The 816,687-nt window shown below is 69.2% G+C and carries 667 protein-coding genes, 7 pseudogenes and 1 riboswitch; of the genes and pseudogenes, 324 read left to right on the plus strand and 350 right to left on the minus strand.

Features of this window, described 5'->3' with window-relative positions:
- Window positions 1–131 precede the first annotated feature (131 nt).
- The 3 genes from SYV04_RS12235 to SYV04_RS12245 form a co-directional block, all read right to left on the minus strand.
- The gene (locus SYV04_RS12235) at window positions 132–1,511 is read right to left on the minus strand and encodes a serine/threonine-protein kinase (RefSeq protein WP_321545898.1); all 1,380 of its coding nucleotides are present in this window, start codon (window positions 1,509–1,511) and stop codon (window positions 132–134) included.
- Between the two features lie 68 nt (window positions 1,512–1,579).
- Complete coding sequence (gene rcsF, locus SYV04_RS12240) at window positions 1,580–2,023, minus strand: Rcs stress response system protein RcsF (protein WP_321545899.1); 444 nt, start codon at window positions 2,021–2,023, stop codon at window positions 1,580–1,582.
- Window positions 2,024–2,048: 25 nt separating this feature from the next.
- Complete coding sequence (locus SYV04_RS12245; protein ID WP_321545900.1) at window positions 2,049–2,609, minus strand: GspE/PulE/PilB domain-containing protein; 561 nt, start codon at window positions 2,607–2,609, stop codon at window positions 2,049–2,051.
- Window positions 2,610–2,724: 115 nt separating this feature from the next.
- Here SYV04_RS12245 and SYV04_RS12250 point away from each other — a divergent pair, with 115 nt between their 5' ends.
- The 9 genes from SYV04_RS12250 (at window position 2,725) to SYV04_RS12290 (ending at window position 14,032) form a co-directional block, all read left to right on the plus strand.
- Window positions 2,725–4,518 (plus strand): tryptophan dimethylallyltransferase family protein, encoded by a 1,794-nt coding sequence (locus SYV04_RS12250; RefSeq protein ID WP_321545901.1) that lies wholly within the window; start codon window positions 2,725–2,727, stop codon window positions 4,516–4,518.
- Between the two features lie 26 nt (window positions 4,519–4,544).
- On the plus strand, window positions 4,545–4,937 hold the full coding sequence (locus SYV04_RS12255) for an NUDIX hydrolase (RefSeq protein ID WP_321545902.1): 393 nt from the start codon (window positions 4,545–4,547) through the stop codon (window positions 4,935–4,937).
- A gap of 26 nt (window positions 4,938–4,963) precedes the next feature.
- The gene (locus SYV04_RS12260; protein WP_321545903.1) at window positions 4,964–6,223 is read left to right on the plus strand and encodes a hypothetical protein; all 1,260 of its coding nucleotides are present in this window, start codon (window positions 4,964–4,966) and stop codon (window positions 6,221–6,223) included.
- A 170-nt stretch (window positions 6,224–6,393) separates the two neighbouring features.
- On the plus strand, window positions 6,394–8,733 hold the full coding sequence (locus tag SYV04_RS12265) for a type VI secretion system Vgr family protein (protein ID WP_321545904.1): 2,340 nt from the start codon (window positions 6,394–6,396) through the stop codon (window positions 8,731–8,733).
- Window positions 8,734–8,745: 12 nt separating this feature from the next.
- Window positions 8,746–9,264 (plus strand): hypothetical protein, encoded by a 519-nt coding sequence (locus tag SYV04_RS12270; RefSeq protein WP_321545905.1) that lies wholly within the window; start codon window positions 8,746–8,748, stop codon window positions 9,262–9,264.
- Window positions 9,261–11,897 (plus strand): DUF2169 domain-containing protein, encoded by a 2,637-nt coding sequence (locus SYV04_RS12275; RefSeq protein ID WP_321545906.1) that lies wholly within the window; start codon window positions 9,261–9,263, stop codon window positions 11,895–11,897. The genes SYV04_RS12270 and SYV04_RS12275 overlap by 4 nt, the downstream gene beginning before the upstream one ends.
- Window positions 11,894–12,943 carry a pentapeptide repeat-containing protein gene (locus SYV04_RS12280; RefSeq protein ID WP_321545907.1) on the plus strand — a complete coding sequence of 350 codons (1,050 nt, stop codon included), beginning with the start codon at window positions 11,894–11,896 and terminating at the stop codon, window positions 12,941–12,943. The genes SYV04_RS12275 and SYV04_RS12280 overlap by 4 nt, the downstream gene beginning before the upstream one ends.
- Before the next feature lie 29 nt (window positions 12,944–12,972).
- Entirely contained in the window at window positions 12,973–13,623 is a 651-nt protein-coding gene (locus SYV04_RS12285) for a DUF3540 domain-containing protein (protein WP_321545908.1), read from the plus strand.
- A 16-nt stretch (window positions 13,624–13,639) separates the two neighbouring features.
- Window positions 13,640–14,032, plus strand: coding sequence for a DUF4150 domain-containing protein (locus tag SYV04_RS12290; RefSeq protein WP_321545909.1), 393 nt, complete (start codon window positions 13,640–13,642; stop codon window positions 14,030–14,032).
- Window positions 14,033–14,038: 6 nt separating this feature from the next.
- On the opposite strand, the gene SYV04_RS12295 is transcribed toward SYV04_RS12290, so the two are convergent.
- Window positions 14,039–16,156 (minus strand): hybrid sensor histidine kinase/response regulator, encoded by a 2,118-nt coding sequence (locus SYV04_RS12295; protein WP_422723930.1) that lies wholly within the window; start codon window positions 16,154–16,156, stop codon window positions 14,039–14,041.
- Window positions 16,157–16,195: 39 nt separating this feature from the next.
- Here SYV04_RS12295 and SYV04_RS12300 point away from each other — a divergent pair, with 39 nt between their 5' ends.
- From SYV04_RS12300 to SYV04_RS12315, 4 genes are all read left to right on the plus strand, one after another.
- Window positions 16,196–16,975, plus strand: coding sequence for a DUF2270 domain-containing protein (locus SYV04_RS12300; protein WP_321545911.1), 780 nt, complete (start codon window positions 16,196–16,198; stop codon window positions 16,973–16,975).
- Window positions 16,976–17,065: 90 nt separating this feature from the next.
- Window positions 17,066–18,067, plus strand: a complete 1,002-nt coding sequence (locus SYV04_RS12305) for an isocitrate/isopropylmalate dehydrogenase family protein (protein ID WP_321545912.1) — start codon at window positions 17,066–17,068, stop codon at window positions 18,065–18,067.
- Window positions 18,068–18,076: 9 nt separating this feature from the next.
- Window positions 18,077–18,619, plus strand: coding sequence for a glutathione peroxidase (locus SYV04_RS12310; protein ID WP_321545913.1), 543 nt, complete (start codon window positions 18,077–18,079; stop codon window positions 18,617–18,619).
- Between the two features lie 55 nt (window positions 18,620–18,674).
- Window positions 18,675–19,241 carry a TlpA family protein disulfide reductase gene (locus SYV04_RS12315; RefSeq protein ID WP_321545914.1) on the plus strand — a complete coding sequence of 189 codons (567 nt, stop codon included), beginning with the start codon at window positions 18,675–18,677 and terminating at the stop codon, window positions 19,239–19,241.
- A 9-nt stretch (window positions 19,242–19,250) separates the two neighbouring features.
- On the opposite strand, the gene SYV04_RS12320 is transcribed toward SYV04_RS12315, so the two are convergent.
- Both SYV04_RS12320 and SYV04_RS12325 read right to left on the minus strand, forming a co-directional pair.
- Window positions 19,251–19,814, minus strand: coding sequence for an imm11 family protein (locus SYV04_RS12320; RefSeq protein ID WP_321545915.1), 564 nt, complete (start codon window positions 19,812–19,814; stop codon window positions 19,251–19,253).
- Window positions 19,815–19,823: 9 nt separating this feature from the next.
- Window positions 19,824–20,144 (minus strand): annotated as a pseudogene (locus SYV04_RS12325) (AHH domain-containing protein); the annotation flags it as partial.
- 787 nt (window positions 20,145–20,931) lie between these two features.
- Between SYV04_RS12325 and SYV04_RS12330 the strand changes: the two are divergent.
- Window positions 20,932–21,627 carry a glutamine amidotransferase-related protein gene (locus tag SYV04_RS12330; RefSeq protein WP_321545917.1) on the plus strand — a complete coding sequence of 232 codons (696 nt, stop codon included), beginning with the start codon at window positions 20,932–20,934 and terminating at the stop codon, window positions 21,625–21,627.
- Window positions 21,628–21,640: 13 nt separating this feature from the next.
- Complete coding sequence (locus tag SYV04_RS12335; protein WP_321545918.1) at window positions 21,641–22,651, plus strand: hypothetical protein; 1,011 nt, start codon at window positions 21,641–21,643, stop codon at window positions 22,649–22,651.
- 12 nt (window positions 22,652–22,663) lie between these two features.
- Here the strand turns inward: SYV04_RS12335 and SYV04_RS12340 are convergent, their stop codons facing one another.
- The gene (locus SYV04_RS12340) at window positions 22,664–25,810 is read right to left on the minus strand and encodes an ATP-binding protein (RefSeq protein WP_422723931.1); all 3,147 of its coding nucleotides are present in this window, start codon (window positions 25,808–25,810) and stop codon (window positions 22,664–22,666) included.
- Between the two features lie 315 nt (window positions 25,811–26,125).
- Between SYV04_RS12340 and SYV04_RS12345 the strand changes: the two genes are divergently transcribed.
- Together SYV04_RS12345 and SYV04_RS12350 are read left to right on the plus strand one after the other, a co-directional pair.
- On the plus strand, window positions 26,126–27,052 hold the full coding sequence (locus tag SYV04_RS12345) for a hypothetical protein (protein ID WP_321545920.1): 927 nt from the start codon (window positions 26,126–26,128) through the stop codon (window positions 27,050–27,052).
- Between the two features lie 67 nt (window positions 27,053–27,119).
- Window positions 27,120–27,944: a phytanoyl-CoA dioxygenase family protein gene (locus tag SYV04_RS12350; RefSeq protein ID WP_321545921.1), complete on the plus strand. Its 825-nt coding sequence runs from the start codon at window positions 27,120–27,122 to the stop codon at window positions 27,942–27,944.
- Between the two features lie 12 nt (window positions 27,945–27,956).
- Here the strand turns inward: SYV04_RS12350 and SYV04_RS12355 are convergent, their stop codons facing one another.
- The 3 genes from SYV04_RS12355 to SYV04_RS12365 all read right to left on the minus strand — a co-directional run bounded on the left by SYV04_RS12355 (window position 27,957) and on the right by SYV04_RS12365 (window position 32,373).
- Window positions 27,957–28,520 carry an imm11 family protein gene (locus SYV04_RS12355; protein ID WP_321545922.1) on the minus strand — a complete coding sequence of 188 codons (564 nt, stop codon included), beginning with the start codon at window positions 28,518–28,520 and terminating at the stop codon, window positions 27,957–27,959.
- A gap of 458 nt (window positions 28,521–28,978) precedes the next feature.
- A complete protein-coding gene (locus SYV04_RS12360) occupies window positions 28,979–30,472 on the minus strand; it encodes a serine/threonine protein kinase (protein ID WP_321545923.1) in 1,494 nt (497 codons plus the stop codon).
- Between the two features lie 386 nt (window positions 30,473–30,858).
- Entirely contained in the window at window positions 30,859–32,373 is a 1,515-nt protein-coding gene (locus SYV04_RS12365; protein ID WP_321545924.1) for a hypothetical protein, read from the minus strand.
- Between the two features lie 130 nt (window positions 32,374–32,503).
- Between SYV04_RS12365 and SYV04_RS12370 the strand changes: the two genes are divergently transcribed.
- Both SYV04_RS12370 and SYV04_RS12375 read left to right on the plus strand, forming a co-directional pair.
- The gene (locus SYV04_RS12370; RefSeq protein WP_321545925.1) at window positions 32,504–33,442 is read left to right on the plus strand and encodes a DMT family transporter; all 939 of its coding nucleotides are present in this window, start codon (window positions 32,504–32,506) and stop codon (window positions 33,440–33,442) included.
- Window positions 33,443–33,614: 172 nt separating this feature from the next.
- A complete protein-coding gene (locus tag SYV04_RS12375; RefSeq protein WP_321545926.1) occupies window positions 33,615–35,828 on the plus strand; it encodes a hybrid sensor histidine kinase/response regulator in 2,214 nt (737 codons plus the stop codon).
- A gap of 6 nt (window positions 35,829–35,834) precedes the next feature.
- Here SYV04_RS12375 and SYV04_RS12380 read toward each other — a convergent pair whose 3' ends face one another.
- The 6 genes from SYV04_RS12380 to hydA all read right to left on the minus strand — a co-directional run bounded on the left by SYV04_RS12380 (window position 35,835) and on the right by hydA (window position 43,524).
- Window positions 35,835–36,860: a methyltransferase gene (locus tag SYV04_RS12380; protein WP_321545927.1), complete on the minus strand. Its 1,026-nt coding sequence runs from the start codon at window positions 36,858–36,860 to the stop codon at window positions 35,835–35,837.
- 59 nt (window positions 36,861–36,919) lie between these two features.
- Window positions 36,920–38,389, minus strand: coding sequence for an NCS1 family nucleobase:cation symporter-1 (locus tag SYV04_RS12385; protein WP_321545928.1), 1,470 nt, complete (start codon window positions 38,387–38,389; stop codon window positions 36,920–36,922).
- Window positions 38,390–38,391: 2 nt separating this feature from the next.
- Window positions 38,392–39,777: an NAD-dependent dihydropyrimidine dehydrogenase subunit PreA gene (preA, locus tag SYV04_RS12390; RefSeq protein WP_321545929.1), complete on the minus strand. Its 1,386-nt coding sequence runs from the start codon at window positions 39,775–39,777 to the stop codon at window positions 38,392–38,394.
- 6 nt (window positions 39,778–39,783) lie between these two features.
- The gene (locus SYV04_RS12395; RefSeq protein ID WP_321545930.1) at window positions 39,784–41,121 is read right to left on the minus strand and encodes an FAD-dependent oxidoreductase; all 1,338 of its coding nucleotides are present in this window, start codon (window positions 41,119–41,121) and stop codon (window positions 39,784–39,786) included.
- An 81-nt stretch (window positions 41,122–41,202) separates the two neighbouring features.
- Window positions 41,203–42,078: a nitrilase-related carbon-nitrogen hydrolase gene (locus tag SYV04_RS12400; protein WP_321545931.1), complete on the minus strand. Its 876-nt coding sequence runs from the start codon at window positions 42,076–42,078 to the stop codon at window positions 41,203–41,205.
- 51 nt (window positions 42,079–42,129) lie between these two features.
- Window positions 42,130–43,524, minus strand: a complete 1,395-nt coding sequence (hydA, locus tag SYV04_RS12405) for a dihydropyrimidinase (RefSeq protein ID WP_321545932.1) — start codon at window positions 43,522–43,524, stop codon at window positions 42,130–42,132.
- Window positions 43,525–43,702: 178 nt separating this feature from the next.
- Between hydA and SYV04_RS12410 the strand changes: the two genes are divergently transcribed.
- The 4 genes from SYV04_RS12410 to SYV04_RS12425 all read left to right on the plus strand — a co-directional run bounded on the left by SYV04_RS12410 (window position 43,703) and on the right by SYV04_RS12425 (window position 47,283).
- Window positions 43,703–44,242, plus strand: coding sequence for a Wall-associated protein precursor (locus tag SYV04_RS12410; protein ID WP_321545933.1), 540 nt, complete (start codon window positions 43,703–43,705; stop codon window positions 44,240–44,242).
- Window positions 44,232–44,903 (plus strand): hypothetical protein, encoded by a 672-nt coding sequence (locus tag SYV04_RS12415; RefSeq protein ID WP_321545934.1) that lies wholly within the window; start codon window positions 44,232–44,234, stop codon window positions 44,901–44,903. The genes SYV04_RS12410 and SYV04_RS12415 overlap by 11 nt, the downstream gene beginning before the upstream one ends.
- 88 nt (window positions 44,904–44,991) lie before the next feature.
- Window positions 44,992–45,948 (plus strand): hypothetical protein, encoded by a 957-nt coding sequence (locus tag SYV04_RS12420; RefSeq protein WP_321545935.1) that lies wholly within the window; start codon window positions 44,992–44,994, stop codon window positions 45,946–45,948.
- Between the two features lie 123 nt (window positions 45,949–46,071).
- A complete protein-coding gene (locus SYV04_RS12425; RefSeq protein ID WP_321545936.1) occupies window positions 46,072–47,283 on the plus strand; it encodes a cytochrome P450 family protein in 1,212 nt (403 codons plus the stop codon).
- Between the two features lie 54 nt (window positions 47,284–47,337).
- Here SYV04_RS12425 and SYV04_RS12430 read toward each other — a convergent pair whose 3' ends face one another.
- Together SYV04_RS12430 and SYV04_RS12435 are read right to left on the minus strand one after the other, a co-directional pair.
- Window positions 47,338–47,622 (minus strand): hypothetical protein, encoded by a 285-nt coding sequence (locus SYV04_RS12430; RefSeq protein ID WP_321545937.1) that lies wholly within the window; start codon window positions 47,620–47,622, stop codon window positions 47,338–47,340.
- Between the two features lie 122 nt (window positions 47,623–47,744).
- Window positions 47,745–48,707, minus strand: coding sequence for a fatty acid desaturase family protein (locus SYV04_RS12435; RefSeq protein WP_321545938.1), 963 nt, complete (start codon window positions 48,705–48,707; stop codon window positions 47,745–47,747).
- Window positions 48,708–48,769: 62 nt separating this feature from the next.
- Between SYV04_RS12435 and SYV04_RS12440 the strand changes: the two genes are divergently transcribed.
- The 8 genes from SYV04_RS12440 to SYV04_RS12475 all read left to right on the plus strand — a co-directional run bounded on the left by SYV04_RS12440 (window position 48,770) and on the right by SYV04_RS12475 (window position 60,299).
- Entirely contained in the window at window positions 48,770–49,384 is a 615-nt protein-coding gene (locus tag SYV04_RS12440; protein ID WP_321545939.1) for a CDP-archaeol synthase, read from the plus strand.
- A complete protein-coding gene (locus SYV04_RS12445) occupies window positions 49,381–52,047 on the plus strand; it encodes a PEP/pyruvate-binding domain-containing protein (RefSeq protein WP_321545940.1) in 2,667 nt (888 codons plus the stop codon). Before SYV04_RS12440 ends, SYV04_RS12445 begins: the two co-directional genes overlap by 4 nt.
- Window positions 52,028–52,840: a hypothetical protein gene (locus SYV04_RS12450; protein WP_321545941.1), complete on the plus strand. Its 813-nt coding sequence runs from the start codon at window positions 52,028–52,030 to the stop codon at window positions 52,838–52,840. The genes SYV04_RS12445 and SYV04_RS12450 overlap by 20 nt, the downstream gene beginning before the upstream one ends.
- A complete protein-coding gene (locus SYV04_RS12455) occupies window positions 52,837–53,802 on the plus strand; it encodes a class I SAM-dependent methyltransferase (protein ID WP_321545942.1) in 966 nt (321 codons plus the stop codon). The genes SYV04_RS12450 and SYV04_RS12455 overlap by 4 nt, the downstream gene beginning before the upstream one ends.
- Before the next feature lie 7 nt (window positions 53,803–53,809).
- Window positions 53,810–54,577 carry a lysophospholipid acyltransferase family protein gene (locus SYV04_RS12460; protein ID WP_321545943.1) on the plus strand — a complete coding sequence of 256 codons (768 nt, stop codon included), beginning with the start codon at window positions 53,810–53,812 and terminating at the stop codon, window positions 54,575–54,577.
- Between the two features lie 10 nt (window positions 54,578–54,587).
- Window positions 54,588–59,015 (plus strand): thioester reductase domain-containing protein, encoded by a 4,428-nt coding sequence (locus tag SYV04_RS12465; protein ID WP_321545944.1) that lies wholly within the window; start codon window positions 54,588–54,590, stop codon window positions 59,013–59,015.
- A 189-nt stretch (window positions 59,016–59,204) separates the two neighbouring features.
- Window positions 59,205–60,032, plus strand: a complete 828-nt coding sequence (locus SYV04_RS12470; protein WP_321545945.1) for a mechanosensitive ion channel family protein — start codon at window positions 59,205–59,207, stop codon at window positions 60,030–60,032.
- Window positions 60,033–60,077: 45 nt separating this feature from the next.
- Complete coding sequence (locus tag SYV04_RS12475) at window positions 60,078–60,299, plus strand: hypothetical protein (protein ID WP_321545946.1); 222 nt, start codon at window positions 60,078–60,080, stop codon at window positions 60,297–60,299.
- 80 nt (window positions 60,300–60,379) lie between these two features.
- On the opposite strand, the gene SYV04_RS12480 is transcribed toward SYV04_RS12475, so the two are convergent.
- On the minus strand, window positions 60,380–62,608 hold the full coding sequence (locus SYV04_RS12480) for a M3 family metallopeptidase (RefSeq protein ID WP_321545947.1): 2,229 nt from the start codon (window positions 62,606–62,608) through the stop codon (window positions 60,380–60,382).
- Window positions 62,609–62,876: 268 nt separating this feature from the next.
- Here SYV04_RS12480 and SYV04_RS12485 point away from each other — a divergent pair, with 268 nt between their 5' ends.
- Window positions 62,877–63,500, plus strand: coding sequence for a YiaD family glycine zipper/OmpA-like lipoprotein (locus tag SYV04_RS12485; protein ID WP_321545948.1), 624 nt, complete (start codon window positions 62,877–62,879; stop codon window positions 63,498–63,500).
- Between the two features lie 27 nt (window positions 63,501–63,527).
- On the opposite strand, the gene SYV04_RS12490 is transcribed toward SYV04_RS12485, so the two are convergent.
- Entirely contained in the window at window positions 63,528–63,821 is a 294-nt protein-coding gene (locus tag SYV04_RS12490) for a hypothetical protein (protein WP_321545949.1), read from the minus strand.
- Between the two features lie 166 nt (window positions 63,822–63,987).
- Here SYV04_RS12490 and SYV04_RS12495 point away from each other — a divergent pair, with 166 nt between their 5' ends.
- Complete coding sequence (locus tag SYV04_RS12495) at window positions 63,988–64,899, plus strand: HPP family protein (protein WP_321545950.1); 912 nt, start codon at window positions 63,988–63,990, stop codon at window positions 64,897–64,899.
- On the opposite strand, the gene SYV04_RS12500 is transcribed toward SYV04_RS12495, so the two are convergent.
- The gene (locus tag SYV04_RS12500; RefSeq protein ID WP_321545951.1) at window positions 64,877–65,383 is read right to left on the minus strand and encodes a TetR/AcrR family transcriptional regulator; all 507 of its coding nucleotides are present in this window, start codon (window positions 65,381–65,383) and stop codon (window positions 64,877–64,879) included. The two genes, SYV04_RS12495 and SYV04_RS12500, sit on opposite strands and share 23 nt — an antisense overlap.
- Window positions 65,384–65,552: 169 nt before the next feature.
- On the opposite strand from SYV04_RS12500, the gene SYV04_RS12505 reads away from it, so the two are divergent.
- Complete coding sequence (locus SYV04_RS12505) at window positions 65,553–66,662, plus strand: MBL fold metallo-hydrolase (protein WP_321546546.1); 1,110 nt, start codon at window positions 65,553–65,555, stop codon at window positions 66,660–66,662.
- 13 nt (window positions 66,663–66,675) lie between these two features.
- Window positions 66,676–67,350, plus strand: coding sequence for an NAD-dependent epimerase/dehydratase family protein (locus SYV04_RS12510; RefSeq protein ID WP_321545952.1), 675 nt, complete (start codon window positions 66,676–66,678; stop codon window positions 67,348–67,350).
- 67 nt (window positions 67,351–67,417) lie between these two features.
- Here SYV04_RS12510 and SYV04_RS12515 read toward each other — a convergent pair whose 3' ends face one another.
- The 5 genes from SYV04_RS12515 to SYV04_RS12535 are packed head-to-tail and all read right to left on the minus strand — an operon-like array spanning window position 67,418 to window position 71,784.
- On the minus strand, window positions 67,418–68,389 hold the full coding sequence (locus tag SYV04_RS12515) for a PLP-dependent aminotransferase family protein (protein WP_321545953.1): 972 nt from the start codon (window positions 68,387–68,389) through the stop codon (window positions 67,418–67,420).
- Window positions 68,386–69,696 carry a radical SAM protein gene (locus SYV04_RS12520; protein WP_321545954.1) on the minus strand — a complete coding sequence of 437 codons (1,311 nt, stop codon included), beginning with the start codon at window positions 69,694–69,696 and terminating at the stop codon, window positions 68,386–68,388. Before SYV04_RS12520 ends, SYV04_RS12515 begins: the two co-directional genes overlap by 4 nt.
- A 56-nt stretch (window positions 69,697–69,752) precedes the next feature.
- Window positions 69,753–70,136 (minus strand): translation initiation factor, encoded by a 384-nt coding sequence (locus tag SYV04_RS12525; protein ID WP_321545955.1) that lies wholly within the window; start codon window positions 70,134–70,136, stop codon window positions 69,753–69,755.
- Entirely contained in the window at window positions 70,136–71,461 is a 1,326-nt protein-coding gene (locus SYV04_RS12530) for a vitamin K epoxide reductase/DsbA family protein (RefSeq protein WP_321545956.1), read from the minus strand. Before SYV04_RS12530 ends, SYV04_RS12525 begins: the two co-directional genes overlap by 1 nt.
- Entirely contained in the window at window positions 71,458–71,784 is a 327-nt protein-coding gene (locus SYV04_RS12535) for a cupin domain-containing protein (protein ID WP_321545957.1), read from the minus strand. The genes SYV04_RS12530 and SYV04_RS12535 overlap by 4 nt, the downstream gene beginning before the upstream one ends.
- A 38-nt stretch (window positions 71,785–71,822) precedes the next feature.
- Between SYV04_RS12535 and ygfZ the strand changes: the two genes are divergently transcribed.
- The gene (ygfZ, locus tag SYV04_RS12540) at window positions 71,823–72,887 is read left to right on the plus strand and encodes a CAF17-like 4Fe-4S cluster assembly/insertion protein YgfZ (protein ID WP_321545958.1); all 1,065 of its coding nucleotides are present in this window, start codon (window positions 71,823–71,825) and stop codon (window positions 72,885–72,887) included.
- Here the strand turns inward: ygfZ and SYV04_RS12545 are convergent.
- Window positions 72,873–74,090, minus strand: a complete 1,218-nt coding sequence (locus SYV04_RS12545; protein WP_321545959.1) for an amidohydrolase family protein — start codon at window positions 74,088–74,090, stop codon at window positions 72,873–72,875. The genes ygfZ and SYV04_RS12545 overlap by 15 nt on opposite strands.
- 229 nt (window positions 74,091–74,319) lie before the next feature.
- On the opposite strand from SYV04_RS12545, the gene SYV04_RS12550 reads away from it, so the two are divergent.
- The 10 genes from SYV04_RS12550 (at window position 74,320) to SYV04_RS12595 (ending at window position 83,274) form a co-directional block, all read left to right on the plus strand.
- A complete protein-coding gene (locus tag SYV04_RS12550) occupies window positions 74,320–75,261 on the plus strand; it encodes an alpha/beta hydrolase family protein (protein WP_321545960.1) in 942 nt (313 codons plus the stop codon).
- Window positions 75,258–76,445: a class I SAM-dependent methyltransferase gene (locus tag SYV04_RS12555; RefSeq protein ID WP_321545961.1), complete on the plus strand. Its 1,188-nt coding sequence runs from the start codon at window positions 75,258–75,260 to the stop codon at window positions 76,443–76,445. The genes SYV04_RS12550 and SYV04_RS12555 overlap by 4 nt, the downstream gene beginning before the upstream one ends.
- 21 nt (window positions 76,446–76,466) lie before the next feature.
- Complete coding sequence (locus SYV04_RS12560) at window positions 76,467–77,591, plus strand: fatty acid desaturase family protein (RefSeq protein WP_321545962.1); 1,125 nt, start codon at window positions 76,467–76,469, stop codon at window positions 77,589–77,591.
- Window positions 77,592–77,593: 2 nt separating this feature from the next.
- Window positions 77,594–78,553, plus strand: coding sequence for an alpha/beta hydrolase family protein (locus tag SYV04_RS12565; protein WP_321545963.1), 960 nt, complete (start codon window positions 77,594–77,596; stop codon window positions 78,551–78,553).
- Window positions 78,553–79,383: an alpha/beta fold hydrolase gene (locus tag SYV04_RS12570; protein WP_321545964.1), complete on the plus strand. Its 831-nt coding sequence runs from the start codon at window positions 78,553–78,555 to the stop codon at window positions 79,381–79,383. The genes SYV04_RS12565 and SYV04_RS12570 overlap by 1 nt, the downstream gene beginning before the upstream one ends.
- A gap of 91 nt (window positions 79,384–79,474) precedes the next feature.
- Entirely contained in the window at window positions 79,475–79,774 is a 300-nt protein-coding gene (locus SYV04_RS12575; protein WP_321545965.1) for a hypothetical protein, read from the plus strand.
- Window positions 79,771–80,745 carry a ferritin-like domain-containing protein gene (locus tag SYV04_RS12580; protein ID WP_321545966.1) on the plus strand — a complete coding sequence of 325 codons (975 nt, stop codon included), beginning with the start codon at window positions 79,771–79,773 and terminating at the stop codon, window positions 80,743–80,745. The genes SYV04_RS12575 and SYV04_RS12580 overlap by 4 nt, the downstream gene beginning before the upstream one ends.
- Entirely contained in the window at window positions 80,739–81,110 is a 372-nt protein-coding gene (locus tag SYV04_RS12585; protein WP_321545967.1) for a holo-ACP synthase, read from the plus strand. The genes SYV04_RS12580 and SYV04_RS12585 overlap by 7 nt, the downstream gene beginning before the upstream one ends.
- 26 nt (window positions 81,111–81,136) lie before the next feature.
- Complete coding sequence (locus SYV04_RS12590; protein ID WP_321545968.1) at window positions 81,137–81,559, plus strand: acyl-CoA thioesterase; 423 nt, start codon at window positions 81,137–81,139, stop codon at window positions 81,557–81,559.
- 8 nt (window positions 81,560–81,567) lie between these two features.
- Window positions 81,568–83,274 (plus strand): AMP-binding protein, encoded by a 1,707-nt coding sequence (locus SYV04_RS12595; RefSeq protein WP_321545969.1) that lies wholly within the window; start codon window positions 81,568–81,570, stop codon window positions 83,272–83,274.
- Here SYV04_RS12595 and hppD read toward each other — a convergent pair.
- The 3 genes from hppD to SYV04_RS12610 are packed head-to-tail and all read right to left on the minus strand — an operon-like array spanning window position 83,271 to window position 86,082.
- Window positions 83,271–84,431, minus strand: a complete 1,161-nt coding sequence (gene hppD, locus SYV04_RS12600) for a 4-hydroxyphenylpyruvate dioxygenase (RefSeq protein ID WP_321545970.1) — start codon at window positions 84,429–84,431, stop codon at window positions 83,271–83,273. The two genes, SYV04_RS12595 and hppD, sit on opposite strands and share 4 nt — an antisense overlap.
- Window positions 84,432–84,460: 29 nt before the next feature.
- Complete coding sequence (maiA, locus tag SYV04_RS12605; protein ID WP_321545971.1) at window positions 84,461–85,108, minus strand: maleylacetoacetate isomerase; 648 nt, start codon at window positions 85,106–85,108, stop codon at window positions 84,461–84,463.
- The gene (locus SYV04_RS12610; RefSeq protein ID WP_321545972.1) at window positions 85,105–86,082 is read right to left on the minus strand and encodes a fumarylacetoacetate hydrolase family protein; all 978 of its coding nucleotides are present in this window, start codon (window positions 86,080–86,082) and stop codon (window positions 85,105–85,107) included. The genes maiA and SYV04_RS12610 overlap by 4 nt, the downstream gene beginning before the upstream one ends.
- Window positions 86,083–86,411: 329 nt before the next feature.
- Here SYV04_RS12610 and SYV04_RS12615 point away from each other — a divergent pair, with 329 nt between their 5' ends.
- The gene (locus tag SYV04_RS12615; protein ID WP_321545973.1) at window positions 86,412–91,418 is read left to right on the plus strand and encodes an ATP-binding protein; all 5,007 of its coding nucleotides are present in this window, start codon (window positions 86,412–86,414) and stop codon (window positions 91,416–91,418) included.
- On the opposite strand, the gene SYV04_RS12620 is transcribed toward SYV04_RS12615, so the two are convergent.
- The 3 genes from SYV04_RS12620 to SYV04_RS12630 all read right to left on the minus strand — a co-directional run bounded on the left by SYV04_RS12620 (window position 91,390) and on the right by SYV04_RS12630 (window position 94,041).
- Complete coding sequence (locus SYV04_RS12620; protein WP_321545974.1) at window positions 91,390–92,232, minus strand: class I SAM-dependent methyltransferase; 843 nt, start codon at window positions 92,230–92,232, stop codon at window positions 91,390–91,392. The two genes, SYV04_RS12615 and SYV04_RS12620, sit on opposite strands and share 29 nt — an antisense overlap.
- A 309-nt stretch (window positions 92,233–92,541) precedes the next feature.
- On the minus strand, window positions 92,542–93,390 hold the full coding sequence (locus SYV04_RS12625; protein WP_321545975.1) for an alpha/beta fold hydrolase: 849 nt from the start codon (window positions 93,388–93,390) through the stop codon (window positions 92,542–92,544).
- Between the two features lie 150 nt (window positions 93,391–93,540).
- Window positions 93,541–94,041, minus strand: a complete 501-nt coding sequence (locus SYV04_RS12630) for a GspE/PulE/PilB domain-containing protein (RefSeq protein ID WP_321546547.1) — start codon at window positions 94,039–94,041, stop codon at window positions 93,541–93,543.
- A gap of 261 nt (window positions 94,042–94,302) precedes the next feature.
- Between SYV04_RS12630 and SYV04_RS12635 the strand changes: the two genes are divergently transcribed.
- Window positions 94,303–96,246: a S9 family peptidase gene (locus tag SYV04_RS12635; protein WP_321545976.1), complete on the plus strand. Its 1,944-nt coding sequence runs from the start codon at window positions 94,303–94,305 to the stop codon at window positions 96,244–96,246.
- A gap of 99 nt (window positions 96,247–96,345) precedes the next feature.
- Here the strand turns inward: SYV04_RS12635 and SYV04_RS12640 are convergent, their stop codons facing one another.
- Window positions 96,346–96,684, minus strand: coding sequence for a hypothetical protein (locus SYV04_RS12640; RefSeq protein ID WP_321545977.1), 339 nt, complete (start codon window positions 96,682–96,684; stop codon window positions 96,346–96,348).
- Between the two features lie 264 nt (window positions 96,685–96,948).
- Here SYV04_RS12640 and SYV04_RS12645 point away from each other — a divergent pair, with 264 nt between their 5' ends.
- Together SYV04_RS12645 and serA are read left to right on the plus strand one after the other, a co-directional pair.
- The gene (locus tag SYV04_RS12645; RefSeq protein ID WP_321545978.1) at window positions 96,949–97,326 is read left to right on the plus strand and encodes an STAS/SEC14 domain-containing protein; all 378 of its coding nucleotides are present in this window, start codon (window positions 96,949–96,951) and stop codon (window positions 97,324–97,326) included.
- Window positions 97,327–97,402: 76 nt separating this feature from the next.
- A complete protein-coding gene (gene serA, locus SYV04_RS12650) occupies window positions 97,403–98,653 on the plus strand; it encodes a phosphoglycerate dehydrogenase (protein ID WP_321545979.1) in 1,251 nt (416 codons plus the stop codon).
- 6 nt (window positions 98,654–98,659) lie between these two features.
- On the opposite strand, the gene SYV04_RS12655 is transcribed toward serA, so the two are convergent.
- From SYV04_RS12655 to SYV04_RS12665, 3 genes are all read right to left on the minus strand, one after another.
- Complete coding sequence (locus SYV04_RS12655) at window positions 98,660–100,063, minus strand: FAD-binding oxidoreductase (RefSeq protein ID WP_321545980.1); 1,404 nt, start codon at window positions 100,061–100,063, stop codon at window positions 98,660–98,662.
- A 58-nt stretch (window positions 100,064–100,121) separates the two neighbouring features.
- Window positions 100,122–101,540 carry a vWA domain-containing protein gene (locus SYV04_RS12660; protein ID WP_321545981.1) on the minus strand — a complete coding sequence of 473 codons (1,419 nt, stop codon included), beginning with the start codon at window positions 101,538–101,540 and terminating at the stop codon, window positions 100,122–100,124.
- A gap of 124 nt (window positions 101,541–101,664) precedes the next feature.
- The gene (locus SYV04_RS12665; RefSeq protein ID WP_321545982.1) at window positions 101,665–102,960 is read right to left on the minus strand and encodes an AAA family ATPase; all 1,296 of its coding nucleotides are present in this window, start codon (window positions 102,958–102,960) and stop codon (window positions 101,665–101,667) included.
- Between the two features lie 85 nt (window positions 102,961–103,045).
- On the opposite strand from SYV04_RS12665, the gene SYV04_RS12670 reads away from it, so the two are divergent.
- Window positions 103,046–103,822: a hypothetical protein gene (locus SYV04_RS12670; protein WP_321545983.1), complete on the plus strand. Its 777-nt coding sequence runs from the start codon at window positions 103,046–103,048 to the stop codon at window positions 103,820–103,822.
- A gap of 3 nt (window positions 103,823–103,825) precedes the next feature.
- Here SYV04_RS12670 and SYV04_RS12675 read toward each other — a convergent pair whose 3' ends face one another.
- From SYV04_RS12675 to SYV04_RS12730, 12 genes are read right to left on the minus strand one after another with little or no spacing between them, the layout of a single operon-like run.
- A complete protein-coding gene (locus tag SYV04_RS12675; RefSeq protein WP_321545984.1) occupies window positions 103,826–104,308 on the minus strand; it encodes a hypothetical protein in 483 nt (160 codons plus the stop codon).
- A gap of 18 nt (window positions 104,309–104,326) precedes the next feature.
- The gene (locus SYV04_RS12680) at window positions 104,327–105,379 is read right to left on the minus strand and encodes a COG1470 family protein (protein WP_321545985.1); all 1,053 of its coding nucleotides are present in this window, start codon (window positions 105,377–105,379) and stop codon (window positions 104,327–104,329) included.
- Complete coding sequence (locus SYV04_RS12685; RefSeq protein ID WP_321545986.1) at window positions 105,379–105,897, minus strand: phage tail protein; 519 nt, start codon at window positions 105,895–105,897, stop codon at window positions 105,379–105,381. Before SYV04_RS12685 ends, SYV04_RS12680 begins: the two co-directional genes overlap by 1 nt.
- On the minus strand, window positions 105,884–108,478 hold the full coding sequence (locus SYV04_RS12690; RefSeq protein WP_321545987.1) for a putative baseplate assembly protein: 2,595 nt from the start codon (window positions 108,476–108,478) through the stop codon (window positions 105,884–105,886). The genes SYV04_RS12685 and SYV04_RS12690 overlap by 14 nt, the downstream gene beginning before the upstream one ends.
- On the minus strand, window positions 108,475–108,906 hold the full coding sequence (locus tag SYV04_RS12695; RefSeq protein WP_321545988.1) for a GPW/gp25 family protein: 432 nt from the start codon (window positions 108,904–108,906) through the stop codon (window positions 108,475–108,477). The genes SYV04_RS12690 and SYV04_RS12695 overlap by 4 nt, the downstream gene beginning before the upstream one ends.
- Window positions 108,903–109,244: a hypothetical protein gene (locus tag SYV04_RS12700; protein WP_321545989.1), complete on the minus strand. Its 342-nt coding sequence runs from the start codon at window positions 109,242–109,244 to the stop codon at window positions 108,903–108,905. Before SYV04_RS12700 ends, SYV04_RS12695 begins: the two co-directional genes overlap by 4 nt.
- A 1-nt stretch (window position 109,245) precedes the next feature.
- Window positions 109,246–110,763, minus strand: a complete 1,518-nt coding sequence (locus tag SYV04_RS12705) for a phage baseplate assembly protein V (protein WP_321545990.1) — start codon at window positions 110,761–110,763, stop codon at window positions 109,246–109,248.
- Window positions 110,760–111,509: a CIS tube protein gene (locus SYV04_RS12710; RefSeq protein WP_321545991.1), complete on the minus strand. Its 750-nt coding sequence runs from the start codon at window positions 111,507–111,509 to the stop codon at window positions 110,760–110,762. Before SYV04_RS12710 ends, SYV04_RS12705 begins: the two co-directional genes overlap by 4 nt.
- Window positions 111,509–112,582 (minus strand): hypothetical protein, encoded by a 1,074-nt coding sequence (locus tag SYV04_RS12715; protein WP_321545992.1) that lies wholly within the window; start codon window positions 112,580–112,582, stop codon window positions 111,509–111,511. Before SYV04_RS12715 ends, SYV04_RS12710 begins: the two co-directional genes overlap by 1 nt.
- The gene (locus tag SYV04_RS12720) at window positions 112,575–113,063 is read right to left on the minus strand and encodes a phage tail protein (protein ID WP_321545993.1); all 489 of its coding nucleotides are present in this window, start codon (window positions 113,061–113,063) and stop codon (window positions 112,575–112,577) included. Before SYV04_RS12720 ends, SYV04_RS12715 begins: the two co-directional genes overlap by 8 nt.
- Window positions 113,056–114,264 (minus strand): phage tail sheath family protein, encoded by a 1,209-nt coding sequence (locus SYV04_RS12725; RefSeq protein ID WP_321545994.1) that lies wholly within the window; start codon window positions 114,262–114,264, stop codon window positions 113,056–113,058. Before SYV04_RS12725 ends, SYV04_RS12720 begins: the two co-directional genes overlap by 8 nt.
- 1 nt (window position 114,265) lies before the next feature.
- A complete protein-coding gene (locus tag SYV04_RS12730) occupies window positions 114,266–114,949 on the minus strand; it encodes a carboxypeptidase-like regulatory domain-containing protein (protein WP_321545995.1) in 684 nt (227 codons plus the stop codon).
- A 219-nt stretch (window positions 114,950–115,168) separates the two neighbouring features.
- On the opposite strand from SYV04_RS12730, the gene SYV04_RS12735 reads away from it, so the two are divergent.
- Together SYV04_RS12735 and SYV04_RS12740 are read left to right on the plus strand one after the other, a co-directional pair.
- Window positions 115,169–115,834 carry an autotransporter outer membrane beta-barrel domain-containing protein gene (locus SYV04_RS12735; RefSeq protein WP_321545996.1) on the plus strand — a complete coding sequence of 222 codons (666 nt, stop codon included), beginning with the start codon at window positions 115,169–115,171 and terminating at the stop codon, window positions 115,832–115,834.
- A 12-nt stretch (window positions 115,835–115,846) separates the two neighbouring features.
- Window positions 115,847–116,395, plus strand: a complete 549-nt coding sequence (locus SYV04_RS12740; RefSeq protein ID WP_321545997.1) for a hypothetical protein — start codon at window positions 115,847–115,849, stop codon at window positions 116,393–116,395.
- An 18-nt stretch (window positions 116,396–116,413) separates the two neighbouring features.
- Here SYV04_RS12740 and SYV04_RS12745 read toward each other — a convergent pair whose 3' ends face one another.
- Window positions 116,414–116,953 (minus strand): DUF892 family protein, encoded by a 540-nt coding sequence (locus SYV04_RS12745; protein WP_321545998.1) that lies wholly within the window; start codon window positions 116,951–116,953, stop codon window positions 116,414–116,416.
- Between the two features lie 192 nt (window positions 116,954–117,145).
- Between SYV04_RS12745 and SYV04_RS12750 the strand changes: the two genes are divergently transcribed.
- The gene (locus SYV04_RS12750) at window positions 117,146–117,664 is read left to right on the plus strand and encodes a CBS domain-containing protein (RefSeq protein ID WP_321545999.1); all 519 of its coding nucleotides are present in this window, start codon (window positions 117,146–117,148) and stop codon (window positions 117,662–117,664) included.
- Window positions 117,665–117,679: 15 nt separating this feature from the next.
- On the opposite strand, the gene SYV04_RS12755 is transcribed toward SYV04_RS12750, so the two are convergent.
- Window positions 117,680–118,216, minus strand: coding sequence for a hypothetical protein (locus SYV04_RS12755; protein ID WP_321546000.1), 537 nt, complete (start codon window positions 118,214–118,216; stop codon window positions 117,680–117,682).
- A 207-nt stretch (window positions 118,217–118,423) separates the two neighbouring features.
- On the opposite strand from SYV04_RS12755, the gene SYV04_RS12760 reads away from it, so the two are divergent.
- The 5 genes from SYV04_RS12760 to SYV04_RS12780 all read left to right on the plus strand — a co-directional run bounded on the left by SYV04_RS12760 (window position 118,424) and on the right by SYV04_RS12780 (window position 122,856).
- Window positions 118,424–119,053, plus strand: coding sequence for a TetR/AcrR family transcriptional regulator (locus tag SYV04_RS12760; protein ID WP_321546001.1), 630 nt, complete (start codon window positions 118,424–118,426; stop codon window positions 119,051–119,053).
- A gap of 9 nt (window positions 119,054–119,062) precedes the next feature.
- Complete coding sequence (locus SYV04_RS12765; RefSeq protein ID WP_321546002.1) at window positions 119,063–119,755, plus strand: lytic transglycosylase domain-containing protein; 693 nt, start codon at window positions 119,063–119,065, stop codon at window positions 119,753–119,755.
- Between the two features lie 137 nt (window positions 119,756–119,892).
- Window positions 119,893–121,584 carry a vWA domain-containing protein gene (locus tag SYV04_RS12770; RefSeq protein WP_321546003.1) on the plus strand — a complete coding sequence of 564 codons (1,692 nt, stop codon included), beginning with the start codon at window positions 119,893–119,895 and terminating at the stop codon, window positions 121,582–121,584.
- Between the two features lie 33 nt (window positions 121,585–121,617).
- Window positions 121,618–122,244, plus strand: a complete 627-nt coding sequence (locus tag SYV04_RS12775) for a hypothetical protein (protein WP_321546004.1) — start codon at window positions 121,618–121,620, stop codon at window positions 122,242–122,244.
- A gap of 15 nt (window positions 122,245–122,259) precedes the next feature.
- Window positions 122,260–122,856 carry a hypothetical protein gene (locus tag SYV04_RS12780; RefSeq protein ID WP_321546005.1) on the plus strand — a complete coding sequence of 199 codons (597 nt, stop codon included), beginning with the start codon at window positions 122,260–122,262 and terminating at the stop codon, window positions 122,854–122,856.
- On the opposite strand, the gene SYV04_RS12785 is transcribed toward SYV04_RS12780, so the two are convergent.
- Window positions 122,853–123,590, minus strand: a complete 738-nt coding sequence (locus SYV04_RS12785; RefSeq protein WP_321546006.1) for a glucosamine-6-phosphate deaminase — start codon at window positions 123,588–123,590, stop codon at window positions 122,853–122,855. The genes SYV04_RS12780 and SYV04_RS12785 overlap by 4 nt on opposite strands.
- A gap of 105 nt (window positions 123,591–123,695) precedes the next feature.
- On the opposite strand from SYV04_RS12785, the gene SYV04_RS12790 reads away from it, so the two are divergent.
- The 4 genes from SYV04_RS12790 (at window position 123,696) to xdhC (ending at window position 128,038) form a co-directional block, all read left to right on the plus strand.
- The gene (locus SYV04_RS12790; protein WP_321546007.1) at window positions 123,696–124,577 is read left to right on the plus strand and encodes a DMT family transporter; all 882 of its coding nucleotides are present in this window, start codon (window positions 123,696–123,698) and stop codon (window positions 124,575–124,577) included.
- A gap of 103 nt (window positions 124,578–124,680) precedes the next feature.
- Window positions 124,681–126,108 carry an amidase gene (locus tag SYV04_RS12795; RefSeq protein ID WP_321546008.1) on the plus strand — a complete coding sequence of 476 codons (1,428 nt, stop codon included), beginning with the start codon at window positions 124,681–124,683 and terminating at the stop codon, window positions 126,106–126,108.
- 94 nt (window positions 126,109–126,202) lie between these two features.
- Complete coding sequence (locus tag SYV04_RS12800) at window positions 126,203–127,240, plus strand: 6-phosphofructokinase (RefSeq protein ID WP_321546009.1); 1,038 nt, start codon at window positions 126,203–126,205, stop codon at window positions 127,238–127,240.
- Between the two features lie 27 nt (window positions 127,241–127,267).
- A complete protein-coding gene (gene xdhC / locus SYV04_RS12805) occupies window positions 127,268–128,038 on the plus strand; it encodes a xanthine dehydrogenase accessory protein XdhC (RefSeq protein ID WP_321546010.1) in 771 nt (256 codons plus the stop codon).
- A gap of 9 nt (window positions 128,039–128,047) precedes the next feature.
- Here the strand turns inward: xdhC and SYV04_RS12810 are convergent, their stop codons facing one another.
- Together SYV04_RS12810 and nrfH are read right to left on the minus strand one after the other, a co-directional pair.
- Window positions 128,048–129,472, minus strand: a complete 1,425-nt coding sequence (locus SYV04_RS12810; protein ID WP_321546548.1) for an ammonia-forming cytochrome c nitrite reductase subunit c552 — start codon at window positions 129,470–129,472, stop codon at window positions 128,048–128,050.
- Window positions 129,473–129,542: 70 nt separating this feature from the next.
- The gene (gene nrfH / locus SYV04_RS12815; RefSeq protein WP_422723932.1) at window positions 129,543–129,986 is read right to left on the minus strand and encodes a cytochrome c nitrite reductase small subunit; all 444 of its coding nucleotides are present in this window, start codon (window positions 129,984–129,986) and stop codon (window positions 129,543–129,545) included.
- Window positions 129,987–130,165: 179 nt separating this feature from the next.
- On the opposite strand from nrfH, the gene SYV04_RS12820 reads away from it, so the two are divergent.
- Together SYV04_RS12820 and SYV04_RS12825 are read left to right on the plus strand one after the other, a co-directional pair.
- A complete protein-coding gene (locus SYV04_RS12820) occupies window positions 130,166–131,158 on the plus strand; it encodes a sugar ABC transporter substrate-binding protein (protein ID WP_321546012.1) in 993 nt (330 codons plus the stop codon).
- Between the two features lie 8 nt (window positions 131,159–131,166).
- Window positions 131,167–133,866, plus strand: coding sequence for an ATP-binding protein (locus SYV04_RS12825; RefSeq protein WP_321546013.1), 2,700 nt, complete (start codon window positions 131,167–131,169; stop codon window positions 133,864–133,866).
- Window positions 133,867–133,913: 47 nt separating this feature from the next.
- Here the strand turns inward: SYV04_RS12825 and SYV04_RS12830 are convergent, their stop codons facing one another.
- Window positions 133,914–135,704, minus strand: coding sequence for a metallophosphoesterase (locus tag SYV04_RS12830; protein ID WP_321546014.1), 1,791 nt, complete (start codon window positions 135,702–135,704; stop codon window positions 133,914–133,916).
- A gap of 208 nt (window positions 135,705–135,912) precedes the next feature.
- Window positions 135,913–136,800, minus strand: a complete 888-nt coding sequence (locus tag SYV04_RS12835; RefSeq protein ID WP_321546015.1) for a zinc metalloprotease — start codon at window positions 136,798–136,800, stop codon at window positions 135,913–135,915.
- 127 nt (window positions 136,801–136,927) lie between these two features.
- Here SYV04_RS12835 and SYV04_RS12840 point away from each other — a divergent pair, with 127 nt between their 5' ends.
- The 7 genes from SYV04_RS12840 to SYV04_RS12870 all read left to right on the plus strand — a co-directional run bounded on the left by SYV04_RS12840 (window position 136,928) and on the right by SYV04_RS12870 (window position 152,183).
- Window positions 136,928–138,844, plus strand: a complete 1,917-nt coding sequence (locus tag SYV04_RS12840; RefSeq protein ID WP_321546016.1) for a ribonuclease R family protein — start codon at window positions 136,928–136,930, stop codon at window positions 138,842–138,844.
- A gap of 229 nt (window positions 138,845–139,073) precedes the next feature.
- Window positions 139,074–142,085: a serine/threonine-protein kinase gene (locus SYV04_RS12845; RefSeq protein WP_321546017.1), complete on the plus strand. Its 3,012-nt coding sequence runs from the start codon at window positions 139,074–139,076 to the stop codon at window positions 142,083–142,085.
- A 1-nt stretch (window position 142,086) separates the two neighbouring features.
- Complete coding sequence (locus SYV04_RS12850) at window positions 142,087–143,106, plus strand: hypothetical protein (RefSeq protein WP_321546018.1); 1,020 nt, start codon at window positions 142,087–142,089, stop codon at window positions 143,104–143,106.
- A gap of 9 nt (window positions 143,107–143,115) precedes the next feature.
- Entirely contained in the window at window positions 143,116–144,756 is a 1,641-nt protein-coding gene (locus SYV04_RS12855; protein WP_321546019.1) for a DUF4215 domain-containing protein, read from the plus strand.
- 178 nt (window positions 144,757–144,934) lie between these two features.
- On the plus strand, window positions 144,935–148,048 hold the full coding sequence (locus SYV04_RS12860) for an nSTAND1 domain-containing NTPase (RefSeq protein WP_321546020.1): 3,114 nt from the start codon (window positions 144,935–144,937) through the stop codon (window positions 148,046–148,048).
- 13 nt (window positions 148,049–148,061) lie between these two features.
- Window positions 148,062–149,072: a hypothetical protein gene (locus SYV04_RS12865; RefSeq protein WP_321546021.1), complete on the plus strand. Its 1,011-nt coding sequence runs from the start codon at window positions 148,062–148,064 to the stop codon at window positions 149,070–149,072.
- A 6-nt stretch (window positions 149,073–149,078) separates the two neighbouring features.
- A complete protein-coding gene (locus tag SYV04_RS12870; RefSeq protein WP_321546022.1) occupies window positions 149,079–152,183 on the plus strand; it encodes a DUF4215 domain-containing protein in 3,105 nt (1,034 codons plus the stop codon).
- A gap of 78 nt (window positions 152,184–152,261) precedes the next feature.
- Here the strand turns inward: SYV04_RS12870 and SYV04_RS12875 are convergent, their stop codons facing one another.
- From SYV04_RS12875 to SYV04_RS12900, 6 genes are all read right to left on the minus strand, one after another.
- Window positions 152,262–153,626 (minus strand): hypothetical protein, encoded by a 1,365-nt coding sequence (locus SYV04_RS12875; RefSeq protein WP_321546023.1) that lies wholly within the window; start codon window positions 153,624–153,626, stop codon window positions 152,262–152,264.
- Complete coding sequence (locus SYV04_RS12880; protein WP_321546024.1) at window positions 153,623–155,032, minus strand: DUF1501 domain-containing protein; 1,410 nt, start codon at window positions 155,030–155,032, stop codon at window positions 153,623–153,625. The genes SYV04_RS12875 and SYV04_RS12880 overlap by 4 nt, the downstream gene beginning before the upstream one ends.
- Window positions 155,033–155,051: 19 nt before the next feature.
- Window positions 155,052–156,851, minus strand: a complete 1,800-nt coding sequence (locus tag SYV04_RS12885) for a hypothetical protein (RefSeq protein ID WP_321546025.1) — start codon at window positions 156,849–156,851, stop codon at window positions 155,052–155,054.
- A gap of 30 nt (window positions 156,852–156,881) precedes the next feature.
- Window positions 156,882–157,919: a hypothetical protein gene (locus SYV04_RS12890; protein ID WP_321546026.1), complete on the minus strand. Its 1,038-nt coding sequence runs from the start codon at window positions 157,917–157,919 to the stop codon at window positions 156,882–156,884.
- Between the two features lie 206 nt (window positions 157,920–158,125).
- Window positions 158,126–158,920 (minus strand): hypothetical protein, encoded by a 795-nt coding sequence (locus SYV04_RS12895; protein WP_321546027.1) that lies wholly within the window; start codon window positions 158,918–158,920, stop codon window positions 158,126–158,128.
- Window positions 158,921–158,966: 46 nt separating this feature from the next.
- Window positions 158,967–159,530: a hypothetical protein gene (locus SYV04_RS12900; RefSeq protein WP_321546028.1), complete on the minus strand. Its 564-nt coding sequence runs from the start codon at window positions 159,528–159,530 to the stop codon at window positions 158,967–158,969.
- A gap of 146 nt (window positions 159,531–159,676) precedes the next feature.
- Here SYV04_RS12900 and SYV04_RS12905 point away from each other — a divergent pair, with 146 nt between their 5' ends.
- The 3 genes from SYV04_RS12905 to SYV04_RS12915 all read left to right on the plus strand — a co-directional run bounded on the left by SYV04_RS12905 (window position 159,677) and on the right by SYV04_RS12915 (window position 162,466).
- Window positions 159,677–160,612 carry a hypothetical protein gene (locus SYV04_RS12905; protein WP_321546029.1) on the plus strand — a complete coding sequence of 312 codons (936 nt, stop codon included), beginning with the start codon at window positions 159,677–159,679 and terminating at the stop codon, window positions 160,610–160,612.
- Between the two features lie 38 nt (window positions 160,613–160,650).
- Entirely contained in the window at window positions 160,651–161,796 is a 1,146-nt protein-coding gene (locus tag SYV04_RS12910; protein ID WP_321546030.1) for a Rossmann-fold NAD(P)-binding domain-containing protein, read from the plus strand.
- A 79-nt stretch (window positions 161,797–161,875) separates the two neighbouring features.
- The gene (locus SYV04_RS12915) at window positions 161,876–162,466 is read left to right on the plus strand and encodes a PEGA domain-containing protein (protein WP_321546031.1); all 591 of its coding nucleotides are present in this window, start codon (window positions 161,876–161,878) and stop codon (window positions 162,464–162,466) included.
- Window positions 162,467–162,484: 18 nt separating this feature from the next.
- Here SYV04_RS12915 and SYV04_RS12920 read toward each other — a convergent pair whose 3' ends face one another.
- The 4 genes from SYV04_RS12920 to SYV04_RS12935 form a co-directional block, all read right to left on the minus strand.
- Window positions 162,485–162,982, minus strand: a complete 498-nt coding sequence (locus SYV04_RS12920) for a hypothetical protein (RefSeq protein ID WP_321546032.1) — start codon at window positions 162,980–162,982, stop codon at window positions 162,485–162,487.
- Between the two features lie 63 nt (window positions 162,983–163,045).
- On the minus strand, window positions 163,046–164,392 hold the full coding sequence (locus SYV04_RS12925; protein ID WP_321546033.1) for a DsbA family protein: 1,347 nt from the start codon (window positions 164,390–164,392) through the stop codon (window positions 163,046–163,048).
- A gap of 174 nt (window positions 164,393–164,566) precedes the next feature.
- Window positions 164,567–165,634: an AbrB family transcriptional regulator gene (locus SYV04_RS12930; RefSeq protein WP_321546034.1), complete on the minus strand. Its 1,068-nt coding sequence runs from the start codon at window positions 165,632–165,634 to the stop codon at window positions 164,567–164,569.
- A 33-nt stretch (window positions 165,635–165,667) separates the two neighbouring features.
- The gene (locus tag SYV04_RS12935) at window positions 165,668–166,891 is read right to left on the minus strand and encodes a serine/threonine-protein kinase (RefSeq protein ID WP_321546035.1); all 1,224 of its coding nucleotides are present in this window, start codon (window positions 166,889–166,891) and stop codon (window positions 165,668–165,670) included.
- Window positions 166,892–167,030: 139 nt separating this feature from the next.
- On the opposite strand from SYV04_RS12935, the gene SYV04_RS12940 reads away from it, so the two are divergent.
- Window positions 167,031–168,470 (plus strand): BamA/TamA family outer membrane protein, encoded by a 1,440-nt coding sequence (locus tag SYV04_RS12940; RefSeq protein WP_321546036.1) that lies wholly within the window; start codon window positions 167,031–167,033, stop codon window positions 168,468–168,470.
- A gap of 269 nt (window positions 168,471–168,739) precedes the next feature.
- Window positions 168,740–169,918 carry a S8 family peptidase gene (locus SYV04_RS12945; protein WP_321546037.1) on the plus strand — a complete coding sequence of 393 codons (1,179 nt, stop codon included), beginning with the start codon at window positions 168,740–168,742 and terminating at the stop codon, window positions 169,916–169,918.
- 114 nt (window positions 169,919–170,032) lie between these two features.
- Here the strand turns inward: SYV04_RS12945 and SYV04_RS12950 are convergent, their stop codons facing one another.
- The 4 genes from SYV04_RS12950 to SYV04_RS12965 all read right to left on the minus strand — a co-directional run bounded on the left by SYV04_RS12950 (window position 170,033) and on the right by SYV04_RS12965 (window position 173,555).
- Window positions 170,033–170,842 carry a tetratricopeptide repeat protein gene (locus tag SYV04_RS12950; RefSeq protein WP_321546038.1) on the minus strand — a complete coding sequence of 270 codons (810 nt, stop codon included), beginning with the start codon at window positions 170,840–170,842 and terminating at the stop codon, window positions 170,033–170,035.
- A gap of 64 nt (window positions 170,843–170,906) precedes the next feature.
- Entirely contained in the window at window positions 170,907–171,500 is a 594-nt protein-coding gene (locus tag SYV04_RS12955) for a hypothetical protein (RefSeq protein WP_321546039.1), read from the minus strand.
- A 108-nt stretch (window positions 171,501–171,608) separates the two neighbouring features.
- On the minus strand, window positions 171,609–172,538 hold the full coding sequence (locus SYV04_RS12960; protein ID WP_321546040.1) for an SH3 domain-containing protein: 930 nt from the start codon (window positions 172,536–172,538) through the stop codon (window positions 171,609–171,611).
- Between the two features lie 54 nt (window positions 172,539–172,592).
- Window positions 172,593–173,555 (minus strand): hypothetical protein, encoded by a 963-nt coding sequence (locus tag SYV04_RS12965; protein WP_321546041.1) that lies wholly within the window; start codon window positions 173,553–173,555, stop codon window positions 172,593–172,595.
- A 91-nt stretch (window positions 173,556–173,646) separates the two neighbouring features.
- Here SYV04_RS12965 and SYV04_RS12970 point away from each other — a divergent pair, with 91 nt between their 5' ends.
- Window positions 173,647–174,480, plus strand: a complete 834-nt coding sequence (locus tag SYV04_RS12970) for an SIR2 family NAD-dependent protein deacylase (protein WP_321546042.1) — start codon at window positions 173,647–173,649, stop codon at window positions 174,478–174,480.
- 1 nt (window position 174,481) lies between these two features.
- Here SYV04_RS12970 and epsZ read toward each other — a convergent pair whose 3' ends face one another.
- A complete protein-coding gene (epsZ, locus tag SYV04_RS12975) occupies window positions 174,482–175,909 on the minus strand; it encodes an exopolysaccharide biosynthesis polyisoprenyl-phosphate hexose-1-phosphate transferase EpsZ (RefSeq protein ID WP_422723937.1) in 1,428 nt (475 codons plus the stop codon).
- Window positions 175,910–176,213: 304 nt separating this feature from the next.
- On the opposite strand from epsZ, the gene SYV04_RS12980 reads away from it, so the two are divergent.
- Window positions 176,214–177,413, plus strand: coding sequence for a hypothetical protein (locus SYV04_RS12980; protein WP_321546044.1), 1,200 nt, complete (start codon window positions 176,214–176,216; stop codon window positions 177,411–177,413).
- On the opposite strand, the gene SYV04_RS12985 is transcribed toward SYV04_RS12980, so the two are convergent.
- The gene (locus tag SYV04_RS12985; protein ID WP_321546045.1) at window positions 177,410–178,774 is read right to left on the minus strand and encodes a DUF8173 domain-containing protein; all 1,365 of its coding nucleotides are present in this window, start codon (window positions 178,772–178,774) and stop codon (window positions 177,410–177,412) included. The two genes, SYV04_RS12980 and SYV04_RS12985, sit on opposite strands and share 4 nt — an antisense overlap.
- Window positions 178,775–178,901: 127 nt before the next feature.
- Between SYV04_RS12985 and SYV04_RS12990 the strand changes: the two genes are divergently transcribed.
- Window positions 178,902–179,690, plus strand: coding sequence for a ceramidase (locus SYV04_RS12990; protein ID WP_321546046.1), 789 nt, complete (start codon window positions 178,902–178,904; stop codon window positions 179,688–179,690).
- A 7-nt stretch (window positions 179,691–179,697) separates the two neighbouring features.
- Here SYV04_RS12990 and SYV04_RS12995 read toward each other — a convergent pair whose 3' ends face one another.
- On the minus strand, window positions 179,698–180,261 hold the full coding sequence (locus tag SYV04_RS12995) for an imm11 family protein (RefSeq protein ID WP_321546047.1): 564 nt from the start codon (window positions 180,259–180,261) through the stop codon (window positions 179,698–179,700).
- Window positions 180,262–180,352: 91 nt separating this feature from the next.
- Here SYV04_RS12995 and SYV04_RS13000 point away from each other — a divergent pair, with 91 nt between their 5' ends.
- The 3 genes from SYV04_RS13000 to SYV04_RS13010 all read left to right on the plus strand — a co-directional run bounded on the left by SYV04_RS13000 (window position 180,353) and on the right by SYV04_RS13010 (window position 187,031).
- The gene (locus tag SYV04_RS13000; protein WP_321546048.1) at window positions 180,353–180,475 is read left to right on the plus strand and encodes an SRPBCC family protein; all 123 of its coding nucleotides are present in this window, start codon (window positions 180,353–180,355) and stop codon (window positions 180,473–180,475) included.
- A 133-nt stretch (window positions 180,476–180,608) separates the two neighbouring features.
- A complete protein-coding gene (locus SYV04_RS13005) occupies window positions 180,609–185,888 on the plus strand; it encodes a trifunctional serine/threonine-protein kinase/ATP-binding protein/sensor histidine kinase (protein ID WP_321546049.1) in 5,280 nt (1,759 codons plus the stop codon).
- 168 nt (window positions 185,889–186,056) lie between these two features.
- Window positions 186,057–187,031 (plus strand): terpene synthase family protein, encoded by a 975-nt coding sequence (locus SYV04_RS13010; protein WP_321546050.1) that lies wholly within the window; start codon window positions 186,057–186,059, stop codon window positions 187,029–187,031.
- On the opposite strand, the gene SYV04_RS13015 is transcribed toward SYV04_RS13010, so the two are convergent.
- Window positions 187,026–188,951, minus strand: a complete 1,926-nt coding sequence (locus tag SYV04_RS13015) for an ATP-binding protein (protein ID WP_321546051.1) — start codon at window positions 188,949–188,951, stop codon at window positions 187,026–187,028. The genes SYV04_RS13010 and SYV04_RS13015 overlap by 6 nt on opposite strands.
- Window positions 188,952–189,112: 161 nt before the next feature.
- On the opposite strand from SYV04_RS13015, the gene SYV04_RS13020 reads away from it, so the two are divergent.
- A complete protein-coding gene (locus tag SYV04_RS13020) occupies window positions 189,113–189,394 on the plus strand; it encodes a hypothetical protein (RefSeq protein WP_321546052.1) in 282 nt (93 codons plus the stop codon).
- 18 nt (window positions 189,395–189,412) lie between these two features.
- Here SYV04_RS13020 and SYV04_RS13025 read toward each other — a convergent pair whose 3' ends face one another.
- From SYV04_RS13025 to SYV04_RS13075, 12 genes and pseudogenes are all read right to left on the minus strand, one after another.
- Window positions 189,413–189,976 carry an imm11 family protein gene (locus tag SYV04_RS13025; protein ID WP_321546053.1) on the minus strand — a complete coding sequence of 188 codons (564 nt, stop codon included), beginning with the start codon at window positions 189,974–189,976 and terminating at the stop codon, window positions 189,413–189,415.
- A gap of 15 nt (window positions 189,977–189,991) precedes the next feature.
- Complete coding sequence (locus SYV04_RS13030; protein ID WP_479691439.1) at window positions 189,992–191,347, minus strand: AHH domain-containing protein; 1,356 nt, start codon at window positions 191,345–191,347, stop codon at window positions 189,992–189,994.
- Window positions 191,348–191,603: 256 nt separating this feature from the next.
- Window positions 191,604–192,980, minus strand: a complete 1,377-nt coding sequence (locus tag SYV04_RS13035) for a serine/threonine protein kinase (protein ID WP_321546055.1) — start codon at window positions 192,978–192,980, stop codon at window positions 191,604–191,606.
- A 113-nt stretch (window positions 192,981–193,093) separates the two neighbouring features.
- Window positions 193,094–193,444 carry a DUF2019 domain-containing protein gene (locus SYV04_RS13040; RefSeq protein WP_321546056.1) on the minus strand — a complete coding sequence of 117 codons (351 nt, stop codon included), beginning with the start codon at window positions 193,442–193,444 and terminating at the stop codon, window positions 193,094–193,096.
- Window positions 193,444–193,677 (minus strand): annotated as a pseudogene (locus SYV04_RS43885) (AHH domain-containing protein); the annotation flags it as partial. The gene SYV04_RS13040 and the pseudogene SYV04_RS43885, both read right to left, overlap by 1 nt.
- Entirely contained in the window at window positions 193,584–193,979 is a 396-nt protein-coding gene (locus SYV04_RS13045) for a hypothetical protein (protein ID WP_321546057.1), read from the minus strand. The pseudogene SYV04_RS43885 and the gene SYV04_RS13045, both read right to left, overlap by 94 nt.
- Window positions 193,980–194,050: 71 nt before the next feature.
- The gene (locus tag SYV04_RS13050) at window positions 194,051–195,841 is read right to left on the minus strand and encodes an ABC transporter substrate-binding protein (protein WP_321546058.1); all 1,791 of its coding nucleotides are present in this window, start codon (window positions 195,839–195,841) and stop codon (window positions 194,051–194,053) included.
- 1 nt (window position 195,842) lies between these two features.
- Window positions 195,843–196,127: a DUF2160 domain-containing protein gene (locus SYV04_RS13055; RefSeq protein ID WP_321546059.1), complete on the minus strand. Its 285-nt coding sequence runs from the start codon at window positions 196,125–196,127 to the stop codon at window positions 195,843–195,845.
- Between the two features lie 6 nt (window positions 196,128–196,133).
- Window positions 196,134–196,931: a carbohydrate ABC transporter permease gene (locus SYV04_RS13060; protein ID WP_321546060.1), complete on the minus strand. Its 798-nt coding sequence runs from the start codon at window positions 196,929–196,931 to the stop codon at window positions 196,134–196,136.
- Window positions 196,928–197,800, minus strand: coding sequence for a carbohydrate ABC transporter permease (locus SYV04_RS13065; RefSeq protein WP_321546061.1), 873 nt, complete (start codon window positions 197,798–197,800; stop codon window positions 196,928–196,930). The genes SYV04_RS13060 and SYV04_RS13065 overlap by 4 nt, the downstream gene beginning before the upstream one ends.
- A gap of 13 nt (window positions 197,801–197,813) precedes the next feature.
- Window positions 197,814–198,902 carry an ABC transporter ATP-binding protein gene (locus tag SYV04_RS13070; RefSeq protein WP_321546062.1) on the minus strand — a complete coding sequence of 363 codons (1,089 nt, stop codon included), beginning with the start codon at window positions 198,900–198,902 and terminating at the stop codon, window positions 197,814–197,816.
- Window positions 198,889–200,001 (minus strand): ABC transporter ATP-binding protein, encoded by a 1,113-nt coding sequence (locus tag SYV04_RS13075; protein ID WP_321546063.1) that lies wholly within the window; start codon window positions 199,999–200,001, stop codon window positions 198,889–198,891. The genes SYV04_RS13070 and SYV04_RS13075 overlap by 14 nt, the downstream gene beginning before the upstream one ends.
- 240 nt (window positions 200,002–200,241) lie before the next feature.
- On the opposite strand from SYV04_RS13075, the gene SYV04_RS13080 reads away from it, so the two are divergent.
- The 5 genes from SYV04_RS13080 to SYV04_RS13100 all read left to right on the plus strand — a co-directional run bounded on the left by SYV04_RS13080 (window position 200,242) and on the right by SYV04_RS13100 (window position 205,411).
- Complete coding sequence (locus SYV04_RS13080) at window positions 200,242–201,570, plus strand: AmpG family muropeptide MFS transporter (RefSeq protein WP_321546064.1); 1,329 nt, start codon at window positions 200,242–200,244, stop codon at window positions 201,568–201,570.
- A 43-nt stretch (window positions 201,571–201,613) separates the two neighbouring features.
- Window positions 201,614–202,507: an S-methyl-5'-thioadenosine phosphorylase gene (locus SYV04_RS13085; protein WP_321546065.1), complete on the plus strand. Its 894-nt coding sequence runs from the start codon at window positions 201,614–201,616 to the stop codon at window positions 202,505–202,507.
- Between the two features lie 66 nt (window positions 202,508–202,573).
- Complete coding sequence (locus SYV04_RS13090) at window positions 202,574–203,644, plus strand: 3-oxoacyl-ACP synthase III family protein (RefSeq protein ID WP_321546066.1); 1,071 nt, start codon at window positions 202,574–202,576, stop codon at window positions 203,642–203,644.
- 4 nt (window positions 203,645–203,648) lie between these two features.
- Window positions 203,649–204,764 (plus strand): S-methyl-5-thioribose-1-phosphate isomerase, encoded by a 1,116-nt coding sequence (gene mtnA, locus SYV04_RS13095; RefSeq protein ID WP_321546067.1) that lies wholly within the window; start codon window positions 203,649–203,651, stop codon window positions 204,762–204,764.
- Window positions 204,761–205,411 carry a class II aldolase/adducin family protein gene (locus SYV04_RS13100; RefSeq protein ID WP_321546068.1) on the plus strand — a complete coding sequence of 217 codons (651 nt, stop codon included), beginning with the start codon at window positions 204,761–204,763 and terminating at the stop codon, window positions 205,409–205,411. The genes mtnA and SYV04_RS13100 overlap by 4 nt, the downstream gene beginning before the upstream one ends.
- Window positions 205,412–205,420: 9 nt before the next feature.
- Here the strand turns inward: SYV04_RS13100 and SYV04_RS13105 are convergent, their stop codons facing one another.
- Both SYV04_RS13105 and SYV04_RS13110 read right to left on the minus strand, forming a co-directional pair.
- On the minus strand, window positions 205,421–206,383 hold the full coding sequence (locus tag SYV04_RS13105; RefSeq protein WP_321546069.1) for a cation diffusion facilitator family transporter: 963 nt from the start codon (window positions 206,381–206,383) through the stop codon (window positions 205,421–205,423).
- Window positions 206,380–207,120, minus strand: a complete 741-nt coding sequence (locus SYV04_RS13110; RefSeq protein WP_321546070.1) for a substrate-binding periplasmic protein — start codon at window positions 207,118–207,120, stop codon at window positions 206,380–206,382. Before SYV04_RS13110 ends, SYV04_RS13105 begins: the two co-directional genes overlap by 4 nt.
- 172 nt (window positions 207,121–207,292) lie before the next feature.
- Here SYV04_RS13110 and SYV04_RS13115 point away from each other — a divergent pair, with 172 nt between their 5' ends.
- Window positions 207,293–208,228, plus strand: a complete 936-nt coding sequence (locus SYV04_RS13115) for a LysR family transcriptional regulator (RefSeq protein WP_321546071.1) — start codon at window positions 207,293–207,295, stop codon at window positions 208,226–208,228.
- Between the two features lie 73 nt (window positions 208,229–208,301).
- Complete coding sequence (locus SYV04_RS13120) at window positions 208,302–209,930, plus strand: aromatic amino acid hydroxylase (RefSeq protein WP_321546072.1); 1,629 nt, start codon at window positions 208,302–208,304, stop codon at window positions 209,928–209,930.
- 10 nt (window positions 209,931–209,940) lie between these two features.
- Here SYV04_RS13120 and SYV04_RS13125 read toward each other — a convergent pair whose 3' ends face one another.
- The 3 genes from SYV04_RS13125 to SYV04_RS13135 form a co-directional block, all read right to left on the minus strand.
- On the minus strand, window positions 209,941–211,428 hold the full coding sequence (locus SYV04_RS13125) for a serine/threonine-protein kinase (RefSeq protein WP_321546073.1): 1,488 nt from the start codon (window positions 211,426–211,428) through the stop codon (window positions 209,941–209,943).
- A gap of 266 nt (window positions 211,429–211,694) precedes the next feature.
- On the minus strand, window positions 211,695–213,029 hold the full coding sequence (locus SYV04_RS13130; RefSeq protein WP_321546074.1) for an amidohydrolase: 1,335 nt from the start codon (window positions 213,027–213,029) through the stop codon (window positions 211,695–211,697).
- 105 nt (window positions 213,030–213,134) lie between these two features.
- On the minus strand, window positions 213,135–214,676 hold the full coding sequence (locus SYV04_RS13135; RefSeq protein ID WP_321546075.1) for a serine/threonine protein kinase: 1,542 nt from the start codon (window positions 214,674–214,676) through the stop codon (window positions 213,135–213,137).
- A 178-nt stretch (window positions 214,677–214,854) separates the two neighbouring features.
- On the opposite strand from SYV04_RS13135, the gene SYV04_RS13140 reads away from it, so the two are divergent.
- Window positions 214,855–215,208 carry an STAUR_1299 family protein gene (locus SYV04_RS13140; protein ID WP_321546076.1) on the plus strand — a complete coding sequence of 118 codons (354 nt, stop codon included), beginning with the start codon at window positions 214,855–214,857 and terminating at the stop codon, window positions 215,206–215,208.
- A gap of 8 nt (window positions 215,209–215,216) precedes the next feature.
- Window positions 215,217–216,710, plus strand: a complete 1,494-nt coding sequence (locus SYV04_RS13145) for a M20/M25/M40 family metallo-hydrolase (RefSeq protein WP_321546077.1) — start codon at window positions 215,217–215,219, stop codon at window positions 216,708–216,710.
- Window positions 216,711–216,716: 6 nt separating this feature from the next.
- Here SYV04_RS13145 and SYV04_RS13150 read toward each other — a convergent pair whose 3' ends face one another.
- The 4 genes from SYV04_RS13150 to SYV04_RS13165 form a co-directional block, all read right to left on the minus strand.
- Window positions 216,717–217,346, minus strand: a complete 630-nt coding sequence (locus SYV04_RS13150) for a hypothetical protein (RefSeq protein ID WP_321546078.1) — start codon at window positions 217,344–217,346, stop codon at window positions 216,717–216,719.
- A 63-nt stretch (window positions 217,347–217,409) separates the two neighbouring features.
- Window positions 217,410–218,576 (minus strand): iron-containing alcohol dehydrogenase, encoded by a 1,167-nt coding sequence (locus SYV04_RS13155; RefSeq protein ID WP_321546079.1) that lies wholly within the window; start codon window positions 218,574–218,576, stop codon window positions 217,410–217,412.
- 1 nt (window position 218,577) lies between these two features.
- A complete protein-coding gene (locus tag SYV04_RS13160; protein WP_321546080.1) occupies window positions 218,578–218,895 on the minus strand; it encodes an antibiotic biosynthesis monooxygenase in 318 nt (105 codons plus the stop codon).
- 47 nt (window positions 218,896–218,942) lie between these two features.
- Window positions 218,943–219,569: a hypothetical protein gene (locus tag SYV04_RS13165; protein ID WP_321546081.1), complete on the minus strand. Its 627-nt coding sequence runs from the start codon at window positions 219,567–219,569 to the stop codon at window positions 218,943–218,945.
- 77 nt (window positions 219,570–219,646) lie between these two features.
- On the opposite strand from SYV04_RS13165, the gene SYV04_RS13170 reads away from it, so the two are divergent.
- Complete coding sequence (locus tag SYV04_RS13170; RefSeq protein ID WP_321546082.1) at window positions 219,647–220,492, plus strand: DUF4846 domain-containing protein; 846 nt, start codon at window positions 219,647–219,649, stop codon at window positions 220,490–220,492.
- A gap of 102 nt (window positions 220,493–220,594) precedes the next feature.
- Window positions 220,595–222,664, plus strand: coding sequence for a M13 family metallopeptidase (locus tag SYV04_RS13175; RefSeq protein WP_321546083.1), 2,070 nt, complete (start codon window positions 220,595–220,597; stop codon window positions 222,662–222,664).
- 33 nt (window positions 222,665–222,697) lie between these two features.
- Here the strand turns inward: SYV04_RS13175 and SYV04_RS13180 are convergent, their stop codons facing one another.
- The 3 genes from SYV04_RS13180 to SYV04_RS13190 form a co-directional block, all read right to left on the minus strand.
- Window positions 222,698–224,527 (minus strand): ATP-binding protein, encoded by a 1,830-nt coding sequence (locus SYV04_RS13180; protein ID WP_321546084.1) that lies wholly within the window; start codon window positions 224,525–224,527, stop codon window positions 222,698–222,700.
- An 84-nt stretch (window positions 224,528–224,611) separates the two neighbouring features.
- Entirely contained in the window at window positions 224,612–225,394 is a 783-nt protein-coding gene (locus tag SYV04_RS13185; RefSeq protein WP_321546085.1) for a DUF4126 family protein, read from the minus strand.
- Complete coding sequence (locus tag SYV04_RS13190; protein WP_321546086.1) at window positions 225,391–226,101, minus strand: hypothetical protein; 711 nt, start codon at window positions 226,099–226,101, stop codon at window positions 225,391–225,393. Before SYV04_RS13190 ends, SYV04_RS13185 begins: the two co-directional genes overlap by 4 nt.
- 163 nt (window positions 226,102–226,264) lie before the next feature.
- Between SYV04_RS13190 and SYV04_RS13195 the strand changes: the two genes are divergently transcribed.
- Window positions 226,265–228,607: a carboxypeptidase regulatory-like domain-containing protein gene (locus tag SYV04_RS13195; protein ID WP_321546087.1), complete on the plus strand. Its 2,343-nt coding sequence runs from the start codon at window positions 226,265–226,267 to the stop codon at window positions 228,605–228,607.
- Between the two features lie 14 nt (window positions 228,608–228,621).
- Here SYV04_RS13195 and SYV04_RS13200 read toward each other — a convergent pair whose 3' ends face one another.
- Both SYV04_RS13200 and SYV04_RS13205 read right to left on the minus strand, forming a co-directional pair.
- Window positions 228,622–229,827, minus strand: a complete 1,206-nt coding sequence (locus SYV04_RS13200) for an endonuclease (protein WP_321546088.1) — start codon at window positions 229,825–229,827, stop codon at window positions 228,622–228,624.
- Window positions 229,828–229,829: 2 nt separating this feature from the next.
- Entirely contained in the window at window positions 229,830–230,171 is a 342-nt protein-coding gene (locus SYV04_RS13205; protein ID WP_321546089.1) for a hypothetical protein, read from the minus strand.
- A 157-nt stretch (window positions 230,172–230,328) separates the two neighbouring features.
- Here SYV04_RS13205 and SYV04_RS13210 point away from each other — a divergent pair, with 157 nt between their 5' ends.
- Window positions 230,329–230,829, plus strand: coding sequence for a carboxypeptidase-like regulatory domain-containing protein (locus SYV04_RS13210; protein WP_321546090.1), 501 nt, complete (start codon window positions 230,329–230,331; stop codon window positions 230,827–230,829).
- Here SYV04_RS13210 and SYV04_RS13215 read toward each other — a convergent pair.
- The 6 genes and pseudogenes from SYV04_RS13215 to SYV04_RS13240 form a co-directional block, all read right to left on the minus strand.
- The gene (locus SYV04_RS13215; protein WP_321546091.1) at window positions 230,811–231,191 is read right to left on the minus strand and encodes a hypothetical protein; all 381 of its coding nucleotides are present in this window, start codon (window positions 231,189–231,191) and stop codon (window positions 230,811–230,813) included. The two genes, SYV04_RS13210 and SYV04_RS13215, sit on opposite strands and share 19 nt — an antisense overlap.
- A gap of 98 nt (window positions 231,192–231,289) precedes the next feature.
- Window positions 231,290–232,405 carry a hypothetical protein gene (locus tag SYV04_RS13220; RefSeq protein WP_321546092.1) on the minus strand — a complete coding sequence of 372 codons (1,116 nt, stop codon included), beginning with the start codon at window positions 232,403–232,405 and terminating at the stop codon, window positions 231,290–231,292.
- Between the two features lie 179 nt (window positions 232,406–232,584).
- Window positions 232,585–233,298, minus strand: coding sequence for a SitI6 family double-CXXCG motif immunity protein (gene sitI6, locus SYV04_RS13225; RefSeq protein WP_479691441.1), 714 nt, complete (start codon window positions 233,296–233,298; stop codon window positions 232,585–232,587).
- A 24-nt stretch (window positions 233,299–233,322) separates the two neighbouring features.
- Window positions 233,323–233,968 (minus strand): annotated as a pseudogene (sitA6, locus tag SYV04_RS13230) (SitA6 family polymorphic toxin lipoprotein).
- Between the two features lie 510 nt (window positions 233,969–234,478).
- The gene (locus SYV04_RS13235; RefSeq protein WP_321546095.1) at window positions 234,479–234,970 is read right to left on the minus strand and encodes a hypothetical protein; all 492 of its coding nucleotides are present in this window, start codon (window positions 234,968–234,970) and stop codon (window positions 234,479–234,481) included.
- 72 nt (window positions 234,971–235,042) lie between these two features.
- The gene (locus SYV04_RS13240) at window positions 235,043–235,189 is read right to left on the minus strand and encodes a hypothetical protein (protein ID WP_321546096.1); all 147 of its coding nucleotides are present in this window, start codon (window positions 235,187–235,189) and stop codon (window positions 235,043–235,045) included.
- A 190-nt stretch (window positions 235,190–235,379) separates the two neighbouring features.
- On the opposite strand from SYV04_RS13240, the gene SYV04_RS13245 reads away from it, so the two are divergent.
- From SYV04_RS13245 to SYV04_RS13260, 4 genes are all read left to right on the plus strand, one after another.
- A complete protein-coding gene (locus SYV04_RS13245) occupies window positions 235,380–235,733 on the plus strand; it encodes a hypothetical protein (protein WP_321546097.1) in 354 nt (117 codons plus the stop codon).
- 591 nt (window positions 235,734–236,324) lie between these two features.
- Window positions 236,325–236,642 (plus strand): sigma factor, encoded by a 318-nt coding sequence (locus tag SYV04_RS13250; RefSeq protein WP_321546098.1) that lies wholly within the window; start codon window positions 236,325–236,327, stop codon window positions 236,640–236,642.
- A 46-nt stretch (window positions 236,643–236,688) separates the two neighbouring features.
- Complete coding sequence (locus tag SYV04_RS13255) at window positions 236,689–237,246, plus strand: dihydrofolate reductase family protein (RefSeq protein ID WP_321546099.1); 558 nt, start codon at window positions 236,689–236,691, stop codon at window positions 237,244–237,246.
- Between the two features lie 191 nt (window positions 237,247–237,437).
- Window positions 237,438–238,754 carry a hypothetical protein gene (locus SYV04_RS13260; protein WP_321546100.1) on the plus strand — a complete coding sequence of 439 codons (1,317 nt, stop codon included), beginning with the start codon at window positions 237,438–237,440 and terminating at the stop codon, window positions 238,752–238,754.
- Between the two features lie 15 nt (window positions 238,755–238,769).
- On the opposite strand, the gene SYV04_RS13265 is transcribed toward SYV04_RS13260, so the two are convergent.
- A complete protein-coding gene (locus SYV04_RS13265; RefSeq protein WP_321546101.1) occupies window positions 238,770–241,466 on the minus strand; it encodes a serine/threonine-protein kinase in 2,697 nt (898 codons plus the stop codon).
- Window positions 241,467–241,590: 124 nt separating this feature from the next.
- On the opposite strand from SYV04_RS13265, the gene SYV04_RS13270 reads away from it, so the two are divergent.
- From SYV04_RS13270 to SYV04_RS13310, 9 genes are all read left to right on the plus strand, one after another.
- The gene (locus tag SYV04_RS13270) at window positions 241,591–242,490 is read left to right on the plus strand and encodes a papain-like cysteine protease family protein (RefSeq protein WP_321546102.1); all 900 of its coding nucleotides are present in this window, start codon (window positions 241,591–241,593) and stop codon (window positions 242,488–242,490) included.
- A 30-nt stretch (window positions 242,491–242,520) separates the two neighbouring features.
- Window positions 242,521–243,891, plus strand: coding sequence for a sigma 54-dependent Fis family transcriptional regulator (locus tag SYV04_RS13275; RefSeq protein ID WP_321546103.1), 1,371 nt, complete (start codon window positions 242,521–242,523; stop codon window positions 243,889–243,891).
- 242 nt (window positions 243,892–244,133) lie between these two features.
- Window positions 244,134–245,639 (plus strand): amidohydrolase family protein, encoded by a 1,506-nt coding sequence (locus SYV04_RS13280; protein ID WP_321546104.1) that lies wholly within the window; start codon window positions 244,134–244,136, stop codon window positions 245,637–245,639.
- 224 nt (window positions 245,640–245,863) lie between these two features.
- The gene (locus SYV04_RS13285; protein WP_321546105.1) at window positions 245,864–246,388 is read left to right on the plus strand and encodes a DUF1993 domain-containing protein; all 525 of its coding nucleotides are present in this window, start codon (window positions 245,864–245,866) and stop codon (window positions 246,386–246,388) included.
- Between the two features lie 215 nt (window positions 246,389–246,603).
- The gene (locus SYV04_RS13290) at window positions 246,604–248,526 is read left to right on the plus strand and encodes an FG-GAP-like repeat-containing protein (RefSeq protein ID WP_321546549.1); all 1,923 of its coding nucleotides are present in this window, start codon (window positions 246,604–246,606) and stop codon (window positions 248,524–248,526) included.
- A 92-nt stretch (window positions 248,527–248,618) separates the two neighbouring features.
- Window positions 248,619–248,882 carry a YraN family protein gene (locus SYV04_RS43720; protein WP_422723933.1) on the plus strand — a complete coding sequence of 88 codons (264 nt, stop codon included), beginning with the start codon at window positions 248,619–248,621 and terminating at the stop codon, window positions 248,880–248,882.
- Between the two features lie 34 nt (window positions 248,883–248,916).
- Window positions 248,917–252,417, plus strand: coding sequence for a tetratricopeptide repeat protein (locus tag SYV04_RS13300; protein WP_321546106.1), 3,501 nt, complete (start codon window positions 248,917–248,919; stop codon window positions 252,415–252,417).
- Between the two features lie 281 nt (window positions 252,418–252,698).
- Window positions 252,699–252,995, plus strand: a complete 297-nt coding sequence (locus tag SYV04_RS13305; RefSeq protein ID WP_321546107.1) for a hypothetical protein — start codon at window positions 252,699–252,701, stop codon at window positions 252,993–252,995.
- An 81-nt stretch (window positions 252,996–253,076) separates the two neighbouring features.
- Window positions 253,077–253,448 carry a hypothetical protein gene (locus SYV04_RS13310; RefSeq protein WP_321546108.1) on the plus strand — a complete coding sequence of 124 codons (372 nt, stop codon included), beginning with the start codon at window positions 253,077–253,079 and terminating at the stop codon, window positions 253,446–253,448.
- A gap of 220 nt (window positions 253,449–253,668) precedes the next feature.
- On the opposite strand, the gene SYV04_RS13315 is transcribed toward SYV04_RS13310, so the two are convergent.
- Complete coding sequence (locus SYV04_RS13315) at window positions 253,669–254,553, minus strand: LysR family transcriptional regulator (protein WP_321546109.1); 885 nt, start codon at window positions 254,551–254,553, stop codon at window positions 253,669–253,671.
- A 113-nt stretch (window positions 254,554–254,666) separates the two neighbouring features.
- Here SYV04_RS13315 and SYV04_RS13320 point away from each other — a divergent pair, with 113 nt between their 5' ends.
- The 3 genes from SYV04_RS13320 (at window position 254,667) to SYV04_RS13330 (ending at window position 259,853) form a co-directional block, all read left to right on the plus strand.
- The gene (locus SYV04_RS13320) at window positions 254,667–255,107 is read left to right on the plus strand and encodes a nuclear transport factor 2 family protein (RefSeq protein ID WP_321546110.1); all 441 of its coding nucleotides are present in this window, start codon (window positions 254,667–254,669) and stop codon (window positions 255,105–255,107) included.
- A 184-nt stretch (window positions 255,108–255,291) separates the two neighbouring features.
- Window positions 255,292–255,954 (plus strand): glutathione S-transferase family protein, encoded by a 663-nt coding sequence (locus tag SYV04_RS13325; protein ID WP_321546111.1) that lies wholly within the window; start codon window positions 255,292–255,294, stop codon window positions 255,952–255,954.
- Window positions 255,955–256,049: 95 nt separating this feature from the next.
- Window positions 256,050–259,853 carry an RCC1 domain-containing protein gene (locus tag SYV04_RS13330; RefSeq protein ID WP_321546112.1) on the plus strand — a complete coding sequence of 1,268 codons (3,804 nt, stop codon included), beginning with the start codon at window positions 256,050–256,052 and terminating at the stop codon, window positions 259,851–259,853.
- A 25-nt stretch (window positions 259,854–259,878) separates the two neighbouring features.
- Here the strand turns inward: SYV04_RS13330 and SYV04_RS13335 are convergent, their stop codons facing one another.
- Window positions 259,879–260,538 carry a glutathione S-transferase family protein gene (locus SYV04_RS13335; RefSeq protein WP_321546113.1) on the minus strand — a complete coding sequence of 220 codons (660 nt, stop codon included), beginning with the start codon at window positions 260,536–260,538 and terminating at the stop codon, window positions 259,879–259,881.
- Window positions 260,539–260,737: 199 nt separating this feature from the next.
- Here SYV04_RS13335 and SYV04_RS13340 point away from each other — a divergent pair, with 199 nt between their 5' ends.
- On the plus strand, window positions 260,738–262,384 hold the full coding sequence (locus SYV04_RS13340; RefSeq protein WP_321546114.1) for a GMC oxidoreductase: 1,647 nt from the start codon (window positions 260,738–260,740) through the stop codon (window positions 262,382–262,384).
- 134 nt (window positions 262,385–262,518) lie between these two features.
- On the plus strand, window positions 262,519–263,052 hold the full coding sequence (locus SYV04_RS13345) for a hypothetical protein (protein WP_321546115.1): 534 nt from the start codon (window positions 262,519–262,521) through the stop codon (window positions 263,050–263,052).
- A 109-nt stretch (window positions 263,053–263,161) separates the two neighbouring features.
- On the opposite strand, the gene SYV04_RS13350 is transcribed toward SYV04_RS13345, so the two are convergent.
- Window positions 263,162–263,908: a DUF899 domain-containing protein gene (locus tag SYV04_RS13350; RefSeq protein WP_321546116.1), complete on the minus strand. Its 747-nt coding sequence runs from the start codon at window positions 263,906–263,908 to the stop codon at window positions 263,162–263,164.
- 48 nt (window positions 263,909–263,956) lie between these two features.
- Window positions 263,957–265,174, minus strand: a complete 1,218-nt coding sequence (locus SYV04_RS13355) for a helix-turn-helix domain-containing protein (protein ID WP_321546117.1) — start codon at window positions 265,172–265,174, stop codon at window positions 263,957–263,959.
- A gap of 278 nt (window positions 265,175–265,452) precedes the next feature.
- Between SYV04_RS13355 and SYV04_RS13360 the strand changes: the two genes are divergently transcribed.
- The 4 genes from SYV04_RS13360 to SYV04_RS13375 all read left to right on the plus strand — a co-directional run bounded on the left by SYV04_RS13360 (window position 265,453) and on the right by SYV04_RS13375 (window position 271,977).
- Window positions 265,453–266,091: an NHL repeat-containing protein gene (locus tag SYV04_RS13360; RefSeq protein WP_321546118.1), complete on the plus strand. Its 639-nt coding sequence runs from the start codon at window positions 265,453–265,455 to the stop codon at window positions 266,089–266,091.
- Window positions 266,092–266,196: 105 nt separating this feature from the next.
- Window positions 266,197–267,714, plus strand: coding sequence for a carotenoid oxygenase family protein (locus SYV04_RS13365; RefSeq protein ID WP_321546119.1), 1,518 nt, complete (start codon window positions 266,197–266,199; stop codon window positions 267,712–267,714).
- A gap of 150 nt (window positions 267,715–267,864) precedes the next feature.
- The gene (locus tag SYV04_RS13370; protein WP_321546120.1) at window positions 267,865–270,579 is read left to right on the plus strand and encodes a TonB-dependent receptor; all 2,715 of its coding nucleotides are present in this window, start codon (window positions 267,865–267,867) and stop codon (window positions 270,577–270,579) included.
- A gap of 39 nt (window positions 270,580–270,618) precedes the next feature.
- The gene (locus SYV04_RS13375) at window positions 270,619–271,977 is read left to right on the plus strand and encodes a hypothetical protein (protein ID WP_321546121.1); all 1,359 of its coding nucleotides are present in this window, start codon (window positions 270,619–270,621) and stop codon (window positions 271,975–271,977) included.
- 198 nt (window positions 271,978–272,175) lie between these two features.
- Here SYV04_RS13375 and SYV04_RS13380 read toward each other — a convergent pair whose 3' ends face one another.
- Complete coding sequence (locus SYV04_RS13380) at window positions 272,176–274,668, minus strand: hypothetical protein (protein ID WP_321546122.1); 2,493 nt, start codon at window positions 274,666–274,668, stop codon at window positions 272,176–272,178.
- Between the two features lie 146 nt (window positions 274,669–274,814).
- Between SYV04_RS13380 and SYV04_RS13385 the strand changes: the two genes are divergently transcribed.
- Window positions 274,815–276,095 (plus strand): S8 family peptidase, encoded by a 1,281-nt coding sequence (locus SYV04_RS13385; RefSeq protein ID WP_321546123.1) that lies wholly within the window; start codon window positions 274,815–274,817, stop codon window positions 276,093–276,095.
- 73 nt (window positions 276,096–276,168) lie between these two features.
- Here SYV04_RS13385 and ddpX read toward each other — a convergent pair whose 3' ends face one another.
- From ddpX to SYV04_RS13405, 4 genes are read right to left on the minus strand one after another with little or no spacing between them, the layout of a single operon-like run.
- Window positions 276,169–276,768: a D-alanyl-D-alanine dipeptidase gene (gene ddpX, locus SYV04_RS13390; protein WP_321546124.1), complete on the minus strand. Its 600-nt coding sequence runs from the start codon at window positions 276,766–276,768 to the stop codon at window positions 276,169–276,171.
- On the minus strand, window positions 276,768–277,460 hold the full coding sequence (gene queC / locus SYV04_RS13395) for a 7-cyano-7-deazaguanine synthase QueC (RefSeq protein WP_321546550.1): 693 nt from the start codon (window positions 277,458–277,460) through the stop codon (window positions 276,768–276,770). The genes ddpX and queC overlap by 1 nt, the downstream gene beginning before the upstream one ends.
- Window positions 277,457–278,062: a hypothetical protein gene (locus SYV04_RS13400; RefSeq protein WP_321546125.1), complete on the minus strand. Its 606-nt coding sequence runs from the start codon at window positions 278,060–278,062 to the stop codon at window positions 277,457–277,459. The genes queC and SYV04_RS13400 overlap by 4 nt, the downstream gene beginning before the upstream one ends.
- Window positions 278,063–278,074: 12 nt before the next feature.
- Window positions 278,075–287,608 carry a flagellar hook-length control protein FliK gene (locus SYV04_RS13405; protein ID WP_321546551.1) on the minus strand — a complete coding sequence of 3,178 codons (9,534 nt, stop codon included), beginning with the start codon at window positions 287,606–287,608 and terminating at the stop codon, window positions 278,075–278,077.
- 167 nt (window positions 287,609–287,775) lie between these two features.
- Here SYV04_RS13405 and SYV04_RS13410 point away from each other — a divergent pair, with 167 nt between their 5' ends.
- Window positions 287,776–290,397, plus strand: a complete 2,622-nt coding sequence (locus SYV04_RS13410) for a protein kinase domain-containing protein (RefSeq protein WP_321546126.1) — start codon at window positions 287,776–287,778, stop codon at window positions 290,395–290,397.
- 18 nt (window positions 290,398–290,415) lie between these two features.
- Here the strand turns inward: SYV04_RS13410 and SYV04_RS13415 are convergent, their stop codons facing one another.
- From SYV04_RS13415 to argC, 8 genes are all read right to left on the minus strand, one after another.
- Window positions 290,416–290,829 (minus strand): hypothetical protein, encoded by a 414-nt coding sequence (locus SYV04_RS13415; protein ID WP_321546127.1) that lies wholly within the window; start codon window positions 290,827–290,829, stop codon window positions 290,416–290,418.
- Window positions 290,830–290,899: 70 nt separating this feature from the next.
- A complete protein-coding gene (locus SYV04_RS13420; protein WP_321546128.1) occupies window positions 290,900–296,254 on the minus strand; it encodes a hypothetical protein in 5,355 nt (1,784 codons plus the stop codon).
- Window positions 296,255–296,469: 215 nt separating this feature from the next.
- On the minus strand, window positions 296,470–298,290 hold the full coding sequence (locus SYV04_RS13425; protein WP_321546129.1) for a hypothetical protein: 1,821 nt from the start codon (window positions 298,288–298,290) through the stop codon (window positions 296,470–296,472).
- A gap of 9 nt (window positions 298,291–298,299) precedes the next feature.
- Window positions 298,300–299,349: a PilW family protein gene (locus tag SYV04_RS13430; protein WP_321546130.1), complete on the minus strand. Its 1,050-nt coding sequence runs from the start codon at window positions 299,347–299,349 to the stop codon at window positions 298,300–298,302.
- Window positions 299,343–299,738, minus strand: coding sequence for a hypothetical protein (locus tag SYV04_RS13435; RefSeq protein WP_321546131.1), 396 nt, complete (start codon window positions 299,736–299,738; stop codon window positions 299,343–299,345). Before SYV04_RS13435 ends, SYV04_RS13430 begins: the two co-directional genes overlap by 7 nt.
- Window positions 299,735–300,241, minus strand: a complete 507-nt coding sequence (locus SYV04_RS13440; RefSeq protein ID WP_321546132.1) for a pilus assembly FimT family protein — start codon at window positions 300,239–300,241, stop codon at window positions 299,735–299,737. The genes SYV04_RS13435 and SYV04_RS13440 overlap by 4 nt, the downstream gene beginning before the upstream one ends.
- 56 nt (window positions 300,242–300,297) lie before the next feature.
- Window positions 300,298–301,146, minus strand: a complete 849-nt coding sequence (gene argB / locus SYV04_RS13445) for an acetylglutamate kinase (RefSeq protein WP_321546133.1) — start codon at window positions 301,144–301,146, stop codon at window positions 300,298–300,300.
- Entirely contained in the window at window positions 301,143–302,207 is a 1,065-nt protein-coding gene (gene argC, locus SYV04_RS13450; protein WP_321546134.1) for an N-acetyl-gamma-glutamyl-phosphate reductase, read from the minus strand. Before argC ends, argB begins: the two co-directional genes overlap by 4 nt.
- A gap of 135 nt (window positions 302,208–302,342) precedes the next feature.
- On the opposite strand from argC, the gene SYV04_RS13455 reads away from it, so the two are divergent.
- On the plus strand, window positions 302,343–302,849 hold the full coding sequence (locus tag SYV04_RS13455) for a GNAT family N-acetyltransferase (RefSeq protein WP_321546135.1): 507 nt from the start codon (window positions 302,343–302,345) through the stop codon (window positions 302,847–302,849).
- Between the two features lie 142 nt (window positions 302,850–302,991).
- Here the strand turns inward: SYV04_RS13455 and SYV04_RS13460 are convergent, their stop codons facing one another.
- Window positions 302,992–304,152, minus strand: coding sequence for a hypothetical protein (locus SYV04_RS13460; RefSeq protein WP_321546136.1), 1,161 nt, complete (start codon window positions 304,150–304,152; stop codon window positions 302,992–302,994).
- A 932-nt stretch (window positions 304,153–305,084) separates the two neighbouring features.
- Between SYV04_RS13460 and SYV04_RS13465 the strand changes: the two genes are divergently transcribed.
- The 4 genes from SYV04_RS13465 to SYV04_RS13480 all read left to right on the plus strand — a co-directional run bounded on the left by SYV04_RS13465 (window position 305,085) and on the right by SYV04_RS13480 (window position 308,205).
- Window positions 305,085–306,038, plus strand: a complete 954-nt coding sequence (locus SYV04_RS13465; protein ID WP_321546137.1) for a DUF2381 family protein — start codon at window positions 305,085–305,087, stop codon at window positions 306,036–306,038.
- A gap of 11 nt (window positions 306,039–306,049) precedes the next feature.
- The gene (locus tag SYV04_RS13470; RefSeq protein WP_321546138.1) at window positions 306,050–306,541 is read left to right on the plus strand and encodes a serine/threonine protein kinase; all 492 of its coding nucleotides are present in this window, start codon (window positions 306,050–306,052) and stop codon (window positions 306,539–306,541) included.
- Window positions 306,542–307,266: 725 nt separating this feature from the next.
- Window positions 307,267–307,470, plus strand: a complete 204-nt coding sequence (locus SYV04_RS13475) for a hypothetical protein (RefSeq protein ID WP_321546139.1) — start codon at window positions 307,267–307,269, stop codon at window positions 307,468–307,470.
- Window positions 307,471–307,530: 60 nt separating this feature from the next.
- Complete coding sequence (locus SYV04_RS13480) at window positions 307,531–308,205, plus strand: endonuclease III domain-containing protein (RefSeq protein ID WP_321546140.1); 675 nt, start codon at window positions 307,531–307,533, stop codon at window positions 308,203–308,205.
- 4 nt (window positions 308,206–308,209) lie between these two features.
- Here the strand turns inward: SYV04_RS13480 and SYV04_RS13485 are convergent, their stop codons facing one another.
- On the minus strand, window positions 308,210–309,493 hold the full coding sequence (locus tag SYV04_RS13485) for a phospholipase D-like domain-containing protein (protein ID WP_321546141.1): 1,284 nt from the start codon (window positions 309,491–309,493) through the stop codon (window positions 308,210–308,212).
- Between the two features lie 164 nt (window positions 309,494–309,657).
- Here SYV04_RS13485 and SYV04_RS13490 point away from each other — a divergent pair, with 164 nt between their 5' ends.
- Together SYV04_RS13490 and SYV04_RS13495 are read left to right on the plus strand one after the other, a co-directional pair.
- Complete coding sequence (locus SYV04_RS13490; RefSeq protein ID WP_321546142.1) at window positions 309,658–311,997, plus strand: acyl-CoA dehydrogenase family protein; 2,340 nt, start codon at window positions 309,658–309,660, stop codon at window positions 311,995–311,997.
- 64 nt (window positions 311,998–312,061) lie between these two features.
- The gene (locus SYV04_RS13495) at window positions 312,062–312,577 is read left to right on the plus strand and encodes an ester cyclase (protein WP_321546143.1); all 516 of its coding nucleotides are present in this window, start codon (window positions 312,062–312,064) and stop codon (window positions 312,575–312,577) included.
- Window positions 312,578–312,584: 7 nt separating this feature from the next.
- Here the strand turns inward: SYV04_RS13495 and SYV04_RS13500 are convergent, their stop codons facing one another.
- Window positions 312,585–313,205 carry a hypothetical protein gene (locus SYV04_RS13500; protein WP_321546144.1) on the minus strand — a complete coding sequence of 207 codons (621 nt, stop codon included), beginning with the start codon at window positions 313,203–313,205 and terminating at the stop codon, window positions 312,585–312,587.
- Between the two features lie 163 nt (window positions 313,206–313,368).
- Between SYV04_RS13500 and SYV04_RS13505 the strand changes: the two genes are divergently transcribed.
- Window positions 313,369–314,799 carry a M48 family metalloprotease gene (locus SYV04_RS13505; protein WP_321546145.1) on the plus strand — a complete coding sequence of 477 codons (1,431 nt, stop codon included), beginning with the start codon at window positions 313,369–313,371 and terminating at the stop codon, window positions 314,797–314,799.
- A gap of 118 nt (window positions 314,800–314,917) precedes the next feature.
- Here the strand turns inward: SYV04_RS13505 and SYV04_RS13510 are convergent, their stop codons facing one another.
- The 6 genes from SYV04_RS13510 to clpP form a co-directional block, all read right to left on the minus strand.
- Window positions 314,918–315,166, minus strand: a complete 249-nt coding sequence (locus SYV04_RS13510) for a hypothetical protein (RefSeq protein WP_321546146.1) — start codon at window positions 315,164–315,166, stop codon at window positions 314,918–314,920.
- A gap of 66 nt (window positions 315,167–315,232) precedes the next feature.
- Window positions 315,233–316,798: a reverse transcriptase family protein gene (locus tag SYV04_RS13515; RefSeq protein ID WP_321546147.1), complete on the minus strand. Its 1,566-nt coding sequence runs from the start codon at window positions 316,796–316,798 to the stop codon at window positions 315,233–315,235.
- Window positions 316,799–317,080: 282 nt separating this feature from the next.
- Entirely contained in the window at window positions 317,081–318,727 is a 1,647-nt protein-coding gene (locus tag SYV04_RS13520; protein ID WP_321546148.1) for an SWIM zinc finger family protein, read from the minus strand.
- Complete coding sequence (locus tag SYV04_RS13525; protein WP_321546149.1) at window positions 318,717–321,818, minus strand: WGR domain-containing protein; 3,102 nt, start codon at window positions 321,816–321,818, stop codon at window positions 318,717–318,719. Before SYV04_RS13525 ends, SYV04_RS13520 begins: the two co-directional genes overlap by 11 nt.
- 1 nt (window position 321,819) lies before the next feature.
- On the minus strand, window positions 321,820–323,244 hold the full coding sequence (locus SYV04_RS13530) for a WGR domain-containing protein (protein ID WP_321546150.1): 1,425 nt from the start codon (window positions 323,242–323,244) through the stop codon (window positions 321,820–321,822).
- A gap of 172 nt (window positions 323,245–323,416) precedes the next feature.
- Window positions 323,417–324,019 (minus strand): ATP-dependent Clp endopeptidase proteolytic subunit ClpP, encoded by a 603-nt coding sequence (gene clpP, locus SYV04_RS13535; RefSeq protein WP_321546151.1) that lies wholly within the window; start codon window positions 324,017–324,019, stop codon window positions 323,417–323,419.
- Window positions 324,020–324,115: 96 nt separating this feature from the next.
- Between clpP and SYV04_RS13540 the strand changes: the two genes are divergently transcribed.
- A complete protein-coding gene (locus tag SYV04_RS13540; protein WP_321546152.1) occupies window positions 324,116–324,802 on the plus strand; it encodes a phospholipase D-like domain-containing protein in 687 nt (228 codons plus the stop codon).
- A gap of 18 nt (window positions 324,803–324,820) precedes the next feature.
- On the opposite strand, the gene fumC is transcribed toward SYV04_RS13540, so the two are convergent.
- Complete coding sequence (fumC, locus tag SYV04_RS13545; protein ID WP_321546153.1) at window positions 324,821–326,218, minus strand: class II fumarate hydratase; 1,398 nt, start codon at window positions 326,216–326,218, stop codon at window positions 324,821–324,823.
- A gap of 105 nt (window positions 326,219–326,323) precedes the next feature.
- Between fumC and SYV04_RS13550 the strand changes: the two genes are divergently transcribed.
- From SYV04_RS13550 to SYV04_RS13560, 3 genes are all read left to right on the plus strand, one after another.
- Window positions 326,324–326,806: an MOSC domain-containing protein gene (locus SYV04_RS13550; RefSeq protein WP_321546154.1), complete on the plus strand. Its 483-nt coding sequence runs from the start codon at window positions 326,324–326,326 to the stop codon at window positions 326,804–326,806.
- 55 nt (window positions 326,807–326,861) lie between these two features.
- Window positions 326,862–327,392: a WbuC family cupin fold metalloprotein gene (locus SYV04_RS13555; protein WP_321546155.1), complete on the plus strand. Its 531-nt coding sequence runs from the start codon at window positions 326,862–326,864 to the stop codon at window positions 327,390–327,392.
- Window positions 327,393–327,535: 143 nt separating this feature from the next.
- Window positions 327,536–328,495, plus strand: coding sequence for an aldo/keto reductase (locus SYV04_RS13560; RefSeq protein ID WP_321546156.1), 960 nt, complete (start codon window positions 327,536–327,538; stop codon window positions 328,493–328,495).
- Between the two features lie 3 nt (window positions 328,496–328,498).
- Here the strand turns inward: SYV04_RS13560 and SYV04_RS13565 are convergent, their stop codons facing one another.
- The 3 genes from SYV04_RS13565 to SYV04_RS13575 all read right to left on the minus strand — a co-directional run bounded on the left by SYV04_RS13565 (window position 328,499) and on the right by SYV04_RS13575 (window position 330,537).
- Window positions 328,499–329,500, minus strand: a complete 1,002-nt coding sequence (locus tag SYV04_RS13565; protein WP_321546157.1) for a serine/threonine protein kinase — start codon at window positions 329,498–329,500, stop codon at window positions 328,499–328,501.
- Window positions 329,501–329,521: 21 nt separating this feature from the next.
- A complete protein-coding gene (locus tag SYV04_RS13570) occupies window positions 329,522–330,088 on the minus strand; it encodes a Uma2 family endonuclease (protein ID WP_321546158.1) in 567 nt (188 codons plus the stop codon).
- A gap of 83 nt (window positions 330,089–330,171) precedes the next feature.
- Window positions 330,172–330,537 carry a PspC domain-containing protein gene (locus tag SYV04_RS13575; RefSeq protein WP_321546159.1) on the minus strand — a complete coding sequence of 122 codons (366 nt, stop codon included), beginning with the start codon at window positions 330,535–330,537 and terminating at the stop codon, window positions 330,172–330,174.
- 259 nt (window positions 330,538–330,796) lie between these two features.
- Between SYV04_RS13575 and aceB the strand changes: the two genes are divergently transcribed.
- Window positions 330,797–332,422, plus strand: a complete 1,626-nt coding sequence (gene aceB, locus SYV04_RS13580) for a malate synthase A (protein ID WP_321546160.1) — start codon at window positions 330,797–330,799, stop codon at window positions 332,420–332,422.
- A 22-nt stretch (window positions 332,423–332,444) separates the two neighbouring features.
- Entirely contained in the window at window positions 332,445–333,731 is a 1,287-nt protein-coding gene (gene aceA / locus SYV04_RS13585) for an isocitrate lyase (RefSeq protein ID WP_321546161.1), read from the plus strand.
- Between the two features lie 88 nt (window positions 333,732–333,819).
- Here aceA and SYV04_RS13590 read toward each other — a convergent pair whose 3' ends face one another.
- From SYV04_RS13590 to SYV04_RS13600, 3 genes are all read right to left on the minus strand, one after another.
- On the minus strand, window positions 333,820–334,062 hold the full coding sequence (locus SYV04_RS13590) for a hypothetical protein (protein ID WP_321546162.1): 243 nt from the start codon (window positions 334,060–334,062) through the stop codon (window positions 333,820–333,822).
- A 112-nt stretch (window positions 334,063–334,174) separates the two neighbouring features.
- Window positions 334,175–334,519 (minus strand): hypothetical protein, encoded by a 345-nt coding sequence (locus tag SYV04_RS13595; RefSeq protein WP_321546163.1) that lies wholly within the window; start codon window positions 334,517–334,519, stop codon window positions 334,175–334,177.
- 15 nt (window positions 334,520–334,534) lie between these two features.
- Window positions 334,535–335,830: a TIGR04013 family B12-binding domain/radical SAM domain-containing protein gene (locus SYV04_RS13600; protein ID WP_321546164.1), complete on the minus strand. Its 1,296-nt coding sequence runs from the start codon at window positions 335,828–335,830 to the stop codon at window positions 334,535–334,537.
- A 153-nt stretch (window positions 335,831–335,983) separates the two neighbouring features.
- Between SYV04_RS13600 and SYV04_RS13605 the strand changes: the two genes are divergently transcribed.
- Window positions 335,984–336,424, plus strand: coding sequence for a hypothetical protein (locus SYV04_RS13605; protein WP_321546165.1), 441 nt, complete (start codon window positions 335,984–335,986; stop codon window positions 336,422–336,424).
- 38 nt (window positions 336,425–336,462) lie between these two features.
- On the opposite strand, the gene SYV04_RS13610 is transcribed toward SYV04_RS13605, so the two are convergent.
- Together SYV04_RS13610 and SYV04_RS13615 are read right to left on the minus strand one after the other, a co-directional pair.
- Complete coding sequence (locus tag SYV04_RS13610; RefSeq protein WP_321546166.1) at window positions 336,463–337,977, minus strand: pyridoxal-dependent decarboxylase; 1,515 nt, start codon at window positions 337,975–337,977, stop codon at window positions 336,463–336,465.
- A 69-nt stretch (window positions 337,978–338,046) separates the two neighbouring features.
- Window positions 338,047–339,033 carry a polysaccharide lyase family 20 protein gene (locus tag SYV04_RS13615; protein ID WP_321546167.1) on the minus strand — a complete coding sequence of 329 codons (987 nt, stop codon included), beginning with the start codon at window positions 339,031–339,033 and terminating at the stop codon, window positions 338,047–338,049.
- Window positions 339,034–339,344: 311 nt separating this feature from the next.
- Here SYV04_RS13615 and SYV04_RS13620 point away from each other — a divergent pair, with 311 nt between their 5' ends.
- Complete coding sequence (locus tag SYV04_RS13620; protein WP_321546168.1) at window positions 339,345–340,370, plus strand: arginine N-succinyltransferase; 1,026 nt, start codon at window positions 339,345–339,347, stop codon at window positions 340,368–340,370.
- Between the two features lie 9 nt (window positions 340,371–340,379).
- On the opposite strand, the gene SYV04_RS13625 is transcribed toward SYV04_RS13620, so the two are convergent.
- A complete protein-coding gene (locus SYV04_RS13625) occupies window positions 340,380–341,270 on the minus strand; it encodes a transglutaminase domain-containing protein (RefSeq protein ID WP_321546169.1) in 891 nt (296 codons plus the stop codon).
- A gap of 202 nt (window positions 341,271–341,472) precedes the next feature.
- Here SYV04_RS13625 and SYV04_RS13630 point away from each other — a divergent pair, with 202 nt between their 5' ends.
- On the plus strand, window positions 341,473–344,619 hold the full coding sequence (locus SYV04_RS13630) for an ABC transporter substrate-binding protein (protein ID WP_321546170.1): 3,147 nt from the start codon (window positions 341,473–341,475) through the stop codon (window positions 344,617–344,619).
- A 1-nt stretch (window position 344,620) separates the two neighbouring features.
- On the opposite strand, the gene SYV04_RS13635 is transcribed toward SYV04_RS13630, so the two are convergent.
- On the minus strand, window positions 344,621–346,762 hold the full coding sequence (locus tag SYV04_RS13635) for a hypothetical protein (RefSeq protein WP_321546171.1): 2,142 nt from the start codon (window positions 346,760–346,762) through the stop codon (window positions 344,621–344,623).
- 262 nt (window positions 346,763–347,024) lie between these two features.
- Between SYV04_RS13635 and SYV04_RS13640 the strand changes: the two genes are divergently transcribed.
- The 4 genes from SYV04_RS13640 to SYV04_RS13655 all read left to right on the plus strand — a co-directional run bounded on the left by SYV04_RS13640 (window position 347,025) and on the right by SYV04_RS13655 (window position 350,875).
- On the plus strand, window positions 347,025–347,696 hold the full coding sequence (locus tag SYV04_RS13640; RefSeq protein WP_321546172.1) for a hypothetical protein: 672 nt from the start codon (window positions 347,025–347,027) through the stop codon (window positions 347,694–347,696).
- Window positions 347,697–347,987: 291 nt separating this feature from the next.
- A complete protein-coding gene (locus SYV04_RS13645) occupies window positions 347,988–348,770 on the plus strand; it encodes a hypothetical protein (RefSeq protein WP_321546173.1) in 783 nt (260 codons plus the stop codon).
- Complete coding sequence (locus SYV04_RS13650) at window positions 348,767–349,693, plus strand: type VI immunity family protein (protein WP_321546174.1); 927 nt, start codon at window positions 348,767–348,769, stop codon at window positions 349,691–349,693. Before SYV04_RS13645 ends, SYV04_RS13650 begins: the two co-directional genes overlap by 4 nt.
- Before the next feature lie 99 nt (window positions 349,694–349,792).
- Entirely contained in the window at window positions 349,793–350,875 is a 1,083-nt protein-coding gene (locus SYV04_RS13655; RefSeq protein WP_321546175.1) for a phosphotransferase, read from the plus strand.
- A 69-nt stretch (window positions 350,876–350,944) separates the two neighbouring features.
- On the opposite strand, the gene SYV04_RS13660 is transcribed toward SYV04_RS13655, so the two are convergent.
- The gene (locus SYV04_RS13660) at window positions 350,945–351,559 is read right to left on the minus strand and encodes a DedA family protein (protein ID WP_321546176.1); all 615 of its coding nucleotides are present in this window, start codon (window positions 351,557–351,559) and stop codon (window positions 350,945–350,947) included.
- Between the two features lie 148 nt (window positions 351,560–351,707).
- Between SYV04_RS13660 and SYV04_RS13665 the strand changes: the two genes are divergently transcribed.
- Window positions 351,708–352,205 carry a styrene oxide isomerase gene (locus SYV04_RS13665; RefSeq protein WP_321546177.1) on the plus strand — a complete coding sequence of 166 codons (498 nt, stop codon included), beginning with the start codon at window positions 351,708–351,710 and terminating at the stop codon, window positions 352,203–352,205.
- 89 nt (window positions 352,206–352,294) lie between these two features.
- On the plus strand, window positions 352,295–356,827 hold the full coding sequence (locus SYV04_RS13670; protein WP_321546178.1) for a myxosortase-dependent M36 family metallopeptidase: 4,533 nt from the start codon (window positions 352,295–352,297) through the stop codon (window positions 356,825–356,827).
- 104 nt (window positions 356,828–356,931) lie between these two features.
- Here SYV04_RS13670 and rocD read toward each other — a convergent pair whose 3' ends face one another.
- Window positions 356,932–358,152 (minus strand): ornithine--oxo-acid transaminase, encoded by a 1,221-nt coding sequence (gene rocD / locus SYV04_RS13675; RefSeq protein WP_321546179.1) that lies wholly within the window; start codon window positions 358,150–358,152, stop codon window positions 356,932–356,934.
- Between the two features lie 621 nt (window positions 358,153–358,773).
- Between rocD and SYV04_RS43725 the strand changes: the two are divergent.
- Both SYV04_RS43725 and SYV04_RS13680 read left to right on the plus strand, forming a co-directional pair.
- Window positions 358,774–358,926: pseudogene (locus SYV04_RS43725) on the plus strand (hypothetical protein); the annotation flags it as partial.
- A gap of 746 nt (window positions 358,927–359,672) precedes the next feature.
- Entirely contained in the window at window positions 359,673–360,524 is an 852-nt protein-coding gene (locus SYV04_RS13680; protein WP_321546180.1) for a WD40 repeat domain-containing protein, read from the plus strand.
- 45 nt (window positions 360,525–360,569) lie between these two features.
- Here the strand turns inward: SYV04_RS13680 and sitI6 (SYV04_RS13685) are convergent, their stop codons facing one another.
- The 6 genes from sitI6 (SYV04_RS13685) to SYV04_RS13710 all read right to left on the minus strand — a co-directional run bounded on the left by sitI6 (SYV04_RS13685) (window position 360,570) and on the right by SYV04_RS13710 (window position 364,824).
- The gene (sitI6, locus tag SYV04_RS13685) at window positions 360,570–361,292 is read right to left on the minus strand and encodes a SitI6 family double-CXXCG motif immunity protein (RefSeq protein ID WP_321546181.1); all 723 of its coding nucleotides are present in this window, start codon (window positions 361,290–361,292) and stop codon (window positions 360,570–360,572) included.
- A gap of 32 nt (window positions 361,293–361,324) precedes the next feature.
- Window positions 361,325–362,047, minus strand: coding sequence for a SitA6 family polymorphic toxin lipoprotein (gene sitA6, locus SYV04_RS13690; protein WP_479691440.1), 723 nt, complete (start codon window positions 362,045–362,047; stop codon window positions 361,325–361,327).
- A gap of 172 nt (window positions 362,048–362,219) precedes the next feature.
- Window positions 362,220–363,284 (minus strand): radical SAM protein, encoded by a 1,065-nt coding sequence (locus SYV04_RS13695; protein ID WP_321546182.1) that lies wholly within the window; start codon window positions 363,282–363,284, stop codon window positions 362,220–362,222.
- Window positions 363,281–363,520 carry an anti-sigma factor family protein gene (locus SYV04_RS13700; protein ID WP_321546183.1) on the minus strand — a complete coding sequence of 80 codons (240 nt, stop codon included), beginning with the start codon at window positions 363,518–363,520 and terminating at the stop codon, window positions 363,281–363,283. The genes SYV04_RS13695 and SYV04_RS13700 overlap by 4 nt, the downstream gene beginning before the upstream one ends.
- Before the next feature lie 68 nt (window positions 363,521–363,588).
- Window positions 363,589–364,206, minus strand: coding sequence for an RNA polymerase sigma factor (locus SYV04_RS13705; RefSeq protein WP_321546184.1), 618 nt, complete (start codon window positions 364,204–364,206; stop codon window positions 363,589–363,591).
- Window positions 364,207–364,248: 42 nt separating this feature from the next.
- A complete protein-coding gene (locus tag SYV04_RS13710) occupies window positions 364,249–364,824 on the minus strand; it encodes a DNA-3-methyladenine glycosylase (protein WP_321546185.1) in 576 nt (191 codons plus the stop codon).
- A 135-nt stretch (window positions 364,825–364,959) separates the two neighbouring features.
- Here SYV04_RS13710 and SYV04_RS13715 point away from each other — a divergent pair, with 135 nt between their 5' ends.
- A complete protein-coding gene (locus SYV04_RS13715) occupies window positions 364,960–366,510 on the plus strand; it encodes a 4-alpha-glucanotransferase (RefSeq protein ID WP_321546186.1) in 1,551 nt (516 codons plus the stop codon).
- A 45-nt stretch (window positions 366,511–366,555) separates the two neighbouring features.
- On the opposite strand, the gene SYV04_RS13720 is transcribed toward SYV04_RS13715, so the two are convergent.
- Entirely contained in the window at window positions 366,556–366,852 is a 297-nt protein-coding gene (locus SYV04_RS13720) for a hypothetical protein (RefSeq protein ID WP_321546187.1), read from the minus strand.
- A 174-nt stretch (window positions 366,853–367,026) separates the two neighbouring features.
- On the opposite strand from SYV04_RS13720, the gene SYV04_RS13725 reads away from it, so the two are divergent.
- Window positions 367,027–369,108: a BamA/OMP85 family outer membrane protein gene (locus SYV04_RS13725; protein WP_321546188.1), complete on the plus strand. Its 2,082-nt coding sequence runs from the start codon at window positions 367,027–367,029 to the stop codon at window positions 369,106–369,108.
- Complete coding sequence (locus SYV04_RS13730) at window positions 369,105–373,826, plus strand: translocation/assembly module TamB domain-containing protein (protein WP_321546189.1); 4,722 nt, start codon at window positions 369,105–369,107, stop codon at window positions 373,824–373,826. Before SYV04_RS13725 ends, SYV04_RS13730 begins: the two co-directional genes overlap by 4 nt.
- A gap of 6 nt (window positions 373,827–373,832) precedes the next feature.
- Here SYV04_RS13730 and SYV04_RS13735 read toward each other — a convergent pair whose 3' ends face one another.
- Entirely contained in the window at window positions 373,833–374,873 is a 1,041-nt protein-coding gene (locus SYV04_RS13735; RefSeq protein ID WP_321546190.1) for a hypothetical protein, read from the minus strand.
- Window positions 374,874–375,125: 252 nt separating this feature from the next.
- Here SYV04_RS13735 and SYV04_RS13740 point away from each other — a divergent pair, with 252 nt between their 5' ends.
- The 5 genes and pseudogenes from SYV04_RS13740 to SYV04_RS13755 all read left to right on the plus strand — a co-directional run bounded on the left by SYV04_RS13740 (window position 375,126) and on the right by SYV04_RS13755 (window position 380,748).
- Window positions 375,126–375,836, plus strand: a complete 711-nt coding sequence (locus SYV04_RS13740; RefSeq protein ID WP_321546191.1) for an expansin EXLX1 family cellulose-binding protein — start codon at window positions 375,126–375,128, stop codon at window positions 375,834–375,836.
- A gap of 100 nt (window positions 375,837–375,936) precedes the next feature.
- Window positions 375,937–376,653 (plus strand): expansin EXLX1 family cellulose-binding protein, encoded by a 717-nt coding sequence (locus tag SYV04_RS13745; RefSeq protein WP_321546192.1) that lies wholly within the window; start codon window positions 375,937–375,939, stop codon window positions 376,651–376,653.
- 436 nt (window positions 376,654–377,089) lie between these two features.
- Window positions 377,090–377,485, plus strand: a pseudogene (locus SYV04_RS43730) (C39 family peptidase); the annotation flags it as partial.
- A 54-nt stretch (window positions 377,486–377,539) separates the two neighbouring features.
- A complete protein-coding gene (locus tag SYV04_RS43735) occupies window positions 377,540–378,499 on the plus strand; it encodes a peptidoglycan-binding protein (protein WP_422723938.1) in 960 nt (319 codons plus the stop codon).
- Window positions 378,500–378,660: 161 nt separating this feature from the next.
- Complete coding sequence (locus SYV04_RS13755) at window positions 378,661–380,748, plus strand: sensor histidine kinase (protein ID WP_321546194.1); 2,088 nt, start codon at window positions 378,661–378,663, stop codon at window positions 380,746–380,748.
- A gap of 22 nt (window positions 380,749–380,770) precedes the next feature.
- Here the strand turns inward: SYV04_RS13755 and SYV04_RS13760 are convergent, their stop codons facing one another.
- The 3 genes from SYV04_RS13760 to ku form a co-directional block, all read right to left on the minus strand.
- The gene (locus SYV04_RS13760) at window positions 380,771–381,547 is read right to left on the minus strand and encodes a hypothetical protein (RefSeq protein ID WP_321546195.1); all 777 of its coding nucleotides are present in this window, start codon (window positions 381,545–381,547) and stop codon (window positions 380,771–380,773) included.
- Window positions 381,548–381,588: 41 nt separating this feature from the next.
- Entirely contained in the window at window positions 381,589–384,360 is a 2,772-nt protein-coding gene (locus SYV04_RS13765; protein ID WP_321546196.1) for a VWA domain-containing protein, read from the minus strand.
- A gap of 110 nt (window positions 384,361–384,470) precedes the next feature.
- Window positions 384,471–385,379: a non-homologous end joining protein Ku gene (gene ku / locus SYV04_RS13770; RefSeq protein ID WP_321546197.1), complete on the minus strand. Its 909-nt coding sequence runs from the start codon at window positions 385,377–385,379 to the stop codon at window positions 384,471–384,473.
- Window positions 385,380–385,680: 301 nt separating this feature from the next.
- Here ku and SYV04_RS13775 point away from each other — a divergent pair, with 301 nt between their 5' ends.
- On the plus strand, window positions 385,681–386,490 hold the full coding sequence (locus tag SYV04_RS13775; protein ID WP_321546198.1) for a DUF4261 domain-containing protein: 810 nt from the start codon (window positions 385,681–385,683) through the stop codon (window positions 386,488–386,490).
- Between the two features lie 515 nt (window positions 386,491–387,005).
- On the opposite strand, the gene SYV04_RS13780 is transcribed toward SYV04_RS13775, so the two are convergent.
- On the minus strand, window positions 387,006–387,155 hold the full coding sequence (locus tag SYV04_RS13780; protein WP_321546199.1) for a hypothetical protein: 150 nt from the start codon (window positions 387,153–387,155) through the stop codon (window positions 387,006–387,008).
- Window positions 387,156–387,325: 170 nt separating this feature from the next.
- Between SYV04_RS13780 and SYV04_RS13785 the strand changes: the two genes are divergently transcribed.
- The gene (locus tag SYV04_RS13785; protein ID WP_321546200.1) at window positions 387,326–388,237 is read left to right on the plus strand and encodes a DUF3396 domain-containing protein; all 912 of its coding nucleotides are present in this window, start codon (window positions 387,326–387,328) and stop codon (window positions 388,235–388,237) included.
- Between the two features lie 18 nt (window positions 388,238–388,255).
- Here the strand turns inward: SYV04_RS13785 and SYV04_RS13790 are convergent, their stop codons facing one another.
- From SYV04_RS13790 to SYV04_RS13820, 7 genes are read right to left on the minus strand one after another with little or no spacing between them, the layout of a single operon-like run.
- Complete coding sequence (locus SYV04_RS13790) at window positions 388,256–389,977, minus strand: BatA domain-containing protein (RefSeq protein ID WP_321546201.1); 1,722 nt, start codon at window positions 389,975–389,977, stop codon at window positions 388,256–388,258.
- Window positions 389,974–390,834 (minus strand): DUF58 domain-containing protein, encoded by an 861-nt coding sequence (locus SYV04_RS13795; RefSeq protein WP_321546202.1) that lies wholly within the window; start codon window positions 390,832–390,834, stop codon window positions 389,974–389,976. The genes SYV04_RS13790 and SYV04_RS13795 overlap by 4 nt, the downstream gene beginning before the upstream one ends.
- The gene (locus SYV04_RS13800) at window positions 390,831–392,309 is read right to left on the minus strand and encodes an ABC transporter permease (protein WP_321546203.1); all 1,479 of its coding nucleotides are present in this window, start codon (window positions 392,307–392,309) and stop codon (window positions 390,831–390,833) included. The genes SYV04_RS13795 and SYV04_RS13800 overlap by 4 nt, the downstream gene beginning before the upstream one ends.
- Window positions 392,306–393,286, minus strand: a complete 981-nt coding sequence (locus tag SYV04_RS13805) for an ABC transporter ATP-binding protein (protein ID WP_321546204.1) — start codon at window positions 393,284–393,286, stop codon at window positions 392,306–392,308. The genes SYV04_RS13800 and SYV04_RS13805 overlap by 4 nt, the downstream gene beginning before the upstream one ends.
- A gap of 28 nt (window positions 393,287–393,314) precedes the next feature.
- A complete protein-coding gene (locus SYV04_RS13810) occupies window positions 393,315–395,192 on the minus strand; it encodes a hypothetical protein (protein ID WP_321546205.1) in 1,878 nt (625 codons plus the stop codon).
- On the minus strand, window positions 395,185–396,180 hold the full coding sequence (locus SYV04_RS13815; RefSeq protein WP_321546206.1) for an AAA family ATPase: 996 nt from the start codon (window positions 396,178–396,180) through the stop codon (window positions 395,185–395,187). Before SYV04_RS13815 ends, SYV04_RS13810 begins: the two co-directional genes overlap by 8 nt.
- Before the next feature lie 18 nt (window positions 396,181–396,198).
- On the minus strand, window positions 396,199–397,626 hold the full coding sequence (locus tag SYV04_RS13820; protein WP_321546207.1) for a hypothetical protein: 1,428 nt from the start codon (window positions 397,624–397,626) through the stop codon (window positions 396,199–396,201).
- Between the two features lie 121 nt (window positions 397,627–397,747).
- Between SYV04_RS13820 and SYV04_RS13825 the strand changes: the two genes are divergently transcribed.
- From SYV04_RS13825 to SYV04_RS13840, 4 genes are all read left to right on the plus strand, one after another.
- Window positions 397,748–398,530 (plus strand): class I SAM-dependent methyltransferase, encoded by a 783-nt coding sequence (locus tag SYV04_RS13825; protein ID WP_321546208.1) that lies wholly within the window; start codon window positions 397,748–397,750, stop codon window positions 398,528–398,530.
- A gap of 266 nt (window positions 398,531–398,796) precedes the next feature.
- A complete protein-coding gene (locus SYV04_RS13830) occupies window positions 398,797–399,501 on the plus strand; it encodes a MotA/TolQ/ExbB proton channel family protein (RefSeq protein ID WP_321546209.1) in 705 nt (234 codons plus the stop codon).
- Between the two features lie 3 nt (window positions 399,502–399,504).
- A complete protein-coding gene (locus SYV04_RS13835; protein WP_321546210.1) occupies window positions 399,505–399,948 on the plus strand; it encodes an ExbD/TolR family protein in 444 nt (147 codons plus the stop codon).
- An 18-nt stretch (window positions 399,949–399,966) separates the two neighbouring features.
- Window positions 399,967–400,764 carry an energy transducer TonB gene (locus tag SYV04_RS13840; RefSeq protein ID WP_321546211.1) on the plus strand — a complete coding sequence of 266 codons (798 nt, stop codon included), beginning with the start codon at window positions 399,967–399,969 and terminating at the stop codon, window positions 400,762–400,764.
- Here the strand turns inward: SYV04_RS13840 and SYV04_RS13845 are convergent.
- Window positions 400,761–401,300 (minus strand): MarR family winged helix-turn-helix transcriptional regulator, encoded by a 540-nt coding sequence (locus tag SYV04_RS13845; protein ID WP_321546212.1) that lies wholly within the window; start codon window positions 401,298–401,300, stop codon window positions 400,761–400,763. The two genes, SYV04_RS13840 and SYV04_RS13845, sit on opposite strands and share 4 nt — an antisense overlap.
- A 184-nt stretch (window positions 401,301–401,484) precedes the next feature.
- Between SYV04_RS13845 and SYV04_RS13850 the strand changes: the two genes are divergently transcribed.
- On the plus strand, window positions 401,485–402,906 hold the full coding sequence (locus SYV04_RS13850; protein ID WP_321546213.1) for a TolC family protein: 1,422 nt from the start codon (window positions 401,485–401,487) through the stop codon (window positions 402,904–402,906).
- Here the strand turns inward: SYV04_RS13850 and SYV04_RS13855 are convergent.
- Complete coding sequence (locus tag SYV04_RS13855) at window positions 402,888–403,934, minus strand: Rieske 2Fe-2S domain-containing protein (RefSeq protein WP_321546553.1); 1,047 nt, start codon at window positions 403,932–403,934, stop codon at window positions 402,888–402,890. The two genes, SYV04_RS13850 and SYV04_RS13855, sit on opposite strands and share 19 nt — an antisense overlap.
- A gap of 77 nt (window positions 403,935–404,011) precedes the next feature.
- Between SYV04_RS13855 and SYV04_RS13860 the strand changes: the two genes are divergently transcribed.
- On the plus strand, window positions 404,012–404,920 hold the full coding sequence (locus SYV04_RS13860) for a DUF547 domain-containing protein (RefSeq protein WP_321546214.1): 909 nt from the start codon (window positions 404,012–404,014) through the stop codon (window positions 404,918–404,920).
- 6 nt (window positions 404,921–404,926) lie between these two features.
- Here SYV04_RS13860 and SYV04_RS13865 read toward each other — a convergent pair whose 3' ends face one another.
- The 12 genes from SYV04_RS13865 to SYV04_RS13920 all read right to left on the minus strand — a co-directional run bounded on the left by SYV04_RS13865 (window position 404,927) and on the right by SYV04_RS13920 (window position 421,255).
- Window positions 404,927–407,731 carry a cation-translocating P-type ATPase gene (locus tag SYV04_RS13865; protein WP_321546215.1) on the minus strand — a complete coding sequence of 935 codons (2,805 nt, stop codon included), beginning with the start codon at window positions 407,729–407,731 and terminating at the stop codon, window positions 404,927–404,929.
- 73 nt (window positions 407,732–407,804) lie between these two features.
- On the minus strand, window positions 407,805–408,890 hold the full coding sequence (locus SYV04_RS13870; protein ID WP_321546216.1) for a Gfo/Idh/MocA family protein: 1,086 nt from the start codon (window positions 408,888–408,890) through the stop codon (window positions 407,805–407,807).
- Between the two features lie 42 nt (window positions 408,891–408,932).
- The gene (locus tag SYV04_RS13875) at window positions 408,933–410,162 is read right to left on the minus strand and encodes a sugar ABC transporter permease (RefSeq protein ID WP_321546217.1); all 1,230 of its coding nucleotides are present in this window, start codon (window positions 410,160–410,162) and stop codon (window positions 408,933–408,935) included.
- Window positions 410,159–410,947 carry an ATP-binding cassette domain-containing protein gene (locus tag SYV04_RS13880; RefSeq protein WP_321546218.1) on the minus strand — a complete coding sequence of 263 codons (789 nt, stop codon included), beginning with the start codon at window positions 410,945–410,947 and terminating at the stop codon, window positions 410,159–410,161. Before SYV04_RS13880 ends, SYV04_RS13875 begins: the two co-directional genes overlap by 4 nt.
- 14 nt (window positions 410,948–410,961) lie before the next feature.
- Window positions 410,962–412,044: an ABC transporter substrate-binding protein gene (locus SYV04_RS13885; protein WP_321546554.1), complete on the minus strand. Its 1,083-nt coding sequence runs from the start codon at window positions 412,042–412,044 to the stop codon at window positions 410,962–410,964.
- Between the two features lie 212 nt (window positions 412,045–412,256).
- Window positions 412,257–413,186: an ROK family protein gene (locus tag SYV04_RS13890; RefSeq protein WP_321546219.1), complete on the minus strand. Its 930-nt coding sequence runs from the start codon at window positions 413,184–413,186 to the stop codon at window positions 412,257–412,259.
- Window positions 413,187–413,235: 49 nt separating this feature from the next.
- Window positions 413,236–414,606, minus strand: coding sequence for a phosphomannomutase/phosphoglucomutase (locus SYV04_RS13895; protein WP_321546220.1), 1,371 nt, complete (start codon window positions 414,604–414,606; stop codon window positions 413,236–413,238).
- Between the two features lie 136 nt (window positions 414,607–414,742).
- Window positions 414,743–416,596: a CotH kinase family protein gene (locus tag SYV04_RS13900; protein ID WP_321546221.1), complete on the minus strand. Its 1,854-nt coding sequence runs from the start codon at window positions 416,594–416,596 to the stop codon at window positions 414,743–414,745.
- Between the two features lie 129 nt (window positions 416,597–416,725).
- Complete coding sequence (locus tag SYV04_RS13905) at window positions 416,726–418,462, minus strand: serine/threonine-protein kinase (protein WP_321546222.1); 1,737 nt, start codon at window positions 418,460–418,462, stop codon at window positions 416,726–416,728.
- Window positions 418,463–418,820: 358 nt separating this feature from the next.
- Window positions 418,821–419,495, minus strand: coding sequence for a hypothetical protein (locus SYV04_RS13910; protein ID WP_321546223.1), 675 nt, complete (start codon window positions 419,493–419,495; stop codon window positions 418,821–418,823).
- Window positions 419,482–420,120, minus strand: coding sequence for a recombination-associated protein RdgC (gene rdgC / locus SYV04_RS13915; RefSeq protein WP_321546224.1), 639 nt, complete (start codon window positions 420,118–420,120; stop codon window positions 419,482–419,484). Before rdgC ends, SYV04_RS13910 begins: the two co-directional genes overlap by 14 nt.
- A gap of 70 nt (window positions 420,121–420,190) precedes the next feature.
- Entirely contained in the window at window positions 420,191–421,255 is a 1,065-nt protein-coding gene (locus SYV04_RS13920; RefSeq protein WP_321546225.1) for a mannose-1-phosphate guanylyltransferase, read from the minus strand.
- A gap of 105 nt (window positions 421,256–421,360) precedes the next feature.
- Between SYV04_RS13920 and SYV04_RS13925 the strand changes: the two genes are divergently transcribed.
- From SYV04_RS13925 to SYV04_RS13940, 4 genes are all read left to right on the plus strand, one after another.
- Window positions 421,361–424,159: a GDSL-type esterase/lipase family protein gene (locus SYV04_RS13925; protein ID WP_321546226.1), complete on the plus strand. Its 2,799-nt coding sequence runs from the start codon at window positions 421,361–421,363 to the stop codon at window positions 424,157–424,159.
- 1 nt (window position 424,160) lies between these two features.
- Window positions 424,161–425,585, plus strand: a complete 1,425-nt coding sequence (locus tag SYV04_RS13930) for an MBOAT family O-acyltransferase (RefSeq protein ID WP_321546227.1) — start codon at window positions 424,161–424,163, stop codon at window positions 425,583–425,585.
- 54 nt (window positions 425,586–425,639) lie between these two features.
- Window positions 425,640–426,983, plus strand: coding sequence for a cytochrome P450 (locus SYV04_RS13935; protein ID WP_321546228.1), 1,344 nt, complete (start codon window positions 425,640–425,642; stop codon window positions 426,981–426,983).
- Between the two features lie 201 nt (window positions 426,984–427,184).
- Window positions 427,185–428,030: a hypothetical protein gene (locus SYV04_RS13940; RefSeq protein ID WP_321546229.1), complete on the plus strand. Its 846-nt coding sequence runs from the start codon at window positions 427,185–427,187 to the stop codon at window positions 428,028–428,030.
- Window positions 428,031–428,107: 77 nt separating this feature from the next.
- Here SYV04_RS13940 and SYV04_RS13945 read toward each other — a convergent pair whose 3' ends face one another.
- On the minus strand, window positions 428,108–428,659 hold the full coding sequence (locus SYV04_RS13945) for a DUF2087 domain-containing protein (RefSeq protein WP_321546230.1): 552 nt from the start codon (window positions 428,657–428,659) through the stop codon (window positions 428,108–428,110).
- Window positions 428,660–429,087: 428 nt separating this feature from the next.
- Here SYV04_RS13945 and SYV04_RS13950 point away from each other — a divergent pair, with 428 nt between their 5' ends.
- On the plus strand, window positions 429,088–429,960 hold the full coding sequence (locus SYV04_RS13950) for a hypothetical protein (RefSeq protein WP_321546231.1): 873 nt from the start codon (window positions 429,088–429,090) through the stop codon (window positions 429,958–429,960).
- A 45-nt stretch (window positions 429,961–430,005) separates the two neighbouring features.
- Here SYV04_RS13950 and SYV04_RS13955 read toward each other — a convergent pair whose 3' ends face one another.
- Together SYV04_RS13955 and SYV04_RS13960 are read right to left on the minus strand one after the other, a co-directional pair.
- Window positions 430,006–430,719, minus strand: coding sequence for a Yip1 family protein (locus SYV04_RS13955; RefSeq protein ID WP_321546232.1), 714 nt, complete (start codon window positions 430,717–430,719; stop codon window positions 430,006–430,008).
- Between the two features lie 99 nt (window positions 430,720–430,818).
- A complete protein-coding gene (locus tag SYV04_RS13960; RefSeq protein WP_321546233.1) occupies window positions 430,819–431,463 on the minus strand; it encodes a glutathione S-transferase family protein in 645 nt (214 codons plus the stop codon).
- A gap of 189 nt (window positions 431,464–431,652) precedes the next feature.
- Between SYV04_RS13960 and SYV04_RS13965 the strand changes: the two genes are divergently transcribed.
- From SYV04_RS13965 to SYV04_RS13975, 3 genes are read left to right on the plus strand one after another with little or no spacing between them, the layout of a single operon-like run.
- A complete protein-coding gene (locus SYV04_RS13965; protein WP_321546234.1) occupies window positions 431,653–432,852 on the plus strand; it encodes a hypothetical protein in 1,200 nt (399 codons plus the stop codon).
- Between the two features lie 44 nt (window positions 432,853–432,896).
- On the plus strand, window positions 432,897–433,706 hold the full coding sequence (locus SYV04_RS13970) for a formylglycine-generating enzyme family protein (RefSeq protein WP_321546235.1): 810 nt from the start codon (window positions 432,897–432,899) through the stop codon (window positions 433,704–433,706).
- Entirely contained in the window at window positions 433,703–434,107 is a 405-nt protein-coding gene (locus SYV04_RS13975) for a hypothetical protein (protein ID WP_321546236.1), read from the plus strand. The genes SYV04_RS13970 and SYV04_RS13975 overlap by 4 nt, the downstream gene beginning before the upstream one ends.
- 21 nt (window positions 434,108–434,128) lie before the next feature.
- Here the strand turns inward: SYV04_RS13975 and SYV04_RS13980 are convergent, their stop codons facing one another.
- The gene (locus tag SYV04_RS13980; RefSeq protein ID WP_321546237.1) at window positions 434,129–434,599 is read right to left on the minus strand and encodes a hypothetical protein; all 471 of its coding nucleotides are present in this window, start codon (window positions 434,597–434,599) and stop codon (window positions 434,129–434,131) included.
- Window positions 434,600–434,785: 186 nt separating this feature from the next.
- On the opposite strand from SYV04_RS13980, the gene SYV04_RS13985 reads away from it, so the two are divergent.
- Window positions 434,786–437,461, plus strand: a complete 2,676-nt coding sequence (locus SYV04_RS13985) for a serine/threonine-protein kinase (RefSeq protein ID WP_321546238.1) — start codon at window positions 434,786–434,788, stop codon at window positions 437,459–437,461.
- Here SYV04_RS13985 and SYV04_RS13990 read toward each other — a convergent pair.
- The gene (locus SYV04_RS13990; RefSeq protein WP_321546239.1) at window positions 437,458–438,510 is read right to left on the minus strand and encodes a TolB-like translocation protein; all 1,053 of its coding nucleotides are present in this window, start codon (window positions 438,508–438,510) and stop codon (window positions 437,458–437,460) included. The two genes, SYV04_RS13985 and SYV04_RS13990, sit on opposite strands and share 4 nt — an antisense overlap.
- Before the next feature lie 142 nt (window positions 438,511–438,652).
- On the opposite strand from SYV04_RS13990, the gene SYV04_RS13995 reads away from it, so the two are divergent.
- Complete coding sequence (locus tag SYV04_RS13995) at window positions 438,653–439,783, plus strand: dipeptidase (RefSeq protein ID WP_321546240.1); 1,131 nt, start codon at window positions 438,653–438,655, stop codon at window positions 439,781–439,783.
- A gap of 21 nt (window positions 439,784–439,804) precedes the next feature.
- On the opposite strand, the gene SYV04_RS14000 is transcribed toward SYV04_RS13995, so the two are convergent.
- Window positions 439,805–440,419 (minus strand): CoA pyrophosphatase, encoded by a 615-nt coding sequence (locus SYV04_RS14000; RefSeq protein ID WP_321546241.1) that lies wholly within the window; start codon window positions 440,417–440,419, stop codon window positions 439,805–439,807.
- A 1-nt stretch (window position 440,420) separates the two neighbouring features.
- Window positions 440,421–441,314 carry an undecaprenyl-diphosphate phosphatase gene (locus SYV04_RS14005; protein ID WP_321546242.1) on the minus strand — a complete coding sequence of 298 codons (894 nt, stop codon included), beginning with the start codon at window positions 441,312–441,314 and terminating at the stop codon, window positions 440,421–440,423.
- A 132-nt stretch (window positions 441,315–441,446) separates the two neighbouring features.
- Between SYV04_RS14005 and SYV04_RS14010 the strand changes: the two genes are divergently transcribed.
- On the plus strand, window positions 441,447–441,917 hold the full coding sequence (locus tag SYV04_RS14010; RefSeq protein ID WP_321546243.1) for a YchJ family protein: 471 nt from the start codon (window positions 441,447–441,449) through the stop codon (window positions 441,915–441,917).
- 183 nt (window positions 441,918–442,100) lie between these two features.
- Here SYV04_RS14010 and ahcY read toward each other — a convergent pair whose 3' ends face one another.
- Complete coding sequence (gene ahcY, locus SYV04_RS14015; protein WP_321546244.1) at window positions 442,101–443,405, minus strand: adenosylhomocysteinase; 1,305 nt, start codon at window positions 443,403–443,405, stop codon at window positions 442,101–442,103.
- Window positions 443,406–443,504: 99 nt separating this feature from the next.
- Window positions 443,505–444,686: a methionine adenosyltransferase gene (gene metK, locus SYV04_RS14020; protein WP_321546245.1), complete on the minus strand. Its 1,182-nt coding sequence runs from the start codon at window positions 444,684–444,686 to the stop codon at window positions 443,505–443,507.
- Between the two features lie 219 nt (window positions 444,687–444,905).
- Here metK and SYV04_RS14025 point away from each other — a divergent pair, with 219 nt between their 5' ends.
- From SYV04_RS14025 to SYV04_RS14035, 3 genes are all read left to right on the plus strand, one after another.
- Window positions 444,906–445,490: an ABC transporter substrate-binding protein gene (locus SYV04_RS14025; RefSeq protein WP_321546246.1), complete on the plus strand. Its 585-nt coding sequence runs from the start codon at window positions 444,906–444,908 to the stop codon at window positions 445,488–445,490.
- 96 nt (window positions 445,491–445,586) lie between these two features.
- The gene (locus SYV04_RS14030; protein WP_321546247.1) at window positions 445,587–447,761 is read left to right on the plus strand and encodes a site-specific recombinase; all 2,175 of its coding nucleotides are present in this window, start codon (window positions 445,587–445,589) and stop codon (window positions 447,759–447,761) included.
- 100 nt (window positions 447,762–447,861) lie between these two features.
- Window positions 447,862–450,468, plus strand: a complete 2,607-nt coding sequence (locus SYV04_RS14035) for an efflux RND transporter permease subunit (protein ID WP_321546248.1) — start codon at window positions 447,862–447,864, stop codon at window positions 450,466–450,468.
- Between the two features lie 130 nt (window positions 450,469–450,598).
- On the opposite strand, the pseudogene SYV04_RS14040 reads toward SYV04_RS14035, so the two are convergent.
- Together SYV04_RS14040 and SYV04_RS14045 are read right to left on the minus strand one after the other, a co-directional pair.
- Window positions 450,599–451,594: pseudogene (locus SYV04_RS14040) on the minus strand (serine/threonine protein kinase); the annotation flags it as partial.
- 168 nt (window positions 451,595–451,762) lie between these two features.
- The gene (locus SYV04_RS14045) at window positions 451,763–453,511 is read right to left on the minus strand and encodes a DUF885 domain-containing protein (protein WP_321546249.1); all 1,749 of its coding nucleotides are present in this window, start codon (window positions 453,509–453,511) and stop codon (window positions 451,763–451,765) included.
- 103 nt (window positions 453,512–453,614) lie between these two features.
- Here SYV04_RS14045 and SYV04_RS14050 point away from each other — a divergent pair, with 103 nt between their 5' ends.
- The 5 genes from SYV04_RS14050 (at window position 453,615) to SYV04_RS14070 (ending at window position 457,313) form a co-directional block, all read left to right on the plus strand.
- Entirely contained in the window at window positions 453,615–454,211 is a 597-nt protein-coding gene (locus tag SYV04_RS14050; RefSeq protein ID WP_321546250.1) for an MXAN_6521/LA_1396 family lipoprotein, read from the plus strand.
- Window positions 454,212–454,217: 6 nt separating this feature from the next.
- The gene (locus tag SYV04_RS14055; protein ID WP_321546251.1) at window positions 454,218–454,724 is read left to right on the plus strand and encodes an MgtC/SapB family protein; all 507 of its coding nucleotides are present in this window, start codon (window positions 454,218–454,220) and stop codon (window positions 454,722–454,724) included.
- Between the two features lie 167 nt (window positions 454,725–454,891).
- The gene (locus tag SYV04_RS14060; RefSeq protein ID WP_321546252.1) at window positions 454,892–455,743 is read left to right on the plus strand and encodes an MbnP family copper-binding protein; all 852 of its coding nucleotides are present in this window, start codon (window positions 454,892–454,894) and stop codon (window positions 455,741–455,743) included.
- Between the two features lie 2 nt (window positions 455,744–455,745).
- On the plus strand, window positions 455,746–456,876 hold the full coding sequence (locus SYV04_RS14065) for a methanobactin export MATE transporter MbnM (RefSeq protein WP_321546253.1): 1,131 nt from the start codon (window positions 455,746–455,748) through the stop codon (window positions 456,874–456,876).
- An 11-nt stretch (window positions 456,877–456,887) separates the two neighbouring features.
- A complete protein-coding gene (locus SYV04_RS14070; protein ID WP_321546254.1) occupies window positions 456,888–457,313 on the plus strand; it encodes a hypothetical protein in 426 nt (141 codons plus the stop codon).
- A 19-nt stretch (window positions 457,314–457,332) separates the two neighbouring features.
- On the opposite strand, the gene ptsP is transcribed toward SYV04_RS14070, so the two are convergent.
- The 12 genes from ptsP to SYV04_RS14130 all read right to left on the minus strand — a co-directional run bounded on the left by ptsP (window position 457,333) and on the right by SYV04_RS14130 (window position 469,073).
- Window positions 457,333–459,099: a phosphoenolpyruvate--protein phosphotransferase gene (gene ptsP, locus SYV04_RS14075; RefSeq protein ID WP_321546255.1), complete on the minus strand. Its 1,767-nt coding sequence runs from the start codon at window positions 459,097–459,099 to the stop codon at window positions 457,333–457,335.
- 25 nt (window positions 459,100–459,124) lie between these two features.
- Window positions 459,125–459,403: an HPr family phosphocarrier protein gene (locus tag SYV04_RS14080; protein WP_321546256.1), complete on the minus strand. Its 279-nt coding sequence runs from the start codon at window positions 459,401–459,403 to the stop codon at window positions 459,125–459,127.
- Between the two features lie 21 nt (window positions 459,404–459,424).
- Window positions 459,425–460,189 carry a PTS system mannose/fructose/sorbose family transporter subunit IID gene (locus SYV04_RS14085; RefSeq protein WP_321546257.1) on the minus strand — a complete coding sequence of 255 codons (765 nt, stop codon included), beginning with the start codon at window positions 460,187–460,189 and terminating at the stop codon, window positions 459,425–459,427.
- Window positions 460,186–460,902: a PTS sugar transporter subunit IIC gene (locus SYV04_RS14090; protein ID WP_321546258.1), complete on the minus strand. Its 717-nt coding sequence runs from the start codon at window positions 460,900–460,902 to the stop codon at window positions 460,186–460,188. The genes SYV04_RS14085 and SYV04_RS14090 overlap by 4 nt, the downstream gene beginning before the upstream one ends.
- A gap of 4 nt (window positions 460,903–460,906) precedes the next feature.
- The gene (locus SYV04_RS14095) at window positions 460,907–461,392 is read right to left on the minus strand and encodes a PTS sugar transporter subunit IIB (protein WP_321546259.1); all 486 of its coding nucleotides are present in this window, start codon (window positions 461,390–461,392) and stop codon (window positions 460,907–460,909) included.
- A 33-nt stretch (window positions 461,393–461,425) separates the two neighbouring features.
- Entirely contained in the window at window positions 461,426–461,848 is a 423-nt protein-coding gene (locus SYV04_RS14100) for a PTS sugar transporter subunit IIA (protein WP_321546260.1), read from the minus strand.
- Window positions 461,849–462,151: 303 nt separating this feature from the next.
- Window positions 462,152–463,072 carry a diacylglycerol kinase catalytic domain-containing protein gene (locus tag SYV04_RS14105; RefSeq protein ID WP_321546261.1) on the minus strand — a complete coding sequence of 307 codons (921 nt, stop codon included), beginning with the start codon at window positions 463,070–463,072 and terminating at the stop codon, window positions 462,152–462,154.
- Between the two features lie 7 nt (window positions 463,073–463,079).
- Window positions 463,080–464,075, minus strand: a complete 996-nt coding sequence (locus SYV04_RS14110) for an SPFH domain-containing protein (protein ID WP_321546262.1) — start codon at window positions 464,073–464,075, stop codon at window positions 463,080–463,082.
- 94 nt (window positions 464,076–464,169) lie between these two features.
- A complete protein-coding gene (locus SYV04_RS14115; RefSeq protein WP_321546263.1) occupies window positions 464,170–465,543 on the minus strand; it encodes an alpha/beta hydrolase in 1,374 nt (457 codons plus the stop codon).
- Window positions 465,544–465,732: 189 nt separating this feature from the next.
- A complete protein-coding gene (locus SYV04_RS14120; protein WP_321546264.1) occupies window positions 465,733–466,794 on the minus strand; it encodes a TPM domain-containing protein in 1,062 nt (353 codons plus the stop codon).
- A 26-nt stretch (window positions 466,795–466,820) separates the two neighbouring features.
- Window positions 466,821–467,372 (minus strand): hypothetical protein, encoded by a 552-nt coding sequence (locus tag SYV04_RS14125; RefSeq protein WP_321546265.1) that lies wholly within the window; start codon window positions 467,370–467,372, stop codon window positions 466,821–466,823.
- A 105-nt stretch (window positions 467,373–467,477) separates the two neighbouring features.
- Window positions 467,478–469,073, minus strand: a complete 1,596-nt coding sequence (locus SYV04_RS14130) for a methyl-accepting chemotaxis protein (RefSeq protein WP_321546266.1) — start codon at window positions 469,071–469,073, stop codon at window positions 467,478–467,480.
- Window positions 469,074–469,275: 202 nt separating this feature from the next.
- Here SYV04_RS14130 and SYV04_RS14135 point away from each other — a divergent pair, with 202 nt between their 5' ends.
- Together SYV04_RS14135 and SYV04_RS14140 are read left to right on the plus strand one after the other, a co-directional pair.
- Entirely contained in the window at window positions 469,276–469,926 is a 651-nt protein-coding gene (locus tag SYV04_RS14135; RefSeq protein ID WP_321546267.1) for a class I SAM-dependent methyltransferase, read from the plus strand.
- 174 nt (window positions 469,927–470,100) lie between these two features.
- Window positions 470,101–471,486, plus strand: a complete 1,386-nt coding sequence (locus SYV04_RS14140) for a serine/threonine protein kinase (RefSeq protein ID WP_321546268.1) — start codon at window positions 470,101–470,103, stop codon at window positions 471,484–471,486.
- Between the two features lie 30 nt (window positions 471,487–471,516).
- On the opposite strand, the gene rapZ is transcribed toward SYV04_RS14140, so the two are convergent.
- Window positions 471,517–472,380 (minus strand): RNase adapter RapZ, encoded by an 864-nt coding sequence (gene rapZ, locus SYV04_RS14145; RefSeq protein ID WP_321546269.1) that lies wholly within the window; start codon window positions 472,378–472,380, stop codon window positions 471,517–471,519.
- Window positions 472,377–473,351 (minus strand): HPr(Ser) kinase/phosphatase, encoded by a 975-nt coding sequence (gene hprK, locus SYV04_RS14150; protein ID WP_321546270.1) that lies wholly within the window; start codon window positions 473,349–473,351, stop codon window positions 472,377–472,379. Before hprK ends, rapZ begins: the two co-directional genes overlap by 4 nt.
- A gap of 48 nt (window positions 473,352–473,399) precedes the next feature.
- On the opposite strand from hprK, the gene SYV04_RS14155 reads away from it, so the two are divergent.
- Together SYV04_RS14155 and SYV04_RS14160 are read left to right on the plus strand one after the other, a co-directional pair.
- Window positions 473,400–474,869 carry a glycosyltransferase family protein gene (locus SYV04_RS14155; RefSeq protein ID WP_321546271.1) on the plus strand — a complete coding sequence of 490 codons (1,470 nt, stop codon included), beginning with the start codon at window positions 473,400–473,402 and terminating at the stop codon, window positions 474,867–474,869.
- A 60-nt stretch (window positions 474,870–474,929) separates the two neighbouring features.
- On the plus strand, window positions 474,930–475,274 hold the full coding sequence (locus SYV04_RS14160) for a histidine triad nucleotide-binding protein (RefSeq protein ID WP_321546272.1): 345 nt from the start codon (window positions 474,930–474,932) through the stop codon (window positions 475,272–475,274).
- Between the two features lie 10 nt (window positions 475,275–475,284).
- Here the strand turns inward: SYV04_RS14160 and SYV04_RS14165 are convergent, their stop codons facing one another.
- Together SYV04_RS14165 and SYV04_RS14170 are read right to left on the minus strand one after the other, a co-directional pair.
- Entirely contained in the window at window positions 475,285–476,145 is an 861-nt protein-coding gene (locus tag SYV04_RS14165) for a carboxypeptidase-like regulatory domain-containing protein (protein ID WP_321546273.1), read from the minus strand.
- A 193-nt stretch (window positions 476,146–476,338) separates the two neighbouring features.
- The gene (locus SYV04_RS14170; protein WP_321546274.1) at window positions 476,339–478,387 is read right to left on the minus strand and encodes a chloride channel protein; all 2,049 of its coding nucleotides are present in this window, start codon (window positions 478,385–478,387) and stop codon (window positions 476,339–476,341) included.
- Between the two features lie 178 nt (window positions 478,388–478,565).
- On the opposite strand from SYV04_RS14170, the gene SYV04_RS14175 reads away from it, so the two are divergent.
- Entirely contained in the window at window positions 478,566–478,997 is a 432-nt protein-coding gene (locus SYV04_RS14175; protein ID WP_321546275.1) for a hypothetical protein, read from the plus strand.
- On the opposite strand, the gene SYV04_RS14180 is transcribed toward SYV04_RS14175, so the two are convergent.
- The 4 genes from SYV04_RS14180 to SYV04_RS14195 all read right to left on the minus strand — a co-directional run bounded on the left by SYV04_RS14180 (window position 478,994) and on the right by SYV04_RS14195 (window position 486,948).
- Complete coding sequence (locus SYV04_RS14180; protein WP_321546276.1) at window positions 478,994–479,770, minus strand: ABC transporter ATP-binding protein; 777 nt, start codon at window positions 479,768–479,770, stop codon at window positions 478,994–478,996. The genes SYV04_RS14175 and SYV04_RS14180 overlap by 4 nt on opposite strands.
- A 4-nt stretch (window positions 479,771–479,774) precedes the next feature.
- Window positions 479,775–482,801 carry a serine/threonine protein kinase gene (locus SYV04_RS14185; RefSeq protein ID WP_321546277.1) on the minus strand — a complete coding sequence of 1,009 codons (3,027 nt, stop codon included), beginning with the start codon at window positions 482,799–482,801 and terminating at the stop codon, window positions 479,775–479,777.
- Window positions 482,802–482,898: 97 nt separating this feature from the next.
- Window positions 482,899–484,602 carry an FHA domain-containing protein gene (locus tag SYV04_RS14190; RefSeq protein WP_321546278.1) on the minus strand — a complete coding sequence of 568 codons (1,704 nt, stop codon included), beginning with the start codon at window positions 484,600–484,602 and terminating at the stop codon, window positions 482,899–482,901.
- Between the two features lie 108 nt (window positions 484,603–484,710).
- Window positions 484,711–486,948 carry an SIR2 family protein gene (locus SYV04_RS14195; protein WP_321546279.1) on the minus strand — a complete coding sequence of 746 codons (2,238 nt, stop codon included), beginning with the start codon at window positions 486,946–486,948 and terminating at the stop codon, window positions 484,711–484,713.
- 112 nt (window positions 486,949–487,060) lie between these two features.
- On the opposite strand from SYV04_RS14195, the gene SYV04_RS14200 reads away from it, so the two are divergent.
- Complete coding sequence (locus SYV04_RS14200) at window positions 487,061–488,680, plus strand: adenylate/guanylate cyclase domain-containing protein (RefSeq protein ID WP_321546280.1); 1,620 nt, start codon at window positions 487,061–487,063, stop codon at window positions 488,678–488,680.
- 9 nt (window positions 488,681–488,689) lie between these two features.
- Here the strand turns inward: SYV04_RS14200 and SYV04_RS14205 are convergent, their stop codons facing one another.
- From SYV04_RS14205 to SYV04_RS14230, 6 genes are all read right to left on the minus strand, one after another.
- Window positions 488,690–489,676 (minus strand): FecCD family ABC transporter permease, encoded by a 987-nt coding sequence (locus tag SYV04_RS14205; RefSeq protein ID WP_321546555.1) that lies wholly within the window; start codon window positions 489,674–489,676, stop codon window positions 488,690–488,692.
- Window positions 489,677–489,762: 86 nt separating this feature from the next.
- The gene (locus SYV04_RS14210; RefSeq protein ID WP_321546281.1) at window positions 489,763–490,626 is read right to left on the minus strand and encodes an ABC transporter substrate-binding protein; all 864 of its coding nucleotides are present in this window, start codon (window positions 490,624–490,626) and stop codon (window positions 489,763–489,765) included.
- Between the two features lie 9 nt (window positions 490,627–490,635).
- Window positions 490,636–492,249 (minus strand): MXAN_6577-like cysteine-rich protein, encoded by a 1,614-nt coding sequence (locus tag SYV04_RS14215; RefSeq protein ID WP_321546282.1) that lies wholly within the window; start codon window positions 492,247–492,249, stop codon window positions 490,636–490,638.
- Window positions 492,246–494,225, minus strand: a complete 1,980-nt coding sequence (locus SYV04_RS14220; RefSeq protein WP_321546283.1) for a TonB-dependent receptor plug domain-containing protein — start codon at window positions 494,223–494,225, stop codon at window positions 492,246–492,248. The genes SYV04_RS14215 and SYV04_RS14220 overlap by 4 nt, the downstream gene beginning before the upstream one ends.
- 55 nt (window positions 494,226–494,280) lie before the next feature.
- Window positions 494,281–494,519, minus strand: a riboswitch (cobalamin riboswitch).
- Window positions 494,518–495,054 carry an FHA domain-containing protein gene (locus SYV04_RS14225; protein ID WP_321546284.1) on the minus strand — a complete coding sequence of 179 codons (537 nt, stop codon included), beginning with the start codon at window positions 495,052–495,054 and terminating at the stop codon, window positions 494,518–494,520. (Overlaps the previous riboswitch by 2 nt.)
- Window positions 495,055–495,141: 87 nt before the next feature.
- Window positions 495,142–496,359 carry a dipeptidase gene (locus SYV04_RS14230; protein WP_321546285.1) on the minus strand — a complete coding sequence of 406 codons (1,218 nt, stop codon included), beginning with the start codon at window positions 496,357–496,359 and terminating at the stop codon, window positions 495,142–495,144.
- A 228-nt stretch (window positions 496,360–496,587) separates the two neighbouring features.
- Here SYV04_RS14230 and SYV04_RS14235 point away from each other — a divergent pair, with 228 nt between their 5' ends.
- The 6 genes from SYV04_RS14235 to SYV04_RS14260 all read left to right on the plus strand — a co-directional run bounded on the left by SYV04_RS14235 (window position 496,588) and on the right by SYV04_RS14260 (window position 503,624).
- Window positions 496,588–496,839 (plus strand): hypothetical protein, encoded by a 252-nt coding sequence (locus tag SYV04_RS14235; RefSeq protein WP_321546286.1) that lies wholly within the window; start codon window positions 496,588–496,590, stop codon window positions 496,837–496,839.
- The gene (locus SYV04_RS14240; RefSeq protein WP_321546287.1) at window positions 496,836–497,204 is read left to right on the plus strand and encodes a ComEA family DNA-binding protein; all 369 of its coding nucleotides are present in this window, start codon (window positions 496,836–496,838) and stop codon (window positions 497,202–497,204) included. The genes SYV04_RS14235 and SYV04_RS14240 overlap by 4 nt, the downstream gene beginning before the upstream one ends.
- Before the next feature lie 266 nt (window positions 497,205–497,470).
- Window positions 497,471–498,037: a MarR family winged helix-turn-helix transcriptional regulator gene (locus SYV04_RS14245; RefSeq protein WP_321546288.1), complete on the plus strand. Its 567-nt coding sequence runs from the start codon at window positions 497,471–497,473 to the stop codon at window positions 498,035–498,037.
- A 260-nt stretch (window positions 498,038–498,297) separates the two neighbouring features.
- Window positions 498,298–501,327 (plus strand): DUF4175 family protein, encoded by a 3,030-nt coding sequence (locus SYV04_RS14250; RefSeq protein WP_422723934.1) that lies wholly within the window; start codon window positions 498,298–498,300, stop codon window positions 501,325–501,327.
- A 26-nt stretch (window positions 501,328–501,353) separates the two neighbouring features.
- The gene (locus tag SYV04_RS14255; RefSeq protein WP_321546556.1) at window positions 501,354–503,078 is read left to right on the plus strand and encodes a peptidase MA family metallohydrolase; all 1,725 of its coding nucleotides are present in this window, start codon (window positions 501,354–501,356) and stop codon (window positions 503,076–503,078) included.
- A gap of 117 nt (window positions 503,079–503,195) precedes the next feature.
- Window positions 503,196–503,624, plus strand: a complete 429-nt coding sequence (locus SYV04_RS14260; protein WP_321546290.1) for a DUF1622 domain-containing protein — start codon at window positions 503,196–503,198, stop codon at window positions 503,622–503,624.
- On the opposite strand, the gene SYV04_RS14265 is transcribed toward SYV04_RS14260, so the two are convergent.
- Together SYV04_RS14265 and fliB are read right to left on the minus strand one after the other, a co-directional pair.
- A complete protein-coding gene (locus tag SYV04_RS14265) occupies window positions 503,625–503,891 on the minus strand; it encodes a hypothetical protein (RefSeq protein ID WP_321546291.1) in 267 nt (88 codons plus the stop codon).
- A 68-nt stretch (window positions 503,892–503,959) separates the two neighbouring features.
- Complete coding sequence (gene fliB / locus SYV04_RS14270; protein WP_321546292.1) at window positions 503,960–505,240, minus strand: flagellin lysine-N-methylase; 1,281 nt, start codon at window positions 505,238–505,240, stop codon at window positions 503,960–503,962.
- A gap of 206 nt (window positions 505,241–505,446) precedes the next feature.
- Between fliB and SYV04_RS14275 the strand changes: the two genes are divergently transcribed.
- Window positions 505,447–507,138, plus strand: a complete 1,692-nt coding sequence (locus SYV04_RS14275) for a glycoside hydrolase family 44 protein (RefSeq protein WP_321546293.1) — start codon at window positions 505,447–505,449, stop codon at window positions 507,136–507,138.
- Between the two features lie 54 nt (window positions 507,139–507,192).
- Here SYV04_RS14275 and pulA read toward each other — a convergent pair whose 3' ends face one another.
- Window positions 507,193–510,612 (minus strand): pullulanase-type alpha-1,6-glucosidase, encoded by a 3,420-nt coding sequence (gene pulA / locus SYV04_RS14280; RefSeq protein WP_321546294.1) that lies wholly within the window; start codon window positions 510,610–510,612, stop codon window positions 507,193–507,195.
- 236 nt (window positions 510,613–510,848) lie between these two features.
- On the opposite strand from pulA, the gene SYV04_RS14285 reads away from it, so the two are divergent.
- From SYV04_RS14285 to SYV04_RS14325, 9 genes are all read left to right on the plus strand, one after another.
- A complete protein-coding gene (locus tag SYV04_RS14285; RefSeq protein ID WP_321546295.1) occupies window positions 510,849–511,274 on the plus strand; it encodes a hypothetical protein in 426 nt (141 codons plus the stop codon).
- A gap of 174 nt (window positions 511,275–511,448) precedes the next feature.
- Entirely contained in the window at window positions 511,449–513,032 is a 1,584-nt protein-coding gene (locus SYV04_RS14290; protein ID WP_321546296.1) for an alpha-amylase family glycosyl hydrolase, read from the plus strand.
- A gap of 39 nt (window positions 513,033–513,071) precedes the next feature.
- Window positions 513,072–514,166, plus strand: a complete 1,095-nt coding sequence (locus SYV04_RS14295) for an ABC transporter ATP-binding protein (RefSeq protein WP_321546297.1) — start codon at window positions 513,072–513,074, stop codon at window positions 514,164–514,166.
- 17 nt (window positions 514,167–514,183) lie between these two features.
- Window positions 514,184–515,407, plus strand: a complete 1,224-nt coding sequence (locus tag SYV04_RS14300; protein WP_321546298.1) for an extracellular solute-binding protein — start codon at window positions 514,184–514,186, stop codon at window positions 515,405–515,407.
- A 92-nt stretch (window positions 515,408–515,499) separates the two neighbouring features.
- Entirely contained in the window at window positions 515,500–517,452 is a 1,953-nt protein-coding gene (locus SYV04_RS14305; RefSeq protein ID WP_321546299.1) for a carbohydrate ABC transporter permease, read from the plus strand.
- Window positions 517,452–518,330, plus strand: a complete 879-nt coding sequence (locus SYV04_RS14310; protein ID WP_321546300.1) for a sugar ABC transporter permease — start codon at window positions 517,452–517,454, stop codon at window positions 518,328–518,330. Before SYV04_RS14305 ends, SYV04_RS14310 begins: the two co-directional genes overlap by 1 nt.
- Window positions 518,331–518,359: 29 nt before the next feature.
- Window positions 518,360–519,172, plus strand: coding sequence for a glucodextranase DOMON-like domain-containing protein (locus SYV04_RS14315; protein ID WP_321546301.1), 813 nt, complete (start codon window positions 518,360–518,362; stop codon window positions 519,170–519,172).
- A gap of 92 nt (window positions 519,173–519,264) precedes the next feature.
- Window positions 519,265–521,457 carry a hypothetical protein gene (locus SYV04_RS14320; RefSeq protein ID WP_321546302.1) on the plus strand — a complete coding sequence of 731 codons (2,193 nt, stop codon included), beginning with the start codon at window positions 519,265–519,267 and terminating at the stop codon, window positions 521,455–521,457.
- Between the two features lie 83 nt (window positions 521,458–521,540).
- Window positions 521,541–522,515, plus strand: a complete 975-nt coding sequence (locus tag SYV04_RS14325; RefSeq protein ID WP_321546303.1) for a glucodextranase DOMON-like domain-containing protein — start codon at window positions 521,541–521,543, stop codon at window positions 522,513–522,515.
- A gap of 3 nt (window positions 522,516–522,518) precedes the next feature.
- Here the strand turns inward: SYV04_RS14325 and SYV04_RS14330 are convergent, their stop codons facing one another.
- A complete protein-coding gene (locus SYV04_RS14330; RefSeq protein WP_321546304.1) occupies window positions 522,519–524,222 on the minus strand; it encodes an alpha-amylase family glycosyl hydrolase in 1,704 nt (567 codons plus the stop codon).
- A gap of 50 nt (window positions 524,223–524,272) precedes the next feature.
- A complete protein-coding gene (locus SYV04_RS14335) occupies window positions 524,273–527,410 on the minus strand; it encodes a TIGR02266 family protein (RefSeq protein ID WP_422723935.1) in 3,138 nt (1,045 codons plus the stop codon).
- 218 nt (window positions 527,411–527,628) lie between these two features.
- Between SYV04_RS14335 and SYV04_RS14340 the strand changes: the two genes are divergently transcribed.
- Window positions 527,629–528,762 carry a hypothetical protein gene (locus SYV04_RS14340; RefSeq protein ID WP_321546306.1) on the plus strand — a complete coding sequence of 378 codons (1,134 nt, stop codon included), beginning with the start codon at window positions 527,629–527,631 and terminating at the stop codon, window positions 528,760–528,762.
- Between the two features lie 12 nt (window positions 528,763–528,774).
- On the opposite strand, the gene SYV04_RS14345 is transcribed toward SYV04_RS14340, so the two are convergent.
- The 4 genes from SYV04_RS14345 to SYV04_RS14360 form a co-directional block, all read right to left on the minus strand.
- Window positions 528,775–529,701 carry a DUF1684 domain-containing protein gene (locus tag SYV04_RS14345; protein ID WP_321546307.1) on the minus strand — a complete coding sequence of 309 codons (927 nt, stop codon included), beginning with the start codon at window positions 529,699–529,701 and terminating at the stop codon, window positions 528,775–528,777.
- Between the two features lie 68 nt (window positions 529,702–529,769).
- Window positions 529,770–530,678 (minus strand): trypsin-like serine protease, encoded by a 909-nt coding sequence (locus SYV04_RS14350; protein ID WP_321546308.1) that lies wholly within the window; start codon window positions 530,676–530,678, stop codon window positions 529,770–529,772.
- A 10-nt stretch (window positions 530,679–530,688) separates the two neighbouring features.
- Window positions 530,689–531,723: a trypsin-like serine protease gene (locus SYV04_RS14355; protein WP_321546309.1), complete on the minus strand. Its 1,035-nt coding sequence runs from the start codon at window positions 531,721–531,723 to the stop codon at window positions 530,689–530,691.
- Window positions 531,724–531,741: 18 nt separating this feature from the next.
- Window positions 531,742–532,506: a hypothetical protein gene (locus tag SYV04_RS14360; protein WP_321546310.1), complete on the minus strand. Its 765-nt coding sequence runs from the start codon at window positions 532,504–532,506 to the stop codon at window positions 531,742–531,744.
- A gap of 630 nt (window positions 532,507–533,136) precedes the next feature.
- Here SYV04_RS14360 and SYV04_RS14365 point away from each other — a divergent pair.
- The 5 genes from SYV04_RS14365 (at window position 533,137) to SYV04_RS14385 (ending at window position 540,668) form a co-directional block, all read left to right on the plus strand.
- Window positions 533,137–533,700, plus strand: a complete 564-nt coding sequence (locus tag SYV04_RS14365) for an imm11 family protein (RefSeq protein ID WP_321546311.1) — start codon at window positions 533,137–533,139, stop codon at window positions 533,698–533,700.
- 183 nt (window positions 533,701–533,883) lie between these two features.
- A complete protein-coding gene (locus SYV04_RS14370; protein WP_321546312.1) occupies window positions 533,884–534,915 on the plus strand; it encodes an AAA family ATPase in 1,032 nt (343 codons plus the stop codon).
- A 12-nt stretch (window positions 534,916–534,927) separates the two neighbouring features.
- A complete protein-coding gene (locus SYV04_RS14375; protein ID WP_321546313.1) occupies window positions 534,928–535,809 on the plus strand; it encodes a DUF58 domain-containing protein in 882 nt (293 codons plus the stop codon).
- Window positions 535,806–537,905 (plus strand): BatA domain-containing protein, encoded by a 2,100-nt coding sequence (locus tag SYV04_RS14380; protein WP_321546314.1) that lies wholly within the window; start codon window positions 535,806–535,808, stop codon window positions 537,903–537,905. The genes SYV04_RS14375 and SYV04_RS14380 overlap by 4 nt, the downstream gene beginning before the upstream one ends.
- Before the next feature lie 189 nt (window positions 537,906–538,094).
- Window positions 538,095–540,668, plus strand: a complete 2,574-nt coding sequence (locus SYV04_RS14385; protein ID WP_321546315.1) for an ATP-binding protein — start codon at window positions 538,095–538,097, stop codon at window positions 540,666–540,668.
- 19 nt (window positions 540,669–540,687) lie between these two features.
- Here the strand turns inward: SYV04_RS14385 and SYV04_RS14390 are convergent, their stop codons facing one another.
- Complete coding sequence (locus tag SYV04_RS14390) at window positions 540,688–542,217, minus strand: RIO1 family regulatory kinase/ATPase domain-containing protein (protein WP_321546316.1); 1,530 nt, start codon at window positions 542,215–542,217, stop codon at window positions 540,688–540,690.
- Between the two features lie 244 nt (window positions 542,218–542,461).
- Between SYV04_RS14390 and SYV04_RS14395 the strand changes: the two genes are divergently transcribed.
- Window positions 542,462–543,352, plus strand: coding sequence for a polysaccharide deacetylase family protein (locus SYV04_RS14395; RefSeq protein ID WP_321546317.1), 891 nt, complete (start codon window positions 542,462–542,464; stop codon window positions 543,350–543,352).
- A 14-nt stretch (window positions 543,353–543,366) separates the two neighbouring features.
- Here the strand turns inward: SYV04_RS14395 and SYV04_RS14400 are convergent, their stop codons facing one another.
- Window positions 543,367–546,768, minus strand: coding sequence for a serine/threonine-protein kinase (locus SYV04_RS14400; RefSeq protein WP_321546318.1), 3,402 nt, complete (start codon window positions 546,766–546,768; stop codon window positions 543,367–543,369).
- Window positions 546,769–546,798: 30 nt separating this feature from the next.
- Entirely contained in the window at window positions 546,799–547,857 is a 1,059-nt protein-coding gene (locus SYV04_RS14405) for a hypothetical protein (protein ID WP_321546319.1), read from the minus strand.
- Window positions 547,858–547,985: 128 nt separating this feature from the next.
- Between SYV04_RS14405 and SYV04_RS14410 the strand changes: the two genes are divergently transcribed.
- Window positions 547,986–548,279, plus strand: a complete 294-nt coding sequence (locus SYV04_RS14410) for a cyclic-phosphate processing receiver domain-containing protein (protein ID WP_321546320.1) — start codon at window positions 547,986–547,988, stop codon at window positions 548,277–548,279.
- 53 nt (window positions 548,280–548,332) lie between these two features.
- Here the strand turns inward: SYV04_RS14410 and SYV04_RS14415 are convergent, their stop codons facing one another.
- A complete protein-coding gene (locus SYV04_RS14415; protein WP_321546321.1) occupies window positions 548,333–549,064 on the minus strand; it encodes a tetratricopeptide repeat protein in 732 nt (243 codons plus the stop codon).
- Window positions 549,065–549,145: 81 nt separating this feature from the next.
- Here SYV04_RS14415 and SYV04_RS14420 point away from each other — a divergent pair, with 81 nt between their 5' ends.
- Window positions 549,146–550,459, plus strand: a complete 1,314-nt coding sequence (locus SYV04_RS14420) for a hypothetical protein (RefSeq protein WP_321546322.1) — start codon at window positions 549,146–549,148, stop codon at window positions 550,457–550,459.
- Between the two features lie 23 nt (window positions 550,460–550,482).
- On the opposite strand, the gene SYV04_RS14425 is transcribed toward SYV04_RS14420, so the two are convergent.
- Window positions 550,483–551,013 carry a GNAT family N-acetyltransferase gene (locus SYV04_RS14425; protein ID WP_321546323.1) on the minus strand — a complete coding sequence of 177 codons (531 nt, stop codon included), beginning with the start codon at window positions 551,011–551,013 and terminating at the stop codon, window positions 550,483–550,485.
- A 99-nt stretch (window positions 551,014–551,112) separates the two neighbouring features.
- On the opposite strand from SYV04_RS14425, the gene SYV04_RS14430 reads away from it, so the two are divergent.
- The 6 genes from SYV04_RS14430 to SYV04_RS14455 all read left to right on the plus strand — a co-directional run bounded on the left by SYV04_RS14430 (window position 551,113) and on the right by SYV04_RS14455 (window position 557,337).
- Window positions 551,113–552,636: a S8 family peptidase gene (locus SYV04_RS14430; RefSeq protein WP_321546324.1), complete on the plus strand. Its 1,524-nt coding sequence runs from the start codon at window positions 551,113–551,115 to the stop codon at window positions 552,634–552,636.
- Window positions 552,637–552,949: 313 nt separating this feature from the next.
- Window positions 552,950–553,681 (plus strand): DUF6310 domain-containing protein, encoded by a 732-nt coding sequence (locus SYV04_RS14435; protein ID WP_321546557.1) that lies wholly within the window; start codon window positions 552,950–552,952, stop codon window positions 553,679–553,681.
- Between the two features lie 426 nt (window positions 553,682–554,107).
- Window positions 554,108–555,463, plus strand: a complete 1,356-nt coding sequence (locus tag SYV04_RS14440; protein ID WP_321546325.1) for an AHH domain-containing protein — start codon at window positions 554,108–554,110, stop codon at window positions 555,461–555,463.
- Between the two features lie 18 nt (window positions 555,464–555,481).
- A complete protein-coding gene (locus tag SYV04_RS14445; protein ID WP_321546326.1) occupies window positions 555,482–556,045 on the plus strand; it encodes an imm11 family protein in 564 nt (187 codons plus the stop codon).
- A gap of 218 nt (window positions 556,046–556,263) precedes the next feature.
- The gene (locus tag SYV04_RS14450; protein WP_321546327.1) at window positions 556,264–556,467 is read left to right on the plus strand and encodes a DUF6310 domain-containing protein; all 204 of its coding nucleotides are present in this window, start codon (window positions 556,264–556,266) and stop codon (window positions 556,465–556,467) included.
- Between the two features lie 30 nt (window positions 556,468–556,497).
- The gene (locus SYV04_RS14455; RefSeq protein WP_321546328.1) at window positions 556,498–557,337 is read left to right on the plus strand and encodes a hypothetical protein; all 840 of its coding nucleotides are present in this window, start codon (window positions 556,498–556,500) and stop codon (window positions 557,335–557,337) included.
- Window positions 557,338–557,391: 54 nt separating this feature from the next.
- On the opposite strand, the gene SYV04_RS14460 is transcribed toward SYV04_RS14455, so the two are convergent.
- Window positions 557,392–558,699, minus strand: coding sequence for a hypothetical protein (locus tag SYV04_RS14460; RefSeq protein ID WP_321546329.1), 1,308 nt, complete (start codon window positions 558,697–558,699; stop codon window positions 557,392–557,394).
- A 327-nt stretch (window positions 558,700–559,026) separates the two neighbouring features.
- Here SYV04_RS14460 and SYV04_RS14465 point away from each other — a divergent pair, with 327 nt between their 5' ends.
- Complete coding sequence (locus SYV04_RS14465; RefSeq protein ID WP_321546558.1) at window positions 559,027–560,091, plus strand: ADYC domain-containing protein; 1,065 nt, start codon at window positions 559,027–559,029, stop codon at window positions 560,089–560,091.
- Between the two features lie 25 nt (window positions 560,092–560,116).
- On the opposite strand, the gene SYV04_RS14470 is transcribed toward SYV04_RS14465, so the two are convergent.
- Window positions 560,117–560,899 carry a sigma-70 family RNA polymerase sigma factor gene (locus SYV04_RS14470; RefSeq protein ID WP_321546330.1) on the minus strand — a complete coding sequence of 261 codons (783 nt, stop codon included), beginning with the start codon at window positions 560,897–560,899 and terminating at the stop codon, window positions 560,117–560,119.
- Window positions 560,900–561,148: 249 nt separating this feature from the next.
- On the opposite strand from SYV04_RS14470, the gene SYV04_RS14475 reads away from it, so the two are divergent.
- Window positions 561,149–565,117, plus strand: coding sequence for an nSTAND1 domain-containing NTPase (locus SYV04_RS14475; protein WP_321546331.1), 3,969 nt, complete (start codon window positions 561,149–561,151; stop codon window positions 565,115–565,117).
- 4 nt (window positions 565,118–565,121) lie between these two features.
- Here SYV04_RS14475 and SYV04_RS14480 read toward each other — a convergent pair whose 3' ends face one another.
- On the minus strand, window positions 565,122–567,029 hold the full coding sequence (locus SYV04_RS14480) for a beta-propeller domain-containing protein (RefSeq protein ID WP_321546332.1): 1,908 nt from the start codon (window positions 567,027–567,029) through the stop codon (window positions 565,122–565,124).
- 220 nt (window positions 567,030–567,249) lie between these two features.
- On the opposite strand from SYV04_RS14480, the gene nagZ reads away from it, so the two are divergent.
- Window positions 567,250–568,350, plus strand: coding sequence for a beta-N-acetylhexosaminidase (gene nagZ / locus SYV04_RS14485; protein ID WP_321546333.1), 1,101 nt, complete (start codon window positions 567,250–567,252; stop codon window positions 568,348–568,350).
- A gap of 13 nt (window positions 568,351–568,363) precedes the next feature.
- On the opposite strand, the gene SYV04_RS14490 is transcribed toward nagZ, so the two are convergent.
- From SYV04_RS14490 to SYV04_RS14505, 4 genes are all read right to left on the minus strand, one after another.
- Entirely contained in the window at window positions 568,364–568,828 is a 465-nt protein-coding gene (locus SYV04_RS14490; RefSeq protein WP_321546334.1) for a hypothetical protein, read from the minus strand.
- A 129-nt stretch (window positions 568,829–568,957) separates the two neighbouring features.
- Complete coding sequence (locus SYV04_RS14495; RefSeq protein WP_321546335.1) at window positions 568,958–570,346, minus strand: sensor histidine kinase; 1,389 nt, start codon at window positions 570,344–570,346, stop codon at window positions 568,958–568,960.
- Between the two features lie 162 nt (window positions 570,347–570,508).
- Entirely contained in the window at window positions 570,509–571,096 is a 588-nt protein-coding gene (bcp, locus tag SYV04_RS14500) for a thioredoxin-dependent thiol peroxidase (RefSeq protein ID WP_321546336.1), read from the minus strand.
- Window positions 571,097–571,175: 79 nt separating this feature from the next.
- A complete protein-coding gene (locus SYV04_RS14505; RefSeq protein ID WP_321546337.1) occupies window positions 571,176–571,670 on the minus strand; it encodes a hypothetical protein in 495 nt (164 codons plus the stop codon).
- Window positions 571,671–571,721: 51 nt separating this feature from the next.
- Between SYV04_RS14505 and SYV04_RS14510 the strand changes: the two genes are divergently transcribed.
- Both SYV04_RS14510 and SYV04_RS14515 read left to right on the plus strand, forming a co-directional pair.
- Window positions 571,722–572,363 carry a hypothetical protein gene (locus SYV04_RS14510; protein ID WP_321546338.1) on the plus strand — a complete coding sequence of 214 codons (642 nt, stop codon included), beginning with the start codon at window positions 571,722–571,724 and terminating at the stop codon, window positions 572,361–572,363.
- A gap of 10 nt (window positions 572,364–572,373) precedes the next feature.
- Entirely contained in the window at window positions 572,374–574,431 is a 2,058-nt protein-coding gene (locus SYV04_RS14515) for a spermidine synthase (RefSeq protein WP_321546339.1), read from the plus strand.
- Between the two features lie 13 nt (window positions 574,432–574,444).
- Here SYV04_RS14515 and SYV04_RS14520 read toward each other — a convergent pair whose 3' ends face one another.
- On the minus strand, window positions 574,445–574,918 hold the full coding sequence (locus SYV04_RS14520) for a hypothetical protein (protein WP_321546340.1): 474 nt from the start codon (window positions 574,916–574,918) through the stop codon (window positions 574,445–574,447).
- Between the two features lie 410 nt (window positions 574,919–575,328).
- Window positions 575,329–576,654, minus strand: a complete 1,326-nt coding sequence (locus SYV04_RS14525) for a response regulator (RefSeq protein ID WP_321546341.1) — start codon at window positions 576,652–576,654, stop codon at window positions 575,329–575,331.
- Between the two features lie 101 nt (window positions 576,655–576,755).
- Here SYV04_RS14525 and SYV04_RS14530 point away from each other — a divergent pair, with 101 nt between their 5' ends.
- The 9 genes from SYV04_RS14530 to SYV04_RS14570 all read left to right on the plus strand — a co-directional run bounded on the left by SYV04_RS14530 (window position 576,756) and on the right by SYV04_RS14570 (window position 588,403).
- Window positions 576,756–577,130 (plus strand): MXAN_6627.5 family MYXO-CTERM protein, encoded by a 375-nt coding sequence (locus tag SYV04_RS14530; protein ID WP_321546342.1) that lies wholly within the window; start codon window positions 576,756–576,758, stop codon window positions 577,128–577,130.
- Entirely contained in the window at window positions 577,127–578,167 is a 1,041-nt protein-coding gene (locus SYV04_RS14535) for a class I SAM-dependent methyltransferase (protein WP_321546343.1), read from the plus strand. The genes SYV04_RS14530 and SYV04_RS14535 overlap by 4 nt, the downstream gene beginning before the upstream one ends.
- A gap of 91 nt (window positions 578,168–578,258) precedes the next feature.
- Window positions 578,259–579,707 (plus strand): UbiA family prenyltransferase, encoded by a 1,449-nt coding sequence (locus SYV04_RS14540; protein WP_321546344.1) that lies wholly within the window; start codon window positions 578,259–578,261, stop codon window positions 579,705–579,707.
- A gap of 10 nt (window positions 579,708–579,717) precedes the next feature.
- The gene (locus tag SYV04_RS14545) at window positions 579,718–581,115 is read left to right on the plus strand and encodes an FAD-binding oxidoreductase (protein ID WP_321546345.1); all 1,398 of its coding nucleotides are present in this window, start codon (window positions 579,718–579,720) and stop codon (window positions 581,113–581,115) included.
- Window positions 581,112–581,849: an SDR family oxidoreductase gene (locus tag SYV04_RS14550; RefSeq protein ID WP_321546346.1), complete on the plus strand. Its 738-nt coding sequence runs from the start codon at window positions 581,112–581,114 to the stop codon at window positions 581,847–581,849. Before SYV04_RS14545 ends, SYV04_RS14550 begins: the two co-directional genes overlap by 4 nt.
- 245 nt (window positions 581,850–582,094) lie before the next feature.
- Complete coding sequence (locus SYV04_RS14555; protein WP_321546347.1) at window positions 582,095–582,676, plus strand: Uma2 family endonuclease; 582 nt, start codon at window positions 582,095–582,097, stop codon at window positions 582,674–582,676.
- A gap of 131 nt (window positions 582,677–582,807) precedes the next feature.
- Window positions 582,808–585,642 carry a polysaccharide deacetylase family protein gene (locus tag SYV04_RS14560; protein WP_321546348.1) on the plus strand — a complete coding sequence of 945 codons (2,835 nt, stop codon included), beginning with the start codon at window positions 582,808–582,810 and terminating at the stop codon, window positions 585,640–585,642.
- 118 nt (window positions 585,643–585,760) lie between these two features.
- Window positions 585,761–587,248, plus strand: a complete 1,488-nt coding sequence (locus SYV04_RS14565) for an ATPase domain-containing protein (RefSeq protein ID WP_321546349.1) — start codon at window positions 585,761–585,763, stop codon at window positions 587,246–587,248.
- A gap of 3 nt (window positions 587,249–587,251) precedes the next feature.
- The gene (locus SYV04_RS14570; protein ID WP_321546350.1) at window positions 587,252–588,403 is read left to right on the plus strand and encodes an ATP-binding protein; all 1,152 of its coding nucleotides are present in this window, start codon (window positions 587,252–587,254) and stop codon (window positions 588,401–588,403) included.
- An 8-nt stretch (window positions 588,404–588,411) separates the two neighbouring features.
- Here SYV04_RS14570 and SYV04_RS14575 read toward each other — a convergent pair whose 3' ends face one another.
- The 8 genes from SYV04_RS14575 to modA all read right to left on the minus strand — a co-directional run bounded on the left by SYV04_RS14575 (window position 588,412) and on the right by modA (window position 595,826).
- Window positions 588,412–589,506, minus strand: a complete 1,095-nt coding sequence (locus SYV04_RS14575) for an NAD(P)/FAD-dependent oxidoreductase (RefSeq protein WP_321546351.1) — start codon at window positions 589,504–589,506, stop codon at window positions 588,412–588,414.
- Window positions 589,503–591,260 (minus strand): fatty acyl-AMP ligase, encoded by a 1,758-nt coding sequence (locus SYV04_RS14580; protein ID WP_321546352.1) that lies wholly within the window; start codon window positions 591,258–591,260, stop codon window positions 589,503–589,505. The genes SYV04_RS14575 and SYV04_RS14580 overlap by 4 nt, the downstream gene beginning before the upstream one ends.
- On the minus strand, window positions 591,257–591,523 hold the full coding sequence (locus tag SYV04_RS14585) for an acyl carrier protein (protein WP_321546353.1): 267 nt from the start codon (window positions 591,521–591,523) through the stop codon (window positions 591,257–591,259). Before SYV04_RS14585 ends, SYV04_RS14580 begins: the two co-directional genes overlap by 4 nt.
- On the minus strand, window positions 591,516–592,091 hold the full coding sequence (locus SYV04_RS14590; protein ID WP_321546354.1) for an isoprenylcysteine carboxyl methyltransferase family protein: 576 nt from the start codon (window positions 592,089–592,091) through the stop codon (window positions 591,516–591,518). The genes SYV04_RS14585 and SYV04_RS14590 overlap by 8 nt, the downstream gene beginning before the upstream one ends.
- Window positions 592,085–593,164, minus strand: coding sequence for a type III polyketide synthase (locus tag SYV04_RS14595; RefSeq protein ID WP_321546355.1), 1,080 nt, complete (start codon window positions 593,162–593,164; stop codon window positions 592,085–592,087). The genes SYV04_RS14590 and SYV04_RS14595 overlap by 7 nt, the downstream gene beginning before the upstream one ends.
- A gap of 174 nt (window positions 593,165–593,338) precedes the next feature.
- On the minus strand, window positions 593,339–594,400 hold the full coding sequence (gene modC, locus SYV04_RS14600) for a molybdenum ABC transporter ATP-binding protein (protein ID WP_321546356.1): 1,062 nt from the start codon (window positions 594,398–594,400) through the stop codon (window positions 593,339–593,341).
- Window positions 594,397–595,071 (minus strand): molybdate ABC transporter permease subunit, encoded by a 675-nt coding sequence (gene modB / locus SYV04_RS14605; RefSeq protein WP_321546559.1) that lies wholly within the window; start codon window positions 595,069–595,071, stop codon window positions 594,397–594,399. The genes modC and modB overlap by 4 nt, the downstream gene beginning before the upstream one ends.
- Window positions 595,071–595,826: a molybdate ABC transporter substrate-binding protein gene (gene modA / locus SYV04_RS14610; protein WP_321546357.1), complete on the minus strand. Its 756-nt coding sequence runs from the start codon at window positions 595,824–595,826 to the stop codon at window positions 595,071–595,073. The genes modB and modA overlap by 1 nt, the downstream gene beginning before the upstream one ends.
- A 56-nt stretch (window positions 595,827–595,882) precedes the next feature.
- Between modA and SYV04_RS14615 the strand changes: the two genes are divergently transcribed.
- Window positions 595,883–596,386 (plus strand): MarR family winged helix-turn-helix transcriptional regulator, encoded by a 504-nt coding sequence (locus SYV04_RS14615; RefSeq protein ID WP_321546358.1) that lies wholly within the window; start codon window positions 595,883–595,885, stop codon window positions 596,384–596,386.
- Between the two features lie 96 nt (window positions 596,387–596,482).
- Window positions 596,483–597,904, plus strand: a complete 1,422-nt coding sequence (locus SYV04_RS14620) for a trypsin-like peptidase domain-containing protein (protein WP_321546359.1) — start codon at window positions 596,483–596,485, stop codon at window positions 597,902–597,904.
- Here SYV04_RS14620 and SYV04_RS14625 read toward each other — a convergent pair.
- The 5 genes from SYV04_RS14625 to SYV04_RS14645 all read right to left on the minus strand — a co-directional run bounded on the left by SYV04_RS14625 (window position 597,888) and on the right by SYV04_RS14645 (window position 601,762).
- Window positions 597,888–598,547: a YdcF family protein gene (locus tag SYV04_RS14625; RefSeq protein ID WP_321546360.1), complete on the minus strand. Its 660-nt coding sequence runs from the start codon at window positions 598,545–598,547 to the stop codon at window positions 597,888–597,890. The genes SYV04_RS14620 and SYV04_RS14625 overlap by 17 nt on opposite strands.
- 129 nt (window positions 598,548–598,676) lie before the next feature.
- A complete protein-coding gene (locus tag SYV04_RS14630) occupies window positions 598,677–599,405 on the minus strand; it encodes an endonuclease/exonuclease/phosphatase family protein (protein WP_321546361.1) in 729 nt (242 codons plus the stop codon).
- A 247-nt stretch (window positions 599,406–599,652) separates the two neighbouring features.
- Window positions 599,653–600,345 carry an MXAN_6652 family MXYO-CTERM-anchored protein gene (locus SYV04_RS14635; protein WP_321546362.1) on the minus strand — a complete coding sequence of 231 codons (693 nt, stop codon included), beginning with the start codon at window positions 600,343–600,345 and terminating at the stop codon, window positions 599,653–599,655.
- An 87-nt stretch (window positions 600,346–600,432) separates the two neighbouring features.
- Window positions 600,433–601,107: a TetR/AcrR family transcriptional regulator gene (locus tag SYV04_RS14640; RefSeq protein ID WP_321546363.1), complete on the minus strand. Its 675-nt coding sequence runs from the start codon at window positions 601,105–601,107 to the stop codon at window positions 600,433–600,435.
- The gene (locus SYV04_RS14645; protein ID WP_321546364.1) at window positions 601,082–601,762 is read right to left on the minus strand and encodes a DUF4336 domain-containing protein; all 681 of its coding nucleotides are present in this window, start codon (window positions 601,760–601,762) and stop codon (window positions 601,082–601,084) included. Before SYV04_RS14645 ends, SYV04_RS14640 begins: the two co-directional genes overlap by 26 nt.
- A gap of 268 nt (window positions 601,763–602,030) precedes the next feature.
- Here SYV04_RS14645 and SYV04_RS14650 point away from each other — a divergent pair, with 268 nt between their 5' ends.
- The 7 genes from SYV04_RS14650 to proS all read left to right on the plus strand — a co-directional run bounded on the left by SYV04_RS14650 (window position 602,031) and on the right by proS (window position 611,651).
- Complete coding sequence (locus tag SYV04_RS14650; protein WP_321546365.1) at window positions 602,031–602,825, plus strand: pilus assembly FimT family protein; 795 nt, start codon at window positions 602,031–602,033, stop codon at window positions 602,823–602,825.
- 11 nt (window positions 602,826–602,836) lie between these two features.
- A complete protein-coding gene (locus SYV04_RS14655; RefSeq protein WP_321546366.1) occupies window positions 602,837–603,397 on the plus strand; it encodes a prepilin-type N-terminal cleavage/methylation domain-containing protein in 561 nt (186 codons plus the stop codon).
- A 3-nt stretch (window positions 603,398–603,400) separates the two neighbouring features.
- On the plus strand, window positions 603,401–604,711 hold the full coding sequence (locus SYV04_RS14660; RefSeq protein ID WP_321546367.1) for a PilW family protein: 1,311 nt from the start codon (window positions 603,401–603,403) through the stop codon (window positions 604,709–604,711).
- A 7-nt stretch (window positions 604,712–604,718) separates the two neighbouring features.
- Window positions 604,719–605,195: a hypothetical protein gene (locus tag SYV04_RS14665; RefSeq protein WP_321546368.1), complete on the plus strand. Its 477-nt coding sequence runs from the start codon at window positions 604,719–604,721 to the stop codon at window positions 605,193–605,195.
- Between the two features lie 30 nt (window positions 605,196–605,225).
- A complete protein-coding gene (locus SYV04_RS14670; RefSeq protein ID WP_321546369.1) occupies window positions 605,226–609,635 on the plus strand; it encodes a pilus assembly protein in 4,410 nt (1,469 codons plus the stop codon).
- 14 nt (window positions 609,636–609,649) lie between these two features.
- The gene (locus SYV04_RS14675; RefSeq protein WP_321546370.1) at window positions 609,650–610,102 is read left to right on the plus strand and encodes a hypothetical protein; all 453 of its coding nucleotides are present in this window, start codon (window positions 609,650–609,652) and stop codon (window positions 610,100–610,102) included.
- A gap of 115 nt (window positions 610,103–610,217) precedes the next feature.
- Window positions 610,218–611,651: a proline--tRNA ligase gene (gene proS / locus SYV04_RS14680; RefSeq protein WP_321546371.1), complete on the plus strand. Its 1,434-nt coding sequence runs from the start codon at window positions 610,218–610,220 to the stop codon at window positions 611,649–611,651.
- On the opposite strand, the gene SYV04_RS14685 is transcribed toward proS, so the two are convergent.
- Both SYV04_RS14685 and SYV04_RS14690 read right to left on the minus strand, forming a co-directional pair.
- Window positions 611,645–612,829: an adenylate/guanylate cyclase domain-containing protein gene (locus SYV04_RS14685; RefSeq protein ID WP_321546372.1), complete on the minus strand. Its 1,185-nt coding sequence runs from the start codon at window positions 612,827–612,829 to the stop codon at window positions 611,645–611,647. The genes proS and SYV04_RS14685 overlap by 7 nt on opposite strands.
- A gap of 59 nt (window positions 612,830–612,888) precedes the next feature.
- Window positions 612,889–614,160, minus strand: a complete 1,272-nt coding sequence (locus SYV04_RS14690) for an adenylate/guanylate cyclase domain-containing protein (RefSeq protein WP_321546373.1) — start codon at window positions 614,158–614,160, stop codon at window positions 612,889–612,891.
- Between the two features lie 90 nt (window positions 614,161–614,250).
- Between SYV04_RS14690 and SYV04_RS14695 the strand changes: the two genes are divergently transcribed.
- Genes SYV04_RS14695 through SYV04_RS14705 form a run of 3 tightly spaced genes read left to right on the plus strand, consistent with a single transcriptional unit; the run spans window position 614,251 to window position 616,135 of the window.
- The gene (locus SYV04_RS14695; protein WP_321546374.1) at window positions 614,251–614,778 is read left to right on the plus strand and encodes a metal-dependent hydrolase; all 528 of its coding nucleotides are present in this window, start codon (window positions 614,251–614,253) and stop codon (window positions 614,776–614,778) included.
- Window positions 614,779–614,781: 3 nt separating this feature from the next.
- Entirely contained in the window at window positions 614,782–615,336 is a 555-nt protein-coding gene (gene thpR, locus SYV04_RS14700) for an RNA 2',3'-cyclic phosphodiesterase (protein WP_321546375.1), read from the plus strand.
- Window positions 615,337–615,373: 37 nt separating this feature from the next.
- A complete protein-coding gene (locus tag SYV04_RS14705; RefSeq protein ID WP_321546376.1) occupies window positions 615,374–616,135 on the plus strand; it encodes a nucleotidyltransferase domain-containing protein in 762 nt (253 codons plus the stop codon).
- 3 nt (window positions 616,136–616,138) lie between these two features.
- Here SYV04_RS14705 and SYV04_RS14710 read toward each other — a convergent pair whose 3' ends face one another.
- The 4 genes from SYV04_RS14710 to SYV04_RS14725 all read right to left on the minus strand — a co-directional run bounded on the left by SYV04_RS14710 (window position 616,139) and on the right by SYV04_RS14725 (window position 621,924).
- Complete coding sequence (locus SYV04_RS14710; protein ID WP_321546377.1) at window positions 616,139–616,918, minus strand: methyltransferase domain-containing protein; 780 nt, start codon at window positions 616,916–616,918, stop codon at window positions 616,139–616,141.
- Between the two features lie 33 nt (window positions 616,919–616,951).
- A complete protein-coding gene (locus tag SYV04_RS14715; RefSeq protein ID WP_321546378.1) occupies window positions 616,952–618,730 on the minus strand; it encodes a sialidase family protein in 1,779 nt (592 codons plus the stop codon).
- 155 nt (window positions 618,731–618,885) lie between these two features.
- On the minus strand, window positions 618,886–619,617 hold the full coding sequence (locus SYV04_RS14720; RefSeq protein ID WP_321546379.1) for a hypothetical protein: 732 nt from the start codon (window positions 619,615–619,617) through the stop codon (window positions 618,886–618,888).
- Between the two features lie 120 nt (window positions 619,618–619,737).
- Window positions 619,738–621,924: a hypothetical protein gene (locus SYV04_RS14725; protein WP_321546380.1), complete on the minus strand. Its 2,187-nt coding sequence runs from the start codon at window positions 621,922–621,924 to the stop codon at window positions 619,738–619,740.
- 131 nt (window positions 621,925–622,055) lie between these two features.
- Here SYV04_RS14725 and SYV04_RS14730 point away from each other — a divergent pair, with 131 nt between their 5' ends.
- Complete coding sequence (locus SYV04_RS14730; protein WP_321546381.1) at window positions 622,056–623,156, plus strand: hypothetical protein; 1,101 nt, start codon at window positions 622,056–622,058, stop codon at window positions 623,154–623,156.
- 7 nt (window positions 623,157–623,163) lie between these two features.
- Here the strand turns inward: SYV04_RS14730 and SYV04_RS14735 are convergent, their stop codons facing one another.
- The 7 genes from SYV04_RS14735 to SYV04_RS14765 form a co-directional block, all read right to left on the minus strand.
- Entirely contained in the window at window positions 623,164–623,916 is a 753-nt protein-coding gene (locus SYV04_RS14735) for an ABC transporter ATP-binding protein (RefSeq protein ID WP_422723936.1), read from the minus strand.
- Complete coding sequence (locus SYV04_RS14740) at window positions 623,913–624,785, minus strand: ABC transporter ATP-binding protein (RefSeq protein ID WP_321546382.1); 873 nt, start codon at window positions 624,783–624,785, stop codon at window positions 623,913–623,915. Before SYV04_RS14740 ends, SYV04_RS14735 begins: the two co-directional genes overlap by 4 nt.
- Window positions 624,782–625,840, minus strand: a complete 1,059-nt coding sequence (locus SYV04_RS14745) for a branched-chain amino acid ABC transporter permease (RefSeq protein ID WP_321546383.1) — start codon at window positions 625,838–625,840, stop codon at window positions 624,782–624,784. The genes SYV04_RS14740 and SYV04_RS14745 overlap by 4 nt, the downstream gene beginning before the upstream one ends.
- A 5-nt stretch (window positions 625,841–625,845) precedes the next feature.
- Complete coding sequence (locus SYV04_RS14750; RefSeq protein ID WP_321546384.1) at window positions 625,846–626,766, minus strand: branched-chain amino acid ABC transporter permease; 921 nt, start codon at window positions 626,764–626,766, stop codon at window positions 625,846–625,848.
- Window positions 626,766–627,983 carry an ABC transporter substrate-binding protein gene (locus SYV04_RS14755; RefSeq protein WP_321546385.1) on the minus strand — a complete coding sequence of 406 codons (1,218 nt, stop codon included), beginning with the start codon at window positions 627,981–627,983 and terminating at the stop codon, window positions 626,766–626,768. The genes SYV04_RS14750 and SYV04_RS14755 overlap by 1 nt, the downstream gene beginning before the upstream one ends.
- A gap of 105 nt (window positions 627,984–628,088) precedes the next feature.
- Window positions 628,089–628,781: a YsnF/AvaK domain-containing protein gene (locus SYV04_RS14760; RefSeq protein WP_321546386.1), complete on the minus strand. Its 693-nt coding sequence runs from the start codon at window positions 628,779–628,781 to the stop codon at window positions 628,089–628,091.
- An 11-nt stretch (window positions 628,782–628,792) separates the two neighbouring features.
- A complete protein-coding gene (locus tag SYV04_RS14765) occupies window positions 628,793–629,164 on the minus strand; it encodes a hypothetical protein (protein ID WP_321546387.1) in 372 nt (123 codons plus the stop codon).
- Window positions 629,165–629,409: 245 nt separating this feature from the next.
- Here SYV04_RS14765 and SYV04_RS14770 point away from each other — a divergent pair, with 245 nt between their 5' ends.
- Complete coding sequence (locus tag SYV04_RS14770) at window positions 629,410–630,138, plus strand: YsnF/AvaK domain-containing protein (protein ID WP_321546388.1); 729 nt, start codon at window positions 629,410–629,412, stop codon at window positions 630,136–630,138.
- A gap of 24 nt (window positions 630,139–630,162) precedes the next feature.
- Here SYV04_RS14770 and SYV04_RS14775 read toward each other — a convergent pair whose 3' ends face one another.
- Window positions 630,163–631,665 carry a serine/threonine-protein kinase gene (locus SYV04_RS14775; protein ID WP_321546561.1) on the minus strand — a complete coding sequence of 501 codons (1,503 nt, stop codon included), beginning with the start codon at window positions 631,663–631,665 and terminating at the stop codon, window positions 630,163–630,165.
- A gap of 217 nt (window positions 631,666–631,882) precedes the next feature.
- Here SYV04_RS14775 and SYV04_RS14780 point away from each other — a divergent pair, with 217 nt between their 5' ends.
- From SYV04_RS14780 to SYV04_RS14790, 3 genes are all read left to right on the plus strand, one after another.
- Entirely contained in the window at window positions 631,883–633,286 is a 1,404-nt protein-coding gene (locus SYV04_RS14780) for a cytochrome B6 (RefSeq protein ID WP_321546389.1), read from the plus strand.
- 147 nt (window positions 633,287–633,433) lie between these two features.
- Window positions 633,434–634,054 carry an MEDS domain-containing protein gene (locus tag SYV04_RS14785; RefSeq protein WP_321546390.1) on the plus strand — a complete coding sequence of 207 codons (621 nt, stop codon included), beginning with the start codon at window positions 633,434–633,436 and terminating at the stop codon, window positions 634,052–634,054.
- A 21-nt stretch (window positions 634,055–634,075) separates the two neighbouring features.
- Entirely contained in the window at window positions 634,076–636,715 is a 2,640-nt protein-coding gene (locus SYV04_RS14790; RefSeq protein ID WP_321546391.1) for a hybrid sensor histidine kinase/response regulator, read from the plus strand.
- Here SYV04_RS14790 and dnaK read toward each other — a convergent pair.
- From dnaK to SYV04_RS14805, 3 genes are all read right to left on the minus strand, one after another.
- Window positions 636,685–638,514: a molecular chaperone DnaK gene (dnaK, locus tag SYV04_RS14795; protein WP_321546392.1), complete on the minus strand. Its 1,830-nt coding sequence runs from the start codon at window positions 638,512–638,514 to the stop codon at window positions 636,685–636,687. The genes SYV04_RS14790 and dnaK overlap by 31 nt on opposite strands.
- 6 nt (window positions 638,515–638,520) lie before the next feature.
- Window positions 638,521–639,408: a nucleotide exchange factor GrpE gene (gene grpE, locus SYV04_RS14800; protein WP_321546393.1), complete on the minus strand. Its 888-nt coding sequence runs from the start codon at window positions 639,406–639,408 to the stop codon at window positions 638,521–638,523.
- Window positions 639,409–639,528: 120 nt separating this feature from the next.
- Window positions 639,529–639,996, minus strand: coding sequence for an ATPase (locus SYV04_RS14805; protein WP_321546394.1), 468 nt, complete (start codon window positions 639,994–639,996; stop codon window positions 639,529–639,531).
- Window positions 639,997–640,174: 178 nt separating this feature from the next.
- Between SYV04_RS14805 and SYV04_RS14810 the strand changes: the two genes are divergently transcribed.
- From SYV04_RS14810 to SYV04_RS14820, 3 genes are read left to right on the plus strand one after another with little or no spacing between them, the layout of a single operon-like run.
- Window positions 640,175–641,614, plus strand: a complete 1,440-nt coding sequence (locus SYV04_RS14810) for a putative Ig domain-containing protein (RefSeq protein WP_321546395.1) — start codon at window positions 640,175–640,177, stop codon at window positions 641,612–641,614.
- 37 nt (window positions 641,615–641,651) lie between these two features.
- A complete protein-coding gene (locus SYV04_RS14815) occupies window positions 641,652–642,857 on the plus strand; it encodes an O-antigen ligase family protein (RefSeq protein ID WP_321546396.1) in 1,206 nt (401 codons plus the stop codon).
- 28 nt (window positions 642,858–642,885) lie between these two features.
- Entirely contained in the window at window positions 642,886–643,911 is a 1,026-nt protein-coding gene (locus tag SYV04_RS14820; RefSeq protein ID WP_321546397.1) for a Gfo/Idh/MocA family protein, read from the plus strand.
- Here the strand turns inward: SYV04_RS14820 and larC are convergent.
- The 10 genes from larC to SYV04_RS14870 all read right to left on the minus strand — a co-directional run bounded on the left by larC (window position 643,865) and on the right by SYV04_RS14870 (window position 654,011).
- Window positions 643,865–645,031, minus strand: a complete 1,167-nt coding sequence (larC, locus tag SYV04_RS14825; protein WP_321546398.1) for a nickel pincer cofactor biosynthesis protein LarC — start codon at window positions 645,029–645,031, stop codon at window positions 643,865–643,867. The two genes, SYV04_RS14820 and larC, sit on opposite strands and share 47 nt — an antisense overlap.
- Before the next feature lie 3 nt (window positions 645,032–645,034).
- Window positions 645,035–645,787 (minus strand): nickel pincer cofactor biosynthesis protein LarB, encoded by a 753-nt coding sequence (gene larB / locus SYV04_RS14830; RefSeq protein WP_321546399.1) that lies wholly within the window; start codon window positions 645,785–645,787, stop codon window positions 645,035–645,037.
- An 80-nt stretch (window positions 645,788–645,867) separates the two neighbouring features.
- Entirely contained in the window at window positions 645,868–646,467 is a 600-nt protein-coding gene (locus tag SYV04_RS14835; RefSeq protein ID WP_321546400.1) for a chemotaxis protein CheC, read from the minus strand.
- Entirely contained in the window at window positions 646,464–648,593 is a 2,130-nt protein-coding gene (locus SYV04_RS14840) for a chemotaxis protein CheA (protein ID WP_321546401.1), read from the minus strand. The genes SYV04_RS14835 and SYV04_RS14840 overlap by 4 nt, the downstream gene beginning before the upstream one ends.
- 43 nt (window positions 648,594–648,636) lie before the next feature.
- Window positions 648,637–649,005, minus strand: coding sequence for a response regulator (locus tag SYV04_RS14845; protein WP_321546402.1), 369 nt, complete (start codon window positions 649,003–649,005; stop codon window positions 648,637–648,639).
- A gap of 72 nt (window positions 649,006–649,077) precedes the next feature.
- Window positions 649,078–649,503: a chemotaxis protein CheW gene (locus tag SYV04_RS14850; RefSeq protein WP_321546403.1), complete on the minus strand. Its 426-nt coding sequence runs from the start codon at window positions 649,501–649,503 to the stop codon at window positions 649,078–649,080.
- 9 nt (window positions 649,504–649,512) lie between these two features.
- Window positions 649,513–650,865, minus strand: a complete 1,353-nt coding sequence (locus SYV04_RS14855; protein ID WP_321546404.1) for a methyl-accepting chemotaxis protein — start codon at window positions 650,863–650,865, stop codon at window positions 649,513–649,515.
- Window positions 650,866–650,928: 63 nt separating this feature from the next.
- Entirely contained in the window at window positions 650,929–651,879 is a 951-nt protein-coding gene (gene thiL, locus SYV04_RS14860; RefSeq protein WP_321546405.1) for a thiamine-phosphate kinase, read from the minus strand.
- Window positions 651,880–651,900: 21 nt separating this feature from the next.
- Window positions 651,901–653,301: a sensor histidine kinase gene (locus tag SYV04_RS14865; protein WP_321546406.1), complete on the minus strand. Its 1,401-nt coding sequence runs from the start codon at window positions 653,299–653,301 to the stop codon at window positions 651,901–651,903.
- The gene (locus SYV04_RS14870; RefSeq protein WP_321546407.1) at window positions 653,298–654,011 is read right to left on the minus strand and encodes a GTP-binding protein; all 714 of its coding nucleotides are present in this window, start codon (window positions 654,009–654,011) and stop codon (window positions 653,298–653,300) included. The genes SYV04_RS14865 and SYV04_RS14870 overlap by 4 nt, the downstream gene beginning before the upstream one ends.
- Before the next feature lie 266 nt (window positions 654,012–654,277).
- Here SYV04_RS14870 and SYV04_RS14875 point away from each other — a divergent pair, with 266 nt between their 5' ends.
- From SYV04_RS14875 to SYV04_RS14945, 15 genes are all read left to right on the plus strand, one after another.
- Window positions 654,278–654,814 carry a GNAT family N-acetyltransferase gene (locus SYV04_RS14875; RefSeq protein WP_321546408.1) on the plus strand — a complete coding sequence of 179 codons (537 nt, stop codon included), beginning with the start codon at window positions 654,278–654,280 and terminating at the stop codon, window positions 654,812–654,814.
- Between the two features lie 91 nt (window positions 654,815–654,905).
- Window positions 654,906–655,823 carry a hypothetical protein gene (locus tag SYV04_RS14880; protein WP_321546409.1) on the plus strand — a complete coding sequence of 306 codons (918 nt, stop codon included), beginning with the start codon at window positions 654,906–654,908 and terminating at the stop codon, window positions 655,821–655,823.
- A 78-nt stretch (window positions 655,824–655,901) separates the two neighbouring features.
- Window positions 655,902–657,881 (plus strand): type IV pilus twitching motility protein PilT, encoded by a 1,980-nt coding sequence (locus tag SYV04_RS14885; protein WP_321546410.1) that lies wholly within the window; start codon window positions 655,902–655,904, stop codon window positions 657,879–657,881.
- 10 nt (window positions 657,882–657,891) lie between these two features.
- Window positions 657,892–658,983: a type IV pilus twitching motility protein PilT gene (locus SYV04_RS14890; protein ID WP_321546411.1), complete on the plus strand. Its 1,092-nt coding sequence runs from the start codon at window positions 657,892–657,894 to the stop codon at window positions 658,981–658,983.
- Between the two features lie 83 nt (window positions 658,984–659,066).
- On the plus strand, window positions 659,067–660,134 hold the full coding sequence (locus SYV04_RS14895; protein WP_321546412.1) for a YVTN family beta-propeller repeat protein: 1,068 nt from the start codon (window positions 659,067–659,069) through the stop codon (window positions 660,132–660,134).
- 123 nt (window positions 660,135–660,257) lie between these two features.
- Window positions 660,258–662,150 carry a methanol/ethanol family PQQ-dependent dehydrogenase gene (locus SYV04_RS14900; RefSeq protein WP_321546413.1) on the plus strand — a complete coding sequence of 631 codons (1,893 nt, stop codon included), beginning with the start codon at window positions 660,258–660,260 and terminating at the stop codon, window positions 662,148–662,150.
- A gap of 8 nt (window positions 662,151–662,158) precedes the next feature.
- Window positions 662,159–662,965, plus strand: coding sequence for a substrate-binding domain-containing protein (locus SYV04_RS14905; RefSeq protein ID WP_321546414.1), 807 nt, complete (start codon window positions 662,159–662,161; stop codon window positions 662,963–662,965).
- Between the two features lie 11 nt (window positions 662,966–662,976).
- Window positions 662,977–663,531, plus strand: coding sequence for a c-type cytochrome (locus tag SYV04_RS14910; RefSeq protein WP_321546415.1), 555 nt, complete (start codon window positions 662,977–662,979; stop codon window positions 663,529–663,531).
- Window positions 663,528–664,595 (plus strand): cytochrome c oxidase subunit II, encoded by a 1,068-nt coding sequence (gene coxB / locus SYV04_RS14915; protein ID WP_321546416.1) that lies wholly within the window; start codon window positions 663,528–663,530, stop codon window positions 664,593–664,595. The genes SYV04_RS14910 and coxB overlap by 4 nt, the downstream gene beginning before the upstream one ends.
- On the plus strand, window positions 664,592–666,538 hold the full coding sequence (gene ctaD / locus SYV04_RS14920) for a cytochrome c oxidase subunit I (RefSeq protein ID WP_321546417.1): 1,947 nt from the start codon (window positions 664,592–664,594) through the stop codon (window positions 666,536–666,538). Before coxB ends, ctaD begins: the two co-directional genes overlap by 4 nt.
- Window positions 666,535–667,146 (plus strand): cytochrome c oxidase subunit 3, encoded by a 612-nt coding sequence (locus SYV04_RS14925; protein ID WP_321546418.1) that lies wholly within the window; start codon window positions 666,535–666,537, stop codon window positions 667,144–667,146. Before ctaD ends, SYV04_RS14925 begins: the two co-directional genes overlap by 4 nt.
- A 26-nt stretch (window positions 667,147–667,172) precedes the next feature.
- On the plus strand, window positions 667,173–667,550 hold the full coding sequence (locus tag SYV04_RS14930; protein ID WP_321546419.1) for a hypothetical protein: 378 nt from the start codon (window positions 667,173–667,175) through the stop codon (window positions 667,548–667,550).
- Window positions 667,543–668,493: a cytochrome c oxidase assembly protein gene (locus SYV04_RS14935; RefSeq protein WP_321546420.1), complete on the plus strand. Its 951-nt coding sequence runs from the start codon at window positions 667,543–667,545 to the stop codon at window positions 668,491–668,493. The genes SYV04_RS14930 and SYV04_RS14935 overlap by 8 nt, the downstream gene beginning before the upstream one ends.
- Entirely contained in the window at window positions 668,490–668,855 is a 366-nt protein-coding gene (locus SYV04_RS14940) for a c-type cytochrome (RefSeq protein ID WP_321546421.1), read from the plus strand. Before SYV04_RS14935 ends, SYV04_RS14940 begins: the two co-directional genes overlap by 4 nt.
- A 205-nt stretch (window positions 668,856–669,060) precedes the next feature.
- On the plus strand, window positions 669,061–671,190 hold the full coding sequence (locus tag SYV04_RS14945) for a TonB-dependent receptor (protein ID WP_321546422.1): 2,130 nt from the start codon (window positions 669,061–669,063) through the stop codon (window positions 671,188–671,190).
- A 1-nt stretch (window position 671,191) separates the two neighbouring features.
- Here SYV04_RS14945 and SYV04_RS14950 read toward each other — a convergent pair whose 3' ends face one another.
- From SYV04_RS14950 to sppA, 4 genes are all read right to left on the minus strand, one after another.
- Complete coding sequence (locus tag SYV04_RS14950) at window positions 671,192–673,162, minus strand: DNA repair helicase YoaA (protein WP_321546423.1); 1,971 nt, start codon at window positions 673,160–673,162, stop codon at window positions 671,192–671,194.
- Between the two features lie 175 nt (window positions 673,163–673,337).
- Window positions 673,338–673,649, minus strand: a complete 312-nt coding sequence (locus tag SYV04_RS14955) for a type II toxin-antitoxin system RelE/ParE family toxin (RefSeq protein ID WP_321546424.1) — start codon at window positions 673,647–673,649, stop codon at window positions 673,338–673,340.
- Complete coding sequence (locus SYV04_RS14960) at window positions 673,646–673,936, minus strand: type II toxin-antitoxin system Phd/YefM family antitoxin (RefSeq protein ID WP_321546425.1); 291 nt, start codon at window positions 673,934–673,936, stop codon at window positions 673,646–673,648. The genes SYV04_RS14955 and SYV04_RS14960 overlap by 4 nt, the downstream gene beginning before the upstream one ends.
- 85 nt (window positions 673,937–674,021) lie before the next feature.
- On the minus strand, window positions 674,022–675,800 hold the full coding sequence (sppA, locus tag SYV04_RS14965; RefSeq protein WP_321546426.1) for a signal peptide peptidase SppA: 1,779 nt from the start codon (window positions 675,798–675,800) through the stop codon (window positions 674,022–674,024).
- 152 nt (window positions 675,801–675,952) lie between these two features.
- Between sppA and SYV04_RS14970 the strand changes: the two genes are divergently transcribed.
- Both SYV04_RS14970 and SYV04_RS14975 read left to right on the plus strand, forming a co-directional pair.
- A complete protein-coding gene (locus SYV04_RS14970; RefSeq protein ID WP_321546427.1) occupies window positions 675,953–676,522 on the plus strand; it encodes a hypothetical protein in 570 nt (189 codons plus the stop codon).
- A gap of 15 nt (window positions 676,523–676,537) precedes the next feature.
- Window positions 676,538–677,233, plus strand: a complete 696-nt coding sequence (locus SYV04_RS14975) for a hypothetical protein (protein WP_321546428.1) — start codon at window positions 676,538–676,540, stop codon at window positions 677,231–677,233.
- Here the strand turns inward: SYV04_RS14975 and SYV04_RS14980 are convergent.
- Entirely contained in the window at window positions 677,160–678,416 is a 1,257-nt protein-coding gene (locus tag SYV04_RS14980; protein WP_321546429.1) for a ComEC/Rec2 family competence protein, read from the minus strand. The genes SYV04_RS14975 and SYV04_RS14980 overlap by 74 nt on opposite strands.
- A gap of 60 nt (window positions 678,417–678,476) precedes the next feature.
- Window positions 678,477–679,388, minus strand: a complete 912-nt coding sequence (locus SYV04_RS14985; RefSeq protein WP_321546430.1) for a hypothetical protein — start codon at window positions 679,386–679,388, stop codon at window positions 678,477–678,479.
- 267 nt (window positions 679,389–679,655) lie between these two features.
- Here SYV04_RS14985 and SYV04_RS14990 point away from each other — a divergent pair, with 267 nt between their 5' ends.
- Complete coding sequence (locus tag SYV04_RS14990; protein WP_321546431.1) at window positions 679,656–680,192, plus strand: hypothetical protein; 537 nt, start codon at window positions 679,656–679,658, stop codon at window positions 680,190–680,192.
- Window positions 680,193–680,229: 37 nt separating this feature from the next.
- Window positions 680,230–680,583 carry a GFA family protein gene (locus tag SYV04_RS14995; RefSeq protein ID WP_321546432.1) on the plus strand — a complete coding sequence of 118 codons (354 nt, stop codon included), beginning with the start codon at window positions 680,230–680,232 and terminating at the stop codon, window positions 680,581–680,583.
- A gap of 19 nt (window positions 680,584–680,602) precedes the next feature.
- On the opposite strand, the gene SYV04_RS15000 is transcribed toward SYV04_RS14995, so the two are convergent.
- Window positions 680,603–681,016: an MAPEG family protein gene (locus tag SYV04_RS15000; protein WP_321546433.1), complete on the minus strand. Its 414-nt coding sequence runs from the start codon at window positions 681,014–681,016 to the stop codon at window positions 680,603–680,605.
- Between the two features lie 172 nt (window positions 681,017–681,188).
- Between SYV04_RS15000 and SYV04_RS15005 the strand changes: the two genes are divergently transcribed.
- Window positions 681,189–682,199 (plus strand): M23 family metallopeptidase, encoded by a 1,011-nt coding sequence (locus tag SYV04_RS15005; RefSeq protein WP_321546434.1) that lies wholly within the window; start codon window positions 681,189–681,191, stop codon window positions 682,197–682,199.
- Between the two features lies 1 nt (window position 682,200).
- Here SYV04_RS15005 and SYV04_RS15010 read toward each other — a convergent pair whose 3' ends face one another.
- From SYV04_RS15010 to SYV04_RS15020, 3 genes and pseudogenes are all read right to left on the minus strand, one after another.
- Window positions 682,201–682,764, minus strand: a complete 564-nt coding sequence (locus SYV04_RS15010) for an imm11 family protein (protein ID WP_321546435.1) — start codon at window positions 682,762–682,764, stop codon at window positions 682,201–682,203.
- Window positions 682,765–682,773: 9 nt separating this feature from the next.
- Window positions 682,774–683,028: pseudogene (locus tag SYV04_RS15015) on the minus strand (AHH domain-containing protein); the annotation flags it as partial.
- A 12-nt stretch (window positions 683,029–683,040) separates the two neighbouring features.
- On the minus strand, window positions 683,041–684,153 hold the full coding sequence (locus SYV04_RS15020; RefSeq protein WP_422723939.1) for a BMP family lipoprotein: 1,113 nt from the start codon (window positions 684,151–684,153) through the stop codon (window positions 683,041–683,043).
- A gap of 84 nt (window positions 684,154–684,237) precedes the next feature.
- On the opposite strand from SYV04_RS15020, the gene SYV04_RS15025 reads away from it, so the two are divergent.
- The 4 genes from SYV04_RS15025 to SYV04_RS15040 are packed head-to-tail and all read left to right on the plus strand — an operon-like array spanning window position 684,238 to window position 687,164.
- The gene (locus SYV04_RS15025; protein ID WP_321546437.1) at window positions 684,238–684,864 is read left to right on the plus strand and encodes a methylthioribulose 1-phosphate dehydratase; all 627 of its coding nucleotides are present in this window, start codon (window positions 684,238–684,240) and stop codon (window positions 684,862–684,864) included.
- Window positions 684,861–685,418 (plus strand): 1,2-dihydroxy-3-keto-5-methylthiopentene dioxygenase, encoded by a 558-nt coding sequence (locus SYV04_RS15030; protein WP_321546438.1) that lies wholly within the window; start codon window positions 684,861–684,863, stop codon window positions 685,416–685,418. The genes SYV04_RS15025 and SYV04_RS15030 overlap by 4 nt, the downstream gene beginning before the upstream one ends.
- The gene (mtnC, locus tag SYV04_RS15035) at window positions 685,415–686,098 is read left to right on the plus strand and encodes an acireductone synthase (protein ID WP_321546439.1); all 684 of its coding nucleotides are present in this window, start codon (window positions 685,415–685,417) and stop codon (window positions 686,096–686,098) included. The genes SYV04_RS15030 and mtnC overlap by 4 nt, the downstream gene beginning before the upstream one ends.
- Window positions 686,099–686,105: 7 nt before the next feature.
- Entirely contained in the window at window positions 686,106–687,164 is a 1,059-nt protein-coding gene (locus SYV04_RS15040; protein ID WP_321546440.1) for an isopenicillin N synthase family dioxygenase, read from the plus strand.
- A 4-nt stretch (window positions 687,165–687,168) separates the two neighbouring features.
- On the opposite strand, the gene SYV04_RS15045 is transcribed toward SYV04_RS15040, so the two are convergent.
- Genes SYV04_RS15045 through SYV04_RS15060 form a run of 4 tightly spaced genes read right to left on the minus strand, consistent with a single transcriptional unit; the run spans window position 687,169 to window position 690,786 of the window.
- Entirely contained in the window at window positions 687,169–687,726 is a 558-nt protein-coding gene (locus SYV04_RS15045) for a response regulator transcription factor (RefSeq protein ID WP_321546441.1), read from the minus strand.
- A 12-nt stretch (window positions 687,727–687,738) separates the two neighbouring features.
- Complete coding sequence (locus SYV04_RS15050; protein WP_321546442.1) at window positions 687,739–689,058, minus strand: ATP-binding protein; 1,320 nt, start codon at window positions 689,056–689,058, stop codon at window positions 687,739–687,741.
- Window position 689,059: 1 nt separating this feature from the next.
- Window positions 689,060–689,797, minus strand: a complete 738-nt coding sequence (locus tag SYV04_RS15055) for a hypothetical protein (RefSeq protein ID WP_321546443.1) — start codon at window positions 689,795–689,797, stop codon at window positions 689,060–689,062.
- Window positions 689,798–689,799: 2 nt separating this feature from the next.
- On the minus strand, window positions 689,800–690,786 hold the full coding sequence (locus tag SYV04_RS15060) for a site-2 protease family protein (protein WP_321546444.1): 987 nt from the start codon (window positions 690,784–690,786) through the stop codon (window positions 689,800–689,802).
- A 216-nt stretch (window positions 690,787–691,002) separates the two neighbouring features.
- Between SYV04_RS15060 and SYV04_RS15065 the strand changes: the two genes are divergently transcribed.
- The 6 genes from SYV04_RS15065 to SYV04_RS15090 all read left to right on the plus strand — a co-directional run bounded on the left by SYV04_RS15065 (window position 691,003) and on the right by SYV04_RS15090 (window position 700,238).
- On the plus strand, window positions 691,003–691,353 hold the full coding sequence (locus tag SYV04_RS15065; protein ID WP_321546445.1) for a hypothetical protein: 351 nt from the start codon (window positions 691,003–691,005) through the stop codon (window positions 691,351–691,353).
- 87 nt (window positions 691,354–691,440) lie between these two features.
- Window positions 691,441–692,226 (plus strand): hypothetical protein, encoded by a 786-nt coding sequence (locus tag SYV04_RS15070; protein WP_321546446.1) that lies wholly within the window; start codon window positions 691,441–691,443, stop codon window positions 692,224–692,226.
- Between the two features lie 64 nt (window positions 692,227–692,290).
- A complete protein-coding gene (locus SYV04_RS15075; protein ID WP_321546447.1) occupies window positions 692,291–693,007 on the plus strand; it encodes an HAD family hydrolase in 717 nt (238 codons plus the stop codon).
- 143 nt (window positions 693,008–693,150) lie between these two features.
- Entirely contained in the window at window positions 693,151–696,885 is a 3,735-nt protein-coding gene (locus SYV04_RS15080) for a chitobiase/beta-hexosaminidase C-terminal domain-containing protein (RefSeq protein ID WP_321546448.1), read from the plus strand.
- A 244-nt stretch (window positions 696,886–697,129) separates the two neighbouring features.
- The gene (locus tag SYV04_RS15085) at window positions 697,130–699,067 is read left to right on the plus strand and encodes a choice-of-anchor A family protein (RefSeq protein WP_321546449.1); all 1,938 of its coding nucleotides are present in this window, start codon (window positions 697,130–697,132) and stop codon (window positions 699,065–699,067) included.
- Between the two features lie 244 nt (window positions 699,068–699,311).
- Window positions 699,312–700,238, plus strand: a complete 927-nt coding sequence (locus SYV04_RS15090; RefSeq protein WP_422723940.1) for a lipid kinase — start codon at window positions 699,312–699,314, stop codon at window positions 700,236–700,238.
- A 15-nt stretch (window positions 700,239–700,253) separates the two neighbouring features.
- Here the strand turns inward: SYV04_RS15090 and hrcA are convergent, their stop codons facing one another.
- Window positions 700,254–701,291, minus strand: a complete 1,038-nt coding sequence (hrcA, locus tag SYV04_RS15095) for a heat-inducible transcriptional repressor HrcA (protein ID WP_321546451.1) — start codon at window positions 701,289–701,291, stop codon at window positions 700,254–700,256.
- A gap of 211 nt (window positions 701,292–701,502) precedes the next feature.
- Here hrcA and SYV04_RS15100 point away from each other — a divergent pair, with 211 nt between their 5' ends.
- Window positions 701,503–701,979, plus strand: coding sequence for an aromatic-ring-hydroxylating dioxygenase subunit beta (locus SYV04_RS15100; RefSeq protein ID WP_321546452.1), 477 nt, complete (start codon window positions 701,503–701,505; stop codon window positions 701,977–701,979).
- Window positions 701,980–702,083: 104 nt separating this feature from the next.
- Complete coding sequence (gene yedA / locus SYV04_RS15105) at window positions 702,084–703,058, plus strand: drug/metabolite exporter YedA (protein WP_321546453.1); 975 nt, start codon at window positions 702,084–702,086, stop codon at window positions 703,056–703,058.
- A gap of 6 nt (window positions 703,059–703,064) precedes the next feature.
- Here yedA and SYV04_RS15110 read toward each other — a convergent pair whose 3' ends face one another.
- The 6 genes from SYV04_RS15110 to SYV04_RS15135 form a co-directional block, all read right to left on the minus strand.
- Window positions 703,065–703,418 carry a response regulator gene (locus SYV04_RS15110; protein ID WP_321546454.1) on the minus strand — a complete coding sequence of 118 codons (354 nt, stop codon included), beginning with the start codon at window positions 703,416–703,418 and terminating at the stop codon, window positions 703,065–703,067.
- Window positions 703,419–703,493: 75 nt separating this feature from the next.
- Entirely contained in the window at window positions 703,494–704,267 is a 774-nt protein-coding gene (locus SYV04_RS15115; RefSeq protein ID WP_321546455.1) for a hypothetical protein, read from the minus strand.
- A 14-nt stretch (window positions 704,268–704,281) separates the two neighbouring features.
- On the minus strand, window positions 704,282–706,063 hold the full coding sequence (locus SYV04_RS15120) for a pre-toxin TG domain-containing protein (RefSeq protein WP_321546456.1): 1,782 nt from the start codon (window positions 706,061–706,063) through the stop codon (window positions 704,282–704,284).
- A gap of 91 nt (window positions 706,064–706,154) precedes the next feature.
- Complete coding sequence (locus SYV04_RS15125) at window positions 706,155–708,155, minus strand: hybrid sensor histidine kinase/response regulator (protein WP_321546457.1); 2,001 nt, start codon at window positions 708,153–708,155, stop codon at window positions 706,155–706,157.
- A 102-nt stretch (window positions 708,156–708,257) separates the two neighbouring features.
- A complete protein-coding gene (locus SYV04_RS15130) occupies window positions 708,258–715,547 on the minus strand; it encodes a HAMP domain-containing protein (protein ID WP_479691442.1) in 7,290 nt (2,429 codons plus the stop codon).
- A gap of 624 nt (window positions 715,548–716,171) precedes the next feature.
- A complete protein-coding gene (locus tag SYV04_RS15135) occupies window positions 716,172–717,053 on the minus strand; it encodes a hypothetical protein (protein ID WP_321546459.1) in 882 nt (293 codons plus the stop codon).
- A 108-nt stretch (window positions 717,054–717,161) separates the two neighbouring features.
- On the opposite strand from SYV04_RS15135, the gene SYV04_RS15140 reads away from it, so the two are divergent.
- Complete coding sequence (locus SYV04_RS15140) at window positions 717,162–717,572, plus strand: hypothetical protein (RefSeq protein ID WP_321546460.1); 411 nt, start codon at window positions 717,162–717,164, stop codon at window positions 717,570–717,572.
- Between the two features lie 9 nt (window positions 717,573–717,581).
- Here SYV04_RS15140 and SYV04_RS15145 read toward each other — a convergent pair whose 3' ends face one another.
- Complete coding sequence (locus SYV04_RS15145; RefSeq protein ID WP_321546461.1) at window positions 717,582–717,809, minus strand: hypothetical protein; 228 nt, start codon at window positions 717,807–717,809, stop codon at window positions 717,582–717,584.
- 150 nt (window positions 717,810–717,959) lie between these two features.
- Between SYV04_RS15145 and SYV04_RS15150 the strand changes: the two genes are divergently transcribed.
- Complete coding sequence (locus tag SYV04_RS15150) at window positions 717,960–719,327, plus strand: serine/threonine-protein kinase (RefSeq protein WP_321546462.1); 1,368 nt, start codon at window positions 717,960–717,962, stop codon at window positions 719,325–719,327.
- Window positions 719,328–719,418: 91 nt separating this feature from the next.
- Here the strand turns inward: SYV04_RS15150 and SYV04_RS15155 are convergent, their stop codons facing one another.
- Window positions 719,419–720,090, minus strand: a complete 672-nt coding sequence (locus SYV04_RS15155) for a hypothetical protein (RefSeq protein WP_321546463.1) — start codon at window positions 720,088–720,090, stop codon at window positions 719,419–719,421.
- A 353-nt stretch (window positions 720,091–720,443) separates the two neighbouring features.
- Here SYV04_RS15155 and SYV04_RS15160 point away from each other — a divergent pair, with 353 nt between their 5' ends.
- A complete protein-coding gene (locus tag SYV04_RS15160) occupies window positions 720,444–721,283 on the plus strand; it encodes an alpha/beta fold hydrolase (RefSeq protein WP_321546464.1) in 840 nt (279 codons plus the stop codon).
- Window positions 721,284–721,317: 34 nt separating this feature from the next.
- Here SYV04_RS15160 and SYV04_RS15165 read toward each other — a convergent pair whose 3' ends face one another.
- The 9 genes from SYV04_RS15165 to SYV04_RS15205 form a co-directional block, all read right to left on the minus strand.
- Window positions 721,318–721,785 carry a hypothetical protein gene (locus SYV04_RS15165; protein WP_321546465.1) on the minus strand — a complete coding sequence of 156 codons (468 nt, stop codon included), beginning with the start codon at window positions 721,783–721,785 and terminating at the stop codon, window positions 721,318–721,320.
- 195 nt (window positions 721,786–721,980) lie between these two features.
- On the minus strand, window positions 721,981–723,057 hold the full coding sequence (locus SYV04_RS15170) for a metallophosphoesterase (protein ID WP_321546466.1): 1,077 nt from the start codon (window positions 723,055–723,057) through the stop codon (window positions 721,981–721,983).
- 48 nt (window positions 723,058–723,105) lie between these two features.
- Entirely contained in the window at window positions 723,106–723,681 is a 576-nt protein-coding gene (locus SYV04_RS15175) for a type 1 glutamine amidotransferase domain-containing protein (RefSeq protein ID WP_321546467.1), read from the minus strand.
- A gap of 65 nt (window positions 723,682–723,746) precedes the next feature.
- The gene (locus SYV04_RS15180) at window positions 723,747–725,453 is read right to left on the minus strand and encodes a DUF255 domain-containing protein (RefSeq protein WP_321546468.1); all 1,707 of its coding nucleotides are present in this window, start codon (window positions 725,451–725,453) and stop codon (window positions 723,747–723,749) included.
- Entirely contained in the window at window positions 725,450–727,114 is a 1,665-nt protein-coding gene (locus SYV04_RS15185) for a sensor histidine kinase (protein WP_321546469.1), read from the minus strand. Before SYV04_RS15185 ends, SYV04_RS15180 begins: the two co-directional genes overlap by 4 nt.
- Before the next feature lie 237 nt (window positions 727,115–727,351).
- The gene (locus tag SYV04_RS15190; protein WP_321546470.1) at window positions 727,352–728,077 is read right to left on the minus strand and encodes a response regulator; all 726 of its coding nucleotides are present in this window, start codon (window positions 728,075–728,077) and stop codon (window positions 727,352–727,354) included.
- Between the two features lie 289 nt (window positions 728,078–728,366).
- Window positions 728,367–729,776 carry a sigma-54-dependent transcriptional regulator gene (locus SYV04_RS15195; RefSeq protein ID WP_321546471.1) on the minus strand — a complete coding sequence of 470 codons (1,410 nt, stop codon included), beginning with the start codon at window positions 729,774–729,776 and terminating at the stop codon, window positions 728,367–728,369.
- Between the two features lie 90 nt (window positions 729,777–729,866).
- Complete coding sequence (locus tag SYV04_RS15200; protein ID WP_321546472.1) at window positions 729,867–730,673, minus strand: response regulator; 807 nt, start codon at window positions 730,671–730,673, stop codon at window positions 729,867–729,869.
- A 204-nt stretch (window positions 730,674–730,877) separates the two neighbouring features.
- Window positions 730,878–734,054: an Ig-like domain-containing protein gene (locus tag SYV04_RS15205; RefSeq protein WP_321546473.1), complete on the minus strand. Its 3,177-nt coding sequence runs from the start codon at window positions 734,052–734,054 to the stop codon at window positions 730,878–730,880.
- A 207-nt stretch (window positions 734,055–734,261) separates the two neighbouring features.
- Between SYV04_RS15205 and SYV04_RS15210 the strand changes: the two genes are divergently transcribed.
- Genes SYV04_RS15210 through SYV04_RS15220 form a run of 3 tightly spaced genes read left to right on the plus strand, consistent with a single transcriptional unit; the run spans window position 734,262 to window position 737,605 of the window.
- A complete protein-coding gene (locus tag SYV04_RS15210) occupies window positions 734,262–735,839 on the plus strand; it encodes a cation:proton antiporter (protein WP_321546563.1) in 1,578 nt (525 codons plus the stop codon).
- Window positions 735,836–736,969, plus strand: a complete 1,134-nt coding sequence (locus tag SYV04_RS15215) for an NAD-binding protein (protein WP_321546474.1) — start codon at window positions 735,836–735,838, stop codon at window positions 736,967–736,969. Before SYV04_RS15210 ends, SYV04_RS15215 begins: the two co-directional genes overlap by 4 nt.
- Window positions 736,970–736,972: 3 nt before the next feature.
- Window positions 736,973–737,605 (plus strand): glutathione S-transferase family protein, encoded by a 633-nt coding sequence (locus SYV04_RS15220; RefSeq protein WP_321546475.1) that lies wholly within the window; start codon window positions 736,973–736,975, stop codon window positions 737,603–737,605.
- Here SYV04_RS15220 and SYV04_RS15225 read toward each other — a convergent pair.
- Window positions 737,565–738,005, minus strand: coding sequence for a PaaI family thioesterase (locus SYV04_RS15225; protein ID WP_321546476.1), 441 nt, complete (start codon window positions 738,003–738,005; stop codon window positions 737,565–737,567). The genes SYV04_RS15220 and SYV04_RS15225 overlap by 41 nt on opposite strands.
- Window positions 738,006–738,008: 3 nt before the next feature.
- The gene (locus tag SYV04_RS15230) at window positions 738,009–738,422 is read right to left on the minus strand and encodes a PaaI family thioesterase (RefSeq protein WP_321546477.1); all 414 of its coding nucleotides are present in this window, start codon (window positions 738,420–738,422) and stop codon (window positions 738,009–738,011) included.
- 68 nt (window positions 738,423–738,490) lie between these two features.
- Here SYV04_RS15230 and SYV04_RS15235 point away from each other — a divergent pair, with 68 nt between their 5' ends.
- Genes SYV04_RS15235 through SYV04_RS15245 form a run of 3 tightly spaced genes read left to right on the plus strand, consistent with a single transcriptional unit; the run spans window position 738,491 to window position 742,042 of the window.
- Window positions 738,491–739,477 carry a class I SAM-dependent methyltransferase gene (locus SYV04_RS15235; RefSeq protein ID WP_321546478.1) on the plus strand — a complete coding sequence of 329 codons (987 nt, stop codon included), beginning with the start codon at window positions 738,491–738,493 and terminating at the stop codon, window positions 739,475–739,477.
- A 15-nt stretch (window positions 739,478–739,492) separates the two neighbouring features.
- Window positions 739,493–741,022, plus strand: a complete 1,530-nt coding sequence (locus tag SYV04_RS15240) for a long-chain-fatty-acid--CoA ligase (protein ID WP_321546479.1) — start codon at window positions 739,493–739,495, stop codon at window positions 741,020–741,022.
- 45 nt (window positions 741,023–741,067) lie between these two features.
- On the plus strand, window positions 741,068–742,042 hold the full coding sequence (locus tag SYV04_RS15245) for an NAD(P)H-dependent flavin oxidoreductase (protein WP_321546480.1): 975 nt from the start codon (window positions 741,068–741,070) through the stop codon (window positions 742,040–742,042).
- Between the two features lies 1 nt (window position 742,043).
- Here SYV04_RS15245 and SYV04_RS15250 read toward each other — a convergent pair whose 3' ends face one another.
- Together SYV04_RS15250 and SYV04_RS15255 are read right to left on the minus strand one after the other, a co-directional pair.
- A complete protein-coding gene (locus SYV04_RS15250) occupies window positions 742,044–744,305 on the minus strand; it encodes an AMMECR1 domain-containing protein (protein ID WP_321546481.1) in 2,262 nt (753 codons plus the stop codon).
- Window positions 744,306–744,424: 119 nt separating this feature from the next.
- Complete coding sequence (locus SYV04_RS15255) at window positions 744,425–745,405, minus strand: Rpn family recombination-promoting nuclease/putative transposase (protein ID WP_321546482.1); 981 nt, start codon at window positions 745,403–745,405, stop codon at window positions 744,425–744,427.
- A 175-nt stretch (window positions 745,406–745,580) separates the two neighbouring features.
- Here SYV04_RS15255 and SYV04_RS15260 point away from each other — a divergent pair, with 175 nt between their 5' ends.
- On the plus strand, window positions 745,581–745,991 hold the full coding sequence (locus SYV04_RS15260) for a cupin domain-containing protein (RefSeq protein ID WP_321546483.1): 411 nt from the start codon (window positions 745,581–745,583) through the stop codon (window positions 745,989–745,991).
- A gap of 72 nt (window positions 745,992–746,063) precedes the next feature.
- Here the strand turns inward: SYV04_RS15260 and SYV04_RS15265 are convergent, their stop codons facing one another.
- The 5 genes from SYV04_RS15265 to SYV04_RS15285 form a co-directional block, all read right to left on the minus strand.
- A complete protein-coding gene (locus SYV04_RS15265; protein ID WP_321546484.1) occupies window positions 746,064–748,007 on the minus strand; it encodes a M56 family metallopeptidase in 1,944 nt (647 codons plus the stop codon).
- Window positions 748,008–748,011: 4 nt separating this feature from the next.
- On the minus strand, window positions 748,012–748,398 hold the full coding sequence (locus tag SYV04_RS15270) for a BlaI/MecI/CopY family transcriptional regulator (protein WP_321546485.1): 387 nt from the start codon (window positions 748,396–748,398) through the stop codon (window positions 748,012–748,014).
- Window positions 748,399–748,485: 87 nt separating this feature from the next.
- A complete protein-coding gene (locus tag SYV04_RS15275; RefSeq protein WP_321546486.1) occupies window positions 748,486–749,799 on the minus strand; it encodes a hypothetical protein in 1,314 nt (437 codons plus the stop codon).
- A gap of 106 nt (window positions 749,800–749,905) precedes the next feature.
- Window positions 749,906–751,492 (minus strand): phospholipase D-like domain-containing protein, encoded by a 1,587-nt coding sequence (locus SYV04_RS15280; protein ID WP_321546487.1) that lies wholly within the window; start codon window positions 751,490–751,492, stop codon window positions 749,906–749,908.
- Window positions 751,493–751,546: 54 nt separating this feature from the next.
- Window positions 751,547–751,777 carry a chaperonin gene (locus SYV04_RS15285; RefSeq protein WP_321546488.1) on the minus strand — a complete coding sequence of 77 codons (231 nt, stop codon included), beginning with the start codon at window positions 751,775–751,777 and terminating at the stop codon, window positions 751,547–751,549.
- A gap of 414 nt (window positions 751,778–752,191) precedes the next feature.
- Here SYV04_RS15285 and SYV04_RS15290 point away from each other — a divergent pair, with 414 nt between their 5' ends.
- Together SYV04_RS15290 and SYV04_RS15295 are read left to right on the plus strand one after the other, a co-directional pair.
- On the plus strand, window positions 752,192–752,725 hold the full coding sequence (locus SYV04_RS15290) for a hypothetical protein (RefSeq protein ID WP_321546489.1): 534 nt from the start codon (window positions 752,192–752,194) through the stop codon (window positions 752,723–752,725).
- Window positions 752,726–752,824: 99 nt separating this feature from the next.
- Complete coding sequence (locus SYV04_RS15295; RefSeq protein ID WP_321546490.1) at window positions 752,825–753,616, plus strand: hypothetical protein; 792 nt, start codon at window positions 752,825–752,827, stop codon at window positions 753,614–753,616.
- A 9-nt stretch (window positions 753,617–753,625) separates the two neighbouring features.
- Here the strand turns inward: SYV04_RS15295 and SYV04_RS15300 are convergent, their stop codons facing one another.
- The 10 genes from SYV04_RS15300 to SYV04_RS15345 form a co-directional block, all read right to left on the minus strand.
- The gene (locus SYV04_RS15300; RefSeq protein WP_321546564.1) at window positions 753,626–754,072 is read right to left on the minus strand and encodes a hypothetical protein; all 447 of its coding nucleotides are present in this window, start codon (window positions 754,070–754,072) and stop codon (window positions 753,626–753,628) included.
- 2 nt (window positions 754,073–754,074) lie between these two features.
- The gene (locus SYV04_RS15305) at window positions 754,075–754,707 is read right to left on the minus strand and encodes an anti-sigma factor family protein (RefSeq protein WP_321546491.1); all 633 of its coding nucleotides are present in this window, start codon (window positions 754,705–754,707) and stop codon (window positions 754,075–754,077) included.
- A 68-nt stretch (window positions 754,708–754,775) separates the two neighbouring features.
- Window positions 754,776–755,393: an RNA polymerase sigma factor gene (locus SYV04_RS15310; RefSeq protein ID WP_321546492.1), complete on the minus strand. Its 618-nt coding sequence runs from the start codon at window positions 755,391–755,393 to the stop codon at window positions 754,776–754,778.
- A gap of 52 nt (window positions 755,394–755,445) precedes the next feature.
- The gene (locus SYV04_RS15315) at window positions 755,446–757,026 is read right to left on the minus strand and encodes a hypothetical protein (RefSeq protein ID WP_321546493.1); all 1,581 of its coding nucleotides are present in this window, start codon (window positions 757,024–757,026) and stop codon (window positions 755,446–755,448) included.
- Between the two features lie 112 nt (window positions 757,027–757,138).
- Window positions 757,139–757,765 (minus strand): hypothetical protein, encoded by a 627-nt coding sequence (locus SYV04_RS15320; protein ID WP_321546494.1) that lies wholly within the window; start codon window positions 757,763–757,765, stop codon window positions 757,139–757,141.
- 7 nt (window positions 757,766–757,772) lie between these two features.
- The gene (gene hemF / locus SYV04_RS15325) at window positions 757,773–758,693 is read right to left on the minus strand and encodes an oxygen-dependent coproporphyrinogen oxidase (protein WP_321546495.1); all 921 of its coding nucleotides are present in this window, start codon (window positions 758,691–758,693) and stop codon (window positions 757,773–757,775) included.
- The gene (locus SYV04_RS15330) at window positions 758,690–759,442 is read right to left on the minus strand and encodes a hypothetical protein (RefSeq protein WP_321546496.1); all 753 of its coding nucleotides are present in this window, start codon (window positions 759,440–759,442) and stop codon (window positions 758,690–758,692) included. Before SYV04_RS15330 ends, hemF begins: the two co-directional genes overlap by 4 nt.
- Window positions 759,443–759,544: 102 nt before the next feature.
- Complete coding sequence (locus tag SYV04_RS15335; protein ID WP_321546497.1) at window positions 759,545–760,666, minus strand: pentapeptide repeat-containing protein; 1,122 nt, start codon at window positions 760,664–760,666, stop codon at window positions 759,545–759,547.
- Complete coding sequence (locus SYV04_RS15340) at window positions 760,663–761,205, minus strand: DUF2378 family protein (RefSeq protein WP_321546498.1); 543 nt, start codon at window positions 761,203–761,205, stop codon at window positions 760,663–760,665. The genes SYV04_RS15335 and SYV04_RS15340 overlap by 4 nt, the downstream gene beginning before the upstream one ends.
- Window positions 761,206–761,215: 10 nt before the next feature.
- Complete coding sequence (locus SYV04_RS15345; RefSeq protein ID WP_321546499.1) at window positions 761,216–761,503, minus strand: DUF3467 domain-containing protein; 288 nt, start codon at window positions 761,501–761,503, stop codon at window positions 761,216–761,218.
- Between the two features lie 72 nt (window positions 761,504–761,575).
- On the opposite strand from SYV04_RS15345, the gene SYV04_RS15350 reads away from it, so the two are divergent.
- The 4 genes from SYV04_RS15350 to SYV04_RS15365 are packed head-to-tail and all read left to right on the plus strand — an operon-like array spanning window position 761,576 to window position 766,851.
- Window positions 761,576–762,370, plus strand: a complete 795-nt coding sequence (locus tag SYV04_RS15350) for an alpha/beta hydrolase (RefSeq protein WP_321546500.1) — start codon at window positions 761,576–761,578, stop codon at window positions 762,368–762,370.
- Between the two features lie 60 nt (window positions 762,371–762,430).
- Window positions 762,431–763,135, plus strand: coding sequence for an ABC transporter ATP-binding protein (locus SYV04_RS15355; protein WP_321546501.1), 705 nt, complete (start codon window positions 762,431–762,433; stop codon window positions 763,133–763,135).
- Complete coding sequence (locus SYV04_RS15360) at window positions 763,132–765,669, plus strand: ABC transporter permease (protein ID WP_321546502.1); 2,538 nt, start codon at window positions 763,132–763,134, stop codon at window positions 765,667–765,669. The genes SYV04_RS15355 and SYV04_RS15360 overlap by 4 nt, the downstream gene beginning before the upstream one ends.
- Window positions 765,670–765,672: 3 nt before the next feature.
- Window positions 765,673–766,851 (plus strand): lipocalin-like domain-containing protein, encoded by a 1,179-nt coding sequence (locus SYV04_RS15365; RefSeq protein ID WP_321546503.1) that lies wholly within the window; start codon window positions 765,673–765,675, stop codon window positions 766,849–766,851.
- Between the two features lie 4 nt (window positions 766,852–766,855).
- Here SYV04_RS15365 and SYV04_RS15370 read toward each other — a convergent pair whose 3' ends face one another.
- A complete protein-coding gene (locus tag SYV04_RS15370) occupies window positions 766,856–767,206 on the minus strand; it encodes a hypothetical protein (protein WP_321546504.1) in 351 nt (116 codons plus the stop codon).
- Window positions 767,207–767,415: 209 nt separating this feature from the next.
- Between SYV04_RS15370 and SYV04_RS15375 the strand changes: the two genes are divergently transcribed.
- The gene (locus tag SYV04_RS15375) at window positions 767,416–767,643 is read left to right on the plus strand and encodes a hypothetical protein (protein ID WP_321546505.1); all 228 of its coding nucleotides are present in this window, start codon (window positions 767,416–767,418) and stop codon (window positions 767,641–767,643) included.
- A gap of 14 nt (window positions 767,644–767,657) precedes the next feature.
- Here SYV04_RS15375 and SYV04_RS15380 read toward each other — a convergent pair whose 3' ends face one another.
- Entirely contained in the window at window positions 767,658–768,188 is a 531-nt protein-coding gene (locus tag SYV04_RS15380) for an FHA domain-containing protein (protein ID WP_321546506.1), read from the minus strand.
- A gap of 92 nt (window positions 768,189–768,280) precedes the next feature.
- Here SYV04_RS15380 and glpK point away from each other — a divergent pair, with 92 nt between their 5' ends.
- The 9 genes from glpK (at window position 768,281) to SYV04_RS15425 (ending at window position 778,084) form a co-directional block, all read left to right on the plus strand.
- Window positions 768,281–769,765 carry a glycerol kinase GlpK gene (gene glpK / locus SYV04_RS15385; protein ID WP_321546507.1) on the plus strand — a complete coding sequence of 495 codons (1,485 nt, stop codon included), beginning with the start codon at window positions 768,281–768,283 and terminating at the stop codon, window positions 769,763–769,765.
- Window position 769,766: 1 nt separating this feature from the next.
- Entirely contained in the window at window positions 769,767–771,083 is a 1,317-nt protein-coding gene (locus SYV04_RS15390) for a hypothetical protein (protein WP_321546508.1), read from the plus strand.
- Between the two features lie 107 nt (window positions 771,084–771,190).
- Complete coding sequence (locus SYV04_RS15395; RefSeq protein WP_321546509.1) at window positions 771,191–772,516, plus strand: hypothetical protein; 1,326 nt, start codon at window positions 771,191–771,193, stop codon at window positions 772,514–772,516.
- A 15-nt stretch (window positions 772,517–772,531) separates the two neighbouring features.
- Window positions 772,532–773,842 (plus strand): hypothetical protein, encoded by a 1,311-nt coding sequence (locus tag SYV04_RS15400; protein ID WP_321546510.1) that lies wholly within the window; start codon window positions 772,532–772,534, stop codon window positions 773,840–773,842.
- A 55-nt stretch (window positions 773,843–773,897) separates the two neighbouring features.
- Window positions 773,898–774,206, plus strand: a complete 309-nt coding sequence (locus tag SYV04_RS15405; RefSeq protein ID WP_321546511.1) for a 4a-hydroxytetrahydrobiopterin dehydratase — start codon at window positions 773,898–773,900, stop codon at window positions 774,204–774,206.
- 24 nt (window positions 774,207–774,230) lie between these two features.
- Complete coding sequence (locus tag SYV04_RS15410; protein WP_321546512.1) at window positions 774,231–775,466, plus strand: hypothetical protein; 1,236 nt, start codon at window positions 774,231–774,233, stop codon at window positions 775,464–775,466.
- A gap of 7 nt (window positions 775,467–775,473) precedes the next feature.
- Window positions 775,474–776,346 (plus strand): DMT family transporter, encoded by an 873-nt coding sequence (locus SYV04_RS15415; protein ID WP_321546513.1) that lies wholly within the window; start codon window positions 775,474–775,476, stop codon window positions 776,344–776,346.
- Between the two features lie 194 nt (window positions 776,347–776,540).
- A complete protein-coding gene (locus tag SYV04_RS15420; protein ID WP_321546514.1) occupies window positions 776,541–777,176 on the plus strand; it encodes a hypothetical protein in 636 nt (211 codons plus the stop codon).
- 50 nt (window positions 777,177–777,226) lie between these two features.
- Window positions 777,227–778,084: a type VI immunity family protein gene (locus SYV04_RS15425; protein ID WP_321546515.1), complete on the plus strand. Its 858-nt coding sequence runs from the start codon at window positions 777,227–777,229 to the stop codon at window positions 778,082–778,084.
- 9 nt (window positions 778,085–778,093) lie between these two features.
- Here SYV04_RS15425 and dapE read toward each other — a convergent pair whose 3' ends face one another.
- On the minus strand, window positions 778,094–779,170 hold the full coding sequence (dapE, locus tag SYV04_RS15430; protein WP_321546516.1) for a succinyl-diaminopimelate desuccinylase: 1,077 nt from the start codon (window positions 779,168–779,170) through the stop codon (window positions 778,094–778,096).
- A 189-nt stretch (window positions 779,171–779,359) separates the two neighbouring features.
- Here dapE and SYV04_RS15435 point away from each other — a divergent pair, with 189 nt between their 5' ends.
- Entirely contained in the window at window positions 779,360–780,448 is a 1,089-nt protein-coding gene (locus tag SYV04_RS15435) for a cytochrome P450 (protein WP_321546517.1), read from the plus strand.
- Window positions 780,449–780,463: 15 nt separating this feature from the next.
- Here the strand turns inward: SYV04_RS15435 and SYV04_RS15440 are convergent, their stop codons facing one another.
- From SYV04_RS15440 to SYV04_RS15450, 3 genes are all read right to left on the minus strand, one after another.
- Window positions 780,464–782,221: an N-acyl-D-amino-acid deacylase family protein gene (locus tag SYV04_RS15440; protein WP_321546518.1), complete on the minus strand. Its 1,758-nt coding sequence runs from the start codon at window positions 782,219–782,221 to the stop codon at window positions 780,464–780,466.
- Window positions 782,202–783,077 carry a bile acid:sodium symporter family protein gene (locus tag SYV04_RS15445; protein ID WP_321546519.1) on the minus strand — a complete coding sequence of 292 codons (876 nt, stop codon included), beginning with the start codon at window positions 783,075–783,077 and terminating at the stop codon, window positions 782,202–782,204. The genes SYV04_RS15440 and SYV04_RS15445 overlap by 20 nt, the downstream gene beginning before the upstream one ends.
- 78 nt (window positions 783,078–783,155) lie before the next feature.
- Complete coding sequence (locus SYV04_RS15450) at window positions 783,156–784,019, minus strand: pirin family protein (RefSeq protein WP_321546520.1); 864 nt, start codon at window positions 784,017–784,019, stop codon at window positions 783,156–783,158.
- A 134-nt stretch (window positions 784,020–784,153) separates the two neighbouring features.
- On the opposite strand from SYV04_RS15450, the gene SYV04_RS15455 reads away from it, so the two are divergent.
- Window positions 784,154–785,479 carry an MFS transporter gene (locus tag SYV04_RS15455; RefSeq protein WP_321546521.1) on the plus strand — a complete coding sequence of 442 codons (1,326 nt, stop codon included), beginning with the start codon at window positions 784,154–784,156 and terminating at the stop codon, window positions 785,477–785,479.
- Between the two features lie 39 nt (window positions 785,480–785,518).
- Here SYV04_RS15455 and SYV04_RS15460 read toward each other — a convergent pair whose 3' ends face one another.
- Window positions 785,519–787,483: a sensor histidine kinase gene (locus tag SYV04_RS15460; RefSeq protein WP_321546522.1), complete on the minus strand. Its 1,965-nt coding sequence runs from the start codon at window positions 787,481–787,483 to the stop codon at window positions 785,519–785,521.
- A gap of 214 nt (window positions 787,484–787,697) precedes the next feature.
- Here SYV04_RS15460 and dusA point away from each other — a divergent pair, with 214 nt between their 5' ends.
- On the plus strand, window positions 787,698–788,696 hold the full coding sequence (dusA, locus tag SYV04_RS15465) for a tRNA dihydrouridine(20/20a) synthase DusA (protein ID WP_321546523.1): 999 nt from the start codon (window positions 787,698–787,700) through the stop codon (window positions 788,694–788,696).
- Here dusA and SYV04_RS15470 read toward each other — a convergent pair.
- The 3 genes from SYV04_RS15470 to SYV04_RS15480 form a co-directional block, all read right to left on the minus strand.
- On the minus strand, window positions 788,693–789,319 hold the full coding sequence (locus SYV04_RS15470) for a cupin domain-containing protein (RefSeq protein ID WP_321546524.1): 627 nt from the start codon (window positions 789,317–789,319) through the stop codon (window positions 788,693–788,695). The two genes, dusA and SYV04_RS15470, sit on opposite strands and share 4 nt — an antisense overlap.
- 65 nt (window positions 789,320–789,384) lie before the next feature.
- Window positions 789,385–790,209: a 2,3,4,5-tetrahydropyridine-2,6-dicarboxylate N-succinyltransferase gene (locus SYV04_RS15475; protein WP_321546525.1), complete on the minus strand. Its 825-nt coding sequence runs from the start codon at window positions 790,207–790,209 to the stop codon at window positions 789,385–789,387.
- Between the two features lie 52 nt (window positions 790,210–790,261).
- Window positions 790,262–790,576: a PRC-barrel domain containing protein gene (locus tag SYV04_RS15480; RefSeq protein WP_321546526.1), complete on the minus strand. Its 315-nt coding sequence runs from the start codon at window positions 790,574–790,576 to the stop codon at window positions 790,262–790,264.
- 218 nt (window positions 790,577–790,794) lie between these two features.
- On the opposite strand from SYV04_RS15480, the gene SYV04_RS15485 reads away from it, so the two are divergent.
- Both SYV04_RS15485 and SYV04_RS15490 read left to right on the plus strand, forming a co-directional pair.
- Window positions 790,795–793,185 carry a carbohydrate-binding domain-containing protein gene (locus SYV04_RS15485; RefSeq protein WP_321546527.1) on the plus strand — a complete coding sequence of 797 codons (2,391 nt, stop codon included), beginning with the start codon at window positions 790,795–790,797 and terminating at the stop codon, window positions 793,183–793,185.
- 22 nt (window positions 793,186–793,207) lie between these two features.
- Window positions 793,208–794,884 carry a DUF1501 domain-containing protein gene (locus SYV04_RS15490; RefSeq protein ID WP_321546528.1) on the plus strand — a complete coding sequence of 559 codons (1,677 nt, stop codon included), beginning with the start codon at window positions 793,208–793,210 and terminating at the stop codon, window positions 794,882–794,884.
- Window positions 794,885–794,893: 9 nt separating this feature from the next.
- On the opposite strand, the gene SYV04_RS15495 is transcribed toward SYV04_RS15490, so the two are convergent.
- Both SYV04_RS15495 and SYV04_RS15500 read right to left on the minus strand, forming a co-directional pair.
- On the minus strand, window positions 794,894–795,130 hold the full coding sequence (locus tag SYV04_RS15495) for a SelT/SelW/SelH family protein (RefSeq protein WP_321546529.1): 237 nt from the start codon (window positions 795,128–795,130) through the stop codon (window positions 794,894–794,896).
- A gap of 62 nt (window positions 795,131–795,192) precedes the next feature.
- On the minus strand, window positions 795,193–795,966 hold the full coding sequence (locus SYV04_RS15500; protein ID WP_321546530.1) for a hypothetical protein: 774 nt from the start codon (window positions 795,964–795,966) through the stop codon (window positions 795,193–795,195).
- A gap of 84 nt (window positions 795,967–796,050) precedes the next feature.
- Between SYV04_RS15500 and SYV04_RS15505 the strand changes: the two genes are divergently transcribed.
- The 4 genes from SYV04_RS15505 (at window position 796,051) to SYV04_RS15520 (ending at window position 800,203) form a co-directional block, all read left to right on the plus strand.
- Window positions 796,051–797,517 (plus strand): pyridoxal phosphate-dependent decarboxylase family protein, encoded by a 1,467-nt coding sequence (locus tag SYV04_RS15505; RefSeq protein ID WP_321546531.1) that lies wholly within the window; start codon window positions 796,051–796,053, stop codon window positions 797,515–797,517.
- Between the two features lie 14 nt (window positions 797,518–797,531).
- Window positions 797,532–798,251, plus strand: a complete 720-nt coding sequence (locus SYV04_RS15510) for a glycosyltransferase family 2 protein (RefSeq protein ID WP_321546565.1) — start codon at window positions 797,532–797,534, stop codon at window positions 798,249–798,251.
- 155 nt (window positions 798,252–798,406) lie between these two features.
- Window positions 798,407–799,009, plus strand: a complete 603-nt coding sequence (locus SYV04_RS15515) for a putative ABC transporter permease (RefSeq protein ID WP_321546532.1) — start codon at window positions 798,407–798,409, stop codon at window positions 799,007–799,009.
- 159 nt (window positions 799,010–799,168) lie between these two features.
- Entirely contained in the window at window positions 799,169–800,203 is a 1,035-nt protein-coding gene (locus SYV04_RS15520) for a rod shape-determining protein (RefSeq protein ID WP_321546533.1), read from the plus strand.
- On the opposite strand, the gene SYV04_RS15525 is transcribed toward SYV04_RS15520, so the two are convergent.
- The 4 genes from SYV04_RS15525 to SYV04_RS15540 all read right to left on the minus strand — a co-directional run bounded on the left by SYV04_RS15525 (window position 800,200) and on the right by SYV04_RS15540 (window position 805,724).
- Window positions 800,200–802,356: a tetratricopeptide repeat protein gene (locus SYV04_RS15525; RefSeq protein ID WP_321546534.1), complete on the minus strand. Its 2,157-nt coding sequence runs from the start codon at window positions 802,354–802,356 to the stop codon at window positions 800,200–800,202. The two genes, SYV04_RS15520 and SYV04_RS15525, sit on opposite strands and share 4 nt — an antisense overlap.
- Before the next feature lie 74 nt (window positions 802,357–802,430).
- On the minus strand, window positions 802,431–803,267 hold the full coding sequence (locus SYV04_RS15530) for a c-type cytochrome (protein ID WP_321546535.1): 837 nt from the start codon (window positions 803,265–803,267) through the stop codon (window positions 802,431–802,433).
- Between the two features lie 16 nt (window positions 803,268–803,283).
- The gene (locus SYV04_RS15535) at window positions 803,284–804,408 is read right to left on the minus strand and encodes a metallophosphoesterase family protein (protein ID WP_321546536.1); all 1,125 of its coding nucleotides are present in this window, start codon (window positions 804,406–804,408) and stop codon (window positions 803,284–803,286) included.
- 14 nt (window positions 804,409–804,422) lie between these two features.
- Window positions 804,423–805,724, minus strand: a complete 1,302-nt coding sequence (locus SYV04_RS15540; RefSeq protein WP_321546537.1) for a cytochrome-c peroxidase — start codon at window positions 805,722–805,724, stop codon at window positions 804,423–804,425.
- A gap of 157 nt (window positions 805,725–805,881) precedes the next feature.
- On the opposite strand from SYV04_RS15540, the gene SYV04_RS15545 reads away from it, so the two are divergent.
- Window positions 805,882–806,121 (plus strand): DUF2171 domain-containing protein, encoded by a 240-nt coding sequence (locus SYV04_RS15545; protein WP_321546538.1) that lies wholly within the window; start codon window positions 805,882–805,884, stop codon window positions 806,119–806,121.
- Here the strand turns inward: SYV04_RS15545 and SYV04_RS15550 are convergent.
- The 4 genes from SYV04_RS15550 to SYV04_RS15565 are packed head-to-tail and all read right to left on the minus strand — an operon-like array spanning window position 806,118 to window position 810,967.
- A complete protein-coding gene (locus SYV04_RS15550) occupies window positions 806,118–807,485 on the minus strand; it encodes a DUF2156 domain-containing protein (protein WP_321546539.1) in 1,368 nt (455 codons plus the stop codon). The two genes, SYV04_RS15545 and SYV04_RS15550, sit on opposite strands and share 4 nt — an antisense overlap.
- 10 nt (window positions 807,486–807,495) lie before the next feature.
- The gene (locus SYV04_RS15555) at window positions 807,496–809,382 is read right to left on the minus strand and encodes a chloride channel protein (protein ID WP_321546540.1); all 1,887 of its coding nucleotides are present in this window, start codon (window positions 809,380–809,382) and stop codon (window positions 807,496–807,498) included.
- Window positions 809,369–809,965: a MarR family winged helix-turn-helix transcriptional regulator gene (locus tag SYV04_RS15560; protein ID WP_321546541.1), complete on the minus strand. Its 597-nt coding sequence runs from the start codon at window positions 809,963–809,965 to the stop codon at window positions 809,369–809,371. The genes SYV04_RS15555 and SYV04_RS15560 overlap by 14 nt, the downstream gene beginning before the upstream one ends.
- A gap of 54 nt (window positions 809,966–810,019) precedes the next feature.
- Window positions 810,020–810,967, minus strand: coding sequence for a LysR family transcriptional regulator (locus SYV04_RS15565; protein ID WP_321546542.1), 948 nt, complete (start codon window positions 810,965–810,967; stop codon window positions 810,020–810,022).
- Between the two features lie 85 nt (window positions 810,968–811,052).
- Between SYV04_RS15565 and SYV04_RS15570 the strand changes: the two genes are divergently transcribed.
- The 4 genes from SYV04_RS15570 (at window position 811,053) to SYV04_RS43740 (ending at window position 816,446) form a co-directional block, all read left to right on the plus strand.
- A complete protein-coding gene (locus SYV04_RS15570) occupies window positions 811,053–811,943 on the plus strand; it encodes an NmrA family NAD(P)-binding protein (RefSeq protein ID WP_321546543.1) in 891 nt (296 codons plus the stop codon).
- Between the two features lie 62 nt (window positions 811,944–812,005).
- Window positions 812,006–812,788: a hypothetical protein gene (locus tag SYV04_RS15575; RefSeq protein ID WP_321546544.1), complete on the plus strand. Its 783-nt coding sequence runs from the start codon at window positions 812,006–812,008 to the stop codon at window positions 812,786–812,788.
- Window positions 812,789–812,890: 102 nt separating this feature from the next.
- Entirely contained in the window at window positions 812,891–815,449 is a 2,559-nt protein-coding gene (locus tag SYV04_RS15580; RefSeq protein ID WP_321546545.1) for a M1 family metallopeptidase, read from the plus strand.
- A 517-nt stretch (window positions 815,450–815,966) separates the two neighbouring features.
- Window positions 815,967–816,446: a DUF6968 family protein gene (locus tag SYV04_RS43740; protein WP_422723942.1), complete on the plus strand. Its 480-nt coding sequence runs from the start codon at window positions 815,967–815,969 to the stop codon at window positions 816,444–816,446.
- Window positions 816,447–816,687 lie beyond the last annotated feature (241 nt).

Raw genomic sequence — 816,687 nt, forward strand, 5'->3', positions numbered from 1 at the left:
ATGACCTGTCCCCAGCAGCCCCGGCTCTACAGCTCGGTGCATCCGGAACACCTCGCTCCTCCTCCACGGTTCGCTCTCTCCTCTACTCTGCATGGAGGCGACCGCTACCTACACCTTGAAAGGGGTGGGGCTTAGGGCTGCTCCGAGGCTGGCTGGCGTTGAGGGACGAGTACCGCGACGTAGCAGCGGTCTTGGTAGTCGAACATCCCCTGCCCGCAGGGCGGGCGCTCTCCCTCGATCGGCCCTGCCCAGCACCCATCGTTGAGGGTGACCAATCCGGGACCGCATGGCGGTCGACGCTGGCCAGGCAATGGCTTCTTCGGCATCGGCAGGCCGATGGCGTAAGTGGGTACTCCCGCATTCGGGAGTGCTGCCGTCGACGCATGGATTTCCTCCACCCCTGCGTCCGCGAGGCCTGTCATGCGCTCGTCAGACATGTCTGCCCTCGGCGGCGCTTCTTCCTCGGCACGCTCCCGCTTTCTCGGAGCGGTACCCAGCGTCCACACGGCGAGCGTCAGTGCGGCCCCGAGTGCGGAGCTGCCGACCCAGGCGAGCCAGGCAGGCAGCGCGTGTCGCGACCGTGGGCCGGGCCGAGCCGTCTTCTGGGTCTCCCTCATGCAGGGGCGTTCCATGAGACGTGCTGCCCCAGCGCTGGCGGCGGCTCTCTCCAGAGCCAGGGCCAGTTCGACCGCCGTGCCGCGCTTCCCGCTGTCCTCCGAGAGCATCTGGAGAATGAGCCGCTCAAGCTCCACAGTCACCGTGGCCACCTCTCCCGGTGGGAGAAAGCGCGGGGGCTCGGCCGAGGAGGTGTCCGGATCGGTGATGGGGCCCGGGTAGCGCCCCGTTACCAAGCGGTAGGCCATCACCCCCAGCGCGTACAGGTCATCGGCCGGCTGGGAAAGGTAGTGCGCCTCGGGAGTGCGGCGAAACTGGCGCCGAAAGCGAAGCAGTTCGGGACTGCGGTAGGCCTCGGTTCCCGGGGGAATCACGGTATCGGTGAGAGGGCGTGCCCCCACATGCCAGGCGGCGCCCAGGTCCACCAGCACGGCGGTGCCATCGGCCTGCACCAGCACGTTGTCGCCCTTGACGTCTCGATGCACGCCTTCGAGGCGGTGAAGCTCCGCCAGCGCGTGCGCCACATGGGCCAGGGCCCGTGCCGCCGAAGCGTTGGTGAAGCTTCGCACCTTCGGCACTGCGTATAGCGGCAGGCCCTCTACCCACTGCATGACGAGGTAGGGGTAGCTCTGCCCATCCGGCGAGAGCCACTCCCCCTTGTCCAACAGCCGGGGCAGGTGCGGCGAGCGAGCGGCGTCCAGCAGCTTCGCCTCCCGCTCGAAGCGCGCGTCCATCGGTTCGCGTGCAAGCTTCAGCGCAGCCACGGTGCATGGCTCAGCGGTGAGTTGTGCTTTGAAGACAACGCCAAAGCCCCCACGGCCGGCACGATCGATCAGCTTCCAGCGACCAAGCACTTCGCCGAGGTGAGGGGAGCGAGGGCCAGCGGGTATTGTCATGGAGGCGTCCAAGCAGGTGGGCTGCCCGGCACCCTACCTCGCATGAGGGTACACCCGCCACCTACTCGTTACGTCCCATCACGGGGTGCCGTAGATTCCTCTGTGGAGGAAGCTTCGGCGGGTGCGGGCTGGGTACCGGCCGTCTCGGGCTCCCAGCGGATCGCGTCCCCTCGGCACTCATACGAGGTCCAACACTCCATCCGCACGCCGCCCTCTCCACACGTGATCTGCGTCACGGCATCGGCATGGAGGGAGGCAGCCTCGCCCTTCAACATCTCTTGCAGCGCCGCGGGCGAGTAGTTGGTCCGGTACATCCCGCTGGTGCAGGTCGCCGCGGATACCTCTCCCAGGACGGTATACGGCCGGCCCTGCAGGTCCTTCGGCTCGACGATGGCCACGTTCGCCGCGCGCCTGCGCAGCTCCGGATCCCTCAGGGCCTTCGAGCCAGTGCAGCCCTGCCCCAACCCCGCAATCGCAACCACACAGAGCAGCTTCTGGACACCCACCTTCATTGTTCCTCCCGCCGGAAAATTGGCTTCAGTCTTCCTTCTTGTCGTGGGCTTCGCGCAACACCTTGCTCGCGCCAGGCTTCGGCGCTGGCTCCTCTGCCATCACCCCCAGTTCCAGCGTGCTGGGCTTGTACCGAGCGGCTACCTGGGTCAGCGCTTCCTCGATGTCCCGCCGCGAGGCTGCCCGCACTTCCACGTTGTAGCCAGTGAAGAACCGCACCTCGTTGATGGCATCGACATTGGCTGGGTCGCTCATGGCCACCACCAGGGTGGTGCCAACCCTGTCCAGCGCGATCAGGTGGTGCTTCTCCGCCAACTCCCATGGCACCAGCCGGGCGATGTCCCGGTCTGGGATGGGGAGGCCTCCCGGAGCGTCGCTCGGTGAGGTGACCCATCCCGGCACCGCGACGCAGTGGCCCTCTCGCGCGTGTCGGGCGGCGTCCAGCTTGCTCTCGCACAGGTACACGTGCTTCTGGCACGCGTCACACAAGCGCACCCCGGCCTCGGCGGTTTCCCTCAAGGCGTCCCACTGCTTCGGGCACTTGAACTGGAAGCGCACCTCGCAGTTCTGGATGGGCTTCTCGGCCATGTGTGGCTCCTGCGCTTGGAAGGCGCGCGGAGCTTCAACATAGCACCGCCCTACATACCCAACTCATCAGGCCTTACAGTGTCCACCCTCCGCATCGCTGCCCCCAGAGGACCGCATGAAGCACATTCACGGCTACATCGAGCGCTGGGAGCACCGACTCGCCCAGCACGAGTTCTTCACCCGGATGAACTTCGGCAACACGCTGGAGCAGGTGCTGTCGTTCACGCCCTACACCGCGTTCGTCATCCTGCTGTTCCAGGACATCATCCGGATCAACGTGCGGCTCACCCGAGATCCGTATCTGAAGAAGATCATCGGCCGGCATGCGAGCGAGGACACGGGGCACGATCTCTGGTTCCTGGATGACTTGAAGCTCATCTTCCCGGAGCGGCAGTGGGACATCGGCTGGCTGTTCTCCCGGGAGAACCGGCCGATGCGGGACGCGGCGCTCGCGCTGTGCTCGGAGATCTACCGCATCCAGGATGACCGACTGCGGCTGGTGTTCGTGGAGGCCCTGGAGGCCACCTCGCAGGTGTACTTCCCGATGATGGACCAGCACCTGAAGCAGTGTGGGCTCGGCCAGGGGCTCAAGTTCTTCGCCGGGCACCACATCTCCGTGGAGGAGAGTCACACCCTCTTCCAGCAGGAAGTGGAGCGGCAACTCAACGCCATCGAGGTGCCCGATGGGCTCCGCGAGGAAGCGCTGGGAATCGTGGACAGGGTGTTCGAGTCCTTCGTGCTGCTGGCGGATGGGCTGCAGGAGCACGCCGGTGCGGTCTCTCGGCGCCGGAACTGGATCCCTCGCTCCGAGGAGTTCGCTGGCAAGACGTTCAAGGAGCACGGCCTGACGCGGCTGGAGCCCCTGGCGCGTGCCTCGGGGCTGGAGCCCTCGGCGGCGCTGCGAGACTTTGGCAACCTGTTCGCCCCGTGGGGAGAGCGCCCCATGCGCAAGGTGCCGCTGTGGCCCTCGACACTGAGCGAGGAGCACTCGCCGCTCGAGTTCTCCTGGTCCTCGCACGGTGGACAGCCCGAGTTGCGCTTGCGTGTGGAAGCCCTGGGGGACAACCCGAGCCCCGCCACCAACTGGGCGGTGGCACAACAACTGAGCGGGCGCCTGAGCTTCGAGTACCAGCGCTCCCTGGAGCGGCTGCGGCGCATCGAGGAGCTCTTCGTGCCACGTGAGCCCGGGGCGACGTTCGCGATGGGCCATGCGATGACCCTGAGGCCAGGAGCCCCGCCCGAGCTCTGGGTGTTCCTGAATCCTCAGGCCCAGGGCGCCGAGCAGGCACCGGCGCGGGTGGAAGAGGCGCTCGGTCGTCTCGGGCTCGCGCGCTCCTGGCGCTCGTTGCGCGAGGCGATGCTGCGCCGACCGAAGGATCGGCTCCTCTCCCTGGCGCTGGAGCTCTCCGAGGGTCCCGAGGCGCGCGTCGAGTTGCATGCGGAACATCTCGACGCCACCGCCGAGGACGTGGAGCCGGTGCTGGCGCTCGGGCAGGGGTATGCCTCGGGAGAGGCGCGCAGGCTGTTCCAGATGCTGGCGGGAGAAGCGGGCCCCATCTCCCGGGGCGCCGTCCGCACCTCGGTGATGCTCTCCACGGGCAGCGAGCCCCGCGCCGTCGGCAGTACGCTCCAGTTCCCCGTGCATGCCTATGCGGACGACGACCGGGTGGCACGGGAGCGAATCGCGGAGCTGCTCGATGCGCGAGAGCGCCAGCACTACCGGGAGGTCCTCTCGGAGGTCGCCCGGCGGCCGCTGGAGGCGGGGGTGGGGTTGCAGTCCGCCGTGTTCGCTCAGTGGCAGGGCACCCCATGCCGCATGGGTGTGTACCTGACGTCCGAGGCGTATGCGATCAGGACGCCGCGCAATGCCCCGGGCCAGGCGCCGCTGTCGTATGGTCACGGCTCTTGAACCGCTCTCTGGGAGAGAGGCTGACGGTGATTGACAAGCTCGCATGGATACGGGTCGCCAACGGGCGAATCCTGGGCGCTCGCTCCAAGGGAAAGGACACCTATTACCTCCCGGGAGGAAAGCGTGAGCCCGGCGAGACGGATATCGAAGCGCTCTCCCGAGAGGTCGAGGAGGAGCTGTCCGTTCGGATCAAACCCGAGACCGCCTCGCTCTTTGGAACCTTCGAGGCCCAGGCCCATGGGAAACCCGAAGGTGTGCGGGTGCGGATGACTTGTTATCTCGCGGAGTTCGATGGAGAGCTGCGTCCCGCTTCCGAGATCGAGGAATTAGTCTGGCTGACGTATCAGGACCGGGAACGTGTCTCTCTCGTCAGTCAGATCATCTTCGACAAGCTCCATGAGATGAAGTGGCTCTCATAGACATACCTGCGGAGGTCTTTCAGCCAATGCGCTTCCTCACCCTAGCGGCCTTTCTCCTCGCCTGTGGCCCCTCCTCGGAGACGGACGAGGCGGCCCCCCTCGTGGAGTCCCAGCAAGCGCTCACCGAGGGAGCGCCGCTGACGACCCATGACGCCAGCTGCCTCAAGCTCCAGGACCAGAACACCTGGAGCACCTATCCCTCGTACATGACGCCCGTCGGCCCCGCCCTCGGCTTGAGCACCGTCCTCCAGGACCTCAACCGCGCCGGCCCCATGCTCACCGCCTCCACCCGCCCTCCCGCCGTGGGCTACAAGGGCGGCTTCCGCTGGAACGATGGCGACATGGCCACCACTGAGTGGATCCCTCAGGCCCTCACCGCGGGCACCTCTGGCTCCGCCAACGTCGCCATCGTCTCCTGGCACTACGCCCCCACCACCGCTCCCGAGAAGGGCGTGCGCATCTCCGTGGCCGACATCTCCGACATGGCCGCCAGCGCCGTCAGCTACCGCCACGTTCTCCTCGTTCGCCCCACCAGCTCCGGCAACTTCACCACCATCCCCGAGCACGGCGGCGGCCTCGCATGGTTCGGCAACTCCCTCTACATGGCCGACACCTCCGATGGCATGCGCGTGTTCGACCTCACGCAGATCCGCGAGGTCGACACCAGCACCACCTGCGAGACACAGATCGGCCACGTCGGCTCGGTGTGGTGCGCCTATGGCTACAAGTACGTCCTGCCTCAGGTAAGCGCCTACGTGGTGCCCTCCTCCATCACCAGCCCGTGCCGCCCCAAGTTCTCCTTCCTCGGCAAGGACACCCGCGGCTCCACCGACGTGGTGCTCTCCGGTGAGTACTGCAACAACACCGGCACCTCGTGCCCTTATGACGGCTCCACTCCTGGCCTCGGAGGGCGGCTCTATCGCTGGCCCATGGACTCCGCTACCTCCCGCCTCAAGACCGTGAGCGGGCTGGTCTCCCCAGAGCGGGCCTACGTCATGAACGAGCCCAACGTGCAGGGTGTGGCCCCCATCATGACCTCCACGGCGACCACCTCGTACTGGCTGAGCTCCACGCGTTATGGCGGCGCGCTCTTCAAGGTCTCCACCAGCGCCTCACGCACCGCTTACCTCTCCGGTAGCTCGCAGTGGGCTCGGATGCCCGAGGGCATGCACGCCACCGGCAGTGGCACCAACCTGTGGACCGTCACCGAGGGCGTCAGCGGCGTCACCTCTCCCTCTCTCGGAGGGCGCGTGGTCTTCTTCGCCGCCCAGGCCTCCCTGGACTGAGCCTCCGCTTCCCGCCCCCACGTGGGTAGACACGTGGGCGCGCATCGGCGGGTAAGTAGGCGTTGAGCGGCGAGCACTGGGAGAACTAGGGTCAGGGGCGTAACGGGCCTTCCCGGAACATCCAGTTTCCAGGAGCCGAGGCCCCATGACGTCCATGCGGGGGAGACGCGATGCCCGGAGCACTCGATCTCAACAGGTTTCCGACCCAGCCTCTCTTCACGATTTCGTGCGACGCGCTCCCCGCGGACACGCGGGTCCTGCGCCTGGGCGGCACGGAGGGCATCTCCCATCTCTACAGCTTCACCCTCCAGTTGCTCATGCACGAGGACGAGGGCCTGGTCTTCGAGATGGAGCAGGCCCTCAACGCCCCCGCCACCCTGACCATCCACGGCGGAGACGGGACGCCGCGCCGCACCCTTCATGGCGTGCTGGCCTCCATCGACTGGGTCCGCGAGACCGCCGACCACACCGTCTATGAAGTCGTGCTCGTACCCCGGCTGTGGAGGCTGGGGCTGAACCAGCACAGCAACGTCTACGTCCAGCAGGCCATCCCCACCATCATCACCAACCTGCTCGAGGACAACGGCTTCGTCGCGGAGGACTACGCGCTGCGGTTGAAGGAGCGCTACCCGAAGCTCGAGCACGTCTCCCAGTACCGGGAGAGCGACCTGGCCTTCATCCAGCGGCGGATGGAGCGCGAGGGCATCTACTTCTACTTCGAGCAGCTCGAGGACCGCGAGAAGCTCATCATCACCGACCACAAGAGCTACGCCGCGTCGAGCGGCTCGGTCCGGTACTTCCCCCAGGCGGGCCGCAACCTCACCGGTGTCGAGGCCTTCGCCACCTTCACCTCCCGGTGCCGCACGCGCCCGAAGGAGGTCCGGCTGCGCGAGTACGACTACCTGCGGCCCACCATGGACTTGAAGAAGAGCCACCCCGTGTCCCCGCACGGCGTCGGCGAGGTGGTCAGCCACGACGAGCACTACACCACCCCCGCGGACGGCAAGCGGCTGGCCCAGGCCCGCGCCGAGGAGCTCAAGGCCCGCGAGGCCATCTTCGAGGGCCGGGGCCGGGCCTTCGAGGCGCAGCCAGGCTACCTCTTCGAGGTCTGCGAGCATCCCCGCCCCTCCTTCAACGCCTCGTACCTCGCGGTCACCGTGGAGCATGAGGGCAGCCAGGGCATCGGCGACGTCGAGGAGCTGGACGACGAAGCGCCCACGCAGTTGAACCGGGACGCGGAGCCCACCTACTTCATGCGGGTGGAGGCCATTCCCAGCGGCGTCCAGTTCCGCCCCCCACAGCTGACTCCGGTCCCCCGCATCTTCGGGGTGGAGACTGGACGCGTGGACGGCGAGCAGGAGAGCCAGTACGCGCAGATCGACGAGCACGGCCGCTACAGGCTCCAGCTCCACTTCGACGAGAACGATCCGCGCAACGGCAAGGCCTCCACCTGGGTCCGCATGCTCCAGCCCCACGGTGGCAGCCGCGAGGGCTTCCACTTCCCGCTGCGCAAGGGCACCGAGGTGCTCCTGGTGTTCCTCGGGGGAGATCCGGATCGCCCCGTCATCGCCGGCGTCGTGCCCAACCCCCATACCCCCAGCCCCGTCACCCAGAACAACGCCACCTTCAACGTCCTGCTCACCGGCGGCGGCAACCGGATGGAGCTGGAGGACAAGGCCGACGTGCAGCACGTGCGGCTGTCCACGCCCACCCAGGACACCCTGCTCCACATGGGCGCCCCGGACGAGAGCAGCCACAACATCCATCTGCGCTCCAATGGCAGCGCGTTGATCGATCTGGGCGGTGACTACGACACCAAGGTGCAAGGAGCCAAGACCGAGTACGTCAAGAAGTCCGTCACCGAGACCTACGACAACCTCCTGGACACCAAGGTGAAGGAGGACCGCTTCCTCACGGTCAGTGGCAACGACGACACGAAGGTCACCAAGGAGCAGAAGCTCAAGGTCACCGGCAACCGCACCGTCACGGCCGAGTCGAACCAGACGCACACCGTCACCGGCAAGGACACGCACACCATCACCGGGCAGCAGAAGATCACCGCCAACGGCGGACAGAACATCACCGTGGGCTCCAGCGGTCGGACCGAGACCATCTCGGGCCCGCTCACCCAGACGACGGGCCCCCAGACGCTCACGGTGAACGGCGTGCTCACCCAGACCATCACCGGCGCGGCCACCATCACCAGCCCCGTGAGCTACAACATCGTCGCGCCCAACGTGAACCAGGTGGCTCCCGCCAAGAACTTCAAGTCAGCGCCCTGGAGTGGCGAGGCGATCGGCTTCAAGTTCTCCATCCTGGGCGCCAAGGCCGAAGTCGTCGCGGGCATGGCCGTGGCCGCCACGAACGTGAAGATGGACCTCACGTCCCTCAAGATGGACATCGCGACGATGAAGTATCAGAACAACCCGACGACCATCAAAACGTTCGGAGCCGCCATCCAGCAGGCCTACTGCAACCTGCACGTCGTCGGCTTGTTCGTCGTGGCGTAAGGGGAGAAACGGATGACGAACCAGGAGCCGGATGCCGCGGGCAAGGCCGTCGGGTACATTCTGGGCTTTCTGATCATCGGTGGCGCGATCGCGATGCTGATCGCGAGCTTCTACGTGTCCCCCGAGGCGCAGACAGACAGCGGTGGCTCGCTCCAGATGTTCCTTCGCTACTCTGGAGGGATCATCCTCGGATTGGGTGTCATGGGCCTGCCCATCGGGATCATTCTCCACCAGGAGAACCGGAAGAAGGCCGCCCGGCTCCGGGAGCTCAAGGCCTCGGCGGTTCCCGGGGTGCTGCGCATCGTCAGCTTCGAGCAGCTGTATGCCAACGAAGACTCCGTGGAGCTCTCGCTCGACGTCGAGATCACCGTGCCCTCACGCCAGCCCTACCGGATGGCGCTGAAGCAGTGGATCCCCACCGCCTACGTCGGCCGGCTTCGCCCGGACGAGCGGCTGCCCGTTCGGGTTCCCGCCTCCGAGCCTGGGACGCTGTTCATCGATTGGGGAGGAAAAGCGGAGCCCGGCGTATGAAGGTCATCAAACCGCAGAAGCTCGGGCTGCTGCCGCGCTCCTTCGAGTACGGGAAGGACACCTTCCTCGTGCTCACCATGGCCGCCTTCTTCCCGCTGGATCAGCCCGACGTGCTCCTGCCCGAAGTGGCCCTCTGGAAGTTCGCCGCCGAGGAGCTGGGTGGGCAGACGCCGCTGGACGAGGGCCTGCCCAAGCAGCGCGGCGAGGTGCTCGTCCACGCGCAGGCCTTTCCCCCGGGAGGCACCCCGCAGGTCGCCTGCCAGGTGCGGGTGCGCGTGGGCTCCATCGACAAGACGCTGCGCGTGGTGGGCAACCGTCACTGGGACCGGAGTGGAGTCCCCTCGCCTCCCGAGCCCTTCACCCAGATGCCGCTCACGTATGCCCAGGCTTTCGGCGGCCAGGGCTACGCGCCCAATCCCCTGGGCAAGGGCTTCGTCCAGGGGAAGCTCCCCCCCGGCGCGCTCCACCCCCTGCCCAATGTGGAGGCGCCCAACCAGCTCATCCGCTCGCCCAAGGACAAGCCCGCCCCCGCGGGTCTGCTGCCCTTGGACACGAGCTGGCCGCAGCGGGCCTCCAAGGCCGGCACGTATGACAGCCGCTGGTTGAAGACGCGCTTCCCCGGCTTCGCCGAGGACCTGGACGAGAGCTACTTCAACGCCGCTCCCGAGGACCAGTGGCTCTCCGGCTACTTCCAGGGTGGCGAGCGCTTCTTCCTCGAGCACCTCCACCCCTCCCAGCCCCGCATCGAGGGCACGCTGCCGCGGCTGACCGCCCGCGCCTTCGTCACCCTCAAGACGCCTCAGGGCGAGTCCCTGCAGGAGCTCTCCACCCGGCTGGACACCGTGTGGCTGTTTCCGCACGCCCAGCGCGGGGTGCTTCTCTTCCGCGCCCTCGCCAAGGTCGCCGAGGACGATGCCGCGGACGTGCTCCATTGCGTCACTGCCTTCGAGGCGCAAGGCGCTCCGCGTCCCGCCCAGCACTACAAGGACGTGCTCGCGCGGCGCCTGGACAAGAAGCAGGGGTATCTCTTCGCCTTGCAGGACTCCGAGCTGTTGCCCGAGCAGCCCGCCGGCGCTCCGGGCGACCTGGACACCGTGCCCCCGGAGTTCACCGTGGGAGGCCAGGTTCTGCGCGATGCCATGCGGCGCGGAGCCCAGCGCGAACGGGACCGCGCCCGGGAGACGGTTCGGGCCGCGGGTGTGGATCCGGACACCGTCCTGCCCGCCACCCTCCCGCCCGAGGAGCGGGCACCCACCCTGGAGGAGTTGCCCGCCGTCGTGGGCCAGATCGAAGCGCAGATCGAGGAGCAGAAGGCCTCGGCCGAGCGCCAGCGGGTGGAGGCCGAGCAACACGCACGCCGCATCTGCGCCGAGCATGGCATCCACTACGAGAAGGTCATGCAGGACGCGAAGGAGAAGGCGGGTGGGCCTCCCCGCTTCTCGGCTCGCGAGGAGTTCGCGAAGCTCCAACAGCTCGCGGCCGACGTTCGCGGCCAGGGGCAGCCCATGCCCGAGCTCGAGGCCATGCTCGCCGCCCCCGCGTTCCTCCAGCGGATGGAGCACGGTGAGGCCCAGCTTCGCGAGATCTATCAGCGCTTCGCGCACCACATGGATCCCGCGGCCGCGATGGACGCCCCGTCCTCCGCGCAGGTGCGCGCCCGCGTGGAGGCGTGCCACCGGGCCGGACAGCCGCTCGCACGGGAGGACCTCACGGGCGCGGACCTCTCGGGCATGGAGCTGCCTGGGGTGAACTTCCAGGGCGCGCTGATGGAGCGGGTGAACCTGAAGGGCGCCAACCTGAGCGGGGCGAACCTCGAGGGGGCCGTGCTCGCTCGCGCCGAGCTGTCCGGCGCCCGCCTGACCGGGGCGAACCTGAAGGGCGCCAACCTCGGGCGGGCCCAGCTCCTCGGCACGCGGTTCGACGGTGGCGCGGAGCTCTCGGGCGCCAACCTCTCCGAGGCCGACCTGAGCGGGGCGAAGTTGCGCGGAGCCAAGCTCACCGGCGCGGACCTGTCCGGCGCGCGGATGAAGGGGGCGGACTTCCGGGAGGTGTCGGCGGCCGGCATCACCTTCATGCGGACCGACCTCTCCCAGGCGGCGTTCACGGGCGCCCAGCTCGCCGGGTGCATCTTCCTGGAGTGTACCGTCACCGGCGCGGACTTCAGCGGCGCCACGCTCACCTCCGGGATGTTCCTGACGGCCAAGGGAGATGGGGCCAACTTCCGCCAGGCCAAGCTCGGCAACCTGCGCCTGGTGCAGGGCTGCTCGTTCGCGAAGTCGGACTTCCAGGAGGCCGAGCTCAGCGAGGCCAACCTGCGCGGCACCCGGCTGGAGGAGAGCAACTTCTCCGGCGCCACGCTGGACCGCGCGGACCTCAGCGAGTGCGAGCTGCGCGGGGCGCGCTTCTACCGCTCCGTCGCTCGGGAGAGCCGCTGGGTCCGCGCAAACCTTCAAGCGGCCCACTGCGTGTCCATCAACCTCATGAACGCCATCCTCCAGAAGGCGGACATCTCCCAGGCGGACTTCACGGGCGCCAACCTCTTCCGGGCGGACTTCGCCAAGGTGCGGGGCAAGGCCGCGAGCATGCGCCAGGCGCTCCTCACGGATGTGCGCATCACCCAGGAGCGGACATGACCCGGGACGAGCTCATCGAGCAGGTGCGCCACGGTGAGCCCATCACCGGCGTGGATCTGTCGGGGATGGACCTCTCGGGCGCCGACCTCTCCGGAGGCGTGTTCCAGGAAGTCCGCTTCGCCTCGGCGAAGTTCGCGGGCGCCGCGCTCCGGGAGGCCATCTTCGCCGGCTGCTCCTTCGAAGGCGCGGACCTGCGCAAGGCCGAGCTGCCGCGCGCCGTGCTGGACCACTCCTCGCTCGACCGCGCCACGCTCGAGGGCGCGGACCTGACGGGGGCGAAGTGGCACGCGTGCAGCGCCTCGGGAGTCACGCTGCGCCAGGCGCGGCTCGCCCTCGGGGTGTTCTCGGAGGTGAACCTGACGGGCGCCGATCTCTCCGGCACCCTGCTCGACCGCACCGCGTTCTTCCAGGGGAGCTGGGGCCAGGTGAACCTCTCCGGGGCCACGCTCAAGCAGACAGTGCTCAATGAGGCGGACCTGCGCACCGTGAACCTCACGGGCGCGAGCTTTGAGCTGGCCCTGCTGCTGCAGAGCAACCTCTCGGGGATGAACCTTCAGGGGATGCGCTTCACCCTCACCCAGTTCAATGGGGCCAACCTGTCCGGGTGCGACCTGCGCGACAGCGTGCTCGTACAGTGCGGCTTCAAGGACGCGGACCTCAGCGGCGCCAAGATGGAGAAGGCGAACGCCGCCAACGCGCTGTTCATCCAGGCGCGGGCCGCGGGGGCCAACTTCCGTCAGGCCAACCTCTTCCAGGCGCTGCTGCTGGACGCGGAGCTCGGCAAGGCCGACTTCAGCGGCGCCAATCTGCAACAGGCCCAGTTCGCCCGCGCCAAGTGCGCGGGGGCCCGCTTCATTGGCGCGGAGCTGACCTACACGGACTTCAGCCACGCGGACCTCTCCGCCGCGGACTTCACCCGGGCCACCCTCGAGCGCACCCAGTTCCATGGTGCCCTGGAGCGAGGGACCGTGGGGCGCTCCCCGGTGGGGGCGCTGGGCACCGACGAGAAGCGGGCCCAGGCGGAGAACTGGCGACCAACGCATTGAGCGCGCAACACCTGCACCAAGGAGGCTGTGTGGAGAAGCTGGCGGGAAGAATCGGGTCCACGGTGATTCAGCAGGATGTCGGCTCGGTGTTGTCCACCGAGGGCGCCTCGCTGAGCGTCGCCGTCGGCGGGACGCCCCACCCTGCGAAGCGCGCGCCGAGCTGCCTGCTCGCGCCCGAGCCGGGAGACCTCGTCCTCGTCACGTTCGTTCCGGGCCGGGGCTGCTACGTGCTCGCCGTGCTCGAGCGGGAAGAGGGCGCTCCGGGCCGGCTCGTCCATCAGGGCAACCTCGGGCTGCACCTCCCAGCCGGGCGCCTGACGGTGACGGCCTCCGAGGGAATGAGCGTCGTCTCCGGTCAGGACGTCTCCTGTGTCACGAGCTCTCTGCGGGCCCATGCCGTGGAGGCGAACCTCTCCATCGAGAAGGCCCACTTCCTCGGCACCTTCGCCAGCGTGCAGGTGGAGACGCTGAAGGTGATTGGCCGCTTCTTCGACTCGGTGCTGGAGCGCTTCTCGCAGCGCGTGCGGCGCTCGTACCGGCAGGTGGAGGAGGTGGACTCCGTGCGCGCCGAGCAGCTCGACTACATGGCTTCCAAGAACGTCAGCGTGCGCGGCCGCAACGCGCTCGTCACCGCCGAACAGCTCGTGAAGCTGGACGGCGATCAGGTCCACCTGGGCTGAGGCCCGAGGAGCTCGCATGTTCGCCAATACGCAGATGGGTGGAGTCGACATGGGCTTTCCGGACGTCTGCCTCACGCCGATGCCCGCGCCCACTCCCGTGCCCTACCCCAACATCGCCGCGGGTCCGATGGGCGTCCCCGCAGCCTACAAGGTCATGTTCCAGTGTACCCCCGCGCACAACCTGGGAACGGTGGTCCCCCTCACCAACGGGGACAACGCGGGTGTCGCGATGGGCATGGCCTCGGGCACCGTCATGGGGCCTTCCCGCCACCTGACGGGCGCCTTCAGCGTGCTCGTCGGGGGCATGCCCGCCACGCGCGTGGGCAGCGTCTCCCTCCAGAACTCCACCAACTGTCCGGGCGCGCGGCTGGTGCCCAGTCAGGTCAAGGTGTTGCTGCTCGCGCCCTGAAGCCCCTCAGTGGGGCGGCACGCTGGGCGCGGCCCGCTCCCCGCCCTCCGCCGTGGGCGCCTCGGACTGGGAGAGGAACTCGTCCAGCGCGCCCACGTCGATGGGCTTGCGGAACACCGCGTCCACCAGTGCCAGGTTGGCCCGGTTCTGTCCCCGCACGTCCATTCCGGTGACGATGGCCAGCAGCGCCTGCGGCGTGCGCTTTCGCAGCTCGCGCGCCAGCTCCCAGCCGGAGATCTCCGGCATCAGCGCGTCCAGCAGCGCCGCGTCGAAGCGCCGCTTCTCCCAGAGCTGCAGCGCCACCTCCGCGCTCGGGGCGACCTGCACCTCGTAGCCCTCGTCGCCCAGCACCTCCGCCATCATCCGCGCATTGTCCAGGTCGTCATCCACCACCAGCACGCGGCGCGTCTGCTGGAAGCGCCGTGGGCCCGTCACCGCCACCTGGGGCGCGTGCTCCTCGACTCCCGCCTCGCGCACCTGGGGCAGGCGCACCACGAAGGCCGCGCCCTTCCCGCTGTCCGCGTTCTCCACCGTCAGCTCGCCGCCCCAGCGCTGCACCTGCGCCTGCACCACCGCCAGTTGCAGCGCGTGCTGCGCCGCCCCCGCCTCCCGCTGCAGCGGGTCGAACAGCCGCGCCAGCTCCTCCACCGCGTACGGCGGTCCCTCATCTTGAATGCGCAGCTCCAGCCGGCCCTCGCCATCGGGACGCGTCGTCAGCGCCAGCCGTCCGCCCCGCTCCATCCGGTCCTTGGCCGCCAGCAGCAGGCTCACCACCAGCTCGCGCAAGAAGCCCGCGTCGGCTCGCACCGAGCCCGGATCGCCCAGGACCAGGTCCACCCCCAGCGGGTGCTCGCCCTGCTCCAGCTCGCCGCGCGCCAGCTCCAGCGCCTCGCGCACCGCCGTGTCCAGCGGCACGTCCGTGAGCACCTCCTCGGTGCGCTGAACGTTGAACTCCTGCAGCCGGCTCACCAGCTCGCCCACCTGGCCCACCGTCTTGTCCAGCGCGTCCAGGTGCTCGGGCTTGAACTCGCGCCTCAGCAGCGTGATTCGCAGGCGCAACACGTTGAGGAAGTTGTTGAGCGCGTGCGCCGCCCCGCTGGCCAACTGCCCCAGCGCCTGCGCCCGGGTGCGCTGCAAGAGCCGCCCCTGCAGCCGCCGCAGCTCGTCCTGCGCGCTCATCAGCTCCCGCGTCTTCGTGGCCGCCTCGGTCCGGTCCGTCATCGTCTGGATGACACCGGCCAGCTCGCCGCCCTCCTCCCAGATGGGCGTGGCGCTCATCTCCAGGCTCGCCTCGCCGCCGCCGGGGCGCTCCACCACCATCATCACCCCGCGCACCGGCCCGCGCTCCTTGAGCGCCCTCATGAAGGGCAGGTCCGTCACCCGAAAGGGCTCACCCGTGGCGTGGCGCGCGTTCACCTGCGCCAGCACCGGCGCCAGCGCGGTGGTGGCCCGCTCTCCCACCACCGAGCGCATGGGCACGCCCAACAGCCGGCTCACCGGCGGCGTGGCGAAGGATACCCGCCCATCCGCCTCGGCCAGGAGGATGCCCACGTCCATGTGGTGCAGCACCGACTCCATCACCGCTGCTTCGCGGAAGCGCACCTCCTCCGTCCTCAGCACCCGCGCGAAGGAGGCCTGCGCCGAGGCGTTCGCCTCTCCCACCAGCTCGTTGATGAGCTCGGCCACCCCCGGCTCCACCTCCTGGCCATGGCGCCGGGAGTAGACGCGCAGCAGCACCGCCTGGAGCGCCTTGAACTCGCGCGCCAGATCCTCCGACTCGAAGCGCTGGTCGTACCGGAACGCGCCGTGCGGGCGCACCACCTCGGGCCACAGCTGCACCACTTCGTCCGGCCGATCCTTGAGCAGCCGGGCCAGCTCCTCCAGCAGCCGCCTCAGGGGCGCGCGTAAATCGCGGCCCGGCAGGTCCAGCTCGTACAGCTCCTCCCGCAGGCGCTTGGCCCACAGGCGCGCGATGCGCTCGCGCTCCTCCTGTAGCAACTCGGACAGCGCGTCGATGGGTTCGATGGGCTCCACGTCAGGCCAGGAAGGTGGCCACGACCGGCCGCCTTGGCCAGTCCCGGCAAGCGAGCAGGCAGGCAGCCCTCCGGGACTGGCCGCATGCATCCGCCGCCCGCCGCCCCCACCATTGCGGGAGCCACCCGCATGCAAGCCAACGGACGGGACAAGAACGACCTGGAGACGCTGAGCCTCTCGGACTCGGCCATGGCACAGCTCTACCGAGGCGAGCTCAGCCGCTCGGACAAGTGGCGCACGCGCCTGGATACGACGACCAACTGGGCGCTCACCACCACCGCGGCCGTCATCTCCTTCGGCTTCGCCAACGCCAGCAGCCCCCATGTCACGTTCATCGTCGGCATCTGGATGGTCATCTCCTTCCTGCTCATCGAGGCGCGCCGCTACCGGTACTATGACTTGTGGAACCGCCGCGTCCGGCTGCTGGAGGACGGCTACTGGGCGCCCATGCTGCGCCACGAGCCCATCGACCCGGACGCCATCCGCGAGCTGGCCGTGGAGCTGTCGCGCCCGCAAATCCAGCTCTCGCTCTTCTCGGCCATCTCCACGCGGCTCAACCGCGCCTATGGGCCCATCCTCATCGTCCTGCTGCTGAGCTGGTTCGTGAAGGTGTACAGCCACCCGCAGCCGCCCGACAGCTTCGGCGAGTTCGTCGAGCGCGCCCACGTGGGCCCGGTCCCTGGCGGCTTCATCATGGTGGTCATCACCGTGGTGGCCCTGCTGGCCGCCTACCTCTTCATCTCCTCGTTCTTCGTGCGCGCGCCGCTGGGCGAGCTGCGCCCCCGGCCCCGCAGCCGCCGCGCCGTGCTGTGGGAGTCCTTCTACCGGCCCTATGTCTTCAGCCGGCCTCGCCGCCGCAGCCGCGCCAGGGCGCCTTCCCAGCCCCCTCCGTCCAGTCCGGCACACTGAGGTCGCGCCTTGTGGCACCCATCAGCCAGGCCGCAGGTGGGGGCTTTTCGGCCTTTCGAGCCCCGGGTTTTTGTGGCTTGAATCCCCTCCATGGCGAACCGCACTGTCACGATCATCAATGGCGATGGCATCGGCCCCGAAGTCATGGCGGCCACCGTTCGAGTCCTCGAGGCGCTCAAGCTGCCTCTGGAGTTCGAGTACAAGGACGCAGGCACCGAGGTGATTGCCAAGTACGGCACCAACCTGCCCCACGAGACGGTGGAGGCGGTGCTGCGCAGCGGCGTGGCCCTCAAGGGCCCCACCGGCACCGTGGTGGGCGGCGGCATGCCGTCGGCCAACGTGGGCCTGCGCAAGCGCTTGGACCTGTACTCCTCGCTGCGCCCCGTCAAGAGCGTGCCCAACGTGAAGACGCGCTACGAGGACGTGGACCTCATCGTCGTGCGCGAGAACACCGAGAGCCTCTACGCCGGCCTGGAGCACATCATCGTCCCGGGCGTCGTCGAGTCCCTGAAGATCATCACCGAGAAGGCCTCCACGCGCATCGCCCGCTTCGGCTTCGAGCACGCCAAGAAGCTGGGCCGCAAGAAGGTCACCGCCGTCCACAAGGCCAACATCATGAAGCTGTCGGATGGCCTCTTCCTGGACTGCTGCCGCAAGGTGGGCCGCGAGTACCCGGAGATCCAGTACGAGGAGTTCATCATCGACAACCTCTGCATGCAGCTGGTGAAGGACCCCACCCGCTTCGACGTGCTGGTGCTGGAGAACCTCTACGGCGACATCGTCAGTGACTTGTGCGCGGGCCTGGTGGGCGGCCTGGGCGTGGTGCCCGGGGCCAACATCGGCGAGCGCACCGCGGTGTTCGAGGCGGTCCACGGCACGGCGCCGGACATCGCCGGCAAGGGCATCGCCAACCCCACCGCGCTGATGATGTCCGCGGTGATGATGCTGGAGTGGCTGGACATGCGCGATGAGTCCAAGCGCATGGCGAACGCCATCCAGAAGGTCTACACCGAGGGCAAGGTGCGCACCGGCGACCTGGGCGGCGGCGCCACCACGCGCGACTTCACCGAAGCCATCATCGCCGCGCTGTAAGCTGCCCCCATGCGCACACTCATCGTCCTGTCCACCCTCGCGGCGGTCACCTTCGGGTCCGTCGCCTTCGCGGAGCCCGTCATGTCGTTCTTCGAGCTGAAGAGCACCCGCCTCAATGGCAAGGCGGAGGACCTCTCCTCGTACAAGGGGAAGGTGCTGCTGGTGGTGAACACCGCCTCGGAGTGCGGCTACACGCCGCAGTACGCGGGCCTGGAGAAGCTCCACCAGGAGTACAAGGACAAGGGCGTGGTGGTGCTGGGCTTCCCCTCGAATGACTTCGGCGGGCAGGAGCCGGGCACCTCCGAGCAGATCGCCAAGTTCTGCGAGCTGCGCTTCAAGACCACCTTCCCCATGTTCGAGAAGGTGAAGACGAAGGGCGAGGGGCAGTCGCCCGTATACGAGTTCCTGGCGCGCAAGCACGGGGCGCCCAAGTGGAACTTCCACAAATACGTGGTGGGCAAGGATGGCCAGGTGAAGGCCGCCTTCCCCAGCTCCGTGGAGCCCGAGAGCGCCGAGCTGAAGAAGGCGCTCGATGGCGCCCTGAAGGAGTAGCCCCGGGCGACAGGCCCTCGCAGAAAGCGGTAGGCTGCGGGGGCAAGGAGCCACGATGGAGCAGCAGGAGCCGAGGCGAGGCCTCAAGGGTGCATGGGCCGCGTACCACCACGCCCGCAAGCGGTGGTGGGTGCGCTGGGGCGTGGACCTGGCTCTGTTCGCCCTGCTCTTCATGGCGGTGATGGCGTGGCAGACGCGCCACCTGCCGGGCAGCGGAACGCCCGCGCCGGACTTCCAGCTGCGCAGCCTTTCGGGGGAGCAGGTGCGCCTGTCGGACCTGCGCGGCAAGCCCGTGCTGCTCGTCTTCTGGGCGCCCTGGTGCTCGGTGTGCAAGGCCGAGTCCTCGAACCTCGCGGCGCTGCGGCGCATGGTGGGCGATTGGGCACACGTGGTGACCGTGGCGGTGGCCTATGAGGACGAGGCGGATGTGCGGCGCTTCGTCCAGGACTGGGACGCGGACTACCCCGTGCTGCTGGGAGGGGACTCCGGGTTGACACGCTCCTTCCGCGTGGACCGTTTCCCAACGCTCTTCGTCCTCTCGCCCGAGGGCCGTATCGACCAGGCGACCATCGGCTACAGCCCCCGGCTCACGCTGCTGTGGCGGCTGTGGCGCGCCTCCTGAGCGCTCGCGCTACACTTCCTGGAACCGCGTCCCCGTGGTGCCCTGGCGCTCCAGCGCTTCCTTGAGGTCCTCCGAGACGATCAGGGCAACGTCCCAGCCTTCAGGGCGAAACACCTTGGCTGTTCCCACCCTCGCGGCATCGATGCGCAGATGATCGAGACCGAGGTATTGGCCGACCATTTCGGGCACGCCATGTTCAGGCGTCCATAGCCTGACCTTCGACGCCGCTTCATCGATGCAGCGAATCAGCCGGGTCGCGACGAGGAGCTGGTACTGGTCCGACTGCCCCTCGATGTCCACGGGGAGCAGCTGCACGTCATCCGGAGCCAGCTCCGCGAACAGGGTCGCGGCCCTGACATGGAGGATCGCGACGCCAAGCCCTGCCTCGGAGAAGTCCAGGGGGCGGCCTTCGACCTCGATGGGGACCTTCAAGCGACCCGTGATGCGGGAAGGCCTGCCGTTCGTGAACTGCCAGTCGTCCAGCTTGCGGCCATGGCTGTCGACAGGCGTGGCGAGGTGCCATCGGCCTGGAGCCTCGACGTCATCATGCAGTTCGAAGAAACGGCGCCGCATAGGGCCCCTCTATCGTGGATTGGCACGCGTCACGAGTCGGTTCAGCTCCGTCCCCGGCGTGGCGATCTGTTGGGCGAGGTCCTGGAGCGCCCCCGTCAACCTGACCCGGCACTCCGCGACACTCCGGCAGGTCTGCGTCGCCCTGCGAAGCGTCTGGTAGACGAGCCGATGGTACTCATAAGGGTGCGGCCCTTGGTGCCCTTCGAGAGGCAGCTTGTTCGCGGGGTCATTCAGCTTCATTCCCGCCTTGGCGAAGATCTCTCGGAACCTGGGCGACCATGGTCCCCCGCGCAGGATGGATTTGTCGTTGCAGATGGTCGCGAGGTGGAGATCGTCCACAGGGCCACTCTCAGCAGAGGTTGTTGAGCAGGGGCAGACAGGTAAGTGGGAAGCCTCATTGCTCAACCTGCAACCGCCTGTTGCAGCGCCCTCGGAGCTACCCCGCGTGTTCGGCTGTTCGGAAATGTCGGGACTTTTTACGCCCGAAACCCCCGACATTTCCGAACAGGATGACTGAAGGCCGGGCTACGTGGTGCGACCCTGAAGACATCGGTCTGCCCGGAGTAGGTCACACGCTGCACGTGGGGTGAGCGCCACTGCTGCCGCCATGAGCAGTGCCAGGACGTAGCGTCCCTTCAGATCGAGGTAGCGCCCGCCCACCAGTGCCCCTCTGAGCTGGAACATCCTCCAGACGGTCTCCCGAGGGGAGCCGCTGAGGCGTACTTCCATCGCCAGCATGCGAAGCGACCGCGCCAGCTCTTCCGGCGTCACTTCCACGGGCTGGAGCTCGGCAGCGCGGGGGAAGTGGTGAACTGTTTCGCCCTGCCCCCCGCTCACGCGGACCCTTCGTTGAGTGCTACCGCACCCCACCACCAACATCACCAGCAGAAGCGCACCTGTCCCACGCAGAGTCACGGGTCTCACCGCCTCGAAGGAGGAGCGCACAGACTAGGAAGGGGGCTGGGGGCGATGGGATGATTCGCCGAGTCGCACGCGCGCTTCTGACTCAACGGGTACACGAAGCGAGGGAGCGCACGGCCGCCAGCGGCTTGCCTCGTGCCAGAGAGAGTCGATCGTGCTTTCCTCCGGGGCCTTCGAGTCGTGGAGGTGATGGACGATGCGCGCAGTGGTCTTCGAGCATGATGAGGATGCGGGCGTGGGGCTACTCGGCCCGGTGCTTCAGCAGGCCGGATTCTCCCTGACCCGACGCTTCCGCTCCGTACGCCGCGAGGATGTGGACGCCGAGCTGGTGGTGGTGATGGGCGGCCACATGGGCGTCTATGAGGCGGACCAGCACCCCTTCCTCCATGAGGAGATCGCTCTGCTCTCCGAGCGGCTCGCCAACGAGCGGCCCTGCCTCGGCGTGTGTCTGGGCGCGCAGATGCTCGCCTCCGCCGCCGGCTCCGAGGTGTTCCTTGGCAAGAACGGGTTCGAAGTCGGCGCGCTCCCCGTGCGCTGGACGCAGGACGGGCTGAAGGACCCCGTCATCGCCGGCTCGCGCCCCCGCACCGTGGTGGCCCACTGGCACCAGGACACCTTCAAGGCCGTGCCCGGCGCCACGCTGCTGGCCTCCACGGACCGGTACTCGCAGCAGGCGTTCCGGCTCGGCAAGTCCTACGCCTTCCAGTTCCACCTGGAGCTGGGCGCCGAGGACCTGGACCGCTGGCTCACCCACTGGAGCGAGGAGCTCGCCCAGCGGGGCAAGGATGCGCAGGAGCTGCGCTCCCAGGTCCCCAAGCTCAAGGCCGCCCAGGACGAGAACACCGAGCTGCTGCACCGGCTGGCGAACCACTTCGCCAAGGCTGTTCGCTGAGAGGAGCCGGGCCGTGACGGCACGCAGGCTGGCAGTCCTGGGCGGAGGGCTCCTGCTGCTGACGGCGGCCACCCCTCCTCGCGTCGAGCTGTCTCGCACCGTGTGTACCCCGCGCGGCGCGTGCGTCACCCTGGCCGACAAGGAGCGTGATGGCGGCCTCCTCCGTCTGGAGGAGAAGCTGCCTCGCAAGGTGGCGCCTGGCACAGCCTTCGGCTTCTGGCTCACCTGGCCCCAGGACTCAGAGGACCGGCAGCGCGAACTCGGCTCCCGCTCGGAGGAGCTTCACCAGGTCACCCTCACCCCCGCTGGCCGCTTCGAGCTCTTCTCCCCTGCCGCCCTGCGCGTCCGGCGTGCTCCGAGTGAGTCCGCCGGTGTGCTCGTCCACGTCTCCTTCGATCCTCGGGAGAAGGCGCCCCTCGTGGCAGCGCTCCCTGAGGTGGTGGCGGCGGCACAGGCACGCGAGCTGCTCACCCCGGAGCAACAGCAGGCGCTCGCATCGCGACAGAAGGCCCTCGAAGAGCGGCTGCCCGCGCTGGTACGCGCGATGGATGCCTTTCGGGAGCGCCCCGCCGACATGAAGGCGCGCGAAGCCTTCCTCTCGACCCTGCTCTCCTTTCCCGGAGAGGAGCTGAACCCGACCTCCCCCTCGGTGGCACCCGAGCGGTTCCTCTCCGCCGCTCAGCGCACCGCGCTGCGCAAGGCAGGCTACGAAGTCCTGGGGCGGCAGGGGCTGGAGTACCCCGCGACTCCCGGCGTCGTGTACAGGCTGATGATCCAGGCCTCTTCGGTGGAACAGCTCGTGCGCGAGTGGAACGCGGGCCTGCGCGGCTCCGCCGCCAATATCGAGGACGTGCCTCGTCCCGCGTTGGAGTTCGAGCGCGCCCACCGCTACGACGATGTCAGCTTCACCCTCGAGGTGCGCGGCGACAGTGGCCGGACCCGGATGGATCAGGTGCTGGAACGACTGCTCCAGGTGCCTGGAGTGCGCCGGGCGCCAGGCCCACCGCTGCCGTCTCCTCGCTGAGTCTCTGCCCCCTCAGCCGCGGAGTTCGGGTCCCCGAGACAGCAGCCGCTCCAGGAAGCGCAGCGCCCCGCGCATATCCGAGGAGAACGCCTCCCCGGGCATGCCGTGGAACGTCTCCACGCAGCGCCGCGCCGCTTCCCGAGCATGCCGCGCATCCTCCCCTCCCTTCGAGGCCGCCTCGGCCAGGGCCAGGTCCGCCGCTGTCTTCAGCAGCGTGGTGAGCCCGCGCAGCACCGGGCACCTGCTCGTCTCGGGCGCCTCTTCCAGGGCCTCGAAGCTCGCGATGGCCGCGCTCGCATCTCCCAGCGTCGCATCCACCGCGGCCCTGTGCGCGGCGAAGCGCAGCGCGTGCCAGCGCGCCACGCCGTCCAGCACGGAGATCGCCTCGGCCAGCCAGTGCCTCGCCTCGGCCAGGTCTCCCAGGGCCAGCTCCGCGCGGCCCAGCTCGCCCATCGCCGTGCCCTCCAGCAGGCGCACGCCGAGCTGGCGCCCCATCCGCACCGCCGCCGTCAGGTGCTCGCGCGCCTCCGAGGCCTTGCCCTCCTCCAACAGCAGGCACCCCAGGTGCAGCCGCGCCAGCGTGTGCCCCGCGCGGTCTCCCACGCTGGCGGCGCGCGTCATCGCCTCCTCCACCAGCGCCTTGCCCTCGCGCAGGCGGCCCGTCTCTCCAATCGCCACGGCGCAGTGGGTGGTGAAGCCCACCTCGAGCGCCACATCGCCCACTGCCCGGAACAGCTCCCGCGCGGCGCGCAGGTGGGGAATCGCGGCGCCCGCGCCCTTGCGCGCCTGCTCCACGAGCCCCAGGTGGCCCACCGCGTACGCCTCCAGCCAGCGGTCGCCTCCCGAGGGCAAACCCTGCGCCTGCTGGACGAGCTCCCACGCTCCCGCCACATCGCCCTGCTGGCGGGCCACGATGGAGAGGTCCACCAGCACCCGCTTCTCCCCTGCCACCGCTCCCAGCCCATGCAGCGCGGCGCGGGCCTGCTCCAGGTCCTGGCGCGCCTCGTCCAGGTTGCCCGCCTCCAGGTGCGCCCGGCCCCGCACCGCCCAGGCCGAGGCCAGGCGCGAGGGCTCCAGCGCCACGGCACTCGCCAGCTCGAGCGCCTGGTCCAGCCGGGTGAGCAGCAGGCTCAAGGGTCCCCGGGCGACGATGTCCGGCTCCAGCGCCTCCAGCGCTTCCAGCGCCACGGCCACGGAGCGGGACGTGGCGGGCTTCACGGCGAGCGCGTGGTCACAGACGGCCAGCAGGTTCTCCCGCTCGCGCGCCAGTCGGCGATGCGCCTCGGTGACGCCCTCTCGCGGCGCACGCTCCCGCAGGCCCCGCGCGAGGGCCAGGTACCAGTCCGCGTGGCGAGCCACCAACTCCGCCGCGTTGCCCAGCTCCGGCAGCCTGTCGGCGGCGTACTGCCGCACGCTCTCGTACATCCCCAGCCGGCACTCCTCGGCCGGCCCGTCCGTCTCCTGCGTCCGCAGCAGCGACTTGCACCGCAGCGAGTAGATGACGTCCAGCACATCCAGCGGCCCGGGGGGCAATGCCACCACCGCCTCCGCCGCCTCCAGCGTGAAGCCACCCCGGAACACCGAGCACTGCGCCAGCGCGTCCCGCTCCGCCGGCTCGAGCAGGTTCCAGGACCAGTCAATAGCTCCCCGAAGCGTGGCCTGCCGCGCCGAGGCATCCCTGCGCCCGCTGCGCAGCAGCTCGAAGCGACGAGAGAGCCTGTCGCGCAGCTGCCCCACGCCCAGCACGCCCGTGCGCGCCGCGGCCAACTCGATCGCCAGGGCCACACCGTCCAGCTGGCGGACGATGTCCACCACACGCGGCGCCTCCTCCGCCGTCAGCTCGAAGCCCCCGCGCACCTCGCGCGTCCGCTCGACGAACAGGCGCACCGCCTCCGAGCGGGCGATCTCCTCCAGTCGCGTCTCCCCCGGCGCCGGCAGCGGCAGCGGCCCCAGCTCCAGCAGGCGCTCTCCGGGCAGGCACAGCTCCTGCCGGGAGGTGACGAGGAACCGGGCACGCGGGGCCAGCACCATCCACCGCTCCAGCAACTGTGCCCCGGGCCGCGTGGCCTGCTCCATGTTGTCGAGGATGATGAGCGCCTCGCCGCACTCGTTGAGCGCCAGGCCCAGCCGCTCCACCGGCTCGCTCACCTCTCCGTCTCGCGTCAGCGACACGCCCAGCGCCTGCGCCACCGCATGGCAGAGGGCGTCCTCCGTCGTCGCCTCCGCCAGCTCGCACAGCCACACCCCGCCCTCCCAGGCGCACGCCTCCAGTTCCAGCCCGCCCAGGTGGGTGGCCAGCCGCGTCTTGCCCATCCCCCCCGGCCCCAGCAGGGTGATGACGCGGGTGTCCTCGCGCAGCCAGCGCCGCAGCGTCTCCAGCTCCGTGGCCCGGCCGATCAGCTCATGCTGCGCAGCCGGCACGTTGCCCTGGCGCTCCCGGGGTGCCCGAGGCGCGCCGAAGCGGCGCTCGGACAGCGAGGAGGGCAGCACCTCTACCAGCGGGACGGCGCTCTCCAGGCCCCGGAGCCGAAAGGTGCCCAGCGGACGCACCGCGGGCCTGCCCAGCGCCTCGGCCTCGGGCGCCACCCGGGCCCACGCCGCGCCGCTCACCAGCACCTGCCCGCCGTGCCCCGCCCCCGCCACCCGCGAGGCCGCGTTCACCATGCGGCCGAAGTAGTCCGCCCGGCCCGTGCGCTCATCGATGCGGCACTCGGGCTCGCCCATATGCACGCCCATGCACACCCGCAGGCCCCGGTGCAGGAGTCCCAGCGGCCCCCACTCCTCCGCCGCCTCCGGCTGCGAGAGCAGGTCCTCGGGCCAGGGCGCCCGCAGCAGCGCCTCCTGCGCCTCCAGGCACCAGCGCACCGCCTCCACCGGAGAGGCGAAGGCGAGCATGAAGGCCCCGCCCTGCGTCTTCACCTCATAGCCCGTGCCGCGATCCAGCAGCGCGCGCAGGACCGCGTCGTGGACCTCCAGCGCGTCCCGCATGCTCTCGGGGCAGCGCTCCCACAGCCGGGTGGCGCCCTGCACATCCGTGAAGACCAGCGCCACCGTCCCTGTCGGAGGCATGGCACGGCCCTGGCGCCGTGGCGCGCCGCCGCTCGGCCCCCACGGGCCCGCCCTCGCGGCACACTCCTCTCCTGGGAAGACTTCACCCATCGCCCGCCCCCGTTTCTTCCGTGGCTGAGTGCAGAGGTAGTTCCTCGCCGGCTCAGGTGCATCTGGAGCCCCGCTCCTGAGTGATGGAACTGATCACACGCCACCACATGAGCGCATTTCACCCCCTGTATGCCTGGGGGGATCCACACTTGGATCATCCAGCAGTGGATGCCTGGAGCTTCCAGTGCTCAACACCGCGACGCGGGCTGTGTCCTCCAATTGGAAAACACACAGCCCTGTTGCCTCCCCAGGGGATTTCGCTTGCGTGTGCGGACCCCACACTTCCGCTCATTCACCTTGGAAGAGGTCACGCCTATGACATGCACCTGCCTGGCTCGTCTCCGTGCGTTGCTGCTCCTCTGGGGTGTAGCGCTCGCCACCAGCTGCGGTCCGGTGGGCGAACCCTCCGAGCCACGGCAGCACACGCGACAGGCCCAAGGGCTGGAGGGACTCAACGGACTGTCGGCCAATGGGCTCTCGGCCAACGGATTGTCAGCCAACGGGCTGTCGGCGAATGGGCTGTCCGCGAACGGACTGTCCACCTCGGAGTTCGCCAGCTGGTTCCAAGCGGACGAGGCGCTGGCGGACTCGGTGATGCGCTACGTGGTCCGCTGCGCGCTGGCTGAGGGAACGTCCCTCTCGTACACGGTGCCCGAGACGGGGGAGCGCTACACCTGGGAGGGCCTCCTGGGACTGGCACCGGGCTGGGCCAGCGGCACGCGCGCCAGCACGAGCGAGCAACAGGTGGTCTCCGCGTGTCTGGCGGCCCACGTCAACAAGTACGGGATGACGGTTCCCATCTCCGTGCTGGGACTGGGCGCCACGGGAGCGCCCGTGCCGTACACGAGCGCGGAGCTGCGCGCGTACTCACAGCGCGAGGCGTGCTTCTTCGGCAACCTCTTCACCTCCGAGGGCCTCTACCTCGGCAGCGACCGGGGGAAGCTCAACGCTCGAGAGAGCACCGCTCGCGCGTGCTCGCTCTCCTCCAACTCCGGCGGCGGGCACACCGACTGCCCGCCCCTGGTGCATGTCGGCAGTTGCGCGGCCTACTGCACCTTGGATGCCTCGAAGACGTATTACACCGCGTGTACCTACAACGGCGTCACCTACCGCCCCCTCACCACGCGGCTGCGCGAGGAGGATGTCTACCTGTGCGGTGATGGTGCGTGCCAGGTGTCCGAGAGCTGTGGCACCTCCAACCAGTACGACAACTGCGGACTGGACTGCGGCGCCTGTCCCTGAGGCCGGCCGCGCCTGGCTTCTCGCTCTGCTGGCTTCGGGGTACGGTCCCGCCGCGCTGGGGGCAGACATGAGCCGAGCCGATGATTTCGAGCGACAGGGGTTCCTCGTGCTGCCGGACTTCGTCCCGGCGGCCGCGTGCGATGCGCTGAAGGCCCGCGCCGAACAGCTGGTGGAGGGCTTCGAGCCGGAGACGGTCTCCATCTTCACCACCCACGAGCAGACGCGAACCTCGGACGCGTACTTCCTGTCCTCGGGGGATCAGATCCGGTTCTTCTTCGAGGAGAACGCCTTCGCACCGGACGGCTCTCTGCGACAGGCCAAGGCGCTGTCGATCAACAAGCTCGGCCATGCAATGCATGACCTGGACCCGGTCTTCGAGCGGTTCTCGCGCACGCCGGAGCTGGCCGCGCTGGCCACGGAGCTGGGGGTGCGAAAGCCCCTGCTGCTGCAGTCGATGTACATCTTCAAGCAGCCGCACATTGGCGGCGAGGTGAACAGCCACCAGGACTCGACGTTCCTCTACACGGAGCCGTACACGTGCCTGGGGTTCTGGTTCGCGCTGGAGGACGCCACGCTGGAGAACGGCTGCCTGTGGGCGCTGCCAGGAGGACACACGCTGGGGTTGAAGAAGCGCTTCGTGCGAGCGCCCGGAGGAGGTACGGCGTTCCAGGTGCTGGACTCCACGCCGGTGCCCGAGGAGGGCTTCGTGCCGCTGGAGGTGAAGAAGGGCACGCTGGTGGTGCTGCACGGGCTGCTGCCGCACAAGAGCGGAGCCAACACCTCGCCGAAGAGCCGCCACGCCTACTCGCTGCACCTCATCGATGGCACGGCCACCTACCCCGAGGACAACTGGCTGCAGCGCGCGCCGAGCATGCCGGCTCGGGGGTTCTAGCGCGCGGGTGCATTACACCTCCTCGAACCTAGCTCCCGTGGCGCCAATCTGTTCCATGGCAGCCTTGATTTCACCTGAGACAATCAAAGTGCCTGACCACCCCTCGGGACGAAGCACTTGGATGTTCCCTGTCTTCGACTTGTCGAGCCGCAAGCTTCGTACATCACGATACTGCCCTACCTTCTCCGGCTCACCGTCCTCAGGAGTCCACAGCAGGACCCTGGATGCTTTCTCGTCGATGCAGCGAATGAGGCGCGTGGCGACAAGGATCAGGTATTGATCCAGGTGGCCCTCGATATCGACGGGAATCAGCTGCACATCGTTCGGCGCCAACTCCAAGAATGCCGTGGCCACCTTGATATGAACCACTGGGATCTTGATTCCTGCCTCGGAGAAATCCAACGGCTTGCCCACATGCTCAATCGGAACTCTCAGGCGCCCCTTGATCAGTAGCGACTTCCCATCACTGAACTGCCAGTCGTCCACCTCGTAACCTTGGCCATCCGTCGGGGTGGCGAGGTGCCAACGGTGCGGAAAATAGACGTCATCGGACAGCGCGAAGAACCGCTGGGACATGGATCGGACACCTAGCGCGGACTGCCTTGGGTGACGAGCTGGTTGAGTTCCGTCCATCCAGTGGGAAGACACCTCCCTTTCGCATAGATGCTCCCAAGCGCCTTCACGAGGAGGTTCCTCTAACCCTTTTCAGCAAAGTTGCCGAAGGTGCTGAGCGATGGCCATCGTTTCCGTGGAGGCAGAGCGATCAGGGCTTGAGCGCCTGCCCAGGGCGGGGGCTGAGCAAACCTGTCAGACATCAGACAGGTTGGGCAGAAGCGCCGCCGGGGCGGCCCCTAATGCAAGACCCGGAGCCAACTTTCCACTGCGCAGCCTTCAGCACCTGGCGGAAGCGCCTGAGCGGCGATGCACACGAGAGGCGGCGGTCCTCTCTCGGGAACTGGGTCTTCACTCACTTACCTGAAGGGGATTAGAGAAGCCCTTTCGCTTGAACCACTGTCTTCTTCACTGTGAAGCGCTCACGGTGGGTGCGCCGTTGGCTGGCGCCGGGGAGGAAAGGAGGGCAGATAACAGTCCCCCTTCCAGTCGTATGCGTCCTCCCGGCACGGTGACTGGGCATCGCGCAGCGCGTACCAGCACCCGCCCCGGAGCTCCACCTCGCCATATTTGTTGCAAGGAGGCCTGCGCTGCCCCGGAAAGGGGTTCGCGGGCAGCGGCAGTCCCACCGCTGGCACCTTGGTGTCCGTGAGCATGGTGGCCAGCGCCGAGGCGGGAGTGACGCTGTCTCCCACCGCTACGCTGCCATCCTCTTGGGAACTCCTGTTCGAGGCGACAGGAGCCATGTCCTGCCCTCGGTGCAGCCACGCCACCGTGAGCCCCGCGAGCAGCAGTCCCAGGAGCGCCACCGCCAGTTCCGCTCCCCATGTCGGTGCCAGCAGCCGAGACCGCGCCTGCTCACGGTATGCCGCAGCCCGTCTCCGTGCCTCTGTCTCACGCAGCGCCAGGCCCTCCCTCGCGGCGACATCCTGCTCCACGACCCGCTGTACTCGCTCTGGAGAACGCCAACGAGGGTTAGGCTCGTTTCCCCAGCAGAACAATGGACGGTCCGCCTCGGGCCCCGCGCTACGCACGGCCTGCTCCAGTGCTTCGGCCGCCACCACGGCCCTGCCCCCAAACCGCTCCACTGGCGCCATGTCCAGCAGTCGCAGGATGAGGGTCTCCAACTCCGGGCTCACCCGAGGGTTGAGCGCTCTCGGTAGACGCGGCCCGGGCCCAGCCTCGCGCCACACTTCGGTGCCTTCCTCATCCGTGGGCGGATATTCGTCCGTCACCAGCCTCCACGCTGTCACGCCCAACGCGAACAGGTCATCACACGCGCTGGCGGGGTAGTGCGCCGTGGGGTGACGAAGAAACGCGTGGAGAAACGCCCGCGCCTCCGGGCTGCGATAGGCAGGAGTTCCCGGAGGCAACAACCGCCAGGTGAGCGTGGCCGCGCCCCGGTAATGCCCCGCCCCAAAGTCCGTGAGGAAGGCCCGATTATCGCCAGGCCGCACCAGCACGTTGCTCCCCTTCACGTCTCGATGCACTCCACCGGCTGCGTGCGTGGCCTCCAAGGCCCTCGCCACCTGTGCCAGCAGTTGCAGGACTTGTCGCGATGAGGGGCTTCGCCGCGAGGCCCACTCGTACAGCGGCTCGCCTTCCACCCACTCCATCACCAAATAGGGAAAAGCTCCCGAGGGATGCTCCCACACGCCCTGCGCATGCAGTTGGGGAACGTGGGCGCTGTGGATGTGCGAGAGCAGCCACGCCTCGCGCGCGAAGCGCTCATCCCCCGGGTGAATGGCCAGCTTGAGCGCGAACGGTCCGGAGACATCGTGACCTTCATGCTCCACGCGGTAGAGGGTGCCGTAGGCGCCCCGACCTCCCCAGCCCTCGATCCGCCATGGCCCCACCCGCATCCCTACCGGAAGGCTGAGCGGATCCACTTCCTGCAGGGGTCGCTTGGTTCCCACGGGCACTCTCCAGCCAGGGCGACGTGTGCCCCGATCCAGTCGCCGCCCTATCCTACCCCATGGGTCCTCAAAGCACCTGCCCTTCTCCAGCCGGTCGACTACTAACTGGTTAGTAGTCACGGCCCCCGTCCCGGCACTCAGACTACTAACTGGTTAGTAGTCACGACCCCTTTCATCCCTGTTTCGGGGGGTCGACTACTAACTGGTTAGTAGTCACGGCCATATTCCTGGCCCCAGGGACAGCCCCGAAGCCCTTCCGGAGTCGTCCCAGGCACAGGGGGCATCTACTCCCACCGGAATCCTTCACCGGTGGGGGACTCCCCATGAAAAGCGCGTTGCTCGAATTTATCGGGCCTTGCCGCCGCGCGTGCCCACGAAGCCAACGCTCAAGGTAGGCCGCCCATCCCGGCCATGCACGAGCGCTGCAAGGGAACCGACCAGAGCTGCCCAGCCAGCGTGTCGTCATAGGCACTGAAGAAGAGGCGGTTGCCCACGCGCAGGAAGGAGCGCGTGTACGAGCCCTCCCTGCCAGGCGCCACATCCTTCAGCCGGCGCGTCCCCCCCACCGTGCCATCCGTCACCCACGGCTCAATGCCGGCCGTCTCTGCCTCGAAGGCCGTGAAGAAGGCGAGCTGGTCACTCACGGCGTAGATGGGGGAGCCGTACTCGTCCGAGAGGCTCAAGGGCCGACGCAGCAGCCGCGTCCCCGCCCGCGTCCCATCCGTCACCCAGAGCTGGGTATCGCGAGGCGCCGGACCCGAAGTGCCGATAGCCATGGAGAAGAAGATCCTCCCGTCCGCCAGGGAGACCTCGTTCAGGCTGGGGAACGCATCGGGCTGATCCGCGAAGGGGTTGGGCAAGGTCACCACGTGCTCGCGCACACCGGAGCCGTCCGTGCGCAGCCGGTCGATGCGCATCCGCAGCGTCGCGGCGTCCGTGCTCGCCAGGTACAGGTGTGCCCCCAACGCGTGGAGGAGCCGAGGAAAGACGCTCGGCCCGAACGTGCGCAGGCGCAACGTTCCGCCCACCGTCCCATCCGTCTTCCACACCTCGGTCAGGCCTCCCTCGTCGAACAGGGTGAAGAAGCCCATCCCGCCCGTGGTGCGCACATCGAAGATGCCCACCTGTCCCGCATCGAGGCGCCGGACTCGCCCCGTGCCAGCCGCCGTGCCATCGGTCTTCCACAGCTCGGTGCCTCGCACTGCGCTCGAGACGAAGAAGAGCAGCGTGTCCCCCAGCCGGAGTTCCTGGAAGCTCACGCTGGTGTCCGGACCGAAATCCACCAGTCGCTGCGTGCCCGCGGTCGTGCCATTGGAGCGCCACAGCTCCACGCGCCCCGGTGGGCCGGGCAGCTCGCGGATGAAGACGAGCCTGGAGCCCAGACCCTCGAGGTGAGACAGGGACGAGCCCTCGGTCCCGGGCGTGAGGTCCGCCACCTGCGCTGTCCCACCGGAGGTGCCATCCGTCACCCACAGCTCGCTGCCGGTGGCCGCCTCGCTCGCCAGGAAGAAGAGCTTGTCTCCGGCGGGAGTCAGCCCTCTGAGCCGGTCAAAGCCAAATGAGGGCAGCGGAGGGAACGCCTTCACCTCGACGGTGCCCGCCTCCGTCCCATCGCTCCGCCACAGCGCCATGTGGCGATCCTCGAAGTTGATGGCGAAGGCGAGCTGGCCGCGAAACTCCACGAAGCTCTCGGGCTGCTCCGCGAACCGGGCGAAGAACATGCTCGGCGGCAGGATGACCTTGACGCGCCGAGCTTCCCCCACCCTCGGGGGACACACCTGGGCGGACAGCTCGCCTGCCTCGTCCACGAGCGCCTCCGGTGGAGGCGACTCCTCCAAGAAAGGCTCCCCACAGCCCGCCGCCAGCCAACACACCACCAGCCCTGCCCGCCACGCCCGCATGGCCTGCCTCCGCGAGAGACTGTGCGGAAGGGTTCGGCGCGCCGAGGGCCGTTTCCACTGTCTCGGGAGGCGGTGCGACTGCCCGTTACTGGAACGAAGCCACGCCCCGTGTGCTACTCCGCCCTCGTCCATGGCTTCCTCCCCGGCCCCTCGCCCCGCGGGCCCGCTGAAGATCGCGCTCGCCTACTGCACCTGCTTCATCCTCTGGGGCTCGACGTGGGCCGTGGTGAAGGTGGGCCTGGAGGACCTGCCCCCGCTGCGCTTCGTGGGGGTCCGGATGCTGGTGTCGGGGCTGGTGCTGCTGCCCTTTGCCCGCTCGCGCGGCGCCACGCTGGGTGTACGCACCACCTGGCAGCTCATGGGCGTGGGCTGCCTGCAGATCTCCATTCCCTTCGCGCTGCTGTTCATCAGCCAGCAATGGGTCGCCTCCAGCTGGTCCGCGCTGCTCTTCTCCACCTTCCCGGTGTGGCTGCTGCTGGTGGGGCGCGTGCTGCTGCCGGACCAGGGGCTGACGGGGCGCAAGCTGCTGGCGGCGGGGCTGGGGCTCGCGGGCGTGGTGGCGCTGCAGGGAGACCAGCTCGGAGCGCTGGAGACCTCCCGCCAGGCGCTGCTCGGAGGCCTGTTGATCCTCACGGCGGCGGTGCTCGTGGCGGTGGCCAACGTGCTGGTGAAGCGGCACATGACGCACGTACCGCCGCACGTGCTGGTCTTCGTGCAGACGCTGAGCAGCGCCGTGCCGCTGCTGGGGCTGTCCTTCCTCCTGGAGGCCCAGTCGCCCACGCACTGGACACTCCGCGCGGTGCTGGCCGTGGCCTACCTCGCCCTGGGGGGCACGGTGCTCACCTACCAGCTGCTGTACTGGCTGCTGCCGCGCATCTCCCTCTCGGCGCTGGGCGCCATGGCGCTGCTCGACACGCTGGTGGCGGTGGTGCTCGGCGTGGTGGTGCTGCGCGAGCCGCTCACCGCGTCCCTGCTGATAGGCGGCTCGCTCATCCTCTCCGGAGCAGCCCTGGCCAACCTCCTGCCGCCCGAAGCCGCCCCGGTGTCGGAGCCTCCAGCGCGAGGCTGAGCGTCACCAAGGGTGTGTACTGGCGAACACCCCACCGGCCCCACGCCGCCCGTGCGCGCGGGGGTCCACCTTGCGTCACTCCGAGGCGAGAAGCACGATGCGCCTCCGTCAGTCCTCCCCACGACCCGAGATGGGCTTCTTCGTTGTGCTCGCCACTCTCAAAGCGAGGCGCATGAGCGCTCGCCCCTTACGCTTCTACCTCACGCTGCTGGCGCTGGGGCTGCTGGTCCCGGTGCTCCTGTTCGCCGCGGGCATGGTCGGCCGCTTCGCCGAATCCCAGCGCGAGGTGCGCACGCGCGGCATGCAGGAGACCTCCCGCGCCCTGGCGCTGGCCATGGACCGGGAGCTGCGGCAGAGCATCCAGGCGCTGGAGGTGCTGGCCCACTCCGAGTCCCTGGCGGCCGGAGACCTGCAAGGCTTCTACGACACCTGCCAGGCCGTGCTCCACTCGCGCTCCCCATGGACGGCGATTGGCCTGGCGGATGTCTCGGGCCAAGCCTTGCTCTCCACCACCCACCCGCTGGGCACACCGCTGCCGGGGGTGGCGGATCGCGCCTACTTTCACGCGGTGGTGCAGACGGGGCAGCCGGCCGTCTCGGACTTCCTCGCCACGCGCGCGAAGGGGCAACAGACGGTGGTGGTGGCCGTGCCGGTCCAACGCGAAGGGCGACTGAGCGGCGTACTCGTGGCGGTGTATGACTTGAGCACCTTGGGTCAGCTCTGGTCCGAGCAGCGCCTGCCCGAGGGGTGGGTGGGCACCGTGGTGGACAACGAGGGCATCATCCTCTCGCGCAGCCGAGGCGCCTCCCAGTACGTCGGCGTGCGGGCGCGCCAGCAGTTCATCGACCACATCCGCTCCTCTCCCGAGGCGTTCTTCCCCTCGGTGACGGTGGATGGAATGGAGGTCTTCTCGGCCATCACCCGCTCCCAGATGGCGCCCTGGACGGTGGCACTGTCGGCGCCCCAGGCCGCCTTCTCCGCGCCGCTCAACCGCTCGTTGCTGGGAGTGCTCGCCATCGGGCTGGTGTGCTGCCTCATCGCCGTGGCGTGGGCCACCTGGGTGGCACGTCGCATCACCCACCCGCTGCGGGCCCTGGCGCGCGCGGCGGGAGACAGCGCGGCCACGCCGGCGGCCTTCACCCAGGTAGGCCCCACGGGCATCTCCGAGCTGGAGCGGCTGCGCGCGGCGCTGGAGCGCACCACCACGCAGGTGGCCGAACGGGAGGCGGCGCTGCGGGCGCAGATGGGCGCGGCGCAGTCGGCGCGCGCCGAGGCCGAGGCGGCCAACCGGGCCAAGGATCAATTCCTGGCCATGCTGGGCCACGAGCTGCGCAACCCCCTGGCCGCCATCACCAGCGGCGTCAAGCTCATCGCCATGGCGAAGGAGGAGCCGCGCCGCGAGCGCGCACGGGCGCTGGTGGAGCGACAGGCGCTGCACCTGGCCCGGCTGGTGGATGAGCTGCTGGACGTGGCGCGGGTGAACACGGGCCGCATCCAGTTGCAGAAGCGGAAGGTGGAGCTGGCCGAGAGCGTGCGGCGTGCCATCGCCACGCTCGAGGTGGCCGGGCGCACCCAAGGGCACCAGCTGGTGGTGGAGGTGGAGCCGCTCTGGCTGGAGGCGGACGAGAGCCGGCTGGAGCAGCTCATCACCAACCTGGTGACCAACGCGCTGAAGTACACGCCCGCGGGCGGCCGCATCACCGTCACCACGCGGGAGCACGGGAGACAGGCGGAGCTGAGGGTCTCGGATACGGGGGTGGGGCTGTCGGCCGAAGCGCTGCCGCGCGTGTTCGAGCTCTTCTTCCAGGCGGACCACACGCTGGACCGGGCGCAGGGCGGGCTGGGCATCGGGTTGACCCTGGTGCAGCGCCTGGTGGAGCTGCACGGAGGCACCATCCGGGCAGAGAGCGCGGGGCTGGGACACGGCTGCACCTTCACGGTGTGCCTGCCCCGGCTGGCGACGGAGGAGGTAGCGCGCCTGCCAGTGGCACCGGCGGCGCGGTCCCTGGGCCGGCGCGTGCTTGTGGTGGAGGACCACGAGGACACACGCGAGGCGGTGCGGGCGCTGCTGGAGGCGGAGGGGCACGTCGTCTTCGAGGCGGAGGACGGCACCTCGGGACTGGAGAAGGCGCGGCACCTGCGGCCGGACGCGATCCTGTTGGACATCGGGCTCCCGGGACAGGACGGCTACACTGTGGCGCGGGCGCTGCGTGCGACGCAGGAGGGACAGGGCGTGCTCCTGGTGGCGGTGACAGGCTATGGCCAGCCAGAGGACCGGCGCCAGGCGCTACAAGCGGGCTTCGACGAGCACCTGGTCAAGCCGGTGGATATCGGCCGACTGCGCGAGTTGCTCGCGCAGAAGGCGACGCGGCTTCAGGCCTCGTGAGCGGGCCTACCGGCGACGGGCCTCGATGAGGCTGATGCCCATCTGAGAGGGGGTGACTCGCTCCATCTCCCAGGAGGCACCGTCGAGCAGTGCCTTGAACTCCTGCGCGGTGCGCTCACGTCCATCCACGAGCACGAGCATGTTGAGGTCCATGAGCGCCGTGGGCGTGGGATTTCTGTCCCCCGGCATCACCATCTCCAGAAGGAACAGCTTGGCCCCCGACGGCGCGGCGCGGTGGAGCTGCTGGAGGATGCGCGTGGAGGAGGCATCGTCCCAGTCGTGGAGGATGTGCTTGAGCAGGTAGGCCTCGGCCGCGGGCACTCCGGGCTCGAAGAAGCTGCCGCCCACCAGCTCGACCCTGTCAGCGAGCCCTTCGGCCTGAAGGCGGGCGCGGGCGCCGTCGATGACATGGGGGAGGTCGAAGAGGATGCCTCGGACGGAGGGATTGGCGCGGAGCACCGAGGCGAGGAGCACGCCCTGGCTGCCGCCAATGTCGGCCACGCGGGCGTAGGACGAGAAGTCATGGAGACGCGGCAGCTCGGTGGCGACGAGACCGGAGAGGTCTCCCATGGCGCGGGCGAAGTGGGTGGCCTCCTCGGGGTGCTTGGCGAAGTGCTCCCAGATGTCGATGCCCAGCGCGGCGCGACTGGTGGAGTGGCCGGTGCGAGCCGCCTCGTGCAGGCGGCCCCAGGGCAGCCAGTGGGAGCGGTCGCACAGGGCGATGGACATGTCGCGCATGGACCCGGGGACGTTGGAACGGAGACACGCGCCCATGGGCGTGAGCGAGAACGTACGGGGAGCGGACTCCTCGAAGAGGCCAGCCGTCACACCGCCTCGTAGGAGGCGGTACAGGCCATCCGGGTTGGCGTCCAGCTCGCGAGCCAGCTCATCGCTCGCGCGAGCGCCGGCCGCGAGCTTGTCCGCCACGCCCAACCGGGCAACGGCGCCAATGACCTGAGAGACCCAGTAACCGGTGATGCGCTCAAAGAGCTGCTGCGAAGGAGGAGGAGTCTGGCCAGACGGGTTGTCCATGGTCCGGGGGTGTAACAAAGAGCCCCCGGGCTCGCATCACCGAGAAGAGGACTGACCCCTCAGCGCCCCGGCTCGAGCCGGGTCTCCGCCTTCGGCGGCGCGGAGATCACCGCGAAGACGTAGTGGAGCGCCCCGGACAACAGGAAGCCCACGAACCACGCGTAGGTGTAGAGCGTGCGCCAGAAGCTCGGCACCGCGTCCTTCAGCCCGGGAACCGCCTCGGCCAGGAAGCCGGGCACGTTCACCACCACGCCAATGGCCAGTGCCAGCATGGCCTTCCAGTTCACCCCGGCGCTGAACTCGTACTGCCCACCGCGCCGGTACAGGTCCTCCACCACCAGCGCGCGGCGGCGCACCAGGAAGTAGTCGGCCACCATGATGCCGCCAATCGGCCCCAAGAGCGCCGAGTAGCCGATGAGCCAGGTGAAGATGTAGCCCCCCGAGGACTCGATGAGCTTCCAGGGGAAGATAACCGCGCCCAGGACGGCGGTGATGATGCCGCCCATCTTGTAGGAGATCTTCCCAGGCGCCAGGTTGGAGAAGTCGTTCGCGGGAGACACGACGTTGGCGGCCAGGTTCGTGGACAGCGTGGCGATGGACAGCGAGAGCATCGCCAGCAGCGTCACCAACGCTCCGCCGACCTTGCCCATCAGCTTCACCGGATCCCAGATGATCTCCCCGAAGATGACCGGGGTAGCGGACGTCACCGCCACGCCGATGAACGCGAAGAGCACCATCGTCCCGGGCAGCCCCAGCGCCTGCCCCACCACTTGGTCTCTCTGGCTGCGCGCATAGCGGGTGAAGTCCGGGATGTTCAAGGACAGCGTGGCCCAGAAGCCCACCATGGCCGTGAGCCCGGGGATGAACACCCCCATGAAGGAGCCCATGTCGTTGAACTTCGAGGGCTGCGAGAGCATGGGCCCGAACCCATCCGCCTTGACGTAAGCCCAGATGAGCAGCACCAGGCCCACGACGATGAGGAACGGCGCGGAGTACAGCTCCAGGAACTTGATGGACTCGGTGCCCTTGATGATGAAGTAGAGCGTCACCGCCCAGAACACGGCGAACCCGATGAACTCACCGGGGTGGATGCCGATCGCCGCCTTCATCCCCTCGGAGCTCAAGGGCCCCTGCAGCCCGGGAGCAACCGCCAGCGCCAGCTGCCACAGCGCCTGCCCACCGAGCCACGTCTGGATACCGAACCAGCCGCACGCCACCAGGGCGCGCAGCAACGCGGGGACATTGGCCCCCATGACTCCGAACGAGGCCCGGGCGAACACCGGGAAGGGAATCCCATAGCGCGTGCCCGCGTGGGCGTTGAGCAGAATGGGACCCAGGACGATGACGTTGCCCAGGCCCACGCACAGCAGGGCCTGCCACCAGTTCATCCCCTGGTCGATGAGGCCGGAGGCCATCGTGTACGTGGGGATGCACACCGCCATGCCCACCCAGAGCGCGGCGAAGTGCTTCGTCGTCCAGGTGCGCGCCTCGGGAGGCGTCGCGGCCAGGTCCTCGTTCGTCAGCGACATGGCTAGCGAGCCTTCCGCGCGGCCAGGGTCGCGTCCAAGCCTCCGGGCACGAAGTCCGTGCCCTTGGCGACGCGGTCATTCCACGTCTCCGAGGGCTTGCCCGAGGGCAGCTCCACCATGCTGATGCAGTCGGGCACGGGGCACACCAGCTGGCAGAGGTTGCAGCCCACGCACTCGTCATTGTCCACGAAGGGCACGCGAGCCCCCGGAGTGCCGGCCTTGGCCGTCACCACGCGGTTGGGCAGCTCCTTGGGAATGTGCGTGTGGCCGGCGCGGCGAGACTCCTCCTCGGTGCGGCCGGGGATGTGGATGCACTGGTGCGAGCCATCCATGCAGGCCACGTAGCAGAGCTGGCAGCCGATGCACTTGTCCTCGTCGATCTTCGCCACCAGCTTGTAGGACAGGTCCAGCTCGCCCCACTCGCGGTAGGCGGGCACGGCGCGGCCGCGCAGCTCGCTGACGGACTTCATGCCCTTCTCGTCCAGGAAGTCCGAGAGGCCCTCCATCATGTCCTCGACGATGCGGTAGCCGTGGTGCATGACCGCGGTACACACCTGCACCGAGGTGGCGCCCAGGGCGATGAACTCCGCCGCGTCGCGCCAGTTGGAGATGCCGCCGATGCCGGAGATGGCCAGCTTGCGCACCTGCGGGTGGCGGGTGAGCTGCCCCATCAGGTGCAGGGCAATCGGCTTCACCGCCGGGCCGCAGTAGCCGCCGTTGGTGGAGGCGTTGCCCACCTGCGGCAGCGGCACCATGCGGTCCAGGTCCACGCCCATGATGGACTTGATGGTGTTGATGAGCGAGAGCGCCGGAACGCCCGCGCGCACCGCCGCCTCGCCCGGCTCGAGGATGTCACCCACGTTGGGGGTGAGCTTGACGATGACGGGGACGGTGGCGAACTCCACGGCCCAGCGGGCGATCTCCTCGAGCACCTTGGGCTCGGCGCCCACGGCGGAGCCCATGCCGCGCTCGCACATGCCATGGGGGCAGCCGAAGTTGAGCTCCAGCAGGTCCGCGCCGGTGTCCTCGGCCTTGCGGATGATCTCCCGCCACTCCTCCTTCGTCTCCACCATGAGCGAGGCGATGAGGGTGTGCTTGGGGTAGCGGCGCTTCACCTCGCGCATCTCGCGGAGGTTCACTTCCAGCGGCCGGTCGGTGATGAGCTCGATGTTGTTGAGCCCCATCAGCCGGGTGTTGCCGTAGTCGATGCCACCGAAGCGGCTCGTCACGTTGACGATGGGGTTGCCCAGCGTCTTCCACACCGCGCCGCCCCAACCGGCGTCGAAGGCGCGCATCACCTGATCGCCGGTGTTGGTGGGAGGCGCGGAGGCCAGCCAGAACGGGTTCGGGCTACGAACCCCACAGAAGTCGATCGACAAGTCAGCCATTGCGCTCTACTCCCCCACCAGGTGTCGCTGAATGTCGGCGACGGCGAGCTTCGCCTCCGCCACGGCGTTGACGACTTCCTTGCCACCGTTGACGCAGTCTCCGCCGCTCCAGACCTTCGGATGGCCCGTGCGGTGCGTGGCGGCCGCCACCTTCACCCGGCCGCGCGAGTCCAGCTCCACGCCCGGGAAGGCCTTGGCCACCTGGGTGGCGCGCTCCTGGCCAATGGCCATGACGACGAGCTCCGTGGGCACCAGCTCCTCGGTGCCGGGCACGGGCTTGCCCTCGCGGGTGGCCGCCAGCTTCACGGCGACGACCTTGCCGTCCTTGCGAACCACCTCCACCGGCTGCCGGCTCTCCACCAGCCGCACGCCGTCCAGCCGGGCGGCATCCAGCTCGTGGACGTAGCCGCCCATCTCCTTCTCGGAGCGGCGGTACACCATGGACACCTGCACGCCCAGCAGCGCCAGCTCGTGGGCGATGTCCAGGGCGGTGTTGCCGCCGCCGACGACGAGGGCGTGCTTCACGCCCTCCAGCTTGAAGCCGGGCTCCACCTTGAGGCGCTCGATGAGGTGGGTGGCGCCTTCCACGCCCGGCCCCTCCTCGCCCGGAACGCCCAGCCGCGAGTCCGCCCCGAGCCCCAGCCCGAGGAAGACGGCGTCATGGGTGGACAGCAGCTCCGAGGCCGCCAGCTGGCCCGGCGCGGTGGCGTGCTCCACTACCTCCACGCCGGTGCGCAGCTCGATGCGGCCGAGCGACAGCACCCACTCCAGCTCCTTGAGTGCCTGTGGGCCCTTGAGCTTGTAGGGAGCGATGCCCAGCGTGTTGAGCCCGCCGGGGATCTGCTTGCGCTCATAGATGATGCAGGTGTGCCCCTCGAGCGCGAGCAGGCCCGCCGCGGCGATGGAGGCGGGGCCCGAGCCCACCAGGGCCACGCGCTTGCCAGTGGGCGGGCGGGCCTGGAAGAGGTTGGGGCTCTTGGGGAGCGTGTTCTCCACGGCGTAGCGCTGGAGCCGACCGATGGCGATCGGCTCGCGGCCCCAGCCCGTGTAGACGCAGGAGCCGGCACACAGCACCTCGACGGGACACGCCTGGGCACAGCTCTGCCCGAGGATGTTCGCCGAGAGGATGGTGCGCGCGGCGCCCTTGACGTTGCCGGTGCCGATCTTCCGGATGAACTCGGGGATGTTGATGGCGGTGGGGCACGCCTTGATGCAGGGCGCATCCGCGCAGTACAGGCAGCGGTTGGACTCCGCCACGGCCTCCGCCAGGGTGAACAGGGGCTTCTTGTCCTCGAAACCCTCCTCCGCCCGGCCCGGAGGCAGCTCCCACCGCTTCTGCTCCATGACTCTCATTCCACTCCCATCACCGCGAGGTGCTCTCGCGGTCGCTGCGCTTGGTTGGTGTGTTGCCCCGCTGCGGTGGTGCTACGGCAGCTGCTTGACCATGTTGTCGTAGGTGTCCGGCCGGCGGTCGCGGAAGAACTGCCAGGTGCGGCGGACCTCCTCGATGAGGTCGAGGTTCATCTCGGCGGTGACGAGCTCGTCCTTGTCCTCGCTGCCCACGGCGAGCATGGTGCCGCGCGGATCACAGAAGTAGCTGGTGCCGTAGAACCTGCCGATGTTCCACGGAGCCTCGGTGCCCACGCGGTTGCTGGCAGCGATGAAGTAGCCGTTGGCCACCGCGTGCGCCGGCTGCTCCAGCTTCCACAGGTACTGGGACAGGCCCGCCACCGTGGCCGAGGGGTTGAAGACGATCTCCGCCCCATTCAGGCCCAAGAGGCGCGCCCCTTCCGGGAAGTGCCGGTCGTAGCAGATGTAGACGCCAATCTTGGCGTAGCGCGTCTGGAAGGTGGGGTAGCCGAGGTTGCCCGGCTTGAAGAAGTACTTCTCCCAGAAGCCGTTGGTCTGCGGGATGTGGTTCTTGCGGTACTTGCCCAGGTAGGTGCCGTCGGCGTCCACCACGGCGGCGGTGTTGTAGTAGACGCCCGCCATCTCGCGCTCGTAGATGGGGATGACCATCGCCATCTGGTACTTCTTGGCGTAGGCGGACAGGCGCTCCACGGTGGTGCTGCCGGGGATGGGCTCCGCGAGGTCACACCACTTCGAGTCCTGCGAGGGACAGAAGTAGGGCCCGTTGAAGACCTCCTGGAGACAGAGGATCTGCGTGCCGCGCTTGCCCGCTTCCTCGATGAAGGGCAGGTGCTTCTCGAACATCGCATCGCGGATCGTCTGCACGGAGGCCGACGGGTCGTTGATGGGGTTGGACATCTGGATGAGCCCGCCGATGACCTTACGTGCCATGAGAACCTCGGGGCGAAGCGATGGGGTGGAAGGGGTTGCCCGACTGGAGCTTCAGCGCAGCAGCGAGCCGCACAGGGCGCGCTTGATGAACTGGCCGCCACGCTCGGTCTTCAGCTCGTTCTTCTCGATGATGACGCGGCCGCGCGAGAGCACCGTCTCCGTGAAGCCCTGCACCTCGAAGCCCTCGTAGGCGCTGTAATCCACGCGCATGTGGTGCGTGTGGGGGTTGTTCACGCTGATGGTCTCCTTGCGGTTCGGATCGAAGATGACGATGTCCGCGTCGGAGCCCACGGCGATGGTTCCCTTCTTGGGGAAGAGGCCGAAGGCCTTGGCGGCGGCGGTGGAGGTGAGCTCCACGAAGCGGTTGAGGCTGATTCGCCCGGACACCACGCCGCCGTTGTAGACGAGGCTCATCCGGTTCTCGACGCCGGGGGCGCCGTTGGGAATCTTGGTGAAGGAGTCCTTGCCCATCTCCTTCTGGTCCTTGAAGCAGAAGGGGCAGTGGTCGGTGGCGATGGTCTCCAGGTCGCGGAACTTCAGGCCCTGCCACAGCTCGTCCTGGTTCCACTTCTCGCGCAGCGCGGGCGTCATCACCCACTTGGCGCCCTCGAAGCCCTCGCGCTCGTAGTAGCTCTGGTCGAGGAAGAGGTACTGGGGGCACGTCTCGGCGATGACGTCCACGCCGCGGGCGCGGCCCATCTTCACCTGCTCGAGCGCGTCGGAGCTGGAGAGGTGGACGATGTAGAGGGGAACCTTGGCCACCTCGGCGATGCTGATGGCGCGGTGGACACCCTCGGCCTCCATGCGGGTGGGGCGGGTGAGCGCGTGGTACTTGGGCGAGGTCTTCCCGTCCTTGACGGCGGCCTTGATGATCTCGTCGATGACGATGCCGTTCTCGGCATGCATGCAGATGCGGGTGCCGTTGTCTCCGGCCTGGCGGAAGGTCCGGTAGAGCGTGCCGTCGTCCACGTAGAGGACGCCGGGGTAGGCCATGAAGAGCTTGTAGGAGGTGACGCCCTCATCGGCCAGCTTGCGCATCTCCGGCAGCCGCTCGTCGGGCATGTCGGTGATGATCATATGGAAGGCGTAGTCGATGGTGGCCTTGCCGCTGGCCTTGTCGTGCCAGGCGTCGAGCCCCTTGAGGGTGGACTCGCCCTTGGACTGGATGGCGAAGTCGATGACGGTGGTGGTGCCACCGAAGGCGGCGGCCTTGGTGCCGCTGGCGAAGTCATCGGCGGAGGTGGTGCCGCCGAAGGGCATGTCGAAGTGGGTATGCGGGTCGATGCCGCCGGGGAGGACCAATCGGTCCTTGGCGTCGATGACCTTGTCGGCCTGGACCTTGAGGTCCTTGCCGATGAGGGTGACCTTCTCGCCCTCGATGAAGACATCCGCGACGTAGTCATCGACAGCAGTGACGATGCGACCGTTCTTGATGAGGATGCTCATGCTCACCCCTTATGGGCCAGAGCAGATTGAATACCCCGTCAGGAGATCGTGACGCAAACAACCTGTGAGGCTACGCCTGGTCGAAGAGCCTTGACGGAGGCCACCCCCCGCCTCGCTGCTCGCCGAGCCTCGGACGCATGGCCCACCGCGTCATGAGCGACGGCGTCACCGTGGTAGCGTGACGCGCGTGCTCTCACTGCTGTTGATGCTCTGGGTGACGCAGGTTCCCTGCGCGAGCAACGAACCCACGACGGTGTGCCACTGCAAGCAGGGCCAGCTCAGCGCCTGCGCGGCCGTGCGGGTGACCGACCCTCGGCTGGCGGATGAGCTGGAGAAGGCGGCCCTACTGGCGGTGAAGCTCGAACAGGCCCGCCGGCAGACCGCCAAAGACACCGAGTCCCAGGCTTCCTCCGATTCACCCGAGCCCCCGGACTGCGAGGGGCAGAACCACCATGTCATCTCCAAGCCCATCGCCAAGGCGCTGGAGAGACATGAAACCCTTCGCGGGGTGTATCGGCCGCGCGATCCCCGCTTCCAGACCCAGGCCGTGGATGAGGAAGCACACTGCGGCTACCAGGACTGGCACCGCAAGCTGGACGCGGAGGTCATTGCTTGGCTTGCACGTAACCGCAAGGCCACTCCGAAGGAGTTCGAGGCATACCTACGGGAGATCTACAACCGGCCGGAGATGCTCGCGAGGTTTCCCCGTGGCTTCTGACAGGCCGCTCACCCCACGCTTCTACCTGCTCGAGGGTGACATGTTCGGGCGGTTCGACACTCAGTTCGACACGGCCGACCCCGTCAACACAGGAGATGCCGCCCGTTGTCCACAGTGCGGCGACGTCATCGGCCTGAGGCCTTGGCTGCCTCCCTACCGGGGCACTCTGGAATTGTATGGCGAGGCCGCCGGTGACTTCGTGAAGTTCCCTGGCGACAACATGCTGCTCTCCGAGCGCATGGCCGAGACCTTCCGAACAGAAGGGCTGACAGGGCTCTTCGGCTTCCACCCTGTGGAGATGATCCGCGTGCGGAGGAAGCGCAAGAGTTCCAGAACCCTTGCCGCCCCCCCTTATGTGGTCGCCACCTTCGGCTTTGGCCGAGCTGCCGTGGACGAGGCGCACAGCCACATCCGACGCTCGGAGCCCATCACCTGCTCCGAGTGCCGCTGCACAGGGCTGGACGCCATCCATGGTTTCACCCTGGAGCCGGGCACCTGGCAGGGTGAGGACGTGTTCATGCCCCGTGGCCTCCCGGGGTGCATCGTCGTCTCCGAGCGCTTCACCGCGTTCGTCCAGCGGCATGGGCTGACGAACATGCAGCTCATCCCCACCGAGACCTATGTCTGGGACCCGCTGAGCCGGGGCCCGCCCGCTCCTTGACTCAAAAATCAACCGGCCACGCAACTTCTGCCCACCTTGTGGGATAATCCGTCATCGCAGTACCTTTCGGAACCCGCAGGAGACCTCCATGGCCCCCATTGATCGCAGCCGCAACCTGGTCAGCCAGGTGAGCCCCCAAGCGCGCCAGAGCGTCGAGAAGGCGTCTCTGAACCCGCTGGAGAAGGTGGTGGACCTGGCCAAGCAGGGGCTGGAGGACCTGCCCCGCTTCGTGAAGATGGGCGCGGACGTGTTCGAGTCATCGCACCTGCGCGAGCTGCAGCGGCTGTTCGGCAACGGCAGCGCCAAGCCGGACCGGATGCACGACGGGCAGCTGGTGGGCACGCAGGGGCAGACGTTCGCTCCCGGCACGCCGCTGGGCATGATTCCGGGCGTCACCCCGAAGAACAACCCGAACCCCTCGGAGACGATCCTCTACGTCAACGGCATCATGACGCCGCTGGAGGGCCAGCTCGGCGAGATGCAGTCCATCGCGGACACCTCGGGGGCGAAGGTCATCGGCATCCACAACTCCACGCAGGGGCTGGTGGCGGACCTGGCGCAGTGCGTGGGAGACAAGCTGGACAAGGGCAGCAACCCGGCGGTGGACACGCTGGCCGACACGCTCTACTCGGAGCTGAAGGCGGGGCGCTCGGTACACCTGATGGGCTACAGCCAGGGCGGGCTGATTACGGCGCGCGCGCTGGATGACGTGGCGAAGCGGCTGCGCATCGAGGACGGGCTGTCCCAGGCCCAGGTGGAGCAGACGATGAGCCGCCTGAAGGTGGAGACGTTCGGTGCGGCCTCCACGCACTACCCGGATGGGCCGCAGTACGTGCATTACATCAACAACGCCGACGCGGTGCCGACGCTCACGGGGCTGGGCGGCAGCGTGGACCCGCTGGCCTTCGCCAAGGACGCGGGCAAGGGCGCGGTGGTGCATCGCTTCACGGACGGCAATCTCAACCCGATCAGCAACCACATGCTGGACACGCTGTACATGCAGCACCGCGTGCCCTTCGAGCAGGCGCGCGAGAACCAGTTCTGATCGCTGGCGTTACCCAACTGAGGTTTCCAAGGGAACGGACACACCTGTCACCTCCTGTTGGTGGGAGGGCTCTGGCTATAGTGTGCCCGTTGCAGTGGGCGCTACCTCGTCCCGGAGGAAACCGTGAGCACGTCGGCCCCTCGCTTCGACCTGTGGTCGGAGGAGGCTCGAATCGATCCGCTGCCCATCCTCGCGCGGATGCGTCGAGAGGCGCCCGTCATCCGTCTGTTCAACCCGCACCAGGGCGCACCGGTGTGGTTCGTCACCCGGTACAAGGAAGCGGTGGAGTTCCTTCGCGACCCACGCTTCATCAAGGACAAGGACAAGCTCTCGGCGCAGACGCGGCGCCTGTACTTCCGCGTCAATGAGCTGAGTCACCTCGACCAGCACATGATCAACGCGGATCCGCCGGCGCACACCCGCCTGCGCTCGCTGGTGGCCAAGGCGTTCACGCCGCGCCGGGTGGATGACTTGCGTCCGCGCATCACCACCATCGTGAACCGACTGCTGGACGGCATGCAGGACAAGGGCAGCGTGGATCTGCTCGAGGCGTTCGCGATGCCCCTGCCGGTGACGGTGATCGCCGAGCTGCTGGGGATACCGAGCGAGGACCATGGCCGCTTTCGCGAGTGGGTGAACATCCTCTTCACCCCGCCGGTGGGCGGCGACTTCGAGCCGCTGCGGCGCATGGCGCGCGAGTTCCAGGGGTACCTGCAGGAGTTCCTGGCCCGGCGCCGGGCTCATCCTCGGGAGGACCTGACGAGCGCGCTGATCGCCGCCGAGGAGCAAGGCGACCAGCTCTCGGGAGCGGAGCTGATGAGCATGGTGTTCCTGCTGCTCATCGCGGGCTACGAGACGACGGCGCACCTGCTGGGCAATGGCGTCTGGGCGCTGCTGCGTCACCCGGAGCAGAAGGAGCTGCTGCGTACCAACCCGTGGCTCATCGACTCCGCGGTGGACGAGATGCTGCGCTACCGGGGCCCGGTGAAGAACACCACCACCCGCTTCCCGTTGCAGGAGACGGAGTTCGGCGGGCAGCTCATCCCGGCCCAGGAGATGGTGGTGGCCTCGCTGCTGTCAGCGGACAACGACGCCGAGCAGTTCCCGGAGCCGGAGCGGTTCGACATCACCCGCACACCCAACCGGCACATCGCCTTCGGGGCGGGCGTCCACTTCTGCCTGGGAGGACCGCTGGCGAAGGTGGAGGCGGTGCTCGCCATTCCCTTGCTGCTGGAGCGCCTGCCCCAGCTGCGCTTCGCGGTGGATCCGGCCACGCTGCGCTGGCGCACCGGCATCCTCCTCCACGGCCTGGAACAGCTCCCCGTGGCGTTCTGAGCGACGCGCGTTGCTTGGTGATATCAAAAACTCATCACGTCGAGCTTGTTGGGATCAGCCGCCACTCGAACCAGTTTGCGTCGCTGGGGCTTTGCTCTCTGTCGAGATGACGGACAGGGTCTCCTGAAGATTGGAGATCTTCTGATCCTTCTCGTTTGAATCGACCTTCAGCTGATCGACTTGCTGCTCCAGTTCTCTGTTCTTGGCCTCGAGTTCACTGATGCGCTGGTCGAACTTGTTGGCAAGCTCATCCGCCAGAGATGGGCGAGACGCAGCGCAGCCGAGGCTTCCGCAGAGTGCAAAAAGGCAAAAGGATCTCAACACGACGCAATGAGCCATACCCCCTCCAGGTAGGTTTGATTGAGACGTCGGCTTTCGTGGCTGCGCATACTGCGCCCTACGACACGCCCCCACCAATCGTCCCAGCGTCCTACGCTCGGTCGCCTGCCGAACAAGCAACCTTAGAGGTTCTCGCCGGTGTCGTGCCGGTTCTGGAACATGAAGCGCTCGGCGGGCATGCGCCGGGCACGGAGGGCCCAGTTCCACCACGGCATCTCATTCGCGGGTTGATAGGGAATGCGTCGCAAGAGGTACCCAGGCACCGCGGGGTACAGGTGGTGAAGCTCGTGCGCATCGAATTGGAGCAGCACGCCCACCGAGAACCACGAGGGGAATCGGAGTGAGCGGGTGAAGACGCCCTGCTCCGCCGCAGCGAAAGGCCGCACCTCTTCGCCTCCGCTGCGCTTCATCGGAATATGCGTGTGCTGGCTGAGCAGGATGACGTCCAGGAAAACGAGGCTCAGCAGCAACCCCAGCCCCAACAAGCGTAAGAGCTGCACGGGACCGAGCCAGGCCACCACGCCTCCATAGAGGAACACCAGCCCCGCCGCATCCAGCGCGAAAGCGAGCCGATGTCTGCGCTCGGGGAACATCCGCCACAGCCTGCGCATGTGCCAGAAGTTGCTCACCCGGTAGAGCACCGAGAACAGAGGGATCCACCAGCGCCAGCAGGTGTTGATGAGCGCTCTCTCCATGGGCGCTAGCGGTCTCGGAACGAGCCCAGCGGTGGTCGGATCCCTGTCCTGCCAACCCGTCCACTTGTGATGCTGACCATGCACGGCAGTCCACACCGTGAAAGGGATTGCACAGAACACGCTGGCCACTCGCCCCACCACGGCATGCAGGCGTCGCGTCTGGAAGAGCGTGCGGTGTCCCGCCTCGTGCAGCAGGACGAACCATTGAACCAGCGCCACGGACAGCAACACCTGCCCCACGAGCCACAAAGCCACTCCCGGCTGGGCTGAGAGCCAGAGCGCGAGCGCCGTCACCGCCGAGAAGCCCAGGACGATTCCAGCGCCGGCGGCATCACTCGGCCGCAGATGCATCACCTCGCGAGGACTCGGGGGACGGCATTCAACCTGCATGGGACTCCTCCGCGAATCGGATGCACGAACGCATCCGCGCAATTCCTTGCACGAGAGGGACCATGTCGTGGACCTGGACAGGCAGCGCGGACCCCAGCACGTTGGATCCGCTGCGCTGCGCGCTCTTCCTCATCTCCGCATTCATCCTCGCGGGCGCGGCACAGACGTGGTGGTTCAAGAGCCCGCGCTCCGCGCGGTTCGCGCTCCCACTGGATGGCGGGCGCACCTTGCGAGGCCGCCGCCTGCTCGGCGCGAACAAGACGTGGAAGGGCTTCGTGGTGATGGTGCCCGCGGCGATGGTGGCCTTCGCGCTGCTGGCAACCGCCGCTCGCGCGCTGCCGGGCCTGAGCGAGGGACTGTGGCCGCTGACGCCGCTCCAGTACGCCCTGCTCGGAGGGAGCGCGGCGCTGGGGTTCATGCTCGGTGAGCTGCCCAACTCCTTCATGAAGCGGCAGCTCGGTATCGCTCCGGGCTCGGCGCCGACGAGTCCCTGGGGACGGTGGCTCGGCTTCGCCGTCGATCGGCTCGATTCCATCGTGGGGATGCTCCTGGCCTTGAGCCTGCTGGTCCCCGTGAGTTGGCGGGTCTGGCTCTTCGTGCTGGCCGTGGGCCCCGCCATCCACTGGCTCTTCAACGTCGCGCTGTATGCCCTCGGGGTGAAAGCGAGGCCCGCGTGAGCGCGCTCTTTCGTCGCTTCGAGGAGGCCGAGCAGGTCGAGGAGGTGGGCGGCAAGGCTCACTCGCTCGGGAGGATGCAACGGCTCTCCATTCCGGTGCCCGAGGGCTTCATCGTCACCAACGCCGCCTTCCAGGGCTTCCTCTCCCAAGACGGGCTGGGCGAGTACATCCGTGGACTCCATGCAGGGCTGCGGCGCGAAGACCTGCCCGCCCTGGAGGCCGCCTCGCAGCGCATCCAGGAACTCGTCCTCACGGCCCCGCTCCCCGCATCCTTCCGGGAGCAGCTCGCGGCCTGGCGCTCACGCTGGCTGGAGGGCGAGGAGCTCATCGTCCGCAGCTCCGCCGTGGGCGAGGACTCGCAGGAGGCCTCCTTCGCGGGACAGCTCGACTCGCACCTGCACGTGCGCACCCCCGAAGAGCTGGAACGTGCGCTCGCCGCGTGCTGGGCCTCGTACTGGTCCCGACGCTCGCTCTCGTACCAGCTCTCGCGCGGAGTCCCCCTGCGGGGAATGGGCGTGGTGGTCCAGCGGCTCATCCCCTCGCGAGTCGCGGGGGTCCTCTTCACCCGAGGGCCCGCGGGGGCTCTCGGAGAAGAGATGCTCGCCGAGTACTGCTACGGCCAGGGCGAGGCGCTCGTCTCCGGTCGGCTCAACCCGGGCAGCTTCACCATCTCGCGCGGAGACTACCGCTGGCGCCTCCTCGCCACGCCGGAGCAGGAGGAAGACGGCGCGGCGGAACTGCTCGACACGGAGCGCGTGGCCCAGCTCGGCCGGCAGGGGCTGCTTCTGGAGGAGAAGTTCGGAGGCCCTCAGGACATCGAGTGGACGATCGACGGCGACGGGCACCTCTACTTCGTCCAGGCCCGGCCCATCACCGCGCCACTTGGGGAGAAGAAGCCACCTCCCTCCGAGGAGGCTCCGGGAGCGCTCTGGTCCAACGCGAACATCAGCGAGAACTTCCCAGGCCCGGTGACGCCGCTGCTCTACTCGGTGGCGGCCGAGGGCTACCGTTGCTACTTCCGCAACCTTGCCCGAGCGTTTGGACTCTCCTCACGGCGACTCGAGCGGATGGAGTCCCCGCTGCGCCACCTCATCGGAGCGCACGGCGCGCGGCTCTACTACAACCTGACGAACATCCACGCGGTCCTGCGGGCGGCGCCCTATGGCGAGCTGCTTGCCCGGTACTTCGACCAGTTCGTGGGCGCGCCAGCGGCTCCGGATGCACCCGCGGACAAGGCCCGTGAGTCTCAGCTCTCCCGCGCGCTGGAGCTGGGAGTCATCGTCTTCAAGACGGGCCGGCTCTACCTCTCGATGGAGCAGCGGCTCCAGGAGTTCGAGCGCACCGTGGACACGTTCTGTGCCCGGGCTCACCCGAAGCGGCTCGCCGACAAGCCGCTCTCCGAGCTGCGCGAGGACCTGCGGGGCTTCCTGGACATCCGCTTCAACCGCTGGACTCACGCCTCGCTGGCGGACGCTGCCGCGATGGTCTGCTACGGAGGGCTTCAGCAGTTCCTGCGCCACGAGTTCCCCGCTCCCGAGCAGGCCGCCCTGCACAACACCCTGCTCAAGGGCCTCTCGGACCTGGCGAGCAGCGCGCCCATTGACGCGCTGTGGGCCTTGTCGCGGCGGGTCCGCCAGAGCCCTGAGCTGCGCACGCTGTTCTCGACCTGCACGGGCAGCGAGCTGCTGCAACGGGTACGCGCGGGCGCCTTCCCGGAGTTCAACGCGGCGCTCGATGACTTCTTGGAGCGCTTCGGCTTCCGAGGCTCCGGCGAGCTGATGCTCACCCAGCCCAGCTTCCAGGAGGACCCGACTGGGCTGCTGGAGATCCTCAAGGGCTATGTGGGGCTCGAAGGGCCCTCCCCGGCCGAGCGCCTGAGCACCCAGACCGCGGAGCGCGAGGCCATCACCGCGCGGATCCGCCAAGAGCTGGGTCGGCGACGCTGGGGAGGCTTCGTCCCGTTCACCGACCGGGCTCGACTGTTCGAGCACCTCCTGCGCTGGACTCAGCAGGCGGTGGGCTTCCGTGAGCGCGCGCGGATGAAGCAGGCCCTGCTCTACACGCGGCTGCGCCGGATCGCCCTCGCCATCGGGGAGCGACTGGTGAAACAGGGACACCTGCGCGCGACGGACGACATCTTCTTCCTGACCTATCCGGAGATCGACGCGCTGCTGTCGGGAACGGCGATGTTCGCGGGAGGCACGGCGGCGCTGGTGGCGCTGCGGCGCGCACACCACGAGGAGCTCAGCCGGCTGAACCCGCCGGACACCTTCACCTTGCGGGAGGGCGAGGCACTCACGGAAGCCCTCAGCGATCCTTTCGAGGACGCCGCCCAAGACGGCGGGCCGCTCACGGGGACAGGCACCTGCGGGGGCACGGTCACCGCGCGTGGCACGGTGATGCGAGACCTCTCGGACTCCCACCTGCTCACCGCGGGCGACATCCTCGTCACGCGCCAGACGGACCCAGGGTGGGCCCCCGTGTTCTTCCTCATCAAGGGCCTGGTGATGGAGCGCGGCGGCATGCTGTCGCACGGCTCCATCCTCGCGCGGGAGTTCGGCCTGCCCTCCGTCGTGGGGGTGAAGGACGCCACGCAGCGCATCCGCCAGGGCCAGACGCTCTCGGTGGACGGAGACCTGGGCCATGTCCGCGCGCTCGACTGAGGCCCTCGCCTACCTGCGCGAGCGCTACCCGCTCTCGCGCTTCCTTCCGCTGGCCATGTTCCTGGCGACGGCGGGGCATGCGGGCTCCAGCACCTGGGAGCCGCCGGGACTGGCCCGGAGCGTGCTGCTCGCACTGGGGCTTGTGCTCCAGTTCCGGCTCTGGGATGACCTCGAGAGCCTTCCCGAGGATCGCCGCGAGCACCCTGACCGCGTCCTCTGTCAGGCCCGCTCGCGCACGCCGTTCCTGGCCCTGCTGGGCATCACCGTGGCGTTCAACACCGCGCTGCTCCTGGCCTCCATTCCCGCGCTCCTCGGATACGCGGCGCTGTGCGGGGCAGCACTCTGCTGGTACCGGTGGCTGGCGCCCCGCCTGCCACACGGAGCGCTCACGGCCCATGGCGTGCTCCTCAAGTACCCCGCGCTGGTAGCGATCCTCCACGCGGCCTCGGGAGAAGGAACGCTCCCCCCGCTGGTGCCGAGCCTTGTCTACCTCTGCTTCTGCGTCCACGAGCTGCTCCACGACCGCAGGCTCCTGAGCAGCCCTGGCATGCCGAGACTGCTGCGAGCCGAGATGCTCACCCTGTGGGCCGCATCGGTGGCGCTGTGCCTGAGTTCCCCTGCCCCCAGCGTGCTCTGGGGCGCTCAGCTCGCCCTGAGTCTCGGCGCGCCCGGGCTGCTCATGGCCCTCTACCAGCGAAGCCTCGGGCGGGAGGGCGTAGGCCCGCTCGCGGATGCCGTCTTCGCCCTCTCCTTCCTGCAGACCCTGAGCTTCACCCTGAGGAGCCGTCCATGACCGCCGCCGTCCGTCCCCTGGAGCCCCCCGCCCCTTCCCTCTTCGAGCCCGTCGCCTGTTACTGCTGTGGCAGCGAGTCCCGCACGGACTTCATCACCGCGCAGGACGACCTCACCGGCAAGCCCGGCACCTTCCGCTTCGTGCGCTGCGAGGCGTGCGGGTTGGTGTACCAACACCCGCGCATCGTCGTGGAGCGCATCTCCGACTACTACGACGACGAGTACATCGCCCACCGCAAGAAGACCGACTGGGGCGTGCTCACACCGCTGTACGAGCACGTCATGGGCAAGCACGACCGAGACAAGGACCGGATCGTCAGCCGCTACGTGAAGCTCGGCACGGGCAGCGAGGTGCTCGACGTGGGATGCGCGGTGGGCACCTTCCTCCAGCGGATGCGCCAGCGCCACGGCGCCCGCGTGTGCGGCGTGGACTTCAAGGATCTCCGAGGCCACCCCTCGCTGGAGGGCGTCGACTTCCGCCATGGCCTCTTCTACGAGCAGGACCTCCAGGACGAGCGCTTCGACCTCGTCACCATGTGGCACTTCCTGGAGCACGACTACGACCCACGGCGGACGCTGAACAAGGCGCGCTCCGTGCTGAAGAAGGAGGGGCGACTCGTTATCGAGGTGCCGCGCCTGGACAGCGTCACCTTCAAGCTCTACGGCGACCGCTGGCCCGGCCTGCAGGCGCCCCAGCACACCGCGCTCTACGACAAGCAGAGCCTGCTGCGGCTGGTGGAGGACACCGGCCTCAAGGTCCTCGATTACCTGCCCTACGGCGCCTTCCCCGCCTACTTCTACCTGTTCGCGGGCGCGGCCTTCCGACTCCTCCAGGGCAAGGGGCTCGACCTGTCCAAGGCGATCTACCCGTACTTCGCCGGGCAGCTCGCGCTCACCCCCGTGCTGCTGCTCGAGAAGCGGCTGAACCTGGCCATGCAGACGGTCATCTGCGAGAGGCGGTAAAGGCCCCATGTCTCGCTCGACCGGAGCCCGCACGGCCCTGAACATCGCCGTGTCCTCGGGGCTCGTTACCCTCACCGCGCTCGCCATGCTCGTGGCGCGAGCAGTCACCTTCGGCCGGGCGCGCCGCTTCTGCGCCGAGGTGCTCGGCGCGTGGATGTCCCGCGCCATCCTGCGGCAGTTCGGCGTGACGCTCGTCCTCCATGAGCACGGACCACGGACCACGGGCCCGTGTGTCTACACGTTCAACCACACCTCCACGCTGGACATGTTCATCCTGCTCGCGCTGCGCCTGCCGAGGACGCGCTACTTCATGAAGCGGCGCTCGTGGGTCTTCCCCTCGTTCGGCCTCGCCGCCTGGATGGTGGGGACGTTCTTCACCCCGCCCCAGCGCCTGCCCCGAGCGCGGGTGCGCTGCTTCCAGGCCGCCACCGCGAAGCTCCAGCGAACCGGGGACTCCGTGCTCCTCAGCCCCGAGGGCACTCGCGTCACCACGGGGAAGATCGGCCCCTTCAACAAGGGCACCTTCCACCTCGCGACCGAGATCCAGGCGCCCATCGTCCCGCTCTTCATCCAGATTCCCCCCGAGGGAAACCCCGGCAAGGGGCTGGCCGCGCACCCCTGCACCGTCCACGTCCACGTGCTGCCCCCGGTGCCCACCACGGGCTGGCGGCTCGAGGACCTGGAGCGGAACAAGGAGCACGTCCGCCAGCGCTACGTCGACTTCCTCGCTCACCTGAACGCCGAAGGCACGCCCTCCCTCCCCACCGCCGCCTGAGTCCACACCTATGACGCCTCCTCCTCGAACCCTGGGCGAGCTGCTGCGCCAGCGCGCCGAACGAACCCCCGACGCTCGGGCCTACACCTTCCTCGCGGATGGCGAGACGGAAACGGAGAGCCTCACGTACGCCGAGCTCGACCAACAGGCGAGCGCCATCGCGGCACGGATCCACGCGCTGGGAGGCGCGGGTGAACGCGCGCTGCTGCTCTACCCTCCGGGCCTGGACTTCATCGCCGCGTTCTTCGGGTGCCTCTACGCCGACACCGTGGCGGTGCCGGTGTTCCCTCCGGCCCCGAGCGGGGATGACCGCGGACTGGCCCGGCTGCGAGGCATTGCCCAGAACGCCCGGCTGCGCCTGCTACTCACCACGGAGGCCATCACGGAGATGGCGGAGGCGCTCCTGCCGGGCGCGCCCGAGCTGGCCCAGGTCCAGTGGCTCGCTACGGACGCGGTGGCGCGCGAGGAGGCCGGACGCCTCTCGCCCTCGGTGCGCGAGGGGCTCGCGTTCCTGCAGTACACCTCTGGCTCCACCTCCTCGCCCAAGGGCGTGCGGGTAAGCCACGCGAACCTGCTCCACAACCTGGAGTACGGCAACGCCATCGAACAGAACGACGCGAGCAGCGTGTCCGTCTCGTGGCTGCCGGTCTACCACGACATGGGGCTCATCGAAGGGACGCTGCTGCCGCTGTTCGGGGGCTATCCGGCCTACCTCATGCCGCCCGGAGCGTTCCTCCAGCGGCCCACGCGGTGGCTCGAGGCGCTCTCCCGCTACGGTGCCACCAACAGCGGCGGCCCCAACTTCGCCTACGAGCTCTGCCTGCGCAAAGTGTCTCCTGAGCAGCGCGAGCGCTTGGACCTGAGCCGCTGGCGCGTGGCGTACAACGGCGCGGAGCCCGTGCGCCGCGAGACACTGGAGCGCTTCGTCCAGACCTTCACACCCCAGGGGCTCCGGTGGAAGTCCATCCTGCCGGTGTACGGGCTGGCCGAGGCCACCCTGGTCGTCACCGGTTCTCGCCGGGGAACCACGCCCTCTTTCCGGGACGTCGACGCCGCCACGCTGCGAGCCGGAGAGGCGATCGAGCCGCTGACACCGGACACTCCCACCACCTCGCTCGTCGGCTGCGGAGAGTCGCGCCATGGCGTGGAGGTGTTGATCGTCGCTCCCCAGACGCGCACCCGCCGCGAGGAGCGGCAGGTCGGGGAGATCTGGATCGCGGGCCCCAGCGTCGCGGAAGGCTACTGGGACAACACCGAGGCCACCGCGCGGACCTTCGGGGCGCGGCTGGCGGACGGAGCGGGGCCGTACCTGCGCACCGGCGACCTGGGCTTCCTGCGGGAAGGCGAGCTGTTCGTGACCGGGCGCATCAAGGACGTGCTCATCCTCCGAGGGAAGAACCACTACCCGCAGGACCTGGAGCGCACCGTGGAGCAGGTCCATCCAGCGCTCCGGCCTGGATGCATCGCGGCGTTCTCGATCGAGCACGGCGGCGAGGAGCGCGCGGTGGTGCTGGCGGAGGTGGAACCACGAAAGCTCCTGGAGCCCGAGTCTCTCCCCTCTCTGCTGCGAGCCATCCGTACCGAGGTGGCGGCACGGCACGGCATCGCGCTGCACGCGGTGAGCCTCGTCCCACCGAAGACCCTGCCCAAGACGTCGAGCGGCAAGCTGCAACGCTTCGCCTGCCGGGAGGCGTTCCTGGAGGGCAGCATGAGCGAGCTGGCGCGGGACGTCACGGCCCAGCCCGCGCCGAGTCCCACGGTCGCGCCAGAAGCCGAGCCCGTCCTGGCCATGCTCCTGGAGTACGTCGCGCTCCAGATCGGAGTCCCTGCGGACTCCGTGGACCCTCAGCTCCCGCTCACCCGCTCCGGGCTCGACTCACTCGGCCTCATGGGGCTGCTCGAAGTCGTCTCCCGCGAGGCAGGAAGGGAACTCCGCCTCGAAGAGCTGCTCGAGCACCCTCACCTCGAGTCGCTCGCGAGGCTGGCGACCGGAGAGCGCTCCGAGGCACCCGCCGCCGACCGACTGGAAGTGATGCTCGCGGACGCGGTGCTCCCCCCGGAGATTGCTCCCGCCGACGCGGCGCCACCGCGCTCGGGCCCTCCCCGTGACGTGCTCCTCACCGGAGCAACAGGCTTTCTCGGGGCCCAGCTCCTCCGAGACCTGCTGGTGCGCACCTCCGCGCGGGTCCACTGCCTCGTCCGCGCCGCCGGTGGCCTGAGCAGCCGAGCAAGGCTCCGCGCCGCGCTCCAGGCCCGTGGCCTGTGGGAAGACAGCTTCGAGGCACGCCTGACCGTGGTGGAAGGAGACCTCGGGCTGCCGCTGCTGGGGCTGGACGAAGCGCTGTTCGACGCACTGGCGCGCTCGACGGACGCCGTCATCCACTCCGCCGCAGCGGTCAACTGGGTCTTCCCCTACTCCGCGCTCCGGGAGCAGAACGTGGTGGGCACGCGCACGCTGCTGGCGCTGGCTTCGCTCCACCGCCGGAAGCCGTTCCACTTCGTCTCCTCCCAGCTCGTCTGCCACTCCAGCCTGCGCGCCCCCCGGCAGGTCCTCGAGCTGGAAGACATGCTCCCCGAGCTGCCCGGCCTGCACCTGGGCTATGCCCAGACCAAGTGCGTCGCCGAGCACCTGGCCCGCGCCGCGGCCAACCGAGGGCTGCCGGTGCGCATCTACCGCCCTCCGTTCCTGTTCGGCAGCAGCGCCACGGGCCACTGCGCCACCGACGACTTCCTCGCCGCGCTCATCAAGGGGTGCGTGCAGATGGGCAGCGCGCCGGACATGGACTGGGAGCTCGACTGCTGCCCCGTCGACTTCGTGAGCCGAATGATTCTCGAGGTGGCCTCCCGCGAGCCGAGCGGCTTCGCGGTGCTGCACCCGGTGCCGCCACGGGCACGACACTGGCGCGAGTGCGTGCTGTGGATGAGCCTGCTGGGCTACCCGGTCCACCTCACCCCGTACGGCGAGTGGCTCCGACAGCTCCAGCGCGAGGCCGCCCACCCCGAGCATGCGCTCCATTACCTGCGCTCGTTCTTCCTGCGTCGCCGGAAGGAGGCCGGCGGCCTCACCCTCCCCGAGCTCTACGAGACGGGCCGGCGCAACCGCATCACCTCCCGGCTGACGCGCCAGGAGCTGGCCGGCTGGGACGTTCCCTGCCCGCCGCTGGACGCGCACCTGCTGGACCGGTACTTCGCCTCCTTTATAGAGCAGGGGCATCTGCCCGCCGTGCCGCGACACCGCCAGGGCGAGCGCCACGAGGCACGGACGCGAGTCGAGCCCGCGCTGCTCGAACGCGCGCTGCGACAGGTCTCCGCGAAGGCTCGCCTCCTTGAAGCGCACCGCATGGAGCGCCTCGGAGAGCACGGCATCACCACGGAGCTGACCGCCTGGAGGCACTCCCGGGGCCTGGGCCTCTTCCGCTACCAGCTCCAGCACGAGGCCGGCGTGCTACCGGTCGTGGTCAAGGTGAAGCCCTCGGACGAAGAGGTCCTCGACGTCGCCACCCGCGTGGCGCACCAATGTCATCCCCAGCTAGGCCAGGCGTTCGCGCGCTTCCCCCGACTGCTGGGCTTCACCGGCACCCACGTGCGAGAACTGGAGCTCTACGCGCAGAAGGACCCTCGCTTCACCCGCCACGCGCCCGCCTGCCTCGCGGCGCACCGGGACGACGAAGCACGCCGCTGGCTCCTGGTCCTCGAAGACCTCCAGCCGCTGGAGCTGCTGGACAGCGCCGACACCGAGGGCGCCTGGAGTCGCCCCCACCTCGAGGCAGCGGTGCGAGGCGCCGCGAGCCTCCACGCCATCGGCCTGGGCTCAAACGACTGGACCGGACTCACCCTGCCCCCACCCGTCACCACTGCGGACATGGTCAGCGCGGGGGAACTCTGGCGGGCCCTGGAGTCCCACAGCCGCGAGTGCTTCGCGCAGGCGGGCGGCGGCGAGCTGCCAGCGCTCCACCGCCAGCTCGTGGAAGAACTCGGCCGCTGGTGGGAGCCCCTGGAGCGCCTCCCCCGAACGCTCATCCACAACGACTTCAACCCGCGAAACCTCGCCCTGCGCCAGGACGCGGAGGGCCTTCGGCTCTGCGCCTACGACTGGGAGCTCGCCACGCTCGGCCTGCCCCAGCACGACCTCGCGGAGCTGCTCTGCTTCACCCTGACCGAGCGGACCTCCACGGACGAGGTAGAGCACTACCTGGAACTCCACCGCGCCACGCTGGAGCGAGAATCCGGGCGCCCGATGGACCCCGCGGCGTGGGAGCTTGGGTTCCGCGCCTCGCTCGGAGACCTCCTGGTGAACCGCCTGGCCGCCTACACGGTGGCCCACCGCTTCCGCCGGCAGCGCTTCCTGGAGCGGGTGCTGAAAACCTGGCGCCGGCTTCACGAATTGTTCCCCCTCGTCACGCTAGAGCAGCGGGCCCGCCGGGCCACCGGCTCCTGACACGACAGCCCCACCGCTGACGTGTCAGTCCGAGCCACTGACACGTCGAAGGAGCTCAAACCATGGGAACTCCAACTGCCTGGCCAGAGGGCCAGCAGCCTGGCCGCTCTGTTGCAATGCGCCAGAGAAAGGTAAAGGTCGCCCAGCCAACACTGCCTGGAGCCCTCCAGGAACAGGAGAGCAGTCCCCATGAACTTCGATGTCAACGCACTCACGACGGAACTCATCACCAAGGGCACGAGCATCGGCCTGAAGCTCCTGGGCGCCCTGGCGCTGTGGATCATCGGCGGCTGGGTGGCCGGCATGGCGGTGCGGCTGGTGCGCAAGGGCATGGACTCGCGCAAGCTGGATGCGACCATCGCGCGCTACGTGGAGAGCGCGCTGGGGGTGTTGTTGAAGGTCGTCCTGGTGGTGGCCATCCTTGGCTACTTCGGCCTGGAGACGACCTCGTTCGCGGCGGTGCTGGCGGCGGCGGGCATTGCCATCGGCACGGCGTGGTCCGGCATGCTGTCGCACTACGCGGCGGGCATCTTCATGGTGGTGCTGCGGCCCTTCAAGGTGGGTGACAGCGTCACCGCCGGAGGCGTCAGCGGGACGGTCGAGGAGATCGGCCTGTTCACCACGACCATCAACACGGGCGACAACGTGCGCACCTTCGTGGGCAACAACAAGATCTTCTCCGACACCATCCAGAACTTCTCGGCCAACCCGCACCGGCGCGTGCTGCTGGAGGCGCAGCTGGCCCATGGCGACGACCACCGCGCGGCCATCAAGACGCTGCAGGAGAAGCTGGCGCAGATCCCCAACGTGAAGCAGACGCCGGCGCCGGACGTCTTCATCCAGAACTTCACCCTGGCCGGCCCGGTGCTGGCGGTGCGCCCGTGCTGCCACAATGACCACTTCGGTCAGGTGTCCGCCGACACCAACCTGGCCATCCGCGAGTCGGGCTTCTCGGTGCCGGAGACGCACTCGCGCGTCATCTCCGCCGTGCCCGCGCCCGCCAGCCGGGCGGCCTGAGGCGCCATGGGCACCGGAGACGGGGGAGCGTAGTAGACTGGCGCCGTGAGCTCCCTCGTCATCCGAGTGATTTGTGGGCTGCTGTTCGCCGCGCTGGTGCTGGGCGTGGTGGCCCACCCGCCCTCCAACCTGACTCAGGGGCTGGGCATGCTGCTGCCCGGCGCCTTCCTGCTGAACTTCGCCCTGCGCGGCCCGCGCCGCTCGCTCCTGACCCGGAAGCGAGGCCCGGCCGCCCCCGCGGCGTCCACCGAGTCCCCTCGGCCCTGAAAAGGAAGGCCCCGGTTCCGGGCTCTCACGAGCGCCGGCCGGGGCCTGCCTGCTTCTCGCTGTGTGCTACGGCAGCGGGCCTACTTCGCCGCCTTCTTCGGCGAGGAGGCGCCCGGGACGGGGAAGCCGCGCTTGCGCATCAGCGCGTCGATGCCGGCGTCCTTGCCGCGGAAGGCGCGGTAGCCCTCGGCCGGGTCGATGGTGTTGCCCACTGAGAAGACGTTCTTGCGCAGCCGCTCGGCCACGGACTTGTCGTAGGGCCCCTTGCCCTGGGTGAAGGCCTCGTAGGCATCGGCGGTGAGGGTGTCGGACCAGAGGTAGCTGTAGTAGCCGGCCGAGTAGCCGTCGCCCGCGAAGATGTGGCCGAACTGCGGGGTGCGGTGGCGCATGACGATCTCCTCCGGCATGCCGAGCGCCTTGAGCGTGTCGCGCTCGAACGCATCCGGGTCGATCGTCTTCTCGCCGGCCAGGTGCAGCTTCATGTCGACGAGGGCGCTGGACAGGTACTCCACCGTGCCGAAGCCCTGGTTGAAGGTGGAGGCCTTCTCGATCTTCGCCACCAGCTCTGGCGGCACCGGCTTGCGCGTCTGGTAGTGCAGCGCGAAGCGGTTGAGCACCTCGGGCGTGGGCAGCCAGTGCTCCAGGAGCTGCGAGGGGAACTCCACGAAGTCACGCGCCACGGAGGTGCCGGACACGGTGGGGTACGTCACGTTGGAGGCCAGGCCGTGCAGCGCGTGGCCGAACTCGTGGAACAGCGTCTCGGCGTCCTCCCAGCTGATGAGGACCGGCTCACCGGGCTGGCCCTTCACGAAGTTGGAGTTGTTGGAGACGATGGTGGTGACTTCACCCTTGAAGCGCTCCTGGTTGCGGTAGGCGTTCATCCACGCGCCGGAGCGCTTGCCGGGCCGGGCGTACGGGTCGAAGTACCACAGGCCGATGTGGCGGCCGCTGGTCTTGTCCTTCACCTCCCAGATGCGCACATCGGGGTGGTAGACGGGCACGCCGGTGACGGGGCTGAAGGCGAAGTTGAACAGCTCGCCGGCCACCCAGAACATGCCCTCGCGCAGGTTCTCCAGCTCGAGGTACGGCTTCACCTCGTTCTGGTCCAGGTCGTACTTCGCCTTGCGGACCTTCTCGGCGTAGTAGCGGTAGTCCCAGGGGGCGATCTTGAACTTCCCGCCCTCCTTCTTGACGATCGCCTGCATGTCGGCGACTTCCTCGCGGACGCGGGCGACGGCGGGCGTCCACACCGCCTCCATGAGCTGCATGGCGCGCTCGGGCGTCTTGGCCATGGTGAGCTCGAGCCGCCAGTGCGCGTGCGTGGGGTAGCCCAGGAGCTTGGCGCGCTCGGCGCGCAGCAGGAGCACCTCGGTGATGATCTTGTTGTTGTCCTTCGCGTCGCCGTTGTCGCCACGGTTGACGTAGTTGCGCCACACCTTCTCGCGCAGGTCGCGGCGCGCGGAGTAGGTGAGGAACGGCTCCATGGAGGAGCGCGTGTTGGTGATGGCCCACTTGCCCTTCTGGCCCCGAGCCTCGGCGGCGGCGGCGGCACCGGCGCGCACGGAGTCGGGCAGGCCGGCCAGGTCCGCCTCGTTCTCGATGAGGACGACGTAGCCCTCCTCATCGGCGAGCACGTTCTGGCTGAAGTTGGTGTAGAGCGTGGCGAGGCGCTGGTTGATGTTGACCACGAGCTTCTTGGCGGCCGGGTCGAGCTTGGCGCCGGAGCGGACGAAGTCGGTGTAGCGCAGCCACGTCAGGCGCTGCTGCTCGGGGGAGAGCTTGGCCTTCTCGGGCGAGTTGTAGACGGCCTCGATGCGCTGGAAGAGCTTCTCGTTCTGGGTGATTTCATCCGAGAAGGCGGCGAGCTTGGGCGCCATCTCGCGCTCGATGCCCTGGAACTCGGGGGTGGCCATGGTCGAGGCCCAGACGCCGTAGCTGGTGCCCACGGCATCGAGGGTGCGCCCGGTGTCCTCCAGGGCGACGATGGTGTTCTCGAAGGTCGGCGCGGCCGGGTTGTTGGCGATCGCGGCGATCTCCTGGCGGGCCTTGTCCATGGCCGCCTCGAGGGCGGGCTTGAAGTGCTCGACCTTGACCTGATCGAACGCGGGCACGCCGCCGTAGGGGCCGACCCACTTGGCCAGCAGCGGGTTCTGCGGCTGGGCGGGCGCGGTCGGCGCCGCCTGGGCGGGCGCGGCCGCTTGAGCGGCCGAGGTTTCCTGATCAGTCACGCGGCCCTCCGGGGCGGTGGTCGCGCAGGCGGCGGAGACGAGAGCAGCCGCGCCAGCACTGGCGAAAAAGAGCTTACGCATCAACGGATTCCTCCAGACGGGAGTGTCATGGGTGGGGGTGCAGACTAGCGGGGCCGATTCGGAAGTCGACTCAGAACGGAACCGGGCGCCCCAACAGGGGAGCATGGGGGCTATTCCCTCGCTCGCTCCCCAAGCCCACGGACAGGCGACGGCGCACAGCGTCATCCGGCGCCCCGAGGGGCGAGCAAGGCGCCGAGCCTCCCCAAAGGCCCTGTGAATGCGCTCCCTTGAAGTCCCTTCCAAACGGGAGAGCACAAGGAGGCTTCACGTGAACGCATGGAAGACGGTGGGAGTGCTGGTGCCGGCGCTGATGCTGGGAGTGACGGGCTGCGCGACTCCGGGTAAGCGAACGGCGACGGGCGCGGCGGCGGGCGCCATCGTGGGCGGAGCGGCGGGAGCCATGGTGGGCGAGGACTTCGAGGGCGCGGCGGTGGGCGCGGGCGTGGGGGCGGTGGCGGGCGCGGCCGTGGGCAACTACCTCGACAAGCAGGCGCGCGAGCTGGAGCAGGTGGCGGACACCCGGAGGACGGACGAAGGGCTGCTGCTGAACCTGCGCAGCGAGCTGCTCTTCGAGACGGACAGCGCGGTGCTCACGGAGAGCGCCATCGCGCAGGTCTCTCGGATTGGAGACATCCTGGTGAAGTACCCGGAGGACCGGATCCGCATCGAGGGCCACACCGACAGCCGAGGCGAGGGGCCCTACAACGAGGCGCTGTCGATGCGCCGCGCCGAGGCGGTTCAGCGCGTGCTGATCTCCCGGGGCGTCCAGCCTCAGCAGATGATGGTGCTGGGCATGGGCGAGACGGAGCCGGTGGCGCCGAACGAGACGGTGGCGGGGCGCTCGGCCAACCGCCGCGTGGAGCTTCACATCGACGTGCCGCGGGCCTCGTAAGCCAGCCCGCGGCCCATCGCGCGAGGACTACGGGCAGACGCAGCGGCCGTTACAGTCGTAGTCGAGGTAGCAGGTGTTGCCACCACAGGCGGTGGAGCACGCCGACGCCGTGCTGTAGTACGTGCCCCAGTCGCAGGTCCACTTGCGCGCACAGATGGCCTGCGCGGAGACGTTCTCCTCGGAGCTGCTCTGCTGCGCCTGCTCGTCCACGAGGACGGTCTCGGACGCCGGGGCCTCCTCGGGCGCGTACGTGCCGCCGCACCCCGTGACAGCGAGGGTGAGGCCCGTGATGAAGGCAACCAGCAGAGAGGGGATTCGCATGGGGACAAGACTCCTGGGTATGGGGTTCAGCTCCAACGGCGCTCGCGCGCTATTCGCATTTTACCCAGAGTCATATTCCCTCCACAAGCAAACCCCGGGTTCACGCGGGCTGCCCCAGAGGGTGGCCCTATCGACAAGGTAGGGTCCCGCATGGTCTATCTATTGGGTGACCCGTAGCCAACACCCGGAGAAGCTCATCTCCGCCGCCGGCGGATTCGTCGGCATCCTCCTGGTCCTGCTCGTCAGCGCCTACTTCGTGGGCCCGACCTCCGCGAGCCTGGTCGTCGCCTCCATGGGAGCGTCGGCCGTGCTGCTGTTCGCCGCTCCGCATGGACCGCTCTCCCAGCCCTGGCCGGTCTTCGGAGGCCACCTGCTGTCCGCCGTCGCCGGCGTCACGTGCTGCCGGTTTATCTCCGACCCGCGCATCGCCGCGCCCGCGGCGGTCGGGCTGGCCATCGGGGTGATGTACTACGCCCGGTGCATCCACCCGCCCGGGGGAGCGACCGCGCTGACGGCGGTGCTCGGAGGGCCCGCGCTGCAGGAGCTGGGCTACCAGTACGTGTTCACGCCCGTGCTGCTCAACGCGGTGATCATCCTCGTGGTGGCGGTGGCGGTGAACGCCCCGTTCGCGTGGAGGCGCTACCCGGTCGCCTGGGCCCGGCGCGCTCCGCCGCCTCGCCCCGAAGCGCCGGCCATCTCCCAGGAGCACCTGACCTTCGCGCTGCGGCAGATGGGGCCATTGCTCGAAGTGACGGAGGAGGAACTGGCGGAGCTCTACGCCATGGCCCAGCACCACGCCGGGGGAACGCACTTGTCCCCGACGCAGATCCGGCTGGGTGGGTGCTACGCCAATGGCCGCGCGGATGCGCGGTGGGCCATCCGCCAGGTGGTGGACGAGCAGCCGGGAGCGACGCCGGAGCAGGACGTGGTGGAGTACCGGGTGGTGGCCGGGTACGAGGGACGTGGGAGCGGCAGGTGTACCCGTGCGGCCCTGGCGCTCTGGGCCCGGGAGGAAGTCCCTCCCCCGGTCGTGGCGGGTGCGGCCGAAGCCCGCGTCACGGCACGAAGCGCTCGATGAGGAGCTGAACGCGCCGGCGCAACACGCGCGTCGCCGGCACGTCGGACTGGAGCCCGTCGACGGCGAGCATGAAGAGCTCGGAGAGCTCCTTGGTCTCGAGGATCGCCTGGGTGTACTTGAGCCGGAGCCGCTCGTGCTTCGCCTCGACCTCCGGGAGCAGCCGCGCGCATGCCTCGTAGAACTCGCTCGCCATCGGCGCGCCTACCAGCTGGTCCCACGGCTCCAGGAGTAGCAGCTCGTACACCTGCATCAGCTTGTCCCGCTTGCCGCCGGGCGTGGCCAGCACCTGCTCGACCTTGGGATAGCGCCCCTCGAAGATGAACTCGAAGAGCGCGGAGAAGATGTCCTCCTTGTTCTTGAACTTCCGGTAGATGAGCGGTCGCGAGATGTTGGCCCGCTTGGCGATGTCGTCGAGCGAGGTCTTCGCGTAGCCAAACTGGAGGAAACAGTCTCGCGCGGCCTCGAGGATTGCCACCCGACGCATCGCATCGCGCTCTTCGCCCTTCGCATCCAACATGAGGACAAATTGACAAAAAATACCCAATTTGTCAATTTGTAACCCCGGCGAGGATGCGCCTGTCTGGAGAGCCCTGGTGAAGAGCAAGACGTTACGCAGCGGCATTGCCCGTGTGGCCCTGTGGGCCGGGGCGCTGATGGTCATCGCCGTGGTGGGGATTCTCGCCAGCGCGTGGCCGGCGATGGGAGGGAAGGCCGAAGGCGCGAGGCGCACGCGAATGGAGCGCTCTCCGCAGTGGAAGGAGGGACACTTCGAGAACCCGCAGCCGCTGGTGAACGACTTCTGGCGTTCCATCACGGGCATGTCCGACGCCAGCCCCTACGTGAGCCCGGTGGGGCAGCCGGTGCCCACGATGCCCGGAGGCCGCGAGCGGTTCGAGACGCCGCCCGCCACCGGCTTGCGTGTCACGTGGCTGGGGCACTCCTCGGTGTTGCTGGAGATCGACGGCCACCGAATCCTCACGGATCCGGTGTGGGGCGACCGCGCCTCGCCGCTGAGCTGGGTGGGCCCGAAGCGCTGGTATGCCCCGCCGATTCCCCTCGCGGAGCTGCCTGAAATCGATGCCGTCGCCATCTCCCACGACCACTACGACCACCTGGACTACCCGACCCTCAAGGCGATGAAGGACTGGAAGACCACCTTCATCGTGCCGCTCGGAGTCGGTGCCCATCTGGAGTCCTGGGGAATCCCCGAGGCGCGCATCGTCGAGCTCGACTGGTGGCAACAGACGAAAGTGGGGAGCATCGAGGTGACCTGCACACCCGCGCGCCACGCGTCGGGGCGGACGGGAATCGACAAGGACGCGACGCTGTGGGCGGGCTACGCGTTCGCGGGGCCCAAGCACCGCGTGTACTTCTCGGGCGATACGGGGCTGTTCCCGGCGATGAAGGACATTGGCGAGAAGCTGGGGCCCTTCGACGTGACGATGATTGAAGTGGGCCAGTACAACAGCGCATGGCCCGACTGGCACATCGGGCCCGAGCAGGCGGTACGGGCCCACGAGATGGTCCGAGGCCGCGTCCTGGTGCCGGTGCATTGGGGGCTGTTCACCCTCGCGGCACATGGCTGGACCGAGCCGATCGAGCGGGTGCTGGCGGCCGCCGGACAGTCGGGGCAGACGGCGATCGTGCCGAAGCCGGGCCAGAGCATCGAGCCGGGCGCACCGCCCGCGGCCGAGCGCTGGTGGCCGGACCTGGCCTGGAAGACCGGGGCGCAGGATCCCATCGTCTCCACCCAGGTGAATTGACGAGGCTCATGACATGAAGGTCATTCTCTTTGGCGCGACGGGCATGGTCGGACAGGGAGCCCTGCGCGAGTGCCTGCTGGATCCCGATGTGGAGCAGGTGCTCACGGTCGGGCGCAGCGCGACGGGGCAGCAGCACGCGAAGCTCCGCGAGCTGGTCCACAAGGACCTGTCGAACTTCTCCGGCGTGGAGGAGGCACTGACGGGCTACGACACATGCTTCTTCTGCCTGGGAGTCTCCTCGGCGGGCATGTCGGAGGAGGACTACCGGCGCGTGACGTACGGGATGGCGCTGGCGGCGGCGGAGACGCTGGTCCGGCTCAACCCGGGAATGACCTTCATCTTCATCTCGGGGATGGGCGCCGACAGCACCGGGCGCAGCCGCACCATGTGGGCGCGGGTGAAGGGCGAGACCGAGAACGCCCTGCTCCAGCTTCCCTTCAAGGCGGCGTACATGTTCCGCCCCGCGTACATCCAGCCGCTGCACGGAATCAACTCGCGGACGAAGCTGTACCGGGTCCTCTTCGTGGCGGCAGCGCCGCTCTACCCCGTCTGGAAGCGGCTCTTCCCGAAGCACGTGACGACCACCGAGCAGTTGGGACGCGCGATGCTCCAGGCCGCGAAGCAAGGAGCGCCCAAGCGCGTGCTCGAGAACGAGGACATCAACAAGCTCGTCGCCGCGCACGCCTGACCGGCGCTCTTTCCAAACCTGTCTGATGTCGGACAGGTTTGTCCAAAGCCCCTCCGGACCGAGCCCCTCACCCCAGCAGGCAGGTCACCGCGCTCCAGCGCGCCTCTGGAGGGCCGAACACCGAGCCGGGCACGGCCAGCCAGCCGCGCTCCAGGAGCGCCTCGAAGCTCAGCGGGGACGTGCTGAAGTACCCAGTCCTCGGAAGCTCGAATGGCGGCGAGCCGAGCGCCTCGCGCACCCTGCCCCACTGCTCATCGAAGCGGGCCTGGACGCGTGCGGGCAGCTCGCGGTGGTGCTCCAGGAGGAAGCAGGCCTGGCGCAAGGCGAGGGGATCGAGCGGTGGCACCTGCCCTCCTTCCAGGCCCCGCGCCACCGCGCCCGGAACGAGGGCGAAGCCCGCCAGGTCCGGCGTGAGGTGTCCCTTGGCCAGCGAATGCACCAGCAGCGCCTGCCCCGTCCGCAGCAGCTGCTCCGTCGCAGCGGTGAAGCGCGGCGCGAAGGTGTACACGGCATCGAGGACCAGCAGTCGCCGGGGGTCCGCGCCCAACCAGGCTTCCAGTGCCCGCGTCTCCGCCTCCGAGAGGACACGGCCCAGGGGCACGAGGGGCTCGGGCAGGAGCATGACTTCCGGCGCGGCGCCGGGAGCCTGCGCAGGCAGCATGGGGGCTGGGCACGTGGGGAACGGCTGCACGGGCAGCCCTGCCTCCGCCGCGAGCACGAGGTACACGGGATAGACGTCCGAAGGCGCATGCAGCACCCGCCCCTCTCGGGCGAAGTGCTGGACCAGCAGGCGCAGCAGGTCGCGCACCCCGCGCCCGAAGAGGACCTGGGCCTCGGTCCCAGTGGAGGGCAGGCCGAACGCCTCTCGCCACGCGCGCTCCAGCTCCCGCGCCTCGCGCACCGGCGGCGACTCGGGGAGCTTCGGCGCCAGGGCCGAGAGCGCCTTCGGGGGATTCATGCAGTCGAGCCGCACCAGCCGTGAGCCGCGCTCACTGGCCAGCAGCTCCTTGCAGAAGCGCTTGTAAGCCTCGAAGTTCATGCCAGCTCCAATCGGCTGTGACGGTCCTCGAGCGAGGCATAGCAGGCCCCATCGGCGAGCACGTTCCAGCTTCGCGCCAGCCCCTGGGTGCGCTCCCAGAAGAGGCTCGGCTCGGTATAGGTGGCCACGCGCATCCAGCGTCCGCCCACCTCGCCCTCGTACACCGGCGAGCCCCAGGGCAGCGCCGCCACGCGCGCCCAGCCCTGCGCCTCCAGCCAGTCAGTGGCCAGGGCAAGCGGCACCTGATGCTCCCGGCTCCAGCGGTTGGACGGCCGCGAGTGGTACACGGACTCCTCCGAGGTGGAGACGTAGAGCTCCTTCCACGTCACCTCCTCCACGCCCTGGGCGGCAGCCCACTCCAGGTAGGCCGAGAAGCTCTCCGCCGAGTCCAGCCCGCCCCGCTGGAGCACCGCGATGAGGCGAGGCTTCAGGACGCGGAAGCCGCCGGTGCGGAAGCTCTCCAGCACCCGCTCCGTCCCGGTGTCCAGCCGCATGAGGGCCGCGTTCCGCGCGGGCTCGGCATGGTGTCGGGACAGGGAGAGCACCGTCAGCCCGGCTTCCTCGAGTCGAGCCAGCGCGCTGCTCCGGGCCTCGCTCTCCAGCCGCGAGAGGAAGACACCATTGGAGATGAGCACCACCTTCCGGGGGAAACGCTCGGCGCAGGCGCGCACCAGCTCCACCAGACGCGGCAGGGGCAGCAGCCCGGGCTCGCCACCGCCGGTGATGACGGCGCGCTCGGCGCCCCGGGCGAGCGCCTGATCCAACAGGCCCTCCACCACCTCGGGGGAGAGCGCGGCCTGCGCCTGGTCCGCCGAGATGGAGGCCTCGGAGAAACAGAACGCGCAGTCCGCCTGGCACCCGCGAGCGATGGGCAGAAACGAGATGGAGCGCGGCTTGAGCCCCTCATAGGGCATCAGCGTGGGGTGGAGCACTCGGAGCGAGCGCGCCAGGGCCGCCTCCAGGTCCCACGCGGTGAGCGAACCATCCGCCTCGATGCCATGCACCGCGGTGAGCCGGATCTCCGGCCGGGGAACGAAGCGCCCCAACCCGGTGCGCTCATTGGGCATCAGCTCTTCGGTGGGAACCTGGGTCTCCAGCGCGATGAGCTGATCTCCCGGAAGTGCCAGCCGCTCCAGCAGCTTTCCGGCCTTGCGGACGCCGATGTCGAGTTCCTCCCGCCGAAGGAGGAAGAAGCGGTCCGGGAAGGTGCTCTCGGGGATGCGGGCCTTCGAGTAGCTCAGCGCGTACTTGTCGAAGGCGCGCGCCAGGTTGGACAGCACGGTGATGTGGAAAAGACTCTCCCCCATGGCACCAGCATGGCCCGCCTGTCCGGGCCCTGCCAACCACCTGGCGGGTACTGCCGTCAGCCCACGATGACCTTCCGGACGCCGCGTGCCTCCAGCAGCGCGGGCAGCCGGTCTCGGTGGTCACCCTGCAGCACCAGCGCGTCCTCTTCCACCACTCCGCCACAGCCCAGCGAGCCCTTGAGCGCCTTGAGCCACACCTCCCGCTCCGAGGGCTTGAGCTCCAGCTGCTCCACCACCGTCACTTCCTTGCCGCCCCGCCCCTTGCGCTCCATCCGCACCACCGCGCGCGCGGGCCCCTTGCGCTCCTCCACCTTCCGAGGAGCCGCCACGGGCGCGGGCGCCGAGGGCAGCTCCTCACGCTTGCCAGCCAGCGCCGCGAACGGGTTGTGGAAAGGGGCCGCGGGGGCGGCCTCCTCCGGCTTCTTGTCTTTCTTGCCCATCAGTGCGCGTGAGCCTGCACCGGGGGGGCGGGAGGCAGCACCTTGAAGGCGGGCGCGTTCGCGTCCCCGTCCACCATCGCCAGCACGTAGAGGAACGGGACGCTGGGAGGAACCTCGCGCCCGTTCACCACCACCAGCGGCGTGCCGTGGATGTCATGCTGCTGGGCGTAGGAGACATCCTCCTGGATACGCACCGCCGTGTCGGGGCTGTTCACGCAAGCCTCGAGCTGCGAGCGGTTCATCGAGCCCGAGGAGGCGATCTCCATCACCTTCTGCGCGTTCAGCCCGGCCTGGGCCTGGAACAGCTTCTCGCGCAGCTCCCAGAAGTCGGGGGCGTTCTCCAGGCAGATCTGCGCCTTGGCGGCGACGCACCGCGTGCCCGTGACGTCCGTGTGCTGCGGCGGGATGGAGGGGTTGCACGCCCCATCCAGCGGATACTGCCGGGCCTCCAGGGACAGCTTCCCCTCGGGCAGGCGCTTCTTCAGCGCGGCCACGGCCTCCACCAGCATCTTGCAGTGGGGGCACTTGCTGTCGGTCCACTCGACGACCTTCACCGGCGCCTCGGCCGAGCCAAAGCGGCGGCGCGCGGGGGCGCGGGCCGGCAGCGGCTGGTCGTGGCGGTACTGCGCCAGCGCGGAGGCGGCCATCTGCTGCTCGCGCGGATCCAACCCGCGCAGGTAGGCCTCCAGCGAGCCGGCATCGGCGGTGAGCTGCGGCAGCGCCTCCTCGGCGGGGGTGAGCTTCGGAGTCGCGCGCCCCGGCCCGAGCAGCGCCACGAAGCCGGCCACCGCGAAGCCCACGGTCCACTTCAGCGCGCGGCCCCACTCACCGGCCAGGGGCACCACCGGACCCGGCAGTCCACGCCAGGCCACCGCCGCGAAGGCCAGCACCAGCCCGTAGGTGCCCAGGCACGTGGGGCACAGGGCGCCGGTGGAAGCACTCACCGCGGCGAACACCACGGTGGACAGCACACCCGCGGCGGCCGTCAGCCGCAAGCCATTGGTGGCGGGCCGCACGGTGTGGCCCGAGCTGCGCCAGGCCAGGTACAGGCCCGCGAGCCCCGTGGCCACCAGGCCCCACAGCAGGCCCAGGCCCGCCACGGGGATGCCCAGCGTCTCATGCACGCGGCTGGCGAAGGAGGTGTTCCACACCGTCTCACAGTTGATCGTCTGGGAGACGCCACACACGGTGGTGCCGCCACCGCGCAGCGTGAGCAACTCACGCCACTGAAACAGGGCGAGCGCGCTCTCCGCGAGGCCCAGGACCAGCAATGCCACGGCTCCGCGGAAGGGAACGGGAGGGGGCGGGTTGGCCTTCTTGCTCATGCGTGCTCCGGAGGGGGGGTCATCAGGACGAGGAGCCGGGCGTTGTCCGGCCCCTCATTGGTCATACCGTGCTCCACGCCAGCGGGAGCAAAAACGGCGGCGCCGGGGCCGTGGGACTCCTCCTCGGCGCCAATGCGGAAGCGACAACGGCCCTCGAGGACGAGGTACACCTTGTCGGACAGGGTGTGCTTGTGCGGCTTCTGGGACTGGCCCGGAGCGACGCAGTACACGTCCAGGAAGAAGCGTCCCGACTGGAAGAGGTTGTGCTTCTGGAGCTTCTCGGCCGAGAAGCCTTGGAAGGCGGACAGGTGCTTCACATCCATCGTGGCATTCACTCCTGGGCGTCTATATAGCGACGGACATGGAACCGCTGTCGCTGCATTTTCTTCACGAGCAGGCAGGCGCCCACTTCTTGGAGGTGGGAGGCCGGGAAGTCGCGGCCGATTATGGAGACTCGGAGGCCGAGTATCGAGCGGCCCGTGCGTCCGTGGCCCTACATGACGCCTCCTACCGCGAGACGCTCCGGATAACGGGGGAGGACCGCTCCAGCTTCCTGCACGGCATGGTGACGCAGGAGGTGAAGGCGCTGCCCACCGGCGCGGCGGCCTACGCGGCGATGATTACCGCCAAGGGCGCCATGGTGGCCGACGCCCGAATCCTCAAGCGCGAGGCCGATCTGCTGCTGGACGTGGAGCCAGGCACTCTCGCCAAGGTGAAGGATTTCCTGGAGAAGTACCTGATTTCCGAAGACGCCGAGCTGCAGGACGTCACGGGCGAGTGGGCGCTGCTGCGCCTGCTCGGGCCCCGGACGGCCGAGGTGCTGGGCGCCGCGCTGGGCGCCGCCTTCGAGCCCCTGGCCGCCAACGCCTCCCGGGAGGCCACGCTGGCGGGCGCGGGGGTGCTGCTCGTGGGGCAGCCGGCGTTCGAGAAGCACGGGGTGGACGTGCTCGTCCCCCGGGGCGCGCTGGAGGCGGTGTGGAAGGCGCTCGTCCAGGCGGGTGGCGTACACGGGCTGAAACCGCTGGGCTTCGGGGCGCTGGAGCTGCTCCGGGTGGAGGCAGGGGTGCCGCGCTACGGGCAGGACATGGTGGACACCACCATCCCCCTGGAGGCGAACCTCACCCAGGCCATCTCGTACAACAAGGGCTGCTACATCGGGCAGGAAGTCATCGCCCGCGCCACCTTCCGCGGCCACATGAACCGCAAGCTGACCGGGCTGCTCCTGGGAGAGGTGAAGGCAGCGCCCGGCACCGAGCTGCGCAAGGGCGAGAAGAAGGTGGGCTGGCTCACCAGCGTGGTGCGCTCTCCCGCCACCGGGCAGCAGGTGGCGCTGGGCTACGTCCACCGGGACCACCTGGAGCCCGGCACCGAGCTGACGCTGGCGGAGGGCCCCACGGTGAAGGTGGCCGCCCTACCGTTCGCCTGAGCTGTCGCCCACGCCGTAGAAGCGGGCGCAGTTCTCCCAGAGGATCTTCCGCCGGGCGCTCTCCGGCAGGGGAATCTGCAGGAAGCGCTCGATGGCGCGCGGGTAGCGAGAGTCCGGGTGCGGCCAGTCGGTGGAGAAGACGATGTTGTCGGCGCTGCCCAGGTGCTCGACGACGTGGGTGACGAAGTCCTCGTCCGCCTCCACCGAGACGACGCACTGCCGCCGGAAGTAGTGACTCGGAGGCTCGGGAAGCTGCTTGTGGGAGACGCCGAGCTGGATCTCCCAGTGCTCGTCCATCCGGTGGAGCAGCCACGGCACCCAGCCGCAGTTGCCCTCGAAGAAGCCCACCTTGAGCGTGGGGTGCCGGGCGAGCACGCCGCCACCACAGAAGGCCATGGTCGCGTACATCATCTCCATGGAGTGGCAGGCCACATGGCGCAGGAAGATGTTGCTGCCGAACTGGCTGCCCGCCTGCGGCAGGTGTGAGCCCACGCCCTCATGGAACACCACGGGGACGCCCAGCTCGGTGCAGGCCTCCCAGAGCGGGTCATAAATGGGGTCGTACCACTGCCGACCGCACACGGGGTTCGGACGAAGGAAGAGGGCCCGGAAGCCAAGCTCCTTCACGGCCCGGTGGGCCTCGCGCACGGCGTCCTCCACGGAGAACGGGGACACCATCGCCGCACCGAGCAGCTTGCGGGGAGCGTGCTTCACATAATCATAGAGCCAGTTGTTGTAGGCGCGCGCCACGGCGGCGGCGAACCCCGGCTCCAGCTCATCCACCGCGAGCGCGAGCAGGCCCGAGGTGGGGAAGACAACCGTCATATCGACGCCCTCGGCCTCCATCGCCTCGAGCTGCGTCTGCGCGGACCAGCCCCGCCGGGAGAAGTCGGCGAAGCGGGACTGCTGAAAGGCCTCCAGCGCGCGGGCCTCGGGCCGCTGCTCGACAGCCTGGCGGACGGCCGCGCGGACCTGCGGCGAGGGGAGCACCGCGGGCAATCGGCGCCCATCCGGCCCCCGAGGATCGAACCAGGGCATGAGCCGCTGCTCGAGCTCCATGTAGACGAGCGCGTTGCGGAACGCGAACTCCGAGCTCCGGGGCGCCCTCGCCTGGTACCCCGGCTCGATGTAGCGCTCCCATAACTCGGGGGGTTCCACACAGTGCATGTCGCTGTCGAACACCGCGTAGCCTGCTCTGGCCATCTCTCACCGCCTCGTCATCGGGTGGACTGAGCAGACGGAGAGCTCGCGACTCCAAAGTGACGCGAGCGCTGCTTGCCCCTCGGAGAGCAGGCACGAGCCGATTCGAGCCATCACACCCGCGCCGAATTCCCTCAAGCCTCTCAAAAGGGCGGCGGCAGCAACGGCGTCACGCTCCCACCTTCAACACAGGGCCTCACGCCAGGGGCCCATTGCGCGAGGGCAGCGAGACATGAACATCCACATCGAGCAACTGACGATTCCCGCCACCGACGGCTACAAGCTGGCGGCGACGCTCTTCTCGCCGGAGGAAGAGACCACCGGCCCCGTGGTGCTCATCAACCCGGCCACGGGCGTCAAGCGGACCCTCTACGCGCAGTTCGCCCGGTTCCTCGCGGGACGGGGAATGTACGTCCTCACCTACGACTATCGCGGCATCGGCGGCTCGCGTCCCAAGCCCCTGCGCTCGCTGAAGTCGAACATGGAGGCGTGGGGCACCGGAGACCTGGCCGGCGCCGTGGACTGGCTGGTGGAGCGCTACCCACGCCGTCCGCTGCTCGCGGTGGGCCATAGCTCGGGCGGGCAGCTGCTCGGGCTGACGGACCGGGCCCAGTACGTCTCCGCCATGCTCGGGGTCGGCGCGCAGAGCGGCTACTGGCGCCACTGGAGCGGGCCCCGGCGCTACGCGCTCGCCTGCCTCTGGTACGCGGTGATGCCGGCGGCGTCGCGGCTCCTCGGCTACTTCCCCGCGAAGCGGCTCGGCCTGGGAGAGGACCTGCCCGGCGAGGTGGCACGGGAGTGGGCGCGCTGGTGCCGCAACCCGGCCTACATCTGCGACGAGCGCGGCGTGCCGCTGCGCCCACACTTCGAGGAGTTCTCCGGCCCGCTGCGGGCCTACAGCTTCTCCGACGACACCTTCGCGCCGCGAGCCGCCGTGGAGGCCCTGCTGGGCTTCTACCGCCGCGCGCGCAAGGAGCACCTCCACCTCCACCCAGCGGACCTGGAGGTGGACTCCATCGGCCACTTCAAGTGGCTGCGCGAGAGCTTCCGCGCCTCCCTCTGGGAGGACATGGCCTCGTGGCTGGAGCAGCAGGCACGCGCGGTCCGCCCGTCGGCCCCAGGCATGCGCCTGGGCGCCTCTCAACCCCCCACGCAACCCCCACCGCTCTCATGACCCTCGCCCGCGACACGTTCCTCCACATCCTCGATCGCCACATCTCCGACTCCTCCCTCCAGCTGCTCGTCAATGACAAGCCCCACACCCTGGGCGCTGGAGAGGGGCCCCCCGCGGTCACCCTGCGCATCCACCGAGACCGCTTCTTCAACCGCGTGCTGAGCCAGGGCAACCTGGGCATGGGCGAGGCGTACGTGGACGGAGACTTCTCCGTCGAGCAGGGGGAGCTCCACGAGTTCCTCACCCTGCTGCTGCGCAACCGCATCGATCAAAAGGTGCGGGGGGACCCGCGTACGGTGCTCCGGGTGCTGCGCGTGCAGCTGGGCAACATGCTCTCGGGTGCCCAGTGGCGCTACGTCCAGCACCACTACGACCTCGGGGACGAGCTCTTCGAGTCCTTCCTCGACGACACGATGACGTACTCGTGCGGCTACGCGCTCACGCCGGAGGACTCGCTGGAGGCGCTCCAGTACAACAAGCTGGACCGGCTCTGCCGCAAGCTGGAGCTGAAGCCCCAGGAGCACCTGCTGGACATCGGGTGCGGCTTTGGCGGCCTGCTCATCCACGCGGCGCGCCACTACGGCGTGACGGGCGTGGGCATCACCAACAGCCGGCGACACTGCGAGCGCGGCAACGAGAACATCGCCCGCGCGGGGCTCTCGGACCGCATCCGCATCGAGCTGAGGGACCACGCCTCCATCGACGGGCGCTTCGACAAGGTCGTCAGCGTGGGCATGCTGGAGCACCTGCCGCGCAAGGAGTACGGGCGCTACTTCTCCCGCATCGCCAAGGTGCTGGCGCCGCGAGGCATGGGGCTGGTGCATGCCATCGGCACCAGCGCTCCGTCGAACACGCATGACCCGTTCATCCAGCGCTACATCTTCCCCGGCTCGGGACAGGTGAAGCTCTCGGAGGTGGCCACCCACCTGGAGCGCCAGCGGCTGGCGATCCGGGACGTGGAGAACATCGTCCGCCACTACCACTACACGGCGAAGCACTGGCTCACGCGCTTCCAGCAGAACCAGCACCGCCTGGCCCCGGAGCGCTACGGCCCCGAGTTCCGCCGGCTCTGGGAGTACTACCTGCACTGCTGTGTCGCGGCGCCGCTGGCGTCGGACGGCACCGTCTACCAGGTGCTCTTCATGAAGGACTACGCGGCGCCGATGCCGCTCCACCGCGTCTGAGCCAGCCAAGGAGAAAACACCGTGCATCCCCTGTCCCTGTTGAACCAGGAGTTCATCGCTCGTGGCTGGAACCGCAAGCCCACGGGGCGACTGCTCGCCGAGCTCGCCCTCCACGTGACGCTCGCGCTGGGAGGCATCGCGCTCGTGGTGCTGGCCCGGAGCCCGTGGCTCGATGCCCTGGGCATCCTCGTGTCCACGATGGGCTCGCTGGGTGTCTCCACCAACACCCATACCTCCTCGCACTACTCCACCGCCACGCGGCGCTGGGTGAACCGGGCGCTCACCTACTTCGGCTATCCGCTCTTCCTGGGCATGTCGGCCACGTACTGGTGGCAGAAGCATGTGGCCGTCCACCACCCCACCCCGAATGTCATAGGGCTCGATGACGACGCGGACCTGCTGCCCACCTTCACGATCACCGAACGGGATGTGGCCGAGGCCCGAGGGCTGCGCCGCTGGTGGTTCGAGCACCAGTGGCTCGCCATCCCCTTCGCCATCGCCTTCAACGCGCTCAACGTCCAGCAGGCCGGGGTGCGCTACCTCGTCGGCTGCCTGCGGGACTCCTCGCGCCGCACGAAGGCGCACGTGCATGACGCGCTCGCGCTGCTGGGACACGTGGCGCTGTGGCTGGTGATTCCGGCGTTCTTCTTCGGGCCGCTGGCGGTGCTGGGGCTGTACGCGGTGCGCGTGGTGCTGCTGGGCTACGCCATCTTCATCGCCTTCGCCCCCGCCCACTTCCCCGCGGAGGCGGCCTTCGTGGACCGGGAGGGCAAGAGCCGAGCGGAGTACTTCCGGAAGGCGGACTACATCTTCCTGCAGACATCCACGACGCTGAACTTCCGCACGGGCTTCCTGGGCCGGCTCTTCTGCGCGGGGGTGGACTACCAGATCGAACACCACCTCTTCCCGGGCTACAGCCACGTGTACTACCCCCAGATGAGCCGCATCCTGCGGCGCTTCTGCGAGGAGCAGGGCTACCCGTACCGCACGCTGGGGTGGTGGGAGGCGGTCTGGAAGTCGCTGGTGGTCTTCCGCAAGCCCAAGCCCATCCTGCCCCGGCTCATGACGGTGCATGGGCCGGTGCCGGCCGCGGAGGCTCCGGAGTCCGTCGCCATCGTCGGGGACATGATCGAGCAGGTGGCCTGAGGATGATCCAGCGCCAGCACCACACCGTCGTCACCCGGGATGGCACCTCCCTGGCCGTGACCACCTGGCAGGAGGAAGGCAGGGCGCCGCGCGAAGTGGCGCTCCTGCTGTGCGCCATCGGAGCCCGGCAGGAGCGCTATGCCTCCTTCGCTGAAGGGCTGGCCCGGGACGGCTGGCGGGTGGTCACCTTCGACTACCGGGGCATCGGACGCTCGGCGCTCCCGGAAGAGGCCCGGCACACCGCCTCCATGCGCGCCTGGGGCGAGCAGGACCTGACGGCCGTCATCCAGTGGGTCTGCGAAGCGTTCGACCCCGAGCGACTCACGGCCGTGGCGCACAGCATCGGCGGGCAGCTCCTCCCGTTCGCCGACAACCACCAGCGGCTGGGCGCGGTGGTGCTCGTCGCGTCGCAGCGCGGCTGCTATCGGCACTGGCGCGGATGGAAGCGCTACGGGGTGCTGCTCTTCTTCCGGCTGTACATCCCGCTGTGCCTGAGGCTCTTCGGCCGTGTGCCCCTGTCCTTCGTGGGCCTGGACGACCTGGAACGTGGCATCGCCGAGGACTATGCGCGCTGGGGAATGGACGAGCGCTACCTGTGGCCCTCCGGCGAGTCGCGCTCGGCGCGCTTCTTCGCCTGCACCTTCCCGCTGCTCGCGCTCAGCTTCGAAGACGACACCTTCTATGCGCCGAGGCGGGCCGTCCAGGTGCTGCTGCACGACTTCTACACCTCTGCGCCAGCCCTCTGGTGCCATGTCGAGCACCACCGGCTGAAGCTGCGCGGGCTGGGGCACTCGGGCTTCTTCGATCCCCAGCGCTGTCCGGAGGGCTGGTGGGAAGAGGTCTCCACCTGGCTGCGCACCGCCACCGCGAACGCGCTCCAGTTGCCCCGGCGCGAGGCCGCGGGCGTGCCGGCCCTCACCTCGATCGCCGTACACGTGTCGCGGCCGGGAGCACCAGAGTGATGGAGCCATTCTTCATGGAGCTGCCTCGGGCGCGCGTCCGGGTGCAGGTGACTGGCGACGGTGCGAGGACGTTGGTCATCATCCCCGACCCGCCGAACCTCATCGAGCACCACCGCGAGGTCATCGAACAACTGGCGCGCGGCTTCCGTGTCATCTGCTTCGAGCTGCCGGGGTTCGGGCGCTCAGAGCTGCGCAACGGGGCGCGCTTCAGCCTGGAGCTCCAGGTGGAGATCATGACCGAGGTGCTGGAACGCCTGTCCGCGCGTCAGGTCGTCCTCGAGATGTCCTGCCTGGGAGCGCTGGCGGGGATGCGCCTCGCGCGCCTCCGTCCGGACCTCGTGGAGCGACTGGTGCTCGCCCAGGTGTCCACGCAGGAGCAGATGCGGACCTGGGCCCGAGGAACGGACATCTGCGGCCTCATCCACACGCCGCGCGTGGGACAGGCGCTCGTATCCCTCTGCCGGCGCTTCATCGCGCGCCACTGGTACACGGCGGCGCTTCCGGAGGGGACCGACGCGCGCACTCGTCAGCGCTACCTCCAACCCACGCTCCAGTCCCTTCGCGAGGGAGGCCCCTTCGAGCTCGCCTCGGCCTATCAAGCCCTGCGGCGCTCCGAAACGCTGGAGTACGGCGCCATCCAGCAGCCCACGCTGCTGCTGTGGGGCCGGGCGGACCGGACCCACGAGGACACCTCGCCTCGGGCCCTGCTCCACGCCCTGCCCCACGCGGAGCTGATGGAGTTCGAGGGCTGTGGCCACTTCCCCACCCTGGAAAAAGCAGGGGCGTACGTGGAGCGCCTGCGGACCTGGGCGGGAGGCTTGCCCGGCTGACTGCCCTCCCAGGAAGAGCCGGCGCACGGACCGCCGGGTGCTCACAAGAACCCTCACCGTCCTCCGTCCACACAACAACGGAGAGACATCCATGCTCAATGCCGAAGAGCTGAAGGCCTACATCCAGACGAAGTTCAGCGAGCACGCCTGCCTGAGCCCGAATGAGGTCTTCGGGGCGGACCTGACCCTGGCGGCGATCATCACCCGCTCGGAGCGGATGACCAACAGCGTCGACCTCATGGAGGCGTTCGCCCGGACCTCCAACGCCCTGCGCAAGGAGCACGGCATCCGAGTCCGCCTGCCCGCGCTCGCGCTCGACACGCCGATCTCCAAGGTCCTGGAAGCCTTCCTCCAGGAAGCGCAGCGGCAGCAGGAAGGGAGGGCCGCATGAGCTCGGTGCCCCAGAACGCCTCGGCGACCGTCCGGGACCTGCACGCAGCCCCCGCGCGCCAGAAGACGGCGGCGCCCCAGACGCGCAGGACGGAGATCGTCGCGGACCTGTACCAGGCCTTCAAGGAAGAGGGCCGCACGCTGGTGGACATCACGTGGGAGCAGCAGCGCCTGCACGAGTCCCGCCGCTGGAGCGTGGTGGAGCTGGTCGATGCGGTGACGCTGGAGAACGTGTCCGAGTCGGACCGGCTGGTGGTGTGGAACGCGGGACGCGCCGAGCTGACGACGAAGCCGGGAGCGGACCGGCTCGCGCGGCTGGCCGACACGGAGTGCCGCCGGTGGCAGGGGCGTGATGCCACGGTCGCATCCATCCTGCAGGCGTGCGGCACGTGGAGCCGCTACTGGAACGAGGAGGAGGCGCACCACGAGACCAGCTTCAACCAACTGGCAACAGTGCTGGGCATGGAGCCCATCACCGACCAGACCTTCATCGAGTTCCGGAAGATCTTCCCGGATGACGACATGCTGCGCACGCTGACGCTGCTGGCGTTCTCGGAGATCGTCGCCGCGGTCAACTACGCCCACTCGGCGCGGATGGTCCAGGAGCCAGGGCTCAAGGCGCTGCTCAAGCAGGTGGGCGCGGACGAGATCCAGCACATGACCTACTTCATCGCGTTCGCCAAGGGGCTGGTGGACAGCGGGCGGTACCCGGCCAAAGAAGCCTTCGCGGTGGCGCACCTCTTCCTGCGGGAGGGAGGCGAGGTCCAGGGCAGCAAGCGCGAACGCGTGGAGCAGCGCGAGACGCACGTGAACTGGTGGGATCATGTCGAGTACCGCGAGGGCATGAACGCCCCGGACGCGGTGGAGAAGAAGGAGACGCTGATCTTCCACGCGCTCAAGCGCATCACTGGCATCACCGTCTCCTCGGCCCAGGAGGCCGAAGACATGTGGCTGGAGTTGGTCGGGTGCTGATCGGACTCGGACATGACCTGCAGGCCCTCGAAGAGCTCCAGCCGCTGGAGGGCCTGTGGGAACCCGGGGCCTTCTTCACCGAGGCCGAGGCGGCCCGCTTCGAGTGGAGCCCCTCCCCGGTGGAGAGCCTGGCGGCGGGCTTCTCGAGCAAGGAGGCGCTGTTCAAGGCCCTGCCTCCCATCGAGGGCTGGTACTGGACCGATGCGGAGCTCCATCACGACGAGCGGCACGCGCCCCACTTTCGCTTCCATGGCGTGCTGCGCGAGTTCATGGAGCGCCAGGGCTGGTACGCGAAGCTCTCCATCTCCCACAGCGGGGGCTTCGTCTCGACCGTGGTCATCGTCTCGACCCTGAAGGGCCCCTGAACACTTCCCACCTGAGAGGACACACCGTGCGCTTCGAGGAATCCGCCGTCACGCTGCGCGTGCGGCCCAATGATCTGGACAGCCTGGGACATGTGAACAACGCGACCGCGCTCGAGTACCTGGAGGCGGGACGCTGGGCGTGGCTGGACCAGCATGCCCTGCGCCGCACGGCGCGCGTGCTTCCGGTCGTCGCCAAGATCGAGGTGAGCTACCGCAGGGAGATCCTCCCCCAAGAGGTGGTGGTCCACACGCGCGTCGAGTCGCCGCGAAGCGACGAGCTGGAGGAGGAGTCGGTGATCTACCGCGCCTCCTTCCGGCAGCAGATCCTGATCGACGGCAGCGCCCAGGTGGCGGTGGACGCGCTCGTGCAGGTGGCCTTCATCGACGTGGCGGAGCGCTCCCTGCGCTCGCTCCAGGACTTCCTGGCCTCGGCCCGGAACCGCCCGTGAGGCACGTGATGCTCGACCTCCTCCAGCGGCTCGAGAGCGCGGCTCCCGAGCGGGGCCTGTACCTGCATGAGGACTACCGCAGCGCGCCCACCTTCATCCCCTACACCGAGTTCCCCGCCCGAGTCGCGGCGTGCGCGGAGCACCTCCGGGCTCGAGGCGTGCAACGGGGGACGCGCGTCATCCTCCCCTTCGAGACCGATGAGCGGGTGCTCTTCTCCCTCTTCGGGCTGATGGAGGTGGGCGCCTTGCCCTTATCGGTGAAGCCCCACCTGCCGACCACGGGCCGGCAGGGCTACCGCGACTTCCTGGAGCGGATCTCCCAGCGCTATGGCGCCAGCCGCATCCTCGATGTCCCGAGCCTGAAGGGCTTGGAGCTTCCCTTGGAACGTGTCCCGCTGCCCCCGGCGGGAGCGCGGGTGGAAGGCGCTCGGCTGCGAACAGCCTCCGAGGATGAGCTGGCGTTCGTGCAGTTCTCCTCGGGTTCGACCTCGTTCCCCAAAGGCGTGCCCATCACCCAGCGAAACCTGGTCGCCAACCTGGGGATGATCGTCCACCACGACGGGATGACACCCGAGGACCGGGTGGCGAGCTGGCTGCCGCTCTTCCACGACATGGGACTGATCGGGCTGATGACGTGCTTCTACGCGGGCAGCGACGCCTACCTCACCCAACCCATGAGCTTCCTCATGGACCCGATGGGCTGGCTGGAGTCCCTGTCCGAGCGCCGCATCACCTCCTCGGTCATCCCCAACTTCGCGATCGACTACTCGCTGAAGACCCTGAACGAGCTGGAGCCGGAGGAACTGGCGCACCTGGACCTGTCAGCGCTGCGAACGGTGCATCTGGCCAGTGAGCCCATCAACATCCCGAACCTGAAGCGCTTCACGGAGCAGCTCGCGCCCCAGGGGCTGCGACGGAGCGCGTTCAAACCCTGCTACGGCATGGCCGAGGCAGTGCTGATGGTCACTTGCATGGGACGCGAGGAGGACTGGCGCGTCGTCACCGGCCCGAGCGGGCAGCCCGCCATCTCCGTGGGGCGGCCCCTGCGGGAGTTCGACGTGCGGCTGCGCGCCGAGAACGGTCGCCTGTGCGACGAGCGAGAGCTGGGAGAGATCGAGCTACGGGGCGGCAGCCTCGCACCCGAGTACTTCGAGGACGAGCGCCCGCTCCGTGGAGAAGAGGGCTTCTACGCCACGGGAGACCTGGGCTTCGTCCAGGACGGTGAGCTGTTCATCACCGGCCGCATCGGCGACCGCATCAAGATCAACGGGCAGAGCTACTTCTCCGCCGACTTCGAACAGGCCATCGAGCGGCTCCCCTTCATCCGCACCGGCAGGACGGCGGTGTTCCAGGACCAGGGGCGCGTGGTGGTGCTCGCCGAAGCCAGACACCCCGCGGTGCTGGCACGCAGAGCCCACAGCCAGCGGCAGGTGTGCGCCGCCATCCTGGAGGCGGTGGGAGTCACCGTGTCCCAGGAGGACGTGCTGTTCATTCGCTACGGCCAGCTCCCGAAGACGAGCAGCGGCAAGCTCCAGCGCCGGGCCATCGCCGAGGCCCACGCGCGGGGACACATCCGCCTCGCCACGCCGCTGGGCCTGCACGCGGACCTGCTGAAGCTCCGCGCGCGGCGCCTGGTCCACGGCTCCCTGCGAGTACTGTCCCAGGGACTCGGGCGAGGCCGTGAAGCGGCCCACGCCCGCCCAGCCCGAGGCTAGATGCGCCCTTCGGCCTTCTGCTGCCGCTCGATGCTCTCGAAGAGCGCGCGGAAGTTGCCGCCGCCGAAGCCCTGGTCACCCTTGCGCTGGATGATCTCGTAGAAGAACGGGCCCGCGTGCGGGTCCTTGTAGAGGCTGGCCGCGTCCTTCATGAAGATCTGCAAGAGGTAGGCGTGCTCCTTGTCGCCGTCGATGAGGATCTCCAGCTCGCGCAGTGCGTTGACGTCCTCGTCGATGCGCTTGATGCCCATGCGCTGGATGCGCTCGGGCAGCGCGTCGTAATAGGAGCCCGGCGTGGGCATGAACTGGATGCCCGAGCTCTCGCGCAGCGACTTCACCGAGCGGAGGATGTCCTGCACCGTGAGCGCCAGGTGCTGCACGCCGTCGCCCCGATGGTCCTCGTTGAAGAGGTTGATCTGCGAGGCCTTGAAGAAGGGCCGCAGCGGCTCGTTGTTGGCGAACTTCACCTTGCTGCCCGGATCCCACACCACCGTGGAGCGCAGGCCCGAGCCGTGGCCCATCTTCCGCTCGGCCACGTTGTCGGTGTGGAACTGGATGCCCCAGAACGTCTCGAAGCCCATCACGTGCTCCATCCACAGGAGCATGGGCTTCATCGTCTGGAAGTTGCAGGTGATGTGGTCGACGCGCCCGAAGCCATAGCGGTTGTTGCCGCCCTCGGGCGTGGCGTGCGCCTGGAAGCCCGGGAAGAGCGCCCGGTACCCATCGCGCTGGATGAAGCGGAAGGTGGTGTCACCGAACGGCGTGGTGATGGAGAACATCGCCAGCTTGCCACCGTTCTCGTCGGTGAAGCGCTGGATGTCGGTGATGAAGGTGGCGTCGCGCTTCTCCAGCAGCTTGAAGGCCTTCTCGACGTCCTCCACCTCGTAGTTGATGGTGCCCACCCCGTCCGGGTGCTTGCGCAGGTAGCGCCACGCGCGCCCGCCCTCGCCCACCGGCTGGCTCACCACCAGCACGACGTCGCCCGCCTGGAAGACGGCCGACTTCTGCTTGCCCGCCTTCTCCAGCTCCGGCGAGGACACGCCCAGCTCGGCGAAGTCCAGCCCCTTCACGTAGAAGTTCCGGCTGCGCTCCAGGTCATGCACGTACCAATGCACGCTCTCGATGGTCTTGATGCCCAGGGACTCCAACTTGGCCATGTGCGACTCCTTCTAAGGATGGGTAACCGTCAGGCCGGTACCGCGTCGGGCTGCCGGTCGGGGTGTGCCGCCTGGAAGGCGGGAAGCTGGCTGCACGCCGCTTCGATGCGCGTGAGCGTGGGAAAGGGCGTGAGGTCTACCGCGAATCGCCGGGCCGCGTAGAGCTGGGGAATCAGGCAGATGTCGGCAATCGACACCTGGTCCCCCAGGCAATAGGTGCCGGCTGTCTCCTTCACGGCACTCTCCAGCGCCGTGAGGCCCCGGGTGTTCCAGTGGGCCCCGAAGAGCTTGTCGTCCGCCTTCAGCTCGCCCTTCACGAACTGGAGCACGGAGAGGTTCTGCAGCGGCTGAATGCCCGAGTTCACCATCTCCGCCAGCATCCGGGCCCGGGCGCGCGGCAACGGCTCGGACGGCAGCAGAGGGGGCGTGCGATAGCGCTCCTCCAGGTACTCCATGATGGCCAGGGACTGGGAGAGCCGCCGCACCAGGCCTCCCTCCTCGAACTCGAGGGTGGGCACGGTGCGCATGGGGTTGAGGGCGCGGTAGGCCTCGGTGTTCTGCCGGCCTCCGTCCTGGACCAGGTGGACCGCCTCGTACGAGTAGGCCAGCCCCTTGAGGTTCAGGGCGATACGCACCCGCCACGAGCACGAGGAGCGCCAATAGCTGTAGAGCTTCATCGCTTCACCACCTTCTGGGAGATGCGGCCGAAGAGGTTGTGGCCCTGGGCATCCAGCATCTCGATTTCGATGGTGTCGCCCGGCTTCATGAAGGGCGTCTTCGGCTTGCCCTCCTCGATGGTCTCGATCATCCGCCGCTCGGCCAGGCAGGAGATGCCCCGGGCGCGGTCCGCGTTGGACACGGTGCCGCTGCCCAGGAGGGTGCCCGCCGTGTAGCTGCGCGTCTTGGTGATGTGCTGGATGAGGTCGTGGAAGGAGAAGTGCATCTCCGGGCCCGCGTCCGTGTCACCCACCAACTGGCCGTTGAGCGTGGAGCGCAGGCGCAGGTGCAGCCGGCCCTCCTTCCACGCCGGCCCCAGCTCGTCCGGGGTGAGCGCGAAGGGGCTGAAGGCGGTGGCCGGCTTGCTCTGGAAGAAGCCGAAGCCCTTGGCCAGCTCATCGGGGATGAGGTTTCGCAGGGACACGTCGTTGGCGAGCATCACCAGCCGGATGTGCCTGCCGGCCTCCGCGGCCTTCGTACCCTGGGGCGTGTCGCCGAGGATGACGCAGACCTCGCTCTCGAAGTCGAGGCCCCAGGCCTCATCGGCCAGGGGGATGTCCGCGGTGGGCGCCAGCAGGTCTCCCGAGCCGCCCTGGTACACGAGGGGGTCGGTCTTCAGCGTGGCCGGGGGCTCGGCGCCGCGCGCCTTGCGCACGAGGAGGACGTGGTTGATGTAGGCGCTGCCGTCGATCCACTCATAAGCGCGGGGCAGCGGAGCCATCAGCGCGTTGACGTCCAGCGGACGGTTCTGCACGGCACCCGCCTCGAGCTGCTCGGCCAGGGCGCGCAGCTGGGGCTCCTTGGTGGCCCAGTCATCCAGGGCGCCCTGGAGCGTGAGCGCCACGTGGGTGGCCAGCGCATACGCCGAGTTGTCCCGCTTGACGACGATGAGCCGTCCGTCTCGGGTCCCATCCTTGAGGGTGGCGAGCTTCAATCCCTGGCTCCCAGGCGGCCGAGGAAGGAACTGCCGGGCCACCTGGGCCGGGCTTTTCGGCTGTGGCCCCCAGGGTGTCAAGCAACAGCGGAAGCGCAAGCCTCGGACGCGCCGCGTCAATGACGTCTGGCTGTCTGCCCCCCAGGCAATCACCGCCAGTGTCCCCTGGAGGGGGGTGGATCCGTTCGGTCTTTGTTGATCCCCGAGTCAGCGGGCACGGGTCCTGGCTGCCTCCCCTTGGCACGGACCCATACGACACCAAGGTTGTCCCAGGGACGCACAGCCGACCGCATTGCCCTGGCGATGCGATGGGAGGGCGAGGGCAGCGAATGTCAGAGGGCTTTCCACAGGTTGGCGCCAGTCCCGGTGAACCGCTGCCCGGGCGGCGGCTGGGGAACCGCTTCGAGCTGCTTCAGCGCCTGAAGACGGGTCGAGGCATTTCGACCTGGCTGGGGAGCGACCTGCGGAGCGGGGGCCGGGTCGTCATCAAGGTCACCTCCACCACCGCCCTGGCCTCGGCGACGCGGCAACGGCTGGAGCACGAGGCGGCGGTGCTGGAAGAGCTGGACAGCAGCTTCGTGGTGCCCGTGCTGCACCTGGGCGTCTCCAACGAGCTGCTCTATCTGGTGACGCCCTACATCCCGGGCGAGTCGCTGCAGGAGCGGCTCACGCGCGGCAGCCTCACCCTGCCCGAGGTGCTCACGCTGGGCCAGTGCATGCTGGCGGCCCTGGCGGAGGCCCACCGACACGGCGTGCTGCACCGGGACGTGAAGCCCGCCAACATCATCATCGAGGGCCAGCCGCTGGAGCGCGCCACGCTGGTGGACTTCGGCCTGGCCCGCAGCGAGCGGCTGGACCCGTCGCTCCGGGACCTGCCCGTGGGCACCGCACGCTACCTCTCGCCCGAGCAGGCCGGGCTGCTCAACCGCCCGGTGGAGGCCACCTCGGACCTGTACTCGGCGGGCATCGTCCTCTTCGAGGCGCTCTCCGGCCGCCCCGCCTTCGATGGTGGCTCGGTGGGAGAGGTGCTGCGCCAGCACCTGGCCGCGCGCCCCAAGCTGCGCAGCGGCGGGGTGGAGGTGCCCCGCGCGTTGGAGGAGCTGGTAGGGCGGCTCTTGCAGACCGACCCGTCCGACCGCTACCAGTCCGCCGAGTCGGCGCTGGCGGACCTGCGCGCCCTGGACGAGGCGCTCTCGCACGGCGAGGCGGAGCCGGAACTCGTCACCGGCGCGCATGATCAGCGCCGCAGCCTCACCGAACCCTCCTTCGTGGGCCGCCACGAGGAGCTGGCGTTGCTGGAGCGCGAGCTGGAGCGCACCCGCTCCGAGCCGGGCCGGCTGGTGGTGGTGGAGGCCGAGTCCGGCGGAGGCAAGAGCCGGCTGATCGAGGAGTTCTCCGCGCGCGCCGTTCACCACCGGGCGTGGGTGCTCCAGGGGCAGGCGGTGGATCAGGCCGCGCTGCGCCCCTTCCAGCTCTTCACGGGCGTGGCGACCACCATCGCCGCGGCGGCGAAGGAGAAGCCCGCGCTGGCCGAGACGCTGCGCCAGCGACTGGTGGGCCAGGAAACGGCGCTGTGTACGGTGTTACCGCAGTTGGAGCCGATGCTGCGCCCCGCTCCGCAGCAGCACCTGGGCCCCGAGTCCTTCGGCGAGCACCGCGGCATCCGCGCCCTCACCTCGCTGCTGGGCGCGCTGGGCACGGAGGCCGAGCCGGCGGTGGTGCTGCTGGATGACTGCCAGTGGGCGGACGAGCTGACGCTGCGGGCGCTGGAGAGCTGGCAGCAGACCGCCGAGCAGAGCGCGGGCCACACCATGATCGTGGTGTCCTTCCGCAGCGAGGAGGTGGGCCCCGGACACATGCTGAGGCGGCTGAAGCCCAGCGCCCACCTGCGCCTGGCAACCTTCGGCGCCGCCGAGGTGGCCCGCATGGCCGAGTCCATGGCGGGCGCCCTGCCACACGAGGCCACGGAGCTGGTGGCGCGCCTGTCCGAGGGTAACCCCTTCATGGCCTCGGCGGTGCTTCACGGGCTGGTGGAGGATGGCGCCCTGGTGCCCAGCCCCGATGGCTGGCAGGTGGACGCGGCTGCCATGGCGCACGTGCGCTCCTCGCGCCAGGCGGCCTCGTTCCTGGTGCGTCGGCTCAAGCGGCTGCCGGCGGACTCGCTGCGGCTGCTCTCGGTGGGCGCGGTGCTGGGCAAGAGCTTCGGCCTGGAGCGCGTGGCCTCCCTGTCCGGCACTCCACGAGAGCGGGTGACCGTGGCCCTGGCCGAGCCTCGCCGTCGCCACATGCTGTGGGAGGACACGCCGGACCGCTACACCTTCGTCCACGACAAGCTGCGCGAGGCGCTGCTGGGGCTCCTGGGGCCCGAGGAGCTGAAGGAGCTGCACCGGCTGGCGGCGCGCGCCATTGCCTCCAGTGCTCAAGCGGACCCCTTCGAGCTGGCCTATCACTTCGACGCGGCGGGCGAGTACACCCAGGCCCTGCCCCACGCCCTGGTGGCGGCGGAGCGGGCACGGCAGCAGTTCGCCCTGGAGACGGCGGAGCTCAATTACCGCATCGCCGAGCGCGGCGCGGAGGGCGCGAACACGGACACCCGCTACCGCATCACCGCGGGGCTGGGCGATGTGTTGATGCTGCGTGGCCGGTACGAGGCGGCCCAGCAACAGCTCGAGCTGGCGCAGAGCCTGGCGAGCGATCGGGTGGAACAAGCACGCACCTGGGCCCGACTGGGAGAGCTGGCCTTCAAGCGCGGCCGTGGCGACGAGGGCAACGCGGCGCTGGAGCAGGGGCTGAGGCTGCTGGGGCGCTGGGTGCCCGGCAGCAACGCCCTGCGAGGGCTGGGCGCGGTGTGGGAAGTGGCCGTGCAAGCGGGCCACACGCTGCTGCCCAGGCTCTGGCTGGCGCGCCGCCCGCTGGACCACAGCGAGGAGGACCTGCTCGCCGTCCACCTCTACAGCCGCCTGGCCTACGCGTACTGGTACCACCGGGGGCGCATGGCGGTGCTCTGGGCGCACCTGCGCGAGCTGAACATCGCCGAGCGCTACCCGCCCACGCCGGAGCTGGCGCAGGCCTACTCCGAGCACTCGCCGGTGGCCACGGTGCTGCCCTGGTACGAGCGCGCCATCGACTACGTGTCCAAGTCCCTGGCCATGCGCCGGGAGATGGGCGACGTGTGGGGCCAGGGGCAGTCGCTGCACTTCTACGGGCTGGCCATGTACTGCACCGGCCGCTTCGAGGAGTGCATCGAGCGGATCCGCGAGGCCATCCGCCTGCTGGACCGGACCGGGGACCGGTGGGAGGTGAACAACGCCCACTTCCAGATGGCCATGGCGCTGTACCGGCTGGGCCGGCTGAAGGAGGCCCTGAGCTCCGCCCAGCAGTTGCACCGGGCGGCGCTGGCCATCGGAGACCGGTACGCGGTGCGGCTCGCCCTGGAGGTGTGGGGCAAGGCCTCCGGGGGCCGCATCTCCCGGAGCCTGCTGGAAGAGGAGTTGGGCAACCCCGGCGCCGATCCCCAGTCCCGCGCCGGCGTGCTCATGTCGGAGGCCATCCGCCAGCTCCACGAGGGAGACGTGGAAGGCGCGGTGACGACGCTGGAGCAGGCTGAGCGCATCGTCGAGGGCTCGCACCTGCGCTCCGAGTACGTGGCGCCCGTGCCCGCCTGGCTCACCACCATGCTGCGCCGGCGCCTGGAGGGCGTCTCCGCGTTCGCGCCGAAGCGGCGCGCGCAATTGCTGGAGGAGGCCGAGCGGGTGGCTCGCCGGGCGCACCACGTGGCGCGCACCTACCGCAACAACCTGCCCCACGCCCTGCGCGAGCGGGGCCTGCTGGCGGCCATGGCCGGCCACCCCCGCAAGGCCCGCCGGTGGCTGGAGCAGAGCCTGCGGCTGGCCGAGAAGCTGAAGATGCGCCACGAGCGCGCCCAGACGCTGCTAGCGCGCGGTCAGGTGGGCAAGGAGCACGGCTGGCCCGAGGCGGCCGAGGACCTGAGGACCGCCACCCGGGAGCTCCAGGAGATGGAGCAGGGACTGAGCGAGGAGTCCCACAACCCCGGCGCCACGCCCGAGCGGCCAGAGACGCTGTCCCTGGTGGACCGCTTCCCCCGGGTGCTGGAAGCGGGCAGGCGCATCGCCTCGGCGCTCACGCGCGAGGCGGTCTTCGAGGCGGTGCGCCAGTCCATGCTGGAGCTGCTGCGCGCCGAGCACTGCGCCGTGCTGGACCCGACCGACGTGCTGCCCGAGGACGTCCGGGCGGCCGAGGGCGTGAGCCGTACCGCCATCGCCCGCGCGATGGAGACGGGCCAGCCCGCCATCATGGGGCAGGGCATGCCCGGCGGGGTGAGCGAGAGCATGGAGATGATCGGCGTTCGCTCGCTGCTGTGCGCGCCGCTCCAGGTGCGCGGCAAGACGGTGGCGTGCGTGTGCGCCAGCCACCGTCAGGTGGGCGAGCTGTTCGGCGAGGACGAGGAGCGGCTCACCGGCTTCATCACCACGCTGGCCAGCGTGGCGCTGGAGAACGCGGAGGGCTTCGAGCGGATGACGGCCCTGTCCGAGGAGCGGGGCCGGCTCTACCTCGAGGAGCAGGAGGCGGTACGCCGCCGGGACGACTTCCTGTCCATCGCCGCGCATGAGCTGAAGACGCCGCTCACCTCGCTCCAGCTCCACCTCCAGGGCCTCATGTCGCAGATGCGGCAGGCGGCGGTGCGGCCGCCACCCGAGCGCGTGGCGGCCAAGCTGGACTCGGCCAACCTGCAGACGCAGCGGCTGGGCAGGCTCGTCAACGAGCTCCTGGACATCTCCCGGGTGGCGCAGGGCCAGCTCCTCGGCAAGCTCGAGGACGTGGACCTGGTGACCCTGGTGCGCGGCATCATCGAGCGCTCGCGCGAGGCACTGGCGCGGGCCGAGTGTCCCGTGGAGGTGCGCGCCAGCGGCAGCGTGGTGGGACACTGGGACGCCATGCGGCTGGAGCAGGTGGTGGGCAACCTCATCACCAACGCCATGAAGTACGGGGCAGGCAAGCCCATCGAGGTGACCATCGAGGGTGGGCCCACCGACGCCCGCATCCAGGTGCGCGACCATGGCATCGGCATCGCCCCGGAGGACACCGAGCGCATCTTCGAGCGCTTCGAGCGCGCGGTGTCCGTGCGCCACTACGGCGGCTTTGGCATCGGCCTGTGGCTGGTGCGAGAGATCGTCCAGGCGCTCGGGGGGACGGTGGAGGTGGAGAGCACCCCGGGCCAGGGCTCCACCTTCACCATCACCCTCCCCCTGCGCAGCCCGGAGCAGCCCGTGGCGGGAGACGCCTTGCTCAGCGCCGAGTCAGCTCCAGGTAGATGACGTTCTTCTCGGTGTCCCGGAACATGTTGGTGGAGGCGAGCTGGAGCGGGTCGATGTCCAGCGTGAGGGCCTGCATCTGGTCCTCGTCGCGGTAGATGAGCCACCAATCCATGAAGGCCTCGAGGTAGCCAGCCTCGGGGCAGGTGGCGAAGTTGGCCACCAGCAGGCGCCCGCCCGGGTTGAGCATGTTGAAGAGGATCTGCGTCAGCCGCCGGGCCGTGTTGTCCGACAAGTAGTCGTACAGGCCCGCGGAGTAGGCGAGATCCAGGTGGCCGAACAGGGCGCGGCCCGTGAGCAGGGCGCGCACCGAGCCGCAGACCGGACGGATGGCGTTCTCCGGGTGCTGACGCGACACCTCGGCCAGGCTCATCGGATCCTGGTCGAAAGCGATGAACTCGCCAATGTGGTGCTCCTTGACGGAGCGGGCCAGCTCGGACTCGCGCAGGTGCCCACAGGCGACGGAGAGGATCCGCGGCATGTGGACCTGGGAGGCGACCTTGTCGATCTCCTGGGCCAGCAGCACGCGCCGCTCTCGCACGCTGCGAGGACTCGGCTGCTGGTACATGAAGCGGTAGATATTCGTGCCCGGGTGGAGGTGCAGCTCCTCCTCGATGCGCTCCGCATACAGGTAGTCGATGAGCGCGGCGTCCCCCGCGTAGCCGCGCGGCCGTTCATAGCCATGGCGGGTGAAGGGACATTGGTGGAGCAGCTCGCGCAGCGGATGCACGCGAGCGACTTCCAGGCAGAAACGGCGCCACTCCTTCCGGTTCCACTGGTTGCGCATGTGGAAGAGGCCGTGATGCAACAAGAGCATCCCGGCTTGGACATCTCCTCCACTGGCAAGCTGTCGGTGAACTGCGTCGAGCCAAGCTGTCGCACGTCCAAGTCTGTCACTCAGACTTGCCCAATCAGAGACGGGTGCGACCAGCGCATTACGCCTGAGACCTCGAATGAACTCAGGCGTCTGAAGCAGATGAGGGAAGGGATCGTGCATCAACCCGCACAACTCAGAACCCCTATGTGTGCCATTCCTCGGAAGCAGGCTGGCGAGGCGTGCGCCTCCTGAGCAGCCAGCATCCTTGGCGACCGGCATTGCCCACCCGGGCAGGTGAGCAGCCGGCGACTAAAGCGGGAGGCTGGCCCAGCGCTCGAAGGGCGGGCGAGCAGGCGCGGCCAGCCCCTCCAGGAAGCGCTCGATGGAGCCATTCACCAGCTCGGGCTCCTCCAGGTTGGACATGTGGCCCACGTGCGGCAGCCGCACCAGCCTCGAGCCGTCGATGCGCGTGTGCAGCACCTCGGCCATCTCCGGCGTGGTGATGGCATCCTCTTCGCCCACGACGATGAGCGTGGGCGTGGTGATGCGCGACAGCTCTTCGGTGACGCCCCGCCGGGTGATGACGCCGTGCATGGCGCGCCACACGTCGCGCGGGTTGCTCACCAGCTGGCGCCGCAGCTCTTCGCGCTCGGCGGCCCGCGACGGATCATTGAGGAAGGTCTTCCCGAAATAGATCGCCATGAGGCGATCCACCACGGGGCGCAGACCCAACCAATGCGTCGTCGTTGACAGCAGCAGGTAGCGCGACAGGTTCCACAGCGACTCCGAGGCCGCCGAGGTGTCCAGCAGCACCAGCGAGCGCAGCAGCTCCGGGTGGCGCGCCGCCACACGCAGCCCCACGAAGCCGCCCTGGGACAGGCCCACGAAGTGGCAGGGCGCCAGCCCCAGGGCCTGGATGAGCGCCACGGCGTCTTCGTAGACGGTCCGTAGATCGATCACCTTCCCGGGTGGCGCCTGACTGCGACCCTGACCGCGATGGTCATAGGAGATACACCGGTAGCGGCCCTTCAGGGCCTCGACCTGGCGGGAATAGAGGTGCGAGTTCCAGAGCAACCCGTGGCTGAAAACGATCGGCTCGCCGGGCCCTCCGGTGTCCTCGTAATAGAGTTGCACGCCGCGAATGGACAGAAAGGGCATGGATGTCGAGGATAGGGAGTCAACCAGGAAGCGGAACCCCGGGAGCACATCCGAATGTTTCCCGGGGGGAAGCCTTCAAGCCCTCTCCCCCTCGATTGCCGTGCGGCAAGACGCTGGAGCAAGCAGCCGGGCCCCAGCGCACTCCGAACCCTAGCGGGTGACGTCCAGCCGGAAATCCTCTTCCGGCGGCAGCTCGATGGGCTCGATGTAGCGGCCGGCGATGACGCCGTGACGCCGCAAGGCCCGCTCGATGTCCTCGCGCAGCGCGAGCACGGGCACCACGTGGAAGCCGGTGGCGAAGCTCACCTCGTCGATGAAGGCGAGGTTCTCCGGCTGGTGCGTCGCGATGTAGAGCGAGCCGCGCGAGCCCCCGGGCTGATGACGCAGGGGCAGGAAGAAGAGGCGGCCCAGCACCTCGGAGGACACCGTCTGCACGATGGAGGCGGGCACCTTGTCGAGCTGCTCCGCGCGGATGAACGGCACGTTCAGGTGACCGGCCAGCAGGCGCAGGAACTTGTCCGGCGGAACCATCTTCAGATCCAGCACCGCCTCGCCAAACTTGTACTTCCAGCGGGCGTGGTGCCACAGCGCCGTCTGCACCTGCTCGGGCGTCAAAGCACCGTTGTGTACCAACCACTCCCCCAGCCGCATCCTGCTCACAACGCCACCCCCCTTGAGACCGCCAAGGAGCCAATGCGCATGGCATGCCATGGGAGACCCCAGGCAATTCACAGGGTTGCGACCTCTCTTTCTCAGGATGCGGAAGGATTTTCCGTGCGGACCCTCCAGGATTTACGGCCCGCCCGCGCAATGGCGCCTTTTTACGTTCGTACCTCCGCTCACGCTGCGCCACAGTGCGCACACTCGCGGGTCCTCTCGGGCCCGCTGCTTCAACGTCCCCAAGGAGGTTGCATGTCGTCGCTCGTCTCCCGAGTGGTCGCCGCCGTGGCGCTCTTGCCCGCGCTGGCCCTGGCCGCTCCTCCCGCCACGAAGCCGTCCACGCCGGCAAAGCCCACGGCGCGGCCCTCGAAGCAGTACACGATCGAGCAGTTCATGACGACCACCCTCTACCGGGGTGCCTCGTTCTCCCCGGACGAGAAGAAGCTGCTCTTCTCCTCGAACCAGAGCGGCATCTTCAACGCCTACAGCGTGGCGACGACGGGCGGCAAGCCCAAGGCCCTGACCCAGTCCAAGACGGAGAGCACCTTCTCCGTCGCCTACTTCCCCAAGGACGAGCGCATCCTCTACACCCGCGATCAGGGCGGCAACGAGAACAACCACCTCTACGTGCGCAGCCTGGACGGCAAGGAGAAGGACCTCACCCCGGGCGACAAGCTCAAGGCCCAGTTCGTCGGCTGGAAGTCGGATGACTTCTCCGCCTTCTACGTCACCACCAACGAGCGGGACGAGCGCTTCTTCGACCTCTACAAGTACGACGCCAAGACGTACGCGCGCACCCTGCTCTTCCAGAACCCCGGGGGCTACGAGTTCGCCGACATCTCCCGCGACGAGAAGTGGATCGCCCTCGACAAGCAGCGCACCACGGCCGACAGCGACATCTACCTCTATGACGTCGCCAAGAAGGAAACCCAGCACATCACCGCGCACAAGGGCGTGGCCACGTACACCGCCGCCTCGTTCGACCCGGCCTCCAGCGCCCTCTACTTCCTGACCAACGACGGCTCGGAGTTCACCCGCGTGGCGAGCTACACGCTGGCCGACGGCAAGGTCGCGGACGTGGAGAAGGCCGACTGGGACATCATGTACACGTACTTCTCCCAGAACGGCGCCTACCGCGTCACCGCCATCAACGAGGATGGCCGCACCACCATCCGGCTCCATGACGTGAAGGTGGGCAAGCAGGTGGCGCTGCCGCAGCTGCCCGCGGGCGACATCACCGCGGTGAACATTGCGCGCAGCGAGAAGCGGATGGCCTTCTACCACAACGGTGATCGCTCCCCGAACAACATCTACGTCTACGAGTTCGCCACCGGCAAGGCCACGCGGCTGACCAACGCCCTCAGCCCCGAGGTCGACGCGGAGGATCTCGTCGAGGCCCAGGTGGTGCGCTTCAAGTCCTTCGATGGGATGGAGATCCCCAACATCCTGTTCAAGCCGCACCAGGCCACGGCGGAGACCAAGGCGCCCGCCCTCGTCTGGGTGCATGGCGGCCCCGGTGGACAGACGCGCAAGGGCTACCACCCCTTCATCCAGTACCTGGCCAACCACGGCTACGTGGTGCTGGGCATCAACAACCGCGGCAGCTCCGGCTACGGGAAGACCTTCTTCACCGCCGACGACCAGAAGCACGGCAAGGAGCCGCTGCGCGACTGCATCGAGGCCAAGAAGTACCTCTCCAGCCTGCCCTACGTGGACGGCAGCCGCGTCGGCATCATCGGCGGCAGCTACGGCGGCTACATGACGCTGGCGGCGCTGGCCTTCCACCCGGACGAGTTCAACGTGGGCGTGGACATCTTCGGCGTGTCCAACTGGCTGCGCACCCTGGAGAACATCCCGCCCTACTGGGAGTCGTTCCGCGAGGCGCTCTACCAGGAGATCGGCGACCCGAAGACGCAGGAGAAGATGCTGCGGGAGACCTCTCCGCTGTTCCACGCCGACAAGATCAAGAAGCCGCTGCTTGTCATCCAGGGCGCCAACGACCCGCGCGTCATCAAGCCCGAGTCGGATGAGATCGTCCAGGCGGTGCAGAAGAACAAGGTGCCGGTGGAGTACGTGGTATTCCCCGACGAGGGCCACGGCTTCACCAAGAAGAAGAACGAGGCGGAGGCCTACGCCCGCACGCGCACCTTCCTGGACCAGTACCTGAAGAAGGCCGCCCCGGGCGCGACGAACTAACCGGGCGGAAACGAGAGCGGCGGAGCCGGACTCCCATTCGGAGCCAGCCCCGCCGCGCTCACTTCGAGGTGCGATGCTCGGACGGACCGAGCGTCGCTGTCAGGCCTTCAGCGGCTTCACGGCCGCCGGGCACTCCCAGTACGTGTACTCGCAGGCCTCCGTGCTCGACTCGCACGGCACCTTCACGAGGGTGACGAGCTCGCACGGGTGGCTGAGCTCTCCGGGCCCGGCGGGCACCAGGTCGGGAGGCGCCGCCACCCCGCCACTGTTACCCGCGGGAGCCGGGCTCACCCGCCCCGCCCCGCGCCCCTTGCGCGAGGCCCCGCGCGAGTCCTGACGGTTCTCCTGCGACGGCGGCCCCCACAGCGTGGACACCACCGGCAGCAGGCCCGGCGCGATGCCCAGCACCGCGCCCAGAACGTACAGCTTCGTTCGCATGAATCCCCCTTGCCGGTTGAGACCGCCTCAGCGCCCCTCTGGCGCTTCGGCTCCGGTCCAAGCGGCAAGGACGTAACTACCAGGGAGGTCTGACATCCCTGTCCGAGCTTCCAGGGCGTTTTCCCTCGGACACCCTCGTCCTTTCGTACCTTTCCCGAGCCCTGCCGACGCATTAGGGGAGTCGAACTCCGCGCCCACAGCGGGTTAGGATGATCAGCTACCCCTGCGCTTGTCAGCCGGTTGTGGTATGGGGACTTCGCATTCATGCCCTTCCAGATCATCGTTCATCAGCCAGAGCGCATCCTCGAGGTCATCTACCCGCCCCAGCCCACGACGGCGGACCTGGACGACTACCTGGCGCGCGTGCGGGAGATCATCGACGGGCTGGGCGGCGACTGGAGCGCGCTGGTGGACCAGTCGCAGCTCCGGGTGATGCCCTCGCAGTGGGTGGCGGCGATGGCGAAGCTCAACGCCTACGCGCAGCTCAAGGGGATGAAGCGCTCGGCGCGCATCGTCTCCACGGCGGCCTCGGGGCTGCAGGCGTGGCGGATGACGAAGCAGGCCATGCTCAACATCCCCGCGCGCACCTTCGAGTCACGCCCCGAGGCGCTGCACTGGCTGCAAAACCCCGACGAGGAATAAGGGCGGCTGTGCCCCGGGGGACCAAGCCCGCGAGCGGAGCTTGACACCGTGGGGGGCCGCGTTTACGCGAGGAGTCATGAGCACACCCCGGTTCCCCAACCCGTCGGCTCCCATCAGCAACAAGGTTCCCCTCCGCGTCCTCCTGCTGGAGAACATCCACAAGTCCGCCGAGGTGCTGCTCTCGGCCGAGGGCTTCCAGGTGGAGCGGGTGGCGGGCGCCCTCAAGCCCGAGGAGCTGGCCGAGCGGCTCAAGGGCGTACACCTGGTGGGCATCCGCAGCAAGACGACCGTGCCCGAGAGCGCGCTGGTCCACGCGGAGAACCTGCTGGCCATTGGCGCCTTCTGCATCGGCACCAACCAGATTGACCTGACGGCCACCAACATCCACGGCATCCCCGCCTTCAACGCGCCCTTCAGCAACACGCGCAGCGTGGCGGAGATGGTGCTGGCGGAGGTCGTCGTCCTCACCCGCCAGCTGTTCGACCGCAGCCGCGAGGTCCACCTGGGCCAGTGGCGCAAGGTGGCCACGGGCAGCCATGAGGTGCGCGGCAAGACGCTGGGCATCATCGGCTACGGGCACATCGGCTCGCAGCTGGGCGTGCTGGCCGAGGCGCTCGGCATGCGCGTCATCTATTACGACGTGATGACGAAGCTGCCGCTGGGCAACTCGCGCTCGGTGCCCACGCTGGGCGAGCTGTTGGCCGAGTCGGACTTCGTCACCCTGCACGTGCCGGCCACGGCGTCCACGAACATGATGATCGGCGCGGCGGAGCTGGCGCGGATGAAGAAGGGCGCCTGCCTCATCAACGCCAGCCGTGGCACGGTGGTGGACATCCCCGCGCTGGCCGAAGTGCTGCGCTCCAAGCACCTGGGCGGCGCCGCGGTGGACGTGTACCCGGAGGAGCCCGAGACCAACAGCGACGGCTTCATCACCCAGCTCCAGGGGCTGCCCAACGTGGTGCTCACCCCGCACATCGGCGGCTCCACCGAGGAGGCCCAGGAGTCCATCGGCCGCGAGGTGGCCACCTCGCTCATCAAGTTCGTGCGCGGGGGCGCCACCACGGGCGCGGTGAACTTCCCGCAGGTGGAGGTGCCGCTGATTCCGGGCACCCACCGCATCCTCAACGTCCACCGCAACATCCCGGGCGTGCTGCGCGACATCAACCGCATCGTCTCGGACCTGAACGCCAACATCCACGCCCAGGTGCTGAGCACCGACTCCAACATCGGCTACCTGGTCATGGACCTGGACCAGGACGTGTCCGCGCAGGTGTGTGACGCGATCGCCGGACTCAACACGGACATCAAGACGCGCATCGTCTCCTGAGCCCGCTCAGGGGTCGACGATCTTCCCCGGGTTGAGGATGTTGTTTGGATCCAGCGCGCGCTTGAGGGTGCGGAGCAGCTCGAGCTCCGCGGGCGTGCGCGTATAGGAGAGGTAGTCCTTCTTCAGCAGGCCGATGCCATGCTCGGCGGAGATGCTTCCGCCGTGCTTGCGCACCAGCGCGAAGATGTCGTGGTCGGCCTGCTTCGTGTGGGCGAGGAACTCGGCCTTCTCCACCGTGTCCGGCTTCATCACGTTGACGTGCAGGTTGCCGTCGCCGATGTGGCCGAAGAGGCAGATCTCCCACGTGGGGTAGCGCGCGCCGAAGAACTGATCCATCTCCCCGCAGAACGCCTCCAGCGCGGCGATGGGCAGGGAGATGTCGTTCTTGTGCGGCAGCCCCGTGGCCGAGAGGCTCTCGCTGATGCTCTCGCGCAGCGCCCACAGCTCCGTGGCCTGGGAGGCGCTCTGCGCCAGCGTGCCGTCCGTCACCAGCCCGCGCTCGAAGAGCGAGCCCAGCCATGCCTCCACCGCCGCCGGGTCCGTACCTTCGGCCTCCATCAGCACATAGCAGCCGCTGGGCGCCTCGAAGGGTGAGCGCAGCTTGCGGTGGCGCTGCACCCGCGCCAGGCACTTGTCCGTGAAGAACTCGTAGGCCGAGAGCAGCAACGGGGCATGGCGCGCCTCCCGGAACAGCCTCAGCACCGCCGCCACGTCCGGCACCGCGAAGAGGAACACCTCCTGCTTGCCGGGCAGCCGCGTCAGCTTCAGCGTGGCCTCGGTGATGATGCCCAGCGTGCCCTCGCTGCCGATGAAGAGCTGGCGCAGGTCCGCGCCCGTGTTGTTCTTCTCCAGCGCGCCGTTGAGCTCCAGCACCTGCCCCTGGGCCGTCACCACCTGGAGCCCCAGCACCCACTGCCGGGTGAGCCCGTAGCGGATGACCTTCACCCCGCCCGCGTTGGTGGCGATGTTGCCACCCACGTGGCTGGAGCCCTTGGAGGCGAAGTCCACCGGCCACGTCAGCCCATACTGGGCGCAGTGCTGGTGTACCGCCTCCGTCACCGCGCCCGCCTGCACGCGCACCGTGTTGCCGAGCACGTCCACCGGATCCATCCGGTTCATCCGCCGCAGGGAGAGCACCAGCTCGCCCCGCGCCGCCACCGCGCCCGCCGCCAGCCCCGTGCGCCCGCCCGAAGGCACCACCGCCACCCGGTGCGCGTGACAGAGGGCCAGCAACCGGGACACCTCCTCCGTGGTGCGCGGGAAGGCCACGGCGGTGGGTGCGGGGGCGTACACCCGCGTCCAGTCCCGCCCGTACTCCGCCAGCTCACTCGGCTCGCGGGTGAGGAAGTCGGTGGGGAAGCCCTCGGCGATGGCTCGGAGGAAGGCGTCGGGGAGCGTAACGGTGGACATGCTCCAGGCGTATTGCACGCGCCCCGCGCTGACAAGCCGTCTGGTGCCGTTTCTGGCTTCAGGGCACCATCAACTCGGCGAGCTTGTGCGCCAGCTCCGCCTCGGCGCGCAGCGGCGCGTCCTCCAGCGCGTCCGCCTCTCCCTGCAGCAGGGCCGCCGTCTGTTGCGCCGCCTGGCGAGCCTCGGCCTTCTCACCGGCTTCCCACTTCGCGCACGCCTTCCGGGCGCCGAGGATGAAGTTGGTCAGCGCCACCGTCTTGCGCACCGAGCGCTGCGAGTACCACGTGGACGTGGACGCCAGCGGCTCGCTGCCCTCGTAGCCTGCGGTGAGGGTGACGGCCGGCGGCGCCTCTCCCTCCACCGGCTGGAACGAGAAGAGGTTCGTCACCAGCGACTGGTTGGGCGGCACCTCCCCACTCCCCGTCAGGCGCGCGAGGATGGCGCCCCGGTTGCGCGAGAGGAACACCGTAGCCACCTCCAGCGCCGCCTCGCTCGCGCCCGGCACGACGCCCGGCAGGCCGTAGACCGCCTCCACCCGGAAGCCCTCGGCCGGCTTCAGCGCCATCCGCAAGTCGTACGCGATGGGCGTCACCAGGAAGTCGAAGTCCTCGTCGAACACCTTCCGCGTCCGCTCAGGCCCGCTCAGGTAGAAGTAGTTCGCCCCGCGCACGGCGGAGATCTCCGTCACCAGTTCCTGCCCGAACGCGATGTTCACCCCGAAGACCGTCATGTCTCGGCCCTCCTTGGAGTTGTCTCGCAGCAGCTCCAGGAACCCGCCCTGGCCCGTGGCCCCCACGTTGGGCAGCGCGTCCGTGAACAGGAACAGCCGCCGGGCCCGCGCCGGGTCCACCTCACGCGTGGCCAGTTGCTTGAAGCCGTCACGCAGGCCGCACTCGATGCAGGTGCTGCCGTCGGGTTCGATCTTGGCGATGGCGCTCAGCAGCGCCCCGCGATCGCGCACCGGCGTCTGCTTCACCAGCGTGTCCACGCTGTCATCGAAGATGACCAGCGAGAAGGTGTCGTTCTCGTCCAGCTTCTCCACCAGCTTGCGCGCCGCCTCCTTCACCGCCTCCATCGGCTCGCCCTTCATCGAGCCGGAGTGGTCGATGACCAGCGCCACATCCAGCGGCTTGCGGCGGAAGGTGGCCCCGTCCACGTTGGAGGAGAAGCCCACCTGCACGAAGACCTCCTGGCGCCCCGTGTCGATGGCCGGCGCGATGGCCGTGGCCGTGCGCAGGCACAGCACCTGGTCACACGCGGCCCCCTCCAGCGGCAGGTCGTGCTCCGCGAAGAGCCCCTCGGCGACGAAATCCGCCGGCGCGGGCACCGTTCCCTCGGCGATCTTCCGGCGCGCCAGCGCGATGTCCTGCGCACCACCGGGGGTTGCTCCCAGGTCGCCGGGCGCAGAGCTCACGGGGACACCACAGCCAGCCAGCGTGAGCGCCGCCAGCAGCGCCACGAGGAACCTTCGCGTCATTTCAGCCTCCGGGGATGAGGGGAATGTTCGCGCCAAAGCAAGGCCCATTCCAAGCCCAACCCCTTGAACTCACAGCGTTGCGAGGCGCAAATGTCCCACCACCCCTGACAGCTGTGTCATGCGCTCAGGAAGCGGGCCAGGAGTCGAAGAGTCGCTCGGTGGCATCCAGCTGGGACCAGTCCACCTTGCCGCTCATGGAGCCGGTGCCGTGGACACGGGTGATGTGGATCTCCTTCCACACCGGGACGCCCGACGCGCGGCGTGCCTCCCACGCGGACCAGTACACCCCATCCGTGGCCTTCACCGCCCGGGCGAGGCACGCGTCGAACTCGGTCCCGGGAAGCCAGCGCAGTTCCTCCAACACCCAGGACACATCGAGGTTCACCCCCGCGGGCGCAGCAGCACCCGTGATGGCCTGAAACGTCTGGGTGCCACTCCCGACCGGCAGGAAGGAGACCCCCTCGGGGCGGAGGACCGCCCAGCCCGTACGCACCCGATGGCCCGGTCCCTCCCAGAGCACGACCTCGAAGAGGCTCACGTTCGACAGGCGCTGGCCGCCGCGACTGGAGCCGAGGAAGGGCGGCTGGCGGTGCATCTCCACCAGCGCCGCGAGCTTGTGCAGGGGCTCCACGTACCGGACGTGTACCCGGCGGTCACCCTGGACGCGCACGCTCCGCATGAACCGCTCCACCTGGACACCACCAGCCTGGATGGAGCGGAGGGACACCGACACTGGCTCGCCCAGCACGGGCCTCCAGACGAGCCGCTCGCTGGTGAGCCAGAACTCCCCCGCCCGCAGCGCGTACGTCACCAGGAGGCAGACGAAGGTGACCACCGTGATGAGGGCGGGTGTCGTCCCGCCCCAGAGGGACGCGAAGTGGACGAGCGGCAGGAACACGGCGATCAGCGCCGCCACGGGCAGCGGGAAGTACTCGTTGCGCTTCATCTCCAGCAGCCGCGTCTCTCCCGGTCCGGGAGCGCTCACGCGAGGTTCCCGGAGGACCGCTTCCAGGCGGACCAGGTCCTCCTCCAGCGTGGGAGGCCCCGAGGGCAAGGCCAGCTCGCCCAGCCGCTTCTGGACGAGCGCCTCCAGGCGGGCGCGGCGGGCCCCCACGTCCCGCAGGGGCTCCAGCGCGGGCAGGGTCTCCGGCCAGCCGGCGAGTTCCGCGCGCCGCCGGGCCCGACTCAGAGCCTCCGCGAGCTCCGCCTCGTGCTGGAGCACTTCCTTGGAAAAGCCCCTCCACGCACGCAGGCGGCGCTTCCAGCCGGCGCCCTTCAGCCGCCGCTCCAACACCGCGTAGCGCTTCTGGGCCGCCTCGATGACCTCCAGTCGACCTTCGAGCGTCCGACGCACGTCCTCCAGGGTCAGCTCCCGTTCAGGAGACGACGAGGACACCGGGGCTCGTAGTCGCTCGGACATTCGCTGTGGGGATCTTATCGAGGAGCGGAGGCTGCCTCCCTATCTTGTAGAGCCGCGATGTCTGAGGTGTCCGCTGGGGGGCAGAATGGACAAGCTGCGCAAGCCGTTCTTCATCGCCTCGCTGGTGTGCCTGGCGCTCACCGTGCTCGTCGAGGTGGGTGCGCCGGTCCTGCTGCCCACTCAGGCACCGGACCGTCAGGCGCTAGAGGCTTCCATCCGCGAGGAGGGCGCGCAGGACGACGTCGACATCAACGAGGTCCTCGAGGTCCAGAAGGAGAACCCACCCACGCCGGGACTCAGCATCCCCTATCTGGCCCTGCTGGATGCGCTGCTGCTGCTCACCCTGTCGCTGATGGGCGCCAGCCTCCTCATCCCCGAGCGTGTCCATGGGCGTGTGCAGGGGCTGGTGACCCTCATCGGGTCCATCGTCGCGCTGCTGGCGGGCATCGCCATGCTGTTCGCCGCCTTCGGGCTGCTGATGCTGATGGTGTCCCTGTTCCTCTCGGTGCCCTTCGGCACCATCGCCTATCTGGCGGTGTGGGGCTTCTTCAACCGAGGGGGTGCCAGCGGCACGCTCGGCCTGCTCATGCTCCTCAAGGTCGTGGCCGCGGTGTGCCTGGTGCTCGCCCACCAGCGCTTCCTTCAGAACAAAGGACTGGTGCTGCTGGTGCTCACCTCGCTGCTGGCCAACGCCATCGTCAGCTTCCTGCATGGGCTGGTGCCCATCGTGCTGGTGAGCATCACCGACGCGCTGGGCGCCATCATCGTCGCCATCCTCGCGCTCATCTGGGCCGTGGTGCTGCTCATCGGCGCGCTCGTCTCCATCGTAAAGGTGCTTCGCCTCACGCGCGTGGCGGCGTGAGCCTCACTGGAGCTTGACCTGGCAGGGCGTGGAGCCGGCGCCTGGGCTGCGGCAGGTGACGACCAGCTCGGCGCCCTCCTTCATCACGTCCAGCTTCCGGGGCTCCGTCAGCCGGTCCACCGAGATGGGGAGCGCGGGCTTGCCCTTGGGCGTGAACTCCAGGGCCACCGCACCCGCGCCCACGAGGACCACTTCCAGCGTACGGGCCCGCGCGCCCCCTTCCGCGATGCTCACCCGACAGGCCCTGCCCTGCACCACGCTCAGCACGCCGTTGGCGAGGGGGCAGTCGGCCTGAAGTTCCTCCGCCTTCACCGCGCGCGGCGGGAAGAAGCGCTCGCGCAACTTCGCGCGCTCCTGCTTCGACATCGAGGAGCGACCTTGCTTGGAGTTGTCCGTCGCGCCCAGGCCCACGCCCAGCACGTACAGGGCGATGCAGGCGAAGACCGCCAGGATGAGCACCACCGTGAAGGGCTTGGGAGCGGCCATGGCGTACACTCGAGCGGGCTACTGCGTGATGGGACTCCGGATGCCCCGTCGCATGATCTCCTCGTTGACCCGGGGGAAGACCCGGATCGGCATACAGCGCCCGGACACGCAGAAGAGCCCGCCCGTACACGCGGGAACACAGGGCACCGGAGCCTGCTGGCACTTCCCGGCCGAGCAGAAGCCGGAGATGCACACCGAGTTGTTCGAGCACTCCTGCCCGTCGGGCAGCAGGCACACCTGGTTCGTGTGGCACTGCGAGGGCGGACGGCACTCGTTGTTGTTCTCGCACTTGCCGTCATCGCGCGTGCAGCGCTCGTCCTTGCAGTAGAGGCTGGTGCATTGCCCGTCCCCCGTGCAGGCCTCGCCCGGCGCCAGCAGGCACGTGCGCGTGTTCAGCAGGGGGATGCACTTCTGCCGCGCCGGGCAGGTGTCTCCCGGGCCGCAGTTGCGCCCCAGCTCCGCCTCCGCGCACCGGCCCTCTTTGCAGCGGGCCGAGAGGCACTGCCCGTTCTCCTTGCAGCCCTTGAAGCCATCCTCGCCCAGGCACACGCCGCCAGCCGCTCCCGAGCACGCCAGCCCCTTGCCACACTCCGTCCCCTCGCAGGGCTCGCCCAGGTCCGGCCCTCCCCTTCCCGCGAGGATGGCCGCCACGCCGCCACCAATGACGAGCACGCCCGCCGCCAGCGCGACGATCCACCATGGGAACGCCTTCTTCACCACGGGCGCCGCTTCCGGAACCACGAAGGCCACCGTGGGCCCGTCGGCGTACTGCTCGTCCGGGTTGGCCACGTTCGTCACCAGCACGTGGAAGGTGTAGCGGCCCGGCGGCGTGCCCGGAGGCACCTGCAACTTCACGATGTACTGCTGCGTCCCGTCCGGCGCGAGGTCACGCTCCGCCTCCCCGGCGATGGTCGCCCACTCGGGGCGCGCCTGCCCGGCCATCATCACCGTGGCCCGCGCACGCACCGGAGCGCGCAGCGCGTTGGACACCGTGAAGGCCAGCTCTCCCTGCCCCGAGGCACTCAGGTTCACCGACTCCGTTGCGGCCGTGATGTCGAAAGCGCGTGGCATCAGCTCGCTCCTGGCTGCGGGAGCTGCGTGAAGTGCAGCTCGTAGGTGACGTAGGCGGGCTTCTCCATCTCGATGATCCGCTCCAGCATGGGCCGGTGCGGCTCCAGCTCCGCCGGGGCTCGCACGCGGATGTGGAAGGGCCGGGGCAGACCGTCAGGGCCGAGCACCCGCTCCTCCAGCTCGAAGTCCCGGCGGCCCGTGGCGGTGGACAGGAACAGCAACAGCCCGCGCGCCGTGCCTCGCCAGCGCGACAGCTCCACCCCCGCGGCCACCAGCTCGCGCAGGCGCCCGAGCCCCGTCGTCACCGGTAGATCCAGGTCCACCCAGTGCGCCAAGAAGGGCACGAAGCGCTCCGGTGCCCGGCGGGGGTCGAAGAGCGCGTCCAGGTTCTCCAGCACCGCTTCCGAGGGCGCGTGGAGCGCCTCCATCACGGCCAGCATCGCCGCCAACGGGCCGCCTGGGCGAGCGGTCCGCTGGAAGACGCCCGGCAGCACCCGGAGGATTTCAGCGCTCTTCATCGTCCGTCACCACCTCCAGCTCGTGGGAGCCGGAGCACAGGAGCCAGGTGGGCGGCAGCGTCACCTTCTCGGTGAACTCGCGCGTGGAGACGGGCTCGTAGCGCTCGCTGCCCTGGGGCCGACGGAAGACGCCGCTCGGGCCTCCCGCCAGCAGCGGCGCGCCCTGTGGCAGAGCGGCCAGCGCGTACACGGGTTGGAAGAGGCGCTCGGCCTCGCGCAGGGGCAGGCCGCTGCCCACGTCCGGCCGCTGCCAGGTGGCGTTGGGGCGACTCGCGTCCTGCCACAACACCCCCACGCGGTGCGAGCCGGCGTAAACGGTGGCGCCGGAGAATGCGAGCGCCAGACAGCTTCCTCCGTCCCAGCCCTTGTCATAGGCGCGCCAGCCGTCCGGTGGATCCGCGCTCCCCAGGAGCTCTCGGCTCACGCAGCCCTTGCCCGGATCCGAGCCGCTCGCCGCCGCCAGCCCTGCCCAGAGGAAGGCGCGGGGCCCGTCGCGCTGCACCTCCAGCACGCGCACGTCCTGCCCGCGCAGCCCGATGTGCCGGAAGGTGCCGCTGCTGCCTCCGCCACTGGAGAGGAAGACTCCCGTCTGCCCCATCCCCGCCACCGCCACGCTCACCCCGCCGCGCACGTTCAGGGCGGTACACACGGCGAAGAAGCCCAGGTCCTGGTTGCTGGGGTCCACCAGCACCTGCAGCGGCGTGGCACCGGGCCGCATCGCCAGCTCGAAGAGGCCCACGCGCGTGGCGATGAGCAGCACTGGAATGCCCTCGCGCATCGTCCACGCGAGGTCCTCCACCGTGTCCACGGTGTGGGTGGACTTGTCCCACGTCTCCCCGCAGTCCCAGGAGACATGGACGCGTGAGCGTTGCTGCGTATCGCCTACCAGCCGCGCCGCCACTGCCACCAGCCCTGCGCGCGCCGGGTGCGCCTCCACCACCTCTACCTGCTCTCCGGGGAAGCGGCCCGCGGGCTCCCAGCCGTCTCCCGCGTTGACGGAGCGGAAGAGCGTCGTGTCTCCACCCGCATAGAAGGTGTCCGGCTGGAAGTTGTCCGCCGCCAGGGTGCGCACCTCGCGCGGCACCTCTTCCACGCGCAGCCGGACCCGGTCCACGTAGCTCACCCCCGGCTCGGACAGGAGGATGTCGTAGACGTGCGAAGCCCGGAGCGCATGGCCGAAGCGCCACCCTCCGGGCCGCAGCGGCGAGGGCAGCGGCGTGAGGGTGCGGTAGAGCCGCTCCAGGAGGCGCTCGCGCAGCGCCCCCGTGTCCTCCGCCCGGTGCGCCACCACGCGCGCCACCACGCTCATGACCTTGTTGCGCGCATACGTCACCCGGATCTCCGTGCCCAGGGGCTTGCGCTCCTCCAGCTCCCGCTGGATGCGCGCGCGCGCTTCCTCCGTCTCGTGCTCGCGCAGCCGCTCCACCGTCACGCCCTCGCCGTAGCGGCCCTGCACTTCCGGGGGCAGGTGCGGCACCAGCAGCACCTCCACCGTCCCCGCCGGGGCGTGTTCCCAGATCTGCGCCAGGGTGATGGCCTTGGCGCGCGCCACCGCTCCCGAGGCTCGCAGCGCCAGCAGCTCGAAGTCCTCCGCCGTAACGGCCCGCCGCAGCGAGTGCAGCTCCTGGGGTCCGCGCACCAGCGCGTTCTCCACCGTCTCCGCCGGGCGCCCGCCCACTGCGGGCCGGGGGTTGCTCACCTTCACGCCAGGGATGGGATCCTTGAGGACCTCCAGCGCGTTCGCCGCCACGTTTCCCGCCGCACCTCCGCCTCGGCGGTACCAGAGGCGGATGGCGCGCCCTGTGGCAGGAATGGCCGCCAGGGCTTTCGCCTCGCCCAGGGTGCCCTGCTCGGTGGACATCCGCGCCGAGGGCGCGAAGGTGATGGTGCCCGTCATCCGGTCCACCACGTAGGCGGGCTCGTTCGGAGGCAGGTAGGCGAAGTCCTCCACCTCGCGCCAGATGCGATAGGTGCGCCCCTCGTGCTTGCGCGCCGGGGCCCGGCCATCGAGCTCGGAGGGCTCTGCCTCCACGCCCACCACCAGGTCGAGCGAGTCGCCTGTGGGAGCAACGATGGGTGGCCGGCGCGCGCGCACCGAGAGACCCGGCTGGCCGGTGCCCTGGCCTACCAGCTCCGCGTCCACCTGCTCGCAGTGGTAGGCCAAGGCCTCCACCTCGCTCTGTCCCGGGAGGATGCGCGCCGCGTCCGCCGTGAGGAAGACCACCGGCTCGGCACCCGCGTCCGCGCGGGACAGGGTGACGCGCGTGCCCCGGGGAATGTCCACCGGGCGCTCGGCCGGACGGCTCACGCTGAAGATCAACGCCACGGAGGCGGCCGCTGGCGGCTGGAGGCGCACTCCCAGGAGCCGGAGGAACTCCACGTACGCCTTCTCCGGCAGCCGGTTGAGCCGGTAGAGCATCGTCTCCGTCAGGTGCGCGAAGGCCTCCAGCAGCACCATGCCCGGATCATGCGGGCTCAGATCGGTCCACTCCGGGCACGCCTGCACCAGGCGCGTGCGCGCCTCATCGACGAGCTGCTGGAAGGTCCGGTCATCCAGGTGTGGGGACGGGAGCGAGGTCATCCGGGGCCTCCCGTGAGCGTCAGCGCGTAGAGGAAGCGATCTCCCCGCCCCGTGGCGCGCACCCGGTACTCCAGGGTGACGTCCAGCCGGAACGCATCCTCGGGGTTCCGGCCGGCTTCGACCTGGAGCAGTTGGATTCGCGGCTCCCAGCGCTCCAGCGCGCGACGTACGTAATAGATGGCGAGCCCCGCGGTGGTTTCGTCGTTGGGAGAGAAGGTCAGCCGGTGCAGGTCGCAGCCGTACTCCGGACGCATCACCCGCTCGCCCGGCAGCGTGGTCAGCAGGAGCAGCACGGCCTGGCGGATGGCGGCGTGCTCCTCCACCATGTCGATGGCGCCCGTGGGTGCGAGGCGCAGGCCCGGATGCTCCTCGCCCATGTCGAGGTCCGGGTGCAGGAACCGCCAGGCACGATAGCGGGGCGCGCTCATCCCGCCTCCGTCACCAACGTCTGCCCGGGGGCGTTCACCTTGTACTCCACCACTCCGGGAGGCGTGCCGTCCGTCAGCCCGCTCAGCGTGTCCAGGCAGATGTGCCGCCCGTCGATGCGGACGAAGTCGGAGTAGCCCACCTTCACCGCCAGCGTGTTGGTACACGGCTTGATGGTGGGGCCGATGTTGGGGCACCCGGCGATGGGCCGGCCCTCGGGGTCGGCGCGCACCAGCACCGGCCGCCCTTCCACCGTGACCCAGGCCTGCGAGGCCACGAGTCCCACCTTCCCCAGCTCGTGGGCACACACCACCAGCGCGTCGACGGTCAGCAGGCGCATGTCACCCTCTCCGGAAGTCGATGGATTGCCCGCGAATGACGACTGGCTGTCCCGGCGCCTCGATGTCCAGAGGCGCCGTGGCGTGGAGGCGCACCTTGGAGGGCGTCAGCTCGAGGTAGCTGCCCGCCCCGTCCTCCACCCGGAGCGACTTGCCCGCATCGTCCAGCCGCAGCAGGTGTCCTCCCGGAGTCCGCGCCGTGTAGCGACGCACCGAGCCGCCCTCGACGCCCGTGTCCGAGGGAGCGCTCTCGCCGAAGAAGCCCCCCATCACCATGCCCCGCGCGGGGTCTCCGTCCGCCAGGACGAGCAGCACCTGATCGCCCACGTCCGGCAACATCACCAGCCCCTTGCCCGAGCCCGCCCCGAGGCAGAGCACCTGCATCCACTCCGTCTCCACGTCGTTGTAGGCCGGCAGCGTGGCGCGCACCCGGCCCAGTCCGTCCGGATCATCCACGCGGCTCACCACGCCCAGGGTCGCGGCCGAGGCACGCTCCCGGGCCCGGCGGGGAGGCGGGGCCGAGGACAGCTCCGAGACGAAGCCGCGCTGGGTGTCCAGCAAGTGGTTCACGGCGGTGAGCACGTAACGGCCGGAAATGGCGGGGGTGATGCCGCGAACCTCTACCCGCGTTCCCGGGCGCAGCCGCGCGTCACCCTCCGCCAGCGCCGTCAGCACCACCTCTCGGGCGCTGCGGTGGTCCAGCTCCGCCTGGGCGACGGCCTCGGCGTGGGCATCCGCCTCCGCCAGCTCGTTGACGAGGGCGCGCTCACCGGGGCTCCCCAAGAGCGAGGGAGGCGCTTCCACCTCCACCTTGCGGCCCTGCCGGGCGTGAGAGGCGCGGGCGGAGTGATGCCGCGCCCGGAGCGGATCCCACCCTCCCGCCGAGACCGAGCGACACGCGGGATCTCCGTTCACCTCCACGGTGGCTTCCTGGAGCGACTCGCCGAGCAGCAGCGGCAACGGCTCGCCCTCGCCCTCCAGGGTCACCAGCCTCAGCGCGCCGTCTCGGAGCACCAGGTACACGCCACAGCGGTCCGCCAGCTCCACCAGGAAGTCGAGGTCCGACTGCCCGTGCTGCACCAGGTGTCTCCAGAGCGGCCCAGGTGCCGAGGCCTCAACGGACAGCCCCAGGTCCGACACCACCTCCCGGGCCACATCCCGCAGCGTCACCTGCACGTGCGCCCGCACCGGCTGGCGCTTGCGCAGTCGGTGGAGCACGTCGTAGCCGCGCACGCGCACTGCGCGCGCGCCTCCAGCCATGTGGGCGTATTCCACCGCCGTCACCTCGCCGGAGAAGAGCGGCTCCGCCTGAGCCGTGGTGGAGACGCGCAACGCAGTTCCCGGCGCCACGCCCTGGGTGATGACACCACCGCGTGGATCCACGAAGGTCAGCTCGCACAGGGTGGGCAGGGAGAGCCGCTGCTGCACCCGCACGGCGCTCAGGTCCCGCAGCTCCGCGAGGGGCAGCGGCGCGCCGCCCAGCTCGATGGTCACCGCGGGCAGTCCCTGGACGCGGCTCATGAGCCCCTCCGGAGCGCGCTGGCCGAGGGCAGCCGGAGCACCGTTCCCGCGGGGACCTGCATCGGATCAGCGATGCCGTTGAGCGAGGCCACCAGCCGCCAGAGCGCCGGATCGCCGTAATACTGGTGGGCGAGCTCATCCAACCGCTGGCCCGCCACCGGCGGTTGCCCGGGTGAGCCGCCCGCCCCGAGCACCTCGTGGGCCTCGAAGGACTCGGGCGGCAGCCGCTCCGTCACCTGCTCGGCGGTGAGGCCCGCGGGCAGCGGAGGTGGCTTGGCCTCCGAGGAAGCCTCGTCCACTCGCAGGAGCCGCATGCGCAGCCAGGAGCGCCGCGGGGCTCCGGAGGTCGTGAAGTGCTCCAGCCGCTCCGCGATGGAGGCGACCACGCCCGGCTCATTGATCCGCTTGCCCCAGACCACGCGCACCCGGGGTGGCCGACCGAAGCCCCTCTCCTCCACGCTGTTCTCCGCGAGTCGCCACAGCGGCTGGGTGAGATCCCGCACATCCTCCGTCTGGATGGAGGAGCCCAGCAGCGACACATCGAAGAGCAACTCCAGCAGCAACTCCGTGCTGCCCCCGCCGGTGAAGAGGAGCGCGTCGTCCATGGGACCGCCCCCCGTCACGGCTCCGCCCAGGGAGCGACGGGGCCTCAAGCCCGCGGTGCGCCGTATCACCAGCGTCTCCGGATTGAGGAGCGCGCCGATGCGCTCTCCGCTCGGCTCGAGGAGGAAGGCCACGCGCTCCATCACTCGCCTCGCTGCTCACGATCGAGCCGGTCCAACCGCTCCCACTGCTGGAGCAGCGCCGCCGCATCCTCCGGATCCGGGGACGAAGGCTCGGGAAGTTCAGGCCAGTAACAGACAACCCACTCCTCGGAAGGCGGGCTGGACGCGCGGGGCGACGGCCCCGGAGCAGGCAGGGGTGGAGCCTTGGGCGCATCGCCTGGCGCTTCCGCGCGTGCCGGAGCCCTTGGCACCTGGAGGACTGTGTTCGGCCCCGTCGCGTGCTCTGCCCTACCGAGACTCCGCGCGGGTTCCGCGATGGGCATCGAGGTCAGGATGGGACCCAGCAGGGACACCGGGCCCAGCTCCTCCTCCCGTACAGGGGACTCGGAAGCAGTTTCCCGCGTCGCACGGGGCGCCAGCCCTGGCTCGGACCTCAGCCGATTGGGCGTCGGCATCGATGGAGGAGCGGAGACCTGAGTGGCGGCAGAGACAACGGGCGCTTCCGCCATCGAAGCCCTCGGCTGTGCCTCTCGGCGCTCGCGCCCGGAAGAAGGGCTCCGTGGCACGGACGGCGCCGAGGAAGCGACGCGGGGCGGCTCGATGCGAGCCTCCCGAGTGGGTGGCTGGGCCGCCACGCCAGGAGACTCCGGCGTGCGAGTTCGCGGCGTGGAGGTGGCCACGTTCCTGGGCGCGGAAGGAACCTGCTCCGCCGTACGCCGCGCCGGGGGAGGGAATTTGAAGACAGGCACCGCGGGCGGTGGGGACACAGGTTTCTCCACGGAAGACAGCAGGTGCGGCGCGCTCTGGCGGACCTGCTCGACCCATTCCGCGGGAGGACCGGCCCGCAGCGCCTGAACATCCCGCAGCCAGTGACTCGGAGGCCCGTGAGAGGGCCTGGGCTCGCGTGGCGCGGAAGGAGCCTCCGGCAACGCCTCCTCCGCGCGCGGAGCCTCCTCCTCTCGAGGAGACACCTCGGCCCGAGGCGTCTCGGGCTCGACGGGCTCCGAGAGCACCGCCTCCGCCCACGCCTTCATCCGCTTCGCCACGGCGCGGAGCAACGCGGCGCGCAACCCTTTCTCGAAGAGCTCAGCCACGGTTGAAGGACTCGAAGGTGATGACGAGGGACTCGATGGCCACCAGCTGCCCGAGCGCATCGAGGGGAGCGCCGTGCCATTCCGACGGCCAGGCCTCCAGCAGGTTCCAGCGCAGCACCTCCGTCACGCCGTCCATGGCGAGCATCAGCACCGACACGTTCTTGCGCTGCGGCTGCCCGCTGACCGAGGCCTGGAACCACGTCCACAGGTCCGACGAGCGGGTGAGCCCATAGCGCAGCGTCACCTCGCCCAACCGCAGCGGGCCCGCCAGCTTGCGCACCACCGTGCCGCCCCCTCCCTCTCGGTAGGGGATGACCTCCACCTTCGCGTGCAGCCCGTCGAACTGGGTGAAGTGCCCCTCGTTCACCCCGTCGATGAGCAGCTTGAAGTTGTAGGCGCGAAACGGATCCACCTGCGCGCCCGGCTGTGCGCCGGGATCCTGCTCGGGCGGTGGCGCCTCGGGTGCCTTGGCCTCAGCCATTCTTCACCTCCTCCACTTCCGCGCCCCCGGCGTGCTGGCCGATGCGGAAGATGATGAACTCGGCCGGCTTCACCGGTGCCAGGCCGATCAGCGTCACCACCTGCCCCGCGTCGATGATCTCCGGCGGGTTGGTCTGCTCGTCGCACTGCACGAAGAAGGCCTGCTCCGGGGTGCGGCCCAGCAGCGCCCCGTCGCGCCACAGCCGCAGCAGGAACGAGTACACGTCCCGGTGGATGTTGCCCCACAGCGTCGGCGCGTTCGGCTCGAACACCGTCCAGCCCGTGCCCAGGGCGATGGACTCCTCCACGAAGTTGAACAGGCGCCGCACGTTCACGTAGCGCCACTCGCTGTCGCCCCCCGCCACCGTGCGCGCGCCCCACACGCGGATGCCCCGGTTGGGGAAGTAGCGAATGCAGTTCACGCCGTTCGAGTTGAGCTCCGCCTGCTCATCCGGGGTGATGTGGCGCACCAGGTTGCCCGCGCCGAACACCACCTCGTTGGCCGGCGCCTTGTGGACCCCGCGCGTCACGTCCGTGCGCGCGTAGATGCCCGCCATGTGTCCGGAGGGCGGCGCGTTCACCCGCTCCCCCGTCATTGGATCCTCCACGGTGATCCACGGGAAGTAGAACGCTCCGAAGCCGTTGTCCGACATGCGCGGGCGCAGCCCCTTGGCGGGTCCCTCCGGCGCCGCGGCGGGAGGCTTCCCTGGCGACTCCAGCAACCCCACCCGCGTGAGCTGGGCGATGTCCTCCACGTCCTCGGGCGAATCCAGGATGGCGATGCGGTCCTTCATCTTCTCCGCGTGCGAGATCAGCGCATCGTGCGCTCCGGGATCGGAGAAGCCCGGGGCCGCCACCATGGCCACCTCGCTCACCTCCTCGAGCACCGCCAGCCCCTCGCGCCGGCGCGTGCCGCCGGTGATTCGCGGGCTGTCGCCGATGTTGATGACGAAGCAGCGCCGCCCACCGTTGAGGAAGAAGCCGTACACGGCGCGAGACAGGTCCGTGCCCGGCAGGTCCGGCCGCGTGAACTCCTTGAGGAACTGGGGCCAGCCGTTGATGGCCACCGCCTCGTGCAGGCGCGCGTCCGCCAGCGGCGCTCGGCCCACGAAGGCCGCCGTCGTCGTCCCCACTCCTTGGATGGAGCGTGACCCGGTGGAGACCTCCTCCACGTAGATACCGGGCGTCAGGTAGTTCGGCACGTCACCCCTCCTTCAGCGGCAGACGGATCACCAGCGGCTCTTGATTGGGAGTCAGCGCCTCGGCGCCCACGTGGAGCACCTCGCCCTTGGCCCGCACCTCCAGGCCCCCGAGGGACTCCACGGGCGGCACGAGCGGGAAGTGGAAGTAGCCCCGCGCGTCCGTGCGCGTGCCCAGCTTCAGCGACGGCAGCTCCACCAGCGCGCCCGGGATGGGCACGTCTCCAGGCCCCACCACGCGGCCTCGCAGCTCCTCGGGGCTGGCCGATCGGAGGACGAGCGGGAAGCGCACGCGCTGGACGTTCGGCTCGGCGCGCTCGCGGCGCACCGGCACGCGCACCCGGAAGGCGGGGCGCGGGGGCACACCCAGCGTGGCCCACAGCTCCAGCGGGACCGGCGAGAGCTCCACCTCGAAGTCAGCGATCTCCAGCGCCGAGAAGACGAGCTCACCCAGCAGGTGGTGGGCGCGCTCCGGCGTCTGCGCCCCCACGGTGATGAGGTAGCAGACGGAGAACTGCAGCGGCACGCGGCGCCCCGTGCGCGCGGGAGGCAAGGCGCCCAGCTCGAGCAGGTAGAGGCTCACGCCCTCCTCCAGGGAGCTTCGATCCGGAGTCGCGAGCGAGACGGGCATGTCTCCCACCACGCGCCCTACCCATGCCTTCAGGCGCTGGTCGACCTGGTCGATCATCCCCTCGCTCCCGGATCAGCGCGGTCCCCTGCTCCAATCCCCGCACAACGTGGCTGCCAAAGTTGCACTCGCGGACGCAGCCGGGAACCTGCGCTCCAGGGCAGGTTCGCGTCAGCGCTTCAACAAAAGGACTCGTGTCGTTTTTCGCGCCACACCGGCTTCTCTTTCCCTGAGCGTCCGCGAATGATGGACGCCTCCTTCTTCAGGATGACCCTCTCGATGATCAGACGTTTAGCCACCCCTCTGTCCCGCCATGGCACCGCGCTGGCCTGGATGCTGGTGCTGGGCTCGGGCGCGAAGTCCCTGGCACAGACCTCGGAGACCTCCACCTCGGACGGGGAGACGCCTCAGGTCGAGGCCACTCCGAGCGAGGCACCTTCCGGAGGCCTTCGACTCGGAGCGATGCTGGATGTGGGCGCGCCGGATGGCGTGGGCGTCTCCGCGGTGGTGCGTCCCATCGAGTGGCTGCGGCTCAACGCCGGGCTCACGACGAACACCCTGAGCGTCGGTGTGCGCGGAGGCATCAGCCTGGTGCCGCTGTCCACCTTCATCGCACCGTCGCTCAACGCGGACGTCGGCCATTACTTCGACGCCAACTACAACGAGCTCGTGGACAGGCTGGGCGGCATTCCCCTGCGGACCCAGGTGCCCATCGACGAGGTCGGCTTCAACTACGTGGGGGCCAGCGTGGGGCTGGAGATCGGCAAGCCGGAGCGCTTCTCCTTCTTCCTGCGCGCCGGCCTCACCCACGGCTCGCTGACCATCGATGACGCGGAGGCCCTGCTGCAGGACGTGACGGGAGATCCCGACCTCACCGCCAAGCCGCTGACCATCCGCTTCACCAGCCCGTCCATCAAGCTGGGCTTCCTCCTCTACTTCTTCTGAGCGAACCGCCCCATGCGATCTTCCTACCGCATCCTGCTCCTCACCCTGCCGCTGCTGACCGTCGGCTGCGGCGATCTGTTCTACGTCGAGGCGGAGACCGAAGAGCTCTGCAAGACGCAGCGCGATCTGTCCTTCCCGGCAGGCCTGCCCCTTCCTGGCAGCGTCCAGCAGACCTTCCTCTTTCCCGTCAGCGACATCACCGCCACCATCCCCGCTGGCGACACCGAGTCCGTGCTGCGCGTGCGGTCCTTCACGCTGAAGGCCACCAGCGGCAACCCGGAGCTGAGCGGCATCGAGAAGGCCAGCTTGACGCTGCGCCTGCAGAATCAGTCCCGGCCCACCACCCTGCTGGAGTACCGGCGCGCCGCGAACCAGCCCTCCACCCAGACGCTGTCGGCGACAGGCAACGGCACGTTGGATCTCCAGGAGCTGATCCGCGAGGAGGAGCTGGAGCTGACGATGGAGGCCAGCGGCGCCCTGCCCCCGCGCGCCTGGACGGCGGACCTGACGGTCTGCGCCGGCCTGCGGCTCAAGGCGGACTTCTTCGACATGATCTTCTGAAGTCCGCCGACCGCGAGCCTACGGCTCGGTGGGAAGCTGCAGGCGCCCACCGAGCACCTGGCTCTCCGCGTACCGCGACATCGTCTGGCGCAGGTACTCCAGGTGGTCCTCCTCCTCCGCCTGGCGCAGCGTGAAGCTGTCCAGCGCGTCGTCGTCGTCCGCCTCCTCCGCCAGCGCCGCCAGCAGGTCCCACCCCGCGTTGTCCACCAGCTCCGCCGCCATCAGCGCGTGGAACAGGTGCTGCAGCGCCACATCCTCCCGGAGGATGACCTGCTCGATGCCACGCGCCTCCTGCGCCACCAGCCGCGACATCTCCGACTCGCCGTTGGCGTCCCCGCCCAGCGCCTGGATCTGCTCCTCCAGCCACGCCTGGTGCTCGGCCTCCTCGTCCCGGTAGGCCTGCATGGTGTCCAACATCCCTCGGACCTGCGGGTCCTCCGAGGCCTCCATCTGCCGCAGGATGCGGTCGTAGAGCTTCACGCTGGTGCGCTCGAAGGTGAGCCGCTCATGGAGCAGATCCACCAGCTTCTCCGGGTTCTTCTCCGCCAGCTTCTTCATGACGGGCCTCCTGTGGGCTTCCACCAAGGCTATGCATTGGGAAGCGGGCCCACCCCGCTCGCCTGGTGGGCAGGCATGTGAGCGAGCCTTGAAGAATGCACCCTTTGCGCGTCCGCCCTGGCCCGCACAGCCGATGCGCGCCCGCGGGAGCGACTCCACCCTCTGCCTGCGACTGAACCCCGAGGAAGGTCCATGACCGACGCCATCGAGAAGTTCATGACCCGCTCCGTCCACACCATCGGGACGAAGAGCCCGCTCACCGAAGCCCACCGGATGATGAACGACCACGCCATCCGCCACCTCCCGGTGCTCGAGGGAGGACGCCTCGTGGGGATGCTGTCCCAGCGGGACCTGCACCTCATCGAGACGCTCAAGGACGTGGACCCCAAGGAGGTTCTCGTCGAGGAGGCCATGTCCCAGGACGCCTACACCGTCCTCCCAGAGGTGTCGCTGGAGGAGGTGGCACGGGAGATGGCGCTCCACAAGTACGGCTCGGCCGTCATCGCTCGCAGCAGGGAAGTCCTAGGCATCTTCACCACCACGGACGCGCTTCGGGCCCTGAGCACCGTGCTCTCCACGCCCAGGAAGGCGGTCGCTCGCAAGGTCTCGAAGCCCGCCGCCCGCGGGACCAAGACGAAGGCACCGACCCAGCGGACCGCCGCCAAGGCCCGGAAGGGCTCGGGACAGTCGGCTCGGCGCTCCCGACGCTGAAGCACGCGGGGAAGGTCAGGCCTGGGCGCTCGACGGCTCGTCCGGGTCGTGCGCGTACGCCTCGGCGGGCTCGGCGGGGGCGCTCGGCTGCACGCCCAGGTACTCCTTGCGCGTGCCCAGCACCAGGTCGAAGAACGGGTGTGTGACGCACCAGTTGGCGTTCTGATCACGCCCCATGTGGTGGTCGTAGTGCCAGGGCACGTGCTCCTTCGCCCAATGCGGGTCCAGGTGTGCTCGCCGGTGAACCTGGTAGTACCTCGCCGTGCAGTACCACACCGTCGCGGTGAAGAAGGGCGCCACCGGCAGCAGCGGCAGGTGCCCCACCACGATGGCCGCCAGACCCACCATCTCCTTGGTCTTCGGCGACCAGCTCCACCGCTCGTCGCTGTACTGGTCGTCCACCATCTCGTTGCGGCGCGACTTCTGGTGGTGCTCGTGCCAGTGGAAGCTCCAGAAGCTGTTCCGGTTCTTCCCCAGGCCGTGCAGCACGTACTTGTGCAGCAGCCACTCGCCGAAGTTGCTGTACAGCAGGCCCAGCGGAATGCCGATCATGCACTACCTCCCACAGCGGCGCGTCCAGCCCTCCATTCGCGGCCACCAAATAATGACTATGTGGTCACTTTTTTTGTGAATCGCAACCAAATGAGACCTCGGAGCAACCCACACCGTCCGTCTGCCTCCACCTCACCCGCGGGCTCGCCCCGGAGTCGGAGGCCCGGGCCCCAGGGTGGCCCCCGGGACACCAACCGCCGCGAGCGGATGAAGGCCCTGGGCGAGGCGGGTCTGCGCTTGTTCGTCACACGGGGCCTGGAGGGGGTCACCGTGGACGACATCACCCAGGCGGCCGGAGTGGCCAAGGGCACCTTCTATCGGTACTTCGAGGACCAGACGGCCTTGGTGGGCATGCTGCTGGAGCCGGTGCGCCGCGAGCTGCTCGACGGGCTGGAGGCGTGCGGCCGGGCCCTCTCTGGGGCGCGTGACGTGGAGACGATGTTCGAGGCGTACCGGGCGATGGCGGCCATCATCGCCAGCGCGCTGCTCCAGTACCCGGATGTGGTGCGGCTCTACCTGCAGGAGTGCCGGGGGCCCGCCGTGGGGGCGCGGGTGAAGGTGGTGGAGCTCGCCCGGCTCATCTCCCGTCACGCGGTGGACATTACGGAGAAGTCCCACACCCACGGGCTGCTGCGCCCCATCCGCCCGGCGGTGAGCGGGCTCGCGGTGGTGGGCGCGGTGGAGCGGCTGCTCCTGGCGGTGCTGAGCGAGGAGGACATCGGCAATCCGCTGGAGCTGCCCGACGCGCTCACCACGCTGGTGTTGGACGGACTGCGGCTGCCACTTGCCGAGTCGCCCGCGCGCCGGAAGATGGACGGCAAGCCGAACCGCCCTTAAAGGTAGGGTGTGCGCAAGCGGAGCCGGGGTGGGTGGCGATTGCCGGGGTGGGTGAGGCTGGGGCTGTGCGCCCTTACGCCGCTGGTGCTGCTCAACCTGGCCATCGCCTTCTTCGGTGGCACCCGGGTGTTCCCCCTCTCCTTCTCCTTCCTGGAGCAGAAGGTGGAGGCGCTCGGGGCGTATGCCCGTCACCGGCCGGCGTGCCTGCTGAGCGGACACGCGCCGCTCGAGCCCCTCATCGCCGAGGCCGAGCGCCGCCACCGCCTGCCTTCGGGCCTGCTCCAGGCGCTCGTGCAGGTGGAGTCCGAGACGCGGGTCCACCGCATCTCTCCCGCGGGGGCCATGGGGCCTGGCCAGCTCATGCCCGGCACCGCGCGGATGATGGGCGTGGAGGATCCCTTCGAGCCCCAGGCCGCCATCGACGGCAGCGCGCGCTACCTCGCCGCGCAGCTCGCGCGCTTCGATGACGTCCGCCTGGCGGTGGCCGCCTACAACGCGGGGCCGGGCGCGGTGAACGGCGCGGTGCCGCGCAACGGGGAGACGGAGTTCTACGTGGCCAAGGTGCTGAGCGCCTACGCGCGCCTGCGCCCTCCGCCCCCGAAGCCCGCGCCTTCACCTGCGGTGAGCCAGGCCTCGGCCTCGCGCGGGGGCCAGGGCTCACGCAGCGCGTCACGCCGCCCGGCGCCCACGACGTCGCGGTAGCTCCCCGGAGTTGAGGGGGTGCGACACGCGAGCATCCTCCTGTTGACCGACCTCGGGCGGATGACCGACGCGCATACCTCGCGAGTCGTGCGACACATGCTTGCGCTGACGCAGCCGCACGTCCCCCGAGGATTTCCATGAAGAAGAAAGCAGCCAAGAACTCATCGCTGTCCACAATCGCCACCGTCACCGTGTTGGTGGTGGTGGGCGTGGTGGCGATCATCACCCTGTTCGGTGACAACTTCCGCAAGCTCTTCGGCGCGAGCGCGTCCGCCCTCGCGGGAAATGACGAGGTGGCGTCGGCGCCCTCTCCCCAGCTCCTGCAGAAGAAGACGATGCGCAGCTTCGGGTCGAACGATGCGTACGAAGGGTCGCCGCCAGCCGCCGCCGCGCCCGCGCCTGCGCCTGCGCTCGCCGTTGCCCCCGCCGAGCCCGTCACCGCTGGCAACACCCACGTCGCCGAGCGCCCCAACCCCTTCACCCTCACCTCGGAGGACACCCTGTCCACCTTCGCGGTGGACGTGGACACCGCCTCCTATGCCCTCTTCCGCCGCAACGTGAACGAGGGCGCGCTGCCTCCCCGCGAGTCGGTGCGCGTGGAGGAGTGGGTGAACTACTTCAAGTACCGCCTGCCCACACCCGAGAAGGGGGACTTCCACGTGGACCTCGAGGGCGCGCCCTCCCCGTTCACCTCGGGCCGGCAGCTGATCAAGGTGGGCCTGCAGGGCCGCAAGATTGGCAAGAGCCAGCGCAAGCCCACGCACCTGGTCTTCCTGGCGGACACCAGCGGCTCCATGGGGCAGCCGGACAAGCTGCCGCTCGCCCAGCGCGCGATGAAGCTGATGGTGGACGGGCTGAACGAGCAGGACACGGTGGCGCTCGTCACCTACGCGGGCAGCGTGCGGGACGTGCTGCCGCCCACGCCGGCCTCCGAGCGGACCAAGCTCTTCGCGGCGATCGACGCGCTGACGTCGGGCGGCGGCACCGCCATGGGGGATGGCATGCAGATCGCCTACCAGCACGCGGCGAAGAACGCCGGGCCTGACAAGGTCGCGCGCGTGGTCGTCCTCACGGATGGCGACACCAACATCGGGCGCAACCAGAGCGCGGACGCCATCCTGGAGAGCGTGCGCGGCTACGTGCAGGAGGGCGTGACGCTGTCCACCATCGGCTTCGGCATGGGCAACTACCGCGATGACCTGATGGAGCGGCTGGCCAACAAGGGCAACGGCAACTGCTACTACATCGACAGCGAGAAGGAGGCCCGCCGCGTGTTCCAGGAGCAGCTCGCGGGCACGCTGGAGGTGATCGCCAAGGACGTGAAGGTGCAGGTGGAGTTCGACAAGGTGGCGGTGCGCGGCTACCGGCTGCTGGGGTACGAGAACCGGGCCATCGCGGACCAGGACTTCCGCAACGACAAGGTGGACGCGGGCGAGATTGGGGCCGGGCACTCGGTGACGGCGCTGTACGAGGTGGAGCTGACGGGCGAGGGCTCGAAGGTGGCCACGGTGCGCGTGCGAGCCAAGACGCCGAGCGGCAGCGAGGCGGCCGAGCAGAGCTTCGCGTTCCCGCGCGAGCAGCTGCACGGCAAGCTGGCGGATGCGTCGTCGGACATGCGCTTCGCCACGGCGGTGGCGGGCACGGCGGACATCCTCCGGGGCGCGCCGCAGGCCAGCGACTGGAGCCTCTCGGTCGCCGAGGAGCTGGCGCAGGGCGCCATCGACGGCATGGAGGACCGCGAGGAGTTCGTCTCGCTGCTGCGCCGCGTGCGTGAGGCGAAGCTGGAGAACGTCTCCTCGGGGCGGACGACGTACAACCGGGGGTACTGAGCCCCTCGGCTCCGCTGAGAGCGGGGGGCGCGCATGCGCGAGGCAAGCAGGCGGCTGTGCCAGGGACTGTTGTTGCTGGTCGTAGCCGCCGCTTGCAGCCATGACTCCAGCGGGCGCTGGGAAGACACGGGCGTGCGTACCAAGGGCGGAGACTCCGTCACGCTTCGCCTCCAGGTGCTGATCGCCAAGGGCCAGCTTCAGCAGGCCGAGGCCATGCTGGTCCAGGCGCTTTCCGCCGGGTTGCTCTCGCAAGAGACGGCAACACGGCTGCGCGAGCGAATCGCCGCTCAGAAGGAAGTGCAAGAGCAGGAGCCCAGCCGCCTCCCGCCTCCTATCTCCTCGGAGGAGCTGCAACCCTTACCGCAGCGACGCACCTGCTGGACGGAGTTGCCAGACCATCCGGTGTGCCAGCATCTCCCTGAGGAGTACACCTTCCACAGCGCCCGCCAAGCGCTGGAGGCGATGAAGCAGAAGCTGGCGCGGAAGGACCTCGTCCTGCACGCTCAGGAGCAGGCCGAGCGCGGCCCCTGCCCGGACATCGGCATACATTACAATGTCCGCATCCAGGGAAGGCGGGCTGGCTCCATCACCTGCTGTCCCTGTTGTGTGGAAGCCGAGAGTGGTCCCATCACTTGGACGAAGTGTCGGATCGTCTGGTAGTCCCGGACGCAGCGCATGACGGAGACCTCATCCAGGCAGGAAGAGCTGCGAGCCTTGAGGCTGGCGGCTGAGCAAGGGGATTGGAATGGCTGCCGCTCCGCCTCGGAAAGGCTCCTCTCCCGACTTCCTGTTGAGCTTGCGGTGCGGTTGACCCGCGATCATGTCATGCGCCGATTGCCCGTCTTCGAACGGCATCATCCCGGTGTGAGGTGGCCCCGCGAGTTCATCGAGTCCATGGATGACTCTGGCGCCTCTCCCAGCGAGCGCGAGTGGCCCGAGGCAGAAGATGACTTTTCCGGCCCAGGAGCCAACAGCTTCACTAGCGCTGTCGAAGCCCTCTGGAGGGCGGGACGGCTCATCGAGCACGTGCAACGCTGTGTGCCAGAGCTGGTGAACGCGCTGTCCGAATCCATCATGGCGGAGAAGGGCGAGTTCTGGGGCTCGCGAAATCCCCAGGCATGGGCACTCTGGTATCGGCTCACGGCCAGCGGCGACAACGATCCACGGATCGTCGACATCCAGCTTGCGATGAAGCGGGATCCCCAGGCTGCAGCGGTGCAGCGCGATTCCTGGCTCGAAGTCTCTGACTGGCTCGAAGCCGCTCTGCGCTAGCGGCGCCGCAGGCCGCTGGCGGCGGCCGGGTCCAACCAGAGATGCACATCCCGGTGGAGTTGCAGGAAGGACGCCGGACAGCGCGGGGTGACGGGGCCATGCACCATCGCCGTCACCGCCGCCGCCTTGCTCGCCCCGAACGCCAGCACGAGCACCTGCTTCGCATGGAGCAGGGCCGCCATCCCCAGCGTCAGCGCCGCCATCGGCACGCGTGAGGCCTCATCCCCGAACAGCGGCGCCAGGGCCTGCCGCGTCTCCCGCGACAACAACGCCCGGTGGCTCTTCGACACCAGCCCCTCGCCCGGCTCGTTGAAGGCGACATGGCCGTTCGGCCCGATGCCCAGCATCAACAGGTCCAGCCCTCCCGCCGCAGCGATCGCCGCGTCGTAGCGCACGCACTCCGCCTCCGCGTCCGGCGCGCTCCCATCCAGGAAGTGGATGCGCTCGGGCCCCAGGTTCACCTGCGCGAACAGGTGGCGCTCCATATAGGAGCGGAAGCTGCTCGGGTCCTCCGGCGGCAGCCCCAGGAACTCATCCAGGTTGAAGGTGGTGGTACGCGACAGGTCCAGCTCGCCGCGCGCACGCAGCACCACCAGCTCCCGGTACACATTGAGCGGAGAGCGTCCCGTGGGCAGTCCCAGCACCAGCTCGGGCCGGGCACGCACGGCAGCTGCGAGGTGGGCCGCACACGCGGCGGCGGCTTCCTGCTCGGAGGCAAAGACGCGGACGTTCACGGGATGCGCCGGGTTGGCCCCCGACCGGGGCCCGAGAGGGTTCGTCCTTGTTATTGCGAGAAGGTGCAGCCAGGGGAAGGACCCTTCCGGTATGGAAGCACCGCGATGCCCTTTACCCCTGGAGCGGTCCTCCTCACCCTCAGCGCCTCCCTCAGCTACGGCTCTTTTGACGCCGTGCGCAAGAAGCTGGCCAACACCCTGCAACCCCTGCCGCTCACCGCCCTCCTGGGGCTGGGCCAGGCCCTCTTCTTCGCCGTGTGGACGCTCTCCTCCGGGGCCACCCTCCCTCTGCCGGGCTACCTCCCCCAGGCGGCGGCCTCCATCACCTTCTCCCTGGTGGGCAACCTGCTCTTCATGCGCGCCCTCCAGGTGTCGCCCCTGAGCCTCACCATCCCCTTCCTCTCCTTCAGCCCCGTCTTCACCGCTCTCTTCTCCGGTGCCCTGCTCGGAGAGTTTCCCCGGTCCATCCAGGCCCTGGGCATCGCCTGGGTGGTGCTCGGCGCCTTCCTGCTCAACCTCGCCAAGGAGGACCTCGCCAGCCCCACGCACTTCCTGCGCGGCGTCACCCGGGAGCGCGGGTGCCTGCTGATGCTGGGCGCCGCCCTGGTCTGGGCGCTCGGCTCCATCTTCGACAAGCGCGCCCTCGTCTACGCCTCGGTCCCCCTGCACGCGCTCGTGCAGTCGCTGGGCATCGCCCTGGCCATCCTCTTCCTGCTGCTCCTGCGCCGGGATGTGGGCTCGCTGGGCAACGTGCGCCACTGCCGCGGCCTGTACGCCGTGGCCATCGTCGTCGCCTCGCTCGCCCAGGGACTCCAGCTCCTGGCCCTGCCGCTCGTCGTGGTGAGCCTCTACGAGGCCATCAAGCGCTGCATCGGCATGACCCTGGCCGTCATCAACGGCGCCCTGTTCTTCGGCGAGCCGGTCACCCCTCGCAAGCTCCTGTCCATCGCCCTGATGGGCACCGGAGTGGTGTTCATCCTCGCCTGAGCCAAGGGCCCGTCCGCGACGTAGGAGGGCTTCCGAACAGAACCAGACCCACCAGGACACGAGAGTCCCCGGAAGCGCGCTCCAAAGGAGTAGAGTGCCCTCCATGGACGCCTTCGCCTCCCTGGACGCCACTGCCCAGGCGGACCTGGTCCGCCGTAAGGAAGTCAAACCCCTGGAGCTCGTGGACGCGGCCATTGCCCGCATCGAGCGCCTCAACCCCCAGCTCAACGCCGTCATCACCCACTGGTTCGACGAGGCCCGCGAGCTGGCCCGAGGCCCCCTGCCCCAGGGCCCCTTCACCGGCGTGCCCTTCCTCATCAAGGACCTCATCTCCGCCTACGCGGGCAAGCGCCTGGCCTCGGGCTCGCGCTTCTTCGCCGACCTCGTGGTGCCCCACGACAGCGAGCTGACCCAGCGCTACAAGCGCGCCGGCCTCGTCATCCTCGGCAAGACGAACCTGCCCGAGTTCGGCATCCTCCCCACCACCGAGCCCCAGCTCTTCGGCCCCACGCGCAACCCGTGGAACCGTGAGCACACCACCGGCGGCTCCAGCGGCGGCGCCGCGGCGGCCGTGGCCAGCGGCATGGTGCCCTTCGCCCATGGCGGCGATGGCGGCGGCTCCATCCGCATCCCCGCCTCGTGCTGCGGCCTGTTCGGCTTCAAGCCCACCCGCGGCCGCATGCCCATGGGGCCGGACGTGGGCGACGTCATGCACGGCCTCGTCATCGAGCACGCCCTCACCCGCTCGGTGCGCGACAGCGCCGCCCTGCTGGATGCCACCGACGGCGCCGACGTGGGCGCTCCCTACGCGGCCCCGCACAAGGCCCGCCCCTGGGCCCAGGAGGCCGCCACCGCCCCAGGCAAGCTGCGCATCGCCTACACCACGCGCACCAACACCGGCACCCCCGTCCACCCCGAGTGCCTCCAGGCCATCGAGGACGCCGTGAAGCTCCTCACGGAGCTGGGCCACACCGTGGTGGACACCAGCCTCGAGGTCCCCGAGGAGGAGATGCTGGCGCAGACCTTCATGACCATCTGGTCCAGCGGCGCGGTGCTCGCCATCGACAAGATGGCGGCCCTCACCGGGCGCACCCCCACCCCGGAGCACTTCGAGCCGCTGACGTGGGCCCTCTACGAGATGGGCCGGGGCCACAACATCTCCACCTACCTGCTGGCCTATGACGCACTGCAACGTTACGCCCGCGCCTTCGCCTCCAAGTTCACCGACGTGGACGTCTGGCTGCTGCCCACGCTCGCCGAGCCGCCCGTGCCGCTGGGCACCTTCGACGCCCCGCCGGACGAGCCCATGATGCCCCTGTTCCGGGCCGCCGCCTTCACCCCCTTCACCCCGCTGGCCAACCTCACCGGTAACCCGGCCATGTCCGTGCCCTTCCATTGGACTCCCGAGGGCCTGCCGGTAGGAATCCAGTTCGTCGGCCGCTTCGGGGACGAGGCCACCCTCTTCCGGCTGGCTGCCCAGTTGGAGGCCGCTCGTCCCTGGGCCCAGCGCCGTCCGCCGCTTTTCGGATGAGTCTGAACTTCCTGACCGTTTCCTGGCGGTTGACCGGATCGCTCTTTTTTTCGCTGCTGACGAACTCCCTCGGTCGCTCTAGAAGACACCCTCTATGAAAGTCGCCGTTCTCACCGGCGGGGGCGATTGCCCCGGCCTCAATGCGGTCATCCGCGCCGTGGTTCGCCGTGCCAGTGAGCACGGCTTCGAGATGATGGGCCTGCGCGACGGCTGGAAGGGCCTCCTGGAGGACAACCACTTCCGCCTCACCCGGGAGACCACCTCCGGCATCCTCCACCGCGGTGGCACCATCCTGGGCACCTCGCGCGTCAACCCCTTCAAGGTCGAGGGCGGCCTGGAGAAGGTGAAGCGCTCGATGGAGCGCAACGGCATCCACGCCGTCATCGCCATCGGCGGCGAGGGCACCCTGTCGGCCGCCTCGCGCATGTCCCAGGAAGGGCTGCGCATCGTCGGCGTGCCGAAGACGATCGACAACGACCTGAACGCCACCGACTTCACCTTCGGCTTCGACACGGCCGTCACCATCGCCACCGACGCCATCGACCGGCTGCACTCCACCGCCGAGTCGCACAAGCGCGTCATCGTCTGCGAGGTGATGGGGCGGCACGTGGGGTGGATCGCCACCTACGCGGGCATCGCCGGTGGCGCGGACGTCATCCTCGTGCCGGAGATCCCCGCGGACCTGGGCAATGTGGCCGAGCACATCCAGCGCCGGCACGCCTCGGGGCGCTCCTTCTCCATCGTGGTGGTGGCCGAGGGAACGCGCGTGAAGGTGGCGCCGGACCAGAGCGAGCAGCTCATCACCTCGGGCGCGCTGGACGAGGCCGGCCGGCCCCGCCTGGGCGGCGTGGGCAGCATCGTGGCGCATGAGATCGAGCGGCGCACGGGCTTCGAGACGCGCGTGTCGGTGCTGGGCCACATCCAGCGCGGCGGCGTGCCCACGGCGCATGACCGGGTGCTGGCCACGCGCTACGGCATCCACGCGTGCGACATGGTGGCGCGCGGCGAGTTCGGGAAGATGGCGGCGCTGCGGGGCAACGACATCGTCAGCGTGGACCTGTCGCTGGCCACCAAGGAGCTCAAGCGCGTGCCCGAGGAGTTCTTCAAGATCGCCCAGGTGTTCTTCGGCTAGGCGGGCGCGCTAGGCTCGGCCTTCCGGATGGACCTCTACGCGGAGATCGCCGCCCTCGTCGCCGAGGGCAGGCCGTTCGTCCTCGCCACCGTCATCGAGAGCGCGGGCAGCACGCCGCAGAAGCCCGGCTCGAAGATGGTGGTGCTGGGGGACGGCTCCCTGCGCGGCACGGTGGGCGGCGGCGCCATCGAGCAGCAGATCATCGAGGCCGCGCTCGCGCTGCTGGGCGCGCCGGAGCAGACGCGCGTCATCGAGACGCACCTCACCCATGAGCTGGGCATGTGCTGTGGCGGGCGCATGAAGGTGTTCCTCGAGAAGCACGGAGCGCCCGCGCGGCTCACCGTGTTCGGCGCGGGGCACGTGGCCAAGGCGCTGGCCGCCCTGGCGCACCGCGTGGGCTTCCGCGTCACCGTGGTGGACGGGCGCGCCGAGTGGGCCACCGCCGAGCGCTTCCCGGGCTGCGAGGTGCTTCTGAAGGACCCGGCGGACCATGCCCGGGCGCTCGAAGGTACCGCGCAGGACTACTTCTGCGTCACCACGCACGACCACCCGCTGGACCAGGCCGTGGTGGAGGCGCTGCTGAACAAGCCCTCCGCGTACCTGGGGGTGATTGGCAGCCGGCGCAAGGCGGAGCGCTTCCGCATGCGGCTGAAGGCGGCCGGGGCGGAGGAGGCGGCGCTGGACCGCGTCCACTCGCCCATGGGACTGCCCATTGGCGCGCTCACGCCCGAGGAGATCGCCGTCTCCATCGTCGCGGAGCTCGTCCAGGTGCGCCGCAGCTCGATACCGCGCAGGTGAGCCGCCCGCTCAGGGGGCTTTGGGCTGCGCCGGGACGGGGTGCGCATCCCCCGCGCTCGGCGGCGACTGGCCGGGAATCCGCGGCTGGAACTTCGGATCCCTCAGGAGGATCTGCCCCTGGCGGGAGAGGTTCGCCGACTCGGCCAGGATTCGCGCGGCCTCCTGCGGCGCGTGGAAGCCCATCGAGTTCTCCGCCTCGATGAAGTCCAGCATGAACTGCGCCCGCCGCTGCAGCGCGTGGACCGGCGCCAGCTCCGCGTCCGTCCGGCCCGCCGTGCGCGCCGCCTTCACGTCGTCGATGAGGCCCACCAACGCGTCCATCGCCTGGTTGCGCAGGTTGAAGGTGCGCTCCTGGATCGTCTCCACCCGCGCGCGCAGCTCCTCCTCGGGGAAGTGGTGGCACGTCTGGCACGCCCGCTGGATGTTCAGCAGGGGGCTGCGCACGTGGTGGTCGCTGATCTTCTGCGCCCCCACCCGCTGGTACGGCATGTGGCAGTCGGCGCACGCCACGCCCGAGCGCGCGTGGATGCCCTGGTTCCACAGCTCGAACTCCGGGTGCTGCGCCTTGAGCACCGGCGCCCCCGTCTCCGCGTGCGTCCAGTCCTTGTGCCCGTTCTCCTCGTAGTAGGCCAGGATGTTCTCGATCTTCAGCCCCTTGTCCCACGGGTACGTCAGGCGCTTCTCCTTGCCCTGGAAGTAGTACTCGTCGTGGCACTGGCCGCACACGTAGCTGCGCATCTCCTGCCGCGTGGCCTGCGTGTTCACGTCGTAGTTCGCGACACCCTGCGCCTTCTTCAGCCGCGCCATGCCCTCCATGAACGCGGGCCGCGTCACCCGAAGCTGCAGCGTCTGCGAGTCGTGGCAGTCGATGCACGCCACCGGGTGCTCCACCCGCTTGCGCGCCTCGAAGTAGGGCATCGCGTTCACCTTCTCGAAGCCCTTGATGATGTCGCCCTCTCCCAGCTTCTTGTAGGTGGTGTACATCGACGCGTGGCAGTTGAGGCAGGTGCCCGGCTGCTGCGTCACCTGCTGGCGCTCGGTGAAGGTCTGGTCCGACAGCATGTGCGCGTGGCCACGCTCCTCCCGGAAGTCCTTCGAGAACGCGTAGCCGGCCCACATCGACTTCAGCCGGGGGTCCTCCTCCAGCCGGCTCTGCGCCGTCACCGAGCGCGGGTCCGCCTGCGTGGGCGTGCGCGGCACCGCCTCGCTGCCGCCGTAGCGCGTGCGCACCTGGTCCACCGTGCGCTTGTAGCCGTCGTACTGCAGCGGGAAGTTCTTGCCCCACACCTCCGGGTCCACGGTGTCGTCGGTCAACTCCACCACCCGGAAGAAGGGGTTACGCCCCTCCTGCTTGCGCTCGGAGATGTTGAGGGCCAGCGCCACCGCCGCCCCGGCGGCCAGCGCGGACACCACCCCCACGCCCACCAGCAGCATCAGCCGGCCACGGCGGGGAGCCTTCGAGTCGGAGGGAGATTCAGGGGACACAGTCGTTACCTCGGAGCGTTCATTCTTCGGGGTGACCCACCGAGCGGTGGCAGCGGATGCAGGACACGGAAGCATCGCCCGCGTGGGCGGAGACAGCGGCGGAGTCCGAGGCCTGCTCGACCCGGGGAGCCGGATCGATGGCCTGGACGATCTCCTGGTGGCAGTAGCGGCACTGGCCCTCCGTCACCGCACGGTTGCGGGGGGTGATGCGAATGGGCTCGGGGAAGTCGCCCGTGGTGAAGGCCACCGAGTGGTGCCACCCATTGAGCGCCTTGGTGGCGTACTTGTTCAGGAAGTCCTTGGGCGCATGGCAGTCGTTGCAGACCGCCACCGTGTGGTGGCTCGCCTTCTGCCAGCCCCCGTACTGCTCGTTCATGATGTGACAGTTGGCGCATGCCGCCGGGTCATCCGTCAGATAGGCGGCGCCCCGGGCATAGATGAAAGTGAAGCCCGCAATACCCACGGCAGTACCCAAAAGGGTACTGAGGACCAGGGTGGCGGCGACGCCTCGGGTGATGGCACGGGCCATAAGGTGGGTGGGTTGGCAGGTTGGCGATGCCCACCTGTCGCGTCAAGCCTCACGAGGGCTACACTCTCACGTCCCTGAAGCGCCTGTTCCCTCTCCGCGCGAAAGAGACACCCGTGCACTTCCTGCGACTCCTATGGGTGCTGGCCCTGCCCTTGAGCCTGATGGCGTGCAGTGACTCCCACAAACCCTCCGTTCAAGGTGTGGTTGCCCCCGTGGAGGCCCCCCGCGCCAAACCGGACGAGGCGCCCGCCGCCAAGCGGGTCGCACTGGTGATGAAGACCCTCACCAACCCCTTCTTCATCGAGATGGAGAAGGGAGCCCGGCGCGCGCAGAAGGCGCTGGGCATCGAGCTGCTCGTCAAGACGGCCTCCCAGGAGACCTCGATCGAGCAGCAGATCCAAATCGTCGAGGAGCTGGTCCGGATGAAGGTCGATGCCATCGTCATCTCCCCGGGTGACTCCTTGCGCCTGGTACCCGCGCTCAAGACCGCGCGCGAGGCGGGCATTTCCATCGTCAACATCGACAACCGGCTGGACCCCGAGGCCATGCGCAAGCAGGGGCTGGGCGAGGTCCCCTTCATCAGCGTGGACAACGAGAAGGCCGCGTACGAGTCGGCCCGCTTCGTCGCCCAGTCCGTCAAGAAGCCCGTCCAGGCCGCCATCCTCGAGGGCATCCGCAGCGCGGACAACGCCCGCCAGCGCAAGGCCGGGGCCGAGCGCGCCTTCGCGGAGAACCCCCTCATCCGCGTCGTCGCCTCGGAGACGGCGAACTGGAAGATCGACGAGGGCCATGACGTGACCCGCAAGCTCTTCGCCACCCACCCGGAGATCAGCCTGCTGTTCTGCGCCAACGACATGATGGCCCTGGGCGCCCTCAAGTACCTTCAGGAGTCGGGCCGCTCGGGGGTGAAGGTCGCCGCCTATGACGCCCTCGAGGAGGCCCAGGAGGCCGTCAAGGCGGGGAGGCTGGCGGCTACCGTCGATCAACAGGCCGCCGAACAGGGCTACCAGGGTGTCCTCGCCGCCATTCGCCTGCTCCAGGGAGAGGCCGTCCCCGGAGTCGTGCTCGTCGAGACGCGCCTCGTGACCGCCGACAGCCTGAAATAGGCCGCCCCGTGCCGATCCGCTCCTCCATCACCATCAAGCTGATCGGCTACCTGCTGGCCGTCAGCGTCGCGCCGCTGCTGGTCTTCGGCGTCGTCACCTATGACGTCGCGCGCGGCACCATCGTCAGCCTCGCCAGCGACTACAACGCGCGCCTGCTGGACAACCAACGCGACTACCTGCTGCTCCAGTCCGAGCAGGTGGCCAGCCTCGCCACCAACATCGCCGGCGTCGAGGACATCAGCACCGCGCTGGCCGCCGCGGAGGCCGGAGACAGCTACTCCGCCTTGGCCACCCAGGCCCGGGTGGGCTACATCCTGAGCGGCTACAGCAGCCTCAAGGGGCTGGTCTCCATCGACCTGTTCACGCCCCAAGGCCGCCACTTCCACGTCGGCGACACCCTGGACACCTCCGCCGTCCAGACCGAGCTGTGGGAGCGGCTCTACCGCGACACCCTCGCCTCCCCGCGGTCCATCGTCTGGCATGGCGTGGAGGACAACGTCAACGCCACCTCCGACCACCGCAAGGTGCTCGTCGCCACCCGGCTGCTCAGGCGTGTCGTGCCCGAACAGCCAGAGCCCGAGCCGGTGGGCATCGTCGTCATCAACTCCTCGACCGACTCGCTGCACGAGCACTTCCGACGCCTCGATGTGGGCGCTGACGGCTACCTCATGGTCACCGACAGCCAGGGGCGCCTGCTCTTCCATCCCGACAAGCAGCTCATCGGCCAGCCCCTGCTGCCCGAGTTCCGCGCGCTGCTGAGCGGGGAGAAGGGCACGGTGGCGCTGCAGCTCGGCGGAGAGGATGTCCTGCTCAACCACCTGCGCGTGGCCGAGATGAACTGGCACGTCATCAGCGTCCTGCCCCAGGCCAGCCTCACGGCCCCCATGTCCCGCATTGGCGGCACCGGCCTGGTCGTGCTGCTGGCCTGCTTCGTCGTCATCGGCCTGGTGGCCGTGCGCTACTCCCGGCGCGTGGTGGGGCCCATCCGCGCCATCTCCGAGGGCTTCCGCCACATCCAGCAGGACCGGCTCGAAGATGTCCACCCGCTGCCACCCTCCGCCAGCCAGGACGAGATCGGCAAGATGGTGGCCTGGTTCAACGCCTCCCTGGAGAACCTCAACGCCCGCAGGCGCTCGGAGGAGGAGCTGCGTCAGGCCAAGGAGTCCGCCGAGCAGGCCAACCGCTCCAAGAGCGAGTTCCTGGCCAACATGAGCCATGAGATTCGCACGCCGATGAACGCCATCCTCGGCATGACGCAGCTCGCGCTCGAGGCCGAGTCCCTGGCGCAACGGCGCGACTTCATCTTCAAGGCCAGCCGCTCGGCCCAGTCCCTGCTCGGCATCCTCAACGACATCCTCGACTTCTCGAAGATCGAAGCCGGCAGGCTCGAGCTCGAGCGCGTGCCGGTGTCGCTGGAGGAGCTCTTCTCGGAGCTCTCCGACACCTTCTCCAGCACCGCCCAGGACAAGGGGCTCGCGCTGCGCTTCGAGGGGGCACCCTGTCTGCCCACCGAACTCCGCGGCGATCCGCTGCGGCTGCGGCAGGTACTCCAGAACCTGATCGGCAATGCCCTCAAGTTCACCAGCGCGGGCGAAGTCGTGGTCCGCGTGGAGAAGCTGTCCGAGGAGGCCCACGGCGTGGGGTGCAGGTTCTCCGTGCGCGATACCGGCATTGGAATCACCGCGCAGCAGCTGCCCCGGCTCTTCCAGTCCTTCTTCCAGGCCGACAGCTCGGTGACGCGCAAGTACGGCGGCACCGGCCTGGGCCTCGCCATCAGCAAGCGCCTCGTCGAGCTGATGGGCGGACAGATTGGCGTCGACAGCGAGTACGGCCAGGGCAGCTGCTTCTGGTTCCAGCTACCGCTCGCCAAGGCCCTGCCCGGCGAGGAGCGGGCCGAGCCGAGGGTGCCTCCCGCGCACCTGCGGGGCGCTCGGCTCCTCCTGGTCGAGGACAACCGCCTGAACCAGGAGGTGGCGATCCACTTCCTGCGCAGGGCGGGGGTGGGCGTGGACGTGGCCACCCAGGGGGCCGAGGCCCTCGAGCGCCTGGCCCGAGGCGCGTACGACGCGGTCCTGATGGATTGCCACATGCCGCTCATGGACGGCTACGAGGCCACCCGGCGCATCCGCGCCATGCCCGGCCTCTCGGAGCTGCCCATCATCGCCATGACGGCCAATGCCCTGGAAGGCGATCGCGAGCGCAGCCTGGCGGCGGGCATGAACGACCACCTCAGCAAGCCCATCGACGCCCAGAAGCTCTACCAGACGCTGGGGCGGTGGCTCGCGCAGCGCTCCAGGCAGGAGGCCAGCCCCCGTGTCCCCTCCGACGTGGGCGACTCCCGCAAGCTGGAGCAGCCCGATCCCCGGCACGTGAACATGGAGGGCGCGCTCCTCAACCTGGATGGGGACGTCGGCCTGTATCGCAAGGTGGCGGAGCTGTTCCTCGGCGAGGCCCCGAACTACCTGGAGCAGCTCCGGGTCGCGAGCACCCGAGGGGACTCGGAAGCCGCCATCCGCGCCGTCCATAACTTGAAGAGCCTGGCCGCCAGCGTGGGCGCCCACTCGCTCCGGGACCACGCGCGAGCGCTGGAGTCCGCCGCGAAGGCAGCGGAGGCGCCCGGGCTCGTGGGCGTCTCTCCCGCCTTCGAGCAGGAGCTGGCGCGGGTGCTGGCGACGCTCCAGGGCTTCCTCGGCGCTCGCTCCGAGTAGCGGCCGCGGCACCTCCCCGGTGAGCCAGGGAGGCGCCGCGCGCCGGGTTACTGCTGGGACGGCTCGTCGTGGTCCGCCACGTCCTCCGCGCTGTCGGCGGGCGGCAGCTTCCGCTCGAAGCGCAGACCCGCGGGAGCGTGCGCCGGGTCATCCACCGGGCCCGGCGCCGTCTCCATCGACGCGGCCGACACCGGGTCCACCGCCGAGGCCGTCGGCAGCGTCTTGGTCAGCGTGAGGCTGTCCTTCACCACGCCGCTGGGATTGATGAACTTCGCGACCAGCGTGCCCCCGTTCACGTCCACGTCCAGGTAGCCCACGTCGGTGTTGTTGCGGTACGCCGTCCAGCTCGGCTGCGCGATGGGGAAGGTGCGCAGGGCCGCGCCGCCGCTGCCCACCACGATATAGGGAATGCCCTTCGTGCCCGAGGGCGCCACGGCATCCCCCTTCATCGCCTTGGAGCGCTCGTAGTTGTGGTCATGCCCCGTGAGCACCAGGTCCACGCCGTACTGCTCCAGGAGGGGGCCGAACTCGCGCCGCATCGTCAACTGCGAGCCGTGCGCGCCGCTGGACCAGGGCGGGTGATGGAAGAAGACCACCTTCCAGGGCCGGGTGGTGGCGGCCAGGTCCTGGGCCAGCCACGTCTTCTGCGGCGCCACCTTGCAGATGTCCAGCGTGCCCAGCACGGCGCAGGTGGAGTCCAGCGCCACGAAGTGGACCGGACCCCAGTCGAACGAATAGTAGCGCTCGGTCTTCGCCGGGTTGTTCGTCGGCAGGTAGAAGTTGTCCAGGTAGGGCTGACCGTAGCTCGTCACGTACTCGTGGTTGCCCAGGCTGGGGAAGATCGGCGTCTGGCGCAGCAGCGGCGCCATGGGGGTGAACATCCGGTCCTGGAACTCCTGCTCGGTTCCCGAGGAGTAGGCGTTGTCGCCCAACGCGAGCACGAAGTCCCCCGCCTTGCCCGGCTGCGAGAGCAGCTTCAGCACCTGCGCCTGCGTCGAGCCGCCCGTGCCGAAGTCTCCCATCGCCGTGAAGTGGACGTTCTTCGTGGTGGGGGCGCTCGCCGTGCGGAACTGCCGCACGCCCGTCACCGAGCCGCACGCCTCCACCACGTAGCTGTACGTCTGCCCCGGCAGCAGGTTGTCCAGCTTCACCGCGTGCCGCCAGCCCGCCGCCGTGGCCGTCGCCGTGCGGGACACGTCCGAGCCCGGCCCGAAGCGCACCAGGGGCGTACACGACACGCCGCTGCGGAACGCCACGATGGCGCTCGTGGTGCCCACGCTCTGCAGGTACGGCAGGCGCGGCAGCGCCGGCCCCGAGTCCGCCGGCGTCGGAACGCCGCACGCCCGCGCCTCGGTGATGGAGGCCCAGGTATTCACCGTGTTGCCGTTGACGGTGACTCGCACGTAGCGCGCCCGCCGCTCCGGGGTGAACGCGTACGTCTGCGCCTCCTTCGTCAGCGCGCTGTCACCCGCATACGCCTGGGTGAAGGTGGCGCCGTCCTCCGAGGTGGAGATGACGAAGTGGTTCTGGCGCGTGTTGCCCTCGTGCCACGCCACCGCCGCGCCCTTGAGCGTCTGCGCGGCGCCCAGGTCCATCTGGAGCCATGCACCCACGCCCGGACCGCTCCAGCGCGTCAACAGGTTGTCGTCCTGCGAATTGGCCGCCACGCTGCCGGCCCCATCGTCTCCGCTCGCGCGGGTCGTCGCCGTCGCCAACGGGGTGCAGCCGGTGACGGTGAGCGGCCCCGCGGCTTCCTGGATTTCCTCCTGGGGAGTGGGTTCGACGGGAGGCACCTCCGCGGAAGGCATCTCGCACGCCGAGGTGAGCAGCACTGCCATCAAGCCAGTCGCTATGAAGAAGGATTTGCGCATCGCGGCGCGGCAAACCTTGTTCGCGTTCCAACAATTTCCCCGGAGACCTGATGGCCCGTCCCTCTGCCAGGGCTGCACCCGAGTGGCCGAGCGGCGGACTGCCCGCAACGAGAGACGCCGAGGTGCTTGGAGCACCCCGGCGTCGGGACCTACGCGTGTGGACTTGGGGCGCGGCTTACTTGCCCGCGCGGTACGACGTCCACATGCCGTCCATGCGGGTGATCTGCCCCGCGCTGAACTGGTTCATGCAGCTGTCGTCGGTGTAGTCCATGAAGTTCTTGATGGGGTCCAGACCGGCAATGGTGGCGCAGGTGTCGCGGCCGGTGGGGCAACCGAAGGCCGCGGACTTCTCGGCCGGGGTGTCGCTCACGCCGTCGCCACCCGAGGCCTGCTTGGCGCAGCCGCCCTGGAACGTGTGGTACAGGCCCAGCCAGTGACCGACCTCGTGGGTGGCCGTGTCGCCCTCGTTGTACGGGACCGCGCTGCCGCCGGGCAGCGAGGTGTTGAGGATGACCACGCCGTCATCCTTCGGCCTGGAGGCGTAGCTGGAGGGGAAGGTCGCCCAGCCCAGCAGGCCGCCGCCCGGGCTGTTGAAGTACATGTTCAGGTCGTCCGCGGTGCCCTTGCGCAGCGCGGTCTTCATCGCCGTCTCGGCCGCGGTGCCCGGGCCCGCGGTGTACCAGCTGGAGTTGCTGGTGCGGTCCGTGGAGACCAGGCTGAACTTGAACGGCGTGCCCGCGTAGGCGTTGTTCAGCACGGTGATCTGGTTGGCGATCATCTGGTCGGAGATGGCGCCCGCCGTGCCGTTGGTAATCACATGCACGTAGACCGGAATGGTCACCGAGCCCACGCCCAGCGCCTGCGCGCTGCGAAGCTGGGACAGCGTCGCCTCGACCTCGGCCTGCTGCGCCTCGCTCAGATCCGCCGTCTGACAGCGTCCCCCGGCCTGAGCCTCCGGAGCGGGAGCCGGCTCGGCCTCCTTGCTCTCAGGGGCCGTACAGCCCACGAAGGCAAACAGCGCACCCGCCACCACACCGCTCTTCCAGTTGAAACGACGCGTCATTCCCGACTCCTAAGGAAACAGGGGGGGTCAAGGAATAATGGAAATGAGTAGGATAGGTCAACGCGCATTCTCATATATTTGGAATTTTCTACTCTCACAGTTATCTGGCTGGTAGGGTCTCGCGAGTATGTCTCAGCCCGCTTCCTCCCTAGGCGCTTCCTCCTCCCCACGTCCTGCGACCGGCCGGGTGGATGTCCATCCGCGAGGCTTCGGCTTTCTGGTGGTTCAGCCCCCGCCTTCCGGGGAAGTCCTGTCGGCCTTCATCCCTCCGCCGGAGCTGGCCTCGTTCCTGGCCGATGACGTGGTGACGGCCACGGTGAGCCAGGGCGCGGACGGCCGGTGGTCGGCCAGCGGGCTGTCGCTGCTCCAGCGCCCGCGCCAGGAGGTCTACGGCGAGGTGGTGCTGCGCAAGGGCGCCACCTACCTGCGCATCGACCGGGAGGTGGCCAGCTCTGACTGGCCGCTGGAGCCGGGCGGCGTGGAGGTGCAGCACGGGGACGCCGTGGTGGCGCGCGTGGCCGAGGGCAAGGTGGTGCTCACGCGCAAGCTGGAGCCCGGCGCGGACCGCTCCATCGAGCGCGTCATCGCCCGCCATGGCCTGCACCGGGACTTCCCCGCCGAGGTCCTCGAGGCGGCGCGCTCGGCGCGGGCCCTGCCCCATGAGACGGGCGCGCGGAGGGACTTGCGCGCGGTGCCCACCGTCACGGTGGATGCGCCCTCCACGCGTGACATCGACGACGCCATCTCCGTGCTGCCGGCGGGGGCGGACGGGGCGCTGCGCCTGCTGGTGTCCATCGCGGACGTGGCGCAGTTCGTCACCGAGGGCTCGGCGCTGGACGCGGCGGCGCGCGAGCGGGCCACCAGCGTGTACCTGGCGGGCCACGTGCTGCCCATGCTCCCCGAGGAGCTCTCCGCGCACTGGCTGAGCCTGGTGCCGAGCGAGGAGCGGCTGTGCCTCACGGTGGAGCTGCGCATCGACCCCGAGGGGCGCGTCACCGCGGCGGACGTGTACGAGAGCATCATCCGCTCCTGGGCGCGGCTGAACTATGACGAGGTGGCCGACTTCCTGGACAAGGGCATGGTGTCGGCGCCCATGGAGCCGGTGCGCGACGTCATGCCGTGGTTCCGCGCGGCCGCGGCGCGGCTGGAGGTGGCGCGGGCGGGGCGCGGCGGCATCGAGATGGCCCGCGAGGAAGCCCGCTTCACCTTCGACACCGAGACGGGCCAGGTGTCCGGCATCCAGAACGTGCGGCCCACCTCCGCGCACAAGATGATCGAGCGCTTCATGGTGGCCGCCAACGAGGCCATCGGAGAGTGGATGCTGGCCCGCGGCCTGCCGGGCCTGTTCCGCGTGCAGGACGAGCCGGATCCGCTGCGAGTAGCGGACCTGGCGGCGTTCGCGCACCACTCCGGCTTCGCGGCGGGCTTCGGCGGCCGGCTCACCCCGCTGGCGCTGGGGGCGTTCGATCGGCAGATCTCCGGATGTACCGCGGAGCCCGCCCTGCGCTCGGTGCTGCGGCGCTCGCTGGGCTCGGCGCGCTACACGGGGGTGCCTTCTGGACACTTCGGGTTGGCGGCGCGCTGGTACCTGCACTTCACCTCGCCCATCCGCCGGTACGCGGACCTGGTCGTACACCGCACGCTCAAGAAGTACCTGCGTGGCCACCGCGACTTCCTCAACCCCGACCCTGCCGTGGAGCAGCTCGCCACCCACATCAACACGCGCGCCCGCGCCGCCTCGCGCGCCGAGCAGGACCGCCACCGCGTGCTGGAGGCGCGGCTGATGGCCTCTCACGTGGGCAAGGTCTACGCCGCCCGCATCACCCGCGTGAAGCCCTTCGGCCTGCTGGTGCAGTTGGACGATTTGCTGGTCGAGGGCGTGGTGCCCACCGACTCGCTCAAGGGCGGCCCCTTCCAGCCCGACGCGCGAGAGACGTCCCTGGTGGGCCCCAAGCGCACCTTCACCATCGGCATGATGATCCAGCTGAAGGTGGTCTCCACCGACGAAGTGCTCGGCCGTATCGAGTTCTCAATCGTCGAGTAGGACCCTCGGGCGGGCCAACACAAGCCTGCCCTGGAGGATGAAGCCACTTCCGCCGCGTAACTTCGGACTTATCTAGGAATACTGCCTGTCCCCGAGTTCGCGGGGGACGCGGGTGGTTGGTGGCGAGCGTGGTGGGCTCGGAGAACCTCGGGGGGGTCCGAGGGGTCTCGACGCGCTCATCCAAGGACCCCGGTTCGTCCTCGCAGTCCAAGAAAACGAAACCGGAACCATGAACCAGAACGAAGCGGGTGCCGTGCTCCGGCCCCTCCCCGCCCCTGTGGCGGCAGGCGGAGCCTTGCGCCAGAACGAGGGCTCACGCCCGACCGCCAGCGGTACGCCTCCCCCCTTCTCCCCGCAGTCGACCTCGGTGTCCCGAGGCACCGCGGCCCCGCCCGCGCGTACCTCGGGCACGGGCAGGTCCTCCAGCTCCTCGCTGGGAGGAGGAAGTCTCGCGGAGTCCGCGCGAGTGCCCGCGCCCGGCACGCGCATCCACCAGTACGAGCTGATCCGCCAGTTGGGCAGCGGCGGCATGGGCACCGTGTTCCTGGCGCGCGACACGCGCCTGGGCCGCCGGGTGGCCATCAAGTTCCTGCACTCCACCAACCCGGAGGTGACTCAGCGCTTCCTGGTGGAGGCCCGCGCCACCGCGCGCTGCAGCCACGAGAACATCGTCATCATCTATGAGGTGGGCGAGTACGAGGGCAGCCCCTTCATGGTGCTCGAGTACCTGCAGGGCCAGCCGCTGAACAAGGCGGTGAGCGGCCAGCGCCTGCCGGCCACGCGCGCCGCGGAGCTGATGGTGCCGGTGGTGCGGGCCCTGGCCACCGCGCACGCGCACGGCATCGTCCACCGGGACCTCAAGCCCGAGAACATCCTCGTCACCGAGGCGGGCTCGCTCAAGGTGTTGGACTTTGGCATCGCCAAGGTGCTCCAGGCGCCCGAGCGCGCGGAGTCCACGAACGTGGTTCCCCTGCCCGCCCCCTCGGGTGCCGGCGCCCTGCCGGCCTCGGAGGGAGACGGGGAGACGCAGAGCCACCTCACGCGGGGTGGCGCCATCCTCGGCACGCTCTCGTACATGTCTCCGGAGCAGTGGCGTGGCAGCGAGGAGGTGGACTGCCGCACGGACATCTGGGCCGTGGGCATCATGCTGTTCCGGATGCTGGCGGGGAAACATCCGTTGGATCCGCTGCGCGGCCCGCAGCTGGCGGTGACCGCCTTCATGGATGAGCCCATGCCGCGCCTGCGCGACGTGGCGCCGGACGTGCCGCCCGCGCTGGCCGAGGTGGTGGACCGCTGCCTGCTCAAGCACAAGGCGCAGCGCTGGCCGGACGCGCTCGCGCTGTTGCGCGCGCTGGAGCCCTTCCTTCCCGGCCGCTACACCAGCGAGGTCCGCCTCGACGAGAGCCCCTACGCGGGCCTCTCCTCCTTCCAGGAGTCCGACGCCAACCGCTTCTTCGGCCGCTCGAAGGAGATCGCCGCCCTGGTGGGCCGGCTGAAGGACCGACCGCTGTTGGCGGTGGTGGGCCCCTCGGGCGCGGGCAAGTCCTCGTTCGTGCGCGCGGGCCTGGTGCCGGTGCTCAAGCGCTCCGGAGAGGCGTGGGAGGCGCATGTGGTGCGCCCGGGTCGCCAGCCGCTGGCGGCGCTGGCCCACCTGCTGACGCCCCTGGTGACTTCGTCCACCTCGCTGGCGGAGGACCTCAAGGAGCACAACCGGCTCATCGAGCGCATGCGGAAGGAGCCTGGCATCGTCGGCTCGGTGTTGCGCAGCCGCGCCCGCCGCGAGAAGCGCCGCATCCTGCTCTTCGTCGATCAGTTCGAGGAGCTCTACACCCAGGTGGCGGATGCCCAGGAGCGCCGGGCCTTCACCGCGTGCCTGTCGGGCATCGCCGATGACGCCACCTCGCCCATGCGCGTGGTGCTCTCCCTGCGCTCGGACTTCCTGGACCGGGTGCCCGAGGACGAGCGCTTCATGGCCGAGCTGAACCAGGGCCTGTTCTTCCTCACCACCCCGGGACGCGAGGGCCTGCGGGACGCGCTCGTGCAACCGGCGGAGAGGGCCGGCTACCGCTTCGAGTCACCGGAGCTGGTGGAGAGTATGCTCCAGCACCTCGCCGCGACGCAGGGGGCGCTGCCGCTGCTGCAATTCGCGGCCACCCAGCTCTGGGAGCAGCGAGACCCCACGCGCAAGCAGCTCACCCAGCGGAGCTACCTCGACATGGGCGGCATCGCAGGCGCGCTGGCCACGCACGCCGACAGCGTGCTCAACGGGCTGCCCTCCCAGGGGCAGCAGCTGGCGCGAACGGTGCTCCTGCGGCTGGTGACCCCGGAGCGGACGCGCGCCATCGTCTCCCTGGAGGAGCTGCGTGAGCTGTCCCGGGACAAGGGGGAGCTCCAGCAGGTGACGGACCAACTCGTCCAGGCGCGCCTGCTGGTGGTGCAGACCGGAGGCGGCGCCGTCGGGGGGACGGTGGAGCTCGTCCACGAGTCACTCATCAGCGGCTGGCCGACGCTGAAGCGCTGGCTGGACGAGGGCCAGGAGGACTCGGTCTTCCTGGAGCAACTGCGCACCGCCGCGCGCCAGTGGCAGAGCAACGACCAGGACTCAGACCTGCTGTGGCGCGGAGAGCTGGTGGAGGAGGCGCGCAGGTTCCAGCGCCGCTACGTAGGGGAACTTCCGAAGGCGCAGCAGGCGTTCCTGGAAGCCACCTTCGCCCAGGAGACCCAGGCCACGCGACGCAAGCGGGCGTTGGTGGTGGGCGCGATGGTGTTCCTGAGCCTGCTGTTGGCGGCCGCTGCGGTAGCGCTGGTGGTGCTCCAAAAAGCCACGAAGGAGGCGCGTGAAGCCGCGGAGGTGAAGGGCCGCGCCGAACAGGAAGCCCGGCAACATCTGGAGAAAGCCCAGGCCGAGAAGCGCGAGCGCCAGGAGGCGTATCGCAAGGTGGAGCAGACCAGCCAGGAGCTGGCCACCATCAACGCCAGGCTCCAGCGCATCAACGCCGATCTGGAGGAAGCCCTAGCGCAGGCCGAGCACGCGAAGCAGCGCGCCAAGGCCGCGCAGAAGCGAGCGAACAAGAACGCTCTCGCCGCCAAACGAAACGCTCTCGCCGCCAAGCGCGCGGAACAAGAAGCGCTTCGGGCCGCGAAGGAACTCCAGCTGGCGCGAGACAAGGACCAGAAGCGCATCGAAGAGCTGGAGAAGGAACTTGGCAGCATCATCCCGACGCTGTTCATGGGGCAATGACATGGAAAAGACCCGGACGGATGTCTTGCGTGTCCTTGTCCTCTTGATGGTGGCCTGGGTGGCGACCCCGGCTTTCTCTCAGCCGAGCACGGAGCTGGACGCTGGAAAGCAACCTCCATGGGCTCGCGATGTCCCGCGCGAGAGGCAGCTGCGCGCCGAGGCGCTGCTCCAGCAAGCCAATGCTCACTGGTTGGACTCCCGCTTCGTGGCGGCCGAGGCCAAGTACCGCGAAGCGCTGGGCCTCTGGGACCACCCCGTCACCCATTTCAACCTCTCGCAGATCCTCGCCACGCAGGGCCGGCACCTCGAGCTGCACAAGCACATCACCCAGGCCATGCGCTTCGGTGACGCCCCTCTTGGAAAAGAGAAGTTCAGTCGAGCCCAGTTCCTCAAGACGGTCGCCGAGCAGCAGTTGGGCCGCGTGGAGATCTCCTGCGACGTCTCCGACGCCTCGGTGTGGGTGGGAGAGAAGCGACTGCTCCAGTGTCCGGGCAAAGTCGAGGAGCTCATGCTCCCTGGTACCTACACCCTCAGCACGCGAAGGAAGGGCTACCCGGACAACGACAGGACACGCGCCCTGCTCGCCGGAAAGACGGTCTCCCTCCACATCACTCAGCTCTACGACGAGGAGGACTTCCACGTTCAACAAGGCCGGTGGCCCACCTGGAAGCCCTGGAGCGTCGTGGGCGCGGGCGTGCTCATGGCGGGAGGAGGTGGGCTGCTTCACCTTCAGGCGCGCAACAACTACCGGGCTTTCGACCAACGGGCCAGTCGATGTGGCCCGGAGGGATGTGACGCGGATCCCACGCTCGCCGGGAAGATCCGACGCGGCGACAACTTCCAGAAGCTCGCCATCGGCTCGTATGCCCTGGCCGGCGCCACCGCTGTCACCGGCGCGGTCCTCGTCCTCCTCAATCGGGAGAAGGCCGTCCTTCGCACTCCCGACGAACTCGATGGCGTGAACGTCTCGCTCACTGTCGGCAAGGCCGAGAGTGGCTTCCTGGCTACCTGGCGCTTCTGAGGTCCCCCCATGAACCATGAAACCGCGTGTGTGAAGCGGCACCCGTCCTCCCTGGTGCTGCTCCTGGTCGTGCTTGGCTCGTCGCTCCTGGCCTGCTTCGAGCCCAGTGGAGCTGTCTGCCCGCGCTCGGGCCGCATCTGCGCCGTGGCGTGCGCCGCCAACGGCGAGGTGTGCATCTCGGACTCGTGCGGAGACGGCGTCGTCCAGGCCGATAAAGGCGAGATCTGCGACGACGGCAACCTCGACTCCGACGACGCCTGTAGCAGTACCTGCAAGTCGGACGAGACCTGCGGCAACGGCGTCACGGACCGGTACAAGGGCGAGGCCTGCGATGACGGCAACCAGATCGACGGAGATGGGTGCAGCGCGGACTGCCGCTCCGGAGAGACCTGCGGCAACGGCTTCCTGGACTCGAGCGAGCAGTGTGACGACGGCAACACGAGCAGCGATGACGACTGCCTCAGCAACTGCTTGGTGGCTCTCTGCGGAGATGGTTTCGTCAACCTCAGGGGCTCGAGAAGAGAAGCGTGTGACTACGGTGACTCATCGACTGCTTGTAACCTCAATTGCACGCTCCCACGCTGCGGCGATGGCGTCGTGACCGCCAGCGCGGGCGAAGAATGTGACAACGGCACCCAGGAAAACTCCGCCACGTGCGACGTGGACTGCACCACTCCCTATTGTGGAGACGGGCGCATCAACCCCGCCCGTGGAGAGGATTGCGACGATGGCAATCCGAGCGACAGCGGCGCCTGCCTCAGCACCTGCAAGGTAGCGCGATGCGGAGATGGCTACGTCAACGCTGCATCCGAAGCCTGCGACGATGGAAATAACACCACGGAAACCCAGTGTCCTTACGGCGTTCAGTCCTGCAGCAATTTCTGCAACGCGGACTGCACGGCGCAACTGCCGCTCCGCGGGCCCTATTGCGGCGACAACAACCATGACCCTGGAGAGGCTTGCGACGATGGCAACAACGTCACCGAAAGACGGTGTCCTCCGGGTACCCTGGAGTGCCAACTCTGCAATGCAGACTGCTCGCAGCGCCTGAATCTCCAAGGCTCCGTCTGTGGCAATCGCATCGTGGAGGATGGAGAAGCTTGCGACGATGGCAACGCCGATTCTTGTGGTTCATGCAACGCGACTTGCACAGAAGCACGGAATCCGACCCACGCCCAGGGCCACATCCTCGCTATCGGCCCAGGCGGCCTGCATGATGGGGAAACCTTCTCCATCAGTGATGGGCTTCATCCGCCTGTTATTTTCGAGTTCGACAAAGACGGCAGCACATTTTCCGGGCATACGCCCGTAGACCTCTCTGGACTCGCGACCTACTTGGGCGTGGCGGATCGCATCATTGAAGCCATTGATACCCTCAATGGTTCACCCGATGATCCATCGGAAGAAGCCTCCCTCGCCATCTCCGCGGAGAGAGAGAGAAACAGCCCCAAGGTACTCCTTGAGCATCTCCACCCCGGTGGTTTCGGTAACCAACGCATCACGGAGTCCGTCGTGAACTCCATCTTCGACATCAAAGGGATGTCCGGGGGAATGCCGAACGACTGCCCGGAAAACATGGGGTGCAAGCAGGATGCGGACTGCGCGTTGGGGTTCGTGTGTGGCTCGAACTACCGGTGCAAGGACGACTGACCATCCACACTCCGAGGAGAGGGCCTGCCAGGTCGCTTGCTACCCAGGCTCTCTCCCTCTCCCTTCGGAATTTTAGCCGGGTCGTTCCCTTGCAGATCCAATGATGGCCGGGTGACACTTCCGCGCGCGTTACCGTGTATCGGTAAGCGACTGCCTCGGAAGGGATGTCACCGGAGCCATGAACAAGAGTCCAGCGGGCACCGAGAACGGCTTTCCTCAGCCTCCCACGGCGGGAAACCCCGGGCCCAACAATCTGGATGAGCGCACCCAGGCGGCGGACGTCGACGCCCTCTTCTCGCCCAACACCGCCAACCCTTCGCTGCGCTTCGACGCGGAGCACTCGCGCCCGCCCACCGGTGAGAACAGCCAGCACTCGGTGAGTCAGCACCCCTCCAGTCCGCCCTCGGGCAGTTCCTGGAGCCAGCACCCCTCGGGCAACTCCTGGAGCCAGCACCCCTCGGGCTCCACGAATCAGAATACGCAGAACGTCGCGCCCGGCACCCTGCCCGCCGTTGGCACCCGCATCCAGCACTACGAGCTCATCCGCCAGCTCGGCAGCGGCGGCATGGGCACCGTGTTCCTCGCCCGCGACACCCGGCTCGGCCGCCGCGTCGCCATCAAGTTCCTCCACTCCGACAACCCCGAGGTCACCAAGCGTTTCATCCTCGAGGCCCGCGCCACCGCGCGCTGCAGCCACGAGAACATCGTCATCATCTATGAGGTGGGCGAGCACAACGGCAGCCCCTTCATGGTGCTCGAGTACCTGCAGGGCCACCCCCTCAACAAGCTCATCTCCGGCCAGCGCGTGCCCGCCGCTCGCGCCGTGGAGATCATGGTCCCCGTGGTGCGCGCCCTCGCCACCGCGCACGAGCTGGGCATCGTCCACCGCGACCTCAAGCCCGACAACATCGTCGTCACCGACTCCGGCTCCATCAAGGTGCTCGACTTTGGCATCGCCAAGGTGCTCCAGGATCCCGAGCACCCGCCCGAGCAGGAGAGCGAGCTGTCCGCCAGCGCGCTCGCGGCCCAGGCATCGGCTGCCGGCGGCACCTCGGGCGAGGACCTGTCCAACCTCACCCGGCGCGGCGCCATCATGGGCACCATGCCGTACATGTCGCCCGAGCAATGGCGCGGCGGCAACAAGGTGGACCACCGCACCGACATCTGGGCCGTGGGCATCATGTTGTTCCGGATGATCACCGGGAAGCACCCGCTGGATCCGCTCCGCGGGCCGCAGCTCGTCGTCACCGCGCACCTCAACGAGCCCATGCCGCGCCTGCGCGACATGATGCCGGATGTACCCGCCGCGCTGGCCGACGTCGTCGATCGCTGCCTGCTCAAGCACAAGGATCAGCGCTGGCCGGACGCCGTCTCGCTGCTCAAGGCGCTGGAGCCCTTCCTCCCCGGCCGCTTCACCCGCGAGTTGCGCGTCGATGAGAGCCCCTATGCGGGCCTGTCCTCCTTCCAGGAGAACGACGCGGACCGCTTCTTCGGCCGCTCCAAGGAAATCGCCGCCCTGGTGCATCGCATCCAGAGCCAGCCGCTGGTGGCCGTGGTGGGCCCCTCCGGCGCCGGTAAGTCCTCGTTCGTTCGCGCCGGTCTGGTGCCGGTGCTCAAGCGCTCGGGCGTGGCCTGGGAGTCCATCGTCATCCGCCCCGGCCGCCACCCGCTGGCCGCCCTGGCCAGCATCGTCGGCCCCCTGGTGAACTCCTCGACGACCATCGAGCAGGACATCCAGGCCCAGCAGAAGCTCATCGACCGGCTCCACGCCGAGCCCGGCTACGTGGGCTCCGTTCTGCGCAGCCGCGCCCGCCGCGAGAAGCGCCGCATCCTGCTCTTCATCGACCAGTTCGAGGAGCTCTACACGCTGGTGCCCGACGCCAAGGAGCGCCGGGCCTTCACCGCGTGCCTGTCCGGCATCGCCGACGACGCCACCGCGCCCATGCGCGTGGTGCTCTCCATCCGCTCCGACTTCCTGGACCGAGTGCCCGAGGACGAGCGCTTCATGGCCGAGCTGAACTCGGGCCTGTTCTTCCTCAACACCCCGGGCCGCGAGGGCCTGCGAGACGCGCTCGTGCAGCCGGCGGAGATGGCCGGCTACCAGTTCGAGTCGCCCGCCATCGTGGACGACATGCTCCAGCACCTGGAGTCCACCCAGGGCGCGCTGCCGCTGCTCCAGTTCGCCGCCACCCAGCTCTGGGAGGGGCGCAACGCCACCCACAAGCTGCTCACCGTGGACCGCTACAACGCCATGGGCGGCATCGCCGGCGCCCTGGCCACCCACGCCGACAGCGTGCTCAACGAGCTGCCCTCCCAGGCGGGCCCCCTGGCGCGGCAGGTGCTCCTGCGGCTGGTGACGCCCGAGCGCACCCGCGCCATCGTCTCCATGGACGAGCTGCGTGAACTGACCAAGGACGGCAACGAGATCCAGCTGCTCATCGACTACCTCGTCCAGGCGCGCCTGTTGGTGGTGCAGACGGCGGGCGGCTCCACGGGCGCGCTCGTGGAGATCGTCCACGAGTCGCTCATCCACAGCTGGCCCACGCTGCGGCGCTGGCTGGACGAGGGCCAGGAGGACGCGGCCTTCATGGAGCAGCTGCGCAACGCCGCGCGCCAGTGGACCGCCAACGGCCAGGACAGCGATCTGCTCTGGCGGGGCGAGGTGGTGGAGGAGGCCCAGCGCTTCCAGCGCCGCTACCGAGGGGAGCTGCCCCAGCAGCAGCGCGCCTTCCTCGACGCCGTCTTCGCCCAGGCACAGAAGGCCACGCGCCGCAGGCGGGCGCTGCTCCTCGGCTCAACGGTGTTCCTGGTGGGCCTGGTGGCCGCCTCCGCCGTGGCGCTGGTGGTCATCCGCAACGCACAGCGCGAGGCCGAGCGCCAGGCGGTGGTGGCAAAGGTCTCCGCCAACCAGGCGCGCGGGGCCGAGGCCGTGGCGCGCAAGGCCGAGGCGCAGGCCAAGCAGCGTCTGGCCGAGGTGCAAGCCAAGGAGCTGGAGCGCCAGCGGGCCCAGCAGGAGGCCGAGACGGCCAACGCCCAGGTGGCCATCACCAACAGCGAGCTCCAGGGCAAGAACGAGGAGCTGATGCTGGCGCTGCGCCGCGCGAAGTTCGCCCAGTGGCGCGCCAAGAACGAGAAGAAGAACGCCGAGCAGAACGCGACGACCGCGCGCCAGGCCCAGCAGGACGCCATCCGCGCCGCGAAGCAGCTCCAGGACCTGCTCAGCCGCGAGCAGGAGCGCGTCCAGCGCCTGCAGTCGCAGCTGGGCAGCCCGATCATCGACGATTTGAAGTAGAGGGGACCCGAGGATGGTGAAGAGCAGGACCACGAGAGGCCTCTGGGCGGTGGCGCTGACGCTGGCGCTGTGGACCGCCCCCTCGGCCGCGCAGCAGGGCCCCGCGAGCGAGGAGCGCGCCTGGGCCAAGGGCGTTCCGCCCGAGTCACAGAAGCGCGCGCTGGAGCTGTTCCGGCAGGGCAACACCCTGCTCAAGGAGTCCGTCTTCGTGCGCGCCGTCGAGAAGTACCGCGAGGCGATCGCGCTGTGGGACCACCCCGCCATCCACTACAACCTCGCGCTGGCGCTCCTGAACCTGGACCAGCCCGTCGAGGTGCATGAGCACCTAGTGGCCTCCCTGCGCTACGGCGCCGCGCCCCTGGACTCCGAGAAGTTCGAGAACGCCAAGGCCTACAAGACGCTCATCGAGAAGCAGCTGTCCCGCGTGGACCTCAGCTGTGACACGCCCGGCGCCTCCGTCACCCTGGATGGACAGGTGCTCTTCGTCGGCCCCGGCCGCTACCAGGGCATGGTGCGCCCCGGTCAGCACACCCTGGTGGCCACCAAGGCGGGCTACGTGCCCACCGACATGAGCCGCACCCTGCTGCCCGGCGAGGCGGTGAAGCTCGAGCTGAAGGTGTACACCGCCGAGGAGCTCACCCGGTACCGCCGCCAGTGGTCCGCGTGGAAGCCCTGGGCGGTGCTCGGCGCCGGAGTGGCCCTGGCCGCGGGCGGCAGCGTGCTCCACATGCAGGCCCGCGACAGCTACCGCGAGTTCGACGTCGGCATCCTCAGCTGCGGCGGCTGCGTGCCCGAGCCGGCGCTCGCCGACAAGCGCTCCCGGGGTGACTCCCTGCAGAAGGTGGCCTTCGGCACCTACGCCGTGGGCGGTGCCGCGCTCGTCACCGGCGCGGTGCTCGTCTATGTCAACCGTGAGCAGTCCTACCGCATCACCCCCGGCGAGGCTTCGAAAGATCAGGAAGTGAGCGTCGCGCCCCTGCTCGGTAAGGGCGAGGGCGGCATGCTGGCGACCTTCCGCTTCTGAGGTGTTATGAGACGAGACACCCCCCGCTCCCACTTCCGCGGTCAGATTCCCCTGCTGGTGGTGGCGCTGCTGACCCTTCCGCTGCTCGCCTGCTTCGAGCCCGAGAGCGTCACCTGCCCCTCGGGGGTGGTGTGCCCTCCCGGGCAGTCCTGTGCCGCCAGCCAGTCGGTGTGCATCAAGGACGCCTGCGGCAACGGCCTCGTCGACAACGGCGAGGCATGTGACGACGGCAACCTGCAGGACCGCGACGGGTGTAGCGCCACCTGCGTCTCGAACGAGACGTGCGGCAACCGCGTGGTCGACACCACGCTCGGCGAGGTCTGCGACGACGGCAACACCAACGACGGCGACGGGTGCAGCTTCGACTGCCGCTCCACGGAGCTGTGCGGCAACAACATCATCGACCGCTCGGTGGGTGAGAAGTGTGACGACGGCAACCAGCGCTCCGGCGACGGGTGCAGCTCCGACTGCCAGTCGTCCGAGTTCTGCGGCAACCGCTACGTGGACACCGCCCGGGGTGAGAAGTGCGACGACGGCAACAACGACAGCGGCGATGGGTGCAGCGGTGACTGCCGCTCCGAGGAGGACTGCGGCAACCGCATCGTGGACACCGCCGCGGGCGAGAAGTGCGACGACGGCAACAACCTGAGCGGTGACGGGTGCGCCAGCGACTGCCTCTCGGACGAGTCGTGCGGCAACAACATCGTGGACACCGCCGCGGGCGAGCGGTGCGACGACGGCAACACGGCCGATGGCGACGGCTGCAGCTCCGACTGCCGCTCGGGCGAGGGCTGCGGCAACGGCCAGCGGGACCTCGAGGAGGAGTGCGACGACGGCAACACCAACAACGAGGACGACTGCCTGAACCTGTGCCTGTTCGCCCGGTGCGGTGACGGGGCCACGGACCGGCAGCCGCCGCGCGTCGAGGAGTGTGACACCGCGGGCGAGTCCGCCACCTGCAACGCCAACTGCACGCGGCGCCGCTGCGGCGATGGCGTCGTCAACAGCAGCGCTGGCGAGCAGTGCGACAACCTGGGAGGCGGCAGCACCGCGGACTGCGACGCGGACTGCACCATCGCCTTCTGCGGCGACGGCTTCACCAACGCCGCGCGCAACGAGCAGTGCGACACGCGGGGCAACTCGACCACCTGCGACTCCGACTGCACCCAGGCCCTGTGTGGCGACGGCTTCATCAACGCGGCGGCCAACGAGCAGTGCGACACCTCGGGCGAGTCGGTCTTCTGCGACTCCGACTGCACCCGCCCCAGCTGTGGTGACGGCGTGCAGAACCAGCAGGCGAACGAGCTGTGCGACGACGGCAACAGCAACAACAGCGACAACTGCCTCACCACCTGCCAGCCCAGCGCCTGCGGTGATGGCTTCATCGATGGGCAGGAGCCCGGCCTCGAGGCGTGCGATGACGGCAACACCGCCAGCGAGAGTGCCTGCCCCTACGGTACGCCCAACTGCTCCGCCTGCAACGCCACCTGCACCAGCTCGCTGACCCTCACCGGCGCCTACTGCGGCGACTCCGCCCAGAACGGCCCCGAGGCCTGCGACGACGGCAACACCGTCTCCGAGAACGCCTGCCCCTACGGCACGCGCAACTGCACGGGCTGCAACGCCTCCTGCACCGGCGTGCTGAACCTCACCGGCCCCTACTGCGGCGACAACCTCATGACGGACGCCGAGGCGTGCGACGACGGCAACACCACCACGGAGAACGCCTGCCCCTACGGCACGCCGAGCTGCGTGCGCTGCGATGCCACCTGCGGCGCCTCGCTGAACCTCACCGGCGCCTACTGCGGCGACTCGGCCCAGAACGGCCCCGAGGCCTGCGACGACGGCAACACCACCAATGAAACCTCGTGCCCCTACGGCACTCCCAACTGCTTCGGCTGCAACGCCACCTGCTCCGGCCTGTTGACCCTGGCCGGCCCCCACTGCGGTGACAACCTCATCACCAACGGCGAGGTGTGCGACGACGGCAACACGATCAGCGAGACCGCCTGCGCCTACGGCCTGCAGAGCTGCGTGCGCTGCAACGCCACCTGCACCGCCGAACTGCCCCTGACTGGCCCCTATTGCGGCGATGGCGCGCAGACGGACAGCGAGGCGTGTGACGACGGCAACACGGCCAATGAGACCTCGTGCGACTACGGCACGCCCAGCTGCACGGGCTGCAACGCCGCCTGCACCGCCGTGCTGCCCCTCACCGGCGCCTACTGCGGCGACAGCCTCGTCAGCAACGGCGAGGTCTGCGACGACGGCAACGCCATCACGGAGACCCAGTGCCCCTACGGCACGCCCAACTGCGTGCGCTGCAATGCCAACTGCAGCGTGCCCCTGCCCCTCTCCGGCCCCTTCTGCGGAGATGGCATCCCCAACGGCAGCGAGGTGTGTGACGACGGCAACACCGACGTCTGCGGCACCTGTACCTCCACGTGCTCGCGCATCCGGCTCGCGAAGGCCACCGGCAACATCACCTCCGTGGCGAAGTCGAGCCTCAGCGGCGAGACGTTCTCCCTCAGCGACGGCATCAACCCCACCGTCATCTTCGAGTTCGATGCCAACGGCTCGGTCTCCAACGGCCACGTCCGCGTCAACATCGCCCCCGTCAACACCGCCGCCGAGGTGGCGACGGTCATCGCCAGCGCCATCAACGGAGTGGGCACCAACCTGGAGCTCTCGGCTCAGTCCTCCGGCATCAACGTGACCCTCACGCATGACCGGTTCGGCTCGGTGGGCAACCAGCCCATCACCGAGACGGTCCGCGCCAGCGGCTTCGTGGTGACGGGAATGGCCAACGGCGGCGGCTTCGACTGCGGCGAGGGCATGGGCTGCACTCGCAACGAGGACTGCGACACCGAGTTCGTCTGTCGGCCGGACAAGACCTGCGGCCTCCCCCTGCCCCCGAGCGACGGCGGCGTGCCGGACCCGGACGGCGGCACCCCGGACGCTGGCGCTTCGGACGCGGGCACGGTGGACGCGGGCACCCCGGACGCGGGCTCGGAGGAGCCCGACGGTGGGACGACTCCGGAGGACGGAGGCACCTCCGACGGAGGCGAAACTTCGGAGGACGGGGGCGCCCTGAGGCGCTGGCGGAACTGAGCCCCGACCCGGGGCCCGTAGAGGTGGCGAGCCGCGGAGAGTGCCTCCGCGCTCAGCTCACCTCCCAGGCCCCGCGAACTACTCGACCTCGAGCGCGCCCGCGAGGATCCAGGTCTGGATGCTCTCGAGCTGGTCCGGCGGCAGCGTGCGGGTGCCGTCCAGCGGATCCACCGGCATGCGGCTGCCGACGATGCTGCCGTCGCCCGCGAGCTTGAGCCACAGGTAGCTCTGCTCCAGCCGACCCGGATCCACCAGCTTGAGGTTCGGGCTCTGCACCGAGGCGGCCCGCAAGCGCTGATAGGCATCCGAGGCGGTCAGGTCCAGGCCCATCTGCGCGTTGGAGCCACCGTGGCAGCCGCCACAGTTCGACTGGAGGATGGGCCACACGCGCTCACGCCACGTCACCCCCGCGCCCACCACGTTCAGCGCCTGCGGGTTGGCGGAGTACGAGCACCCCGCGTAGTCGATGGAGGACGAGAGGTTCCACTCGTTGGCGTTGGGGTCCAGGCCCTCGATGAAGCACATCAGCGCCAGCATGTCCGGCACCGACAGCGGCTGGTTGGCCAGCGGCATGCGCGAGCCTGGAATCCGCTCGCCCTGCATGTGCCCGCGCACGCGCGCCACCAGGTAGCTCTCCTCGGGCTTGCCCGGGTTGAGCAGCGGCGTGGACTTGCCCTCGCGCGCCCCGAAGGTGCCGTTGCGGTTCTGGTCTCCCTCGATGATGCCGATCGCCTGCAACGCCTCCACCGAGTCCCGCTGGTAGTCGCGCACCTCGCCGAACAGGTGCCGGCCGTCACCCAGCACCCACCAGCGCGTGTTGTAGTTGGCGACCGACAGCGTCTCCACGTTGTCCTGCGCGTTGATGAAGTTGCGCAGGAAGTTGGCCGTGCCCCAGTGCGCCCGGCCCTTGTCCAGCGGCACCGGGTCTCTCAGGTACAGGTGCAGGCCGGCGGCATCCGAGGGCGGCACCTCGTCGTCCTCGTATTCCACGTACGCGCCGAGGACGACCTCGTACCAGCCGATCTCTATCTCCCGAAAGGACTGCTCCTTGAGCTTGAAGCGATCCCCGAGCCGCTCGCACCGGTCATACACGGAGGCGTACGTGCCGGGCTGCAAGTTGCAGGGCGCGTTGATGGAGGCCGTGAAGGTGCCCGCGGTGTGCAGGTCCGGGTACTCCTTCTGGTTGTGGCACACGCCGTTGGTGGGGCCACAGGTGCGCAGCACCACCTTGCGCTGCAGGTCCAGGCCGGTGGGCAGGCGCGTCTGCGCCTCCAGCACCAGCGGGTCCGAGCCCGTGTACGGCGCCACCGTCGCCGGAGCGCCCGACGAGGGCCGCTGCGGCTCGAAGGGGATGGTGCCAGTCGTGCCCTCGTAGTCCTTCGAGGAGTCGCACCCCGACAGGAGCGCGACGGCGACCACAGAGGCGAGCGTAGAGCGCATCATGTGAAGATGTCCTGGATGGGGTTGTCGGCGGGGAAGACCGTGCTGTGGTCGGCGCCCAGCAGGTCCAGCATCGTCTTGAGCACCGAGCGGTAGGAGTACACCTGGCCCGTGCCCTTGAGGTCCGAGGAGCGCACCCCGCCCAGCATCTTGCCGCCCTTGCCCAGCGCGGAGATGACGCCGCCCATCATCGGCATGGACATCCACCGTGTGGCGAAGTCGCTGGAGTGGTCGCTGCCGTTGGCGGAGTTGAACCGGTTGCCGTTGCCAGTCCGGCCGAACTCGCTGCCCATCACCACCAGCGTCTTGTCCCAGTAGGAGCCGCCCTTGGGGTGCTGCATGCGCTTGAGCGCCGCGCGCAGGCCGCTCAGCAGGCGGTTGGCCTGGTCGATCTCCGCCGACAGGCCCTCCTCCTCGTTGGAGTGGAAGTCGTAGAAGCCCTGGTTGAGGAAGACGGCCGGGCAGCCGAAGTGGAACAGGCGCAGGGCGAGCGCGACGTTGCGGCCCACCCCGTCATCTCCAAACATGGACACCAGGTCCCGGTTGCTGATGCCGTCCGCCTCGTCGGGGGAGTTGGCGTTCACCCGAAGGAGGGGGTCACGGAAGATGCGGCCGTAGGCGCGCGTGGCCTCGCGCGTCTGCTGGTAGGCCTCCACGCTGTTGCGCAGCGCCGGGTGCAGCCGGTCTCGCAGGCGCATGTCCTGCTTGCCCGCGAGGGTGGTGGCCCACTCCGGCAGGTTCGAGTCCGGGTCGAAGCCGAACCGCTCGAAGCCGCCGCCGTCCAGCACCGGGGGCCGATAGCCCGCGTAGATGCCGGCGCCCAGCGTCATGCCCGCCTCGCCCAGACTGAAGGCCGGCAGCACCGTCCTGCCCTGGGCCGCCTCCTGCGCCACCTTCTCCCGCATGCCGTAGTTGAGGAAGGTCAGGAAGCTGGTGGTGCCACCCACGTAGCCGGTGAGGAAGCGCTCCAGCCCCGTGCCGTGGTTGCCGTCGGCGCGCGCGGAGAAGGGCTCGTGGTCCACGCACGGCAGCACGCAGATCTCATTGGTGAAGGCCGTCACCTTCTCCATGCCCAGGTCGACCCGGGCCGTGCCCTCCTCGCCCTCCAGCCAGCTGGCGCGCCCTATCAGCTCGCCCACGCCCCACTCCGTGCCCGGAGCGCGCTCGGACGAGCGGCCGAAGGGGTTGAACTCCTCGGCCACGTCCGCGTTGAAGGCGGTGGTGAAGCGGAAGCCGCCTCCCAGGCGGATGTAGATGAGGTGCTCCACACTGCCTCGCGGAGACGTCTGCGCGTAGGCGGTGCGCGGCAACCACAGGGTCGGGAAGCCCAGGGCGGCGGCACCCGCCCCCAGTCCCTTGAGCAACCCGCGGCGACCCAGCTTGTATGGCTTCTTCGTGTCGTCGGACATGGCCCGTGACTCCGTGGACTCAGTAGAAGAGACGCTCGGCGCCCGACAGCAGCGCGAAGCACAGGGGGCGGGCGAACTCCTCGGCGCCGCACCGGTCAACGGCGCACTTGGCGCCAGCTTCCCGCACGTCGGTCAGCTCCTCGCTCGTGGGCGAGCGTCCCAGCAGCACGCGGTACTGGTGCGAGCCGATCTGCGTGGCCAGCTCCGGCGTCAACACGCGGGCGGCCTCCACCCCCTCGGGCAACAACCGCTCGATGGGAGCGCCGTTGGCCTTCGGGTCCAGCGTGGGGTTGCAGAGGTCGCCCACGAAGGCCAGCTGCGTGCCGGTGGTGAGGATGCTCACCACGCGGAAGCGCCCACCCACGATGTTCTCCGGGCAGCCGCCCAGGGTGCGCGCCAGGTCCGCGTAGTCCTCTTCGATTTGCCCCTCGGCGTCGATCTTCCAGCGCGAGTTCTGCAGCACCCGGTAGGCCGCGACGCTGCCCGAGCGCAGCAGGTTCTCCGGCTGGCTGATGCGGTGGTCACACGTGGACATGGTGTAGCCGGTGTTGCGCATCATCGAGTCGATCCACACCTCGGCCTCCATCTGCTTCAGCGGCCCGTAGGCCCACCGGTACGAGGTGGTGGTGTTGCCCTCGGTGGACTGGAGGTAGGCGGCGGAGGTGAGCACCGCGTAATGCACGGAGCGGAGGTCGCCCTGGTGGTCCAGCAGCCAGCGCACCAGCTCGGCACGCACCTCGGGCACCTTCGCCGACAAGTCGTAGCCCAGGTACTGGTCCAGCACGTCATCCACCGCGCGCTCCCAGAAGGCCAGCTCGGTGGACAGCACGCGCCCCGGCGTCTGCATCAGCGCCCACTCGTCCGGCGTGAGCAGGCCGTTCCACAGTGTCAGCTCGTTGATCTGCCGGTCCATGACCGAGCGCAGGTCCGGGGTGAGCACCAGCTCGTTGTAGCCCCAGAGCACGCTGGTGCATTCGCCCTTCTTCACCTGATCCACCTCGCTGCCGTCCTCGGTGAGGCAGCGGAAGCGCACGTAGGCGTCCGGCATGCGCATGGCCATCTGCGGGTGGTCGTAGTAGCCCGAGTGCCACAGCCGGTAGAGCCGGGACATGTCCGCGCGCTCGTGCTCGAAGGGCGGCCGGCCCAGGAAGAGGCGGAAGAGCGCCTCCACCTTGTCGCCGGGGTCCGCGTGGCGGCGGGTGAGCACCGGGTGCGCGCTCACCACGGCGGCGAACTGGTCATACGGCACCTTGCCGCGGAAGAGCTTCTCCACCAGCAGGTCCATGTCGTAGATGGCCTGAATGTTCACCACTTCGTTGCTGTAGAGGTACTTGTCGGCGGCGCGGCGCTGGTTGACGAAGATGAAGTCGCTGCTGGCCATCAGCTGCTTCACCGTCTCGCCCCAGTTGCCCGTGCAGGTGGCCTCGGCCTCCTCGGCGGTGGGCACGCGCCCGGCCACATCCACGAAGAGCCGGCGGCAGGCCTCGGCGTGCTGAACGGGGCGGTGCGACAGGCCCACGCCCCACAGGCTGCGGCACAGGCCGCGGTTGACGGGGTTCCGCAGGTTGGCCGCGTCGCAGTACGCCACACAGGCCCCATCACAGTCCGGGGGCCGCGAGTCGTCGGGCGGCGGCACGTCGCGCGCCGCGGGCAGCGGGTCCTGGCCGCCGGCGAACTCGCCCGAGGTGATCGGCTCGCCATTGCCCACCATGCTGCCGGGGCCTACAGCCAGCTTCTCTGGGTTGAAGCCTGAGTCGCGCGTGCAGCCGACCAGCAACGCGACACAGGCGAGGAAGACCCGCGTGAGGGGACGGTTCATCCACGACTCCCGTGGTGAGGGGTGGTGCCCTTACAGGGCGAACTCAATACCGAGGGTGAGGCCCAGGCGCAGGCCAAAAGTGCTCCAGTCCTTGTTGAACTGGAGCCCATCGATTTCCTGGCTCGTGGAGAAGAGGAAGAGCTTCTCGAGCTGCGCGCCCAAGTCGGCGCGCAAGAGGATGCGCTCGCTCATCTGCCGACGCGCTCCCAGCGACAGCCCCAGCAGCCAGCCCACGCGCGGCACGTTCCACACGTCCACGCCCTGGTCCTGCAGCCGGTGGATCTCATCACTGAGCTGGCGGCCGGGGACGAGCAGCGACAGGCCACCGCGGATGCCGAACATGGCCTCCATCTTCTGCGCCACGGGCAGGCCGTATTCGCCGGAGATGAACGCCTGGTTGAGCAGGCCGAAGCCGAACGTCCGGTCTCCGCCCGCGCCGTAGTTGCCGAACAGGCGCACGCCGCCGCCGATGCGCGCGTTGTCGCTGGCGATGGGCGCCGGCACGCTGAGCGAGAGCGTGGCCGACAGGAAGCTGCCGCTGCTGTAGTCGAAAGACTCGTCCAGGCGCGAGGCGTTGATGGCCTGCTCGCCAGTCATCGTGGATCTCTCGGCGAAGAGGTCGAACCCCACGCCGATCCGCATCTTCGCCACCGAGGGCGGCGCGGAGGCAGGAGGCGTGGGCATGGGCCGATCAAGCGCGGAGGGCGCGGCGGAGGGACGCGCGGGAGCGGACTTCGCGGGGGCAGGGGCGGTCTTGCGCGCCAGCACGGTCGGCGCGGCGGCGGGCGGCTCGGCGGAGGCCTTCGCGGGCGAGACCGGCTCGTCAACGGCCTTCGCGGCGGGGGACGGCGTGGGCGCGGGCGGCTCGGCGGCGACCTTCTCGGGCGCGGAGGCCGACTCGGACGAAGCCTGCTCGGCAGCGGCCTTCTCAGCGGCGGCCTTCGCGGCAGCGGCCTTCGCGGCGGCGGCCTTCGAAGGAGCCTTCCGCGCGGGAGCCTTCCGCGCGGAGGCGGAACGGGCGGTGGCGGGGCGCGCGGAGGCAACACCCGCCGACAGCGCGAGCGTCACGAGAAGGAGCGCCTTCCAGGGAACACGAACAACGAGCAGAGAGCGCATGCGGGCACGCAGGAAGTGGGTTGGCCGACAGATGCTAGACCAGTTCTCCCACGGCCTGCTGCCTGCCTGCTCGCCTGTTCGCGGAGGGCATAAAACTTCCGCTGTGACGGAGCAACGCCCGGTGAAGAGGCCACTCCAACCAGGTGTGAAAGGTGGACTCAGGTGGGCGTGCGTTCGGGCTCAGCGAGCGCGGCCACGGGCTCGGCGGACTGGTCCACCGCTGCAAGCAGGGTGGCGAGCGGCACGGGGGGAATGTGGAGCAGCCGCGCCACGGCCCACGTGGACACCTCGCCGACATACCAAAAGGCCACGCCCGCCACCGCGACGGCGGGGAGCCAGTAGCGCACGCTGCCACCGAGGATGACGGCGGCGACGATGGCGATCGTCGCGGGGATGAGCACCGTCCACCGGAGGCGCCGGCTCTGCATGCCGCGGATGAAGGACAGGACCATGGAGCGCGAAGCGAGCGCGAGCTGCATGCGCATGGCGTCGTGCGGAGGAATGGTGGAGCTCCGCGCCTTGACGACGGCCTCCACGCGCTCGGCATGTCGACGCCACAGCCCCTCGGGCGAGGCCCCGGAGATCTCCATCACGTAGGCCGCCTCGGGGTGATGGAGACGCGCGCGCGCGAACAGGCGCGCCCGACCGCTGTAGGTGCTCGAGGTGTCGATGATGGTGCCGTCGTGGAGCAGCGTGCGCAGCTCGGCGCGAGGCCGCTTCTGCTGGTCGTGCTCCAGGGTGAGGAAGGCGCGGCTGTCGGGGCTGCGCCACACCTCGTGTACGTAGCCCGGAGCCGAGCCCATCCGGTAGAAGCCGACGGACCGGAACCCGAGCGCTTCGAAGGCCGGGGCGAGCTCGGGCACGGCGAGGGCTCGCCGTGCATCTTCCTCTCCGCTCACGTCCCGGACTTCGAAGATGTCGCGCAGGATCGCGACGTACGGCGAGTCATTCATGGCTCCATTTAAGGAGCAACGCCCCGCTGGAAGCGAGCCCCCTTGCCTAGAAGTATCCGCCGACCACGGTGCTGATGTGGAGCTGGGCCAGGGTGCCGTCACCCAGCTGCGTCACCAGCCCCGGGCCTCCGCCCACGAAGAAGTGCGGCGCCAGGTGGACGAGGAAGGGCGCGGAGAGCTCGATCTCCAGGTACGTCCGGTCGCCCGCCCCCGAGTGGGCCACGCCCAGCCCGAGCTTGGGCCACACGGACACCTTCTCGTTCAGCCAGATGTTGTAGCCACCGCGCACGCGCAGGCCGAGCGAGACGTCGTCGTCTCCATCGGTGATGGTGGTGGCCAGCAACACGGAGCCGCCCAGCGAGAGGTTCTCCTTGAGGAAGTAGTCCACGGAGGGCTTGAGGGAGATGGAGAACCCATCTCCCGGCCCCTCGACGCTGGTGTAGGCCATGGTGCCATAGAGGTCCGAGGTGATGGCGATCTGCCCCATGCCACCGAAATTGCCCGAGCCCTGAGTCCCGAGGGTGTCTGCCTCCTGAGCACGCGCCTCCAGCGAAAGCACGAGTCCCGCCCCGAGGGCCAGGGCCTGCCACTGCATCCGGTTCCACTTCATCACAGGCACTCCTTGATTGAGCATGTGTCCGGGCCAGGCCCCCGGATCGCGGGTGCGTTGTAGCCAAACTCCGCCTGAGTGCGAGCGATTTTCCACGTGGCCCCGGGGAACTGCCTCAAACGCAGCAGTGGCATAGACTCGCGTCCATGGAGCGACTGCCCTCCGCCAACTGCCCCCGCTGTGGCGCCCCGCGTACACCGACCCCCGAGTGTCCGCACTGTGGCGTCTACTACGCCAAGGCCGAGGCCCGCGTCGCGCAGCCAGCCCTGGCCCTGGCCCCGGAGGAGCCCCCTGCCCCCCTCGCTCCCGCGCCCGCCGAGCGCCTGACCTGGAACGAGGACGCGGAGGACGCGCGGCGAGAGCTGATGATTCGCGTGTTCGCCGTGCCCGCCGCGCTGCTGCTCACCTGGGCGCTCCACAACACCGGCATGGGCCACAGCCTGCTGCGGATCTTCCTCTCCATGTGGATCCACGAGTTGGGGCACGCCGTCACCGCGTGGCTCACCGGCTTCACCGCCTTCCCGGGCCCCTGGGCCACCTCCATCGCGGAGGTGCGCTCTCCCTCCTTCTCGGTGCTGCTGGCGCTGGGCTTTGGCGCCCTGGTGTACCGAGGCTGGAGAATCAACCACCGCCCCACCCTCATCGCGGGCATCGTGCTGCTGTGTCTGCAGGCCGTGGGCACCCTGTTCGTGCGCTCTGGCATGGCGCGCTCGTTCATCAGCTTCGGCGGGGACGGCGGCTGCCTCGTCCTGGGCACCCTGCTGATGACGACCCTCTACGCCGGCAAGAACAGCTCCCTGCACCGGGGGTGGACGCGCTGGGGCCTGCTCGTCATCGGCGCCGCTTCCTTCACCGACGCCTTCACGACGTGGAGGAACGCGCGCACCGACTATGGCTCCATCCCCTTCGGCCGCATCGAGGGCGTGGGCTTGAGTGACCCGACCAAGCTCGTCGACTGGTTCGGCTGGAGTGTGGACTCGATCATCTCCCGCTACGTGAACCTGGGGTGGGCCTGTCTCGCGGTGCTTGGAATGGTCTACGTGCTGGGCGTGTTGCGCGCCCGCGCGGCCCTCCGCGCATGAAACATGGGTCCAGGCGGACCCTTTCCCGTGAGTCCTCCATGTGTACTTCCCGCAGGCACTTCCTGCAGTACTCGCTGAGCGCGGCCTCTCTGTTGGCGCTGGGTCCCCAGGCCCTGGCGGGCCCCGCGAAGAACAAGAAGAAGATCCTCGTCCTCGGAGGCACCGGCTTCCTGGGCCCGGCCTTCGTCACCGCCGCGCAGGCCCGTGGGCACACGCTGACGCTCTTCAACCGCGGTAAGACGCGGCCCGACTGGTTCCCCGAGACGGAGAAGCTGCGCGGGGACCGGGACCCCAAGAAGGACGAGGGCCTCAAGGCCCTGGAGGGCCGCAAGTTCGACGCCGTGCTCGACACCTCGGGCTACTACCCGCGCATGGTGCAGGCCTCCGCGGAGCTGCTGGCACCCCACGTCCAGCAGTACATCTACATCTCCAGCATCTCCGCCTACGCCAGCGACCAGACGCCGCGTGAGGACGAGAGCGCTCCCACCGCGAAGCTGGCGGACCCCACGGTGGAGACGATGGGCACCAACTACGAGAACTTCGGCGGGCTGAAGCGGCTGTGCGAGGAGGCCGCGGAGAAGGCCCTGCCGGGCCGCGTCGCCAACATCCGCCCGGGCTACATCGTCGGCCCGCTGGATGGCTCGGACCGCTTCACCTACTGGCCAGTGCGCTTCGACAAGGGCGGGCAGATGCTCGCACCGGGCACTCCGGAGGACCCCATCCAGGTCATCGATGTGCGGGACCTGGCCGAGTGGCTGGTGAAGGTGGTGGAGGACAACACCACCGGCATCTTCAACGCCACGGGCCCGGAGAAGCCGTGGAACATGGGCGGGGTGCTGGCCACGTGCAAGAAGGTGACGGGCAAGGACACGAAGCTCACCTGGGTGCCCGCGGAATTCCTGGCGAAGCACGGGGAGAGCGGGGACGGGAGCATCCCCATCTGGATGCCGCCCACGGGCAAGACGGCGGGCGCGCACCTGCGCTCCAACGCCAAGGCGGTGAAGGCGGGGCTGAAGTTCCGCCCCACCTCCGTCACCGTGAAGGACACGCTCAAGTACTTCAAGGAGCTGCCCGAGGAGCGCCGCAACAAGCCGCGCGCCGGGCTCACGCCGGAGCGGGAGGCGGAGCTGCTGGCGCTCTGGGCGAAAGAGCAGCCCGAGGCGACGAAGAAGAAAGGTCCGTAAAGGGCACTATCGCGGATCCATCCAACCCTCCTCGGGGCAAGTCTCCACGGTGCTGAGCGGGACGGAGGAACGAGCGCAGATGCGTTACGGGCAGCTATGGGTTGCGCTGGTGGCGGTGCTGGGCGTCACGAACACGGGGTGCGGCATCATCGGCTGGGGCATCTCCGGCAAGTCCGAGCTGCAGAGCTACACCCTGTCCCGGACCCAGGAGGTGGAGGTGAGCTCCATCCCCATGGGAGCCACCATCTACGTGGATGGCGCGGAGGCGGGAGTGACGCCCAAGTCCATCCTCGCCCCGGTGACGCAGGTCCGTCACATTCGCCAGCAGAGCGTGGTACCCGGCCTCATCGGGCTGGGGCTGGACATCCTGGGCCTGGGGGCGGGCACCGCTGCCTGCCTCGAAGCAGACTCCTCCGGGTGCCTCGTGGCCAGCACCGGCATCGGCGTGGGAATCATCCTGGTGGGCACCTATCTGGTCTTCGGGCGCTCCACGAGCGAGGACACGCTGGACGTGATGCCCACGGTCATCGACATCACCTTGAACCACCCCGATTTCCAGGAGCAGACGCGCCGCATCCGCGTCCCGGATCTCACCGAGGTGGAGTTCAAGCTGAAGCCCGTGCCGACTCAGCAGCCCACCTCGCCCGACGCGCCGACCCTCGGTCCTTGAGCGCGGCCGCGGAGCGCCTCAGGCGCTGGAGGAGGCGCGCTTGCGCGCCGGGCGCGCCCGGGCCAGCGTCACCTCGGCGGAGGGAGCCTCCTCCGTGCGCACGGGCTGCGCCTCCACCACCACCGCGCCATCCGGCGTCACCGGCGGCCCCAGCGTCACCACCAGCAGCCGGTATGCCTCCTCCAACCGCCGGTACAACGCGGTGAAGGTCTGCTGCACCGTGCTGGGCATGTCCTCGGTGTAGGTGAAGTACCAGCGCATCTCGTCCAGACGCTCGTGGAAGGCATGCACCACCGCCTGCTCCCGCTCCGGCAGATGCACCAGGTCGTGGAACGTGGCGCTGTTGAAGCGCGTGGTGATGGTGCTGAGCATCGGCTCGCGGCTGCGCAGGCGCGAGAAGAGCGTGAACATCTCGTCCCGCCGCGCGGCCAGCCGCCGCATGATGAGCGCGGCGTCCAGGGCGATCAGGTTGCGCACACGCGCGGGCGTCTCATCCGGCTGCTTGCGACGAGCCATGCGCCCCTACCCTACTACGAAACCCGGGAGCCGATTGAACCGGCCCCCGGGCCTACCGCGCTGCTACGGCGTCGCCGCGGCCACGCCCGCGCGGCGCAGCTCCTCGTCGATCATCTTGCGGAACACCTCGATGGGCTTGGCGCCGGTGATCTTCCGGCCGTTCACGAAGAAGGTCGGCGTGCCCGCCGCGCCAATCTGCGTGCCCTGCGCGGAGTCCGCGGCGATCTGCGCCTCGAACTTGTTCGAGTCCATCGCCGCCTTGTACTTCGCCATGTCCAGGCCCAGCTCCTGCGCGTAGCGATCCAGCGAGGCGCGGTCCAGCGACATCTGGTTGGCGAAGAGCCGGTCATGGAACTCCCAGAACTTGCCCTGCTCGTGCGCCGCCAGCGAAGCGGCCGCCGCCGGGCGCGCGTTCTCGTGGTTGGCCAGCGGCTGGTGCTTGAAGGCCACGCGCAGCTTGCCCTTGTACTCGTCCTCGAGCTGGCGAACCGTGACGGCCGCGCGCGAGCAGAACGGGCACTGGAAGTCCGAGAAGGCCACCAGCGTCACCGGCGCGTCCGCCGCGCCCTTCACCGGCGCCGTGCCCAGATCCACCTTCACCGCCGGAGCCTCCGGAGGCGCCCGCGTCGTCGCACCCTGCGCGGTGATGGAGGCGTACAGCTCCGAGGGCTTCACGCCCTCCTTCACCAGGGCCTGCGCCTGCGCCAGCTCCGCGTCGATGACGGCCTTGAACACCTCGATGGGCTGCGCCCCCGAGAAGAAGCGGCCGTTGACGAAGAAGGACGGCGTGCCACCGGCGCTGAAACCCATCGCCATCGCCTGGTCGGCGTCCACCGCCTGCGCCAGCTTCGGGTTCTCCATCGACTTCTTGAAGCGCTTGAGGTCCAGGCCCACTTCCTTCGCGTACGTCTCCAGGCTGGCGTCATCCAGCGCCTTCTGATTGGCGAAGAGCTTGTCGTGGTACTCCCAGAACTTGCCCTGCTCGTGCGCCGCCATGGCCGCGATGGCCGCCGGCTTGGCGCGCGGGTGGAAGGGCAGCGGGTTGTGCTTGATGACCACGCGCAGCTTGTCGCCGTAGTCCTCCTCGAGCTGCTTCACCGTGGCGCTGGCCCGGGCGCAGAACGGGCACTGGAAGTCGGTGAACTCCACCATCGTCACCAGCGCGTCCGCCTTGCCCCGCGACGGCGAGTTGTCCACCGGCACCTTGAAGACCGTGGACGGGATGGTGATCTGCTGCTGCTGGGGCTGCGCCTGCTGCGCCGCGGGCGCGGCGGCGGGCGCGGGAGCAGCGGCGATCTGCGCGCTCGCGGCCTTGGCCGAGTCGGTCGGGGTCTTCGCGCCCCACACCGTGTATCCGACGAGCGCTCCCACCAGCAGGCCCAGTACGAGGCCCACGACACCTGTCTTCATCTCATTGACTCCGTTGCGAACGAACGATTGAAAAGCCCGGACGCGCTCATGTCGCGCGAGCCCGGCAACTCTACGCGAGAGTGACACGAAAGGCCCCGGGGTTTCAGGTTTCCCTGAAAGAGCTCCGAGCGAGGAAGCGAGCCCCTTCCAGGTGGGAGGCTCCCCTTCACCGGATCACCGCCGCCGAGCGAAGCGGCGCAAGAGGCCGGGGATGAGGAAGAGGATCAACAGCAGCCGGCCGATCTGCACGGAGAGCACGAGCGAGAGGCTGGCGTGCGTACCCAGGGCGATGGCGAGCACCGAGTCGGCCCCGCCGGGAGAGGTGGCGAAGTAGGTGGTGAGCAGGTCCACGCCGCCCACGGTGGCCCAGGCCCAGGCCAGCATCACGCACCCTCCCACCAGGGCCACGGCGGCCCCCACGGCGGCCAAGGCATGGCGGCGCAGCTCGCGCACCGCGGCCACGTCGAACTGGCTGCCCACCCGCACGCCCAGCCCCCACATGGCCAGCGGCAGCAGTCCCGGCGGCAACGCGCCCACCGGAATGTCCAGGGCGGTGAGCGGCACGCCGAGCAGCATCGGCCCCAGGAAGACGCCCGCGGGCAGCTTGAAGCGCAGCCCCAGCCACCCACCGACGACCACGACGAGAATCGTCACGCCCCAGGCCAGCAGCGGCGAAGGACTGCCCGGCAGCGCCGCCGCGGTGGCCACCTGCGTGTTGGGCACGTCTCCGGCCCACCGCCCCACCACGCCGGCGACGATGATGACGACGATCAGGCGCACGTACTGGAAGAGCGTCACCAGGCGGGAGTCGGCGCCCATCTCCTCGCTCAGGGCGATCATCGCCGGGGCGCCGCCGGGCATCAGCCCCAGCGTGGTGGTGCGGACCTCCAAGCCGCTCAGCCGGGAGAAGACGAGCGCCACGAGCTGGGCCACGACCACCACGCCCACCACGTTGATGAGCGCCACGCCCCAGTGCGCGGCGAGCGCGGACCAGGCCGAGGCCGGGAAGGCACTACAGAGGGCGGCGCCCAGCAGCGCCGAGGAGCCCAGCTGGAGCGACGCCGGCAGGGAGATGCGCGCCGAGAACCCGACGGTCCCCACGAGCGCCACCAGCATCCCCCCGAGCAGCGCCCCGGCTGGCAGGTGGAACACCTCCGCCAGGGCCGCCGCGAGCAGCGAGGCTCCGGTGACGGCCCACACGCGGGCGCGCGAGGGAGGCGCGGTGCCGGAGTCGGTGTCCATGAAGGCCCTTTTCCCTCCAGGGCGGGCGCGGCGCTACAGAAAGAGTTTCAGCACCAACTGAACCAGCACCCCGAGCAGCACCGCCAGCACCACCGCGCCAGCGAACATGACGGCCTTGGGGCGCTCGTCCGCCTGGCAGAGCGTCTCGTAGAGGCAGCGCTTGAGCAGGGTGCGCTTGCAGTGGACGCGGATGCGGCCGCTCATGGCGCGCTGGAGCTCCTCCACCATGGCATCCACCGAGGGGTAGCGCTGCGCCGGATCCTTGGACAGCCCCTGTTTGACGAACCAGATCAGCTCGGCGGGAGGGCGCGGCTGGTGCGGGTTGCGCTCGCTGGGGCCCTCCGTCTGAGGCGTGACCGTCTTCACGCCCTCGAGGATGTCCTCCACCGACTCGCGCCCCTCCAGGTAGTGCCGCAGGAAGAGCAGCTCGTGGAACAGCACGCAGAGGCTATAGATGTCGCTGCGCGCATCCAGCGCGTCGTGCTCCCCGCGCGCCTGCTCGGGAGACATATAGAGCGGAGTGCCCATCACGGCGCCCACCTGCGTGAGCATGGAGGCCGCCTCGCGCAGCCCCTGGGCCGCGGCGGAGACCGGAGCGCCGGGCTTCGCGGCTTCCGCCGTGCGGGCCTTGCGCGCCAGCCCCCAGTCCATCACCGTCACCTCGCCGAAGGGGCCCACCATGATGTTGGCGGGCTTGAGGTCGCGGTGGATGAAGCCCTTTCGGTGGGCGTAGGAGAGCGCGTGGAGCACCCCGAGGAAGAGCTGCACGCGAGCGGTGAAGGGGTAGCGCGTGTGCGCCTCGGGGTCTCCCGCCTTGAGCCGGGCGATGATCGACTCGAGCGTCTCGCCCTGCAGGTGCTTCATGACGAAGTAGTACCGGCCCCGCTCGTCGACGCCGACGTCATGCACCGGGACGATGTTCGGGTGGTCGAGCTGGCCGACGGTGCGGATCTCCTCCACGAAGCGCAGCACCCGGTCCAGGTCGGCGCCGTCCGTCAGGCGCTTGAGGGCCACGGTGCGCTCGATGTCGTGGTCCTGCAGCAGCATCACCTCGCCCATGCCGCCTTGCCCCAGCGGGCGCAGCTCCTCGAAGCGCTCGCGGTGCAGGGGGATGACGCTGGGCCGCTCACCGTTCCACTCCACCTTGGGCAGCACCGTGGTGCGGCGCGTGGAGGCGGGGACCGGGATGCTCTCGGCCCGAGGCGACTGCGCGGGGACCAGCGTTGGCTCAATGGTGAACTGGTTCAAGTCCGTCATGGCCGTGCTCCATAACAGGCACCGCGCGCTCCCGCACACTTACCCGCCAGGGGTGCGCCCGGCTGCTGGGAAGGTGCGCTATGACCCTTCCCACAACCCCGGGCCGGCGATGAGACGGAGTACAGCAGTGCGAGGAGCGATGAATCGACGATGGGTCGCCGGGTATCTGGCGTTGGCCGTGGGCCTGCATGCATCGGGAGCGGTGGCCCAGGAGTCGCCCCCTCCCGAATCCTCTCCCCCCGCCGAGGCCGCCCCTTCTGGCTTCCAGCCGGCGCCAACGCCCGAGCCGGAGCGGATGGTGGTGGGCGAAGTCGTGGTGCTGGGCGCGGAGAAGACGCGGCCCGAGACGGTGCAGGCCTACTCGCGGCTGGGCGCGGGTGACACCATCACCTCCGAGGAGCTCACCCGGGTGGAGCGGCGGCTGATCGCCACCGGCCTCTTCCAGGAGGCGAAGGCCCACACCAGCCCGCTGGGGGACGGCCGGGTGCAGGTGGTGCTCACCGTGCAGGACAAGGCCTCGTGGGTGGTGGCGCCCACCTTCTCCTTCTCGCGCGCGAACATCGGCGGCGGCTTGCTGTACGCGGAGAGCAACCTGTGGGGCCGCGGCAAGAAGTTCGCGGCCGCCGCCCAGGTGAGCACCGCCGAGAGCGGCCTCTTCGTGGGCTTCCTGGATCCGAACCTCTTCGGCTGGCCTCCGCTGCGCTTCAGCGCCGAGGGCCAGGTGCGCAGCGACCGGGTGGAGGAGTTCCAGCCGGGCCCCAGCCAGGAGGACCCCGAGGTGGCGCGCCGCACGCGGCTCAACTCCGCCTCCATCGCCGCGGAGCTGTCGGCGATGCTCTTCGAGCGGGTGCGCGTGGGGGCCAAGTACCGGCTGATGGCCATCGACGCCTACTCGCCCAGCGACGACATGCCGGTGACGGAGCCCGCCTTCGAGCCGGGCTCCATCCAGAAGGACGCCTCGCTGCGGCTGATGGTGGGCGTGGACACGCGACAGAACCTGCACGCGGTGATGGAGGGCCTGAACCTCGAGGGCTCGCTGGAGTGGTCCGACCCGGGCGTGTGGAGCGACTTCCGCTACAAGCGCTTCGGGCTGCTGTACCGGCACGGCCTGCGCTTCTTCGAGGAGCACAACCTCATCCTGCGCGCCGAGGCGGTGACGGGCACGGACCTGCCCTTCCACCAGGAGTTCGTGGCGGGAGGCAACTCGCTGCGCGGCTTCCTGTACCGGCAGTTCCGCGGCGACACGCGGCTGTCCCTCACCGCCGAGTACCACTTCCCCCTCTTCACCGTCCGCTCGCTCGCCTTCCGCGGGGTGGGCTTCTCGGACACGGGGATGCTCATGTGGCGTGAGCTCCCCGAGGACCGGCGGCTGCTGGACGTGAACGGGCGCGTGGTGCGCGGCTACCTGCCCGAGGCCAAGGGGGGACTGGACGGCGCCACCGTGGCCCAGGGCGTGGGCGTGGGCTTGCGCCTGTACCTGCGCAGCGTGGTGTTGCCGCTGGTCGGCGTGGACGTCGCCTATGGCGTCAACTCGGGCGAGTTCCGCTTCTATCTCGTGGCAGGCGTCACCCCGGGATGATGTAAATCCTCTTTACACAATCATCCCAAAGTGGAGCGCTCGTGTCTCAGTTTGCCTGCCGGAATCGAGACACCCAGGGGGTCTACACAACCCCCTGGATTCACTGGGAGTTCAATAAGTTTCATCCCAAACTTTAACGTGTTGTTCCAAGGGTTGGGGGGCTCCCATCAATGACAAAGAAAACAGCGAATCCCCCCTTGTCGGCAAAACATACTTCGCGTACGGTACCGCCCGCCTCACCCAATCCCCCGACGAGGAAGGAAGTCTCCGTGCGTTCTTCTATGCGTAACGTGCTGTTCCTTGGTTCCGTGCTGTCCCTGGCTGCTTGTGGCGAAGGTGCGAAGGACTCGGTGGTTCAGCCCGAGGAGATTGGCCAGACGGGCGCGCCCCTGAAGCAGGCCGACCCGAGCCTGCGCATCGAGGGCTCCTACATCATCAAGATGAAGGACGGCGTGCAGACGCGCGGCATCTCCGCGTTCGCGAACATCGCCAAGACGCACGAGTACTCCATCATCAACGGCTTCGCCGCCAAGCTGACGCCTGAGCAGCTCAAGGCCGTACGCGCGAACCCGAACGTGGAATATGTCGAGGAGGACGCGGCGGTGTACTCCACCGCGACCCAGTCGGGCGCCACCTGGGGCATCGACCGCATCGACCAGCGCGCTCGCCCGCTGAGCGGCACCTACACCTACACCTCCACCGGCTCGGGCGTGACGGTGTACGTCATCGACACGGGCATCCTCACCAGCCACAGCCAGTTCGGCGGTCGCGCCGCGGTGGCGTATGACGCGCTGGGCGGCAACGGCCAGGACTGCAACGGCCACGGCACGCACGTGGCGGGCACGGTGGGCGGCTCCACCTACGGCGTGGCCAAGGGCGTGGCCCTGCGCGCCGTGCGCGTGCTGGACTGCAACGGCTCGGGCTCCAACGCGGGCGTCATCGCCGGCATGGACTGGGTGCGCGTCAACCACGTGGCCAAGTCGGTGGCCAACATGAGCCTGGGCGGCGGCTACTCCGCCACGGTGAACACCGCGGCGACCAACCTGGTCAACTCGGGCGTGTTCCTCGCGGTGGCCGCGGGCAACAGCAACGCTGACGCCTGCAGCTTCTCGCCGGCCAGCGCCTCGGGCACCTGCACCGTCGGCGCCACCACCAACACCGACGCGCGCGCCACCTACTCCAACTACGGCGGCTGCGTGGACATCTACGGCCCGGGCTCCAGCATCACCTCGGCCTGGTACACCACCACCTCGGCCACCAACACCATCAGCGGCACCTCGATGGCTTCTCCGCACGTCGCGGGCGTGGGCGCTCTCTACAAGGCCACCTACGGCGACGCGGCCGCCTCCACCATCATCAGCTGGCTGAAGACCAACTCCACCGCGAACGTGGTGACGGGCAACCCCTCGGGCACGCCCAACCAGCTGCTCTACAAGGCCGCCCTGTAATCTCCGCGCGAGCGTGAGTTGAGTTCCCTCCGGGGGTCGTGGCTTCGAGCCGCGGCCCCCGGTCTCTTTTCAGGGGTCCGGGGCCGGTGAAGGCCCCGGACAACAGCACCCGCCTCAGGGAGGCAGGGTGAGGGTGAGCGCTTCCTTGGCCCCGTTCACCGTGCTCGGCAGCCACTGGGGGTCATCCACCAGCGACTGGAGCAGCACCCGGGCCTCGGCGTCCTTGCCGCGGCGGCGCATGAGGGTGGCCTTGTAGAGCATCAGCTCGCCTTTGCTCTCGATGTCCGGCTTGAGCGACAGCGCCTTCTCCAGGCGGCGCTCCTGCTCGTCGAGCCCCTCGCCGTAGGAGATGAGCTCGCGCCAGGCGGGGTAGAAGTTCGGCGCGGAGCGGGTCAGCGCCTCGAGCTTCTTGCGCATCTCCTCCGGGTCCGGGGAGCGCATGGCCTCGATGAACTTGAGGAACGTGCCCTTGGGTATCCGGCCCGACTTCTCACGGCGCAGGCACTCGATGACGCGCTTGGTGTCGGAGAAGCCCTGGGGGGCCAGCTTGTCCACCTGCTCGTAGATCTGGAGCGCCTTGGCGCTCTCCCCCATCAGCAGGTGGGTGAGGGCCGTGTCGTAGAGGGGCAGCGGCCATTCGGGGGCCAGCTCCCGCGCCTGCTGGAAGTGCTTGAGCGCCTCCTGGAAGTTGCCGGACTCGCCGCTCTGTCGCCCCTGGGCGTGGAGCTGCACCGCCTTGTCGAAGGCAGTGGGCTCCTTCGGGGGCGGCGGAGGCAGCGGCAAGGTCAGCTTGGAGGGAGCTGCCTCGGGCGAGGGCTGCGCGGGCGTGGGCGCGGGGGCGGCCACGGGCGGTGGGGGCTTGTCCTCGCGGGAACAGCCTCCAAGGAGGGTGGTGGCAAGGGAGAGAGCGAAGAAGCGACGCATGGTGAGGGCATCCTCTGTGCGCGCGTCATCTTAGTTGGCCCCGCTCGGTGAGCGCGAGAGGCTCTCAGACGCTGCTGACCACCCACCCGCAGCCGAGCACCACGGAGAGTGCGGAGGCCATCTTCGGAACGTACGTCCCGAAGGCCGCGGGCATCCGGCGCGCCCGGGAGAGAGCGGCGATGGCGGCGGTGAGCCCCGCCATGGCCAGGGTGCTGCCCACGGCGAAGCCTCCGAGGTAGAGGGCGCGGTAGGCGGCGGTTCCCGAGACGACAGCGGGGAGGAGCAGCAGCAGCGCCGCGGCGCCAGTGACGCCATGAACGAGGCCCACCGCGAGCACGCCGCGCACAGGCGCCGGGTGCTCCGGCTCGGCGAGCGCGCGCCGCCTCAAGCCCCATGCCCCCATCACCAGCAGCGCGAGCCCCGCCACGCGCTCGGCCCAGCGGTCCACGCCTTCCAGGTGGACGACGGAGAGCGCCAGCATGAGCACCGCGGCCGCGGCGAGGGTGCCGAGGCCATGCCCCAGGCCCCAGATCAGCCCCACGCGCCAAGCCCCTCGGCGGCGGCCCACCGAGAGCGGCGCGAGACTGAGCAGGTGATCCGGGCCGGAGAGCGCGTGCAACGCACCCGAGCCAATCGCGGTCAGAACGGCGAACCCCATGACCGAAGCCTCCTTCCAATAGGACAGCTGCAAGAATGGCTTCGGCCCTAGATAGGGGCCATGACATGTTTTAGATGACGGTGATAGCTCTGAGCTATCAGGCTGGAATCACAGCGCGTCCTGCTCGACCCAGCCCTCGTTGCCCTGGTCGTCGCGCACCTTCGCGTAGTTGTCCTTCTTCTCGAGCACCCGCAGGGCCGCGCCGGGCTTGAGGGACTGGGTCGTCACCTCGGAGGCAGGCACGGGCCCAGCGCTCGGGGCCGGGGCCGACTGCAGCGTCACCTCACGCCTGGTCTTGTTGTTGTAGAGCGAGTCCAAGCGCGCGCGGTCCGCCGCCTTCTCGCTCACCACGTTCTGGGAGAGCTGCTCGAAGGCCCTGCCCGCCTGCGCCACCCCACCCCGCTGGCCTGGTTGGCTGAAGAAGTGCCCCGTCACGTGGATGACGGCACCGTCCTGGTAGCGAAAGCGCACGCCCAGCACGCCCGTGCCGTAGCGCTTCTTCACCTCCTCGGACTCCATCAGCACCTCCACCTTGTGCGGATCCAGCACCTTGAAGAGATAACCGCCGCCGGCCAGCTGCCAGCGCTGCGAGGACTGATCTCCCAGGTGCTTGAGCAGCCCCCGCGCCTTCTCGTCGCCGCGAAGCTGCAGCGGGAAGTCCTGCTCCTGGGTGGTGGTGCCATTGAAGGCGATGGTGTTGGGGAAGGTGGGCTCCAGCAGCTCCTTCACCGTGTGGTCCGTGGTGTAGAGGAACCCGCCCGCCGCCACGAAGCGCCGCACCCGCTCGCGCGAGGCCTGGGACGTCTCTCCCCGGCAGTTCACCATCAGCACCTGGCGGCTGTGCAGCGGCAGCTCGGGCAGATCCCCGGGACTCACCACCACGTAGGACACGCCGGCCTTTCGGAGCACCTGGTCCATGTGGTCCGCCGAGCCCGAGACGACCACGACCGAGGCCTCACGCACCTGCTCGGGCGAAGGCCCGGCAAAGGCCGAGGTGGCCCCCAGCAACACGACGAGAGAGAGGAGGAAGGAGCGCATGGGGGCCTGGAACGCGCCGGGCCCCGAAAGGTTTTTCCCGGGATTTGACGGGGCTCAGCGCTTCTTCGGGCGCTTCCTGGCGTCGAGATCCAGGCCCTCAGCGGGGTGGCGCGCGTCCTCATAGCGGCTCAGCAGGCCCTGGATGCGCTTGCGCAGCGCGCCCTGGGTGCGGGGCAGCAGTTCCTCCAACGAGCCCTTCACCAGGTGCTCATTGCCGGAGAAGTACGAGGCGTCCTCGAAGAGATCCATCGCCGAGCCATCCCCGAGCTCCGCCAGGTGGTACGCGGCCAGCAGGCGCAGCAGGTACATGGGCTCAAGGCTGCGGGCGAAGGCGAGCAGGGCCTTGCGGTCCCCGGCCTTCTTGTAGGCCTCAAGCTTGCTGGACTCCCGCTGGTAGCCCTCTGGCTGGCTGGTGGAGACGTCGTTGTCCACGCGCGTAATGAAGGCGCGCAGGCCCTTGTTCTTCACGCCCTCGGGCCGCGCCTGGGCCACCAGGGGGACGAGCTTTTCCCATAGCGGCGGAGTAATCCTCGCCAGGTAGTAGAGCTCGTACTCCTCGCCGGGCTCCAGGCTCCGTGCCGCCTCCATGAGGAGGACCTCGGGTGGACGCTCGGCGCGCCGGGCCGCGGCCTCCAGCGAGGCGAGGACGACGCCCAGGCCACAGCCACGATCCTGGGGCAACACGTTCGTGCGGCCCCTGGTCTCCTCCCACTGGGCACAGCGGCGCCGGAGCTGCTTCCACCCCGCCAGGGTGTCCACCGAGGCCAGCGCCACGGCCGCCTCCCGCGCACGGGGGTGGTCCGTCGACTCGAGCGCGCCGAAGGCCTCGACATAGGCGGCGTCCACCCCCTTCGTCAGCCGGGCCGCCAGCGCGTCCGAGGCAGGAGTGCGCCTCTTCTCGAACTCGGAGGCATCCTCCTTCAGCTCGCCATGGAGCTGGCGCGGGGCGAGCGCCTCAGGGGAAGCGTCCGGGACGGCGGTGACGAGCAGCGCCAGGAGCGGGGCCAGGGTCGGCATGCCCCCATCTTACGCGGGAGGGCGCCCCCCCGCGGGAGGCGGCTCCAGTAAGCTCGCCCACGTCGCTTCACCGAGTAGTCAGGAGGTCAGTATGTCGCAGCAGGAACTCCGCCGCGCCGCCGAAGTGCTCCGCTCGGCCGAGGGGCTCCTCATCGGCGCCGGAGCAGGCATGGGCGTCGACTCCGGCCTGCCCGACTTTCGCGGCAACGAGGGCTTCTGGCGCGCCTACCCCGCCTACGCGAAGCTCGGCCTGGACTTCGCCTCCATGGCCAACCCCCTCTGGTTCAAGAAGGATCCCGAGTTCGCCTGGGGCTTCTACGGCCACCGCCTCGGGCTCTACCGCGCCACCCATCCCCACCCGGGCTTCGAGCTGCTGCGCACCTGGGGCGCACGCATGCCGCAAGGGGCCTTCGTCTTCACCTCCAACGTGGACGGCCAGTTCCAGAAGGTGGGCTTTCCCGACGAGCGCGTCGCCGAAGTGCATGGCTCCATCCACTTCGTGCAGTGCCTGGGCAACTGCCAGGAGCTCGCCCCCGCCACGCCCTACACGGTGGAGGTGGATCCGGAGACGTTCCGTGCTCGGCCGCCGCTGCCCTCCTGTCCGCGCTGCGGCGCGCTCGTGCGGCCCAACATCCTCATGTTCGGAGACGGAAGCTGGGACTCCTCGCGCACCGAGGCCCAGGAGCAGCGACTGGTGGAGTGGCTCGACACGGTGCCCAGCGGCAAGCTGGCCGTCGTGGAGTGCGGCGCGGGCACGGCCATCCCCTCGGTGCGGCGCTTCTGCGAGCGCGCCGCGCGTCTCAAGGGAGGCACGTTGATTCGCATCAACGTGCGCGAGCCCGAAGTGCCTTCGGGCGGCATCAGCCTTCCCCTGCGGGCCCTGGAGGCCCTGCGGGGGATCGACGAAGAGCTCGGACAGGCGTGAGCTAGCTGGCGCCGCGCCCCGTCACCACGACGGGCACCGTCTTGAGGATGAGGCTCAAGTCGGTCAGCAGGGTCCAGTTATCGATGTACTGCATGTCCAGGTACATCCACTCCTCGAAGGAGATCTGGTTGCGCCCAGACACCTGCCAGATGCAGGTGAGCCCCGGCCGCACCGACAGCCGGCGGCGCTGCCACGCCGCGTACTTCTCCACTTCCTTCGGCAGCGGCGGGCGCGGGCCCACCACGCTCATCTCACCGCGCAGCACGTTGAGCAGCTGCGGCAGCTCGTCGATGGAGTACTTGCGGATGAAGCGCCCGATAGGGGTGATTCGCGGGTCGTTCTTGATCTTGAAGACCGGGCCGGTCTGCTCGTTCATCGCCTCCAGCTTGGCCTTCAGCTCCTCGGCGTTGACCACCATGGAGCGGAACTTGAGCATGTTGAAGGTCTTGCCGTGCAGGCCCACCCGCTGCTGCTTGAAGAAGATGGGGCCGCGCGAGGTGGCCTTGATGATCAGCGCCACCGTCACCAGCAACGGCGAGAGCGCCAGCAGCGCGGCGGCCGAGGCGATGATGTCGAACAGGCGCTTGATGGCCATCTGATGCGGCGCCGGCGCGTGGGTGACGAAGTGCAGGTAGCCATCGGCCACCGCGTGGCTGTCCTCGGGGCGCGCCCGGTCCATGCGGAAGGGGTGCGCCGGCAGGGCGAACGGAATACCGAAGCGCTCGCACAGCTTGATGGCGCCCTGCATCTCCTGGCCGTGCTTCTGCACGTTGCCGGAGATGTAGACGATGTCCACGGGCACCTGGCAGAGCACCTCCTCCAGCCGCTCGACCTTGCCCAGCACCGGCCCCGGCACGGCCGACAGGGTCTGCTCGTTGGAGAAGGCCAGGTAGCCGGTGACACGGCGACGGCCCCGCGTCAGCAGATCCTCGCCGGTGAGCCGCCCCATGGCGCCCACGCCGAGGATGAGCGCCTCGTCCAACGGCTCCTCGCGCACCGCCAGCCGCCGGAACACCACCTGCCGCAGGCCCACCACGCTCAGCCACAGCAGCAGCGGGAAGAAGCTCAGCGCCACCACCGGCATGCCACCGGCGATCAGCAACCGCTCCAGGTAGAGCACGCCCGTAATCGACACCACCGTGATGGACACCAGCGCCAGATCATCCAGCGGCGCGCGGTCCGAGAAGCGCGGGTCATAGAGGCACAGCGCCGTGCCCACCAGCAGCCAGCCCAGGCCCGCCACGCCCAACAGCAGCCACAGGTCCAGGTTGCCCAGCTGGAGCGAGTGCCCCATCAGCAGCGTGGAGCCCACCAGCGAGGCCACCACCAACAGCAGATCCACCAGCAGGTTCAGCCGCGCCGCGAAGCCCGGCGCCAGCCGCCCGCGCACCGGCTTCGGCGAGGGAGCCGGCAGGGGCATTCCCTTCATCTCCGGGGAGGAGCCGGGCGCGCCGGAGGCCGCTCCCGTCGTGGGCTGGGTGTCTGCCTGTACGAGCTGAGGGGACTGCATGTCGACCTCCCGGTGCCGGGTGCTTGCCGCAGCCTACGGCCCCGATCTGATAGAGAGAGAGTGACACGGGAAAAAAGCAGTGTCACTGGCTCTCTCGGAGTCGGACTATACCGACATCCGTGTCTATTCCCACCGAATAGCCGGAATTTCGTGTTGTACTTACCTGTAGCAGCGGGTCGCTCATGACCTGATCAATGCCGATGGGCCCGGGGTTCCACGCGCGATGACGACCGCCCCGACGGATCCGGATCACCTGTCGCTGCGCGAGGCGATCCGCCAGGCGCTGGGGCAGGACACTCCCGATGAGGTGCTGGGAGGAGCGGTGGAGGCCCACACCGGGCGCGTGGCGTGGATCCAACAGCGGATCAGCGAGCCTCAGGGCCAGTACATGCCGGTGGACATCGACCTACATGTCGCTGGCGGCGGGCTCGCGCACACCTCGATGGCGGTGCCCACCTACAACCCCTACTTCGGCTGCAAGGTCGAGTTCGCGCGCTGGTGGGACGAGGCGCTGATCATCCTCTATAGCGAGAAGCACCTGACGCTCGTGGCGAGAATGGATCCGCCCTACGAGGCGCTGGAGTTGGTGCAGCTCCATTGGCCGTGGGCCGTGGTCGGCGACACTGTGTACTTCGTCTCGAGGCGCCCTGGACTGCTCGAAGGCAGGCTGCTGCCGTCCCTGGCGCCTGCCCTTCCGCTGCCGATGCCACGGGCCTCGAATCTCCGGGCACTCGAGCCGCGCGACTCTGGGATGCTGGCGCTCGTGGAGCATCCTCCCTACGTGCCCGCGGAGGACGCCGCCGCTTTTCGCGCCAGGGCCGAGGCCGCGCGCACCGCCGCACGCCTCCTCCCCTTGCCACCTCCCGAAGCCCGCGCGCTCGTACTGGAGGCCCCGGAGAACGCGTGGGCGCGGTTGGAGGCGCTGCTTGAACCGACAGTGCCTCCGCCGTTCGGCGTGGACATCCTGGTGGGCTCGCTCGCCTCCCACTTCTGGAGAGACCCGGCATCGCGCGGGAGGAGCTACAACGCCGTCGCCAAGCGGGTCTGGAACACCCCTGAGTATCTGGCGGTGTACTGGTACCTGTACCTGGTGGCGGAGCGCCGCGCGGAGGAGGCTCACGCGTGGCTGGGCTGGCTGGATCAACTCGCGGCGCCCGAGGACGGGGAGCAAGAACCCTGGTTGCGCGACCTGACGGGCGCCGAGCTCGTGGCGAGGACTGCGCTGGCCTACATACGACTTCGTGCGGCGACGCTCGCGGAGGCGTGCCGCACGGGGAAGCTACCCGAGGGAGAGTCCTGCTTCCTCTTCAACAGCCCTGATCGAATCGAGCCGTTCATGCGGGACACCCACTTCCCCCAGGGCTTCCGCGAGGCGCTGTGGCGCGTGGCCGCGCGGAAGCCGAAGTCCCTGTCCGAACGTTAGAGGGGCGCGGACGGGATGGGCTCGGGCATACCGCGGGGCCGGGTGTAACCGAACCGCGTGCGGATGACCGCGCCGAAGGCCACCAGGGTGGCCAGCCCCATCACCACCGCGCCCACCACGGGGATGGCGCCCACCGCCAGCAACACGAACAGGCCGAGCGCGAGCACCGCCGCCTGCGTCTTGCGCCCGCGCAAGACTGGCACCCTCAGGCCAATCTCACTGGCCAGCACCGCCAGCCCCAGCGCCGCAGCCACCGGCGCCACCAGCCAGAGCGCCACCACCACCGGGATGCCCACGACCGTGATGGCCAGCACCGCCGTGATGGGGATCATCGCCAGCAGCCCCAGCAGCCCCGTGAGCCCGCTCTTGACCGGCTGACGCTGGATCTCCGCCGCCAGCTCCTTCATGCGCGCGGGGAAGAAGAGCTGCCCCAGGAAGCCCAGCCCGAAGAGCGCGGCGAACTGCAGCAGGAAGGCCGGAATGCCGCCTCCGCTGGACCGCTCCGTGTGCTCCTCGACGGTGGCTGCATTCTGGAGCTCCTTCTTGAGGCCGTCCTTCACCTCGCTGGCCACCAGTACGCCGATGTTCGCTCCTCCGAAGGACTCGGTGCTCCCCTCCACCCAGGTGCCATCCTCGCGGATGACCATGCCCCCGATGGCCGAGACATCCCCCTGGATGGCTGCCCCCTCGTGGAGGATGACGTTGCCGCCAAAGGCGTGCGCATCGCCCTCCACCACGCCGTAGATGTCCAGGTTGCCGCCGAAGGCCACCGCGTCCTCCTCCACGTGGCCCTTCACCAGCAGGTTGCCGCCGAAGACGACCGCATTGTCCACGGACTCGCCCTGCTTCACCTCCAGCGACTGACCGCGCGCCACCGCGTCCCGGTCGCCCTTGGCGCGGCGCTTGTGCACCTCCTGACGGACGCGCTCTTGAATCTCCCGGGTGTCGAGCTCATCGGCGGAGATGGAGGGCGGGGGCGGGGGCAGCGGAGGAGGAGGCAGCGCCGCCAGCTTCTCGGCCGCCGCCAGGGGCCGCAGCGTGAAGATGGAGCCGTCCTGGTCCAGCCGCAGCGAGTAGGTACGGGCCAGCGTGCGCAGGGCCTGCTCGGCGGTGACGTCCTGCAAGTGGACCTCGACGGCGGTGTCCAGCTCGCCCGTGGCCACCACGTTGAGGCCCCCTTCCTCGGCGATGTGCTTGAGCGCGTCCCGGAGCGTGCCCCGGAAGCTCACGTCCAGGGGCTTCGCGGGCGTCGCGGCGGTCGCCGGGGCCTCGGCCGCGGGGGGGAGGGGCGTCTCCTGGGCGAGGGCGACGGGCGCGCCGAGCAGGAGGGAGGGCAGCAGGAGGCGAGAGGCGAGCTTCATGAGGGCACCCGGCAGAGCAGGAGGGTTCTTGCCCTCGTCTACGGGGCCGGTGTGCCGCGATTGCCTGCCTGGAGATTTTCGCTCCGTCCGACGCTGCTTGGACGCCCTCCTGCTAGGGTTTCCCGCCATGCCGGCACCCACCACGGGCTTCTGGGGTACCAACACCTCGACGGTGGACTGGTGCGAGACGAACTACGAGCACCTGTACTCCGTCGCCGAGCTGTTCAACTCGGTCTCCAGCCTGGCCATGGTGCTGGCGGGCATCCTCGGCATCGCGCTCCACCGGAAGGTGCTGGAGCGGCGGTTCATGCTCGCCTTCGCCCTGGTGTCGGTGGTCGGCCTGGGCAGCATCGCCTTCCACGCGACGCTCCTGTTCCAGATGCAGATGATGGACGAGCTGCCGATGCTCTACCTCGCCATCGTGATGGTCTACATCCTGGTGGAGAACCGCCCCGAGCGACGGTTCGGCCCCTGGTTCCCGCTGGCGCTGCTGGGCTACGCGGTGCTCTCCACCTACCTGTCGGCGTTCACTCGGGGGCGCCTCCAGTTCTTCCTGTTCCAGGCGAGCTTCGCGTCGCTAGAGCTCTTCGCCCTGGCGCGCGTCTACCTCATCCACCACCGCAGCCAGGACGTGAAGGGCCGGCGCATCTTCCAGGCCGGCATGGCCGCCTACGCGCTCGCCCTCGCGGTGTGGCTGAGCGACATCCACTTCTGTTCCACGCTCAACCAGACGCTCCCCTCGCTGGGCATTCCCAATCCGCAGCTCCACGCGTGGTGGCACGTGCTGGTGTCCTGTGGGTTCTACGCGCTGCTGATGGTCATCGCCCACGACCGGATGAAGACGTTGGGCCAGGCGCCCCAGCTGCACTTCGCCGCCCGGGTGCTCCCGTTCGTGCGGGGCACAACGCCTCGATAGGGCGCACCTACACACCCGTGAACTTCGGGCCCGCGGCGCCCATGCGTGTCAACGCGCTCTTGATGTCACCCGAGACGATGAGCGTGCCCTCCCACCCCCAAGGGCGAAACACCTTGGCGTCCCCCACTCTCTCCTGGTCGATGCGCATATCGCGTACGTCCCGGTACCGACCGACCTTCTCAGGCACTCCATCTTCATGCGTCCAGAGTCGAATTCTGGATGCCTTCTCATCAATGCATCGGACACAGCGTGTCGCCACGAGGATGAGGTACTGATCCGGCTGGCCCTCGATGTCCACTGGGATGAGCTGGACATCCTGGGGAGCCAGTTCCGTGAAGAGGGACGCCACCTTGACGTGAACAACTGGAATCTTCAGTCCCGCCTCAGCGAAGTCGAGAGGCCTGCCCGCGTGCTCGACGCGTATCTTCAAGCGCCCCTCGATCCGCAGCGCCCGCCCCTCGGTAAACTGCCAGTCGTCTACCTCGCGTCCCTGCCCATCCGTAGGAGTCGCAAGATGCCAGCGGCGTGGGACATAAACGTCGTCGTACAGCTTGAAGAAGTGCTGGGGCATAGGAGCCTCTACCGGGACTTGCTCCGGGTGACGAGTCGGTTCAGCTCGGTGCCGGGTTCCGTGATCTCCCTGGCGAGGTCATCGAGTTCACGTGTCAGCACCCTCCGAGTTCTTCACCTCCGAGGAGCGCGACGGAATGCTGAGCTCGGACATGGAGAAGGGCCTCGGCCAGAGTTACGTCGCGCTCGACCGACTGCTCGCCACGTTGGGCTGAGGAAGCGGAGCCCGCCCAGGGAGACGAACGCTTTCACTCCCGGAGTCTCCGCACCCGCTCTCCGGGCAACATCCCTTCCGCTTGGCAAGAAGATCCTTCGAGGCGCCGCGCGCCGATGCCATCCTGATGTTGAATGTTCAACATCTCCGGATACACGCTTCGCGGCGCCATCAAGTCGACCGGAACGAATCTGCTGTTCCACGCGGTGCGAGACGCGGATGGCCTGCCCCTCATCCTGAAGACACCCATCGCCGCCTCCCCGGGCCCTCGGGAGCGAGAGCGCTACCGCCGCGAGTTCGGCCTCCTGCAACGGCTCCGAGACGTGCGCGGTGTCACCCGCGTCCATGCGTGCGAGCAGATCCACGACCGACCGGTGCTCCTCCTGGAGGAGGTGGCCGGCGAGTCGCTGGCTGACCTCACCGGCAAGCCGTTCGAGGTGGTGCGCGCCCTCGAGCTGACCCTCTCCGTGGCCGCGACGCTCGCGGAGCTCCACCGCCGCGGCGTCATCCACAAGGACATCAAGCCCTCCAACATCATCGTCACGCCCGCCGGAGAGCCGCGCCTCATCGACTTCGGCAGCGCCAGCCTCCAGCTCGTCGAGCACGTGGACGCCACCCAGGCCTCCCTCATCGAAGGCACGCTGGCCTACATGTCTCCGGAGCAGACCGGGCGCATGAACCGCGCGGTGGACTACCGCACGGACCTGTACTCCCTGGGGATTACGCTCTACGAGCTGCTCACGGGCAGCCGCCCCTTCCACGGGCGCGACGCGCTCGAGTGGTTCCATGCCCACATGGCCCAGGCGCCGCAGCCCCCGCACGAGCGGGTGAGGGAGCTGCCGCCCGTCCTGTCCGCCATCGTGCTCAAGCTGATGGCCAAGGTGGCCGAGGAGCGCTACCAGAGCGCCGAGGGACTCCAGGCGGACCTCGAGCGCTGCCTGGAGGGCCTGAGCCGAGGGGTGCGCGAGGACTTCACCCCGGGCCTGCATGACGTGCCCTCGCGCTTCCAGCTCCCTCAGCGGCTCTATGGTCGCGACGCCCACGCCAAGGCTCTGCTCCAGGGCTTCGAGCGCGTCGCCCAGGGCAGCCGGCCCGAGCTCATCCTGGTGCGCGGCTACTCCGGCATCGGCAAGTCCGCGGTGGTTCACGAGCTGCACAAGCCCGTGGTGCGCCAGCGCGGCTTCTTCCTCCAGGGCAAGTTCGAACCGTTCCAGCAGGACATCCCCTACTCCACCCTGGCGCAGGCCATTCGCGGGCTGACGCAGCAGTTGCTCTCGGGCACCGACGAGGAGCTGGCGCGGTGGCGCGAGCACCTGCACGAGGCGTGGGAGGGCCAGGGCCAGGTCCTCGTGGACGTGGTGCCGCAGCTCGAGCTCATCGCCGGCAAGCAGCCGCCCGCTCCGGAGCTGTCGCCCGCCGAGGCCCAGCAGCGCTTCAACCGGACCTTCCGCAGGTTCCTGGGGGTGTTCGCCACCCCCGAGCACCCGCTGGTGGTGTTCCTGGATGATCTCCAGTGGGCGGACCTGGCCAGCCTCCAGCTCCTCCAGCACCTGCTCACCCACCCGGAGACACCGCCCGTCCTGCTGCTCGGGGCCTACCGCGACACCGAGGTGGGCCCCTCCCACCCGCTGGCGATGACCCTCGAGGAGCTGCACAAGGTCGGCGCCAGGCTGACGGACCTGCGGCTCGAGCCGCTGAGCCTGGGGGATGTCCGGCAGCTCGTCGCCGACACGCTCCCCGGCGCGGGCATGGAGGTCATCGAGCCGCTCTCCGTGCTGGCCCAGGAGAAGACCGGGGGCAACCCCTTCTTCCTGCTGCAGTTCCTGCTCACGCTCAACCAGGACGGCCTGCTGGTGCGCACCCCCGAGGGCAGGTGGCTCTGGGATGCCGAGGGCGTCCGAGCCAAGGGCTACTCCGACAACGTCGTGGACTTCATGGTGGGCAAGCTGCACCAGCTCCCCTCCCGGACGCAGCACCTGCTGCGGCTGGCGGCGTGCGTGGGCAACAGCTTCCCCCTGCGAATCCTCCACCTCATCTCCGACCTGGATGAGGCGCTCGAGGTGGAACATGGCCTCGAGTCCGCGCTCCAAGAGGGCCTGCTGGCGAGCTCGGGGCCGGAGCAGTACCGCTTCCTCCATGACCGCATCCAACAGGCGGCCTACGCCCTCCTTTCCCAGGAAGAGCACAAGGCCGTCCACCTGCGCATCGGCCGCTTGTTGCTACAGAGCCTGTCGCCCGAGGAGCTCCAGGAGCACCTCTTCGACGTGGTGAGCCAGCTCAACGCCGGGGCAGGGCTGCTCACCGAGCTCCCGGAGCTCCATCAGGCCGCGCGCCTCAACGCCGAGGCGGGAGCGCGGGCCCAGGCCTCGACCGCGTTCCGCTCCGCGTCAAACTACCTCGCCATGGCCTTCCAGCTCCTCCCCGGAGACCCCTGGGAGGCGGACCCCGCGCTGGCCTTCAAGGTCCGGCTGGAGCAGGCCCGCTGCGAGTTCATGAGCGGCAATGCCTCCGAGGCGCGCCGGTTGGTGGAGGAGCTCCGGCCCCGGCCGCGCACCCGGATGGAGACGGCGGCCCTGTACCGGCTGAAGAATGATCTCCTCATCGGCGCCGGAGAGATTCAAGCCGCGCTCGACAGCCTGCTGGAGGGCCTCGCGCTGATGGGCATGGCGATGCCACCGCACCCTTCGTGGGAAGAGGTGGCGGCGGCCAACGCGGAGGTGTGGTCGCTCCTGGGAGACCGTCCCATCGCGAGCCTCGTCGACCTGCCTCGAATGACGGACCCGGACATGGAGGCGGTGATGAGCATGCTGGCCGCCTTGTACGCGCCCGCGTTCTTGACGGACCTCAACCTGCTCATCCTCCACCTCTGCAAGCTGGTCTCCTTCAGCTTGCGCCATGGCAACACGGCCGCCTCCGTTCCCGGCTACTCCTCATACGGGCTGGTGCTGGGGCCTGCCTTCAAGCGCTACCGGGAGGGCCATGCCTTCGGCCAGCTCGCCCTGGCGCTCGTCGAACGTCCCGAGCTGGCCTCCCTGCGCGCGGTGGCGTTCTATGGGATGGAGACGATCAGCTATTGGACCCAGCCCCTCTCCGTCTCCCTGGAGCTCATCCGCAAGGCCTTCCATCACGCCATCCAGGCCAGTGACTTCCAGATCGCCGGCTACTGCTGCAACCACATCCTCACGGACCGCCTCGCCCTGGGGCACGAGCTGGAGGAGGTGTACCAGGAGTCCGTCGCACGCCTGGACTTCGCGCGCAAAGCCGGCTTCCTGGACGTGCGGGACATCGTCCACTTCACCCAGCGCCATGTGCAGCAGCTCCGGGGCTTCACCCCCTCGTTCCACTCCATGAGCGGTGAGGACTTCACCGAGGAGGACTTCGAGGCCACGCTGACCCCCGCGCGCATGGTCATCATGCGGTGCTGGTACTGGGTCATCAAGATGCAGTCGCGCTTCATGTGCGGCGCGTACGAGGAGGCGCGGGAGGCGGGAGAGAAGGCCGCCGCGCTGATCTGGTCCTCGATGGGCCATATCCAGCTCGTGGACTTCCACCTCTACCGCGCGCTCACCCTGGCGGCGTGCCTGCGTGAGCGCCCCTCCGTGGAACAGGGGCCTCACCTGGAGGCCATCCAACAGCACCAGCGACAGCTCGCGGAGTGGGCGAGCTACTGCCCGGAGAACTTCCGCGCGCCCGAGCGCATGGTGTTCGCGGAGCTGGCCCGCCTCTCGGGCCGCGAGGCCGAGGCGCTGCGTGCCTACGAAGAGGCGCTCCATGCGGCGCGGGAGCACGGCTTCATCCAGCACGCGGCCCTCGCGAGCGAGCTGGGCGCCCGCTTCTGGTTCGAGCGGAAGGTACACACCCTCGGAGACGCCTACGCGCGCAAGGCCCGGGAGGCCTACGTGCGCTGGGGAGCCTGGGGGAAGCTGCGGCACCTGGACGACCAGTGGCCGCACCTGGCCTCCACCGTGCCCGCCGAAGAGACCCTCACGGACACGGACTCCACGCAGATCGACGCGCTCACCGTGGTGAAGGCCCAGCAGGCCATCTCCGGGGAGATCGTCCTCGAGCGGCTGGCGGACACGCTGCTGAAGGTGGCCATCGAGAACGCGGGGGCCCAGCGCGGCGCCCTGCTGCTGCCGCACGGCGGCAAGCTCTCGGTGGTGGCGATGCAGGGGCTCGGGCCGGAGAGTTCCTCCAGTGGCTCGCGGGAGGAGAACCTGCCGTGGAACCTCATCACCTACGTGCGGCGCACGCGGGAGCACGTGCTCATCGGTGATGCCTCCCTGCCCCACCCGTTCTCCTCGGATGCGTGGCTGGCTCGCGGCGGAGCGCGCTCGGTGCTCTGCCTGCCGCTGCTGCGCCAGGAGGAGTTCCGTGGGGTGCTGTACCTGGAGAACAGCCTGGCCACCAACGCCTTCACGCGGGCGCGCAGCACCCTGCTCGGGCACCTGGCCTCGCAGGCGGCCATCTCCATCGAGAACGCGCGGCTGTATGCCGATGTGCAGCGCGCGGAGGGTGCCCTGCGCCGCGCCAATGACGAGCTGGAGAAGCGGGTGGAGGAGCGCACCCGGGAGCTCAAGCAGGCCCAGGCCCAGCTGGTGGACACCGCGCGCTCGGCGGGCATGGCCGAGGTGGCCGCCAACGTGCTCCACAACGTGGGTAACGTGCTGACCAGCGCCGTCATCAACGTCCAGACGCTGAGCCAGACGGTGGGTAGCTCTCGCGTGGGGCGGGTGAAGCAGGTCTCCTCGATGCTCGAGGCGAACCAGAACGCCCTGGCTGACTTCCTCACGCGAGATGGGCGAGGGGTCCGGCTGCCGCAGTATCTGGCGGGGCTCGCCGACGAGCTGCTGCGGGAGCATTCGACGCTGCAGGAGGGCCTGGAGGCGATGAGCAAACACATCGAGCACATCCGGGCGATCGTCCAGGTGCAGCAGAACTACGCCCGGAACACGCTCGTGACGGAGGAGTGCGAGCTGCTGCACCTCGTCGAGGACGCCTTGAGCATCCAGATGCCGGCGCTCAAGCGCCACGGCATCGACGTCATCCGGGGCATGTCCGCCAACGCCCGGCTCCGGGTGGACAAGCACAAGGTGCTGCAGATCCTGATCAACCTCCTGAGCAACGCCAAGAACGCGATGAACTCGCTGCCCAGCGGCGCGCGCACGCTGCACATCGAGGTCACCACGGAGGCCACCGTGGCGCGCGTGCAGGTGGTGGACAACGGCATGGGTATCGCACCGGAGCTGCACGAGCGGCTCTTCTCCCAGGGCTTCACCACGCGCGAAGGGGGACACGGCCTGGGCCTGCACTCCAGCGCACTGGCGGCGCGGATGCTGGGAGGGAGACTCACACTGGAGAGCGAAGGGCCGGGCAAGGGCGCCACGGCGACGCTGGAGCTGCCCCTGGCATAGCGTGCTTCGCGCGAGAACCCGCTCCTGCCCTCGGGCATCGGGGTGTGGCTGAAGGAGCAGAAAGTCGACATTTCCCGACCTGCCCAGCGCACGTGCTGCCTGTGACATGAACACGTTACAATGTCTCGTGGGCATCGAAACACGCCAGGCCCAGAGGCGGAGTTCACGTTGAGGACTACCCAGATACCTGAGCTCTATTGCCCGTTTCCCTCGTTGATCAGCCCGCACGTCGAAGCCGTCCAGCACCAGGTCAATCAATGGATGCAGGCTCGGCGCTACTTCCAGACCAAGGCCTCGTTCGAACGCTTCAACGCGGCCAAGTTCGCCTGGTTGACGGGGCGCGTTCATCCGGACGCCAGCTTCGAATCCATCCTCATCGTCGCCACCTACATGAGCTGGCTGTTCATGGTGGATGACCTCTATGACGAAGCCGCGCTCGGCCGAGACCCGGAGCGCCTGAAGGCCCAGCACCACGAGCTGATCGATCGCATGAAGCACCCGCGTCCCCTGCGCGGGGGAGAGAGCCCCGTAGTCGTAGGCCTGGCCGACATCTGGGAGCGGATGCTCCTGCGCGCCGCGCCCGGCTGGACCGAGCGCTTCATCCAGACCTTCGAGGGCTACGCCTACGCCTGCGTGTGGGAGGCGGAGAACCGCGTCAACAACCGGGTCCCCCCCCTGGCGGAGTACATGGAGTTCCGGCGCCACACGTCCGCGCTCTACGTCTTCTTCTCCCTCATCGAGTTCGTCGAACACATGACGCTGACCCCGGAGCTCATCCCCCACGTCCACGAGCTGGAGGTGCGCGCCGACGATGGCGTCTCCTGGGTCAACGACATGCTCTCGCTCGAGAAAGAAGCGCGGGCCGGAGACGTCCACAACCTCGTCATCGTCCTACAGCACGAGCGCGGGCTGAGCGTCCAGGAGGCCATGGACCAGGCCGCGCGCCTCTTCAACACCCGGATGCGGGAATACGTCGAGATCGAGCAGCGCATGCCCTCCTTCGGCGTCGAAACCGATGTGCTGCTCCAGCGCTACCTCAGGGGCCTGCGCTGCTGGGTCCGCGGCAACCTCGACTGGTCCTATGAGTCGGGGCGCTATGAGCGCGCGCTGTCCCCGCCCGCGTTGATCCGGGCCGCTTCATGACTCCATGGCCTGCACCGCGGCCTTCACCCCCACGGGGGGCAGCTCGAGGGTGAACGTGGCGCCCTGGCCCGGCCCCGGGCTGTGACAGGACAGACGCCCCCGCATCTCCAGCGCCGCCAGGGAGCTGGTGTGCAGGCCGAAGCCGTGGCCCTTCTTCTTGGTGGTGAAGCCCTGGGTGAACATGTGCTTCACGTTCTCCGGCGCGATGCCGATGCCGTTGTCCGCCACCTGCAACAGCAGGGCGTTCCCCTCGGGCGCGCGACGCACGCTGATGCGCAGGCTCTTGTCCTTGGCCTCGCTGGAGATCAACGCATCGCGCGCGTTGCTCAGCAGGTTGACGAGGATCTGCAGCAGCCGGTGCCTGTCGACCAGCAGGGGCGGGAGCGTGGCGTAGTCCCGCTCGATGCGGATGCCCAGGCGCTCGAAGGAGACGGCGTGCAAGCGCAGCGCCTCATCGATGAGCTGGGGCACCGACACCTCCTCCAAGGCCCCGGCGATGCGCGCGTGCTTCTGCTGCATGCTGACGATGGACTTGATGTGGTCCACGCTGTCGCTGAGCGACTTCATCTCCTTGAGCAGGACGTCGCGCTCGTGGTGGAGGTGCTCCGCCAGCGTCGAGATGTATTCGGGCAGCAGCTTTCCTTGAGGGTCCTGCGTGAGGAACGCGCTGAGGTCCGTGGAGCGCCCCCGGAGCATGGAGGAGATCTTCGCCAGGCCCGCGATACGGGACTGACGCAGCCGATCGATGACCAGGGTGGTGGAGACGTTGACCGAGTTGAGGGTGTTGCCCACGTTGTGGAGCACGCCCGTGGCGATCTCCGCCATGCCGGCCTGGCGGGAGACATCCACCAGGGTGCGGTACACCTCTCCCAGCCGCAGCTCGGCCTGCTTCCGGGCCGTGATGTTGCGCGCGAACACCGTCACGCCGGTGATACGGCCCTCCGTGCCCCGCACGGGGTTGACGCTGATGTCGAACGTCAGGCGGGCGCCGTCCAGTTCATACTCCTCCTCGTAGCGCTGGCGCTCCCCCGCGAGTGCCCGGGCCAGACGTGGCGTCCAGGTCTCGCGCAGCCCCGGCTCCGACTCGGGGAAGTAGGGCTGCCCCAACATGGGCAGCTGGCCATAGCGAACGAAGTACGCGTGCTTCGCCGCGGCGTTGGCGGTGATCAGCCCTCCCCGGGTATCCACCGCGAACACCAGGTCATCGGTGCTCTCGAAGACGCTGAGCAGCTGGCCTTCGCTGTCCCGCAGCTCCTTCATCGTCTGATCGAGCGTGCATTGGGCCTCGGTGAGCGCCGAGCTGTGCAACGAGCCCAGCCCCCAGGAGATCACGAAGGAGAAGGAGGCACAGACGTAGAGCGGCAACAGGAGCTCATCAGGCAGGGAGCGCGAGCCTGCGCCAAGCTGGGTGTAGTAGACGGGGAAGATCAGCGCCACGCAGGCCCAGGCCAGGGCGACGAAGAGCCCCCGGCGCGCGCCGAGCAGGTACACCGCCAGCGCGGGCTGCAGCATGAGCCCCGCATGGGTCCCGAAGTAGGGAGCGCTGTCCCTCAAGATGAAGAGGAGGGTCCCGCCGCCCACGATGGACGTCATGCACAGCACGATCGCGGGGAGCATGTGGGACTTGGCGCGCCGCAGCATCACCAGCGCGGACCCATAGCTCAGGAAGAGCGCTCCGACGACGAGGCGGAGCGTCAGGGAGGGGAACGCCACCACCCCCAACAGGGCAAGCAGGAGCAGCAGGCAGTTGCTGCCCGCCAGGACCTGGTAGCGCACCAGCTCCGAAGGCGAGCCCCGGCGCAGGTCCTCCGAGAGCAGCCCGTTCAGCCGCGCGAGGGCCCACGGGTGGAGTCTTCGGGAGGCGCCCCCTTGGGAGAGCACCGGAGCGGGGATGGTATTGTCGAAGGACGTACTTGCCATGATGAGCGGGCGATGATGGAGCCCCGAGCAGCCTACCCGAGGCGGATGACGGATCATCGGCTCAAGCGGATCCGAGAATCGGCCCGTGAACATCACACCCAATTCGCTCCAGCCGCGCCAGCACCTGGAGCGTAGCCTTACAGCCTGGCAAGGAGAGCACCATGAAGCGCACCTTCTCGACCCTAGCCGTTGCAGGACTCCTCGCCCTGGCCTCCACGGCCTGCGGCGTCGATGCGGATCCCGCGCTGGCCTGTACGGAGCTCTGTACCACCTCGGGATTCACGAGCGGGAACGCCGACGTCTACGAGCACGAAGTGAATTGTTTCTGTGATGGCGGCGATGCCTCCGCCCGGGTCTCGGCCGACGCATGTACGCAGACCTGCAGGGACATGGGCTGGAGCGAGGGTGAGGCCTTTGCCTCCAGCGCCTGCCAGTGCAGCTGAGGGGCCAGGCTCACGTAGCTAGACCTCCTCGAATCGCGTGCCGGTAGCGCCCATGCGCTCCAATGCGTCCTTGATCTCCCCGGAGACGACAAGGACGACCTCCCATCCCTCGGGACGAAATACCTTGGCGGTCCCCACCTTCGATTTGTCGATGCGCATGTCATCGACGGCCCAGTATTGGCCCACTTTCTCTGGAAGGCCGTCCTCGGGTCGCCAGAACTGCACCTTGGACGCTTTCTCGTCGATACAGCGAATGAGGCGCGTCGCCACGAGGACGAGGTACTGATCCGGTTTGCCCTCGATGTCCACGGGGATGAGCTGCACATCGCTGGGGGCCAGCTCCGACAGCACAGACGCTACCTTGACGTGGACAACGGGGATGCTCAATCCCGCCTCGGAGAAGTCCAGCGGACTGCCGGCGATCTCGATGGGGACTTTCAACCGCCCCTCCACATGCACGGGCGTTCCTCTCTTGAAGTCCCAATCATGCACCTCGCGGCCCTGAGCGTCGACGGGAGTATCCAGATGCCAGCGGTTGGGGACGTAGACGTCGTCAGCGAGCTTGAAGAAGCGCTGGGCCATGAGGAAGTTCTAGCGTCATTTCCCCAAGGTAACGAGTTGGTTCAGGTCTGTGCCGGGTGTGGCGATCTCCTCCGCCAGCCTGTCGAGCGCCCGCGTCAGCTTCGGTCCGCACTCCGCGATGCTGCGACAGTCTCCCAGCGCCCTCTGCAAGCGCTCGTAGACAAGCTCATGGTATCGCAGTGGGTGCGGCCCCTTGTGCCCCTGGATGGGCACGATGTTTTCACGGTCCTTCAGCCGCATTCCGGCCCTGGCGAAGAGCCGCTCGAACCTGGGTGTCCACGGTCCACCTCTCAAGGTGGACTTCTTGTTGGCGATGGTCCCGATGTGGTGATTCTCCGTGCCGTCGCCGCGCCCACCTCGCGCCGCCATCGCCACCGCTCCCGGTGGCAGCGCGACGAGAAAGCCTTCGCTCGTCACCGTCACGGACTCCACCGCGCCTACCTCCGACAACAGGAGGCCTTCGCGGCCCGCGGCCTGCATCGACACCTGCGCCGAACCCGGCAGGGTCCCCACCTGCTCGGCGAAGCCCTTCGTCGTGTGCGTCAGCAGCGCCATCGCCATCATGGCAAACGCTTGCGCCGCCTCACGCGAGAACACCTTGCCGAACCTCTCGCCCGCCTCGCGGATCTCCTCGAAGGTCGTGGCAACCTTCACCTCCTCCATCAACTGGAACCAACCCGTAATGAGGTTGTCGAGCGTCTTGGCACCCACCCAGAGAATGAGCCCCACGGTCGCCCATGCGGCGAGGAACTTCGTGACCGGCTCGGGCATCGCGAGCAGGACGAGCAGCGTCACGACAGTCGCCATCGCTGCCTGCATGACGGCTCGCATGCTCACCATCTCGCCCAGTGCCTTCTCGAACTCCTCCAGCACGGGACTCCTGCTCAGGGCCATGGCCAGCATGTAGCGGCCTTGCGGGTCCAGGTACTTCCCGCCAACGAGCGCGCCCCCCAGACAATCGCCCTCGAAGCCTTGGGCGCTCCGACACCAGCCCCTGTATTGGCTGACGAGTTGCTGCTCCGCCCTCGTCAACGCTCCTTCCAGGGGCGTGCCCGAATCCAGCGGAACGAGTTTTCGCTCTCGAAGCAGGTACAGGTAGTCGCCGTACAGCGCGTCGAGCTGAAACAGCTTCTCCACCGTCTCACGAGGGGAGCCACTCAGCCGCACCTCCCGCGCCAGTCGCCGAATGGCTTGGGTGATTTCCTCCGGCGTCACCTGCACCGGCTCCACCGTAGCGGTGCGGGGGATGTGGACGATGGTTTCCACCCCCGTCCCGGTCTCCACCCGGACACCTCGCGGAGTCACGCTGCACCCGACCAGAACAGCAAGGAGCAATGCCTCGGTCTTCCACAGAATCCGCCACGGCCTCATGGGTCACCCCTTCTTGTGGGCAGCCGCTCAGCCTAGAGGCCCGCCACATGCGAGAGGAGGATTTGCCGGGTGGTGCCTACCCCGGAGGCCCACGGCCTCTGATGGGGGCGGCCCCCGCCGACGCTGGCTCCCGATGTGTCTCGACGCTCGCGCCCAGAGGCCCCTGTGCTCACCACGAGGCAGTCCTGCGAGCGAGGTCATAACGTAACGAAGAGGACAACTTCCCGGCCGGGACATGAGCTCAGGGGCCACCGGCTTACGGCTTCACCGAGTTGGGCTGGCGCTCTGGCGGATAGCTCGCCAGGTAGCAAGCGCCCTTCCACTCATAGGAGTCGTCCCCACAGGGGGGCTTCATCTTTCCGAGAAGCACCCAGCACCCCCCGTGAATCTCCTCTTCGTACCGGGCCTTGCACGGCGCCCGGTGTTGGCCGGGAAATGGCCCTTTGGGCATCTCCAGCCCGATTCCCGGCCGCGCCAGTGCAGGCTTGGATGCCGGTACCTGCCCCAGTTCCTCTGCATCCCCGAGCCCCACGGCACCACCATCGTCCTCGCCACTTCGCACCGCTTCCTCTCGCCCTGGCTCTCTCTCGCCTACCCGGTTTGCCACCACCCACACCATGCCAAGCACCAGGGGAATTCCCATGGCGGCCGCCATTCTTCGGGAGTTCCTCCCGAACACGATGCGCAAGGCCACGGGCCACCGCCCAGGAGACGTGCGTGGGACGCGCGCAAGGATAGGTCGATCACAGCCTCGTCCCTCCTTCCTCGCTGCGTGCTCCAATGTCTCTGCGACCTCTCTGGCGCTTCCTCGAGCCATGGGCTCGACCGAGAGCAACTGGCGGATGAGCGCCGCCAGTTCCGGGCACACCGTCACCCTGTCCTGCGGCGGCACCCATCCCGAGTCATCTTCGCCTTCGCTTGCCTCACCTCCCACATGAGACGAGGGGTAGGTGCCGGTAACAAGGCGGTAGGCCATGACTCCCAGGGCGTACAGATCATCCGCCTGCCCAGCCTCGTAGGGAGCGCTGGAATGGGGACTCCATCGCCAGTAGAAGCGGTTGGCCTCCGGACTGCGGTATTCGGATGTCCCGGGTGGCAAGGCCTGCCACGTCAACGGGCGCGCTCCGCGAAATGTCCCCGCCCCGAAGTCGGTCAACACCGCGGTTGTGCCCTCCGCTTGCACCAGAACGTTGTCCCCCTTGATGTCACGGTGCAGGCCTCCCACCACGTGCGTGGCTTCCAGGGCGCGAGCCACCTGTGCCAGCACCTTCATCACTTCGCGAGAGGTGACAGGGCGCTGCGCTCCCCACTCGTACAGAGGCACGCCCTCCACCCATTCCATGACGAAGTAAGGAAAGAGCAGCTCGCTGGGGTGCTTCCACCAGCCCGCGTCCTGAACCCGCGGCACCCCCGAGTGGTGGATGCGCCCCAGGAGTTCCACCTCCCGCTCGAAGCGTGGATCTTGAGGATGGTTGGCCAGCTTCAGCGCGAAGGGACTGGGATCCTTGGGCTCATGCCTCTCGACGCGGTACACCGTGCCATAGGCCCCCTGGCCAATCCTCGCCACCACGCGCCACGGACCTACCCTGGTCCCGGGCGGCAGCACTGGAGGGCCGAACCCAGGCGCGCTCATGCGGCCACTGCCTCGGTTTCACGCATCTGGGGTATCCACGTCATCGAGGGAGGCTCCCATTCGCGCTGGGCGCTTTCGCCCGCGACCTGTGCCCGGTGTCTGCTCGACGATGCTTACTCTGGATCCAAGGCCCAGGTCCCCTCCTCCCAGCGCTTCAATGCCTGCTGCGCCCCGAAGGGGATCATCCCTTCTCCCTTGGCTGCCTCCTCCAAGACCGCCTTGGCCTCCGCCGTTCGATGGCGGAGCAGGTGCGCGGCGGCCATGACGCGCACATCCATACGTTGGTGCAGCAGCAGCACGGCCAAGGCATCACGCCCCGCATCACCCTGAGCCCGGAGCTTGTCGAATGCGGCTCCGTACTTCCTGGCGTGCTTGTTCCCGGTCTTGGCATCGCCTCGCCAGATGGCATCGGTCTGCGCGGCGACGTTCTCGGCGAACTGCTCGACAAGTTCCTCCAACCTCATCACCTGAGCCCCTGGCTGATGTTCTGGATCGCCAACAACCCGAAGTCGCGCGGGGCCTCATAGGACTGCTTACTGAGCCATTGCCGCACTGTCATCGGCGAGCCTGTAACGTCGCGACGGATGGACGAGTAGAACGCGCTCACGCGGGTACGCAGCGCTTTCTCGAGCGGGATGATGTTTGTGGTGTTGTGAAGTGCCTGGGGCCCGAACCGCTCCACGTTGCCCGGTGGCTCTCCGCTCCCAAGAGAAGCAGCCGCTGGCTTCGTCCCTCGTAGCGATACCAGCCGCTGCGGTCAGGAACTCCAGACCACTGGCGGGCAGCATCCAATGGCCGGGCCACGGGCCGTACCTCCCTTGCCTTTTCCGCCAGCGCCAGGATGAACTCGTCCTCGCCCAGTTCCACCGGATCGGCTTCATCCTGGATGGGGACATGGGTGAACAACTCACCCTGGCTCGTATCGAGCCGCACCTCACGCGTGGTGCTACAGGCGGAGAGCAGCGTCAGCAGCGCAGCTACGGCCAGACGAGATGCCATGAGACGCCCTCCGGCGAAGGTCGTCGGCAGAGGCGGCGGGACTCGAGCCCGCCGCCCCTGTGCGCCAGGTGCTACTTCACCCGGCCTTCCTTCCACGCCTGCAGCAGCTGCTCGTAGGGCACCGTCTCGCCCTTCGGCTTCTCGTTGGCCAGCTTCGGCTTCGGCGAGCCCTCCGCCTTCAGCCACTCCTGCGGATCCTTCTCCGGGTTGAGCTTCGGCGGGCAGTTCTTCATCCCCGCCCGCTCCAGACGCGCCAGCACGTCGTCCATCTCCTTGGCCAGCTTGTCCATCGCTCCCTGCGGCGTCTGCTCGCCCGTCACCGCCAGGCTCACGTTCTGCCACCAGAGCTGCGCCAGCTTCGGGTAGTCCGGCACGTTCGTTCCCGTCGGCGTCCACGCCACACGCGCAGGGCTCCGGTAGAACTCCACCAGGCCGCCCAGCTTGTCCGCCACCTTCGTCACGTGCTCACTGCGGATGTCCGAGTCACGGATCGGCGTCAGCCCCACCAGGAACTTCTTCATCGACGTCGTCTTCGCCACCGTGAACTGCGCGTACAGCCACGCCATCTTCCGGCGCTCCAGCGGCGTGCTCGTCAACATCGTCCACGAGCCCGTGTCCTGGTAGCCCAGCTTCATCCCCTCTTCCCAGTACGGACCATGCGGCGAGGGCGCCATGCGCCACTTCGGCGTCCCGTCCGCGTTCACCACCGCCAGCCCCGGCTTCGTCAGCGGCGCCACGAACGCCGTGTACCAGAAGATCTGCTGCGCCACGTTGCCCTGCCCAGGCACCGGTCCCGCCTCCGAGAACGTCATTCCCGAGGCCTCCGGCGGCGCGTACTTCTTCAGCCAGTCGATGTACTTCGTCAGCGCGTACACCGCCCCAGGCCCGTTCGTCTCTCCGCCGCGCGACACCGAGGCGCCCGCCGGGTTGCAGCCCTCCACCCGGATGCCCCACTCGTCCACCGGCTTGCCGTTCGGAATGCCCTTGTCGCCCACGCCCGCCATCGACAGCCACGCGTCCGTGAAGCGCCAGCCCAGCGACGGATCCTTCTTGCCGTAGTCCATGTGCCCGTACACGCGCACCCCGTCGATCTCCTTCACGTCGTTCGTGAAGAACTCGGCGATGTCCTCGTACGCGGACCAGTTCACCGGCACGCCCAGCTCGTAGCCGTACTTCTTCTTGAACTTCTCCTTCAGGTCCGGCCGGCTGAACCAGTCCTGCCGGAACCAGTACAGGTTGGCGAACTGCTGGGCCGGCAGCTGGTACATCTTCCCGTCCGGCCCCGTGACGAAGCTCTTGGCCATGAAGTCGTCCACGTCCAGCGTGGGCAGCGTCACGTCCTTGCCCTCGCCCGCCATGAAGTCCGACAGCGGCACCACGAAGCCGTAGCGCATGTGCGTGCCGATCAAGTCACTGTCGTTCACGTACATGTCATAGATGCTCTTGCCCGACTGCGTCTGCGTCTGCAGCTTCTCGATGACGTCGCCTTCCTGGATCAGGTCGTGCTTCACCTTGACGCCAGTGATTTCCTCGAAGGCCTTCGCCAGCGTCTTCGACTCGTAGACGTGCGTGTCGATGGTCTCCGAGACGACGTTGATCGTCTGCCCGCGATAAGGCTTCGCCGCATCACGGAACCACTTGAGCTCCGCCAGCTGCTGCTCCCGCGTCAGCGTGGAGGGCTGGAACTCCTGGTCCACCCACTTCTCGGCGGCCTTCTCCAGCGCCGTGGTGTCCTCCGGAGCGTCCGGCGCTTTCTGCGCGGACTCTTGCTGCTTGGGTGGCTCCTCCTTCGACTCCTTCTTACAGCCGCTGAAGGAGACAGCCACGGCTACGGCCAGGGCGCTTCTCAATACGTTCTTCACGTTACCCCCATCTTCCGATGACGAGCATGAACAACAACGACAGTCCCACGGCGACCCACTGGGTGGCCTCGGTCAGCCCCACCCACGCGAGGTTGATCCACGCGCTGCCCATCAGCCCGAGGAACAGCCGGTCCCCTCGGGTGGTGGGCATGGGCAAGAGCCCCTTTCGGAGCACCGACGGCGAGGCGAGGCCCCACACGGTATAGGCGGCGATCAGCGACGCGATGACGGCGAAGAACACGCCCGTCTCCACCGTCCACGCCATCCACTGGAGGTCCATTTCCATGACGGCCTAGACCCTCCCCAGGGCGAAGCCCTTGGCGATGTAGTTGCGCACGAAGTAGATGACCACCGCGCCCGGCACCAGCGTGAGCATGCCCGCCGCCGCCAGCACGCCCCAGTCCATGCCCGCCGCGCTCACCGTGCGCGTCATGGTGGCGGCGATCGGCTTGGTGTCCACCGAGGTGAGCGTGCGCGCCAGCAGCAGCTCCACCCACGAGAACATGAAGCAGAAGAACGCCGTCACCCCCACGCCCGAGCGCACCAGCGGCAGGAAGATGCGCAGGAAGAAGCGCGGGAAGCTGTAGCCGTCGATATAGGCGGTCTCGTCGATCTCCCGGGGCACGCCGGACATGAAGCCCTCGAGGATCCACACCGCCAGCGGCACGGTGAACAGCATGTGCGAGAGCGCCACCGCCCACGGCGTGTCGAACAGGCCGATGCTCGAGTAGAGCTGGAAGAAGGGCAGCAGGAACACCGCCGGCGGCGCCATGCGGTTGCTCAGGAGCCAGAAGAACAGGTGCGTGTCGCCCAGGAAGCGGTAGCGCGAGAAGGCATACGCGGCCGGCAGCGCCAGCACCACCGACAACACCGTGTTGATGGCCACGTAGGTGAGCGAGTTGATGTAGCCCTGGTTCCAGTCCGGATCCGTGAAGATGGTGATGTAGTTGTCCAGCGTGGGCGCGCGCGGGATGAGCGAGAAGGCGCCGAGGATCTCCTCGTTCGTCTTCAGCGACATGCCCAGCAGCCAGTAGATGGGCACCAGGCTCAGCAGCAGGTACAGCGGAGTAATGACGCGCGAGACTCTCATTGGGCCTCGCTCCGCCCCGCCTGCGTCATCGCGGTATAGAAGACGTAGCTGAACAGCAGCACCACCAGGAAGTAGATGAGCGAGAAGGCCGCCGCCGGCCCCAGATCGAACTGCCCCACCGCCAGCCGCGTGAGGTACTGGCTCAGGAACGTGGTGGAGTTGCCCGGCCCTCCGCCCGTGAGCACGAACGGCTCGGTGTAGATCATGAAGCTGTCCATGAAGCGCAGCAGCACCGCGATGGTCAGCACTCCGCGAAGCCTCGGCAGTTGGATATAGCGGAAGGTGGCCCACGCCGAGGCGCCGTCGATGCGCGCCGCCTGGTAGAAGGGCTCCGGAATCGCTCGCAGGCCCGAGTAGCACAAGAGCGCCACCAGCGGCGTCCAGTGCCACACGTCCATCGCCAGCACCGTGAGCCACGCGTCCAGCGCGTCCGCCGTGTAGTTGTAGCTCAGCCCCAGCCCGTTGATGGCCACGCCCAGCAGGCCAATGTCACCGCGGCCGAAGATCTGCCAGATGGTGCCCACCACGTTCCACGGAATGAGCAGCGGCAGCGCCAGCACCACAATCGCCACCGAGGCCGCCCTGCCCTTCATCGGCAGCGCCAGCGCCAGGCCGATGCCCAGCGGAATCTCGATGGCCAGCACCGCCAGTGAGAAGCCCAGCTGCCGCCGCAGCGCGCCGTGCAGCTCCGGATCTCTCAGCACCTTGCGGAACCACTCCGTGCCCACGAAGACATGCTGGTCCGGGCCCAGGATGTCCTGCACCGAGTAGTTCACCACCGTCATCAACGGAATCACCGCGCTGAAGGCCACCACCCCCAACACGGGCAGCACCAGGAGCCAGGCGCGGTTGTTCGTCGGCTTCTCCAAAGTCCTCTCCTCCTCAGGAGACCGCGCGGCCACCCGCGTACAACGTGGTCCACTTCGCCGGGAACTCCAGCCAGCAGCTCTCGCCGGCCGCGACGCGCTCCTCCTCCGGCAGCCGCACCTTCACCACCTGCGCTCCCAGCTTCGCCGTGGCGATGCGGTAGCGCCCCAGCTCCTCCACCTGTGTCACCTCCACGCGCACCGAGGCGGGCGTGCCTTCCCGTACCCGCCGCAGGAACTCCGGGCGGATGCCCAGCCGCAGCTCGCCTCCGTCCGCCTTCGCCTTCGCGCATACCTCCGGCGCCAGAGGAATGCGCTGCCCCTCCACCACCGCGCCGTCCGGCTCCACCGCGCACGGCAGCAGGTTCATGCCCGGGCTGCCGATGAAGTAGCCCACGAAGGTGTCCGCCGGGCGCTCGAACAGCTCTTGCGGCGTGCCCGCCTGCACCACCCGGCCCTGGTTCATCACCACCACCTGGTCGGCCAGCGTGAGCGCCTCCACCTGGTCGTGCGTCACGTACACCAGCGTCACCTTCAGGCTCTCGTGGACCTGCTTGAGCTTGCGGCGCAAGAGCCACTTCACGTGCGGATCAATCACCGTCAGCGGCTCGTCCAGGAGGATGGCCGCCACGTCCTTGCGCACCAGCCCTCGGCCCAGCGAAATGCGCTGCCGCATGTCCGCCGACAGCCCGCTGGCCCGCCGCCTCAGGTCCGGCGTGAGCTCCAGCAGCGCGGCCACCTCTTCCACCCGCGCCTGCGTCTCCGCCTTGCCCACCCCCCGGTTGTGCAGCGGGAAGGCGAGGTTCTCGGACACCGTCATCGTGTCGTAGATGACCGGGAACTGGAACACCTGGGCGATGTTGCGCGCCTGGGGCGGCGCCGCCGTCACATCCACCCCGTTGATGTGTACCTGCCCCCGCGTCGGCCGCAGCAGCCCGGAGATGATGTTGAGCAGCGTCGTCTTCCCGCAGCCCGACGGCCCCAGCAGCGCGTAGGCGCCGCCGTCCTGCCACACCAGCTCCAGCGGCCGCAGCGCCCAGTCCTTGTCGGACTCCGGCGCGGGGCCATAGGCGTGGGCCACGCCGCGCAGCTCAATGCGGGCCATGCGAGGCCTCCTGGGACGAGGCGGGAGCGGCGACCAGGCGCCCCTCCGGACCAAAGGCGAACACCCGTGACGGAGCGATGAACAGGTCCAGCTCCGTGCCATACGGGTGGCGGTGGATTCCCTCCACCTGCGCGGTGAGCGAGAGGCCCCCGTGCGTGGCGTGGATGAGCGTCTCCGAGCCGCTCACCTCCTCCACCTCCACGCGAGCGGGGATGCGCACGTCCGTGTCGGAGGCGGGCGAGAGCCGCACGTGGTGGGCGCGCAGCCCCAGGCGGTAGCGGCCTGGCGCCAGCGCCTTCAGGTGCCCGGCGAGCGGCAGGGCCACCGTGGGCGACAGCCGCGCCTCGGCGCCAGTCACCTCCACGTCCCACAGGCTCATCTGCGGATCGCTGAAGACCTGTCCCACCCGCTCAGTGGCGGGGGACTGATAGACGTCCAGCGTCGAGCCCACCTGCAACAGCCGCCCCTCGTGCAGCACCGCCGTGCGCCCGCCCAGCAGCAGCGCCTCGGAGGGCTCGGTGGTGGCGTAGACGATGACGGCGGGCCGGTCCTTGAAGATCTGCCGCATCTCCGTGCGCAGCTCCTCGCGCAGCTTGTAGTCCAGGTTGGCCAGCGGCTCGTCCAACAGCAGCAGCGAGGCGTCCTTCACCAGCGCCCGCGCCATCGCCGTTCGCTGCTGCTGCCCGCCGCTCAGCTCCGCCGGCAGCCGCTTCAGGAAGGGGTCCAACCGCAGCGCCGCGGCCGTGTCCCGCACGCGCCGGTCCAGCTCCGGAGCGCTCAGCTTGCCCGCCAGCCGCAGCGGCGAGGCGATGTTCTCGTAGACGGTGAGCGAGGGGTAGTTGACGAACTGCTGGTACACCATGGCGACGTTGCGCTGGCGCACGTCCCGGCGCGTCACGTCCTCCCCGTCGAAGCGGATGCTGCCCGAGGTGGGCCGGTCCAACCCCGCCATCAGCCGCAGCAGCGAGGTCTTCCCCGCCCGCGTGCGGCCCAGCAGAATGTTGAACGAGCCCGGCTCGAGCTTCAGATCGATGTCCGCGAGGTGCATCTCCCCGCCCACCACCCGTCCTACCTTGTCGAGCTCGATGCCTTGCTTCACCCCGCTCCCCTCGCTGCGCAACCCGCGCGGGCGGCGACTCTAGAGCAGCCCTGGGCCGTTTCCAGCTTTCATCAGGACGTCCCAGGTCACCCCGCGCCGCGGCATCCCGCCCCAGGGCCCCGCCTCCATCCGCTACCGGACGGGAGCCCCTCCCCAGGCCAGGCAAGCGAACAGTCGCCCCGAGGCATCAATCGTGCGTTGTAAATGGGAACGCGTAGAGTGAGCCCCTTGGCTCCGCCTATGTCCTCCCGCTCCCCGTCTCTCCTGTCCGTGCTGAGCAGTCCCCGTGTGTGGCTGATGCTGGCCCTGGGGTTCGCCTCCGGTCTGCCGCTGTACCTCACGGGCAGCACCCTGGCGGCGTGGATGACGAATGAAGGGGTGTCGCTGAAGACCATTGGCATCTTCGGCCTGGTGGGCACCCCCTACGTCTTCAAGTTCGCCTGGGCGCCGCTGATGGACCGCTACGTGCCGCCCTTCCTCGGCCGGCGGCGCGGCTGGCTCGTGGTGACGCAGGTGCTGCTGGCGCTGACGCTCGTCGCCATGGGCCAGGTCAACCCGCGCACCGACGCGCTGGCCATGGCCTGCCTGGCCGTGCTCGTGGCCTTCCTGTCCGCCAGCCAGGACATCGCCGCGGATGCCTACCGCACCGACCTGCTGTCCGAGGAGGAGCGCGCTTTCGGCGTCTCCGTCTTCACCCTGGGCTACCGCGTGGGCATGGTCATCGCCATGTCGGTGGCGCTCATCCTCTCGGACGTCATCGGCTGGAAGTACACCTACCCCGTCATGGGCCTGTTCCTGGCGGTGGGCGTGGTGGCCGCCGTCCTGGGGCCCGAGCCGACGGCGAGCCGCCCCCCGAGGACCCTGCCCGAAGCGGTGGTGAAGCCCTTCGTGGAGTACCTCAAGCGCGGCTGGCCCGCGGTGCTGGCCCTGGTCTTCATCGTCGCCTTCCGCGTGGGAGACGCGGTGGCCTTCCGGATGACGACTCCGTTCGTCCTCAAGCTGGGCTTCACCAACACGGAGCTGGGCCTCATCAGCAAGCTGCCCGGCATGCTGGGCTCCATCGGCGGCGCGCTGGTGGGCGGCCTGCTCATCACCAAGCTGGGCATGCGCCGGGGCCTGTTCCTCTTCGGCTCGGCCCAGGCCCTCACCAACCTGCTCTACGTGGCGCTGGCGGCGCGCGGCAAGGACCCCTTCTTCCTCGCCTTCACCGTGGGCGCCGACAACTTCTGCGGCGGCATGGGCAGCGCGGCCATCACCGTCTTCATCACCGCGCTGTGCAACAAGAACTTCTCCGCCACCCAGTACGCCCTGCTCTCCAGCCTGTCGGCGGTGCCCATGCAGCTCTTGGGCGCCTTCTCGGGCTACCTGGCCGAGGCGTTGGGCTGGAGCAGCTTCTACGTGGCCACCACCCTGGCGATGACGCCCGCGCTGGTGCTGCTCGCGCTCATGCCGCGCGACATGGGACAGCCTCCTCAGCCCCAGGCCGCCACGGAGCAGGCCACGCCGCCCACCGTGGCACCCGAAGCCGCGGCGGAGCTGGCCTCAGCCGCCAAGAAGGGCGCGGGCTGATTCACTGTTGCCTCCCCGAGGCGCGGCGGGAAGACTGCCCGCCATGACGACTCCTTCCCAGCCCGTCATCGGCATCCTCGGCGGCAGCGGCCTGTACCAAATCGACGGCCTGACGGACGTCTCCTGGCGCAAGGTCTCCTCCCCCTTCGGCGAGCCCTCGGATGAGCTGTGCTTCGGCACCCTCGAGGGCCAGCGCGTGGTGTTCCTGCCCCGCCACGGCCGAGGCCACCGCATCTCCCCCTCGGAGCTCAACTCCCGCGCCAACATCGACGCGCTCAAGCGCAGCGGCGTCACCGACATCCTCTCGCTGTCCGCCGTGGGCAGCCTGCGCGAGGACCTGCCCCCCGGCACCTTCGTCGTGGTGGACCAGTTCATCGACCGGACCTTCGCCCGGCAGAAGAGCTTCTTCGGCACCGGCTGCGTGGCCCACGTCTCCATGGCCCGCCCCGTCTGCACGCGCCTGGGCGACGCCGTCATGGCCGCGGCCGAGGGCACGGACATCCCCATCCACCGAGGTGGCACCTACCTGGTGATGGAGGGGCCTCAGTTCTCCACCCACGCGGAGAGTGAGTTGTACCGAAGCTGGAAGTGCGACGTCATTGGCATGACGAACATGCCCGAGGCCAAGCTCGCCCGAGAGGCGGAGATTTGTTACGCGACCGTGGCCATGGTCACCGACTTCGACTGCTGGCACCCGGGCCATGACGCCGTCACTGTGGAGCAGGTCATCTCCGTGCTCCTGGCCAACGCCGGCAAGGCGCGCGCCCTCGTCAAACGCGTGGTGCCGCTGCTGGCCAGACACCAGGGCCCTTGCACGCACGGCTGCCAGACGTGCCTGGACACGGCCCTCATCACCGCACCCGAGGCGAGGGACCCCGCCGTGCTCCAGCGCCTGGACGCGGTGGCCGGGCGCGTGATGCAGCGCGGCAAGAGCTGACGGGGCCAAAGGCTAACTTGCATCCCCTCGTGCGAGCCGCATAAAGCAACGGCTCTAGAGGAGATCATGACCCCTGCCTTCACCCGAGTTCTAGGAAGTGGCTTCGTCACCGGAGAGCACTGCATCAAGAACGATGCGCTCTCGAAGATCTGCGAGACGTCGGACGAGTGGATCCGTGAGCGCACCGGCATCGAGCAGCGCTACTTCGTGGAAGAGGGCACCACCACGAGCGACCTGGGCGTGCGCGCGGCGCGCAAGGCGCTCGAGGACGCGAAGGTGTCCGCCGACGAGATTGACTACATCGTCTTCGCGACGATGACCCCGGACTACTACTTCCCGGGCTGCGGCAGCCTGCTGCAGACCAAGCTGGGCATCGCCAACGTGCCGGCGCTCGACATCCGCCAGCAGTGCAGCGGGTTCATCTACGGCCTGCAGGTGTGCGACGCGCTGATTCGCGCGGGCATCTCCAAGCGTCTGCTGTTCGTGGGCGCGGAGATTCACAGCGGCTTCATGCCCTGGTCCAAGAAGGCCTTCGACTTGATTACCGGCAAGAGCCAGGAGGCCATCACCCCGGAGGAGCACGCGCGCAACACGCAGTTCCGTGACCGGACGTCCCTGTTCGGGGACGCGGGCGGCGCGCTGGTGCTGGGCCCCACCGACGACCCGGAGCGCGGCCTGCTGGGCTTCGTACTGCACTCGGATGGCAGCAAGGCCGAGAGCCTCTATGTGCCGGCGGCGGGCTTCGCCTATCGCCCGTACGTGAACCAGGGCCAGGTGGACGAGGCGCGCTACGTGCCGTCGATGGACGGGCGCACGGTGTTCAAGATGGCCGTGTCGAAGATGCCCGAGGCGGTCAACGAGGTGTGCCAGAAGGTCGGCGCCACCGTCGATGACATCCGCATGCTGATTGCCCACCAGGCCAACCTGCGCATCAACGAGGCGGTGCAGAAGTCGCTCAAGCTGCCGGACGAGCGCGTCTACAACAACATCCAGCGCTACGGGAACACCACCGCCGCCACCATCCCCATCGCCTATGACGAGTGCCGCAAGAGCGGCAAGGTGAAGGCGGGCGACCTGGTGTGCTTCGTGGGCCTGGGCGCCGGCTTCCACTGGGGCGCGGCGCTGATGCGCGAGTAACCCCATGAAGGTTCACGGCCAACCCACGCGCACCGTCTGGCTCGAAGCGGACGGAGCCACCGTCGGCATCATCGACCAGACGCGCCTGCCACACGCCTTCGCCACGCTGCGCCTGCGCACGCTGGAGGAGGTGGCCCACGCCATCCGCTCCATGCAGGTGCGGGGCGCGCCGCTCATTGGCGCCACCGCGGCGTATGGCGTGTGCCAGGCCCTGCGCGTGGAGGCCTCGGATGAGGCGCTGGCGCGGGCCTGCGCGGTGCTGCTGGCCACCCGCCCCACGGCCGTGAACCTGCGCTGGGCGCTGGAGGAGATGCGCCGCGCGCTCCAGCCCCTGCCCCCGGGCGAGCGCGTGGCCGCGGCGTACGCGCGCGCGGCGGCCCTGTGCGACGAGGACGTGGCGATCAACCGGGGCATCGGCACCCAGGGCCTGCGGCTGCTCGAGGCCGCCTGGGAGCGCAAGGGGCGCAAGGGCCGCGTCAACGTGCTCACCCACTGCAACGCCGGGTGGCTGGCCACCGTGGACTGGGGCACCGCGCTCGCGCCCGTGTACCTGGCCCACGAGGCGGGCCTGCCCGTCCACGTGTGGGTGGATGAGACGCGGCCGCGCAACCAGGGCGCCAGCCTCACCGCCTGGGAGTTGGGCCAGCACGGCGTGCCGCACACCGTCATCGCCGACAACGTGGGCGGCCACCTCATGCAGCACGGCGAGGTGGACCTGTGCATCGTCGGCACGGACCGCACCACGGCCAGGGGCGATGTGGCCAACAAGATTGGCACCTACCTCAAGGCGCTGGCGGCGAAGGACAATGGCGTGCCCTTCTACGTGGCGCTGCCCTCGCCCACCATCGACTGGACGCTGGAGGATGGCGTGCGCGACATCCCCATCGAGCAGCGCGACGGCACCGAGCTCACGGACATCTCCGGGCGGCTGCCCTCGGGCGAGGTGGTGACGGTGCGGGTGACACCGGAGGGCAGCCCAGTGGCCAACTACGGCTTCGACGTGACGCCGGCGCGGCTGGTGACGGCGCTCATCACCGAGCGCGGCGTGTGCCCGGCCTCCCCCGAGGGGTTGCTGTCGCTCTTCCCCGAGCGGCGGCCGGCGCGGAGCACGGGGACGTGAGCCCCCCGTCGGAGCTCGGGCTGCGCGAGGCGCTCATCGCCACCGGGCGGAAGATGAACAGCTCGGGGCTCAACCAGGGCACCTCCGGCAACCTCAGCCACCGCGTGGAGGGCGGCTTCCTCATCACCCCCACCGGCATGGACTACGACGCGCTGCGGCCCGAGGACCTCGTGCGCATGCGCTTCGACGGCGGCCACGAGGGGCCCCGGCTGCCCTCCTCCGAGTGGCGCTTCCACCGCGACATCCTCGCCTCGCGCCCCGAGGTGAATGCGGTGCTGCACGCCCATTCGATGTTCAGCACGACGCTGGCGTGCCTGCGCCGCCCCATCCCCCCCTTCCACTACATGGTGGCGAAGGCCGGGGGCTCCTCCATCCGCTGCGCGCCCTACGCCACCTTCGGCACCGAGGAGCTGTCGCGCCATGCGGTGGCCGCGCTGGAGGGGCGCAAGGCGTGCCTGCTCGCCAACCATGGCCTCATCACCGTGGGCGAGGACCTGTCCGGCGCCTTCAAGTTGGCGGTGGAGGTGGAGACCCTCGCCGCCATGTACCTGCGGGCGCTCCAGGTGGGCGAGCCCGTGCTGCTCGATGAAGCGGAGATGGCGGTGGTGCTGGAGAAGTTCCGCACCTACGGGCAGCAGCCGGAGTGAGCCACGGCCTCAGGCCGGGCGCGGCGGGGTGAACCGCTCCACGGGCACCAGCAGCACCTCGTGGAGGCGCCAGTCCAGCCGACGCAAGTCCTGCGCGGTGCGCGTGAGCCGCTTCACCAGGTCCGGCGTGTCCCGGCGAGGCACCAACTCCACGTCCGCGAAGAACAGGTGCCCGTCCTCACGCACCCGCACCCGCGCGCCCTCCACCCAATCCAGGGACTCGAGCGTCTGGCGGATGCGCTCCGGTAGCTCCACGTGGTGCTTGTAATCGAGCGTGCGGGGGGCTCGGTCCATCAAGTCCCCCAGCGCCGCGCACAGGTGTTTCTTGCCATCATGGGCGATGTCGATCGCGATGACACCCGCGGCCACCGCGTCCGCCCACCACCACCCCAGGCCAATGCCCACCACGCCCAGCAAGGCCGCCCCCGCCGTCATCCAATCGGCCTTGTTCATCACCGCCTCGGCGTACAGCACCTTGTCGTGCAGCTCATGGGCCACCGGCAGCTTCCAGCGGCCGAACAGCACCGTGGGCGTGCCCGACCACAGCAGCGCGAGCATCATCAGCCAGCCCAGCCACACCGAGTGCCCGAAGAGCTCCACCGAGCCGATGGTGGGGTGCTCGGCCTTCACCAGCTTCAGCGCCGAGTCGAAGAACAGGAAGGTGCCCAGCACCAGCAGCGCCACCGAGCCCACCAGGTACGCCACGGTGGTGGCGCGCAGGTAGCCATAGGGGTACTCGGGGTTGGGCCGCCGCTGACTCACGCGCGCCCCCACCAGGAAGGCGATGGCGGGAATGAGGCTGAGCAGATCCTCCATCCACGCCACCTTCATCGCCTGCGAGTTGCCCAGCGTGAAGTAGAGCAGGGTAATGGCGGAGGCATGGTGCGCCAGCGTCCACCACGTCAGCCGCTTGCCCCGGGCCAGCGCCCGCTTCTTCTCCGGCGGCAGGTCGAATGGCGCGGCGGTCCTCATCTCGTCGCCCCTTGCTTCGCGGCCTCCACGAGGCGGGCCCGCGCCTGGTCGCGGTGCTCATGGAGGAACAGGTCCACCTGTCGCAGCCACCCGTTCTCTCCGGGAGGAACCACCAGCAGCACCTCCTCCTTCTTCAATGTGGGCCCGGTGGGGGTGTAGCCCCAGGCCTCGAGCTGCCAGTCGAAGCCGGCACGCAGCCCGGGCGCCGAGGCCAGGGTGCTCGTCGGCTCGGGCACGGCGCCTTTCTCCTCGAGCAGCGCGATGGCGACGTGGCCCTTCTCCACCGCCACGCGCTGGCCCTTCAGCTCGCTCGGCGGCGTCTGCTCGGGAGGCGCTCCGACCCGGAGCTGGGAGCGCAGGTAGGGCTGGCTGAGCCCTCCTTTCGAGCCGTACGGGGTGTCGGCGGGGATGCCGCCAATGACGAGCTCCAGTTGCTGGTGCGCCAGGGCCTCCATCAGCCGGGGCTCGGCGCCCACGGTCCACTCCACCGTGGCTCCCAGCGTGCGGGCGAACTCCTGGACGAGCTCCACCTCCGGCCCCGTGGGGGTGCCCTCCTCCACGCGCGTGAAGGGCTCGCGCTCCACCACCCCCACGCGCATCATCCCGCCGCGCACCCGCTCCAACGTGCCCTCGGGGTCTCTCGGAAAGCCGCACCCGGCGGCTAGCACCAGCACCGCCAGCAGCAGGCCCACCGCTCGCGAGGGGGTATGATGCTTGCCTGCTCCCTCAGGGACCAAGAGTGGGGGCCGCTCCCCCTCTCCACTGCCCAGGCTCTTCAGGAAATGGCCCCGCACCTTGTGCTCACCTCCGGCGACTTCTCCTCACAAGTTCGTCATGGGGAGGCCGGGCGACCAGCGCGGCACTTGGAAAGTCCGCCTCCGCACAGCGGGTAGGGCAACATGGCGGTCCATGCCCCCTCGCAAGCTCCCGCGACACCTCGTCTGGCTGGAGGCCTTCGCCGCCGCCGTCGAAGCAGGCAGCCTGGAGGGGGCCGCCGTGTACCTGGGCGTAGCCCGCTCCGTGGTGAGCGAGCACCTGCGCGCCCTGGAGCAGTCCCTGGGTGAAGGCGAGCCGCTCCTGGAGCGTGGGCCGGGCCGAAGGCTCCACCTCACCCCGCGCGGACAGCGGCTCTACGAGGGCACGCAGACGCCGCTGCACCAGTTGGACCTCAAGCGCCTGAGGGACCTGGCGAGCACCGAGGCCAGCCTGCGGCTGGGGCTCAACCACACGCTCTCCATCATGCTGCTGGGGGACATCGCCCGGGACGCGGCCCAGGCCAACATCAAGCTGGAGGTCGGCTTCGGCGGGCCCTTCGAATTGGTGCGCGAGGTGCAGACGCGCCAGAGGGACCTGGTGGTGGGCTTCAGCCCGCTGCCGCCCCACCGGGACGTGGAGGCCGAGTCCCTGCAGGCCCTGCCCTTCGTGGTGCTGGCGGGCCCCGAGAGCACCCTGCGCTCGCGCGTCGGCGCCTCGCGGGCCCTGCACGTGAAGGACCTGGTTGAGCAACCCTTCGTGGACTGGCTCCGGAACGACCCCTACGGCGGCGCCAACACCGCGCGCTTCACGGCCCACCAGGTGCGGGTGCGCGAGGTGGCGCGCGTGGAGAGCTTCCTGCACCTGTTCGACTTGCTGCACGCCTTCCCCCAGGCATGCGCCATCACCCCTGACCTGCGGCCCCTGCGCCCCTTCCCTCCCGAGTTCCACGTCTGGCCCCTGCGCGAGGAGCAGCCCCAGTTCGTGGAGGTGGTGGCCCTCTGGCCCATGGGCGCGATGAGCACCGAGGCCCGCCTCGTGCTCCAGGGACTGCGTCGCCGCCTCGGGCAGAAACGTCGGAAATCCGAATAGAACTTCGAAATTTTACGGATTTCCGCCACAGCGCCCCGGCCTTACCTTGAAGGGCAGGAAAGAGGGTGCGCGAATGACTCCGACCGAGAGAACTCTTGCCCGGCTGCCTTCCCACCTGCGTCGCTACGTGGTGGGCCAGGAGTATGAGGCCTATACGCCGAGAGATCAGGCGGTGTGGCGCCACATCCTCCGTCGGCTGCGCGCGCACCTGTCGGACAAGGCGCACGCGGTGTACCTGGAGGGCCTCGAGGCGACGGGCATCGGCGTGGAGCGCCTGCCCAGCATGGATGAGATGAACGAGCGGCTGGCCAGGCTGGGCTGGGGCGCGGTGAGCGTGCGGGGCTTCATCCCCACGGCGGTGTTCACCGAGCTGCAGTCGCTGGGCGTGCTGGCGATCGCCGCGGACATCCGCACCCACGAGCACATCCAGTACACGCCGGCGCCGGACATCGTCCACGAGAGCGCGGGGCACGCGCCCATCATCGCCAACGCGCGTTATGCCGAGTTCCTCAAGCGCTGCGGGTTGGCGGCGTTCAAGGCGATTGCCTCGCTGGAGGACCAGGTCGTCTTCGAGGCGATCCGCAACCTGAGCGTGGTGAAGGAGGACCCCTCGGCCACGCCCGAAGAGGTGGAGCACGCGCAGGCGCGGCTGGATGCGGCGCAGAAGGGCTGCCGCTACGTGAGCGAGAGCACCCGGGCCTCGCGCCTGTACTGGTGGACGGCGGAGTACGGGATGGTGGGCAGCCTGGAGCAGCCGCGCCTGTACGGGGCGGGGCTGCTGTCGAGCATTGGCGAGGCGGAGCACTGCCTCACGCCGGCGGTGCAGAAGGTGCCGCTGACGGCGGACTGCGCGGACATCGGCTACGACATCACCCAGATGCAGCCGCAGCTCTTCGTGGCGCGCGACTTCGAGCACCTGTTCGAGGTGCTGGAGCAGTTCGAGGCGACGCTGGCGTGGAAGCGCGGCGGGGACTACGGCCTGCAGGAGGCGCAGCGGGCGCGCTCGGTGAACCACCTGGTGCTCTCGGACGGGCGCGAGGTGACGGGCCGGGTGGAGCGGCTGGAGCCGGGCGTGAGCGCCGTCGCCGAGGGCTTGAGCACGGCGCTGGTGCAGCTTGGAGGGCCGGTGATGCTCTCGCGCGGCGGCAAGGCCGTGGAGAAGCCGTGGACGGGCGTGGCGCTGGTGGCATTTGGCAAGGGCACGCTGCCGGAGCGCGGCGAGTTTGAGTTCGAGTTGGCGAGCGGCCTGCGCCTGAGCGGCTTCGCGGTGGGCGGCGGCGAGGTGCTCAACCTGCGCGGCACGCTGGGCGGACGGGAGCTGGATCTGCCCTCGGTGGCGCGGCTCTACCTGAGCGAGGGGCTGCCCTCGGTGGCGGGAGGCCCCGCGGACGCGGCGGCGTGGGACCGCTGGTTCGGAGAGCTCAACGCGTTCGCCGAGGGAGATGGCGAGGCGCGGGCGCGGGCGCGCAAGGCGGAGGCACTGCCTCCGGCGCTGGCGGCGCTCTACCGCGAGGTGCGCGCCATGCGCGAGTCGGGAGACATCCGGCCTGATCGGCTGGAGCAGATCGCCCAGGCCGCGGCCGGGTTCCCGGACGATTGGCTGCTGCGGGAAGAGGTGCGGGAGCTGCGCGAGGCCCCACAGACAGCACCGCTGCGCTCGGCCATGTCCGCGCACAAGTCCCGGACACACGCCTCGGCGTAACAATCAGCGCTCAAGGCGGGTGCGCCGTCGGCTGGCGCCGGGGAGGAGCGGAGGGCAGGTAACAGGCCCCCTTCCACTCGTACGCGTCCTCCCGGCAGGGCAACGTGGCATCGCGTAGCGCGTACCAGCACCCGCCCCGAAGCTCCACCTCGCCATTCTTGTTACACGGCGGCCGGCGCTGGCCGGGAAAGGGATTCGCGGGCAGCGGCAGCCCCACCGCTGGCACCTTCTCTTCGGTGAGCATGGTGGCAAGCATCGCGGCGGAAGGGGCGCTGTCACCTACCGCCACGCTGCCACCCTCGTGCGAATCCCTATCGGCATGCGCTAGTTCTTGCCCTCGGCGCAACCACGCCACGGCGAGCCCCGCGAGCAGCAATGCCAGGAGCGCCACAGCCAGTTCCGCTCCCCACATGGGGCCCAAGAACCGAGGCCGAACCTGCTCACGGGGGGCCGCTACCCGAGTTCGCGCCGTTGCCTCGCGCAGTGCCAGTACCTCCTTCGCGGCGACATCCTGATCCACGACCCGCCGCACTCGCTCCAGGGGGCGCCAGCGGGGATTCGACTCGTCCCCCCAGCAGAACAACGGACGGTCCCCCTCCGGCCCTGCGCTGCGCGCCGCCTGCTCCAGCGCTTCGGCCGCCACCCAAGCCTTACCCTCGAAACGCTCCACTGGCGCAATGTCCAGCAATCGCAGGATGAGCGCCTCCAGTTCCGGGCTCACCCGAGGGTTGAGTTCTCGCGGTAGACGCGGCCCACCTCTTTCCTCGCGCCACGCCTCGGTGCCTTCCTCATCCCTGGACGGATACTCGTCCGTCACCAACCGCCACGCCGTCACGCCCAACGCAAAGAGGTCATCACATGCGCTGGCCGGGTAGTGCGCCGTGGGGTGACGGAGGAATGCGCGGAGAAACGCCTGCGCCTCGGGACTTCGATAGGAAGGAGTTCCTGGAGGCAACAACCGCCAAGTGAGCGTGGCCGCGCCCCGGTAATGCCCCGCCCCGAAGTCCGTGAGGAAGGCCCGGCCATCTCCCGCTCGAACCAGGACGTTGGCCCCCTTCACGTCCCGATGCACACCACCGACTGCGTGCGTGGCCTCCAAAGCTCTCGCCACCTGCGCCAGCAGTCGCAATGCCTGCCGCGAGGAGGGGTTTCGCCGCGAGGCCCACTCGTACAACGGCTCGCCTTCCACCCACTCCATCACCAGGTAGGGAAAGGCTCCAGAGGGGTGCTCCCACACACCCTGGTCATGCAATCGAGGAACGTGAGAACTCGGGATGTGCGAGAGCAACCACGCCTCGCGCTCGAAGCGCTCATCTCGTGGGTGGATGGCCAGCTTGAGCGCGAACGGACCGGAGGTATCGGGGCCTTCACGCTCCACGCGGTAGAGGGTGCCGTAGGCGCCCCGGCCTCCCCAACCCGTCACTCGCCATGCTCCCACCTTCGTCCCCACCGGGAGGCTGAGAGGATCCACTTCCTGAAGGGATCGCTTCGTCCCCATGAGCATTCTCCAACTTGGGGTAGGCAACTCCGCCCAGTCGCCCTACCCTACCTCATGGGTTATCAAGCTGCTTCCTGCCTTCCAGCTGGCGGACTACTAACTGGTTAGTAGTCCCGGCCCCCGTCCTGGCACGCAGACTCCTAACTGGTTAGGAGTCACAGCTCGATTTAACTGCCCAATGCCCCCAAAGGCCCTGCTGGTTAGAGTTGGGCTGGCACTTTCTGCCTGGGCTGCACGATAACCTGTGAGCACGTGTCCGACACCGCTCACGGCTTGTAGGTCTGGATTCGCGAACCGGGCACGCGCTTGGCCAGGTGTTCCATGTGGGTGGCCACCTCGGTGAGCACGCGCGTCTTGTCGATCGTGAGCAGGCGTCGGTCTCGCATGACGACGCGCCCATCCACCATCACGGTCTGCACATCGCTGGCACGGGCGCTGTACACCAGCCCAGCCGCGAGGTTGTGCGGCGGCTGCCAATGCGCCCCGCTCGTGTCCACGAGGATGATGTCGGCCAGGTAGCCCGGAGCGAGCTTTCCGAGCCGGTCCCCCATCCCCAGCACCGCCGCGCTGCCCCGCGTGGCGATATCGAGCGCCTCTGAAATAGGCAGCACCTCGGGGTTGGACGCCTCGTGCTTCTGCATCATCGCCATGAGGCGCAGGCTCTCGAAGATATCGAGCGTGTTGTTGCTCACCGCTCCATCCGTCGCCAGCCCCACGGGAATCCCCGCCTTGCGCAGCGCCCGGATGGGCGTAATCCCCATGGCCAGCTTCAGGTACGTCTTGGGCGCGTGCGCGATGCCCACGTGGTCTCGGTAGCGCGACAGGCGCTCCGTGTCCTCGGGCAGCAGGCCACACCCGTGGGCGATGATGACCGGGACGCTGAGCACTCCCGTGTCATCCAGCACCTGGATGGGCGTCATCTCCCGCTTGTCCAGGCTCGCCTGCGTCTGCCCCATCTCCTCGGAGGCGTGGATGTGGATGCCCACCCCCAGCCGCTTCGCGTGCGCGACGGAGGCCCGCAGGAAGCCATCGTCACAGGTGTACGGCGCGTGCGGAGCCATGCAGGTGGTGATGCGGCCACCCGCCCCTCCCTTCCACCGCTCGGCGAAGGCGGCGGTCTCCTCGAGCGCGCCCAGTCCTCGGCTGCCGAACACGGCCCAGCCCAGGTGCGCCCGGGTGCCAGCCTCCTCCACGGCGCGGGCCACCCGGTCCATGAAGAAGTAGTGGTCGGCCACGGTGGTGACGCCACCTTCGATCATCTCGATGAGCCCCAGGAGCATTCCCCAGTAGACGAGCTCCTCGGTGAGGTTGCTCTCCAGCGGCCAGATGAACTCGTTGAACCAGCGCTCGATGGACACATCCTCGGCCAGCCCTCGGAAGAGCACCATGGGCACGTGGGAGTGCGTGTTGATCAGCCCCGGCATGGCGAGCATTCCATGGGCTTCAATGACGTCGAGCTCGGCCTCGGGAGGCTGGCCCGTGGGCCGTACCTCCGCGATGCGATTGCCACGAACGACGATGTCCTGGTTGCGCACGAGGGTGGGCACACCGCGCTCATCGGGGACGAGCGCGTGGCAGTTGCGAAGGAGGGTGTTCGTCATCGTGGGCTCGCGGTCGGCTGGCGGTAGAGCGCAGAGAGGAGCACGTCGCCCCCACCCTTGTACACGACGACACTGCCCCGTTTGCCGCCTGCCGAAACCTTCTGACTACGGCCGCTCCGAGGTGGGCGCGCGGGGGGGCTGATAGCTGGGCAGGTAGCAACTGCCCTTCCACTCGTAGCCCATGTCCCGGCACGGAGGCTTCACATCCGCCAGCCGAATCCAGCACCCGTCATTGATGGCGGCCTCCAGCGGAGGCCGGCAATGCGGCGCTCGCCGCTGGGCGCGGAACGGGGACTCGGGCATGGGCAAGCCGATGGGGTCTCCATGGGAGGGCTCCTTCAGCTCGGCCATGGTCGCGGCCGGCACGGTATCGGCCAGCCCCACCACACCTCCATCCCGCTCCCCCGCATCCGGCTCCTCCTGTGCCACCGGGTGCTGCTCCGCCTCGAGGCGACGCAGGCCCGAAGCGCACAGCTCTCCGGTGAGCAGCAACCCGAGCGCCGCGGCCAGGCCCGCGCCGAACCAGGGCCAGACGGGCTCACGCGCGGCGACTTGCTCGGTGGTCGCTCGGGCCCGCTCCGCCTCGCGCCGCTCGGCGCTCACGCGAGCCTCCGCCCCACCGCGCCCGGGCACACGTTTCGCTTTCGGCTCCCCCGGAGGAGGAAGCGGGGCCACCGCCTTCTCGGTGGGGGCCTTGGAGCGCCCCAGCGCCTCCAGGTCGAAGAGCGGCACATCCGCCTCGGGCCCCGCCTGGGCCGCCGTGAGCTCCAGCGCCTCGGCCAGCTCGCGCGCGGTGCCTCGGGCCTGGGGCCGTACCGAGAGCATGCGAAGGATGAGGGCCTCGAGCCGCGCCTCCACCCGCGGGTTGAGCGCGCGCGGTGACTGCGAGAGGCCCCCCTCCTGGTACCAGCAGCGACTGGCCCCCTCCTCGCCGGGGTCCGTGGGCGGTGGGTACCGGTCCGTCACCAGCCTCCAGGCGGTGACTCCCAGGGCGAACACGTCGTCCGCGGGCTGGACCGCGTAGTGGGCGTTGGGCAGCCGGAAGTAGCGCTGGGCGAACCGCCAGGCCTCGGGGCTGCGATAGGCGGGAGTGCCCGGGGGCAGCACCTCGTGGGTGAGCGTGGCCGAGCCCGCGCAGTGCCCCGCCCCGAAGTCCAGGAGGAAGGCCTGGTCATCCGCCCGCCGCACCAGCACGTTCTCGCCCTTCACGTCCCGGTGTACGCCGCCCACCGCGTGGGTCGCCTCCAGCGCCCGCGCCACCTGCGCCAGCAGCGCCAGGGCCTGCCGCGAGGAGGGGTTGCTCGCCACCGCCCACTCGTAGAGCGGAATCCCCTCTACCCACTCCATGACGAGGTAGGGGTAGGTGACGCCCGAGGGGTGGCGCCAGCGCCCATGGCCCAGCAGGCGCGGCACGTGGGGGTGGTGGATGCGGCCCAGCAGCTCCACCTCCCGCTCGAAGCGCGCGTCGTGCCAGTGAATGGCCAGCTTCAGGGCCGCGAGCCCCCCGGCTTCACCCTCGGCCTTCACGGCGCGGTACACGGTGCCGTAGGTGCCCCGGCCGCCCCACCCCTTCACCTGCCACGAGCCCACCCGCGTGCCGGGCGGCAGCGCGGTCGGGTTCAGCTCAGGTGGGGCGGAGCTCTCCATGAGGGCCCTACCCTACTCCATGGGTGAAGTGAGAAGCACCCCTCCCATTACGTCCACCCCGCGCCCACCGCCAGGACATGTCCAGGAACCCACCACTCCTTGCCCTGGCGGCTTGCCCCGCCCCTGGCGCGGGGCGAGGCTACGGGCCCTCTCGCCCCGTCCCCGCGAGGAGCGCCCCATGAGCGATACCGACACCTTCCTGCGCCTGGCCTTCGCCCAGTCCCCCGCCGCCGAGGCCAACGCCGCCATGGCGCGCATCCGCGAGGAGCAGGGGGATGCCAAGAGCTACGAGTTCGTGCTGCCCGACAAGGAGGTGCGCGCCTTCCTGCTGGAGCGCACGTTGCCCCGACTGGTGGACTACCTGGAGTCGGTGGGCGCCAGGCTGCCGGGCTGCGGCGGCGTGTTCCTCTCGGTGTTCGCCGGGGACACCCTGCACTTCCTCCACGCCCGGGACGCGGTGAGCCTGTTGTCCGAGTGGAGCGGCCTGTCCCTGGACGAGCTGAAGCGCCGCTACGGCCCCAACCGCACCTGAGAACCCCCATGCCTGTAGGAACCTCCCCCCTGCGCCTATCCTCCCTGCTCTGCATCGCGCTCCTGGCCGCTCCGGCCCTGGCTCAGTCCGAGGCCGCTGCCCCCACCGAGGCCTCCCGGCTGGTGGCCACCTTCCTTGGAGAGACACCCTTGCTGAGCGATCTCCAGTCGCTCACGGATGAGGTGGGCGGCAGGGCCACCGGCTCGCCCGCCAACCTGCGCTCGGTGGAGTGGGCGCTGGCGCGCCTGCGCGAGGCCGGGGTGGAGGCGCGCAAGGAGTCCTTCCAGATGCCCGCCCTGTGGCTGGAGCGCTCCGCCCGCGCCACGGTGCAGGGAGAGCGCGTCAGCTACACGCCCCGGGTGGCGGCCATGCCCTTCTCCACCGCCACACCGCGCGGAGGCAAGACGGCGCCACTGCTCGCCGTGGGCCGAGGCACGGAGAAGGACTTCCAGGCGCTCGGGGACAAGGCACGCGGCGCGTTCTTGCTCGTGGAGACCGAGGAATTGAAGGACGTGGACGGACTCTTCCGCGAGTACAGCGAGAGCGCCGCCATCGAGCAGCGCGCGTTCGCGGTTGGCGTGGCAGGGGTGGTCTACATGGGCTCGCGGCCCAACAACCTGCTCTACCGGCACAACGTCTCGGTGGGACCGCGCAACACCCGGCCCATGCTGGTCATGGAGCGCGATGGGGCGCTGCGGGCGGTGCGGTTGCTGCGCGTGGGCAAGGCGCTGAGCCTCACGGCCGAGCTCGACATCCAGTCCGGCCCCGCCTACGAGAGCCACAACGTCATCGGGGAGATTCGCGGCGCCACCAGGCCAGAGGAAGTCGTGGTGGTAGGCGCGCACCTGGACTCGTGGGACCTGGGCACGGGAGCGCTGGACAACGGCGCCAACGTGGTGCTGCTCATCGACGTGGCGCGGCAGATGCGGCGGTTGGGGCTCCAGCCGGCGCGCACGGTGCGCTTCGCCCTGTGGAACGGGGAGGAGCAGGGCATGCAGGGCTCGTGGGGCTACACGAAGCGGCACGAGGCGGCGCTGGAGCACCACGTCATGGCGACCTCGCTGGACATCGGCTGCGGGCGAATCACGGGCTTCTTCACCGGAGGCCGGCCCGAGCTGCCCGCGCTGGTGGACCGGGCGCTGGCGCCGGTGAAGGGGCTGGGACCCTTCACGCACGTGGACGCGCCCGTGGTGGGTACGGACAACTTCGACTTCATGATGCACGGAGTGCCCAACCTGATCGCCAACCAGGAGCCGGCGCTCTACGGCCCCAACTACCACGCGCGCTCGGACGAGCTGGACAAGTGCGACGCACAGCAGCTGCGGCTCAACGCCGCCATCGTCGCCGCGCTGGCGTATGGCTTTGCCCAGATGGAGCCGAAGCTGCCCCGCCAGTCGCGCGCCCAGGTGGAGGCGCTGATGCGCGCCACGGACCTGGCGCAGCAGATGAAGTCCTTCAACGTCTATGAGGACTGGGCCTCGGGCAAGCGCGGGAGGAAGTAGGGCGGGCTACTCGTCCTTCTTCCCGCCCCCGAAGAGCTTGGCCAGGAGCGCTCCCAGCACGGCGAGCGCTCCACCAATCTTGGCCAGGCCGCCTCCCGCCAACCGGGCCGCGTCATCCGCGATGCCCACGCCCGAGCCGACGCCGCGCACCACGTTGTCCGCGTACGCTCCGGCGTGTACGCCCCGGGCGGCATCATCCCCGAAGGAGCTCAGCGGGACGGCGTGCAGCGTGTCATCTCCCAGGGTCGCCGTGCTCCCCGCTCCCTGGAGCCCGCCCCCCATCGCTCCCGGCCTGGGGGCCGGGCCCCGAGGCGGCGCACTGGGGAGGAGCATCGCCTTCGCCGCGTCATCCTCCACGGGGGAGAGGGCCTCGAGGCCCTGCACCGACTCCTCCGCGACGCTGGTGGCTCCCGAAGCCGTCGGGTGGGGGGTACCACGAACCTGGGACGCGGGCCGCCGCTCCGCCTTCCTCGGGTCCAGGGCGTCCTCCGCGAGGTCCTGCGCGACGTCCACTCCGTCCTGGAGGCTCGGGCCGGAGTCCTCCTCTTCCTCGGCCGCCTGCTGGCCCATCGCCGGAGCGGCGAACAGGGTCACGGCGAGCAGTGCTCCGAAGCCACCACGCAATCCGAACTTCATTGCCCCCTCCTGGGCTCAGTCGTACCGCCAAAGCCGCCCCGCGCGCAAACCCGCGGGCAGTTCCTAGAGCGAGCGCAGGGCGATCTCCGTGAGTTCCTCGTCCGTGAGCACCAGGGGGTTGGCCTTCATGCTGCTGGCCACGCGCGCCTTCTCCACCAGCCGTGGCACCTCGGCCTCCGTCAGCCCATAGCGGCGCAAGCCGGGCACGCTCAGCGCCTGGCACAGCTCCTGGACCCAGGTGATGGCCTCCTCGGCCCGCGCCTCGGGCCGACCGGTGAGCAGCGCCGCCACCTCCTGGAAGCGCGGGAGCGCCGGGTGCGCGGCGGCACGGGCTTGGAGTGCGCGCAGGTTCACCTCCAGCGTGGCCGCCAGAAGCGCGGCACACACGGCACCATGAGGCGCTTGGAACATGCCGCCCACCGGCGCCGCGAAGCCATGCACCGCGCCCAGCCCGGAGTTGGCCAGGCACAGCCCGCCGAAGAGGCTGGCCAGCGCCAGGTCCTCCCGCGCGGGCGCATCGAACGTCTCCAGCACCGCCCGGCGCAGCGAGCGCGCCGAGCGGCGTATCCCCTCTCGGGCCAGCGAGTCGGTGAGCGGATTGGCCCGAGCGGACAGGAACGGCTCGATGAGCTGCGAGAGCGCGTCCAGTCCGCTGGAGGCAATCACCGGCCCGGGAGCGCCAGCGAGCAGGTCCGGATCCACCAGCGCCACGCGCGGCAGCATGAGCGGGCTGCGCAGGCTGGCCTTCACCTTCTCCTCGTTGGAGCCCAGCACCGCGTTGCGCGTCACCTCCGAGCCGGTGCCGGCCGTGGTGGGAATGGCCACCAGCGGCACCGAGGGGTGCGTGAGCGGGCGTCCCCGGCCAATCACCTCCAGGTAGTCGAGCGGGTCGCCTCCGTTGGCGGCCAGCGCGGCGATGGCCTTGCCCGTGTCGATGACGCTGCCGCCGCCCAGGGCCACCACGACATCACACCCCACGGCGATGGCGGTGGCGGTGCCCTCGCGCGCCACCTCCAGCGTGGGCTCGCCCTCCACGCGGAAGACGACGGTGGCCAGCCCGAGGCGATCCAGCATCTCGCGCAGCGGCTGCGCGCGTGCGGGACTCTTCCCGGTGACGATGAGCACCCGGCGGCCGCCCAGGGACCGCACCACCTCGGGCGCCTCGGCGAGGCGGCCGGCGCCGAAGAGGATACGGGTGGCGGTGGCGAACTCGAAGCCCAGCGCGCTCATGTCACCACCCCGCGTCTTCAGGAAAGGCGTTGACGTACTTCTTGCTCGTCCGGGGCTCGGCCATCATCGGCGCCACGGTGTCGCGCCACTTCAGGTAGTGGGCCGTCTCCTTGTGGGCGGCGGGGGCCTCGGGCGTGCGGTAGGCCTCGACGAGCACGAAGCGCGTCTTGTCCTCGGTGTCCTGGACGACGTCGAAGCGGGCGATGCCGGGCTCCTTCACGCTGGCGCGGGCGTTGGCCAGGGTGGCCTCGCGGAAGGCATCGACATGCTCCGGCTTGACGTGGACGTGGACGTGGACGACCAGCAGGCTGTTGGGCATGGGCGCAGGGTAGCGCGAGCCCTGGTCCCGGTGGGAGGGGCGGTGCTTCAGAAGCGTCCGCTGAGTCCGCCGAGGACTCCTCCCGAGGGGGTCATGCCCAGCACCGGCACCACCTGAATGCTTGAGCGGTCATGGAGGGTTTGCGGCAACGCGGGCTCGAAGGAGGCATGAGAGAACTCGAACCCGACGATGGCCCCAATCGCGGGTCCCGCCAGCGCGAGCAGCCACAGCGGCGTGGGCCCGTTGTCCGTGACCAGGAAGATGGCCCCCATCCCGGTCCCCACGGCACCCCCCAGAAAGGTGGGCAGCAGCCCGCCCTCGCCATTCAACACACTGCCGATGCCGTACACGGTGAGCGAGGACAGGCCCCACGCGCCCAGGAGCATCGGCACAACCATCGCGGGCTCATTGCAATCCCCCTCGAACGCGGCGCACTGGGAGAGCCCCAGTCCCACCAGTCCCCCTCCGAGGACTCCGCCCGCGCTCGCCACGCTGCCCAGCACCGTGCTCAGCAAGACGCGGGGAATCATGAGATCGGCCTTCTCCGGCCCGCTCACCTGCCGCCGGGGGATGATCTCTCCCCGAGGAGCAGGCGCCTGGGGCTGGGGCTCCAGCGGAGCGGTGACGAGCGGCGGAGGGGTCGGAGCGTCCGCCGGCTGGGCGTACCCCGCCATCGGAAGCCACACCAGGAGACACAGGACGAGGCATGCCCGAGAATGCATGTCCCCAGCATAGCCGCATCCCCTCCGCCATGACCTTGAGCTCTCTCGCCTTAGGCCTGCTCCTCCCCGCCCTCCTCGGCACGGCCCCTCATACGCCCACGCGCGAGGAGCTGACCCGCTACCCCTGGCTCTCCAAGAGCGCGCAGGTGCGGCCGCTGGAGACCACCTTCGCGCCTCCCGCCGGCTACACCCGGGTGAGCGTGGAAGAGGGCTCGTTCGGAGCCTGGCTGCGAACCCTGCCGCTGCGCCCCGAGGGCACCCCGGTGCGCGACTTCCGGGGCGGAGAAATCCTGGCCGAGGGCGACGCGCGGCTGGCGGCGGTGGCGGAGCTGGACGTGGGCAAGGCCAACCTCCAGCAGTGCGCCGACTCCATCATCCGCCTCCACGCCGAGTGGCGCTGGGTGCAGGGCCAGAAGGAGCGCATCGCCTACCGCTTCACCAGCGGACACCTGGCCTCCTGGCCTCAGTACGCAGCCGGAGACCGGGCGCGCATCTCCGGCTCCAAGGTGACGTGGGTGCGCAGCGCCGGAGCGGACAGCTCCCGCGCCTCGTTCCGAGGCTACCTGGACCTGGTCTTCACCTACGCGGGGACGCTGTCACTCCAGGTGGAGAAGAACCGGCCCGCGCGTGAGCAGCTCCGGCCCGGAGACTTCTTCGTGCTCGGGGGCAGCCCGGGACACGCCGTGCTCGTGCTGGACGTGGCGGTGAACGCGGAGGGCGAGCGGGTGGCGCTGCTGGGCCAGGGCTTCATCCCCGCCCAGGACTTCCACATCCTCTCGCCGGGGAAGGACGGGCCGTGGTTCTCACTGGAGGGCGAGGAGGTGGCCACCCCCTTCTGGAAGCCCTTCCCCTGGTCCTCATTGCGTCGACTCTGAGACGGAATATTCGGGGGAAATGGGTGTTCGGCCGCCCGCCCCGGTGGACGAGCGTCCTCCGGGTTGGGTAACACCGCCACCTTCTCTCTCCCCCGGAGATTCATGCGCTTCAAAACCTTTGCCCGCGTGTTCTGGGCCCCCGGCGCGCTCAGCGCCCTGCTGCTCACCAGCTGCGCCACCAGCTCCCAGTCCCAGGACTCGGGCACCCAGGCCGCGGCCAACAAGCTCGGCGTCGAGGTGAAGAATTTCGACACCAGCGTCCGGCCGCAGGATGACTTCTACAAGTATGTGAATGGCAACTGGGTGAAGACGACGCAGATGCCCTCTGACCGGGCGCGTTACGGCACCTTCATCGAGCTGGCGGACAAGAGCGAGGCGGCTCTCAAGCTCATCATCGAGGAGGCCGCGGCCGTCAAGGACCGCCAGAAGGGCTCGGACACCCAGAAGGTGGGCGACTTGTACGAGAGCTTCATGGACACCCAGCGAATCGAAACGCTGGGCGTGGAGCCGGTACGCCCCGAGTTGCAGCGCGTGGCGGCGCTGAAGAGCGCGGATGAGCTGCCCGAGCTGCTGGCGCACTTCTACCGCTCCGGCGTGCAGTCGCCGCTGATGGTGTTCGTGGGCCAGGACGCCAAGCAGTCCACGCGCTACATCGTCTACGCCAACCAGAGCGGGCTGGGCCTGCCGGACCGCGACTACTACTTCAAGCAGGAGCCGCGCTTCACCGAGGTGCGCGCCGCCTACCAGGCCTACGTGGAGAAGCTGCTCACGCTGGCCGGAGAGAAGGACGCGGCGGCGGCGGCCAAGGCCATCGTCGCGCTGGAGACGACGCTGGCCGAGAAGAGCTGGGACCGGGTGAAGAACCGCGACCGCGAGGCCACCTACAACCTGAAGACGGTGGACGAGCTGGAGCAGCTCACCCCGGGCTTCTCGTTCAAGCGCTACCTCAAGGCCGTGGGCGCCGAGGCCACTCCCGGCGTCATCGTCCGCCAGCCGGACTACTTCCAGGCGCTGGCGCAGGTGCTCAAGAGCACCCCGCTGCCGGTGCTCAAGCAGTACCTCACCTACAAGGTGCTCGACTCGTACGCGCCGCTGCTCAGCAAGGGCTTCGAGGAGGCGCACTTCGCCTTCCGCGGCCGCACCCTGCAGGGCCAGGAGGAGATTCGCCCGCGGTGGAAGCGCGCCGTGGCCACGGTGGAGGAGGGCCTGGGCGAGGTGGTGGGCAAGCTCTACGTGGAGCGCAACTTCAGCCCCGAGTCCAAGAAGCGCATGAAGGAGCTGGTGGACAACCTGCGCGTGGCCTTCAAGCAGGGAATCGATCAGCTCGAGTGGATGAGCCCCGCCACCAAGGCGCAGGCGCAGGACAAGCTCTCGAAGTTCAACGTGAAGATCGGCTACCCGGACAAGTGGCGTGACTACTCGAAGCTCGAGGTGGTCGCCGGCGACCTGGTGGGCAACGTCAAGCGGGCCACGGCGTTCGAGGTGCAGCACGACCTGGACAAGCTGGGCAAGCCCATCGACCGGACCGAGTGGGGCATGACGCCGCAGACGGTGAACGCCTACTACAGCTCGACGATGAACGAGATTGTCTTCCCGGCCGCCATCCTCCAGCCGCCGTTCTTCAACCCCGAGGCGGATGACGCGGTGAACTACGGCGCCATCGGCGGCGTGATTGGCCATGAGATCAGCCACGGCTTCGATGACCAGGGCAGCCGCTCGGATGGCGACGGCAACCTGCGCGACTGGTGGACGGCCGAGGACAAGAAGGCCTTCGAGCAGCGCACCGGCATGCTGGTGGAGCAGTACAACGGCTTCAAGCCCATCGACGCGATGACGGTGAACGGCAAGCTGACGCTGGGCGAGAACATCGGCGACCTGAGCGGGCTGACGGTGGCGTACAAGGCCTACCAGCTCTCGCTCGACGGCAAGCCGGCCCCGGTGATCGAGGGCTTCACCGGCGACCAGCGCTTCTTCTTCGGCTGGGGGCAGATCTGGCGCTCGCTGTTCCGCGACGACTACATGCGGCAGATGCTGCTGACGGACTCGCACTCGCCGGGCCCGTACCGCGTCAACGGCGTGGTGCGGAACATGCCCGAGTTCTACAAGGCCTTCGACGTGAAGCAGGGCGACCCCAGCTGGCTGCCGCCCGAGCAGCGCGTGAAGATCTGGTAGCACCCGCTCCAGGCGAAGGAGCGCGGGCGCCGCTCAGGCCCGCGCTCTCGGAGCCACCAGCGGAAACTCGATGGTGAAGGTGGCTCCCTGGTTCCTGCCAGCGCTCGTGCAGGACAGGGAGCCGTTGAGGTCCTGCGCGGTGAGCGCGCTCATGTGCAGGCCGAAGCCGTGCCCTCCCTTGCGGGTGGTGAAGCCCTGGGTGAAGAGGTGCGGCAGGTGCTCGGCGGGGATGCCCACGCCATTGTCGGCTACCGCGATGCGCAGCCGCTGCTCGGGGGTGAGCTCCACGCGGAGGGTGAGCTGCTTGGGCTCCCGGCCGCTCTCCACCAGCGCGTAGCGGGCGTTGCTCAAGAGGTTGAGGAGGATCTGCAGCAGCTTGTGGCGATCCACCAGCACCGTGGGCACCACGGCGTACTCCGTGCGCACCTGGATGCCCAGCCGCTCGAAGGACACGCCGTGCAGGCGCAGGGCATCGTCGATGAGCTGGGGCACCGGTACTTGCTCCAGCATCTGCGCCGAGCGCGCGTGCTGCTGCTGCATGTTCACCACGGCCCGGATGTGGTCCACGCGCTCGCGCAGCGCCTCGGTCTCCACCATGAGCGCCGCCTGATCCTGGAAGAGCTGCTCGTTGAGCGCCCGGAGGTAGGCGGGGAAGTGCTGGCCGCGCGGGTCGGTCGTGAGGAAGGTGGCCAGGTGCGAGGCGTTCTCGCGCAGCATCGCCGAGGCCCGCGCCAGGCCGGCCAGCCGCAGGTTGCGCACCCGCTCGGCCACCAGATCCACGGACACGTTCACGCTGTTGAGCGTGTTGCCCACGTTGTGGAGGATACCCGTGGCCACCTCCGCCTTGCCCGCCTGGCGCGAGGCGTCCATGAGGCTGCGGTGCATCTCCCCCAGCCGGAGCTCGGCCTCCTTGCGCTCGGTGATGTCGCGCCCGAAGAGGGTGACGCCCACGGGCCGCGCCCCCGCCCCGAGCACGGGGTTGAGGGAGATGTCCCAAATCTGCCTCCTGCCCTCCGCCGCGACGCTCACCTCGAAGCCCACCCGCTGTCCGCCCAGCGCCTGGGCCAGCTTCTGCCTGCCCACGTCGGAGGACTCGGGCAGGAGCAGCCGGAAGAGGGCCTCGCCCCGGACGGGCTCGGGGCCGGGAGGCTCGCGGAACAGCCTCCGCACCGCCTGGTTGGCGGTGAGGATGCGCCCCTGGGCGTCCAACGAGCACACCAGGTCATCCGTGTTCTCGATGAGGCTGATCAGCTTGCCCTCGCTCTCGCGCAGCGCCGCGTGGGCCTCCAGCCGCGCGGTGCTGTACAGCCAGCTCAGCACCCAGCCGCCCAGCAGGGAGATGACCGCGAAGAGGCTCAGCATCCGGTCATGGTCATTGTCGAAGAAGAGCGCGCCTCCCGTGCGCACCAGGGGATGGAGGACCAGCACGTTGAGCACCATCACCCCGGTGAAGAGCAGGCCCAGGCGGGTGCCGAGCAGGTAGACCACCAGCGCGGGGATCAACATGCTCGCCGCGCTGGCTGCCGCGGCGGCGGTGCCAATCAAGTGGGTGGAGAAGATCAGCCCCAGCGTGAGCGTCACGCACACCAAGAGGGCCGGGCGTCGCACCGGCGCTCCCCGCCGCACGAGGACCAGCGCGCCCAGGTAGCAGGCGGAGAAGAGCACTCCCGCGGCCCGGAAGAGGGTGCCATGGGTAGGCGCCTCCGGGCCGACCATGTTGGAGAAGGCCATCAGGAAGTTGAGGGCCGCGGCGCCCACCACCACGCGCAGGCGGCTGAGCTCCTCGGGCGGCAGCCGGCGCTGCTCCTCGGTGAGGAGCGCGTCCAGCCGCCGCAGCAGCCACGCCTTCAGGACTCCGCGCACGCGACCCACCCCCGGTGTGCCGTGGATCCTACGGTCAGAACCGGCACGCCCGTATCCCACCCCGCCCGCTCCCGGACGGGAGGCTCAGCCCACCTTGTGGGAGGAACTCTCGGACGAGCGCCCCAGCTTGCCCGCCGTGGCCACCACCGAGTCGAGCGCTCCCCGGACGGCGGCCCGCGCCTTGTCGCCCAGAGCCAGGTCGAGCTGCTTCACCACCGGTACGTCGTGCCGGCATTGGACGCAGCGCGAGGCCTCCACGCGGATGGGGGTGCCGCAGGCAGGACAGGGCCGGCGGAAGAGCTTCGCCTCCATGCGGTGCGCCATCACGGTGGCCACCACGCCCGCCACCGTCAGCACCACCACCACCCCGAGGGCCACCGCGGGCGCGAAGAAGACGGCCACGCACAGCCCCAGCGCGCCGCCCTCCTGCAGCCGGGTGAGCCAGCGCAGCGGGTGGAAGAGCTCGCTCTCCAGGCCGGAGAACTCCACGTGCATCCGCCGCCGCAGCGCCAGCGTGCCAATCGCCAGCCCCGCGCCGCCCGCGCCCACCGCCCACTCGGGGATGCCCTGCGTCGCCACGTTCATCGAGGCCATCACCGACAGCGCGCCGCCGCCCGCGCTCAGGCCGTACTGCGCCAGCCCGAGCAGCATGTGCATGTCCTCGTCCCGGTCGGTGATCATCTCGAAGACGAGCACCACCGCGAAGGCGGCCATGGCGCCCGGGTGCGCCATCCACCCCAGCGAGTCGGGCAGCGACACGTAGCCCTGGTGCGAGGCCAGGGCCACCGCCAGCAGGCTCAAGCCCGCCCGCGTGCCCGAGGCGCTGCTCAAGCCCATGGCCTGGGAGACCACCGTAAAGGGAATCACGGCTTCACCCCCGGCATCGCCCCGAGCACCCGGGACTCCAGCAGCCCGAGCTTGCTCAGGAGCCACAGCACCACCACCACCAGGAGCGCCACCGTCAGCGCCAGCACCAGCGCCCACGCCGCCAGCAGCGCCAGCTCCCAGAGCGCCACCGGCGCGCCCTGCCCCTCGCGGCGGATCTGCCAGGTGAGGTAGCGGCGCGTCATCAGTCCGGCTCCCGCCACCTCGAGCGCGCTCACGGCCGTCTTCACCAGCGCCCCGGCCCCGGGGATGAAGGTGAGCAACTCCAGGACGATGAAGGACAGGGCCAGGAAGCAGCCGGCCGCCAGCCGCAGCGTCCACCGCGTCACGATGCGCCGGCGCGGGGTGAGCAGCGACAGCCCGGGCTTCACGATGGTGAATCGGAGCCACACCAGCGCGCCGATGATGAGCAGCGAGTTGATCAGCGGAAACCAGCTCGCCACCATGGCGCCCACGGCCACGGCGGCCACCGCCAGCCACAGCCGCACCGCGGACTGCGCGCCGTGCAGCTCGTGCAGCACCGCCCGGTCCGTGGCGCTGGGCAGCGTCTCCTCGCCGCACCGGGGACAGGGGCGGCCACGCAGCGCGGTGCCTCCCGGGAGGCGCTCGGCACAGCGGCGGCACCTGCCGGACAGCAGCAGCGCCAGCTCATGCTCCTCGCTGGCCGCCAGGGTGGGCAGACTCGTCATCCGTGCTCTCGAAGTGGGAGATGCGCGCGCCCCGTTGCCAGTGTGCTCCCCGGGCGGCCCGTGAAGAATTACACGAACCCTGTCCCCGACGCATCTTCCCCCGGGCCTCCGCTGGGTTCCCGACGCGCGGAGGTAGACTCCGGGCCATGAGCGGAGGGACGCGATGAAACGGAGAGCGCTCGTCCTGGGGGCAGTCCTGGTGGCGCTGGCGGCAGGCCTCTGGTTCCTCCTGGGGGACAGCCCCGCGGCCGAGTCCTCCCAGAAGGAAAGCGCCACGTCGAACGCGGCGCCCTCCCCTCCCCGCGTCAAGCGCGGCCCTCCGCCGCGACGCGAAGAGCCCCCGCGGGCGCCCACACCCGAGCCCTCCGCCGAAGCGCTTCCCGCGGCTGCCCTCGAAGCGGAAGAGGAGCTGCTCGGCTACGTCGTCTCGAAGCGAACGGGAGAGCCCGTGGCGCTCGCGGAGGTCATCCTCACGCCTCTGGCCGAGCAGTCCGAGTCCGAGGAGCCGCTGGAAGTCCCCGAGGAGGAAAAGCTCTTCACCACGAGCAGCGAGACGGGCGAGTTCTTCTTCACGGGGCTGACGCCGGGCCGCTACCACATCGAGGTGCGCGCCTCGGGCTTCGTCACCAAGGTGCTGCCCTCGCTGCCGGTCCCCTTTGGCGGCCGTGTCACCCTGGATCTCGGGATGGGCGGCCACCTCGAGGGACAGGTGCTCGGCGTGGATGGGCAGCCCTCGGTCGGAGCGGAGGTCCTCGCGTTCTCCGGGAGGCAGGAAGCGCGGGCCCGCACGGACGCACAAGGCGGCTTCACCCTCGAGGTGCCCACGGGCACGTACGCCATCTCCGCGCACCAGGGCGCTCACGCGGGCGAGCTGGAGCGCGAGGTGACGGTCGCCGAGCAGCAACGTGTCCAGGGCCTGCGAATCTACCTGGGCGAGGGGGCGCGGGTCTCTGGCACGGTCCTGCATGAAGATGGCACGCCCCTCCTCGGTGCCCGGGTTCAGGCCCATTCTCGCCAGGCCCTCGCCACCAGCGGGGTGGCGGGAACGGACGAGCGCGGCGCGTTCTCCATCGCGCCCCTGGCCGCGAGCACCTATGACCTTCGGGTCCTCGTGCCCACGGGAGACAGGCTCGAGCACAAGGGCCTCTCCCTGTCCCCGGGCGAGCACGCCACGGTGACGTTCACCTACCAGCCCCGGGGCACCCTCACGGTCTGGGTGTCGGGCAAAAAGCGGGACGCGGCCGAGCCCTTGGTGAAGGTAAGTGCCCTGCCCGCCCCTGGGCGCCTCACCGGCGGCGACGTCCAGGGCGTCTGGCACCGCTGGGATGGCTGGAAATTCGAGGGGCTGCTGCCAGGCCGATACCGGGTGGAGGCGCGGCGCGCTCCGGACCAGCCCGCCGTCGAGCAGTCCGTGCACGTCTCGGAACGTCCCCAGAGGGTCCTCCTCTTGCTGCCCGCCGAAGAGGCCGAGGACGAACCTTCCACCTTCACGGTCGAAGGCCGGGTCGTGACGCGCTCGGGAGGCCTACCGGATGCGCCCGTGCGGGTGACGGTGCATAGGATTGTGGGCGTCGGCAGGTCGAGGGAGTTCGACGCGGACGAGCAAGGGCACTTCCGGATCGAGCTGCATCGCGGGCTGGTCCGTCCCTTGGTGCATGAGCTGACCACGAGGATGCCGCGAAGGCTCGGCTGCGAAACCAATGGAAAGCTCCGGATCACCACCGAGCAGAACCAGGAGGTGACGATCGTCCTGGAGACGAGAGCGCCTGAGCTGCGGCTCCAGGTGCAAGACGCCGAGGGGAGGCCCTTTCCGAACGCGCCCGTGATGGTGAACTTCGAGCACTCCCGTGTCGTCGGAGAGACGGATGCGCTGGGCCGCCTCGAAGTGTGCTTCCCCCCCACGACCCCCCCCCGCTTTCCCCTGATGATCCAGGCGCTGCACGCGCGGCTGGCGGCGGTGGTGGAGTACGCGAGAGGAGAATGGACTCCGGTCCGACTTCAGCCCTCGCTCACGGTGCGCGGACGGGTGGTCTCCGGGAGCGGAGCGCCCGTGCGTCGCTTTGGCGTGGCGTTCTTCTCGGAGGGACTGCCCAGGTCCGGGGTCGAGCAGGACTTCACGGGAGACCGCTTCGAGCTGCGCGAAGTGCCCTTGGGCCGGAGCAAGCTCCAGGTCGTGGATCAGGAGGGACGCGGGGCCACGGTGTCGCTGGACCTGCGACCGGGAGCGGACGTGAACCTGGAGATCCTCGTGAGCGCGGGCGTGCCGCTCGAGGGGCGGGTGGTGGATGCCACCACCCGGCAGCCCCTGGAGGAAGTGGCCGTGAGCCTCAGCGCCACCCACCACACCGTCACGCGGAAGGATGGGCGCTTCCGCTTCCGGAACGTTTTGCCGGGAGAGTACCTGCTCCAGCTCTCGCGAAGGGTTCGCGGGGGCGTGACGCACCCCGTGCAGCTGATGCCAGGCGAAGCCCTCGATTTGGGAGACCTTCCCTTCGCCGCGCAGTGAAGCGCCTCGCGGGATTAGAAGTCCTGGATGCGGTCCACCAGGTTCGAGTGCTCCACGAACTGGTTGACGTTGCCCTGGTAGGTGGCGATGCGCCGGGTGCGCTCCAGCTCCGCCGAGTCCACCTCGTCCAGCTTGTTCCACTCGCGCAGCACCGCCTCCTCCTCGGGAGCGATGCGCTTGTTGTACTCGGCCGAGAAGTAGAACAACGCGCGGGCCACGTTGCCCTTGTGCTCATCGGGCGGCTCGAACACCTTGCGCCCCTGCGCATCCAGGCCGAACTTGGCGCCGTTCTGGCTCCACTGCACCTTCTCCACCGTGCCGAACGGGAAGCTGCCGCGCGTGGAGTTGGCCTTCGAGTCCGTGGGGAACAGGTGGTGCAGGTCGCTCTTGGCGTCGCCCGTGGCGCCCTTGGACTGCGGCCACGTGTGCTCCACGTTCATGTCCGAGCTGTTGGGGATCTTGCCGCCGGCGATCTCCCGGCCCGTGTACACGTCCCGCACCTTGCCGTTCTTCACGTCCAGCTCGGAGAAGATGATCTTCCGCGCCTCGTTGTAGCTGACCACGTCCTTGCCCGTAGACGCCTTCTTGATGGCCGCCAGCAGCGCCGCGTCGCGCAGGCCCTGGAAGGGGTCATCCGTCGGCGGAGTGGGCGGCTCCTCGCCCGTGGTGCTCGTGCCGGTCAGCTCCAGGTCCCACGCCTTCAGCGTGCCCACGTCCTGGCCTGCCTTGTCGGCCACGGTGAGCTTCCAGTCGCCCTGGGAGGACTCACCCGCGAAGGCCGACAGGTCGAACTTCGCCTTGAGGTTGTCGGTCGAGCCGCCCGCCCGGTCATGCAGGGTGAGGCTCTTGCCGGAGGGGCTGGTGAGCGTCACCACCAGGTCGCCCTGGTAGGTGTGAGGGATGTCCACGGAGACCGAGCCGCCCTTGAGCTTCAGCGCCTCGTTCACCTTCAGGGAGGACTCCACCTGGCCGTTGTCGGCGATGGCGAGGTTCGGGGTGGCGCCGGCGCGAACCGTCTGCTCCGTCGCCCGGAAGGGAGCGGGGGCGAAGCTCGAACCCAGCCGCGTCAGCATCGCCGCGTCCATGCGGGGCAGCTCGCGCTGCGCACCCGAGCGCTCGGTGGCGCGAGGGGTGGCGGAAGCGGTGGAACGGGCGGCCTCCCCCGAGAAGCTGCTCGAGAGGGGGCGGGGCTGGGTTCGCTGGAGGCTGAGGGCGTTCACATTCAAGTTATCGGCGGAAAATACCTACAGTTGCTTTCATCCCCTGACTTTTCAGTCAACCCGTCCAACCCCTTGAAATTCCTAGAAGATGACGCCGACACCCGCGTGGGGCAGCCAGAGCCAGCGGCGAGCTGAGCCCCCTGTTCCCCCTTGGCCCCCGACAGCGCCAGCAGGTTGGCGCCCAGCTCCACGCGGGGCCCGAAGCCCCAGAGCATGCTCGTCTTCAGGCCGAAGGCGGGTGCCACCTCCTCGGAGGAGAAGGTGCCGCCGCCCACCCGCCCCACCCGGATCTTCTGGCAGGGAACCTCGCCCGGACTGCAGAGCGGATCCGAGTCGTCATCCACAAACCAGCAGCGCCAGCGCGAGCCAGCACCCTACCTTGGGAATCACGGCGCGAGCGTTCACCATGGGTGAAGAATTACACAAATTCCACCCCCGGCGCACCTCCCCGGGTCTCCCACGCGTGGGAGGTAGACTCCCCTCGGTGAGCGGAGGAACGCCATGAGTCGCAGAAGGCTCTTCACGGGCGTGGTTCTGGTGGCGCTGGCGGCAGGCCTCTGGTTCCTCCTGGGGGACAGCCCCGCGCCCGAGGCTTCCTCGCGGCGCAGCCCTCCAGCGAGCGCGACACCCGCTCCTCCCCGTCCCAAGCGACGCCCTCCGGAGCAACGCGAGGCCCCTCCGCCCGAGCTCCCCGCCGAGCCCGAGCCCGAGAGCGCACCAGAGGCGCGAGAGGAGCTGCTCGGCTACGTCGTCTCGAAGCGGACGGGAGAGCCCGTGACGCTCGCGGAGGTCATCCTGACGCCCCTGCCCGCGGCGTACGATCCCGACACCCCCCTGGAGGTCCCCGAGGAAGAGAAGCTCTTCACCACGAGCAGCGGCACGGGCGAGTTCTTCTTCACGGGGCTGGTGCCGGGCCGCTACCACATCGAGGTGCGCGCCTCGGGCTTCGTCACCAAGGTGCTGCCCTCGTTGCTTGAAGCGCCTTACTGGGCTGGAGGCTGATCGCTGGAGCCTCTGACAGTAGGCGGCTGGAGGATGTAGCTGTTCACGGTGGGCAGTTGGAAGGTGTAGCTGCTCAGCGGGGGCAGTTGGAGGAGGGAGTCACCCACGAGGGGCTGCTGAAGGGCATAGCTACCGATGAGCGGCTGCTCGAGGGCGTAGCTGCCCACCATGGGCTGTTCCAAGGCGTAGCTGCCCACCATGGGCTGCCGCAGGGCATAGCTACCGATGAGCGGCTGCTCGAGGGCATAGCTACCCACCATGGGCTGCTGGAGGCTGTTGTCGGCCGGTTGCTGTGCGCTCGCCGTATTGGCTGCTCCCCAAGTCAGCACGACGGCGGTCGCTGCCAGGATTTCCTTCCGCATGACCATCTCCTTCCCTTCTGAAGATGGGAGTGCGGAGCACCGGCAGCAACCGGATGGAAGCGGATGAGGCGCACCTCTGCAGCAGCCTGAGCCTCACGTCACAGATAGCCGTCGAGCCAGGTCAGCTGGGCATCGAGCGTCTCCGAAATCACTCGCGGTTGATCAGACGCGGAAGGCTCCGTGTAGGGGTTGCCGATCTCCTTGTGCTTCCAGCGCACCCAGCTCTGATTGTACCAGCCCCAGTTGAGGTCCGAGCCAGTCGAGGGCGGCGTGCCGGAGTACGCCGAGAAGGCTCGGATCCCTGTGAGCGGCGCCACCTCCTCGCCTCCGGCGATGTGGAAGATGTGGAGCCGCCCCTGGCGGGGGAACTGGGCTGACAGGTTCGTGGCCCAGCCGCCGTAGGCGGTACCCCACGGCCGAACCGGGTTGTTGATCTTGTCTCCGGAGGTGCCCAGCTCTCCCTGGCTGTACTTGCACACCCCATCCAACGAGGACACGTAGAGATCGATCCCATCGAGGCTCGGGTTGTTGCGCAGGGCCTGCGCCATGCGCATCACCAGGCAGCCTCCTCGCGAGCTGCCCGCCAGGTAGATGACGCGCGTCTCAGGCCGGACCTGGCTCTGGAGCCAATGGACGAAGCCATCGACGAGCTGCTGCTTCTTGCCGCTCTCGAAGAGGTGATCGAAGTTGTTGTCGTTCACCACCGCCATCCACGTGGTGGCCGGGGGCAGCCAGCCCAGTGCGCGCAACTTCATCGCCAGCGAGCGCCCATCGAGCGTGACGTTGGGGCAGGAGACGGTGCCGCAGGACGTATCCCAGTCGGAGGGCTGTCCTGTCAGCCCGCTGGTGTGGCCGCTGCTCGAGATCTTCTGTCCAGCCGACATGACCACCAGCGCGTTGCGAACAGCCGGGGCATCCACCTCGGCGATGCGGATGGGGTAGAGATCTCCGTCCGCTGCGCCCGCGGCCCTGAAGGCCTCGAGGCCCGGGGCCGCCTGATAGTTGCCGGAGGCGTCCTTGTAGACGACGCGCCGGGAGGTGACCGTCCGGGTGCTCCCGTTCGGATACGTGAGGGCGAAGGACTGCACGCCGCTGGGGTCGGTAGAGTTTTCCGGGAGCTCCGGCCCGCCACAGCCCAGCGCGATCCCCATGAGCAGGCTGAGCAGAGTGACTCGCGGGTGCGGCGTCATAGGAAAGTTCGTCCTGTCAGGCATGCAGTCCCTCCTTATGCCCATCCACCGGGCTTGTGGCGCTACCTCTTCACACTAACCCAGCGCGAGGTGGTGAGCGTGCCGCCGCCGTCACCTCTGACCCCTGGAAGCGGCGGCAATCCAACCCGCCGCCGTCGCATGGCGCGCCTCAGTCGCCTCGTCGCTTCGCGCGAGACCTCTACTCAGCGCAGCGGCAGCTCTTGGAAGAGGATTCCGTCCAGCCCGAGGCGCTGAACGGCTTCTTTGAAGCGCTCATTGCCAACCAAGACACTTTCGAAATCGGCCAAGCGAAAAACATCCATGTGTGTCGGCAGCGAGGCTGCATCGAGAAGGAGCTGCTCCGGGAGCTCGGATCCGTCACGCCCGCACCGAGAACAAGGCGCAAGAGGTTGGCGCAGGCATTGAGCGTGCAGCATGCCGTACGGCATGAGCTGAAGTTCCATCAACTCCGGCGGTCCATTCTTCTGCCGGAAACTCAGCTCGGGCTTACGCCCCGCCAATCCCCGAATGCCAGCCTGTTGCAGTGCCTCCATGGCCTCGCGTCGCACGAGCAGCGTCCAGGGATTCTGGAAGAAGAAAGAGCCGAAGCGCCCCCATGCCTTCCCGACCAGGGGACCGAATCGAGTTCCGGGAGGCAGAGGTGCTCCCTCGGGAGCCAGGGGGCGGATCAGCTCACGCAGCCGTTCGAACTCTTGAAGCGGTGCGGGCCTGGGCACCACGAACTCTGCCTGCTGGGGGTGTTGTGACAGGTCGACGCAGGGGTATGCCATCGCCGCGTTGGCCCATGTGGCTCCACAGCCGGGACACTTCACCCCAGGTAGGAACCACTTGGAGGCAGCACTGATCGCCCCCGTGTCGCCTGGCGCTCGGTTCTCACTCAGCTCGTAGAAGTGCATCCGATTTACGCTCATGCGACCTCATCAGTAGGGCCGCATCGAGGCTCCTGTCAGATCGTACTTCACGATCAACTTGATGGCGTGCTGCCAGACCTCCTCAGGTGTCGCTTTCAGGCGGGCCTTCGTGAAGTGACGCCACTCCTCATTCCACCGCCCTCCACGTTGGCCCCCGCTGTGGATCCGAACATGGACTCCGCGAGGAATCAGCAGCGTGTACTGGTGGATGTTGATGCCCTGCAGATGGAACCATGCGGCGAGGTCCGGGGCCTGCGGGAAGATGTGGTGCTTCACGAGACGGTCTCGCGAGAGCACGCGCTGGCTGGGTAGGGTAGGAGCGGGGTGGTTGTGCCAGCGGATGAGGAAGACAGGCTCGGCGCTTGGCCGCGGTAACCGTCCCCCTCTGCGCCACCCGCCAGGAGGCCTGAGTCCCGGCCAGTGAGCCAGCTCGATCTTGCCAGGGACAGTCTCCCCGGCCTCCATCAAGTCCCTGCAGCGGAAGAAGACGCAGGTGTCTTCAGGAACAGAACAGCTCGAGGGTGGTGTCGTCGTGGCAGCCTTCTTCCCAGGAGACTTCCGGGGGCTCCTCCTCGCGTAGCGAGACATGCGTGGAGGTGCAGGCCGCCAGGAGCACACCAACGAGGGCCAATGGGCGAGCGGGCCTTGTTCGCATGGTGGTGGAGTCTACTGGCTCCTAAGTGATGGTGAGCACCGTGCTACCCACTGCCCTACCGTCCCACCCTACACGTCCTGCCACATTGCAGAGGACCGCATCGGCACGGCGCTTCCAGAGCAGGCCTAATTAGAGGGTACAGGCCTGCACAAGCCGCCCTCCCATGAGGAGGCGGCAGGCGACAGGCCACTGCTGCTGCAGACTCAACACCACGAGTTCTGGGGTGGGCCCCGCGCCGGGCCAACCTCCCAGGCTGTGTAGGCAGTCTCAGCTGCTCCAGGATGGCACGCACCCCACCGGGAGCTGTCAGCTACGCCAGCACCCGGCGCCTGCCTCCACACCTTCCGCACCCGAACACATCTAGCGCGAAGCTCCTGCGCAGTAGCCCGGCCCAATCCAGCTGCGGCGTGCGCTCTTGGGTCGGCTCCTGCCTCGCCGCTGCCTCAGGCGGTTCACTTGCCTCTTCCGGCTTCGGCTCTGCACCCACTCAAGGGAACTGTCTCTTGGCGGTCATTCGGATTCGGACTCGGACTCCGCGCGCTTCTGATCGCGGCGCGCCGCCATCAATGCCTGCCGGATCGTCGCTGCATGCCCCAGTCGGCGGACCATGAGTCCGAGAAAGTACGCCGCAAGGACGTTGGTGACGCCGCGCACAAGCCCCATCTCGAGCGACAAGGCGTGGATGCGGTCAGGTATGGCAACCCGCGGCACGACAACGACACTGACCGCTAGGCCAAATGCGAACACGGCGCGCACGAGGTGGCGTAGGCCGGCAATGGCCGCCATCACCTGCTCGTGCTCGCTCGCGCGGAAGCGCTGAATAAGCGCGTCCTGAATCTGCTGTTGGAACCGTGACCGGCTGCGCCAGTATGAGAGCAAGCCGCTGGAGCTCCGCGCGAGAGCCTTCTGCAGAAGCGGGCTCACCAGATTGATGACGATGCCAACCGCGACCACGCCAACCCAGAAGCGCGCCGAAGTAAGGTCCTTGATGAACTCGTCCATGCCGCCCCTCCTCGTCCCGTTCCAAGGGGGGGGCACACTCCCATGCGGGGCTCGCTGCCGCTACACGATCCTTCACCCTTGCTGCGGCGGGGCCACAGGGAGCGCCTCCAGTCGCGCGCGCACTCGCTCCTGGCCGGGCGGCGCGAGGTAGTGCCCCTCGTAGGGGCTCCACGCCAACACTCGCGCGGCGAGCAACTGCTCGGCGCGCCATGAGGGCACGGGAACCGTCCTCGCTCGTCCACCCTTGGTGGTGTCCCGATTCCAACTCCGGGAGATCGTCACCACGGAGCGGGTAAAGTCGAAGTCGGCCCACTGGAGTGCCCGGCCTGGACGCTCAACGCCTTTCCCCACCGGGTGCGGTGGGTGTTGCGGTAAAGTCTCCCCAACATCCAGAGCCTACGAGGGGCCTGTGCCCAAGAAGTCTACGACGCCGCTGACGAAGGAGCAGTTGGACATCATCCTCGGTCACCTGAATCACGCCATGTTCTTCGCCCACGCGGCGGACAATTGCGGGGACGACTACGAGATACAGTTGACCGCCGACCCCGAAGAGAGCCTCCGGGCTCGGGCAGCGATTGCCCACGTTGGATACATCCTTATGCGCTGTGCCGAAGACCTGGGCGTCCCCGCGGCGCAACGGGATGCCTGCTCGAAAGAAGCTCTGGAACGCGCCAAGGCTCGGGCTCCGGCTCCGAAGCACCAGCGGACGACGACCCAGCCCGTCATCGACCCCGCGCTACTTGATCCCAAAGCCAAGGCGTAGGGCTTGCCGGGTACCTCCCTCTCGACCGTGCGCCCCTAAGCAGGTGCGGAGGAGGCGAGCGCGGGGATGGAGGCAGCGGCCAGAGCGGAGCGGATGAAGTAGGGGAGGCCACGAGTGGACTGGGCCGAGTTGCTCAGCAGGACGTTCGACTTCGACGTGTTCGCCTGCGTGAGGTGTAGAGGCAGGCTTAAGGGTGTTGGCGTACGTGAAGGGAGCACGAGGGGTGCGCGCGATTCTGAAGCACCTGGGCCTGCCCACGGCAGGTGCGAGGCTGGCCCCGGCGCGAGGGCCGCCCCAGAGCGCGGGGTGTTGAAGCTCAAGCCGCCACAGCCAGCCAAGAGAGCCAGGCCCCCGCCGCGCCCCGCCTGGGAAAGCGGCTGGGCTGGGCTGGCGTGTGTCTGCTGGAGATGAAAGGCTTCTGCGCCGGCCCGGCGTGCGGCTCATGGGCTCCCCGTCAGCCTCCCTCTCCTCCCGCTCTGCTCACGCCCGCTACGCCCATGAGGGCTCCTGTCCCTCCTATGCTCATCGACGCATGCGGAGCGGAGGAGATCCAGGAGGACCCTCCCCATCTCACGGCGCGACGCGAGCGTCGTGGCCGCGCTCTTCACGGACCCGCGAGGCTTCGTCGCGAAGGTCGCCGCGAGAGTCTTGAAGGGGAGCGCAGACCTCGAGGACGTGGTGCAAGACGTCTTCGTGGCGGTCGTCGCCTGTGCCGGGAAGCTGGACAGGATCGATGCGCTGGGGGCATGGCTCCACGCCGTCACCGTGAAACAAGCAAGGACCACGATCCGAAGGCGGCGGAGGCGGCGATCGATGGAAGCTGGGGACGAGCACCTGGAAGCCGCCTCCCGTACCCTGCGCCGGGCCGCCGAGCCGAAGTGCCAGCTTGCACGACAGGTCTACCGATAGTATGTCGCAACTGGTTGCGTTTTGCAATCACGACTGGAGGAATCCCATGGGTGTCTTGACCTTCGCGCTCAACGTGACCTTGGACGGGTGCTACGACCATCGGGAGGGGATCGCGGACGACGAGCTGCACGACCACTTCACGCAGCTCATGGACGCGGCCGGGGCGATGCTGTGGGGGCGCATTACCTACGAGATGATGGAGAGCTACTGGCCGGCGGTGGCGCGCGACGAGAAGGCCCCCCGAGCGATGCGGGAGTGGGCGCAGAAGCTGGATGCCAAGCCGAAGTATGTCGTCTCGGCCTCGCGACACGACTTTCCGTGGAACAACACCTTCCGCATCGCGGGGGATTTGCACGAGGCCGTGACGCAGCTCAAGGAGAAGACCCCGCGCGGCGTCCTCGTGGGCAGCCCCATGCTCGCGGCCGGGCTCGAGCGGCTGGGGCTCATCGATGAGTATCGCTTTGTCGTCCACCCGGTTCTCGCCGGCCATGGCCCGACCTTGTTTCAGGGCCTCGAGCGCTCGCGGCGCCTCGAGCTCCTCTCGACGAAGCGCTTCGCATCCGGCGCGATGGCGCTGCATCACCGCCGGGTCGACGCAAAGTAGCGCAGTACGTTCAGACCCACGGAACCCAACAGACGACCCCTGGTGATGACAGTCGTCATCCCTCTCACCGGCCTTCGATGACTCCTGTCACCACCCAGGGACAGGGTTCCGCTCGAAGCCGAGGTGGATAGAGGTTGGCCCAACGCTTGCTCAATGGCTCTGCATCCACTCGCAGCACTCAGGAGCCTTCCATGACCACGCTGACCTCTGTCCGTTTCTCCTCCGTCATCCCCCAGACCGGTCGTTCCTCCAGCAGCGGCGCATCCAGCGCCAACCCGAAGCCGGCGCCAGTGGCCCCCGGCTTCTCCGGCGAGTCCCGCTTCGAGGCCGCGCCCACCCGCAACGGTGCGACGGCCGCGCCCAGCAGCCCCGCGGAGAAGGGGGCGCTCCAGGAGATGGAGAAGCTGTTCAAGCCCGCGGCGAGCACGTTCAGGGACAATGGCTCGACGGTGACCACGGACGCCGCGGACGTGGAGTCCCCGAGCAACTCGAAGACCGGCGCGCGCGGATGGCAGGCCACCGAACAGCTCAAGGCCAACGAGAGGCTCGAGCAGCAGCGCCTGGCCAGCCTGTTCCCCCAGCAGAGGGCCCAGTACACGGCGGTGAAGGAGGCCACCCTCAACCGAGCCTCCAACCCCGTCGCGGCGCTGGCGCTCCAGAAGCTGCTCTTCGAGGGCAAGCTGGCCGGCGGCAAGGATCTGGCCGGCAAGGGCACCGTGCTCGACCACCTGGTCTCGGCCGCCTGGGGTGACACGCTCGATGGCCGCGTGGACAGGAACACCTTCGTCACGGATCTGGTCCAGGAGCTGGCGACGCCCAGCGCCATCAACCAGGGCTCGCGGGGCACCTGCGCCCCGACCGCGATGTCCATCAACCTGGCGCTGAACCACCCGGCCGAGTACGCCCGCATCATGAGAGACCTGGCCAGCCCCAGCGGCACGGTGACGCTGGCGGACGGCAAGACGACGCTCACGCGCGAGGCGGAGACGTCCTTCCTGCCGGACGGCTCCGGGCGCGCGCTCACCCAGCGGCTGATGGCCCCCGTCTTCATGGAGGCCTCGAACGGCGAGCGGGCCTACAACGACTGGAACGACAGTGGGGCAGGGGCGAGCGCCACGGGCCTGGATGCGCTCCACGACGCCGTCTACGGGCGGAACATGGCCCACAAGGAGCTCCACGGCAGCGAGGCTCGCGACGAGGCGATGAAGCAGATCGACAGCGAGCTGGCGAGCGGCCAGAACGTGTTGGCCGGCATCTGGTGGAATGCCGACGGCGGCCACGAGGTGCTCATCACCGGCACCGAGAAGCTCAACGGCCAGGACTACCTCAAGTTCATCAACCCCTGGGGCACCGAGGAGCGGATGCTTCGCTCCGTGTTCCACTCGCGGCTCATCGGCATCAACTATGATCCGGCGGAGGCCGCCAAGCCCGGCCCGGCCGCTCCGTTCTGGCCGGTCCCCGGCCCGTTCGTGACGCCTCGCCCGTGGAACAGGTCCATCGCGGCGTAGCTGTCTGCCCGGACATCAGGGGCGGCGGGAATGTCCGCCGCCGGGCTTCGCCTGGGCCTCCAGCCAGGCGAGGATCTCGGCGGCGCGCTGCTCCTTGCCCGCGCGGGTGAAGCGCTCCCGGGCCTTCTCCGCCTCGGCGCGCGCGGCCTCATGCTGCCCCTCCTCGGAGAGCGCCTTCGCCAGGGCGAACCCGGAGATGGCCAGCACGTCCGGCGGCATGGACTCAAAGGAGACCGCCTTGCGCAGTGGCGCGATGGCGTCGAGGGCCCGGCCCAGCCCCAGCAGCGCCTGCCCCACCCCGTCGTAGGTGTATTGCAGGTACGTGTCCTCGGGCTTCAGCACCCGAAGCTGTAGGGCCAGCGTCTCCTCATACACCCTGAGCGCCTCCGGGTAGCGCTCGAGGTCCAGCAGGCACTGGCCTACCTCGGCCATCGCGCCCGTCGTCTGCCGGTGGTCCGGCCCGAGCAGCGGCTTGCGGATGTCGACGACCGCTCGCGCGTGCTCCAGCGCGGCCGCGGGGTTGCCCTCCTCCCGCAGCACCCAGGCCAGCGCCTCGTGGCGCCGCGCGGTGTCTGGATGCAGCTTGCCCACCGCTGCCTGCGTCTGCTCCAGGGCCTGCCGCAGCAGCTCCACCGCCCGGGTGCGCTCGCCCATGCGCGCCAGCAAGCTGCCCAGCAGATAGGTGACGCGGGCCCGCTTCGGGTGCCCAGGCGGCAGCACCCTCTCCTGGAGGCGCTGCGCCTTCTCGAAGAGCGCCCGAGCCTCGGCAAAGCGCTTCTGAGACACGGCCATGTTGCCCCGATGCACCAGGAGGACTCCCTCCAGAAGCGGGTCCCCGCCAATGCGCTGCAGCGTGGCCTCCGCCAGTGAGGCCCAGCGCTCCGCCGCATCGAAGTGCTTCTGCTCGTCCTCGACGAAGAGCAGGCGGGTGGAGATGTCCACCTTCTGCCGATCTGCTCGCCCGGCCTCCGCCTCGTAGAGGGCTCTGGCGAGATCCCGAGACGCCTCGTCCAACTTCCCCAGGTGCTGGTTCAACCAGCCGCGGTGGGTGTGCAGTCCTGCCATCAAGGGCAGATAGCCCGAGCGCTCCACCGCCTCGCTCAGCGGGCCCACCTTCTGCTGCGCGACGGTGTAGCGGCCGGTGTCCACCAGCGCCTTCAGCTCCGCCACGCGGTCCTCCAGCGCCTGAATCTCCGAGCGCTTGCGCGGATCCGCCGGTAGCCGCTGCCGCTCGGTGAGCGACTCCAGCTCCGCGCACTCATGCAGCGCGGGCAGGGCGTGGGCCGCATCCAGCGCTCTCTCCACCAGCGGGCCGTCCGCCGTGTAGAGCTGATCCACCAGCGCGCGCATGTCCCGGCGTCGCCGCTCCAGGCACACCTCGCGCTGCGTGAGCAGCTCCTCCGTCTGCACCCCCCGCACCCGCGTGGCCTCGCAGGCCTCCGTGCGCTGCTGAGTCCACGCTTGCGCATAGCCGTCCAGCACCCCGAGAACGCCCGAGGCCATGTGCCCCGCGAAGGGCTTGCCAGTCCCCAGGAAGCTCGCCTCCACCTTCTGACGTGCCGCGGGGCTCCACACCTCCGTCATCAGCTCGCCAACGCCCGCGCACACCTGCGAGCGCTGGTACACCCTGCCACCCACCAGCGAGAGCCCCACCGCGCTCGCGGTCGCCACCGCCGCCCACCGCCTCCGCTGCGTCCTTCGCGTGTCCTGGGAGAGCGCCTCGAGCAATTCCTTCATCGAGGCGAAGCGCTCGTCAGGGTTCACCGACAGCCCGCGCATCACCGCCTGGCGGATCCACGCTGGCACCTTCGCATCGCGTGGGGGCTCGTGAATGACGGGGGCCCGTGGGGGCGTCTTGCGCGCCATGCCCTCCACCTTGGTCGGCTGGCTTCCTGCCCCAACGTCCCTCTCCGTGGACAGGACAGCGGCCCTCATGGAGGCAGGATCAAACGGGCGCTGGCCGTAGAGGCCCAGGTACAGCGAGACGCAGAAGCTGAACTGGTCCGAGCGCGCGTCCACGTCCTGGCCACGCACCTGCTCCGGGGACATGTAATGGGGGGTCCCCATCACCAGGCCCGTCTCGGTGAGGGTCACCTCCAACATCCGGTGCTCCGCATCCACGGGCCGTGGTTCCTCGGCGGTGGCTGGCTCGGGGTGGGGCATGCCCACCTGACGGGCCAGCCCGAAGTCCGTGACGTAGACTCGGCCGCCCTGGCTCACCAGCACGTTGCCCGGCTTGAAGTCGCGGTGCACCAGCCCCTTCTCGTGCGCGGCCTGCAGCCCCCGCCCGGCATCGATGAGGCGCTCCAGCACCTCGCGCCAGTGCCGCGGGGCGGCCTTCAGCCAATCGCTCAGCGTGCCCCCCTCGATGATCTCCATGGCCAGGAAGACCTGGGCGCCCCAGATGCCCACGTCAAAGATGGGGATGACGTTGGGGTGGGAGACTCGCGCCATGGCCTGGGCCTCGCGCAGCAGCCGCGCCCGGGCCTGCTCCGAGTCCGTCTGCTTGTCCGGCCGCAGCAGCTTGAGCGCCACCTTGCGGTCCAGGTCCGGATCGTACGCCGCGAACACGACCCCCATGCCCCCCTGCCCCAGCCGCTTGAGCAGCACGTAACGCCCCACCTGGGTGATGGGGGGAATGTCGCGCTCCTGGGTGTCGGATTCCGTGTGGAGCAGGGGCACGGTGTCCATGTCTCCTGGGGTGCGGGTCATGGCCCGATATTTGAACTCATCCCCCTCACGAAGGGCAGCCCGGGAGCGCTGGACACCGCTTCCCCTGCCATCTCGTCGTAAGCTGGATGCCCCCCCTGTGTCTCGAACCCGCTGGAGAACTCCCATGACCTTCGTGAACTCGTCGCGGAAGGCAGGCCCGGTGTCGAGCAGCTCCCCGGCACAGTCTCAGCAGACTTCGGCCCCGAAGCAGGAGGCCCAGCGCTCCTCCACCTCGCGGACACCCCCGTTCCAGCGGGACACGTTCGAGTCGAAGCAGGAGACGATCCTCTATCAAACCAAGTACATCACCCTCTCCAAGGTGGGCGAGTCCCCCAAGGTCCCGGACGGGACCCTGGACCTGAAGAACCGCGCGGGGCCCAAGCAGCTGGCCGAGGGTGGCTGGGAGCAAACCACTCCCCTCCTCAAGCAGGCCCAGGCTGACACCTGCGGCGCGGCGGTGGCGGCCATGCTCGGGGGCTCCAAGAACCACAAGAAGCTGCAGAGGCCCGAGCAGTACATGCTGCGCCTGGCCAACCGCACTTCGGACGGCAACCAGGGCACCACCCCCCAGGAGCTGGCCAAGATGCTGGCCTCCCAGGGTGTGGAGGTGACGGGGAGCACCCAGGGGTTCAATCCGGCGCTGGCCAGGTCCACCCTCCTGGAGAAGGGCGGCAAGGTGGTGGCCCTGGTGGACTCCAAGACGCTGGCCCCCAAGGGGAGCGAGGGCGTGAAGGGCGCGGCCCACTGGGTCGTCATCGACGGCATCGACCAGGATGGCAACTTCCTGGTGAAGGATCCGGCCTCCGGACAGAGCGAGTACCTGCCCCCGGGCCGGCTGGTGCAGGCCGCGAAGGCCTGCTGGGCCGAGCACGGCGGGGGCGGGATGATGACCCTGAAGAACTCCCCCCAGGCCTCTCAGGGCGCGCTGGAGCAGACCAATGCGCAGTACGCCGAGACGTTGGGGAAGAGCCCAGGTGGCGGCTCACCGGGGGAGGAGCGGGCCGGGCGGGAGGCTAACAACTAGGCCTGGAGCTGACGTGCTAAGGTCCGCCGCGTGTCCGAACAGGATGAAGAGGGCCAGTCCCCCCCGTCCGAGAACCCGACGGCGACAGCCACCCTGCAGCACCCGGCGAAGCGCGGTCCTGTCCGGCTGAAGCTGGTGGTGCTGTCGGGCCCCGAGGCTGGCAAGAGCTACCCGCTGGAGCCGGGGCAGTACCGGATCGGCAAGGATGCCTCCTGCGAGATTGTGCTCACGGAGAAGACCGTCTCCCGGCTGCACCTGGTCCTGGAAGTGCAAGAGGACCGCGTCATTGCCAGGGACCAGAGCTCGCGCAACGGCTCGTTCTTCGAAGGCCGGCGCTTCTCCGAGCTGGAGCTGGGGCCCGGTACCGTGGTGGTCGTGGGAGCCGTCTCCGTCAAGGTGGTGGCGCAGGACTCGCGCGAGCGTCCGCGCCTGCTCTCCTCGCGGGAGCGCTTTGGCGGGCTGGTAGGGCGCAGCCGGAAGATGCGCGAGGTTTTCACCCTGCTCGAGCGCCTGGCGCCGGGGACCTCGGATGTCCTCATCCAGGGCGAGACGGGGACAGGCAAGGAAGTGTGCGCCGAGGCCATTCATCAGGAGAGCTCGCGCCAGAAGGGCCCCTTGGTGGTGGTGGACATGGCGGGCATTGCCCCGTCGCTCATCGAGTCGGAGCTGTTCGGGCACGTGAAGGGAGCCTTCACGGGAGCCAACAGTGACCGGGCAGGAGCCTTCGAGCGGGCCCACGGAGGCACCGTCTTCATGGACGAGGTGGGCGAGCTGCCGCTGGACATCCAGCCGCGGTTGCTGAGGGTGTTGGAGCGCCGCCAGGTGAAGCGGGTGGGCGCCAATGATTACCGCACGGTGGACGTGCGGGTGGTGGCGGCGACGCACGTGGACCTGGAGGCGGCGGTGAAGGCGGGGAAGTTCCGCGCGGATCTGTTCCACCGGCTGGCGGTGCTGCGCGTCATGCTGCCGCCCCTGCGCGAGCGGCCCGAGGACATTCCGCTGCTGGTAGACACGGTATTGCAACGGATGGGCCGGCCGCCCAGCGCGCTGTCGGAGCAGACACGGGCGATGCTGAGCCAGTACCCGTGGCCGGGCAATGTGCGCGAGCTGCGCAACGTGGTGGACCAGGTGGTGAACCTGGGCGAGGAGGCGCTGCCCGAGATGGCGGAGGCGCCCAGCAAGCAGCGCCCGGCAGGGCCAGAGAGGGAACTGCCGTTCAAGGAGGCCAAGGAGCGGCTCATCGACGGCTTCGAGCGCGACTACCTCAAGGGTCTGCTGGAGCGCTGCGAGGGCAACCTGTCCCGGGCCGCGCGCGAGGCCGGCATCGATCGCGTGTACCTGCGCAAGCTGGCGCGAAAGCACGGGCTGGTGGACGACAGCCGGGGCGCTCAGGAGGACTGAGAACAGCAGTCATCACCTGATGACTCCCGTCATCAGGGCCCACTCTCCTCTCAAGTGCCTGGAACTCCTTGGGTTTCTGCCGTAGCAGGGTTCTCTGTGCCCGGCGAAGGGTGGGGCCGGAGTCCTCAGGCCCATGGAGCAACGGGTTCGATTGCCGCCGCTTCCAAGCAGCACCCAGCCCCGTGGCGCCACTCGGGTGCCACGGGTTGTTTTGCGCTTGATTAACCGGAGAGGGGTACGGCATGAGGGCCCAGATGTGGAACGGTAAATGGGTGACGAAGCTGGGGGCCTTCGCAAGCGCCTCAGTCCTCTTGTGCTCGCAGAGCGCGGTGGCGGAAGACCTGCTGCTCCAGAACGTCGCGATCGTCTCGCCAGAGCTGCGTGAGCCCGCGCGCAATCGCCACGTCCTCATTCGCGGCGAACGCATCGTCCAGATCAGTGCGAAGGCGCTCGCCGCGCCGAATGCAAAGCGTATCGACGCGCGCGGGCTCTATCTCACGCCCGGAGTGATGGACTCGCATGTGCATGTCAGTACGCCGCCGGGGCTGCCGCTGGGCGCCGATGATCCGACGCTGGTGGCGCTGAATGCAGCCTATGTACGCCAGCAGCCACGGAGCTATCTGTACTTCGGCGTGACGCAAGTGATCGATCTGGCCGGTGTCGCCGAAGGCGTTGCCGCGTTCGAAGCGCAGCCGCTGCGGCCAGACCTGTTCCGCTGCGGCGCCGCTGTCGTGCTCAACGGCTATCCGATGGCGTTGTTCGATACGAGCGTCCGCCTTCGGGTGTTTCCAGATTACGTGTTCGAGCCGGCGAATGCCGCGGCACACCCGCTGCCTGCAGGCGAGGACCCCGCGAAACACACGCCGGAGGCCGTCGTCGAGGCCATCGCCGCGAGGGGTGCGCGGTGCGTGAAGGTGTTTATCGAGGACGGCTTCGGCGAGCGCTCCGACTGGCCCCTGATGAGCACGGCGACGTTGAAGCGCGTGCAAGCTGCGGCGCGCAAGCACCACCTGCTGCTCGTCGCACACGCGAACGCCATCGACATGCAGCGCATGGCGGTCGCGCTACCCGTTGACGTGCTGGCGCATGGGCTGTGGAACTGGAACGAGTACCGCGCGAAGGAGGGCGTGCCCGAGGCCATCGCCCAGCACCTGCGCCTCATCCACACCCGCAAGATCGGGCTTCAGCCGACGCTGCGCGTCCTGCCCGGAATCGCCGATCTGTTCCGCGCCGACACGCTGCAAGACCCGGTGTACGCGAAGGTTGTCCCGCCCGCGCTCCTCGCCTGGTATGGGAGCGAGGCAGGTCAGTGGTTCAAGCGCGAGATGCAACGGGACTTCGGCGGCGCACCCGACGCGAAGATCGCGCAGGTGAACCTGAGCACGAATGATCAGAACATGCGCAGCGTGCGGTTCCTGAACAAGCTGGGCCATCCTCTGCTGCTCGGCAGCGATACGCCTTCCGCCCCGACGTATGGCAATCAGCCGGGGTATGACACCTATCGCGAGATGCGCTCGATGGCGCAGGCTGGCGTTCCTCTGCGAGCCATCCTGGAGGCCGCGACGCTCAACAATGCGCGCCAGTTCGGACTCGAGAAGGATTACGGAACCGTCGAAGCGGGAAAGATCGCGAACCTGCTGCTGCTGAAGACAAACCCGCTCGAAAGCGTGCAAGCGTGGGCCGATATCGAGCGGGTGATCCTCCATGGCCGGGTGATCGAGCGGGAAACGCTCGCCGCGGACCATTGAGGCGCATAGGACGAATAGGAGGCTGGTGTTGGACCCAGCGCTTCAGAGCCACTGAGCCGGCAAAGCGGATTTCGTGACGCCCGAACGGATGTTGGCTTTCAAGCGATTGCGGATATCCGGGCTAAGCCACGAACGGCTTCGAACGCCCGGTTCTTGCTGTCGTGGTCGTTCGGGCGCATGCTGACAAGGCGGAAACGCGAGCGCCAGAAAGCGAGGGAAAGCCGATGGCGACATCACTCTACGACCTCAGCGTGCCCACCTTCCTGCAGACCGTGAGGGCCGTCGCGGGCTTTCTCGACCGTGCGGCCAAGCACTGCGCTGAGACGGGTGTTGATCCCGACGACTTCGTGAACGCGCGCCTTTTCGACGACATGGCGCCCTTCCACTTTCAGATCGAAGCCACATGGCACCATTCCGTGTGGGGGGTGGAAGCCCTTAAGACCGGTGTGTTCGCCCCGCCGGCCTTGGTCGGACCGGTCCCTTTCGCCGACCTGCAGGCGATGATCGGCAAAGCGGAAGTGGCGCTGGAGGCGTTCACGCCCGACGAGGTCGACCCATGCGCGGGCAAGGACCTGGACCTTCAGATCGGGCCGCGGAGGCTCGCCTTCACGTCGGAGACGTTCATTCTCTCGTTCTCCCTGCCGAACTTCCATTTCCACGCCGTCACTGCCTACGACATCCTCCGCTCGCGCGGTGTACCGCTCGGCAAGCGTGATTACGAAGGCCGGCTGCGCACGAGATCAACCTAAGCCGGAAATTCGAAAGGCCAGTTCCCTTCCGCGCAACCCCATGGGAGGGCGGCCTGGGCAGTCGTGTCCCTCAAGGGGCTACGCGGCCTGTCCACCCGAAGCCCCCAGTGCTGGAAGCTCCGTTGCAAGCGCGCCTGCGCTGTGTGTACCGTTCAACAATGTCTCCTGCTCGCTCAGTTTCCCGCGTCCTCAGCTTGACCCTCGTCTTCGCCGCGATGCTCGGTTCCACCGGGTGCAACAGGGACCGCAGCCCGATCGATAACGAGAAAGCGGTCTGCGGCGACGGATCTACCGTTTCCCCGGAGTCTTGTGACGATAGGAACACGGCAAGCGGAGATGGCTGTTCGAGTGACTGCCTGATCGAGAGTGGCTGGAAGTGCTCTCAAGAGCCAAGCGTCTGCACGAACGTCGACGACTGTGCCGCCAATCCTTGCCTTAATGGCGGAACCTGTGCGGACGGCGTCAATGGCTACACCTGCCAATGTGCATCGGGTTATTCGGGAACGAATTGCGAATCCAACGTCGATGACTGCGCCGCCAATCCTTGTCTCAACGGCGGAACCTGCACGGATGGCATGAATAGCTACACTTGCCAATGCGCCCCAGGTTATTCAGGCGCTACCTGCGCAACAAACATCAACGAATGCCTGCCCGAGCCTTGCCTCAATGGCGGAACCTGCACGGACGACATCAATAGCTACACTTGCCAATGCGCCCCAGGTTATTCAGACGCTACCTGCGCAACAAACATCAACGAGTGCCTGCCCAACCCTTGCCTCAATGACGGAACCTGCACCGACGGGCTCAATAGCTACACTTGCCGATGCGCCCCCACCTTCGAAGGAAACAATTGTCAGAACTGCAGCGGGACGCTCGCAAACTGTAACGGACTTGTTGCCGACGGCTGCGAAGTAAACTTGCAGAGCAACAGCTCGCATTGCAATGCCTGCAACAACCCTTGTGACATGGGGCAGATCTGCTCGAATGGAGCTTGTCAGGCTCCGCCCTCAGGCCAAATGCCCGGAACGCCGATCAACTTTCCCGAACCGCATAATCCACTCGCTCCAGCAGTCGCGGACGTGAATGGCGACGGCAAGCTCGATATCTTGGTCGCCAATGCCGAATCCGGCTCGGCAACGGCCCCCTCCGGATCGCTCTCCGTGTTTTTTGGCAATGGCGACGCAACCGTCCAGTCCGAGCATTACTACACAGGCGCTCCGCTTTCGAGCAATGCCGTCGTGGCTGTCGATGTGGACAACGACGGGTGGCTCGATGCAGTCACGGTCGACGGCCAAACCAACCTGGCATCGACGAACGGGAGCATCAGCGTTTACCGCAATCTCGGCGCGAGTGCCCCTGGAAGGTTCGGGATGCTCACGAGCTTCACCACCGGCGCTCCGGGATCCATTCACCTTTGCGCGGGAGATTTCAACCGGGATGGGTCTGTCGACATCGCGACGACCAGCGTAGTGACAAACAACGTGAGCATCCTGTTGAATGACGGCGCGGGCAATTTCAGTGCGTCCTCGCCGCTCATTCCCATCGCAGCCACGGGCGGCGTGCAATCGAGCATCGCTTGCCGAGACTTGGATGGTGACAATGATGCCGATATCGTCGTGACGAGTCCCTCCTCGGCGCGTCTAAGCATCCTCATCAATCAAGGCAATGCTTCGTTCGCCCCCCCTGTGGCCTACACCAATAGCCAAAATGGCCAAACGGCTGGCATTGCATTTGGCGACGCTGACGGAGACGGGAAACTCGACATCTTTTCGAATGGTGCGGCTGGAGCGTACCTGTACGTCTTCAAAGGCGTTGGCAACGGGACCGTGGCATCCGGTGTGGGCTCGCCTACAGGAGCCTCGGCCGTCGCCAACTCCGCCTTGGGGATCGTCGCCAGTGACTTCAATGGCGATGGGAAATTCGATGCGTACATCCTGGTCACCACGACGACGGGTGGTGTTCGTCCCATGACGGGCAGCGGCACGGGAACGTTCACCGCCGGGACGCTCGTCACGACGGGAAGCTCACCGGGCCTCAACGCGATTGCCATTGCCGACTTGAATGTCGACGGATACGACGATCTCATCTTGACCAACAAGGGTTCCTCGACCCTGACCATCATCCCCAACGGCCTCTGACGCTCCCTTCCGACAAAATCTATACGGGAGAGCAGTGTCGGAGCCCGGTGCGAGGTGACCTCCCGCCAGCAAGGGCGAGGAGGAGGGCAGAGATGGGACGGGCGGGGGTGGACAGGCAGGGGTATGGCAACGAAGCGGAGACCGCGGCGGTCCGCTTCCTGGAGGCGCGGGGATACCGCATCCGGGCGCGCAACTTCCGGTGCCGCTATGGCGAGTTGGACTCTATCCCGCCTATGCGCCCGCAGGGCGGCCCATACCGCCCTTCCGAGCAAGTGAGCCATAAGGGGCTCCCCTTCCCGATCGCGAGATGGACTAGCGTGCCCCCTGCTCCAGGCACGCACAGGGCCTACTTGTAATCCCAGGCATGCCAGAGCGTCAGGGAGGCTGGAAGTGCATCTGTCGGATGCCAGAGGCAAGGTCGATTTCGGCATCATCACGATCCGTGAGGATGAGTTCGAAGCGGTGCTTGCCCGCCTCCCCCACCACGTTGGCCGTGTGAAGGGGCGGCGGCAGTACAACTTGCGGCGTGTACCGCTCCCCGGAGGGGACTCCTACCTGGTCGCGGTGCTGCGTTGCATCGAGCAGGGCACCGGTGAGGCCCAATCCGCAGCGCACGATCTCCTGGAAGACCTGGACCCTCCCTGGTTGTTCGTCGTCGGCATCGCGGGAGGTGTCCCCTCGGACGAGTTCAGCCTCGGCGACGTCATCGTCTCGAACCGGATCCATGACTTCAGCGTCGAGGCCGTGCTCCAGGACAGCAGCCTCGAATACGCTCTGGCTGGCGGTCCCATGGACAAGAACGCGGCCGCGCTCGCCGCGAACCTGCCCGCGCTCCGAGCGGAGCTTGGCGAGTGGAGTTCCGCCGAGTCGATCGCCGCTCCACGGCCGCTCATCCGCATCGAGGACTCCTCCCTCTACGGAGATGGGTCCTGGCAAACCAAGGTTCGTAAATCCCTTACGCGCCATGCGGGGCGAATGCAGCCGGTGGCCTTGTCTGGCGCGATCGCCTCCAGCGATCGCCTCATCAAGAACACGGACATCCTGGCAGTCTGGCTGAAGGTGGCGCGGCAGGTGCTCGCCATGGAGATGGAGTCGGCAGGGATCTATCGGGCCACGTACGGCCGGCCGATCTCCACCCTGTCCATCCGGGGAATCAGTGATGTGGTCGGCTTCAAGCGCGACCCGGAGTGGACGCGGTATGCCTGCCATACGGCCGCGGCGTTCATGCTCGCCCTCATGAACACCCGCCCCATCGAACCAGGGGCGCATTCCTCCTCCGGAGCGCAGGAGCGCAAGCTCCAGTCCTGGGTTGCCCAGTGGCCTCTGCCTCGCGTCGCGAACGTGGACCCCTACCACGTGCTGGGTGTCACCGAGTCCGAGCTCGCAAGGCGGTATGCCCGGCAGGCGGAACGGCCGCCCTACATCCTTCGCGACGTGGACTCGGAGCTCGACAAAGCCTTGACGATGAGTGACCTCGTCCTGCTCGTCGGCCACTCCAAGGCCGGCAAGTCACGCACCGCTTTCGAGGCCGCGCTTCGCCTCTACCCGCAACAGCCTCTGCTCCTACCGTCCGACGGGAAGGCGCTCGTGGAGCTCTTCCGCGCCGATGCACCTCTCCAGTGGAGCTCGGATCCCCTCATCGTCTGGCTCGATGACCTTCACCGGTTCCTCGGCCCGGAGGGCTTGAGCTTCTCGCTCCTGAACACACTGGCACAGCACAAGGGGCGGGTGAAGGTGCTCGCGACGTTGACCTCCAGACGATACGACGACTACATGAACTCGAGGGGGGACGTCGAGAAGGACATCCACCTCATCCTTCGCCGCTTCCGGCAGGTGCACCTCTCTTCAGAGCTGAACGAAGTAGAAACCCAGCGCGCCAAGGCGCTCTACCCCGAAGAACCCAAGGAGAAGCTGGCCGATGGGCTGGGCGAGCATTTCGTCGCCGCGGATGAGCTGCGCCTCAAGTACGACGCTGGCAAAGAGAGCTGCCCCCAGGGCTATGCGCTCGTGCGTGTGGCCATCGACTGGCGCCGAGCGGGGCTGCTCCGCCCCATCCCCGAGAGCGCGCTGCAGCGACTCGCCTCGTCGTACATCCGCTTCTTGAAGATCCCTCATGTCGACCTGACTCCAGAGGCCTACAAAGAGGGGCTGCAATGGGCGCGCAAGCCCATCGGCATCCATATCGCACTCCTCGCGGGAGCGGGACAAGAGGGCTCGGAGAAGAGCTTCGAGGCGTTCGACTACATCTCGGATCATGCGGATCGACTGGGGGTCGGCATTCCCGATGAGGCGTGGAAGGCCATCCTGCATTTTGCCTCGCCCTCCGAAGCACTCCTCCTCGCGCTCAGCGCCTACCACCGGAAGAACAAGCCCATCATGGAGCACGCGCTGGCCCAGGCCATCCAGTCCGGGGACCCTGATGCCAGGCCACGAGCCATCTACCTCCTAGGGGCGCTCTACCAAGAGGACGACAAGCTCGCCGAGGCGGAGCTTGCTTATCGACAGGTCCTGGACGCGGAGCAAACCGACGTGGCCTCATCAGCCATGATCGATCTGGGCCGCCTCCTCCAGAACAGGGGAGAGTTCGCGGAGGCCGAGCAGCTCTTCCAACATGCTTTCGAGCTTCACGACCCCGAGACCCACCTCAATGCCACGCTCGGCCTCGGCAAGCTCCTCATGGACAAGGGCGAATGGACCAAGGCCGAGGCGCTCTACCAGGGCCTGCTCGAGTCCGACGATGCGCGCGCAATCGCGCTGGGGACCGTCAACCTGGCCAAGCTCCACGAACTCCGAGACGAGCTGGACGCAGCCGAGGCGCTCTACCAGAAGGCCATCGAATCGAAGCAGCCTGAGGCAGCCGCTCTGGCCATGAACAATCTGGGTGGCCTCTGCCAGAACCGAGGCGAGTTCGGGAAGGCAGAGCAGCTCTTCCGGCAGGCCATGGGCTTCCAGGACTTGGAGGCAGCCGCCCTGGCCAAGGCCAACCTGGGCACCCTCTATTTCAATCGAGGCGACCTGGCCCAGGCGGAGCAGTTCTACCAGGACGCGATCGCGTCCAAGCACCCCTTCGCGGTTCTCCTCTCCACCAACAACCTGGGCTCCGTCCGCCTGAAGCAGGGCGCGTCAGCTGAGGCCAGGCGTTTGTATTTGCAAGCCTTGGACTCCCGGCATCCCGATGTCACCCCCATCGCCGCCTTCAACCTCGGCAGCCTTCACTTCGACAATGAAGAGTGGGCCGAAGCCTCGGAGCTGCTCCAGAGAGCCGTGGAGTCCAAGCACCCGGAGTTCTCTCACCGCCCTAAGTGGCTGTTGGGCAACCTCCTGGAGCGGCAGGGCGAGCACACCGAAGCGGAGCGCCTCTATCGAGAGGTGCTAGCCTCCCGCCAGGCGGATCTCATACCAGCCGCGGCGTTCTCGCTCGGCAGCTTGCTTCAGGATCTGGAAAGGCACTCCGAAGCCAGGCCGCTCTTCCAGCAGTCCATTGACTCCAAGCACCCTGACTTCGCGCTTCGTGCCACGCTGTTGCTTGGCATCACCGAGGCGCAGCAGGGCATGCTCTCGCAGGCCGAGTCGCTCTTTCGGAAGTTGCTCGACTCCCAGCACCCGACCCTCTCCCTCGCAGGCAGCGAGGTCCTCGGTGAAGTTCTCGAGAAGCGGGGTGACCTGATCGGAGCCGAGCATTACTATCGGGCCGCGACGGAATCCGAGGACGTCGTCGTCTCCAGCGCTGCGTGTCTCCACCTCGGCACGCTCCTGCTCCGGAAGGGTCAGCTGATCGAAGCCAGACGCTTCCTCCAGCGCGCTGTGGAGTCCAGCGACGAGGATGTTGTCGAGGAGGCTACCGCCTCGATGGCAGAACTCGTCAAGGCGGAAGCCGCGCCAGGCTCCTGATCAGGGGTGCCTCGCGGTGGCCTGCTCGCCCCAGGTCCTTGTCGGACTGGGCTCGCTCAATGCGAACGGCGGGCGCGGGAAGCGCTTCAGGAGTGAAGAAGTTTGTACTCCCCACATGGCCTTGGCGAAGCGATCTCACTCCTAGTGCGCCCGCCCTATCACTCCGGATAAAACACCTAAGCCTATAGACACGCCATCTTTGCAATTCACGAAGTATCTGCTAAAAATGCTTAAGCCGAGTGCATCGCCGGCGCCTGCCCCCTTCACAAGGAACTCACTCCGTGAACCTGAAGACCGTCATCGTCAGCCTGGCCTTTGGAGGCCTTCTCGCTGCTTGCGGTGGACCCATCGACGAGGTCGCGGACAACACCGCGGTCCCCATCAGCGACATCGGTGAGACAGAGCAGGGCATCTGTGAGGGCTGGGACAACGGGGCGCGCAACTGTACGTTCAAGTGCACCGCGAGCGACTACCGCCACTGGTATGGCTACAACGACGTGCCCTATGGCCAGTGCCACGATCGCGCCGTCCAGTACTGCGGTCGCGAGCCGTACAGCGTCTGCTGGAGCATCCCCTGAGCCGTCCCCTTCCCTTCCACTCTTGACGATCTGAAGCGTGCCGCACCGAGTGCGAGCACCTCTATCTAGGAAAGCTCTCTCATGAACCTGAAGTCCCTGATGATCGGTCTGATGTCTGGAGTTGCCCTCCTCGCCTGTGGTGGAACGCCCGAGGAGTTCGAGCAGCCAGCGGAGCAGGCCGCGGTCGCAGAGCCCTCGGCCGTGATGGTGGCTGTGGAGGCCGTGGGAAACCCGATGTCCGGCACTGGCGAGGACGGACGGCTCACCGCCATGTGGACCGCTAACTGCGCGGGCTGGGACAGCGGGGCACGCACGTGCTCCTGGAAGTGCCGAAGCAGCAGCGAGTGGCTCTGGGCCACCCAGTCCGTGGCTTACGGGCAATGCGGCGCGTACGCGGCGGACTTCTGCGGGAGCACGGCGTACAAGACCTGCTGGAGCTCGAACAAGCCGTAGACGGCTCACCGCTGCTACTGCTCCTCCGCCCCCTCGCAGCACGCGGCCAGGCTCAGGGGCCTCCCCTGAGTCGATTGGCCGGGCACGCCATGAGGCGCCCGCCGCTCGCGTTCGAGCGTTCCGGCGGCCAGGCCCGGGCGGAGTCGAGCCCATCGAGTTCCGCCTCCGGCCAAGAGGGCGCCACCCGCCTGCCGGCTCGGAGCTGTCCGCGTCAGGGGATTCACTTGACCGCCGTGAGCACATGCTCGATGAAGAGCACTGTCTTTCGCGGCAGCAGCCGGCCCGAGGGAGTGACGAGCCAGATCGGCGCTGGCTCGGTACTCCATTCGGGCAAAAGTCTCACCAAGCGTCCCTCACGCACCGCGTCCTCGCAGTAGCGGCCGGGGTAGACGATCGCCCCAGCACCGGCGAGCCCCAGCCTCAGCTGCATTCTGGACGTGCTCACGGTGAGCGTGCCCTCGAGCACGGCCTCCACGCGCCGCTGCCCGCTGTGAAGGCGGAGACGATCGAAGCGCGTACGCCCCTCGAGGATCACGAAGTTGTGGCTGGCCAGCTCTCCGGGCGTTCGCGGGGCGGGCCATCGCGCCAGGTACGAGGGGCTCGCGAAGATTCCAGACTCGAGGGTCATCAGACGGCGCGCCACCAGTGAGGAGTCGGGCAGCACGCCCGCGCGCAGCGCGAGATCGAAGCGCTCAGCGATGAGATCCACATAGCGCTGGCTCTCATCGAGCACGAGCTGGATCTCCGGGTAGCGTGCCGTGAAGCTCGCGATGGCGTCGACCAACACCAGATCGCCGAAGTCGGGAGGCATCGTCACGCGCAGCATTCCGCGGGGCTGGTCGTCAAGCCCGCTCGCGAACGCGAGCACATCGTCCACTTCGTCGGCCAGACGCAGGCACCGCTCGAGGAAGGCCTCGCCCGCTTGCGTGAGCACCAGCCGTCGAGTGGACTTGAGGAGCAGACGTGTCCCGAGGCGCTCTTCGAGCGATGCCATTCGCCGGCTCACGGTGGATTTGGGCAGCCTGAGCGCCTTTCCCGCGCGAGTGATGCTGCCCGCGCGCGCCACGGCCGCGAAGACCAGCATGTCATTGACTGGGTCGAACATGGCGGGCCGATTGTTCCATCCGTGGAACCGGGATTCCAACCCACGCCCCTCACCGGTCCACCCACAGGACATTAGGGTACGGAGGTAGGTGTTCACTGGAGAGGAGACCCCCAATGCATGCCAGCAATCTCAGCCGTCTGAAGAGGATTCTCGAAGAGGTCGACCGGACGTGGGAGATGAAGCCCCTGACCGACCAGTTCGCGAAGGAGGTCGTCCTGAGAGTGACGATCCCGGACGGAACTCCCCTCAGCGGCGAGTTTCGTGGCAAGGAGGCGGTGACCGGGTACTTCACCCAGATCCTGCCCGAGGTCGCCGTCTTCAAGCAGCAGGCGCCGGTGGAGTTCGTCCCCGACGGCGAGCGAGTCATTGTCCTGGGCGACGACGCATACACCCTGAAGAAGACTGGCGAGACGTTCCGCAGCCCCTACGCGATGGTCGTGGGCTTCGAAGAGGAGCAGATCAAGAGCATCCTGATCATCCAGGATCTCTCTGGCCTCGCGGCTGCCTACCGCTCACCGGCCGCTGGCCATTCGGCGGCCCCCTCAGCGGGCTAGAAGCCGGGGGACTCACCGGCCTCATCTTCCTTGCGGCTGGGCCCACGTGACGCGGCGACGCGCTGATTCCGCCTTGCCCATGAGCCACTGCAGTCCCGGAGGCGCATCACCGCCAGGCTCCATTGCGAGCGCGAAGGGGAGACCTTCCTCGACAGCGGGTGGGCACGGCATCGACAATGCTGGAATGCTCACGCTCTACGGCTTCGGCCGCGTCAACTCGAAGGTAGTGGGTCTCACGCGCGATCTCCGCGTCCTGTGGACGCTCGAGGAGCTGGGCGTGCCCTACCGGGTGCATGGCGTGGATCATCCCGCGGGGGAAACCCGGACCGAGGAGTACCGGCGGCTGAACCCCTTCGCTCAGGTGCCGGTGCTCGAGGACGACGGCTTCGTGCTCACCGAGACGGGCGCGATCCTGCTGTACCTGGCGGAGAAGACGGGCAGCTTGATGCCCGCGGATCTCCCGGGCCGCGCCCAGGTGATGCGCTGGTGCTTCGCCGCGCTCACCACCCTGGAGCCCCCGCTGTTCCAGATCGTGATGATCGATCTGCTCGGCGCCGCCGATCCCACCGGCGCGCAGCGGCGTCCCGAGCTGGTGAAGTGGGCCGAGCTCCATCTGACAGCGCTCGAGGACTGGCTTCGGGAGCGTCCGCATCTCACCGGCGAGGCGTTCACCGTGGCGGACATCCTGATGACCACGGTGCTGCGCGAGGTGCGCAACGCGGGCGTGCTCGACGGCTTTCCCCGGGTCTCCGCCTACCGCGAGCGCTGTGAGGCTCGGCCCGCCTGGCGGCGGACGCTGGAGGCCTATGAGCAGCGCCTCGGGGCCCCGGCGGGCAGCGCGCGCTAGCCGCGTCTGGTTTTCAGCTTGAATAAAAAATTGAATATTCGAGACTCCCGGGTCTTCACAGCAAAAACAGAAAAACTGTGAACTCAGGAGGCTGCATGAGCTGGAGAGGTTCGCCACGGGTCGCGGTACTCGGAGTCCTGCTGCTCGTCGCCTGTGGCCAGCCTCTGGAGGAAGCGGTGCCCCTGGGCACGCTCTCCTCGGAGCTGATGGCCTCGGCCAGCTATGACGCGACCTTGAAGGTGCCCCGGTGCGCCGGGCTCGCCTGGGGCTGCGACACGGGCACGCTGGTGAACGGCCGCGGCCCCCAGGGCCCCGAGCTCAATGCCCCCAATACGCTCGGTGGCACCTGCCTGGATGGCACGGGCGGCACCATCTACAAGGGCGAGGCACTGGAGCGGCTCAAGGTCTCCACCATCGACGGCGGCCTCCTGGCTGCTGGCAAGCAGGTGCTCATCGAGGCCACCGTCTGGGCCTTCGACAGCTACACCCCGGACAGGCTGGACCTCTACTACGCGGCGGACGCCAGCAGCCCCTCGTGGACCTTCATCACCACGCTGGCTCCGCCCGGCAAACATACGCAGACGCTGACGGCCACCTACACCCTGCCTTCGGGGGGAAGCTCCCAGGCCGTGCGCGGGGTGTTTCGCAATGGCGGCTCCGCCGTTCTCTGCGGCACGGGTACCTATAATGACCGGGACGACCTGGTCTTCGCGGTGGCGCCCCCGCTGCGGCAGCCCGCGCCCCGCGTCGCGGCGGGCGACACCCACACGCTGGCGATAGGCACCGATAACGCCGTCTACGCCTGGGGGGAGAACCAGGCCGGCCAGCTCGGCGATGGCTCCACGACGTCGCGGCTCGCGTCCGTGAAGGTGAAGGCCGTCTCCCACATCACCGCCCTGGCCGCGGGCGCCGAGCACTCCTTGGCGCTGAGCACGCACGGCACTGTCTGGGCCTGGGGCTCCAACGCCTCCGGACAGGTCGGCGATGGCTCCTACACCGACCGCGCCACGCCGGCCCAGGTTCCCGGCCTTCCCAGCAGCATCGCCCTGGCCGCGGGCGCCGAGCACTCCTTGGCGCTGAGCACCCACGGCACCGTCTGGGCCTGGGGCTCCAACACCTCCGGAGCGCTCGGCGACGGCACCTCCGGCAACACCCGGAGCACCCCGGCGCAGGTGCCTGGCCTCTCCAGCGTGATGGCCGTCGCCGCGGGCCGCTCCCACTCGCTGGCGCTGCGCAACGACGGCACCGTCTGGGCCTGGGGCTCCAACACCTTCGGTCAGCTCGGTGACGGCACCACCACCGACCGGCTCTCCCCGGTGCAGGTGCCTAGCCTCTCGGGCGTGGTGGCCATCGCCTCCGGCTTCAGCCACTCGCTGGCGCTGCGCCAAGACGGCACCGTGTGGACGTGGGGCCGCAACGACGACGGCCAGCTCGGCGATGGCACCACCACGCACCGCTCGACGCCGGCGCAGGTGCCCGGCCTCTCGGGCGTGGCGGTCGTGATGGCGGGCTCCAGCCACTCCCTGGCAACGCTGGGCGACGGCACCCTGCGGGCCTGGGGAAACAACTTCTTCGGACAGCTCGGGGATGGCACCTCCACCGGGCGGCTCACCCCCGCTCCCGTGCCGGGGTTGTCGGGCGTCAAGGCTGTCGCCTCGACGAGCAACCACACCGTGGCCCTGCTCGGGGATGGCTCCGCGTGGGCGTGGGGCGGGAACAGCGCGGGTCAGGTGGGCAATGAGACTCCCACCCCGAGCGTCTCCTCGCCGGTGAACGTGCCGTTCCAGCAACGCTTCACGGCCCACTCCATCGGCAGCTCCCACGTCTTGGCGTTGGACTCGAGGGGCTCGGTCTGGGCCTGGGGCACGAACAATTTCGGCCAGCTCGGGTTGGGCTCCGCCCTGGCACGACAGAGCTCGCCGGCCAGGCTCCCTGGCCTGACGGGAATGACGGCGGTGGCCGCGGGTGCGACCTCCTCGCTGGCGCTGCGCAACGACGGCACCGTCTGGGCCTGGGGGGGTAACAGCTATGGCCAGCTCGGCCAGGGGAATACTCTCCATCAGGCCACGCCGGTGCAGGTGCAGGGCCTCACGGGGGTGGTGGCCATCGCCGCCGGCTTCGCGCATTCGTTGGCGCTGCGTAACGATGGCACCCTCTGGGCCTGGGGCCGCAACCACTCCGGCCAGCTCGGTGACGGCACCACCACCACCCGGCTTCTCCCAACCCAGGTGCCGGGCCTCACGGACATGGTGGCCCTGGTCGCCGGTGACAATGTCTCCCTGGGGGTGCGCACCGGGGGCACCGTCTGGGCCTGGGGCGATAACTACAATGGCCGGCTCGGCGATGGCACCACCTCCACCCGCCTGTCGCCGGTGCAGGTGCCCGGCCTCACAGGGGTGACGGCCCTGGCCACTGGCAGCTCCCACACCCTGGCGCTGCGCAACGATGGCACGGTCTGGGGCTGGGGCGCCGATTCCAATGGCCAGCTGGGCACGGGCAGCACCGCCACCCAGCGGCTGGCCCCCGTGCAGTCGAGCATCACGGGCGTGGTCTCCCTCAGCGCCAGCGACAGCCACTCCTTGGCGGTGCGCAACAACGGCACCGTCTGGCAATGGGGCGGCAACACCTTTGGTTACTCCGGCACCCTCACCATCACCTCCTATCGCTACACCCCCGAGCAGGTGCAGGGCCTGACGGGCGCGACGGCCGTCGACGTGGGCTCCTCCACCGGCATGGTCCTCGACTCCATCGGCAGACTCTGGGCCTGGGGCTACAACGTTTATGGCCACTTCGGCGATGGCTCGGACTTGCGGCTCGTGCCGGTGCAGGTGCCGAGCCTGAGCGGTGTGCAGTCCCTCGCCACGGGCGCGGATCACTCGATGGCGCTGCGCAACGACGGCACTGTCTGGACCTGGGGCAGGAACACCTACGGCCAGCTCGGCGACGGGACCGTCACCTTGCGTGACGTGCCCTTGCAGGTGCCGGGCCTGACGGGCGTGACGGCGGTGGGAGCCGGCCAATGGCACTCGGTGGCGCTGCGCAATGACGGCACCGTCTGGACCTGGGGTTACAACGGCAAGCGCAACCTGGGAGATGGGACGACCACGAACCGGAGGAGCCCGGTGCAGGTGCTGGGTCTCACGGGGGTGACGGCCCTGGTCACCGGCGGCCACCACGTCCTGGCCCTGCGCAACGACGGCACCGTCTGGGCCTGGGGTGATAACTCCTATGGCCAGTTGGGGGATGGGACGAACTCTCAGCGGGCCACCCCGGTGCAGGTGCTGGGCCTGACGGGTGTCGTCTCCCTGGCCGCGAGCGCGTCTCACAGCCTGGCCATGCGCTCCGACGGCACGGTCTGGGGCTGGGGCGACAACTTCTACGGCCAGCTCGGCAACAGCACCACCACCGTCTCCTTTACGCCCGTGCAGATCTCGGGCCTCACGGGTGTGACGCAGCTCTCCGCCGGCTCGTCCCACAGCATGGCCGTGCTCGCCGACGGCACCGTCCGGGCCTGGGGCTACAACCTCGACGGCCGGCTCGGCGATGGCTCCCTCGTCAACCGCACCACCCCGGTGGGGGTGTCTGGCCTCAGCGGCACCGTCACCCTCTCCATGGGCTCCAATCACATCCTCACCGTGCAGAGCGACGGCACCGCCCGGAGCTGGGGCTACAACGAATACGGCCAGCTCGGGAATGGAACGACTTCGCCCGCAATCAATGCCAGCCCTGCTCCAGTCCAGGGCCTGAGCAATGTGCAGGCCGTCAGCGGCGGCAGCGGGTACTCGCTGGCGCTGCGCACGGACGGCACCGTCTGGGCCTGGGGCTACGACGAATACGACGAGCTCGGAGATGGGCTGTCCGCCTGGCGCCCCACCCCAGGCCTCGTCCCCGTCCCCTGAGGGAAGGTGCTTGCGGAGCGGGGCTTCAATCCCGGTCCGGCGCCCCAAGGGGGAAGAGCGGCCGGAACGGTCGCGCTTCCTCCACGGCCCGGGCAAAGGACGGTCGGGTCAGCAACCGCGCGCGGTAGGCACGCAGCACGGGAAACGACTCGGAGATCCGGTGCGTCCAGTCCGCGTAGAACAGCGAGGGCGCGGCCGCGCAGTCCGCCAGGGTGAAGTCCGCCCCGGCGGCCCAGGTCCTGCCGCCAAGCTTCCCTTCGAGCCACGCGTAGGCGCGTTCCAGCTTTTGCACAGCAAGCGCCAGTCCTTCCTGGCGCTTCACCGGGTCTCCTGTCAGCGCACCGTCTACCGCGTGCTGCGCCGCGTTCATGACGTGCAGGTCGAAGAAGCGGTCGAGGAAGCGCACCTCCAGCGCGGCCATCGGATCCGCGGGCAACAGGCGCACCGGCCCGGGATGCACGAGCTGCAGGTACTCGATGATGATGCTGGTCTCGGCGATGTCGCGCTCGCCGTCCAGGAGCAGCGGGAACTTGCGCAACGGCCAGCGCCGCAGCCACTCCGCCGAGTGCTGCGGCGTATCCGGCCCGATGCAGCGGAACTCGAAGGGCGTGCCATTCTCATACAGCGCGATGAGCACTTTCTGCGTGTACGAGGAGAAGGGATGACCGTAGACCGCGAGTGACATCGGGAGACCTCCTGATGCAAACCGCTTGCAGTTTGCAATCGGTTGCTTACCCCTACCGCTTGCATATTGCAAGCACTCAACGCCCCTCCTGATTCCCCATCATGTGAGAAAGACACACTGAATCACCGCGAGCGATCCACGCTCATACACGGGGCGCAAAAAGGATGACCGCGCTGTTGCGGCTTTCCAAGGGTGCGCCATGAATCTCTCGCGACGCGGTCTGCTCAAGCTCGGAGCCCTGGGAGCCATCACGGGCGTTGGCTCCACCCTCCTCGGGGCTAGCGCGGCCCAGGCCGCCGAGGCCGTGCCGCCCGTGAACTCGCTCAACGAGCTCCTGTACCGCCTCGCCGTGCCGGAGATCTTCCGGGCGCTGCCCACCGCGCCCGAGCACTCCCAAGCCCTGGTGATTGGCACGGGCTTCGGCGCCTCCGTGGCGGCGCTGCGGCTCGGGCAGGCGGGCGTGCAGGTCACCATGCTCGAGCGTGGGTCACGCTGGCCGCGAGACCTCTGGCGACAGCTCTTCTCCTCCGACTCGCTGATCGACGGCCGAGCCGTGTGGTTCAGAACGAGCTTCCCGGGCTTCGATGGCATCACCCGGCCCACCGACTCCTTCGGCGGAGTGCTCGACGTCACGGACTATGAGCACATCCAAGTCTGGCGCGGGGCCGCCGTCGGCGGTGGCTCGGTCGTCTTCACCGGGGCCATGGTGCAGCCCGAGAAGCGCTTCTTCGACCACGTCTTCCAGGGCGTCGTGAGCTACGAGGAGATGGACCAGCGCTACTACCCGCTGGCCCGCCAGATGCTCGCGGTCTCCCCCATGCCGCCGGATGTGTACCAGAGCGCGCCCTTCGGGCACTCCCGAGTCTGGGATACCCACGCCACCCAGGCCGGCTACACCCCGCAGCGCATCGACTCCATCTTTCGCTGGGACATCGTGCGGCGCGAGCTGACGGGCACCGCTCGCCCCTCCGCCATCATCGGAGAGAGCACCTTCGGCAACGCGAACGGTGCCAAGTACGATCTCGGGCAGAACTACCTCGCCCAGGCCGAGGCCACGGGCAAGGTGAGCATCCACCCCGGCCACCAGGTGATGGCCATCGGGCGCGAGGCGAACGGCCGCTACTGGGTACAGGTCAACGTCGTCGCTCCGAACGGCACCGTGCTCCGCCAGCGCACCCTGACGGCGGACCGGCTGTTCCTGGGCGCCGGCTCCATCGGCACCAGCGAGCTGCTCGTCGCCGCCCGAGACACCGGCACCCTGCCCTCCCTCAACGAGAGCATCGGCACCGGCTGGGGCACGAACGGAGACGCGGCGGTCGCGCGCACGTTCTCGGGCCTCGAGGGCTTCAACCAGGGCGCGCCGTGCGCCTCGCGCATCCTCGACGAGCGCGGGATGCCCGTGACGCTGGAGAACTGGTACGTCCCCAACCTGCCGGCCAACCCGGGCTTGATTGGCTCGCTCGGGATGGCCCTGGACTCCCAGCGCGCGAGCTTTCGCTATGACCGCCTCCGCAAGAAGGTGGTGCTCGACTGGCCCAGCCATGGCAATGACGCCGTCGTGGCCGCGCTGCGCGCCGTCAACACCCGCATCGCCGAAGCCAGCGGCACGCAGGGGGGCGTCCCCGTCCTGGCCCCCGACGTCAACGCCACCTTCACGGCCCACCCGCTCGGCGGCGCGGTGCTCGGGAGCGCGACCGACGCCTATGGCCGCGTACGGGGGTACGACTCCCTCTATGTCGTTGACGGAGCGGCGATTCCCGGCAGCACGGGGACGGTCAATCCCTCACTGACCATCACCGCGCTGGCGGAGCGGTCCATCGCCGAGATCCTCCGCGCGGGGGGGTAGCCGCGAAGCGGCGCCCCCGGCTCGATCGCGTCAATTCAACAAAGCGCCTATTGGCGTGGGCCGGAAGGCTTCTTAAAGAGGCAATGCCGCCGTCGAGTTCACCCGTAGTCCTCACCTCAGGAAAGGGCTGTCATATGTTTGGCTTGCTTCCTCCCATCGGCTTGGAAATTCCTTGCAGTGCTTACGGAGTCAATATTCCTCTCAAAGTCAACGTCCTCGGAATCATCACGTTGGACTTCAAGGGAGGAATCAAGGAGCGGGTAGAGGCGAACATTTCGGGCGGGCTCGGAGGCATCAAGCTGAAGGTGATTGGCTTCGAGATGTCGGCCGACAGCCCCGTGCTTGGCAAGGTCACCATCAGCCAGGCCGATGTCGACACGACGCCGCTCAGCCTGCTCGAACTCATCAGCAATCTGCCGCCGACCTTCCGGCATACGCGATTCCTGGATTTCACGATGACGATCGAGAGGCCGCCGGGCGGTGGTCCCCCCCTGGTGTTGGCGAACACCAAGACAGCCAGGGTGCTCAACGACAAGCTCACGGTGTATCCGCCGCAGGGCGCCGTCTACCAGCTCCAGGAGCCTGTCGATCTCGCGCCGGTCGGTGCGCCCAACCAGGTCGTCGCCCAGCTGCTCCAGTACCCCACCACCTGGTCGCACAACCCGTAACGGGGTAGCGGAGCCCTCCGCCCCAGACGCGGCCCTCTGCCTGGCAAGGGCAGAGGGTCGCACGGACGGACATCATGGGCGCTCGCGATTCGAGGGGATGCCTGGGCAGTCAGGCCCCCTCGTACTTGTCGTGATGGCGCACCCACGCCATCCCGTACGGCAGCTCCTGCTCGTTGCGGCCCACCGGCGTGAGATCGAGGTAGTTGTAGGTGTTGATCAGCAGGTCGAGGCCGCGTCCGTACGTCGAGTACGTGTGGAAGACGTCATTGCCCTCGCGGAGGAACACACTGAGGCCCGGTGCCTCCGACATCGAGAAGGACTTCTTCTCGTAGTTGTACTCGGCGCTCTGTGTCGCCAGCTCCTCGGGACGAAACGACACGTTGTAGTCGTAGTTGAAGTCAGTGCCCGACGAGGAGAGCCAGCGGAACTTCCAGCCCATGCGCTGCTTGAACGGCTCGATCTTCGCGAGCGGCGCACGTGAGATGACGGCGAAGGCCGTGTCGCGCGCCGCGAGGTGAACGATGGATGCCTCGAAGTTGTCGGCGACAAGGGAGCAACTCTTGCACCCCTCGTTCCAGCTCGGATCGAACATGAAGTGGTAGATGATGAGCTGGCGCTTGCCGTCGAAGAGGTCCGTGAGGGTGCGCTGGCCGCTCGGCCCCTCGAAGACGTAGCGCTTGTCCACCTTCACCATCGGAAGCGCGCGGCGCGCCGCGCTCAGCGCATCACGTTCATGCGTGAAAGCCTTCTCCCTGGCAAGCAGGGCCCTGCGGGCTTGCACCCACTCCTCGCGAGTGACCTCGCTCCTTCGCGTCGCCTCCCGCAACTCACCCGTCATCGTGCTCGCCAGGGTCATCGTGTCTCTCCTTGCTCTCGAGCGGCGCTCTTGCCGCCAAGGAGAGATCTACGTCCTGGGAACGAGCCCGAGGAGTAACATCCGTGACGCGATGGGGGTGCCGGGCCGCAGATAGCGGACGTCCCGCCCCTTTCCCGTCCGGATCGCTCCTCCGTTCGCCACCAGGGTGCCGAGCACCCGCTGCGCCGTGCGCTTCGAGATGCCGGCATGCTCCGCCAGACCTTGCGCCGACCACGACGCGCCATCGCCGAGCAGGAGCGCGATACGTGAGACCTCGTCATCCGAAGCAGGCAGGAGAACGACCACCTCACGCTGGGAAGAGAGCAGGTATCCGTCGGACGTGGCGACGGGCTCCGCGGCGAGCCCGTCCATGGCCTTGCGGAGCCGGCCAATCTCGACGCGCAGCCTCGAGCGGTGCGAAGCGTTGACTCGACGCACGTCGAAGGCGCGCGCCGCGAGTTCGTCTCGAGGCACGGAGTCCGGCCAGGCGCGGCCAAGGACGAGGAGCAACGCGAACAACACGGGCCTCCTCGCGAGCGGAATCGTGACGCGACCTCCCATGACGAGGCGCCGACACGCATCGACCAGGAGGAGTTCACCGCGAGAGACGTCCTCGATCGCGAAGAGGTCCGCCTCGCGCGGTACGCCTCCGCGCAGCAACCGGGCGATGGGGTGTGAGAGTTCATTCTCGAGCGTGACGAGCGCCCGCGAGAGCAAGTGATTCGGTGCTCCCTCGAGGGCACGACGCGCACGCAGGAGCGCATCGCGTGCATCCGTCGTCGCGATGGCACGGAGGCAGATCTCCGCCTGGGCGAGCAATGCGACCGCGAGAAGGTCCGGTGCGAGCTCCGCTGCCATGACCTCCTCGACCACACGCCGGGCCTCGCCGAGGCGACCGAGCAGCACCTCGGCGCGAGCCAGGACGAGGCGCTGCATCGCCGCATTGCGCTCGTCCCCCAAGCGGGCGAGCTCGTCCGCGGACTCCCTCGCCGCTCGCGCGGCGGGCGCGGGCTCCCCCGTGCTCAGGGAGATCTCGACCAGCGCGGCTCGCGCACGGGCACGCGTCAGCGGCTCGTCCGCGAGCGAGCTGGCTCGCTCCAGGCAGGCTCTCGCCAGCTCGAGATCGCCGATCTGAGCATAGGCAATGCCTCTCAACGTGAGCCCGAGCGCGCTCTCGATTCGACCGACCAGTCCGAGCGCCCTCAGGGGCTCGCCGCTGGCAAGCGCGCTTCCCGCTTCATGGAGGAGTGTGGGAATGGACGGCACGCGCCGAGGATCGCTTGGAGGGTGTGCCTTGTCACCCAGGCAAGCCGCCGTCGCGGACCTGCGCGTCACGAATGTTACTCCCGGGGCTTGTGGCTCACGCCTAGGTTTTCCAGGTCCCAGCCCAGGAGATGCCATGTGCCCCGCCTGTTTGACTTCCCTTGCGCTCACCGCCGCCGCGACCACGGGAGCAGGAGCCGCCGTCACGGCCTTCGTGATACGCGTGCGGCGGTCGTTGACCCAGGAGCCCCGAACCGAGCCCCCTGCACGAGAGCCTCGCCATGAGCACGTTGAAACGAACCGCTGAGATCGCCCGCGAGTACCGCCCCCTCGATGACGCGCGCATCCATGGCGTCACCTTCGACGGGAAGCTCGTGTGGTTCGCGCGCGACAACGAGCTCATCGCCTTCGAGCCGGAGACCGAGACCGTCGTTCGCCGGATTCCGGTTCCGGCAGCGAATGCCGGTACCGCGTTCGATGGCGAGTACCTCTATCAGCTCGCCCAAGGTGAGATCCTCGTCATTCGGCCGGCCGATGGGCGCATCGTCCGAACGCTCCCCTCGCCGGGAAAGGGCAAGGACAGTGGGATGGCGTGGGCGGATGGTCATCTCTGGATCGGGCAGTACAACGACTCGAAGATCCACAAGGTGGACGCGAAGACCGGCGCGGTCGTGAAGACGCTCACGTCGGATCGCTTCGTCACCGGAGTGTCCTGCGTCGAAGGTGCGCTGTGGCATGGCGCGAGCGGGGATGGAAAGCCGTGCGAACTCCGGCGCCTGGCACCCGATGGCACGGTAGAGGAGTCACTGACCGTTCCCGTGGAGTCGATCGCAGGGGTCGAAGGGACAGGGGACGGTGGCTTCTGGTGTGCGGGGGAGAAGGGCAGGCTTCGGCTCGTCCGTCGCAAAAGCGGCCCTTGACGCCCTCTGCATCGCCGCTTCGCTCTCGCCATCGCGTAGCGGATTGAGGCAGCCTGCACCCGCCGTGTACGCTCGCGACCGTCGTGCATCCGGAGAGCATCCACCATGAAGGTTTCCATCGTCCGCCGCTACGAGTCGAAACTCGGTGATTCGGACTTCCATCCGTATCGCACCGGCGCATGGACGCCGAACACGGTGGAGCTCGATGCCACCGACCTCGAGGTGCTCGAGGGAGAGATCCCTCGCGATCTGGCAGGTGTCTATCTCCGCAACACGGAGAATCCCCTCTTCGAGGCCATCACCGGTCGCTATCACCCGTTCGACGGAGACGGGATGGTGCATGCGATCCGCTTCCGGGATGGCGGCGCGGAATACCGCAATCGCTTCGTGAAGACCGCGGGGCTCCAGGCCGAGCTGGAAGCTGGCGGCGCCCTCTGGGCGGGGATTCTGGAGTCACCCGATGCCTCGCAGCGCGAGGGCTGGGGCGCCCGGACGCGGATGAAGGACGCCTCGTCCACGGACATCCTCGTCCACCGGGGCGAAGCGCTCACCACGTTCTACCAGTGCGGGGATGCGTACCGACTCGATCCGTACACCCTGGAGACGCGCGGCACGGTGCGCTGGAGCGAGCAGGTGGAAGGGAAACCGGGCGTGCGCGGGGTGTTCCCGAAGGGCGCGACCGTGTCGGCGCACCCGAAGGTGGACGAGCGAACGGGCGAGCTGCTGTTCTTCAACTACTCGAAGGAAGAGCCGTTCCTGCACTTCGGAGTGGTCGACGCGCAGGGGAAGCTCGCCCGCTACCTGCCGGTGGCGCTGCCGGGCCCGCGCCTTCCGCACGACATGGCGTTCACGGAGCACTACGCCATCCTCAACGACTTCCCCATGATGTGGGACCCGGCGCGGCTGGAGAAGAACCAGCACCGCCCGGTGTACCGCCCGGAGCTCGGTTCGCGCTTTGGAATCGTGCGGCGCGATGGCACCGGCCCGGTGCGCTGGTTCGAGGCCTCGCCCACGTACGTGTTGCACTTCTCCAACGCGTACGAGGAAGGCGACGAGATCATCCTCGAGGGGTTCCACCAGGGAGCGCCGATTCCGAAGCGGCTCGAGGGCGAGACGGCCATCGATGCGTTCCGTAAGAGCCTGGACATGCGCGAGCTGCAGACGCGCCTGCACCGCTGGCGGTTCAACCTGGTCACGGGCCAGACGCACGAAGCGTTCCTCGATGACGAGGTGTCCGAGTTCCCGACCATCGACAACCGCGTGGGCGGAAGGAAGCACCGCAAGGTGGTCGCCATGACGGGCGAGCCGGGACACTTCCTCTTCAACGGCATGGTGGCGTACGACCTGGAGCGCGGGACGAAGCAGTCGTACCGCTTCCCGGAAGGCGTCTTCGCCAGCGAGTCACCGATCGCGCCGCGAACGGGTACACGCGACGAGGCCGACGGCTACGTGGTGACCTTCGTGAGCGACCTGCGCAACGACAGCAGCGAGTGCCAGCTCTTTGAGGCGAGCGACATCGCTCGCGGCCCCATCGCGCGCATCCGGCTGCCGCACCGGATCTCCAGCGGCACACACGCCACCTGGGTGTCCGAAGCGGACCTCGCGAAGCACGGCGCGCGGTAGCCACGCCGCGTCACGTCGGAATGTTGCATGTTGGTGACGTACGTCGCGTGCTCTTTGCAAAACCGACCCTGAAGTGTGACAGCGGGCCGCTCGCTGGAGCGGCACATTGCGCCCGTTTTCGCATTCCCCTTCCTGGGGCTTCGAGGGCCGATGCTTCGCTTCACGTTCGTATGCATGTGGGTCGCGTTCACCAGTGCCGCTTTCGCGCAGGGCGGCACGGGCATCCGCGGCAAGGTGACCGACGCCAAGACCGGTGAGCCGCTCATGGTGGTTCCCGTCACCGTCATCCTCGGCGCCGACGCCTTCGTGGAGACGAACCTCGAGGGCCAGTACGAGCTCGCCCTGCCTCCTGGCACGTACGACGTGCGCTACTGGGCCGATCAGTACGAAGGCGTGGACGCCAAGGCCGTGAAGGTGGCGGACGGCTTCGTGACGTTGGACATCGCGCTCAAGCCGGTGGAGGGCTCCTTCACCGAGGAAGTCGTCGTCATCGGCACGGTGGACTCCAAGAGCGAGAGCGGCCTGCTGCTGAAGCGCAAGCTCGCCAACACCGTGCAGGACTCCATTGGCAGCGAGCAGATCTCCCGCTCGCCGGACTCGAACGCGGGTGACGCCGTCAAGCGCGTGGCCTCCGCCACCGTGGTGGGCCGCAACGTCTACCTGCGCGGCCTGGGTGGCCGCTACGCCGCCACCACCGTCAACGGCGTCGCCCTGCCCAGCACGGACCCCGACGGGCACCAGGCGCCGTTGGACCTCTTCCCCAATGCGCTCCTGTCCACGCTCACCGTGCAGAAGACCTTCTCGGCCGAGATGAATGGTGCCTTCGCGGGCGGCGTGCTCGGCATCGAGACCAACTCCTACCCCGCCACGTTCCAGGCGCAGGTGAAGCTGTCGCTCGGCGCCAACACCCAGTCCACCTTCCGCTCGCGCCGGACGTACGAGGGCGGCAGCCAGGACTTCCTGGGCGTGGATGACGGCACGCGCCAGCTCCCGGACAGCATCCCCGAGGACCGACCGCTCACCACGCGTGACCCGCAGGCGGAGCAGGTCAGCGAGAGCTTCTCCAACGTCTGGACCAGCCGCACCTCCCAGGGCCTGCCCAATGGCAGCCTGAACGTCTCCGTGGGTGACACCCACCAGTGGGACGGAGGCCAGGCGTTCGGCTACCTCGCCAGCGTGACGTTCTCTCGGAGCGACGCGGCCACCAACGCCGACGTGCAGACCTTCCGCATCGATGACCAGGACCTGATGCCCAAGGACCTCTACAGCTCCGAGTTCGGCGCCACGCACACGAACTGGGGCGCGCTGCTCAACGCCGGCTACCAGCTGGACCCGCTCAACGACGTGAGCCTGCTGGCGCTGGTGAGCCGCTCGACGGAGGACTCGGCCCAGCTGCTCCAGGGCTTCTCGGACACGGACGACGCCAACTTCGACGCCACGCGCCTGAAGTTCGCTCAGCGCTTCCTGAGCTTCAACCAGCTCCGGGGCACGCACCGCTTCGGCGCGGACAACGCCTTCGCGCTGCGCTGGCAGGGCAACGTGTCGGTGACGCAGGCCGAGGAGCCGGACACGCGCGACATGCTGTACTTGGAGGACAACGGCGTGCGGCGCTTCCGCCAGGCCGCCAACAGCGGCGAGCGCTTCTTCTCCACCCTGAGCGACACGAGCGGCGGCGGCAGCCTCTCGCTGCGCTTCCCGCTGGGCCGTGTGGAGATGAACGTGGGGGCCTCGGCGCAGCTGTCCCGTCGCCACTTCGACGCGCGCCGCTTCGCCTTCCTCTTCGTCGGCGAGGACCCGGCCCTGCTGGGCCTGTCGGCCGAGGAGATGCTCTCCGAGGAGAACATCGGCCCTTCCTTCCTCGCCGAGGAGCGCACCTTCCTCACGGACCGCTACGAAGGCACCCAGTCGCTCTACGCCGGCTTCCTCAGCGCGGAGCTGCCGCTGGCCGAGCGGCTGCGCGCCATCGCCGGCGCGCGCCTGGAGGTGTTCTCCCAGCGGCTCGAGTCGGGCAGCCCCTTCGCTCAGGGCCAGGCGCCCGCCTCCACGGACCGCGCCACCCTCAACCCCATGCCCTCGCTGAACCTGGTCTACGGCGTGACGGAGAAGGCGAACCTGCGCGCGGGCTACAGCTTCACCGTGGCGCGGCCCCAGTTCCGTGAGATTGCCCCCTTCCTCTATTACGACGCTATCCGACGCCGCAGCGTGAGCGGCAACCCCGACCTGGTCTCCTCCCGCATCCACAACGCGGACCTGCGCTGGGAGTGGTTCCCCACCGAGAGCGAGGTCTTCTCCATGGGCGGCTTCTTCAAGCGCTTCATCGAGCCCATCGAGCAGGTGGTGGTCAGCTCCATCCAGGGAGACGTGGGCTACCGCAACGCGGAGGCGGCCACGGCGCTGGGCCTTGAGCTGGAAGGTCGGGTGTCCCTGGGCCGGGTGAGCGAGGTGCTCGCCCCGCTGCGCCTCGGGGCCAACCTGAGCCTCATCCACTCGCGAGTGAACCTGGGCAGTAGCCAGCAGATCAGCACCAGCGAGAGTCGGCCGCTGCAGGGCCAGTCCCCGTACGTGGCCAACGTGAACCTGGGCTACCTGCGCGAGAGCTCTGGCACCGAGGTGACGGTGCTCTACAACGTGTTCGGCCGGCGCATCTCCGAGGTGGGCTTCAACCGGCTGCCGGACACCTACGAGCAGTCGTTCCACCGCGTGGACGTGACGCTCAGCCAGCGGCTGTCCGAGCAGCTGCGGCTGAAGCTGACGGGGACGAACCTGCTGAACCAGTCCTCGGTCTTCCAGCAGCTTGGCACCGATGTGTTCCGCTACCGGCCCGGCCTCACGGCGACGGCACAGGTGGAGTGGAGCCCGCTGTAACCCCCTACCCCCGCATTACCCTTCGAGATGGAGCAAACCATGAAATCCGTTCGGACGTGGGCCTGCGTGTACGGCCTCGCGATGCTGGCCGCCTGCGGTGACGACGAGACTCAGACTCCCGACCCCTCGGCCCAGGGCGACACGTGTGAGGCGGGCCAGGAGACCTGCGAAGTCACGCAGAACATCACCTCCGACACCACCTGGACCAAGGACCACACCTACGTCCTCAAGGCGAACGTGTTCGTGAAGAACGCGACGCTGAAGATCGAGCCGGGCACCGTCATCAAGGGCGGCTTCAACACCTCGCTGGCCATCACCAGCACGGCCAAGCTCGACGCGCAGGGCACGGCCACCGCGCCCATCGTCTTCACCAGCATGGTGGACGTCGGCTCGCGCCAGGCGGGCAACTGGGGAGGACTCGTCCTGCTGGGCAAGGCGCCCCTGAACGTGCAGGGCGGCGTGGACAACATCGAGGGATATCCCGAGAGCGCCGACACCCAGTACGGCGGCAGCGACGCGGCGCACAACTGCGGTACCCTCAAGTACGCCCGCATCGAGTTCGCGGGTTATCGCCTGGGTGGTAACAACGAGCTCAACGGGCTGACGCTCGGTGGCTGCGGCACGGCGACCACCGTCGACTACGTGCAGGTCCACCGCGGCCTGGATGACGGCGTGGAGATGTTCGGCGGCACCGCCAACCTCAAGCACATCGTCGTCTCCCTGGCGGATGACGACGGCCTGGATTGGGATCAGGGCTGGACGGGCAAGGGCCAGTTCATCGTCGTGCAGCAGAACCGCGTGGTGGGCAACCACGGCATCGAGGCGGACAACAGCTCCTCCTCGCCCAACGCCACGCCGCGCTCCAACCCCACGCTGTGGAACGTGACGCTGATCGGCTCGAACCGCGACAAGGGCTCGGCGGCACAGACCCAGGGGGGCGCCATTCTCCGCGTGGGCACCGCCGGCAGCCTCAACAACGCCATCGTTGCCTACTTCAACGACTTCGCCATCGACATCGCCGGCCCGGACTCCATCCGCGAGGCCACCGAGGATCGGCTGACGGTGAAGAACACCACCTTCTGGTCCACGAAGCTCACGTATGACGCCACCAGCTTCGCGGTGAAGTCGAGCAGTGACGGCAGCGACTTCAACGAGTGGTCGAAGCTGGGCACCCAGGCCGAGCCCACCAACACCGTAGTGGACCCCAAGCTGAGCAAGGCGCTCTACACGGCGCCCTCGACGGCCACGCCCAACCCCGTTCCGGACTTCAAGCCGGAGACGGCGCTCGCGGGCGGCACTCCGCCGGCCGACGGCTTCTTCGACGCCAGCGCCACCTTCCGCGGCGCGGTGGGCGATACGGACTGGCTCGCGGGCTGGACGGCCTTCCCGGAGCTCTGAGGTCCACGGGCTATACCTCCTCATGGGCTGAGCGACCCATGAGGGGGGCCACCTGAGGAGGTATACCGGCTGGAGCAGGGGCGCTGGTCCTGTCTCGACACCTATGAGGGAGATACTCGGGTGCGTGCCGAGCCCTTCGAGACGCTCGAGCTGAGGCTGAGCCTCCTCTGGGAGCGCTGAGCTTCGCGGGGATGGGGCTCACTGCCAGGGAGCCGATACCAGCTGTCCGAAGCGCACGCCCAGATCCAGGCGCTGCGTCATCGCCTGCCCCCAGGCAGTGGCCTCGACGGTCCAGTCGGAGACCTCGAGCCCCGCGGCGGCCAAGACGAACACCGCGTTGGAGCCGCTCATGGCCTTGATCAGCCGCACATAGTCAGGCAGCGTGGGCAGGTGCCCTTCGGGGAAGAGCACCTCGCTGTCGATGGGCTTCTCTTCGATACGCGGGTGAAGGGACTGAAGCAGCACCCTTGCCTGCTCTATCTCCTTGGCATGGTCAGCGAGGTAGGCCGCCATCGCCGCGCGCTGGGCCTCTTCCGCCGTGCGTGGGGCCTCTTCCTCCTGGCGCTGGAGCTTCTCCTGCTGTCGCTCCAGGTCGCGGCGGCGGGACGCCTCCACCTTGCGCTGCATCTCTTGTTGCCACTGACTGTCCTCATCCTCGCGCAGCACATCCAGGCGCTCGCGCATCAGGCGCACCTCGGTGTGCAGTTCCTCCAGGAAGTCCCGCTGGGGGGCGCGCCCGCCGTGCTCGGGGGGCGTACTCCGGACGCGCTGCTCGAAACCCGGGAACCACTCCAGGAACCGTTCCACCTCTGGCTTGAGCACGTCATGGCCCGCCCGGAACGCATTGGCCAGCGCCGCCGCCGCGTAGAACACCGCCAGCGAGGCGGTTCGAGGCCGCGTGGGCACCGTGTCCTGACCCGCGGCCAGTACGCACCCCACGCGCCGGGGCAGTTCCTCCACGGGCGCATCTTCCATCAGCGCGTTCGCCTGCCAGGCGAAGCCCTCTGGATCGATCGCCCACCACGCCTGGAAGCGCTCCACGGCGTCCTCGGGCGCCGCGAGCTGCCGCTCCCACAACAGCTGCCTCCAGGGCGCGAAGACGGTGAGCAGGTCCGCCCGCTCGCCAGGGTGCTCCTGGAAGCGTTGCCACACCCAGTCCACGAGGACCTCGCGTCCCGACAGTGCGCTCCACTCGCGCACGGCCTGTCCCAGCGGCGCCAGCAGCAGCTCCCTCCCGGGCCCTTCCCACACCGCCCTCATCACCCGCGCTGCCTGCGCCAGCGGCTCCTGCCAATCCTGGAGGCGTGAGGTGAGGACCATCACCTCGCGCAGCAGTGGCGGGCCACTCTCCTCCTCGCGGGCCCACCGGTTCAGCAGGGGCTCCTGCCCCACCCGCACGAGCGCGAGGAAGCGGGAGAAGTACGCGTCTCCCAGGCTCCGAGCGCGCACGTCCGCGGGCTCTCGCTTGAGCGCCTCGGCCGTGGCGTCCACGAAGGCCTGCGCGGCCCCAAGCTCCAGCGGCGGCTGCGCGGCCCAATGCAGGAAGCGCAGCGCCACCTCTCCCGGCAACCGCCCTAGCACCGAGCGCGCCCAGGACTTCCAGCGAGACTGTTCCTCGGACGGCCACAGCACGAAGGGTTGCTGCTCGGCGAGCCGCTGCATCACCTCCGCGAGCGGCTCGGGCTCCCGCTCGGAGACTGCGAGCAGCACCTCCAGCGCGCCGGGAGGAGGAGGCCAGGGCAGCCGGTCCACCACGTCCCGGGCGAAGGCCGCTCCCCCCTGTCGCGCCAGTTGCTCGAAGACCCGCGGAGAGCCCAGCGAGGTCAGCTCCCGGCGAGCCTCGGAGGCCCGCCCCGCGTCCGTCGAGTCGAGCGCCGCCGCGAGCCCTGCCTCGTCCTTGAGGCACAGGGCACACTCGAAGCGCACATCCTCATCCGGGTGAGCGAGGCCCGCGCGAAGGTTGAAGAGCACGTCCACCTCGAGCGCCTTGCCCGGAGAGGCGCGCACCCAGGCGACAGCGGCGCGAGGTGCCAGCTCCGAGGAGGCCAGGGCCTTGCGCGCCAGCTCCCGCACGCGCTGCCACCCCTCCGCCCGCAGCCTCGCCCAGCGGTAGACCCTCCAGCGCGTCAGGGCGAGCGCCGCCTCGATGCCGAGCCTCCCGTCCTCCTCCAGACAGCCGCGCACGGCGGCCAGGGCGTTCGGGGAGAACGCTCCCTGGTGTACCAGCGCGAGCGCGGCCAGCCGCTGCACCTCCCACGAGGCCCCCTTGGTGAACAGCGCCTCCAGCGTCTCGGGGCGCTCCGGCGGGCCCACCTGCCGCAGGAGGAACTCGGGGTCCGTCGGCAGCAGTGCGGCCAACGCGTCCTCCGTCTCCTCGACGAAGCCGCGCTGCAGCAGCTCGGCCTCGCAGCGGCGCACGTCCTCCACGAGCCCTTGGGCCAGCGCCCACTGCGCGGCGTACTGCCGCTCCAGCATCTCCACGCGCACCGGGTCGAGCACGGCCACCCGCTCCGCCAGCGAGAAGCGATCCACGCCTCCCGCGAGCATTCCCCGCGCCGCGCCATAGCGCTCCAGGGGTACCGCGCCGCAGCCACAGTGGGGACACATGCCCGGCGGCGGCTTGAAGCGAGTACAGCCCGGGCAGCGGACCTCGGCGCCTCGGCGAGCCCCGTTCTCGGTCAGGGAGGACATGCCCTCCTCTTATCCCATCGCGCTTTCCAGCCCTCTTTGCGTTCACTGGTGAACGTCTCACCGTCGGATCGCCCTGCAGGTCAGCGAGGAGTTGTCAGGGGCGTCTCTAGACTGAAAACCGGAATTCCCACAAACCGAGGCGACCGATGCGTCTTTCCCTGCCGTCGAAGCTGGCGCTGTGCGGCCTGAGCGTGTCCTTGCTGGTGGCGTGCAAGACGGACCCAACGAATCCCACTCCCGGAGATCCGAATACGCCGTGTCGCACCGCCGCGGAGCTCACCGCGGCGCAGGCCTCGCAGGAGAAGTTCGTCACGGTGGAGCGGCCGATTCCGGGCGAGTTCGTGGTGGTCCTGAAGGAGCCGCAGCGGGGCATCGCGCCGGTGGAAGCGGCTCAGGTGGCGCGCAGCCTCTCGGCGAAGTACGGCGGCAGCGTCATCACCACGTATGAGCACGCCCTGCGCGGCTTCGCGGGGGCGATGAGCGAGGAGCAGGCGCGCGCCCTGTCCAATGATCCGGAGGTGGCGTACGTCCAGCAGAACCAGGTGGTGGTGGCCTTCGACAACCAGGCCAACGCACCGTGGGGCCTGGATCGCGTGGACCAGCGCGACCTGCCGCTGAGCAAGTCGTACAGCTACGGCGGGCAGGGCCGGGGCGTGAACGCGTACATCATCGACACGGGCATCCGCACCTCGCACAGCGACTTCGGCGGGCGGGCGGAGGTCGGCTACGACGCGATCAACGACGGCAAGAAGGGCATCGACTGCAACGGCCACGGCACGCACGTGGCGGCCACGGTGGGTGGCAGCACCTACGGCGTGGCCAAGAGCGCGAAGCTGTACGCGGTGCGCGTGCTGAGCTGCAGCGGCTCGGGCTCGACGGCGGGCGTGATTGCCGGTGTGGACTGGGTGACCAACAACCACGTCAAGCCGGCGGTGGCCAACATGAGCCTGGGTGGCGGCGCGGACCGGGCGATGGACGACGCGGTCCGCCGGTCGGTGGCGGCGGGCGTCACCTATGTGCTGGCGGCGGGTAACGACAACAAGGATGCATGCACCACGTCTCCGGCGCGCACGCCCGAGGCCATCACGGTGGGCGCCACCACGGACACGGACGCACGTGCTTCGTTCTCCAACTTCGGCTCGTGCGTGGACATCTTCGCGCCCGGCCATCAGATCACCGCGGCCTGGTACACGAGCGACACGGACACGAAGACGATCAGCGGCACGTCGATGGCCGCGCCGCACACTGCGGGCGTGGCGGCGCTCTACCTGGAGCGCAACCCCAACGCATCGCCGAATGACGTGGTGAAGGCGCTGGCGGACAACGCCACGCCGGGCAAGGTGGGCACGCCGGGTTCGTGCTCGCCGAACAAGCTGGCCTTCACGGGCTTCATCGCGGGCGCGGTGCCCACCTCCAGCGCTCAGTAAGCCAAGGCTTCCGCCCCATGGCGGATTGGGCCCCAGGTTCTCTCGAGCCTGGGGCCTTTTTCATGACTGGGAGCTACTTCTGCGGGGTGAAGGGCACGTCCAGCACGGGCATCTTCTTGGCGCCCGGCAGATCGTAGTGCCACCACTCCATCTTGTTGCGCTTGAAGCCCGCGCCCTCCATCGCCTTGAGGAGCACCTCCCGGTGCTTGCGCGAGGCCTCCGTGCCGCCCTTGTAGCTGTGGTGCGCCGAGGGCGTGAAGTCGTCGAACTTCGTCGGCATCTCCACCTCCGTGCCGTCCAGCGCCACCAGCGTCAGGTCCACCGCCGCGCCCCGGTTGTGGTTCGAGCCGAACTTCGGATCCGCCACGTACCCCGGCTCCGGCATGATCTTCCACATCTCGTACTGCACCGCCCTTGGCCGGTAGCAGTCGTACACCTTCACCCGGTAGCCCTGCGGCCGCAGCACGTCCGCCGCCTTCTTCAGCCGCGCCGCCGCGTCCTTGAGCAGCATGCAGCGCGCGTCCTCCGGGTACACCCGACGCTTCAGGAAGTTGTCGTCCGTCGCGTAGCGCATGTCCACCACGAGGTCCGGAATCACCTCCGTGGCATCCACCACCGGCGACTCTCCCGCCGTCAGCCACATCGCCAGTGCCAGTTTCGCCGCAGGCAGCATCACTGTCCCTCCGTGTACCGCGTCGGATCCGCCACTCCCGCCTCCTGAAAGCCCTTCTTGCGCAGCACGCAGCTGTCACAGCGACCACACGCCCGGCCCTCCGCATCCGGGTCGTAGCAGGAGTGCGTCATTCCGTAGTCCACGCCCAGCCGCGTGCCCTCGCGGATGATGTCCGCCTTCGTCATCCCCGACAGCGGCGCGTGGATCTTGAAGCGCGCGCCCTCCACTCCCGCCTTCGTCGCCAGGTTCGCCAGCGACTCGAACGCGCGGATGAACTCGGGCCGGCAGTCGGGATAGCCGCTGTAGTCCACCGCGTTCACGCCGATGTAGAGGTCCTGCGCCCCCACCACCTCCGCCAATCCGAGCGCCAGCGACAGGAACAGCGTGTTGCGCGCCGGCACGTACGTCACGGGAATCCCGTGCGACATCTCCGTCTCCGGCCGGTCCTTCGGCACCGGGATGTCCGCCGTCAGCGCCGAGCCGCCGATGTTCCGCAGATCGATCGACACCACGCGGAAGTCCTTCACCCCCATCGCCTCCGACACCTTGCGCGCCCGCTCCAATTCCACGACGTGGCGCTGGCCGTAGGACACCGCCAGGCACACCGGCTCGAAGCCCGCAGCCTTCGCCATGGCCAGGCAGGTGGTGGAGTCCAGCCCACCGGAGATCAACACCACGGCCTTCTTCATCAGTTCACCCGCGTCCCTTCCACCGTGTACACCGCCCGGCACCGCTGCGTACACGTACACGAGCCCGTGCCCGGGATGTATTCGTCCGTCAGCGTGCCGCACGCGCGCTGCACGTCATAGCCGTTGGGCGTGGGCCCTGGTGGCGTCCCTCCGTCCCCCGGCACGCCCCCGTCCACCAGCCCCGTGCAGCGGCGGCCGATCAGCGTGTCCTGGCTGTCGCTCAAGAGGATGACGTCCAGCGTCTCCTCCACCGCCGTGCCCGTGCAGTTGGCGCCACAGCTGGCCAGTTGCACCGTCGCACGGTGGAAGGACGTCACGCGCTGCCCCTCGTATCCCGCGTCTCGCGGGAAGTCCTGCACGATGAAGTAGCCCGAGCCCGCGTCGCCGTCGCGGGAGAAGGTCCCATCGAAGCCGAAGGTGCCTCCGTCCCCGAGCACCGCGAAGTCCGGGCTCCGCAAGTCGCACGTGGTGCGCTGGCGGTCCACCGTGGCGGAGAACCGGAACGTCCCGAGGACCTGGTCCCCGGGGTACACCGGATCCTTGAGACAGGAGACTCCCACCACGAAGGCGGGAATCGCGAGCAGAGCGAGGCGTCGGAGCATCATGAGGCGCGGAGCCTACACGAGCTCGAGCGCCGCGAGGGCCACCGCGCGGAAGACAGGGCTGGCGACCAGCACCGCCCCCTCGTCCACGTCGCTCGGGTCTCCACCCCGCATGTCCGGATCCAAGCGGGCCAGTACCCGCCCCGCGGCCAGAGAGGCCGGGTATGCACGGAAGGCCGCCACCGCCGCCTCCTCCAGCCCCGGCACCGGACCCGGCCGCGAGAGCGCCACGCCCTCCGCGCCCAGGCTCAGTGCCAGCGCGCAGAGGTAGCCGAGCTCCACCGGGCCGAAGCACGTCAGCGCTCCGGCGCCCACCACCAGCTCGTCCGGGCGGGTGAGGTAGGCCTCCACACCGCCCACCGGATCCATCAGCACACGCACCTGGCCCGCGCCCAGCCCTTCCAACGTGGGACGGAGCGCGGAGTGCAGCCGGGGCAGGCTCTCGGCCGTCACCACCAGCGCTCCCGGGGGCGTGGGGTGAGCGAAGGGGCTCGGCGTCGGCAGCGGAAGCGCCTGTGCGGCGGGCGCGGCCAGCTCGCTGGAGGACAACGCCGCGGCGATGCCATCCACGCGGTTGGCGGCGTCGGTCCGGCCGAGCAACCGCAGCGCCTCGGCATAGAGCGTCCAGCCATCCACGTCGACCCACTTCTTGCCGAGCAGCGTGGGCCAGAGGCGCGAGGCCAGCTTCGCTCCCTCGGGCGAGGGCGAGAGCCGCTCGGCCACCAGCCGCGTGGCCTCTGCCGAGAGGGCCTCGCGCGTCAGGAGGCGCTCGGCCAGCTTCGCCGCGAAGGGGATGAGCTGCGCGTCCAGGTAGCCGCGCAGGATGCTCTCCAGCGCATCAGGCTCCTCTGTCAGCCGCTCGCGCAGCTGCAGCGCCTCACCCGTGAGGCCGCGCGTATCCGCGAGCCTCGCGCGCCGCGCCAGCCGCTCCGGCGTCTCGGGCAGCGCCGCGAGCTGGGCCGCCGCGTCTCCCAGCCGGTCGAGCTTCTCGTAGGCATCCGCCAGCGGCTCCCTGTAGGGCTCCAGCGCCTCGGCGCCCGCCAGCGCCTCCAGACGCTCCGCCATGGCGGCGAAGGCCTCGCTGTCCTCCGCCTGGCCGTACAGCGCCAGCAGCTGCTTCACCGCGGGCAGGCACGTGGCCTCCTCCGCCAGCGCGTGCTCGAAGGACTCCCGCGCCCGTGCCCGCTGGGAGAGCGCGAGCAGCAGCTCGCCGCGCTCCAGGCGCAGGGCCACGCGCGCGCCCGTGTCCTCCTCGCCCTCGATGAGCTGGGCCAGGGTGTGCTCGGCGTCCTCGGAACGGCCCTCGGCGCGCTCCAGCTCCAGGCGCTCGCGCAGGAAGGCGGCGCGTCGCTCCGGCCAGCCCTCCGCCACCACGCCGAGCGCGGCGATGCGCTCCGCCGGGGACAGCGCCCGGACATGAACCAGCAGCGCCTCGGAGAGCTCCGACGGCATGCGCCCAAGCTCCGGCAGCAGGCGGTGGAGCCGCTCCGAGAAGTCCGGCGCGGAGGCCAGCGCCTCCAGCGCACGCAGGCGCAGCTCCACGTGTCCCGAGGCCGTGTCGAGCACCTCGCCCCGCAGCGCCACGGCCAGCGCCGCGTCCCGCGCGGCGCTCAGCTCCGCCAGCCGCAGCAGCCCCCGCGCGTCCTTCTCCTCGCGCAGGCCCTCCGCCAGCCGGCTCACGTGCGCGGACTCCACCCCCGGCATCGCCGCGAGGGCCCAGAGCGCCTCGCGCACGCGCTCCGCGTCCCCCGCCTTCTCCGCCAGGGAGAGCGCCTCGTCCGCCCTGCCCTCCGCCATCGCGGGCCCGAAGCCCACGTCCCGGGCCCGTGCCACGGCCCCTAGCTTCAGGAAGCGCTCGGCCAGCTCGGAGGGCTTCAGTGCCTCGGGCGTCTCGGCCGCGATGCGCTCCACGACTTCCAGCGCCTCGGCCTTCTCCTCGGCCTGCTCCCAGAGGTCCGCGGCCTCCAGCAGCAGCGCGGGCTTCTCTCCGGCCGTCGCCGAGCGCACCGCCTGCAGCAGCGCCTTCGCCGCGCGCGGCGCGTCCTCCGACGCCTGGTACAGCCGCGCCATCAGCCGCAGCGTGGGTACCTCGGGCGCCACGGCAGTTGCGGCCTTCGCCGCCTTCAGCGCCTCGGGGATGCGGTCCGCGGACTCGAAGTCCCTCGCGGCGGCGACGAGCAGCTCCGCCTTCGCGGCGCCCTCGGTCAGCTCCGCGCGCGCCGCCCGCACCTCGGCGCGGCGAGAGGGCTCCTCCTCCAGCAGTGGCTCCAGCGCCTCCAGCGCCTCTGCGTAGCCCGCGCCTTGCGCCCCGCGCGCCACCACCAGCTCCAGCACCTCGCGGGCCCTCGCCTCCTGCTCCGAGGCCCGGGCCAGCGTGGCGATCTCCAGCCGCAGCACGGACGCCTCGTCCGCGTCCGCCGTCCGGTCCACCAGCCGCTGCAGCGCCTCCAGCAACGACTCGACCTCTCCTCGCTGGCGCAGCCCCTCCACGAGCGAGCGCAGCGCCGCCTCGTGCGCGGGGTCGGCCTCCGCGGCCCGCTGCCGCAGCACCCAGGCCTGCTTGGGGTCGGTCAGCTCCTCCTCGGCCAAGGCCGCGGCGGCCAGCAGCAGGTCGGCCGCGCGAGTTCCTCCGGCCGCGGTGGCGCCCGCCTCATACACCTCCATCAGCTCGGCGTGGCGGCTCAGGCCCCGCAGGCCTTCGACCGCCCGGTCGATGATCGAGCCGTCCGCGGGGCGCAGCCGCGTCAACGGCAGCAACGCTTCGATGGCCTCCTTCGGATCGTCGAAGAGGTCCGCGGCGCGGCGGTAGAGCACCTCCGCCGTCGCCCCATCCGCCTTGCGGGCGAGCTGGAGCGAAGCGCGGTAGAGCCCCGGCGTATTGCCCGTGCGCGCGTACGCCTCCGTGAGCAGCGACAGCGCCTCCTGGCCGCGCTCGCCATCGGGCTCCAACTGGACGACGGCCTCGAAGGCATCCGCCGCGTCCCGGTACGCGCCCGCCGCGAGCGAGGCGTGCCCCAGCCGCAGCCAGGTGCGCACCCGGACGGGGACGGGCAGCTTCTCGCCCACCGCTACCAGGCGCCGGTCATACGGCTGCGCGGCGAGCGGACCTCCGCCCTCGGCGGCCAGCTCCGCGCGCGCGGCGAGCGCCTCCACGTCATCCCCCGCCTGGGCGAGGTACACATCGAAGGCCTCGGCGGCCAGCAGCGACTCGCCCGCCTCCAGGAGCAGCTCGGCGCGCTCGCGCAGCAGGGGCAGCGCCTCCGGAGCCGGCACGGCCTCGGCCCGCTGCGAGAGCAGGTCCGCCAGCCGGCGCACGTCTCCCGCCAGCCGCTCGCGCAGCAGCCCGAAGGCCTCGGCGTTGGACGGGTCTCTCTCGAAGGCCTGGTCCTCGCACAGCAGCGCGCGCTCGGTGGCGCCCGCCTCCCGGAACGCCCGGGCCGCGACGAGGTAGCTCTCGGCGGCCTCGCGCGAGGACTGGCGCTGGGCCCGGCGCAGCATCAGCGTCGCGAGGGACGGGTGGTCGCCCGTCTCGGTGAGGAAATCACGGTGGCGCGTGAAGACGGCCTCGCGGAACGGATCGGCCTCCAGGAGGAGGGAGTCGAACTCCGCCGCATCCTCCGCGCGCCCCACCTCGTGGAGCAGGTCCGCCGCCTGAGCGGTGAGTTCCAGGTCATCCGGAGCAGCGGCGCGTGCGGCGAGCAGCGCGGCGGCGGCGGCGTCCGGACGTCCGGCCCGGTCCTGGTAGAGCGCGGCCGCGCGGCGCAACAGCAGCGCCCGGCGCTCGGTGTCCGTCTCCTCCGCGGCGCAGTCCTCGTACCAGGCGGCCAGCTCCGCCACCCGGCCTTCCCGCTCCAGCAGCTCGGCGAGCAGCGTCTCCGCCTCGGCCAGGGAGCGGTCTCGGCGCAGCGCGTCCCGGAGGAAGGTCTCCGCCTTGCCCGAGTCCGTCAGCACGCCCAGGTACAGCCGCGCCAGCCGCAGCAGCACGGCGCCCTGCTCCTTGGCCCCGGCATGCAGCGGCAGCGTGCGCTCCAGCCAGCGCGCCTGCGCGGCCGAATCGTCCCGACGCGTGGCGAGCGCCTCGCCCATCTGCGCCGTCTCGAGGTCCGCGGACAGCCGGAACGAGCGCTCCAGGGACTCCTCGGCCGCGGGCAGGTCCAGCTTCACGTCCCGCAGCAGCTCGGCGCGGCGGCGCTCGTGGGCGGCGGCGGCGGCGGGCTTGCCCTGGGACTCCAGGAGCTTTCGCAGCGCGGCGAGCGCCTCCAGGGCCTCGTCCATCCGGCCCGTGTCCTCGGCCAGCCGGGCCTCTTCATTATATGCGGCGAAGGCCGCGTCCGAGTCGCCCCGCTGAAGGCCGAGGGTGGCCACCCGGCGCAGCTCCACGAGCAGCTCCTGGGTGCGGCCCTGCTCCCGGTAGAGCGCGGCGAGCGACTGGCGCAGCGGCAGCGGCTCGGCGGCCATCTCCGCCGCGCGAGCGAGCAGAGCGGCAGCCACGTCCACATCCGCCAGTGAGGCGCGCGCCCGCTCCGAGAGCGCCACCAGGCGACGGGAGGTCTCCTCCGAGGGGGGCAGGGACTTCGCGTGCGTGACGAGCACCTCGAAGGCGGCGCGAGGCTCGTCCTTCTCCAGTAGCGCGGCGAGGCGCTGGACGGCCACCTCGTTGCGCGGGCGCTCCGTCGTCAGCCGGCGCCAGGCGGCCACCGCGCGCGGGCGGTCTCCGGCCTTCTCGGCCAGCTCTCCCAGGCGCAGCAGCGTGGCCTCGGCGCGCTCGGGCTCCTGGGCGAAGTCGACTGCCGAGGCGAGCGACTCCTGGAGGGGCAGCGCCTCCTTCACATCGCCGTGCAGGGCGAGCAGCTCGGCGAGGACCTCCAGGTCCTTGCCCCGCGCGGGCACGAGGGCATGGGCGCGGCGGACCAGCCGCAGCGCGCGCTCCGGGTCGGCGGCGGCGCGGGCGTGAGCGGCGCCCTCTCGCAAGAAGGCAGCGGCCTCAGTGGGCTCGGCGCGGTCGGCGGCGGACTCGAGGAGCTCGGCGGCCTCCAGCGGCTCGCCCTTGTCCACCACGAGCGAGACGAGGCGACGGCGCACCGCCAGGTCCTCGGGGGCGAGGCGCAAGGCTTCCCGCAGCGCGGCCTCGGCGGGCTCGGGCTCTTCGAGGCGATCGAGGTAGAGGCTCGCGAGCTCCGCGTACAGCGCGGCGGCGGCGGTGGGCGGAGCGTGGGGGGCCTCGGAGGCGAGGAGCGCGGCCAGACCCGCCCAGTCCTCCAGCTCCCGGAGCACGCGCTGAAGCGCGACGGTGGCACCGGGGTGCCGGGGTGAGAGCGTGAGCGCCGCATCCAGGCTGCGCGCGGCCTCCTCGCGCTGGTTGCGCTGCTCCAGCAGAGCGGCCCGGGCCAGCAGTGCCTCCACGCGGCGGGGCACGGGCCCCTGGCGTGAAGCCTCCGCGAGCGCCTCGGCCTCGGCCTCCGGCTGCCCATCCCTGCGGGCGAGCGTGGCCAGGGCGAAGAAGGCCTCGCAGCGCTCGACGGCGGGCAATTCCAGCGCGACGGCGGCCCGCAGCGCCTCACGCGCCGAGCCCCGGTCATCCTTCTCCACCAGGGAGGTGGCGAGCACCAGCAGGCGCTCCCGGGCGCGCGCGCCCAGGCTGGCGTCAGCGGCGACGGCGCGACGCCACGCGGACAGTTCGGCCGCCTCATCCCCTGCCTCGCGGGCCAGCTCGGCCAGGGCGAGCAGCAGCGGCGCGGGCCGGCGCGAGAGCCGAGCCGCCTCGGAGTAGTCATCCCGGGCGGCATCGGAGCGACCCGCGGCGCGGTGGAGCGTGGCGCGGCGGGCGAGCAGCTCGGCGCGGGACTCACCCTCGGCGGCGGAGATCTGCGTGCCCAGCAGCGTCAGGCGCTCGGATTCCTGCTCCGGAGTGCCCGTGCCGGGCGGAGGCAACAGCTCCAGCAGGGACTGCGCGGCCCACAGGTCGCGAGGCTCCTCGGCGAGCAGGGCCCTCAGGGCCGTGGCGGCCTCCGTGGGACGGCCCAGCGTCAGGGCCAGCTCCGCCAGCTCGCGCCGGGCGTTGCGCTGGGCCTCGCCGGAGAGGCGCGGCCACAGCTCGGTCAGCAGATCCGCCAGGGCCTCGCGCGCGCCGGCCTTGCGGTGCAGCGCGGCCAGCTCGAGCTGGGTATCGAGGTCCGACGGAGCCAGGGCGCTGTACTGCGCCAACAGGCGGCGGGCGGCGTCCGTGCGTCCCGCGCGCACCGCGGCGGTGGCGGCCTTGCGCGTGAGCGAGAGCCGCTCCTCCTCGCGCGGGGCGTCCGCGTCGGTGGGAGGCAGGGCCAGCACCGCCTCGAGGTCCTCCAAGGCGCCGCGCGGGTCGGTGGGCAGACGCAGCTCACCCCGGCGCATGCGGGCCGGAGCGAAGGTGGCGTCACGCTCCAGGGCCTCGGCGAGGTAGGTCTCCTCGCGGCTGGTACCCGCGGCCAGGAGCGAGGCGCGGTAGAGCAACCGGGAGCCCACCCGCACATCGGAGACGAGGAGGGCCTTGCGCGCGTACAGCTTGGCGGCCTCCAGCTTCTCGCCACGCTCCAGCTCCAGCTCGGCGAGCGTGTCCAGCACCTCGCCGGCCATGGGGCCTTGAGGGTCCGCCTCGAGCGCGGAGGACAGGCGCGCCAGGGCAACGGGCTTCTCGCCGCGCTCCAGGAGCAACCGGGCGCTCTTGAGGAAGAGGGGCGAGGCCTCTCCGGGGCGGTCGGCGGCGAGGAGCGCCTGGGCGCGGGTGCCCCAGAGTTCGGCCAGCTCCCTGCCCTCGCCCAGCTCGGTGTAGAGGGCCTCCAGCCGGGCGGCGAGCGCGTCATCCAGGCGGCGCAGCGGGAAGGCCTGCGCGTAGGCGGCGACAGCACCCTCGCGGTCTCCCAACAGCTCGCACGCTCGGCCCAGGCGGGCGCGGATGTCGGCCAGCCGCTCGGGCGCGGCGGTGCGCGGCAGCGAGGACAGCAGCGTCTCCAGCGCGCGCCGGGCATGCTCCGGCCGCTCGCAGCGCAGCGAGAGGTCCGCCAGGTCCAGCAGCACGGCGGGGTCCGGCGCCAGACGCGCGGCCTTCTCCATGGCCACCAGCGCCTCGCCGATGCGACCCAGCCGCGCCTCCAGCACTCCGGCCAGCTCGCGCAGCGCTGCGGAGGCCAGTCGCTTGTCGCCCTGCGCCTCGGCCACGCGCGCGCGGTCCTCCAGCGCGGCGGCGAGCCCCGCCATGTCCGAGCGCTTGCGCTGAAGGGCGCACAGCTCGCCCAGCGCCGGCAAGTCATCCGGCTCGGCCTTGAGCACCTCCTGCAGCGCGTGGACGGCCAGGTCGAGGTCGAAGGTCAAGTCCCGCGCGGCCACGGCGAGGCGGCGGTACTTCTGGGCGCGCTCCCGAGGCTCGGGCGTCAGGCGCGCGAGCGCCGAGAGGCAACGGGTGAGCTGGCCTCCATCGCGGCGCGCCTCGGCCAGGGCGAGCATGGCCTCCAGCGCCGCCTTGTTGTCGGGGTCCGCCTCCAGCGCGGAGGTGAGGAGCCGCTCGGCCTTCTCCGGCAACTGGAGCCGTCCCCGGTACAGCTCTCCGGCCTCGGCCCAGAGCGCGGCGCGCTTGCCGGGCTCCTCGTACACGGCGGCGGCCTTCTCCAGCGCGTCGGCCAGTTCCTGCGCGCGGCCGGTGCCCCGGAAGTACGGAATCAGCTCCTCCAGGGCCACCACATCGCGCGAGTCGAGCGCGAGCGCGGCCTCCAGGTGCTCGCGGGCCCGCGCGGGATCTCCCAGCTTCGTGCGCGACAGCCGGGCCATGGCGTGGTGGCTGGCGTGCGCGGCCTTGCGCACCCCTTCCGAGCGCGGCGCGGGGCCCGCCAGCTCCAGGGCCTGCTGGTAGCCGGCGAGTGCCTCCTGCACCTTGCCGAGGCGCTCGGCCACGCGCGCGGTACAGAAGAGGGGCTCGGCGTCCCCGGGCAGCAGCGTCACCGCCTCGCGGTAACGCAGGAGCGCATTGTCCGGCTGCTGGAGGCCCTCTTCCCACACATGGCCGGCGAGCAGGTTGGCCTGCCCCACCCGGTCCAGTTCGTGCCGGGCCAGGGCCACCTCGCGCAGGCGGTCCAGCGCCTTGAGGGCGCGCAGGTGCTCACCGCCACGGAAACACAGCTCGCCCAGCAGCAGCAGCGCGTCCGGTTGATCCGGCGCCAGCCGCAGCGCGGCCTCGCAGTGCAGCCGGGCACCGGCGATGTCGTCCTCGGTCTGGGCGCACAGCCGCGCGAGGTGAACGTGGGCGTCGGCGGCCTCGGCCGGATCCCTCGCCAGCGCGGCCAGACGGCGGTAGGCGCGCACGGCGCCAGCGCGGTCCTTGGCCTGGTCCGAGGCGCGGGCCAGGGCCTTGAGCGAAGGCAGGTGGTCCGGCTTGAGGCCCAGCAGCTCGTGGAGCGCCTTCACCGCCACCTGGGGCGCGGTGTCGCGCGAGCAGCGCGCGGCGGCCTCGGCGGCGTAGAAGGCGGCGGCATCCTCGGAGGTGCGGCGCGACAGGGCGCTCAGGGCCAGGTAGCGCTCCGCGGCCCGGGCACCCTCGCCCCGGCGCTCGCGCACCACGGCCTCGCCCCAGAGGGCGGCGGGGCTCTTCTCGCGGCGGCGCAGCAGCGTGGCCGCCACATCCAGCGCCATGTCATGCGCCTGCGGGTCCGCCACGAGCAGGGACAGCAGCCTCTCGGCGGCGAAGGGGTGCGCGTCCTGCGCATCTCCGGACTGGAGGTAGGCCTCGCGCGCGTCGGCGAGCCGGCCCTGGGCGATCAGCGCCTCGGCCTCGGCGAAGGCGCGCGCCCCCTCGAGCGTCATCAACAGCTCGTCATCCGGCGCGGCCGGAGGAGGCAGCCCCCCGGCGGCGAAGCGCAGGCGCAGCCCCTTGCTGGACACCTCGGCGGCGGCCAGGCGCGCCTGGTCCAGCTCCGGCATCTTGAAGCCCCGCGTCACCGCCGCCAGCCGGCACAGCTCCGGCAGCACGCGCGAGGTGAAGCCCGTGGCGCCCTGCGTCTCCACCTCGGGCAGCAGCGCCAGCGCCTCCACCGCGGAGGCGAGGATTCCCGGCACCTGCACCGAGGGCGTGGGAGAGAAGCCATAGAGCCGCACGTCGTAGACGTAGAGGGCCAGCTTCTCGCCGTCCCCATCGAAGGCGACCTTGAAGGTGACGGGGGTGCGCTCCGGCCCCTGCAGCCGGGCCTGGCCTTCCAGGTAGCCCGGGCGGAAGTGCAGCTTCAGCTCCTCCAGGCCCGAGAGCCGCCCGGCCAGCTCCGCCACCTTGCGGGCCACCAGGTCCGCGTCGACGGTGAGTTCCAGGAAGCCGAACAGCAGCTTCTTGCGCTGGTAGCGCGAGGCGCCCGCGCTCACGTTGAAGGGGAAGGTGACGTCCGGAATCTGCAGCGCGAAGTCGGCGATGCTCAGCCCAGGCGCGAGCGGCAGCGGCGGAAACCCCACGAAGGCGCGGCGGTCCAGCAGCCGGAGCTCGGGGGAAGCGGCGCGCGCGTCAGGCGCGGACTTGGGGGAGTCACTTTCGGTGGCCATCGAGGAGGGGGCAGAGGGTATCACGGGGGCTAAGTCCTCGAAATTTTTACCGTTCCCCCGCCAGGAGGGCTTGCGGCAAGGCGGCCGCCCTCACCGGGAGTCGCACCCGCGCGCCCCCTGGAGATGGACCATGCGCGGCGCGGCATTCTCGGCCAAGATGGCCGGCGGTGCTGGCCCCCGACTCGCTCGTCCTCGAAGGCCGTTTTCGGGTCATCCGCCCGCTGGGTTCCGGCGGCATGGGCGAGGTGTACCTGGGTGAGCAGGTATCCCTGGGTCGCAAGGTGGCGATCAAGGTGCTGCACCACGATCTGCACATGCAGGCGGGCATGGTGGAGCGCTTCAAGCGCGAAGCACGCCTGCTCTCGGCGGTGGAGCACCCGGCGGTGGTGCGCATCATCGACTTCGGAGAGTCCGGGGACGCGGCGTGCCTGGTGATGGAGCTGGTGGAAGGGGTGAGCCTCCACGAGGCCCTGCAGACGGGCCCCCTGGCGCCCGCGCGAGCGCTCACGGTGCTGCACCAGCTGGCCGAGGGCCTGGCGGCCATCCACGACCAGGGCATCATCCACCGCGACATCAAACCGGAGAACGTCTTCCTCACGCGCGGCCCGCGAGGCGAGCAGGCGCGGCTGTTGGACTTCGGCATCGCGCGGCTGGTGGAGCCGGACGCCGACAGCGCGGTGAGCCAGGTGGGCGTGGTGCTGGGGACGCCCGAGTACCTGTCGCCCGAGCAGGCCGTGGGCGCGCGGGTGGATGTGCGCAGTGACCTCTACTGTCTGGGGGTGCTGGCCTACCGCATCCTCTCGGGGCGGCTGCCCTTCGATGGGCCCACCGCGCGCCAGTTCATCGCCCAGCACGCCAACGCCGCGCCCCTGCCGCTGGATCGCGCCGCGCCCACGCTGGCCACCCAGCCCACCCTGGTGGCGCTGGTGATGCGGCTCTTGGAGAAGGAGCCCGCCAACCGGTTCCAGACCGCGCATGCACTGGCGGAGGCGCTGACCGCCGTGGCCGCGATGCCGCTGCCGGCCCACACCGCGCCACCCGGAGTGCTGGTGCCCGCCACCACCCCTCCTCTCTCCAGCGGCACGGCGGCCTTCGGCGCGGCGGCGGCGCCCGCCCTGAGCCCGGAGCCCATCTCCCACCGCACTGCCGCCTTCGGCGCGGCACCGCCCGTCCCTTCCGGGGAGAGCGGCGGCCCCGAGCCTCGCGGCGCCACGCAGGTGCTGCCCCCCACGAGCAGTGGCACGGCCGCCTTCGGTGTGGCACCTCCTCCCGGCGCTTCGATTCCGCCGCCCACAGGCAGCGGCACGGCCGCCTTCGGTGTGGCGCATCCTCCCGGCGCCTCGATTCCGCCGCCCACGGGCAGTGGCACGGCGGTCTTTGGCGCCGCCGCGCCTCCGGCCCGCTCGGGGTTGACGGGCCTCTTCGGAAGCTCCTCGGTGGGGGTCGCGGGCAGCGGCGCGCTCGCGGGCAAGCCGCAGAACCTCACGCTGATGCTCACCAGCATCCAGGGCTTCGCCGAGCTCACCAGCCGGCAGACGCGGGAGGAGCACCTGCGGATGCTGGAGACCTACGAGCAGCTCCTGCTGCCACTGGTGCGTGAGTACTCGGGCAAGCTCGTGCAGCAGCGCGGGGACTCGCTGCTCGCGGTCTTCGAGTCGCCCACGGGCGCGGTGCTCTGCGGCATGGGGATGCAGGACCGGCTGTGGCGCCACAACCAGGCCCTGCCGCCCGAAGCCCAGCTCCACGTGCGCACCTGCCTCCACGCGGGCGAGGTGCTGCTGGCGCGCGACTCGGTGCTCGGCGAGCCGATGGAGGTGGTGAAGGCCACGGAGCAGGTGGCGCTGGCGGGGGAAGTCACCTTCACGGAGTCGGTGAACCTGGCGCGCAACCGCGCCGAGGTGGTGGCCGAGCCGTGCGGCACCATTCCCCTGCCCGGCCGAGGCGATCCGCTCCAGCTCTACCGCAGCAAGCGCGCCGCCGAGGGGCCTCCCTTCGGGGGCCGGGACATGGGGAGCGCGCCCACGGAGAAGCGCCCCGTGGTTGCCTGGAAGCCCTCGCTGGGGGAGCTGAGCCAGAAGCTCTCGGGGCTCTCCCGTGGCCCACGCGGCCGGGTGGGAGCAGCCCTCGCCGGCGGCCTGCTGCTCCTGGGCGGCGGAGCGCTCTGGCTCTGGAGCCAGAAGCCGGAGGTGCAGGCGCGGCGCCTGGTGAACGCGGACAAGCCAGCGGAGGCCCTCAAGCGCCTCGAGGCGATACCGGCGGAGGAGCGCAAGGCCCCAGCCCTGCGACAGGTGCGCGCCCTGGCGCTGCACGCGCTGAAGCGGCACGACGAGGAGTACGAAGCGCTGCTAGCGCTGGACGCGGAGGCGCGCAAGGACGTGGAGGCGCGAGTGCTGGACGGGCTCGCGGAGGACTTCGGCGAGAGCGAGGGGAGCAAGGGGCTGCGCAAGCTGCTGGGCGCCCTCCCGAAGGAGCAGCTGCACGCGCACTTCGAGGAGCTGGCGGAGGGTGGCTACTCGCCCAAGCAGTGGGGCGCGCTGCGCTACCTGGAGGCGGCCCAGGACACGCAGGGGCTGGACCTGGTGGAGCTCTACACGACGGCGCTGGCGTCCGAGGACTGCGGCGTGCGCGCCAAGGCAGCGAGGAGACTCGGAGCGCTGGGAGGCACGGGGGCGGTGTCCGCGCTCCAGAAGCTGGCCGAGCAGCCCCGGGACAAGCAGCCGCTCGGCACGAAGAACTGCGGTCAGGACGAGGCGGAAGCGGCGCTCAACGCGCTGAAGAAGTCGAACTGAGCGCCCTCCGCCGGTGCCTCAGTCATCGCGCTTCGCGTGGCCCTTCTTCTTGCCACGGCCGTGGCCGCGACCGTCATCATCATCATCGTCCCAGTCGTCGTGGTGGTCGTTGCGGCCCTTCACCTTCTCGTTCACCTTGAGCAGCTCGCGCGAGTACGCGTGGTAGTCGAGGTGGACATGGCCTCGGGCACCCGAGGCGAAGGCGGCGAACTTCACCTTCCACACGTCATTGCCCGTGCGGTGGGCATCCTTGAGTTCGCACTGGTAGCCGCGAGACCGGCAGTGGTTGAAGCCGAGGTTCACCGCCTCGTCGTAGCTCATCGCCACGGGGCGGGAAGGCGGAGGCGGAGGCGCCGGACGGCGGGGCGGGCGGGAATGGACCACGCAACCCTGAGCGAGCAGCAACACACCGAGGAGCATGAGGATTCGCATGCCCCCTCCTTACGGCGAAGGGGGCGGAGTCTTCAAACCCACACCACTCCCAGCGAACCCCACCTGCGCCTCAGCCCTCCCACGTGGACAGCATCGAGCGCACCCGCGTGTACCTGGCGAGCAGCTTCTCGCGGTGGGCGCTGAGCAGCACCATGAAGCCGACCACGAGCAGCCCCAGCAGCGACAGGAAGGCGGCGCCCACGCGGTGGTCGCGCATGCCGAAGCGCACCAGGTTTGCGACGATGCACGTCACCAGGAACGCGGTGCCCAGGTACACATAGGAGCGGATGCGCAGCGCGATGCCCGCCATCACTCCCAGCAAACACACGAGCACGCAGAGCAGCATTCCCCCAGCGTCGCTGAACATGAGGGGCTTCCACGCTCCGGCGACGTAGATGACGGTCACCGCGCAGGCGCGCATCCACGCCACGGTGTCCGGGGCCAGCGAGTCGCGGAAGATGCGCAGCAGCACCAACAGGGAGAGGCCCGCGGGGATGACGTAGTACTGCGGCTCACCGGCGCCGATGCCCGCCCAGAGGACGAGCAGGGCCGCGTTGAAGGCCACGACAGAGGCCACGGACGCCAGCCCCCGGCGCGAGGGATGCGTGGCGAGCGCGGCGAAGTGGGCGGCGTGGCCGGCGAGCAGCGCAGCGGCGTAGGCGGGCTGGTCCCACGGCGCGGTCAGCAAACCGGCCAGGGGGAAGAGGAAGGCGCCCAACAGCGCGGGCCGGCGGAAGGCGGGCAGCCCCGAGCTCTCGCGCTGCACGAAGACGTAGAGGCCGGAGAAGAACGCGCCGCCTCCGAGCGCCACGAGGCTGTCCGTGACGCTCAGGCCCTCGACGCCCATGCCGAGCAGCCGCGCGCCGAGGTAGCCCAGCGCGACGGCCACCTGGGCGTAGTACACGGAGAGCGCGTCCTGCCGAGTCACCGCGCGGCGGACCAGCGCCACCACCAGCACCCCGAGGCCCACCACCGCGACGAGCGCCTCTCGCAGGGCGCCTCGGGAGCCATCCACCACCAGGACTCCCAGGAACACCTCGAGCAGCGCGACCGTCGCGAGGAAGTGCCCCACGCCCCGGCGCACCTTCTCTCCGGCGAAGGAGAGCGCCACGGTGGCGAGCAGCGCGGTGGCGGCGCCCAGGTGCGGGACGATGAACTCCTTGCCACGACCGGACGAGAACGTCGCGCCGAGGAACATCACCAGAACATGCACGGAGACGAGCGTGGCGAGCCAACCCACCACCTCGCGCGAGCGCCGCCGATACACCACGGCCCACGCGGCCCCCGTGGCCAGCGCGAAGCTCAGCGGCGCGCTCACGTGCCGCACGCTCTGCAGGCCCGCGAGGGCCAGGAGCGAGAGCATCCACCCACCGTGGTGCAGCGCCCGGCCCACGCTGAACTCCCGAGCATCCAGCACGGTGCCCACCAGGCAGAGCGCGAGCCCCGTCCCTCCGACGACGACGGGGAGCCACACGGGCGACACCGTGGCCACGAGCACCCCACCCAGCAGCGCGGTGGCGACATAGGCCATCCACTCCTCGCGGCTCACCATGAGCACGAGCGCGGCCAGTCCCGCGGGCACCGCCACCACCAGCGGCAGCACGCCGGGGCCTCGATCGAACAGGAAGTACGCCAGCAGGCCTCCGAGGGTGAGCACCCCCGCGCCCCAGAAGGGCTCGCTCCAGGTGTCCTCCAGGCTCGGGAGCACCTTGGCCGCCGCGGACGAGAGGGCGCGCTGCACGCGGCCGGACTGGCACACGGCGGACAGGAGCGCGGCGGCGAGCGCCACTCCGGCGAAGGCCAGCGCTGCCAAAGGCCGTGCCTCCATGAAGGAGTACAGCTCCGTCTCCCCGAGCGACACGAGCGCCAGCACCAGCACAGAGGCGGTGAGCAGCCAGCGCAAGGAGAGGAGGAACGCGGCCACGAACAGCACCCCGGCCATCCCGGCGAGCGCTCCCGGAGTCGGAGCCCCGATCACGGACACACCGGTGAGCGCCAGCGCGCCCAGGGTGGCCAGGGGACGCAGCCCGCTGTCCGGAGCGCAGCGGAAGAAGGCCGCCAGCCCCGAGGGGCGGTGGTACTCGAGCACGCCCAGCGCCAGCAGCACGCCCGCCGCCACAGGCCGGGCCTCGGGGATGAAGGCGAGCAGCAGCGTGGCGAGCCCCACGCGCACCGAGGGGCGCCGGCCCGGCATGAGCGCCAACGACATTATAAGGAGGAGCCGCGAGGCAATCCCAGCCTCCACCGCCAGCATGCCCAGGCCCACCAGCAGGAGCGTGCCCTGCATCCACTCGGAGAGCCGCTGTGCCAGCTTCGCCTCCGCCGCCGGGCCGAGCAGCAGCGAGCGCGCGGCGGGCAGGTGCTCCACGGCGCGAACCACCAGGAGCGCCAGCAGCGGCAGGGCCGGCGCGAAGACCGGAACGGCCCCGCCGAGGAGCATGGTCCCTGCTGTGAACAGCGTGCCGAGCGCCGCGAAGACCGGCTTGCGGCTGGCCCGCATCCACAGCAGCGGCAGGACCACGGTCCCCGCGAGCAGCAGATCCACGGGTGCATGCTCCCAGGTCAGCAGGGCCACCGCGAGCACGCCCACCGAGGAGAGGATGGCCGCGAGGGCGAAGCGCCCGCCCCCGGCCAGCACGGCCGCCACCGCGCGCCGCTCCTCCAGGAGGGCCAGGACGCTCAGGAAGGCCGCCAGCCCCAGCAGGGCCACCGGCGACGGCCCCAAGCCCACGGTGGCATAGCCCGCGGCGACGAGGACACTGAGGGACGGAGGCACCGCCCGGGCGGTGAGCAGCGCGGCGAGGGCCGCACAGAGCAACAGCCCCATGTGCGGCTCACGGGAGTCCACCGCCAGCGCCGGAGCGAGCGCGAGGAGCAGGGCCACGAAGCCCGCGGTGAGCGTGCTCGGGCCACGCCCCCAGCGCACGGTGGCGAGCGAAGCCCCCAGGGACCACAGGAGGATGAGGCCCATGGACAGCCCAGGCGTCATCCAGGACCACGGGACGAAGACTCCCGGCCAGGAAGGCAGCAGGGCCAGACCCGCGATGACCACCGCGAACGGCCGCATCGCCGGGAAAGAGCGCGATGCGATGGCCACCGCCGCCGCCGAGGCGAGGAGGATGACGCCCAGCGCGGGCGTCTGGACTCCCCAGGCGACGACCAAGGCGGCGAAGGCATAGAGGGTGCCGGGCACGCCCAGCAGCCGCAGCCTTCCGCCTCGTTCGCCCAGGAGCGCCAGGCCCACCGCCACGGCGGCCATCGCGGGAGACACGCCCTCCCACGCCCCACGGGAGAGCGGCGCGAAGCCCGCCGCCAGCTTGGGCACGGCGGCGGCGAGGACGAACGCGGCCAGCGCGATGAGCCACGGGTCCGCCAGGGCCCAGGTGGCCAGGAGCGCGGCGGCGCCCACGAGGCCGATGCCCACCGCCGACGTCACGCTGGTGCCCGCGGTAAGGCCGAAGAGAAAGCCCACCAGCGCCAGCACGCCCACGGCGCTACTGAAGAGCAGACGCGTGCGGCGGGAGCACACGCTGGCCAACCCCGCGAACACCAGCGCCGGCAAGCCGCACACCACGGAGGCCACCGCCGGGCCGAAGAGGCCATGCGCGGCGAAGGGCACCACCAGCATCACGAGGGCGCCCGTGCAGGCCAGGTAGAAGCGCTCGAACCACAGGCCACAGAAGACGCACACCACCGACAGCGCCAGCGCGCTCCAGAGGGCGGGGCGCAAGTCGGGGCCCGCGAGAGACACAAGGACGAACAGGCCGCTGGCAGCCGCCGTGGAGCGCAGCAGCACCTCCGCGATGCGCGCCTCGCGCCCATCCCCCCCACGCTCCGCGCGCGCCATCCACCGAGCGGCCAGCACCACGCCAGCGAGGACGAAGGGAAGCGCGGTCAGCGCGCCGAACTGGAACGGCAGCTTCTCCGAGGGCGGATAGCCCAGCCGCGCCTTGAGCAGCGCGATGAGGGTGGTGATGAAACCAGGGATGAGCTGCCCGCTGGAGGCATAAGCGAGGTACGCCCCGAAGTACGTGGGATAGAGCCAGCTCAGCCTCGCGAGCGAGCCCTTCGACAACCGGTACACCGTCCAGGTGAAGACGGCCGAGGTGAAACAGAAGGCGGGAGGCGCCCCGGTGCCCGCGAGGACGATGCAGCCCACCTGCAGCGCGGCCACGGCGATGGAGAGCGAGTCAGCGGCCTTCTCCTCCGGGAGCTCGCGGAAGGCCAGGCACGTGGCGAGGAGGAAGGCGAGGAACGGAGCGTACGTGCCGGCGGACGGAGGAGTCCCGGCCGCAACCAGCGCCAGGTGCAGCCGGATGGCGAACAGGGCCAGCAGATAGAGCGGCGCCACCAGCGCGAAGGCGAGCGCGGCACCTTGCCGGGGCTCGGCGGTGGTCCGGCGAGAGAGGACGAAGAAGAGTGCGCAGGGCAGCGCGTTGAGCCACAGCGCGGGGGCTCCCAGTCTCGCGGCGAGCGGCGCCAGCCCCATCATGACCGTGGTCACGACGATGCTGGCCTGGATGAGGGGCCGGGAGGGCGCATCGAGCGCCTCCGCGGGCCGGCGCACCATCACGGCGGCAAGCGCGGACCACCCGAGCAGCAACGGAACGAGCAGTGCGGGGTGGACGCCATCGAGCCCCAGCGCCTCTCCCAGGGGGAGCATGCCTCCCATGGGCCCCAGGGCGAGGCCCGCGAGCGGCGCCACCGCCGAACCGATGAGGCCCAGGATGCGACCCGCGCTCTGCAGGGCCTGCCGCCGCGCCAGGAACGCTCCCCAGGCGGAGAAACCGACCGAGTAGAAGGCCGTCATCCCGAAGACGACGAGCGAGCGCGAGAGCGAGGTCATCCCCGACCAGCTCTCGAAGACGAAGTAGAGGGTGCCCGCGAGGATGAGGAAGGCGCCGACGAACCAGCCGATGCTCTCGTAGAGGAAGGGCCGCCAGATGCGGTCCCAGGTCGAGGTCTCCTCGACGATGCGAGCCGTGAGGCTTCGCGGAGCCGGCGCATCGAAGATCGGCTCGGTGGTGACCGGAGGCAGCAGCTCCTCGACCTTCGGCAGAGGCTCCGGTTCCGGGGTGCGCGCCTCCTCCTCCACTGGAGCCGTGAAGAAGGCCTGCGCGGCCCCCACGGACGGCGCCTCCACGGGCGCGGGCTGCACGGGAGCAGGCTCTTCCACGGCGGCCTGCACAGCCACCTCGTCCACGGTCGGCACGGGCGCCGCCGGCTCCACTGCGGGAGCCACCTGCGGCGCGGAGCCATCCGCCAGCACGGAGAGCAGCACCCGCACCTGTCGCTCGTAGCGCGCGGTGAGGTAGCGCATCGTCCGAGGCGAAACCTCGAGGTCATCCCACCGCTTCATCTCCTCGAGGATGAAGTGGATATGTGCCAGCTCCGCCTCCACGGCTTCGCGAGGGCGCGGCGCCATGGCGGTTCCACAGAGGCTGCAATAGCGGCCGCCGAGGCGCTCTTGCTGACATTGAGGGCAATACATGACCCGATCCCCCTAACAACAGCTGTGCCACCCAGGATGCCCAGAAATCCCGGGCACTTGGAATCACCCCCCACCCCGGGAGCTGACACCGCCACGACGCGGTGCGCAGCGACCGTGTGCATCCGCATGCACAACCGAAGGGTCTCTCCTCAGTGCGTGGACTCGGAGAAGAGCCGCACGCGCGCGGGCGGCCCCAGAGGCACCGGCGGAATCCGAGGCACGGACACCGTCGCGGAGCCATACATCCGCACCGCGTCGCCGCTCACCAGCGAGGAGCACCGCGATGCGTTCTCCGCCACGAGCTGCGCCTCCACGAGCGAATTGCCGACCATCTCCACCTGCTCATGCGCCATCACCGCCGCGCTGAAGCCACAGGTGTGGATCCGTGAGTTGCTCCCGCGCAGGACCAGGTCTCTCCCCGCCAGGAGCACGAAGCCCTTGGGGCTCACCGGGCGGAAGGAGAGCGCCTCGGCCTCATGGACGATGTTGCCGGTCGCGATGAGGCTCACGCCATACGATGCATCCGCGAGCAGCTCCGCGCAGACCGGCGTCTCGAAGTTCCTGAAGCGGACGTTGCCCTCCACGAACCAGACGCCCCGAGGCATCCGCGCGCGCTGCGGAGCAGCGGGGTTCGCCATGAAGTCGAAGGTGACGTCGCGCATGTCCCGGCGTCCAAAGCCCGACTGTCCCGGGTAGATGCCGGTGTCCCCCACATCGCAGCCCAGCGGTCCGGAGCTCACACTCGGGACGCCGTCCGCACGCCAGATCCGCGGAGAGCCGGCCAGGGTGATGGAGGGCACGGAGGCGCGCAGCCCGGGGTCTCCATCCGACACGTGGATATCCAGGGCCTGGCGCGTGGCATCGAGCAGAGCCCAGCACGTGGCGCAGTCCTGGGGACCGCAAATGCGGGGGCCGGCGCGCGGAAAAGGACAGGCGCTGTAGTTCCACGCATACAGCCGAGCCTGCGCGGGGGCCGCCGTCTCATCCAGCCGCAGGTAGTAGAAGGGCGTGCAGTCCGTGCCCACGCACCCGAGCGGCGCGAGGGTGACGTCCCACGGAGACACCCGTGGCGGGGCCTCCACGGTGACGTTGGCGGCACACTCGCCTCCCGCTCCGCCCAGGGAGGCCGAGCACTGACTGCCCGCGCTCTGCCCCACGCAGGTGTTACCCAGGCCGCAGGAGTTCCAAGGCGCGCCCGAGGAGCACCCCGCGCCACACAGGCACCCGCCTTCGATGGAGCCCGTGGCCACCACGTCCCCGAAGGGGCCACACACGTGAGCGCCGCCCTGCATGAGCACGGTGCCGCCAGCGATGAGGCCCGCCGAGTCCCCCGGCCCCACGAGCACCCGCAGCGTGTGGCGCGCGGCGTTGCCCTCCAGGCTCGTGCCGGGATGGACGCCAATCACGGTGACCCACACCAGCCCGTCGCGATCCCGCACGGGGTTGGCCCGCGCCACCCCCGGAAGCGCTCCCTCCAGACAGTTGCCCACGCGGTTGTTCCCCGAGGCGGCCCAGAGCACCGGGTCGTCCTGCGCATCATCATCGTTGTCGTCGATGCGCACGAAGTACGCTCCCTCCGCGCCGTTGTCGGCGGGTACGCGAAGGAACACCTTGCCGCTGGAGGCGGCGACGACGGGCTCGCCATCGGTGAAGGCGGGCAGGAAGTCATCCGAGGTCCCGCCCCCGAGGGCCGGCAGGTAGGCGCAGTCCGTATCCAGATTGGGGTCCAGCGCCCGGTCGAGGTCCACCTCGCGCTCCAGCAACGCCCCGAGGTACGCGCGCGTGCGCTCCAGGCCGGCCTCGGCGAGCACCCGCGCCTGGGCATCGCTGCGCTCGAAGGTGGCGGTGACGTCCTCATCGCCCGCGCGCTGGTGCGCCACCGCCACCAGCAGCACCAGGATCGCGAGCAGCAACATCACCGCGAGCAGGATGTAGCCACGAGCCGGGCGCGAGGAGGAGGAGGGCAACACGTCGGGTTCCTAGTGCCTCAACGTGAAGGCGGAGAAGGTGTCGTAGGTGACGGGCTCGCCCGAAGCAGGCGCCATCAACCGAAGCGCCACCTCCACGCGCCGCACGCGCCGCAGGTCCATGGGCGCCAGGGGCAGCGCCTTGAACTCGACGCCCTGCGCATCGAAGTACCGGAAGACGAGCCCACCGGGGGCCGCGGTGCGTAGCAGAGGCTCCCAGGGTGTCCCCTCCTCCTTCGCGCGACACGGCCGCGACAGCCCGCTCAGGGTGGCCTGGACGCCGACCCGCTCCCAGCACTGCTTGCGCTCCACGGCGCCTCCCTCGAGCCGATAGAACACCCGGTCCAGCGAGGCCACCCAACCCCGGTTGGGCACCTCGAAGAAGTCCCGGGGAATCGGCTCGTCGAACACCAGGGCCAGGCGACCAATCGCGTTGCCGAACACGCTCGAGGACACCTGCCGCTCGACCCAGCGCCCTGCTCCGTCCACGAGCACCAGCCATTCACCGGCCTGGTACTTGTTGAGCCCCCAGGGACAGGTGGGCGAGGAGTGGGGAAAGTCACGGCAGTCCTGGCCCGGCCCGGCGAACAGCAGCGAGGCCTCGTCGGTGCGGCACGCCTTGGCCCCGGAGCCATCCACGTCACAGCTCCCGTTCAGCTCGTTGAGCAGCGCCACGCCCCGGTCGGGCAGCGGCGGGAAGGCCTGGTTGGCGGCGAAGGCGGACACGCCGTTGAGGTTCGAGTCTGGCCGGGGCAGGTCCGAGACGAACACCAGGGCCGTCTCATCCGCGAGGATCAGCGGACCGGGATACAGCTCGCCCAGTCCCTCCCGCCGGGCGCGCGTGGGCCGCCCCAGGCCCGCCTGCCGCAGCTCCCGGCCGAGTTGGCCCAACAGCAGGCTGGCGTCCTGCTTGAGCCGGCCCAGCTGTGCCTCCCGCTGGTCCATGCGCGAGCGGTGCAGCAGATAGCCCATCATGGCCGTGAGGATGATGAGGCCCACCCCGCTGGCGACGAGCACCTCGATGAGCGTGAAGCCCCGCCGCGCTCGGGTGCGCGCTACCATCGCAGCGTCTCCCGCACCACCGTGCGCCCATCCGGAGCCGTGATGGTGACGGTGGCGCGCAGGTAGCTGAACGAAGTGAGTGCCCCCCGGACGTTGCCATCCTCCACGTGTACGGGCGCGAGGGTCCACACCCAGTCCGAGTGGCCTGGGACCGAGCCACTGGAGGGCGCCGTCCACACCGGAGAGTTCAGCGGCTGGGAGCGCAGATACTCGAGCCGCTCGGTGGCGGCGCGCTCCATCTCCAGCGCCTCGATGCCGCGGTAGAGCCTGCGTCGGGAGGCCACCTCTCCGGAGGCAATCGCGGCCAGGGTCAACGAGAGCAGCACGCCGCCCGCGAGCGCCTCCATGAGCAGATGTCCCCTGCCCTGCCTCGCGCGCCGGAGGCTCACGGACAATCCCCCTCGATGCCCTCGAGCGTACACACGGGCCCCAGCGGCGCGACCACCACCGCGCGCGGTCCCTCCTCGGGCCCCACGAGGAAGCGCCAGGCGGCATTGTTCCAGGTGCGTCCGGTGGGGCGGAACACGAGCGAGCCCAGGGACTCCTGGCGCACCGTCATGCGCTCGGGCAGGCGTACGCGCTCCACCTCCACGAGGGCGATCGGATCCACCCGGGACTCACAGTCAGCGTCCCTGCGGCGGCTCACCCGCAGCGTGTCGCCCGGAGCGCCCGAAGCCACGGGGACACCGTCCGAGAGCACCTCGACATGGTGGCACCGGCCGGTCTCGAGGGCGCGCTGGCGGGCGCGCACCAGGAGCTGCGCGGCGGAGTCGGTGGCGAGCCGCAGCCGGAAGCGGGCATGCACCGGCTGCAACCCGACGGCGGTCATCGCGCTCATCATCATGAGCAGCGCCACCGTGACCATCAGCTCCATGAGGGTGTAGCCGCGCATCCCGCCCGTAGCAGACCATGAACCGGGCGGGAGGGCACGTCTCCCTCGGCCTGCCCCTACCCGCGCAGGAACGCGGTGCCGAAGCTCCCGGCCCGCTCCGCCTCGCCTAGCAGCGCATTCGACGGCGAGATGCCGACGATGTGGATGGCCTCGATGCCCTCCTCGAGCATGGCGAGGCTCTCCTCCACCTTGGGAATCATGCCGCCCTGAATCACCCCGGAGGCGATCTTCGCCTTGGCCTCGGCGGGAGTCAGGGTGGGCAGGCGGGTGGACGGATCCTCCTTGTTGGCGAGCACGCCGGGCACGTTGGACACGAGGAACAGCTTGGCGGCCTTGAGCTTGGCGGCCACGCGCGTGGCCACGGTGTCGGCGTTGATGTTGAAGACGCCGCCCTGCGCGTCGCCCGAGAGCGAGCCGAGCACGGGGACGATGCCCGCGTCGGACAGCTTCTCGAACAGGCCGACGTTCACATCCGTGACGTCGCCCACCAGCCCCAGATCGATGGGGTCGGGCCCGGCGCCGGTAATCACCTTGGCGGGCCGCTTGCGCGCGTCGATGAGGCCCGCGGAGACGCCAGTGGTACACAGCGCGGGCACACCGGCGATGCGGAACGCGGCGGCAATGTCCACGGACACCTGGCCCGCGAGCGTCATCTTCATCACCTCGAGCGTGGCCTCATCGGTGACGCGGCGGCCACCCACCATGCGCGGGGTGAGACCGAGCTTCTGCGTCAGCTCGGTGGCCTGGGGCCCACCGCCATGAAGGACCGCCACGCGGACCCCGGCATCCAGGAAGGCGCGCACGGCGGCGCCGACACTGGCGGCCAGCTTCGGCTTGTCGGCGGCCAGCTCGCCGCCAATCTTCACGACGAACCAGCGACCCTTGAACGCGCCGAGCCCGCTCACGGCCACAGCCCCGGCTCGGCCAGCGTGGTGCGCTCGTCGAAGCCCATCATCACGTTGAAGCTCTGGATGGCCTGGCCAGCGCCGCCCTTGACCAGGTTGTCCAACGAGGAGAAGCACACCACGCGGCGGGTGTCCCCGGTGACGGGGCCGAGCGTGAAGCCAACCTCCACGTAGTTGCTGCCCGCCACGCCAACCACCTCGGGCTGGCGCCCACCGCTGATGATGCGGATGAAGGGCTCCTTGCCGTAGGTCTCCTTCCACAGCGCGTCGAGCTGCTCCTGGGTGGTGGAGGCGGGCACGTTCGCGAACGAGGTGGAGAAGATGCCGCGGGGCAGCGGCGCGGAGACGGGGACGAACTCCAGCGAGAGGTCCTGCGAGCCGCCGGCCAGACGCAGCGTCTGGAGGATCTCCGGGATGTGCTGGTGCTCCAGGGGCTTGTAGGTGCGCAGGTTGCTGGCGCGCAGCGGGTGGTGGGTGGTGATTTGCGGGTTGGCGCCGCTGCCCGAGGAGCCGGTGGCCGCCACGGTGTGAACGGGGCCGCGCAGCAGTCCGCCCTTGGCCAGGGGCATGAGGCCCAGGGCGATGGTGGTGGCGAAGCAGCCGGGGCTGGCGATGTAGCGCGCGTTGCGGATGGCCTCGCGGTTCAGCTCGGGCATTCCGTAGACGAAGGTGCCGTCGGTGAGGTGCTGGGGCGCGGGGTGGGCGACGCCGTAGTACTTGTTGTAGGCGGCCGGGTCGCGCAGGCGGAAGTCGCCGGACAGGTCGACGATGCGCACGCCCGAGGAGAGGATCTCCAGCACCACCTGGGCGGTGGTCTTGTGGGGCATGGCCAGGAAGACGACGTCGGCGCCCTTGACGGCCTCGGCGGGAGCCACCTGCTGGAAGGTGAGGTCAGAGAGGCCGGCGAGGTTGAGGTGGACCTCGCCCACCTTCTTGCCGATGTTGTCCACGGCCGTGGTGCGAACGACCTCCACGTGGGGATGGAAGAGGAGCCGGCGGAGGATCTCCGCGCCGCCGTAGCCCGTTCCACCGATGAGGACTGCCTTGACCTTGTTGGCCATGTACCAGGACTCCTGAGAGGTTCGAGGGGTGTATAGGGGCTCGCCGGGCGCGAATCCACCGCTCCGGACGCTGGCTGCTGATTACTCGAAACGTGGCACTGGCGAAGCAGCAGCGGCTGTGGAACGGTTCAGCGCATGAGCACTGAGTGGATTCTGCGTCCCATCGAGTCGAAGGATGACGCGGCGGTGGCCTCGGTCATCCGCACGGTGATGCCGGAGTTCGGAGCCAGCGGGCCGGGCTTCGCCATCCACGATCCCGAAGTGGATCGGATGAGCACGGCATACGCGAAGCCCGGTCACGCCTACTTCGTGCTGGAGCACGAGGGCCGGGTGGTGGGCGGAGGCGGCATCGCCCAGCTTGCGGGAGGCGAGCCCGGCGTGTGCGAGCTTCAGAAGATGTACTTCCTGAAGGAAGCGCGCGGGCAGGGCCAGGGTGAGCGGCTGCTGAAGCACTGCCTGAGCTTCGCGAAACAGGCCGGCTACCAGCTCTGCTACCTGGAGACGCTGACGGGGATGGAGCAGGCGCAGAAGCTGTACCAGCGGCTGGGCTTCGAGCGGATTCCGAAGGCGATGGGGAGCACGGGGCACTTCGGCTGCAACCGCTTCTACACGCTGGATTTGAGCAAGGCCCCGCTCCCTTGAGAGGGCTAGCGTGCTCCAGAGCGGATTCCCCAGAGGGCTAAGCAAGAGCGAGCGGCTACATGATGGAGCGCTCGCCTATCAAGCGATTAATCACAGGATGAAGCCGGCAGAACGCCTGCCTGCCCGCTCTATCTCAAGACCATCAAGGGGGCGCAGGTGCCGCGACAGCAGGAGGCGGGCCACTTACCGGAACAAATGTCACCGTGGCGCTTTGTAGCGAATCCTGAGTTGTCAACTCGATTGCCGCATAAGGCCTGCCCGCAGACATGATGTTATCAAGCGACGCCGTGCCGACGAGATCATGCTCGGAGAGATCTTTATCCGAGACCTTGAGTTGAAGCGCGCTCTGCTCAGTAAGTGTAACTACCTTCTCGCTTGGGCATTGACCCTCAAACACATCTTTGCGAAGACATGTGTCCACTTGTGCGCCGTCGATCAAAACAGCAATAAGCGGGTCTGGCCTGCCATTCATTGCGTCCCAAGAATTGCCATTCGCTTTTGTCTCGGCAACCTTGAAACTCACATTCGCAAGCCTATACCTACCAGGAATGAAACCGCTGCGCTGCCAGGACAGCTTTGGACTGAAGAGTTCCTTCATGACCTTGTACTCGACGAAGATGGGGGCAGGAGTATCAGCCACGCGGAATTCGTCGTTGAACTTGGCAGGATCGAGCGCGACCGGAATGTGCCCTTTATTTTTTGCCTCTAATCCCACAAGGTGAACGTATTTCTTGAGGCTGTATCTCTTGACCGTAGCCTCGATGTCCGCACCTGCGGTGGTCAATTCGGTGGCTGCCTCTGCTGTAAAGGTGGAGAGGTCTCCTTCAATAACGACGTTGAGTGCCCAACCATAGAAGATTTTTTGTGCCACGAGAGGCACAGCTTCGAGTGGCTTTGTCGGTTCCAGAGTAGCGACTTCTTTGAGTTGGTATACTCTCAAGACCATGTATCGCTTTTCCTGTGAGAACCCTACGTTCATAGAGGAGGTCAAGAAGCGTGCATGTGCCTTTAACTTGAACTCGTTATCAAGCTGCTCAAACTGTGCAAAATATTGATTCTCGGGAACCTTCTTGTGCTTCGACGCAAATGCACGATGGCGGTTGCCAGCAGCATCGAACTCTGACAGTTGCTCATCGAACCCCATGCCCAAGAGGTCGGTTGTAGTACCCACCGGAGCAGCAAGCACGAAGGTCTGTCCTGGCGCAATCTTCTCGAAGTCAGGCTTCTCGTCTGTTGCGCGCGCGGCAAGTGGCATCGAAATACATGCCAAGAAACACCAGAGGAGCCGAAGCAAACTTTTCATGTATCTTTCCTTAAAACGTAAAATCAACTGCCGCTGCATCATTGCCGGTAGGCGTTTGTGCTTATAGCACTTCAGTGCGACTTGATCCAAAGTCGGCGGCGGCTCAAGTAGCCGAGCCTGTAGCGGGTGGCACCGCCGTTTGGGAGTGCCGTCGTTTGATGGCAAGCCTCTGTGGACAAGCCGCAACAGCCGGTGCCCAGCCTTGAGGCAGCACCCCGCGCAGACCTGGAATTCATGGGCGCCAAAGAGCGTGCAACCGTTGGTATACCGCCTACGTCACGTGTCCATAACGGACCCTCAAATGGTGTTGAGCCGAAGCGACCAGCCGCAGCATGCAGCGCTCGCCTAGCCTCTGGAGTAGCGCTCATCCTGCTTCCCCGACTTATTGCGGGCACCGCGTGAACAAGGACCTTCGAAGCTTCGTCCGCCGGACCGGCTCGTTGCCCCACTGTTCGGAAATGTCGGGGGTTTGGGGCGCGAAAAGTCCCGACATTTCCGAACAGTTACGCACTCGGGCGGCCCGACGGGCGCTGCCGTAGGCTGCTGAAGATGAGGAGACGGCAACTACACGCCTCGCACCTGCCGGCACATGACTCGATTCCCCTGCAAACGGCCCAGCGCAGGCTCCTGGGCCAGGACGCCTGCCTTCCTACTCCGACTCAACACCCTCACGTCAGTCCATGACGCCCCGATCTTGAAGGAGTTACCGTCAATCGGCCGCGTGCATTGGGCCAGCGAGTGGCTCATGTATTCAGGCTTTTCCTGTACGAAGCCGTTCCTTCGCAAAGTCGCCCAAGGGTGATGGTGGGTAATGCTCAGCAAGTTGTTTGCCAGCCTCGAAGGTGGACCTTCGTGGAGCTACCCGTGCCTATCCGGACAGGCATCCTCCAGGTTGGATGCATGGGGCCCAATTTGGTAGGTTGCCCCTCGCTATGCGGAACTTCCCTCTCTCCTGGTCTATCCTGTCTGTCGTTCTCGTGTCATCGATGGCCGTAGCCAGGGGCCCCTATGACAAGGTCGTTATCAGAACCGAGAAGATCTCGGACCACCCCGCCACCCCTACAAGCAGCGTCTACGTGTCCGGGCAAGTAGCGACCGTTCTCCGCTTCGAGAAGGACGTCGATCCGGCGAAGACGAAGCTGCTGGGGTGGGAGGGACGGTTTGAGCCGCTACTCGTGGGAAGCAAGAAGGTGGTTATCGAGCCGCTGCGTGATCTCAATCACGATGAAGCGGTGCCTCTGCTCGTCACACTCGTAGACGGGACCGAGATCCCATTCATCGTGAAGCCACCGTTCACCAAGGAGGACGGGGGTTGGGAAGGGTGGACCGACCATCAGGTCAACGTGTTCAAGGATCCCGACAGCTACAACGCGGTCCTCTCTTCCCTCTACGACTCCCTGAAAAAGGAGCGAGCGCTCAGCGAGGAGATCCAGCGGTTCAAGAAAGAAGAGAACTCCGTCGATCACGCACTCGCCACGCTGCTTGCCAGTGGCGAGGCGCAGAAGACTCCATTTGTCCGCAAGAAGGTTTTCCGTCCGAAGAACGAGGACATGGACATGGTCGTCGAACTGTTCTCCGGACCCGGCAAAGCGGCAGCGGTAGTCACCCTGAGGAACACCTACTACGGCGATTCTGGCGAGCCCTGGAAATTCGATGGTGCCTACCTGACCCGCGACTTCACGAGCTTCACGGCTCGCCCCTTCGCGCTTCGCTTGGAGCGCTCCACCATCGCGCCCGGCCAGTCAGGGAAGATCGCGGTCGTCGTGGACAAGAGCGCCTTCCGGACGAAGGACGGAGAACTTGTTGATCTCGCCCTACAGATCTTCCGTGGGGATGGTCTCCTCCAGGTAGCCGTAGCCCTGGAACACACGCTCGTTGATCAGTAGAAGTGCCGCTCATGTCCACCACCAAAGCCCTCTTGCTTGGTTCTATCGTCCTACTCGCTGTGTCCTCTGGCTGCACCACAACCGGCGGAATGTCGCTGCGCCCGGATGGCACTCCTGGTCCGCAAGAATGCCCCGAGGAAGCAAAGAAGACGATGCGAATCCTAAGGTTGCACGTTGGGGATAGCGCATTGGTAGATCTTGATGCGAACCAGATCGGGAGTCGGCGCGTCACCCTCTACGACGGACCGATCGAGAGCATCATGCAGGAAGGCTTCGGCACGCTTGAGGGGGCGACACGCTTGTACGGGCAGGTCTGGACGAGCGGGCCGCAGGTCGTCATCCGGTATTACGAAGCCCATCCTCCGGACGGCGACAAGATCCCTCTCTGCGCGGTGGCCCGGCTTGGCGATGACCAGATGCGGAAGTTGCCCGAGTCAAAGCCCGGGATGGCCATCCTTGATGGCTCCGTCGCGGCAGCCTTCATCGTTGATGCTTTCCGGTGAGCCATATTTTAGAGAACTCCTAACAAAAGTAAGGACTAGAGCCCTCTCCCAGCGAGGAAGGCCCCTTCGGAAGGGACTTTAGGTAGGGGCTCTTACTATTCTGGCGATGAGTCACAATCAGGAGGAGAACACGCGCGGAATCGTTGGTGGGCTTGTGACGGCAGGTCTACTGTTAGCAGGGTGTGGCGGCACCACGGCTATCGACGAGCCAGGAAACTTCCCCACGCGGGAGGATGAACTGCCATCGTGCAAGGCTCTCCCTGCGGACCAGGTTGGGTTTGCGTGGGCACTACATGCCTCCACGCCTGCTCATACCCTGATTCAAGCACCTGCGGTTCTGGCGAGGAGTGCTGCCTCTGGTACACATCAAGCCGGATGGAACCGCTGTTCCTCCGTACTGCGGCTACTGCGCCTAAGAAATAGAGCCACCCCTGCGTCCATGTCCAGCCCGCGTCCCACGTGCGTCGCCGGTGGTGGTGCAGTGGGCGCTCGGTCGGCTAACTTGCTGCTGTGTATCGGGACCTGTAGTTAGAGCGAATCAAATATTCCAGGAATTCCGATTTTAATTTCCATCCAAAACCTCGGAATCACTGGAGATATCAATTCGATGGCCCAAGGAGATGGCGAAGGTGAGGGGCTCTCCCCTCTCCTGCTGACCAGGCGGCCCAACTTTCCCCCTCCCTCCGGGACACCTCATCCCCATCTTGAGAAGGAGGAGGTGTCACATGGCACAGCAGCAGGATCAGGATCGCGAGAAGGTGCCCCAGAAGGTGGACTCGGATAACGCGTCGGGCCAGGGGCGCGAGCGCCGGGACGACACGGATGTGTACCCGCAGAAGCGGGGCTCCGGAGACTTCGGGACGCACGGCGGCCCCAACAAGTACGAGAAGAAGCTCGACGCGCCTTCTCGGATACCCGAGGACGAGTAGCGCTCCGTCCTACTTTCCAGGTTGCCTGGGTTCCATCCTACCCCATAGGATGGGTCGCGAATGGAACCCGCCACCAAGCAGCCCTTCGACATCGACGAGGTGCTGAAGCGCGTCCGGAAGTCCGTCCAGGGCTTCGCGGACGCGGCGATGTTCGCGCTAGCGGCTCAGGGGCACGACACGCTGTTCGAGCAGCTCGTGGCGTGCATCCTGTCCATCCGGACGCTGGACGAGGTGAGCCTGCCCACCTCGCTCGCGCTCCTGAAGCGCGCCCGCACCCCGGAGGCGATGAGCCGACTCACCCCCGAGGAGATCGACGTCCTCATCCACCCGGTGACGTTCCACGAGCCGAAGGCGAAGCAGATCCACGCCATCGCCGTGCGCACGGTGAAGGAGTTCCACGGCCAGCTCCCGTGCGACGCCCAGGTGCTCCAGTCCTTCAAGGGCGTGGGCCCCAAGTGTGCTCACCTGGCGCTCGGAATCGCCTGCGGCCATGAGGCCATCAGCGTGGACATCCACGTCCACCGGGTGACGAACCGCTGGGGCTACGTGCGGACACGCACCCCGGAGCAGACGCTGGAGGCACTGGAAGCATGCCTCCCCCGCCCCTACTGGGTGGAGCTCAACCGGCTGCTGGTCCCGTTCGGCAAGCACGTCTGCACGGGCACGCGCCCCAAGTGCGGCACCTGTCCCGTGCTGTCCATGTGCCGCCAGGTCGGCGTCCAGAGTCCGCGCTGACGTCCTACCGGTCCTGGCCCACGAGCTGCGTCATCCGCCGGGCCAGTCGCCGCCAGGGGTTGGTCACTCCTCCCGCATCCAGGGTGATCTCCCGCGAGTACCGCAGATCCTTCTCCCAACCCTGCTCCAGCTTGCGGGCGAAGGCCTCGTCCGCCACCACCATCGAGCCCTCGGCCAGCTTGTTGAGCGACAGCGCGTCCAGGTTGGTGGAGCCCACCACGCTCAGCCAGTCATCCACGAGCATCGTCTTCGCGTGCATCATCGACGCCTGGTACTCCCAGATGCGCACGCCCGCCTTCAGCAACTCCTGGTAGGTGGCCCGCTGCGAGGCGCGGATGATGGGCACGTCATGCACCGGGCCCGGCCCCAGCACCCGCACGTCCACGCCCTCGTGGGCCTTGTGGACGAGCTGCTCGAGCACCGCGTTGTTCGGCGTGAAGTACGCGTTGGCGATCCACAGGCGCTTGCGCGCGGCGGCGATGACCAGGCGCACCATCCGCTCGGCATCCGTCATCCCCAGCTTGCCATTGCTCGCCACGAAGCCCGCGCGCACCGGCCCGCGCTGAAGCGGCTCGGGCAGATCCTCCGGGTGCAGCAGGCTGCCCCCCGCCTCCTGCCACGTGCGAGAGAACTCGAGCTGCATCCGGCACACCGCCGGGCCCTCCACGCGGATATGCGTGTCTCGCCACTCCTCGGGCTGCAGGCCATCCCCGTCCCACACCTTCCAGATGCCGAAGCCCCCCGTGTAGCCAATCTTCCCGTCGACGATGACGAGCTTCTGGTGGGTGCGCCCCAGGATCCGCCCCAGCACCTTGCCCGCCAGCGGCCGGTAGTAATGCACCTCCACCCCGCACTCGGTGAGCCGGCGCTCCACCTTCTGGTCGAAGTCCTTGTCGCCGCGGACTTCCTCGCTGCCCACGGGGTCCACCACCACGCGGCAGCGCACCCCCGCGCTCACCCGCTCCCGCAGCGCCTCCACGAGCCGGTCGGACACCGGGCTCGGGCGCCAGATGTAGACCAGGACATGCACGCTCTCCTTCGCCTGGCGGATGTCCTCCAGCATCCGGTCGAACACCGCGCGGTTCTCCAGCAACTCCACCTGGTGCCCCTCCTCCAGGCACACGCCGGTGGACTGGAACAGCACGAAGGAGAACCCATCTGGCCCGGGCGGCAGGTGGAACGGGCCCTTCATCTCGTGGCGCCGCCCCTCCGTCTCATCCCACCCGTGGGCGCCCGGCTGCGGCACCACGTCGTCCAGCACATCTTCCCCCGCCGCCTCTGCGTCCATCGCCCCTCCGGCCATCCGTCCCGCCAAGCTAGGGACGCGGCGCGCCCAGGCCAGTCTGGGCAAAGCTCCCACCTGTCTTTCCGACAACGGTGCAACCCGGCATTGCCCCGAGCGGAGCGTCGTGGCGAACTGTGCCTGTCCGCCTGCCCTCCGGAGAGCCACTCATGTCCATCAATGACGCGCAGGACCCTTCCGCCCAGGAGTTGCTGTCCCTGCCGCGCCTGGCACCGCTCGTGCCCATGCTCTACGTGGCGTGGACGGACGGCGAGCTGACCCCGGAGGAGCTCCGCGCCCTGGGCGCCGCCGCCCGCGCCCAGCCGTGGTTGGACCTGCGCTCCAGCGCGGTGCTCGCACAGTGGTTGGATCCACTCTCCCCGCCCACGCCCCGCGCCCTGGCCCAGGTGCGCGAGCACATCCGCCGCACCGCCGAGCGCCTGAGCACCAGCAACCAGCAGAGCCTCGCGGAGCTGGGCGCGCAGCTGGCCGAGCTGCTCGGAGGCAAGGACGCCCTGCCCGCGCCGATGCAGGAGCTGGCGCGCACCCTGGCCCCGATGGAGACGGCCCTGGGCCTGTCTGGCGTCGAGGCCGTGCGCTCCCTGCTGCCCGCCTCCGGCCACCGCCGGGAGGCGCCCGTGTCCCAGGCCTCCTTCCACGTGGACGCGCTGCGCACCGTGCTGGAGCGCACCTACACCGCCGAGCGCGCCCAGGTGCGCCAGTGGCTCCGCGAGCCCGCGTTCCGCCACGCGGACGAGCGCGACACGGCGGCGTACCGGGCGCGGGTGTTCTCCTGGCTGGAGCAGCTCTCCGAGCGCGGGCTGGGGAAGCTGGCCTACCCGGATGACCTGACGAAGGTGGACCTGGGCGCCTTCATCGCCGCCTTCGAGACGCTGGCCTACTTCGACCTGAGCCTCGTGGTGAAGGTGGGAGTGAACTTCGGGCTGTTCGGCGGCAGCATCTACTTCCTGGGCACGGAGCGGCACCACCGCGAGGTGCTGCCGAAGGTGGCCTCGCTGGAGCTGCCGGGTTGCTTCGCCATGAGCGAGCTGGGCCACGGCTCCAACGTGCGGGACGTGGAGACGGTGGCCCGCTACGACGCGGGGACGGGCGAGTTCGTGGTGCATACGCCCTCGGAGACGGCGCGCAAGGAGTGGATCGGCAACGCGGCCCAGCACGCGCGGATGGCCACGGTGTTCGCACAGCTCGAGGTGAACGGCGAGCGCCATGGTGTCCACGCGCTGCTCGTGCCGCTGCGAGACGAGAAGGGGCGCCTGCTGCCGGGCGTGCGGGTAGAGGACTGCGGGCTGAAGATGGGGCTCAACGGCGTGGACAACGGGCGGCTGTGGTTCGACCAGGTGCGCGTACCTCGCGAGAACCTGCTGGACCGCTTCGCGCAGGTGAGCGCGGAGGGCGAGTACACCAGCACCATCACCAGCGCCTCCAAGCGCTTCTTCACCATGCTGGGCACGCTGGTGGCGGGCCGGGTGAGCGTGGCGTGCGGAGGGCTGAGCGCGACCAAGAGCGGCCTGGCCATCGCCATCGCCTACGGAGACCAGCGCCGGCAGTTCGGCCCGGCCGGAGCCGACGAGGTGCGGCTGCTGGACTACCAGACGCACCAACTGAAGCTGCTGCGCCCGCTGGCGACCACCTACGCCTTGGACTTCGCGCTGAAGTACCTGGTGAAGCGCTACGTGGGGCGCACGGAAGCAGACGCGATGGAGGTGGAGGCGCTGGCCGCGGGCCTCAAGGCGTACGCCACGTGGCAGACCACGCGGACGCTGCAGGTGGCGCGCGAGGCGTGCGGCGGCCAGGGGTATCTGGTGGCCAACCGACTGCCCTCGCTGAAGGCGGACACGGATGTATTCACCACCTTCGAGGGCGACAACACGGTGCTGATGCAGCTGGTGGCCAAGAGCCTGCTCACCGGCTATCGGCAGCAGTTCGCGGACGACCGCGTCTTCACGGTCATGCGGTTCATCGTGGAGCGGGCCTCGGGCGCGCTGTCGGACCGCAACCCGTTCCAGGTGCGGCGCACGGGCAGCGAGCACCTGCGGGATGGGGACTTCCAGCTGCGAGCGCTGCGCTTCCGGGAGGCGGACCTGCTGGCCTCAGCGGCGCGGCGGCTGCGCAAGCGCCTGGGCACGGGCATGGACTCGTTCCAGGCGTTCAACCAGGTGCAGGACCACCTGCTGACGCTGGCGCACGCGCACGTGCAGCGCGTGGTGCTGGAGCAGTTCCTGGCGGGCGTGGAGCAGGTGGAGGACCCGGCGGTGAAGGCGGTGCTGGGGCGGCTGTGTGACTTGTACGGCCTGGGCTGCCTGATGGACGCCAGCGGCTGGTTCCTGGAGAACGAGCACATCGAGAGCGGCAAGGCCAAGGCCATCCGCAAGGAGGTGTCGCGGCTGTGTACGGAGGTGCGGCCGGACGCGGTGGCGCTGATTCAGGCCTTCGGGATTCCGGACGCGTGCCTGGATGCGCCCATTGGCCTGGGGCACCTGTCGCCGTGAGGTGGACAGTGGCGCGAGGACGCGGCTGACGCGGGCGGGGGCCGGTAGCACACTGCCGGCTCCTATGAATCGACTCCCGCTGTTGCTGACGCTCGCGCTGCTGACCGGCTGTGCCACCACTTCGGGGGCTCGGAACCTCACCGCTGAAGAGGAGAACAAGCGGCTGGCCCGGGCCTTCATCGAGGAGATCTACAACCAGCGCCAGCTCGACCGCATCCCCGTGTACGTGGCGCCGGACTTCGTGGACCTGTCCCAGAACGCCTCACCGGAGGACCGTGGGCCGGACTCCGTGCGCAAGCAGGTGGAGCAGAGCATTCAGGCGATTCCGGACCTGCGGTTCGACATCCAGCACCTGATCTCGGAGGGAGACCTGGTCCTCATCCACTGGAAGGCGACGGGAACGGACGCGAAGGCGGTGGACGAGGCGGGGCAGCCCCGACCGCTGACGCTCCACGGACACTCGCTCTTCCGGATGCGCGCGGGGCAGCTCCTCGAGTCCTGGGACATCACCGACCAGCTCGGCATGCTGCTCCAGCGGGGCTACAAGCTGCTCCCCCCGCCGGCCGTCTCCGCCCCTTGAGCCTTGGCTACTGCACGCTGGAGGGCGCGCGGAACACCTCTCCGTCGAGCCCCTCCAGCACGAGACTGGCGTTGTTGGAGGGCGACACCCGCAGCGTGGCTCGGGGCTGACCCAGGCGGTCCACGAGCAACAACCCCGGCGAGCCATGCTCGTCCGCGCCGAGGATGGCGCGCGGCCGGCCGTCCCCATCCGCCAGCTCCAGCCGGGACGAGCCATCGGGGAACATGCCCACGGCGAAGAACTCCGTGCCGCCGTTCTTCGCGAACGCCAGGCGCGGCGCCTCATCCGAGTACACGGTGAGCTCGGCCAAGGTGTTGCCCTCGGCGGTCGAGAAGCGCAGCTTGGGCGAGCCATCCTTCGACACGCCCAGCAGGGCCCGGGGGTTGCCCGCGGCATCGTTGAGCACCAGCCCCGAGTAGCCCTCCCGCTCGGCGGAGAGCGTGGCGCGCGGACGCCCCTGGGCATCCGCCAGCGTGAGCCGGGACACCACCAGTTCCTCCTTGTCCCCGCCCTGAACGAGCGCGGCGCTCACTGCCACGGCCGCCAGCACCAGCGCGCCGACGGCCACGCCCTGCATGCGCCGGTAGCCACGCTCCAGACGCTCCAGCCGCGAGTCGAGGTTCTCCATGTGCGACGGCCTCCCGAACGAGCCCACTGAGGCAGACCCGGACGGGGAGAAGCTAACGAACCTCCGGGCACAATGCGCGCCCCTCTGTCCGCCAGTGACGCGAAGCGCACCCGGAGAGTGGCTCCCCGAGGGGAGGCGCCCTATCGGGAGGCCTGGAGGTGTCATGCCCCGAAGTCTTCTGCTCCTGCCCCTGCTCCTCGTGCTCGCCGCGTGCGCGCGCAACCCCGTCACCGGCAAGCGCCAGTTCTCGCTGGTCTCCCAGGGGGACGAGATCGCCATCGGCCAGCAAGCGGCCAAGGATGTGCAGCAGTCCATCGGCCTCGTCGCCAATCCGCAGCTCCAGCAGTACGTCTCCACCATCGGCCTGTCCATGGCGCGCCAGTCGGAGCGACCGGACCTGCCGTGGAGCTTCCAGGTGGTGGATGACCCGGCGGTGAACGCCTTCGCACTGCCGGGCGGCCCCGTCTTCGTCACGCGGGGGTTGATGGCGCACCTCAACTCGGAGGCGGAGCTGGCGGCGGTCATCGGCCACGAGATCGGCCACATCACCGCCAAGCACTCGGTGAGTCAGATCTCCAAGGCGCAGCTGGCGCAGTTGGGGCTGGGCGTGGGCGCCATCCTCGAGCCAGACCTGGCGAAGTACGGCCAGCTCGCCTCGGCGGGGCTGCAGCTCCTCTTCCTCAAATACGGGCGCGACGCCGAGAACCAGTCGGACGAGCTGGGCTTCCGCTACATGGTGGCTCAGGGCTACGACCCGCGCGAGATGCAGGACGTCTTCGTCACCCTGGGCAAGGTGGGCGAGGCGAGCGGCGCCGGCCGGCTGCCCACGTGGCTCGCCACGCACCCCAACCCCGAGGACCGGCTGGAGAAGACGCAAGAGCGTCTCGCCCGGCTCGGTACGCTCCCGGAAGGCAGGAAGGTGGTCCAAGCCGAGTACCTGCGGATGCTCCAGGGCCTGGCGTACGGAGAGAACCCCCGGCAGGGCTTCTTCCGGGGCAACCTCTTCCTCCACCCGGAGCTGCGCTTCCAGTTCGAGTTCCCCCAGGGCTGGCAGACCGCGAACCAGACGCAGGCGGTGCTCGGGGCCAGTCCCCAGCAGGATGCCCTGGTGGGGCTGGGCACGGTGGGAGGCCTCTCACCGGAGCAGGCCCTGCAACAGTTCTTCTCGCAGCCGGGCATCGCCCCGCTCGTGGTGCCGGCGACGGGGCTTCCCCCGGCCACGAGCTACTTCGAGGCCCAGACGGAGCAGGGCGTCATCCGCGGCCTGACGACCTTCCTCTCCTGGCGAGGAGGGACGCTGCAGCTCGTCGGCTACACGGTGGCGGCCCAGCTCCCTCAATATGACTCCGCCTTCCGAGCCACCTTCGCCAGCTTCCGGGAACTGACCGACCCGGCGGCGCTGGCGGCGCAGCCCGCGCGCATCGAGCTGGTGACGCTGGACCAGGCGATGACGCTGGAGCAGTTCCAGGCCCGCTCCCCATCCACCGTCTCACTGGCGGAGCTGGCCCTCATCAACGGCGTGCAACCGGGAGAGACGCTCGCGGCCGGAAGGCTGGTGAAGCGTGTGACGGGGGGCGTGTCCCCCAGCCCCTGACATTCTGTGCGAGGCTGTCGGGCACAACCCTTCCCGGTGGTGCCCCCATGCGCCTGCTGCCCCGCTGCCCAGGGACGGCGGGGGCAAGCCCGCGGGAGACGCCTGCGCCAAGCCGTAGTCAGCGCCGGTCCCGCTGGAGATCCGAGAGGATCTTCTTCAGGTACCAGGTCTCCTCCTGGCCGGGGAACCGCTCCTTGAGCGCCATCACGTGCCGCGCGAGCGACTCCTCGGCCTGGACTCGGGGCAGGGGCGTGTTTCGGAACCAGGCGCGCCGCAGCCGCTGGGCCTCACTGCCTCGGAGCACCAGCCCCACGACGACCGCGAACCCGACCAACCCCAGGATGATGAGCGCCGTACTGCCGTCCACACAACCTCCCCACGAAGGATCCGCAGGAGTCTACTCAGCCCGGTGACACGCGGCGGGCTTCCTCGCTCAGTACAGCTTCCACCACTTCTTCTTCGGGGGATCCTCGGGCTTCGGAGGCTCCTCCGTGGGAGCCGGACCGCTGGCAGCCGGAGGGGCAACGGGAGCGGCGACGGTTCCAGGCTTCGGAGCCGCCGCGCCCGGCTTGCGCCAAGGCAGCTCCACCGGCTTGCGCCCATGCTTCCGCTCCAGCGCCCGGGCCTTCTCCTGGAACACCTTGCCCTTGGCCGGGTCCACCATGGCCACGTAGTGGGCGAAGCCCACCGCGGACGCAATCACGTCCGTTGAGCCATTCCACTGCTTGCCCTCGGGCCCGCTCTTCTCGAGCTGGTGCAGCAGGGCCCGGAAGCGCCGCAGCGTCTCGCGGTCCACGCCGGGCTTGTCGTTGACGACGACGCCCGTCACCTCCTGCTGCCCGCCCCGCCGCAGCACCCGCGTCTTGTCCGGGTGCGGAGCGAAGTCCTCCTTGCGGATGACGAAGCGCGCCAGCCGCAACATCTTCCCCACGTCCCCACCGCCCGAGCGGGGCGCGGAGAACGTCAGGTCATCCGCGTAGCGCGTATACGTGAAGCCCAGCTTGCGCGCCGCGCCCTGCAGCCGTCGGTCGAGCCTGAGGCACAACAGGTTCGTCAGCGCCGGAGAGGTGGGAGCGCCCTGCGGCAGCCGCCGCCCGCCCTGCGCCACGAAGTAGCGCTGTCCGTCCAGCTCCACCTCCTCCACGTCCGGCTCGGTACACAGCAGCGCCAGCGCCGTGGCCGTCGCCTCGCTGTAGCCCAGCTTCACGAAGAAGCCCTTCACCCGGGGGTAGCGCACCGTGGGGAAGAAGTCCTTCAGGTCCAGGTTCACCACCACGGATGCGCCCACGTGCGGCCGCGCGTTGCTGACGATGGAGCGCCCCGGACGAAACCCGTGCGCCGCCTCGTGCATGGGCAGCTTCTCCAGCACGTTCTCCAGCACCCAGTGCTGCGCCGCCTTCAGCCGGGGCCGGGGCGCGGAGATGAGCCGCAGGCCGCCCGTCTTCTTCGGCAGCGCGAAGCGCACGTAGTTCGTCCGCGTGGCCACCTGACGCGCGTAGCACAGCCCTCGCAGCTGCCCCACCGTGAGCCCCAGCGCCTGCGCCAGCGCCTCCGGCGTCTCCAGCTTCGGCAGCCCCTGGCGCTCCAGCTTCGTCGCGTCCGGGGTGCGCTGGCTCAGGCCTCCCGACACCCCGCGCCCGAGGAAGAGGATCTCCTTGGCCTTGCGCGCCTTCCACGCCTCGGCCCGCGCCACCCGCTCGCGCTCGCGCCGCTCCTTCGTCTCCTTCTGCTTGCGCTTGCTCTCGGCCAGCCGCTTCTTGCGCAGCTCCTTCTTCAGCCGCTCCAGGTTGCCCAGCCGGCTCGCCTCGCCCGTGAGCGCGCGAATCTGCCGCTCGAGCTCCGCCTTGCGGTGGACCTCGTCCCGAGGGTCTCCAGGCGCGCCGCTGCGCGCGGGCCAGAAGCCCAGCCGCACCATCTCCTCGAGGATGACCTCATCCTTCGAGCTGTGCTGGATGCGCTCGTACAGCTCCTGCCGATTCCGAGGGGGTTGTTGGGCCATTTCGCTCTCATGAAGAGAGAGGAGGGTCCGTCCACGCGGCGGTCCGAGAGCACCTTCGTACTGCTCTCAGGACTGGCTCGTCTCGACTCAAGCCGTACGCCCTACCCCGGGGCCTATGGATTCACGGAATCCAAACCGCCATAGCCCTGGGGTAGGGATGTACGGCACAGTCAAGAGCGGGCCAGTGAATCATCACAAGCCATCAGGCAAGGACGGCGAAACGCCGCCCGGGTTGCAAGGTACCTGCCCTCTGACCGCCGCGTGCGCGAACCCTCCCTCCCTTCATGTCCGATACGACTTCGAGTGCTGGAGCCGCAGCGCGAGCAGGTGCTCGCATGGCCCCTTGAACAACTTGTTCTGCTGGAAGAAGTTGCAGGTGCACTCGCCGAAAACCATACGCTGGTCCGCGTCGAGTCGCAAAGACGGCCGTAGCACCTTGCTCCCCTCTTTCACCGAGCCCGAGAGCTCCAGGGAGCCATCCACATTCGAGGGCCGAGCCTGCACCGTCACCGCCCGCTCCGTCAGGAAGCGCGAGGCCTTCTCCTCACGCTCGTTGGAGAAGCGCAGCTTCTCCATGGGCAGGGGCTCGCGGCTCAGCTCGCGCGCCCGGTACACGTTCTTGTTCAGGTCCCAGATGGCGCGGCCCGCCTGCGTGTAAGCGCCCAGCGCGCCCAGCACCGTGGCCCGGTCGAGCCCCAGCCGCGCCGCCAGCGCCTCCGGCGTCTCGCGCCAGTTCTCCTTGAGCGCATCGAAGACACGGCGGCGGGTGAACTCGTCCACCTCCGTGCGCGGCGCCATCAGGTCGAAGTTGCCCGAGGTGGACCAGTCATTGGCCGTCCACCCCGACAGCCCCAGGGTGAAGGACAGGTCTCCGAGGTCCGCCACATAGAAGGAGGGCATGCCGCTGCCCAGCAGGTGAACGGTGAAGCTGCGCGCCACGGGCAGGAGCCGCTCCAGGATGAGGAGCCGCCGCCGGCCCCACACGCGGATGTCGTGCGTGCCCTCGCCCTGGAAGATGGAGCGGGGGCACGTCACCTCCAGGTTCCACGGCTCGAACACCACCTTCACCGGCTGCCCCGGCGTGAGCCGGTAGCGCATGGAGCGAGGCCCCTGCTTCTCCTTCCGCCGCTTGAGGACGAAGAGGAAGTTATGCACGTCCATGGGGTGCAACACCACGCGCGTGGCCTGCAGGCTCATGGCCGAGTTCACCTGCAGGAACCCGCGCACCCACGAGTCCGGCAGGTCGATCTTCACTTCCTTGTAGGCCTCGTCCACGCCCGTCTGCGTGGTGAAGCCCGTGGGGTCCACCTCGAAGCGCGTCGTCTTGTACGAGCGAATCTTCTGGAACTCGTCGTACAGCACCGAGGAGTAGTCCACGTTGGTGGTGCCGCAGGAGAACTCGCCGATGTTCTGGAAGACCTCGTAGCTGGCGCCCAGCCGGCCGTAGCTGGACTCGTCCTGGCTGAAGCACTCGAAGAAGGCCTCGTCCGGGTGGACGGTGACGACGGGGTCGAACACGAACCAGAAGTCGCGGTTCTTCTCGTAGAGGTAGTTGAAGTAGCGCTGGCGCGCCTGCATGAAGGGGCGCATGCGCGAGACGCTCTGCCGCTCCAGCTCCGCCAGCTCCTCGCGCAGGGATTTGATCTGACGGACGACGCCCTGGCGCTGGGCCATGATGGTGTCCAGGTCCGCCTCTTCCTGCTTGGCGGCCCAGGCCTTGTAGGCCGTCTTGTCCTTGGGCTTGAAGCGCAGGTCCGACACCACCACGCTGTGCAGCGCGGAGATGGCCTCGCGGAAGGCCACGTTCTGCCGCAGCTCGCCGGAGAAGAACGTGGGCGGACGCTTGGTGTCCGGAGAGAAGGACAGCTCGGTGCGGTCGCCCCGGTTCTCGACGGAAGAGCTACCCCGGTAGGCGTACTCAAACTCCACGGCGGACCTCCACCGGCTTGACGCGCACGGGAAGCGGAATGGCGGGCTGTGCCTTGCCGATGGCGAGCATGGCCTCCAGCGCCGCGGCGCGGTTCTCTATAGCAATCGTCGCTGACAAGCGGTGCAGCACATCCATGGCGTGACGGCCCGCCACCTCGTTGCGCAGGCCCTCGCGCCGCAGGAACTCCAGCACGCGGCCGCGCGCGGCGCGCCCCTTGTTCACCTGGCTGAGCACGCGGACGAAGTACGGCACCAGCTTCTCCACCAGGGGCATGTTGCCGGTGGCGAAGCGCTCCAGGTAGTGCGTGGCGAAGAGCTGCACCGGCGGCGCGGGGTGCTCGGACAGGCGCAAGAGCAGCTCCGGTCCGTCCGCCTCGCGGAAGGAGCGCGCCAGCAGCTCCCGCCCGAACGTCTGCACGTCCGGACGCACGCTGTCCGCCACGGAGACAAGCACCTCCAGGGTGTAGTCCTCGGGAGCGAAGCGCTCGCGGAAGTAGCGGAAGGCGAAGGCCCGCGCATCCTCCCAGCGCGTGTCCAGCAGCCGCACCGCCGTGGCCAGGTCCGCGCGTACCTGGGGCACATGTGCCTCCAGCCAGCGCCAGGTCCACTCGCGCACGCGCAGCACGTCATGGCCCGCCAGCTTCACCGCGCGCGCGACATCGACGGTCAGCTCGTTGGCACGGCGCTCGAGCAGCTCCGCGCCCAGCCCCTGCGCCGCGGAGTCCTCCGACTCCAAGAGCCGCCACACCGTCTCGACGGACACGGCCCGGAACGCGGCGGACAGCTCGCCGCCGAGGAGCGCCGCCACATGCTCCGGCACGCCCTCGGGCAGCCGCCGACGCAGCAGCGCCGCCACGAGGGTCTCCACCACCCGCGCGCCCGCATCCACATCCAAGGCCACCAGCCGCGAGAGCAAGGACCGGATGCCTTGGCGCACATCCGGATGGGGACTGGAGGCCAGCCGCCCGAGCACCGCCTCGTTCGCGCGGAAAGCGTCGTCCGGCATCTTCCCCAGCAGGCGCAGGCCGAGGGTGCGCAGCGAGGCGCTCCCGGACTGGAGCAACTGGTTGAGCACCTCGGGAGGCACCGGCTCGGCGCGCAGGTCGCGCCGCAAGAGCAGCTCGCCGCCCAGCTCCTGAATCTCGACGAGCGGGTGGGCCAGCAGCTCGAGGATGATCTCAGCGCCCGGCGGCCGGGCCAGGGGGCCAAGCGCGGCGAGCACCATCTGCTTCACATCCGCGGCCAGTGGGCCATCGTTCGGGCCCAGCTTGCGCGCCGCCTGGAGCAGGTGGCGGATGAACGCCTCCGCCACGGCGTCCGAGAGGACCGAGCCGCGCAGCAGGCTGGCCACGTACTGGCGTGTCTCCGTCTGGGGCGAGATGGCCAGCGCGGCGAGGAAGGACAGGTCCTTCAGCAGCACGTCCCGCAGCGCGTCCAGCCACCGGAAGGCCTGGCGGCGAGCCGGCTCGTACGAAGAACCGGCGGCGGCGAGCACCAGCGCCCGGGGCTCTCCCCGCGCGTTCACCCGCGCCACGGCCAGCTCCAGGCCGAGCTGCGCGGTGGGCGCGTAGGGGCGCTCCAGCATCATCACCACCGCGTCCGTGTCGAGCTGAGCGAGGAAGTCCCGCTGGTCGCGCAGCGCGCGCGCGGCGAAGGCATGCACGGGCGCGCAGCGGCTCTCATCCACCAGGTGCATGAGCCCCTGCGGCGTGCGGTCCCACAGCGTGGGGAAGCTCTCCTCGCGCCCCAGCGCGCCCGCCTCCGGGCGCCTCGTGTAGAACTCGAGCCGCTGGTCCACGGCCACGTAGCGCCCGCCTGGCTCCATGCGGTGCAGCACGTGGTTGAAGGCCCAGTAGGGGTGGAAGGCATCCCAGTGCAGCTCATAGCGACCGCGACCGATACCTCGGGTCGTGGTGCGCGGCGCCACCGCGTCCGCGTCGGTGAAGGGCAGCAGCACGCCCACCGCCATCCGCACGTAGTCCGGGTCCTCGAGCTCGCCCAGCCGCCGCAGCGTGCGCCACGCGCGGCGCCGCAGGAAGATCCGCGTGGCCCGGGTGTAGCCATCGCGGGGGCTGCGGCTGGTGGAGCGCTCCTTCTCGTACCGCCAGGCGATGAGGCCGAACACCTCGCCATCGCGGCGGTACTCGGCCATCTTGAAGACGTAGCGCAGCGCCTTCACCGCACCGCGCTGGAGAGGAGCTGTCCGCAGCACGCGCAGCAGCGAGGGCCGCACTGCCTCCGAGTCCACCAGGTACACCAGCTCCAGCACCGCGTACGCGTCCTTGCCGCCCGAGGCCAGGTGCGCATCCAGCGCCTTGCCAAAGGCCTCCGCGTTGCCAGCCAGCGCCGCGTCCCGGAGCGCCGGAGGCAACTTGCCCATCAAGTCCTGGCGGAACTCGCGGCGGGTGGACTCGTCGGAGAGCTGAAGCAAGGCCTCGGTGGCCATGCGCCGCACCATGTCCGGCGTGCCCGGGTCACCATAGAGCCGCCCAAGCGCGGTCACGGAAGCGTGCGAGCCCAGGCGCCCGAGCGCCGCGGCGACGCAGTAGGCACGAAGCGGCGTGGCCCGCTCCAGCATGGGCAGGAGGATGGGTTCCGCGGCGCGCAGGCGCAGCTCCCCCACGCGCCAGATGACGCGCTCCAGGGGCCGAGGTTGAGCCCTGACCTCGGAACTGCGGAACCAGCGGCGGGTGCTGACCTCCTGCGTGAGCTGCTGGAGCAGGATGCGCTCGCGGGCGGAGGCCCCAGGAGGCGCGGACGGTGCCACCGGGGCCGCGGGCGGAGCCGCCGTCGCCGTCGGTCCGGGCACCGGAGCCCGAGGTGGCGCGGGAGGCAGCCCCGTGGAGGGGTGCCCGGCGCGCACGTAGCCGGTCTCCAGCTTGGACTCGACGAGCTTGTCGAAGGCCCGGCGCGCCTCCGCCATGGACACGGGCGCGGGCGTCTTGGTGCCATCCTTGAGGGCGGTGCCACGCCGGCCGTAGCGGAAGTTGACGACGTACTGGCCCGCCCCCACCTCGAGCAGGTCCACCTCATACACCTTGTCGCTCTTCCCCTCCTGGAAGAGGAGGGTGACCTGTTCGAGGAGCTTCACGTCAGTTCACCAGCTTCTTGATGTCGCCGTAGGCCCGGTAGAAGCCGCCACGCGCGGACTCGCGCACGCCCTCGACCACGTAGCGGGCGCCAGCCTCGCGGATGTCCTTGGGGAACTGCACGTGCCAGTCCTTCTTGTAGCCCTGGGACACCACGCGTACGCGCACGTGGCCGCCGTCCTCGTAGCACTCGACCACCACGCCCGAGCCCGCGCTGCGCGTGGTCTCCACGGTGCCCACCTGCGCGGCCGCCATCGGCTTGGGCGCCTTGACGGTGACCGTCTTCGGCACGGTGCCCTTCTGCGCGGCCTGGATGGCGGCCTCGCTCGCGTCGATGCAGGCCAGCGAGCCGTCGGTGGTGACGATGTAGAGCCGGTCCTTGAAGAACTGCATCGAGAACGCAGAGCCGCAGCCGGTGGACAGCTTCCACAGCCGCTCGCCCTTGTCGTTGAAGCAGTACACGCTGGACATGTTGTCGCCAGCGAAGACGTACTTGCCGTCCTCCACCGCGGCGCAGGAGAACGCCGCCGCGTCGCACTTCATCACCGGGCCCTCGCCGCCCTTCTTGGTGAAGCGGTGGACGTAGCCGGTGTTGGTGCAGGCGTAGACGCTGGACTCCTCCTGCCAGCCGAACATCACGTGGCCCTTGGTGGGCTTGGACCAGATCTCCCGGCCGTCCTCCCAGTCGTACATGGTCACGCCCTTGGCGTGGCCGTGGTACATGCCCACCTCGTCACAGCGCACCATCCACGCGTGGGTGCCCTGGCTCTGGCGCGTCCACTGCGACTCGTCCTCGTGGTTGATGGCGGTGAGCTTGCCGTTGGCGTCGGAGACGCCGAGCACGGCGTCCTTGATGTCCAGCCAGAAGATGTCCACGTCCTCGGCGATCTCGTACGCCTTGCGCGGCACCTTGCCACCCAGGTCATACACGTTGCCGTCGTCGCACCCGGCGTAGAGCCAGCGATCATCGGCGACGATGCACTTGACGCCCTCGGGCAGGCGGAACTGGTTGAGCACCTTGCCGTCATGGCTGAGCGAGTAGATGTGGCCGCTCTCGTTGCCAACCCAGCAGCGCGCATCATCCACGAAGACGCCGAAGGTGCGGTCGCCCGTGTTGAACTTCCAGAGGATGGGGGCCTGGGTGGCGGAGGAGGTGCCGCTGGTGATTTCGCGGCGGGTGACGGAGCGCTTCTTGCGCATGCCCATGACGGCGGGCGCGTAGCCCTTCTTCGTCTTCTCGGCGATCTTCTTCTGGGCCTCGGCGAGGGCCTTGTCGGCGCTGGGGAAGTCGGTGACCTTGAGCTGGCCTCCGTCCCCGATGCGGCCGTAGCGGATGGAGAGCTTCTTTCCCTCCACCTTCACTTCGTAGAACTTGTGCGAGCTACCGCCGTCTTCCGAAAGCTCCAGGTACGTCAACTGATCGGCCATTCCCGTGGTCCCCTCGAGGCGAACGACACGGAGCGTAGCCTTTTGAACTGACAGTCCGGAAGGCCCAACCTGTGGTGGCAGGTCGAGCCCGGCGCTACAGCCCTGATGGGTGGCCCCCCCAGCTCCAACCTGGGGGATTGCCCGCGCGCTCCCTGGGGAGCACGCAGCCCGCTCAGGTCTTGTTGGACACGGGCACGCCCTGCTTCACCACCACCTCGTCGATGATGCCGTACTGGCGCGCGTCATCGGCGCTCATGAAGTAGTCGCGCTCGGTGTCCTTCTCGATGCGCTCGATGTTGTGGCCCGTGTGCTTCACGATGAGACCGTTGATGTAGGCACGCAGGCGGAGGATCTCCTTCGCCTGGATGTCGATGTCCGTCGCCTGGCCCTGCGCGCCGCCCAGCGGCTGGTGAATCATGATGCGCGCGTTGGGCAGCGCGTAGCGCTTGCCCTTGGTCCCCGCCAGCAGGAGCAACGCGCCCATGGAGGCCGCCTGGCCCACGCAGATGGTGGAGACCGGGCACTTGACGTACTGCATCGTGTCATAGATGCCCAGGCCCGCCGTCACCGAGCCGCCCGGCGAGTTGATGTAGATGTTGATGCCCTTGTCCGGGTCCTCCGACTCCAGAAACAGCATCTGGGCGATGATGACGTTGGCCACATCGTCATTGATGGGCGTGCCCAGCATGATGATCCGGTCCTTCAGCAGCCGGCTGTAGAGGTCGTACGCCCGCTCGCCGCGGTGCGTGGTCTCGATGACGAAGGGGATGTTCATGGCACACCTACCCTAATCGTCCCTCGGCCCGCATGCTCGCCCGTTCTTCTCGGACCGTGTGGTGCGTTACGATTCGCTCCCTTCCGCCCAGGCGCCATGGATCCCTCCGAGATTGACTCCATCCTCACCGCCACCCTGGCGGACAAGCAGCTCACCCGCTCGGAGAAGCGTGCCCTCCAGGCCGTGCTCGATGACAGGCGGGCAAGCGAGGCCGTGCTCGCCCTCTTCCGCTCGCGGGCCTTTGCCCTCGCTCGAGAGTCGGTGGTGGACCCGCGCGCCCGGCAGGTCATCTCCTGGCTGGAGGAGACCGTCCAGGCGCTCCTGCCCACCCGGCGTGTCCCCGACAGCGCCCGCACGGAGGCCCACTTCTCCCCCGGGGAGGGCCCCCTGCGCGCCATCGTCAAGCTCATCGAGGAGGCGCGCGGCTCCATCGATGTATGTGTCTTCACGGTGACGGATGACCGCCTCACCCGGGCGCTGATGGACGCGCACCGGCGCGGCGTCCGGGTACGGGTGCTGAGCGACGACGAGAAGTCGCTGGATGCGGGCTCCGACATGTGGCGCCTGCGCGACGGGGGCATCCCCGTCCGCCTGGACCGGGCCGAGGCCCACATGCACCACAAGTTCGCCGTCTTCGACCGGCTGCGCCTGCTCACGGGCAGCTACAACTGGACCCGCTCGGCCGCGGACGTGAACCACGAGAACGTGCTCGTCTCGGATGATCCACGCCTCGTGCAGCCCTTCTGCCGGGCCTTCGACGACCTCTGGACCGCCCTCGAATAGGCTCCCGCGTCCCGCGGCCTACAGGTTGCCGATCATCTTCTCCGGGCGCACCCACTGGTCGAACTGCTCGGCGGTCAGCAGCCCCAGTTCCACCGCCACCTCCTTGAGCGTCTTGCCCTCCTTGTGGGCCTTCTTGGCGATCTTCGCCGCGTTGTCGTAGCCGATGTGCGGGTTGAGCGCCGTCACTAGCATCAGCGAGCGCTCCAGGTTCTCCTTCAGCCGCTCCCGGTTCGGCTCGATGCCCACCGCGCAATTCACCCGGAAGCTCCGCATCCCATCCGCCAGCAGCCGGCAGCTCTGCAGGAAGTTGTGGATGATGAGCGGCTTGAAGACGTTCAGCTCGAAGTTGCCCGAGGCCCCGCCCAGGCTGATGGCCACGTCATTGCCCATCACCTGAGCGCACAGCATCGTCAGCGCCTCGGACTGCGTGGGGTTCACCTTGCCCGGCATGATGGAGCTGCCCGGCTCGTTCTCAGGAATGAGGAGTTCCCCAATCCCCGAGCGCGGCCCGGACGCCAGCCACCGCACGTCATTGGCGATCTTGAACAGCACCGCCGCCAGTCCCTTCAGCGCCCCATGCGCCTGCACCAGCGCATCATTGGCCGCCAGCGCCTCGAACTTGTTGGGCGCTGTGACGAACGGGTGCCCCGTCAACCGGGCGATCTCCTTGGCCACTCGCTCGGAGTAACCCTTGGGCGCGTTCAGGCCGGTGCCCACCGCCGTGCCGCCCAGCGCCAGCTCGTACAGGTGCGGCAGCGTGCGCTCCAGATGCCCTCGCGCGTGGTCCAGCTGCGCCACGTAGCCACTGAACTCCTGCCCCAGCGTCAGCGGGGTGGCGTCCTGCAGGTGCGTGCGGCCGATCTTCACGATGTCCTTGAAGGCCTCGGACTTCTTCGCCAGCACGTCCCGCAGCTCCTTCAGCTCGGGCAGCACGTGGCGGACCACCGCCTCCACCGCCGCCACGCTCATCGCCGTGGGGAACACGTCGTTGGAGCTCTGGCCCTTGTTCACATCGTCGTTGGGGTGGACCTTGCGGCTCTCGCCGCGCTCGCCGCCCAGCAGCTCCGAGGCGCGGTTGGCCAGCACCTCGTTGCAGTTCATGTTCGTCTGCGTGCCGCTGCCCGTCTGCCACACCAGCAACGGGAACTCCTCGTCGTGCTGGCCCGCGAGCACCTCGTCCGCCGCCTTGGCGATGGCCTCGCCCTTCTCCTTGGGCAGCGAGCCATTCTCGACGTTCACCAGGGCGGCCGCCTTCTTCACCTGCACCAGGGCGTGGATGAGCGCCAGCGGCATGCGCTCGCTGGAGATGGCGAAGTTCTGGCGGCTGCGCTGCGTCTGCGCGCCCCAGAGGTGGTCTGCGGGTACCTCGATGGGACCGAAGGTGTCCTTCTCGATGCGAACGTTCTTAGTGCTCACGAAAGTGTCTCCTCGGGCTGCATTCCCACGGCCCCTCGCCCGTAGCACGAAAGCCCGGGCTGTCACGCCCATGCGTGGGGCCTGTCCGTGGGTTAGCGTCCAGCCGTGAACCCTGCCACCGGAACCATCCGCGCCCTCCTGCTTGCCCAGGCACGGGGCACGCCCATGCGCCGCGTCCCCGAGGCCCTCGCCGTCGAGCAGCGCGGCTTCGAGGGGGACCGGCACTTCCAACGTGCGCTCGGCCACAAGCGCCAGCTCCTGCTGCTGGACGAGTCCTCCCGCGAGGCGCTCCAGGTCGAGGTGGGCGCCCTCAAGGAGAACATCCTGATCGCCGGCCTGCCCCTGGACACGTTGCCTCCGGGCCAGCGTCTGGCGCTGGGGGACACGGTCCTGGTGGAGCTCACCGAGCCGTGCGTGCCCTGCTGGAAGCTGGATGCGCTGCGCCCGGGGCTCTTGAAGGAGAGCTGGGGCCGGCGTGGGCAGCTCGCGCGCGTGCTGCGCGGTGGCACCGTGCGCGAGGGCGACACCGTTCGCCTGCTCGACATCAACCCCGATGCGCCTCGTGTCATCCGCCCGAAGCTCCCGTGAGTCCGGCTCGCGTGAGGGTAGCGGCAGCGGCGCTCCTATGCTCCGCTCCCGCGCCATGAGCTCCTCCTTCCCTCGCGCCCTCGCCGCTCCGGCGGGCGATCTCGTGGTCCTCTCGCGCGAACTCGTCGCGAGCGTCACCCAGGCCTCCCGCGAGAGCCCGCGCCGTCGCGTCATCCAGCCCTTCCACAAGAGCGACGCCGACCCGCTGCACCGGATGCTCAACATCATCCAGCCCGACAGCTACGTGCGGCCCCACCGGCACCTGGATCCCCCCAAGGCCGAGGCCTGGGTGCTCCTCCAGGGCAAGCTCGCCTTCTTCACCTTCGAGGAGGATGGCCGCGTGCGCGACTGCCTCGAGCTGGAGGCCGGCGGAGAACACTTCGGCGTGGACCTGGCCCCGGGCATCTTCCACAGCCTCGTGGCGCTCACCCCGGACACGGTCATCTTCGAGGTGAAGACCGGGCCGTACGCGCCCGCCAATGACAAGACCTTCGCGCCCTGGGCTCCCGAGGAGGGCAGCCCCGAAGCCACCCATTACATGGCCCGGCTGCGCGAGGACTACCAGCGGCGCTACCTCCGCCCCTAACTGCTCCTGCGACGCTTCCCCATGCTCGCGGAGGTAGGCAACGTGGCGGCCTTCATGGCTTCAGATTACGCAAGCCCGATCACCGCGACCGCCGTCAACATCACGTGCGGCGCGGTCGTCGGCTGAACCCCGAGGAACACACGATGCAGAAGCGGCAGCTCGGCAAGTCCGACCTTCACATCACCCCCATCGGCTTCGGCGCCTGGGCCATCGGTGGCTCGGGCTGGGCTTACGCCTGGGGACACCAGGATGACCAGCAGTCCATCCACTCCATCCACCGCGCCCTGGACCTGGGCATCAACTGGATCGACACCGCCGCCGTGTACGGGCTCGGCCACTCGGAGGAGGTCGTCGCCTCCGCCCTGCAGGGCCGCTCGAACCGCCCCTACCTCTTCACCAAGTGCAGCCTCGTCTGGGACGCCAAGGGCCAAGTCCACAACGAGCTGAGTCCGGACTCCATCCGCCGGGAGTGCGAGGCCAGCCTGCGCCGCCTCAAGGTGGACGCCATCGACCTCTATCAAGTCCACTGGCCGCTCGCGGAAGACTCGCTCGAGGGCATCGAGGCAGGCTGGACGGCCATGGCTGAGCTGCAGCGCCAGGGCAAGGTGCGCTGGATCGGCGTCTCCAACTTCAACTCGAAGCAGATGGCGCTCGCCCAGCGCATCGCGCCCATCACCTCGCTGCAGCCGCCCTACTCGCTCATCCACCGCGACATCGAGGCGGACATCCTCCCGTTCTGCGAGCGCAACAACATCGGCGTCATCGGCTACTCGCCCATGGCCTCCGGCCTGCTGACGGGCTCCATGACCCGTGAGCGCGTGGCGGCCTTCCCCCAGGATGACTGGCGGCGCCGCAGCTCGGACTTCCAGGAGCCGAACCTGTCGCGCCACCTGGCGCTGGTGGACCGGTTGCGAGAGATCGGCGCGCGGCACGGGCGCTCCCCCGCCGAGGTCGCCATCGCGTGGACGCTGCGGCTGCCCGCCGTCACCGCCGCCATCGTGGGCGCCCGCAGCGCCGAACAGGTGCAGGGCTTCATCGGCGCCATGGACTTCCGGCTCTCGCCCACCGAGCAGAAAGAGATCGAGGACTTCCTGCGCCAGTAGCGGCTACCCGCGAGCGTCGCCCTTCAGCGGCGGGAGGTTCGCGACCTCCTGCCGCCACCGTGCCTCGCGCTTCACCTCCTCCGCGAAATGCGCCTGCAGGTACTGCCGCAGCGACTCCCGGCCGAAGCCCACAGGGTCGAGGGCCAGGAAGCGCTGCAGGTCCTCACCGAACTCGCCGGCGGTGCGATAACGCGCGGACACATCTCGCGCGAGCGCCTTGAGGACGATCTGATCGAGCATGGAGGGGATGCGCGGGTCGTGTGTGGACGGAGGCAGCGCCTGCGCGTCGCATATCTGGCGCAGGGTGTCCACCTCGTGAGCGCCCACGAAGGGCCGGCGGCCCGTGAGCAGCTCGTAGAGGCACACGCCCACGGTGAACACGTCGGCGCGCCCGTCCACTGGCTCACCGCGAATCTGCTCCGGGCTCAGATAGCCGAGCTTTCCCTTGATGATGCCGGGCTGCGTCTGCGTCCGCCGGCCGGCCGCCTTCGCGATGCCGAAGTCGATGACCTTGACCTCTCCCTCGTAGGAGACCAGGACGTCCTGGAGGGAGAGCCCCCGGTGGACGATGTGCAGCTCCCGTCCGTTCCGGTCCCTCTTGCGGTGGGCATACTCCAGCCCCTCGCACAGCATGGCGATGCAGTAGCAGGCCAGCGGCAACGGCACGGGCCGCCCCTCTCGCTGGCACTGCTCGAGGAGGTCCCCCAAGGACTTGCCGGGGATGTACTCCAACGAGAGGAAATGGACGCCGTCGTGCTCCCCCACCTCGTAGGTCTGCACGATGTTCGGGTGGATCAGCTGGAAGCCGATCTTCGCCTCATCGACGAACATCGCGATGAACTCCTCGGCGTCCGCTAGCGCCGGCAGGATTCGCTTGAGGGCCACGAGGCGCTCGAGCCCACCGCCGCCGAACATCTTCGCGCGCCACACCTCGGCCATCCCCCCTTCGGCGAGGCGGTCGAGCAGCAGGTAGTTGCCGAACGCAACGGACTGGAGCGGGCTCATCCCCCCAGTGTACCGCGCCGCTCACCGCTTCCAGAGCGAGCCCAGCTCCAGCTTGAGCGTCTGGAAGGGCTCGGCGCGCACCTTGGCCGCGTCCTCGTGGACCGCCAGCAGCGACCAGCACGCATCCTCGAAGCGGTAGACCTCCAGGGTGCGCGTGTCCGGGTTCACCAGCCACACGTGCTCCACCTGCTCGCGCGCGTAGGTCAGCATCTTGCTGCCCCGATCGAGCGCCTCCGTCTCGTCGGAGAGCACCTCGCACACCCAGTCCGGTGGCAGCGTCATCACCGTCACATCCGGCAGCTCCGGCAACCGCTCCCGCCGCCAGCCGGCGATGTCCGGGACGAGCATCTCCCCGCCCAGGTGCAGCTCCGGCGCGAAGAGCAGCACCCACCCCCCCGGCCCTCCCTTGCCGCTCATGAAGGGCCCGCCCAGCGTGCTCAGCAGGGCCGTGGCCGCCAGCGTCTGCACCGTGCCCGGCCGAGAGCTGGTCACCAGCTCGCCCCCAAGCATCTCCCCCACCAGGTTGGACGGCAGAGCCCCCAGGTCGGTGTACGTCAGGTCAGGGTTCGGCGGCGGGCGCGAGCGCATGCCCACAGCATGCACCCTACCCCTGACGTCTTCAAGAGGGTCTCCTACCCATCAGGGCAGGAGCCCCCTTCCCGCGGCTCCGCTCAGACCCGGCGCTCGACCCGCGGCTCCTCCGAGTTGCTGTCCGTCACCCGCGTCACCCAGTCCACCACCCGCTGCACTGGCGCCTTGCCCATCGCCGACGGAGGCGTGAAGGCCCACAGCAGCAGGTACACCATCAACGCCGTGCCGCCCGTCACCGCCAGGGCGATCACGAACGCCACGCGCAGCAGCGCCGCGTCCACGCCGAACTGCCGCCCGAGCGCCAGGCACACGCCCAGGAGTGCGCGCCCCTCACCGCCCCGGTGCATCGGCCCCGAGCCCGGCTGCCAGGCCTTGCAGTGCGGGCACTTCGTCGCCTCGTCCCGGAGATCCATCGCGCACGCCACACAACGCCTCGGGGTGTCCATGAGTTCTCGTCCTTTCGTACGCCCCCCTTGGATTCGAAGGGCCTCATTCCTACCTACGCGGCCTGTGCCTCCCCATTGCGCGGGGCCTGCCCGCCGGCGCTGCCTGGGCGTCAGGGCATTTACAAATTTATAGATTTTCTTGTTCACAACTACACAAGCAGGCAAGCTTCTCTTTCACAGGTGCTTCCTTTTCCCTTCTGGCAGACCCATTTTCTGAAGCGCTCGATGCTTTTACAACGCGCCACGTCAAGGAGTTCTCATGCGTGAACCCGTGTCCTCCCCGATGCCGCCCACCTTCGGACCCGGCGTGTCGCTTCGGGGTGCCTGGAACCCGGACTACGCGCGGGTGCTCACCCCCGAGGCCGTCGAGTTCGTCGCCAAGCTGGTGCGGACGTTCGATGGAAGACGCGAGGCGCTGCTGACTCGCCGCCAGGAGCGTCAGGCCGCCTTCCTACGGGGCGAGCGGCCTCAGTTCCTGCCCGAGACGAAGTCCGTGCGGGAGGGCGACTGGAAGGTAGCGCCGCTGCCCCAGGACCTGCTCGACCGGCGCGTGGAAATTACCGGCCCGGTGGACCGGAAGATGATCATCAACGCCCTCAACTCGGGCGCCAACGTCTTCATGGCGGACTTCGAGGACGCCAACAGCCCCACCTGGGACAACGTGGTGCGCGGGCAGCTCAACCTGATGGACGCGGTGCGCCGCACCATCGACTTCACCGCCGAGAACGGCAAGCACTACGAGCTGCACGAGAAGCCCGCCGTGCTCTTCGTTCGCCCGCGCGGCTGGCACCTGCCCGAGCGCCACCTGGAGGTGGATGGCAAGCCCGTCTCCGGCTCGCTCTTCGACTTCGGCCTGTTCTTCTTCCACAACGTGAAGGCGCAGCTCGAGCGCGGCACCGGGCCCTACTTCTACCTGCCCAAGATGGAGAGCCACCTGGAGGCCCGGCTGTGGAACGACGTGTTCCACCTGGCTCAGAGCGAGCTGGGCATCCCTCGGGGCACCATCAAGGCCACCGTGCTCATCGAGACGCTGCCCGCGGCGTTCGAGATGCACGAGATCCTCTACGAGCTGCGCGAGCACTCGGCGGGGCTCAACTGCGGCCGCTGGGACTACATCTTCAGCTTCATCAAGAAGCTCCAGAACGACCCCGCCTTCCTGCTGCCCGACCGCGGGCAGGTGACCATGGACAAGGCGTTCCTGGATGCCTACTCGCGGCTGCTCATCCAGACGTGCCACCGCCGGGGCGTCCACGCCATGGGCGGCATGGCCGCTTTCATCCCCATCAAGGGCGATGAGGACGCCAACGAGGCCGTCATGGCCAAGGTGCGCGCCGACAAGCTGCGCGAGGTGAAGAACGGCCATGACGGCACCTGGGTGGCCCACCCGGGCCTGGTGCCTCTGGCGCGCGAGGTGTTCGACTCGCACATGAAGGGCGCCCACCAACTCGACAACCTGCGCGAGGACGTGCAGGTGGGCCCCGCGGAGCTGCTCAAGGTGCCCCGCGGTACCCGCACCGAGGAAGGCCTGCGCCACAACATCAAGGTCGGCGTGCAGTACATGGCCGCCTGGCTGGACGGCCTGGGCTGTGTGCCCCTCTACAACCTCATGGAGGACGCGGCCACCGCGGAGATTTCCCGCGCCCAGGTGTGGCAGTGGATCCACCACGGCGCCACGCTGGAGGACGGCCGGCATGTGACGCGGGAGCTGTTCCGCCAGGTGTTCTCCGAGGAGCTGGGCCACCTGCGCCAGGAGGGCGCGCCCGAGCGCTACGGGGCGAAGTCCTTCACGCAGGCCAGCGAGCTCTTCGAGCGGCTGTCCACCGCGCCCACCTTCGAGGACTTCCTCACCCTTCCTGCCTACGAAGCATTGAACCCGCAGTTCTGAAAACCGCGAGAGGAGCTTTCGCATGTACGACGCCACCACCACCACTCCCGACTCTTCCCCTCACTCGAAGCTCCACGCTCAGCGTTTCGAGGGGATCGTCCGCAACTACACCCAGAAGGACGTGGAGAAGCTGCGCGGCTCCATCCGCATCAGCTACACGCTGGCGGAGATGGGCGCGAAGCGCCTGTGGGAGCTGCTGCACACCGAGAGCTTCGTCAACGCCCTGGGTGCGCTGACGGGCAACCAGGCCGTGCAGATGGTGCGCGCGGGCCTCAAGGCCATCTATCTGTCCGGCTGGCAGGTAGCGGCCGACGCCAACAGCGCCGGGCAGATGTATCCGGACCAGAGCCTCTACCCGGTGGACAGCGTGCCCACCGTGGTCCGCCGCATCAACTCGGCCCTGCGGCGCGCCGATCAGATCGACCATGCCGAGGGTCGCGATGACCGCTACTGGTTCGCACCCATCCTCGCCGACGCCGAGGCGGGCTTTGGCGGCCCGCTCAACGCCTTCGAGCTGATGAAGTCGATGATCGAGGCAGGCGCCGCGGGCGTGCATTTCGAGGATCAGCTCGCCAGCGAGAAGAAGTGCGGCCACATGGGCGGCAAGGTGTTGGTGCCCACCAACCAGTTCATCCGCACGCTGACGGCAGCACGACTGGCGGCCGATGTCATGGGCGTGCCGACCATTCTCGTGGCCCGCACGGACGCTGACAGCGCCAAGCTGCTGATGAGCGACGCGGACGAGTACGACCAGGCCTTCATCGACAAGAAGGCGGGGCGCAGCGCCGAGGGCTTCTTCCGCCTCAAGGGCGGCCTGGAGTGCGCCATCGCGCGCGGCCTGGCGTACGCGCCCTACGCGGACATGGTGTGGTGCGAGACGAGCACTCCGGACCTGAAGCAGGCGAAGCAGTTCGCCGAGGGCATCCACGCGAAGTTCCCGGGCAAGCTGCTGGCGTACAACTGCTCGCCGTCCTTCAACTGGAAGAAGCACCTGGATGACGCGACCATCGCCAAGTTCCAGCGGGAGCTGGGCGCCATGGGCTACAAGTTCCAGTTCGTCACCCTGGCGGGTTTCCACGCGCTCAACCACGCCATGTACGACCTGGCCCGGCAGTACAAGGACGGCGGCATGGCGGCGTACTCGGCGCTGCAGCAGCGTGAGTTCGCCTCGGAGAAGGACGGCTACACCGCCACGCGCCACCAGCGCGAGGTGGGCACCGGCTACTTCGACCAGGTGGCCGAGGTCATCTCCGGCGGCTGCTCCAGCACGCTGGCCCTGAACGAGTCCACCGAGGCGCACCAGTTCTAGCGTTCCGCCACTACCGAGGCCGCGTGTCCCTGGGCTGTTGCTCCCAGGGCCCGCTGCCTCTGTGTTTCTTCGGTCCGAGCGGAGCGCCTCAGCGCTTCTTCTTGTCGCTCTTCTCGTTGTAGGCGTCGCGCTGGCCGCGCTGCACGTCTCCCGCGCCGTTGTAGGGCACTCCCACCTCCGAGCGCTGCCCGCCGTTCTGATCGGAGAGGTCGGTCAGCGCTTCCCTGCCGCCGTCCCCTGGCAGCCGCTCCCCTTCCTCCTCCGGATCCTCCTGCTTCGCCGGATCCAGGGGCATGCCCACGCTGCGCTCCTTCCACTCCTTCGGGTCCATGGCTTCGCTCCTCTCGAGGTGTCTGCCCCTCAAGGTGCGGATGGGCCGGCCACGAGCAGCACGCGCCCGGATGCCTGCATGCCCTGGGCTCGTGGAGACGAGCGATGGGCCTTCAGTTCAGCAACGGCGGCTTCGACCTCGACGGGGGTGGACGGGCCTGCATCAGCTCCAGCCCCTGCCGCGTCAGCAGGAAGCGCACCACGCCCGAGCCTCGCTCCGTGTCGATCTCCGCCTCGAACGCCGGGCCGGAGATGCCGCCCAGGGCCACGTCTTTGCGGAGGTTGTGGACCCTACCGCTGAGGAGGTCTCCCGCTACCTGCCCCGACGAGTCGCCCCGCTGGTACAGCTCATACGCCGTCTGGTGCAGCGTCATCGCCAGCGAGGGCGTGAGCGGCTGCGTGCTGAACAGGACCGAGATGAGGGTCCAATAAGGGGGAGACTCGTCGTCGTCAGCCATCGCCCCACATCCTAATCAAGCACGGCCCCGCGCGCGTGGCTCTCTGCGTTGGACGATCTGCTCGGCCAGCGCCTCCTGCTGCTTCCAGTGCCCGTACAAGCGCCCCTGGGAGGCCAGTCGCTCCAGCCGGCGCTGCGTCTCCTCGTCCACCCGCCCCGCCGGTGCGTCCCGGTACGGTGTGCCCGGCAGTGGCATGAAGGTGTGCCCGTGGACTCGCGCTCCCAGATCCGAGAGTTGCTCCATCAACCGGAGCGTCGCGTCGATGTCCTGGGCCTCTTCTCCCGGCAGCCCGAGGATGAAGTCCACGTTGGGCAGGAAGCCCGCCTCCGTCGCCACTCGCACTGCCCGCACCACCGACTCCGTGTCGTGCCCCCGGTGGCTGCTCTTCAGAATGCGCTCGGAGCCCGACTGCCCGCCGATGATGAGGTTGTCGTTGGCCACGTACCGCTTGAGCACCGCCAGCGCCTCCGGCGTCACGTGCTCCGGCCGCACCTCCGAGGGGAAGGTGCCGAAGAAGATCCGCCCCTCGGGCGCCATCGCCTCCTTCAGCGCCGCCAGCAGCTCCTCCACGGCCGCCAGGTTCACCGCCTCGTCCACCGAGCCGTACGACAGCGAGGTGGGCGAGATGAAGCGCACGTCCCGCCGGCCCGAGCGCCGCAGCACCCGTGCCCACTCTGCCACGTTGCGCACGCTGCGGTGCCGGAACCGCGCCTTGCTCACGAAGGGCGTCTGGCAGAACCGGCACGCGTAGATGCATCCTCGAGTGATTTCGATGGCCCCGAACTTCCCCTGCCCCGCCGCGAACGGAGGGAAGGCGTCCAGGTCCACCACCCCCTCGCCCCGCCCGTTGTGTACCACCCGCCCCGCCTCCAACCGCGCCATCCCTCGCGTCCCCTTCGGATCCTCGCCACGCTGCAGCCGGCCCAGCAGCTCGCGCAGCAGATGCTCGCCTTCCCCCACCGCCACCAGGTCGAAGCCCGCCCGCAGCGTCTGCTCCGTCTCCGCCGTGGCGTGTACCCCTCCGGCGATGCAGAGAACCCGCCGGCCCTCCAGCCGCTCGCGCACCCACGTCAGCTCCTCGGCCGCCGCACCAAAGCTCGCCGAGTAGAAGGACCACGCCGCCACCACCGTGTCCCCCGCGTCCGCGCACTGCCGCACCGTGGCCAGCAGCGACTCGCGATCCCGAGGGAAGTGAAGCGACACGCCCGAGAGCGTCGCGTCCGACTCGATGGCGCCCGCCAGGACCGTGAAGGCGTACTTGCCCGGGTACTGGTAGCTCAGGACGAGCGAGACCTTCCCGTTGGAGCTCATGGATGCGCGATCATGCCACATGTGGCAGGACTCCTACCAAACCCCTGGAATCACAAGAGAAAAGAGGGTGAGCAACTTCCGCCCCTCCTGGCCGATAATGGGATCAGGAATCCGATCCCTGATCCGGGCCGGACCCATCTCTTTGGAGGAGCCATGAACATCAACAGCCTGGGCGGCCCGCGGATGACGCCCCTGACTTCCGTGGACAGCGCGTCCTCGACCGCTCGCACCAGCTTCGGCTCGCTCCTGCAGCAGGGCGGCGCCGCCAAGGCCGGTGGCGCCAACCCGCTCTCCGGCGGGAACATCGTCTCCGCGGCCATCGCCATCAACTCGGGCGGCGCTCCGAGCGCGGGTGTCGGCGCTCCCTATGCCCAGGCGACGCCCAACGCCCCCGCCCAAGGGACGACGCCCCCGTCTCCGACGACCCCGTCGACGGACTCCAACGCCGCCCAGCTCCAGGCCCAGGCCAAGTCCCAGGCCCAGACGGAGCAGATGATGGTGATGAAGAAGCTCGCGATCATGTCGATCGCCTCCTTCGCGGGCAGCACCTTCTCCCTGGGCAACAGCCGCATCCAGCTCGAGGCCGCGGACTGACCGTACCTCGGTAGTCCCGTGGAGGCGCTCGCGGCTCGTCACGTTTCGGCGAGCCGCTGGAGCGCCTCCCAGCATGCGCGTACGTGCCGCTCCTCCGTGCTCGGGGCGCCGATGGCCATGCGCAGCACGTACCTCGCGCTTGCTCCGCCCACCCCTGGCAACACCGTGTGCGTGAGGAACGCGCTCCCGCTGGCGTTCAGCCGCTCCAACAGCGCGCGGTTGCGTGCGTCCGTCTCCGAGGGCGCCTCTCCCGGGCGCGGCGCGAGGCGGAAGCACACCAGGCTCAGCGCGCGCGGCGCCGCCAGCTCGAAGCGCGTGTCCTGGCGCACCCAGTCCTCGAACAGCCCCGCAAGCCGCACGTGCTCACGGATGTAGGCCCGCAGGCCCTTCGCACCGTAGTGGCGAAGGACGAACCACAACTTCAGCGCGCGGAAGCGGCGGCCGAGCGGCACCTGCCAGTCCCGGTAGTCGATGACGGCGCCGCTGGCACTGGCGGCGTTGCGCAGGTACTCGGGCGTCACGCTCAGCGCGTCGAGCAGCGCGCTCCGGTCCCGCGTGTAGAAGGCGTTGCAGTCGAAGTTGGTGAGCAGCCACTTGTGCGGGTTGAAGGCGAACGAGTCCACCGCCTCGAGCCCCGTGGCTGGCTCCCGGTACTCCGGGCAGAGCAGCGCCGCGCCGGCCCACGCCGCGTCCACGTGGAGCCAGCCGCCCGCGGCGGACACGCCCGTGTCCCCCATCGCCCGAGACACCGGCCCCAGCGGGTCGAACGCTCCCGAGGAGGTGGTCCCGAGCGAGGCGCAAACGAAGAAGGGCTGCCGTCCCGCGGCCAGGTCCTCGCCAAGGGCGCGCTGGAGCGCCTCCGGGTTCATCGCGTAGGAAGCATCCGTCTCCACCATGCGCACGTGCAGGGTGTCGCTCGCATCGCGCGCCACGCCGCACAGCATGGCGGCCTTGAGCACCGAGGAGTGTGCCTGGGTGGAGGCGTACGCCACGAGGGGCGCATCTCCAGGCCGCTGGCGCCGCACCCGGGCGCGGGCCGCCACCATCGCCACCAGCGTGGCCTCGCTCGCCGTGCCCTGGATGACGCCGCCCCCCGTGCCCGAGGTAGAGCGGAAGGCCTGCGGCAGCGCCATCAGCTCCGCCAGCCAGTCCAGCACCCGCGTCTCCAGCTCGGTGGCGGCGGGGCTCGTGGACCAGAGCATCCCCTGCACGCCCAGCCCCGCGGACAGCAGCTCTCCGAGCACCGCCGGGCCCGAGGCGTTGGCGGGGAAGTACGCGAAGAACGAAGGCGACTGCCAGTGGGTGATGCCCGGCAGCACCACGGCATCCAGGTCCCGGAAGACGGCGTCCCAGCCCTCGCCGCCACCCAGTCCCTCCTCGGGAGCGTGCAGCGGCAGCTTCGCGGCCACCTCGCCCGGCGCCACCTGCGAGCGCACGGGGAAGGACTCCAGCCGCGCCCAGTAGTTGGCGATCCAGTCCACCATCTGGTGGCCCAACCGCCGGAACTCCTCGGCATTCAGGTGGGGCACCGCCTCGTCGCGCTCGTCACTCATGGCAGGGTGGCGAACCCTAGTGACGCACCCCGGGTGTGTCGAGGCCCCGCGAGGCCCTCGCCCGTGGGCTCACCGCCGATAGCGGGCGCGCAGGGCTCCCAGCAACCCCAGCAGCGCCAACGCCGCGAGCGGGCTGCCCGCGGCGGAGCAGCCGATGCCCGTGTTGGTGCCCGACTCGATGATCTCCGGGACTCCGCCGGGCGGGGACTCTCCCGTTTCCGGAGTGCCACCGGGCGTCGTCTCGCCTCCGGACGTGGGCGCCTCCGGCGCGGGCGTGCTCGGGTCTGGCTCGGCGGGCGGCAGGCCCGCATCGGGCGTGCCCGCGTCCGGCGGCGGCGTGCCCGCGTCCGGCGGGGCCGGAGGCAGCACATCCGCCAGCTGCGTCCCCTTGATGAAGGCGTCATGGTAGACGACGCCCACCGGGACGATGGTGTCCTTGCGGTACAGCCCCAGCTTCAAATAGTTCTTCGTCCCCGCGTACATCGTCGCCAGGTTCGTCCGGGGCACCACCTTCTCTCGGTTGTGCCACAGCTCGATGAAGCCCGTGTTCGCGTCGGCCGACCACTTCACGTGGAAGATGAACTCGTGCCACACCCCGCGCGTCAGCGGCGCGGTCCACGGGGTGACGCTGCTGGTGAGCGTCAGCCGCATCTCCTCCCCGTAGACGTGGAACTCCACCGGCGGCGAGCCGCAGCACCCGTCGTGGTGCCACTGGGTGAAGACCTGCCAGGCGCGCTCGCTGGGGTAGTCCGGCGCGAACATCACCTTCCAGCGGTAGTAGTACTCCGTGCCCGCGGTCTCGTTGCTCAAGTGGAACAGCTCGTTGCGGTTGCCGCTGGAGTCGATGGGGTCATCGCCCTGCACCACCGTGGCCTTCAGCGCGTAGCGGCCCTCCGCCACCGGGCTCGTCACCACCTGCAGCCGGTCCGCGCTCACCATCTGCACCCCCGAGTACTGCGACCGGTTGCCCGTCTCGAAGTCCCCCCTCCACACCACACCCGCCAAGGCCGGCCCGGACACCGCCAACGTCACAAGCCATACGGAGAGGAATCTCAAGGATGCGTCCTCGTGAAGGTTGGTTGACCAACGAACACGGCACCCTAGCCAAAAAACATGTTTCATTCCTGCCCCCCTTTCTTCCCGCTCCCTCGTCGCTAGAGCGAGCAGGCAGGCAGGGGCATGGCCTGTTCGAGACATGTTTCACCGCGAGACATGTCTCACGCCGCCCACCGGCCGTAGGAGGGAGCCCCGCGATTGACGCACGGCGTCACCCCGGCCGGGAACACAAGGGGCTGCTTGTGAGCACGCGTGGTGTATGGTCCCCACCCCTTCGCGGCGCCCTCTGACGGGGCGTCCCGGGTACCTCCATGCTTGTCCTGCGTGACGTCCAGAAGAGCGATCTGGCCGGCCTCAAGCGGCTGGCCGCCGTGCTCAATACGGTGAATCTCCCCAACAACGAGGAGACGCTCTCATCGATGATCGACAAGTCGATCCGGAGCTTCGCCGGCAAGGTGAAGAACCCCATGGAGCGCGAGTACCTCTTCGTGCTCGAGGATGCGCGCAACCAGCACCTCATCGGCACCTCGATGATCATCGCGCAGCACGGCACCTACGAGGCGCCGCACATCTATTACGAGGTGAGCGAGCGCGAGCACTACTCGGCCTCCATCGACCGGCACTTCCGGCACAAGGTGCTCTCCATCGCCTACCACTACGAGGGCCCGACGGAGATCGGCGGCCTCGTGGTGGACCCGCCCTACCGCGCCACCCCGGACAAGCCCGGCAAGCAGCTGTCCTTCGTGCGCTTCCTCTTCATCGCCATGCACCGGCGCCTGTTCCGCCCTCGGGTGCTGGCCGAGCTGCTGCCGCCGCTCCTTCCGGACGGGCGCAGCCTGCTGTGGGAGGCCTGCGGCAGGAAGTTCACCGGCCTGTCCTACCAGGAGGCTGACCGCCTCAGCCGGCAGAACAAGGAGTTCATCAAGGAGCTGTTCCCCGCCTCGGACATCTACGCCTCGCTGTTCCCGACGCGGGTGCAGAAGGTGCTGGGCGAAGTGGGCCCGCAGACGCGCGGCGTGCAGCGCATGCTGGAGCGCATCGGCTTCCGGTACGTGGAGCGCATCGACCCGTTCGACGGTGGGCCGCACTTCGAGGCCAACGTGACGGACATCACCCTGGTGCGCCGCTACCGCACGGCGAAGCTGGCCTCGGAGGACTTCGAGCAGGAGGGGGACGACATGCTCGTCGCCTTCGAGCGGGACTCGGGCCGCAACCGCTTCCGCGCGGTGCGCGCGCAGGTGCGCATGGACGACCAGACGGTGTACCTGCCCTCTCGCGCCAAGGAAGTGCTCGACGCGCCCGTCGGCGCACGGCTGTCCCTCATCCCCTTCGAGTAGGGGCCCGCTTCAGGGGCGCCGCACCACACGGTGGCTGCCGCGCAGCAACTCCAGCCAGCGCTCACCCGCCTCGCGCCCGGAGTCCTTCGCGTCCACCAGCGCCAGCGGCAGGTGCGTCTGGGGCAGCACCGCGTCCAGCGAGGTGGGGTCCAGCTCCAGCGTCCCGCCGCCCGCGAGCGCCACCCGCACCCAGGCGTGCGGCCGCGCCGGTCCTCCGTCCACCACCAGCAGCCCGTGGACCAGCGCCACCTTCTGGCCCAGTCCCTCCGCCTCCGCGGCGAAGCGCAGCGCGTGAGCCAGGCACCCGCCCGCCTCTCCCTCGCCTCCCTCGCGCCAGTCCGCCTCGCCCGGCCCCTTCTCCGGAAAGGCCGCGTGGACACGCTCGGCCAGGGCTCTCGCCGCGCCCTTCTCCCACTCCGTCATTCCCGGCAGCCGCGCCGGCACCGGCCACGGCGGCTCGAAGCGCAACGCCCCGCGCGGCCCCTCCACCGGCACGCCCTCGGCGAAGAGGTCGGGAGGAGGCCGCAGCCGCTCGCCGGGCGCCGCCACGGTGAAGCGGGAGGCGCCCACCTCCAGCGCCTGAAGCCGCCCCGCCCCGTCGTACCGGGCCCGGAAGGGCGCCCCCAGCATCGTCCCCTCCACCTCCCGCCCCTGAATGGAGGTGACACAGTGCGGCCCCTCGCGCCCGGTCAGCTCCTCGCGCCCCGTCACACAGCCGTTGCGCGCGGGGGCCTGCCACACCCACAGCGCCTGCGGCAGACTCTGGGAGCCCTCCACGTGGCCCTGGGAATCCAACGCCAACGCCACCTCCCGTGTCCGGGCCCCCACGTGCCCCTCGCGCCGGTGCAGGTGCAGCGAGTGGTAGGTGAAGCGGCCAGGCGTCCGCTTCAACGTCACCATCCCCACCGGCACGCCCCGCCAGCTGAAAACGTAACGTGCTGAGTCCTCCTGCCCCTGGGGCCGGGGGGACCCTCCCCCTGAAAAGGGGCTCGACGTACCAGGTAGGAGCAGCACCCCCGCGGCCACCCAGGCGCGCCAGGGGCTGGAGCGTGCAAGGATTTTAGGAACGGCGGGGTAAGGCGGGTTAGCTTCGCGGCTGCTCATGGGAGCCAAACGGTACCTCTTCGGGTTCGGTCTCGTCGGGGGACTCACCACGGCGCTGGTCCTCGGCGGGCTGCAAAGCCTGCTCACGGGAGAGTCACGCACGCTGAGCGAGTGGCTCGCGCTGCTGCTCGGCACACCCCTGCTGTACCTGCTGGGCGGCTGGCTGTCGTGGTTCCGCTGGGCGGGACAGCGCGGCCGCGCGCGCCGTCGCGTCCTCACCCAGCTGGCCGAGGGAGACCTGGCCATCACCTCGCAGCTGCACTTCGAGGGCAAGGAGGACGTGCGCCGCCTCATCGCCTCGCTGCGCCGCGCCATCTCCCAGGTGCAGCGGGTGACGGTGAACATGCACCGCACCAGCACCTCCGTCTCCGAGCAGGCGCGGGTGTTGATGGAGGCCGCGCGCCGGCAGGGCACGGCGGTGGACCGCTCGCTGGACTCGGTGTCCAGCATGGGCGCGAGCCTCCACAGCGCCGGCCAGCGCGTGCTGCAGATGGAGAACTTCGCCCAGGAGACGACCAGCTCCCTGCTGGAGATGACCGAGCGGTTGCAGCAGGTGGGCCACGCCCTGTCCATCCTGGATGAGTTCTCGCACCACACCAGCGAGCTGGTGCAGGCCATGAGCGAGCGGCTCAGCAACATCGCCTCCGCGGGAGACGAGCTGGCGCGCTTCGCCAACGAGACCGAGAGCTTCGTGTCCATGGTGGGCACCGGCATCGACGCCGTGCGCCGCCGCGCCAGTGAGACCAACCAGCTCGCCCTGGCGGTGACGGCCACCGCCCAGCGCGGCGAGGAGCTGGTCAACGACAGCGTCAAGGGCATGTACCGCGTCGAGGAGACGGTGCGGAAGGCCGCGGAAATCGTCGACTCGCTGGGCGTGCGCTCCATGGAGATCGGCCGCATCGTCGACGTCATCCAGGAGATCGCCGACCAGACGAACCTGCTGGCGCTCAATGCCGCCATCATCGCCGCGCAGGCGGGCGAGCACGGACGGCCCTTCGGCGTGGTCGCCAACGAGATTCGCGGGCTGGCCGAGCGCACCGCGCGCTCCACCCGGGAAATCTCTTCCATGGTGACGGGCGTGCGCGAGGCGGTGAGCACCGCGGTGCTGCTGGTGAAGGAGGGCCGCGCGCAGGCCACCGCGGGCGTGCAGCGCGGGGACCGGGCGGCCGGAGCGCTGGTGGAGATTCGCAGCATCACCCAGCGCACCTTCGCCGCCGTGGAGTCCACCGTGGAGGAGACCAAGCGCCTGGAGTCGCAGGGCTCCACCGTGGTGGAGGCCAGCAAGCGGGTGGCGAGCCAGGTGGACGAGGTGACGCGGGCGGCCATCGAGCAGTCCGGGCACGCGCGCGAGCTGGTGCGGCAGACCCGGGAGATGGCGCGACTGGCCCGGGACGCCTCGGACAAAGTGGATGGACAGGCGCGCATCGGCCGCAACCTGTCCGAGGCGGTGATGCGGCTGGCGTCAGCCATCGAGGAGATCCGCAACGCGCACGCGGTGCTCACCACGGGCGAAGAGGCCATCCGCGTGGAGGTGTCCCGGGTGCGCGAGGACGCGCGCCGCGTCATCCGCAGCGGCGATGAGCTGAGCCGCACCGTGGATCAGCTCGGCAACGAGGCGGTGACCCTGGAGGCGGAGGTGTTCCGCTTCCGCCTGCCCCGCCCGCGCCCGGGCGGGAGGCTGCGCGTGGGCATCCACCAGTCCTCCTCGCTGCGCACGCGGCAGAACCTGGATCCGATCTTCAGCGTGGAGAACCAGCTGGCGGAGCTGTGCGCGTGCGTCTTCTCCGGGCTGCTGCGGCTGGAGGATGGCGTCCTGGTGCCGGACCTGGCCAACCAGTGGGAGGCCGACCCCACGGCGCGCATCTTCCGCTTCCACCTGCGCCGGGGCGTCACCTTCCATGATGGCATGGCGCTGACGGCCTATGACGTGAAGCGCCACTTCGAGCGGCTGCTCGACCCGGCGGTGCGCTCGCCGGACCGCACCCTGCTGGAGGACATCGAAGGGGCGCAGGAGTACACCGCCGGCACCAGCCGCGAGGTGAGCGGCATCCACGCGTTGGATGACATGACGCTGGAGATTCGCCTGCGCGAGCCCAAGGCGTTCTTCCTCCACCTGCTGGCGCTGACGCCCACGGCAATCGCTCGGGTGGACATGAACGGGCGCATGCTCGGCACCGGGCCCTACCGCCTGATGAGCTTCGAGCAGGACCGCATCGTCATGGAGCGCAACCCCACCTACTTCCGCTCCGGGCAGCCGCTGCTGGACCGGCTCGAGTTCAAGCTGGAGGAGTCCCGGCAGGATGCGCTCGCCCGGCTCAAGTCCGGCCAGGTGGATGTCGTCTCCTTCCTCTATGCCCAGCAGGCACAGATGCCCGGCATGGAGGACTTCCAGGTCATCGCCAGCGCCACGCCCTCCACGGCCTTCATCGGGTTGAACCTGCGCGAGTCGCTCTATGACGACGTGCGGGTGCGGCAGGCCATCCGCGCGGGGTTGGACATCCCCGCCCTGGTGGAGCAGTTCCACCCAGGGGCCCGCCCGGCGCGCACGCTCACGCCGCCGGAGCTGCTCCAGGAGAGCGAGCCGGGCGTGGTGCCAGGGCCGGATCTCGTTCGGGCCGAGCAGTTGCTGCGCGACGCGGGCGTGCGCACGGTGCCGCTGACGCTCTATTACCCCGCCGGCCAGGACACGAGCACCGAGGACCAGGTGCTCTTCCGCCGCCTCATCGACGCGGGGCTCCTGGAGCTGCGGTACATGGAGCTGCCTCAGCAGGAGTACGCCTCGCGGCTTCGCGAGGGTCGCATCCCCGCCTTCCGGAACCTCTGGATCGCCGACTACCCGGACCCGGACAACTTCCTCTACTTCCTGCTCCACTCGAGCGCGCAGACCATCTACCCGCTCGGCTACCAGAACGCGGAGCTGGACAAGATCACCGCCGAGGCGCGCGTCTCCATTGATCCGGAGCTGCGCCAGCAGCTCTACCGGCGCGCCGAGAAGATCTTCGAGCAGGACTGCCCGCTCATTCCCCTGTACCACGACCGCATCTACGCCGTGGCGAGCCCCATGGTGCAGGGCCTGCGGCTGCACATGACGCCGCCGCAGGTGCGCTACGAGGATCTGTGGGTGGACTCGGACGCGGCGCTCTGACTCAGGGCCTCGCGCGGCGGGTGCCCTGGACTCCGTGGCGCTGGGGCCAGCCGTGCTGCTCGGCCAGACCGTTGGGGCCCAGGTCGAACGCCTCCAGCTTCCAGACGCCGTCGCGCTCGAGCACGACGTAGAGGTTGCGCCCGACGTGTACCGCACCGGCGATGCGTGGCGTGCCCGGCAGCGGGCAGACGAGCTGCCCCTGGGCGGAGAGGAACTGGATGGAGGCCAGCGGTCCGCCGCCGTCCAGGGCTGTGCTCGTGAGTGCGCCCACCGCGCCTCCGCTCACCAGCGAGGCTTCGTGAAGGATGCTCGGCTCATCCAATGGGAGCACGGGTGCTTCCCAGGCTGTCTCGCCGGTGCGCGCGTTCAGGGCCCGGAGTACCAGCCGCTCCTGCTCTGGAGCGCAGGAGCCGGGGCCCGCATCCGGGCATGTGCGCGCGAAGGCGTAGCCCACGTCTCCCAACAGCAGTGCCGGCTCGTCCAGGGGCATGAGGGGTTGCGTGCCTCCGTCCCAGGAGACGTGGGCCAGGTTGCCTCCGTCCGTGCTGGCGAAGCGTCTCGTCCCAGCGAAGAGCCGCCCTCCCGCCACCGCCAGGGACGCGCCTCCGTCCCGGTCCGTGTCCAGCAGCGGCACGGTGACGAAGCCGGTGCCCGCGTCCTCGGGCTGCGGCTCGGCGCGTGAGAGCTGACCTCCGCCCTGCGCGCACAAGAGCACCAGTCCCTGCTCGTCGAGCGCCACGCGGCTGTCTCCTGCTCCGAAGCCTTCCACGGTGCCGGAGCGACGGACGCCTCCGTCCGTGCCGAAGACCACCAGCGTCGCGAGTGCCTCGGAGGCACCTGCATCCACGCCTCCGTCGAGCTCCCTTCCGGCGTCCTCGGGGGCTTGCCACGCGATGAGCGACACCACCTCTCCCTCGGCGGTCACCGCTACGCGCCCCACGCCCGTCGAGGGCTCTCCTTGCACATCGGGCGGCCGTTGCTCCCGAAGCGAGGCCTGCCACAGGCGCTCGCCCGGAATGGCGCGTCCATACCCCTCCAGGCTCTCGGGCTCGTGCAGGAGCACGCCGGCGTCCGACACGGCCAACAGCGTGCGTACTCCACCATCCGTATATGGCGCCTCGAAGCGAAGCAGGCCGTTCTCCGTGAAGGAGACGAGACGGCAGCCTGCGTCGTCCGCGCAGACAGAGGTGAAGAGCGCACCTCCATAGGAGAGCAATACCGGCCCTCCCGTCTCCGCCACGGGCACTCCGCCGAGCCCTTGGGAGAAGCTGGGCACGAGGTCTCCCGCATCCGGACGCTGGCACTCGCCGCTCTGGCAGCGGCCTTCTCCCTGGCAGGGCGTGGCGGGCGAGCACACGAAACCATCCGGCGTGGGCACGGTGCGGCAGGTGCCGGAGAAGCACACGCTGGCCGTCCGGCAGTCGACCGGGCCGCAGATGCTGTAGTCGGCGGCGTCCGCCTCGCCGCAGCCGCGCTCGCGCTGGCACACGCCCACGCGGCAGGGGTTCGCGGGCTGGGGACACGCCACGGGCTCCGTCACACAGCCCTCGGTGGCAGAGCAGGAGTCCACCGTACACGGGTCATCGTCGTCACACAGGCGCGGCTCGCCCACGCACACGCCCGCCTGGCACCGGCCTCGCTCCTGGCAGAGGCTGGAGGGAACGCATGTCGTTCCGTCGGGCAGCGGCGACTCCACACACACGCCCGGCTCCAGCTCGAAGCGGGACTGGACACACTGCGCCGTCGGCACGCACGCCAGGGGGCGCACGCCCAGGCCCTTGAGCGCCACGGACTCGGCACGGCTTCCCGCGGTGAGCTCCAGCGTGCCTTCCGCCGGCCCGTTGCCCGCGGTGAACACCACTTCCAACGTCGCGGTGCCACCGCCCGGCACCGACACCGTGCCCTGAGTGACGGAGAAGGGTGCGCTGGCGCTCGCCGTCACCGTCACCCCCGCGCGCCCCGTGCCCAGCAGTGTCACCGTGCGGCGGGACTGGGTGCCCTCCAGCACGCGGCCGAAGTCCACCTGCGTGTCTTGGGGCCGGAAGTCACCACGCGCGCCTCCGACGCCTGGCTCGTCACACCGGCAGGCACCAGCAAGCACGAGCGCCACGAGGAACAGGAGCCAGGGCCGAGTGCGGAGCATGGGGCGGACTTAACCAGCTTCGCGCCAAGGCCTGAAGAGGCAGTGCAATCCTCCGTTCGGACGAGACGCTTTCGGCTGCTTCCATTCAACTGGAAGTGGCGCCCGCCCAGTCCCCGCGCGTGGACGGTGCGTCTCGTTTCTGGACTCTCCTCGCACGCGAAGGGGCTGAAACTCCTCGATCCTACCGTTGGCCTCACTCCTGCTTTAGCGCTCGCGGGGGGGCGCACTCCCGCGGCCCCCTATCATTAGAGGAGTGACAACGATGGACACAAATACCCCGAACGATACGCGTCTCAACCTCACGCTCCCGCAGGTCGAGGAGCGCATCACCACACTCGTGCGGCAGGGCAACCTCGACACGCACGAGATCGGCCGGCTCTACAACTACGTGGTGGAGAACAAGCTGGCGAAGAAGCCCCAGTACAAGAATGCCCAGGACTTCTTCAAGAAGCGCATCAAGGGGCTCAGCCAGTCCGCCCTGAGCATGTACGGCACCGTGGCGCGCCAGTTCAACGCCGAGCACTGCGGGCAATACGGCATGAACAACCTGTATGTCCTGCTCACCTACGAGAAGCTCTCGGGCACCAAGGTGGATGTGAAGGACCCGGGCCCCACGCCTATCACGGTGCCGCAGGAGGAGGGCGCACCGGTGCAGAAGCCCTTCGCCGAATGCACCGTGGAGGAACTGAAGCTGGCGGTGCAGTACAAGCGCTCGCCGCCCGCTCCGGGTATCCCCACCACGGACATGGTGCGCCTCCAGCGCTACCATGACACCCTGGCACGCTTCTTCCCCGAGAACGCCCTGGTGCGGCTCAACGCCCGACTCCACCGCGACCAGATCCTCCTCAGCGTGAAGGACGTACCGGAGGCGGAGCTGGAGCAGCTCGCGGAGGCCATCCTGGAGTGCCTCAACCCCGCCCGTGAGGCGGCGTAGGACTACGTGCTGAGAGGGGGGCCAGGACGCGGACGGAATGGCCCCCCTCCTCCCTTTCGGCGAAGTCCTGATAGAGAAGCGTGTGACTCTCACGTCCCACGCCATGCGCTCCCAGAGACGACCGCAGACCCGACCAGAGCAGCTTGTTCATCCGGTGATGGCAGCCCCACTGACGCCCCAAGCCTCTGAGTCAAAGCCCGTCACGCTTAGTTAAGGAGCACGCCGTTAAATGGGTCTTCGGAAATGATTGAACATGCCCATGCTCGAAGCGTTCTCTGGAGCTTCGCATGCTTGAGCCTCGCCAGTGCCGTGCTCGCGGCTTGCGCCAGCAACCCCAGGCCATCCACCCGTGGTGACTTGCGCCTCGACACGGAGACCGTTGGCCGCATCCGCCATGCCGCCACCACAGGTGAAGCAACGAGCAGTCTTGTCCCCGCCGCCACCCGGGTCGTGGCCTCCAGTCTCGCCGAGTTCGTCCCTGCCCTGCTGGTCCTCCTCGAGAGCGACAACGCGGTGAATGACTTCGAGGAGCGCCTCTGGGAGTGTGCCCGGCAGGCTGAGCGCCAGGTCAACTCGTCTTTCTTCGGTAACCGCGCCCCCACTCGCGCCGAGTGCGGCGAGGAGGTGGTGGTGGACGGCTGCGCCGAGCCCATCACCCGCGCCATGCTCTTGGGCCAGCAGAAACATGCCCGCGCCCTCCAGTGCGCTCGCGAGGTCCTCGAGCAACTCTGGCCCGCGCCGTTCAGCCTCGAGCAGCGCTACCGCTACTACCCTCATGCCAACTTCCTGGAGACCGTCAGTCGCGCCGAGGAGGAGCGCCTCATTGCCCTGGGCTGTACCCGCGAACTCTGGCGCACCATCAAGCCCGACATCGTCCTTCATGCCGATAAAAACCTGCGGCGTGCCGTGCTCATCCTGGACTTCAAGTTTCCCTGTCCCGACACCAACGAACCACGGTGGAAGGAGTATGGAGACAACAGCGCCTATACCGGTTCCAGCCAGGGCAAGGTCTACAAGGACGCATTGGGAGGAGAGCCTTTGCTCATCTCACCCCGTGGGGGGATAGCTCGATGAGCGAGCGCTTTCCCGTCTTCCGCTTGATGAGCAAGGGCGACAGGATGGTCGCCCGTGACGGACTCGTCCTCTGCTTCTTCATGCGCCGCCCGCATGGAGAGATCGCCCCCGCTCTGTGGCGGGCCTTACAGACCTACCGTCGTGCCATCCTCCCGCAGTCGCTCAACTGGTATGGGGCGGAAGATGGAGACACCCTCCCGCTCGATGACAAGGGCTGGGAGCACATCCGCTGGAAACTCCTCGAGCGACCCTGGGGGGATGCCTGGAACGTCGACCTGGAGGAGGACTGTAGCGAAATAGGCGGCTACCACTTCGAGTACCGGGGCTGGAGACTCGATGCCCCGAGCTTCGAACGCGACGAGGACTCTAGCTGTGGGGTGAGCTTCACCTTTCCCACCGAGTACCTCCTGGGGCACGGTCCCGCCCACCTGCGCACCGTGGCCCTGGAGCTGGCTCACGAGCTGCCCTTCAGCTTCGGCTACGCCAGTCTGGCCGTTATCTCCCCACACGGGATGTGGTACGCGGCCCGCCACGAGCTGATCGGCCTGCTCAATCGCTACATGGGCTTGGACTTCTATCACTTGGATTCCACTTGCTCGGTCATTGGCACCCGCGCCAGAGGCGCCTACTGGCTCACCTTCCTGGGTCAACCCCTGCTCAGTCAGCTCGGTGGCATCGAGGCGCTGCGACACAAGCTCCCCTTCCAGGACATCACCTTCCACCCGCTGGAAGGTGAGCGCCTGCTGCTCACCCTCGGGCAGTGGCCCGATGCCATCGACATCCAGAGCTCGCGGAAACTCGATGTGGCGCACTACCGGGCCCTGGCTCACCTGCTGGAGCCCCTCCTCTACGAGGAGCGCTCTGGCTGGGTTTCCCTCGACAAGGACAACATGCGCCGCTGGCTCCGCCGCCTCTGTCAGTGAGCGGGGCCGCTCTACCGGAGCCGTCCGCTGAACCCAAGCTGGCGGGTGTGCCGCCTCACAAGGTAGGGTGCCTCATTGCTTACCTGGTTGGAGGCCTCCATGACGACATCCGCCGGCCCTCGGTACGCTCCCGTTGATGAAGTCGTCGGCCGCTGGCGCCTGCTCGAGCGCGCCGGCGGTGGCACCTTCGGGACGGTCTTCCGCGCGCAGCTCACCTCCGAGCCAGGCACCGTGGCCGCAGTGAAGATTGCCCGCCACCCTGGCGATCCACGCTTCGAGCGGGAGGCGAAGTTGCTGGATGAGGCCCGCTCGCCGCACCTCCCCAGACTCTTGGACAAGGGGGAGTGGACCTCTCCTGCTGGGCAGCGCTACCCCTACCTCGTCATGCAGTGGGTGGAGGGCCTGTCGCTGTACGCCTGGCGGAACGCGCGAGGCCTCACGCAGGCCTCCGCGGCTCAGGTCTTGTGCCATGTGGCGCGGGCGCTTGCCGATACCTCCTCCGCTGAGCCTCCGCGCTTGCTTCCCCCGGGAGCGTTGGTCACGGTGGCGCCGGAGCTGGAGCGGCTCATCCTCCCGCTCCTCTCCAAGAACAGCCAGGAGCGAGGCAGCGCGGCGGAGCTGGCCCAGGCACTGGAGCAAGCAGCGGCCAGCGCTGGGCATGCGCCCATCGCGGCAAGCCCTTCTGTGATGGAGACCCAGAAGACGGCCCGCCCTGGTCCTCGACCACGCCTCACGGTGCCCTCGTGGCTGACGTGGGCTGGCAGCTCAGCGCTCGGTGCCTGTGTAGTAATTGCCGTCTGGACCGGAGTCCACGGGCCGAAAGCGCCAGAGGCCACGCACCCGTCTGTGCGGGCTGAAGAAGAGAAGCCGGAGGCGAGCGTTTCGGACGAGCGTAGGACGAGCCTGGCGGATGCCGGAGTCGAGGAAGCCCTCGCCGCTGTGCATGAGCTGCCCAGCGCGCGGTTCGGAACACCGCACTTCGGACGGGAGATGCCTCGGGAGCCCTTCAAGGGACAGCGAAAGCCGCCCTGTGGGCGCTTGGAAGTAGCGATCAATGGGGCGTGCTGGGTCGAAGTGGGAAGGCAGAAGCCACCTTGTGGCAACGACGGGTTCGACTGGAACGGGCTCTGCTACATTCCCAGCTTCAATAGTCCGCGCCAGCCCACCTCCGGGGAACCCTGACTTCCCATTGCTTTTCCAGCAGGTGAAGAGCGCGAAGACGCCGCGGCAGTACTACGGACCCGGCGGCACTCAGTCCGTCGCGGTGCGCCGCCGCGCCAGCGTGCGAATCACCACCGCCAACACCCCGATGAGGACCAGCCCCACCACGGCCTGCTGGTACCGGGCCATCATCGACTCCAGCTGCTCGAGGTTCCCACCCACAGCCGCGCCGATGGACAGCACCAGCCCGCTGTGCGCCAGGCACGACACCGTGCCCAGCAGCAGCGCGTTGCGGCGGGGAACATGCGCGGCGCCCGCGGCGATGAAGATGACGCCGCGAATGCCGGGCAGGAACCGGTTGACCAGCAACAGCCACGGCCCGCTGCGGCGCATCCGCGCCTGCACCACCTCCAGCTTCGCGTGGGTGATGCCGAGCACCTTCGCCTTCGGGTTGGCCTCGAACTTCCGCGCCAGCCACCGGCCGAACCCGTAGTTGATGGCCGCGCCCGCCACGCTGCCCACCGTCACCACCAGCAGGATGAGCGGCCAGGGCTGATCCCCCCGCACCGCGTACACCCCGCCCAGCAGGGTGATGGTGTCTCCCGGGAAGGGCGGCACCACGTACTCCAGCATCGCCGCCACCCCGAGGACCAGCAGCCCCGCCATCCCCAGCGCCATGATGAAGTTGTCGATGGACTCCACCATCCGCGCTTCCTCCTCCGCTTCACGCCCGTGGCCCTCCTTTATAAGCACCGGAGGCCCTGCGCACCGTTCCCAGGTGGGACAGCCAGGCTGGCCGGGCAACCCGGTTCGGCTCCTGAACGGGAACGCCGTAAGATGGTGGACACCCGCCATGACTCCCGCCCCCCACCTCGCCCCACCTCCCAGCCCCGAAGCCCCCTCCGCGCCGACACTGGCGGCCGCCTCGGCCCCCCTTCCCGCCGCCCGCCTGATGGCACACGCGGCCGCCTGGCTCATGCTCATCGGCCTGCTCACCGGTGGCTATGTCTCCTCGGCCATGACGGGCAAGGTGCCAGCCGATCCCCACATGGCTCTGGCCGCGCACCTCAACGCGCTGATGGGCACCTTCTTCCTGCTGGGCGTGGCGTGGACGCTGCCCATGCTGCGCTACGGCCCCGTGGGCCAGCGGCGCCTGGCCTGGGCCGTCATCCTCGCCAACTTCGCCAACTGGGGCGTCACCTGTGTAAAGGCGTGGCTGCGCGTCTCGGGCGTGGACCTCATCGGCCAGCCAGCCAATGACGCCATCTTCATCACCCTCACCGCCACCGTGGTGCTGCCCTCGCTCGCCGCCGCGGGAGCGTGGGTATACGGCTTCCGTCGCGCGGGCTGAGTCCCCTGGTCGGCGACAAGCCCTCCGTCAGGCCCCCGAGGTGACCCCCAGCGGGGCCTGCGCATAGAATCTCTGTTCATCTTCCTACAATGGAGTTTTCCCAGGTGACGCACCGCACGGTTGCGCTGGTTGGTCTCGCCTTGGCAACGATGGCAGCTCCTGCCTTCGCCGCCCGGCAATTGCCCACGGTGGATGCCTTCACGAGCACCCCGCTTCCCCTCCAAGCCTCGAGCATGCCGGAGCGTGCCAAGGGCCTCCACGTCGTCTCCGAGGAGCCACGGCTCGGAGTCCCCACCTTCGCCTGGGGCGTGAGCCCTCCGGTACACGGGCCCCAGCTGCGGCGTCCCGTGACGCCCGAGGAGGCCGCGCGCGCGTACCTCAACACGCACGTGGGGCTCTACCGGCTCTCGCGCACCGACGCCGCGCACATCCCCGTGCGGGGCGTACACCGCATGCGCGAGGGCGCCAGCATCGTCTCCTTCGCCCAGGAGGTGGAGGGCATCGAGGTGTTCCGCCAGTCCCTCAAGGTGCTGCTGGACTCGGACAACCAGCTCGTCGCCATGTCCGGGTACTTGAGCCCCGCAGCCTCCGCGCCGCGCCGCGCGGGCACCCTGCGCTTCACGCTCACCCCGCCCGAGGCCATTGCCCTGGCCTGGAGCGACCTGCACGGCGAGGCGCTCCCCGCCTCGAGCCTGCGGCTCACCGGGCGCGCCAACGGCCCCTACAGCCACTACGCGCTCAGCCCGGGCCCGCGACAGGTGGTGTTCGCCTCGCCCGCGCGCGTGCGGCAGACCTTCTTCCCCCTGCCCGGCGCGCTGGTGCCCGCGTACTACGTGGAGCTCGACACCACGCCCGTCACCGAGACGGACGGAGACCACTACGCCTACGTCATCTCCGCCGAGGACGGCCGGCTGCTGTACCGCCATGACCTGACGGCGCACCAGAGCTTCACCTACCGGGTGTGGGCCGACGCGCAGAGCCCGCACGTTCCCTATGACGGGCCCCAGGGCACCGAGCCCACGCCGCACCCCACGGGCTTTCCGGACAACTACCAGGCGCCCTTCGTCTCCCCCAACCTCATCACCCTGCAGAACGTGCCCTACAGCCGAAATGATCCGTGGCTGCCCGCCGGCGCCACGCAGACGACGGGCAACAACGTGGAGGCCTATACCGACTACGCCACCCCCAATGGCTTCAGCGCGGGCGACATCCGCGCCAGCGTCAGCGCGCCGAACACCTTCGGCCACGCCTACGACGTGACCCAGTCGCCGACGCTCTCAGACGCGCAGCAGATGAGCTCGGTGACGCAGCTCTTCTTCGTGACCAACTTCCTGCACGACTGGTACTACGACTTCGGCTTCGACGAGGCCTCGGGCAACAGCCAGATGGACAACTTCGGGCGCGGCGGGCTCGGCGGAGACAGCCTGCTCACCGAGGCGCAGGACTTCTCGGGGCGCAACAACGCGAACATGTCCACCCCGGCCGACGGCGGCCGGCCCCGAATGCAGATGTTCATGTATGACACGCGCGGGCTGCGCGTCATCGACATCCCCGAGGGCCACCCCTCCGTGGGTCGCTGGACGACCGGCACCGCTGCCTTCGGGCCCACGCAGTTCAGCGTCACCGCCGCCGTCGTCGTCGCTCAGGATGGGGTCGCCGGCCCTAGCAGCGGCACCGTGGCGGATGCCTGCGAGCCGCTCACCAACGGCGCCGAAGTGCTCGACAAGCTCGTCCTGGTGGACCGCGCCGGCTGTGCCTTCACCCTCAAGGCCGCCAACGTCCAGGCCGCTGGAGCCGCCGGTGTCATCATCGCCAACTCGGCGACGAACGGGGCCTCGTTCCACCTCGCGGGCCGCGCCTCGGACATCACCATCCCCGTCCTCTCGGTGGGCACCTCGCTGGGCAACGCGCTGCGGAGCCAGCCTCCCGCGAGCGTGACCGTCATCCGCGAGGCCGCAGACCGCGATGGCGCGCTGGACAACACCATCGTCGCCCATGAGTGGACGCACTACATGAGCAACCGCCTCATCGGTAACGCCAACGGCCTGACCAACAACCAGGGCCGCAGCATGGGCGAGGGCTGGAGCGACTTCGCGGGCCTGCTGATGCTGGTGCGCGAAGGGGACAACACGCGGCCGTGGAACGTCGACTTCGGCGGTGTCTATGCCCGCGCCGCGTACGCCAGCAGCGGCGGAACCAACCAGGGCTACTACTGGGGCAACCGGCGCTACCCGTACACCACCGACATGACGAAGAACCCGATGACCCTCCGCTACATGGAGCTGGGCGTGCCGCTGCCCGCGGACATCCCGGTTTCGTTCGGCGCGGATGGCGCGAGCAACGCGGAGGTCCACGCCTCGGGTGAGCTGTGGGCGGTGATGCTGTGGGAGTGCTACGCCTCCCTGCTGCGCGACACCCCGCGCTACACCTTCGCCCAGGCCCAGGCCCAGATGAAGGAGTACCTCGTCAGCTCGCTCAAGCTCACCCCCAACGCTCCCACCTTCCTCGAGGCGCGCGACGCGCTGCTGGCCGCCGCCTATGCCAATGATCCGGCCGACTACGTCCTCTTCGCCCGAGCCTTCGCCAAGCGCGGCGCTGGGCCACGGGCCGTGGCGCCCCACCGCGACTCCACCGACCACGTCGGCGTGGTGGAGAGCTTCCAGGTTGGCAAGGACGTGACCCTGGCCAGCGTGGAGCTGCTCGAACAGTCGGGCTCGACGGCGTCCTGCGACGATGACGGGGTGCTCGACACGGGCGAGACGGCGCGCGTGCGGGTGACGCTGCGCAACAGTGGCATCGGCGCCCTGAGCCGCACGAGCATGACGCTCTCCAGCAACGACCCGGACGTGTCCTTCCCCTCGGGAGCCACGGTGGCCCTCCCGGCCTCGGAGCCGCTCCAGCTCGTCAGCGTGGAGCTGCCGGTGAAGCTGTCGGGCGCCGCCACCCAGCGCAACATCTCCCTCACCGTCGCCTACCGGGACGAGGAGCAGGTGGTGCCCGGCGACCAGACGCACACGGTGGTGGTGCGGGTGAACACGGATGAAATCCCGGCTTCGAGCACCCTCGAGACGGTGGAGGCCGCTGGCCACCCGTGGCTCCTGGTGGGTTCGACGGCCCCGGGCATCCTGCCCTGGAAGCGCCAGGCCAACGCGGACAACACGGGCTGGTTCTTCTACGGCCCCGACAATGGTCGCGCCGCGGAGATCCTCCTCGTCTCCCCGCCGCTGCAGGTGGCGAGCACGGGAGACTTCCGCTTCACCTTCCAGCACCGCTACGACTTCGAGCTGGGCGACGATGGCGTCTACTACGACGGCGGCGTCATCGAGCTGAGCGAGGACAACGGGTCGACCTGGGTGGAGCTCAACGGCGCCGTGCGCCCCTCCTACAACGCGCTGATCTCGACAGGAGGCAACAACCCCATCGAGGGCAAGCAGGCGTACGGAGGCCAGAGCGCGGGTTATCCCGCCTTCAGCTCGGCTTCGGTCGAGCTCGGCACGCTCTACGCGGGCAAGACGGTGCTCATCCGCTTCCGCATCGGCACGGACCTCGGCGTCGGCGCGCCGGGGTGGGAGGTGGATGACCTCCAGTTCGAGGGCATCGTGAACACGCCGTTCGCCACCGTGCTTGCCCACCGCGGCCAGTGCATCAACCGGGTGCCGGTGGTGAGCGCGGGTGCGGACCAGACGATCAACGAGCGCCGCCGGGTGACGCTCTCCGGCAGTGCGACGGACCCCGAGGGGGCCCCGTTGACCTACGTGTGGACCCAAACGGTGGGCCCGGCGGTGACGCTCAGCGGCGCGAGCGAGGCGAGCTCCACCTTCCGCGCGCCGGAGGTGACGGAGGACACGGACCTGCGCTTCGAGCTGCGGGCCAGTGATGGGGTGAACACGAGCCCTCCCGCACAGGTCACCGTGAGGGTGCGGAACATCTCCAACGGCAACCGGCCTCCCTCTGCCCAGGCGCAGGGGCCGGACGCGGTGGACGAGGGCGCGAGTGTCACGCTCACCGGCGGAGGCACGGATCCGGATGAGGACGTCGCGCTCGTCTACGCGTGGACCCAGGTGAGCGGCCCGACCGTCACCCTGAGCGATGCGGCTTCGTCGCAGGTGAGCTTCACCGCGCCTCAGGTGCCCGAGAACAAGGAGCTGCGCTTCCAGCTCGTCGTCAGCGATGGAGAGCTGAGCAGCGAGCCGGTGGTGGTGACGGTGCAGGTCCGGGATGTGTTCGACGCGAAGCCGGTGGCACGCGCGGGCGAGGACCAGAGCGTCAAGGAGGGCAACGTGGTGACCCTGAGCGACGCGGGCTCCACGGACCCGGAGGGCACCCCGCTCACCTACGCGTGGACCCAGGTGGAGGGCCCCACCGTGACGCTCACCGCGCAAGGCGCGCGCGCCACGTTCACCGCTCCTGGAGTGGACGCGGACACGGTGCTCACCTTCCAGCTGCGCGTCACGGACACCCATGGCGAGAGCAGCGAGGACACGGTCTCCGTGAACGTGGCGAACGTGCCGGAGCCCGACTCGGGCTGTGGCTGCGGCGCGGGCCAGGATGGCTCGGTGCCCGCCACGCTGGTCATGCTGCTCGCGGCGGTGGCCTTCGCCACGCGGCGTCGGCGCGCGTAGTCACGAAGGCGGCGCTCTAGCGCCGAGCGGTGGAGACCGGGTGGCAGACGCTGCCCGGTCTCTCCTGCTGGCCCCCTGCGGCAGCCGGGGATGAAGCGGGGCCGCTACAGCGCTTCCAGGACCTTCTTGACGCGTTCGAAGGCCCAGTCCAGCTCGGCCTGGGTGACGACGAGCGGCGGCGTGAGACGGATGACGGAGTCATGCGTCTCTTTGCAGAGGATTCCTTCCGCCATCAGCGCCTCGCAGGCGGGCCGTGCGGAGATGTCCAGCGCCACGCCCACCATCAGCCCCCGGCCGCGCACCTCCACGATGTGGCGGTTCTTCAGCGTCTTCAGCGCGGCCAGGAACGTCTGCCCCAACGCCGCGGAGCGCTCCACCAGGCGCTCGTCGCGCAGCACGTCCAGGGCGGTGCGCGCCACGGCGCAGGCCAGCGGATTGCCTCCGTAGGTGCTGCCATGCTCACCGGGATGGAGCACGCCCATGACCTCGTCGTCCGCCATGACGGCGGACACAGGATAGAAGCCGCCCGACAGCGCCTTGCCCACCACGATGACGTCCGGCCGCACGTTCTCGTGCTGGAAGGCGAACATCTTCCCGGTGCGCCCCAGGCCCGTCTGGATTTCATCCACCATGAACAGCACCCGGTGCTGCCGGCAGAGCTCGGCCACCTGCGTCAGGTAGCCGTCCCGCGGAATCAGCACACCGGCCTCCGCCTGAATGGGCTCCATCAGGATGGCGCAGGTGTTGGGGGTGATGGCGCGCCGCACCGCCTCCACGTCGTCGTAGGGCACCACGACGAAGCCGGGGGTGAAGGGGCCGAAGCCGTGCCGGTAGCGCGGCTCGGTGGAGAAGCTGATGAGGCTGATGGTGCGCCCGTGGAAGTTGTTCGCGAAGACGATGATCTCCGCCCGGTCCTCGGGGATTCCCTTGACGGTGTGGCCCCACTTGCGCGCCAGCTTGATGGCCGTCTCGCACGCCTCCGCGCCCGAGTTCATCGGCAGCGAGCGACTCAGGCCGGACAGCTCTCGCAGCGCCTTGTAGAGGTGGGGAAGCTGGTCGTTGCGAAAAGCCCGTGACGTCAGCGTCACCTTCGAGGCCTGCTCGCGCAGCGTCTCCAGGATGCGCGGGTGGCAGTGGCCCTGATTCACCGCGGAGTACGCGCTCAGGCAGTCGAGGTACTTGCGGCCTTCCACGTCATGGACCCAGCAGCCCTCTGCCCGTTCGATGACGATGTCCAGCGGATGGTAGTTGCGCGCTCCGTACCGTTCTTCCAGGTCGATGTAATCGCGTGTGGAGAGGGGGGGCGTGGCGTTCTCGGAATTCATCGAGATTCCTCGGGGTGGGGGAAGCTTCAGGAGCTAGCACCTAGCAGAACATCAGCGGGGCGACGCGTGCATTCGATGATGTGCGTCGGCGTGACTACAAGTCGATCCGCTAGCGACGCGCTACAATGGCCGCTGGATGCTCGGAACAAACCCTCATGGGGCGCATCGAATCCTCCGCGTGGCGCTCACGAGCCTGGCCTGTACCCTCGTGGTCCTGTGGCTCTCCAGTTACAAATCCTCCAGCTGGCTGGGCGTCGTCCTGGCGCGAACCGAACGACAAACGCTCGTCCACCACACGTATCTGCGCTTGTGGTGGCCAGGGGATGGCTCGATCCGGGTCGGCGGAGGTGCCATCCGCAGTGTGCTATCCAGCACCCCGGCGAAGCCCTTCGTCCTGGAAGCGAAGTTCTTCAGGTCCCGCAAGTTCCACATGCGCCAGCCGCCCTCTCTCTGGAACCGTCTCGGCTTCTGGTGGGTGACCACGCCTCTGTACGATGACGAGCTCAGCAACGACTGGACCTTCTGGGCTGGGATTCCCAGTTGGATCCCTCCGTTGCTGACGGGCACGGTGGCCGCTGTCCTCATCCGGAGAGCCCGCGGCTCTGCACGTAGAGTGGCGGAATGAACTCCCTGGGGCTCGTCCTCACGCTGCTGGCTGCTGCTCCGCTGCCTCCCACCCGGTGGCTCGCGCCGCTCCCGGCTCACAACTCGTCCATCCTGGCAGTCGCCGTGGCGGCGGATGGGCGGTGGGTCTCCACGGAGGGACGGTGGATCCGCGTCTGGGACAAAAGCGCCACCACGCCCTCGGTATCGATCGACGCCAGTCCGCAATATGTCCGCCGGCTCTGTATCTCTCCCGACGGCAAGCGCCTGGTGGCGATGGGCGAGCGCTTGGACCTGGCCCTCTACTCCCTGCTCGAAGGCGAGAAGAAGGGGGAGTATCGAACGGAGGCGGGGAGCGGCGGCTGGTCGTCCTCGCTCGACTGTCAGCGCGCGGCCTTCATCGCCCAGGGCCGCGTCCAGCTGCTGGAGCTCGGCAAGCTGCCCCTGCCCGCGGTGCGCTTCCTCACTCCAGAGCCTGGAAAGGACCCGGGCGCGGCAGTCTCCAACCTGGCCATCTCCGACTCGGGAACCCGGCTCGCCGTGCGCTCCCGCAACGGCCGTCTGGCGCTGTATGACTGGGCAAGCGCCACGTTGCTGGAGGAACTGGAGCCCGCCTCGACGGTCGTTCCAGAAGCTCCCGCCCAGTTCTTCTTCACCCGCGAGGACTCGGTGGCGGGCTACTACGCTCAGCGCCAGGTGGGGCAGTCGTGGAAGCGCGGGGCGCCCTCGCAATGGACGAAAGTGTCCTTCAAGCCCGAGCATTTCCATGGCGTGGCGCGTGGCTGCTCCAGGAGCGGGAGGAGCGACGACCGGGCATCGTTCGAATCCTGGAGGTCTGGGATTGGAGGACCGGCAAACAGGTTTCCTCCGTCGAGCTGGAGCTCCATCGCGGGGCCCTGCGCGCCGGAGTCACCTTCATGCCCGACGCTCGGACCTTCTACTGGATGGGCCGGGAGTGGGTGTTGGAGGCAGGCCAGCCACGGGAGATGGGCAACCCGGGCGAGGGCGGAGTGGCGGCATCCGCGGATGGCAAGGTGCGTGCGTTTGCCTTCTGTGAGTCCCTCGAGATCCGCGATGAGAAGGGACAGGTGCGGCACCACCTCGAGCTGGAGCCCACGGTGTATCCGGCGACCGAAGACTCGCGCGGTGCCCTCAGGCCCGCTGCTCAGTGCTCGGTGGCGCTCTCCCCGGATGGCACCTTCATGGTGAGCTGGGGATCCAGCGACGTGAGGCTGTGGAACCCGCGTGGCTTGAAGTTGATCCGCCAGATTCGCGACTACACCCAGGGTGTGGAGCTCTCCGCGGACGGACACTCGCTGGTGACCTGGGACGAGCAGAACCTGCGGCTGTGGGACCCGCGCACCGGAAAGCTGCTGCGCACGCTGCGCAAACACGTGACTGAGGTCCCCGTGCTCTGGACGGAGGCGAATGCCGCCTGGCTCGTCCCCATGGGGAGAGATGCGAGCCCGCAGCAGAGGTCGCTCCGCCGGCTCGATCTGAAGAGTGGCAAGGCAACCCCGCTGCCCGAGCTGTCCTTCTTCACGCGGGAAGCCCGGCAGACCCTGGACCGTTCGCGTGTCATGCTCGTGTCCTCTTCGGGAGCGTCCGAGCTGCGAGACGCGAAGAGCGGCAAGGTGCTCCTGGCTTTGGAGGATCTCCAATGCGTCGCCGGCCCGTCGGACCTCTCCCCGAAGGGAGACGCGTTCGCGCTGGCCTGCGAGAAAGGCGGCCTCGCGGTGTGGGAGCTGCCTCCTGGCAGCGGTCCCTGAGCGTCGCATCGAGACGCCCGTCCCCGGCCTACCCATTCCAGCGGGCTATCGAGCCTCGACCTCGCGGAAGAGCACTCCGTCCAGTTCCAGGCGCTTCACTGCCTCCACCATGCGCTCGGTGGCGAAGATGAGCGTGGGGAAGTCGGTAAGTCGGAACACGTCCAGATATGCTGGAAGCGAAGCAGCGTCCAGCCAGTAGGGGCGCGGCAGCTTGAGTTCCTGGTACCCACACGTGGAGCAGGGCGGTTTGAGATCTGGTGGCAGACAGTCGGGGTGCAATCGACCGTGCGCCACCAACTGCAACTCCAGCAACTCGGGCGGGCTCTTCGCACGAAAGCGCACCTGAAGCGGACAGCCCTCCAGGCCGCGCAGTCCAGCTCTCTTAAGCTGCTCCAAGGCCGCGCGCCGCGCGAAGATCGACCAAGAGTTCTGCATGAAGAGCTGGCCAAACGAGCCTGCCCCTGTCCCAGAGAGCGGTCCGAACCGGGTCCCTGGCTCCAATCTGGCGCCTGCGGGCGCCAAGGGTCTGACCCGCTCGCGCAGCCGTTCGAACTCCTCGAAGGACACTGGCCAGGAGTCGGACAGCCCCTTGAGTTCCCCTGCCGAGAGCCCTGACAGATCCACGCATGGGTATTGGAACCCAGTCCAGCCTCCGGCCGCGCCACAGGCCCGGCACTCCACGCCTGGCAGTCCCCACGGATGTGCGGCGTGGGTGAGGTCTCCCGTATAGCGGGGTGCTTTGTCCTCTACGAGTTCGTGGAACCGCATGTGCATCTGCCTTGCACTGAGAAGGCCGGGAGTCAGTTCGAGTGGAACTGGGGACCGATGGGGAGCACTCGATGATTGTACGGCAGGATGGGTCCAGCCAGCTTGTAGCGGATGGCCAGCTTGAACGCATGACGAAGGAAGGCTTCGGGGTCTCGGAGATTGGGGTTCTCACGCCGGAACTCCCTCCAAGCCGTGTTCCACAGACCACCGCGACCCGTTCCGCTGTGGAGTTGGCGGTGGATGGGTTCCGGAATGAGGAGGGCATACTGGTGGATGTCGATGCGTGCCTGTCTGAACCACTCCCTGAACTCTGGTGCTTGGGGAAACAGGTGGTGCTTGACCAGCTTGCCCTCGTCGCGAGGGAAGGCTGGCAGGGCGCCGTGGCGATAGTGGAAGTGGAACGTCGTTCGTGGCCGAGCCCCCGCTCTCAGTCCCAGGTGCCTCCAGTTCCGGGATGGACCATGGGTTGGAAGACGGTAGGAACCTCGTGCCAGTTCAGCACCGTGAGCGAGGGAAGCTCGCGCCGAAGCTTCCAGATCCACGTCCTCGCAAGCGAAGACGCCGCACTCCCCCTGCTCGCCGTCGCATGCGAGCACGATGCAGGAGTCAGTACCTGAGGACTCGCAGACGCTGGCATCGTCCTGCTCTGTGCTCACCCAAGCTCGCTGGGTTGGGGACGAAGTGCTACACGCCGACAGCAGCAGCGCAACCAGGGACACCCATCGGAGGAGAGTAGTCCAGCCGGACGTTGTCATCGTGGGCTGCTTTATACATCCTGGATGATCTGAACAGTCCCTCATCCTCCCATCGTCTCTGACGACCTTGGCCCAAGCCACCCCAGCGCAAGTAAGAACTTAAGGCGAGCACACCTTCGGAATCATGGGTAGCTCCGGGCGCCACCATGTGGCTCCAATAGAGGACCAGGGTCTACTCCGCGCGCGGCGCCGGCGGCGCGAGCACCGTGCCGCCGTACTGGCTCGCCTCCAGCGTGCCACACGCCGCGCCGATGTCCTTGCCGCCCGAGTAACGCCGCGCGATCGGCGACTTCAGCACCTGCAGGTGGTCCCGGAACGCCTTCAGCTCCTCGGCCGTCGGCGGCTGGTACTTCCCCGTGGGGTCCGTCACGTCGATCAGATCCACCTTGATGGGAATCCCCTCGAACGTGTCCTTCAGCGCCAGCGCGTCCTCGAGCCCCAGGTTGAACCCCGAAATGGCCACGTAGGCGATCATCGCCCGCTCGTTGCGCACCTGGGTGTACTCGCGAATCGCCTCCACCAGCTCCGGCAGCGGGTGCCCCTTCTCAATTGGCAGCACCTTCAACCGCTTCTCCGGAATCGCGCTCGTCACCGAGAACGCCAGCCGGTACGGGTGCCCCTCCTGCGTGTAGCGCCGGATCTGCGGCACCATCCCCGCCGTGGAGAACGTGATGGACGTGCCCGAAATCGCCAGGCCCGCCGGGTGCGAGAGCACCTGCGCCGCGCGGATCGTCTCCGCGTAGTTCAGCAGCGGCTCCCCCATCCCCATGAACACCACCCCGCGCACCGGTCGGTCCGCCTCCTCCCGCACCTGGAGCACCTGGTCGAGGATCTCCCACATCTTCAGGTTGCGCTGGAACCCCAGCTTGCCCGTCATGCAGAAGTCGCACGCCAGCGCGCAGCCCACCTGGCTCGACACGCAGACGATGTACTTGTCGTCGAAGATGGGGATGCGCACCGCCTCCACCCGCCCTCCCAGGGGCGAGGCGAAGAGGTACTTCACGAAGCCATCGTCCGCCCGCCGCCGCTCCACCACCTCCAGCCGCGGCAGCTCCGCGTGGGCGCGCAGGTACTCGGCCACCCGCTTCGGCACCTGCGGGGCCTGACACACCTGCTCCACCGTCTGGGCGCCATGCGCGAACACCGCGGCGAACACCTTGCGCACCGCCGTCGGCGTGGGCGAAAGCGGCGCGAGCACTTGCTCCAACTCCAGGAGCGACAATTGTTTCAGGTTCACGATGCGGACTTGATCTTCGACCGGAGGAACTCGGTCAGCTTCTCGGCCACTTCCTTCGGCATGGCCTGGGCCAGCGCCCGCTTGCACACCCCTGGGGTCGCCTTGTACGTGCGCAGGAAGTCCACGCACGGGGCACACCCTCGCAGGTGCTCTCGTAGGTGCTGCGCATCCTCCGGCGACATCTCGCCGTCGAGGTAGTCCATCAGGAGGTTAATGGAGTCTTTGCAGTTATACATCCGAACCTCGACCGCGGCCTGCCTCGAAACCGTATTCGTTCAGGAGATGCACGGGGCGCTGAAGGGTTTCACGCCCCATGGCTGTCCTGATTGTAGAACTGATCGATGGCCTCTCGAAGCGCAAGCCGCGCCCGGTGCAGGCGGCTCTTGATCGCGGGCACCGAGTCCCCCGTCAGCTCGGCGATCTGTTCGTAACTGAGGCCCTCGACGTCTTTCAAGAGAAACACCTCCCGGTACCCCTCGGGCAGCCGGTCCGTGGCCTGCTGGATCGCCTGCCCCAGCTCCGCGTCCAGGGCCTTCTCCTCGGCGTCCCGGCTCCAGTCCTGCTGGGGGTACTCGGCCAGGCTCCCTCGCTCGGTGAACTCCGGGCCCTTGAGCTCTTCCTCGGCCGCCTGCACCACCCGCCGGTGCCGCAACCGCATGAGGGCGTGGTTCGCCGCGATGCGGTGGACCCACGAGCTGAAGGCCGCATCCCCCCGGAAGTCCTTGAGGTGCTGGTAGGCCGACAGGAAGGTGTCCTGGGTAATCTCCGCCGCGTCCGCCTCCGAGCGCGTCATCCGCAGCGCCAGGCCGAACACCTTGTCCCGGTGGGTGTCCACCAGCTCCTCGAACGCGCCCATGTCTCCAGACTGCGCGCGGGAGAGCAGCTGCCGGTCTTCTTGCTGGGGTACGACCTCATTGGACATTGGTTTGCAACCTTCCAGCCATGGCGACGGGCGTCAAGGCCGTCAACGCGTCTTCCGGGCGGGGGCCCGGCTCACATGGCGACTATCTTTCACCCAGAATCGAAAGGGCTCGGCCGCCCACGCCCCGGCGTAGTCCACGCCAATGCGCGGCCCCCGGGCCACCCGCCCCTCCTCCACCGGCTGGCCCGCCGTGAGGTACAGCGCGGAGGACTGAAGTTCCAAGCGGTTATGCGCCAGGGTAATGCCAAAGGCGCTGCACAGGCGGCCAGGCCCATCCGTGCGGCGCTCGGGGGGGAGCCCCTCCACGGGCTCCACGGCGCGCACCAGCACCGCCGCGCCCACTCCGGGCGCCTCCGTCACCACGTTGAAGCAGTGGTGCATTCCATAGATGAGGTAGACGTAGGCGCGCCCCGCCGGCCCGAACATCACCTCGGTGCGCGGGGTGCGCCCCTTGGCGGCATGACACGCCAGGTCGTGCTCCCCAATATAGGCCTCGGTCTCGACAATCCGGCCCACGCGGCGCGCCCCCCCCTCCTCCTCCAGGATGAGGTGGGTACCGAGCAGCTCGCGGGCAACGGTCAGCGTGGGGCGGGCGAAAAAGGATTCGGGTAGGCGCACGGAAAGGGGGTGGGGAAAATTGTCCCCGGGTACAACGGACGACCCCCTCTCCTCCTTCCCCATGCAGGCAAGCATCCAGCCGAAGGGGCTCTCACAACAGTTCACACCGACGACGGGCTGGGGCAGATTGCGCGCATGCTCCCTACCGGCCGCCTCTCCGGCCTTCTTCTGCCTGTCTTCTCCCTCCGCTCGCGCACCGACTTCGGCATTGGCAACTTCGGTGCCATGGAAGGCCTCTTCCGTTGGATGAACGAGGCCCGCCAGAAGATCCTCATGGTGCTGCCGCTGCTGCCCACCGCGCCGGGGGACTCCAGCCCCTACGCCACGCGCTCGGCGTTCGGCCTCAACCCGCTCTTCATCGACCTGCACCAGGTGCCGGAGTTCCAGGCCACCGGCGGCGAGGCGGCGCTGTCGGAGGAGCACAAGCGCCAGCTGGCCGAGGCGCGCGCGGCCCACCGGGTCCGCTATGACCTGGTGTTCCCGCTCAAGGACGCCGCGTTCGCCCGGGCCTTCGCGCACTTCGAGCAGAAGGAGTGGGCGGCCCGCACGCCGCGCGCCCGCGAGTTCCAGGCGTGGCGAGAGGCGCAGGGCGAGTGGCTGGAGAGCTACGCCCTGTTCACCGCCATCTCCGAGGACCAGCAGCGCCGCGCGTGGTGGGAGTGGCCCGAGCCGCTGCGCACCCGCCAGCCCGACGCCCTGCGCGCCGAGGGCACCCGGATGGAGAGCCGCGTGCGCTACCACGCGTGGCTACAGTGGCTGGCCGAGCAGCAGTGGAACCGCGTGCGCGAGCAGGCCAAGGCGCGCGGCATCCTCCTGTGCGGCGACGAGCCCTTCATCATCGGCCAGGACAGCGCGGACACCTGGGCGCACCCGGACATCCTCCGCAGGGATGCGCGCCTGGGCGTGCCGCCGGATGACTTCTCCGCCACCGGCCAGGACTGGGGCCTGCCCTACTTCGACTTCGCGGCGATGGAGAAGGAGGACTACCGCTGGCTCAAGGCGCGCGCGGTCAAGGCGGCCAGCTACTACGACTTGCGCCGGGTGGACCACGCGGTGGGTTACTTCCGCCAGTGGATCCGCGACGAGAAGACGCCCACCGGGCGCTTCATCCCTCCGGACGAGGAGAGCCACAAGCGCCTGGGCGAGCGGCACTTCCGCCTGCTCTCGGAGAACGCGGGCATCATCGCCGAGGACCTGGGCGTCATTCCTCCGTTCGTGCGCAAGATTCTGGCGGACCTGGGACTGCCCGGCTACCGGGTGATGCGCTGGGAGCGCGACGACGCCACCTACCGCAACCCGCACCAGTACCCGGCCGTGTCGCTGGCCACCACGGGCACCCACGACACCGAGCCGATGGCCGACTGGTGGGAGGCCGCGCGCGATGACGAGCGGGCCGCCGTGGCGCGCGCCTGGCCGGAGTTCCAGGGCATCAGCGCCACCAAGGAGTTCACCCCCGAGGTACACCGGGTGATGCTGGCCGCCGCGCTCAACTCCAACAGCAACCTGTGCGTGCTGCCGTGGCAGGACATCCTCGGCACGCGCGAGCGCATCAACCTGCCGGGCACCATGAGCGACAGCAACTGGGCCTACCGGATTACCCAGGACGTGGAGCGCCTGCTGGAGGATGAGCAGTCGCGCGGCGCGGCCGAGCGCCTGGCGTGGCTCACCGCCTCCGCCCGCCGCTGAAGTCCTCCGCTTCGCGGGGCCCGGGTCGGGGCCCCGCCAGGGCGCTCAGTCGTCGTTCTTGACGCAGCGGACCTGAACGGGCAGCCCATCGAAGAGGACGCAGCGCCGGTTGGGCTCCAGGCAGTCCACCCGGGCGCAAATGTCGGTGGTGAGACACAGCGGGGGCGAGCGCCCGTAGTCGAAGAGCATCTCCCCGCAGAACTCGAGCTCGTCGGCGCACAGCAGGGCCGGACACTCGACGACGTCGTCCAGGTTGCGGCCTTCCTTGAGCTTCATCGCCTCGGCGTCGCTCGGCCCGCAGGAGAGCACCGCCGCCAGGGCCGCGCCGAGCAGCCCCCTCATTGGCCATGTCATATGTCCCACTCTGGCCCAGCCGGAGCCCTCTTGCACGCTTGATGGCATGGAGTGTCCGGGATCCGCCCTTCCGCCCCTCTAGGGCTGAAAACGCGACAGCGGCACGCGGCTTGCGCGTCGGAAACGGGTCAACCGACGGGCGAATGGATATGAACACGTCCCGTGGACGTGGCTCTCTTCCGACACCGGCTCCTGCCCCCCCTGTTCCTGCTGGCCCTGGCCTGCGCCTGCGCCACCGCCAAGCCCCGACCCGATGCGCAAGAGGTCGATGACCTATCGATAAAAGGCACCGACAAGGTCGACGACGGGGACATCAAGGCGAAGATCCTCACCACCGAGACGCCCTGGTGGGAGCCGCTCTGGCCCTTCGACAACGGGCCCTCCTATTACGACCCCAACGCGTGGCAGGCGGACCTGCGGCGCATCGAGCGCTACTACCAGTCGCAGGGCTACTACCAGGCCCAGGTCGTCTCGAATGAGGTGAAGCCCTCGGGCAAGGACCAGGTGGCGCTGGAGGCCACGGTGACCGAGGGCGCGCCCACGACCATCGGGGCCGTCAAGGTGTCCGGCATGGAGGCGCTGCCACAGGACCACCAGCGGCGCGCGCAGGCGGACCTGCCGCTCAAGGAGAAGGCCGTCTTCCGCGAGGAGGACTGGGTGGGCGTCAAGGAGCTCATCCAGGGGCGGCTGCGCGAGCTGGGCTACGCGGAGGCCGAGGTGGGTGGCGAGGTCCAGGTGGACGTGGGTACCCACACCGCCACGGTGGACCTGCAAGTCAAGCCGGGCCCGCGCTACAAGTTCGGCAACGTCTTCGTCGCCACCGACCCCGACCCGAAGGTGGCGCCCCGGCGCATCATCGAGCAGGCCCAGGGCGCGGTGCGCAAGGGCGACTGGTTCAGCGAGTCGGCGCTGGCCGAGGCCCAGGCGCGCGTGTTCGGCATGGGCGTGTTCGGCGCGGTGAAGGTCAACCGCGGCGCGCCCGACCCGGAGGCCGTCACGGTGCCGGTGGTGGTGGACGTGCGCGAGGCGCCGCTGCGCTCGGTCCGACTGGGCGGCGGCTTCGGCGTGGACATCACCCGCCAGGAAGGCCGCGTGCTGGCGGAGTGGACCAACCGCAACATCTTCGGCGGGCTGCGGCGGCTCACGGTGCGCGGGCGCGTTGGCTACGCCTTCCTGCCCTCCATCTATTCGACCGTCTCCGGGGACGAGAACGCCAAGAGCGGCGTGGTCTTCGACGCCACCACCGAGTTCGAGCAGCCGCGCTTCCTCTTCCGGGACGTGCGCCTGCAGGCCTCGGTGTCCGGCGAGAAGGGCCTGGAGCAGGCCTACTCCTTCGTCGGCGGGCGGACGCGCACCGGCCTCATCTGGCAGCCGCACCCGGACCTGTCCGTCTTCCCCTCCTACAACCTGGAGGTCTACTTCCTGTCGGGCAAGGTCGGCACGGATGCGATCATCCCTCCGATTACCCTCGGCTGCCGCGAGCGAGACCTGGACGACTGCACCATCGCGCTGAGCTACCTGGAGACCACGGTGGCGTGGGACCGGCGGGATGACAGCAGCGAGCCTCGCAACGGCTACTACGCCTCGCTCTCGCTGCAGGGCGGTGGCGGGCCGCTGTTTGGCGACTTCAACTACGTGCGCGTGCTGCCGGACCTGCGCTACTACCACTCCTTCGGGCTCGCGCAGCGGCTGACGCTGGCGGGCAAGGTGCGCCTGGGGACCCTGATCCCGTTCTCCCGGGGCGAGGAGGAGGCGACGAGCTCCATCGTCACCCGCTTCTTCTCCGGCGGCGGCAACTCCATGCGCGGCTTCAACAGCCGGCGCCTGTCGCCGCAGGTGGCCGTGGATCCATCGGACCCCACCGCCGGCACCGTGCCGGTGGGCGGCAACAGCCTCGTGGAGACTTCACTGGAGGTGCGCTACCGGCTGACCGAGAGTCTGGTGGTCGCCAGCTTCTGGGACACCGGGTACGTGGGCCAGGAGTCACTGAAGCCCGGCTTCGCGGCACGCAACGAGCTCTACCACGCGGTGGGGCTGGGCTTGCGCTACCTGACCGTGGTGGGCCCCCTGCGAGTGGACATCGCCCGACGGTTGAACATCGGCCCCCCCTTGTTCGTGGACAGCCCCGGATACACCTATCCTTCCTCCGGGAGCTGTTTCGGCCTGGGGGGCAAGAAGACGACCTATGCCGGGGCCCCTGAAGGGCTCTGCACCTTCCAACTGTCGATTGGAGAAGCGTTTTGACGGAAGCCACCCCCAAGAAGAGCCACGCGCCCTGGAGACGTTGGGTGCGGCGCATCGTCTGGGGCGTGCTCGGCCTGGTGGCACTGGTGGTGCTGCTGGTGGGCGGGGCGCTCTTCTTCCTGACGACTCCCTCGGGCGAGCTCTGGCTGCGCGACAAGGTGGTGCCCATCGCCAACGAGCAGATCTCCGGCAAGCTGGAGGTGGGCTCGTTGGACCTGAGCCTCTCGGGGCTCACCGTAAGGGACTTGAAGCTCTACACGCCCGAGGGCGAGCTGGTGGCGGAGGTGGCCCTGGTGGACGCCCGCCTGTTGCTGGCGCCCCTGGCGCTCCAGCACGTGGAGCTGACGTCCGCCCGCATCGAGCGCCCGCGCCTCTACCTCGTGCAGGATGAGCGCGGCCTCAACCTGTCCCGAGCGATAGAGCCTCGCACGCCCAAGCCCGAGGAGCCGGACCAGGGCCGGGGCTCGCTGCGCCTCACCCTGAGGGACTTCCGCCTGGAGGATGGCTACGTCGACTTCGAGGCGGACGCCCCGGAGGGCACCCGCCAGGTGCGGCTGGAGGACCTCGACGCCAACGGCTCGGCCAGCTATGGGGCGGCGAAGCGCTCCTTCAACGCGCGGCTGGAGGCCACCGGCGGCCTGTCGCGCCCCGTCACCGGCCCCGTGAAGGTGTCCCTGCAAGGCCAGGGCGAGGAGGAGAACCTCTCCTCGGACGTGAACCTCACCGTGGCCGGGCTCGAGGTGGCGGTCCGCGGCGGCATGCGCGGAATGAATGAGGCGTGGATGGAGCTCAAGCGTCTGTCCCTCGCGCCGGACACGGCGCGTGCCTTCTTGCCGAGCTACCCGCTGCTGGTACCCGTCTCCCTGGAGGGCAACGCCCAGAAGCAGGGCGACGTGGCCCGCGCCAGCCTGGACGCGCGGGCCGGCAAGGCCACGTTGGACCTCGACGGCTCCTTCAACATCGCCACGCTGCGCAGCGATGGCCTCACCCTGCAGGCGCGCGACATCGACCTGGCGGAGCTGGTGGAGAACGGGCCGACCACCTCCATCGTCGCCAGCCTCACCGCGCGCGGCGGCGGCACCAGCCTGGAGACGCTCGATGGCGACGTGGAGCTCAACATCTCCCCGTCCAAGTTCAAGCAACAGCCCCTGGGACCGGTGGAGCTGCGCGCCAGCGCCAAGGACGGCAACTACCTGCTCTCCCGCCTGCGGGTGCTGGTGCCGGGCGCCTCGCTGGACGCGAGCGGCCAGGGCTCCGTCGATAAGATTCAGGTGAAGGGCAGCCTGAGCGCCTCCAACCTGGCCGTGCTGGCGCAGACGGTGGGCAAGCTGGGCCCGGGCCCGGCGCTGCCGATGACGGGCGCCGGAGCGCTGGACTTCCAGGTCGAGGGGCCGCTGCGCGCCCCGGGCGTGGAGCTGTCGGGCACCTTCGCCTCGCTGGGCTACGCGGACACGCAGATCCAGAACCTCAACCTGAAGGCCGCGCTGCCGGACGTCACCCGACCGCTCACGGTGGATGCCTCGCTGGTGGTGGGCGAGCTGCGCACCGGTGGGCGTACCCTGCAGAACGTCTCGGCCGTCATCGCCACCAAGGAGCGGGCGTTGCAGGCCATCGTGCGCACGGCGGGCGACATCCCGCTGAGCCTCGATGTGGCTGGCACCGTGGACGAAGACCAGCAAGGCCTCGCGCTGAAGGCGCTGACGCTGGCCTACCCGGAGGCCACCTGGACACTCCAGGGCCCCACCCACGTGGGCTTTGGCGGTGGGCACATTCAGGTGAAGCCCGCCCTGCGGCTCGCCTCCGACGCGCAGAGCCTGGCCGTCACGCTGGACATGGAGGGCGAGCGCGTGGACGGGCTCGTGGACGTGGGGGCGCTGGATCTCACGCGGCTGCCCAAGTCCGTCGTGCCCGAGACGCTCAAGCTGGGCGGCGTGCTCTCGGCCCGGGTGAGCGCGCGTGGGCGCCTGCCGCGTCCGGACGCCGAGCTCTCCGTCACCCTCGTGGATGGCCGCTTCCAGGAGTACTCGGACATCGACGTGAGCCTCAAGGGCACCTACGTGAAGGACCGCGCCACTGGCACGCTCTCGGCGGAGGTGCCCGCCGCGCGCGTCACCGCGGACTTCGACGTGCCGGTGCAGGGCGTGCTGCGCCGCCGCCGCGACGAGCTGAACCTCAAGGTAAACCTGGCCCGCCTCAACATCGAGGAGGTGCGCAAGCTGCTGAACCGCCCCGAGCCCGTCACCGGCGAGCTCACCGGCACGCTGGTGGTGACCGGCCCCGCGCGCGAGCCGAAGCTGAGCTTCACGCTGAGCGGCGAGGGGCTGCACTACGACGACAAGGCCTCCGGGGTGACGCTGCCCCCGCTCGCCTTCAAGCTGAACGCTGCCTCCGACGAGACGGACGGCACGCTGGACGCGCGCCTGGAGGTGCAGGGGCTCGGCCCCCAGACGTACGTGGCCTTGCAGACGCCCTTCACCATGGGCCAGCTCCTGGAGAAGCCTCCCACCGCCGACGAGGTGATGCGCGCGCGGGTACAACTGGAGGCGCGCGCGAACGAGCTGCCCCTGACCCTGCTCGCGGGCATGGGCGGCGTCCAGAAGCCCGGTGGCACCGTGTCGCTGGCGGTGGATATGGCCGGCACTGCGCTCGTCCCCCAAGGCAAGCTGGAGGTGCTGGCCAAAGGGGCCACCGTCAACGGGCTGCCGCCCCAGGATGGCACCCTCACCGTGACGGCTGGGGCCGCGGACATCCGCATGGCCCTGTCGGTGCTCCAGCGCAAGGGCGAGGGCACCACGCCGCTGGCGGAGCTGAGCGCCACCCTCGGCGCGCCCCTGGGCGCCCTTCAGGATCCGGACGTCATCGGCTGGGTGCCCTTCGATTTGAAGGGCCGCCTCCACCCCACACCGCTCATCGAGCTGCCCGGCCTGGCCACCGCGGATCCCGCGCTGCGCGAGCGCGGCCTGCAGGGCGTCATCTCCCTGGAGTTCACCGCGCGCGGCACACCCGCCGCGCCGCAGGTGGACCTCACCGCCGGCCTGCAGAAGCTCGGCGTGGGGACGCTCGCGCTCGGCCAGGCGCGCATCCACTACGGCTACTCGGACGCGCGCTCCCAGTTGGACGCGCTCGTCACCGCGCCCGCCGGAGGCACCCTGCTCTTGAAGGCCGGCATCCCGTTGGACTTGTCCCTGCCCGCCGTGCAGCAAGGGCTGGAGGTGAACCGGGTGCCGCTGGACGTGACGCTGGTGGCCCGGCAGTTCGACATGGGCTTCCTGTCCGGGGCGCACGAGATGGTGCGCAGCCTGGGCGGCGTGCTCGAGGCGGACGCGCACGTGGCGGGCTCCGTGGGCGCGCCCACCCTGCAGGGCAAGGTGAACTGGAACAACGGCCTGATCGGGCTGATGGGCTTCGGCGAGTACCGGGACATCCGCGTCAACCTCGCGGTGACCCAGGAGCGCATCCAGCTCCAGGAGCTGTTCGCGCGCGCCGGCTCCGGTGAGGTGCGCATGAAGGCCGATGCGAAGCTGTCGGGCGGCCGCGCCTATGAGCTCACCGGCGATGCCCAGCTCAAGGACTTCCCCATCATCTCGGAGGATCAGCTCGTCGCCATCACCTCGCTGAACGCGACGATGGAAGGCACCCTGTCCAACGAGCTGGTGAACATCCGCAACCTCAACATCCCCGAGGCCCACATCACGCTGCCCGAGGTGGCGCGCAAGGACCTGCAGCCGCTGCAGCGGCCCGGCGACATCGTCCTGGTGCGCAACGGCGTGCCCGTGGAGAAGCGCCGCCGCAAGAAGGCCGAGCCCGCCAAGAACGCTCCGGCCCTGGGCACCGGCGGCAAGGACTCTCCCGCGGGAGACGCCTCGGCGCAGCTCCCCACCACGGACCCGACGAAGGGCGGCACGGGAACGGGAGGCGCCGGCGCCACGGCCCCGGTCGAGGACGCGGTCGACACGGAGGAGGAAGAGGAGGAGGTGCTGCGCACGTACCGGCTGCTGGTGAACGCCCCGCGCAACATCTGGGTCAAGGGCTCGGACGTGAACATCGAGCTGGGCCTGTCGCCGGGCTTCGAGGTCTCCTACACCGACGAGCCCTTCCTGTCGGGCGAGGTCATCGTCCAGCGCGGCCGGGTGTCGGCGCTGGGCCGGCGCTTCGACGTGCAGAAGGACAGCAAGGTGACGTTCACGGGGCCGCCGCTGGCGCCCTACCTGAACATCACCGCCGAGCACCAGAACGAGCGTGAGAACGTCACGGTGTTCGTCCACATCCGCGGCCAGGGCAAGGACTTCACCATCGAGCCCACGAGCGAGCCGCCCATGTCGGAGACGGAGATCTACACGCTGCTGGCCACGGGGCGCAGCACACTGGAGCGCAACTCGGGCGCCTCCATGACGGCGGGCGCGCAGGCGGCCTCGGTGGTGGGCTCGCTGGTGGCCTCGCAGGCCAAGAAGGCCATCGCCGCCGAGCTGCCCCTGGACGTGTTCTCCATCGAGGCGGGAGAGGGCGGGCTGGCCGGCACGAAGCTCGAGGTCGGCACGTACCTCACGGACAAAATCTACGTGGGTTACACCGGCCGGGTGGGCGTCACCGCCCAGGACCGCGAGAACGCCAACGCGGTCCGCTTCGAATACCAGTTCAGCCCGCAGTGGAGCTTGGAGGCCAACTACGGAGACGCGCGCTCCGGAGGCCTGGACCTCATCTGGAGCAAGGAGTACTGAGCCGGCTCACAGCGCGTAGATCTGATAGCAGGCGCCCACCGGGCCGCTGCCCGTGGAGCCCGCGTTGGGGGCCGACTGCCACAGGCCCTCGGCGCCGCACTGGTGCCAGAGCCCATCACCGCTGGACTGCACGCAGGTGCGCGTGGCCACCGAGCGGCCCAGCGTGGCCGAGGGGCAGTACGGGTACGAGGCGGTGCAGTTGGTCGGCTTGGTGGTGGAGCCGTCGGTGAAGACGCCCGCCAGGCACTGGCGCCACAGCGCATCCGAAGAGCTCTGCACGCAGGTGTACTCGGCGACGTCCGCGTCCACCGTGCCCGTGTAGCAGGTGGCCGTGCCGGTGCCCCACGCGTACTCGGTCTTGAAGCGGTTGAACACCGAGGCCACCAGCGACGAGCCGCCCACCGTCGTCTTGCCGCACTGGATGGCGTAAGCGCCGACCCACGGGGTGTACGTGTAGAGCGCGGCGGTGGCCTTGTTCACCGGCTTCACCGTGCACGGATCCGACGTCTGCTTGCTCAGCCCCACCTTCCAGCCGGACACGGTGGTGCGGCCCGCGTCCAGGTCCGTGAAGTAGCCTTTGATCTTCTTGGCCGAGCACTCGATCTGGTTGCCGAAACCCGCGTAGCTCACGTCACAGCCGGAGGTGTCGGGGCAGCCACAGCCCGTCGCCTTGGCCAGGTTGTTGGAGGTGCCGCTGGTGATGAGGCTCGACTCCGTCTGGATGCGCGCCAGCATGTAGAGCGGGCTGATGCCGTACGCCTTGGAGCGCTCGACGATGAGCGCCGAGGCCTTCTTGTTCCACGCCGGGTCGGTATAGCCCGCCAGATAGCTGCCCTTCTGCTGAAGGAACTGCTGCACCTGGGTGGTGGTGATCCACTGACCGCCCCGGATGTCCGCGTCCTCGAGCAGCCGGTGCATGTCGTACTTGGTCGTGGCCTCCATGAGCAGTTCGCCCGTGAGTTCGTCCACCACGGGCTCGTTCTCGGTGGGACCGCAGGCCACGGCCAGCAGGGCGGGCAACAGCAGCAAACCAACGCGCGTCTTCATTGAGACCTCTCGGCGAGGGGGGGCGCGCGTCTTACCGGGCTTCATCCTCGTTTTCCAAGAAATCCTTATTTGTCCAGATTCAGTGGATTGTTTTCTCAACAGTGAAGTGCGGCGCGAGCGGAGCATTGCGGCGCGAGCGGACCCGGCCGGCACGACAGCAAGCAGCCTTGGCGCGAAGACTCCTGTGGAGGCCTCGGCCCTCGGTACGATTCGGTCCCCCAGCGCGAGCATGGCTGGTGAAGGAGCCCTCACATGCGAACTGCCCCCCTCTTCTTCCGCCCCCTCACCGCGGCCTGTCTGCTGGGCCTGGCGGCCTGTTCCTCCTCGCCCTCCTCGGAGGAGGCGGCCGAGGAGATCCGCTCCCTGGGTGAGTTCCAGTCAGGCATCGCCACCTATTACGACGCGACGGGCGCGGGGCACTGTGGCTTCGACAAGAGCCCCAATGACATGAACGTGGCGGCGATGAATGCGCCGCAGTTCGCGGGCACCGCGGTGTGCGGCGCGTGCGCGGAGGTGAAGGGTCCCCAGGGCACGGTGGTGGTGCGCATCGTCGACAGCTGCCCCGAGTGCAACGCGGGCCACCTGGACCTGAGCCGGCAGGCCTTCGAGAAGATCTCCCCGCTGGTGGCGGGCCGGGTGACCACCACCTGGCGCCTGGTCACCTGCCCCGTGGAGGGCCCGGTGCGCTACCGCATCAAGGAGGGCAGCTCGCAGTGGTGGACGTCCATCCAGGTGCGCAACCACCGGCTGCCCGTGGCGAAGTTCGAGTGGCAGAAGGACGGCAACTGGGTGGACGTGCGACGCGACCCGGACTCGAACTACTTCACCGAGGCCTCGGGCATGGGCACCGGACCGGTGAAGGTGCGCATCACCTCCACCGAGGGGCAGACGCTCGAGGACACCCTTCCCCGCATCGAGGCCGAGAAAACATTCGAGGGCACTGCACAGTTCTCGCCGCGCTAGAGAGCCCTTTCCCTGGCGAACAAATGCGCGGGGGGCCTCGCCCTCGCGCATGGGGAGGAACCGCTATGATCAGACACACCCCCTCAGCAGGAGCCACTCCATGCGCGCCGAGAACGTTCCCTCCTTCCACGTACTCCTGTCGGTCGGCCTGTTGGGACTGACCGCCTGCTCGGATTCGCGCCCGGTGGATCCCACAACAGGCCAGCCCGTCGAACCCATCACGGAGATGCAGGACGGCGTGGCGATCCTCTTCTCCACGGACGGTACGGGTAACTGCAACTTCGAGCCGACCCCCAACAGCCTGATCGTCGCGGCGCTCAACACCAACACGTACAACCAGGCCGCGCAGTGCGGAGCGTGCGCGGAGGTGGAGGGCCCTCAAGGAGAATCGGTGGTCGTGCGCGTCATCGACGTGTGCCCGAGCTGCACCGAGAACCAGCTGGCCCTGAGCTCGCAGGCCCTCGGAGCCATCGCCCCGCCGGAGAGCCTCCAGACGACGATGCGCTGGCGCTACGTCACCTGCGGGGTGGAGGGCCCGGTGCGCTACCGCTTCAAGGAGGAGAGCGGCCCGTACTGGACCGCCGTCCAAGTACGCAACCACCGGCTGCCCATCTCGAAGTTCGAGTGGCAGAAGGACGGCGCGTGGGTCGAAGTCAAACGCGAGTCCTACAACTACTTCGTCGAGACCTCGGGCATGGGCGCCGGGCCGGTGAAGGTGCGGATCACCGCCAATGACGGCCAGCTGCTCGAGGACACCCTGCCCTCCATCGCTGGGGGCCTGGTGGTCGACGGTGCTGCACAATTCAAGGTAGACTGAAATCTCCCGATCTTTTTGATCGAAATGTTGCTGGGGCGGCGCAACTTGATTCTCGAATCGGCCGAGAAAAGGGGCACGTCACTCTCAACCGGAGAGAAATCCCGTGTCCACCACCACTGTCCGCCCCGGCGACAAGACCTACCAGGTTCGTCGCGGAGATACCCTCAGCGAGATCGCTGAGCGCTACAAGACCACGTCGGCCAAGCTCGCCAAGGCCAACAACCTCAGCAACCCCAACCACATCCTCGCCGGGCAGAAGCTGATCGTCCCCGCCAAGGCGAACGCCTCGGACGGCTTCGAGCGTCCGACGGCGAAGCCGGCCACCAAGCCGGCCGCCAAGCCGAGCACGGCGGCCAGCGGCACGGCGAACCGCGCCGTGAGCTCGGTGAAGGATGACGACGGCCGGCGCTTCAGCACCTCGCGCGACGGCACGCCCATGTACCGCCAGGGCGACTCGCAGTGGGGCGGCCGGCGCCTGGGCACCAGCTCGAGCCTGGCCGCGGCCGGCTGCGCGATGACGGCCACTGCCATGGCCATCAGCAAGATCTCCGGCAAGGTGATCAACCCCGGCGAGCTGGACGCGTTCCTGGACAAGAACCGGGGCTACTCGGGCAACGCGCTCATCTGGGGCAAGGCCGCGCAGATGGCGGGCATGGGCGCCACCAAGGCGGCCTGGAACTTCAACACCATCAACAAGCAGCTGGATGTGGGCCGCCCGGTGGTCATCGGCGTGAACCACAAGCCCGGCAGCAACGGCGGCGCCAACGGCACCGACCACTGGATCACCCTGACCGGCCGCGGCCGCGAGGGCGGCAAGAACGTCTACTACGCCAATGATCCGGCCACCGGGAAGCAGATCACCCTGCGTCAGCAGGGCAGCCAGCTGCTGGGCGGCAAGTACAACACCACGGGCGAGCTGGTGACGTTCTCGGGCGGCCGGGCCAAGCCGGGCACGGGCGGCGCGGCGCCGAGCAAGCCCGCCACGCCGAGCAAGCCCGCGCCGAAGCCGGCCACCTCGCTCAAGGGCATGACGCTGCCCGCGGGGGACCTGGAGCGCGGCAAGTCGGGCGCGGCGGTGAAGCAGCTTCAGAGCGCGCTGGTGAAGCTGGGCCACATGACGGCGGCGGAGATGCGCACCGGGCCGGGCGTGTTCGGCCCGCGCACGGAGGACGCGCTCAAGGAGTTCCAGAAGAAGCACGGCGTGCCGTCCACGGGCTACTACGGTCCGCTGACGCGCGCGGCGATGAAGAAGATGGGCGCCAAGGTGGGCGGCACCGCTCCCACGGCGCCGACGAACCCGACGACGCCGGGCTCGACCAAGGGCGGGGTGACGCTGAGCCAGCTCAAGTCGATCATGCCGCACCTGTCGGACGCTCGGGCTCGGCAGACGCTGCCGCACCTGAACAAGGCGATGGCGGAGGCGAAGATCAACACGCCCAAGCGCCAGGCGGCCTTCATCGCGCAGCTGGCGCACGAGAGCGGCGAGTTCCGCTACTTCGAGGAGCTGGCCTCGGGCCGCGCCTACGAGGGCCGTCGGGACCTGGGCAACATCCACCCGGGTGACGGCGTGCGCTACAAGGGCCGCGGGCCCATCCAGCTGACCGGCCGCTCCAACTACCGGGCCGCGGGCCGCGCGCTGGGCATCGACCTGGAGGGCAACCCCAAGCGCGCCGCGGACGTGGACGTGGGCTTCCGCACGGCGGCGTGGTTCTGGAACAGCCGCAACCTCAACAGCTACGCGGACGCGGGCAACTTCCGCGAAGTCACGCGCCGCATCAACGGCGGCTACAACGGCCTGGCCAGCCGGCAGGCGTACTACAGCCGCGCGCTGAACGTGCTGACCTGATCCACACCGTCGGCCATCACGCACGGGGCCTGGGGAGCACTCCAGGCCCCGTCGTCGTTGCGGGCTCTTGGCGAGCAGGCGGGCAGGCCCCTGTCCCTCCCGGGAGTCTGAGGGCCCGGCGGTATTCCCGGGCAGGACATAGCCTTCCCGCTGGGGGAAGGATGGATCAGTCCGTAACAGCCAGTGGCGGCATGGCCACGCTGTGGCACACCACGTGGCTTCGCGCGCTCGTGCTGGGGATGGCGTTCTTCGCGCTGGGGCGGCTGGCGGGGCAATTCTCCTTCTCGCCGCACTCGGGCTCCGTGCTGTGGCTTCCGGGCGGGCTCTCGCTGGCCTTCCTCCTGCGCTCCCCCACGCGGAGCTGGCCCGCCCTGCTCCTCGCCGTCTTCCTGGCCGAGTTCAGCTCGGCGCTCGTGCATGGCCTCGGGGTCCCGCTCTGGGTGGCGGCCTGCTGGGGGGTGGGCAACTGCCTGCGCACCCTGCTGGGCGCCTGGCTGATGCGGCGCTTCGTGGGCACCTCCATCCAGCTCACCCGCCGCTGGGAGATCGCCGGGTTGATCCTCTTCGGGGGCCTGATCAGCCCGCTGCCGAGCGCCACCCTGGGCACCCTCACGGGAATGCTGTGGTCTGGCGCGCCGGCCCTGTCCGCCACCGAATGGGTGAGCTGGTGGCTGAGCGACGCGCTGGGGACGGTGCTGGTCGCGCCCCTCCTGCTGACGTGGAGTCCGGGGCTGTTGCGCCCGAAGCGGGCGCACAACCTGCTGGAGCTGGGCGCGCTCCTGGTGCTGACGGCGCTCGTCACCACGTTCCTCTTTGACTGTCACGAGCCCCAGGGACTGCGCGCCTCCCTGCCCTATGCCAGCTTCCCTTTCATCCTCTGGGCGGCGCTTCGGCTGGGCCCGCTGGGGGCGGCGAGCACCTCGGCGATGCTGGCAACGGTCGCGATCTGGCACACCCGCGCTGGGAAGGGTCCTTTCGGAGCCCTGGCTGTCGCGCCCTATGAGCAGGTCCTCACCGTGCAGCTCTTCCTGGCGATCCTCAGCCTCTCCGCGCTCACCCTGGCGGCGGTGTCCTGCGAGCGCAAGCGCTCGGAGTCCCTTCAACACCTGCTGGCGGAAGCCGGCACGGTGCTCGCGGCCTCCCTGGACATCCGGGTGACGTTTCCACGCGTGGCGCGCCTCCTCGTCCCCAGGGCATTCCATGGCTGCGCGCTGTGGCTGGTCGCGCAGAACGGGCTGCTGGAGCGGGTGGCACAGGCAGGGTGGACACCCGAGCGCGAGGCCCGCCTGCGAGGGCGCCTGCCGCCGCTGCCTTCCCGCTCGCTGCGCTGGTGTACCCCGGAGGGAACGGTCGTGCTGGCCCCGCTCCGGCTCCAAGGCGCCGTGCAAGGTGCGCTCGTGCTCATGAACGATGAGCGGGTCTGGGGGCCGGGCACCGATGAGGTCTCGCTGGTCGAGGACCTGGCCCACCGATGCACCATGGCCCTGGAGAACGCGCGCCTCTTCACGGAGGTCCAGCAAGCCGTCGAGGCGCGCAACGAGTTCATCGCCGTCGCCGCGCACGAGCTGCGCACGCCGCTGACCGCGCTCACGCTGCGCATGCGGAGCTTGGAGACGCTGCTCCAGCGAGAGCGGGCCTCCGAGGTGGCGAAGGAGAAGGTGCGGACGACCTCCCAGCAGCTCGCGCGGATGAGTCAGCTCATCGAGCGCCTGCTGGACGTGGGGCGCATCACCACGGGCCGCTGGGAGCTGCACCGCGAGCCGGTGGACGTGTCGGAGCTGGTGGAGCTGGTGGTGGAGTCCTTCCATGAGGAGGCCGCACGGCGCGGCAGCTCGCTGCGGGTGGAGGCCGAGACGGGGCTTACCGCGTGGTGGGACCGAGGACGCATCGAGCAGGCGCTCACCAACCTGCTGGCCAACGCGCTCAAGTTCGGCGCCGGGCACCCCATCGATGTCCAGCTCACCCACGGAGAGGATTGGGTGAGGATCACCGTGCAGGACCACGGCATCGGCATCGCCCCCGAGGCGCTGGAGCGCATCTTCGAGCGCTTCGAGCGCGCCGTGTCCTCACGCGAGTATGGCGGGCTGGGCCTGGGCCTGTTCCTCGCCCGGCAGATCGCCGAGTCCCACGGCGGGGAGATTCACGTGCAGAGCCAGCCGGGAGAGGGGGCGGCCTTCATCCTGGAGCTGCCCTTGGGACCGCGCCCTGCTCGGAGGGAGGAGGAGCCGCGCCCCGCGCATCAGGCTTGAGGGCATCGCCGGCTCGTCTGGCTCACCCGCCGCCGCGATTGCCCCGGGGACCGTCTCCCCCACCTCGCCCACCCTGCCCACCCTGCCCCCGCTCCTCGCGCCGCAGCTCCTGGTACTTCGCCCGCTGCTCCTCGCTGAGGATCTGCTGCATCTCCTTGTCCGTCTCGGAGCGCAGCGTGCGCAGCGCGCGGCGGACGTCCTGCGGTGACTTGCTGCCGGCCTCCACTTCCTGGAGCAGGGCCTGGCGCTGGGCGTCCTCGCCTTGCATCCGGCGCATGAGCTCCTGCTCCTGGTTGTAGTTCAGCCCCGCCTCGGAGACGAATTGGCGCAGGCGCTCCGAGCGGTTCGTCAGCGCCTGAGCCTGCGCCTGGACCCACTGCTGTTGCCGCTCCTCGCGCTGCGCGGTCCGCATCTCGTCCTGGACCGAGCGCACCATCTCCTTGAGGTACTCGCGACCGCCTTGGGAGTTGAGCGCCTCGCCAGCGATCATTCCTCGCACCTCCGTCCGGAGCTGCTCCACCTCGTGGGCCAGCTCCGCCGAGGGCATGGCGGCCACCACCGCGCCCCCATCGGTAACCATCGGCCTGCGCTCCAGCGCCATCACCCGGCTGGACAGGTGGACCGCCGTGTCCTCGAGGGACTTCAGCCGCCGTTCGAGGGCTTGCAGTTGCTGCGGAGAAGCCGAGGGAGGCGCCTCGACCACGGGAGCGGGGGCCTCCACCTCGCGGGAGTTCGTCAGGGCTACTCCCAGTGCCATCACCGCTACACCCAGAGAAGCGAATCCAAGGAGTCGGTTCATGATGTCCCTCTGGACGGAAGAGGGGGCCAGCCTATTCCATCTCAGCGTCCCAGGCGCTTACGAGAGCGGGCGCGGGCGGCTTCCAGGGCCGAATCCACCCCTCCCGAGGGCTTTTCCGACGGGGGCTTCTCGCCTGCCTCCGGCTCGGACTGCGCGACTGAGGACTGCCGAGGCGCTTCCTGGCGCGAGGCCGGAGCGCTCGCCACGCCCTGGGTCGCCACTCCCGCCAGGGCAGGAACCTCCGCCGGGCGAACCGCCTTCGCCGCGGCGGGCTTGCGCAGCTGAGGCCGGGAGAAGAAGCGCCGCACCACCACCTCCGCCAGCAGCACCAGCACCGCGAAGCCCACCAGCCATGGCGCGAGCGCCACGCGGCCCTCGGACACAGGGGCCTCCGCGAACAGGCCCGTCATGGACAGCCGCTCCACCCCGCCGCCCACCTGGGCCACCGCGTGCAGCAGCTCCATCCCTTCCTTGGGACTGCCCGGCTCGAACTCGGGCGCGTAGGGCAGCGCCACCGGCGGCGCGCGCAGCGCCCGGGTGCCCAGCTTCACCACCGGGTGCCAGGTGCCGCGCCCGGGAAGCGTGTACTCGGCCGCGAGCCGGTCCTCGTCCTCCCAGCGCATGGGTACCTCTACCGGCGTGGAGCTGCCGTCTCCGGGCAGCACCACCAGCGTGGGCAGCGCCGTGGGCATCGGCTCGCCGGGCGCCAGGTCCAGCGTCACGCGCATCAGGTTGCCCCGCCGCTCCGCTCGCGCCACCGCCTCGCCCTTCTCGCCTCCGCCTCCCATCGACCAGCGCACCATGCTCTCCAGCGCCCCTCGCAGACCGCTCCAGTCGCGCAGCTCGCCGGAGAACTTCCCATCCACCTCCGCCATGAAGGCCACCGAGCGCCCCGCTCCGCGTGGCCACAGCGCCAGCAGCGGCGCGTTGTTCTCGTCCAGGGTGCGCAGCGCCACGCTCGAGCGCGGCTTGATGTACGTGAGGTTGTAGCCGCCCACCTGCGGCAGCCCCTGCGTCGGCAGCTTGCCGAGCAGCGGCAGGTCCGGCGCCGCCTCCACCGAGGTGGGCACGTCCACGAAGGCCGCGCGCGCCACCGTGATGGTCTCCTGGCTGAAGATGCGCGGCAGGCTCATCGCGTCCTGCGCGAAGTAGATGCGCCCTCCACCCAGCGAGGCCACCTCCTGCAGCAGCTTGGCGTCCACGTCCTTCGGAGTGCCAAGGCCGATGACCGACACCGTCACGTTCTCGCCGCGCAGCGCGGAGATGGTCGCCTTGTAGTCGTCCGGCTCCTCGGAGTCCGCCGCGTCCGAGAAGAGCAGCACGTGCCGCGTGGCCTTGTCGCTCTGGAGGATCTGCTTCTTGCCCGTGCGCAGCGCCTCGCCCACGTAGATGCCGCCGCCGCCGCTGAAGCCTCGCGCCACCTTGTCCAGCGGGAGCCCGTCGCTCACCGCGCTCATGGGGAAGATTTCATGCGTCTCGGTGTCCACCATGTGGACGGCGGCCTCGTCCCTGTCATTGAGGAGCGTGAGCGCGCCCACCACGCCCTCGGCGGCCACCTCCATCTTCGTGCGCCCGTCGGGCACGGTCATGCCCATGGAGCAGCTGCAGTCCATCAGCACGCTGATGGCCACCGCGGTGCGGCGCTGCTCCTCGCGCAGCTCCAGCGACACGGGCAGCACGGGCTCCAGCGCCGAGCGCCGGAAGCCTCCCTGGCCGAAGCTGTCCTGGCCGCCCGTCATCACCAGCCCGCCGCCGGCCTGCTCCACGTACGCGGCCAGCGCGTTCAGTCCGGGCTCACCGAGGGCGTTGGCATCCACGTTCTCCAGCACCACGGCGCCCACGCCATCCAGCGTGTCGAGCGAGACGGGGAAGGGCTCGCGCACCTCCAGCCGCAGCCCTGCTGCCTCCAGCGACTGAGCGAGCGTGCCTCTCGGCTGGCGGGTGAGGAGCAACACCCGAGGTGGCCCCTCCACGCGCAGCACCGCGTGGCCCTCGTCGTTCTCCACCACGCCATCGCCGGGCGCCTCCACCACGAGTCGGTAGCTGGCGAGGCCTTCTTTCTCCACCAGGTCGCGGAAGGGCAGCACGTTGGGGCCCGGGCGGAACTCGAAGGGACCCTTGAGCAGCACCTGGCCATTGCGCTCCAGGCGCACGGTGCCGGCGACGGCGCCCGAGGCCACCACCACGGCGGAGAACTGGAAGGGCTCGCGCGCCGCGACCGCCGAGGGCACGTCCAGGGAGACGACGGCCAGGTCCAGCGGCACCTCCGCGCGGGCCACCTGCCGGAAGTCCACGGCGATGCCTCGGGCCGCCAGCCGCCGCGCCGCGCCGCGGGCATCCGCGCCGGTGGAGCGTCCGTCCGCCACCACGAGCACCCGGCCGGTGCGCTCCGGAGGAATGAGGGCGCCGGCCGCGTCCAGCGCCGAGGAGAGCTCCGAGGCGTCCGGGTCCACGGGCCGTGAGAAGCCGCCGAAGGTGCCGGCGGCGCTCAGCGGCTGCTCCACCCGCGCCTCCCGCCCGAAGGAGATGACGCCCAGCCGGTCGCCGGGCCGCCGCTGCGCCTCGAGCAGCTTCACCAGCTCCAGGGCCACGCGGTCCGCGTCCAGGGGCATGGAGCGCGAGCGGTCCACCACCACCACCACGTCACTGCCGGCATGGCGCAGCAGCAGTTCGGGCCCGGCGAGTGCGCCCACGGCGAGCACGAGCAGCACCCACCGCAGGGGCATGGGCGGACCGGGCCGCGCCCCGCGCTTCCAGAGGAAGAGCCCGAGGGGAATGAGCAGTACGAGCGCCTGCGGTAGGGAGAAGCTCATGAAGTCGAGGGGGAGGATGGCTGAAGGCTCCAGGCCAGGGCCTCCCCGTTCGACTCCACTCTACTACGGCTCCCGGAGGCGCGTCCGGGGCTGCAGGAAGCCGCCAGCGCTCAGGACTTCTTCCGGGTCTTGCGCTTGGCCGTGCGGGCCGCCACCGGCGTGCGGACCCGGCGAGAGCCCGTGGCGCGGTGGGCCGTGCGGTGGGCTCCCCCTCGGCTCGGTGCCTCCTCGTCCCGATCCTTCTTGGCGGCCGCGAGGCTCCGCTTCAGGGCATCCATCAGGTTCTCGGGAGCGCTGTACTCCGGGGGGGCCGTGGGCGAGGGACGGATCTCCATGCCTCCGGCCTTCTGGCGCAGCACCTCCTCGAGCTGCTCCCGGTAGACGTCCCGGTACTTGTCGGGATCGAAGGGGGCACTGAGCGAGTCGATCAGCTGCTCCGCCGTGGCCAGCTCGCGCGCGTTCACCCGGGGCATGTGGGAGGGCATCCCGTCGATCTGCTCCAGGGGAATCACCTCGTCCACGCTGTGCAGGGTGGAGAGCAGGAGCCCTGAGTCGTTGGGCCGCACGGCGCACGCGTGCTGCCGGGTGCGCAGCACCACGCGCCCCACGCCTACCCGGCCCGAGGTGGCCAGCGCCTCGCTGAGCAGCGCGTACGCGCGCGCCGCGTTCGTCTCCGGCACCAGGTGGTAGTGCGCGTTGAAGTAGAGCGGGTGGATGTCGTCGGTGGGCACGAAGTCCTCGACATCGATGGCGTAGGTGCCCTTGGGGGCCAGCGCCTTGATCTCCTCGGGCGTGATGGTCACGTAGGTGCCCTTGCTGATCTCGTAGCCCTTGATGATCTCCTCGTAGGGGATCTCCACGCCCTCCGCCTCGCAGAAGCGCTTCTCTCGGACGCGCGACTTGTCCTTGGCGTGGAGCAGATGGAAGCGCACGTCCCTCTCGGAGACCGCGCGGTACATCCGCACCGGAACGTTCACCAGGCCAAAGTTGACCGAGCCCTTCCACATGGGGCGGGCCATGGGCTACCTCCTCTTGAGAACCTAGAATCGCGCCGGAGGCCGAAAAATCGGCTCCGGATGCGTTGGACCGATGCCAGAAAGCTCGATCCGGTCCGCCGCCGCGGCAAACCTCGCCAGCGCCCCGCCGATCGGCAGGCAGACGACTCTGATCGGCGGATCACACTCCCCTCGGAGCCAAGCGGCGGGCTGAAGCTTCCCCGCCCGCCCTCTCTGCTCCATCAGGTGTGATAGGGAGAACCCCTGGGGTATGGCCATGGGTCTCCTTGAGCGTCTCTTCGGAAGGCGGAAGGCAGGAGCTGACTTGGGGGAGGAGCGGGACTCTCCCCTGAGCCTGCAGCTGCTGTTTCCCGGCAAGGTGCGGCTGAACATCAACACGCTCACGAGCGCGCTCGTGGGCTTCCATCCTTCGCTGGCGGGGGTCGAGTTCAGGCTGGAGGCGCGTGCCAGCGAGGTGATGGACGCCGAGGTCAGCACGGCGCGATGGAGCCGGCACACTGTCCAGGGCGTCGTCTTCAACCGGCCCATGCCGGCCGCCATCGTCGAGAGCTGCGTGGCGCCCGCGCACTACGGCGCGCCGCTGAAGGCACAAGCCCGAGCGCACCAATCCCATGCCCTGCTCTTCTACAAGGGCGAGGAGAAGGACCCGCTGGAGCAGTACGTGGCGCTCGGGTTGGTGGCGGTGGCGCTGGCGACCGAGGGCGCGCTGGTGGTGCTGAACGAGAGCGCGCACACCTCATTCCCTGCTCAGCCGCTGGTGCCAGGGCCCGGGGAGGATGTGCTCGAGTTGCTGCGGACGATGCCCCTGACGGCGCTCTACGTGGGCTTCGTGAAGCTGGAGGTGGAAGGCGTCGGCGGGGTGTGGATGCGGACCTATGGCGCCTCGCGCATGGGACTGCCGGATCTGGCGTGGCACGCGCGCAGCCATGAGGAGGCACGCGAGGCGTTCGAGCTGTTCTCCGGTCTGCTGGAATACCTGCGCTCCACGGGGGCCCGGTTCATGGACGGGCATACGGCGGAGTGGGAAGGGCGGCAGGTGCGGATACGCAAGCCGGGCTCGGAAGAGACGTTCCTCGATGCCTCGGGCGAGCTGTTCGTGCTGGAGCCGAGGTAGCTGGAGCGCACGCCATGGGACGACTTCTCCTCGTACTCAGCGTCGGTGTCTTGCTGGTTGCCTGTGGCTCCGCTGGCCACCGCCCACCTCGCACCTATGAGCAGGCCGTTGATTCCGCCTCCAGCACTTGTGGTCGGAATCCGGCGCTGTGCAAGCCGCAGATTGGAGAGCAGCTCTCTGTCGTTCCCGCACCTCGGCCTCCTCTTTCGGGGGCACCGCGCGCAGCCGTCGAGGTCGCAGCAGCAATACGGGTCGTCCAAGTGGCCCTTGATGCCTCGCTCGGGGAACGCCTCCGGAAGGCCCTGTCCGAATGTGCCGACGAGGCTCGCTCCACGGTCATGCTCAAACACTTCGGGGATAGAGGCCCCACCCGAGAGGAGTGCAACGAGGTGTTGCAAGTCGATGGGAATGGGGAGCCCTTCACCCGTGCCATGCAGTTGGGCCTCGAGCAGCATCAGTTCGCGCTTCGCTGTGCTGAGCGGCGGCTCCAGGAACTGAAGCCTGGAGGGTTCTCTCTATCGCCGCGCTATCGCATCGACCCATCCACAGGTCGCGCGCAGCACCTTCCCCGAGAGCAGGTGGAAGCGCTGCTGCGGCAGGGCAAGGGCGTCGAGTTGCGAGGCACTCTTGAGCCTGACGTCGTCATCCACGCGGGCCAGCCTCATCAGGTCCAGGCTGTTTACGATTTCAAGTTTCCTTGTCTGAATGGTGGGGCCCCCCCCTGGCGCAAGTATCCGGAAGGGCACCCCCATCATCCACGCAGCCAGGGCGACCTGTATCGCGATGCCCTGGGAGTAACCCCCAGACGAATCGTTCCCCATCGAGGATCCCTACGATGAGCAAGTACTACCCACGAATCCGCATCCAGGGAGAATTCGACCACCTGATGGCCCGCGAAGGGCTGAGCTTCACCTTCTATATGCGCCGCGCGCACATGAAAGTTGCCCCTGCGGTCCTTCAGTCCTTGGAGACCTACCTGCGTGCCATTGGACCAGAAGCCCTCGGCTGGTACACCGATGATGCGGGTGAGTACTGGGAATTGGATGCTGCGGCATGGGAGCGTACTCGGCGCAAGGTTCGAGAGGCCCGCTCCCCCCTCATCTTCCTTTACGATTCCACGCTTCCTGAACGCCGCTATCGCTTCGAGTATCACGGCAAGGATCTGAACGATTTCTCTCGCCTCGACACGCAGGACGCCACATGCGCGGTGAGCTTCTGGCTGCCTACTGAGTTTCTGGAGGACCAGGGCCCGGGCCGTGTCCGTGAGTTGGCGCTGGAGTTGGCTGCGCCTCTTCCCTTCTGCTCGGGCTATGGCGGCCTGTCCTTCAACGGCGAACTCGACGTGCTGGGCGTCGATGAAGAGGTCACCCCGTATTGCTTGCGGTACCCCGGGATTGATGTGGATGACGTCCATCATTACTCGTGGAAGCTGGGTACCCGCCTCCGCGCACCTCATTGGCTTACGTTCCTGGGACAGCCCGTCCTGGGTGAGTTAGGGGGCGCTGCCGCTCTCCGCTCCCGCCTGCATTCCCCGGACACCACCGTGCTGGATCTGGAAGGTGACAGGGCCCTCGTCACCCTGGGGAAGTGGCCCGAGGCAGGGGATCTCGAATCTGGCGATAACCTCCCCGCCTACCGCGAACTGGCGCGCGTGCTGGAACCCTGGCTCTTCGATGAGCCACGAAGTTGTCTGCTCACCTGCACCCCGGAGGAAACCCGCCGCTGGGTGCGGCGGTTCCTCGATTGAACCAAGCGCTGTAAACGCCTACTTCCGCCGCGTCACGTAGAAGTCCGTCAGCAGCGCTCCGAGCAGCACCAGCAGTGGCCAGCGAGCCCGGCCCGGTGAGCCTCCCGCGCTCTCCGCATCCGTCTCCTCCGCATCCGCCTTGCGCTCGCCGCTGCCTCGCCCGCGCAGGTCCGACTCGCGCGCGTCCAGCGCCAGCACCTCCGTCACATCCACTGGCTCACCGTCCCGCTCCAGCGTGTAGCGGCCCGGCACCAACGGCGCCGGCAGGGTGAGTGCTCCCGCTCCGAACACCGGCTTCTCTCCCAGCGGGCCCACCAGTGTGTAGCGCGCCCCCGGCTCCGTCACCACCGGCAGTGGCTCGCCCAACGTGAGCTGCCGCCGGGCAAAGCCCTCCTTCGCGCGCCGTGCCTCGCGCAGCACGTTGCCCAGGAGCACCGGCCACGCTGGCGTCCGCTGGAGGTTGGAGCGAGACAGCTCCAGGTTGAGGTGTACACGCCCCTCCTCCTCGGACAACAGCACCGTGTCTCCCGCCGTGATGAGCGCACGTCCCGGCGGGTTGTCTCCCGCCGTCCACCGCACTCCGCCCAGCTGCACGTCGTCCAGCAGCGGGTGGCCCTTCTCCGAGAAGAACGGGCCCAGGAACGTCCGCAGCTTGCCGCCCGCTCCCACCGTCACCCACGCATCCGTTCCCTTCGGACCGATGAGCAGCGTGCCCTCTCCCGCCGCCGTCTCCACATCCTGCGCCACCGCCAGGAAGCGCTCCATCGCCTGACGGGCCTGGGCATCCAATCCCTCCGCCAATGCCACCCGCACCGGGCGCACCGCCGAAGGCACCAGCCGCGCCTGCCCATCCTCCGGCAGCGCGTCCGGTGGCAACAGCACCTCCACGTCTCCCGCGTTCTCGAAGGTGAGGCGCACCGTCGCCGCTCCCTCCGCGGGCAGTTTCACCACCTCGCGCTGCTCCGTGCCCTCCTTGGCTCCCGGGCCCGGCTCCGCGCGCAGCCGCACCTCCACCGTCTCCGGCCCGCCCAGGCGTGCCACCCGCAGTGTCACCGTGGCCTTCTGGCCCTCATCCCGCCGCTGCGCCGACACCAGCGCCACGTTGTCCCGGGGAGCCCCCAGCGCCGTCCACTCCACCGCCGGCGGCACCACCTGCCCCTCCGCGGGCATCGCGTCCGTGAGGAAGTGTACCCGCCGTCCCGGCCCCGCCAGCTCCTGCGCCCACAACAGCGTGGCCGTCGCGTCGTGGTCCGCGCCCAGCGCCTGGAAGGACTCCAGCGCCGCCAGCGCTCGCGAGGGCTCCGCCTCCGGCCCCGCCAGCGCTCGCGGCGTGGGCCCACTGGCCAGCACCGTCACCCGCGTGGCGCGCTCCTCCTCCACCCGCCGGGCCGCCTCGCGCCGCACGCGCTCCAGCACCGTCACCCCGTCCGGCCCTCGCGCCGAGAGCGAGAGGCTTCCGTCCACCACCAACACCACGTGCCGCGCCCGCGTGTCCTCGCTCAAGCGCACGTCCGCCAGGAAGAGCGCCGCCGCGATGACCGCCAGCGCCTCCAGCAGCAGCGAGGCCTCCCGGGTGAAGCGCTCGAAGCGCGGGCCCGCCTCCGCGCGCGGGCGCGGCGTGCGCCACAGGAAGAGCGCGCTCACGGTGACGGGCTTCTGCCGCCGCCGCAGGAAGTACGCCGCCACCAGTGGCGCCAGCGCGCCCAGCGCCAGCAACCCCCATGGGAAGCCGAAGCTCACGCGCCGCCTCCCGCGAGGAACAGCGGCCTCAGCGGACCTCTCACCAGCGCCCGCAGCGACTCCGCCGCCGGCAGCGTCATCAACGTGGCCCGCGCCCGCACCGCCGCCGTCCGCAGCGCGCGCTGGTGCTCGGCGAAGCGGCGCGCGTAGGCGGCCAGCACGTCCTCGGTGAGCAGCTCCTCCAGCGCCGCGCCGCTCTCCGCGTCCACCAGCCGCGCCCCCTCGCCACCCGAGGGCTCCAGGTCCTCCGCGTCCAGCACCTGCGCCAGGAAGAGCGCCGAGGCCCCACGCGACAGCCGCGCCACCAACCCCGCCAGGTCCGCCTCGAAGAGGAAGTCGCTCACCACCACCCGCAGGCCACACGGGCGCAGCGGCGGCATCCGTCCCAGCGCCGCGGCCAGGTCATCCCTCGCGTCGAAGGCGGACGCCCGCAGGGCCGAGCGGCACACCGCCCCCTGGGCCCGCTCCGGACGCGCGCCCGAGGTGAGCAGCGTGGGCGTCAGCCCCTGCAGCGCGCCCACCTCCACGGCCAGCAGCGCCACCTCCCGGGCCCGCGCCTCCTTCGTCGGGCTGAGCGCCACCGAGCGCGAGGCGTCCACCAGCACCTCCACGCGCGGGGACACCTCGTCCTGCCGCACCCGGAGGATCATCTCGCCCGTGCGCGCCACCGCGTTCCAGTCCACCTGCCGCAGGTCATCGCCCGGCTGGTAGGTGCGGAAGTCGTGCAGCTCCAGCGAGGCACCCGCGGAGCTGGCGCGCACCTCGCCCACCCGCCCCCGGTGAGGCACGCGCGGCAGCGCCAGGGTGAGCCCCGGCGCCAACCTCGCCACCTCGCTCTCGTCCGCCCCGGCACTCACGAGGCGTGGATCCTCCGCTCGCGTTCCACGAGAGCCCGGTCCGCCGCGAAGGCGGACAGCCCCGCCACCACGCAGATGAAGAGGAGCATCTCCACGTTCATCTTCGGCCGGCCCGCGCTGTATTCGTACGAGCCGAAGTTGACCAGGCCCACGATGGGGTTGAGCAGGTTGATGATCGGATCATCCACCGACACGTCCGCCAGCAGGGCCACCAACGGAAACACCACGCTGGTCAGGCCCGCCAGCGAGATGAAGAGGATGCGCACCGCCACCGGAGAGGACAGCCGGTCCGACTTCGGCATCTTCGCCACCAGCAGCGCCACCGAGAAGAAGAGGACGGGGTAGGCCGCCGCGGCGACGGTGGCGAAGAGCATCGACTGCCAGGTGTCCCGCGTATCCGAGGAGCTCAGGTGCAGCGCGGTGCAGAAGAGCGCCCAGCCCATGAACAGCAGCACCACGAGCCGGAAGCCGCGCACCGCCCCGGGCCGCAGCAGGCTCCATGGGCGCGTGCTCACCCGGAGCGCGCGGGCCTGCCCGTCCACATCGGAGATGAGAAACAGGCCCACCAGCGTCAGGTGCAGGCTGCCGACCACCCCCGACACGGCGGCCACGGTCCGCTCCTGCCCCTGCGCCCACCAGATGATCGTCACCCCCACCGCGCTGAGCAGCATCTGCAGGGCGAGCGCGCGCCGGGGCCCTCGCGAGTAGTCCTCCGTAATGAGTGAGAGCCGCGCCGCCGCCGTCTCGAAGAGCAGCCACCCGTAGCCGAGCATCAGCCACAGCGCCACGCTGATGACGTAGGGGAAGTCATTGTCGCGCATCAGCCGCGAGCCGCCATCGCTGATGGCGAAGGCCCCGACCAGCCCCTGCACCACGCCTCCCGCCAGCAAGCCCAGCACCACGAAGTGGACGAAGGCGCGCCCCAGCCGCCCGTCGGCCAGCGTCGCCGCGCACACCCCCAGCACCGTGAGGAACACCAGCCACGCGGCCCCCAGCGCCAGCACCACGAGGATGGTCGGCAGGTCGATGCCGTTGAGGTAGTAGCTGAACAGCAGGAAGGGCCCCACCGCCGAGGCGTACAGCACCGCCTGCGCCAGGAAGGACGTCACCTTGCCGCGAAGGATGCGCCGGGGCCCCAGCCCCGTGAGCGCCAGCAGCACCCACGTCTCGTCCTCGCGCTCGCGCGCCAGCGAGCGGTAGGCGCTGTAGGGGATGACGAAGAAATGCACCAGCCCCAGGCACACGAAGTAGGTGAAGAAGTACGTCTGCCCCCGAGGCTGGTAGCCGCCGTCCCGCACGTCCGCGTACGCCATCAGCGACAGCAGCAGGCACGCGAGCAGCATCAGCCCGAAGCACACCCAGAAGACGCGGGTGCGCAGTCCCTGGCGGATCTCCTTCACCACCAGCGGGTTGATGCGGTCTCCCAGCCGCTCGCCCAGCGGAGCCCGCGCCGCCGCCTCCACGCTCGCGCTCACGCCACCCTCCCCTTCGTCACGGTCATGAAGGCATCCTCGAGGTTCAGCTCGCGGTGGCTGAAGGCGCACACCGGCAGGCCCGCCCCCACCAGCGCCGCCAGCAGCCGCGCCGCCGCCTCATCCACCTGCACCCGCGTGGAGCCCGGCTCCAATTCCAGCCGCACCCGCACCAGCCCCGGCTCGCGCGTCACCTGCGCCACCCGAGGCTGCTCCAGCAGCAGCCGCTCGGCGCGCTCGTACACCGTCTCTCCTTCCGCCCCCGGCGCCAGGCGGATGGTCAGCTCCGCCGCCTCGCCCGCATGGCTCTGCGCCAGCAGGTCCGCCACCTTGCCCGTGGCCAGCAGCCGCCCTTGCTCGATGATGGCGCACGTGTCGCAGATCTCCGCCAGCTCCGTGAGGATGTGGCTGGAGATGAGGACCGCCTTGCCCTGGTCGGCCAGCGCCCGCAGCAGCTCTCGCAGCTCGATGCGGGCGCGCGGGTCCAGGCCATCGGCCGGCTCGTCGAGGATGAGCAGCTTGGGGTCATGCAGCAGCGTGCGCCCCAACGCCACGCGCTGCTTCATGCCCTTGGACAGCGCGCTGGTGAGCTTGTCCTTCAGCGGCACCAGCCCCGTGAACTCCATGACGGAGGCCACGCGCCTGGTGCGCTCGGCGCCCTTGAGCCCATAGGCCCGGGCGAAGAAGTCGAGGAACTCCCAGACGGTGATGTCGTCATAGGTGCCGTACCGGTCCGGCATGTAGCCGATGAGCGGCCGGGCCAGGTCCGGCGAGTCCACCAGCGACTTGCCGTCCAGCAGCACCTCGCCCGCCGTGGGTGTGTCCAGCGTGGCGATGATGCGCATGGTGGTGCTCTTGCCCGCGCCGTTGGGCCCGATGAAGCCCAGGATGGTGCCCGCCGCCAGCTCGAAGGACACGTCATCCACCGCGCGCAGCGCGCCGTAGTCGCGCCGCAGCCCCTTCACCTGAAGCAGGCTCATCCCCGCACCTCTCCGCGTCTCGGCCCGTTCATGGTCCGTCCACCTGCCCTCGCACGAAGTGGACGCCCTCGTGCATCTCCACCGGCAGCGAGGCCAGCGGCGCGAAGCCTCGGCCGCCCAGCCGGACCACGAAGCTCTGGTCGGGCAGCGCTCGGGTGAAGTCCTCCAGCTCCTGGGTCCGGCGCTTCATGCCGACGGGCGGGGCCACATGTTTATCGATGGGCTCTTCCACGGCCTCCCGGAGCACCTCGGTGACCAGCGTCTCGGCCCCATCGGCCAGCTCACGCAGGAGATAGCGCTTGCCCGCCACCTGGATGGCGCCCGACTCGATGGGCGCGCCGAGCGCGTTCTGCACCCGTACCCCGGCCCCCTCGCGGCGCACCACCAGGCGCGCCCGCGTCGGCACCACCGCCAGCTCTCCCCACTCCGTATAGGTGCGGGAGGGCAAGAAGCCGTCCGCCACCATGCCGCCCCCCGCCCAGTCCACCTCCACCGTCCACTCGTCCACGTCTCCCGGCGCCAGCAGCACGCCCATGGAGGGCATCTGCACCTTCTCCGAGGCGAGGTTCGCGTAGTAGCCCGCCACGGCGGAGGTGATGGCCCGGTCCCTCGGCCGATCCAGGAAGGTGTAGCTGTAGCGCGAGGAGTGGGTGACGAAGCCGTCCCCCAGCAGCGAGTCACCGATGATGAGCAGGCAGGTGACGATCGCCACCGCGGGCACGCCGATCAGCATGGCCGCGGGCCCCTTGCGCCGCGCGAGGATCAACCCTCCGGGCCCCACCACCAGCGAGAACAGGAAGATGAGCACCAGGAAGCGCCCCACCGGAGCCAGGGCGTTGGGGAGCAGCGGCGACTCGCCACCGCGCAGGGCGGCGCGGCTCGTCTCCCAGCGCGGCGCCGGCCCCACCGCGTGCAGCGGCGGCGCCGACTCAGCGCTCACCGCGGACAGCGCCAGGGCACAGTTCGCCGGCCCGTCCTGGCACAGGTACACCCCGCCGAAGCCGTACGCGTTCCACTCCTTGGAGGCGGGGCGCTCGGGGAGCATCGGCAGGCGCTGCCCCACGTCGCGCGGAGGCTTGGCCAGGAGGAGCGCTCCGCCCAACGCGGCGTAGTTCTCCAGCACGGCCCAGACATCCGCCGGAACCGAGGTCGCCTCCTCCGTCACCATCACCACGTCGTAGCCCACGTAGGCGGCCAGCTCGCGCGGCGCATCCTGCGCGGAGAGGAAGCGGGTGTTCACCTGCGGAGGGCTGTTGTCGTCGGAGCGGCCCATGCCGGTGCTCGCCTCGAACGCCTTGGAGGCGCCCAGCACCAGCGTGGAGGTGGCGCTGGGGTCATCCAAGTACACGCCCGCGGTGCGCGTGCGCAGGTTGGGGCCTTCCACCGAGAAGGTGCCGGACTGCACGGCGGCGGGGACGAGCAGGTGCGTGGTGAGCCGCTGGCGAGGTGCCAGCTCCAGCGCGCGCCGGGTGGTGGGAGAACCCGAGCCATAGCCTCGGAAGGAGAGCTGCACCGGGCGTGGCACGTTGTCGCTGTTCTGCAGCACCACCTCGACGGGCGTGTAGCCGCGCTCGGCGCGCAGGGTGCCGGCGCGGACCGACACGCGCAGCCCATCCGCGTCATCGAGGTTCTCCAGATTGCCGGTCGAGTCGGCATAGCCCGAGGGCCGCGGCTCCTCCTCTTCGGGCACCTCTGCCACCGGTGCCTCGACGGCGGTCGCCTCCGTCTCCACGAGCTCCTCGGTGCCCGCATCCGGCACCTCCTCGAGCAGCAGCTCCTCGGTCAGCTCCTCCTGGGGCGACGCGGGCGCGGGAGCAGGAGGGGCAGGAGGGCTCTGGGCCAAACCCGCGCTGGAGACGAGCAGCGCGAGCAGCAACCCCCAGGCACCACTAAAGCCTCTACGCACGAGGCACCTCGGGCACTGCCTGCAACAGGGCGCCGATGACATCGGAGGACGTCACCTTCTCCAGCGAGGCCTCGTAGGCGAGCACGAGCCGGTGGTTGAGCACGGCCGGCGCCGAGGCGATGACTTCATCGAAGCCCACGTTGGGCTTGCCCCGCAGCAGCGCCAGCGCCCGGCCCGCGGCGGCCAGGCCCAGCGCGGCGCGCGGCGAGGCCCCATAGCGGACGAAGCGGCGCACGGTGTCCGGGGCGTGGGGCTGGCGGGGGTCGGTGGATTCCACGAGCCGGCCGATGAAGTCGGCCACGGGCACGGGCAGGTGTACCCGGTCCACGGCGGAGAACAGGCGCGCCAGCTTGTCGGCGTCCAGCACCGCAGGCAGCACCGGAGGCGTGCCGCGCACGCGCGTGGTGAGCAGGGCGCTGAGCGTCTTGGCCCCCACCGGCGCCACCTGGACGCGGAACAGGAAGCGGTCCAGCTGCGCCTCGGGCAGCGGGTAGGTGCCCTCCAGCTCGATGGGGTTCTGGGTGGCCAGCACGAAGAAGGGCTCGGGCAGCGGCCGCGTCTGCCCCAGCACCGTCACGCTGCGCTCCTGCATGGCCTCGAGCAGCGCGGCCTGCGTCTTGGGGCTGGAGCGGTTGATCTCGTCTGCCAGCACGACGTTGGCGAAGAGGGGACCCTCGCGGAAGGTGAACTCGCGGCGGCCCTCGCCCTCCATCACATAGGTGCCGGTGATGTCGCCGGGCAGCAGGTCCGGAGTGAACTGGATGCGCCGGAAGGGCAGGCCCAGCAGCCGCGCGAGCGCCTTACACAGCTCCGTCTTGCCCAGGCCCGGCAGGCCCTCGAGCAGCACGTGGCCTCGCGCGAGCACCGCCGTCACCACCTGCTCGACGACGGTCTCTTGGTCGAGCAGCACCTGGTTGAGGCCCTTCTTCAGCTGGCCCACCACCTCCGCCGTCCCCTGCACCTCGGCGGGGCTCAGAAGCTCAGACACGTCGGCTCCCCTCTCGTTTCACTCGCCACCAAAATACCGTTTCACGAGGTCGCGGTTGCGCGGCAGCAGCGGCGCCGGAGTGTGTCCCGGTGTCGCCTCCCCCTGCGCGCCCGTACCCCGGATGGACGAAGGCGTGCTCATGACGCCCTCGCGCTCCGGGTCCGCGGCCTTCAGCCCCCACAGCTCACTGGCCTCTCCGCCCTGCCCCTCGGGCAGCGCCTGGAACTTGAGGCGATCGGGATCCATCTCCGCCTCGCCGCCGAACACCAGCGGCTGGCTCTCTCCACCCCGCCCCGTGCCCGCCCCCTTCCCCTCCTTCACCCCGCGACTGGCGTGCCCGCTCTGGCCGGACTGTCCCTCGCCCTCCCCCTCTCCCTCTTGGCCCTGGCCCTGCCCCTTGCCCTTGCCCTGCCCCTGCTGCCGCCCCGAGCCGGGCCGACCGCGCGCCTGGCGCATGGAGGGGTTGCCCTGACCGAAGCGGTCCTCCAGCTGCTGCTGCCGACGCTCCAACGTCCGTCGCAGCTCCGAGATCTGATCCGGGTTGCCGCCAGCCTGCGCCTTCGCCTGTGCGCTCTGGGAACCCTGGGAGCCCTGGGAGCCTTGCGTGCCCTGTTGCCCGTCCGGCCCCACCCCACCGTCGCTCATGTCCCCGTTCGCCCCACCCTCGCCCGGGGCCTTCGCGCCCTCGCCGAGCGCCATCAGCGCCCGCTCCAGCTCCTCGCGGGCCCGGGACGCCCCTTCCGCCTCTCCGGAGGCGCCCAGCGCGTCCTCCAGCTCCTTGGCGGCCTCGGCGGCTCCGGCCAGCTCGGCGGCGGCCTCGGCGGCGCGCTCGGCCATCCGCTTCTCCAACCCATCGGAGGCCTCCCAGTCGGCGGCGTCGAAGCGCCCCTCGGCGACCTCTTCGGCCAGCCTCCGCAGCTCCTCCTCCATGGGGGCGCCCAGCGGCTCCTCCTTGGCGAGCGCCTCGGCCTTGGCCTGCACGGCGGCGACCTTGGCGGCGGCGGCGGCGTTGATGGGGCGGAAGGTACGAGCCGGCAGGGGAAGCAGAAAGCCCACGACCAGGAACAGGAGCGCGCCCAACAGGGCGCCCACGGGCCGTCGCCAGCGCACCTCGGGAGGCTTCACCGCGTGGGCGAACTGGTTGACGGACAGCTCCCACTCTCCGACGGGCCGCTCCAGCCGGGTGAGCAACAGCCCGCCAGCGTTGGCCGAGCGATCCGCCAGCACCGCCGCCTGTTGCAGGGAGACGCCACGGACGCGCGCCCGCATCCCCCACCACACGCCGCCCGCCACGAGGAAGAGCGGCACGGCCCACAGCGCGGCCTCGCGCAGGAGCAGCCGGGCGACGACGCAGACCGTGGCGGCGACCCACACGGGGGCGATGCCCGCCTCGGCCCAGGCCACGGCGTTGAGACGCCGCTGCACACGCCGCACGGGCGCGAGCACGAGAGCCTGAAAGCGGCGTTCTTCACTGACAGCCATGGACAGAACAGAGTGTCGGTCACCCTGCCACCGTTCCACAAGCCTCCCAGGCCCGCCGCTCGCCCTCTGGCGGCATACTCCGCGCATGGACACGCCCGGCTTCTACGACACGCTGGCGGACGGCTATCACCTCCTCTTCATCGACTGGGCGGCCACTCGGGCGCGACAGGGAGCGCTCTTCGACGGGCTGATCCGTCAGGCGCTCGGCGAGGGGCCCAAGGACGTGCTGGACGCCAGCTGCGGCATCGGCACCCAGGCGCTCGGGCTCGCGGAGCTCGGGCATCGCGTCTTCGCCTCGGACATCAGCCCCGCCTCCATCGCCCGCGCCGAGCGAGAAGCCACCGCCTCGGGCCTCACCCTGGCGGGACTCGCCGTCGCGGACCTCCGCACCCTGAGTGAGCAGATCTCCCAGCGCTTCGACGCCGTGCTGAGCTGCGACAATGCCCTGCCCCACCTGCTCGAGGACTCGGAGCTCGGCGCGGCGGCGCACCACCTCCACGCCGTGCTGCGCCCCGGCGGCCTGCTCGTCGCCACCACGCGTGACTACGACGCCGCCGAGCCCCGCCCCGGAGAGGCCGTCCCCACGCCCGTCCGCGTCCTCGGAGAGGGAGAGACACGGCGGCTCGTCTTCCAGGTGTGGACGTGGTCCGCCGATGGCCGGAGCTACGAGGTGGAGCAGTTCATCCTCCGCCCCGAGGGCCCGGGGTGGAGCACCACCAGCGCCCGCACCCGCTACCGGGCCCTGCGACGCGAGGAGCTCACGCGCGCCCTCACCACCGCCGGCTTCCGTGACGTGCGCTGGCACCTGCCCGAGGCCAGCGGCTTCTACCAACCCCTCGTCACCGCTCGACGCCCCTCTACTCCTTAGGTCTTACGTCCCCCTACCCGGGACTCCCGCATCATTAGAAGGCGCGAAACCGAGGCTGACTGCCCGTCTCCTCGACGGGCGCCCGCGCCGCTCCCTGGGTCGAGCGCCAAGCTGCCGATTGATTTGACTTTTTGCGGCCGCAGAAGAATGCATGCGACGCTTCCGTATAAGGCCCTGGGTCCTATAAAGGCCTGTGACGCAACCGTCAGGTGACATCTTCGCCCGCGGCCGGTGTTGTGCCGGCCCCTTCTCCCTCTCAGGCATCCATGACGTCCCTCTCCCTCCTCGCCCAGGCCGTGCCGCCCGAACAGCTCGGGTGGCTGAGCCGCAAGCTGCTCGGCGTGACCCTCACCAGCGCCGAGTGGGTGCTCTGGCTCCTCGTCATCCTGTCCGTGCTCTCCCTCGCGCTGATGCTCGAGCGCGCCGTCTACTTCACCACCCACCGCCTGTCCGACTCGGAGTCCCTGGCGGTGCGCCTGGCCCGCGGTGAGTTCGACGCCGTGCGCTCGGCCATCGAGGGCAAGAAGGGCATGGAGGCGGCCGTCATCCGCGAGGGTCTGGCCTCCACCTCCCAGGGCGCCGACACCGTGGAGCAGGTGATTGCCTCCACCGTCGCCCGCGAGCGCCCCCAGTACGAGCGCTACCTGTCCTTCCTGGGCACCCTGGGCAACAACGCCCCCTTCATCGGGCTGTTCGGCACGGTGCTCGGCATCATCAAGGCCTTCAACGACCTGGGCGCCAGCAACGTGAAGGGCGCCGCCATCCAGCAGACGGTGATGGGCGGCATCTCCGAGGCGCTCGTGGCCACGGCGGTGGGTCTGGCCGTCGCCATCCCCGCGGTGGTGGCCTTCAACATCTTCAACCGCCAGCTCAAGACGCTCACCAGCCGCACCAACGCGCTGGGCTACGCCCTGGTGGGCAGCCTGCGCTCCGAAGTGCGCAAGGGCGCCACGGCCGGAGAGGGGAAGTAGCCCATGGCCGGCGGTGCGAACGAGGATGAGGACGAAATCACCGGCATCAACGTCACCCCGCTGGTGGACATCGTGCTGGTGCTGCTCATCATCTTCATGGTGACGGCCAACTTCATCGTCCGCGAGACGGTGGAGGTGGATCTGCCCCGCGCGGCCAATGGCGGCGAGACGGTGCAGGGGCTGGTCAACGTGGTCATCGACAAGGACGGCAAGCTCTACTTCGACGGCGCCGAGGTGCCCGAGGACGAGCTGATGCGCAAGGTGACCGAGGCGGTCACCAAGGACAAGGACACGCGCGCCATCATCAGCGCGGACCAGGCGCTGCCGTACGGGCGGGTGATGCGGCTCATCGACGTGGTGAAGGGCCAGGGCATCGCCAAGTTCGCCCTCAACATCCAGAAGGACGCCGCACCCACGCCCGCCGCGGCCGCGCCGGCGGGACCTTAAGGACACGAGCCGCGCACCATGAGTCAGCAGGTCCTCGACGAATTGCCGCTGCCGCCCGCCCGCTCCTCGGGGTGGGTGATGGCGTTCGTGCTCGCCTCGGTGGGGCTGCATGGCCTCGGGCTGCTGGCGCTCAGCCGGCTGAAGGATCGTCCGGTCAGCGTCGCCCAGAAGCCGGTGGAGCTGGTGATGGTGGAGGTGCAGAAGCCTCCGCCCCCGCCGCCCGAGCCGCCCAAGGAAGAGCCCAAGCCGCCCCCGCCGCCCAAGGTGAAGGCCCCCAAGCCGCCGCCCATCAAGGTGGCCCAGGCGGAGAAGCCGCCCCCGCCGCCTCCCAACGAGCCGCCCCCGCCGCCTCCTCCCAATGAGCCGCCGCCGCAGCCGACCAAGCCGGTGCCGCTCGTGGTGGGCATCTCCATGTCCTCGACCACCAGCGCCGGCGGCTTCGCCGCGCCCGTGGGCAACACCGCCTACGGCAAGGTGGACCCGACGGCCAAGGCGCCCACGGAGGTGAAGGAGTACGCGGCGCCCAAGTACACGCCCATCTACCAGGTGGACTCGGAGCCCAGCGTGCTCTCCGAGGTGAAGATTCCCTACCCGGAGGAGGCGCGCCGCGCCGGCATCGAGGGCACGGTGACGCTGTCCATCACCGTGGACCCCGACGGCAAGGTGGTGGCCGCGAAGATCGTCTCCGGCCCGGGCTACGGGCTGAACGAGGCGGCTCGGGACGCCATCCGGCGCTTCCGCTTCAAGCCGGCCATCAAGGGCGGAGAGAAGGTCTCCACCGAGATGAAGTACGCCTACACCTTCCTGCTGGACTAACCCTCCCGCTGCGCTGGAGCGGGGGGCGGAGTCGGGGCCGCGCGGGCCTCGGCCCGCCGGGTCTCCAGGTTCCGCACGGCGCGCAGCATCACGTCACGCAGCGCGCGCAGGTCCGCGGGCGCCAGGCCGGTGATGGCCTCGGGGGGCTGGGACAGGCGGGCGATGAGCCGCTGTCGCAGTTCCCAGCCCGCCTCCGTGAGGGCCAGCAACTTCACGCGCCGGTCATGCTCGGCGCTGCGCCGCTCCACCAGGCCGCGTGCCTCCAGCCGGTCCACCAGGCCCGTCACGTTGGAGGCGTCACACGCCAGGTAGTCCGCCAGCACGCTCATGGGCTGAGGCCCCTCCGCCAGCGTGCGCAGCACATGGGCCTGCACCGGAGACAGCTCGAACTCGGAGGCGATGGCCGGGAAGTGCCGCATCATCTCGTGAATGACTTCGAACAGCGGCGCCCAGGCCTGGCGCGCCAGGTCCTCCTCGGGCCGAGGCGCCTCCGCGCGCTGCTTCGACTCCAACCGATCCCCTTGCGTCCCACTCATGCCCCTATCGTAATTCACTGGATGCACATGGACAATTGAGCTTCTCAATAATTGAACATTGCAAGCTTGGCGCGGAACCAGGCACCCGGGTGGGTGTTTCGTGCTGGCAAGGGAGGCAGTGGGTGTGTTCCATGCGCCCCGCTCACGCAGGACGGCCCAGGTAGGCACGGGCCTTGGAGGATCTATGTCGCCCCTTCTGGTGCTGGCGCTCGCGGTGACGACGGCAACTCCGGTCCTCACGTTGGACGAGGCGCTGGCCGAGGCCCAACGCAAGAACCCGGACCTGAAGGCGGCGCGGGCCCGGCTGGCGCAGGCCGAGCAGAGCTCTCGCAAGGCCTGGTCGGGCTACCTGCCCACCATCGTCGCCAGCGGCGCCTACACGCGCAACTCGGACGAGGCCAGCATCTCCCTGCCCACCGTGAGCGTCATCCGGGACGTGGGCGCGCCCACCAGCGCGCCGGGCGATACCGAAGGGACGCCCACCAACCTGGCGCTCATCCCCACCGAGTTCGAGGAGGCGGTCATCCAGCCGCTCAACGCGCTCAACGCGCAGTTGGAGGTCCGCCAGGCCCTCATCGTCCCCACGCTGTGGGCGGGAATCCAGGCGGCGGCGCAGGCCGAGGAGCTGGCGCGGCTGAGCACCGAGGCGCAGCGGCGGGAGGTGCTCTTCATCGTCGCGCAGGCGTACTACGGGGCCGCGGCGCAGCAGGAGTCCCTGCGGGCACAGGCGCGGCTCCTGGAGCTGAACCAGGCGCGGGAGAAGGACACCCAGGCGCGCTTCGATGCGGGCACGGTGACGCGGGTGGCGCTGCTGCGCGCGAAGCTGGACCGGACACGCGCCGAGCAGGATCTGCTGCGCTCGCGCAACGCGCTGGCGTCCGCGAAGCTGGCGCTGGCCACGCTGCTGGGGCGCGGCCCGGACTTCGAGCTGGCGCCGCCGCCGGAGCCACTGCAGCCGCGACAGGAGGGAGAGGAGATGCTCCAGCACGCGCTGACGGAGCGGCCGGACGTGGCCGCCGCGCGCAAGGGCGAGGAGCTGGCGGAGACGAACCGCCGAGGGGCCTGGTACGCCTACCTGCCGACGGTGGGGCTGTCCGGAGCGTACCGATGGAGCAACGTGGGCGGCTTCACGGGCGAGGCCACGACGTGGCTGGTGACGCTGTCGGCCTCGTGGACGATTTGGGACGGCGGCCTGCGCGAGGCGACGCTGAAGGAGCAGTCGGCGAAGGTGGCGGAGGCCGAGGCGCAGCGCGAGGGCGCGGAGGCCCGGGCGCGCGAGGAGGTGCTGCGCAATCAACTGGAGCTGGAGAGCGCGCTGGCCAACCGCTCCAAGGCGAGCGAGGCGCTGGAGCTGGCGCGGGAGTCCCAGCGGCTGACGGACATCAGCTTCAAGGAGGGCATGGCCACCTACCTGGAGGTGGCGGACGCCAACGCGGCGCTCACGGCGGCGGAGGTAGGGGATGTGGCGGAGCGGCTGCAGGCCTCGCTCGCGGCGCTGCGGCTGCTCAAGGCGGTGGGCTCCTTCTCACCCACCGAGCCCCCCGCGCAGCTGGCCCCCAATTCCCAGAGCGCTCCGGCGCAGCCGACTCAACCGCCGGCGCCCTGAGCCCGGGCGATGGGCGTCACGTCCCCTTCGGACTCCTGCGCGTAGTAGATGCGCTCGAGGAGCTTGCGCTGGTGGATGATGGGCTTGTCGTACTTGCCCAGGCGCATGCCCTTGAGGCTGTACGGCGTGTCCGCGACGAGCGGGATGAAGTTCGCGTCATCGCGGATCTCGAACCAGGCGAGCACGGGCTGGGCCATGCGCACCACGGGCATCAGGACTCGGAAGCGCGGGTCCTGGAGCTTCAGGAACGCGAAGACGTGGAAGCGCGTGGTGCGAGGCGTCTCCGGCACCATGAAGATGGCGAAGTGGTGGAGGAAGGGGCGCGGCGCTCCGGAAGGCGCGCTCCAGTAGATGGTGTAGCCGGTACGCACCGGATCGAAGCGCGTCACCCAGTCGTTGTGGAAGAAGTCTCCGGGCTTGAGCATCAGCAGCCGGATGAGCGAGCTGGCACGCTGGGGAGCGCGGTAGCGCACCTCCGTCCGGTCCTCGTGGTTCTCCGCGGAGAACTCGATGGCGCCGGTGTCATGGTCATCCCAGCCCAGGCGGGTGTGGACGAACGGGGTGTGCTCGTCCTCGCTGAAGTTGTCGAGCGCCACGTGCAGCGGCGCGCGGAAGAGCATGGAGAAGGAGCCGGTGAGCTCGAAGCCCTCGGGCGCGAAGTCCGGGAAGGCCGACAGCGGCGTGTCCTTCGAGGCCAGCCACAGGTAGCCGTGGCGTTCGACGACCTGGAAGGCGCGCGCGTCGCACTTCTTCAGGTCCGGCTGGCTGGGGCTGCGGCCCTGGCCCTCCGCGTCGAAGTGCCAGCCATGGTACGGGCACGCCAGCCGCCCATCCGGGCGGACCTTGCCGGCCGACAGCGGGGCGAAGCGGTGCGGGCACGCATCCGCCAGCGCCGCGGCGCGCCCCGTCCCATCCCGGAAGAAGGCATAAGCGCGCCCCGCCAGTTCCACCCGCACCGGCTTCTTGCGAAGCGAGCGAGCGGGCAGCACGGGGTGGAAGAAACGCGTCACATCCGGCATCGGCTCCATGCTCGCCACGCTACCTCCCCTGGGAGTAGGCCCGACCGACCGGGCAACGCCCTCCAATAGGTTACACTCCCAGGGCCGTGGACACTCCCCCTCCCCGCCGACGCCGACGCCTGCTGCTCGTGGTGGCCGCCTTCGTGCTCCCCGCCGTGCTTGGGGTGGGCGGCGTGTTCCATGCGAACGGCCTGCTGCCCGCCTCCGTGCCCGACTCCGAGGCCCCCTTCAGCTACGCGCGCTACGCGCGGGTGCTGCGGCACGTGAAGCCAGACGGAGACGTGGACTTCTCCGCCATCGGCCGGGAGCGCCAGGAGCTGGACGCCTTCGTGGACTCGCTGGCCAGCTTCTCGCCACGCTCGCGGCCAGAGCTCTTCCCCAAGTCCGAGGATGCGCTGGCCTACTGGCTCAACGCCTACCACGCGCTGGTGCTGCAATCGCTGGTGGACGAGTACCCCTACCTCGAGAGCGTACACGCGCCGTGGCTGGGGCGCTTCTTCTGGGGCCGCTCGTGGCCGGTGGGAGGCCGGCGGCTGACGCTGTGGGCGCTGGAGCACCGCGTCCTCCTGCGGGAGTTCGCCGATCCGCGCATCCACCTGGCGCTCTTCCGAGGCACGCGCGGCGGGCCGCTGCTGGACGGGGCGCCCTTCGAGCCCGCCTTCCTGGACTCGCAGCTCAACGACGCAGCCCGCCGCTACGTGGGCGACAAGCGTCACGTGCGGCTGGAGGGCAACACCCTGCACCTGTCCCGCGTCTTCGAGACGCACCAGGCGGACTTCCTCGCCGCGCTCCCGGCGGGCCGCCGCGGCAGCGTGCTCCAGTTCGTCTGGGCCTTCCTGCCGGACACGTGTACGGACCGCCCCGGCTGCGACACCCGGGCAGACCTGGACCGGGTGTGCGGCGTGAAGCTGGACCAGTGCCAGATCGTCTACGTCCCCGAGGACGGAGCCCTGCCGGACGCCGCCGCGCGCCCGGTCCGGACGGCGACGCCCTGAGCCGCCCTACGCCGGGACATGCCGGCGACCCAGACCGCCCATGTCGTGCGGTGGCTCCACCGGCTCCTCGGCGGCCCGCTCCCGGCGAGAGCGCCACGCCTTCTCCGCGCCGATGACCGGCAGGATGATGGCCGCCACCAGCGCGGACCAGCCCAGCGCCCCCCAGCCCAGCGCCGCCGTGCCGAACACCTTCTGCATGAAGGGCAGGTAGATGAACCCCGCTTGCAGCAGCACCAGCACGCCGATGCCCACGAAGACGGCGGGGTTGCTGAACAGGCCCAGCTTGAAGACCGAGCCCCTCAGGCTGCGGCACATCAGCATGTAGAAGATCTGGAACAGGATGACGGTGGTGACCGCCATGGTCTGCGCTTCTTTCAGCGCCACCTCTTGCCCCACGCGGGGGAGCTCCGCCCGGTACTCCCACAGGAACAGGCCGAGCGCGCCGCCCGCCATGAGCACGGCGGCCACCAGCGTGCGCACCACGACGAAGCGGCTGAGCACCGGCTCATGGGGATTTCTCGGCGAGCGGCGCATCACGTTGACCTCCTTGGCCTCGAAGGCCAGCGGCAACGCCAGCGCGATGGTGGCCACCAGGTTGATCCACAAGAGCTGCGTGGGGAGCATGGGCATCAGCGGCGCCAGCTCGCCCGCCACGCTCTGGATGGGGAAGAAGGCCACGCTGAAGGCCAGGATGAGCGCCAGCCCCAGGTTGGTGGGCAGCACGAACGCCAGCGACTTGATGAGGTTGTCGTAGACGCGCCGGCCCTCCTCCACCGCCGCCGCGATGGAGGCGAAGTTGTCGTCCGTGAGGACGATGTCCGCCGCCTCCTTGGACACGGCGGTGCCGGTGATGCCCATGGCCACGCCGATGTTGGCCTGCTTGAGCGCGGGCGCGTCGTTGACGCCATCGCCCGTCATGGCCACCACGTGGTGCCGTGACTGGAGCGCGCGCACCAACCGCAGCTTGTGCTCGGGCGCCACGCGGGCGAACACGTTCGTCGAGGCCGCCACCTCCGAGAGCCGCGCGTCGTCCAGCTCCGCGAGCTGCCGGCCCGTCACCACCGAGCCGTCCTTGTGCAGCCCCAGCTCCCGGCCGATGCTCTCGGCTGTCTTGTGGTGGTCGCCGGTGATCATCTTCACGACGATGCCGGCCTCGTGGCACGCCCGCACCGCCGCGATGGCCTCCTCGCGAGGCGGGTCGATCATCCCCTGCAGCCCCAGCAGGCAGAAGCCTCCCGCCACGTCCTCCATCTCCAGCTGGTCCCGCGTGGCGGGCAGCTCCTTCATGGCCACCGCCAGCACGCGCATGCCTGCCTCGGCCATGCGCTCCACCTCGGCGAGCACCGCCTCGGGGCTCAACCCCTGGGACAGCTCGCAGCGGCGCAGGAGCACCTCCGGCGCGCCCTTGAGGAAGACGTGGCGACCGCCCTCCCCGTTCGCGTGCAGGGTGGCCATGAATTGGTTCTCCGACTCGAAGGGGATGGCATCCATCCGGGCGAAGCGCTCGCGCGCCTCCTCCACGCGGATGCCCGCCTTCTCCGCCACCACCAGCAGCGCGCCCTCGGTCGGGTCTCCCGTCAGCCCCCACGTGCCATCGCCTGGCAGCAGCGCCGCGTCATTGCAGAGCACCCCGGCGCGCAGCAGCTCCCGCGCGGCCGCGGGCACCCCCTCCACCGGCACGCCGTCCTGGTGCAGGCGGCCCTCTGGCGCATAGCCCACGCCCGAGACGAACCACGCCCCGCTCGGCGTCCACAGCGCCTGCACCGTCATCTCGTTGCGCGTGAGCGTCCCCGTCTTGTCCGAGCAGATGACGGTGGTGCTGCCCAGCGTCTCCACCGCGGGCAGCTTGCGGATGACAGCCCGCCGCGCCGCCATGCGCTGCACGCCGATGGCCAGCGCGATGGTGACGATGGCGGGCAGGCCCTCGGGGATGGCGGCCACCGCCAGGGTGATACCCACCAGCAGCGCCTCGCTCGCCTCGTAGCCGCGCAACAGCCCCACCCCCAGCAGCACCACCGAGACCAGCAGGATGCCCACGGTGAGGTAGCGGCCGATGGAGGCCAGCGCCTTCGTGAGCGGCGTCTGCATGTCCACCGCCTCGCCCAGCAGCTTCGAGATGCGCCCCAGCTCCGTCGCCGCGCCCGTGGCCACCACCACCGCCGTGCCCGTACCCGTGGCGACGAGCGTGCCGCCGAAGGCCAGGTTGGAGCGGTCTCCCAGCGCGGCCTCCTCCGCCACCGGCTGGAGCTGCTTGTGTACCGGCACCGACTCCCCCGTCAGCGCGGCCTCCTCCACCTGGAGGTTGCGCACGGCGATGAGCCGCATGTCCGCCGGTACCTTGTCCCCCGAGCACAGCAGCACCACGTCCCCCGGCACCAGTTCCGCCGCCGGCACCGTCACCTTGTGCCCTTCGCGCAGCACGGTGGCCGTCTCCGGCACCATGCGCGAGAGCGCCTCGATGGCCTTGCCCGCCCGGAACTCCTGCACGAAGCCGATGAGGGTGTTGAGCACCACCACCGCGAGCACCACCAGCCCGTCCGTCACCTTCCCCAGAGCGATGGCCAGCGCCGCCGCCCCGAGCAGCACCCAGATGAGCGGGTTGTTGATCTGCCGGAACAGCACCCGCCAGGGGCCGCTCTGGCTCTCGCGCTCCAGGACGTTGGGGCCATAGCGGGCCAGGCGCTCGCGGGCCTCCGCCAGCGAGAGGCCCTCGGGCGTGCTTTGAATGCGTTCCAAGGCCGCCTCGGGAGCGAGCGCATACCACGCGGCGACCGGTAGGTTCCTCGGCGGCTCTGTCGGGGACGAGTGCATGCGGGCCTCCAGGCGGAAAGATGGGGATCCTCCGCCCGGGACGCCGCTCCCCGTGTCTCCCAGGAAGGGCCCGTCAGGTGCGGGTGAGTGGCACCCAGCAGCGATCCGCGTGAGAGCGGCGGATGGCATCCAGCACGCGCTGGTTGTGCCAGCCGTCCTCCAGGGTAGAAGCTCCCGGGAGCGTCCGGGCCCCGGAGCGCAGCGCCTCGGTGATGGCGCGGGCATAGCGCCAGAAGCCCTGGGACCACTCGTTGTCTGGCATCCCAGCGGGCAGCCGCTCGGGCGGTGGCAGTGCCACCGGCTCCCACGTCCGGCTGCCCACATCCGCGCGCCACAACTCCAGGCCCGCCAGGCGCAGGGCCCCTCGCGAGCCGACGACCTCCACCCCGTGCTGCGGCTGGCCCGGCTCCACGGCGGACAGGCTCATCGTCGCCGTGAGCTCTCCGCCAAAGCTCAGCAGCGCCTGCACCTCGTCATCCGCCGTCACCGCGCGGGGCGCTCCGGTCTCGACATCCGCCCGGGTGGCCACGTGCGTGGCCAGCACGCCCAGCACCTCCGTGGGCTCGCGCCCCAGCAGGAAGCGCAGCGAGTCCACCGCGTGCGAGCCGAGCGCGCCCAGCAGGCCGCCGCCCCGCGACAGGTCCGACCACCAGTCCCACCCCATCTGGGTCCCGGCGCGGAAGTCGCTGCCGTAGCGCACCCGGGCGTGGCGCAGCGTGCCCAGCGCTCCGGACTGGATGAGCTCGCGCATCTTCTGCCGCGAGGGCAGGAAGCGCAGCTCATGGTCCATCAGCGCCAGCACCCCGCGCTGCTCGGCCGCCAGCCACATGATCTCCGCCTGCGTGGCGTCCAGCGCGGTGGGCTTCTCGCACAGCACCGCCTTGCCCGCTTGCACCACCGCCAGCGCCATCTCGTGGTGCAGGTGCGGAGGGGCGACGATGCTGACGAGGTCCACCTGGGGGTGGCTCACCACCTCGCGCCAGTCGCTGGTGGCATGGGCGATTCCCAGGTCCTTCGCCGCCGCCTCCGCGCGCTCGAGGCGGGCGCTGGCGATGGACACCACCTCCACGCCGGGACACGCGCGGAACGCGGGCACCTGGGTGGAGCGCGCGAAGCCCGTGCCGATGATGCCGACGCGAATGGGCTGTACTTCGGTCATGAACTCTCCGTGAAGGCCGGAAATTGTCTCTGGGCTTCCAGCTCAGGCCCGTCCCGCGGCCTGCCGCCCTCGGCGCGAGAGCGCGTCGATGGAGGCCGCCACGAGCAGCACCGCTCCCGTTACCATGAACTTCACCGAGGAGGACAGCGCCAGCAGGTCCATCCCGTTGGAGATGGAGCCGATGACGAGCGCGCCGAGGATCGCCGACCACGCGGAGCCGCGCCCGCCGAAGAGGCTGGTGCCGCCAATGACGGCGGCGGCGATGGAGTTGAGCAACACGTCGCCACTGCCCGAGGACTGGTTCACCGCCAGCAGGCGCGAGGCAGCGAGGATGCCGCCCGCGGCGGCCATGGTGGAGGCCAGCGTGAAGATGGCCACGCGGATGTTCTCCACGCGGATACCGGCCCGCCGCGCCGCCTCGGCGTTGCCGCCCACCGCGAAGACGTGACGGCCAAAGCGCGTGTGCTTGATGAGCAACTCCAGCAGCAGCACGAAGCCCGCGAAGAGCAGCGAGGCCAGCGGCAACCCCCGGTCCTGCACGAAGATGGCGACGGCCACCAGCACCGCGCCGGAGATGACTACCATCCGCGCCACCGTGGAGCGCAGATGCTTCTGGGGCAACCCCGCGGCCGTCCGCCGCCACCGCTCCACCAGCACCGTGGCCACGTAGGTGAGGATGATCAGCCCCGCCACTGGCCAGGCGATCGCCGGCGCGAAGAACGTGCCGGTGAGGCCGGTGATGAGCGGGTGATTCAGGTTCACGGTGCCGGTGCCGCCCAGTACGAACAGCAGCGCACCCTGCCACCCGAGCAACCCCGCCAGCGTCACCACGAAGGAGGGCACGCGCAGCTTGGTAATCCACAGGCCATGGAACAGGCCGATGGCCGCGCCGGTGCCCAGCCCCGCGAGGATGGCGGGCACGGGCGCCCACTGCATCTTCACGTTGAGGATGGTCATCACCGCGGCGGACAGGCCGCTCACGGCGCCCGCGGACAAATCAATCTCTCCCAGCAGCAGCACCAGCACGATGCCCGCGGAGATCGTCCCCATGGCGGCGATCTGCAGCATGAGGTTGGTGAGGTTGACGGCCGACAGGAAGCGCGGGTTGGCCAGGTAGAAGATGAGCCAGATGACGCTCAGGCCGACGATGACGGGCAGGCTGCCCAGCTCGCCCTGGGACAGGCGGCGACGGAAGCCCCGCCAAGCGCCCATGAGCCCAGGTTCATCCTGAATCAGGCGCGGGTCGACCGCGCCTCCACGGGGGGCGTTCATGTCTGCTCCGTCTTCAGCGTGTCGACCACCTCGGCCTTGTGCGCGCCGGTGATGGCGGAGACGACCTCCACCTGGTTGGTCGTCTTCACATCGAAGGTCGCCACCCGCTTGCCCAGGCGCATCACGATGATGCGGTCGGCCACGGAGAACACGTCCATCAGGTTGTGGCTGATGACGACGACTCCGAGCCCCTGCTCTCGCAGCCGGCGGATGAGCTCCAGCACCTGCCGCGTCTGCGCCACGCCAAGCGCCGCGGTGGGCTCGTCCAGCAGCACCATCTTCGGCGCGCCCATCATCGCCCGGGCCACCGCGATGGACTGCCGCTGGCCGCCCGACAGCGAGGCCACCTGCGTGCGCACGCTGGGGATGCTCACGCTCAGCCGCTGCAACAGCTCGGAGGCCTGCTGCTCCATGGCCGTCTCGTCCAACCAGCCGGCCACCTTCCCCACCCCGCCCACGCGCACCTCGCGGCCGAGGAACAGGTTGCCCACGACGTCCAGGTTATCGCAGAGCGCGAGGTCCTGATACACGGTGGCGATCCCCAGCGCGGAGGCCGCCTTCGGTCCGTTGAGCGACACGGGCCGACCCTGAAAGAGGATCTGGCCCTCGTCGATGGGGAGGATGCCCGAGATGATCTTGATGAGGGTGGACTTGCCGGCTCCGTTGTCGCCCACCAGGGCGACCACTTCACCGGCGGAGACCTCGAAGTCCACCGCCGTGAGCGCCTGAACAGCTCCGAAGCGCTTGGAGACTCCTCGCAGCGCCAGCAGCGCGTTCTCGGACATCCGTCCCTCCTGGGTTACTGGAGCTGCGCCGTGGCGCAGGCGTCCTTGTAGCTGCCCGCGCAGATCTCGTCGGCCTTCCAGAAGCCATCGGCGACGACGGTGCTCTTCACGTTCTCCTTCGTCACCGCCACGGGCGCCAGCAGGATGGCCGGCACGTCCTTCTGGCCGTTGTTCACCTTGGCGTTGACCTTGCCAGCGGGAGCCGGCTGGCCCTTGGCCAGCGCCACCGCCAGCTCGGCGGCCACCTCGGCCTCCGGCTTGATGGCCTTGTAGACGGTCATGAACTGCTCGCCGGCGACAATCCGCTGGATGCCGGCCAGCTCCGCGTCCTGCCCGGTGACGGGAGGCAGCGGGTTGACGCCCGAGGCCTTCATCGCGGCAATCGCACCGCCGGCCGTGCCGTCATTGGCCGCGTACACGCCGACAATCTTGTCCTTGCCCAGCGAGGTCAGCGCCTGCTCCATCTGCTGCTGCGCCTTGTCCGGGCTCCAGTCCGGGGTGTCGTACTCGGCACCCACCGTCAGCCCGCTGCCATCGATGGCGGCGTGCGCGCCGGCCTTGAACATCTTCGCGTTGTTGTCGGTGGGCGCACCGTTGATCATCACGATGGTGCCGCTGGCCTTGCCGTCCGCCTTGAGCTTGTCCACCAGCGCCTGGCCCTGGAGCTTGCCCACCTTCTCGTTGTCGAACGAGATGTAGTAGTCCACGTCCGCGCCGGTAATCAGGCGGTCATAGCTGATGACGGGCACCTTGGACTGCTTGGCCCGCGCCACCGTGGCCGCCGCCGAGGCCGAGTCCACCGGGTCGAGCACCAGCACCTGGGCGCCGTTGGTCAGCGCCGCCTCGGCCTGGCTCTGCTGCTTGGCCGCGTCCTGGTCCGCGTTGCTGTAGATGACCTCGCACTCCGGGCACAGCTCCTTCACCTTGCGCTCGAAGTGCGGCCGGTCGTGCGACTCATAACGCGCCGTCTTCGACTCGGGCAGCAGCAGGGCGATCTTCGCTCCCGCGGCCTTCTTCTCACCGGTGGCGGTGGCGGTGGCGGAACCTCCCGCCGGCGCCTCCTTGTTCTCACTCTTGCACGCAGGAGCCGTCAGCATCAGGGCCGCCAGCGCCGCCGAGGCGCCAATGCGGGTCTTCAAAGAACGCGTATCCAATCGTCCATCCCTTTCTTCAGTGGTGACCGCTGTAGGGAAAACGGCGGGCATCCTGTCGTCCCCCGCAGGCCGCCGCAAGACATTGGTGTCCCACCGCCACCTGCCTTTCGCAGACAGCAAGAATTCCCTTTATAGGGATGTCGCTGGGCGGGTCCTCAGACCAGCAGCGCCGCGCCGATGAGGCCACTGTCGTCGCCCAGCTCGGCCATGTTGATGCTCAGGTGCTCGCGCGAGACGGTGGAGGACAGGGCCCGCACGCCCTCTTCCACATAGCGGCGCAGGCCGGGGCAGTTCATCAGCACTCCACCGCCGAGGATGAGCCGCGCCGGGTTGAGCACGGTGATCATGTTGGCGATGCCCATGCCGAGCATCTGCCCGGCGCGCTCGTGGATCTCCCGCGCGGCCGGGTCGCCCGCCTCCGCGGCCAGCTCCAGCGTCACCGGGTTGAGGGTCGCCGGGTCTCCGCCCGTCAGCCGGGCCAGCTCGGGCGAGCGCCCGGCGGAGAGCAGCTCGCGCGCCTGGGCGATGAGGTTGTGCCCACCGGCGTACGCCTCCAGGCAGCCGCGCTCGCCGCAGCCACACAGCCGGCCTCCCGGGATGACCTTGGTGTGCCCCAGCTCTCCGGCCACGCCCCCGGCGCCGCGCACCAGCTGGCTGTTGGCGATGATGCAGCTGCCCACGCCCGAGCCCACGAAGGCGACATACACGTCCTGCGCGCCCCGCCCGGCTCCGGCGTTCAGCTCGCCCCAGGCGGCGGCGGCCAGGTCATTCACCACGCGCACCGGGTGCCCGAGCCGCTCCGTCAACATCGCCCCCAGCGGCACGTTGCGCCAGCCGAGGTTGGGCGCCACCGCCAGCACGCCCGAGTCGCGGTGGATCTGCCCCGCGGCGCCGACGCCACACCCGCGCACCTCGACCCGTGCCTCGGACAGCGCCTCGGCGGCCGCCAGAGCGATGACCTCCACCACGGCCGCGGGGCTGCGCTCGGCCAGCGGCAACTTCGCGGAGGAGAGGATCCGTCCTTGCTCATCCACCACGGCGGCGCGGGCGTTGGTCCCGCCCAGGTCGATTCCCAGCGTCGGCATCAGTGCGCTCCCTCTCTCTCCTTATATACGCGCCGGAAGCACCGGCCGACTACGCTCCAACCTCGCGCTTGACCTTCTCCAGCGTGCCCTCGACGAGCTGCTGGATTTCCTTGAGGCGCTCGGGGGTGCTGGCCTCGAAGCGCAGCACCAGGATGGGCTGGGTGTTGGAGGCGCGGATGAGGCCCCACCCGTCCGGGAAGGTGACGCGCACGCCGTCCACGTCGACGATCTGGTGGCCCGCGGCGCGCAGGGCCTCGGTGGCGCGCTTGACCAGCTCGAACTTCTTCTCCTCGCGGGTGTCCGCGCGCAGCTCGGGCGTGGAGTACGTCTTGGGCACGTCCGCGAGCAGCGCGGAGAGCTTGCGCGGCTCGTGGGTGAGGATTTCGAGCAGCCGAGCCGAGGAGTACACGGCGTCGTCGAAGCCGAAGTAGCGGTGCTTGAAGAAGATGTGGCCGCTCATCTCTCCGGCCAGTTCGGCGTGCGTCTCCTTCATCTTCGCCTTGATGAGGGAGTGGCCGGCCTTCCACATCACCGGCTTGCCGCCGTGCTTGGCGATGTCGTCATAGAGGGTGTAGCTGCACTTCACCTCGCCGACGATGGCGGCGCCCGGGCTCTCCTTGAGCACGTAGCGGCTGAAGAGGATCATCAGCTGGTCGCCCCAGAGGATGTTGCCCTGGTCGTCGATGACGCCGATGCGGTCGCTGTCGCCGTCGTAGGCGATGCCCACCTCGGCCTTCTCGCGCTTCACCGCGGCGATGAGGTCCTCGAGGTTCTCCACCACCGTGGGGTCCGGGTGGTGGTTGGGGAAGGTGGCGTCCATCTCGCAGAACAGCGGCACCACGTCGAAGCCCATGGCCTGGAACAGGGGCACGGCGATGGCGCCGCCGGTGCCGTTGCCCGCGTCGATGACGATGCGCATCCCCTTGCGGCCCACCTTCACCGTCTGGCGGATGAAGTGGTTGTACGGGGTGATGATGTCGAAGGGCGTCACCGTGCCGGGCTTGTCGTCCTGCACGAAGTCGCGCGCCTCGATGAGCTTGCGCAGCGCCTGGATTTCGTGGCCGTGGAAGGTGGTCTTCCCCGCGCCGATCTTGAAGCCGTTGTACTCGGGCGGGTTGTGGCTGCCGGTAATCATCGCCAGGCCATCCACCGGCAGGGTGTTGGCGGCGAAGTAGGTCAGCGGCGTGGGCACCACGCCCACGTCGAGCACGTTGAGGCCCGTGGAGGTGAGGCCCTTGGCCAGCGCGTCGCGGAAGCGCGTGGAGGACTCGCGGCAGTCGCGGCCCACGACGATGGAGCGGCCATGCTGGCGGCGGATGATGGTGCCCAGGCCCTTGCCGAGGAGCTCCACCACCTCGACGGTGAGGTCCTTATCGACCAGGCCACGGATGTCGTACTCGCGGAAGATGTGCGTATTCATTGAACCAGAGTCCTCGCCCTCCTACCGGCAGGAGGGGTAGCAACAGAGGGCGGCGGACTCTACACAAGCGCGGGCCGGAGCGGTAAACGCTCACGGCCCGTGCGTGTCGGGTTTACTGGAACCCTCGGAGGTCCAATCACTGTCCAGGTTGGGCGCTCCAGGTCTCCGCGCCACGAGGCTGCCGGCCATAGGCCTCTCCCGGCGCCAGCGGCGCCAGCCACAGGAGGTCCAGCGCCGTGCGCCCATCCGCCGCGTAGAGGGCCACCTCGGGGCGCTCGGGGTTCAGCGTCGCGGAGAGCCGCGCCGAGGCCTCGGGGGCCCCCTGTCGCAGGGTGACATACCCCCGCGCGGGTACGGTGAGAGCGGGTGCGAGGGATTGGGTCGGCTCGCGGGTGAAGCCAGACAGGTAGAGCCCCTGGAGGGACACCGGGGTGTCCCCGCGATTGTAGAGCTGCACCCAGAAGGCGCCCGTGGCGTCCCGGCCCACGCGGTCGATGACGAGCCCGCCCCGGCCATGGGCCTCGAGGGCGGAGAGCTGGGTGAGCAGCCACGCGCGGCGCTCGCGAACGAAGCGGCGGAGGAACTCGGGGCTGTAGGCGGCGTGGGCGGGGCTCACGTGCGGGTCCTTCGCCTGCCCGTTGGGGCCCGCGAGGATGAAGGGCGCGAGCAGCTGGTGCATCGCGTCGATGCGCGCGCCCAGGTTCTCCTCCGTGAGCCACGTCTCCAGCAGCGTGCGCAGCCGGGCCACGTAGCGGGCGCGCAGCACCTCGTCATCGGCGATGCGGGTGGAGAGCGTGCTCCACGCGGGCTTCATGTCCAGCACGCCCAGGCCCCGGCGGAAGTCGGCCAGCTCGTACACGAGCGGGTCATACGCGGTGAAGCCCAGCGGCGGCCGTGCGGCCTTGCTCGCGGTGCCCTGGCGGATGTTGGGGTTCTTCCGGTTGTAGAGCGACAGGGCGTTGTTCAAGTCCCAGGGGACGTAGAACCAGCGGCCGAGCTCCCGGCTGTAGACGAAGTAGCTGCGAGAGTCGACCTGGTAGTCATTGGAGATGAAGGTGTCGAGCACCATCCAGGACAGGTAGTCGTCGAGCGCCAGCTTCTCCTCGACGAAGGCGCGGAACTCATGGGGCGGCGTGCGGTTGATGCCGTCGATGAAACTCCAGAGCCGCTCCCACGGCTGGTCCTCGTTGGTGCGCTTCTGCCACGCCTCCATGTACGCCTCGCGGGGCGGAGGGCGCATCTCGCAGTCGTGCATGCCGCAGCGGTAGATGTCGCCGTCGGAGTCCAGGGCGTGCGCCTTGAGGAAGGGTTTGTCGATGGACTCCACCTCCGTGTAGACGCCCTCGTACGCGCCATTGACGGTGAGGTGGACGAAGCGGGCGCGCGGCACCTTCATCCCCACGCTGGCGGCCACGTCGTACCAGAGCTTCTCCGTGAGGTAGCCGCCATCCTTATAAGCGGCGAGCAGCTCCAGGCGCTTGGCGCCTCCGAAGCGGTCCTCCTTGTCGAAGCGCACCTGCCAGGGCTTCTTCGGCTCGAAGCGCGTGGAGCGGCCGCGGTAGCGGATCTGCACCGTGTACGTGCGGCCCTCGGCGGAGAACTGCGCGGGGACGAGGTACTCCCGGTCTTCGATGTGCTGCTCCAGGGCGCGCAGGTGCTCCGGCTGGATGGTGAGCGCGTACGTGGGGATGGAGGTCTGCAGCGCCGGCCACGCGGGAGCGGGAGGCGGCTTCTGCCCGGGCCCGGAGATGCCCCCGTCCGGAGAAGTGCCCCCATCCGGCGAGGTGCCCGCGTCGGGCTTGCCCACCGGCGGCGAAGTTCCCGCATCCGGCACCCCCGCATCGGGAGGCAGCGTCCCCGCGTCCGGCGGAGGCTCCGGTTGCTGCTGGCCGGAGGTGTCCGGGGGGAGCGAGGAAGGAGTCGGGCTCTCGGTCGCGTCGCCGCATGCGCCGAGGAAGATCATTCCTAGAAGGAGTACCAGGTGCCTCATGCTCCCACATCGGAGCAAACAGCGCGCCAGGACCCCGGCGAGGCTCTCACTCGGAGACAGGGAAACGGACGACTCCGCGCAGGGAAACCTCGTACCGCGGAGAGCGTACCGGGGCGCGGGCCTGAGCCTCTACGGAGACACCGTGGGCACGGTGGTCGTCATCGGGCGCAACCGGCGCTGGAGGGCCCAGTAGTGCCGCTGCCAGGTCAGGTTGAGCGGATCCAGGGCCAGGGCCTGGGCATAGCACTCGACCGCGGCCTTCGCGGAGTTCTGGGTCTCCAGCGTCCGTCCCTGGGAGAAGAAGGCGCGGGCGCGCTCCTCGGTGCCAGGGCGCGCCGAGAGATACGCGCGGCGCAACGGCTCCACCTCCCGGTCCGTGAGGCCCATGGCGATGCAGCGGGCAATCCCATGGGGGTTGCCGCGCAGGGCATCGAATCCCACGCGAGCAAGCGGCTCGCCGAGCGTCCGGCGGGCCGACTCCACATGGGCGCGCAGGGTCTCCAGCTCCTGCCGCTGGCTGGTGGGCAGGGTGCGCCGCCAGAAACCCTCCAGGCGACGCAGCGCGGAGTCGGCGCGCTGGCGCACCTCATCGAAGCTCGCGGAGGGCGGCAGGCCCAGGAGCATGTACGGGTCCCGCCCCAGCGCGGCGGTGCGAGACAGGAGCTGCGCGAGCTCCGCGTCCGCGGGCGGCTCGGCGGGGCCGGCGCGCGTGTGGGAAATCAACGTGCGCAGCGCCCTCGAGGGCTCGGCGAAGTGGACGAAGAAGCCCGCGGAGACGCCCCAGGCGTGCGCCTCGTCCTGGGAGACATGGCGCACCACGTCTCCGGCGCAGATGACCGCCTGCCCCTGGAACGAGAGCTCCATCGGAAGCCGCGAGGCGAGCGGCGGCGGCGGCCCATCGAAGGCGATGAAGAGGCCCTCGGCCGACACGTCACTGGCGCGCACCACGCGAGGCTCGGGGCTGCCGAGGCACCCCACGCGCACGCGCAGGCCCGAGGGCGCGGCGGCGCGAGGCGCGGCGGCCTCGAGGGTCACCGCCTCCTTGGGAGCGTTGCGCACGGACTCCTCGAGGGCGAAGCGGAAGGCCCGGGCACTCGGGAAGCGCTCCTCGGGGCGCCGCGAGAGGGCCTGCATCACCACCACGGAGAGGGCCTGCGGCACGCGCGGGTCCAGCACATGCGGCGCGGGAGGACGAATCTCCTGCTGTCCCAGGAGCACCTCGCCCATGCGCCCGCGCCCATAGGGCAGGCGCCCGGTGAGGAGCCGGTAGCCCAGGACGGCCAGGGCGTACACATCCACGCGGACATCGGCGGCGGTGGTCTCCCACTGCTCGGGAGCCATGTACGCGGGCGAGCCCAGCGACATGCCCGAGGCCAGCTCCTTCTTGGAGAAGCCCGAGGCCAGGACGCTGGCCATGCCGAAGTCGAGCACCTTGACGCGCCGCTGTCCGCGCGCGTCCTGGGTGAGGAAGAGGTTGTCCGGCTTGAGGTCACAATGCACCACGCCCCGCGCGTGGGCGACCTCGAGCCCTTCGAGCACCTGCGAGAGCAGCCCCACGGTCTCGGCGGGAGACAGCGGCAGGGGCAGGCACGAGAGCGGCTCGCCGGACACGTACTCCATGAGGAGACAGGGCAGGCCGCCCGGGCCGGGACGCGCATCCAGCACGCGCGCGATGTGGCGATGCACGACGCGGCTGGCGACGTTGGCCTCCACATAGAAGCGGGAGCGCACGTGCGGATTGGAGGCCAGGTGCGGGTGCAGCACCCTCACGGCGAACCGCGCCCCGGAAGGCGGGTGGCAGGCGAGGTACACGGTGCCGGTGGCACCGGTGCCCAGCAGTCGCTCCAGGATGAGCGGCCCGTGCATCTGGCCGACGAGCGACTCGATCTCCTCGACCCGAGGAGTACGCGAAGGAGCCGGGCACTCAGCCCCGGCGAGATGTTCTTGCTGGCACCGAACACACTGCATCGACGCCCCCCAAACGCAGCTTCACCACGTTGCGTCATCAGGGCAGTGCAACCTTCGTGCAGAGGCGCGGACCCCCTTTCGAGGGGTAATGGACGCTCCAACCCCCCGAAGAGACGGGATCGGCCCTGGAGCGCTGATCCAGGCAGCCGTCATTTTTACCGGCGCGTACCCGGAAAAACTCCCTTTCCTGGAGGATTGGGGACGGAGCAGAGGAGCGCCGCTTCCCTGCCCCGCCCGCACGTTTCCCGCCAGGGCCCTACCGCTTGCGCACGTTGGCGGCGCGCTGGAGGGCGGTCTGCTTCTTGGTGCCCTCCTCTCCCCGCATCCACTCCTTCATGGCGGGGACGACCTGCTTGGTCCAGCTGCGCCCGGCGCGAATGGCGATGAAGGCCTCGACCAAGGCGGTCACCATCCCGGAGAGCTGCTCGGAGAGGTAGAGCCGCTCGGAGAGGCGGGCGTCATCATCCTCGCTCATCAGCTCGGGCAGCTTGGCGGCGCGGATGTCGAGGAACTCCGCGTCGAGGGAGAGCTCGAACGCCTTCTCCCCGTGGGTGAGCATCATCCGCGCCTGGTGGACGAGCAGCCCTCGGTCCAGCGCCTCGCGCACCTGCTCCGAGTAGGGCGCCATGGCGCCGCGCGCGGACAGCTCGGTGACTTCCCCGCTGATGCCGCGCAGGACGATGCGCCCGAGGAACAGGACGGTGACACCGGCCTTCTCGAACTGGGTGACCGGGTCGCCCGACTCCGAGCGCCACAGGAGCCAGGTGAGGAACTCGCGGCCCAGATACGCCTTGCCGCGCAGCAGGGCCTCGCGGGCTTTGCCGCGTTCGACCTCGGCCTCGTCCTGCTTCTCCTCGGTGGCGCCACCATCGACGCCGACATCTCCGCGCATGAACGCCGCTTCGGCGCGGGCCTCTTCACGCTTCCCCATGGCTCACCTCCGCCGGCAGGTCCACGCCGATCAGCTCCGCGGTCGGCCCGAGAGTGGACTCGTCGATGCCGGTGCGCGCCGCGATGGCGGCGGGGACCAGCGGTTGCAGCTTCACCTTGAAGCCGGTCTCCACGGCGTTGAGGACCTCCTCCACGGCGGTGCGCGAGGCGGCCCAGATCTGCAGCTGCTGGCTCTTCAGGTTCCAGCTCAGGTCATGCACCTTGGTGCTGGGCACGGCGCGGTTGCGGAGCACCTGGCGCAGCGAGGCCTTGTTCTCGGCCTTCTCGGCGCGACTGGGCGGGCGGCCCTTCTCCTTGGCGAAGTTGGCGGCCCACTTGTCGACCTCGGCGCGGAGCACGGGAGCGGGGATCTTGATCTGATCGATGCGGTAGCCGAACAGCGCGTACTCCCCATAGTGGAGGCTGCTGGTGGGGAACTCGGTGGAATCGTGGTTCTCCAGCTCCACGAAACCGACGGCGCGCTCCTCTTCGGAGCGTCGATCAATGGGGACGAAGGCACGGGCCTTGAGCGCTTTGGTGAGCCAGCGCTTGAGGTCCGCGGGGGCTTCCTCGGCGGGCTCGACGAGGAAGCGGGAGAAGGTGACTGCACCACGGAGGACGGGCATGGGGCGCGGCAGAATGAGGATGCGGGCCGCGCTCGTCAAGACGCCACGGGTGAGAGAATTCGCGCTGGATTTACAGGTACTTCTGGCGCTTACGAGCCTTGAGGGCCTCGACGACCTTGCGCACGTCCTGGCTCTTGTCCTTGGGGACCACGAGGATGGCATCGCCCGCGTCGACGACGACGACATCCGTCAGGCCCACGACGGCCACCGGGCGCTTGTCGCCCAGCACCACGCAGCCATCGCAGTCCACGACGATGGACTCGGCGCCGGAGACCACGTTGCCGCGCTCATCGGCGGGGCGCACCTCGGGGATGGCGGCGAAGGAGCCCACGTCGGACCAGCCGAAGTCACCAGGGAGCACGGCGATGTTGGAGGCCTTCTCCATGACGCCATAGTCGATGGAGATGGAGGGCAGCTTGGGGAAGACGCGCTTGAGGACGGAGCCGAAGGTGCGCTTGCCCACCGCGGCGCGCAGGGCCGCCATGCCCTTCTTCATCTCCGGCATGTGCTGGGCGAAGGCCTCCAGCATGACGTCGGCGCGGAAGACGAAGATGCCGCCATTCCACAGGAACTCCCCTGAGGACACGTAGTTACGAGCCGTCTCCAGGTCGGGCTTCTCCTTGAAGGCCTTCACCTTGCGGCCGCCGCCCTCCAGGGGCTCGCCGAGCTGGATGTAGCCGTAGCCCGTCTCGGGGCGGTTGGGCTGGATGCCCAGGGTGACGATGTGACCGCCCTCGGCGATGCGCGCCGCCTCGGCGAGCGTCTCGCGGAAGCCCTGGGGGTTGGCCACGTGGTGGTCGGAGGGAAGGACGACCAGGATGCCCTTGGGGTCCCGGGCGGCCACCTGGAGCGTGGCGAGCGCGATGGCCGGGGCGGTGTTGCGCGCCATGGGCTCCACCAGGAGGTTCTGCTTGGGCAGCCCCTTGACGAGCTTGGCGGCGGCCTTGGCGTGCAGGGGGCCGCAGACGATGAAGGTGTTCTTCATCGAGGCCAAGCCCTTGAGCCGGGAGGCGGTGTCGGTGATCAGCGGACTCTTGGAGGCCAGGGGGAGGAACTGCTTGGGGCGGGCCTGCCGGGAGAGGGGCCAGAAGCGGGTGCCGGAGCCGCCGGCCATGATGACGGGGTAGAGAGCCATGCGGCGGCGCACCATAGCGCCTCCTGGCCGGAAGGGAGGCGACTTCGGTGCTTGCCGGCCTGGCTGCTCTCCAGGCGGCGCTGCGGCGGGCAGAGTTTTGACCCCGTGGCCAAAAGCCAGTCTCATGGCCCGGCGTTGGACTTCAAGGCCAAATCCACCGGGTGGACGATCGTCCTCACGGCGGCGCTCGCGCTGGGACTCTCCCTGGCGCCGCTGCCCGAGGTGTTTCGTCCGATCCCCAGCCTGCGCAAGGAAGGAGAGCTCGCGCCGCGCCTGGCCGAGCTCGTCCTGCCGCGCTCGCTCACCGGAAAGGGCGCCACCGCCCAGCCTGTGGATGACGTGCTGACGGCGGCGCCGCCGGGCCCACCTCCCGAGGAGACGCTGCCGGCCGAGGACGAGGCCGCCGAACCGGAGAACGAGGTGGTGACCGCCACCGCGCCTCCGTCGGACCTGGAGGGCCTGAGCACCCTCACGCGGGCCCGCGCGCTCTCGTTGGAGGCCCTGCGCGAGAAGATGGGCTCGCAGCACGTGGACATCGAGCCGGGCTGTCGGCGCAAGGGCGAGGCGGGGTGCGAGGAGAGCGGGCTGGCGCCGTTCTTCGCGGCGCTGAACGAGCTGCGCGAGGATCGGCGCACGCAGCCGGTGCGGGTGGTCCACCTGGGTGACTCGCTGATCGCCTCGGACCACATCACGGACGTCATCCGCGCGCGGCTCCAGGAGCGCCACGGCTCGGGCGGCAAGGGCCTGCTCTTCATCGACCGGCCCACGGGGGCGGGGCGCACGGTGCGCGCGGGCTCGGCCAGCGAGGGCTGGCAGATCACCCGCATCATCGACCGCAACTATCCGAAGGACCGGCTGGGCCTGACGGGCGTGGCCTTCGCCTCGGCGGGCACGAGCTCGCAGAGCGCGCGCTTCTCGGTGGAGGGCTCCCGCACGGCGGAGCTCTTCTTCCTGACGCAGCCCAACGGAGGCACGGTGCAGTTCAGCGCGGACGGCAAGCCGCTGCAGCGGCTGCTCACGCGCTTCGAGCCAGCGGGAGTGGCCTTCTCGCGCTTCACCCTGCCCGAGGGAGCGAAGACGCTGTCGCTACAGTCCCAGGGGAAGGTGGAGCTGCACGGCATGTCGCTGGAGAACGGGCAGCCGGGCATCGTCTACGACACGGTGGGGTTGCCGGGCGCGACGGCGGAGGTGTTCCTCCGGGCGCAGCGCGGGGCCTTCCGCGCGCAACTGCGCCACCGCCGGCCGTCGCTGGTGGTGCTGATGGTGGGCGGCAACGAGGCCTTCTACATCTCGCGCAACCGGACGACGCCGGCGGAGATCCGCGCCACGACGAAGGAGCTGGTGAAGGCGGTGCGCGAGGCGGTGCCAGACTCGGCGTGCCTGCTGATGGCGCCGCTGGACGCGGCGGTGCGCACGATGGGCGGCGAGCTGGTGCCTCGGCGCGGCTCGAAGGAAGTGGGAGACATCCTGCGCGAGGTGGCGAGCGAGGGCGGCTGTGCCTTCTGGGACGCGCTGAGCGCGATGGGCGGAGAGGGAGCCTCCATCAAGTGGCTGTCGGCGGGGCTGCTCAACGAGGACCTGGTACACCCGCGAGCCAGGGGCTCGGACCTGCTGGGCCACCTCTTCGACTTCTCGCTCCAGCGCGCCTATGCCAAGGCCCACCAGCCGCTGCTGCTGGCGGAGGATCCACCGGGGCTCATCGACGCCGCCACGGCGCTCAAGGGCACCTTCGCGCGGATGCGCGCGTTGGAGCAGGAGAAGAAGGACGCGGAGCGGCTGGGCATCCTCCAACTGGGCGCCTCGCACACCGCTTCCCACGTCTTCACGGACGCGGTGCGAGGCGCGCTGAGCAAGAAGCTGGGAGACGGTGGGCGCGGCTTCATCGCGGCCGGCAAGCCCTCGCCCCGGCTGGCGATGGCCCATGTCATCCGAGAGCTGAAGGGCGAGTGGCGGGTGGAGGACGCGATGAAGCAGGAGGCCCAACCCGGCGAGGTGTGGGGCCTGTCCGGAATCCGCGCGGTGGGTGCGCCCGGAGCCTCGCTGCGCCTCGAGTTCTGCGAGGGCTGCGCGCCCGCGAAGACACCCGAAGCGAAGCTGGACCTGTACTGGCTGGACGCACCGGGAGCCGGGAAGCTGGAGGTGAAGGTGGACGGGGAAGTCATGCCCGCCGAGGAGCCTCCGGCCACGCCGCTCACCGCGCCCACGGTGCGCATCCGCTCCTTCCCGGTCACGGGCCCCGCGCACACGCTCGAGGTGACCAACGTGGGCGAAGGCCCCATCACGGTGCTGGGCGCGTCCCTGGACTTCGAGCCGCCGGGCGTCGTCTACGACGCGGTGGGCCTGCCCGGCAGCACGGCGTTCACGCTGAGCCACTACGAGCCCACGGCGCTGGACCAGCAGCTCTCCGCGCGCAAGCCGGGGCTGCTCGTCTACTGGTATGGCACCAACGAGGCGGCCCTGCCCGAGCTCGACGCGGAGCAACTGCGCAACGACTACGTGGCGTTGATCTCCCGGATGCGCGCCAGCACGGGCGCCGAGTGCCTCATCCTGGGGCCCACGGACCGGCTGGTGCAGGACGCGAGCGGGCGATGGACCGAGGCCGCTGCGCTGGGCAAGGTGCTCACCACCCTGCCGGCGGTGGCGAAAGAGGCGGGCTGCGCCTACTGGTCCGCGCGCGCGGCGATGGGAGGCGAGCGTTCCATGCTGCGCTGGCAGCGCTCGGAGCCGCCGCTGGGACACCCGGACGGGGTCCACCTGACGCAGGACGGCTACGAGCGGCTCGCGGCCTCCTTCATGAAGGAGCTGCTGGCGGCGTACGAGACCTTCAAGCTGGCGCCCGGAGAGCAGGTGAAGGCGCCCATCACCACGCCCGCGCCGACGGCGCACAAGGCGGAGGGAGGCTGACATGCAGTCCACCAGCATTCCCTATCTGGTGTTCCTGGGCCTGACGTTCGCCCTGTACTGGGCGGTGCATCGCCACAAGGTGGCGCGGCTGAGCGTGCTGCTGGTCGCCAGCCTCTTCTTCTACATGGTGTGGACGCCGTTCCCGGTGCTGGTCTTCTTCGGGTGCGCGGCGTTCGACCATCTGATCGTCAAGGGGCTGGCGCGCTCGCAATCGCCCAAGGTGCGCAAGGCGCTGGTCGTCACCTCGATCGTCTCCAACGTGGGACTGCTGAGCACCTTCAAGTACGCGGACATGTTCCGCGAGACGGCGCGCTCGCTGCTGGCGCCGCTGGGGGTGACGGTGCGCGACGAGCCGTTCGGGCTGCTGTTGCCCATCGGCCTGTCGTTCCTGTGCTTCCAGGCCATCAGCTACGTGGTGGACGTGTACCGGGGCAAGGCGAGCGCGGAGCACAGCTACTTCGAGCACCTGCTCTACCTGCTCTTCTTCCCGCGCGTGGTGTCGGGCCCGATCGTCCGGGCCTCGGACCTGCTGGAGCGCTTCCGGGACGTGCCCTCGCTGACGCCCGAGGAGGGAGGCCGCGCGCTGTACCGCATCGCGGTGGGCCTGGTGAAGAAGCTGGTCATCGCGGACGTGCTGGGCAGCGGGCTGGTGGATCCGGTGTTCGCGGACCCGGGGGCCTACACCTCGGCCGAGTGCCTGATGGCGGCGGTGGCGTACACCTTCGAGCTGTACCTGGACTTCTCGGGCTACTCGGACATCGCCATCGGAGCGGCGGCGCTGTTCGGCTTCCAATTCCCGGAGAACTTCGCGCGACCGTACCTGGCGAAGAACCTGTTCGAGTTCTGGAACCGCTGGCACATGAGCCTGTCGAGCTGGCTGCGGGACTACCTCTACATTCCGCTGGGCGGTAACCGGCGCTCCAAGCCACGGGTGCTCTTCAACCTGATGACGGTGATGGTGCTGGGAGGCCTGTGGCACGGGGCGGACTGGCGCTTCGCCATCTGGGGCGCGGTCCACGGCGTGGCGCTGGGAATCACGCGCACCTGGTGGTGGATCCGCGGCACCAAACCCAAGGAAGCGTCGGTGAGCTGGCTGGGCGCGGGCGTGGGCATCCTGTGTACCTTCACCGTGGTGGTGCTCACGCGAGTCGTCTTCCGTGCGCCGAGCCTGGAGCACGCGGCGGAGATCTACCAGCGCATGCTGCTGGGCATGCCAGGGCTGGCGAACGTGAGCGGGCTGGTGTGGGGGATGCTAGCGGTGGCGGTGGTGGGCCACATGCTGCCGATGAAGCTCTACGACAGCGTGGGCACGCTCTTCGTGCGTCTGCCCTCTCCGGTGCGAGCGGTGGTGCTGGTGCTGATCGGCCTGGGCATCCGCCACCTGTCCTCGGTGGAAGCGCGGCCCTACGTCTACCTGCAGTTCTAACCAGGCCGTCTCGTCGTTCAGGGCGCGCTGGCACATGGGGATATCCTCCTCCCCATGAACCCATCCGCCATTCCGAAGGCCTCTGGCTTCCCGCTGCTGGGCGTCGCGCTGAAGTTTGGCCCGGACTGGGTGCGCGCCACGCGGGAGCGCCTCGGCGACGTGTTCTCGTTCGAGCTGCCGGGCGGCAACGGCGGCGTGATGGTCACGCACCCGGACGATGTGCGCTTGGCCCTCGTCGAGACCAAGGGCGTGGCGCGCGCGGAGTTCCCGCCGCGCATGCACGGCGTGCTCACTCCCATCACCGGCGACGGGCTCATCGGACGCACCGGGCCCGCCTGGACCGAGCGGCGCGGCATGATGCAGCCAGGCTTCCGCCGCCAGCGGCTCGCGGAGCTGGTGCCCATCATGCTCGGCGCCATCGACCAGCAGCTCGAGTCGCTCGAGTCGCGGTTCGTCCGCGCCGGTCGGCCGTTCGACGCGCTTCCGGAGATGCACGCGCTCACCCTGAGCATCCTCATCCGCTCGCTGCTCGGCACCCACCTCGATGCGAGTGACACCGCTCGCGCGGGTGAGGCGGTCGATCTCACGATGAAGGCGGTGACCTTCGCGCCCATCGAGTTCGGAAAGCAGCGCCTCGCCCAGCGCGCGGCCCGAGCCTTCGAGGCGGTCTCGATGCGCATCATCCAGGAGCGCCGCGCCTCTCCCCCCGAAGCGCGGCCGCGCGACCTGCTGACCATGATGATCGAAATGCAGGACGCGCACGGCGGCGGCCTCGATGACTCGAGCATCCGCTTCGAGCTGAGCGGGCTCTTCATCGCGGGCAAGGAGACCGCCGCGGTCTCGCTCTCCTGGTTGATTTCCCTCCTGCCTCAGCGGCCCGACATCGCGCGACGGCTCGTCGAGGAGATCGACCGGGTGCTCGGGGACCGCGAGCCCCAGGCAGCGGACCTGCCGGAGCTGCGCTACCTGGAGGCCGCCTTGCAAGAGAACCTGCGACTCCATCCGCCCGTCTGGCTCCTATTCCCGCGAAAGGCGACAGACGACATCACGGTCAGCGGCCATGGGGTGCGGCGCGGCACGACGGTGTGGATGAGCCCCTTCGCGACGCACCATCACGAGGCCTTCTGGGAGCGCCCTGGCGAGTTCGAGCCCGAGCGCTTCACCCAGGAGAGCGCGGAGGGGGGCACCCGCCACCCGTACGCATGGATTCCCTTCGGCGGAGGGCCCCGCGTGTGCATCGGCACACGGTTCGCGATCATGGAGATGCAGCTCTTCGTCGCGCGTCTTCTCCAGCGCTACCGAATCGAATGGGCTGACACCCGGCCCGTGGAGCCCAAGGTCATCTTCAACACCCGCTTCCCCCGCCGCGTGCCGATCCGACTGGTGCCACGCGCCTGAGCCTTACACTCCCTTAGAAAATGAAAATCATATAACTCCTACCGCGGTGCGTCGGGCTTGCTGGCTTTGCGCAGGAGAATGATTGTCATTGCCTGCCAGTGAAGTCTTGCATAGGGTTTGGCGCTTATGAAAATGAAAGCCGCTGCCCCGTTCCTCGTTCTGTTCTTGCTTGCAGCCAATTCCGCTTGGGCTCAGGTGCAGATGATCACCATCAGCGCCCCCTCGACGGTTGCCAATCCCATCACCAGTGGATTCAACATCAATTACACCCTGGGTGGGAGCAAATTGGGTCTGGCCTCGGCCCAGGTCACCTTCTACATGTCGACCACTTCGAACGGGAGCTCCGGCGTCTTCCAGCTGGCCTCGTTCCAGATCCTGCTCAACCATCAAGGCAGCGGGGTCTATGGCCCGCCGTCTGGCACGCAGACGCGCTACATCTCCGCGTCGGGCCTGCCGTCGAATACGTACGCGCTGTGGCAGAGCATCGTCGCGGGCTGCCAACCGCAGAGCTGGTACATCCTGGGCCGGGTGGACTTCAACAACATCGTCTCCACGTCGTCCTCGATGGGCACCACCAAACAGCCTGACTTCTACTTCACCGGTGGAACGATCAGCCCGGCTACGATTTCTCCCGGCGGCACCACCAACATCTCGTTCGACCTGTACACGCAGTGCCCCGTGACCAGCACGTCGACGGTGGGGATCTACCTGACGGATGCCACCTATTCGACGGCGCTCGCCTACATCGGCGGGATTTCCATCGGGACGGGCTCGGGGACGTTCTCTCTTCCGCCCATGCCCATCACGTTCTCCCCCTCCATCGCGACGGGTACCTACGGCATCGTGCTGATCGCCGACGAGGACGGGGTGGTTGCCGAGAGCAATGAGAGCAACAACGTCGGCGCCTTCGACCTGAACGTCACCAGCCCGCTGACGGCCATCCACGCCGACTCCGGTGAGCAGAAGCTGAACACCGAGATTCCGTTCGCCCCCGAGCAGTATGACCCCAGGATGGGGCCTGCCGAGTACATCGTCCCGACGTTCTGATGAGAGAGGCCAGAGCGCTGTCCGTCCAAAGGCTCTCCAGGACAGCGCTCTGAGCCACGCGGGGTGGGCGTGATTTCCTAGCCGCCCTTCCGCTCCCCGAGCTGTACGGGGGTCACACGGGCCAGCAGCGCGCCAAGCTCGACCGGCGGCTTCTGCTCGATTCGCCGGTACTTGCGGCCGTCCTGGGTCCGGTCGACGAGACCGGCCTCGAACAGTGCCCGGCGCAGCACGGCGTGATCGCCAAACGCATGCCAGCGGTTCAGCAGGTCGCTGATCTCTCGCTCGGTGAGCACGCTGCCGCTCGGAAGGCGCGCCCAGAGCACCCACAGGCAGAGCGCCAGATGAGGCGCCTTGGCCGGCCAGCGGAGCAAGCGCCCCTCCTTGTCGAAGTGCCGCGCGACCTTCTCGATGAGCTGATGGTCGGGGGTGGGCTTCACTTCCTGCACTGCGACAAGACGCTGTCTGGCCTCCGCATCGGCCCGGAAATGCTGGTAGTTCCGGAAGCCGGCCGCGCGGCACAGCATGTTGAGCATCTCCACATGGCTCGGCTTGTGCTCGAGTTGATCACGAAGCGAGCGGGCGAACGCCGAGAGATCGGCGACCTCGAATGGGAGGGCGAGTCGGGACATGGCTTATCCTCGTATGCGCCGTTCCAAAAAGGATGTCGTGGGTCGCCGTCTTACGACTCGGCACGGGGATAAGTGCGTGTCACAGCAAGGGGCAGGTTTAGCTCCCCTCGCGGGGCGGCGACGCCTCGGTGAACTGCCGACCGTTCGCTCCTCTTAACACACGCGACGCGGCGTTCAATGCCTCCTCGGGGAGCACCGCCCTCGCCAGCGCCGCATGGCCCTGAGCAGCTGTCGAGCTGGTAACGGGAGACACCAGGCCGAAACTCCAGTTACCAGCGGGCCCGCGGTTCGCGGCGCCTCGGTCCTGGCCAGGAACTCCCAAGCGCTTGAGTTCACAGAGGTGCTTCCTCGAGCCCGCTGCCTTGCGCGTTGGCACGCCAGCCGCATTGGGAAGCGTGGCGAACCTCTTTGATGACAGGAGTCACCCCATGAAAGGCCTCAAGCTCGGCGGCTTCAAGAGCCCCTCCTCCCTCTCCGGAACCAAGACCGACCTGCCGCGGGCCCCTTCGCCCACGAGCTCGAAGCCCTCCTCCCAGCCGAAGCTCTTCAAGGATGGGTTCGACACCCAGCCCCCGCGGCAGCCGGGGAAGGACGTCACCACGTCGTTTGGCTCCAACCCGCTGGCCCACGCGGGACAGAACACCCTGAACGCCTACAACATGTTCCCGGGCGGCGCGCCGCAGGGCGTGGCGCTCCCCAACGCCAACAAGCCCTTCGTCCATGCGAACGACTCCGTGGTGACGCTGAACGCCCACCAGCACCAGGGCAACTCGAACCTGTCCGTCACCGGCGCGGGTGGCCAGGGCATCCAGGCGCACTACCTGCACTACCTCTCGACAGGGCAGGGGAAGTTCGCGGGCATCGAGGGTGTGCCGCTCCATCCCCGTCCCGGTCAGCCGAACACGGTGGTGACGGGGGCCCTCAACGGCTGCGCCGTCCACGCCCTGCACGACACGAAGACGAACACGCTGTCCTTCCTCCACCACGCGGACTACTCGAAGAATGGCGCGAACGAGCTGAAGGACTTCCTCGCGCAGCGCCCGCACCTGCGCCCCGCGGGGAGCTTCACGCCTGGCGACTACTCGCACCCCACGGGGCGTCACGGGACCCCGACGGGTGCCACGCCCTTCATCCACTACACCCAGCCCACGAACAACAGCCCGGGCCAGTGGTCGATCGTGGGCCAGCTCAACACCTTCAAGAATGGTGGCACCCCCGGCGGTCGCCCCGAGCTCATGCGCCCCACGGACCTGACGGTGCCCTTCGTGCAGACGATCCCCGTGGAGCCCAGGCTCGCATAGCTGGCTTGTGCGGCTCCCGACACGTCAGCGCCAGCAGGCCGCGAATCAGCGCTGAAGGAGCATCGTGACGGCGCCTGCGCCCAGGACACCACAGGAGCAACACACCAGCCCCACCGTGAGGGAGAGCACCCCGCCAATGGCCCGACCCACGGTGGTCTCCTGGACCTTGTAGATGCCCCAGATCTCGAGCACCAGGACGTAGAGCCCCGCTGCGCCTCCCACGGCCGGCACCCACGCCAGGAGCACGGGGGCCGAGGAGTAGCCGACCACCCTCAGGGTGGCGCCAAAGCCGTTGCGGTTGGCGCCGAAGATCAGACACCCCAGGTGGATCACCGCGCCCGAGAGGACGAAGGAGAGCGGGTAGAGGACGATGGTGGCCAGCGCGAAGCCCCCCGAGAGCCCCGCCGCGTTGTCACTCACCCACCCCATGACTCGCTCGAACTCGGGAGGGGTGGGCCCGCCCGCCGCCATCGCCGACTCCATCTGCCTGCGCATGGTCGAGAAGGTCAGCATGTTGAAGGGCACCTGGAGCACCGCGCCCACGACGGTGAGCATCCACCCGTAGAGCATCGCGTCCACCCAGGGCGCCTCGGGCCTGACCGAGCTCCAGAACGTGTCGGGGTGGAGCATCGTCTGCTTGAGGGTCTGCCACACCGCTTGCACGAAGCCCAGCTCGCCCCGGCGCTCCCAGGGCGTGGGCGCGCGCTCGATCGGAACGGGGACATTGAACCGCCGCTGGCAGGCAGGGCACGTCTGCATGCCAGGGCTCGGGACCTCGACGTGCTTGGAACAGTGGGGGCAGTGCGCTTGCATGGCCGCGCATCCTGGCGCGCCTTGGCACCGCCTCGCTATGCCCCACTACTTCCCGGCGGGCGCGTTCTTGGCGAAGGGCGCCATCTGCGCGGCCAGCGCCTTCTGGAAGGCCGGCCGCGCCTCGCACCGCAGGCGATAGGCCTCGAGCACCGGTATCTTCGTGAGCACGTCCGTGTGACGCAGGATGCGCAGCACCGTCGTCATCATCAGGTCGCCCGCGGTGAACCGCTCCTCGAGGTACTCGCGCCCTTCCATCCAGCGGGCCAGGGACTCCAGCCGCCCCTGCACCGTCTCGAGCGCGGACGGTCGGCGCAACTTCGCCCACTCCTCCTTGGCGAAGAACAGGTCGAGCGAGGTGTAGTTCTGCACATGTGGCTCGATCGAGTTCAGCGCCGCGAACACCCACGTCTTCGCGCGCGCCCGTGCGTGGGGCTCGGACGGCAGCAACACCTCGGAGCGCTCGGCGATGTGCAGGAGGATCGCGCCGGACTCGAAGAGCACCAGCCCGTCCTCCTCATAGACAGGCACCTGCCCGAACGGCTGCATGCGGCGGTAGCTGTCGGACTTCTGATCCTCCGGTCCGATCAGCATCTCCTCATAGGCAAGGCCCGCCTCTTCGAGCGCCCAGCGCACGCGAAGGTCTCTCACCAGGCCCTGGGCAAAAGGCGGTACCCAACGAAACGCGCTCACCCGAATCACGATCGGCTCACTTTCTCTGGAGGAAGGGGGAATGAGGGCCGGACTCTAGCCGGGAAGTCGGTGCATGTAAGACAGAACGGGTGCGGAAAAGTAGGCACGGCCTCATGGAGGGGCACGAGGCAACCCCGCCGGATCATTCGCGATAATCGGATTAAGGGTTCAAGCACACTGGAGTCGCAAATGATTCGGCGCGTGGATGGCGGCAGTTCTTCCGTGGGTTCGGTTGAGAAGTTCTCCCGTCCCGAGGCCCCGGCTCCCGAGCCGAAGGTGGTTCGCCCGGCGATTGATCAGTCCAAGGACACCTTCAGCACCGGGGGCAAGGCCATCGGGGCCGCGGCGAAGGCGGCCGGCGGGGCTGTCGCCGAGGCCGGCGGAGCCACGGGTGCCACGGGTGCCGCGGGCGTCGGGGACGCCAAGGCCAACAAGACGCGGGATGAGTTCCAGGCCACCGAGGGCTACAAGTCGCTGTCGACCGAGCAGCAGAAGCAGGCGCTCGAGGTGTTCGACACGATGGACGCCGCGGGCCAGCGCAACATGGTGGACCTGGCCGAGCGCCAGGTGAACGGGAAGACGGCGCTGCTGGACACGGACACCACGGGCAAGACGCTGCTGTCCAACCTGCACCAGATCGCCACCCAGCCCATGCCCCAGTCCTTCGCGGACGCGGGCGTGACGCGCGAGAGCCTGCTGGGCTCCATCACCCAGGAGGCCTCGAACCCGGGGCAGATCAACCAGCATGACCGCGGCACCTGCACGGTGACGTCCATGCAGTACATGCTCAACAGCAGCAACCCGGCCGAGTACATGCGGCTGATGGCGGGGCTGACCTCCGAGAGCGGCGAGGTGAAGCTGGCCAACGGCGACACGCTGAGCCGTGACAAGGACAGCATCGCGATGGACTCGGCCACGGACCGCTCCTCGAGCGAGCGCCTGTTCCAGTCGGCGATGATGCAGTACGCCAAGGGCGGCGACGAGGACGACTACAGCAACGTGGCCGACAAGGACGAGGGCCTGGACGCGGGCGAGCAGGAGGACGCGCTCGAGGGGCTCTTCAGCAAGGGCTTCGACAACGAGAGCGGCAGCATGTGGAACTTCACTCCCGGCGAGGAGGAGGTCCTCAACCTGCTGAAGGAGCGTTCGCCTCAGGACACCTACATCCGCATGAAGTGGGGTGAGGGCAAGGAGGGCGGACACGCGGTGGTGGTGGACCGGGTGGAGAACGGCCGCGTCTACTTCCGCAACCCGCACGGACCGGGCGGCACGCAGGGCGACAAGCTGGAGGACCCGCCGCGCATCGTCGAGGACCCGAACACGGGCATCCAGTCCATGAGCGAGGAGGACTTCCTGAAGTGGGTCAAGAGCGCAATGGTTCCCAGCTGAGCCCCGCCCTCGGGTAGAACGAGGGCTGGACCCAGGAGGCTTGCGTGATTGATATCGGTGGAGGCCGCTTCGAGATGGGGCTTTCGCGGCAGGTGCGTGAGCAGCTGCAGCGCCAGTGGCCCCAAGAGCCCTTCTCCTTCCACCGAGAGGAGCCGGCGCACCCGGTGGCCGTGGGGCCGTACCGCCTGGCGGAGGCCCCCGTCACCTGTGAGGAGTACGCGGCCTTCATCGCCGACGGAGGCTACTCGCGCGACGACGTGTGGCAGGCGTTGCGCGAGGAGCCCGAGGTAGACGTGGCGAAGCTCAAGGAGCGCTTCGTGGACCGCACGGGCCAGCCGGGCCCGCTGAGCTGGAGCCAGGGGCGCTTCCCCGAGGGCCACGCGCGCCACCCGGTGCATGGGGTGAGCTGGTTCGAGGCGATGGCCTACGCCCAGTGGAAGGATCTGCGGCTGCCCACCGAGGCCGAGTGGGAGTTCGCCGCGCGTGGCACGGATGGGCGGCTCTACCCCTGGGGCATGGAGTTCGACCCCAAGCGCTGCACCACCCGGGACACCAAACCCGAGGACACCGTGCCGGTGGACAGCCTGCCCGAGGGCAAGAGCCCCTTTGGCGTGATGCACCTGGCGGGCAACGTGGCCGAGTGGACCGCGGACCTCTATCGCCCCTACCCCGGCTCGATCGACGACAAGCGCGTGGGGCCGAGGGATCGCGCGGTGCGCAACGACTTCTTCAAGGGCACCGTGTTGACGCTGCGCGCCACGGTGCGCACGGCGCACGCACCCGCCACGCGCTTCCCCGGGTTGGGCTTCCGCCTGGCGGGGCAGATGCTGTTGAAGCGGGTCGGAGGCGCATGAAGGCGCTGACGCTCTTGACGCTGGGGTGGATGATGGCGCTGCCGCCGGTTCCGGTGCAGGAGATGGTCGCGAGCGCCGAGGTGGTGGCGCGCGTGGAGGTGAAGCCCTTCAAGCGCACCTCCTGGTTCTTCCAGTCCCCCGAGAAGTGGCGCACCACGCTGGTGCCGCTCACCGTCTACAAGGGGCAGCTGCCGGGCCCGGTGGAGCTCTCCATCCAGGTGGAGCCCGGCAAGGACGGAGGCAACTTCACGAAGCCGCCCGAGGCAGGAGAGCGAGTGGCCTTCCTGCGCAAGGACGGAGAGACCTGGGTGCTGGCGGAGCCCCGCGTCCAAGCGTTGCGCAAGGCGACGCCGGAGCTGCTCCAGGCGCTCGAGACACCTGCCCCGGCCGCCCCGCACTGAGCGGGCGGGGCCCGCCGCGCCCTACTTCACGTTGAGGCCACCGGTGGCGCCGAAGTCGGGATCGCTGCCCTTGTAGTACCGGACCGCGTGCTTGACCTCTCGGTAGGCCTTGCGGGCGTCCTGCTCGCTGAGCCCGAGCTTGTCGACCGCATCCTTGATCGCCGCCTTGAGCTTGTCCTTGGAGTCCAGGGTGCTGTCCCCCGCGAGCTTCTTGGCGATGTCATCGAGCGCGCCCGCGAGGGGCTCCAGCGTCTTCGGCAGCGGGCGAGAACCCACGGGGCCCGGCGCGGACTTCGCGCCTCGGTCCGCCTTGCCCGACCGCTCGAAGACATCACCCTCGGCGCGACGGCCCGAGAGCTTGTTCGTCCCGGTCTCGAAGCGATCCGCCCGCTGCGGCTTCTCCTGGCGCTGCGGCGCCGCCTTGGGCTCGACGGTGCTGCGCGGAATGGAAATCCTGAGAGCGGGGGCGGAATCAAGCTTCAGGCGGCTCATCGGAAGGCCTCGGCGAAAAGGAGGAAGCGCATCTGAGTTCTCAGTCACCGAGAGCAAAAGTTGCGCTCCGGTTTCGCGTTCCACTCCACCTCCTGGAATTACGAGGGTTTCCAGCGCCCCGAATCGCTGCCCTCGAACTTGCGATAATTGGGAAGCCTCCCCTTCCCCGGCAGGAAAGACCCTCCCATGGAGCACCAGCCCCCAGCCCCGCCCAGCCCTGGGCGCCAGCCCCGACGGGGAGAGACCGTGGGGCGCTACCTCATCCTGGAGCGCGTCGGGGAAGGCGGCATGGGCGTCGTGTACGCGGCGTGGGATCCGGATCTCGGCCGCCGCGTCGCCATCAAGCTGCTGCGCACCGACAAGCAGCAGATCGACGGCCCCACCCGAGGCCAGGCCCGCCTGCTGCGCGAGGCCCAGGCCATGGCCCGTGTCTCGCACCCCAACGTCATCTCCGTCTATGACGTGGGGACCCTGGACGACAGCGTCTTCGTCGCCATGGAGTTCGTCGACGGCAACACCCTCAAGAAGTGGCTGAAGGAGAAGCCGCGCTCCTGGAGCGAGGTGCTGGACACCTACCTGGCCGCCGGGCGCGGACTGTCGGGGGCGCATGCGGTGGGGCTCGTCCACCGCGACTTCAAGCCCGACAACGTGCTGATCGGCAAGGACGGGCGCATCCGCGTCACCGACTTCGGTCTGGCGCGCCTGGAGAACGACGAGGAGGCCGGGGCCCGCCGCGCCACGCTGCCGGAGATGGCCGCCATTCCAGACGGCGCGGAGCTGGCCCAGCTCACCCAGGACGGCCTGGTGGTGGGGACCCTCTCGTACATGGCGCCGGAGCAGCGCCGCGGAGCGCCGCCCGACGCGCGCTCGGATCAGTTCAGCTTCTGTGTGGCGCTCTACTGGGGGCTCTATGGCGTGCGCCCCTTCGATCGGCAGCGCTCGCCCTCGCGGGGCGGGGAGTCCAGTCCGGGCTCCTCCCAGAAGGGCACGCAGCGCGACAGCCAGCGCACCCTCAACCCCCGTCCCGTCAACGCGGCCACGGGCGCCTTCGAGCCGCCCGAGGACTCGAAGGTGCCGCGGTACCTCTGGCGGGTGCTCATGCGCGGGCTGGCGCCCGAGCCGGAGAAGCGCTTTGCCTCCATGGAGGCCCTGCTCGCGCAACTGGAGTACCAGCCTCGGAGGACCCGACGGGTGGCCGCGGCCGCAGCCCTCGTGTTGGCGGCGAGCGCTGGCGGCGGCACCTGGTACGCCCGTCAGGCGGCGCGAAGCCAGGAGCTGCTGTGTACCGGCGCGGAGCAGAAGCTGGTGGACATCTGGGATGAGCCGAGCCGCCGCCGGGTGACCGAGTCCCTGGTGGCGACCGGCCAGCCTCAGGCGGCGAACGTAGCCACCCAGGTCTCCAGCATGCTGGATGCGTACGCACGCGGCTGGGTCGAGGCGAGCACCGAGGCCTGCCGCGCCACGCGCCTGCGAGGCGAGCAGACCGAGGCGCTGATGTCCCTCCGGGTGGTGTGCCTGGAACGGCGCCTCCAGGACTTGAAGGCCGTCACCGGGGTGTTGGCCACGGCGGACGCCGACCTGTTGGGCAAGGCGGCCGATACCGTCTCGCTCCTGCCCTCCGTGCGCGGCTGCGAGAACGTGGACGCGCTGAGCCAGGTAGAGCCCGCTCCCGACGCTCCTCAGACGAGGGAGGAGATCGAGCGCCTCTCCGGCGAGCTGGCGCAGCTCAAGGCACTGACCGACGCGGGCCGATACGAGCAGGGGCTGAAGGTGGCGGAGCCAGCGGTGAAGGCGGCCAGCGCGCTCGGGTACCGACCTCTGGTGGCGGAGGCGACGCTACGGCACGGCTGGCTGCTCGCGCGCCGCAACGAGCTGGCGCCGGCGGAGCGCCACCTCTTCGAGGCCCTCAGCACCGCCTTCGCCGCGCGCAGTGACGAGGTGGTGGCCCGCGCGGCGACCATGCTCGTCTTCGTGGTGGGCTTCGACCGGAAGCGCTTCGACACGACGCTGCAGTGGAGCCAGCTGGCGCAGTCCGCGCTGGTGCGCCTGTCCCACCCTCCCGACATAGAGAGCGAGCTGCTCAACAACCTGGGCGTGGCGTACCTGCGCCAGAACCGCCAGCCCGAGGCGCTCACGGCCTTCCAGAAGTCGCTCGAGCTGGTCGAGCGCCACCTGGGCCCGGAGCATGCCCGCCGCGCCAATGTCCTGGGCAACATCGGCATCGTCCACCGCAAGGAGGGCCGCTTCGCGGAAGCAAGCCGAGCGATCAGCGACGCGCTCGCGCTGCGTGAGCGCCTCAGTGGCGCCGACCACCCCCTGGCCGCCAACCTCCACTACGCCCTGGCGCAGACCCACCTCAGCCTGAACGACTTCGAGAAGTCCTTGGGCCACGCGCGCCGTGCGCTGGAGATCAACCTTGCCACCTTCGGCCCCGAGCACCTCCAGGTGGGCGGCACCTACGACGTGGTGGGGGAGGCCTACCTGGGCAAGGGGCAATACCGGGAGGCCCGGGAGAGCTACCAGAAGGCGCTCGCCATCAAGGAGAAGGCGCTGGGCAAGACGCACGTGGACCTGAGCTACTCGGCGACGGGCCTGGCGCAGAGCTACCTGAAGCTGAACGAGCCCGCGCGGGCCCTGCCGCTCTTCGAACGAGTCCTCGCGCTCGCCCCACCGGGTCAGCGGGGCGATGCGTACCTGGGAATGGCCCAGGCACTGGACACGCGAGGACCCCAGCGCTCACAGGCACTGGAGCGCGCCCGAAAGGCGCGCGCCGAGTACGAACAAGCCAAGGATGCGGAGGGAGTGGCGAAGGTGGACGCCTGGCTCGCGAAGCACCCAGGCGTCGCCGGCCGGTCCCTTTAGAGCTTCGAGCGACGGATCGTATTGGAGGGGGAGTCGCTCGAGCCGCTCACCCAATAGAGCATCGTCCCATCCGTCATGAGCGAGTGGGGACGAATCTCCTCCTCGGAGAAGGTCTTGACCTCACCCCCGGAGAGGGGAATCGAGCGAATGGCGCCGCAGATGTAGTTGCTGGCGTCAGGGTCCAGCGTCGTCCCCTCGGTGTGACCCGAGTCCCCGAAGTACACCGTGTCCCCCACCACCACGAGACCGTCCACGGGGTCTTCCGTGTAGTTCTTGATGAAGGCGGGCTGCTGCTCACCCTTGCCCACTCTGGACAGGCTCCTGTCCATGTGGAAGACGAGCCACTCGTCCGTCAGCACGAAGGAGTATGGGCTGATGCCGGTCAGCGCGGCGATCTCCACGGCTCCGCCCGTCTTGGGGACGCGGGAGATCAATGCCTCACGTCCCGTGGCTGTTGCCCTGGCGGCGACGAAGTACACGTGCGTGGCGTCGACAGCCACGTGCCGCAGCCTGTCGAGGTTCTCCACCAGCGCCACGGGCGGGCTGCTGCCGTCCTTGGGCATCGACCACACGGCCCCATCGGCCTCGGGAGTCGAGGGATTGCCATTGCGCTGCTGCTGGCTGCTGGTGGAGAAGTAGACCCTGTCGCCATCCAAGACGAACGAGAAGACCCGGTCGCGTACCAGGGTCTGGGCCGTGCCTCCTGCCTTGGATACCCGGCGCACCTCCGCGCAGGGCGGGTCCCCGGGCCGGCTGCACGGCTCCAACCAGTACGCGTGGGTGGCGTCCGCGCTCACCACCGGGAAGGGGAAGATCGGATCCGCCGTGCCCTGGTAGAGCCGTTGGGGGTCGCCCCCGTCCTTGGCCTTGCGCCAGACCTCCCCGAGTTGCTTGTCCCCATCCTGGGACACGGCCGTCCAATAGACAGCCGCTTCGTCCACGGCGATCACCCCAATCTGCCGGGATTGGGCGAAGAACTCTCCCTCGGGCTCACAGGTGTTTTCCCCACAGCCGCCCAGTCCTCCCGCCAACCCCAGGAGCAATGCCACGGACCAGGTCCAACCGAGCCTCGAGCCACGAACTGCGAAAGTGCTACCCATCGTCACTCCATTCCGGCCCCTTTACTGACAGTAAAGCACGTCGAAGACGGGAGAGCAGTGAAGATGTGAGGCGTTACAATGCTCGAACGCCATGAACCGTCGCCAATTCCTCGTCTCTGTAGGTGCCGTGGGTGCGGGGCTTGCCCTTCCCGCTGCCGCGAACACGCCGGCCACTCCATCCCGTCCACTCAAGGCCAGCTCGATCTGGGTCGATGGGCAAGGCGCCCTCGATGGCCTCGAGCCCGCCGGAGAGGGAAAGCTTGTCCCCACCCAGCGGCTCATCGACGCGATCAAGCAGCGCCGCATCGATCTGATCAGCCTCACCATCGCCGAGGTGGGCAATGGGCCAAGCCGCTTCCAAGGTGCCGTCGAGTCAATCACCTGGTGGGACCAGCTGATCCAAAGGCACTCGAAGCTGTTCGCCAAGATCGAGAGCGCCGCCGACATTCGCGCCGCTCGCGAGGCGGGGAAGCTCGGGCTCATCTACAACTTCCAGGACACGACCCCGTTCGAGGCCGATCCGGACAAGGTCGCGACCTTCGCCACGCTTGGCGTCAAGGTGATGCAGCTCACCTACAACAAGCGAAACATCGCGGGCGACGGATGCCTCGAACGCGCGAACGCGGGGCTCTCCGACTTCGGGCGCGAGGTGATCGCGAAGATCAACGAGGCGAACGTCCTGCTGGACCTCAGCCATGCCGGGCAGCGGACCATCGCGGAGGGCATCGCCGAGAGCAAGGCGCCGCTCGCCATCACCCACAGCGGCTGCCGAGCGCTCGTCGACCTCCCGCGCAACGTCCATGATGCCGAGCTGCGGGCGCTGGCGGCCAAGGGCGGCGTGTTCGGCGTGTACCTGATGCCCTTCATCAAGGCCCAGGGACAGCCAGGGACCGAGGACCTCCAGCGTCACCTCGCCCATGCGGTCAATGTCTGCGGCGAGGACCACGTCGGCATCGGCACCGACAACCCGCTGATGGGCTACACGATCGACGACAAGATGCGCGAGGAGCACCGAAAGTTCTTCGAGAGTCGCACCAAGCGGGGCATCGCCGCTCCGGGAGAGACGGCGGACGTCTTCAACCTCGTCGAGGGCTACAACAGCGTGGACCGCTACGACCGGCTCGCGGCGGACCTGCGGGCTCTGGGCTGGAGCTCCGCGCGGGTCGACAAGGTGCTCGGCGGCAACTTCGTCCGCCTGTTCCGCGAGGTCTGGAAGGCCTAGCCCAGCAGGGCGAGTGGCCTCTTACCCCGTGCCCCTGCCCGCTGGGGCACGGAAGACACTGGCGGGCAGCGCCGCAACGTGGTGAAGCAAGTCGTAGAGGATGCGCGCCGTGGCGCCCCAGATGACGTGGGTGTTGTAGGTATAGAAGAACACGTCGTACTCCACCTCGCGCACGGTGCGCTTCTCCGTGCGGCGGATGGCGGGGTCCAGCAGCCCGACGAGCGGCACCTCGAGGATGAAGGCCACCTCCTCGGCGCTGGGCCGGTACTGCCCATCTCCAGGGATGACGCCCACGAAGGGCTGGATGCGGAACGAGGTGGTGGTGGGCACCTCGTCCAGCATGCCGAGCACCCGGACCCGCGAGCGGTCGATGCCCAGTTCCTCCTCGGTCTCCCGGAGCGCGGTGTGCAGCGGCGTGGCGTCCTCGGGGTCCCTGCCGCCTCCCGGGAAGGAGAACTGGTTGGCGTGCGTGCGCAGGTGAGCGGGGCGACGCGTGAAGAGGATGTGCGGCACCCCGTCGCGCTCGAAGAGCGGAACGAGCACCGCCGACTCCCGCAGCACCAGCCCCGGCAGGTTCAGCGGCCGAGGCGGGTGAGAGGCGATGCGGGCCTCGAGGGTGTCGAAGAAGGAGTCCACGTCAGTCCGTTACCTGCTTCTCTACGGGAGGCTTCAGGGGCTGCTCCGGAGGCGTGAGGTTCTCCACCCCCGAGAGCGGCTGGAGCACCCCGGCCTGCAGCAGCCCGATCAGCGCCAGGCCCAGCGCCACACGATACACGACGAAGACCATCGTCGACCGGGTGCGAAGATAGCGCAGCAGCCAGGCGATGGCCGCCCAGCCCGAGCCAAAGGCCACCAGGGTTCCCACCCACAGGGTCAACGCCGAGGGCCGGGTGTCGGCTTCCAGCAGGTGCTTGAGCTCGAAGACGCCCGCCAGGGTGGTGGCCGGGATGGAGAGCAGGAAGGAGTAGCGCGCCGCGTCCTCGCGCCGCAAGCCGAGCGACAGGGCTCCGGTGAGCGTGGTGCCCGAGCGCGACGAGCCGGGGATGAGCGCCACGGACTGCCACGCGCCGATGATCAGCGCATCCTTCCAGCCCATGTCGGCCACGGTGCGCTTGTGCGAGGCGATCCGCTCGACGATGAAGAGGATGATCGCCAGGATGATGAGGCTGGCGGAGATGATGTAGAGCGAGCGCAGCGAGCTCTCGATGTACTTCTTGAAGGCCAGGCCGCACACGCCGATGGGCAGGGTGCCCACGAGGACGAACCAGGCCAGCCGCGCCTCGAGGGTGGCGAACGGCTGGCGGCGCGCGAGGCCCTGGAAGAAGGCCACGGTGAGCTTCACCAGGTCGCCTCGGAAGTAGATGAGCACGGCGGCCACGGTGCCCAGCTGGATGACGGCGGAGTAGGCCGCGCCGGGATCCTTCCAGCCGAGCAGCTCCGGGACGATGCGCAGGTGCGCGGTGGAGCTGATGGGGAGGAACTCGGTGAGCCCCTGGACCAGCCCGAGGACGATGGCTTCGATGAGACTCATAGGAAGAAGCCCGGATGTAAGCCCTTCACCCCCTGCCCGCAAGGCCCATGTCCACCCGGTGGACTGTCCACCCCTGCATACGTCCGGAGGTGGGCAACCCCCTCGCTAGCGGTAGGCTGCTGTCCGACGCTCATGCCCCCTGCCCCGCCCTGCCCCTGCTCCTCCGGCCTTCGCTACCGCCAGTGCTGTGCGCCCTACCACCGTGGCGAAGCCGAGCCGCCCGACGCCGAGGCGCTGATGCGCTCGCGCTACAGCGCCTTCGCCCTCAAGGAGGCGGCCTACCTCTGGAAGACGCTGCACCCGGAGCACCCGGACCGGGCGCGACCGGAGGCCGAGGTGGTGCGAGAGCTGCGCGCCTTCGCGCAGAGCCACCAGTACCCCGGGCTGGTGGTGATGGACCGCCGACCGGCGGATGCGCACGGCGTGGCGCAGGTGCTCTTCTTCGCCAAGGTGTTCGAGAAGGGCAAGGACCGCTCCTTCGTGGAGCGCTCGGACTTCCGCCATGACGGGACAGGCTGGCGCTACGTGTCCGGCGTGCCGCGCCTGCCCCGCGAGCTGGCGGGGCCTCCCGAGGCGCTCACGCTGGCGACTTTTCCCGCGTGAAAAATCCCCCGTCAGGATTTCGGGGGACATTTCGTCTACTTGGATAGCTGCCCGGCCGAAGAGGCCCTACACGCACTGGACAATCGACTCACACTCGATCGCGGTTCGAACCCGCTCCAGACCTTGAAAAGGTCGCCAAAAACCAGCGGCTTCTTCACTCGGGCAGCAACCCTTCCCTTCCTCTCAGGTCCCCTCGTTCCAGGATGCCAGGTACTTCACCTGCTCCTTGGTGAGCGCGTCGATCTTCACGCCCAGGCTCTTGAGCTTGAGCCGGGCGATCTCCTGATCGATGTGCTCGGGCACCCCGTAGACCTTCTTCTCCAGCGCCTCGTGGTTCTTGACGATCCACTCGGAGCACAGCGCCTGGTTGGCGAAGGACATGTCCATCACGCTGGAGGGGTGCCCTTCCGCCGAGGCCAGGTTGATGAGGCGGCCCTCGCCCAGCACGATGACCTTCTTGCCACTGCGCAGGGTGAACTCCTCCACGAACTCGCGGATGAACGCGCGGCGCTTGGACAGCTTGTGCAGCGCCTTCAGGTCCAGCTCCACGTTGAAGTGGCCCGAGTTGCAGACGATGGCGCCATCCTTCATCTTCTCGAAGTGCTCGGCGCGGATGACGCTGACGTTGCCCGTCACCGTGCAGAAGAAGTCGCCGATCTTCGCCGCCTCGCCCATCGGCATGACGCGGTAGCCGTCCATCACCGCCTCGAGCGCCGTGGTGGGGTCCACCTCGGTGACGACCACATCGGCGCCCATGCCCTTGGCGCGCATCGCCAGTCCCCGCCCACACCAGCCGTAGCCCGCCACCACGAACACGCTGCCCGCCAGCATCCGGTTGGTGGCGCGGATGATACCGTCGAGCGTCGACTGGCCCGTGCCGTAGCGGTTGTCGAACAGGTGCTTCGTCTTCGCCTCGTTCACCCCGACGATGGGGTAGCCCAGCACCTGGTCCCGCGCCATGGCGCGCAGGCGGATGACGCCCGTCGTGGTCTCCTCCGTCCCTCCGATGACATCCTTCATCAGGTCCCGGTGCTTGCTGTGCAGCACACCCACCACGTCCGCGCCGTCATCCATGGTGAGGTGCGGCCCGCCCTCCAGCGCCTGGTCGATGTGGCGGTAGTACGTCTCGTGGTCCTCCCCCTTGATGGCGAAGATGGACATGCCGTAGTCGGCCACCAGCGCCGCGGCCACGTCGTCCTGCGTGCTCAGCGGGTTGGAGGCACACAGCGACACCTCCGCCCCTCCCGCCTTGAGCGCCACCATGAGGTTGGCCGTCTCGGCGGTGACGTGCAGGCACGCCGTCACCTTCATCCCCTTGAGGGGCTTCTGCCGAAGGAAGCGCTCCTGGATCTGCGTCAGCACCGGCATGGTACGTCCCGCCCACTCGATGCGGCCGCGCCCCTTGTCCGCCAGCGAGGGGTCCTTGATGTCGCAGTGCACGGGGGCAAAGCTGTTCTTCGGACGCTTGAGGCTGCTGAGCTTGGCCATGTCGGTGGCTCCCTCGGTTGGAGAAAAAAGAAACGCGCGTGACCCTAGATGGGGCACGCGCGTTCATTCAAGCCGGAGCGTCGCTCAGGCCGAAGCTGCTTACGAGTTGCCGACCGCCTTCAGGCGCGCCGAACCGCCCAGGGCGTCGACCAGCGCGTCCTTCTTGTCGGTGCGCTCCCAGGTGAACTCCTTCTCCGAGCGGCCGAAGTGACCGTAGGCGGCCGTCTTCTGGTAGATGGGCCGCAGCAGGTCCAGGGTCTCGATGATGCCGCGCGGACGCAGGTTGAACACGTCGCGGACCGCATCGGCGATCTTCTCCTCGGACGCCGTGGCGGTGCCGAACGTCTCCACCATCACGCTGACCGGGTCCGCCACGCCGATGGCGTAGGAGACCTGCACCTCGCAGCGGCGCGCCAGCCCGGCGGCCACCACGTTCTTGGCGATGTAGCGGCCCATGTAGGCAGCCGAGCGGTCCACCTTCGACGGATCCTTGCCCGAGAAGGCGCCGCCACCGTGACGGCCCATGCCGCCGTAGGTGTCGACGATGATCTTCCGGCCCGTCACGCCCGAGTCGCCCATGGGGCCACCCACCACGAAGCGGCCCGTGGGGTTGATGAAGAACTTGGTCTTCTTGTCCAGGAGCTTGGCCGGCAGCGCCTTGGCGATGACGTCCTCGCGGATGGCCTCGTGGATCTTCTTGTTGGAGATGTCCTCCGAGTGCTGCGTGGACACCACCACCGTGTCGATGCGCACCGGGCGGCCATCCTTGTACTGCACGCTGACCTGGCTCTTGCCGTCCGGGCGGATCCAGTCGTGCTGCTTGCGGCGCACCTCGGCCAGCCGGCGGGTCAGCGCGTGGGCGTAGTGCAGCGGGGCCGGCATCAGCTCCGGCGTCTCGTCGCAGGCGAAGCCGAACATCATGCCCTGGTCGCCGGCGCCCTGCTCCTTCTTGTTGTCCACGCCGCGCGCGATGTCCTGGCTCTGGCCCTCGATGGCCACCATGACGCCGCAGGTGTTGCCGTCATAGCCCATGGAGCTATCGGTGTAGCCGATGCGGCAGATGGTGCTGCGGACGATCTTCGGGATGTCCACGTAACAGTTCGTCGTCACCTCGCCCGCCACGATGGCGAGGCCCGTCTTGACCAGGGTCTCCACGGCCACGCGGCCCTGCGGATCCTTGGCGAGGATGGCGTCCAGCACCCCGTCGGAGATCTGATCGGCGATCTTGTCCGGGTGGCCTTCGGTAACGGATTCAGACGTGAACATGAAGTCGGTAGGCATGTCTTCTCGAAAGTAGCGGGCAGGCAGGAACCACGAATAGCGCGGCGACACTAGACGTGGGCTCCTTCGAGAGTCAAACCCCGAAAACGCCCGGAGAATTCGCCCCGCGAGCACCAGCCGGGCAGGCAGGAGCCGGAAGGCACGGCGTGAATTTTCCGGAGCGCCGCGCGTTCCCCTGGGCTACAGGAAGCCCTCGCTTCCCAAGGAACAAGGACTCGTATGAACGCTCGCCTCCGCTCCGTGCCCCTTCTGGCTGCCCTCGTTCTCTCTCTGCCGGCGCTCGCCGCGCCCAACGAGGCAGTCTCCAAGCCCGTGAAGACCGTCGTCCAGTCCGTGCGCTACAACAAGGACGTGGCCGCTCTCAAGCACTTCGGCGGTGAGCAGCAGGCCCGCTTCCTGCTGGGCGATGCGTGGGACAAGGGCACCGAGGCGCAGCGCAAGGAGTTCGTCCAGCTCTTCCACAACCTGTTCGCGAAGATCGCCTTCCCCAAGGTCCGCGACAACTTCAAGAACCTGGCCTCCATCACCTACGAGGACCCCGAGGTGACGGGCGAGGAGGCGAAGGTGGCCTCCACCATCGTCATCGACCACCCGATGAAGAAGCAGGAGCTCAAGCTCAAGTACAGCCTGGCCAAGGACAAGGCCGGCTGGAAGGTGGTGGACGTGGTGGTGCTCGGCGACTCGATGCTCACCGGCATTCGCGATGATCAGGTCCGCCCGCTGCTGAAGGATGGCGGCTGGGACGCGCTGCTCGACGCGATGCGCTCCAAGGACAAGGAGCTCGCCTCGGTGCAGATCAAGTAACCTGCCCGTTCGCTCACCCGCCGGGCGCTTCACCAGGGTGGGAGGAGACCGTAGAGCCGTGTAGGCTCCAGTCTCCTCCGCGAAGCGCCCGGCCCGATGTCCACCTCTCACATCTCCCAGCCTCCCCGCGCACGCAGCGAGCCTTCGGCCCGCGAGGTGGACGCCTTCTGCGTGCGCTATGCCCCGCGCGACCCGGGCCACGCGGCCATCCGGGCCCTGTGCCGGCTGCTCTACGCTCCTCCCACCGAAGGCTCGTTGGAGGAACGCTTCGCCTGGGTCGAGAGGTGCGTCGCCTGGCTCCGGGAACCTCGCCCCGTCCATGGCCTGGCCCAGGCCGATGAGCCCGAAGCGCCCGTTGCCCAGGGCCGGCTGGCCCTCTTGGTGCGCGTCCTCGAGGGAGAGTCCGCCACGCGGAAGGCGGTGGCACGGCTGGTGGCCTCCGTCGTCTCCGAAGCCCGCGCCCTGAAGCTCTTCGCCCAGGTGGGGCTGCCCGGCCGCCAGGGCTTCTTCTCCGAGCTGACGGACCGGGTGCTGCGACACCTGCTGCCGACGCCACCCGACCCCGAGCGCCTCTCCGAGTTGCTGCTGCGCCTCTTCCCGGGCCCCACGGAGCTGGCCTGGCTGGAGTCCCTGCCCACCGCCCTGCTGACACGCCTCTTCGCCATGGTGGGCGAGCCGCAGCACCCCCTGCCGGCGCCCTCGGCCCTGCTCCGCGCCCACCTGGTGGACGCGCTCATCCTGCTGTCCACCCAGACGGCGGCGCTGGGGCTCGCGGAGGACGTGCGCGACCGCAGCCCGCAGGTGTCCTTCCGTGCCTCGCCCTTCCTGCGCCTGCGCCGCACGTGCGACAGCGTGCTCGCTCGGGATGCCGGTCCCGACACCCTGCGGGAGCTGAGCGCCTCGCTGGCCGAGTGCCGACAGGTGGTGACCCTGGTCACCCACCACCTGGAGCAGTCCGGGGTGAGCGTCGATCTCGTCTACCGGCTGGAGCGACTCCGCCGAGGGCTGGACCGGATGGACGCCATCGCGCGGGTGCTGGGCACCGCTCGGGGCGAAGCGCGCTGCCGCGAGGGGCTGGCGTTGGTCGTGGACCTGCTGCACCAGGCCTACGCGGACCGCTCCGTTCGGCACCTGGCGCGTACCAACCTGCGGCTGCTGGCGCGCAAGGTCATCGAGCGCGCGGGCCACTCGGGCGAGCAGTCCATCACCACCACGCGGGCCGAGTTCCACGCCCTGGTGCATTCGGCCGCGGGAGGTGGGCTCGTCTCGGCGCTCATGGCCGCGGTCACCCTCTCCCTGGGCAGCCTCGTCCTCTCGCCCTTCTTCTCGGGGCTGGCCTACGCCGTCATCTACGTCGGCGGCTTCCTGCTGATGCAGTTGCTGGGCTTCGCCCTCGCCACCAAGCAGCCGTCCATGACGGCCGCGGCGCTGGCGAGCGCCATCAGCGAGGACTCCCACCCTCAAGGGGGACGGCTGAAGCGGCTGGTGGAGCTCATCCCTCGGATGACGCGCTCCCAGCTCGCCGCCGCCCTGGGGAACCTGAGCTGCGTGGTGCCCGCCGCCGTGGGCGTGGCCCTGGCGTTCCAGCTCGCCACCGGGCACCCGCTCCTCTCCCGGGAGCGCGCCCAAGCCCTGGTGGATGCGTTCCACCCGTGGCGCAGCGGCACCCTCCTGTGGGCGGCCTTCACCGGAGTCATTCTCTGGCTCTCCAGCGTGGGGGCCGGGTGGCTGGAGAACTTCTTCGTCTACCGGCGCATCCCCGAGGCGCTCGCGCACCACCGGGGCCTGCGAAGGTTGCTCGGCGAGCAGGGGGCACAGCGTCTGGCGGATGGCGCCCTGCGCCACGTGGCGGGCGTGGGAGGCAACGTCTCGCTGGGTCTGCTGCTGGGCGTCGCCCCGGGGATTGGCCGCCTCTTCGGGCTTCCCCTCCAGGTGCGCCACGTCACCCTCACCGTTGGCGCGCTGTCGGTCGCCGGCTGCACCCTGGGCCCCGATGCGGTGATGAGCCGGGAGTTCCTGGCCGCCCTCCTGGGGACCGTGGGCGTGGGCATCCTCAACTTCGGCGTCTCCTTTGCCCTGGCCCTGGCCTTGGCCCTGCGCGCTCGGGACGTCACCCCGCGCGATGGGGTGCTGCTGGCCCGCCTGGTGCTGCGGCGCTGGTGGCGCGAGCCCCGCTCCTTCCTGCTCCCACCTCGCGATGCCGCCCCCACCCCGACAGAGGAGGCGTCCTCCGAGGCCTCGGCCCCCCTGGCAGGTGGCCCCGGTACCTGAGCGGCGGGGCCATTATCCCACCCCCGCCCGCAGCCCCAGCGGCCGGGCACCCAACCGTTGTCTTTCGAGCGGAGCCGTTTGCCGGTAGGGTCCGTCGGCAATGAGCACCTCGTCCCACCCGCCCAACCGATTCTCGCTCGCCTATGCCAGCTTCATGGTCCGCAGGCCGGGCGTCGTCCTCCTCGTCATCCTCGCGTTGCTCGCCGCCTCCGTGTGGGGCGCGAGCAAGCTGACCATCAACTCGAATCAGCTCGACCTCATCTCGCAAGAGCTGCCCGAGGTGAAAGAGGTCAAGCGCATCATCGACATGGTGGGTGGCAGCGGCTACCTCATGCTCGCGCTGCGCGGCTCGGACGAGCCCACCCTCAAGCGCGTCGCGGATGACCTTGCCGCGCAGATCCAGGCGGACAAGGAGAACGTCCGTTTCCTTACCTACAAGCTCCCGGTCGAGTTCGTGCAGGAGAACATGGTCCTCTTCGTCAAGACGGAGGACCTGGCCGAGGGCAAGCGCCGCATCATGGCGTACATGAAGGATCAGCTGCGCCGCAGCAACCCCTTCTACATCGAGCTGAAGAAGACCGAGCCGGTGAAGCTCGAGCTGCAGGACCTGATCGACAAGTACTCCAGCGTCGGCAAGAAGAGCATCCGCGACGACTACTACATCTCCCAGGATCGGAAGATGATGATGATGCTCATCAAGCCGATGTGGGACACCAACGAGCTCGGCAAGTCGAAGGCCTACGTCGAGAAGCTCACCCAGGATCTGGCCGAGTACTCCAAGACGAACGCCGCGGGCGTGAAGCTGGTGGAGGACTACGACTTGATGGGCGACGCGAAGACGGTCGCCTACGGCTTCACCGGCTCCTACAAGACGGCGGTCGATGACTCGTACGCCATCGAGGAGTCGCTGGGACCGGTGGCCGTCATCGCCTTCCTGGCCATCCTGGCCATCACCATCGCCTTCTTCCGCAAGTGGGCTCCCACGGTCATCGTGGTGAGCGGCATGGTGATCGGCACCCTCATCACCATGGGCTTCACCTACGCCACCGTGGGTGAGCTCAACATGATCACCAGCATCCTCGGCGGAATCCTGATGGGGTTCGGCATCGACTTCGGCATCCACTTCATCTTCCGCACGAGGCTGGAGCTGGGCGCGGGCAAGCCGTACGACGTGGCCATCCGGGACGCCATCATCAACGCGGGCCGCCCCGCGCTGGTGTCCGCGGTGGTGACGGCCGGCTCGTTCATGGTGCTGATGGTCAGCGACTTCCGCGGCTTCAGCCAGTTCGGCTTCCTGGCCGGCTGCGGCACGCTCATCCTCGGCTTCACGCTGTTCGCCTGGAGCCCCGCGCTGCTGGCGCTGGCTGGCCGCATCAACCCCACCCTGCCCCAGCGCCTCATCGGCGTGATGCAGCCCCCGGCGGCCACCAACGCCTCGGGCAAGGAGGTCCGCTTCCCGCGTCCCCGCCTGCTGCTGGGCGTGAGCACCGTCATCGTCGTGCTGGTGTGCGCCGCCGCCGTGCCGTGGAACAGCTCCGATCCGGCCCCTGGCCAGAAGCTCAGCTTCTTCGAGCGCATCCAGCGCGGCGTGGGCTTCAACTACAACACCCGCGCGCTCATCCCCGAGGGCCAGCCCTCGGTGCGCCTGCAGGACGAGATCAGCGCGCGCTTCCAGATCTCCAGCGACCCCATCGCCGTCTACACGAAGACGCTCGAGGAGGCGAAGCAGGTCTACGAAGAGCTCACCGGGCACCCGGAGAAGTACAAGTCCATCGACCAGGTGGTGAGCATCTACACCTTCGTCCCGCCGCCGGAGATCGCCAAGGCCAACCGGAAGATCCTCGATGAGTGGGAGGAGGAGCTGAAGGAGATCGACGTGGCGGCGCTGCCGCCGGAGATGCAGGAGAAGGCGGCCCTCTTCAAGAAGATGCTGTCGGCCCAGCCCTTCGACGTCCACGGCGTGCCGGACATCTACGCCAACCAGTTCCGCCACCTGCCCACCACGAAGCCGGAGAACCACGGCTACCTGACGTTCATCTACCCCAGCGTGGACCTGTGGGACGGCAAGCTGATGCTCCAGTTCGCCGACGAGACCAGCATCATCAAGACGGCCGACGGCAAGGAGTTCCGGGCCGCCGGCGCCGCGCAGCTCTACGCGCGGCTGGCGCGCATCGTGCTGGCCGACGGCAAGCTCACCGTGCTGCTCGTGTCGCTGTGGATCCTCGTCATGCACTTCGCCGACTTCCGCAGCGTGCCGCTGGCGCTCGCCTCGGTGATTCCGCTCACCGTGGGCCTGGCGATGATGCTGGGGTTCATGTCGCTGTTCGATCTGCGGCTGAACTTCATGAACATCATCATCCTGCCCATCCTCCTGGGCTTCGGCGTCAGCCACGGTCTGTACCTGCTGCACCGCTTCCTGGAAGGCACCTCTCCGGTGGTGGCGCTGCGCAGCGTCGGCGCCGCGGTGGCCTCCTCCACCCTCACCGCGGTGGCCGGCTTCGCGGCGCTCCTGGCCGCCAAGCACAACGGCCTGAAGTCCATGGGCCTGGTGGCCACCATCGGCCTCTTCACCACGCTGGTGGTGTCCTTCACCGTGCTCGCCGCGGTGATGCAGCTGCTGCACGATCAGCGCGTGCGCAAGAGCGGGAAGCCTCCCTCGGACCTCGCCTCCCCGGGCGCGACTGACTCCGAGACCAAGGCAGCCTGAGCCCTCTCGCCGGGTCTCGCCCTTACTCCGCGAAGGGCGAGGCCATGCGGATGGTCGGCCTCGAGTGTTCGGTCAGCTCGTCGCTCGAAGCGGCGGGCACCTGCCTCGAGGCCTCCTGCGGGCGCTTGTGGGCGCGCCGCTCTCCAGACACCCGGGTCTCCATGAGCCCCGCGCGCAGCACGGGCGGGGCCGTGAGCACCGGGGTCCGCGGCACCTCCGTGGTGACGCGCGTGATGAACCGGGCCACCTGTGACTCTCCCACGGGCCTGCCGGTGGTGCGCAGGAACGCCTCCAGATCCGCCTGGAAGGCGCGGCAGTCCGGATAGCGCTGCTCACGGTCCTTGGCGAGGGCGCGATTGAGCAGCCGCTGGACCGCCGAGGGTAGATCCGGCCGGCGCTTCAGCGCGGGAATGAGCGGCTCGGAGAGGATGGCTCGGGCCATGCTCGCCTCGGTGGTCGCGTCGAACGGCTTGCGGCCCGTCAGCAGCTCATAGAAGACGACGCCCAGCGCGTACACGTCCACCCGCCGGTCCAGGTTATTGCCACGCAGCTGCTCGGGCGCCATGTACGAGAGCTTGCCTTTGACGACGCCCGTCTGCGTCCGGTGGACCTGACCGGCCGCCTTGGCGATGCCGAAGTCCACCACCTTCACCGTGCCCTGGCTCGACAGCAGGATGTTGTCCAGGCTCACGTCCCGGTGGATGAGCTCCCACGGCTTTCGCGTCGCGGGGTCGCAGAACTCGTGGGCGAAGGCCAGCCCTCCACAGGCCTCGGCGATGATCCACGCGCACAGCTCGGGCGGCAGCGGAATGCCGAGCCCGCTGGCGCTCCGCACCAGCGCGCGCAGGCTGGGCCCGTCGATGTACTCCATGGCCAGGTAGTAGACGTTCCCGGCCCGGCCCAGATCGAAGATCTGAACGATGTTGGTGTGGGAGAGCTGCGAGGCCAGCCTCGCCTCGGACAGGAACATCTGCACGAAGGAGGGCTCCTCCGCGAGGTGCGGGAGGATGCGCTTGAGCACCAGGGTCTTCTCGAAGCCCCCAGGACCGGTGGCCTTGGCGAGGAACAGCTCCGCCATGCCCCCCGTGGCGATCTTTCGGATGAGCTGGTACTTGCCGACTTGCATTCCGGACAAGCTGATCCGGTTTCGCGAGGGCGCGAGTCCCGCCCAGAGGATCCCCACGCGTGAATGTGCGAGCGCGCACACTCCCGCGAACCTCCGTGTGCCCTACTCAGCAGAGCGGGACACGGAGGCCTCGGACTCTCGAAGGCTGAGAAATCGGTCCGTTCGGACTCAGGCCTTCTTGCTCCGGTCGATCCAGGCGTTCACGTGCGTCTCCAGCACATCGAGCGGCACGGCCCCGTTCTCGAGGACGGCGTCGTGGAAGGCGCGCAGGTCGAACTTCGCGCCCAGCTCACGCTCGGCCTTGGCGCGCAGCTCGCGAATCTTCAGCTCGCCAATCTTGTAGGCCAGCGCCTGCCCAGGCCAGGTGATGTAGCGGTTGACCTCGGCCTCGATGTTGTGGCGCGACAGGGCGGTGTTCTCCAGCATGAAGTCGATGGCCTGCTCACGCGTCCAGCCCTTGGCGTGCATGCCGGTGTCCACCACGAGGCGGCAGGCCCGCCACATCTCGTACGACAGGCGCCCGAAGTCCTTCTCCGGCGTGTCGTAGAGGCCCATCTCGATGCCCAGGCGCTCCGAGTAGAGCCCCCAGCCCTCGATGAAGGCGGTGAAGAAGGCCGCGTGTCGGCGGAACTTCGGCAGCTCCAGTTCCTGCTGCAGGGCGAGCTGCTGGTGGTGGCCGGGCACCGCCTCATGCACGGTGAGCGCGGGCAGCTCGAACAGCGGGCGCTGGTCGAGCTTGCTGGTGTTGACGCGGTAGACGCCAGCACGGCCGGTCTCGGCGGCACCCGCCTCGTAGTAGGCGGTGGTCGTGCCCTCGGCGATGTCGGCGGGAATCTCCTTCACCGTGTAGGGCAGGCGGGGCAGGCGCCCGAACAGCTTTGGCATCTCGCCGTCGATGCGCTTGGCCAGGAGCGAGGCCTCCCTCATCAGCTCCTCGCCCGTCTTCGGGTAGTGCTTCGGGTCGGTGCGCAGGTACTGCACATAGGCCTTGCGGTCGCCCTTGAAGCCAGCGCGCTGGATGACCTGCTCCATCTCGGCGCGGATGCGCGCGACCTCCGAGAGGCCGAGCTGGTGGATCTGCTCGGGCGTCATGTCCGTGGTGGTCATCACCCGCACGCGCCAGGCGTAGTAGTCCTTGCCGCCCGGCATCGTGGAGGCCCCCACGGTCTTGCGGCACTTCGGCGCGTACTGCTTCGTATAGAAGGTCTGGAACTCGCGGTAGGCGGGCACCAACTGGGTGCGGATGATCGTCTGCGCCCGGGTCTTGAGCGCCGTCCAGTCCGCCTCGGAGATGCTCGCCGGCTTCGTGGCGAAGGGCTGGTAGAACACCGACTGCGTCGGGTCGCTGACGATGTGCGGGGTGATCGTCTTCTCGAAGCCCTCCATCGGAGCACAGGGCTGCACGTAGCCGCCCTTGAGCGCCTCGCGCGTCACCTCCGTCGACGCCTTGTTGTAGGCCGGATAGGCCTCGAGCCGGGCGAGGTAGCTCTCGTAATCCGCCTTCGTATAGAAGGGCAGCATGTCGGGCAGCCGGGCCAGGAAGACGTGCCAGCCGCCCCGGCTGCTGAGCCGCATGGTGCGCTGGCCGAAGCGGTTGCCCTCCACCTCCTGCGCGAGGTCGCCCCTCAGGACGGTGAGGTTTACCCGGTCGGCCTCGGACAGCTGGCTCTTGTCGAGCTTGTCGAGCCGGGCGATGAACGCCTGCGCCTCACGCGCCCGCTTGTCCGCCTCCGCGAGCGAGGGGTTCCCCAGTTCACGGTCGTAGTCGCGTACCCCGAGGTCCGTCGCCTGGATGGGGTTGCCCTTGAGGTGCCAGGCCCAGTGCTCGTCGAGCAGCTTCTGGAAGTCCTCGGTCGGCGTGGCCGCCCACGCCGAGGAGGACAACAGGCCTGCGACAGCCAGCGACAGGATTCGCATGTGGATCTCCCAAAAAGTGGGGCCCCGAACACCCTCCGCGGCACTTCATTCCCTTGAGTTCGCGCGCCCACATGGCCTACATGGCCAGGAGAGGGAGACGACCATGACGAAGCGATTCGCGCTCGTGCTGGGCCTGGCCACGCTCGCCGGCTGCTCCGCGGTGAAGAACAGCACCATCCGCCCCGACTATGAGCAGGTGGACAAGCAACGGGTAAAGCGGCTCGTGGTGGTGACGGCACCGCTGCCCGACGGCAAGCAGGCCCTGGGCGACATGTGGAGCCTCATCGCCCGCCAGTACATCAACCAGAACCGTGACTTCCTGGTGAAGGAGCACATCACCCGCGCCGAGTCCACGGACGACGCCGCCCTCAAGGCGCTGTGCGTCGAGGGCCTCGAGGGCGTGCTGCTGCTCGACCCGCAGGTGAAGCGCACCGGAGACGGCGCGGACGTGGCGGTGCGGGCGCGGCTGATGCGCTGCGCCGACGGCGAGAATGTGTGGAGCGCCGAGGCCGCCGGTGGCTGGGACTCGGTGGACGAGAAGTTCCGCGAGCGCACCGCGCAGTACGTGCAGCAGTTCGGTGCCGAGGTGGAGCCCTACGTCGTCCCCTCCTACAAGCTGCTCCAGGCCACCCTGGACACGCTGCCCAACCCGCAGCTCAACGACCAAGACATCGACGAGAAGATCGAGCTGGGGGAGTAGTCCTCCATGGACGCCCACATCGTCGCCCTGCGGTTGGGCGTGGCCTTCCTGCTCGGGGGCCTGCTGGGCCTGGAGCGGGAGTTGCGCGGGCAGAGCGCGGGCCTGCGCACCCACCTGCTCGTGAGCCTGGGCTCGTGCCTCTTCACCCTGGCGAGCATCTACGCCGCCCAGCCGCTGGTGGACGACGTGCCCGTGGGCACGCGAGCGGACATCACCCGTATCGCCAGTCAGGTGGTGGTGGGCATCGGCTTCCTGGGCGGCGGGGCCATCCTCCGCCACGGCGACTCCATCCGAGGGCTCACCACGGCGGCCAACCTGTGGCTCACCGCCTCCATCGGGCTGGCGGCGGGGCTGGGCTTCCTCCACGGCGCCGCCATCACCGGAGGGCTGGCCCTGCTCGTGCTCGCGGGCCTGCGCCCCGTGGAGCACTTCCTGGCGCGCGTACGCCGAAAGCGCCACATCGCTCGGGACGGGGACACCACCTCCGAGAAGCCTCCCGAGTCCCAAGGGTGAGCCGCACCAGGGCTCACCGCTTGCTCGCTCGGCGTCCCGGCGAATCCACCCCCTCCCGCTGAGCGCGGCCCTGCGGCAACATGCCGCGTAGGCCCCGGAGCAGGGCCTTGGTATGCCAGCCTGATCGCGCCCGGTCCCGCCGGGTGCTTCACACCGGAGCCCTTTCCATGCACACCTCTCTCGGGCGCGCCGCGCTCCTGGCCCTCACCGCCTTGGCTTCCACCGCGTGTGGAGGCGATGACGCGCCGCAGACCGTCCTGCTCTCCTTCAAGCCCATGGTGGGCAACCAGGCCTTCGCCTGCGGGCAGACGTACACGGGCCTGGGCACGACGGCGACGCGCTACGAGCCCAAGGACTTCCGCCTCTACGTCCACAACGTGCGGCTCGTCTCCACCGGGGGCCAGGAGGTGCCGGTGACGCTCACCGAGAACGGCGACTGGCAGAAGGACGGGCTGGCCCTGCTCGACTTCGAGAACAAGGCGGGCCTGTGCTCCAACGGCACCGAGGCCACCAACAACCGCATCATGGGCACGGTGCCCGCCGGCGACTACTCGGGCCTGCGCTTCACGGTGGGCGTGCCCTTCGCGATGAACCACCAGGATGCCTCCGTCGCGAGCACCCCCCTCAACGTGAGCACCCTCTTCTGGGGCTGGGCCGGGGGCTACAAGTTCATCCGTCTGGACGGCCGCACCTCCGGCCTGCCCAGCGGGCACAACGTCCACCTGGGCAGCACCGAGTGCCAGACGGCGGGCCCCAACCAGGTCACCTCCTGCCAGCAGGAGAACCGCTTCGAGGTGGAGCTCGCCGGCTTCGACCCGGAGAAGGCCCAGAACGTGGTGCTGGACGTCGCGACGCTGCTGGCGGGCTCCGACCTGGACACCAATCAGGCGAATTCGGCGCCGGGCTGCATGTCCGCCACGAATGACGCGGACTGTGGTCCCATCTTCCAGCGCCTGGGCCTGGCCTTCAATGGCACCCAGGCCAACCCGGCCAACCAGACCTTCTTCCGAGTGGAGTAGCGATGAGACGCGGTGTCCTTCAGGCCTGGTGCGCGGGGTGGCTCCTGCTGCTCTGCGCGGCGTGTGGTGACTCAGGGCCCGAGCCCTACGTGTGGAACCTGCCTCCCGGCTTCCCCGAGCCCGCCGTGCCCGAGGACAACCCCATGAGCACCGCCAAGGTGGAGCTGGGGCGACACCTCTTCTACGACACGCGGCTGTCGGCCAACGGCACCCAGTCCTGCGCGAGCTGCCACCGCCAGGACAAGGCCTTCACGGACACGCTGCCCACGGCGGTGGGCTCCACGGGCGAGCACCACCGGCGCAACTCCATGTCCCTGGGCAATGTGGCCTATGCCGCCAGCCTCACCTGGGCCAACCCGGTGGTGCCGGACCTGGAGGCCCAGGCCCTGGTGCCGCTGTTCGGCGAGCACCCCGTGGAATTGGGGCTCGCGGGCCAGGAGGAGGTGCTGCTCCAGCGGCTGGCCGAGGATGCCCACTACCCGAAGCGCTTCGCCGAGGCCTTCCCCGAGGAGAAGCAGCCCCTCACCATGGCCTCGGTGGTGCGCGCCCTCGCCTCCTTCGAGCGCACGCTGCTGTCCGGCGGCTCGCCGTATGACCGGTACACCTACCGCGATGAGCTGGAGGCCCTGTCCCTGTCGGCCAAGCGGGGCATGACGCTCTTCTTCTCCGAGCGCCTGGAGTGCTTCCACTGCCACCAGGGCTTTGCCTTCACGGACTCCGTGAAGCACAAGCTGACCGCCTTCCCGGAGGTCACCTTCCACAACACCAACCTCTACAACGTGGATGGGCGAGGCACCTACCCGGCCACGGACGAGGGGCTGAAGGAGTTCACCGGCAAGCCCGAGGACACCGGGCGCTACCGCTCCCCCACCCTGCGCAACATCGCCCTGACGGCGCCGTACATGCACGATGGCTCCATCGCCACGCTCTCCGAGGTGTTGGACCACTACGCGGCCGGCGGCCGGGCCAGCGCCCAGGGCTCCGCGCCCAGCCCCTACCAGAGCGAGTTCGTGCGCGGCTTCACCCTCACGCCCCAGGAGAGGGAAGACGTGCTCGCCTTCCTGGAGTCCCTCACCGACACTGAGTTCCTCACGGACCCGCGCTTCTCGGATCCGTTCGCCACCGCGCCATGAGGTAACTCTCCATGCTCCCTCGCTCGCTGCCGCGTCTCTGCCTGTTCGTCGTCACCGCCACCCTCTGTCTCGGGCACGGAGATGACGGGGGCTGTGGAGGCGGAGGCGAGGAGGAGCATCACCATGAAGGGTCCTCGGGGGCGACGTGCCCCTCGGCCGGAGCCCCCACCGCGCAGGACTTCGGCAGTGCCTTCATGGAGCGCTACTGCCTGAGTTGCCACAGCGCGAGCCTCACCGGCCGCGCGCGTCGGGACGCTCCGGAGGGCATGAACTTCGACACGCTGGAGGAGGTGCGCCGCCAGGCCGCGGCCATCGACTCGCACGCGGCGGCGGGGCCCAATGGCGTCCACAGCGCCATGCCCCCCGTCTCCACCCCCCAGCCCACGCGCCAGGAGCGCGAGCGGCTGGGACAGTGGCTCGCCTGCGGCGCCCCCTGAGCTCAGGGGGCGCGGGCACTCAGGGCTCCGAGGAGATGAAGCGCCGGTCCATCTCCGTGCGGATGTAGCGCTCGATCTCCTCCGCCGTCGTCAACTGCATGGCGTTGTTGAGCAGCTCCGCGGCCTCCGAGCGGCTCGAGCGCCGCAGGATGTTCTTCACCACCGGGATCTGCCCCGACGTCATCGACAGCTCGTCGAACCCCATCGCCAGCAGCACCAGCGAGTAGATGGGGTCTCCGGCCATCTCTCCGCACATGGACACGGGGATGCCCGCCGACTTCGCCGCCGAGACGATGTTCTGCAGCGAGCGCAGTACCGAGAGGTGCAGTGGCTTGTAGAGGTAGGCCACGTCCCGGTTCTGGCGGTCGATCGCCAGCGTGTACTGGATGAGGTCGTTCGTCCCCACCGAGAAGAAATCCGCCTCCTGCGCCAGCCGGTCCGCGATGAGCGCCGCGCTCGGCGTCTCCACCATGATGCCCACCGGGAAGCGCTTGCCCAGCGGCACTCCCGCCCGGCTCAGCTCGGTGCGGCACGACTCCAGCTCGGCGCGCGCCTCGCGCAGCTCGCTCATGCCGCAGATCAGCGGGAACATCAGCCGCAGGTTGCCGTGGGCGCTCGCCCTCAGCAGGGCTCGGAGCTGCGCCCGGAACAGGTCCCGGTGCGAGAGGCAGTAGCGGATGGCTCGCAGGCCCATGGCCGGGTTGGGCTCGCGCTCGTGCTTCACCTTGCCCGGCACCTTGTCGCCGCCCAGGTCCAGCGTGCGGATGGTGACGGGCCGCCCGCCCATCGCCTCCAGCACCTGCTTGTAAGCCCGGTAGTGCTCCTCCTCCGAGGGCACCGTCTTGCGGTCCAGGAACATGAACTCGGTGCGGTATAGGCCGATGCCCTCCGCCCCGTGCGCCAGCAGCGAGGGGATCTCCTCCAGGAACTCCATGTTCCCGTTGAGCCGGATGCGGTAGCCCTCCGTGCTCACCGCCGGCAGGTCCTTGGTACGCAGCGCGAGCTCCTCGCTCTGCTGCTGCACCCGCTGCGCCTCGCGGAACAGGGCGATCTGCTCCGGCGTCGGGTTCACCAGGATGACGCCGCTGGAGCCATCCAGCGCCACCAGGTCCCCCGGGGAGATCTGCTCGCTGGCCTTGCCCGCACCCACCACGGCGGGCATCTCCCGGGCTCGGGCGACGATGGCCGTGTGGCTCGTCTGCCCTCCCAGGTCGGTGATGAAGCCGGCCACCCGCCCGCTGCGCACCATCATCGCCGCGTCCGCGGGCGACAAATCGTGCGCCACCACGATGGCCTCCTCCGGAATCTCCACCTCCTCATCGACCGCCTGCCCCATGAGGTTGCGCACCACACGGTCGGCCACGTACTCCACGTCCGAGCGCCGCTCGCGGAAGTACTCGTCCGGGATGTTGTCGAACAGGTGCTTGAGCTTGCGCGCCACCCGCCGCACCGCCCACTCGGCGTTGATGCGGTCCTGGACGATGAGCCGGTCCACCTCGTCCACCAGCATCGGGTCGTGCAACATCAGCCGATGCGCCTCGAGGATGAGCGCGTGGTCATGCCCCTCGGTGCGCGCAATCTGCTCCTTGAGCTCGGCCAATTGCTCGTCGGACTTCTCCAGGGCGGAGCGCATCCTGGCGCGCTCGGGCTCCACCTCCGCCTCAGCCAGCCGCAGCTTGGGGGTGCGCACCCGCTTGCGGTCCAGGATGAAGGCATGGCCTACCGAGACACCCGGGGAGGCGCCAATGCCCTTCAAGCTCGTGGTGGGAGTGGCCTGCGTGCTCACGGTTGCTCGTTCACCCTCCTGAAGCCTACTGCCCCTCGCCGAAGCGGTCGGCGATGAGTTTTCGAATTTCCTCGAGGCACGCCGCCGCGTCATCCCCCTTGCAGGTGAGTTTCACGTGGGTGCCCTGCCCCGCCGCCAACATCAACACCCCCATGATGGACTTGGCGTTGGCCTTCTGTCCCTGGTGCTCGATGAGCGTCTCGCACTTGAAGCGGTTGGCCACCTTGACGAGCTGCGCGGCCGCGCGGGCATGGAGCCCCAACGCGTTGATGATTTCGAACGTGCCTTCAACGACGTTAGCCATGTGAGGTTCCAGTCCCCTTTCTCAAAGAAAGGCCCCCGCCGCACACGCCAGCCCCGCGGCAAGGTACAGCACGACGTAGTTGGGCACCCGCTGTTGAACGAGAATGTAGGACACGACGCCCAGTGCCAGACATCCGGCGACCAGCCAGGGGGCATGGTTGCCTCCGGCCGTGCGTCCCAGGTCCACCGCCAGCCATGCGGCCAGGCCCCCGGCGGAGGCCGCCGCCACCGAGCGCAGCCGCGCCCCCCGGGTGGGCAGGTTGGCCCGAGCCACCGCCTCCACCAGCCGGTCTCCCAGCACCAGCCCCATGAAGAAGAGGCGGGCGCGCAACGTGAGGTGGACGAGGTTGTAGAGGAACAGGAAGAGCAGCGCGGCCCAGGCGTGCAGCACGGGCACCGAGGCGGCGCACACCGCGCCCACCGCCGGCTTGAGCGACAGCCAGAAGAAGCCGTCCCCCAGCGCGGCCAGCGGCCCCATGAGCGCGGCCTTGAAGGCCACCACCTTGTCGGGAGGCTCCTCGCCCCGGGCGATGCGCTGCTCGTGGTAGAGCACCCCGCCAAGAATGGCGGCCGCCACGTACGGGTGGGTGTTGAAGAAGACGAGGTGCCGGCGCACCGCCGCCTCCTGGTCCGCCTTCTCCGGGTAGAGCCGCTCCAGCGCGGGGAAGAGGCTGTAGGCCAACCCCAGGTTCTGCATGCCCTTGGGGTTCCACGAGGCCTGCAGGAAGAGCGAGCGCAGGAAGACCCGCAGCAGCACCCCTCGGCTCAAGGGCTCGGCGGGGCTCACCGGCGATCTCCATAAACGAAGAGGATGACCGCCAGCGTGACGACCGCGGCGCCCAGGCCCGCATACAAAGGAGCGCGCTTGGCGTGGCTGCCCTGGGCCGCCAGCGCCGCCGCCACCGAGGCCATGGCCGGAAACGCCCACGCCAGCCCTCGCAGCAGGTCCAGCGGCAGGTGCTCCAGCCACGGCCCGAGGAAGAAGCCCAGCAGGGCGCAGGCGGCCGACACCGCCCCGTAGACGACGAAGTGGGGCCACATGCCCCACAGGTTCTGCCGCACGGCACGCGTGAGGTTGCCCGCCTCGGCCGAGGCCAGCGCCACCCGGGCCAGCCGCGCCATGTAGCCTTCCAGCATCCGGTCCCCCACGCGGCCCAACCGGCCCAGGGGGATGAAGAGCAGCACGGCGATGGACCAGAGCGCCTGCGTGGAGCCCCCACCCGTGGCCGCCGCCATGGTGGCCGCCGCCGCCGCGGTGCCCGTGGCCGAGACCGTGTCGTTCTCCGGCAGCGAGGCGCCCAGGTTGGCGGTGCCCAGGTAGAACAGCTCCAGCAGCAAGCCCACGTAGAGGCCGGCGCGCACATCGCCCAGGAGCGCGCCCATGACGGTGGCGGACACCAGCGGGCGCGAGAGCATGGCCTGCAGGAACGCCTTGCGCTCCACCGCCACCACGCCGCCCCAGAGCCCCGCGAGCAGCACCTGGGTCCAGGCCACGCTCACGCGCTCAGCCTCCCTTGGTCCAGCGCTCGGACAGCTCTCCCAGCTCTACCGCCTTCTCGGAAGGCACGGCGCGCGCCTCTACTCGGACGCCCTTGTCCGCCAGCCCCTGCAGCGCCTGCAGCTCCGCCTCCGCCAGGAAGACGGACGGGGACACCTGCCGCCTTCCGGCGCCGAAGTGAACGTTGCCCAGGTTCAGGTGTTCCAGCGTCAGCCCGTGCGCGAAGGCGAAGGGCACCGAGGCCACGTCCCGGAGCAGCACCAGCGTGCGCACCGCGTCCTTGGACACGGCCGCGAAGTCCACCTGGGCCAGGGGGAGGATCTGCACCTCGATGGCGCTCTGCACGGCCAGCGCCATGGCGGCGCGGATGAGGGGGCTCGAAGCCGCCTCGTCATCGGCCACGACGACGCGCTGCACCTTCAGGTGTGGAAGCCAGGCCTCGACGACCTGACCGTGGATGAGGCGGTTGTCGACGCGGACCAGGGTGATCACAGCAGCCTCGAATCGCCCACCCAGGGCATGCCGTCAAGTTCGCGGCGACTGTTGAGCTTCGCGAAGCAGAGCGGAGGCGCAGGTGATGTTGCGCTGACCGTACGAGGCCAGCAGGTTGGCCATCTCCGGCAGCGGCAAGTGCTCGTCGCGCAGGGAGTTCGCCTTGAGGATCATCGGAAGGTTGACGCCCGCCAGCACCTCGAGGTTGCCGCGCTGGCACATCATCAACGATTCCTTACAGGGAGTGCCGCCGAAGAGGTCGGCCATGACGATGACACCTTCCCCGTCATCGACCTTGGCCACCGCCTGCTTCATCTTGACGCGCAGGTCCTCGACGGACGTGCCCGGCTCGATGTTGCAAGTAGCGACCGCGGGCAACTTGCCCACAATCTGCTCGGCGGTGGCAACCAGCTCTTCCGCCAGACGCCCGTGAGATGCGACGACGAGGCCGACCATATTCACTCCTCACCACCCCCCGAGGCTTGCGTCCTACGCCTGAATGCTACGACGTGCAACCCCGGTGAAAGGTTCCGCGCCCTTCGACCTGCTCCAGCCTACCCTCTTATCTTGAAAGGTAAGACTGCCCTCGGTTCCGCGCCCACTATTCCCAGGCCGGTAAGGCAAGGCGCCGTCGCCCACCGGACGGGGAAGCATCCCACAAGCCTCCCACAAGAGTGAGATGCCAGGCCAGGGCTGTAGATGCACCCCGAGGCCGATTTTCTGGCCCACACGCGGCGTTTGGCTGGAGGGCAGGCGGCCTTACGGCACCACGAGCCGGGCCCGCTGCGCCGCGGGGCGGATGTGGGCGGTGGCCCCCGCGTTGAAGGCCAGGAAGTCTTCTTCGACCCCATCGCTGAAGATGACGCCCCCGGAGGGCATGCGCGACTCGACCACCAGGGAGTGCTCGGCGGTGACGAATCCGTTGATCAGCTCCGCGGAGGAGTGACGGCTGAGGAAGGGCTCGCGCACGACGAAGGCCAGGCGCGGGTCCTCCCACTGCATGCTCCAGGTATTGCCGGGGGCGCCGCCCGTCCTCTCGGTGAGGCGCCGGACCAGGGTGAAGACGGAGGAGAGCCATCCGCTGGAGCCCGCTCCCGTGGAGACGAGCAGGCCGCTGGAGGACTGGACCTCGGCCGCGCCCTCGAAGCGCAGCCGGTAGCGGGCCGACACGTGCGTGCGCGCCCCCAGGAACAGGTCGTTGAAGGCCAGCAGCCGCTGCCCGTCCGCCAGCGCCGCCTCGGCGAGCGTCACCTCGCGCACCCGGGCCTTGGCCTCCAGCGTCCGCCGCACCGCCGCGTGGGCCTCTCCCACCTTGAAGGGCAGCAGCACCCCGTCGAAGCGGGAGGGGTCCGGGTTGACGCCCACCAGGGGCTGGCTTCCCACGTACTTGGCCACGTTGGCCACCAGCCCGTCCTGCCCCACCGCCACCACCAGCTCCTTGCCGGTGAAGAGAAAGGTGGGCACCAGCGCACGGTCCACCTGCTGCACGGGCAGCCCCAGCCCCAGCTCGCCGTGGAGCGCGTCGAGCGCACGGCGGTAGGTGTCGTCCTCGCGCGCGTAGTCCTCGAAGTCCTGCCCGGCGTGCTCCAGGTAGAAGCGCGCCTGGGCTCGGGTGTTCAGCCGCTCCACCAGCTCCGCCAGCCGCGTCTTGCGGGTGACGAGGACGATTTTCTCGAACATGGCGCCCTCACCTGCCGCCCTTGCCGTGGCGAGGCTCAGCATGCTCGCGCGTGGAGGGGCCCAACAGTCCGCTCAGCAGCTCGGGCGACATGTTCAGCTCGCCGATCTTCTGCGCGTTCTCGGCCATCTCCCGGAAGGCCAGGGCGATGTTGAGCTTGGGGTCGTTGCCGCCGCCACCCGCCGCCATCAGCGTCTTCCAGTCCACGTTACGCACCGGCGCCAGCACCTTCTCCAGCGCGTAGGCGCGCGCGTCGGCCGCCTGCTTCTCGTTCTGGCTCCAGCGCTCCATGAGCGCCGAGCGCTGCTCCTCCACGGCGATGTCGGCGGCCATCTGCGCCTCGCGGATCTGCCGCCGCTTCTCCTCCACCGCCAGCTCCGTGGACAGCTCGCTCTCCTTGATGCGGCGCTCCTGCTCCACCGCGGCGTTGCGGCGGCTGTAGATGGCCTCGTCCGCGCGGCGCTGCAGCCCCTCGCGCGCCTCGGCCTCCAGCGCCCGCGCCATCTCTGGCGTGGGCCGCACCGACAGGAGCGAGAAGCCCATCACCTCCACGCCCAGCAGGCGCACTGCCTCGGAGGCCCCCAGCGCAGCGAGTACCTGCCCCTCCACCACGTCCGCGCGCCCCAGCACCTCGCGCAGCCCCATGCCCTGCACCACCGTGCGCGCGCGCACCTGCGCCACCTGCACCAGGCGCTCCTCCAGCTTCTCCGGGTCGTTGGAGAGGTAACGGCCCGAGGGGGTGATGGAGTAGTCCAGCAGCGAGGCCAGCCGCTTCGGATCCGCCACTCGGTAGGTGAGCTGGCCCTGCAGCGTCACCGCCTGGAAGTCCTGGGTGATTTCGTTGAAGGCGAAGGGGACGTCCGCGCTCGCCAGCGGCACCCCCACCAACGTCGTCGTCGCCGCCCAATAGAAGAACGACAGCCCTGGCCCCTCCCGCTTCACCCGCCCGTCCTGGAACTGGATGACGTACGTCGTTGGCGCTGCCTTGATGTACCGGATGGGCATGGCCCCTCCCTTATCGTGTATTAACGACACCATCTTAGTGTCGAAATTACACGACCGCAACAGGAAGGGTGACCTACACGTCCTTACTTACGACTTACGGGTCGAGCGTCAGCTTGAAGGGCTCGCGCTGAACCTTCGCCAGGCAGGAGGTGTCGAGGGCCTTGGCCGAGGGCTGGCGAATGAAGCCGGTCATCAGTTGCATCACACACTGGAGCGCGGACTCCTGGAGGCCATGGCCCGCGAACGGCACCGTGACGCTCTTGGCCCCGGGGAGGATGCCCACCGCTCGCTCGGCCCAGCGGGGCGGGGTGGCAGGGTCCCACTGCCCGGTCACGAGCAATACCGGAGCGCTCTCCTTCAGCGGCGCATCGAAGTCCGTCGGCAGCTCCCCGCGCGGCCAGTGCTTGCACGCCCGGAGTTGCTGCCGGACCCGTCCGTCCCCCAGGAGCGTTCCGGCCGTCGCGCCCGGCACATCCTCCTCGCGAATGCGCCAGACATCCTCCGTGCAGGTCTGGGAGAAGAAGGCCCCCTCCCCCATCGACGCGAAGTCCTTGCGGCTCTCGTAGGCGAGCTTCGCCAGCGGCGCGAAGTCGCCCTCCCGCGCACGCCGCACGAGAGCGGGGATCAGCACCGCGCGATTGGGGGAGTAGAGCAGGCCGCGGACCGTCTGGCCGAAGAGGTCGCGCGAGAAGCGCACCGTCGTGGTCTTTCCATCCGGCAGGGTCAGCGGCGCCTGGACTGGAGCGCTGTCGAGGCGCGCGATGAGCGCGGTGATGTCCGCACGGAGCGCGGGCGTGGCGGCAGCGCACTCCTTGTCGGCCGCACACGCGGCGATCCACGCGGAGAGCGCATCCTCCGTATCGCGCGCGAACGGCAGCGGGGTCGACATGAAGGGAGGCACGACCCCATGCAACACGGCCGCGTGGACCTGCGCGGAGTAACGCCGCAGATACGCAATCGCCGTCCGCGTACCGTAAGACCCGGCGACCAGGGTCACCTTCGGAGAGCCCAGGGCGCTGCGCACCGCCTCGAGGTCATCCGCCGCGTACGTCGAGGTGTAGCGGGTGAGATCCGCGCGCGGCTCCAGCTCTCGGCGGCACCGCTCGACTCCAGCGAGGGGGAAGTAGTCGCCGAGGTACGACTGCGGATCTCCCGACTCGAAGAGCTCACAGTCGAGCGGCGCCGATTCGCCAGTGCCGCGAGGATCCACGAACACCAGGTCCCACTCACCTCGCAGGCCGGCGAAGTCCTGGCTCATCCAGGAGGCCGCGTCTCGCGCGGCCTGGCCCGGTCCTCCCGGCAGGTAGAGCACGGCGCCCGTGGCCGGTGCCGTGCCGCTCGCGCGCAGGCGCAAGATGCTCAGCTGGAGCGACCGTCCCCCCGGCTGCGCCGGGTTCTCCGGCACCGCGAGGGTGCCACACTCGGCCTCCTGGGGCGCCCAGGAGACGTTGCAGGGACGGAACGCCACACTGGCCTGGGCTCCAGGACCCGGCACCGCCTCGTCGCGCACTATGGGAGCTTCTCGCCTCGCACAGCTCGACAGGAGCGTCGCCGCACAGAGTGCCGCGAACCTCTTCGCAGTAGGGCTCATGACCCCATGGTAGGCATTTCTACATTATAGAAACCACCCAAAACGCCGCTCCCGTGCGCTGGGCGACTACCACCGCCCGCTGCTGCCTCGGCCCGAGGAGGAACCCCCACTGCTCCTGCTGGAGCTGCCGAAGGAGCTTCGGCTGCTGCTGCTGGAGCTCCGATTGGAGGAGCTCTTTCGGGGGATGCTCCGGGTGTACTTGTTCTCGTAGTTGCAGTGCGCGCAGCGCTCCGTCACCTCGGCCGTCCCGGAGCTGTGCTCGGTGGCGCTCACGAGCGTGCGCGAGGTGGTCTTCAGCGTCTTGGCCCGGCAGCTCCCGCACTTCGAGAACTGGGTGAAGATGGCCCCGTAGCGCAGCTTCTCCGTGTGGCCGCACCCCTCGCACAGCCACACGTCGTAGTCCACGCTGCCCAGCGACTCCTCCAGCCGCTCGGCGGCCGTCAGGTGCGCGTTGTCCGCGCGCTCGTCCAGCTTCACCATCTGTGTCGCGCAGCCGGCGCACTTGCGAGGCCGCCGCCGCAGCCACGCCCGCCCCGCCAGGCCGGTGAGCCCCAACGCGCCTGCCCCTCCGAGTCCCCAGGGGAACGCATCCCCCGAGGAGGACGTAGCAGACCCGGCGACATAGCTGTTCTGGTACGAGGAGGACGGGCTCGACACCGCCGAGCCGCTCAGCACGCGGCGGCTCAGCTCCTCGGCTCCGCTCACGATGGCACCCCGCGCGTCACCCCGGCTGAAGCCGGGGATGATGGTGTTCGACATGATGGCGTCCGTCCGGGAGGTCACCGAGCCGGGGTAGCCATCACCCACGACGATCTCCGCGGCGCGGTCGCTCAGCGCCACCAGGAACAGGACTCCTCGGTTGCGGCTGCCCAAGTCCACCCTCAGGTGGTTGAAGAGCCGTGTCGTGAAGTCGCGGGGGTCCTGTCCATCCAGGTTGTCCAGCACCACCACCACCAGCTCGCCGTTGCCGTGGCTCACGGCATCGATCCGCGCGATGTCGCTCTCGGACAGCGTCCCCGTCAGATCCAGCACCTGGTGGCCCGGACGGGGATCCGGCACGAAGTCCACGTTGAGCGCGAGCGCCGCCGGGGAGACGAGGAGCAACAGCGACAGGAGGAGACGGGGCATGTCCCCATCCTATCGCGACGGAGAGGTCACCACTCGACGCCGACGGCGAGGGCCAGGTCCGGAAACCCCTCGGAGTCCGGTCCCAGGGCGCCGAAGCCTTTGCTCGGCCCGTCCTCGCCCCGATACCAGAAGAAGGAGGGCCCCGCCCCCACCTCGGCGAAGATCCCGTGTCCTTTCTGCTTCCAGTCGCCGGGCTCCCACCGGAAGCGCCACCCCACCGTCAGCGACAGGACCGTCAACGAATCGCTCGGCTCGAACTCCAGAAGGTGGGTGCCGTGAAGCGAGAAGACAGGCCCTCGGTCGCCCGATGGGTACCACCGGAGGCCCCCACCCACGACCGGCACGTTGGGCATGCCGAAGGTGAGAAACCCGGCGACCTGTTCCCGCCGGACCTGGAGCTGTACTCCGAGCAACCCGTACGCGTGGCCGACGCCCACCCCCGCCCCAATGCCCCAGCGGGAGGGGGGCTCTTCGCGGGGCACCTCGGTAGCCCAAGCAGTGACGGAACTTCCCAGACACCCGAGGAGCCCCAGGCGTACCCCCAAGGCACCCCACCTCAGCGTGGCGAGTCGTGACATGGCCCTGCGCCTGAGCAAGCGCCGCGCCAGCGTGCCTTCCTGCGGCACAGGCGCACAGAGCCGCTGCTCACCTGCGACAGGCGTGTCACGGTGCTCGGAAAATCCCTAGGTGCGGTAGCGCGTCACCATGTCGGTGAGCTTGCGCGAGACATCCTCGAGCGCCACCGCCGCGCCCTTCGTCGTGTCGAGCTGCCGCTCCGTGTCCTCCATCATCGTGGACAGCTCGTTCACCGCCTCGAAGATGAGCCCGATGCCCGCGTCCTGCTGGCTCACCGCCAGGGCGATCTGCCGCACCGCCAGCGCGTTGCCCCGGATGATGGCTGAAATCTCTCGCAGGCTCTCGCCCGTGGCGCGCACCTGATCCAAGCCCAGCTGCATCCGCTCCGCGCCCTTCTGCGTAATCGTCACCGTCTCCGTCACCGAGTGGCCCACCGTGTCGAGCAGCTCCCGCACCCGCACCGTGGCCTGGATGGACCGGTCCGCCAGCGAGCGGATCTCCCGCGCCACCACCCCGAAACCCTTGCCGTGCTCACCGCTGCGCGCCGCCTCGATGGCGGCGTTGAGCGCCAGCACGTTGGACTGGTCCGCCAGGTCCTTCACCGTCCGGGTGATGTTGCCGATCTGCTGCGTGCTCTCGCCCAGGTGGCGGATGCGCTCGGCGATCTGCCGCACCTGGTCCTGCAGCTCCGCCATGCCGTTCACGCTCGAGGCGATGGAGGCCTCTCCCTCCCGACCCAGCGCGTCGGCGCGCTCCACCACCTTGAGCACGGCGTCGGCCCGCTGGGCGGCCATGGCGGAGGTCTGCCGCAGCTCCTCCGCCGTCACCCGCGTCTGCTGGAGCGCCATCGCCTGGGTGCCCACCGTGGCCTGCTGCCGCTCAGCCGAGAATCGCATATGTGTGGCCGACTCGCTCAGCGTGCCGCTCGAGGAGCGCAGCTCCTGATGGATGAGGCGCAGGCGCTCCACCATCTCGCGGAAGGCACCCGCCAGCTGCCCCACCTCGTCGCCGGAGCGCACCGGCACCACGAGCGTCAGGTCTCCGTCCTGGCTGATGTCGCGCGTCACCCGCGTCAGCTCCCGCAGGGGCCGCACGAGCGAGCGCCGCAACCCGAAGGCCAGGAGCAGCGCCACGGTGATGCAGCCCATCACCCCGACTCCGAAGATGCGCGCTCCCCAGCGGAAGTTCAGTCGCAGTTCCTGGAACGAGGAGCGCACGCGGGTCGCCTCCTGCTGGGACATGCGCTCCAAGAGTTGCTCCAGCTCGCGGGTCTGGTTGTGGAAGCGCGAGGCGATGCCCTGCGCCTCCTCTGGCTGGGGCTCGGCGGCGGCCGCGACGAGCGCCCGGCCCAGCCGCATGGCCTCGGCGAAGCGCTGCTCCAGCGCCTCCAGCCGCTCCTCCGGGTAGCCCTGCTCTTTCAGCGCGCCGAGCGAGTCGGCGAAGCTCTCCTCCAGCACGGCCAGCCGGTCCGAGGCATCGGGCGTGCTTCCCTCGAAGGCCGAGGCCAGCAGCACCGTGGTCTGCTGATGCACGGTGCGCAGCTTGAAGAGCGCCATGGCCACGGCGAAGGAGCGCTCCAGCGAGGACTCCACCTCGCGGGCAAGCCGGTTGGACGAGGCGATGTGCGCGCCCCCCAGGATGGCGAACGCCACCACGAGCAGTCCGAAGGACACATATACGCGCTGGCCGATGCTGGCCTTCATCCAGTCCCCAGCGTCCACCGAATGAGGGACCCGATGCAATAGGTAGGCTCATTTTTGCCGCGCGCGGCTGGTTGCCCGTACAGCCTGTCCGCCCCGCCTCCGAGGGGACCGTGGCCGTCGTGTCGCGCGACGGGACGTGCTACGTAGTCCTGTCACGCTCTTATGGCCACCCACGGGTGCGCCGGGTCAGGATGGGCACGTCATGGCTGCGCCCACCAACGAGGAGCACGTCCGGCAGGTGTACGGGGAGATTGCCCCCGCCTATGAGGTTCTTTTCCCCGCCCTCCATCGGTACGGAGACAGGGTCGAGCGTTTCCTCGCGGAGGCGGTGGCGCCTGGCTGCCGGGTGCTGGACGTGGGGTGTGGCACCGGGCTGCTGACCCGAGGGCTGGCGGACTCCGTGGAGGTGGTGGGGTTGGATCTGTCCCCGGAGATGCTCGAGCTGGCGCGACAGGGACGGCCCTCGGGCACGTGGCGGGTACACAGCTACCACGAGCCCCTTCCGCCCGAGTTGGGGCGCTTCGACGTGGTGCTGGCCATTGGCTGCCTGGACTTCTGTGAGGATCTGCGCCGGGTACTGGGCCACTTCAGCACCGCGATGAAGCCTGGTGCGAGGATGCTCTTCACCGTGCTCGAGCGCCGCCCGGGGCTCGAGGGGCATGAGGCGCCTCGCAGACAGGTGCAGACGGCGGGGCCTGAGGTGTGGCTCTCCTTCCCCTCTTTCGAGGAGACGGCCCTGGCGCTCACGGCGGCGGGGCTGCTGCCGCTGGGCTACACCCACGCCCCGGGCTGGGTACACCTCACCGAGCAGCGGACGATGTACTTCGGCTGGTGGGATGTGGCGCGGCGCTGAGCCCTGCCGCTCAGTGCTCACCGGTGAGCACTGAGCCCTCTGCTGGTCAGTGCTCACCGGTGAGCACCGAGCCCTCTGCTGACCAGTGCTCACCGGTGAGCTGACGTGCCAAGACAGGTGCATGCTCACCTACCCATGAGATAGGTTGGCACTCCTACCCTGGAGGCCCTCCGCATGTCCTCTGCGCCTGACGCGCATCCCCCTGCTCACCCCCAGGAAATGTGTATCGGCTCCTGGCGGGTGCTCGAATATGTGGGCGAGGGAAGCTATGGCGTGGTGTACCGCGTCGAGCCCGCCGAGGAGCGCCCTTCCGGTATCTGCGCGCTGAAGCTGGCCCTCCACCCGGGCGATGAACGCTTCGCACGCGAGCAGGCGTTGCTCTCGCGGCTCGACCATCCGAATGTGCCAGGGCTGCGTGGGGCGGGGGAGTGGATTGACGCGCAGGGCAAGCGGTTCCCCTACCTCGTGCTGCAATGGGTGGAAGGCTCACCGCTCTATGAGTGGGTACCCCACGGCAAGCTTACCTCACGCCAGGCGCTGCGCCTGCTGGCCCAGGTAGCACGAGCGCTCCAGGCCACCCACGCGTACGGCGTTCACCGGGACGTGAAGGGTGACAACATCCGGGTACACGCGGACGGCCATGCCGTCCTGCTCGACTTTGGAGCCTGCTGGTACCCGGGTGCCCGCCCCCTCACGGGTTCCACCCTTCCCCCGGGCACCGAGCCCTACCGCAGCCCTCAATTGCTGCGCTTCCGCTGCCAGTTACGCCGAGGCCTCGAGGCCCACTACACCTCGCGCCCGGAGGATGACATCTATGCTCTGGGGGTCATGGCCTACCGCCTCGTGACAGAACGCTACCCACCGCCTCGCACCGACCCGGATTGCTTGGATGATCCGGAGCGTTCACGCCCCGCGAGGCTGTTGGCCCCGAGTGACTGGGCAACAGTGGCCCCGGTGCTGGACCGCCTCATCCTGCGCATGCTCTCTGACGCGCCCGAGGCTCGCGGCACCGCCGGGCAGCTGGCCCAAGAGATGGAGGAAGCCGCGGCGAGCTCGGCTCCAGCGTTGGACAGGCCCATTGCGCCGGCCCCGTGCCAGCTGAAGACCGAGCGAGCCAGCCGCCCGGGTCCCCCTCGCGAGTGGACTCCGCTCCTGCGCCCTCTGTTGCTCGTAGCGCTTCTTGGGATGGGGGTGGTCCTCGCCTCACGCCCCTCGCCGCGTCTCGTGGCCCCCTTTCATGAGCCCAGCGAGGAACCTCCCGAGACAAGCCGGGATGGGGGCAGCGTGGCCCTGGGAAGCGCGGCCATCGCCTCCGCGCTGCCCGGCGGGGTCGGCCCCGTCGAGCTCCGCGCGGTGAGCCTCGACATGCCCAGCGGTCCGATAAAGGGGCAGAAGCGTGCCCCATGCGAACCTCGTGGACTGGTGGAGATCAACGGGGGTTGCTGGATCCGCGCGGAAGACTTCAAACCTCCGTGCGAGAAGGACTGGTACGAGTGGAAGGGCAGTTGCTATTGGCCGCAGATGGCTCGTGGGCGTCTGCCGACATCCGATGAGCAGTGAGCTTCAGGGCCTGTGCGAAGAGCCCGGAGGCTACTCCTTCTCGATGTCGCGGTCCCACAGCTGGATGCGCGGAATCTCTTGCTGGAGCCTCCGCGTCAGCTCGGCCGCGATGGCCACCGAGCGGTGCTTGCCGCCCGTACACCCCAGCGCCACCGTCAGGTACGCCTTGCCCTCCTTCTGGTAGCGCGGGAACAGGAAGCGGCAGAGGTCCACCACCTTCTCCAGGAACTGCTGCGTCTCCTCGCGCTCCAGCACGTACGCCGCCACCCTCGGGTTCTTCCCCGTGAGCCCCTTCAGGTCCGGCACGAAGTAGGGGTTGGGCAGGAACCGCACGTCCAGCACCAGGTCCGCCTGCGGCGGCACCCCGTGCCGGTAGCCGAATGACATCACCGACAGCGAGGGCCCCGCCGCCGGTTCCGGGCTGAAGCGCGCCTGCACCATGCGCTTCAAGTCGTGGACGTTCAGCGCCGATGAGTCGATGACCTGGTCGGCCAGCTCCCGCAAGTCGCGCAGCTCCTCGCGCTCGGCGGTGATGCCATCCGCCACCGTGCCCGAGGGCGCCAGCGGGTGGCGGCGCCGCGTCTCGCTGAAGCGGCGGATGAGGCTGTCATCGCTCGAGTCCAGGAAGAGCACCTCCACCTGGTGCCCGGCGCGGCGCACCTCGTCCAGCACCCGGGGCGCCTCCTTGAGGAAGATGCCCTCGCGCACGTCCACCACGAGCGCCATCCGCTCGATCTGCCCGCTGCCGGCCAGCTCCGTCAGCTTCGGCAACAACAGCACCGGCAGGTTGTCGATGCAGAAGAAGCCCGAATCCTCCAACGCCCGAATGGCCGTGGACTTACCCGAGCCGGACATGCCGGTGATGATCACGATGTGCTTGGCGGGGGCGCTCACTCGACTTCTTCTCCCAGCGTGCGGCGCATCGCCCCATCAGCGATGGCCCGGTTGAGCCGCTCGGCGAACTCCCGCGCCGAGTGGTGGCCTTGATGCTTGAGCAGCTGGTTGCGCGCCGCCACCTCGATGATGGTAGCCATGTTACGCCCCGGGCGCACTGGCACCACCGACAACGGCACGTCCACCCCGATGATGTCCAGGAACTTGTCCTCGACTCCCAGCCGGTCGTACTCCTGATTCGGGTCCCACTCGTGCAGCTCGATGACGAGCTCGATCTTCTTCTGCTCGCGCACCGCCGCCACGCCGAACAGGTCCTTGATGTTGATGATGCCCAGGCCCCGGATCTCCATGTGGTGCTTGATGACCGGGTTGCCCGCCCCGTAGACCGCGCCCGGCTTGCGGCGCGCCACGTCGACGATGTCATCGGCCACCAGCCGGTGCCCGCGCATCACCAGGTCCAGGGCGATCTCGCTCTTGCCGATGCCGCTCTTGCCCAAGAGCAGGATGCCCACGCCGAACACGTCCATCAGCACGCCGTGCAGGCTGCTCGTCTCGGTGAGCGCCTCTTCCAGGAAGCCCTGCACCTGCTGGATGAAGGTGCTCGACAGGAGCGGCGTCTTCATCAGCGCCAACCCCGAGTCCTCGCACGCCTCCACCAGCACCCGGGGAGGCTCCAGGTCCTTGGTCACCACCACGCACGCCAGCGCCGCGCTGAACAGCCGCATCAGCACCTCGCGCTGCTTTTCCTCCGACATGGTGCGCAGGAAGGAGATCTCCGTGTTGCCGAACACCTGCACGCGGTGCGGGTGCAGGTGCTCGGTGAAGCCCGTGAGCGCCAGGCCCGGCTTCTGGATGCGCGGGGAGTTGAGCGTACGTTGGAGCCCCCGCTCACCCGCCACGAGGGTGAGCTTGAGGTCGTAGTCGCGGTCCTCGAGGAGCGCGGAGATGCGGAGGGTACGGGTGGAGCTCATCGTCAGGAAGTGGATATCACCCGGCGGACCGTTTGAAATGTTCACGACGTGCAGCCCTCCCCCGCCCCCCCTCCCCACGTCCCTGTCGAGCCCCCGCTGGCGCAGGGTCTGCTGCTGATCGCGCTTGCCGTGGGGGCCGTCCTCCGGGTACGGCTGGCCCTCACGGACGACGGGCTGTACTGGCCGGATGAGATCTACCAGAGCCTGGAGCCTGCGCACCGTCTCGTCTTCGGTTACGGGCTCGTTGCCTGGGAGTTCATCGACGGGGCACGCAACTGGGCCCTGCCCGGGCTGGTGGCCGGGCTGATGGGGCTGGCGCGCGGGCTGGGGCTGGACTCGCCCGCTGGCTACCTGGGCTTCGTCAAGACGGCCTTCGCGCTGCTGGGCACCGCCACCGCCTGGGGCAGCTTCCGGCTGGCCCGGACGTATGGCGCCTCCCCGCTCGCCGCGGCCACGGGCGCCTCGCTGCTGGCCCTGGCCGCCGTGCCCCTCTACTTCGCCCCCCGCGCCATGAGCGAGAACGCCTCCGCCCTTCCGGTGGTGCTCGGGTTGGCGCTGGCGCTGCGCCCCGGGGCCTCGCGGCGGGCCCTGGTCCTGGGTGCCTCGCTGCTGGGGCTGGCCGTGCTGCTGCGCCTGCAGAGCAGCGTCTTCTGCGTGGGGCTGCTCGCGGTGCTCGCGGCACGACGGCGGTGGCGCGAGGTGGGCGTGGCGCTCGGCGTGCTCGCCGTGTGGGCTGTCCTCTTCGGGCTGCTGGACCGGCTCACCTGGGGCCGGTGGTTCCACTCGGCCATCGTGTACCTGGACTTCAATGTCCTGAAGCAGGGCGGCAGCGCCTGGGGCACCGCGCCCTTCAGCTACTACGGCCGGGTTCTCTTCGGCGGGATGCGCGGCGTCACGGTGGTGGTGGTGACGCTCGGGCTGCTCGCGCTGCGCCGGGCTCCAGGCCTGACGGCGATGGCGGCCTCCTTCTTCCTGCTCCATGCGCTCCAGCCGCACAAGGAGCTGCGCTTCCTGGTTCCTGTCTTTCCCCTGTTCACCGCGCTGGCGGGCGTGGGGATGGGGGTAGCGCTGGACCAGCTGACGTTGCCCCGCCTGCGCGCCGGGCTCGCCCTGCTGGTGGTGGGCGTGGGCGCCTTCTCCGCCCTCCGCTCGGGGAGCCTCACCTTCGGGGACCTGGGGCAGTACGAGGACGCCAAGCCCCGGGCGAGCGCCTATGACGACTCGGGCCCCGTCAACCGGCTGCTGATGGTGGCCGGGCAGCGCGAGGACACGTGCGGCCTCAAGCTCGAGGCCGTACACCTCGCCTGGAGCGGGGGCTACAGCTACTTCCACCGCCGCGTCCCCCTGTACCCGCACTTCGGGCCAGATCGCGGCTCGGGCCTCTTCAATTACGTCATCACCCACGCCTCCCAGGGCTTCGGGGGCGAGGTGGTGGCGCAAGAAGGGGACACCCTGCTGCTGCGGTTGCCGGTGCGCGCCTGTGCGCCCGACCCCGGCTACAGCTGGCGATTGCCGTGAGCCAACGCTTGCACGCGCGAAGCCGTTCCCAGCCGCGCCGTGGGTTGCTAAGCCCTCCTCATGTCCAACTGCCTGTTCTGCAAGATTCGCGACGGTCAGATTCCCGCCAAAGTCGTCTATCGGGATGAGGTGTGCATGGCCTTCGAGGACATCAACCCTCAGGCCCCCACGCACGTGCTCTTCATTCCTCTGCGGCACATCGCCACGGTGAACGACATCACCCAGGAAGACCGCGAGACGGTGGGCCACCTCTATACCGCGGCCGCCAAGCTGGCCCGCGAGCGCGGCCACGCCGAGCGCGGCTACCGCCTGGTGATGAACTGCAACGAGGACGCCGGGCAGACGGTGTTCCACATCCACCTGCACCTGGTCGCCGGCCGTCCGATGAAGTGGCCGCCGGGGTAGGCGCGAGGCCTCAGGTGCCGCAGCGCAGTTCCTTCGATGCGGGCTGACGCGGCGCCTGGAGTTGCTCGCCGCGCGTGGACCTCGGCAGCGCCAGCAGCAGCGGCTCGGACGCCGAGGGCACGCGCAGGTTCCACGTCTCCGTGAACGAGACACCTGGCGCGCGCCCCTCCACCGTATAGAGGCCTGGTGCCAGGCCCTCGACGTGGAAGCGGCCCGCCGCGTCGCTCGTCACCGTCACCTGCTCCTCGGCCGGCGCGTCCGCTCGCGTCTCCTGCTCCCATGCGCTCACGTGAGGCGTCAGCGTCAGCTCGGCCCGAGACAGCGGCGCGCCCGTGCCCTGGGCCACGGTGAGCCCGGAGAGCGACACCGCTTCCTCCAGCTTCAGGTGTACCGGTGTCCGGTTCCCGTCCAACGGGTGTACCAGCTCGCGCCACGTGGGCGCGAAGCCCTCCGCCCGCGCCACCACCAGATAGGCTCCGGCACGCGCTGGCATCAGCAGCCGCCCGTCATTTCCTGGAGCCCCCGCCGCCGCCATCCGCCAGTCCACCCGCCCCGTCTCCGGCACCCTGCCTCCACGCCGGTAGAGGCGCACCTGCGCACGCCCCGCGGGCCGCCCCCGGGCCGTCACCCGGAGCTCCAGCAGCCCGTCCGCCTCGCTGGCCGACTCGCCCACGGGCAGCGTTCGGGTCTCGTCCGCGGAGAACGCCAAGGCCTCGCCAGGCTCCTGGCCCTCCCCAGCACCGCCTACCACCGAGCGCTCATGCAGCTCGACCTGGTCGACCGTCCGCTCCGCGGCCCGGCCGTACAACGCCAGCCCCACGGCGGCGGCCACCACCGCCAGCACCAACGCCCCTCCCAGGTGTCCTCGCATGCCCACTGCCTTCAGTCCCTTCCTCGCCTCCGCCAGCGGCCTCCAGGCCCACGGCCGCCTCGGGCTTGCGCCGAGACGCTCCCATCAGGCCTCTCTGGGACCTTTTTGACCAGCAACAATATGGCACAAACCCGCCTTCCTCCGGGGAGACCCTCAAGGGCCTTTCCGCCCGTCCGCCCCTCGACCCGTGGCCCTAGCGGCGCAGTTCGGTGACGCCGAACGCGTGCGTGGGCAAGGAGGCTCCGCGGCGCCCCTGGAGGAAGCCCTCCAGCCCCAGGCGCGTCACCACGCCCACCCGCGCCCCATCCTCCACCGCCAGTACCCCCGTGGCCTGCAAGTCCAGGGTCGCCAGCGCCTCGGACACGGGCGCATCCGCCGGGAGCACGGGTCCCGCATCCATTAATACCTGCACCGTGGCCCCCTCCCCCGCCTGGCGCAGGCGCTCGCCCAGCGCGCTCGCCACCACCACGCCGAGCAGCTTGCCCGCCGCGTCCCGCACCGGCAGCGCCGTCGCCTTCGAGGAGAGCAGGCGCGCACGCAGCGCCTCCGCCGGCATCTCCGGGAGCACCGGCTCCTCCCAGACGACCAGGGCGCGCACCGGCGAGCGGCGCAGCACCAGGCCCTCCTCCTTCGTGCGCGCCGCCCTCCGCTCCACCAACACGTGGCAGAGCGCCGAGGCCAGCGTACACGTCACCATCAGCGGCAGGATGATGGCGTAGTTACCGCTCAGCTCGTACACCATCATCATCCCCGTGAGCGGTCCGCGCGTCATCGCCGCCACCGCCCCGCCCATGCCCACCATGGCGTAGGCCCCGCTGGGCGCCGTGACTCCCGGCAACATCGCGTGCAGCACCTCGCCGAAGGCCCCGCCCGCCATCGCGCCAATGACTGTCACCGGGAAGAACGTCCCCCCCGAGCCTCCCGAGCCCAGCGTCAGCGCGGTGGCCGTCAGCTTGAGCACGCACCCCGAGGCCAGGAGCGCCAGCGACAGCCCACGCACCAGCGCGTCGTTGGCGAACTCGTGCCCCGTGCCCCACACCACCGGGTGGGCCAGCGCCAGGATTCCCACCAGCAGCCCTCCGAGCGCCGCCCGCACCGGCAACGGCTGCTGCCCCAGCAGCTCCGAGAGCCGCCCGGGCCGCCGGCCCTGGAAGAACTCCTCCACGCCGTGCAACGCCTGGATGAACGTGTACGCCAGGCCGCCGCACACCAGCCCGAGCAGCCCGTAGAAGACCACCTCCCAGCCGCTCACCATCGTGTACGCCACGCGCTCGAGCATCGCCGCGCTGCCCATCACGCCTCGCCCCACCATGGTGGCGGTGACGCTGGCGAGGATGATGGGAGAGAAGACGCGCAGCTGGAACTCGCGCAGGAGGATCTCCATCGCGAAGATGGCGCCGGCCACTGGCGCATTGAACGAGGCGGCGATGCCCGCGCCCGCGCCGCTCGCCATCAGGATGGCCAGCTCCCGCTGGGTGAAGCCCAGGGTGCGCCCCACCTCGGAGCCGAAGGCCGCGCCGCCGTAGACGATGGGCCCCTCGCGCCCCGCCGAGCCACCCGTGCCAATCGTCACCGCCGAGGCCAGGAGCTTGAGCAACCCATCCCGCGCCGGCAGTCGCCCCTGGCGCTCCACCGCGTTCACCACCTCCGGCACGCCGTGGCCGTGCGTCTCCGGCCTGTCGCGCAGGAGCCGCCCCACCATGGCGCCGCCCAGCGTCGGCAGCAGCAGCACGAACCAGGGCGGCAAGTGCTCCAGGCTGCGGCTCGCGCCGGGCGCGTGGCCCAGCATCGAGTTCACCGCCGCCAGCCCCACCAGCGGGTAGTAGAGCGACAGCGCTCCCAGCACCAGCAGCGCCAGCACCTCCAGGCGGCGCCGAACCACCTCCCGACCATCGCCGGGCTCGATGAGGCGAGCCAGCCCCAGCGCCGCCAACCCCAGGGGAACCCCGACGATGATGAACTCGAAGTGCCAGCGCGCCTCCGTGAGCGCCTCGGACAGGAGCAGCCGCGCCTCCGAGCCAGGCCGGAAGGCCTCCACCAACAGCGGGAAGCCGAGGCTCAGCCCCCGGACGAGCGCGATGAGGTTGGCGAAGAGCCCGGCGGCCAGGCCGCTGTAGACCCCCACCACCGCGCCCGCCACGGGGAGCACCGAGGGTCCTGGCAACCGCAGTTGCTGGATTGCCGCCAACAGCCGCCGCACCGCGTCCCGCTGCCAGGCGCGCAGCTTCGAGGAAACCGACATGGGCGTTCAGCATGACACACCGTGTCGGAGAGGACAGGCCGGACTTCGGCCCACCCCGGGGAACGTCGGGCGGTGGACCCAGCAGCCAGCCGACCGAGCCCTTGCCCTCGGGTGGTCGCCTCCACCTCCGTCCCTACCTTCGTTCAGAGGCAGCACCACCCTGGATGAGGAGGATGGGATGAAGGGCTTGTTGCGAGGCATGGTGGCGGTGGGATTGCTCGCGGGCGGCGTGCTCGGCGTCGGCTGCGGGGACATGGGCCAATCCGAGGGCTCGAACACCCAGACTCCCATCAACCAGGCCAACAAATCTCCGGCCGCCGAGGCCTCGCGGCCCGCCGGGGCACAGCTGCCGCAGGCGCCCGGCGACACCGAGGACACCTGGCGCGAGCGCCCCGGGCACTCCCAGACCCCGAAGCTGTTCAGTGAGGACCTCCCCGGCCAGGAGCGTGAGGTCTCCATGGGCGGAGGCACCGCCGCGCCCGCGCAGCAGGAGCCCCCGGTGAGCCCGGCCTATGGAGGCTCCGGTACCACCGAGCTGCCTCGGGAGGAGCTGGGGCTGGGGCTGGCCGACAGCTACCAGGGCGCGGCCACCCCGCGGCAGGAGCGCTAGCGGGCCCGGGGCGCGAAGAGGCGCGCTCCGGAAGGGGCCAGCGCCATCTCCATGGGCAGGCCGTAGAGGGCCTCGAGCCGCTCACGTTCCAGCACCGTGTCCACGGGCCCCTGCGCCAGCGCGCGGCCATCGCGCAGCAGCAGCACGTGGGTGGCGAAGGCAGCGGCGAGGTTGACGTCATGCAGCACCGCCACCGCGCCCAGGCCGGAGTCCACCCGCGCGCGCACCCGGGCGAGCGCCCCCACCTGGTGGGCCACGTCGAGAAACGCCGTGGGCTCGTCCAACAGGAGCAGCGCCGGCTCCTGCACCAGCCCGCGCGCCAGCAGCAACATCCGCCGCTCGCCGCCCGACAGCTCCTCGCCCGGCCGGTCCGCCAGGTACGCCACGCCCAGCTCCTCCAGCACCGCGCGCGCCAGCGCCACGTCCCGCTCGGAGGTGAGCCCCCACAGCCCCAGGTGCGGGCTGCGACCCATCAACACCAGCTCCAGGCCGCTGAAGCCCTCCGCCGGCTCGAAGGTCTGAGGCACCCATGCCACGCGTCGGGCCAGCTCCCGCGCGTCCCATCGCGCGCGCTCCCGCCCCAGCAGCCGCACCGTGCCGCGCGTCCACGGCAGCATGCCCAGCACCCCACGCAGGAGCGTGCTCTTGCCCGTGCCATTGGGGCCGAGCACCGCCCACAGCTCGTGGGCGCGCACCGTGAGGTCCACGCCCTGGAGCACCGGCGCCGCGCCATAGCCGGCCAAGAGGCCCTGGGTGTCGAGGAGCGCTTCCACCGGCCTACGGAGAGCCCGTCGCGGTCTGGATGTCCTTGCGCAGCTTCTTCACCCGGCCGAGCACCTCTTTGTCACCCGAGTCCCCGACCTGCTCCACGTCATTCTGCAGCGTCTCGTAGCGCTTGCAGAGAATGCCAATCTTGGGGCTCTCGCACGACTGGACCTCGGTGAGCTTCTGGAAGGCCCGGCTCGCCAGTCCCCACTCCTTCTGCAGCTCGCTGGCTTCCTTGCGCGCCGGCTTCTTCGAGGGGCGCGCGGGTGCCTTCTTGGACGAGGGGGCCGATGTCGGCGAGGCCATCAGGGGGACGAGCATCTCGTCCTCCATCATGGGCTCCTCGGCCTCGGGCGTTTCAGCACCGGGCGTCGCGGCCTCCGCCACCGCGGGCGCCTGCGCGCCGCCAGGCGTGGGAGCCGCTTCAGCCCCGGGCGCCGAGGCACCCGCCCCGGGAACCGGAGTCAGCGGCGAGCGCCCAAGCGCCGACTTCGGCGGTGGGTTCACCGGCACCGGCTTGAAGTTCAGCAGGGGCTTGAGGTGGGGGAACGCCATCGCCATGGCCCCACCCGTGATGCCCAGCACCAGGACCGTCACCAGGAGCCATCCCCAGGAGCGCTTCTTGGCGGGCGCGGCCTTCTGCGGGCGCTTGGTGTCGTCGCGGTGGATGCGGCGCGTGTTCTCGCCCGGCCGGGTGGGAATCGGCGTCTTCCGGGTGTCCTCGCGTGGATCCCTTGCCTCCAGCCCGTCCTCCTCGGGAGCTGGCGCGGGAGCGGACTCGGGCTCCACCGCGCGTACCGGACCGCTTCGAGGCGAGGTGCCTCCCCGAGTCACTGGCGCCATCCCCGGAGAGGACAGGCGCGGACGGCGCGCGTTCTTCGGGCGCGACACCCCGGAGGACTCCTCCAGCGTGCCTCCCACGATGATTGGATCCGGCGCATCCGGGACAGGCGGAGCGCTCAGGGCGGCCTCATCGAGCATGACGCGCGGCTGCGTGTCCTCGGGGATGGCCGGGTTGGCGGCCATCTGGTAGCTCGGATGCGTGTCATCCATGCCCGGCCGGTTGGAGCCCGTCGGAGGCAGGGTGTCGCTCGGGAGCAGCTGCAGCAGGGCCTCCGCGGAGAGGGGCGCCGCGCTCCCGGCCTCGGCCAGCGCCGCGCGGGAGGCGGAGACGCGGCCGGACTCGCGCACGGGCGGCAGGGTATCCATGGCCGAGGTGGAGGTCCGCGGCCCCTCGGGAGGAGGCGCGCTCCGAGCCTCCGAGGCCTCCCGCTGCGAGGGCGCCTGCGTGGGAGCGGAGAACCAGGCCGGTGGCGGAGGCGCGGCCGGGGCGGGCGTGGGCTCGGGAACGAAGGGCGTGGGAATCTGGATCGTCGGCGCGTTGGCGCGAACGGTGTCCGTGCTCCGGGGCTCGGGAGTCAGCGCGCTGGCGGGTACTGGAGGAGGCGCCGCCTGCCGTGGCGGCTCCGGGGGCCGGGGCGCGCTGGCGGCCGGGGGTGGCGCGGGGGGGCGCGCGCTGGGGCTGGCCGCCGGGGGAGCCGCGCGCGGAGCTTCCAGGGACCGGGGAAGCTGCGGGCTGGTGACCGCCGGGGGAGGAACCCCGGGCGGGATGGCGGCCGCCGGCACGAGCGGAATCGGCACCTCCACCGTCAGCGCCTGGGAGCGCGACGCGGACGCGGCCACGGCCACGGCCAAGGGCACCGGCGGCGGGGGGCGCTCGGGAGCCTCGGGGCGCATCTCCACGGAGGCGGTATCGGTCGTGAGGGAGGTGGCGGACAACGCGGGCCGCGAGCGGGACCGGGGTACCTCGAGCGCCTCGACGGAGGCCGCGGGGCGCGTCTCCTCCAGCGGCACACCGGGCCGGGTATCGCCCTCGTTCACCGGGCTGCCGTCACGGCCGCGCGGCGTGGGCTGGAACGAGAGCGGCTCGACGGGCCCATCCAGCTTGATGGTACGCGGGGGCAGCAGGGGCTTGGGGAGCCGCCCCGCCGGGTCCGTGGACTCCTCGGAGCGCGAGGACTCCTCGTTGCCCGCGCGCGGCACGTCCTTGAGCTGCGCCAGCATCTTGCGCTCGCTCTGGTACTCGGCGGAGAACAGGTCGCGCATGAAGCGGGTGACGCTCTCGGGCCCCGCGCTCGGGTCGATCTCCAGCAAGCAGCTCTGCAGCCTGCCCCGGAACTCCTCGGCCGTCTGGAAGCGCTGCCCCGGCTCCACCGCCAGCGCCTTCATCACCAATTGCGCCACCGCCGGCGGAGTCATCGGCTCCACTTCGCTCAGCGGGGTGATGCGCGGGTTGGCCACCACGGACATCAGGTCGCCGGCGTGGACGCTGTCGAAGGGGTTCTTGCCGGAGATGAGCTCGTAGAGGCACAGCCCCACCGCGTACAGGTCGCTGCGGCGGTCCACCTGCTGGTGGCGCGCCTGCTCCGGCGACATGTAGAGGAACTTGCCCAGGATGATGCTCGGGTTGGTCTTCGCCGCAGACAGCCGGCTCTTGGCCAGCCCGAAGTCGATGACCTTCACCTCCCCCTCATAGGAGATGAGGATGTTCTGCGGGGAGATGTCCCGGTGGACGAGGTGGATCTCCTTCTCGTCGTCGTCGCGCTTGCGGTGCGCGTACGCCAGGGCGTCCAGCACCCGCGCCATCACGAACAGGATGAAGGTGAGCGGCAGCGGCATCTGCCGGTCCCGCACCCGCCCGGCCACCTTGCGCAGGTCCTTGCCGTCCACGTACTCGAGGGCCATGTACGCCTCGCCCTCGTGCAGCCCCATGTCCAGCACCTGCGCGATGGAGCCGTGGCTGAGCTTCACCAGCGTGCGCGCCTCGCCCACGAAGCGGTCGACGAACTCCGTATCCTCGGCCAGCTGCGGGAGGATCTTCTTGATGACGCACAGCTTCTCGAAGCCCTGCGCGCCCTCCAGCCGTGCCAGGTAGATCTCCCCCATGCCCCCCGTGGCGAGGTGGGACAGGAGCGTGTACCGGCCGAACGGTTGCGGCCGGAAGGGACGCAGCCGGGCTGATGGCGAGGAAGAGGTCATTCGGTCTGGGAGCCCAAGAACCTCGCATTCAAGCCGGTTCGGGCCTACCTCTTCAACCGGTCAACCGGACGAAGGCGTCCAGATGGCCGATCCCACCCTACTTGACTACGCCGGGGTTGGTGAGCTGGGGGATGTCCTCCTCCAGCACTTCGAAGGCCGCCATCTTCTCCTTGGGGGCCCGCAAGAGGCGCTCTCCCAGGGGCATGACGTCGAAGCGGGCCCCCACGGAGGCCAGCGTCTTGCCCGTAATCAGCACCTGGCCAGGGGCGGCGGTGGCCGCCAGCCACGCGGCCACGGGCATCCCCTCGCCCACGGCGGTCAGGTCCAGGCGCGGCTCGAGGCCGATCATCCCCACCAGCGCCTTGGTGGTGTGGATGCCGATGCGCAGCTCGCACCGCTCGTCCGGGGGCCGGCGGGACATGGCCCGCTCCCAGTCCGCCTGGATCGCCAGCCCCGCCCGCACCGCACGCACCGCGTCATCCGGCTTGCCGTAGGGCACGCCGAACAGGGCGCGCACGGACTCGCCGATGAACGTCTCCACCGAGCCCTCGAAGCTGAAGAGCAGCCCGCCCATCTTCTGGTGGAAGTCATTGAGGACGGCCGTGGCGCGCACCGGGCCCAGGCGTGCGCTCAGCGCCCCGAAGCCCGCCAGCTCCGCGTGCAGCACCGTGAGAGGCCGCTCCTCCAGCCCCGGCAGCCGGCCTCCGGCACGCTGGGCCTCGCCGGCGCGGCGCTCGGCCACCTCCGGCGCGTGGAAGCGCTCCAGGGTGCGGCGAAGGCCCGTGCTGGCCCCACCCCCGCCGCTGCTCTCCTTGTTCGAGAAGCGCTGCAGCCCGCTGGCCACCAGGTGCGCCACGGCGGTGCAGGCGTCGAGCATGATCTCCAGCGTCGTCTCCCCTTCGGCCGGGGTGTTGACGTAGAGCACGCCCGAGAAGGGCGCCTCGCGGCCGATGGGGATGCACAGCACCCGGTCCACGCCGTAGAGGATGACGCTCTCGCGGCCAGCGAAGCGGCGGTCATCGCGCACGTCTCCCACGGCCAGCGCGCTGCCCTGGCGCAGGGCCTCCTCGACGATGGCGTCCGAGACGGGCACCTCGCCCTTGGCGAGCTTGCCCCGGTGGCGCACGGCGGCGGGCACGAACACCCCGCTGGAGTGGCGCAGGAGCACCACCGCCGTGGTGGCCTCGGTGCGCTCGATGACCCGGTCCATGGAGGACTCGAGGAACGACGTGAGCGTCTCGGCGGTGGCCAGCGCCTCGGCGGTGCGGAACAGCAGCACCAGCGTCTCGTAGGAGGCCTTCGGAGAGGCGCTGCTTGGCGACAGGGGCGAGGGGCCGGACTGGGCGTCGTCGAACGGGACGGGCGCGAAGTTGTCCAGCGCCCGCAGCACGTCCAGGTCCTTCACGTTCTTGGCGAGGATGACGGAAGGGCTGACGTCCTCCCCGTGGCCGAAGCGGCGCACGCCACCCGCGCCCAGGTCCACCATCTCCGTGGCGGCGCTCTCCACGGTGTGCGGCTGGCGGATGGCCAGGGAGTTCTCCCCCAGGGAGACGGTGTCTCCGGGAGTCAGCTCGCGGCTGCCCTGCAGGGGGATGCCGTTGACCCGGCTGCCGTTGCGGCTGCCCAGGTCCTCGATGCGCAGCGAGTCGCCCTCCACGAGCAGCCGGGCGTGCTTGCGGGAGACGAGGTCGCCTCCCAGCACGATGTCGTTCTCATCCGCCCGGCCAAGGCTGGTGGCTCCTTCAGGTAAATCGTAAGGAGTGTCGAAGTAGCCTGGGCCGTTGATGATGATCTGCCACATCGCAAGCCAGAGATTACACGACCCGCTGTGCTTCCGAGGAAGTTCTACGTAACGGGCGCCGTGATTTCACGCGCCCGTGGGGTGTGCTCCTCTCGCACCGCGTCATTCCTAACCCTCGTCGTCCCCCGCGGCGGGGAAGGACAACGCTCCGTCTCCGCTGAGGACGTACTGGCGGGCCGTGGGGTCCTCGGGGAACTTCTGGAGCGTCTCCACCCGCGCGCGGCGGACGGCGTCGGCGATGGGCAAGCGCAGCAAGAGGTCGCGGTGCAGCGCGGCCATGAAGGCCGTGCCCGCCTCGGCGCTCGGCATGTCGAAGGCCCCCACGAAGGCGCCCACGCCCACCTGGGTCGCCAGGTCCATGAAGCCCTCGCGCCCCTCGAAGAGGGAAACCCGGGAGTTCGGCACGGGCAGCCGCTGGTAGCCCCTCGCTCCGGCGTGTACGCCGAACGCATGGGGGACAAAGGCCGAGGAGGGGGCGTTCACGACCAGGAAGGGCAGCTGGCCCCGGTCGAGGACCGAGCGGAGGGCGCCCGAGGACAGCTCCATGGCCCCGGGAAGCTCCAGGTAGAGCTCGCCGTCCACCTGACCCACGCCTCCTGTGTAGTGCAGGAGGTCCGGCAGCTCCCGGTCCAGCTCCGCCATGACGCGGTTGAACATCGCGTCCTCTCCTCGCAGCACCGTGCAGGAGATCCCCAGCGAACGCCCGTACAGGCGAGCGAGCGCGTCAATCTCTTGCCGCGCGCCGCCACTGGTCGACCCACCTCCCTCGATGAGGAGGACGCGGGGGGAGGAGCGAACCCGTGGAGTTCCCCGCGCCTGACGCGCGACGCCCACCGGAGCACGCACCACCTTCCTCGCCAGGGCCACGGGCGCGTCCCGAAGCGGGAGCAACTCCCAGGGGAAGCGCGCCAGCTCCGGAGCGCCATGCAGCACGAGCGGCGCCTGCGGTGAGACGCTGGGAGCGCCCAGCGCCTCGAGCACGGGGCCCGGCAGGTACTTCGCGAAGAGCTTGGGGACGTGGGTGTAGAGCCAGGCGTGAGACTTCGCGCCCTCTTCCAGTGCCCGCTTCAGGGACAGCCACAGGTCCTCGGTCAATGCCGAGGGCGCGACGCCCTGCACCGTGGACTCCGGCTTGCCCTGGATCAGCCGGAGCTGGAGCCTGCCTTCCGCGGACTCGAGGAACAGGTGCTGCGGCTCGATGGAGGCAGCGGTCCGGGTCGCGGCGGGCTGGGGCACCGCGGGAGCGGCCTGGGGCACGGGCCCGGCGGAAAGAGTGGCCTCGTCCTCCGTGCTCTCCTCGGAGGGGTGGGAGACGCCCAGCGGCTCGAGCAGCCGGGACAGGAGACCGCCGGGGGATTGCGGTACGGGGCTCGGAGCTCGTGCCGGAACCCTGGAGTCGCTGGGGTGCGGCGCGGGGATGGGAGGCGCCACGGGAGCGGCCATGTTCTGCGGCACCACCTTCATCTGCGCAGGGGACTCCACAGCGACCGGCTTGGGAGTCACCGCGTCCTTCAAGGCCCGCAGGAAGAGGGGCACCTCCTCGTGCTTCCCACTCGTATAGGGGATGACCCGGATGCGCGCCGTGCGCCAGAGCACGTCTCGCTCCACCGGGCCCAGGTCCGTCATCAGCGCGTAGCGCTCGGGGACATAGCCCCGGAAGTGCGTGAGCTGTCGGTCCATCAGCAAGCGGAAGTCCGGATCCGACAGCGAGTAGCCCACGAAGAACAGGGCCTTGGTGAGCAGCAGGCCCGTGAAGACCTCGTTGAAGGCGGGGTTGGCGTGGATGATTTCGCTGTAGTCGCGCGAGGTGAGCACCACCGTCTCGGGCCGGTCGATGTCGCCGTGCGCCTTGAGGATGAACGGCCCACCGTTGAAGAGCAGCCCGCCCAGCGCCTCGGTGTCCTTGTGGGTGAGCGTCTTGGGATAGGCGCCCTTCTCGGCCGCGTACGCCCGCTCCAGCAGCTTGTCGTAGTTGGTCGTCACCCAGGCACTGAAGGGCAGCTGCATCAGCGTCTGATGCACTGCCGGTAGCGCCTCCTTGTCGCCGCGCAGCTTGTCGGTGAGGAACTGGTGGTAGGCCGCGCCCAGCTCCTCCTTGCAGAAGTCGGCCACCTCCAGGAGCTTGCCTTGCTCCACGAGCCTCTGGAGCTCCGCCTGATGGGTCTCCCCCTCTGGCAGCGCGGCGACCATGTCGTCGACGACCTCCAGCAGCAGCTTGCGCCAAGTGGGCAGCCCCGCCGCGGACGACAGGCCCGCGCCGACGAACACCACGCACCGGCCCTGCTGGATGTAGCGGACGAGCAACCCGGGAGGCTTGGGAGTCATATAAGGATAACGATCGACCACCGGACGCCTGCTTGCCAACCACGCTCCCACACTTCGTGCGCGAACCTGGCCGGAGGGCCCTGGCACAGGGTCACGGCGCTTGGGCAGAATGAGGCAACCCAGGAGGGTCTCCGTGCCGGTGCTGCAGCTCATCATGAACCCCGGACTGTCCGACGAGCAGGTCTTCCCCCTCGGCCCGGGCAGCACGCTCATCGGCCGAGACCCGGAGAACCAGGTCTCCATCCTCCACAAGAGCCTGTCGCGCCATCACGCCCGGCTCGAGACCTCCCATGGCAAGGTGGTCCTGACCGACCTGGACAGCAAGAACGGCACCTTCATCCGCGGCACCCGCGTGAAAGCGAGCTGCGAGCTGCAGCCCGGCGACACCTTCACCTGTGGGGCGGTCCACTTCCGACTCGTGGCCCAGAGCGTGGAGCAAGTGGTCAACCCCACGATGACCCACACCGCCCCCACGCTCTCGCAGGTGAGCATGCAGGAGCTGCTGGGCGGCCTGGGCCTGGAGGGCTCGCGCACCTCGGCGCTCAAGCTCAGCGCCCTGGCCGAGGCCGAGCGCGGGCGGGACAAGCTGCAGATCCTCCTCAAGGTCAGCCAGCTGCTCTCCTCGCCGGGCACCATCGACAGCCTGATGGAGCGCTCGCTGAACCTGGTGTTCCAGATCCTTGAGGTGGACCGGGCGGTCATCCTCCTGGTGGAGCCGCGCACAGGGGCGCTGCTGCCTCGGGTGACGCGGACCTCGGAGGAGGTCAAGAGCCCCGGGCAAATCTACAGCAAGCACATCGTCAACTACGTGCAGCAGCACGGCGTGGCGGCGCTGTTCTCCGACGCGCGGCTGGACCCTCGGCTGGAGACGTCCGAGTCCGTCATGCAGCAGTCCATCTACGCGGCCATGTGCGCGCCGCTCAAGGTGCGCGACGAGCTGCTGGGCGTGCTCTACGTGGACAACCTGCGAATTCCAGAGCGCTTCTCCCAGGAGGACCTCGAGTTCCTGTCCTCCTTCGCCAATCAGGTGGCCATCGCCCTGGAGAACTCGATGCTCTACCGGCGCATCGAGCAGGAGGCCGTCGTCCGCAGCAACTACCAGCGCTTCTTCCCGCCCAGCGCCCTCAAGCGGCTGGAGCAGTCCTCCTCGGGCATGGTGCTAGGCGCGAGAGAGACGGAGGTCACCACCCTCTTCTCGGACATCGCCGGCTTCACGCAGATGTCCTCGCGGATGCGGCCCATCGAAGTGGTGGACATGCTCAACGAGTACTTCCCCGTCATGGCGGACATCGTGTTCGAGCAGGAGGGGACGCTCGAGAAGTACATCGGCGATGCGCTGATGGCCATCTGGGGCGCGCCGTTCTCGCACCCGGATGACGCGGACCGCGCGCTGTGGGCGGCGGTGCGGATGCAGCAGGAACTGGTACCGCTCAACGAGCGCCGGCGCGCCCGCCAGCAGGAGGAGATCCGGGTCCACATCGGCCTGAACACCGGCCCGGTGGCGGCGGGCAACATCGGCTCCAACCGCTTCCTGCAGTACGCCACCATCGGCGACACCACCAACGTGGCCAGCCGGGTGTGCAGCGCCGCCCAGTCGGGCGAGGTCCTCATCACCCAGAGCACCTATGACCGGCTGGTGGAGCGGCAGCGCTGGAAGCTGGAGCTGCTGCCCCCCGTCCAGGTCAAGGGCAAGGACGCGCCCCTGACGCTCTACCGGGTGGACTGGCGCGACATGAAGGCGCCAGGAACCTGAGCAGTCCCCTCACGCCCCCAGGGTGCGCCCACGCCGGGACAGGAGCGCCAGGAAGAGCGGCCCTCCGAGCAGCGCGGTGATGACACCGACAGGAGGCTCGGCGCCGACGAGGGCGAAGGACAGGCGCGCCAGCAGGTCCGCCAGCACCAGGAACGCGGCGCCGCCCAGGGCGGACAGGGGCACCAGCAGGCGCTGGTCAGGCCCGAAGGCCAGCCGCAGCAGGTGCGGGACGATGAGGCCCACGAAGCCGATGAGTCCGGTGAGGGCCACGGCCCCCGCGACGCTGGCGCTGGTGGCCAGCAGCAACAGGCGCCGCGTGCGCGCCACGGGGACGCCCAGGGCCGCCGCGTCCTCGTCCCCGAGCGTCATGAGGTTCAGCCGTCCAGAGAGCGCGACCATCACCGCCAGCGCCCCACCCTGCAGCAGCGCGGCGAGCCCGAGCGTGGCGCCGCGCTCGTAGCCCAGCGCTCCGGCGAGCCAGTAGAGGATCTCCCCCAGGCGGTCCGGGTCCGACAGCGTCTTGACGAGGGTGATGGCGGCGGAGGCGAAGGCGTTGAAGACGACGCCGGTGAGCAGCGCGGCGTAAGGAGCGCGGCTGGAGTGCCCTCGGCTCGCGGCGAGCACGAAGAGCACGGAGGCCCCAGCTCCGACGAAGGCCAGCAGCGCGGGCGCGGACAGGCGCTCCAGGCCGCCCAGGAGGCTGGGAGCCACCTGCCCCACGGTGGCCAAGCCGAGCGCCAGTGCGAGCGTCGCCCCCAGGGCCGCGCCGCCGGAGACTCCGAGCACGAACGGATCCGCGAGCGGGTTGCGCAGCAGCCCTTGCAAGGTGGCGCCCGAGGCCGCGAGCCCCGCACCGACGATGACGCCCAGCAGCGCGCGGGGCAGGCGCAGGGACCAGAAGATGACGGCGTCGGTGGACTGAGGGTCTCCGAGTGCGGCGGTCAGGGAGATGGGCTGCTCGCCAAAGCGCACGGCGATGGCGAAGGCGACGACCATCAGCGCCAGACCCGAGACGCACAGGCCCAGCACGCGCGAGGCGCGCAGCCTCCGGCCCAGGCCTGGCGACTGTCCCACCGAGAGGTTCACTTGGGCATGTCCGGATGGAGCAGACCGAACAGCTCCTCCAGCCCCTTGCCCAACGAGGGCCCTGGCTGAAGCAGCGCGAACGAGGGCACCTCCACCCAGCGCGCGGAGGCCAGCCCGGAGAGGTTCCGGAGCTTCTCCTTGCCTACGTCCACGTCGGCCGCGTCCACCACCACATCCGGCCGGGCCCGCACGGCACGCTCCACGGAATAGACGGGGTAGGCCGAGCCGCTGTCGGCCGCGACGTTGACGGCGCCCGCGTCCCGCAGCAGCTCGTCGGCGAAGGAGCCGGGCCCAGCAACAACGAGCGGCTCGAAGCCGTAGACGAGCAACACCCGGGGAGTGGGCCGCTTCTTGGCCGCCTCCCGGATGCGCGTGCGCGTGGCCTCGATGCGCGAGACGAAGGCCTCGGCCTCCTTCGCGCGCCCCAGCGCCGTGCCCACCGCGCGCAGGGCGGCGAGCGTGTCGGCCACGGTGTGCAGCGGCAACAGGAGCACGGGTACGCCCAGCTCCGCCATGCGCTCCACGGGCCGCTGGTTGCCCGGGCCCGGCTGCACGAGCACGAGGTCCGGCTTGAGGGCGATGACGGCCTCCACGGATGGGTCCACGAAGCCACCCACGCGAGGCAGGGCCGCCACGGCCTTGTCCTCATCGAAGCGGGACACGCCCACGAGCGTGTCCCCGGCGCCCATGGCGAGCACCATCTCCGTGAGGGAGGGAGCCAGCGTCACCACCCGCCGCACCTTCCCCTCGCGCTTGGGCCCCAGGAGGCGAGGCCCGCGTTGGGAGTCGGCCGCGTGCGCCGCGCGGGACAGGCCCAGCACGGCGAGCAGAAGCAGCGAGGCGATGCGCATCATCCACATGGAGACCTCCTACGGAATGGCGACGATATCTCCAACGAGGGAGAAGCCCGAGGAGCGCTGGCACGCGAGGATGGGCGGCTGGGAGCCCGTGCCCAGGCCCCGCCGCTCGATGAGCTGGTTGCCGGAGACCTCGACGACGAAGACGCGGCCCGCGGTGCTGTCGCCCAGGTAGGCGCGGTTGCCCACCACGGTGAAGCGGCTGATGGACGGCGGCGGGCAGGTGTCCCCGCTCCCCTCCGGGCAGGCGAGCGGATAGGTGGCCACCACCGCATCCTGCGCATCGAGCAGCACCAGACCGCCCTTCTCCACGGCCACCACGCGGGTGAAGGTGCCGTCATAGACGACCCGGCCGGAGCAGCTCACCAGCAGCTTGTCTCCCACGGGAGCGAGCCACCCCGGGTTGAGGCAGTCATCCCCCAGCGACAGGTACCGCACCTCCCGGCTCTGCGGGTCGATGCGGGCCACGAGCCCGGGGCCACCCGGGGAGAAGACGTTCGGGTCCAGGTTGTTGAGGGCGGTGTACAGCTTGCCGCCGTGCGCGACGATGCCCGAGGGCGAGGGGATGGGACTGCTGCCGGGGAAGGGCCGGAGCTCCTCGCCCGTGGGGAGCTGAATGAACGGGATGCTCAGCGCGGGCTCGAGCGGGTTGGCCAGATTCACGCGCGCCACCTTGCCGCCGGCGGACGTGTCTCCGCCCAGGTTGCCATAGAGCGAGACCCACAGGTCCGTGCCGAGCTTCGCCATGGCGAACGGGTTGGTGTTGGCGCCGAAGTCCACGCTGGCCACGGGCTGCAGCTGCAGCCCCTGCGGGAAGCGGGTGCCATCGGTGAGCGTCCCTGGCTCCGCCTGGCGCCGGAACACCAGGAGCGTGTTGCTCAGGGAGTTGATGACATAGACGTAGGGGTCATCCACGAGCATTTGGTTGGGCGCATCTCCCGTGGCCGGCGCGCCGGGCAGCGCCGCGTAGTCCACCAGCTTGGCCTCGCGCACCCGCTTGGCGGCGTCGAGCACCAGCAGCACGTCCTGCATGCGCGCCACCGACTGGGGCAGCTCGCCAATGGCCACGTTGGGGCCCTTGATGTCCGCGCCGGCCTGGAGCCCCACCACCTGGCCGGTGTTGAAGCAGGCGGCGACGATGTCATAGGTACACACGCCGTCGTGGCAGCTCTTCGCGTCCCCGCAGGCGTTGCCGCAGGCGCCGCAGTTGCTGGCGCTCGTCATCAGGTTCACGCACGCATTCCCGCAGCGCGTGGCACCCTCGGAGCAGTTCACCCGGCACTGGCCCGCCTCACACACGTTGCCCGGCCCGCAGGCGATGCCGCAGCTGCCGCAGTTGAGCGGGTCCGACGCGGTGGTGACGCACTGCCCTCCACACGTTATCGCGCCGTCGCGACACTCGCAGTTGCCCTCCACGCACACCTGCCCCCGGCCGCACGCGGCGCCACAGGCGCCACAGTGGAGCGTCGCGCTGCGCGTGTCCTGGCAGGTATCGAAGCAGCTCGTGAGGCCTTCGCCACAGTCGGCGCCTGTCTCCGGACAGCCGCTCAGCAGCAATCCGAGGGCCGCCACCGTCACTGCCAACCACCGGGGAGCCACGTGCTCCCTGCTCACATCCATGCTCATGGTGAATCCGTTCTGGGTTTTGGGGGTGTGGGGGGAGGGCCGCCGAACGCCGCCGCCAGCGTCACGTAGGCGGAGCGGCCCGGGAGGGGGTAGCCGTCGAGGTCCTCGGCGTGCGCGTCGAAGACATTCTTCAGCTCCACCGAGAGGGTCAGCTCGGGAGCGCGCCCGAAGCTGCTGGAGAGGCCGGCGTGGACGAACGTGCGTCCCGGAAGCTCCGCCTCCTCCGTGCGATTGACGTACTGGACCGACTGCGCCATCACCTCCACGCGCCCGGTGAGCCAGCGCGGGCCGCCGGACATGCGCGCGCTCAGCTTGTGGCGCGGCCGGTACGGCAGCTCCTTGAGGTAGTAGCGCGGGTCGTCCCGAAGGTTGCGCGAGACCAGCAGGGTGTAGCTCAGCGCCCCGGCCACCCACGGGTATGGACGCCACTCGCCCTCGGCCTCCAGCCCGGCCACGCTCGCGGCGGCGAAGTTGTAGGGCTTGGCGGCGAAGGGCGGGAACAGCTCGTAGGCGATGAGGTCCTCGTAGAGGCTGTAGAAGCCGCCCACGGAGGCCAGGGAGCGCTCCGTGCGGTGGACCACCGCCACGTCCGCGTACAGCACCCGCTCCGGGCGCAGCGCGGCATTGGGCAGCAGCAGCCCCTGGCGGATGTACAGCTCCAGGAAGGAGGGCGCGCGGTGCGACTGCCCCGCATTGGCGCGCAGCTCCAGGCCCGCTGGCAGCGTCAGCGTGGCGCCCACCTTCGGAGACAGCAGCGTGTATGAACCCGCGCGCTCCACACGCAGCGACGGCGCGAGGAGCAGCCGCCCTCCGGCGAGCACCAGCTCGTCCATCACCATGATGCTGGCCTGCCCCCGGCTCGGGCGAGTGGTGCCCACCGTGGCCTCCTCCACTCCAGAGACGTCCTCGCCCGACACGGTCAGCACCGCCGACACGCCGTGCCACCCTCCCAGCAGCGTGCGCGCCTCCAGCTCCACGCCTCCCACGCGCTGCGCCTGGGTGCCCTGGAGCGCCTGCGGACCGTTGGACAGGCTGAGGCGATCTCTCCGGAACCAGGCACGCGCGGAGCCGCGCACCGAGCCCAGCTCACCCATGAGTCGCACGCTGGCCGAGCCCCGCCCGTTGCCCTGCCGCGCGTCGGGAATGGGGTTGGTCGCGGTGCCCGCCAGTCCCCGCTCGTCCAGGGACAGCTCGCCCAGCACGTCCACCTCGAAGTGCTCCCCTAGGGGGTGCCGCAGCCGCAGCATCCCGCCCGCTCCCCGCGCGTCGTTGTTCGTCCGGCGGCGCTCCTCGAGCGCATCTCCCGGCAGCGCGGGGCTCGTGTCGAAGAGGAAGGGAAAGTCTCCCGAGGAGCGTCCTCCGTGGAGCAGCACCAGCCCCTCGCCGCCCAGCACCGGGCCCGTCGCCGACAGCCACCCGAGCGCCGTGTCCCAGCTGCCGTAGGTGGCCTCTCCCGCCACACGGGCCGCCGCGTCAGGGCGCCGGGTGATGACGTTCACCACGCCGCCCAGCCCGCCCGAGCCGTAGCGCGCACCCACGCCGCCGCGCAGCACCTCGAAGCGCTCCACCAACGCCAGCGGGACGCGCGAGAGGTCGGCGATTCCACCCGCGCCGTTGAGGGGAATGCCATCCAGCAGGACCAGGGTCCCGTTGGAGGAGGCCCCGCGCACCACCAGGTTCTTGCTCTGGCCGTAGCCGCCGCTGTCCTGCACCACCACGCCCGCGGAGGTGGAGAGCACCTCGGCGGCGTCCTTCGCCGCCCCACCGAAGTCGGCCGTCTCGATGACGGTGAGCGCACCGCTGGGGTCGCGCTGGCTCGCCGCGTCCGGAGGCTCCGGGGCCGCGGTCTCGCGAACCTCCACGGTGGGGACGGTGAAGACCTCACCCTCTGGCGCCGGAGCCTCTTCGGCCCGCGCCAGTCCGCCCATCATGAGCGCCAGGCACAAGCCCGGCGCGGCGAGGAATGACCGCCCCATGCTCCGCCTTCCGCTCTCTCCATCGAAGAGAGAAGGCCAGCCGGCGTCCTTATAAGGACGACCGAACCTCTGGGCAGGTCTCCTGGCTCATGGGCTCCGGCATGAGGGCGCACGCTGCGCCTCTCCGGAAGGAGCCCTCTCCCTTCCCCCGGAGCACCGCTCCAGAGTGGGAACTGCCGAGGACCCCGGCCCTGACCGACAGGGCTGCCCACTCACAGTGGCGGGACCGCGCCGGACTTCCACCGGCTTCCCTCTTGCGTGCCCGACGTGGGCACCCAAAGGCGGGCCCCTTCTAGGGGCTCACACCGCGTGCGTCAAGCGCGCCCCGAGGCATCATCGCGCGGGCGTGGACGTACTGCTCGAAGGCGGATGCTTGAAGGAAGGCCACCTCCACGCCTCCGAAGCGCAGCGCGGCGCGCTCGAACAACGGCATGGGCCGGCCGGGGACGATGATCACCCCGGCGAGGAAGGTGCCGTTGTGGCTCTCGGCATCCACCACGTGCCAGGTGCCGGTGTGTGGCTCCTGACGGAAGAAGGCGTGGGTGCGCGAGACGGTAGCGTCCTCGATGACGAGATCATTGTCGGGACCGCGACCCAGGGTGAGGTCCAGACCACCGGGAGTGCGCCTGCGCAGCTCGAACACGAGGGGCTCGACGGTGGTGGGCCTGCGGAGCCGGGTATTGGGCACCGTGGAGTCGATGAAGCCCAGGTGGGGATCCGGCCGATGGGGCGGTGACTCCCACACCAGCACCGGCCAGGAGACGGCGCGCAGGACCGTCTCTCGATCATAGAGAAGCTGCGAGGCCAGAACGGAGAACCTGAGCGCCACGACGCCACCCTCCCGTGCTCGAAATCAGTGCCGGAAGCTGCGCACGCCCCTCGGCCCTGACCAGTCCCCCCCGAGAGTGTGGACTCTTCAACGCGGTGGGGGCGCGGCGCGCAGCTCGCGGCTGACGCGCTCGGCCTCTCGGAAGACGCGAAGGAGGTTGCCGCCGAGGATCTTGTGGACCTGCTCCGGGGAGTAGCCGCGCGCGAGCAGCGCCTCGGTGATGCGCGGCAGATCGGCGACGGAGTCGATGCCCTCGGGCGTGGAGGACACGCCATCGAAGTCCGAGCCCAACCCCACGTGGTCCACGCCGGCCACCTTGGCGACATGGTCGATGTGATCAATGAGCGCCTCGAGGGGTGGGCGCTCGAGCTTGCTGGACCACTGCCGCTCGGTGGCCATGTCGATGACCGGGAGCGGACCCGCGCCCTTCTTGAGCCGGGCCTTCTGCGCGGCGAGGGCGGCCTTGCGCTCCGCGTTCTGGGCGTCCTGGGCCTTGCGGAACGCGTCATCGATGAAGGCGGAGAAGAAGTTCACCATCACGACGCCCTTGTTGGCGGCCACCGCGCGCAGCATGTCGTCGGTCATGTTGCGCGGGCTCTGGGTGAGCGCGCGGGCGGACGAGTGGGAGGCGATGACGGGCGCGCGGGTCACCTTCAGCGTGTCGAAGAAGGTCTCGTCGGACACGTGGGAGATGTCCACGAGCATTCCGAGGCGGTTCATCTCGCGGACGACCTCCTCGCCGAACGGGCTCAGCCCGCCGTGGTGCTTCACCTTGCGGTCCTGGATGTCGCCGGAGGAGTCGGCCCACTCGTTCGTGTTGCTCCAGGTGAGGGTCATGTACCGGGCGCCGAGCCGGTAGAAGTCGCGCAGCAGGCCGAGGTCGTTCTCGATGACGTGGCCGCCCTCGATGCCCATGAGCGAGGCGAGCTTCTTCGGCTGGCTGGCGCGAGCGTCGATGATGTCCTGGGCGGACAGCGCGAGCACCATCTGATCCGGGTGACGTTCGATCTGCATCAGGACGGCATCGATGAGGCGCAGGGCCCGGTGGGCATAGCGGCCCTGGTTCGCGGCGGGGTCCACCCAGATGGAGAAGAAGACGGCGCCGAGGTTGCCGGCGCGGGCCTTGCCGAGGTCCACGTGCCCCTCGGTGACGGGCGTGTCGGAGCCGAGGTCGAAGCCCTCGTCCAGAAGACGCAGGGGCGTGTCCATGTGGCCATCGATGATCAGGGCCGACTCATGAACGGCGCGGGCCTCTGACGCGGGAGCGCCCGCGAGCAGGAGGGCGGTGAGAAGGGCGGGGCTCAACAAGCAGGACTCCTTCGAGGGTTGCGCGGCCTCCGATCTATCTCACAGGTTGAAGAGTCCACGGCGGTGGACTCCCTTCGCACGAGCGTGGACGGGCTCCCGGTCTGCTCCGAGGGAAAGACCGTTGGCACGGCGCCTGCTCCAGGCGCGAGGGACCTCAGGCGGTCGAAGCCGGTGAGGCACCTCGCCGTGGTGGCGAGGGAGAGTGTGAAGGAGCGAGGTAGGAAGATGCTGACGGCAGGAAAGCGGTTGGCGGTGTTCTCCATTCGGGAGGGCAAGGGCGGGAGCATCTGGGTGCGGGCGGGGAGCGCCTTCGTGAACAAGGACGGCTCGCTGAACGTGCTGCTGGACGTGCTGCCCTTGGACGGGAAGCTGCACGTGCGCGAGGCGGCGGAGAAGCGCGACGGGGTGCAGGCGGGGGGCGGGCGCTACACCGCCGAGGCGGGGCTGGAGTCGGAGCTCGTGGGAGGCCACTCGTGAGCGCGCGTGCGGTGATGGTGGCGTGGGGGATGGTGCTCGGGCTGGTGCTGCTGAGCCCTGGGGTGGCGGAAGCGGGCCGAGGCCGCACGCAGTACTCGGGCGTGGTGAACCTGAACGAGGCCTCCGAGAAGGAGCTGGATCAACTGCCGGGCGTGGGGCTGAAGGCAGCCGAGAGCATCCTCGCCCACCGGCAGAAGCGGCCCTTCCAGCGCATCGAGGAGTTGGTGAAGGTGAAGGGCTTCGGGAAGAAGAAGGTGGAGAAGCTCAAGCCGTACCTGACCCTGACGGGACCCACGACCCTGAAGGCGGAGAAGCCCGACAACGCCTCGGACAAGCCGAAGAAGAAGCGGAAGTCGAGGCACTGAGCTCATGGCGAGCAGGCCGCTCCGGTGACATCCTGGCCGGAGCGGCCCCATGGCTACGTCGGATTTTCCAAGGAATCCAGGGCATTACCTCACATCCAAGACACACTGCGTCATGACTTGGGGACCCAGCGCGGAGGTTTCCAACGTCCCAGGTCGTCTGATTGGTTGCTCCACGGCTTGCCCTTCATGGCAAGTCGGTCGATGTTCTCGGTGAGTCCGAGGTCAGTCCGCGCTAGAACCTCGTGATGGGCGACACGGAGGCGGAGTTGAAGGAAACGGAATCCACCAAGGAGCTGGATGAGGGCATCGAGCCAGCACTGGCCACGCAGGACAAACCGCGCGGCCCTCAGCTCGGAGAGGTCCTCGACTTCATGCGGCTCCTGTGGGCCGTGGACCATGGCCTCCAGTCCACCTCCAAGCGGATGGAGTCGAGCCTGGGAGTCACCGGTCCGCAGCGGCTGGTGCTCCGATTGGTAGGACGCTTCCCGGGAATCACCGCCGGCACGCTCGCGCAGATCCTCCACGTCCACCCCAGCACGCTGACCGGAGTGCTCAAGCGGCTGGAGAAGCGCGGCCTGCTCGAGCGCAAGGCCGATCCACTCGACGGGCGCAAGGCGCTCTTCGCCCTCACCGATGCGGGACGAGAGCTCGATGTGCCCTCCACGGGAACGGTGGAGTCGGCTGTCCAGCGCGTGCTCTCGAAGATGACCCGGGCGCGCATCCTCCATACCCAGGACGTCCTCACCGCGCTCGCCGAGGAATTGGGCGGTAACCCCACCTCGGCCGACCCCTCGGCTGCCTCCTCGGCCCGCCGGCCGATTGCCCCCCGCTGAACGCTCGCCCAGCCCGGCCTTCCACCGCTCGACAGAGCCCTCGACGGATCGAGGCCCTGTCGCGATGTGGGCCGCGCGCGCGGGGCCAGCTTGCTACAGAATTGGGAAATAGGCGGCCCACCTGCGGGTTGCCTCGCCATTGAGCGGACGAGCCAGTGAACCTCGAAACCCCGCAGACCCCAGGCCCGGAACTCCCACCTCCCCCTCCTCCCACGCCACCGGCACCGGCCTCCCGTCGGGTCCCGTCGCATGGGCGCGAGGTGCAGGCCCTCCTTGACGCCGTGCGCGCCCGCCAGCGGCGGCAGCTCTGGCTGGAAGGCGGCATGCTCGGCGTGGGCGCCCTCCTGGTGCTGGGCCTGGCCGGTGGCTTCCTCGGGCTCGTCGCTCCGGGCCTCTCCCGGTGGGTGCTGCTGCTGGCGCCCCTGGTGGGCGTGGCCGTGGCGTGTACCCTGGGCCTCTTCCTGTCCCGGCGCATGGTGGGCGACGACGTCCGCACGGCGCGGCTGGTGGGAACGCGGCGGCCGGAGCTCTCCCTGGACGTGCTCGCCGCGGTGGAGCTCACCGGGAAGAACGGACCGGAGCACCACTCGGAGGCGCTCGTCGGCGCCTTCCTGGAGCAGATGGATTGGCGGGCGCGGCAGGTCGACCCCGCCGACGTGGTGGACGGCAAGCGCTTGCGGCGCGCGGGCCAGGTGCTGGGCGCCCTCGTCCTGGCGACGGTGGTGGCCCTGGCGCTCGCGGGAGGCCGCTGGCGCGAGGGCGTGGCGAAGGCCTGGGAGGCGACCGTCAAGGCCGCTCCCACCGCTCAGCGCGAGCCCATCACTGGCGACATCGAGCTGACGTACCGCTACCCCGCCTACACGGGGCTCACGCCGCGCACGGTGGCGGGCACCAACGGTGAGGTGAGCGCGCCAGCCGGCACCGAGGTGGTGCTCAAGACGCGCTCGGACCGCGAGGTGGAGCGCGCCGAGCTGGTCGTCAACGGCGAGGCGCTGCCGCTCAAGGTCGAGGGCCTGCGCGAGCTGACGGGCTCCTTCGTGGCGAAGAAGGGTGGCCACTACCACTTCGTCTTCCACCGCGAGGGCAGCGACCCGGTGGTGGGGCCGGACATCCCCGTCAACGTCGACGTGGACGCGCCGCCCCAGGTGGCGCTGCTCACCCCGGCCGCGGAGCTGGAGGTGGATCCGGGCCAGAAGGTGACGCTCAAGTTCGAGGCCACCGATGACTATGGCCTGGGCGAGGTGGCGCTGGTGTTCCGCACTCCCGGCGCGCAGCAGGAGACGCGCGTGCCGCTGCCGCGCGAGGACGGCCGCCGCAACCGGGGCACCTACACGTGGGACCTGGGCACCTTGAAGGTGAAGCCGGGCGACCGCATCACCTACTACGTCGAGGCGCGGGACAACGACGCGGTGGAGGGCCCCAAGAAGGGCGTCAGCCGCACGCAGATGCTGCGCATCTACAGCGCCGCCGAGCACCGCCGCGCCGCGCTGCAGAAGGCCGAGGCGCTCTGGGGCCGGCTGGTGGACCACCTGGCCGATCGGCTCGAGGGCTCGGACCGGGAGAAGGAGAAGACTCCCGAGAGCATCACCGCGGGCCAGAAGGTGGACGCCAGCGGACAGCAGCTCGTGGGGGACATGCGCACGCTGGCCACGGAGCTGTCGCGCGAGCGCGACGCGCCCCAGGAGCTCGTCGCGGCGCTGGCCAACATCGCCGATGGCATGTCGAAGAAGATCACCACCACGGCGGACTTCCGCCGCCTCTACCTGCGCACCCAGAAGCAGCGCGGCGAGGACTTCGGCACCGGTACGCGGCTGACGGCGGCGGTGAACGACGAAATCACCGAGACGGAGAAGCACATCCTCTACCTGGAGTCGCTGCTGGATCGGCACAAGCTGGACGCGCTCAAGGAGATGGCCGAGGAGCTCAACGGCGAGCGCCGGGAGCTGGCGCGGCTCATCGAGCAGTACAAGGCCAGCCCCACCGACGCGGCCCGCCAGGAGGTGCTGCAGCAGATCCAGCAGCTGCGCGAGCGCATGGCGCAGCTGATGCAGCGCATGGCGGAGATGCGCAAGGGCATCCGCGACGAGCACCTCAACTCCGAGGCCCTGGCGGAGATGATGAAGGACCAGGACGTCTCCAGCGCGCTGGACGACGTGGAAAAGCTGATGCGCGAGGGCAAGGCGGACGAGGCGCTGGCCAAGCTGCAAGAGCTGTCCATGCAGATGGACGAGATGATGCAGGGCCTGAACAAGGCGCAGGAGGAGTTCGGCGGCGAGCAGTACCCGGAGCTGGCGGGCAAGTTCGGCAAGTTCATGGACGACCTGCAGAAGACGATGCAGGAGCAGCAGCAGGTGGCCGACGCCACCAAGCAGCTGCGCGACAAGGCCCGCAACCAGAACAAGGAGCGCCTGAGCGAGAAGGGCCAGAAGATGAAGGAAGACCTGCTGCGCCAGGTGGAGCAGGTGCAGAAGGACTACCAGGAGCTCAAGCCGGAGCAGCTGCACCGGCGCGCGGCGGGCACCATGGCCGAGGCGCAGGCGGAGCTGGAGAACCTCAAGAACGCGCTGAAGTCGGACGCCTTCGACCTGGCGGCGGACGCGGCCCAGCGCTCCGAGGACATGGCACAGCAGCTGGCGGCGATGGGCGAGCACCAGCGCAAGCTGGACGAGATGTTCGGCAACCCCGCGGACGCGCGAGAGCAGTCGGCGGAGCTGGCCGACAAGCTCAACCGCGACGCGAAGACGGTTCAGGAGGTGAGCCAGAAGCTGCAGTCGCTCTTCCCGGAGCCGGGCTCTCAGCTGGGGCCACAGGAGCGCCAGCAGCTGCAGCAGCTCTCCGAGCGGCAGGGCCAGCTGGAGCAGCAGGCTCAGGGCTTGCGCCAGCAGATGGAGGAGATGCAGCAGATGGCGCCCGTCTTCGGCCAGGAGGCCGGAGAGCAGATGGAGGAGATCGGCCAGCGCATGGGCGAGGCGGCTCAGCGCATGGAAGGCAAGGACCCCGGGCGCGGCTACGGGCAGCAGCAGGCGGCGATGGAGGGCCTGCGGCGCTTCCAGCAGCAGATGAAGGAGAGCCAGCAGGGCCAGGGCCGTGGCGGGCTGCCGCTGCCGATGGGGATGGGTGGGCGCCGTGAGGGCAACGGCGACCCCCGAGACAAGGTGGAGCTGCCGGACGAAGACGCCTTCCAGGCGCCCAAGGAGTTCCGCAAGGACCTGCTGGACGCGATGAAGCAGGGGGCGCCCGAACGTTACCGGGAGCAGGTGAAGCGCTACTACGAGGAGCTGGTGAAGTGACGCGCAACCTGGACACCTATCCGCGCATGGCGCGACGGGTCATCGCCCCCGTGCTGTCGCTGTTCCTCGCGCTGGCCGTACTGCCTGCGCGGGCCGACGAGCGCAGCGAGGCCAAGGAGCGGCTGGAGAAGCTGGAGCAGGCGCTGGACTCCTGGGACGTGCCAGGAGCCAAGCGGGAGCTCGGAGAGCTGGAGCAACTCCTGCCCGAGGGCGTCGAACCGCTGAAGTACTTCCACGGCCGCATCGCCTTCGAGGAGGGCCGCTACGAAGAGGCGGTGGAGTTCCTGCAAGAGGCGAAGGTAGAGGACAAGCCGGGCAGCTACCTGCGGCTGGCGAAGGAGACGCGCGCCATCTTCAAGAACCACGCGCGCGCCGAGAGCGACCACTTCATCTTCTTCTACCCGAAGGGCAAGGACGAGATCCTCGTGCCCTACGCGATGGAGACGCTGGAGGCCATCTACCGGTCGATGGTGGAGGACATGGGATGGACGCCACCGGGCGGCAAGGTGCGCGTGGAGGTGGTGAACAACGCGCGCGAGCTGTCCAAGGTGAGCACGCTCACCTACGAGCAGATCCAGACGACGGGCACCATCGCCATCTGCAAGTTCAGCAAGATCATGGTCACGAGCCCCAAGGCGGTGGCGCGGGGCTATGACTGGCAGGACACGCTGGCGCACGAGTACGTGCATCTGGTGGTGAGCCAGATGAGCCGCAACAACGTGCCCATCTGGCTGCACGAGGGGCTGGCGAAGTTCCTCGAGTCGCGGTGGCGGGGCCAGGGCGGCCAGGCGATGACGCCGGCGATGATGGCGCTGCTGGGCAAGCGGGTGCGGGCCGACACGCTGGTGCCGTTCGAGAAGATGCACCCGTCGATCGCCATGCTGCCCACGGCGGAGGACGCGGCGCTGGCGTTCGCCGAGGTCTATTACGCCATCGACTATGTCCACCAGACGAAGGGCACCAACGGGCTGCGCACCATCGTGCAGGAGATGCGCAACGGGCTGACGGACCGCAAGGCGGTGGAGGCGGCCACGGGCATGCCGTTCGGCCTCTTCGAGAAGTCGTGGCTCTCGCACATCAGGAAGCAGAACTTCCCCAAGGAGCTGCTGCCTCGCGACGAGGTGGTGCTCAAGGAGCACGCCAAGGAGAAGGACGACGCGAAGAAGGGACGTGAAATCTCCTTCGGCGACTTCATCGAGGTGACGGAGGTGCCGGCGCGCAAGTTCGCGCACCTGGGCGAGCTCCTGCGTGAGCGCAAGCGCATCAAGGCCGCGGCGGCGGAGTACGCCAAGGCGCACCAGCTCGTCGGGGACAAGTACGAGTCGGTGTCGAACAAGTACGCCTTGGCGCTCCTGGAGCTGAAGCGGCTGGATGAGGCGGAGCAGGTGCTGCGCGGCTCGCTGCGGGTACACCCGGGCTCGCCGCAGACGAACGTCCACCTGGGCCGGCTCATGCTGTTCCGCAAGGACTACGAGAAGTCGAAGGCGGCCTACCTGGAGGCGCTGGCCTCCAACCCGTTCGACCCGGAGATCCACGTGGCGCTCACGCGCATCCACGACTCCCTGGGAGAGACGGCGCTGGCCTCGCGCACCCGCGAGGCGGCCGTGCTGCTCACGGGCATGAAGACCAATCAGATCAACCAGGTGGCCGTGGGCTTCCTGGGCAGCCCCGAGCAACTGTCCGAGGTGAACGTCCCCACTCCCGCGGACACCCCGCCCGCCGAGGCCCAGAAGAAGGACGGCGGCCAGTAGGAAGAAGGCGCTGGGCTCACCGTGGCCGTTCGCCCGGTGAGCCCCCAGCCATCCGAGCTTGCGCAAGGCGGCGGTTCGCTCCTCCAGCGGTGGCTAGTTTGAGCCCCGGGGGAGCCAATGACGTTCAGCCACTGGGTCGTCCTGGCCGGACAGGTGATGGAGGCCGTCGGGGTCGCCGTAATGGTCCTCGGCGCCGTCCTGTCGCTGGTGTTGCTCGCCCTGCGTGGCAGGCGTCCGGCGGCGGTGAGTCCCTATCGGCAGTTCAGGCAGGACCTGGGGCGGGCCATCCTGCTGGGCCTCGAGTTCCTCGTGGCGGCGGACATCATCCGCACGGTCAGCGAGAAGCCGACGCTCGAGGGCGTGGTGGTGCTGGGCCTCATCGTGGTCATCCGAACGTTCCTCAGCTTCACGCTCACGGTGGAGCTCGAGGGCCAGTGGCCCTGGCAACGCCCCCCCGAGCACGAGGAAGCCCGAGGGCGCCCATCCTCGTCAGCACACCCTCGGGCTCGCGAGACGCTCGATCGCGAGCATCCCGCGGAGCATTGATCAGCGGACCTCGGGGCAGTCCCAGGTGTAGTTGGTTCGGCAGGTGCAGACGTAGTCGGACCAGATTCCGTCCGTGCAGTTCTGGGTCTTGCCTGGCGTCAGACACCGCGTCCCTTCATGGTTCCAACAGTACGGGAGCAGTGCGGGCGGACCGGCCTGCTCCACCTGGCGCTCCTGGAGCTCCTCCGGAGTCTCCGAGGTGTCCACGGTGCCACCACAGGCCACCAGACCGAGGGAAAGCCAGAACGCCGCGAGAGTACGTCGCATATGAAACCTCCAGGAGATGCCCACACAGGGCGGACCGCTTCGCGAGCCTACCGCACGTCAATTGCACATCAGCAGAACCGAGCGAACACCAGCGTCTTGCCCAACGTCTCCGCGCCGCCGGAGCCCGCGAGGTTCTTCACCAGCGCCAACACCTCCGGCGCCTGCTCCACATGCCGGGACACGAGGGAGAAGCACTCCACCGCCGATCGATCCAGCACGGCGCGGGAGTCCTCGGAAGCATTCCCTGAAGCAAGCAACGCCGCCACCTCCGGGTGGCCCACCAGCGTCAGCCGTAGCAGCGCCACGCGCAGCGCCAAGCGGAACACATACGCGAGCAGATCCGGCGCCTCGGTGAACGGAGAGCGGAGCCACTGGTTCACCGTGTAGTGTAGGAAGTATTGCGCGACGCGTTCGCCGTGCGACGCCTCCAGCCGGCTCCACCGTGCGACGTACTCCCGCCACATGCTGTCTGGCTCACCCGCGCCATCCTCGGAGCCTGCGAGTGAGGCCAGCACGCCCCGCGCGAACGGAGCGAAGCGCTCCCCCCGCGCCACTCCCATCCGGGACTTCAACAACGAGGAGAGCAATCCCGCGCAGGGCCCTCCCGGAATCTCCAGCGCGGAGAAGCCCTGATGCATCTCCTCCAGCGTCTCCGTCACCTCGAAAGCCGGGAGCACCTCGGCCAGCACCGCCCCAGCCTGCGCCGCGTCGCCCTCGAAAGGCTCCGCGCCCCGGAAGACAGAGTCCAACCGGAACGCCAACTGCCCGAGCATCGCCAGCCGAGAGGCGAGCGGGAACTCACCCCGGTGCAGGAGCCGCAGCGCGGCGGCACGAATGGCCTCGAAGTGGACGACGTACGCGTCCCCCGGCGTGCCCGGCATGGGCCGCGCCGCCTCCGGTCGAGGCACCTGCGCCATCGGTCCAGGAACCAGCTCCGGAGCCCCCTCCTTCAGCAGCACCAGCCGCGCCATCTCCGGGCACGCCAGCGAGCCCGCCACCTCCACGCCCTCGGCCGTCTTCCATGCGACGCGAGGGAAGCTGACACACGCATCGGAGAGCACCTGCTCTCCGTAACGACGCTGGAGTGAGCAGAGCCGCTCGGTGTCGAAGAAGGGACAGCTCCCATCCGAGCGCATCTCGATGAACGCTCGCTCGGAGGGCGGCCGAGCAGGCTCGACATGAACGACGGCGTCCACCCGCGCCTCGTCTGGCCCACCCGCCACCACCTGCCGCAACTGCCACAGGCGCTCCTCGCTCACCGGCACCCGCAGCCCGACACAGCAGGTGTCCTCACAGCGCTCGGCGAGACACTGGAACTCCAACACCCTCTGAACGAAGCGCGCCGTCACCGCACGAACGATAGCGCCTTCCCGTACATGTCGCGCGCGTGTGCGAAGTCGCCCTTCGCACGCCAGGCCCGGGAAGTGTCATGCCAGTCGTGGCATCGCACGCGCGCACCCAGACCCACGCTTCCCAAGTTCCAAGAAGGTGCGCATCCCCTTCCACGGCCTCCGGAGGCTGGCTCCCCTTCACCTCACATTCAAAGGAGTGTCCCATGACAGCTCGAACGCTGACGTGGCTCGGAACGTGTGTCCTGTTGATCAGCTCCGTGCCGCGACAGGCCTGGGGCGATCCGGAAGCATCTCCGCTCGCGAAGCCGCTGCCTCCCTCCCCCATCCCCACGGTGAGCATCCGCGTCGACGCGAGGGCGAACCGCCGTGCGATCTCGCCGGAAATTTACGGCGTGGCCTTCGCCACGGCCGCGCAGCTGATGGACCTGAACGTGCCGCTCAACCGCAACGGCGGGAACCACACCAGCCGCTACAACTGGCAGCAGGACGCCTCCAACCGGGGCAGTGACTGGTACTTCCAGAGCGTGCCCGAGTCGACGCTGGGCACACCCGGCGGCTCCGCGGATGCCTTCGTCTCGGCCACCCGGAGCGCTGGCGCCGCGTCCATGCTCACCGTGCCGACGCTGGGCTGGGTGGCGAAGCTCGGGCTGGCACGCCTGAAGCTGTCGAGCTTCTCCATCCTCAAGTACGGCCCCCAGCTCTACAAGGACTGGCAGTGGTTCCCGGACGCGGGCAATGGCGTGCGGCTCGACGGAATCCCCATCACCGGAAATGATCCACACGACGCCAACACGCCGGCCACCCCGGCCTTCCAGCAGAGCTGGCTGTGGCACCTCGTGGGCCGGTGGGGAACGGCGGCCCAAGGCGGCGTGCGCTACTACCTCCTCGATAACGAGCCGAGCCTCTGGCACGTGACGCACCGGGATGTCCGCCCCACGGGCGCGACGATGGAGGAGGTGCGAGACCGGATGATCGCCTACGGCGCCGCCGTGAAGGCAGTGGACCCGAGCGCGCGCCTGGTGGGCCCGGAGGAGTGGGGCTGGAGCGGCTACTTCTACAGTGGCTACGACCAGCAATACGCCCAGGCCAACAACTACCCGCCGCCCGCGGCGCTGCCCGACCGCGCCGCGCACGGAGGCATGGACTACCTGCCCTGGCTGCTGGACCAACTGCGGCAGGAGGCCGTGCGCACTGGCCGGCGCACGCTGGATGTCTTCACCCTGCACTACTACCCGCAGGGCGGCGAATACAGCGACGACACCTCCACCGAGATGCAGCTGCGGCGCAACCGCTCCACGCGCGCGCTGTGGGACGCCAACTACGTGGACGAGTCGTGGATCAACGACCGGGTCCAGCTCATTCCCCGGATGCGCTCCTGGGTGAACACCTATTACCCGGGCACCCGCGTGGGGCTCACCGAGTACCACTGGGGTGCCGAGGGCCACATCAACGGGGCCACGGCCCAGGCGGACCTGCTGGGCCTCTTCGGACGCGAGGGGCTGGACATGGCGGTGCGCTGGGGAACGCCCGCCGCATCCACGCCCACGTACAAAGCCATCAAGCTGTACCGCAACTATGACGGCCAGCGCTCCACCTTCGGAGACGTGAGCGTGGCGGCCACCGCGCCGGATCCGGACACGGTGTCGACGTACGCGGCGCAGCGCTCCTCGGATGGCGCGCTCACCATCATGGTGGTGGGCAAGTTCCTCTCGGGCAGCGCGAGCGTCAGCCTCGAGCTGGCCGGCTTCCTGCCCAAGGGGTTTGCCCAGGTGTGGCAGCTCACCTCGGCCAACAGCCTCACACGGAAGGCGGACGTGACGCTCTCGGGCACGCGCCTCACCACCACCGTACCGGCCGGCAGCGTCACCCTCTTCGTGGTGCCGCCAGGCCAGTAGCGCGACATCCGGCGCCCTGCCCTTCCTCGGAGCAGGGCGCCGGAGTCCACTCCGTTACCGCGAGCGACGGCGCGGACGCCGCAGCGCGCCCAGGCCCAGCAGCAGGGCGAAGGCGCTGAAGACCGCGCCACCCGCCGCGCAGCCGCTCGACTCGGTCAGCTCACCGGAGACGGGGACCGTCTTGGAAGCAGGCATCCCCTCCACGAACACGGCCGTGGTGCGCGCCGGCACGGTGAAGGTGCCCACGGTCGCGTCGAACGCGGACGTACGCGCCGCCGGGTCCGTGGACTCCTTGAGCACCGGGTGCAGCTCCAGCCCTGAGTCCTTGAGCGTGTCCTCCGTGAAGCGCTGCTCCTCATCGCTGCCGTTGAAGAGCACCACCGCGTTCCGGTACTCGCTCCGCTTGCCGTACTGGTCACCCTCGATGGCCATGACGATGAGGCCGGGGATCTGCTCCGGACCGGTGTTCAGGAAGCGCACGCGCCGCTGGATGTCTCCCGCGGTGCGGAGCCGGAACACGTTCGAGCTCTTGCGGATGCGGATCACCTCCTCGAAGTGCTCGAGGGCGCGGGTGATGTGGGCAGGCCCCGGCTTGAGCGCCGGATCGGCCAGCAGCGGCTTCATGATGGGCCACTGGGTCTGGTTGTCAGCGGCCGGCGGCAGGCCCACGCCCCAGTTGTTGGACTGGTAGGTCCAGTCCAGCTTGTTGAACCAGTCGCCCGAGTTGAAGCTGTTGCGGTCCAGCGACTTGGAGCGCAGCAGCTCGTCGCCCGCGTGGAAGAACGGAATGCCCTGGCCCAGCGCCACCAGGCTGATGCCCATGTTGTGCATGCGCACCCGCGTGTCCATCGAGGCGTTGCGCGGCGCCTTGAGCTGCACGGCGTCGAACAGCGTCTCGTTGTCATGGGCCGAGACGTAGGTGATGACCTCCTGCGGGTCCAGCGTGTAGCCGGCCGGGTCGCTGCCGTACTTCAGCTCCGAGCCCTTCTTCGAGGTGCCGTCCGAGGCCGTGAGGCTGTAGTCCCGGAGGTTGCCCGCGAGCCCCACGCGAATCCGGTCCATGTGCTGCAACAGCAGGCTCTTCTGCTGCTGGGGCGTGCCCTGGTCGGTGGAGTTCGGATCCGTGAAGAGGCCGCTGATGAAGCCCTGCTCCTGCAGGCCGCTGAACGGGCCGCCGCCACGGGCCGCGTCGCGCAAGCGGTCGCTGAAGGTGCCGATGCCCGTGCCCGGCATGTTGAGCTGGGTGGCGTTCTTGCCCCGGGCGCCGTTGGCCACCTCGCCGAAGTTCCAGCCCTCGCCGTAGACGTAGATGGCGCGACCATTCACGCCGTCCTGGCTCAAGGTGAGCGCATTGAGCGCCGCGCGCACCTTCTCCATGTTGGCCTTCATGTGGTGGCCCATCAGGTCGAAGCGGAAGCCATCCACCTTGTAGAGCTTCGCCCAGGTGACGAGCGAGTCCACCATGAGCTTCTCCATCATCGCGTTCTCGGTGGCCGTGTTCTGGCAGCACGTGGAGGTCTCCACGTTCCCGTCGGCGCTGAGCCGGTGGTAGTAGCCCGGGACGATGCGGTCCAGCACCGACAGCGGGTCCTGCCCCGCCGAGTTGGTGTGGTTGTAGACCACGTCCATCACCACGCGCAGGCCGCGCTGATTGAGCGACTGCACCATCTCGCGGAACTCGACGATGCGCGCCGTCCCGTCCGGATTGGTGGAGTAGCTGCCCTCGGGCACGGTGTAGTGGTACGGGTCATAGCCCCAGTTGAAGGCGTCCGCGTCGCGCACCGCGTTCACCGCCGCCTGTTGCTGCTCCGAGTCCGGAGGCAGCGCGGCCAGGTCCCCGGCGGGCTGCTGGTGCGCGGCCTTGTTCTCGTTGATGGTGGCGATGTCGAACACCGGCAGCAGGTGGACGTGCGTCACGCCCGCCTTGGCGATCCGTGTGAGGTGCCTGGTGCCGTTGGAGTCACGGGTGAAGGCCTTGAAGGTGCCGCGCTCGGCCTCCGGGACGGTGGCGTCGTTGATGCTGAAGTCGCGCACGTGCAGCTCGTAGAGGACGATGTCCTCGGGCGCCGCCAGCGCGGGCTTCGCCAGCTCGCTCCACCCCTGCGGGGCGAGCGTCGGCGCGTTCAGATCGATGATCTGACTGCGCGTGCTGTTCATGGACAGGCTGACCGAGTACGGATCGGTGACGCGGTTGGTCCGCACCGCCTGCTCCCGGCGCACGTAGACCTCGACCTCATAGAGGTAGAACTTGCCGGCCCACGCGGCGGTGCCCGTGACGGACCACGTGCCCTGCTCACCCGCGGTCATGTCGAGGATCTCGGCCGGAGTGGCCGCCGTCGAGTCATCGAAGATCAGCAGCTTCACGCTGCGCGCCGTGGGGGCCCAGACGCGCAGCGTGGGCGTGCCCTCCGCATCGAAGGTAGCGCCCAGCTCGCCCGGGTACGTGTAGAGCTCGTCCAGCACGCCAGCCATCTGCACCGAGGTGGCATCCACCACCCGGCCCGCGGACGACGTGAGCGACAGGGCGAGCTGCCCCTTGAGCAGTGCCGGGACGTTGGCCACCTGGGCCTGCGGCAGCTTCAGCACGACGGCATTGGACAGGTGCGGGAAGCGGGCCTTCAGCTCGGTGCTCAAGCCCGCCGGGTCCACCGTGAGCGGGATGGCGGTGCCGCCCTGGATCCCCGTGCTCCCCAGCTGCATCGCCCCCGAGGGCTCGTGGTAGAGCTGATAGGTCCCTCCGCCCGTGGGGGGCACCTCGAAGTCCCACGCCAGCGTGTCGGGCGTCAGCCAATGCACCCGCGCCATCAGGATGTCCCCCGTGGGCGCGTTCGCCGGACGGATGGACACCCGCTTGGAGACGGAATCCCAGGAGAACGTCACCAGCTCGCCGGCCTGCGTGACGGTGAAGACGACGTTGTTGCCGCTGCGATCGCCGTAGGCCTCGCTCCAGCTCTCGTTGATAGCGACCTTGGCCTCATACGTACCCACCGGAATGGACGTGGTGGTGTAGACGAAGATGCCGTTCCCATCCGGATCCTGCAGCCAGGTCTTGAGACAATCCGGCTGCCAGTCACCGGGGCAGCCCACTTCGCTCTGGAAGCTGCCAGGAGCCACCGCGATGCGCTTCACGCTGTCGCTGACGAAGTGGGAGATGGGGTCGTAGTAGAACTTCACCGACGTGGGGGCCGACAGCGTCAGCGTGAGGTCCGCGCCGCTCGGGTGCGTGTTCGAGGCCGAGCCGTCGAGGGCGACCTTGTAGTGCCAGGTGCCCGCCGGGACGTTGAAGCTCTTCTGCCACACGCCATCGCTCGCCTCGGGCTCGAGCTGGGTGGCCGTGCAGGACGGGTCCGAGTCGCTCGCGCAGCCCAGCTCGCTCTGGAGATCTCCCACCAGCGTCACGCTTGTGGGCGCCGCGGCGGCCAGCCACGGGACATGCACGGCGGCCAGCAGCGCACAGAGCGCGAGCGGACGCACCGGTAACAGGGAAAGGGTCGAAACCTTCAGGACACACCTCCAGGGATTTTGAAAAGCGCTGGGGTCTAGCGAGCTCAGCTCCGCCCCGACACCCGAGCGGGAGCGCACACTAGCAGGTCGGCGCTCGTGCTTGCCTGCCCTCCAGGGGCCCAGGCCAGGGTTGCGAGCAGCCGTGTTGCGTCGCCACCGTGCCCGTGGATGGGCGGAGCGTTCCGCCGAACGGGGGTTGATCACGAATGAAGAGACTCTTCGGGTTGGCAGTGGTGGGCGCCGCGTGCCTGCTGGGGTGCCAGACGGACACGAGCGCGGCGGGGTACTCATCGGCGACGACGACACCGGCCAACGTGGCCCGCAACCCCAACATCGCCTCGGGCGAGCGCGGGCTGCTCATCGAAGGCACCGTCGTGGCCGACTACAAGGACACGCTCATCATCAAGGACGACAGAGGCTTCGAGCGCACGCTGCGCGTGGATGAGCAGACGCTGTTCCGCAATGAGGGCAGCGGCCCCATCGCCCGCGAGTACCTGGAGCCGGGCTCCCAGGTACGCACCGCGTGGGACAACAACGAGAAGGAGAATGTGGCCCGCGAGGTCATCGTCATCCACGACGCGGGACGGGGTGAGCCCAACGCGTGGCCCGAAGAGCCCTCGCCCTACCGCTGAGACCCGTAGCGTAGGAACGCACCGCGTCAAACGCCGCGCGTCATCCCCTGTCCGCACGGGGTGACGACGCGGCGCATCATGAGCGGCTTGGGAGCAAATCCGACGGGGTAGGTCTCCCTGCCGAGCAGCGAGACAGTTCACCTGCCCGGCGTTCTGTGAAACAGTCCCGCGCGAATGCAGGTCCCCTCGCCCGCCCCACTGGCCACCCAGCGCGTTCTCCATGTTGGCCTCGTGGCGTTGACGCTGCTGGTCACGCTTCATCTGGCGAGTTGCGCACATCCAGCTCCGGCGACCGCTCCAGCTCCCGCCCCGGCGAGTCCTCCCACGGCGGCGGCTCCAGCGCCCGCCCCCACGCCTGCTCCCAAGCCGCGCCGCTGGGCCGACGAGATCCTCTACTTCGTCGTGGTGGACCGCTTCGCGGATGGAGATGCGGGCAACAACGCCTCGGTGGACGTCAGCGCCCAGGGCACCTTCCACGGCGGAGACCTGAAGGGCCTGCGGCAGCAGCTCGACGAGCTGAGCTCGCTGGGCGTGACGGCGCTGTGGATCACCCCGGTGGTGAAGAACATCGACGGCTTCGTCACCGGCGCGGGCTTTCCGGACTGGGGCTACCACGGCTACTGGGCCGATGACTTCCACGCGCTGGATTCACGCTTCGGCTCCGAGGAGGACCTGCGCGCCCTGGTGGAGGCCTGCCACCAGCGGGGCATCCGCGTGCTGCTGGACGTCGTCTACAACCACCCGGGCTACAACTCGCGCTACCTGACGAAGCCCGAGACGAAGGGCTGGCTGCGCTCGGAGGACAAGGGCACCTGCGGCCAGGACGACCTGACGAGTTGCGTCTCCGGCCTGCCGGACTTCAAGACGGAGCAGCCCGAGGTGGCCAAGTACCTGCTGGACGCGCAGATCGCCTGGGCGAAGCGCTCGGGCGTGGACGGCTTCCGGCTGGACACGGTGAAGCACGTCGACCACGACTTCTGGAGGGAGCACCGCCGCCGCACCCGCGAAGAGGTGAGCAAGGACTTCTTCCTGCTGGGCGAGGTGTGGGGCGGGGACGCCGAGTCGCTCGACCCGTGGTTCTCCGGGGACGAGATGGACGCCGGCTTCGACTTCGGCTTCCAGGGCAACGCCATCGCCTTCGTGTTGGGGCGCGGGCGCACCATCGCCTTCGACCGCTACCTCAAGTCCCGCGCCAAGGTGCGCCAGGGCTACCATCTGGCCCACTTCCTGTCCTCGCACGACGTGCCGGGCGCGCTGTTCCAGCTCGAGGGAGACGTGGCGCGCTTCCGCCTGGCCGCGGTGCTCCAGCTCACCTCCTCGGGCATCCCCACCATCTATTACGGCGAAGAGGTGGCCCGCGCCGGCGGCGACTGGCCCGCCAACCGCAGCGACATGCCCTGGGGCGAGCGCGGCGTGAAGCCCGGCGCCGGCAAGAAGCGCGACGAGGCGCTGCGCAAGACGTACCAGAAGCTCACCGCCATCCGCCGCGCGCACCCGGCGCTCTCGCGCGGCACGCACCAGGGGCTCTCGACCGACGGGGACCTGTACGTGTTCCTCCGGCACGACGCGGAGTCGGGCGACGTGGTGATGGTGGCCATCAACCGAGGCGAGAAGCCGGCGACGGTGTCCCTGCCGTGGCCTGCGCCCTGGGGAGCCACGACGGCCGAGGACTTGTTGAACGGGGGCCGGTTGGAAGGCCCTACCCTGGAGTTCACCGTCGAGCCGCTGGCGGCGCGCATCCTGGGGAAGTCGGGCTAAACGAAACCAAGACATCCCGAAGCTTGGGAAGAGGGCCTGATGGCCGAAGTGACCTTCAAGAACGTGGCGAAGCAGTACGGCGCGGTCTCCATCATCGAGGGGCTCAACCTCGACATCAAAGACCATGAGTTCCTGGTCCTGGTGGGGCCCTCCGGGTGCGGCAAGTCCACCGCGCTTCGGATGATCGCCGGCCTGGAGGAGATCACCGGCGGCACCGTCTCCATCGGTGGCCGCGTGGTGAACGACCTGCCCCCCAAGGAGCGGGACGTCGCCATGGTGTTCCAGAACTACGCCCTCTATCCGCACATGACGGTGCGCGAGAACCTCGAGTTCGGCCTGAAGATCCGCAAGACGGCCAAGCCGGACATGGACAAGCTGGTGAACGAGGCGGCGGACATCCTCGCCATCTCGCACCTGCTGGACCGCAAGCCCAAGCAGCTCTCGGGTGGCCAGCGCCAGCGCGTGGCCCTCGGCCGCGCCATCGTGCGCAAGCCGGCCGTGTTCCTCTTCGACGAGCCGCTGTCCAACCTGGACGCCAAGCTGCGCGTGGCGATGCGCGCGGAGATCAAGAAGCTGCAGCAGCGCCTCCAGGTGACGAGCGTCTACGTGACGCACGATCAGATCGAAGCGATGACGATGGGCCACCGCATCGCGGTGATGAAAGAGGGCAAGCTGCAACAGCTCGGCACCCCGCTGGAGGTGTACGAGCGCCCCGCCAACATCTTCGTGGCCCAGTTCATCGGCAGCCCGCCGATGAACTTCCTCGACGCCACCCTGGACGCCAGCGGCACCGCGCTGGTGGGCGAGGGCTTCACCCTGCCGGTCCCCCAGAGCCTGCGCCCGATGACGGCGGGCAAGGGTGGCCGCAAGATCAAGGTGGGCATCCGCCCCGACCACCTGCTGCCCGCCGGGCAGAGCGCCCGCGGCGAGGCGGCCACGCTGCAGACGAAGGTGGAGATCGTCGAACCGCTGGGCAACGAGCTGATCGTCCACTCGAAGCTGGGTGAGTTCACCCTCACCTCCCGCCTGCCGCCGCTGCAGACCCCCGAGGTCGGCACGACGCTCCCCATCGTCATCGAGTTGGACGCGCTGCACCTCTTCGACGCCGAAACCGAGCAACGCCTCACCGCCTGAACTTCCCGGAGCCCTCCATGAAGACCCTGCGACTGCTGACCGCGGCCGTGTGCCTGTGTGCGCTCGGCCTGCTGCCCCTGCCCGCCTCCGCGGCGGAGATCGTCCTGTGGCACTCGTACCGCGCCGAGGAGAAGGCCGCGCTCGAGAAGCTGGTGGCCCAGTACAACAAGGACAACGCCGCCAAGGGCAACACCGTCAAGGCGCTGGCGGTGCCCTACGACGCCTTCGCCGACAAGATCACCGCCACCGTGCCGCGCGGAAAGGGGCCCGACCTCTTCATCTTCGCGCAGGACCGGCTGGGCGGCTGGATCGAGGCGGGCAACACCATCGAGCCCATCGACTTCTACCTGGATGACAACCTGAAGAAGCGCTTCATCCCCACCACGATGGAGGCGATGACGTACCGGGGCACCGCGTACGGCCTGCCGCTCAACTACAAGGTCATCGCGCTCATCTACAACAAGAAGCTCGTCCCCACGCCGCCCAAGACTTCGGGCGAGCTGGTAACGATGGCCAAGAAGCTCACCGACAAGAAGGCCGGGCGCTTCGGGCTGGCCTACTCGTACAGCGACTTCTACTACCACGCGGCGCTGATGAACGGCTTCGGCGGCGGGGTGTTCGACGCCAAGTTCACCCCCACGCTCAACAAGCCCGAGAACGTGAAGTCCATCGAGTTCTTGAACAAGTGGATCGAGAAGGACGGCATCCTCCCGGCCGAGCCCTCCACGGCGCTCATCACCTCGCTGTTCAACGATGGCAAGGCGGCCATGGTGTTCAACGGCCCCTGGTTCCTGGGGGAGATCGCCAAGGGCATCGACTACGGCATCGCCCCGCTGCCCACGCTGGACGAGGCGGGCGGCAAGCCCATGCGCCCGTGGATGACGGTGGAGGGCGTGTACGTGACGGCGCCCTCGCAGAACAAGGACGCGGCGTTCGAGTTCGCCAAGTTCCTCACCGACGCGCAGGCCGCCAAGGTGCTGGCGCTCGAGGGCCGCCAGAGCCCCGCCAACAAGGACGTGTACACCGACGCCCAGGTCTCCAAGGATCCGCAGCTCAAGGCGTTCCGTGATCAGGTCGAGGTGGCGGTGCCCATGCCCAACGTGCCGGAGATGACGATGGTGTGGTCGCCGGCCACCAGCGCCATGAACGGCATCCTCAAGAAGACCTCCACGCCGAAGGCCGCCCTCGATGGCGCCCAGCAGGCCGTCGCCAAGGACGTCGCCGGGCTGCGCAAGAAGTGAGTTCTGCTTCACCCCAACCCGCGGGTGGCACCTCCCCCGGCGCCGCCCGCTCCAGCGGCCCCCCGCTCCCCAGAAATGCCGCAGGCCCCTCAGTGACTCCTCCCGAGAAGACTCCTCCAGGCCTGCGCCGCCCGCGCGTGCTCGTGGGCCTCGCCCTGGCCCTCGGGCTGGGGTTGGCGCTCGCCTATGGGCTGCTGCTCCAGGCGCGCGAAGACGCCTCGCTCGAGCGCGAGCAGCGCCGGGCCTTCATCTCCCTGCGCGCGGTGACCGATCTGGTCGAGCGCGCGGGTGGCAGCGGCGACGGCGTGCGCGCCATCGTCACCGCCTGGCAGGACCTGCTGCCCAAGGGCAGCGCCGTGCGCGTCATCTCCATCTCCGGCCGCAGCATGGAGGCCTCCACCTTCCCGGAGGATCAGGGAGAGAAGGCCGCGCCGCGCCGGCTCGCGCGCGAGGAGAAGCCGCTCTACGACCGCGGCAATGACCTGCGCCGCGCGGTGGAGACCAACCAGCAGCAGGGCAGCGTCAGCAAGGCGGAGATCCAGGCCCAGGTGCTGCCCGACGGTGGGCAGTTGCTGTCGGCCCCGGTGTCGGTGGAGGGCACGGTGGTGGGCATGGTGGAGCTGGCCACGCCGCCGCTGCCGAAGGTGGACCGTCCCCCGCTGGGGCCCGCGCTGCTGGCCTTCCTGCTGCCGCTGCTGGTGCTGGCTGGAGCGTCCTTCGCTCCCCTGCGTCGCCAGTGGCAGCTCGTCGCCGTGGCGGCGGTGGTCTTCGTGGCGGGCCTGGGCGGCTATGGCGCGTACTCGCTCGGGGCACTCGAAGGCGGGCTGCGTGGCACGCAGGAGGCGGTGGCCGAGCAGCTGCGCGCCATGTCCGAGCGCGCGCAGACGGTCATCACCGCGCAGAGCCTCGCCGCCGAGCCGGCGCTGCAGCCGGCCACCTGGGACTCGGACCTGTACCGCCGGCCGCTGGGGCTCGTCACCGCCCAGGCCACGGTGAATGAGGAGGCGCTTACCGCGCGCGTGGAGAAGCTGCGCGGCGAGGCCCGGCGCGCCCTGCTGGGCCTGGGCGTGGTGGGGCTCGCGCTGCTGGCCTTCATCGGCCTGGGAGGCCTGCACCGCACGGTGGCCACGGCGGTGGAGTACCGCCAGGCCTACACCTACGTCATGCCCGCCATGCTGGGCATGCTGGTGCTGGTCTTCTTCCCCTTCTTCTACGGCATCACCCTCTCCTTCACCGACGCCAACCTCTACAACACCAACCAGCCCCTGCCGGAGATCTGGATCGGCCTGCGCAACTACCAGGAGATCCTCGGGGACTTCACCATCTTCAAGCCCGAGGGTGGGGTCAACTACCTCAACTTCTACTGGACGCTGATGTTCACGGTGGTGTGGACCATCACCAACGTGACGATCGGCGTGACGGTGGGCCTGCTGCTGGCGCTGGTGCTCAACACGCCCAACCTGGCCTTCCGCCCCATCTACCGGGTGCTGCTCATCCTGCCGTGGGCCATGCCCAACTACATCACCGCGCTCATCTGGAAGGGCATGTTCCACCAGCAGTTCGGCGTGGTGAACCACGTGCTGCGCATGTTCGGCGGCCAGGGCATCAGCTGGTTCGAGTCTCCCCTAACCAGCTACCTCACGGCGCTGGCCACCAACGGGTGGCTCTCCTTCCCGTTCATGATGGTGGTGTCGCTGGGCGCGCTGCAGTCCATCCCCGGTGAGCTCTACGAGGCGGCGCGCGTGGACGGGGCCAGCCGCTGGGAGCAGTTCCTGGCCATCACCCTGCCCTCGCTCAAGCCCGCGCTGGTGCCCGCCATCATCCTGTCGGTGGTGTGGACCTTCAACATGTTCAACATCATCTTCCTGGTGACGGAGGGAGAGCCGGGCAACTCCACGGAGATCCTCGTCACCCAGGCCTACAAATACGCCTTCCAGCGCTACCGCTACGGGTACGCGGCGGCGTACTCCACCGTCATCTTCGGCATCCTGCTGCTCTACAGCATGGTGCAGAACCGCATGAGCCGCGCCACGGAGGCGACCTGATGGCCACCCGACGCGAGGGCGTGCCCCACCTGCCGCTGCACGTGCTGCTGGTGGTTTTCACCCTCTTCACCATCTACCCCATCCTCTGGGTGGTCACGATCGCCTTCTCCGGACGGCAGAACCTGGCCATCGCCACGCTGCCGGCCGAGCCCACCTGGGCGGACCGGCTGCGCGCCATCACCCCGTGGCCGGAGGAGTGGTCCTTCTCCAACTTCAGCTCGGTGCTGACGGACCAGCCCTTCGCGCAGTGGATGCTCAACAGCGCCATCATCGCGGCGGGCACCACCGTGGTGGGCGTGTTCCTGGCCTGCACCGCGGCCTATGCCTTCAGCCGCTTCAAGTTCCCCGGCCAGCGCGTGGGGATGATGTCCTTCCTCGTGTCCCAGATGTTCCCGGGCACGCTGATGCTCATCCCCCTGTTCATCATCCTGGTGCAGTGGCTGAAGCTCGGTAACTCGCGCCTGGGCCTCATCATCGTCTACGCCACCACCTCCATTCCCTTCAGCGTGTGGATGCTCAAGGGCTACTTCGACACCATCCCGAAGGACCTGGAGGAGGCCGCGCTCATCGAGGGAGCCTCGGTAGGCCGGATTTTCTGGACCATCATCCTGCCCCTGGCGAAGCCGGCGGTGGCGGTGACGGCGTTGTTTTCTTTCATGACTGCCTGGAATGAGTTCATCCTGGCAGCCACCTTCATGGAACAGGAGACCATGTACACGGCGCCCGTGGGCCTGCGCTTCTTCGTGGGCGGCTTCTCGCAGCAGTGGGGCTACTTCGCCGCGGGCTCCATCATCGTGTCCATCCCCGTGGTGTTCCTCTTCCTGTTCCTCCAGAAGTACCTCGTCTCCGGTCTCACCGCCGGTGGCGTGAAGGGCTGAAGTCGTTTTTCCATAGGAGAGAAGTCGTCATGAAGACCCGCCTCGCAACCCTCACCCTGGCCGCCTCGCTGCTGAGCCTCCCCGCCCTCGCCGACAGCAAGGTCACCTTCAAGGACCCGTCCGGCGATGACAACGGCCCGGGCACCTACAAGTACCCGACGGACACCGTGTACAAGAAGGGCTCGTTCGACCTGACCGAGTTCACCGCGGAGAAGAAGGGCAACAAGATCGACTTCACCGCGAGCCTGGGCGCCAACATGGAGGACCCGTGGCGCATGGGGAAGGGCTTCGCCACGCAGATGGTGTTCATCTTCATCGACACCGACGGCAAGGAGGGCAGCGGCCACACCGAGGGGCTGCCGGGCCTCAACATCCAGTTCGCCCCCGCCAACGGCTGGGAGAAGGTCGTCATCCTCTCGCCGCAGGAGCCCGCCCGCGTGAAGAAGGAGGTCGAGACCAAGGCCGCCTCGCTCAAGGGCGACATCATCGTCCCGGCCCGCACCAAGGGCGCCGGCCGCAAGATTTCCGGCACGGTGGATGACCCGACGCTCCAGGGCGACCCGACGCAGTGGCTCTACCAGGTGGTGGTGCAGTCCAACGAGGGCTTCCCCGCGGGCAGTGACCTGATGACGCGCAAGGTGAACGAGTACGAGGGCCAGCACCGCTTCGGCGGCGGCAACGATGGCGAGTGCGACCCGCACGTGCTCGACCTCCTGGCCGGCAGCGGCAAGGGTGAGGAGTCGGAGAAGAAGGCCCAGCACGACATGCTCAAGTACGAGTGCGCCGAGGACGGCAGCGCCAAGACCAAGGCCACGCTGACGATGGTGCGTCAGTCCAAGTAACGCGGTACGGATTCAAAACGGACACGGCTGGACCGCCGCGGGGTGAGAGCTCCGCGGCGCCCCCGTCTGGCCCTGGAGGAGGGGTTCCCATCATGTCGAAGAAGTTTTTGTGGAGGAGCGCGTTGGCGCTCGCCGCGACCACCACGCTGCTGCCTGCCGCGGCCATCGCCCAGGACGCGCCCAAGCTGCAGATCGGCGGCACGACGTACACCAAGTGGCTCTGGGGCAACCTGCGCGACCAGGGCGCCATGTACAACTTCACCACCATCCCCGGCGAGGGCTATGGCGACAACGGCCAGGGCACCGAGCTGGAGCTGCTGCTCAACGCGCGCCTGTCCAGCCAGGTGGAGGTGAAGGGCCGCATTCACAGCCGCTTCAGCCAGAACTTCTGGACGAACTTTGGCGGCTTCGGCGGCGACAAGACGGCCAACTGCGTCGCGGGCAACTGCGGCGAGTTCGATCCGCGCTCCAACCAGTACATCAAGCTGCGCGGCGTGGCCGTGGTGCTGACGCCGGGCTACCTGGTGGACTCGGCCACCATCGGCGCCAATGACTTCGGCCAGTTCGACCCGTACGTCATCGGCCGCATCCGCTACATCGACCGCGACAACGCGCACGGCATCCTCCTCCAGGGCTCGAGCTTCGAGCGGAAGTTCACCTGGGATGCCACGCGCATCAGCCTGCCGAAGCTGTGGGCCGGTCCCTCCTTCAGCACGGGCGTGTTCCACGCGGCCGACGCCGCCTATGGCCTCCAGGCCAAGTGGGCGCTGAGCGATGCGCTCGATGTGGGCGGCATCTTCAGCTACGTCCACGACTCGGAGCTCGCTCCGACCGCGGTGGACAACAACCTGGACGATGGGCGTGACCTGACGCCGCGCTTCCGCAACGGCGTGGGCGGCGTGAAGGCGGGCCTGCGGCTGGGCGACAAGGTGGACATCCGCGGCGCGCTCTATCACTCGTACTCGAACGCGGACCCGGTGCTGACTCCCAAGGAGTTCGGCCTCAATGGCTACTCGCCGGTGCCGGCGGGCCGCCGCGAGGACCAGAGCTACCGGGTGGACGTGACGCTGAACGACCCGCTGGACATCGGCCTGTCGGTGAACCTGCAGGGCTTCAGCATCGGCGCCGACTACGTGGCCATCATGGCGGCGCGGCGCGAGTCGGACGTGCTGCTCACCGAGGGTCATGACCCGACGTTCGCCTTCCCGGGCCCGAACAACCGCTCCTACGGCGTCTTCACGAACAACCCCCAGCGCATCGGCTACGGCGGGTGGACGAACGAGGCGCAGCAGGTGGCCACCATCAACGTGGACAACGAGTTCACGGACTTCGACGAGCCGTTCGCGGAGACGGCCATCGGCTGGAAGGGCGTCACCATCAACCCGGTGTGGGGCAGCGGGGCGCTGGACATGTCCGGCGAGTACTCGTTCATCACCTACGACACCAACTGGCAGGCGTACGACGACGCCGACACGTCCATCACCCAGACGCCGTACCCGACGACGGAGCTGGACTCGGGCGTGGGCCACAACTTCCGCACCGCGTACCAGCCGTTCCAGGACAAGCGCACCCACATCGGCGTGCTCAAGACGCGCTACGTGCTGGACGTGGCCCGCGGCATCGACATCTTCGGCAAGGCCAAGTTCATCCACGAGACGGACAAGCGCATCAACGACGAGCGCTTCTTGCCCTACAAGGCGGGCTCGTGCGGCAGCCCCGAGGAGGGCTGCGAGAACCTGCGCAACGAGTACGCGCCGGGCCTGTCCACGGCGGACGTGTTCGGCAACCCGCCCACCGTCACCAACGATGACGGCAGCGTGGGCTACCAGTGGAAGCCCTTCGACAGCCTGAAGGATGACGACCGGCTGCTGCGCTACTACGCGCTGACGCTGGGCGCGGGCTACCAGCTCACGGACGACCTGTACGCCTCGCTGAGCTACACGAAGTACATCGCGGATCTGTTCGACGGCAACACGGCGTTCCAGGCCTACAACCTGCACGAGATGGCCTCGGGTCTGCACGACAAGAACTCGGTCATCGTCAAGGCGAAGTACATCCTGGCGGGCGTGGAGTTCGGCCTCGAGGGCCAGTACGCGTTCGGCACGTTCGATCCGGACTTCGGCGCGGGCTTCTCGCCGATCCAGGCGGACGAGCAGACGGCCTCGGACCACAACGTCGAGGAGGGTTCGCTGGGCTTCCGCAACCGCTACGGCGGCTGGAACAGCCTGGAGGAGCGGGACTTCAAGCACATGCGCCTGAAGGCCTTCATGAAGGCGCAGTTCTAGTTCCCCCTTTGCTTCCTGCTTGAGAAGGGCCCGGCGCGCGGCGACGCTCGCCGGGCCTCTCTTTTTTCCCCTGGAGTGTCTTCATGCCCGCCGCTCGCCGCTCGTGGTTGCTGCTCGTGATGGGGGCCCTGCTGACCAGCGCCTGTCTGTCCCGGGGCGCTCACGGTAGCTCCGCGCTGTTCACCCTGACGGACCCGCGTGGGGATGACCACGGGGACGGGGAGCTGCGCTACCCGCTGCGCGAGGACATGGCGCCGGGGACGTTGGATCTGGTGTCGCTGGCGGCCTATGCGGAGGACGACGGCACGCGGTTCGAGGCCACCTTCGCGCGCCCCATCGTCTCGCCGCAGGCCGGGCGCACGGTGAGCATCGCCGGGGAGACGCAGGCGCAGCGAGCGCGCCACGGCTTCTACACCTTCAACGTGGATGTCTACGTGGACATGGACCGGGTGCTGGACGCGGGGCGCACGGACACGCTGCCGGGCCGGTACCTCTCGCTGGCGCCAGGCAGTGCGTGGGAACGAGCCATCTTGCTGACGCCACGTCCGTACGAGGCGCGAGACATCCTGCGGGGCCTGTGGCGCAAGGAGGCGCGTGAGGCGCGCCAGCGCACGCAGTCGTCGCTGAGCGAGAAGGAGCAGCACGAGCTGGACGCGGCGGTGGAGCGGGAGCTGGAGACGCGCGTCTTCTTCCCCACGCGCATCCGCGTCCGGGGGCCCACGGTGGAGTTCTTCGTGCCCCAGGAGTTCTTCGGAGGCACGGCCCGCCCCGAGTGGGGCTATGCGGCCGCGGTGACGGGCGCGGTGCTCGAAACCAAGGTGGATCTGCCCGCACTCTTCGGCAAGGAAGGAACACGGGGGGTGATGGTGCTGCCCATCGGCTCGGGCGACTCGCGAGAGCGGTTTGGCGGCGGACGGTACGGGGCTTCGACGCAGTCGCCCGTGGTGGATCTGCTGGTGCCCGAGGGCATCACCCAGGAGCAGGTGCTGGGACCGGATGCGCCGCCGTGGCCCGCGGTGGCTCCCGTGGCCCCAGCGCCCCCTCCTGCAACGCCGTAGCGGCTAGGGCTTGATGCGCCAGATGCCCGTGGCGCGCGGCGGCAGGTTCGCCTGCCACCCGCTTGGGGTCCCCGAGAGGTTCGACACGTTCGGATCGGTGAAGAGGACCTCGCTCGAGCTGCCCGACACGGCGACCGGGCCCACGGACACGTTGGAGTCCGTGAGGTTGTGCATGACCAGCACCCGCTCGTCGCCCAGCGTGCGCACGAAGGAGAGCGCGCCCTGGACACCCGTGGTGGGCGTGAAGACCTTGAGCCCTCCCCGGCTCAGCGCCTCCGAGGACTTGCGGGCCCGGATCAGCGCCCGGTAGCGCGACAGCAGCGAGCTCGTGACGTTCGTCTGCGCGGCTACGTTGGCGCCCGCGGTGCGCCCCGGCGCGAAGCCGAACCACGGCGTCGCTGTGGAGAAGCCTCCTCCCGCCGTCGTGTCCCACGGCATGGGCGTGCGCTTGGCCTCGTCATTGTTGGTGGTGCCGTTGGCCATGCCCACCTCCTCGCCGTAATAGAGGAAGGGCGCGCCCGGCAGCGTGAGCAGCAGCGCCGCCGCGCTGGCCATCCGACCGGTGTTGCCACCGAGCTGCGTGGCCACCCGCACCGTGTCGTGGTTGCTCAGGAAGGGCGCGTCGCTGATGCCCGCCGGGTAGGCGCTGGCCATCTCCACCAGCTTGGCGGCGATGGGCGCGGCGTTGCTCGCGTTCAGGCTGGCGATGATCTGCTCCGAGAGCGGGAAGTTGAAGTTCAGCGGCAGCTCATCCCCGCCCGGCACCTGCTGCGTGGAGCCGTAGTAGCGGGCGATGATGGGCGTGGTGCTCCAGTTCTCCCCCACCAGCACCGCGTCCGGCTTCACCTGCCGCACGTACGCGGAGAACTCCTTCCAGAAGGCGTGCGTCTCCGGCGTGTCCGCCTGGCCCGAGCCGGCTCCCGTCTCGATGAGGTAGCGCGCCGCATCCAGGCGGAAGCCGTCCGCGCCGCGCTCGAGCCACACCGAAGCCAGGCGCTTCACCTCCGCGCGCAGCTGCGCGTTCTGCAGGTTCAGGTCCGGCATGCCGCCCCAGAACACGCCGTAGTAGTAAGCGCCGCTGCGCGCATGCCACGTGGGCGTGTTGGAGAACTGGCTCCAAGGCTGCTTCCACCCTGGGTCCTGCTGCCGCCACTGGTACCAATCCCGCTTCGCGGAGGTGGGCGAGGAGGCGGACTCCACGAACCAGGGGTGATCCACTCCCGAGTGGTTGATGACGAAGTCGAGGATGACGCGCATGCCCCGGCGGTGGGCCTCGTCGCACAGGCGCTCGAAGTCCGCCACGGTGCCGTAATCCGGCTCGATGCGCTCGTAGTCCACCACGTCGTAGCCGTGGTAGCTGGGCGAGTCGAACACGGGCATCAGCCACAGCACGTCCACGCCCAGGTCCTGCGTGGTGTTCGGATCTCCGTCGTTGAGGTAGTCCAGGCGCGAGATGAGTCCCGGCAGGTCTCCCTTCCCGTCGCCGTTGGAGTCCTGGAAGCTGCGGACGAACACCTCGTAGAAGACCGCCTCGCGGAACCACTCGGTGCCCGCGGCCGGGGCAATCTCCGCGCGGGTGGGCGTCTGCGGATTCGACGGTGAACCCGGGGTGTTGGGCGAGGGAGTGAAGCCTCCACTCGGAGAGTCCGGACTACAAGCCAACCAGGGCAGGGCCAGGGCCAGGGGAAACAGACGGGAGCGCGGCATCCCCGTCGTTTACCAGCAGGGCCAAGGTGGGGGCCAGGGAGGCACGGGCTCTAGGACCGGCCCACGACCTTCTTCAGGAAGCTCCAGAAGCGGCCCGCGCGCTCTTTCAGGTCCGCGCCTCGCCGCTCCTCGGCAGCCCGTGCCGCGACTGCGTCCACCTTGAGCTGCTTGGCCAGCTCGTCCGGCGTGTACCGCGTGGCCAGCGTCGCTCGCACCATCCTCCGCGTCGTGTACTCGCGCGCCTCCACGTACAGCACGCACTCCGCGTCCAGCTTGATGGTCACCGCTACCCGCACCGAGCCCTTCGGCCCCTTGGGCAGTCCCTCCAGCCGTACCGTGCCCAGGTACTCGTTGGCGGAGATGTGGTTGTCCTCGCCCTGGAAGATGGACAACTCCAGCACTTCCTCGTCGTCACGCGCCGTGGACACCGCGAACGAGCGCTGTGCTGGCAGCGGCGTGTTGCGCTCGATGACGCGCTGGAACGCGCCGCCCGGCATCGCCAGGCCGATCGTCATCGGCAGCACGTCGATGAGCACCACGCTGCTCACCTTGTCCAGTGCCGTCGAGTACATCGCCGCGCCCAGCGCCACCGCCTCGTCCGCGTTCACGCTCGCGTGCGCCGTCTTGCCGAACAGCGCCTTGAGCTTCTCGCGCACCAGCGGCATTCGGCTCTGGCCACCCACCAGGATGATGTCGTCGATGTCGCTGGGCTTCAGCCGCCCGTCCAGCAGCACATCGCGCACCACGTCCAGCGTGCGCGTCACCAGCCCCTCGGCCAGGCGCTCCAGTTCCGCGCGCGTCATCGTGAAGCGCAGCTCCCGCTGCCGACCGATGTCATCCACCATCAACATGGGGATGTGGACCTCGTAGTGGTTGCGCTCCGACAGGGCGATCTTCACCTTCTCCGCCGCGTCGCTCACCCGAGACAGCGCCACCCCGTCTCCCATGAACGGAATGCCCTCGAGCTGCTGGAAGCGCTCGATCAGGAAGTCCACGATGGCGTTGTCGAAGTCGATGCCGCCCAGGAAGATGTCGCCGCCCGTGGCCAGCACCTCGAAGACGTTCTTCTCGATGCGCAGCACCGTGGCGTCGAAGGTACCGCCGCCCAGGTCGTACACGAGCACCCGCTTGTTCAGCTCGCGGTTGAGGCCGTAGGCCAGCGCCGCCGAGGTGGGCTCGTTGAGGATGCGCTCCACCTTCAGCCCCGCCAGCATGCCCGCCTTGCGCACCGCCTCGCGCTGCGGCTCGGAGTAGTACGCGGGCACCGTCACCACCGCGCGCTCCACCTTCTGGTTGAGGTGCTGCTCCGCCATCTCCTTGCACTCGCGGAGGATGAGGCCCTGCACCTCCTCCAGCGAGAGCACGTGCTCGGCCAGCCGCACCGCCGCGCGGCCCGCCGCGTCGGGGACGATCTCGTAGTGGAAGCGCTCGCGAACCTGCTTCACCACCGCGCTGTCATACGGGCGGCCCACCAGCCGCTTCGCGCCGTAGATGCACTGCGTGGGGCGCATCACCAACTGGTTGCGCGCGCGATGGCTGACGAGCAGCTTGCCCTGGGGGTTGACCGAGATGACCGAGGGGATGGTGTTGTAGCCCTCCTTCGAGCGCAGCACGGTGGGCTTGCCACCGGAGATGATGGCCACGCACGAGTTGGTCGTCCCCAGGTCGATGCCAATGACAGGCCCCGTGCCCGCCACCGGCTGCGGAGGCGGCGCGAGGAAGACCGTCGGCGGCAGCAACATCGTGCTGGGAGGCTCGGGAGGAACGGGCCTGGTCGGAGGAGAGTCCAGCACCTGCGTGGACCCCTCAGGGGGCCTCTCGGGCGCACGCGGCGCCTCACGGCGTACCTCGGGCGCGCTCGCCACGGGCGGCGCGGCGGCAGGCACCGGCGGCGCAGCGGGAGAGGGGCGGGCCGTCACGGGCGCGGAAGGGGCTCCCGCCACGGGCGGCGCGGGCGCCTTCGCCTTCGGGGGCGGCGCGGCAGCCCGACCTCGAGCGCCACGCGAGGGCCCATGCCCCGGCTTGTCCAGCTCCAGGGCCGGTGCATCGCCCAGGTTCAGCTCGAACTCCACGCCCCTCCCAGGCTTGAAGACCGCTTCCTCGGTGGTGGGGGAAAGCGCGCCCTCGCCCCCATCAACGTCCGTGCCCCTGGGGGGCGGCGGCGCGGGCGGGCGGGCCTGAGCCACCGGCGCGGGAGCAGGCGGCGGCGCGGGCGGAGCCTGGACCACCGGCGCGGGTGGCGGCGCGGGTGGCGCGACCGGGCGCGCCTGGGCGACGGGCACGGGCGGAGGCGTGGCGACCAGGGCGACGCCCTGGATGACGGGAGCATCCAGCTCCGGCGGGGGGATGATGTCGGACTCGTCCAGCGGCAGCCCCACCGCCACCGGGACGTCGCCTCCCAGGGACTCCATCTCGAAGTCCACGTCGGGCATGGGCTCGTCGAGGACCTCGAACTTCACCTCCGAGGAAGCGGGCGCGGCCGGGGTGGCGATGAGCAGGTCATCCACCGAGATGTCCACGTCCTCCAGAGACACGGGTGGCGGGGTGACGAGCGATGGCGGAGGAGGAGGCGGCGGCTTGGACGCCACCGGAGGAGCGAGAGCCGGCTTCCCCGGCGTACCGATGTCCGCCAGGTCATCGAGGAGCGCCGACAGGTCGGCATCCTCCATCGGGCGAGAAACGGGCTCCTCTCGGACCGGCGGAGGCGCGCCCCGCGCTGGCGGCTTTCCGGGTGCGCTCGCGGGCACCGCCGGGCGAGCCACCGGCGCGACGACGGGCGCGATGGCCGGCAAAGCCCCCGTGGCGGCGGGCGCCCCCCCGCGTTGCAGCAACCCCTTGGCCAGCATCTCCTGCTCGAGCGCGAGCGCCTCGGGAGACTGCACGGGCACCGGCGTCGTCTTCGCCTTGTTCAACTGGAGCATCCGGTCGATCAGCGCCTGGGTGACCGGATCCAATTCCTGGAACTGCAGGCCCATGCCCGGCGGGCCCTCGGCGTTGGGAACGTCGCGCACCCAGCGCACCACGGCCGTGCCGCGCAGCACCCGCACGCCGCCGGCGATCTGCACCTCGAACTTCACAAGCGTGCCCACCGGCTGCGGGGTCCGCGACCGGATGAACATGCCGCCAGGGCTCAAGTTGGTGGCGAACTCCTCGGCGAAGCTCCCCACATCCGAATGCTTGAGCTTCACCAGCAGACCCACGGCCTTCCGGTCTGTCGCGCGCCGCCCCGTTTCCATAGGATCAGCACTGTCGCGGCTACCCTGCCTCCGCTCAAGTCCTTATTGACCCGCTGCCTGCTCGACCGGACACAGAGCAAGGAGTGTAGGCGCATGCCTCACCCAGCGAGCGGATCCGCCCCATGGCATCCTTGACGGAAGCTCGTCTGTTGCCCTTCGGGAGTCCTGGAATGAATGCTGTCCCGCTGACCTCCACCGCGCCGGTCCGCAGCGCCTGGCTCGTGGATCGCCGCCATGACCTGCTCTCCACGGTGGGCGGGCTGGGCGCCAGCCTCTTGCTGCTGGCCCTGCACGTCTGGGGAGGCATCAGCGGGCTGGTGCTGTGGTGGGCGTGGATCGTCGCGCTGGACGGGCCACACATCTTCGCCACGCTCTCGAGAACCTACCTGGACCGTCGGGAGCGGCAGGCGCGCCGCCGGTTGCTCTGGGGCAGCCTGGGGTGGTTCGCCCTGGGGCCGGCCCTGTTCGGCCTGTCGGTGGCGCTCGGCCAGCGGCTGCCGTTCGACCTGTTCCTGGCCTTCGTCAGCGTCTGGGCCTACTGGCACGTGGTGCGGCAGCACTACGGGTTGATGTCGCTCTACCAGCGCAAGAACGCGGACATGCACCCGCTGGACCGACGCATCGACAGCCTCACGCTGTACGTCGGGTTGCTGGCGCCGTTCCTCGCCTTCGCGCTCACCCACCCGACGGCCCGGCGGATGCTGGGGCTGGGCGTGGAGCCAGGCCCGGAGGCGTTGGTGGCCCAGGCCTGCTGGGCGGCGACGCTCGCGGTGGTGGCGCTCTTCGCCGCGCGGCAGGTGCAGCGGTGGCGCGCGGGGCTGGGGGTGAATGGGCCCAAGGTGCTGCTGCTGGCCGCAGCGCTCGGGCTGAGCGCGCTGCTGTTCACCCCCGCCGTGGTGGGGCGGGTGGAGTTCCTCATGGTCTCCGTGGTGGTGACGGCGTTCCACAACGTGCAGTACCACGGCATCGTCTGGTTCTATCACCGCAACCGCTACCACGCCCCGGGCGCGGACCCCTCCACCTTCGGGCTCGCCCCGCGCGTCAGCCAGCGCTTCCTCATCTACCTCGCGTGCGGCGTGGCCTTCACCCTGCTCTATCGCGGGTTGGGGTGCGGCTTCGGTGCCTTCCCCGGCTGCGGCACCTTCGACTCGCAGGTGATGCTCGGCGCGGGCCTGTCGCTCAAGGAGCTGATGGCCGGCTTCATCTGGGGCTTCGCCATGCACCACTACTACCTGGACCAGAAGATCTGGCGCGTGAGCCGGGACACCGGGCTGAACCGGGACCTGAAGCTCTCGGCGGCGTGAGGGCGCCGAGGGTCAGTGGTCGCCGTAGCGCTTCTCTCCGGCCTCCACGCGCACCTTGAGGCGGTTCTGCGAGGGCGGCAGCGGGCAGGTGGCGTACGGGGTGAAGGCGCAGGGCGGGTTGTAGGCGCGGTTGAAGTCCAGCACCACCTTCCCGTCCTTCGGCAGGTCCGTGTAGAGGAAGCGGCCGGCGCCGTACGTCGCGTCGCGGTTGGTCAGGTCTCCGAAGATGAAGAAGAGCTGGCCAGAGCCATCGTCCACGGGCGTGAGCCGATACTCCTGGCCGCCCACGGTGAAGACGGCGGTGCCGGGGGCGACCATCTCCTCCACCTCGCCCAGCACGTTGGGGACGGAGAGCTTGCGCTCGGTGGTGGCCGGCTCGAAGCGGGCCTCCACGCGCCAGGCGGCGGTGGGCGCGTAGGTGGGGATGCCGTGGAAGTTCTTGCGCGTGGGCGCCTCCGGGTCCTTCACCCGGATGCCGAGCCGTTCGCCACGGCGGATGATGAAGAAGCGCATCGTTCCGAGCGCCAGTGTGTCCGGGCTGCCCTGGGCGTCGCTGCGCAGCGCGCCACCGGTGAAGGGCTTGCCCTCCAGGGTGAGGGAGACGCCGGGCTTCAGGGAGAGGCTCACCGTGTCGCCCTTGCGGGTGAAGGTGCCCGCGTGCGCTGGGGCCGAGGCCGGGAAGACGAGGTCGTTGTCGGAGGCCGAACCGAAGCGGTTGTCGCCCTCCTTGAGCCAGTGCAGGCCCACCAGGGAGAGCCAGCCATCCTCGGCGGTCAGGCGTTCGATGCGCCGGGTGTGCCAGGCACGGGTTTCGGCCTCGAGATCAGCGGGAGCAGACATGGGCTTGGCGGGAGCAGGCTTGGCGGCAGCGGGGGGAGCGGCCATCACCGGGGCGGAGAGCCCCAGTGAGAGGAGCGAGAGCAGAGCGGTCCTTCTCATGGCGGTGAAGATGGCAGGCGGATTCGGGCGCTGTCCACCTGCTTGAAGACGTCCGCGTGAGCGCGGGCTTACAAGCTCCTGCGCTTCGCTTTTTCTATCTGCTCATGAAGCCACGGCAGATGACGGTAGATGCTCGTGAAGCGGGATGTCGTCCCATCGCCTTGAGCGGTAATTCCCACGAGCCACCGCTTCTCCCCATCCTCAACGAAGCAGGGGCCTCCGCTGTCTCCTTCACTCACGTGGGCCCCACTCATCTCGAACAGCAAGGAGACGTCTTTGTCATCCCTGTCCGCGAGATTGGAGCGGCCTTTGTCCGTGATGTTGTTCTTGCCGTAGAAGCGCCTCCCCACTTTGCCCTTCTCGGTGCGTCCATACCCCACCACAACCAGCTCATCATGGACGTCAGGCTCTGTCTTCGTCAGGTCGAAGCCAATGCTGATGCCGTCCAAAGCTTCGTCCAAGGCAATCACCGCCAGATCCGAGGTGGACGCCTTCACGATGCCTTGTTCGTTGAGTTGCACGTTGAACCTGGCATGAGGTTGAACGGTCCCCTGCCGGGTGCGCGGGGCCATGGCATATCCCTTCCCTTGCTTCTTGTAGGTATAGGCCGTGACGCTCGCGGTTTTCAGGCACCTCCCGCTGTCGAGTGAGGTGCCGACAGTGGGACAAACGCAGTGCGCCGCGGTGAGGACGAGGAGCGAATGAACCAGGACTCCAGTGCAAGCCCTCTCCTGGCCGGGCTGCTCGACCGACACAGTGGAGAGGTAAAGATTCTCGAAATCCTCCTGGCCATGGCGCACTTGCAAGCGCAGCGAGGCAGCGCGCCATCTGGGCCTCAAGGAGGATTCGGGCTCGAGTCCGCGTACCTCCGTGCTTCCCGCGCACCCGCTACCGAGCAGCAGCAGGAGCACCGAAGCGGTGGACCGGGCTCGTGTCCTGCCTACAGCCCTGAAGCTTCTCCACGGCTGAATCCGCATCCAGCACCTCCTACGGTCCTGGGGGAGTAACGGAACCTGCCGCGGTCACGCGCGCGAGTTCGGCATTCACCCAGTTCCGGTGGAAATAGATGCTCGTGAATGACATCTCCTGCTCTGTTCCCAGACCGACGATGCCGACGAGCCGACGGCTCTTCCCACTTTCGAGAAAGCAGGGGCCCCCGCTGTAGCCCGTGTTGAAGTGGGCCCCCACAGGCTCATAGAAAACCCGTCCCGGCTGCGATGGAAGCACCTGCGTGACCGTGCCCCTCTTGAAGTAGCGAGCCCCATGAATGCGGGCGAGCCCCCGCTCATTTCCGAACCCGGCCGTGACCAGCGGCTCTCCCATCTGAGCCTCGGTCGCGGCCCACTGCACCTGAGAAATCTCCAAGTTCAGCGGCTCCTCCAGGAGAATCACCGCGAGATCCGCACGGCTCGTTAGCACCTGCCCCTCGGCATCCAGGCGGAGCTCGAACTCAGGGTGGAGACGAACCGTTCCTTCCTGGCTGTGCGCGACGACTGTTGGCTTGGAGGACTCTGCCGCAGGCTCGTGGAGAATCGCCGTCACCCGCGCCTGTCCCGCGCAGGCTTCGCCATCGACAACCTGGGGTCCTCCGTCACGCGTCGAGCGCTGCTGACGCCAGTCGCAAGCGCAATGGCCTGCCGTGAGGACGAGGCGCGGGTGGAGGAGAATGCCGCTGCAACCCTCCGGTTCCCAGGGTGCGTCCCCCTCAATCTGCACGGTGGATGCGTAGCGGTTGGTCTCATCTCGCTCCCCCACCAACTCGTGAAGGCGCCCATGGAAAGGCAGCAACTCCAGTCCCTTCCTCGCACCGTGACCGTTGGAGGGGGGAGCAACAGGCTCGCTGGGACTGGTCGATGCCACACCGGATGCGTCAGGAGACTGAGCGTGTGGATCCGTGGGGGTCTTGGAGCACCCCGCCACCGATAGAAGGAGCGTAGCGCAGAGCAGTGGCAGGATGCTCCAATGTGGGAGGCAGCTCAATGGAGCCGCGCATGCGCGTCGTCGCTGGAGTCCATCGGGCATGAGCTGGTGACTCCCTTGTCAAACCGGGCCAATCCCCGCCCGGCGGATCCGGTCCGTGTAGGCGATGGCGGCCTTGGAGAGATCCTTCACCGTGGCCGTGAAGCGCGAGCGTCGCAGTTCGAGGTCCGCTTCTGGCGGCCCTGACGACATGCCTCGATCGTTCCACAGGATGTAACGGAGCGAGGCCACGAGATCATGCAGGTGGAACTCCTTCACGGCTCGCAAGGGCTCGATGAGCTCCGCATCCGCGAAGGTGCTGAGGGTGTCGTACTGGCCCGGGGCCTTCATCTTCCACAGGCCCGACAGCTCGATGAGGCCCAGGCGGCCATCTCCGAGCAGGTACAACGTGCGGCCCGAGATGACGCCGCTGTCCTCTTTCCGCGCCTCCTCGATGCCACGAATGGAGTCTCCTCGTTCGAGAGGATAGGCGCGCTCATCCAGCCACTTCGCCTCGCGTATCCTGGCCGGCACGGACCCAAGCCGCGCCTCCCACTCCTGCAGGAGCTTCTCGGGCAGGCCGCGTGGCTTGCGGACGACGTCCCGGATGGGGAACAACGTGAGGCGCTTCAGTTCGGGGAGCACCAGGCGAATGAGCCGGGAGAGAAGCTCCGCCTCGACCTGCTGGAGCCCGTCATGGAAAGGCGCCATCGCGGCCCAGAACTCCTCGCGGGTCCGGGTCTCTTCCGGATCCGGCTCGGGCGGCGCGAAGGCGGGAAGCTCCTTCGGAGTCGGCCGTCGATCGGCCAGATCGACGACAGAAGAAGGCTTCTCTTTGTCTTTCATGGCCCCAGCCTATCGTGGAGCTGAGGTCCGCCCTATCCTGAGTACCTCCTCGCTGATCGGAAAAGCCCATGAGTTCGCGTCGGGCGGGTGCGCTGTTTCTGGCGTTGATGGTACTGGGGTGCAGCAACACTCAACACGTGGTCTGGCTGAGAGGGTGTTGAACAGCGGCAGCCATGCAAGCGGGAAATCCCATTGCCGGCGCATGGCCGCTCGCAGGGGCGTTGAGCATCAGAAGTCACGGTGACCTTGATCAACCTTCAACCGCCTCCTGCAGCGCTCAGCACCCTCGGAGTTGCCCCTCATGAGCGACTGTTCGGAAATGTCGGGACTTTTATGTTCGAAACCCCCGACATTTCCGAACAGTAGGCCTGCGGGCCGGGCCAAGTGATGAGGCCCCTAAGACATCGGCCTGCCCAGAATCGGCAACACGCTGCGCACGGGATGAGCGCCACTGCTGCTGCCATGCGAGCACTCCATGCTTCGGACGCTCGCTCTGGCTCAACACGCTCTGAACACGGGCGAGGGTAAATCCATCGTCCACATTCCCCGCCCTTCCGAAGTGGAACCCGTGAAGCTGACACCTGAAGAATTCATGCGTTCACTCCAGGCACTGGCTCGTTAGGGAGGCCCATGCCGCAGCGCTTCTTCGAACTGGACGATGATGTCTCCTTCCCGAATCGCTGGCACCTGGACACTCCCCGGGACAGCCACGGCCAGGAAGTAGATGACTGGGACTTCAAGAGTGGAGCCCTCGTGCATCTCGAGGGACGATTGAGGATTCCCATCGAGATCGCGGGCAGACCCCTGGATTTCTCCGAGGCGGGGATCAGGATCCCCGTCGTCCACGTCCGAGTTGCTTCCGTGTTCATGGAGCTCGCCCCTCGTGACGTGCAACTCCTCCCTGTGGACATCGAGGGCCAGCCCGATCAGTACCTCATCCTCGTCGCCACGAGGTCGCTCCGCTGCATTGACGAGAACGCCTCCAAGGTCCAGTTCTGGCAGCCAGCGGATGGCCTTCCCGAGATGGTCGGGAAGTATTACGCCGTGGATCACATGCGCATCGACAGAGCGCAGGTCGGGGACGCCAAGGTCTTCCGCCCGCAGGGGTGGGAAACCGCCCTTGTCGTCTCCGGAGACATCAAAGAGGCCTTGGAGCGCATGGGCGCCACGGGCACGAAGTTCGCGGAGGTGTAGCCCGCTCCCACCCTGCCCCTCTCCCCTCGGAGGGCAGGCACCCGAGTTCCCGGGTTCCAGGCTACCTGGCCCCCGCCAGGAATAGGAGCCCGCCCCAGGGGTTGCCCGCCGGACATCCATTCTGGACGCGATGCGCCGAAACCCTTGGTCCCCGCGCCTCGCCCCGGTTAAGAGAACCGCTCCATGGAAAGCGCCGCCCCTACCCCCGCCCCCTCGCTGGAGTCCCCCGCCAACGAGGACCTCCGCGCCGTCGAGGAGCTCGCCAAGGCCCGCGCAGAGATTGTCGAGCAGATCGAAAAGCGCGTCGTCGGCCAGCGCGACGTCGTCGAGCACCTGCTCATCGCCCTCTTCAGCCGCGGCCACTGTCTCTTCGTCGGCGTGCCCGGCCTGGCCAAGACGCTGCTCATCTCCACCCTGGCCGACGTCCTCAACCTGTCCTTCAATCGCATCCAGTTCACCCCGGACCTGATGCCCTCGGACATCACCGGCACCGACATCCTCGAAGAGGACAAGGCCACCGGGCGCCGCGCCTTCCGCTTCATGCAGGGCCCCCTGTTCGCCAACATCATCCTCGCCGATGAGGTGAACCGCACCCCGCCGAAGACGCAGGCTGCCCTCCTCCAGGCCATGCAGGAGTACCGAATCACCGCCGGCGGCCGGACCTACCCCCTGGAGCTGCCCTTCCTCGTCTTCGCCACCCAGAACCCCATCGAGCAGGAGGGCACCTATCCGCTGCCCGAGGCCCAGCTCGACCGCTTCATGTTCCTGGTGGACGTGGGCTACCCCACCGCCGAGGAAGAGGTGCAGATCGTCAAGAGCACCACCGGCGCCACCCAAGCCAAGCTCGAGAAGATCCTCTCCCCCGAGCGCATCATCGCCCTGCAGGACCTGGTGCGCCGCGTGCCAGTGCCCGACCACGTGGTGCGCTACGCCGTGGAGCTGGTGCGCAACACCCGCCCCAAGGAGCAGGGCGTGCCCGACTTCGTCGCCAAGAACGTCTCCTGGGGCGCCGGCCCGCGCGCCAGCCAGTACCTGGTGCTCGCCGCCAAGGCCCGCGCTATCCTCTCCGGGCGCTTCGTCGCCACCGTGGAGGACGTGCGCGCCCTGGCCCGCCCCGTGCTGCGCCACCGCGTGCTGCCCAACTTCACCGCCGAGAGCGAGGGCATCACCTCCGTGAAGCTCGTGGATCAGCTCGTCGCCACGGTGAAGGGGTAACCGCCCGCCCCCATGGCGCTGCTCGACGCCCAGACGCTGTCCCGCCTCCAGGGAGTGAAGCTGCGCGCCCGCGCGGTCATGGAGGGCGTGCTGTCCGGCCTCCACAAGAGCCCCCACCAGGGCCAGAGCGTGGAGTTCGCCGAGCACAAGGAGTACGCCCCCGGCGACGAGCTGCGCCACCTCGACTGGAAGGCCTACGGCAAGTTCGACAAGTACTACGTCAAGCGCTTCGAGCACGAGACGAACCTGCGCTCCGTCATGGTGGTGGATGCCTCCGCCTCCATGGGCTACCGCAGCGGCGCCCTCTCCAAGCTCGAGGTGGCCACCACCCTGGCGGGCGCGCTGTGCTACCTGCTCGTGCGCCAGCAGGACGCGGCGGGCCTCGCCGTCATGGCGGGCGGCGGCTTCAAGGACGTGCCCCCGCGCGCCTCCGCCGGCCACCTCAACGTGCTGCTGGATGCGCTGGAGCACGCCCAGGCCAACGGCTCCACGGACCTCGCGGGCGCCGCCGACCACCTCGCCGAGGTGCTGCCGCGTCGCTCCACCGTCTTCGTCCTCTCGGACCTCTTGGATGACCGCCAGGACGCGCTCAAGCGCATCCTCGCCCTGCGCCAGCGAAAGAACGACGTGGCGCTCTTCCACGTGGTGGACCCCGCGGAGCTGAGCTTCCCCTTCGATGACCCGACCCTCTTCCTGGACATGGAAGGAGATGGGCGCATCGAGGTGAACCCGCGTGAAATCAAGGAGAGCTACCTGGAGGAGTTCAACGCCTTCCTGGCCAGCGTGAAGAGCGCGTGCGCCGAGGCGGACGTGGACTACGAGCTGGTGCGCACCGACGAGCGCCTGGACGAGGTGCTGCTGCGCTTCCTGGGGCGGCGTGGGAGGCGGCGATGACGTTCGGCAACCCGTGGATGCTGCTGGGCGCACTGGGCGCGCTCATCCCCCTGCTGGTCCACCTGTTCGACCGGCGGAGGCCGCGCCCGCACCCCTTCCCGCCCATGGCCTTCGTGCTGCGCAGCCAGAAGCGCACCGCCAGCCGCCTCAAGCTCAAGCGGCTGCTGCTCTACATGCTGCGCACCCTCATCCTGCTGGCCATCCCCTTTGCCCTGGCCCGGCCGGAGTTGCGCCAGGACGCGCAGGCCGCCGCCACCGCCAAGGGCCCCGCCGCCACCGCCGTGGTGCTGGATGCCTCGCTCTCCATGCGCTGGGCCGACGGCACCTCGCTCTTCGAGCAGGGACGGGACGAGGCGCGCGACGCCCTCAAGGACCTGCTGGCCGAGGAGCCCGCCACGGTGCTGGTGTGTACCGACAACCCCGCCGCGCCTCCTCCGCCTGGCTTCGATCGCGCCCGCCTGCGCGCCCTCATCGACGAGGCGAAGCCCACCTACGCCGCCGCGGACCTCTCGCGCTGCATGGACATGGCCGCGCGCGCTCTCGAGGAGAACCCCATGCCGGGCAAGCGGCTGGTGCTCGTCTCGGACATGACGGCCTCCGCGCTGCGGCTCGAGGCGCCCGCGCCCGCCGTGAAGGACCCCACCGGCAAGCTGGTGCGCCCCGAGGTGGTGCTGCGCGATGTGGCCGCCGGCGAGGAGGCGCTGCCCAACCACGCCTTGGTGGACTTGAAGATCGAACCCGCGCTGCAGGCGGGGCCGCGCTCCTTCCAGTTCACCTTCACGGTGAAGAACTTCGGCCCCAACCCCATCCGGGACCTGGAGGCCGCGGTGCGCACCGGCGAGTCCACGCTGGCCAAGGGCTTCGTGGAGGTGCCCGCCAACGGCACCGCGCAGAAGGCGCTCACGGTGCGCTTCCCCCAGGGCGGCACCGTGGAGGGCGAGGTGACGCTGGCGGCCGACGCGCTGCCCGACGACGACCGCCGCGCCTTCGTGCTGCCGGTGCCCCGCGCGCTCAAGGCGCTCATCGTCAACGGCTCTCCGCACGCCACGCGCTACCGCGACGAGGCCTTCTTCGTGGAGGCGGCCCTGTCCGCCCCGGGCTCGCCCGTGGAGGTGGAGCTGAGGGATACGGACGCCGGCCTGCGCGAGGACTTCTCCGCGTATGACCTGGTGCTGCTGCTCAACGTGCCCGCTCCCGGCAAGGAAGAGGCGGAGCGCCTGGGCTCCTTCGTGGCGTCGGGCGGCGGCCTCTTCATCAGCGTGGGCGACCGGGTGGACCCCGACGCGTACAATGGCCGGCTCGGCGCGCTGCTGCCCCGGCCGCTGCGGCTGGTGCGCACCAGCGTGGAGCGCGAGGACCCCGACTCCGAGACCAAGGCGGCGAAGCTGGCGCAGGTGCAGGTGGAGCACTCGCTCTTCTCGCCCTTCACTGGCCGCGCCGAAGAGGGCCTCGTGGGCGCCCGCTTCTACCGCTACATGCTGCTGGAGGCCGACAACCCCGGGGCCTCCGGCGCAAGCCAGGTGCTGGCCACCTATGAGGATGGCGCGCCCGCGGTGGCCGTGGCCCGGCGGGGCAAGGGCCGCGTGGCGCTCTTCACCAGCACCGTGGACCGAGACTGGAGTGACTTCGCCATCCGCACGAGCTTCCTGCCGCTGATGCAGCGCTTCGCCGCCTACCTCACCGGCTCACTGGAGGAGCGCGAGGAGCAGCGCGTACGCGTCGGCGAGACGGTGACGCTGCGGCCCGAGAGCGGGCAGAGCCTCGCCTCGGTGCGCGCCCCCAGCGGCGCCGAGGTGCCCGTGAAGGCCCAGCAGGATGGCACCGTGGTGGCCGGCCCGCTGGCCGAGCCGGGCGTGTACGCGGCGCTGGCCGCTGACGGCAAGCCCCTGCAGGCGCTCGACTTCGCCGTGACGCTGGACCCCGCCGAGAGCGACCTCACCCGCATCCCCCCCGACACGCTCACCGCCTACTTCGGCGAGGAGACGGTGAAGGCCTCCAGCGGGGACGCCGAGCGCCCGAAGGTGCCGCTGTGGACGTGGCTCATCGTCGCCGCGTGCGCCGCCTTCTTCCTGGAGGGCACCCTGCTGCGCAAGTAGCCGATCTTCGCTCCCAACGCGGCAACTCGGCCTCGGCGGCCAGCCAGGCGAGCGACTTGGGAGTCGTTGAGAACTGGTAGCCCCGCCGAAATGGGTTCTAGTGGACCTTGGCAGAGGTGTTATGCCACCTGATTGGAACCCGGCACCGTGGCGACGCGCGAGCAGCCAGCTCTTAAGTCCTCCCCGGCCATGGCCCCTCTGGCCGTGACCGAGCCGTCGCGTGCCAACCCTCCCGCGCAGGCGCCGCGGACCTCGGGGCCGCAGCGCCTGTGGACGTCCCCTGTTGGACATTATGCCCTGGCGCTCCTGAGCGTCCTGGGGGCGCTGCTGCTCCAGAAGGCCTTCTGGCCCTTCATGTCCAATAGCCCGTTCCTGTTCTTCTACGGGGCCATCGTGCTGGCTGGCTGGTGGGGCAGGTGGGGACCGGCCCTGGTGGCCACCGCGCTGTCCATGCTGGCAGTGGACTACTTCTTCCTGCCGCCCCATGACGCGTTCCAGCTGCAACCCGGGGACATGGTCTCCCTGGGCATCTTCCTGGTGCTGTCGCTGCTCGTCACCCGGCTGAACGTGGCCCTGCGCAGGACGGATGCCGAGCGCAACCAGCTCCTGGAGCGAGAGCGCGCGGCCCGCACCGAGGCGGAGATCGAGCGAAGTCGGCTCCAGAGCCTGCTCATGCAGGCGCCCGCCTGCGTCGCGTTGCTGCGAGGGCCACAGCACGTCTACACGCTGTCCAACCCGCTGAACGACACGTTGTTTGGCAATCGCAAGCTGCTGGGCAGGGGCGTCCGCGAGGCCCTGCCCGACGCCGAGCGCCAGGGGCTGGTGGACATCCTCGACAGCGTCTACTCCACGGGAGAGCCCTTCATCGGCCGAGAGATGTCCTTGAAGTTCCTCCAACCCGAAGGCGGGGACAAGGAGGTGTGGCTGGACGTCATCTACCAGGCGATGCGGGATGCGCGCGGGACGATCGACGGCATCGCCTGCTTCGGCGTCGACATCACCGCCTCGGTGCGCGCCCGCCGGGAGGCCGAGGCGCTGGCCGCCGAGCTCAAGCGCAGCGAGGAGCGCTACCGGACCTTCGTCAGCCAGAGCAGCGAGGGCATCTTCCGCGTCGAGACCGTGGAGCCGGTCTCCACCTCCACGCCCGAGGAGCAGCAGGTCGATGACATGCTGCGCCTGGGCTACGTGGCCGAGTGCAACGACGCCATGGCGCGCATGTATGGCCTCGAGGGCGCCAGCGCGCTGGTGGGAGCCCGGCTGGAGCAGCTGCTCGTGCGCGAGGACCCGCGCAACATCGAGTACATGCGGTCCTTCATCCGCAATGGCTACCGGATAGAAAACTCGGTCTCCCACGAGATGGACCACAACGGGAATCCGAAGATCATCGTCAACAACCTCATCGGCATGGTGCGGGAGGGCGCGCTCATCGCGGCCTGGGGCATCCAGCGCGACATCACCCAGCAACGGCAGGCGGAGGAGGCTCGAGCGCGCGCGGCGGCCAACGCGCGCTTCCTGGCCGAGGCGAGCGCCGTGATGGCCTCCTCGCTGGACTATGAGGCCACCCTGCGCAACCTGGCGCGGCTCGCAGTGCCCGCGCTCGCAGACTGGTGCGTCATCGACCTGCAGCAGCCAGACGGGGCGTTCCGGCGGGTGGAGGTGACCACCGCCACGGAGGAGGACGCCGCGCTCGCGCAGCGGATGAAGGACTTCGGGCTCATGCCGGACGGCAACGTCCAGCATCCGCCCACCCAGGCCCTCCTCGAGGGCAAGGCGCTGCTCATCGAGAACTTCACCGCCGAGAGCATCCGGGCGCGGACGCACAGCGCGGAGCATGCCGAGGTGCTGCTCGCCACCCAGGTGCGCTCCCTCATCTGCGTGCCCCTGGAGGTGCGCGGGCGCGTGCTCGGCGTGCTCAGCTTCCTCACCTCGCGCTCGGGCCGGCGGTACACCGCCGAGGACCTCACCTATATGGAGGAGCTGGCGCGCCGCGCGGCCCTCTCCGTGGAGAACGCACGGCTCTACCGCGAGGCCCAGGAGGCCATCCGCCTGCGCGACGAGTTCCTCTCCATCGCCAGCCATGAGCTGAAGACGCCGCTCACGCCGCTGAGCCTGAAGTTGCAGATGCTCTCGCGCGAGGTGCGCAAGCAGCCCGACTCGCCGCTGCGCAGGTCCGTGGAGGACTATGTCGCCATTGGCACCCGCCAGGTGAAGAAGCTGTCGGAGCTGGTGAGCGACCTGCTGGACGTGACGCGCATCTCTGGCGGCAAGCTGCGGCTGGAGTTCGAGGACGTGGACCTGACGACGATCGTCCGCGAGGTGGTGGGGCGCTACGAGCCCGAGGCGGCGCGGCTCGGCACCTCGCTCTCGCTGGAGGCCCAGGGGGTGGTGGTCGGCCACTGGGACCGGCTCCGCCTGGAGCAGGTCGTCACCAACCTCATCGACAATGCCCTCAAGTACGGCGCCGGCAAGCCGGTGGACGTGCGCCTGCGGGTGAGCGAAGGCAAGGCGTGCCTGCTCGTGCGGGATGAGGGCATCGGCATCGCGCCCGAGTACCTGCCTCGCATCTTCGGCCGCTTCGAGCGCGCCGTGTCCGAGCGCCACTACGGGGGCCTGGGGCTGGGGCTCTACATCACTCGCACCATCATCGAGGCGATGGGCGGCCACATCCAGGTCGAGAGCCAGCCGGGCCAGGGCTCCACCTTCACGGTGGAGCTACCTTTGGATCCGCGCACCGTCGCCGCCCCCGAGCCTCCCTCCGCCTGAGCGTGAGGGCTGGGGTGACTCAGGTGCCCTCGCCGGGCCCCTGTGAAGGCGTTCCGCCGAGCCGGGAGACGTAGGAGACCGCGGGGCTCGCGCCGCGCCGACCCGGTGTGCCCGGACGCTGGGGACGGGCTCCGCGATGGCCCTGGGCCTCGCTCTGTCGCGGGGGGCCCCGGTGGCCCTGCGATTCACCGTGACGAGGGCCTCCCCGGTGACCTTGTGCCTCACCCTGGCGGGGGCCTCCTCGGTGACCTTGCGCATCACCGTGGCGCTGCGCCGCGGGGGGGCCATGGGGCTCCCCCTGGTGCGGCGCACCTCCCTGGCCTCGGGCCTCTCCATGCCGGGGCATGCCCCGAGGGCCTCGTGACTCACCGTTGCGGGGCGCTCCCCGGTGCCGCTGCTCACCGTGCCGGGACGCTCCTCCATGGCCCCGCGGCTCGCCCGAGTGGGACGCTGCCGGGTGACCTTGCCGCTCACCGTGGTGCGCCGCGCTGGGGTGGCCTTGCTGCTCAGCGTGCCGGGGCGTGCCGGATTGCCCCTGCTGCTCAGCGTGCCGAGGCGTGCCGGATTGCCTCTGCTGCTCACCGTGGCGCGGGCCTCCGTGGCGCCCCTGCGACTCCCGGTGACGAGACCCTCCAGGGGGGTTCTGCTGCTCCCCGTGGCGGTGGGCGCCTTGCCGGCCGCCGTGCTCCCCGGTGTGGCGCGGTGAGCCTCCGTGGCCGTGCGACTCCCCGTGACGAGGAGCCCCTTCCGGACGCTGAGGCCTGCCGCCATGCCGCTCCCCGCCCCGCTGCCCCTTCGTCTCGGGCACGGCGCGGCCGGTGGGCTCGAAGTCCGGCGTCAGCTCGCGCCGCACGTAGGCCCGCCAGATCTCCGCCGCGTCCCCCGCACGCCCCAGCAGGCTCCGGTCCTGGTCGGCGAAGAAGAGGCGCAGGTTGTCCAGGTCACGCTTGAAGAAGAACTCCGCCCGACTGTTGGCCGACGCGGAGACGATCTGCGGAAAGTCGATGATGGTGGGCCCGTTGGCGCCGAGCAGGATGTTGTACGCGCTCAGGTCGCCATGGATGATGTCGCAGCAGAGCATCTTCACCGCTTGCTGCCGCAGGTCCCGGTAGTACTCGTTGGCGCTCTCCGGCGTGAACAGCCCGTCGATGAGGCGCGCGGCGGGCTGACCCTCCACGTCGACCACCAGCTCCATCAACAGCACGCCCTCGTAGAACATCACCGGCGCGGGCACACGCACGCCGGCCGTGTACAGCTTGGAGAGCGCCTCGGACTCGGCCGTCTTCCACGCGTCCTCGGCGGCCTCCTGCCCGAAGCGGCTGCCCTTCTCCATGGCCCGCCGGGTGCGGCTGTTGCGAACCAGCCGCCCTTCCTTGTAGCCGGAGTTGTTCTTGAAATTGCGCTGGGTGCGCTCTTTGTAGATCTTCGCCGCCACGTACTGGTCGCCGTGAGTGGCGATGTACACGTCGGCCTCCTTGCCACTCTTGAGGCGGGCCACCACCTCATCAATCACACCATCGGCGAGGAGAACCTCGAGCGCTTCATGCATGCCCTCTGGTTCTACCACGCCCGAGGTGCTCTCCGTGGCCACAGATCCGCAGGATTCTTCCCTACCCGCCACGGTGGCCTGTCGGGCCGCTCGGACGCCACTCCCTCGCCCACCTGCTTGCAGGTAAATGCAGAATGACGCATAGCGTCAAAGATATGCCTTTCCGCGCGTTGCGGCGGTGGCGGCCGGTCCTTATGTCGGAGGCTCCCGTCTAGAATGTCTGGACCTCCCGGAGGGCACCCGCATGCAGAGCACTGGCTCCACGGCCTCGGCTTCCGCCTCCCCCCGCCGTAACGTCACCTACACCATCCATGCGAAGGACACCCTGGGCTCCATCGCCAAAGCCAAGCTGGGGGATGTGCGTCGGTGGACGGAGATCGCCGCGCTCAACAAGGACATCCTCCCGGACCCCAACCGGCTGCCCGTGGGCATGACGATCGAGCTGCCTCCGGTGAACCCCGCGCAGGCGCCGCTGCAGCCCCCGCCCGTGCGCGGCATCTTCTGGCCCGAGCGCTTCCCGGGCAAGGCGGCGCTCACCTTCGATGACGGGCCGCACCCGGTGAACACCCCCAAGGTGCTGGACGCGCTCAAGGGCGCGGGTGCCAAGGCCACCTTCTTCGTGCTGGGGAAGAAGGCGCGCGAGTACCCGGCGCTGATCCGCCGCATCGTCGCCGAGGGCCACAGCCTGGGGAACCACAGCGAGAACCACCCCGACTACGTCAAGGTGGACCGGGCCGAGGTGGTGCGGCAGCTCGCCGCGACACAGGCGGCGGTGGACGCGGCGCTGGGGCGCTCCTACCCGCTGTGGCAGGTACGGCCGCCGTACGGTTCGATGGACTCCGTGGTGAAGGACGTCATCCACGCCCAGGGGCAGATGGCGGTGCTGTGGAACGTGGACTCGTGGGACTGGCGCCACCGCAACGCCGACTCGCGCATCCTGTCGAGCATCTTCGCCGTGCCGGGCGGCGTGCAGTCCACCGGCGGTGCCATCCTCTTCCACGACATCCACCCGCAGACGGTGCGCGTGCTGGGCGAGGTGCTCACCCGGCTCAAGCGTCACGGGCTCGCCGTCGTGAAGACCGACGAGTTGCTGCGCCAGAAGTACCCCGAGGCCGCACCGCCCGCCGTGGCCTGAGCCCGGGCGGAGGCTCAAGGCCCGGAAGGGGATGGCGGCGGCGTCTCGCTCGTGAAGGTGTTCATCCAGGCGCGCAGGGCTTCCGGCTCCAGCGGCAGGTCATCCGGCCAGAGCCGGATGCTGCCGTCCTGTCCCGTGGAGACGAGGCGCTTGCCGTCCGGGAAGAAGACCACCGCCTCCACCTGCCCGGTGTGGCCTCGCAGCGCGCGGCTCTCGCCGGTGGCCACGTCCCACAGCCGCACGGTCTTGTCGAGGCTCGCCGAGGCCAGGCGCGTCCCATCGGGCGAGAAGGCCAGGCCCAGCACATCGCCTTGATGCGCCCTCAGCTCGCGGCGCGGCGCTCCCGTCCGCCCGTCCCAGAGCATCACGCGCCCATCCTTCAGGTTGCGGCTGGCCACCACGTCGCCCAGAGGCGAGTAGCGCACCTCCACGACGTCCCCACCGCCCGTGTTCTGGTGCAGGCTCTGGCCACTGCCCAGGTCCCAGAACACGAGCTGATCCATTCCTCCCATGACGAGGTGATGGCCGTCCGGGGAGAAGGCCACCGCGCGCACGGCGCCCTTGTGACCGGGCAGGGGGTGGGACTCGCCCGTCACTACGTTCCACAGTCGCACCGTGCCGTCATCGCCCGCGGAGGCAAGGCTGCCGCCATCGGGTGAGAACGCGAGCTGCCACACCTTCGCCCCGTGGGCTCCAAGCCGGCGTCCCTTGCCCGAGGCGGGCCTCCACAGCCACACGTCCCCCTTCTCATCCGCGGTGGCGAGGCTCCCGCCGTCCCCGGAGAAGGTGACGGTCGTGATGGGGGCCTCATGTCCCAGCAGGGGTGGCTGCGCGCTTCCGGTGGCGGACACGTACAGGTGAACCCGGCCATCCAGTCCCCCCGCGGCCAGCCACTGACCGTCCGGGGAGAAGCTCATCGCGTCCGGAGCGAAGCCGGGTGCCTCCAAGAGGGCTTTGCCCGAGGAGTCCTCGAGCAGCCGCAGCTCTCCCTGCTCGGACAGCGCGGCCAGCCGTTGGCCGTCGGAGGAGAGCACCAGCGAGCCCTGGGGACCCTCGCCCGCCGAGAGCACGTGGTGGGTCTTCGTCTCCATGGAGAAGAGGCGCAACTGCCCATTGAAGCTGGCCACGGCCAGGTGCCGGTCATCCGGCGAGAACAGGACGAGGTGAGCCTGTTGCCGGGGCCCTCGCAGCACGCGGAACTCTCCGGTCTCCAGCTCCCAGAGGATCGCCGTCCGGTCGGCGCTCGCCGAGGCGAGGTAGCGGCCATCCGAGGTGACATCCAGGCTGTTGACGAGCCCTTCATGGTGGCTGAGCTCCCGCGTCTGGCGCGTCGTCTGGTTCCACAGCCGGATCACCCCCTCCTGGGTGCCAATCGCCACCCAGGGTGTGCCCGGCACGAAAGTAAGCGCCGTGCCGATCCCCAGGTTCCGCGCCAGCCGCTGCCCCTGGCTGGCTCCGGGCGTCCATGCGTGGAGCTCTCCCTGGGTATCCACCGTGAAGAGGCGACCGTCCGGGGAGAATGTCCCCACCGTTGGCCGGACCTGCGTCCACAGCTGAAAGGACCCTTGCTCCACGTTCCCCAGGGCCGAAGCGGCGTTGCGGTGGCCTCGCACGAACACCCATGAGCCCAGCGGCGACGCCACCAGCTCCTCGATGCCCTCGACCCCCGTGTGGAACGTGCGGGCCTGCCCCGTGACCAGGTCCCAGGAATGAAGCACGTCATCCGTCTGGGTGGCGGCGAGCAGGCACCGGCCCTGGCAGCCCAAGGTGATCGCCGACACGGGCCCCGGCAGCGTCGAGAGGACCTTGACCTCCTGGGTGGTGGGGCTCCACTGGCGCAGGACGCCTTGTCTGTCGCTGGAGAGGAAGCCCTGGCCTCCCGGGAGCACCCGGATGCGCCACACCTCGTCTTCGTGCCCCTGCAACAGGAGCGGCGCCCTGCCCTGCTCGAGGGCCCAGACGCGCAGCGTACGGTCGTCGCTGGCGGAGACGAGCGCCTTGCCATCGTCCGTGAAGGCGATGTCATTGATGTGCTGGGTGTGACCGCGCAACACGGTGACGAAGCCATGGGCCTGGGCGTCCGCTGCGATCGTCCGCGCGGCGGACCAGCGCTCGAAGTCGGGCGGCAGCTGCCGGAGCGGCTCGAGGGCTTCGTTGGGGGCCTCCTCCACGGTCGCCCGCGCCTTGGTCAGCAGGAGCTCATCGGTCTGGGCCCGCGCCTGCCGCCGGGCCTCATGGGCGGCGTCTCGCTCGGCGGAGACCCGACGGAAGCTCTCCACGCCCAGGGTGGCGAGCAGCAGCAGGGCCACCGCCGTAACCGACACCGCGGCCCGGTAGCGCCGCACGAAGCGGCGCACCAGCTCCATCCGCGAATACGCGTACGCCCCGACGATCTGTCCCGTCTGGAAGCGCCGCAAGTCCTCCGCCATCTCGCGCGCGGTGGGGTAGCGCTCGGCGGGCTGGCGCGCCATCGCCTTGGTCACGATGGCCAGCAGGTCCCTCGGGATGAAGTCCTGGAGGCTGGCGAGCAGGGGCGGCGGGCCGCTCATCACCCGCGCCAGGACCTGATCCGAGGTCTCCCCCTCATAAGGACGGGAGCCCGCGAGCAGGTGATAGAGGATGGCGCCCAGGGAATAGACGTCGGCACGCTCGTCCACGGGCTGGCCCGCGGCCTGCTCCGGTGGCATGTACGCGGGAGTCCCCATCACCGTGCCGACACGGGTCAGGCCTCCATCCATGGAGTTGCCCCCGGCAGAGCGGGCATCCGGAGCGGCGGGGCTCTCCGTGCGGGAGAGATCCTTGGCCAGACCCCAGTCGATGACCACCGTCTCACCGAACCCTCCCACCAGGACGTTGGCGGGCTTGAGGTCGCGGTGGATGATCCGCTCGGAGTGGGCATAGGCCATGGCCTCGGCCACCGCCAACACATGAGGCAAGAGGGCCAGCCGCTCCTCCAGCGTCCGGGGCTCGGAGAGGACGTCCGCGAGCGAGCGTCCGGAGACGAGCTTCATCGAATAGAAGAGCTCGCCGTCGGGCCAGCGGCCCGCCTCGTACACCGGCATGATCGACGGGTGCTGCAGCCGAGCGGTGACGAGCGCCTCGGTCATGAAGCGGGACTCGGCCTCCGGAGAGGGCGAGAGCATCTGCTTGAGGGCCACGGGCCGGCCGAGCCTCAGGTCCCGGGCGCGGAGGATGCGGCCGATGCCGCCGTGCGCGAGCTCTCCCTCCACGAGGTAATACGCGGGGTCCACCATGGGCACCCGCTGGCCTGGAAGGGGATTCTCCGGGAGCACCCGAGGTGATGGCAGCGTGGCGGCATCCCCGATGCCGGAGACTTCCGGAAGCGAGGAGGGAGGCTTGGATGGGACCGACGCGTCGGTGGAGACACCCGCTTCGACGGGTCTGGCCTGACTCATGAATGCCCTCTGGGGATACGGGCGCGGAATCTAACAGGGCGACACGAACCACTCCCAGTCCCTGGAGTCCGCGGGGAAAGGGTTCCAACGCCGCGAGGCGAGCACCTCGGCCCTCCAGGCCGAGAGCCCTCCTTTCATGGGCCAGGCCCGCGTCACGGTGCTGCGACGGCTCCCCTGGAAGTTGAGCAGCAGCATGCGGTTGACCCGGTTGACGACGCTGGGCGGTGCCCCGTCGCGCAGATGGAACTCCGCGGCCTGAAGAACCCCTTGCTGCCCCTCGGGGCTCGAGGGCAGTACCTCCTCATGGACGGGCCAGAGCCCCAGCAGCGGAGGAACCACGTTCTCGAGCAGAGCGGCGTGGACCCGGTCGTGGCCGTCGAGCAGCAGCCACTTGCCGAGGAGATCCACGTAGAGCAGCAACGCGGGAGGCAACGTCCCGTCACGCGCGCGCTTGCGCCAGCTCTTCACCCGGCCGTCCTCTTCGGACGAAGGCGCGCGCAGGGGCACGACGGCCCCCTGGAACATTCCCTCTTCCGAGGGAGGCCCGTACGCCGTCCAGTCCTCCACCCAGAAGCGCTCGAAGCGCAGGATCCCTTCGAGGGAGTGCGGCGAGGAGGGAGGCTGGCCAAACCGCCACTCCATCGTACTGATGGGGTAGCGATCCGCCTCAGGGGCGCGAATGGCGCGCACCGGGCGCAAGCACCAGCGCCCCGCGTGGAGCATCGGATGTTCGGGCTGGGCCAGGGCGCGCCCCATGCGCCACATCCACGCCTCCCACCAGAGCGAGGAGTCTGGAGCATGCGTCACCTCGCGCACCTCAGACGCCGACAGCGGAGGGAGCCCCGAGGGAACTCCCGGCGCTCCCCGAAGGAAGCCGCACCGGTCCCACCAGCCGTCGATTCGCAGCCAAAGCAACGGCTGGCCTCCACTGCTCAGACGTAGCCGGTAGCCCGGCACGGCATCGAAGTGCAAAGCGGGACGTTGGGCCCAGGGGCCCTCCTGGGGAACGTCCAGCAGCAGCCCTGGACCCGCCAGGGGCAATCCCCATTCGCGCGTGTCATCGGGAGTGAAGGCCACGCTGCGGTGCATCCCCGCTCCTCCGTGAGTCGCTGCCGGTCAGGCGCTTCATCCATAGCAAATTCCCGCCTTCCGCAGCTCAGCGGCTACTCTATGAAGAGGCCCCTCTCTGCCACCGCCGTCTACCCGTGGAGTCTCCCGTGAAGGTCTACCTCGATGACGAACGTGCGACCCCCGATGGTTGGGTGGCAGCACGATGGCCAGAGGACGCCATCGCTCTGCTGGAGACCGGCCAAGTCACGGCGATCAGCCTCGACCACGATCTCGGAGATGACCTCCACGGGACTGGATATGACGTCCTGTGCTGGATCGAAGCCGCCGTGGCGACGCGCGGTTTCATCCCTCCGCGCATCTCCATTCATTCGGCAAACCCTTCGGCCAGGCAGAAGATGCAGTTGGCCGTCGAGCGGATCGACCGCTTCCTGAAGCCCTGACCGGCAACAACCCTCGTCGCGCTGTTGCCGACCCTTTCAACGGCCCCCCGGGCTCATGCCCCCTTGTCGAGCAACTCCAGGTTGTGTCGGCACTCCGAGTTGTTGGGTTCCGCGCGGAGGCAGGCGCGGAAGTCGTCCTTCGCTTCCTCCAGCCGGCCAGCTCTCGCGTAGGCCACGCCCCGGTGGAAGCGGTAGAGCGGGTGGTCCGGCACCAGGAGCACTGCGGCATCCAGTTGCGTGATGGCCTCCTCGAGGTCTCCGGCCTCCAGCCTCAGGACACCCAGCAGGTCCCGCGCATCCGCCAGGGATGGGTTCGAGGCGAGCAGTTGCCGCAGCTGCTTCTCCGACTCGTCGGGCCGATCCGTGAGCTTCAGCAGCCGCGCGAGGTTCCAGCGCGCCTCGGCGTAGTCCGGGTTCACCTCCAGCGCGCGGCGAAAGTATTTCTCGGCGGAGGCGTAGCTTTTCTCCTCCAGATCCAACATGCCGAGGTTGTTGTAGGCCTGCGCGAACTCCGGGTTGTGGCGCAGCGCTTGGATGAAGAACTCCCGCGCCCGTGCCTTGTCGTCCTGGCAATACAAGGAGATGAGTCCCTTGTTGGCCAGCGCCTCTGGATAGTCCGGGGAGAACTCGAGCGCGTGATCACAATAGGCCTCCGCGGTCTTGCAGTCCCGTGCGTTGAGGGACTCCACGCAGGCGTTGTTGTGACCGACGGCATTCGGGTGTGGGAGCTTCCGGCTCAGACAGCCGGCGAGAAGGAGCACTGGGAGCACGGCCAGAGAACGCATCCTTCCACTGTAGACTGCTCCCTGACGCATTGACGATGCCAGCGCCTCGGACCCAGGCTGGAGCGCACCCAGGAGGAACGGATGAGACGGAAGGACGCGCTGCTCTTCACCGGGATGATGCTGCTCACCCAGCAGGCCTCGGGAGCGGAAGGGTTCCGCGCCATCCTGGCCTCCGAGGCAGCGCCGGGACACACCCGCTACGAGACGGTGCAGGTCGATACGAGCGGCAAGGTCCAGCGCCGGGCGGGGATCGTCCTCCTGGTGGACGGCAAGCCCCAGGAGCTTCAGGTGTCCACGGTCTCCGGCCCCCAGAAGTGTGGCAAGACGAGCGAGGGCTTCATCCAGAACCGCTTCCACCTCGTGCCCGTGGGAGGAGGCGCCGGCCGGGAGCTGCTACCTCCAAAGAAGGACTGCCACGAGGAGAGCCGCATGCGCACCGGCCCCATCACCGCCATCGCCGGGCCCTACCTGAGCCTCGATGCGGGCGGGCAGGTGCGCATCCCTGTCCCGGAGACGATCGATCTTCGCACGGGCAAGTCCGTGCCCATGGCGAGCCTGAATCCCCAGTTCCCCACCCTGGCCCGCCAGGCCTTCGATGCACTCGAGCGCGACTGCATCCGCTTCGACCCCAAGCTGCGGTACGGACTGCACTGGAACGACTCGTACCAGCTCGCGGTCTACATCTACTGGAGGCGCCCCGAGGAGTACTGCGAGGACGGAAAGGAAGAAGCCCCCAACGGAGAGCTGCTCCTCACCCAGGGGCCGCTTCGGGCGTATGGCGCCGAGCCCGCGACGCTCAAGGGCAAGGCGGGCGAGATCTTCATCGCCGAGGACCGCTCTCTGATGGCAGAGCTAGGGGGTAAGGCCATCGAGCTGGCCTCCGATGCCAATCTGGTGGGCTGGGAAGCCGATGCGAACCTGCCTCCAGAGGCGTTCGCGCCAGCTGCCTCGCTGGCCGCCGAGGAACGACTGGTGGAGGGAATACTGGCCGAGGTCCCCCTGGCTCCCTCTCGCAGCGAGGAGTTGCTGCGCGATGCGGAGAAGCAGCTGAAGCGCCTGGAGTCCCTGGGCTCGACGCAGGTGGCTTCCTTGAGGGCGCGCCTCGATGCCGCGGCGCACCCGCTGCGCGGAGCGACGGTGGAGTTGCTCGACGCGGGCGCGGGCTCCGAGCGGCTGGATGCACTGCAGCAGAAGCTCGAAGCCGAGGGAGCCCGGGTGGTCAAGCGGGGCCCGGCCCAGAGTCCCCGCAAGTTCGATGCCTACTACCTCGTCCTGCCCGATACCCTGCTCGGCAGGGCCTTCGCCAAGCTGGCCGACGTCCGGTCATCGGAGCTCCGGAGCCTGGACTGGCAGAGCCCTGGCCAGATCGTGGTGGTGCTGGGAGGGAAACCTTGACGGGGCTCGTGCGCTGCTGAGGCCTAGGACGCCTGGGGGCCCTGTTGGGGCTGGTGGAGTTCGTACAGCCGGATATCCGCGGTGGCTCCAGGCATCCGCACCATTCGTTGGAACCGGAAGCCCAGCGTCTCGAGAAGCTTGATCGAGCTTTGATTGTCGGGGTCCACGATCGCCAAGACGTGCTCCAGCCCCAACTTCGTCCTGCTGTGGGAGAGCACGGCGCTCGCCGCCTCTCGCGCGTAGCCCTGCCCCCAGAAGCGGGGGAAGAACGCGAAGCCGATATCCGCATGCGGTAGGCCCTCGCGCTTGATCAGGCCACACATGCCCATGAGCGTGCCGTCCTCCTTCCGCTCGACCCGGTACAGCCCGAAGCCGTGGCTGGCGTACATGACGAGGGGCCCCTTCTGGAGGTAGGCGCGGGCACCGTCGAGATCTCTCACTCCCCTGTCGCCGATGAACCGCAGCCACGAGGGCTCGTTGACCAGTTCGAGAATGAAGGGTGCGTCCTCGAGCGTGAGCTCGCGAAGAATCAGCCGGTCCGTATCGAGAATCATCGTGGCGCTACCCTCTCACGAAGCACGCCGCCATCCTCCATGCGGCTTGACCGTCCAAGGATGGGGGACATACTGGGAGTGAACAAGGAGGAAGCACGCATGAGCAACTCACGGAAGGCCCTGGGGGTACTGTCCTGGCTGGTTCTGGCCGCATGTGGTCCTGAGGCGAACCTGCCCTCGGTAGGGAGCGCTGAAGCGCTGAGCACCAGCCCCCAGCTCATCCGTGCCGAGCACCCCATCCGAGACCAGTACGTGGTCGTGCTCGCGCAGCCGCCCGAGGGCGTGACGACCCAAAGCGTGTCCTCGATGGCGACCACGCTCGCGGCCCGTCATGGCGGACAGGTGCTCCAGGTCTACGAGAGGGCCTTGCGTGGCTTCGCGGTGCGCATGACGGAGGAGCAGGCGCTCGCGCTCGCCCGCAACCCGGCGGTGGCCTCCGTGGAAGAGGATGGCCTGGTGCAGGTCGACTTCGTCCAGTCCCCTCCGGGCAACGTGGGGAAGGACCGCATTGATCAGCGCAACCTGCCGCTCGACAACCAGTACACCTACTTCGGCACCGGCGTGGGCACCCACGCCTATGTCATCAGCACGGGCATCCGCACGACCCATACGGAGTTCGGTGGCCGGGCCACCGGCGACTTCACCGTCATCTCCGACGGCAATGGCGCAAGCGACTGCAACGGTGTCGGCACCCACTGGGCCGCGGTCATCGGTGGCAACACGTACGGCGTGGCCCGGAGCACCCGCTTGCACTCGGTGCGCGTGCTGAACTGCACGGGCACGGGCACCACCTCCGGTGTCATCACCGGCGTGGACTGGGTGACCGCCAACCACATCAAGCCGGCCGTGGCGCTGCTCGGGCTCAGCGGCCCCGCCAGCGCCGCGCTGGACGCGGCCGTCAACAACTCGATCGCCGCTGGCGTCACCTATGTGGCGTCCGCCGGCAGCAGCGGCGGGGATTCATGCACGCAATCTCCGGCCCGCATCCCCGCGGTCTTGACCGTGGGCTCCTCCTCCGCCACGGATACGGTGAGTTCCTTCTCGGGCACTGGCAGCTGCGTGGACCTGTTCGCGCCAGGTGCCAACATCATCTCGGCCTGGCACACCAACGACACGGCCGTCTCCAACATCAGCGGCTCGGTGGGCGCGGCCTTCGGCGCGGGCGCTGCTGCGCTCTGGCTGGAGGTCGTCCCTTCGGCCACGCCCGCGGCGGTGAACTCGGCGATCATCAGCAACGCCACCACCGGAGTGCTGACGCCGCCTCCCACGCCGCCCACCCCGAACCGGCTGCTGTACACGGGCTTCATCGGCTCGCGGCTGAGGGCAGGTACCCCCGTCAGCGACATCTCCAACCCGCAGGCGGATGTGCGCTACTTCCGGCTGGAGGTTCCGGTGGGCACCACGCAGCTGACCTTCAGCACCAGCGGTGGGACAGGCGATGTGGACCTGTATGTCAAAGCCGGAACGCTGCCCTCCACCAGCACCTATGACTGCGCTCCCTTCATTACCGGCAACGCGGAGACCTGCATCCTCAACGCTCCGACACCGGGGACCTGGTACGTCATGCTCCACGGCTTTGCTCCATTCTCGGCCGTGTCGCTGACGAGCACTGTCACGCAATAGCAACCTCGTCGGAGGATGCATGCACATGAACCTCCAGGCGTGCAGCGCGCTGCTCCTCTTCATCTCCGCCTGCGCGACGACGGAGCCGAGAGCCAAAGCCCCGCGCCCCCACAGCCAGCGGCTCGCCAACCTTCAGAGCGCGGCGCAGTTGCCCTGGCGAGACGATGGGCGGTGTGTGGTGCAAGAGGCATCCCAGCCCTGGGCCGCACTGGTGGAGCGGTGCTACTACGCTCTCGATACGCGGAAGGTCCGCTTCAACGATAGCGAGGGGCGGTGCGCGGTGGCCTCAGCGGGAGCGATCGCCATGCCAGCGATGGTGGGGATTTGCCTGCTGTCCCAGCCCTACCTGGCAGTGGGAGCCGTGGTCGTCATCGGCGTCGTGGTGGTGGGCATCGCTATCTCTGAGGAACTGGAGGCTCATGAGCGCAGCCACCGACCTGGCCCCGAGGCTGAGGACTCGGTGGAAACCGCAAGGCCCGAGTCCCCACCGGTTGCGCCGACAGCGAGAGTTCAGCCAAGCGGGTTGGGCAGAGACTGGTTTCCCCCTCAGCCCCCAGCATCACCGGATCCGCGAGAGCGTCGGTCGGAATGCACTCCCAAGCGAGTGCCACCCAAGGGGGGAAACTCCTTGCACAACACGTGTGCCGACAATGTCCCGCTCAACTCCTTCCGGGGCGCCAACGCGCTCGTCAACGGTAAAGCCTTCGATGCGCTGCAACCGGCCACACGCACTCTCTGGGAGGTCAAGACCGACAACTTCGACACGTACTCGCCCGCCCTTCAGAGCATCGTGAGCAGGAAACAAGTGATGGAACTGCGTTCGTCTCGGACACGGGGAGCTGGGCCGGTGCAGCCCCGCGCGCGTCCAAGCTCGCCTGCCGGGCCCGCGCGCGCCGCGTCGGACACGGGAGCTGGTCCCGGTGCAGCCCGCGCGCGCCGCGTCGGACAGGTGGAGCCGGGCGCGGCGCAGCCCCCGCGCGTCGAGGCGGGCCTGCCGGGCCTCATGGAGCCCGCGCGCATCGGTCAGGTGGAGCGGGCCCCGTAGAGCCCTCGCGCGCGTCGGACAGATGGAGCGGGGCGCGGTGGAGCGCGCCAGGATGAGAGAAACCGTCGAGGGCTCCCAGCTCAGCCCGGTGGAGCGCGCGCGTCGGACAGCGCCAGCTTGCCCGTGGAGGCCGCAACGATGTTGGGCACGTTGTGATCGGTGGGAGCTGGCAAGCGTCCAGGCAGGCCGTGGAGCCGCGACGACCTGGGAGCGTGGCGAGCAACCCGGCAGGCATGACACCCGAAGCGGGGCGGCGCCACCTGGGAAGGAAGCGGGGACGTGGCGAACAGCCAGGCGTCAGCATCGGGCGGGAGCCGCCCCCGCAGGGTGGGCGGGGGTGCAAAACGGGCGTCACCCGTCGGCTCCTCCTCTTCTCTGTTGCAGCCCTCTAGCCTGCGCCCTTGCTCGCAAGAAGGGGGGTGACACGTGAATCTTTGGCGGCTGCTGTGGAAGGCCGAAGCGCTGTTCCTGGTGTTGTGCGTGGGGTGCAGCAGCATCCCGAAGGTCCCCCGCGTGGAGGACACCGGCCAGGGTAGAGCCGTTGTCCACCTTCCCCGCACCGCTGACGTGCAACCCGTCGTGGTGGACCGCGAGGAATTCCAGCAGGCCATGAGGCGCCTTGCGCGTGAGGTGCGGCTGTCAGGCACTCCGCGTCAGACGGTGGAGAAGATGTTTCAGATGGACCCGCAGTTCGGCAACTACCTCTGGCTGCAAAAGGACCGGAAGCTGGTGTCGCTGGGGCCGGGCGAGCCTCTGGAAGGGGCGTTGACGAAAGACGACCTTGCGACGGCGGAGCGCTACCGGCTCTGGTGCCAACGCGTTTACAACGTCTACGGCGACTGTCTCGGGGGGGCGCTGGTGGCAGGGCGCTACCTGGACATGCACGGCCGCTACATCTGGGCACTGGCTCTCAGTAAGAGCCCGGTCATTGACGAGATGAAGAAGGCGCTGGGGGAGATGGTGGAAGTGCGCGCGCTCATCCAAACGGTCTTGTGGACGTTGGGGTCCATGCTGCTGATCATGGCGATCAACCCGGTGGCTCCGGCGCTGGTGGCGGTGATCGGAGTGGGACTGATTCTGTATGTCGGCGTTGACACGCTGATCAACCTGGTGAACGGCTGGAGTCGGTTGATGGACGAGGTGAAGGTGGCGGCCACCTTCGAGCAGATCCGCGATGCGGGAGAGCGTTTCGGGAAGATCATCGGGCGAGAGGCAGCGCGCGCGTTCGTCTTGCTGCTGATGGCGGCCATCGGCTCGACGGCGCAGCTGTTCGCGGCAAAGGTGCCAACGCTGCCCGGCTCGGCGCAGGTGGCCGCGCAGGCCGAGGGCACGGCCAGAATCTCGGTGTCCGCGTTGGGCTCGGTGGAGGAGATCGCGCTCGGCGCCGAGGGCGTGAGCGTGACGGTGGCGGCCACGGCAGTGACGATGGGAGCCAGTGGCAGTGGCGGCACGGGCCCCTGTATCGAGACGCACCACATCGCCACTGTCTGCAACGACAAGGACACCAAACGTGGGGGCCCGTGGACACCGAGGTTCCGGCAGATCTTCGCCAAGGCGGGAATGTCGATGGAGGATCCGGCGAACAAGATGCCTCTGCCGGGCCACTATGGACCGCACCCTGAGCGGTATCACCAACTCGTCCTCAAGGAACTGGACGATGCCACGTTGAACTGTCGTAGCGTCGTGGAGTGCCGTGAGGGGTTGACGCGGGCCCTCAAGGCTCTGGCGAAGGAAATCGCAACCCCGGGGACAGAGCTGAACCAACTCGTCACCCGGCAGTAACCACATTAAACGGAGCCTATGCCCAAGCGTTTTTTCGAACTAGCCGACGATGTGAATGTCCCGCACCGATGGCACCTTGACATGCCGACGAACAGTCGCGGCGAGCAAGTGGACGAGGGGCTTTTCAGGCGCGGGGCCCCCGTCCACATCACGGATCGCTTGAGGATTACCGTCGAGATCGCGGGCCAGCCGCTGGACTTCACTTTTGCAGCCGTCGGCCTCCCGGTGGTCCATGTCCGCGTGGCGTCTATGTTCGCGGAGATGGCCCCGGACGACGTGCAACTGATCCCCGTGGACGTGGCGGGCCAACCGGATCAGCACCTCATCCTCGTGGCCACGCGCCTCATCCGCTGTATCGACGAACAGGCGTCCCGGATCCGTCTCTGGACTCACGAAGACGGAGCCCCGCACATGGTCGGTCGCTATGCCTCCGTGCGTGACATGCGTATCGACAAGGCCAAGGCGGGCAGCGCCAACGTGTTCCGTTGCGAAGGGTGGATAGGCCCGCTGATCGTCTCCGGGGAGATCAAGGACGCATTGGAGGGCATGGGCGCCACAGGCACGAGGTTCGAGGAGGTCTAGTCCGGGCTTGGAGGGGCGGCGTCCCGCGTCGGACAGCGCCAGCTCGGGCCGTGGAGCGGGCCGCGTCGGACATGGGGAGCTGGGCCGGTGCAGCCCTCGCGCCTCCAGGCTCGCCTGCTGGGCCGGTGCAGCGCGCGCCACGTCGGACACAGGAAGTTGGGCCGGTGCAGCCCCGCACGTCGAGGCTCGCCTGCTGAGCCTCGTGGAGCGTGCGCCACGTGGGGCACGGAGAGCTGGGCCGGTGCGGCCCTCGCGCCTCCAGGCTCGCCTGCTGGGCCGGTGCAGCGGAACTGCAGCGCGAGCGCAGCCTCGCAATGGCCTGTGGATTTGACTTCCAGGTTGGCGTGCGCAGCGCCGCGCACAAAGCCGCTCTGGAGCGTGAGGCCCCCGACCTCACCATCGTCATCATGACCTGGTGCTGAGCAGCAGCCGCCACCAGGCTTGCGACCGGAGTGGACACCGCTCAAGGTTCATCATCTATGGGAACGTGGCTCAACCTTGCCTTCATCCAAAGTGCGGACACGAACCAGGTAGAGAAGGAACTCTCGCGCTTGTTGACGGAGGGAGGCCGACGGCTCACGACGCCCAAGCCGCGAACTCCAGCCCCGTACGATCCCATGCAATATGGGCTCGGCGACGAAGTTCAACGCTGGGGCGTGGCGGGCTTTCAAGGCGCCCCGGGTTGGACAGTGCTGCGCACCGCGCCCTTCGAGCTGCTCATGCAGGGCAACCCGCCGCTTCTCGCACGCCTTGCCGCGCGCCTGGGCGTGCCAGCCTTCCAGTACAACATCTACGATTCCACCTCGGACTTCCTGCTGGAGGTGGATGGCGGTGGGCGCGTGGAGCGCTCCGGGTTCGTGGGAGTGGATGTGACGCGCTACTGGGGCAGCCACCCTCCAGAGGACCGCTTCAACGTGCGCTTTCACCTCATCGACCCATCAGCCGTTGCTTCATGGGCAGCGGAGGCGATGCCAGAGGCACGCGTTGCCGGGTGGTGGCCCGACTCCAGCAGTGCACAGGAGCAGGCGGACCTGCTGCATTGGCTCGGCGAGATAGGCGCCGACATCGACCGTGGCGTCTACACGTGGCGAGCCCATCCCGCCCATGTCGTTCGGAAGCTCGCGAGCGCACCAAGCGTCTTTCTCCCCACCGAGGGGTGCGTTGACGAGGCCATCATGACCGTGTTCGGTGGGCCCAATTCCACGCACTGCGACAACCTTTTCCTCGTGCAGACGCTCGTCCCTCACGCGCGCATGCCGGTGGCTGGGTTCGTGCTGTACGCAGAAATCTGAGGTGACGCCCGACATGCGGCCCTCGGCCGTATAGGTGTATCAGACGCTGCCGCGCTAATTCCCTCGAATAACGGTCAGTCCCTGGTCGGTGAGCACGAGCAGCATGCTCGGCGTTACGGTGGGTTCGTAGACGAGCTGCAAGACGCGTTGACCCGACACCTCTTGCACTCGAGCCAATGTCACGCCGTCCGGTTCGAGCCGCCAGAGGCCCGCGCCATTGGTGCCGATGTAGAGCGCGCCATCGTCCGTCGCCTTGAGCGCCAGGATTCGCTCCATCGGCAGCCCGGCCAGCTTCGACCAGTTGCCCGTGGAGCGGGACTTCGGCGTCATGGCCCAGACACCGAACTCCGCGCTGCCCAGGTAGTAGCGGCCCGATACCGTCTGCTCGAAGGCGCGCCAGAGATCATTCTCCGCCTGGCTGTTGAGCTGCTCGTTGAACCCCTTGAACCTCCAGGGCGTCGGCCCTACCCAGGTGTACTCGCGGTCCCACTCCTCGAGCTTCCCGCTCGGGATGAGCACTCCGAGCATCTGCTCGTTCGCGACCAGGACATCTCCGTTGGGCGCGATGCCGAGCCCGTGCATCTGCGGGCATTGGAGCGACTCGGCCTTAGAGCCATCCGGCTCCGTGGTGATGAGATACCAGCCCGGGTGACGGTGGCTGTTGTACGTGAGCCCCTGGATGCGCGTCACCCCGTGGTTCGTCGTGATGTAGAGGTCCCCGCGATACGGACCGCGCGTCACCCTCGCGCAGCTCAGCACGGTGCGGTCCTCCTCGTAGTGGAAGTCGTTCGTGTTGTGGATGCCGATCTGCTTGCCCGCGTTCGACGCACCGGTGGTGCGCCAGATGTGCTCCTCGAGCGCGACGGTTCCATCCGGCTGGAGGCGGACCGCGTCGAGGTCTCCCTTCTGGTACTCGGCATAGCGCTCGGGCGTGTAATTCGCCTCGCCCGGTCCTGGGATGTACGTGCGCTGCGAAATCCCTTCCGCCCGCTTCATCTCAGCAGCGCGGTACCCCACATATGCGCGCCCGGCCTCACCGCCACAGATGACCGTCGAGCCGATGGCCAGTGAGTCTCGGCTGAATGGCTGGCGCGCCTGTCCCACGCCCGAGGTCCACGTCGGAGCCGTATCCCCCGGACGCAGCACGCCGATGCGGTGGCCGTCGAGGAGCCACAGGTTCAGCCCTTCATCGAGCCCCACGCTCTGCGGTGTGCCGACGCCATACGACCGCGTGTAGTTGAGCATCGCGTCCGTGGGCCATGGCCCCGCGTCCGGTGTCCCTGCATCCGGCGGTGTGCCGGCGTCGGGCTCCGTCCCCCCGTCCTCCCCGGGCGTGGAGTCCGGGGGAGTGCCGGCATCCACAGGGGGAACGGAAGGGGGCTCGGAGGGAACTTCGTTTCCCTCTGGGGAACCGGGCTCCTCAGTTGTCTCCAAGGGGTCGACTGTCCTGCTCCGGTCACCGCATCCCACCGAGAACAATGCGATGACCGCGAGCCCTGCCCCCACCGCGCCTGCGCGAATGCCCATCCATGCCTCCGTCAGCAGAGGTCTGTTCGCAAATCTCGGGCCGCGGTGGATTCGATCAACGAGATCCTCTGCATGATTTTTCACCCTCCCGGCTCTCTTCATTCGTGGGCGGTTGGTTCGAGCCCGCGGATGTGAATTCCAGGGGGAAAAATCGTGACGCACATGAACAAGTATCTGCTGGCCTGGATGTTCCTTCAGTTGCCCGTGCTAGCGCACGCCGGCACTCCAGCCGCCACAGGCGCAGTGGCTCCACTCTCGGACGCCGAGCGCTATGCCAAGCGGTGTCAGTCCCAGTCGGCCCACCGCATCGCCAAGCCTCAGGGGACGATGCTCTGGGGCACCAAGCGCAGCTGGGATACCGAGAAGCTCGCCCCCGAGCTCAGCAGCGTGCTCGTCTCAGCCGCCCTCGAGCCCTTGCGGCAGGCGGATGGGGACGTGAAGGCGCTGAAGATCGAAGGCGGGCGCCTGGTCGCCGTGCCCTCCGCGGCCAAGAGTATCGTCGGCACCGTGCTCCAGGGCACCGACAGCGCCGGCAAGCCCGTGGAGGTGTCCATCTGCGGCGCCGAGCCCTCCCACGAGGACCCCGGGATGGTCTGGTACCGCATCGAGGCCTGGAACGCGGTGGCCCAGGAGTGGGAGAACCCCTGCGTCGCCCTGAACAACGTGCCCGATCCCCGAGCGCTCGCCGTGAGCAGCCTCTGGGATGAGAGCGGCGCGAGCAAGGCGGTCCCCGGCAGGTTCACCTTCGCCTGTGAGAACGGTGCCATCACCAAGTGCGTCCGCTGGGGCTACAAGCCCTGGGCCAGCCGCGACGGGCAGCCGCTGGCGGACCTGCACCAGGCCTGTACCCGCATGGCGCGTGCCGACTACTGCGGCAACGGCCGCAGCCATACCCACCAGGACACCACCATCGATATGTACGATCGGCTCGGCATGCTCACGCGGACCCACGAGGCCTCGGCGGAGTGGGATCCCGCGAGGGCCTCTTTCGAGGCGGCGTGGGGGCCCGACGGAGCCACCTGCCTGGCACGCACCCGTGACGGCCGCGCGTTGGCGACGGTCCTCCAGGAGTGTCCCAACCGCTTCCGTACCAACATGGCGGTGGAGCTGGGCGAAGGCGATCGCTGCACGACTCGGCGCGTGGACGTGAGCCCCGGGGCAGCGCTGCTGCGCAACCACTCGTATGGAGCCTCCACGGGCGGCGTCTCGCAAGGCGAGGGCCCGTAGGACACCTCGCGCGTGCGCCCCCGTGTCAGCCGTGCTCGGGCAACGGGGGCACCCCGTCTTTTTCCCCCAGGAGCTGGCTGAGGCTCAGCTCCAGCTGGCTGTTGACGACCGCCAGGAAGCTATCGAAGTCCCGGGTGGACAGGCCCAGGCGCGACCGCAGGTGGCGCCGGGTCTCCTCATAGACCGTCTGCCGCGCACTCTTCAGCCATCGAGAGACCGTCGATTGATTCACGCGAAACAGCGAGGCCAGCTCATACATCGAGAGCTGATCGACGAAGTAGAGGCGCAGCAGGTGCCGCTCGTCCGCCGCGAGCGCGGAGAAGGCTTCACGCATGGCCTGGCGAAAGTCCGCGTGGTGGCGCCGCTTGATGAGATCCAGTTCCGCGTCGACCCCTGGCGCCGGCAGTGCCGCGAAGACGGTGTCCGCATCGTGCTCGGGCGCGGGCTTCTCGACGGCCTGAAGCTTGATAGCGATGCGCACGGCGGAGACACGCACCCAGTTCATCAGCGCGCCTCGCCCCGTATACTCGACGATCTTGGGTGGCCCTTCGGGCGTGGCGACCAGGATCTTCACACGCGCCAGTTGGCAGACATCATCGATCACCACCTCGGGTTGCTTGGACCCCCGAAGCAGCGCCGGCAGCTTCGCCAGGTAGTGCCGATCGAAGTTCTCGAGCGCGGCGGGAACCCCGTGCAGACAAGCACATGCCAGGTAAAGCTCCGCCAGCGACAACTGCTCGAGGAGCGGCGCGATGGGGCTGTCGGGACTTGCCTCGGGCAGCCGCTGAGCGAGGTGAATCACAAACATCCTGGCAGGGAGCTCCACCGTCGGCCATTTCGCGCGGCCGCCCTGCCAAACGCTCACCAGCAGGTTTTCAAGTGCTTGGGAATCCGCGGGTGGCGCGAGGCGCGCCTTCGTGTGCGCGAGAAACGTCGCGGCCAACTCCCCATCACGCCCCTGGTCCATGGTTTGCCTGTACCATGCGCTTCACAAAGCCAGCAATGGGTGCCATTGAACCCAGCCGACTGAATAGGTAGTTTGGTGCCCCTCGACTCCATGCGTCAGTCCAGCTCCAGCCATCGTGGGCACGGCGCTTCCAGCTGCCTGACGGACGAGCTCCTCGTCGATCTCCTCGACGGCAGGCTTTCGAACGAAGAGCTGGAGCGGGCCCATCGCCACGCCACGGATTGCGCCGACTGCAGGGTTCTGTTGGCCGAAGTCACCCGCGGCGGCCTGGGAGAAGCGCCGGAAATCCCTGGGCCCGCCGTCCCAGCCATGGATGGCGCGCCGGAACCGGGCCTCTCGTGGACACCGCCCGAGGTGTTCAACGAGTTCCGTCTCGAGCGGCTGATTGGCCGGGGCGGCATGGGCGTCGTCTACCTGGCGCACGACACCTCACTGGATCGCCGTGTGGCGGTGAAGTTCATTGCCTCGAGTCAGCCCGAGCCCTGGGTTCGTGCGTACTTCGAGACCGAGGCGCGCGCGCTCGCTCGACTCCAGCACCCGAACGTCGTCACGGTGTTTCGCGTTGGCGAAGTCCTGGGACACCCGTACATCGCCTCCGAGTACATCGCCGGCCAGAGCCTCGCGGAGCTGCCCCTGCCGCTGCCGTGGCGCCAGGTGCTCACCCTTGGCATTGGCCTTGCCAGAGGGCTCGCGGCGGCCCATCGCCAGGGCGTGCTCCATCGCGATCTCAAGCCATCCAACGCCATCATCAGCGAGGAGGGCGAGGTCAAGCTGCTCGACTTCGGGCTGGCCGATCACTTCGAGCCAGGTGCGGCCTCGACCTCTGGAAGCGCGCAGCTCGTCGTCGGCACGCTGCCCTACATGGCACCCGAGCTGCTGGAGCGTGCTCCGGCGACGCCGCGAAGTGATCTCTATGGCCTGGGCCTCATCCTCCGCGAGCTCTGCACGGGGGAGATGCCGCGCCGTGCCTCCGCGCGGTCTGCGCAGGACTTCACGTCCCCCGCACTCTGGCCGGGCGTCGATCCGGACTTCGCCGCCCTCATCGCGCGGTGCCTGGCGCCCAACCCGTTGCAGCGCTTCGCCTCGGCAGAGGCTCTATGCGAAGCCCTGGAGCGCTTCGAGCGTCGCATCGCCCCCACGCCCCTGCTCGAGGGCAATCCCTACCGCGGCCTCGCGCCCTTCGAGGCCGAGCACCAGGCACTCTTCTTCGGACGAGACGCCGACATCCGCGCCGTGCTCGAGCGCCTGCGCCACCGGCCCATGGTCCTCGTCGCCGGGGACTCTGGCGCCGGCAAGTCCTCGCTCTGCCGCGCGGGCGTCCTGCCCCGGATCGTCGCCAGTGCCCAGGACGCGGGCCGCGAGCAGGTCACCGTCACCCTGTGGCCTGGCCGCTTTCCGATCGAAGCCCTGGCCTCCGCGCTCGCCCCCGTGCTTGACCAGAAGGAGGAGGAGCTCGTCACCGCGCTCACGGAGACGCCTGCATCGTTCGGGCGGGCGCTGCGCGAGGCGCATCCGAGCGGCCGGGGCCTGCTGCTCTTCATCGATCAGCTCGAGGAGCTCATCACCCTCTCCGAGCCCGTCCAGGCGGAGCACTTCGCTCGCTTTCTCGGGGAGCTCGCCTTGCCGTCGGCGGGCCTGCGCGTGCTGCTAGCGGTGCGCGGTGACTTCCTGACGCGCTTGTGCGCGCTGCCCGGCCTGGGCAGCGAGGCCGAACGCGCGCTCTACATCCTGCGTCCCATGTCCCCCGACAACGTGCGCGAGGCCATCGTCGGCCCCGCGCGCAGCCGCGGCGTGGGCTTCGAGTCCCATGAGCTCGTCCAGACGCTGGTCGCCTCCACCGTACACAGCGCCGGCAGTCTGCCCCTGCTTCAGTTCGCGCTCGCCGAGCTGTGGGAGCGCCGCAACCCGGCGCAAGGCCACCTCACGCGGGCGTCGCTCGAGGAGATGGGGGGCGTGGCGGGAGCACTGTCCCGGCACGCGGATGGGGTGCTCCGACGCCTGAGCCCAACCGAGCGGGAGGCGGCGCGGCGGCTCCTCCTCCAACTCGTGACAGAAGCCGGAACGCGCATCGAGCGCGGTGAAGAGGAGCTCCTCGAGACGTCGGCGGAGGCCTCCCGCGCCGCGCTTCGGGCGCTCGTCGAAGGCCGCCTGTTGCACACGCGCACCGTGGGCGGCCAGCCGCGCTGTGAGATTGCCCACGACACCCTCGTCGAGAGCTGGGGCACGCTGCGCGACTGGCTCAACGACGACATCGGCCACCGAGCGGTGCGCAAGCGCGTCGAGGAGGCGAGCATCGAGTGGGAGCGGCTGCGGCGCGCCCAGGATGCGCTCTGGGGCCAGCGGCAGCTCGATGAAGCGCGGCCGTTGGACCCGTCCACCCTGGGGTCGCGCGAGCGGGCCTTTCTGCTCGCCTCTCGCCGCGCCGTGGTTCGCCAACGGTGGGGCCGCTGGCTCGCGGTGCTGCTCCTTACGCTCGCCGCGGGTGCCTCCTATGGCGGCTTCCGCCTGCAGAAGCACCTCGCGGACACGCGCTTCATCGCCGCCCAGCTCGACACGGCGCGCAAGGCACTCGACACGGGGCGATCCCTCTCCGAGCAGGCCCGCGCGCGTCGGGAGGATGCGCTGGCGCTGTTCGACGGCCGGGCGCCTCCGTCCGCGAAGCCTGGAACCGCACCGAGTCCCCATGGCCTGCTGGAGGCCGCTGAGCGGCAATGGGCCGAAGCGCTCGACTTACGAGAGCAGGCCGACGCGGCCTACGCCGTGGCCAGCCGGGACCTCGACGGCGCCCTTGATCGCGATCGAGCCGATGCGGGCACGCGCCGGCTCATCGCGGAGGTCCTCTATGAACGCGCGCTCCTCGCCGAGCTCTTTCATCAGCGGCGCGAACATGACGAGTGGGTGCAGCGCCTGGAGCAAAACATCGACACCTCCAAGGAGGGCACGGAGTGGCGGCAGCGGCTCGTGGCCCCCGCCGAGCTGGCGCTGGTCACGGAGCCTCCTGGCGCACGCATCGAGGTCGAGCGCTATTTCGACGCGCAGGGGTTGCGGCTCCTCGAGCCCGTTCCGGAGGCCGGCGCCCTGGGCCCCACACCCATCGCCCGCGTCCTCCTGCCCCAGGGCTCCTATCTCCTCCACCTCACGAAGCCCGGCCACGTGCCGGTGAAGCTGCCGCTGCTGCTCACCCCCGGCGCCCGCGAGCAGCTCCGCCTCGTGCTCCCCACCTCGGTGCCTGACGGCTATGCCTATGTCCCCCCGGGCTGCTTCCTCCAAGGCAGCGCCGAGCCCGAGGTGGTGCGGCGCTTCATGTACAGCTCGCCGCTTCACCGCCTCTGTCTCACCGAGGGCTATCTGATCGGCAAGCGGGAGGTGACGTTCGGCGACTGGCTGGCCTACCTCGACTCGCTGCCCCCAGAGGCGCCCGCGAGACGGCTCCTCGCGGAGCCGCGCTTCGGCGACGGTGGGGCGGTCACGCTGCGAGAGCAGCCCGGCGTGGGGTGGAGCTTCTCCTTCCATGGTTCGCGCAAGGACGTCTTCACCGCGAAGCTGGGAGAGCCGTTCCGCTATCCAGGCCGGACCCGGCGCGACACCGCCAACTGGCTCCAGTTTCCCCTCTCGGGGGTCTCCGCCTTGGACCTGGAGGGCTACTTCTACTGGCTCGACCGCTCGGGAAGGCTCCCGGGAGCGCGCCTGTGTGGCCAGAACGAATGGGAGTACGCCGCCCGTGGCGCCGATGGACGCCTGTATCCGCACGGTGACCGGCTGTTGCCCGATGACACCAACATCGACACCACCTACAGCCGACAGCCCACGGCCTTCGGGCCGGACGAGGTGGGCGCTCACCCCGCCTCGGTGAGCCCCTTCGGCCTGGAGGACATGGCCGGCAACGCCTACGAAATCACGCGCTCGGAGACCCAGGAGTTCGGGCGTGTCCTCTATCGGGGAGGCGCCTGGTACTACGACGCCTTCACCGCGTTCAGCGCGAACATCGCGCCGGGCGACCCGATGGCACGCGACGCGCGAATCGGCGTGCGCGTCTGTGCCTCGTTCTCTCCCCGTTAATGGTTCAGCGCGCTGCTTCCAGGAAGCTCGCTCGGAAGGTCTCCTGGAGCGCCTCCTGCCCCACCTGCGCCTCGATGAGCTCGTAGCCCATCAACGCGAAGATGCGGTTGCGGTAGAAGATGGGGCGCGCGTTGCCGTACCAGTCCACGCACGACTTCACGCACGCGTCGTCCCGCGACTCTTCTCTGGCGACGAGCGCACCCAGCGGCGCCAGCCCCAGCTCCGGGCTCACCCGCAGGAAGTTCACCTCGGCCGAGCCGTAGCGCAGGTGCATCCAGGACGAGCCGTTCAGCCGCGCTGGCAGCCCCAGCACCCCGCCGCCCCCCTCGGCCGGCTTGAAGAAGAAGCCGTGGCTGCGCGTCTCGCCCTGCGTGGCGCTCGGCCGCATGTACTGGCCCCGGAACTCCGGCGTGTCTCCCAGCTTCAGCGCGGTGAAGTACAGGTTCGTGCCATCCGTGCCCACCACCACCGCTCCCGCGGCACCCAGGGCCTCGATGCGCTCCACGCCATGCGCCAGCTCCAGCTCCTTCACCGCCTCGGGTGCGCGCACGTCCGTCACCCAGATCCGCGGCTGTTCAGACACCACGAAGCTGTCCATGCTCCACAGCAGGTGGTTGCCCACGAAGCGGTTCTGCAGCCTGTAGCCCGTCGGGCCCGGCAACCGCGTGTAGTGCTCCCCGGCGGCCTTCGGCGCATCTGCACTGAAGGCGGACAGCGGCGCGCGCAGCAGCGCGAACTCCCCGCTGCCCCGGTTGACCTCCGGGCCCCACATGGAGTCCCCCTCGCCCTGCCCTCCCAGCAGCACCTCCAGGTGCCCGTCCTCGTTCTCCCGGAAGGAGAACTGATCGATGGGGTTGCCGCGCGCGCGCAGCACCGTGGGCTCCCCTCCATCCAACGGCAGCCGGTACACGTAGGAGTCCTGCGACTCCTTCTGCTCGTCCTCCAGGTACCAGCTCTCGGCGTTCCCCGACACCCAGACGTACGCCGCGTCACGCGACACATAGAAGGTCCGCGAGGAGGGCCCCATCACCGCGCGCGCCGTGCAGGTGAATGCGGGCGCTTCCAGGTCGCAGCGCACCACCGTGTGCAACGTGGTGCCAAGCGCCGGCTGCACCGGCCGGTAGATTTCCACCTGGGAGAGCATGCTGCTCCAGCCCGAGGTGCCGTTCTGGCCGTTCCAGCTGCTGATGGACGGCAGCTCCTTCTCGTCGCCCAGATAGTGGGGAATGTAGAAGACGAGCGTGTTGCCCACCCGCCGGCCCGTGTAGTTGCGGACCGAGTAGTAGTCGAACGAGCGCAGGAAGTGCGAGGACTCGTGGGTCAGCCGCCCATCATCGCCCAGCTGGAACAGCACCACCTCCGTGGCCCCCACCTCGTAGCTGTAGCCAATGACGATGACGCGCCGGCCATGCACCAGCATCTCGTCGTACCAGCTGCCACGGGTGAAGCCGGGCGCATAGGAGTCCACCTGGTGGACCGGCACCAGCGCCTCGGCGCCCTCGCCCTGGCGCACGGTGAAGAGGCGGCCCCGGCGCAGGATGACGAAGTAGTCGTCCACCGCCTTGACGATGCCGCCCTCGTCGACTCCCTCCTCCTGGTTGTTGGTGATGGACTCCTCCTCGTAGGGGTCCGCCGGGGAGGGGGAGGCGACGCCGTCGTCCTGAACAGGAGGGGAGCCGCAGCCGAACGACGGGCCCCCGTCGCCGCTCGACGTGCGCTCCCGCAGCTCCTTCACCTTGTCCAAGTGCGCCTTGAACGCATCCTCCGACTCGAAGCGCTCGAGCCGCGAGTGGGTGATGGGTTGGAGCTCCTCTCGCTTCAGGCGCTCTCCTTGCTGGGGGCAGCCCACGACGATGAACAGCAACATCAGCGACAACGGGGCATGGCGGCGGGTCAGGCGCGGCACGCGCATAGGGGGACATCTCCTGGGTGGAAGGGCTCGCAGGGGACAGCAAGGCACGTACCAGCTGCTCCCGCCCAGCCGCTCCCCCAGGGAGCTGCCGTGTCAGGTGCGACGCGCGTGTCAGGGGCCCCTCGGAAAGCCCAACGCCCGCCGGCCCGCCTGCTCACGAGCGGGCAGAGCGCGCTCGCATCCGCTGTGAGCCCCGGGAGAGCGGGGTAAGGTGCCGCCCGTGACGACCGCCTCCGCTCTCTACCAAGACTGCGCCCGCCTCTTCATGGTGGGCTTCCCCGGCACGCGCATCGACTCGGACTTCGCAGCGCTCATGAAGGACGGCATCTTCGGTGCCATCCTCTTCAAGCGGAACGTGGGCTCCGCTCAGGAGACCGCCGCCCTGTGCCGCGACATCAAGTCCCGCGCGGCTCGCCCCTTCATCCTCTCGGTGGACCAGGAGGGCGGGCGCGTGGCCCGGCTGCGGGGCGCTCCCTTCACCGCCCTGCCTCCCATGCGCGAGCTGGGCCAGCGCGGCGACGAGGGCCTCGCCGAGCGCGTCGGCCGGCTGCTGGCGCACGAGCTGCGCGCCATGGGCTTCGACTGGGACTTCGCCCCCGTGCTCGATGTGGACACCAACCCCGCCAACCCCGTCATCGGCGACCGCAGCTTCAGCCGCGACGCCCAAGTTGTCGCGCGGCTCGGCGTGGCCCTGGCCCGAGGTCTGGAGGCCGGCGGCGTGGCCTCGTGCGGCAAGCACTTCCCCGGCCACGGCGACACCACCACCGACAGCCACCTCACGCTGCCGCGCCTGCCGCATGACCTGGAGCGCCTGCGCCGCGTGGAGCTGGTGCCCTTCCGCGCCTTCGCCCAAGCGGGCCTCGCCTCATTGATGACGGCGCACGTCCTCTTCGACGCGCTGGAGCCCGGCGTGCCCGCCACCATGAGTCTCAAGGCGCTGCACGGCGTGCTGCGTCAGGAGCTGGGCTTCGATGGGGTGCTCGTCTCGGATGACCTGGAGATGAAGGCCATCGCGGGCCACTACTCCGTGGAGGAGGCCACCGTGCAGGGCACCCTGGCCGGCGTGGACCTGTTCCTCGTGTGCCACCACGCGGACGTGCAGCGGCGCTGCATCGAGGCGCTGGTGAAGGCCGTCGAGTCCGGCCGCGTGCCGCGCGAGCGCATCACCGAGGCTCATCGCCGCCTGGCACGGCTCCAGGCCCGCTTCGCCCACCCCGCCGAGGATCGGCTCGCCACGCTCGGAGACTCCGAGCACCGCGCGCTCGCCGACGGGCTCGCCAGCACCTTCGCCGGAAAGGATCCGACCGAGGTGCTGGTCTAGCCCTGGCCTCGCCTCACTTGTTGAGCTTGCTGCCGTAGTCGCCCCAGTCAGGCGCGGGGGTCTCGTTGCCGCGGTGCTCACGCCACCCCATGTCGGTTGTGCCCGCGTTGCCACCGCCGCCGATGCCCTGGCTGGTGGGGGCCTCGTTGCCCCCCAGCGTCGTCACGCCTCGGCCCATGTACCCGGTCACATCCTCCATCCGGCTGTTGCCCTGCGTGCCGAGCTTCTCGGGCGTGCGCGGGTCGATGCTCGAGCCGAGCTGCCCGATGGTCCCGTTGAAGCCCCGGTTCGCGTCGACCTGGTAGTGGGTGTAGAAGTCCTGGGGCACGTGGCGCACGGGGCCCCCGAAGAAGTTCTCGGGCGGATCATCCGGTCGCTCGCCGCCGGTCTGCGGAAGCCTGCCGCACCCCACGCTCAGCACCAGCGCCGAGCCCAGTCCTCCCAGCCACATCCACCGTCGAAAGCCACTGTGTCTCATGTCCCATCTCCCAAGGGGCACACGAGCCCCCACTCGCTTCAAGGGATGAGCACCGCGCCGCGCCTCAACCACCCACCCGGCACCCGGCCCGGCCCCTGTCAGTTCGGGCGGAGAGCCTCCAGGGGAGCGTCAGTGAGGCAGCTCCGGCTTGAGCGGCAGCTCCACGCGGAAGCAGGTGTCTCCTGGCCTCGACTGGAGGCGGATGCGGCCTCCCAGCCGGCGCTCGACGATGCGCAGGGCGATGTCCAGCCCCAGCCCCGTGCCCTTCCCCAGCGCCTTGGTGGTGAAGAACGGCTCGAAGACGCGCGCCTGTAGTTCCTCGGGCACGCCCGGCCCATCGTCCGAGAGCTCCACGTGGACCTCGTCCCCGCACAGGCGGGTGCTCACGCGCAGGTTGCCCTGGTCCTTCATCGCGTCCAGCGCGTTCTCGATGAGGTTGGTCCACACCTGGTTGAGTTCGCTGCCGTGAGCCCAGAGCTTCGGCACGTGTCCGTCATAGTCGCGCGTCACCGTCACCCCGCCGCGCAGGCGGTGGGCGAACATGGCCAGCGTCGCCTCGAGCCCGGCATGCACATCCACCTCCTGCAGCCAGTCCCGGTCCATATAGGTGTACTGACGGACCGCGGCGATCAGCGAGCAGATGCGCTGGGTGCTCGCATCCATCACGTCCGTGAGCTGCGTGAGCAGCAGCGTCTTCTCCAGCCACGTCAGCCCCACCTCCAGGGCCTCGCCCTCCAGCGTGGCCCCCAGCACCTCCAGGTGCGGCAGGTCCACCCCCGCGGTCCCCAGCGTCGTGGCGCGCGAGAAGGCATTGGCCATGCCATGGCTCTCCAGCCACCCGAGCAGCCCGTCCTCCAAATCACTCTGCGCCAGCGCGTCCAGCGGCTGGAGCGGTGTGGCGGATTGGAGGTCCCGCATCAGCTCCGCGAGCACCTCGCGCTGCGGCGCTGACAGCCGCTCGTCATGCGCCAGCGCCCGGTGCTGTGCCTCCAGGCACTCCTCGCGCAGTTGCTCCGCCGAGCGCCGCGCCGCCGAGGCCGGGTTGTTCAGCTCGTGCATCAGCCCCGCCGCCATGCGCCCCAGCGCGGCCAGCTTCTCCTGCTGGCGGATCTGCGCCTCGGCGTCCTGCCGGCGCGTCACCAACGTCTGGAGGACGAACCTCGCCAGCGGCGTACACTCGGCCACCATGCGGCGGAACGCCTCCGCCTTCACCTGCAGCACGCGCGTCTCCCCCACGGCGCGCCCAGTGGCGATGGCGGGCCCGCCCGAGAGCAGGGAGATTTCTCCGGTGAAGGCTCCGGGCCGGTGTACCGCCAGCACCTGATCCTCGCTCCCCAGCCGGCGGGTGACGCGCACCTCGCCCGAGAGGACGACGAAGAAGTCGTAGTCGTGCTGGCCCTCGGTGAAGAGGGGCTCTCCCGGCTGGAACTCGCGCAACACCCCCTCGCGCTTCACCTCATCGAGCACTTCTGGCGGGAAGGTGGGTACGAGCGTGGTGTCGATGGAATCGTGCAACATGATCGGCCCCCGTCGAGCAGCACGCACACGCGCGCAGGCTCCGCTCAGGGTGGTGACGCCTCCTCGCTCGCACATGGAGGAATGGGCGAGGAGGACGAGGGCCGATTGTCTGCCTGCCCGCCCTCCAGGGTGCCTGGCGGGCGGTTCAGCGCTCCCGCGTGGTCAGCGGCTCGGGGACTTCTTGGCCACCTTCTTCACCGCGCTCTTCACGGCGGCGCCGACCTTCTTGGCCACCTTCGCGGCCGATGCCTTCTTCTTAGGCTCCGCAGAGGGCTCGGCCGCATCGCCGCCGCTCAGCGCGGAGAGCACCTCGCCGACGTGGCCCGTCACCTTCACCTTGGGCCACACCTGCTTCACCCGGCCCTGCGGGTCGATGAGGACCGTGGTGCGGGTGATGCCCATGAACTTGCGGCCGTAGAGCGACTTCTCTCCCCAGACACCGTAGGCGTCCGCGAGCTTGTGCTCGGGATCCGCCAGCAGCGTGAAGGGCAGGCTGTACTTGGCGACGAACTTCTCGTGGCTCTTCACCGAGTCCGGAGAGACGCCCACCACCACCGCGCCGGCCTTCTCGAGCGCGGAGTGTTCATCGCGGAAGTCACAGGCCTCCTTCGTGCAGCCCGAGGTGTTGTCCTTCGGGTAGAAGTAGAGGACGACGTGCTTCCCCGCGAACTGGGAGAGGGAGACCGTCTTGCCGGTCTGGTCCGAGAGCTGGAAGGCGGGGGCCTGGCTGCCGACTTGAGGGAGGGGCATGGGGCCTCTGGTAACCCCGTCCCCGGGGCCGACGCAAGCCCTACTTCGCACGTCACCTCTGGCTCACCCCACCCGAGGCTCAACGCCCCGCGTCGGTCTCGTGGTCGTGGCCGTGCTCTCCCGGCGGGTGGGAGTCCGCTTCCAGCCGGACCTGCCGGGCCCGGCACTCCGCGAGCGCCTGCCGTACCGTCTCCCGCCGCTCCGAGGGCGCCGTGCCCAGCTCCTTCGCCAGCGCTTCGCACGCGGCGCGCTGGGCCTCGAGTTCGCCCGTGCCCGGCCCTGTTGCCCCGGGCGTGGCCAGGGGCCGGGGCGGCATCGGCCCTCGGAGCGCCCTCAGCGCCGCGAGCCGCGCGTCCGCCTCAGCCCGCGCCTTCGAGTCCTTCGGGATGGCCTCGAAGGCGGCGATGACCGCGTCGTAGGCCGGGTCCCTCGGGTTCACTCCGCGCTGCACGAGATCCGCGTACTGGGCCTGGGCCTTGGCGAGCTGCTCCGGGCCCTTGTCACAGGCGGGCAGCACGAGCAGCCCCAGGGCAAGGAGCACCGCGGCCGGGAGTCGTTGGAAAGTGGAGGACATGGGCTCTCCTGTGCTGGCCATGGGAGCGGCGCGCGGGTAGGGTGCGCCGAAGTGTCGCCCGTCTTCTTCGCATTCGTCGTCGGTCTAGGCCAGGGGTTGCTCCACGCCGTGGGGCCGGACCACTGTGCCGCCATGGCCACGCTCGGTACCCTGGGCACCGGGCGGCGCCGCGCTGCCCTGCTCACCGCCCTGCGCTTCGCCTTTGGCCACGCGGCGGTGCTGGGCGGGGTGGCCGCCTTCTGCCTGCTGGCGGGCGTCGGCCTGTCCGAGGCCTTCGAGCGCTGGGCCGAGGTGTTCGGCGGCGGTGTGCTGGTGGCCCTGGCCGTCACCGCGCTGCTGTTCCCCAACAGCCTTCGCCACGGCCACCCCCACCTGCCGGGCCACGCTGGCGAGCCGCACTCCCACATCCACGAGGGTGTGAGCACCGCGGCCGGCGCGCTCATGGCCGTCAGCGGCGTGCGCTCGCTGCTGCTGGCGCTGCCTCCGCTGCTGGTGGGCGGCAGCATGAGCCTGTCGGCGTGGACGTACCTGCCGGGCTTCGCCCTGGGCATCCTCATCGGCATGGGCGTGGTCGGGCTCATCTTCGCCGAGGGCTTCTCTCGCATGAGCGAGCGGCTCGCCGGTTGGGTGCATCGCGCTGTCGCGTTGACCTCGGGCGCCCTCGGCCTGTTCTGGATCGGCTCTCGGCTGTAGGCAGGGCGTGATGGACACCGCTCGGCCTGACGCGGGCGCCTCCTCTCGCCTCTCCTCTGTGTATCTGCACGGCCTCGCCTTCCTGGGCGGCTTCGGCGTGATGCTGCTGGAGATGTGCGCCTTCCGGGTGCTCGCCACCACGTTCGGCTCCTCCATCTACGTGACGGGGGTGCTGCTGGCGCTGGTGATGATCTCCCTCTCCGCGGGCTACTACCTCGGCGGCCGCTTCTCGCGGCGGTATGACCTGGGCTTCCTGCTGTGGCTGCTGCTGGGCGCGGGGGTGTATGTGGCGCTAACGGGCGTCTTCCTATCGGAGCCGCTGCTGGAGGCCTGCTTCGCGCTGCGGGGTGCATTCCGGGGGTCGATGGCCATTCACGCCGTGCCCCCCGCCGTGGCCACGCTGCTGCTGTACGCGGGCCCCATGCTGGCCTTGAGCCAGGTGTCTCCCTTCCTCATCAAGGTGCTGACGGCTCGTGCGGCCCAGGGTGGTGCCGAGGCTCGTGGGGTCGGCGCGACCGCTGGCAACCTGATGGCGCTGTCCACCGTGGGCAGCATCGTCGGCACCCTGCTGCCTTCCTTCGTGTTCATTCCCCTGCTGGGCGTGCCCTCCACGCTGTGGATCTTCCTCGGTCTCCTGGGCGCGGCGCTGGTGGGAGGGTTCGCGCTGATGGGTCGGCACGGTGCGGCGGGGGTGACGGCCGCCGTGCTGCTGGTGGGCGTGGGCGCGGGCTTCCTGCGTGGTCCGGAGGGGGTGAACGCTCCTTCGCGGATGGGGCAGCTCGTCTTCTCCGCCGAGTCGCTCTACGGGAACGTGAAGATCTTCCGCTCGACCGATGAGGCCGGGGACACGGTGCTCTATTACATGCCGTCCCGGAGCTTCGTGCATTCCGCTGTCTATCCGGGCCGGCCGCTGAAGGATCAGTTCACCAACTCCTATCTCCACCTGGGGCTGGCGCGCGGCGCCCGGCGCTACCTCATCCTCGGCAGCGCGCTGGGGGGAGCCGTGGCCGCTCTCCTGGAGGCTGATCCTCGGGCGGAGATCACGGCGGTGGAGATTGATCCGCTCGTCAGTGACCTAGCACGCCGCTTCGTGCCCCGTATCGAGCAGCCTCGGGTGCGCTTCGTCGTCGAGGACGCGCGCCTGTTCCTGCGCGAGGACCGGGGCGCCTACGACTACATCGTCGTGGATGTCTTCTCCGGCGAGCAGTTGCCCGCCCACTGCGTCACCCAGGAGTTCTTCGCGCTGGCCCACGCGCGGCTGGCGCCCGGTGGCGTGCTGCAGATGAACACCAACCTGTGGGACTTCCAGGTGTTCACAGGGCTGGAGACTTCCACGCCAATCGTTCCGGTACACCACCTCCACTCCGCGCTGCTGCGCGTTGGCTTCGCCTCCCTCTTCCAGAACGACTACTTCGAGAACGGGCACCTCTATGCTTTCCGTGAGCGCACTTCCTTGGAAGAGGTGCGCGGCGCGCTGGCGCGGCAGGCCCGTGATGAAGCGGTGCCTGCGGACCTGCGGGCCTCCATGGCGATCGCGGCGCTCCAATTGCTGCCCGTGCCCGACACACGGCGGGGGCTGCGCCCGCTGAGCGACTCCTGGGTGCCGGAGCACGCGCTGCACCTCAAAGGCAACTTCGATGGCTACCTCGAGGCGCTGGGCCGCGCGAGCCTGCGGCCTGAGTGGAAGGAGCAGGTCCAGGAGGCGGGCGACTCGGAGCTGCGCCTCATCGCCGCCCGGCACTACGCCCAGGCGGCCACCACCCATGCACCCACCTATGACGGCTTCAATGCCTATATGGCGGGCGAAGGCGGGGCACGCTTCTGCTCGGAGGTGATGGCCTGGGCCTCTCACGGTCCCAAGGATCTGCACGCGCAGCTGGCTCGCTACCTCCACACCCGCGTCGTCCGCCGCTGCGGGCGCGCTCTCTCGGAGCCGGCGCAGACACCTGGCACCGCACCGGCCGCGCAAGCCTTGAGTCAGTACGCCCGGGCTGTGCGGTACCTGGCCGCGAACCAGGGTGACTCCGCCCTACCGCTCCTGCTCGACGTGCTCGCTTACGGCTCCTGAGCCGGAAGTGAACTCAGTCGGAGGAGCTTCCCATGAGGACTATCCACCGCCCCTGTTTCCGGTCATGGAGCACGTAGGCGTAGAACCAGAACACGGTGTAGCCCGGTAGGCCCTTGTCACTGGGGTACTCGTAGATGTCCGTATCCCGCAGCGAGAGCAGTGCTTCCAGCTCGCTCCAGAACGCTGGGAGCAGCTCTTCCCCCAGTTGCTTCCTCTTGGCCGCCGTGAGCCTCGGCCCCGCTCCCTCGTCGCCCTCGTAGCCCAGGCTAGAGTCGATCTCGGCCTTCATCTCCTCCAGCGGAACCTGCCGAACCTTCGCCGTGTGCGGCTCGCTCTCCGGGTAGCACCGGCGCACCACCTCGGGCCAGGACAGCTCCTCGCCCGACGGTTCGAGCACCTTCACGTCGAGGGTGACGACATAGTTCAGCCCTCCCGCCAGAAGTCTCTCGATCCGACGCAGGACTTTGGTGAAGGTCGGAGTGCGCATAGGCGTGAACTGCTTGTATCCCCGGCATTGGGATCCGCGAGATTAAATTCACCCCATGACCACCAACACCGCTCTGGAGGACACCCAAAAGCGATGGGTCGAGGTTTGTGCGAGCAGTGACGTCGGCCTGTGGTGGATCGCGGACGATGTTCGACAGCTCTGGCCAGAAGCGTCGGAGACGGAACTCCGCCTCGAGACCCTGCGCGCGCTTCGGCCCCTCCTCCACCAGGGCTCACTCCGCGCAGCCAGACTCCTGCCAGGAGGCGCGTATCAACTGTGGGAGGGCTCCGTGGACGAGCAGCTCGCGAAGATCGACGCGGAGTGGGCCGCCCTGGGGCGCCCTCCCGACGTCGGAGACATCGTCTGGTTCATCGGTCCGCGCTGAATCCTGGGCCCAGCCAGCCCTCGGCTCAGGTGCGGCGGTCGAGGATGCCCAGCGCCATCATCGCCACCAGGAACCCGTAGGCCACCTGCTCGGGCCGGTTGGCGTATGCCAGGAGCTCCGCCACCGTCCGGTTGCCGTCGATGCGCGGCAACAGCTCCGCCTCCCAGCGCTCCAGCTCCACCTCGTTGAGCTGGTAGGCCGGCGCCACCGCCGGAATCAGCCGATCCTCCGGCTGCAGCAGCCGACGCAGGCGCTCCGGCTTGTAGAGCTTCTTCACCCCGCGGACGATCAGGTTCGCCGGGTGCAGGTCCAGCTTGATGGACTCCGTGGAGGCCTTCTCCTTGAAGCTCATCACGTAGGTGCCGTCCTCCCACGAGAAGAGCGAGTAGATGATCGCCTTCACCTGCTGGCCCACGTAGTACAGCCGCTCCGTGTCCTTGAGCAGGCCGCGCTCCACCAGCACGTCGCCCGTGCGCCGGTTCGTCTTGTTCGCCACCGTCGCCGCGTCCTGCAACTGCTCGGGCCGAATCTTCCCCACTCGCACCAGGAACTGGCCGAAGCGGTCCGCCAGCAGGTTCGACAGCGCGAACACCGGCGTGCCGTGCTCGAAGTACACCACCTTCTTCACCTTGCCCCGCTGCACGCCCAGCTCGCCCGTCTCGCGCGACAGGTAGAAGGCCGTAATCAGCGCCGGCAGGTTGTCCTTCAGCTCGCCCCGGCGCATGCCCGGCCCGCCCGCTCCCGCCGGCACCGGATCCGGCGGCCGCCCCGGCTGCGGCGGACGCACCTGCGTCACCGGCGCCTTCTGCATGGGGTTGGCCGTAAGGTTGGCGCCACGAATCTCCGCCGAGAGGTTGCCGCCGCCCGTCACCTTGATGCGGCCGGTGAGCTCCATCGCGTCCTGCGGCCCCTCCTCCTCCACGTCGATGTCCAGCTCCACCTCGAACGCGTCCTGCATCGAGGCCACTGGCACCGCCTTCTTCTCCGGCGGCACCAGCTTGCCCACCGCCTCCAGCAGCTTCTGCGCCTCGAAGGGCTTCTCGAAGTAACCCGCCGCCGAGTACTTCTGCCGGGCCTCCAGCGCGTGCTTGCCGCCCTTGAACACCCCGGTGATGAAGAGCAACGGCAGTGCGGGCTGCTCTTTACGCAGGGTATCAGCCAGGTGGTAGCCCATCATGTCGGGCAGGAGGATGTCGATGACGGCCGCGGCCGGGGGCTGCGTCCGCCCCAGCTCGATCGCCTGCTTGCCGCGGCTGGCGCCGCTCACCTCGTAGCCCGCATCCTCGAAGAGCTGTGTGAGAAGGGAGAGGAGCTCCGGGTTGTCGTCCACGACGAGGATTCGAGGGGCCATCGAGGGCCCTAACCTAGCAAAACCTCGGGGCCGGGATCAGGAAACTGTTTGCGCTCCCAAAGGGTGCATCCCGGCCGCCGGAAAGATAGGTTGGCGCCCTCGTGAACCGTCTCCTCCCGCATCCCCGCCTACTCGCCTGCCTGCTGCTCCTGGGGCTTGGAGTGCCAACTTCTGGCCACGCCCAGGAGACTCCCGAGGAGGATGGAGGTGTCACGGTCCCCGCGCCGGACGCCTCGGTGGGTGAGGGTGGCGCCGATCGCGACAACCCGGAGGGTGAGGACGGGGTGGGCCGCGTCGTCACCGACTGCCACAGCACCGCCGACTGCTCTCCCCGCTTCGCCTGCACCCAGGGCAAGTGCAAGTACAGCGGCATCCGCGAGGCGGAGCGCGTGGGGTGCCTGCTGGGGCCCGAGGCGGCGGTGATGCTCGTGGGCCTCGGGCTGGTGGTGGTCACCTGGAGACGGAGGCAGGGGTGAGGCTGGGCTTCAAGGCGGACAGCCTGCTGGAGCGCGTGGCGGACTTTCTGAACCTGGCGCCGCGCCCGGTGGTGCAGGCCTTCTTCGGGATGATGGCGGCGCGCACGTTGATGGCGGGCGTGCGGCTGGGGGTGTACACGGCGCTCACCGAGGGGCCCGCCACCTCCGAGGCCCTGGCCGAGCGGCTGAAGCTCTCGCCCGAGGGCACGCGCGCGCTGCTGGAGGCGCTGATCTCCTGCGAGGTGGTGACGCGCAAGCGCGGCCGCTACTCCCTGGACGAGCGGGCCCAGCGCTGGTTGGACCCGCGCTCCTCCCAGTACATGGGCGCCTTCCTGGAGTTCAACTACGCCCAGTGGGACTGGTGGAGCCAGTTGGAGAACGTGGTGCGCACCGGCAAGTCGGTGGACATCCACGACTTCGCCCCGGAGGACCCACGCTGGAAGGACTACATCCACGCCATGCACCAGCTGGCGCGGCTGGCGGCGCCGGAGGTGGCGGGCGCCATCTCCCTGCCCCGAGGCGCGCGGCACGTGCTGGACCTGGGCGGGGCCCATGGCTGGTTCTCCGCCGAGCTGTGTCAGCGCAACAAGGGGCTGAAGGCCACGGTGCTGGACCTGGAGGGCAGCGCGCGCGTGGGGCGGGAGATCATCGCCGCCGCGGGGCTGACGCACGTGGTGACGCACCGCGAGGGCAACATCCTCACCTCCGAGCTGGGCGGCCCGTACGACGCGGTGCTCGTGTTCCAGGTGCTCCACCACCTGTCGCCCGCGCAGAACGTGGCGCTGCTGCGCCGGGTGCGCGCCGCGCTGGCCCCCAAGGGCACGCTCGCCGTGCTGGAGTACCTGCGCGAGGACACCGAGGCTCCGCCCTCCACCGCGGCCCTCATCGGCCTGCACTACTTCCTCACCTCGAAGGCGGCCGCGTACAGCTCCGCCGAGGTGGAGGGCTTCATGGAGGACGCCGGCTTCCGCATCACCAAGACCCAGACGGTGCGCCACCTGCCGCTGCAGACGCTCATCCTCGCCCGCCCCGAGTGAGCGCGCCCGCTCGGCCCCCGAACGACCCACGGCCCGGCGCGAATGGGCCGCCCGCCCTGCTCTCCCTGCGTTAGCCTCGAGCTCTCTCGCGATGTCCTCCGCTCCCTCCGCCCCCGCTTCGTCTCCGGACGTGCCGCTCGTCGTGGACCTCGACGGGACGCTGGTGCGCACGGACACGTTGCACGAGAGCCTGCTGGTGCTGCTCAAGCGCAACCCGCTGCTGCTGGTGCTGGCGGCGCTGTGGCTGCTCAAGGGCAAGGCGGCCTTCAAGGCGGAGGTGGGCCGGCGGGTGCAGCTGGACGCCGCGCGCCTGCCCTACAGCGAGCCGCTGCGGGCCTTCCTCACCGAGGAGAAGGCACGGGGGCGCAAGCTGGTGCTGGCCACCGCGGCGGACCAGAGCATCGCCGAGGCCGTGGCCGCGCACCTGGGCCTGTTCTCCGAGGTGTACGCCAGCGACGGGCGGGTGAACCTCTCCGGCGCGCGCAAGCTGGAGCGGCTCAAGCAGGCCCACCCCGAGTTCGACTACGCGGGCGATGGCGAGGTGGACTTGGCGCTGTGGCGCGAGGCCCGGCGGGCGCTGGTGGTGCATGGCTCGGCGGGGCTGCAGCGCAAGGTGCGCGCGCTGGGCCGTGGCGAGGTGCGCGTGTTCGAGGCGTCCTCCACGGGCGTGCGCACGTGGGTGAAGGCGCTGCGGGTCCACCAGTGGGCCAAGAACATCCTCGTCTTCGTGCCGCTGATGGCGGCGCACAAGGGCGCCAACCTGGGGCTGCTCGTGCAGGCGGTGCTGGGCTTCGCGGCCTTCAGCCTGTGCGCCTCCAGCGTGTACGTGCTCAACGACTTGCTGGACCTGGACTCGGACCGGCGGCACCCGACCAAGCGCCGGCGCCCCTTCGCCTCGGGAGACCTGCCGGTGCGGGCGGGGGCGGTGCTCGCCCCGGTGCTGCTGGTGGCCGGCTTCGCGGTGGCGCTGCTCCTGCTGCCGCTGCCCTTCACCGCGCTGCTCGCCACCTACTACGTGGCGACGCTGGCGTACTCGATGCACCTCAAGCAGGTGATGGTGCTCGATGTGCTGGTGCTCGCGGGCCTGTACACGGTGCGCATCTTCGGCGGCTCGCTGGCCACGGGGGTGCCCACCTCGAGCTGGCTGTTCACCTTCTCCATGTTCCTGTTCCTGTCGCTGGCGCTGGTGAAGCGGCTGTCCGAGCTGCGGGGCCTGCGGGCCTCCAACGAGGAGGCGACACCGGGCCGGGGCTACCTGGCCAGCGACTACGAGCAGCTCTCCAGCCTGGGCGTGGCGGCCGGCTACATCTCCGTGCTGGTGCTGGCCTTCTACATCACGAGCAAGGACGTGACGGCGCTCTACGGCCACCCCGAGCGGCTGTGGCTGCTGTGCCCGGTGATGCTGTACTGGGTGAGCCGGGTGTGGCTGCTGGCGCACCGCGGGCTGGTGAACGAGGATCCGCTCGTCTTTGCGCTGCGGGACAAGGTGAGCTACGCGGTGGGAGCAGCGGCGGTGCTGGTGCTGCTGGCCGCCACGTGAGAAGGCCGGGATGAGCGACGCGTTTCAATCCTGGGGGCGCTTCCCGCGCGCCGCGCGGCAGGCAGCGCACCCCATCGTCTGGCAGACGGACCGGCTGCCCGCCACGAGCGGCACGCTGCTGCCCTACGGCCAGGGCCGCAGCTACGGCGACAGCTGCCTCAACGAGGGCGGCACGCTGCTGACGACCGCCACGCTGGACCGGCTGCTGGGCTTCGATGCGGCCACCGGCGTGGTGCGCTGCGAGGCGGGCGTCACCCTGGACACGCTGCTGCGGCTGGCGGTTCCTCGGGGCTGGTTCCTGCCGGTGACTCCGGGCACCAAGTTCGTCAGCGTGGGTGGGGCGATCGCCAACGACGTCCACGGCAAGAACCACCACCGCGCCGGTACCTTCGGGCGGTATGTGCGGCGCTTCGAGCTGCTGCGCTCGGATGGCAGCCGGCGCGTGTGCTCGCCGGAGGAGAACCCGGACTGGTACGAGGCCACGGTGGGCGGGCTGGGGCTCACGGGGCTCATCCTCTGGGCCGAGGTGCAGCTTCGGCCCATCCACAACCCCTTCGTCCTCACGGAGACGGTGCCGCTGGAGAACCTGGACGCGTTCTTCGCCGTGTCCCGCGAGTCGGAGCCGGACCACGAGTTCACCGTGGCGTGGGTGGACAGCCTGGCGCGGGGCCGGAAGGTGGGCCGGGGCCTGTTCTATCGGGGCAACTTCGCTCCGCCGCAGTTCGACGGGCTGCCCCTGGCCAAGAGCCACCTGAGCCACGGCTCGGGGCTGGCGGTGCCCTTCGACATGCCGGGCTTCAGCCTCAACCGGCTGTCGGTGGCCGCCTTCAACGCGCTCTACTACCGCGCCAACGTCCTCAAGCGCGGCCAGCGCCTGCAGCACTATGACCCGTTCTTCTATCCGCTGGATGCGGTCCAGGGATGGAACCGCATCTACGGGCGCGACGGGTTCCTCCAGTTCCAGTGCGTGGTGCCCCACGCCACCGCGCGCGCCGCGATCCAGGAGATCCTCGAGCGCAGCGCGCGCGAGGTGCCCAGCTTCCTGAACGTGCTGAAGACGTTCGGCGGCGTGCCCTCTCCGGGTTGGCTGTCCTTCCCCCGGCCCGGAGTGACGCTGGCGCTGGACTTCGCCAACCGGGGCGAGCGCACCTGGCGGCTGGTGGCGGAGCTGGACCGCATCACCCGCGAAGCCGGCGGCGCGGTGTACCCGGCGAAGGACGCGCGGATGAGCGCGGAGAGCTTCGCGACGTACTTCCCACAGCTCGAGCGCTTCAAGGCGTACGTGGACCCCGCCTTCTCCTCTTCCTTCTGGCGCCGGGTGACGGTGGCGCCCGCGGTGCAACCCGCTGCGCTTCCGCTACAGGAGGGTGCCCCGCTGCCCGCGGTCCCTCTGAGATCCTCCCTATGAAGAAGGTCCTCGTCCTCGGCGCCACGAGCGCCATTGCCCAATCCACGGTGCGGCTGCTCGCCGCGCGTGGGGCCTCGCTGTACCTCGTGGGCCGCAACGCCACGAACCTGGACGCGGTGGCGAAGGACGCGGCCACGCGCGGCGCCGCCAAGGTGGAGCAGCAGGCGCTAGACCTCAACGACACCGCCGCGCACGAGGCGCTGGTGGAGCGCGCGACCCAGGCCCTCGGAGGACTGGACGGGGCGCTCATCGCGCACGGCGTGCTCGGAGACCAGAAGGCATGCGAGCGCTCCTGGGTGGACGCCGAGCAGGTGCTGCGCACCAACTTCCTGAGCGCGGCCTCGCTGCTGACGGTGCTGGCCAACCGCTTCGAGGCGCAGAAGGCGGGCACGCTGGTGGTCATCTCCTCGGTGGCGGGAGACCGCGGCCGGCAGAGCAACTACGTGTACGGCGCCTCCAAGGGTGCGCTGAATGTCTTCCTCCAAGGGCTGCGCAACCGGCTGGCGCCCTCGGGGGTGGCGGTGGTGACGGTGAAGCCGGGCTTCGTGGACACGCCGATGACGGCGCACCTGCCGAAGAACAAGCTGTTCGCCTCACCGGACAAGGTGGCCCGGGGAATCCTCCGGGCGGCGGATGGGCGCAAGAACGAGGTCTACGTCCCAGGCATCTGGGCGCTCATCATGCTCATCATCCGCTCCATCCCCGAGGGCATCTTCAAGCGGCTGAAGCTGTGACGCCCAGAGAGCCTCCTAACCTGGGTAAACCTGTCCGACATCAGACAGGTTGGGCGGCAGCGCCGCTGGGTGGCCTCGGAAGTACGACTCGGAGCCAACCTGGCGCTGCGCTGTCTTCAGGACTTGGCGGGCGGCTATGCACATGAGAAGCGGCGGTCCTCTCTCGGGAGTTGGGCCGTCACTCACTTACCTGAAGGGGATTAGGCTCGCTTGCAAAGCGCCGCAGGTGCCTCCACACTTACCACGTGGTCTACGGCGCACAGAACCTACAAGGTCCTGCCACTCTGGCTGACATCGAAGCCCTTCCCGAAACCATCAGAGGGGAGATCATCGATGGAACCCTCTACATCCATCCTCTGCCAGATCCGAGGCACGGCTATGTTGTCGGTGCTCTTCTCGCAGCTCTGCGAACCATAGGTCGGTCTCGAACCCTTCCCTCGGAGAGCTGGTGGATCATCTTCGCGCCCGGCATCCAAGCGAGAGGTTCTCCGGAGTTTGTCCCGGACATTGCAGGCTGGCGCCAAGACCGCTTCCCAGTGCTACCCGAAGAGCGGTGGACTGAGGCTCCCGACTGGGCCTGCGAGATCCTCTCTCCGACCACGCGCTCTTACGACCAGCGCATCAAGCGCCCCTTCTATGCGCGCATCGGCGTCCGCCACCTCTGGTACGTCGATCTGGAGGCCCGGACGCTCACTGTCAGCGAGCTGACCGATGGACGCTGGGTCGAGCTGGGCGTGTATGGCGAGGACGACGTCATCCGCGCAGCCCCATTCGACGCCATCGAGCTGAAGCTCGGCGAGCTTTGGCCTCCCCTCCGAACGCCCTGAGCAGCCAGGAGAGCGTTCCCGCATATATAAGGATGCGGGCCACGCCCCCTGTGCGCCACCACCACACACTGTGCGACTTGGCGTCCCTGTCGCCACCCGGCATTCTTCGCGGCCGGAGCCCCTTCCGTCGCATGCACAACACCTTCGCCTTCCCCCGTTCCCTCCGCTTCGGGGCGAGCCTCCTCGCGCTCGCCGCCGCGGGCCTCCTCGCGTCCTGTAAGGGCACGGCCTCCGCTCCTCCGGCGTCGACTCCGCCCGCTGCGGCGTCCTCCACGCCCACGCCCGCCGCGCCCCCGGCGCCCGTGCTCACGGCGCCCGCCACCCTGGCCACGGACATGGCGGAGATCGTCACCCGCTACCGGCAGAACATCGTCCTGGCCGCGGACTCGGCCACGCTCGATGACGAGACCCGGGACAAGGTGGCCGTCGCTGGCCGGATGATCTTCGAGCAGAACCGGCACGCGCTGGAGGAGCTCGGCGAGCAGTTCGGCGAGGAGCTGACCGCGGCGGCCAGCAGCGCCGCTCCGCCTCCGGGCATCACCGCGTTCCTCGAGCGGCTGGAGAACTCCCCCGAGCTGCGAGACGGCGACAAGCTCGCCTTCAAGGACACGGTGGCGGACCTGCGCGCGGCCATCGAGTCGCTGCCGCAGTCCCCGGCCTGGAAGGCCCCGCTGCTCACCCGCATCGAGGAGGACCAGAAGGCGCTCCAGGAGATCCAGTCGCTCTACGAGAAGGAGCTGAAGGAGATCTTCGGCCGCTACGAGACGCGCGGCATGACGGTGCGCCGCGAGGCCTGGGAGTCGTACCTGGCCTTCCTGAAGACGCTCTTCACGCGCGACTCCATCCTCAAGGCCTTCGAGGACTCGCTGCAGTCACTCAACGAGGGCATGCGCGGCAAGGGGCCTCGCAAGGAGCACGCGTTCATGCTCACCGGCCAGTCGCTGCCGGACAAGACGCTGGTGCTCACCTTCGACGACGGTCCGCACCCGCGCCACACGGCCGCCATCCTCGGCATCCTCGAGAAGTACAAGGTGAAGTCCATCTTCTTCGAGGTGGGCCAGAACGTCGCCGTGCCCGCCAAGAGCAAGGGCACCGATGCGGGCACCACGCTCAAGCGGACCTCCGCCTCCGCCTCCACGGAGAAGATCATCCAAGGGGGGCACCTGCTGGCCAACCACTCGCTCACGCACGCCTTCCTGCCGAAGCTGAGCGAGGAGCGGCTGACGCAGGAGATCGACAACTCCAAGCTCATCATCGAGCAGGTGTCCGGCACGCCGGTGCAGCTCTTCCGGCCGCCCTACGGCGCCTTCAACGCGCGCGTGCAGACGGCGCTCACCGAGCGCGGCATGAAGGCGTTCCTGTGGAACGTGGACTCGCTGGACTGGAGCGATCCCATCCCCACCTCCATCGCCAACCGCGTGGTGCAGGAGGTGGACAAGTACGGGCGCGGCGTCATCCTCCTGCACGACGTCCACAGCCAGTCGGTGGAGGCGCTGCCGCTCATCCTGGAGACGCTGCAGGCGCGCGGCTACCAGTTCGTCCTCTGGGATGGCACAAACGTCCTCGGCGAGGCCACGGAGGACGGCGGCACCCGGAGCATCATCGCGCCCACGCCCGCCCCCACCCCCTCGGAGACGAGCCTGTACCGCGAGAGCTTCGCGGTGGTCATCGGCATCAACGCGTACCAGAAGTGGCCCAAGCTCTCGTACGCGGTGAATGACGCCGAGGGCGTGCGCGAGATGCTGGTGAGCAAGTACCGCTTCAAGCCGGAGAACATCCAGGTGCTGCTGGATGGCGAGGCCACGCGCGAGAAGATCCTCTCGGCGCTGGGCGACGTGCTCTCCAACCCCGACAAGGTGCACCGGGACGATCGGGTGTTCGTCTTCTTCGCGGGCCACGGGGTGACGCGCAAGCTGCCCAACGGCAAGAGCCTGGGCTACATCGTCCCGGTCGACGCGGACACGAGCAACTACCAGAGCCAGGCCATCTCGATGACCAACTTCCAGGACATCAGCGAGGCCATCCCCGCCAAGCACGTCTTCTTCGTGATGGACGCGTGCTACAGCGGGCTGGCGCTCACGCGCGGCGGGGCCCCGGGCGGCGACGTGCGCAAGTACCTCCAGGAGATGACGCGGCGGAGCACGCGGCAGGTGCTCACGGCGGGTGGCGCGGACGAGCAGGTGGCGGACCAGGGGCCCAACGGGCACTCCATCTTCACGTGGACGCTGCTGCAGGGCATGGAGGGCAAGGCGGACCTGAACACGGACGGCTTCGTCACCGCCTCGGAGCTGGCGGCATACGTGGGGCCCACGGTGTCCTCGCTGTCGCGGCAGACGCCGGCCTTCGGGAGCATGGTGGGCAGCGAGGGCGGCGAGTTCATCCTCCAGCTCAACCACGACGGGGAGTTCCTCACCGAGTCCTCCGAGCAGCTCGACGCGGAGGCCATCCGGCTCAACGCGGAGCTGGACAAGGTGCGCCAGGCGATCGCCGAGAAGCAGCAGCGCAACCAGGCGCTGGCGAAGCAGTTGGCGGAGGCCCGCAGCCAGCTGGCGAAGCTGGACGACGGGGGCACCCCCGCGCTGGTGGCCCCGAGCCTGGCGCCCGCGCAACTGGCCCGTCAGCACAACGACCAGGGCCTGACGCTCTACCGGGAGAAGCGCTACGCGGAGGCGCTCGCCGAGTTCAAGACCGCCGCCGTGCTGGATGCCACCAACGCGCAGGCCGCCAACAACGTGGGCTTTGTCCTCTTCAAGGTGGGCGAGTACGAGGAGGCGGCGAAGTGGCTGGAGAAGACCGTCGCCCTGGACGCGGGCCGGGCCGTGGCCTACCCCAACCTGGGAGACGCCTACGACAAGCTCGGCCGCACCGCCGACGCGGCGAAGGCGTACGCGCGCTACCTGGAGCTGCTGCCCGCGGGGCCGGCCTCGGGGGCCGTGAAGGCCAAGCTGGCGGAGCTGCGCCCGTAAGCTCGCCTGCCTGACAGGCTTTCGACACTGAAGTGGGCCTCATGGCTGTTAGCCATTGATGAGCGGCTCGAATGAGCCAGAGTGGACCTATACCCACCCCGCCACGCAAGGAGCCGCAGTGTCCAACCCCACATCCGAACTCGCGGCAACCGGCGTCGCGGGGCTCGATGCCATCCTCCGAGGAGGCCTTCCCCGCAAGCGCATCTACCTGCTGCAGGGAGAACCCGGGGTGGGCAAGACGACGCTCGGGCTCCAGTTCCTCCTGGAAGGCCAGCGCCTGGGCGAGCGGGGCCTCTACGTCACCCTCTCCGAGACGGAGGAGGAGCTGCGAGCCGTGGCCTCCTCTCACGGCTGGGCGTTGGACGGCCTCGTCCTGCACCAGCTCTCCTCGCTCGAGGAGATGCTCCAGGCGCAGCAGCAGAACACCCTCTTCCACCCCGCCGAAGTGGAGCTCCACGAGACCATCACCAAGGTGCTGGACCTGGTGGAGCGGACCCGGCCCCTGCGCGTCGTCTTCGACTCGCTCTCCGAGATGCGGCTGCTGGCGGGCGACTCGCTGCGCTACCGCCGGCAGATCCTCGCGCTCAAGCAACACTTCGCCGGCCGCAACAGCACCGTCCTGTTCCTGGATGATGGGACGGCCAACGGCGGAGACCTGCAGCTGCAGAGCCTCGCCCATGGCGTCATCGCCCTGGAGAAGCTGTCGCCCGAGTACGGGGCGACGCGGCGGCGGCTCGAGGTGGTGAAGCTGCGGGGCGTCGACATCCGCAGCGGCAAGCATGACTACTGCATCATGAAGAACGGGCTCCAGGTCTTCCCCCGACTGGTGGCGTTGGAGCACCACAAGGACTTCACGCGCGAGAAGCTGCCCAGCGGCGTGCCCGAGCTGGACGCCCTGCTCGGCGGAGGAATCGAACGCGGCTCCAGCACCCTCCTGCTGGGGCCGGCGGGGACGGGAAAGTCCAGCCTCGCCGCGCAGTACATCGCCTCGGCGGTGCAGCGCCAGGAGCACGTGGCGATCTTCACCTTCGACGAGAACATCAGCACCTTCTTCGCGCGGGCTTCCGGCATGGGCCTGCGGCTCGAGCAAGCCGCCGCCGAGGGCCGTCTCTCCTTGCGGCAGGTGGACCCAGCCGAGCTCTCCCCGGGAGAGTTCGCTCACCTCGTCCGCCAGGCCGTTGAGCAATCCGGGGCGCGCGTCGTCATCATCGACAGCCTCAACGGCTACCTGATGGCGATGCCCGACGAGCGTCACCTCATCATCCAGATGCACGAGCTGCTCACCTACCTGGCGCAGCAAGGCGTCTCCACGCTGCTGGTGGTGGCGCAGCACGGGCTGGTGGGGAGCATGCAAGCCCCCGTCGACATCACCTACCTGGCGGACACCGTGATGCTGTTCCGCTTCTTCGAGGCGGCCGGCAAGGTGCGCAAGGCGCTCTCCGTGCTGAAGAAGCGAACGGGCACGCACGAGGACACCATCCGCGAGTTCCAGGTCGACTCGGATGGCGTCCATGTCGGCCCGCCGCTCACGGGCTTCCGGGGCATCCTCACCGGCACGCCTTCCTACATCGGGCAGGACCAGGCCCTGCTGAAAGAGCAGGCATAGGCCGTGGTGGGTACGCACGAGCAGCGCATCCTCGTCCTCGCCCCCACCGGGCGGGACGCGGCCCTGGCCTGCGAGGTGCTGAACAAGGCGGGCCTCGCCGCCGAGCCTTGCCGGGACATCCTCGCGCTCTGCGAGGCCTTGGAGGTGGGAGCCGGCGCGGTGTTGCTGGCCGAAGAGGCACTCTCTCCCCAGGGGCAGGGCCATCTCTCGGAGTGCCTCCAGCGGCAACCCTCGTGGTCGGATCTTCCGGTCGTCATCTTCGCGGCCACCATCGAGAGCGTGGCGGCCACGACGCGGATGCAGCAGATGCTCGAAGTCCTGGGCAACGTGACGTTCGTGGAGCGCCCCATGCGCGTGCCCACGCTGGTGACGGCGATGAGGGCGGCCTTGCGCGCCCGCGGCCGGCAGTACATGGCCCGGCAGACCCAGCTCGCCCTGGAGCAGCAGGAGGAATCCGCGCGCCACCGGGCTGACTTCGAGCAGCAGCTCATCGGCATCGTCAGCCATGACTTGAGAAACCCCCTGAACGCCATCCACCTGACCGCCACCACGCTGATGCGGCGGGAGGATCTCGACGCGCGCACCACCAAGGCCGCCGTTCGCATCCAGAGCTCCACCGAGCGGGCCACCCGCATGGTGCGCGACCTGCTGGACTTCACCCAGGCGCGGCTGGGAGGGAGCATTCCCGTGAAGCCCCAGCCGCTGAACCTGCACGAGCTCACCCGCCAGGTGGTGGACGAGGTGCAGATGAACTACCCCGAGCGGGAGCTCCAGGCGCGGCATGAGGGGGACGCACAAGGCCATTGGGACAGCGACCGCATGGCCCAGGTGCTCACCAACCTGCTCTCGAACGCGATGAAATACAGCCCGGAGGGGACACCCGTGACGGTGGTGACGCGCGGGGTGGGCGACTGGGTGACGCTCGAGGTGCGCAACACGGGAGACCCCATCACGGAAGAGACGCGCTTGCGCCTGTTCGAGCCCATGCAGCGGGGAGCCACCGAGGTGGGCAGAACGGAGCGCAGTGTCGGGCTGGGGCTCTACATCGTCCGCAACGTGGTGGAGGCGCACCAAGGCACCATCGACGTGCGCTCCACGCAGGAAGAGGGCACCCTCTTCACGGTGCGCCTGCCGAGGCAGCCTCCCAAGCCATAGCAGCGGAGTTACTTCACGACGAAGGCGAGGATGCGCTCGAAGAGCCAGGGCTGATGGCCCAGCCAACGCACCACGGGCCTGCGCAGCCTCGGGCGTCGGGCCAGCACGAGCAGCGCGCGCGCCATCCACGCATACTTGCGGAAGGTCTGCTGGAAGACCCGCTCATAGGGCAGCAGCGTCTCGCGCGTGGCGCCCTTTACCAGCGCATCCGGCAGGAGCTGTCCCAGCGCCTCGGCACAGGTGAAGGCCAACGAGAGCCCCTCCCCCGTCACCGCGTCCACGTACCCGGCCGCGTCCCCGACCAGCGCGAAGCGGTCCGCCACCCGCGCCCGAGCCACCCGCTCCAGCGGCCCCGCGCCGCGCGCCTTCGAGTCTGGCTCCGCCGCGCTCAACCGCTCCGCCAGCGACGGGAAGCGAGCGAGCAGCGCATCGAAGGAGACGTGCTCCAGTCCGCCATCCTCCCAGAGGAAGGCAAGCCCCACGCGCTCGGCTCCGGCCGGAGTTACATACGCCTCCACGCCGTGGGCGAAGTGGACCTCCACGTAGGGCGTCCACGGCTTCACCTTGAAGTGCCGCCGCAGCCCGAAGCGCCGAGGACCGCTCACCGCCACCTCCAGCCCCTCCGCCCGCCGCAGCGGAGAGCCCAGCCCATCCGCCGCCACGAGGAAGCGCGCCGCCACGAGGCCCTGAGGTGTCTCCAACTCCACGCCTTCGCTTACGCGCCGATGGCTCACCACCGCCGTGCGCTCCCGCAGCTCCACTCCCACCTCTCGCGCCCGCGCGCTCAGCGCCAACGACAGCGCCACCCGCCGAACGCCCAGCCCGCCCGGCGCGGGCAGCAGTCCCTCCGCCGTGCTGCCATCCTCCTGCACGTAGCGAATGCCCACGAAGGGCGAGCAGTCGCCGCTGTCCAGCAAGGTCCGCGCGCCGAGCCGCTCCAGCACCTCCAGGCCCGAGGGCATCAGCCCCTCGCCGCACGCCTTGTCCGCCGGCACGCTGGAGCGCTCCACCACCACCGTGCTCAACCCCCGCCGCGCCGCGGTGATGGCCACCGCCAGCCCCGCGGGCCCGCCGCCAGCGATGGCGACGTCGTACCGCTTCATCCCTCCTGCTCCGAGCGGACGAAGGCCAGCGCGCTCTTGGCCATCTCCACCGCGAGCCCCACCGCGCCCACCTTCTTCGGAGGCTTCAGCTCGCCGCTCAGATAGCGCCGCAGCGCCTCGGTCCGGCGCAGCTTGCCGCTAGAGGTGCGGGGCAACGTCCCGGGGTCCAGCATCCGCACGGTGTGCGGACGAATACCCGTGCTCTCCACCACCGCCGCGCGAACCCGCTCCTCCACCGCCGCGTCCTCCCCCTCCAACCCGGCGCGCTCGGCGAGCAGCAAGAGCGCCTCGTCCTCGCTCCCCTCTGGCGTGAAGCCGAGCGCCACCGCGCAGCCGGCACGCACCCCGTCCACCCGCTGCAAGCACTCCTCGAAGGCCTGGGGCGCGTGGTTCGCCCCACGAATGATGACCAGGTCCTTCGCGCGGCCGGTGAGGTACAGCTCGCCGTCCGCCACGAAGCCCAGGTCTCCGGTGTCCAGCCAGCCATCGGAATCCAGCGACCGCGCCGTGGCCGCCGCGTCACCGAAGTACTCCTTCATCAACGAAGGCCCGCGCGCGAAGACGCGCCCCACGTGCCGCTCGGCCAGCGCATGGCCCAGCTCATCGCGCACCTCGACCTCGAAGCCGGCCACGGGGCTGCCCACGGACACGAGGGCGCGAGAGCCTTCCACCACCCGCCCCTCGCGGGCCAGCACGCCCATGTCCACCTCCAACGACCGAGGCCCTCGGCCGCCCGGCGGGAAGGTGACAGCCAACGAGGCCTCGGACAGACCGTACACCGGCCGCAGCGCGCCGGCGGAGAAGCCAAACCGCCCGAAGCGCTCCACGAAGCGGCGCAGCGTCTCCAGGGACACGGGCTCGGCGCCATTGAGCGCGTGGCGCCACGCCGAGAGGTCCACGCCTTGGAGTTCCTCGTCCTTCACGCGCTTGAGGCACAGGCCGTAGGCGAAGTTGGGCGCGGGAGAGATGAAGGCCTTGTGGCGCGAGAGGGCGCGCAGCCACAGCGCGGGCCGGGCGAGGAACACCTCGGGAGGGATCAGCACCATGCTGCCCGGGTAGTACAGCGCCGAGAGCAGACAGCCGATGAGCCCCATGTCGTGGTACAGCGGCAGCCAGGACACGCCCACCGCGGGTATGCCCGGCGCCACGGGGCTGGCGGCCTGCAGCGCGGCCAGCTGCGCCATCAACGCCGCATGGGTGAGCGCCACGGGCTTGGGGTCCACCGTCGAGCCCGAGGAGAACTGGATGAGGCCCAGCGCCTGAGGCGACACGGCCACCGCCAGCGCCTCCTCGCCGCGAGACACCTCCTCCACGGTCCGACAGCCGAGCCTCGGCCGAGCTGCCTCCACCGAGGGTCCCAGCAGCAGCTTCACCTTCAAGTCGGTGAGCACCACCGCCGCGCCCGTCACCTCCAGCATCCGCGCGGTGGAGCGGTGGTACTCCTCGAGCCGTCCCAGCCGCACCGGCGGGTAGAGCGGCACGGGCACCGCACCGGCCAGCAGCGCGCCGAAGAACGCATCCATGAAGCCCGGAGAGGTGGGCAGGAGAATCGCCACCCGGTCCCCCTCCCCCACGCCCAGGCGCCGCAACCCGGCGGCGGTGCGCTGAGCCCGGCGGTACACGTCCGCCCACGGCATGGGCGTCTCCCGCTCGGAGGCGTCCACGAAGATGAGCCCCAGCTCCGTGCGCGCCGTGGCGGCGAGCATCTCCGTGACGGTGGCGTGCTTCACCTGCGGCAGCGCGGGCCCCTTCATCGCGGCTCCTCCGGCGTGGCCACCACGCGCGTCACCACCAGGCTCGCCAGGTCCTTCACGGTGTGAATGCCCGCGCCATCCTCCTCGGACAGCTTCACCCGGAAGCGGTTCTCCAGCCCCACGGCGAGCACCGTCAGCCCCAGGCTGTCGAGCTGCAAATCACGAAGCAGCTCCTGCGAGGGCTCCACCGCCCCCTTCCACTCCAGCTCCTCGACGAGGATGCGGCGGATCTCCGCCACCACCTCGACTTCCAGATCAGCCACGGCGCACCTCCGGGATGAACCGAGGACGACCCTCGAAGGCCCGCGCATACCCCATGCCGAGCGCGGCCTCCTCGGCGCGGATGCGCACGAAGAGCAGGGCCGCGTTGCCCACGGTGAAGACCACGGCCGTCAGCCACGCGCCATGAATGAGCGGCACGGCGAGCAACTCCAGCACCACGGCCACGTAGTTGGGGTGACGCAGGAAGCGATACGGCCCGCCCGTGACGGGAGCCAGGTCCGGCACGACGATGATGCGCGAGTTCCACCGGTCCCCGAGCGTGGCGATGGCCCAGTAGCGCAGGCCCTGCGCGAGCACCGCCGCGCCGAGCGCCACCCACCCCCAGGCTCCGGGAAACGGACGCCTCAGGAGGAACACCTCCGCCACGCACGCGAAGAGGAACAGGGTGTGAAAGACCACCATCACCCGGTAGTGGCCCTGCCCCCGCTCGACGCCGCCGCGCGCGAAGGCCCGGGCCGCGTTGCGCTTGGACAGCCACAGCTCCACGAGCCGCTCGCAGATGAGCAGCCCCATGAACCCGAGGAACACCGCCTGCGTCGCGCTCACCATCGCAGCAGCACCAGCTCGGCGCAGAAGCCCGGCCCCATCGCCATCATCACGCCCCAGTCCCCGGGCTTGGCCTCCTGGGAGTCCAGCATCTCGCTGAGCACGAAGAGCACGGAGGCCGAGGAGAGGTTGCCCACCTCGTTGAGCGAATTCCACGAGCGGGCCAGGGCATTCTTGGGCAGCTCCAGGCTGTCCTCGAAGGACTGCAGCACCTTGGGGCCACCGGTGTGCGCCACCCAGTGCCGGATGTCCGAGCGCTTCAGCCCATGCGGAGCGAGGAAGTCATCCACGTTGCGGCGGATGTGGTCACTCACGAGCTGAGGCACCTTGGCCGACAGCACCACCTTGAAGCCGGTGTCGACGACATCCCACCCCATGATGCGCTCGGTGTCCGGGTAGAACACCGCCTGCGAGGCCACCACGCGAGGCCCCTTGGACTTCGCCTCCGCCCCCTGCATCACCACGCACGCGGCCCCATCTCCGAAGAGGCCCGAGGCGATGATGTTGGGGATGGACAGGTCCTCGCGCTGGAGCGTGAGCGAGCACAGCTCCACGGAGAGCACGAGCGCGGTGTGGCCAGGAAAGCCGCGCAGGTAGTCGGCGGCCCGCGCCGTGCCCGCCGCGCCCGCCACGCACCCCAACCCGAAGATGGGCGTGCGCTTGATGTCATTGCGAAAGCCCAGCCGGTTGGTCAGCCGCGCCTCGATGCTGGGCGTGGCCAGGCCCGTCACGGTGACGAAGAAGATGTGGTCCACGTCGCGCGGAGTGAGCCCCGCCTTGTCCAGCGCCTCGCGCACCACCTTCTCGCCCAGCTCGGTCGCGACGCGGATCCACGCGTCATTGCGTTGCTGGAAGGTGACCATCGAAGGGTACTGGTCGACGGGCACGGCCAGGAAGCGCCCGGAGACGTTCACCGCGCGGTGGAGATCCTCCAACCGCTCGAGGTTGAAGTGCTTGGTGGCCCACAGGGCGCGGAAGGCGCTGATGAGCTGCTCCTGGGGCACGTAGTGCGACGGCAGGCCGCGTCCAACGGCGCGGATGAAGGGAGCGGGGGCCTGCGTGGGTAGGCTGTGCATGAAGCTCCTTCCAGAGAACTCTCGCCTTAACCAAGGAACGCGGCGGAAGCGACCGGGGAAGGGTGCATTGGAGCCCCCCTGACGCCCCCAGCGGCGCATTGTCACACGGATGACAGAGCGAGTTCCTTCAGCCGACACCTGACGCGAGACTTTCCCGTGGCGAACAGCCGCGCCTCACCGCAGGCGTCGGCACGCGGAGCTCTTCACCGCCAGGAACACGCGCGAGCCGACCACCACGCCCAGCTCGCGCACGGCCGCGTCGGTGACCCGCACGGCGAGCGGCACGCCGGCCACCTCCACCATGAGGACACGGTCCGCCACGCCAGCCTCCTCCACGCGGGACACGGCGCCCTCCAGCACGTTGCGCGCGGAGACACCGGTAAGCGGCGCCATGGACAGAAGGATGTCCTCGGCGAGCACCGCATAGGCGGCACGCGCCCCCGTGCTCAGCTCCGGGCCCTCCGGCACCCAGAGGCCCAGGCCCTCGGAGACGCGCAGGCGCAGCCCGCCTCCCGCCGGCCGCTCCAGCACGCCCTCCAGGATGTTCTCCTCTCCCTCCAGCCCCAGCACCCCACGCGCCGCGCCGCCGAACACCCGGTCCGCGGGGCCCACCGCTCGCACGCGGCCCGCCTCCAGCAGCAGCGCTTCCTGGGCCAGCACCCGCGCCTCGCCGAGCTGATGGGTGACGTAGAGCAGCGGCACCCGCGCCTCGTCCCGGATGCGCAGCAGGTAGGGCAGCACCCGCTCCTTGAGGGCCACGTCCAGCGCGGCCAACGGCTCATCCAGCAGCAGCAGCGCCGGATCCGTCGCCAGGGCCCGCGCGAGCGCCACGCGCTGCCGCTCCCCGCCCGAGAGCGTGGCCGGGTAGCGGTGCAGCAGCGGCTCCAGCTCCAGCAGGGCCACCGCCTCCTCCACGCGCGAGGGCCGCCCCTTGCGCACGCCGAAGCGGATGTTCTCCCGCGCGGTGAGGTGGGGAAAGAGCAACGAGTCCTGGGGCACGTAGCCCATGCACCGCGCCTCGGGAGGCACCTCCACGCCCGCCATCGAGTCCATCAACACGCGGCCGCCCACCTCCAGCCGTCCCCGCGCGCCGCGACGCAGCCCCGCCAGCGTCTCCAGCAGCGACGTCTTCCCCGAGCCGGAGCGCCCCATCACCGCCACCGACGCGGAGGAGAAGCGCACCTCCACCTCCAGGGTGAAGCGCGCCAGCGGCAGTCTCAGGGATACCTCCATCATGCGCGGACCCGTGCGCCCCGTCGGCGCGCCAGGACCTCGGTGGTGAAGATGGCGGCGAAGGCGATGAAGGTGGCCACGCCCGCCAGCCGCAGCGCCTCCGCGTCCTGCCCGAGCTGGGTACGGTGGAAGATGGCGAGCGCCAGTGTCTGGGTGCGCCCGGGGATGTTGCCCGCAACCAGCACCGTGGCGCCGAACTCTCCCAGGGCGCGCGAGAAGGCGAGCAACGTACCGGTGAGCAGCCCGCGCCAGGCCAGCGGCAGCGTCACGCGGAAGAAGGCCCGCGCGCGCGAGTCACCCAGCGTGCGCGCCACCGCCACCAGCCGAGGATCGACCTCCTCGAAGCCCGCGCGCGCCGAGCGCACCAGGAGCGGAAAGGCCATCACCGCGCTGGCCAGCACCACGGCCTTGGGCGTGAAGACCACCTCGATGTCGAGCGAGTCCAGCACACGCCCCAGCGGCCCGTTGCGCGCGAGCAACTCCAGCAGCACCAGCCCCACCGCCGTGGGCGGAAGCACCAGCGGAAGCACCAGCAGCGTCTCGACGAAGCCCTTGCCGGCGCCCTCCCACCGAGACAGGCCATAGGCCACCGCCACTCCGGCCGGCAGGATGAGCACGGTGGCCAGCGCGGCCACCGCCAACGAGAAAAGGACGAGTGAAAGCTCGCCCTCCATCACGGCGAGGGCTTCCCCGCCAGCACGGTGAAGCCATGGCGCTCGAAGATGCGCCGCGCGATGTCCCCCTGAAGGAAGCGCACGAAGGTCTGGCCCCCCTCCGAGGCCTTGCCCTTCGACAAGGCGGCCACGGGGTAGACGATGCGCGGCCCCTCTTTCTCGGAAACGGAGAACACCACACGCACGCGCTTCGACATCGCCGCATCCGTGGCGTAGACCACCCCGGCATCCACCCGGCCGGCCTCCACGGCGGTGAGCGCCGCGCGCACATCCAACAAAGGCACCACCTGGGGCTCCAGCTCCTTCCAGACGCCCGTCCGCTCCAGCCACGCCTTGGCATAGAGACCCGCGGGCACCGCCGCCGGATCCGCCAGCGCCAGCCGCTTCACCCCGCGCAGGTCGGCCGCGGAGGCCACCTTCCGCTTCGAGTCCACCGGCACCACGACCACCAACTGATTGGAGAGCAGGTCCGCCCGCGTGCCTGGCTGGAGCAGCCCGGCCTTCTCCACCTGATCCATCTTCGCCACATCGGCCGAGAGGAAGGCATCCGCGGGAGCGCCCGCCACCGCCTGCCGCGCCAGGTCGCTGGAGGCGCCAAAGGCAAACTCCACGGTGGCCCCATGCTCTTGCGTGTAGGCGCGGCCGATCTCCTGGAGCGCATCCGTGGTGCTTGCTGCGGCAAATACCAGCACCCGCTCGGCGGCGGAGGCTGGGAAGGCAAAGGTAAGCAAGAGAGCAAGCAGAGGTGTGCGCAAGAGGGGCTCCTTGAATCCATTGACCCGCATCGGGGTGCCCGATAAATCAAAATTCCGTGTCACGGAATATCCCTATCGAGGAAGACCTCACCGGCGATGCCTCGCGGCTCCAGGAGTTGCTGTTCGCGATGGGCCGGCGTCACTCGCTCCGTGACCCCATCGCCAGCGTCTGCGAGGAGCTCCAGTTCACCCCGCCCCAGGTCCACGCGCTGCTGTGGCTGGGGCGCGACGGCGCGCTCACCATGGGCGAGCTGGCCCGGCGGCTGGGAGTGACCGAGAAGACCGTCACGGGCGTGGTGGATCGCCTGGAGCGCGAGGGCCACGTCCAGCGCGAGCGCATCACCGGCGATCGCCGGGTGGTGCATTGCCGCCTGACGCCCGCAGGGCAGGAGACCTACCAGAAGCTCGATGGCTTCCTGCTCGAGGCGGTGGGACAGGTGCTGGGACTGCTGGATGGCGGGGACCGCGAGGCGCTCTTCCGCATCATCGAGAAGATCACCCGGCGGCTGGACTCGCCCTCCGAGGCAGCGGCGGAGGGGACGCGCGAGAAGTCGCTCTGAGCGCCCACTCGCTCCCTCTGCGGCCCCACCTCTCCTACCCCCAGCCACCTTGCGCCGCGTCCGCGCTGCCTTATCCGGAGAAGGGAAAGGAGCGCGATGAAGGCACGAATGTCCAGTCGGGTGAGCGCGCTGCTGTTGGCGGCGCTGGCCCTGGTGAGCTGTGGGAAGGAGTCGCCCCCCAACGAATCGAAGCCCGAGGTCCCCGCCAGCTCGGAGACGGGCCACACCTCGCGGGAGGTAACGCTGCCCTCCCCCATCGAGGCGCTTGGCTCACTGGCTCCGCTGACGGAGTCGGTCCGGGCCGCCGTGGTGAACGTGGAGGTCCGCGCGAGCGGAGTCCCGCGCCGGGGAACGCCCCCCTGGCAGGGCGAGCGCCGTGGCCTCGGCTCGGGCTTCATCATTGATCCGACGGGGCTGGTGCTCACCAACAACCACGTGGTGGAGAACGCCGTGGAGATCCAGGTGCAACTCCTGGACGGCCGCCAGTTCCCGGCCGAGCTGCTGGGAACGGATCCGCTGACGGACGTGGCCCTGCTGCGCCTGCGAGGGCAGAACGTGAAGGAGCTGCCGGTGGTGAAGCTGGGAGACTCGGACGCCATGCGCGTGGGCGACTGGGTGCTGGCCATCGGCAACCCTTTTGGCCTGGCCTCCAGCGTGAGCCTGGGCATCCTCTCGGCGAAGGCGCGTGACATCCAGGCGGGTCCATATGACGACTTCCTGCAGACCGACGCGGCCATCAACCCGGGCAACTCGGGGGGCCCGCTCTTCAACATGAAGGGCGAGGTGATCGGCATCAACACGGCGATCGCGGGAGGAGGCACGGGCATCGGCTTCGCGGTGCCCAGCAACCTGGTGCAGGTGCTGCTGCCCCAATTGGAGAAGGAGGGCGCCGTCACCCGTGGCTGGCTCGGGCTCGGAGCGCAGGACCTGACGCCGGCGCTGGCCGAGGCGCTGGGGCTGACAGTGCGCAGCGGCGCCATCGTGGTGAGCGTGGAGGAGGGAACTCCGTCCGCCAAGGCGGGCCTGGAGCCGGATGACGTCATCGTGTTCCTGAACGAGAAGCCCATCACCTCGGCGGGCTCGCTCACGCGCGCGGTGGGACTGATGCGGCCCGGCACGGAGGTGCGGCTCGAGCTCTACCGAGAAGGGAAGAAGCACGAGCGCCAGGTGACGCTGGGGACGCGGCCGGACCTCGAGGGCCTGGCCACGCGCGGGGTGCCGCACACGGAGGAGGAATCCCAGCAGCGGGTGGGGCTCGGCGTGAGCGACGTGGCACCGAGGCTGAGCGCGCAGGGCGTACCGCGAGGTGCGCTCATCACGAACGTGCTGCCAGGCTCCGCGGCCGAGCGCGCCGGGCTGATGCCGGGGATGGTGGTGGTGGAGGCCAACCAGAAGCCCGTGCGAGGAGCGGCGGACTTCGTGCGCACGCTGCGCGAGGCGGCGCCCGGCAGCGTGCTGCTGCTGCGCGTCCAGGTGGAGGACACCCGGGCGCTGCGAGCGCTCACGCTCCCCGATTAGCCGTGCCGGCCTCCTCCGAGGGAGGAGAAGCGAGCAGCACACGGGGGTGCAGCAACAGGGCGATGGCCTCGCGCACGGTCCAGTAGAAGCGGTCCACCGTATCGAGGTTTCGCTCGGTGAGCAGCGCGGGGCTGGTGGCGACCTCGAGGCCCTGGAGCCGGAAGTACTGGCGCGCGCGCAGCAGGTGGTACGGGTCCGAGACCACCACCACGCGGCGGGCGCCCAGCTCGCGCAGCAATCGGGCGCTGTAGCGCGCGTTCTGCTCGGTGGAGTGGCTCTGCTCCTCCAGGACACACGCCTCGGAGGGGACGCCGAGCCGCACCGCCAGCGCGCGCATGACCTGGGCCTCGGACGGAGGATTCACGCCGACGCCACCGGAGAAGACGAGCCGGGGTGCGACGCCTTGCTGGTAGAGCTCCACCGCCTTCTCCACCCGCGCCTGCAGCGCTCCGGAAGGCACGCCGCCCGGCAACACGCGCGCCCCCAGCACCACCAGGGCGTCCGCTGGCGTGGCCCGCTCGCGCTGTCCGAACCGGTCCACGCGCCACGCCAGGCCGAACACGCCGCAGGTGAGCACGCCCACCAGCGCCAGCAGCGGTCGCTGGGCGGAGCCGAGCCGCGCTCTGAGGGCCGAGAGCCACATGGCGCTCAGGGTAGGCCAACCGTGTCGGGTCCTCCACTCCCGCTCACGCGCGCGAGCCGCCAGCCGACGCACCCCGGGTGCGAGCCGCTTCCCGAGGGTGAGCGGACAGGGGCCTGGGTCGAGCTGAGCTCAGGGGGCCGCGCCACGCACCAGCGGCTCCTCGGGAGCCTCCTTCAGCCGCACATCCGCGATCACGGGGTAGTGGTCCGACGCCGCCACGCGCAGCACCTGGCTGCGCAGCGGCACGAAGGCCTCGCTGGCGAGCACATAGTCGATGCGCAGCGCGGGAGAGAACGGCAGCGGCAGCGGATAGGTGCCCTCGGCCCCCTGCCCGCTGGCGGCGAAGACGTCCGTGAGGTCGCGCCGCAGCAGCCGCACCGTGCGCGAGTCCGGCCCGTCGTTGAGGTCTCCCATGAGGAGCTTGGGCCGGGAGTCCTTCGCGAGCAGCGCGGTGATGATCGCGCTCTGGCGCATGCGGATATCGCTGTTGAAGGGCTGCCGGATGAGGTGCGTGAGGTAGATGCTCACCTCGCGTCCGCCCACCTGCATCACCGCATGGACGACGGTGCGGGGCTCGGCGCCACGCGGCACGGGCAGCGGGTACTGGGCCAGCGCCTCCACGGGGAAGCGGGACAGCAACGCGATGCCGTAGGCACCTCCAAAGAGGTCGGTGGTGCGGAAGTGGGCCTGGTACATCAGGCCCGTCCGCTCGGCGAGCACCGCCGCCTGGTCCTGCCCCTGCGCCCGTCGGCTGCCGCGATCGACCTCCTGCAGCGCCACGATGTCGGGCCGGGCCTGACGAATGACCTCTGCCACGCCCTCCAGCCCACGAACCCCGGACTGGATGTTGAAGGTCATCACGCGAAGCTCCCCCTCGCCACGAGGAACGGCCACCTCCTCGACCGGGGCGGAGCGGGGGCTCACGCCACGGGAGGAGGCGCACGCGAGGGAGAGCGTGAAACAGAGAGCGAAGAGGAGACGGAGAGGACGCATCAAGGGGGGCGCGATGCTAGGGCCAGCCTTGCACTCCTGTCGCGTCCCCTCCCCAGGCCCGGCCGCGGAGCAGCCGGGCAGGAGCCTCGGAGCCTTCCCGAGGGGTCCTCACTCAGTCGCGGCGGCGACGCATGTGCGCGGCGACCAGGGCGAGCAGCAGCACCATGGGCGCGCCACCGGCGGCGGAGCAACCCCCGCCGTCGTCGTCGTCCTCATCCCCATCGCCGCCGCCCGAGCCCGCGTCCGGATTGCCCGTGCCGGCATCCGGCGTGCCCGTGCTTCCACCCGTCACCTGGATGGCCTTGGTGATCGAAGCCGCGTTGTCCCCGGTGTTCTGGCTGTTGCCATTGACCGAGTTGCCACTGGCGTAGAGGGTCACCGTCTGGGCGCTGGTCGGCGCCACCAGCGAGAAGTCGAACCGGACCTCACCGTTGGCGAATGCCTTGGCTCCCCCCTTGTGGGTCAGCTCATTGCTGATGGCCTGCAGATCGGTTCCACCCGGAGTGAGCGTCCCGCCGCCGTTGCTCACCGCCACGTTCATGCCCGCCTTGTTGGCGGGACCACCCTTGATGACGAGCGTGTAGTTGCCCGTGGCGCCCGCGACGAGGCTGTCAGGGCCGAGCAACGTCACCTCGGTGGGGATGGTGGAAGGGTTGCTGCTATGGCAGCCGGCCGACATGCACGTCTTGTTCGCCGTCTTGCCGGAGTAGTCAGTGATGCCCGCATTGTAGGCGTGAGCCGAAGGAGCGAGGAAGCACGCCGCCACCACGCCGACAATGCCAAGAGAGAAGAGCCGCGACTTCATTCAGCCTCCAACATGAACGGGGGAGTAAAAGCCCTTTGTTTCATATCGTGCTGACACACGAATCGTACACACTCTTGACCCACTGCATCATTCCACTCCGGCTCGAAGCAGCAGCGCGCACGCCTCGTCTCGAAGCTGGTGAAGGGTGTGGAGCGTGGAGCCACCCGCCCGCTCCAGCCCAGCCACGAGCGCGAGCAGCCCATGAGCCGTCGTCCACGCGAGGTTGGCCAGGCGTCGCGGCTCGAAGCCCGGCGCCAGCCGGCCCGCGCGCGCATCCTCCTTGAGCCGCGCCTCGAGCGCGTCATTCACCCGCTGGCTCAGCGGGTACACACGCTCGCGCAAAAGCTCCACGGGCAGACCGATGAGCTGCGGCCAGAGGTACGCCACCCGGAAGGCATCCAGGTCCTCCGCGTAGAAATCCACCTTGGCGCGCGCCAGCGCGGCCAGCGCCTCCACGCCGCTCGCCGCGCCCGCCACCGCCGCCTCCAGCACCCGCACCTCCGCCTCGAGCTGCTCCACGGCGAGCGCCCCCACCAGCTCCTCCTTCGAGCGGAAGTAGTAGAAGACGGCCGGCTTGCTCACATCCGCCGCGGCGGCCACCGCCTCCATCGTCAGCCCTGCCACGCCCTCCTTCACGAGCACGGCACGCGCGGCGACGAGCAGCTCCGCCCGGCGGCCCTGCTGACGCCGCTCCTTGCGCGCCTGCCGCTCCGCCGAGGGCTCCCGGCCACGGCCCTCACGCCTGGAGCCACGCGAAGCCATCCCGCAGCGCCTCCCGCCCGCCGCGCTCGAGCACCTCGCCGTGACACACCACCACCCGCTCGAAGTCCCAGCCCAGCACCCCCTCCAGCGAGGTGCGCAGCGCGGCCTTGTCCTTCACCAGGGACTTGAGCAGCACCGTCGGCGCCAGCTTTCCGTAGGTGCGGTTCAGCTTCAGGTACGTGCGCGTGAGCCACGAGGAGGACTCGCGGATGTGGAACGCCAGATCCGTCACCAGCAGCGTGCGGCTGGGGCGGTGCAGGAAGAGGAACTCGTCCAGGCGGGGCATGCCCTGCATCCGCTGTTGGGTAAACACCGCCGCGTAGCCCGGATCCGGCGTCTCCGTGAGCTCCCCATCGATGCGCAGATCCGGCCGCTTGGCGCGCAGGCCCGCCGGTGCCACCACGCGCGCCGCCGGGTAGGCCGCCGCCCAATCTCCCAGGTGGACGTGGTGCATCACGTTGGGCGCCACGAGGAAGCGCACCGGCCCCAGCGCATCCACCGCCGCGCGCGTCTCCGCGTCCATGCGCACCGGCGAGTGGATCCACAGGCCCCCGTCCGGCAGCCGGATCACCGTCATCCGCCCGCCCAGCTCCATGCCTCCGGTACGGAACGGCACCTCTCTCACAAACACACCTTCGCTCAACGGACGCAACATGGCGGCTCCTCGTTCTCTGACCTCGCATCGAAAAACTAACCGGAGGTCAGAAAAATTGCCAATCCGTCCGCCGTACACACAGGTGCCCCACATGTGCGGCGCTGAGGGAGCGGGCCTCGCAAAGTTTGCGGAGTGCAAAGTTTGCGACGCGCAAACCCCTGCAAGAGGCGGTGCGGGCGGCGCGTGATCCCCGTGCTTCCGCAGGCTTACCGGGCACCGGGTTCAGGGCTGGACTTTGCAACGTCCGGGGCTCTGCCGGAGGATCCGCTTGCTCGCTCGCACCCGACTTCGCCGAGGCTTCACGCTGCTCGAGTTGATGACCGCCGTGGCCATCATCGCCATCCTGGCTGGTCTCTCCTTCACCGCCATGTCCTACGGCACGGGGCGCGCGCGGGTGAACAACGCCATGTTCGACGTGGCGGCCATCTTCTCCGCCGCCCAGCTTCGGGCCATGAGCAACGGGGTGCCCCACCTCGTCGTCCTATCCCAGGACCCCACGCCGCCCGACCCGAGTGAGCCTCGCCACGTGCGCATCACCCTGCTCGAGCGCCCCGACACGGCGACGCCCACCATCGACGATGCGGGCTGGAACACCCTGGACCTGATCAACGGCCCGGATGTGGCCCTGAGCTTCGAGCGCACCCTGCCCGACGGCACCGTGGGGCTGGCGCCCGCTCCGGTGCGCGATCGGCTGGTGCTGACGGCGGGCTCGGGCCCGGACTCCGGCGGCTTCTCCTTCCTGGACCTTGACTCGCCGCGCATCCGCCGCCCGCTGCCTCGCCCCTTCAACACCATCCCGCTGAGCACGCCCGACTACAACCCGAGCGACACGAGCCAGCCCACCCGCGAGCTGCTGGGCGGCTGCTCCTTCTGTGTCGCCAACGGCTCCCGGACCTACGGCATCATCCGCTTCAACGCCGATGGCACCGTCGAGGTGCTCACGGGACAGCCCAACAGCACCGGCGGCACCATCGCCTTCATGCCCAACACCACCGACGAGGCCGGCTTCATTCCCCGGCTGCTGACCATCGCCGCCCCCGCGGGCGCCATTCGCACCTTCTAGGAGACCCGCCCATGAGCCCTTCGCGTCCCTCCGCTCGCGGCTTCAGCATCATCGAGGCCCTGGCCGCCATGGCTGTCTTCGTCATCGGCATCGTCGGCGTCATGCAGATGAACGTGCTGGCCAGCCAGCAGAACAACCTGGCCCGCAGCCAGACCATCGCCAGCAAGATCGCCCGCGATGTCGCTGACTCCTTCGAGCGGCTGCCCTTCAACCACCCCGTCTTCCTCCGCAACACGGGCGTGCCCGCCAACAACCCGGATCAGTTCAGCGACTTCAACAACCCCGACGGGCTCTACACGCTGCAAGAGGCCATCGACCTGGACACGGTGCGCCCCTTCCTGGGTGCCGCCGACGCCATCATCAAGTCCGAGGGCGGCGGCGACTTCTACCAGGTCGCCTGGCGCTCCCAGCTCGTCCCCAACACCTCGCAGCCGACCGTGTTCGACTCGCGCCGCATCGCCATCATGGTGCGCTTCCCCACCCCTGGCGGCTTCCGTCAGGTGACCGTCTGGTCCGTGAAGTATGATCCGGCCTCCGTCACCCTCGACCCCGACGCCGTCCTGGAGATCTGATCCATGCGTCCCCCTCTCCGCTCTCGCGGCTTCACCTTGGTCGAGCTGCTCATCGGCGGCGCCGTGGGCGCCGTGGTGCTGCTGGGCATCAGCCTGACCTTCATCTCCCAGGCCCGGCAATACCAGGCGCACGCCAGCCGCCGCGCCATCCAGGCCAACGCGCGCCAGGCCCTGGCCTTCATGGGCCGCGCCGTTCGCACCGCCGGCTATGGCGTCAACCCGGACCGGGCCGTGCTCGCCTACGACTCCTATGACGTGGAGAGCGACTCCGCCGTGCCGGGCTACCCGGACGCGGTCGTCATTCACTGGCGCGACACGCTCTTCCGCCGCAACGTGGCCTCCGCCAACTCCAACCAGATCATCGTGCAGCAGCTGCCAGTGGACCCCGCGGATCCGGGCGCCGAACGAGGCCTGCGCGAGCCGCTGCGCAGGGGGCAGATCCTCCTGGTGCTCTGCCCGCTGGCGCGCCAGCACGCCTTCGTCACCGTGCGCGACTTCGTGCCCGTGGGTGAAACCACCATCCCCCTGGACCAGACCATGCCGGCCTCCGCGGTCAACACGCCCATCGGCGCTCCCGGTCGGCTGTTCCACGAGCAGGCCTCGCTGGACTCCGAGGCCTGCTTCAGCGCGCCCGGCACCCAGGTGGTGAAGGTCCGCCGCGCCGCCTTCTACGTGGCCATGTTCGATGCCGACGGCCTCGGGAGCACTCCCGAGCGCACCCCGTATCTGATGATGCACCAGGGGCTGGACATGCCCACCGACACGCAGCCGCAGGGAGACAACGTCATCGACGTCAACGACTCGGTCCCGGTGGCCGAGGGCATCGAGCAGCTCCAGGTGGCCTACATCCTCAACTCCAACAACGACACCGCGCCGCTCGTGCGCGGCGTGACGGACGACCCGATGCTGTCGCCCAACTACTATGGCGAGCAGTGGGAGCGCATCGACCCGTCCCTGCTCACCAACTGGTTCTTCGACCCGTCCGTGCGCTTCACCGATGCGCGGCGCATGGCGGACCACCCGGCCAACATCCGCCAGGTGCGCTTGACGGTGGTGTCGCGCAGCACCGTGGCCGACCCGGACATCCGGGGCGACAACCTGCTGACGGCCACCGAGGGTGCTCCGCTGGCCAATGGCACCATCCCCTGGCGTCAGCTCGAGAACCTGGGCACGCCCGCCATCGAGGACTTCAACCCCTCGGGCCGCCGCTTCTACCGGGTGCTGCTGCGCGAGTCGATCACCCCCAAGAACATGATGATGAACTCTCAGTTCCCCCCGGTTTCCTTCACCGCCAACACCCTGGGCGGAGGTTGAACACCCCATGAAACGCCTCACTCCCCACCCCCGAGGCATGGCGCTGGTGTTGGCCATGGTCGTCGTGGTGCTCATCACCATGTTGGTGGCGGGCGCCATCTCCTTCACCGGCACCGAGCGAGCCGCCTCCCTCATGCAGACGCAGGAGGACCAGATGTCCTCGTGCATCCAGGCGGCGCGCAACCTCTTCATCTCCCGCATGCGCATGATTCCGGCCACCAGCGTGGAGACGGTCACCTTCGATGAGCAGATGAACGGCGCCCGCGTGGCCACCGGCCACTTCGGCCGCGTGACGGTCAACTCCGTCACCGACACGACCAGCTCCGTGCAGGACGCCAACATCAACGTCATGGCCATCGACCAGACGCCCGGTAACCCTCAGCCCGTGAAGTTCTACGCCGTCACCGCCGTGTGCCAGGAAGTCGCCAACGACCCGAGCAGCCCGGAGCGCGAGGTCGAGTTCCTTGTCAAGGTCGGGTTGTAGACTTCGAGTTCCCAAGGAGAACCCCCCCCTATGCACTCCTGGAAATCCTTCCTCCGTCCCCTGAGCGCCGGCGTTCTGGCGCTCGGTGTGGCCAGTGTCGCCTGGGCGCAGAGCAAACTGGGCACCGCCCAGGACTCCGCCGCCTGCTGTCAGCTCACCACCTCCATCATTCAGGACGCGTTGCGCGGCAAGGACGTGGCCGGCGACGAGCGCTTCTTCAGCTCCGAAGGCGCTCCTCCCAACATCCACTTCCTCATCGATACCTCGGGCTCGATGCGTGAGCTGCCCCAGCTCAACAACAGCAACCACATCGAGTTCTTCAACAACACCACCAACGGCTGCTTCAACGCGCGGTTGGATGCCTTCTCCATCAGCCGCGGCTGGACCGCCAGCACCGTGTACCCGGTGCCGGACATGGGCACGGGGCTGGGCTCGGACACGGGCTTCCCCAACCTCTTCCAGGACAGCAAGTTCTACGGCTACATGTACTGGGGCGACAGCAGCAGCCCCACGCCCCAGTGGAACTCGAAGGAACAGGCCTGCCAGTCGCAGGTGCCCAACTGGAACGGCTCGCGCGCGTCGGATTACGGCCGCTGCATCCTGTGCCTGACCACCAAGGGCTTCTACAAGCTGCCCGAGGCCGAGGCCGTCAACAACGGCGACCTGTCCAACCCGGACTTCATCTTCTGGGGCCGCTACCTCAACTTCAACCCGCCCAAGTACGTCACCGCCAAGGCGGTGCTCAAGCAGGTCGTCAAGGATCTGCGCCGGGTGCGCGCTGGCTTCAGCATCTTCACCAACGACTCCACCAGCACGCAGCTGCGCCAGCGGCAGAACCCCTCGTGCGACCTGATCCTCAGCAACGCCAGCGCCTTCGACAGCAACCGCGCCAGCTACATCAACGACATCAACAGCCTGGGCTTCAGCACCGGCACGCCGCTGGCGCGCTCGCTGCTCAACGTGGGCTACTACTTCACCTCGGATGACGGGGTGTACCGCGACGTGTTCGGCTTCGGCACCGGCTACACCTTCCCGAACACCTTCCGCAACGGCTCGCTCTCCGCGCAGGGCCGCAGCGTGTGCTGGGGCTGCCAGAACTCCTCCATCGTCATCATCACGGACGGTGAGCCCTCCGGCGACACCCTCCACGCCACCGTCGTCAACAAGCTGCGCCAGATCAACAATGGCCCCGTCTACTGCCCGGACGCCGCGTGGTGCGGCACCAACAGCGGCAGCGGCCGGGACCGGGGCAGCAACATCGCCAGCTACACCGACGACAACGGCAACTACTACCTGGATGACGTGGCCAAGATGCTGGCCAACCAGGACCTGCAGCGCAACAGCCCCGCGACGGTGGGCGACTTCAACACCGCCGGCGTCCAGTCGCTGAGCATCTACACGGTGGGCTTCGGCATCAACAGCAACCTGCTCAAGCACACCGCGCAGGTGGGCAACGGCCTGTATTACACCGCCGAGGACTCGGCCAGCCTCAAGCAGGCGCTGCTGGAGATCATCAACAGCGTGCAGACGCGCTCCACCTCCTTCTCCAGCGCCTCGGCCAGCTCCCTGCAGGTGCGTGAGGCGGGCGCGGCCCTCATCCCGCGCTTCGAGCCGGGCCGCAACCGGACCTCCGCGTGGCAGGGCTTCCTCTACCGCTTCAAGCTCGGGCCCGAGCGACTCCTGGACTGCGTGCCCAACGGCACGGGCGACCTCAACAACGATGGCGACTGCAACGACACGCACCTCATCGACTCCACGGGCCAGGCGGTCATCGAGAATGACGAGGGCGAGTTCGTCAAGCTGCTGACGCCCACCGTGGAAGCGGTGCCCTTCTGGGAGGCCGGCAAGAAGTTGCGTGACCCCGCCGCCAACAACACCCAGCGCTGGCTGACGCGCAACATCTACACCATCGTCGACAGCAACGGCGATAACAAGCTGGACAAGCAGGATCCGCCCATCCCCTTCAACGAGGCCAACGCGGACAAGCTGGCCGACTACCTGGGCATCAGCGACAACCCCACCACCTGCAACGACCTGGCGACGACGCTGGGCGTGGGCAGCCTGTCGCGCCTCGACTGCGCCAAGGTCATCATCCGCTGGTACCGGGGCGCCGACGCGCTCAGCCCGGACCCGAGCCTGCGCAACTATGACCGGCCGTTCCTGCTGCAGGACATCTTCCACTCCTCGCCCATCAGCGTGGAGCCGCCCATGCCGCGCATCTTCTGTGACTTCTCCAGCCAGTGTACCTACACCCTGTTCTCGGGCAGCACGCCGGGCAGGGACTCGTATGACACCTACGAGGAGAACCAGGGAGACCGGGACAAGATCGTCCTGGTGGGCTCCAACGGCGGCATGCTGCACGCCTTCCACAACGGCCGAGCCACGGGACCGCGCGATCCGCTGACGAAGATCCGCCCCTACAACGAGGGCACGGGCGATGAGCTGTGGGCCTTCGTCCCTCCGGACATGCTGCCCAAGCTGCGCCCCAACCTGGGCAAGCACGCCTACTTCGTGGACGGCACGCCGATGGTGCGCGAGGTGTGGCTGGACGGCGTGGGCGGCGCGGAAGACGGCGCCAAGCAGGAGGGTGAGTTCCGCACCGTGGCCGTGGTGGGCACGGGCCGGGGCGGTGTGCACCGCTTCGCCCTGGACCTCACGCGCCTGCTGGGCAAGAACATGGACGTCCCGGCCAACATCGTGAAGCCCGACGCCCCGGGCGACTTCCTGTGGATGTGGCCGCAGCCGTGCGACCCGCTGGCGCTGCAGGTGGGCCAGAGCTTCAGCAACTTCTCTCCCCGCCCGCCTCCCATCGGCCCCGTGGCCCTCACCGCCGCCGCGGATGATGCCCTGCGGTCGCTCGTCGGCATGGGTGGGCCCTCCGACGCCCCCTGGGACGTGGAGGGCATCCAGGCGCGCGAGCGCTGGGTGGTGGCGCTCAACGGCGGCTATGACCAGGCCTACAGCCGTGGCCGTGGCATGGCCATCGTGGACCTGACCACCGGCCACACGATGTGGAGCTTCTTCAACGGCGACGGGCAGGACCGCTCGCAGCACCTGCGCTACCCCGTCGGCGCCGGCATCTCGCTGCTGGACATCGGCGAGGGCACCGACCCGACGCGTGACGCGGACCTGCTGCTCGACAGCGCCACCGTGGGTGACTACGGCGGCCAGCTGTGGATGCTGCGCATGTGGAAGCCGGGCACCTGGGACACCAGCACCCAGCGCATCAACAACTGGTTCGCCGCGCGCGCCTTCCGCGTGGAGAAGCCCAGCACCAGCCTCCACGACGAGGCGGTTCGCGGGCCGTTCAGCTACATGACCACCAACACCTTCCAGCCCGACACCGGCTACCTGCGCACCTTCATGGGTACCGGTGACAAGGAGAACCTGCTGGACAAGGGCAGCGCGTGCCGCCTGTCCAACCCGCACGCCTGCGCGGCGCAGGGCTGCCAGGTGAACACCTCGGTGACGGTGGAGCGTGGAGGCTCCAACACGTGGAACTCCAGCGCCAACTTCGAGGACTTCCACTACGCCTCCGGCACCGCGACCCGCGGCGCCACGGGCAGCACCTGCGGCGGCGCTCGGGCCACCCTCACCTGGGACGTCAACCCGGACAACGGCTGCCTCGCCGACAACAACGGCTCCATCCAGTACACCTGCGATGGTAACAGCACGACGTGGAGCTGCCGCGAGACGGCCAACACGTGGACGGTGATCAACTTCACCAAGCCCGACCGGCCCTACCCGCGCCGCTACTACGGCGTGTGGACCTACGGCGTGGACCCCACCCGTACCTTCAATGACAACGCGCAGGCCAACACGTACGACACCCTGCACTTCACCGACAGCCAGCTGATCAACGTGGGCCAGTTCGACGAGGACGGCCAGGTGGAAGAGGGCGCGCAGGCGGAGGCCCCGTCCACGGGCAAGGGCTGGTTCATCGAGTACGAGAACGGCGACGAGGGCACCGGCAACAACGGCACGCTGGTGAGCGGCTGCATGCTGTGGGCCTCGTTCGAGCCCAGCGGCACCTCGGGCGCGGTGTGCTCGACGACGGGCAGCAACAAGTCGCGCATCTACCAGGCCAACTACGCCACGGGTCGCGCCAACTGCGCGGTGAGCTTCTTCTCGCAGAACACCAACAGCTGGTCGCGCTTCCTCGAGTTCAACAGCGTCGCCAGCGCGCCGGAGTTCACCACGCAGCTGACGGTCGGTGGCGGCCAGCTGATTCGTACGGTGGTCGGCCTCGGCCCTGGGCTCGAGGAGTCCGGCGGCGGCGGCGGTGGCGGCGGCGGTGGTGGCGGTGGCGGCAACAACGGCAGCAACGGCGTCATCGATGCCCCCATCACCAAGACCGAAGAGGGCGTGAAGTCGCTGTACCAGATCGTCCTCGACCGCAAGGGCCACGACTGCCGCCACGAGGGTCGGAATTGCGAGTAATCACGACATGGAGGGTGGCAGCGCTCGCCGGGGCGCTGCTGTGTGGGGCCTGCTCGAAAGAGCCGGCCCCCGCCCCGGCCCCGGCAGCGAAGCCGGCCCCCGAAGCGCGGGAGACCGAGCCCGCGCCGGAGCCGGCCGCCGAAGCCGAGCCTGAAGCCCAGGCTCAGGCCGAGGAGGCCGCGCCCGCCGCTCCCGTGGCGGATACGGGGCCTGCTCCGGAGTTCAAGATCGGCCAGCACCGGGATGAGGTGATGCGCTTGTTCGGCAACTGCGCCGAGCGGCGGGTCTTCGTCCCGGGCGGGCCCAACGGCGCGCAGTACGTGGAGGTCTACCAGGCCAAGGAGGACGAGGCCTGCATCAAGCGCCTGGGCGACCGCCACTTCCTCATCCGGGGTGATTTCCTGCACGAGATCAGCCCGGGGCGGATGGTGCCGCCCTCGTTCGAGCCGCCGCCGGAAGGCACCTGAAGTCCACGGAACCCGACGTCCACGAGTGCCTCCAGGCCTCGTGGACGTTGATTTCCGGGAGCCCCCATCGTAGGCAACCCTCCTCTTTCTCTACTTATTACGAGGGTTGCCGCACATGGCCGAGAAGCTCCTGCCCCGCGAGAAGGGCTTTTCCGAGTGGTATGTCGACCTCGTCCTGAAGGCGAAGCTCGCCGACTATTCGGACGTGAAGGGCTGCATGGTCATCCGGCCCAACGGCTACGCGCTGTGGGAGAACATGCAGCGCGTGCTGGACAAGATGTTCAAGGATCTAGGCCACAAGAACGCCTATTTCCCGATGCTCATCCCCGAGAGCTACCTGAAGAAGGAAGCCGAGCACGTCGAGGGCTTCAACCCTCAGCTCGCGGTGGTGACGCACGCCGGTGGCGCCAAGCTGGAGGAGCCCCTCGTCATCCGGCCCACCAGCGAGACCATCATCAACCGCAGCTTCGCCAAGTGGATCCAGAGCTATCGGGACCTGCCGATGCTCATCAACCAGTGGGCGAACGTGATGCGCTGGGAGATGCGCACGCGGCTGTTCCTGCGCACCACCGAGTTCCTCTGGCAGGAGGGGCACACCTGCCACGAGACGGAGGAGGACGCGGAGAAGGAGACGCTGCAGATGCTGGAGGTGTACCGGAAGTTCGCCGAGGACTACATGGCGATGCCGGTGCTCACGGGGCGCAAGAGCGAGACGGAGAAGTTCGCCGGCGCGCTGCGCACCTACTCCATCGAAGCGATGATGCAGGACAAGAAGGCGCTGCAGGCGGGCACCAGCCACAACCTGGGGCAGAACTTCGCCAAGGCCTTCGAGACGCAGTTCCAGGGCCGCGACGGCAAGCAGCACCACGTGTGGCAGACGTCCTGGGGCGTGTCCACGCGCCTCATCGGCGGCCTCATCATGACGCACTCGGATGACGCGGGGCTGGTGGTGCCGCCCCGGCTGGCGGCCACGCACGTGGTCATCATCCCCATCTTCGGTAAGGCGTCGGACGCGGAGAAGGCGCAGGTGCTGGAGAAGTCGAACGCGGTGGCCGCGGACCTGCGCAAGGCGGGCCTGAGCGTGGTGCTGGACGACGACGACACGAAGACCCCGGGCTTCAAGTACAACGAGCACGAGCTCATCGGCACGTGCCTGCGCCTGGAGCTGGGACCGAAGGACCTGGCCAAGGACTCGTGCGTGATGGTGCGCCGCGACGTGCGCCAGAAGGAGTTCGTCCCGCTGGCGCAGGCGGTGGAGAAGGCCAAGGCGATGCTGGACGCGATGCAGTCGGAGATGTTCGCCAAGGCCAAGGCGTTCCGCGACTCGCACACCTTCGAGGTGAACTCCTACGAGGAGATGCAGAAGCGCGCCGAGGAAGGCTTCATGCTGGCGCACTGGTGCGAGAAGCCGGCGTGCGAGACGAAGGCGAAGAACGACATGGCGGCCACCACGCGCTGCCGGCCGTTCGACCTGAAGCAGGAGCCGGGCAAGTGCGTGGTGTGCGGCGACGCCTCCCGCGGCCGGATCGTCTTCTCGAAGGCCTACTGAGCCGCCTTCTCGCGGCGCGGGATGAAGGTGGCGACGGGCTCCGGCTTGCCCGCCACCGGCAGCGGGGTGGCGGCGGTGAACTCGAGCTCACCGCCACACCGCTCCCGCGTCGCTCCCGACACGAGCATGGAGACGCCCACCTTCTTGGTGAGCCCCTCGATGCGGCTGGCCAGGTTCACCGCGTCTCCCACCACCGTGTACTCGCGTCGCTGGCTGGGCCCGATGGCGCCCACCACCACGCGGCCGGTGTGGATGCCAATGCCAATATTGAGCGGCACTTCGCCTCGAGCCTGGCGCTCGGCGTTGAGCACCTCCAGCGCCTCGAGCATCTGCAGCCCGCACTCCACCGCCGCCCGTGGGTGACCTGACAGCTCCAGCGGTGCTCCGAAGTACGCCAGAATCCCGTCGCCGATGAACTTGTCGAGCGTGCCTCCGTTGCGGAACACCACCTCCACCATCCTCGACAGGTACTCGTTCAGCAGCGCCACCACCTGCGGGCTCTCCATCTGGTCCGCCATCGTGGTGAACCCTCGGATGTCCGAGAAAAGCAGCGTCACCTCGCGGTGCTGGCCCTCGTCGGCTCCGGAGCCCAGCTCGGCGATGCGGCGCGCCACCTGGGGTGAGAAGTAACGGCCCAGGCGCGTACGCTGGACCTGCTCGCGCGTCACGTCATGCACCATGCCGAGCACCTGCCGGCTGACGAACGTGGCGGCGAACGCCGCCATCGCCAGCACCAGCACCAGCGCGTACAAGTAGACGTCGATGGGAATCCCGACAGCGGTGCAGAGCCACGCCTCGCAGGCGATGGCCAGCACGGTGGCCACCCCCACGCCGACGCTCGACAGCTCCAGCATCGCCACCACCATCACCAGGGTGACGTAGATGGCCGTGGTCATCACCGCGGAGGCCACGGGGTTCGAGGCGCCGCCAACCGCCGTGAGCTGGATGAGGCAGATGGCGGGCATGTCGATGGCCACCACTCCGAGCGAGGGCCTCTTGCCCAGCCAGGCAAAGCGCCGAGCCCCGGCCCACAGCGCGAACGCCAGGAGCAGGTATGCCCCCAGCATCCCGCGCGGCGTCGCCCAATCGAAGAGCGAAGCGAACAGGAGCCAGCCCAGCGCGCCGCTCACACGGAAGCGGTTGATCCACTCCGTCACCTGCGCGCGGCGCTCGTCCAAGCGCTGCCGCAGGAGCTCCTCGAGGCCAGGATCGGATGGGGCAAGCAGCACGGTGCCCCTCACGCTAATCCAGGGGTTCTCCCCTCACCAGGAAGGCGCCCGAGACTCGCCGGGCGCTGAGGGACGAAGGTAGCCACGGGCTCGGGCTTGCCGGCCACCGGCAGCGGCGTGGCGGCGGTGAACTCGAAGTCCGCGCCACAGCGGGCCTGCGTCACCTCCGACACGAGCATGGAGACGCCCACCTTCTTGGTGAGCCCCTCGATGCGGCTGGCCAGGTTCACCGCGTCCCCGATGACCGTGTACTCGCGCCGCTGGTCCGGCCCCACGTCCCCCACCACCACGCGGCCGGTGTGGATGCCGATGCCAATCTTGAGTGGCTCCTCGCCGCGTGAGCGCCGCTCGGCGTTGAGTGCCTCCAGCGCCTCGAGCATCTGTAGCCCGCACTCCACCGCCGCCTGCGGGTGGCCCGACAGCTCCAGCGGCGCTCCGAAGTACGCCAGAATCCCGTCGCCGATGAACTTGTCGAGCGTGCCCCCGTTGCGGAACACCACCTCCACCATCCTCGACAGGTACTCGTTGAGCAGCGCCACCACCTGCGGACTCTCCATCTGGTCCGCCATCGTGGTGAACCCGCGGATGTCCGAGAACAGCAGCGTCACCTCGCGGTACTGGCCGCTGTCGCCTCCCGGGCCGAGCTCGGCGATGCGGCGCGCCACCTGGGGCGAGAAGTAGCGGCCCAGCCGGGCGCGACGCGTCTGCTCACGCGTCACGTCATGCACCAGCCCGAGCACCTGCCGGCTGACGAACGCGGCGGCGAACGCCGCCATCGCCAACACCAGCACCAGGGACTGCGGGTAGGCATCCCTGGGAATCCCCGCCTGCTCACACAGCACCGCCTCGCAGGCGATGGCGACGCCGGTGGCCACCACCACGCCCCGCCACGACATGCCCAGCATCGCCACCACCATCACCAGGGTGACGTAGATGCCAATGGGCATCATCGCCACCGCCTCGCGGTTGGGCGTGTACTCCAGCGCCGCGTATTGGATGAGGCAGATGGCGGGCATATCGATGCCCACCACCCCGAGCGAAGGCTGCTTGCCGAGCGTGGTGATGCGCCGGGCTCCGGCCCACAGCGCGACCGCCAGCGCCAGGTAGATGCCCAGCATCCACAGGGGCGTCTTCCAATCGAACAGGTAGGCAAAAGCGAGCCAGCCGAGCGCCCCCCCTGCGCGGAAGCGGTTGATCCACTCGCTCATCCGCGCGCGGCGCTCGTCCAAGCGCTGGCGCAGGAGCTCATCGAGTCCCGGCTCGGAAGAAACCGTGTGCAAGATACCTCCAGGGTAGACCAGCGGCCCTGCTTCCGCCAGGAAGGCTCTCGCCGCTCCTGCCCCGCCGATGGACTATCGTGGAAGGCAGGTATGGCAAGCATCGGTCACGTGGCGGTGGGCATGTTGTTGGGGCGGTACGAGCGAGGCACCTCCTCGACGGGGAGGCTGCTCGCCAGCATGGCCTTCTTCTCCGCGCTGTCCCTGTCTCCGGACGCGGACGTCATCGCCTTCGTGTTCCGCATTCCCTATGAGGCGCCCTGGGGCCACCGCGGCGCCACGCACTCTTTCGTCTTCGCCGCGCTGGTGGCGCTGGCCATCGGCCTGCTGGCGCGCGCCGTCCGCTTCCCTGCCCTGCGCACGGGCGGGCTCGCCTTCATCGCCCTGGCCAGCCATGGCCTGCTGGACTCGCTCACGGATGGAGGGCTGGGCGCGGCGCTGCTGTGGCCCTTCTCGAACGAGCGCTTCTTCGCGCCGGTGCAGCCGCTGCCGGTGGCTCCCATCGGCGCCGGCATGTTGTCCCCTCGCGGGCTGTACGTGGTGGTGGTGGAGTTCGTCGTCTTCCTCCCCTTCTGGGTCTACGCGCTCTGGCCACGTCGGCGCGCCCTCCCGGAGTCCTGAGCCATGCGCCTGTTCACCGCCGTCACGTTGGGGAGCGCCATGGAGGCCCGTGCCACCGCGGCCATCGAGCGCCTGCGGCCCGTGTCGCCCAAGGCGCGCTGGGTGAAGCCCGAGGGCGTCCACCTCACGCTGGTCTTCCTGGGGGAGGTGGATGCGGCGCAGCTCCCCGCCCTGGGCGAGGCGCTCACGCCCGTGTCCCACCACCACGCGCCCTTCACGCTCACCATCGAGGGCGGCGGGTGCTTCGGCGTGCCGCGTCACCCGCACGTGCTGTGGGCCGGCGTGGGTGGGGACATCGCCGCGCTGGGAGCGCTCCAGGCGGAGGTGGCCACCGTGCTGGAGCCGCTGGGCTTTGCGAAGGAGAAGCGCATGTACACGGCGCACCTGACGCTGGCGCGCTCCAAGGAGCCTCGGGGCGACGCGACGTTCCTTGAGTGCCAGCAGGTGCTCGCGGGGGAGCACTGGGGTCAGGCGCGCGTGGAGCACCTCGTCCTCTTCGAGAGCCGGGGTGGGCGCTACGAGCCGCGGTTGGAGCTGCCGCTGGCCGGCGCTCCGTGAGCCAACCCCAAGGCCCCCAACATCAGGAGCCGACGCCATGACGACGCTCGACAGTCGCCTGGAACCCTTCGTACAGCGTCACCCCTACCCGCTCGTCTTCATGACGGTGAGCGGCTCTCACATCTACGGCTTTCCCTCGCCGGACTCGGACTGGGACCTGCGCGGCGTCCACGTGCTGCCCGCGCGCGAGGTGGTGGGGCTCGACACGGGCCCGGACACCGTGGAGCAGGCCACGCTCCACGAGGGCCTGGAGATGGACCTCGTCACCCACGACGTGTCCAAGTTCTTCGCCCTGCTCCTGCGCCGCAACGGCTACGTGCTGGAGCAGCTCTTCTCGCCGCTGGTGCTGCGCACCTCGCCGGAGCACCAGGAGCTCAAGGCCCTGGGGGGCGCCTGCATCACCCGCCACCACGCGCACCACTACCTGGGGTTCTCCGAGACACAGTGGCGGCTCTTCGAGAAGGAGAACCCCCGGCGCGTCAAACCGCTGCTCTACGTGTACCGGGTGCTACTCACCGGCATCCACCTGATGCGCACGGGGCGCGTGGAGCCCAACCTCGTCACGCTCAACGAGGAGTTCCGCCTGCCGTACATTCCCGAGCTCGTCGAGCGCAAGCTGTCGGGGCCCGAGAAGGGCACGCTGCCGGAAGGCGACTTCGCTTTCCACGAGCGGGAGTTCCAGCGCCTGCGGGGCGAGCTGGAGCGGGCCCGGGACGCGTGTACGCTGCCAGAGGCGCCGAGCGGGCGCGCCGGGCTCCATGACCTGCTCGTACGCCTGCGGCTGGCCTCGGCGCGGTGAGGCTCAGGGCCGTGCGTCACCTGGGCGCACGGCCACCACGAAGCGGCGGGTGAAGCGAAACGGCGTTCCTCGGGCCGAAGCGGGGTAGTCCGCGCGCAGCAGCGGCCGGAGCAGCTCCAGGAAGGCCTTGCCCTCCTCGGGCCCGAGCGCCGCGAGCACCGGCCGCAGCGTGGTGCCCAGCAGCCACTGGAGCACGGCGTCCTCGCCCGGCAGCACATGGAGGTACGTCGTGTCCCATGCGTCCACGGCGAGGCCCAGGCCCGCCAGGTGGGCCTCGTAGAAGTCGAGCGGCTCGGCATGGCCTCGGCGCACGGAAGCCAGCGCCGGGGCGAAGCGCGGGTGGGCGCGCAGCTCGTCGATGCGCCGATGCGAAGGTGCCTCGAAGTTGGCGGGCACCTGGAAGGCGAGCACGCCTCCCGGGGCGAGCAGGGACACCAGCCGGGACAGCAGCGCCGCATGGTCCGGCAGCCAGTGGAGCGCCGCGTTGGAGACGAGCACGTCCAGCGGTGCCTCCGGCTTCCACCCCGCCAGGTCCGCCAGCTCGAAGGACACCCGGTCCGGCGCGGCGCGGCGGGTGGCCTCCGCCACCATCGCCTCGGAGGAGTCCACCCCCACCACCCGGGCCTGGGGCCAGCGCTCGGCGAGCACGAGCGTCAGGTCCCCGGTCCCACAGCCCAGATCGGCCACCCGCGAGGGAGCGGCCACGTCCACCCGCGCGAGCAGCTCGAAGAAGGGGCGCTTGCGCTCGTCTCGGAAGCGCTCGTACTGCGCGGGGTTCCACATAGACCCTCCCTCGGCGGCGGTGCCGGAAAGAACCTAACGTGAATTCAACCGGCGGACCTGGAACTCGTCGAACCACACTCCGGCCTTGGGGGTGGAGAGCCCTGCCTGCCCGGCCTCCCCGAGCGCGGCGCTGCTGGAGTCCACCACCGTGAGGCGGACCTGCCCATCCACGGAGGCGATGAGCTCCACGGGGCCCGAGCCCCGAGCGGAGAGCGTGAGTGTCACGGGCTCGCGAGAGGAGGACACGCCACTGCTCGCCTCTCCCAGCACGGTGATGCGCCCCGAGAGCTCTCGCCGCACCTGGAGCCGCCCGTCCCGACGGAAGACGAGGGTGTAGCGCGCATCCCCCTGGGCGCGCAGCGCCACCGAAGCCTCATCCGCGCCGAAGTGCTGCAGCCGCGCCTCCACGCTGCAGTCCCGGCAGTGCGAGGGCTGAGCAAGCGCGAGGTTGCCGCCATTCAAGTCGCTCACCCCGCGCTTTCCGTCCGAGAACCACAGGCCTCGCACCGTCCACTTCTCGCCCAGCCCTCGCGAGGAGGTCCGCGAGAAGTCCTCCCGGAAGATCAGCTCGCCCGGAGCGGGAGGCTCCTCGGGTTCATCCCCCGGTCCGTCCTCGCCTCCGTCATCGTCGTCGACGGGCATCATCACGCGCGACACCGAGCCTCGCGAGCTCGCATCGGGCGCATCGCCGAAGAGACAGGGAACCTCACTCGTGCCGGGAGGCAGCACGGCGATGGCGTTGAGGTAGCCCTTGAAGGTGCTCCGTGAGTCCAGCACCACGGGATCGCTGAAGGCACCGTCCTTCAACACGCGCACGCGCAGCTCGTAGCGTTTGTTGTGCTCACGCACGCGGTTGTAGAAGACGTACAGCGTGTCGCCGACGCGCGTGGTGGCCGGCTGCATGGCCCAGTCGCGCGCGTCCTCCAGCAGGGTGCGAGAGCCGAAGGTGCTGCCGTTGAAGTGGCGGTAGTACAGCCGCTCGTACTCGTCCTTGTAGACGAAGTGCATGCCGCCGTGGCCGTCCTCCACCGCGCTGAGCGCGGCGCCGTGGTAGATGCCATCCGGGAAGGCCTGGCGCACGGAGCCCCAGGTGTCCAGCGGATCACTGTCCTGGCGGATGCGCATGCGCGCCGGCTCGTAGCCATCGTGCATGCCGTAGACGAAGACGAGCTTGGTGCCGACGCTCAGCAGCCGCCCTCCCCCTCTGCGACGTACCCGGTCGAGGTCCGGCTGGCGGTGAAAGCTCGCGCCTCCATCCGTGGAGACGGTCACCACGGCGGTGGAGCGGCCATCCCGCTCGAGGCGGAAGGCCTGGATCCACAGCCGCCCCTGGGAGTCCCGGGCAATCAGCGCCCGCGAATAGGCGATCCGGTCATCAGGCGCGTCGAAGACGCGCACCGCGGGCTCAGGGCTCCAGGTGTTCCCACTGGACTGGTAGCGCCACCATTGGAACCAGACATCGTGTCTGCGGGAGGGCGCGAGGTCAGGCGACTCGTAGGAGTAGACGAGCGCCACATCCTTGCCCACCGCGAGCAGCTCGGCCCGGTCGCGGTGGCTCGCGTCGGGCTGGATGGGCGCGAGGAACCGGAAGCTGCGCGCTCCATCATCCGAGCGATAGAGCGAGAGACCGCGTCCCTCGACTCCGCCTTGCTGGACGGCGAGCAGCCAGACGGGCGCTCGATTCCCTCCAACCTCGATACGAACCGCGTGACGCTGAGCCGGCAGGGTGAGCGCATTGCCCCCACTGACCGGCACCAGCGGAGACCCGCTCGCGAGCACCGCCGCGAGCAGGGCCGTGGTAGCCCCCACCATCACCATCCCCTCCCCTTGGAAACTCCAGGGAAGCTAAGGCGGGAGGGCTGAGGAGCCAACCAACACACGACGAAGGCACCGGACCTGGGGGCAGGTCCCAGCGCCTTGTCCGCCAGTACACGCTGCCGGACAGCGGAGCGTGTACCGAGGAGGAACTACGGGGTGCCGGCGTCGGTGGCCGGGGTGCCGGCGTCCGTCGGGCTCGTGGTGCCACCATCCGTGGAGCGGGTGCGGGTGGCCTTGCGCTCGACGGGGGGCGGCGGGTTGATCAGGGTGAGGGAGCGGAGGAACTCATCGGCCGCGGGGGCACCGATGCTCGGGTTGTAGAGGGCGAGCATGGTGTAGAGGCGGGGCCCGACGAGGTAGCTGCGCGCCTTCACCTCGCCGTTCTCCGAGGAGACGACGAAGGCCTTGCCGGGATAGGTGTCGTTGATGGTGATGTTCTCTTCGCTCTTCAGGGTGCCCTTGAGCTGGGCGATGATGCCGTCACGGGCCTCATTGAGGAACGCCTCGGGCGGGCGAGCGGCGACGACCTTGACGGGGTAGTCGGCGAGGCTGATGGCGTAGCCGACATTCTCCACGTTGGCGTTCCACGCGGCGGTGACGATGTCACCGGCGGGGATGGTGACCTTGTTGCGCTGGGGCTGAGGGGCGCCGGGCATCTTGGCGGTGAAGCCCTCCTCGGGGCCGCCGACGGTCTGGAGCTGCGGACCGGCAGGTGCGGCAGGGGTGGCGGCACCCGCGGCGGGCTTGTTCTCCTCGGGGAGCTCCTCGACGGAGGAGGAGCCACCGGGCTGCGTGCCTCCCGGCTGCTGGGAGGTGGCGCATGCGAACGCCACGAGCGAGACGACACAGAAGGCGGTGAGGAGGCGGGACTTCACGGACATTGCGCTTCCTTTCTCAAAGAGGAGGAAAATGCCGCGGACCCTAGACGAGTACGCGGCGTGTGACTACCCGGGAATGACGCGCCCCCACCCTGAAATGGTTTCAGGGCAGGAGCTTTGGGCTCAGGGGCAGTTGGTGATTGTCGTGGCCGCGTTGCCCGTGTTGCGCGGGTCGCGCTGGTACTTGGGCCAAGGCGCGGCGGAGTCGAGCCCGGGGCTGTCGACGACGAACGCGTACAGCTTGGTCGCCGCCGCGATGTAGAGGGTTCCCAATCCCGCCGTCACCTGGCCCGTGGGACCGCGATGACAGTCCAGGGTTGGGGACACGAAGCCCTCAACGTTGTCCTGCACCGGGATGTCCTCCAGTTCCCACTGAGGAGCCAGCGTGCTCGCCACCCACGCAGCAACCCGCCCCGTCGTACCGGAGGTGCTGAACGTGTAGAGCCGGTCATTCTCCGCAATGACAGGCGCACCTCGCAGGGTGCCATTGCTCGCTGCTCGGGCGCTGGGTGCTGTGCTCAGCGGTTGCACCGTGAGGGACAAGAGTTCCTGGGCTGAACTGGTCTCCGCGCCGAAATAGGCGGTGTTGCCAGTGCCAATGGCCAGGTTGAAAACACGGGAGGTAGCCGTCGAGGGATAGGCCACGCTCACACCTCCACCTGAAGTGGCCACCGAGAAGAGCGCTCCCTGCGCTGGATTCTCGCTGCTCGCACCACCGTAGAGGGTGTCGCCCAGGACCGCGAGCCCCCGAGCAAAGTAGGTGGTGCTCTGAGGCCAACCCGCGCGAGGCGTATTGGCGAGCGTGGAGAGATCAAAGCTGGTGACCTTGAAGTCATTGGTCCCATAGAAGACGTTCGAATCCTTGATCACCACCGCGCTACCAGTCGTGGAGGGCGGCACGGATCCGCCAGACGCCTCGACACACTGCTCCGCTAGCACAGCGGTAGGTCTCACTCCGATGATTCGTCCCTGGCTGCCGCTGGCGTTGTAGATGCTGAAGCCCGTCTCGCGGGGCACTCCCAGGATCGATGTCGAGCCCACCGCGACAGCACTAACGAGCGAGCCACTTCCCGAGGGGGTACATTGGGACGCTATCGCGCCACTGCTTCCTCGAATGCCATAGAGGAGCGGGCTCGAACCACTCTTGGCCGTGACGTACACGTACTCTTCGTCTGAAGCGAAAACGCCTACCGCCGGGCTTCCGGTGACATCTCCCGTGGAGGTCTCCCACTTCCGCTTGCCCTCCGGATCAATGGCAACCGTCTTTCCCGTCCCTGTAGTCGTGTTCGTGCCGAAGTAGACGACGCCCTGGGCTCCCACGGCGGGGGTACTGAGGATGTTCGCACTGGCTGCGAAACCCCACTTCCAACGCGTCACCTTCAGCGGCCGGGTGGCAGTGCCCTCATTGCCTGCGCCATCCTGCCCCTTCACCCGGAGTTCCATCGTGCCTCGGAACGCCCTCATCTCCGGCACCGAGAGGTTCACGGTCGCGCTGGCACAGAAGGCGGGAGCACCCTCGCAGCCCCCCGCTATCTGCAACGGCACCTCCATCTCCTGCCCGGGAGTGTTTCCAGGCCCGATGCCCACCAGGGTCAACGCCACACTGTTCACGGTCTCGGTGGACGAGACCGTCACCACGACGGACTCATCCCTGCGGAATGCCGCCTCGAACCCCGCGGTGAGATCTCGCTGGTCCGCCTGGGTAGCGCTGGGCTCAGCCCGAGGCGGCGGATTGGAGAGATTGATGGTGAAGGTAGGCGCCACCGAGTCCACCGTCACGGTCACCGAGCCGCTCACCCCCGCGTCAGTGACGGGGTAAGCCGCGGTCACGGTGAATTGATCCTGAGCCGCAGGCGGCTGCCACGTAATGCTGTAGGTGCCTCCATCGCGAGACTGATTCGAGAACGGGCCGATGTCACCACTGTTGACCCGTGTCGCGCCGAAAGAGAGGAATGGCGGCAGCTCCGTCGAAGTCGCGTAGGTGGGGTTCACCACGAGTTCAGCCACCACCTGTACCGCCCCACCATCCAGAACGGCATTGTTGGTGGGCGACAGGAAGTTCACCCCCGTGAACCGGGCTCGGCAACCACTCCGAGTACACGCCTCATACGAGGCACAAGCGAACGAGCAGCCTCCGTCGGTCTCCTCCGGCTCCGTGCCCACCGCGTAGCAGAGCTTCGTGGCTTGGTCGCACGCCGAACCCTCGCCGCAATCGTTGTTGGTGGAACACTCGATGTCGCCCTCGGCGAGCTTCGTACAACCCGCCAACGTCACCAGCAGCAACCCGGCGCCCAGGAGTTTGCGTAACATCAGAGACCTCCCCAAACCTTTTGACGGCCCAGCGCCGGTGGATAGCATGGCCCCCCTGGTCGCGGAAGGTTGCGGCCGAGCCTTTCCACCCGCTGCCCAACGCTCGACATCCCTCCGGACGAGGGTCTCCCATGGCGAACCGGCTCTCCCATTACGGCCTCCTGCTGGTACTCCCCAGCCTCCTGCTGGCCTCCACGGCCTCCGCCCAGGCGCCACAGCGCGAACGCGTCGCGCTCCACCCCTGTGTCATCACCGGCGGCAAGAAGGCCGACAACACCCAGGAACTCGAGGCCGTCTGCACCACCGCGGCCATCCGCGAGACCATGGACCTCGTTCCCTCCAACGAGGTCACCACCTTCTTCACCGAAGAGGCCTGCGCCACCGCCAAGGACAAGGCCGCCTGCCTCGCCAAGCTCGCCACGCCTCCCAAGGGCGCCCGCGCCCAGCAGGCCCCAGGCTCGTGCGCCAAGGCCAAGAACCGCGATGCCTGCCTCGGGCGCCTCGCCACCGCCACCAAGGCCACCCGCACCCTCTACATCACCCTCAACCCCTACACGACCAAGACCACGCGCATCACCGGCATCGTGGTGGACACCAAGGGCAAGCGCGTCGAAGACCGCACCATGGAGCTGCCCCGCATCCCCAGCCAGTCTCCACGGGACGTCATCCGCTTCGCTGTCGCGCAGCTGCTCGAGAAGCTCGAGGTGGCCAAGGCCCCCGTCGCCGACTTCATCCCTCCCTCGCTCACCGGTCAGCCAGACCCCGAGCCCGAGCCCATCGCCCAGCGGCCCGTGGCTCCCACGCCCCCGCCTGCCGCGACGCCGGCTCCCCCCGCCATCACCGCCCAGCCGGAGCCCCCCCGTGGGCGCACGTGGAAGACCCCCGCTGGCATCGCCGGCATGGTCGTGGGTGTCGCGGGCGTTGGCCTCGCGGGCTACCTCGTCAGCAGCTCCAACTCGAAGGCCGATGACTTCAACAGTGCCTACGCTGACGGCAAGCGCCCGGCGCAGGCCGACCTGCCGCGCCTGGACCAGCTCCGGGACGACGTGAAATCCCAGCGGAGCACCGCCACCCTCAGCGCCGGAGTCGGAGGCGCGCTCGCCGTCGGCGGCCTCATCCTCTTCCTGGTGGACCGCCCCTCCTCCGAGGCGACTCCCGCCAAGCCCAAGGCCGGTTCGGCCCGGATCCTCGCCGGCCCCCGCCAGGTGGGGCTCCTCGTCGTGCTGCCGTAACCGGCGGCTACTCCCCGAGGTACGCCTTGCGGACCTCGGGGCTCTCCAGCAGCGCCTTGCCCTTGCCCGCCATCACCACCTCGCCCGTCTCCAGCACGTAGCCGTAGTGAGCCAGGCTCAACGCCAGGTGCGCGTTCTGCTCCACCAGCAGGATGCTCATGCCCGTGGCGTTCACCTCGCGCAGGGTGCGGAAGATCGTCTCCGTCACCTGCGGGGCCAGTCCCAGCGAGGGCTCGTCCAGCAAGAGCAGCTGCGGCCGGCTCAGCAGCGCGCGGGCAATCGCCAGCATCTGCTGCTCGCCGCCCGAGAGCGTCCCCGCGAGCTGCTTGCGCCGCTCCTTCAGCACCGGGAACAGCACGAAGCTCTTCTCCTGGTCCGCGGCGATGGCGTCGGTGTCCCGGCGCAGGTACGCCCCCAGGTCCAGGTTCTCCTGCACGGTGAGGTTGGGGAAGATGCCCCGGCCCTCTGGCGCGTGCGCCATGCCGCGCGGCACGAGCTGGTGCGCCTTCATCCCCGTGATGTCCTTGCCATCCAGGGTGATGCGCCCACCGCTCGGCTTCAACATGCCGCTCACCGCGCGCAGCGTGCTCGTCTTGCCCGCTCCGTTGGCGCCGATGAGCGCCACCACCTCGCCCTTGCCCACCGAGAGCGTCACGCCCTTGAGCGCCTGGATGGCCCCGTAGTGGACCTTCACGCCCTCCACGGTCAGCAGCGGCGGACGCGGATCGCGCTCGCCCAGCGTCTTCACCGCCTCGCTCACGCCGCCCCTCCGTGCGTCTCCAGGTAGTTGTCTCCCAGGTACGCCTCGATGACCTTCCGGTCGCTGCGCACCTGCTCCGGCGCACCCTTGGCGATGGTCTCCCCGTGGTCCAGCACGGTGATCTTCTCGCAGATGCCCATCACCAGCTTCATGTCGTGCTCGATGACGAGGATGCCCAGCGAGAACTCATCCCGCAGCTTGCGGATGAGCACCATCAGGTCCGCCTTCTCGCGGGTGTTCATGCCCGCGGCCGGCTCGTCCAGCAACAGCACCTTGGGCTGAGTACCCAGCGCGCGGGCGATCTCCAGCCGCCGCTGCTCGCCGTAGGGCAGGTTGCGCGCCTCCTCGTCCCGGCGGTGCGACAGGCCCATCACCTCCAGCAGGTGCTCGGCCTGGCGCGTCAGCTCCCGCTCCTCGGCCATGAAGCCAGGAGTGAGCAGCAGCGCCCGCCACCAGTCGCGGTAGTTGAGCGCCGCGCCTCGCAGCTTCGCCCCGAAGTCCACGCCCTCCACGTGCAGCGCGCCCTGCGCCCGGCACGCCACCTTCACGTTGTCCAACGCGGTGAGCGCGCGGAACAGGCGGATGTTCTGGAAGGTGCGCGCGAGCCCCAGGTGGTTGATCTGGTGCGGCAGCCACCCGTTTACCCGCTTGCCCGCGACCCGCACCTCGCCCTGCGTGGGCTTGTACACGCCCGTCAGCACGTTGAAGGCCGTCGTCTTGCCCGCGCCGTTGGGGCCGATCAGCCCCTGCAGGTCTCCCTGGCGGATGGCCAGGCGGAACTCCGTCAGGGCGCGCAAGCCGCCGAACTGGATGCTCACCCCATCCGCCTCGAGCAGCGGGGCTCCCGTGGTGTCTGGAGTGGGGCTCATTGGATCCCCTTCCGCCGCCGGGCGATCCAGCGCGGCAGCACGTCCCAGAACTCCCGCGTCCCGAACAGCCCCTGCGGCCGCAGCAGCATCAGCGCCACCAGCAGCAGGCCGTAGACCGGCATGCGGATCTGGTCGACCTTCTGCGCCAGGCTGCCCTCCGCGCCCATGGCGGTGAAGGCCGAGCGCAGCGCCTCCGGCAGCAGCGTGAGGAACACCGCCGCCACGATGGCACCCGTGGTGGAGCCCAGCCCACCCAGCACCACCATCACGACGATCTCCATCGACTTCACGAAGGTGAAGGAGCCCGGGTTGATGATGGGAACGAAGTGCGCGAACAGCCCTCCCGCGATGCCCGCGAAGAACGCGGAGATGACGAAGGCGCGCACCTTGTAACCCGTGGTGTTCACCCCCATGGCCTCGGCGGCCACCTCGTCCTCGCGGATGGCCCACAGGCTGCGGCCATGGCTGGAGCCGGCGATGCGCCGCGCCACCAGCACCACCAGGAACACCCAGAAGCCGATCATGGCCAGATTGGACGTCTGGGGGATGCCGGACAGGCCCAGCGCGCGCCCGAACGCGTCCGTGTTCTGCACCACGACGCGGATGATCTCCCCGAAGCCCAGCGTCACGATGGCCAGGTAGTCGCCGCGCAGCCGCAAGCTGGGCAGGCCCACCAGAAAGCCGCACAGCGCCGCAGCCGAGCCACCCACCAGCAAGCAGAGCAGCAGGAAGATCTGATCGCTCACCACCACCGGCAGGAAGGAGATGGCCACCTCCTTGAGCGTCAGCGACAGGACGCCGGCCACATAGGCTCCCACCGCCATGAAGCCCGCGTGGCCGATGGAGAACTGCCCCGTCATGCCGTTCACGATGTTGAGGCTCACCGCGAGGATGACGTTCACCCCGATGATGGACAGCAGGTACGTGGCGAAGGGCGAGCCCGACATGCCCCAGTTGAGGAGCAGCAGCACCGGCAACGCCACGAGTACGGGGAGGATGCCCCGGAGCGCCTGCGGAACGCCGCCCACCGGCGCTGGCACGGAGGAGGTCTCCATGCGCGCTACACCTTCTCCGCCGCGACCCGGCCGAACAGGCCACCGGGCTTCACGAGCAGCACGAGGATGAGGATTGCGAAGGCCACCGCGTCACGCCACGTGCTGGCGGCGTAGCCCACCACGAACTCCTCCACCAGCCCCAGCATCAGCGCGCCCACCACCGCTCCGGGCACGTGGCCGATGCCGCCAATCACCGCCGCCACGAAGGCCTTGAGGCCCACGTACAGCCCCATCAGCGGCGTCACCGAGGTGTCCTTGATGGCGTACAAGAGCCCCGCGCCCGCGGCCAGCGAGCTGCTGATCATGAACGTCACCGCAATCACACGGTCGGTGGGGATGCCCATCAGCGCCGCCACGCGGTGGTCATAGGAAACCGCCCGCATCGCCCGCCCGAAGCGCGTCTTGAACACCAGGTACTGCAGCCCCACCATCAGCGCCACGGCGATGAGCAGGCTCATCACCTGCCAGTTCCACACCACCACGTCGCGGTCGCCGATGATGAGCCACTCGTTGGGCCGGATGACCTCCGGGAAGGCGCGGGGGGCCGCGCCCGGCAGGAAGCCGATGTCGAGCTGGAAGCCGTACGAGAGCGCGAACGAGATGCCGATGGCGGTGATGAGCGCCGTGAGCCGGGGCTTCTCGCGCAGGGGCCGGTAGGCGAAGCGCTCGATGATGAAGCCCATGAGCGCGCAGCCCGCCATGGCCACCAGGAAGATGAGCACCACGCCCAGGAACGTCTTCTGGTTCTGCCGCCCCAGCGTGAACGCCGTGGCGTAGCCCATGTAGACGCCCACCATCATCACATCGCCATGGGCGAAGTTGATGAGCTTGAGGACGCCGTACACCATCGTGTAGCCGAGCGCGACGAGCGCGTAGATGGTGCCGGCGGCCAGACCGTTGATGAGGTGCTGGAGAAGTTGCGACATTACGGGTTGACGGTGGTGACGTAGTCCGACTTGCCGTCCCCGACCTTCAGGACCACGGCGGCCTTCACCGGATTGCGCTTCTCATCCAGCGTGATGGCACCGCCCACGCCCGGGAAGTCCTTCGTCTTGGCGATGGTGTCGCGCAGGGCCGGGCCCGAGGTGTCCGGGGCCTTCTTCAGCGCGTCGATGGCCATGTTGGCCGCGTCGTACGCCAGCGCCGCCAGCGCGTCCGGCACCGCGCCATAGGCGGCCTTGTAGTCGGCGACGAACTTCTGGATGCGCGGATCCGGGTTGTCCGGCGAGTAGTGGTTGGTGAAGTAGCTGCCCTGGATGGCGCTGCCGCCCAGCTCGTACAGCTTCTCCGAGTCCCACCCGTCACCGCCCAGCAGCGGCACGTTCAGGCCCAGTTCCTTGGCCTGGCGGGCAATCACACCCACCTCGCTGTAGTAGCCGGGCACGTAGATGGCCTCGGGCTGGCTCTTCTTGATGGCGGTCAGCTGCGCGCGGTAGTCCGTGTCGCCCTGGCTGAAGCTCTCGATGGTGGCGATCTTCCCGCCCATCTCGGTGAACTTGCGAGTGAACACGTCCTTGAGCCCGATGGAGTAGGCGCTCTTGTTGTCCTGGAGCACCGCCACCTGGGACAGCTTCAGGTTCTCGCGGGCGAACTTCGCCATCACGAAGCCCTGGAACGGGTCGATGAAGCAGGCCCGGAAGATGTAGTCGCCCTTCTCGGTGACGGTCGGGTTGGTGGAGGAGGGCGTAATCATCGGCACCCCCGCCGCCTGGGCCTTCTCCGCCATGGCCAGCGAGTTGGAGGAGGCCACGTCCCCGAGGACGACCAGCACCTTGTCCTGGGTGATGAGGCGGGTGACGGCCTGGGCGGCCTCCTCGGGCTTGCCCTGGGTGTCATAGACGCGCATCGCCAGCTTCTTGTCCTTCACCCCGCCCGCCTCGTTGGCCTGCTTCACGGCCAGCTCGATGCCGTTGCGGGTGGAGATGCCGAACGTCGCCTGGCCGCCGGTGAGGCTGGTAGCCACGCCCAGCAGCAGCGTGTTGGCATCCGAGGGGGCCGGAGGGGTGGCCGCGGTGTTGCCCGCGGGCGCCTGCGCGGACTGCTTGCTGGCATCGGTGTCAGGTGACGCGGGCTGCGTCTTCTTCTCGCAGCCGGCGCTCATGACTGCGAGCGCGGCCAGCAGCATCGGGACGAAACGGCGCATTGGAGCCTCCCCAGCGGCAAAAGCTCCGGTCTTCTAGGAGAGGCCGCCATGTGGGTCAAGCGCGCAGCCAGGGCTCCCGGGCGCTTTTCACTCCGGGGCGATGCGTCAGGAGTGCAGCCCGTCCACGGGCCCGTCGTGGAGCACCTCGCCCCGCTCCTCCACCTCGGCCGTCTCCCGGCGCACCGTGGTGCGCACCGAGCGCAGCTCCTCGCGGGTGGCCTTGGACACCTGCACCTCCTGCCAGATGTGGGTGCTCTTGGTGAACTCCACCCGCTCCTCGCGCAGGGGGATGACGAAGGTGGCCTCCTCGAAGGCCCCGACTCCGCCCGGCACCGGGGCCCCCTCCACCGCCCGGGCCCTCCCCTCGTCCTCCACCGGCACCCGCTCCACCACCAGCTCCTCGCGGCGCACCGGGATGCTGAAGTGCCGCACCTCCGTGCGCACCACCTTGTGGATGCGCAGCTGTCCCACCTCGCGGATGACGGTGTGCGGGTGGGCCTCCTCGTGGGCCAGCTCGACGACGATTTCCTGCGGCGCCCCGAACGTCCCCAGCGACACCACCGCCTCGCGCTCCCGCCCCCGGAGCAGCGGCCCGGGGATCATCTCGTCCTTCGTGCGCCGCAGCCGCACCGCGTCGCCCCTCACCTCGGCCACCTCGTCATACCGGGCGATGAAGTCCCTGGGCAGCAGCAGCCCCTTCTCGATGACGAAGGTGTCCTCGCCTCGGCGGACCACCGTCCCCAGCCGCTCCCCGTCGGCGGTGTGGACCACCATGCCCTCGCGCACGTCCCAGCTCATGTCTCCCCCTCTCACGCCATGTGGGCCACGTCCTCCCGAAGGTGCCAGAGGCGCTCGCGCCCGTTGGGGCCCCGACGAGGCTCCCAGCGCTCATCCTCAGGCTCCTCCTCCGACTCCACCGCCGGCACCGCCGCCGCCATGGGCTCCGGGACGGCCGTCTCCTCGCGCTGGGGGGAGTCCTGGCGGAAGTGCCTCCGGGCAATGCCGCCTCCCACCAGCGCTCCCAGCAGACCCGCCATGCCCCCGAGAGCCACCGGGCCACTCTTCACTCCCAGCAGCCGAGCCGCTCCCAGCACCAGCACCCGCGCGCCGAGCCCTGCCACGCCGCCCAGAAGCGCCTCCTCCCAGCGCTTCCCGGGTCCGCTCGCCTGCCTGCTCTTCATCGCCGTGTCCTCCCGGACCACGCTTTCGCGCACCGAACATTTGGGCTGGGAGCCCCTCGGCGGAAAGCCCAGGCACGCGAGTCCTGTCCTCCACCTCGCGGGGCAGGCGGCCAGGCTCGCGTCCGCTGACAGCGGAGCAGGCGCACTGCCAAGCCTTCTGGACGACCTCCCGGTGTGGGCTGTCTCAGCGGACGAGAAAACCCACCTTCGAGGGGAAAGGTCTTCTTCACCAAGGAGGATGGGTCATGTTCGAGCGCGGCCACGTGAAAGAGGGAATGACGGTTCGGAGCATCGACGGGCAGAAGCTCGGCAAGGTCTTTGCCGTGCAGGAAGGAGAGTTCCTCATCGAAAAGGGGCTGTTCTTCCCCAAGGACTACATCTGTCGTTATTCGGAGATCAGCGACATCCGTGACGGGGAGATCATCCTCCTGCACGGCATGGAGGGGCTGCGGCGCTTCTCGTTCGACGAGGACAGAGGGGTGCTGGGGCAGAGCGTGGGGACGACGGGGCTGACGGCGAACGCGTCGGCCGCGGGCGTGGAGCGCCCCCTGGTGAACCAGGACTCGGTGACGGTGCCCATCTACAAGGAGGAGCTGGAAGTCACCAAGCGGGAGAGGCAGGCCGGCGAGGTGCGCATCCACAAGGACGTGGTGCAAGAGGAGCGGGAGCTCAGCGTGCCGGTACGCCGCGAGAAGGTACGGGTGGAGCGGCGGGATGTGAAGGACCGGCCGGCGATGCACGCCTCCTTCCAGGAGGAGACGGTGGTGGTGCCGCTGCGCGCCGAGGAGGTGGAGGTGCAGAAGCGCGCGGTGGTGGATGAGGAGGTCGTCATCCGCAAGGACGCCATCGAGGAGGAGCGCCGCGTGGCGGAGACGGTGCGCCGCGAGGAGGTAGACATCCGCAGCGACGGGGACGTGGAGGGCCCGCGCAAGCTGGACCTGACGCCGGACGATCCCACCCTGCGCCGCTCCTGAGGCGCGGGGTACGGCGGCCAAGGCTCACGTCGAGGGCTTGGCCGCCGGGCGTACGCGGGTCTGCTCCGACTTGGACTTCTCGGCGGCGGTGCGATCCAGCCGCGACAGCTCGCGCAGCTTGTCCGGGAAGTACGTGGTCATGAGCTTCGCCAGATCCGAGTCGCGGCCCGGGGGAATCACCTCCACCAGCCGGTCCGCCATCTCCTGAGCACTGCGGAAGCGGTCCCCTGGCTTCTTGGCCAGGGCCACCGACAGCACGTCCCAAAGGGGCAGCGAGATGACACGCGGCCGGCTCAGCTCCGCCTCGCAGATGGCGTACATGCTGGCCGTCTCCTCCCCCTTGTCGAAGGGGCGCACGCCCGTGAGCGCCTCGAAGAGGATGAGGCCCATGGCGAACAAGTCGCTGCGCGCATCCAGCCGCTCGCCGCGCGCCTGCTCCGGAGACATGTAGAGGGGCTTGCCCTTGACGATGCCGGGCAGCGTCACCGTGCGCTGCATGCGCGCCTTCGCCACGCCGAAGTCCAGCACCTTCACCCGCCCGTCGAAGCCCACCATCAGGTTGTGCGGCGACATGTCCCGGTGGACCAGGTGCAGCGGCGCTCCGTCATCCCCCTTGAGGGTGTGCGCCGCGTGCAGCCCGAGCAGGCCCTGCACCACCACCGCCACCGCCAGGGCCGGAGGCAGCGGCTTGCCCATGGCATGGAGCAGGCGATCCAGGTCCACGCCCCGCACCAGCTCCATGGCGATGTAGTAGGCCCCCTGCGCCTCGCCCGTGTCGTAGACGGTGACGAGGTTGGGGTGGGACAGGCGCAGGCCGATGCGCGCCTCGTCCAGGAACTGCTGCACGATGAGTGGATCCGTGGCCAGGTGCGGGAGGATGCGCTTGAGCGCTACCAGCCGCCCCAGCCCCTCCGGGCCCCGCAGGCGCACCACCAGCACCTGCGCCATGCCGCCGGTGCCCAGCGGCATCACCACCTCGTAGCGGCCGATGCGCCCGTGCGCCACGGGCGTGGCGTCATCATCCACGGCCAGCTCGTCCAGCCGCTCCAGCGCACTGCGCCCATCCATGAGCGCCAGGAAGCCCAGCACCGACGTGTCCAGCTGCTCGCCGATGGCCTCCACCAGCTTCATCACCGTCCGACCGCCGTCCTCCTCGAAGCGGCCCTCCATCACCAGCCCCAGCCCTCCGAGGTTCAGGCGGCCCAGCGTGAGCTGGGTGCAGAAGAGCATCCGCCCATCCTCCAACCGGCGCGCCCCCGACCAGTGCGCCGCCTCGAAGACGTCTGCCCCCAGCTCGCCCAAGACCCGCGTGAGCACCGGCCCCCGCGTGCCCCGAATGGAGACGAAGCCAGCCACCGCGTGGACCATGCGCGCACACTGCGTGAGGAACACATCCAGACCGGTGTCGAGGTCGAGCCCTCGCTCGAAGCAGTCCTCGATGATGTCGTCCGCCATCCGGTGGACGGTGGTCAGGCCTCGAAGGAACGCGACCTCGGCCTCAAGGGAAGGGAACTCCACGGCCCGTATTGAACACCGATACCCCCCGTTCCGGGAAGAACCTCGGTCGTTGTCTGGAAGACGCGAGCCCGCTTCCAGATGTCGCGGGAGCGACAGGCACCTCCAACCTCCTGGCCGCTTCCCGCGGCTCCGCCAGGGCGATGCATACCGTTCGGCCCCCTGATCAAGGGAAGGAGCCTACGTTATGCAGCCGCTGTCTCGTCGTGGTCGTGGTGTCCTGGCCGCAGTGACCGTCCTGGTCGCCCTGGGCACCGCCTACGCGCAAGCCACCAAGGACCCCAAACCCGGCGGGCAGAAGACCCCCACGGCCAAGGACACCGGGGATCAGACGTACACGATTCCCATCGTCGCCGAGGAGAGCTTCAAGGCCGTCATGGACCGGGATGTGAAAGAGAAGCCCGGGGTCATGCGCCGCCAGCAGACGTTGATGGAGTCCCGGTATGACCTCTCCAACCGGGCCGCGCCGCTGAAGATGTCCGGCGGGCGCAAGGCGCTCCAGCAGGGCGTGCGCGTCAAGCTGCCGAGCGGCATGACGTGGGAGAAGCTCGCCGCCATGAGCCCGGAGGAGATCCGCGAGAAGGGGCTCTTCCCGCAGGGCTTCCTGCCCCTGCCCCACGTGAAGCACGCCGTGGGCGGGCAGGTGTTCCCGAAGCAGCAGATCGACGAGATCCGCAAGCAGGAGGGCCGCTCGCTGGAGCGCTTCGACGTCGACATGGACCTGCCGGAGCACCTGCTGCCGGAGTTCCCGCCGCCCATCTTCCTGTCGAACCGGCCCGAGCTGGGCGATGTCTCCCAGGGCAAGGTGCTCACCATCCGCAACTTCTTCGAGCTGATGAACGGCAAGCTCACGCCCGTTCAGATGGAGGGCATGCGCCAGCTGCTCACGCCCTTCCCGCAGGCGGAGTTCAACGCCACCGACGCCCGGAAGGTGGCCGAGGGGAGCCTGGGCGTCACCTGCCTGGACTGCCATGTGAACGGCCACACCAACGGGGCCTTCCACCTGACACCGGATGTCCGGCCGCAAGCGGCGCGCTTCCGGCTGGACACGACGAGCCTCCGGGGCATGTTCAACCAGCAGATCCACGGCTCGAAGCGCTCGCTGCGCTCCATCGAGGACTTCACCGAGTTCGAGCAGCGCACCGCCTACTTCAACGGGGACATCGCGGACGCGGCCAAGAAGGGCGTGAACGAGCCGGACCGCCCCACGCAGGTGGCGATGATGGCGCAGATGCAGAACATGTTCGACTTCCCGCCGGCGCCCAAGCTCATGACCAACGGCCGCCTGGACCCCGCGCAGGCCACGGACCTGGAGAAGCTGGGCGAGCAGGTCTTCTTCGGGAAGGGCCAGTGCGGCAGCTGCCACCCGGCGCCCTTCTTCCTCGACAACAACATGCACGACCTCAAGGTCGAGCGCTTCTTCAAGCCCCAGGAGATCAACGGCCAGCTCATCCGCCCGGATGGTCCCATCAAGGCGTTCACGCTGCGCGGCATCAAGGACTCGCCGCCGTACCTGCATGACGGGCGCCTGCTGACGCTCGAGGACACGGTCGAGTTCTTCAACCTCGTCCTGGGCCTCAAGCTGGAGGCCCGGGAGAAGGAAGCGCTCGTCCATTACATGCGAGCGATTTGATGCCCTGGGGGTGCCCCGAACGTCCTCCACAAGTCACTGCAATTGACATCGGGTTCACCCTCCCGGGCGATATCTGTCCCGGCGCGCCCTTCCTTAGGATGCGCGCCGGGAACCCTGGAATCGTCCGCGCGCTCCCGGAGGACACCGATGAACGACGTCACCCTCGCGGGAAGCAAGCTGCTCCACTACCACGTGGCGGCGTTCTTCCGGTCGCGCACCGAGGAGTACGAGGTGATGCGGTCGTACATCAAGGAAGGCATCGACTCGGGCGAGAAGGCGGTCCACATCTGCGACCCCATGCTGCGGCATGACCACCTCCAGCACCTGGAGCAGATGGGAGTACACATCACCGACTGCACCCGGACCGGCCAGCTCGAGGTGCTGGGGTGGCATGACGCCTACCTGAAGGACGGGCGCTTCGACGCCGATACGATGATGGCGCTCGTCGAGGAGACCATCCAGACGAGCCACGCCGAGGGCTTCCCTCGGGTTCGGCTCCTCGGCCACATGGAGTGGGCGAGCGAAGGGTGGCCGGGAGCGGAGCGCCTCATCGAGTATGAGGCGCAGGCCAACTACTTCCTCAACCGGATGAAGCAGCCGGCGGTCTGCATCTACGACCTGAACCGGTTCGATGGCACGACCATCATGAACGTGCTGCGGACCCACCCCTACACCATCATCGACGGCCTCCTCCGGGAGAACCCGTACTACGTGCCCCCCGAGCAGCTGCTCGGCGAGCTGGCCTCCCCCAAACCCGGCCGTTCCTGACCCACACAGGGGTGGCTCGCGGTGAACGAGGAGCTGAAAGCCTCGCGCCTGACGGAGCTCGCCGCGCAGGGCGCCCTGTCCCTGCGGCGACAGATCCATGATCTGTTCGCCCTGCTCGACCTCCCCTCCCTCTGGAGGGGAAAGGAGCCTCGGGAGATCGCCGAGAGCTTCCTCGACGTGCTCACCCGACTGCTGCGGCTCGACCTGGCGCTCATTCGCGTGCGCGACCTGGACGAGCAGATCGAACACCGCTTCCCGGCGGAGCTGGACAGCGAGGCCCTGCTGTCCGCCGTCCAGGATGCGCATGGCAGGCTCCTTCCCGCCTTCAAGCTGCCGCAGCCGAACACCGTGGGTTACACGACGGCGCGCGTGGTCTCGGTCTCGCCGCTCGGAGAGCAGGGCATCATCGCCGTCGGCTCGTGGCGCCAGAACTTCCCGACGAGCCACGAGCTCCAGCTGCTCCAGGCCGCCGCGACCCAGGCGGCGCTCGCCATGCAGTCGAGCCGCGAGGCGCGTACCCAGCGAAGCCTCGTCGAGGAGCGGAGCCGCCTGGAGCGCGTGAACTCGGCGCTGGCCCGGCTCCACGCCGTCTCCGACGGACTGTCGCGCGCCCATACCTCCGCCCAGGTCGCCGACGTCATCCTGTCCGAGGGGCTGGCCGCCGTGGGCGCCCCCGTGGGCAGCGTGTTCCTGGTGGATGAGACCCTGTCCGAGCTCCGCCTGATTCGAGCCTCCAGGTCCTCTCCGGCGCTCTCACGCTGCCCCAAGAGCATTCCCGTGAACGCGGACCTGCCAATCGCCGAGGTCTTCCGCGACAAGAAGGGGCTCTACCGCTGCCTGGCCGATGGCTTCCTCCCCGAGCGCTACGGGCTGCCCACGAGCCGCGCCAAGGCGGTGGCCGCGGTCCCGCTCGTGGTGGATGCGTACTGCCTGGGCGTGCTGGTCCTCGGGTTCACCGAGCCTGGGGGCTTCGGAGAGGATGAGCGCACCTTCATCCAGGCCATCGCCCAGCAGGCGGCCCAGGCGTGTGACCGCACGCGCCTGCTCGACGCCGAGCGCCGAGCCCGCGCCGAGGCCGAGGCGCGGCAGCAGCGCGCGGACTTCCTCTCGGAGGCGAGCGCCGTCTTTGGCTCCTCTCTCGACTTCACGGAGGCCCTCACCCGGGTGGGCCACCTGCTGGTGCCGCGCTTCGGCGAGTGGGCCGTGCTCCAGGTCTCGGCCCGCATCTCCTCGAGCCTGGAGGAGACCAAGACGGTGGCCATCCACCGCGATGTCTCCAAGGCCGAGCTGGCACGCGAGTATGGCCGGGGACTGCTCGCCGCTCGGGACGAGCCCCGGGCCTGCATCACCAACAACTCGGTCCTCGCGCCGATCGCGGCGCATGGCAGGACCTTCGGGGTCATCATCCTGGGCGCGGAGGACGCGGGCGCGTACGACGCGCAGACCCTGATGATGGTCGAGGAGCTGGGGTTCCGCGCGGGCGTGGCGCTCGAGAGCGCCCAGCTCTACGAGGCGGCCCGCGAGGCGGACCGACGCAAGGACGAGTTCCTCGCGATGCTCGGCCACGAGCTGCGCAACCCGCTCTCCCCCATCCTGACCGCCCTGCAGCTCATGCGGCACAAGGCCCCTCAGGCTTGTGCGCGCGAGCGGACCATCATCGAGCGACAGGTCGAGCACATGGTCCGGCTCGTCGATGACCTGCTCGATGTGTCGCGCATCACGCGGGGGAAGATCCAGCTCAAGCGCGGGAATGTCGACATCGCGGGCCTCCTGACGAAGGCGGTCGAGATGACGACCCCGTTGCTCGAGCAGCGCTCACACCGCCTGGAGTTCGACCCGCCCGGAGCGCCGCTCACCGTCGAAGGCGACGGGGCGCGGCTGGCCCAGGTGGTGGCGAACCTGCTCAACAACGCGGCGAAGTACACGGACCCCGGAGGCCGGATCCACCTCTCCGCGAAGTGCGAGGGCGAGCAGGTGGTGCTGCGCGTCCGCGACTCCGGGACGGGCATCGCCCCGGAGGTGCTGCCGAGGGTCTTCGATCTGTTCGTGCAGGACCGTCGCGCCATCGATCGCTCCGAGGGCGGGCTGGGGCTGGGCCTCGCCATCGTCCACAGCCTCGTCGGGCTGCACGGCGGCACGGTCTCGGCCCACAGCGAGGGGGTTGGGCGCGGCAGCGAGTTCGTGGTGCGCCTGCCGCTGGCGAAGACGCGCTCTCCGGACGAGCGCTCCGCTCAGCCCGGTTCGATTCCACCCTCCACGGGCAGCCCCCTGTCACCGCCACGGGTGCTGGTCGTCGATGACAACCGCGACGCCGCGGAGATGCTCGCCGAGGCGCTCGAGCTGGCCGGCTTCACCACCCGGACCGCCCATGACGGGGTGGCGGGGCTGGAGCTCGCCACCACCTTCCGCCCCCACGTGGCCCTGTTGGACATCGGCCTGCCGGTGATGGACGGCTACGAGCTGGCGGGGAGGCTCCGCTCGCTGGCGACGCTCCACGCCCTCAAGCTGATCGCGCTGACCGGCTACGGCCAGGAGTCCGACCGGCACCGCGCCCTGAAGGCCGGCTTCGACCTTCACGTGGTGAAGCCGGTCGACCTGGCGAACCTGCTCAGGACCCTGAGGGGCCTGACTCAGGAGCCCGACTTCGCCTCGCCCGAGTAGATGGCGTCGGCGATGCGGTAGGCGCTGCCCTCGAGCCGCTGGAACGCCTCCTTCAGCGCCCCAGGGTCATTGGAGTTCAGCACTTCCTTGAGCCGCTCCATGTCGGCGCGGATCTCCTCGCGATCCTTCTCCGCGAGCAGGTTGCCGTACTCCTCCAGGCTCTTCTCCGTCGTGTAGATGAGCCCGTCGGCGTTGTTGCGCAGCTCGGCCAGCTCCTTCTTCTTCTTGTCGTCGGCCAGGTGTGACTGCGCCTCGTTGATCATCGCCTGGATCTCCGCCTCGGACAGGCCGGAGTTGCTCACCACGCGCACCTGCTGCACCTTGCCGGTGCCCAGGTCCTTGGCGCTCACGTGGACGATGCCGTTGGCGTCGATGTCGAAGGACACTTCGATCTGTGGCACGCCGCGCGGGGCCGGCGGAATGCCCACCAGCTCGAAGCGCGCCAGCGTCTTGTTGTCCGCCGCCATCTCGCGCTCGCCCTGCAGCACATGCACGCTCACCAGCGGCTGGTTGTCCACCGCCGTGGAGAACACCTGGCTCTTCTTGCAGGGGATGGTCGTGTTCTTGTCGATGATCTTCGTGAACACGCCGCCGGCCGTCTCCACGCCCAGCGACAGCGGGGTGACGTCCAGCAGGAGGACGTCCTTCACCTCGCCCTTGAGCACGCCACCCTGGATGGCGGCGCCGACGGCGACCACCTCGTCCGGGTTGATGCCCTTGTGCGGCTCCTTGCCGAAGAACTCCTTCACGCGCTGCTGCACCTTGGGCATGCGCGTCATGCCGCCCACCAGCAGCACCTGGTGGATCTGCGGCGCGGTAATCCCCGCGTCCTTCAGGGCGATCTTGCACGGCTCGATCGAGCGCTCGATGAGGTCCGCCACCAGCTCCTCGAAGGTGCCCCGCTCCACCGTCTCGGTGAGGTGCTTGGGCCCGGTGGCGTCGGCGGTGATGAACGGCAGGTTCACCTCCGTCTCGGAGGCGCTGGACAGCTCGTGCTTGGCGCGCTCGGCGGCCTCCTTCAGGCGCTGCAGCGCCATGCGGTCCTTGCGCAGGTCGATGCCGTTGTTCTGCTCGGCGAAGCGCTTGGCCAGGAAGTCCACCAGCCGCTGGTCGAAGTCCTCGCCGCCCAGGAACGTGTCGCCGTTGGTGCTCTTCACCTCGAAGACGCCGGCGTTCAGCTCCAGGATGGAGATATCGAACGTACCGCCGCCGAGGTCGTACACGGCCACGCGCTCGGTCTTGCTGTCCTTCTTGTCCAGACCGTAGGCGAGCGCCGCGGCCGTGGGCTCGTTGATGATGCGCAGCACGTTGAGGCCGGCGATGCGGCCAGCGTCCTTGGTGGCCTGGCGCTGGCCGTCGTTGAAGTAGGCCGGAACGGTGATGACCGCCTCGGTGACGGGCTCGCCGAGGTAGTCCTCCGCCGTCTGCTTCATCTTCATCAGCACGATGGCGGAGATTTCCGGCGGGCTGTAGCCCTTGCCGCGGATCTCCACCCAGGCGTCACCGTTGGGGCTGGTGACGACCTTGAACGAGCTCACGCCGATGGCCTTCTTGGCCTCGGGCGAGTCGAACTTGCGGCCGATGAGCCGCTTGACGGCGTAGACGGTGTTCTCCGGATTGGTGATGGCCTGGCGCTTGGCGATCTGCCCCACCAGCCGCTCACCTGAATCCGTGAAGCCCACCATGGACGGCGTCGTCCGGCTGCCTTCGCTGTTGGGGATGACTACCGGCTCGCCGCCTTCCATCACGGCGACACAGGAGTTCGTCGTCCCCAGGTCGATTCCAATCACCTTGCCCATGGCGTCTTACTGGCTCCCCCCGGCGGAGTGCGAGGTCTCAGAGGAAACGGCGGGCGAAGTGCCCGCCTCCGGTGCTTCGATGGCCCCGGTCTGCTGTTCAGAAGTCGTGCTCGCGACGGGCGCGGGCGGCTCGGGCGGCGGCGCCGGAGCGCGCGCGACGACCACGAGCGCCGGGCGTACCAGCCGCTCATTGAGGGTGTAGCCGCGCAACATCTCGAAGGCCACGTGCCCGGGTGGGACGTCCGCGGTCTCCACCTGCTGCATGGCCTCGTGCAGGCGCGGATCAAAGACCTGGCCCTTGGCGCTGAAGGACTTCACCCCGTGGCGGCCCAGCGCGTCCTCGAAGGACTTGCGCGTCATGGCCACGCCCTTCTGGAAGCTGACGATGTCCGGAGACTTCGTCGCCGCCTCCAGCGCGCGGTCCAGGTTGTCCACCACCGGCAAGAGGTCCTTGAGCAGCTTCTCGGAGCCGAACTTCTGGACCTCTTCCTTCTCCTTCTGGGCGCGCTTCTTGAAGTTCTCGAGGTCGGCCGCGGCGCGCAGCGTGCGCTCGTGATCGCCCTTCAGGCGCTCCATCAACTTGCGGCTCTCGCTCTGGCTGAAGTCGAGCTGCGCGCGCAGGCTCTCGACTTCCTTGCGCGCCTCGGCGAGCTCGGCGCTCAGCTGCGCCACCTCGGGCGAGGGGCCCGACGCTTCGGCCTCGGGCACTTCGATGGAAACCTCGCCGGAGACCTCCCCGGCCTCGGAAGGAGTCTCGGAGGACTCCACTTCCAGGGTGATGGAGGTCTCGGCCTCGGACGGCGAGTCGCGACGCTCGACGCTCTTGAGCGCCGCGTCGATCACTTCCTGCGCGATCTCCGCGCTGAAGTTGCCCTTCTCATTGGTGCCAGCCACGAGCGCACTATGTCACGGCTCCAAAACCGTTCCAACCTGCCGTACTGCCTGGAAGAACTCCAGGCGGCCGTTCGGACAGTGGACCTCCATTGAAGATCTGTGCTCCAGGTAGAACGCGGATCAGGCGGACGGCTTCTTGCGGCCGATCGACTTGGCGGTCTTCTTGGTAGCAGCCGGCTTGGAGCCCGCGGCCTTCTTGGCCCCGGCCTTCTTGCCGATCGTCTTGCCCGCCTTGCGAGCAGGCTTGGCAGCGGGAGCCGCCTCGGAGGGGGCAGGGGCGGCGGCGGGGGTCTCCGACGGCGCCTTCCTGACAGCCTCTGCCGCCTTGTCGCGCTCGAAGGCGGTGTCCACCGCGCCTTCCACCTTGCGCACGGCGATCTCCAGCTTCTCGGCGGCGTCCTTGGACATGGCGGCCGCCTTCTCGCGCAGGTCCTTCAGGCTCTCCTTCACCTTGGCCTGGCGCGCCGGGTCGCGCACCTCCTCCATCAGGCGCTGGGCCTCGACCTTGAGTTCCTCGCCGGTGCGCTTCAGCTCTTCGCCCGTGCGCTTGATGAACTCCTTGAGCTGCTTCTCCCACTTCTCGGCCATCTGAGTGCCTCCTTCGAGGGGCAGGGTCTCCGCGTGGGTCATCTGACTTCACGCCCGACGCCAGCGCAAAGCTTTCCTACTTACGGGAGGAACGGATGAGAGCCGCACTGATTGCAGCTAGAGTTGGCCCCCTCTCGGGCCCCCGGAGCCACGGGCCCTGTTCCGGAGTCCATTGAACATGTCTTTCGTCCGAGTGACGAGGATGCTCGTCGTCCTCGCGGCGCTGTGTGCTTGCAGCGGCCGTGGGAACTCCGACGGGCCGCTGCTGCCCATCATCGATCTGCCGACCACCACGGTGGGCCTGGCGTATGAGATCCAGCTCACCGCGACCGGCGGAGTGCCGCCCCTGCGCTACTCGGTGGACGCCGTGCCCGAGGGCTTCTCCTTCTACCTGGGCACGGGGTTGCTGACGGGCCCGGCGACGTCCAGTGGCGAGTTCACGCTCACCGTGGGCGTGACGGATGCCGAGGGAGCGAAGGACTCCCGGACGTACGCACTGCGGGTGTATGCGGCGCCCACCGTGACGACGGCGACCGTGCCCGTGGCCACCGTGGGCGCGTCTTATTCGCAGCGGCTGAGCGCGAGCGGAGGCCAGCCGCCGCTGCGGTGGTCGTTGGCGGATGGCTCGCTGCCTCCGGGCGTGACGCTGTCTTCGGAAGGAGCGCTGTCGGGCGTTCCGCGGGGACAGGGCGCCTATCCGTTCACGGTGCGCGTGCAGGACGCCAACGGCGCGCTGGCGACGCGGATGCTGTCGCTCCAGCTGGGCACCGGCACGGAACCGGGTGAGGACGAGGTCTTCCCCGTCCAGGTGGGGAACTGGAACATCGAGTGGTTCGGTGACCCCAACAACGGGCCCGCCGGCGACGTGCTTCAGCGCGACAACGTTCGCTTGGTCATCAGCGGCGCGGGCGCCGACCTCTGGGCCCTGCAGGAGGTCGTGGACGCCACCCGCTTCAACGAGCTGAAGGAGGCCCTGCCTGGCTACACGGGCTTCATGGCGATCGACGTGACCAACGGCACCAACTACTACTCCAGGGGAGAGCAGCAGCTGGCCGTGCTCTACAAGACGGAGGGGGTCCAGCTGCTCAGCGCGGAGATCATCCTCGGCTCGCGGAACTCCGACTTCGCTGGCCGACCGCCACTGCGGGTGGATCTGCGAATCACACGCGATGGGGCCAGCGTGGACTTGATTGCCATCGTGTTGCACATGAAGGCTTTCGGCAACTTCGCGGATTATGAGCAGCGCCAGCGGGCGGGAGCGGCGCTCAAGCAGTACCTCGATCAGAGCCTGCCCACCGCGCGCGTCATCGTCCTGGGGGACTGGAACGATGACCTCGACGACACCACCGTCGGCGGCTTTCAGCCCTCTCCCTACCAGAACTTCCTGGATGCCTCCTCGGAGTACACCTTCCTCACCCGGGAGCTCTCGCAGAGCACTGGCAGCACGGAGCAGTTTCCCTCCTTCATCGACCACCAATTGGTGAGCAACGAGCTGGCCGCGAGCTACGTGGACCATTCAACCCAGGTGCTGCGACCCAATATCGCCAACTACTCGAGCACGACGTCCGACCACTACCCCATCCTGAGCCGGTTCGACTTCGGCTCGCCTTCTCCATGAGGCCCTGGGGAAGCAGCCCTTCCGCTAGAACGGGTCTGTGAAACCCTCTCCGAATGGACTCTCCCGGTGGCTCGTCCCCGCGATGGTCGTCACGGTGACGCTGGCCGTCGCTCCCGGAGGTGAGACGCCGTTCTCGGGCGTGAAGACCGCTGTCTTCGGCGTGGCCTCCGTGGCGCTGCTCCTCCGGGCCGCGCTCCTCGGGTCTTCCTCGCATGCTCCCTTGGCGCCGCGCGTCCTCGCGGGGCTGTGGATTGGGACGCTGGCGCTCTCCCAGTTCCTGGGCCCGGCGGCGAGCCCCGGGGGCATGTGGTTGGAGGCAGCCGCGGGCGTGGTGATCCTCTCGCTGCTCCAAGCGCCTCCGGAGCCCGGGCCTGCCCTGCGCGCCATCGCGGGTGCCGGTACCGCGCTCGCGCTGGTGGCGGGACTCCAGTTCCTGGGGGTGGACCCTTTCCGCTGGATGGGTTGGGCAAGTACCCATCCCGGCGAGCGGATGCGCATCTATGGCACGCTCGGAAACCCCAACTTCGTCGCTGCCTATTTGGGGGCGAGCCTTTGCATCACCCTGGGCGAGGCAGCGTCCGCTGCTCGCGCTTCCCACCGGAGGGCCTGGGCCGCCGCAGCGGTGCTTCAGCTCGGTGCCCTTGCCGCCACGCGCTCCTGGGGCTCCGTGCTCGCGGTGGGGGCTGCGGCCCTGAGCCTTGCGTGGACTCGCACGCCTACGCCTCGCTCGGAAATCTCGCGGGGCCGCGGGTGGGGGGCCCTGGTGCTCGCGGGCTTCGCCGCCGCGCTGCTCTTGCTCGCGGTGTCGGGACGTTCCTTGAGCACCGTACTCGCGGGACGGCTCTATCTCTGGGAGGTGGCTGCCCCGCATGTCTTCGATGCGCCCGTGTTCGGACATGGTCCAGGAAGCTTCGTGACGCTCTGGCCCGCCTGGGAGGCCGAATACTGGGCGCGCGGTGCTCCCGCCGAGCAGGAGCGCTTCGTCGCGCCCCAGGACCACGCGCACCTCGACTACCTCGAGTGGCTCTTGTCTCTGGGACTGGTGGGGACCGCGCCGAGGCTCCTGCTGTTGCTGGCGGCCCTTCGAGCGGGACGCCAGGCTCCGGATGCGCGCGGCCGAGCCGTCATCGCCGCGTTGGTGGCACTGGCGGCACGGGCGCTCACGGACTTTCCCTTCGCCCGCCCCGCCGAGCTCTGCCTTCTTGCCGTCCTCACCACACTTGCCCTCCATCGTAAGCCCTGACGCGCCGAGGCTCTGGCAGGCTCACTCCGTGCGCATCGGAGTCATCGGGACGAACTGGGGATTGATGCATGTGGGCGCCTTCCGCGCGGCGGGCGCCGAAGTCGTTGCCCTGTGCGGGCAGAAACAGGAGCACACGCGCGAAGTGGCCGCCCGAGAGGGCATTCCCCTCGCCACCACGGACGTGCGCGAGCTGTGTTCCGCCGTGGATGCGGTGGTGGTGGCCAGCCCGGATGCGCTCCACCGGCAGCATGTCGAGGCGGCGATCGACGCGGGGCGGGCCGTGCTGTGCGAGAAGCCTCTGGCTCGCACGGAGGCGGATGCGCTCGCGCTCGTGGCCAGGGCCCGCGTCGCGAGTCGACCGTGCGCGGTGAACTTTCCCTATCGGATGCTCCCTCCCCTGAGAACCCTCAAGGCCTGGCTCCTGGAGAGGCCCCTGCACCAGCTCGTCGTCACGATGCGCAACAGCTTCGTTCCCCGGGAGGCAGCGGGACCGGATCCGTTCACGGGCGCTTCCGCGGACTGGGGTGGGCTCTCCCATCTGCTCGACGCGGCCCTGTGGCTCTCGGGCGCCTCGCCCACCTGGGTCCAGGCTTCACTGTCCGGCCGCCCCGTCCATACCGCCGCGCTCCACGTGGGCCTCTCCTCCGGCGCGGTCCTCGTCCTCACCCATGCCGCCAGCCCCGAGCCGGGCCTCCATGGAGGATGGACGCTCATCGGTCAGGACTGGGAGGCCGGCTTCTCCGGCGGGTATGTCCCCTCGCGCGACGGGTGGTGCGTCTCTCCCGTGCGGTGCTTCCGGGAGGGCGCCTGGACCGACCTCGCGTCGGGCCTCGAACCTCGGCCGGGCGAGCGTGAGCCCTGGGCCGAGGCCCATGTCGAGACCGCCCGGCGATTCCTGGCGGTCCTCCGAGGTGCGCCACTCACCGAGCTGGCCACGCTGGAGGAGGGCGCTACCGTTCAGCGCCTCCTTGCCGCCGCCGTCGTCTCCGAGCAGCAAGGGCGCCGCGTCACGCTCTCCCCAGCGCCGCCACCGCCGCCGCCATCACCTGCTTGAGCGGCACGCCCGCGGCCTCCGCCACCCGGCGGCAGTCCTCGAACTCCGGGTGGGCGTTGAACACCTCGCCGCCCCGCAGCCCGCGCTTCACTCGCACCTGGCCCCACGGCGTCTCTACCTCGACCCAGTCGCGCTCCAGCGCTTGCCGCTCCACCCGGTGGAAGCGCACCCCGAGCGTCGTGGACTCGCGCAGCATCCCGTCCATCACCGCCTCCCGCTTGCCACCCTCCACCATCACGCTCAGCAGGTGCCCCGGCCGCCCCTTCTTCATCACCGCCGGGGTCACCCACGCGTCCAGTGCCCCCAGCGCCAGCAGCCGCTCCACCAGGTAGCCCAGGAGCTGCGGCGTGCTGTCGTCCAGGTTCGCCTCCACCACCCAGAGGCCCTCGGACTTGTCCTCCGCGCGCCCCAGCGACGCGCGCAGCACGTTGGGTCGATCCTTGAAGTCCTTCGTCCCCACCCCGTAGCCCACCCGCTCCACGATGAAGTCCGGCGGGTGGCCGATGTGCGCCAGCACCTTCAGCAGCGCCGCGCCCGTGGGCGTCGTCAGCTCACCGACGCCCTCGAAGCGCACCGGCACGTTCTTGAGCAGCTCCAGCGTCGCCGGCACGGGGATCGGCATGTTCCCGTGGGCCACCCGGATGGTGCCGCTGCCCAGCGGGGGTGGGGCCGCGTACACCTCCGGGTCTCCCAGCAGCTCCAGCACCACCGCCGCGCCGCAGATGTCCACGATGGAGTCCACCGCTCCCACCTCGTGGAAGTGGATCTCCTCGATGGGCACCCCGTGGACCTTCGCCTCGGCCTCGCCAATGGCCCGAAACACCTCCAGCGCGCGGGCCTTCACCTTCGGCGACAGCGTCTCCGCCGCATCGATGAGCCGCTGGATATCCTTATATGCGCGGTGCGGATGGGCCTCGCGCTCGTCCAGCACCACGTCCAGATGCGTGCCGCTGATGGCGTGGCGCGCCGCCCGGCTCACTGCCAGCTTCCAGCCCGGCACCTGCAACCCGCTGAGCGCCTGGGCGATGGCCTCCGGAGACAGGCCCAGATCCACGCCCGCCGCGAGAAACATGTCCCCCGCGATTCCGCCCACGGGCTCCAGGTAGAGGATCTTTCGCATGGCTCAGCGCCGGCCCTTGGTCCGAGAGATGAGCGCCGCGTAGAAGCCGCCCCCGAAGCCGTTGTCGATGTTCATCGTCGCCACGTTCGAGGCGCACGAGTTCACCATCGCCAGCAGCGCCGAGACGCCTTGGAAGTTCGCCCCGTAGCCCACCGAGGTCGGCACCGCCACCACCGGGATGCCCACCAGGCCTCCCAGCGCGCTCGCCAGCGCTCCTTCCATCCCCGCCACCACCACCGCCGCGTGGCAGCTCTGGATCTCCTCCCGCCGCCGCAGCAGCCGGTGGATGCCCGCCACGCCCACGTCGTACACGCGCTGGACCGTGGCGCCCATCGCCTGCGCCGTCAGCGCCGCCTCCTCCGCCACGGGGATGTCGCTCGTCCCCGCCGTCACCACCGCCACCTTCCCCGCGCGCATCTTTCCCTGCTTCAGGTGGAAGATGCGCGCGACCGGGTGGTACTCGCCCTTGGGGAAGCGGGACACCAGCGCCTCTGCCTTGTCCGGCTGCAGCCGCGTCACCAGCACCGTCTGCTTGCGTTCGATCAGGGCTCCAACGATGCCGAGGAGCTGTTCCACCGTCTTCGGCTCGCCCAGCACCACCTCGGGGAAGCCAAAACGCAGCGAGCGGTGGGTGTCCAACGTCGCGTAGCCCAACTCCGCGAATGGCAAGTCCTTGAGCTTGCCGACCGCATCGTTCACGGAGACTTTGCCGCCCTTCACCTGGGTGAGGAGCTGAGTGAGCGCCTTTTCGTCCATGCGCGCCCCTCTACCCCAAAGCACGCGGGAGGAGAACGAAGCCGAGCAGAACTCTTGAATTCAGGGGGCCAAGCTCGGGTTCAGACGCCGAGCCGCTGGAGGAGCGCCTTCGAGCTCTCCTTCTCCAGCACCAGCAGCATCCGCCCCGCTACCGGCGGCGCCGAGGCCGCCGAGAAGCGCGTCTCCAGCACCACCACCCGGCTCGTCTGCTCGCCTTCCGTCTCCCGCACCGCCCCCGCCACCACCTCCCGCGCCGTTCCCCGCCGCAGGTACGGCACCGTCGGCAGCAGCTTCCACCGCGTCAGCTTGCCAATCGCCGAAAGGCAGGCGCTCGCCACGATGTTCGCCGTCTCCGCCAGGGCGCTCTCCAGCTCCGCGGTGGCCGGCGACGAGCCCAGCAGCACCGAGCCCAGCGCCGTCCCATCCCGCGCCGGCATCACGAAGAGCATCACCCCGCGCAGCTCGCCCACCATCCCCAGCTGCACCCCGACGACGGTCTCCTCGCCGCCGAGCTCATCCACCGCATCCACCGCGCTCGTCACCAGCGCCCGGGGCACGGAGAGGTCCACCCGCTTGCCACCCACCAGCCGCGCGAGCGCATTGGCCGCGTGTCCGCAGCCGATGTTGGCCACCTCTCGCAGCACGTCGAGCTGTATCTCGCTGGGCACCAAGGCGTTCACGCGGACAGTAACCTCGGCACGTCCAGGATGAAGACCGGACGGCCACTTCCTAGAATCGTCACCCCAGAAAGGCCCGGCAGCAAGTCCAAGGGCCTCGAGAGTGGTTTCAACACCACTTCTTCCTGTCCCAACAGTCGATCCACTGCCAGTGCGACCTTCCCCGCATCCCCCTCCATCACCACGAACGGCCGCACCCCTTGCCGGAACGGCGCCGGAATGCCCAGAAGCGTATTGAGCGCATGCACCGGCAGCAGCGTATTACCGTGCGGCAGCAGCGCCGTCTCCCGGCTCTTGCTGAGCGCCTCCGCGTCCGCCTCCGTCGCCCCCAGCACCTTGGCGATCGGCAGCCCGAACACCTCCTCGCCCACCTCCACCAGCAGCAGGTGTACCACCGCCACCGTCAGCGGCAGCCGCAGCGTGAAGCGCGTGCCCTTGCCCTTCTCGCTGTCGATCTCCAGCGTGCCGCCCACGTTCTCCACCACCCGCTTCACGGCGTCCATTCCCACACCGCGGCCGGAGATCTCCGACACGTCCTTGGCGGTGGACACGCCAGGCAGGCAAGCGAGCATGAAGGCGTCGCGGTCGGACAGGCGCGCCGCCACCTCCGCCGTGATGGCGCCGCGCGCCAGCGCCGCCGCCTTGAGCTTCTCCGGGTCCATGCCCCGCCCGTCGTCCTCCACCTCGATGATCACCCGGTCCCGCGCGCGGCGCACCGAGACCTGCACCTTGCCCTTCGAGGGCTTGCCCGCCGCCTCGCGGTCCTGAGGCGCTTCAATGCCGTGGTCGATGCAGTTGCGCAGGATGTGCAGCATCGGATCCGTCAGCTCGTCCAGGATGGCCCGGTCCAGCTCGATCTCCGCGCCGGTGACGACCAGGTCCACCTCGCGCCCACGCTTGCGAGCGATGTCCCGCGCCGTCCGAGGCAGCCGGTCGGTGATGAGGGACAGCGGCGTCATGCGCGCCGACATGACCTTGTCGTGCAGGTCCTTCACCAGCGTGTGCAGCCGGTAGACGCCCTCCTCCAGCGGCGGGCGCACGTTCTCCGGCAGCTCCTTGCCCACCTCGCGCAGGCGCGCCGTGGCGAGCATCAGCTCGCCCACCGTGTCCAGGAAGTAGTCCAGCAGCTCCGTGCGCACGCGCACCGTGCGCGGCGCCGCCTCACCCGAGGCGCCACGCGGGGCCTCGGTGTTGGGCGCCGGTAATGGCGCCGGAGGGGGCGAAGAGATGACGGCCTTGATGGAGACCAGCTCCACCTCCGACACGTTCCTCAGCGCCGCCTGGATGCCCGACTCGCCCGACGCCGTCTCCACCTCGCACTGGATGAGCCCGTCCGGAATGCGCCCGGCCTTCAGCTCATCCAGCGGCGGCCGCAGCTCGGAGAGCGTCCCCAGCCCCGAGAGCCGCTTCTGCACCAGGAACGCGCGCACCCCGGGCACCTGGCACGTCGGGACGATGCGCACCTTCACCGTCCAGCGCGTCGGCGCCGGTCCCGCGACCGAGGCCTCGCCCGGAGTCGCCGCGGCTCCCGCCGCGCCCGGGGGCGGCGCTCCCACCGCCGTGTTCGGAGCGGGGGCGGCCGCCGGGTGCGCCACCACATTCGAGGCGGCGGGCGCGATGCCGATGGGAGGAGGCGTCACCTTGCCCGGCGGCGGAGCCACCCCACCCTCGGGCGTGCGCGGCACCGGCGGCGGCGTGCGCAGGGCCGTGGCCTTCATCACCCGGGTGGGCGCCGGCGCCTGGCCGGTGATGGCCGACACCCGCGCGGCCAGCTGGGACAGCAGCGCCCCAGCCTCCTCGGGCGGCTTGTTCTCCGCCACCGAGCGCACCTGCGCCAGGAGCGTGTCCGTGGCCGACAGGAGCAGGTCCACCAGCTCCCGGTTGAGCCGGCTCGAGTCCTGGCGCACGGCGTCCACCAGGTCCTCCACGCGGTGCGCCAGCGTGGCGATGGGCTCGAAGCCCATCGAGGAGGCCATGCCCTTGACGGAGTGGGCGTGGCGGAACATCGAGTCCACCGCGGCGGCCCCACCCTCCTTCTCCAGTTGGACAAGGTCTCTGCCGAGCGCCTCGAGGTGCTCGCTGGCCTCGGTGACGAAGAGCCCGAGGTACCGGGACATGTCCATCGTCATGCCGGACCTCGCTTACCGGAAACGGGCGGGCGCGCGCGCAGCGCTAGCCGTCGCCCAGCACCTTCTTCACCACGGCCAGCACGTCCTCGGCCCGGAACGGCTTGACGATGAAGTCCGAGGCTCCCGCCTCGATGGCCTCCATCACCAGGCTCTCCTGCCCGAGCGCCGAGCACATGATGACCACCGCGCCACTGTCATGCTTGAGGATTTCGCGCGTGGCCTCGATGCCGCTCTTGAACGGCATGACGATGTCCATCGTCGTGAGGTCCGGCTTGAGATCCTTGTACTTCTCCACGGCCTCGAGTCCGTTGGCCGCCTCGCCGACGACCTCGAACCCGCCGGACGCGAAGATGTCCTTGATCATGTTGCGCATGAAGATGGCGTCGTCGACGACCAGGACCCGCTTAGCCATGTGAAGCTTCGCCTCCGCCTAAGGCCTCGAGAGGAGCGCGGACACTAGCACCCGCGCATTTCAAGGGGCTACTCACTTCTGAGGGGTGAACAAGGCAACCACCGCCGCATCCAGTCCTTCCGGGTCTAGCACGGTCACCCCCAACCCCTTCAGCCTCGCCACCCCGCGCACCGCCGGCACCTGCTTGCCCGGGGCCGCCGTGCTCACCCGCTCCAACGCCTCGATACCGTCTACGTCCGTGACCAAGAATCCCAGGTCTCGCCGCCCTCGGTCCAGCAGGAGCACGCGGGAAAAAGGAGTCTGGCCCTCCGGCAACCCCAGGAGCTGACGCATTTCCACCACTGTGACGACCCGACCCCGCAGGTTCATCACCCCGGAGATGGCCGTAGGGGCGCGCGGCACCCGGGTGAAGCGCGAAGGCGGCACCACCACCTCTCGGACCGCCGAGAGCGGCAGTCCGTAGCGCTCCTTCTCGACCCGGAAGATGACGTGCCGCACGGGGGGGGCTCACTGGAGGCGGAAGCTGCGGACCACGCTCTGCAGCTCTTCGGAGGTGTTGGTCAGCTCGTTGGCCAGCATCGTCATCCGCGCCACGGCGCTGGTCTGCTCCTGGATGACCGTCTGGATGGCCTCGGTGGAGGTGGCGTTGTCCACCGCCACCTGCGAAATCTCCTGGATGGCCTTCACCATCTCCTCGCGGCCTTCCAGCTGCTCGCGGGCGCTCTCGGAGATGAGGTGCACCTTCTCGGCGCCCTTGCGCACGGTGTCGGTGATGGCGCCCATGGAGCGCACGATGTTGGTCAGGTCCTCGCGGCCCTCGGACAGCTCCTCGATGCCCTCCTTCATGGCGGACACCACGGCGGTCGACTGACCGGAGATGTCGCGCGCCAGGCGGGAGATCTGCTCGGCGGAGCGGCCCGCGCTCTCGGCCAGCTTGCGCACCTCGTCGGCGACCACCGCGAAGCCGCGGCCGTACTCGCCCGCGCGCGCCGCCTCGATGGTGGCGTTGAGCGCCAGGAGGTTCGTCTGCTGCGCCACCTGGGTGATGGCGTCGACGATCTTCGAGATCTCCTGCGTCTTCTCACCGAAGGCGAACACCTGCTGGCTCGCGGCCTCGATGCGGTTGAACACCTTCTTCACCTTCTCGCCGGCGAGCAGGGCCGCCTTCGAGCCGTCCTCGGCCGCGCTGCTCGTCTCCGCCACGGTGCGCGCCGCGTCCTCGGCGCTGGCCGCCGTGCGCTGGATGGAGCGGGCCATGGAGGTAATCACCGTGGAGGCCTTGCTCACCAGTTGGGACTGGGCCTCGGCGCCGTCGGCGATCTTCTTCATCGACGAGCCCACTTCCTCCGTGGAGCCGTTGACGTTCTCCGCCGAGCGCTGCAGGTCGATGGCGGTGTCCGCCACGCTCTTGGCGGTGTCCTGAATCTTTCCCACCAGCTCGCGCAGGTTCTCCTGCATCCGGCCGATGGCGTTGGTCAGCTCATCGATTTCATCGCGCGGGGTGGAGGGCTCGGCGTCCACGGGCTTGGACAGGTCGCCCTGGGAGATCTCGAACGCGGAGCGCGACAGCACGCGCACGCGGTTCACCCGCGCCAGCAGCCTGGGCAGCGTGGCCGCCGCCGTCAGGGTGATGACGATGGCGACGGGCAGCTGCACCCGCAGGCGCACATCGAAGCGCTGCAGGATGATGAGCGCGCACGTCAGCGCCGCGCCGAGCAGCACGTAGCCGGTGAGGATCTTCCGCTGTAGCGAGAGGACCCGCTCGGTGCCGGTGGGCTCCACGGAGCGCAGAAGCCGCTGCACGGGCTCGCGGCGTGGGGTGAGGCCAGGAGTGAGTTCGTCGCGAAGGGGGCGGCGCACGGTGGGCTGTTCCGGGGTTACGGCAGAAGCGTCCTGCGGGTTTAGCCTTGCCGTCCGGCAGGGTCAATCTACCCGCCCATTAGAACGGAAATGATCGAAGCCCGCTGGAGGGGCGATCAACCGTCCGTCGGGGTCGCGCAGTACCCGGCGGCGCTCTCGGGTGAGCCGGCCAATCCGGGTAACGCGCTGTGCCGCCCGAGCGCAGGCCCGCTCGAAGGCCTTCACCCGAGCGGGAGGCAGCGCCAGCAGCAGCTCGTAGTCCTCGCCTCCCGCCAGCGCCCCCTCGGGCCCCAGGGCCGCACGCACCGCGGGTGTGATGGGCAGGTGGGCAAGCTCCACCTCCGCGCCTACACCCGAGGCCTCGCAGAGGTGTCCCAGGTCCTGCGCCAGCCCATCGGAGATGTCCAAGGCGGCGGAGGCGAAGCGGGAGGCCAGGCGCCCCAGCGCCACCCGGGGAACGGGGCGACGCTGCCGGAGGACGGCGGGACCTCGGCGCTTGCCGGCCTGGAGCTGGTTCAGCCCCAGCCGCGCCTCTCCCAAGGTCCCGGACATATAAAGGAGGTCTCCCGGCCGGCCGCCCGAGCGTGTCAGCGGCGACCGCTGGAGCTCTCCGGCGGCGGTGACGGTGATGGAGAGCTCACGCGCGGAGGTGAAGTTGCCGCCCACGAGCGCGATGCGGTGCTCCCGCGCCAGCGTGCTCATGCCCCGCGCCAGCCGCAACAGCGCCCGCTCGGGGAAGTCCTTCGGCAGGGCCAGCGCGCACAGGAACCAGCGCGGCGTGGCGCCCATGGCGGCCAGGTCGGACAGGTTCACCGCCAGCGCCTTGTGGCCGATGTCCTCGGGAGAGAAGTGCGCGCGGGTGAAGTGGACGTCCTCCACCACCGCGTCCGTGGTGACGCACAGCGCGCCGCGCGAGGGCGCCAGCACCGCGCAGTCGTCTCCCGGGCCCAGCGGCACGCGCGCCCGGGGAAACTCCGCCAGGAACCGCTCGATGAGGGAGAACTCACCGCGCATGAGCGCCTCCAGGGCCCGGACTCAGAAGCGGTCCGGCTCGGGCATGGGCGGCAGCACGTGGACCGCTCCATCTCCCGTCTGCGGCGGGCGCGCTGGCAGCACCACCGTGAAGCACGAGCCCTCGCCCGGCACGCTCGTGACGAGCACCTTGCCGCCGTGCCCCTCCACGAAGCGCTTCACGATGGCCAGCCCCAGCCCCACGCCTCCGAACTCCCGGGTGGAGCTGGAGTCCACCTGGTAGAAGCTCTGGAAGATGCGCTCGAAGTGGTCTTCCCGGATGCCGACGCCAGTGTCCTCGACGTCGATGCGGTAGCCCGTCGCCTCCAGCTCCGGCTGCGGCCCCACCTCGGAGACCCGGACGCGCACGCCGCCCTGCACGGTGAACTTCACCGCGTTGGCCAGCAGGTTCACCAGCACCTGCTGCAGCCGCCCCTTGTCCGCCAGCACCCGGGGCTGCCGGTGCTCGGGCAGCCGCACGTCCACGTTGAGCCCCTTGCGCTTGGCCTGGGGCGTCACGCTCGACACCGCCGTCACGACGATCTCCGCCGCGTCCACCGGCGCGAAGGCCAGCCGCAGCTTGCCCGCGTCCAGCTGGCTGATGTCCAGGATGGAGGTGATGAGGTCCAACAGCGTGCGCCCCATCTCCGTGATGGACTGCACGCACTGGCGCTGCTCGGTGTTGAGCGGCCCGGTGAGCCCCTCGGACAGCAGCTCCGAGTACGCGATGATGGAGGCCAGGGGCGTGCGCAGCTCGTGGCTCACGGTGCCCAGGAAGCTGGACTGCATCCGGTCCACCTCCCGCAGCCGCTTGTCGAGCACCGCCATGCGCGCGTCTCGCACCTCCAGCTCGCGGTGGATCTCCCCCGCCGACTCGAGCTGGATGCGGCTGGCGAGCCACGAGCGGTGCCCCGCCACCATCAGCCCCTCCACCACCCGGGAGAAGTACGCCACCGCCCGCGCCAGCGGCGAGGGGGCGGTACCCGCTCGCATCAGGTCCAGGCGTTCCCAGGGCAAGGCCGCCTGCTCCTCGGGCGTGAGAGGACCGAAGAGCACGCGCCCCAGCTCGGCCCCCTCCCAGCGCACCGGCAGCACCAGGTAGCGCGGGCCCGAGGGACAGGAGAGCACCGCCAGCGTGGCGCCCGCGCCCAGCGGCGCCCGGGCCGCGCACTGCTCGGCCCCGGAAGCCCCCGAGGTGGCGTGGGCACAGAAGGCCCCGGAGGGCCCCTCGGCGCCCGTCACACGCGTGCCCCGCAGGTCCAGCACCTGCGCGCCCGCGCCATGCAGGGTGACGAAGCCCTTCACCACCTCTTCGAAGGAGTGCTGATCAAACAGCTCCGCCAGCGGCGGCTCGCGCAGCAGGAGGGAGTCCGGGCGAGGAGGCGGCGGGGCCCCCCAGGGGGAATGTCCCTGATCTCCATTCATCCCTCACCACCTTGGGAGGCACCTTCGGCCTCGTAACGCCCCGCCAGCTTCGTGCCCGCGAGGTTCATGTGACGGAAGATCCGGCCCAGGAACTCCTCTTCCCCCAGGCCAATGTTGCGCGCCAGCCGGGTGTCCGCGTCAAGCCGTACCCAAGCCGACTGCATCAGCTCGTGGAACGTCTCGCACACCCCTTCACCCCGCAGGGCCACCGCCCCCACCACCGGCTCCCGGCCCCGCTGGCGCACCCGCTCCAGCTCCTCATCCGTCCGGGTGTCGGGCAAGTCCCGCTTGTTGAACTGGATGACCACGGGCACCCGGTCCGGATCCAACCCGTTCTCCCGCATGTCCTCGCGCAGGCTGTGCCAGTACCGGTTGTTCTCCTCGGTGGCGCTGCGGCGGCTGTCGGCGACGAAGGCCACCGCGTCGGCCGAGCGCAGGACGATGCGGCGCGTCGCGACATGCACCACCTGCCCGGGCACCGTGAGCAGCTTCACCTTCACGTTGTACCCGTTGGAGGAGGAGAAGAAGACGGGCAGCACGTCGAAGAAAAGCGTGCGGTCGTCCCGGGTCTCCACGGACAGCAGCCGACCACGCACCTCGGGCCGCGCGCGGGCATAGAGCTGGCGCAGGTTGGTTGTCTTCCCACTGAGCCCAGGCCCGTAGTAGACGATCTTCAGTGTGAGCTCGCGCTGGGCGTGGTTGAGTTGCAAGGGCGGGGATCGGGCGAGCAGAAGAGCAGGGATGTCACCTCCCCCGCCACGGCTCCCCGTTTCTTATATGAGGGTGTCCGCCAATGAAAAGCCGTCTGGGGCGCTCTTAGGGGGAGCAGGCGTGGTGCTTGGAATGCCAGGCGCCGGTGTGCAGTTTGCTTGAGTCCGGCTCCTCATGACAGCTGAGGGGAAATGTGCGCGGAAACACTCCGTGCATGGCTACCGGTCAAACGGTTAGGATCGCAGCGCGACGGAGGAGCAAGGCGATGACGATGAAGCAGGTGGACCCCGGCGTCGAGGCCGGTACGGTGCCGGTGCTGGAGCCCAACAGCCTGCCCAATGACTTGGTCTCGGCGTTGAAGATGGCGCAGCCGAGTGACGAGGACATGGGTACGGTGGCGGCCCTGCGCGCCAGCTCCGATCCCTGGAAGAGCCGGGGCGAGACGCAGGAGGAGAGCCTGCAGGCGCTCACCCAGCTGCGCCCCTACATCCAGGTGGCGAAGCTGCAGAGCCAGGTGGTGGGCTACGTGACGGTGGAGCGCGACGGCCCGGTTCCGGGCGCGGCGTACATGCGCAACATCGTCGTGCGGCCGGACCTGCGCAAGCGCGGCCTGGGCATGGTGTTGCTCAACCACGCCGTCAACACGGCGCGCGACATGTACCGCAAGACGATCGCGCTCCGCGTGGATCCGGCCAACGGGCCGGCGGTGAGCTTCTACCGCAAGGCGGGCTTCACCACCGTGGCGACGGTGGTGTCCAAGAAGTCCGGCAAGCTGCGCCTGTTGATGTCCCGCGAGCTGTAGTCCCCGGCTTGCGCCCCGGCGGGAGGAGAGCGCTGTCCTCCCGCCCTTTGCCCCGAGGTGGCCCCACCGGTCGCCAGGGAGAGTCTCCACCATGAAAACCTCTGCCGAGCACCTGCTGGCCGGCCCCTGGGGGCTGCCCGGGAACCTCGATGCGGAGCTGGCCCGCGCGCTGGAGCAGGAGGACTACGGCACCGCGCTGGCCCTGCTGCGAGACGCGCTGCCCGCCTCACCCGAGCCCCGGTTGCTGGTGCTGCTGGCCTTCGTGCGATTCCAGGATGCGCAGGAGGTGATGGTCACGGAGCTGCTGCCCGCGTGCCAGGAGGCGCTCGGGTTGCTGGAGCGCGCCGCCGAGGCGGGCCTGCCGTGGGACGTGGTGGCCCCGCTGCGCGAGGAGGTGGAGCGCGTGCTGGCGGAGGAGACGGCTCATGAGCTGAAAGCCGAGCGCATGACGCCCGAGCTGGCGCGGAGCGCGCCCCTGGAGCAGGTGCTCGAGGCCGCCAGCCGCCTGCGCGCCGCGAACCCCGCTCGCGCCGCCGAGCTCTTCCTCGTGGCCGCGAGCCGGGACACTCCCGAGCGCGCCCCCATCCACCGCACCGACGCGGGCATTGCCCTGCACCAGGCCGGCCGCTTCGAGGAGGCACGCCCGCTGCTGGAGGCCGCCCTGGGGCTCGACTGGGCCTCCTCGGCGCTCTGGCCGGAGCGCCTCCACGTGGACTGGGCCGCCACGCTTCTGTTGGAGCAGGCCCACGCCGCGGGCAACACCGCGGCCTTCGAGTCCCTCTGGGACCGAGCGCTCATCCTGAGCCGCCAGCTCCAGCACCCCTTCCCCTCCAACTGGCTCAACCAGGAGCGCCTGCTCGCGCTGCTGATTGATCGCGGGGATGGCGCCCGCGCCGCCCATGTGGCCACCCGCATCGAAGCCAGCCGGGACTACCTGCCCCGGGCCCTGGCCGCCCAGGTCACACAGGCACGCACCCTGGCCCGACAACAGTCACAGCCAGTGTCCTGACGGCGTTTTACAGGGTATGGATTATCATTCTGTGCCTGTTTTCCCTTTTTTGAACCCCGAGCAGACGCGGGTCCCTTCATGAAGCCCATCGCGGAACTGCTGCGCTACCTGTCGCACCCGGACATCACCGAGATCGCCCTGACGACGGGGCGATGCACGATGATCAAGAGCCTCAACGGCTACGAGCCGGTGGATGGCGCCGTGCTGACCGATGAGGAGCTGAACCGAACGCTGCTCACCATGGTGGGGCCGGCGCGCACGGCCGCCGTGTCGGAGAAGCCCATCAAGTGGGCGGTGCGTGCCGAGGGTGTGGCCACGCTGGCCGTCATCGCCGTGCGCCGGGGAGAGGGCCTCAGCCTGCGCCTGCTGCGCTCGGGGGAGACGTCCACGCCCACGGTGTCCCCGCGCTCGGCGGAGGGAGAGTCGCGACTGGCGGAGACGACGCCCGCGCCCGGCTCCACGGTGGGGGCCGACACCTCGCTGCCCGCCGAGGCCGCCGAGGCTCGCCCCTTGGTGCCCGCTTCGATTGCCCCCGTGATTCCGCCCCTGCGCCCGTCCGAGACCAACCTGCGGGTGATCAAGGCGACGGCGATGTTCGGGCAGTCGCAGGTACACACTTCGGCTCCCGTCCCTCCTCCGCCTCCCGCGGCGCGCATCGAGACCGCGCCAGCCCCGGCCGCCCGGCCACCGCCTCCGCCTCCGCCGCTCGCCGCTCGCATCGAGGCCGTGCCCGCACCTGCCCCGGCGGTCCGTCCACCGCCTCCGCCACCCGCCGCCCGCATCGAGGCCGTACCCGCTCCGGAGGCTCGCCCCGCTCCGCCGCCTCCGCCGCCCGCTGCCCGCACCGAGGCCGCGCCCGCCCCCGAGGCACGCCCCGTTCCGCCACGCGCGAGACCGGACTTCTGGAGGGATCTGCCCGCGCTGCTGGAAGAGGCCCGACGCCTGGGCGCGAGCGACCTGCACGTGGTGGCGGAGCGGCCCGCGCTGTTCCGCGTGGCGGGCGAGCTGAAGTCCGACGGTGAGGTGCTCTCCGCCGAGAAGGTGGAGTCGTGGCTGCTGGCGCAGGTACCCGCGAGGCTGCGGCCGGTGCTGGAGCGCGAGGGCAGCTGCGACTTCGCGCTGGAGACCGAGGCCCACGGCCGCTTCCGGGTAAACGTGAGCCGTCAGCGCACCGGGCTCAAGGGCTCGTTCCGAGTCCTCGCCCGGGAGCTTCCCGCGCTGGAGTCGCTCGGGCTGCCGCCGGAGCTTGCCCAGGCGACGCGCCACGCCCAGGGCCTCGTGCTCCTCACGAGCCCCGCCGGCCACGGCAAGACGAGCACGGTGGCGGCGCTGGTGGACCTGCTCAACCGCGAGACGAAGCGCCACGTGCTCACGCTGGAAGAGCCAGTGGAGTACGTCCACCCGCGCAAGAAGGCGCTGGTGAGCCAGCGCGAGGTGGGCACGCACACCCGCTCCCTGGCCACCGCGCTTCGCGGCGCGCTGCGCGAGGATCCGGATGTCCTCGTCGTGGGCGAGCTGCGCGACCTGGAGACGGCGCGCGTGGCGCTGGCGGCGGTCGAGCGAGGGCACCTGCTCCTCAGCACGATGAACGCGCCGAACGCGGCGGTGGCCCTCACCCGGCTCATCGAGCTGTTCCCGCCGGCGGAGCAGGCGCAGGTACGGCTCACGCTGGCCTCCCACCTGCGGCTCATCGTCAGCCAGCGGCTGCTGCCGCGCGCGGATGGGGCGGGGGTGGTGGCGGCCACCGAGGTGCTGCCGGGTTCGGCGGCGCTGGGTCAGCTCCTGCGCGACACCTCTCAGTCCCTTCCCGCCTCGCTCCAGCAGCGTGCCAAGGGCTTGGGCCTGAGCCGCCTGGACGATTCGCTGGCGAACCTGGTGCGCGCGGGGAAGGCGACGCTGGAGGTCGCCCAGAGCTTCTCCGAGTCCCCCGAGGCGTTGGAGGCCGCGGTGACGGGCAAGGGGCCTGGACCTGGAGCGCCACCGCTGAGTCCCGAGCCCGGGACGAACGGGCAGGGGGTGAGCAAGGTCGGCTCGTTGCTGGGCCGCCGGAGCGCGTGAGAGGAGCGCCATGACGACCCCGCGCCTGTCTCCGCTCTTCGACGCGCTCCTGGCCGAGAAGGGCAGCGATCTGCACCTGAGCATCGGCCATCCTCCGCTGGGCCGCATCCGTGGGGAGCTGACGCCCCTGCGCGAGGCGCCGCTCACGGCCTCCGAGGTGGAGGCACTGCTCTTCGAGCTCCTCAGCCCGGAGCAGAAGCACCAGCTCACCGAGGCGATGGACCTGGACTTCTCCTACAGCTACGGGACGAAGGCCCGCTTCCGCGCCAACTGCTTCCACAAGGTGACGGGGCTGGCGGCGGTGTTCCGTCCCCTGCCGGGCAAGGTGCCTTCGCTTGCGGAGCTGAGCGTGCCAGAGGCGGTGCGCAAGCTGGCCGAGCGCCGGGGCGGACTGGTCCTCGTCACCGGCCCGAAGGGCAGTGGCAGGTCCACCACGCTGGCGGCGATGGTCCACCACATCAACCAGACGCGCCACGTCCACATCCTCACGCTCGAGGAGCCGGTGGAGTTCATCCACGAGCCGGCGAAGGCGCAGGTGACCCAGCGCGAGGTGGGGCCGCACGCCGCCAGCTTCGCCGCGGCCCTGCGCTCGGCGGAGCGCGAGGATGCGAACGTCGTACACGTCGGAGAGCTGTGTACTCCGGAGACGATTCGGCAGGCGCTGGAGCTCGCGGACGCGGGCGTGCTGGTGCTGGCCTCAGCGCACACACTTGGCGCTTCGGCCACGATCGAGCGCCTCCTTAGTGCGTTCCCCGAGGAGGAGCAGCCGGGGATTCGTGGAAGGTTGGCGGACAACCTCGCGGGCATCCTCTCGCAGCAGCTCGTCCGCACGGCGGATGGCAAGGGGCGCGTGGTGGCGATGGAGGTGCTCCTTGGCGGCGGCGCCATCGCTGCGTTGATCCGCGAGGGCAACCTGTCCCCGCTCGCCGGCAAGTCGCAGCCGCTCGACCAGCACCTGGAGAAGCTGGTGGCGGCGGGAACGGTGGCGCCCGAGGCCGCGCTGGAGAAGGCACAGGACCGCGAGGCCTTCACCAAGACGCTCCAGCGCCTCAAGCCGGGCTTCGTTCCACCCGCGACAAGCACCCCTGTACCGCAGTCGTAGTGCGTGGGAGGAAACCCTCCTCGGGTGAACACTCCTTCGCGCCCACGTCCCCTTAGGCCGCCACGCTCCTTTAGACAGCGGCCATGCGCCTCACCTGCCTCCGTGGACGTGCGCCCCTGGCACTCACGTGCCTGTTGCTCCTCGTTGCCTCCTGCCGTGGCTCCCTGAGCTGCGCCAGCGGAGGCGCGCAGGCGCCCACGGGGCCGCGCGTCTATGTCAGCAACGAGGAGTCCAACGACATCTCCGTCATTGACCCGTCGACGGATCAGGTCGTCGCCACCGTCTTCGTGGGCAAGCGCCCCCGGGGGCTCCGGCTCAGCCCCGACGGCAAGACGCTCTACGTGGCCGTGAGCGGCTCGCCCCGCGCCCCTCCAGGCGTGGACGAGAGCACCCTGCCCCCTCCGGACCGGAGCGCCGATGGCATCGCGCTCGTGGACGTGGCCACGCTCGAGCTCGTCAAGACGCTGGAGAGCGGCAATGACCCGGAGACGTTCGACATCACCCCCGACGGCAAGCACCTGTTCGTCTCCAATGAGGATGCGGCCCTCGCCTCCGTGGTGGAGCTCGCCTCGGGCCGGGTGACGCGCACCGTACCCGTCGGCCGCGAGCCCGAGGGCGTCACCACGCGGCCCGATGGCCGGGCCGTCTACGTCACCAGCGAGCAGGACAGCCAGGTCTTCGTCCTCGACACCTCGAGCCATGAGGTGGTGGCGCGCATCCCCACCGGTGACAGGCCTCGCTCCGTCGCCTTCACCCCGGACAGCACGCGCGCCTACATCGCCGCGGAGTTCGGCCGCACCATCACCGTGGCCGATGCCCGAGAGCACCGCGTCCTCACCACCATCCCCATCGAGCCCGCGAGCGCCAGGCCCATGGGCACCGCGCTCTCTCCGGATGGCCGGACGCTGTACGTCACCCACGGTCGCGGAAAGTCCCTCTCCTTCATCGACATCGCGAGCAACCAGGTCGTCCGCACCGTGGAGGACGTAGGCACCCGCCCCTGGGGCATCGGCGTCAGCCCCGACGGCCGCAAGCTCTACACCGCCAACGGTCCCTCCAACGATGTCGCCGTCATCGACGCCCAGTCGGGCGCGGTGCTCAAGCGCATCCGCGTGGGCACCCTGCCCTGGGGCATCGCCGTCGCACGCTAGGCGTTGGGTCTCCCGCCCGACACCCTACCCTTTGGGTAGTCAACACTGTGGCTCGTACCTAGGTGCAGGAAGCGAAACCGCTCACCCGAACTTCTTACAAAGAGTCCATACGCTGGAGCGCGTATGCCGCTCCCCGCGCAGGACACCTCCAGCTCACCGCCCGCCCTGAACTCCGTTCTCGGGACGCGTGCGCTCCTCGTCGCGCTCGTCCTCGCGCTCCTGCCCGCCTGCAAGGACAAGAGTCCGAAGCCGCCCGCCTCTACCGCCTCGGGCGCCAAGAGCCCTCAGCTCGACAAGGCCCAGTTCGACGTCTCCCAGCTCCAGGAGGATGACACCCAGTGGGTCATGGCGGCGAAGAACCACGCCAACACCCGCTTCAGCCGCCTCACGGACATCAACGCCACCAACGTGAAGGACTTGAAGGTGGCGTGGACGTACTCCACCGGCTTCGTGCGCGGACACGAGGCCGCGCCGCTCGTGGTGGGCGACACGATGTACGTCGTCACCCCGTTTCCCAACCATCTGGTCGCGCTGGACCTCTCCAAGGAGGGCGCGCCGATGAAGTGGGTGTACGAGCCCCAGCCCTCCCCGGCCGCCCAGGGCGTGGCCTGCTGTGACCACGTCAACCGCGGCGCGGCCTACGCCGACGGGCGCCTCTTCTACAACACGCTCGACAACCACACCGTGGCCGTGGACGCGCAGACGGGCAAGGAGCTGTGGAAGACGAAGCTCGGCGACATCAACAAGGGCGAGACGATGACCATGGCCCCGCTGGTCGTGCGCGACAAGGTCATCGTCGGCAACAGCGGCGGCGAGTTCGGCGTGCGCGGGTGGGCGGCGGCGCTCTCCACGAAGACGGGCGCCGTGCTGTGGCGCGCCTACAGCACCGGGCCGGACTCGGACGTGCTCATCGGCCCCAACTTCAAGCCCTTCTACGAGCAGGACCGTGGCAAGGACCTGGGCGTCAAGAGCTGGCCTCCCGAGCAGTGGAAGATCGGCGGCGGCACCGTGTGGGGGTGGCTCTCGTACGACCCCGAGCTGGACCTCCTCTATTACGGCACCGGCAACCCCGGCCCGTGGAACCCCGAGCAGCGCCCCGGCGACAACAAGTGGACGTGCGGCATCTTCGCGCGCAAGCCGGACACCGGCGAGGCCGTGTGGTTCTACCAGTGGAGCCCGCACGATCTGTTCGACCATGACGGCATCAACGAGGCCATCATCACGAACCTCACCGTCAACGGCCAGCCGCGCAAGGTGCTCATCCACCCCGGGCGCACCGGCTACGTGTACGTGCTGGACCGCGCCACCGGCGAGGTGCTCTCGGCCGTTCCCTTCGCGCACATCACCACCAGCAAGGGCGTGGACCTGAAGACGGGCAAGCTCGTCCCCGTGCTGGAGAAGAGCCCGGGCCTGGGCAAGACGGTGCGCGACATCTGCCCCGCGGCGCCGGGCGCCAAGGACTGGTCCCCCGCCGCCTTCTCGCCGCAGACGGGGCTGCTCTACATCCCCGGCAACAACCTCTGCCAGGACGAGCAGGGCCTGGAGGCCAACTACATCGCCGGCACACCGTACCTCGGCGCCAACGTGCGGATGTACCCGGGCCCTGGCGGCAATGGCGGCGAGTTCATCGCCTGGGATGTCCTCAACGGGAAGAAGGTGTGGAGCATCCCCGAGCTGTTCCCCGTCTTCAGCGGCGCGCTGGTCACCGCCGGGGACGTGGTCTTCTACGGAACGATGGATGGCTGGTTCAAGGCGCTCCACGCGCGCACCGGCCAAGAGCTGTGGAAGTTCAAGGTGGGCTCCGGAATCATCGGCCAGCCCATCACCTTCCGAGGACCGGACGGCACGCAGTACGTCTCCGTGCTCTCCGGCGTGGGGGGCTGGGCCGGCGCCATCGTCGCGGGCCAGTTGGATCCACGCGACCAGAGCGCCGCGCTGGGCTTCGCCAACGCCATGAAGGAGCTGCCCAAGTACACCACCCGGGGCGGCATGCTCTACACCTTCCGCCTGCCATGAGGATGCCCGTGATCGCCCAGACGCTCGCGGTCCTGCTCCTGCTGGGAGCCGCGCCCTCCACCGAGCCGCCCGCCGCGCCGCCCGAGCGCGTGCTGCGCGTGTGCGCGGACCCCAACAACCTGCCCTTCTCCAACCAGCGCCAGGAGGGCCTGGAGAACCGGCTCGCCGAGCTGCTCGCGCGCGAGCTGAAGGCCACCGTGCAATACACGTGGTGGGCCCAGCGCCGTGGCTTCATCCGCAACACCCTCAAGGCGGGCCTGTGCGACGTGGTGCTCGGAGTGCCCGCGGACTTCGAGCTGGCGCTCACCACGCGGCCCTACTACCGCTCCACCTACGTCTTCGTGTACCGCAAGGACCGAGGGCTGAAGCTGGGCTCGCTGGAGGATGAGGCGCTGCGCACGCTGAAGGTCGGCGTCCACCTGATCGGCGACGACATGGCCAACACGCCGCCCGCGCACGCGCTCGCCCGGCGCGGCATCGTGAACAACGTCGTCGGCTACACCCTCTATGGCGACTACACGCAGGAGAACCCGCCCTCGGCGCTCATCGAAGCGGTGCGCCGGGGCGAGGTGGACGTGGCCATCGCCTGGGGGCCCCTGGCTGGCTACTTCGCCCTGCGGCCCGGGCCGGAACTGGAGGTCGTGCCCGTCCAGCCTCGCAAGGACACCGCCACCGGGCTGCCCTTCGTGTTCGACATCTCCGTGGGCGTGCGTCGCGGGGACAAGGCGCTGAAGGCGGAGCTGGAAGCCGCGCTCTCCCGCCGCCGCCCCGAGGTGGAGGCGCTGCTCACCGAGTACGGCGTGCCTCGTCCCTGAAGGAAGCCCTCATGCACGCGCTCCCCGCCCGACACTTCCTCCCGTGCCTCTGCCTGCTGGGCCTGGTGCTTGGCTCGTGCGAGCGGGAGCACCGCCGCTTCCAAGAGCTGGCGCCCTCCTCGCGCCCGGCGGACGCCGTCCAGATGAGCGAGCTGCAACCCGGCGAGCCCACGCCACGCCCTCAAACCCAGGCCCAGTACGAGGAGAACGCCTACGCCCTCAACGAGGGCAAGCGGCTCTACCAGTGGTTCAACTGCTCGGGCTGCCATGCCCAGGGTGGAGGCGGCATGGGCCCTCCTCTCATGGACGCCAAGTGGCGCTATGGCAGCGAGCCGGAGAACATCTACGCCACCATCGTGGAGGGACGCCCCAACGGCATGCCCTCCTACCGGGGGAAGATTCCCGACCAGCAGGTCTGGCAGATCGTCGCCTATGTGCGCTCGATGAGCGGGCTGCTGCGCACGGATGTGGCGCCCAGCCGCGCCGACTCGCTCAGCGTCAAGCCCCCGGAGGCGATGAAGGCCGAGGAGAAGCCCACTCCCGCGCCGGTGGAGCAGGAGCGATGAAGGGGTGGGCCCTGCTCTGCGCGCTCCTGCTGGCGGGCTGCCGGGGAGCCGCCCAGTCCGTGCTGGAGCCCGCGGGCCCCAGCGCGGCGCGCATCCACGCGCTGTGGAACGTCTTCCTGGCGATCTGCACGGGCGTCTTCGTCCTCGTGGTGGTGACGATGCTGCTGGCCGTGCTCCGCCGCCGCGTGGATCCGGAGATCGGCTCCAGCCCTCCGGAGGTGGACGCGGAGGCCCTGCTCCCCAAGGAGAAGCGCGCCCACCTTCACGCGAAGGCCGTGGAGCCCGCCACCGAGCGCCGACTGGCCCAGTGGGTGGCCACCGCCGCGGCGTTGACGGTGGTGCTCCTGCTGGTGCTGCTGGTGACCAACACGCTCACGGGCAAGGCCCTGGCGGCGCTGCGCTCCGAGCATGCGCTGGAGGTGGAGGTGGTGGGCCACCAGTGGTGGTGGGAGTTCAAGTACCGCGACCCCGAGCCCTCGCGGCTGCTCAATACCGCCAATGAGCTGCACATCCCCGTGGGCCGGCCCGTGGCCCTGAAGCTCACCTCGCGCGACGTCATCCACAGCTTCTGGGTGCCCAACCTCGCCGGCAAGCGGGACCTCATCCCCGGCCAGGAGAACACCCTGCTCCTGCAAGCGGACAAGCCCGGCGTCTACCGCGGGCTGTGCGCCGAGTTCTGCGGCCACCAGCACGCGAAGATGGCCTTCCTCGTGGTGGCCGAGCCGCCCGAGGCGTTCGAGAAGTGGCGCGAGCACCAGCTCCAGCCCGCCGCGCCGCCGATGGAGCTGCTCACCCAGCGCGGCCAGCAGGTGTTCCTCACCGGCCCGTGCGTGCTGTGCCACGCCATCCAGGGCACGAGCGCCTCGGCCACGGTGGGCCCCAACCTCACGCACCTCGCCAGCCGTCAGACGCTCGCCGCCGCCACGCTGCCCAATGTGCGCGGCCACCTCGCGGGGTGGATCCTCAACTCGCAGAGCCTCAAGCCGGGGAACAAGATGCCGCCCATCACCCTGCCACCGGAGGACCTGCACGCGCTGCTGGCTTACCTGGAGAGCCTGAAATGAGCTCCGGGTCCGTCCTCCCCTCGCCGGCCCTGCCGGACGCGCCGCCCCTGGAGTCCGAGGCCGAAGCGCGCGAGCGGGCGCAGCTCGAGCGCACCTGGAGCCCGCTCGGGGGCCTCAAGGGCTGGCTGAGCGACGTACACCACACCACGATCGGCCGGCGCTTCATCGTCACCGCCTTCATCTTCTTCCTGCTCGGGGGCGTGGAGGCGCTGGTGATGCGGCTCCAGCTCGCGCGGCCGGAGAGCACGGTGCTCGGGCCGGACCTGTACAACCAGGTCTTCACCATGCACGGCAGCACGATGATGTTCCTGTTCGCCGTGCCCATGATGGAGGGCGTGGGACTGCTGCTGGTGCCGCTGATGATCGGCACGCGCAACGCGGCGTTCCCCCGGCTCAACGCGTTCGCCTATTACACGTACCTCATCGGCGGGCTGCTGATGAACGTGAGCTTCCTGCTCGACATGGGCCCGGACACCGGGTGGTTCGCCTACGTGCCGCTCTCGGGCCCCGAGTACTCGCCCGGCAAGCGCGTGGACGTGTGGGCGCAGATGATCACCTTCACGGAGCTGTCCGCCCTGGCCGGCTCCGTCAACATGATCGCCACCATCTTCAAGCTGCGGGCGCCGGGCATGTCCCTCAACCGCATGCCCCTGTTCGTGTGGGCCCAGCTGGTGAAGGCCTTCATGATCCTCTTCTCGATGCCGGCGGTGATGCTCGCCAGCCTCTACCTGGCGATGGACCGGCTCATCGGCACGCACTTCTTCAACCCGGCCGAGGGAGGAGACGCGCTGCTGTGGCAGCACCTGTTCTGGTTCTTCGGCCACCCCGAGGTCTACATCATCTTCCTGCCCGCCCTGGGCATCCTCTCCTCGGTGCTGGCGGTGTTCGCGCGCCGGGAGATCTTCGGCTACCTGCCCATGGTGCTGGCGATGGTCGCCATTGGCTTCATCGGCTTCGGGCTGTGGGTCCACCACATGTTCGCCACCGGGCTGCCGCAGCTCGGCCAGAGCTTCTTCACCGCCGCCAGCCTCATGGTGGCCGTGCCCAGCGGGGTGCAGATCTTCTGCTGGCTGGCCACGCTGTGGGGCGGGAAGCTGCGGCTGCGCCTGCCGCTGTATTGGATCCTCGCCTTCTTTGCCCTCTTCGTGTTCGGCGGCCTGAGCGGGGTGATGCTCGGCGCCTATGCGCTGGACCTGCAGGTCCACGACACCTTCTTCGTCGTCGCCCACTTCCACTACGTGCTCATCGGCGGCGCCGTCTTCCCGCTCTTCGGCGGCTTCTACTACTGGTTCCCCAAGTTCACTGGGCGGATGCTGAGCGAGCGGCTGGGCAAGTGGCACTTCTGGCTCTTCTTCGCAGGCTTCAACCTCACCTTCTTCCCCATGCACTACCTGGGGCTGATGGGCATGCCCCGCCGCGTCTACACCTACGCCCCGGACCGCGGGTGGACGGACCTCAACCTGCTGGCCACCGTGGGCACCTTCATCATGGCGGTGGGCCTCGTGCTGTTCGTGGTCAACGTCTTCTGGAGCCGCAAACGCGGCGCCGTGGCCGGTGACAACCCGTGGGATGCCGACACACTCGAGTGGGCCACCTCCTCTCCCCCGCCGCCGTACAACTTCCTGCACCTGCCCACGGTGCGCGGGCGCTACGCGCTGTGGACCCAGGCGGTGGACCAGCCCATCGTCACCGGCGTGCGGAGTGATCGGCCCGAGGTGCTCGTCACCCGGCTGATGGACGCCGAGCCGGACCACCGCATGGAACAGCCGGGGCCCTCGCTGTGGCCGCTCGCGGTGGCGCTGAGCAGCGGGGTGGCGTTCACCGTCTCCATCTTCACGCCCTGGGGCATCGTCATCGGCGCCGGGTTGGCCCTCATCACGCTCACCGGCTGGTTCTGGCCGAAGAAGCCCTACCGGGAAGAACTCCTCGAGGAGCAGCCGTGAACCGCCGCCGGACCCTCGACGTCTCGCACCTGCCGACCTTCGCGTTCGGCCAGCGCGACCCGCTGTGGTGGGGCGTGATGGGGTTGATTGTCATCGAGAGCACCGTCTTCGTCCTGGGCCTCGCCTCCTACTTCTACATCCGAGGCAACCACTTCGAATGGCCGCCCTCGGGCAGTGACCCCATCATCCGGGTGCTGGCCACCGTCAACATGGGGCTCCTGCTCCTGAGCTGCCTGCCCATGCACTGGGCCAACACGTCCGCCTTGAAGCGAAAGCTCCGGGGGATGCGTTGGGGACTCGTCCTCGCCAGCCTCCTGGGACTGGCCTTCCTCGCCATCCGCATCATCAACATGCAGGCCGTGGGCTTCCGCTGGGACAGCCATGCCTACGGCTCCATCTTCTTCACCCTCGTGGGCCTACACACCGTCCACATCATCGCGTCCACGCTGGAGAACCTCGTCATCGCCGCGGTCCTCTTCATCGGGCCCGTGGAGGAGAAGCACCTCGTCGACGTGCGGGTCAACGGCATGTACTGGTTCTTCGTCGTCGCCAGCTGGGTGCCCTTCTACGTCCTCCTCTTCATGGCCCCCAACCTGTTCCGCGCCTGAGGCGCGCCCACGGCAAGGAGTCCGGCATGGCACGGTCCCAGCCCCCACCCGAGGCTTCGAGCACCCGCCGCGACGCGGCGCTCTGGGTGGGTGTGCTCGCTCCGCCGCTGGCCTGGTTGTTCCTGCTGCAAGTGAGCTACAGCGTCGTCACCACCGACTGCCGGCAGGCCCAGCCGCTGTTGATGCATGGCCTGACGCTCGGAGCACTGCTGCTCGTGGGCGTGGGGGCACTGGCGGCCTGGCGCTCGTGGAAGGCCCTGCGCGCCGAGCCGGCCTCGCTGGAGTCCGAAGGCCCGGGGCGGGCTCGCTTCATGGCGCTCCTGGGGCTCGTCGAGAGCGCGCTGTTCGCGCTCGTCATCGTCTCCAACTCCATCTCCACCTTCCTCCTGAGTCCCTGTGACTGAGCCATCCGCCTCCTCGCGAGCGCTCGCGCTGCTCGCCCTGCTCGCTCCGGCCGTCGCGCTCGCCCATGGCGGGGAGCACCCCGCCCTCACCGTCTCGGAGGTGATGGGCTGGTGGACGTGGGATCCGCTCGTGCTGGGGACGCTCGGGCTCTCGGCCTTCCTGTATGTCCGGGGCGTGCGCACGCTGTGGCGCCGCGCGGGCACCGCGCGTGGCGTGCGACGCTGGGAGGTGGGAGCCTTCGCCCTGGGCTGGCTCACCGTCGCGGTGGCCTTGCTGTCCCCGCTCGACAGGCTCAGCGATCTGCTCTTCTCCGCGCACATGACGCAGCACGAGCTGTTGATGCTCGTCGCCGCGCCGCTGCTCGTTCTCGGCCGGCCGCACCTGCCCGCGCTGTGGGCGCTGGCCCCCAGGGCCCGTGCGCGGGTGACTGGGTGGATGCAGCACTCCGGGGTGCGTGCGGTCTGGCGGGCTGTCACCGGGCCCTTCCTCGTGCTCCTGCTCCATGCCCTGGCCCGATGGGTCTGGCACATCCCCTCGCTCTTCCAGGCCGCCCTGCGGAGCGAGGCGGTTCATGCCGTGCAGCACCTCATGTTCTTCGGCACCGCCGCGCTGTTCTGGTGGGCCCTCATCCGCGGGCGCTACGGCCGGGTGGGCTATGGCGTCGCCGTGCTGTTCGTCTTCGCCACCGCCGCCCACACCAGCCTCCTGGGGGCGTTGCTCACCTTCGCGCGCTCCGTCTGGTACCCCATTTATGAGGGCCGAACCCAGGCTGGAGGGCTCGATGCGCTGGAGGACCAACAACTGGCGGGCCTCATCATGTGGGTTCCCGCGGGCGCCCTCTTCATCGTCGTGGGGCTGGCGCTCTTCGCCGCGTGGCTCGGCGAGGCGGAGCGGCGCGTGGCCTACACGCGAGCGGAGCTCCCCGAGGAGGGCGCTCCATGAGCGGGCGATGGTGGGGCGTGGCCGTGCTCCTGCTGGCCGGGTGCAAGCGCGACGCGGAACAGTCCGCCGCCATCGTCACGGGGGGAGACCCCGCACTCGGGAAGGCGGCCATCTCCCGGTATGGCTGCGGCTCCTGCCACACCATTCCGGGCGTTCCGGGTGCCACCGCCACCGTAGGTCCCCCTCTCCAAGCGTTGGGACAGCGCACCTTTTTGGCGGGCCGGCTGCCCAACTCGCCCGAGAACCTCATGCAGTGGGTCCGCCATCCCCAGGAGCTGGAGCAGGGCACCGCCATGCCGAACCTCGACGTCACGGAGGAGGATGCGCGACACATCGCTGCCTACCTCTACACCCTGCGGTGAGCTGGAGCCTGGGCACTGGCCAGGCAGAGGGACTCCTGCGGCTGTTCGGAAATGTCGGGACTTCTGAAGGCCCAAAACTCCCGACATTTCCGAACAGGGAGGTGGATACCTGCACCGAAGGCCCGAGCAGCTGTCCACCATCCAGCATCATCGATCTTGCGCGGTGGCAGGACCCCTGCGTGCCTGGGAGTTTGAGCCCGTGAGGATGATCGATTGGCTTCTGACGACCGCGCTTGGTGCGCTGCTCCTGGCGGGGCTCGCGGGTGCGGAGCCTCCCACTCCCGAAACCAACCCACGTGAAGCCACCACTGGAGAAGCACCCCAGTCCGAGGACTCCCGGACCGATGCGCCTCCCGTCGCGCAAGGCACCGTCGTCACCGCGACTCGCCTGCCGCGACCGGTGCGGGATGTGCCCTCCACCGTCATCGTCCTGCCGCGCGCGGAGATCGACCGAAGCCCCTCGCTCACGCAGGATGGCCTGCTGCGCACCGTGCCCTCGGCCGCCACGTTCCGGCGCACCTCGAGCCTCGTGTCGGACCCGACCGCCCAGGGCCTCAACCTGCGTGGGCTGGCGCCCTCCGGCGTGTCCCGCAGCCTCGTGCTGGTGGATGGCATTCCCGCCAATGATCCGTTCGGAGGCTGGGTCTACTGGCGCTCCCTGCCACGCCTGGGCATGGACCGCGTGGAGGTCGTCCCCAGCGGTGGCTCGGCGCTCTATGGCAGCGCGGCCCTCGGCGGCGTGGTGCAGATCTTCTCACGCCCCATCACCGGTCCCAGCGTCGAGGGAGACGTGGCCTATGGGCTGCTCGGCACCGGTCAGCTCGCCGTGCGTGCCGCCGACCGCTGGGGTCCCGTGGGCGCCGCCGTGGAGACCGAGCTGCTCACCACCCACGGGCACCCCGTGGTGGCTCCCGAGCAACGCGGAGCCATCGACCAAGAGGCTCCCAGCAACCACGCCACCCTCAACGGCCGCGTGGAGGTAGAGGCCAGCCCGGCGCTGCGGCTGGGTGGGCGCGTGGGCCTCTTCCGTACGAACCAGAACGGGGGCACGACCTTCACCACCGCCCGCGCGGAGTCCGCGCTCCTTGGCTTCGATGCGCGGCTCACCACGGAGTCCTCCGGCCAGTTCGACCTCCAGCTCTTCGGACGCAGGCAGCGCTTCGAGCAGCGCCGCGCGCGCGTGGCTCAGGACCGCTCCACCGAGGTGCTCTCCGCCATCCAGGACGTCCCCGCGGACGAGGAAGGCGGCTCCCTCATGTGGACCGCTCCCGCGTGGGAGCTGGGCGGCACGCACGTGCTCGCGGCGGGCGCGGACGTACGGCGCGTGGCGGGCACCTCTGACGAGCGCCTCTTCCCCGCGACCGCGAATCCCGCCGCCACGGCCCTGCGCCGTACCGGGGGAGAACAGCGCTTCGGCGGCTTGTTCCTGCAGGACCTCTACACCGTGACACCCGAGGTCGAGCTGATGGCCGCGCTGCGCTGGGATGTGTGGCGCAACGTGGAGGGCACTCGCCGCGTGGAGCGCCTGGGAGGCGAGGTGGACAGCGTCACCTTCGCCGACCGGAGCGAGCAGCAGCTCAGCCCGCGCCTCGGGGTGCGCTGGCGCCCCTGGGAGCCGCTCACCCTGCGCGCCTCTGGCTACCGCTCCTTCCGTGCGCCCACCCTCAATGAGCTGTACCGCCCCTTCCAGGTCGGCACCGTGCTCACCGCCGCCAATGAGACCTTGCGCGCCGAGCGCCTCATCGGCGGCGAGGCGGGAGTCGAAGCCTCCGTCATGAAGGGGCTCACCAGCCGCGTGACAGGCTTCTGGAACGAGCTGGAGGAGCCCATCATCAACGCCACGCTCGAAACCCCGCTGCCGGATGGCACGGCGCGACAGCGGCAGAACCTGGGCCGGGCCCGCGTGCGCGGCGTGGAAGCGAGCACCGACTGGCGCGTGTCCCGCCAGTGGACGGCGCTGCTCGCGTACACCTTCGTGGACTCGGAGGTTCGCGCGGCGCCCGGCAATCCGGACCTCGTGGGCAAGCAGCTCGCTCAGGACCCCGCGCACCGGGCCACCGCCATCGTCACCTTCGATGACCCGGCGCTGCTCACCGCCACGCTCCAGCTTCGCGTCACCGGCCCTCAGTTCGAGGACGACCTGAACGAGCGCGGCATGGGCGGCTATGCCGTGGTGGATGCCTTCGTGAGCCGGCGGCTCGTGGGAGGACTGGAGGTCTTCGCCGCGGTGGAGAACCTGCTCGACCGCCGCTACCTCGTGGGCCGAGCCGGCATCGACACCCTCGGACAGCCCCTGATGCTGCGCGGGGGCCTGCGGTTGCGCATGGCCCCCTGACTCAGAGGGTGCCCTCGTGGAACCAGCCGCGCAGCGCGCTCAGGTCGTCCACGCGCTGGGCGGGCGGCAGGCTCTCCAGGAAGGCCCGCCCGTACGGCTTCGTCACGATGCGCCGGTCCAACAGCGCCACCGCGCCCCGGTCGCTCTGCGTGCGGATGAGCCGCCCGAAGCCCTGGCGCAGCGCCAGCGTCGCCTGTGGCAACTGGTACTGCCCGAAGGCCTCCACTCCGCGCGCCTCGAGCTGCCGGATGCGCGCCGCCACCAGCGGGTCTCCCGGCGAGGCGAACGGCAGCCGATCGATGATGAGCAGGCTCAGCGCATCGCCCGGCACGTCCACGCCTTCCCAGAAGCTGTGGGCCGCGAACAGCACGCTGGGCTCTTCCCGGAACGCCTCCAGGAGCTGCTGCTTGGGCCGATCGCCCTGCTTGAGCACCTGGTACGGCAGCCGGTCCTTCGTCAGCTCGTACGCGCGCTCCATGTTGCGCAGCGAGGTGAAGAGCACGAAGGCCCGCCCACCCGACACCTCGCACAGTTGGACGATCTCCTCGGAGGCCGCCTCGATGAAGCCCGTCACCGCCGGATCCGGCAGGTGCGTGGGCAGGTAGAGCGCCGCCTGCTGCGCGAAGTTGAAGGGGCTCGCCACCGACAGCGTCCGCACCTCGGCCACCGGCACGCCCTCGTCGTCGTACAGCCCCATGCGCTGCGCGAAGAAGTCGAAGCGCCCCTCGGCCGCCAGCGTCGCCGAGGTGAACACCACCGTGTCCACCCCGCCGTAGAGCCGCCCACGCAGTTCCTTGGCCACGTCGATGGGGCTGGCGCGCAGGAACACGCCTCGACCGCGAGCCTCCGCCCAGTACACGTGGTCCGTGGAGTCCGCCTTCTCCAGGAAGCTCAGCTCCTCGGCCATCTCATTGCCGCGACGGGCGAGCGCCAGCAGCTCCGGCTCACGCTCGCTCGCGGTGAAGGCCGACAGCGCCGCCAAGCTCTCCCGCACCTGGTCCAACGAGCCCGACAGCTGCGCCATCCGGTCCGGCTTGAGCGCCACCCCGCCCTCGCTCCCCGTCAGCCCCAGCACCCGAGGCGCCTGGGTGAAGAGCACCTCCGCGTACGTGCGCACCCGCGCCGCCAGCGCCCGCATCGTGGTGAAGCGCCCGTCCGTCTCCGGCAGCGCCGCCACCGCGTCGCGCGACAGCTCGTCCAGCCGGTGGTTGGACACGCTGCAGCCGAAGTGACCGCTCGCCGCGTCCTCCAGCGCGTGCGCCTCGTCGAAGATGACCGCCTCGTAGAGCGGCAACACACCCTCGTTGCGCCGGCCCGCGCCCCGCAGCGCCAGGTCCGCGAAGAACAGGTGGTGGTTCACCACCAGCAGGTCCGCGCTCTCCGCCTCGCGCCGCATCCGCGTCACGAAGCACTGTTCGTACAGCGGGCACTTCGAGCCCAGGCACGTCTCCGCCGTGGCCGATAGCCGCGACCAGGCGCTGAAGTTCTCTGGCAGCTCCAGCTCCGCCCGGTCTCCCGTCTCCGTCCGTGTCGCCCACTCCTGGATGTGCGGCCAGTGGCGCACCTCCTCTCGCGAGCCGAACGTCGGGTCCTTCGTGAAGGCGTTGTAGCGCTGCAGGCACAGGTAGTTGCCCCGGCCCTTGAGGTAGGCGGCCTCGAAGTTCAGGCCGATGCGCTCCTTCAGGAGCGGCAAGTCCTTGAAGAAGATCTGGTCCTGCAGGGTCTTCGTCGCCGTGGACACCACCACGCGGCGACCGGACAGCAGCGCGGGCACCAGGTAGGCGAGCGTCTTGCCCGTGCCCGTGCCCGCCTCGGCGAGCAGGTAGCTGCGCTCGTTGAAGGCTCGCTCCACGGCTCGCGCCATCTGGAGCTGCTCCGGACGGTGCTCGTACGCGGGCAGCGCGGCTTGGAGCGCGCCTCCCGGACCGAGCAGGGTATCGACATTGAATGAGCGGACGAGCGTGAGCGCCATCGGAGAGGGAGCCTCGGGCCTGCGAGGCGGTGGAACAAGATAACAGCCCGATACGCTTGGGAGATCGGGACATTTGCGCTCCCTTGCCGGCTTGCCCGGCAGGGAGGTGGACACCGGGATGGCGCTCGGATGGCTCCAGGGTGGGGAACGGAGCGGCATTCCCGCACTCGGGCCTTCAATCCTCAGGCAGCGGCTCGCGCGGGAACAGGCGGTGCCCCTCGAATACGGTGAGCACCACGATGCCGCGCGGCTCGACACGGTAGACGATGCGGTAGTGCCGCAGCAGCACTTCACGAATGTCGTCTCGCCCGACTTCCGGCACGCGTCTTCCCGTCAGCGGAGTACTCGCCGCACGCCGGGCTTGCCCACGCAGCTTCTCGACCCACGCACGCGCGGCGGCCGGGTCATCCGAGGCGATGAAGCGAGCGATGGCCACCAGATCGTTCCTGGCCCGGAGCGACCAGCGGAGCTGCGTCCCTCGGCTCACGCCTTGTGCTTCCCAAGAGCCTCCTTCAGCGATGCGCCGAGTTCCTCGTCGGACAGGACGCGCCCCGCCTCGACATCCGCCATCCCCTCATCGATGGCGGTCAGGAACCGCGCCCGTGCGGCCAGCTGGTCGAACTCTTCGGGAGCCAGGAGCACGGCCGCTGGCTTGCCTCCTTGGGTGATGACAACCGGGCGCCGATGCTCGCGCAACCGACGCACCACCTCCGACGCACGCGCCTTGAAGTCGGCGATGGGCAGGATGTCTTCCGATACCTGAAGGGGCTTCATGGAGTCCTCATCCTGGTCTGAATTCGAGTCTGAAGATAGACCCTCCTGTGGGTCATCCAGGACGAGGACTCAGGGAAGCGCTCTCTCAATCCACCGTCACTTCCACCGGCATGATGGCGTAGACGCCTGCGGGGTCGTTGAACGCGCGCAGCATCTCCACCTGCCGCTGCAGGTCGGACCACACGCGCTCCACCGCCGCGTGCGCCCGAGGCTTCTGCTTCTTGTCCATCGACTCCATGAGCTGCTGGAAGAAGGGCTTGGGCCGCTCCGGGAGATCCATCCGGTAGTCGCTGCCAACTCCCGCCTTCTCCGCCGCGAACTTCGCCGCCTCCTGCAGCCCGCCGACCTCGTCCACGAGCCCCAGCTTGCGCGCCTCCTCCCCGGACCACACCCGGCCCTGGCCGATCTCATGCACCTTGTCGCGAGGAAGCTGGCGGCCCTCGGCCACCTTGGTCAGGAACTCTTCGTACACGCGATCCACCATGTGCTGAATGCGCGCCAGCTCCGCCTCCGTCTTGGGCCGGGTGAGCGTCGCCGGGTTCGCCATCTTCGCCGTCTGCACGCTGTCGAAGGTGACGCCGTGCGTGTTGGCCAGCTTCTGCACGTTGGGCAGCAGGCCGAAGACACCGATGGACCCTGTAATCGTCGTGGGCTGGGCGAAGATTCGATCTCCGTAGGCGCTGATCCAGTAGCCCCCCGAGGCCGCGTAGCTGCCCATGGAGATGATCACCGGCTTCACCTTCCGGGTGATGATGACCTCCCGCTGGATGAGGTCCGAGGCGCCCGCGCTGCCTCCGGGGCTGTTGACCCGCAGGACCACGGCCTTCACGTCCTCGTCCTGGCGCAGCTTGCGCAGCTCGCGGCTGATGCGATCGCCGCCCGCCTGGTCGTGGCGCCCCTCGCCGTTGACGATGACGCCCTCCGCGTACACCACCGCGACCCGGTGCTTGCCCTCCTTGGGCCGGACCTCGAGCTCGGCGTAGGTATCCAGCGGAATCTGATGGAAGGTCTTCTCCTTCTCGTCCGTGCCCGACAGCTTCTTCAGCTCCTCCAGAACCTCGTCATAGGCCGCGACGCGGTCCACGAGCCCGGCCTCTTGCGCCTCTTCCGGCTCCAGCAGGCCCTTCTCATCCGCCACGGCCTGGATGGCCTCGGGCGTCTGCTTCCGGTCCGCGCTGAGCGCGGCCTTCCACTCGGTCCACATGTCGTTCAGCAGCTTCTGGAGCTGCTCCCGGCTGGGGTCGCTCATGCGGTTGAGGATGAAGGGCTCGACCGCGGACTTGTACTTGCCGACCCGAGTCACCTGCACCTCGATGCCGTACTTCTGGAAGGCATCCCCGAAGAACGTCGGCTCCGACGCCAGGCCGTTCAGCTCCACGTGGCCCGCGGGGTTCACCACCAGCGTCGTGGCCACCGCGCCAAGGAAGTAGTCGTGCTTGCCCCACTCGAGGTTGTAGGCCCACACCGGCTTCTTGGCCTTGAAGCGCTGAAGCGCGCCGCGTAGCTCCCGCAGAGCCGCGTGGCCCGAGCCGTAGCCCACGGGGTTGAGGTTGCCCGTCATGAAGAGGCCGACGATGCGCTCGTCCTCCGTGGCCCTGTCGAGCGCCGCCACGACGGTGGCCAGCGCCACCACCCGCGTCTCCTCGCCCTGGAGCGCGCTCTGGAGCATCTCGCTCGGCCCGGCCTCGTTCGTGCGGTCGAGCAGGTTCATGTCCAGATCCAGGACCAGCACGGCCTTGGAAGGCACCGTGGGCTTGGCGGCGCCCGCTACGGCCACGAAGCCCACGAGCAGGAAGAAGGCGCCTCCGGCGAAGATGCCCAGCGCGATCAAGCAAGCCACGAGTGTCTTGAGGAAATCCTTCATGCACGCTCCCCCAGGTTCATGCCCTGGAGCATGCCATCCTGGACCTCAGAGGGAGGAGCGTCGAGTTCCTTCGTGCCATGCACTCAACGCTGCCGCCGCTCACCGGGGCAGGTTTCCGCCAGCGAGGACGCGCCCTATTCGTTGTTGACGTCATGTCCAGCTCCGACACTTCCTCGCGCGCCGGGCTCATCAGCGGGGGCGCCCTGCTGGTCTCCTTCTGGCTCCTCGTCTGGCTCCTCGATGGGGGGGCGTGTCACGCGTTCGAGAAGCTGGAGGGTACGGAGAAGGCGCCGTACTCGGCCGAATACCTCAACGCCGTGGTGAACCTCTCCGCGCTCCGCGAGCTCATGGTCCTCAAGGCAGCCATTCTGGCCATTGCCCTGGGCTGTGCCGTCGTGGGTCTGCTCGGGCTGGTGCTGCGCCGTGAGCCCGCCAGTGCCGCGCCGCCCGCGGGTGGCCCCGTCCTGCGCGGGGACACGGCATACGTGCTCCTCGTGGCCCTCGGCGCGGGACTCCTGCTGCTGTCCACTCAGAGCAAGCCCGAGTTCAAGGCCCTGCCGCCTGTCGCCGCGGCGGGGCCTGGCACTTCACCGGACGCCGGCATGGCTTCGCAGGGAGGCGCCGACGGCGGGGTGAGCGATGGCGGCGTGAGCGATGCCGGCGTACCGGACGCAGGCGCTCCGTCCGTTGACGGGGGCACGCCTTCGGGAACTCCGCGATAGCCAGCCCGGGACGCCATGGACCTTCTCACGAAGATCTTCGCGGTGCTCAAGACGTGGTTCTACGAGATCCTCGGCGTGCTGGTGCCAGGCTCGCTCATCGCGGCCTTCTGGCCCTGGAACCTCTTCGCCCTCGAGTACCTCCAGCCCTCGGAGCCGCTGGTCTTCATCGTCTTCGCCTACGTCGCGGGGCTCTTCAGCCAGGGGCTCGTCGATTACTTCACCCGGCAGTTCGTGCCCCCTCGCGACAGCAACCCCGCCTACGAGACCTGCAACCTCCTCCAGGTGCAGGTGGAGCAGCTCATGAAGAAGAAGCTGCCCGACGTCCAGCTGCCACGCCAGGCGCTGCTGGGCATCTGCCTGAGCCATGTCGAGAGCAAGCGGGAGGTCTATGACAAGTTCCTGGCGCTCCGGGACATGTCGCGCGGGCTCATGGGCGCTTCGCTCCTCGCCGGAGCGCTCCTGCTCTGGCAGAAGCGCGACACGCTCACCCCCTGGCAGAGCGCCGGAATCGCCGTCTTCAGCGTCTGCGCGGCGGTCGCGTTCTACAACCGCTTCCGCAGCTATCAGCCCGCCGCGGAGCAGGCGCTCTACGAGATGTTCCTCGCGCTGGAGCTGAAGCCCTCCGCCTCCGTCGAGGTCAAGCCCCCGGCTGCTGGACCGGCCGCCGCTGCTGGCGTCTCCGAGCGGCCAGCCCCGCCCGCAGCGCGGTGATGGCCGTCTTCAAGAGGCCTCCGCCGGGAGCGGGGGCCGGAGGCGACGCCGGGCCCTTCCGTGGCCGCTTCGGAGGTCCCGACTGGCACAAGGGGCCCCTCAGGGACTCGACGAACTCGGTGTGCCAATCACCGAACGCCGGCTCGATGTCGAACTGGTCTCCGAGGAGGTTGACCATGATCGAGCCCGCGCAGGGCACCTCGGGCTTCCGGGGCACACGATCCCGGGGCGGCGCCTGCTCCTTCAGCGGCTTGATTCGATGGCGATAGGGGTACTCCACCCCCGACGCGGCGGCGATTCGCGTCATGCGCACCCGCTCGGGTTGGGGATGGCAGGCGTGGGTGAGCTGGGTGCAGAGGAGCCGGCAACTTCCTCCCCGCACCGTGGCCTTCACGTGTTCCGGGTGGGGATGACCATAGGTGTTCCGGGTCCCCACCGAGCACACCGCGGTGCTCGCGCGGATGTGCTCGTAGAGCTTCTGCCCGCTCAGGCTTCCGCTCTCCTTTTCATTGAACCTCCCGCCGTGGTGGGGAATGCGCACCACCCCGGCGCGCAAGCGCTGCAGCCCCTCCTGACTCGAGCGATTGCCCGACGCGCTGCCTCTCAGGATCTCCTCCCACGCCAGCAGGGGCGCATCCGAGCCAATGAGCACGCCCTCTCCGAGTGCGTTCTCCACGCGCAGGACCACCGAGACCTTGTTCGCCGCGTGCTCTCCGAGGACCTGGGTGCGGGAGACGTCCCGGAAGGCGGGGAACACAATGCTGACCTTCCACCCCGCCCCCGCGCGAACCACCTTGGGAGCGCCCTCCCAGTTGGCGGCCTTCAGCTCGAAGTGCCTCTCCCCCGCCCACGCATCCAACTGGTCCAGCAGCCTGCGCTTCGGACCCTCCGGGTTTCGCAGCTCGTCGGGAGAGCGATCCTGGTTGATGAAGACCTGTTCGATCTGGCCACCGTCCCGGAGGAAGTTCTTCAAGAAGTTCAGCAGGCCCCCGATGTGGTCCTGGTCCAGGTGAGACACCACCACCGCAGAGAGCTTGCGGATGTTGTGGTCCGCCACGAAGTGCCGAGCGACCAGGGAGTCCTTGCAATCGAAGAGGATGGGCCCTTCTTCGCCCGGGGGAACGATGAAGGAGCAGTCACCCTGGCCGACATCCAAGAAGTAGATCGCTAGCGAGTCCTCCATCCTCATTCCCCTTTTCCACCACTCGCCAACACGGGGGCACGCGCCTCCAGTGACGGCTTCTCATTCTTGTTCGAGTGGCATCGCGGGAACGGTGACGGACTCCTTCTCCTCGCTTGGGCGCTCTGGCGAGGAGGCAACCTCCTCGAGCGACACGACAGGCCCGATGGGCTCACCCGCCGGACCAGCCCGCACCTCGGCGAAGTGGAAGGACTCGGTACACGGGCGTGGGATCAGCCTCCTGGGCAGCCGGAAGGTGCCGCCCCCCTCCTCGAGGGCTCGAAAGCTCGCCCTGCCCTTCTCTCGGGTTTCGATCCGACCGAAGACCCACGTCGTCCGTGGGACTTCCTCGAGCACGCCCGAGCGGACGATGTCCACGGCGCCCAGCAGGAGGCGCTTGCGCTTGCGCTCCTCACCAGAGAGCCGGTGGGTCATCTCCTGGTTCAACCGCTGGGTCTCCCGCTGAATCCGGAGCGCCGCATCGTCCATGGCCTCTCGCGGCGCACCGCCATGGCCCGAGCAGCCGAGCCCCCAGAGCTTGCAGACGAAGCCCTCGTCCACTGGCTCTACCCGGATGTTCTGCTCCTGGTGGAAATGAACGCGATGCACCTGGCCCTCGAGCAGGCGGCTCTCCCAGCCGCTCTTCATGGCGCTCAGCACCCGCTGCTCCGTCTGAGGGCGGATTCGAGGCGCGTGCCCCCACCAGAAGTTCATCGCCTTCTCGACCTGCTGCTGCCGCAGGAAGCGCTCGGCGACGCTGTCATACGCAGTCCGGGCGAAGCGCCGGGCGAGCCGATCCTTCCCCTGTTGCAGGAGGTCCGAGGCCCGACGTTGCACGTGTCTGACCTTCTCCAGCAGGAGTTCCGCGCGCTCGAATCGGGAACGCGGCTCATGGCCGGAGTCCCAGAACTCCTCCCGGGCACTCCGCGCCAAAGGCAACGCCACCGACTCCTGCCCTAGCTTCTGCGCACCCATCACACGCCTCTTGCCGCTGGAGGACCCTGCTCCTTGCTCCGCGCCTCGGATTGCCGCGGGCCGCTGACGTTTCTTCTCTCTGCTCATAGAATCTGGAGGGGGCCGTTTGTGACGCCAAATGTAACGACCCCATGCCCGGCAGGCCGTGGGCTCGGAGGCAGGATGTCCACCGCCAACCTGCACGCCCGCTGATCAGGCCTCACGAAGGGTGTCCGCCATGTAGCATGGCGACGCTGAAGAACCCGATGCCGTGACAAGAGGACCCTTATGACTTCCCTCCGAGCCGTTGTCCTCAGCAGCCTGCTGTGCCTGTCGTACGCCCCCTCGGCGCTCGCCAAGGAGAAGAAGCCCTCGGGCGGCGCCAAGCCCTCCGAGACGAAGCGCCTCGAGCTGGTGGAGCGCTCCAGCACCAGGGGCTTCGCCATCAAGGTGCCCAGCGAGGCCACGGGAACCCAGGATGACTGGAGCATGACCTACAAGACGCTCGTGGCTCCGGACTCCACGCCGATCAATGTCGTCGTCTCCGTGGAGTCCCTGGATGAGTTCACCCCTGTCACCAACCTGGACAAGGCCGTCGAATCCATCACCTCCAAGCGCCGCCCTGGCGCCCTGAAGCCCCCCGTTTCCGAGCAGAGAGAGCTCCCCAATGGCTACCTGGTGGTCCTCGGTCCGCAATACGACACGCACGCGGTTCACGTGATTCGCAACGGCAAGGAGGTGCAGGTCAAGGCAGACTGCACCGGGCCCTCCTCCCGCCTGGAGGCGCTCAAGGAAATGTGTCTGTCCGTAAAGCCCACGAAGTAGCGGGAGCACGCGCCCCGCTCATCAGAGGAGCCCCATCATGGCCGAGACGTACAAAGGTGGTTGTCACTGCGGGAAGGTTCGCTACGAGGTGAAGCTGGACCTGAACGAGCTCATCTCCTGCAACTGTTCGATTTGCGCGAAGACGGCCTCGATCCTGGCCTTCGTGCCCGCGCAGGAGTTCAAGCTCCTGTCGGGCGAAGACGCCCTCACGGACTACCAGTTCGGCAAGAAGCATGTTCACCACCTGTTCTGCTCCACCTGCGGCATCCGCTCGTTCGGCAGCGGTGAGATGCCGGACGGGCGAGCGATGCGCGCCATCAACGTCCGCTGCCTCGAGGGCGTCAACGTCGACACGCTCAAGATCACGCCGTTCGACGGCAAGAGCCTGTGACGGCGGGGTGAGGCCGCCGTCAGAGCGCTCCTGACAGGCGCACCATCATCCACCCCAGAATCACCAACTGCGGGACGAAGAACGAGAAGCGCGCGAGGACCTGCCAGTGCGAGGTGCCCGTCAAATGCACCACGCTCTGGCCAATTCGCAGCGCCAGGTACCACCCGGCCAGCGGATCCGTGACGCTCAGCTTCCCCATCAGCCCCGCCACGAGGATGACCGCCGCGAACAGGGGCAGGTTCTCCAGGCAGTTGGCGTGCGCGTGCATCAGCCGCTGCAGAAGCGGCGGATCCTCCGTGGGCTTGCCGCGCGTCCAGTCGTTGGCCCGGCGCCGCCCCGACAGCACGGACAGCGAGCGGTACACCACCACGCCGGCGACCAGCAGCAGGGTCCACGCCGCGAACCCCAACACGCTCAACAAGGACACGCTCATCAGACTCCTCCAAAGGGAGCTCGCCTCCACGGCGAGCGGCCCAGTCTAGGCACACGCTCGCCCAGCATCCGAGCAGGCTGTGGGCGACCGGTTGCGAAGGGGGCCTCAGGAATGTGGAATCGCCTCCAGCGTTCGCTCGCTCCCCGTGCCGCTCCGCCCCTCCACATCGCTCGTGCGTCCCCTCGTCGCGTGCCTGCTCGCGCTGGCGCTCGGCGCGTGTCAGCCGTCTCCTGAATTCCGCAGGCGGCCGTCGCCCCTGGATTCGCGCTCTCTCGAGGCCTCCTACACCTGGCGCTCGGCGCCACGGGTGGCTCCGGACCTCGATGAGGCACAGGCGCTGGCCCTGGCGGCGCGCACCGTGCTCCAGACGCTCCCCGAGGAAGAGCAGCGGCGCATCCTGGAGTCGTGGCTTCCGTTCAGTCCCGCGCCGACCTTCGTGGCCGTCCTCACGCCCGAGGGAGGCGTGGCGCCCGCTCCCGAGCTGGCCTCCTCCCGCCGGGAGGTGGATCTCCTCGCCTTGGTGCGGGCACTGCATGCGAAGCATGGCACCCGGGTGCTGACGCTCTCGGCCTTCTTCCTCGGCCCGGAGCCGATGGAGCGCGCACGGAAGCGGCTGCGGCAGGCTCCCGAGCGCATCAGCACGGCCGCGCTCTCGCGTGTCCTGCGTCGCCGGGAGCGGCCCCTGCTGCGACAGGTTCGCGAGGCGGAGCGATGGGCGACCCTCTACGGACTCGGGTGGCCCGTGGACCGGAGCTGGCGGGTGACGTCCCGCTTCGGCCCGCGCATCCACCCCATCCTCGGCGGCCTCTCGGAGCATCGCGGCATCGACATCGCCACGCCCGTGGGCACCGAGGTACGCGCTCCCGCGAGCGGCGTCGTCACCCGCGTCCTCCAGGGTCCCGTCAACGGGCACTGGATCGAGTTGGACCACGGCTCCGGCGTGCGCACGCACTACTGCCACCTGTCGCTCGTGGAGGTGAAGCGTGGGCAGCAGGTGCAGGCTGGGGAGCTCGTAGCGCGCTCGGGCGACACGGGCCGCGTCACCGGGCCGCACCTCCACTATCAGGTGAAGCTGCCCGGCGGGTACGTGGACCCCTTGGGGAGCCGCGCGTCCGTGGAGCTCGTCGCCGCGCCCCTGGTGCTCGCTCCCGCGCCGCTGGCCACCCTGCCCAGCGCCCAGTAGATCAGACTTCCTCGAACCTCGTGCCCGTGGCGCCCATGCGCTCCAAGGCGTCCTTGATCCTGCCGGAGACGATCAGCGGACCCATCCACCCCTCGCAACGGAACACCTGGGCGCTCCCAACCTTCGCCTTGTCGATGCGCATGTCACGCACGGAGAAGTACTGACCCACCTTGTGCGGCACACCGTCTTCATGCGTCCAGAGTTCGATCCGGGATGCCTGTTCATCGATACAACGGATGAGGCGGGTCGCCACGAGAATGAGGTGCTGTTCTGGTTGGCCCTCCACGTCCACTGGAATCAGTTGCACATCATCCCGTGCCAGCTCCGAGAACATGGATGCGACCCGGACATGAACCACAGGGAGCCGAATACCCGCCTCCGTGAAGTCCAGCGGCTTTCCCGCGCTCTCGATGGGAATTCTCAAGCGATCCTTGATGTGGACGGGGACCCCGAGCCTGAATTGCCAGTCGTCCACCTTCTGGCCGTGACTGTCCCTGGGGAGCGCCAAGTGCCAGCGGTGAGGGAGTTCTACGTCGTCGGATAGCTGGAAAAACCGCTCCGCCATGGACTCCATTTAACGCGCTTGCTGCCGGGTGACGAGTTGGTTCAGTTCTGTTCCCGGAGTGGAGATCTGCCTGGCCAGCCTCTGAAGTGCGCCAGTCAAAGCTCCCCGGCACTCCACGACGCTGCGACAGTTCGCCGTTGCATCGTCCAGGGTGCTGAGAACGATCTCATGATACCGCCTGGGGTGGGGCCCATAGTGACCCGATAGCGGCATCTTGTTCGCCGGATCATCCAGCGTCATCCCCGCCCTGGCGAAGATCTCCTTCTTATGACGCGTTCAGGGGGTGGGGACCTCGAGCTCCCCCGCGATGATCTTCGCCTTCAGCGCCTCTACCTTGCTCAAGGCCTCCTCCTTGCCTGGGAAGTCGAGGCGCACCGGCGCCAGCGCGATGCCGCCCTCCTTCAGGCCCATGGACACCAGGCCTCCGTGGAAGCGGCCCTGGACCTGGTCGCGGATGCCTTCGTAGATCGTCAGGTCCACCCGCTTGAGCACCGTGGTCAACATCGCCTTCGGCGCCAGGTGGAACTGATCCGAGTCCACGCCGATGACGAAGACCGCGCGGCCCGCCTCGCTCGCCTCCTTCACCGCCTGGATGGCGCCCAGCCCATCCACTCCCGCCGCCGAGAAGATGACGTCCATGCCCTTGGTCACCAAGTCCTGCCCCACCTGCTTGCCCGCGGCGAAGTTGGTGAAGCTCCCCGTGTAGTTGGCCACCACCGTGGCCTTGGGATTCGTGGAAGCCACCCCCGCGCGGAAGCCCGCCTCGTATTGCTTCACCAGGGGAATCTCCATGCCTCCCACGAAGCCGATCTTGCCTTCCTTCGTCGCCAGCCCCGCCAGCGCCCCCGCCAGGAAGCAGCCTTCCTCGGCGCGGTAGGTCACCGCCCGCACGTTCGGCAGGGAGTAGGGCTCGTTGGCGGGCGTGAGCAGCGGGCTGTCCACGAAGAGGAACCGCTGCTTCGGATGGCGCTGCGCCACCACCTCCACCGCGTTCTCCAGCATGAAGCCCACGGCGACGGTGAGCGCCACGCCCTGCTCCACCGTGAGCTGGAGGTTCGGCTCGTAGTCCTCCGCCACCTGGCTCTGCAGGATGCTGGGGGTGATGCCCAGCGGCGTAATGGCCGGGTCTCGCCGGGCCAGCTCCGGCCCCAGGGAGGCCTGGAGCTCCTCCGGCGTGGCGGGCTTGTATCCCGTCCCCTCGTACTTCAGGCCCGCGGCCCACAGCTCCAGACCGCGCAGCGCCGAGTCATTGAAGGCGTGATCGCCGCGCCCTCCCAGCCCTAGCACGAGGCCGATCCGGGGCTTCTCGGCGACGGGGGCAGCGGCCGCCGGCGCGGGGGCCTGGCTCGACGCGGCAGGCTCTGCATTCTGGCTCTTGCAGGCCAGCATCAGCGACAGGGACAAGAAAGCGCAGAGACTTCGTGGGACGCTGAGCATCCTGTTCCTTTAGCATGCCCTCAACCCGGAGCCCCCGTGTTGGACGCCACCTGCTACGCCGAGCGCTCGCAGCAGATCATCGAAGCCGGACGCCTGCTCTACTCCCGAGGCTGGTCCCCGGCGACCAGCAGCAACTACTCGGCCCGCATCGACGCGGGGCACCTGGCCATCACCGTCTCCGGTCGCCACAAGGGCCAGCTCACGCCCGAGGACGTGATGGTGGTGGACCTGGCCGGGCGACCCGTCCAGAGCGAGCGCAAAGCCTCGGCGGAGACGCTGCTGCACACGACGCTCTATGAGCTGTTCCCCCACGTGGGCGCGGTGCTGCATACCCACTCCCTCACCGCCACCGTCCTGAGCCGGCTGCTGCGCGGACAGGACGCCGTCCGCCTGCGGGACTACGAGCTCCAGAAGGCCTTCGAGGGCGTCACCACCCACGCGCTGGAGCTGGTCGTCCCCATCTTCGACAACACCCAGGACATCCCCGCACTGGCGGCCACCACCCGCGACTACCTGCGCGCTCACCCGGCCACGCCGGGCTACCTCATTCGCGGGCATGGGCTGTATACCTGGGGCCGAACCATGGCCGACAGCCTGCGCCACGTGGAAGCCTTCGAGTTCCTCCTGGCCTGCGAGCTGGAGACGATCCGGATCACCCGATGAGCACACTGAAGATCTTCGCGGAAGAAGGCGCACCCACTCCCCGTGTCACGACCAGCGATAGCGCGGAGATCGCGCGCCTGCTCGGAGCCCAGGGCGTTCGCTTCGAGCGCTGGGAGACACGGGCGCTGCCGCCCTCCGCGGGCCAGGCGGAGATCCTCTCCAGCTACGCGGCCGAGGTGGCGCGGCTGAAGGCGGAGAACGGCTTCCAGTCCGCCGACGTCATCAACCTCACCCCTTCCCATCCCCAGAAGGAGGAGATGCGCCGGAAGTTCCTCTCCGAGCACCGCCACTCCGAGGATGAAGTGCGCTTCTTCGTCCGGGGCCGAGGGCTGTTCTACCTGCACCTGGGGACCGAGGTGTATGCCCTGCTGTGCGAGCAGCAGGACCTGATCAGCGTCCCGACGGGGACCCGGCACTGGTTCGACATGGGGCCGGAGCCCGACTTCACCTGCATCCGCCTGTTCACCAGCACCGAGGGCTGGGCCGCCCAGTGGACCGGGGATGGAATTGCCGAGCGCCTTCCGCGCTTCGAGAAGGTGGTTCACGCGGGATGATCCGCGCCATCGTCACGGACATCGAGGGGACGACCAGCTCCCTGCGCTTCGTGCATGAGGTGCTCTTTCCCTACTCGGCCCGGCACCTGGAGGAGTTCGTCCTTCAACACCTGCGGGAGCCCGCGGTCCGTGAGCAGCTTCACGAGACGGCGCGCCTGGCGGAGCTCGACCCGGAGGACACCCCGGCGCTCATCGCCCAACTGCTGCGGTGGATCGCCGAGGATCGCAAGAGCCCGCCCCTCAAGCTCCTGCAAGGGATGCTCTGGGAGCGCGGCTACCGCGAGGGCGCGTTCCAGGGCCATCTCTACGAGGATGCTGCCCAGCTCTTGCGCCAGTGGCAGCGCCAGGGCCTGCGGCTCTACGTCTATTCCTCCGGCTCAGAGCAGGCCCAGAAGCTGCTCTTCGGATACAGCTCGCATGGAGACCTGACGCCGCTGTTCTCGGTTTACTTCGACACCCGCGTGGGCGCCAAGCGCGAGGTGGCGTCCTACCGCCGCATCGCCCAGGAATTGGGAGAGGCACCAGGAAACATCCTCTTCCTCTCCGACGTGAAGGAGGAGCTGGACGCGGCGCGGGCCGCGGGCCTGCACACCACGTGGCTGGTGCGCGAGGGCGCACTGCCCGCACAGCCACTCCACCCCGTGGCGCGTGACTTCCACGAGGTCCGCCTCGACGCGTGAGCCCCCTATGAACGCCGTGCCCGTTGCCGCTGAGTTCGATCGTGTCCCGATCATCGATGTGCGTGCGCTCGTCGAGCCTTCCGCGAGCCTCGCCTCGCGCCGCGCCGTCGCCGAACAACTGGGCGCCGCCTGTCGCGAGAGCGGCTTCTTCTATGTCGTCGGCCATGGCATCGACGCCGGGCTCCAAGCCCGCTTGGAGGAGTCGAGCCGCCGGTTCTTCGCGCTCCCCCTCGAAGAGAAGATGGCCGTGCGCATGGCGCTCGGCGGGCCCGCCTGGCGAGGGTATTTCCCCGTCGGCGGCGAGCTGACCTCCGGCCGTCCAGACCGCAAGGAGGGCCTCTACTTCGGCGCCGAGCTGCCTCCCACCCACCCGCTCGTGCGCACCGGCACGCCGCTCCATGGCTCCAACCTGTTCCCCCGGGAGCCGGCCGGACTGCGCGACGAGGTCCTCGCGTACATGGCCGCCCTCACGGGCCTCGGGCACGCCCTCATGTCCGGCATCGCCCTCAGCCTCGGCCTCGACGCGGACTACTTCGCCGCGCGCTACACCGCCGATCCGCTCGTGCTCTTCCGCATCTTCAACTACCCGCCCGGCCCCGAGCTCGCCGAAGACGGGCAGCCCGTCTGGGGCGTGGGCGAGCACACCGACTATGGCGTGCTCACCATCCTCAAGCAGGACGATGCGGGCGGCCTCCAGGTCAAGTCGCGCGCGGGCGGCCAGGTGCGCTGGGTCGAGGCGCCACCCGTGCCCGACTCCTTCGTGTGCAACATCGGCGACATGCTCGACCGCATGACGCGCGGCCTCTATCGCTCGACGCCCCACCGGGTGCGGAACCGCGCCGGCCGAGACCGCCTGTCCCTGCCGTTCTTCTTCGACCCGAGCTGGACCGCCGAGGTGCGTCCCATCGACTCCCCGGCCCTCGAAGGCGCCGCCTCCGATGACCGCTCCGAGCGCTGGGACGGGCAGAGCGTCCACGCCTTCCGTGGCACCTATGGCGACTACCTGCTCGGCAAGGTGGGCAAGGTCTTCCCCGAGCTTCGCGCCGAGGTCCTCTCCTCGAAGTGAGCCGCTACTGCGACGGCGGGTACTTCTGCAGCTTTCGCTGCAACGAGCGGCGGTGGAGCCCCAACCGCCGCGACGCCTCGGAGATGTTCCCGTCACAGTCGTTGAGCACCCGCTGGATGTGCTCCCACTCGGCCCGTGCCAGCGAGGGCGCCTGGAACTCCTCGGCCACCTGCGGGCTCGGCTCTCCCAGCCCTCGCGCCAGCGCCACCAGCAGGTCATCCACGTCCGCCGGCTTCGGCAGGTAGTTGAGCGCTCCCAGCCGCACCGCCTCCACCGCCGTGGCGATGCTGCCGTAGCCCGTGAGGACGATGATGCGCGTGGAGTCGTCCAACCCCCGCAGCTCGCGCACCAACTCCAGACCGCTGCGACCCGGCATCCGCAGGTCCACCACCGCCAGCTCCGGGGACTCCTGCCGCGCCGCCGCCAGCGCCTCGTCCACCGAGCCCGCCGTCACCACCTCGAAGCCCCGCTCGCGGAAGGCGCGCGCCAGCCGCTCGCGGAAGACCGCGTCGTCATCCACCAGCAGCAGTGAGGGTGCGTCGGAGTCTCTCGGAGTGGCCATAACGGGCCGGGCTCACTCACCCGGGGCCGGGAGGCTCGCCCCGCTCGCCTCCGGGGACAACGGGGCAAATTGTCGCAGGCCCCCCGCCGGCCACGTCAGCTCCACCCGCGTGCCCTGCCCCGGCGTCGAGCGCAGCTCCAGCTTCCCACCCAGCTGATCCAGCACCGCCCGCGCCAGGAAGAGCCCCAGCCCCATCCCCTCCCCTGGTGGCTTCGTGGTGAAGAAGGGTTCGCCCGCTCGCGACAGCACCTCCGCCGTCATCCCCCGCCCCCCGTCCTCCACCGACAGCCGCCACAGCGCCGCCTCGCGCGAGAGCACCAGCCGCACCGGCGTTCCCTCCGGCGAGGCCTGGAGCGCGTTCTTCACCACCCCGCGAATGGCGTGTGTGAGCGCACGGGCCGGCACGGACACCGCCTCCTGCTGGCCGCGCCCTTCCGTCTCCACCTGGACGCGCTCGCGCCCGCTCAGGCCCTCCAGCGCTCCCTCCAACAACGAAGCGGGCGGCACCGAGACGAAGGCCTCTCCGCGGCTGGCGCCCGCATCCGCCGCCATCTGCCCGAGGATGTCGTGGCAGCGCGCTACCTGCTGGCGGATCAGCTGCGCGTCCTCGCGGCCCGCCGGCGTGAGCTCCGCGCGCCGCTCCAACTCCTTGGCCACCACGGCGATGGTGGACAGCGGCGTGGACAGCTCGTGCGCCGCCCCCGCCGCCAGCGTGGCCAGCGCCGCCAACTTCTCGTTGCGCGCCGTCACCGCGCGCGCCGCCACCAACTCCGCCTCACGCTGGGCCAGCGCCCGGGTGACTCGCTGCACGAAGTAGACGATGAAGACCGCGGCCAGCCCGAAGGCCACCCACATGCCCTCCAGGTGCAGCCGCACGTCATTGATGTGGTGGTGCTCGGCGCCAGCGGATCCACCGGGCACCCACAGGTGGCGGACGAACAGCGTGCCGAAGCACGCGGAGGCCATGGCCACCAGCGCCCACGTCCACCCGGCGCCCAGCACCACCGCCGCCAGGGCGATGTGGACCAGGTACAGCGTGCTGAAGGGGTTGAAGGGGCCGCCGCTGAAGTCCAGCAGCACCGTGAGCAGCACCACGTCCAGCGCCATCACCGCCCACAGCATCCACTCGCGAATGTCTCGCGGCTGCCGCGCCCACAACCCCAGCGCCCCGTTGCTCGCCGCCGCCACGCCCACCGTGGCGAACAGCGGCACCAGCGGCAGCGCCATGCCCATCCCCACGGTCGCCAGGAGGATCAGCGCCGCCTGCCCCACCACGGCACCCCAGCGCAGCCGCAGCAGCCACGAGAGGTTGATGGCCTGGGCCTCGCGCACCTCAGGGGTTCCCGAGCGTCATCCGGAACTGGCGGTAGAGCACCAGGCCCACCACCACCAGCACGATGAGGAAGAACAGCCCGGCGATGAGCTGTGCCCGGTTCGAGCTCGCCGGCGCCGCCGCGGGCGCGAAGCCCACCGGCGAAGCCGAGGCCAGGCGCACCACCTCGTCCCGCCCGCGCTGGGCGTACAGGTCCTCCGGCGCCTGCGCCAGGCGGATGCGGTACAGGCGCCCCGCCATCGCCAGCTCTCCCCGCCCCACCGCCAGCGACAGCAGCCGGTCGTGCGCGTCCCGGTCGTCCCACCGCTCCAGCACCGTGAGCCACGCGGCGCGCAGCGGCTCGGACAGCTCGTGCTCCTGCGGGTTGAAGTTGGCGTACACCAGCCCGCAGGAGGCGCACGACACCGCGCCCTCCTTGCGCACCGCGATGCACTTGGGACAGAAGCCCGGCGGCACCGCCAGCGGATCCTCCGAGCGCGCCAGCGCCGCCGCCTCCCGCACCCGCTCCTCCGAGGGCCGCAGCGTCACCACCTTCAGCGAGGGCACCGTGGTGCTCCGGGGGGGCAGGGCCAGAGGGGGCTCCAGCTCCGTCTGCGCCACCGCCGCGGCGAGCGCCTCCTCGGGCCGCGCACGGCTCTCCTGGCCGCAGCGCGCGCACGTCATCACCAGCACGCCCAGCTCGACTCGGAACGCGGCCGGCGGCGCCAGCCGCTCGCACGCATCACACAGGTACCTCATGGCTACACCTGACGGAGGGGGATGGGCATGGCACAGGCGATCAGCGCCAGGAAGCACAGGGCGCACACCCACTTGCGCCCGGTGCTCAGCGGCACCTCTGGCTCTACCACCTCCGGGTGCCCGAAGCCCACCATCTTGCTCACCACCAACAGCCACACACCCCAGGACGCCGTGGCGAACAGCGTCAGCCCCAGGAGCACCAGCGCCGCCGTCTTCCCCACCCACTGCGCGCGCCTGCCCCACAGCGCGTACGCCAGGTGCCCGCCGTCCAGTTGCCCCACCGGCAGCAGGTTGAGCAGCGTCACCAGCAGGCCGAACCACCCGGAGATGACCACCGGGTGTACCGCCACGTCCTTGCCCTCTGGCAGCGGCCCCAGCGTCAGGTAGGTGAGCCCCTGCATCAGCAGGTTGTCGGCGAAGATGGTCGCCCGGGGCACATACACCTCGGTAGCGGCGGCGGGAGCGACCTGGGTCAGTTGCTCCATCGTCCAGGCGAACAGCCGCTGCAGCAGCGACACCAGCGAGTCCTCGCCGGGGAAGGCCACCGCCGTCTGGGGCGCGTCCACCACCTGCGAGTGCAACAGGCCCCATATAAGGATGGGGATGGCGACAATCAGCCCCGCCAGCGGGCCCGAGGCGCCGATGTCCACCAGCGCGTTGCGGTGCGGAATGCGCCCGCGGATGCGGATCACCGCCCCCAGCGTGCCCACGCCGATGATGGGCAGGGGGATGAAGTAGGGCAGCGTCGCATCCACCTTGTGGTAGCGCGCCAGCAGGTAGTGCCCCATCTCGTGCGAGCCGAGGATCGTCAGCAGCGCCAGGCTGAAGGCCAGCGCGTCGTTCCACACCCGAGAGATGCCCAGCGCATCCCACGGGAAGACGCCCACGAAGGAGACAGGGTACGCGCTGAGCGTCGTGCCCACCGTGAGCACGAACAGCAGCAGGTGCGGCCAGAGCCTCACTGCAGGGCGGGCGGGAGCGATCTCCATCGGGGGTGCCAAGGTCTGGCTACCAAGCGCATTGATCCTTTGCAACGCAAGGGCCGGGCCCGGGAAAAAGGGGAATCTGCCGGGAACTGCGCTTGACTTGAAGCGGCCATCTGCTACGAACGCGCCGCGCTTGGGGACCGAACACTCAACCAAGGGCTCGCTCGAATGATCGATCCCTTACATTTCCCGCAAGCCATCTATCTGGGAGGGAACACAATGAAGAAGGCCATTCTGACCGCCGTTGCCGCGAGCAGCCTCGTGGCGTGCACCAGCGTCGAGAGCGCGGTTGTTTCCGGCGCTGAGATTTCCGCGAACGGCGGCGAGGCCGTTGCCGTGATCCAGGCGAACGCCCTGGGTCTGACCGCGATCTTCCACATCGTCGACCTGGTCCAGAGCGACCTCGACACCGTGGTGAACAAGCTCCTGGTGGCCGAGGCCAAGGCCATGGGCGCCACCAAGCTCGACCTGAAGGGCGCCGGCACCACCCCCCGCCACGGCATCTTCGCCCTGGCCGGTGGCATCATCGGCGTGACCAGCTCCTCCGCGATGGGCGTTGCCGTCAAGTAATCGCTCGGAGTCGCTGTCTTTCGAGAAGGCCCCCTGGCAACAGTGGGGCCTTCTTTATTTTCTCCCTTCTTCGCCCCCGCCCTCCGTATGCGCGTCCGCCTCCTGCTCCCCGCCCTGCTCGTATTCGCTGGCTGCACCAAGTCGGGTGAGGACCCCGCCGCCGCCCTGCTCACCGAGGTGAAGAAGCGCCTCACCGAGCGCGATGGCCGGCTGACGAGCTACCGCCTGGAAGGCCGCACGAGCGAGGGTGCCGCGGAGCCCGTGGGCTTCAGCTTCGCCTACCGCTCGCCGCAGCGGATGCGCGCCGCGCTGGGCGCGCCCATCTCCCGCACCTTCTCGTGGGATGGGGAGCGGCTCTTCGAGCTGAGCGAGACGGAGAAGCGGCTGACCACCTTCAAGACGGAGCTGCCCCCGGAGCGGCGCGCCGGCTTCCTCACCGAGACTTTCGCCCCCTTCACCCCCGAGGGCTTCCGCGCCCCGCTGCTGCCCCTGGGCGCCAGCGCCAAGCGCACCACCCACCCGCGCGCGCAGGAGGCCGTGGAGCTGTCCGCGAAGGTGGCGGACCCCGCCGCCCAGGGCCTGGAGGTGGCCTACACGCTGCGCTGGCCCACGCTGGACTTCCTCGGCAAGCGCTCCCTCACCGCCGAGGGCGACACGCTCGAGGTGCGCGTGGAGGAGGAGCACTGTGACGAGGCGCTCAAGCTCTGCGTCCCCAAGCGCCTCACCCGCTGGGTGAAGGGCGAGAAGGTGGGCGAGACGACACTCTCCGGAGTGGAGCTCAATCCCGCCCTGCCCAACGACACCTTCACCCTCGGTGCTCCCGAGGGTTACGAAGTCCTCACCAAGACACTGGTGGACGCGGCGGCCAAGTAACCGCCACCGCCGCCTTGCCCGCGTGCCTCACCGTTCCCACCTTCCCCGGGTGGAGGTACGGGTGATGGTGCAGAACGTCATCTTCGACGTGGATGGGACGCTGGTGGACTCGGTGGATGAGCACGCCGAGGCCTGGCGCCGGGCGTTCCTCGAGTTCGGCCGGGACGTGCCCTTCTCGCACGTGCGCAGTCAGATCGGTAAGGGCGCGGATCAGCTCATCCCCGTCTTCTTCAATGACGAGGAGCTGGAGCGCTTCGGCAAGGACCTGGACGAGTACCGCAGCAAGCTCTTCCTCAAGGACTTCCTGCCCAAGGTGCGCGCGTTCCCGAAGGTGCGTGAGCTGTTCCAGCGCCTGCGCAAGGACGGGGTGCGCGTCGCCCTGGCCTCCAGCGCCAAGGGTGAGGAGCTCAAGCACTACATCCAGCTGTGCCGCATCGAGGGGCTCTTCGAGGAGGCCACCAGCAAGGATGACGCGGAGAAGAGCAAGCCGCACCCGGACATCTTCGCCGCGGCGCTCGAGCGGCTGGGGCGCCCGGACGTGAGCGCCACCTGCGTGGTGGGTGACACGCCCTATGACGCGCTCGCCGCTGGCAAGTTGAGCGTGCCCACCGTGGGCCTGCTGTGCGGCGGCTTCCCGGCGGACGACCTGCGCGCCGCGGGCTGCCGCGTGCTGATGAAGGATCCCGCCGAGCTGCTCGCGCGCTACGAGGCCTCGCCCCGCGCCTGGCCCTGGACGGAAGGGAACGTGGCCGCCTCTCCCGAGGACGAAGAGTCGCGCTGATCAGTAGAAAGCAGGAAAAGTTCTTTTCCACGTCAGCGCCGCGAGGTGAGTGAGCCCTCGGGGTGTTGACGTGCCGTCCCTTGCCGCTCGTCTCTCGTGAGTGACAGGCTCCGGCTCCCTTCTTCATGCATCGGGAGTCGTGAATGGCGTTGCAACCTGTTGGGTCCCTCAGGTTCCTCCTGGCCTTGGTGTTCGTGCAGCTGGCCAGCGCGTGCGGAGGTGGCTCGACTCCGCCTCCAAACCCTCCTCCTGAGATGGATGCCACGGCGCCGACGACTCGGGCGACCCCCGCTGGCGGCACCTTCAGCGCGCCCGTCACGGTGGAGCTGACGTGCGCGGATCCGGGCGGCAGCGGCTGCTCGGCTACGCACTACACCACCGATGGCGCCACCCCCACGCGGAGCTCGCCGCGCTACAGCGCGCCCCTCTCCCTGGCGGCCAACACCACCCTGAAGTTCTTCTCCGTGGATGTCGCGGGCAACGCGGAGGCGGTGAAGACGGAGACGTACGTCATCAACCTCGACCTGGTCCCGCCGACCGTGAGCGCCTCGCCGGAGGGTGGCACGTACAACGCCGCCCAGACGGTCACCCTCACCTGCGATGACGGCACGGGCAGCGGCTGCGCCTCCATCCGCTACACCACCGACGGCAGCGCGCCGACGACCTCGTCCCCCGCGTACACGACGCCGCTGTCCATCTCCGCCAACACCCCGCTCAACTTCATCGGCGTGGACACCGCCGGCAACGTGAGCGTGGTGCATACCGAGGCCTATGTCATCGTCACGGGGGCGCCCACCGTGGAGGCCAGCCCCGCCGGTGGCACGTACAACCTCTCGCAGTCGGTGACGCTCGCCTGCACGGGCAGCTTGGGCAGCACCTGCATCGCCATCCACTACACGGTGGATGGGAGCACCCCGACGACCTCGTCCCCCACGTATACGGCGGCGCTGGTCATCTCCGCCAACACCCCGCTCAAGTTCATCGGCGTGGACAACGCGGGCAATGTCTCCGCCGTGGTGACCGAGACCTACGTCATCGACACCGTGGCGCCCATCGTGGCGGCCAACCCCACCGGCGGCACGTACACCACGGCGCAGTCGGTGACGCTCACGTGTATCGATGCCTCGGGCACGGGTTGCGCTTCCATCCGCTACACCACCAATGGGAGCACTCCGACGACGGCCTCCACGCAGTACACGGGGCAGTTGTCGCTTGCCGCGAACACCACGCTCAAGTTCATCGGCGTGGACAATGCCGGCAACGTCTCCACCGTGGTGACCGAGACCTACGTCATCGACACGGCGGCTCCCACCGTGGTGGCCACCCCCGCGGGTGGCTCCTTCAACGCGGCGCAGTCGGTGACGCTCACCTGTGCGGACGGCTCGGGCACGGGCTGCGCCTCCATCCACTACACGCTGGATGACAGCACTCCGACGACGGCTTCCTCCACGTACACGGCTCCGCTGCCCATCTCCGCCAACACCCCGCTCAAGTTCATCGCCGTGGACGAGGCCGGCAACGTCTCCGCCGTGGTGACCGAGACCTATGTCATCGACACCGTGGCGCCTACCGTGACAGCCAGCCCCGCGGGTGGCTCCTTCAACGCGGCGCAGTCCGTGACGCTCACCTGTGTGGACGACCCGGGCACGGGCTGCGCCTCCATCCACTACACGCTGGATGACAGCACTCCGACGACGGCTTCCTCCACGTACACGGCTCCGCTGCCCATCTCCGCCAACACCCCGCTCAAGTTCATCGCCGTGGACGAGGTCGGCAACGTCTCCGCCGTGGTGACCGAGACCTATGTCATCGACACCGTGGCGCCCACCGTGACGGCCAGCCCCGCCGGTGGCACCTTCAACGAGACTCAGACGGTGACGCTCTCGTGTGCCGACGTCTCGGGCACGGGCTGCGCCTCCATCCACTACACGCTGGATGGCAGCACCCCGACCGAGACTTCCTCCGAGTACACGGCTCCGCTGTCCATCACCACCACCACCACGCTCAGCTTCATTGGCGTGGACGAAGTGGGCAACGTCAGCAGCGTCCGCATCGAGGATTACGTCATCGACACCGTGGCGCCCACCACCACGGCCTCTCCCGGAGGCGGGGTGTACGCCACGGAGCAGACCGTCACCCTCACCTGTGACGCCGGCACCGGCACCGACTGCGCGGTCACCTACTACACTGTCGACGGCAGCACCCCCGACACCACCTCTCCGCAGTACATGGGGCCGCTGTCCATCAGCACCAACACCCGGTTGAAGTTCTTCTCCGTGGACCTTGGCGGTAACACCGAGACCGTGAAGTCCCAGAGCTACTTCATCGGCAGCTCGCCCGCCGACACCTCGACTCAGATCGCCGCCGTGCGCGCCGCCGCCAATGGCACCGTGAACCTGCCCATCACCCTGGCGCTCGTCACCTACGTCAAGCCGCTGGTGAGCACCGACCCCGCCGGCTTCTTCCTCCAGGCCGAGCAGGCCGGGCCCGCCGTCTTCATCGCCGTGGACCCCGCCACGCTCACCCCCGTGCCCGCCGCCGGTGACCGCGTCTCCCTCACGGCGACCACCAAGGCCACCGTGTCCAACATGGTTCGCGTGACGGCCATCTCCAACTTCACCGTGGCCGGCAGCGGCGAGTCGGTGGAGCCGCTCCGCGCCGACGTGAGCACCGTCGATCTGCCTCCCGCGGTGGCCAGCTACGAGAGCGAGCTCATTTCCATCACCGGTACGCTGAACACCGCCTTTGCCGGTTCGGGCACCGGGCACGTCGCATCGAACCTCGCCACCGTCGGCACGCCCTCTGGCACCAACCTCTTGCTGCGTCTGCCCACCCCGCTGCAGGACCAGCTCGACCTGGAGGTGAACTGCAGCGTCACGGCGCAGGCGCCCCTGTGGCGCTCCACCACGATGGCCCAAGCCTCCGGGTGGAAGCCCGCGGACATCACCGTCCTGGCCTGCCCCGCCCCCAAGGTGCTGAGCGCCTCGGCCAGCAACCCCACCAGCATCGCGGTTCGCTTCACCCGGCACATCGAGCCGGGCAGCGTGCAGCCCAACGGCAGCCAGTTCACCTTCAACAACGGCCTGTCGGCCAGCGCCGCCACCGTCCAGGGGCGCGACGTGCTGCTGACCACCGTCGCCCAGACGGGTGGCCTGCCCTACACCGTGACGGTGGACGGCAGCGTGCGCGACACCCAGAGCACGCCGCTCGACGCGACGGCTACCACCGCCACCTTCACCGGTTACCAGCCCGTCGCCATCCTGCGTATCAACGAGGTCTCCCCCAACATCACGAGCGCGAGGGATCTCGTCGAGTTGTATGTGGTGCAGGGCGGCAACGTCGCCGGCTACACCCTGGCGCAGGAGACCAGCACGCTCGCCACGCTGCCCAGCGCGCAGGTGGCCACTGGCGACATCATCGTGGTGCATTTCTCCCCGAACACCACCGATGGTCCTTCCTCGGAGACGACCAGCAAGAACCAGTTCCCCGAGGCCACGTACTCCTCCAACTACGACTCCGCCTGGGACGTCCGCGCTGGGACCTCGGCCATCACCTACTCGAGCCGCGTGCTCCGGGTGAAGGATGCGCAGGGCAACACGCAGGACGGTGTCTCGTTCGCGAACACCTCGCCGGCTCCCGGCGACTTCCCGACCTACCTCCAGGCGCTGCAGGCCGAGGGGCAGTGGCTGCCCGCCAACTGCAGCGGTGTTCCCTGCAGCACCACCTCGAACCCGACGGCCGCCCAGGTCTCCGCGAACTGGACCGGTGCCGGCACGACCAAGACTGGCGCCACCGTGCGCCGCGTGTCCGCGACCGACACCAACATGGCCGGTGATTGGGCCGTCGGCGCGCAGTCGCTGGGCCTGCCCAACCCGTAACCCTCCCTTTGGGAGGAGCCGCTCTTAGGCTCCTCCCGGAGGGCCCCCATTCGCCGTCTACAAAACGCTTTCTCTATGGAAAAGCCGCCTCGCGCGGCTTTTTTCGTTCCTTTCCAGGCAGTTGGGCCGAAATATTATGGACGTAACAGAATCCCTTGGCTTAGCCTGCCTCCCGACCATCCGGGGTTCCGCACGAAAAGGGTCGTCCCGCACCGCGCGATGAGTCGCTCCAGGGAGGAAGTCCGTGAAGAAACATTTCATTAGCTTGCTGGTAGGCGTCGCCTTCGCAGCGGCCGCTTGCAGTGCGCAACCGTCGGCGGAGCCCGCACCGGAGGAGACGAAGGGCGAGTCGGCGCCGCTGGTGCTCGCCAGCGTCAACGTGGACAACAAGACGCGCTCTTCGTTGACGACGAAGCGCTCGGGGCTCACCACCGCCGCCGCCAGCGCCGTGGTCTATGACGAGCAGTGCTTCGCGCGAGCCCTGCCCGCCAACGATGATGGCTCGACCGCCAACGTCGCCCTGCCGTTTGCCCTCAACTTCTTCGGGCAGACGTACTCCGAGTTCTTCATCAACAACAACGGCAACGTCACCTTCAACGCGCCGATGCGGACGTACACGCCGTTCGCGCTGACGTCCACCACCCCGCCCATCATCGCCGCGTTCCTCGCGGACGTGGACACGCGCGGCTCGGGCTCGGGCCTCACCACCTACTCGGCCGGCACGTTCGACTTCCAGGGTCGCCCCGCCTTCTGCGTCAGCTGGATCGACGTGGGCTACTACTCCGCGCACACCGACAAGAAGAACACCTTCCAGCTGCTGCTGGTGGACCGCACCGAGACGGGCGCGGGCAACTTCGACATCGTGCTGAACTACGACACCATCAACTGGGAGACGGGTGATGCTTCCGGTGGCCGCGGCGGCTTCGGCGGCACCTCGGCCGGCGCCGGCTTCTCGGCGGGCAACGGCAACCCGGACGCGTTCTACAGCTTCCCGGGCTCGCTGGTTCACAGCGGCCTGCTGGACCTGAACACCGACACGGGGCTGATCCACAGCAGCCGCAACAGCCCCATCCTGGGCCGCTACATCTTCCAGGTGCGCAACGGCACCCCGGACGTGACGCCGCCGGTCACCACCGCCACCATCTTCCCGGCGTCTCCTGACGCCAACGGCGAGTACCACGCCCCCGTCTCCATCACCCTGAACGCGACCGACGACGACTCGGGCGTGGCCAGCATCACCTACGCCCTGAGCGGCGCGACCACCGGTGGCGCCACCGTGGCGGGTGACGAGGCCCACGTGCCGGTCATCGCCGCGTACGGCACCACCACCGTGACGTTCTACGCGGTGGACGTGGCGGGCAACGTGGAGGAGCTGCAGACGCTCACCATCACCATCACCCCCGAGGACGTGCCCTGCACCGCGGTGGACCTGAACGACTACAACCTGTTCCTGGCGGCCGACTACACCAACGGTCACGACGTGCAGGGCAAGGTCGCCGCCGGCGGCAACGTCTCCATGGACGGCTTCGCGGTGGGCGCGGGCCTGCAGGAGAGCGACACCCAGAACGTGTTCGTGGTGGGCGGTGACCTGACGATGCGCAACGGCGCGGTGTTCGGCGACACCTTCTACGGCAACAGCGTGGACCTGGACGGCACCGTCACCTTCCCGCGCGGCACGCTGGCGCAGGGCACGCCGATCGACTTCACGGCCCGCTTCAGCGAGCTGAACTCGCTGTCCACGGACCTGGGCGGCCGCGCGGCCAACGGCACCACGCGCATCGAGCCGTGGGGCGGCATCTTCCTGGAGGGCACCGCCTCTGACCTGAACATCTTCGAGGTGCAGGCCTCGGACATCGCCAACGCCAAGTACTTCTCCATCAGCGTGCCGTTCGGCTCGTTCGTGGTGGTGAACTTCCGCGGCGCGGCGTTCACGTTCACCGGCTTCGGCCACGGCTACAGCGGCGTGGACCAGACGGGAATCCTGTTCAACTTCCCGGAGGCCACCAGCATCAACGCCTTCGGCTACGGCTTCTGGGGCACGGTGCTGGCGCCCCAGGCCGCCATCACCTTCGACAACGGCAGCTGGGACGGCGGCATCTACGCCTACTCGCTGTCCGGCACCGCCGAGGGCCACATCAACCCGCTGCGTGACTACGAGTTCTGCACGGGCAACAACTACTAACCGGTTCGCTTCCAGTTGACTGGAAGAGGGGTCGCGCGAGGTACCGCGCGGCCCCTCTGCTTTTGCGGGTACACAGTGCGACACGTGGGCGGATGTCGCAGTTCGCGGGTTGGGCCTTCCCTCCCTGCTCCCCTGGCTCCTCGGGGAGGCCATGCGCACCTTGGGTGCGGGAAGAGGAGGAAGCACCCTGGAGACAGCCCTGATCGCGCCCCCGCGGCGCCGCGCCCTGGAGGACGGGCCCGCGGTGTTGGTGGTGAACACCAAGTCTCGCTCGGGGCGGGAAGCCTTCGAGGCGGCTCGCGCGGCGCTCTCCGCCCGAGGCGTGCCGCTGCTGAGCTGCCATGCACTCACCCAGCCGCGCCGCCTGCCTCGGGTGCTGGCCGACGCGGTGGCGCGTGGCGCCCGGCGCATCCTCGTGGGCGGAGGCGATGGCACGGTGAGCTTCGCCGCCTGCCAGCTGCTCGGCAGGGACGTGACGCTGGGCGTGGTGCCGCTGGGCACCGGCAATGACTTCGCCCGCTCGCTGGGCATCCAGGACACGGTGGAGGCCGCCTGCGACGTCATCGCCGAGGGCTACACGGCCCGGGTGGACGTGGGCCTGGCCAACGGGCGGCCCTTCCTCAACGCGGCGAGCCTCGGGCTGGCCACCGCCATCGCCAAGCGGCTCAACAAGAAGCTCAAGCAGCGCATCGGCAAGCTCGCCTATCCCGTCGCCGCCGCCACCCAGCTCTGGGAGCACCAGCCGTTCCGGGTGCGGCTACAGGCCGACTCGCAGGCGCTCGAGCTGGAGGCGCTCCAGCTCGTGGTGGGCAACGGGCGCTACCACGGCGCGGGCAACATGGTGGCTCCGGGCGCGGCGCTGGATGACCACCGGCTGCACGTCTACGCCATCACCGCTCCTTCGGCGGAGTCCGGCCGGGAGGGCACCAGCCTGGGGCAGTTGCAGGACATGTCCACGCTGGCGCGCGTGGCGCTGTCGCTGCGCCGGGGGGAGCACGTGGAGCACCCCTCCGTCACCTACCTGCGCACCTCGCGGCTGTATGTGGAGTCCGAGCCCGTGCAGGAGGTGAACGCGGACGGCGAGCTCATCGGCCGCACGCCGATGCGCTTCGAGGTGGTGCCCTCCGCGCTCCGGGTGTACGCGCCCGCTCCCGCGCCCGTGGCGCACTGAGCGGGCGCTTGGGGCTCAGCCCTGCTCCAGCACCCGCGAGAGCACCTGGGCGGTGAAGTTCACCAGGGGGATGACGCGCTGGTAGTTCATCCGCGTCGGGCCGATGACGCCCACCGAGCCCAGCACCTGCTCGCGGCTGCCGTAGGGGCTGGCGATGACGGTCAGCTCTCCGGCCGCCGAGAACTCGCTCTCGGCCCCGATGAAGATCTGCATCTCCCGGGCGCGCTGCACCCGGTCGAGCAGCTGCAGGAGCTTGTGCTTCTCATCCAGCTTCCGGAAGAGCGAGCGCATGCGCTCCACGTCCGCGAACTCGGGCTGCTCCAGGAACGAGCCCGTGCCTTCAATCAGCACCCGCTCCGACTCCGGCGTCTGCAGATCCGTGGCCGCCGCGCCCAGCTTCAGCGCCTTGGCCGTCAGCGCGTTGTAGAGCGCCTGCTCCTGGTCCATCTCCTGGCGGATGCGCTCGCGCGCCTCCTCCAGCGGCACCTCGCGCAGCAGCTCCGAGAGGTAGTTGGAGGCCTTGAGCAGCTCGTCCGAGGTGAACGGGAACTCGACCGTAATCACCTTGTTCTGCACCTGCCCGTTGTGCCCCACCAGCACCGCCAGCACGCGGTTCTCTCGCAGCCGCACGAACTCGATGCGGTGGAACACCGTGGCCTCCGGCCGCGGGGTGAGCACCACGCTGGCGTGCCGGGTGAGCGAGTGCAGAATCCGGCTCGCCTCGCCGAGGATGTCCTCCACGTTGGACTCGTACACCAGCCCCGCGTGGATGAGCTCCCGGTCCTTGGGCGCCGGATCCTTCAGCCGCACCATGGTGTCCACGAAGAAGCGGTAGCCCCGGTCCGTGGGGACGCGCCCCGCGGAGGTGTGCGGCTTCTCCAGGAAGCCCAGCTCCTCCAGGTCCGCCAGCACGTTGCGCAGCGTCGCCGAGGACACATCGAACTCGGCGCGACGCGTCAGCTGTTGGCTGCCGACCGGCCCACCCGTGGTGATGTACTCCTGCACGACCGCTCGCAGGACTTCCTTCTCACGTTCGCCTAGCTCTTCCGACATCCCTGATCACACTCCAGCCTGCCGCGCTGCCTTGTCTGGCTCACAGCGCCTCAAGGACGAGCAAAGTCTAAGGAGGTCTCCGAGACGGTTCAATCCCGCCCAGCCTACCAGGCAACCGGGCGCGGGCCCGTTCACGCCCGCCCCCCACCCCGGACCGAGGGTTCTCCACCCTTGAAGCCGGCGCCCCGGCGGCTTGAAATGACAGGGGCGCATGTACGACGACATCCTCGAGGTCCGCCACGCGGTGGAGAGTCTGCTGTACCGCTATGCCACCTGTCTGGACGACGGGCCGCTGGAGCACTGGGCACAGTGCTTCACCGAGGAGGGGCAGTACCGCCTGCTGCCGCGCGAGAACTTCCTGAGCGCCTTCCCCGTGGCGCTGATGCACTGCACCTCCCGGAGCCAGTTGGAGGAGCGCCTCGCCACCCTGCGGCGCGCCCATGCCACCGTGCCGTACGCCTGCCGCCACCTGTACACCAACGTCCAGGTGGCGCCGGAGCGCGCCGGCCGGGCCTCGCTGCGCGCCAACTACACCGTCTACCACGCGGTGGACGAGGGCGAGGTGGAGCTGCTCAGCGTGGGGCGCCTGGAGGCGCGCATCCGCATGGAGCCGGCGCCGCTCTTCGAGCGGATGGATGTCATCTACGAGACGTGCCGGCCGTCGGGCTTGAAGGTGTATCCGCTCTAGCAGTGCGCGCCGCACCGCGTTGGCGTGCGCCCAACTGTGTCCATTGTCCCGAAGGGCAGCTGTCACTCGCGCCACTGAAGTGAACGCGTTACAAGGGCGGCCTCGTGTCCTCCAGCGCGCCCTCCCTGTCCGCCCCGCTGCCTGCCCAGTCCACCCCCGCGGACCCGCGCCGAGGTTGGCTGCTCTTCTGCCTCTTCGCGCTCTACTTCATCTGGGGCTCCACCTACCTGGCGATCCGCTGGGCGCTCGAAGGGGGCTTTCCTCCGCTGCGGCTGGGCGGGCTGCGCTTCACCCTGGCGGGCGCCATCCTCTATGGGGTGCTGCGCCTGAGGGGCATGCGCTCGCCGACGCGGCGCGAGTGGATGGCGGGTGCCTTCACCGGCTTCCTGCTGCTCGTCGTGGGCAATGGGTGCGTCGCCTATGCCCAGCAGTGGGTGTCCTCGGGCGTGGCGGCGCTGGTGGTGGGCAGCATGCCGCTGTGGGCGGCGCTCTTCGGGGGCCTCTATGAGGGCCAGTGGCCGGGCCGCGCCGAGCGGTGGGGATTGGCGCTGGGCTTCTTCGGCATCGCCCTGCTCAACCAGGGGGGCGAGCTGGGCGGCCGGTGGCTGCCGGTGGTCGCCTTGCTCTTCGCGCCGCTGGCGTGGGCCTTTGGCTCCATCTGGGCCCGGCACCATGCCTTCATGCCCCAGGGGCTGATGGCGACCGCCACGCAGATGTTGTGCTCGGGCGCGGCGCTGCTGGTGCTGAGCGCCGCCACGGGCGAGCACATGTTGGGCATGCCGGATGCGCGCGGGCTGGCCTCCTTCTTCTACCTGGTGGCCTTCGGCTCGCTCATCGCCTTCAGCGCCTATGGCTACCTGCTGCGCCACGCGCGGCCGGCGCTCGCCACCAGCTACGCCTACGTCAACCCCATGGTGGCGGTGCTGCTGGGCGTGCTGCTCGGCGGTGAGACTCCCGGCCCGCATGCCTTCGTGGCCATGACGGCCATCCTCGCGGCGGTGGTCCTCATCACCCGCAGGGCTCCCGCCAAGGTCCGTCGGGAAGCCAGCGCGCAGGCCAGCACGCCTTCGACCTCCTGAGCCGCTTCAGGGGGTGCAGCAGCTGTGGACGAGGTTCAGCAGCCGGGCGGACTCGAAGGGCTTGCGCAGGAAGCCCTCCGCCTCGGTCGGAGGCGGGGCCTCGCTCGCGGTGAGCACCACCACGGGCACGGAGTGCCGCTGAGGGTCCGCGCGCAGGCAGGAGAGGAACTCACTGCCGGACAGCAGCGGCAACCACCAGTCCAGGAGGATGAGGCACGGCCGGCCGATGCGCTCGAGCAGCTTCAGCCCCGCCATGCCGTTGGGAGCGGCGGCGACCTCGAAGCCCTCCGCTTCGAGCAGGGCCGACATGGCCTCTCTCAAGTCTGCATCGTCCTCCACCAAGAGGATGGTTTGGCTCATGACGTCCTGTCCCCCTGGGAAGTCTACCCGGGGGCAGGTGGCTCGACCCTGAGGTATTCTTGGAGTGCCAACAAATCAACGCGGCGAACCGCCGGGGCTCAGTGCCGGGCGGCGCGGGGGCAGGCTGTGCCGGGTGTGGTCATAGAAGCAGTCGGCGCCCAGGTGGGCGATGAGCTGGCGCTCGTGCTCGGCTCCTTCCGGAGTCCCCGCTTGGGTCGGTAGCGCGTAGGGCTGGACCAGAATGGTGCCCTGCCCGAGGTCCTGCTTGAACTCACCGGGAAGCGTGTCCAGCCGCTCGCCGAACATGCTCACGAAGGGGGGGCCAAAGAAGTTGCGCCAGAACAGCCCCGCCAGCCCCTCGCTGGGGTCTCGCACGGTGGAGGACTCCTCTGATCCGAGACCGTCTGCTGCCGGCACCAGCCTCCGTGTCTTACGCTCGAAGTCATCATCCACCGCGGACTGTGCCAGCGGAGAGCCCATCAGGCGCATCAGTTCCAGCACCTGCCGCATGTGCTCTGTACGCCATGAAGCCTTCACGGCCTCTCGGATCGAAGTCCTCCAGATGATGGCCCCCGTATGGGGCGGGACATCTGGCCTGGCCGGGTGGATCAGGAAGAAGTCTCGATCCGTTGGGGCTGCCACACACAAGGCCTTCAGGTCGTCGTAGAAGGTCAGCAGCACCTCGTAGTCGAGGTGCTCTGGATCAAGCCTCTCTTCTGGAAAAGCCAACCCGAAGCGGGTGGGCCGGAACCAGCGATACTCTTCCAACGCCCTCCGGAGAAACTCTCGGACACGTGTGAGCGGTGGGAGCCCCGGTGGCAGATAGATATAGGTCTTGAGGTATTTCATCGCGGCATGGGACTTCAGGGGTAATACCTCAAGCTGGCTCGGCCCTGGACCCTGAGGCGCTCGAGCAGATCCTGAAGGGGTGCGGAGAGCCGAGTAGGCCCGTCTGCATGCCGAGCCGAGCGGGCCCATACCTCGATATGGCCTCCCTGTTTCTCCACATACCGAAGCATCGCCTCCAGATTGCCTGAAAGCGAAAGCTTCGCGCGCGCCTTGACCTCGACGAAGTGGTAGGGCTGCCCCCAGACCAGCTCTCCAGGAGTCGGGCTGCCCACGACCGCATCGGGGATGAAGCCCTTCGCCTCACTCTCGGGCGGCGGCATCATCAATGCCCGGTTCTTCTCCTGCCCACGGGCCTGGAGCACCGCCTGCTCCAGTTCGCTGCCCTTCTCCTTGTTCTTGAGGATGGTCTCGTACTTCTTGCGCCAGTCCTCGTCGATGCCGTAGCGAAAGCGCGAGTACTTGTCCGGGTGGCGGAACTGGTAGTCCACCCATGCCGCCGCCATGTGCTCGGCACTGCCAAGCTCCAGGCGCAGGCCTGCTTCTCCCAGCCGAGAGCCCACCAACGGCACCTTGCCGCCCCGGCGCAGCGTGTCGGCCGCTTCCGCCAGCGGCTTCTCCAACCCCGCGGCCACGCGTCGCAGGAAGGCCACGTCCTCCTCGCTCAACCTCCGCCCCGCCGCCGCCTGGCGCACCAGCACCTCCACCTGCGAGGCGTCCGCGGGGCTCAGGTGGCTGGCCACCCGCTGCAGCACCCGCACCTCTTCCAGGCTTCGCCCCGTCACCAACGCCGCCCGCTCCACCCACTCCCCACCACCTGACAGCGCTCGCCCCGGCACGAACGGCACGAGCACCGCCACCCCACTCAGCAGCCGCTCCTCCGGCTCCAGCTTCCGACCGGTGATGCTGTAGCCCGCCACGAGACCAGCTGCGTCCGTCGCCTCGCCTATCCCCGGCAGCAGGCCCGCCAGCAACTCAATCACCAGCTCGTCGGCCGGGGGCCTCGTGTCCTCCGGAGGCGTGTAATCCAGATGGGGCGGTGCGTACCGTCCCAGCTCAATGGCCGTGGCCAGACTGCTACGACGCGCCAGCAGGTAGAGTGCCACCTCGCTGGGCCCCTTCCTCAACAGCGCCTCGTCACGCGTATGGGTGAAGGCCCAGTCCAGCACCGCTCCCGTGAGCGCATCCAAGGACTGGGTGCGCAGTGGGTGCTCGGTCAGCAGGTGCCCGGGCGCCACCCGCCGCACCCGCTCCCGCGCTGTCTCACCCCAGCGCGTCTGAGCCCAGTCCAGGTACTCCTCCAGCTTCGCTTCCACCTCTGCCTGCCGTCGGGCCTCCTGGCGTTCCCTCTCCTGCCGCTCGGCCTTCAGCTCTGCGTACACCTCCAGGGGTCGATGCCGCCTCAGCGTCGCCTCGTCCTGGCTCAGCGCCCACTGCTGCAACTCGAGCAGTACCCGGTGCTCCAGCCGCTGCTGCTCCTCGGGCACCCGTGCTCGCTTCAACTGCTCTTCTTGCTCGCGGATGAACTCCAGGTAGGGCGTCACCGCCCCCGTGCCCATCGCTCCCGCTCCACCTCCTGTACTCGCCTCCGTCCGCTCGGCCATTTCCCGCCGCTGACGAAGCGTGCGCATCTTCCGCGCGTGGGCTCGAAGCTCCCGACAGCTCCCCAGCAAACCGCAGGGCGCCTCGGGACGCGGGCCCGCCGCGCATCCTCCCCACATGCCGCTCAGCCCCAGCAGCAGCACCGTGAGCCACCGCGCACCAGACCTGGAGAGGAGCTTCATCCGAGGAAGGTTCATGAGCACTCGCCAGCACGCACGAGACCCCCCAGCGTCGGGGCTTCCCCTCGGCGACGCTGGCTCTGGAAGGAGCTGAATCTCGGCTGGAGGCTCAGCCCGCCGAGACCTGGGTCTGCACCACGGCGGCGTGCGGCTCTACCGGGGCCTCGGCCGCGGCGGCCTGCTGCTGCGCCTCACGCGGCAGCCACACATGGAACAGCGAGCCCTCGCCGGGCACGCCCTGGGACTCCACCCAGATGCGCCCGCCGTGCTGCTCGACGATGCCCTGGCTAATGGTCAACCCCAGCCCCAGCCCGCCGTACTTCGAGCCGTGCGCGCGCCCGAAGCGCTCGAAGATGACCGACTGCTTCTCCGGGGGAATGCCCACGCCGCGGTCCTTCACCATCAAATGCACTCCCGTCCCCTCCTCCAACACCCGCACCACCACCTCGCCCCCGTCCGGCGAATACCGGATGGCGTTGGACACCAGGTTCGTCAGCACCTGGTCCAGGCGCCCCCGGTCCCACACACCCTCCAGCCGCTCGGGGACCTCCAGCCGCAGCGGGTGCGACTGGGCGAGCACCGACATGCGGTCGCACGTCTCGCGCAACAGCTGCCCCAGGTCGAAGCGCTCCAGCTCCAGCGACAGGCGCCCGGCCTGCAACCGGCTGATGTCCAGCAGCTCCTCCACCAGCTTCGTCATCCGGTCGATCTGCCGGTTGATGATTTTCAGCGACTTGCCCGGCCCCGTCTCCGTCTGCCCGCCCAGCTTGAGCATGGCCAGGTGGGCATGGCCCTTGGCCGCCGCCAGCGGGGTGCGCAGCTCGTGGCTGGCCGCGGCGAGGAACGCATCCTTCGCCTCGCTGGCCATGCGCAGCGCGGCCTCGGCGCGCTGGTGCTCGGTAATGTCACGCGCCACGGAGATGAAGCGGCCCAGGCCCCCGCCCGCCTTCACGTACTGGAGCACCACCTCCACCGGCACCTCGGTGCCATCCTGCCGCCGGTGCGTGGTGGTGTAGGTGTGGCTGGGCTTGGTGCCACTGAGCAGCGGCGCCAGCAGCCGGCGGAAGCCCTCCTCGTCGAAGGCGCCCTCCACCCGCAGCACGCTGTTGCCCAACAAGTCCTCCACCGTGGAGCCCAGCTGCCGGGCCGCGCCCGCGTTGGCGTAGGTGAGCGAGAGCTGCTCCGGCTCGAACATGAGCACGCAGTCGAGCGTCGCATCCAACGTGGTCTTGAAGCGCTCCAGCGTCTCCTCGGTGCGCTTCTTGTCGTCGATGTCCGTGGCCACGGCGATGAAGCCCAGCAGCCGCCCGGCCTCGTCCCGCTCGGGCACCGAGCGCCCCAGGTGCCAGCGCCACACCCCGTCGCTGCGCCGCATGCGGAACTCGCGCTCCGTCCGGGTGCCCTCGCGCACGCCCTCCTGCCACATCCGGCGCATGGCCTCCTGGTCCTCCGGGTGGACATGCGCCAGGAAGACGTCCAGCGACAGCTCTTGCTCCTCCGTGCGGCCGATGTAGTCGCGCCACACCCGGTTGGCGTAGTACAGCGAGCCGTCCGGGCGCGCCGCCCACATGGACTCCGGCAGCGAGTCCAACAGCCGCCGGTAGCGCAGCTCGCTCTGGCGCTCCAGCGCCTCGCGCTCCTTCTGGCGCAGCAGCGCGCCCTGGCGCTGGATCTGCTGCTCCTTGAGGAACAAGTCCACGAACACGCCGACCTTGGAGCGAAGAATCTCCGGGTCGAACGGCTTGAGCAGGTAGTCCACCGCGCCGTGCGCGTAGCCCTTGAAGACATGGGCCGCATCCCGGCTGAGCGCGGTGAGGAAGATGATGGGGATGGTGCGGGTGCGCTCGCGCTGCTTGATGAGCGCCGCCGTCTGGAACCCGTCCAGCCCCGGCATCTGCACATCCATGAGGATGACAGCGAAGTCTCGCTGCAGGAGGAACTTCAGGGCCTCCTCACCACTGGTGGCCTTCACCAGCTCCTGGCCCAGCGGCTCGAGGATGGCCTCGAGCGCCAGCAGGTTGGAGGGGTGGTCATCCACCATGAGGATGCTCGCCCGGGAGCGCGGGGTGCTCTCGGGGACACGGTCGGTGGTGGAGTCGTTGGGAATCATGCTGAGCAAGCGGGGTGCCCCGGGGGTGTGGCAGGAGGGAAGGCTAGGCCCTCTGCCCGCCGGACAGAAGCCGGGGGGGCAGAGAGCCGTGTGCTATCCAACTCAGGCGTTCACCCAGAGACGGATGAGTTCAATGAGCTTGTCGGTATCCACCGGCTTGGGAAGGTAGTCGCTGGCACCCGCGGCCATGCACTTCTCCCGGTCGTCCTTCAGCGCCTTGGCGGTGACGGCGATGATGGGCAGCCGTGAGAGCTGGAGGTCCTGTCGGATGGCGCGCATCGTCTCGTAGCCATCCATCTCCGGCATCATGATGTCCATCAGCACCACGTCCACCTCGGGGTCCCGGCGCAGCGACTCGATGGCGGCGCGGCCGTTCTCGGCGAAGCTGACCTTGAGGCCCTGGTTCTCCAGAACGCTGGTGAGGGCGAAGATGTTGCGCATGTCGTCATCGACGACGAGCACCTTCTTGCCCGCCAGCTCCGAGTCCTCCGAGCTGTGGCGCTGGGCCAGCGCCTGGCGCGCGCGCGGCGGCAGGTTCTGGTCCAGGCGGTGGAGGAACAGCGCCGTGTCGCCCAACAGCTGGTCCGGGCTCTTGGGCCCGCTCTTGAGGATGACACTGCCGGTGTAACGCCGCAGCCGCGCCTCGTCCTTCTGGCTCAGCTCCTTGCCCGTGTAGACGACGATGGGCAGGTCGCGGAAGCGCGCCTGGGTCTTCACCTCCTCCACCAGCTTGCTGCCGTCCATGTCGGGCAGCAGCAGGTCGATGACGAGGCAGTCGTACTCGGACTCCTCCAGCTTGCTCAGGGCCTCCTGGCCCGTGCCCACCGCCGTCACCTGCACGTCATCGCCCTCGCCCAACAGCTTCTCCAGGCTCTGGCGCTGCACGTCGTCATCCTCGATGACGAGCAGCCGGCGCTCCTTGCGCTCCAGGAAGCGCGCGAGCTGACCGAAGACGTGCTCCAGGCCCTCCTTGCTCACGGGCTTGGTGAGGTAGCCGAAGGCGCCCTGGGTGTTGCCCTGGTGCTTGTCCATGACGCTGATGACATGCACGGGGATGTGGCGCGTGCGCGGGTTGCGCTTGAGCCGCTCCATGACGCTCCAGCCGTCCACCACGGGCAGTTGGATGTCCAGGGTGATGGCGTGGGGCAGGTACTCGTTGGCCATGGACAGGCCGCTGTCGCCGCGGCTGGCCACCAGCACCTTGAAGCCCTTCTCTCGCGCCATCTGCATCATGATGCGAGCGAACTTCAGGTCGTCCTCGATGATGAGCAGGACGCGGTCACCCTCGCGGATGTGCTCCCGGTCATCGTCGATGGTGACCGGCGCCATGAGCGTCTCCATGGGCGGAGGCAGCGCGGCGTCCAGCACGTGCGCGTTGTCGGCCACCGGCGCTGGGGTGTAGCTCACCGGTGAGCCCGAGGGGGACTCGGCGGAACGCCCCGGCGTCGGCGTCGGCGTGGAGGGCGTGGGCAGAATGGGCGACGTGGGCGGAGTCGAGGGCGGCGCGGCGTCATCGTCCGGGCCCACGTACTCGGGCGGCAGGTACAGGGTGAAGGTACTGCCCTTGCCCGGCTCGCTGTCCACGTGGATTTCGCCACCCAGCAGCTTGGCAATCTCGCGGGAGATGGACAGACCCAGGCCGGTGCCACCGTACTTGCGCGCGGTGGAGCCGTCGGCCTGCTGGAACGCCTCGAAGATGAGCTTCTGCTTGTCCTTGGGGATGCCAATGCCCGTGTCCGTCACCGCGAAGGCGATGACACGCTTGGACTTGCGCAGCACCTCGTGCTCGAGCCGCACGTTCTTCTCCGCCGTCTTCACCACCAGCTTCACGCTGCCCGCGTCGGTGAACTTGAACGCGTTGGAGAGCAGGTTCTTGAGCACCTGCTGCAGCCGCTGCGGATCCGTGCGGATGCTGCGCGGCGCGCCCTGCGCCAGCTCCACGTTGAACTGCAGGTTCTTCTGGTCGGCCACCGGACGGAAGCTGCGGTCCACGAACTGGTTGAGCTCGTTGAGGAAGATGTCGCGCGGCTCCACCGCCATCTTCCCGGCCTCCACCTTGGACAGGTCGAGGATCTCGTTGATGAGGGTGAGCAGGTCGCCACCGCTCGAGTAGATGGTGTTGGCGTACTCCACCTGCTTGCCGCTGAGGTTGCCCTCCTTGTTGTCCGAGAGCAGCTTGGCGAGGATGAGCAGGCTGTTGAGCGGGGTGCGCAGCTCGTGGCTCATGTTGGCCAAGAACTCGCTCTTGTACTTGGAGATGATGGTGAGCTGCTCGGCCTTCTCCTCCAGGCTGGCGCGCGCGAGCTCCACCTCGCTGTTCTTCTCCTCGACGCGGGTGTTCTGCTCCTCGAGCTGCTTGGCTTTCTCTTCCAGCTCGAGCGCCTGGGCCTCCAGCTCGGTGTTGGTGCGCTTGAGCTCCTCCTGCTGCTGGGTGAGCTCCTTGGACTGGCTCTGCAGCTCCTGCGTCAGGCTCTGCGACTGGAGCAGCAGCTCCTCGGTGCGCATGTTCGCCATGATCATGTTCAGGACCACGCCGATGCTCTCGGTGAGCTGGTCCAGGAAGATCTGATGGATGGCGCTGAACGGGTGGAAGCTGGCCAGCTCGATGACCGCCTTGATTTCACCCTCGAACAACACGGGGAGGACGATGATGTTGAGCGGCGAGGACTCACCCAGGCCCGACGAGATGGTGATGTAGTCGGTGGGCACCTTGGTGAGCAGGATGGTCTTCTTCTCCAGGGCGCACTGGCCCACGAGGCTCTCGCCCAGCCGGAAGCGGTTGGAGAGGTTCTTGCGCTCGCGGTAGGCGTAGGTGCTGGTGAGCTTGAGCACCGGCAGGGTGCCCTCCTGGTCCGCCAGGAAGAAGGCGCCGTGGTGGGCGCCGACCAGCGGGGTCAGCTCGCTCATGATGAGGCGGCTGACGGCCTCGAGGTTCTTCTGGCCCTGCATCATGCCGGAGAACTTCGCCAGGTTCGTCTTCAGCCAGTCCTGCTCCTGGTTCTTCTGCGTCGTCTCACGCAGGTTGAAGATCATCTGGTTGATGTTGTCCTTCAGCGCGGCCACTTCGCCCTCGGCGCTGACGGTGATGCTGCGGGTCAGGTCGCCCTTCGTCACCGCGGTGGCCACGTCCGAGATGGCGCGCAGCTGAGAGGTCAGCGTGCCGGCCAGCTGGTTCACGTTGTCGGTCAGCTGCCTCCACGTGCCGCGAGCGCCGGGCACGCGGGCCTGGCCACCCAGCTTTCCTTCGATACCCACCTCGCGGGCCACCGTGGAGACCTGCTCCGCGAAGGTGCCCAGCGTGTCGGTCATGCTGTTGATGGTCTCCGCGAGCGCGGCCACCTCGCCCTTCGCGTCGACGATGAGCTTCTGGGTGAGGTCACCATTGGCGACCGCGGTCACCACCTTGACGATGCCGCGCACCTGGGTGGTGAGGTTGGAGGCCATGAAGTTCACGTTGTCCGTGAGGTCCTTCCACGTGCCTGCCACACCGGGCACACGGGCCTGGCCACCCAGCTTGCCCTCGACGCCCACCTCGCGGGCCACCGTGGACACCTGCTCGGCGAAGGTGCCCAGCGTGTCGGTCATGTTGTTGATGGTCTCCGCGAGCGCGGCGACCTCGCCCTTGGCGTCCACCACCAGCTTCTGGCGGAGGTCTCCGTTGGCGACCGCCGTCACCACGCGGACGATGCCGCGCACCTGGGTGGTGAGGTTGCGGGCCATGGAGTTCACGTTGTCCGTGAGGTCCTTCCACGTACCGGAGACGCCACGCACCTCGGCCTGACCGCCCAGCTTTCCTTCGGTGCCCACTTCCTTGGCGACGCGGGTCACTTCCGAGGCGAACGAGTTCAGCTGGTCCACCATCGTGTTGATGGTGTTCTTCAGCTCGAGGATTTCGCCCTTCACGTCCACGGTGATCTTCTTGGACAGGTCGCCATTCGCGACCGCCGTCGTGACGAGGGCGATGTTGCGCACCTGAGCAGTCAGGTTGGAGGCCATGGAGTTCACGTTGTCCGTGAGGTTCTTCCACGTGCCGGCGACTCCCGGCACTTCGGCCTGGCCGCCCAGCTTTCCTTCCGTACCCACTTCCTTGGCGACGCGCGTCACTTCCGAGGCGAAGGCGCGGAGCTGATCCACCATCGTGTTGATGGTGTTCTTCAGCTCGAGGATTTCGCCGCGAGCCTCGACCGAGATCTTCTGCGACAGGTCACCATTGGCGACGGCCGTCGTGACCTTGGCGATGTTACGCACCTGGTCGGTCAGGTTGCCGGCCAGCACGTTCACGTTGTCGGTCAGGTCCTTCCAAACACCGGACACACCCTTCACGTCGGCCTGACCACCCAGCTTGCCCTCGGTGCCCACTTCCTTGGCGACGCGGGTCACTTCCGAGGCGAACGCGCGCAGCTGGTCCACCATCGTGTTGATGGTGTTCTTCAGCTCCAGCACCTCGCCCTTCACGCTGACGGTGATCTTCTGGGACAGGTCGCCGTTGGCGACGGCGGTCGTCACCTTGGCGATGTTTCGCACCTGGTCGGTCAGGTTGCCCGTGAGCGCGTTCACGTTGTCCGTGAGGTCCTTCCAGACGCCCGACACGCCCTTCACGTCGGCCTGACCACCCAGCTTGCCCTCGGTACCGACTTCCTTGGCGACGCGGGTCACTTCCGAGGCGAAGGCGCGCAGCTGATCCACCATCGTATTGATGGTGTCCTTCAGCTGGAGCACCTCGCCCTTCGCATCCACCGTGATCTTCTTCGACAGGTCGCCGTTCGCGACCGCCGTCGAGACCTCCGCGATGTTTCGCACCTGCGCCGTCAGGTTGTTGGCGAGCAGGTTCACGTTGTTCGTGAGGTCCTTCCACGTACCGGCGACGCCCGGCACCTCGGCCTGGGCGCCCAGCTTGCCCTCCACACCCACCGTGCGGGCGACGTCCGTCACCTGCTGGGCGAAGATGGACAGCGTCTGCGTCATCGCGTTGATGGTGTCCGCGAGCGCGGCGATCTCACCCTTGGCTTCCACCACCAGCTTCTGGCTCAGGTCACCGTTGGCGACCGCCGTCACGACTTTGACGATGCCGCGCACCTGGGTGGTGAGGTTGGAGGCCATGAAGTTCACGTTGTCCGTGAGGTCCTTCCACACACCGGACACCCCGGGCACCACGGCCTGGCCACCGAGCTTTCCTTCCGTACCCACTTCCTTGGCGACGCGCGTCACTTCGGAGGCGAACGCGCGGAGCTGGTCCACCATCGTGTTGATGGTGTTCTTCAGCTCGAGCACCTCGCCCTTCGCATCGACCGTAATCTTGCGGGACAGGTCACCCTTGGCGACCGCCGTCGTCACCTCGGCGATGTTACGAACCTGGTCGGTCAGGTTGTTGGCGAGCAGGTTCACGTTGTTCGTGAGGTCCTTCCACGTGCCGGCCACTCCGGGCACCACGGCCTGAGCGCCCAGCTTGCCTTCCACCCCCACCGTGCGGGCGACGTCGGTCACCTGCTGCGCGAAGATGGAGAGCGTCTCCGTCATCGCGTTGATGGTGTCGGCCAGCTCGGCCACCTCGCCCTTGGCGTCCACCTTCAGGCGCTGGGTCAGGTCACCGTTGGCGACGGCCGTCACCACCTTGGCGATGCCTCGCACCTGAGTGGTCAGGTTGGAGGCCATGATGTTCACGTTGTCGGTCAGGTCCTTCCACGTACCGGCAACGCCCTTCACCTCGGCCTGGCCGCCCAGCTTGCCGTGCGTACCCACCTCACGCGCAACGCGGGTCACTTCGGCGGCGAACGAGTTCAGCTGGTCCACCATCGTGTTGATGGTGTCCTTGAGCTGGAGCACCTCGCCCTTCGCATCGACGGTGATCTTCTTGGACAGGTCACCCTTCGCGACCGCCGTCGTCACCAGGGCGATGTTGCGCACCTGCGTGGTGAGGTTGGAGGCCATGAAGTTCACGTTGTCGGTGAGGTCCTTCCACGTACCGGCAACGCCCTTCACCTCGGCCTGACCGCCCAGCTTGCCGTCCGTACCCACTTCCTTGGCGACGCGGGTCACTTCGGCGGCGAAGCTGTTGAGCTGGTCCACCATCGTGTTGATGGTGTTCTTCAGCTCCAGCACCTCGCCCTTCACGTCCACGGTGATCTTCTTGGACAGGTCACCCTTGGCGACGGAGGTCGTCACCTCGGCGATGTTTCGCACCTGGGCGGTGAGGTTGTTCGCCATCAGGTTCACGTTGTCCGTGAGGTCCTTCCAGGTACCGGCGGCGCCGGGCACCTGCGCCTGGGCGCCCAGCTTGCCCTCCACGCCCACCGTGCGGGCGACGCTGGTCACCTGCTGAGCGAACACGTTGAGGGTGTCCGTCATGTTGTTGAGCGTCGCGCCCAGCGCGGCGATCTCACCCTGCGACGGCACCTGCAGCTTCTGGCTCAGGTCCCCGTTGGCGACGGCCGTCACCACCTTGACGATGCCGCGCACCTGGGTGGTGAGGTTGGAGGCCATGAAGTTCACGTTGTCCGTGAGGTCCTTCCACGTACCGGACACGCCCTTCACATCCGCCTGGCCCCCCAGCTTGCCCTCGGTGCCCACTTCCTTGGCGACGCGGGTCACCTCGGCGGCGAAGCTGTTGAGCTGGTCCACCATCGTGTTGATGGTGTTCTTCAGCTCCAGCACCTCGCCCTTGGCGTCCACGGTGATCTTCTTGGACAGGTCACCCTTGGCGACCGCCGTCGTCACCTCGGCGATGTTGCGCACCTGGGCCGTGAGGTTGCTGGCCATGATGTTCACGTTGTCGGTCAGGTCCTTCCACGTACCGGCAACGCCCTTCACCTCGGCCTGACCGCCCAGCTTGCCGTCGCTGCCCACTTCCTTGGCGACGCGCGTCACTTCGGCGGCGAACGAGTTGAGCTGATCCACCATCGTGTTGATGGTGTTCTTCAGCTCGAGCACCTCGCCCTTCGCATCCACCGTAATCTTCTTGGACAGGTCACCGCGGGCCACCGCCGTGGACACCTCGGCGATGTTACGCACCTGGGCCGTGAGGTTGCTGGCCATGATGTTCACGTTGTCCGTGAGGTCCTTCCACGTACCGGCAACGCCGCGCACATCGGCCTGACCACCCAGCTTGCCGTCGCTGCCCACTTCCTTGGCGACGCGCGTCACTTCCGAGGCGAAGGCGCGGAGCTGATCCACCATCGTGTTCACGGTGGTACCGATGCGGAGGAACTCGCCCTTCACCGACTGGCCGTCGATTTCGAGGGCCATCTTCTGGGTCAGGTCACCTTCGGCCACCGCGACGAGCACGCGGGCCACTTCCGTGGTGGGCAGCACCAGGTCGCCGATCAGCGCGTTGATGGAGCTGACGCTGGTGGCCCAGCCGCCTCGCACGTCCCCGAGCGTGACGCGCTCGCCCATGCGGCCCTCGCGGCCCACCACGCGCTCCACGCGGACCATCTCGTCCGTGAAGGCGGCGTTGCGGCCTACCAGCGCGTTGAAGGCGTGGGCGATGTCATCCAGCACCCCGTCACCGGAGTCGCCGGAGAGTCGAACGCTGAAGTCCCCCGACTCGGCCGCCTGCAGGGCGGAGAGCAACGGGCTGAACGGGTGCGGGCCACGTCCCCCGCGCGCGGCCGTGGCGCGGCCCCTCGAGCCCTCGGGCAGGTGCTTGCCGTTGCCGTTGCCATTGCGCCGGGGCGCGGAACTTTCGGCGGCCGCGAGCGCCTCGGCGGCGGCCTTCTCCTCGGCCAGGCGGGACTGGACGCGGTTGCGCGTGCCCGTCGGCTCCGCCGACGGCGTCCCACTCTCCGGCGCCTGCGCCTTGCGGCGGGGGCCACGCTTCTTGCCGTCGGAGGGGAAATTGTCGTTCGAATCCAAGAGATGAACCTCGGCGAAGGTGAAAGCCGCGCCCTGCGAAGGGCGCGCGAACTCCAGGGTGCCTTCTTCTAGAAGAGTTCGGGGACTTGTCGACTGTCGAGCGAAGCCGCCCCAGTCAACGGTTCAGAACTCAACCACATTCGTCCCGGGCCTACTCCTAACGCCTCAGGGCGATGGAGCCGTGCAAGGAAGTCCCTCGCAACCGTGGACGTAGAGCGGCCGGCCGGGGAGCCGACGGGCAGAGGTGCGCCACCTGCGCGGTGCTTCCTCTCTCTGTCCCGTCCGCAGGTCGACGGAGAGTGCGGGTTGCTGCCCCTCACAGGCCAGCAGGACGCGCTCGGGCGCATCCAGCCACCACAACCCTTCCACCTGGCAGGGCGCTTCGGCTCGGAGCAGCGTCAGGGAGCGCGCCTCGTAGGCGATCAGGCCCCCGTCCACCACCACGGCCGCCAGCAGGCCCTCCGGGCCCACGGACAGCGCCCCGGGGAACGGGAGCTTGGCCTGCCCGAGCACCTGCCCCTGCGCGGAGATGGAGAGCATCTGCCCGGCCGTATCCAAGGCGATGACGCCCTCCGAGTGCCCCGCCAGGGCCACGGGTGCAAAATCGCCTACCGGTACGAGCTGGCCCGCCTCCTCGCGGAGCAGTTGCTCGTGGGTGGCCACCCAGAGCCGGCCCTGTCCATCGAAGGTGATGGCGACGGCGCCGGGAGCGGAGAACACGGTGGGAGACTTCTGGGCGCCACAGAGGGCCACGGCGCGGGCTCCAAAGGTGGCGGCCTGGGAGCCATCCGGGGCCACCGCCCAGCCGAGCCGGGGGCCTGGGAGCGCGAGGGCGAGGCAGTGGTTGAGCTTGCCGAAGTGGGGATCCGTGGTGGGCGAGGAGACGAGGTAAGGCAAGCTGGTAGTGGCGGTGGCGACGAGCAGCGCCAGGGCGGCGGCGATGATGAGCGAGAGGGCCCACGAGCGTGGGCCCAGGGCGCGGGAATGCCGGCCGGAGAGCCGGAGCCCTCTCCTGCCTGCAGCGCCATGGCCGTCCCGATCTCGCACCGTGCGGACTTGTTATCGAACTGTGCCGCCGCTTGCACCTCCCCCTCCCGGCGAGGGCCGGGGAGGCGGCCGGGAGGGTTGGCCCCGCTGATGCACTGAAGCCTGGGCATGAAGCTCTGGCGTTACATCCGGCGGGTTCTGTGGGCGGTGGGCATCAGCGGCGTGGTACTGCTGGCCACGGTGGAGTGTCTCAGCCGGGCCACGTTCACGCGGCTGCCCCAGCTTCCTCCGAATCCGCCCGGTGCCGCCGCCTCGGCGCGCCTGGCGCCTGCCCTGGGGCGGGTGGAGGAGAGAGCGGCGGCGCCCCGGGTGCTGCGCGTGTTGCCCTGGGCCCTGCTGCGCGTGTTGACGGCCACGCTCCGGGCCCGGAAGGGTCAGTCGCGGATGAGCGAGTACCTGCTGCTCAAGGGCCGCGAAGTGACGGAGTGGACGTGGTTGCTGCCCAAAATGACCCCGGCGCCGAAGGCCGAGCCCCTGTGGTCGGGGCTGGGCGCCCGCGCGTGGAGGCGGGCGGCGTGAGGCCGGGGTTCAGGGCTTGCGGGGCTTGTCCGCGTCCGCCTTCTCCTGGAGACGGGAGGAGAAGCTGCCCTTGCCGCTCACGGGAGGCATCACGTTCGCGGCGCGCTGCTCGCGCTTCATCGCCGCCAAGGGGCTGGCCGCGTCCCCTTCCAGGGACTCCTTCTCGTAGCGGTCCGCACCACTGCCGACACGCCCCACGGGACGGGAGCTGAGGGTGCGTCGGTTCGTGTCCACCATGGCGGGGGCCTCCGTGTTGCCAGGGCTTCTTTATATCGCGAGAGCCTGTGTGGACGCATTCCCACCCTGAAGAGAAGGTGTGCAACCGACCACCTCTGAGGTAGGGTGGAGACGGAGCGCGGGCGGAGATTCCTCGACGAGGGCCCTCTGATGGCAACACAGCGGACCTTTCTGGCGTGGGAGCCGGGCTGCCTTCCACCAGGGGTGGAGATCGGAGCCTGGCGGGTGCTGGAGCTGCGCGGGAAGGGCGCCTACGGAGCCGTCTACCGCGTCGAGCCCGTGGGCGAGAGCGGCGCCGAACCGTGTGCCCTGAAGCTGGCCCTGCATCCGGTGGATCCGCGCTTCGAGCGCGAGGTGGAGCTGCTCACGCGTCTCCGCCATCACCCGAACGTGCCGCACCTGCGGGAGCGTGGGCTGTGGGCTCACCCCGTCGGTCTGTTCCCGTTCATCGTCATGGAGTGGGTACAGGGCGTGCCGCTGTATGATTGGGCGCAAGCGCGCACGCGCAGCTCGCGGCAGGTGCTGCGCGTGCTGGCCCAGGTGGCCCGGGCACTGGAGGCCACGCATGGAGTGGACGGCGTGCATCGAGACGTGAAGGGAGCCAACATCCTGGTGGGGCCCGAGGACGACCGGGCGAGGCTCCTGGACTTCGGAGCGGGAGACTTCCAGGGAGCGCCCACGCTCACGCGGGAGGTGCTGCCTCCTGGCACCCCTCGGTACCGCAGCCCCGAGGCGCAACGCTTCCAGTGGCTCTATTGGCGCCAGCGTGGAGCCCACTACGAGCCGGGCCCGGCGGATGACGTGTACGCGCTGGGTGTAACGGCCTACCGTCTCGTGACGGGCAGCTATCCGCCACCCGGCGTGGACCCCGAGGCGGCGGTAGGTGGCACGCTCGTTCCGAGTCCCGGGTGGGTGCCTCCCGAGGAGGTAGTGACGGTCTGCCCGGAGCTGGCGGGCCTCATCCGCCGGATGCTCTCCGAGGAGCCCTCTACGCGAGGCAGCGCGGCGGAGCTGGCGCAGGCGCTCGAGGAGGCAGCGAAGACAGCGGGGCGCGCGGCGGACCTCCCCCTCACCCAGCGCTCTACTCGAACAACCGCTTCGCGGCGGCCCACGAGTGCATGGCTAGCGGCATGCGTTGTCGCCGTCGTCTGCGTCAGTGGATGGTGGACCTCACGACAGCAGCCCGTGGGGGAAGTGACGCGGGATGGCGGCGTGGAGGATGCCAGCACCTCGGACCTCGCGAAGGATGCGCTCACGGTCAGTGCTCATGTGAAGCAGCCCGAATCCACTTGGGACGTGCTCGCGCTGGAGATGCCGGAGAAGCCCATGCCAGGGCAGGCACGGCCTCCGTGCAAGAAACACGAGTTGGAGATCAACGGGGGTTGCTGGGTAGAGCCGAAAGAGTCGAAGCCCCCTTGCAGAGAGCGGGAGCACGAGTGGAAAGGCGTCTGCTACTACGCGGTCCTCGCGCTGCCTCTTCCCGCGACCTCGCAGCCGAAGTCGCCAGGAAAGCGTTAAACAGAAACCGCCGCCAGCCAGCCCGCGTACGGCGGACCCACTGGCGGCGGCTTGTTCAACCGGAATTGCCCCCAGCGTTGAGGCGCTGGACTCACGCCGCCTCGTTGCTCGGCTTGAGGCTGTCCATCAACGCCTCGATGAGCTTGGGCATCTGCGCCTCAGGGATGTCCTGGAGGCTGATGAGCAGCTGGCTACGCTCCTCGCGCGCGCGAACCCGAATGCGGTTCTGCTTGCCGAAGTGCTGATCCAGGGTCTGGCGGTAGAGCATCACTCGCGCCGTGGCGCTCTCGGGCAAGGGCGTGGGAGGCGTGCGCTTGTGCTTCACCGCCTGCTTGAGCTCCTCCACGGTGCAGTCGGCGAAGGCCTTCTGCGCCACGGTGCCATCCTCTTGGGGCACGAGGATGGGAGTGGGGCCCGGCTCGTTGCCATCCACGGTGATGCCGGCCAGCTTCTCGTAGGACAGCAGGGTGTACAGGTTGTTCATGCCGTGCTTCACGCAGGCCGCCGCCGTGAACGAACGCGCGACGGCGCCGTAGCTGGTCAGCGTGGACTGACTGAGCACCTTCACCTGATTCTGGAAGAAGTCCTCGGCGTCCTTGAAGCCTCCTGTCTTGGCCAACTCGTGATCCACCACGTAGTTGTAGAGCCAGCCAATCTGGTAGTTGTCGGCGTGGCCCTGCTCCACCAACTGGATGACGCGCTGATGCACCTCCTCCAGGGTGATTTTGATGTTCGGGTTGCTCTTGTTCTCCAGTTTCGTCATGACACGTATGGGGTTGGTTGCCGCGGGAGTGCGACATGCGTGGGCAAAGCAGGAGTCGGGCCAACGGGCGGACGGAGGGCTCTCCCTGTGATGACGGGCAGTTGAACGGTGGGAACGGTCTAGAACCTGGACACCCGTCCACGTAGCCGGACTGTGTGCCGGTCAGTCCCAGATGACCGGTACCAGCCGTTCAGTCCCGGTTGACCGGTACCAACCGGTCAGTCCCAGATGACCGGTACCAGCCGGCCAGTCCCGGTTGACCGGTACCAACCGGTCAGTCCCAGATGACCGGTACCAGCCGGTCAGTCGGTCCAGGAAGACTCCGGCAACACTCCGAGATATGCGGGAGCAAGATGAGCGCCCCCCTGCAACTGGATGATTGGGGCGGCACCGGCCCGGTGCTGCACCTCGCCCACGCCAACGGATTCCCGCCCGGCAGCTACCGCAAGCTCATCGAGTTGCTGAAGCCACGCTACCGAGTCTTCACCCTCCGCAGCCGCTGCCTCGTGCCGGGAACGGATCCGCAAACCCTGCGGACCTGGGATGACATGGCTGACGAGCTGGTCCACGCCCTGCGCGCCCAGGGCCTGGAGGGCATCATCGGCGTGGGCCACAGCATGGGCGGCGTATCCACCCTGCTCGCCTCGGTGAAGGAGCCACGACTCTTCCGAGCCGTGGTGGCGTTGGACCCGGTGCTCATCACGGGCCCGCGCCTGCTGGCGCTCCACGTGCTGACGGTGCTCGGGCTGCGCGGTCGGATTCCTCCCGCGAACCTGGCCCGGCGGCGCCGCGAGTCCTGGAACTCGCGCGAAGAAGCGGCCACGAGCTACCGCAAGAAGCCGCTCTTCCAGCGCTTCGATCCCGAGTGCTTCCAGGACTACATCACCCACGGGCTCACCGAAGCACCGGGCGGCGGCCTGCGCCTGACCATTCCCAGGGATTGGGAGGCCCGCATCTTCGAGACATCGCCGCGCGCCGTCTGGCGCAAGCTGCGTTCGGTGCCGGTGCCAGCGCTGGTGATGCGCGGAGGCGACACGGACACGCTCACCCCGGAGGCCCTGGAACGCGTGCGCCGCACCCTGCCGGGCGTCCGCACCGAAGAGCTTCCCGGCACCACCCACCTCTTCCCGCTAGAGCAGCCAGAAGAGTGCGTCCGGCGCATCCTCGCGTTCCTCGCGACGCTGCGAGATTAGACCTCTTCGATCGATCCCAGCGGCAACGAGGTATCTACCGTTCGCGCTTGCCGGGGGGTTCTATGCCGTAGCGGGCGGCATCTCGCCGGGCATGATCGATGCCGTCGAGCATTTGCTGGCGGGAGTGCCGATGCTTGGACCTCTTCCGGACCCGGCGCTCCGTGTCTGCCAGCATGGAGAAGGCGTCTTCTGCTTGCTCTCGGAAGCTGGGGAGGGACTGGACGTAGAGGGTCGAGACGTGGAAACGGTCCCAGAGCGTCGGGAAGCCCAGCCGTCTGATCCTGCGCAGCCACGTGCCAAAATCCTCCCACGGGCGCTCATGATCGAACGCCGCTTGCACGGCATTCAATGCCGTCAGCCGCTTGAGGTGCAGACGTTCGGCGGGGGTTCGTGCTTCTCGTACGAACTGCCGCTCTAATTCCTGGAGCGCGGCTACGACGACTTCAAATGGCATTTCAGCGTGAGCCAGCCCGAACATGAGCCACTCGCGCTGCTCTGCCACCGTGTTCCACCACTCCCTGCGCAAACGCCCCACGGCTAGTCGCCTCCGAGCGTGATGCACTGACTCCAATCGTCGCGGCACCTCCGCTCCCGCTCTCTTCTGCCCTCCGGTCCAGTTCAGCAGGGCAAGACCTTAAAGTTCCGTGATGGCGCCCGCTGTGAAAAGGCGCGTTCGATGTCGGACGAAGAACGGTGATCACGCCCGGCGCAGTGTGATGACCGCCAGCTCCGCCGGAGCCCCCAGCCGCGCGGGCGGTCCGGTGGTACCGACTCCTCGGTTCACATAGAGCCACGAGCGCCCATGCCGATACAGCCCCGCCGTCCAACGGGTGATGAACCGGGCCAGCGAGAGGCGGCGCACGCCCGGAACCGCGAGCTGGCCGCCATGGGTGTGCCCCGAGAGGGTCAGCTCCACGGAGCGGGCCTGCGCCTGGGGAAACAACTCCGGATCATGCGCGAGCAACACGGTGGGAGCCCCCGGCGGCCGGCCCGCGAGCGCCCGAGCCAGGTCATGGCGCGAGGTCCACGTATCGTCCACGCCGGCGACATACAGGCGCGCCCCACCCCGCTCCACCACCACGCCTCGGTTGCGAAGGACCGTCAGTCCCTGCCGCTCCAACGCCCGAACGAGGTGCTCGCCGTCGGTGAAGTAGTCGTGGTTTCCCATGCAGGCGAACGCGCCATCCTTCGCGCGCAGGCCCCCCAGCGCCCGCGCCACGGGCTCCACGTGCGAGGAGCCGTGGGTAATCAAATCGCCGGTGACCGCCACCAGGTCCACCTCGAGCGCGTTGAGTCGGGAGACCCAGGACGAGACACGCTCCTCGGAGACATACGGCCCGCAATGCACATCGGAGATCTGCCCGATGCGGTAGCCGTCCAGCTCGGCCGGGAGCCCATCCACCCGCACCACCCGCTTGCGAAGCCTCGGCCGCCCGAGGACGGCATCCGCGCCGAGCCCCAGCGAGAGGACTCCCGCCAGCCCCCAGGCCAGCCCCCAGGGTGCTCCCACTCGCACCGCCAGCTCGGCCGGCACCATGAGCAGGTCGAACACCAGGCAAGCGGACCACCACCCCAGCGCCAGGTAGGTGGACCGCGCGGGAGACGTGGAGTGCCAGGGGCTCTGGAGCTGGCGCAGGTACGGCACGGACACCAGCACCGCTCCCAGCACGGGCAGCGGGGTGCGCGTGTGCCAGCAGAGCCACAGCACCACGGGAAGCTGGATGGCGGTGACGAGCAGGACCGCGAGCAGCTGGAAACGAGGTCGTCGGGGCATTCGCCCTGTTCTCTAACCCCCTCGCGGCCCGCCCGCTCCCCCCCCGGCTCAGTGCAGGGAGGGCGACTCCTCCTCTGCCATCCCAGCCCCCGCCGAGAGCGGCGGGGCGATGCCCTGGTCCAACTGGCGCAGCAGGGCGGCGCAGAAGGACTTCAGATCGTCCGGCTTGCGAGAAGTGATGAGGTTGCCGTCCTCCACCACCTCGCGGTCCACCCAGTTGGCGCCGGCGTTGAGGAGGTCGGTCTTGATGGAGGGCCACGAGGTGACGGTGCGCCCGTCCACGATGTCCGCCTCGGCGAGCATCCAGCCCGCGTGGCAGATGGCGGCGACGGGCTTGTCCGCCTCGAAGAAGGCTCGCACCAAATCGACCATGTCCGAGTCCATCCGCAAGTGGTCGGGGGAGTAGCCGCCCGGAATGACCAGCGCGTCGAAGTCGTCGGCGGACACCTCCTGGGCGGCGCGGTCGGCGGTGATGGTCTCCTTGCCCTTCTTGCCCTTGAGCTTCTTGCCCGCCTCCACCCCGACGATGACCGCCTCGTGGCCCGCCTGCTGCACCTGGTCGTACGGAACGCGGAACTCCGAATCCTCGAAGTCCGAAGCCACGATGAACATGATTCGAGCCATGTGTCGCTCCTCGCGATGGAACCCCTGCCCGTGCAAGGTGCCCATGCGATGCCCGGCGACAACAGTCACCCCCGACCGGGGGTACCAGGACTCAGGTTGCCTGTCTGCTCCACCTCCGGCCAGGCAATGACGCCCAGTTCATCGGCGGCCAGGAGGAACTCGCCGATCATCCGCCCTTGGTCGGCGATGAAGCGCGCGGTGGAGATACCCGCGAGCACCCCACGCCCCCGCTCCCGCCACGCCGCGTCTCCCGTGAGCGCGTGAAGCGAGGCGAGGAAGCGCGCCGCCGCCACGTTGTGGACGAAAGGGCGCTCCCGGCGGGCGAAGACGCCCACGGCGTCTGGGTCCAACGTCGTCTCGAAGAGCGCACCGCTGTCCGGAGCCGCGAAGTCCTTCATGAGCCGCTCCCCCACCCGCACGGCGGCCTCGCGGTAGCGCGCCTCTCCGGTGCGCAGGGCCAGCAACGCGAGGGCCCGCCCGAGCGCCGCCGCGTCCCCGAGGTACCGAGGCCCGGAGCGGTGGGAGGCCTCGCGCCACACCGTGCCGCCCTCTCGCACATGGCTGCTCAAGAGGACGTCGGCCGCGGTGCGCGCCCGCGTGAGCGGCTCGCCTTCTCCCGTCGCCTCATGGAGCGTGAGCAGCGCGGCGATGGCCCGCCCGTTCTCGCGGGAGTAGACGTGGGTGTCCACCCAGGGAATCCCGAGCGCCCGGCGGCCGGCATCCTCCTTCGCGTAGTACACGTGTCCATCCACGAAGGGGATGCTCGAATCGTGCGCCCCCACGTCGGCGTCCTGGTTCGTATAGAAGGTGCCATCCGGCGCGCCCAGGAAGGTCTCCATGTACCGGGCGATGCCACGCGCCTGGGCGAGCACCGAGGCCTCCTTCGTGAGCGCCCACGCTCGCGCGTAGGCCTCCAGGTTGGCGGCCTGCTGCACCATGAGCTTCTCGTAGTGCTGCTCGTTCCAGTGGTTGGCGGCCGAGTACTGGTAGACGCCGCCCCACACCGGATCATGGATGGGGCGCTGGCGCTCCAGGGTGAAGACGACGCGCTCCCGAGCGCTCCGGTCCCCCCGAGCGGCGCGACGCACCTCGAACTCGAGGTTCTCTCCCACCGGTGCCTTCCGGTACGCGCCCCAGTTCCCCTCGCGCGCGTCGTACATGTCATCCATCCGCTGGAGCACGGAGGAGGCAACCCACGGCAGCATGGCGGGCGTGGCCGCCACCTCCACCGAGAGCGAGCGCGCCGCGGCCTGCCGCTCCCGCGAGAGCGCCTCGACGCTCCGGAGCAGCGCGAGGAAACGTTCCGGAGCGAGATAGCCCCGGTACTTGCCGACCTCCTCCGCGTCGGGGTTCAGGAGGATGGTGGCGGGCCAGCCGTAGTCCACCCAGCGCTCGAACAAGTCCGGCCGCGCATCCACGTCCACGCGGATGGCCACGAAGCGCTCGCGCAGGAGCCGGCCCACCTCGGGGTCGCGGTACGTCGTCTCGTCCATGACGTGGCACCAGTGACACCACTCGGCGGCGCCATCGATGAGCAGGTAGCGCCCCTCGCGCTTGGCACGGGCGAAGGCCTCCGGCCCCCACTCCTCCCAGGTGAAGGAGGGCGCCAGGCCCCGCTCCCGGGCGCGGACGATGTCCACCGAGGCGGGAGTCCCTGGGCGGACGTGCCCTCCGGGACCGGTAGCGGGGCGGCAGGCGGACAGCAGCAGGAGCAGGACGAGACAGGAGCGCACGCGGGGGAGGATACGGAACAGCCGCGAGAACGGTTTCACGAAGCCACGGCCAGGGTGACGCGGAAGGTGGTGCCTCGCCCCACCTGGCTCTCCACCTGGATGCTGCCCCCCTGGGAGTTGACGAGGCTGCGGCACAGCGACAGTCCCAGCCCCGTACCCACGCCAATGGGCTTGGTGGTGAAGAAGGGATCGAAGATGCGCTCCAGGTTCTCCGGAGGAATTCCACACCCCGTGTCCTTCACCTCCAGGAAGACGCTCCCCTCCCCATTCAGCCGCACCACCACGCGGATCTCGTTCTCCTCGACCTGTCCCGGCTCGATGGAGTGCGCCGCGTTGATGAGCAGGTTGAGCAGCACCTGCACCAGCCGCGGCCCATTGCCTCGAATGGAGGGCACGTCCTGACAGTCGAGCACCATCCGCGCCCGAGGGAGGACCTCCGGCTCGGCCAACCGCGAGGCGCTGCGAACCACCGACGCCAGCTCCACCGGGCCGAGCGCGAGATCATCCGGGCGGGCCAGCATCCGGAGATCCTGGACGATGAGGCGCACCCGCTCGGCGCCCTCGCTCACCCCGCTCAACGCCTCCATCAGCTCCTGGTGCTCGGGAGACGCGGCATCGCCCATCCGCGACAGCTCGGTGGTGAGGAAGCGCAGGTTGCTGATCATATAGGAGAGCGGGTTGTTGATTTCATGCCCCACACCGGCCGCGAGCCGGCCCACCGCCGCGAGCCGGTCCGAGAAGAGGAGCAGCTCCTGGGTGTTCTGGAGCTGCCGAAAGCTCGCCTCCAGGCGGGCGTTGGCGGTCTCCAGCTCGGAGGTCCGTGCGCGCACCGTCTCCTCCAACATGGCGCTGTAGCGGCGCGCCTCCCGCTCGGAGGCCTCGGCCTCGGCCTTCACCAGCCGCTGCTTCTCCTGGAGCGTGTCGCGCAGCTCGCCGGCCATGCGGTTCATGGCATGGGCCAGCATGCCCAGCTCATCCCGCCCCATGGTCGGCACGGCCACCTCGAAGTCCCCCTGACCGATGCGCTCGGCGGCGCCCCGGAGCTTGCGCAACGAGCCTCGCAGCGGCAGGAGGATGGCCATGGCCAGCACGATGACGAGCACGCCGCAGCCAATCGTGACGGCCTTCGCGATGGTCAACCCGCGCTGCACGTTGTGGTTCCAATGGCGGCGCAGCTGGGCCCGCAACTCCCACTCCCGCTTATGAATGGCGGAGATGCGCTGTCCCACCTCGCGCTCATATTCCTGGTAGAGCCCCCAGTGAACGCTGGCCGAGACGGGGACTCCTTCTGGCTCCGCGCGCAGGCGCAGTTCGGCCCGGTCCATCCAGAGGCGCAGCGCCAGGAAGATCTGCTGCTGCTCCTCGGTCTTCCACTCGCCCTCCCATCCGTCGCCCACGGCCTGCCGCTCTCGCTGGAGTCCCTGCTCGAGCCGCACCCGCTCTTCCTCGAGCAGGGCCTGGTACTCGCGCCGCACCTTCGCGGTGTCCTTCCCCTGCTCCCGCGCCTCTCGCATGGCGTTGAGGTAATGCCAGGAGTCGTCCTTCAGCAGGGACAGGTTGTCGAGCTGCTCTTGGATGGAGATCAGCCGCTCGCGGATGCCCTGGCCCACCCGCGAGGCGAAGATGAGCGAGCCCCCCAGGGTGCAGATCGACAGCAGGGCCACACCCGCGAACAGCAGGACCTTCGTGCTGACCGACATGGGCTGGCCCCCCTCCACGCTCTCCCAGGGCAAAGGCAGTGTAACGAGCTTGAACCCACGCTCGCTACCCTCCCCCCCCGTGTCCTGGAGGGCGGCTGCGCTTCGGGCCGGACGGCATGCGCTGGCGGAGGTGTACCTCTACGTCACCCGATGAAAATACCCTGCCCCGCCGAGGTTCCCGATCAAAGCTTTTTGGGGGGGAGCGAATGGCGGTTGCCCTCGACGGGACAGGGGCTCTCAAATCAATGCCAGGGACGGCTCGGCCGCGACGGCGTGCTCACCTCTGCGGGCCAGCAGCGAGCGGGGCCACGGCGCCCGCTCCCGGGCGAAGAGTCGTTGGCTGGGCGTGTCGATGGTGAGCCGCAGCCCGGAAATGGCTGGCGAGAGGCGCAGCCGCGGCGTCCCCCAGCCCATCATCTCGAAGAGGGCGCGCTCACCCACCAGGGACGAGGTCTCCGCGTGGACGACCTCACCCGAGAGCACGTGGAGCGTGCCGGTGCGCTCACCCACTTGCAGTTGAAGCATGCAGGTCTTCCGCTCCCACGCCACCAGCTGCAGGAAGCCCAGGAGGGTGCCGGTCGGCCAGCGCCCCTCGTCGTGCTTCTGGAGGAGCTCGCGCACCTCGAAGGCCAGGCTGTGGATGCCAAACTGCTTGGGCAGACAAGGCACCTGGGCCGAGCGCCCGAAGCAGATCAACCGCTCCCAGGGGTCTCGGGAAGTCAGCACCACCACCGGCAGCTCCGGGTTGCGGTACATCACATGGGCCAGCAGCTGGAAGCCATCCATCACCGGCATCCACAAGTCGGTGAGCAGCAGATCCACCGGGCGATCCCCCAACACCTGCACCGCCTCCGCGCCGTTGGAGGCCACCACCAGCGTGAACTCCTCCCGGTGGAGCTCGAACGCGGTGGCCGCCCTGGCCCGCACGTACTTGTCGTCATCGACCAGCAGGATTGTCTTCACGGAGGGCCTCCGAACGGCGTGACCCTCCCGCTTAGAGCAACCCGGATGCCAGGGCCTCGGGCCGCGCCAACTCCGCGAAACCGTTGAGGCTACGCCTCGGTGCCCTTCAAAGGGCCCGTGCGCGAGGCGTGCATCGTGGCATTTCGCCTCAGCGGCTCGCGCGAGGCAAAAGCCCTGTCTTTCTCCGCACATACCCACGCGGGCCCAGGGCAGGCGTGACGGAACGCCACAGCGCTCGACGGCTGCTCCCTTTGCGTCTGGGCAGGCGGCGAGCGCAACGACTGCGCGCTCAGCGCGAGCGCGGGGGCGCGGGCGCGTCGGGGTCCGCGGCGTCCTCGGAGGACAGGGCGCGGTACTCGGCGAGCTTGCGATAGAGGGTGCGCCGGTCCACGCCCAGCACGGTGGCGGCGCTGGACTTGTTGCCCCCCAGCGCCTCCAGCACGCTGAGGATGTGGCGCCGCTCCACCTCGTGCAGGGGCAGGAAGGAGCCCCCCTCGGCGCCCAGGCTCGGCGGCACGCCCCGGTACTGGCGGACCTTCTCCGGCAAGTCCCGCACGGCGATGGACTCGCTGGCGGTGAGGGCCACCGCGCGCTCGATGCAGTTCTGCAATTCGCGCACGTTGCCCGGCCACGAATAGGCCAACAGCCGCTCCGCCGCCTCGTCCGACAGGCCCGCCACCTTCTTGTCCGCGAGCGCCGCCGCCTGCTCCAGGAAGCGCTGGGCCAACAGCAGCACGTCTCCGCCCCGGTCCCTCAAGGGCGGCAGCGGCACATGCACCACGTTGAGCCGGAAGAAGAGGTCCTGCCGGAAGCGCTTCTGCTGGACGGCCTCCTCCAGGTCCACGTTGGTGGCGGAGACGACGCGCACGTCAATCGCCTGCTCGGCGGTGGCGCCCACCGGGCGCACCTTGCGCTCCTGCAACGCGCGCAGGAGCTTGGGCTGCAGGCCCAGGGGCAGCTCGCCTACCTCGTCCAGGAAGAGCGTGCCGCCATGGGCCTGGACGAAGAGGCCGGGCTTGTCCGAGCGCGCGTCGGTGAAGGCGCCCTTCACATGGCCGAACAGCTCGCTCTCCAGCAGGGCCTCGGGCAGCGCGCTGCAGTTGATGGCCACCAGGGGCCCGTCCTTGCGCCGCGAGCGCTGGTGCAGCGCGCGCGCCACCAGCTCCTTGCCCGTGCCGCTCTCGCCGGTAATCAGCACGGAGATGTCGGCGGTGGCCACCCGGTCCAGCAGCCCGTACACCTCGCGCATGGCGGCGCTGGTGCCCAGCAAGTCCTCGAAGCGCCGCGTCTGGTCCACGGTGCGCCGCAGCCGGCTCACCTCCTCGCGCAGCGCGCGCAGCTGCACGGCGCGCTCCAGCGTGAGCGCCAGCGCCGCGAAGTCCAGGGGCTTGGTGATGAAGTCGTAGGCGCCCGCGCGAATGGCCGCCACCGCCAGCTCGATGCTGCCGTGGGCGGTGATGAGGACGATGGGCAGCTCGGGGTAGCGCTCGGCCACCTGGCGACACAGCTCGATGCCGTTGGGGCCGCCGATGAGCTGCAGGTCCGTCACCAGCACATCCGGCAGCTCGCGCGTCAGCCGCGCCAGCGCCGCGTCCGCGCCCGTGACGGTCGCCACCTCGAAGCCGCGATGGCGGAGCTGCACGGAGATGAGCGCTCCGAGCTCCACATCGTCATCCACCACCAGGACCTTGGGTGCCATACCTCGCAGCATGGCCGGACGCTCGGGGCCGGCACCTCCTGGGCCTCTGGATACCACGTCATGAACGCCCCGGCGCTATTGGGACTCGGCTTAGCTGGCGGCGCCTGCCTGCTGGCCCGACACCCAGCGCTCCGCCCAGGAGATGGCGCGACGCAGCGCGCTGTCTCGCCGGGAGCGCACGAGCACCACCGGGGCGGGCTTGCCCGAGGTGGCCGGCATGGGGACGACGGTGGCGGGCATCTCCCAGACGGACTCCTCCACCACGAGCTGCTCCAGCCGGTGCGAGAGCGTCAGCTGGGGCTGCGAGGGCAGCGGGTCCACGCGCATCCACACCTCGCGCCAGGTCAGCATCTCGTCCATGGCCACCCCACCCTCGGCGCCATCGCACGCGGCGTGGATGAGCTCGCCGCAGAAGAGCTGGAGCTGCCCGGAGCGCGGGCCCGCGTTCACCTTCAACGTACACGTCTCACGCTCGTGGGAGAGCACGCGCAGCAGGTCATGCAGGGACATGGGCCGGGCCGACTTGCCTTCGAGCGACTGGAGCACCTCGCGCGTCATGGTAAGCAGCAGCTCGGTGCGGACCGGCTTGTTCAGGTGGCTGCGCCAGGGAAGGACGGACACCTCGTCCTGCGAGCTCCGGTCGGCGCTCCACGGGGTACTCATCGTCACCACGGCCACCTTGGGGCAGCAGTTGGCCAGGTAGGCCAGCAGCTCGAAGCTCTCGCGCTCGGGCAGGCCCAGGTCCACGAGCGCCAGGTCCACCTCGTGCTCGCCCAGGACCCACAGCGCCTCCAGGTAGGTGGAGGCCGTGAGCAGCAGCAGCTCGGGCTGCGCGAAGGCGCGGACCGCACGGGCGCGGGCGAGGCAATCGGTGTCGACGAGGAGCACGGTCTTCATGCCCGTGTACCAGAGCAACCCGGATGCCACGCCCCTCTGGGTACACAACCCCTCGAAACTCCAGGGCCCGTGCCGTCCGGGGGCTCACCCACCCCCGTGGCAGCCCTGTGCACCGTAGCGTCCTGTCACAGGGGCCCGGGAGGGACAAAGCCGTGTCCTTCCCGGGGGTTGGGGAGCTGGAGGCTCCCCCTGGGACATTTCGCCTCAGCGGGTGACGGTCACCGTGAAGGTGGAGCTGAAGGCTGTATTGCCTGCCGGGTCCCACGCCCGTGACTTCAGGGTGTAGGTGCCCACGGGATAGCTCGAGGTGTTCCAGTTCACCGAATAGGGCGCGGTGGTGTCGGTGCCCACCAGGGTGTTGCCCACGAAGAACTCCACCTTGGTCACCGTGCCCCGGTCATCGCTGGCGGTGGCGGCCATCTGCACCCCCCCCGTGAGCGCGGCGCCGGCCGAGGGCGCGGTGAGCGTGGTGACGGGCGGCGTCAGGTCATTGTCGAAGGTGACGGTGACCGCCTGCGAGCTGGCCACGTTGCCGGCCGCGTCGTAGGCCTTGGCGGTGAGCACCTGGGCGCCGTTGGCCAGGCTCCGGGTGTTGAGGCTGTAGCTGTAGGGCGCCGAGGTATCGAGCCCCCACTGCACGGTGCCGACGAAGAAGGCCACCCGGGTGACGGCCACGTTGTCGCTGGCGGTGGCCGTGAGGTTGACGGTGCCGGTGAGCGTGGCCCCCGAGCCAGGCGCGGTGAGCGCCACGGTGGGCGCGGTCAGGTCATTGTCCACCGTCACCGTGCGCTCGGCGATGCCGATGTTGCCCACGGAGTCGTAGGCCTTGGCGGTGATGGTGCGCGGGCCGTTGGGGCTGCCGACCGTGCTCCAGCTGAAGCTGTAGGGCGAGGAGATGTCGGTGGCCAGCTTCATGGCGCCCTCGTAGAACTCCACGCGGATGACGCCCACGTTGTCGGTCGCCGTCGCGGAGAAGGCGACGGAGCCCTTGACGATGGCGCCCGCCGCGGGCGCGGTGAAGTTCACCGTCGGGGGCGTCAAGTCGTTGTCGAGCGTCACGTTCACCGGGTCGGAGGTGCCCTCGTGGCCCGCGGCGTCATAGGCGCGCACGGTCAGCGCGTGGGTGCCATTGGGCGCCGTGCGCGTGTTCCACACGTAGGTGTAGGGCGCCTCGGAGTCGGTCCCCAGCAGCGTGGCCCCGTCGTAGAACTCGACGCGGGTGACGCCGAAGTCGTCGCTGGCCGTGGCGGTGAGGGTGGCGTTGGCCCGCAGCGTGGCCCCCGCGCCAGGCGCGGTGAGGGTGGCCGTCGGCGGCTGGGTGTCCGTGGCCTGCCCCACGATGAAGACCAGGTCGTCATAGTCGTTGAAGTTGCCGCTGCCGCAGGGGCTGGCCGGGCCGCCGTAGCGGTAGGCGGCACGGATGGCCTGCTGCGGGCCGCCATGGGGGAGGATGAAGGTGGTGGTCAGCTGGTTGGGGCCCACGTCCAGCGGGCTCAGCGTGGTGATGAGGTTCCACACGGGGGCGGTCGCGTCGGCGGCGGAGTACAGGTCCAACCGCTCCTTGGAGGCGTCGAAGCCCGCGTTGAGGGTGACGTTGACGCGCACCTGCTTGCCCGAGGCGAACAGCGTGCCGTCCTCGCGGAGGACCTGGATGCGCTCCAGCGAGGGATCGAACTCGTAGTAGCCCTCATTGCCGTCCGCGCAGGAGTCGCCCAGGGTGTTGGGGGCGTTCGACTCGGGGCCCATGGCGCCGCGGCCCTCGAGCAGATCCGAGGAGTCGCACTGGTCGGTGAGCACCGAACAGGCGGGGGCGCGCAGGGTCGGGTCATAGGTGGCCTTGCCCGGATTCTGGAGGGTGACGGACACGGACGAGGTGCTGCTGTTGCAGCCCGTGTCGTGGGCGCGCGCGGTCAGGGTGTAGGAGCCATTGCCCACGGTGTTGCTGTTCCAGCTCACCGAGTAGGGCGGCGCCGAGTCGACGGCGATGAGCAGCCCGTCGAGGAAGAACTCCACCTTGAAGACGTTCACGTCGTCGCTGGCGGTGGCCGACAGCGTGATGGCGCCGACAATCGTGGCGCCGGCCGCCGGCGAGGTGAGCTGCACCTGGGGCTTCACCGAGTCGGTCGAGCCCATGCACGCCGAGTGGAGCAGCACATTGGGCGAGCCGGTGTAGGCGTCCTCGACGACGTTGCGCGTGGAGCGGGCGACGATCTCCTCATGGACCTCGGCGGGCGTCGCGTTGGGGTGGCCCTCCAGATAGAGCGCCACGGCGCCGGCTACATGGGGCGAGGCCATGGAGGTACCGTCGGTGACGTAGATGGCCGTGTCCGAGTTGTACCAGGCGGAGGTGATTCCCTCGCCGGGCGCGAAGAGGTCCACGCAAGGGCCATAGTTGGAGAAGACGGAGCGGTAGTCATTGATGTCCGTGGCGCCCACGGTGATGGCGCCCGGCACCCGGGCCGGCGACTTGGCGCAGGCGTCGATGCTCTCGTTGCCGGCGGAGACGACATACGTGACGCCCGCCGCGATGGAGGCGCTCACCGCGTCATCCACGCCCTGATGGGCCTCGGCACCCAGGCTCATGTTGGCCACGGCCGGGCTGATGTGGTTGGCGGTAATCCAATCCAGGCCGGCGATGAGCGCCTCCTCGGTGCCCTCGCCCGAGCAGCCGATGACGCGCACCGAGTGGATGGTCACATTCTTGGCCACGCCATAGTTGGTGCCACCCAGGGAGCCGGCGACGTGGGTGCCGTGGCCATGGCAGTCCTCCGTGGTGCCCTCGCCGACGGCGTCGAAGCCCTCGCCCATGCGTCCGGTGAACTCGACGTGGGTGCTGCGCACGCCGGTGTCGAAGACGTAGGCGTGGACGCCCGCGCCCGTGTACTCGTAGGTGTAGAGGTTATCCAATTCCAGGAAGCGCTGGTCCACGCGGTCCAGGCCCCAGGTCGGGTTGAGCTGGGTGCCGTGCAGGGTGACGACGCGGTCCTGCTCCACGTAGCGCACGCGCGGATCCTCGCTCATGCGCAGCGCCTCTTCCTCCGTCATGGTGACGGAGAAGCCGCGCAGCGCGTGCGAGTACAGCTTGCGGACGGCGCCACCGTGGGCCCGAACGAGCGTATCGGAGGCCTTGCTCACCTCCTGGACGGAGGCCCGGGGGCTCTGCTTGGCCTTGTCATCGAAGACGACGATGTAGCGATTGGGGATGCCGTTGGCGGCCGCACGCAGGAGCTTGGTGCCCGGGCCCTTGCCCGCCGCGAGTCCCTGCGCCTGCGGCTGGGCTTCCGCTGTTGGCGGCGAGCCCGATTCGAGGCGCTCTCCACATGCGGAGAGGAATCCGCACATCCCCAACAGGATGGCGGTGGTTCGCAGCGAGGTGAGCATCGGCTTCCTCCGGTTCGCTCGTGCGCGACTTATTCAAGTGTGAAGCAAGATGATGGCAGATTCACTTGAGGTGCGTACAGTCACCTGAGGCTTGCCTGCTCTGGGGTTTTCATACCCCGGGGGCGTGGGTCCCTGCTCACCCGCCGCACTGGGGACGTGATAACACTCTCACCGCAGCAGCCCTGAAGGATCGGAGCGCCCGTGGAGATGCATGTCGTCATCGGTTTGATGGTCGCGGCCATCGCCGTGGCCATTGCCGCCAAGCGCGTGCGCATCCCCTACAACGTGGCGCTGGTGGGAGGCGGCCTCATCATCTCGGTGGGCGGCCTGCTGCCGGGGGTGCCACCGCTGAGCCCAGAGGTGGTGTTCATCGTCTGCCTTCCAGCGCTGTTGTTCGAGGGCGGCATCACCGCGGACATTGGCAACGTGCGCGCCAACGCGGTGCCCATCGCCGTGCTGTCCTCGCTGGGCGTGGTGCTGGCCATCGGCGCCACGGGCGCGGCGCTGCATGGGCTGCTGAACCTGGGGTGGGGCCCGGCGTTGCTCCTGGGGGCCATCCTCTCCGTCACCGACACCGTCTCCATCCTCTATGCCTTCCGCCGGGCGCCGGTGCCGCAGCGCCTGAGCGGCATCATGCAGGGCGAGAGCCTCTTCAATGACGGCACCGCGCTGGTGGCCTACGCCGCCATCGCCGCCGTGGTGGCCGGGGGGCAGACGCCCTCGCTGGTGATGCTGACGGGCAAGGTGCTGGCCGCCAGCATCATGGGCGCCGTCATCGGCCTGGTGCTGGCGCTGGTGGGCAGCTTCATCATCCGCCGCACCGAGGATCCGCTGGCGGAGATCATGGCCACCACGGCGCTGGCCTTCTCCTCCTTCGTGCTGGCCGAGCAGTTCCACTTCTCGGGCGCCATCGCCGCCGTCACCGCGGGCCTGGCGGTGGGGGTGACGCTGCGGCGGGCGGTGTCCCCGCAGAGCCAGGTGGCCATCCACACCTTCTGGGAGTACGCCGCCTTCGGGGTGAACACCTTCCTCTTCCTGTCGGTGGGGCTCACCACGCGGCCGGAGGTGCTGCTGTCATACCTGCCGGAGACGGGCATCGCGTTCGCCTGCGTGCTGGTGGGCCGGGCGGTGGCCATCTACATCCCCTTCCTGCTGCTGCGCTGGCTGCGCCCGGCGGCCTCCATTCCGCTGCGCTGGCAGCACGTGTTCCTCATCGGCAACATCAAGGGCGCGCTCTCCATCGGCCTGGTGCTGGGCCTGCCCGCGAACACGCCCTCGCGCGAATTGCTGGTGGCCGTCGCCTTCGGCGTCACCTTCTTCTCGCTGGTGGGCCAGGGGCTGCTGTTGAGCAAGGCGCTGCGGCGCATGGGCCTCATCGAGGAGGACCCGGTGGCGCTGCACGTGGCCGAGCACCAGGGGCGCCTCATCGCCAGCCGGGCGGCGCACCACGAGCTGGAGGACCTGCACGAGCAGGGGCTGGTGCCCCGGGCCGCCTACGAGCACCTGCGCAGCGACTACCAGGTGAACATCGCCCGCGCGGAGCGGGAGCTGCGGCGGCTCAATGAGCAGCACCTGGCGCAGGGAGCCCGGAGCCTGATCGCCGTGCGCCGCCGCCTCATCGACGCGGAGCGCACGGCGCTGCAGGGAGCGCGGCGCAACGGGCTCATCCCCGACGCCATGGCGGAGGAGATGCTGGCGCGGTTGGATCAGCGCACGCTGGAGCTGGAGCACGCACTGCACGGCACGGAAGGCCGAGAGAAGGACGGAGGGAGAAAGAGCGCATGAGGATCGTCATCGCTGGAGGAGGCCGGGTGGGCTCGGTGCTGGCGGCGCGGCTGGTGGCCGAGCAGCACACCGTCACGGTCATCGAGCGAGACGCGACCATCTGCACCCGGCTCTTCGAGGAGGTGGGCGTGGTGACGGTGTGCGGGGACGCGACGAGCACCCAGGTATTGGAGGCGGCGGGCATCGCCGCGGCGGACGTGGCGGCGGGCGTGCTGGCGCGAGACGCGGAGAACCTGGCCTTCGCCATGCTGGTGCGCAGCATGTCGCCCGCGCGGGTGATGGTGCGCATGTTGGACAACACCTACCGCGAGGCGTACCGGATGGCGGGGGTGAAGGACCTGGTGGCCGAGGCGGACGTGGTGGTGGCGAAGATGACGACGGCCATCGACTTCCCGCAGGTGGCCGGCTCGCTGCCGCTGGCCAGCAGCGACACGCTGCTCTTCGAGGTGGGCATCGGCCCTCGGGCGCTGGTGTCGGGCAAGACGGTGGCCCAGGTGCGCGGGATTGAGGGCTTCCCGAAGGAGAGCCTCTTCATCGCCGTGGTGGACTCGGAGGGGCAGACGGTGGTTCCGGACGGCAGCACCGTGCTGCGCTCCGGCCACACCGTCATCCTCGTGGCGCGCCGCTCCCAGCTCGCGCAGGCGGTGGAGCTGCTCACCGCCGAGCCGACCTCGAGCACCGGCTTGACGCCGCTCACGCAGGCGCTGCGCAAGGTGGACTTCCTGGCGCCGCTGAGCGACGCGGAGCTGGCGACGGCGGCGCGGGGCGCGGAGTTCCTCCAGCGGCCGGCGGGCTCGGAGATTTTCAAGAAGGGCGACCCGGGAGAGACGTTCTTCGTGGTGCTGGCGGGCGAGGTGCGGCTCCTCGGAGACGGCGGGCAGTTGGTGAGCACGGTGGGCCCGGGCGGCTTCTTCGGCGAGCTGGCGCTGCTCACGGGCGAGCCGCGCATGGCCACGGCGGTGGCCTCCAGCCCGTGTGAGCTGGCGGCGGTGGGGCGCGAGGACTTCCGAGGGGTGGTGATGGGCAACCCCACGGTGGCGCTGGAGATGAGCCGCATCCTCGGCCAGCGGCTCTCGCGCGCTCAGGGCGCCAGCCTCCCCATCAAGCGCAAGGGCCTCTTCGGACGCTGACCCATGCTCAAGCTCTACCAGTTCCACCCCTCGGGCAATTGCTACAAGGTCCGCTTGCTGCTGCACCAGCTCGGCATTCCCTTCGAGGTGGTGGAGCTGGACCTGAAGGCCGGCGCGGCGCGCGGCGCGGACTTCAAGGCGAAGAACCCCATCGGCCGGGTGCCCACGCTGGAGCTGTCGCCGGGCACCTTCCTGGCCGAGTCCAACGCCATCCTCTGGTACTTCGCGGAGGGCACGCCCTTCATCCCCACCGACAAGCTGGAGCGGGCGCGCATGCTCCAGTGGATGTTCTTCGAGCAGTACAGCCACGAGCCCTACATCGCCGTGGCGCGGGCGTGGATCTCCTTCTTCGGAGTCCCCGCCGGCAAGGAGCGCGAGCTCGAGGAGCGCACCCAGAAGGGCTACGCGGCGCTGGACGTGATGGAGGGCGAGCTGAAGCAGCGCCCCTTCTTCGCGGGAGAGCGCTACAGCCTGGCGGACATCGCGCTGTACGCCTACACGCACGTGGCGGACGAGGGGCGCTTCGAGCTGAGCCGCTACCCCGCCATCCGTGCCTGGTTCACACGGGTCCAGGCGCAGCCCGGACACCTGACCATCACGGCACCATCAGGAACGTGGCGTGAGCCGTCGCGATGAGGCGGGAGCGCTCCTGCTGCCAGGCCTCGACGCGCACGTTGGCCACGCGGCGCCCCTGACGGGTGACGAAGCCCTGGGCGAAGGTGTCCTGAAGCCCCCCGGCGCGCAGGAACTCCGTGGTGAGGCTGATGAGCCGGGGCATGCGCTCGGTGTCCTCCTGGAGGAGCAGCTCGAAGAGCGCGGACGACTCCAGCAGCGCGCCCAGGGCGCCACCGTGCAGGGATTGGAAGCCCACGAGCTCGGGCGCGTACGTCATCCGGCAGCGCGCATGGCCCTCGGCGGCCTCCAGGCCAATGCGGAACAACCGCGCGGAGGGGATGAGCGCGGTGAGCGGGCCATAGTCGTGCCCCTGGCGCGCCTGACGCAGCAGCTCGACGAACGAGGCGGAGGAGGAGGCCATGGCTCACTCCTCCACGAGCATGTAGGTGGCCTGCATGGTGGCCACGGCGTCGGCCGCGTCCCCGTCATGCACGAGCCCTCGCACGAATGCCACCGAGGGTGTCAGCTCGTAACACTCCGCGCGTGCGGCGAGGTCCTTGCCGGAGCGCGAGGGGCGCAGGTGGTCGATGCGCAGCTCCAGGGTGACGATGCGCCGCAGCCGCGCCATCTTCATGCACGCGGCGCTGCCGCACGTGACGTCCACCAGCGTGGTGATGGCCCCTCCATGAACCGCCCCCGTCTCGGCGTCTCCCACGAGCGCTGGGGCATACGGCAACAGGCACGTCGCCTCCCCCGGCGCGGTGGCCACCAGCCGCAGGCCCAGCGCTCGGTTGAGGGGTGTGCGCTCTTCAACGAAGGCGCGGAGCATTTCCACCATTCTTCCCAATAATACAGTGATACACTGATTTCGCGCGAACTTCGCGGAAGTGCCAGCAGGGAGCCGGAATGCCTGATTTTGACTGGCCTAAAGACTTTCACCGAATTCCCGATGAGGACTGGACAGACGCCCCGCTGGATCCGCTGGGGCAGCGCTACGACTCGATGGCGCGGCACCTCTGGTACAGGAACCTGGAGCTGACAGTCGAGCAACTCGCGGAAGCGCTAAAGCCTGGGCAGCTATTGATTGATTATTCCGGAGGCACCGGAATCCTGGCGCGCCAACTGCTTCAGCGGATTGCAGGAATTGGTACGGTGATGGTGGATGCCTCGCCGCGGTTCCTGCGGGTAGCGCTGGAACACTTCCGTGACGAACCGCGCGTGGCCTTCCGGCTGCTGCGCTACCTCGAGGGCGAGCGGCGCCTCCAGGGGCTGGACGAGGTGCTGGGCCCGGCGTTCCTGGCGCGCAAGGCGGATGCGCTGGTCTCCACCAACGCGGTCCACCTCTACCCGGACCTGCCGGGGACGTTCCAGGCGTGGGCGCGCTCGGTGCGGCCCGGCGGGAAGGTCTTCGTCCAGTCCGGAGACATCCGCAATCCGGAGGGCAAGCCGGGTGAGTGGTTGATCAGCCAGGTGGTGGAGAAGGTGCGCGAGGTGGCCAAGGAGGTGGCGGCCGAGGACCCGCGCTATGCGCCCTACCGCGCCGTGCTGGAGGACCGCGCGAAGATGGCGGCCTACGACGCGCTCTGGCGCAAGGTGTTCCTGCCCATCCGCCCGGTGTCGGAGTACCAGGAGGCGCTGACGCAGGCAGGCTTCACCGTCAAAGACATCCTCACGCGCACCGTGGATGTGGGCGTGCTCGAGTGGTACGAGGCGACGAGTGTCTATCCAGACCTGCTCGGCTGGGTGGGCGGCTCTCCGAAGGTGGACAAGCGCCTGCCCACGGCGGCCGAGGTGCAGGATCGACTGGATTTGCTCAAGCAATCCTTTCTCAAACTTTTCAAAGGCCGGGATATCTATCAAAGCACCTGGACATATTTCGTCGCAGAGAGATGACGGCGGGGGTCATCCATGCACATCGGTCAATTGCTGACACGCGCGGCGCAGCGCCACCCGACGAACACGGCCTGGTACGACGGAGCGCGTCCGGTGCTCTACACAGAGGTCGAACTGCGCGTCACGTGCCTGGCCGATGCCCTGCGCCAACTGGGGCTGAAGACGGGAGATCGCGTGGGGATGATGCTGCCCAACAGCCCCCAGGCGCTGGAGGTGATGTTCGCGACGATGAAGGCGGGGCTGGTCATCGTCCCGATGAACATCCGGCTCCACCCGGAGGAGCACGCCACCATCCTCGATGACGCCGGGTGCTCGCTGCTGATCTACGCGGCGGAGTTCACCCAAGCGCTGGCCTCCATCCGGGACCGCCTGCCCACGCTAAAGACATACGTGGTGGTGGGCGACTCCCCCACGGCGGACAAACGCTATGAGGAATTGCTGGCCATGGGCTCTCCGGTGCTGGGATTCCAGCCGGGCCCGGAGGACCTGGCCTGGCTTTTCTATACCTCGGGGACGACGGGCAAGCCCAAGGGGGTGATGCTGACGCACCGCAACCTCCTGACGCTGGTCAGCATCAACCTGATCGATCTCAACACCCCGTCGCACCAGGATGTGCTGCTGCACGCGCTGGCGATCAGCTTCGCGGGCGGGTTCTTCATGCTCCACCACGTGGCGCGGGCGGTGACGCACGTCTTCCTGCCCCGGTTCGATCCGGCCACGTTCTTCCAGTTGGTGGAGAAGCACAAGGTGACGACGGTGGCGCTGGTGCCGACGATGATCAGCATGCTGGTGCGCTCACCGGCGCGCACGGCCCACAACCTGTCGAGCCTGCACACCGTCTTCTATGGCGGAGCGCCGCTGCACGCCGAGCGGCTGCGGGAGGCGCTGGAGGCCTTTGGCCCCATCTTCCTGCAGAGCTACGGGCTGGGCGAGTCGCCGCTGACGCTCACGGTACTGGGCAAAGACGAGCACACGGGGTTTCGCGCGCAGTCGGCGGGCCGGGTCAGCACGCTGGTCTCGCTCCGCATCCAGGATGATGACTGGAACCCCGTGTCGATGGGCCTGGAGGGGGAGATCGCCGTGCGCAGCGATCTGGTGATGGCGGGGTACTGGAACCGTCCGGAGCAAACGGCCGACGTGCTCAAGGACGGCTGGTTCCGCACGGGTGACATCGGGTACCTGGACCAGGACGGCTACCTCTTCATCAGCGACCGCAAGAAGGACCTCATCAAGAGCGGCGGGGCGACGGTGTCTCCGCGCGAAGTGGAGGAGGTCATCCACCTGCACCCGGCGGTGCAGGAGGTGGCGGTCATCGGCGTGCCGGACGAGACATGGGGCGAGGCCATCAAGGCGTTGGTGGTGCTGCGGCCGAACGCGGTCACCACGGAGAAGGAGCTCATCGCCTTCTGCAAGGATCGGCTGGCCTCGTTCAAGAAGCCCCGCTCGGTGGACTTCGTGCCGGACCTGCCCAAGAGCGCCAACAACAAGGTGCTGCGGCGCGAGCTGCGAGAGCGCTACTGGCAGGGGCGCGCCCGGAAGGTTTGACGCGAGATTCTGGTTCCAAGCCGTATCCACTCCAAGGGGACACTTATGCTCTCGACGCGCTTCACGGAACTCGTTGGATGTCGTGTGCCGATTCAGCAGGCGGCGATGGGAGGCACCGCCACGCCGAAGCTGGCGGCGGCGGTCTCGGACGCGGGCGGGCTGGGCATGGTGGCGGCGGTGATGATGTCCGCCGAGGACCTCGCCCGGGAGCTGGATGGGCTTCGCGCGCGAACGAAGGCCCCCTTTGGGGTGAGCTTCATCGTGCCCTTCCTGCATGAGCGAGAGCTGGTGGAGGTAGTGGCCTCGCGGGCGAAGGTGGTCGAGTTCTTCTTCGGTACGCCGGATCGCTCCCTGGTGGACACGGTCCACGCGGGGGGCGCGCTGGCATGCTGGCAGGTGGGCTCGAAGGAAGACGCGGTGGCGGCGGAGGCGGTGGGCTGTGACCTGGTCGTGGTGCAGGGGGTGGAGGCCGGTGGCCACGTGGCCGGGAAGATTGGCCTCTTCCCACTGCTCGACGAGGTGCTGGAGGTGGTGAAGATTCCCGTCATCGCGGCGGGAGGGATCGGCTCGGGCCGAACGATGGCGGCCGCGCTGGCGGCGGGGGCCTCGGCGGTGCGCATGGGCACCCGCTTCGTGGTGGCGGAGGAGGCGGACACCCACGCGGGCTATGCGGAGAAGCTGATCGCGGCCCGTGGGCGGGACACGGTGATTACCAAGGCGTTCCACGTGATGTGGCCGGACACGCCGCACCGGGTGCTGCGCTCGGCGCTCGAGGCGGCGACCGCGTTCCAGGGAGAAGTAACGGGCGAACTCTTCCTCCATGGAAAGAAGATGCCGCTGCCGCACTGGGCGGTGCCCAACCCGACCCGGCTGACGACGGGCAACATCGACGCCATGGCGCTCTACGCGGGCGAGTCGGTGAGCGCGGTGAAGTCCGTGCAGCCCGCCGCGACCATCGTGAAGGAGGTCTCCGAGCAGGCCGAGAGCCTGCTGCGCCAGTGGGCCTCGCGGCTGAAGTGAGCTACCGGCGCAGGGCCAGGAGCGCCAGGAGCGCGTGCTGGACGGACTCGACCTGGACCTCGCTCCGCTCGAGGCTGGAGCGCACCCCACCGAGGGCGTGACGCGGATTGGGCAGGAGCGCGGCTTCGCGCTCCTGGATGACGAGGGTGTCCAGGAAGGACACGCCCCGGGCGCAGGCGTCGAGGTAGCGCTGCTGGCGGGTGCGATCTCGGAGGCCGGCGGCGAGCTCGGCCCCGGCGGCCAGCGCCTCGAGGTAGAGCGCGGTGGTGGCGCCTGGAGCGTCGGGCTGGTGGTCGTTGAGGAACGCGCCGGTCGTCTCGGACTGGTAGGTCAGCGCCCAGTCGCAGATCTCGAAGGCGAGGCGGGCGGCCTCGGCGTCACGGTCGACGTGCCACCACGCCACGGCGGCCTGGGTGAGCCAGGAGACCTGGTCCCAGTGGCGCTTGTAGCGGAAGCGGTGTCGGTAGAAGCGCCAGGCCTGGGCGAGCTTCGCCGCATCGGCGGCGTGAACGTTCTCCTGCGCGGCGCGGGCGAGCGCGAGCAGGGCCTGGCCGGGCATGGAGTCCTGCCACGGGTCGCCATCGGCGGCGGGCTCCAGGTAGCAGGAGAACCGCCCATGGACGCCCATGCGGGACCAGAGGGTGGCGGCGAGCGTCTGGGCCGTGGCCATGTCCTCGCCGGTCTCGAGCAGCGCGAGGAGGACGAGCGCGACCTGGGAGATCGACGCTCCTTCATCGGCGCGAATCCAGACATGCTCGGTGTCATCGAACACGAGGTCCGAGGTGAGCGCGGTGAGCAGGGTGCGCGCGCCCTCGCCCAGGGGCGCGGGGCCGAGCTTCCGGTGGGCGCGAGCGAGGGCCCACGCCTGGTGCGCGAGCCGCGCGGTGTCGAGCCCCTGGTGGATGGCGTCGCTGGAAGGCTCATAGCGAGCCGTCGCGCCCAGGTGGCGCAGGAGGAACTTGCACAGCGGAGGGGTCAGCCGCGAGACGCTCTCCCCGAGCGTCTTCGGAGAGGCCTCCACGGGCGGCTTCGACTCGACGCGGGAGGGCTCGGGCGGCAGGCCCGGCTCGACGACCTCCTGAAGGGAGTAGCGATAGAGCGTGAATGGCTCGGTGGGCAGCAGTCGGGCGTCGAGGGTCCGGGCGTGTTCGAGCTGCTGCCACGCGTTGGAGATGCCCGGCATGCGGGGAGGCGCCCCGCCCACGAGATACGGCCGCTCACGGCTGCGCACGACGAGGCCATGGCGCTCGGAGTCGAGCTGAGCAACCTCACATGGCTCGAGCGCGGCGCAGAACGTCACTGAGATGGCGCTGCGCTCCAGGGTGGCCAGCGGCTCGGGACTGACCCGGGTGAGCTGTCGGGCGGCCAGGAACGCGGCCTGACTCACGGCGATGGCCAGGGCCGGGGCCTTCTCCTCGGGGAAGTTCCAGAACCCATTGTGCGCAAGGAGCTCGTGGGGTGCGTCCTTCGAGTACACGCTGACCCAGACGCCGCCAGGGCCGGAGTACCGCCCGGCGAGGCGACGGGGAGGACGCAGGAGCTTTCCTGAGCGCAGGGCCTCGGCGATGACCTGGCGCGCGAGCTCGACGGGTTGGAGCCCCTCCGGCGCCTTCTCGGACGTCACCTCATGCGGAGGAAGAACACGGCCCGGATTGAGCGCCCGAGGCGCCCCACCTGGCATTCGGGCGGAGAGCTCCTCGGTGTCATAGAGCGCGAACACCGGGATGCCGCGCGAGCGAAGGCGGGAGAAGGCGCCCTCGTAGCCGGAGCGAACGAGACAGACCCCTCCCTCGACACGAAGTCCTGACTGCTCGAGCCGGGAGACGAAGTCCTCCAGCTCGGACCCCTCGCCGATGGCGTCGTGGACGAAGAGGACGGGTTGGGCAGGGTCGACCTTGCCCTCGAGGGTCAGGTGCGAGCCTTCTCCGGGCCGGGTGAGGAGCCCGCGATACTTGCCGCGAGAGAGCATCACACAGGCCTGTAGCAGCGGCAGGCTCCTGGGGCTCGCGGCGACGAGCTGGAGGCCCTCGAAGGCCTCCAACAGGCGCAGGAGACAGCCCCCGGAGAGCTCGGCGCCACGGGTGGTGAGGGTGACCGCGGGCAGGTCGAGCCGCCACCGGGCGGGGACGCCCTCGGACAGGGCCGGCTCCTCCTGGCGCATGGCCTCCTTCAGCAGGAGCGAGAGCAGTTGCTCACGCTCGGAAGCATCTGACGCGGCCCGTTTCTGGCGAGAGCGGCCCTGCCGGCCGCGCTGTGCGGGCATCCTCATCCCCTCTCCATGGGCGGTGGCGACTCCCTCCTCATGGGGAGCGGACCTCCCACCTTACCTCTCGATCACCGCTTCGGCAGAATTTCCGACCAGCCCGGGAGAAATGCCCTCCCTCATTGCGTCGGGTGTCCCAGGACATCCGTAAGATGGGTGGCTTTCAGGGCTTGGTCAAACCACCGGTCCAAGGTCGCCATATCCGTGCATGCCAGGATGTGTTGGCGCGCCTCTTCGTCAATCTGCACCCCACGCGCCGCGAGAATCCGAAGCACGTCCTCGGCCCGTCCCTGCTGACGCCCTTTCTCGATGAGCTTCTCACCCCAGGTCATCATCAGTTCCTCCGTTCGCTGTGTACCAATGACCTCTTTTAACATGCTCACCGCAGCGCCCTGTGCAGCCTCATTCCCCACCAGCAGCAGGTAGCGGAAGACAACACTCAACTCCTCGGCGCCATTGGGCATGGCCTGCACCTGCGTGAAGAGCGCCGCCCAGTCCGGTAGCGCTTCCGCCAGTTTCTCGGTGCGTCCGTAGACCAACGCCAGCAGTGCCAACCGAACCAGGGGCGGCCCTGGACGCTTCATCAGCGCCTCCGCGCGCTCGGCCGTCAGGTCGTCCACCAGGTACTCGAAGCGTGGCACGAGCGCCCTCCACCGCTCGGGCTCCTCGTCCGCCCCTGGCAAGTCGAAGAGCTCTTCAACCCGGCGAGGAGCGCTCCAGGCCCCATCCGGCCCGTGGTACAGGACCAGGGGAATGATGACCGGCAGGAACCCGCTGCCCGGGTGCTCCTTGCGCCAGTGCTCCAGCTGGCGCACCACGTAGCGCAGCATGCGCAGGGCCATCCACCGATCCACCGACGACTGGTGTTCCAGCAGGATGTAGAACAGCAGAGGCCGTCCGCTGGAGAGGCGCGCCGAAAAGAGCAGATCGCTCTGGGTTTCCCGGAGCTCCGGGTCCACCACGGAACCGGGCTCACGCCGCAGACTCTCCCAGTTCACCTGCGACACCAGATGGGGCGGCAAGGCGGCTCGCAGCTCGGCCGCGGCCCGCTCGGGGTTGCCGAAGGTGAAGCGGACGAAGAGGTCATGAGGCCCAGGCATGCCCCGCAGCGCCGAAGCACAATGCGGGCCAACCTCGCCTCACTCGGAAGCCCCGGGGCACACCCATCCACCGCCAGCGACTCCCGTCCCGCACGGGAGACAGCCGTCAGCGGCCGCCAAGGGCCAGCGCGAAAGGGGCTACCATCGCCCGCGCTGTCGAACCTGGGAGGAAGTCATGAGTCCGAGCACCCCCACCGAAGGACAGGAGCAGAAGATGATCGTCTACACACCGGGCCCCATCCGGGACATCTCGGGGTTCGTCCCGCTGGGCTCCGCCGAGGCCCTGGGAGGCAAGGTGCTGGAAGGCAAGGTCGAGCTCTTCGGACGCATCGACTTCAGCGCCCGGGGCATGACGGCGGGCCTGTTCATGTCGACCCGGGGCAAGGTGCAGATCCTCTTCCCCTTCACCGAGCACGCCACCATCCTGGAGGGCGAGGTGACGCTCACCGATGAGTCCGGCCAGAACCACACCTATCGCCCCGGGGACAGCTACTTCATCAAGCAGGGACAGGTCATCCTCTGGGACGTGAAGAGCGAGCGCGTCATCAAGTCGTTCTTCAACATCGTCGAGAACGGGCCGAAGTAGCCCCCTGCCCCGAGCACCGCCCATGCCCCCGGACACCTCCCGGCGACGGCATGGGCGAGGGGTTCACGTACTTCAGTCCTTCACCGGCTCGGCGAGGCCCTTGCGGACCGCCTCGTCGACGAGCGCATCCACGCGCTTGCGCGACTCGCGGGCGCTGGCCGCCATCTGCCTCCCCAGCTTCTCCTGCTCGCGGCCCAGCGCCTCCTGCTGCTCGCCCAGCTTCTCCTGCTCGCGGCCCAGCGCTTCCTGCTGGTCACCCAGCGCGTCCATCTCCTTGTCCACCGCCTCCTGGTTCTTCTCCAGCTCCTGCTCGTGGCGATCCTGCTCGGCCTTGTCTCCCCGCATCGCGGCGCGCGCGGCCGCCACGCCATGCTCGGCCTGCTTCATGCCCAGCTCGGCCTGCTTCATGCCCAGCGATGCCTGCTTCTGGCCGAACTCGGCCTGCTTCACGCCCAGCGCCGCCTGCTTGCGTCCAAGCTCCGCCTGCTGCTCGCCCAGCTTCGTCTCCGGCTCGAAGGCCGCGCGCACCTGCTCGAGCGTCTTGGCGTCACGGATGACGTAGGCCTTGTCGTCGCGCCGCACGAAGAGCACGTCCTTGCCCTCATTGCGCAGCGTCTTGGCCATGCGCAAGTCATCCATGGAGCCCGCCATCATCACCTGGTTCCCCGACACCAGGACGAAGCGGTCCAGCTCGTCATCGTCGTCATCGTCATCCCCGGCCATGGCCAGCACCGGCCCGGGAGGCAGCGGAGCGAGAGCCGGGGCCGGAGGCGGGGGCGGCACGGGAGCCTGCACCGGCGCGGGAGCCTTGGGGGCCGCCGCCACCTTCGGCGCCGCCACGGGGGAAGCGGCGGGGCTGGCGGCAACCTTCGGAGCCGCCGGAACCGCCAGGCCCTGCGCGGCGGGCGCGGCCGGGGCGGGAGTCGCAGCAGCCGCTTTCGGGCTCTCGGGCGGCTGCGGAGCCTTCGCCGGCTCGCGCGCCACCACCTGGAAGGGCACCAGGGCCACGAAGCCGAGGGCGCAGAGGGCTACCCGCAGCGGGAAGCGGCGGTGGGACGACGAGACATCGACGTGCTCCAACATGGTCAACCTCCTGTGCAACGCGTGAACGTGGGCGGAAGCGCCGAGCGCCGCGGCGGTGCCGTGGGCGCGGGTGACGCCAAAGGCCAGGAGCAGCTGCCCGTAGTCCCCGGGCTCGGCTCCCGTGAGGCGCAGGGCCTCGGCATCACAGGCCTCCTCGCGCGCCAGGGCGTACTCACGGGCCGCCTTGCGCGCGAGGGGATGGAAGAAGAGGACGCTCTCGGCGATCGCCGGCACCCAGCCGAGCCACAAGTCCCGGCGTTGGAAGTGGGCCAGCTCGTGCGCCAGGGCCATGCGCAGGGCCTCCAGATCCAGGCGCCGGAGCGCCTTGGCCGGCAGCACCACCACCGGAGAGAGCAGCCCCGTGGCGAGCGGGCTCGTCACCTCCGTGGACACCAGGAGCCGGGGCACGCGCCGCAGGCCCGCGGCGGAGGCCAGTTCGCGAAGGGTCCGCTCGATGTCCGGGTGGGGCAGCGGCAACGCGCGCTGGCGCAGGCGGCGCACGGCGCTCCAGGCCCGCACATGCCCGCGCACCTGCCACACGATTCCAAGCACCCACGCCCCGAGCAGCGCCGCGACCCATACCTGCCGCCAGGGCACCGCCGCCTCCACGGGAGCCGTGACACGCGGGGCGGCCACCGTCACCACCGCCAAGGAAGCCCCTTCTGACAGCGCCACCCCCGACTCAGGCACAGGCACGGGCGCGGGCGCGGGCAGCAGCGGCAGCGCGATGGGCGCCATGCCCGCCAGGGACAGCACGAACTTGAGGCACACGAGCCACCACAGCGCCGCGCGCAGGGCGGAGGGCAGCCGCGGCAGCGCGCGCGTCACGGCCCAGACGAGCCCGGCCCACAGCGCCCCCTGCCACGAGGCCCGCCACAGGCTCTCCAGCGCGGGGGACACCCACTCCAGCTTCATCAGCCACTCGGTGCGCATGCGCCTACTCCTTCCGCTGCTTCCGCGACTGGAGCCGCGCCACGACGTCCTGGAGCTGCTGCAGCTCCTCCTCGGAGACGTCGTCGGCCTCGGCCAGGTAGGTGACGAAGGGAGACAAGGAGCCGGAGAGCGTGCGCTGGACGAACTCGCCCACCACGCCGCGCAGCAGCTCCGAGGCCGGCACGGGCGAGCTGTACTGGAAGACGCCCTCCACCTTGTGCCGCGTGAGGTGGCCCTTCAGCCGCAGCCGCTCCATCACCGTGAGGATGGTGGAGCGCGCCAGCCCCTGGGGCTCGCCAAAGCGCTCGGCCACCTCGCCCACGGTGGCGGGCCCGTGCTCGGCCACGTACCGCAGCACCGCCAGCTCCTGCTCTCCCACGGCTTTCTTCATGCACCCTTCCCAGTGACTACAACTGTAGTCACGAAGGAAGGTACGCCTGACTACAGCTGTAGTCAAGCCATCGTCGCGCGCGGCGCCTCAGCGCGAGAAGTCCACCCCCACGCCGGCGCCGGCGGAGAAGCCGCGCGAGAGCGAGCCGTCGGCCTGCGGGAAGTGGACGGTGCTGGCGGCGCCCCACGCGTAGAGCCAGTCGAGCACCCGCTGGCGCAGCTCCGCCTGGACGGAGTAGCGCGGCTGGGCGCCGATGCCGACGATGATGAGGCGCGCGGAGGCGATGGTCCGGTTCACCGAGAAGGCCAGCGTCAGGTCCGTGTCGGTGCGCCCGAAGGCGAAATACTCCGCGGAGGCGCTGGCGGAGATGTCCAGGGAGCCCGGCTCATCGCCTCCCATGCCCAGCTTCAGCTCGGCGAAGCCGGACATGTGCCGCTCCAGGCGCTCCTCGGCGAGCGGCGGCTCGGACAGGCCGGTGGCCGAGTAGCGCGCCAGCTCGTACGAGGGCCCGAACATGCCGAAGCGGAAGCTGCCGCCCTGGTAGCGCCCCTCCAGCCGGCCGCTGATGTCGGCGCTCTCGGTGATGCCACGAAGGGAGAAGCCGAAGAAGCCGCCAATGTCCGGCGAGCCCTCATCCACCCGCGAGCCGGCGCCGCCGATGGCGAACAGCTGGAAGCTCGCTCCTTTATAGAGGGCGGCGTTGCCTCCCACGAGCGCGGCGGTGACGGGCTCCAGGCGCTCCTCGTCCACCCGACCGAAGTCCTGCGCGATGGCGGCGATGGCGTGGTAGCGGTCGAACTTCGCCTCGTCCTTGGAGGCCAGGCGGCCAATGTCCAACCGCAGCTCTCCGGCGAAGAGGCGCGCGCTGAGCACGTCGCTGGCGGCGAGCTGCACGCGCGCCGGGCCCACGTGGGTGGTGAGGATGGCGCCCGCGGGGTGGTAGTCGGGCGAGAGCTGGTTGTCGTAGCGGTCCACCAGGTGCCCCTCGCCCAGGGTGAAGGCGAGGAGCGGGCCTGCGTAGAGGGAGAACGCCTCGCCATCGTGGCCGATGCTCAGCTCGCGCAGCACCTGTCCGAAGTCGCTCAGTGTGTCCCAGTCCTGGCGCCGCAGGTGCGCGCCAAAGTCGTCGGCGGCCTGCGCGGGCTCCTCGTCCAGCAGCCGCAAGCGCAGCGGAGCGCCCAGCTCCAGGGAGAAGTCATCGTTGTACAGCCGCGCCATGGGCAGGAACTGGGCGAAGAGATCCTGGCCTCCACCTCGAGGGCCGGAAGGAAAGCTCAGCGGCCCCGCCTCGAGCGCGAGGCGGAAGTGCATGCTGGAGCCCTCCTCGGAGCCAGAGGCCTGGGAGGCGGGGTCGGACTGCTGGAGCACAGCGAGCAGGACCAGGAAGGGGGCGGCATTCATCCCGGGCACTCTACCCGTCCCCCGGCGACTGGCCGAGAAACGCCCACGTGAAAGCCGCGGGTGCCGCTCGCTCCTTCAAGAGGCGAACAGGCAGCGCTCCGGGAAGCTACTCGGCCGGAGGCGCCTCCGCCGGCAGGCTCGCGGGGTGACACCGCTCGGGTCGTCCCAGAATCCAGCGCGAGAGGAGCCGCACGCTGGAGGCCACCAGTCCCTGTTGCTGCTTCAGCGACTCGAAGAGGCTCTCATCCAGCACCGAGTCCTCGGGATCGATGATGAACTCCTCGGGCTCCAGCGGCTTGAAGAGCGGGTTCTGGTCGAAGACCGTCTCCAGCGGGTGCAGCCGCAGGCGGTGCTGCCGGCCCGACGCCACCTCATCCAAGAAGGGGACCAGCCGGTCCGCGCGGACCAGCTCGCGCACCTCCGACAGGCGCGCCAACCCCGCGTGCTCCGCCAGCAGGCTCACCCTCAGCCGCCGGATGGCGTGGCACATCTCCCGGCCTCCCTCGCCCTCCGAGCACTGCCAGACCAGGTTCAGCTCCGAGTCCAGCCCGAGGCTGCGGTTGGTGGTATTGGCCGAGCCCAGCGTCAGGAGCTGATCATCCACCACCATCACCTTCGAGTGGATGTAGGTGAATACGTCCTCGCCGTCCTCGCCGGGCGAGGCCGTGCAGTAAACCCCCAGGTGGTGCCCCGTCTCACGCGCGATGAGCTGCAGCGTGCGCAGCATCCGCACCTGGGCCACCCCCACGGCGATCTGCTCTCGCAGCGCCTCGGGCATGCGCGGCAGCACGAAGATGATGTTCAAGGGGCTCCGGCCCGGAGCGCGCATGCGGCGCACCAGCGCATCGAAGATGGCGCGCGAGGAGAAGTACTGGTTCTCCAGATAGATGAGGTGCTCGGCGGCGTCGATGGCCTCCACATAGAGGGCGCGCACCTCCTGCACCGGCTCCTGGAAGGGCACCAACGTCTTGCCGAAGGTGCGGCTGAGCGCCACCGGCCCCGAGGGCAGCGGCAGCGTGGCCGTCACCTCCACGTCGTCTCGCGACACGGGCGTGGACAGCCGCAGCAATCCGCCTCCGGAGTTGAACCACCGCGCCTCGTACAGCTCCGCGAGCCGCTGCACCACGGGCCCCGTGAGCACCGCCTGCACGTCGTGGTAGGGCCCGTGCGGGTCTCTGCCCGAGTCACAGCGCAGCGTCGAGCGCGCCGGGTGGTCGCGGTCATCCCAGCGGCAATCGCAGATGTCCATCCCGCCCGTGAAGGCCACCTGCCCATCGATGAGCACCAGCTTCTGGTGGTGCGCGCCATACAGCGGCGCCGAGGCATCGAAGCGGAAGGAGATCCGCTCGCTGTGCCAGTTGAAGAGCAGCTCCTGCATCCACTCGCGCTCCAGCGCGAACAGCAGGCTGAAGTCCCACGCGAGGATATAGATGTGGAGTTCCGGGTTGCGCTGGCACAGCTCGCGCAACAGCGGAAGCATCCGCACTTCTCCCCGCGCCTGCTCCGCGTCCGGCCCTCGCAGCAGCGCCACGTTGCTGTCGAACTGCCAGCCGGTGATGGCGATGTAGCTCTTGGCCCGAAGCGCGGCCTGATAGAACGCGCGGTAATAGTCCCGCGCGTCGATGATCAACCCGGCGTCAGTCGCCTCGTCCTTCAGCCAGCAAGTATGTCCGGGTACCAGGATGTGTCTCACGGTGTGACTCCCGGCTGTCTGCTCTCCGAGGCGCCTTGCCCGCCTGGAGGAGGATCAACCGACGAAGACGACGCGCTTGCCCGTGGCCTGCGTCATCGTCGGAGACGAAATGACACGGGCCACCTTCTTCACCTCGCCACCCACGGTGTCGAAGGCCGCCGCGATCAGATCGCCCAAGGTCACCTGAACCTGGCGCGCCGAACGACCCACCTTCGCCTTCGCCCGCGCCACCTTCGTCTGCCGCGTCTGCCGCTTGACCTGATCACGCCGCTGAGCCTTCGCCATGGTCTTGTCTCCCCTCGATGCTGGTTGCTTGTGCCGTACTCGACCACCCGCCCGCCGCCGCCCGCCGCTTTCTCAGAGAGCAACCGCCATGCCGCGTGACAACCCCCTGTTTTCACGGGATATGCTCTCCCCAAGGGGGGCAACCTCCCGGAAACGACTGTCATTTTTTCAGGACGGGGAGGATGATCGGAATGAATGATCGACGGCCCTGCTCCCTGCCCCTAGGAACGCCACAGCTTTCATGTATTGTTACAAGACATGTGTCGCCGCACCGCGTCACCTTCCAGCAGGGATGCCACCTTACATCACGGATAGTTTGCAAACGGAGGCATCACCCTATTCAATGGAACTCCGGGAGACCGTCGAGGGGCCTGAACAATGGAACGGAAGCCGCCATCCCAGGGTGAGCCCGCGATGAGCGATCCCTATCCGAACTGCCAGGTCAACGGTCAGGCCGTCCTGTCAATCGTCGGAGGCATGGAGGTGGTGCAGGCCCGGGCACTGCGCATCCTGGCGGAGAATGGCATCTCTCCCCTCAAGCCCGAAGGGTGGTACCCGCTCACCCACGTGCTGAACTCCTTCAAGCTCATCTTCGAGAAGATCGGCCCCAGCACGGTGCGCGCCATCGGGCGCAAGACGCCGGACACAGCGCGCTTTCCTCCCGACATCGACTCCTTGGAGAAGGGGCTGCGCGCCATTGACGTGGCGTACCATATGGCCCACCGTGGCAGTGAACAGATCGGTGGCTACCACTTCGAGCCGCGGGACCGTCGCAGTGCGAAGATGATGTGTGACAATCCCTACCCCTGTGATTTCGACCTGGGGATGGTGGAGGCGATCTGCGACCGCTTTCGCCCCAAGGATGCGTTGTGGGTTCGGATCGAGCACGACCCGAAGAGTTGCCGCCGTCGAGGTGACACTTCGTGCACCTATCTCATCACGTGGTAGGCGACACCGACCGGTTAAGGTTTAATTATTCCAGCGTGTTGTCGACATAACCTCCGTTGCGTCTCGCGGAGCTCAACTGGACAAGGTCGGGAGGAAGCCATGAAGGTCGTCCTGGAGCACATTGCGGCCAAGCAGGCGACGTTCGCCAAGCACCCGTTTTTCGCTGAGCTTCGCCTCGATCGGCCGATTGAGCAGATCGCAGCTTTCGCTCCGCGGATGGCATTCTGGGTGATGACGTTCCAGGACATCCTGCGCCTCAATGAGCAGATGGTGCAGGATCCGAACCTCAAGCGAATCGCGCGCCACCATCGAGACGAGGATACCGGACATGAGCGCTGGTTCCTCGAGGACATCGCCAAGCTGACGGGCGGGCCCCTGACGGTGAGCGCGCTGTATGGACGGGCGAGCGCCTCCACGCGCGATGCGGCCTACCAGCTCATCTCGGAGGTATATCGCGCCACGGATGATCGGCTGCGCATCGTCCTGGTGCTGGTGCTGGAGTCCACCGGCCACGTCTTCTTCGGGCGCACGGCGGTGCTGACCAACGCCGTGCAGAACGCGGCCAAGCTCAAGTACTTCTCCGAGTACCACCTGCACATCGAAGAGGCGCACGAGATGTTCGAGACGAAGATGGAGGAGCAGCTGCTCTCCATCGGTATGTCTCCCGAGCTGGAGGCCCAGGCCATCGCGCTGGTGGATCGCGCCTACGTCTCCTTCGACTCCATGTTCCACGGGCTGAGGGACGAGCTGTATCAGCGCCGCGACAAGGAGGCCGCGCAGCGCCAGGCCGAGCAGGCCGCGGCACCGGCGGCTTCGACCCCCACCGTGGTGAAACCCTCCGACTCGAAGGAGAAGTCCTCCGAGGGTTGGAGTGAAGCGATCGCCCTCTGAGGGGGCGGGTTACTTCGCTGGTGGCGAGAGCACGAGGATGAGCTCGCCGCCCACGTGCTTACCGGCCTTCTGGTAGACGGAGCCGTGGCGCCCCAGCTCCACGTCCACCGCGGACTGGCGGGGAATGTCCACGTGTACCGTGGCGATGCCTTCCTTGAGCCCCAGGAGCTTCAGCGAGGCGTTGACGCCATTGGGCAGTCGCACCTCGGTGGTCTTCTGCGCGTCCAGCTCGAGCGTCTCGAGGGAGAGCCGCTTGAAGGAGGTGAAGTTGAAGTTCTGCTTCTGGAACGTCTCCTTCATCTTGTTCAGCTCGGCCGGCTCCACCGCGTCGCCCTTGTTGGAGGCGAGCACCACCTCCACCTGGATCTTCAGCTTCTGCTCCTCCTGGGCGTAGGAGCGCTGGGGCACCAGCACCAGGCCCAGCATGAGCAGCGACAGCAACGCGGTGACGTGCATCCTCACAGAGCACCTCCCTTTTGAGCCGGTGGCTCTTGCAGGCCCGGATTCTGCGGGCGAACGGGGTTCTTCAGCGCCGGCGAGTCCATCTCCAGCTCGTCGCTCTGGGCCTCATCCCTGGCAGCCTCGTTCTGATCCACCAGCCAGATGATGGCGCCGCCGTTCTCCGTCTCCATCACCACGGGGGCCACCTTGGCGGGCTCGTAGCTGCGCACCGACTTCACCGTCATGCGCTCGGCGCCGTAGCCCACCGGGGCGTTGTCGCGCAGCAGCAGGGGCACGGCCACCAGCATCAGCACCGCGGCGGTGGCCAGCGAGGAGAGCATCGCCGTGCGCTGGTAGAGGAACATCTCCGAGAGGCTCAGCTTCAAGCGCTCCAGCAGGGGCGGCCGCTCCGGGGTGACGCGCGCCATCACCTTCTGGGCGAAGTCCTTGAAGTCCACCTCATCCACGGCCATCTCGAGGCCGACCCGCATCAGCCCGGACTCGGCCCGGAGGTCCGCCGTGCGGCCCGTACACGCCTTGCAGGCGGTCAGGTGACGCTCGACGTTGACCCGTTCGGTCGGGGTCAGCTCCCCGTCGATGTAGGGGGAGAGGAGCGGAACGAACCGCTCGCACGCAGGATTTCCGGCCATGTCTTCACCCTGGGAGGTTGCGACTGCCCCTGTGTGACGGGAGCGGGCATTCGATATTCCAAGCCCACCTACTCATTGCCCACCCCGCTCTTGGCCTCGTCCAACTCCAGGTATTGGCTCAGGATTTTCTGAACCTTGGCCCGGGCGTGGAACAGCCGGCTCATCACCGTGCCCTTGGGAATGTCCAGGGTACGAGACAGGTCCTCGTAGGACATTCCCTCGATCTCGCGGAGCAGGAGGATGGCGCGGTGCTTCTCGGGCACGGCGGCCAGCGCCTCCTGAATCTTCTCGGCCAGCTCGCGCCTCAGCGCGCTCTTCTGGGGGTTGGTGCCCAGGCGGCTGCCCAGCGCGCCAATGTTGGCCTCGGACACATCCATGGGCATCGTCTCGTCGAACTCGACCGCCTCGCCGCCGGCGCCCTGGCGCTTGCGGATGATGTCGATGCAGATGTTGACGGTGATGCGGTAGAGCCACGTGTAGAACGAGGCGTCACCCTTGAAGTGGTCCAAGTACTTGTAGACCTTGACGAACGCCTCCTGGGAGACGTCCATCGCCTCCTCCTTGTCCTTGAGCATTCCGAGCGCAACGGCATACACCTTGCGCTGGTAGCGCTCGACGAGGAGCTTGAAGGCGCGCTGGTCTCCGTCGCGGACGCGCTTGACGAGTGTGAGATCGTCGGTGGCCAAGAGGCCCGGACCCTAACACAAGCCCGCGAAATCCCAAGAAGTCCCGCCGGCCCTAGAGCGCCACCAGCATGATGCCCACCAACATCAGCCCCACGAAGGCCAACATGGCCGCGAAGGCGATCTGGTTCCACTTCTCCTTTTCAATGGCGCTGTCCTCGGGGGACTCGCCACGGAAGCGGTGGAGGACGTTCCAGATCATGTTGCCGCCCAGCCTCTTGGCGTCGCCCGACAGGCGCTGAGGCGTGGGGTCCTCCTCGGCGCGCCGCTGCTCTCCGTTGAGGGGCACCATCACCGGCCGCGGACTGTCGGCCGTCTGGGGGGAGACGCGGAGGAACTCCGAGTGCCCCTCCACCCGCTCCAGCGGCGCTCGCTCGGCTGCCTGGGCGAAGGCGCTCTCCTTGGCCTCCTGGCCCTGCGGGCGGGGCTTCTGCTCCTCGGGCTTGCGGGTGGGGGCTTCCTGCGGCTGCGCCGACTCCGAGAGGAGGACTTCCGGGGGCGGCTCCAGCTCCACCTGCTCGGCGCGCTGCTGGGCCTCCTCGGGGTGCGCGGACTCGAGCACCCACCTGGCGGCCTTCAGCCCGTCGCTGCCGGTGTGCGCGTCGCGCAGCTCGGCGAAGCCCTGCTCCTTGAGGGCCCTGTCGAAGGCCTCCTGCGCCTCGCTCGTGGGCGGGTGGGCGGCGGCGGCCTCCGCGTAGGCGGCAAAGAAGGTCCACAGGCGCATGGCCCGCTCGGTGGAGGGCAGATCCGAGGGCCGCACCTGCTGGTGCAGCAGGGCCGCGTCCGAGGCGAAGCGCTGGGCCACGCCCTCCTGGTCCGGCAGCTTCTCCAGCCCCCGAGGCACCAGCTCCTTCACCGGAATCACTGGCCCCTTCACGGGGCCCTGGCCCAACGCGGGCCGGGTGCCCGTCGTCGGAGGCTGCTGGCCGAAGCCATCCTTCTCCGGAGGCTTGGCCGGGCCCCGGGGCTCGCCCGGACGGCCCGGGCGCAGCTCCTTGCCACCCTTGCCTCCTCCTACTTCCCGGCCGGGGAGTGTCTCTCCGGCCTCGTCGGCGGGTCCCTTGCCTCCGGGACCTTCGGGCATCCGGGTCAGGCGGGTGCCACCACCTCGACCGATGGGCGTATCCATGGGTGTCACCGTACGGCCCTCTCCGGGCTCGATGGAAGTGGGGGGGGTGGGCACCTCTCGGGTGGCCCTGCCGCCCCGCGTCATCTTCGGGGGCTCCGGCACCTCCACCCTCGGCATGACCAGCGTCGCCGTGGCGGTGGAGGCCCGGGTGCCGCGCTCCTGGGTCAGGGCGTCGGCGAAGGTGGCGGGCTTGCGGGGCGGCTCGGCCGGCAGCGAGGGCCGGCTGCCCGTCGTCCGTGAGGGCCGCTCCGGCTCGGCGGGGAGGCCTGGCCGACTGCCCGTACTCGGCGTCGGGGTGGAGGGCCGCTCGTCGGAGAGCGCGGGGCGGGTGCCCGTCCGGGTGCGCCCTCCCAGCGCCGGGCGCTCTCCCGTCCGGCCACGGCTGGGGAGCTCCTCGCCCGGCTCGGACGTCTCCGGAGAGCTTCCCCAGTCGACGGGCTCGGAGTCGCCGCCCTCGCGAGGCGCTCGGCCGACACGGGGGTGCTCGCCCGTCGGAGCGGGACCCACGCGAGTCCCCTCCCCCGACCAGTCGCGCCTTCTCCGGCCGCCGATGTCGCCTACATGCCCCATCTTCTCGAATTCTCGCCCGGGGGCCGGGCGAGTTGCGAGGGGGGCACCCTTATTCGTCCTCCCGCTCCACCTGGATCGGAGAGGTCATGCCATTGGCGTCCAGCGTCACGCTGTAGACGGAATTCTGCCCATCCCCGTCGCGGTCCCCACGCGCGTAGCAGATCACCTCGGGCTCCCCCACCGGATCCTCCCGCACCTCCACCTGGTACTGGAGGCGCACCGCCGTGCCCGGCGCGAAGCCCAGCTTCTCGAAGGCCTCGTCATGCGGAAAGGGCACCGCCTGGCCTCCCCGGGGCACTTCACGGGGCGTGGGGCCCGCGACGAGGAAGACGCCGTTCTCGGCGCGGTACATCTGCACCGCGTCGCACAGGGCGATGACGTTGACGCGCGCCTCGTCCCCGAGCGCCACGTTCTGGGCGGCATCCACACGAAAGGCGCTGTCCGAGGCCGGGGGAACCTGCCGCACCCGCCACCAGAAGACGAGCGCGCCACCGGCCATCACGAGCAGGGGCAGCCCCACCAGCACCGCGAGGACGAGGGCCACCACCTTCCCCGTGCTCAAGCGCGGTGCCGGCGTCACCAGTTCCTGGCCGCACGAGCAGGGGAAGCGCTCGCCCCGCTTGCGGCCCGTGAGTTCGTGCGTGGCACCGCAGCGTGGGCAGATCAGCGAGCGCATAGGACCCCTACCCTCCCTGCCCGCCTTCGGCCCAGTCGCGCGGCTGGCGCAGCACCTCCACCAACCGTGCTTCCCAGGAGCCCGGCTCCGGGTGGTGGTCGTAGCGCCAGCGCGCCTGGGGCGGCAGCGACATGAGGATCGACTCGGTGCGCCCGCGCGTCTCCAGCCCGAACGTGGTGCCCCGGTCGTACACGAGGTTGAACTCCACGTAGCGCCCGCGGCGAACCTCCTGCCAGAAGCGCTGCTCGGGCGTGTACGGCGTGTCCTTGCGCCGCTCCAGGATGGGCAGGTACGCGGGCAGGAACGCGCGCCCCGCGTCCATCACGAACGCCAGCTCGCGCTCCAGCTCCCCGCCCACATCCTCGAAGAAGATGCCGCCCACGCCCCGCGTCTCCTCGCGGTGGCGCAGGTAGAAGTACTTGTCACACGTGGCCTTGAAGCGCGGGTAGTACGCCGGGTCGTGCTTGTCGCACGCGGCCTTCAGCGTGCGGTGGAAGTGCGCCGCGTCCTCCTCATAGAGGTAATACGGCGTCAGGTCCGCCCCGCCGCCAAACCACGCCTTGCCACCCTGGTGGATGAAGCGGAAGTTGGCATGCACCGTGGGCGCGTGGGGGTTTCGCGGGTGGAGCACCAGCGACAGCCCGCCGGCCCAGAAGTTGCGCCCCTGGCCCTGGAGCCGCTTGGCGAAGGCCTCCTCCAGCTCGCCGAACACCACCGAGGTGCTCACCCCGGCCTTCTCCAGCACCGCGCCCTCTTCCAGCACCCGCGTGCGCCCGCCGCCACCGCCCGGCCGCTGCCACGGGTCCTCCCGGAAGCGCGCCTGGCCGTCCAGCTTCTCCAGCGCGCCGCAAATCTCATCCTGGAGCTGCTGGATGAAGTCCGCCATCCGCCGTTTCAGTCCCTCCACCTGCTCCAGATCCACCGTCATTCTCCTGCATAGGGCGCCGCGGGCGCCTCGAAGTCCAGGGGAGGCACCGCCGGGGCCAGGTTCCCCGCCGCGTCGAAGACCTCCACGCGCGCCCGGTAGCTCTTGCCGTCCTCGAAGGCGAAGGCCCCGCTGCACGGCTCGTGGCCCAGCAGGGCCGAGCCATTCACCACCGGCAGCACATAGTGCTGCGCCGGCGCCCCCGAACGCTTCCGCGCCAGCGTCACCACCATGTACATGGGGCTCTCCTCCCGCGCGGCCAGGGTCAACCTCACGTAACGGGTAATGCCCTCGGGCGTCTTCCGGAAGAGGCCCTCGGAGACAGAGGGACGCTTGCTCCAGGACGGCGCCGTCTTGTCGGCTCCCTTGCCCGAGCGCCACTCAGGCAGCGCCGCGCCCACCCCGTTGAGCAGCACCACCCCCGGCAGCGCGTCATCCAAGCGCAGCGTGTAGAGCTTGTCGGGCAGCAGCGGCTCGTCGAGCTTGAGGACGACGGTGACGCGTCCCAGCTCGCTCGTCCACCCACGCTGGGCCTTGGCGCGTACTTCGTGGCCATTGGTCTGCAGGCGCATCACCTTGCCCGGCAGATCCGCCACCGCCCCGCGCGCCGTGCCGATGCCTTCCAGCAGCAGGCGGGTGTTGGTGGGGACGGTGGCACCGGGACGGGGAAACACCTGCACTCCGTCCCCCAGGCAGCGCGCCGAGGCGGCCCGGGCCAGAAACAGCACGCAGAGGAGCAGGAATCGGTACACGGGACCCCCAAGTCTGCGCCGGGCCGCGCCCCGAGGCCAGCCCCATGACGTCAAGAAGACGTGAAATGGACGGGCGGCGAACCAACGCCCACTTATGGCGCTTCACTCCAATAACAGGGGCCACGCCGCTTGCAGGCGCGGCTCCACGTGCTGGCGCAGGCCCCGCAGCCACCGGTGGCAGTTGTTCCGAGGACCCCGCAGGAGCTCCGGGGTTAGCGAGGGCAGGGGCCATGGCGCGCCGGTCAGCATCTCCAGCGCCCAGGCCAGGCTGATCAACGCCGGAGGCGGCAGCGCGCCGGAGAGCCGCAGGGTGGCGTTGCGCTCGAAGTCCGGATCCACCAGCAGCGCGGCCACCACGAGCTGGGGATGAACCTGGCTGTTTCCGTCGATGCGCCTCCAGAGCGCCGGCAGGGTGTGCTCGTTCGCCCCGCCCAGCACCAGGGCCGTGGCCGCCACGAGGTGGCACTGCCAGTAACCCTCCCGCAGCAGCGCGATGAGTTCCCGGGCCGGCTCGGGGCTCGCCTCCAGCCCCGCCTCCACGTGCAGCAGCGCCCAGTTCCTCCGCTCCAACGTGCGCAGCTCGTGCAGCGGCAGCTCCAGGGCATCGCGGAACGTCGGGAACCCCTGCCGCTCGCCGAGCTCGGCCAGCCCGGAGACATAGGTGCGCGGCCGGCCTCGGCGGACGCAGGCCACGCACGCGTCCTCCAGGTCGCAGAAGCGCAGGTCCGCCTCCTCGAGGTTCGCCAGGCGCAGGTCCGCGCGCTTCAAAGTCGCCGCGTTCAGGTGCGCACCCCGCAGCCACGCCCGGCGAAAGGAGCCCCCGGTCAGGTTCGCGGCCGTGAGCACCGCGCCCTCTAGCGAGGCATCGTCCCACCGGGTCTCCAGCGCGACGCAGGCCCGCAGGCTCGCGCCATCCAGGGCCGTCCAGCGGAGCGAGGCCCCCGAGAGCGTCGCCAGCTCCAGGCTCGCGCCCGACAGGTCCGCTTCATCCAGGGTGGCGCCCTCGAGCCGCGCCTGGACCAACTCCGCTCCCGGGAGCTGATACCCGCTCAGGTCGATGCCCCGAAGGTCCCCCAGGTTGTCTCCCAGCTCGGCGCTGCCCGGGAAGCCCCGGAGCACCTCGCGCCATGCCCCCTTCAGTCCCAAGGTCAGGAGCCGCTCGCGCCGCCGCTGGCCGTCCGGTGTCATCCAGCGAGAGACGCGCTCGCCGGGAGCCAGGCTCACCAGCGCATCTCCAGATCGAACCCCTGGGGCTCGCGCAGCGTCACCGCCACCGTGGGCGACACGCCCGTCTTGCGCAGGCCCTCCTCGAACAGGCCCGCCATGAAGTCCGGCTTGGCGTCCGGATCGTTCCGGTAGGACACCCGGTAGCCCTTGTCCCCGAGCTTCTCCACCCGCACCTCGTACTCGAAGGTGTCCAGCTTGCTCAGGCTGGGGATGCGCATCACGAATCGGTCCGGCCCCAAGAGCGGCAGGCTCACGTCCACCACCTTGCCCACCAACGTCCGGGAGAACCCGAACGCCAGCTGCCGCCCCATCTGCCGGTACGCGTCCTCCCGCCCCAGGTGGGGGAAGCGCTGCTTCCATGCCACCTCGAGCGCCTCGTTCCACACTTCAATGGGGTAGCTGGGCTGGAGGCGCCGCACGTCCACACCCACGGTGCGCAGCGCGTCGGCGAATCCACCCTCGGCGCCCAACGCCCGCACGAAGAGTCCCTCGAAGAACGAGCCCTGCGTGACGCGGCCGGACAAAGGTGCGGTCATGGGCGGGGCCTCAGTGCCTGCGGTCATCCTCTCGCAGGAGAATGGTGCCATGCTTCGCCTCGTAGCGGGCGAGGTTCTCCTGCATGGCCAGCAGCAGCTTCTTCATGTGCTGCGGGCTGGTGATGATGCGCGAATGCACCTTGGCCCGGTTCTGCTGGGGGAAGACGTAGAGGAAGTCCAGGGTGAACTCGGTGTCGGTGTGGTCCACCATCGCCATGTTCGCGTACTGGCCCAGGGCCACCTCTTCGTCGAGTTGTATCTGAAAGGGGGGACTCGGCGGCTTGGGAGTGTCCGACATAATGCAGTGGGAATATCGCTCTGGCGTTATCGTGACTAGCGTTCCTTGGTGAGCACGCACGCGGCGGCCTGGATGGATCCCTGGAAGACAGCCCCTTTCGAGCTGGGACACGGCGATGATGCCTGTTTGCTGCTGCACGGTTTCACCGGCAGCCCGTGGGACATCCGCCCCCTGGGGGAGGCCCTGGCCGCGCGCGGGCTGCATGTGAAGGCTCCCCGGCTGCCGGGCCATGGCACCACCCCCGAGGCGCTGCTGGAGGTGAGCCACCGCCATTGGCAGGAGTCCGCGCAGGAGGCGCTGTACTCGCTGCGGGGCTACCGGAACGTGTTCGTCGCGGGCCTGTCCATGGGCGCGCTGCTGGGCCTGCACCTCGCGGCACGGCAGCCCGAGTTGGTGCGCGGGTTGGTGCTCATCGCCCCGGCGGCGCGCTTCAAGGGGCCGACGATGGCGCTGCTCAAGCGCCTGCGGCACACCGGGCTCCTGGAGCGGGTGAAGCCCTGGGTCCACAAGACGGGCACGGACCTGAGCGATCCGGTGGCGCTGGCCGAGGCCCCCATCCTCTCCGCCTTCCCCAGCGCGCGCCTCAATGACTTGTGGACGCTGCAGGCACAGGCGGTCGAGAACGCGCCCCTGGTGCGCTGCCCCACCCTCGTAGTGGTCGCCGAGCAGGACCATGTGGTGGATCCGGAGGGGGGGCGCTGGCTGGCCTCCCAGCTCACGCAGTCCCCGGACGTCCGGGTGCTGTCGCTCCACGAGGGCTACCACATCATCCCCCGGGACAAGGGCGGGCCGCGCATGGCCGCCGAGGTGGGGGACTTCCTGGAGCCCTTGCGCGAGTGGGGCATCGAGGCGCGGGCCGTCCACTGACGCCAGACGCAACAAGGAGCCTCGTCGGTCATCCGTGGATGTGCCAGCGTCTGGCGCCTCATGTCCTCCTCTCCGTCGCCGCCCCTCGTCGAACTGCACGACGTCACCAAGGCCTACACCGAGGGAGATGCCGTGCGCGAGGTGCTCACCGGCGCCACCCTCACCCTGCGCCGGGGCGAGTTCGTGGTGCTGCTGGGCCGCAGTGGCTCCGGCAAGTCCACCCTTCTCAACCTCATCAGCGGGATTGATCTGCCCACGCGCGGCTCGGTGCGGGTGGAGGGCCGCGAGCTCGACAAGCTGAGCGAGCGCGAGCGCACGCTGCTGCGCCGTGAGCGCGTGGGCTTCGTCTTCCAGGCCTTCAACCTGCTGCCCACGCTGACGGTGGAGGAGAACGTGCGGCTGCCCCTGGAGCTCACGGGGAAGAGCGGCGCGGCGGCGGACGCACGGGTGCGGGAGCTGCTCGGCAAGGTGGGGCTGGGCAGCCGCGAGCAGAGCTTCCCGGACCGCCTCTCCGGGGGCGAGCAGCAGCGTGTGGCGGTGGCTCGGGCCCTGGCGCACGCGCCGCCCCTGCTGCTGGCGGACGAGCCGACGGGCAACCTCGATGAACAGACAGGACGGCAGGTGCTGGAGCTGCTGGAGGGGCTCATCCGCCGCGACAACGCCTGTGCCTTCGTGGTGTCGCATGATCCGGGGCTCGCGGCGCGCGCGGACCGGGCCTTCGTGCTGGAGGCGGGCCGGCTCATCGAGCGGCAGGTGCGGACATGAGCCGCCGCCTGCTGGTGCGCGCCAGCCTGCGCCACCTGGGCGGCCACCCGTGGCTCACCGCGCTGTCGCTGCTGGGCATCGCCCTGGGCGTGGCGGTGGTGGTGTCCATCGACCTGGCGAGCGGCAGCGCCCTTCGGGCCTTCGAGCGGTCCACCGAGACGGTGACGGGCCGGGCCACGCACCAGCTCGTGGGGGGGCCCCAGGGCCTGCCCGACTCCTTATATAGGGACTTGCGGCTGCGCCCCGGCGCGCCGGTGTCCGCCCCCGTGGTGGAAGGCCACGTGCGCGCCACTCGGGGAGACCGCAGGCCCCTCACCGTGCTCGGCGTGGATCCGTTCGCCGAGGCTCCCTTCCGCCCCTATGCGCAGGGCGGGGCCTCGGGACAGGCGTCAGCGCTGCTCACCGAGCCCGGCACGGTCATTCTTCCCTCCGCCACGGCGCGCCTGCTCGGCGTCAAGGTCGGGGACTTCTTCGAGGTGCGGGTCGGAGGCCTGACGCGGCGGCTCCGGGTGGTGTCCCTCATCACGCCTCCGGACGAGCGCACCGCCCGGGCGATGGAGGGGCTGCTGCTCACGGACATCTCCACCGCCCAGGAGGTGCTGGGCCGGCCCGGACGGCTGTCGCGCATCGACCTGAAGCTTGATGACGAGGCGGCGCTGGCCCGGCTCCAGGAGGGGCTCCCGGTGGGTGTGCAGGTGGTGCGCTCCGCCACCCGGGGTGGAACTGTGGATCAGATGACGCGGGCCTTCCGCACCAACCTCACCGCGCTGTCGATGCTGGCGCTCGTGGTGGGGATGTTCCTCATCTACAACACGATGACCTTCTCGGTGGTGCAGCGGCGCGGGCTGCTGGGACGGCTGCGCGCGCTCGGTGTCACCCGGGGCGAGCTGTTCGCGCTGGTGCTGGGCGAGGCCGCGCTGCTGGGAGCGGTGGGCACGGCCGCGGGCCTGCTGCTCGGCGTGCTGCTGGGGCGCGGGCTCGTCGGGCTCGTCACGCAGACGCTCAATGACCTGTACTTCGTCGTCAGCGTGCGGCGCCTGTCCCTGGAGCCGCTAACCCTCGCCAAGGGCGTGCTGCTCGGCCTGGGGGCCACGCTGAGCGCCGCGCTCGTGCCCGCGTGGGAGGCCGCGCGCTCGGCCCCCGTCACCACCATGCGCCGCTCCACGCTGGAGGATGTGTCCCGGAGCCGGGCGCCGAAGCTCGCGCTCTTGGGATTGCTCGTGCTGGGGCTCGGCGTGGGGTTGCTGCTACTGCCCACGCGCGCGCTGCCGCCGGCTTATGGCGGACTCTTTGGCGTGCTGCTCGGCACCGCGCTGCTGGTGCCCTGGACGACGGAGCGGCTGTCGCTGCTGGCGGCAAAGCCGTTGGGCGCGGCGTTCGGGCTGCTCGGGCGCATGGCCGCGCGCGGGGTGCGAGCCAGCCTCAGCCGCACGGCCGTGGCCCTCGCGGCGCTGATGGTCGCCGTGGCCACCACCGTGGGCGTGGGCCTCATGGTCGCCAGCTTCCGCGGCACCGTGGCGACGTGGCTGGAGTCCTCGCTGTTGGCGGATGTCTTCGTCTCTCCGCCCTCGCTCCTCGCCCGGCGGGGGGACTCCACCTTCGTCCCGGGCCTCGTCGAGCGCCTCAGCGCCACCCCGGGCGTGGCCTCCTTCTCCACCGTCCACGTGGTGAAGGTGAGCGTGGACGAGGTCCCCACGGACCTGATCGCCGTGGCCTTCCCTCCGAATGGCCCGCGCCCATACCGCTTCAAGGAGGGAACGCCCGACACCGTATGGCGGGAGATGGAGGCGCCCGACGCCCTCCTCGTCTCCGAGCCCTTCAGCTTCCACCGGAACGTCCGCCGGGGAGACACGGTGCGCCTGGCCACGGACCACGGCCCGCGCGACTTCCGCGTGGTGGGGGTGTACTTCGACTATGGCTCGGACGTCGGCACGGTGCTCCTGCCTCGGGAGACGTACAACCAGCACTTCGAGGACCGGGCCGTGAGCGGACTGGCCCTCTATGCCGCGCCCGGGCAGGACGTGGATGCGCTGGTGGCCCGGGTGCTCGAGCGCGCGGGAGATACCCAGACCCTGAACGTCCGCCCCAACCGCGCGCTGCGCGAGGGCTCGCTGGAGGTGTTCGACCGCACCTTCACCATCACCCAGGTGCTGCGGCTGCTCGCCATCGGCGTGGCCTTCATCGGGGTGCTCAGCGCGCTGATGGCCTTGCAGTTGGAGCGCGCGCGGGAGTTCGCCGTGCTGCGCGCCACGGGGCTGACGCCCGGCCAGCTCTGGGGCCTCGTCTCGCTCCAGACAGGACTGCTGGGGCTGCTGGCGGGCCTCTTCGCCGTGCCCCTGGGCGTGGGGCTCGCCGCCATCCTCGTCTACGTCATCAACCAGCGCTCCTTCGGGTGGACGATGCAGCTCGCGCTCACGCCTGGAATCCTGGTGCAGGCGCTGGCGCTGTCCCTGGTCGCCGCCGCGCTCGCGGGCCTGTACCCGGCGTGGCGCATGGCGCGCGCGAACCCCGCCAACGCGCTGCGGGAGGAGTGACGGATGCGGAGCGGCAAGGGGCTCGTGCTCGGAGTGGCGCTGGTGGTGGCGGGGCTCGCCGTGGGCGCCTTCCTCGTCACGCGCGAGGTGGCACCTCCTCCGGAGGCGACGCTCTCGGTGTCGGCGGCGATGCGAGATTCGGAGGCAAACAGCCAGGGCTTCGCGCGGGCCCTGGAGCCTCGCGAGTTCCGCTTCCCCGAGGACCATGGGCCGCACCCGGAGTTCCGCACCGAGTGGTGGTACTGGACGGGCAACCTGGAGACGGCGGACGGGCACGCCTTCGGCTACCAGTTCACGGTGTTCCGCAGCGCGCTGGCGCCCCGTGCGGCCCAGCGGGATTCCGAGTGGGGCTCGAACCAGCTCTACATGGTCCACTTCGCGCTGTCGGACATCGGCGGTGGGCGCTTCCACGCCTTCGAGCGCTTCAGCCGGGAGGCGCTGGGGCTCGCGGGAGCGCAGGCACAGCCCTTCCGGGTCTGGCTGGAGCGCTGGGAGGCCTCCGCCGTGGGCGAGGGCCTGTTCCCCATGCGGCTCACCGCCGAGGCGGAGGGCGTCACGCTGTCGCTCACCCTGGAGGAGGGCAAGCCGCTCGTACACCAGGGGAACCGAGGCCTGAGCCAGAAGGGCCCCCAGCCGGGAGACGCCTCCTATTACTACTCGTTCACGCGGATGCCCTCGCGCGGGACGGTGACGGTGGAGGGGCGCACGCACGAGGTGACGGGCCTGAGCTGGATGGACCGCGAGTGGAGCACCAGCGCGCTGGGCGAGGGCCAGGTGGGCTGGGACTGGTTCGCGTTCCAGCTCTCGGATGGGAGCGAGCTCATGTACGGCCAGCTGCGCCGCACGGATGGCTCCGTGGATCCGTTCAGCGTGGGGACGTTCGTCCCGCCTCAGGGTGCGCCGGTGCGCGTGCCACGGGACGAGGTGCGCCTGGAGGTGCTGGACACGTGGCACAGCCCGCGCGGAGGCACCGAGTATCCGGCGCGCTGGCGGCTCTCCGTGCCCGCGCGGCAGCTCTCCCTGGACATCACCCCGGCCCAGGCGGACCAGGAGCTGCCGTTGAGCATCCGGTACTGGGAGGGCGCCGTGCGTCTTCAGGGCACGAGCGCCGGTCAGCCCGTGACCGGGCGTGGCTACGTGGAGCTCACCGGCTACGGGGACACCCCCGGGCAGGTTCGCTGAAGGCTCACCGGACCGAGACGAGCTGGGCGCCACACCACTGGCACACCTCGTTGGTGACGCCCTCCTTGTCATCGACGACCGAGGAGCACTGGGTGCAGCGCAGCTTGCCGATGACGCGTCCGGAGCCCGCCTGCTCGGGCTGGAGGTGCAGCAGCTCGCGCACCTCCTTCTCCTGGAGCAGCGCCTTGCCCGCGTCCCCGGTGTCGCCGACGAACTGCACCAGCTTCTCGATGACCTTGCGCTGCAGGCGCACCTGCCCAGAGAGCTCCGCGAGGTCGCGCTGCGCGTCGCGGAGGGCGCTCTGGAGGCCCTCCACGTTCATCCGGGTGCGAGCATCACGGTCGTCATTGAACATTCACGCCTCACGGAGCCGGGGGTAGTCCCCATCATCCTACAAGAAGAGCCACCGGTACCCCGCCTGCTCCCTGAACGAACAGGCACTCGGGGAGGCGCAAGGCCCCGGGAAGGGCTGTCCCGCCCCGGTCCGCGCTTCACCTTGAAGGACAGTCCCCCGCGAGACTCCTCGCGGACCCGGGCGCTTTCACCCTTCACAGGAGCGACATCATGTCCATTCTCGGCAATCTCCTCGGCATGTCTCGGCGTCGCAGCTATGGCGGCAACATGTGGAGTCGCAGCGGCTACGGGAGAGGCCGCGGCAGCTTCTACGGTGGTGGCTTCAGCCGGAGCCGAGCGCCTGGCATCTTCGGAGGCTCGCTCGGCCGCATGGCGATGGGAGGCGTCGCCGCCATGCTCACCCGCAGCTTCCTCAGCCGGCGCCATCGCTACGACTAGCGCCCGGCCTTCCCCTACAACGGGTCCTGGATGAGCCGCAGGTGCGCGTGCAACGTCTCGGTGCGCAGGTAGAGGAACTGCGCATCGCCAAAGGACAGCGCATCTCCGTCGTTGAGCTGCACCTCCTGCTGCGCGCCCAGGAGCACCGCGTTGACATAGGTGCCGTTCATCGAGCCCATGTCGCGCACCGAGCAGGCCCCGTCCGGCTCGCTCCAGCGCAGCCTCGCGTGGAGCTTGGACACGGACGGGTCCTTCACCACCAGCAGGCAGGTGTCCATCCGCCCCACGGTGAACTCCTCCCCGTTGGTGCGGGGGTGGAGCAGGTGGACCTCCAGGTGCTGGAACCCTTGAAGCATCGTCAGCAGCCGCTCCACCAGCCGGGAGCGGTGCGCCATCACCACCGTGCGCGCGTGTCCCAGTTGGCGGGCGACCTGCTGGAAGACGGGCTCGGGCGGCTGTTGGATGAGCGCCACCGGCCCCGAGGCAGCACGGAAGGCTTCGAGGGGGGCATCGGCGAACGGGCGGAGCTGCTGCACTGACGGCATACCGAGACCCAGGTTACCCCGCTTGAAGCCCTCTGCCCACCCCCATGGGTCGGGTAAGGTCTCCCCATCCGGCGACCGCCGGGGAGGGACATATGGCAAAGGCGAAGCACGTCCTGGCACTCGACCAGGGCACCACCGGCACGCACGTCACCATCCTCGATGCCAGACTCCAGGTGGCGGGCCGCGCCTACCGCGAGTTCACCCAGCACTTCCCCAAGCCCTCCTGGGTGGAGCACGACCTGGAGGAGATCTGGGCCTCCAGCGAGTACTGCATCGCCCGGGCGCTCAAGGACGCGGGGCTCAAGGGCACCGACATCGCCGCGGTGGGCATCACCAACCAGCGCGAGACGACGGGCCTGTGGATGCGCGGCACGGGCAAGCCCCTGGGCCGCGCCATCGTCTGGCAGGACCGGCGCACCGCCGACATCTGCCAGCAGCTCAAGGCCAAGGGCCTGGAGAACCGCGTGCGCGAGGTGACGGGGCTGGTGCTGGACCCGTACTTCTCCGGCACCAAGCTCACGTGGATGTTCGAGCACCTCAAGGGCGCCCGCGCCCGCGCGGAGAAGGGGGATGTGTGCTTCGGCACCATCGACACCTGGCTCGTCTACAAGCTCACCGGCGGCCAGGCCCACGTCACCGACGTGTCCAACGCCAGCCGCACGCTGCTGATGGACCTGCGCACCCTGCTCTGGGACGACGAGCTGCGCTCGCTGCTGGGCGTGCCGGCCGCGTGCCTGCCGCAGATTCGCGGCTCGGCGGAGGTGTATGGCACTACGCGGGGGCTCAAGAGCCTGCCGGATGGCATCCCCGTCTCGGGCATGGCGGGAGACCAGCAGGCCGCCCTCTTCGGGCAGGCGTGCTTCGAGCCTGGCGAGTCCAAGTGTACCTACGGCACCGGCGCCTTCCTGCTGATGAACACGGGCGAAAGCCCGGTGCGCTCCACGGCGGGGCTGCTCACCACCGTGGCGTGGCGCCTGGGCGAGAAGACCACCTACGCGCTGGAGGGCAGCTCCTTCATCGCCGGCGCCGCCGTGCAGTGGCTCCGTGACGGGCTCAAGGTCATCAAGCGTGCCCCGGACATCGAGGCCCTGGCCGAGAGCGTGAAGGACTCCGGGGACGTCGTCTTCGTCCCCGCGCTGGCGGGCCTGGGCGCGCCGCACTGGCGGCCGGAGGCCCGGGGCCTGTTCGCGGGCATCGACCGCTCCACCACGGTGGCGCACCTGGCGCGCGCGGTGCTGGAGGGCATCGCCCTTCAAATCCACGACCTGGCGGATGCGATGCGCCACGACAGCGGCCGGCCCATCCCCGCCTTCAAGGTGGACGGAGGCGCGGCGGCCAACAACCTGCTCATGCAGTACCAGGCCGATGTGCTGAACACCCCCGTGGTGCGCCCGCGCAACCTGGAGACGACGAGCCTGGGCGCGGCCTTCCTCGGCGGCCTGGGCGCCGGAGTCTGGAGCAGCCCGGAGGCCATCCGCGGCGCGTGGAAGGCCGAGCGCACCTTCAAGCCGAAGATGAAGCCCCCGGTGCGCGAGCGGCACCTGGCCAAGTGGAAGCGCGCGGTGGAGCGCGCGTGAGATGAGGCCCGCCCGCGCCCTCCTCTTCCTCGTCGCGCTGCTCGGGCTCCCGGGGTGTTCCGAGGAGTGCCTGGACTGCGACGTGGAGTGTGTCGCTCCGCAGCCCACGGTCCTCTTGAACATGCCGGGGATCCTGATGGCCGGCCAGCCCGCGACGCTGTCCCTGCCGCCCGCCCACCTCGGTGGGTGTGGGAGCGGGAGCCAGGCCTCCTCGGCCACCTCCGAGGTCTACGGCCCGGACGGGGCGCTGGTCCCCAGCGAGCTCACGTTCAGCGGGCCGACCGCGAGCACGCGGCTCCGCTTCACCCCGCCGCAGCCCGGCCCCTACCACCTCCTCATCGCCTTCGCCCCGGTGGGGGGCCTCCAGCAGTTCGATCTCCACGCGGCCGCCGACCGCTCCGCCGAGGCCACCCGCCTCACGCTGCCGTCGACGTGTACCAGCCTCGAGCGCACCCGCCTCGGCACCTGGGCGTGTGGCAGCACCCTCATCCGGGATGGCATGGTCGTGGCGCAGTTCGAGGGCGCCCGACTGGCCGTCGCGGACGACGTGGTGTGGGTGGTGACCGAGACACTGGCCCGGCGCTTCCACGAGACGCCCACGGAGTTCTGGCAGAGCCACTCCGTGGGCTACACCTCTCGCTCCACCGAGTTCCTGCTGGCGACGCCCGACGAGCTGCTGCTCCTGCACGGTTCGGAGCTCATGCAGATCGTCGCCCGGAGCGGGCTGCGCTCTCCCTCGACCGTGGTGCCCTTACCCGCCGCCACGGTCGGCCCCCGCGCCTCTCGCGGAGTCCTGCTGCGCGACGGAGAGCACGTGGCCCTCGTCAGCCGCGCCGAAACGGCCACGGGCACGGACCTCCAGGTGTGCCCGATCCTGCTCGCCCCCAGTGGCCCCGCGCGCCTCCCGACGCAGTGCCAGCTGATCTCCGGCCACGTGGTCGGCTTCGAGCCCTCGGTGTTGTGGACCGCCGATCCGCCCACGCGACTCTCGGGCGGAGGCATCCACCGGTGGACGTGGACGGCGGGCCGGCTCCAGGAGCAGAGCGCGCTGGCCCTGGGCTCGCAGATCCGCCTCGTCGAGACAACGCTCCTGCGCCCCACGGCCGTCCCCGTGGTCAGCTCCGTGCCCTCTGACACCCCGCCCGCGCCCTTCCCCGCCGTGGTGACCTGGTCCGCCGAGCGCCAGCGCCTCTCGCTGGAGCACCTGGACTCCACGCTCCTCGAGCTCTCCGCCTCCCCCTCCTTCTATTGGGGCCGGGGAGCGCCGCCTGCCTCGGGTTCCCAGACGCAGCTGCTCCTCCGACCGTCCAGTCCTTGAGCGTTCCGGGCGCTCGGGGCTTCCCCAGCGGCCCAAGAGGCGCTGAAATCCCGGCACCAACCGCCGCGCCTCACCGGGCCGGATGCGCGGCGGCGGAGTTCCCTCACATGACACCCCTTCGCTTCTGTCTCCTGCCCGTGGCCCTGCTCGGGCTCTCCGGGTGCCCCAGCAACAACTCCTGCTTCATCGGGCTCCCTCCCACGGTGACGAACCAGCCGGGACTGGTCCTGGTCGATGAGCCGGCGCACCTGCGCCTGCCTCCGGCCCTCCAGCCCACTTGCGAGGGGGAGCTGGACGATGGACCCACGCGCCTCTCGGTCGAGGTCTCCGATCCGAACAACCAGCCCGTGGAGAGCCAGGCCTCCCTGGGGCGGCCAGCCACGGGGCTGGCCAGCATCCAGTTCACGCCCCTGGAGCCCGGCCGCCACCACCTCTTCGTCGCCTTCGAGCCGGTGGGCGGCATCCACCAGTTCGAAGTCTACGCCGTCAGGAATCGCTCCACCGAGGCCCCCGCCCACACGCTGTCCAAGCAGTGCAACTCCCTGGAGCGCACCGACCGCGGCGCCTGGGTATGTGACACCGACATCATCCGCGACGGCGTCGTGGAGCAGCGCATGGCCAACTCCCGGCTGCTCGTCGCCGGAGACGTGGTGTGGCGGGTGGATTTCGCGCAGATCCAGCGCTACGTGGACACGGGCACGGAGCTGCGGCTCACCGCCAGCCTGCAGCACACCCTGGGCTCGGCCGAGTTCCTCCTGGGCACCGCCAACGAGCTGGTGTTGCTGTACTTCAATGCCTTGCAGCGCGTCACCTTCGATGGGACGGCGCTGGTCTCCACGGGCTCCACCTCCTTGACTCCGAGCCCGGGCCCCGTCACCTCCCCGGGCCCCCGGGGCGCGCTGCTGCGCAGGGGGGACTGGCTGGGCCTGCTCACCCGGGCCTCCACGGACCCCACCACCGGCGTCCCCCTCAACCTGGTGTGCCCGTACCAGCTCATCGCCGGGCACTTCGTGCGCAACGTCGACCCCTGTGAGACGTTCACCACGACCCTGGTGGGCCTCGAAACCGGGGGCGTGTGGACGGCGGATCCGCGGACCTTCTCGGACACCGAGTTCACCAACCTGCGCTACCTGGAGTGGACGGAGACGGGGCTCGTGGAGCAGGCCTTTCTCCCGCTGGGCTCCAACCTCGCCCTGAACGCGCCGCCGCTCTCCAACCGCCTGTCGGCCGTGCCCAGCCTCCTGTCCAGGAACTCCGCCTTTGGAACCCCCTCCCTCACCGCCGTGCCCGTCTACTCCCCCGAGCGGCACGCCATCTTCCTGGAGTACCTGGGTGAGGAGTTCGAGGAGCCCTTCGCCAGCCCGCGCCTGATCTGGGAGCTCAACGGCACCGGCACGGTGCTGGACATTCGTATCCGGCCGACCACTCCGTGAGTCGAGGAGCCCTCCATGCGCCAACCCCCCTCTCTCCTCCCAGCGCTCCTGTTCCTGCTCGGACTGTGCGCCTGCTCGGAGGAGCCGTGTGTCCCCAACGACTCCACCGGCAGGCCCCCCTTCGGGCTGCTGGTGACGGGCGAACGGGTGGACATCTCCCTCTACCCCTTCGACAACGGCGGGTGCGTTCCCGAGGGTGTCGTCCCCACGCGCTTCACGGCCGAGGTCTCGGGACCGGATGGGCAGCCGGTTCCCAACGAGGCCTTGCTGGGCTCGTCCTCCGGCGTCCCCGCCACGTTGCGGCTCACCCCGGAGACTCCGGGGCGCCACCACATGCTCGTCGCGTTCGAGCCGGTGGGAGGCCTCCAGCAGTTCGACCTCCAGGTCGCGAAGGATCGCACCCGCGAGTCCACGCTGGAGCGCGTGCCCGACGCCTGCCGCACGCTGGAGCGCACGGCCCGTGGCGCATGGCTCTGCGACACCCGGGTCTTCCGAGAGGGAATCACGAAGCAGACGCTGCCCGACGGAAGGCAGGCGGTCTCAGGAGACGTGGTGTGGGTGGTGAACGAACAGGAGACGCGGCGCTATGTGGACCGCGGCGACCAGCTCGAGCTCACGGCCGTGCAGCCTCACTTCGAGGGCCCGCCCAAGGCCCTGCTGGCCACCGACGAAGAGCTGGTGGTGCTGCATAACCAGAGACTCCAGCGCCTGCGCTTCGATGGCACGACGCTGGTGCTCACGGCGTCCACGGACTGGGGAGGCGCGGATCCCAGCTCGGGCGCCACGGCGTCCCTCGGCCTGCTGCTGCGCACCGGGGACCGGCTGGCCGTGATTGGCTACAGGCCCGCGCTTGGAAATCGCCTGAGCCTGTGCGCCTACCAGTTGGAGGCCGACCGCATCGCCCTCACGCAGGAGCCCTGCCAGATACTCTCCGGCTCCTTGATGGGGTTCGAGGGCTCCGTCCTGTGGATGGGAGAGCCCTCTCCGACGACGTCCCTCTTGCTGAGCCTGCACCGCCTGGAGTGGACCGGAAGCCAGTTGGAGCCCCGGGGCTCACTCTTCCTGGACGAGACCCTGCCCCTCATTGTCCAGCGGATGGACAGGACCTCGACCGTCCCCGTCCTGGGGATGGGCTTCCCGCTGCGGGGAATCCCCGCCCGTACCGGGGTGCCGGTGTACTCGCCGGAGCGGGGCGAGGTGTACCTCGAGCACCTGGACGCGGAGAGCATCGAGCCCCAGGCTTCGACGAACCTCTTCTGGAGCAGTGCGCCGAATGGGAGCACGGAGCCGGGCACCCGCATCCGGCTTCGGCCGTCCACCCCATGACGGGTTCGCGCGTTGGGGGCCCCTTCCCGCCCGTCCAGAGGTAAGAAGGGCCCCTATGGCCTACGACCGCACGCTGCTCACCACCGAGGCGCTCCAGACGTTCCTCTCCGAGCACTCCGAATGGAAGCACGAGGGAGGGATGCTCCGCCGCACCTACGAGTTCCCCGCCTTCCTGGAGGGCATCGCCTTCGTGGAGCGCGTGGCGCGAGCGGCGGAGGCGGCCGACCACCACCCGGACATCGACATCCGCTGGCGCAAGGTGACGCTGGCGCTCGTCACGCATGACGCCGGAGGGCTGACGTGGCGGGACACGAAGCTGGCGGCCGAGGCGGACGGGCTCTTCGGCTCGGGAGCGGGCAAGTAACGGGCGCCAGAGGACGTCTCCCCTATGAGAACCCTGGTCCTGCTGACCTTCGCCGCCACGCTCGCCGTGGCCCCGCGCGTCCGAGCGCAAGAGGAGCCCGCGCCGGAACCCCGGCAGGAGCGGCTCTACGTGAGCTCGGGCGTGCTGCAAGGCTCCACGCGAATGGTGGCCATGGGCGGCTCCTTCACGGGCATCGCCGAGGGCACGGCGGGCTTCGCCAGCAACCTGTCGGCGCTGGCGCACCGGGCGCCGGACCTGGACCGGGACTGGGACGTGGGCGTCACCTTCTCCTGGTTGGACCTGCCGCTCTCCAGCCGGCGGGGGCAGGACCTGGACAATGACGGCCTGCCGGACGAGGCGCCGGGCAGCTCGCAGGTGCTCTTCGGGTTGCTGCTCCAGTACAAGCACTATGGCCTGGGGACGTTCCTGCGCAGCCGCACGGTGAGCTACTGCGCCACGGAGGCGTGCCGCGAGGAGGACCACATCTCGGTGGGCGTCACCCAGTCGGCGCTGGCGGGGGCGATGGCCTTCGGGCAGGACGAGTTCATCGTCTCGCTGGGCATCTACTCGGCGCAGGCGACGCTGAAGTACCAGGGGGAGGAGTGGCGCTACGGCGGCACGGGCCTGTCGTTGGACCTGCTGTTCCGGCCGCAGATGCGGCCCTACCGCGTCGGCATCGCGGTGCGGCCGCAGGTGGTGGGCGGCTGGCAGCGCAAGGACGGCCAGGAGCCCGTGCTGGCGGGGCGGCCCATCTACTCGGGCGTGGTGTCACCCGCGCTGCTGTCGATGGGGGTGAGCTACCGCTTCGGAGAGGGCGCCGAGCGCTACAACCGCCTCTCTCCGGCGGCGCGCCGGCAACTGCTGGCCGACGGGGCGCCGAACGTGCCGGCGGAGGGGACTCCGGACGCGCCGGTGGGGACGTTCCTCGTCTCGGGACAGGTGGACTTCATCTCCAGCGTGGAGAACGCGGTGGCGCTGCGCTCGGCGACGACGTTCAACGAACCGGAGGCGGTGGGACGCACGGTGCTCATCCAGCCGCACCTGGGCGCCGAGCACGACACATGGCCGGGCCGCATCCGGACGCGGCTGGGCGTCTTCGTGGAGCCCTCATCCTTCGAGGGGCAGGTGCCCCGGCCGCACCTGACGGGCGGCTTCGAGGTGTTCCTCTTCCGCTACTGGGAGGACTGGGCCATCAGCACCTCGTTCGATGTGGCGCGGCGCTACGCCAACGTGGGCGTGTCGATCGGCTTCTGGAGGTAGCGCCGGGATGCGGACGGCCCTGCTGACAGTGCTGGCGCTGGGAGGGTTCGCGGCCAACTCGCTGCTGTGCCGTGCGGCGCTGGCGGGAGGCGGGCGGCTCATCGACGCGGCGAGCTTCACCTCGGTGCGGCTGCTGTCGGGGGCGCTAGTGCTGGGCGTGCTGCTGCGCCTGCGCGCGGGGCGCTACCAGGGCGGCTCCTGGGGCTCGGCGCTGGCGCTGTTCACGTACGCGGCGGGCTTCTCACTGGCGTACGTGCGCATCCCGGCGGGGGTGGGCGCGCTGCTGCTCTTCGGGTGCGTGCAGACGACGATGCTGGGCACGGGGCTGGTGCGAGGCGAGCGACCCAAGCCCCTGGAGTGGGCGGGGCTGCTGCTGGCGCTCGGAGGGCTGATGGGGCTGACGGCGCCCGGGGCCACGGCGCCGGACTTCACGGGCGCGGCGCTGATGGCGGGGGCGGGGGTGGCGTGGGGCGTCTACTCGCTGCGCGGGCGCGGGAGCACCCATCCGCTGGCGGCCACGGCGCACAACTTCCTGCTCAGCGTGCCGATGGCGTTGGTGCTGTCGGGGGTGAGCGCGGGGATGCAGGGAACCCCGCATATAATGATGCGGGGCGCAGTCCTGGCGGTGGCCTCGGGGGCGCTGGCCTCGGGAGTGGGCTACAGCCTGTGGTACGCGGCGCTGCCGCACCTGACGGCGACGCGCGCGGCCATCGTACAGCTCTCGGTGCCAGTGCTCGCGGCGACGGGCGGAGTGCTGCTGCTCGGAGAGCAGCTCACACCGCGACTGCTGGGCGCGGGCACGGCGCTGCTGTGCGGAGTACTGCTGGCCCTGGCCTCGCGCTGGCGCAAGCCCCCAGCGGCATCCAGGGAGCCAAGATGACGTACGGGATGGGGGCGCGAATCCCACGGTGGGTGGTGCTCCTTACCAGCGGATGGCTCGTAGCCTGTAGCGCGGGAGCCGAGAGCCGTAGAGCCCCGCGCCACTATGCACAAAGCCTGGACTCGGTAACGACCTCCTGCCGCCAGAATCCAGCGCTCTGCACCGCGACGGCGGGCGAAGACGCGGCGGTCCCGATGCCTGCAGCCGCGAGGCTCGCAGCCACTCTTGGGACAAGGGCAGCCGGCGCCCGACACGTTGTCGATGCAGCGCTCAAGGGCCGCCTCGAAGCAGCCTTGAAAGAGTGCGCCGACGACGCCCGCGCGAGTGTGCTCGTCGAGCACATGAACGGCAGGAGCCCGACGTACGAGGAATGCACCGAGACCTTGATGACCCGGCCAGACGGTCAGCCGGTCACACGGGCCATGTGGCTGGGTGAGCAGATGCATCGAGTCGCGCTGCGATGTGTGGAGGAGAAGCTGAACGCATTCATGAGCGGCCGCTTCAGCCTCGAGCCTCGCTACTGGCACAACCCGAAGACACGACAGTTGGAGTGGCTCAGCCCCGAGGAAGTGAAGGCCTTGCTACAGCAGGGACGGGGTGCGGAGTTGAGAGGCTCCATCCAGCCAGATCTTGTCATCCACCTGGGTGATCCGCTCCACGCCCAAGGCATCTATGACTTCAAGTTCGCCTGCATGCACAATGGCAAGGCGGACTGGAGGGAATACCCAGAGGGGCACCCCTATGAATTCTCCTCACAGAAAGAAGTGTACGAGGAGCTCCTGCGGGCCAGGGCGTTCCGCGTCATGCCTCATTGGGGAATCCTTCCATGAATGAGCATGGCCCGAGAGTTCGGGTTTATGCACGGAACGGTGGCCTCCTGGTGCGTGAAGGCCTGAGCTTCAACTTCTACATGCGACGCCCCCATGTGGAGCTGGCGCAAGGCGTCCTCCGCTCACTGGAGTCCTACCTGGATTCAGTAGGTCCCCAAGCCCTGGGCTGGTACGCAACGGATGAAGGGGAGTATCGGCCCCTCGATGCGGCTGGCTGGCAGCTCACTCGGGACAAAGTGCTCCGACGCCGGGGAGCCCTCATCCGTCTGCGGGATGCTTCTCTCACCGACTGCGGATATCGCTTCCTGTACCACGGCAGGCCGCTCGTCGATCTCTCCGGGGAACCGAGCCCAGACGTGGTCTGCGTCGCACGCTTCTGGCTCCCCACGGAGTTCCTGGAGGAGCATGGGGCGGCACGGGTACGTGCTCTGGCGCTGGCATTGGCCGCCCCCCTGCCCTTCTGCTCGGGTCACGCAGGCCTGTCCTTCAACGGCGACCTCGATCTTCCCGGTGTAAAGCGTGAGGTACACCAGCAGAGCCTCCGCTATCCGGGCATGGACCTGCCGGAGGAGGGCTCCATCGGGCTGAGGTTGGGGACCCGGCTCTGGGGGGTGCATTGGCTGACGTTCCTGGGCCAACCCGTGCTGGGGGCATTGGGCGGCGCGGCAGGGTTGAGAGCACGTCTCCATGAGCCTGGTACCACGGTCCAAGAACTGAGCGAGGATCGTGCAGTCGTCACCCTGGGCCCCGGACCAGAGGCTGGGGACACGGAGCAGGGACAGACGCTCCCCGCCTTCCGAGAGCTGGCACGGGTCCTAGAACCCTGGCTCTACCACGAGGAGAAGATCTTCGACCCCGACCTTCTCCCAGACGAGAAGCTTCGCTGGGAACGCCGCTTCCTCGACTGAACTCCCGCCCTACTCCGCGCCGCCCAGGAACGTCGCGAGCTTCTCGTACGCCACCGCCAGCGCGGGGATGGGAGCGCTCTCGTTGGCCTGGTGGGCCTGGGCTGTCTCTCCGGGCCCGTAGTTCACCGCGTCCACGCCCCACTCACCCAAGCGCGCCACGTCCGTCCACGCCTGCTTCGAGGCGGCCGGCAGCCCCGTCACCGCCAGCAGCCGCCGGTACAGCGCATTGTCCGCGCACACCCGCCCGCTCGGCGACAGGTCCGTGAAGGACACCTCCGCCCGTCCCGCCACCAGCGTCCGCACGTCCGCCTGTGCCTGCTCCACCGACTTGCCCGGCGCGAAGCGGTAGTTGAGGTTGAGCTCCAGCGTGTCCGGCACCACGTTGCGCGCCCGGCCGCCGTGAGCCAGCGTCGCGCTCATCACCTCGAAGAAGGGGAAGCCCGCGTGTATTACCTCCACGCGCTGGCGCTCCATGAGCTGCGTCAGCAGCGGCCCCGCCTTGTGGATGGCGTTCTCCCCTTGCCACGGCCGCGCCGAGTGCGCGCTGCGCCCGGAGAACTTCAGCGTCGCATGCAGCGTGCCCACGCACCCCACCTGCACCACCCCGTCCGTCGGCTCCATGGCGATGCCAAAGCGGATGTTCCGCAGCTCGGGACACTTCTCGAACAGCGGCCCCAGCCCGCTCTCCAAGTAGGGGCCCTCCTCCTTCTCATAGAGGATGAGCGCCAGATTCACCGGCAAGGTGTCGAGCGGCAGGTCCTCGGCCAGCGCCATCATCACCGCCAGCCCGCCCTTCATGTCCGAGGCGCCGAGCCCGAAGACACGCTCGCCGTCGATGCGCGCCGGGCCGTCAAGCGGGTGCGCGGGCACGGTGTCCAGGTGTCCCACCAGCGCCACCGTGGGCCGCGAGTCCTCCAGCTTCCCCACCACCAGCGAGTGCCCGACCCGGCACACCTCTTCCCGCCGGAAGCGCTCCCGGGCCCAGCGCTCCACATGATCCGCGAGGGGGCCTTCGTACCCGATGGGGCTGGAGATCTGACACAGCGAGAGGGTGGATTGGGCGAGCCGCGCGGCGAGGGAGGACATGGGAGGCACTCACCATAAACCCTCTGCGTGCCCTCTCCCAGCGGTAGCATGTCTCGTCATTCCCCACCGAGAACCCACTGAATGAGCACCCGCCCCAACCTGCTTTCACCCGAGATCAAAACCAATCCCTACCCAGCATATGCGCGGATGCGTCGCGAGAGCCCTATCTGCCAGGTAGACCCGGGAGGCATGTGGGCCGTCACGCGCTACGACGATGTGATGTATGTGCTGAAGAACCCTCAGCTCTTCTCCTCGCAGGGTTTCCGGATGGCCACCAACCCGCCGTGGCTCGGCGGCAATCCGTTCTCCGAGTCCATGCTCACCATGGACCCGCCCCAGCACGGCCGCCTGCGTACGCTGGTCGCTCGGGCCTTCGGAGCCTCCGCCATGGCCCGGCTGGAGCCCCGCGTGCGGGCCTTCGCCCGGCAGGCCGTGGCCGAGCTGCCCCTGGGGCAGTCGGTGGACCTCATGCCGAGCTACGCCCTGCGCATCCCCGCCTACGTCATCGGCGACCTGATGGGCATCGACCCCTCGATGCACTCGCGGCTCAAGCGGTGGGCGGACCTCATCACTGGCGGCGTCACCACCGTCAAGCCGGACGAGGAGGACCGCAAGCAACTGGCGCGCGATGCCGTGAAGGAGCTGCGGCAATCCTTCGGAGAGTTGGTGGAGCGTCGCCGAAGCGAGCCCGGCGAGGACCTGGTGAGCGACCTGGTGCGCGCCCGCGTGGAGGGCGAGGCCCTGTCGACGGACGAGATCATCGCCTTCATGAGCCTGCTGCTGGTGGGCGGCATCGAGACGGTGGTGAACTTGTTGGCCTTCTCCCTGCTGGTGCTGGTGGAGCACCCGGAGCTTCTCCCTCGGCTGCGCGCGGATCGCTCGCTCATCCCCAGCTTCCTCGAGGAGGTGTTGCGCTTCGAGCCGCCCGCCCAGTCGGGCCCGCGGGTGACCACCCAGGATGTGGAGCTCGGAGGCGTCCGCCTGCCCAAGGGCACGCCCCTGCTGGTGATGATCGGCTCGGCCTGCCATGACGACGCGTACTTCCCGGACGGAGACCGCTTCGACATGGGGCGGCCGACTCCGCAGAACCTCCCCTTTGGCCATGGCGTCCACTTCTGCCTGGGCGCGCAGCTGGCGCGCATGGAAGGGCGCCTCGCGCTGGAGGCGATGCTGGACCGGGTCGGCCGGATGGAGCGGGGCTCCGAGCCGATCATCTGGCACCGCACGCTCGTGGTGCGGGGCATGGCCACGCTGCCGCTCGTGCTGCATCCGGCATGAGCGACAGGCGCGCCCCTACTTCGAGTGCCCGAGCCGCACCAGCCGGCCGGGACGCTCGGGGGTGACGACTCCATCGCGCTGCACGGCCTGGCCAGCGACAAAGGTGGCCAGGTACCCGTCAGCGGTCTGCACGAAGCGCTTGCCTCCGACGGGCAGGTCACGCCGCAGCTCCGGCCGCCGGAGCGCGAGCCGACGCGGATCAATCAGGTTGAGGTCCGCGCGCAACCCAGGAGCGATCGTCCCACGGTCGGACAGCCCCAGGTAGCGGGCATTGCGTGAGGTCATCAGCTCGATCGAGCGCTCCAGCGGGAGCCGCTCACTCCCGCGATCCCGAGACCAGTACGTCAGCAGGAACGTCGAAAAGCTCGCGTCGCACACCGTGCCCACGTGCGCGCCCGCATCGGACAGTCCGGCGAGCACCCGAGGGTGGTCGAGCATGCGCCGCACCACATCGAGCGAGCCCGAGTTGTAGTTGAAGATCGGGAAGTAGATCAGGTTCGAGCCATCTCCCGCGCAGAGGTAGTCATAGAGCACGGCCAGCACCGGCTGCCCGCTGCGCTTCGCGAGCATCAGGAACGAGTCCGCGAGCGTCGGCTCGTAGTTCAGCCGATCGCCCAGCGGGAACATGCGCGCGCTGATCCGCTCGATGCTTCGGAGCAGGATATCCACCAGCGGAGGAATCGGCGTGCCATCCCCCGCCAACCGCTCGGGCTGCTCGGCGAGGATGCGCGCGCGCCGGGCGGGCTCGCGCAGGGCCGCGGCACGCTCCGCCACCGGCAGCGCGGCGAGCTCCTTGTAGCCCGGGAAGCCAATGAAGGGATGGAAGCTGGCATCCAGCCCGAGCAGCACGCCAATGCCGCGCGCGGCGGCCTGCAAGTACAGCGGAAGCCCCCGAGTGACCGCCGCCTCGACGCGCGTCCGCATGGCCTCGTACTGCTCGCCGCCCGGGTCACGCTGCAGCCACGTCATCGACAGCGGCCGACCCGAGGCGCCAGCCAACTGCTCGACCAGGTCGAACTCGGCTCCGAAGCGGCCCGGGTCTCGCAGCAGATCGAAGTCGCTCACGACCTGTACGACGCCGTGCGAGAGCCCCTGGAACGCCTGCGCAAGCCCGACGAGCTCCGCGGCGCTCGCCTCCGAAGCAGGTGTCTCGAGCCCCTCGGCGGTGCGGTGGTTGTCCGTCCGGCCCGTGCTGAAGCCAGCGGCTCCGGCCTCGAGCGCGGCGCGCAGCAGTCCGCGCATCGCGGCGATGTCCTCGGGAGTCGCCGCCTCCTTGGCCGCCGCGCGCTCGCCCATCACATAGATGCGCAGCGGGTCATGCGGCACCTGCGCCAGGAAGTCGAGGCTGTGCGGAATCGCCGCGAGCGCCTCCATGTAGCGAGGAAAGCTCTCCCAATCCCACCGGACGCCCTCGGCGAGCACCGCGCCGGGAATGTCCTCGACGCCCTCCATCAGGTGAATCAACCGCTGCTGGCCACCCGGGCGAACCGGCGCGAAGCCGACGCCGCAGTTGCCCATCATGACGGTCGTCACCCCGTGGTGGATGCTCGGCGAGAAGGTCTCATCCCAGCTCGCCTGGCCGTCATAGTGGGTGTGGATGTCGATGAAGCCAGGAGTCACCCAGGCGCCCGTGGCATCGACGCGCTCTCGCGCCGCTTCGGTGATGCGGCCCACCTCGACGATGCGCCCGTCGCGAATGCCGACATCGGCGGTGCGAGGCTCCGCGCCCGTGCCATCGATGACGGTGCCTCCCTCAAGCAGCAGATCGAGCATCTTTCCTCCTCCACAGGTACGCCAGACTCAAGCCGGACACGATGTGCCAGATCCCCCACAGGCTGGCGATGATCACCATGCCCAGGTCCGCATGGAACTGCACCGCGATGATGCCCAGCGCCAGCCCCGAGTTCTGCATTCCGCCTTCGAGCATCACCGCGCGACGGTCGCGCTCGGGCACGCGCATGGCCAGCGCCGTGAGCGCACCGAGCGCGAGGCCCCCCGCGTTGTGCAGCACCACCAGCACGAGCTGCGGAAGGATCCCCGCGCCCAGCAGGTGGCGTTCGCGGATCAACCCGAGCACGATGAAGGCCAGCAGGGCCAGCAGGCTGAGGTTCGCCAGCGGCTTCTGGAGCCTCGCCGTGAGGCCCGGCAGCCTGTGATTGAAGAGCAGGCCCAGCGTCATCGGCGCGGCGAGGATGAGCAGCAGGCTGAGCCAGATGCCGGAGGGATCGATCTCCAGCGCGCGCAGCCACGAGGCGGTGGCCGGGTTGTTGGCGATCATCCAGCTGAAGTGGAAGGGGGTGAGCACCAGGGCGAGCAGGCTGGCCACGGCCGAGATGCTGACCGAGAGCGCGGTGTTCCCACCCCCGTGGTGGGTGATGATGTTGCTGAGGCTCCCGCCCGGGCAGGCCGCGACGAGGATCATCGCCGCCTCGGTGCTGGGGGGCAGCTCGAGCAGCAGCGTGGCGCCCCAGGTACACACCGGCAGCAGCACGAACTGCGGAATCAACCCGCAGAGCACGCCGCGAGGCATGCGCGCGACGCGCTGGAAGTCCTCGACGCGCAGCTCCAGCGCCACCGAGAACACCATGACCGCGAGCACGAGGCTGAGCACGAGCTGCTGCGCGGTCATGAAGGGCTCCTCGAGGTGGTGCTCTAGCGGCTCACGGCCGACACCCTAGCGTGAACCCTCGCACCACCCCAGTGCCCATTACCGCCTTGGTGGGGGGCCGTAGAGGCCGGAGCGATACTCGCCCATGACCCTCAGGATGTCGGCCTCGGTGTCTCCGATGAACGGGCCATAGCTGACCAGCGGCTCTCCCTGCGGCTGCCCGGCGTACAGCAGCGCCCGAGCCCGGGTGGTCCCGGTGATGCGGATGGAGCTGTCCCCACCGCCCTCGGGACGATCCAACCAGCCCACCTCTCCGGGCCTCAGCGCCCGGGCGTCCGGGCCCACCGCGATCTCTCCCTCCAGCACGTAGAAGAAGCCGTTGTACGAGCGGGGCAAGTCCTGCTCGATGCTCGCGCCCGGCTCGAACTGGAACTCGGCCAGGGTGACCGGCACATAGTTCTTCGTCTCCGAGCGCACCGATCCCGAGCTGCCGCTGTACAGCCGGACCTCCACCCCCGGCTCGCGCCGAACCGGAAGCTGCTCGTAGGGGATGTCCTGGAAGCCAGAGGGGACCCAGCGCTGCGCCTTGGGCAGCGTCAGCCAGAGCTGGAGGATCCGCGCCTGGCCCGCCTTCTCCAATCCCTCGCCATGGATGACCCCGCTGCCGGCCGTCATCCACTGCACGTCCCGCTCGCCCAGCCGCCCATTGTCGTGGACCATCCCGCCCTTCACCACCAGGGTCACCGTCTCGAAGCCGGCATGCGGATGTGGCCCGCCAATCGGCTGGCCGTCGATCCGGTCGTCCATCAACAGGATGAACGGATCGGACAAGGCGTAGTCCGCATGCGAGATGACGGGAATCACCGTATGCGCGGGCCCGAACTGCCCCGGCATCGGTTCCGGAAGGACGATGACTCGCTCCAGGCGACGCTCCACCCCTTGCTGTTGACGCGCGATAGCCATGATGCACTCTCCATAACGCCCTCTGATTTCGACCGCGACGGCGTCCCTTCAGCGAAGAGGTACGATGGCCGGCGTGTGCGTGCCATGATGGCAAGTCCAAAAGAATTGGCAGGCCGTCCACGGAGGTCCCCCCCATGCAGAGCCCTCCAAGCCCCGAGCCCACGCAGCACCCCTCGCAGCGCCCGCTCAACCGGCAGGACATCAAGACGCTGTCCCTGGCGGCGCTGGGCGGCGCGCTCGAGTTCTACGACTTCATCATCTTCGTGTTCTTCACGACGGTGATCGGCCAGCTCTTCTTTCCGCCCGACACCCAGGACTGGCTGCGCCAGCTCCAGGCCTTTGGCTTGTTCGCGGCCGGCTACCTCGCCCGTCCCCTGGGTGGCATCGTGATGGCGCACTTCGGTGACCGCACGGGCCGCAAGCGGATGTTCACGCTGAGCGTCTTCATGATGTCCGTGCCGACGCTGTTGATCGGCTTGCTGCCCACCTATGCCACGGCCGGCTATGCGGCACCCCTGGCCCTGCTCGTGCTGCGAATGCTGCAGGGCGCGGCGGTGGGCGGCGAGGTGCCGGGTGCCTGGGTCTTCGTCTCCGAGCACGTCCCCGAGCGCCGCGTGGGCTTCGCCTGCGGCACGCTCACCTCCGGGCTGACGTTCGGCATCCTGCTGGGCTCGCTGGTGGCGACGGCGATCAACAAGCTCTACACCCCGGAGCAGGTGCTGGCCTTCGGCTGGCGCATCCCCTTCCTGGTGGGGGGCGTGTTCGGCTTCCTGGCCGTGTTCCTGCGCCGCTGGCTGGCGGAGACGCCCATCTTCGAGGAGATGCGCCAGCGCCGCGCGCTGGTCCAGGAGCTGCCGCTCAAGGCCGCGCTGCGGGGCCATGGCCTGGCGGTGCTGGTGTCCATGCTGCTCACCTGGGTGCTCACCGCCGGCATCGTGGTGGTCATCCTCATGACGCCGACACTGGTGCAGAAGCTCCACGGCATCGCCCCCGCCCAGGCGCTGGAGGCCAACACCCTGGCCACGCTCAGCCTCACCGCGGGCTGCATCGCCTTTGGCATGCTCGCCGATCGCCTGGGCACCGCTCGGGCGCTGGGCATTGGCTGCGCCGTGCTGCTGGTGACGACCTACGTGTTCTACCGGGGCGTGGCCGCCAGGCCGGAGCACCTCGCGCCCCTGTACGCGCTGGTGGGGTTCTGCGTCGGCGTGGTGGGCGTGGTGCCCACGGTGATGGTGCGCGCCTTCCCCGCGGCGGTGCGCTTCTCGGGGCTCTCGTTCTCGTACAACGTGGCCTACGCCATCTTCGGCGGCCTGACGCCCCTGGTCGTCACCCTGATGATGAAGTCGAGCCCCCTGGCGCCCGCCCACTATGTGGCGACGGTGTGCGGGGTGGGCCTCCTCGTGGCGCTCTACCTCCGCAGCGCGAGCGCCGCGCGCTACGCCGTGGTGCCCCCCGCCTAGCCGCCACGCCCACGCGGGTCAGGCCCAGGCACACCCCGCTCAGTGCAGGGCCCCGGGCTTCGGGGGCTCCTCCTGCGCGCGCTCGCTGGGGGCGAGCGGCAACCGGATCGTGAAGCAGGCGCCTCCTCCCGGCCGGTTGTGCGCGGTCACCATCCCGTCGTGGGCCTTGACGATCTCCCGGACGACGTAGAGGCCAAGCCCCAGTCCACCGTAGTGGCGCACCTCGGCGGCCCGCTCGAACCGCTCGAAGATGCGCGACAGGTCCGCCTCGGGAATCCCAGGTCCTCGGTCACTGACCTCCAGGACGGCGGTGTCCTCCTCCTGGACGAGCGACACCTCGATGGGCGCATTGGCCGCGTACTTGATGGCATTCGACAGCAGGTTGGTCAGCACCTGCTCGACGCGGAGGCGGTCCCACTTGCCCGAGAGCGACTCCGGGACCTTCACCAAGAGCTCGCAGCCCGCCTGGGTGGCGGCCTCGCGCAGGCGCTCGCCGGCCTCGCGCACGGCCTCCGAGAGATCGAAGCGCTGCGGGTTCAGCTCGAAGCGCCCGGTGGCGATCCGCGAGACGTCCAGCAGCGCCTCGATGAGCGCGCTCAGGCGCTCGCTGCTCCGGGCCGCGCGGTCCACCTTGCTCACCACCCGCGCGTCCAGCGCCTCGACGCGGTCGCGCAGGCTGTGCAGCTGGAGCTGGAGCGCGGTGAGCGGCGTCTTGAGCTCGTGGGAGGCGATGGACAGGAACTCGTCCCGCAGGCGGAGCGCCTCCTGGGCCTGAGCCACCCGCACGCGCTCTTCCTCCAGCTTGCGGCGTTCGGTCAGGTCGCGCGTCACCTTCGCGAAGCCACTGTGCCGACCCGCCGAGTCATGGATCGCCGTAATCACGACGCTCGCCCAGAACCGCGTCCCGTCCTTGCGCAGGCGCCAGCCCTCTTCCTCGAAGCGGCCCTCGCGCAGCGCCACCTCGAGCTCGCGGTCGCACTTGCCGGCCAGGATTTCCTCCTCCGGGTAGAAGCGGGTGAAGCGCTGACCGATGATCTCCTCGGCCCGGTAGCCATTGATGCGCTCGGCGCCCTCGTTCCAGGTCACCACGTACCCGCGCGGGTCCAACATGAAGATGGCGTAGTCCTTCACGCCCGAGATGAGGAGGCGGAAGCGCTCCTCGCTCACGCGGAGCTGCTCCTGGGCCCGCCGGCGCTCCGTGAGGTCCCGGGTGACCTTCGAGAAGCCTCGCAGCGTCCCGGAGGCATCTCGCACCGCCGAGATGATGACGTCCGCCCAGAACCGCGTCCCGTCCTTGCGCAGGCGCCAGCCCTCGTCCTCGACCCGGCCCTGCTCCACGGCCTGACGCAGCAGCCGCTGGGGTCTGCCCGCGAGGCGATCCTCGGGCGTGTAGAAGCGCGAGAAGTGCTGCCCGATGATCTCCTCGGCGCGATAGCCCTTGGTGTGCTCGGCCACGGCGTTCCAGGTGCTGACCCGGCCCTCGGTGTCGAGCATGAAGATGACGTAGTCGCGGATGCTCCCCAGCAGCAGCCGGAAGCGCTGCTCACTCTCGCGAAGCTGCTCCTCCGCCTTGCGCCGCTCCGTCAGGTCTCGCGCCACCGTCGAGAAGCCCACCAGCTGGCCCGAGTGCTCACGGATGGGAGTGATGATGACGTTGGCCCAGTACAGGACCCCGTCCTTGCGGACGCGCCAGCCCTCCTCCTCGAAGCGGCCCTCGGCCAGGGCCAGCTCCAGCGCTCGCTCACACCTGCCCGACACCACCTCCTCGGGTGGGCAGAACAGGGAGAAGTGCTTCCCGAGCACCTCCTCGGCCCGGTAGCCATTGATGCGCTCCGCACCCAGGTTCCAGCTGGCGATCCTCCCCTGGGGGTCGAGCATGAAGATGGCGTAGTCGCGGACGCTCTCCACGAGCAGCCGCGATGGATCCACTGAGCAAGGATTATTCTGCGTGTGTACTTCCGGCGCGTTCCCGGAAGGGGCCAGCGCCCGCTTCTCATCAGTCATCTCGGCTCCGAGATGGGGGGGCAGCAAAGCTTCTCAATCTGGGGTCTGCGTCCATTGATGACAAGTCCTCAAAGTGCTCCGCGAGCCTGGAGGCGAACCCTCCCTCGCCTGGCCGGGTACTCAACCTCTGTGCGGAAGGAAAAAAGCAGGGTAGATGCACTCCGGGTGGGAGTCCTCTCTTCAGGATGCTCCAGATTCCCACCCGGGTTCTCTCATGATGCTGGCCTACCCCATGCCTTTGTGTGTGGCACCGATGATGGATTGGACAGACCGGCACTGCCGGTTCTTCCACCGTCAGATCAGCCGGCACACGCTGCTCTACACGGAGATGCTCACCACGGGCGCCGTCATTCACGGCGACCGGGAGCGGCTGCTGGGCTTCACGCCCGCCGAGCACCCCGTGGCGCTCCAGCTCGGAGGCTCGGAGCCCGCGCAGCTCGCCGAGGCGGCGCGCATCGGCGAGGAGTGGGGCTATGACGAGATCAACCTCAACGTCGGCTGCCCCAGCGACCGCGTGCAGTCGGGCCGCTTCGGCGCGTGCCTGATGGCCGAGCCCGAGCTCGTCGCCCGGCTGGTGGCCGCCATGCGCGAGGCGGTGCGCATCCCCGTCACCGTGAAGTCGCGCATCGCCATCGACGAGCTGGAGGAGTGGCCGACGCTCGAGAACTTCGTCCGCCTGGTGTCCGCCGCGGGCTGCTCGCGCTTCATCGTGCATGCGCGCAAGGCGTGGCTGAAGGGCCTGAGCCCCAAGGAGAACCGGGACGTGCCCCCGCTGCGCTACGAGCTGGTCCACCGGCTCAAGGCGGAGTTCCCCCACCTGGACATCAGCATCAACGGCGGGGTGAAGAGCCTGGACGCCGCCGCCGAGCACCTGCGCCACGTGGACGGGGTGATGATCGGCCGGGCCGTCTACGAGAACCCGTACCTGCTGGCCGAGGCGGACCGGCGCTTCTTCGGCGCCACGGAGGCCCCGAGAGAGCGTCACGCCGTGGTGGAGGCGATGCTGCCCTATATCGAGGAGCGCCGTCGGGACGGAGCGCCGCTGGGCTCCATCACCCGGCACATGCTGGGGCTCTTCCAGGGGCTGGCGGGGGCGCGGGCCTGGCGCCGGCACCTGAGCGAGAACGCGCACAAGGCGGGCGCGGGCCCCGAGGTCGTCACCGCCGCGATGGCGCACGTCCCCCGGGGCGCCTCGGGCCAGGTGGCGGCCTAGGCCTCCAACTCCTCGAAGCTCGTAATCCCGTCGATGACGGCGGCGGCGATGCACGCGGGCCCCTCCAGGGCCGTGAAGTCGTGCGCGCTGCCCTCGTCCTTCTCCAGCAGCTCACCGGGCCACACCTCGTGCCCGGAGTCCTCGCGGAAGCCTCCCTCCAGCACCAGGTTCCACTCCCGCCCATGGTGGGTGTGCCGGGGGAAGCGCACCCCCGGAGGGACACGCACGAAGGCCGCCAGCATCCCCGCCTTCGCCGGGCCCGTCTCCACCGGCAGCAGTTGAATGGCCTCCGTCGGGCCGGGCAACCACGCGGCCGCGTCGCTCAGGGACTCCAGCACCGCCAGCGCCCGCTCCCGGGTGATGTCCAGCAGCGCGGCCACCTTCTCCGCGAAGCGCGCGAAGCGCCCCGGCGACTCCATGGCCGCCACCACCCGCTCCAGCACCTGAGGCGGCGGCAGCGCGGGTACCGCCAGTGTCGTCAGCGCCTCCACCGCGGGTGAAAGCCGGGCCACCTCCGCCCGGCACGCCTCGCAGGTGGCCAGGTGACGCTCGGCTGCCTGCCGGGCGTTTGGCTCCAGCGTGCCCAGCAGCAGGTCCGGCAGGATGTCATCCAGGTGGGTCATCTCGTGTCACATTTCCCCAGGTCTTCCTCTGTCTACGGACACGGCTACCCGGTGGATTTCCTCTCCTACACCGCCACGCCGAAGTCCCGTAGCGCGCTGTTGAGGCTCGTCTTCTGGTCGGTGCTCTTCGTCCGCTGGCCGATGATCAACGCGCAGGGAACCCCGTACTTCCCGGAGGGGTACTCTTTCTCGCGCATTCCCGGAATCACCACGCTCCGCGCCGGCACCCGTCCTTTATAGACGCGCTCTTGAGGGCCGGTGACGTCGATGATCTGCGTGGATGAGGTGAGCACCACGTTGGCGCCCAGCACCGCCTCCTCCTCCACCACCACGCCCTCGACGACGATGCAGCGGCTGCCGATGAAGGCCCCATCCTCGATGATGACGGGCGAGGCAGAGGGCGGCTCGAGCACCCCGCCCAGCCCCACGCCGCCGGACAGGTGGACGTTGCGGCCCACCTGCGCGCAGCTGCCCACCGTGGCCCAGGTGTCCACCATGGTGCCGGCGCCCACGCGCGCGCCGATGTTCACATAGCCCGGCATCACCACCGCGCCCTTCTCCACGAAGGCGCCGTAGCGCACCACGCCCGGAGGCACCACGCGCACGCCCGCCTTGTCCAGGCCCTTCTTGAGCGGCACCTTGTCGTGGAACTCGAAGGGGCCTACCTCCATCACCTGCATCTCCGACACGGAGAAGAACAGGAGGATGGCCTCCTTCACCCAGGCGTTGACGCGCCAGCCCTCGGGGCCCTTCTCGGCCACGCGCAGCTCGCCCGCATCCAGCCGCGCCAGCGTCTCGCGCACCGCGGCCACGGAGTCGGCTTCCTTCAGCTTCGTCCGATCGGCGAACGCCTCGGACACCTTCTGGGACAGGGCTTCAATGGAGGACATGGCCCCGTGTTGAACCACAAATCCGTCCCGCCCGCCGCATTCTGAGCTGTCTTCAGGAGCCCGCGTGTCCGGTGCTGGCGGCCTCGGCCAGCGGATGGACCTGCGTGGGGATGTCACGCTGCAGCCGGTCCCCCAGGGGCTCGCAGACCTCGGAGGGAGTCCCCCTCACGTACACGCTGCCCCCCGTCACCCGCGCCACCCGCGCCAGCGGCACCGCGAACTCCCGCCGCGAGAAGCGCCACGGCCGCACGTAGAGCACCTCGCGGCCAATGAGTCGCACCCTGCCCAGCCGCTCGCCCTGCTGCGTCTGCACCCGCATGCCCGCTTGGATGGAGCGCCGCTCCAGCGGTGAATCCCACCATGCCATGTGTCACCTCCATCACCCGCCACGTTCAAAGGTGCGGCGGAGAACGGATGGGGGCGACCGCAGGGCAGGCTCCAAAGCGCCCGATTGCTCGAACGCTGCAATCTTTCGATCGCTTCGCTTTGGCTACACGAGCAATCACAGGGACTTAACGTTCTCCTGGTTTCTCTTGGACCAGCCATGCACCCTGCCTCACGGACTTCACGGACGGGGGTTGCTGCATGGAAGCATCCTCTCAAGCCCGTCGGTACGTGCTCCTGGTGACGGCCATCGCCGCCGCTGGAGCCTCCGGCTGCTACGGGCAGGCGACGTTGGAAGTACCTGGCTACGAGGTGCCGACACGCGATGGCGTGCCGGTGTACGACGGAGACAACCCACCGCTACCCGTGCTGGAGCAGGACGGCTCGATCGTCTGCGCGAGCGCGAGCGCTCCCGACACGGTGACGCTGGCGAGCATCGCCGCGGACTTCGAGCGCCAGGTGCAGCCGGCCATGCTGAACGAGAGCTCGGGCTGCATCTCCTGCCACGCCACCACCAGCGGCCGGCTCTTCAAGGTGAGCCCGAACGGGGTGGAGACGTTCTACGCGGCGCGCGCCGCGGGCTACCTGCGCACCTCGGCGGGCTCGCTGCTCTCGCGATTGATCACCACCGACGAGAGCGCGCGCATGCCGCGCGGCCAGCCCTCGTGGAACGCTCGGGAGCTCGCCGCGCTGGCCAGCCTCACCTGCCAGCTGGCAGCGGTGGAGGCCCGCTCGCCGCAGACGCCGCCGGACGAGGAGTTCCCCCCGGCGCTGCTCCAGCCGTACTCCGGCCCGCCCGTGGCCTCGTATGACAACCCCTTCCTCAACTTCGTGCAGCTCAAGGGGAAGGTGAAGCTGGTCTTCAACGACAGCTGGGTGCGCAACAACGTGGACAAGTTCGCCCAGCGCGTGGGGCTCTTCGGCGGCGTGGACTATGAGCAGTACTTCGTCGAGGCGCGCGTGGCCACGCCCGACTTCCTGCTGGGCCTGGACGAGCTGGCCCTGGACGTGTGCGGCGCGGCGGCCACCAACCGCACCGGCCCCTTCGCCGGCGTGGACACCAGCGCGGGGCTCGTGGACACGCCCGCCGCCACCACCCGCACCTTCCAGGCGGAGAACTCCCAGGACCTGACGCCCAGCACGGGCCAGACGGCGGGCACCGGGTGGAACCTCTACACCACCGGCACGCTCACCACGACGCAGGCGCACGTCATCGGCTACGGCGGCACGTACCGCTTCACCGTGCGCGCGCGGGGAGACCTGTGCGGCTCCGAGCCGCCGATGATGGAGCTGCGCATGGACGGCGCGCAGGTGCAGGCCTGGGGCGTGAACACAACGGCCTATACGGACTTCGTGCAGACGGTGACGGTGCCCGCGGGCAGCCACGTGCTCTCGGTGGGCTTCACCAACGACTACAACCAGGAAGGCGTCTGCGACCGCAACCTCTACGTGGACTTCCTCCAGGTGACGGGGCCCACGGAGCCGCCCTCCGGTACCGCGCGGGCGGACGCCGCCAAGGTACACGTGAACACCCTCTATAAGAGGATGCTCTACCGCACGGCCACCGCGCAGGAGCAGGCCAACGGCTACGCGCTGCTCCAGGACCTCTTCACCATGGAGGCCAGCGTGCCCAAGGCGTGGAGCGGGCTGTGCGAGGGGTTGATGCGCTCGCCGGACTTCCTCTTCACCCTGCCGCCTTCGCACGAGACACGCTCGGGCCTGGAGCGCCAGCGGCTGCTGCTGGTGAAGCTGGCGCAAGACCTCGTGGGCCGCCCGCCCAACGCGGCGGAGCTCTCGGCCTTCGAGAGCGGCAGCCAGAGCTGGGAGCAGATGGTGGAGACGTACCTGGGCTCGGCGGAGTTCCGCGCCTACTACTTCCACAAGATGCGCATCCGCACCGAGAGCGAGGGCACGGCGGACACGGACGAGCCGGCGCGCCTGTGGACGTACCTGGCCACCACCGGAGCGCCGATGCAGGAGCTGCTCACGGGCGACTACTCGGTGGCGCTCGACTTCAGCAAGGTGCCGCGCGCGACCGAGCACGGAAACACGGGCGTGCTCACCATGAAGGGCTTCATCCAGAACAAGCCGGGCCTGCCGCGCTACAACTACGCGGCGCGGGTGATGACCGACTTCATGGGCACGCTCTTCGAGGTGCCCTCCGAGGTGTTCGACATGCGCGGGGCGGCCACGGCGGCCTCCACGGTGGACCCGACGAGCATCTGCTTCTCGTGTCACCAGACGCTCACCCCGCTGTCGTACCAGCGCATGCGGTGGGACGACGCGGGCAACTACCGCACCACGGACGACCAGGGCCGCCCCATCGACGACAGCGACCGCGGGCTCGTGGGCGTCTACGCCTACAAGGGCCAGGGCATGGAGGCCTTCGCCCAGCAGGCGGTGAAGAAAGAGCCCTTCCTGCGCCGCACGATCAACGCGCAGTACATGCTCTTCTTCGGCCGGGAGATGCGGTACAGCCTGGACGAGCGCGGCATGTACAAGCGCTTGTGGGACGTGGCGCACGCGTCGGAGGGCAACCTCAAGGCCGTGCTGAAAGCGATTGCCCTCTCTCCCGAGTACACCCACCTCTGAAGCACCTCCAGGGAGCCGCACCATGAACCGCCGCCGATTCCTCGCTGGCGCGCTCGCCGGCACCGCCATCAGCACGCTGGACTGGCTCCGCTTCTTCCGGAGCTTCGGCGTGCCGGGCACGAAGAAGGAGCTGGGCATCGCCGAGGCCGCCGCCGCGGAGCTCAACGCCACGCCCCACTTCCTCATCTACTGGTTCCAGGAAGGGGGCTGGGACGGGTACTCGATGTTCAACCCGGTCCACACGCCCAACGACGCCGCGCGCATCATCCCCGCCGGCACGCTGCTGCCCGTGCCGGGCTGGAGCCAGCACCGCTACCGGCCGAAGAACTACGGCACCAGCCCGCTCAACCCGCCGCGCACCTCGGGCAACATCACCTACGGCTACCTGGCCGAGGACGGGCTGCCGCTCTTCCCGGACATGGCGGTGGTGTCCAGCCACAACGGCAACACGTTCCACTCGGGCGGCCGCTGGGAGTACCACTACGGCCGCTACAGCTCATCCCTGTCCGGCTATCGCCACCCGGACGAGCGCACGGTGATGCAGGCCTTCTGCGAGGCGTACGGCACCGGCTACCTGCTGCCGCACGTGAGCTGGCACCGCTGGCTCTCGGATGGCGAGCTGTCCATCCCCTCCTACCCCGAGGGTACGGGCTACTACGAGAAGCTCGGGCCGGTGCATGCGCACACGCTCTACGGCAAGACGCCGGCGGACATGCGCAACCGCCTCATGTCCCTGGGCAGCATCGCGCAGGGCCAGCGCGGGGCGCGCATCCGCCAGTTCACCGACAACCTGCAGGCCAACTTCCTCAACGAGAAGAACGGCGAGTCGGTGCGCGCCTTCTCCTCCGCGCTCACCATCCACCGCGCCCTCACCGGCGGCAGCGCCCCGGACATCAACCCGCAGACGATGTTCAACGACACCACGCTGCGCTCCGAGTTCGGCGTGGCGGCCACGGATGAGACGACCGAGTCCTCCTCCATCAACGGCAACCCCGCCCGCTCCAAGGAGACGCCCAACACCAACGTCCAGGCGCTGATGACCTACGAGCTGATGACGAAGGGGCTCTCCATCGGCTTCTTCATCGAGAACCGCGGCCTGCGCATGTACGACACGCACAATGACCGCCGCACCATCATGAACAACAAGGGGCAGCAGGATCAGCTCAACATGGCGCGCAAGCACCTGTGGTCGCCGCTGAAGACCCTGGTGGCGAAGCTGAAGGCCACTCCCTACGGCGACACGGGCAAGAGCTACTACGACTTCACCACCATCGTGCTGGCCTCGGAGATGGGGCGCACCATCACCGGCGACGTGCAGGGCATCCTCACCAACGCGGGCCTGAGCGACGTGCAGAAGTACGACGAAATCATGGGCCAGGACTGCTGCCAGCACTGGCGCGTGAGCAGCGCGGCGTTCCTGGGCGGCACGGTGCGCGGCAACACCCAGTGGGGCCGCGTGGGCAGCGCCTCGCTGGAGGGCATTCCCCTCATGCCCAACGGCACGCTGGATCCGGCCTATGACCCGGACACCGGCCTGCTCATCCCCGGCCGGTTGAAGAGCACCCAGAGCTTCGTCTCCGACGCGGGCCACGTGTATTCCACGGCCCTGTACCTGTCGGGGCTGGACCCCGTGGCCCTGCGCCAGGCGGGCAAGGGGCGCAATGACCGCGCCCCGATGACCTTCATCAAGAAGCCTTGAGTCGGCCCCTCAGCTTCCGAGCTCCCGGGCCACGGCGTTCACAATCTCTTGCTCGGTGGGGAATGCGAGCGACTGCTTCTTCACCACCGTCTTGCCGTTCACGGAGACCTCGAAGCTCCCGGATGGGCCGTGCTTCAGCTCCGAGTCCAGCTCGAACTCGTCCTTCAGGGTAGCCGCCACACGGGCAGCTCGAGGCCTGTAGCCTCAGGCATTGCAATAGGTGATGGTGATCTTCGCGGCGGACATGGCGTGTCTCCCCTCGCCTCAAGAGATAATTCCGCGTCCCCGGTTTCGCCAACCTCGGTACCTCAGTCGCCCTCGAGGTCGGGCTCCAGCTCCACCGCGGGCACCGTCGGCGGCTCCATCGGCTTGCGGACTCGCAGGGCGTCGATCATGTGCCGGAGCATGCGGATGCGCGGCTCCGAGTCCTTGACGAGCAGGTCCTCGCCAATGACGGAGGCGATGCCGCGCGAGCTCGCGGACTGCTCGCACCAGGCCCCGGCCACCTGCTCCGCCGGGAGCCCTCCCACCGGGACGAGCTGGGTGACGAGCGGCGCGGGCTCGACGAGCAGCAGCCGCTGCAGCAACTCCTCCCGCTCCTCGAGCGAGAGCACCCCCTGGGTGAAGGTGCTGCCCACGCCATAGTGCGCGCGCAGCAGCCCGAGCAGCCGGGAGACATCCGTGTCCGGCAGTGCCAAGGACACGCGCAGCTCCACCAGCGGTGCGGCCACCACCACGCTCAGTCCCAGCTCGCTGGCCAGCCCCGCGCCGAGCGAGCCCAGCGGGATTGCCTCCGCCACCAGGAGGAACCGGGCCGTCGGCAGCCGCGCGCCCGCGGAAGGTTCGGAGGTAACCACGGGCTCCGCCTCTCCGCTCGAAGGGGCCACGCCCGGCTCGCTCTCGGAGGGCAGCCGCCTCAGCTCCAGCCGGCCCACGGGCGCGTCGGCCTGGGTGATGGAGGTGCGCGGCGGTGGCGGGCGGCCCCGGCAGGTGAACGCCTCTTTCGGTTCATCGCGGACCTCCGGCTTCGCCGCGCACCCGGCCAGCGCGACGAGCCCCACCCCGAGGATGAAGTGTTTCATGCGCCATCAGTATGGCGCGAAGTGGGCCCGCCACCCATGCCCCCCCATTTCCCGGCGCGCCCCCCCGGTCTACGGTGCGCCGCCATGCAGAACTTCCGAGACCGCGCCGCCGCCGCCTACGACGCCGAGCGCTTCCGCCAGCAGGGGCACCAGCTCGTGGACCAGCTCGCCGACTACCTCGCGAGCGCCACCAGCGGGAAGGCTCTTCCCGTGCTCCCGTGGGTGACTCCGGACGAGAGCCTCGCGCGCTTCCCCGCGAGCTTCCCCGAGGAGCCGGGCGGAGAGCTCTCCCCCTTCATCGCCCGCGTGCTGGGCGGCTCCAACCACCTGCACCACCCGCGCTACGTGGGGCACCAGGTGTCGGCCCCGCTGCCCCTGGCGGCGCTGTGTGACTTCGTCTCCTCCCTGCTCAACAACGGCATGGCCGTGTACGAGATGGGGCCCGCCGTCTCCGCCATGGAGCACAACCTGCTCCGGTGGATGGCCGGACAGCTCGGCCTGCCCGAGAGCGCCGGCGGTGTGTTCACCTCGGGAGGCTCCGTGGGCAACCTCACCGCCCTGCTCGCCGCGCGCCAAGCCAAGGCCGGCTACGACGCGTGGAACGGAGGCTCGCCCGCGGGCCCGCCGCTCACGGTGCTCGTCGCGGAGACGGCCCACTACAGCCTCGCCCGCGCCACGAAGGTCATGGGCTGGGGCGCGGAGGGCCTCACCCCCGTCCCCGTGGATGCGAACTTCCGCCTCCGCCCGGAGTCCCTGGAGGCCACCCTGGCCGCCGCCACCCGCGCCGGCCGCCGCCCCATCGCCGTGGTGGCCAGCGCCGGCTCCACCTCCACCGGAGCGTTCGACCCGCTGGAGCCCGTAGCCGACTTCTGCGAGCGCCACGGCCTCTGGTTCCACGTGGACGGGGCCCACGGCGCTTCCGCCGCGCTCAGCCCCCGCTACCGCCACCAGGTGAAGGGCATCGAGCGCGCCGACTCGGTGGTCTGGGACGCGCACAAGATGATGATGATGCCGGCGCTCATCACCGCCGTGCTCTTTCGCGACAGCACCCGCTCCTACGAGTCCTTCGCCCAGCAGGCCAGCTACCTCTTCGGCCCGGGCTCCCGGCCCTGGAGCGACATCGGGCTGCGCACGCTGGAATGCACCAAGGAGATGATGGCGCTCAAGCTCTACACCTGCCTGAGCCTGCTGGGCACCCGCTTCTTCTCCGACTATGTGACGGCCACCTTCGACCTGACGCGCCGCTTCGCCGAGCGGCTGAAGGCCTCGGGCGACTTCGAGGTGCCGGTGGCGCCCGACTGCAACATCCTCTGCTTCCGCTACACCCCCGCCGGCGTACCCGCCTCGGAGCTGGACACGCTCCAGGCCCGCCTGCGCCAGCTCCTCATCCAGCGAGGGGACTTCTACCTGGTGCAGACCACCCTGCCCTCGGGGGTGTACCTGCGCACCACCCTCATCAACCCCCTCACCTCGGACGCGGAGCTGGAGGCGCTCCTGGAGGCGCTGCGCCAGGCGCCGAGAAATGTCGCTCCAGGCAGCGAAATCAGGTAATGCCGCACCCCGTCATGCTCGTCTCGCTCGTCATCCCCGTCTACAACGAGGTCCCCACCCTGGCGGAGCTGCTCCGGCGCTGCATCGCCGTGGACTTCCCCAAGGAGCTGGTGCTCGTGGACGACTGCTCCAAGGATGGCAGCCGCGAGTTCCTCGAGCAGCTCTCCGAGAAGGGGCTGGCGCTGCTGGGCGGCAACCCGACGAACCGCAACGACCTCAAGGTGCTCTTCCAGCCCCAGAACCAGGGCAAGGGCGCGGCGCTGCGGCGGGGCTTCGCCGAGGCCTCCGGCGACATCATCATCGTCCAGGACGCGGACCTGGAGTACGACCCGCGCGACATCCAGCGCGTCATCCAGCCCATCCTCGATGGCGAGGCAGACGTCGTCTTCGGCAGCCGCTTCACCGGCACGCCCCGGCGGGTGCTCTACTTCTGGCACACCGTCATGAACAACGCGCTGACCATGCTCTCCAACATGACCAGCGGGCTGAACCTCACGGACATGGAGACCTGCTACAAGGCCTTCCGCGCCGAGGTGCTGCGCTCCATCACCGTGGAGGAGGAGCGCTTCGGCTTCGAGCCCGAGGTGACGGCCAAGATTGCCCGGGGCAACTGGCGCGTCTACGAGGTGCCCATCAGCTACCACGGGCGCACCTACGAGGAGGGCAAGAAGATCGGCTGGAAGGACGGAGTACGCGCCCTCTACGTCATCGCCAAGTACGCCCTGAAGCGCTAGGGCCTGTTCATTGCCCGACAGCGTTTCCCGAGCCTGTCGCCCCTCGGACACCGTAACGGGGCGGAGGCGGTCCCCAATCGCGCGCTGGGGAACACCCCCTCATTGGACCGGAGGGTAGGCCTGACCGTTGGGGGGGGGATTCTTACCTTCTGAGGGTGATCGCCAGATTCCTTCTCTACGGGTGTGCGGGCTGGGTGCTCGAGGTGTGCTTCACCGGCGCGCATGCCGCCCTCCTCCACAAGGACAGCCATGGTACGGCGAAGACGTACCTGTGGATGCACCCCATCTATGGCGCCACGGCGCTGAGCATGGAGTTCCTCCATGACCGGCTGCGCTTCCTGCCCCGCCCGATACGGGCCCTTGCCTACACCGCCGTCATCTTCGGGGCCGAGTACGCCACCGGCTGGCTGCTGCGCCGGGCACTCGGCCGCTGCCCCTGGGACTACGAAAAGCGAGGCTGGAGCGTGAAGGGGCTCGTGCGCCTGGACTACTTCCCCTTCTGGTACGCCGCCGGACTGGCCTTCGAGCCGGTACGCGAAGCCCTGCTGCGCGTCACCAGCGAGGCCCTGCGGCAGACGCCCGAGTTCCGCCACGCCGTGGAGAACGGGGAGGTGTTACCGCCCCCCCACGCCGGCTCCACCGAGGTGGAGGCGGGTGCTACGGCTGCAACCTTCCAGGGAGCCCTGACGGCCGAGCGGGCGGAGCCCCGGGAGGATGTACCCCTGGGGGCGGACGCCCTGCCCTCTCCGGTGGGCTGAGGGCCCTTCCCTGGCCGAGTGCTCTCCAGCCCACGTCTCGACACGAGAGGTGGCTTTTCTTTCAGCACCGCGCGCCACGTAGTAATACCTTCACTGCGCTCGCGGTGTTTGTTCACCCTGGGGAAATTCCGCCGCCGTCCTGAAAGTTCCCGCCCCCGTATGTTCGACTGGCTTCACACCCTCTTCTCGCGTGACCTGGCAATCGACCTGGGCACGGCGAACACGCTCATCTACATCCGCGGCCAGGGCATCGTCTCGAACGAACCCTCGGTGGTGGCCGTGCAGCAGGACGCACGCGGTGGCAAGAAGGTGCTCGCCGTGGGCAAGGAGGCCAAGGAGATGCTCGGGAGAACCCCGGGCAACATCGTGGCCATCCGCCCCATGAAGGACGGCGTCATCGCCGACTTCGAAATTACCGCGGCGATGCTGCGCTACTTCATCCAGAGCGCCCACAACCGCAAGACGCTCGTCAACCCGCGCATCATCATCGGCATCCCCTCGGGGATTACCGAGGTGGAGCGCCGGGCGGTGCGCGAGGCGGCGGCCAACGCGGGCGCCCGCGAGGTCTACCTCATCGAGCAGCCCATGGCGGCGGCGATTGGCGCGGGGCTTCCGGTGACGGAGCCCAGCGGCAACATGATCGTCGACATCGGCGGTGGCACCTCCGACGTGGCGGTCATCAGCCTGGCCGGCATCGTCTTCGCCAAGAGCGTGCGCATCGGCGGCGACAAGCTGGACGAGGCGATCATCCAGTACGTCAAGCGCAAGTACAACCTGCTCATCGGTGAGCGCACGGCCGAGGCCATCAAGATGGGCATCGGCACGGCGTACCCGACCGACGAGGTCATGACCATGGAGATCAAGGGTCGCGACCTGGTGGCGGGCGTGCCGCGCACGCTGACGGTGAGCAGCGACGAGGTGCGCGACGCGCTGGCCGAGCCCGTCAACGGCATCGTCGAGGCGGTGAAGCTGACGCTGGAGCGCACGCCGCCGGAGCTCGCCGGTGACATCGCCGACCGCGGAATCGTGCTCGCGGGCGGTGGCGCGCTGCTGAAGAACCTGGACACGCTGCTGCGCGAGGAGACGGGCCTGCCGGTGTTCCTGGCGGAGGACCCGCTGTCGGCGGTGGTGATTGGCGCGGGCAAGGCGCTGGAGTCGCTCGACATCCTGCGCCAGGTCACCCAGCCGGCCTAAGGCACGCTCCACGGCCGGGGAAGCCGAGGCTGAGGCCCGTCGACGGGCTTCACGTCTCGGTACTCGGGCTCCACGTAGTCGGGGTCGAGCGCGCGGCGGGCGAAGCCACCGAGCCCGTCTGTCCAGCGCGCATAGGCCCGCTCGATGAAGGCGTCCTTGTCGACGGCGCGAGCGCGCACCAGGTAGGCGACGGCGAGCAGGTCCGGCGGCAGCATCGGAAAGCGGGGCTGCACCTCGCCCGAGCGCACATAGGCCTCGAGCGGCTTGCGGGCCTTCATGAGCGCGAAGTGCGTTCCGAAGAGGCGCTCCGCGGCCTGGGTGTCCCCCTGTCGCGTGAGCTCCAGGGCGAGGATCGCTGCGGCCTCCAGGGGCAGGCGGTTGAGCACGCCGTCCTTGGCCGAGGAGACCTGAGCCGCGGCCTTCTCCGCGTTGCCGAGGATGAGGAAGGCGAGCCAGAGGGACTCCCGCTCCGTGACGTTGCCCGTGAAGTTCAGCTCCTCGTCCTTCAAGGTGCGGAAGCCAGTCATGAGCGTGAAGCGCAACTGAGCTGCCGGCGACTCCATGAACTCGGCGGGGAGGAGGGGGTCCGTGATGTACGGCGTGCGGTCCGGTCCCGCGAGGCGGGCCAGTCGACCCGCGAGCACCGCCAGCTCCCAGGAGCGCCGTGGCCGGGCCGTGGCCTCCACATACCGCTGCACGGCACGGGAAGCCTCCCCCACCCGCTTGAGGGCGATGAGGGCGCGCACACGCAGCTCCAGGTCCTCCACGGACTCGGGCGCCTTGACGAGCGCCTCATCGAGCAGCTCCAGCGCTCGCTGCGGGTAGCCATCCGCGAGACGGAGGCGGGCCATCGCGCGCTGGGCCTCGAATGAATCGGGAAAGCGCTCCAGGACGCGCGCGTAGGCCTCGCGCTGTTCCTCCGGCCGACGGGAGCGCGCTTGCACCAGGGCCCGCCCGACGGAGGCGTCCGGAGCCGCTTTGTCCATCGAGACGTAGGCTCCGGTCGTCTCATGTCCCAGCAGGCCATAGACGTCTTGGAAGAGCTCATGGGCGGCGCGGTCGTCCGGGTAGCGAGAGATGAGCCGCTGGGCGAACTCCAGCGCCTTCGACGGGTTGTACCGCATGAGCCAGTGCGCGGCCGCCTCGCGAGCCCGGAGCGAGGTGGGGTCCGCCAGGGCGATGCTCTGGGCCAGCTCTCCGGCGGCCTGCAAGCGCCCGGCATCGGCGTGCTCCTGGACGGTCTCCTCCCAGTTGAGCCGTTCCTTCCACATCATGTCGTCGGGGCCCAGGGCTCCGGCGCGAAAATCCACCCGGCGCGGGGGGGTGTACTCGGCCGCGTCGTCCACCATGAACGAGGCCGCGCCCAGCACGTTGTAGAAGTTGCGCTGCTCCGCCCTCAGGGAGAACTCCTCGAAGGGCTTCGTCTCTCCGGGCCAGCGCGCTTCGAACTTGTGGGGCCCGCTGAGGCTCCGCAGGGAGATGGTCAGTTGGCTGCCGGGCGCCACTTGGAAGGTCCGCCGCCCATCCACGGACACCTCCACGGGCCGGGACAGCCCATTGATGAGGGACACCTCCCGCGTGATGAAGGGCATGGCGATGCCCGCGAGGCACACCAGCCCCACGGCGCCCAGCGCCACCTTGGATACCCACTGCCGGACCCTGAAGCGCGCGGAGGTGGGGACGCGCCCCAGCACCTCGACGTTCCCCTCGCTGTCGCGCCGTACGAGGTGCTGACTCAAGGGCCAGACCGCCACGCCGAGCACGCGTACGGCGCGGGTGGCAATGAAGGGCACCTCCTGCTGGCTCGGGGGAGGCAGGCCGATGAACCCCACCCCCGTCCCCTTCAGCTCGCCCAGCCCAGGCGGGCGCTCGGCCACCGCGAAGCTCACCGGGTGGGCGAGCAACTGTCGGAGGGTGTCCCGCGTCGGGCCTCTGGGCTCCCGCGCCATGCGGGCGGAGAGGACGGCGTGGACGGCGAACGAATCCCCCGCCGCCAGCGCGCGAGCGAGGGCCTCATCCGGCAACAGGGTGGTGATGACCGGGGCCCGCTCGGTGAGGCCGCTGGGGTCCGCCTCCAGCGGAAGAGCGGAGGGCAGAGCCAGTGGCTCTTCCTGGGGCCTGGAAGGGGCCGTGCCGGTGGACACCGTCGACATGGCCCGCATTGAACACGGAAGCGGAGGGAGGGGCGCAAGGGGGCCCCTCCCCTTTCACGTCCGAGACCCGGCCGTCAGTGCTTGCCGAAGTCCAGCGCCACGCCCTTGCGCTTGGCGTAGATGTAGGCCTCCATGGCCTTCATCTTCGGGTCGTCATCGGCCAAGGGCTTGCCGCGCACCGGGTTCTGGATGCACCAGTTGATCATGTCGCGCAGCATCGCCACGCGGCCCAGCTGCACCTGGTACTTCGGATACGTCTCCGGGTGCGTGTTGGCCGCGTCCGGGTGGCACATGTCGCACGACACCGCGATGGTGCCGCCTACCGCCTCCGCGTCGTGGAAGACCCGGTTGCCCTCCTCCACGAACGCCTGCGTGGAGGCGGCCCACACCTGCTCGTCGCGGTTGCTGAAGGCGCCGTAGGTGTGGCCCGTCTGGAGGTTGGAGTCCTTGGCGGCCTGAGAGGCCCCCGAAGCCGCGTTCTGCCCGGCCGTCCCCACCGCGCCGCCCGCACCGGGCTTCTGCGGCGTGGTCGGCAGCGCTGGAGGGCTGCGCGGCGCCTTCGGGTCCGGCGAAGGCGGCGGCTTGGGCGCCTGCGCCAGGACCTGCGGCGGAGGCGCCACGTCGTCCCAGTTCGCGCGGGGGTTCTTGCGACGCCACTCGGTCATCAGCGCGCCGGTCACCGCCAGCGCCTGATCGCGTGACATCTTCCCGCCTTCCTTCACCCCCTTCACCTCCATGGAGGTCTCGCCATCGCACAGGCCGACGACGAGGTTGCCATCCTTCGAGGTGGGCACCTGATGCTGCGGCAGCGGCTCGGCCTTGCGCGCGGCGGGTTCCGTCGCGAGCGCGGCGCCTCCGGCGGCGGAGGTGAGCACGACAACACCCGTGAGGAGCTTCTTGCGGAGAGTCATAGTGGTGGCGTCCTCGCTAGTAGCTGGGGAGCTTGGGGCGGGGGGGCGCATCCTTCTGGCCGTTGGACGCGAGGTAGCTCGCGCGCACGGTGATGGGGTTGCGCTCCCACAGGTTGTAGAGCTTGTTGACCAGGCCGGCCTCGAGCACGTCCATCCGTCCGTCGCCGCACCCGTCGAACTGGCTGAACGGATCCGCGCGGTTCATCTGCGTGGTGAACGTAGGCAGCCCCTCGGGCGCATACGGCCACGGCCACGCGGTGGACAGCATGCCGTGGAAGTGGATGTTGCCGATGCGGTTGGTGAGCAGTTGGTGCGTGTGGCCGTGGATGACCGTCACCTTCTCGAACGGCTTGAGGAGGGCCTGCACCTCGTCGGCGTCATCCGTCCAGAAGTTCCACGGCTTGTAGTACTTGTAGAGCGGCGAGTGGCTGAAGACGATGACCGGCGTCTTCTTGTCCACCTTGGCCAGGTCCTGCTGCATCCACGCGCGCTGCTCGGCGCCCACCTCGAACCGCGACTGCAGCCCGTTGTCCAGGCCGGCGACGATCTTCATGCGCTCCATGGGCTTCAGGCCCTTCTCCGTCCAGAAATCCTTCTCCAGGATGGAGTTGAGCACCACGAAGTGAACGCCCTTGTGGTCGAACGAGTAGTTGGGCGGGCCGAACAGCTCGCGCCACAGCTCGCCCATGTCGAGGAACCAGTCGTGCTCGCCCACCATCATCTTCACCGGGGCTTTGACGCTCTTGAGAATCTCCGCGCCCAGCTTCAGCTCGCTGGCCTGCCCCAGCTGGGCCAGGTCCCCGCCGAACAGCACGAAGTCCGGCTGCGGGTTGAGCGCGTTCACGTCATCCACGGCCTTGAGGATGGAGCGAATGAACCGGTCGTTGAGCTTCCTCTCGTACAGGTGGGTATCGGAGATATAGGCGAAGCTGAACTTCGGCTTGTCGGTGCTGCCCTGGGCCTCGGCCACCTGGACGAGCTGGAAGCTGGCCGGCGTCACCAGTCCCATGCCGGCGACGATGCCGGCCGACACGCCCGCCACGCGCATGAAGGCGCGGCGGTCCAGGCGCTGGAGCCCGTCAAACAGCTCCTGGCGCTCTTCGTAGTACTTCGTCTCGACGCTCTTGAACTTGTTGGACATGGTCTGAAGGCTCCCTACTTCGCCGTGCTCTTGATGGAGGTCTCCGAGCCGTACGCGCCGAGCTCCGCCGGGTTCTTCACAGCCAGGTCCGGGTTGGGGGCCAGGTCTCCCAGGTTGCCCTTCTTGCCCAGGGCCACCTCGGTGTCGCGCTCGGGGCGCTTGCCCTTGCGGGCCGTCTGCCGGGCCAGCTCCTGCCGGTTGAACTTCTCGTAGCGCTCGTCCGTGAGCGCGAAGAGGAAGGCCACCACGTCGTCGATTTCAGGCTCGGTGAGCCCCAGCCGCTGCATCCCCCCGTCGAGGTAGGGGTTGGGCACGCCGCCCTTGTTGTAGTGGTCCATCACGTCCCACAGCGTCACCAGCGAGCCGTCGTGCATGTACGGGCCGGTGATGCCCACGTTGCGCAGGGTGGGCGTCTTGAAGGCGCCGACGTCGTTCTCCTTCTTGGTCACCAGGAAGCGACCCAGCTCGGAGAACTTCGTCTCCAGCGCCAGCTCGTCGATCTGCTTCTCGTCGCCAGTGCGCACCACCGTCAGCGCCTCGCGCGCCAGCTGCACGAAGTCCTGCTTGTGGGCGGCGATGCCGATGTTGTGGAACTTCTGGTCCGAGAAGAGCGGCGAGACGATGTTGGCCGCGTGGCAGGAGTTGCAGCGCGCCTTGCCGTTGAAGAGCGCCCAGCCGCGCTTCTCCGAGGCGTTGAGCGCCTTGTCATCCCCGTGGATGAACTTGTCGAAGCGCGCGCTGCCGGAGAACTGGGTGCGCTCGAAGGCGGCGATGGCGGCGGCCAGGTCGTCGTAGTTCACCTCGCGGCCGAACACCTTCTTGAACTCGGCCGAGTACTCGGGGATGGCGCGCACCTTGGTCACCACCGCCTCGGGCGAGGGCATGCCCATCTCGCGCGGGTTGAGGATGGGCAGCTTGGCCTGATCCTCCAGCGTGCCCGCGCGCCCGTCCCAGAACTGGGTGGCGTTGAACATGGCGTTGAGCACGGTGGGGCTGTTGCGCGTCACCTGCTGGTTCTTGATGCCGGTGGACAGCGCCTTGCCGTCCACGAAGCCCTTGGTCGGCTCGTGACAGGTGGCACAGGAGACGGTGTCGTCCGCCGACAGCCGCTTCTCGTTGAAGAGCTTCTCTCCGAGCGCCACCTTCTCGGGCGTGGGCTCGGCGCCCGCAGGCACCGAGAGCTTCCACAGCGTGGGAGAGACTCCTAGCGGAAGCTTCGGCGGGGGAGCTGCGGCTCGCGGCGGTTCCGCCGCGTAACCCGCTCCGGCATACACCAGGACGGCGACCGTCCAGGCGACCGGGGACCTGAGACGCATGAACAACCTCCCGAGGCCGAGGCAATCCACGGGGAAAGCCCGTGGGGCCCCTGCCCATTGCCTCTTGCAGGCAAGCATCTCGCCCTACCCACCCGCCACGTCTGCGTGCCCACAGGGCGATTGCAATGTTTACAGAGAGTCACATGAGGAGGAAGCAATGATTGACCCGGAGAGGATTCGGGAGGGCATGACGGTGCGGGACCTGCAGGGCCGCAAGCTCGGGACGGTGGCGAATCTGGGTGCCACGCAATTCGAGCTGGAGCAGGGCATGCCCGCGAGGAGGGATTACGTCGTCACCCATCACGCGGTGGCGCGCATCGAAGGGGAGGACATCATCCTGAGCCCCGGCCACGGCGCGCACGTGCCGCCGGAAGAAGAGGGCTTTCCCCGGCGCTAGTGCGTGAAGGGCGGGTGGCGGGAGGCCCACCCCAGCAAGCCGGCCGCCGTGGAGGGCGCCAGGATGGCGGCTCCGATGACGAGCCAGTCGAGCGCGCCCTGGGCCCGAGGCACGTTGTAGGCCACGGCCTGCCAGGTCGTCAGGCAGGCATCCAGGGCGATGATGGCCGCGAGCAGCCCCGCCAGGCGGGAGCGCCAGCGGTGGACCAGCGCGAAGAGGGCGCCGGTGAGCCCCACGTCGAAGAGCACCCACGCCCACTGGATGGCGGGGGACGGGAAGCGGGGCGTGTTGACGGGCAGGGCCAGGAGCAGCGTCCAGGGAATGAGCAGCACGGCCAGCACGCGCACGAGCAGGTCCGCGCGGCGCAGCGCCGTGGTGAAGCCGAAGCGCACGAAGCTGCCCCGGGCGAAGGCTCGCAGCGCGTCGTACATGGGCCAGAGCCTGCCGCCCCGCTCGGGCCAGGCCAGGTAGAGCGGGTCCCACGTGTGGGGCCGCAGCTTCGCCTTGAAGGCGCGCAGCCCCTCGAAGTCATACAGCGCCCGGCCCCAGAGCCTCGCCAGGCGCAGCCAGAGCGACACGTCTCCCGAGAGGGGCGCCAATCCCAGCGTCACATAGCGCCGCCCCTCTTCCGCCGAGGCGCGCATCACCGCGTCCACCATCAACTCCACGGAGCCATTGGGCGCGCGCGCATCCCGCACCAGGTGCTGGAGCAGCCAGCCCTCCCGCGCGAAGACGGGGGCAGCGGACAGGAAGCAGACCACCTCGCCTTGAAGCTCGCCCACGAAGGCCTGGCGCTCCTCGGTGAAGGCATAGGGGGAGACCTGGACGAGGAACCCCATGGGAGCCATGCGCCGCGCGGCCAGCCACCGCGCCAGCAGCCGATCCACCGCCCGCCGCGTGGGGTGCTCCGGGTCCCGGAGCTCGTCCGCGGCCACCCTGCGCACGGTGACGCCGCGAGCCCGTGCCCGCCGGAGCTGCTCCCGCAGGCTGCGGCTGGAGCGCAGCGTCTCCTCCCAGCGACGTGGATCCCACACCGGCTGCTCGCCGATGGGCACCGCCTCGACGGGGGCGGCCTCGAGGAAGCGTCGCTCCGCGGCGAAGAAGCAGACTCGCCGGTTCTCGGCGCGTGCCGCCGCCTCGAAGCCGGCGACCACCTCGGCGAGGTGCTCGACCTGGGCGATGGGAGCGCCAGCCACCACCCAGGCGCCGCCCGTGTCCACGTACGCGACACAGGCCTCCAGCCGCTCGTCGAACCAGTAGCGAAAGCCCGGCTCGAGCACCTGGAAGGAGGTGGCGTTCCACCCGTGCCGCTTCAACAGCTGGAGCACCCGGTCGCGTTGCACCTGCGCGGAGGAGTCGGCCATGACGCGAAGCTCACGCGGGGTGCGGAACCCGGGGCTCTGGGGGCCGCTTCGCGCCTCCAATGCCCTGCTCCCGGCGGTGGGCCGCGTCCAGCCGGCGCTGGTGCGCCGCGAGCAGGTCGCTGCGCGTGAGGATGCCCACCACCCGCTCGGGTGCGTCGCGGCGCACCACGGGCAGCCGCCCCACGCCCTCGCGCACCATGTGGTCCGCCGCCTCGCGCAACGTGCTGTCCTCGAAGGCGACGGCCGGAGGACGGCGAATCAGCTCGCGCACCCGCCGCCCGCCCGGTTCCGCGCCGTCGAGCAAGTCCCTCCGGGTGACGACGCCCACGAGCCCACCGTTCGCGTCCAGCACCGGAAAGCCCTGGTGGCTGGTGCCGGGTACGCCCGAGGCGAGCCATGCGCGCACCGTCTCCAGGGACTCTTCCCCCAAGAGCGTCACCACGGACCGCAGCCCATGGTCCCGCACGAGGGCATGGGACAGGGCATCCACGGCGTACTCGGTGGGGACGCGCCCGCCTCGGCGGGCAATCTTCTCCGTCATGATGGAGTGGCGCATGAGCAACGTGGACACGAGGTAGGCCGCCGTACACCCGCCCAGCAGCGGTAGCAACCCCAGCGGCTGGCGCGTCGTCTCGAAGGCGAACACCACCGAGGCGAGCAGCGCCCGCGAGGCGCCCGCGAAGATGGCGGCCATGCCCACCAGCGCGGCGATGCGCACATCCATGCCGAGCCCCGGTGCCAGCCACACGAGCAGGGCCCCCAGCGCCGAGCCCAACCCGCCGCCGATGGTGAACAACGGCGCCAGCGTCCCGCCAGACGTGCCGCTGCCCAGCGCGATGGACCAGGAGAGGAACTTCATCAAGCAGAAGAAGAGCATCGCCGTGCCGACGAAGCGGCCGCTGAGGATGTCCTCGATGTTGGTGTAGCCCACGCCCAGCGTACGCGGGGCGAAGTAGCCCACCACGCCCACCACCACCCCGCCGAGCGCCGGCCACCACATCCAGTGCAGGGGGAGCTTCTCGAAGGCATCCTCGATGGCATACACCGCGCGCGTGGCGAACACCGAGGCCAGGCCCACCACCCCGCCCAGGAGGATGTAGCAGGCCAGCGCGGCGCCCCCGGGTTGCACCAGGTCCGGCATCGCGAAGGCCGGCTCGCCGCCCGTGAAGACAATGCGCACCCCGGTCGCCGTAGCGGTAGCCAGCGCCACGGGGATGACCGAGCGCGGGCGGTACTCGAACAGGAGCAACTCCACCGCGAGCAGCACCGCGGACACGGGCGCCCCGAACGTGGCCGCCATGCCCGCCGCGGCGCCGGCGGCCAGCAGCGCCTTGCGCTCGTCCGCGGTCACCTTCAGGAGCTGGCCCACGAACGAGCCCAACGCGCCGCCCGTGGCGATGATGGGGCCCTCGGCGCCAAAGGGGCCTCCGGTGCCGATGGCCACCGCCGCCGACAGCGGCTTGAGGAACGTCACGCGCGGCGGGATGCGGCTCTGGTTGAACAGCACCTGCTCCATCGCCTCGGGGATGCCGTGGCCGCGAATGGCTCGCGAGCCGTAGCGCGCCATCAACCCCACCAGGATGGCGCCCAGCACCGGTACGACGATGACCCAGGCCCCCAGGGTGTTGTCCGCCGGGGAGACGGGCGCGGCGGAGAAGCGGCCGAAGAAGGCGATGTTCGTGAAGAGGTGGATGATGGCGGTGAGCAGCTGCGCGACGAAGCCCGCGGCGATGGCCAGGAGGATGGCGACGCCGCTGATGAACACCACGCGGCGATCCACGGGCTCCAGGGCCTGGGGAGCGCTCACGCTCTCCAGCGCGGGTCCCATCGACGGGGCGACGGGGAGCACCTCACGAGACACGCCCTCCGCGACTTCGGAGATCTCAGGCTTCTTCATGGTTCCTTGTCCGCGGACGGCGCCCCGAGGGGAGCTCGTCTTCAAAGAAGAGGGTGGGAGCTTGCGTGTCGGCGCCAATCTCACGCACCAGCGCCTCGAGCCCTCGGGCGAGCGAGGCGCGCGTGGGGGGCTCCAGGCGCCGCAGCCCGGCGATGAGCTGGGCCTGCGCCATGGCGGGTGAGCGCCGCAGGAGCGCACGCCCGGCGGGCGAAAGGCGCACCTCCGCGCGCCGACCATCCGACGCCGAGGCCCGCCGGCGGACGAGCCCGCGCTCGATGAGCCGGCTCACGACGACGGAGACGGAGCTCTGGTGCGTGAGGGTGCGTTCGGCCAGCTCACCGATGGAGCAGGCCCCTGCATCCGCGAGCTGCTGGAGGACGAAGAGCTGGGCGCCACTGATGCCCACGAACCGCTCGGAGGCCCGGGCGGAGACGCGCAACAGGCGCACCACACGCCGGATGGAATCCATCACCACGCGGATGTCCTCCGCGCCCTCCGGGGTATTTATATGGGCTCCCATATATTTCTCCAGGCCGAGGGTAAAGGCCTGGGCCGCCTCTCGCAAGCGCTGAGTCGTCGACACGCGGGCGTGCCTCGCTTGCACCTGGAGCAAGCGACTTGAACCTCCAAGGCCAGCTCAGGCGAGGCTGGCCGCGGCGCGCGCCACCATGCCTCGCAGCCACCGGTGCGCCGGGTCATCGTCGTACCGCTCGTGCCACACCTGGAAGGCGCTGAAGGCAGGCAGGGCCAGGGGGGGCTTGAGCACCTGGAGCGGCCAGGCGCTGGCGAATTTCTCCACCATCCGGCGCGGGGCGGTCAGCACCAGCTCCGAGCGGACGATGACCAGCGGCGCGGCGAGGAAGTAGGGCACGCGCAGGGCGATGCGCCTCGAGCGCCCGATCTTGGTCAGCTCCCGGTCGACCACGCCCTCGCCCTCGCCGCTGGTGCTGATCAACAGATGGGGCAGGCGCAAGTATTGCTCGAACTCCAGCCGGCGCTTCACCTCCGGGTGCTGCGCGCGGACGACACAGGCGAACTCCTCCTGGAAGAGGCGCTGCTGGCGCAAGGCAGGGGCCTCCCCCACGAAGGCGCCGATGATGAGATCCACCTCGCCGCTCTCCAGCCGCTCGGGGGTCCGCCGCTCGTCCACGGGCCGCAGGTCCAGGTCCACGCGCGGCGCCTCTCGGCCCAGCAACTCCAGCAGCGGAGGAAGGAGCACGAAGGCGAAGTAGTCGCGCGCGGCGATGCTGAATCGGTGTGCGGTGGTGCGCGGCTCGAAGACGGGCTCCTCGCGCAGGGCGCGCTGAAGCTCCAGCAGCCCCCGGCGAATAGGAGCGGCCAACTGCTGCGCGCGGGGCGTGAGCACCATGCCGCCGCGCCCCCGGATGAGCAGCGCGTCACCGAACACCTCTCGGAGCTGGCGCAGCGTGTGGCTCAGGGCGGATTGGGTGACGCCCAGGCGGGTGGCCGCCCGGGTGACACTTCCCTCGGTGAGCAGCGCGTCCAAGGCCACCAGGAGGTTCAGGTTGACGCTGGAGAGATCCACCGCGGGGACGGCTCCAGGCGTTTCATGAAGCTTGCTCATGAGCCCATGAATACCATGCGATTGTCTCATACGGCTCGCGCCTCCATTGTTAGCCCCGTTGCTGCAACCCACTTCGGAGGAAGCCATGAGCATCGTCATCAATACCCCCAACGGAAACATCGGCCGGTCGCTCGCGGAGAAGCTGCTCGCGGCGGGCAAGAAGCTCACCCTGATCAGCCGCAACCCGGACAAGGTGGCGGACCTGGCGAAGCGCGGGGCCCGCGTGGTGGAGGGCTCCATCGACGACAAGGCGGTGCTGGAGCGCGCGCTGGCCGGAGCAGAGGCGCTGTTCTGGCTCACGCCGCCCGCGGCCCGGCCGGACTACCACACGTGGGCCATCGGCGCGGCGCGCACGGCGGCCGAGGTGGTGAAGGCCCAGAAGGTGGCGCGGGTCGTCGTCCTCTCCAGCATCGGCGCGCAGAGCGGTCCGGGCACCGGCCCCGTGGGCGCGATGCGGGACGTGGAGGAAGCCTTCAAGGCCGCCACCCCGCATTTCACCAGTCTGCGGGCGGGCTTCTTCATGGAGAACCTGCTGCGCAACACGGACACCATCGCCAAGGCGGGGGCCATCTTCATGGCCATGACCGCGAACAAGCGTTTCCCGCTGGTGAGCACCTCGGACATCGGGGCGAAGGCCGCCGAGGTGCTGCTCGACCCGAAGTGGACGGGCCACCGCAACCTGGGTGTCCATGGCCCGGCGGATTTCACCCAACTCGAGGTGGCGGAGATCCTCTCCCAGGAGCTGGGTCGACCGGTCCGCTACAATGAGGTGACCGTGGAGCAGGCCCGCCAGGGCATGCTCGGAGCGGGCATGCCGGCCTTCCTGGTGGACATCTTCGCGGAGATGTACGCGGCCATCCCGTCCGGCCGCATGGACCCCGCCGAGCCCCGCAGCCCGGAGACCACCACGCCGACGACGCTGGCGCAGTTCGCCCGCGAGGTCATCAAGCCGGCGGTGGCGCGGGCGAGCGCGTAGCAGACGCTCCCGCCGGGGAGGAGCGGACGCGGGAGGCGGCTCTCGGGTACGCTCGGGGGCCCGTGCTCCCGCTCACGCTCCTGCTCCTGACCGCCGCCCCCGACGCGCCCACGCGCGTTCCCACCTCCGTGGTGCTCGCGCAGACGCGCACCGAGGACGCGCGGGCCCCGCTGGAGCGCGCGCGCAAGCTCGCCGAGGAGCTGCGGTACGAGGAGGCGGCGGTGGAATACCAGCGCTACCTCGGATTGGAAGGGCGCCCGGCCGCCGAGCGCGCCCAAGCCCTGCTGGAGCTGGGCTACATCCACCTGTTGCTGGAGGACGAGACGAACGCGGAGCTGCGCACCGCGGAGGCGCTGGAGCAGGACGCGTGGATCCGCGCTCCGGCCAACGCGCCACCCCAGCAGGTGGAGCTGCTGGAGCGGGTGCGCGCGCAGCTGGCGGCCCGACCGAAGCTGGCGGTGCTGCCACGCGAGGGGAACATCGAGCCCCGGCGGGTGCGCGCCTCCTTGAAGGACCCGCAGGGCAAAACGAGCGAGGTGCTGCTGCGCCACGCCACCGCTCCGGACGGCCCGTACCGCGCCGCGCGGATGGCGTGTGAAGGCGACACGTGCGAGGGCGAGCTGCCCACGCCGGGCAACACCACGGACTTCACGGCCTGGTACTTCGTGGAGGCGCTGGACGCGCAGGGCAACACGCTGGCGCGGGCGGCCACCCCGCGCGCCCCGCTGCAGCTGTCCGTCATCGAGCAGCGCGCCTGGTACGAGAGCCCGTGGGTGTACGCCGGGGGCGCGGCGGTGCTGGTGGGCGCGGCGGCGGTCTTCTTCGTGGCGTCCGACCCGGGCTGAGCCCCCGAGGCCCCCCGCGGCCCAGGGCCATCCGCCCACCGTCTGACAGCTCCCACAACGGACACGTACAACCCCTCGCGTCGCGGCTAGAGTCGCCGCCCTATGGCACACGCGACCGACGACAAGAACTTCCGCCTCTCCCGCGACGTCCTCCCCCGCCGCTATGTGTCCACGGTGACGCTCAACATGGACGAGCGCACCTTCTCCGGCTCGCAGACGATCGAGCTGGAGGTGGCCTCGCCCACGAACGAGATCATCCTCCACGGCATCTCGCTGCAGCTGAGCAAGGTGGCCTTCCGCGCGGGGAGCCAGCAGCGCACGCCGGTCTCCATCCAGCCCATGGCCCAGAGCGAGACGGTGGTGCTGCGCTTCGACGCGCCCCTGCCCACCGGCGCGGCGGCGCTGGATGTGGAGTGGACGGGCCTGTTCACGACGGGCCTGCGCGGCCTGTACCTGGCGGGCAAGGTGGCGGCCACCCAGTTCGAGGCGGCGGACGCGCGGCGCCTCTTCCCCTGCTTCGATGAGCCTGCCTTCAAGGCGCGCTGGGCCATCACGGTGCGCGTACCCACGCAGCCGGGGCTGGTGGCGCTGGGCAACGGCGCCATCGTCTCGGACACCACCGAGGGCAACCTGCGCACGGTGAAGTTCCAGGAGATGGACGTGCTCAGCTCGTACCTGATCGCCCTGGTGGTGGGCCCGCTGGTGGGCACGCCGGAGGAGCAGGTGAACGGGGTGCCAGTGCGCACGTGGGCGCTGCCGGAGAAGGCGCACCTGACGCGCTTCGGGCAGGACGCGGCGCTGGCGGCGCTGCCTCGGCTGCAGGAGTACTTCGGGCTGCCGTATGCGTACGGCAAGGTGGATCAGGTGGGCATCCCGGACTTCGAGGCGGGAGCCATGGAGAACGCGGGCCTCATCACCTACCGCGAGGTCGCGCTGCTGTTGGATCCGGCCACCGCCCCGCTGTCGGTGCAGAAGCGGGTGGCGGAGGTGGTGACGCACGAGCTGGCGCACCAGTGGTTCGGCAACTGGGTGACGATGGTGTGGTGGGACGACCTGTGGCTCAACGAGGCGTTCGCCACGTGGATGGCCTACAAGATTGTCGACAGCTGGCGGCCGGACTGGCGCGTGTGGCTGGACTTCGATGCGGGCAAGGCGGCGGCGCTGCACCTGGACGCGCTGAAGTCCACGCACCCCATCCGAGGCGAGGTGCGCAACGCGGGCGAGGCGGGCGAGAGCTTCGACCTCATCACCTATGAGAAGGGCGGCGCGGTGCTGCGGATGATCGAGGGCTTCCTCGGCGAGGGCCCGTTCCGCGAGGGCATTCGCCAGTACATGCGCACGCACGCGCGAGGCAACGCGGTGGCCGATGACCTGTGGGGAGCGCTGGGAGCGGCCTCCAAGCAACCGGTGGTGGAGCTGGCCAACGCGTGGATCGGCCAGAGCGGCTACCCGGTGCTGGCGGTGAAGCAGGAGGGCCGGCAGGTGACGCTGAGCCAGCGGCGCTTCTACTCGGAGCCGGGAGTGACGAGCGGTGAGCGCTGGCCGGTGCCGGTGGTGCTGCGCTTCGAGGACGGAGACGGGGTGCGCGAGCAGCGCTTCCTGCTGCGCGAGGAGCGGGCCACGGTGCTGCTGGAGGGCAGCGGCGAGGTGCGGTGGCTGTGCGCGAACGCGGGCTCCACGGGGTTCTACCGGGTGGCGTATGAGGGGACGGCGCTGGAGAAGCTGGCGTCGAACCTGAAGGCGCTGGCGCCCTCGGAGCGCATCGCGCTGCTGGCGGACCGGTGGGCGCTGATGCGCGCGGGGCAGGCCTCGGCGGCGGAGTTCCTGGACCTGGCCAGCCGCTTCGGGGGCGAGGAGGACGACGCGGTCCTGGAGGAGCTGGTGGGCCGGCTGGGGTACGTGGAGCTGCGGCTGGTGGAGGGAGAGCACCAGGAGCGCTTCCGCCGCTGGGTGGAGAAGCTGCTGGCGCCGGGGCTGACGAAGCTGGGCTGGGATTCGGCGGCGGGCGAGAACGACCGGGTGAAGCTGCGGCGCGCGGCGCTGGTGCGAGCGGTGGGCTCGCTGGCGCGCAGCGGGCAGACGGTGGCGGAGGCCCGGCCGCGGGTGATGAAGGTGCTCGGCGGGGACAAGGCGGCGCTGGAGCCGAACCTGCTGGACAGCGCGGTGTACATGGCGGCGCGGGCGGGAGACTCGGCGCTGTTCGACCTGCTGCTGGAGAAGATGAAGACGGATCCGGATCCGGCGACGCAGCGGCGCTACCTGACAGCGCTGGCCTCGTTCGAGGACCCGGCGCTCACGAAGCGGGGGCAGGAGCTGTTCTTCACGGATGCGGTGAAGATGCAGGACGTGACCATCTACCTGGGCTCGCTGCTGAACAACCGGACGGGGCGGGACGCGTGGTGGCAGGTGGTGCAGCAGCGCTGGAAGGACGTGGTGGCGCGCACGGGCGGAGCGCCCATGTTGCTGCGGCGGGTGGTGGAGGCGCTCGGCTCACTGCTGAACCGCAAGCAGCTCGAGGAGGCCAAGGCGCTGCTCCAGGCCCACCCGGTGACCGAGGCACAGCAGGCGATGGCGCAGACGCTGGAGCGGCTCAGCCAGGACGTGGAGCTGCGCGAGCGCGCGGGCCCGGACGTCGTCTCCTGGCTCAAGCGCCAGCCGTGATCCTTTTCAAGCGCGCACATGCTGGATGAACCCAAGCTGTGGGGGCCTGTGCTGATGACAGCGGTAGCTTGGGTTCTCTCAGGCTGCCAAGCCGTGAAAGCAGAGGCTCGACTCGAGAACATTGCGCTCGCCCACACAGAGCGGCCTCAGCTTCTGGCAGACCCAGGGCCCAGTGGCTGCCAGACGACTTACGATTGTTGCCTCAAACGGAACCCAACGACTCCAGAGGCATGTGGCGGAAGCCTCGCACCTCCCTCGGGAACACGGCCTCGGCAGCACCCAACCCCGCCTCTGCCACCCGGGACAGCAGAAGAGGTGAAACGCAAGCGACCTACGAATCTGAATCGCTGCCTCGACTCCTGTGCCGCAGGGGGGCAGGTGCTCATCGACTTCTGCAACGACATTGTCGCCCCTGAAGTACGCGCCGCTTGCTTCTCGAAGCTCAACGAAAGCGAGGAGAGCTGCCGGAACTTCTGCTTCAATTATTTCGGCGGTTGAGAGGCCCCACTTCATGTCCATGCACACAAGGCTTCCGCGCGGCACCGAGCCCTCCGGTCCCACCGTGGCGGAGCGTCGATTCGAACTCCCCGACTCTCCCGGCCGGCATGCCGTCATTCGGGTTCGGAAACCGACCCGGGACCCACGAACCGGTAACTACAGGTGCAGCGTGGAATGGATACGTCCCGAGGAGCGCGAGCTTTTCGAGCTATGGGGAATCGACTCGGCACAAGCACTCCAACTTGCCCTGCGCGCAGCCGGTGACCTGGTGAATGCCGCGGCGGAAAAGCTTCGCTGGGTCGGAGGCGAGGCAGGATACCTGGGATTCCCCAAGACCTATCCAGAGCACCTTCCCAAAGTGCTTCTCCAGAAGTTGGAGCGCTTGATCGATCGCGAGCTCTCCGCCCACACACAGAAGCTGGCAGCGGCGCACAAGCAGCACCAGCGCCAGCGCCCACCACCGCCAGCACGAACCAAGCGCCCCACCCGCGCCACATAGGAACGAGTTATCCACGTATTTTTGCTAAAACTGCTTTCCTCTTGCTGTGAGGAACGATCCCCTCTTGCTCAAGGAAGGCATCCATGCGCGCTGTTCATCGGAAGTGGTTCATCGGTAAGTCCTCGCCGAGCCCCGTCCCGACACGGAGCTGCCCCGTCCTTGGCCGCACGGAGGGAGAGGTGGTCAGCCCTGGGCCTTCGGCAGCGTGACGGTGCCCGGGTTCTCGATGGCAGCGAGCGCA

Source organism: Hyalangium ruber (assembly GCF_034259325.1).
Taxonomy (GTDB): Bacteria; Myxococcota; Myxococcia; order Myxococcales; family Myxococcaceae; genus Hyalangium_A; species Hyalangium_A rubrum.

What these genes read in the sequence shown, in the direction of transcription:
- SYV04_RS12695 (WP_321545988.1), bottom strand. Translation starts at nt 108,906, where the DNA reads ATGAGCGCGCCCCGCTATCGTGCCTGGCGGTTCCTGCACCCGGACCTC.
- SYV04_RS13080 (WP_321546064.1), top strand. Translation starts at nt 200,242, where the DNA reads ATGTCCTCCCGCTCCCCGTCTCTCCTGTCCGTGCTGAGCAGTCCCCGT.
- SYV04_RS15555 (WP_321546540.1), bottom strand. Translation starts at nt 809,382, where the DNA reads ATGAAGAAGCCTGAGATCTCCGAAGTCGCGGAGGGCGTGTCTCGTGAG.
- SYV04_RS13025 (WP_321546053.1), bottom strand. Translation starts at nt 189,976, where the DNA reads ATGGCCCAGCGCTTCTTCAAGCTCGCTGACGACGTCTACGTCCCCAAC.
- SYV04_RS13345 (WP_321546115.1), top strand. Translation starts at nt 262,519, where the DNA reads ATGTTTGGCTTGCTTCCTCCCATCGGCTTGGAAATTCCTTGCAGTGCT.
- SYV04_RS14970 (WP_321546427.1), top strand. Translation starts at nt 675,953, where the DNA reads ATGTCCAGCTCCGACACTTCCTCGCGCGCCGGGCTCATCAGCGGGGGC.
- ahcY (WP_321546244.1), bottom strand. Translation starts at nt 443,405, where the DNA reads ATGGCCAAGCTCAGCAGCCTCAAGCGTCCGAAGAACAGCTTTGCCCCC.
- SYV04_RS15290 (WP_321546489.1), top strand. Translation starts at nt 752,192, where the DNA reads ATGAGCGATCCCTATCCGAACTGCCAGGTCAACGGTCAGGCCGTCCTG.
- SYV04_RS14655 (WP_321546366.1), top strand. Translation starts at nt 602,837, where the DNA reads ATGAGCCCTTCGCGTCCCTCCGCTCGCGGCTTCAGCATCATCGAGGCC.
- SYV04_RS14005 (WP_321546242.1), bottom strand. Translation starts at nt 441,314, where the DNA reads ATGAGTCTCATCGAAGCCATCGTCCTCGGGCTGGTCCAGGGGCTCACC.
- SYV04_RS13175 (WP_321546083.1), top strand. Translation starts at nt 220,595, where the DNA reads ATGCGCTTCAAAACCTTTGCCCGCGTGTTCTGGGCCCCCGGCGCGCTC.
- SYV04_RS13115 (WP_321546071.1), top strand. Translation starts at nt 207,293, where the DNA reads ATGCCCCCTCGCAAGCTCCCGCGACACCTCGTCTGGCTGGAGGCCTTC.
- SYV04_RS14330 (WP_321546304.1), bottom strand. Translation starts at nt 524,222, where the DNA reads ATGCCGCGCTCCCGTCTGTTTCCCCTGGCCCTGGCCCTGCCCTGGTTG.
- SYV04_RS12800 (WP_321546009.1), top strand. Translation starts at nt 126,203, where the DNA reads ATGAAAGTCGCCGTTCTCACCGGCGGGGGCGATTGCCCCGGCCTCAAT.
- SYV04_RS15550 (WP_321546539.1), bottom strand. Translation starts at nt 807,485, where the DNA reads ATGGCCGACTCCTCCGCGCAGGTGCAACGCGACCGGGTGCTCCAGCTG.
- SYV04_RS13680 (WP_321546180.1), top strand. Translation starts at nt 359,673, where the DNA reads ATGCCCGACGCTCGGACCTTCTACTGGATGGGCCGGGAGTGGGTGTTG.
- SYV04_RS12550 (WP_321545960.1), top strand. Translation starts at nt 74,320, where the DNA reads ATGAACATCCACATCGAGCAACTGACGATTCCCGCCACCGACGGCTAC.
- argC (WP_321546134.1), bottom strand. Translation starts at nt 302,207, where the DNA reads ATGGCCAACAAGGTCAAGGCAGTCCTCATCGGTGGAACGGGCTACGGC.
- SYV04_RS15365 (WP_321546503.1), top strand. Translation starts at nt 765,673, where the DNA reads ATGCGGAGCGGCAAGGGGCTCGTGCTCGGAGTGGCGCTGGTGGTGGCG.
- SYV04_RS13015 (WP_321546051.1), bottom strand. Translation starts at nt 188,951, where the DNA reads ATGGCAAGTACGTCCTTCGACAATACCATCCCCGCTCCGGTGCTCTCC.
- SYV04_RS13360 (WP_321546118.1), top strand. Translation starts at nt 265,453, where the DNA reads ATGAGCACGTTGAAACGAACCGCTGAGATCGCCCGCGAGTACCGCCCC.
- SYV04_RS14730 (WP_321546381.1), top strand. Translation starts at nt 622,056, where the DNA reads ATGGCGAACCGGCTCTCCCATTACGGCCTCCTGCTGGTACTCCCCAGC.
- SYV04_RS14325 (WP_321546303.1), top strand. Translation starts at nt 521,541, where the DNA reads ATGCCCGCCGCTCGCCGCTCGTGGTTGCTGCTCGTGATGGGGGCCCTG.
- SYV04_RS14435 (WP_321546557.1), top strand. Translation starts at nt 552,950, where the DNA reads ATGGTGGGGATTTGCCTGCTGTCCCAGCCCTACCTGGCAGTGGGAGCC.
- SYV04_RS12665 (WP_321545982.1), bottom strand. Translation starts at nt 102,960, where the DNA reads ATGTCCGAGCGACTACGAGCCCCGGTGTCCTCGTCGTCTCCTGAACGG.
- SYV04_RS14550 (WP_321546346.1), top strand. Translation starts at nt 581,112, where the DNA reads ATGAAGAAGGTCCTCGTCCTCGGCGCCACGAGCGCCATTGCCCAATCC.
- serA (WP_321545979.1), top strand. Translation starts at nt 97,403, where the DNA reads ATGAGCACACCCCGGTTCCCCAACCCGTCGGCTCCCATCAGCAACAAG.
- SYV04_RS14515 (WP_321546339.1), top strand. Translation starts at nt 572,374, where the DNA reads ATGGACACCGCTCGGCCTGACGCGGGCGCCTCCTCTCGCCTCTCCTCT.
- modB (WP_321546559.1), bottom strand. Translation starts at nt 595,071, where the DNA reads ATGGAGGGCGAGCTTTCACTCGTCCTTTTCTCGTTGGCGGTGGCCGCG.
- SYV04_RS15390 (WP_321546508.1), top strand. Translation starts at nt 769,767, where the DNA reads ATGAGGCCCGCCCGCGCCCTCCTCTTCCTCGTCGCGCTGCTCGGGCTC.
- SYV04_RS12965 (WP_321546041.1), bottom strand. Translation starts at nt 173,555, where the DNA reads ATGCCGACCCTGGCCCCGCTCCTGGCGCTGCTCGTCACCGCCGTCCCG.
- SYV04_RS13280 (WP_321546104.1), top strand. Translation starts at nt 244,134, where the DNA reads ATGAGGGCCCAGATGTGGAACGGTAAATGGGTGACGAAGCTGGGGGCC.
- SYV04_RS12865 (WP_321546021.1), top strand. Translation starts at nt 148,062, where the DNA reads ATGGTGAAGAGCAGGACCACGAGAGGCCTCTGGGCGGTGGCGCTGACG.
- SYV04_RS15460 (WP_321546522.1), bottom strand. Translation starts at nt 787,483, where the DNA reads ATGACTGATGAGAAGCGGGCGCTGGCCCCTTCCGGGAACGCGCCGGAA.
- SYV04_RS15440 (WP_321546518.1), bottom strand. Translation starts at nt 782,221, where the DNA reads ATGCTCGATCTGCTGCTTGAGGGAGGCACCGTCATCGATGGCACGGGC.
- SYV04_RS14080 (WP_321546256.1), bottom strand. Translation starts at nt 459,403, where the DNA reads ATGGCTAACGTCGTTGAAGGCACGTTCGAAATCATCAACGCGTTGGGG.
- SYV04_RS12960 (WP_321546040.1), bottom strand. Translation starts at nt 172,538, where the DNA reads ATGCGCTCCTTCCTCCTCTCTCTCGTCGTGTTGCTGGGGGCCACCTCG.
- SYV04_RS15100 (WP_321546452.1), top strand. Translation starts at nt 701,503, where the DNA reads ATGTACGACGACATCCTCGAGGTCCGCCACGCGGTGGAGAGTCTGCTG.
- SYV04_RS15125 (WP_321546457.1), bottom strand. Translation starts at nt 708,155, where the DNA reads ATGATTCCCAACGACTCCACCACCGACCGTGTCCCCGAGAGCACCCCG.
- SYV04_RS12490 (WP_321545949.1), bottom strand. Translation starts at nt 63,821, where the DNA reads ATGCGAATCCCCTCTCTGCTGGTTGCCTTCATCACGGGCCTCACCCTC.
- SYV04_RS13220 (WP_321546092.1), bottom strand. Translation starts at nt 232,405, where the DNA reads ATGCCTGACAGGACGAACTTTCCTATGACGCCGCACCCGCGAGTCACT.
- aceB (WP_321546160.1), top strand. Translation starts at nt 330,797, where the DNA reads ATGCGTGAACCCGTGTCCTCCCCGATGCCGCCCACCTTCGGACCCGGC.
- SYV04_RS15010 (WP_321546435.1), bottom strand. Translation starts at nt 682,764, where the DNA reads ATGGCGGAGCGGTTTTTCCAGCTATCCGACGACGTAGAACTCCCTCAC.
- SYV04_RS14645 (WP_321546364.1), bottom strand. Translation starts at nt 601,762, where the DNA reads ATGTTGCGTCCGTTGAGCGAAGGTGTGTTTGTGAGAGAGGTGCCGTTC.
- SYV04_RS13515 (WP_321546147.1), bottom strand. Translation starts at nt 316,798, where the DNA reads ATGGCCCAACAACCCCCTCGGAATCGGCAGGAGCTGTACGAGCGCATC.
- SYV04_RS14930 (WP_321546419.1), top strand. Translation starts at nt 667,173, where the DNA reads ATGGCACGGTCCCAGCCCCCACCCGAGGCTTCGAGCACCCGCCGCGAC.
- SYV04_RS15405 (WP_321546511.1), top strand. Translation starts at nt 773,898, where the DNA reads ATGGCCTACGACCGCACGCTGCTCACCACCGAGGCGCTCCAGACGTTC.
- SYV04_RS14310 (WP_321546300.1), top strand. Translation starts at nt 517,452, where the DNA reads ATGGCCACCCGACGCGAGGGCGTGCCCCACCTGCCGCTGCACGTGCTG.
- SYV04_RS15145 (WP_321546461.1), bottom strand. Translation starts at nt 717,809, where the DNA reads ATGGTGGACACGAACCGACGCACCCTCAGCTCCCGTCCCGTGGGGCGT.
- SYV04_RS12435 (WP_321545938.1), bottom strand. Translation starts at nt 48,707, where the DNA reads ATGCAGGTTGAATGCCGTCCCCCGAGTCCTCGCGAGGTGATGCATCTG.
- SYV04_RS15300 (WP_321546564.1), bottom strand. Translation starts at nt 754,072, where the DNA reads ATGCACGTCACCGCGTTGCTGTCGCTGCTCATGCTGGGCCTGGTGCTG.
- SYV04_RS12680 (WP_321545985.1), bottom strand. Translation starts at nt 105,379, where the DNA reads ATGCCACGCGCTTTCGACATCACGGCCGCAACGGAGTCGGTGAACCTG.
- SYV04_RS12895 (WP_321546027.1), bottom strand. Translation starts at nt 158,920, where the DNA reads ATGAATGACTCGCCGTACGTCGCGATCCTGCGCGACATCTTCGAAGTC.
- SYV04_RS15285 (WP_321546488.1), bottom strand. Translation starts at nt 751,777, where the DNA reads ATGGCGAAGGCTCAGCGGCGTGATCAGGTCAAGCGGCAGACGCGGCAG.
- SYV04_RS13165 (WP_321546081.1), bottom strand. Translation starts at nt 219,569, where the DNA reads ATGGCGGGGTACGCCCAGCCGGCGGACGCTCCGACCCCTCCGCCGCTC.
- SYV04_RS12345 (WP_321545920.1), top strand. Translation starts at nt 26,126, where the DNA reads ATGACATGCACCTGCCTGGCTCGTCTCCGTGCGTTGCTGCTCCTCTGG.
- SYV04_RS15505 (WP_321546531.1), top strand. Translation starts at nt 796,051, where the DNA reads ATGCAGAACTTCCGAGACCGCGCCGCCGCCGCCTACGACGCCGAGCGC.
- SYV04_RS12280 (WP_321545907.1), top strand. Translation starts at nt 11,894, where the DNA reads ATGACCCGGGACGAGCTCATCGAGCAGGTGCGCCACGGTGAGCCCATC.
- SYV04_RS12705 (WP_321545990.1), bottom strand. Translation starts at nt 110,763, where the DNA reads ATGAGCCGCGTCCAGGGACTGCCCGCGGTGACCATCGAGCTGGGCGGC.
- SYV04_RS12305 (WP_321545912.1), top strand. Translation starts at nt 17,066, where the DNA reads ATGGCGAACCGCACTGTCACGATCATCAATGGCGATGGCATCGGCCCC.
- SYV04_RS14960 (WP_321546425.1), bottom strand. Translation starts at nt 673,936, where the DNA reads ATGAAGCCCCTTCAGGTATCGGAAGACATCCTGCCCATCGCCGACTTC.
- SYV04_RS13140 (WP_321546076.1), top strand. Translation starts at nt 214,855, where the DNA reads ATGAGCGATACCGACACCTTCCTGCGCCTGGCCTTCGCCCAGTCCCCC.
- SYV04_RS13320 (WP_321546110.1), top strand. Translation starts at nt 254,667, where the DNA reads ATGCATGCCAGCAATCTCAGCCGTCTGAAGAGGATTCTCGAAGAGGTC.
- SYV04_RS12565 (WP_321545963.1), top strand. Translation starts at nt 77,594, where the DNA reads ATGATCCAGCGCCAGCACCACACCGTCGTCACCCGGGATGGCACCTCC.
- SYV04_RS13940 (WP_321546229.1), top strand. Translation starts at nt 427,185, where the DNA reads ATGATCACCATCAGCGCCCCCTCGACGGTTGCCAATCCCATCACCAGT.
- SYV04_RS14395 (WP_321546317.1), top strand. Translation starts at nt 542,462, where the DNA reads ATGCAGAGCACTGGCTCCACGGCCTCGGCTTCCGCCTCCCCCCGCCGT.
- SYV04_RS14885 (WP_321546410.1), top strand. Translation starts at nt 655,902, where the DNA reads ATGAAGCCCATCGCGGAACTGCTGCGCTACCTGTCGCACCCGGACATC.
- SYV04_RS15370 (WP_321546504.1), bottom strand. Translation starts at nt 767,206, where the DNA reads ATGTTCAATGACGACCGTGATGCTCGCACCCGGATGAACGTGGAGGGC.
- SYV04_RS14975 (WP_321546428.1), top strand. Translation starts at nt 676,538, where the DNA reads ATGGACCTTCTCACGAAGATCTTCGCGGTGCTCAAGACGTGGTTCTAC.
- SYV04_RS15000 (WP_321546433.1), bottom strand. Translation starts at nt 681,016, where the DNA reads ATGAGCGTGTCCTTGTTGAGCGTGTTGGGGTTCGCGGCGTGGACCCTG.
- SYV04_RS15260 (WP_321546483.1), top strand. Translation starts at nt 745,581, where the DNA reads ATGAGTCCGAGCACCCCCACCGAAGGACAGGAGCAGAAGATGATCGTC.
- SYV04_RS12735 (WP_321545996.1), top strand. Translation starts at nt 115,169, where the DNA reads ATGATCAGACGTTTAGCCACCCCTCTGTCCCGCCATGGCACCGCGCTG.
- SYV04_RS15275 (WP_321546486.1), bottom strand. Translation starts at nt 749,799, where the DNA reads ATGAATGCCGCCCCCTTCCTGGTCCTGCTCGCTGTGCTCCAGCAGTCC.
- SYV04_RS13160 (WP_321546080.1), bottom strand. Translation starts at nt 218,895, where the DNA reads ATGCCCAACAGCCTGCTGGTCGTCCACGTCCACGTCCACGTCAAGCCG.
- coxB (WP_321546416.1), top strand. Translation starts at nt 663,528, where the DNA reads ATGAAGGGGTGGGCCCTGCTCTGCGCGCTCCTGCTGGCGGGCTGCCGG.
- SYV04_RS15355 (WP_321546501.1), top strand. Translation starts at nt 762,431, where the DNA reads ATGTCCTCCTCTCCGTCGCCGCCCCTCGTCGAACTGCACGACGTCACC.
- SYV04_RS13020 (WP_321546052.1), top strand. Translation starts at nt 189,113, where the DNA reads ATGAAGCGCACCTTCTCGACCCTAGCCGTTGCAGGACTCCTCGCCCTG.
- SYV04_RS12310 (WP_321545913.1), top strand. Translation starts at nt 18,077, where the DNA reads ATGCGCACACTCATCGTCCTGTCCACCCTCGCGGCGGTCACCTTCGGG.
- SYV04_RS14175 (WP_321546275.1), top strand. Translation starts at nt 478,566, where the DNA reads ATGAAGGGCTTGTTGCGAGGCATGGTGGCGGTGGGATTGCTCGCGGGC.
- SYV04_RS12920 (WP_321546032.1), bottom strand. Translation starts at nt 162,982, where the DNA reads ATGGCTCGTCGCAAGCAGCCGGATGAGACGCCCGCGCGTGTGCGCAAC.
- SYV04_RS14705 (WP_321546376.1), top strand. Translation starts at nt 615,374, where the DNA reads ATGACGACGCTCGACAGTCGCCTGGAACCCTTCGTACAGCGTCACCCC.
- SYV04_RS12690 (WP_321545987.1), bottom strand. Translation starts at nt 108,478, where the DNA reads ATGACCTCGCTCCCGTCCCCACACCTGGATGACCGGACCTTCCAGCAG.
- SYV04_RS12950 (WP_321546038.1), bottom strand. Translation starts at nt 170,842, where the DNA reads ATGCGTCGCTTCTTCGCTCTCTCCCTTGCCACCACCCTCCTTGGAGGC.
- SYV04_RS15395 (WP_321546509.1), top strand. Translation starts at nt 771,191, where the DNA reads ATGACACCCCTTCGCTTCTGTCTCCTGCCCGTGGCCCTGCTCGGGCTC.
- SYV04_RS13085 (WP_321546065.1), top strand. Translation starts at nt 201,614, where the DNA reads ATGACGACTCCTTCCCAGCCCGTCATCGGCATCCTCGGCGGCAGCGGC.
- SYV04_RS13350 (WP_321546116.1), bottom strand. Translation starts at nt 263,908, where the DNA reads ATGACCCTGGCGAGCACGATGACGGGTGAGTTGCGGGAGGCGACGCGA.
- SYV04_RS14275 (WP_321546293.1), top strand. Translation starts at nt 505,447, where the DNA reads ATGACAGCTCGAACGCTGACGTGGCTCGGAACGTGTGTCCTGTTGATC.
- SYV04_RS13575 (WP_321546159.1), bottom strand. Translation starts at nt 330,537, where the DNA reads ATGGACACCCCGAGGCGTTGTGTGGCGTGCGCGATGGATCTCCGGGAC.
- SYV04_RS15345 (WP_321546499.1), bottom strand. Translation starts at nt 761,503, where the DNA reads ATGTCGGACACTCCCAAGCCGCCGAGTCCCCCCTTTCAGATACAACTC.
- SYV04_RS14495 (WP_321546335.1), bottom strand. Translation starts at nt 570,346, where the DNA reads ATGTTGCACGATTCCATCGACACCACGCTCGTACCCACCTTCCCGCCA.
- SYV04_RS15200 (WP_321546472.1), bottom strand. Translation starts at nt 730,673, where the DNA reads ATGAAGACCGTGCTCCTCGTCGACACCGATTGCCTCGCCCGCGCCCGT.
- SYV04_RS13485 (WP_321546141.1), bottom strand. Translation starts at nt 309,493, where the DNA reads ATGGACGCAGAGGCGGCGGGGGAAGATGTGCTGGACGACGTGGTGCCG.
- SYV04_RS14465 (WP_321546558.1), top strand. Translation starts at nt 559,027, where the DNA reads ATGAACAAGTATCTGCTGGCCTGGATGTTCCTTCAGTTGCCCGTGCTA.
- SYV04_RS14345 (WP_321546307.1), bottom strand. Translation starts at nt 529,701, where the DNA reads ATGAGAAGGACCGCTCTGCTCTCGCTCCTCTCACTGGGGCTCTCCGCC.
- SYV04_RS14445 (WP_321546326.1), top strand. Translation starts at nt 555,482, where the DNA reads ATGCCCAAGCGTTTTTTCGAACTAGCCGACGATGTGAATGTCCCGCAC.
- SYV04_RS12570 (WP_321545964.1), top strand. Translation starts at nt 78,553, where the DNA reads ATGGAGCCATTCTTCATGGAGCTGCCTCGGGCGCGCGTCCGGGTGCAG.
- SYV04_RS15130 (WP_479691442.1), bottom strand. Translation starts at nt 715,547, where the DNA reads ATGGGCGAGCGCGTCACGCTCGGGGACGTGCGAGGCGGCTGGGCCACC.
- SYV04_RS14595 (WP_321546355.1), bottom strand. Translation starts at nt 593,164, where the DNA reads ATGCACAGCCTACCCACGCAGGCCCCCGCTCCCTTCATCCGCGCCGTT.
- hrcA (WP_321546451.1), bottom strand. Translation starts at nt 701,291, where the DNA reads ATGTCGGAAGAGCTAGGCGAACGTGAGAAGGAAGTCCTGCGAGCGGTC.
- SYV04_RS14105 (WP_321546261.1), bottom strand. Translation starts at nt 463,072, where the DNA reads ATGTTCGAGAAAATCGTCCTCGTCACCCGCAAGACGCGGCTGGCGGAG.
- SYV04_RS12630 (WP_321546547.1), bottom strand. Translation starts at nt 94,041, where the DNA reads ATGCGGCTGGGGGAGTGGTTGGTACACAACGGTGCTTTGACGCCCGAG.
- SYV04_RS14670 (WP_321546369.1), top strand. Translation starts at nt 605,226, where the DNA reads ATGCACTCCTGGAAATCCTTCCTCCGTCCCCTGAGCGCCGGCGTTCTG.
- SYV04_RS13840 (WP_321546211.1), top strand. Translation starts at nt 399,967, where the DNA reads ATGAGTCAGCAGGTCCTCGACGAATTGCCGCTGCCGCCCGCCCGCTCC.
- SYV04_RS13530 (WP_321546150.1), bottom strand. Translation starts at nt 323,244, where the DNA reads ATGGCCGATCAGTTGACGTACCTGGAGCTTTCGGAAGACGGCGGTAGC.
- SYV04_RS15295 (WP_321546490.1), top strand. Translation starts at nt 752,825, where the DNA reads ATGAAGGTCGTCCTGGAGCACATTGCGGCCAAGCAGGCGACGTTCGCC.
- SYV04_RS15195 (WP_321546471.1), bottom strand. Translation starts at nt 729,776, where the DNA reads ATGGCACCCAAGGTCCTGGTGGTGGATGACGATGTGGAGCTCGGAGCG.
- SYV04_RS12745 (WP_321545998.1), bottom strand. Translation starts at nt 116,953, where the DNA reads ATGAAGAAGCTGGCGGAGAAGAACCCGGAGAAGCTGGTGGATCTGCTC.
- SYV04_RS15525 (WP_321546534.1), bottom strand. Translation starts at nt 802,356, where the DNA reads ATGTCGACGGTGTCCACCGGCACGGCCCCTTCCAGGCCCCAGGAAGAG.
- SYV04_RS14845 (WP_321546402.1), bottom strand. Translation starts at nt 649,005, where the DNA reads ATGGCTAAGCGGGTCCTGGTCGTCGACGACGCCATCTTCATGCGCAAC.
- SYV04_RS12685 (WP_321545986.1), bottom strand. Translation starts at nt 105,897, where the DNA reads ATGAAGAGCGCTGAAATCCTCCGGGTGCTGCCGGGCGTCTTCCAGCGG.
- hppD (WP_321545970.1), bottom strand. Translation starts at nt 84,431, where the DNA reads ATGGCCAAGTTGGAGTCCCTGGGCATCAAGACCATCGAGAGCGTGCAT.
- SYV04_RS14315 (WP_321546301.1), top strand. Translation starts at nt 518,360, where the DNA reads ATGAAGACCCGCCTCGCAACCCTCACCCTGGCCGCCTCGCTGCTGAGC.
- SYV04_RS13760 (WP_321546195.1), bottom strand. Translation starts at nt 381,547, where the DNA reads ATGAACCGACTCCTTGGATTCGCTTCTCTGGGTGTAGCGGTGATGGCA.
- SYV04_RS13130 (WP_321546074.1), bottom strand. Translation starts at nt 213,029, where the DNA reads ATGACGAACACCCTCCTTCGCAACTGCCACGCGCTCGTCCCCGATGAG.
- SYV04_RS13440 (WP_321546132.1), bottom strand. Translation starts at nt 300,241, where the DNA reads ATGCGCGGCTACACCCTCATGGAGCTGATGGTCACGGTGGCGCTGCTC.
- SYV04_RS14265 (WP_321546291.1), bottom strand. Translation starts at nt 503,891, where the DNA reads ATGCGACGTACTCTCGCGGCGTTCTGGCTTTCCCTCGGTCTGGTGGCC.
- SYV04_RS13125 (WP_321546073.1), bottom strand. Translation starts at nt 211,428, where the DNA reads ATGGGGACGAAGCGATCCCTTCAGGAAGTGGATCCTCTCAGCCTCCCG.
- larC (WP_321546398.1), bottom strand. Translation starts at nt 645,031, where the DNA reads ATGCGAAAGATCCTCTACCTGGAGCCCGTGGGCGGAATCGCGGGGGAC.
- SYV04_RS13380 (WP_321546122.1), bottom strand. Translation starts at nt 274,668, where the DNA reads ATGTCCTCCCTGACCGAGAACGGGGCTCGCCGAGGCGCCGAGGTCCGC.
- SYV04_RS15080 (WP_321546448.1), top strand. Translation starts at nt 693,151, where the DNA reads ATGGCGTTGCAACCTGTTGGGTCCCTCAGGTTCCTCCTGGCCTTGGTG.
- SYV04_RS15040 (WP_321546440.1), top strand. Translation starts at nt 686,106, where the DNA reads ATGAACGCCGTGCCCGTTGCCGCTGAGTTCGATCGTGTCCCGATCATC.
- SYV04_RS14055 (WP_321546251.1), top strand. Translation starts at nt 454,218, where the DNA reads ATGGACGCCCACATCGTCGCCCTGCGGTTGGGCGTGGCCTTCCTGCTC.
- SYV04_RS15250 (WP_321546481.1), bottom strand. Translation starts at nt 744,305, where the DNA reads ATGCCCGCACAGCGCGGCCGGCAGGGCCGCTCTCGCCAGAAACGGGCC.
- SYV04_RS15255 (WP_321546482.1), bottom strand. Translation starts at nt 745,405, where the DNA reads ATGCCTGGGCCTCATGACCTCTTCGTCCGCTTCACCTTCGGCAACCCC.
- SYV04_RS13455 (WP_321546135.1), top strand. Translation starts at nt 302,343, where the DNA reads ATGAGCACTGAGTGGATTCTGCGTCCCATCGAGTCGAAGGATGACGCG.
- SYV04_RS13005 (WP_321546049.1), top strand. Translation starts at nt 180,609, where the DNA reads ATGTTCAACATCTCCGGATACACGCTTCGCGGCGCCATCAAGTCGACC.
- SYV04_RS14370 (WP_321546312.1), top strand. Translation starts at nt 533,884, where the DNA reads ATGGAAAGCGCCGCCCCTACCCCCGCCCCCTCGCTGGAGTCCCCCGCC.
- SYV04_RS14405 (WP_321546319.1), bottom strand. Translation starts at nt 547,857, where the DNA reads ATGCACCGCAGCGTGGCCTTCACTCCCGATGACACGCGCGAATGGGGA.
- SYV04_RS13665 (WP_321546177.1), top strand. Translation starts at nt 351,708, where the DNA reads ATGACTCCCGCCCCCCACCTCGCCCCACCTCCCAGCCCCGAAGCCCCC.
- SYV04_RS13565 (WP_321546157.1), bottom strand. Translation starts at nt 329,500, where the DNA reads ATGAGCCCGCTCCAGTCCGTTGCGTTCGGCAACTACCTGCTGCTCGAC.
- SYV04_RS15420 (WP_321546514.1), top strand. Translation starts at nt 776,541, where the DNA reads ATGCCTGCAGCCGCGAGGCTCGCAGCCACTCTTGGGACAAGGGCAGCC.
- SYV04_RS14030 (WP_321546247.1), top strand. Translation starts at nt 445,587, where the DNA reads ATGTCCACCTCTCACATCTCCCAGCCTCCCCGCGCACGCAGCGAGCCT.
- SYV04_RS15520 (WP_321546533.1), top strand. Translation starts at nt 799,169, where the DNA reads ATGTTCGACTGGCTTCACACCCTCTTCTCGCGTGACCTGGCAATCGAC.
- SYV04_RS14745 (WP_321546383.1), bottom strand. Translation starts at nt 625,840, where the DNA reads ATGGAGACCTCCTCCGTGCCAGCGCCGGTGGGCGGCGTTCCGCAGGCG.
- SYV04_RS13540 (WP_321546152.1), top strand. Translation starts at nt 324,116, where the DNA reads ATGGATCCCTCCGAGATTGACTCCATCCTCACCGCCACCCTGGCGGAC.
- SYV04_RS15265 (WP_321546484.1), bottom strand. Translation starts at nt 748,007, where the DNA reads ATGCGCACCGAGTGGCTGATGAAGCTGGAGTGGGTGTCCCCCGCGCTG.
- SYV04_RS13335 (WP_321546113.1), bottom strand. Translation starts at nt 260,538, where the DNA reads ATGTCACTCGCGGTCTACGGTCATCCCTTCTCCTCGTACACGCAGAAA.
- ku (WP_321546197.1), bottom strand. Translation starts at nt 385,379, where the DNA reads ATGGCCCGCCCCATGTGGAAGGGCTCGGTCAACTTTGGCCTGGTGAAC.
- SYV04_RS13870 (WP_321546216.1), bottom strand. Translation starts at nt 408,890, where the DNA reads ATGACCGAAGTACAGCCCATTCGCGTCGGCATCATCGGCACGGGCTTC.
- SYV04_RS14070 (WP_321546254.1), top strand. Translation starts at nt 456,888, where the DNA reads ATGCTCCCTCGCTCGCTGCCGCGTCTCTGCCTGTTCGTCGTCACCGCC.
- SYV04_RS13950 (WP_321546231.1), top strand. Translation starts at nt 429,088, where the DNA reads ATGAAAGGCCTCAAGCTCGGCGGCTTCAAGAGCCCCTCCTCCCTCTCC.
- SYV04_RS14135 (WP_321546267.1), top strand. Translation starts at nt 469,276, where the DNA reads ATGGCTGCGCCCACCAACGAGGAGCACGTCCGGCAGGTGTACGGGGAG.
- SYV04_RS13935 (WP_321546228.1), top strand. Translation starts at nt 425,640, where the DNA reads ATGAACCCATCCGCCATTCCGAAGGCCTCTGGCTTCCCGCTGCTGGGC.
- SYV04_RS15445 (WP_321546519.1), bottom strand. Translation starts at nt 783,077, where the DNA reads ATGACCGCGCAGCAGCTCGTGCTCAGCCTCGTGCTCGCGGTCATGGTG.
- SYV04_RS13610 (WP_321546166.1), bottom strand. Translation starts at nt 337,977, where the DNA reads ATGAGTGACGAGCGCGACGAGGCGGTGCCCCACCTGAATGCCGAGGAG.
- SYV04_RS14810 (WP_321546395.1), top strand. Translation starts at nt 640,175, where the DNA reads ATGTCTTTCGTCCGAGTGACGAGGATGCTCGTCGTCCTCGCGGCGCTG.
- SYV04_RS12460 (WP_321545943.1), top strand. Translation starts at nt 53,810, where the DNA reads ATGTCTCGCTCGACCGGAGCCCGCACGGCCCTGAACATCGCCGTGTCC.
- SYV04_RS13945 (WP_321546230.1), bottom strand. Translation starts at nt 428,659, where the DNA reads ATGTCCCGACTCGCCCTCCCATTCGAGGTCGCCGATCTCTCGGCGTTC.
- SYV04_RS12670 (WP_321545983.1), top strand. Translation starts at nt 103,046, where the DNA reads ATGGACAAGCTGCGCAAGCCGTTCTTCATCGCCTCGCTGGTGTGCCTG.
- SYV04_RS14100 (WP_321546260.1), bottom strand. Translation starts at nt 461,848, where the DNA reads ATGGTCGGCCTCGTCGTCGCATCTCACGGGCGTCTGGCGGAAGAGCTG.
- SYV04_RS13155 (WP_321546079.1), bottom strand. Translation starts at nt 218,576, where the DNA reads ATGAGCGCGCTGGGCTTCGAGTTCGCCACCGCCACCCGTATCCTCTTC.
- SYV04_RS15450 (WP_321546520.1), bottom strand. Translation starts at nt 784,019, where the DNA reads ATGGCTATCGCGCGTCAACAGCAAGGGGTGGAGCGTCGCCTGGAGCGA.
- SYV04_RS15140 (WP_321546460.1), top strand. Translation starts at nt 717,162, where the DNA reads ATGAAGCTCTGGCGTTACATCCGGCGGGTTCTGTGGGCGGTGGGCATC.
- SYV04_RS13370 (WP_321546120.1), top strand. Translation starts at nt 267,865, where the DNA reads ATGCTTCGCTTCACGTTCGTATGCATGTGGGTCGCGTTCACCAGTGCC.
- sppA (WP_321546426.1), bottom strand. Translation starts at nt 675,800, where the DNA reads ATGAAGGATTTCCTCAAGACACTCGTGGCTTGCTTGATCGCGCTGGGC.
- SYV04_RS13980 (WP_321546237.1), bottom strand. Translation starts at nt 434,599, where the DNA reads ATGAGCCGCCTGAAGCTTGATTCCGCCCCCGCTCTCAGGATTTCCATT.
- SYV04_RS13505 (WP_321546145.1), top strand. Translation starts at nt 313,369, where the DNA reads ATGCCCCGAAGTCTTCTGCTCCTGCCCCTGCTCCTCGTGCTCGCCGCG.
- SYV04_RS13900 (WP_321546221.1), bottom strand. Translation starts at nt 416,596, where the DNA reads ATGAGGCACCTGGTACTCCTTCTAGGAATGATCTTCCTCGGCGCATGC.
- dapE (WP_321546516.1), bottom strand. Translation starts at nt 779,170, where the DNA reads ATGTCCTCCCTCGCCGCGCGGCTCGCCCAATCCACCCTCTCGCTGTGT.
- SYV04_RS13995 (WP_321546240.1), top strand. Translation starts at nt 438,653, where the DNA reads ATGAACCGTCGCCAATTCCTCGTCTCTGTAGGTGCCGTGGGTGCGGGG.
- ygfZ (WP_321545958.1), top strand. Translation starts at nt 71,823, where the DNA reads ATGGAACCGCTGTCGCTGCATTTTCTTCACGAGCAGGCAGGCGCCCAC.
- SYV04_RS14755 (WP_321546385.1), bottom strand. Translation starts at nt 627,983, where the DNA reads ATGCGCCGTTTCGTCCCGATGCTGCTGGCCGCGCTCGCAGTCATGAGC.
- SYV04_RS13965 (WP_321546234.1), top strand. Translation starts at nt 431,653, where the DNA reads ATGATTCGGCGCGTGGATGGCGGCAGTTCTTCCGTGGGTTCGGTTGAG.
- SYV04_RS14385 (WP_321546315.1), top strand. Translation starts at nt 538,095, where the DNA reads ATGGCCCCTCTGGCCGTGACCGAGCCGTCGCGTGCCAACCCTCCCGCG.
- SYV04_RS12320 (WP_321545915.1), bottom strand. Translation starts at nt 19,814, where the DNA reads ATGCGGCGCCGTTTCTTCGAACTGCATGATGACGTCGAGGCTCCAGGC.
- SYV04_RS12700 (WP_321545989.1), bottom strand. Translation starts at nt 109,244, where the DNA reads ATGCGCCTGCTGACCGTCGACGCGCTGGTGGTGTGTGCCCACGAGCTG.
- SYV04_RS15580 (WP_321546545.1), top strand. Translation starts at nt 812,891, where the DNA reads ATGGCACACGCGACCGACGACAAGAACTTCCGCCTCTCCCGCGACGTC.
- SYV04_RS13845 (WP_321546212.1), bottom strand. Translation starts at nt 401,300, where the DNA reads ATGAGTGGGACGCAAGGGGATCGGTTGGAGTCGAAGCAGCGCGCGGAG.
- SYV04_RS15530 (WP_321546535.1), bottom strand. Translation starts at nt 803,267, where the DNA reads ATGACTCTCCGCAAGAAGCTCCTCACGGGTGTTGTCGTGCTCACCTCC.
- SYV04_RS13640 (WP_321546172.1), top strand. Translation starts at nt 347,025, where the DNA reads ATGGACACAAATACCCCGAACGATACGCGTCTCAACCTCACGCTCCCG.
- thpR (WP_321546375.1), top strand. Translation starts at nt 614,782, where the DNA reads ATGCGCCTGTTCACCGCCGTCACGTTGGGGAGCGCCATGGAGGCCCGT.
- SYV04_RS12640 (WP_321545977.1), bottom strand. Translation starts at nt 96,684, where the DNA reads ATGCGAACGAAGCTGTACGTTCTGGGCGCGGTGCTGGGCATCGCGCCG.
- SYV04_RS12290 (WP_321545909.1), top strand. Translation starts at nt 13,640, where the DNA reads ATGTTCGCCAATACGCAGATGGGTGGAGTCGACATGGGCTTTCCGGAC.
- SYV04_RS13060 (WP_321546060.1), bottom strand. Translation starts at nt 196,931, where the DNA reads ATGAGAGTCTCGCGCGTCATTACTCCGCTGTACCTGCTGCTGAGCCTG.
- SYV04_RS14665 (WP_321546368.1), top strand. Translation starts at nt 604,719, where the DNA reads ATGAAACGCCTCACTCCCCACCCCCGAGGCATGGCGCTGGTGTTGGCC.
- preA (WP_321545929.1), bottom strand. Translation starts at nt 39,777, where the DNA reads ATGGCTGACTTGTCGATCGACTTCTGTGGGGTTCGTAGCCCGAACCCG.
- SYV04_RS12900 (WP_321546028.1), bottom strand. Translation starts at nt 159,530, where the DNA reads ATGAAGTGGAACCGGATGCAGTGGCAGGCCCTGGCCCTCGGGGCGGGA.
- SYV04_RS12940 (WP_321546036.1), top strand. Translation starts at nt 167,031, where the DNA reads ATGAATCGACGATGGGTCGCCGGGTATCTGGCGTTGGCCGTGGGCCTG.
- SYV04_RS13365 (WP_321546119.1), top strand. Translation starts at nt 266,197, where the DNA reads ATGAAGGTTTCCATCGTCCGCCGCTACGAGTCGAAACTCGGTGATTCG.
- SYV04_RS15380 (WP_321546506.1), bottom strand. Translation starts at nt 768,188, where the DNA reads ATGCCGTCAGTGCAGCAGCTCCGCCCGTTCGCCGATGCCCCCCTCGAA.
- SYV04_RS13495 (WP_321546143.1), top strand. Translation starts at nt 312,062, where the DNA reads ATGAATCGACTCCCGCTGTTGCTGACGCTCGCGCTGCTGACCGGCTGT.
- SYV04_RS14045 (WP_321546249.1), bottom strand. Translation starts at nt 453,511, where the DNA reads ATGCGAATCCTGTCGCTGGCTGTCGCAGGCCTGTTGTCCTCCTCGGCG.
- SYV04_RS12340 (WP_422723931.1), bottom strand. Translation starts at nt 25,810, where the DNA reads ATGGGTGAAGTCTTCCCAGGAGAGGAGTGTGCCGCGAGGGCGGGCCCG.
- SYV04_RS14420 (WP_321546322.1), top strand. Translation starts at nt 549,146, where the DNA reads ATGAGACGGAAGGACGCGCTGCTCTTCACCGGGATGATGCTGCTCACC.
- SYV04_RS14110 (WP_321546262.1), bottom strand. Translation starts at nt 464,075, where the DNA reads ATGCCCATCCGGTACATCAAGGCAGCGCCAACGACGTACGTCATCCAG.
- SYV04_RS13825 (WP_321546208.1), top strand. Translation starts at nt 397,748, where the DNA reads ATGGACACGCCCGGCTTCTACGACACGCTGGCGGACGGCTATCACCTC.
- SYV04_RS43720 (WP_422723933.1), top strand. Translation starts at nt 248,619, where the DNA reads ATGGGACGGGCGGGGGTGGACAGGCAGGGGTATGGCAACGAAGCGGAG.
- SYV04_RS14945 (WP_321546422.1), top strand. Translation starts at nt 669,061, where the DNA reads ATGATCGATTGGCTTCTGACGACCGCGCTTGGTGCGCTGCTCCTGGCG.
- SYV04_RS14300 (WP_321546298.1), top strand. Translation starts at nt 514,184, where the DNA reads ATGAAGACCCTGCGACTGCTGACCGCGGCCGTGTGCCTGTGTGCGCTC.
- SYV04_RS14720 (WP_321546379.1), bottom strand. Translation starts at nt 619,617, where the DNA reads ATGTCCGTGAAGTCCCGCCTCCTCACCGCCTTCTGTGTCGTCTCGCTC.
- SYV04_RS12400 (WP_321545931.1), bottom strand. Translation starts at nt 42,078, where the DNA reads ATGGCACGTAAGGTCATCGGCGGGCTCATCCAGATGTCCAACCCCATC.
- SYV04_RS14375 (WP_321546313.1), top strand. Translation starts at nt 534,928, where the DNA reads ATGGCGCTGCTCGACGCCCAGACGCTGTCCCGCCTCCAGGGAGTGAAG.
- rcsF (WP_321545899.1), bottom strand. Translation starts at nt 2,023, where the DNA reads ATGAAGGTGGGTGTCCAGAAGCTGCTCTGTGTGGTTGCGATTGCGGGG.
- SYV04_RS12430 (WP_321545937.1), bottom strand. Translation starts at nt 47,622, where the DNA reads ATGGCTCATTGCGTCGTGTTGAGATCCTTTTGCCTTTTTGCACTCTGC.
- SYV04_RS14740 (WP_321546382.1), bottom strand. Translation starts at nt 624,785, where the DNA reads ATGAGCCCCACTCCAGACACCACGGGAGCCCCGCTGCTCGAGGCGGAT.
- SYV04_RS13830 (WP_321546209.1), top strand. Translation starts at nt 398,797, where the DNA reads ATGACGTCCCTCTCCCTCCTCGCCCAGGCCGTGCCGCCCGAACAGCTC.
- SYV04_RS13465 (WP_321546137.1), top strand. Translation starts at nt 305,085, where the DNA reads ATGCGGAACTTCCCTCTCTCCTGGTCTATCCTGTCTGTCGTTCTCGTG.
- SYV04_RS12465 (WP_321545944.1), top strand. Translation starts at nt 54,588, where the DNA reads ATGACGCCTCCTCCTCGAACCCTGGGCGAGCTGCTGCGCCAGCGCGCC.
- SYV04_RS14910 (WP_321546415.1), top strand. Translation starts at nt 662,977, where the DNA reads ATGCACGCGCTCCCCGCCCGACACTTCCTCCCGTGCCTCTGCCTGCTG.
- SYV04_RS15240 (WP_321546479.1), top strand. Translation starts at nt 739,493, where the DNA reads ATGCACATCGGTCAATTGCTGACACGCGCGGCGCAGCGCCACCCGACG.
- SYV04_RS15155 (WP_321546463.1), bottom strand. Translation starts at nt 720,090, where the DNA reads ATGACGAAACTGGAGAACAAGAGCAACCCGAACATCAAAATCACCCTG.
- SYV04_RS12790 (WP_321546007.1), top strand. Translation starts at nt 123,696, where the DNA reads ATGCCCTTTACCCCTGGAGCGGTCCTCCTCACCCTCAGCGCCTCCCTC.
- SYV04_RS12510 (WP_321545952.1), top strand. Translation starts at nt 66,676, where the DNA reads ATGAAGGTCATTCTCTTTGGCGCGACGGGCATGGTCGGACAGGGAGCC.
- SYV04_RS12905 (WP_321546029.1), top strand. Translation starts at nt 159,677, where the DNA reads ATGGAGCGACTGCCCTCCGCCAACTGCCCCCGCTGTGGCGCCCCGCGT.
- SYV04_RS12480 (WP_321545947.1), bottom strand. Translation starts at nt 62,608, where the DNA reads ATGCGTAAGCTCTTTTTCGCCAGTGCTGGCGCGGCTGCTCTCGTCTCC.
- SYV04_RS14010 (WP_321546243.1), top strand. Translation starts at nt 441,447, where the DNA reads ATGCCCCCTGCCCCGCCCTGCCCCTGCTCCTCCGGCCTTCGCTACCGC.
- ddpX (WP_321546124.1), bottom strand. Translation starts at nt 276,768, where the DNA reads ATGCTGCCTGCGGCGAAACTGGCACTGGCGATGTGGCTGACGGCGGGA.
- SYV04_RS12860 (WP_321546020.1), top strand. Translation starts at nt 144,935, where the DNA reads ATGAACAAGAGTCCAGCGGGCACCGAGAACGGCTTTCCTCAGCCTCCC.
- SYV04_RS14620 (WP_321546359.1), top strand. Translation starts at nt 596,483, where the DNA reads ATGAAGGCACGAATGTCCAGTCGGGTGAGCGCGCTGCTGTTGGCGGCG.
- SYV04_RS12840 (WP_321546016.1), top strand. Translation starts at nt 136,928, where the DNA reads ATGTCTCAGCCCGCTTCCTCCCTAGGCGCTTCCTCCTCCCCACGTCCT.
- SYV04_RS12750 (WP_321545999.1), top strand. Translation starts at nt 117,146, where the DNA reads ATGACCGACGCCATCGAGAAGTTCATGACCCGCTCCGTCCACACCATC.
- SYV04_RS15070 (WP_321546446.1), top strand. Translation starts at nt 691,441, where the DNA reads ATGCGCGTCCGCCTCCTGCTCCCCGCCCTGCTCGTATTCGCTGGCTGC.
- SYV04_RS14425 (WP_321546323.1), bottom strand. Translation starts at nt 551,013, where the DNA reads ATGATTCTCGATACGGACCGGCTGATTCTTCGCGAGCTCACGCTCGAG.
- SYV04_RS12505 (WP_321546546.1), top strand. Translation starts at nt 65,553, where the DNA reads ATGGTCATCGCCGTGGTGGGGATTCTCGCCAGCGCGTGGCCGGCGATG.
- SYV04_RS12955 (WP_321546039.1), bottom strand. Translation starts at nt 171,500, where the DNA reads ATGGGGTTCGCCGTTCTGACCGCGATTGGCTCGGGTGCGTTGCACGCG.
- SYV04_RS15115 (WP_321546455.1), bottom strand. Translation starts at nt 704,267, where the DNA reads ATGAAATACCTCAAGACCTATATCTATCTGCCACCGGGGCTCCCACCG.
- SYV04_RS13905 (WP_321546222.1), bottom strand. Translation starts at nt 418,462, where the DNA reads ATGCACGGGCCGCTCATCCTGGAGCGACTGCTGGGCACCGGTGCCACC.
- SYV04_RS14715 (WP_321546378.1), bottom strand. Translation starts at nt 618,730, where the DNA reads ATGGTGGGGGCTACCACGGCCCTGCTCGCGGCGGTGCTCGCGAGCGGG.
- SYV04_RS12295 (WP_422723930.1), bottom strand. Translation starts at nt 16,156, where the DNA reads ATGCATGCGGCCAGTCCCGGAGGGCTGCCTGCCTGCTCGCTTGCCGGG.
- SYV04_RS13895 (WP_321546220.1), bottom strand. Translation starts at nt 414,606, where the DNA reads ATGAATACGCACATCTTCCGCGAGTACGACATCCGTGGCCTGGTCGAT.
- SYV04_RS13215 (WP_321546091.1), bottom strand. Translation starts at nt 231,191, where the DNA reads ATGCGGAAGGAAATCCTGGCAGCGACCGCCGTCGTGCTGACTTGGGGA.
- SYV04_RS14470 (WP_321546330.1), bottom strand. Translation starts at nt 560,899, where the DNA reads ATGTTTGTGATTCACCTCGCTCAGCGGCTGCCCGAGGCAAGTCCCGAC.
- SYV04_RS12780 (WP_321546005.1), top strand. Translation starts at nt 122,260, where the DNA reads ATGACGGAGACCTCATCCAGGCAGGAAGAGCTGCGAGCCTTGAGGCTG.
- SYV04_RS14625 (WP_321546360.1), bottom strand. Translation starts at nt 598,547, where the DNA reads ATGTGGCTCTCGGCCCTCAGAGCGCGGCTCGGCTCCGCCCAGCGACCG.
- SYV04_RS13325 (WP_321546111.1), top strand. Translation starts at nt 255,292, where the DNA reads ATGCTCACGCTCTACGGCTTCGGCCGCGTCAACTCGAAGGTAGTGGGT.
- SYV04_RS12370 (WP_321545925.1), top strand. Translation starts at nt 32,504, where the DNA reads ATGGCTTCCTCCCCGGCCCCTCGCCCCGCGGGCCCGCTGAAGATCGCG.
- SYV04_RS14635 (WP_321546362.1), bottom strand. Translation starts at nt 600,345, where the DNA reads ATGAAGTCGCGGCTCTTCTCTCTTGGCATTGTCGGCGTGGTGGCGGCG.
- SYV04_RS13785 (WP_321546200.1), top strand. Translation starts at nt 387,326, where the DNA reads ATGAGCAAGTACTACCCACGAATCCGCATCCAGGGAGAATTCGACCAC.
- SYV04_RS13920 (WP_321546225.1), bottom strand. Translation starts at nt 421,255, where the DNA reads ATGGCTCTCTACCCCGTCATCATGGCCGGCGGCTCCGGCACCCGCTTC.
- SYV04_RS14125 (WP_321546265.1), bottom strand. Translation starts at nt 467,372, where the DNA reads ATGTCACGACTCGCCACGCTGAGGTGGGGTGCCTTGGGGGTACGCCTG.
- SYV04_RS14865 (WP_321546406.1), bottom strand. Translation starts at nt 653,301, where the DNA reads ATGAATGGAGATCAGGGACATTCCCCCTGGGGGGCCCCGCCGCCTCCT.
- SYV04_RS14695 (WP_321546374.1), top strand. Translation starts at nt 614,251, where the DNA reads ATGGCAAGCATCGGTCACGTGGCGGTGGGCATGTTGTTGGGGCGGTAC.
- SYV04_RS14985 (WP_321546430.1), bottom strand. Translation starts at nt 679,388, where the DNA reads ATGGGTGCGCAGAAGCTAGGGCAGGAGTCGGTGGCGTTGCCTTTGGCG.
- SYV04_RS12625 (WP_321545975.1), bottom strand. Translation starts at nt 93,390, where the DNA reads ATGCCCTTTCTGTCCATTCGCGGCGTGCAACTCTATTACGAGGACACC.
- SYV04_RS13590 (WP_321546162.1), bottom strand. Translation starts at nt 334,062, where the DNA reads ATGGACCCGAAGGAGTGGAAGGAGCGCAGCGTGGGCATGCCCCTGGAT.
- SYV04_RS14060 (WP_321546252.1), top strand. Translation starts at nt 454,892, where the DNA reads ATGCACACCTCTCTCGGGCGCGCCGCGCTCCTGGCCCTCACCGCCTTG.
- SYV04_RS15030 (WP_321546438.1), top strand. Translation starts at nt 684,861, where the DNA reads ATGAGCACACTGAAGATCTTCGCGGAAGAAGGCGCACCCACTCCCCGT.
- SYV04_RS13625 (WP_321546169.1), bottom strand. Translation starts at nt 341,270, where the DNA reads ATGGTGACGTTGAAGCGGACGCCTGGCCGCTTCACCTACCACTCGCTG.
- SYV04_RS13030 (WP_479691439.1), bottom strand. Translation starts at nt 191,347, where the DNA reads ATGAGGCCGTGGCGGATTCTGTGGAAGACCGAGGCATTGCTCCTTGCT.
- SYV04_RS13630 (WP_321546170.1), top strand. Translation starts at nt 341,473, where the DNA reads ATGGGAGCCAAACGGTACCTCTTCGGGTTCGGTCTCGTCGGGGGACTC.
- SYV04_RS12835 (WP_321546015.1), bottom strand. Translation starts at nt 136,800, where the DNA reads ATGACGCGTCGTTTCAACTGGAAGAGCGGTGTGGTGGCGGGTGCGCTG.
- xdhC (WP_321546010.1), top strand. Translation starts at nt 127,268, where the DNA reads ATGGACCTCTACGCGGAGATCGCCGCCCTCGTCGCCGAGGGCAGGCCG.
- SYV04_RS14805 (WP_321546394.1), bottom strand. Translation starts at nt 639,996, where the DNA reads ATGGCCGAGAAGTGGGAGAAGCAGCTCAAGGAGTTCATCAAGCGCACG.
- SYV04_RS13040 (WP_321546056.1), bottom strand. Translation starts at nt 193,444, where the DNA reads ATGAGGTTGGAGGAACTTGTCGAGCAGTTCGCCGAGAACGTCGCCGCG.
- SYV04_RS13740 (WP_321546191.1), top strand. Translation starts at nt 375,126, where the DNA reads ATGCGAACTGCCCCCCTCTTCTTCCGCCCCCTCACCGCGGCCTGTCTG.
- SYV04_RS15175 (WP_321546467.1), bottom strand. Translation starts at nt 723,681, where the DNA reads ATGGCTCGAATCATGTTCATCGTGGCTTCGGACTTCGAGGATTCGGAG.
- SYV04_RS12930 (WP_321546034.1), bottom strand. Translation starts at nt 165,634, where the DNA reads ATGGACACCGACTCCGGCACCGCGCCTCCCTCGCGCGCCCGCGTGTGG.
- SYV04_RS14725 (WP_321546380.1), bottom strand. Translation starts at nt 621,924, where the DNA reads ATGTTACGCAAACTCCTGGGCGCCGGGTTGCTGCTGGTGACGTTGGCG.
- proS (WP_321546371.1), top strand. Translation starts at nt 610,218, where the DNA reads ATGGCCGAGAAGCTCCTGCCCCGCGAGAAGGGCTTTTCCGAGTGGTAT.
- SYV04_RS14205 (WP_321546555.1), bottom strand. Translation starts at nt 489,676, where the DNA reads ATGGTCGTCGCCTTCGCCATCGCCGTGCGCTTTGGCGAGCAGCCCATC.
- SYV04_RS12740 (WP_321545997.1), top strand. Translation starts at nt 115,847, where the DNA reads ATGCGATCTTCCTACCGCATCCTGCTCCTCACCCTGCCGCTGCTGACC.
- SYV04_RS14980 (WP_321546429.1), bottom strand. Translation starts at nt 678,416, where the DNA reads ATGGAGGACTCGCTAGCGATCTACTTCTTGGATGTCGGCCAGGGTGAC.
- SYV04_RS14350 (WP_321546308.1), bottom strand. Translation starts at nt 530,678, where the DNA reads ATGCGGATTCAGCCGTGGAGAAGCTTCAGGGCTGTAGGCAGGACACGA.
- SYV04_RS14255 (WP_321546556.1), top strand. Translation starts at nt 501,354, where the DNA reads ATGGCGCGACGGGTCATCGCCCCCGTGCTGTCGCTGTTCCTCGCGCTG.
- SYV04_RS12770 (WP_321546003.1), top strand. Translation starts at nt 119,893, where the DNA reads ATGAAGAAGAAAGCAGCCAAGAACTCATCGCTGTCCACAATCGCCACC.
- SYV04_RS14940 (WP_321546421.1), top strand. Translation starts at nt 668,490, where the DNA reads ATGAGCGGGCGATGGTGGGGCGTGGCCGTGCTCCTGCTGGCCGGGTGC.
- SYV04_RS13910 (WP_321546223.1), bottom strand. Translation starts at nt 419,495, where the DNA reads ATGGGGAAGCGTGAAGAGGCCCGCGCCGAAGCGGCGTTCATGCGCGGA.
- SYV04_RS12970 (WP_321546042.1), top strand. Translation starts at nt 173,647, where the DNA reads ATGTCGCAGCAGGAACTCCGCCGCGCCGCCGAAGTGCTCCGCTCGGCC.
- SYV04_RS14160 (WP_321546272.1), top strand. Translation starts at nt 474,930, where the DNA reads ATGTCCAACTGCCTGTTCTGCAAGATTCGCGACGGTCAGATTCCCGCC.
- SYV04_RS12795 (WP_321546008.1), top strand. Translation starts at nt 124,681, where the DNA reads ATGGACGCCTTCGCCTCCCTGGACGCCACTGCCCAGGCGGACCTGGTC.
- SYV04_RS12855 (WP_321546019.1), top strand. Translation starts at nt 143,116, where the DNA reads ATGAACCATGAAACCGCGTGTGTGAAGCGGCACCCGTCCTCCCTGGTG.
- larB (WP_321546399.1), bottom strand. Translation starts at nt 645,787, where the DNA reads ATGGACGAAAAGGCGCTCACTCAGCTCCTCACCCAGGTGAAGGGCGGC.
- SYV04_RS14050 (WP_321546250.1), top strand. Translation starts at nt 453,615, where the DNA reads ATGACGAAGCGATTCGCGCTCGTGCTGGGCCTGGCCACGCTCGCCGGC.
- SYV04_RS12755 (WP_321546000.1), bottom strand. Translation starts at nt 118,216, where the DNA reads ATGATCGGCATTCCGCTGGGCCTGCTGTACAGCAACTTCGGCGAGTGG.
- SYV04_RS14360 (WP_321546310.1), bottom strand. Translation starts at nt 532,506, where the DNA reads ATGAAAGACAAAGAGAAGCCTTCTTCTGTCGTCGATCTGGCCGATCGA.
- SYV04_RS15545 (WP_321546538.1), top strand. Translation starts at nt 805,882, where the DNA reads ATGATTGACCCGGAGAGGATTCGGGAGGGCATGACGGTGCGGGACCTG.
- modC (WP_321546356.1), bottom strand. Translation starts at nt 594,400, where the DNA reads ATGATGGAGGTATCCCTGAGACTGCCGCTGGCGCGCTTCACCCTGGAG.
- SYV04_RS12980 (WP_321546044.1), top strand. Translation starts at nt 176,214, where the DNA reads ATGACGACCGCCCCGACGGATCCGGATCACCTGTCGCTGCGCGAGGCG.
- SYV04_RS14990 (WP_321546431.1), top strand. Translation starts at nt 679,656, where the DNA reads ATGACTTCCCTCCGAGCCGTTGTCCTCAGCAGCCTGCTGTGCCTGTCG.
- SYV04_RS14390 (WP_321546316.1), bottom strand. Translation starts at nt 542,217, where the DNA reads ATGCATGAAGCGCTCGAGGTTCTCCTCGCCGATGGTGTGATTGATGAG.
- SYV04_RS13855 (WP_321546553.1), bottom strand. Translation starts at nt 403,934, where the DNA reads ATGGAGCCGATGCCGGATGTGACGCGTTTCTTCCACCCCGTGCTGCCC.
- SYV04_RS14520 (WP_321546340.1), bottom strand. Translation starts at nt 574,918, where the DNA reads ATGCGCACTCCGACCTTCACCAAAGTCCTGCGTCGGATCGAGAGACTT.
- SYV04_RS12710 (WP_321545991.1), bottom strand. Translation starts at nt 111,509, where the DNA reads ATGGAGCGCGTGGCCTTCCTCCTCGAGCCGAGCGGAGAGCGCATCGGC.
- SYV04_RS14025 (WP_321546246.1), top strand. Translation starts at nt 444,906, where the DNA reads ATGAACGCTCGCCTCCGCTCCGTGCCCCTTCTGGCTGCCCTCGTTCTC.
- SYV04_RS15455 (WP_321546521.1), top strand. Translation starts at nt 784,154, where the DNA reads ATGCAGAGCCCTCCAAGCCCCGAGCCCACGCAGCACCCCTCGCAGCGC.
- SYV04_RS12775 (WP_321546004.1), top strand. Translation starts at nt 121,618, where the DNA reads ATGCGCGAGGCAAGCAGGCGGCTGTGCCAGGGACTGTTGTTGCTGGTC.
- hemF (WP_321546495.1), bottom strand. Translation starts at nt 758,693, where the DNA reads ATGACGGTGGATCTGGAGCAGGTGGAGGGACTGAAACGGCGGATGGCG.
- SYV04_RS14120 (WP_321546264.1), bottom strand. Translation starts at nt 466,794, where the DNA reads ATGCCCCGTCTCCTCCTGTCGCTGTTGCTCCTCGTCTCCCCGGCGGCG.
- SYV04_RS12355 (WP_321545922.1), bottom strand. Translation starts at nt 28,520, where the DNA reads ATGTCCCAGCGGTTCTTCGCGCTGTCCGATGACGTCTATTTTCCGCAC.
- SYV04_RS14130 (WP_321546266.1), bottom strand. Translation starts at nt 469,073, where the DNA reads ATGAAGGCCAGCATCGGCCAGCGCGTATATGTGTCCTTCGGACTGCTC.
- SYV04_RS14340 (WP_321546306.1), top strand. Translation starts at nt 527,629, where the DNA reads ATGAATGCTGTCCCGCTGACCTCCACCGCGCCGGTCCGCAGCGCCTGG.
- SYV04_RS15535 (WP_321546536.1), bottom strand. Translation starts at nt 804,408, where the DNA reads ATGTCCAACAAGTTCAAGAGCGTCGAGACGAAGTACTACGAAGAGCGC.
- SYV04_RS15470 (WP_321546524.1), bottom strand. Translation starts at nt 789,319, where the DNA reads ATGACCCACCTGGATGACATCCTGCCGGACCTGCTGCTGGGCACGCTG.
- SYV04_RS12385 (WP_321545928.1), bottom strand. Translation starts at nt 38,389, where the DNA reads ATGTCGCTGACGAACGAGGACCTGGCCGCGACGCCTCCCGAGGCGCGC.
- SYV04_RS13880 (WP_321546218.1), bottom strand. Translation starts at nt 410,947, where the DNA reads ATGTCCGAGAACGCGCTGCTGGCGCTGCGAGGAGTCTCCAAGCGCTTC.
- SYV04_RS15565 (WP_321546542.1), bottom strand. Translation starts at nt 810,967, where the DNA reads ATGAGCAAGCTTCATGAAACGCCTGGAGCCGTCCCCGCGGTGGATCTC.
- SYV04_RS15475 (WP_321546525.1), bottom strand. Translation starts at nt 790,209, where the DNA reads ATGTCCTCCATTGAAGCCCTGTCCCAGAAGGTGTCCGAGGCGTTCGCC.
- SYV04_RS12380 (WP_321545927.1), bottom strand. Translation starts at nt 36,860, where the DNA reads ATGGACAACCCGTCTGGCCAGACTCCTCCTCCTTCGCAGCAGCTCTTT.
- SYV04_RS13315 (WP_321546109.1), bottom strand. Translation starts at nt 254,553, where the DNA reads ATGTTCGACCCAGTCAATGACATGCTGGTCTTCGCGGCCGTGGCGCGC.
- SYV04_RS14890 (WP_321546411.1), top strand. Translation starts at nt 657,892, where the DNA reads ATGACGACCCCGCGCCTGTCTCCGCTCTTCGACGCGCTCCTGGCCGAG.
- SYV04_RS12470 (WP_321545945.1), top strand. Translation starts at nt 59,205, where the DNA reads ATGAACTTCGATGTCAACGCACTCACGACGGAACTCATCACCAAGGGC.
- SYV04_RS13430 (WP_321546130.1), bottom strand. Translation starts at nt 299,349, where the DNA reads ATGGTAGCGCGCACCCGAGCGCGGCGGGGCTTCACGCTCATCGAGGTG.
- SYV04_RS13190 (WP_321546086.1), bottom strand. Translation starts at nt 226,101, where the DNA reads ATGACGAGTCTGCCCACCCTGGCGGCCAGCGAGGAGCATGAGCTGGCG.
- SYV04_RS13875 (WP_321546217.1), bottom strand. Translation starts at nt 410,162, where the DNA reads ATGAACGCCCCCCGTGGAGGCGCGGTCGACCCGCGCCTGATTCAGGAT.
- SYV04_RS14035 (WP_321546248.1), top strand. Translation starts at nt 447,862, where the DNA reads ATGAGCACCTCGTCCCACCCGCCCAACCGATTCTCGCTCGCCTATGCC.
- SYV04_RS12350 (WP_321545921.1), top strand. Translation starts at nt 27,120, where the DNA reads ATGAGCCGAGCCGATGATTTCGAGCGACAGGGGTTCCTCGTGCTGCCG.
- SYV04_RS13600 (WP_321546164.1), bottom strand. Translation starts at nt 335,830, where the DNA reads ATGAGCTCCAACGGGAAGGTCTCGCTCGTCCTGAGCTACCAGTACCCG.
- SYV04_RS14750 (WP_321546384.1), bottom strand. Translation starts at nt 626,766, where the DNA reads ATGTCGCAACTTCTCCAGCACCTCATCAACGGTCTGGCCGCCGGCACC.
- SYV04_RS15230 (WP_321546477.1), bottom strand. Translation starts at nt 738,422, where the DNA reads ATGGTGGAAATGCTCCGCGCCTTCGTTGAAGAGCGCACACCCCTCAAC.
- SYV04_RS13470 (WP_321546138.1), top strand. Translation starts at nt 306,050, where the DNA reads ATGTCCACCACCAAAGCCCTCTTGCTTGGTTCTATCGTCCTACTCGCT.
- SYV04_RS12330 (WP_321545917.1), top strand. Translation starts at nt 20,932, where the DNA reads ATGCGCGCAGTGGTCTTCGAGCATGATGAGGATGCGGGCGTGGGGCTA.
- SYV04_RS13170 (WP_321546082.1), top strand. Translation starts at nt 219,647, where the DNA reads ATGACCTTGAGCTCTCTCGCCTTAGGCCTGCTCCTCCCCGCCCTCCTC.
- SYV04_RS13635 (WP_321546171.1), bottom strand. Translation starts at nt 346,762, where the DNA reads ATGCTCCGCACTCGGCCCTGGCTCCTGTTCCTCGTGGCGCTCGTGCTT.
- SYV04_RS14575 (WP_321546351.1), bottom strand. Translation starts at nt 589,506, where the DNA reads ATGAAGCGGTACGACGTCGCCATCGCTGGCGGCGGGCCCGCGGGGCTG.
- SYV04_RS12260 (WP_321545903.1), top strand. Translation starts at nt 4,964, where the DNA reads ATGCGCTTCCTCACCCTAGCGGCCTTTCTCCTCGCCTGTGGCCCCTCC.
- SYV04_RS13420 (WP_321546128.1), bottom strand. Translation starts at nt 296,254, where the DNA reads ATGGCGCCGCGCCCTCGCGAAGCCGTGGAGGCGGAGCTGGCACATATC.
- SYV04_RS12615 (WP_321545973.1), top strand. Translation starts at nt 86,412, where the DNA reads ATGTCAGAGGGCTTTCCACAGGTTGGCGCCAGTCCCGGTGAACCGCTG.
- SYV04_RS13270 (WP_321546102.1), top strand. Translation starts at nt 241,591, where the DNA reads ATGACCTTCGTGAACTCGTCGCGGAAGGCAGGCCCGGTGTCGAGCAGC.
- SYV04_RS14235 (WP_321546286.1), top strand. Translation starts at nt 496,588, where the DNA reads ATGCTGACGGCAGGAAAGCGGTTGGCGGTGTTCTCCATTCGGGAGGGC.
- SYV04_RS15120 (WP_321546456.1), bottom strand. Translation starts at nt 706,063, where the DNA reads ATGAACCTTCCTCGGATGAAGCTCCTCTCCAGGTCTGGTGCGCGGTGG.
- SYV04_RS14760 (WP_321546386.1), bottom strand. Translation starts at nt 628,781, where the DNA reads ATGAGCTGGGACGTGCGCGAGGGCATGGTGGTCCACACCGCCGACGGG.
- SYV04_RS14895 (WP_321546412.1), top strand. Translation starts at nt 659,067, where the DNA reads ATGCGCCTCACCTGCCTCCGTGGACGTGCGCCCCTGGCACTCACGTGC.
- SYV04_RS15150 (WP_321546462.1), top strand. Translation starts at nt 717,960, where the DNA reads ATGGCAACACAGCGGACCTTTCTGGCGTGGGAGCCGGGCTGCCTTCCA.
- SYV04_RS13265 (WP_321546101.1), bottom strand. Translation starts at nt 241,466, where the DNA reads ATGACCCGCACCCCAGGAGACATGGACACCGTGCCCCTGCTCCACACG.
- SYV04_RS12885 (WP_321546025.1), bottom strand. Translation starts at nt 156,851, where the DNA reads ATGAACCGTCCCCTCACGCGGGTCTTCCTCGCCTGTGTCGCGTTGCTG.
- SYV04_RS12520 (WP_321545954.1), bottom strand. Translation starts at nt 69,696, where the DNA reads ATGGGGGAGAGTCTTTTCCACATCACCGTGCTGTCCAACCTGGCGCGC.
- SYV04_RS12420 (WP_321545935.1), top strand. Translation starts at nt 44,992, where the DNA reads ATGGCCCCCATTGATCGCAGCCGCAACCTGGTCAGCCAGGTGAGCCCC.
- SYV04_RS15410 (WP_321546512.1), top strand. Translation starts at nt 774,231, where the DNA reads ATGAGAACCCTGGTCCTGCTGACCTTCGCCGCCACGCTCGCCGTGGCC.
- SYV04_RS13480 (WP_321546140.1), top strand. Translation starts at nt 307,531, where the DNA reads ATGGAACCCGCCACCAAGCAGCCCTTCGACATCGACGAGGTGCTGAAG.
- epsZ (WP_422723937.1), bottom strand. Translation starts at nt 175,909, where the DNA reads ATGAAGGGAATGCCCCTGCCGGCTCCCTCGCCGAAGCCGGTGCGCGGG.
- SYV04_RS12545 (WP_321545959.1), bottom strand. Translation starts at nt 74,090, where the DNA reads ATGGCCAGAGCAGGCTACGCGGTGTTCGACAGCGACATGCACTGTGTG.
- SYV04_RS14295 (WP_321546297.1), top strand. Translation starts at nt 513,072, where the DNA reads ATGGCCGAAGTGACCTTCAAGAACGTGGCGAAGCAGTACGGCGCGGTC.
- SYV04_RS14880 (WP_321546409.1), top strand. Translation starts at nt 654,906, where the DNA reads ATGAAAACCTCTGCCGAGCACCTGCTGGCCGGCCCCTGGGGGCTGCCC.
- SYV04_RS13235 (WP_321546095.1), bottom strand. Translation starts at nt 234,970, where the DNA reads ATGGACGAGTTCATCAAGGACCTTACTTCGGCGCGCTTCTGGGTTGGC.
- SYV04_RS12250 (WP_321545901.1), top strand. Translation starts at nt 2,725, where the DNA reads ATGAAGCACATTCACGGCTACATCGAGCGCTGGGAGCACCGACTCGCC.
- SYV04_RS12300 (WP_321545911.1), top strand. Translation starts at nt 16,196, where the DNA reads ATGCAAGCCAACGGACGGGACAAGAACGACCTGGAGACGCTGAGCCTC.
- SYV04_RS12635 (WP_321545976.1), top strand. Translation starts at nt 94,303, where the DNA reads ATGTCGTCGCTCGTCTCCCGAGTGGTCGCCGCCGTGGCGCTCTTGCCC.
- SYV04_RS13985 (WP_321546238.1), top strand. Translation starts at nt 434,786, where the DNA reads ATGGAGCACCAGCCCCCAGCCCCGCCCAGCCCTGGGCGCCAGCCCCGA.
- SYV04_RS15360 (WP_321546502.1), top strand. Translation starts at nt 763,132, where the DNA reads ATGAGCCGCCGCCTGCTGGTGCGCGCCAGCCTGCGCCACCTGGGCGGC.
- sitA6 (WP_479691440.1), bottom strand. Translation starts at nt 362,047, where the DNA reads ATGACAACGTCCGGCTGGACTACTCTCCTCCGATGGGTGTCCCTGGTT.
- SYV04_RS13560 (WP_321546156.1), top strand. Translation starts at nt 327,536, where the DNA reads ATGCAGAAGCGGCAGCTCGGCAAGTCCGACCTTCACATCACCCCCATC.
- SYV04_RS15205 (WP_321546473.1), bottom strand. Translation starts at nt 734,054, where the DNA reads ATGCTCACCTCGCTGCGAACCACCGCCATCCTGTTGGGGATGTGCGGA.
- SYV04_RS13195 (WP_321546087.1), top strand. Translation starts at nt 226,265, where the DNA reads ATGAAACGGAGAGCGCTCGTCCTGGGGGCAGTCCTGGTGGCGCTGGCG.
- SYV04_RS14660 (WP_321546367.1), top strand. Translation starts at nt 603,401, where the DNA reads ATGCGTCCCCCTCTCCGCTCTCGCGGCTTCACCTTGGTCGAGCTGCTC.
- SYV04_RS14630 (WP_321546361.1), bottom strand. Translation starts at nt 599,405, where the DNA reads ATGACCTTCAACATCCAGTCCGGGGTTCGTGGGCTGGAGGGCGTGGCA.
- SYV04_RS12935 (WP_321546035.1), bottom strand. Translation starts at nt 166,891, where the DNA reads ATGACGGACTTGAACCAGTTCACCATTGAGCCAACGCTGGTCCCCGCG.
- SYV04_RS14215 (WP_321546282.1), bottom strand. Translation starts at nt 492,249, where the DNA reads ATGAGCATGGATGTGAGCAGGGAGCACGTGGCTCCCCGGTGGTTGGCA.
- SYV04_RS12870 (WP_321546022.1), top strand. Translation starts at nt 149,079, where the DNA reads ATGAGACGAGACACCCCCCGCTCCCACTTCCGCGGTCAGATTCCCCTG.
- SYV04_RS13340 (WP_321546114.1), top strand. Translation starts at nt 260,738, where the DNA reads ATGAATCTCTCGCGACGCGGTCTGCTCAAGCTCGGAGCCCTGGGAGCC.
- SYV04_RS13330 (WP_321546112.1), top strand. Translation starts at nt 256,050, where the DNA reads ATGAGCTGGAGAGGTTCGCCACGGGTCGCGGTACTCGGAGTCCTGCTG.
- SYV04_RS12720 (WP_321545993.1), bottom strand. Translation starts at nt 113,063, where the DNA reads ATGGCTGAGGCCAAGGCACCCGAGGCGCCACCGCCCGAGCAGGATCCC.
- SYV04_RS14505 (WP_321546337.1), bottom strand. Translation starts at nt 571,670, where the DNA reads ATGTCCTCCACTTTCCAACGACTCCCGGCCGCGGTGCTCCTTGCCCTG.
- SYV04_RS12365 (WP_321545924.1), bottom strand. Translation starts at nt 32,373, where the DNA reads ATGCGGGCGTGGCGGGCAGGGCTGGTGGTGTGTTGGCTGGCGGCGGGC.
- SYV04_RS15570 (WP_321546543.1), top strand. Translation starts at nt 811,053, where the DNA reads ATGAGCATCGTCATCAATACCCCCAACGGAAACATCGGCCGGTCGCTC.
- SYV04_RS15055 (WP_321546443.1), bottom strand. Translation starts at nt 689,797, where the DNA reads ATGAGGTACCTGTGTGATGCGTGCGAGCGGCTGGCGCCGCCGGCCGCG.
- SYV04_RS13865 (WP_321546215.1), bottom strand. Translation starts at nt 407,731, where the DNA reads ATGCACTCGTCCCCGACAGAGCCGCCGAGGAACCTACCGGTCGCCGCG.
- SYV04_RS14290 (WP_321546296.1), top strand. Translation starts at nt 511,449, where the DNA reads ATGCAGGTCCCCTCGCCCGCCCCACTGGCCACCCAGCGCGTTCTCCAT.
- SYV04_RS15350 (WP_321546500.1), top strand. Translation starts at nt 761,576, where the DNA reads ATGGATCCCTGGAAGACAGCCCCTTTCGAGCTGGGACACGGCGATGAT.
- SYV04_RS14545 (WP_321546345.1), top strand. Translation starts at nt 579,718, where the DNA reads ATGAGCGACGCGTTTCAATCCTGGGGGCGCTTCCCGCGCGCCGCGCGG.
- SYV04_RS14785 (WP_321546390.1), top strand. Translation starts at nt 633,434, where the DNA reads ATGAACGACGTCACCCTCGCGGGAAGCAAGCTGCTCCACTACCACGTG.
- SYV04_RS14320 (WP_321546302.1), top strand. Translation starts at nt 519,265, where the DNA reads ATGTCGAAGAAGTTTTTGTGGAGGAGCGCGTTGGCGCTCGCCGCGACC.
- SYV04_RS14710 (WP_321546377.1), bottom strand. Translation starts at nt 616,918, where the DNA reads ATGTGGAACCCCGCGCAGTACGAGCGCTTCCGAGACGAGCGCAAGCGC.
- SYV04_RS14355 (WP_321546309.1), bottom strand. Translation starts at nt 531,723, where the DNA reads ATGCCCGATGGACTCCAGCGACGACGCGCATGCGCGGCTCCATTGAGC.
- SYV04_RS15485 (WP_321546527.1), top strand. Translation starts at nt 790,795, where the DNA reads ATGGAAGCATCCTCTCAAGCCCGTCGGTACGTGCTCCTGGTGACGGCC.
- SYV04_RS14640 (WP_321546363.1), bottom strand. Translation starts at nt 601,107, where the DNA reads ATGGCTTCGCGTGGCTCCAGGCGTGAGGGCCGTGGCCGGGAGCCCTCG.
- SYV04_RS15500 (WP_321546530.1), bottom strand. Translation starts at nt 795,966, where the DNA reads ATGAAACACTTCATCCTCGGGGTGGGGCTCGTCGCGCTGGCCGGGTGC.
- metK (WP_321546245.1), bottom strand. Translation starts at nt 444,686, where the DNA reads ATGCCTACCGACTTCATGTTCACGTCTGAATCCGTTACCGAAGGCCAC.
- SYV04_RS12575 (WP_321545965.1), top strand. Translation starts at nt 79,475, where the DNA reads ATGCTCAATGCCGAAGAGCTGAAGGCCTACATCCAGACGAAGTTCAGC.
- SYV04_RS13735 (WP_321546190.1), bottom strand. Translation starts at nt 374,873, where the DNA reads ATGAAGACGCGCGTTGGTTTGCTGCTGTTGCCCGCCCTGCTGGCCGTG.
- SYV04_RS13955 (WP_321546232.1), bottom strand. Translation starts at nt 430,719, where the DNA reads ATGCAGACGTGCCCTGCCTGCCAGCGGCGGTTCAATGTCCCCGTTCCG.
- SYV04_RS12245 (WP_321545900.1), bottom strand. Translation starts at nt 2,609, where the DNA reads ATGGCCGAGAAGCCCATCCAGAACTGCGAGGTGCGCTTCCAGTTCAAG.
- SYV04_RS14540 (WP_321546344.1), top strand. Translation starts at nt 578,259, where the DNA reads ATGTCCTCCGCTCCCTCCGCCCCCGCTTCGTCTCCGGACGTGCCGCTC.
- SYV04_RS12620 (WP_321545974.1), bottom strand. Translation starts at nt 92,232, where the DNA reads ATGCTCTTGTTGCATCACGGCCTCTTCCACATGCGCAACCAGTGGAAC.
- SYV04_RS12990 (WP_321546046.1), top strand. Translation starts at nt 178,902, where the DNA reads ATGCCGGCACCCACCACGGGCTTCTGGGGTACCAACACCTCGACGGTG.
- SYV04_RS12515 (WP_321545953.1), bottom strand. Translation starts at nt 68,389, where the DNA reads ATGAACTTCGAGGCTTACAAGCGCTTCTGCAAGGAGCTGCTGGCCAGT.
- SYV04_RS13055 (WP_321546059.1), bottom strand. Translation starts at nt 196,127, where the DNA reads ATGGAAATGGACCTCCAGTGGATGGCGTGGACGGTGGAGACGGGCGTG.
- sitI6 (WP_479691441.1), bottom strand. Translation starts at nt 233,298, where the DNA reads ATGCACTTCTACGAGCTGAGTGAGAACCGAGCGCCAGGCGACACGGGG.
- SYV04_RS14580 (WP_321546352.1), bottom strand. Translation starts at nt 591,260, where the DNA reads ATGAAGGGGCCCGCGCTGCCGCAGGTGAAGCACGCCACCGTCACGGAG.
- SYV04_RS14525 (WP_321546341.1), bottom strand. Translation starts at nt 576,654, where the DNA reads ATGGCCCCTCGAATCCTCGTCGTGGACGACAACCCGGAGCTCCTCTCC.
- SYV04_RS12265 (WP_321545904.1), top strand. Translation starts at nt 6,394, where the DNA reads ATGCCCGGAGCACTCGATCTCAACAGGTTTCCGACCCAGCCTCTCTTC.
- SYV04_RS12595 (WP_321545969.1), top strand. Translation starts at nt 81,568, where the DNA reads ATGCTCGACCTCCTCCAGCGGCTCGAGAGCGCGGCTCCCGAGCGGGGC.
- SYV04_RS12525 (WP_321545955.1), bottom strand. Translation starts at nt 70,136, where the DNA reads ATGGGCAAGAAAGACAAGAAGCCGGAGGAGGCCGCCCCCGCGGCCCCT.
- SYV04_RS12275 (WP_321545906.1), top strand. Translation starts at nt 9,261, where the DNA reads ATGAAGGTCATCAAACCGCAGAAGCTCGGGCTGCTGCCGCGCTCCTTC.
- SYV04_RS12500 (WP_321545951.1), bottom strand. Translation starts at nt 65,383, where the DNA reads ATGCGTCGGGTGGCAATCCTCGAGGCCGCGCGAGACTGTTTCCTCCAG.
- SYV04_RS13500 (WP_321546144.1), bottom strand. Translation starts at nt 313,205, where the DNA reads ATGGAGAACCTCGACTCGCGGCTGGAGCGTCTGGAGCGTGGCTACCGG.
- SYV04_RS14480 (WP_321546332.1), bottom strand. Translation starts at nt 567,029, where the DNA reads ATGCGCGTGCCGCGCCTGACCCGCCGCCATGCCCCGTTGTCGCTGATG.
- SYV04_RS12880 (WP_321546024.1), bottom strand. Translation starts at nt 155,032, where the DNA reads ATGTCCGACGACACGAAGAAGCCATACAAGCTGGGTCGCCGCGGGTTG.
- SYV04_RS13255 (WP_321546099.1), top strand. Translation starts at nt 236,689, where the DNA reads ATGGGTGTCTTGACCTTCGCGCTCAACGTGACCTTGGACGGGTGCTAC.
- SYV04_RS12375 (WP_321545926.1), top strand. Translation starts at nt 33,615, where the DNA reads ATGAGCGCTCGCCCCTTACGCTTCTACCTCACGCTGCTGGCGCTGGGG.
- SYV04_RS14490 (WP_321546334.1), bottom strand. Translation starts at nt 568,828, where the DNA reads ATGAGACACAGTGGCTTTCGACGGTGGATGTGGCTGGGAGGACTGGGC.
- aceA (WP_321546161.1), top strand. Translation starts at nt 332,445, where the DNA reads ATGTACGACGCCACCACCACCACTCCCGACTCTTCCCCTCACTCGAAG.
- SYV04_RS15490 (WP_321546528.1), top strand. Translation starts at nt 793,208, where the DNA reads ATGAACCGCCGCCGATTCCTCGCTGGCGCGCTCGCCGGCACCGCCATC.
- SYV04_RS12875 (WP_321546023.1), bottom strand. Translation starts at nt 153,626, where the DNA reads ATGATGCGCTCTACGCTCGCCTCTGTGGTCGCCGTCGCGCTCCTGTCG.
- SYV04_RS12675 (WP_321545984.1), bottom strand. Translation starts at nt 104,308, where the DNA reads ATGGCCGCTCCCAAGCCCTTCACGGTGGTGCTCATCCTGGCGGTCTTC.
- SYV04_RS15225 (WP_321546476.1), bottom strand. Translation starts at nt 738,005, where the DNA reads ATGGCCTCCTCCTCCGCCTCGTTCGTCGAGCTGCTGCGTCAGGCGCGC.
- SYV04_RS12450 (WP_321545941.1), top strand. Translation starts at nt 52,028, where the DNA reads ATGTCCGCGCGCTCGACTGAGGCCCTCGCCTACCTGCGCGAGCGCTAC.
- SYV04_RS12730 (WP_321545995.1), bottom strand. Translation starts at nt 114,949, where the DNA reads ATGATCGACCAGGTCGACCAGCGCCTGAAGGCATGGGTAGGGCGCGTG.
- SYV04_RS13890 (WP_321546219.1), bottom strand. Translation starts at nt 413,186, where the DNA reads ATGCCGACGCTGGGAATCGACCTGGGCGGGACCAACGCCCGCGCCGCC.
- SYV04_RS13605 (WP_321546165.1), top strand. Translation starts at nt 335,984, where the DNA reads ATGAACATCAACAGCCTGGGCGGCCCGCGGATGACGCCCCTGACTTCC.
- SYV04_RS14165 (WP_321546273.1), bottom strand. Translation starts at nt 476,145, where the DNA reads ATGCGAGGACACCTGGGAGGGGCGTTGGTGCTGGCGGTGGTGGCCGCC.
- SYV04_RS13755 (WP_321546194.1), top strand. Translation starts at nt 378,661, where the DNA reads ATGGATCAGTCCGTAACAGCCAGTGGCGGCATGGCCACGCTGTGGCAC.
- SYV04_RS13930 (WP_321546227.1), top strand. Translation starts at nt 424,161, where the DNA reads ATGCAGTCCACCAGCATTCCCTATCTGGTGTTCCTGGGCCTGACGTTC.
- ctaD (WP_321546417.1), top strand. Translation starts at nt 664,592, where the DNA reads ATGAGCTCCGGGTCCGTCCTCCCCTCGCCGGCCCTGCCGGACGCGCCG.
- SYV04_RS13805 (WP_321546204.1), bottom strand. Translation starts at nt 393,286, where the DNA reads ATGAGCCTGCTTCAGGTGAAGGGGCTGCGGCGCGACTACGGCGCGCTG.
- SYV04_RS14260 (WP_321546290.1), top strand. Translation starts at nt 503,196, where the DNA reads ATGACGTTCAGCCACTGGGTCGTCCTGGCCGGACAGGTGATGGAGGCC.
- SYV04_RS15400 (WP_321546510.1), top strand. Translation starts at nt 772,532, where the DNA reads ATGCGCCAACCCCCCTCTCTCCTCCCAGCGCTCCTGTTCCTGCTCGGA.
- SYV04_RS15540 (WP_321546537.1), bottom strand. Translation starts at nt 805,724, where the DNA reads ATGCGTCTCAGGTCCCCGGTCGCCTGGACGGTCGCCGTCCTGGTGTAT.
- SYV04_RS13405 (WP_321546551.1), bottom strand. Translation starts at nt 287,608, where the DNA reads ATGGCCACCGAAAGTGACTCCCCCAAGTCCGCGCCTGACGCGCGCGCC.
- SYV04_RS13285 (WP_321546105.1), top strand. Translation starts at nt 245,864, where the DNA reads ATGGCGACATCACTCTACGACCTCAGCGTGCCCACCTTCCTGCAGACC.
- SYV04_RS12535 (WP_321545957.1), bottom strand. Translation starts at nt 71,784, where the DNA reads ATGGATGTGAAGCACCTGTCCGCCTTCCAAGGCTTCTCGGCCGAGAAG.
- SYV04_RS13210 (WP_321546090.1), top strand. Translation starts at nt 230,329, where the DNA reads ATGAGTCGCAGAAGGCTCTTCACGGGCGTGGTTCTGGTGGCGCTGGCG.
- SYV04_RS15060 (WP_321546444.1), bottom strand. Translation starts at nt 690,786, where the DNA reads ATGGAGATCGCTCCCGCCCGCCCTGCAGTGAGGCTCTGGCCGCACCTG.
- SYV04_RS13090 (WP_321546066.1), top strand. Translation starts at nt 202,574, where the DNA reads ATGACCCCTGCCTTCACCCGAGTTCTAGGAAGTGGCTTCGTCACCGGA.
- hprK (WP_321546270.1), bottom strand. Translation starts at nt 473,351, where the DNA reads ATGAGCTCCACCCGTACCCTCCGCATCTCCGCGCTCCTCGAGGACCGC.
- SYV04_RS14770 (WP_321546388.1), top strand. Translation starts at nt 629,410, where the DNA reads ATGTTCGAGCGCGGCCACGTGAAAGAGGGAATGACGGTTCGGAGCATC.
- SYV04_RS13460 (WP_321546136.1), bottom strand. Translation starts at nt 304,152, where the DNA reads ATGAAAAGTTTGCTTCGGCTCCTCTGGTGTTTCTTGGCATGTATTTCG.
- SYV04_RS14380 (WP_321546314.1), top strand. Translation starts at nt 535,806, where the DNA reads ATGACGTTCGGCAACCCGTGGATGCTGCTGGGCGCACTGGGCGCGCTC.
- SYV04_RS13655 (WP_321546175.1), top strand. Translation starts at nt 349,793, where the DNA reads ATGACGACATCCGCCGGCCCTCGGTACGCTCCCGTTGATGAAGTCGTC.
- SYV04_RS15160 (WP_321546464.1), top strand. Translation starts at nt 720,444, where the DNA reads ATGAGCGCCCCCCTGCAACTGGATGATTGGGGCGGCACCGGCCCGGTG.
- SYV04_RS13260 (WP_321546100.1), top strand. Translation starts at nt 237,438, where the DNA reads ATGACCACGCTGACCTCTGTCCGTTTCTCCTCCGTCATCCCCCAGACC.
- SYV04_RS13720 (WP_321546187.1), bottom strand. Translation starts at nt 366,852, where the DNA reads ATGAGGGGGCTGCTCGGCGCGGCCCTGGCGGCGGTGCTCTCCTGCGGG.
- rocD (WP_321546179.1), bottom strand. Translation starts at nt 358,152, where the DNA reads ATGAATTCCGAGAACGCCACGCCCCCCCTCTCCACACGCGATTACATC.
- SYV04_RS13705 (WP_321546184.1), bottom strand. Translation starts at nt 364,206, where the DNA reads ATGTCCAATGAGGTCGTACCCCAGCAAGAAGACCGGCAGCTGCTCTCC.
- SYV04_RS12530 (WP_321545956.1), bottom strand. Translation starts at nt 71,461, where the DNA reads ATGAGCAAGAAGGCCAACCCGCCCCCTCCCGTTCCCTTCCGCGGAGCC.
- SYV04_RS12660 (WP_321545981.1), bottom strand. Translation starts at nt 101,540, where the DNA reads ATGACGCGAAGGTTCCTCGTGGCGCTGCTGGCGGCGCTCACGCTGGCT.
- SYV04_RS12395 (WP_321545930.1), bottom strand. Translation starts at nt 41,121, where the DNA reads ATGGAGCAGAAGCGGTGGGAGCTGCCTCCGGGCCGGGCGGAGGAGGGT.
- bcp (WP_321546336.1), bottom strand. Translation starts at nt 571,096, where the DNA reads ATGCCCCTCCCTCAAGTCGGCAGCCAGGCCCCCGCCTTCCAGCTCTCG.
- SYV04_RS12555 (WP_321545961.1), top strand. Translation starts at nt 75,258, where the DNA reads ATGACCCTCGCCCGCGACACGTTCCTCCACATCCTCGATCGCCACATC.
- SYV04_RS13400 (WP_321546125.1), bottom strand. Translation starts at nt 278,062, where the DNA reads ATGATGCTCCGACGCCTCGCTCTGCTCGCGATTCCCGCCTTCGTGGTG.
- SYV04_RS14140 (WP_321546268.1), top strand. Translation starts at nt 470,101, where the DNA reads ATGTCCTCTGCGCCTGACGCGCATCCCCCTGCTCACCCCCAGGAAATG.
- SYV04_RS15110 (WP_321546454.1), bottom strand. Translation starts at nt 703,418, where the DNA reads ATGAGCCAAACCATCCTCTTGGTGGAGGACGATGCAGACTTGAGAGAG.
- SYV04_RS15340 (WP_321546498.1), bottom strand. Translation starts at nt 761,205, where the DNA reads ATGACCGCACCTTTGTCCGGCCGCGTCACGCAGGGCTCGTTCTTCGAG.
- SYV04_RS14285 (WP_321546295.1), top strand. Translation starts at nt 510,849, where the DNA reads ATGAAGAGACTCTTCGGGTTGGCAGTGGTGGGCGCCGCGTGCCTGCTG.
- SYV04_RS12850 (WP_321546018.1), top strand. Translation starts at nt 142,087, where the DNA reads ATGGAAAAGACCCGGACGGATGTCTTGCGTGTCCTTGTCCTCTTGATG.
- SYV04_RS13105 (WP_321546069.1), bottom strand. Translation starts at nt 206,383, where the DNA reads ATGAGGACCGCCGCGCCATTCGACCTGCCGCCGGAGAAGAAGCGGGCG.
- SYV04_RS13385 (WP_321546123.1), top strand. Translation starts at nt 274,815, where the DNA reads ATGCGTCTTTCCCTGCCGTCGAAGCTGGCGCTGTGCGGCCTGAGCGTG.
- SYV04_RS15375 (WP_321546505.1), top strand. Translation starts at nt 767,416, where the DNA reads ATGTCCATTCTCGGCAATCTCCTCGGCATGTCTCGGCGTCGCAGCTAT.
- SYV04_RS15045 (WP_321546441.1), bottom strand. Translation starts at nt 687,726, where the DNA reads ATGGCCACTCCGAGAGACTCCGACGCACCCTCACTGCTGCTGGTGGAT.
- sitI6 (WP_321546181.1), bottom strand. Translation starts at nt 361,292, where the DNA reads ATGCGGTTCCACGAACTCGTAGAGGACAAAGCACCCCGCTATACGGGA.
- SYV04_RS15210 (WP_321546563.1), top strand. Translation starts at nt 734,262, where the DNA reads ATGCATGTCGTCATCGGTTTGATGGTCGCGGCCATCGCCGTGGCCATT.
- SYV04_RS13035 (WP_321546055.1), bottom strand. Translation starts at nt 192,980, where the DNA reads ATGAGCGCGCCTGGGTTCGGCCCTCCAGTGCTGCCGCCCGGGACCAGG.
- SYV04_RS13715 (WP_321546186.1), top strand. Translation starts at nt 364,960, where the DNA reads ATGCTCCCTACCGGCCGCCTCTCCGGCCTTCTTCTGCCTGTCTTCTCC.
- SYV04_RS12910 (WP_321546030.1), top strand. Translation starts at nt 160,651, where the DNA reads ATGTGTACTTCCCGCAGGCACTTCCTGCAGTACTCGCTGAGCGCGGCC.
- SYV04_RS14430 (WP_321546324.1), top strand. Translation starts at nt 551,113, where the DNA reads ATGAGCAACTCACGGAAGGCCCTGGGGGTACTGTCCTGGCTGGTTCTG.
- SYV04_RS15170 (WP_321546466.1), bottom strand. Translation starts at nt 723,057, where the DNA reads ATGCCCCGACGACCTCGTTTCCAGCTGCTCGCGGTCCTGCTCGTCACC.
- SYV04_RS15065 (WP_321546445.1), top strand. Translation starts at nt 691,003, where the DNA reads ATGAAGAAGGCCATTCTGACCGCCGTTGCCGCGAGCAGCCTCGTGGCG.
- SYV04_RS12655 (WP_321545980.1), bottom strand. Translation starts at nt 100,063, where the DNA reads ATGTCCACCGTTACGCTCCCCGACGCCTTCCTCCGAGCCATCGCCGAG.
- SYV04_RS12645 (WP_321545978.1), top strand. Translation starts at nt 96,949, where the DNA reads ATGCCCTTCCAGATCATCGTTCATCAGCCAGAGCGCATCCTCGAGGTC.
- SYV04_RS14995 (WP_321546432.1), top strand. Translation starts at nt 680,230, where the DNA reads ATGGCCGAGACGTACAAAGGTGGTTGTCACTGCGGGAAGGTTCGCTAC.
- SYV04_RS12580 (WP_321545966.1), top strand. Translation starts at nt 79,771, where the DNA reads ATGAGCTCGGTGCCCCAGAACGCCTCGGCGACCGTCCGGGACCTGCAC.
- SYV04_RS12760 (WP_321546001.1), top strand. Translation starts at nt 118,424, where the DNA reads ATGAAGGCCCTGGGCGAGGCGGGTCTGCGCTTGTTCGTCACACGGGGC.
- SYV04_RS13765 (WP_321546196.1), bottom strand. Translation starts at nt 384,360, where the DNA reads ATGAGCTTCTCCCTACCGCAGGCGCTCGTACTGCTCATTCCCCTCGGG.
- SYV04_RS14415 (WP_321546321.1), bottom strand. Translation starts at nt 549,064, where the DNA reads ATGCGTTCTCTGGCCGTGCTCCCAGTGCTCCTTCTCGCCGGCTGTCTG.
- SYV04_RS14590 (WP_321546354.1), bottom strand. Translation starts at nt 592,091, where the DNA reads ATGGTGAGCGCGACGCAGGCGGTGTTCCTCGGGTTCATGGGGCTGCTC.
- SYV04_RS14400 (WP_321546318.1), bottom strand. Translation starts at nt 546,768, where the DNA reads ATGAGTCAGGCCAGACCCGTCGAAGCGGGTGTCTCCACCGACGCGTCG.
- SYV04_RS13620 (WP_321546168.1), top strand. Translation starts at nt 339,345, where the DNA reads ATGCTTGTCCTGCGTGACGTCCAGAAGAGCGATCTGGCCGGCCTCAAG.
- SYV04_RS15220 (WP_321546475.1), top strand. Translation starts at nt 736,973, where the DNA reads ATGCTCAAGCTCTACCAGTTCCACCCCTCGGGCAATTGCTACAAGGTC.
- dusA (WP_321546523.1), top strand. Translation starts at nt 787,698, where the DNA reads ATGATGCTGGCCTACCCCATGCCTTTGTGTGTGGCACCGATGATGGAT.
- SYV04_RS15020 (WP_422723939.1), bottom strand. Translation starts at nt 684,153, where the DNA reads ATGCTGGCCTGCAAGAGCCAGAATGCAGAGCCTGCCGCGTCGAGCCAG.
- SYV04_RS13570 (WP_321546158.1), bottom strand. Translation starts at nt 330,088, where the DNA reads ATGCGCTCGCGCCCGCCGCCGAACCCTGACCTGACGTACACCGACCTG.
- maiA (WP_321545971.1), bottom strand. Translation starts at nt 85,108, where the DNA reads ATGAAGCTCTACAGCTATTGGCGCTCCTCGTGCTCGTGGCGGGTGCGT.
- SYV04_RS43740 (WP_422723942.1), top strand. Translation starts at nt 815,967, where the DNA reads ATGCACACAAGGCTTCCGCGCGGCACCGAGCCCTCCGGTCCCACCGTG.
- SYV04_RS15320 (WP_321546494.1), bottom strand. Translation starts at nt 757,765, where the DNA reads ATGCGCTCGCTGATCTGCCCACGCTGCGGTGCCACGCACGAACTCACG.
- SYV04_RS15270 (WP_321546485.1), bottom strand. Translation starts at nt 748,398, where the DNA reads ATGAAGAAAGCCGTGGGAGAGCAGGAGCTGGCGGTGCTGCGGTACGTG.
- SYV04_RS13850 (WP_321546213.1), top strand. Translation starts at nt 401,485, where the DNA reads ATGTCGCCCCTTCTGGTGCTGGCGCTCGCGGTGACGACGGCAACTCCG.
- SYV04_RS13975 (WP_321546236.1), top strand. Translation starts at nt 433,703, where the DNA reads ATGAAGGCGCTGACGCTCTTGACGCTGGGGTGGATGATGGCGCTGCCG.
- SYV04_RS15245 (WP_321546480.1), top strand. Translation starts at nt 741,068, where the DNA reads ATGCTCTCGACGCGCTTCACGGAACTCGTTGGATGTCGTGTGCCGATT.
- SYV04_RS13475 (WP_321546139.1), top strand. Translation starts at nt 307,267, where the DNA reads ATGGCACAGCAGCAGGATCAGGATCGCGAGAAGGTGCCCCAGAAGGTG.
- SYV04_RS13555 (WP_321546155.1), top strand. Translation starts at nt 326,862, where the DNA reads ATGAGCTCCTCCTTCCCTCGCGCCCTCGCCGCTCCGGCGGGCGATCTC.
- SYV04_RS14765 (WP_321546387.1), bottom strand. Translation starts at nt 629,164, where the DNA reads ATGAAGAGCAGGCAGGCGAGCGGACCCGGGAAGCGCTGGGAGGAGGCG.
- glpK (WP_321546507.1), top strand. Translation starts at nt 768,281, where the DNA reads ATGGCAAAGGCGAAGCACGTCCTGGCACTCGACCAGGGCACCACCGGC.
- mtnA (WP_321546067.1), top strand. Translation starts at nt 203,649, where the DNA reads ATGAAGGTTCACGGCCAACCCACGCGCACCGTCTGGCTCGAAGCGGAC.
- SYV04_RS13290 (WP_321546549.1), top strand. Translation starts at nt 246,604, where the DNA reads ATGCTCGGTTCCACCGGGTGCAACAGGGACCGCAGCCCGATCGATAAC.
- SYV04_RS14900 (WP_321546413.1), top strand. Translation starts at nt 660,258, where the DNA reads ATGCCGCTCCCCGCGCAGGACACCTCCAGCTCACCGCCCGCCCTGAAC.
- SYV04_RS12810 (WP_321546548.1), bottom strand. Translation starts at nt 129,472, where the DNA reads ATGCTGCTGGTGGGCGTGGGGGTGGTGTCCGCGCTGGCCGCCGGGGCG.
- SYV04_RS13145 (WP_321546077.1), top strand. Translation starts at nt 215,217, where the DNA reads ATGCCTGTAGGAACCTCCCCCCTGCGCCTATCCTCCCTGCTCTGCATC.
- SYV04_RS13135 (WP_321546075.1), bottom strand. Translation starts at nt 214,676, where the DNA reads ATGGAGAGCTCCGCCCCACCTGAGCTGAACCCGACCGCGCTGCCGCCC.
- SYV04_RS12995 (WP_321546047.1), bottom strand. Translation starts at nt 180,261, where the DNA reads ATGCCCCAGCACTTCTTCAAGCTGTACGACGACGTTTATGTCCCACGC.
- SYV04_RS13650 (WP_321546174.1), top strand. Translation starts at nt 348,767, where the DNA reads ATGAGCGAGCGCTTTCCCGTCTTCCGCTTGATGAGCAAGGGCGACAGG.
- SYV04_RS15305 (WP_321546491.1), bottom strand. Translation starts at nt 754,707, where the DNA reads ATGGCCGGAAATCCTGCGTGCGAGCGGTTCGTTCCGCTCCTCTCCCCC.
- SYV04_RS13595 (WP_321546163.1), bottom strand. Translation starts at nt 334,519, where the DNA reads ATGGCTGACGACGACGAGTCTCCCCCTTATTGGACCCTCATCTCGGTC.
- clpP (WP_321546151.1), bottom strand. Translation starts at nt 324,019, where the DNA reads ATGAACATCCCCTTCGTCATCGAGACCACGCACCGCGGCGAGCGGGCG.
- SYV04_RS13490 (WP_321546142.1), top strand. Translation starts at nt 309,658, where the DNA reads ATGTCCATCAATGACGCGCAGGACCCTTCCGCCCAGGAGTTGCTGTCC.
- SYV04_RS12925 (WP_321546033.1), bottom strand. Translation starts at nt 164,392, where the DNA reads ATGAAGACAGGTGTCGTGGGCCTCGTACTGGGCCTGCTGGTGGGAGCG.
- SYV04_RS12915 (WP_321546031.1), top strand. Translation starts at nt 161,876, where the DNA reads ATGCGTTACGGGCAGCTATGGGTTGCGCTGGTGGCGGTGCTGGGCGTC.
- SYV04_RS14210 (WP_321546281.1), bottom strand. Translation starts at nt 490,626, where the DNA reads ATGTGGATGATGCGCATCGCCTCGCTGCTTCTGCTCGCCGTGCTGGGC.
- SYV04_RS14220 (WP_321546283.1), bottom strand. Translation starts at nt 494,225, where the DNA reads ATGGGGCGGTCATTCCTCGCCGCGCCGGGCTTGTGCCTGGCGCTCATG.
- SYV04_RS13375 (WP_321546121.1), top strand. Translation starts at nt 270,619, where the DNA reads ATGAAATCCGTTCGGACGTGGGCCTGCGTGTACGGCCTCGCGATGCTG.
- rdgC (WP_321546224.1), bottom strand. Translation starts at nt 420,120, where the DNA reads ATGCCCGTCCTCCGTGGTGCAGTCACCTTCTCCCGCTTCCTCGTCGAG.
- dnaK (WP_321546392.1), bottom strand. Translation starts at nt 638,514, where the DNA reads ATGGGCAAGGTGATTGGAATCGACCTGGGGACGACGAACTCCTGTGTC.
- SYV04_RS15215 (WP_321546474.1), top strand. Translation starts at nt 735,836, where the DNA reads ATGAGGATCGTCATCGCTGGAGGAGGCCGGGTGGGCTCGGTGCTGGCG.
- SYV04_RS13415 (WP_321546127.1), bottom strand. Translation starts at nt 290,829, where the DNA reads ATGCGAATCCTCATGCTCCTCGGTGTGTTGCTGCTCGCTCAGGGTTGC.
- SYV04_RS13150 (WP_321546078.1), bottom strand. Translation starts at nt 217,346, where the DNA reads ATGAAGTTCGGATTGCGTGGTGGCTTCGGAGCACTGCTCGCCGTGACC.
- SYV04_RS14365 (WP_321546311.1), top strand. Translation starts at nt 533,137, where the DNA reads ATGCCGCAGCGCTTCTTCGAACTGGACGATGATGTCTCCTTCCCGAAT.
- SYV04_RS14170 (WP_321546274.1), bottom strand. Translation starts at nt 478,387, where the DNA reads ATGTCGGTTTCCTCGAAGCTGCGCGCCTGGCAGCGGGACGCGGTGCGG.
- SYV04_RS12455 (WP_321545942.1), top strand. Translation starts at nt 52,837, where the DNA reads ATGACCGCCGCCGTCCGTCCCCTGGAGCCCCCCGCCCCTTCCCTCTTC.
- SYV04_RS14560 (WP_321546348.1), top strand. Translation starts at nt 582,808, where the DNA reads ATGCACAACACCTTCGCCTTCCCCCGTTCCCTCCGCTTCGGGGCGAGC.
- SYV04_RS12985 (WP_321546045.1), bottom strand. Translation starts at nt 178,774, where the DNA reads ATGAAGCTCGCCTCTCGCCTCCTGCTGCCCTCCCTCCTGCTCGGCGCG.
- SYV04_RS13700 (WP_321546183.1), bottom strand. Translation starts at nt 363,520, where the DNA reads ATGTATAACTGCAAAGACTCCATTAACCTCCTGATGGACTACCTCGAC.
- SYV04_RS12270 (WP_321545905.1), top strand. Translation starts at nt 8,746, where the DNA reads ATGACGAACCAGGAGCCGGATGCCGCGGGCAAGGCCGTCGGGTACATT.
- SYV04_RS13045 (WP_321546057.1), bottom strand. Translation starts at nt 193,979, where the DNA reads ATGGCATCTCGTCTGGCCGTAGCTGCGCTGCTGACGCTGCTCTCCGCC.
- SYV04_RS12315 (WP_321545914.1), top strand. Translation starts at nt 18,675, where the DNA reads ATGGAGCAGCAGGAGCCGAGGCGAGGCCTCAAGGGTGCATGGGCCGCG.
- SYV04_RS12440 (WP_321545939.1), top strand. Translation starts at nt 48,770, where the DNA reads ATGTCGTGGACCTGGACAGGCAGCGCGGACCCCAGCACGTTGGATCCG.
- SYV04_RS15185 (WP_321546469.1), bottom strand. Translation starts at nt 727,114, where the DNA reads ATGTCGGTCAGCACGAAGGTCCTGCTGTTCGCGGGTGTGGCCCTGCTG.
- SYV04_RS13310 (WP_321546108.1), top strand. Translation starts at nt 253,077, where the DNA reads ATGAACCTGAAGTCCCTGATGATCGGTCTGATGTCTGGAGTTGCCCTC.
- SYV04_RS12235 (WP_321545898.1), bottom strand. Translation starts at nt 1,511, where the DNA reads ATGACAATACCCGCTGGCCCTCGCTCCCCTCACCTCGGCGAAGTGCTT.
- SYV04_RS14840 (WP_321546401.1), bottom strand. Translation starts at nt 648,593, where the DNA reads ATGACGATGGACATGTCCCGGTACCTCGGGCTCTTCGTCACCGAGGCC.
- SYV04_RS13885 (WP_321546554.1), bottom strand. Translation starts at nt 412,044, where the DNA reads ATGCTGACGGCTCCTGCGTGCAAGAGTGAGAACAAGGAGGCGCCGGCG.
- SYV04_RS14185 (WP_321546277.1), bottom strand. Translation starts at nt 482,801, where the DNA reads ATGACCTCTTCCTCGCCATCAGCCCGGCTGCGTCCCTTCCGGCCGCAA.
- SYV04_RS12845 (WP_321546017.1), top strand. Translation starts at nt 139,074, where the DNA reads ATGAACCAGAACGAAGCGGGTGCCGTGCTCCGGCCCCTCCCCGCCCCT.
- SYV04_RS15235 (WP_321546478.1), top strand. Translation starts at nt 738,491, where the DNA reads ATGCCTGATTTTGACTGGCCTAAAGACTTTCACCGAATTCCCGATGAG.
- SYV04_RS13070 (WP_321546062.1), bottom strand. Translation starts at nt 198,902, where the DNA reads ATGGCCCGCATTGAGCTGCGCGGCGTGGCCCACGCCTATGGCCCCGCG.
- thiL (WP_321546405.1), bottom strand. Translation starts at nt 651,879, where the DNA reads ATGCGCGGTGAGTTCTCCCTCATCGAGCGGTTCCTGGCGGAGTTTCCC.
- SYV04_RS14475 (WP_321546331.1), top strand. Translation starts at nt 561,149, where the DNA reads ATGCGTCAGTCCAGCTCCAGCCATCGTGGGCACGGCGCTTCCAGCTGC.
- SYV04_RS15480 (WP_321546526.1), bottom strand. Translation starts at nt 790,576, where the DNA reads ATGGCATGGTGGGATTCACCGCTGGAGCGGCGCTCCATCCAAGCGGGC.
- SYV04_RS14875 (WP_321546408.1), top strand. Translation starts at nt 654,278, where the DNA reads ATGACGATGAAGCAGGTGGACCCCGGCGTCGAGGCCGGTACGGTGCCG.
- SYV04_RS15075 (WP_321546447.1), top strand. Translation starts at nt 692,291, where the DNA reads ATGGTGCAGAACGTCATCTTCGACGTGGATGGGACGCTGGTGGACTCG.
- SYV04_RS14190 (WP_321546278.1), bottom strand. Translation starts at nt 484,602, where the DNA reads ATGTGGCAGATCATCATCAACGGCCCAGGCTACTTCGACACTCCTTAC.
- SYV04_RS13835 (WP_321546210.1), top strand. Translation starts at nt 399,505, where the DNA reads ATGGCCGGCGGTGCGAACGAGGATGAGGACGAAATCACCGGCATCAAC.
- SYV04_RS12830 (WP_321546014.1), bottom strand. Translation starts at nt 135,704, where the DNA reads ATGGCAGTGCTGCTCACCTCGGCGTGCGAGATGCCTTCCGCGGAGGTG.
- SYV04_RS13120 (WP_321546072.1), top strand. Translation starts at nt 208,302, where the DNA reads ATGACTCCGACCGAGAGAACTCTTGCCCGGCTGCCTTCCCACCTGCGT.
- SYV04_RS13745 (WP_321546192.1), top strand. Translation starts at nt 375,937, where the DNA reads ATGCGCGCCGAGAACGTTCCCTCCTTCCACGTACTCCTGTCGGTCGGC.
- mtnC (WP_321546439.1), top strand. Translation starts at nt 685,415, where the DNA reads ATGATCCGCGCCATCGTCACGGACATCGAGGGGACGACCAGCTCCCTG.
- SYV04_RS14065 (WP_321546253.1), top strand. Translation starts at nt 455,746, where the DNA reads ATGAGACGCGGTGTCCTTCAGGCCTGGTGCGCGGGGTGGCTCCTGCTG.
- SYV04_RS13780 (WP_321546199.1), bottom strand. Translation starts at nt 387,155, where the DNA reads ATGAGGCTGGCCCGCGTGGATGACGACGTCAGGCTCAAGAGTGCCTCG.
- SYV04_RS13660 (WP_321546176.1), bottom strand. Translation starts at nt 351,559, where the DNA reads ATGGTGGAGTCCATCGACAACTTCATCATGGCGCTGGGGATGGCGGGG.
- SYV04_RS14950 (WP_321546423.1), bottom strand. Translation starts at nt 673,162, where the DNA reads ATGGCGCTCACGCTCGTCCGCTCATTCAATGTCGATACCCTGCTCGGT.
- hydA (WP_321545932.1), bottom strand. Translation starts at nt 43,524, where the DNA reads ATGAGCATCCTCATCAAGAACGGTCGCATCGTCACTGCTGTCGATGAC.
- SYV04_RS15415 (WP_321546513.1), top strand. Translation starts at nt 775,474, where the DNA reads ATGCGGACGGCCCTGCTGACAGTGCTGGCGCTGGGAGGGTTCGCGGCC.
- SYV04_RS15510 (WP_321546565.1), top strand. Translation starts at nt 797,532, where the DNA reads ATGCTCGTCTCGCTCGTCATCCCCGTCTACAACGAGGTCCCCACCCTG.
- SYV04_RS15435 (WP_321546517.1), top strand. Translation starts at nt 779,360, where the DNA reads ATGTGGGCCGTCACGCGCTACGACGATGTGATGTATGTGCTGAAGAAC.
- SYV04_RS13670 (WP_321546178.1), top strand. Translation starts at nt 352,295, where the DNA reads ATGGAGTTTTCCCAGGTGACGCACCGCACGGTTGCGCTGGTTGGTCTC.